We start from the raw sequence: 906,523 nt of genomic DNA on the forward strand, positions 1-906,523 counted from the left end.
ATGACGGTAGACGACGCCAACCACGCCAACACGGTCGGAAGTTCCTGGCGGAGGGTGCTGAGCCTGCTGGAGCAAGACGATCGAGTCACACCGAGGCAACGCGGTTTCGTCATCCTCGCCCAGGCGCAGGGCCTGATCGGTTCCACCTTGTTGGTGGCCGTCCCCAACGAACTGACCCGCGAGGTCCTCCAGACCCAGGTCAAGGACGCCCTCGATGACGCCCTTCGCAACGTCTTCTCCGACGACATCCGCTGCGCCATCGACGTCGACACGGATTTGGTGCCGATCCATGAAGAGCCGGCACCCGCCGTCGAACTCTCTTCCGAAAACGACTTGTCCGCAGAGCCGAAGCCGCAGCCCACTCCGCCAAGCACGTCGCACGAATTCGGCCGCCTCAACCCGAAGTACGTCTTTGACACCTTCGTGATCGGTTCCTCCAACCGGTTCGCCCATGCCGCTGCGGTAGCAGTGGCCGAAGCTCCCGCCAAGGCGTACAACCCGCTGTTCATCTACGGCGACTCGGGACTCGGCAAGACGCACCTTTTGCACGCGATCGGACACTATGCACGCCGGCTTTACAGCGGGATCCGCGTCCGGTACGTGAATTCCGAGGAGTTCACCAACGACTTCATCAACTCGATCCGCGACGACGAAGGTGCGAGCTTCAAGACCACCTACCGGAACGTCGATGTGCTCTTGATCGACGACATCCAGTTCCTGGCAGGCAAGGACCGGACGCTCGAGGAGTTCTTCCACACCTTCAATGCGCTGCACAACAACAACAAGCAAGTTGTCATCACCTCGGACCTCCCGCCGAAGCAACTCGCGGGCTTCGAGGACCGCATGAAGTCCCGCTTCGAATGGGGCCTGCTGACGGACATCCAGCCGCCGGAACTCGAAACCCGTATCGCGATTCTCCGGAAGAAGGCCCAGAACGAAGGCCTGTCCGCCCCGGATGATGCGTTGGAGTACATCGCGTCCAAGATTTCAAGCAACATCCGCGAACTTGAAGGCGCCCTCATCCGCGTCACCGCTTTCGCGAGCCTCAACCGCCAACCGGTGGACGTGGCCCTCGCTGAAATGGTCCTGAAGGACTTGATCACCGACGACGGCGCCCAGGAAATCACGGCCGACCAGATCCTGAAGCAGACGGCCGAGTACTTCAAGCTCAGCATGGACGAGCTGTGCAGCAAGTCCCGTACCCGGACTTTGGTGACCGCCCGGCAAATCGCAATGTACCTGTGCCGGGAACTGACGGACATGTCCCTTCCGAAGATCGGACAGGAGCTCGGTGGCCGCGACCACACCACGGTGATCCACGCTGATCGCAAGATCCGCGAGCTGATGGCAGAACGCCGTGTGATTTACAACCAGGTCACCGAGTTGACCAACCGGATCAAACAACAGCAACGCGATTCCTGAACCGCTTCTCCATACCTTATTAACAGGCGCATGTGGATAAGCCTGTGGATACTTAAGGGGACAAGCGCGGTTAATGGGCTTAAAACCCTTAAGCCGTCTGTGGATCGTTAAAAACGGGCTTGGGGGTTATCCACGTCCACACCCTGTTTAAAACCCTTCCCACCCACACATCGTGAACAGGCCTTAACCGCGGAACCGCGCGGCGGGAGGCGGTTATCCACAGTTTCCACAGCAGTTATTAACACTACTAATCCCAAAAAATTGAAAGCCCTCAAATAACAATCTCCTTCCTCCCGCCCCACGATGCAGCCGCTAACTGCTTGGAACCCGGCCGGCAGCATTGCGGGGATGGGTTAATGCCCGAAGTTCCCGCTAAGCTGTCTGCAACGCGTCCATCCTCGGCGCTGTTTTGTAGTTCGTTCACAGCGGACCATGCAGCTCCCTCGTTCCGGACGCTCGATTTCGGGACTCCTGGGGAGTTCCCGGTGAAGCACTGGCAGCAGCAATGAAAGGCGGAACCCTTCCGTGAAGTTCAGAGTCGAGCGGGACGTCCTGGCAGAAGCCGTCACGTGGACAGCCCGGTCCTTGTCTCCGCGGCCGCCCGTTCCGGTCCTCTCAGGCCTCTTGCTCAAGGCGGAAGCCGGAACCGTAAGCCTTTCGAGCTTCGACTACGAGACCTCTGCGCGCCTCGAAATTCCCGCGGACATCACCACCGAGGGAACAATCCTGGTCTCCGGGCGCCTTCTTGCCGATATCTGCCGAAGCCTGCCCTCGGCTCCCGTGGAAATCGAAACAGACGGAAGCAAAGTCACGCTCACGTGCCGTCGAAGCAGCTTCCACTTGGCAACCATGCCCGAAACCGAATACCCACCGCTTCCCGCGCTCCCCACCGTCAGTGGAACTTTGCCAGGCGATTCCTTCGCCAAAGCCGTCTCGCAAGTCATCATCGCGGCAAGCAAGGACGACACCTTGCCGATCCTCACGGGCGTCCGCATGGAGATCGAGGACGACGTCATCACGCTCCTGGCAACGGACCGTTACCGGCTCGCCATGAGGGAAGTGCCCTGGAAGCCGGTCAATCCGGGAATTTCCACCAGCGCACTGGTCAAGTCCAAGACCCTCAACGAAGTAGCCAAGACCCTTGGCGGCAGCGGGGACATCCAACTGGCCCTGGCCGACGATGACAGCCGCTTGATCGGTTTCGAGAGCGGCGGCCGCACCACCACCTCGCTCTTGGTCGATGGCGATTACCCCAAGATCCGCTCCCTGTTCCCGGATTCCACGCCCATCCACGCAACTGTGCAGACCCAGGAACTCGTTGAGGCTGTTCGTCGTGTATCCCTCGTGGCGGAACGGAACACTCCCGTCCGCTTGGCATTCACCCAAGGCCAATTGAACCTCGACGCCGGTACAGGCGAAGACGCCCAGGCCTCCGAAGAACTCGAAGCCCAGCTCAGTGGCGAAGACATCACGGTCGCGTTCAACCCGCACTACTTGATCGAGGGCTTGAGCGTCATAGAGACCAAGTTCGTGCGCTTTTCCTTCACCACGGCACCCAAGCCGGCGATGATCACCGCCCAGGCAGAAGCCGACGGCGAAGACCAGGACGACTACCGCTACCTCGTGATGCCCGTACGCTTGCCCAACTAGCAACTAGTCGGGTCACCACCACACCACCAACGCAGAAAAGAGTTCACACTGTGCACATCGGACTGATCGGCCTTGGAAAAATGGGTTTCAACATGCGCGAACGCATGCGGAACGGCGGAATCGAAGTCACCGGCTTTGACCGCAACCCGGACGTCGCCGACGTCACGTCCATCGACGAACTCGTCGCGGCGCTTCCTGCTCCGCGGTTGGTCTGGGTCATGGTTCCGTCCGGCGAAATCACGGACGGCGTGATCAACGAACTCGGTGAAAAGCTTTCCCCCGGAGACATGGTGATCGACGGCGGCAACTCCCGTTTCACCGAGGACCAGAAGCACGCAGCCTTCCTTGATTCCAAGGGCATCCGGTTCGCTGATTGCGGTGTTTCCGGTGGTGTTTGGGGTTTGCAGAACGGCTACGGACTCATGGCGGGCGGTTCCGAAGAAGACATCGAGCTCGCCATGCCGGTCTTCGATGCCCTCCGTCCAGAAGGTGAACGCGCCGATAGCTTCGTCCATGTTGGCGGTGTCGGGGCCGGACATTACGCCAAAATGGTGCACAACGGGATCGAATACGGACTCATGCAGGCCTACGCCGAAGGCTACGAACTGCTGGCTGCCAAGGACATCATCCAGGATCTTCCCGGCACCTTCCGCGCGTGGCAGAAGGGCACGGTTGTGCGTTCCTGGCTGTTGGACCTCATGGTCAAAGCCTTGGACGAAGACCCTGGCCTGGCTTCCATTGGCGACTACGTCGAGGACTCCGGCGAGGGCCGTTGGACCGTGGAAGAAGCCATCGCCAACGCGGTTCCCGCGCCGGCCATCACTGCTGCGCTCTTCGCCCGTTTCTCGTCCCGCGAGGACAGCTCCCCGGCCATGAAGATGGTGTCCGCGTTGCGCAACCAGTTTGGCGGACACGCCACCCGTCCTGCCGGCTAGGCCCAGGGCAACCAGCAGCACGCGTGTACCTCGAACACCTTTCACTGACCGACTTCCGAAGCTACGCTCAGGTTGACCTGAAGCTGGGTCCTGGTGTCACGGTCTTGGTGGGATCCAACGGCATCGGCAAGACCAACCTGATGGAAGCCATCGGGTACCTGGCCACTTTGAGCTCCCATCGCGTCAGCACGGACGCTCCGCTCCTGCGTTTCGGAACGGAGCGTGCGATGATTCGGGCGAAGCTGGTCCGCGGCGAACAATCGACGGTAATCGAACTCGAAATCAATGCGGGGCGCGCCAATCGCGGCCGAATCAACCGCGGAAATCCGGTGCGGGCCCGCGACATCCTGGGCATCTGCCACACAGTGCTTTTCGCACCTGAAGACCTGGCGCTGGTCAAAGGCGATCCGTCCAACCGGCGGCGATTCCTCGACGAGCTCCTGGTCAGCCTGATGCCGATGCACGCCGCTACGCGAAGCGATTACGATCGCGTCCTCAAACAGCGCAATGCCTTGCTGAAATCCGCCCGGACCGGGAAATTCACCTCGGCCCACGAGGCAACCCTTGACGTCTGGGACCAGCACATGGCCCGCGCCGGCGCGGAACTCCTGCACGCCAGGCTCGAGCTTGTGGAACGGCTCCGCCCGCACCTCAAGAACGCCTATGCCCAGCTGACGGACGGGTCCAAGGACGCCGGCGCCATCTACCGTTCCACGATCCAGGGCGTCCTGGACGACGACGGCGGTCCCGCCGAGCGCACCGCTGCTGTTCCGGACGGGGCTGAGGACCTCCGCGCACTTTCCGTCGAGCAACTCACCGAGCGCTACGTCCAAGCGTTCGCAGCCGCCCGTCGCAAGGAACTGGAACGCGGCATTTCCCTGGTGGGGCCTCATCGCGACGAACTTGAACTGGTCTTGGGGCAAGCCCCCGCCAAGGGCTACGCCTCGCACGGCGAAACCTGGTCAATGTGCTTGTCCCTCCGCCTTGCTTCGTACTACGTCATGCTTGATGACACCCGGACCGGGGGTTCTGCCCCCATCCTGATCCTCGACGACGTCTTCGCCGAACTGGACGTACAGCGCAGGCGTAAACTGGCTGCGATAGTGGCCGGTGCCGAACAGGTACTGGTGACGGCCGCCGTCGACGCCGACATTCCCGAGGAACTGGCCGGCCGGCGGGTGAAGGTTGTGCCTGGAGGCATTGATGGAGAAGGATAGCCCCGGCGGACTCCAGCCGGGGAGGGATCCCGACGAGATCGACGCTGCGCAATCGGCGCTCAACCGAATGCGCGAAGCCGCGGCCGCGCGCGGCGAAATACGCCGCGCCGCACCCAAAACCGGTGGTGCCCCCAAACGGCAAGGCATCCGGGATACCCGTGGATTCAGCCAATTCCATGGCAATGGCCGCGATCCCCTCGGTTTGGGAAAAGTAGTCGGCCGGCTGGTTGCCGAACGGGGCTGGACGTCTCCGGTCGCCGTCGGGTCCGTCATGGCGGAATGGGACGCCTTGGTCGGCCCGGAAATCTCCGCCCACTGCACGCCGGAGAGCTTTACCGACACAACGCTCCACGTTCGCTGCGATTCCACCGCGTGGGCAACACAGTTGCGCCTCTTGAGCTCGAGCCTCCTGGACCTGTTCCGCCGGGAACTTGGCGAAGGCGTTGTGACTACTATCCAGGTGCTCGCGCCAGCGGCGCCGAGCTGGCGGAAAGGCAACCGCAGCGTCAATGGACGAGGCCCCCGCGATACCTACGGGTAGCGTCCCGAAGGCAGCAAGGAACCGCTTCGAATCCGGTTTCCGCAAATGGCGCGCAGGCGCGAGAAACCTCCCCAAGCCGTATAGCTCCCCAGCGGGTGCTCTTTGGATGGCTTGAAGATGGGGCCAGCGGCCTCCTACGGGCACTTTCCTTCCAGAATGGGACGGGTTTTGCAAGTATCTGCGATTTGTCACGATAGAATCGGCATAGACAACTGGGCGCCGGTGAACATCGATTGGTTCCGCTGACAAGGAAGGTAGAAGCGGTTCAGCCAGTCGCGAAGTAGACGGCGTTAGCAGTGACGTCCCTGTTGGCGGCTGCCGTATCCCTGTGGTGTGCGTCGACGGGCGCGCTCCTCGGTGTGCGGCGACGGCCGGCAACCATCGAGTACAGAGGAGTCGAAAGCGCCTGTGGCCAACGACAATGCAGAGACCTTGGCAGTAGATCCAGCGAACGGGAACGCCCACAAGGCGAATACGCCCGCGGAGGCCAGGGAATACGGGGCCAGCGACATCACAGTCCTTGAGGGCCTCGAAGCTGTGCGCAAGCGCCCCGGTATGTACATCGGATCCACCGGTCCGCGCGGCCTCCACCACTTGGTGTACGAGGTTGTGGACAACTCGGTGGACGAGGCACTTGCCGGTTACTGCAGCCACATTGAAGTTACCCTGCAGGCCGACGGCGGCGTGAAGGTGGTGGACGACGGCCGCGGCATTCCGGTTGACCTCCACCCGACTGAGAAGAAGCCCACCGTAGAGGTGGTCATGACCATCCTGCATGCCGGCGGCAAGTTCGGCGGCGGCGGGTACGCAGTTTCCGGTGGCCTCCACGGCGTGGGTATTTCCGTGGTCAACGCGTTGTCCCGTCGCGTACTTACCGAAGTGCGCCGGCAAGGGCACGTCTGGCGCATGTCCTTCGCGGACGGCGGCAAGCCGCAAGGGGAACTCGTCCAGGGCGAAGCAACGGATGAGACCGGAACGTCCCAGACTTTCTACCCGGATCCCACTATCTTCGAGACGACCGTGTTCGATTTCGAAACGCTGCGGGCACGCTTCCAGCAGATGGCCTTCCTCAACAAGGGCCTGCGCATCACCCTCACGGACGAGCGTCCCGTGGCAAGCAAGGACGACGACCTCGACCTCGACGCTGTTGCCACTGAGGGAGAAATCGCGGCCGAACACCGGACTGTCGTGTACCAGTACAACGACGGCCTCCTGGACTACGTGAAGTACCTGAACTCGAACAAGAAGGTCGAAGTCGTCCACGAGGACGTCATCGCGTTCGAAACCGAAGATACTGGCCGGAACATGGCAGTCGAGATCGCCATGCAATGGACCACTGCCTATTCGGAAAGCGTCCACACTTACGCGAACACGATCAACACCCATGAGGGTGGTACCCACGAAGAGGGCTTCCGCGCGGCCATGACGTCGCTCATCAACCGCTATGCGCGTGAGAAGACCATCATCAAGGAAAAGGACGACAACCTTACCGGTGACGATATCCGTGAGGGCCTGACGGCGGTCATTTCCGTCAAGTTGTCCGAGCCCCAGTTCGAGGGCCAGACCAAGACGAAGCTTGGCAACTCGGAAGTCCGGGGATTCGTTCAGCGCGTAGTGACCGACCAGCTGGGCGACTGGCTGGAACGCAATCCTGGGCCGGCCCGGGACGTCATTCGCAAGGCCGTCCAGGCATCACAGGCCCGGATGGCTGCCCGCAAGGCACGCGACAACGCCCGTCGCAAGAGCCCGCTTGAATCCTTCGGCATGCCGGGCAAGTTGTCCGACTGCTCGTCTAAAGATCCGTCGCGTTGCGAGGTCTACCTGGTGGAGGGTGACTCCGCAGGTGGCTCTGCCAAGCGTGGGCGCAATCCTGAAACCCAGGCCATCCTGCCCTTGCGCGGCAAGATCCTGAATGTGGAGCGTGCCCGGCTGGACAAGGCCCTCGGCAACAATGAAGTCCAGTCCATGATTACGGCGTTCGGCACGGGCATCGGCGAGGACTTCGACATCTCCAAGCTGCGGTACCACAAGATCGTGCTCATGGCCGATGCCGACGTCGATGGCCAGCACATCACCACGCTGCTCATGACGTTGCTGTTCCGCTACATGCGTCCGCTGATCGAAAACGGCTACGTCTACTTGGCGCAGCCCCCGCTGTACCGCATCAAGTGGTCCAACGCGGCGCACGACTACGTGTACAGCGACCGCGAACGCGACGAAACCATTACCAGGGGCGCCGCGATGAACAAGCGGCTCCCCAAGGACAACGGCATCCAGCGCTACAAGGGCCTTGGCGAAATGGACTACACCGAACTCTGGGACACCACCATGGACCCGGACCGCCGCACGCTGTTGCAGGTCACCATGGACGACGCCCTCGCGGCCGACCAGACCTTCTCCGTGCTGATGGGCGAGGACGTCGAATCCCGCCGGAACTTCATTCAGCAGAACGCCAAGGACGTCAGATTCCTCGATATCTAGGGCTTATCAGCCGCTAAATATTCTTTATCTGACATATACCTGAAACGGAAAACATAGAATTATGAGTGACGAAACACCTGAGGTTCCTGCTGATTCTGCCGGCCCTGTGGAGCCGATCCTTGAAGGCGACGTGCTGGTTGACCGCGTTGAACAGGTGGACCTCCAGACCGAAATGCAGCGGTCCTACTTGGACTACGCCATGGCCGTCATCGTCGGACGCGCACTTCCGGACGTCCGGGACGGCCTGAAGCCGGTCCACCGCCGCGTGCTGTACGCGATGTTCGACGGCGGGTACCGCCCGGACCGCGCCTTCAACAAGTGCGCGCGCGTCGTAGGCGACGTCATGGGTACGTACCACCCGCACGGCGACATGGCGATCTACGATGCTCTCGTCCGCCTCATCCAGGACTGGACCATGCGCTACCCCCTGGCGCTTGGCCAAGGAAACTTCGGCTCACCGGGTAACGACGGTGCGGCAGCCCCCCGTTACACGGAAACCAAGATGGCCCAACTGGCCATGGAAATGGTCCGCGACATCGACGAGGAAACCGTCGACTTCCAGGACAACTACGACGGCAAGAACCAGGAACCCACAATCCTGCCGGCGCGTTTCCCCAACCTGCTTGTCAACGGTTCCTCGGGTATCGCCGTCGGTATGGCCACGAACATTCCACCGCACAACCTCCGCGAGGTGGCCGACGGCGTCCAGTGGGCGCTGGACAACCCGACCGCCACCCGCGAAGAGCTCCTTGAGGCCCTCCTTGTGCGAATCAAGGGACCGGACTTTCCCACGGGAGCCACGATCCTCGGCCACAAGGGAATCGAGGACGCGTACCGCACAGGCCGCGGTTCCATCACGATGCGCGCGGTGGTCAACGTGGAAGAACTCCAGGGCCGTACCTGCCTGGTGGTCACGGAACTTCCTTACCAAGCCAACCCGGACAACCTGGCCATCAAGATCGCCGAGCTCGTCAAGGACGGCAAGATCCAGGGCATCGCCGACCTCCGCGACGAAACTTCGGGCCGTACGGGCCAGCGGCTCGTGATCGTCCTCAAGCGCGACGCCGTGGCCAAGGTTGTGCTGAACAACCTGTACAAGCACACGCAGCTGCAGGAAAATTTCGCAGCCAACATGCTGGCGATCGTCGACGGCGTTCCCCGAACCTTGACGTTGGATGCGTTCATCCGCCACTGGGTAGCGCACCAGATGGACGTCATTGCGCGCCGCACGCGTTACCGCTTGCGCAAGGCCGAGGAAGAAGCGCACATCCTGCGTGCCCTCCTGAAGGCCTTGGACATGCTGGACGAAGTCATTGCCCTCATCCGCGCCTCCAACACCACCGAGGCCGCCCGTGACGGCCTGATGCAACTGCTGGAGATCGACGAACTCCAGGCCCGGGCCATCCTGGATATGCAACTCCGACGCCTGGCCGCGTTGGAACGGCAGAAGATCCAGGACCGGCACGCTGAGTTGGAAGCCATGATTGCCGAATACAACGCGATCCTGGGCTCTGAACAGCGCCAGCGGGAAATCATCAGCCAGGAACTGGCCGAAATCGTCGCCAAGCACGGCGACGACCGCCGTACCCACATCCTGATGGGCTTCGACGGCGACATGTCCGTCGAGGACCTCATTCCCGAAGAAGAAGTGGTGGTCACGATCACCCGCGGCGGCTACGTCAAGCGCACCCGCAGCGACAACTACCGTTCGCAGCAGCGTGGCGGCAAGGGCGTCAAGGGCGCGCAACTGCGCGGCGATGACGTCGTGGAGCACTTCTTCGTCACCACCACCCACCATTGGTTGCTGTTCTTCACCAACCTTGGCCGCGTGTACCGGGCGAAGGCGTACGAACTCACTGAAGCGGGCCGTGACGCGAAGGGCCAGCACGTCGCGAACCTGCTGGCGTTCCAGCCCGACGAGCACATTGCCCAGGTTCTTGACCTGCGTGACTACGAGCAAGCTCCGTACTTGGTGCTTGCAACGAAGAGCGGCCTGGTCAAGAAGACGCGACTGGAAGATTACGACACCAACCGAACCGCCGGCGTGATCGCTATCAACCTTCGCGACGAGGACGAGCTCGTCTCGGCGCAGTTGGTGTCCGAAACAGACGATCTCCTCCTTGTGTCCCGGAAGGGCCAGTCCATTCGCTTTACCGCAACCGATGAGGCGCTCCGCCCGATGGGGCGCGCCACCTCCGGCGTGACCGGCATGAAGTTCCGTGAAGACGACGAACTTCTCGCGGCCGACGTCGTCCAGGACGGCTCCTTCGTGTTCGTGGTGACCGAAGGCGGCTACGCCAAGCGCACCGCCGTCGAGGAGTACCGGCTCCAAGGCCGCGGCGGGCTCGGCATCAAGGTAGCCAAGCTGGCGGAAGAGCGCGGCGACCTTGTTGGCGCGCTGATCGTCAACGAAGAGGATGAGGTCCTGGTGGTCATGGAGGGCGGCAAGATTGTCCGTTCCGCGGTGGCCGGGGTCCCGGCCAAGGGCCGCGACACCATGGGGGTCATTTTCGCGAAGCCGGACAAGAACGACCGGATCATCGAGGTTGCGCGCAATAGCGAACGAGGCCTCGATAACGAGGATTCCGACGGCGAACACGGCGACGCAACAGGTCACCCTTCAGGTGACCACAGCGCCGTCAATAGTGTCGAAAATCCCCTTGGAGACACGTCGGGGTCGGTCGATGACGTAACGTTGGCTGCAAACGACGGCGCCGATGCGGCGACCGAAACGGCTGAATCGGAGTCAGCCGCGGGATCCGGCAACGGGTCCGGCGTCGAGCTTAATGAAGACAACACCGGAGGTAACGAGTGAGCAATTCGGACTCATATCCCAAGCCGAGCACGGGCGTCCCCGGAGGACTCCGGCAGCCTTCGGCCAGCCCGCGGGTAGGCGCGCCTGCTCGTCCGCAACAGCGGCCCGCAGGGTCCACCCCTGGAGCAACCGGAACCGGTGCTGAACGGACTCCCGGACAGCGTCCCGCGGTTCCCGGGCAGCGCCCGGCCGGCCCGGGCGCCCAGCGTCCGGTCCAGGGTCAGCAACGGCCCGTAGCGGCAGGACAACGCCCTATGCAGGGCCAGCAGCGTCCCGCGCCCGGGACGCCCGGGACGCCCGGGACGCCCGGGCTCGTGAAGCCGGCGCCGAAGGCGAAAGTCCGCCGCGCCCGTCTTCTGGTAAGCAAGGTTGATCCTTGGTCGGTGTTGAAGATGGCGTTCCTGCTGTCAGTTGCCTTGGGCATCGTGACCGTGATCGCCGCGATCGTTCTTTGGACCGTCCTGGACCTCACCGGCATCTTCAACCAGGTGGACTCCCTCCTGGGCACCTTGGCCGGCTCGGAAAGCGGCGGCTTCGAGCTCAAGAAGGTTGCTTCCTTGGGCCAGGTGGCATCATTCGCCACCATCATCTCTGTAGTGAACGTGGTGCTGTTGACCGCACTCTCCATGCTGAGCGCCGTGCTCTATAACATTTCGGCAACGCTCGTTGGCGGCATCGGAGTGACCCTCACCGACGACTAGCCCAAAAGGCCGAAAATCGGGGCAAACTGCTGGGAAACAAAGGCCGAAATACCTCGATTTGAGATCGGGCCGGGATGTGCTGTAGAGTCATGTCTCGGCCCGAAGAGGTATCGGGGCGTATAGCTCAGGCGGTTAGAGCGCTTCGCTGATAACGAAGAGGTCCCAGGTTCAAGTCCTGGTACGCCCACGGAACCTGCACAGGTTTTGCTCAAGATTCAGGTAACTGAATCGGAACGGGGTGCATGTGAAGAAGTTGCTCGTAGTCGCAGCGGCAGTCGCAGGCGTCTTGCTCTACAAAAAGGTGCAGGAATCCGAAGCCCGGAAAACAGTCTGGAGCAAGGCAACCGATACGGTTGACTAGCTAAAGCGCCCGGCCCGGAGATGGTAAAGCCATCAACGGAACTGGGGTAGTATGGATGGGTTGCTTCTTATGGGGGCATGGCGCAATTGGTAGCGCACCTGCTTTGCAAGCAGGGGGTTCGGGGTTCGAGTCCCCGTGCCTCCACCATAAGGAAGAGTCCTGGTCAGTAATGACCGGGACTCTTTGCTTTAAGTCACGTGGCTAAGGTTGGAATGTGAACTTCATTGTTGCTGCTTTGGGCGTGCTCGGCGTCGCATCATCCGGACCCCTCATCGCGGCAACTCTGGGCGCAACGTCCGTCACGGCGCTTGCCATCGCCTTTTGGCGCAACGCCATCGCCGCCGCCGTGATGGCATCACCGGTCCTCATCCGGGAACCGCGGCAGTTTCGCAAAATCACCCGCTACGAGTTCACCTGGTCGGCTATTGCGGCCGTAGCGCTGGCCTTCCACTTCGCGTGCTTCATCACGGCGCTGAGCCTGACCTCTGTGGCAGCAGCTACCGCGTTGGTGTGCCTGCAATCGGCATGGATAGCCGTGTTCCAGCTCTTCCGCGGGACGAAACACCGCTGGCCTGTCTTGTTGGGACTGGGCATCGCGCTGGGCGGCGTGGCGGCGATTACGGGCTTCGACATGGGCACTTCTCCGCAAGCCCTGCTTGGCGACATCCTTGCCATCGTTGGCGGTGCATTGGCAGGGCTGTACACCTTGGCCGGAGGCAAAGCCCGCCAAAGCATGGGCGTCGGCACGTACACCACGATTTGCTACGGGATTTGCGCCGCCATTGTTGCCGTTTTGGCCCTTGCTGGCGGCCAGCCGCTCACAGGGTTCGACGCCGGAGGCTGGCTGGGGATCGCTGCCATCACCGTATGCGCGCAACTCGTGGGGCATACGGCCTTCAACCACCTGCTGGCCACCATGAGTCCCTTGCTTGTTTCGATGATCATCCTGCTCGAGATTCCAGGTGCCGCCCTTCTTGCCGGCGTATTCCTCCACCAGACGCTGCCTGCCGGGACGTACGTGGGCCTTGCGCTCATCCTGGGCGGGCTCGCCGTCGTCGTCATTGGCCAGCGGCGCGGCAAGGCCGCCGGGAGCGGCGAGGGTTCGATCGCCGAGTTGGGAACCGACTGAGGACTACCGACTGAGGGCTGCTAAACGGGGGGCCTACTGGCCGCCGCGGCGGGCGCCTTGGCTCGAGTTGGCCGTGTGGAACGCCCTGAGCAGCTTGGCGGGGAAGTAGACGGAGAAGAACACCACCATGGGGGCCTTCAGCGCCATCTTCTTGACGTTGTGCGCCTTGTAGGTCCGATCGAACCGGGTGACGTAGTACCGGTAGTCCCGCGGCGAGTCTTCGAGGCGGCGGGCCGACATCCCGGAAACCATCTGCGGCCAGTACTGGACCCTGAGGTCGTGGTCCGCGAGGTGCAGGGACAAATCGATGTCCTCGTGCATCTCATCCTTTTCGTCCAAGCACGCTTCGTCGCGGATGGTTTCCCAAGCGGAGCGTCGAAGAGCCATGTTGGAGCCGAACAGGAAATGGTACTGGTGCTTTGCCAGGCGAAGCATCAGTTGCCGCATCTTGTCGTCCGCTTTGAGGCCGAATCGACGCATGGGCATGTCGTAGTAAACCACCGGGCCCGTCGCCGCCTGCACGGAGGGGTCGGAGAATGCCTTCTGGACCTGCTCGACCCAGTCCGGCTCAAGGACGGAGTCTGCGTCGATGCGTCCCAGGACGTCTGAGGTGGCACTGTTGAGGCCGAAGTTCCTTGTGGGGATGAGCCCCTGCGCCAAATCCTGCTTGAGCAGGATGATGGGGCTCTCCGGGTACTCCAGCTGCATCTGCTGGACGATCTGCGCAGTGTGGTCCGTGGACATGTTGTCCACAACGATGATTTCGTCCGCAGGTACCGATTGGTAGATGGCAGCGATGAGGCACTGCCGCATGACGCTTTCCTCGTTGAACGCCGGGATGACGATCGAAACGCTGGGCTTCAGGGGTGCGACAGTTGCGCTGGCTACATCTACGGAAGATCTATCGGCTAGCATCACGGACAAATCTAGCATCCGGCTTGGGTCCCCCAAGGAAGCCGCCGGTAACGTGCGGCCAAACATTTGAAGGGATCCCGGCGAACCGGAATCCCTTCAACATTGTTTCAACGACTTTCGCGGAGGTCCTAGCCCTGTGGGTTTTCGTCCTTCGGGGCGTCGTTGTGGTTTTCGTCCTTGTGCAGGCTCGCGGCGATGTTCTTCACGGCCGTCTTGGCATCCGTGGCCACTTTGGCCGCCGATTCGCCGGCGTCCTCGGCTACGTGCTTCGCCTTGTCAGCTGCGTCCTGCGCCGCGTCCGCTACCTTCACGGCGACGTCGTCGGCTTTGTCGGCAACAACCTCGGCGGTTTCCTTCACGGCTGCAGCGGCCTTTTGCGCGCCTTCAGCAGCCGTCGACGGCGTCACGGGAGACGGTGTCTTCCAGGGATCCTCCACCGGGCGGCTGGCTTTCCACGCCGCAATTCCGGCGGCAGTTGCTGCTGCGATAACCGTGAAGATCAGCAAGCCGCGCTTCTTCGGCTTTTGCGGCTTGGCGAGTTCCTTCGAGACGGCCTTGGTGGCTTCGCTAGCCGCGGCTTTCAGTTGCGCGCCCGTTGCTTGTGCTTGCTCCTGCACGGTGTGCACTACTCCCGAGTCCACCAGTTTCTGCGCAACGGCATCAACCTGGGCAGGTGCGTTTTCGAGAGCCTGGTGGACCGCGACGGACGCTTGACCGAGTTGCTCGGAAAGTTTCGGAAGATATTCCTCAACTACTTTGTCCCGGGCGTGTCCAAGCGCCGGCGTTGCCTTGTTGAGCGCTTCCTGGATCCTAGGCGAGGCATCTTCGACGGCGTCGTGGATCTTCGGTGCGAGGTTGGCGATCCCTTCCTGAAGCCGCGGAGTCACTGTAGCGACGCCGTCGGCAAGGTTGGAGGCAGCCGACTTCAGGCCTTCCTGGAGCTTCGGAGAAGCGGTATCGATGCCGTGCTGGATTCGGGGAACAGCCCAGCTCACTGCTGCTTCGACGCGCGGCGTCGCCCAGTCTTTGGCATTCTCGACACCGCTCACTACGGTGTGTTCAAGTTCGCGGGCAATCCGGTCCGTTTTCTTCACAACTACCTCCCGATCAACATGCTCGTTTGTTGTTAGCCTACGTCGCTTGACCGGCACCGGCTATTCATCCAGAGGATTCGGGGAAGATTTCACCGATCGCGGAACCGCTGTTCCGGCCGCCTTCCCCGCTGGCCTTGCATGAAACAATGGCGCTATGACCAATGCAACCGCAAAAGCAACTTTCCACACGAGCCTCGGCGACATCGTGGTTAACCTGTTCGGTAACCACGCGCCCAAGACGGTCGCTAACTTCGTTGGCCTGGCCACGGGCGAAAAGTCCTGGACCCACCCGGAAACCGGCGAAGACAAGACCGGAACCCCGCTGTACAACGGGACCATCTTCCACCGCATTATCAAGGACTTCATGATCCAGGGTGGCGATCCCCTCGGCCGCGGTATCGGCGGCCCCGGCTACAAGTTCGATGACGAGATCCACCCGGAACTGAACTTCAACGCCCCGTACAAGCTGGCCATGGCCAACGCCGGCATCCAGATGGGCAAGGGAACCAACGGTTCACAATTCTTCATCACCACGGTCAACACCGACTGGCTGTACGGCAAGCACTCCATCTTCGGCGAGGTTGCCGACGACGAGTCGAAGAAGGTTGTTGACGCCATCGAGGCGGTTCGCACCGGCATGGGCGACCGTCCCGTCGAGGATGTTGTCATCAACAGCATCGACGTCGTCCAGCTCTGATTCCTTAATAAAGGCCAGCTATGAGCTATGGAATCCCGGCGGTAGAGCCGTCCGCAGGTGTCCCGGTGTGCCCCAGGCACCCGGACAGGCCCTCCTATGTGCGGTGCCAGCGCTGCGGGCGTCCGGCATGCCCGGAGTGCCAGCGGGCGGCCGCCGTCGGGTTCCAATGCATTGATTGCGTCAACGAACTGAAGCGTTCGACGCCGACTCCGCGTTCCGCCTATGGCGGCACCTTGCGGTCCGGTCGCCCTGTGGCGACGTACCTCATCATCGGGCTCTGCGTCCTGGTCTACGCCCTGCAGTGGCTGATTCCCGGCGGAGTGGTGGAAAGCCAGCTCGCGTTTGCCTCAGTGTTCATGGAGCCACAGGATTTCGAACCTTGGCGGATGCTGACCTCCGCCTTTGTGCATTCACAGGGCTTCATCCTGCACATTGGCCTGAACATGTACATGTTGTGGATTTTCGGCCAGGTTCTTGAACCCGTCCTGGGCCGCATCCGCTTCCTCGCCGTTTACTTGCTGTCCGCCATTGGCGGATCGGTGGGATTCCTGCTCCTGACGCCCTTCTCGCCGCCGGTATTCGTTGAAGGTGCCTCCGGCGCGATCTTCGGCCTTTTCGGCGCCTTGCTGGTGATCCAAGCCCGCCGTGGAGGAGACACGCGGCAACTGTGGATCCTCATTGTCATCAACGGCGTCATTGGTTTCGTCATTCCGGGCATTGCGTGGCAGGCACACTTGGGTGGCCTGGTGACGGGAGCCCTTTCCGGGGCAGTCATGGCCCTCATTCCGCGGGGTCCCCGGCAAGCCGTGCTCCAGACGGCCGGCATGGTCGTCGTCGCCGTGCTTTTAGTCGCGGTCACCGCCCTGCGGATAACCGCGAGCTAGCTAGCTCCCTTGGCCCATTAGGGCCGGTCTTTGCGCCCGCAATCTGGTAGCGGGCGCATTTTTTCTCCCCGCATTTCGCGCTGGACATGCTCCGTTGCCCGCGTTCGGGCCCTGCATCCCGTCTGTAGCGCCTTTTCCAAGCGTTTTCCACAACTGTTATCCACAGTGTGAGTAACTTACAGGTATGTAGTTCATGGCCGGGATCCGGTTTTTGCCCGGAATATCAGGGTTTTGGGTCCTTCTGTGGATTAACGTCCACATCTGTGGATAACTTTTGCCCATACACATGTTAGTAAGTGGATAAGGCGCCACATTCTCGCTGCTTTGTGGATAAGTTTGGCATCAGCTGCCGATGAACTGCTATATCAACAGAGTTATCAACACTGTTAATAACTCACATGTGTGTAGTTCCCGGGTGCCGATCCCTGTCCAGGGCCCGTCGTTCCGGCGGAGTACCGACGATTGGCCACACCTTTTCCCCAACTGTGGATAACTTGTGGGTACGCGCCTGTTGTTAAGTGTGTAACTCGCTTAGGCGGCGACTTGTTCAGCCCTGTGGGCAACTACTTGCGGCCGCCGGGCGGCATCGCTGATCCGAAGCAAGAGCGCCACGATGATCCAGTTGGCGAGCAGCGAGGAACCGCCTGCGGAAAGAAACGGTGTGGTGAGTCCTGTGAGGGGAATGAGACGGGTGACGCCGCCGATGATGATGAAGCACTGAAGGGCCATGGTGAAGGACAATCCACAGGCAAGAAGCTTCCCGAAGGCATCCCGGATGCCCAACGCAGCCCGGAAGCCGCGGGTGAACAGCAGAAGATACAACAAGACAATGGCGAACAGTCCCACCAAGCCGAGCTCTTCACCCATGGACGCGATGATCATGTCGCTATTGGCGAACGGAACAAGGTCGGGGCTTCCGAGGCCCAAGCCCTTGCCGATGAGTCCGCCGTCGGCCATGCCGAAAAGGCCTTGCACAATCTGGGCGCTGCCGCCCGGGAAACGGGTGAAGACCTGAGGATCGAAGGCGTTCGCCCATGCGTCGATGCGCAGGCCTACGTGGGAGAAGATCTTCGCCGCGGCGTATCCGCCCAAAACAATCAGCACGAGCCCCAGGACCAGCCAGCTGGCGCGGCTCGTGGCCACATAGATCATCACCAGGAACAAGCCGAAGAGCAGGATCGACATACCGAGATCGTGCTGGAAGACCAACACGGCAACACTCGCCGCCCAGGCAGTGATCATCGGACCGGTGTCCTTGATACGCGGAAATTGCAGGCGGCCGAATTTCCGGCCTGCCAGGAGGATCAGGTCCCGGTTGGATGACAAATAACCGGCGAAAAAGATGGCCAGCGTGATTTTGACGATCTCGCCCGGCTGGAATTGCAGGGGTCCAAGGCGGATCCATACGTTCGCGCCATTGATGTCGCCGGCGGATATCCCGGGAACGAGCGGAAGGATCAGAAGGGCGCCGCTGACCGCAAGCGAAATGAAGGTGTACCGGCGAAGGATGCGGTGATCCTTCAATAGCCACAGGACGGCCGCGGCTACCAATACAGAGACGATGGTCCACGTAACCTGGTTGGTGCCGGCCGAGCTGCCTGTTGAGGCATCGAGCCGCCGGATCATCGCTATGCCGAGGCCGTTCAGTGCGACGACAATCGGGAGGATCACCGGATCCGCGTACCGTGCCCGGAACCGCAAGACAATGTGGAAAGCCGCTGCCAGCCCCGTCAAAGTCGCACTCTGGATCCAAAAACCGGCATCCAAGGCTTCCTTCTTGTCCACGCTCGTCATGAAAAGTGCTCCGATGCCCACGCCGAGCGCCAGTACGAGCAGCACCAACTCCACATTTCGGCGGGGCTTGGCCTCAACGGCTTGCTGGCTCATCGTGGTCCTCTTTCATGGAATTCAGGCAGGCAGGGCCCGTCCTTGGCTCAGTGGGCCATGATAGACCCCCAATCTGGACGTGGCCGGGATGGAAGCTTCGCGGTGGTTAGGCAAGCCCGAATTGAAGTTCTCAATCCCTCCGCGATGAACTCTCCATGAACCCGCGGACACTATCCACAGCGTTGTTCACATTGGGTATAACTGCACAATCGTGGAGGATAGGGCGCCCGTCCACCTCAACGCCGGGGATTTCTTCCCCAACTCCGTGGATGTCCACATAAATTGTCCACACCTGTGGATAAAGTTACGCACTTCTGTGGACAGCGTGTGGGGAAGCTTCAGGTCCAGACGCCCGAACTGCCGCGGCGATGGCTGTCCACGAAATGGGTGTCGATGATGCCGATGGCTTCCATCAACGCATACATGGTGGTGGGACCTACGAATGCGAAGCCCTTCTTCCGTAGGGCTTTGGACAGTGCCACGGACTCGGGCGACTGGGTGGCGAGATCGGCAAAAGTCAGCGGTTCCGGCGTCGAATCCGGCTGGAAGGACCAGACAAAATCCACCAAACCGCCCTCGCTGCGCAAGGCAATGGTCGCCTTCGCGTTGGTGATCGCAGCGCGGATCTTGAGGCGGTTACGCACGATTCCGGGGTCGAGCATGAGCCTTTCCACATCCGCCTCGGAGAATGCGGCGACTTTGTCCGGATGGAAGTCCAGGAACGCGGTCCGAAAGGCTTCCCGCTTGCGCAAGATGGTTGCCCATGAAAGCCCGGCCTGGAATCCTTCGAGGCTGATGCGCTCATAGAGGCCTTGTTCGTCGCGCACCGGCATGCCCCACTCATGGTCGTAATACTCACGCATGAGCGGATCGGTAGACGCCCATGGCGGCCGGGCAAGCCCGTCATCTCCGATGATGGCGCCGTTCTCGGACGGGGTCATTGATTCCTCCACGGGGTCAGGGCTACGTGCACCGATTCAGGCCTTAGGGCAGGGCTGGTGTTGATATTGTGCCTCGGCCCTACGACATTCCAGTGACCCGCATCGTGACGTTGATCCGGCCTCCGGGTAATCCACAGCCCTCGGGCGCCGTACCCGGAAGCACCTTCGTGACGCCGTGGAACGCGAAACGGGACGCGCCGCCGAATACGAACAAGTCACCCGAACATAATTCGACGTCCGTATACGGCTTGGTGCGGGTCTCCGTATTCCCGAACCGAAAGACGCAACTGTCCCCGATGCTGAGCGACACGACAGGCGCCCGGGACTTTTCGTCCTTGTCCTGGTGCATGCCCATTTTCGCGGAATCGTCGTAGAAATTCACAAGGGCGGTGTCCGGAGTGTAGTTCGCCGCTTCGCCTTCGTCTCCGTATGCCTCGAAAAGCGCCTTGCGTCCCAGCCGCACCATCCAGTCGGGAAGGTCCAGAACCCTCCGGCCATTGACGTCGAAGGCCTCGCGTGTGTATTTGTACGGTTGCCAATGCCAGCCCAAGCACACCGTCCGGACGGACATCGGGTGCCCGCCGGGCAGCACAGCTGCCCGCAGCGGGACCGGACCTTGGGTCCACTCGACGAAACGGGCAGCGATCCACCGCTGCTGCTCAAGGCTCAGCCAGCCCGGGACATGGATCGCGCCGGGAGCGATGACGCGTGGTCCGGCGTCGTGCGCTTCAGGCACCTCAAGCGGAAACAACGGTTCCATCCAATCCGAACTCATGCCGCCTCGAGCTCAAGCAAGGTGCGTTTGGCATCGATCCCGCCAAGGTAGTTTCCCAGCGAGCCGTCGGACTTAACCACACGGTGGCAAGGCACGATCACCGGCAGCGGGTTGGTGGCACACGCAGTCCCGACGGCGCGCACTGCCCGTGGACTTCCGGTGGCGAGGGCCACTTCCGCGTAGCTTTCGGTTCTTCCGTAGGCGATGTGCGGCAAGTGCTCCAGGACGCTGAGGCGGAACCCGCGCGACAGGCTGAGATCCAAAGGCAGGTCGAACAGCCGGCGTTTTCCGGCGAAGTACTCGTCCAGTTCGCGGGCCGCAGGATCCAGCCGGGCCGCGGACCGGAGGATCCGCGGACTGAGCTTGTCCGCGAGGCGCTGCAACACGGCGTCGTGGTCTTCGGCGGCGAATGCGACCCGCACCATTCCGCGTTCCGTCGCTGCAAGAAGCAGCGGGCCAAGCGGCGAGTCCACTGTCCGGTAGGCGACGTCGAGGGTGTGCTGTCCGGCGGCGGCCGTCGCCAGGCGATCGTGGAGGCGGGACATGACAGCCGGATCCTCCGGATCCAGTGAATTGAGGAGCGCCGCGATCTCCGCGTCGCTGTGGTCGAGGGTCATAGGGAACCATCCTTCAAGGAATTGTCGACGAGGAGGGACCGCAGGGCCTTGACGCCGTCGGCCCCCGCCCGGCGCGCGGCTTCGGGGGTTCCGCCAAGGAGCACGGCCACCTCTTTATAAGGGAGGCCGCCGAAGTAGTGGTACGCGACGGCCTGGCGCTGTTTAGGCGGAAGGTGCCCGACGGCGTCGAGCACCTCCGGGTGGCCGCCTCCCGGGATGCCCCATCCGGACGGGAGCGCTGGCAGCTCGTCGACCGGAAGGGGGCGCCGGTTCCGGGCACGCAGGATATCGATCGATTTTCGATGGGCGATGGTGACGAGCCAGGCCTGGACGTCGGCGTCAACCGGAAGCTCCGGGTAAGCCTTCAACGCCGAAAGGAAGGTCTCCGACCAGCCATCCTCGGCGTCGTGGGCGCCAAGCAGCGCACGGCACACGCGCAAGACCGTGGGCCCGTGATCCTTCACGAGCACCTCGAACGGCTTCTTGCGCTCCATCAGAAAAGCTTGCTTTCCTTCGCGGCAGCGGGCTCCTCGAGCTCCAGGAGGAAGCGCTTGTTCTTGAGGCCACCCGCGTAGCCGGTGAGCCGCCCGTCGTGCCCGACCACCCGGTGGCAGGGAATGACGATGCTCAGCGGATTGCGGCCCACCGCCGAGCCGACTGCTTGGGAAAGGTTGCGGTCGCCGAGTTCCTTGGCCAGTTCGCCATAACTGACCGTTTCTCCATAGGGAATGCTTTCAAGGCGCGACCAGACCTTCTCCTGGAACGGGTTGCCGGATGCCTTGTAGCGGACGTCGAACGCCGTCCTTTGGCCGTCGAGGTATTCGCTGAGCTCCAAGGCGGCTTGCCGGAAGACAGGGTCCTCAATGCCGGCGAGCTCGCCGAAGAATTCCGGAGGCGGCATATGCCAGTGGCCTTCGAAGAAGATCCCCGTCAGCAGTTCACCCTGGGCTGTCAGCGTCAGCCGGCCCAGGGGCGAATCAATGGTGGTGTGCCTGGTACTCATGCCTAGTAGACGATCCAGGCGGCCGAAATGTGAGCCCGTCCCTGAGGAACGTTCCTAGGAACGCCAGCGGGTGGTCATCAGGAAGCCGACGATTGCGACCCCGAAGCCCGCCACGATATTCCACGACTGCCATGCCGGAATGGGCAGTTGGCCGCTGGTGATGTAGTACGTGATGATCCACAACAGGCCGATGATCATGAGGCCGAACATGACCGGCTTGTACCAAACCGGGTTCGGCTTGTACTGGTGAGTTGTTGTTGCCTCGTTGGGACGGGGGGTCCTCTTGCGGGGCTTCGACTCGGGCACGGATCCTCCTTGGCCGGCTGAATGAAAGGCCGCGTCGGCTTGATATCCTGCAGGAAGGAAAATTCCAGCGGTCTCGGCGCGGCAATTCCGGGTTCGTACTAGCACTCAAGTCTAGCGGGATTTCGGCGGCGGCTCGTCGTCGGACGTCCGCGCCGGTGAAGAGGAGATCCAGTGGCGCAGCAGCAGACGGAGCACGCCGCTGCCGTGCCCGACGACGGCAATGGGACCGGTGCCGGGGGTTCCGGGCGGCGGCGCTCGGCGCGGCGGAAGAAAAACCGAAGCACAGGCGACGTCGTGCGTAAGGTAGTCCAGGTTTTTGGCGAACTCCTCCTCACTGCAGGCCTCGTGCTATTGCTCTTCGTCGCGTATGAGCTGTGGTGGACCAACGTCGAAGCCGATGCGAAGCAGAGCCAGGCCATTCAAGGATTCGCCAAGGACTTCGCAGGACCTGTCACTCCGCCCGCCCCCACCTCCGCAAGTGCTCCCGACTATGGAAAGCCTGTGGTTGCGCCTGCCCCTGCGCACGGCGGCATGATCGGCATCATGTATATTCCGCGGTTCGGAGCGGACTATTCCAGGCCCATCATGGAGGGAACCGGCTCCGACATCCTGGACACCCTGGGTCTTGGCCACTATCCAAGCACCAGCATGCCCGGTGCGCCCGGGAACTTCGCGGTCGCGGGACACCGGCAGACGCACGGAGCCGTGCTGGACAACATCCACCTGCTGGTTCCCGGGGACAAGATCTACGTGCAAACTCAGGACGGCTATTACACGTACGTCTTCCGTAACAACGAGATCGTGTTGCCAACCCGGACGGACGTCCTCCTGCCCGTCCCCACCCAGGCTGGAGCAACGCCAAGCGAAAGCTACCTCACCATGACCAGCTGCAATCCACGTTTCGGCGCCCAGGAACGAATCATCGCGTATTCGCTGCTTGAGAGTTGGCAGCCTGCGTCGGCAGGCCCTCCGCAGGAGATCGCCAAGCAGGTCGCCAAGACGCAGGGAAAGGGCTAGGCAATGTACGGCTGGATTTTCAGGCACCTTCCGGGGCCCTTGTGGGTGCGGATCCTGACCTCAGTGGCACTCGTGGCGTGCGCCCTCGTCCTGATGGTTCAGTTCCTGTTCCCTTGGATGTCACATTTCACCACCTTCACCGACTCAACGATTGGTTCAGCAAAGCAGCCATGAGCACAACAAAAATCCTCGTCGTGGACAACTACGACAGCTTCGTTTACACCTTGGTGGGCTACTTGCAGGAGCTCGGCGCGGAGACCACCGTAGTCCGGAACGACGACGTGACCCTGGCCGAAGCTATTGAGCTGGCTGACGTGCGCGACGGCGTCCTGATCTCTCCCGGCCCGGGTACTCCCGCCGAAGCCGGCGTCTGCATAGAGCTCATCAAATGGTGCGGAGACAATAACAAGCCGATGTTCGGTGTGTGCCTGGGACACCAAGCGTTGGCGGAAGCCTATGGCGGAACGGTGACGCACGCGCCAGAGCTGATGCATGGAAAAACCTCGCCGGTGGAACATGAAGGCAAGAGCGTCTTCGCCGGGCTTCCCTCGCCGGTGACGGCTACCCGGTACCACTCGCTGGCCGCCGTCCGGGATACGATCCCGGACGTCCTGGAAATCACCGCCGAAACAGCCGGCGGAGTGGTCATGGGCCTGCAGCACCGCACCGCCCCTTTGTGCGGAGTACAGTTCCACCCCGAATCGGTGCTGACCGAAGGCGGGTACCTGATGCTGGGCAACTGGCTAGAGTCGCTCGGCATGTCCGGCGCTGCTGCCCGTGCAGCCACGCTCAGCCCGCTGATCCAACGCTAGGCCGCCTGACCCAGCGCTAGCCGCTGGCGTCCGGCCCCTCCACTACGGAGGCGGCTAGCCCCCTCCGCCTCCGCCTCCGCCTGAGCCGCCACCGCGCCCGCCGCCGTGAGTGTCAGTTGGCGTCGGCGTCGGAGTGGGGGTCGGCGTCGGGGCAGGTGCCTTGGACACCACCACGGTGATGGTCTTGCCTTGCTCCACCAGGGACTTGAAAGCATCGCTCTGGTTCGTCACCGTTCCCGGTGCCACCTGCGAGTTTTCCTGCTCGGTGACCGCAATCACTAGCCCGTTGTCCTTGAGCAAGGCCGTCGCGTCCGCGACGCTCAAGCCGACAAGCTGCGGTACGGACACTTTCCCGGTGGAGACAACCAGATCGACGGTGCTGCCGGTTGCCACTACGGCCCCGGAAGCCGGCTTGGTGCTGATGACGGAACCGGCTGGAACCGTGGGACTGTTGGCCAAGGTGCTGGATCCGCCGACAAGTCCTGCCTGCCGCAGGAGGTCGCGGGCGGCGGCCTCTGTGAGCCCATTGATACCGGGCGGGACGGTGACGGAAGCCGGTCCGCCCGAAACATTGAGGATTACGCGCGAATTCTGTGCAACCTGCGTACCCACGGCCGGGTCCGTGCTGATGACGTTCCCTTTGGCGACGGTATCGTTCGGAACCGTCCGTGACTCCGGGCTGAGGCTCGCACCGTACAGCGCTTGCAAGGCCATGGCCTCGCTCATGCCGGCGACTTGGGGTATTGCGACCGTGGGCGGGGGCGCCGGCTTCTGGTTGACCGTGATGTAAACCCAAAGGGCGCCGCCGGCCAGTACCAGAAGCGTGAGGATGACCAGTACAGCGGCCCACGCACGACGGCGGGACTTCTGCCGGGCGGTCCGCTCGCGTTCAGGGGTGAAACCAAGCGGCATGCCGCCGTCGGGCTCTGGTTCCGGATCGCTGGCCGGGTAGCCCAGAACGGTGTCCTGGTCCCCTGGACCGGACGTGTGCGCGATTATGGTGGCGTCCGCGGCGTCGAAGAATTCGGCGCCTGCCAAACCGCGACCCAATTCACTTTCGGGAATCAGTTGGGTGGCGTTGTCGGCCATTTGCCCGTCCTGGCCTGTTCCGATTGCCGGCACTGCAATGCCGTTCTTGGCCGCGCGCAAGGCCCGGCGGAAGGCGGCAGCGTCCTGGAAACGGTCGGCCCGGTCCTTCTGCAGGCCTTTGGCGAGGACGCTGTCCAACGCCTCGGAAACCCCTGGGTTGAAGGTGCTGGCCGCTTCAGGAATTTCGCGAACGTGCTGGTAAGCCACAGAGACTGGGCTGTCGCCGGTGAACGGAGGCCGCGACGTGAGCATTTCGAACAGCAAACAGGCCGCCGAATAGAGGTCGCTGCGGGCGTCCACGGTTTCACCCCGGGCTTGCTCGGGCGAAAGGTACTGCGCTGTCCCCACCACGGCCTGAGTCTGGGTCATGGTCGCCGCCGAATCCGCGATGGCCCGGGCAATGCCGAAGTCCATTACCTTGACGGCATACGTGTCCATGGAAACCATGACGTTGGCCGGCTTGATGTCGCGGTGGACGATCCCGGCCTTGTGGCTGTACTCCAATGCCCCGAGGACGCCAAGCGTGAGCTCGATGGATTGGTCGATGTCCAGTTCATTGGCCCGGATCAAGTCCCGGAGGGTCCGGCCGGAAACAAATTCCATGACGATGTAGGGGACGCGGACGTCGTCCCCGGGACCACCGGACATCGTGTACTCGCCGGTGTCATAGATGGCCACGATCGATGAATGGTTCAGGGCGGCCACCGCTTGGGCTTCCCGCTTGAACCGGGCATGGAACTGGGGATCGCGGGCGAGGTCGGCACGGAGCAGCTTCACCGCAACCGTCCGGCCGAGCAGGGTGTCGGTGCCTTTATAGACATCCGCCATTCCGCCACGGCCGAGCAGTTCACCGAGTTCGTACCGCCCGTTGAGGACGCGCTGGTTTGTCATGGGGGTGCTGTCCTCTCTGTGGGCAGGGGTGGAGCGTCCGGTCGACATAGTGTCCTACTTGCCCGACGGCGAAGGGGACGCGCCCGACTTGGACAGGTGGTACGTCACAACCGAACCGGCAGGCACTTTCTGGCCCGCGGCGGGGTCGGAACTGACGAACGTTCCGGGGGCCTGTCCCGTTGCTCCGTCGACGGTGCTGCCAGTGACCCAACGCAGGCCGGCGCCTTCAATCGCTGCTTGAACTTGTGATTCGGTGGCGCCGGTGCCGATGGTCGGGACCGTGATCATCTGCGGACCCTTCGAGTAGCTCACATCGATCGTTGTTCCCGGTGTCACGGGACCGGAGGGGTTGATGTCGGTGACCGTGCCCGCCGGGGAAGGATCGAAGACCGGCACGCCGTTGACCACGAGGCCCAGCGCGTTGAGGTCCGACCGTACTTTGTCGTAGGGCTGGCCCTTGTACTGTGCCGGAATCAGGTTGATGGCTTCCGGAGTGGTCTCGGTGGGCGTCGGGCTCGCCGAAGTGATGGTGGGTGTCGGTGTGGCCGACGTCGGTGGTGCACTGGACACCGTCTGCGGCGGCGTCGTCGAGGTGGTCGTCGCCGGGCTGCTCGGCGAGAAAAGTCCCGATTGTGACAAGAGGATGCCAACCAACGCGAAGAGCAACAGGATGATCAACGCCACGAGCGGCCAAGTCCAAGGACTGCGCTTCTTGCGCGGAGGTTCCGGCTGGTACTCCTCTTCCTGGACGTACTGCTCGTGCTCGTCAGCTTGGTCCAGGCTGCGTTCGGCGGCCAAGGCGTTGGCCCTGGCAAGGGCGTTCCCGCCTTCGCCTGCCGCGCCAGCCGCCGCAGCGCCGGCCGCCGCTGCACCGACCACCGGAAGGGCCGACGTCGACGTCGTCCGTGATTCCCGGCCGTACGGCGATGCGACGACGCCGGTGGGGGCGGTGGTGATCCCCGTCGGAGCGGTGATGGGACCAGTGGCGGATTCGAAGAGCAACATTCCCGGTACGGCGGCGTGCGCAGCGGCGATATCGCCGGCACGGATGGCTTCGGCCGCTTCCGCGAGCTTGATGGAGTCCGCGGGACGGTTCTTGGGATCCTTTGCGAGCATGGACATGAGGAGCGCGCGCACCGGCGTTGGAAGGCTCTCGGGCAATGGCGGCGGTGCATCGTTGACTTGGGCCAAGGCGATGGCGATCTGGGATTCGCCGGAGAACGGACGGTGTCCCGTGAGGCACTCGTAGCCGATCACACCGAGGGAATAGATGTCCGACGAGCCCGTTGCGGTCTGGCCGGTGGCTTGTTCCGGAGCCAGGTACTGCGCAGTGCCCATGACCTGGCCGGTTTGCGTAAGCGGAACCTGGTCGGCGAGGCGTGCGATGCCGAAGTCGGTGACCTTGACACGGAAATCCGGAGTGATCAGCAGGTTGCCCGGCTTGATGTCACGGTGCACCAGGCCTTGGGCGTGCGCAGGGGCAAGCGCCCGGGCGGTCTGCGAAATGATGGAGAGGGTACGGTCCGGCGACAGGACGTGTTCCCGCTCCAGGATGCTGCTCAAAGGTTGTCCTGGCACCAGTTCCATGACCAGGTAGGCGGAGCCGTCCTCCTCGCCGTAATCGAAGACGTTGGCGATTCCCACGTGGTTGAGCAACGCGGTGTGGCGGGCCTCGGCGCGGAAACGCTGGAGGAAGCCGGGATCCCCGGTGTATTCCTCCTTAAGCACCTTGATGGCGACGATCCGGCCAAGGATCTGGTCCTTCGCGCGCCAGACCTCTCCCATGCCGCCAATCGCAATGCGACTGGTCAGCTGGAACCTGCCGCCGAGGGTGATTCCTGACGTAGGTCTCACTTGTTCAACACCGCCTCAAAAATCTTCTTCGCGTTCGGACTGGTTAGCTTTGCGCCGGTGATTACGTCAACGTTCTGCATGGCGATGGTGACGGCCACTTGCGGGTCATTTGCCGGGGCGAACCCGGTAAACCATGAGTTGTTCAAACCGGAATCCCCCAGTTGTGCTGTTCCGGTCTTTCCAGCCACGTCGACGCCCGGAATCGCGGCGCCGCTGGCGATACCCTTCGACACGACGTCGGTCATCCAATCCGTGATCTGCTTGGCGATATCGGGCGAGGTGGAAGTCCGCAAAGTTTCAGGCTTGGGTTCGCTGATCACCCTCAGGTCCGGAGCCCGGACCGTCTTGATGAGCTCCGGCTTCATTTGCACGCCGTTGTTGGCGATTGCCGCCGTCATCATCGCGATCTGGAGCGGCGTTGCCTTGACGTCGCGTTGTCCGACCGCCGACTGGGCGAGGGCGGCCTGGTCAAGGTTCGTGGGGAAGACGCTGACCGCGGACTGGAGCTTGAGCTGGTCGCCGAAGTCCTGTCCGAAGCCGAACTTGCTGGCTTGGTCGGCGATGGCCTTCTGGCCGAGGTCCAAGGCGATGCTGGCGAACGGCGTGTTGCAGGATTGCTCCAAGGCAAATGCGAAGTCCGCGGTGCTACGGACAGAGCAGTTTCCGCCGGCATAGTTCGGCAGTGAGGCGCTGGAACCGGGCAGCGGGAGGCTGTCCGGGTTGGGCAGCACGCTGTCCTTGTTGTACTTTCCCGAGTTGAGGGCAGCTGCGGTGTCCACCAGTTTGAACACCGAGCCCGGAGCCAGCAATGCGCCAGTGGGTCCGCTCACAGACTGGTTCAGGTTGATGCCGGGAATCTGGTTGAGCTGCTCGTAGCTGGCCTTTTCCTTGGCGGGATCGTGGGTGGCGATCAGGTTGGGATCGTAGGACGGCTTGGAGACCATGGCGATGATCGCACCGGTCTTCGGGTTGGTCACGACTATCGAGCCTTGTTGGCCGTCCGGAATGAGATCGTAGGCGAGCTTCTGGATCGCCGGATCGATGGTCAGTTCCACGGAGGCGCCTTTCGGCTGGCTGCCGAGGAAGATCTGGCTCACGCGATCAAGGAACAGCTGGTCCGAGCTGCCGGCCAGTTCGTCCCTGAGCTGCTGCTCGAGTCCGGTTGAACCGTAGGACCGCGAGAAGTATCCCGTGATGCCCGCGTAGAGCTCCGGCTGGCTGTACTGGCGCTGGAACTTGCACGACTCGTCACCCGCCACGGATTCGGCGATCGGCTTACCGCCCACGATGATGGCACCGCGGTCATTGCAGTAATTGGCCAGGACAGCACGCTGGTTCCACGGATTGTCGTTGAGATCGCCGGCGCCGATGACCTGGACATAGCTGATGGCGCCGAAGAGCAGGGCGAACATGGCAACTGCGGCCATCCACGAATTGCGTATGGAATGGTTCACTGGGTCTTCACCGCCAGGGTCGGGGCATGGGTAATGGGCGTTGTGTCCACAGGTCCGCGTGCGCTGTGGGAGATCATCAGCAGCAAGCCAACAATGATCCAGTTCGCAAGCAGCGAGGAACCGCCCGCGGCCAGGAACGGAGTAGTGAGTCCCGTGAGGGGGATGAGGCGCGTTACGCCACCTACCACCACGAAGCATTGGAGCGCGATGGCGAAGGAAAGACCGCAAGCGAGGAGCTTGCCAAAAGCATCACGGGTGCCAAGCGCTGCCCGGAACCCGCGCGTGAAGAGCATCAGGTAGAGCAGCACCACGGCGAAGAGCCCGACCAAGCCAAGTTCTTCGCCAATGAGCGCAATGATCATGTCGCTGTTGGCAAAAGGCACGAGGTCCGGCCGCCCTTGGCCAAGGCCGGTGCCGACCAGTCCGCCGTCGGCCATGCCGAAGAGGCCTTGGACGATCTGGGCGCTGCCACCGGGGAAACGTCCGAAGACTTCCGGGGTGAAAGCGTTCCACCAGCTGTCGAGGCGGAAGGCGACGTGCGCGAAGGCCTTCGATGCCAGGAACCCGCCACCCACGATCAGCGCAAGTCCGATGACCACCCAGCTGATGCGGCTCGTCGCCACGTAGATCATGACGATGAACAACCCGAAGAACAGGACTGAAGTGCCGAGGTCCCGCTGGAAAACGAGGATTCCGATGCTCACGAGCCACGCCGTGATCATGGGGCCAAGGTCCTTGAATCGTGGAAACTGCATAGGGCCGACCTTCCGGCCGGCAAGCAGGATCAAGTCCCGGTTGGAGGAAAGATATCCGGCAAAGAATATAGCCAACGTGATCTTTGCGACCTCGCCCGGCTGGAACGTCATGGGACCGATCCGGATCCACACGCTCGCCCCGAGTACCTCACCCGCGGAAATTCCCGGAACCAGCGGCAGCACCAGGAGAACCGCACTGGCTGCCAGGGAGATAAACGTGAAGCGCCGGATGACCCGGTGATCCTTCAGGAGCCAAATCACTGCGATGGCTACCGCCATGGCCAGCAAAGTCCAGCGCAATTGGTTGTTTCCGGTGTCCTCTCCCGGCTGGTCCATGCGGTGGATGAGTGCAAGGCCGAGTCCATTAAGGGCGACCACGATTGGAAGCATAACCGGATCGGCATATTTTGCGCGGAAGCGAAGGACCAGGTGGAACACCAACGCGGCCACTACCAGGAGGCTCGACTGGAACCAGAAATCGGCGTCGAAGGCTGCGGGGCTGTTGAGGCCGACCATCGAGCTGGCACCGATTCCTACTGCCAAAGCCAGGACCAGCAGGACGAGTTCAACATTCCGGCGCGGCTTGGGCGTTGCCAGGGTCTCGATCATCGCGTCCCTCCGCACGTGGGGACGGGCGTGGACGTCGGAGAGGAGGTGGCCGCGGCCGAAGGTGCCGGACTTGGCGCAGCTCTCGTGGCGGACGGGCTTGGACTCGGCACAGCCGTGTTCGTGGGGCACGGCGTGGGCAGTCCTGTGGTGCCGTTGTTCTGGAGGCTCTTCACGATTTGCTGTGCGTCGGCGAGATCGCGGGCCGCAACCGTCTGCCGAACGCTTTGCTGTGTGTATTCAGGCAGCGAGTCCATGCGGATGTTGGTGACCGTCTGCACTTTCGATAGCTGGAACGGGCCGAGGCTCTGCGAAATACCGTTGTAAATCGCAACGTGCTGGTCAAACTCTCCAACGTAGTAGCGCGTCTGGGTCCAGGCGTAGCCGACCCACAGCCCTGCAATGACGAAAATTGCCAGCACCGCCGCGATGGCAAGCGTCAACCAGCGCCGCTTCCGTGTGGGCACCGGTTGGAATTCCAAGCGGTCCTGTTCGGCTTTGTGCGTCAGTACGGTCGCGGCGCGACGGGCAACACTGCGGCCGGCGACCGTGGGGATCGACCCGGTCTCGGCAGCTGTTGCGGCAGCGCCGACCAGTTCGTGCGGGCGGCTCGCGAGTTCTTCCCGGAGGATCTCGGCCGATAGATGCTCGCCGAGGTGCGGGTCAGTGGCTGTCGGCGGTTCTGCTGATCCATTGGTTTTCGCGACATCGCCGGTAGCCGCCGCACCGGATGTAGGAGCTCCGGCCGCAGAAACCGGCGCGGATGCGCCGGGAAGCCGGGGTCCGGCGTCGGGCGCTTCTTTATCCGGTTCCGCGGCTTGCGGGCGCGTTTTCGCCTCGCGGCCCCGCGGAGGTTTCGGTGTGGCGCCCTTTTCGTGAATGGGCTTGGCGACCGGGGCCGGCTGGAGGGTCCCGGGAGCTTCCGCGGAAACGACGTCGACGGCGGCGGTGGTGAGGTCGTCCGCAGTCTCTTCCACGATTTCCAGGAGCACCACGGTGACGTTGTCCGGCGCGCCGTTGGCGAGCGTCAGCTCAATCAGCAGCTCAGCGCATTCGGCAAGATCCCGGGTTTCGCGGACCACTTGCTCCACAACGGGACCCTGCACATAGTTGAGCCCGTCGGAGCAGAGGAGCCAACGTTCGCCGACCTCGACCTCAAGGACGTCCAGGTCCAGCTCCGGGCTGGCGTCAACGTCCCCCAGGACACGCATGAGAACGTTCTTGTGGGGGTGGGTTTCGGCTTCCTCGGGACGCAGCCGGCCTTCGTCGATCAGCCGCTGGACGAACGTGTGATCCACGCTGATCTGTTCGAATTTGCCGTTTCGCAGGCGGTACGCCCGGGAATCGCCGATGTGGGCGAAGTGGAGTTGCCTGCCTTCGAGCAGCAACGCCGTGACGGTGGTGCCCATCCCCGCGAGCTTCGGATCAACGTGGACGAGCTCGGAAAGGAGGGAGTTAGCGGTCTGGATCTCATCCGCGAGGACAGTTTCAGCGCCATCCGGATAGGCATCGTGATCGAGGTGGATCATGTCCAGCACTGTGGATGCCGAGGCGACGTCGCCGCCGGCGTGACCGCCCATCCCGTCCGCGACCACGGCAAGATGCTTCCCTGCGTAGGCGGAGTCGTCGTTCTTCGAGCGGATACGCCCGACGTCGGAACGCGCGGCGTAGCGCATGATCAGGGGTTTCTCCGGAGGCAAGGCATTGCCTTCGGTCATTTGGGGGGAAGCCACCGGCTACGGCCTCAATTCGATGACCGTCTTGCCGATCCTCACGGGGACGCCAAGCTCCACCGGCAGGGCTCGGGTCAACTGCTGGTCGGCGAGGTAAGTGCCGTTCGTGGAGCCGAGGTCCTCAATGAACCAGCGGCTGCCCTGCGGGAACAAGCGTGCGTGGCGTCCTGAGGCGTAGTCGTCTTCAAGGACCAGGGTGGCCTCTTGGGCGCGGCCCAGGAGGATCGGGCTGGCGGCCAAGGGAACCGAGGTTCCCTTGAGCGGACCTTCGACGACGACGAGTTGGTGCGCCTGCTGCTTCACTGGTTGCGGGGGCGCGGGCGCGAGTTCCGGGTGCTTGCGGACTTCCCGTGCGGTAGGCGTTCCCATGGCTGCCTTCCGGCCAATCACGAGATCGCGGCGCATGGTGGAAACGATGCTGAAGATCAGGACCCACAACAAGAGCAGAAAGCCAAAGCGGAGGGCGGTGATGGTGAGTTCGCTGATGTCGCTCACGGGCGCCCGCCGGAGGGCAAGGAGAGAAGTCTAAAAATGATCTTGGTCCGTCCCATGCTGATGGTGGATCCGTCGGTCAATTCCACGCTGCCGTTCACCCTGTGGCCGTTGACGTAGCTTCCGTTTGTTGAACCGAGGTCGACGGCGCGGATGACGCCGGACACCGTCTGGATTTCCAAGTGCTTGCGTGACACGCCGGTATCGTCCACCAGGATGTCTGCTTCCGAAGACCTGCCAAGCACGATTGATGGCGCGTTGAGGGAATACCTTTGCCCACCAATGTCCAGGACCGGCTGGAGCCGGGTAGGTTCACGGCTGGGCGCAGCGGGAATAGTCGGGCGCGGCGGCGGTGGGGGGGTGGCGTCACTCGATTTCGAGGTGCTCGATGTGATCTCGAAGTGGCCTTCGCGCTGGGCGTCGTCGTGCCGGAAGGAAATGCGCACCGGGCCTTGCAGTGTGTAGCCCTGGCTGCGCACATGCTGGATGACGACGTCGCACAACTCTTCGGCCAAGGGAGTTCCCCACTCCTGGGCGCGGCCAAAGTCTTGATCGCTGAGGAGGACCTCGAAAACGTTGGGGGCCAAGGTCCGGCCAGCGGCGATGGTGATGGACTTATGGTCCAGTTCCCGCCGCAACCTGCTGGCAATCTCCACCGGCTCCACGCGGGCCCGCGATCCGGTAGAGAAGACGCCGCGGACGGCCTTTTCGATGCTGCGTTCAACTCTGTCGAGCAAGCCCATGGTCCTTCTCCTTCCGTTTCATTGACCGTGCACAATGAGAAGCCGGGGTGAATCCCCGCGGTGGCCAAAGCGTGCGCAGGGAGGCTGTCCTCAATCCCGATACTACTTGGCAACACTGTGAATGGCCTTATTCCACAACGCCCGGCACTCGGGAAAAGTTCGCTTGGGCGGATCGTGCGATCGGAGATTTCGCGGGATTCCGGAGCTTGGCGCTGGCCCGGCGACCAAGCGGGATTCGGGGATTTTTTCGTGCCCCGACCCGTCGATTGGTGTTTTGAAGTAATTGTCCGTTATGCTTGATCTCGCTGCTTTCGCAGGGGTCAAGCCCTTAGCGGAAGAAGTTGCGCGCGAGTGGCGGAACGGCAGACGCGCTGGCTTCAGGTGCCAGTATCCGAAAGGGTGTGGGGGTTCAAATCCCCCCTCGCGCACGCAATCGAAAAAGAACCCCGGTCTTTGAGGCAGGGGTTCTTTGCTTTAACCCGCCACCCCCTCCGGTTCCTGGCCTCTTTGCCGCGCTCCGGCGTCGAAATGGCGGGTTGGAAGCGCTTTCCAAAGCCAAAGAGGGTCAGGAACGCGAGGCAGCGCCCCAGGCGGAAGCCGACAACTACGCCCGCAGCGCGCCAAGGCCCGCGATCAGCGCATCCAAACCCATGCTGAATGCGAGGTCCGAAGGGTAGTTTTCCGTTTGGGGGCCCAGGCTTCGGACCGCCGAGGTGAAGTGCGGCGTCGATTCGGCGAGCTTGCCGGAGTCGAAGATGTCCGCGGGCGCATTGGCGTCGAAGGCGGCACCGAAAATGTATGCTTCGAGCGCCACGATGCTGGGGATGATTTGTTGCTCGGGGAACCCCGCCCGCAGGAATCCCTCCGTAACAGCTTCATACATGGCGAGGGTCTGCGGGGCGTCGGTGACCGGGAGGACCGCGATCACGGAGATCAATGGAGTGTGCTTCGCGAAGATGCCACGGTAGGAATAGGCCCACTGGCGTACTGCGTCTTCCCACGGCAATGTGCTGAAACCCCCGGAGTCCACCTTGGACATGAGGTCCTCTTCAACCAGTTTGAGGACCTCGTCCTTGGAAGACACGTGGTTGTAGAGGGCTGAGGGTGCCACGCCGAGGGAACGGGCAAGCGCGGCCATGGTGAGGCCGTCGTAGCCTTTCTTGCTGATTAGTTCCAGCGCAGCGGCGGTGATTCCGTCCTGGTCCAGGACCGCAGCCATGGGTCGGCCTGCCCTGCGGCGCGTTTTGGTCTCGCCGGGAGCGGGGGAGGGTGCGGGCATCGCGGACCTTTCATGTGGCTTGTCCCAGCATTATTCCATTGGGGTCTTCACAGGCGTGGCTAATGCGGTTACAGTTGAGATAAATGAACGTCATTCATTTATTGGCCCGCCAATGGAGGCGGCCCCAGAAAGGACATCATGTTGAACCTTGATCGCGACGTCGTCATTGTTGGTGCCGGCCCCTCCGGACTGACTGCAGCACGCGAACTGAAGAAGGCCGGACTCAGCGTCGCAGTGCTCGAAGCCCGCGATCGCGTCGGTGGCCGCACATGGACGGACACCATCGACGGCGCCATGCTCGAAATCGGTGGCCAGTGGGTCTCCCCGGACCAGACCGCCCTCATGGACCTCCTGGACGAGCTCGGCCTGAAGATGTACTCCCGCTACCGCGATGGCGAATCCGTATACATGGGAGCCGACGGCAGCCGCATCCGCTACACCGGCGCTTCCTTCCCCGTCAGTGAAACCACCGCGGCCGAAATGGATAAGCTCACGAAGATCCTGGACGGCCTCGCCGCGGAGATCGGCGCCGAGGAGCCCTGGGCACACCCCAAGGCCCGTGAACTCGACACCATTTCCTTCCACCACTGGCTTCGCCGGAATTCCACGGACGAGGAAGCCTGCAACAACATCGGCCTCTTCATCGCCGGCGGCATGCTCACCAAGCCGGCCCACGCATTCTCGGCCCTCCAGGCGGTGCTGATGGCAGCCTCTGCAGGTTCCTTCTCCAACCTCACGGACGAAGACTTCATCCTGGACAAGCGCGTCATCGGCGGCATGCAGCAGGTTTCCTTGCTGATCGCAGCGGAACTCGGTGACGACGTCGTACTTAACAGCCCGGTGCGCACCATCAACTGGCAGGAAGACGGTGAAGGCGGCCACCGCGTCAGCGTCGAATCCGAGCGCGCAACCGTCAACGCCCGCTTCGTCATCATGGCGGTCCCGCCGAACCTGTACTCGCGCGTGTCCTTCAACCCGCCGCTCCCGCGCCGCCAGCACCAGATGCACCAGCACCAGTCGTTGGGCCTCGTCATCAAGGTCCACGCTGTCTACGCCACCCCGTTCTGGCGCGAAGACGGCCTGTCCGGCACCGCTTTCGGCGCTGACGCCCTGGTCCAGGAGGTCTACGACAACACCAACCACGGCGATACCCGCGGCACGTTGGTGGGCTTCGTCTCGGACGAAAAGGCGGACGCCGTCTTCGAACTGAGTGCCGAAGACCGCAAGAAGGCCATCCTCGAGTCGATCGCAGGATTCCTCGGCGAGAAGGCCCTGGATGCCGAGGTCTACTACGAGTCCGACTGGGGTTCCGAAGAATGGACCCGCGGCGCTTACGCGGCCAGCTACGACCTCGGCGGCCTGCACCGCTACGGCAAGGACCAGCACGCCAACGTCGGACCGATTTACTGGTCATCCTCGGACCTGGCGGCTGAAGGCTACCAGCACGTCGATGGTGCTGTCCGCATGGGCCGGGCGACGGCGGCACGGATCGTCACGGCGAACAACCTCGTGGCTCCGGTGCCGGTCGCCTAGCATTCCACGCATGAGGTCCCGATCCTTTCCTCGCCGGAAAGGATCGGGACCTCAGTATTTAACGGGCCTAGCGCACCAGCCCGGCCTGGACTCCCGCGGCCGCTTCCGCGACTGCCATCGCGGTGGCCAGTTGCCCGACGGCGCGTGGATAGTCGGTTCCGGGGGTGGAGCGGCAGCGTTCGGCCTCTTGGAGGGCGCGAACCAGCGCCGCGGTCTGTGGAACCCGGGCGTCGCACATCTCCGGAAAATCGATGCTCTTGGCGGGATCCAGCTCATATTCCTGCCAGCGCGCCACGAGGGCGTCGTGTTGCGCAACGGTCTGCGCGAACCCTGGCCGGTTCTCCGGCCGGTTCCGGCGTATCTGTTCGAGTTTCCGGCCACCGGAGAAGGCCGCCACGGCCGCGGCGACGGCGAGGGCAAGCAAAAAGAGCCCGACGGCGGGTGAAGCCAAAGCGGGGATCAGAACCGCCGGGACAATCACCACGAGCCCGGCGAAAGTGTTCCAGAAGATGGCGTCCGGTTCCGTGACGGGTTCGCTGGCCGCTTCCGGATCCCTGAGTTCATGCCGCTGGAGGACGCGACCATGGAGGACGAGATCCCCGGGCGGGTTGCCGGCGTCGGCGTTTGCTTCGGCAAGGCATTTGCGGAGCAGTTGGACCGTCAGCGCGACCGCGCACGTCAGCAGTAAAGCCCACAGCCCGATCTCCCAGGCCGTCAGCTGGATTCCAGGCGTGGCGGACACCGGACCACCTCCAAGCGAGTGCGTACCGCTCTCAGATTCAGTATGCGCCGCGAAAAGCCTGGAGGCGAGGGCTCGGCGAGGGGCTAGCCGCGGCTGCGGTTGGCCGCGGTATTCGCTTTGGCTTCCTTCGCGGCGGCTTTCTTGGCCGCTTCTTCCTTGATGCGCTTGGCTTCGGAGCGGACGGCCGCGTGGGTGGCGCGCTCGACGACGAGCCACTGCGGCGGATTTGCGAGCAGTTCCGAGATCTGCGCTGTTGTGAGTGGTTCGGTGATGCCGCCGCGGGCGAGGCCGCCAATGGAGATGTTCAGCTTCTGGGCAACGACGGGACGCGGGTGCGGGCCTGTCCTGCGAAGTTCGGCGAGCCACTCGGGCGCGTTCGCCTGCAGTTCCGCGAATTCGGCGCGTGTAATGGCGGAATCCTGGAACTCCTGGGGTGTGGCAGGCAGGTAGATACCCAGCTTCTTGGCAGCGGTGGCCGGCTTCATGGACTGGGAGTTTGCTGAGGTCATGGTTCAAGGGTATCCGCCGCTTTCGCGGACCAGTCGACAAGCCGCGGGCCCAGTTACTTGAGGATCCTCGGTCACATACGGTTTTGCGGTACTTTGACAGCGTTCTAAACGCATATGAGGTTCTAGGATGAATCCATGCCGCACATTCGAGTTTCAGAGGCCGCCAGGTTCCTCGGCGTCAGCGACGATACCGTCCGCCGTTGGATCGATCAGGGTTCGCTCACCGGAACCAAGGACGAATCGGGCCGCTTGGTGGTGGACGGGCTTGAGCTGGCCCATTTGGCGCGTGAGCAGGCCGCGCTTCCGGAAGACCCCAGCAAAGTGGGGCGTTCGGCACGCAACCGCTTCGTCGGCCTGGTCACGGGCATCACAGTGGACACGGTGATGGCGCAGGTGGAGTTGCAATGCGGTCCTTTCCGGGTGGTTTCCCTCATGAGCAGCGAAGCAGTCCGGGAACTTGGCCTCGAACTCGGATCCGTTGCCACGGCCGTCGTGAAGGCAACCACAGTCATTGTTGAAACCGCGCAAGGAAAGAGCATCACGTGAAGTTTGCACGCAGGAATATCGGGGTTTTGTTGGCAGCAGGGAGCCTGGTTGCAGGGCTTGCGGGCTGCGCTGGCAGTACCGGAACCGGAAGTACCGCAGCGGCATCAAGCCCTGCCGCAAGCGAGGCGCCCCAGTTGTCCGGCACGGTCACTGTCTATGCCGCAGCCTCGCTCAAGGCGACATTTACCAAGCTTGCCTCAGAATTCGAGGCCAAGTACCCCGGAACCAAGGTGGCGTTGAGCTTTGCCGGGTCCTCGGACCTGGTCACGCAAATCACGCAGGGAGCCCCGGCTGACGTCTTCGCTTCCGCGGACACGAAGAACATGTCCAAACTGTCCGACGCTTCCCTCGTGGACGGCAAGGCAACGAACTTCGCCACGAACGTCCTCACCATCGCCGTCCCGCCGAGCAACCCGGCGTCGATCTCGTCCTTCGCGGACCTCGCGAAGCCCGGTGTGAAGGTTGTCCTTTGCGCCAGCCAGGTGCCGTGCGGCTCCGCGGCACAAAGCGTCGAAAAGGCCACCGGCACCACCATCAAGCCCGTGAGCGAGGAGTCCTCGGTGACCGACGTCCTGGGGAAAGTGACCTCGGGCGAGGCCGACGCCGGCCTGGTCTACGTCACCGACGTCAAGGGCGCGGGAGACAAGGTCAAGGGCATCCCGTTCCCTGAGTCCAGCAACGCCGTCAACACCTACCCGATCGCCACGGTCGGCAACAGCAAGCACAAAGACCTGGCGGCGGCCTTCATCAGCCTGGTGACCGGAAGCGAGGGCAAGAAGGTCCTCGGCGATGCCGGATTCGGCGCGCCCTAGGAGGTCAGGGCAGACTGGTTCACTGGGCGGGCTGCTCCAGCTGGCCCAGTTGGACCGGCCGGCGGGAAGGATACCGGCGTTTTGAATTACAGCGGGATTCCACGGTGGATCTATGGCTTGGCGGCAGTAGGCGGCTTGTTCGTCCTGCTGCCCTTGGCCGCCATGGTGCTAAAGGTCGACTGGACCCAATTCATCCCTTTGGTGACGTCCGAATCCTCGCTCACGGCACTCGGGCTCAGCCTCAGGACATCGGCGGCCAGCACGGCCTTGTGCCTGATCCTCGGTATTCCCTTGGCCATTGTCCTGGCCCGCCGGCCGTTCCGCGGGCAACGCTTCCTCCGTGCCTTCGTCCTCCTTCCGTTGGTCCTGCCGCCGGTGGTGGGCGGGATCGCGCTGCTTTACACCTTCGGGCGCCGGGGGTTGTTGGGCAAGAACCTTGAGCTCGCGGGCATCCAGATAGCGTTCTCGACGACGGCCGTTATCCTGGCGCAGACCTTCGTCGCCCTGCCGTTCCTGGTGGTCAGCCTCGAAGGCGCCCTGCGAACGGCCGGCAACCGCTACGAGGCCGTGGCCGCGACGCTCGGCGCCAGGCCCACCACCATCCTGAGGCGCGTGACGCTGCCCATGGTCCTCCCCGGCGTCGCTTCCGGTGCGGTGCTGTCCTTCGCCCGCAGCCTGGGCGAGTTCGGCGCCACGCTGACGTTCGCAGGGAGCCTCCAAGGCGTCACACGGACTTTGCCGCTGGAAATCTACCTGCAGCGGGAGACCGACCCGGATGCCGCCGTCGCGCTTTCCTTGGTGCTCGTCGCGGTAGCGGTGATCGTGGTCGGGCTGTCCTACCGGCGGCCACGCCACGCTACAGTGCCGGTGGAGGCGGCCATATGACCTTCCATATCGAAGCCACCCTCCGGGACCGCAAGTTGGACGTGTCCCTGAGCCTCGGACAGGCGGAAACCGTAGCGATCCTCGGTCCCAACGGGGCCGGAAAATCGACCCTGCTCTCCGTCGCGGCCGGCCTTTTGCGGCCCGACGCCGGTTCTGCCCGCCTTGGCGAGCGGCTGCTGTTCGACTTCGACGGCGGCAACAGGGTCTGGACCCCGCCGCACCTTCGCGGGACGGCCTTGCTCGCCCAAGAGCCGTTGCTCTTCCCGCACTTGAGCGTCCTGGACAACGTCGCCTTCGGTCCGCGCAGCGCAGGGGCCTCCCGCGCCTATTCCCGCGACGTCGCACGCCACTGGCTCGCCGAAGTGGACGTCGCCCAATTGGCCGAAAGGAAGCCGGCCCAGTTATCGGGCGGCCAGGCGCAACGCGTGGCCGTGGCGCGGGCCCTCGCGGCAAGTCCGGAACTGCTGCTCCTCGACGAGCCGATGTCCGCGCTGGACATCCACGCGGCGCCGCATTTGCGCCGGCTCCTCAAGAGGGTGCTCACAGGGCGCCGAGCTTTGATCATCACCCATGACGTCCTGGATGCGCTCATGCTCGCGGATCGCGTGATCGTCATGGAAAAGGGCAGGATTGTTGAGGAAGGCGCCACAAAGGAGGTGTTCCGGCGCCCGCGTAGCCCCTTCGCAGCGGGCCTTGCCGGAGTGAACCTCCTGGCTGGAACCGTCACCGAGGATGGCCTCCGGACGCCGGCCGCCGCGGAAGTTGGCAGCTTGCATGTCGCCGGCCTCCTTGACGAGGAAGCGGAACCGGGCCGGCCAGGGGTCGCCGCCTTCCCGCCGTCGGCCGTTTCCGTTTTCCCGGATGCCGCGCACGGCAGCCCGCGAAACTCATTCCCGGTTTCCATCACGGACCTCGAACCGCACGGCGACCACATCCGGGTGCGAGCCGGCGACCTCGCAGCGGACATCACTCCCGCGGCTTCCGCCGAACTGGGGCTCGGGCCGGGGTCGCACGTGTACTTCGTGGTGAAGGCCACAGCTGTGCAGGTGTACGCCGCATAGAGCAGCGGGCTGCGCAGGCCGCCGTGCCGCTGAGCGGGTGGGCGGCGCGGTACTGTGAACTGGTGCCTGCCGATCAAGAATCCCTGCCCGAGGTGCCCGAGCTTCCCGAGGTGCCTGAGCTTCCCGAGGTGCCCGAGGCGCTTGGAACGCCGGAGCAGCCGCGACTGCGTTTCGCGTACGTAGCCGGCGTGACTCCTGGAAAGTGGATCCGGCGCTGGGAAGAGCGCATGCCCCATGTCCCGCTGCAGTCCTTCATGTGCGACGACGCCGCGCAGCTTGAGGTTTTGCGTGACGGTTCGGCGGACCTCAGCTTCGTCCGGCTGCCGGTGGACCGGGAGGGCCTCCACGTCATCCCGCTTTACGAAGAACAACCAAGCGTAGTGGCACCGAAAGGCCACGAAATTTCGGTGTTCGACGAAGTGGCGCTGGAGGATCTCTCTGAAGAGCATTTCCTGGATGTGGCCGAAATGGGCGGCCCGGAAATGGCACTGCAGGTGGTGGCTTCCGGGGCCGGCCTGGTGATCCTGCCAATGCCGGTTGCACGACATTTCAACGTCAAGGACACGGTTGCGCGACGCTTGGCAGGGGCAGCAGGAACGGAGATTGGACTGGCTTGGCCAAGCGATGCCTCGAGCGAAGTCATTGAGGAATTCATCGGGATTGTCCGGGGCCGCACGGCACAAAGTTCGCGCCAGCCTTCGGCCCGGCAGGAGAAACCGAAAAAGTCCCCTCAGGCAGACCGGCGCGGCGGGGCTCGTTCGGGAGCGGCAGGCAAGAAGCCGGCCGTCGCGCAACGGTACGCCCCCAACCCGGACAAGGGACGCGGCAAGGGTTCCCGCAAGAAAGGCAGGCGCTAAGCCATGGGAGCTAAACCGACAATCCGGGACGTCGCTAAAAGCGCCGGAGTTTCCCTCACTACCGTGTCCTATGTCTTGTCCGGGCGCCACGGCGGAACCACCCGCATCAGCGAAGCAACGCAGGAGCGTGTCCAGGCGGCCGCCAAGGAACTGGGTTACGTGCCCAACCAGGCGGCCCGCGGGATGCGCCGCGGCAAGACCGACCTCGTGGCAATCGCCATCGGAGACCTTGAATGGCCGTGGGACCGCGCCCTGGCATCCGCCGCGGCGCGAATCTTGCCCGAGCACGGCTACCAGCCGGTAATCCTCCTCGGTGAAGGGTGGCGCAGGTTTATGCTTTCAGGCGGTGCCGACGGCGCGATCGTCGGCACCCTTCCGCCAGGCACCCTCCTTGACCTGACGGTAGGCGAGCTGGCGCGTCGCGGCGTCGCGCAGGTGGTCATCTCGGATGCGATGCAGCCAGCTGGCTTCGACGTCCTTGCACCCGGGGCGAATTCCGAGGCCACGGTTGCCGCTCCGGCCAGCGACGCCCTCGAAGGAGCGGTTAAATTGTTGCTGGACCGGCTCGCCGGCAGGACCATCGGCGCCGGGACCACGATTGCGGCGCCTTGGCAGTTCAGGCCATAGGGCGCTAGCTGTCCTTGAGCGGTTTCCGCGCCAGCCAGACGGCGACCTTTGCTATTTGGTCAGGCGGTACCGCTCAATCTGTTTAAGCCGCCGCTGGAGGCTGTCCCTCCGGGGGTGGGGGACGACGTCGGGGGCCTCGGCGGTGAGGTCGATGTGTTCGGTGCCGTACTGCCACAGCAGGAGGTCGTCCAGGAGGCGGTCCGGCCCGGGGGAGTAACGGTGGTCCAAGGCTTTGCGGACCTCGGTAATCCGATTGGCGCTCAGGAGCCCGGCAAGCTCAACGGTCTTGTTCAGTCCGTGTGCCGCGAGGAGCTCCGCAGCCCATCCCCAGTCATCGTCGACTTTACGGTCTACGTGGGGCAGGAGCGTACGCCAGACGTCACGAACGCGATTGGGAGTGAGCGGCATGGAACCTTCGCCCTCGAGGTCCCAATAGCCGCGGACCTCTTCGTAGCGTTCGTGGAGGTCGGCAAAAGCGCTCTCCACTGTTTCCAACATGGCCGCGGTAGCCGTGAACTGGCGATCGAAATGGGGCGTCCAAGCGCGCGGGTCCACAGCCTTGAAGCGGATATCGTGCTCGATCTCGCTCCAGGCGTGGGCGAACACGGTGCGGATCTGGCATTCGAAGAAGTAGCTGCCGTTCGTGGGAATGTCCGGATTGAAGACCTGCTGGTAGGCCCTCACGGACTCGTTCTGGATGGTCCGGAGGATGAGGTGCCGGCTGGAGTATCCGTAAGTACCGGACTCAATGGAGCCGATGTCCTTCTCGCGGTCCCCGCGGCAATCGAAAAGCTGGCGCTGGCGCTTGATCAGGTTGGCCACAGCGGCGTTTTCGGCCGGAAGCTTGGTGATAACGCGCAAGCCCACCATGTCGTTCAACGTGCGGAAGGGGTCGGGGAACTTCAGCACCCGCGGACCGCCGTCCAACGGCACCTCAGTGCGGGAAATCTTCTCCCGGAAGGACTCGACCGTCTTGGTGCGTCCCGTGACGAAAAGGGGAACCGATTCGCTGTCCTTGAGCATGTCCCGGAGTGTAAGCAGGACGTCGCGCGTCACGAGTTTCAAGGCAGGCCGGACGCGTTCGTAGAGCTCAACATTCGCTTGTACGGATTCGCGCAGCTGAGGATCCAAGCTGTCCCAATTGCTAGCCATGCTTCCAAGCTTACGGGGGCGGGCCGACAGTTTCCGGAGGCGGGCGGTGCGGCCCGCTAGCGGCTTCGGCTCCCGCCCGGGTCCAGTCCTTCGCGATAGGCTCGGCACAAAGGAGGACACGATGAAGCGGCAGAAGTACTACTACGGCGAGCACTCGAGTCAATGGGGCGAACTGTTCGCGCCGGACAACTCGCAAGGACCACACCGCAGTCGGACCGATGGCGTGGTGGTGGTGATCCACGGAGGATACTGGCGTTCGCAATATGGCGCCGAACTCGGTGAGCCGGTCGCCAAGGACCTCGCCGCGCACGGAATCGCCGCATGGAACCTCGAATACCGCAGGGCCGGCAACGGCGGAGGCTGGCCGCACACGTTCGAAGACATCCTGACGGGAATCGATCATCTTGGCGAGATCGCGGAAACGCACGGCCTCAACCTCAACAAAGTAGTCGCACTTGGCCACTCCGCGGGCGGCCACCTTGCAGTGTGGGCGGCTGGTCGCGAGAAGTTGTCAGGAATCGGTGCCGCCGACGCCGACCGGCAACTCCATAGGCACGAGAACGGCACGGCGGTAAAACTGTCCGGAGTCGTGAGCCAATCCGGGCTGTTGAACCTGGCGGATGCCGAACGCCTCAACTTGAGTAACGGCGCCGTGGACAACCTCATGGGTGGCGATTCCGTAAGATACCCGAAACGGCATATATACGCGGACCCCATGAGTTCGCTCCCGCTGAAGGTGCCGGTCTTTGCCGTCCACGCCGCGGCGGACGACGACGTCCCGTGCAGTCAGTCCGAGGCTTACGTTGCGGCCTCTACGGCTTCCGGCGGGGCGGCGCAGTTGCTCAAGGTGCCGGGGAACCACTATGACCTGATCGACCCCAGGGCCGTCGCATACAAGAAATGCCGGGAATTGGTGCAGCGGCTCCTCGTCTGAGCACAGTGGGCAAGTCACCGACGGTCATCGCGAGACGCGTGACACATGCGCGTGGCAGAGTTGTCCCATGCTGACAGTCATAGGTGAAGCTCTGGTTGATGTGGTCCAGCGACCCTCGGGGGTAACAGCGCACGTGGGCGGCAGTCCGCTCAACGTCGCTGTGGGACTCGCCCGGCTGGACCATCCCGTCCAGTTCATAGGCCGTTTCGGCAAGGACACCTACGGGGATTCGATCGCGGCGCACTTGCGCTCCAGTTCCGTCATGGTTCCGTTGCCGCCCGACGAGAACCCCACCAGCGTGGCCACCGCCCTGGTGGACGACGACGGCGCCGCCACCTACACGTTCGAACTCGCCTCGGAGCTTCCCGGGCTCGCGGCGCGATTGCCGTTCATGCTGCAAGGGACCTCGCTCCTGCATACCGGCTCCATCGCAACCATGTTGGAGCCAGGTGCGGCGGAAGTCCTTGCCGCCGTCGAGCACGCCCACCCGAGCGCCACCATCAGCTTCGACCCCAACTGCCGGCCCAGCATCATCGAAGACCGCGAGTACGCGCGCGGCCACGTGGAGCGCTTCGTGGCCCTCGCCGACGTCGTGAAGGCGTCCGACGAGGATCTCGAATGGCTCTACCCCGGCGTCGACGTCCTCGAATCGGCCCGGCGCTGGCTGACGCTGGGCGGCGATGGCGGGCCGGCGATCGTGGTGGTGACGAGGGGAGCGGAGGGACCCTGGGGCGTCACCGCGGCCGGCGAGGCAAGTATCCGCGCCCCGAAAGTGGAGGTTGCGGACACCGTAGGCGCCGGCGATTCGTTCATGGCGGCCCTCCTCTCGGCAGTCGTCGACCACGGACTCGCAGGCGCGCAGAACCGTGAGGAACTCCGCGGAATTTCGGTTGGAATCCTCGAAGGGATGCTCGACCATGCAGCGCGGGCTGCCGCCGTCACAGTCTCCCGACCTGGTGCGAACCCGCCGACGCGCGCCGAACTCAATGCGCTCAACCAGCCAGAACCCGAGGCAAATGTGGAAAGGCAGCCATGAAATACGAGGATCTTCCGGACGCTCCGTCGTTCAGCCTTACGAGCGAGTCGCTCGTCGATGGGGAAACCCTAAATCTCGCGCAGGCCAGCAAGCGGTTCGAGGTGGCCGGCGGCAAGGACGAATCGCCCCAGTTGAGTTGGAGCGGCGCTCCCGCGGCTGCCCAGGGCTTCGCGGTGACGGTCTTCGACCCCGACGCGCCCAGGGCAGGCGGTTTTTGGCACTGGGCCGTCGTCAACATTCCTGCTGGAGTCGATTCGCTGCCGGCGGGCGCGGGCGCAGAGGACAGTCCGGACCTGCCTGCGGGTGCCTTCCAGTTGAACAACGACGCCGGATTCGCCGGCTACCTGGGCGCCGCGCCTCCGCCCGGGCACGGTCCGCACCGGTACATCGTGGCCGTGCACGCCGTGGATGTCGAGGACCTTGGCCTTGGCGCCGGTGCGTCCCTGGACGCACTTGTGGGGAAGCTGGCATCCCATAGCGTGGGCCGCGCGAGCATTACGGGCCGCTTCGAACGCCGTTAGGGTTCCTCGGCACGGGGCCGTCCGGCCGGCCCACGTAGACTGACATAATGCGGCTCGTAGCAAGTGACATTGACGGAACCATCCTTGGCCATGACGGCAAGATCAGCAGCCGCACCATCCGCGCTTTCCACGCCTGCCGGGATGCAGGGATCGAGGTTGTCTTCGTGACGGGCAGGCCTCCGCGGTGGCTCTACCCGCTGCGGGAGCAGATGGGGCACACTGGCACGGTCATTTGTTCCAACGGCGCCGTGGTGTGGGACCTTGAAGCCGAGCAGCTGATTTCCGCGAAGACATTGAGCCTCGAATCCGTGCTCGAGGCGCGTCGGATCATCAAGGATCTCCGCCCCGACTCATTGTTCGCCGCGGAAACCCTCACCGGATTCCATCTTGAACCGGGGTTCATCGAGAACGAGACCAGCGAGCTCCTGGCCGAGTTCACCCCCGCGCCGTTGACGAAGACGCTCACGGCGGATGACGCCGTCGTGAAGTTCCTCGCCGTGACCCGGACCGGCACCCCGGACGATTTCCTCGCCCAGGTGCAGCCCACCGTCGCGCACCTCGTGGCGACCACCCACTCCGCTCCGCGGACCGCACTCCTTGAGATGTCCGCCCTAGGCATCAACAAAGCCGTGACGCTGGCCGATTTCGCGGCGTCCCGGGGCATCGGCGCCGCCGATGTGGTGGCTTTCGGTGATATGCCCAACGACGTCGAGATGTTGCGCTGGGCGGGCGACGGCTACGCGATGGCCAGCGGCCACCCTGAGGCAATTAGCGCCGCAGGGCAGCAGGCACCCCATTTCGACGACGACGGCGTGGCCCAGATCCTCGAGGCAAAGCTCGCCGCGCTGCGGGTCTAAGGGGTGCAGGACCGCAACCGATTACACAGCTTCAGTCCAACTTCCGTTCAACTCGTGCCCCTAGGCTCAAGCAGTAGCCGAATTCGACCGTAGGGGGACACGATGGCCAAGAGGAAGACCACGGGGTGGTCCGACGCCCCCGTTCGCCGTGCCGTGCCGGCCGAACATTGGAAGCAATTGCGCCGCGGCGACCGGGTACGCGTCACGATCGCCCCCGGCTTCGAAAACCCGGGCCAGGTGGACGCCGTCTCCGTTGACCACACCGTGGTCTGGGTGACCCTAGACGGCGGACGCGGACGCACGCTGGTGCATTGCGGAGACGGCGTGGAGATTGTCCCGCAGGAATCCTGACTTGATCGGTGGCTCTGCGTCGGCAGGTTACGCTACCCGTGTGAGCCAGAACTTGCCCTTTTTCACCCGAGCTGACGGCAGAACCGGACCGCTTGCCTTCGCCCATCGGGGGTTTTCGCCCGATGGATTGGAAAACTCGGCTGCTGCCTTCAAGGCAGCCCTCGATCTCGGATTCACGCACTTGGAAACCGACGCCCGCTCAACGGCGGACGGCACCGTTCTCCTCTTTCACGATGAAACCTTGGACCGTGTCACGGACGGCCACGGCACCATCTCCGATCTTGCCGCCGACGATATCGCCAAAACACGCATTAAGGGCATGGAAAGCATTCCCCTGTTGGCGGATGTGCTGGCCGAATTCCCGCAAGCCCGGCTGAATATCGACATCAAGGATTGGCACACGGTGGAACCGCTCGCCGGGGTGGTCGAAAGGCTCCAGGCACATGACCGCGTGTTGATCGCGAGCTTTTCCGACCGGCGTCGGCGGGCCGTCCTGCGCTTGCTGAGCCGCCGCACGGCGTCATCCGCGGGCATTCTGTGCAACGCACTTTTCGTGCTGTTAGGGCCGCTGCTTCCGGACTCCTGGCTGCGCAAGATCATGCACGACGTCGATGCGCTCCAAGTGCCTGCCCGGTACGGGTCCCTCCCTGTGGTGACGCCGCGCTTTGTGCGTCGGGCCCACCGTTTGGGACTCCAGGTACACGTCTGGACAATCAACGATCCCGCCGAGATGGACAGGTTGCTCGACCTCGGCGTCGACGGCTTGGTCACGGACCGGGCCGATCGGCTGAAGACCGTTCTGCAGGACCGGAACCAGTGGTGGTGAGCGCCTTGGCGCGAGCCTCCAGGAACGAGCGCTCGGCGTCGTTGTCCGTGAGTTCCCGCGCCTCGAGATAGGCGGCCGCCGCCTCTTTGGTGCGGCCGAGCCGCCGCAACAGGTCCGCTTTCACGGCGTGGAACAGGTAGTAGCTTCCCAGCTCAAGGCGCTCGACGGCGGCAAGCCCCGCCGCTGGACCGTCCACTTCCGCGAGGGCAATGGCCCGGTTCAGGGCCACCACCGGCGTTGGCTCGGCGGCGAGGAGTTGCTCATAGAGTGTGAGGACTTGGCGCCAATCCGTCTCTTCGGGCAAGGCGGCGTCGCTGTGCACCGCGTTGATGGCTGCTTGGATTTGGTATGGTCCCGGCATATTCCGCTTCAGGCATTGACGCACGAGCTCCTGGCCCTCGGCAATCAGCTCGCTGTTCCACAGGCTCCGGTCCTGGTCGGCGAGAAGGACGAGGCCGCCGTCGGGACCTGTCCGTGCACGCCGGCGGGCATCCAGCAAGAGCATGAGCGCCAACAGTCCCTTGGCCTCCGGCTCGTCCGGCATGAGTTCCTCGATGAGCCGTCCGAGGCGGATCGCCTCGCGGCACAGATCCTCGCGCACCAATTCCGTACCGGCACTCGCCGTGTATCCCTCGTTGAAGATGAGGTAGGCCACGGCCAGCACAGATGACAGCCTGGCTGGCAGTTCGGCTCCGCTCGGTATCCGGTAGGGGATGCGGGCGTCACGGATTTTCGCCTTCGCGCGGACCAGGCGCTGGGCCATGGTGGGCTCGGGAACCAGGAACGCGCGGGCGATTTCGGAAGTGGTCAGGCCGCCCAGGAGCTTGAGCGTCAAAGCCACTTGCGCACCCCGGTTGAGGGCAGGGTGGCAACAAGTAAAGATGAGCCGCAGTTGGTCGTCCTCCACGGCGTCCGCCTCCATCAACGTGGCGTCTTCGTTCAGCGCACCGTCTTCGCTCCGGAGGAGCGCGGACCGCGCGATCTTGTCCCGGCCGCTCGCTTCCCGCCGCAAGTGATCGATGGCCCGGTTCCTGGCTGTCGTGATGATCCATCCGGCCGGACTGGGCGGCAACCCCGCGTCCGGCCAGCGCGCAACCGCCTCCGCGAATGCGTCCTGGACTGCGTCCTCCGCTGCGTCGATACTGCCCAGGATACGGACCAACACCGCCACGGAGCGTCCATACTCCTGACGGAATATCTCTCCGATCTCGGAAATATGGACCACGGCGGAACTACTCCCGGTAGCCGGCGAACGGGCGGACTTCGATGGGAAGGGTGCTGGCTTCCGCGGCCTTTCGTGCCCATTCCAACGCCACGTCCAAATCCGGAGCTTCGATCACCCACAAGCCGCCGACGTGTTCCTTGGCCTCCGCGAAGGGCCCGTCGGTTGTGAGGACTTCGCCATCCTTCACGCGAACCACGGTGGCCGTATCCGCCGGGTGAAGGCCTCCCGTGAAGACCCACGCCCCGGCGTCGCGCATTTCCTGGTTCAGGACGTCGAGGTCCGCCATGATCTTGTTCAGGACGGCGGGTTCCGGAACGGGACCGTCGGGCTGGTAGATGCTGAGCAGGTAGCGTGACATGACTGTTCCTCCTTGGGTTGTGGCGCGGCTAGCTTGCCTGCGCCTCACCCCTTATACGAACGGCGTGCGCTGTTTTCGACATCTCGAGGTCAAGAAGTCGTAAAAAGCTCACCGTCTGCGAAAAAGCATAGTTCCGCTGGCAGGATTGGATCATGCGCATCCTGATCGCCCCGGACAAGTTCAAAGGTTCACTCACGGCAGCCGAAGCGGCGTCGGCCATCGCGGAAGGAGCACTGCGTGTGTATCCCGATGCCGTGGTCACCCAGTTCCCGATCGCCGACGGTGGCGAAGGAACCTTGGAAGCCGCGGTGGCGGCGGGCTATGAAGAGCGGATAAACGCAGTGGTTGGACCTATCCTGAAGCCCGTCGGTGCGGCGTGGGCATTCCGCAAGGATGCGTCCGGAGGCGGTACTGCGGTCATCGAGACCGCGCAGGCTTCCGGACTGGCGCACATGGAACCGACCCCGGAGAACTCCTTGCGCGCCCACAGCTACGGTTGCGGCCAGCTCATCGCCGCGGCCCTCGACGCCGGCGCCACCGAGATCGTGCTCGGCGTCGGCGGTTCGGCCATGTCCGACGGCGGCAGCGGCGCCTTGCGTGCCCTCGGGCTCAAGCCCCTTGACGCCGCGGGCAACGTGGTTCCGCTCGGCGGCGGCTCGCTCGCCGACGTCGTCGCGCTCGACGTGACGGAGCTGGATCCGCGACTGTCGGCAGTGCGGTTCCGGATCGCCGTCGACGTCCGTAATCCGCTCTTCGGAAGCAACGGCGCGGCACACGTTTTCGGTCCGCAGAAGGGCGCGGACCGCGACGCGGTGGAACTGCTCGACGCCGGGCTCCGCAACTGGGCGTCCCTCCTGCGGGAGGTGTCCGGCGAGGACGTGAACGTTCCGGGAGCCGGAGCGGCGGGTGGGTTCCCGGCGTCGTTCCTCGCGTTCGCGCAGGCATCGCTGGAAGGCGGATTCGCGCTCGTCGCCGGATTGACGGGGTTGCCCGGACAGCTTGACGGGACGGACCTGGTGATCACGGGTGAAGGGTCCATGGATTCCCAGTCGCTGACCGGGAAGGCGCCGATTGGCCTCGCCGATCTGGCCCGTGGGCGCGGCATCCCCGTGATTGTGGTGGCCGGAAGGATCCTGGTGACGCCCGAAGAGCTCGCGGAGCATGGCGTGGTAGCTGCGGCGCAGTTGTTGGACGTCGCACAGCGCCGCGATGGCCTGCCCGACGCCGCCGACGCCGTGGCGAATGCCGCCAAATACCTTGCGTTGGCCACGAGCCAAGTGCTGGAAGGCGCCTAACCACTCGGAGCATGCTCCTCCTTGGCCACGTGGGATGGACATAATCCGAATATGTCCATTGTTCAGCGCTAAGAGGGAGCATGCTCCGAGGGTTACCTCTTCTTTCCGGCCCTCTTCGCCGCCGCGTTCATCGCTGCCTTCGCCGCGGGAGGCAGCCCTGTTGTCTCGGTTTCAGGCTCGGCCACGGTCCCGCGCCACCGGGTGATCGCCTTCATTCCGTGATAGATCACCAAGGCTGCCGCCGAACCCAGGGCGATGCCTGTGAACTCAAGCTGGCCCACAGTCCATGTGTAGTCGGCAATGCCGATGATGAGCGACACGGCGGCGGTCGTAAGGTTGACCGGGTTGGCGAAATTGACCTTGTTCTGCACCCAGATCTTCACGCCGAGGACGCCGATCATGCCGTACAGCATGGTTGCGGCACCACCCAGGACGCCGGCGGGGACGGTCGCGATCAACTCGCCGAACTTCGGGGAGAAGCTCAGCAGAATGGCAAAGATACCGGCAACCCAGTAGGCCGCCGTCGAATAGACCTTGGTGGCCGCCATGACGCCGATGTTCTCGGCATAGGTGGTAGTGCCGGAGCCGCCGCCGAGCCCTGCGAGTACGGTCGCGGCGCCGTCGGCCATCAGCGCACGTCCTGAGACGCCGTCGAGGTTTTGGCCCGTCATCGCAGCAACGGACTTCACGTGCCCAACGTTCTCGGCCACGAGCACCAGGACCACCGGCACGAACAGGCCTATGACGCCCACGTGGAATTGCGGAGTCTGGAAATGCGGAAGCCCGATCCAGCCGGCCGCGTCAATCTTGGAGTAGTCCACCTCGCCGCGCATCATCGCCGTGAGGTAGCCGATCACAACGCCCACAAGGATGCTCAGGCGGCCAAGGATTCCGCGGAAAAGGACGCTCACCAGGATGATCGATACCAGTGTCACGAGCGCGGTTACAGGGGCTTTGTCGAAGTTCGCCTTCGCGGCAGGCGCCAGGTTCAGCCCGATCAGCGCGACGATCGCGCCAGTGACGATTGGCGGCATGAGCCTGTTGATCCATTCGGCGCCGAACTTCTGGACGACGGCGCCGATGAGTGCCAGTACGACGCCGGCAAGCAGCACTCCGCCGAGCGCGCCCGGAATGCCGAACTGTTGCTTCGACGCGAGGATGGGCGCGATGAAGGCGAAGCTTGAGCCGAGGTAGCTTGGAACGCGGCCTTTGGTGATCACCAGGAACAGCAGGGTTCCTATGCCCGAGAAGAACAGCGTGGTGGCCGGCGGCATGCCCGTGAGGATGGGAACCAGGAACGTCGCCCCGAACATCGCGACGACGTGCTGCATTCCGACGCCGATGGTCAGCGGCCACGCGAGCCGCTCATCGGGTGCCACGACATGCCCGGGACGGATCGTCTTGCCGTTTCCGTGCAGCTTCCATTTGGTTCCGAGCATGCTCATCGACGGGAGCCTTCCCTGAAAGTTGTGATTATTAGCCGGTGCAACCTTACCGCCCGAACGGTCTGTTGTTTCGGCTGTGTGGAACGTCACGCAGGTTCATGGGAAGAGGCGGAGCGAGGTTGAAGTTGCAACTATGGAATGCATAAGCGCCCGGCCGTTGACGGCTGCGGCACAGCGAAAGGTACGCGAATGACAATCGCCCATGAAGAAGCAGTGATTGACGCCGCAGCAGTCGACGCCATCTTTGCCGAAGCCCGCACCGCCAACTCCTTCTCCGGCGAGGTCACCGAGGAACAGGCCCGCGCCATCTACGAACTGACCAAGTTCGGCCCCACCGCCTTCAACTCGCAGCCGCTGCGCGTCACCTACGTCCGCTCGGCCGAGGCCCGCGCCAAGCTCGTAGACTCCCTGTCCAGGGGCAACCAGGCCAAGACCGCCTCCGCGCCGCTGGTCGCGATCCTTTCCTACGACGCCGCATGGCACGAGCAGTGGGACAAATTCCTCCCTGTCTACGGCGCCCCGAAGGCCATGTACGACGCCGATCCCGCCTTGGCTGCCTCCACCGGCAACAACAACGCCCACCTGCAGGCCGGCTACTTCATCCTGGCTGTCCGTTCGCTCGGTTTCGCCGCCGGTCCGATGACCGGTGCTGACTTCGCCGCGATCGACGCCGAGTTCTTCCCGGCGGGCGACCAGAAGAGCTTCCTCGTGGTCAACATCGGCCAGCCCGGCCCCGACGCTTGGGGCGAAGCGAAGCCGAAGTTCGCATACGAAGACGTCGTCCGCACGGTCTGACGCCCGCTCACTCATAACGCCTTTTTGACGATCGCCCGCTCACATCATGTGAGCGGGCGATCGCGTTCAAGCCGGTATAGGTGATGGAGCGCCGGAAACGCGGGTGGGAAACTTTCCTTATGCGGAACCTGATCCTCGTGGTGTTCGTCGAAGCCGTGGCTGACGGACTCGTGTTCCCGCGCACGGATTGGCCGCTGCACATCACCTTGTTGAGGTTCGACGTCGAGCCTTCGGAAGACGGCGACGTCGCCGAGCGCCTTGGCGAACTGGTCACGACGCCGGTGCGCGGCGCCTTGGGAACGATGCTTACCATAGGGCCCGACGACGGATTCGGTCACCAAGGATCCATCCCGGTCAGCCTGGTCGAGCGCCATCCCATCCTGCAAGGACTGCACGAGGAATTGTTCGACGCCGTCGCGCAAGTGGGTGGGAAGGTGGCGACCCCGCACTACGTCCTGGACCATTACCGCCCGCACATATCGCACCACGACGGCAAGCGCCCCAAGCCGGGTGACGCCGTCGTGCTCGACCAGATCGCCCTGGTGGACATGGCCCCCGGAGGCAACCACACGATCCGCCGGATCCTGAAGGTGTGGCGCGCCGAAACCTAATAGTTTGTGTACAGATGACCCCCCTTAAAACGCGTTTTAAGGGGGGAACCTGTACACAAACTCGGGGGGAGGTTAGGAGATCACGCTGTCCACGAGGGCCTTGGCTTCGTCCTGGACCTGCTTGAGGTGATCGGCGCCCTTGAAGGACTCTGCATAGATCTTGTACACGTCCTCGGTGCCGGACGGACGGGCGGCGAACCAGGCGTTCTCGGTGACCACCTTCAGGCCGCCAATGGGCGCGCCGTTGCCGGGGGCCTCGGTGAGCTTGGCGATGATTTCCTCGCCTGCCAGCGTGGTTGCCGAAACGTCCGACGACGAGAGCTTGCCGAGCGCTGCCTTCTGCTCACGCGTCGCGGCGGCATCGATCCGGGCGTAAACGGGCGAGCCGAACTGGTCTGTCAGGCCCTTGTAAAGCTGCGACGGCGACTTGCCCGCGACGGCCGTGATTTCCGAGGCGAGGAGGGCGAGCAGGATGCCGTCCTTGTCGGTTGTCCAGACGCTTCCGTCCTTCTTGTTGAACGAGGCACCGGCGGACTCCTCACCGCCGAATGCGCCTTCACCGGAGAGCAGGCCCGGCACGAACCACTTGAAGCCGACGGGAACTTCTACGAGCTTGCGTCCCAAGCCAGCCGCGACGCGGTCAATGATGGAAGACGAAACGAGGGTCTTTCCCACCACTGATGCGGGGTTCCAGCCAGTACGGTTCCGGTACAGGTAATCGATGGCGACGGCGAGGTAATGGTTCGGGTTCATCAGGCCGCCGTCGGGTGTAACGATGCCGTGGCGGTCGGCGTCGGCGTCGTTACCGGTAGCGACGTCGAACGCGCCTGAGGCGCCGTCAGACATCCGCTTGATGAGCGAGGCCATGGCCGACGGCGAGGAGCAGTCCATGCGGATCTTCTCGTCCCAGTCGAGGGTCATGAATGCCCACTGGGGGTCAACGGTGGGGTTGACCACCGTGAGGTCAAGCTGGTGACGTTCGCCGATCTCGCCCCAGTAGTCGACGGAAGCGCCACCCATGGGGTCGGCCCCGATACGCACGCCCGCGGCACGGATCGCGTCGAGGTCAAGGACGGCCGGGAGGTCGTCCACGTAGCTGCTCAGGAAGTCGAACTTGCCTGTGGATTCAGCCTTGAGGGCGTCGTTGAGGGGAATCCGCTTGACTCCACGCAGCCCGTTCTCAAGCAGTTCGTTGGCGCGGTTGGCGATCCATCCCGTGGCATCCGTGTCAGCCGGGCCACCGTGCGGAGGGTTGTACTTGAAGCCACCATCGGCCGGCGGGTTGTGGCTCGGGGTGACCACGATGCCGTCTGCCTGGGGCTGCCCCGGTGCCACTTGGCTGTTGTACTTGAGGATCGCGTGGCTCAGGGCCGGAGTGGGCGTGTAACCGTGCCGCGCGTCGATGAGCACGGTGACGCCGTTCGCCGCGAGGACTTCCAAAGCCGAGTTCTGGGCGGGTTCGCTGAGGCCATGGGTGTCCTTTGCGAGGAACAGCGGACCGGTGATGCCCTGGCCCGCGCGGTATTCCACGATCGCCTGGGTGATGGCGAGGATGTGGCCTTCGTTGAAGGATGCTTTGAGGCTCGAGCCCCGGTGCCCGGAGGTGCCGAATGCCACGCGCTGCGCGGGATCGTTGAGATCCGGCTTTACGTCGTAGTACGCGTCAAGGAGCGCGGTGATGTCTACAAGGTCCTGGGGAAGGGCAACTGTGCCCGCACGGCTAGCCATTGACCCAGCATGCCAGACGGTCCGCCGAGCTTGAAGAGAAATGTGGGTTTTGCGACGCCTGTGACATCGTATTTCCGCGATCCGCGCAAAGATTCACTACGCGTTTACCAGAGTGCGGCACGACGTTGGCGCACCGCGATTCCGCGCTTATGCGCTTGGTCGCCCGGCGGTAGGCTGGGCAGAAAGACTCGCAAGGGGGAAATCCATGACAGACCAGCCAGCCAAACCCGAGAACGCACCTGACGGTGACGAAACATCCGGCACCGAAGCATCCGCCGCCGAAACCCACGCTCCCGAAGCCCACGCTCCCGAAACCCACGCTCCCGAAACCCACGGTGACGAGGCGCCTAAAGGCTACGAACCGCCGTCGTACGTTCCGCCGGCCCCGCAACCGGGCGACGACCCGTACGGCAGCCGGCCATTCGCCGCTCCATCCGAGCATGGCTCCTCCGGCCAGCAGGCACCGTACGGCCAGCAGGAACAGTACGGCCAGCCGCAGGCGCCGTACGCGCAACAGCCGGGGGGACCGGGCCAGTACGGCCAGCCTTCCAATCCTTACGGCCAGCCCGCATCGCCTTATGCCCAACCGTCGCAAGGGCAGTACGGCCAGCCGGCGAGCCCCTACGGCCAGCCCGCGTACTACGGCATGCCCGTGGAGCCGAAGGGCTTGAGCATCGCGAGCATGTGCTGCGGCATCGCCGTCTTCGTGGGCCTCGGTTTCTTCGTCCTACCGCAGATCGCCGCTGTGATCCTTGGCCATATGGGCCTCAAGAGGGAACCGGCGGGCAAGGGCATGGCCATTGCGGGCCTGGTGATGGGGTACCTCGGGATCGCCGGAGCGGTGCTCTTTTGGGTGTTCATCGCGATTTTCGCGGCCAGCGCCTCGCGCTATAACTACAACTACTAGCGACAACGACGCCGGCCGGCACGTTCGGCGGGAATCCCGCCTGACGCCGGCCGCCGTCGTTCGCTGCCGTTGTTCGCTTAAGGGTCGCCCTAGCGGACCCCGGCCATCAACTTCCTGATGGCCTGTGAGGCCGCTGCCAAAGCAACCGCAATGACGACGGCGGTGCCGCCGACGCCCAGGAAGTACGGCAGCTCGTTGGCCGGGTTGTAAAGCCCGGCCAGGATGCCGGCCAACGTGGTGCCGAGGGAGACGGACAGGAAGAACAGCGCGACCATCTGGGTGTGGAACGCCTTGGGCGCAAGCTTGGTGCTCACGGACAGGCCGATCGGGGACAGGAACAGTTCCGCCAAGGTAAAGAGGAACAGGATTCCCACGAGCGCCAGCAGCGGCGTCTTGCCCGTGCCGGCAAGGGGAATGAAGGCGATGAACGCCAGGCCCATGATGAAGAGTCCGGCGGCAAACTTGATGGGGGAGCCGGGCTGCTTCGGGCCGAGTTTGGTCCACAAAGCAGCCATCACGCCGGCAAACACGATGATGAACACCGGGTTGATGGACTGGACCCAGGCCGCCGGCATTTCCCAGCCGAAGAGGTTGCGGTCCAGTTTCTCCTCCGAGTAGACGGCGATGAACGTGAACTGCTGCTGGAAGAGTGCCCAGAACGCCGCCGAGGCGATGTAGAGCGGGATGAACGCGGTGACGCGCTTACGCTCGAGCGGCGTGACCTTCTTGCTTCGGAAGATCATGGTGAAGTACAGGACCGATGCCGCGATGGCCGCGTACGCGATGCTGCGTGCGAGGTTGCCGGGGTTGACCGCTCCGCTCGCCAGCAATACGGCGATCACGACGGCGATGCCCAGGAAGATGAGCCCGTAGCGTTTGCGCTGGGCGTCGGGGAGCGGGTTCGGGACGCGGTGCGCTTCTTCTGGAAGCTTGTTGCGGCCGAGTGCGTAGATCGCGAGGCCGATCGCCATGCCGATCGCGGCGGCGCCAAAGCCCCAGTGGAAGCCGTTGCTTTCCTGGAGCCAGCCGGTCACGAGCGGACCGATCAAGCCACCAAGGTTGATACCCATGTAGAAGATGGAGAAGCCGGCGTCGCGGCGTTCGTCCTTCTCGCCGTAGAGGCTTCCGACCAGCGCCGTGGCGTTTGCCTTGAGGCCGCCGGAACCGATGCCGACCAAGACCAGGCCGGCAACCAGGCCCGGGATGCCGGGAAAGAGCGCCAATGCGATGTGGCCGGCCATGATCATGATGGCGGAGCCGAAAAGCACCCGTTCCGAGCCGAAGATCCGGTCTGCCAGCCAGGCGCCCAGGATCGTGGAGAGGTACACGCCGCCGCCGTAGGCGCCGACCAGCCCGGCCGCGAGGGCTTTGTTGATCCCGAGACCGCCTTGGTCTGCGGTGAAGTACATGTAGTAGAGAAGGATTCCCTGCATGCCGTAGAAGGAGAATCGTTCCCACATCTCGACGGAAAACAGGCTGGCCAGCATCTTTGGGTGGCCGAAAAATGACGTGTCGCCCGGGGTTGTGGCGGGTTTCACAGTTTTCAGAGGTGTGCTCATTCACACCATGTTCGCATTGTGGACGGGTATTGTCATATTTCCGAATGTCTGGAGCAACTATCGAAGGGGGTGAGTCGCAGTATTTTTTAGGCTCCGAGTTGCCCTGCGAGCTGCAGCAGCAAGAGTTCGCTGCCGGGTTTTCCGATGAGCTGGATCCCCATCGGAAGGCCTTCGCCGGGTGCCGGCCCGGTCCAATGCACGGGGACCGTGACCGCCGGGAGCCCGCATACGTTCACCATGGACGACCACGGCGCGAACTCGCACTGCTTTCTGTAGTCGTCGTCGGCGTCGCCCGGCCAGTCCGGTGACGGCCATTCCCCGCCGCCCGAAGTTGTCCCCGTGAACCAGCCCACGGGCCGCGGAGCCTGCGCCAGCGACGGCGTCAGGATGAGGTCCCACTGCGCATACTGGGCCACAGTGTCGTGGGCGAATCGGCGCAGGAATACCAAGGCCTCATTGACCTTCGCAACGCTACGCTGTTGCGCCCTGCGGCGGAACGTCCGCGTCAGCGGTGTCAGCAGGGCTTCACGCTGCGGCAGGATACGCGCGTTTCCGACGCCGGCGGTCCAGGCTGTGGTGAAAGCGTCCGGATAGCGGTTGTCGTAGCGGATCTCGGCCTCGAACACGGAATGGCCTGCCGCCGTCAGCAGTTGGATGCCCGTGGCGAGGGCGTCCAAGGCGTCCTGTTCCACCGTGAAAGGGAAGGTCTTGTCCCAAGGACTGTCCAGGCTGACGCCGATGCGCAAGCCCTCCGGTGCTTCATCAACGGATGCCAGGTATCCGCGTTCCGGTGCGAGCTCGTGCGGCACCAAGGCATCCATCATGAGGGCGGCATCCGCGGCGGACAGTGCCAGGGGCCCGGCGACAACCAAGCGGGCGGCGTCGCCCGTACTCTCACCGGAAGGCACGAGACCGCGTCCCGGTTTCAGGCCCACCAGCCCACATGCCGCAGCGGGAATACGAATGGAACCGCCGCCGTCGGACCCCGGCGCGAAGGGAACCAAGCCGGCGGCTACGGCGGCAGCGCTGCCGCCCGATGAACCGCCAGAGCTCCGGCTCAACGCGTGCGGATTGCGCGACGGCGGTGCGACGCGGTTTTCGCTGTACGCCGTCAGCCCGAACTCCGGAACCTGGGTCTTCCCGAGCGATATGGCTCCAGCGCCTTTGAGTGCTGCCGCGAGGGCACCATCTTCCGGAGCCGGCTTGCGGTCCAGCGCCGCGCTTCCGTGCGTGGTCACCACGTCGGCAACGTCGGTGAGGTCCTTGAACGCCAGCGGCATTCCGTGGAGAAGTGGAAGGTTTTCCCGTTTGGGCTGTGCGTAGGCGGCGTCGGCCAGGCGGGCGTCCTTCATGGCCTGCTCCGCCGTCACGGTGACGAACGCCCCGAGGGAGCGGTTTCGTTGCTCGATCCTCGCCAGGAAGTGCTCCGCAACCTCGACGGCGGACGCGTGGCCTCCGGCGAGGACCTGGCGCAACTCGGTGGCGCCAAGTTCGTGGATTTCAGCCAAGGAAGCGGGACTCCAGTTGCTCTTCAACCGCGATCGGCTCGCCGGAATCGCCGGTCGCCGCAGTCACTCGATAGGCGGACTTGCCCTTGACTTCGGTGACCACGTCCACGAGCTTCGTGTCCTGGTAAACCAGCCCGACGCCGTCGTCCGTGCAGTGGGTTTCGCCCAAGACGCCTTCGGACACGAGCTTGTGGACGAGCGGGCGCCGGCCCGGCTCGGAGTCGTAATGGACGCCGTTGGCGTAAGGGAGGAGGCCCAGGCCGTTGGTGACCGCGCGCAGTTCGGGGCCGTAGGAATCGGTGGTGCCGCCTTCGAACCAGCAGATGGAGCCTGCCGACACCCCGGCAAGCACCACGCCGTGGTCCCAGACCCGCTTGAGGATCGCGTCGAAGCCGTGCGCGCGCCAGACCGCAAGGAGGTTGACCACCGAGCCGCCGTTGACCCACACCACGTCCTGTTCCAGGAGATGGGCTTCCGGATCAGCATGGTTGGGCATGGTGAAGAGGTTTACATGGGTGAAGTCGAAACCGGAGATCCGGGCAGCCTGGTCCAACTCGGCTGCGAACCAGCGCTGGTCTCCGGACGCCGTACCGAGGTGCGCAACGCGCGGGGCTCGGCCGCTCACTCCGGAGAGTTCCACCGCGTGGTGGACCAGCAGGTCGAACTCCATCCTGGTGCGGTGGCCTGATTTATACCCGCCGGAGGTCGCCAAAATGGTGCGCTCCCTAGCCGCCATGTGGCTTCCTCCTGACTTGGTGGGTTGTGGTCCGTGCGCCGTCCTTGCGGCGGCGATCGTTAGCCAAGACTAATGCTGCGGCGGGGGAGTGAGGAAGCGTTGGACCCCCGCACGCCGCGGGGGTTGCTCCGGTGGGCGGCCCGGGGTGGGGATAGGCTTGAATTAGATCCGATTTCCGTTGGAAGGAACTCATGTGAGCGATTTCGAGACCGTGCCCGTAGGCGATGTTCCTGCTGACGCGAAGATCTTGGACGTCCGGGAGGATTACGAATGGGAAGCGGGCCACGCCGTCGGGGCCCTGCATATTCCCCTGAACGAGATTCCGGCCCGCTTGGACGAACTCGATCCCGACGAGGACTTGTTCGTTATTTGCCGGACGGGCGGCCGATCGTTCCGAGCTGTCCAATGGCTTGTGGGTCAGGGATACAGCGCCACGAACGTCGCCGGCGGGATGGACATGTGGCTGGAAACCGGCCGGCCCATGGTCTCGGAGAACGGCCTCAAACCGGTCGTCCTCTAGTTCGAAGCATTACCCCTAAGGAATATTTGATGCCGGCGTCCGCGCTCACCTACACCTTCCTCGGCCCGGAAGGCACTTTCACCGAGGCCGCCCTCCTGCAGGTTCCCGGCGCCGCCGAGGCAAACCGGGTGCCGTGCTCCAACGTGAACACCGCTTTGGAACGGGTGCGCCAAGGCCAAGCGGATGCGGCCATGGTGCCCATCGAGAATTCGGTGGAGGGCGGCGTGACGGCCACGCTGGACGCCATCGCCACAGGCGCGGAACTTCGGATCATCCGCGAAGCCCTTGTGCCCATCACTTTCGTTTTGGTGGCCCGCCCCGGAGTGAAGATTTCGGACATCCGACGAGTTTCCACGCACGGCCATGCCTGGGCCCAGTGCCGCTTGTGGGTCGATGAAAATATCCCGAATGCGGAATACGTTCCCGGCTCCTCAACCGCGGCAGCCGCCGTCGGGCTTCTCGAAGACGGAGCGCACTACGAAGCGGCCATTTGCGCCCCGCTTGTCGCGGCGGAGAGGCCCGGCCTGAACGTGCTTGCCGAGAACATCGGCGACAACCCGGGCGCGGTCACGCGCTTCGTGCTCGTCAGCCGGCCCGGAGCGCTCCCGGACCGCAGCGGCGCAGACAAGACCACCGTCGTCGTACCTCTTCCGGAGGACCGCCCTGGCGCCTTGATGGAGATCCTGGACCAGTTCGCCTCAAGGGGCGTCAACCTTAGCCGGATCGAATCCCGGCCCACGGGGCAATACCTCGGCCACTACTTCTTCAGCATTGACGCCGACGGGCACGCGTCGGACGCACGGGTCGCGGACGCCCTCGCCGGCCTGCACCGCATCAGTCCCGCCACGCGATTCCTGGGTTCCTACGCGCGGGCGGATCAACAAAAGGCAGTCGTTTCGCCTCACACATCGGATGCCGCCTTCTCGTCGGCCCACGCTTGGGTCCGAAGCATTCTGGAGCCGGAATCGAGCGCCGACCCTATTCCACAGGCGCTGGATAATTGACTCTTCAACCCCTATCGCGTGGCTGAAACTGTGCGTATGCTTGCTTGATCCATAGAGGATGGACGCATGCCCCAAACGGAGGGAGCGGGCCATGTCAGGAAATAAGAATGACACCAGCGGACAGGGAATGATCGTCAACCCGAAGCCCAAGGCGGACAACCAGGATTGGGACGGGGACGAGGCCGACCGCGCTGATCGCCTGCGTTTCGAGGAAGAACAAGCGATGATCCGCGAGCAGTCCGAAGCCCGTGCGGCTGCGAAAGCCGCGGCAGAACGCAAAGCGGCAGAAGAAGTCCAACCCAGCGAATAGCGCGTTAGGGCTGGCGGTCCTGCACGCGAACCAGCAGGGAACGCGGCTCAACCTGGACCGTGACCTTCGTGGCCTCGCCGGCGGGATCGCCGTCGAGTTGCGTTGCCATCGGCTCGTTGCTCCGGATGACCACTTTGCCGGTGCGGTAAAAGTTCATGACCGGCAGGTTGCGCTTGTGCTTGAACAGGATTTTCGCGTACATCGCGAGCCAGCCGATAGCGCTGCGCGGACTCATGACAACCACGTCCAGGACACCGTCGTCAATCATCGCGCCCGGGATGAAATCGATGCCGCCGGGAATCAGGCCGCAGTTCGCGAAAAGGATGCTGCGGATCTTCCGGGATTGTTCGGGTTCGTCGTCCATGGCGATGCTGACCCTTTTGCGCCTGCCCGGCAGGTGGCGTACGCCCGCTTCCGTATAAGCCAGCCAACCCACTGCCTTCTTGAGGTCGTCGTTGGTATCGCCAACCACTTCGGCGTCCAGGCCCATCCCCGCGATGACCAGGAAGGCATGCTCTGACGAGGCTCCGGTGCGCTCGTTGTGAATGGACATCCGTGCGGTGTCGATATAGCGCTGGTGGCCGAAGAGTGCGGTGTCGACGTTGCCGCGCAGGTTGTTGACATCGAGGTCGACGTTTCGAGCCAGGAGGTTGCCGGTGCCCAGCGGAACCAGGCCCATGGCGACCCCCGTGTGCGCGAGGGCTTCGGCGACCACCCGCACGGTTCCGTCGCCGCCGCCCACAAGCACGACGTCGGCCCGGTAGTCCAGTGCCGCCCTCGCCTGGGAGTGCCCGGGATCGTCAGCGGTGGTGTCGAAGAACCTGGGCTCGTCCCAGCCGGCGATGTGGCAGGCTTCCCGGATGATCTTCCGGGCTTCCTCGGCCTTGCCTTTGACCGGGTTGAGGACTACCGCGACCCTCTGCAGCCCGGGTCCTGGCTTGTGCGCGTCCTCACGCACGGCGCTGCGGGTGTGCTTGGCTTTGAGCCTGCGCACACCCCACCAACTGGAGACGGCAAAGACCACGCCCCCAGCCAGAATCACGTACAGGATCCAGTTGCTCATGCTAGTCCAACCCTATCCCGCCAACCGCGCCGCGAGGACGTGCGCAGAAAGGTGCCGGCCGCCGTCGTGCGCTATCCGCGGAGGCGCGGCCTGATTCGATACTCTTATCTGGTGATCGACGTAAAAGACCTCAGCGAAAACCCGGACAAGTTCCGTGCCAGCCAGCGCGCCCGCGGCGCCGACGAGTCGATCGTGGACGCGATCATTTCCGCCGACGCAGACCGCCGCGCGGCACTGATCCGTTATGAAGGCCTCCGGGCGGAGCAGAATGTCTTCGGCAAGAAAGTGGCGCAGGCCAAGGGCGAGGAAAAGCAGGCCCTGCTGGCTGAGGTCAAGGAGTTGGCCAACGCGGTGAAGGCAGCGTCTGTCGAGGCCGATGCCGCGCAGGCGAAGCAGGAAGAGCTGCTCCGCGTCATCCCCAACTTGATCGTGGATGGCATTCCTGCTGGCGGCGAGGACGACTTTGTGGTGGTCAAGACGGTCGGAACTCCCCGCGAATTCCCCGATTTCGAGCCGAGGGACCACCTGGAAATCGGCGAACTGATTGGCGCGATCGACATGGAGCGCGGCGCCAAAGTGTCCGGCGCGCGCTTCTACTTCCTGCGCGGCGTGGGTGCCCGCTTGGAAATGGCCCTCTTGCAGATGGCCATGGACCAGGCCATCGAAGCCGGCTTCGTGCCCATGATCACGCCCACTTTGGTGCGTCCTGAAACCATGCAGGGTACCGGTTTCGATGTAAAGCACGACGCCGAGATCTACCGTCTCGCCGAAGACGACCTTTACCTTGTGGGAACCTCGGAGGTCCCCTTGGCCGGTTACCACGCGGACGAAATCCTGGACCTTTCGGAAGGCCCCATCCGCTACGCCGGGCAGAGCTCCTGCTACCGCCGCGAGGCCGGCTCGCATGGCAAGGACACCCGCGGCATCATCCGCGTCCACCAGTTCAACAAGGTGGAGATGTTCATCTACACCACGGCTGAAGAGGCTGCCGCCGAGCACGAGCGCCTGCTCGCCTGGGAAGAGCAAATGCTGGCCAAGGTTGAGCTTCCGTACCGCGTGATTGACACAGCGGCCGGGGACCTCGGGATGTCGGCGGCCCGCAAGTTCGACTGCGAAGCGTGGGTTCCCACGCAGAACGCGTACCGCGAACTCACCTCGACGTCCAACTGCACCACGTTCCAGGCCCGCCGCCTCAACATCCGTGAGCGCGTGGTCAACGAGGAAGGCGTAGCGAAGGGCACCCGCGCCGTTGCCACCCTGAACGGCACCCTGGCCACGACGCGTTGGATTGTCGCGATCCTTGAACACCACCAGAACGCGGATGGCTCGGTCAACGTCCCGAGGGCGCTGCAGAAGTACCTTGGTGGCCTTGAGGTTCTGCCGGTTATCTAGTGTGATCCCGGGGCTTGTTTGACCTGCCCTCCACAGCCCTGAGATTCTCCACATAGGAGAATCTCAGGGCTGACGCGGCGGATCGATCCGGGGAAAGTAATCCCATGGATATCCCGCCCCAGCTCATCGTCTCGGCTGAGCGACTCGCCCTCAGTGGGTCAACATCGTCCATCCACCGGCATTTCCGGGCGGGTCGCTATGTTCGGCTGAGGCGCGGCTACTACGTGGAAACCTCGGCCTGGGTCGACGCCACGCCGGCCGAGAGATTCGAATGGTCGGCCGCGGCAGTGGGTCTCGCGTTCGACCAGCCGGTCTTCTTTGGAGAGTCGGCTGCGGTTGTCCTTGGCATTCCCACCCTGCGGACGCCTCCGCTCGTCGAACTGGCTACGGCCTCCGAACGAATCACGGGCAGGCGGCCTCCAACCTTCATGGTGCATGGAAAGAGCGCGCTTGCCGAAAAGGCCCGGAACCTCGGAAACTACCCCATGCGCTATGTGCTGCGGCGGGATGTCGACGCGGTGGTGTCCGGGCAGTTCGTATGCACTAGCTTGGTCCAAACGGCGGTCGACGTCATGATTTCATCGTCATTCAGCAATGCCCTGGTTGTGGCCGAGGGGGTCGCGCGGATCCTGGCGGATCAAGGAACGTTGGGCCGCGACGCATGCCTCGCCGATCATCCGGGCATCGCCGAGGAACTTGAGGGCATCTCGCCGGAAGCCACCGGGCTCCGGGCACGCCGTATTGCCCGCTTGGCGCGGGCAGATTGCCGGGCTTCGCCTTTGTGAGGTGGAGTTGGGCAGACCTGGAGCAACCGGGTCAGCTGCGGCAAAAGCTATTGCGCGCCGGCCTCCGCCCCCGGCCCTGACCTCCGCCCGCGGCCCCGGCCCGGCTCCGACTGACGACTTGGCGTGATGTCGGGGCGGATAACGTCGGAGTATTCATCGCCTGTTAATCCGTTACTGTGGCCTTCGTCCTAGCTGGTCTTTGCCGAGTCTGTTTCACTGGAGGCATGACTATTTTGACTGGAAACTCAGTCGCTGGCATCGATGACCAGCGGAATGTAAATCGAAAGCTCATGATCGCATTGGACGTTGACGGGACCCTCGTGGACCACGACGGCCACATGTCGCCGGACGTTCGGGATGCGGCGAAGGCAGTGGTGGCAGACGGCCACGATGTCCTGATCGCCACCGGACGTTCCTTGAATGCAACCTTGCCCGTCATTGAGCAAATCGGCATGGACCGTGGCTACGCCGTCTGCAGCAACGGCGGCGTGACATTGAAGCTCGATCCCGGCCTGGAGGACGGCTACTCGATCATCCACAGGGCAACCTTCGACCCCGCGCCGGCCCTCTTGGCCCTCCGCGAACAGCTCCCGTCCGCCAAGTACGCGCTTGAGGACGAAGACGGAAACTTCCTCTCCACAGAGCGCTTCCAGGATGCGAGTTTCGGAGTCGAAGCGGTGGGCGTCGACTTCCAGACCATGCTGGAGGCCACGGCTGTTCGTGTTGTGGTTTTCAGCAGTGAAAATACCGCCGAGGAATTCTCGACGGCCATCAGGAGCATCGGACTTTCCGGCGTGACGTACTCGGTGGGCTGGACGGCCTGGCTGGATATCGCCGCCGCAGGAGTAACCAAGGCAAGCGCACTCGAGCAGCTGCGTCGCAGGCTTGGCACGCAACCGCACCACACGATTGCCATCGGCGACGGACGCAACGACATCGAGATGCTCACTTGGGCTGGCCGCGGTGTTGCCATGGGCCAGGCTCCCGTGGAGGTGCTCGCCGTAGCGGACGAGGTCACCGCGTCGGTGTACGACGACGGTGCTGCCCTCGTGCTGCGGAGCCTCCTCTAGCGGCACCCGCTCGAGCCAGCGCCGGAACTGCCGGCCCCACTCCGGGAACCCAGGCCAAAGATAAATGGTGCCCGGGCCTTTGGCTTTCGAGCTCAATCCGACTAGGCCCAGGCACCATGCTTGTGTCAGATGTTCGGCGTCCCGTCGTCGTTGGTTCCGCCCTCCAGCGGCGTGCCGGTTGTGGTTCCGCCCTCCAGCGGCGTGCCGCCACGAACAGTGTCGGTATGAACCGGCCCGCTGCCTTCGACGTCGACTCCGCCCACGGTACCGCGCCAAGCGCCGGTCTCGCGTTGCCGGTCTTCGATGTAGTCCTTGAACTTGTCCAAGTCGGCGGCCACTTGCATCTCGTCTGCGGAAAGCGCGGCTCCTGCCTTTTCGGCAAAGGTTTCCGGCTCCCACTCGAGGGTCACGCTCACGCCTGAGCGGTCCGGGCCGAGCGAGTCAAAGCGTACCGATCCTGCGTTGCGGGGTTGCTCCAGGCTTTCCCAGCTGATGATGGTGTCCGGGACTTGCTCGGTGATCCGGGCATCGTATTCACGATTGACCCCGGAAATCTTGGTGGAGAAATGCAGTGTGGCGTCGTCGATCTGCCGGACGTCTTCTACCCCGCTCATGAAACGGGGGAAGGATTCGAATTGGGTCCATTGGTTGTAGGCGACTGATACGGGAACCTCGACCTCAACAGCCTTTGTGATGGTGTGCATGTGTGGATCTCCTAGTGATTGTTTGGTTTCTTCTTAACTAAAGTGGCTTTGGATAGCTCCGCCCCCCGCGGATTCGACGACCGCCGCGGCGATGTCGCGCAGCTTGATGTTCCGGTTGCTGGATGCCTTCTTGAGCACGTCCAGCGCTTCGGCCTGGGTGCACCGGTTTTGGGCAACGATGATTCCGGTGGCCACGTCGATGACTGTCCGGGATTCCATTGCTGCGCGCAGGTTGGCTGCGGTTTCGCTGTGCTGGGCGATCATGATCGCCAAGCGAAGTCCTTTCGAAGCTTGTTGGGCGTAGTCGCTGGCCCGTTGCACGGCCGCTTCGTCGAATGTGTTGGGCTGTTCCGAATAGATATTCAGCCCTGCGCGCGACGTTCCATCCACCAGCGGTATGGGTAGGGCAAGGATGGAACGGACGCCGTTCTCACGTGCTGCGTGGCCGTATTCGGGCCAGGCTTTGTCCTTCTCGAGGTCCGGAATGTGAACCTGGATCCCTTCTTTGCATGCCGTCAGGCAGGGACCTTCGGCGAATCTGTATTGGAGTTCGTCCAACTTCAAGGCCCGCTCGCTGCTGCTGGCCACCGTACCCGCGCTTCCGTGCCTGAGGAGGGTAACGCCGCACAGCATCTCATTGTCGGGACTGCCGAGTACGGATGCGGAGTGACGTGCCAGTTCGCTCAGGAATGCCTCGACGTCGGGTGTATCAAGGAGCAGGTCTTGAATTTCGGATGAGACGACCTTGGGGTCGGTGCTCTTTTCAGCTTCCATGGGTCCTCCGTTTTCCGGATGGATCTACCCTTCGAGCCTAGCCCCGTTGAAAGAAAATAGTAAGCATGCTTTCCTTTTAAAGTAAGCATGCTTTCTTTCTGGGTCCTGCAACCGGCCCGCCCACTAACGGCCAAGGATTGAGGTCCGATGCCACACTTTCGGACACCGCACTTCAACAACGTTCACGCCGGCCATTCACCCGAGGGGACCATCCGGCGCAGCTTCCAAGACGGCTTGGTCCTTGACCATTTGTACTTGGCGAATTCGATCGCGAGCCGTTATTCCTCGCGATCCCACGACCTCGACGACGTCCGGCAAGTTGCGTACATGGGATTGATCAAGGCGTCCCGCGGCTTCGACGAAGCGAAGGGGGGCAGCTTTCCAGCGTATGCGGCGCCCACCATAGCCGGCGAGGTGAAGAGGTATCTTCGGGACCATTGCTGGGTGGTGCGTCCTCCGAGGAACGTCCAAGACCTTCGCCGCCAGGTTCTGGCATGCATGGAGGAAATGTCGCAGGCGCTGCGGCGGACTCCGTCGCCTGACGAGGTTGCCCTGGAGCTTGGGCTGGAGGCCGGACAGGTCCGGGAGGCATTGACGGCCGGAACCAGCAAACGGCCCGACTCCTTGGACGCGCCCGCACCCGAAAGCGGCGAGTCCTTGCACGGCTGCCTCTCCGCACCGGGTTCGCCGACCGACCGCCTGGAAGACGTCCTTGCCTTGCGAAACGCCATCCGTGGGCTCAGCGCGGAGGATCGGCACCTCCTTTACCGCCGCTATTACCGCGAGGAGACCCAGTCGACCATCGCCGAAGCACTGGGGATGTCGCAAATGCAGGTCTCACGGAAGCTCGCGCGAATTCTGGTTTCACTGCAAAAGACCCTCCTTGATGAGAACCTGGACCTCGGGATGGGAACCGCCCCTGAAGAAACGCGACCTGAAGAAACGCGCCGAAGCCACGGCCGCTTGAAGGAACCGGCTGACGGCTGAGCACCCTAACCGTCGCCACTCAAACAACCCAATCCACGAATTGCCCCGAGGACGTCGCCCACGCTGACGGCCAGCAGGGCAGGATCGGGATCTGCGGCGAAAACGTCGCCGCGCCGACGTTCGACGGCGGTAAGCACCACGTGCGGCCCGGGCGGCGGTCCCCATTCCTCCGCGGGCGCCGGGCCGAACAACACCACGGAGGGCCGGGCGTAGGCCGAAGCCAGGTGCGCGGCACCGGTGTCGGCGGACACGACGAGGCGCGCCTCGGCAACAGTAGCTGCGAATTCGGCGAGGCCCTGCTGCCCGGCCAGCACCGCGCCGTCGTCGAGCCTTGCTCCGTTGAGGTTCGCCAATCGGGCTGTTTCGACGGCGCGCTCCCGCTCGGAAGCGCTACCGGTGAGGACCACTTGGTGGCCTGCCTTGCCGAGGCTCGCCGCGACCTCGGCGAATCGCTCCACCGGCCACAACCTGCTGCCGTACGCCGCCCCGACGTGGACTACCGTGGCGCCGGGATGGGCAGGCTCGAGGGAAGGGTGCTTAAGGCGGTAATCGAGGGGATCGGCGTCGATACCGTGCCACGTGAGCAGGCGCGTCCAACGCTCGCGCTCGTGAACCCCGTTGATCCACTCCGGCCCCTCGATGCCGTCGGCGCGGTGTGCGATCACCCGCCGTGCCCGCAGTTCATTGATGCGCTGCCTGCTCTCCGGGCCGTTCCCGTGGAGGTTTACCGCGATGTCCACGATCCCGGGTTGGATCGGCAAGGGATCATCGAGGCCAGGCGTCGGGAGGTGTCCGATGCCGCCAACGAGTTCGAGCGCGTCGGCAAGCCAGGAGGGGGCTGCATACAGGATGAGGTGTTCCGGATAGGCCCGTCGGAGGGCGCGAAGTGCCGGCACCGCTACTAGCAGGTCGCCAAGTTTGAGCGCCCGGAGGGCAAGCAGTAGCGGTTTTCCGTTGCGCCCAGCAGTGTCCATTCAGGCCTCCCGCTAGGAGTCTAACGGCACGGTTCGGACGTCGACGGCGGCGGGAAACTTCTCCGGGCCGTGCTGTTTAGCGTCGGAGAAGTGGGGAACCTTGCCGGTATGGGAGGAACCGGAACGTTGAAGGCGGTCCTGTTTGACCGCGATGGGACCTTGGTTGTCGATGTGCCGTACAACGGTGATCCACGACGGGTGCGGGCCATGAATCATGCCCGGGCGGCAGTGGAACTGGTGCGCCGCGCGGGACTTGCCACTGGCGTGGCAAGCAACCAGTCGGGTGTTGCGCGCGGCCTGCTTTCCCTCGACCAGGTCTATGCCGTCAATCGGCGGGTCGATCAACTGTTCGGATCTTTCGACGTTTGGGAAGTGTGCCCGCACCGGCAGGAAGACAACTGCGGATGCCGGAAGCCTGCCCCGGGAATGATCGTCAATGCCTGCCGCCGCATCGGAGTAGAGCCAGGCGAGGCGGCCTATGTTGGCGATATTGGAGCTGACGTCGAGGCTGCGAAGGCCGCAGGCAGCCGGCACGTCCTGGTACCGACGGCGGCCACCCGGGTTGAGGAAGTGGACGACGCCGAGTTCGTGGCCCGGGATTTGTGGCATGCGGTGAATTTGTTGCTGGGCCGGGTCCCGGCCCAGGGAGGCCGCCCATGAGCCGCGTCTTGGTCGCCCGGCTCGACAGCATGGGAGACGTCCTCCTCTCGGGGCCCGCCTTGAGGGCCGTGGCGCATGGGAAGAAGCCGGACGGGAGCCACCCCAACGATGTCCTTCTTTTGTGTGGACCTGAGGGCGCAAGTGCCGGGCAGATGTTGCCCGATGTCACTGAGACGCACACTTGGCCATGCCCGTGGATCGTGAATCCGGCGCCGGCCGCCGATGCGCAATTGACGAACAGCTTGGTCGATTTTGTCCGCGCTTCGAGGATCGACGAGGCCGTGATCCTCACGTCATTCCACCAATCTCCGCTGCCCCTCGCCTTGTTGCTGCGCTTGGCGGGCGTCGAACGGATCACAGGGGCGTCCACGGATTACGCCGGCTCGCTCTTGGACGTGCGCCTCAAGCCGGGCGAGGACTTCGTCGAAGACCAACCCGAGGCGATCCGCGCGCTGGGCATCGCCGAGGCCGCCGGATTCCACCTCCCCTCGGGGGACGACGGCAAGCTGAGGATCGCGCCTTCCGAGGAGCCCGACCGGTTGGTGGAGGAGCTCGCCCAGGAGGGCAATTACATCGTGGTCCATCCGGGAGCGACCGCCCCGGCCAGGGCTTGGCCTGCCTTGCATAATGCGGCCCTCGTCGAACTGCTTGAAGCCTACGGACACCGCGTCGTGGTGACCGGAGGCCCAAGTGAAACCTCGCTCACGGCAACGGTGGCCGGTCCCTCGGCCCTCAACCTAGGCGGGCGTACCTCCCTCCGGACGCTCGCCGAGGTGCTCAAGGGGGCCGCCGTCGTCGTGACCGGGAACACGGGACCGGCACATCTGGCTGCCGCGGTGGGAACCCCCGTTGTGTGCCTGTTTTCACCCGTCGTCCCGGCCGTCAGGTGGGCGCCCTACGGGGTCCCCCTGGAGCTCTTGGGAGACCAGGACGCGCCTTGCGCGAATTCCCGGACCCGCGAATGTCCCGTGCCCGGGCACCCTTGCCTGGGCTCCGTCTCGCCCGAACAGGTCGTGGAAGCGGTCGAGCGGCTGTTGGGCGGAGTCGCGTCCCTTGCTACCCGGCGAAAGGTGTGGAAGTAATGCGGATCCTGGTGTGGCACGTCCACGGCGGATGGATGGAGGCTTTCATCCGAGGCCGGCACGAATACCTTTTGCCTGTCACTCCCGACGGCGGTGCCTGGGGCCTGGGCCGCGGCGGCCGCGATTGGCCGGACGCGGCGAAGGAAGTCGACTTGGCGGCCCTCGATCCGGGCAGCGTCGACGTCGTTGTCCTGCAACGGCCCGAGGAAATCGATGCCGTGGCCTCGGCATTGGGGCGACGTCCGGGAATTGACCTTCCCGCCGTCTACGTTGAGCACAACGCGCCAAAGGGGGACGTGCCCCTGAGTGTCCATCCTTTGGCCGAACAACGCGACATTCCGGTGGTGCATGTCACCCATTTCAATCGGCTGATTTGGGACACCGGGATGGCGCCCACTGTGGTGATCGAGCACGGGATTCCGGATCCGGGCTACGTGTACACGGGAGAGCTCGAGGAAATGGGCGTGGTGGTCAACGAACCGGTCCGCCGCGGCCGGGTGACGGGGACGGACCTCCTCCTTGGATTCGCCAACGTGGCTCCGCTTCGGGTGTTTGGCATGGGCACCGAAGCCTTGCCGGAAGCGCTCAGGACAGCCGGCCCGGAAGCGGAACGGCTCAGTATCGCGGAACAGCTCAGGATCGCGGGCGACGTTCCCGCGCCACGCCTCCATCAGGAACTCGCAAAGTGCCGCCTTTACTTGCATCCCCTGCGGTGGACGTCGCTCGGACTGTCCTTGCTGGAGGCGATGCACGCTGGAATGCCGGTGGTGGCACTTGCTACCACCGAAGCTACCCGGGCAGTTCCGCCGGAGGCCGGTTTGGTTTCCAACGACGTGGCGGAACTCCGACGTTTCGCGCGCCACCTTGTGGAGCGTCCGGACGTCGCTTCGGGCATGGGGAGGATTGCCAGGGAGGCCGCTTTGGAACGCTACGGCCTGGGGAAATTCCTTGACGCTTGGGACGAGCTCCTGGCGGACCTGAGGCTTGCCCGCCCGCAATCCGGTAGGGCTTTTGCCGGACATGGCACAGAGAGGATATATCGATGAAAATCTCCATGGTTTCCGAACATGCGAGTCCGTTGGCCGCGTTGGGCGGAGTTGACGCCGGGGGACAAAACGTCCACGTGGCCGCCCTCTCTTCGAACCTGGCCCGGAGGGGGCACCACGTCACGGTGTACACGCGCCGCGACGATCCGGACCTCCCGGCAAGGGTTCCGGTGGAGCGGGGGCTCACGGTGGTCCATGTCGATGCCGGTCCGCCCACGCACATTTCGAAGGACGACTTGCTGCCGTTCATGGGCCAATTGGCAAACGGAATCTGCCAGGACTGGGGAAAGAACGTGCCCGACGTCGTGCACGCCCACTTCTGGATGTCCGGGCTCGCGGCCCTCCAGGCAGCTGGCCGGGCCAAAGGAAGCGAGCCGGTTCCCGTGGTGCAGACCTTCCACGCCCTCGGCTCCGTGAAACGCCGGCACCAGGGTGCTGCGGACACCAGCCCGGCGGCCCGGGCATGGCTGGAGCCTTGGGTGGGACGGACGGCCGACTGGATCGTGGCGACCTGCCCCGACGAAGTGTTCGAGCTGAAGGCGCTCGGCATCGATCCGGCGAAGGTGTCCATCGCCCCTTGCGGGGTGGACCTTGAGTTGTTCAACGGAAATTCCGACGGCGGTGCTGCCGCCGACCTGTACCGCGATGGCAAGGCCCGTCCGTCCGCCGTCGCCCGTACACGCAAGTACCGGATCCTCAGCGTCGGCCGATTGGTGCCGCGCAAAGGCGTTGACTTGGTCATCCAGTCGTTGCCGCTGCTCGCCGACGCGGGGTTCGACGACGTCGAACTCCTCATCGTCGGCGGTTCCGGAGATGCGCTGGCCTTGGAGGATGACCCGGAAGTCCAGCGCTTGCGGGCAACAGCCCGGGACCTGGGCGTGTCCGATCAGGTGACGATGCTCGGCCAGCTACCGCGGGACGCGATGCCGGGCATCTTCCGGAGTTCCGACGTCGTAGCTTGTACTCCTTGGTACGAACCTTTCGGCATCGTGCCTCTTGAAGCGATGGCCTGCGGGGTTCCGGTGGTTGCCGCGGCGGTCGGTGGCCTCAGGGAAACCGTTGAGGACCACGGGACTGGGCTGCACGTCCCGCCCCGCGACCCGGAAGCCATCGCCGCCGCGATCGCGGAATTGCTGGGCGATCCCGCGCTTCGGGTCGAAATGGGTCGGGCCGGGATTCGGCGGGCCCGGTCACGCTACTCATGGGAGCGTGTGGCCGCGGACACCGAGAAAGCGTACCGCTCCGTTCTCGCTGCCACGCAGCGCGCCGGTGAAGGCTATGAGCCCTTGGAAGGAGTGGTCCTGTGACGGCGAAATCCGCTATCCCGGTCACCGCGCTGCGTTCCGTGCCGGATACGGTTCCCGCCGGATGGACCGCGGAACGCGAGCACATGTCCCTCAACGAGCAAACCGTGGCCGATCATCTGGACAATGTCCTTCCGGCCCTGGACTCGCTGCGTTCCCAATCGGTCAGGCTTTCAGCGTGGGGAACGGAACTTGCGGTCCGCCTCCTGGCCGGTCGCCGCTTGTTGGCCGCCGGCAATGGCGGTTCGGCCGCCGAGGCGCAGCACCTCACTGCCGAACTCGTGGGCAGGTTCGACTCCGAGCGCGTCCCGTTTTCGGCGATCGCCCTGCACTCGGATTCTTCCACCGTGACCGCTGTGGCCAACGACTACGGCTACGAAGAACTCTTTGCGCGTCAGGTCCGGGCCCACGGACGCGCCGGTGACGTCTTGCTCTTGCTCTCGACGAGCGGTCGCAGCCCCAACCTGCTGCGTGCGGTCATGGCGGCCAAGGAGCGCGGCATCAGTACTTGGGCGCTCACCGGCAAGGGGCCGAACCGTTTGTCCTTGGCGTGCGACGATGCCATCACGGTCGAAGCGATCGCGGCGAACGCCCAAGAGGGGCACCTCATCGCGATCCACGCCATGTGCCGCGCGTTCGACGCCGAGGTCGCCCGTCGCACCGGCTCGCCGACATCGGGGCATACGGGAGTCGTACCGTGAGGGTTACCGTGGTGGGCGACGTCCTTCTCGACGTCGATATCAACGGGACCGCCTCCCGGCTCAGCCCTGACGCGCCGGTGCCGGTGGTCGACGTCGCCGAGGTCCGGCGTCGGGCTGGCGGAGCGGGCCTGGTGGCCACCCTGCTGGCGCGTGACGGCCACGACGTCACGTTGGTCACCGCACTGTCGGACGACGACAGCGCGAGCTATCTCGATGCTGCCCTGGCCACCGTGTCGGTGCTCGCCGGAGCCCCGCTCGCCGCGACTCCCACGAAAACGCGCGTCCGGATCGGAACCCACCAAATGGTCCGTTTCGACGAAGGCTGCGCTCCAGTGCCGACGCCGGACTGCACCGGGGCGATGGCCGCGGCGATCGAGTCGGCAGAGGTGATCGTGGTTGCCGACTATGGCCGGGGCATCACGTCCAACGCAGATGTCCGAGCGGCCCTCACGGCGGCAGCTTCCCGGGTGCCGGTGGTGTGGGATCCGCACCCGTCGGGAAGTACCCCGGTGGAAGGGGCCGCCGCGGTGACGCCCAACCTGGCGGAGGCGCTCGCCTTCGCGAAACCATCCGGTACCCATCCCTTGCGGAAGGCCGCGGAGGAAGCCGGGGAAGTCCTCCTCGAACAGTGGAATTGCGGAGCTGTCCTGGTCACCATCGGCGAGGACGGAGCCGTGCTGGTGGATGGTTCCTCCGCGGAACATGTTCCTGCGCCGCCGGCCCGTGTCGAAGATCCCTGCGGTGCCGGGGACAGGCTGGCGGGAAGCCTTGCTGTCTATTTATCGCTTGGCCTGGACCTGCCTCGCGCGGCCGCCCGGGCAGTCGCAGACGCCTCGGAGTTCCTGGGAAACGGGGGTGCGGCTTCGCTCCAAGGGGTAGGCGGCAAGCCGGCAGCGGACCAGCCGGAGTCGAAAGCCGGAAGTAGCCGGGGCGCCGAAAACAATGCCCCGCGGGGAAACCGGCACGACGGAATCCAGCTCGCCCGGAGGGTGCGTGCCGCCGGAGGTACCGTCGTCGCCACAGGAGGCTGCTTTGACCTCCTGCATGCCGGCCATGCCCGCACCTTGGCCGCTGCCCGAAGCATGGGAGATTGCTTGGTGGTGTGCCTTAATTCCGACGATTCCGTGCGTCGCCTCAAGGGTGATCCTCGGCCGATCGTGAGCCAAGAAGACCGCGCTGAGCTCCTCCTGACGCTTCAATGCGTGGACGCCGTGGTGATTTTCGATGAGGACACCCCTGAGGCTTCCATCGAGTCGATTCGTCCCCACCTTTGGGTCAAGGGAGGCGACTACCAACCCGGTGACCTTCCTGAAGCCCGACTCGTGGAGAGTTGGGGCGGCAAGTGCGTCACCGTTCCGTTCCATCCCGCCAGATCCACGAGCGGCCTGGCCGAGGCGCTCGCGAAGGTCGGCTGACAACCCCTGATCCTGGAGGCCGGACCGTCCGGCCGCCACCGTAACGAAAGGATTCCGCATGAGCACGCAAACACCAGGCCGCGTCATTGTGACAGGGGGCGGTTCGGGCCTCGGAGCAGCCATCGTCGAAGCGATCCGCGATGCCGGAGGAACGCCCTTCGTCTTTGACCGGGACGTCAGCAACGTTTCCGGCGCGAAGGCCCGGGAGGTGGATGTTTCCAAGCGCGAGGAAGTGGAAGAAGCCGTGCGCGAGGCGGCCGAGAGCCTAGGCGGGCTGGACGGGGTCGTTACTGCCGCCGGCATCGACAGGTGCGGCAAGCTGGGAGATGTCCCAGCCGTCGAGTGGGAGCGGGTGATCGGAGTGAACCTCCTCGGCACGGTTTCCGTTGTCCGCGCGGCACTGCCCTACCTCAAAGAGTCCCGTGGCCGGGCCGTCACTATTGCTTCTACGCTGGGCCTTCGGGCGCTTCCCGATGCGACGGCGTACTGCGCTTCCAAGTTCGGGGTAATCGGGTTCAGCCGTGCCCTCGCGGCGGAAACCGGTGGGGTCATTGGAGTCACAACCATCATTCCGGGCGGCATGAAGACCCATTTCTTCGACGACCGCGAAGAGCAGTACAAACCGCAGGACGATTCGAAGCTCAACGATCCCGCCAACGTCGCCCAGGCCGTGGTTTTCGCGTTGTCGCAGCCCGTGGGGTGCGAGGTCCGCGAACTCCTCATTTGCCCCGCAGAAGAAGGCTCGTGGCCATAAGGTCCCGCAGGTCCTGAACAACCGCGGCCACGTCGATACCCCGGACAACGGTGTCGTCGTGGCCGCAGTGCGGGGCGGTCCATCCCACTTGGGTGATGTCGATCCCGCACACCGGGCACCGGGTCTCCCACGACATGTGGATCCGGTGGAGGCTGCGGCCCCGTGGTCCGGCGTTGATGACGTTTCCGATCCAGAAGATCCCCACCGTGGGGGTCCCGAGAGCTTGTGCGAGGTGTCGCGGCCCGCTGTCACTGGCCAGCATCACGCTCGCGGCATCCAGGAGCGCCGCGAGTTCCCCGAGGCCAAGCTCTCCCGCCACCGAGCGCACGGCGCCTTCGTGCGCTGGGTCGACGGCGCCGGAGGCGAGCTCCGCCACTTCCTGTGCGAGGAGCCGCTCCGATGCGTCTCCAACCACCAGGACGTTGGCGCCCTCGGTGGCAATTTTCGCCGCCGCTTCTGCGAAGTACGCCGCCGGCCAGCGCCTCCGGGGGTCGGTTGCGCCCGGATGCACCACCACGAGGGGACGGCCCTGGGATTCAAGGAGCGGGGCGATGTTGCCTTGGTGTCTCGGGAGCGGACGCATCGGAGCGGGTATGAGCGGCGCGACGCCTGCGAGTCCCGCCACTTCGAGCCAGCGGTCGGGTTCGTTTTGGTAGTAGGCGTAGTCCAGGTTCCGTTCGAGCGGGACGGCATCCGGGGTTCGCGTGCCAACGGTGTGCTCGGCACCCAGCCGCAGGAGGAAAGGGTTGGAAAAGCGTCCACCCCCGTGCATTTGAAGTGCCAGGTTGAACTTCCTTGCCTGCATTGTGGCGAAGAACCCATCCTGCCGGGCTGCGTCCTCGGCTCCGTCGCGCACTCCTTGGGCGAACGGCAGGATATCGACGTCGGTGACCGGCCCTGCGGTTTCTGCCGCCAGCACGGCGTGAATTGGGGTTCCCAGGAGGGTGATCTCGGCGTCGGGGTAGCCTTCCCGGAGCGCTGTGAGCGCCGGATAGGTGTACAAGAGGTCACCCAGGCCGCCACCCCGCAGCACGGCAATGCGCTCCACGCCAAGGAACTTCTCCAGCACCGGCCCCACCCCGGATCCGTACCGCGGGGACGGCGTTGCGCTGCTTGTTGCTGGATTGTCCACGCTCTGCTTCCTTTCGAAGTTCTAGCCAATGGATTCCGTGTTCCCTACGCCCGTGCCGGGATCCGAAAACTTCCCCGTGCCCGTGTGTGAAGGGAGGGGTTCGGGGTACGTGGGGGTAAAGAACATGCCGACTACCGGAAGGTACCCCATGGCACGCCTCTCGAATCAAGAAGGCCTGGCTGAATGGTTGCCGCGACGCCTGGCCGAGGAAAAGCCCGTGATAACGGTCATCGGGGACGCGATTCTGGACGGATGGTGGGACGGGGTGATTGAGCGGTTGTGCCGGGAGGCACCCGCGCCGGTCGTCCAGCTCCGGCGACGTGACTTCGTGCCCGGAGGCGCCGCGAACACGGCGATGAACCTTGCGGCGTTGGGAGCCCGGGTTCGCTTCGTCTCCTTGATCGGCAAGGATTCCGCAGGCCAACAGCTCGCCGAAAAGCTAGCCGAGGGTGGAGTGGATACCTCTCACTTGGTGGCACATGAGTCAATGACAACCACCACCAAGTTCCGCGTGAGTAGCGGCGGCCAGATCATGGTGCGCCTGGATGATTGCGCCGCGGAGGTCCAGGCGGACGCGCTGGGCAGCTTGGCTGCAGCTATTCCTGCCGCGGTGGACGATTGCGATGCCGTCGTGCTCTGTGATTACTCGGCCGGCACGCTCGAAGGGCCGGCTAAGGATGCGATCGTTGGAGCCCTTGGCCCGTCCAGCGAATTGCGGCGCAAAGCCCTCCTTGTGGTGGACGCGCACGATCCGGCCCGCTGGTCGGCACTCGTGCCAGACGTTGCCACTCCGAACGCCGAGGAAGCCAGCCGCCTAGTGGGGGCCGGGTTCCCGGCGGGAGCGGCGCGTTGTCCCTCGGTGGAGGCCCACGCGCCCGGTCTCCTGGCCGCGTCCGGCGCCGGCGCCGTCGTCGTAACACTTGACCGCGACGGCACGCTGACGTTGCGGCCCAACCAGGCCAGCCACCGCACGTGGGCGCGGCCGGAAGCCGAAAAGCAGGCTTCCGGAGCTGGCGATACCTTCGTTGCCGCACTGACCATCGCGCGCGCCGTCGGCCTTCCCTTGACCACAAGCGTCGACCTCGCACAGGCCGCCGCGGACGTCGTCGTGCACCGCCCGGGCACTTCGGTGTGCAGTACGGAAGAACTGGCCCGGCACTTAGGCCAGTTCGCGGACACCGCTCTCACCGCGACGGAACTGGCGGCCCAGCTCGCCCCGCACCGGGCGGAGGGCCGCCGGATCGTGCTGACCAACGGCTGCTTCGACGTCCTGCATCGTGGCCACACTCGATACCTCAACCAGGCCAAGCAATTGGGGGACGTGCTGGTGGTGGCGCTCAACAGCGACTCCTCGGTTCGCCAACTCAAAGGCCCGGACCGGCCCGTAAACCAGGAAGCGGACCGGGCTGCCGTGATCGCCGCGCTCAGTTGCGTGGACTATGTCACGGTTTTCGATACCCCGACGCCTATCCCCCTCATCGAATTGTTGAAGCCCGACGTGTACGCCAAAGGGGGTGACTACACACCAGAGATGCTCGCCGAAACGGAGGCGGTGGAGCGCTGCGGCGGCGTGGTCAGCATTTTGGATTACGTCCCGGAACACTCCACGAGCGCGGTGTTGGCCCGCATCCGGTCCGCGGGCGACGCCTTCTGAACCTGAACTAGTCGGCCTCTGCGATCACGGTGATCATTCGCCGCAGGCTCATGGCCACCGAGGCTGCGGCGTTCACGGAAGCCTGACCGGCCGCGGCTTCGGTGATCGAACCGCCAAGCGACGCCACGCCTTCCTTGGCTTCGGCAATGCGGTCCTTCAATCGCTGGGCCTCCCCGTTCCGCCATTCGTTGATGACTCCGGCCACCGCCTCCAAAGCTCCCGAGAGGTTCGCCAGGACGCTGTCCGGAATGACCGTTCCCGCGTCCTTCTCCCAGATCACGCTCTGCAGGACATCGGTGATGTCCTGCACGTGGAAGGTCAATCGCTCGACGGTCCTCAGGCCGGCCAGGTCGGACGGGAGGCGGCGGGCACGACGGCGGGACCGCGGGTTCGCTTTGGCGCTTAGTTCCGCTTCCCCTACTGCATTCCGCACGGCCGTCGCAGTCCGTGACAGTTCACCGCTGCGTCCTGCCCATTCCTCGTGGTTGGGTGGCCAAGACTCGGTCATGGCCATTGCCATGTCCCGCAATTGCCGGGAAAGGGCGCGTTGGTGGCCGGCAATTGCCGGATCGATGCCCTCGAGGTGCAAGGGCGGGAAGACCACCCAATTGATGAGTATCGCTACCGCGACACCCATGCCCATTTGGAGGACGTAGCCGAAGGAAAATCCGGGGGCATTGGAGTTGCCCAGGACAAGCACGAAGAGGGCAGCCATCGGGACCCATTCGGAGGCGGCCCCGAGGCGTGGGAGGCCGCCGATGATCACTCCGATTCCCACCACCACCGCGACGGAAAAGGCGCTGGGCGTTGCGACGGTGGTGACGGCGAATGCCATGGCGATTCCCAGGCCGAGCCCCAGGAGGCTCTGCAGTCCGTGCTTGGCCGAGGCCACGACGGTGGGATGCATGCTGACGAGGACACCAAGGGGAGCATAGTACGGATAGGACGCGGCTGGTCCCGGCATGAACGGCGCCAAATACCAGGCCAATCCTGCGGCGAGGGCCGTTTTTCCGGCAAAAAGGAGGTGGTGTCGCGAAGCGGCTTGCCGGAGCGCGGGGAGGAGCCGCCGAAGCTGTGGCTTGAGGCTCATGTGTCCAACGTAGACACGGAGCCAGGCTCATGTCGAGCCGTAATCCCTTCGCGGAATTTCTCGCTGAAGAGTTTCTTCGAAGGCGATTGAAGACATCACAAGAGGGTACAGAAGCTGTTGATGGTAAGGATGCTTACTATCCGGCTGCTGTCCGCAGCCTGCCAACTGTGGAAAGAGAGCGACAATGACTGAGAGCCAATCGCCGCAGGACGGAAGTTTTGCGGCGCCACACGTGCAAAATCCCGCGGTGACTGATCCTTACGGCGACACCGATCCAAACGTTTTTCGGGGTGGTTCCGGTACGGGTTCCGGGTCTGTCACGCCGGAAGATGCCAAGGCGGAAGCCGCCGGAGTGGCCGACGCCGTAGGCGAAGCCGCCGGAAACGTGGCCGATACCGCCAAAACAGAGGCGACCCAGGTTGCGCGGGAAGTCAGGGCAAATGCCCGCGAGCTCATGACGCAGACCAAGGGGGAACTCACAGACCAAGCAGCAACCCAGCAGCAGAAGGTTGCCAAGGGATTGCGGTCCATTTCCGATGACCTTGCAACCATGGCGAATGCCTCCGAAGACGGCGGGGTTGCCGCGGACTTGGTCCACCAAGTGGCAGAGCGTTCCGCCTCGGTCGCCGAGTGGCTCGAGAACCGTGATCCGGGGGCTGTCCTGCATGAGATGAAAAACTTCGCCCGACGCCGTCCGGGAGCCTTCCTCTTGCTGGCCGCGGGCGCAGGGGTCATCGCCGGAAGGCTCGGCCGCGGACTGGCGGAGAACGCTTCCGATGGCACCGGAACTGGAACTTACCGCGGTACGCCCGGAGGCGCAGCTGGGTTCTCCCCCGCGGCCGGACAAACCGTGCCGCCGCCCGCCGTCGAGCTCCCCGGCCCCGCGGTGACAAATGCGGGCTACCAGACGCCGGCGCCCGGCTTTGTCGACCCCGTTTTCGGCTCCCCTGGCATTGGGGCAGACCCCGGGACCGCGCCGGGAACCGAGCCAGGCGCCTTTCCCGGATCGGAGCCCGGGAGCGCGTCTCCGGATCCGGAGAAGATTCAAGGCGACCCCTTGGGAACGCGCTACCCCGATGATCCCGAATACGGAGGCTCACGATGACCCATGCTGACTTGCCTCCCACGCCCGCGCAGGTCAAGGCAGAGAACGTACCCCTCGGGGAGTTGCTCAACGAGCTGACGCGGGACGTATCCACCCTGATGCGGCAGGAAGTAGAGCTGGCTAAGGTCGAGCTCAAGGAATCCGCAACCAAGGCGGGCAAGGGAGCCGGCTTGATGGCCGGGGCCGCCTGGGCAAGCCACTTTGCGCTGGTGTTCCTGTCGATCGCCGTGTGGTGGGCCCTGGGCCTGCTTATCGGCCTCGGATGGTCTGCCCTGATCGTGGCAATCATCTGGGCAATTGTCGCCACGATCCTCGCGGTCACGGGCCGCAAGGAGCTCCGCACCATCAAGGGCTTACCACGAACCTCGCAGACACTGCAGGAAATTCCGCCAACTTTGAAACCACATCCCGAGGAGACACGATGACTCAGAACCCGGATGAACTGCGCGCCGATATCGAACTAACCCGGCGGCGCCTTGGCACGAACATTGATGCCGTGGCGGACAAGGTGACGCCCTCGCACGTCATCCACCGGAAAGTGGACAGGATCAAGGACGCAGTTTTCGGTGCCCGCGAGGACATGCAGGAAACGGCGGGCGGCGCGGTCCGGAGCGCGCAGGACGCCGTGTCCGACGTCGCTGAAAATATCGGCGACGCGCCCCGGATCGTCGCGCGCAAAACGCAAGGCAGCCCCGTGGCCGCCGGCCTCATCGCGTTTGGGGCCGGGTTGCTGCTGTCCGCACTCTTCCCGCCCACCGAGAAGGAACGCGAAGCCGCGGAAGCCGTCAAGGAAGCTGCGCAACCATTGACCGCTGAGCTTGGGCACGCCGCCCAGGAAGTCGCTGGGAACCTGCAGCAACCGGCCATGGACGCGGTCCAGAACGTCAGGGAAAGCGCCTCGGAGGCGGTGGGCAACATCCAGGACGAGGGTCTGGACGCAGCGGCCGACGTGCAGGACCGGGCGCAGGCCGCCAAGGAAAACCTCGGCGGTCAGTAGACCTCGAGGATCAGCGCGAGTAGGCGGGCAGCAGCGGGCCTGGCAGCGTGTTCCTCGGCCCATTGGGCGCGAGAGAGTGCCTTGCTCACGGCTTGGGTACTGATTCCCAGTTCCTGGGCCACGGTCTTCTGCTGTCCGCGCACTCCCGGAGTCAACAGATCCAGGACGCGCCACTCGGCAACACTGCGGTGCTGCACGATGTGTCCCAGAAGCCTTAACACTGCCTCCGATTCGGCGGCGAGGGCGGCAACCGGCCCTTCGACGGCCACAGGCACACGCTCCTTGCCGTTCCGCAGGCGATCCACGGCCCGGCGCGCGTAGACCAAGCCATGTCCGGAGGCGTCCTTGATTTGGCTGGGCAGGGGTTCGTTGACCGGTCCCACTCCAATGCCCACGTACCACCGTCCGGTCCGCAACGCGATGAGTGCCGTTTCGACTGCCTGGTGTGGGACGTCCACGATGCCTTGGACTTCGTCCTTCACGGACCTGTCAAAGTCCAAGCGCGCAGGAATGTGCCGCAAGTCTTTAAGTAACTGCGGAACAAGGTCTCCGTCGCTGCGGCTGTCGCGTTGGTTGATCGTCAGCGTGAACATGGTTGATCAATCATTGCCGGGAGGTAGCCGACTTTCAAGCAATTAATCCCAAGGTGGTTCTGGACTCCCCGTTAGCAAGCGACATTAACCAGCGACGGCGGCGGGTGCGGTCCACGTGGAACCGCACCCGCCGCCGTCGTGCAGGTCAGCCGTGCAAGTCACAAGGCGCTGGGCGCCTCGGGAGAAGGTTAGTGCCCTTCGGCCGCGAAACGCTTGATGGAGGCTTCGAGTTCGGCCTCGGCAGCTGCGCGGTCGGCCCAGCCTTCGGCCTTGACCCACTTGCCCGGCTCGAGGTCCTTGTAGCGGGTGAAGAAGTGCTCGATTTCCTTGATCAGGAATTCGCTGACATCCGAGATTTCCTGGATGTGGTCGAAACGCGCGTCCGCGGGAACGCACAGGACCTTGGCGTCTCCACCGCCGTCGTCGGTCATGTTGAAGACGCCGATCGGGCGGGACTCGACGATGACGCCCGGGTACAGGTCGAAATCCTGCAGGAGCACCAGTGCGTCCAGCGGGTCGCCGTCTTCGCCCAGCGTGTTCTCGAAGAACCCGTAGTGGGTGGGGTACTGCATGGACGTGAACAGGACGCGGTCCAGGCGGACGCGACCGGTCTCGTGGTCAACTTCGTACTTGACGCGCGATCCCTTCGGGATCTCGATCGTGACGTCGTGCTTCATGGAATGCTCCTTGGCGGTATTGGCATGGGCGCGGCAGGAGAACAGCCGACGCCGCCGACTACTATTGAGGATATAGCGAGAGGCCCAAGTTTCTTGAAACGGTGGGACATTCAAGACTTTGAGGACTAAAGCTGCATGAAGGGCGTTGACGAGGCAGAGGCTGCAAAGCCCGCTTCGGACCAGGAACCAACCCACGCGCTCCGGCCCCGGAAGGCCGGAAAGCCCCGCACATCCGGAAAGCGCCGGAAGGCCGGAAATAGAGCAAGCAAGGCAATTCTCCGTTTCCTGCCATTGCTCTTGTTGACTGCGGTCATTGCCGCCTTGGCCGTTCCGATGGGACTCGGCGTCGCGTCCGGATTCTTCGGCTTTCCAGGCCCTTCCGCCGGGCCCTCGCCCAAAGTTCCTGCGTGGCAGCAAGTCCCCAGCGAGCTGAGCCGGACCCAAGTGGTGGCACCTTTGGATCCTTCTGCGCCCGTGCCGTTGCCGGCGAGCGTTGCCCGGCAGGTCAACGCCGCCCTGAATCCCGACGGCGGGGGAGACTTCACCGGCGTCGTTCAGGATGCCTTGACCGGCCAGACCCTTTACGATCGCGACGGCGCCAAGAACCGCATTCCGGCGTCCAACATGAAGCTGCTCACCGCCGTCGCCGCCCTTCGCGCGATTGGACCGGAAACGCGCTTCAGCACGCGCGTCCTGGCTGGCGCGTCGCCGTCGACCATTGTGTTGAGCGCCGGCGGCGACGTCCTGCTCGGTGCCGGGCCGTCGCAGCCCGGCGAGGTCCTGGGCCGCGCCGGCCTCGAAACCTTGGCCGCCGACGCCGCGAAATCCCTGCAGGACCGCGGAGTCAAGGGCGCGGTCACTGTGCAGTTGGACGACACCCTGTTCACCGGCCCCGCCTTGAACCCGGCGTGGCACATCGAAGATGTCGAGGCGGGCGAAACGGCTCCGGTCTTTCCGCTGGCTTTGAATTCGGCGCGGACCAGCCCGGACTCCACTTCGGGGCCGCGGCCGCAGGATGCCGCGCTGACCGCTGCACAGGAGTTCGCGGCGAAGCTCCAGGCTGCGGGTGCCTCAGCAGGGTTCACGGTGGCCCCGGACGTGGAGCGGGCGAAGGCTCCGGCCGGAAAGCCCGAGGTCCTCGCGAGCGTGGAATCCGCCACCGTCCGCCAGCAGGTCGACTTGATGCTCGAAACCTCGGACAACTATCTTGCCGAGACCTTCGGCCGCCTGGTCGCACTGTCCATGGGGCAACCGGGAACGTACGACGCTGCGACGGCGGCTGTCAGCGCCCAGCTCGCCCAAGCGGGAATCGCCACGGATTCGATGCACTTGGCCGACGTCTCCGGCTTGGCCTTGGGCAACCAGGTGTCTACACGCCAGTTCGCGGACGTGGTCCGGGCCATCACCTCCGGTCCGGACACCAGGCTTCGCGCTGCGTTGGCGGGCTTCCCCGTGGCGGGGCTGACGGGAACGCTTGGCGACCGCTACGGCGACGCGAGCACATCCCAGGGCGCCGGCTTGGTCCGGGCGAAAACCGGTACTTTGAATTCGGTCATCGCCTTGAGCGGCTACGTCGTGGACGCGGACGGACGCTTGTTGGTGTTCTCCTTCATCGGGAACGGACTGACGCCGGGGGCCGCGGGAAACAAGACAGCCTTGGACAGGTCCGCCACCGCATTGGCATCATGCGGTTGCCGAGCGGGCTGATGTTCGCCGCTGAGCGAACTTAAGGGACTTGCACAGCCTGCTGTGTTCTGATGGATCGTATGGAGTCTCAGCAGCAACCCCAGTCCCTCATCAACTGGGAGCTGGCCGCTTCCACGGCTGCCCGGCTCGCTCCCGCAGGCCCGGCAATGAGCCCGGTCGAAATCGCCAAAGCAGTGGACAGCCTGCGTTCCAGCGCGGACATTTCGGTCCCGCATGTCCACGAGATCACCCGGCTCGAAGCCGCGCGCGACCTTCGCGATTCGCATGTCCTGGTGGTGGACCGGGCCTCGTGGGCGAAAGCCAATACCCAAAGCTTCGCGGTCATGCTCCAACCGGCCCTCCGGCAAATGCTGGAATCCCGGCGCGGCCCGGCATTGACTCCAGCGGCAGCGGCGGCAAGCGGAGCCATCACCGGCAGCCAACTCGGCGCCGTGCTTGCGTTCCTCTCGAGCAAAGTCCTTGGCCAGTACGATCCCTTTGCGTCCTTGGCCCCGGAATCCAAGGCTCCGCCGGCGGGCAGGCTACTGCTGGTAGCACCGAACATCATCTCCGTGGAGCGCGAACTCGCCGTGGATCCGGATGATTTCCGCTTGTGGGTCTGCCTCCACGAGCAAACCCACCGCGTGCAGTTTGCTGCCGCGCCGTGGCTTCGTACCCACATGCTGGAGGAAATCGAGCGGCTCAGCACCAATCTCCTCGGCAACGTCGATTCCATCATGGACCGGGCCACTGCGGCCGCGCGGTCGTTGCGTGATCGTTCCGTGGGTGCCGTTCCAGGCCGGGGAGCCATCCTGGACTTGCTGCAGAACCCGGAGGAAAAGGCCTCGCTTTCGCACCTCACCGCGGTGATGAGCCTCTTGGAGGGCCACGCGAACGTGGTGATGGACGCCGTCGATTCCACCCTGGTCCCCACGGTGAAGACCATCAGGCAGCGGTTCAACCAGCGGGGCAAGGACCGCGGAGTGATGGAAAAGTTCATCCGCAGCCTCCTTGGGCTCGATGCCAAGATGCGCCAATACAGCGACGGCGCGAAGTTCGTCCGCGCCGTTGTTGCCGTGGCCGGAATGGAAGGGCTCAACCGGGTTTGGGAATCGGCTGATCACTTGCCTACGGAGTCCGAGATCCACGACGCCAAGCTGTGGCTTGAGCGGATGGGTCTGTGACGGCCGGAACCGAGGCCGATCCCAGCGCGTCGGGCAACGCGCCTGGCGTCCCCGAGTCCCCCGTTGCCGAGTCAGCCATAGTACGGAGCACAGCCACAGTACGGAGCAGCGGACGACGGCGGCCCGGCCGTTTGGCGCCCGTCGTCGGCAAAGCGCGGAACCTGGTGCAGGACGCCCTGGCCGCTGCAGGCTACCCGGAGCGGATCCTGGTTGCCTGCAGCGGCGGCCCGGACTCCTTGGCCTTGGCTTCCGTTGTTTCCTACTTCGCGCGTCGAGGCCACGTCCACGGGCATCCGGTGAGCGCTGCCGCCGTCGTAGTCGATCATCAGTTGCAGGAAGGCTCGGGCGAGGTCGCCGCGCACACTGCCGCGATCCTGGAAGAGCTGGGTTTGTCGCCGGTGCAGGTGCGGACCGTCGAAGTGGCGTCAACAGGGTTCGGCCCTGAAGCCGCCGCGCGCGACGCCAGGCATGCCGCGCTGGATGCTGCCGCTGAGGACCTCGGCTGCCAATTCATCCTGCTCGGCCACACTTTGGACGACCAGGCGGAGCAGGTGTTGCTGGGCCTCGCCCGGGGTTCGGGAACCCGTTCCCTCGCCGGAATGCGGGCAGCCCGGGGGAAGCTCTTGAGGCCTTTCCTTGGCCTGCGCCGAACTGAAACCTTGGAAATCTGCGGGGTCGAGGAACTCGAAGCCTGGCACGATCCCAGCAACGCGGACCCGGCTTTCGCCCGTTCCCGCACACGCGTTGAGGTGATGCCTGTACTGGAGGACAAGCTCGGACCGGGCGTTGCCGAATCCCTTGCGCGGACCGCGGCGATCCTCCAGCAGGACGCGGATTTCCTGGAGGAACTCGCCTCTGCGAGCTATGACGGCCTGGTGAACAGGACGGACGACGGCGTCTGGCTCCCGGAAGGTGCGTTGCGGGAACTCGCCCCGGCCCTCAGGTTCCGCGTCATCGCCAAGGCGGCGGCCGACGTCGGGGGCCAACAGCCCGGTTATGGTCGGCTCCAGGCGGCCGAAGCGCTGCTCCGCAGGCAGGGGTCCGCCGGTCCCGTCCAATTGCCCGGCAACGTCAGCGTCTACCGCCTCTCGCTGAGCGAACTGGAGCGTGATGCGGCCGCTGGTCCCCGCGAGGGCGGCGGCTGTGGGAAGCTAGTATTCCGGCATCACACATCGCCCCAACACTAGCCGCACCCGAGCATCAACACAGGAGCCATTGGTGGATTCAAACGACGTCCAGGCAGACCTCAAGCACGTTCTCTACACCAAGGAGCAGATCCAGCAACGAATCGGCGAACTGGCTGCACAGATCGACAAGGACTACGAAGGCCGTGAGCTGCTGATCGTTGGCGTGCTCAAGGGCGCCGTCATGGTCATGGCGGACCTCGCGCGTGCGCTCCACAGCCACGTCAGCATGGACTGGATGGCCGTATCCTCCTATGGTTCGGGCACGCAGTCCTCGGGCGTCGTGCGCATCCTCAAGGACCTCGATACCGACCTCATGGGCAAGGACGTCCTAATTGTCGAGGACATCATCGATTCCGGCCTCACCCTGTCCTGGCTCAAGACCAACCTCGAATCCCGCGGCACGGCCTCCGTGGAAATCTGCACCGCATTCCGCAAGCCGGCAGCCGCCAAGGTGGAGATCGACGTCAAGTACGTCGGCTACGACCTCCCCAATGAATTCGTGGTCGGCTATGGCCTGGACTACGCCGAAAAGTACCGGAACCTGGAATTCATCGGTACCCTCGCACCGCACGTTTACGAGTAATTCCCCGCCGCGGATTGATGGCGGAATGAAAGCGGCTTCCCAATGGGGGGCCGCTTTCCGTTCTTAACTATTTTTGACTCTTTTGGTGCCGCGTACCAAAAGAGGATCATTTGCGTGTTAGCGTTCAGCTCATAGCGGTTTGACTTGACCTGGGGGCATTTTGAGCACTGAATCTGTTTCATTGTCAACGCGCGGGAAGGTCCGCGCACTTTTGGCCGGCGGTTTGGTGCTCGGAGTCGGTGCCGCAGTAGTGCTGGCAGCCTGGAACGATTCCGAATTCGCAACCGGAACTTTCACGGCAGGCAATTTCAATTTGCAGGGGAGTACTGACGGCACGGCCTTCTCGGACCATGCCGCGTCGCCAGGAGCCGCCCTGCCATTCACCCTCAACCCGGACAATTTAGCGCCGGGAGATACGGTCTATGCGCCCTTCGCCGTGCGGTTGGCGGCGAACACCAGTACGGGGTCCACCGTCACGGTCAACACACCCACGGCCACGGGCTCGGTGGCGAACCTGAGCTACCAACTTATTGAACCCACGTCCTTCGGTTGCTCCAGCAGTACCACGGGAACAGAGCTGGTACCCACCGGCACCGCGCTCGATGGTGCTCTGAGCGGAGTGACCTTCACGCTCGATCCAGGCTCTCCGACGAGCGATCCTGGCGGCGCGGTGTTCCTTTGCTTCAAGGTGACCGCGGGAGCCGGCCTCGTGCAGGGGCAGGGCGGCACGGCCACGTGGCAGCTCACTGCGGCATCCACCTCCTAGCAACCCGCCATGTCCGGACGCAGGACGGCCCGTCGGCCCGACCAGGGCCGCCAGCGTTTGCTTCGCGTGCGTGCGGTCCTTGCCGGGGGCCTTGTCCTTGGCGTTGGAAGTACGCTGACCCTCGCTGCCTGGAATGATTCGGAGTTCGCGACGGGGACGTTCACAGCCAGTTCGTTCCAGATCGAGTCCTCCATCAACGCAGGAGGCACGTGGCAGGCACACCCAACGTCCGGGGCCGCCGCGACCATGGCGTTCGATCCGGCGGGGATGTCGCCGACGTCCGTCAACTACGCTCCCATCTGGATCCGCACTACCGCCGGTTCGCTTTCCGGCACCTTGGCCCTCCAAGGCGCCACGACTTCCGGCAATGCATCCTTGGCCGCTGCCCTCGATTACCGTGTGGTGCGCTACGCCTCCGGGGCCTGCGATTCCAGCCAATTCACTGCCGGGGCAAGCTATATCGCGGGATCCTCGGCGTCGAAAGTCCCGCTGGGTACGGTAGGGGCGGCGACGGCCGTGGCCGCGAACTCGGCGAATCCCACGCAACTGTGTTTCGAAATCACCATGAAGGCATCGGCAGACAATGCCCTGCAAGGCACGAACGTTGGCGTCACGTGGGAAATCAAGGGAACCTCCGACACATGACCGTGACTGCAACCCAAGGGCGCCGTCAGCGGAAACGCAGCAGCAGCAGGCGGCCGGCCGACGTCGTGCGCGAGACGCTGCTCAACCTTGCTGCGATAGGCGGGGCGGCCTGCATCCTCCTGACCTTGGCCGCCATCGTTTTCCATGTCACGCTCATCATGTTCAAGACCGGATCGATGTCTCCCGCGATCCCCGCCGGATCGCTGGCCGTCGTGCGTGAGGTGCCGGCGTCGAGCGTCCGGGTCGGGGACGTCGTGACGGTTGACCGGCCGGGACGACTGCCTGTCACCCACCGGGTCACATCCGTCAAGTCGGCCGACGGTGGTGCATCTGTCCTGACGCTTAAGGGCGACGCCAACCGCGTGGAAGATCCCGCTCCTTACACCGTCTCCAAAGTCCGGATCGTGCTCTACTCGGTACCGGGCCTTGCCTACATTGTCGCGGGAGCATCCAACCCCTGGGTGCTGGGCGATACCACGGTCGCGGTCGCCGTCCTGGTGACATGGGCGTTGTGGCCCCGGCCGGAGCATCCCGGCAAGGACCGGCGGGCGCGGACTGGGGTACGGACATGACCGGGCGCGGGCGGTTCCGCGTCGCGGCAAGTGTTGTGCCGGTGGTGCTCGGCCTGGTCGCCGCAGCTCCTGTACCGGCCGCAGCCGCGGCAGACGGGCCGGATTTGATCCTGACGCACGGAGGCAGCAACCCGCCCGCTGTCTTGGTTCCCGGATCCACCAGTCGGTGGAGTATCGGGGTGACCACCAGGGCGGTGACGCTGCATGACCTAAAAATCCGGCTCCTGGCCGACGCGCCTCTTGGGCAACTTGCCGCATCGGATGACTTGGCGCGACTGGTCACGGTGGAAGTGCTCAGCTGCGCCACGGGCTGGGCGGCACGGACCTGCCCGTCCGGCGAAAAGACGGTCATCCCGCCGAGGCCGCTTTCCTCCTTGGGCACCCCGACCAGCCTCGCAAATCCCGACGGCGGGATCCCGTCCGGCGTCGAACTGCTACTGAACGTGACGTTGTCGCCGTCGGCCGGCAACAGCGCACAAGGGCTTTCCACCAGGATCACCGCCCGAGTGGACGCAATGGGGGAGCCCGCCACTGCGCAGGACGTTCGCGGCACAGGCCTCGCGAACACCGGCTTCCGGTTGGGGATCTTTGCCCTCCTTGGCCTCGGCGCGGTCCTGGCGGGGACCTTCGCAGCGCGGTTTGCAGCCCGGGCGCGGGCCTCATGAAAAGGTTGGCGACGTCCTCCGGACATCGAGCAGGAGTCTCACGTTGGCGCAGGTTCCGGGGATCGGCCGCGGCAGCCGGACTCGCGGCCGTCCTGTCCGTCCCTGCCGGAACCCCGGCAACCGAGGCGAGCTGGACCGATTCCGAGTTTGGCGCCGGAACACTGACGGCGGCAACCATTGCGCCCCCGGTCATGATCAGCCCTTGCGCCCTCGATCCCGGTACGCTCGGCACCAACCCTGTGATCACGGTTAACTGGCGATTTCCCGCGGGGTCCGCGTACTCGGCACCAGCGAACGTCAGCTACTTCGTTGCGAGTGGAGGAAGTTTGGCGAATCTCACTCCAGTAGCGTTGGGAAGCAACCTCAGCACAACTGGCCCTGTCTCGGGCGTGTATACGACGCAGTTCAAGTCTGGAATCCTGAGCGGATTGCTTGGCGGATCATACGGGGTCTATCTGCAAACCAAGGACGGCTCAGGCTGGGTCTCCACGTTGGCCGTGGCCAACGCCTCCATGGGGCTCGTGGGCAGCAACCCAACATGCGCCGTGCAGTGACAGCGCGCAGCGACAACGCGTAGTCACAACACGTCAGGCACAATACGTGCCGTGAATCGGTAGGATGCAGCGATATTCCGTGTACGCCTAGAGGGAACTTTTGCACCTCACTATGCGTGAATCACTCCGAACGGTGTAAAGCTAGAAACTGACGCAGCACCACACGCGCGCAGAGGATGCGCCGTGCAGCACTACCAGGAGGGACGGGGCTGGCCCCCGAACAGATGAAAGCTAAGAATTTCTTCAAGGGCCCGGGCATCTGGATTGTTGTCGTAGTCGGCTTGCTCCTGGTGGCATTTGCAACCCTTGCCCCCGGTGGATCCACTCGCATCGATACGGATAAAGGCTTGGCGCTCCTTGCGCAGAGCGGCAAAGTCGACCAGGCAAAAATCTACGACGCCGAAAACCGCGTCGACCTGACGCTCAAGGACGATCTCGTCATCGACGGCCAGGACAAGGGCAAGAATGTCCAGTTCTTCTACGTCACCGCCCGCAGCGGAGACGTAGTGAAAGCTGTCACCAACGCCGCGCCGGCCAAGGGCTTCACGGACCAGCCCGTCGAGAACAACTGGTTCTCCGGACTGTTCTCGCTCCTTGTTCCCGTCTTGCTGCTGGGCGTGCTGTTCTGGTTCCTGCTCTCCCGGATGCAGGGCGGCGGCTCGAAGGTGATGCAATTCGGCAAGTCCAAGGCCAAGTTGGTCAACAAGGACATGCCGCAAGTGACCTTCGCTGATGTCGCCGGTGCGGATGAAGCTGTCGAAGAGCTCCAGGAAATCAAGGAATTCCTCCAGGAGCCGAGCAAGTTCCAGGCAGTCGGCGCGAAGATTCCCAAGGGCGTGCTGCTTTATGGCCCTCCCGGTACCGGTAAGACCCTCCTGGCCCGCGCTGTCGCGGGTGAGGCCGGCGTGCCGTTCTTCTCCATCTCCGGTTCGGACTTCGTTGAAATGTTCGTTGGCGTCGGCGCTTCCCGCGTCCGCGACCTCTTCGAGCAAGCCAAGGCCAATTCCCCGGCCATCATCTTCGTCGACGAAATCGACGCCGTCGGTCGTCACCGTGGCGCCGGCATCGGCGGCGGCAACGACGAACGCGAGCAGACCCTCAACCAGCTCCTGGTTGAAATGGACGGCTTCGACGTCAAGACCAACGTCATCCTGATCGCTGCGACCAACCGCCCCGACGTCCTTGACCCCGCGTTGCTGCGTCCGGGCCGTTTCGACCGCCAGGTCACTGTTGAAGCACCGGACCTGGTCGGCCGCGAGCAAATCCTGAATGTCCACTCCAAGGGCAAGCCCATGGCCCACGGCGTCGACCTCAAGGCCGTTGCCAAGAAGACTCCGGGCTACACGGGTGCCGACCTCGCTAACGTGCTTAACGAAGCCGCGCTTTTGACGGCCCGCTCCAACGCCAACCTGATCGACGACCGCGCGCTCGACGAAGCGATCGACCGCGTCATGGCAGGTCCGCAGAAGCGCAGCCGCGTCATGAAGGAAATGGAACGGAAGATCACGGCGTACCACGAAGGTGGTCACGCGCTCGTGGCGGCGGCCCTCCGCAATTCGGCCCCGGTCACGAAGATCACCATCCTGCCCCGTGGCCGCGCCCTTGGCTACACCATGGTTGTGCCGGAGGACGACAAGTACTCGGTCACCCGCAATGAACTCCTGGACCAGATGGCCTACGCGATGGGCGGCCGTGTCGCCGAGGAAATCGTGTTCCACGATCCTTCGACGGGCGCTTCCAATGACATCGAGAAGGCCACGGGAACTGCCCGGAAGATGGTTACGCAGTTCGGCATGAGCGAGCGCATCGGCGCCGTGAAGCTTGGCCAAGGCGGCGGCGAGCCGTTCCTCGGCAGGGACATGGCGCAGGAGCGGAACTACTCCGACTCGGTGGCCTACATCGTTGACGAGGAAGTCCGCCGCTTGATCGACCAAGCCCACGACGAAGCGTATGCGATCCTCACCGAAAACCGGGACATCCTTGACCGCCTGGCCCTTGAATTGCTTGAGCGCGAGACCCTGAACCAGGGCGAGATCGCGGACATCTTCCGGGATGTCCGGAAGCGGGACTTCCGCGAGATCTGGCTGTCCAAGGAATCCCGCCCCGTGCAGACGATCCCACCGGTGGAAAGCCGGGCTGAGAGGGCTGAACGCGAGGCGCAGGAGCAGGCCAAGGAAGCCCGCTTGAAGGAACCCCTGGATGCCCAGCCTCCGCACCCCCAGGGAGTCAGCAGCCAAGAGTCCTTCTCGGGTCCCGCCGCAGGCGCAGGTCCGGACGCGGGCACCGACGTTTCGCATCACGGCTAAGCTTTCTGCTGTGACTCACATCGACGACGACGACTTTAGTGGTGCCTTCGGCGGTTCGCCTGCCGGCGATCCGGAGGCATCCCCGGCAGGCCACCACCACTCCCACAGCAAGGTCGACCGCCCCCGCATCGAGGCGGCCGTCCGCGAGATCCTGATCGCCGTGGGAGAGGACCCGGACCGCGGGGGACTCCTGGACACGCCAAAGCGGGTGGCCAAGGCGTATGCCGAGGTCTTCGCCGGCCTCCACCAGGATCCCGAGCACGTTTTGTCCACCACATTCGACCTCGATCACGAGGAACTCGTGTTGGTCAAGGACATCCCGTTCTACTCCACGTGCGAACACCATTTGGTGCCGTTCCATGGGGTAGCCCACGTCGGGTACATCCCCTCGCACGATGGCAAGGTGACCGGGCTGAGCAAGCTTGCCCGCCTCGTTGACATCTATGCGCGTCGTCCCCAAGTGCAGGAACGCCTCACCACCCAGATCGTCGACGCCTTGGTCACCCACCTCAAACCCCGGGGTGCGATCGTCGTCGTCGAATGCGAACACATGTGCATGTCCATGCGTGGCATTCGCAAGCCCGGCGCGAAGACCGTCACCAGTGCGGTTCGCGGGCAGCTCCATGACCCGGCCACCCGTGCCGAAGCCATGAGCCTCATACTCGGAAGGTAATGAACACGATGGATTCCCTCGCAGCAGCCCCAGGCACGGGACCGGCAACGAGCCCCCTGCCTATCCTCCGCAAACCCCGCCCAGCCGCACGCTTCGCGGACTTGCCGGCCGACCGCACGCTCGTCATGGGAATTCTGAACGCCACTCCTGATTCGTTCAGCGACGGCGGTAAGCACCCCACAGCGGATTCCGCGATCGCGCACGGCTTGCGCATGTTGTACGCGGGCGCGGACATCATCGACGTCGGCGGGGAATCCACCCGGCCGGGCGCGGAGGCGGTCTCGCCCGAGGAAGAACAGCGCAGAGTCATTCCCGTCGTCCAGGCGCTCGTGAAGGCCGGAGCGCTCGTCAGCATCGATACGACGCATGCATCCACGGCCGCCGCTGCCCTGGAGGCCGGCGCGGCGATCATCAACGACGTTTCGGGCCTGAGCATCGAACCGGAAATGGTCGAACTCGTGGCACGCACCAAAGTGCCGTATGTCCTGACGCACCGCCGTGGCAACGCGGAAACCATGAACAGCCTGGCTGACTACGGCGATGTCGTCGAAGAAGTCATCGCGGAACTCAAGGAAGTCCGCGACAAGCTCTACGAGGCAGGGGTGGCGCCGGAGCAGATCATCATCGATCCAGGCCTGGGCTTCTCCAAGGACGAGGAGCAGAACTGGCAGCTCCTCAAGTACGCCGACAGGCTCGACGAACTGGGCCACAAGGTCTTGATCGGCGCATCGCGCAAGCGCTTCCTCGGAACCCTTCTGACCGTTGCCGGTAAGGCCGCCGCTCCCGAGGAGCGGGACCACGCCACGGCTGCGATTACCGCCATCAGCGCGGCCAACGGCGCCTGGGCCGTGCGCGTGCACGACGTCGGACCCAGCCTCGATGCGGTCAAGGTCGCCGCGCGCGTCAGGCACTAGGTCTCGTGAGCAAAGGGGGAAGGACCGGTTTGGACAAGATTACACTGACCGGCGTGACCGCCGTCGGGCATCACGGAGTCTTCGACTTCGAACGGCGGGACGGCCAGCCATTCGTCGTGGACGCGGTGCTGTACAAGGACTTCACCAAGGCCGCGGAGACCGACGACCTGCAGCACACGGCCCACTACGGCGAAGTTGCCGAATTCATCACTTCCCTCATCAGCGGCGAGCCGCTCAACCTCATCGAGGCCCTTGCCGTGCGGATCGCGGAAGGCATCCTGGACGGCTTTGACGTTGCCGCCGTCGACGTCACGGTCCACAAGCCCAAGGCTCCCATCGAGGTGCCTTTCGGCGACGTCACAGTCAGCGTCCACCGGGAGCGCACATGACTTCGCGTTTCACGAAATCGATCCTTGCACTTGGCAGCAACCTCGGTGAGCGTAACGACACCCTGTCCACCGCCGTCGCGGACCTCGTGGACGGCCCGGAAATCCGCTTGCTCGGGGTCTCCCCTGTGGTGCAGACCAAAGCCGTGGGCGGGCCTGCGGGCCAGCCGGATTTCCTCAACATGGTGATCGCGATCGAAACCACGCTCTCGCCGCTCGAATTGTTGCAGCACTGCCACGAGGTCGAGCAAAAGCACCACCGGGTCCGCGAGGTCCGCTGGGGTCCGCGCACCCTTGACGTGGACATCATCGTGTACGGCGATGTCACCAGCGACGACGAAACGCTGACCTTGCCGCATCCGCGCGCGGCGGAACGGGCGTTTGTCCTGTATCCGTGGGCCCTGCTGGATCCCGCGGCGAGCCTCGACGGCGAAAGCGTGGCGGAGCTCGCAGCGAAGGCGGAGGACTTCCCCGGGCTCCGGCCTTTCGACGGATTCGACGAGCCGGGAACCATAGCTGCCACGGGTGCGGTGGAGTAGGCCATGAAGGCAATGCGTCCCCTTCTGTTGGCGATGATCGTCGTCGTCCTTGCCGCGGCCGGCTGGCTGGTCACCATTGCCACCACGCGCTACGGCATGGCCACCCCGGTCCTTCCGCCGTCCGCGCTGGTCACCATGGGCGTCATCGCCGTGCTCACCCTGGTGATGGGCATCCGCGTGCTGCGGTGGCGCAATGGCAAGAAAAAGACCCTCCTTAGCCCGATCCTCGCGGCACGAACCCTCATCCTGGCCCAGGCCTGCGCTTATGCTGGCGCTGTCCTGCTTGGTTGGCACGTGGGAATCGTGATTGAGCAGCTCCGGATCTGGACCCTTCGCAGCGACCAGGGAATTCTTTGGCTCGCGCTCATCATGGGCGGCGGCGGGCTCGTCATGACCATCGTGGGACTCGTGGTTGAGCGGTTCTGCCGGATCCCTCCGGAGGACATGGAAGGCGGAACGGGCTTGCAGGACCGCCGCCACGGCGAGGCCAAGGGTGAGGGCGAGTATGCATACCGCGGCGATTGATCCTCCGGGCGTCGAATGGTTGCGCGTTTCGTCGAAGTACGTGACGGTGAGGCTCGTCGAGTGGGCTGTCCGCAACGTGATCCTGGTCGCCGCCGTCAGCCTGCCGTTGCTTTTCGTGCAACTCGGGTGGTGGACGTGGCCGCCGCTGTGGTTCGCTGTCGCTTTGCCCGCCTTCTTCGTGGTGCTCGCCTTGTGGCGCCTCGTATTGATCCCGCGGCAGGTCCGGGCCATCGGCTACGCGGAACGCAACGAGGACCTCCTCATCCGCCGCGGAATTTTCTTCCAACGGACCATGGTGGTTCCGTACGGCAGGATGCAGTATGTCGATGTCGCCGTCGGGCCGGTCGAACGGATCCTCGGGCTGTGCACCGTCAAGCTCCACACCGCATCGGCCGGGACCATGGCCCACTTGCCGGGCCTCCCCGCGGCTGAAGGTGCGCGCTTGCGCGAGCAGCTTTCGGCACGTGGCGAAGCGAGGCTGGCCGGACTGTGACGCCGCAAAAGACCGCGGTCGACGGCGACTGGCACCGTGTCCACCCGGCGTCGCCGTTCGTGCGGGGCTGGGTGGCGCTCGTCGCGATCGTTTACTTCTTCGGCCGCGACACTTTCGAAAGAAGCCTCCAGGGCCGGGGCAACATCGGCGCCGAGATCAACGAGCGCACCCTTTGGCTGTTGGCCGGCGGCGGCGTCGTGCTCTTGTTGGCGTTGGGATCGTTCGTCCTCAGCTGGTACTTCACCCGCTACCAGCTTGCCGAAGGCTATGTCCGGGTCAACACCGGGTTCTTGTTCAAGCAGCAACGCCAGGCCCGGCTGGACCGCGTCCAAGCCATCGACATCGTCCAGCCCCTGCTGGCCCGTATTTTCGGCCTTGCGGAGTTGAAGTTCGAGGTCGCCGACGCCGGTCATTCGGCTGTGCGGCTCTCCTACCTGAAGCTTGGCGAGGCCAAGCAGCTCCGGGCCACGATCTTGGGCCGCGCTGCAGGAATCGCCGACGGCACTGAAACGGTGGAGGTGCCCGAGGCTCCCGAGCAGGTGGTGCTGTATATCCCGCCTGGTCGGCTCATCGGTTCGCTGGTCCTCAGCGAGCAGAGCGTCTTCATCGTCTTGAGTGCGGTCGCTTCCGTCATGGCCTCGGTGCTGACCGAGTCCCGGGCGTTCATCCTCTACTTGATTCCCGCGATCATCGGTTTGGGGACGGCCTACTGGAGGTCCTTCAACAAGGGATACAACTTCACCGCCGCGATTTCTCCCGATGGGATCCGCATGCGTTACGGGCTCTTGGATACCCAAGCCCAGACGCTGCCGCCCGGGCGGATCCAGGCGCTCAAGGTCACCCAGCCTCCCATGTGGCGGCTCCTCGGCTGGTTCCGGATCCACGTCAACGTCGCCGGCTATGGCGAACATCGCCGCAGCGAAGGTGAGCACCGGACCATGCTCCTTCCGGTTGGCCGGAAAGCCGAGGTGATGATGATGCTTTCGCTCGTCCTGCCTGATCCCGGCATCGCGGACCCCGAAAGAGTGTTCACCGCTGGCCTGACCGGACTGGATTCGGACGCAGGTTTTGTGACGACGCCAAAACGGGCTTGGCCGCTCGCGCCCCTTGGCTGGCGGCGCAATGGTTTCCTTTCCACGGACACGGCGTTGCTGTTGCGCTCCGGGCGCTTGTGGCGGAAGTTGGTGGTCGTCCCGCACCAGCGGACGCAGTCCATGGCCCTCCACCAGGGCCCTTTGGATCGTTTGTTCCAGGTGGCCGACCTCGTCCTGCACACCACGCCCGGGCCGGTGGCACCCAGGCTCTACCAAGTGTCCACGGAGCTTGCGGTTGCCTTGTTCGACCAACAAGCAGCGAGTGCCCGCAAAGCCCGGAAGCTGCAGACCAGCGAGCAGTGGCTGGCCCAACTTCCGCCTGTCCATCAAGTCGCACGGACAGCATCAACCCCGGAGGAGCAGAACCATGGCTAGGCCAGGACGCCTTGGCGTCGGAATCATCGGCGCCGGCAAGGTGGGTGCCGTCCTGGGTGCGGCCCTGCGCGCGGCCGAGCACGCCGTCGTCGGGGTGTCCGCCGTGTCGGAGGCGAGCAGGGAGCGCGCGGAATCGCTGCTCCCGGGGGTCCCCATCCTGGAAATCCAGGACATCGTCGAGCGTTCCGAGCTGGTCCTCCTTGCCGTCCCGGACGACGCCCTCGGTGAGCTCGTGGAGGGGCTGGCGAAGCTCGGTGCGTGGCAGCCCGGCCAGCTTGTGGCGCACACGTCCGGCCGCTTCGGCGTCGGGATCCTGAAGCCCGTCCGCGCCGCGGGGGCCATCCCGCTCGCGCTCCACCCCGCCATGACGTTTACCGGCATGAGCTTGGACTTGACCCGCCTGATGGACTGCACCTTCGGAGTCTCCGCCGACGCCGCGATGCTGCCCATCGCCCAGGCGCTCGTCGTGGAGATGGGTGCCGAACCTGTCGCCATCGCCGAGGCCGACCGCACAATCTACCACGCGGCACTCGCACACGGTTCGAACCATTTGGTGACGCTCGTGGCGCAGGCGTCCGAACTCTTGGGGCAGATCGGCGTCGAGGCACCCGAACGGATGTTGGGTCCACTCTTGCGCGCCACTTTGGAAAACGCGCTGGCGTCGGGCGAATCCGCGCTCACGGGTCCCGTGGCCCGGGGCGATGTGGGCACCGTGGCCGCGCACGCCGAAGCACTCAACGAGCTCGACGGCGACGTCCTCGCCGCCTACCGGGCCATGGCGCACGCGACGGCCCGGCGGGCACTCAACCGCGGGCTGCTCAAAGGGAACCAGTTCAGCGACATCACCAACGCGCTTAACGGTCCACGCACGCCGGACAACGGCGAAGACCGTCCGGGCGGCAACCCCGCCGGGACACAGGAAGGAAACTGACCATGGCCATCAAGCTTGTGACCACCGCGGCGGAACTGAGGGCCGAAAGCGCCCGCTTGCTCCTTGAAAAGCGGGGTTCGTCGCAGGGACTGGTCCCGACGATGGGGGCGCTGCACTCAGGCCACGCGGCACTGGCGCGTGCCGCCGTCGAACAGAACGACGTCGTGGTGGCCTCCATTTTCGTGAACCCGCTGCAGTTTGGTGAGGCCGCGGACCTCGACCGCTATCCGCGCACCCTCGAGGCGGACATGGACCTCCTGGACGCCGAAGGAGTGGACCTCGTTTTCGCTCCCTCGGTGGACGAGGTCTACCCCGGCGGCGAACCGCTGGTCCGCGTCACTTCGGGTCCGTTGGGCGAGAAGTGGGAAGGCGCCTCGCGGCCCGGACACTTCGACGGCGCCTTGACGGTGGTCGCCAAGCTGCTGCATTACGGCTTGCCGGGCGGTCCGGCGTTCGACGGCGGTGCTGCCGCGTACCGGGCGTACTTCGGTCAGAAAGATGCCCAGCAGCTCGCCCTCGTGAAGCGGATGGTCTCCGACCTCAATTTTCCCGTGGACATCGTCGCGGTCCCCACTGTGCGCAGCGAAGAAGGACTGGCGCTCTCCAGCCGGAACAGGTTCCTGTCAGAAGCGGAACAGGATGCCGCCTTGGTGCTGTCCCGGGCACTTCGCCTCCTTGAGTCCCGCGCCATGGCGCGCGAACCGCTGGACCTGGACTCCGCCGTCGCACTCGTTGAATCCCAGCCGCTCGTGCGCCTGGACTATTTCGACGTCGTCGATCCCGGGACGCTTGAACCCCTCGCCGAAAACTGCCAGGACACGCCGTTCCGCGGGGAGGGCCTCGCGATCATCGCCGCGAAAGTCGGTCCCGTGCGATTGATCGACAACCTGCCGCTGAGTTCGTAGCCGTTAACGTTAGGGTGCGCCCGCCCAAACGTTTGGAATAACCTGCTGACGGGAATGCGCACGCGGCTTAGACTGTTGCAGTCTTTACCGGTGCCGAGCGCCGGACACCGCACCCCATACCCGAGGGATCCTCATGTCTACCGACATCACTTCTGACGCGCACGGCAAACCCGTGCCGGCAACGGGGACACAGCACGCCAGCGACAAAATGTCGCGCGAGTCCGTGACTGTCATCGTCACGCTCCTTGTGGCGACATTCGTCGTGATCCTCAACGAGACCATCATGAACGTTGCACTGCAGCGGCTTATGACGGACCTCAAAGTGGACCCGCCCACTGTCCAATGGCTCTCTACTGGATTCATGCTGACGATGGCCGTGGTCATTCCCACCACCGGATTCATCCTCCAGCGCCTCACCACCCGCGCAGCGTTCCTGCTGGCGATCGGCCTGTTCAGCAGCGGAACGCTGCTCGCGGCATTGGCTCCGGGATTCCCCGTCTTGCTGCTCGCCCGCATTGTCCAAGCGGGAGGGACGGCCATCATGCTTCCGCTGCTGATGACCACTATCCTGACGCTCGTGCCTTTGTCCCGCCGCGGCGCCGTGATGGGCAACGTAACCATCGCGATTTCGGTGGCACCCGCGCTTGGTCCCACAGTTTCGGGGATCATCCTGGACCACTTCTCATGGCGGTTCATGTTCGTCTTCGTGCTGCCTGTGGCATTGGCCGCCATGGCTATCGGCGCCAAGTTCCTCACCAACGTGGGGGAGCAGGGCAACGTGAAGCTCGACTTCGTCTCTGTGATCCTGACCGTGCCTGCATTCGGCGGCCTCGTGTACGGACTCAGCCAAATCGGCGGAAACGGCGGGGCCAGTGCCCTACCGGTCGTCGCCCTGGTTGTCGGCGTGTTGTGCATGGTGGCGTTCGTGTTCCGCCAACTCAAGCTGCAGAAGTCCGACGCCCCCTTGCTTGACCTGAGGGCCTTCAACTTCCGTATGTTCACCGTATCCACGCTCCTCATGGTGGTGGCCATGATGGCGCTTTTCGGTGGCGTCATCCTGCTGCCGCTGTACTTGCAGAACATCCTGCACCTGCAACCCATGGAGACCGGTCTGGCCCTCCTGCCCGGCGGCTTGGCCATGGGCTTGCTCGGACCGGTGGTCGGCCGGCTGTTCGACAAAGTCGGGCCGCTCCCGCTCACCGTGACCGGCTCACTCTTGCTCGTGCTCACGTTGTGGCAGTTCTCGCAGCTCACCGCTTCCAGCCAGTTGTGGTGGGTGATTGTGCTCTACGCAGTGCTGAGTTTGGGCCTGGCTTTGCTGTTCACGCCGTCATTCACCACCGGCCTCAACCCGCTGCCGCCGCACCTGTATTCGCACGGTTCCGCGATCATGAGCACACTGCAGCAAGTTGCCGGCGCCGCGGGCACGGCGCTGCTCGTATCGATTTTCGCCGTGGTCTCGGCCTCATCCGGCTTCGTGGCCGGCATGCAGACGGCCTTCTTGACGGCCACCGTGATCTCCGTCATCGCCGTGGTGCTTTCGGCAATGATGCGCAAGACCGAGGGCGCCGTGGTGCATTAGCCTGCTTGAACCAGCCTGGGGCGCGATCGTTCCAGGATTCGACGCTTTCAAAGTTCGACGGCGCCGCAGCACCTTTCCGGTGGTGCGGCGCCGTTTTGCGTCTGCCCCCGACGGACTGGTTGCGTACCGAGGCTGGCTCACGTTTGGCGGGAGTATCCGGGCGCATACGGGGTTGGCGTGATGGGGTCATGTTTGTGGTGTTTGTCTTTGGATGGTTCTTGCCTGTCTGAAGGGTGGATTTGCGTGGGGGGTTGGGGGTGTGTAGAGTAGTTCGAGTCGCCGCCGCTGATGCGGGTTTGTTGCGACCGACTCCCTTTCAAATGGAAACCATTTTTTGGTTCGCTTTTGTGTGTTCGAATGCGGTTTCCGGGGTCGTGGATGTGTTGTGTCTGGTGCGGGTTCCTGGTTTCGGGGATTTGCGGGGGCGGGGCGTGTCTGGTAAGTTTGGAAAGTTGCTCCGGAGCGATCTTGGCCTGTGTGGTTGGGTGGTGTCGGGTGTGTCTGTTGTTTGAGAACTCAATAGTGTGCCAAGTTTGTTGATACCGATTGTTTTTTGAATTGGTTGTTTTGCCGGGCCTTGTCCGCCCCTGTGGGTGGGGTCTGGTTCAGCTGGTTTCAGATTTTGTGCAGCTGTTTTCGCCGTTGTTTCCGGTGGGGATGGTTGTGTCTGTTTTTGTTTTTTGACGGAGAGTTTGATCCTGGCTCAGGATGAACGCTGGCGGCGTGCTTAACACATGCAAGTCGAACGATGAAGCGGTGCTTGCACCGTGGATTAGTGGCGAACGGGTGAGTAACACGTGAGTAACCTGCCCTTGACTCTGGGATAAGCCTGGGAAACTGGGTCTAATACCGGATATGACTGCTCCGCGCATGCGGTGGTGGTGGAAAGCTTTTGTGGTTTTGGATGGACTCGCGGCCTATCAGCTTGTTGGTGGGGTAATGGCCTACCAAGGCGACGACGGGTAGCCGGCCTGAGAGGGTGACCGGCCACACTGGGACTGAGACACGGCCCAGACTCCTACGGGAGGCAGCAGTGGGGAATATTGCACAATGGGCGCAAGCCTGATGCAGCGACGCCGCGTGAGGGATGACGGCCTTCGGGTTGTAAACCTCTTTCAGTAGGGAAGAAGCGTAAGTGACGGTACCTGCAGAAGAAGCGCCGGCTAACTACGTGCCAGCAGCCGCGGTAATACGTAGGGCGCAAGCGTTATCCGGAATTATTGGGCGTAAAGAGCTCGTAGGCGGTTTGTCGCGTCTGCTGTGAAAGACCGGGGCTCAACTCCGGTTCTGCAGTGGGTACGGGCAGACTAGAGTGATGTAGGGGAGACTGGAATTCCTGGTGTAGCGGTGAAATGCGCAGATATCAGGAGGAACACCGATGGCGAAGGCAGGTCTCTGGGCATTAACTGACGCTGAGGAGCGAAAGCATGGGGAGCGAACAGGATTAGATACCCTGGTAGTCCATGCCGTAAACGTTGGGCACTAGGTGTGGGGGACATTCCACGTTTTCCGCGCCGTAGCTAACGCATTAAGTGCCCCGCCTGGGGAGTACGGCCGCAAGGCTAAAACTCAAAGGAATTGACGGGGGCCCGCACAAGCGGCGGAGCATGCGGATTAATTCGATGCAACGCGAAGAACCTTACCAAGGCTTGACATGGACTAGTAAAGCGCAGAGATGTGCTCCCCTCTTGAGGCTGGTTCACAGGTGGTGCATGGTTGTCGTCAGCTCGTGTCGTGAGATGTTGGGTTAAGTCCCGCAACGAGCGCAACCCTCGTTCTATGTTGCCAGCGGTTCGGCCGGGGACTCATAGGAGACTGCCGGGGTCAACTCGGAGGAAGGTGGGGACGACGTCAAATCATCATGCCCCTTATGTCTTGGGCTTCACGCATGCTACAATGGCCGGTACAAAGGGTTGCGATACTGTGAGGTGGAGCTAATCCCAAAAAGCCGGTCTCAGTTCGGATTGGGGTCTGCAACTCGACCCCATGAAGTCGGAGTCGCTAGTAATCGCAGATCAGCAACGCTGCGGTGAATACGTTCCCGGGCCTTGTACACACCGCCCGTCAAGTCACGAAAGTTGGTAACACCCGAAGCCGGTGGCCTAACCCTTGTGGGGGGAGCCGTCGAAGGTGGGACCGGCGATTGGGACTAAGTCGTAACAAGGTAGCCGTACCGGAAGGTGCGGCTGGATCACCTCCTTTCTAAGGAGCGCTGTGCATCGTTGTCCTGTTGGCCCTGTGGGGGTTGGCGGGGCGGGTGCCAGGTAGCAAGCCCGTTGCGCAGGCGGATGTTCTGCGGCGGGTGCTCATGGGTGGAATATCAACGAATCATTTTTGGTGGCATGGCTGTGTGGTCTGTGCCCTGGTGCTAGTACGACGCCTTTCCTTCGTTTTCGAAGGCGGGGGTGTGGGGAACGTGTCCGGGGTGTGGGTTGTGTGGTGGTGTTTGGTGCACTGTTGGGTCCTGAGGCAACAGGCCCTGCTGGTTTCCTTGTGTCTGGTCTGCGCGCGTGTGTGTGCGGGGCGGGTGTGGGGGGTGGTGGGTGTTGTTTCTGGTTTCCTGGTCTTGTGCCTGTCCTGCGTGTGTGGGGTGGGTGCGGGGTACGGGGTTGTTGTTTGAGAACTACATAGTGGACGCGAGCATCTTGTAAAGCAATTTTGTTTTTGATGTTGAACCTGGTTTTTTCCGGGTTCTCTCGAGAATGTTTTTTGATCTGTGTGGTCAAGTTTTTAAGGGCGCACGGTGGATGCCTTGGCATCAGGAGCCGAAGAAGGACGTAGGAATCTGCGATAAGCCTGGGGGAGTTGATAACCGAACGGTGATCCCAGGATGTCCGAATGGGGAAACCCCGCCAGAGGCTGCAAGGTGATCTGGTGACCCGCATCTGAACACATAGGGTGCGTGGGGGGAACGCGGGGAAGTGAAACATCTCAGTACCCGCAGGAAGAGAAAACAAGAGTGATTCCGTTAGTAGTGGCGAGCGAACGCGGATCAGGCTAAACCGTTTCATGTGTGATAGCCGGCGGGCGTTGCATGGGCGGGGTTGTGGGACTTTGCGTGTTGGTTCTGCCGGACCGGCGAGGTGTGTGTGCAGGCATAGGTGAACGGTCTTGAAAGGCCGGCCGGAGAGGGTGTGAGCCCCGTAACCGTAATGTTGTGTGCCGCTTGTGGAGTATCCCGAGTAGCACGGGGCCCGAGAAATCCCGTGTGAATCTGTCAGGACCACCTGATAAGCCTAAATACTTCCTGATGACCGATAGCGGACCAGTACCGTGAGGGAAAGGTGAAAAGTACCCCGGGAGGGGAGTGAAATAGTACCTGAAACCGTGTGCTTACAATCCGTCAGAGCCTCCTTGTTGGGGTGATGGCGTGCCTTTTGAAGAATGAGCCTGCGAGTTAGTGTTACGTCGCGAGGTTAACCCGTGTGGGGTAGCCGTAGCGAAAGCGAGTCTGAACAGGGCGAGTGTAGTGGCGTGATCTAGACCCGAAGCGGAGTGATCTACCCATGGCCAGGTTGAAGCGACGGTAAGACGTCGTGGAGGACCGAACCCACTTCAGTTGAAAATGGAGGGGATGAGCTGTGGGTAGGGGTGAAAGGCCAATCAAACTCCGTGATAGCTGGTTCTCCCCGAAATGCATTTAGGTGCAGCGTTGCGTGTTTCTTGCCGGAGGTAGAGCTACTGGATGGCCGATGGGCCCTACAAGGTTACTGACGTCAGCCAAACTCCGAATGCCGGTAAGTGAGAGCGTAGCAGTGAGACTGTGGGGGATAAGCTTCATAGTCGAGAGGGAAACAGCCCAGACCACCAACTAAGGCCCCTAAGCGTGTGCTAAGTGGGAAAGGATGTGGAGTTGCTTAGACAACCAGGAGGTTGGCTTAGAAGCAGCCATCCTTGAAAGAGTGCGTAATAGCTCACTGGTCAAGTGATTCCGCGCCGACAATGTAGCGGGGCTCAAGTACACCGCCGAAGTTGTGGCATTCACATGGTTTCCAAGCCTTCGTGGTTCAGGAGTGTGGATGGGTAGGGGAGCGTCGTGTGGGCGGTGAAGTCGCGGTGTGAACCAGCGGTGGAGCCTACACGAGTGAGAATGCAGGCATGAGTAGCGAAAGACGGGTGAGAAACCCGTCCGCCGGATGATCAAGGGTTCCAGGGTCAAGCTAATCTGCCCTGGGTAAGTCGGGACCTAAGGCGAGGCCGACAGGCGTAGTCGATGGACAACGGGTTGATATTCCCGTACCGGCGAAGAACCGCCCATGCCAAGCGGGGGATACTAACCGCCCGGAGCCTGCCCTAGCACCCTTGTGGTGTGTGGGTTTTGGCCGAGCGCGGGACCTGATCCCGGGAGGCAAGCGTATTAACAGGTGTGACGCAGGAAGGTAGCCGGGCCGGGCGATGGTTGCCCCGGTCTAAGGATGTAGGGTCAGCGATAGGCAAATCCGTCGCTGTGTCTTGGATGACGTGCCTGAGATCTGATGGGACTCCCGCGAGGGGGGATCCGGTGATCCTATGCTGCCGAGAAAAGCATCGACGCGAGGTTTTAGCCGCCCGTACCCCAAACCGACACAGGTGATCAGGTAGAGAATACCAAGGCGATCGAGAGAATTATGGTTAAGGAACTCGGCAAAATGCCCCCGTAACTTCGGGAGAAGGGGGGCCCTGACCTTGAACCGCGCGTGCCGCGGGGAGGGGGTAGGGGCCGCAGAGACCAGGGGGAAGCGACTGTTTACTAAAAACACAGGTCCGTGCGAAGTCGCAAGACGATGTATACGGACTGACTCCTGCCCGGTGCTGGAAGGTTAAGAGGACCGGTTAGCCGCAAGGCGAAGCTGAGAATTTAAGCCCCAGTAAACGGCGGTGGTAACTATAACCATCCTAAGGTAGCGAAATTCCTTGTCGGGTAAGTTCCGACCTGCACGAATGGAGTAACGACTTCCCCGCTGTCTCAACCATAAACTCGGCGAAATTGCAGTACGAGTAAAGATGCTCGTTACGCGCAGCAGGACGGAAAGACCCCGAGACCTTTACTATAGTTTGGTATTGGTGTTCGGAGTGGCTTGTGTAGGATAGGTGGGAGACGTTGAAGCTGTCACGCCAGTGGCGGTGGAGTCATCGTTGAAATACCACTCTGGTCACTTTGGACATCTAACTTCGGCCCGTGATCCGGGTCAGGGACAGTGCCTGATGGGTAGTTTAACTGGGGCGGTTGCCTCCTAAAAAGTAACGGAGGCGCCCAAAGGTTCCCTCAGCCTGGTTGGCAATCAGGTGTCGAGTGTAAGTGCACAAGGGAGCTTGACTGTGAGAGAGACATCTCAAGCAGGGACGAAAGTCGGGACTAGTGATCCGGCGGTACATTGTGGAATGGCCGTCGCTCAACGGATAAAAGGTACCTCGGGGATAACAGGCTGATCTTGCCCAAGAGTCCATATCGACGGCATGGTTTGGCACCTCGATGTCGGCTCGTCGCATCCTGGGGCTGGAGTAGGTCCCAAGGGTTGGGCTGTTCGCCCATTAAAGCGGTACGCGAGCTGGGTTTAGAACGTCGTGAGACAGTTCGGTCCCTATCCGCTGCGCGCGCAGGAAATTTGAGAAGGGCTGTCCTTAGTACGAGAGGACCGGGACGGACGAACCTCTGGTGTGTCAGTTGTACTGCCAAGTGCACCGCTGATTAGCTACGTTCGGATGGGATAACCGCTGAAAGCATCTAAGCGGGAAGCTCGCTTCAAGATGAGATTTCCACCCACCATGAGTGGGGGAGGCCCCCAGCCAGACCACTGGGTTGATAGGCCGGATGTGGAAGACAGGACCAACGACTGTTGAAGCTGACCGGTACTAATAGGCCAACGACTTACACCACACACCACCCCCCAAACACGGGGTGTGGGTTTTTACACTGCTTGCGTCCACTATGTGGTTCCCGAACAACAACCCGGGAACACCAACACAACATAACCGAATAATCGAATAATCGAATAACTGAATAACAACACCACATGTTGTAACCCAAGAACTTCCCACCCACCCCCACACCAGGGGCAGGGACGGGTACAAAGGTTACGGCGGTCATAGCGTGGGGGAAACGCCCGGTCCCATTCCGAACCCGGAAGCTAAGACCCACAGCGCCGATGGTACTGCACCCGGGAGGGTGTGGGAGAGTAGGACACCGCCGGACAACACTCCAAAAATGGTCGAGACCCCCACACCCCGGTGTGGGGGTCTCCCACGTTAACCACCAAAACACCACCCAGCGCCCCGCACCCCGAGGAGCGCCCCGGAAAGCGGCCCGGGACATGAGCCGGCGCCCCGAAAAAGCGGCCCGGACCTGAGCCGGCGCCGGAACACGCACAAACCCCCGCTCACCTACCCGGGCGTTTTCATGAACCCCCGCTCACTTACCCGGGCCGAAAGACCTGAGTTGCTCATTGGCTTAGACGTGAGTTTCGGGACTACGGATGGCCTCAAGCATGGCTTGCCGCGCTGCGCGCCGCGCTGCGTCTCGAGCGTCGCAATGCGGGTTTCAAGCGGACTGCGGGCGCAGTTTTCCGGCGTGCAGGGGCGAATCGTCGCCCACGGACCAGACGTGGCCGAACGGGTCGACGAAACCGCCTTGGCGGTGCGTTCCCCACGGCATCCTGTGGTCCTCGACCGGGGAGCCGGGGGACGCCCCGGCGGCAAGCGCCTGGGCCACGAAGGCGTCCGGGTCCTCGACGAACACCTCGATCCGTGTGCTCGTGATGCCCGCGCGGTCCGGGCTCGTCTCGGCGGGGTTGCGGGGGTTGACCTCGTGGAGGAAGAAGGGTGCACCTTCGACCGCGAGCCCGGCCACGCCACCGAGGTTCCAGAGTTCCACCGCGCCGAGGGCCTTCCGATACCAGGCAACGGCGGCCGTCGCGTCCGGAACAATGAGCATCACCGAAATGGCTATCACGCGTTGCCCGCCTTCCACGCTGGCCTAGTCAGACCTGCGGGGTCGATGAGGCCTGCGGTCACCTTACCGCCGTCGTTCTGCCCAGTCACGAGGTCGGCTGGTCACGCAGTCCGCCCGTCATGGGCGCGCCCACTTCAAATTGCGAGCGTCCGTCGTCGGCCCGGCGTCCACACGACCAGGGCGAAATGGCTGAGGGCCCTTCGTTCGCCCGCTACCGGCGGTCCAGCAACCCGGGTCCCGTTGCCGCAACACCCGCCGCGTGAGCCACGTCAGGCGGGAACGCCGCATCACCTCTCGCCGCCAAGCCGGGATACCCCCCCGCATGTACTTCTGGCCGAAGGACAGACCCGTGCTTGCCCGCGTGTGAGCCGGCGTCCGGGGGATGCACTCTGGATGTGAGCGCGCGGCGTCGGAAAGGGCCCGGATGAGTCGGCGGTGGAACGCTCCGAATCTGTGCTTGGCCATTGCGGGCAGTTTTTCAGCCAACCGGCGCTGCAGCCAGTGTGTCCCGCATCTTCGGGGGAGTAACGCTCACCGCCGCTTCTCGTATCGGGTCAGGAGAACGCCGTCGGGGAAAGCAGTCTTCTCCACGAGTTCCAGGTTCACCCAGTTGTCCAGTGCGACGAAGAAGGGAGTGCCGCCGCCGACCAGGACCGGATGAGTGACTAGAAGGTACTCGTCGATCAGTCCGGCTTGCACGGCCGTTCCTGCGAGGGTTGCGCCGCCGATTGCCATCGGACCGCCGTCCTCGCCCTTGAGTCGGGTGATCTCGGTGACGGCATCGCCGTTGACCAAGCGGGTGTTCCATTCGACTTTGTCGATCGTAGAGGAGAACACAACTTTCGGAGTGCTGCGCCAGTTGCGTGCGAACTCGATCTGCGCCGCGGTCGCGTTGGGTTGCTCGTCGCCGGTCGGCCAGTACGAGCTCATCGTTTCCCATAGCTTGCGTCCGTACAAGGACAGGCTGTTCGCCTGCTCCCGCTCGAGCCACCACTGGAAGAGCTCGTCGCTTGGCACGCTCCAGCCAATGTTGCCGGATGGTGACGCGTGTCCTGGATCGTGCGCGGAGATGTATCCGTCCACTGTCACGTTCATGCCGTAGCTCAGCTTCCGCATGGCGTCAGCATCCATGATTTGACCTCAACCTACAAGACCCATCTCCATGAGAGGGGCGCAGTAGCGCCGCGAACCGGGGTGGTTTCGGGAAGGTGGGAGATCGCCTGGGTCGGCCCACGAAAGCCGCAATGTCCGCTGCCGGTTTTCGAGCCCGACGGCGGTACTCATCGAGTGCCTCACCCCACCTGCCGGGCGGGATGGAACGCGTCCCTGATCGTGGTCGCCTCCCTGAGCTTCTCGGCGATGGCGGTTTTGAACAAGATGAAGCCGCCCATCGGACCAGGCTTTGATAATTCTTGTGGCCGCCGAGCCCTCGGCGACCCAGCCCTATCCCGAGCCGGCGCGCCGACCGGCAGTACACGCCCAACCGCGATAAGTCCTGACACCCACAAACAAATGCAGTCGAGTTTTTCGTCACATGGGTATCCGGTAAATCTCTGAATGCACGGAAGAATATGGTCGATATGCCGCGAAGACCGCAGTTGGGAATGTTGGTGTGCAGTTGCGACGAGATTTGTGGTGGAGGGCACGTTCTTTGTTTTTTGGTTGGGTTGGTGGTCCGGGCGGGTTTGTGGCTTGGGTTTTGGCGTGTTGTGGGGGTTCTTGGCTCCCTGAGGGTGAATTTGCCTGCGGTCCTCGAGGTGTGTAAAGTAGTTCGAGTCGCCGCCGCTGATGCGGAAAAATAGCGACCGACCCCCTTTGATAAACGGCCTGAAAATGGTGCGCTGACCAGTGTGCCTTGGACGGGTGGGGACCCCTCTGGAGCAGTGAATTGCGGTAACGCCGATTTGCTTGTTCCAGGCAGTTCGGGTAAGTTTGGGAAGTTGCTCCGGAGCGATCTTGGCCTGTGTGGTTGGGTGGTGTCGGGTGTGTCTGTTGTTTGAGAACTCAATAGTGTGCCAAGTTTGTTGATACCGATTGTTTTTTGAATTGGTTGTTTTGCCGGGCCTTGTCCGCCCCTGTGGGTGGGGTCTGGTTCAGCTGGTTTCAGATTTTGTGCAGCTGTTTTCGCCGTTGTTTCCGGTGGGGATGGTTGTGTCTGTTTTTGTTTTTTGACGGAGAGTTTGATCCTGGCTCAGGATGAACGCTGGCGGCGTGCTTAACACATGCAAGTCGAACGATGAAGCGGTGCTTGCACCGTGGATTAGTGGCGAACGGGTGAGTAACACGTGAGTAACCTGCCCTTGACTCTGGGATAAGCCTGGGAAACTGGGTCTAATACCGGATATGACTGCTCCGCGCATGCGGTGGTGGTGGAAAGCTTTTGTGGTTTTGGATGGACTCGCGGCCTATCAGCTTGTTGGTGGGGTAATGGCCTACCAAGGCGACGACGGGTAGCCGGCCTGAGAGGGTGACCGGCCACACTGGGACTGAGACACGGCCCAGACTCCTACGGGAGGCAGCAGTGGGGAATATTGCACAATGGGCGCAAGCCTGATGCAGCGACGCCGCGTGAGGGATGACGGCCTTCGGGTTGTAAACCTCTTTCAGTAGGGAAGAAGCGTAAGTGACGGTACCTGCAGAAGAAGCGCCGGCTAACTACGTGCCAGCAGCCGCGGTAATACGTAGGGCGCAAGCGTTATCCGGAATTATTGGGCGTAAAGAGCTCGTAGGCGGTTTGTCGCGTCTGCTGTGAAAGACCGGGGCTCAACTCCGGTTCTGCAGTGGGTACGGGCAGACTAGAGTGATGTAGGGGAGACTGGAATTCCTGGTGTAGCGGTGAAATGCGCAGATATCAGGAGGAACACCGATGGCGAAGGCAGGTCTCTGGGCATTAACTGACGCTGAGGAGCGAAAGCATGGGGAGCGAACAGGATTAGATACCCTGGTAGTCCATGCCGTAAACGTTGGGCACTAGGTGTGGGGGACATTCCACGTTTTCCGCGCCGTAGCTAACGCATTAAGTGCCCCGCCTGGGGAGTACGGCCGCAAGGCTAAAACTCAAAGGAATTGACGGGGGCCCGCACAAGCGGCGGAGCATGCGGATTAATTCGATGCAACGCGAAGAACCTTACCAAGGCTTGACATGGACTAGTAAAGCGCAGAGATGTGCTCCCCTCTTGAGGCTGGTTCACAGGTGGTGCATGGTTGTCGTCAGCTCGTGTCGTGAGATGTTGGGTTAAGTCCCGCAACGAGCGCAACCCTCGTTCTATGTTGCCAGCGGTTCGGCCGGGGACTCATAGGAGACTGCCGGGGTCAACTCGGAGGAAGGTGGGGACGACGTCAAATCATCATGCCCCTTATGTCTTGGGCTTCACGCATGCTACAATGGCCGGTACAAAGGGTTGCGATACTGTGAGGTGGAGCTAATCCCAAAAAGCCGGTCTCAGTTCGGATTGGGGTCTGCAACTCGACCCCATGAAGTCGGAGTCGCTAGTAATCGCAGATCAGCAACGCTGCGGTGAATACGTTCCCGGGCCTTGTACACACCGCCCGTCAAGTCACGAAAGTTGGTAACACCCGAAGCCGGTGGCCTAACCCTTGTGGGGGGAGCCGTCGAAGGTGGGACCGGCGATTGGGACTAAGTCGTAACAAGGTAGCCGTACCGGAAGGTGCGGCTGGATCACCTCCTTTCTAAGGAGCGCTGTGCATCGTTGTCCTGTTGGCCCTGTGGGGGTTGGCGGGGCGGGTGCCAGGTAGCAAGCCCGTTGCGCAGGCGGATGTTCTGCGGCGGGTGCTCATGGGTGGAATATCAACGAATCATTTTTGGTGGCATGGCTGTGTGGTCTGTGCCCTGGTGCTAGTACGACGCCTTTCCTTCGTTTTCGAAGGCGGGGGTGTGGGGAACGTGTCCGGGGTGTGGGTTGTGTGGTGGTGTTTGGTGCACTGTTGGGTCCTGAGGCAACAGGCCCTGCTGGTTTCCTTGTGTCTGGTCTGCGCGCGTGTGTGTGCGGGGCGGGTGTGGGGGGTGGTGGGTGTTGTTTCTGGTTTCCTGGTCTTGTGCCTGTCCTGCGTGTGTGGGGTGGGTGCGGGGTACGGGGTTGTTGTTTGAGAACTACATAGTGGACGCGAGCATCTTGTAAAGCAATTTTGTTTTTGATGTTGAACCTGGTTTTTTCCGGGTTCTCTCGAGAATGTTTTTTGATCTGTGTGGTCAAGTTTTTAAGGGCGCACGGTGGATGCCTTGGCATCAGGAGCCGAAGAAGGACGTAGGAATCTGCGATAAGCCTGGGGGAGTTGATAACCGAACGGTGATCCCAGGATGTCCGAATGGGGAAACCCCGCCAGAGGCTGCAAGGTGATCTGGTGACCCGCATCTGAACACATAGGGTGCGTGGGGGGAACGCGGGGAAGTGAAACATCTCAGTACCCGCAGGAAGAGAAAACAAGAGTGATTCCGTTAGTAGTGGCGAGCGAACGCGGATCAGGCTAAACCGTTTCATGTGTGATAGCCGGCGGGCGTTGCATGGGCGGGGTTGTGGGACTTTGCGTGTTGGTTCTGCCGGACCGGCGAGGTGTGTGTGCAGGCATAGGTGAACGGTCTTGAAAGGCCGGCCGGAGAGGGTGTGAGCCCCGTAACCGTAATGTTGTGTGCCGCTTGTGGAGTATCCCGAGTAGCACGGGGCCCGAGAAATCCCGTGTGAATCTGTCAGGACCACCTGATAAGCCTAAATACTTCCTGATGACCGATAGCGGACCAGTACCGTGAGGGAAAGGTGAAAAGTACCCCGGGAGGGGAGTGAAATAGTACCTGAAACCGTGTGCTTACAATCCGTCAGAGCCTCCTTGTTGGGGTGATGGCGTGCCTTTTGAAGAATGAGCCTGCGAGTTAGTGTTACGTCGCGAGGTTAACCCGTGTGGGGTAGCCGTAGCGAAAGCGAGTCTGAACAGGGCGAGTGTAGTGGCGTGATCTAGACCCGAAGCGGAGTGATCTACCCATGGCCAGGTTGAAGCGACGGTAAGACGTCGTGGAGGACCGAACCCACTTCAGTTGAAAATGGAGGGGATGAGCTGTGGGTAGGGGTGAAAGGCCAATCAAACTCCGTGATAGCTGGTTCTCCCCGAAATGCATTTAGGTGCAGCGTTGCGTGTTTCTTGCCGGAGGTAGAGCTACTGGATGGCCGATGGGCCCTACAAGGTTACTGACGTCAGCCAAACTCCGAATGCCGGTAAGTGAGAGCGTAGCAGTGAGACTGTGGGGGATAAGCTTCATAGTCGAGAGGGAAACAGCCCAGACCACCAACTAAGGCCCCTAAGCGTGTGCTAAGTGGGAAAGGATGTGGAGTTGCTTAGACAACCAGGAGGTTGGCTTAGAAGCAGCCATCCTTGAAAGAGTGCGTAATAGCTCACTGGTCAAGTGATTCCGCGCCGACAATGTAGCGGGGCTCAAGTACACCGCCGAAGTTGTGGCATTCACATGGTTTCCAAGCCTTCGTGGTTCAGGAGTGTGGATGGGTAGGGGAGCGTCGTGTGGGCGGTGAAGTCGCGGTGTGAACCAGCGGTGGAGCCTACACGAGTGAGAATGCAGGCATGAGTAGCGAAAGACGGGTGAGAAACCCGTCCGCCGGATGATCAAGGGTTCCAGGGTCAAGCTAATCTGCCCTGGGTAAGTCGGGACCTAAGGCGAGGCCGACAGGCGTAGTCGATGGACAACGGGTTGATATTCCCGTACCGGCGAAGAACCGCCCATGCCAAGCGGGGGATACTAACCGCCCGGAGCCTGCCCTAGCACCCTTGTGGTGTGTGGGTTTTGGCCGAGCGCGGGACCTGATCCCGGGAGGCAAGCGTATTAACAGGTGTGACGCAGGAAGGTAGCCGGGCCGGGCGATGGTTGCCCCGGTCTAAGGATGTAGGGTCAGCGATAGGCAAATCCGTCGCTGTGTCTTGGATGACGTGCCTGAGATCTGATGGGACTCCCGCGAGGGGGGATCCGGTGATCCTATGCTGCCGAGAAAAGCATCGACGCGAGGTTTTAGCCGCCCGTACCCCAAACCGACACAGGTGATCAGGTAGAGAATACCAAGGCGATCGAGAGAATTATGGTTAAGGAACTCGGCAAAATGCCCCCGTAACTTCGGGAGAAGGGGGGCCCTGACCTTGAACCGCGCGTGCCGCGGGGAGGGGGTAGGGGCCGCAGAGACCAGGGGGAAGCGACTGTTTACTAAAAACACAGGTCCGTGCGAAGTCGCAAGACGATGTATACGGACTGACTCCTGCCCGGTGCTGGAAGGTTAAGAGGACCGGTTAGCCGCAAGGCGAAGCTGAGAATTTAAGCCCCAGTAAACGGCGGTGGTAACTATAACCATCCTAAGGTAGCGAAATTCCTTGTCGGGTAAGTTCCGACCTGCACGAATGGAGTAACGACTTCCCCGCTGTCTCAACCATAAACTCGGCGAAATTGCAGTACGAGTAAAGATGCTCGTTACGCGCAGCAGGACGGAAAGACCCCGAGACCTTTACTATAGTTTGGTATTGGTGTTCGGAGTGGCTTGTGTAGGATAGGTGGGAGACGTTGAAGCTGTCACGCCAGTGGCGGTGGAGTCATCGTTGAAATACCACTCTGGTCACTTTGGACATCTAACTTCGGCCCGTGATCCGGGTCAGGGACAGTGCCTGATGGGTAGTTTAACTGGGGCGGTTGCCTCCTAAAAAGTAACGGAGGCGCCCAAAGGTTCCCTCAGCCTGGTTGGCAATCAGGTGTCGAGTGTAAGTGCACAAGGGAGCTTGACTGTGAGAGAGACATCTCAAGCAGGGACGAAAGTCGGGACTAGTGATCCGGCGGTACATTGTGGAATGGCCGTCGCTCAACGGATAAAAGGTACCTCGGGGATAACAGGCTGATCTTGCCCAAGAGTCCATATCGACGGCATGGTTTGGCACCTCGATGTCGGCTCGTCGCATCCTGGGGCTGGAGTAGGTCCCAAGGGTTGGGCTGTTCGCCCATTAAAGCGGTACGCGAGCTGGGTTTAGAACGTCGTGAGACAGTTCGGTCCCTATCCGCTGCGCGCGCAGGAAATTTGAGAAGGGCTGTCCTTAGTACGAGAGGACCGGGACGGACGAACCTCTGGTGTGTCAGTTGTACTGCCAAGTGCACCGCTGATTAGCTACGTTCGGATGGGATAACCGCTGAAAGCATCTAAGCGGGAAGCTCGCTTCAAGATGAGATTTCCACCCACCATGAGTGGGGGAGGCCCCCAGCCAGACCACTGGGTTGATAGGCCGGATGTGGAAGACAGGACCAACGACTGTTGAAGCTGACCGGTACTAATAGGCCAACGACTTACACCACACACCACCCCCCAAACACGGGGTGTGGGTTTTTACACTGCTTGCGTCCACTATGTGGTTCCCGAACAACAACCCGGGAACACCAACACAACATAACCGAATAATCGAATAATCGAATAACTGAATAACAACACCACATGTTGTAACCCAAGAACTTCCCACCCACCCCCACACCAGGGGCAGGGACGGGTACAAAGGTTACGGCGGTCATAGCGTGGGGGAAACGCCCGGTCCCATTCCGAACCCGGAAGCTAAGACCCACAGCGCCGATGGTACTGCACCCGGGAGGGTGTGGGAGAGTAGGACACCGCCGGACAACACTCCAAAAATGGTCGAGACCCCCACACCCCGGTGTGGGGGTCTCCCACGTTAACCACCAAAACACCACACACACCCACACCCCCGGGCACCAGGCACCAGCCCTACCCCGCGAAGAAATCCGCCAGTTCGGCAATGAGTTTGTCGGGGGCTTTGATTGCTCCGTCGTGACCGTGTCCTGGCAGGATCGTGTAGCTGGATCCCGAGAGGACGTCGTGGATCTGTCCGCAAGCGACGCCGAAGTAGGCCGGGCTCTTTTCGCCGACCACAATGAGGGTTTCCAACGGCAGCTCAAGAAAGGGCTCCGCCGGCATGTCCGCCGCGATGATCGCCTTTATTTCCCGGACCCCGGCCTGCATGAGGTCGCGCATCTGCTTGCCCATCGGAGTGCCGGCCGTCAGCTTGTTGACGAGGGTAAGCATCGAAAGCGGCATCCGCGCGAAGGCGCCTTCGGTTTCCACGCCCTTGACGAGTACGGCGAGGCCGCGATCAAAGTCTCCCGCCGCCGTCGCACGCTCGTATTCGCTCGTCCAGTCGGCCTTGACGCTGTGGTTGACGGAGACGGCGGGGTCGTACACTGCGAGGCGCTCTACCGGCAGGGAACGGGCAGCATGGAGGGCTACCGTGCCGCCGAAGCTGTGCCCGAAGACGTCGGTGCTACCGGTGTGTTTCATGACTTGGGCGAGGTCGCGGATGTCGACGTCGAGGGTGAAGTCCTGCGGCTGCGGCGACGATTCACCGCGCCCGCGTCGGTTGAAGGTATGGACAGGCCTGCCAAGGGCTGCGCTGAGTTTTTGGGCGAACCTGGAGTAGTCCGCAGCAGTGACCATGGAAGCGGGCACCACCACCACTCCGGAGCCGCCGGGGGGCAGCCCGCTCCCGGTCGTGAAGAGCTCGAGGGTTCCGCCATCGGCTGTTGTGATCTTCTCGCGCGTCATGCTCCGAGCCTAACCGAGCGGCGGGGTTCCGTCAGTCCTTGAAATAGCTTGAGATGTCGGTCACAAGTTCCTTCACAGCGGCGGGAACGGATCCGTGGAAGCACTTGGGTGAGACCACCAAACTGCTTCCCGGAACGGCATCGTGCAGCCGCTTGGCCGTGACCCTGTAATAGGCGGGACTTTTGCCGCCCACCATGAAACACGTATTGCCCGGCAGCACGGAAAAATCCCGGGGCTGCCGCCCTTCGTCGAAGGCAGCCTTGAGTTCGCCGACCGCCGTCGGCATGAGCTCCCGCATGAGCTTGTTGACTTTCGTGCGCGAGACAACTGCCATGAGGCCAGCGAGGATCGGTTCCGGAACCCTGGAGAGGGCGGTTCCCGCCTCCATGCCCCTCTTCAAGCGCGCCATTGCGAGTCCCACGCGGCCGCTGTCCACCGACTCCGCGAATCCATCCACCCAGCGGGTATCCATGCTGCCATCGATATTGACGGCGGCGTCGTACACTGCCAGTTTCTCTGGCTCGAAGCCTGTTCCGACGAATTCCTGCACAGCGTTGAGCGCCACGGATCCGCCGAGGCTGTGGCCCAGGATGTTCCTCGCCCCTGTGGCGTCCAAGATTGTCCGGACATCGTCGATTTCCGTTGTCATGGAATAGTCAGCCGGCAGTGCCGACGAATTGCCGCGTCCGCGGCGGTCATAGATGTCAACCGCCCATTCTTCGCCGAGGTTTTTGGAAAGTTCCATGGAAAAAGGCCGGTAAATAAGCGCGGTGAGGAACGCCCCGCCAATCAGGACCACGCGCCGTTCTCCGGGAGCGTCTTCGGCGCCGTAGCTGTACAAGGCAAGCTTGCCGCCGTCGGGAGTCGGGACGTCGCGTTCTCTCACCTGTTCATCCTAGGGCGGCCTCTCAGGCCGCCAGGTACTTCGCAGTTCTTTCAGCGAGCAGCTTGCCTGGGCGGATCGGCCCGTCGTGGAAATGGAAGGGCACGACGCCGGACTCCACCGCCGGGGAGACGGCGGCCACTTGCCGCGCAATAGCGGCGAAATAGGCCGGGCTCCATCCGCCGCTCAGCATGAGTGTGGGGGTCTCCAAGGCAGCGAAGTCTTCAATGCTGCTTTCGGCGTCGAGCACTGCGTGCATTTCGAGTACGGCGGCGGGCAGGAGTCCCCGCATTTCGTAGCCCAAGCGGGTCTTGGCCGAGAGGATGCTCAAGAGCCGAAGCGCGCCGAGCGGCAGGTAGGAAATGGGCCCGGCGGTACCGAGTCCCTGCACCAGGTGGGCCCATGCCTGGTCGAGTTGCCCGGCTGTCAGTGATTCCTCCAGCTCCGGGCGCCACCGGCCGTTAAGGCTGCCGGAAAAGGACACCGCCGCGTCGTAGGTGACCAAGCGGGATATCGTTCCCTGGCGAGCGGTTTGGAGGGCTACGAATCCGCCGAAACTGTGCCCGACGACTTCAGTGGATTCGCTCGCTTTCATCACGGCCGTCAGGTCGTTGATTTCAGTTTCGGCAGAGTAGTTGCTTGGCTGCGGTGCCGACCCGCCGCGTCCGCGACGGTTGTACGTGTGCACCGGCCTGCCGAGCAGCGCACTGAGGTGCCGCGCGAATTGCCAGTACAGCGAGTCCGTCACCAAGGTGCCATGAACAAGTACGACGCCGGGTCCCGACGTCGCGCGCTGGGCACCTGGAAAGGCGGCGCCACCTGCCGGACCGAAGGAGTGCACCTCAAGCAGGCCGCCGTCGTCGTCCGTTTCAACTGTCCACGTCTCCACAGCCCGAGTCTACGTCGGGACAGCCCCACAGGGGGCGGCTAGGGAACTCCAAGGAATCCCCGGTAAACTAGGGGATTGTGACTTCCGCAAACACCCCTTCCCCGCACGCAGCACCCGAGCCCGCCGATGCCAGCGAACAGATGCGCATCCGCATGGAAAAGCGCAGCAAGCTGATCGATCGCGGTACCGAGGCCTACCCCGTGGGTGTTGAGCGGACGCATTCCCTCGCGGAAATCCGTGAGAAGTACGCCCACCTTGAAGCGGACGAAACCACCGGGGACACGGTGGGTATCACGGGCCGCGTCGTCTTTGTGCGCAACACCGGCAAGCTCTGCTTCGCCACCCTCCAGGAAGGTGGAGTGGACGGGAAGGCTGTTCGCCTGCAGGCGATGCTCAGCCTCGCGAGCGTCGGCGAGGAAGCCCTTGCGGACTGGAAGGCGCTGGTTGACCTCGGGGACCACGTATTTATCAAGGGCGAGGTGATTTCGTCCCGCCGCGGTGAGCTTTCCGTCATGGCCGATTCGTGGTCGATGGCGTCGAAGGCCCTGCGCCCCCTGCCAGTGCTGCACGCTGAACTGAACGAGGAAACCCGCGTGAGGCAGCGTTACGTGGATCTCATGGTCCGCGATGAAGCCCGCGAGATGGTTTATACGCGCGCCGCGATTACCCGCTCGGTCCGCGACACCCTGGACCGCCGTGGTTATGTCGAGGTGGAAACTCCTATTCTGCAGCTCGTCCATGGCGGCGCAACCGCACGCCCCTTCGAAACGCACATGAACGCTTTCGACCAGAAGATGACATTGCGCATCGCTACCGAGCTTTTCCTCAAGCGCGCGGTAGTGGGCGGAATTGACCGTGTCTATGACATGGGCAGGGTCTTCCGCAACGAGGGCGTCGACTCCACGCACAGTCCCGAATTCACCACCCTGGAATGCTACGAGGCGTGGGCGGACCAGTTCGTCATGGCCGAACGCATGAAGGAAATCATCCTCAACGTCGCCGACGTCGTGGGCACGCGGACTATCCAGACCGAGGCCGGGGAAATAGATCTCGACGGCGAATGGGCTTGGGTCGCGGTTTACCCGGGGCTTTCCGAAGCCATCGGGGAAGAGATCACGCCCGACACCACTGTGCCTGAGCTCCTGGCAATTGCCGCCAAGCATGAAGTCAAAGTGGATCCCAAATGGGATGCGGAAAAGCTCGTGGTGGAACTCTTCGGGGAGATTGTGGAACCGACCCTCCTCAATCCCACGTTTGTCTACGATTACCCGCCTTCCGCGCAGCCCCTTGCCCGTCCGCACCGTGAAGACGACCGCCTGATCGAGGCCTGGGACCTCATTATCGGCGGCATGGAACGCGGTACGGCTTTCTCGGAATTGATCGACCCCGTCATTCAGCGCGAACGCCTCACGGAACAGTCCCGTCGTTCGGCAGCGGGCGACGTCGAAGCCATGCAATTGGATGAGGACTTTCTCCGCGCCCTTGAATATGGCGCCCCGCCGATGGGTGGCATCGGCCTTGGCATCGACCGCTTGGTCATGCTTTTCACCGGAGCCGGTATCCGGGAAACGATCCTGTTCCCGCTCCTCAAGCCCGAAGGGCACTGACCATGGAATACATTGCAGTACTTGCGCCGTCCGTAGTTGTCGGACTTCTCTTTTGGTTTGCGATGAAGGCTATCTTCAACGCGGATAAATCGGAGCGCCAGGCAGAGGCCCGCGCCCAGGAAGAAGCCGGCTTCGGAATTGCGAAGCCGGCCGACGGTTCAACGCCGTCCAAATAGCCTCTTTCGCGGAGCTTCGGCAAAAATTTTAATTGCTGCTTTCCCTGCGTGTGCCTTTGACGTGCGCCTTGTGCTGGACGATAATCATTTATTAGTAGTCTAGCTATTCCGCATATCCAGCCCCTCCAAAAGAGAGTCTTTTCATGGCACAGAAAGTCAAAATTATCCTCGTTGACGACCTGGATGAAGGCTCCGCGGACGAAACGGTCCGCTTCGGCCTTGATGGAGTCAGTTACGAAATGGATCTGTCCAGTGCCAACGCGGCCAAGCTGCGTAGCGCTCTCGAGCCGTTTGTGGCTAAGGCACGCAAGACTTCTACAGGTCGTGTCACGCGAGGCCGGGTTTCCGCGGGGAGAAGCCAGGACTCAGCGCAGATCCGCCAATGGGCACGCGAGAACGGCTATACCGTAAACAGCCGAGGCCGTATTCAGGCCGAAATTCAGGAAGCCTACCAGAAGGCCAATTCCTGACTTCTCGTATCAATACCCCGGCCCATGGCCGGGGTATTGTCATTTCCAGCCCGTTCTTGAGCGCGTGCTTCGGGTTTGGGACAAGGCCCCTTTGCTCGAAGACTTGGCCTTTTGGAAACTATGCAGATCCCGCTGTAAATATCCGGTATGTAATCGGCAAGATTGCCGTGACCAAGGGACCGGACGTTCGGCTTCAAGGGAGCGAACAGGGCAGCCCGTGTGCTTGTGATCGATCGCCCGACGGAGTGGCCGGGCGCGGTAGCCCGGGTTGCTGCCGCCGGGCTTGCAGGGCTTTCGGCAACGCTGTTGTCTTTATTCCCGGTTGCCGTCATGTTTCCCCTGTGGCGAACACGCCCCAAAATTCTTGCGTTGCCACGTAGCATCAAAGTACGTCGTAGCTAGGAGTGTGGCGAAATGTTTGAGAGATTTACGGACCGTGCCCGTCGCGTTGTTGTGCTTGCCCAGGAAGAGGCACGCATGCTCAACCACAACTACATCGGTACCGAGCACATCCTCTTGGGTCTGATCCACGAGGGTGAAGGCGTTGCAGCCAAGGCGCTTGAGTCCCTGAGCATTTCGCTCGATGGCGTCCGCGAACAGGTACAGGAGATCATCGGCCAGGGCCAGCAAGCCCCGTCCGGTCACATCCCGTTCACCCCGCGTGCCAAGAAAGTACTTGAGCTTTCCCTCCGCGAAGCCCTTCAGCTCGGCCACAACTACATCGGTACCGAGCACATCCTGCTTGGCCTTATCCGCGAGGGTGAAGGCGTGGCCGCCCAGGTGCTCGTCAAGCTTGGCGCAGACCTCAACCGGGTGCGGCAGCAGGTCATCCAGCTGCTGTCCGGCTACCAGGGCAAGGAAACCGCAGGCACCGGCGCCGGACCTGGCCAGCAGGAAGGCACCCCGGCCGGTTCGGTGGTGCTGGACCAGTTCGGCCGCAACCTCACCCAGGCTGCCCGCGAAAACAAGCTCGATCCCGTGATCGGCCGCGAGCAGGAGATGGAACGCGTCATGCAGGTCCTCTCCCGCCGCACCAAGAACAACCCCGTCCTGATCGGTGAGCCCGGCGTTGGCAAGACCGCCGTCGTCGAGGGCCTCGCCCAGGCGATCGTCCGCGGCGATGTCCCGGAGACCATCAAGGACAAACAGCTCTACACGCTCGACCTCGGCTCCCTCGTTGCCGGCTCCCGGTACCGTGGTGACTTCGAGGAGCGGTTGAAGAAGGTCCTGAAGGAAATCCGGACCCGTGGCGACATCATTCTGTTCATCGACGAGATCCACACGCTCGTGGGCGCCGGTGCGGCCGAAGGTGCCATCGATGCCGCGTCCATCCTGAAGCCGATGCTTGCCCGCGGTGAACTCCAGACCATCGGTGCCACCACCCTGGACGAGTACCGCAAGCACATCGAAAAGGATGCCGCGCTCGAACGCCGTTTCCAGCCGATCCAGGTCAAGGAACCGTCGGTTGCCCTCGCGATCGAAATCCTCAAGGGGTTGCGCGACCGTTACGAGGCCCACCACCGGGTCACCATCACCGACGGCGCCCTCGCGTCCGCCGCGCAGCTGGCCGAGCGCTACATTTCGGACCGCTTCCTGCCGGACAAGGCGATCGACCTGATCGACGAAGCCGGCGCCCGGCTCCGCATCCGCCGCATGACTGCTCCGCCGGAGCTCAAGGCCATGGACGAGCGCATCGCCGAGGTCAAGATGGAGAAGGAATCCGCCATCGACGCCCAGGACTTCGAAGGCGCCGCTTCCCTGCGCGACAAGGAGCAGAAGCTCATTGCCGAGCGTGCAGAGAAGGAACGCAACTGGAAGTCCGGCGGCATGGATGATGTCTCCGAAGTTGACGAAGACCTGATCGCCGAAGTTCTCGCGAACTCCACCGGCATCCCGGTCTTCAAGCTCACCGAGGAAGAGTCTTCCCGCTTGCTCAAGATGGAAGAGGAACTGCACAAGCGCGTCGTCGGACAGGACGAGGCCATCCGCGCACTGTCCCAGGCCATCCGCCGCACCCGTGCCGGACTCAAGGACCCCAAGCGTCCCGGTGGTTCGTTCATCTTCGCCGGCCCTACCGGCGTCGGAAAGACCGAGCTCGCCAAGGCCCTCGCGGAGTTCCTGTTCGGTGAAGAGGACGCCCTCATCACGTTGGACATGTCCGAGTACTCCGAGAAGCACACGGTGTCGCGCCTCTTCGGTGCCCCTCCGGGCTACGTCGGGTACGAAGAGGGCGGGCAGCTGACTGAAAAGGTCCGCCGTCGTCCGTTCTCCGTGGTCCTGTTCGACGAAGTGGAGAAGGCGCACGCCGACCTCTTCAACTCGCTCCTGCAGATCCTCGAAGACGGCCGCCTGACCGACTCCCAGGGCCGGGTGGTGGACTTCAAGAACACGGTGATCATCATGACCACCAACCTTGGAACGCGCGACATCTCCAAGAGCGTGGCAACGGGCTTCCAGTCCGGCACCGACACCACTACCGGCTACAACCGGATGCGGGCGCGGGTCACGGAAGAACTCAAGCAGCACTTCCGCCCCGAGTTCCTGAACCGTGTTGACGACGTCGTGGTGTTCCCGCAGCTGACCCAGGACGAGATCATCGAGATCGTGGACCTGTTCGTGACGCGCCTTGAGGCGCGCCTGCGGGACAAGGACATGGGCATCGAGCTCACCACGGCCGCCAAGGTGCTCTTGGCCACCCGCGGCTACGATCCCGCGATGGGTGCCCGGCCGTTGCGCCGCACCATCCAGCGTGAGATCGAGGACCAGCTCTCCGAGAAGATCCTCTTCGGCGAACTGCACCAGGGCGATATCGTGGTGGTCGACGTGGACGGCGAAGGCGACGAAGCGAAGTTCACCTTTGCGGGCAACGCCAAGCCGCGCATCCCGGAGATCGCGCCCAGCGCCTAGTATCCGACCGACGGAAGCCCCGTCCGCTCCCATGAGGAGCGGGCGGGGCTTTTCCGCGCCCCCCGGCCCCATGAGAGTTTGTGTACAGATCGCACCGGTTAAAAGCGCTCTTAAGGGGTGCGATCTGTACACAAACTCGGAATGTTCTTTTGTGATGTGCGGCACATTGAGTGTTGAATCAGATCATGGATTCGAATGCCTCAGAGACCCCGAGCACATCACCCGAAACTCCTTTCCATGATCTGGACCACTACCTGGCCATCCCACGGGTCAGTGGACTAGCCCTTAGCCCGGATGGAACCCGTCTGGTCACCACTGTTTCCACGCTCAATTCCAAGGGCACGGAATACGTCACTGCCCTGTGGGAGCTTGATCCTGCCGGAAAGAAGCATGCGCGTCGGATCACGCGCAGCGCCAAGGGCGAGGCCGGAGCAACGTTTGCTGCAAATGGCGACCTCTACTTCACTTCAGCCCGACCAGACCCCGAAAGCCCCGAAGCGGAGCCGGTGAGTTCGTTGTGGCTCCTGCCGGACGACGGCGGAGAGGCCCGCGTGCTGCATTCGCGCGCGGGCGGCATCGCGAGTGTCATGGCCGCGTCGAAGGCTGGCGCGACATTCGTGACGGCTCCCGTTTTGGCGGGTTCCTCGAGCGAGGAAAACGATGAGGAGCGGCGTAAGAGCCGCAAGGACAACAAGGTATCGGCCATCCTCCACACCGGATACCCGGTCCGCTATTGGGACGCCGATCTGGGGCCCGCCCAGCCGCGCTTGTTCGCCGTCGAGGTCGCGGACGACCCTGCGGTGTCCACGAAGCCCGCAACGGTAGATGCCACGGCGCCGCTCAAGCTGCGCAACCTGACACCCGACGTCGCAGGCAACCTCCGCAACACAGAAGCCGTGGTGAGCCCGGACGGCAAGACGATTTACACGAGCATGGCCAAACCCCTAGCGAAGGCGGACTCCCGCTTTGTGCTCGCCGCGGTGGACGTGGCCTCCGGATCCATCAAGGTGCTTCTCGACAAGGAAGGAATGAGCTACTTTCCCGGGCCGGTCAGCCCTGACAACAGCACGATTGCGGTTGTCGGCGAGAGCGACAGCACGCCCGAGCAAGCTCCCAGGGTTACGCTTCACGTCTTGAACGTGGCCAGCCCCGAAACGCTGGATCTTGTGCCGTTGGCGCCAGCCTGGGACCGTTGGGGAACTCCGGCAGCCTGGCTTCCGGACGGACGCTCGCTTTTGGTTACAGCGGACGACGACGGCGCCACCCCGGTCTTCCGGGTCTCCGTCCCGGACGGTACGGTCACCAGGGTGACGCTCGATGCGGCCGCCTATACCGACGTGGTGGTTTCTCCTGACGGACTGAACGCGTTCGCACTTCGCAGTTCGTACGAATTCCCGCCGGAAGCTGTACGGATCGACCTGACGACCGGAGAAGTCGAGCGGCTCCCGGCCCCGGCCGAACGCCCGGAAATCAAGGGAAAGCTGGAACGTGTGGAAACCGTCGCCGCGGACGGCGCGCGCATTCCCGCCTTCCTGGCACTCCCTGACAGCGCGTCAGCGCAGGAACCCGCGCCTTTGCTCCTTTGGATTCACGGCGGGCCCTTGGGCTCGTGGAACGCGTGGACTTGGCGCTGGAATCCCTGGCTGCTGGTGTCGAAGGGTTACGCCGTACTGCTCCCGGATCCGGCGTTGTCCACAGGGTACGGGCAAGATTACATCCAGCGCGGGTGGGGTCAGTGGGGTAAGTCGCCGTTCACTGACTTGATGACCATCACTGACGAAGTGGTTGCGCGCCCGGATATCGACGAGGAACGGACCGCCGCCATGGGCGGATCGTTCGGTGGGTACATGGCGAATTGGGTGGCAGGGCAAACGGACCGTTTCAAGGCGATCGTGACGCACGCCAGTTTGTGGGCCTTGGACCAGTTCGGGCCCACGACGGACGCTTCGCAATACTGGCTCAAGGAAATGACCGTTGAAATGGCAATGGAGAATTCGCCGCATCTCCACGTTGGAAACATCAACACGCCCATGCTCGTAATCCACGGAGACAAGGACTACCGGGTTCCGATCGGCGAAGGATTGCGCCTTTGGTATGAGCTCCTGTCCTGCTCCGGGCTGCCTGCCGACGACACCGGGCAGACCCAGCACCGTTTCCTCTATTTCCCGGACGAAAACCACTGGATCCTGCAGCCGCAGCATGCCAAGGTCTGGTACGGCGTAGTGGAGCACTTCCTTGGCAAGCAGGTCCTTGGCCAGGACGTCGCGCTACCGGAGGACCTGGGCCTGTAACGGGGCCCTTCGTGGTCGGAGCGGGAGGGCGGCATGCTCGACATAGGATGGGGCTGTGACTTCGACGTTCAGTATCCGCCCTGCCCGCACCGGCGATGTTGCCGCGATCAAGAAGCTTGTGGCGCCGCTGGCGGAACGACGAATCCTGATGGCGAAGGAAACGGTGGCGTATTACGAGAGCCTCCAGGAATTCAAGATTGCCGAGGCCCCCGACGGCGGCGTGATAGGTTGCGGGGCCCTGCACGTCATGTGGGAGGACCTGGCGGAGGTGCGCACCTTGGCTGCCGACGGGGAATGGAGGGGCAAGGGCGTCGGCCACGCACTTGTCGAGACGCTCCTGGAGGAGGCCCGGGCCCTGGGTGTAGCGCGGGTGTTCTGCCTGACGTTCGAGGTGGATTTCTTCAAGCGCCACGGTTTTGAGGTCATGGCCGACCAGACGGCCGTGGATCCCCAGGTCTACTCGGAGCTGCTGCGCTCCCACGACGAAGGGGTAGCCGAATTCCTCGATTTGGCGAGGGTCAAGCCCAACACGTTGGGGAACACCCGCATGATCAAGTTCCTCTAGCGTCGCCCGTTTTTGGCGTGGATGAGGGCCGATACCTCTTTACCTATATCAACTCGATGGATAAAATGATTGAGGTTCGGTTGCGGCGGACCACCATCTGTGGAGGCGAGAAATGATGTACCACGTTATGTTTCCAGACTTTTCAGGTTTCCAGATAGACATGCCGCGTCATCGGGCGGCATCGGACTCGCGCAAGCAAGGCACTGGGGGTTGCATGCGCGCGGCTTGCACCGACCTTTGGCCGGAGGCCTCAGCCATCGACGCGACTCCGGAGCTCGGAACCAGCCGGATGACAGTCGGCGGGCCGCCGCGCTGACCCGCGGCAACTGATTTTCCTGAAGGGGACGGCCATTTTAGGCCGTCCCCTTCGCGTATTTTGGGGAGGCCCTTGCCGATGCAGTCCGCGTGGTGGGCCCACGTTTTCCACATAGGGAAGCCTCTACTACCGTGGCGGTGGAGCAGGTAGTAGGGTCAAATCACCTGCCAGAAACTCCCCAGGAGTACGCCATGAAAAAGCTGATCAATGATCCCCGAGCGGTGGTGGAGGAGTCTGTCGAAGGTTTCGGCATGGCCCACGCCGACCTCGTCGATGTCCACACGGATCCCATCTTCGTTGTCCGCAAAGGCGCTCCGGTGGCCGGCAAAGTAGCGCTGGTTTCCGGGGGCGGAAGCGGCCACGAGCCTCTTCACGCCGGCTTTGTTGGACATGGAATGCTCGACGCCGCCGTGCCGGGTGCCGTCTTCACCTCACCTACCCCGGACCAGATCATTCCGGCCACCACGGCGGTCGACTCGGGGGCCGGCGTCGTCCACATCGTGAAGAACTACACAGGGGACGTCTTGAACTTCGAGACGGCCGCGGAGATGGCCCAGGCCGAGGGTGTCAGCGTCCGCTCCGTCCTTGTCAACGATGACGTTGCGGTTGAGGACTCCCTGTACACCGCCGGTAGGCGAGGCGTAGGTGGAACCGTGCTCGTGGAGAAAATCGCGGGGGCGGCCGCTGAACGTGGTGATTCGTTGGACGCCGTCGCTGGCGTTGCCGAAGGAGTGGTTCGCAATGTGCGCACCATGGGCGTCGCTTTGTCAGGCTGCATAGTGCCGCACGCAGGGGTCCCCAGCTTTGAGCTTGCCGAGGACGAGATCGAAATCGGCATCGGGATCCACGGGGAGCCCGGTCGGCACAAGATCCCCATGGAGGACGCCGACGGCATTACGAGCCGCTTGCTCGATCCCGTCCTTGAGGACCTCGGGATCAAATCCGGAGAGCAGGTTCTGCTGTTCGTCAACGGGATGGGCGGAACGCCGCTCAGCGAGCTCTACATTGTGTACCGGAGGGCGGCGCAGATCCTTGGCGAAAGGGGAGCCAAAGTGGAGCGCTCCCTGGTGGGGAACTACGTGACGTCCTTGGAAATGCAAGGCTGCTCCATCTCGGTTCTGCGCCTCGACGACGAACTGACGGCCCTCTGGGATGCGCCCGTCCATACGCCGGCCCTGCGATGGGGGATGTGACTGTGGCACTGGGGGTCGACTGGGCAATCCAATGGCTGACGCTCTCAGCGAAGGTCATGTCAGAGCATCGGGCTGAACTGATCGAGTTGGACCGGGCGATCGGCGACTCCGACCACGGCGAAAACATGGATCGCGGGTTCCAGGCCGTCTTGGACAAGCTGGCCCAGTCTCCTCCCGAAACGCCGGGAGCGGCGTTGAAGCTGGCCGCCATGGCCCTGATGTCGAAGGTTGGTGGAGCCGCCGGTCCGCTGTACGGGACGGCCTACCTCCGTGCCGCCACGGCGCTGGGGGACAGTGCCGAAATCGATGCCGCGGCGCTCGCGGAAGCGTTGACTGCGGCACGGGACGGAATCGTCGCTCGTGGCAAAGCGGAACTGGGCGACAAAACAATGGTGGACGCTTGGTCCCCGGCGGTGAACGCTGCGGGAGAGGTTCTCGCCGAGGGGGGAGACGCCGTCGAGGTACTGGCTGCGGCTGCGGAGGCCGCTGAAGTAGGGGCAGTTACAACTGATCCCCTGGTCGCTCGAAAGGGGCGGGCAAGCTACCTCGGAGAACGCAGTGCGGGCCACCGCGACCCTGGGGCGGCCTCAACGGCTTTGCTGTTGCGTGCGGCCGCCACTGCCGCTGGCTTCCCTGAAGGGCCTGCTGAATGACGGTGGGTTTGGTAGTGGTCTCGCATAGCCGGAAGCTTGCCGAAGGTTCAGTGGAATTGGCTGCGCAAATGGCCCCGGACGTGAAGTTCTATCCGGTGGGCGGCACGGACGATGACCGGATTGGCACGGACCTTGAGAAAGCCATGGCCGCGTTCGAAGCCGGCCTTGAAGAGACTTCCGGGGACGGACTGGTGGTCTTGGCTGATCTTGGTTCTGCCGTTATGACGGCAGAATCCGCTCTCGAGTTTTGCAGCGAGCCGGACAAGGTGCTCCTCGCGGATGCTCCGCTCGTTGAAGGCTTGGTAGCCGCGGCGGTGGCCGCGCAAGGCGGTTCGTCCGCGGCCGAGGTCAAGCTGGCTGCTGAGTCCGTGCGGTTCGGTCCGGAGCCGTTGGGCACTGCGGAGGACTCCCAAGGAAGGGGAGAACCCGAAGACAGCGGGGTATTCGAACTCATCAACCCCATGGGAATGCACGCAAGGCCGGCCGCGAAAATAGCCGGGGGACTGGCCGGGCTGGACGTCGAAGCCACGGTGAACGGCGTTGACGGAACCTCGATCATGGAACTCATGAGCCTCGCGGTTGGCCAGGGCGGCAAGGTCAGAGTCGAGGCATGGGGCAAGGACTCGTCGAAAGCCGTGGACTACGTCCGCCGTCTCGTTGAAGAGGGGTTCGGCGAGCTCTGAGGTTGGTGAGCTCTGAGGCCGTCATGGGCTGGGACCGCAGGCCACCCGGGCCTACTGCTGGCGCAGTCCCATGGCATCCAGCAAGAGGCTCGCGGTGATGGTGGCCGGGCATTGGCCTCCCCAAGGCTGCGCAACGGTGGGCGTGAAGTCCAGGGCGCGGGTGGGCAGGGGAGTGCCGTCGGCGGCAGTTCCCGTTACTTCGGCTTGAATGGGCGAAGCCGTCAGGGAACCCATTTGCAGGTATCCGTACTTGGTGCCGTCGGGCGATGCCACCGATGAACACGCTCCGGCAGGTTGTGGCGTGCACGAGGCGGGGACGGATACGCTGCCCGAGCGCATCTTCAGGTCTGCTTCGTGGCATTTGCCGTCTTGGCAGGCCTTCAAATGCACTGCTTTGACGCTCGGAACGTAGCTGGCGGTAAGGGTCAACGACACTACGGGAGCTGCGGCGATCGCCGGGCATGCCGTGACCTGAGGCTGGCACCCCGAACCGAGCGCCGCCGTCGAGATCAACGCGACGGCGAACCAGAACCTGCGCATACTTGAGCGTATTCCTGCCGCAGGCAACCGGAATGCCGCGCAGGGAAGTGGCAGGCACATCGTTACCGATGTCCACTGAGAGTTGCAGCGTCGCGACCTCGGAAGCCGATTAACGGAAGCTCAGGCCGGGAGGCGCAGGCCGCCGTCGTGCATTTCTGCCAAACCGTCGCGCACAAGGCCCTCGAGGGCGCGTTCCAGCTGCTCGGGAGGGAAGTTCAAGCGATGCAGGGCGGCCAGCGGCACGGCCGCTCCGGCGGCCGCGAAGCCAAGATCCATCGCAGGACGTTCGAGCCACTCCGGCGCTACCGGCGAATCGGCGACACGCAGCACGGCCATGACGGCACCCCGGAGTTGCCGGTCCGTGCCGTGCCACGCCTGGCCCTTCGGCGTGTATGTGGGCGGAGGCTCGCCGGCCGCGAGCCACGCGCAGGACTCGCGGACCGGGCAGTCCGAACATTTAGGGGAACGGGCCGTGCACACGAGCGCTCCGAGCTCCATGACGGAAGCGTTCCAACGGACGGATAACTCGATATCGTCCGGCATGAGGGAGTCGGCAAGGCGCATCTCCGAGGCCGTCAGCGACGGCGCAGGCAGAGCCAGACCCGAAATGAGCCGGGCATGCACACGCCTGATGTTCGTATCCACCACTGTCTCGCGTTGGCCGAACGCGAAGGCAGCCACTGCCGCCGCCGTGTAGTCCCCGACGCCGGGAAGTCCCAGGAGTTCGGCATGGGTGCCCGGCACCTTGCCGCCGTGCTTTTCCACGATCGCGACGGCGGCTGCGTGGAGCCTGAGCGCGCGGCGCGGATAACCAAGCCTGCCCCAATGCCTGACGGCTTCCCCCGAAGGTTCCTTGGCGAGGTCCGCCGGTTCCGGCCAGCGTTCCATCCAGTCTTCCCAGACCGGAAGGACGCGGACCACGGGCGTTTGTTGAAGCATTACTTCGCTGACCAGGATTCCCCATGGGCTGCAGTCCGGTGACCGCCAGGGCAGCACCCGGGCGGTTTCGGCGAACCAGCTCCGCATGGCGAGATGCAGGTCCGCGAGGGGGCGGGTGCCGGGAGGTTCTGCGGCGCCTGGCAATGACATGGGTTTCCTCGTCGGGGGTTTGTGGTGGGCCTTCATAGCGGCCGATTCCTGCCATCAACTGTAGTTGAGGCGATGCGGGATGGCGGACGTCATACTGGCTCGATCTGGTCCGGGCGGCGTGGTGTGGCGCGAACCCGGCCGGGTGTTGCCTAGCCTAGAAGAATGGTCAACAAGGGCAAGCAACCGCCACAGGCGCGCAATTCGCCGTCGGCAGGTTCTGTCCGGCCTGCCGGCACAAGTGGCAGGAGCGCTGCGGGCAAGCCGCAACGGCGACGGCCGAGCCCGGCCGTGTACCGGCGTCGGAGGCTTGTGGTTTTTGGGGGCCTCCTGGTGATCGTCGCGATGCTGGTGGCCGGAATCGTCGCGGTTGGTTCATCTTTCGCTGGCAAAGCAGACACCGGTGCGTCGAGGAACCAAGCACTCGCAACAGCCACAGCCGCGGCGGCTCCCCTCACCACCCCAACGGCCATCAGCACAACGACGCCTCCGCCAACCCCGGTTTGCGACCTCAACCTCGTTACCGTCACGGCGTCCACCGACCAGCCCTCTTACACCGCAGGCCAGAACCCGGTTCTCAGCATGAAAATAACCAACAGCGGAACTGCTCCCTGCGAGGTCAATGTGGGGACGTCGCAGATGGAGTTCCTGGTGATGAGCGGTGAAGACCGGATCTTCTCCTCAAAGGACTGCCAAGCGAAGAGTGAGGACCTCGTGAAGCAGATCGATCCCGGCAAGAGCGAAATCGCCAACTTCCCGTGGCAACGCAACCGGACCGTCGAGGGCTGCGGTGTTGTCGCGGCCAAGCCCGGCAACGGGGTGTACACCTTCAAAGCTGTGCTGGGAAACAAAGCCAGCTCCAAGGCGGTCTTCCAGCTCGGCTAGCTGGAGCTTCCAGTGGATGCTAAAGGAATCTGTCCAGGAGGCTGGCTTCGGCCATGCGGCTGAGGCCTTCGCGCACGGTCCGGGCGCGTTGGTCGCCGATGCCGTCAACTGTCATGAGGTCCTCAATGGTGGCTGCCATCAAATTCTGGAGCCCGCCGAAGTGGTCCACCAGGCGGTCGGCCACGGCTTTCGGAACTGACTTCAGCCCGGACAGGAGACGGTATCCGCGGGGCTGCACTCCGGCGTCGAGCACGTCCAGCCCACCCGCGAAACCGATGATGCCAGCGATCTTTCCCAAATCGATCAGTTCCGTGGGACCAAGTTCAAGGAGGGCCTGGACAGCGGCGTCGATCTCGTCCGGGGACGCGTCCGCACCGGCGTAGTCACGGATGATCACGTCGCTGCCCGGACCGCCCATGGTGAGCTCTTCCAACTGCAGCGAAAGCAAACGGCCGTCCTCGCCCAATTCCAGGACATACTGGGCGATTTCCTCGGCGATACGCCGGACCATTTCCTGGCGCTGGAGGGTGACCGCGACGTCCCTGACGGTAACCATCGCTTCGATCTCGAGCGCGGAAAGGGAACTTGTCACCTGGTCCAGGCGGGCACTGTACCGTTCCAGGGTGGCGAGGGCCTGGTTGGCCCGGGCCAGGACCTTTTCGGAGCCCTCGAGCACGTGCCGCAAACCGTTCACGTAGAGGGCGATGATCTGCATCGACTGGCTCACCGAAATCACCGGGACGCCGGTCTGGATGGCCACGCGCTCGGCTGTCCTGTGGCGGGTCCCGGATTCCTGGGTTTCGATGCTGGAATCCGGCACGAGCTGGACGGCGGCGCGAAGAATGTTCCCGGCGTCTTTGTCGCAAACAATGGCGCCGTCCATTTTGGCGAGTTCGCGAAGGCGCGTCGGGGAAAACTCGATTCCGATTTCAAAACCGCCGGAGCAAATGGACTCGACTGTCCGGTCCGTTCCAAGCACAATCAAGGCACCGGTCCGCCCGCGGAGAATGCGTTCCAAACCATCCCGCAGTGGCGTTCCAGGGGCCACCCTGCCCAGAGTCGCCTTGAGCGATTCTTCAGGGCTCCGAGCCATAGGTGTTCCCTTCAAAGGTGCAGGCAGGCGCGCCTGCGAATTATGCCGGTTTCCAGCAATGAGCCGACAGGATCAAAGTACTAAGTTTCCTGCAAGCTCAATGATAGAGGTATAGACCGGCAACAACCGCAAAGGCAAGCCTTAAAGTGCCCCAATGAAGCCATTGTATGAAGTAGTTAAAAACACGTTCGACGGCGGATACCGGACTCGCCGTTTTAGCGTCGGTATCCGTGCGCTCACGAAGCCATCCGGCGCCGGGCGAGCTGCTCCAGGTCGAGACGAACACTCATGAGGGCAGCTTCCCGTGATTGACTGCCGCCGGCGTCGCCGCGCTTTTGATTCGAAGCGGAATGGCTCCGCCGCGGAGCGGACCTGTCGCTATTCCTTGTTTCCGGTGGCACCGACGTTGACGTGAAGGTGCCAAGGGGATCGAAAAACAAGCCATTTCCGAGTGTCATTAGTGATCCTTTCGTGACATCACCGGCGAAATCGGCGATTTCTTTGGTGGATGCCTCAACGCGGTCCGGAATTGCAGTTCAACTCGCAATGCCAAACTATCCAGAGGTGATTTCCGAGGTTTGTGCACCGCGTTTCATTCCTGTTAAACGGACACTTCCCATTACCTGCCCCCGGCGCGGGGTCCCTGACTGGGATAAACTTGGTACCTTGGCTGGCGCGCAAAGGTGCCGCTCCCTGAGTTGGCTTCCGGTCAACGTGGTGCCCCGCCACCAGCCTCCACTCCACGCACGACCCGCCGTTTTTCAATGCGGGCAACGTCCAGATCGCAGCGAAAGTAGCACCGTGTCCCAAGACGTCCTGAGCCCCGCCCGAGTCCAGGAGATTCACCACCAGGCCAACCGGCGCCGGACGTTCGCCGTCATTTCGCACCCTGACGCCGGCAAGTCCACGCTGACTGAAGCCCTCGCGCTCCACGCCAAGGTCATCGGCACCGCGGGCGCGTCGAGCGGCAAGGCGAACCGCAAGGAAACCGTGTCCGACTGGATGCAGATGGAGAAGGACCGCGGCATTTCCATCAGTTCCGCGGCGTTGCAGTTCTCCTACCGGGACACCGTGATCAACCTCCTGGACACCCCGGGCCACGCCGACTTCTCCGAAGACACCTACCGGGTCCTCGCCGCCGTCGACTGCGCGGTCATGCTCGTGGACGCCGCGAAGGGCCTGGAAACCCAGACGATGAAGCTGTTCGAGGTCTGCAAGCAGCGCAACCTGCCGATCATCACGGTCATCAACAAATGGGACCGGCCAGGCTTGGACGCGCTCGCATTGATGGACGAAATCACGGAGCGGACCGGCCTGCAGCCAATGCCGTTGACGTGGGCCGTGGGCATCTCGGGCGATTTCCGCGGCGTCTGGGACCTGCGCAACGACCGCTTCGCGCAGTTCGCCCGCAACAATGCCGGCGCGAGCATCGCCCTCACCGAGTACTTCACCCCGGACGAAGCAGCGCAAACCCAAGGCAGCAACTGGAGCGACGCCGTCGACGAAGCCGGGCTGGTCATCGAATCGAACCAGGAATTCAACGTGGAAAGCTTCCACGCCGGCACCGCAACGCCCATCCTCTTCAGCTCGGCGGCCCTGAACTTCGGCGTCAAGGAACTCCTCGACGCTTTGGTGGACTTCGCGCCGCCCGCAGCGCCGCGCCCCGATATCGACGGCGAGGCCCGCGCGGTCGATGCCCCGTTCGCTGGATTTGTCTTCAAGGTCCAAGCCGGGATGAACAAGGCACACCGCGACCATGTGGCATTCATCCGGGTATGCTCGGGCGTGTTTGAACGCGGAATGGTGGTGACGCAGACCCGCACCGGGAAGTCCTTCGCAACCAAGTACGCGCAGCAGGTCTTCGGCCGTGAACGCGAAGTCATTGACGAGGCTTACCCGGGCGACGTCGTCGGGCTGGTGAATGCCTCATCCCTGCGCGTGGGGGACAGCCTGTTCCTCGACGAGCCAGTGGAATTCCCCGCCATTCCGCTCTTCGCGCCCGAACATTTCCAAGTAGCCAGGTCCCAGGACCCCAGCCGGTTCAAGCAATTCCGCCGCGGCATCGAACAGCTCGAACACGAAGGCGTCATCCAGGTGCTCCGCTCCGACGTCCGCGGCGATCAAGCGCCGGTGCTCGCCGCCGTCGGGCCCATGCAGTTTGAAGTGGTGGAGGACCGCATGGCCCACGACTTCAACGCCCCCATGCGCTTGGAGCGCCTCCCGTACTCGATGGCCAGGATCTCGACGGCGGATGCGATGCCGACGCTCGCGAACGTACCTGGCGCCGAGGTGCTGTTAAGGTCCGACGGCGAATACCTTGCCTTGTTCAACGACATTTGGGCGCTGCGCAGGATCGAGAAGAACCACCCGGACCTGACGTTGCTTCCGATCGGTACCCACAACCCCGCGAAGTAATCCACTTTCCGCGAAGCAACCCCTCGCCCAGGAGTCCCCTCCGAGCATGTCCGTTGTACGAGCCAAGGAGTGGACATAGTGGTGTTATGTCCACTCCTTGGCTTGAGCAGGGCGCATGCTCGGTGGTGGGGTGGGTCGAGAGGGGAACATGTCCAGTGGTGGGGTCGGCTTAGCTGACCCAGGGAACCATGGAGCAAAGGTCTTGTCCGGCGAGGAGCGCTCCGAACACGATTCCAACCACGGCCTCTTCCGGTCACTCAACAAAGCGGCCGGCCCGACACTCCGGGGCCATCCAGCCCTTACGCGATGAGGAGTTCCAAGGCTTCGGCCAGGTGTCCTACCTCGCGGACCGAGAAGCCCTCGGGGACAGGGCCCGGGCCGTTGGGGCTTGCCGGGACGATGGCGTGGGTGAATCCAAGTCGCTGGGCTTCGTGGATGCGTTGGTTGATTCCGGGTACCGGACGGACTTCGCCTGCCAGGCCAACTTCGCCGAATGCAATCAGTCTCTGCGGCAGCGCCTTGCGGGACTTTGCGGACGCCACGGCGAGTGCCACTGCGAGGTCCGTAGCTGGTTCGCCAAGTTTCACCCCTCCAACGGTGGCCACATAGGAATCGTCCTTGTGCAAAACGCAGCCTGCACGCTGCTGGAGCACGGCCAGGAGCATGGCCACGCGCGAACTGTCCAAGCCACTGGTCGCCCGCCGCGGCTGTGAGCTGGCGCTTTCGGCCAGCAGGGACTGGACTTCGGCCAGGAGGGGCCGGCGACCTTCCATGGTCACGGTGATGCAGGTACCGGAGACCGGCTCGCGCGTCCGCGAGACAAAGAGGCCACTGGGATCGGCAAGGCCCTCGATCCCGGCCTCGTTGAGGTCGAAACAGCCGACGTCGTCCGTGGCCCCGTAACGGTTCTTGACCGCTCGAAGCAGCCGGAGCCGGGAGTGGCGCTCGCCTTCGAACTGGCACACGACGTCAACCAAGTGCTCCAAAAGGCGCGGTCCGGCAATGGAGCCGTCTTTGGTCACGTGGCCCACCAGGAGCGTGGTCATGTTGCGGCGTTTCGCGGCCGCGATGATGGATGCGGCGACTTCGCGCACTTGGGAGACCCCGCCCGCGCTGCCTTCGACGTCGGCGCTGCTGAGGGTTTGCACCGAGTCCACAATCAGGAGCTTCGGTTCAAGCTTCTCCACTTGCCCGAGCGCCTGTCCGAGGTCCGTCTCCGCCGAGAGATAAAGGGTGTGCGCGACGGCGTCGATCCGTTCCGCGCGCAGCTTGACCTGGGCGGCCGATTCCTCGCCCGTCACGTACAAGACGTCTTGGCCCGTGCGCGCGAACTTAGCGGCGACATCCAGCAGCAAGGTGGACTTCCCGACGCCCGGCTCTCCGGCCAGGAGGATGACGGCGCCCGGAACCAGGCCGCCGCCCAGGACCCGGTCCAGTTCGTCGACGCCGGTGGGCAGGAAAGCGGCCGTGGTGCCATCTACTTCGGCAATTCGGCGAGCCGGCTCCAGGACTGTTGTTGCCGCCGTCGTACGCGCAACGACGGTTCCCGTTTCTTCTACCGTGCCCCAGGCTTGGCACTCACCGCAGCGCCCCACCCACTTGACGGTTGTCCAGCCGCATTCGGCGCATTTGTACGCGGGCGTCTTGGAGGTGCGTGAGGTCTTGGAAGCCATGGGTACAAGATTATTCGAGGGGTACTACAGCCAAGGAGCGCACGCCGGGACGACCCACCAGAATCCCGATCAGTCTTGCAGGGGAGGCAGGATGTCGCGGGCTTCCTTGGGATCCATGCCGGCGGCCTCGAGCAAGTCCACCATCAGCGGGCGGAACAGCATGACGACTGTTTCACCCTCGAGCTTCTGAACGTGGAGCATTTTGGGATGCAGCCGGGTGGCAATGTCCGAGAGGTCCTGCCGGGCACCGCGCATGTGTGCGCGACGGGCGCCGTCGTGGACTTCCGCGAGCCCCAGCGATAATTCTTCGACGGCGGCGGACGTGTCCTGCAGGACTTCGGAGATGCTGTCCGTCGCTTCGTCGGTCAGCGCCGCGTGGTTGATGGCGCTCGTTAGCCTTCGGGCGAAGACCCGGCTGTTTCGCAAGGCGAGGTCGATGGAATCCAGGGAATCCGCGAGCTTGGCCAGTTCGTCGCGATGCCGCCGATACGCGGGGGCGAGCGTGGCAACCTCGCCGGAGGCCCTGAGCGATTGGCGCATCCGGTCCACGAGTGGTTGGCAGTTCCGTCCGCGGATCAGGGCATGCCAGGCCTGCGTCGAGTCGCTGTGAACAAGTGCGCTGGCGCATTCACGGAGTACTTCGGACAGCTCATGGAGGAGCTTCCGGACGTCTTTTCGGGGTTCCTGCCGGGGATCCCTGGGGACAAGCATCGTCATCAGGAGGGCGAAAGAGCCGCCCACCACGGCGTCGATGCTGCGCGTGAACGGACCGCCGGCAGGGGCCGGCAGCAGCACCACGAGGAGGGACTGCAATCCCAATTGGGTGGTGAAGATGTTTCCGCTGTCCAGGAACCGGGCGAGCAGGATGGAGAAAAGGAGAACGAGGGCGGCCTGCGGGATCCCGGTACCGAGCCAATGGAGGAGGAGATCGCCCACCACGATGCCAAGCGTGCAGCCGAGGCCGACTTCCACGACCCGGCGCAGGCGCGGGTCCCGGGAGAAGCCAAGTGCGATCAACGATGATGTCGCGGCGAAGAGCGGTCCGGTGTGTCCCAGGATGTATTCGGCGAAGGCGTAGGCGCCCACAGCGCACACGGTCATCTGGACGGCCGGGACGATCGAATTCCTGCTGCGGACAAGACCGGTGCGCAGCCGTGCTCGGACGAATTTCTTGCTTGCTGAAAGTCCTAGCGGGGCGGCCATAGCCTCAAGTCTATTCAGCGGTGGCCCGGGCAAACCGGTCTCGTTGCCGGCCGCTGTGAAATCGGAAAAGTGAGAGTCGTCACTTAAGCCCCCGACGGCGGTCAAGCGCAAGAGCGACGCCGCATATGTAATCCAATGGTCCGCACTCGTTCACCTGCCGTTTACTTTGGACCGCCGATTCCGTTACCTGCGGCTCATACCGTCGATCAAGGTACAAAAACGTACGCAAATCTTCCGTCCGCCGACCATCTCCCTCGGCGCGCATCAGAGAATCCCTGGAAGGGGTACATCCAAGTGAAGGCAACTCGCTTCGGCCGCAATGCGGCAATTGCGGTCCTCGCAGTCGGCGCCCTTGCGCTGTCTGCTTGCGGTTCCGACAACGCAACCAACGCTCCGGCAGCATCGCAGACTGCCACGGGCCCCAAGGTCACCGGTACGCTCACCGGCGTCGGCGCCACGTCGACCAGCGCGGCCATGGACTCGTGGAAGGCCGCCTTTGCTTCCGCCAACCCGGGCGCGACCGTGCAGTACTCCCCGGATGGTTCCGGCGCAGGCCGCAAGGCCATCATTGACGGCTCGGCCCAGTTCGCCGGCTCGGACGCCTACCTGACCGACGCCGAGCTCGCCAGCTCCAAGACCAAGTGCGGCCCCGACGGCGCCATCAACATCCCGGTCTACGTGTCTCCGATCGCAGTGGCGTTCAACATCCCGAACGTCAAGGACCTGAAGCTCGACGCAACCACGGTAGCCAAGATCTTCCGCGGCCAGATCACCAACTGGAATGACCCCGCGATTGCCGCGATGAACGCCGGCGTTACGCTTCCGGACCTCAAGATCACCCCGGTGCACCGTTCCGACGACTCCGGCACCACGCAGAACTTCACTGACTACCTGGCAGCCGCTGCGCCGTCTGTCTGGACCGACAAGGCTGCCGGCCTTTGGCCTGCAGCCCTGGGCGGCGAAAACGCCAAGGGAACTTCCGGCGTCGTCAAGACCGTCACTGACACCCCGGGTGCCGTGGTTTACGCTGACGACTCCGCAGTGTCCGGCAAGCTCGGCACCGCACAGATCAAGGTCGGCTCGGACTTCGTGAAGATCTCCGCGGACGCGGCCGCAAAGGCTGTTGAACTCGGCAAGCCGGTTGCAGGCCGTCCCGCGAGCGACCTCTCCATCAAGCTTGACCGCACCACCACGGACTCCACGGCCTACCCGGTAGTGCTCGTTTCCTACCACGTGGTCTGCAGCACGTACGACTCGCAGGCAACCGCCGACCTCGTCAAGGCTTTCGAAAGCTACGTAGTCTCCGACGCCGGGCAGCAGGCTGCTGCCAGCGCCGCCAAGTCAGCTCCGCTCTCCAAGGCCCTGCAGGACAAGGCCAAGGCTGCTGTCGCCTCCATCAAGGCCAAGGCCTAAGGACCACAACGGAGCAGGGGTGCGGCCAAGCGCGGCACTCCTGCCCTGAATACCGAGGTTCCCCGTCCCGGGCTGGTGAAACATCACCGGACGGGGCGGGGAACTTGGCCATTTTGAACGAATCTGAAGGAACGTGAAGTGACCGCCAATTCATTGACCACTTCCCAAGGTGCCGGACGCGCCGGGGACAAGGTCTTCTCCGGAGCCACGCTGGCCGCGGGGTGCCTGATCCTCCTGGTGCTCTTCGGCGTCGCGCTCTTCCTCGTTGTGCAGGCCATTCCCGCACTCGTGGCTTCCCCCGCGGACATCCAGGGCGGCCAAGGCTTCTTCCCGTACATCTGGCCGATCGTGGTGGGCACGCTGATCGCCGCCGCCATCGCGTTGGTTATCGCGACCCCCATCGCCATCGGCGTCGCACTATTCATTTCGCACTACGCGCCACGCAAGCTCGCCTCGAGCCTGGGCTACGTGGTTGACCTCCTCGCAGCCATTCCTTCAGTGGTTTACGGCGCCTGGGGCGCGGCGTTCCTGTCCCAGCAAATCTCGCCGGCCTACAGCTGGCTCGCCGCCAACATGGGCTGGCTGCCGATTTTCCAAGGCCCCGCCTCTGCGACCGGCAAGACCATCCTGACGGCCGGCATCGTCCTTTCCGTCATGGTGCTGCCCATCATTACCTCCCTCTCGCGGGAAATCTTCCTCCAGACGCCCAAGCTCCACGAGGAAGCGGCACTTGCCCTTGGCGCGACGCGCTGGGAAATGATCAAGATGGCGGTCATCCCGTTCGGACGCCCGGGCATCGTCAGCGCCGTTATGTTGGGCCTTGGACGCGCTCTCGGCGAGACCATGGCCGTGGCCCTGGTCCTCTCTTCCGGCGCATTGACCGCGAGCCTCATCCAAAGCGGCAACCAGACCATCGCCGCGGAAATCGCCCTGAACTTCCCTGAAGCCAGCGGCATCAAGGTCAACACCTTGATCGCTGCCGGCCTGGTCTTGTTCGTCATCACGCTGGGTGTCAACATGATTGCACGCTGGATCGTTACCCGGCACAAAGAATTCTCGGGAGCCAACTAATGACTGTCACAGCCCCCGTTGCGCGCAAGCGCTCTGCCCTCACCAAGGGCCAGTTGCCCGCCTTCGCGCCGTACATCGTCTTGGCCGTGGCCCTGGTGCTCGGTGCTGCGATCCTTGCCCTGATCGGCTTCAACGCCTTCGGTTGGGGCCTGGTCTCCGCCGTCTTGTTCACCATCGGCCTGGTCGCGTGGAGCGGCGCCGTTGAAGGTGGGCGCAAGGCCAAGGACAAGCTCGCAACCTGCCTGGTGGTCGGTTCGTTCCTGATCGCCCTGCTTCCGCTCGTTTCGGTGATCTGGACCGTGCTTGTCAACGGACTTCCGGGCATCATTACCCCGGGCTTCCTGACGACCTCCATGAACGGCGTTACCGGTTCCTTCGACAACAAGAGCGTCGACGACGGCACCAAGGTGCTCGGCGGTATCTACCACGCGCTCATTGGCACCGTCCAAATCACTCTCCTGGCCAGCGTCATCTCCGTGCCTGTGGGTTTGCTGACGGCTATCTACCTGGTTGAATACGGCAACGACCGGGCCCTTGCCCGCGCCATCACCTTCTTCGTGGACGTCATGACCGGCATCCCCTCGATCGTCGCAGGCCTCTTCTCGGCGGCATTCTTCTTCGCCCTGGTAGGTCCCGGCACCAAAACCGGTGCGGTTGCCGCCGTCGCGCTTTCCGTCCTCATGATCCCGGTAGTGGTGCGCTCAAGCGAGGAAATGCTCAAGATCGTCCCGAACGAACTCCGCGAAGCCGCTTACGCGCTTGGCGTCCGCAAGTGGCGCACCATCATCAAGGTGGTCATCCCGACGGCGATCTCCGGTATCGCGTCCGGTGTCACCTTGGCGATCGCCCGCGTGATCGGCGAAACCGCACCCATCCTGGTGACCGCCGGCTTCGCCACCACCATCAACAACAACGTGTTCGGCGGCTGGATGGCCTCATTGCCCACGTTCATCTACACCCAGATCCTCAACCCGACGTCGCCGTCCAACCCGGGGCCGTCGAGCCAGCGGGCATGGGGCGCGGCGCTCGTCCTGATCATCCTGGTAATGCTCCTGAACCTCGGCGCCCGGCTGATCGCCCGGATCTTCGCCCCCAAGACCGGCCGTTGAGCCGCCAGGCCATCTGCAAACTTCCAACCACAGCACCGAAGGAACACCATGTCTAAGCGGATCGACGTCAAAGATCTGAACGTCTACTACGGCAACTTCCTGGCCGTTGAAGGCGTCAACATCAACATCGAAGCCAAATCGGTGACGGCGTTCATCGGCCCGTCCGGTTGTGGCAAGTCAACGTTTCTGCGCACCCTGAACCGCATGCACGAGGTACTGCCCGGCGCCCGTGTGGAGGGTGAAGTGCTGCTCGACGGCGACAACCTCTACGGACCCGGCGTGGACCCGGTGACGGTCCGCGCCCAGGTTGGCATGGTCTTCCAGCGGCCGAACCCGTTCCCCACCATGTCCATCCGCGACAACGTGCTGGCCGGCGTGAAGCTGAACAACAAGAAGATCACCAAGGGCGCGGCTGACGCCCTCGTTGAAAAGTCCCTGCGCGGCGCCAACCTGTGGAACGAAGTCAAGGACCGCCTCGAAAAGCCCGGTTCCGGCCTCTCCGGCGGCCAGCAGCAGCGCCTCTGCATCGCCCGTGCGATCGCCGTGGAACCGCAGGTCATCCTCATGGACGAGCCGTGCTCCGCGCTCGACCCGATCTCCACCCTTGCCGTCGAAGACCTCATCAACGAGCTCAAGGACGAATACACCGTGGTGATCGTGACCCACAACATGCAGCAAGCCGCCCGCGTGTCCGACAAGACGGCGTTCTTCAACATCGCCGGCACCGGCAAGCCGGGCAAGCTCATCGAATTCGCGGACACCACGACAATTTTCAACAACCCGTCGCAGAAGGCCACCGAAGACTACGTCTCCGGCCGCTTCGGATAAGCCCCACCGCCCCCCTCGCCTCGCAAGCTCGGCCAGGGAACCCTGGCGGCGTGGGCCCACCCACGACCCCCTCGCCTCGCAAGCTCGGCCAGGGAACCCTGGCGGCGTGGGCCCACCCACGACCCCCTCGCCTCGCAAGCTCGGCCAGGGAACCCTGGCGCCGTGGGCCCACCCACCGCCCCCCTCGCCTCGCAAGCTCGGCCAGGGAACCCTGGCGGCGTGGGCCCAGCAAAGGGAGCCCGACGGCGGCAGTCACCTTGGTGCGACTGCCGCCGTCGGGCTTTTGCGTGCCTCAGCCTTGTTTCGTCAGCGGCGAGAGCGCGAGCTGGAGGACGAATGCCACGGCGGCGGTGACGATCGGCGTCAGTACCCAGAAGCCCAGGATACGCAGCACCATGGGGCGGTTGGTGACCGAAAAATTCTGGTTGGTTCCGGCCCCGAGCACCGCAGAGGTGACGGTGTGCGTAGTGGACAACGGCAGATGGAGGCCGATCGCGCCCACGAACAGCATGAGCGAGGTCAGGCTCTGAGCCACGAAACCGCGCAATGGATCCACCCTGGTCAGCTTGTAACCGAGCGTGTAGGAAATGCGCCAGCCGCCGCAAAGCGTGCCCGCGGTCAGCATGCCGGCCGTGAGGAGGATGATCCAGACGGGGATTTCGCCGTGGCCGGATACCCCGGCGGCGACCGCACCGAGCAACAGTACAGCCACTGTTCGCTGGCCATCCTGAAGGCCATGCCCCAAGGCCACGGCTGCGGCCGAAACGGACTGGGCGTGGCGGTACCGGCCGTGCATGACGTCGGGCTGTGTGTAACGCGCGGCCCAAGTCACTGGCCACACGAGCAGGTACGCGCCGACGAAAGCGATGATCGGGGACACCACGAGGGGGAGCACCACTTGGCCCAGAAACACGCTATCTGCGCCGTTGACGGGGCTGCCGCCAGTGACCACGCTTGACGCCCCCGCGCCGACCAAGCCGCCCACCAATGCGTGCGTCGAGGAAAGCGGGACCCCGCGCCACCATGCATAAACGCCCCACAGGATCGCGCCAACGAGCGCAGAAATAAGTATGCTCAGCCCACCCGTTCCGGACGGCAGGACCACCCAGGCTTGCCCGAAAATGAGCGCGAATCCGCCGCTGAGCAGGACGCCGGCAAAATTGAAAACGGCCGCCAAAACGACGGCTACGGAAGGTGTAAGGGCGCGGGTCCGGACGGAGAGGGCGACGGCGGTGGAGACATCCCGGAAGCCATTGAGGAACGCAAAGCCTGAGGCCAAGGCCACCACCAAGGCGAAGAACCCTATCGCCACCTCATGCTTCCTTGACGATGATGCTGCCAACCTGGGTGGCAACGCGGCGCATGTCCTTGGTCACGTCGACCAGTTGGTTTGCGACATCCCGGTTCCGCGAAAACTGGGTGGTCTTCATATCACGAAGCATTTCGGCCACCCACGTCCGGTGGCTGCGCTCCGCACGCTTCGCGAGCCGCATGACCTCGATCCAGTAGTCCTCGAGCTCGTCCAAGTCGTCGAGTTGGCGCATTGCGTCCACCGTGAGCTCGGCCTGGCGGCTGATGATTTCCAACTGGTCCGCGGCGCGCTTCGGCAATCGGTCCAATTTGTAGAGCGCCACGAGCTCGCCCGCGGCATCGAGCTTCTCCATCGCCTCGTTGAGGAAGCGGGAAAGTGCGTACATGTCCTCGCGGGGCAGCGGGTTCACGAAGCTCGTGCGCATATGTGTCAGCAACGCGAAGTGGAGGTCCGTGGACTTCGCTTCGTGCTCGTGCAGTTCCTCCACGAGCCTCTCGTGCTCGGTGACCGGAGCCCCGAAAAGTTCCGACAACGTCCCGGTTGCCTCAAGAATCTGGCGAGCCATCTGCGACAACAGTTGCAACCCGGCGGGTTCTTGGGGGAAGAGACGCAGCTTCATTTGGCTTCCGGGTTAGGCGGGAGGAACGGGGTTGGGCGGCGTCTTCGCCGAAGGGCATGAAAATGGTGCCGAACCGGATACGCCTCTCGGCGGTAGGCCGCTCGAAGCGGCTATAAGTTGAAGCCCGGGGGTTTCGCGGTTCGACACCAGTTTCAGTTTTATACGTCGGCCCGGTGAAGTCAACATTGACAGCTGGCCGCCGGGATGGTTACGTTCACCCGGCGTTCATCTCAGTCGAGCTCACCAAGCCGCCAGGCATTCGCTGCGTGCTCAAGGTCCTCGGCAGTCTTCACGAGTTGGTGCGAACTCCGGGTCAGCTTGCTTGCGTGGCCTTCGTTCGCGTGCTCCGCGCTGTCCGCCAGCGTGGCCTGCCCGAGCGCCACGACGCGGCAAAACGCAGCTGAACGTTCCAACGCGACGTCGAAATCGCCGTCGAACGCTCCCGACAAGATGGCATCCGCCATCTGCTTCATTTCGTCCGCTCCCGGCGGCTCCGCGGCTCCCGCCACAACGTGGGAAACCTGGGCTGTGTCGCGTCCGGCTTTGAAGTACACGGAGATGCGCTCGGAGTTTTGCATGGTGGCGGCACGCAATGCGTAAAGTCGCCAGAGCGCGCCCGGCAAGGAACGGGCGGGACTTTCTGCCCACATTTCGGCGATGGCGTCCAAGCCTTGTTCGTCGGCGAGTTTTACGAGGCGCTTGGTGATCTTGGGATCATCGCTGTCCCGGCCACGCTTCACGAGTGCCTGCGCCGCAAGGTGTGCGGCTTCCGACACCCGCGCGGGGTCCGCTCCGCCCGCGAACGGCTCGAAGTCAATCGGTGCGAAAGGTTTGGGCTTGTGATGCCTGTTTGCTCCGCCATATACAGGGGGTACCGATTGTTCACTCATGCCCCAACGCTACTCCTGTGCCTCAAGTCGCGCACTCTTGACGGGGTTTGTTGTGGCGGTCCCGGGTGCCCGTTGTTCCTGACCTTGTTTGGGTGGGTTGGTGCCAAAACGGCGCTGAGCTTGAGGTACAGTATTCATGGCTGTTTCCACAGCCGCAGGGGCCTTTAGCTCAGTTGGTAGAGCATCGGACTTTTAATCCGTGGGTCGTGGGTTCGATCCCCACAGGGCCCACCCATGTGGAAGGCGCGGGCAATCCGCGCCTTCTCCTTTTCCCATCAAGTCTCCGGCAACTGCCAGACTGTTCCTTATGCAAGCGCTCCTCGATGGCCTCTCGAACACCAGCCCCCTCCTGATCGCGTGCATCGTCTTCGCGCTCGTCTTTGCCGAAGACGCCATCTTCGTGGGCTTCGTGATCCCCGGCGAGACCGCTGCCGTGGTGGGCGGGGTGATCGCAAGCCGGGGGGTCTTTCCCCTGTGGGGCATGCTCTTGATAGTCGTGGCAGCCGCCATCACCGGAGACACCGTCGGTTATGAGATCGGCAAGCACTTCGGGCCGCGCGTAATGGCGCTGAAGATCCTGGACAAACGACGGGAGCAGTTGCAAAAGGCCGAAGACTTCCTCAAGGACAAAGGCGGCTTGGCCGTGTTCCTGGGCCGGTTCACGGCATTCTTCCGCGCCGTCATGCCGGCGCTCGCAGGGCTCAGCCAGATGCCCTACAAAAGGTTCGCGTTCTGGAACTTCAGCGGCGGGATTATTTGGGGGTCGCTGTTCGTGACCCTTGGCTTCGTGGCAGGCAACTCCTACGAGCAAGTGGCTCGAACGGCGGGGCGGGGAGCCGCGGCGGTTGTGGCCGTCATTGCGATAGCCATTGTGATCGTGTGGCAAGTCAGGAAACATCGGGCGAAGAAGGGCTGATCCGGCTCCCATGCCGAAATCCTGCGGTAACCCGGCGGGCTTAGCCTGGTCACAATTCGTTCGGGAGGAGTGGTGCGGGGGCGAACTGGATGTGTCTGATATTTGGCGTTATAACCGTAGTAGCTGCCGCGACGTCCTCGGCTTTTCCAGCCTCGAGTGATCTGATGTCCGCTATCGCAGCACGCAACTTTTAAGGAGAACCGATGCATCTTTTGCCCCGTGAGCAGGAAAAGCTCATGATCGTGGTTGCTGCCGACCTTGCTAGGCGCAGGCAATCCCGCGGGCTGAAACTCAACTTCCCCGAAGCCGTCGCGATCATCAGCTACGAACTGATCGAGGGCGCCCGCGACGGGAGGACGGTAGCCGAACTCATGAGCTACGGCACCACCTTGCTTCGCCGGGAAGACGTCATGGAAGGCGTGCCCGAGATGATCCACGACGTCCAGATCGAAGCCACCTTTCCCGACGGCACCAAACTCGTCACCGTCCACAACCCAATCCGCTAGGAGGCCAGCATGATTCCGGGAGAATACCGGCTCCGCGAAGAGCCCATCGTGTGCAACAGCGGACGCGACGCCGTGGCAGTCAGAGTGGTCAACCGTGGTGACCGGCCCGTTCAGGTGGGTTCGCACTACCACTTCGCCGAAGCGAACCCCGCCCTCGAATTCGACCGCGACGCCGCTCAGGGCCGCCGCCTAGATATCCCCGCCGGGACGGCTGCGCGCTTCGAACCGGGCGACGCGAAGACAGTCCAACTGGTGGAACTAGCGGGCACCCGCGAAGTGTACGGGTTGCGAAATGCCGTTAACGGTTCGCTCGATTCGACGCCCGCACAGGCGAATGGCAGTGAAGGAAAAGTACAGTGAGCTTCGAAATATCGCGCAAGCAGTATTCAGACCTTTACGGCCCGACGACGGGCGACGCCATCCGATTGGCGGACACCGAGCTGTTCCTCGAGATCGAAAAGGACTACACGGTCTACGGCGAAGAAGTCGTCTTCGGCGGCGGAAAAGTGGTCCGCGACGGAATGGGGCAGAACGGCCAAGTAACCCGCGACGGCCGTGTGCCGGCTTCCAATGCGGCCTCGGGTGAAACACTCGATGTGCCGGACACCGTCATTTCGAACGTCGTGGTCCTGGACTACACCGGAATCTACAAGGCAGACGTCGCCCTGAAGGACGGGCATATCTTCAAGATCGGCAAGGCCGGAAACCCGCAAATCACGAACGGCGTGGACATCGTCATCGGCGCGAGCACCGAAATGATCGCCGGTGAAGGCAAGATCCTCACGGCAGGGGGTGTGGACACCCACATCCACTACATCTCGCCGGACCAGGTCCCCACCGCACTTTGTAGCGGCGTCACCACTATGGTGGGCGGCGGCACGGGGCCGGCTGAAGGCACCAAGGCCACCACCATCACCCCCGGCAAATGGCACATTTCAAATTTGCTCCAGGCTGTCGAAGGGCTCCCCATCAACATCGGCCTCTTCGGCAAGGGCCACGCGTCCGACGTCGAGCCCCTCGCCGAGCAGATCCGCGCTGGTGCCGTCGGCCTGAAAGTCCACGAGGACTGGGGCGCCACGACGTCGTCCATCGACATGTCCTTGCGGGTCGCCGACGAGTACGACGTGCAAGTGGCCATCCACACCGACACCCTCAATGAGTGCGGTTTCGTGGAGGACACCATCAAGGCGATCGACGGCCGCGTGATCCACACCTTCCACACCGAAGGCGCAGGCGGTGGACACGCCCCGGACATCATCAAGATCGCCGGACTTCCCAACGTTCTCCCTGCCTCCACCAACCCCACCCTGCCGTACACGCGCAACACCATCGAAGAGCACCTGGACATGCTCATGGTGTGCCACCACCTCAACCCGGACATTCCCGAGGACGTAGCCTTCGCCGATTCCCGCATCCGCGCCGAAACCATCGCGGCCGAGGACGTCCTCCAGGATCTGGGCGTCTTCTCGATGACCTCTTCCGATTCCCAGGCCATGGGCCGGGTGGGCGAAGTGGTCACCCGGACCTGGCAGGTGGCCGACGCCATGAAGCGGCAGCGCGGCGTGCTGAAGGATCCGTCCGGTGCGGAGCACGGTGCGGCAAACGGCTTGGGCAACGAAAGCGACAACTTCAGGATCAAGCGCTACATCGCCAAATACACCATCAACCCCGCGATCGCCCAGGGCATGGCTGATTCCATCGGCTCCGTGGAGGTGGGGAAGTTCGCGGACCTCGTTCTCTGGAATCCGGCGTTCTTCGGCGTGAAACCCGAACTCGTCCTCAAAGGCGGGCAGATCGCCTACGCACTGATGGGCGACTCCAACGGGTCCATCCCCACCCCGCAGCCACGCACCATGCGTCCGATGTTCGCCACCCATGGCAAAGCACTGCAGCAGTCCTCCATCACTTTCCTCTCGAAGGCTGCCATCGCCGCGGGCGTCCCCCAGGAACTCGGGCTCGAACGTGTCATCCGCTCCGTCTCCGGTATCCGGAACCTGCGCAAGGCGGACCTGAAGTTCAACGGCGAAACGCCGGACATCGCCGTCGACCCCGAGACGTACAGGGTGACGGTCGACGGCGAAGACGTCACCTGCGAGCCCTCCGACGTGCTGCCCATGGCCCAGCGATACTTCCTCTTCTAGATCGCGGAAGGATAGAAACGTGATCATCGAAAAGATCCTGGGCAACCTCCACGAATTGCCCGACCCCGAACAATACGCCGGCCTCCACAAGGAAAAGGTCGTCGTGCCGAGCGCCCAACTGGTCAAACGCATCCAACGCGTCACCACGGACCACGGAAAGGAACTCGGCATCCGCCTCCCGGTAGGATCCGGAGACCTGCGCGACGGCGATATCCTCGCCATCGAGGACAGCAACCTCATCGTCGTCTCGGTACTCCCGACCGACGTCCTGGTCATTGCCCCGCGCAGCATCTACGAAATGGGGGTCGTGGCGCATTCGCTAGGCAACCGGCACCTGCAAGCCCAATTCTTCGACGCTGAATCCGAGTACGGGACCGAATCCATGGTGTGCCAATACGACCACACCGTCGAGGACTACCTCAAGCACGTCGGCGTGCCCTACGACCGCCAGGAGCGCGTCATGCCGGTGCCTTTCCGCCATGCTGAACACACGCACTGAGCCGGCTTCAGGCGCTGCCGCGGCTTGGTGCGCTCCGCTGGGAAGGGGGCCGTGCCCGTCCCCAGCCGCTCCCAACCCTCGCAAGCTCGGGTCGGGGCCCTCGCGGCTGTGGGCCCCCCGCGAGCATCGTCACGCCGCGGCCCCCTTCCCAGCTGCGCTCGTGCGAGGCACCTCATGAGCGCGTCGTACCAGCTGGCCTTGCGGCAGCTGACCGACTCCGCTCTTCCCACAGGCGCGTTTGCGCACTCCTTGGGGTTTGAGACGTACATCGAGCGGGGGGTCGTGGTTGATGAGGGGAGTTTTGGGGTTTGGTTGTCGGCGTTCATCTCGCAGCAGTTGACCTATTCGGACGGGTTGGCTTTTCGGTTCCTTTATGAGGGCGTCGATGTGGGGGAGCTGGATGAGCACCTCAGCGCTCAGTTGCTGCCTCGGCAGGTGCGGGAGGCCAGTACCAAGATGGGTGCGCGGTTGCTCGAAATCGGGACCGAAGTGTTCCCGTCGGGCGAACTGGAAGCCTACCGCGCCCTGGTGACCACAGGCCGGGCCGAAGGACACCAGCCGCTCGCGTTCGCCGTCGTCGCACGCTCGCTGGGGGTGCCTCTGGAAGAGGCGCTCGCCGCCTACCTCTTCGCGGCGGTCACCTCACTGACGCAAAACGCCGTGCGCGCCATCCCGCTCGGCCAGAACGCGGGGCAGCGGGTACTGCGACAAGCGCACGACGCCGTTGCTGCCGCCGTCGAACATGTCCGGCACCTCAGCTGGGACGACTTCGGGGCCGTCAGCCCCGGACTGGAAATTTCGCAAATGCGCCACGAACGGCAACGTGCGCGCATGTTCATGAGCTAGAAGCACAGGAGGACACATGTCTGAACCCATCAGAATCGGCATCGGCGGCCCGGTCGGCGCCGGCAAAACCCAACTCGTTGAGCGCATCACCCGCCACATGAGCCGTGAAATCTCCATGGCCGCGATCACCAACGACATCTACACGATCGAAGACGCCAAGATCCTCGCAGCCAACGGAATCCTGCCGGAGGGCCGGATCATCGGCGTCGAAACCGGCGGCTGCCCGCACACGGCCATCCGCGAAGACACCTCCATGAACACGGCTGCGATCGAGGAACTCAAACGGCGCCACCCGGACCTGCAGGTCATCTTCGTCGAATCCGGCGGCGACAACCTCTCCGCCACATTCAGCCCCGAACTCGTCGACTTCTCGATCTACATCATCGACGTCGCCCAAGGCGAAAAGATCCCGCGCAAAGCCGGCCAAGGCATGATCAAATCGGACCTCTTCATCATCAATAAGACCGACCTCGCCCCCTTCGTTGGAGCAGACCTGTCCATCATGGAGCGCGACTCCAAGGAATTCCGCGGCGACAAACCCTTCTGCTTCACCAACCTGAAGACCGACGAAGGGCTGGAGAAAGTCATCGAATGGATTCGGCACGATGTCCTGATGCTCGACCTCGCCGGATGAGCACGACGGCGACGGCGGCTGAGGTTGCTCCGCTGGACGGGTCACCTCCGGCGGCTCCGCCGGATTTGGGGCCGTGCCCGTCCCCAGCCGCTCCCAACCCTCGCAAGCTCGGGCCGGGGCCCTCGCGGCCGTGGGCCCCTCGCGAGCATCACCACGCCGCGGCCCCCAAATCCGGCTTCGCCGCCTCTTCTGTTAGCTCACCACGCGGCGAACTCAGCTTGCGGGTCGCCCTGCGTGATCAGCGTTCCGTGGCCGTGCAACAGTTTCATCAGGGTGCCTTGAGGGTGTTGAGGCCGCACTATCTTGGTGGGGATGGGCAGGTTTGCTATGTCATGGTCAATCCGGGTGGGGCGTACCTGGGGGCGGATCTCTATGTTGTGGACGTGGAGGTCGAGGCGGGGGCTTCGATGCTTTTGACGACGCAGTCGGCCACGAAGATTTATAAGACTCCGGGGTCGTTTGCGGAGCAGAGGATGACTGTCCGCTTGGGGGAGCATGCTCAATTGGAGTTGACTCCGGACCAGCTCATCGCCTACCGGGACGCGAGCTACCGGCAGGATACCCGCATCACTGTCCACCCGACGTCGAGCCTTGTCATTTCCGATGTCATCACGCCGGGTTGGTCGCCTGACGGCGCCGACTTCAAGTACCAGGAGTTGCGGCTTCGGAACGAGATCCGCGTGGAAAGCGGCAGTGACGAGGCGTTGCTCGCGCTCGACAATGTCCTGGTCCGGCCGCCGCTCGGCAACGTGTCCGGCCTCGGATTCATGGAGGGTTTCAGCCACATGGGCTCCCTGATCGTGGTGGATGCGCGGGTGGACCAGGCACTGGCGGACGAACTGCACGGCGCGACGACTGGATATGACGCCTATACGGGGTTGTCGCTGACGCGTACCGTTCATGGCACCACGGGGCTTGTTTTGCGGTCGTTGTCGAACACCACGGAAGAATTGAACCGGCTGCTCGGTGCCTGCACCGGCCTCTTGCGTGAACGCTGGCATGGCCGGGCGCCGCTGAACCTCAGGAAGTACTGATGACATCACTCGCCGAGTTCGCGTCCATGTATCGACGGCGCGAGCACCTACCCCTGAAGTCGCGGCTCGCGTTCATGTTCGGCTCGGTCATCCTCCTGCACGTTGCCGCCGTCGTTCTCTTGCTCGCGGGCGGCGCAAGCGGCGGGGAGCCGCTCGCGCTGGGACTTGTGCTGACTGCGTACACGGCCGGTATCAAGCACAGCTATGACTGGGACCACATCGCCGCGATCGACAACTCGACGCGGAAATTCGTCGCGCAGCACAAGGATCCGGTCAGCGTCGGCCTTGCCTTCAGCCTCGGCCACAGCTCGGTGGTGATCCTGGCCGGCGTGATGGTGGTGGGCGGTGCCGCCTTGGTCGGGCAGCTCATGGATGAAGGCACCACTGCCCACCTTGTGATGGGGTTGATCGGCAGCGCCGTTTCGGGCCTCTTCCTCCTGGGCATGGGACTCTTCAACGGCTCGGCCTTCCTGCGGACAGTCCAGCTGTACCGGGTGGCGCGGGCCGGCGGGGAGATCGCCGTCGAAGACCTCGCGACGAGGGGCTTCATCGCACGGCTCCTCAGCAAACCGCTGTCCAAGGTCCAACGTCCGCGGAACATCTACGTGATCGGATTCCTGTTCGGCCTCGGCTTCGACACCGCCACTACCATCGGGCTGCTTGTGCTTACGACGGCGGCCTCCCTCGCCGGTGTTTCCGCCTGGGCCCTCTTGGCGCTTCCGTTGGCGTTCACCGCGGCCATGACCCTCTGCGATTCGGGCAACGGAGTGGTCATGATGCACATGTACAAGTCGGCCATTCACGACCCCAGGCGAAAACTCGGGTTCAACGCGGTCATCACGGGCATCTCGGCGTTCTCTGCCTTGTTCATCTCGGTCATCACGCTCGGCGGCTTCCTCAACGAGGCCTTCGGCCTGAGCGATCCGATCAGCAACTGGTTGGGCGAAATCGACCTTGGCGACGCGGGCCTCGTGTTGGTCGGGCTGTTCCTTGCGGTGTGGATCGTCGCGGTTCTGCTGCGCCGTCGTGCCGCGCCCCGTGGCCGTGCCGCGCCCCGAACCTGACGCTCGAGGGGCATGATGGAGCCATGGACGCCAAAGACGCGCTCAACGAAACCGCCTTCTGGCTGGAACGCGAACTCGCCGACAGCTTCAAGGTGCAGGCCTTCCGCCGGGCCGCGGGCGTCATCGCCGACCTGTCGGCCGAGGAACTCGCTGAACGGGTCAGGGATGGCCGCCTCAAACGGACCAAGGGAATCGGCAACCGTACTTTCGAGGTCATCAGCCAGGCCGTCGGAGGTAAAGTTCCCGACTATTTGGAGAACCTCCGCCAGCGTGGCGCCGAACCGCTCGCAACCGGCGGCCGCGCCCTGGCCGCGGAGATCCGGGGAGACCTGCACAGCCACAGCAATTGGTCCGACGGCGGCTCGCCGATTGAGGCCATGGCTGCCGCGGCACGCACGCTCGGGCGCGAATACCTCGCGCTGACAGACCATTCGCCCAACCTCACCATCGCCAACGGACTCAGCGCCGAGCGCTTGACGAAGCAAATCGACATCGTCGAGGACCTCAACCAGGACTCGCCAGATTTCAGGCTGTTGACCGGAATCGAGGTGGACATCCTTGAGAGTGGCGAACTGGACCAAGTCCCTGAGCTTCTCCGGAGGCTGGATGTGGTGGTAGCCAGCGTCCACTCGAAGCTCCGCTCGGACAAACACACCATGACAAAGCGCATGCTCCGGGCGGTCGAGGACCCGCATACCAACGTGCTCGGGCACTGCACCGGGCGATTGGTCCGTGGCTCGCGGGGAACCCGGCCGCCGTCGGAATTCGACGCGAAGAAGGTGTTCGAATCGTGCGCGGAGCACGGGGTCGCCGTGGAAATCAATTCCCGGCCGGAGCGTCAAGACCCGCCGGACGAACTGATCATGATCGCCGTGGACAGCGGTTGCCTCTTCAGCATCGACAGTGATGCGCATGCTCCCGGCCAACTCGATTTCCTGCAGTACGGCGCGGAACGGGCCGAAGCCAACGGCATCCCCGCCGAACGGATCGTCACCACGTGGCCGCTCGAGCGGCTCGAGCAGTGGCTGCGCTCAAAGCAATAGGGGCTGGGGGCGTCATACGTGAGCAAGCGTCGGGATGCCCTGCAATAATCGGAACCAGTTGCCTCGCATGGGAAGCACGCGGGGCGGTATGCACCTTCGGACGGAACCCATCAAGGACGAGGCGGACATGACCTACACTCCCATCCAGCAGGACACCCCCAGGCAAGATACCCCGAGCAGCCAAGCGCCGGGAGACGCCTCGGAAATCAACGGGGAACTCCTTCAGCGGCTCGCGGATGCCCACGGCGTCGGGACCTCTTTCCACGGTTGGGACGGCCTCCAGCACGATGTTTCTCCCAGGACCTTGGTCCAGGTGCTGGCAGCGCTCGGTGTAGCCGCGGACTCGAATGAGCAGATCGAAGCCGCATTGGTGGACGTGGAACTGGCTCCGTGGCGGCGGATGCTGCCGCCCGCCGTCGTGCTCCAGGAAGGAAGCGCAACCGCGGTACATGTCCATGTGCGCGACGGATCTTCCGTGAGCCTGACCATCACGCTGGAGGACGGTACGGAATTCGCGGCCGTCCAGCAAGAAGATTGGGCGCCCGCCCGCGACGTCGATGGCGTTCGAACCGGCCAGGCCGCGTTCGAGATCCCGGCGGGCCTGCCGCTCGGCTACCACTCGCTTAGGGCAGAGTCCGACGGCGTCTCGGCCATCACAGTGCTCGCCGTGGTTCCGGCAAAATTGCAAACGGCTGCCCAATTGGAGGAACGGCGCGGTTGGGGACTCGCGACCCAGTTGTATTCCGTCCGCTCAAAGCGTTCCTGGGGAATCGGGGACTTCGCCGACCTCGCGGACTTGGCAGCCCTGGCTGGAGCGCGCGGCGCCGACTACGTCCTGGTGAACCCCTTGCACGCCGCGGATCCCGTGCCTCCCATCCAGGCTTCGCCGTATTCCCCCTCGACCAGGCGCTTCTTCAACCCCATATATATTCGGATTGAAGAAATTCCCGAGTTGGCATATGTCAAGCCGCGGAAGCGTGCTGCGGTGGATCGCTTGCTGGACCAGGTCCACGCGCTCAACAAAAATCCGGACCGTTTGGACCGGGACCAGATCTTCGGTGCCAAGCTGGCAGCGCTGGAGCTACTCCACTCCGTCCGTCTTTCACCATCCCGCCAACGCGCGTTCGATGAATTCTGCCGGGAAGCCGGTTCGGGCTTGGATGATTTCGCGCTGTGGTGCGCCATCCGCGAAGACCATGCGCCTGAGGACCCGATCTGGCAGGATCCGGACGTCGTGGCCGGTTCGGCGAGGGTCGAATCGATGCGCCAGGCTTTGGCGGGCCGGATTGCATTCCACCGTTGGCTTCAGTGGATTTGCGACGAACAACTCGAATCAGCCCAGGCGGCAGCGCGGCGTTCGGGCATGCGCCTGGGTGTAGTGCATGATCTCGCAGTCGGCGCGGACCTCAGCAGCGCCGACGCCTGGAACCTCCGGGACAGCTTCGCGCACGGCGTGAGCGTGGGCGCGCCGCCGGACATGTACAACCAACTCGGCCAGAACTGGAACCAGCCGCCGTGGCATCCGGTGCGCCTGGCCGAGGCCGGCTACTTGCCTTTGCGCGCGATGCTCTCCACTGTGCTGCGCCACGCCGGCGGCATTCGCGTGGACCACATCCTGGGACTTTTCCGTTTGTGGTGGATTCCTGCCGGGAATTCCGCGAGCGACGGCGCATACGTCCGCTACGACCATGAAGCGCTCATCGGGATCCTCGCGCTGGAAGCCCACCGCGCGGGCGCCGTGGTCATCGGTGAAGATCTGGGGGTCTTCGAGCCCTGGGTGCGGGACTACCTCGCTGCCCGCGGAATCCTGGGTACCTCGATCTTGTGGTTCGAGAACGACGGCGACGCGCCCCTTGCGCCCGAACGGTACCGGACGCAGGCGCTCGCCAGCGTCAATACCCACGACCTTCCACCCACCGCCGGCTACCTCGCAGGAGACCATGTGGACCTTCGCGGTGAGCTTGGCTTGCTTGAGCGGAGCGTGGCGGAAGAGCGGGCCGAGCATGAGGCGTCCTTGGAGAAAATGATGGCCATGCTGCGCGAACGCGGCTTGCTCACTCCGGACGCCGGCGAGGCGCAGGTCATCGAGGCCCTGCACCGGCTTCTGGCGCAGGCACCGTCGGTCCTGCTGGGTGTGGCGCTGGTGGACGCGGTAGGGGAACGGCGGGTGCAAAACCAGCCGGGGACAACCTCGGAGGTCTACCCTAACTGGCAAGTACCGCTGGCGGACGAGAACGGCCGCGCAGTGCTCATCGACGACCTCCATGCCAACCAGCGGTTCAACGCTCTGCTTGCGGCCGTTGACGCGGCAGTCCGGAAGTAGGCGTTTTGGCTCGTCCCGGTCAGCCAGCCGGAACCAGCGCAGTAGGTGAGCCGACGCTCAACTGGCCTTGAACGTCGCCGGGAATGCCTGTGGTCGGATCCAAGGCGAACGTGGTGACCTGATGGGAACGCTCGTGCGCTACATGCAGCCAACCGCCTCCGACCATGTGGTGCCTCGGCCAGTTTCCCCCGCTGGGAACGTCCGCCACGGGACGGAGCCGGGTTCCGCTGCCTTCCACCGCCAGGACGCAGATCCGGTTGGAGCCGCGGATCCCGGTATAGACGAAGCGGGAGTCCTGCGACAACACAATCTCGGCCGCGGCATCGCCGTCCACAGCGCCGCCTTCGCTTGCAGGGCCTCGGCCCGAGAGCCCAAAGCGGCCGTCAGCACCGGGCAGGAGCACGGCGACCTCAATGGAGTACTCCGTCACGATGAACACCGCACTGGAAGGATGCTGGACCAAATGCCGCGGCCCGCTCCCGAGCGGAAGGGCTACCTCGTGGTCCAGGAGCAGCCCGGAATCCGGGAAGTAGTTCCAGACCCGCACGAGGTCGAAGCCGAGGTCGGTGGTCATGATCCTGCCGTCGTCGAGCATGAGGCTCGCATGGGCCCGGCTCACTCGTGCGCCGCCGGTAGCGATGTCCACCGCTCCCTCTTTTCCAGCGTGGGGATCCTTCGCCGGCGCGGCCGCGAAGCGCGAGGTGATGCCGCCGTCGTCGTCCAGTCCGTACAGGATGACGTTCCCGTCCCCCCAACAGGCCACCACAATGAACCGGCCGTCCGGATCGACGGCGACGTGGCACACGGCCGCGCCGGCGGACCAAGCGCCGCCCAAGGGCTCCAGGCTGAATTCGCCGTTCCGCCGGTACGCGCGGACAGTCTGGGCGGCCTCGCCCACCGCGTACACCACGGGAAGGCTCGGGTGGACGGCAACGAACGACGGCGATGGTGCTTCGGCAGCGGTGCCCAGCCACGTGAGGGTTCCGTCCGTAGCGGCCCCGATGGCCCCGATACCTTCCCCCCGACCGTCGCTGTCCGCCGTATAGGTGCCTACCCAGATGAGTGCCTCGCCAGTGTTCGCCGCCATGCCATCCCTAGAGTTGTTGTGTGAATTTCGCGGCGACCGCTGCCGCAAGTGACGCGGACCGGGTTAGTGGCCGTCCACGTCGGAGTCGACTCCCGCGTCGGCTCCCGCGTCCAAAGTGGCAATTGCGGAGAAGTCTTCGTTATCGAGCTGGAAATTGAAGACGTCCAGGTTCTCCTTCATCCGCTGGGGATTGGCGGACTTCGGGATCGCCACAAGGCCCTGCTGGACATGCCAGCGAAGGACCACCTGCCCGGCCGTCTTCCCATGCTTCTTGGCAATTCGCCCCAAAACCGGGGCGTTGAGCAGGTCCCTTCCGGCGCCCAACGGACTGTACGACTCAGTGGCGATGCCGTGGCTCTCATGGAACGCGCGCGAGTCAATACGGGTAATCGACGGCGAGACCTGGATCTGGTTGAGGGCCGGCACGATCGAGGTCTCTTCCATCAGCCGCTCGAGGTGCGAGGGCTTGAAGTTGGACACGCCGATCGAGCGTACCTTCCCCGCGGCCTGGAGGCGCTCGAACGTCTTCCACGTTGAAACGTATTCGTCGCGTTGGGGCAGCGGCCAGTGGATCAGCAGGAGGTCGACGTAATCGAGGCCAAGTCTTTCCAGCGAGCCTTCCAAGCCCCCGACGGCGCGTTCCCGGCCTTGGAAGGGACCGTCCAGCTTGGTGGTGATGAACATGTCTTCGCGGGCGATGCCGCTGTCCCGGACCCCCTGCCCGACGCCGGCTTCGTTACCGTAGCGCACTGCCGTATCGACGTGGCGGTAACCGAGTTCGACGGCGGACGCCACCGCCGTCGCGACCTCGGCGTCGTCGAGGGGCCAGGTTCCGAGGCCGATCTGCGGGATGGCGTGGCCGTCGTTGAGCTTGATCAAGGGTGCAGGATCCATACCGGAAGTCTTTCCTATCAGCAGCTGTTTGCACAGGGCGGCCAGCCGGTTGTTACCAGGCGTAGTCCTCGGGGGCTGTGCGGTGTCCCGGGAAGATGGCGTCGATCCGCTTGAGGGCGTCGGCATCGAGTGCCACGTCCAAGGCCCTGATGGCGGCATCCAATTGTTCTTGGGTGCGCGGCCCCACGATCGGTGCGGTCACGGCCGGTTGGTGCAACAACCACGCCAACGCCACGTCCCCGGGTTCATGCCCGAGGTCGTCGGCCAGGTCCTCGTAGGCGCGGATTTGCTCCTCGTGCTTCTTGAGCGTTTCGGCAGCGCGCCCCTCAAGGCGCCGGACGCCGTCGCGCTCTTTCTTCAAGACGCCACCCAGCAAACCGCCGTGAAGCGGCGACCACGGGATCAACCCGAGGCCGTATTGCTGCGCCGCCGGAATCACTTCCAGCTCGAGGTTCCGCGTGAGCAGGTTGTAGATGGACTGCTCGCTCACGAGCCCGTTGTAGTTACGCCGGGCCGCTGCCTCTTGGGCCTGCGCGATGTGCCAACCGGCGAAGTTGCTGCTGCCGGAATACAGGATCTTGCCCTGCTGGACCGCGACTTCGATCGCCTGCCAGATCTCATCCCACGGAGTGTTCCGGTCGACGTGGTGGAACTGGTAGACATCGATGTAGTCGGTCTGCAGGCGCTTCAAACTGGCGTCGAGCGCCCGCCGGATGTTGAGTGCGGACAGCTTGGATTCGTTGGGCCTCTCGGTCATGGTCCCGTAGAGCTTCGTGGCGAGGACAACTTGTTCCCGGCGCTCGCCGCCTTTGGCAAACCAGCGCCCGATGATTTCCTCGGTCCAGCCGCGGTGTTTCGCTCCGCCGTAGACATTGGCGGTGTCCACGAAGTTGATTCCGGAATCGACGGCCGAATCCATGATGGAGTGCGCAGCGGACTCTTCGGTTTGCGGGCCGAAATTCATGGTTCCGAGGCACAAACGGGATACTTTCAGGCCCGAACGGCCTAGCTGGGTGTATTGCATTGCCTGGTTCCTTCGCTTCCTGTTGGCGGTTTCTACATTTGGCTAAAGGATGCGACGGCGGGATCAGCGCCGATGCGCGCAACGCCGTCGAGCGCGCTGATCGCTGCCAGTTCGCCTGGGGTGAGCTGCAACGATGCCGCCTCGAGGTTCTGCCGGATCCGCTCCGGGTGGACCGACTTGGGAATCACGATGTTTCCGCTGGCGAGGTGCCACGCCAGGACGACCTGCCCGGGAGTCACGCCACGCTTCTCGGCCACCTCGGTGACGGCCGGTTTATTCAGGTCCGACCCCTGTCCGAGCGGACTGTAGGCCTCGACGGCAATCCCGTGCGAGCGGCTCTTGGCGGCAACCTCAGTCTGTTGGAAGGTGGGGTGCAGTTCGATCTGGTTGACCGCCGGAACGACGTCGGCCGAGTCCAGGAGGGTGCGGAGGTGGTCCGTCAGGAAGTTGGAGACGCCGATTGCTCGCGCGCCGCCGTCGGAATGGATCTTTTCGAGGGCTTTCCACGCGTCCACGAAGAGGCCTTGCGAGGGAACCGGCCAGTGGATCAGGTAGAGGTCGATGACATCGAGGCCGAGTTCGCGGCGGCTGTTGTCGAACGCGGCGGCGGCCTGGCCCTGTTCGCCGTTGCGCAATTTGGTGGTGATGAAGAGTTCTTCGCGCGCGATGCCCGAGGCTTTGATCGCCGCGCCAACGCCTGATTCGTTCCTATACGCGGCGGCCGTGTCGATGTGCCGGTAGCCGGCTTCCAGCGCGGCTTCCACAGCCTTCTGGGTTTCGGCGGGCGGGACCTGGAATACTCCGAAACCGAGCTGCGGGATGGTGACCGAGTTGTTCAGGACGAGGCTTGGCACGGAGGAATTCCGGGAGCTGGACATGTTAGGTCCTTTCGTCGCCAGGGGTGGATTGCTCTTCGAGCCTATGCACTTTCGTGGAGTTTGTGTACAGCTCGCACCCCTTAAAAGCTGTTTTAAGGGGTGCGAGCTGTACACAAACTCGAGGGGTCAGGGCTGGGCATGCATGGCCTCGTGGATCTGCAGGGCGAACCAGAGCTGGGCCAATGTTGACGTTTCGGTCATATCCAACCCCGTCAATTCGCTGATTTTGCGGATCCGGTAAATGACGGTTTGCCGATGCGCGAAAAGTGCCGCAGCTGTTTTTTGCCATGATCTTTGGGTGTCCAGATAGGTCCTCAGCGTCACGATCAAGTCGCCTTCCTGGCTCTGTTCGTACGCGAAGATCGGACCCAGCAGCCGCTCGACCAACGCCGTCCCTTCCTCGAAGCTCGTCAGCCCCAGCCAGGAAGGTCCCTCGGCATAGCGGGCCAGCCTCATGGCATTGCCCTTGGCCGAGCCGAGCGCCCAGAGGGATTCCTGCAAGGCGCGCTGGATGCCGCCCGCGGATGTTGGCGAGCTGACGCCGATTCGTGTCTCCGGCCCTGCGCAGTGGACCAAGGCGTCGTCGGTCACGTTCGCCGCCACGGCCACGTGAAGGGTGTTGAAGCGCTGGAGGCAAGCGGCCGGAAATCCGTGGCGCCACAGTTCCGTGTGGACGTTCGCCAGCCGCTCGCCGTCGTCGGCTGCTATGGAAGCAACCACGAATGCCTGCGGCGCAACACCGAAAGCCGCAAGGCGGCTCTCCAGTTCCGCGGTCCCCAGGCGACCGTCCACGGCTTGCAAGAGGAATTCGCTCGCCAGCCGGTGCCGGCTTTCAAGGGACATGACTTTTCGTGAAAGCTCAAGTCCCAGCACGGTCGCCGCGTGCAGGAGTACGACGGCGTCAGGGTGCGGATCGCTCTTTGGCAGCACAAGCAGCAGGGCGTTGGGGTGGGTCGGAATATCCATCATCAGCACGTGCCGCTCGCGCAGCCGATGCCACTGGAACTTCTTTCCAGCCAGGGAGAGCCGTCCGGTCAGCGGGGTCAATTCCGCCCGGAGGAACACCGGCAACGGCTGGCCGTCCGGATGCCACGGGTGCAGGCACCGCCGGTCCACCACGAACAGGTCCGCGTCGAGTTCGGCCGAAAGCCCGTGGATGAGGCCCTGCAGTTGGTCCTCGGAAGATCCTGTGGTCCGGAGCAGGTCGTAGATCCGGGCCGTTTGGCGCAGGCGTCGCGATTCTTCCAGCAGTGAGGATTCGGCCACCGTTCGCGCGATCGCAATGAATGGAAGCGGGTACGGCACGTTGATCAGCGGTAGGGGGAGCCGCTCGCAAGCTTCGAGGAATTCGGGCTGCAACGGCGGGGCGTGCATCTTTTCGCCGATAGCCAACGCGCTGGCCCCGGCATCCACCAGCGCTTGGGCGAGCTCCACTTGGCCCGGCGCGTCCGCCGGGATGGACAGGCCGTTGGTCATCATCAGCTCGCCACCCGTGACCCATTCCCAAAGCCTGGGCAAATCGGATGTATGCGCCCAGGTGATCCGGTTGCCGCTGCCTGCTGATCCGGCCATCAGCGTGAGGCCCAGTTGGGGCTCGGCGATGAGCTCGGCCACGGTGATGGTCATGGAATTGCGCTCCCAGCCTTGGTTTTCCGGCCTGCCTCGCAGCGTTTAGACATTTGTATAAGCGCCTCGGCCATTTGTAGTCAATCTACCGCTATACGAAGTGATCAGCGTCACCAAGAATTGGATTACTTACTTCCCGCTCAAGGGCGAGCACTCAACCTCCAACACCACCCCACCACCGAAACGCCGCCGACGAAGACGCCTGGCAGCGAAGCAAACGAAGGATTCCGGCATGACAACGCACCAGCCAATCGGCCCCGTCGACGCGACCAAAGTACCGCGCTACGCGGGTCTGGGCACGTTCGCCAGATTGCCCCAAATCGATCGGGTCCCGGACTACGATATTGCGATCGTCGGCGTACCGTTCGACGGCGGAACTTCCTTCCGCCCGGGCGCCCGCTTTGGTCCGGCCGCGGTTCGCGAGGCTTCGCGGCTCCTGCGTCCGGGGTACCATCCCGAATTGGACGTTGAGCCCGTTTATGAAGTCCAGGTTGTGGACGCCGGAGACATCGCCTGCACGCCATATGACATCACCCGGGCAGTCCGCGAAATCGAGGAGCAGGCGCTCCCGCTGATCAGCGAGGACAAGAAGCTCATCTCCATCGGCGGTGACCACACCATCGCCCTTCCAATGCTGCGGGCACTGAACACGGTCCACGGGCCGGTGGCACTGTTGCACTTCGACGCACACCTCGACACCTGGGACACCTACTTCGACCAGCCCATCACCCACGGGACCATCTTCCGGCGGGCCTTCGAGGAAGGCCTGTTGGTGGAAGACAAATCCATGCACGTCGGAATCCGTGGGCCGGTCTATGACCGTAACGACTTCCTCCGCGACCATGAATTCGGATTCCAGATCATCCGTTGCTCCGACCTGGACGTCATCGGCGTTCCGGCAGCAATCGAGAAGGTCAAGGAGCGTCTCGGCGACACCCCGGTCTACGTCTCCATCGACATCGACGTCCTGGACCCGTCCTACGCTCCCGGCACCGGGACCCCTGAGATGGGAGGGCTCCACTCCCGCGAACTCCTCGCGCTGCTCCGCGGGCTGGACGGCATCAACATCGTGGGCGCCGACGTCGTCGAAGTCGCACCCGCCTACGACCACGCCGACATCACCACAGTGGCTGCGGCCACCCTCGTCTTCGACCTGCTCGCCCTCATGGTGAACCGCGGCAAGGCCCCTGCCAACGCTGACCGCGAATTGCAAGCAGCTTCTTGGACCGCGTCATGAACCCACGAAGCAACCCCGCTGCCGCCGCCGAAGTGCCACGGCTGGAGGACAAGACCATCCAGCCCATCCCGGCGGACGAACGCCACGGAAAAGCCCGGGACCTCTTCACCATCTGGTTCGGTTCCAACATCATGATCATGACCATCGTGACGGGCGGACTCGCCACCACGGTGTTTGGCCTCAACTTCGTCCCGGCAATTGTCGGAATCATCATCGGAAACATCGTGGGCGGCATTTTCATGGCGCTCCATTCGGCCCAGGGCCCGCAATTGGGCGTGGCACAGATGATCCAGACGCGCGGCCAGTTCGGCTCGTTCGGAGCGCTCCTGATCGTCGCGATCGTGGTCATCATGTACGTCGGATTCTTCGCAGCGAACCTCGTCTTCGGCGGCGAGGCCATGGCCGCGGTGAGTCCGGTGGTCAGCGTGGACGGCGGCATCATTATCATCGGCGTCGTAAGCGTGGTTGCCACGATTTTCGGCTACCGGCTCATTCACGCCTACGCCCGCTTCTTGAGCGTAGTGGCTGGCGTGGCCCTCCTGCTCGCTTTTGTATGGATCCTGCTTGTCCACGGATTGCCGTCGACTTTCCTGGACCAAGGAAACTTCAACTGGGCCGGCTTCATGGGCACAATCTCGGTCTCCGCCCTATGGCAACTCGCATATGCGCCGTACGTCTCGGACTACTCCCGCTACATGCCCCAAGGAACTGGCTCGGCTCCGGCTTTCTGGGCTTCATACTCGGGCTGCGTCCTGGGAACGCTGTTCCCCATGATCCTGGGCGCGTTGGTGGGGACACTTGCGGTCGCGTTCGGCCACGACGCAGCCAGCGTCGATATTGTGGGCAGCATTGGAGCGATGCTCCAGCCGTGGACTATCGCCGTCATTGGAATCTTCTGCCTCGGCGTGGCCGCGTCCAACGCCATGAACCTTTATTGCGGTGTCCTGTGCACCCTCACCATTGGGCAGACATTCAAGCCGAGCTGGTTGCCGCGTGCAAAGACCCGAACCATCGGGGCCATCATCATCTTCCTGCTCGCCCTCCTGATCGCATTGTTCGCCCGCGACAATTTCATCCTTTTCTACACGAACTTCCTCTCCTTCCTCATGTACGTCCTGGTCCCGTGGACAGCCATCAACCTGGTGGACTATTACCTTCTCCGCCACGGCGACTACCGGGTTGAGGACTTCTTCAAGCGCGACGGCGGGGTGTACGGACGGTTCAATTGGGTCGCCATCGGCGCATACATAGCAGGCGCACTGATCCAGGTTCCGTTCTCGGCAACCGCGATCTTCACCGGACCCGTCGCAGCCGCGATGGGTGGGGTGGACATCTCCTGGCTTGTCGGCCTCTTGGTGGTTGCCCCGCTCTACTACTTCGCGGCACGGATCTTCAGGAAGAAGTCCGAGCCCGCCCCCGTCCACGCCCCGGTCCTCGCGACCGACCTCGTCTGAAAGCGAAAGTCATGACAGTTTCCAACACCGTACAATTCACCGTCCGGCGGGCCGCCGCGGACAACAGCCCGGGGAATGAGCGCCTTGCCGCAGTGTTGCCACCCGCCGGCCACTTCATTGGCGGTTCGTTCGTTCCGGGTTCCTCAGGCGAGTTCATCGACGTCGTAGATCCCGCCACCGGGCAGGTCATCGCGACGGTGCCCGCCGGAACAGCCGAAGACGCGGACGTTGCCATTGAAGCCGCCGTCGCAGCCCAGAAGACCTGGGGCGCCACGACGCCGAAGGAGCGGTCCGAGGTGCTGTCCCTCATCGCGGACATCATCGAGGCCAACCGGGAGGCCTTCGAGGTCATCGAGTCGGCCAATACCGGTAAGCCGGGAGCCGTCGCCGAAGACGACGTCACCAGCACCATCGATACCTTCCGGTTCATGGCCGGCGCTTCCCGCGCGCTGACCTCCATGGCAGGTGGGGATTACGCAACCGGTCATACTTCGGTGATCCTCCGGGAACCCGTGGGCGTGGTGGGCGTCATCACCCCATGGAACTACCCGCTGCTCATGGCCGCGTGGAAGATCGCGCCCATCCTGGCTGCCGGAAACAGCATCGTCCTCAAGCCCTCCGAGCAGACGCCGCTCAGCACGCTCAAACTCGCAGAACTCCTCGCCGGGCGCATTCCGGACGGCATCCTCAACGTCGTGACAGGACAGGGGCGAACGGTCGGCCAGCGGCTGTCCGAACACCCGGCTGTCGCGTTGCTCGCCCTGACCGGGAGCGTCGCCAGCGGACAAGCTGTCGCGGCTACGGCTGCCAGGTCGGTCAAGCGCGTGCACCTGGAGCTTGGCGGTAAGGCGCCCGTGGTTGTCTTTCCGGATGCCGACCTTCGCGCTGCCGCCGCCGGTGTGCGGAACGCCGGGTTCTGGAATGCCGGGCAGGACTGCGGAGCCGCCTGCCGGGTCCTGGTACACGAGTCGGTTGCCGAGGAGTTCACCGGATACCTGGTGGATGAAGTCAGCACTTTGGTGGTTGGTTCGCCGGAGGCAGGCGGCGATGTGGAGATCGGGCCCATGATTTCGCGCCCGCACTTCGAGCGCGTCAAGGAATCGCTCTTGGAAGCCAAGGACGCCGGACTGAACGTGGCCATCGGAGGGTCCGCCCTTGAGGGCCCGGGCTTCTTCATCGAACCCACCGTCATCACCGACGTTCCAGCGGGCGCACCCATCGCAACACACGAAATCTTTGGTCCCGTGGTCACCGTGGAGACCTTCAGCTCCACCGAAGAAGCCGTGACCCGTGCAAACGAGAGCCCCTACGGACTGTCCGCGTCGGTATGGACGCGGGATTCGAGCCTCTCGCTCAGGATTCCCAAACAGCTCGATTTCGGCACGGTCTGGGTCAATTCACATCTGGTGCTGGCCTGTGAGGTGCCGTGGGGCGGCTTCAAGGGATCCGGTTACGGTCGCGACCTCTCCATCTATGCCCTCGACGATTACTCCCGGACCAAGCACGTGATGATCAACCACGGCGCATGAGCATCCACAAGCATCGGAGTCCAGCAATGACCACCAGCAACCTCCACCGCCTCGGGTCCCCGGAGCGTGCGGCCACTCCTTCGATCCCTTTCGGAACCGACGTTACCTGGACCAACTGGGGCGGCAACCAAAGCGCGACGCCCGCCTTCACGGTCCGGCCGCGGACCGAACAAGAAGCGCTCGACGCCGTCCGTTTCGCCATCCGCGAGGGTTTGCCCGTGCGGGCGGTCGGCTCGGGACACTCGTCCTCGCCGCTGGTCCAGACGGGTGGGGTCCTGATGGACATGTCCGCCCTTTCGGCCATCACCGGAACTGACCGCGTCCGACGTCGGGCCCGTGCCTTGGCGGGCACCACCATCAATGCGTTCGGCGATCCCCTGTGGGAGCAGGGCCTGGCCTTGGGCAACCAAGGCGACATCGACAAGCAGCAGATCGCGGGCGCCCTCTCAACGAGCACCCACGGTTCCGGGAAGCACCTGGGCAGTTTCTCGTCGAACCTTCGCTGGGTGAAGTTGATCAACGGCTACGGTGAAATCGTCGAAATAGGCGAAGGACAACTCCGTGAACTCAGGGCAGCCCAGGTAGCCTTGGGAACCCTCGGAATCTTCCTCGAAGTCGAATTGGCCGTTGAGGACCGCTACTACTTGCAGGAGCAAATCACCTATCCAACGTGGGAGGAAACCACGCAGACGTGGCAGTCCGACATCGACCAGAACCGGCACTACTCGTTCCTCTGGTGCCCGGAAGACGATTCCTGCGAACTGCTGGACCTTCCGGGCTCTCCGGACCACAGGATGGCGAACCGCAGCTACACCAAGCGATACAACGTGGCCACCATCCAGGATGAACGGCAGATTTCCACCACGGAGGGCTCCCGGCTGGACCGCTCATACCGCATCTACCCGGGCGGGTTCACCACGCAGTTCCACGAACTCGAGTACTTCGTCCGCACCGAAGACGGGCTTGCCGCCGTCGAAGCCATTCAGGACCTGATCCGGACCAAGCACCCCGATCAGAAATACCCTGTGGAGGTCCGCTGGGTGAAGGCCGACGACGGTTACATGTCCCAGTTCCAAGGCCGCGACACCACGGTGGTTACCTTGACCACGAAGCCGGGGACCGACTACTGGCAGTTCTTCCGGGACGCCGACGCCGTACTCCAGGAATTCGAGCCGCGTGCGCACTGGGGGAAGATCCACTTCATGACCAGGAGCCGTTTGGAGCGCCTGTACCCGGAGTTGGATACATTCATCCAAGTACGCCGCGAGTTCGATCCGCGGGGAATGTTCCTCAATGACCACACCCGGGCTCTGTTTGGCTGAGGCTTGGACCCGGCGTCCTCGCGCCACCACAAAAGCCGGCATCCGCCATGGATGCCGGCTTTTGTGTTTGCAATCACCGCAAGACCCAAAAAATCACTGTACGCCTGCATAATGGATTGCGGTCATCCTGGCCAACTATCCATTTTTTGGCTTTTGATTTCCGATTACGCTGAGTCCAGACCTTTTCGCATGACCAAGGATGGAATTCAACGATGAAACGCATCGCACTGCTGAGGGAACGCGCATCCGCCGCGTCCACGGGCTCCACCGGCTCGCACTGCCCCGCCTCAGGCCAATGGAGCCCCGAAGGTGAACCGCACATTGTGCACACGTTCTTCGAAGGCCACGTATTCCCCACCCACAACGGCGCGGCAACTGTCTGGCGCCGCCAATTCCTGGTCGCCGGATCGCGATGAGTTCGGAGATCTTGGGCCCCTGGGGTCCGAGCCGCTCTATGACGCCGCAACGGCGACCCGCAGAAGCCTCACGGCAGTTGCCGCCGTCGAAATGGCGCGAACTCAGCCCCGGCGAATCAGTTTGGATCCACGAAGACTCGTGGGGATTCGACGCCGGGTTGGTGGACGAAGTCTCCAGCGACCACGAATTCCTGTGGATCGATTTCGTCGGCCGTGGCCGGCGACTCCTCTGTGGCGGTGACCCCGTCCAAGTCTGGACCCGCGGGTGAGTCCAGCCTCGCAACTGATGGCCGCCAGTCCTTCCACAGGAGGGCTGGCGGCCATCGTCGTTTAAGTCTCTAGCGTTCCAAGCGGAAGCCGATTTTCATGGTGACTTGCCAGTCGGCGATTTCGCCTTCGTTGAGATGGCCGCGGATTTCCTTGACTTCGAACCAGTCCAGGTTGCGGAGGGTCTGGTGGGCGGCCGAAACGCCGTTCTTGATCGCGGCGTCGATGCCCTCGGACGAGGTTCCGACGATTTCGGAAACGCTATATGTGTGGTCAGCCATTCTTGCTCCTCATGATCGTCCTTCATGCCTGAACTGCTGCTTGACCTGAACTCTCCGACGCCTGAACTGCGGGCCCGGCAGGCCGTGAAAGCAGACTAGCCCAGACGACGGCGGCGGACTAGGGGCGCGCGGTGGTTCGACGATGGCGGAGATTGGCTAAGCGTCCAGGACGTAGCTTCTGAGGTCGTCCAGGGTTTGTTGCATGTGGGCGTCCATGGCCAGGCGGGCGCGGCGGGTGTCGCGGGCTTCGAGGGCTTCCAGGATGTCCCGGTGGTGGGCGATGGCGTGTTTCTGGATGTCCGGAATCTGCGAAGTCTGCGTGCGACGGGTTTCCAGGACGCGGTGCAGGGGTTCGAACAAGACGGCCACGAAGACATTCCCCGAGGCATGGAGGATGACGTCGTGAAACGCGAGGTCGGCTTCGACGAAGGCGGTTACGTCGTTGGAGTCGTGGGCGTCCTGCATCGCCGAGACGTGGACTCGAAGCTGTTCGATATCTTCGGGCGAAACCCGGGATGCGGCGAGTTCGCAGGCGCCTGTTTCGAGCATGCGGCGCAGTTCGATGAGTTGCACGGCCACGGCGCCGTCGTTCTTTCCCTCCGAAGCCGCGCGCAACACCGCCTCAAGGGACGCCCAGCGGCTCAGCGGATTGACGAACGTTCCACGGCCGCGTTCCACACTGAGGATTCGCTGGGCTTCGAGGGTTTTCATTGCTTCGCGCACGGTCATGCGGCTGACTTCGTGCTTCGCGCTCAACTCGAGTTCGCCGGGAACCACGGTGCCCGGCGGAAATTCCCCGGCGACGATGCGGTCCAGCAGCTCGTCGGCCACGAGGCCGACCAGCGACTTGCGTGCCATGGTGCTCCGATCTTAGATGTCTGACATCTTACGCCGGAGACGGCCCGGTTTCCCGCCAAAACGCGCCGAGCGCTTCCGCGCAAGCGTGCGGCTGCTCCCAGTGAACGCTGTGGCCGGCCTCCGGGATTGCCACGAGTTGCCGCCTCGGGCTGGCTGCCACGAAGGCTTCCGCCTGGTCGAGTGATCGCACCCGGTCTCCGACGCCGGCAATCACCAGAATTGGCGCCGTCACCTTATCGGGGACATCCGCTGCCACTCCGGCCATCGCCGCGAGGCCGCTTGGACCGAGGACGTCGAATGGCAGGTCGAAGCCTTGGCCAAGCAGTCTTTCCTCGTCCGGAGCCAACGGCCCGAACCAGGCTTTCATGCATTTGGCACGCGTGGCGTCGTCAATGAAGCCTTGTTCCAACTGGGCCTCGAGCATCGACTTGAAACCTTGGTTTGGCGGTGCGGGGACCATGCCGATCAGGGTCACGCTGGCTACCAGGCCCGGGTGGTTGGCGGCCAATGTCAGTGCCACGCTGCCGCCGAGCGAGTGGCCTGCGATATGGACGGGCGAAGGGTATTCGGCCGCAATCGCCGCTATTGACGCGGCTGCCGATTCCAGGGTCCACGCGAATCCTTCGGGCAGTGCCTCGCCTGGGTGGTAGCCGGGCAATTCGGGGATCCACACCTCAAAGCCCGCGTCGAGGAGTTCGGCGGCGAGTGGCTCCCAGTAGGCGACCGGGGAGGCCCAGCCATGCACCAGGATGACGGGCGTCTGGCGGGTGAGGGCCGCCGTCGTACTCGCCGAAGGTGCCGGGCGCCGGCGGTCCACGTGCAGTTCCGCGATTCCGGGAGGCTCTTGAAGCATGCGCCAAGCATAGTGACGGTTGACACTTGCACGCTGAAAGCCGTTGTGCCAGACTTCAAATGATAGATGTCTGACATCTTACATTTCGCTTGAAGTAAAGATTCCCCACGATGGAGTGCACAGTGACCCTTGAAGCCGATGCTCTGGCCGCCTTTCCGGCTGAAGTCCAGATCCCCGCTCAGCTGGTTGCAGACGCCGTGGCCGCGTCTTCCGCAGCCACGCGCCGCGTCCTGGTAGTGCTCGACGACGACCCGACCGGCACGCAGTCCGTCGCCGACCTGCCTGTCCTGACGCGCTGGGAGGTTGAGGACTTCGCCTGGGCGTTCACGCACATCGTCGAGACCATGTCCCAGCCCGCGGTTTACGTCCTGACGAACACGCGCAGCCTCGACCCGGCCGAGGCCGCGGCCCGCAACGAGGAAATCGTGCGCAACGCCCTCGCCGCGGCCGGACCGGAACTGCGCCTGGGATTCGTCAGCCGTTCCGACTCCACCCTCCGCGGCCACTACCCGCTCGAAACGGACGTCATTTCCTCCACAATCGCGGAAGTGGGCGGCGAGGCAACCGACGGAGTGGTGATGGTTTTCGCCTTTCCCGACGCCGGGCGCGTCACCATCGGGGGCGTGCACTACATGCGGGCCGACGGCGGTTCCCTCATCCCTGTGGCCGCGACCGAGTTCGCGAAGGACGCGAGCTTCGGCTACGAGAATTCCGAGCTGGCCAAGTATGTGGAGGAAAAGTCGGACGGCCGGTTCCGCGCTGAAGACGTCATCGTCCTTGACTTGAATATCATCCGCGCGGGTGCCGCTGTTGACGGTTCCGACGGGGACCCCTGGCTTTCCGCGAAGGCCATCGCGGACGCGATCGAACCCGCCAAGGACTCTGCACCGATTGTGGCCGACATCGTCACCGAGAACGACTTCCGTGCCCTGGCCCTGGGCCTGGAAGAAGCCGAACGCCGCGGCAAGAAGCTGCTCTACCGCGTAGGTCCGCCGTTCGTCCGTGGCCGCATCGGCCAGGAAATCCGCCCCGCGCTGACCTCGGAAGAAGCCTATGGGGACAACACTCCCTCCACAGCCGGCGGACTGATCGTGGTTGGCTCGCACGTCGGGCTCACCACCCGCCAGCTCAACGTCCTCACCTCCGAGCACCGCGCGGCACGGATCGTGGAGATCGACGTCGAGAAGCTCCTCGCGGACGAAAGCGAAGCCGACGCCTACATCGGTACCGTCGTGGCCGCCGTCGTCGACGCCCTCCACGAAGGTGACGTGATCGTCCACACCAGCCGCCTGCTCATCAAGACCGACGACGCCGCCGCGAGCCTGAAGATCGCCCGCACGGTCTCTGCCGCCGTCGTCGCCGTAGTGAACCGCACGCTCAAGACCTTCCCGCCGCGGTTCGTGATCGCCAAGGGCGGCATCACGTCCTCGGACGTCGCGGCGCACGGCCTGGAAATCCGCCATGCCATTGTCCGCGGCCCGATGCTGCCGGGCATCGTGTCCCTCTGGGAGCCGGTGGACGGGCCCGCGAAAGGCATCCCGTACATTGTCTTCGCCGGGAACGTGGGCGACGACGAATCCCTGGCGCAGGTCACGCGCAAGCTCAGCAACACCTTCTAATACGCACTTGGAGAACACCATGACCAGCAACTACACCGTCGCCGTCCTTGGCCTGGGCGCCATGGGTCTGCCGATGGCCACCCGCCTGGCAACCCAGTTGACCGTGCACGGTTTCGACATCGCCGAACCCCGCCTGCAGCTCGCCGCAGAGGCCGGAATCCACACATTCGCGTCCGCCCGTGAAGCTTCCGACGGCGCGGACGCGCTGCTCCTGGCCGTACGCAACGGCGAGCAGCTGGACGATGTCCTCTTCGGCGAGAACGGTGTGGCCCCCGTGCTCAAGCCGGGCGCCGTCGTGATCCTTGGCAGCACTGTGGGGACCGAAGCCATCCCGGCGACGGTCGAGCGTTTGGCGGCATACGGCGTCGAACTCGTTGATGCGCCGCTTTCCGGCGGCCCGAAGCGGGCAGGCGAAGGGGACCTCCTGATCGTGGTGGGCGCGACGCCCGAAGCCCGCGAGAAGGCGCGGCCCGCCTTGGAACTGCTGGCTTCCACGCTCAGCGTCGTGGGCGACAAGCCCGGCGACGGACAGGCGCTCAAGACCGTCAACCAGCTCCTGTGCGGCGTGCATATCGCTGCCGCCGCTGAGGCGATGGCCCTTGCCGATGCCCTCGGCCTTGACCAGGCCAAGACCCTCGCGGCCCTCGAAGCAGGTGCGGCGGGTTCGTTCATGCTCTCCAACCGTGGTCCGCGCATCCTTGAGGCCTACAACGAAGAAGGCGCCGAGGTCCTCAGTCGTTTGGACATTTTCGTGAAGGACATGGGCATCGTGGGCAAGGCGACCCGCGCCGCCGGGCTCGCCGCGCCCGTTGCGGCCGCCGCCGAACAGCTCTACCTCCTGGGCCAAGCCCAAGGCCTCGCCGCCGCCGACGATTCCGCGGTCATCAAGGTTGTCGCGCCCACCAAACGCACCCCGTAACCCCCGGAGTTTGTGTACAGATAACACCCCTTAAGCGGGCTTTTAGCGGGTGTTAGCTGTACACAAACTCCAAGCACCCCCAATAAAACGTGTCGTCAAAGGAGACAAATCCGCGATGAACCCCTTCATCACATCCTTGGCGGTCAGGGCAGCCGATGCCCCGGCCATCAAGCCGGCCGTGGACCTTGGCACTCCACTGCTGCTGACCATCGCCGTGGCGGGCGTTGCCCTGCTGCTGCTCATGATCATCCGCTTCAAGATCCAGGCCTTCGTGGCCCTGTTGGCCGTGAGCATCCTGGTTGCCGTTGCCGCGCAGATTCCCCTGGCGGACGTCTTCACCGTCGTGGCCAACGGCGTCGGTGGAACCATGGGCAAGGTAGCCCTCCTGATCGCCCTTGGTGCCGTGCTGGGACGCATGATCGAAGTCTCGGGCGGCGTGCAGTCCCTCGCGAACCACTTCACCGCAAAACTGGGCGCCAAGCGGGTCGCTATCGCCCTGACCGCCGTCGGATTCCTCGTTGCCATCCCAGTGTTCTTCGAGGTCGGCGTCATCGTCCTGGTGCCCATCGTCTACGCCTTCGCCAAGATCGCCAAGGTCCATCCGATCAAGTTCGGCCTTCCCATGGCCGGCATCATGCTCTCCATCCACGTCGCTGTTCCTCCACACCCCGGCATCGTTGCCGGTGCCGGCGTCATGGGTGCGGACATCGGGCTCATCGCGCTGATTTCGCTGCTCATCTGCATCCCTTTGGGCTTCTTGTCCTACTGGGTCGCCAGCATCATGAACCGCAAGGAATACGAGCTCCTCCCCGGCGTCCGCGACCAGATCGAGGAATTCGGTTCCGAAACCCTCGTCCGCGTCGGTCACGACGGTCCTGGTGCCAGCGCCGTCGCACCGCCGCGCCCTGGACTGATCATGTTCCTCATCGCCGCCCCGATCGTCCAGATCCTGCTCGGTACCGCGGGCACCCTCCTCATCGACAAGAAGAACTACTGGTACGGCGTTGCGTCCTTCGTGGGCAACCCCTTCCTCGCACTTCTGGTCGCCGTCGCGCTGTCCTTTTTCCTCCTGGCGGTCCGCCGCGGATGGTCCCTCAAGGAAACCGGCGAGATCTTCGAGGGCGCCCTGCCTCCCATCGCGTCGATCCTCATGGTGGTAGCAGCAGGTGGCGTTTTCGGTGGCGTGCTCCAGGTTTCCGGGATAGGCGCGGCATTGTCCCAGACGCTTGATTCCCTCGGCGTGCCCATCATCCTGCTCGGTTTCATCATCTCGCTGGCACTACGCGCCGCCCAAGGATCGGCAACGGTTGCGATCGTTACGACGACGGGACTCCTCTCGAGCGCGGTGGCCCACGGTGCTTACACCCCGGCGCAGATTGCAGTGATCGTGATCGCAATCGGCTTCGGTGGCCTGGGACTTTCCCACGTGACCGACGCCGGCTTCTGGGTAGTCGTGCGCTACTACGGGCTCACGGTTTCCGACGGACTCAAGACCTGGACTGTGCTGACCACTGTCCTGGGCGTTGCCGGGTTCCTGCTGAGCTTCGTCGCGTGGATCCTGGTGGGAGGTTTGGCGCACTGATGCGTGTACGCCTCGACGAACTTGTCCTGTCCTCCTTGGAACGAGGGGGAGCCGTTCCCGCTTTCACATGCTACGACTTCACCACAGCGCTCGCGGTGGTGGCTGCAGCCGAAGAATCCGGCCGCGGAGTCATCCTGTTGGTCGCACCCAAGACAGCTGCCGCACCTGCCGGGCTGCGGTTGATCGCGGCCCTCCGCGGCTTGGCCGACGACGCTTCAGTCCCCGTTTCCGTGCAGCTCGACCACGCGTCAGACCTCGACGTGATCCGCAATTCCGTGGGCGCCGGTGCCGACGCCGTCTTGGCCGACGGTTCGGCCCTCCCTGTGGAGGACAACATCGCCCTGGTTCGCGAAGCGCGCGCTGCGCTGGACGCCGCCGGTGCTGCCGCCGTCGTCATCGAAGCCGAACTCGGTGGGCTCGCCGGTGACGAGGACAAGGCTTTCGGCATCGCCGCACCCGGGCACCCGGCCGGCCTGACCGATCCCGGCCAAGTGGAGGATTTCGTGTCCCGAACCGGCGCCCAGCTACTCGCCGTCGCGGTGGGGAACGCGCATGGACGCTACGCCGGCGAGCCGAAGCTGCATTGGGACGTGCTCCGGGACATTTCTTCGCGGACAGGGCTGCCACTGGTCCTCCACGGAGCGTCGGGCATTCCGGAAGCGGACCTCGTCAAAGCGACGGGTATGCGAGTAGGCAAGGTGAACTTCAACACCGAACTCCGGACCGGGATCCTCGCCATGCTTGAGGCAGAGACTTCCGCTCACCGGGCCGACGGCGAGAACCTCCAGGGGTTGTTGGGCCGGTGGAGCGCGTCGGCCTCGGCGTTCGCCGGGGCAACGCTGGACATACTCAGCCGGCCACGCCGAGATGGCACTTAACGGCAGTATTGTCTGCGTGGGACTGCCGCGAAGTGTCATCTCGATTGCCAACCACGGCTTTTCAGGGCCGCCAGGACCTTGCGCACGACGGCGGGACGATCCCCTTTGAGGTCGTCTTTGGACACGCGCACCTCAAGCCAGCCGTACTCGCGTGTCAGGTTCTCCCGCCGGATGTCGCTGAGGTATTGAGAGGCTTCGCCATGACCGGCGCCGTCGTACTGGATGGATATGCGCTCCTGCAGGTAGGCGGCATCGGGCCAGAGGACCGGAGCTCCGTGGATGCCCCACAACACGTGGTTCAGCACGGGCTCGGGAAGGCCCGCGCGCACGATGGCCAGGCGCATCACGGTCTCCGGGGGTGAATCGGCGCCGACGCGGATCAAATCCAGGGCTGTCCGGGCCAAGCGGACTCCTCTGGTGCCCGGGTGCCTTTCGACCATGCCGCGCAAATCGTCCAAGGTGCATAAGGCTTCACGCGGAGCCGGAAACTCGGGACCGTGGGAACACACCAAGGAGTCCCCCGTGATGACCAGTTCGTCCAGCCCGGCCACCGACGCCAAGTCGAGCCAGGTCCGCGCCGGCGAGGTGAGCCTGACGCCGTCGTACTCAACCAGCTCACCGGGGAGGAAGGTCAGCAAGTGGCCCACCACGTTTGCCCTCCGGGGCATGCTGAATCCAGGACGCCTGGACACATGGACGCGCCAGTCTTCCCCGAGCCGCCATCCCAGGTCCGCACCCCATACCCGGGCCGCGGACATGTGGGTCAGGACCGAGGCGTCGTCCAAGTCCGTGTAGGCGCGCAGGGCCGCGGCCCCTTGCGCCGCGGAATCCAAAGGCATCCGAATGCCGCGTGAAACCGTGGCGAGGTCCTTTGCCCTGGTACGGGAGCGGCTGACTCCGGCCTTGTCCGAGGAACGGAGCGCAAAGGATCCCGTTGTCAGGTGTCGGGGGAGCGCAGCCCTTCGCATGCCCCATTCTCGCCGATTCGCGCGGGTCCACCGGGAGTTATCCACAGGCCGCGGCCCGAGATGGCAGTTAGCGGCAGTCCGGGGCAGAAAACATTGTCATTAACTGCCATCTCGAGGCGTCAGCACCCTGAAACCCAGCTCCGGGTTGAATCCGTGGATCTCGCGCGTGTCCAAGGCCGACATGAACGAAAGGATCTCCTCCGTGATCACCTGGCCCGGAACGAGCACCGGGAATCCGGGCGGATACGGGGTGACGAACGCCGCAGAGACCATTTCCTCGCCTGCCGCGACCCGCCTCGCGAGCTCGTCGGTGCTGAAATACTCGCAGGCACCGGGCTTGTAACTCTCGAAGTACGCGTCCCGCATGTTGCCGTCGGGAGTCTTCGCATCCACCCGGAACCGTGCGGCGAAACGGCTGAAGTCCGGCAGCGGAGGCGGGGCGCTGGTCAGGGTGGCAACACGGGCACGGCGCGCCTGCCGACCGCGACCGCCCAATCTGGATTGTTCGTCCTCGAACGTCTCGGCGAGCTTGACGAGCACCTCCACGAGATAGGCCACCGCACTTCTCGATGTTCCGATGTTGGTCATGAAAAGCACGCTGTTCCGCGACGTCTTGTTGACCTGGATTCCGTGCTTGTCCATCAGGTAATCGTGCTTGAAGGTGTCGCCATCCACGCCGGTGAGGCCGATGTGGAGGGTCAGTCGGCTCGGGTCGACCACGAACTCGTCCCGCTCCCACGCCTCCGCCATGGCCGCAAGCCCGTCGCGCAAGGGCATCTGGCGCTTGGTTTCACGGTACTGGGCGGGAATGAGGTCCGTGGTTCCAAGGACCCGGAAGTACTTTTTCAACAGGGGATGCCTCGCCACTGCCTGGGCGATGCTCACGGCGAGATCGGCCTGCCGCTGCACGAGTTCGTACCCTTCGAACTCAACTTGCCTCCTGCCCATGTCCAACGAGGCAAGGATCTGGTAGTTCGGCGAGGTGGAGGTGTGCGTCATGTACGCCTCGCGGAAGCTCTCTTCGTTGAGCTGCCCGAAGTCCTGGTCGTGGATGTGGATCATGGAACCTTGGCGGAGCGACGTGAGGGTCTTGTGGGTGGATTGGGTCGAGTAGACCCGCACGCGCGCCTTCGATGGGTCGGGCAGCAGCCGCGTCTTCAACAGCACCTCATCGCTGACGTGCCCGACGCCGGAACGCGGCTTCCCGCCGTCGGGCACGTTTCCGCCGTGGTCATCGCAGTCCGCTGGCGCGCCCAATTCGCGTAGGTGCGCGGCGTAACGGGCAGCGTAAGCCGGATCCGCGAACTTCGCCTCGAGCGAGCGCGCTGAAGCCATGGCCGTCCGGCGGCGGTAGATGTGGTGGAAGGCCGCGAAAGCGAACCAAGCCTCATCCCAAAGGAACACCAGGTCCGGTTTGATGGCGAGGCACTCTTCCATGACGCGTTCGACGTCGTACACGATCCCGTCGAAGGTGCAATTCGTCAAGGCAAGCATCTTGACCTCATGGAGCCGGCCCGCGCGGCGGTAATCCAGCAAGGTCCGTTTGATGCTTTCGAGCGGAACCGCGCCGTAGAACGAGAACTCGTTGAGCGGATAGGCGTCGAGGTATGAAACCTGCGCCCCGGCCAGCATGAGCGCGTAGTGGTGCGACTTGTGGCAATTCCGGTCGACCAGGACAACGTCGCCGGGAGCCACGATCGACTGGTGCACGATCTTGTTCGCCGTCGACGTTCCGTTGGTGACGAAGAACGATTTCTGCGCTCCAAACGCCCGTGCCGCCAACTTTTGCGCCTGCTTGAGGGAGCCGTGAGGATCCAGCAGCGAATCGAGGCCGCCGGACGTCGCCGAAGTTTCAGCCAGAAGGAGGTTCAGGCCGTAGAACTCGCCAAGATCGTTGATCCACTTCGAATGGATGACGGAGCCGCCCCTGGATACAGGCAACGCGTGGAAGACGCCCGCCGGTTTGCGGCTGTACTGCTGGACCGCATGGAAAAACGGCGCCTCAAAGCGTTCCGCGACGCCAGCCAGCAACGACAAATGGAGCTCCAGGCCATCCTGGCGGCGGAAGATCCTGCGGAACTGGCGGGTCAGTGAACCGGCGAGTTCCTCGATACCGACGCCGGCAACCAGGTAGAGATCCAGCTCGGGGCGGAGTTGGCCAAGTTTGGCCGCCAAGGACAGGATCCGGTCGAGGGGGCGCTGGGGGAGGGCCTTCCCCAAGAACCCGTCGAGGAATCCGCGGACATCCCGGCTGAGGCGCTGCTTGCTCTTGGCTACGAATCCGGGCCGCAAAACGCACGCCTGGATATCGGGGTTCAAGAGGATCGCGACAACGGCGTCCTCGAAGCTTGGCGCGAAGACCAATTCGTAATGGAAGGCATCGGCCGGGCGCCGCTGGTTGAGCAGTTCCGTTTGGAAAGCTTCGCGGTCCGCCGGGGACACGTCGTCGATCACAAGGACCTCGAACCGCTTCTTGGCTTCGACGGGTTCCTCCGGGCGCTCGCCTTCACGTTCCGTCTCGGCGGTGGGCTCCGCCGCGTGGTGGCCGGCGACCCGACGGGCAACCGGTTCGATGAGCGCCAGCGCCTCGGAGTAGTCCCCGGACTCGAGGTTGCGACGTACCTCGGCAACGTAGGCCTGGCCCGGAGAAGCCCAGTACATTTCCAGGGCTTCGAGCATCGGGAGCAAGCGGCGGATCTCGCGGGGCAGATCGTTCCGCTGCGTTGCGGCGCCGGATCGGGTTGCGCTCCCGAGTTGCTTGACGGCATATCCCAGGAACTCCCAAGCGTCGGCGCGAATCCGCCAAGCGCTGGAAGGAATGTCGCTCGCGGCCGAATCATCGGGCCTCGGATGCCGGTCCGGCGTCGCTACCGGTTCCGGTGCTGTGGCTTGAGGAGCCGGTACCGGCCCGGCTGCATGGCGGAGGCCCGGAACGAGGTGGGAAGGGGCTGACTGCACTGTCGTCGCGAAATCGGCGCGTGCCACAATGACTCCTTTGTCATGGATTGATAGCACTATCTACTAAACGCGGGGGTTCCCGTTCGGGCACGGGTGTTGCGGGAGTTGCAGTCTTGGGTTCCAGATGCGCCGCACAGGAGGCCCGACGTCGTTTCTCAACTGCAACGCTCGCTCACGTTTGGTGGGTTTTGGTACGTCGCTCGCTCAGGTTTGGGGCTTCCCGGGCGGATCCTTTTGCAGATCATATGAGCGGGCGTTGGGGGAAACCCGGTGATAGGTGAGAGGGCGTCGGCAGGGAATGCCGCCTAGCCTTCGCGCCAGAGAGGCAGGGGGACCACGCTGCGGCTCCGGCCCGAGCCGTCGAGCACGTGGCCGAGCCGTTTATAGTTGCGTACCACCGCCTGCCTGGAAATCACGATGCTCCCCGGCGCCCGTTCCGCCAGTTCGCGTTCATGGCCTTGCACTTCCAAATAGTCGCGCACCCAAAGGGTGACCAACAGGTTTTGGGCTCCAAGCACTTGTGCGCTGAGCCTGCAGTTCGGGAGGGCGGCAAAATAGCGCCCGACGGCGTCAACCTGGTGCGCGGGCACGTTCAGGATGAGGCTCACTTCCCTGAGCCCCTGCTGGACTGAGGCGGCGGTATCGCACCTTAGCGTCATGTAACCGGACGCGAGGAACCGTTCCACCCGCCGTCGGGCCGTCTGTGGCGAGACCGCGCACGAGGCGCCAAGTTCCGCCCAACTCGCCCGGCCATCCCGCGCCAACGCGGCCAGAAGGGCCGCATCCAGCCGGTCCGGAGCGTAAGCCGCCGGAGCGGGCAGCGGCTCGGCCGACATCAGCCGGGCCCTCGCCGGTTCCAACGTTCCGCTGCGCCAATCCGAGGCCTGCCGGTACAGCTTGGTGACGAAGACGACTTCCCGGTGGGTGAGCCCTGGCAGTGCGGCGAAAGACCCGGTGACTATGTCCATGAGTTCTTCGTGGCTCGTGGCGAAACAGTCCACGAAGAGGTCATGGGAGCCGGACACGAGGGACACCGTGCCGAATGCCGGTTCTGCGCACAGCTTCCGGATCAACGCCTCCTGCTCGCCCGGGATCGACGACATGCTGATGAATGCCGACCACCCGGCGTTCAGGTACCGCGCTCCCGGGGCGGGAGTGATCCATGCCAGGCCTTCCTCGGCGAGGGCGGTCCAGCGCCGCGCAACCGTGGGGCCGGACAAGCCGAGGACATCGCCAACCCGGCTCCAATCTGCTCGCGGATTGATTTGCAACGCATTCACGATTTCAAGGTCTGTTTCCGAGATCATGGACGATTCCTTCAAATTTCCGCTGCTCCAGATGATTTTGAACAAATTCGCATCAAGTCTAGACGGCGGCCCTAGCGTTGTGACTCGCATCACCCCCCCAATACCCCGCCCCGACACACGCAAGGAACCACCCATGGAAAGCAAGACAGCTCCGCCAGCCATCGCGCCCGTCGCGCGCCGGACCATCGCCGGAATGCTCGTGGCGATGGCGCTTATCGAATCGCTCAGCGGCGTCACCCAGGGATACTTGAACCCCATCCTTCCCGCCCTGGGGCCGAGCTTTTCGATCGACGACCCCACCATCAACGGCATCTTCCTCATCTCCAACGTCAGTTTTGCCGTGCTCACACCCATCATTTCCCGGCTCGGCGACAGCTACGGCTACCGGTTGGTACTGCGTTGGTCCACCGCGGTGGTCGCCGCAGGCGTGATCATGATGGCGCTCTGGCCGTCGTTGTGGACGGTGACAGCCGGCGTCGTGATGCTGACGTGCGTCGTCGGATTCATTCCGCTCATGATGGGCATCCTGCGCGTGAGCAACCCCTCGCACACCCGTACCGGCGTGAGCGTGATGATCGGCATGCTCATGATCACGGTGGGCGCCGGAGGGCTGCTGGCCGGCATCATCGGGGTCGACAATCCGACCCTCGGATTCTGGGTGGCGGTGCCGTTCGCCGTCGTCGCGCTGTTGTGTTCCTTCGTCCTGCCCGACGCCGGCACGCCCACCCGCGAAGGGCTCGCCGTGGTGCCGCTTCTGGCCTGTTCCCTCGGGCTGATCGGCTTTGTGGTGGCCCTTTCGATGGGCCCGGAGTGGGGCTGGCTCGACGCCAAGACGATCGTTGCCGGAGTGCTGGGCCTTGCCCTGTTGGCATCCTGGGTGGTGTTCGATGCCCGGTCCGGCGCCACGAAGCGTTTCATGGACCTTCGCATGCTCGCCGTCCCGCGAATCCGGACCGTCTCCCTGGCCACATTCTTCTTCGGTTTCGCGTCCATCAGCTATTTCGGTACCAATGGCATTTTCCTCCACTCCAACCCGGACAAGACGGGGTACGGGTTCGGACTGAGCCCGTTGATGATCGCGATCGTCCTCGCCGCCGCGTCGGTGCTTTCGCTCGTGTCCTCACTCTTGACATCGAGGGCGCTCCGGCTGTTCGGCGAGCGTGCCACCCTGGTATTCGCGGGACTGTTGCTCGCCGGCGGCTTCCTGACCATGGCAATGGCACACGGCTCGCTGGCCGGATACTGCACCGGTTTCGCCATGTTCAACCTGAGCCTTGGCATGTACCAAGCGGGCACCCGTGCGTTGTCGGTCGAAGGCGTCCCTTTGGAGGAGACCGCGACGGCGGCCGGCCTCAACGAGCTCGCACTGTCGGTCGGCATCGCGGTGGGTGCCGCCGTCGTGAAGCTCATTTCTTCATCTTTCGAACAGTCCGGACACATCGGCGAGGGCGGATTGATGTCGATCTGGATTGCGCTCGCCTGTGCGGCGCTCGTCGCCGCCGTCTCGGCCGCCCGTTACCCGAAGAAGCGTACGACGGCGGTGCGCGCGTGATGGCCCCGGCTGCGGTGGGTGCCACGGCTGAATCGCTGTCCGCGACCGCCGTCGAACGCTGTATTTCCGCGGCGCTGGAACGCTGGGAACCCGACATCCTGGGGCTGAGCCACGCCATCCACGCCGACCCTGAACTCAGCGGGCAGGAATTCCGCGCCGCCAAGCGGGTGAGCCGACTGTTGAGGACCGCCGGCTTCAGCTTTGACGAGCCCCAACCGCGGCTGCCGGCGTCCTTCAGCGCGCGATTCGGAACGGGGGAACTGGTGGTGGCGTTGTGTGTTGAATACGACGCACTTCCCGAAATCGGACATGCTTGCGGACACAATGTGAACGCTGCCAGCGCGGTGGGGGCGGCGCTCGCGCTCGCATCCGTGGCCGACGAGATCGGGATCACCGTCAAAGTCCTGGGCACTCCGGCCGAGGAATCCCGTGGAGGCAAGGTCGACCTCATGGAGGAGGGCTTCTTCCGCGATGTCTCCTTGGCCATGATGGCCCACGCCGCTGCCGAAGACGTGATGGGGGGAACATCGCTTGCAATGGGGATGTGGGACGTGCTTTACGAGGGACGCCCGGCGCATGCCGCCGCCGCGCCGTTCGAGGGGATCAATGCCCTCGATGCGCTCGTCGTCGCACAAACGGCCGTCGCCTTGGCCCGGCAACAACTGCCGCCCGGATCCATTGTTTCGCTGATCGTCACCGAGGGCGGGAGCGCCGTCAACGTCATCCCCGAGCGGACCAGGGCGAGCGTCGAAATGCGCTCGCCGAGCCTCAAGGACCTGCGCGTCATCGAGGAACGGGTCCGCCGCTGCCTGGACGCGGGTGCTCTCGCCAGCGGCTGCACCCTCAAGGTCACTCCCACGGGCAATGCCTATGCCGAACTCCGGCAGGACCAATACCTGTCCGAGGCCTATCGGGACGCAATGCTGACGAGGGGGAGGGCTGTGGCATTCAATAGCGAGCCCGTGGCGTCGACGGACATGGGCAACGTTTCGCAATTGGTTCCGAGCATCCATCCCATGCTCGGCTACGACGTTGGCGGGGCAGCCCATCACACCGCCGAATTCGCTGCACACGGTTCATCCGCTTCCGCCGACCGGGCCGTGTTGGATGGTGCCTTCGGACTGGCGATGGCAGCAAGTGCGGCAGCGAACGACCCGTGCCAAAGGGAGCGCTTAATGACGGGGTGATGAGGCGCCCACCACACTGGACCCGCCGACCACCTTGGCTCCGCCGCCGATCGGACAGAGAATGGACTCGGCAACGGAGATCGGGCTTTCGCAAGGGAGCGCAATGGGATTTTGGAGGCAACAAAACACATCAATGGACCGGACCGTGCGTGGAAGACCGCGTGATCCGGTCATTGATTTTGCCCGCTTCTTCTGCCTGGTCCTCGTGGTGCTTTCACACTGCATGATGGTCAGTCCTGTCCTCCATCCGGACGGGACGGTCACCACCGAAAACACCCTCATGGACCAGCGGTGGTTTGAGCCGGTGCTGTGGGTTTTCCAAATCATGCCGTTGTTCTTCGTGCTTGGCGGCATCACAGGGCTTGGCTCCTGGCGCCGGCTCCGCGGGCGGGGCGGGACCGGCGTCGACTACGCCCAACTGCGGCTCTTGCGACTCATCCGTCCGGCGACCGCCCTGCTGGCCGCAATGTTCCTGGGCCTTTCGGCTGCGCGGCTTTCCGGCGTCGACCCCCAAGTGATCCAGCTCATCGCCACCGGCGCGGGAATGCCCTTGTGGTTCCTCGCCGCGTACCTCGCAACGCAGCTCAGCGTTCCGTTGCTGGCCCGCCTGCATGCACGGTCCCCATGGCTGACCCTGGGCGGTCTCGTGACGGCAGTGATCACGGTTGATTCCCTGCGCGGGGCCTTCCCGGTTCTCGCATCCCTCAACATGCTTTTCGTCTGGTGCTCCGTCCAGCAGTTCGGCTTCTTCATTGCCGACGGCATCTTCGCCGGTCGCAGCCGGGGTTGGTTCGTCGGCTTGATCGCCGGCAGCAACGTGCTGTTGGGCCTTGTGACCGGGATCGGGGTCTACTCCGGGAACATGATTGTGGACCTGAATCCGCCGAACTTCTGCATGCTCCTCCTCGGCTTGTCACAAGCCGCCACCCTTCAGCTCTTGCGGCCGGGAATTTCGTGGCTGGCCAACGTTCGTTGGGTCCGCTGGGTGGTGGCCGTGGCGGGCCGGCGATCGATGACCATTTACCTTTGGCACTTGCCGCTCCTCGTGGCGATGTCCGGCCTGCTCCTGCTTACCCCGTTCCCCAAACCGGCGGCCGGAACGGCTGGATGGTGGTGGGCGCGGCCGCTCGTGCTGCTCGCCGTCGTCGTTCTCCTGGTGCCGGTCCTGCTGCTTTGCGGCCGGCTCGAAGAGCGCCCGACGGCGGCCGTCCACGCGCGCGGGCGGGCGCACGCCGCGGTGGTGACTGCCGGCGTCGTGGTCTTCATTCCGATGGTGGACGCCGCGTTCAACGGCCTCACGCTGACCCTCTTGGGCGGCGGGTCGGCGTGCTTCGCGCTCGCGGTTCTGTTGTTGGGCCGGGTGCCCGCTGACGGGCCGTCGCCGGTTGCCCGAGGTGCGCTTGAGGGACCATTGCCAGAGCAAGGTTTACGTGCCAATCTCGACTCATGACTGAGTTCACGGAATCCACGGCAGAGTCGTTCAGCGCTCACGTCACAACCGTCAGGAACGACAAATTCCATCGCTACGAGCTTTTGGTCGATGGCGAAGTGGCAGTGATCTCGCAGTTCATGGACAAACCGGGACACATCGATTTCCTTCACACCGAGACCCGGCCGCAGTTCAAGGGGAGGGGGCTGGCCAAGGTTTTGGCGCATTTCGCCCTCGACGACGTCGTGGCCTCCGGGAAGAGGATCATCCCGCATTGCCCGTTCATCGCCGCTTACCTCCGGGCGCACGAGGGTTACGAGCTCGACGTCGATTGGCCGCCGGAACCCCCCGTGGGCGAACCCGACAACGACTAGCCTTCCGTTTTGCCGCCGGAGGGAGCCGTGGCAGTAATCGACTGGGTATGCTTCTCCGTGGGCGGAGTGATGCTGCTCCTGACATGGATGAGTGTCATTGGGACCCTCATTGTGCCGCGGCCGTTGCGCAGCAGGCTTTCGCGGGTTACCGCCCTCGCGACGTCGAAGATATTCCGCACCATCACGATTCCGGCCACGAGCTACGAGGTCCGCGACCGGATTTTGTCGTGGCAATCTCCGATGTCCTTGTTCGTCCGGTTGCTGGTGTGGGTGGTCCTCTTCGACGTTTCGTTCAGCCTCTTACTGCTGCCTTTCGTCGACGGCGATATCTGGCAGGCGGCGAGCGAGGCCGGTTCGGCGATGTTCACTTTGGGGTACGCGGCGCCGTCCAACATGGGGAACACGGTGCTGGTCTACGCGGCTGCGTACACGGGTTTGATAGTCATCGCCCTGCAAATCGGGTATCTACCCACCCTGTATTCGGCTTTCAACCGGCGCGAAGCGGAGGTAACCCTGCTTGTTTCGAGGGCGGGTGCGCCTTCCTGGGGGCCGGAGCTCCTGGTGCGCACGAGGTTTGGAATGGCCGCCCAAAACAGCACGAGCGAGCTGAGCGACCTCTACCGGACATGGGAACGGTGGGCGGCCGATGTGGCCGAATCGCACAGCACCTACCTCACTTTGGTGTGGTTCCGTTCGCCGTCTGCCCAGTCGAACTGGCTCAACTCCCTTTTGAGCGTGATGGACGCGGCTGCCCTGCAACTCGCCTTGAGTCCGGGATCGGCCCCGAGCACGCGGGCCCGGCTGGTTCTCCGGATGGGCTTCACTTGCTTGCGGCAGGTCGCCCGGGCAGTCGGTATCCCGGTGGACGAAGATCCTGACCCCGATTCCCCGATCGACGTGACGTTCGCGGACTTCCAGGAAGCCGTGGAGTTGCTGCGGACTGTCGACTACCCGATTGAAGTGACAGCCGAGCAGGCATGGCCGCATTTCAGGGGTTGGCGCGTCAACTACGAGAAAGTCGCGTACGCGCTCGCCTACGCGATCGACGCGCCGCCGTCGATGTGGAGCGGTCCGCGGCGGTTCCCGTCCGAACCGATCATGCCGTCGCGGCCGAAGAACCGTACTTCCCAAGAGACCAAGCCCGACGACCCGCAAATCCTTGGCCGTCGAAGGACGAACTAATACCCCTCCCCCTCCGGAGTTTGTGTACACCTGACACCCCTTAAAAGCCGGTTTAGCGGGTGTTTTCTGTACACAAACTCTAGTGGGGTGGGCGCGGGGCCGGCAGCCTACTCGGCGCCTTGGGCTCCTACCCGGGTGAGGTAGCGGAGTGAGCGGTCGCGGTCCGTCGCTTCGCTGAGGTCGTGAAGCCGCGCGGCCAGAAGCTCGGGCGGGCCGATAAGCCCAAGGCACGTGCCGTCGTCGTCCACTACCGCGGCCTCCGCCGCGCCCGACAGCGCGAGGACGTACGCCGCGTGCCGGGCGGTTTCGCGCGGGTGCAGCACGGGCGCGTCGTTGGGGAGCGCCGACGCCGGTGCCCGCATGATGTCCTCGCAGAAGAAGGTTTCGAGCGGATCCGTCGTGTAGTCGCGCGTCAAATGGAGTCCGCGCCGCGCGATCTTCTCAGTCAGCACCGAACGCCGAAGGAACAGGACGGAAGCCCCGTACGCGACCACGGAGGCGATGAGCAGCGGGAGCGCCACGGCCCAGGCATGGGTCAGTTCAAGGGTGAAGATCACGCCCGTGAGGGGTGACCGCATGACGCCCCCGACGACGGCGGTGAGCCCGAGCAGGGCCCAGAACCCCGGGATGACGCTTGGCAAGACGAGGCCCGCCGCGGCGCCGAGCGCACCGCCGATCATGAAGATCGGTGCCAACACGCCGCCCGACGTCCCGCTGCCGAGGGAAAGTGACCAGATGAGCGTCTTGACTACCAGGATGCCCACAATGAGGCCGGTGGTGGCTTGGCCCGTGAGCAGTTGGTCGATGACGTCGTAGCCCACGCCGAGCGCACGGGGCTCGATGAGGCCGCCCGCACCGATGATGAGTCCGCCGATCGCGGGCCACCACATCCAGTGGAACGGCAGCCGGGCGAACGCGTCTTCGGCGCGGTACACGAGCCACGTCGCGCCGGCGGCGACGATCGCGCCGGAAAGGCCGACGACGGCGGCCAGCGCCTCGATGCCGGGCGTCAGGTGGAGTCCTTCGGTCGGGACCGGGAAGATCGGGGCGTTGCCGAGGATCACGCCGCGCACCACGGTGGACACGGCGACGCCTGCAGCCACGGGGATGAAGCTGCGCGGACGCCATTCGAAAAGGAGCAGCTCAACGGCGAGCAGGACAGCCGCGAGCGGTGAGTTGAACGTCGCGGCCATGCCGGAGGCCGCACCCGCAACCAGAAGGGTCTTACGTTCGTCCGCCGTCAGGTGGAGGTGCTGGGCCAGGATCGAACCGATGGCCCCGCCCGTCATGATGATGGGTCCTTCGGCGCCGAATGGCCCACCCGAGCCGATGCTGATCGCTGCCGAAACGGGTTTGAGCACGGCGACCTTCGGCGCGATGCGGCTGCCGCCGATCAGGATGGATTCGATGGCTTCGGGCATTCCGTGGCCGCGGATCTTCTCCGAGCCGAAGCGGGCCATGAGTCCAATGACCAGTCCGCCCGCGACCGGCAGGAAGAGCACTTGCCACCACGGATGCCCGCTGCCGACGGCGACGAGGCTGGTTGAAATCCGGCCGTAGAAGAAGAGGTTGGTCGCCAGGCCGATAAGGCCAAGGAGCGCCCACGCCGCGAGGGCGCCGAGCGCGCCGACCGGGATCGCGAGGGCTGCCACGAGCACCATCCGCCGGTCGACGGCGAAGTCGCTCAATGGGTGGCTTCGATGGCCGCTCATGCCACTACCGCCCGGCTCAGGGAGGCCTCGGAAAGGTGCCCATGCAGCGCTGTGAGTCCTTCGGCGAGCTGTTCCCGGAGTTCCGGGCTGAGGTGGGACAGCGCTTGGCGGAACTCGTCGTCGCGCCGCTGGACAACGGCCGCTACGGCCTCGCGACCGGCCTCGGTCAGGGAAAGGAGCACGAGGCTGCGGTTTTCCGGTACGGCGGTGCGCTGGACGTAGCCTCCCGCGCACAAGCGGTCGGCAAGGCGGGTCACTGAGGAGCCGGAGACTTCGAGGACGTGCGCGAGCGTGCCGCTGGGTACCGTTCCGTGGTCATGGAGGGCGAACAGCATGCGCATTTGCGGCATGGACAAGTCCGTCACCTCGTCAACACTGCGCATGGCGACGGCGAGCAGGTCCCGCGTGGCGCGCTGGAGGGCGTCGATCTGGCGGTCGAGAGGATTTGGCATACGACAACTATTGCATAATGCAAGGCTTGCTGTCGCCTACCCGTTAGTCTTGGCCCATGACTACGAAAGCAGATGCCATTACCGCGCTTGTCACGGGGGCCTCGGCCGGTATGGGAGCCGAGTTCTCCCGGCAGCTCGCACAGGATGGGCACCACCTCATCCTCGTGGCGCGCGACGAGGGCCGCCTCCGCGCCGAAGCGGAAGTCCTGGAGCGCGACTACAGCATCACGGCTGAGGTGCTGCCCGCCGACCTCACCACCGACGCCGGTGTGGCAGCCGTCGTCGCACGCCTCCAGGACGCTTCGCGCCCGGTGGAGGTGCTGGTCAACAACGCCGGAATCGGCCTGCTGGAACCGTTCGAGAAGAACGATGTGGAAGACGAGAAGCGGCACCTGCGGCTCCACGTCCAGACTCCCTTGGAACTCTGCCACGCGGCCCTGCAAGGAATGCTGGAGCGCGGCTCCGGCCGGATCATCAACGTTGCCAGCGTGGCTGCCTTTGCGAACCGCGGAAGCTATTCCGCGGCCAAGGCCTGGCAAGTGAGCTTCAGCCGATGGGCCAACCTCGCCTACGCGGGCCGCGGCGTCAAGGTCACGGCAGTCTGCCCCGGGTTCGTGCACACGGAATTCCACCAGCGCATGTCCATGGATAAAAGGGCTATCCCCGGCTTCCTGTGGCTCAACGCCGAAAACGTGGTCCGGGAAGGGTTGGAAGACAACACGAACGGCAAGGGGATTTCCGTTCCGAGCAAACGGTACAAGTTGCTTACCGCCATCATGCGGTTCGTGCCGGCGAAGTTTACTTCGGGTCCGGCGCGGCGTCGGCTGGAGTAGCTGCCGCCGGAGCTGCACGGCGACCCTGGACGAGCACCGCCACCGCGATCCCTATCACCGCGCCGATGAATGTTTCCGCGCCGCGTTCGACAATGAGCACGGCCGGGTTGGCGGGTGCCGCCATCTGCGTCATGAGCAGGATCACCGGGGTGAAAAACACCATCGCCCACCCGTAGTGCCTGGCCATGAACAGCTCGGTGGGGAACTGGCAGACGATTACCACCACCGCGAGGATGACTTGGGCGTGCCCCGGAAAGTACTGGAGCGGGGACAACGGGCCCGGGAAGAGTACGACGGCGACAATCGCCAATCCGAGGAACGTCCCCACGATGCGGTGGATGCCCCGGTGCAGCCGGCTGGGCATGTCGGCCCCGGCGAGCGGGACCGCTGCGGCCGCCATCGCCCAATGAAGGTGTCCGAGTCCGGACAGTACGCCCGCGGAGCCTGCCGCGCCGACTGCCAGCGCGTACCGGGCAGCGTGTATTCCGGCGGCCTGCCGCCACTGCCGGTCCGGCGCGGGGACGTCCCGATTGGCGCCGCGCTCCCACGTCCGGTATCGCAGCCATCCCGCAAAGCCGACAAGCATCGAGAACGCTGCGGACGCGGCGAAAACCAGGAGGGGTTCGAAGAAAGGTATGGTCACCGGAACGGCGGAGCAGGTACCGAGCGCCAGGATTCCGAAGAACGGCCCGTTCGGCCTGAGCTGTACTTTGTCAGCGAACAGGGACCCTGCGCCCGCGAAAACGGCCTCGACCGCTACGAGGCTCCAGAAGTGGATATTCGCGATCGAGAGGAACGTTCCAATTGAGACGCCGGCCAGCAGGATGGCGGTAGCCTGGGCCTGGTGCTTGAGGCGCAACTGGTGCGATTCGTTGCGGCCGTACATGCCAGTGAGCGCGCCGAAGACGGCGTAAAGCGTGAGCTCCGGATGGCCGGCGGCGAGCAGTACGAGCGTCGGGACGGCCACGCTCAGCGCAACCCTGACGGCGGCAAGGTGGTCGTTGCTCGCAGGCGGGACCTTATACAGGGCACGGGCATGGGACATGATTGATCGCATCAAGACACCACCAATCAATTCGGCCGATCATTTGGAAGGTACCAGTAGCTCAGGATTGGCGCCACGGGAAGGGTCCAACGTTGCCGAGTGTTTCACCGGACCGCGGGCCGGGCCGGCTTTGCGGTGGGGTGAGCCGGGGTTTGCCGCGGGGGAAACAGTGACAGGATCGAAAGCATGACCGTATCTTTCACGTGCCGCACCCGTATCAGGCTCGCGCCCGCCGAGGTGTTCGACCTCTCCCGCAACGTCGACGCCCACGTGGGTTCCATGGCCCGGTCCCGGGAGCGCGCAGTGGGCGGCGTCGTATCCGGATTGATGTCTGAGGGCGACGAAGTGACGTGGCAGGCGTGGCATTTCGCGTTGCCTCTGCGGATGAGCAGCCGCATCACGGAATTCCACTTTCCCGATTCGTTCACCGATGAGCAAGTGCGCGGCCCCTTCCGCTTTTTCCGACACGTGCACCGGTTCATTCCCGACGACGGCGGGACGCTCATGGTCGACGAGGTCGAGTTCGCTGCCCCTTTCGGAGTGGTGGGTCGCCTTGCGGAGAAAATGGTCCTCGCGCGATATCTGCGGAACCTCATTGTGCAGCGCAATCGGTACCTCGCCGGGCAGGCGGGCCTTTCGTGATCAGGGAAGCACGTGCCCACGAACTGGAGCAGTTGCGCGGTATTGAATATGCCGCCGGCGAGATTTTCCGGGCCTGGGGGATGGCTGCCATTGCGGACGATGAGCCGTTGACTGTCACGGAGTTGGCGCTATTCCAAGCCCGCGGTTGCGCCTTGGTGTTTGCCGATCGCTCGGACGAGCCCGTGGCATATCTCTTGCTGGAGCGTCTGGACGGCAACGCGCACGTCGAGCAATTGAGCGTCCACCCTTCGCATGCCCGGCAAGGACTCGGAAGTTCCTTGCTGGATGCTGCCGAAGAGTGGGCCCGGGCTGAGGGCATGGAGTGGTTGACCCTGACTACCTTCCGCGAAGTTCCATGGAATGCCCCTTACTACCGGAGGCTCGGATTCCAGGAATTGGAAGGCCATGAACTGGACGGTGGCTTGCGCGGCATCTTGGAGTGGGAGGCCCTGGTTGGCCTTGACCGCTGGCCGAGGGTCGCGATGCGGCGTCGGGTGGGCTAAGTGAGTGCCGACGAAATTGTCAGTTTGGATTGACAGCCCCGTTCCGTCAGTCCAAACTGACAGCATGAATGGTGATGAATTGACGCCTCCCGGATCCGGCTCGGACCCGGCAGTGGGCCTCCGTGCCGTCGGTGCCCTGCACCGGCTCGCCGAGAAGGTCGAAGCCACGAACGTGGCGCTCGCCCGGGAGCAAGGCTGGTCCTGGGAGCAGATCGGAGACGCGTTGGGCGTCTCCAAGCAGTCGGTCCACGCCAAGCACGGAAAGTGAGTTTGCCATGTTTGAACGATTCGCTGCCGAGGCAAGGACTGCGGTCCGTGAAGGAGCGGAAGAAGCCAAGCACCGGGGTGACCGGAGAATTGGAACGGAGCATTTGCTCTTGGGCTTGCTGCATGACCCCGAGAGCTGCCGGGTCCTCTCGGTGGACCTTGAATCGGCTCGCGCCCAACTCGATGCCTTGGACCAGGAAGCCCTTGAATCCGTGGGTGTTGCCCTCCGCGATTTCGGCCCGCTCAGGGCCCCCAGGGGAAGCATCCGGACTACCTTCACTTCCGGTGCCCGGGCGGTGATCCAGGACTCACTGATCCTCACCACCCGGGAGAAAGCCCGGAAGATCAGCGGTCGCCACCTCTTGCTCGCCCTATTGGAAAGGCAACAGCCGGACCCTGCCGCAGCCTTGTTCAACAAGCTTGGAGTGAATCCGGAGGGGATGAAGGCGCGGCTGCGTGACGCGGGATGAGGCCGGGAGCCTAAGCCGCGACGAGTTCCACTCCGCCGCGCTTCACTTTGCGTCCCGCGAGCGGTTCCCGCGGGAAAAGGAAGCGGTGGGTGAGGATGGCGCCGGCTGCAAGTACCAGGAGGTAGGCAACGGACAGGCCCTGCCAGGTGAGCGGCGGCTGCCACGCGGGATCGAACATTTCCGTCCAGTTGGTCCGGGCCTGGAAGCCTACCGTGTACCGGCGAAGTACCTGGAGGAAGAGATACAGGTGCACGCCCACGCCGCCAGCCAGGAGCCAGCGGGAAAGGGAACGCGCCCAGGTTCCGGTCGGCGTCGGGCGCAAACGCATGGCCACGCCGCTCGCGAGCAAGAGCAGGACGAACAAGGCAAGAAGGTACCTGCCCTGCCAGATGTAACCGATTTGCTGGATCACTTGGGCCTGCAGGATCGGCGGAAGGATGATCACCGCGAGCAGGACGACCCACACCGCAGGCCGCGCACGTACCGGCCGTGCCGTGAGGCCGCCGACGATGATGGCAGCGAAGGCGAAGTGCCAGAAGGCGAAAACAGCCGCGGGCGCCGGGGCGTCGAGCCAGCCCATGATTCCTATGTAACCGGAAGAGTAATCGAACGTGCGGTCCAGCATGGTGACGAACGCTTGGTCCGGGGTGACGTCGCTGGGGGCGCCCGTCAGGCTGTTGAAACTGTTCGCCCGGACCAGCCAGGCAAGGCTGATTGCGCAGCCCAGGCCCATCAGGACAGTCATGGCCAGTCCAAGCTTGTTTTTCAGGGTTGCAATGAGTGGCCTGAATCCATAAATGAGGACCGCCGCCACTACGGCCAATGCCAACCAAAGCAAGGAAAGGGCGCGGGTATTGGCCAACACGGCCCCGGAGATCCCGACCAGGACAATGCTCGTTCGAACTGTATTCAGCTTGCGGTAATTCTGGAAAACAAGGCAAAGATTCATGAACAGCGCGGACGTAGTCACGATTTCGAGCGCATTGGGGTTAACCGAACCCCCAAGGAAGAGCACCATGGGGGTGACGGAAACCAACGTGCTTGCCACGGGCCAGAATCGACGGCGCATGGAAGCCGCCGCGCCAAAGGTGGCTGCAAGGAAGAACGAACAGACCAGCGCGCCGATGGAGCGCATGATGTAGATGGCCGGCGCTCCTCCCATCACGCGCGAGGGTAGGCCCACCATGGCGTAGTACATCGGATTGTAGTTACCGGCGCTCGTGGGAGCCTTCACCAGGTCCCGCGCTGTGGCATCTATGGGAGGGGCGCACGCCGGGGTAACCGAGTTTTTGGCGCCGAAACACGCCTGGGCGTTGATCATGGCGATGTACCTTGGCACTGTGACGATGGTCAGGTCGCCCTGCTTCCCCGCCGATTCGCCCCTCAGCTCCCCGCGGGCAACCGCCGCGGCTTTGATGGTGTGGGCAGGTTCGTCCGGCACCGACATGAGCGGGGAAGCAAAAACCCAGATCATGGAAAGAACCGCGAAAACGGGGAACGCGAGGAGCGTGTACCGCAAGGTTGGGGACGCTCCTGGCCGGCGGACTAAGCCAGGCAGTGCGGGAGAATTGGTAGCCATCGTGCAGTTACGTTACCGCATGGCGCTTCCTTGGCCCTGGCCGCGTTCTTTATCACACCCGCTACACTTGACGGAGCCTTGCCGTCGCTGAGGCGGGCCATTCGTCATCGGGGGCCATAGTTCAAGGACATTAGAGATTTCGGGGTATTAACCATGGCGCTTGACCCGCGTGCCCTCGCGTCGCGCCTGGCGGGATTTGTCCGCCGCAGCCATCTGGTGAAATTCCTCATTGTCGGCGGCCTTTCCTTTGCCATTGACCTTGGCCTGTTGGTCCTGCTGCACGAAGCGATGGGCGTGGACTTATGGCTTGCTACGCCAATAGCCTTCATCGCCAGCCTGATGTTCAACTACTTCGTCCAGCGCTCCTTCACCTTCGGCGCGAGGAGCCGGAAGCGCGTCAGTATGTTCCGGTACGGACTGCTGGTGGTTTTCAACATCTTCGCCACGGACGTCATCGTCAATCTTTTCGACAACCTCGCGCTCACCTACGCAGGGGGCAAGGTCGTGGCCACGGTGTCCACAATGGCCTGGAACTTCTTCCTCTACAAGTACTGGATCTTCCGTGGCGACCCGGAGGTGCGCCAAGAGGACGGGGAGTTCAGTCCCGCTCCAGTGGAAGACAGCGAGCGGGCCTGACCGGAGGCTTCGGCCACCCCTGCGCGTCAAAAACACGGACAGCTGGGCATTTCCTGTATGCTCCCACGGGATCAGCCAACAGCTTGGGGGAAGCCCGTGCAGGACACCATAGCCGCCCGCCCGTCGTGGGGACATCGCCTCGGCGGAATCGAAGGCCTCCGCGGAATTGCCGCTGTCAGCGTCGTTTTCTACCACCTTGGCCTGACGGCATCATTCCACTTGCTGACCGGCCCTTTGGAAGTTGCGTTCACCCTTTTCAACCAAGGCCTGACCCTGTTCTTCGTCCTGTCCGGCTTTCTCCTCTACAGGCCGTTCGCTTCGGCGATCATGCAGGGGAAGCCATTGCCGTCCATCCGCAGGTACGCCTACAACAGGCTTTTGCGGATCTATCCGGTGTACATCGTCATTTTCGTTGTGACGGGCATTTTGGTCGGCGCTGTTTACCTCAAGGGGAGCACGCACGGATTCGGGCCGGATAACATCGGCAGGCTGACGGATCCTTTGAAGATTGCCGCAAACGCGCTTCTCGTCCAAATGTTCATCCCGCAATATGTGATGAGCGGCCTGCCCGTTTCCTGGTCCCTTACCGCAGAGATCACGTTCTATTTTGTCCTGCCGCTGGTGGCGGTCCTGGCTCTGTGGCGGATTCGAAAGGGAACGAACAAGACGTCTGCCCTGGTTTGGGGTCCGCTTGTGATGGTCGTGGTTTCCCTCGGAATTGCGGCTTGGTCAGACGATGCCGCAAGCCGCATGGGATCGGACGAGGCCGGCGAGTTCAGGTTCGGCCAGACCGTAAGCGCTGTCCTCTTGAGGAGCTTCCTCGCCCACGCGGATCTTTTCGCCTATGGGATGCTCGCCGCCGTCGCGGTTGTCCTGCTCCACCAACGCGGCGTGCAACGGGTACATACCGGCATTAAGGCGGCGATCGTTTTTGGAGCGGCACTCCTGGTGTTCATTGGGGTCGTCTTGGCGCGGCCGGCCCTTTCCCACCTTTCGGGTGTGGCAGCCGCCCTGGTTTTGGTGGCTGTTGTTTTGCCTTCGTCCAGCAGGAACGGCAGCCTCAACAGGGCTGCCCGCGTGCTGGAGTGGTTGCCCTTCCGCTTCACCGGAGTGATTAGCTACAGCATCTACCTTTGGCATCTGCCGATCATTTTCTGGCTCATCACTCACCATCGGACTTTTGGGCAGGACTCAATTTCCGTCGCGTTGAACGGTCTGCTCGTCTTGGCGATTACCCTTCCCCTGTCCGCCCTGACGTACTACGCAGTGGAGCGTCCCGCGATGAAATTGAAGAAGTCGATGGTGAAGACGAAGAAAGCCGAACCGGACCTGGCGACCATCCCCAGGTGACCCGTGCTAGTTCACGACCAACTCCACTTCGTAGCCGTCCGTGTTCACGAGGTAGGCGGCGTAGTAGTCGGGACCCCCGGCGTGGGGGTAGCGGCTTTCGAACATTTCGTACCACCCGGAATCTGCGCCCAGCTGCCGGAGCCGGTCAACATTCTGCTTGGTGCCCGCGTGGAAGGCGAGGTGGTTGAGCCCGGGTTCGGTCCGGCGGTGAGTGCTCCCCGTGAGTGCCGGAGACTGTTCGACCACAATGTAGGTATCACCAAGTTTCCAGCTGCAGCCCTCGGGCCACTCCCGGAACTGTTCGTAGCCCAACTCCGACAATAGCCAGCCCCACTCCTCTTGTGCCCGGCCGATGTGGGGCACCCAGATCTCGACGTGGTGGAGCGATCCTGCTGGTACTTCAGCCATGCCGTGAGTCTACGTTCGCTTGGCAGCCGGCGGAATGGTCCAGTGGAACGGTCAGGCAGCGGGCAGCTCAACCACGAACGCAGCCCCGCCCTCGCGCGCAGCGCGGACGCTGATCCGGCCGCCCAGTCGCCCCACGATCCTCGCTGCGATCGACAGGCCCAATCCGCTGCCCACAGGACGTTCCCCGCGGTACCGGGCAAAGAGCGCACCCCGCTCGAACGCGACGGCGGCATCGGCCTCCGTGAGCCCCGGCCCGCCGTCGCGCACTTCCACGGTGAGCACGGGCGAGCCGGGCGCGGCAGTGTACGCCGCGAGGACCACGGGCGAGCCTTCCGGAGTGACCCGAAGGGCGTTTTCCAACAGTCCGTCCACCACTTGGCGCAGCCGCTGGCCGTCGGTTCGGACAATCAGCGCACCCTGCGGCAGTTCCAGGCGTCCCGCTATTCCGGTCCGGGTGCGCACAGCTTGCCACGCTTGCCAGCTCTCGCGCAGGATCAGCGCTGCGTCCACGGGCTGCCGCTCCACGCGGAAATCGTCGGATTCGAGCCGGGCGAGCTCGAGGAGGTCGCGGACGAAGCGGTCAAGACGGTTGGTTTCAGCCACCAGGGTCCGTCCCACGCCAGCGACGTCGGAGCCGGTCACCACGCCGTCGGCGAGGGCCTCGGCATAGCCTCGCAGCGCGGTCAGGGGAGTCCGGAACTCGTGCGAAATGGACAACAGGAATTCGCGCTGCCGCCCCTCGCTGGTGCGGAGCGCGGAGTCGAGGGCGCCCAATGCCTGCGAAACTTCCACCACCTCGGCGGGCCCTCCGGCGGCCACATCCACCGAACGTTCACCGGCCGCGAGCCTGTGCGCGGATTGGGCGGTGCGCACCAGCGGGCGGCTCAGCCACTGCGCCAAAAGTGCTCCCGCGACGATCGCGAAAACCAAGCAGACCGCGAGGGCGATCAGCATGCGGCTTAGGAGGGGCGCCGCTGCCGCGCGGATTTCGGACACCGGCTGCGCAAGGACCACGCCTCCGCCGTTTGCCAGCGGCCGGGCCTCGAGGACCACGGTGTTCTGTGGGCCGTCCACGGTTTTCGAGACAGACTTGCCGGCCTGCACGTCAGCCACTGTTTTCGCGTCCACGAGCCTGGCCCCGCCACCGGTGACGCGGCCATCGGAGCTGATTGCCGCGAGTCGCGCGCCGTGGGTGAGCAGGTCGGCGCGAAGGTCCTGGAGACCGCCTATGCTGGTCTGTTTGCTCAGCGAATCGGCCTCGACGGCTAAGTACTTCTTCGCTTCGTCAACGGCCGTCGCATTCACCAGTTGGGCGGCCAAAAGGCCCGCGAGCACGACGGCGACCGTCGCCACCGCCGCGATAATCGCCGTCGTGCGTCCCGCGAGCGTGCCGAGCCAGCGTTTCACGTGGACCCTCCGGCGGCAGGGCGGTCGTCGGCGACCACCGAGTACCCGACGCCGCGGCTCGTCGCGATGGGGGAGTGCCCGCCAAGCTTCGCGCGCAGCTGCGCGATGTGGACGTCTACTGTCCGTCCGGCCGCGTAGCTTGCCTGGCCCCAGACCGCGGAAAGGAGCTGCTCGCGGGAAAAGACGCGGCCGGGTTGGGCCATGAGGTAGGCGAGGAGATCAAATTCGGTGGCGGTCAAGGTGATGTGGCTGGCGCCGGCACGCGCGGTCCGGTTCAACGGATCGAGTTCCACCGCGCCAACAACAAGCGGTTTGGGACGGACCATCCCTTCCGTGCGCCGCAGGACGGCCTTGACGCGGGCCACGAGCTCCGACGGCGAAAACGGCTTGGTCAGGTAATCGTCCGCGCCCAATTCCAGGCCGAGCACGCGGTCGACTTCCTCATCCCGCGCGGTCACGAACAGCACCGGCGTCCAGTCCTCGGCCAAGCGGAGCTGCCTGCACAATTCGATTCCGTCCATGCCGGGCAGGCCGACGTCGAGGATCACCGCCACCGGCTTGAGGCGCCTGATCTGCGCGAGCGCGGAAATCCCGTCGCGCTCCACATGCACTCCGAAGCCCGCACGGCCCAAATACAGGCGCTGGATATCGGCGATTGCCTGTTCGTCCTCGGCAATCAACACCAACCCGCGCCCGTCTTCCATGCGTCCATTCAACAGCAAGGACCTGTGTGGAGACTTGGCAGGGGCGCCCTCCGGACCGGTTTTACATTCCTCGAACATTCGCCGAACACTCAGTTCACGCCTCAGGACCAGAGTGTTGTGAAGAGCGCTGGTGGATGTGCCGCCGGCCAGGAACAAAGGACTACTCGATGGACATGCTCCCCATCCCGGGCACCCCGACGCAACGCCCGAAGGGACGCAAGGCGCGCACCGCCGTCGTCGGTCTCGTTGCCGCGGGCCTCCTCCTTGGGGGCGGCGTGATCGCCGCGAACGCTGCCACTTCCAGCAACCCGGGCACGACGGCGGCAGCCACCTCCCAGCCCGCCGCGGCTGTCGCAACGACTGCTTCGGCGACTGCCTCAGCCGGCTCTGCATCGACGGCGGCCAAGGCGCCACTGGCGCGGCACCCCCTGGCCACTGCCCTCAGGTTCTTCGTGAACGGCGACTCCAGCAAGCCGAATTTCGGGACGCGTGCCGCGAAGATTGCCACGTTCATCCTCGACAAGCGGCCGAAGCTCGCGGCAAAACTGCCCGCCGCGCTCCAATCGGACCTGAAGGCACTCAAGGATGCTGCCCCGGCAGACCAAGTGGCGAAGGCCAAGGCCATCAGGGACAACGCCCTGAACGGCACCTACGGGGCGAAGATCCAGGCGCAGGCCCAGCGGATCGAACAGCGAAAGGCTAACAACAAAGCGTGAGTTTGCCGGCCCTGCCGAAGGTATCGGGGGTCGGCAGGGCCTCGCTTCCCACAATTTGCGGCGGGAGGTCGCTGAGCGGCATCGGCGCAGATCGCCTTGCAGAATAAGCACCGAACCTGTGCCTGGCCCGCTCCATCCATGAAGCCTGGCCCGATGTTGACGGCGTCAGGGCTCCCTCCGCGATGGCAGGGGGACGGCCGGTTACCACTTTGTGGACCGACCGCCCGCTGCCTGCGGCTCCGGAGTTCTCGATGCCGTTGAAGTCACCTGCTGTGCCGAGGGACATCGTTGCCGCCGCCGGCATCATCGGGTACCAATGCAACGTGATCCCTTAGCTATGACCGCAGGTCGGCGAGCTCCGCCGGACGATCGGCGTCGGACGGGCCGGCGGCTGCGTCGAACGGCATTTCATCCAGGTCGATCAGCGGATTCGTATCCTGCGTTGCAACGAGTTCGCGGGCTTCGGCTTGCGTGTCCACGCTGGGCATGGAACCCGGGAGCGGACGCTGTGCCGATTCGCGCAGGAAATAGATGGCGACTGCACCGACGATTGAGGTGGCCATGAGGTAGTAGGCAGGCATCATGTCATCGCCTGAGCCCTGGATCAGGGCATCCACGATGAACGGAGTCGTTCCGCCGAAGATCGCTACGGAAAAGTTGTAGGCGATGCCCATGCCTCCGTAACGGCTGGATGTCGGGAACAGCGCGGGCAGGGCCGAGGCGAGGTTTGCCACGTAGAAGGTCACGGGGAAGGCCACGAGGGCCAGGCCTGCGAGGGTGGACCAGATGCTGCCGAGCCCGATCAGCATGAACGCTGGAATGGCGAACAGGACCGTGCTCACCGCGCCGATCCACAGCACGGGACGTCGGCCGATCCGGTCGGACAGCTTGCCGGTCAGCGGGATGCAGACTGCCATGATCACCAGCACGGGAATGGTCAGCAAGGTGCCGTGGACGGCATCGTAGCCCTTGGAATCCGTGAGGTAGGTAGGCATGTAGGACGTGAGCGCGTAGCCCACGGTGTTCGCGGCAGCGGCAAGGATCATGGCGAGGATGATCTGGCGCCAGTAGGCCTTGATGATGCCGATCGGTCCCTTTGCCACAGCGGCATCGCCTGCGGCGGCGTCGGCAGCCATGGCTTCCTGGGCATCAAGGGTGGCCTGGAATTGGGGCGATTCTTCGATCTTGCTCCGGAAATACACGGCGATGACGCCAAGCGGGCCGGCAATGAGGAACGGCAGGCGCCAGCCCCAGTCCTCCATGGCGCCTTGGCCGATGCTGAGCTGCAGGATCGAGACCAGCGCGGCGCCGAGGGCAAAACCGATGTACGAGCCCATGTCGAGGAAGCTCGCGAAGAAGCCTCGCCGTTTGTCCGGGGCGTATTCGCTCACGAACGTGGTGGCGCCGGCGTATTCGCCGCCGGTCGAGAATCCCTGGATGAGCTTCAGGATGACCAGCAGCGCGGCTGCCCAGATGCCGATTTGCGTATATCCCGGAAGGAGCCCGACGCCGAAGGTGCTTGCCGCCATGAGCAGAAGGGTCGCCGCCAGAACCTTTTGGCGACCCACTTTGTCACCGAGCCAGCCGAACACTACCCCGCCGAGCGGACGAGCCACGAATGTCGCCGCGAATGTTCCCAAAAGAAAAAGCGTCTGGACCGACTTGTCCGCCTCGGGAAGAAACACCGGCCCCATGGTGGTGATGAGGTAGCCGAATACGCCGACGTCGTACCACTCCATGGTGTTGCCGACGATCGTGCCGCCGAGCGCCTTCTTAAGCATTGGCTGGTCCACGACATTGACGTCCGAAACCCTGAGCCGACGGCGCAGGGGGCGCTTCATTTTCGAGGTGCCGCGTGCTGCGGCCTTGCTTGTTCCAACGGTGTTCCTGGCACCTGCTGGAGAGTCGGTGATGCTTTGGTCTATGGGCATTTGGGCTTCTCCTAGGGAGGTCATTTGCTTGCGACGTGTAGCTGCCCCGCTCCGGGCAGGGTTTCGATTTTACGCGAAATCCGCCCAAACTGAGAGTTGAACTCCGACTTTTGGGGCTGTTTTGGCCCGTTTTTGCGTCAAATGTCAGACATGCTCATGGCCCGTCCAGCCCCGGAATGACGCGGTTTTTGGGTGATTTCGGGGCTGTGCACGCAACTTTTTTGGCTTGGGCCCGCGAAACAGGCAGTTTGCTGACTATTTTCAGCTGTTTTCGGCGAGTGTCCCGATCACCACAGTGGCGTCCAAATCGTCCGAATGGACCACCCTCGCCGAGAGCCCGGCACTCTCGAGCAGGGCCGCCGTCGTCCGGGCTTGCCGGACGCTGGTTTCGATCAGCAAGTGGCCCCCTGGAGCCAGCCACGACGGAGCCTCACGCGCGATCCGCCGCTGCACGTCCAAACCGTCCGCGCCGCCGTCGAGCGCTACAAGTGGTTCGTGCAGCCGTGCCTCCGGCGGCATCATCCCGATCGACTCGGTGGGCACGTACGGAGCGTTCGCCGCGATGACGTGCACACGTCCGCGAAGGGTGGCCGGCAGGGCGGCGTAAAGGTCGCCCTGGTATACGTGTCCTCCTGCCGGCTCGATGTTCCGGCGCGCGCAGCGGACCGAGGCGGGGTCGACGTCGGCGGCGTGCAGTTCGATGCCGCCCACCGCGGCAGCCAGCGCCGCACCCACGGCCCCGGATCCGCAACAGAGGTCGACGACGGCGGCAGCCGGCAGGGCAAGGCGCGCCGCCTGCTGGGCGAGGTACTCCGTGCGACGGCGCGGGACGAAGACGCCGGGCTCGAGGACTATGCGCAGGCCGCAAAATTCGGCCCAACCGAGGAGTTGTTCCAAGGGCAGTCCGGAAACGCGCTGCTCCACCAGCCGTTCCAATTCTTCGGACGTGCCGGCAGCGGCGATTAGGAGTCGGGACTCGTCTTCGGCGAAAACGCACCCGGCGGAACGGAGCCTGGCTGTGATGGCGTCGGCGTTAGTGTTTGCTGACATGGGAGAGCCTTTCGGGATACCGATGGGTGCTCTCCAAGCCATCTGCCCCAGTCCAGCCGTTCAGTTCGGACGTCCAGTTCAGGCGCGGCGGCCGGCTTGCCGGGGGAGGAGGTATGAGCACCCGTGAATTGCCGTGTTGATGGGTCTCACCTCCTGGATTCCTTCCAACGAGCGTCGCTGGAATTGCCATGGTATCCGAGGGCCCGCCCCGAAACCATGCAGGCAAAAGCTTGGGGTTCCCAAAAAGCGTTCCCATTGTTTAGGGTGGGTGCATGGGAACACTGATTTTTGAGTAAACCTCCTGGTCTTGGATCGCCCGAGTTGGCTTTGATCCGATTCCGTTGAGTTTCATCCGACAAAAATCCACGCCTGTTGAGGCTTCGCCTCCGCGCCGTTCCTTTACCGCTGCCCATCCTTATTTGGGTTTTGCAATGGACGCCGCAGTCCCGACGCCTTCTCCGGCATCAGCGCTTAAGGAGACCACTGCATGACACCGAATACGCCCGAAACCAACACCCAGGAAACTGCCCCTGAGGCCACCGGCATCGCATCGAAACTGACGGACGCACAAAAGGAAATGCTCGCCCGTAAGTCACGCGGCGGAGGCGGTGCGGGATGGCAAAGCACGGGAAAGGGCCACAAACCCACCCACACCCAGGGCAAGCAAGCCAAGACAGAGAAGAAAGTCCGCTGGTAGCTCCTGCAGACAAGCGGAGCGCTCCCACCTAAGATGGAAAATCCCTTCGTTTCACTGTGGAAAGGAAGAACAATGGCTGCGAAGCATGTTGCGCAAAGCATCAATTCCGAGGTCGCCAGCCACCTCGCCGAGTCCATGGGTGCGCCACCCATGCCCGCCCCGGCAGTTGTGGCCATGTCCCTTGGCTCAGCTCAAACGCCGTCCTGGCCTGATGGCAGCGGCAAGGCAAAGCACCCGAAAGAGCACGGCACCAACCTCGGCCGCGGCGGACAACAAGCGGCTGTAACGGCAATCCACCGCACCAGCCGCCCGCAGATGCCGCACTCCTCGTGAGGCTCTGACTCCGATATTGCTCACCGACGCGGAAAATGCCCTGCGCCCATGGAATTCCGGGGGCGCAGGGCATTTTCCGCGTCACGAGGCATTTTCCGCGTCGCGGTGGACGTCTTCCGGTGCCTTGTCGGGACGCCAGCCACGCCACACGGGATGGCGCATCCTGCTGGAACTGGTCCAGTCGCCGAAAGTCACTTCGCCTACAAGCTCCGGAGCTACCCAGTGGGCAGTCGCCGCGTCTTCGGCCGGAATGTCGTGGAAAGGTGAATCCGGGCGGTCCAGGTTTTTCAAACGCTGCAGGATGTCCCGCAATTGCCAGTCCTTGAACCCGGTTCCCACGCGGCCCGCATACCGCAGCTTGTCGCCGTCGGGAATTCCCACAAGCAGCGCGCCGATGGTCCCTTTCCGCTCACCTGAGCCGGGCCTCCAACCACCTACCACCACTTCCTGCATGCGCTCCAGCTTGAGCTTGATCCAGGACCTGCTCCGACGCCCTGGCAGGTAGCGGCTGTCCGCGCGCTTCGCCATCACACCCTCCAAACCAAGCTCCGATGCGCTGGCCAGGAGGTCGGAAAGATCGTGCTCCAGGACCTCGGACAGGTGGATCGGCGAACCTTTCACGGCGTGCCTGGCATGGAAGGCCGCCAAGCGCTCCCGGCGTTCGCGGAGCGGCAACGGGACGAGGTTGGCGCCGCCGTCGGAGCCCGCGTCCCACAGGAGGTCGAACACCATGAGCTGCACCGGCACCGCGGCTCGAGCCCTTTCGACGTCTCCCGGTTTGAAGAGGTTCATGCGTTTTTGGAGGAGCTCGAAACTGGGCCGTCCATTCTTGCCCAATGCCACTATTTCGCCGTCGGCCACGAAATCGTTGTCCGGCCAATAACGCGGATCCGCGAGCTCGGGATACGTGGCCGTCATGTCGTTCCCCGCCCTGCTGGTGAGGCGGATCTTGCCGTGCGAACGGGTCACGATGGCCCGGAAGCCGTCCCATTTGAGCTCGAACAGCCATTCCCCGGCGGCGACATCACCGGCGGTTCCGGCTGTGGCGAGCATCGGCGCGTAGTCCGGGACAGTGCCGGCCGCGGATTCACCGCCGCCCGGCGCTTCCGGCAAGATCACTTTGTGGTGCCCCGGGCTGTCCTTCATCAAGTGAATGAGCCACTGCGACGGCGATTCGCCCGTGTGGATGAGCGCGAACCGCCGCGTACCGTGCAAGCCGCCTCCGGGCATGCCTGTCAGCGTGGCGATTACTTCCTTGCCGTCGCGCCATTTTTCGCACTCGAACTCGCCGCTGTCCCAAATGCTGACGGTACCGGCGCCGTATTCGCCTTTGGGAATGATGCCTGTGAACTGGGCGTATTCCATGGGATGGTCTTCGGTCTGCACCGCCAGATGGTTCTTGGCAGGCGTGTCCGGCACTCCGCGGGGCAGCGCCCACGACGCCAGCACGCCGTTGTGTTCGAGCCGGAAATCCAAGTGGAACCGCCGGGCGTGGTGTTCCTGGATGACGAATATTCCGCCGGCCGGGTGCGGTTCCGCGTCTTCCTGCGGGGCCCGGGACAGTCCTTTGTGCCCGACGGCGGGAAACGGTTCCGGTGTCCGGTTCGGGTCGCGCTTGTCCACGTACTTTGCGAGCCGTGGGTTGACGGGGGTGCCCCCTGCGGCGGTGCCCCTGGTTGTGGTTTCGCCGGCGGGGTTGCCCCCGGCGGTGCCTTCGACGGCGGTTACCACCGACGCGCGGTGCCGGTCCCGCGCGCCCCGCGAGTCGCCGTCGTCGTTCTCGTCCCTGTTACGGGAATGCGCAGGGTTGCCGGGATGCGCGGACGCCTGCCCGGATCTCGCCGCCACCGCGGCAAAGGGGTCCTTCCCTTCCTTTACGCGCTTCATTACCGCTGTGAAGTCCAAATGCTCAAGGTCCGGCGACACCAGTTCCCGCCACGTCCTGGGGGCCGCGACCATGGGGTGGGCGCGGCCGCGGAGCGAGTACGGAACGATTGTTGTCTTGTTTCCGCTGTTTTGGCTCCAATCCACCAGCACTTTGCCCTTGCGGAGGGTCTTCTTCATGTCGCTGACAACCAGATCCGGATGGTCGGCTTCCAGGGAGCGGGCCAGTTCGTGGGCGAACGCGGAGACCTGTTCCCATTTGCCGGTGCCGTCGAGTCCGGCGTAGAGGTGGATGCCCTTGCTGCCGCTCGTCACGGGCACCGGGTCGAGGCCGATATCCTGCAGGATGCTGCGCGCCAATTTGGCAACTTCCACGCACTCCGGAAGTCCCGTGCCCGGGCCGGGGTCGAGGTCCAGGACAAGCCGGTCGGGCGGGAGCATGGTCCCGTCGGCGTCCACTTGCCACTGTGGCACGTGGATTTCCAAGGCCGCGATTTGCGCCAGCCACGTGAGCGTCGCGAGGTTATTCACCAGTGGATACACGTTGCTGTGGTCACTGTGCTGGATCGTGACGCGCTGAACCCAGGATGGCGCGGAGTTGTCGAGGTTCTTTTGAAAGAACATCTGGCCTGGAGCGGACGCGGTTCCGACGCCGTGGACCCAGCGCTTGCGTGTGGCCGGCCGGTCCGCCGCGGCGGGAATCAGGAACGGCGCCACCGTGGCGTAGTACTCGAGCACTTCGGCCTTCGTGGTGCCGGTCTCCGGGTACAGGATTTTGCCCAAGTTGGTGAGGGTCAGTTGATGCCCTTCAACGTTGACGCGTTCCTTGTGGCTGGTTGCCACCTCTTCACCTCCGCCTTGATGTGATGTTCACTTAGTGCATGAGGGCCATATGGAAGGGTTCTATCGCGTTCGGGCTGGTCAACGTCCCGGTCAAGCTTTACAGCGCAACCGAGGACCACGATGTCAGTCTCCACCAAGTGCATAACAAGGATGGAGGCCGCATTCGTTACCAACGCAAATGCGAAATCTGCTCCGCTGTTGTGGATTACGAGGATATCGACAAGGCCTACGAAGAGGAAGGCCGCACCGTGGTGCTCTCCGCGGAGGACTTGAAGTCCCTCCCGGCCGAGAGCAGCCGCGAAATAGAGGTGGTGGAGTTCGTCCCGGCCGAGCAACTGGACCCCATCATGTACGAGAAGCCGTACTACCTTGAGCCGGACTCCAAGTCGCCCAAGGCCTACATGCTGCTCCTGCGGACCCTCCAGGACACCGAACGCGTGGCTATAGTGCAGTACGCCCTCCGGCAAAAGACCCGCCTTGGCGCCCTGCGGGTGCGCGGCGATGTGCTGATGCTGCAATCGTTGCTGTGGGATGACGAGGTCCGCGAAGCCAACTTCCCTTCCCTCGAGACCGACGTCAAGATTTCGGACAAGGAGCTTGAAATGTCCTCGGCCCTGGTGGATTCCATGGCCCGCGACTTTGAGCCCGAGGAATACACCGACAACTACCAGGTCCAACTTCGCCAACTCATCGCGGCCAAGTTCGAAAAGGGTGACTCCATCGACACCGAGGAGACCTTCGGGGTCACCGCGGGCGAAGGAGAGGGCGGCGAAGTCATCGACCTCATGGAGGCCCTCAAGCGAAGCCTTGAAAAGAAGCGGGGCAAGTCGTCCGGTTCTTCGTCCGGGGACGCCGATGAAGAGCCCGACGCCGGTGCTGGTGCGGGTGCCGGCCGAGGGGCGGGGAGGCCGAGGGCGCGGGCCAAGAAAGCCTGACGCGGATTTTGAGGAGCATGTTCCTCCCTCGCAACGAAGAATGGACATGCTCCTCGGTTTCGACGGGACATGCTCCTCCCTCGCAACGAAGAGTGGGCATGCTCCCCGGTTTCGACGGGACATGCTCATCGCTTGCAATAAGGAGCGGACATATTCGGAATATGTCCGCTCCTCGGGTCAAACGCGGCGCATGTCCCGTGGATGGGGCGCTCGCTGCGAAGCCAGCGATTCAGTGGTTCCTCAGGGCCGAGATGAGCTCGGACTTTCTCTTGTCGGAGTAACCAGTGAGGCCCAATTCCTTGGCCCGGGATTTCAACTCGGGCACGGTCCAATCCTCGTAGTCTCCGGATTCCCCGCCTCGGCGGCCTATTTCCTTCCGGCCTTCCTTTGCCGCGGCGTTCGAGATCCTGGCAGCCTTTTCTTTGGAGGCGCCGTCCTCCCGGAGTGATTCGTAGAGTTCGGGATCCTTCAGGCCCGGGGTCTTTTTGTTCGGCATGTTTCCTCCTTTGCCGTGACTTACTGCGTCGGTCCCGTCGTGCCCGGCTGACACGACAAAGTGCCAACCCGCACACCGTTACGACGGTATTTCCATCCGGAATCCACAACGGCATTGCAGGACCTTGGTTGCCAAGTAGACATCGAGCAGGTTGACCGAGGTGTCTTCGGTGGAAATGGGGTCGTAGATGCTATGGAAGCCGGTTGCCGATATTTTCATGGGTTCGCCGCAGTGGATGTAATCCCCGCCAAACTGCAGCACTCCAGAAGCGGTGGCACCCCGTTGGTTCAGGATTGCCGCTACGTCGTGGAAAGCCGCCATGTGCGCGTAGAAGGTATCGCATTCAACGCAGGTGTACGCGATGTCCACCAAGTCATTGACCGGCGGTTTGAGGGGTTCGATGGAATCCAGGACCAAATGCTCGCTGGTTCCGCATGTGCTGCACCAAACTCGTTCGCCCCGAGGCAGCGGTGCTCCTTGGGGGACAATCGGATCAGAGATAGTCGGCATTGACCGCGCTCCTAGGAACTGCAAAGTTTTTGGGTCGAAAATGCGGCCCCCGCCTAGGGCAGAGGCCGCATTCCGTTTAGTTAGTCCTTCTTGAAAGCGTCTTTTACTTTCTCGCCAGCCTGCTTCAAGTCGCTCTTGGCCTGGTCCATCTTGCCTTCGGCTTCCAGGCTCTCGTCATCCGTGAGCTTTCCGGCTGCTTCCTTGGACTTGCCGGCTACTTTCTCTCCGGCATTGCGGATCTTGTCATCTGCACCCATGGACGTACTCCTTTGCTGGTGATGGGCCTACAGACCTCGCCAGACTGGCTAACGCCAGTCGGCGCGGTCGGGTTGTTTGAGTTAGCGGACGCCCGCTATATGTGGGACCTGCGGCCGCTCATGAAGCTGAGGAGCCAGCCGATCGCCGCGACGATCAAGAGCACCACGCCGACCCAAAGGAGCCAGCTAACAGCCTGCGAGAAACCGCCAACGAGCAGGAGGACGATTGCCACAACGCCCGCGATGATCAGAAGAGTGTTCACTGTGACACATTCCTTACTTCAGCGGGGCCAGCGCCTGTTGCCTAGCCCCTCGAGATGTATTCGATTGCCAGTTCAGTTTCGAACCGTGATACTCACCAGGTTCCTTTACCCCAGACGAGGTCTTGGTGTCGCGGACCCCGTTTCCGGGTTATCCGGTCCCGAGGTATCGCGATATCCTTATCCTACTACTAAGCACACTTAGTAAATCAAGAGGTAAGCGCACTTAGGAAGTTATCGGGCATAGTCTTAGGGTGGTTTGAGGGACAGATTCGGTGCCCCGAAGGCAACGCCGAATGTGTCCGAATCACAGTCAGAACACCGTCTAGAAGGGGAAACCATGAAGGCATCGCAAACTCTGGCAGACAATCTTCAAATGGTCCTGACCGACCTTATCGAGCTCCAGCTACAGGGAAAGCAAGCACACTGGAACATCGTGGGAGCCAACTTCAGGGACCTTCACCTCCAGCTCGACGAGCTTGTGGAAGCGACCCGGCTGTTCGGTGATTCCACGGCGGAAAGAATGCGCTCGCTCCACGCCCTGCCGGACGGGCGCAGCGCAACCATTGCCGGTTCAACCCGGCTTGAGCAGTTCCCAGTGGGCCTCACCACGACGAAGGACGCGGTCAAGCTGATCACGGCCCGCCTCGAGCGGACAGTGCAGACGATGCGCGACGTCCACGACGAAGTTGATGAGGAAGACCCGACGTCGGCGGACCTCCTGCACGAGATGATCGCCCGCTTGGAACAACTGGCATGGATGATCAGCGCTGAGACCATGACGGCGAACTCCTCCGTCACCGATCCTGCGGAAGCCTGAGTCCGCGGCGCCCGACAACCAGTTCCGCGGACTCGCAGCGTGGCCCGGCTTCGGCGCAGTCGGCCGGGAACCCCTGGTATATCCCGGCGACGGTCCGGCCGCGGCTTCAGTTATTACCGTCCGGACGGGTCCTTGGTTTCCGGCGCGGAGCGCAAGCGCCTCAACGCGCTCGCCATCCCGCCCGCGTGGTCCGAGGTCTGGATATGCCCGTTCGATAACGGGCATATCCAGGCGATGGGAGTGGACGACGCCGGGCGGAGCCAATACATCTACCATCCGGAATGGCGCGCGCGGCAGGACAAGGAAAAGTTTGAGCGGGCCGTGCGTCTCGGTGCCGTCTTGCCGAATGCGCGGCGCTTGGTCTCGCGCGACCTTCGGGGTTCGGATTCGCTGAAAACCCGTACCCTTGCCGCAGCTGTGCGGCTTATGGACCTGGGAGCGCTACGGGTAGGTTCCGAGGGCTATGCACGCCGCAATGGTTCGTACGGCCTGACCACTTTGAGATGCAGGCATGTCACGGTCAGTGGCGCCGCCGTGCATCTGCGGTTTCGCGGGAAAAGCGGCCTCGACTGGGAATCCACCGTGGAAGACGAGGAATTGGCACGTTTCCTCGAGCCGTTGGCGGACCATCCCGGAAAAGAGCCGTTGTTGACCTATGAGGACGGATCCGAGCGTTTTTCTTTGAACGCTTCAATGGTCAATGAGTATTTGCGCCGCATCACGGGCGGGAACTTCACGGCCAAGGACTTTCGCACCTGGAAAGGCACGGCGACCGCGGGAATGGCCCTTATCGGCGGGTCCGAACTGCCTCCTCGCAAGCGGATCGTCGAAGCCATGAAGGAGGCCTCGGAGTTGCTCGGAAACACGCCAACGATTGCAAGGACCTCCTACGTCGACCCGCGCATCGTCGAAGGTTTCCTCGCCGGCGACCTCGAAGACCTCAAGGCGAGGGAGTCCGACGTCGTAAATTACCTGACCTCCACATGAGCATGCCCTCCGCTAGCTGCAAGGAGTGGACATAAACGGATTATGTCCACTCCTCGGCGCTAAGGGAGAGCATGCTCGGTGGGTGGGCTATTCGGCGTCGTGGTCCGTCTCGAGGATCTTGACGAGCTTGTCGAGCGCTTCGTCGGCACCGGCACCTTCGGCGCGCAGTACCACGACATCGCCGAAGGATGCTCCGAGGCTCATCAGGGACAGGATGCTGGATGCGTCCATGGCGTCGTCGGCGGGTTCGCCAGCCTTGGCGATGGTGACCTCGAGGTCGAGATCGCCGGCGGCCTCGGCGAAGATGGCCGCGGGACGGGCGTGCAGGCCGACGCGGCTGGCGATGGTGGCGGTACGTTCGGACATTGTTGCTCCTTCGTTTGTGGACTTGAGGAAAGTCTAAAGACCCAACTCATCCAGAATAGGGAGTTGGGCGCGGACTGTCTGGCGTGCCGCTGAAGCACTTGGCGCAGCCAGCGCGGCCACGGCGAGGTTCCGTGCTTGCTCAACGGTTACGGTGGCCAGCACCGTTGAAACGGCAGCCAGCGCGCGGGCGCTCATCGAGAGCGTCGCCACGCCGAGTCCAACGAGTACGACGGCGAGGGCCGGGTCCGCGGCAGCCTCACCGCAGACGCCCACGGGCTTGGTGCCGGCAGCGGCCGTGCCCGCGGGCACCGTGCTGGCGGCAGCAGCGCCGTCGACGGTCAACTTCACGAGTTGCAGCACGGCCGGTTGCCAAGGGTCGTTGAGGCTCGCGAGCGGGCCGAGCTGGCGGTCGGCCGCCATGGCGTACTGGGTGAGGTCGTTGGTTCCAAGGGAAGCGAAGCTGACTTCGCGCAGCACTGTGGACGCGGTCAGGGCAGCAGACGGGACCTCCACCATGACGCCCGGGGTCCGCAAACCGGCGGCCGAGCAAAGGGACGCGAAGCGTGCGGCCTCATCGGCGGTGGAAATCATGGGAGCCATGACCCAGACCTCGGCCTGGTGGGCAGCTTCCGCCGCCGCGATCGCTTCCAGTTGGCGTTCGAGGACACCGGGAGACGTGAGGTCCGTCCGGTAACCGCGGACACCGAGCGCGGGGTTGGGTTCGTCGGCGTTGGTGAGGAACGGAAGGGGCTTGTCAGCGCCGGCGTCGAGGGTCCGGGCCACTACCTTCTTGCCCGGGAACGCCGCGAACACCGCGCCATAGGCGGCGATCTGCTCCTCGACGGAGGGTTCGTCGTCGCGGTCCAGGAAGCAGAATTCGGTGCGCAACAGGCCGACGCCTTCAGCACCGGCGTCGGCGGCTCTGACCGCGTCCGCGCCGGTGCCGACGTTGGCGAGCAGGGGCACGCGGAAGCCGTCGGCCAAAGCGTTGTTTCCGCTGAACGCGGCAAGGGTGGACGCCTGGGTCGCCCAGGCCTTGGCGGCGAGGCGAAGGTCCTCGCCCGGTTCGGTGGTGATGGTCCCGGCGGCACCGTCGAGGTAGATCTCCGTGCCGTCGTCGAGCCCGTCAACGCCGGGAGCCGCGACGATCGCGGGCAGGCCGAGGGCCCTGGCCAGGATCGCGGTGTGGGATTGCGGGCCGCCGCTGGAGGTAATCAGGGCGATGACCTTAGTGGGGTCCAGGGTGGCGGTGTCAGCGGGGGCGAGGTCCTCGGCTGCCAGGATGAACGGAACGTCCGACGCCGGGATGCCCGGCTCGGGCAGTCCGCGCAGTTCCGAGACGATCCGGGCGCGGACGTCCAGGACATCCGCGACCCGTTCGGCCATATAGCCGCCGAGGGCTTTCAAGGATTCGGCAACCGTGGCTGCCGCTTCCCAGACGGCCAGTTCGGCGGTACGCGCGCCGCCCGGGGCTTCGGGGGAGAGGAGCCTGATGGCCGACTTCACCAACATGGGATCGGCGGCCATCAGGGCTGTTGCTTCCAAGACCTCTTTGCCTTCGCCGGACGCTCCGGCGGCTCGGGCACGGAGTTCCGCCTGCACGGCCTTGGCGGCATCCTTGATGCGCCGGCCCTGCGATTCGACGGTGACGTCCGCAGGATTGTCGGCTGCCCCGGGCGCGTGCGGGGCCGGCTCCTGGACCGGCTTCGGCATTTGCCGTACCGGACCCAGGACGCGCCCGGGGGCTACGCCTACACCTGAAAAGGTCTGCATGGATGTGGTCCTCTAACTAGCTGGTTGGCAGTGGTCAGGCTGCGACGGGAACGCGGACCTGCTCGGCTTCTTCGGGCTTCCGGACGGCCCAGCGCTTCAGCGCGAGCAGCACCAGGGCGGTAACCGCGGAACCGATCACGATCGAAACGATGAACATCGTGATGTTTCCAATCGCGAAGAAGACGAAGATGCCGCCGTGCGGTGCCTGGGAAGTCACGCCGCTGGCCATGCAGAGTGCGCCGGTGATCGCGCCGCCCAGCATGCTGGAGGGGATGACGCGGAACGGGTCTGCAGCAGCGAACGGGATGGCGCCTTCGGAGATGAAGGAAGCACCGAGCAACCAGGCGGCCTTGCCGTTTTCGCGCTCAGCGAGGCTGAAGCCCTTCTTGTTGATGGTGGTAGCCAGAGCCATGGCGAGCGGGGGAACCATGCCGGCGGCCATGACCGCGGCCATGATCTGCAGCGGAGCCGGGTTGGCGAGGCTGCCCGCGCCGAGGCCGGCGACGGCGAAGGAGTAGGCAACCTTGTTGACGGGCCCACCGAGGTCGAAGCACATCATGAGGCCAAGGATGATGCCGAGGACAATCGCAGATGCGCCGGTCATGCCGGTCAGCCAGGTGTTGAGCTGGGTGGTCACCCAGGCAATAGGACCGCCGAGGACCAGGAACATGAGGCCGGAGGCGACAATCGAGGCCAACAGCGGGATGATCACGACCGGCATGAGGCCACGGAGCCACCTCGGGACGTCGAAGGTGCCGATCCAGTGGGCCGTCAGGCCGGCGAGCAGACCACCTACGAGCCCACCAAGGAAGCCTGCGCCCATGAAGCCGGACACCGCACCGGCAACGAAGCCCGGGGCAATGCCGGGACGGTCCGCGATGCCGTAGGCGATGTAGCCAGCCAGCGCCGGGACAAGGAAGCCGAGGGAAAGCCCGCCGATCTTGAAAGCAACCGTGCCCAAGTAAAGGGCGAGGTTACCGTCGGGAAGGTTGAGCAGGGTGTTGTGGGCCAGGATGTCGTTGGCCTTGGTGCCCAGGGCAATGTCGTAGCCTGCGAGCAAGAAGCCCAAGGCGATGAGCAGGCCGCCGCCGGCGACGAACGGGATCATGTAGCTGACGCCCGTCAGCAGGACCTTCTTGACCTTGGTGCCGAGGTGCTCGCTCGCAGCCTCGGACGCTTGCTCGGCGCGTTCTTCGGCGCCGAAGTGCGGCACACGGTGGGCATGCGGGTCGGTGGAGGCGGCGATGGCTTCCTGGACCATCTTGGCCGGTTCGTCGATGCCGCGCTTCACGGGTGCGTTGATGACGGGCTTGCCCGCGAAACGCTCCTTGCCGCGCACATCCACGTCCACTGCGAAGATCACGGCGTCGGCGGCGGCAATGACGGCCGGGTCAAGGGCAGTGAATCCGCCCGAGCCCTGGGTTTCCACCTGCAGGTCGACGCCGGCTTCCTTGCCTGCTGCCACGAGGGAGTCGGCTGCCATGTAGGTGTGGGCGATGCCGGTGGGGCAGGCCGTAACGGCGACGATCCGCTTGGGGGCGGAGGCTGATGCGGCGGCAGCCGGCGCCGGAACCGCGGCCTCGGAAGCAGCCGCGGCGGGCTTGTCGGCAAGGGCGCCTTCGACCAGTTCCACGATGTCTTCAGGCGTCGCGGCCGCGCGGAGTCCTGCGGTGAAGTCCTTCTTGATGAGGGAGCGGGCCAGCTTGGCGAGCAGTTTCAGGTGCTCCTGGTCCGCGCCTGCCGGGGCGGCAATGAAGAAGATGATGTCTGCGGGACCATCCTTGGCGCCGAAGTCCACCTTGTGCGAGAGCCGGGCCATTGCGAGGGTTGCTTCGGTCACGGCTTCGGAGCGGCAGTGCGGAATTGCGATTCCGCCGGGGACGCCCGTTGCGGTCTTCTGCTCGCGGGCGAAGGCGTCGGCGAAGAGCCCTTCAACCTCGGTGGCACGTCCCTCGGCGGCAACTTTGCCCGCCAGGAAGCGGATGACATCGGCAGGAGCATCGCCGAGGTTCTGGTCGAGGGTGACCAGTTGGGGGGTGATGAGCTGGGTCACTGTTAGTCCTTCTGAAGGGCCGTGATGGTTACGGCGTCGGGAGTTGTTTGGTGGACTGCCGGGACAGTGGAGCCCGGCAGCGAGGCAGCGGCGGCACCATGTGCCACAGCCTGACGAAGGCAGTCCTGCGCGGATCCGCCACGGGTGGCGGCCAGCAGATAGCCGGCAAGGGACGAGTCGCCCGCACCAACGGTGCTGACGGCTTGGATCGGCGGATGGGTGGCGAGCCACGCACCGTCGGCGGTTACCAGGACTGCGCCTTTGGAACCGAGTGTTGCGAGTACCGCTCCCACACCGCTTTCGACGACGGCGGCAGCGGCCTTGGCGGCGAGGCCCGGGTCCGCTTCCAGTTCGTCAGCCGTGTGGACGTTTGCGAAGCCCGCTGCGGCGGCCAGTTCGGCCAGTTCCTCAGCGTTGGGCTTCAGGAGATCGGGCTTCCCGCTGATCTCTCCGTCGGCGTTACTGCCGATGGAGGCTGCCAGCGGGGCACCCGAGGAATCGATCGCGATCAGGGGAGCTCCGCCGTCATTCGCTGGGTTGTCCACCGAACTGTTGCCCCTGGAACGAAGGCGCCGGGCCACGGTGGCGTAAAAGTCCGCGGGCACCCCTGGCGGGAGCGAACCGGCCAGTACCACCCAGCTCGCACCACGGGAGCGGTCCAGCAGGAGCCCGATCAGGGCTTCCTGCTCGTCCGGGCTCAACTCCGGGCCGGGTTCGTTGATCTTGGTGGTGACGCCGTCCGGCTCGGTGAGCGTGACGTTGCTGCGCAGCGGCTCGCTGATCGGCAAGGCGGCGTAGGGGACGCCGTCGTCGAGCAGTCCGGCGAGGACGGGATCGGAATCCCCGCCCGGCAGGACCGCGACGGTGTCCAGGCCCGACGCGACAAGCGCGCGGGAGACATTGACGCCTTTGCCACCTGAGTGCTGGTGGACGGCGACGGCGCGCTGCACCTCGCCGCGGGCCAAGGCGCCAGGGAGCTCAACAGTCCGGTCAAGGCTGGGGTTGGCAGTCAGTGTGACGATCATGCGACCACCACGTCGACGCCTGCCTCAGCCAGGGCGGCCGAGAGCTCTTCGGATGGTTCGTGGTCAGTAATCACGGTGTCCACATCTTTCAGGGCGGCGAACTGGACGAGGGTTTCGGCGTCCAGCTTGGAGGAGTCCGCGAGGACGACGACGCGCCGTGCGGACGTGACGAAGGCGGCCTTGACGGCGGCTTCTTCGGGGTCAGGGGTGCTGAGCCCGAACGTGGCATGGATTCCGTTGGCGCCGACGAACGCGATGTCCGGCCGGAGCCGGGACGCGGCGTCGACGGTGGATTGTCCGACGGCGGCCTGCGTGAGTCCGCGGACACGGCCGCCGAGGATATGCAGGGCGATGTGCGGATGGCCCGTCAGCTGGCCGGCAATGGGAATGGCGTGTGTGATGACCACCAGCTCCTCATCGGCAGGCTTTCCGTTGGCGGACGCGTTGGTTTGGGCGCGCTGGCCGAGGAGGCGGGCCAGTGCCTCGGTGGTGGAACCGGCGTCGATCAGGATGCTGCCGGCGCGGTTTTCCGGGATGAGGGCAAGGGCGGCCTCGGCGATGCGGAGCTTTTCCGGCTGGCGCTGGACGGCACGTTCGACGACGCTTTCCTCGCGGGTGCTGAGGCGGTCCGACGGAACGGCTCCGCCGTGGACCCGCCGGATGTTCCCCGCGGATTCAAGGACGGCGAGGTCGCGGCGGACGGTTTCCGTGGTGATGCTGAACCGGTCCGCGAGGTCCGTAACGCTGACGCGTCCGCGCTCGGCAACGAGCTCGGAGATCAGCTGCTGGCGCTCCTCGGCGAACACATACCCTCCATTGCGTACAAGCGATCTGGTACATCCGTGACAGTCATCACATGATGTGGAATTGCTTGACTCTATCTTTGTTCATGTTGCTCTGTCAATAGAAAACAACATAAACAAAGATTGTGGGATGCGGTTTTGGGGTTGTGGGGTGGAGTGGATGTGGTTTTGGGTGGGTTTGGCTACCTTTGCGGGGCGCGTTAGCGGTGCTCGTGCGTTAGGGGTGCTCGTGTGTTAGCTGGGCCGGTGCGCCCGCGCTGCCGCCTGCTGCGCTACGGCCACTCGATGCCGTGCGGCCGGACGGGCTTTCGAGTCGCCGGATAGTTGATCGGGAGGTTGTCCGGGTCTGGCGGGTCGGGCAAATCCAGCTTCCTCGCCGGGGAGTTTTCCGTCTGGTGCTTCTTCCTTCGCTCGTCCACCTCGTCGAGGCCCTGCTCGGGGCGTTGCTCTACGCCCGACTCAACGCCCTGCTCAACTCCCTGCTCGGGGCGTTGCTCGGAGCGGGTATCGACGCCCTGCCCTGGGCTGCGGTCGACCGTGTCCGGCGAGTCCTTGCGGTTATCGCTCTTCTGGCTGTTCCTGCCGGACCCTGCGCTTCCGTGTTTCATCATGCTTCTTTCTTCCCGTGGTTTCAGGCCCGGCTACGCAGGTATTTTCAGTTCGAAGCTGCAACTGCACCTCAAGGTCTTCACCACAAGAATTGCTTCCTGGGGTGAGCCGTCTGCTGATGGGTGGTCACCCTTCGGCATTTCGATTCTTTGGCGGGACCGCCCCACTTCCCTGAGGGGTTCGCTGCAGTGGAAGTAGTGGTTGCCGAACTGGAGGAGGCCATCCTGTATCCCCCGACGATTCAGGATGGCCCCCGCTTGCTGGACGGTGGCAGGGTGGCTGTAGGAGAACCCGCATGAGGCGCACCTGTAGAACACCGCCAGCAACTGGCCAGGCGCTGATGCCTGGCCAGGGATCTGGGATTGGATTGATTCAACGATGAGGTGTTCGTCCGTGCCGCAGGCGCCACACCATAGCGGGGATGCGCCGGGGAGCCCTGGTTCGAGGGATCCCGATGATTGGGAAGTAGCCGACATCGGCTACTTCCGTGCCGGACTGGGATGGTTGCTCATGGGGCAGCACTTTCACATGGGGTGAATAGCGCCCGGCTGCTTGAGCGAACAGGCCGGTGGGTTGGCCTGGGTCCGGTCTATGTACGGACTGTAGAAGAATTCTGCACCGCTCCACGGTGGTGCGCAAGAGTGGTCCACACTGTGTCCACGGAGTGGGCATTCAGCGGTCGCTCCTTACGGATTGTTTCCGCCGTCGGCACTTTTACGCCCTTAAACTGAGGCATGGATGAAATGAGTGCCGACGCCTCCGTGGTGGAGCAGCTCCAGGACTTGGTCATCGATAGCGACGACGTCAGTGGTTTCCTTGAGGACCTGGCAGTCTTTTCGGCCGCGGCAGTGTCCGAGGCCCGGGGTCAGGAAATCCTGTGCGGCATCACCTTGAGCCGGCGCAGGCGCTCCATGACCATAGCGGGGAGCAGCCGGGAGGCCCGGCTCGTCGACGAGGTGCAGCAGGCGTACGGCGACGGGCCCTGCTTGGAAGCGATGCGAACCGAGAAGACGATCCTGGTCCCGGACACCTCAGCGGATTCGCGCTGGGTCGAGTACTGCACCACCATTGCCGAGCGCGGCCATCTCGCTGTCTTATGTGTCCCGTTGGCGCTTGAAGACGGCGCGACGGCGGCCATCAACCTTTTCGCGCCGCAGAAGGAAGCCTTTGACGAGGTGGCTGTCCGGAACTGCGAACAATTCGCCAGCCAGGCAGAAAAAGCCCTGCGGCTGGCTGTCCGGATCGGCGCCAGGCAGCAGTTGGTCGACGACCTTGAGCGCGCCATGCGTTCCCGTACCGCGATCGACCTCGCCACGGGAGTCATCATGGGCCAGAACCGGTGCAGCCAGGAGGAAGCGTTCAACATCCTGACGAGGGTTTCAAACGGCCGGAACCGGAAGCTTCGGGAGGTCGCCGAAGAGCTCCTATCGTCCCTGAACTCCGAAGCGCCGGTCTCGCACTTCGAGCGGTAGCTATGCCAAACTGCGCGACGCTGGTTTTGCCTGGCGACGTCCATCCGGCCACGGGACGCGGAGAAGGGGTGGCGATACCGGAATTCTGGTGTCGTGATGGATTTTCGGCGTCGTCAGGCGAACAAGGTGTCGTGAGGGCCCGACGGCGGTGCGCGCCTTGAGTGCCGTGCCTCCGTGGCTTGGGGTTGGGTTGGTGCGGATGGATGCTGTGCGACGCGGGTTCTGCCTGGCGACGTTGATCCGGTCGCCCGACGCGGAGAAGGAATGGCGAAACCGGAATTCTGGTGTCGCCAGGTATTTTCGGCGTCGTCAGGCGAACAAGGTGTCGTGAGGGCCCGACGGCGGTGCGCGCCTTGCGTGCGGTGCTTCCGTGGCTCGGGTTTGTGTTGACGTGGCGTCGGGCACGGAGGGGTGCTGCGCGACGCGGGTTTTGCCTCGCGACGGAGGTCGTGCTGTGCGACGCTGGTTTTGCCTGGCGATGTTCGTCCGGCCACGGGACGCGGAGAAGGGGTGGCGATACCGGAATTCTGGTGTCGCCAGGTAGTTTCGGCGTCGTCAGGCGGACAAGGTGTCGTGAGGGCCCGACGGCGGTGCGCGCCTTGAGTGCCGTGCTTCCGTGGCTCGGGGTTGGGTTGGTGCGGAGGGGTACCGCGCGACGCGGGTTTTGCCTCACGACGGAGGTCTTGCTGTGCGCTGCGGGTTTTGCCTGGCGACGTACATCCGGCCGCGCGACGCGGATAAGGGGTGGCGATACGGGAATTCTGGTGTCGTGATGGATTTTCGGCGTCGTTAGGCGATCAAGGTGTCGTGAGGGCCCGACGGCGGTGCGCGCCTTGCGTGCGGTGCTTCCGTCGCTCGGGGTTGGGTCGAGGCGGCGTCGGGCGTGGAGGTCTTGCTGTGCGACGCGGGTTTTGCCTCGCGACGTTCGTCCGGCCACGCGACGCGGAGAAGCGGTGGCGATACCGGAATTCTGGTGTCGCCAGGTATTTTCGGCGTCGTCAGGCGAACAAGGTGTCGTGAGGGCCCGACGGCGGTGCTCGCCTTGAGCGACAGGGAGTGTGACTGTGGCTTAGCCTCGTTCGGCGATTTGCTTGACGCTCGTTACCAAGGCGTCCCACATGCCTTCCGCGTGCTTCGCTTCCTCGGCGCTGCCGTTCTTGTCCTGGGTGAGCGTCAGCCTGGTCGCGCCGTTTTGGGGCTCGAGTGTCCAAGTGAGCGTGTGGTAGTTCGCGGGGATGTCGTCCTGGCCGGAGAGCGGGCTGAAATGGGTGTTCACCAGCCGCTTGCCCGGTTCGAATTCGAGGATGACGCCCTTGTCTTCGTAATCCTTGCCTTCCCAGGTGCCCCGCCAGGTGATCGGTCCGCCGACTGTCCAGTCAGTGGAAACCTCGGTTCCGAACATGAATTCCTTGATGGCGGAGGGATCCGTGAGCACGGTCCACACCCGGTCTGCGTCGGCGTCGATGTCAATGCTTGAAGTTGCGATGAAGTTGCCCGTCATTGGTGCTCTCCTTCTGCATGCGCTCGGAGTCCTTAAGCTGGAGCAACAGAGTCTACGCCCGGGGCGCGGCTGCTGAGCGCGAGCTCGCCGGAACGGTGCCGGCTCGCCCGAGCCTTCCGGCGACCCGGGCGCGTTCCGGCGATATCGACGGCGACGCCGCCTACTATGCTTTGGCGCATGGAAACAGTCGTCTGGTCCAAGCCGGAGCATGAGCGCGCGGGCACGCCCCTGCTGGTCATGTTGCACGGGTATGGCACAGACGAGCTCCGCATGGTCAATCTGTTTCCGCAGATCCCCAAGGAATTCACGTGCGCCGCGGTCCGTGGCCCCATGCCCATAGGCGACCACTACGGCTGGTTCCTGCTGGACTACTTCCTTGCCAACGACTTCGCGGACGTCATCAGCACAACCAGCAAGGTGTTCGCGTGGATCGACTCCGTCAAGCACAACCACAGCAGTGTGAGCCTGCTTGGCTATTCGCAAGGGATGGCGATGGCGAGCACCTTGCTGCGGCTTCGGCCCGAGGGGTTCAAAGCGACCGTGGGCCTTTCCGGGTTCGTGTTGGAAAACGATCTCCTTTCCCTCAGTGAATCCTTCGACTCTCCGCCGCCCTTCTTTTGGGGGAGGGACAAAAGCGATCCCGTGATCTTCCGCGACGCGGTCCAGCACACGGAGGAGTGGCTCAACGCGAACACGGCCCTCACCTCGCGAAGCTACCCGGGCATGGGGCACCGGATCGAAGCCCCGGAAATGGTGGATGTCAGCGCGTTCCTGCGGTACTACGTCCTGCGTTAACGCGCTGTTCCTGTCACAATCGCGGGTGCCTGAATACAACTCTTGATTGCCAAAATTGTAAGCGCTTACACTCTTCTTCGGCGGTGCACGGAAATGCCGTCAAATCCAAGGAATGAAAGGGTTGAGGCCGTGTTGAATGGTTAAGTCTCATCGAGCGACAATCCAGGACGTCGCCGTCCTCTCGGGCCTGTCCATCTGCACGGTTTCCCGTGCCCTGCGGAACCTGCCGAATGTGTCCGAAAAGGCACAATCGAAGGTAATGGACGCCGCAGCGAAGCTCGGCTATAAAGCATCATCCGCGGCAGCACGCTTGGCCGGCGGAAGCACCGGATCCATCGCCATCATCACCCCGACCGCAACAGCCTGGTACTTCGCCCAGGCCGTTGAAGCGGCCGAGGAAGTCTTCGGGGACAGCGGATTGGATACCGTCCTCATCAGCCTCCGCGGCAAAGCCAGCGTCAAGCATAAGATCTTCGGTGACTTGCTCGGCCTCTCGCAGCGCGTGGACGGCGTATTGCTCCTCAACGTTGATTTGAGCGATTCCGAGATCGCCCTTCTGGCCGCTTCCGGCCTGGCGGTTGCCAGTGTGGGGATGACGTCCGTACCGTGGGACAACGTAGGAATCGACGACGAAAACGCGGCCTGGGAGGCCACGTCACACCTTCTCGGGCTGGGACACTGGGATTTGGCAGTGCTTTCAGGTGCCGAGAGCCACGAAAACTCCGTCTTGAGCTCGAGCGATCGGCTTAAAGGCTTCACTCGGGCATTGAAGGACCACGACCTCACCGTTCATCCAGACCTGATCATCAACTCCGGCTCCACCATCGACGGCGGCCGCAAAGCCATGAACGAACTCATCGCCCACCGCAGCCTCCCCACGGCCGTCTTCGCTTACTGCGATGAGGCCGCATTTGGGGCATTGATGGCCATGCGGGAACATGGATTGTCCGCGCCCAAGAATGTCTCCGTAATCGGAATCGACGATCACCCCATGAGCTGGTTCATGGGGCTGAGCACGGTGGCGCAGCCGGTTGCGGACCAAGGTGCCTTTGCCGCCAATTTGCTGGTGGAAAGACTCCAGAATGCCGACGCTCCCAACGATCCGTCCAACCATTTCCTCGACACCAAGCTCATCGAACGCAAAACCACACGCCGCCAGCGCTGAACGGACCCCCAACATGACTGATACCCGAGCAATCCAGAAGGGCGCCTGGACAGGCGCCGCCGCGCTCCTTTTCGATCTCGACGGCGTGCTGACGCCCACCGCCGTCGTGCATGAACAAGCCTGGCAGGAACTCTTCGACGGGTACCTGGCCGAAAGCGGCCACCCCGAGGGCTACCAGGAGAGCGACTACTTCGACCACATCGACGGCAAGCCCCGTTTCGACGGCGTCCGCGACTTCCTGGGCTCGCGGGGCATCACGTTGCCGGAAGGCCCGACTGACGACGACCCCGCCAACTCCAGTGTGCAGGGCTTGGGGAACCGCAAGAACCGGATCTTCAACGAGATCGTGGATTCGCGCGGCGTCGAACCCTATCCCGGGTCCGTCCGCTTCATCCACGCGGCCTTGGAGCTGGGACTCAAGCTCGCCGTCGTCTCCTCCTCACGTAACGCTCCGGCGGTACTCAAGGCGGCCGGACTGGACGGTTACTTCCCGGTGGTCGTCGACGGCCAGGTGGCTGCCGCCGTCGGGCTCCCCGGGAAGCCCGATCCCGCCACGTTCCGCTACGCCGCCGAGCTTCTGGACGTTCCCGCTGAAGGCTGCGTCGTCGTCGAAGACGCGGTGTCCGGCGTGCAGGCCGGCAGTGCCGGGAACTTCCGCGCCGTCATCGGCGTCAACCGCGGGGCAGGGCGCCAGACGCTGCTCGACGCCGGTGCGACCTTTGTGGTCGACGACCTCGACGACCTCCTCTAAACACACACCCGTTTCACACCTGGAAACAGAAGGACCCAACAGGCCATGGCACCCATCAGCTCCGACCGGCTGCGCTTCCCCTGCGAACCGTGGAAGCTCGTGGAGAGCATCCACGTACCCGGCGACGCCGGCACGCTCGAAACCCTTTTCAGCCTCGGCAACGGCCACTTGGGCATCCGCGGCGCCCACTGGGCGGGCGCGGACGCCGAACTTCCCGGCACTTTCATCAACGGATTCCACGAAACCTGGGACATCAAGCACGCGGAGAACGCCTATGGCTTCGCACGCACCGGGCAGCGGATCGTTTACGTTCCGGACGCCAATAACTTCAACGTGGTGATCGACGGCGAGCCATTGAGCCTCGCCGAATCCGCCGTGCTGAACTACCGCCGCAGCATCGACTTCGCCACCGGCGTGTACGAGTGCGCGATCACCTGGGATTGCCGCTCCGGCGCCACCGTCACCACGGTGGAGCGCCGCGCTGTCGGCATCCAGTCCAGGGGTTCCCTGGGCATCGAATTGAGCCTCACCGCGGACCGCCTTGTGTCCGCGGACATCACCTCCTTGGTGGTCAACCGGCAGGACCAGCCTGTGGAGGACCACTCCGCGCACGATCCTCGCCGCTCTGGCCGCCACGCCGGCCGCGTCCTGGCCCCCTTGCACCTCCAAGGCTCGGACGGCTCACTGCGCCTCGCCTGGGAAACCGCCGAATCCCGGCAACGAATCGGCATGGCCGTGGACCACTGGATCTCGGCCGAGGGCCAACCGTTCGAAACCGTGGTGGGGGAGGACGAGTCCACTGTCCGCTACGTCCTCGCCGTGAACGAGGGCGACGTTTTCCGGCTTGAGAAGACTGTCAGCTACGTCGTGAACACCGCCGACGCCGACGCCGCGGATCCGGGCGAGGTCCTGGCCTCGGACGCCGAACTCGGGCTGGTGCCTTTCACCGAGATCCTGGCCGAGAGCGCAAGGCACTACAGCGAGTACTGGTCGACGGCGGATATCACCATCGGCGGGCAACCGGAACAGCAGCAGGCCGTGCGCTGGAGCTTGTTCCAGCTCGCCCAGGCAACGGCGCGCGCCGGCGTCGCGGGCATCCCCGCCAAGGGCGTGAGCGGTTCCGGCTACGAGGGCCACTACTTCTGGGACCAAGAGGTGTACCTGCTGCCATACCTCACCTACACCAATCCCGCCGCGGCCCGGCAGGTCCTCGAATCACGCCATGCCATGCTCCCCGACGCGCGGATCCGGGCCAAGGAGCTCAGCGTGGACGGCGCGCTGTTCCCGTGGCGGACCATCAACGGCCTTGAGGCCAGCGCCTACTACGCCGCCGGCACGGCCCAGTTCCACATCGCCGCAGCAATCTCCTTCGCCGCCAACCGCTACCAGTGGGCAAGCGGCGATGCCGGATTCGGCACGGAGGTCGGCGCGGACCTGTTGATCGAGACGGCCCGCATGTGGGCTTCGCTCGGCTTCTTCGGCAAGGACGGGATGTTCCATATCCACGGAGTCACCGGGCCGGACGAATACACGGCCGTGGTCAACGACAACCTCTACACAAACGTCATGGCCCGGTTCAATCTTCGGGCCGCGGCGGCCTTGGACCACCCGGGCGTCCCGGAAACCGAGCGGTTGGTGTGGCACCAGGCCGCGGAGCGCATGTCCCTTCCGTTCGACCCGGACATGGAGGTCTATAGCCAGGACAACGACTTCATGACCCTGGAACCGTGGGACTGGTCCACGCCGAAATCCAAGTACCCCCTGCTGTTGAACTTCCACCCGCTCGTGATCTACCGGCACCAGGTCCTCAAGCAGGCCGACACCGTGCTTGCGATGTTCCTGCAGTGGCAGGACTTCACGGCCGTGGAAAAGCAGCGCGCCTTCGACTTCTACGACCCCATCACCACCGGCGACTCCACGTTGTCAGCCTGCGTGCAGGGGATCATGGCGGCCGAGGTGGGGTACTCCGACGTCGCGCTCAAGCACTTCACCGAGGCCCTGTTCATCGACCTCGACAACACGCACCAGAACACCGTGGACGGCGTGCACATCGCCTCGACCGGGGGGATCTGGAGTTCCTTGGTGTGCGGTTTCGCGGGCATGCGCGACCAAGGCGAAGTCCTGCACTTCGATCCTCGGCTTCCGGTGGAATGGGACAGCCTGGCCTTCCGGCTCAAGGTCCGCGGCCGCGTGCTGTCCGTCGAGCTCCACCAAGGGTCCATGAGCCTCGCGCTGGTCCCGGGTCCGTCCGCGGACACCACCCCGCTGGAACTCAGCGTCCGCGGTCAAAGGCTCGTCATCGGCGTCGACACCACAACGGTGCCGCTCGAATCGGTGCCGGTCCCGCCGCCGTCGGAATTCCCCAGCATGTTCCCGACGGCGGGCCTCCCCGTCATCGGCAACGCCCGGGTCTAAGTCCCACCGATTGCTGCGTAGGTGTCTTTATGAGCCCCTGAATGGCACTTACGCAGCAGCGGATGGAAGTAAAATAGGCATTCTGTTTGCTATTTTCCATGGGGGCCCTTCTTTGGCTGTTTCTCTTGCGCGTCGTCGCGCCCATTCCGTTCCCGCCGCGGCACCCGCCGGCCGCTGGCGAACACCTGTCGCGTACGGGCTGATCGTTATCGTTTCGACCTTGGTGTCGCTGGCGCGGCTCCCTGCCCCGGCTATCGGGACGCTCTGGGCTGAAGATGGCGGAGTCTTCATCAACGACGTGCTCAAGAACCCCGGTCTTCGCAACATCTTCTCCCCCTACCAGGGATACCTCCATGTTGTGCCGCGCGGCATTTCGTGGCTGGTTGTAAAGGTGATGCCGATCGATGGCTGGGCGATCGCGGTGACGGTGGCGGCCTGCTTGGTTGTCGGCGCTGTCGCGGCCCTGGTTTTCCATTGTTCGTCCGCATTGTCGGAGAACGTGTGGACCAGGCTGGGGTTCGCGGCGGTTCCCATTTTGGTTGCCGCCAGCCCTGAGGAAGCCCTTGGAAACCTCGCCAACCTGCACTGGTACTTCCTGTACTTGGCGCCCTGGCTCCTGCTGAAGAGCACCCGGACCTGGGTGGAGAGGATCATACTGACCGTTGCGGCTTTGCTCGTAGGCCTGACGGAAATCCAGACGGCAATGTTCCTGCCGCTGTTCCTCTACCGGCTTCGGGACAAGACCTTGTGGGGCCCACGGCTGGCCCTTCTTGTGGGTGTGGGCGCGCAAGTTTTCACTACGCTGAGCTTCCCGCGCACGAATCCCGATGCGCAGCCCGCAAATTGGCTCTCGGTGTTCTATGCCTGGTTCATCGAAGGCCCGTCGGCCGTTGTTTTCGGAACGGCCGGGCAGGTGGCCCGCGTTGTGACCCGCTTCGGCTGGGTGCCCGTGGCGTTGACCGCGGCAGTCTTTATCGCGGGATTCGTCGTCATCCTTGTGCGGGGTGGCCTACGGGAAAGGGTGGCAGCATGCGCCCTCCTCGGTGGCTCGATCGTGGCGGCTTGCGCGGCGGTGGCACTGAATTTCACTGATTTCTTCGACTACGCCGGATTTGATGAATCCGACTGGGCCGGAGTGCACCTCGGGCGATACGCGGTGGTGCCGTCCATGTTCCTGCTGGCCCTTTTGCCGCTGTTGGGGGAGGTCCTTGGGCGCACGGGAAGGGCAGCGACGATCAGCGTTATGACCGTGCTGATGCTGGTCTATTTCTTCCCGATCAGCGTAGGCCGCGAGTTCGGGCCGGTGTGGGCCGACTTCCTGCCCCAAGCCCGCCAGGCATGCGCACCGTCAAATGCCGGACCCGTGACGATCGTGCCGATTGCTCCAACAGGGTGGATCGTCAAGGGCGTCAGCGTGCCCTGCCAGTTGCTTAAGTAACCCCTGCAGCCGATGACGTCAGGAAATCTTCGATCGCATCCGCGGCGGCCGGGGCGCCCCCGGAACCGCGGATCCGTTGGCTCATGGCGTCGAGATTGCCACGGACAACGGGATCGCCGCTGACCTCAAGAACGGTCTGCCGAATGAGCTCGGGGGTGAGCCCTTCGCGCGGGAGGCGGCGTCCGAGGCCGAGGTCCTCCACCCGCCGGGCGTTCGCTTCCTGCTCCGGTTGCAGCGGGTAGGCCACAATGGGCACCGCGTAGTACAGGGCCTCCATGGTCGAGTTCATCCCGGTGTGCGAGAGGAAGGCGTTGGCGTGGCGCAGCACCTCCAACTGCGGAAAGAACGGCCGTACCTCCACGTTGTCCGGAAGCGATCCGAGCTCCGACACATCAATGCGTTCTCCCACAGCCATGGCCACCTGCAACGGAAGGCCGGCGAAGGCCTGGAGGCACTTCCTGAAGAAATCCGGCTGGTCGTTCAACGGCGTTGTACCCAGCGAGACGAACAGTAACGGCACGTCCGACGCACGAGGCTGCCACGCGCCGTCGTCGCCCCTTTCGCCGAGGCACGGACCCACGAAGTGGAAGCTGCCATCGAAAGTCTCCCCGGCGGGCTGGAATTCCCTGGGAATGAAGGAAATGTTCAGCGAAGCCGGGGGCCCACCCATGAACTTCAGGTGGCCCACCCCTTGCTCGGCCGCGAAATCATGGATCAGTTGGCCGACCTTCTTCCACGCCTCCACCATTCCCTCCGGCGGTGGTCCGGGCATGAGTTGCCGCATGGAGAAGTGCCCGTTGTTGGCATACGTCGGAAGCAATGCGATGTCCGGAAGGCCAAGCTTCGCGGCGGCCATCTTCCCCGACAGAGTCATGGCGTCGTAGCAGATCGCGGCAGGCGGATCTTCGGCGAGCCGGTTGAGGAGCGCGGGAAACTCCTCCCGGGCGCCTTCGAGGATGCGGTCCAGCAAAGCCGTAAGGCCGCCTGCCGCGAATCCCGCGAACATGCCCATCATCGGTGACGAATCGCCGTCGGCCGGGTGCGCGCGCCGGGGGAACCAGGCGGACAGGTCCTTCCCGCTGCGGAAGAACCCGGCCCCCGTGGCCTCGACGGCCTTGGCATACTTGTCCGACGTCGCATACGTGACCCGATGGCCGCGCCGGGCCAATTCCGCGACCACCGGCAACGTTGGATTGACGTGGCCTGCCGCAGGCAAGCAGACAAAAGCGATATGCATGACAGCCCTCCTCAACCGGGCGAGCCAAATGGAACAGTTACGGAGCAGCGGTTTCGGAGTTGCTGTGGACCGATGCCTCGCTGTGGACGCTGCGCCGGCGCGACTTCAATCCGGTCTCAAGCTTGGTCCGGACCTCACGCTTCACACGGGCAGCCAACTCGCCCTCGTGGGCTTCGAGGAAGGTCCGCACGGCCCGCGGGTCCCAAGGCACCAAGGAACGCAACGCCCAGCTGACGGCTTTGATGACCGTCTCGTCGCGATCGTTGATGAGGAGACCGACGACGGCGAGCGTCCGTTGGGTATCGCCGGTTCCCCATCGCGATCGGGTATTGAGGATCGTGGTGGACACGAGCGCTATGCGTCGCCACCAATGGTCCGGGCTGCGCGCCCAGTTGTCGACGTCGGCATTCGAGATGAGCCCCTCGCGCCACGCCGGGCCGGCCAAGATCGTGGCGAACGCATCCGCCTGCGCCCAGGTTTCGATGCATTCGCCCAGTTTTTCCAGGCGGGCACGCGTCAGGCCCGCGAAGGCGGCCCCGTGGGAATTGATGAATTCCCAGCCCTCCCAGTCGAATCCTTCCTGAATCAACCCTTCGGCGAGATCGAAGACCACGCCGGCTTCCGCCGTCGCGATCTCCGCGGAAATCCGGCGCCGCAAAGCGCGGATGCTTGCGGTGTCGTGTTTCTCCAAGGCACGAAGTTCATCGAGAACGCGTGCCACCAAATGCCCTGGCTCGGTGTCTTCCGGAGCCAGTACCCGGCGCGCAACCATCTCTACGCCCAGGATCATGCCGGCCTAGTGCTGTTTACTCGGAATCGTCGTTATCCGGCCCTTCCGCGGGGTCCTGGCTATGAAGGCCGGTGTCATGGGAAACCCAGCCTTCCGTTTCCCCTTCTGCGGGGGAATCACTGTGGTGGCGGGGGTCGATCGGCTCGTCTGGCTTCTTCATTCCGGATACTTCCTGTCCTTCGTTGGACTGCTCCCGTGAACGCCTACAGTCTACGCCGGGGAAGCTGCGTGTGGCCTAGGCTAGGCGAAGGAACACGATACGAAATTCGCTGGCCGAATGCAGAGGTGAAGAATGGCCAAACGACACAACCCGGCAATGAAAATTGCGCAGGAAACCGCCCATAAAGCCATGTTCGACGCCCACGGCAACCCCAAGCCCGGGGTCCACAATGTCCTGCTTCGCGCGGTCGAGGTCCAACGTCCCCTGGTCCTCGCCAACCTGCGCCGCCTGCAGCGCAAGCACCCGCGGGCCACGGCCGGCCAGCTGGCCGCCAAACTCGAGCGCGACTACCTCGCCGCGGTCACGGGCGGGGGTGCCGCCGTCGGGGCGACCGCCGTCGTGCCCGGGATCGGCACCGCGGCGTCGCTGGGGCTGTCCGCGGTCGCCACCATCGGTTTCCTGGAAGCGACCGCCCTCTACGCCGCCTCCCTGGCCGAACTGCACGGAATCCACCTCACGGACCCGGAACGGGCGCGGACACTGGTGATGGCCATCATGCTCGGCGAAGAAGGCACCGCCCTGCTGGGCTCCCTCAGCGGACAAACGCTCGGCAAAGGCAAGGGCGTAACCCAGGCCTGGGGCAAAACGCTCACGAAAAAGATTCCTGGCGGTGGTTTCGGCGTCATCCGCGACGCCATCCAGCGGGCCTTCCTCAAGCGGCTCGTCAAGCGCCAAGGAAGTGCCTTGATTGGCCGCGCGCTGCCGTTCGGAGTGGGTGCCGTAGTCGGCGGAGCGGGCAACCTCGTAATGGGGCGTGCCGTGGCGGCATCCGCGAAAGAAGCATTCGGTCCCATGCCGGACACCATCCCGGGCGAGCTGGTTCCAGCCGCCCGCCAAAACGCCCTGAAAGGCGGAAAATAGTGGATCTCAACGCTGATTTGGGCGAGTCGTTCGGCTCGTGGACCATGGGCGACGACGCCTCGATCCTGCGGATCGTGAGCAGCGCGAACGTCGCGTGCGGCTTCCACGCCGGAGACCCCGTCACCATGCTCGACAGTTGCCGCGGCGCCTACGAGCTCGACGTCAAGGTCGGCGCCCACGTCGGTTACCGGGACCTGCACGGATTTGGACGGCGTTCCATGGACATGTCCTTCGACGAGCTCTTCGGCGATGTCCTCTACCAACTCGGCGCGCTCGACGGCATGGCCCACGCTGTGGGTGCCTCCGTGGACTACGTGAAGCCGCACGGCGCCCTCTACAACAGGATCGTCCACGACTCCGACCAAGCCGAAGCCGTAGTCGCCGCCATCCAGGCCTACGATCCCGGGCTGCCGGTCCTCGGGCTGCCTGGTTCCGCTTTCCTGCGGCTCGCCGGCGAATCCGGCCACCCGGTCTTCCGCGAAGCCTTCGTGGATCGCGGCTACCTGCCGGACGGGACGCTCGTGCCGCGCTCGCAGGAAGGCGCGGTAGTGCACGACGCCGACGCGGTAGTCGAGCGCGCAGTGCGCTTTGCGGTCCGGGGCGAGGTCCTCGCCGTCGACGGGACTGTGGTTCGCGTCAAGCCCGATTCCCTGTGCATCCACGGTGACACCCCGGGCGCCGTCGAGCTGGCGGCGGCGGTGCGCGCGGGGCTCGAGGAAGCGGGTGTGGAGATTGAGTCGTTCGCCTGACGGTGGCTCCGGTGGCTCCGGGGGCTTCGGTGGCTCCGGGGGCTCGTGCGGGCGGTGCATCCTTGCCTAGCCGGGTGCTGCTGCCGTGCGGGGACAGTGCGTTCCTCGTGGAACTGCCCGAGCTAACGGCGGTGGTGGCTTATTATCGCGGCCTCACCGGGTTCCCGGGGGACATGTCCATTCCTCGTGGCATCGTCGACGTCGTCCCGGCCGCCCGCACGGTCCTGGTCACCTTCGACCCCGGGCTCATCACGACCGCCGAAGTCAGGGACTGGCTGGAGACCGCGGAGCCGGCTGCCGCCGTCGTCGGCTCCGGACGGGAGGTGCGCATCGAGGTCACCTATGGTGGCCCGGACCTCGCCGAAACGGCGCAGTACCTCGGGCTGAGCGAGCCGGAAGTGGTCAGGCTTCACACGGCGTCGGAGTGGACGGCCGCCTTTTCCGGCTTCGCGCCCGGATTCGTCTACCTGGTCACGACGCATGAGCGGCTCCGGGTCCCGCGCCGAAACACTCCGCGAACGGCTGTCCCCGCCGGATCGGTGGGGCTCGCCGGCGAGTTCAGCGGCATCTATCCGCGTTCCTCGCCCGGCGGCTGGCAATTGATCGGGAGTACGACGGCGGCGCTGTGGGATGCGTCGAAGGCCCACCCGGCGTTGATCCGGCCGGGCGATACCGTGCGGTTCGTGGAGACCTGATGGGCATCGTGGTGGTGAATCCTGGTCCGCTGACGCTCGTGGAGGACCTGGGCAGGCAGGGCTGGGCGTCCCTTGGACTCAGCCCGTCCGGAGCCCTCGACCGCCAATCGTTGCGCCTCGCCAATGCCTTGGTGGGGAACCCGGCGACGGCGGCGGGCTTGGAAATCCTGCTGGGCGGACTGCGCCTGAGGTTCCTAACGGCGTCGAACGTCGCGGTGGCCGGCGCCGAGGGAAGCGTGACCCTCAACGGCGCCGAAATCCCGCTGAACCAAGCCGTCCGGGTGGGGCCGGGAGCGGTCCTCGACTTCGCTGTTCCATTGTTCGGGCTGCGCTATTACCTGGCAGTGCAGGGCGGGATCGATGCGCCACGGTTGCTGGGTTCGCGAAGCACGGACATGCTCTCCGGTGAGGGGCCGGCGCCGCTGGCGTCGGGCGACCACTTGGGTGTTGGGCTGGACTTTTTGACCGGCCCGGACTTGGGGGCCGGCCCGCTGGCCGTCCCCGCCATCCGCCGGGCCCCCAATCCCGCCCGCGCGATCACTGTCCGAGTTGTCCGCGGCCCCCGCGCCGACTGGTTCGACCACGACTCGTGGCGCCAACTCGTCACTCAAGGCTGGACTTTGTCCGCTGACTCGAACAGGATCGGCGCACGACTGGTGGGCCGCCCGCTCAAGCAAACCCGGACGGAGGAACTACCCAGCGAAGGCATGGTGCTCGGCGCGTTGCAAGTGCCGCCGTCGGGCCTTCCCACGGTGTTCCTCGCGGACCATCCTGTGACGGGAGGGTACCCCGTCATCGCAGTGGTCCGCCGTGCCGACTTGGATGTGCTGGGCCAGGCGCGGCCTGGACAAAGGATTCAGTTTGTGGGGTGAGGGGTTTCGTCGGTATTCCGCTGAGCATGCTCAGTGTTGGCTTTGAGGAGTGGACATATTCGCGTTATGCGCATTCCTTGCGTTGAGCGCGGCGCATGTCCCTTCTAAGTGCCGAGCGATGAGCATGCTCCCCAGGGAGGGGCGGCTAGCCGAACACCAGGTGCGCCACCGTGAAAATCAGCAGGCCCGCGAGTGAACCCACCACGGTGCCGTTGATGCGGATGTATTGCAGGTCCTTGCCCACTTGGAGTTCGATTTTCTGCGATGTTTCCTCGGCGTCCCAGCGAGCCACTGTGTCGGTGATGACGCCGGCGATCTCCGAACGGTAGGTCTTGACGAGGTATCCCGCGGCATCGCCGATCCATGTGTTGACCTTGCCGGCAAGTTCGTCGTCGTTGACCAGGCGGGCCCCGAAATCCCGCACGGCACTCGTGAAACGGAGGCTCAATTCGCTGCCGGGATCATCGACGGCGGTGAGCAACGCGTTCTTGATGGTGCCCCACGTGCGGGAAGCCAGTTCGCGGACTTCGGGATCTCCGAGGATCTGGGCTTTGATGCTTTCGGCCCGCTCGATCATCGCCGGATCATGTTGGAGGTCCTGGGCGAGGTCGTTGAGGTAGGTATCGATGGAAAGGCGTACCTGGTGCTCTGGATCCCGCTGCACGGCACGCACGAACTTGGCGAGCTCGTTGTAGACCCTGTCGCCCACGATGTCGTCCACGAACGAAGGAACCCACAGGGGAGATCGGTCTGAAACGAGCCGGTTCACGGTCGAATGGTTCGCTTCCACCCAATCCGCCGCCCGGTCAACGAGCAGGTCCACGAGCTTGTGATGGTGGCCTTCAGCGAAGATCCGCTCCGCCATGCGGCCCACGGGAGGTCCCCACGGCGGAGTGAGCAGGTGTTTGCGTACCATGCCTTCGATTACGGCCTGGACGTCGTCGTCGTTCAGCACGGTGAACGCGCCGCGGATGAGCGCGGATCCTTCCTTGGCCACCCGCTCCGACCCGGACGGCGTGGCAAGCCACTTGCCCGCCTTCCGCGCGATATCAATGCTGGCGAGTTTTTCCTGGACCACTTGCTCGGACAGGAAGTTGGTCTCCACGAATTCGCCCAGCGAGGCGCCGATCTGGTCTTTCCTCCGCGGAATGATGGCCGTGTGCGGGATTTTCAGGCCCATCGGATACTTGAACAGTGCGGTGACGGCGAACCAGTCGGCCAGCGCACCAACCATTCCACCCTCCGCGGCGGCACGCACGTACTCAAGCCACTGGTATTGCTTCTGCAGGGCGAACGCCACCGTGAAAACCACCGCCATGACGATGAGCAGCGCGAGCGCCACCGACTTCATCCGGCGCAGCGCGGCCGCTTTTTCGGCGTCGCTGCTCCGAAGCCCGACCGCGGGCGCAACCGTTGATGCGGTCCCGGCGCCACCGTCCGGGGTGCCTCCGGGCGGGCGGTCAGTGTCTGTCGCCGGGATTTGTTCAGAATTCACCTGCATGTGCCCAGCGTAGCCCCGTGGCTGATCAAGGCGTGGGCTACCGTGTCCCCATGATGAACGACGACGCGAGCCTATTCGAAGACAACCCGCGGCCCAAGGTCTACGCGCACCGCGGCGCGAGCGCCGCATTCGCGGAGCACACGCGGGCTGCGTACCTGAAGGCAATCGCCGACGGCGCCGACGGGGTTGAGTGCGACGTCCACCTGACGCGGGACCAACACGTGATCCTGCTGCACGACGCGAACCTGGACCGCACCTCGGATGGAACCGGCCCCGTCGCTGAAAGGACCCTCGACGAGTTGCGGCACCTCGATTTCTCGTCTTGGAAGGGTGCGCGGATCCCGGAGCAGTTCGGTGCCAAGTCGGACCAGTTGTTGACGCTCCGGGACTTGTTGGAGATTCTTCGCGGAGCCGGCCGGGAGATCGGCCTGGCAATCGAACTGAAGCATCCGAGCCCGTACCAGTTCAAGCTCGAGGAACGCGTGCTTGAACTTCTCGCAGGCGAGGGCTGGGACCCGGAGACCTCCACTTTGGACAACATCCACGTTTCGTTCATGAGTTTCAGCCCGGACTCGGTCAAGCATTTGTTGCAGTTCGTTCCCGCGGAACACATCTGCCAGCTCGTGGACGACGTCTCGATCGAGGAAATCCGCGACGAATTCGGGCTGGGAGCAATTACCGGCGGCGCACTCGCCAACGTGATGAAGGCCGCCCAGCTGGAAGGCGAACGGATCCTGGACGATTGCGAAGTCGGACTGGCCGGACCCGGGATCGACTACGTCCGCAAGCATGCCCGCACCGTTCAGCGTTGGCTCGAATCCGGCCGGCGCTTCCGTGTGTGGACCGTCGATTCGGAGACGGACGTTGCCTTGTGCCAAGGACTGGGCATCCACGAGATCACCACCAACAAGCCGGCGCAGGTGCTGGCCCAGCTCTGACGGGCGAACCGGGCGCCCCGGGTGATCCGGGCGAGCCGGGCCTCCTTGCGCGCCCGGCTACGCCACCGTATTGCTCAGGGTTCCGATGCCTTCGAGCGTGATGTCGACGCGGTCGCCCGGCTGTACGGCGACGAACGTATTTGGAGCTCCCGTCATCACGATGTCTCCGGGTTCGAGGGCCAGCCATTGCGTGACGTACACAAGGCAGTCGGTGACGGAGGAGGGAAGGTTGAAGGAGCCGGACTTGGCCATGACCTCTCCGTTGACCGCCACTTCCGTGCCGACATTGTCCGGATCTTCGACCTCGGTTTCGATCCATGGGCCGAGCGGGGTGTAGTTGGTACCGGACTTCCCTTGGAAGAGCTTTTCGTCGATCTGGTTCTGGTCCACGTTGGTGACGTCGTTGACCACGGTGTAACCCAGGACGTGGCTGAGGGCGTTCCCGGGCGTGAGCTTTTCCGCGCGTTTTCCGATGACGGCGGCCAGTTCACCTTCGACGTTCACGACGCCGACGCCGCGCACTGCGACGATTTCATCGCCGGGACCGGCGACCGTGTGAACGGATTTGTGCCAGGCCTGGATGGGAAGGGCATGGTTGTTGTTGCCCAGGTTGTGCCCGATTCCAATGACGAGCGAGGGCCGGACCGGGGCGAGGAACACGGCATCGCGCTCGGCCGTGGTTTCCCCGCTGAAGGCGAGGAATTCGGCGAAGGGATCCTTGATGTGGTCCCACGTTCCCTTACGGAGCACCGCGTGTTGCGGTCCGGAAGCTGTTTGTAGGCGGGCGATGCGCATTGGGACTCCTCAGTGAATTCCGCCAAGCGGCGTTGATTGGATACGGGAGAATTTACACCATGCTGAACGCGGTTCAATATTCTGAACGGATGTGACATGGATCCGTCGACCCGGAATGCCGCGTGGTTAACGCCGCCGTTGAGGCTGTGATTGCATGAGTACATGCTCTTTTCCTGGTCAGCGCGGACAACACAGGCACTCTCCGCGGCGGCCATGAGCGCGCTGTTATTCGCAAGTGCCCGGAAGCACTTCAAGCAACCGGGGTTTTTCGCCCCGGTGGTCCCGGACTACCTGTGCAGGAACGACGGCGGACCCGGGACTTCCCCGCGGAACGGCACCTTCGCCGTCATGTCGCGCGAGGAGTGGATCGCGGCGAGCGGCCTGCTCGAGGTGATTGCCGCCGTCGGGCTCCTCATTCCGGCCACCCGCAGGGCAGCCGCGGGCGGCACCGCGCTCATGTTCACCACCTTCCTGGCCGGCCACGTCGACGCCCTGAGCCGGGCCTATGCCCCCGGCGGAACCGCGTCCGAACGGCGGATCCACACGGCCCGGCTGCCCTTGCAGTTTCCCTTGATCTTGTGGGCCTGGAGCCTGGCGGCGGGGACGAAAAAGGCGTGAAACTGCTCGATTCCCCGGCCGTTCGGGTCGGCCTGTCGATCAGCATCGCAACGGGGCTCTATGGAGTCTCGTTCGGGGCGCTGGCCTCGGCCTCCGGTTTCACTTTCTGGCAGACCATGGCGTTCAGCTTGCTCATGTTCAGCGGCGGCTCGCAGTTCGCCTTCATCGGCGTGGTTGCCGGCGGCGGGTCCGGAATAGCCGCGATGACGGCCGCGGCCTTGCTCGGCTTGCGCAACGGGATTTACGGGATGCAAATGAATGCCATGCTGCGCCCTTCCCGTTGGCTCAAGTATCCGCAGGCGCAAGTCACCATCGACGAGTCGACGGCCACGGCCTCCGGACAGAGCGAACCGGCCGAGCAGCGACGCGGTTTCTGGACGGCGGGCGTCGGGATCTTTGTCCTGTGGAACATCTTCACGGCGGTCGGTGCACTGGCGGGCGACGCGCTGGGCGACCCCAAGCGGTGGGGTCTCGACGGCGCCGCCGTCGCCGCGTTCCTTGCCCTGCTGTGGCCGCGGCTCAAGGGCCGTGAGCCCTGGGCGATCGCCACGGCCGCCGCGCTGGCAACGATCTTCGCTATCCCGTTTGTCCCGTCGGGGGTCCCCATCCTGGTGGCGGCCGTAGTGGCTGGCGGGATCGGCTGGTTCAGCCACGGACGAAGCGATGAAGGCATGGAACCGGACGTGGACCCCTACCCCCACAGCCATGCGCACGACGGCCGTGCGCCCGAAATCCATTCGCGCGACGACGGGAGCGCCGAATGAACATGTGGTGGTGGATCCTGATCGCCTGCGGCCTGGCCTACCTGACCAAGCTTTCCGGCTACTTCGTCCCGGCGAAGCTGCTCCGGAGTCCCCGCATGATGCGCGTCGCCGGAACCATGACAATCGGGCTCCTGGCGTCCCTGACAGTGGTCAATGCGGTGGCTTCCGGCCAAGCCCTTGCCTTCGACGCCCGGATCGGAGCCTTGGCCGCGGGAGCCGTAGCCCTGTGGCTCCGTGCGCCGTTCCTCGTGGTGGTGATCGTCGGAGCGGCGGCCGCGGCTTGCCTTCGCCTGCTCGGCTGGAACTGATTTTCTAGAAGGTCATTCCGGGGATCGGAGTCTGGGCAGGCAGGGGGCGCTGTGGCTTTTCGGTGCGGATGGCGTCTTCGAGGAGTGCGACCGGCCGTTCCCACGCGCGCGATCCCGGCTCCATTGTGTCCACGGCTCCGATCAGCATGGCGACCAGCCGGACCATGTCCTCGATGGAGATGTCACGGCGAAGCGAACCTTGTCCTTGGCCGCGTTCCAACAATTCGGCCATGGATTCAATGAGCCCGCCCGTGATTCCCACCAGGAGTCCTCGGCGGCCGGCGACGGCGCCAAGGAGGTTCGCGTCTTCGCTCGCGACCTGCACGACGGCGTCGATCACCTTCATGAGCCCGACGGCGGCGTCCATCCCGGCGAGGGCATCTTCCACCACAGGATCGACGTGGAGCCGGAGCTGCCGGGAAAGCGCGGCGAGGACGAGTTGTTCTTTGTCCGCGAAGTTGCGGAAGAGGGTTGCGGGGCCGACGCCGGCCGTGGTGGCGATCGTCTGCAGCGGCACTTCGGGGCCAAGCTCACGGAAGCACTGGCGTGCGGCGGTGATGATCTTATCCACGTTGCGCGCAGCATCAGCTCTAAGTGGCTTGCGTTCCAAGGGCCGGTCCATGCTGCTCACAGTAGCAACGGAGCGGCCTGCATCACTTTTGTGACATTCTTGCCCGTGAAACACTGGATTCATGTTGCTTGCTTTCTCAGTTGCCCCATCCGGCCAACCCGCCGCCGGCTCCGCATCCACCGTCGGCTCCGCGGCGGATGGCTCAGTGCACGACGCCGTTGCCGAGGCGGTGAAGATCGTCCGCGAATCGGGACTGCCGAACCAGACGGACTCGATGTTCACCACCATCGAAGGCGAATGGGATGAGGTGTTCGACGTCGTCAAGCGCGCCACCGAGGCCGTCGGGAAGTTCGGGAGCCGGGTTTCCCTGGTGATCAAGGCCGATATCCGCCCCGGATACACAGGCGAACTCACGGGCAAGGTGGAGCGGCTGGAAAACGCGATCGCCGAGAAGGGCTAGGACCGGAACGCCCGCCCCTTCCCTTCCTTCCGCCGTGGCCCGGTGCCAGACTTGGGCCATGGTTGAACACAAGGCACGGCCCGCCTGGCTGGACGTCGAGCAATACTTGTCCGACGCCGTCGTACGTCCCAACGCTGCGCTCACGCACGCGGTCCAATCCGCGCTCGACGCCGGCCTGCCGCCTATCGAGGTGGCGCCGAACGCCGGGAAGCTGCTCAAGATGCTCGTGCAGATGAGCGGGGCGCGGCGCGTGCTGGAGATCGGCACGCTGGCCGGCTTCAGCGCGATCTGGATGGCACAAGGACTGCCCGACGACGGCCGCTTGCTTACGTGCGAATACTTGCCGGAGCATGCCAAGATCGCCCGCGCTAACCTGGACATGGCCGGGATCGGACACAAAGTGGAAATCCGCATTGGACCGGCGCTGGATACACTCGCTGCCCTTGCCGAGGATCCCGGGCGGGGCGAGCCGTTCGACTTCGTGTTCATTGACGCGGACAAGGAGAACAATCCCAAGTACCTGGAGTGGGCCATTCGGCTCGGGAAACCGGGAACCGTGATCGTGCTGGACAACGTCATTTGGGAAGGCGCCATCCTGGAAACCTCCATGGACGACGTGAATGCTCCGGGGATCGTGGACGCGCTGGAGATGATGGGCAAAGATCCGCGCCTCGACGCTACGGCCATCCAAACCGTCGGGTCCAAGGGATGGGACGGCTTCGCGATAGCCCGGGTTGTGTGACTCCTTAGCGAGGGGTCGACGACGACCCGACCCGCCGCCGTCGGGCGCGCACGGATGCACCGCCGTCGGGCTGACCGTGGTGGGCTCGTCAACTAGGGTTGAAGCATGACTGAGTCGGGGCGAATCTAGTGGCGAAACGGGGCAGGAACCGGGGCGCCGGGCAATCCCGCGGAGTCATCGAGGTGCCGGCGGGCACCGCGCCAAGCGGCCCCGTTGAGGGCGTCTACTACATCGACACCGGTGACTGCGAGCTCGTTGCCGATCCGGACAATTCCAACGGTTGGCTCCTGAAGATCAACGGTGTCATGAGCTCGCATATCGACGTGGCAGAACCGTTGTTCCTCGACTTCGAATACATGCGCTGGATCGCCGCTTTGGTCGAGTCGAAATGGCCGCCGGAAATCCGGCCGAAGTTGCGCGCCCTGCACCTCGGCGGGGGAGCATGTTCCTTGGCGCGCTACTTCCACGCCGCATATCCCGAGGCCCGCCAAGTGGTGGTGGAGCTCGACGGGAAGCTGGCCGAGTATGTCCGGGGCTGGTTCGACCTTCCGAAAGCCCCGTTGCTGCGCATCCGCGTCGGCGAGGCACGCGCGGTCACCGAAACGTTGACCTCGGGCACGCGCGACCTCATCATCCGGGACGTGTTCGCGGGGGCGTACACTCCCAGGGCGCTCACGACGCGCGAATTCAATGAGCATGCGCAGCGGGTGTTGGCGCCTGGCGGGCTATACGTCGTCAACTCGGGCGACGCGCCGGACCTCAAGAATGCCCGGGCAGACGCCGCCACGATCGCCGATACCTTCGAGCACACCATGATCATCGCCGACCCCGCGATGCTCAAGGGCCGCCGCTACGGAAACATGATCATGGCGGGCAGCCACGAACCATTTGGCGACGACCCCCAACTGGCCCGGAAGCTCCTCGGCGGCGCGGTTCCCGCGCACATCTGGAACGATGCCCAGGTGAGGGCCTTCGCCGTCGGCGCCCGAGTCCGGCACGACCCCGCGCCTTCCTCATCGGCTGCTGAGTAACGGCCGTTATTGCGGTTCTGCCGTCGACGGGATTTGAGACTCGCATTTGGTCGCTCAGTCCTCTTCGACACGATCCCAGACACTATAGGTGTGTCTTGGGTCCGGCAAGAGGGAGGGGACATGGACACCAGCACGATTGCTGAAATCGCTAATACAGGCAAAGACATTGTGTTGCCTGTATTAGCCGGCGCAGGTGCGTGAATGCTTATTGTGTGGACTTAGGCCAAGTCGTCGATCTGGTCCTCAAGTTCCCGCAGCTCGGCAAACGCCGCCCGACGAGCTTCTTCCCTCTTTGCCTTGAACGCCAGGACCGCATCCCGCTTGAAGCGAGTGTGAGTGCGAACCTTGAATGATTCGACTTCACCGTCCTTCGCGAGCTTCAGCAGCGTCGGGCGGGAGACACCTAAGACTTCAGCAGCAGTATTGCTCGTGAGCTCATCAGGAAGAGTCCCCACCGTGACGCTCCCGTTCATTGCGAGAGCGCGGAATGCCTTATCAATGATCGCGGAGAGCTCAGGCGGAAGCTGGCGGGTAGTGCCGTCAGTCATGACGGCTGCGAAACCTGCCAGTCCCGCAGGAGTTGATTCGACCTCGTGGCGGACAGTCGTGAGTTCTTCGTCCGTAACAAGAACGTCGGTCCGAGTAAGCATGGTTGCTGTCATCGGGCCCTCCTTCATCTCTGTTCGTCTTCCTCCACGATACCCTCTTTCACTTATAAGTGAAAAATTTTTCATTGAAGGCCTGCGTTATGGTGCCCATTCTTGCTGACCCATGCTTCCCCAGTGGCACCCTGAACACAGAAACGCTTTTTACAACGTTAGGCGGACGAGAACCGTACGCTAAACCATCGAGAGCCCCGAGGCAACAGCCCCGGCCTGAGCTTGCGAAGGCTGGGAGCCGGTGGGGAGCAATGGATGCGTCAGTGGCGGGCCAGGAGGAGTTCGCGGTGTGCGGCGGTTTCCTCCTGCAGGGCCTGCACGACGGCGGCAACCGCGGGGCGGCGCGCGGAATCAGGGCGCAGGACCATCCAGTAGGGGAGGAGTTCGGCGAAGTCCGATGGCAAGAGTCGGACGAGGTCGGGGTGCCGGTCGGCCATGAAGCACGGCAGGAAGCCGATCCCGGCCCCGGCGCGCGTCGCTTCGACGTGGACGAAGACGTTGGTGGAACTCAGTCCGTCGCGCATGGAGGGAACCAGGCGGCGGGGAGCATCGAGGTCGTCCACTTGGAGCATTGAGTCCACGAAGTAGACCAGCTGGTGTTGCGTCAACTCCTCCACAGTGCCCGGGACTCCGTGGAAGGCCAGGTACTCCCGCGACGCATACATTCCCAGCATGTACTCGCCCAGCAGGACGGCTTCGGCCCGGTGCACTTGGGGTTCGCCCACCACTACTTCCAGGTCCAGGCCGGAGCGCTGCTGGAGTGCGCGGCGGGTGACCGTGATGATCTCCACGGTGAGTCCGGGGTGGATGCGGCGCAAGCGCGCCACGGCCGGTGCCGCGATGTACGCGCTGAAGCCGTCGGTCGCGGTCATGCGTACGACACCGGCAATGGGGTCGGGCGCGTGGTCTTCGGCTCCCAGCGTGCCCACCGCAGCCTCGATCCGCTCGGCGACCGCCACGGCTTCGGCGCCCAATTCGGTGACTTCCCAGCCACCCGCGGCGCGTGCGAGAACACGGCCTCCGAGCGCTTTCTCGAGGGCGGCTATCCTCCGTGAAACTGTGGTGTGGTTCAAGCCCAGGGCTTGGGCCGCCGTCGTGAACTTTCCGGAACGGGAGACGGCAAGGAGGACGAGGAGATCGTCGGGATTCGCCTTCATATCTGCAATTCTGCACATAGTTGGTGCCGATTTGGCCATTGAAGGCCATGATTTGTGCAGCAATACTCATGGGAGCATTTCGTGTTGTGGATCACAACACGTGTCGACGTGGACACTAAGGAGATGGACATGAGCGTAGGACAACGCTCCACGGGAAAAGCAGGCCAAGCAAGCCAGGCAACCGCCAAGGGCGCAGGCCTCAAGAAGATCGTCGCCGCCTCGATGGTAGGAACGGTGGTCGAATGGTATGAATTCTTCCTCTACGCCACAGCGGCAACCCTGGTTTTCGGCAAATACTTCTTCCCCTCCACAGGCAATGACCTCGACGGCATCATCCAGGCCTTCCTGACCTACGCGGTCGGCTTCGTGGCGCGGCCCTTGGGCGGCATCGTCTTCGGACAGATCGGCGACAAGCTCGGACGCAAGCCGACGCTTCAGCTCACGATCGTCATCGTCGGGGTTTCCACCTTCCTGATGGGCTGCCTGCCTGGCTTCGTAGACGTCGGGTACTGGGCTCCGGCCATGCTCGTGGCGCTCCGCTTCATCCAAGGCTTCGCGCTGGGCGGCGAGTGGGGCGGGGCCGTGCTCCTCGTCGCGGAACACAGCCCCAACCAGTCCCGCGGATTCTGGTCCAGCTGGCCGCAAGCCGCCGTTCCGGTCGGCAACCTCCTGGCCACCCTGGTCCTCTTCATCATGTCCACGACCCTTAGCAGCGCGGCTTTCCTTGGCTGGGGCTGGCGCGTGGCCTTCTGGCTCTCCGCAGTCATTGTCTTCGTGGGCTACTACATCCGGACCCACGTCACCGAAGCGCCGATCTTCCTTGAAGCGAAAGCCCAAGTGGAGAAGGAACAAGCGGTCAGTTACGGCGTCGGAGAGGTCCTGCGGAAGTACCCCAAGGGCATCCTGCAGGCCATGGGACTCAGGTTCGCCGAGAACATCATGTACTACCTCGTTGTGAGCTTCTCGATCGTGTACCTCAAGGCCGTGGACAAGTACGACACCTCGTCCCTGCTCCTCGCGCTGCTCATTGCCCACGTGATCCATTTCGCCGTCATCCCGCAGGTCGGCAGGCTAGCGGATACGTGGGGCCGCAAGCCGGTGTACCTCATCGGCGCCGTCACGGGTGCGGTGTGGCCGTTCATGGCGTTCCCGATGTTCGACACCAAGAATGCCGTGGTGATCGTGGCCGCCGTCGCGATCGGTTTGTGCTTCCACGCCTTTATGTACTCCGGCCAGCCGGCCATCATGACCGAACTCTTCCCCACCCGCATGCGGTATTCGGGCGTCTCCCTGGGCTCCCAGGTGACCTCGATCTTCGCCGGTTCACTGGCGCCGCTCCTGGCGACCCAGTGGCTCAAGGACACCGGATCCTGGCTCCCCACCGCCATCTACCTCGTGGTCGCGTGCGCCATTACCGCCGTCGTCGTCTTGACCCTCAAAGAGACGAAAGGCGTGGCGCTCGAGGACGTGGACAACGCCGACGCCGAGCGCCACGGCCTGCCCGCCGGTGCACGCTCATGACGCTCGAAGGCCGGAAAGCGCTGGTGACCGGCGGTGCGAGCGGAATCGGGGCAGCCTGTGCCACGGCCCTTGCCGAGCGGGGCGCGAAAGTGGTGGTGGCCGACGTCGACGCCTCCGGAGCGGCGGCCCTCGCCGACAGGATCGGCGGCACCGCGTGGGCGGTCGACTTGCTGGACACCGACGCCTTGGCAGGGCTCAGCCTGGATTGCGACATCCTGGTCAACAACGCAGGGATCCAGAAGGTCGCGCCCATCGAGGAATTCGAACCGGCGGAATTCCGCCGCATCATGGCCCTCATGCTCGAGGCTCCATTCCTGCTCATCAGGGCAGCGCTCCCGCACATGTACGCGAACGGGTTTGGGCGGATCATCAACATCTCCTCCGTCCACGGATTGCGGGCTTCGGCCTTCAAGAGCGCCTACGTTTCGGCCAAGCACGGGCTCGAAGGCCTCAGCAAGGTGACCGCGCTCGAAGGCGGACCACGCGGGGTGACGTCCAACTGCATCAATCCCGGCTATGTGCGCACGCCACTCGTCGAGAAGCAGATCGCGGACCAAGCCTTGCTGCACGGAATCCCGGAGGCGGAAGTCCTGGCGAAAGTCATGCTCACCGAGTCCGCGGTGAAGCGCCTCGTGGAGCCGGCGGAAGTGGCGTCGCTGGCCGCCTGGATAGCCTCCGACGACGCCGGAATGGTCACCGGGGCCAGTTACACGATGGATGGGGGCTGGTCCGCCCGCTGAAGCGGCTTTTCGTTCACCGCGCCCGGCAGCGCCGGGGGTCCTGCCCGGTAACCTGTTAACTAATGGTTTCCGGGCAGGGCTTCCCGGATCCATCACGCTGGACTCGTGCCGAGGGGGAACGAAGATGGTGCTCGATCCGATCAGCCTCAAGGTAGCGCTTGGCATTGTCACGCTTACCTTGTGCCTGCTGTTCTTTGGTTCGTACCGCCACACCAAATCCGCGTACAGCGGCTGGTGGTGCCTCGCCCTCGTTTTCCTGTTGGCCGGGAACGCCGCGTACCTCCTGACCGGAACATCGCAACAGGTCTGGGCCGATCCGCTCGGGAACGCCATGCTCGTGGGCGGGGCGATGAGTATTTGGTCGGGCTCGCGTTCGTTGAGGCTGCTCCGCGCGCCGCTTTGGATCGTTATCGCCGGGCCAGTTGTCACGGCGGTGGCATCCGCGCTTGAAAACCCCGCCTCGGACGCTTGGTCCGGGGGTTTCGTGTACTTGGTCATGATGGGTGTTGGCCTGGGCTTGTCCACGCGGGAGTTGTGGCTTTTCCGGCCGCGGGATTCAAAGGTCAACCGGCCGTTGGCCCTCGCCGCCGGATTCCTCGGCGCGTATTACTTGTGCCGTTCCTTCGTCTACCTGGCCGAAGGGCCCGACGGTCCGGAGTTCAACACGTTCTTTAGCCCGGCAACCACGTGCGTGATCACGATTGTGCTCCTGGTCACCGTGTCCTACAGCATGACCGCGTTGAGCAACGAGCAGCTTATTAATGCGCTCAACGAGCGCGCCACGCGGGACGGCCTGACCGGGCTGTACAACCGCACGGCTTTCATGGAGCGCGCGGCCCAGGAAATCCATCGGCACGACGCCTTGGATTCGGTGTCCACCCTGATCCTCGCGGACCTCGACAACTTCAAGGACCTGAACGACAGCCACGGCCACGCCGCGGGGGACATCGCTATCCAAGCGTTCGCCGCAGCGTGCCAAGCCTCGGTGCGCCGCACGGACATCGTCTGCCGTTATGGCGGAGAGGAATTCACCATCCTCCTCCCCGGGGCGGACGCCGACAGCGCCACCAAGATCGCCTCGGAGATCAGCCGGCGCCTCGCGTCAACCAAAGCGCCGGACGGAATCACGTTTCCCACCGTGAGTTACGGAATCGCCACCAGCGCTGTTGCCGATTCCGAACTGGCTGACATGATCGCCGCCGCCGACGAAGCCCTGTACAAAGCGAAGTCCCTCGGACGCAACCGCGTGGTCCGTGCGGTGCGTTAACGACTAATGGCCGGTCCCGCCGTCGTGGTGGTGTTCCGGATCCACCGTGGCGTGTTCGATGTAGTCCTCCACAGCCGATTCCGGGACGCGGTACGAACGCCCGAAGCGGACGGCCTGGATGGCGTGCGAATTTACCAGGCGGTACACCGTCATCTTGGAAACCCGCAGAGCCTCGGCCACCTCGGCGATGGTCATGAATCGTGAAGCTGGAATACCGGCGGCTCCCATAGTCACCATGGCCTCCTGACTTGCCTGTAGTCGTAGTAGACCAGCGCTCCTCCACCGGGAGCGCTGGTTCGCAGGCCGATAGAGGAGCCGTTGACCACGGCCACGACGCCCTCCCGGCTGCCGTTGAAAGGATCGTCGCCGCTCACGTAATCGCCGACCTTGAACGGTGACGACGCGGATTTGGCTTGTTCAGCTGCTCGGGCAAACACCCGGTGGAGCCGGCCGGCCAGAACGTAGTGCCGTCCGCCTTCGCGCATGGTGTGCCTTCGTTTGGGATCAAACATAGAGCCACTCCTTCGCAGTTCCTATGAGCCCCACGGTAGGCACGTATCACATCCAGCACAGGAGTGTCTCTCACCCGTTCTCCAACAAGCGCCACTCGTGCCACTCGCGCTACCACTCGGACGCGTCCGAGAGCGGGCAAGTGGTGATCCGAGTAGTGCGTGGAAAAGACGGGTAGGCGCCACGCATGCCCGCGCGGGGCCGCGGAATTTACGCTCAATGCATCGCGGCGTTCGGCAGCGCTCCGGCCCGCGCGCCCCTCCAAAGCGGGGACAAGGTGTTGCTGCCGACACGTCGTGACGAGAATGTCCGTCAGTTTCCGGGGCTGCTTGGTTGCCCTGTCCTACGTGTTCCAGCGGTTCCGTGCCGCGGCCAGATGGTGTTGAGCGGCCAGATGGGGTTGATTAATGAACTTTTCCGGTCCTATTCCCCTCGGGAGACTCCGCACGCGTACGACGGCGGGCGCGCGCCGCCGTCGTCGTCTTTCCTGTGCGGTCCGGACCTTTTCGGCAGTTGCGCCCGGCAGGAAGGCGCCGGTTCGGTAGCCGGGCGCGGCAGGACGGCGCTGCGGGGGAGGGGAGCTTTGCAAGGGGAAAAGCACGGCGGGAGCCGGGCAATGGTCAGGAAGTGGGTAGGAACAATGAAACGAGCGGCAAAAGCAGGAATCGTCGTCGCGGGCGTGGTTGCGGTGGGCCTGGCCGGGGCGATCACCCTCAACGCCACCCAAGTGGCCTCTCACAACGAGGCCGCAGCGCCACCATCGGCAACGGCAAGCGCAGCCCCGAGCCCCGCCAAGTCGTCATCTGCCGCACCCGGTACGCCTTCCGCAGCGCCCGCAAGTTCCGCCGCTCCAAGCCCTTCAGCAGTACCTAGCGCCGCTCCCGCCGCTCCGGCTGCGCCCGCCGCCCCCGCGCCCGAAACGACGGCCGCCGCGCCCGCGCCGGCCCCAGCGGCACCCGCAGCTCCGGCCCCGGCTCCTGGAGCGGCGGGACTGACTGCGGCGCAGCTTCAGCACATCGAGGACAGCTGCACTGCACGGCTCCAAGCTGATGCCGCGAGTTCGGCCGTGGTCTCCGGAACGGTCGTCCCCAGGCCGTTCACGGTTCTATCCATCTCGTTCTCCGGAGCGCCGGTCGCATCTACCGGGACGTCCGGCCTGCCTGCCCACGACATCCTGATGAACACCACCACCAAGCTGGCTGACGGCCCCACCCAGCAAGGCCAGCGCTTGTGCCGCGTCTATGACACCGGCACCAAGGTGGACTGGCTCCCGGCGAGCTGACTGTGCAGCCCGTCTACGATTTGGCGCCCGTCAGCGCCAGCGTTCCGCCGAGTCCGATCATCATGACCCCGCCGGTAGCGCCCAACATGGAGATCCGGCGCGGCGAACGGGCAAACCATGCCCGGGCGGTACCTGCGGCGAGGGCCCAGGCACTGTCCGAAAGGAGTGCGATCGTCAGGAAGACCGTTCCAAGTTCGGCAAGCTGCAACGGAATGCTACCAGCCGAGTAGTCCACGAATTGGGGCAGCACCGCAACGAAGAAGACGATTGACTTTGGGTTGCTGGCACCCACAAGGAACCCTTCGCCGACCAGCCTCCAGGCTGATCGGGTAGCCGGCGTGCGCCCGGCCGTCGCGCCCCTGTTGCGGTGGCGGATCGCTTGGATGCCCAGGTAGACCAAGTACGCGGCGCCGCAGAATTTGATTGCCGTGAATGCCACCACCGACTGTGCCAATACCGCCCCAAGTCCCAGCGCGACAGCAACCACCTGTGGACCCATCCCCCAGGCGTTTCCCAAGACGCTCAAGAGTCCGCCGATACGGCCGAGGGCGAGTGACCGGCCGATCACGAAGAGGACGCTGGGGCCGGGAATGACAATCAGGACGAACGAAGTCAAGGCGAAGGCCAAAAGGCTGGTGATCGGGACCATGCCTGATGGTAGTTCCGGGCTTTGGCGGTCGTCCAGATGGTGATGCCGGAGTTCGCCGCCCACCCTGTGAGCCTCTGTTCCTGACCTTCTTTGGATCCGCGGACGTCCGGCACGCCGCGGACGTCCGGCACGCCGCGGTTTACCGGCGCGCCACCGTTGCGGTCCGGCCAAAAAAGGTCAGGAACTGCGGTCCTCTATGAACGGGCCTCGACCACGGGGAGCGACGCCGTCTCGTCGACGAGTTGCGCGCGCACGCGCCCATTGCCGCGGACCCACAGCTTGTACGCCACAACCAGGAGCACGAGCCATACCGCGCCTACATAGAGGGCTACACGCGTGTCATCGAAGACGCCGAGGATCGTGATGACGAGGGCCATGAAAGCGATGGTCAGCACGGATGCGGCCGGCCACCAGGGTGACGCGAATTCCGACGCCGGGAGCCCCTTGCGCTTGATCTCCCGTTTCATGGCGACATGGGAGGCGAGGATCATGACCCACACCCACACGGTCGCGAACGTGGCGATTGATGCGATGACAAGGAACACGTCTTCGGGGATCACTGCATTGAGAACCACGCCCACCAAGAGGATGCCTCCCATGAGGACCACGGTCATCCACGGAACGCCGTGACGTGAAACCTTGCCGAAGCTCTTGGGAGCATGTCCCTGCTGCGAAAGCCCGAAGAGGATGCGGCCGGCCCCGAAGATGTCGCTGTTGATCGCCGACAGGGCCGAGGTGATCACCACGGCATTGAGGATGTGGGGTGCCGCCGGGATGCCAAGGCCGCTGAAGATCTGCACGAACGGGCTGCCGTTGTTGCCGATCTCGTTCCAGGGGAAGAGGCTCATGAGCACCGCGAGCGTCAGGACGTAGAAGAGCAGGACGCGCACGGGGACCGTGTTCACGGCTTTGGGGAGGACCTTCTTGGGATCGGCGGCTTCGCCGGCGGTGATGCCGATCGTCTCGATCCCGCCGAACGCGAACATCACGACGGCGAACGAGGCCAGGAGCCCCTCGAAACCGTTGGGGAACAAGCCACCATGGGTGACGAGGTTGCCCACGCTGGGTGCGGCACTGGCATCGGCCGTGTGGAAGCCGAACACGATGATGGCCGCGCCGCCGGCAATCATGGCGATGATCGCCACCACCTTGACGAGCGAGAACCAGAACTCGAGCTCTCCGAAGACCTTGACGCTCAGTAGGTTCATGGCGCCCAGGACCAGGATGATCGCCAAGACCCAGATCCATCGGTCAACCTGGGGGAACCAGAACCCCATATAAATACTGAACGCTGTGACGTCGGCAATCGCGACGATGGCCATTTCGAAGACGTAGGTCCAGCCGGTGACGAAGCCGGCCAGCGGGCCAAGGTAGCGGCTGGCGTATTGGCCGAACGAGCCGGAAACCGGGTGGCGAACCGCCATTTCGCCGAGGGCCCGCATCACCATGAACACTGCCGCGCCGCCAATGATGTACGCCAGGAGGACGGCCGGGCCGGCCTTCTGGATGGCAGAGGCCGAACCGTAGAACAGGCCTGTGCCAATGGCGGATCCGAGTGCCATGAACCGGATGTGGCGGACATTGAGTCCGCGGCTGAGGACGCTTGATACGGCGCCTTCAGCGTCTTTGGTTGCCGTTGTCCGGACGGCTGTTGGGGTTTGCTGCATGCGAAATACCTTCTCGTCATTGGGAGGGGGACTGTTAACCAGCACACCATCCCGGAGCAGGCTGTGATGGTTCTCACGGGGGATCGCTGTCTCGGTTCTCAGACCTTGCATCCGGGCCGGCCCGGGCGAGAAGTAAAAAGCTCTTGACTCGATGTAAAGGAAGTTTTACTTTTGCGCCGTCACTTGAGCTGGCATTCCAAATCGCCCGCGCCCTCAATGTGCCGCTCGACGACGTGATCCAGTACCCGGGCAGTGAAGGAGAAGCGCCATGAAAGCAATCGTCCAAGACGCCTACGGTTCCCCTGACGTACTTCAGCTTTCGGACATCGAGCAGCCGGTTCCCGGCGAGGACGAGGTCCTGGTCCGGGTCCATGCCGCCGGCGTCGATCCGGGTGTCTGGCACCTGATGACCGGGCTTCCGTACCTGACCAGGCTCTTCGGATTCGGCCTCACGAGGCCCAAGAACCGCATTCGCGGCCGGGACGTGGCCGGCGTCGTTGAAGAAGTGGGTGCCAAAGTGACAGGGTTCCGGCCCGGCGACGCCGTCCTTGGCACATGCGAAGGATCCTTTGCCGAATATGTTTGCGCCAAGCAGGACAAGATTGCGCCCAAGCCATCCGCCCTGAGCTTCGAACAGACGGCGGTGGTGCCGATCTCGGCAACGACGGCGCTCCAGGGCCTGAGGAACAGCGGGAAAGTCCAAGCGGGGGAGAAGGTCCTTGTTATCGGCGCCGGAGGCGGGGTGGGATTGTTCGCGGTCCAACTGGCGAAGGCTTTCGGAGCGGAGGTCACCGGTGTATGCAGTACCTCCAAAGTGGAACTCGTCCGGCAAGCAGGTGCCGGCCACGTCATTGACCACACCAAAGAAGACTTCACCGCCGGAACTGAGCGCTTCGACCTCATCCTGGACACGGCCGGCAACCGTCCACTCAGGCAGCTCCGAAAGGCGCTCACTCCGCGGGGGAGGCTCGTCATCGTCGGTGGCGAAGGAGGCGGCCGCTGGCTCGGCGGATTTCAGCGTGGCATGGGAGCCCCCCTGCATTCGCTCTTCCGGAGCCAGAAATTCAGCGGCTTGATCGCCGTGGAACGCCGGGACGACTTGGAGGCGGTCTCGGCACTCATTGACGCAGGCAAGGTAAAGCCGGTCATTGACAGGACGTTCCTCCTCCCCGAAGCTCCCGATGCCATCCGGTACGCGCATGAAGGCCGAGTCCGGGGCAAAGTGGTGGTCACGGTGGTATCCGCAGGGTAGCGCAAATGTCTGGAATCCCAGACGCCTTAACTCGTTGATTGGCTTCTGGATCCGCTGCCTAAGGCGCACGCTTAAGTACGGGATACCGGACACCTGCCCCGGAGAACCTTCCGGGGCAGGCGATGGAACCGTGTAATACCGTGCACTCGAAGAGGAGCCATGACCATACAGCCGACCACCCAAGGCCGGGCCACGTCCAAGGTGCCCGCCGCGGAAAATACCCTGCGCATCCTGAAACTACTGGCGTCCAGGCGTGGCCCCATGGCGGCGTCCAACATTGCCACCGCCCTCGGCCTGCCGCGGTCCAGCGTCTACCACTTGCTCGGGGTCATGGAGGCAAACGGCTTCGTCCTGCACCTCCACGAGGAGCAGCGGTACGGGCTGGGCATCAGCGCCTTCGAACTCAGTTCGGCGTACTCGCGGCAAGAGCCGCTGTCCCGCCTCGGCCGCCCCATGCTCGCGGCGCTCGTGGACCAGATCGGGGAGAGCGCCCACCTGGCCGTGCTGCACGGCCGGGACGTGCTTTACATCGTGGAGGAGCGGGCCAAGAACCGCCCGTCCCTCGTGACCGACGTCGGCGTCCGCCTTCCGAGCCACCTCACAGCGAGCGGCCGCGCCATCCTCGCCGCCCTGCCAAAGTCCCAGGTCAGGGCCCTTTACCCCAACGCGGCGGCGTTCACGGCGCGGCACGAGATGGAATCGCCCATCATGAAGTACTCCGCGCTGTCCTCGCACCTGGACCAGGTCCGGCAACGCGGCTACGCCACCGAACATGGCGAAGTGACGCCCGGTTTCGGTTCAGTCGCCGCGGCCGTCACGGACCATTTGGGGTGGCCGACGGCGGCAGTCGCCGTCACGTTCCTCGAGGACCGGGTGCCTGTTGAGGAATGGCCGGCGCTCGCCGCCCGCATCCAGAAAACGGCCGATGAGTTGTCCATCCGCATCCACGGCCGCCCACAGCCCAACTAGTCAGCCCAACTAGTCAGCCCAACTTGCTGACCCAACTGGCCCGCGGCCGGCGTCGCAGCACCAGCCAAAACGGTTCCGGCCACCAATCGGGCGAGTCTGTAATACCGGACAGCACCAGCCGGAAAGCCGTTCCGAGATGCTTGCGGAGGGGCTCTACTGGATACAGAAGGACTTTCCCCTAGCAACCCTCCAGAGACGAAGGAGTCATCATGGCACCCGCTGATTTCACTACCGGAGCCCGTCCGGTCAAGGCCCCCCGTGGCACCGAGCTCACTGCCAAGTCCTGGCAGACGGAGGCTCCGCTGCGGATGTTGATGAACAACCTGGACCCCGAGGTTGCCGAGCGTCCGGACGACCTGGTCGTTTACGGCGGCACGGGCCGCGCTGTCCGTTCCTGGGCTGCGTTCGACGCGATCACCCGCACCCTGGAGACCATGGAAAAGGATGAGACCCTCCTGGTCCAGTCCGGCAAGCCGGTGGGCGTGTTCCGCACCCACGAATGGGCGCCCCGCGTGCTGCTGGCCAACTCGAACCTCGTGGGCGACTGGGCAACGTGGCCCGAGTTCCGCCGCCTCGAGGCCGAGGGGCTGATGATGTACGGCCAGATGACCGCCGGTTCCTGGATCTACATCGGTACCCAGGGCATCCTGCAGGGCACCTACGAAACCTTTGCTGCCGTCGGTAACAAGCTGAAGGCTGAAGGCCGCCACCCGGCTCCCGCCGTCGAGGGCTCCACCGAGGGCCCGCTCGCCGGAACGCTGACGCTGACCGGCGGTTGTGGCGGCATGGGCGGCGCCCAGCCGCTCGCCGTGACCCTGAACGACGGCGCGTGCTTGATCGTCGACGTCGACGAGACCCGCCTGCGCCGCCGCGCCGGCAAGCGCTACCTGGACGAGGTTGAGACCGACCTCGACGCCGCGATCGCCAAGGTCCAGAAGGCCAAGGCCGAACGCCGCGGCTGGTCCGTCGGGTATGTCGGCAACGCTGCCGAGGTCTTCCCGGAACTGCTGCGCCGCCACAAGGCCGGTGAATTGACCATCGACGTCGTCACCGACCAGACCAGCGCCCACGACCCCCTGTCCTACCTGCCCGAAGGCATCACGGTGGAGGACTGGCACCGCGAGGCCGAGGCCGATCCGGAAGGCTTCACCAAGAAGGCCCAGGCCTCCATGGCCCGCCACGTGCAGGCGATGGTCGAGTTCCAGGACGCCGGCTCCGAGGTGTTCGACTACGGCAACTCCATCCGCGACGAAGCCCGCAAGGGCGGCTACCAGCGCGCGTTCGAGTTCCCCGGCTTCGTCCCGGCCTACATCCGCCCGCTGTTCTGCGAAGGCCTGGGCCCGTTCCGCTGGGTCGCGCTGTCCGGGGACCCGGAAGACATCCGCGTCACGGACGAGGCCATCAAGGAGCTCTTCCCCGAGAACACCCACCTGCACAAGTGGATCGACGCCGCGCAGGAGCGCGTGGAGTTCGAAGGCCTCCCGGCACGCATCTGCTGGCTCGGCTACGGCGAACGCGCCAAGGCCGGCCTGCTCTTCAACCAGCTCGTGAAGGAAGGCAAGGTCAAGGCCCCCATCGTGATCGGCCGCGACCACCTGGACTCCGGCTCGGTGGCATCCCCGTACCGTGAGACCGAGGCCATGGCCGACGGTTCGGACGCGATCGCTGACTGGCCGCTCCTGAACGCCCTCATCAACACCTCCTCGGGCGCCACCTGGGTTTCCATCCACCACGGTGGTGGCGTGGGCATCGGCCGTTCCCTGCACGCTGGCCAGGTTTCCGTCGCCGACGGCACCGACCTCGCCGCCGAGAAGCTCGAACGCCTCCTCACCAACGACCCCGGCATGGGCGTCATCCGCCATGTCGACGCCGGCTACGACCGCGCCGTCGAGGTCGCCAAGGAACGCGGCGTCCGCATCCCCATGAACGAGAAGTAGGAACAATGACCACGATTACCCACGAGCCGCTCACCGTCACCCTCGGATCCAGCGGCGTCACCCCGGAGGACGTCGTCGCCGTCGCACGTTACGACGCGAAGGTGACAATCTCCCAGGAAGCCCTGGACACCGTTGCCAAGGTCCGCGCCCACATCGACGGGCTCGCCCACAGCGACACCCCGGCGTACGGCGTGTCCACCGGCTTCGGCGCCTTGGCCAACCGCCACATCCCCAACGAACTGCGCACCCAGCTGCAGAAGTCGCTCATCCGCAGCCACGCCGCGGGCATGGGTCCGGCCGTTGAACGCGAAGTGGTCCGCGGCATCATGTTCCTGCGCGCCAAGACCCTCGCCTCGGGCCGTACCGGCGTGCGTCCGGTGGTCCTGCAGACCATGGTGGACGTGCTCAACGCGGGCATCACCCCCGTGGTCCGCGAGTTCGGCTCGCTGGGCTGCTCCGGCGACCTCGCGCCGCTCTCGCACTGTGCCCTGGTCCTGATGGGCGAAGGCGAAGCGAGCGGTCCCGACGGCGAACTGTACGGCGTTCCCGGCCGCCCCGCCGTTGCTGAGCTGCTTGCCGCGCACGGCATCGCTCCGGTCACTTTGGCGGAGAAGGAAGGCCTGGCGCTGGTCAACGGCACCGAGGGCATGCTCGGCATGCTGCTGATGGCTATCGCGGACCTGCGCCTCTTGCTCACGACGGCGGACATCACCGCCGCGCTCAGCGTCGAGGCGCTGCTCGGCACGGACCAGGTGTTCCTGCCTGAGCTGCACGCGGCCTTGCGCCCCCACCCAGGCCAGGCAGCCAGTGCGGACAACATGCTGCGGGTGCTCTCCAACTCGGCAATCGTCGCTTCGCACCGCGTGGGCGATTCCCGCGTCCAGGACGCATACTCGCTGCGCTGCGCTCCCCAGGTGGCCGGCGCTGTCCGCGACACCGTGACCCACGCCGAACTCGTTGCGTCCCGCGAACTCGCGGCCGCCATCGACAACCCCGTGGTCCTGCCGGACGGCCGGGTCTCCTCGAACGGCAACTTCCATGGCGCACCCGTGGCATACGTGCTGGACTTCCTGGCGATCGCTGTCGCCGACCTGTCCTCGATCGCCGAACGCCGCACGGACCGAATGCTCGATCCCGCCCGCTCGCACGGCCTCCCGGCGTTCCTGGCCGACGATCCCGGCGTGGACTCGGGCCTCATGATCGCCCAGTACACCCAGGCAGGCCTGGTCTCGGACAACAAGCGGCTGGCAGTCCCGGCTTCCGTGGACTCCATTCCGAGCTCCGCGATGCAGGAAGACCACGTCTCCATGGGTTGGCACGCTGCACGCAAGCTCCGCAAGGCCGTGGAGAACCTGCGCCGCGTCCTCGCCGTGGAGCTCGTGACGAGCGCCCGCGCGCTGGACATCCGCACCAAACTGTCCGACGGCGAACTCACGCCCGGGCCTGCCGGTGCGGCTGTGATCGAGGTGCTGCGCGGCGTCGTCGACGGCCCGGGAACCGACCGTTTCCTCTCACCTGAGCTGGAAGCGGCGGACCGTTTGGTCGGTTCCGGCGACGTTCGTGCGGCGGCCGAATCCGCCGTCGGAATTCTCGCCTGAATCCGAACAAAATACTGATCGGATGAACAAAGGGAAGCGCCCCGGAAATGTTTGGCAAAACACGCTCCGGGGCGCTTTTCATGTAGTAGAACTTATGGGGTACGGCATGTCCACGCCGACGATGTCGTGGGCCTGCCGGGGAAAGATCCGAAACACACAACTGAAACAACGAACATCCACAAAGGGGTAGAAGTTCAATGAAGGCACGCGGGACGGTCCTGTCCAGGCGAATCGCTCAGTCCGCCGTCGTTTCCAACTGGGGAACGCTCAGGGTGGGGGAGCGGATCGAAGTTGTGAGGCATGCTCACGTGATTGCGGCCGGGGAGGTGCAGGAAGTGTCTGGCAGCGGCAACGTTGTGTGGCTCGAACCTGCGGGACCAGGCGCCGATGAAGCGGCCAAGCAGCTATTCATGAAGTCCGACGGCGTGGTGTTGCGTAGGGCGTAAGGCTTTTAAACACAGAAACCGGGGCTTGTTTGTCATCCCGCTCCTTGTGAGCGCGGTTTGGCAAACAAGCCCCGGTTTTTGCCGTCTTTGGGGGTGTTCAGGCGGCGATTGCCTCGAGCGTTTGGCCGAACGGCACTGACTCGTCCAGGGCTACCGTGTAGCTTCCGGGCTCGTGGCGGGTTACCAGGATGCCGCAGTTGGCGTCCGTGGCTGCGTTTTGGATGAGGGAATTAACGGCACGATCGAGTCCGTCGTGCATTTCCTCTGCGCTTGAAAAAGACAAGCGGATTTCGCGTTCTGCTGTTGGGGCAGCGATCATTTGGGGGCCTCCTCTTACTTGTCGCATGCGAAGGCGACTGATCAATCATAGTCCTGTCGCAAGGATTTGTCAGATGACTGGCAAGCGGACAGCCTGACAGCTCAGTGCCTGACCATCGCGCGAAGCAGTTTCACGGCCACGGACAGCGCTGCGATGTCCACCGGGCCCGGCTTGATTGCCTCCTGGATGGTGTCCTGGATACGCGCGAGCTGCTCGATGTTCCCGTGTTCCCAATCCATGATCCGCTCAACCGGATCCGTGCCGATCGCGGAAGAACGCGGAGTATGCCGGACAACTTCCTTGGTCATGTCCGCGAGGACCAGGTACATGTCATCCCGCAGCGCCGCCCGGGCCAATGCTTCCCAGTGGGTTTCCCGGGGCAACAGCGTGATGTGTTCCAAGAGCGGGATGGCCGAGATCCTTTCGAACACCGCGAAATACACCTCGGCCACGGCCTCCGCCGGTTCCTGGAGTTCTTCGGCGATCGCGGAAATATCCAGGAGCCCATAGCTGACCAGGAGTTCCGACGCCCGGATTCCGAGCTCGTGCGGTATTCCCTGGGCATCGGTATTGGCGAGGCGGATCAACGAATGCTGGAGGTTCATGCCGTGGAGGAAACGGGTGAAGTTCGATCGTAATTGGGCCATGGGCGGTTCGAGGCGTGCCATGGCGTCCGCGATGGGCTTGTCCCGGAAATCGTGGGTGACGTACCAGCGCGTTGAGCGGTCCAGCAAGCGGCGCATGTCCAGCGCTACGGCACAAGCATGTTCGCTCGGTACATTCGCCGGAACTTGCGCGATTGCGTCCATGACCGAGTCGAAGTCCCAGATCTGCCGCATGACCACGAAACCGCGGGCCACGGCCACGGCCGAGACAGTGGTTTCTTCCATGGCCCGGAAGGCAAAAGCGATCCCGCCGAAGTTGATCATGTCGTTGGCCACCACGGTTGCCACGATCTGGCGCCTCAAGGGATGGGCGAAGAGTTCCTCGCCAAACCTTTCCGAAATCCGGCGCGGAAAATAGCCGCGTAGCGTGCTTGAGAACCACGGATCGTCGGCAAGTCCGCCCTCGGTTAACTCACGGGCGAGCTCGATTTTGGCATAGGCGGCAAGCACGGCAAGTTCCGGAGAAGTCAGCCCGACGCCCCCAGCCACCCGGGCCTGCAACTCCCGGGTGGTCGGCAGGCACTCGAGGTCCCGATCGAGGTCCGTGACGGTTTCGAGCCAATCCATCGTCCGTTCGAAGCTCGGGCTCCATTTAAGGACCAATTGGCGGTCGTTGAGCAGGAGGACGTTCTGGTCCACGTTGGTCTTCAGGACCAGGCGGCCCACTTCGTCCTCGAGCGAGTGCAGGAAGGCCGCCCGCTCGACGGCGGGCATCTTGCCGGCCGCGATCATCCGGTCCAGGAAGATCTTGATGTTCACCTCATGGTCCGAGCAGTCCACCCCGGCCGAATTATCGATTGCGTCACTGTTCACGAGGATCCCTGCCAGGGCGGCTTCGATCCTGCCCCGCTGCGTGACGCCCAGGTTGCCGCCCTCGGCAATGATGCGCGTCCGCAATTGTCCGGCGTTGACCCGGATGACGTCGTTGGCCTTGTCTCCCACCTCACCATGCGTTTCCGTCGAGGCCTTCACATAGGTGCCGATGCCGCCGTTGTACAGCAAGTCCACCGGGGCCGTGAGGATGGCCTTAAGCAACTCCGGCGGGGACATCGCCGTCGTGCCCTCGTCCTGTCCCGAACCGCCGTCCGAGCCTGAAACGGCCTCCAAACCCAACACCCGACGCACCGGTTCCGAAACGGGGATCGACTTGTCCAGGCGGGAGTAAACGCCGCCACCCGGACTGATCTTGGCTGCGCGGTAGTCCGCCCAGGACGAGCGCGGGAGCTTGAAGAGCCGTTTCCGCTCCGCGAAGGAGGCCGCCGGGTCCGGAGTGGGATCCAGGAAGATATGCCGGTGGTCGAAAGCCGCTACGAGCTTGATGTGCTTGGACAAGAGCATGCCGTTGCCGAAGACGTCTCCGCTCATGTCGCCGATTCCGACTACCGTGAAGTCCTCCGTGTCGGAATCCACAAGGAGATCGCGGAAATGGTGCCGCACCGACTCCCAGGCGCCCCGGGCCGTGATGCCCATCTGCTTGTGGTCGTAGCCGACAGACCCGCCGGAAGCGAACGCATCCCCGAGCCAGAAGCCGTACTCCGCCGCGAGCTCGTTGGCGATGTCCGAGAACGTTGCCGTCCCCTTGTCCGCCGCCACCACGAGGTAGTAGTCGTCGCCGTCGTGCCGTACTACGCGGACCGGCGGGGCCGTGTGCTGGGCCGGAGCCGTGCGCTGGGCCGGAGCCGTGCGCTGGGCCGGAGCCGTGCGTTGGGCCGGGGCCGTGCGCCCATTGGATCCGCTGCCCGGTTCCGCAACCAGGTTGTCCGTAAGGTCCAGCAGGCCGCGGATGAAGGTCCGGTAGCATTCCTGGCCCTCTGCCAACCAAGCAGCCCGGTCCTCGGCGGGATCGGGAAGTTGCTTGGGATAGAAGCCGCCCTTGGCGCCGGTAGGCACGATGACCGCGTTCTTGACGGTCTGCGCTTTCACGAGGCTGAGGACCTCGGTGCGGAAGTCTTCGCGGCGATCGGACCAGCGCAAGCCGCCGCGGGCTATCAAACCGAACCGCAAATGGACACCCTCGACCCGGGGCGAATAGACCCAGATTTCGAACTTCGGGCGGGGAGCCGGTGCTGCCGGGATCTTCGAGGGATCGAGCTTGAAGCTCAAGTACGGCTTGCCCAAGTAGAAGTTGGTGCGCAACGTCGCCTCCACCAAGCTCGCAAGCGAGCGGAGGAGGCGGTCGGCGTCGAGGACGGGAACGGCGTCGATCGCTTCGGCCAGTTTCGCGCGCGCCGCGTCCATGGCCAATTGGCGGGCGCTGTACTTGCTGGTCGCGTGAAGCAGTTCGGGGTCGAAAAGATCGGGTTCGAACCTGTCGGGATCGAATTTGGCCTCGAAAAGCTCAAGCAGCGCGTTGCTGGCGCGAACGTTCTCCAGCAGGGTGTCGGCGATGAAACCGTAGGAATTGGTGCTTCCAAGCTGGCGAAGGTACTTCGAATACGCCCGCAGCACGGCCGTCCGCCGCCAGTCGATGCCTTCGCGCAGCACCAACGCATCAAAAGCGTCCGATTCGACGTCGCCGCGCATCGCGGCGCGGAAGGAATCCTGCAGGAGTTCGCCCGTCGCCAAGGGGTCCACTCCGCGCGGGTATTTAAGGCCGAGGTCGTACAAGAAGAAGGCGCGGCCGTCCGCGGGATGCACGTCGAACGGCCGCTGGTCCAGGACCTGAAGCCCCAGATTGTGGAAGAACGGCAGGATCTGGGTGAGGCTTTGCGGCCGCGTCAGGTACAGCCGGATCCGGGCGTCCTCGGCCAGGACGGCCGTTCCCGGACGGCGGTAGATCGTCAGCAAGGGGTCGTTGCTGTCCGTCCCGCCGGGCGAATTCGGCGGCCCGAAGCTCTCGAAGCCGGCAATGTCATCAACAGCGTCCTCCACCGCATAATCGGCCTTGTAGCTCGGGGGAAACGCCGAAGCCCACTGCTGCGACAGCCGCGCGGCTTCCTTCGCGGGGAACCGCGCCTGGAGCGCTTCGTCGAGGCCTTGCGCCCACGAGCGGGTCGCCGCGATGATCCGTTGCTCAAGGATCGCGGGATCGACGACGGCGGCAGGCGCACCGCTCGAGGCGGCAGGGGCTGCGGTGACCGGACCGCCGTCGGGCGCTTCGACCGGGGTGACCAAACCGCCGTCGGGCAGCAGGATACGGAAGAACAACCGCGCCATGTCGGACTCGCCGAGGCGAAGCTCGAACTCGATCGCGTCCGAACCAAAAGCCTCGCGCAACTCGCGCTCGATGTTGAGCCGAACCGCACTGCTTAACCGGTGGCGCGGCAGGAACACCAACGCCGTCATGAATCGGCCGTGCGAATCCGGGCGGAGGAACAGCCGCGTACTGTGCCGTTCCTGGAGGCGCAGGATTTCGCCCACATGGGCGGCCAACTGCCTGGCATCGATATGGAACAACCCGTCCCGCGGATACGCCTCAAGGACCGCGAGGAGTTCCTTGCCGTCATGCGAATTCGGCGGGTAGTTGAACGACTCGAGAACTTGCTTGACGGTGTCGCGGATAACGGGGATCTGCAAGGCCGATCGGGACGCCGAACTTGGTGCGAAGAGGCCCACAAAGGCGCATTCGGGAGTGCGCTCGCCGTTTTCGTTGACCATAGCCAGGGTGACCTCGTCGAGATATGCGCGTCTGAGGACCGTGGAGCGCAGGGTGGATTTGCTGAGGATCAGTTCGGGCTTCGCGCCGAGTCCGGGACCGCCCTGGCGGCGCGTTCGTTCCGGTATTGCGGGAGACGTGGCCATGTTCCTCAGCAGGCCCAACCCGCGGCGTCCGCTGGGTTCGCGGTAGCCGAGGAAAACGAAATTCCCGTTGCCGAGCCAACTCAACAACTCCTTGGCCTCCCTCGCCTCGGGGAGCCGCTCCTCAAGGCCTTCCAGGGCACGGATTTCCCGGTCGAGTTCCGCATTGATTGCAGCCGCGTCTTCCGAAGCCGCCCGGACATCGGCCACCACCGCCTGCAGCCGCTCGACCAGCCGTTCAGCGCTCACGTCGTCCGGCAACCGGGAGATCTCGACGGCGATCCACGCCTCCGTGAGGTGCCCGCCGTCGTCGTGGTCTTCAGCGGCAGGCACGGAAGGCTCATCGCCGGACGGCAGGCCCGCTCGCGACGGTCCCCGGCGCACTTCGCTCAGCGCGTGGGTTGAGGGGTCGCGGCTGACGCTGAAGGTGGGGTGGACCAGGAGGCGGATGGAGGTGTTGTCCCTGGTGATTTCCGCGGTGATGGACGGGACCAGGTACGGCATGTCCTCGGTGACGATCGCGACGATGCTGGCCTCGGCCTCGTTGAGGATCCCTACGACGGCTTGCCCGGGAGTGCGCCGCTCCGCCAAAGAACGGTGGTACCGCGCCCGGTCCAAGAGGGTGTCGGTGCTGTAGCTGCGGACGTCGTCGTCGGCCACGTGCTCGTAGTAGTCGGTCAGGAATCCTTCCGCGGACCCGATCCTTGGTGACATCTCACTGCGCCTCCGCCACGCAAGGAACGGCCGTGCGATGCGGTCGGCGAGGCCTTGCGCCTGCTTTCATCATGGCCGCGGCGGGGCAGGCCGTAAAGGTTTGGGGAGGGGGAGTTCCCGCGTGCTACGCGTGGTTTGGCGGAACGAGCTGAATTTGTTGCGCCAGTCCGTACGCGGTAGGAAGATCGCTTTCGTTCGCGACAAATACACGTCCCACCACGAGTGCTGAATTGTGGGGCGAAGAAATCCGTGCCATTCCAGCCGGTACAGTTCCGTTCCAATCGGGGCCAGTGAGGAAATACTCGCCGGCCTGTGTTCCGGTTGCGCGCTTTCCGACGTAGGCGAAATTGGCGCTGTTCGAGGGGTCGGTGAATTGCACGCTGTAATAGCGGCCGGCCATGTCCGGGACGCTAAGGACCAGTGGCCCCTTCTTCAGATCGAGCCAACCGGCGACGTAGAGCAGCTTGTTGGTCCCCGTTGCCAGGAGGCTCCCGGCGGGCGCCGATGGCGAAGACGTGAGGGGCGTCGCATACAACGAGTTAATCGGAATCGGTCCACCGCCCAGGCCATGCTTGAGGATTGCCCGCCTAAAGCCATTGACCGTGAGGCGCGGCCAAAGGTAGATGAAAGCCGGGGCGCCCAGTACCCACACCGCCACGGCCGCTATCGCGAGGGGAACCACCTCGTTCCATCCGCGGGAAATCCGCTGGTAAACGACCCACGCAAATATTGCCAGGATGACCACGGTGATAGGGAATCCGAATTTCAAAATAAGCCGGCTCATGTCACTGAATCCTCATGATCGGCGGGACCTGGTATTTGTCATCGAGGATTTCCGTGCCGGGCAAGTAGGCGCGGAGCATAAGCTTGAATTTTCCTGCCGGGGTCGGCAGCCAGTTTTGCTCACGCCCGCCGGGAGCGGCTCGTTGAAGATAAATGTCGATTGAGCCGTCGGAGTTTTCCACAAGCTCCGAACCGTCATCGATGCTGGACCGATTGATTGGATTGTCGACCATGTAGCCCACTATGTCCGTCACCGTGAGGGACCAAAAGGCGTCGTTCGGCGGGAGTTGACCGGGAGGAAAGTGCAGGATGTAGTCCTGGCTGCCGCTGAGGCCCTGCCCGGACCCGTCCTTCGTCGCGGTCCAGTAGGCAGCCTCTTCAAAGACGTTGACCACGGGAAGGGCTTTGGCGCAGGCGGCCCGTACCAGGACGCCGTTCTCCGGGCGGCCGCACGCCCGGATGACGCTCCACCCGTTGACGGTTGTTGACACCGTCTTGATCACGGCATTCATGACAAGGACTGCCGTCAAGAATGCGAATGTTGCACCGATGATGATTCCTTGCACCACCCCGGATTGCGATACCCACGTGAGGAAACCAGCCATGCCCGCACACTAGCCTGCCCCTGTGGCCGGCGCTACAGGTGGTGCAGTCGTGATGGCCGCGACTTGGTCGAGTTGGTCATGGCAGCGACCCAGCCAGGCTTCGCCCCAGAAGAAGTTGCAGCTGGTCTGGGCTTGGAGGAGATGGCGGCGGGCCTGCTCGAGGCCGGGGCTGGAAGAGTCGGCTCGGCTGGCGGCTGTATGAAGTTGCTCGCTGACCTGCCGGACCCGTTGGAGGGCGTCCCGCTGGGCCAGGCTGCCGGTCCATTGGGTGAAGCCGCTGCCGTCGTGCCAGCCGGTGTTCCAGGCCCCGTCGCGCACCCGGACTTCGCCGTAGGGCGGGTGGCGGTCGAGGTGGTCGCCGATGAAGGCGGGGGTGATCCCGCCAGCGGTGCCGCCGCGGGCGCGTTCGAGGAGCGGCTGGTAGAAGGCAGTCCAGAAGTTTGCGCCGTCGGTCGTGTTTCTGAACCATCCACCGTTGTCGCCGTCGGTGGCGGTGGTGACCAACGGCGTGAACTCGCAGTGCCGGGTGCGGGCTTTGACCTCGCGGATGAACCAGTCAGGGTCCATCCCCGACTCCTGGGCGTCGGAGAGTTCCCTGTCGCGCACGACCACGGTGATCTCGGCGCCGGCGTGGCGCGCGACATGTGTTCGGTAGCGCAGCTCGTCCCAGCGCATCGCATCGACTGCTTCGACGTTGTTGGAGTCTACGAGGACGTAGCGGTAGCCCATTGCCTGCAGCAGGGGGATGAGTTCCATAGTGAAGCCCATCTCGGGTGGCCAGAAGCCGCCGGTGTGGGGCCGGGCGAAGATCCGTTGGCCTATGTGGCGCCACGCTTGCAGGTGATCGGGCCAGTCGTGCGCGGGAATGAGTGGCAGGACGGGGTGGTGGTAGCCGGTTGCCAGGACGTCGATGATGGCGGTGTTCTGCAAGTGCCAAAGCAGGGATCCGCAGTCCACCATCCCATACACCCGGGACTGGAAGGCAGGGTCCGCGAGGGTCTCGAGCAGGGTTCCTGAGATCGACAGGTGGACCCGGCCGATGTCCTCGTAGGGCCAGAGGGACCTTGGAATCCGGTCGAGGGCGTAGAGGATTTCTCGGGCCGCCCAGGGGTCGGTCTCGAGCAGGTGCTCGAGGTTGCCGGCAGGTTGGTGCAGGTTGAGCACCAGCGCGAAGTCGATCTGCCCGGCCATCAGGCGGCCTCGCAGGCTTCGATCGCTCGGCGGGCGAGCTCGGCGCCGTAGTCAGTCCAGATGCCCTGGCCCCAGTAGCGGTAGCAGCTGGTCTCGCAAGCGAGCAGGAGAAACAGGGCCCGCCGGTAGGCGGGATCGTTGCTCGGCACCCCGGCTTTGAGGAATCGCTCGTTGAAAAGGGCACTGGCCCGCTGCATCGGGGCAAGGACGCTGTCATAGCCCGAGACCCAGGAGACGTTGTTTGTCCAGCTGCCGCCGTCCATATGGAATCCGCCGTCCTCGACCGAGAGCCGGTCGATCACTTCTTTGAGCCGCTCGGGTCCCTCGCCGGGAGCGAGCCGCTCCCAGACCCGGTGCTGGCCCGCCGGCTGGATCGGCGGCAGGTCCACCGGCTCGACACCAAGGGCGGTGAGGGCTTCGAGATATTCCGAAACGTTCAGGGCGGGCGTGGACGATCCGGAAGATTCGGCCATGACCTCAAAATACTTGGGGGGAAACTCGTTCATCATCACCCCTCCGTTCTCGCCGTCTGCGATCTGGGTGACCAGCGGCGGGACCGTCCGGCCCCCCAGTTGCAGCCGACTGAGGCCCTTGGCCTCGTAGTAGGGCTGCATCTGGCCGACAAGTTTTGTGTCGCTGCCCTGCGTTTTGACGATCGCGGTGATCGTGGCGGTTTCACCGCTGGAGCTGGTGCAGGTGAGCCGGTGCGGAAGATGCGGGCGGTCCAAGGGACGGCCGTCGGGTTGTTCGACGGTGTGCTCTTGGACCATAACCCACTCATAGCCGCACTCAACCAGCGTGCGCACGAACTCATAGGCGACGTCAGGCTGGTTTGGTAGAGCCATCTCGGCCGGCGAGAAACCTCGAACTCTGCCGAGCGCCTCGGTGCCGAAGATGGCGGCGAAGTGGTGCTGCCAGGCGCGTACGTGCAGCCGGAAGTCCTGGACGGGCGTGGAGGGGGCCACGGCGTGCCCCCAGGTGGATCCAAGCCACTCCACGGCACCTCGCGAAGGATCTTCACAGGTGATCCTGGTTAGCGCGTCAAAAACGTCATCGCGTCCCATCTGACGCATTCCGTGCAGCAGGGTGCCCGAGTAGTCCAGCATCACCCTGGGTGACAGGCCCCGCTCGAGGAGTTGCGGGATGAACTCACCCATGCGCTTGTAGCACCATGCGAACGCCGGGGCGTTGTGGTTGTCGCCTTGGTCCGGGTTGTCCATCATCCACGCAAGGTTCGAGATCACCGCCGCGCTTTTCAGATCCTGCCCGCCTGCGGGTATCAACGGTTGGTGCATATGCAGTGCCGCGGCGAAGCCGCTCTCCAGCCGGGCGGGATCCATGTTGTTGTTGAACGCCCGCTGTTCCCGGCTGGCTGCGATCGCCCGCGCGATCATGGCCTCCTCCCCGCAGATGTTTGGCAGGCCGTCCACATACTCGTCCATCGCGTCCATTTGGCTTCCTTCCCGGGTTGAGCTACTTGTGGCGGATGTGGTCGTAGATGTTGACGTAGTCCTGGCCCGGGCGGGCCCAGGAGTAGTCGCTGCGCATCGCGTTGAGCATCAGCTGGCGGAACTCGCCGGGGAAGTCGAACCATAGCCCGAACGCCCGTTCCAGCGCCGATTCGACGGCGGCGTTGTCGGTCTGGTGAAACACGTATCCATTGCGCTGCCAGTCCGGACGGTCCGAGAAATCCCGGTCGAAGACTGTGTCGACCATGCCGCCCACCCCGCGCACTACCGGGATGGTCCCGTACCGCATGGCGATCATCGGGGTCAGGCCGCACGGCTCGAACATTGACGGCACCACGAGCATGTCCGCACCCGCGTAGATCAGGTGCGACAGTTCCTCGTTGTATCCGATCTCCAGGTGGCAGTCCGGGTTGTCATTGAGGTAGTGCTTGAGATGCCGGAAGTGCCCGTTGATCTCTTTGTCCAGGCCGTCACCCAAGAGCACGAACTGCGCACCCTTCTCAAGGGCGTAGAACAGGGCGTGATGCACCAGGTGCACACCCTTCTGGCTGTCGAGACGCCCCACGTAGGCAACGATCGGACTGAAAGCGTCCCGCATCGAGAGCCGTTCGCGCAGCCGTCTCTTTGCGGCGTACTTGCCGTCGATCCACTCCGCCGAATACCGCTCGGGGATGAACGGGTCGATTTCCGGGTTCCAGGTGTCGTAGTCCACGCCGTTGAGTACCCCGCCGAACTTGGCCTGATGTGTCGACAGGGTTGGCCCCAACCCGTCCCCGCCGTCGCCGTAACGGGCCTCGTCGGCATGATTTGGTGAGACGGTGGTGGTGAAATTGGAGTAAACCACCCCTGCCTTCATCAAATTCACCGCCTGGAACTGGTGGTCGTCGCCGAGCCGGACACGGTCCAGGAAATAATCGGGCCGGCCCAGCTGGGTGCTCCAAAGCTCCTTGGGGCCGGTCAAACCCTGATGGCGGAAGTTGTGGATGGTGTAGCACACCCGCTGGTGGGGCATCACATGCCCGTATTGCTCATACAAAAGCACCGGGACCAGTCCCGTCTGCCAGTCGTGGCAGTGAATCACATCCGGGCGTTTCCCCACCTTGTACAGGTACTCCATGGCGGCCTTGGAGAAGAACGTGAAGCGGTCGACGTCGTCGTGGTAACCGTACATGAGCTCCCGGTCGAAGAACCCTTCGTCCGAGTGAGGCTCGATGAAAAAGCACTTCCGCCCGTGCACGTAGCCGAACCAAACAGTGCAATGGACCGCATCCCCGTGCCACGGCACCCAAAGGTCGTGGTAGTCGATTGCCAACCCCCACACATCCTCGTGCCGCATGCCCGCATACTTAGGCAGCACGATCTCCACCTCGTGCCCCCGGAGCTCCAGCTCACGGCTCAGCCCGAAAATCACATCGCCCAAGCCCCCGGCCTTTGCCACCGGTGCGCATTCGCTGGCCACCATCACCACGTGCATGCAATACCTCCGCCGTCCAGCCGCCTGCCGCGCCTCAAGCAAACGAGGCTGCGGGCGGCGATATCTGTTGACCGGTGTTCGCGGCCGGCCTGGCTCCCTGCGTTAATGACATGGGCGTGACGACGTCGCGCCGAGGCCATAGTAGGGCACCGGCCCTCCAGCACGCGGACCCCCACGTCATGTTCGAGCGCGGTGTGAATTCACGGAATATCCGACATTAAGCGAAGATGTCGTCGCATTGCCCGTTGGTTGAACGGCGAGCACGGCGACGGCCAGGATAAGTGTGTTGGAAACCTCCCGAAGCGCCTTCTTGGCCTCAAGAACGCAAAGGCGTTGGCCTTGACAGCCGACGCCGGCGGGGTGAAATTTAAGCCGCTACGCTCGTGATTTTGTCCCGTGCGCGCCGGATTTTGTTCAGCTTCATCAGAGCGGGATCGTCAATGGCCTGGATGCGGAAGCACAGCCTTCGGAGGTGGTTGCCCCGCGCCCGACCGAGTGGGGGCGCGTCCGACGGCGGCCCGGCAGCTGAGCTTGACGGGCGCCCCGGTGCCGCTGGTCCAATGAGGGAAATCCGCTTAGCACTGGTGTGCTACGGAGGCGTGTCCCTGGCCGTCTATATGTACGGGGTGACGCGTGAGATCCTTGAACTGGTCATCGCCTCGCGGCTCCTCGAGTCCGGCGAAACACAGGACATCGCGCCGGAAACAACCCGTTACGCCTATGTTCAGGCACTCCGCGAAAGCGCGAAGAACCATCAGGGCGCCCGGCCGAGGGTGGTTGTCGATATCGTTTCCGGTACTTCCGCAGGCGGCCTCGACGGCTTGTTCCTGGCGAAGGCCATAGCGATCGGCCGGTCCCTCGAACCGCTCAAGAAGCTCTGGCTCAACCAGGCAGATGTCCGGACCCTCATGGCTGGATTCGGGGACGTGTGGTTTCGCCTCGTGGAGTTCGTTGGAAGGCTTGTGTTCACGTCCGACGCCGCTCCGCTGGACGGACCAGGAATGGTCGGATTGGTCAGCCGCAGCCTCCAGGCGATAGACAACGCGCCACCGATAACTACAGGACCGCTCATTCCCCGGGGCCAGTCGTTGGACCTCTTCGTCCCAATTACCGATGGCGCCGGCCACAAGCGCTTCTTGGTGCTTCATCCCGGCGGAACGATCCTCCAGGATGTGTCGCACCGCCACGTAATGCACTTCACGGCTGTCTCCGGAGCTCCGGCGGAGAACCAGTTCGAGCGGGACGGCAATCCCGTACTGGCCTTCGCCGCCCGTACGACGTCCAGTTTCCCCGGCGGGTTTCCACCGGTGACCATTGAAGGATTCGCCCAGGCATTCAATGCATTCGCCCAAACAGGGGACAGCTGGGACTCGACGCCATTCAAGACGAGGAAGTTCGTGAAGGACTTCTTCGACGACTACAGGGGATGGGGGGACGACCCCCGCAAGACCTGGTTCATGGACGGCGGCGTCCTGGACAACGCCCCGTTCGATCATGCCATCAAGGCCATAGAACACAAGCGTGCGGACACAGAGGTTGAGCGCTACCTCGTCTACATCGATCCCCATCCCGTTCCCCCTTTGCCGAACCGTAAGGTGCGCCTCCCGAGCTGGCCCGGGAGCATGGTGGCGGGCGCAACTGCGATTCCCGCGCATCAGTCCATCTTGGAGGGACTGATCGGATTGCGGCACCGGAACGCGCGTATTGAACAGATCAGCGACCTCACGAAAGGCCTCGAATCGAGGATCAAGCAAGTACTGAACGATCGTGGGCAAAGGGTAACCAGCACCACCGAGTACCAAGACGTCTGCTTCGTCGAAGACGATCTCGCACGGTTGGCTGCTACCGAGATGGGCAAAAATCTGGAGGGCTATCTTCAGCTCCGCTTGGAAGCGATCGCCGTAAACCTCGGCAAAGCGGTCACCAAGATCTTCAAATACTCCGAGGAATCAAGCGTTGCCGCATTCATCCGGGAGGTCCTCCGGGCATGGGCGCTGCAGAAGGGCAAAAACGCCAACTTCGGTATTGACGGCTTGAAGGGCTTTTTCGGCGACTACGACGTGCCCTACCAGGAACGTCGGCTCCGCTTCCTCATCCAGGAACTAAACAAGTTATATGAGGACGGGCCGGACAGCGCCGAAAGAGCCCTGGTGGACGCCGCGAAGACCGCCGTCTACGACGCGTTGGAATCGCTTCACGCCTTGCCGGGAACGCTGAACAGCGCGGCGAAGACCGGAGCTGCCCTTTTTGCCCGCGGTGCCAACATGGAACCGGCGGCGCTCGACCCCCACGGATTCGCGAGCGAAAACATGGAATCCCTCGATTCGTTCCTCGCAAGCCTGAAATACCCATGCGCGAGCGAGGACGCGGCATTTTGGCACGAATTCAGCGGGCTGCTTAGGGCGTGGCCACGCAGCAAGGCGAACCAGGCGGAGCGGCTCTTGGAAGGGTACGCCGGCTACCCTCTGTGGGACGCCATGGTCTATCCGATTCTCGCTTTGTCTGAAATCCGGCAATCCAAGCGGATCGAAATCAGCCGGATCAGCCCTGAAGACGGGGCAATCACAAGTGACGGCCCCAAGCTGAAGGGCACTGGACTGGGGCATTTCGCCGCGTTCCTGCGCAAGGACTGGCGTGAAAACGACTACCTTTGGGGCCGTCTCGACGCTACCGCGAAACTGCTCGGGCTGATCCAACCAGGAATCAGCAGCCGCGAGGTAGCCGATGCCCTCCGCGCAGTGCTCACGGAGGAAGCGGGCCTGGGAATCCTCAAGGCAAATTCCCGGGGCTGTGTAACCAAGGGATTCCTCGAGGCTTCCATCGCGGACCTTAACGCGGAGTCACTCACGGCCCATGTTGCTGACCGCAACGGGCCGTAGGTGACCCCGCGTTGGCTTTTAGCGCTTTACGGCGTCCAGTTTGAGCATCTTGGCGATGACGCCGTCGAGTTCGGAGTCGTCGAAGATTTTCTTCCAGTCGTCCTTGATGATGGTGTCCTTGCCGTACTGGATGGCGATCTCGCAGGCCTCGGAGAACGGGTTGGAGCCGCGCAGGGCGTTGGTGAGGGCGATCTGGACGTGGCCGAAGAGCATGGCCTTGGCTGCTTCCTCGGGGACGCCTGCGGTGTGCACGGTTTCGTGGAGGGCTTCGTTGAGCAGGGTGCCGATCATGCAGGCGACGGTTTCCACGAGGGTCGGTTCGAGGATGGCGAGCTGCTTGACGGTGACCCAGTGCACGTCGATGACGGGTGCGTAGATGGTGCGGATGGTCGCTTCGGCGGCTTCGCGGGCAGCGGTGGGGGCGTCGTCGTCGATCGCGGCGACGACGTTCTGCGGTGCGCCTGCGCCGCCGAAGGTGTCGGCCCATTCTTCCTTGGTGGTGCGCTCCAGGAACACGGACGGGTGGCACGGGTGCGCGACGGCCTGGACGACGTCGTCGCGCTTGGCCAGCAGCCCGGCGTAGGCGGCGGCGGGGTCCAGGGTGAGCAGGATCGCACCGGACTTCATCTGGGGAACGACGCCTTCGGAGACGAGGCCCAGGACAGTGTCCGGGACGGCGAGGATCACGACGTCGGCGCCCTTGACGGCGTCGTCGGTCGCGGTGATCTCGCGCCCTTCGGCGCGGACGCGGTCCTGGCCGGCGGGGGAGTTCTCGCTGTAGGTGACGGTGTGGTTGGACTTCTGGAGGTTGCGGGAAACGCGCATCCCCATCTTGCCACCGGCTCCGATGACGGCCACGGTCAATTGTTCTGCTGACATTTCATTTGCTCCTGAGGTAGTCGAGGCTTTGCTTGGTCCACTGGTTTTCGAGGCGGATGGTGTCCGTTTCGGTGTCCTGCCATGGCAGCCAGTGTTCGACGATTTGGTTGATGTTTCTTTGCTTGGGTTGGATCTTTTCGGCCATGTAGTCGTAGTCGAGAAGGCCTTCGCCCAGGGGTGCGCCGGAGTAGGTGAATCCGACCCATCCTTGTTTGCGGCTGAACGCAAAGTCTTTGATGTGCATGTTCAGGACGTAGGGCTCGACGGCGTCGATCACCTGGCGGGGCATCTCCAGTGCCGCGACGGTGTTGGCGGGGTCGGAGCAGATGCCCAGGTACGGGCTGTCGACGGCCCGGATGACGTCCAGGATCCGTTCGGTGGGGACTTGTTCGTAGGTTTCGACGGCGATGCGCACTCCGGCTGCTTCGAACTCGGGGAGCACTTCGGTGAAGATCGCGGTGGCTTCGTCGTTGTTCGGGGTGTGGCCGGGGACGTTGAACATGGTCCGCAGCAGGTCCGCGCCGAGGATCCGTGCGATGTGCAGGAAGCGGCGCAGGTGTTCGGGGCGGATCCCTTTGGTGCCGATCTCCAGCGTGATGCCGTGGTTGTCCGCGGTGGCCCGGACGGCACCCAGTTCGTCGTCGCTCATGTGTTCCAGGGGTGTGTAATCGCAGATCTGGAACAGGTCCACGCCCATTGCCGCGGTGCGCTCCAAGGCGTCGTGGATGCTCAGCGGTGCCGAGACGGCGTCCGAGAGCTGCCAGAAGAACGCGTAGCTGCTCAATCCAATACGACTGGCCTGCCCGATTTTGCTTTGGCCGGTGCCGTTCATGCTGCCACCTCCTTGGCAGCCGCGATCCGGGCGGCGGTTTCGTCCAGGATGGTGGCCAGTGCGGCGGGGTCGTGGGCGAAGCGGCCCAGGAACAAGCCTGCGACGGCGGTGTCAAGTTCGGTGATCAGCCCGGGTCCGGCGCTGCCGCCGTAGATGACCCGGCTGTCGTGCTGGCCGGGGAGGGAGCGGAGGTGCTCGTCGAGGCCGCGGACCACGGTGCTGATGTAGTCCGGGGTGGCCGGTTCGGGCGCTCCGATGGCCCATTGCGGTTCGTAGGCCACGATGGTGCGTCCTGCGGGGCCGAGGGTCGCTGCCCGGTTGAGGGCGGCGTCGATCGCGGCGGTGCAGTGCGCGATCGCTTCCTGGGCCGAGCCGGCGGCCGGTTCGCCGACGCAGAGCACCGGGGTGAGGCCGTTGCGGTACGCGGCGGCGGTCTTCAACCCGATGATCGCGTCGTCTTCACCGAAGATCCGGCGGCGTTCGGCGTGCCCGACTTCGGCGTAGCGTCCGCCGAGCTCGGCGATGGTCTTCGCGCCGGTTTCGCCCGTGTAGGGGCCTTCGTCTTCCCAGAAGATGTCCTGTGCCCCGGTCCCGACGCCGGCCGCGCCCAGGATGCGGGACGCTTCGGGCAGTGCGGGCAGGGCTGGGAGGACGAAGAGCTCGATGTCGTCGTTCACCACCGCGGGGTGCTTGAACGCGAGGGTGGCGATCTCGCGGCAGTAGTCCACCGAGCGCTGGTAGCCGAAGTACATTTTCAGGCTGACCCCGATGACCGCGCCGGGGCGGTGCGCACCGGCACCGGCGCCCCCGGCACCGGCGCGGGTGCCGCCGTCGTGGTTTGCGGTGCGGGTGTTAGCAGGAAGTGACACCTTCGTAGTCCTTAATGAGTGCGACTTTCTCGGCGGACGCGGAGCTTTCGTCGAAGGTGTAGTTGAGCCATTCCTTGGCCAGGCGGCGGGCGAGTTCGAGTCCGATGACGCGTTGGCCCATGGTGAGGACCTGGGCGTTGTTGGACAGGACGGCGCGTTCGACGGAGAAGGAATCGTGCGCGGTGACGGCGCGGATGCCGGGGACTTTGTTCGCGGCGATTGCGACGCCGAGGCCGGTGCCGCAGATCAGCAGGGCACGGTCGGCTTTGCCCGCGGCGATGAGTTCCGCGGCCGCGACCGCTACCGATGGGTAGGGGGTGTGGGATGCGGCGTCGACGCCGATGTCGGTCACGGATTCGACCAGGGGGTTGGCTTGCAGGTCGGCTTTGAGGGCTTCCTTGTAGTCGTATCCGGCGTCGTCGGATCCGATGACCAGACGCAGTGCGGCGCTCATGCGTTCTCCTTCAGAAGGGTCGTTGCGGTGGTGTCGGTCAGGGTGTTGTGGGTGGCGCGGATGATCAGGGCCATGGAGACCGCGCCGGCGTCGGGGGTGCCGAGGCTTTTTTCGGCGTGCGGGCGGGCCCGGCCCATGAGGGGCAGCAGGGTCGCGGTGGCTTCGGCGGCCTGTTCGGCGACCGTCGCCGCGGTGCCCCAGGCGTCCCGCAACCGGGAACCGTCGGTCACGGCCGCGGTGAGGGCGTCGCTGAAGGGGGCCAGGACGTCCACGAGGGTTTTGTCGCCGACTTTGGCTTTGCCGAAGTCCATGATGGAGCGTTTCGCTTCGGCCACCCCTGCCGCGACGGCCTCCGCAGTGGGCCGCTCGGTGTTCCCCACGGCGTGTCCGAGCGCACGCAGGGCCATGCCCCACAGCGCGCCGGAGGTCCCGCCGGCTTTGTCGGCCCAGGCGTCCGCGGCCAGCTCGAGCGTGGTTCCGGCACCGGCACCGCGTTCGACGGCGTCTGCCGCGGCCGCTGTGGCGGCGTGGATTCCGCGTTCCATGCCGATGCCGTGGTCACCGTCCCCGGCGATCGCGTCGATGCGTCCGAGTTCGGCCACGTTCGAGTCGATTACGGCTTTCGCCGCGTGGAGGGCGGCCAGCACTGCCGTGGCTGCCGTTCGGGAGTCCTCGGACGCGTCCGGGATCACGGTGGTCTGCTCGGCAGCAGCGGCGAGTTCGTCGGCGTCGAGCGCTTCGGCGGTGACGGCGCCGCGGCGGAACGCGGGCGCGTCGGCCGGGGCGTTCCAGAGGGCCTCGAGCTCGGGGTCGAGCCAGAAGAGAGTCAGGGAGGTGCCGGCCATGTCGAAGCTCGTGACGAGCTCGCCCACCTGCGGGTCCACCGCGACGATCCCGGCCTCGGCCAGGAGTTGCGCGACGCGGCGGTAAACCACGAACAGTTCTTCGTATTTCACGCTGCCCAGGCCGTTGAGGATCGGCACCACCCGGGCGCCCTTCACCTGCAGGCCGTCGGGGACCTCGGCCAGGAGGTCCTTGACGAGCAGCTCGGCGAGTTCGTCCGCCGTCGGGATGGCTGTTTCGCCGATGCCGGGCTCGCCGTGGATGCCCATGCCCACGGCCATCCGCCCGGCCGGAACGGTGAACAAGGGTTCGGGGGCGCCGGGCAGGGTGCAGCCGGTGAACGCGACCCCGAAGGAGCGGGTGCGTTCGTTCGCGCGTTCGGCGATCCCGGCCACGGCGTCCAGGGAGTAGCCGGCCTCGGCTGCCGCGGCGGCGACCTTGAAGACCGTCAGGTCACCGGCGATGCCGCGCCGCTTGTGCTTCTCGGCCAACGGTGCGGAGGAAATATCGTCCGTGACGGCGATGCTGCGGCACGCGATGCCTTCGGCGCGGAGCTTGTCCTGGGCCTGGGTGAAGTGCAGCACGTCTCCGGCGTAATTGCCGTAACCGAGCAGCACGCCGCCGCCGTTGTCCGCGGCCTTGGCCACGTTGTAAACCTGCTGCGCGGACGGGGACGCGAACAAATTCCCCATCGCCGCACCATGGGCCAGGCCCTGCCCGACCAGGCCGGCGAACGCCGGGTAATGCCCGGACCCGCCGCCGATCACCAACGCAGCCGACCCCGGAGTGCTGCGCGTGCTGCGGGCCACCCCGCCCGGCACGCGACGGACCCAGCGGCCATGCGACGCGACGAAACCCTCGATCATCTCATCAGCAAAAGCCGAGGGCTCATTGAACAAACGGGTCATGCGGAACTCCTGGAAACAGTGTGCGGAAAGGCTTGGGTAGGGGGTGGAGGAAAGCTGGATCAGCCTTGCGCGGGCTTGCCGGCGGCTGCGGTGTCCATTTCCGTTGCGGGCAGCCCCTCAGGCGCTTTTCCCCGGCGGCTGAGCACAACCATGAGGATCGAGGACAAGAGCATGAAACCGCCGACCACGAACATCGGTACCGTGTAGCTGCCGGTCCAGTCCTTGAGCCAGCCGGTGATGTAGCCCGCGCTGAAGCCGGCCAGGTTGCCTACTGTGTTGATCAGCGCGATTCCCGCTGCGGCTGCGGCGCCGGTGAGGAACTGGGTGGGTACGGTCCAGAAGTTTGGCAGGGCCGCGAAGATGGACATGGCCGTGATGGTGATGACGGCGATCGTCGCAGCCGGAGAGCCTGCGAACAAGGCCAGCGGGATGCTGATCGCTCCGGTGAGGGCCGGAACTGCGATGTGCCAGGTCTTGACGCCGCGTTTGGTGGCGTCCTTCGACCAGAAGTACAAGGCGACGGCGGCGGGGAGGTAGGGGATTGCCGTGACCAGGCCCTGCTGGAAGACGTCGAACTTCGAACCGAACTGGGTCTCGAAGCCCTTGATGATGGTGGGCAGGAAGAAGCCAAGGGCGTAGAGGCCGTAGATGAAGCCGAAGTAGATGGCGGACAGCATCCAGACGCGGCCGTTTCCGAAGACGGTCCGGACGCTTGCGTGCTTGCCCGTGTCCGCCGTCGCGGCCTTTTCCTTCTCGAGGGCGCCGATCAGCCAGGTCTTTTCCTCTGAAGTCAGCCACTTGGCCTTGGCGGGGGAGTCGGCCAGGTAGAACCACGAGATCGCGCCGATCAGGATGGCCGGGATGGCTACACCGAAGAACATGAAACGCCAGCCCTCAAGGCCGAAGAAGACGTTGTGCTGCTGGATCAATGCGCCGGCAAGCGGAGCGCCTACCACGGTGGTCAGGGGCTGTGCCAAGTAGAAGAGGGCGAGGATCTTGCTGCGGTGCTTGGCCGGTACCCAGAGGCTCAGGAAGAGGATGGCGCCGGGGAAGAAGCCGGCCTCGGCCACGCCCAAGGCGAAGCGGAGGATGTAGAGCTGTTCCACGTTGCCCACCCAGGTGAACAGCAAGGAGACGATGCCCCAGCTGACCATGATCCGGGCAAGCCAGCGGCGTGCTCCGAACTTGTGGAGGGCCAGGTTGCTGGGGACTTCCAGCAGGATGTAGCCAATGAAGAAGACACCGGAGGCAAAGCCGAACTGCGCAGCGGAAAGCGCCAGGTCCTTGGTCATTCCGTTGGGACCGGCGAAGGAAATGGCCGTCCGGTCCAGGTAATTGATGAAAAACATCAGGGCGACGAACGGCACCAGCCGGATCGCGACCTTCTTGATTGTCGAGCGTTCGACCACTGATTGCGTGGTGTCCACATTGACTCCTTGGTATTGGGTATCCCGGTGGCTCCTGCACTGGAGGTGACGGGTTGGCTCGTGACTTTGCCGGTGGTACCCGGCGACGTGAACGTGTGACTTCAACCATAGGACCGAAATCTAAATTGGTCAACCGGTTGACTGATACTCAATTCAGGCGAAATTGGTCATCCGGTTGCTACGCTGTGAATGTGTCAGTAAATTCGGCGGCCGCAGCGGCCCACATCACGGCAGCCCTTGCACCAATGGAGCACGGCTCCGTCGTTTCCGAGGTTGCGGAGCGGCTGCTTGCGTACTTCACGAGCGGCGACATCGCGGCCGGGACGCGCCTACCTGCCGAACGGCAGCTGGCGGCTTCGCTCGGCGTCGGACGTTCTGCGGTGCGCGAAGCGCTGGCCGCCTTGGAGATCCTCGGGATCGTGATCGTCCGGCCGGGGTCCGGGACCTACCTGCGCGACGGCGTCTCCGAACTTTTGCCGCGCACGCTCAGTTGGGGACTCATGCTGGGTGAGCCGCGCACGCGCGAGTTGGTCGAATTGCGCAGCGGCTTGGAGGTCCAGGCCGTCCAGTTGGCAGCCACCAGGATCAGTGATGAGGCGTTGGAGCGCATGCGGGCCGACCTCGATGCGATGGAGTCCGGACTCGACAACCTTGCGGTGTTCGTCGAGGCAGATGCCGCGTTCCACAAGGAAATAGCTTCGGCCTCCGGTAACCAGGTCCTCCAGGAATTGCTCCAGAGCATCCGATCGCTCCTGAGGATCTGGGTGGACCGGGCCCTGACCGACGAGGGCCACGCCGCCGCGGCCCTCGCGGAGCACCGCGCCATCTTCAAAGCCCTCGAATCCCGCGATCCCGCACTCGTCACCGAGGCGATGGTCTCGCACATGGGCACGGCTTCGCGGCGGCTCCTTGCCGGCTACGACGCAGCCAGCAGCTCGCAGTAGTAGCAGCTCGCCGCAGTATCGGCCCACACGCCAAAAGAGACGTGGTGGCGGGATTCGAACCCGCGTGCGCTGCTTTGCAGGCAGCTCCCTGGCCTCTTGGGTACACCACGTGCATCGAGGGTAGGCAGCCCGTCCGGGCCGGGCCAACAATGGTTTCGCCGCCTTTCGCCCGGTGTCGCGGCGTTGCGCACTGTGAACCCGTGCGACCTCCGAACTGGTGCTCCGCTGCGGCCTTGATTGAAAAGCGTTCAGTGCTAACCTCGTGAGCAATTGCGCAGGGGCAGCCTCGCTACATACGCCAAGCCAGGAAGAACGCCGCCATGGAAACTCCCACGGAGACGGGCACGGACGCCCGGCTCGAAGCGGGCACGGACGTACGGCTTCAAGCCCTCCTTGCCCAGCTCAGCCTCGAGGAGAAAGTCCGGTTGCTCACTGGCCGGGACTTCTGGACAACATGGCCCCTTGAGAAGATCGGCTTGCGCCGGATGCTTTTCTCTGACGGTCCTACTGGCGTCCGGGGCGAACTGTGGGATGAGCGTGAACCGTCCATGAACTTCCCCTCCGCGACGGCCATCAGTTCTTCGTGGGATCCCGCGATCGCGGATCGCCTGGGCGCCGCCTCCGCCGTCGAAGCGCGACGCAAGGGAGTCGACGTCGTTCTTGGCCCCACCATCAACCTGCACCGCTCGCCGCTGGGCGGCCGGCACTTCGAGGCGTTCAGCGAAGATCCGGTCCTGACGGCGGAGCTCGCCGCGGCGTATGTGGCGGGCGTGCAGCGCAACGGCGTGGGCGCGACGCCCAAGCACTACGTCGCCAACGATTCCGAAACCGACCGCTTCACCATTGACGCGCTCGTGGCGGACCGACCCTTGCGGGAGCTGTACCTCCTGGCGTTCGAGAAAGCGATCGTCGAGTCGCACGCTTGGCTCGTCATGAGTGCGTACAACTCGATCAACGGCACCACAGCCACCGAGAATGAGCTCCTGGAAACGCCGTTGAACAGCGAGTGGGGATTCGACGGCGTTGTCGTCAGCGACTGGACCGCGGTTCGCAGCCTCGAGAGCGCCAGGCATTCACAGGACCTCGTCATGCCGGGCCCGGACGGCCCTTGGGGTTCCGCGCTCGTGGCGGCAGTCAAGGACGGCGAGGTCTCCGAGGATGCCGTCGACCGGAAGGTGCTGCGCATCCTGCAACTCGCGGCCCGGGTGGGAGCGTTGGAAGGCTTCGAACCCGTGGCCGCCGAACCGATGGACCGCGAAGACCCCCTCGCGTTCGCTCGCGAAGCGTCCGTTGCCGGTACCGTCATGGTGAAGAACGACGGCGTGCTGCCGCTGGTCCCGGCGTCGGCGGTGAAGCTCGCCGTGATAGGGCACAACGCCCTCCACGCCAGGACCCAAGGCGGCGGGTCCGCAACGGTGGTTCCGGAGAAAATCGTTACCCCGCTGGACGGAATCCGGGCAGCCTTCGGGGCGGAAAACGTCACGTACAGCGTGGGCGCGGTGGTGCAGGAGGGCGTCGCCGAACTGCCCCTCGCGCAACTCAGGAACCCGGTGACGGGCGGGCCGGGCCTGCGCGTGCAGTTCTACGACTCCACAGGCAATGAACTGTTCGCCGAGGACCGCCGCTCCACTGCCTTGGTCTGGTTTGGCGGCGACGTGCCCATCGAGGAATCGGCCATGGTCCGATTCCACACCTTCTACACGCCCGAGAACAACGGCCACATCCAGCTCGGGTTCGCTACCGTGGGGCACGGCAGGATCTTCGTGGATGGTGTCCTCCTGCACGAAGCCAGTATCGAAGCGAGCGGCACGGACCTGGGTGCGGCGTTCCTCGCTCCGCCCTCGGCATCGGTGCGCGTCGAAGCCACCGCAGGCACCCCGCTTGAGGTCATGGTGGAACTCGACCTCGGCCACGGCGATGACGCCCTCGCCAACGCCTTGGCGGTGACCATAGGCCTGGAAACCAATGTTTCGGACCCAGAAGCGCTGATCGCCGACGCCGTTGCGGCCGCGCGGGCTGCCGACGTCGCCGTCGTCGTAGTCGGCACCAACTCACGCGTGGAATCGGAAGGCTACGACCGCACGTCCTTGGAACTGCCCGGCCTGCAAGACCGACTGGTGCACGAGGTGGCCAAAGCGAATCCGCGCACGGTGGTGGTGGTCAATTCCGGTTCACCGGTCCTGATGCCCTGGCGCCAGGACGTCTCCGCGATCCTCCTTACCTACTTCGGCGGCCAGGAATTCGGGACGGCGCTCGCGGACATCCTCACGGGCGAAGCGGAACCGGGCGGCCGGCTCCCCACCACGTGGCCGGCAACGCAGGAAGACGTGCCCGTCCTCAACACCACACCGGACGCCGAAGGCAAGCTCAGTTACGACGAAGGCATCCATATCGGCTACCGGGCCTGGCTGAAAACCGGCGCGGAACCTGCCTACGAATTTGGATTCGGCCTCGGGTACACCACGTGGGCGCTTGACGCCGTCGAGATCGCTGGCGGTGTTGCCGATGCCGGCTCTGCTGTGCCGCTCGCCGTGACGGTATCCAATACGGGTTCCCGTCACGGTAAGCAAGTGGTGCAGGTGTACGCCGAACGGCCCGATTCCGCCGTGGACCGGCCGGTTCGCTGGCTTGTCGCGTCCGTCCCGGTCACTGCCGGGGCGGGCGAAACCGTCACCGCCACGCTCAATGTGCCCACGCGCCTGCTGGCCTATTGGGACAATGGTTGGCAGTATGAGCCCGGCGAGTATCGGCTCCGGATCGGGACGTCGGTCAGCAAACTGGACCTCGACGCCGTCGTCACCCTTGGAGGTGCGTAAGCGTGCCTACGCGAGCAGCGTGTTCACCAGCCGCGCCGCCACCTTGGCGGTCCGCGAGTCGATATCGAACTCGGGATTGAGCTCCGCCACGTCCAGATGCAGGAGTTTTCCGCTTGCCGCCACCTGCTTGCACACCGCGCTGATGACGGGTAGCGGCACGCCATAAGCGGCCGGGGCGCTCACGCCGGGCGCCACCGACGCCGGGAGGACGTCGAGGTCGATCGTCAGGTACACCACGTCCACGCCCTCCTGGAACCGCGCGACGAATTCGTGCGCGGCCTGCGCAGAGCAGTCCTCGTCCAAAAGGTACTTCACGCCCAGGCGGCCTGCCGTGTCAAAAAGGGTCCGCGTGTTGTTGGGTTCGGAGATCCCGACGACGGCGTAGTTCAGTTCGCGCCCGGCGGCGGCTTCGGCGCGGGCCATCTGGAGGAACGGCGTGCCCGAGCTCGGCACCGGCTCGTCACGCAAGTCGAAGTGCGCATCGAGGTTCAGGACGCCGAGCCGCTTGCCTGAACGTACAGCTTCCGAACCCGCGACGCCCAGATAGCTGGCGAAGGCGGTCTCGTGCCCGCCGCCCAGCAGCACGGTGAGGTTGCCGCCGTCGAGCAGTTCCGAAACCACGCGGCCTGCACGGTCTTGGCCCGCCTCGAGCGAGCCGTCATCCACCGCCACGTCACCGGCGTCGAACACGTCCCGTTCCAGGTGGAAAGCGAGCGGACCGAGTGCATTGCGGATCGCCGTCGGCGCCGCTGCCGCGCCAACGCGTCCCTTGTTGCGCAGCACCCCCTCGTCGCTGCGGAAGCCCACGACGACGGCGGGCCGGGAGCCCGTGCCCGCGTTTCCGCTGCTGTGGGGAGCCACCGCCTGCCACCAGCGGCGGTGTTCGTCGCCGTCGCCGTCGTTGCGGCCGGTCCAGGGGGTGGGCGGAATGTCGATAGCGGGCAGCGCGGTGTACATAGTTCAAGCTCAGCGCATTGCCGGCCCGAAATACACCGCGTGGGCGCCGAGGGTGTCCGGTATCCCGGAAAGGCCTACTTGACGCCCAGGATTTCCTCGACCGGACCGATGCCGAAGAACAGCAGGAAAGCGGCAGCCACGGCCCACATGAGCGGGTGGACTTCGCGTGCGCGGCCCTGGAACGTGCGGATCAGGACGTGGGAAATGAATCCCGCGCCCAGGCCGTTCGCGATCGAGTAGGTGAACGGCATGAGTGCGATCGTCAGGAAGGCGGGAATCCCGAGGGCCCAGTCATCCCAGTGGATCTTGCTCACTTGGGACACCATCATGAAACCCACCACAACCAAAGCGGGCGCGACGGCCTCGAAGGGGACCAGGTTGATGAGCGGGGTGACGAACATCGCCACGAGGAACAGCAAGCCCGTCACGATCGATGCCAGGCCGGTCCGGGCGCCTTCGCCGATGCCCGCACCCGACTCCACGAAGATCTGGTTGGAAGACACGGACGAACCGCCGCCTATGATCGCGCCGAGGGCATCCACCTGGAGGACACGGTCCACGTTCGGGATGTTTCCGTGCTTGTCCACAGTGCCGGCTTCGCGGGCGAGGCCCACCATGGTTCCCATGGCGTCGAAGAAGATGCTCAGGAGGATCACGAAAGCGAGGAGCGCGGCCGCGATGAAGCCGAGGTGCTGGAACGCGCCGACTGGGTTCGCCTTGCCGATCAGGGAGAGGTCGGGGGCGGCCCACTGGGTGAACTTGGGCGCCACGAGGGACCAGCCACGGGGATTGACGTTCTTCCCGTCAAAGCTCGGGCCGATGTGCAAGGTGAACTCAAGGACGGCGGCCAGGGCTGTCGAAGCGATGATGCCGATGAGGATTGCGCCGCGCACCTTGCGGACCACGAGCGCGATCGTCAGCACGAGTCCGAAGACGAAGACCAGTGTGGGCCAGCCAAGGAGCTTCCCGTCGACGCCGAGGCTGACGGGGACTGTGGTGCCGGCGGCGTCGGGGACGCGGCGCACGAACCCCGCGTTGACCAGGCCGATCAACGCGATGAAGAGGCCGATGCCCACCACGATCGCCGTCTTGAGGGCCTCGGGCACGGCTTTGAAGACGGCAGTCCGGAAGCCCGTGAGCACCAGGATCAGCATGGTCAAGCCGGAAAGCATCACCAGCCCCATCATGTCCGGCCACGTCAGGCCGGGATGGGACGCAACCGTGACGGCCACGAACGCGTTCACGCCCAGGCCGGTGGCCACCGCGAACGGATGCTTGGCCCACGCGCCCATGAGGATCGTCAGGATGCCGGCAATGAACGCGGTGGTCGCTGCGACGGCGGGGAAACCCAGGGAGTGACCCGAGGAGTCCGCCCCCGAGAGTATCAACGGGTTCAGGACCACGATGTAGCTCATGGCAAAGAACGTTGCGAACCCGCCCCTGATTTCGCGGGAATAGGTGGATCCACGTTCCGAAATCTTGAAGTAGCGATCGATGGCTGAGCCCTGTTTGAGCATGGAGGTCTCCGGGGATCGGGGAAGTGTGCTCTCAAATCCTATGCCCGTGACAGCGGACACCCAGCAAATTCGCCTACTCTGTAAGGAATCCAACAAAAGGGAGTCCTTCGCCCATGCGCCCTATCCGCCAGTTGCTGGCCGCCGTCATTGCTGTCACCGCGGTACTTTTCTCCGCTGTGCTGTTTTCCGCCGCACCCGCCCTGGCGCACGACGTCGCCGAATCAACCTCGCCGGCCAACGGTTCAACTGTTGATAGCGTGCCCGATTCCGTGTCCATCACCTTCAACAACCGGCCCCTCGTGCTTGGATCTCAGATTCAGGTCAAGGACTCCACCGGCCAGAACTGGGCCGACGGCTCGGTCGAGATCGTGGACACCGTCGTCTCGCAAAAGCTGAAGCCGGGCGCCCCCGCCGGCCCCTTCACAGTGGTTTGGCGGGTTGTCAGCTCGGATTCGCATCCCATCGAGGGGACCTTCACGTTCACGGCGAAAACCGGAAGTACGACGTCGGCCGGCAGTTCCGAAGGCACCGGATCTGGCGCGGTGCCCACCGCCGGCACGCTCGCCCCGGGTTCGACCACCACGCCGGACAAAGCCCCGGACGCCTCCCAGCCTTTCCCCTGGAGCATCGTCGGGCTCGCGGTGGTCGCCGCAGGGCTCCTGGTGTTCCTGGGAGTCACCGCGCGGCGCAAGCTCGCGGGAAGCGGGGACGCTGAAGCTGGTGGCGCAGGGGACACGACGGACGACGACTAGGGCTTAGGCCAGGCGCTGGCCATAATGTCCGGTCCCGATGTCCGGAGCTTGTTTCGCATTCCGGAGCTACTAGCGCTGGTACCGGAAACAAGCGCCGGTGGCGGTGGGTTTCTAGGCGAGGGTCGGGAGCGCCGCGAAGACCCCGACGTGGGCTGCATGGACGCTGTCCGGGTGCACCTTGGCCGAAATTGCTTGGCCCACTACCTTGGCTTGGCGAAGGACCTCTTTGGGCGTGGGGGTCGCGAGTTCGCCGACGCCCACCAGGTACATTCCGATCGCACGCATGGCTGCCACGAAGTTCTGGCCAATCGCGATACCAAGATCGGCAAGCATCCGCCGCAACTGGCTCTGCCCGCAGCGGGTAACGACGATGTGGTCGGCGAGGAGCACGCCGTTCGGCGTGTGGACAGCCCATTGGTGTGAATCAGAAGCCGGTTTGTCCTGCATCGAGACACTGGCTACCGAGCCTTCGACGGCGGTTTCATCCACGCGGTCCAGGCGGACGGCCCGCGTGGTGTTCCGGACGTCCAGGCTGTGGCTCGTGGCATAGTTCCGCAAGTGCCTCAGGATTTCACTGCGCTCCTGGAGGCACGCGACGTCGGCAGCATCGCAACGCGGAAGGAGGCCCGTAGCGGGCGGCTGCGTGCTTCCCGTGATGTACAGGCCATCAACAACGATTGCGTCCACTCCATAGCGACTGAGTTCGCTGGCTACAGCCAGGCCGGACATGCCGGCGCCAATGACTACCGTGGTGGTGCGTTCCGTCCTCGCAGCAGGCATGGTTGACACAGCTTGGCTCCTCCTTGAAAAGTGCATTACCCAAGGCAATACAGGGGCAGCGTCCGAGTCCCCAAGCGGTCGCGACTGAAGGCCGTTGGCGTGTTGGAAAACACGGTCACCGTCATCAGTGCCTCGAACATTACAGAAGAAATCGTGTGCTGGATAGCCCTCTCATCGGCATGTCTGCGAACGCTTTTTTCACCCCGGGATTTCACTGTTTCGAAGGTGTTCCAAGCGTTATCCACATACGCTGATTCCGGCTTGATTCGGCTTCTGCAAACGAGAATAGTGATCATTGGAGGCCGCAACTCACGCCGGTGTAAGGAAAGCACGTTGTGGGCACGGCCTCTGGCAGAATAGCCGCAACATCAGCCAGTAGTGCGAGGAGGCAGGCCCCATGGACCAGCACAGCAAACACTCTGAAAGCCATCACCCGGACGCCGAAGGCAACGGGGAGGAGCCATCGATCGCCCCTGGCGGAATTGTGGTTGGCGTTGACGGTAGCGAGCATGGCCAATGCGCCCTCGTCTGGGCCGCGCGGGAAGCCGAGCGGAGGCAGATCCCGCTCCACGTCGTGACGGCATACTCAGTTCCGATTTTCGCGGCCTCGGGCTTGGACGGCGGATACGCAACAGTGGACGATTCCGTCATACGGGACGGTGCCGAAGCAATCGTCAAGCAAGCGCTCGAGAAAGTTTCCGGCTACGCCATCGACGTCGATGGCTCAGTCGAGAACGGCGACGCGTCCGGCGTGCTGCTGGATCTGTCCGAATCGGCCGAACTCCTCGTCTTCGGTACGCGCGGGCGGGGCGGATTCGTCGGCAGGCTATTGGGATCGGTCAGCAGCGCACTCCCTGCCCACTCGAAGTGCCCAACAGTGACCGTGCCCCTTTTCTGCTCGGACCGCCTGGGCGAAAGCACCGAGGACAAGCACATCAAGGCAGAGCGTGCCAAGTCCGGCCCCCATGTGATCGAGAACGTGGTGGCCGTGGGCGTGGATGGCTCGGAGCAGGCCCGGATTGCCGTCTTGGAGGCCGCTGAACAAGCCCAGAGGATGGGAGCGAAGCTGCGCGTCATCTGCGCCGTTCCGGAATACAGCGGATCCCTCGCCTGGGTTCCTGCTCCCTTGGACAGGGAAGCGCTTTTCAGGGATATCAAGGTTCAACTTGAAGCTGGCATGGCCTGGCTCAAGAGCCATTTCCCCAAGCTGCCGGTGGAAACGCAATTGCTGGACGGCTCTCCGGTGGAGGTGCTTGTAGAGGTCAGCCGTGGCGTTGAACTTGTGGTGGTCGGCACGCGCGGCCGTGGGGGTTTCGCAGGAATGCTCCTCGGATCAACCTCGGATGGCATCCTGCACCACGCCAAGGGCCCAGTGCTCGTTGTTCCTGACCGTGATGATCCGAGGCTTGAGGACCGCCCAAAGTTCGGTCCCATGCTCGGCGCGGCGTAGGCCCAGGGTAACGAGCAGGCGGCGGGGGACGGGGCGGCAATGATCACGGGAAATTCGGGGTCCGAGTCGAAGTCGGAGTCGGAGCCGGGGTCCAAGCCCGGGGCGGGGTCGGGGCCTGAGCCGGCATCACGAACCGCGCCGCGCTTGATCCTCGAATTACGCGAGGTCCGGGCTGCCATGCTTCCCGAGGTCGGCGGCAAGGCGGCGAACCTTGGCGAACTGGCGTGGGCTGGTTTTCCGGTTCCGCCTGGATTTTGCCTCAGTACCGAGGCGTACCGGCACGCACTGCAGGTGGACGAAAACCACGACGCCGGTGGTCAGGAATCCGGGCCGGGCGCCAGACCGGACGCTTCGGGCAACACGACCCGCGCGCTCTCGGAGATAATCCACGAGCTCGAGTCCGCCGAGCCGGGCGACCTTGAGCGGCTGGGAGTGCTCGCGGCCAGCGCCAGGAACGCGGTGCTCCAGTCCGGCATGCCCATGGAAATTGAGCAAGCCATCCGCTCGGCTTACGCGGGGCTCGGTTCGGATGCCGCGGTGGCCGTCAGGTCTTCCGCGACTGCCGAGGACCTGCCCTTTGCGAGTTTCGCGGGGCAGCAGGACACATACTTGAACGTTGTGGGTGCCGAGGCTGTTCTCGACGCCGTTCGAAAATGCTGGGCATCCCTATGGACGGACCGGGCTGTCAGCTACAGGGCCAGCAACGGAATCCAGCACGCCGCGGTGACCCTCGCCGTCGTTGTTCAACTCATGGTGGATGCGGAGGCGGCAGGCGTCCTCTTCACTGCGAACCCCGTTACGGGACGTCGCCGCGAAGCAGTAATCGACGCCAACCCCGGCCTCGGTGAGGCAGTGGTCTCAGGCGCCGTGAACCCGGACCACTTCGTGGTGGATTCGCTTACAGGCAGGATCACGCAGCGAAGGCTCGGAGACCGGAAACTCGTGATTCGTTCCCTCCCTGGGGGCGGCACCGAACGCCTTGACGCACCGTCGCTTCCGGACTCGGACTTGGGCTCGCCAAGCCAAACCGCTTGCCTGAACGATTCCCAGATCAGGTCCCTGGCAAGCGTGGGGCAACGTGTGGAGGAACACTACGGTTCGCCGCAGGACATCGAATGGGCCGTGGACGGCGACGGAAAACTATGGCTCACCCAGGCGCGCCCCATCACGACGCTTTACCCGCACCCTGTCCGTCCGCAACCTGTCCGCCCGCACCCAGTCCGTCCGAACGCTCCTCGCTCAAGCACCGCCCGCCCAAACCCGGTTTACACCCGCCCAAACCCGGATAGAAACAGCGCAACCCCAGGTCCGCACGCGTACTTGTGTTTCAGTCTTGCGCAGGGGCTCACGCGCCCGCTTACCCCTATGGGTCTCGCCGCTATCAGGGTCCTTGCTGCGTCAGTGGCGCGCACGGCGGGTTTCCAGGTCCCTGAACCGCGGAACGGCCCTTCGGCATACTACGAAGCCGGAATGCGGATCTATTTCGATCTCGCCACTCCGCTGCGAAGCACCGTAGGCCGCGCGATTGTCCCGAAGGCCTTCGACTTCATGGAGTCCCGTTCGGCCGCCGTCATGCGGGCGCTGTTTGATGATTCCCGTTTCGCCGTTACGAACAAGACGCCGCTGAAACTCATCAAGCACGTGGCCCCTATCGTGCTTCGCTACCGCGTCCCGGAGACCCTTGTCCGAGCCATTTTCAAGCCGAAGGAAGCGCTTGAACGCGTCAATAACGTCGCCGCGGAATTGAAGGCCGCGTTGGCGGTTCCTGCGGATGCCTCTCCGCGGGAGAGGATTGGCCACGTCGAGCGGATCCTCGGCAAGGAACTCTTCCCTGTCATACCCAACACCCTGCCACCGGTTGTGGTCGGGTTCGCAACCATGGGAATTGTCAGGAAACTCCTCGGTGAACAAGCCTCCTGGGACGAGCTCCAGACCATCATCCGTGGGTTGCCCAACAATGTCACCACGGAAATGGACCTTGCGCTGTGGCAGCTTGCAACCTTCATCCGGGATGATACCGAGTCCGCCGGAGCCTTCGCTGGCACAGATCCCGCCGCCCTCGTGCAAAAGTACCGTGAAGGCCGGCTGCCCACTGTCGCCCAGACCGGACTCGAAGACTTCCTGAGCCGCTACGGGCACCGGGCAGTCGCGGAAATCGACCTCGGCATGGCCCGCTGGTCCGATGACCCCACCCACATCATCGGCGTGCTCATCAACTACTTGCGCCTCGAGGACCCCCGGCTCGCTCCGGACAAACAATTTGAGAAAGCCGCGCACGACGCCGAGGAACAGGCTGCCGTCCTGGTGGCAAGGGCGCGGTCCAAGAGCGCCTTCCACGCCAAGATTGTGAAAGCCGCACTAGAGCGCACCCGCATGTTCTCCGGGCTGCGCGAGTTCCCGAAATACAACCTCGTGGTTGCTTTGGCCGCTGCCCGGTCCCAACTCGCGTTGGTAGGAGAAGCGCTCGCAGAGGCGGGAAGGATCGACGACCCCTCGGACGTTTTCTTCCTCGATTTCAACGACGCCCACAGAGGCCTGGACGGCACTGACCTCCATGAACTCGTGGCTCGGCGCCGGGACGAATACGAGCTGGAAATGCGCCGCCGCCATGTGCCCAGGGTGTTGCTTTCCGACGGGACTGAACCCGAAGCGTTGCCGTCCGGTAGCCGGAACGGCGGTAAATCAAAGGCAAGCGCCCAACGCGGGGGCGCCCGGCAAAACGACATCCCGGAACCCGGATCCTCGGGGTCCGACGACGTGCTGCGGGGAGCTCCCGCATCCGCAGGGACCGTGACTGCCGTGGCCAGGGTGATCATGGACCCCGTGGGTGCTCATCTGGAACCGGGAGAGATCCTGGTGGCTCCATCCACAGACCCCGGTTGGACTCCGCTATTCCTGACCGCTGCGGGACTCGTCATGGAGATGGGCGGTCCAAACTCGCACGGCGCAGTCGTCGCCCGGGAGTACGGGATTCCAGCCGTCGTCGGGGTCCCGGATGCCACTTCCCGGATCACGTCGGGCCAAACGATCACGGTGGACGGCGCCGCTGGCACGGTCGCCTGACGGCGGGGCAAACGCACCGGGGTCAGTGCACACCCCCGCTTCCTACGGCGCGGACCGGTTTCATGCGGACCTGCCCCAGAGCGGAGCGGTTTAACGCGGACCTGACACCGTACGGACCCGCCCCAGCAAGGACCTGCCTCAGCACGGACCTGCCTCAGCACGGACCTGGCTCAGCCCTGACCTGAGTCAACCGCCTAGCCCCAGCCGAGTTCGTGCAAGCGGTCGTCCCCGATTCCGAAATGATGGGCGATCTCATGGATCACCGTAATGGCGACTTCGTCGATCACGTCTTGTCGGGAAGAGCAAATATCCAGGATGGGTTGGCGGAAGATGGTGATCCGGTCCGGGAGCGAGCCGGCGTCCCACCATGAGCCGCGTTCCGTCAACGGGACGCCCTCATACAGGCCAAGCAGAACCATGCCGGGATCGTCTCCGGGCTGCGGCGTGTAATCGTCCTCAATGAAGATGGCCACGTTGTCCATCGCCCGGGCTGCCTTGTCCGGAATCAGGAGCAAGGCATCGCTGACGGCCGCCTCAAAGTCCTCCGGTGACATCTCGAACGGCGCGGCGCCTCCGGCCTCTGCGCCTCCAGCCTCGGCGCCGCCAGCCTCGCCGCCATCAGCCTCGCCGCCACCAGCCTCGCCGCCGCCAGCCTCGCCTCCTCCAGCCTCAGTGCCGCCAGCCGCCGAATTCCCCGCAACCGTGCCCGCGGCCTCGATATCGGCCGCTCTCGCTACCGTGGGGCGCACGCCGAAAATGCGCTGGCTAAAGGGAACTTCGCCATCTGGAATGATCGGCAAGCCGGGAGGCAAATTGATGGGCATGTTCCGACTGTAACGCGCGGCTTCATCATTGACGCTGGATGTGGCTGCAGCTACAGTTTTCCGGGCTGGTAATTCGTATAACCAAGCTGCAAGTTAAGCCAAAACAGACAGGGAATCGATGAGCCGCCACGGCAGCAGATCCGGCACGACGATGAACGACGTCGCTGCCGCTGCCGGTGTTTCCCAGGCCACAGTATCGCTGGTGCTCAACGATGCCGCTGGAACGCGATTCTCGGAGGAGACCCGGCAGCGCGTCCACGCCGCGGCCAACCGGTTGGGCTACAGGACCAATGCCCATGCCAAAGTGTTGCGCGATGGCGTGGCGGGAATGATCGGCTTCGTCGGCGACTTCGTGGCCACATCCCCTTTTGCCGGCAAGATCATTGAAGGTGCCCAGGCCAAAGCATGGGAATCGGGTTTGCTCCTGCTGACGGTGAATACGGGCGGAGACAAGGCCCTCGAAGCCGCATCGTTGGAGGCCATGCTGTCCTACAAGGTGGCCGGAGTGGTCTACGCCGCGATGTACCACCGGGTCCTCGACGTGCCCGACGTCCTGTCCGAGGTACCCGCCGTCGTGCTCAATTCGCGCGACCGCGCGGGACGCTTTCCCAGCATCGCCCCGCAGGAAGAAGCAGGAGGCTACGCCGCCACGAAAAGGCTCATCGACGCCGGCCATCGCCGGATCGCGATGATCAACCTTGGCGCCCCGGACGGGGAGCTGCCGGCCGCCGTCGGGCGCTATGGCGGATACCGGCGCGCCCTCGCGGAAGCGGGCATCGATCCGGATCCCGGCCTCCACAGGATCGGCGACGGTCATGAATCGGGCGGCTTCGACAATGCCCTCGCGCTCATGACGGGCAAGCAGCCGCCCACAGCCGTTTTCTGTGCGAACGACCGCACCGCCTGGGGCGCCTACCAGGCCCTGGCCCAGCTCGGTTTATCCGTCCCGGGGGACGTGTCCGTTGTGGGTTTCGATAACCAGGAAACCCTAGCGCCACATCTGCGGCCCGGCCTGACTACGCTCGAACTGCCCTTCGTCGGGATGGGCCGGCGCGCGGTCGAGCTGCTGTTGGCCGGTGCGGAGCGCAACGGCCGCGCCGAATACTTTGAATGCCCGCTCGTTGAACGCCAGTCCGTGGCTCCGCCACGGGAACCCTCCCACCAAGGAACAGGAACCCCATGAACCACTTCGCGTCCCCCTCGCCCGAGCCGCTCGACGTCGTCGTGGTAGGCGAAGCCCTCATCGACATCGTCCACACGCCGCAAGGCGAGACCGAATACCCGGGTGGATCGCCTGCCAATGTCGCGTACGGCCTGGGCCGCCTTGACGTGAAGGCCGGGCTGCTCACGGCCGTCGGCCGGGACGCGCGCGGCGAGTCCATCGCCGCGCACTTGGCTAGCGCCGGCGTCGTGGTGCTGCCCGGTTCGCAGTCGCTCACCAAGACGGCCACCGCGACGGCGGAAATCGCGGCCGACGGTTCGGCCGAGTACTCCTTTGACATCGAATGGTCCTTGGGCCGCGCCACCCTGCCTTACGCGCCGAAGATCCTGCATACGGGCTCGATCGCAACCTTCCTCGAACCCGGCGCCAGCTCGGTGCGGAACCTTTTGGAACAAGCGCAAGGCGGGTGCATGGTCACCTACGATCCCAACATCCGCGCGGACCTCCTCGGCAGCCACGGTGAGGCCTTGCGTATTTTCGAAGAGCTGGTGCCGCTGGCCGGCGTCGTGAAGCTCAGCGACGACGACGCCTTTTGGCTTTACCCGCGCAAGTCCCTCGAGGAGACCGCCCAACACATCCTGGGCCTCGGCGCGGGACTGGCCGTGGTGACTCGCGGCGCCGAGGGCTCCCTAATGGCGACGCCGCACACCCAGCTGATCGTTCCCGCGGTGACTTCCGTGGTGGCGGACACTATCGGTGCCGGCGATTCCTACATGTCGGCTTTGATCCTCGGACTATTGCTGCGTGGAAGCGAAGGGTTGGCGCCCACCGTGCTGGAGCGCATCGGACAGACCGCGTCGATGGCTGCCGCCATTACGGTGGGGCGCCGCGGGGCCAACCCGCCCACGCACCGCGAGCTCCTCGCCGGAATGGCGCGGTAGCGGCTGTGCCCGCGCGGCAGGCTTCCGGCGAGGCGGCTAGCGGGACCTGCGCCTGGTGAGTCCGACGCCCACCAGGCAGACGATTCCACCAACGAGGCCCCACACGCCGGGGACCTCGTTGAGCAATGCCCAGGAGATCAGGATCGTGGTGCCCGGGACGAGGTAGGTCGTGGCGGCGAGCTTTCCCGCTTCAATCAGGGAAAGGGCGTAGGCCCATGTGGTGAACGCGATCGCCGTGGGAAAGACGCCCAGGTAAACCAGCCCGAGCGTGGCCGGAAGGGGAGCCGCCTGCACCTCGGCCACAAGCTGGCCGGCCCACGGCAAGCAGCACACTGCGCCCACCATGATGCCGAACCAGGTCGCTTGCGCCGCCGGGAACTTGCGCAGTACGGGCTTCTGGACGATCACGCTCACCGCGGCGAGCACGGCGGCCAGGAGGCACAGCAGCACCCCGGCGACGTCCGCCGTCGAACGCTGGCCGGAGCCGAGCGCAATCAGCACGACCCCGCCGAACGCCACGAGGCTGCCGATGATCAGCCAGCGCGGAAAGCCTTCCTTCAGGATGAATCCGGCCAGGACGGCGATCAGAATGGGTGAAACGTTGATCAGCATGGCGCTGGTGCCGGCGTCGAGCAAGTGTTCAGCCGCGTTGAGAGCCACGTTGTAGCCGCCGAACCACATGACGCCGTACGCGAGGATGGGCCACCATTCGCGGCCTTTCGGCCAGGTGCGCAGCTTGGGCAGGGCCACAATGCCGAGCGCGACGGCGGCAACCGCCAACCGCCCGAGCGTCAAGGAACCGGGGGAGAAGCTGGGTCCCACGGCGCGGATGCCCACGAAGGCAGACGCCCAAAGGGCAACGGTGACGACGACGGCGGCAACGCCGAGCTTGTTGATGGTCCGGGAGCTGGTGGTCGCCGGATTGAGTGGAGTGCTTGTGGCCATGCTGCCAATCTAGCCCGGCGTGACTGCTCCGGACTGGCGGAATTCGGACGTCTTTCAGCAAGAACCTGCCAACATCGGTGAGCGGTTATTCGGCAGCTCGTGCGCCGATTTTGGAATATCCCCACCTATGCTCTAAAGTTTTAGAGTCCAGTTCGGACGAGCGAGATGCGAAAAGCACACGGGAAGCCGTAATGTGTTGTTGCCTGTCGCAAATTCGGATTGTTCCAGGCCCCCATCGTCTAGCGGCCTAGGACACCGCCCTTTCACGGCGGCGGCACGGGTTCGAATCCCGTTGGGGGTACGCAAGGAAGTGGTCAAACCAGTCGGAAAAGTCTGGTAGGCTGGAAGCCTTGAAAAACCACGGTAGAGATACTGCGGACGTAGTAGTGATACTACACAGCGAGGCCCTGTAGCGCAGTTGGTTAGCGCGCCGCCCTGTCACGGCGGAGGTCGCGGGTTCAAGTCCCGTCAGGGTCGCTTTGATTGTCGGAAGAAATTCCGGCAATCATGGTGACAATGTCACCTAAGGCTCTGTAGCTCAGTTGGTAGAGCGTTCGACTGAAAATCGAAAGGTCACCGGATCGACGCCGGTCGGAGCCACCACTGGGAAGCGTCAGTTCTTCGGAACCGGCGCTTTTCTTCATTTAAACCAAAACCCGGAATTTCGGGAAATTTGTTCGGGCACGACGGGCTCCGTCCTCTTTGTATTCCCCTTTGTCTCCGCCTTGTCAGGGGCAAGCGCTAGGGTGGTAATCAACAGAAGGGGAGGGCCACATGGAACAACAGGAAAGCTTCGCCGCGCCTGACCCGGAGGCCATGGGGGTTCCGGTTTCCGAGGAACACCAAGCGCTGCCCGGGAGCGGACGCACCATCATTTCAGATTCCGCCGTCGCCAAGGTTGCAGGCATTGCGGCGAGGGCAGTTCCCGGCGTCTATTCCCTCGGTTCAGCCCCTTCCCGCGCCCTAGGGGCCATCCGTGACGCCGTCGGCAGCCAGGACCATGCAGCCGGGGTCCGTGCCGAAGTGGGCGAAACCCAGGTGGCCGTGGACGTCAACCTCGTGGCCGTTTACGGATATCCGCTCCACGATGTCGCCAATCAGGTGCGGGCCGCGGTTTACAGGGCGGTCGAGTCTCTCGTGGGATTGGAAGTCATTGAGGTCAACGTCGAGATCAACGATGTCTATGTTGCCCCGCTCGTCAAAGCCGGAACAAAGGGTGCCTTAGCGGAAAGGGAGCCACTCCAGTGAACATGACTGTCGTCGGAATCGGGATCGGCGCCTTCGTGGCGTTCATGGCGTTCCAGTTCGGGCTGTGGGGTTTCGTGATTGCCCTTGTGTTCATGGGCATTGGTGCGCTCCTGGGCCGGGCCGCGGACGGAAAACTTGATCTTCGCAGCGTGCTGGACGCATTGACCGGCCGGCGCTCATCGTCATGATGTCCGCGGCTGAGGCGGTGCAGCCCGCCACCACGATGGCCGGCCACAACCGGATCAGCACCCAGGCACTCACCGCCTTGGCGCAGGCCGCCGCCGCGGAATCGCTCGGTGTCTCGCCGCAGGATGTCCGTGCCGAATGGTCGGACGACGACGGCCTCCTGGCACTCTCGATCGCCGCACCGATTGGCGTGCCTTCCCTCGTTGATGTCCTGATGGATCCCTTGAGGCTTGGAACGTTCGGCGGATCAGTGTGGGAACGGGCAGTGAAGGCGAAGACCACCATCCTGGAGCGTGTGATGGAGCTCAGTGGCTCCACCCTTAGCCGGGTGGACATCCGGATCAGTGGCGCTCGCATCACAGAAGGAGCCCGCGTCCAATGAGCCATGTGCAGAGAAACCCGCCCCACGGAAACCCGCCCCACGGAAACCCGGCACGAAAGATCCCACAGCAGCCAACCACGGATCCGCGCATCCCCGGACCGGACTTCGCCGATTCGCACCCAAACGACACCCAAGTGCCGGGGCTGCCGGGGCCGGCGTCGGGAGGGGACAGGATCGACGTCGGACTCCAACGGATGCTTCGGCGGGAATCGCGTTCTTCGCGTGCCGGGATGGCCGGGGTCGCCGCGGTCCTGGTGATCGCCGCCTGCGTCTACGCGCTTTTCGAATCCGCGCTGCGTGCCCTCGGCCAGCCTCCGTGGCTCATCGACCCCCAGACCGCAGGGGAGCGGCTCACCGCCTTGCCCGCCGGGATTTCCCCGTTGCTGCTGGGTTCGTTGGGCGCCGTCGTGGCCATGGTGGGATTGATTTTCTTCCTGAACGCCATCCTGCCCGGAAGACGGTCCCGGCACCTCCTGGAGGATCCTAGGGCCGGTGTGGTGGTGGATGACGAGGTCATAGCCTCCGCCCTCGCAAGGTCGGCAAGGACGGCGGCCAACGTCACCCAGGAACAGGTCATGGTGGTGGTGTCGAAGCGGTACGTCGTGGTCAACGTCCGGCCGACCTCCGGTGTACCCCTGCACGAGGAGCGCATCCTCGCGGCCGTCGAAGACGAACTCCGGACCATGTCGCCTTCCCCCATGCCATCAGTGCGTGTCAACGTGGCAACCTCGGGGGTGATTGGCGCATGAACGGCACCCCGCACGTACTCAACCGCATCCTGATCGGCATTCTCGGGCTGGCGTTGCTGGTGACCGGCATCCTCTTGGTCCTGCTCGCGACGGTTCCCGCGGTGGGCAGTTGGTGGCGCGACTGGTCAACAGGGGTGTGGGATCACGCGAAGTTCCTTTCGGAACAGACCCGCATCCCGGGGCGCGAGGAGAGCTGGTTGTGGGTTGCTGCGGCGGCGATCATGATTGTCCTGATCGTGCTGATGGTGGCATGGGTGGCGCAGCAGGGGAAAGGCAGGGCCAACCTCCTCGTCTCCGAATACGACGACGCCCGGACTCCCGGCAACGTCAGCATCGGCGGAAGTTTCGCGGAGCAGGCACTCAAAGCCGCCCTCGCGGAACGGACCGACCTTGCCGGAATCACCGTGGCCACTTTCGACGTCCGGGGAATTCCGGGTCTCAAAATCAGGGTCCAACCCCGCCAAGGCGTCGCACCGCACGCATTGGCAGACGACATTTCCAGGCTCGTCGAAGCCCTGGATATGGTGGTGGGCCGGAAAACCCCTGTCTTGATCCACATCGGAGTGGGCGCGCGCGCAAGGTTCAGCAAGGCCGAGCGCGTCCGCTGAGCCGCGGAATGCCCGCAAGGGGCGTGCAACGGGCTACAGCGAAACGAGGTACGCCGCGCTGTTCGGCGCAATGCCATCCCGCGCGTTCGAACCGCCCCCGCCGCCACTGCTGGAAAGCTCCACGCGGAAGCCGTCCGGCACAGGCAGCGCAGTGGAGCCCATGTTCACAACGGCCAGGACATCGCGGTTGTGGAATGCCAGGACGCCATTGGCAGGATCATGCTCTTCGGCCCACGTGAAGGTACCGGAACCCAGTTTCCTGGCCCTGCGGAACTCAAGAATAGAGCGGTACAGCTCCAGCGTGGAACCTTCGACGCCGGCCTGGCGGTCCGCGGCCAACTCACCGAAGCCACCGGGCTGCGGCAGCCAAGGATCGGCCGGTGCTGCGCCAGCTGGAGCCACGAGCGAGAACCCGAACCCTGGCTCGGCGGAGCTCCACGGCAAAGGCACCCGGCAACCATCCCGGCCGCGTTCCACGCCCCCTGTGCGGAAGAAGCTGGGGTCCTGCCGCACTGAGTCGGGCAGGGACGTGTGCTCAGGAAGGCCCAATTCCTCGCCTTGGTACAGGTAGGCCGAGCCGGGCAACGCGAAGGACACCATCGATGCCGCGCGTGCCCGCGCGAGGCCGAGGCCGGCGTCGGGCTGTTCGTCTTGTGCCGCGATGCCCTTGGGGAACGTAGTGGGGTTTTCCAGGCCGAAGCGGCTTGGGTGGCGGACTGTGTCGTGGTTGCTCAGGACCCACGTCGACGGTGCTCCTACGGAACCTGCGGCATCCAGCGAGAGCGCGATCGCCTCGGACATGCGTTCGGCGTCCCAGCCGGCCAGGAGGAAATCGAAGTTGAAGGCCTGCTGCATTTCGTCCTTCCGGACATACCGCGCGAGCCGCTCGGCCGGCTCCACCCAAGCTTCGGCAACCAGCATGCGGTCGCCGTCGTATTCGGCGAGGACCTTGTGCCATTCGCGGTAGATCTCGTGGACGCCGTCCTGGTCGAAATAGGGCGACGGCGGATCCAGCGGCGGTTTGACCTGGTGTTCGACGGCGGTGCTCCCGGCAGGTGCCGAGACCGAACCGCCCACTGCCGCGACCGAACCGGCTTCCCCGGCAGTCGCCACGTGGGGGTGCGCCGTGTGCGGCTCCACGTCCTCGCTGTGGATGCCCGGGGCTGCTGAACCGCCCTCGACCATCGCCGCGGCGCCCTCCCAGTCCGGAAGTCCGGCTTCCTTGACCAATCCGTGGGCAACGTCCACCCGGAATCCGTCCACTCCGCGATCCAGCCAGAACCGCAGCACGGAATTCATTTCGTCGTGGACCTCCGGGTTTTCCCAATTGAGGTCCGGCTGCTTCGTGTCGAAAAGGTGCAGGTACCACTCACCGGGAGTGCCGTCGTCGTTCTTCAAGCGGGTCCAGGCGGGACCGCCGAAGATGGACTTCCAGTTGTTCGGGGCCAGGTCCCCGTCTCCGGAACCGGGAACGGAATCCTTGCCCGGACGGAACATGTAGCGCTCGCGTTCGGGCGAGCCCGGGGCGGCAGCGAGGGCTTCCTGGAACCAGGCGTGCTCGTCCGAAGTGTGGTTCGGCACGAGATCCACGATCACCTTGATGCCCAGGTTGTGGGCTTTCTCCAGCATGGCGTCGAAGTCATCCAGGGTGCCGAAACGCGAGTCGACCGCGCGATAGTCCGCGACGTCGTAGCCCGCGTCCGCTTGGGGCGATTTGTAGAAAGGGGAGAGCCACACGGCGTCGACGCCCAGGCTTTGGAGGTAAGGCAATTTCGCGGTGATTCCGGCGAGGTCGCCCATTCCGTCCCCGTTGCCGTCGGCCAAGGAGCGCGGATAAATCTGGTAGACGACGGCGCTCGCCCACCACGCGGAGATGCTCGAACCGGGGGTTGGGATCGGGGAATGCGGCACTGGAATCCTCTCGGCGACATTTTTTGTGTAAACGCTTGCATAACTACCGGGAACCTTACTAGTGTGAGGCTCACCACATCAACCGCACCGCGGAAAATCCTGGTTCACTCACTGAGGAGTTCCCAGCTATGAACACACGCAAGTACCTTTTACCGACCGCTATCGCAGGCGTTCTCGCAATCTCCTTGACCGCCTGTGGCGGCGGAGGAGGCGGCAGCACGTCTTCGGGCGGCGGCGACGCCGCGGCCAACCTCGACGGCCGCGGTCCGATCACTTACGTGCAAGGCAAGGACAACTCGAACGTCGTCCGTCCACTCATCGACAAATGGAACGCAGCACACCCGGACCAGAAGGTCACGTTCAAGGAACAGTCGGATTCGGCCGACCAGCAGCACGACGACCTCGTGCAGCACTTCCAGGCGAAAGACCCGAACTATGACGTCGTGGACGTAGACGTCGTGTGGACCGCCGAATTCGCCGCGAAGGGCTGGCTGCAGCCGCTGAAGGACAAGACAGCCTTCGACACTTCGGCCATGCTTCCCGCAACCGTCAAGACGGCAACGTACGGCGGCACGCTTTACGCGGCACCGCAGACTTCCGACGGCGGCCTGCTCTACTACCGTAAGGACCTCGTCCCCAACCCGCCGAAGACATGGGACGAAATGATGAGCATGTGCTCCATCGCGAAGCAGAACAACATGGGCTGCTACGCCGGCCAGTTCCAGAAGTATGAAGGCCTGACCGTCAACGCCTCCGAGGCCATCAATAGCTTCGGCGGCAAGATTGTCGACGATTCCGGCAAGGCCTCGGTCAATTCGACCGAAGCGAAGGACGGCCTCAGCAAGCTCGTGGACGCCTTCAAGAACGGCAACATCCCGGCCGAAGCCATCACCTACAAGGAAGAAGACAGCCGCACGGCCTTCCAGGACGGCAAGCTCCTGTTCCTGCGCAACTGGCCGTACGTTTACAGCATCGCGAGCAAGACGGACGGCTCGTCCAAGGTTGCGGACAAGTTCGGCATCGCCCCGCTTCCGGGCAAGTCCGGTCCCGGTGCATCGTCCCTCGGCGGCCACAACGTGGCAATGAACGTCTACTCCAAGAACAAGGCCACGGCCCTGGACTTCATGAAGTTCATGACGAGTGAGGAAACCGAGAAGTTCTACGCCACCCAGGGTTCGCTGGCACCGGTCCTGAGCAGCCTGTACACCGACCCCGACCTGACGGCCAAGCTCCCGTACCTGCCGACGCTGCTGACGTCGATCCAGAACGCGGTACCGCGCCCGGTCACGCCGTTCTACCCGGCCGTGACGAAGGCAGTACAGGACAACGCATACGCCGCCCTCAAGGGGGAGAAGACGGTCGACCAGGCAGTGGCCGACATGCAATCGGCCATCGAAGCTGCCAAGTAGCAAAGTTGTGAGCCGATGGTCCGGACGTCCGAGCCGGCGTCCGGACCATCGGCCCCCTGAACAGGAGACACTCCATGTCTACGAAACTCCCGGAGCGCACCAAAGCCGGGGCACCGGCTGGGTCCCATCACATGCCAGGACGCGAGAGCGCCGACCGCAAGCAGGTGACGCAAGGCCGCTGGGCCTCCGTCCTCCTGATTCCGACGCTCGTCCTCCTGGCCGTTGTCATCATCTACCCGGTGGTCAACGCCATCATCATGTCCTTCCAGAAGGACGCGGGACTCAACCCCGCGACCGGGTTCTTCGAACAGGGCGGACCCGCCGGATTCGACAACTACGTCCACTGGCTGTTCCAGCAGTGCAACGGACAATCCTGCCCGCCAGGAACCCTCGGCTCCCAGTTCTGGAGCGCGATGGGCACCACGTTCTTCTTCACGGTAGTGACCGTTGCCCTCGAAACCGTCCTGGGATTCTGGATGGCGGTCATCATGGCGCGTTCGTTCCGCGGCCGTAGCGCGGTCCGTGCCGCCGTCCTGGTGCCTTGGGCCATCCCGACCGCCGTCACGGCCAAGCTCTGGTTCTTCATCTTCGCTTTCGACGGCATAGCCAACAAGATTTTCGGGACGCAAATCCTCTGGACAGGTTCCGAATGGCCCGCGAAATGGGCGGTCGTCATTTCGGACGTCTGGAAGACGACGCCGTTCATGGCGCTCCTGATCCTCGCCGGCCTCCAGCTCATCCCGGACGAAGTCTACGAAGCAGCGAAGGTGGACGGCGCGAGCGCATGGCAGCGCTTCACCCAGATCACGTTGCCCCTCGTCAAGCCGGCCCTCATGGTCGCCATCCTCTTCCGTACCCTGGATGCGCTCCGCATGTTCGACTTGCCGTACATCATGACCCAGGGCGCCAACAACACCACGACCCTCTCGATCCTGGTTGTCGACCAGATCCGCGAGGGATTCAATAGCGCGGCGGCCATATCGACCATCACGTTCCTCGTGATCTTCCTGGTCGCGTTCATCTTCGTCCGCTTCCTTGGCGCCAACGCCGTAGGTGCGGCTACCACCTCGGGAAGGAAGTGACATGGCCGCCACCGCCACTCTCCCACGTACCGCATCTGTTCCTTCGCGCCCCAAGCGCTTCGATTGGGGACAGCTCCGCACGTATGTCTCCGCCGTCGTCATCCTCATCTGGTGCCTCATCCCCGCATACTGGATGATGGTGACGGCTTTCCGCGACACCGCTTTCACCTTCGATGCCACCTTCTGGCCCACCCACGTCACGTGGGACAACTTCGCTACGGTGTTCGATGAAAGCCTCGGCAACCACTTCGGCCGGAACCTGCTCAACAGCCTCATCGTGGCAGGAAGCACCACGATCGTGGCCCTCGTGGTCGGCGTGTTCGCGGCCTATGCCTTGGCCCGCTTGAACTTCCGCTTCAAGTTCGCGGTGATGGGTTTCATCCTCGGAGCGTCGATGTTCCCGGGCGTTGCCCTTGTTACCCCGTTGTTCCAGCTGTTCACGAACATTGGCTGGATGGGCACGTACCAGGCGATGATCGTCCCGGATATCTCCTTCACCCTCCCGCTCACCGTCTACACGCTGACCTCGTTCTTCCGCGAAATGCCGTGGGAGCTTGAGGAATCGGCCCGTATCGACGGTTGCACGCAAGGCCAGGCGTTCCGGAAGATCATCCTCCCGCTCGCCGCTCCCGCGACGTTCACGACGGCGATCCTCGCTTTCATCGGCGCGTGGAACGAGTTCCTTATCGCGAGCCAGCTGTCCTCGGACGCGACCCGTCCGGTTACGGTTGCGATCGCGTACTTCGCAGGCTCGCAGCCGCACCAGGAACCGTACACCGCCGTTATGGCGGCCGGCACCATCGTCACCATTCCGCTTGTGATCCTTGTGCTGGTCTTCCAGCGCAAGATCGTGGCGGGCCTGACCGCGGGCGCAGTCAAATGATGGATGTCCACGGCAAGGACCCGAACCATCCCGAGCTACGAAGGGTACGGTCAGCCGAAGACCTGGACATCGTCATCGGCCTCCTGGGTTTCTGGGGCTTGGTCCTGCTGGTGGTCACGATCGGTGCGGAACTCACGGCCCAGCCCGCCTTGGGCTGGGCAGGGGGCCTGCTGGCTGTCGTGCTGGCTATCTGGGGCCTGATCCGGATGCGCAGCAAGCTGCCGCCCAGGACCGGGCGACGCCTCAGCTGAGCGCCAGTCGAAACAATGTTTTACGGAATCGGTTAAGGGAGATCAGCCGGAATACTCTGGTTGTCTGCCGTCTGGGAAGGAACCCTCGGCTTCCGAACTGAATCATTGAGGGGGCTTTGAGTGGCTAAGACAAGCGAACGATCCCAGCGTGGCGGCCACGCGGGCGCCAGCATTGAGGACGTCGCAAAGGCCGCGGGTGTTTCCACGGCCACGGTATCACGGGCTGTCCGGGGACTTCCCCGAGTGTCTCCCGCAACCCGCGAAAAGATCCTGCGGGTTGCGGGAGAGCTCGGCTACGTCGCGTCGTCGTCTGCGTCGGGACTCGCGACGGGGCGCACCAGGACCATCGGCGTCCTGGCACCGTACGTCGATCGCTGGTTCTTCTTCAAGGCCATCGAGGGAGTGGACCGGGAACTCCATGCCCGCGGCTACAACCTCTCCCTCTTTAATCTGGGCGGCCAGCGCGGCGCGCGGGAACGGCTGTTCAGCAAGACCATGGTCTATAAGCAGATCGATGCCCTCCTGGTCCTTTGCATGTCCTTGACATCCGAGGAAATCGCCGACCTCCAAAGGATCGACATCCCCTTGGTGATCGTTGGAGGGCCAGTGGAGGATTGCCCCAGCATCGGCATCGACGACTATGCGGCCTCCGTGGAAGCCACCATGCATTTGCTGAATCTGGGCCACCGGGAGATCGCCCTCCTCCACGGGCAGGACGATTCAGACTTGAACTTCACGGTGCCCCGGCTCCGTGTGGACGGATTCACTGATGCCATGACCAGCGCGGGCTTCTCGATGCCGCCGGAGTGGGACATCTTCGGAAACTTCACGGTCGGCAGCGGGCAGCAAGCCTTTGACGAGCTGTGGGACAAACCCGGACCCAAGCCAACCGCACTTTTCTGCGCTTCCGACGAAATGGCCATGGGCGCGATGCTGCAGGCACGTCGCCGTGGCGTCCGGGTTCCGGAGGAACTGTCCATCATCGGCATCGACAACCACGAATTCGCCGAAGCCATGGGCCTGACCACGGTAGCCCAGGACCCGGTTGAACAGGGCCAGCTCGGTACCCGCATGCTGCTCGACGAATTGGGCGGCGCGGCGGGAGCAGTCAGGTCCATGAAGGCGCCCCACCGGCTGATCATCCGCGAAACGACGGCGCCGCCCCGCGCCGCCCCGCCAGCCGCGGCCCACCGAGCTGGCCAAAACCAAGCGCCAAGCAAAAACCAAGCGCCAAGCAAAAACCAAGAGCCAAGTAAAAACCAGCCGGCAAGCAAGAACCAAACAACTAGGAAGCCCGCGCCAACTGCCTGATCGGGATCCAGCGGGAAGCCAGCCTGCGGTACGCCGCGGCAGCCCCGGTCATGTCCCCTTCGGCCAGGCATTCGATGCCAAGCCGGACGTCCATGGGCGATTCGTCCGGGTACACCTTGTCCGCCACTGCGCCGTAGTCAAGCTCGACCATCGATTGCACGTGAAACAACTCGAGCCATTCGGTGAGCTGGGTCAGGTCGTCCAGCATGTCGAGGTCGGGGGCGGCGAGGGCAAGATTGGCCACGGCGAAGCGTGCCCGGTCCAAGGCATCGGTGAGGGAAGCCCAGACCCGCACCGTGAGGATACGGCCACCGGACTCCACCACGTCCTTGTTGTCCGACTCCTGGAAGAGCGAGAACCAGCTGAACGGGATGCCCCAGGTCGAGGCCCTCGTGTGCACCCGCTTCGCGTCATGGCTCGCGTTGATGCGGTCGATCCGGGCTTGATGCCGGTCCCGCTGGTCCACCGGGATGAGCAGCTCGGCGAGCGGCCCATGGATGCCTTCCATGAGCGCGTTCGCCGCGAGTCCGGCCCGGATGACAAGTTGGCTGGGGCAATAAAGCAGCCGCCCGCCGTCGGGATCGTTCCGGTCGGCAGAGGGAAGGCGCGTTATCCGCACCAGGTCGGTGCTGCCCGTGGGAAAAGGGTCTCCGCCTTCCCGGGTCACGCGGCCGAGGGAGGCGAGCAGCTCGGCGTTCTCGACGGCGGCCCGGGAACCTCCGCGATTGCCGTTCGCGACGAGCTGTTGGCGCTGCTCCTCGGGAAAGGCTTCGATCGGTTCGTAGACGCGCAGGGCTGAAGAGAACGGCAGCCCCGCTTGACTCCCGTAGATCTTTCCGTTCATCGCAGGGCCGCCTCCTCCGTGTTTGTCAGCTTCCTCAGTCCGCGAGCTCCACGATCACGGGAGCATGGTCCGAGGCACCCTTGCCCTTGCGCTCCTCGCGGTCGATCGAGGCGCCCGTGACGCGGGCGGCCAGCGCTGGCGAGCCCAGGACGAAGTCGATGCGCATGCCTTCCTTCTTGGGGAAGCGCAATTGAGTGTAGTCCCAGTAGGTGTAAACGCCGGGGCCCGGAGTGTATTCGCGTGCGACGTCTTTGAAGCCTGCCGCCTCGAACGCGTGGAAGGCTTCCCGCTCGGGTTCGCTGACGTGGGTCATCGCGTTGGCCCGGAAGAAGTCGATGTCCCAGACGTCGTCATCAAACGGCGCGATGTTCCAGTCGCCCATGAGCGCCACTTGGGCTTCGGGATTTTCGGCCACCCAGTCCGCGGCGTGGCCCTTCAAGGTGTCCAGCCATTTGAGCTTGTACGGCATGTGCTCGTCGTCCAAGGCGCGCCCGTTGGGAACGTACAGGCTCCAGACGCGCACGCCGCCGCACGTCGCACCGATGGCACGGGCTTCCTGGTGCGGATCCTTGCCGGACTTTCCGAAAGCGGGCTGGTCCACAAAGGTGCGCTCGACGTCGTCGAGCCCTACGCGGGAAGCGATCGCCACACCGTTCCATTGGCTCAAGCCGAAGTGGGCAACTTCGTAGCCCATGCGTTCGAAGAGCTCCCACGGGAAGTTGTCGTCCTTGCACTTGGTTTCCTGCATGGCGAGGACGTCGCAGTCGCTGCGCTGCAGCCAAGCCTCCACGCGGTCGGCGCGGGCGCGGAGCGAGTTCACATTCCAGGTAGCAATCTTCACAGCCACTAACTTACCGAACTTGGGAGCGAACGCATCCCCTGTGGCGGATTGCTCCGGAGGCTACCCGGCCAGCAGCATGGGCCTCGCGGCACGCCTGCGGAGCTTGACGCCGGAGGCGATCAACAGCACCCCGGCGACCACGGAATACGTGGCCAGCAAGGCGACGACGCTCAGGAATCCGCCGGCGGGATTAATCAGCACGAAGAGCCCGAAGAGGATCGTGACGAGTGCTGTGGCCACCCAGAGCCACCATCCCCTGATGTTGGCACGCGCGTCCATTGCGAGGATGAATTGCGAAACGCCGAGGACCAAAGCCCAGACTCCGATGAGTACGCCGAATGCCGCTGCGGTGATGCCCGGCCAAGCGACGGCCACGAGTCCGGTGGCCACCGAGATGATGCCGCCGATCATGCTCCAGCGCGAATGCCGCGCGGGGTCATAAAAGTAATGGGCGATGTTGGTCAGGCCGTCGGTGATGGCCCAAACACCGAAAACATAGACGAGTGCGAAGACCGTTGCGACCGGTAGGGACGCAATCAGAAGGCCAAGGAAAATGGCCAAAACTCCCCGGAACAGAAGTGCCGTTCCGGAATGCTTGAACAACTTGCGCCCTGCGAGGTCGGACATAGCGTCAGTTTAGACCCGGCCGGGTAGCTGGTGAAGGGGCTGCGGGAACAGCTAGCGCATCCCTTCGCGCCGGATTGCGACGGCGATCGCGGCGGCCCGGGTTTCGACGCCGAGCTTGGCGTAGATATGCGCCAGATGGGTTTTGACCGTGGCCTCGGAGATGAACAACCGCTTGCCAAGTTCGCGGTTGCTGAGGCCTTGGATGAGGAGGCTGAGGAGTTCGGCTTCCCGCGGCGTGAGGACATCGTCCGGGTTGCGCAACTGTTGGAAAACCTTGCTCGCCACCGGAGCGCTCATGACGCTCTTGCCTTGCGCCGCGCCTCGGACCGCCGCGAAGATCTCTTCGGGTGCGGCGTCCTTGAGCACGTATCCCATGGCGCCGGCATCCACGGCCCTGACGATGTCGGCGTCGGAATCGTACGTGGTGAAAACCAGTACCGCCTGCCGCTTATTGGCTTGGCGCAGGCGCTTGATCGCCTCGATTCCATCCATCCCGTCGCCCATTGCGAGGTCCATCATGACGACGTCGGCCGGGTGCTGTTGGGCCGCGAGGAGCGCTTCCTCGCCGGAAGCGGCTTCGGCGACGACGGCGATGTCCGGTTGGGTGCCCAGGAGCGCCTTGAGTCCGCTCCGGACTACCAGGTGGTCGTCAACGAGGAGGACCGAGATGGGCTTCATGGGTTTTCCTCCGGAGGCACGGGCAGCTGTGCGGCAACAACGGTTCCTTCGCCCGGGGAGCTCTCCACCGAAAACACACCACCCAGTTGTTCAACTCGTTGCCTCATGGCGCGCAGGCCGTACCCTCCCTGTTTCGACGGCGGAGGTATCGCTGCGGGATCGAAGCCGCGGCCGTCGTCGAACACGTCCAAGGTGACGCCACCGGGAAGGAAGCCAAGGGTCACGCTGGCGTGTCCGGCATGGGCGTGGCGCTTGATGTTCGCCGCGGCGCTCTGGGTGACGCGCATTAACGCATGCCGGACGTCTGCCGGGACGGGCCGGGGCACGCCGGTGACGTGGAACCGGACCGAATCGAGGTATTGCAGGGCTGCCTGTTCCAGGGCTTCGGGCAGCGGTCCGCCTTCGAGGCCGGCGGCCGAGAGTTCGTGGACCAGGCTCCGGGTGTCCGCGAGGTTCTGGCGCAGCAGGGTGCCGGCCTTCTGTATCTCCGTCTTCGCGCCTGATTCGGGCCACGAGCGTTGCGCCGCCTCGAGCAGGAGCAGGCTGCTCGCGAGCCCTTGCGTGACGGTGTCGTGGATTTCGCGGGAAACACGCTCGCGTTCGGCCGCGATCCCGGCTTCGCGCTCGCTCGCGGCCAAGCGTTGCTGCGCTTGCGAGACTTCGGCGTGCAGTTGCCGTTGGAGCGCAGCGTCGTGCTCGATCCTGTCGTAGACCATCGTAAGCAAGACGCCGGCGGCGATCGGCCCCAGCAGCATGGCGACGTCGGTGTCCCCGCTGAGGCGGAACAGCCCGACGGCGGTGGCGAGCGCCGTCACACCGCCCGCCAGGTACGCGATCCAGCCGCTGAAGGCGACGCGTGACAAGAAGAACAAGGCGAAGGAACACCATGCGAAACTCGGCGCGGCGATCACCAGGACGGCCCACGAAAGAACGAGGGCGATCATCCACCACAGCCACGGCTGGCGCCGTTTGGCGAGTATGGCCACCACGGCGTAAAGAACGCACACGGCGGCAGCCAAGGCGATCGTCCAGACGTTGTCGGCAGGGCTGTGCCGCAGGACGTAGCGCACGCCCGATGCCACCATGAGGACCGCGAAGCTGAGGTGCACGGCCGTGCCGATCCGTTCCCTCATCGGGTGGGAAACGGAATGGTTCGAGCGGGCCGGCATTCTTCCAATGCTAGGCGCGTTCGTCCTGCGGGTCTCTCCGCCTTTTGGCTGATGCCCGGAGCGGAAAGGATGAGCCGGGGAGAGCCGGGTGCCCGATGTGCCCGTTGGGCCGGGTCGGGAGCATTGAAATGTACCTGCTGCCGACCTCCCGGAGGACCGCCATGAAGAAGTCCAACAAGATCCTCGCCGCCGCTGCCGCCGGAGCATTGCTCCTGACGGGCGGAGCAACCGCCGTCGCGAATGCCACCACGCCATCCGCCCCGAGTGCCGCGCCTGTCGTCGCAAAGGCAGCTGCCGCCGTCGACGTCAATCCGACCGCCGAGAACGTCGTGCCCCAGAACCGCATTACCGTGGGCGCATCGAGCCAAGCCGTGAATGCCGCCTTGGCCAAGTGCCAGGCGGACAAGCTTCCGTTTGTGACGGTGGCCGTCGTCGACCGTTTCGGAACCGTCCAGGCCCTACTCCGAGGCGACAACGCCGCCGAGCACACCATCGAAGCCGCGAAGCAGAAGGCTTATACGGCTGCAGCCTTCGGCGCCCCCACGAGTGAACTCGCCAAGCGGATCAACGGCAACGGACCGTCGATCGACGACCTGCCCGGCACCCTCTTCCTCGCGGGCGGCGTGCCGTTGAAGGTGAACGGTGCATCAGTGGCCGGGATCGGCGTCGGGGGTGCCCCGGACGGTGCTCTCGACGAAGCGTGCGCGGCCGCCGGAGCAGCGGTGCTCGCCGCGAAGTAAGAAATTCGAGGGGCCGCCCCCTCGAACAAGAAGCTGGCTACACCGCCTCCAAAATGCTCACGTAATTCGCGATACCCACGCCGCCCATGTTCTGCACGGCACCGCGGCGGGCGCGCGGCAGCTGCATAGCGCCCGCCGTTCCCGTGAGCTGCATCGCGGCGATGACGTGCTGCGAGACGCCCGTCGCGCCCACAGGGTGTCCTTTGGCCTTGAGCCCGCCGGATACATTGATGGGCAGCCTGCCGTCCTTGTAGACCCTGCCTTCCCGTACAGCGCGGGCCCCTTCGCCGCGCGGCGCGAGTCCCATGGCCTCGTACATGATCAACTCGGCAATGGTGAAGCAGTCGTGGACTTCGGCGAAATCCAGTTCGTCGATCCCGACGCCGGCCATCGCGAACGCCCGCTCCCACGAAGCGCGGGTGGCAGCGAACTCCGTGGGGTCGCGGCGATCCGCCGGGAAAAAGTCGTTCGCGTGCCCGAATCCCGCCAACCGCACGGGTTCAGTAGCAGCGCCCGACGACGGTCCCAGGGAAAGCACGACGGCGGCGGCGCCGTCGGACACGGGGGAGCAATCGGTGCGGCGGAGCGGCTCGGCGACGACCGGATTCTTCTCGGAAACCGTACGGCAAAACTCTTCGCCAAAATCCCGGTGCATTTGTGCGTACGGGTTGTCCATGCCGTTGTGGTGATTTTTGGCGGCGATGGAACCGAGGACGTCGCCGAGGCTCGCGTAGCTTTGGCCGGCTTGAGCAATGCCACCTGCGTACCGCTTGTCGTAGTGCTTGGCTACTTCGGCGAAGAGTCCCGTGAAGCCCGTGGTGGACGGCTTCCCCGCCATTTCATAGGAGGCGCCGAGCAGGGCTGCCCCCACGACGTCGGCGCCAGCGTCTGTCATCTTTTCGGCGCCGATCACCAAGACGTTGCGCGCGGTGCCGGCCAGTACGGATTTCACGCCCTGCTGGAACGCGGCCGAACCCGAGGCGCAGGCGTTCTCGGTGCGTGTCGCCGGGACGTTGGCCAATTGCTCGGATACCTGCAGGGCGAGCGAGGACGTGAAACCCAAGGGCATCATTCCCGAGTTGAATTGCCCGAGGTAGATTTCGTCGATGTCTCCCGGCTCAAGGCCCGAGTTCCTCATGGCCTCCGTGGACACCTGGACGATGAGCGATTCCAGCGTTTCGTCGCTGAGCTTCCCGAACTTGCTGTGCCCCCAACCCGTGAGGAGGACGTCCTTGCCGAAGCGTTCCTTCAGGCTCATGCTGCTTCTCCTTCGTCGTCTTGCCCGAGTTGCACGTCGAATGCCGCTTCAGTCTTGGCCCGGATCTCCTCCACGGTGACCCCCGGCGCAAGGCGGGTCAGGACGAGGCGCCGCCCGCCGTCGTCGTTCTTTGCCGGCAGGAGGTCGAAGACCGCGAGGTCGCTGATAATGCGATCCACCACTCGTTGGCCCGTCAGGGGCAGGGTGCATTCGGTGACGATCTTCGCCGTCCCGTCCTTGGCATTGTGTTCCGTCAGGACCACGACGCGCGGAGTCCCCGCCACCAGGTCCATTGCCCCGCCCATGCCCTTGACCATCTTTCCCGGAATGGTCCAATTTGCGAGGTCACCGCTTCCGGATACCTGCATGGCGCCGAGGATCGCGACCTTCACATGGCCGCCGCGGATCATGCCGAAGGACGTTGCCGAGTCGAAAATGCTGCCGCCGGGCAATACTGTGACGGTTTGCTTGCCTGCGTTGATAAGGTCTGCGTCTTCCTCGCCTTCATAGGGGAACGGGCCCATGCCCAGCAGGCCATTCTCGCTCTGCAGGACTACCCGCACGCCGTCGGGCAGGTTATTGGCAACGAGCGTGGGGATGCCGATGCCAAGGTTGACGTAGTCGCCGTCGTTGAGTTCGCGGGCCGCGATGGCGGCCATTTCGTCGCGGGTCCATGCCATGGTTGTGCTCCTTTGCTGTGCTGGAATTAGGCGGGGACTGCTGCGCGGAGCCGGACCGTGCGCTGCTCGATGTCCTTTGTCCTGTTGCTTGCCTGGACGAGGCGCTGGACGTAGACGCCCGGCGTCACGATGTGGTTCGGGTCCAATTCGCCCGGCTGCACGATCACCTCGGCCTCCGCGATGGTCACCTTGCCGGCGGTTGCCACCACGGGGTTGAAGTTCCGGGCCGTATGGCGGTAGATCAGGTTGCCGTCCGTGTCCGCAGTATGAGCGTGGACGAGTGCGACGTCGGCAACGATCCCGCGCTCACGGACGTACGTGACGCCATCGAACTCTTCGAGCGGCTTGCCCTCCGCCACCAAGGTTCCGACGCCGGTCCGCGTATAGAACGCGGGGATGCCGGCGCCGCCGGCGCGGAGCCGCTCGGCGAGCGTGCCCTGGGGAGTGAACTCCACCTCGAGCCGGCCTGAGAGGTAATGCTCGGCGAAGACCTTGTTTTCGCCCACATAGGATGCGACGACCTTGCGGACCTGACCGGATTCGATCAGGATTCCGAGGCCTTTGCCGTCGATTCCCATGTTGTTGGAAACGATGGTCAGGTCCTGGACGCCGGAATCGCGGACGGCCTCGATCAGGTCCGCAGGGATGCCGCTGAGTCCGAAACCGCCGACCGCGAGGGTCTGGCCGTCGCGCAGGATGTCCTGCAAGGCTTCGGCTGCGCTGTGCTGGAGTTTGGCCATGGGTCCTCCTCGTCATTGAGTTATCCACTTTGTGGACATCTGTTCTGGGAAAGGAGCCTAGGGGCAGCTGGTTTGGGTGGTCAATGGCCTGATTCTTGTTTTTACTGGCCGACGGCACAGTGTGGACGGTAGAGTTGGAGTTGTCCATATTGTGGAGGAATTTTCAGGAGTATCATCTTGGCGGCTCGGCAGGTTCAAGGCACGCCCGTCCAAAGTTCCCCCGTCCAGGGCGCGCAGGTCGTTGGTCGCGTAGCCGTGCTTTTGCGCCTCGTGGGGCGCAAGCCAGAGGGCATGTCCATCGCGGGGCTGGTCCGCGAGTCGGGATTGACGCGTCCCACCGTCTACCGCCTGCTTGCGTCCCTGGCCGCCGAAGGCCTCCTCGACCATGACCACAAGTCCGGAAACTGGATCCTTGGCCCGGAGATGTTCCTACTCGGTTCTGTGGCCGCGGCCCGGTTCCCCTTCGAAGACCTTGCCCGGCCAAGCCTGCGCCGCTTGGCCGAGGAAACCGGCGAGAGTGCCTTTTACTCGATTCGACGCGGCAATGAGACGGTTTGCGTGCTGCGAGAGGAAGGGAGTTTTCCGGTCCGCTCCTTTGTGTTGCACGAAGGGGTGAGGTTTCCGCTCGGAGTTGCTTCGGCCGGGACGGCGATGATGGCGTTCCTGCCGGAAGATGAACAGGACGCCATTTTGTCCGGGTGGGAGCACCATGCGGGGGATTTCGCCACGGGCCACACCCTGGAGATTGTCCGGGGCAACCTGGAAAGGACCAGGCTGACCGGCTATTCGGTGAATCCCGGGTTGGTCCTTGAAGGCAGTTGGGGCATGGCGGCTGCCGTTTTCGATGCCCTGGGCAGGCCTGTCGGCGCATTGTCCCTGACCGGCATCGAACCAAGGTTCCGCCCCGAAAGGCAAGAATTCCTCGGCAAGCTGCTCATGGAAGAAGCCCACAAGATCAGCTCCGCCCGCCCCGACCCCACCTGAGTTTGTGTACACCTAACACCCCTTAAGATTCGCTTTAAGGGTTGTTAGGTGTACACAAACTCGCCTCCATGCAGGGGTCGGTAATGTGATTTGGTTCACTTTATTTCCAGCTTTGGTCCGGGTCGACTAGGTTCTCCCTACCGGACAACAGAGTCCGGGATTGAAAAGTTGGGGGACTTGAAATGAATCAGAACATTTCTTCGCGTGCGGTCAAAAAGCAGCGGATGAACTACGCCAACATCACCTCCTACGGGTGGGCTCGGGTGTAATTGAGCGTGCCCAGAAAAAGCCATCTGCGCCTGGTTGCTCTGTTCCTGGCTGCGGTTGCATTGTCGACTGCCGGTTGTTCGAGCGGGGATAAGGGTGTTCAGGCGGTCGGCCCAGGCCCGCAAAACGTGGACGTTCCAACGTTCAGCGGGCCATGGGCCGACTACTTCCGTTCGGCCCATTCGACGGCCGCAACCGACCTGCAGAGGACTATTTTGTCGGATGGAAAAATTACCGACCAAGAGAACCAGGAAGTAAGGAACGCATTCGTTTCCTGTATGGCGGCTTTCGATATCGACGTTGAACTTCAGGATCATGATTCCTTCAAATCCACTACCGCGGCCGGGATGACCGATGCGAAATACGATGAACTCAGCAAGGACTGCCGGGACCGAACGTCTGGCCAGATTTCAGGCCTATATTTCCAGATCAATAGAAATCCCGAAAACAGGGACGAGTTCGCCATTATGGCCGAGTGTCTTTCGCGAAAGGGTTTGGTTGAACGAAGCTACTCCGCGAAAGACTACGCGGCCGCGTTCGAACAACAGAATTTCCCTTTCGATGTTAATGATCCGAGGTCCCGCGCCTGCAGCCTGGATCCGCTCAGCCGTGAAGGGGCCATACCGTGAAGCTGTGGAGGTTTGACTTCGCGAATTGGACGTCGTTAAGAGGCATCGCGGTGGCGGCCATTCTCGCGAGCGCACTGGCGTTCGTCCTGGGACTCGCCATGGCTCCGGCCGGGGCGCCGTCATCGCTTGAGCGACAGGTTCAAGCATCAACCGCTCCGGTCGCTGCGACTGACTTTAAGGATCCACGGACTGTGCAAGTCGTGGCCGAGCAGTCCGGACCGCGGAGTCTGATCGCGGGGCTCAGCGGAACCATCACCTCGTCAGCCTGTACCCAAAGCGGTCTGATCCGTTCGGGCACGTCCACTTTTGCAATTGACGGGGAACCACTAATCAACCTCGCGACGAAGACGCCATTGTGGCGCGACTTGCGCCTCGGCGACTCCGGCGACGACGTTCGCGCGCTGCAGGCTGAGCTCAATCAGCTTGGATATGTTGCTGGAACAGCGGCAACGGTCACTGCCGAGATGTTCGAGGCACATGCTGCTCTGGCTGCTTCGCTCGGCGCGAAACCGGATCGCTCCGTCATCGAGAGAAGCAAGTACACCTGGCTCCCTGACCGGGAGCAGTCCGTGCTCAAGTGCGCTGTATCGGTGGGATCCGTCGTGAACCAGGGCCAGGGCATAGCGGAACTTCCGCCACAGGTTGCCGGGGCAAGAATCACCAATCTTCCGCAAACCCTGGCCCCGGGCGAACGCACCCTGCTGATCGACGCCTCGAACTTCCCGACCACGGAGGACGGCAGGATCTCGGATGTGGTTCTCCTCAACAAGATGGCAAGTACGCCCAGTTTCGCTGCATCACAGGGCTCTGAACGGCCGGGAGTTTTCACCGCACGCTACGAACTTGCACAACCCGTCAGGGTTCTTGGAGTTCCGCCCGGAGCCATCTTCAGCATCAGTGCGACCGGTGGCTGCATATTGTCCAGCATGGAGATCCATCGGGTGACAATTCTCGGTTCCCAGCTTGGCATCACGTATGTTTCCGGTAATGCCCTCGATGCCGTCCGGGAAGTAGATCTCAAACCGGCACAAAACCAACCGTGCGTGTAAGTCTTGTACGGGTCGGCTGTGGCTTCGATGCGCTGCCACCCCTGTTCGAGGATCTCAACTACGATTTTCGTCCCGGCGACAAATACGCGCTTACCGGTCCGTCAGGGTCCGGCAAAAGTACCTTATTGAGCATCATCGCGGGCTGGATGGACCCCACATCGGGGAGGGTCGTCCGTGATGGCATTAACCGGATTTCGTGGGTGTTCCAGAATCCCCATGGAGTTGGTCCACGCTCGGCTTTGGATCACGTAGCACTGCCGCTCCTCGCACAAGGGCTTCGGAGGAATGATGCTGAAGCCAAGGCGTTGGCACTGATGGATTCCGTCGATCTGGGGTCGATCGCAAACCGCCCTTTTCGCCAGCTTTCCGGCGGCGAAGCCCAACGTTTGATGCTCGCCCGAGCCATCGCCGCGGATCCGCAACTGCTTCTGGTCGATGAACCTACCGCGCAGTTGGACCGCCATACCGGGGAATCCGTGAATTCGGCGCTTGAAGCGATCTCTGCCCGTGGCACGATCATTATCGTTGCTACTCACGACCCCGCAACCCGCGACGCCTGCACCCACGTCCTTGACCTGGGGAAACACCGAAAATGAATATCGCGGAGGTTTTCAGTGAGGCGTGGAGGAACATCACGTCAGGAGCATCGCGTGCCGTCTGGTTCGCGTTGGCCTTGGCCATCCCGGCCTCGGGAATTGGGCTTTCAGACATCATTGCCACCCAATCGCTCATTTCAGCGGCGAACTCCTACAAGGAATCGGGAGCGGACGTCACCACCCTGGTCGCTGCCGGGGCGATTGACGGCGAGAATTGTGAACGGTTGTCCGAACTGCCGGGAGTTGCGGCCGCCGGCGCCCTTCGGGCGGCTCCGGATACCCTGCTTCTTGCATTGCCGGGATCTCCTGTGGCAACGAAGGAAATCACTGATGGATTGCCATCCGTTCTTGGCGCGCAGTTTCGTGGCGAGGGTGGAATGGTTGTTTCCGATGAACTTGCCAAGGAGCTGAACGTGGGTCCCCTTGCCGTGGACCGGAATCAAGGGATCGCGACAGCACACGGGACGGCCAAGGTTGACGGGACTTACGACTATCCCGCAGATGGCCGTCGCGCCGGCTTTGCATATGGCCTCCTTTCGCCGGTCCCTGCGGGCGGAGGCGCTTTTGACGAATGCTGGGTCCGCTCTTGGCCGCCGTCCCCCGAAATGCGGATGCTCATTCGATTGTCGCTGATTCCGGGAGCAGGTGAGCCAAACGCCGACCCACCCGTAGTCAGCCAGCTGAATACGCGAAAGGGGACGGAATTTGATGGCGCTGCCAGGTTTGAACAGCGCGTGACGCGGTTTGGCGCAATGGCGGCACTCGCCGTCGGAATGGTTTTGGGTTATTTTTCCGTGCGTTCCAGGCGTCTGGAGCTTGCCTCCGCTAAGCACAGCGGGGTCACGGCAGGTACTCAGGGGTTGCAGATCGGCATTGAACATGGGGTAGTGGCACTCGTGGCGTCGGTCTTCGCGATGCCAATGATCGTCTATGCCGCAAGGTTTGCCGGTTTGCCGGATTTGCCCGTCATGGTGGTTCTGGGGACGAAGCCTGTGCTTGTCGCCGCTCCGGCGTTCCTTATCGGCGCAATAGCCGGAGCTGCAACGATTCGTGAGAATCAACTCTTCCGCTATTTCAACAACAGGTGACCCAACCGGCTTCCGAAGGCCTGAGTTTGTGTACACCTAACACCCCTTAAGATTCGCTTTAAGGGGTGTGATGTGTGCACAAACTCGGGGGGGGAATGGTGAAGCCGTCGATTGCGTGGTTCCGGGACGATCTCCGCGTCGCCGACAATCCGGCCTTGCGGGCGGCGGTCGACGACGGCGGGGCGGTTGCGCTCTATGTCCTTGACGAAGAATCGCCGGGGATCAGGCCGCTTGGGGGAGCCTCCCGCTGGTGGCTGCACCATTCTTTGCTGGCCCTTCGCGAAGACCTCGCCTCCTTGGGCATTCCGCTCCTTTTGCGCCGTGGCCCGGCCGACGCCGTCGTCCGCGAAACCACGACGGCGCTTGGCGCGGGCGGCCTCTACTGGAACCGGCGGTACGGCGAAGCGGAGCGAACGCTCGACGCCGGCATCAAGGCTTGGGCGAGCGGGTCCGGTGTGCACGCGAAGAGTTTCCAGGCCTCGTTGCTGCATGAACCGTGGGACGTGACAACCAAGCAGGGCGGCCCATTCAAAGTGTTCACGCCCTTCTGGCGCACTGTGTCCGCAAGGGACTTCCGTGATCCCTGGGACACCCCGGAGGGCGGCCGGGGATTCTCCGGACGGCTCCCGGACCAGGAAGAGTTGGCCGGTTGGGGATTGCTTCCCCGGTCGCCGGATTGGTCGGCGGGCCTGGCCGAGGCTTGGCAACCGGGTCCGGTCCAGGCCCACGAATTGCTTGAGGATTTCGTGGAGCAAGGCTTGGCCGACTATTCCGTGAACCGTGACCGCCCGGATTTGCCCGGCAGCAGCAGGCTTTCCCCTTTCCTGCGCTGGGGCCAACTCAGTCCGTTCGAAGTGTGGCACGCCCAGCAACGCCGACGCCGGGAACTCGGCGATGGAAATGCCGTCTTTGCCACCGAACTCGGGTGGCGCGAATTCTGCTGGCACCAGTATTTCCACCACCCGGACTTGGCAACAGCCAACCTGAGGCCCGGCTTCGACCACTACCCTTGGGCGTGGCCGGAGCTGGACGACCCAAGCAAGAAGGGCCCAGGCAAGAACGGCCCAGGCAAGAATGGCCCAGAAAAGAGCCGCCACACATCTCCCGAGGCCTCCCTCCTCCGTGCCTGGCAGGAAGGCAAAACAGGTTTCCCTTTGGTGGACGCAGGGCAGCGGCAATTGTGGCGCACGGGATGGATGCACAACCGGGTTCGCATGGTGTCGGCGAGCCTGCTGGTGAAGAACCTCGGCATCCATTGGCAACTTGGCGAGCAGTGGTTCTGGGACACCCTGGTGGATGCCGATGCAGCGTCCAACCCTGCGAACTGGCAGTGGGTGGCAGGTTCGGGGGCTGATGCGTCGCCGTTCTTCAGGATCTTCAACCCGGAAACCCAAGCGAAGAAATTCGACCCCCAAGGCAAGTATGTAGCCGAGTGGATTCCCGAAATCGCCACGCCGGACTACCCCGAGCCTGTGGTGGACCTGAAGACCTCCCGTCAGGAAGCGCTGGACGCCTATGGGTCGCTCTGAGGCCCGCCGCGCGCCGGAACAGGCGCGCACAACCTGAGTTCCGACGTCGGGCGCGCCCGCTGTTGCCAGCGACCAAGCCGCCGGCGGACCCCTAGAAACTAGTAGGAAGTCCGAGTATATTCGGGTTCAAGATGTCCCCGGGGCGCAGTTGGACATGTGCTTCCGAGGCTGATGGCGGGCATTCACACATATGCAAAGGAGCATTCCATGGTGCGCGAACTCTCCCATTACATTGACGGCCAAAGGGTCGATGGCACCTCAGGACGCTTCAGCGACGTCTACGATCCCTGCACCGGCGAGGTCCAGTCGAAGCTTCCGTTGGCCAGCGCGGACGAAGTCCGTAACGCGATCTCCAACGCGGAGAAAGGCCAGCTTGAATGGGCTGCCATGAATCCGCAGCGCCGTGCCCGAATCCTCTTGAAGTTTGTGGACCTGGTCAACGAGAACATGGACGAACTCGCCACGCTCCTCTCCTCGGAACACGGCAAGACCTTCCTCGACTCCAAAGGCGATATCCAGCGCGGCATCGAAGTGGTGGAATTCTCCGCCGGGGCGCCGCACTTGCTCAAGGGCGAGTTCTCGGACAGCGCCGGCCAAGGGATCGACGTTCATTCGCTCCGCCAGCCCCTGGGCGTCGTCGCCGGCATCACGCCTTTCAACTTCCCGGCAATGATCCCGCTCTGGAAATCCGGTCCCGCGCTCGCCGCCGGCAACGCCTTCATCCTCAAACCCTCGGAGCGTGATCCGTCGGTGCCGCTGCGGCTCGCGGAACTTTTCACCGAGGCCGGGATGCCGAACGGCGTCTTCAACGTCATCAACGGCGACAAGGAAGCCGTGGACACCCTCCTCGAGGACCGGCGCGTGAAGGCGATCGGATTCGTTGGGTCGACGCCGATCGCCCAGTACATTTACGCAACCGCAGCGGCCCACGGCAAGCGTGCGCAATGCTTCGGCGGCGCCAAGAACCACATGGTGATCATGCCCGACGCCGATCTCGACATGGCCGCCGACGCCCTGATCGGCGCTGGCTACGGCTCCGCGGGCGAACGCTGCATGGCCATCTCGGTAGCGGTGCCGGTTGGTCAGGAGACGGCTGACCAACTCGTCGCCAAACTGGGCGAGCGGATCAAGGACCTGAAGGTCGGGCCAAGCATGGCCGAGGACTCGGACTTCGGCCCAGTGGTGGCAGCCTCCGCGAAAGAACGGATCGAACGGTACATCCAGGCTGGGGTCGACGCCGGCGCAACCTTGGTCACCGATGGCCGCGGCATCACCGTGGACGGCTACGAAGGCGGCTTCTGGGTTGGTCCCACCCTCTTCGACAACGTCACGAAGGACATGTCCATCTATAAGGACGAGATCTTTGGCCCGGTCCTGAGCGTCCTCCGAGCGGCTGACTACGAGGAAGCGCTGCGGCTCTGTTCGGAGCACGAATTCGGCAACGGCGTCGCGATCTTCACGCGCGACGGCGACTCCGCCCGCGACTTCGCCAGCCGGGTGGAGGTGGGCATGGTGGGCGTCAACGTCCCCATTCCCGTGCCGATCGCCTACTACACCTTCGGCGGCTGGAAGGCCTCCGGCTTCGGCGACCTCAACCAGCACGGCGCGGACGCCTTCCGCTTCTACACCAAGACCAAGACGGTCACCACCCGTTGGCCCTCCGGCATCCGCCAGGGCGCCAGCTTCGTGATGCCGGCCGGTAGCTGATGGGCGGCCTTCCCCCAGAAGAGCTTGCGTCCGACGACGTCCTGTTCGAGAAACGCGGCAACCTGGGCGTCATCACCCTGAACCGGCCCCGCGCCGTCAACGCGCTCAACACGGGAATGGTGCTCGCCATGCTGGAGCGGCTCACCGCGTGGGCGGATGACGACGGCGTGCAAACGGTCCTGGTCCACGGCGCCGGTGAGCGCGGATTGTGCGCCGGCGGGGACATCGTGGCGATCTACGATGACATGCTGCGCCACGGCGGCGAGACCGCGGACTTCTGGGCGGCGGAGTACCGCTTGAACTCGCTCATCGCCCGCTATCCGAAGCCATACGTGGCTTTCATGGATGGACTCGTCCTCGGTGGCGGAGTCGGGATTTCCGCCCACGGCTCGGTCCGCGTGGTCACAGAGCGCACCCGGACCGGCATGCCGGAAACCACCATCGGTTTCGTGCCCGACGTCGGCGGGACACTCCTGCTCTCCCGCTCGCCGGGCGAAACCGGTACCCACGCGGCGCTCACGGGTGCTCACTTGACCGGCGCCGACGCGCTGTTCCTCGGGCTCGCGGACCACTTCGTGCCGTCCGAAAACCTCCCGGCGCTCGCGGAAGCGCTGGAAAGCTCGACGGCGGCAGACGCCGTCGGACGCTTTGCGCAAGAATCGCCTGCCTCGCCACTGGCCGCTCAACGGGACTGGATCGATGCCGCCTACGCGTCGGACGATGCCGAGGAGATCGTCGCGAGGTTGCGTGCGGGCGGTGACGAGGCCGCCGCAGCCGCGGACACGATCGAGTCCAAATCGCCCACCGCGGTGAAGGTCACCCTCGAATCGCTGCGGCGCGTGCGAGGGCTGACCCTTGACGAGGCCTTGGAACAGGAATACCGCGTGGGGGTGCGGTGCCTGACGGGAGCCGATTTCCGGGAGGGAATCCGTGCCCAAGTGGTGGACAAGGACCGCAACCCGCAGTGGAAGCCCCCTTCGCTCGCGGAAGTGACACCGGCCGACGTCGGGCGCTTTTTTGAGCCGCTCGGCGACCGTGAACTCAAACTTCACTCAAAGGAGTCCGACCATGTCTGAAAACGCAGCTTCCGGCACTATCGCTTTCCTCGGGGTCGGCCACATGGGTGGCCCGATGGCCGTGAACCTCGTCAAAGCCGGGCACCAGGTGCTCGCGTACGATCCCGTGCCGTCAGCGCTTGAGGCAGCCCGCGGACAAGGCGTTCCCACCGTGGAGAGCGCGGAGGAAGCCGTGGCCGGGGCGTCGGTGGTCCTGACCATGCTCCCCAGCGGGAAGCACGTCCTCGATGCGTACCGCGGCGTGGACGGGGCTCCGGGGCTGCTCGCTGTGGCCGGGCCTGACACGCTGTTCCTGGACTGCTCGACCATCAACGTGGACGAAGCCCGCGAAGCCGCGGCCATCGCGCTTGAGGCGGGGCACCGTTCCGTGGACGCGCCTGTTTCCGGGGGCGTCGTGGGCGCCGAAGCAGGAACCCTGACGTTCATGGTTGGCGCCCTGCCGGAGGACTTCGAAACGGTGAAACCGATCCTGGAACTCATGGGTAGGCGGATTGTGCACTGCGGCGACCACGGCGCGGGACAAGCGGCGAAGGTCTGCAACAACATGATCCTCGGTGTGTCCATGATTGCAGTCAGCGAGGCCTTCGTGCTGGGGGAGAAGCTTGGATTGACGCACCAGGCCTTGTTCGACGTCGCTTCCAACGCCTCCGGGCAATGCTGGGCCCTGACCACCAATTGCCCCGTCCCCGGTCCAGTCCCCGGAAGCCCCGCCAATCGCGACTACCAGCCGGGATTTGCCGGTGCCCTCATGGCGAAGGACCTTCGGCTCGCCGTCAACGCCCTCGAGAGCACCGGCGTCGACGGGCAAATGGGGCACCTGGCCTCGAAGATCTACGACGCGTTCGCGGCCGAAGGTGGCGCGGCACGTGACTTCTCCGGCATCATTACCGAGATCCGCGACAGGTCCACTACGTAGCCTTGGTCTCGAGGCCATCAACAATCTACGGCACGAACAAAAGGGGCACGGTTTGGCGCAGCAATACGAAAACATCCTGGTGGAACTCCGGGGCAGGGTTGGTTTGGTGACCCTCAACCGGCCAAAAGCGCTCAACGCATTGAACAAGACCACCATGGATGAGCTCGTGGCGGCGGTGACCGGCATGGATGCCGACCCTGGGGTTGGGGCCGTAGTGATTACCGGCTCGGAAAAGGCCTTCGCGGCAGGGGCGGACATCAAGGAAATGGCTTCCAAGGGATACATGGAGATGTATGCCGCCGACTGGTTCCGTGGCTGGGAAAACCTGACCCGCCTCCGTATCCCGGTGATTGCGGCCGTCTCCGGTTTCGCTTTGGGCGGTGGCTGCGAACTGGCGATGATGTGCGATTTCATCATTGCCGGGGACAACGCCAAGTTCGGCCAGCCCGAGATCAACTTGGGGGTCATCCCGGGGATGGGCGGCTCGCAGCGGCTGGCGAAGGCCGTGGGCAAGGCCAAAGCGATGGACATGATCCTCACCGGGAGGTTCATGGACGCCGACGAAGCCGAACGCGCAGGGCTGGTGTCCCGGGTGGTTCCCGCCGCTGACGTGGTGGAGGAAGCGCTCAAGGCCGCCGAAGTCATTGCCTCGAAGTCCAAGCCGGCGGCCATGCTGGCGAAGGAAGCCGTCAACGCGGCCTTCGAATCCGGTTTGTCGCAAGGGGTCCTGTTTGAGCGGCGGATTTTCCACTCACTGTTTGCCACGCAGGACCAGAAGGAAGGCATGGCGGCCTTCACCGAGAAGCGGCAACCGGAGTTCAAGCACCGCTGATCTTGCATCGACTGCTGCGTAACGGTCGATTTCCGGGTCCAAAACGACCGTTACGGGAGCCCACGCCGGTGGGCCCCGGCCTGAGCTTGCGAAGGCAGGGCGCCGGTGGGTAGCAATGGATGGGGGCCTAGTCCGTGAAATCTCCGGCGGCCTTGCGGAAGTCGCCCAGCACGCGGATGAGGTGCTCGACGTCTTCGTCCCCGAAGCCGGACTGGCCGAACACCTCATTGTTGAGGGCCGTCGTCGCGCGCTTTGCGAGGGTGCGGCCCTCGGACGTGAGCTCGATCAGGGTGGTCCGCCCGTCCGTGGGGTGCGGTGAGCGGACTACGAGGGCGGCTTTTTCGAGGCGGTCGACGGCGTTGGTCACCGACGTCGGGTGCACCTGGAGCAGCGCGCTTGCCTTGTTCATTGGCAGCGCCCCGCTCCGGGCGAAGCTCAGCAATGCCAGGAGTTCATAGCGCGCGAACGTGAGGCCAAACGGCTTCAGCACGCCTTCGATGCGGGCAAGCAGGATCTGCTGGGTGCGCATGATCGCGGTGATGGCCGCCATGGGCGCGGCAACTTCGCCCCAGCCGTGGCGTTCCCAGTTCCGCTGGGCGTCGGCGATGGGGTCTCTGGGGAGCGGGCTGCCCACGGTACCTCCTGACATTGTGGTTGGCTGCCTATTCTCTCAGGCTCGGGAAGTCGGATTCGGAGTATTCGACGCCGGTGCCTTCCGGATTCAGGCCGCTGCCGTGCCGCAGTTCCTCGCTCGCGCGGAGTTCGACGCGGCGGATCTTGCCGGAAATGGTCTTGGGCAACTCGGCGAATTCGAGCCGGCGGATGCGCTTGAACGGCGCAAGGTTGTTCCGGCAATAACGCAATATGTCCTCCGCGAGCTCCGGCGAGGGGACATGTCCGCTCGCGAGCACGACGAATGCCTTGGGTACCGAGAGCTTGACGGGATCCGGAGAAGGCACGACGGCGGCCTCGGCCACAGCGGGGTGCTCGATCAGGACGCTTTCGAGCTCGAAGGGGGACAAACGGTAGTCGGAGGATTTGAAGACATCGTCGCCACGGCCCACATAGGTAATGACCCCGTTCTCGTCCCTGCTGGCCATGTCGCCCGTGTGGTAGTAGCCGTCCCGGAACGCGTCAGCCGTCTTCGCGGGATCGCCGTAGTAGGCCTTCATGAGCCCCACGGGCCGGGGGTCCAAGCGCAAGCACAGTTCGCCGTCGTCGGTTTCTTCCCCGGTGGCGGGGTCCACGAGGACGACGTCGTAACCGGGAAGCGGCCGACCCATCGAGCCGGTCTTGACCTGCTGACCCGCAGTGTTGGCAACCTGGACCGTCGTCTCGGTCTGGCCGAAACCGTCGCGGATAGTCTGGCCCCACGCCCGCTCCACTTGCCCGATGACCTCGGCATTGAGCGGTTCGCCCGCCGAGACCACCTTGGTGGGCGGAGTCTTGAGCAGCGTGAGGTCCGCTTGGATGAGCATGCGCCACACTGTGGGCGGCGCGCAGAAACTCGTGACGCCTTCGCGGTCCATCTGCTCCATGAGGGCCTTGGCGTCGAAGCGATCGTAGTTATAGACGAACACGCACGCTTCGGCGATCCATGGCGCGAAGACATTGGACCATGCATGCTTGGCCCAGCCGGGGGAGGCTACGTTGAGGTGGACATCTCCGGGTTCCAAGCCGATCCAGTACATCGTGGACAAGTGCCCCACGGGATAGGAGGTGTGCGTGTGCTCCACCAGCTTCGCCCGCGAGGTGGTGCCCGAGGTGAAGTAGAGGAGCATCGTCTCATCGCCAAGCGTGGGAGCGTCGGGGACGAACCCGGTTTCCGCCGTACCCGATTCGGCGTAGTCGAGTGCGCTGCCGGCAGCGTCTGTGCCGGCGGCCAGGGCCGCGTCACCGATTTCGATCAGGGTGTAGTCGCCCGGCACATCTGCGAACTTGCCGATGTTCGCGCTTCCGACGGCGGCCCAGCGGGCTCCGCCGCGTTCCACGCGATCAGTAATGTCCCGCGGCCCCATGAGCGTGGTGGTGGGAATCAGGACAAGGCCCAGCTTGATCCCGGCGAGCATGATTTCCCAAAGTTCCACCTGGTTGCCGAGCATGATGATCATGCGGTCGCCCCGCTCAACGCCCTTGCCGCGGAGCCAGTTGGCCACTTGCGACGAACGGTCCGAGAGGTCCTTGAAACTGCGGCGCGTCGAGCTGCCGTCCTGCTCGACGATCACCAGTGCGGGGTTATTGGCCTTGGCGGGGTCGGCCGCGATTTGGTCGAACCAGTCGATGGCGAAGTTGAATTCGCTGAAGCGGGGCCATTGGAACCCCTTGTGCGCCGCGGAATAGCGGCTGCGCAGTTCAAGGAGCCGGTCGCGGGCTGCACGGAAGTCGTTGGTGACTGTCATTGTCTGCCTTTCGCCCTGCATGGATCGGACCAGCGTCACGTTGATCGGGGCGGACCGGCGAACGCTGCGTTGTGATCCGCCTCACCTGAAATATACTAGGACATCCAAGCGTTCGGAAGGGGTGCAGGGCAGCGGCGAGGTGCTGACGCTTGAGGCCCTGTAGAGGCGGGGACTACTTCCACCAGGTGTCGAAAATGGTGACCGGGACGGTGCGCTTGTGGCGGGTGCGCAGGTATTTGTCCTCGATGGTCGCCGCGGCGCCCTCGGCAACGTCCTTGCCCTCAAGGTAATCGTCGATCTGGTCGTAGGTGATGCCCAGTTCGTCTTCGTCCGTGCGGCCGGGTGAGCCGTCCAGGAGGTCGGCCGTGGGGACCTTTTCCCAGATCCGGTCCGGCGCGCCAAGCTCTGCGAGGAGGGCGCGGTTCTGCCGCTTGTTGAGGCCGAAGAGTGGGAGGATGTCCGCGCCGCCGTCGCCGAACTTGGTGAAGAAGCCGGTGACGGACTCCGCCCCGTGGTCGGTTCCGATGACGAGGTAGTTGTACTCGCCGGCAAGCGCGTACTGGGCAAGCATCCGGGACCGCGCCTTGGTGTTGCCCTTGTGGAAGTCCGAAATGCCGGCGCCGGTGGTCTTTTCGAATTCGTCCTCGAAGCCGTCCACTGCCCGGGAGATGTTGAAGGTCCACTCGGTCTTGGCCTGGATGAAGTCAAGGGCCGCCTGTGCGTCGTCCTCATCGTGCTGGGCGCCGTAGGGTAGCCGGACCGCCACGAAGTTCGCCTCGACGCCTTCGGCGTCGAGTTCCTCGACCGCAAGTTGCGCGAGCCGTCCGGCGAGGGAGGAATCCAAACCGCCGGAAATGCCGAGGACGAAGCCCTTGGTCCGCGTCGCCTTGAGGTAGTCCTTGAGGAACGCGACCCGTTTGCGGATCTCCTCGGCGGGGTCGATCCGGGGCTGGACGCCCATTTCCGCAATGATTTCAGCCTGAAGTGTGCGCATGTCCCCAACACTAATGAGGAGTGCTCGGATCCCTCAACTATGTCAGAGCTCAGGGGCAGCTCCGGTCGACCCGCGGACGGTGAGGTGGGTGGGCATGACGGCGAGCCTCCGGTTCGTCCCGCCGTACTGCGGATTCAGCCGCGACAAGAGCATGGAAACCGCTACGCGACCGGCCTGTTCTATGGGGGACGCCATGGTGGTGAGGGGCGGATTGCAGAAGTCGGCGCCGAAAATGTCATCGCAACCAACAATGGACATGTCCTCCGGAACACGGATACCGCGTTCGCGCAGCCTTTGGAGCATGCCGATGGCGAGGAGGTCGTTGAAGACGAGGCACGCCGTCGCTCCAGTGTGCACTGCGGCGTCGGCGGCGGCCGCGCCCGACGTCGTCTTGGGCGTGAACGGGCCCACGCTGAAGGTGGTGAGGCTGCGTTCCTGGGCCTCGTCCTGGAACGTCTTCCACCGCTTCGCATTGGACCAGGAGGTTGTGGGGCCGCCGACGAAGCAAATCCTCGAGTGCCCCAGCGACACGAGGTGTTCCAGCGCTTGGACAATGGCCGACGGCGTGTCGATCACCACGGTGGGGGCGTTGGCCGAGGCCCGGTTGATGGTGACCATGGGCTGCTGGGTAGCGGCTTCGGCGAGCTGGGCGTCGGTCAGGCGGGACGCGGCCAGGATGAAGCCATCGGCCGAGCGGCGCATCTTCTGTAACGCGTCGGCTTCCATGTCCGCGGATTCTTCGGTGTCCACCAGCAATTGGGTGTAGCCGGCCGCCTTTAGTTGGTGTTGCGCGCCGCGGATGATGTCGAAGTAGAAGGGGTTGGTGATGTCCGGGACCAGGACAGCTACAGTCTGGGTGCGTCCGGAGCTCAGCCCGCGGGCTTGCGAGCTGGGGATGTAGTTCAACTGCGCCGCGGCTTGTTCGATGCGCTCGCGCGTCACATGGTTCACCCTCCCCGGATTGCTGAGGGCTCGCGAAACCGTGGATGTTGCCACGCCGGCGAGGTCGGCGACGTCGCGGATTGTGGGCTGCTTGCCCGGGGTTTGGAGCTGGAGTTCTGCCATCGTCTGGATGTTCCTCATCTGCCGCAGCCGCTCAACGATGAGTGACTTGTCCCACAATTGCAGCATCGATGACAATTTTTGGCAATCGCTTGTCATCTTTGTTGCGCCCTGCCTAGACTCAGAGAAATCGCCCGATGTGACGCGCACCACGCTGCTGTTCCCGGGCATCCAGGGAGGAAAACAATGAAGTTTGCATCGTCCGCCAAATTGGCCGCCGTTGTTGTCTCAGCGGCACTGGCTTTGACCGCCTGCGGGGGTAGCGGCAGTTCCGGCAGCAGCTCCGGAGCCGTCGACGGGAAAGGCAAGAAACTGAGCGTCCTGACCGGCGTCAACACCCAGTACTCGGCCCAGCAGAAGCAGTGGTTCACGGACATCGCGGCCAAGTTCAAGGCGCAGACCGGCGCGGACATCGAGTTCGAAACGTTCGCCTCCGCAAATGACGAGCTGACCCGGATCCAGACTTCAGTGGTTTCCGGCCAAGGCCCCGACGTCTACAGCCTCGGCACCACCTTCACCCCCACCGCCTACGCGACCAAGGCCTTTGTCACCTTGTCCGACGACGACTGGAACAAGGTGGGCGGCAAGGACCGGTTCAACCAGGCGGCCCTCGGCATTTCGGGACCCGACGCCCAGCACCAGGCCGGCATTCCCTTCGTCAGCCGTCCGTTCGTCATGGCCTACAACAAGGACCTGCTCGCCGCGGCCGGCATCGACAAGCCCGCCACCACGTGGGATGAGCTCGAGGCCCAGGCCAAGAAGATGACAAACCCGGCGACGGGCACCTTCGGGCTCGCCACCGGATACAAGGACAACTACGATCCCTGGAAGTTCATCTGGGCAATGTCCGTCCAAGCCGGCAACCCGCTCGTGGACGGCAAGACGCTCAAGCTCGACGATCCCACCGTCAAGAAGGCCTACGAAACCTACTTCGGCTGGCTCACCAAGGACAAGGTAGTGGACCCGGCGTCGGTCGGCTGGAGCAACAGCAACGCCGTTGCTGCGTTCGCCTCGGGCAAGGCCGGCTACTTGATGATGACAACGTCCAGCTCGCTCCCGACCCTCGATAAGTCCGCGGTTGCCGGCAAGTACGCTTACGCCACCATGCCGACGGCGGCCCCCGGCGATTCGTCTCCCAAGGGCGACGCAGCGAACGCGGCCAGCATCCTGTCCGGTGACAACGTGGTTGTTGCCGACTACTCGAAGCAAAAGGACCTGGCCTTCGCCTACATCAACCTCATCACTTCCAAGGATGAGCAATTGAACTTCCAGAAGATCTTCGGCGACTTGCCGGCCAATGCCGACGCGTTGAAGTCCTTGGCGAACCCGACGCTCCAACCGGTTGCCGATACCGCTGCCAAGTCCAAGGCAACCCCGTTCACCGGCGCCTGGGGCGATATCCAGCTGGCCCTCATGAACGTCACCGTCCAATCCATCCCCGATCTCGCCAAGGGTTCCGTGGACGATTCCGCCCTGGCAACAAGGCTCAAGGACGCCCAGTCCAAGGGCCAGGCATCTCTCGACCGGGCGTCGAAGTAGGCAGGAACGGACATGTCCACCGATTCCCTGACTGCGGGCAAGCCCACGCGCCGCAAGTCCAGCCACTCCGCCACACCGGAGCCGCAGGTTCCTGACGCACCGCCACGCCGCAAGGGGCTGAGCGAACGCAACCGGCCGTTGTGGATGCTCATTCCAGGCGGACTGTTGATGGTGATCATCATCGTCCTGCCCATGCTGCTCGGCATCTACATGTCGTCGCTGGACCTGGACCAGTACTCGCTTCGCCAGTGGGTCAGCGCACCGTTCATCGGAGTGCAGAACTTCGTGGAGGCATTGACCGGATCGCCCCTGCTCCACGCGATCTGGCTGAGCGTCAGCTATTCGCTGATCGCCATGGTGGTGACCATCCCGCTCGGGATCGCCGCCGCGGTCGCAACCCAGAACGCTTTCAAGGGCCGTGCGCTGGTCCGCTCGATCTTCCTGGTCCCCTACGTCCTGCCGTCGTTCGTGGTGGCGACGGTGTGGCGGACGATGTTCCAGCCCGGCAGCGTGATCGATTCGGGGCTCCACTCGGTGGGCATCAACGCCGGACTTTGGCTCAACGGTCCGCAATCGTATTGGACCCTCATCCTGGTCCAGATCTGGGCATCGTGGCCGTTCGTCTACCTGCTGGCGTTGTCCGGGCTGCAATCGGTGGACCACGAAGTGCATGAAGCCTCCGCGCTGGACGGTGCCTTGTGGTGGAACAAGCTCCGCTACGTCGTTTTCCCGTACCTCAAAGGCCCGCTGTCCTTGGCGTTCCTGATCGGGATGCTGCACCACATCAACAACTTCACCCTGCCCTTCGTGCTGTTCGGTGTCCCGGCCCCGTCCGACGTCGAACTGTTGCCGACCCTCACCTACGTCACGAGCTTCCAGAGCTTCCGGTTCGGACTCAGCGCGGCCATGGCGTTCATCTCGCTCATCCTGATCGCCATTCCCTTGTTCATCTACTTGCGGGCCGTCAAGCTCGACGACGCCGAAACCCCAGGAGGCAAGAAGTGAGCACCGCAACTACCGCCGTCGGGACCGCACCGCAAGAAGGCATCCGCCCGGGCTCCCGCCGCCAGCACGAAGTCACGCGGCTCTTGCCGGGACCTTTGCTCGCCATCATCCTGACCGTGCTGTGTGCCCTTGTGCTCATCCCGGTGGCCTACATCTTCCTGGCATCCCTCAACTCGGACATCGGGGTGGCCCGGGGCGAGTTCTTCCCCTCCACATTCTCGTTCGAGAACTACAGCAAGATCTGGAGCAGCGTCGGATTGGCGACGGGCCTCACCAACAGTGTCCTGGTGGCAGGATCAACCGCCATTGTGTCGGCGTTGATGTCGATCGCCACGGCGTACGTCCTGGTCCGCTACCAGTTCCGAGGCCGGCTTACCATCCTTCGAGGCTTGTTGGCGCTGCAGTCGGTTCCCGGGACGCTCATGGTCCTTCCGGTCTTCGTCCTGTTTTCCTCGGCCGCCAGCTACCTTGGCATCCAAGTGATCGGAACGCAGTGGGGCCTGTTCGTGACCTACCTGACGTTCGCGATGCCGTTCTCCACCTGGGTCATGGTCACCTACTTGCGCGGTTTGCCCCGCGAACTCGAGGAAGCCGCAAGGATCGACGGCGCCAGCAACCTGGGCGTGCTGGTGCGGATCATCCTCCCACTGAGCTGGCCCGGCGTGGTCGTATCCGGTATCTTCGCGTTCCTGCTCGGCTGGAACGACGTCTTGTTCGCCTCGGTGATGACCCGCCCCGAAAGCCAGACGGCCGCCGTCGCGCTCCAGATCTTCGGCGCATCGCAAGAAGGCGGGGCCATTCCCTTCTACGGCCAGATGATGGCAGCATCCCTTGTGTGTGCTGCGCCCGTGGTCATTTTGTACCTGATATTCCAGCGTTACCTAGTGGGCGGCTTGACCGCCGGAGGAGTCAAATAGCACATGAGTACCCCAGCCGTTGAATGGGAGCTTTCGGGCTTCGGCGACGAGATCGACGACGACCCGCGGATCCAGATTGCCGTGATGCAGGCGCTGGGCGCCCGGCACATCGAAGTCCGCAGTGCATGGGGCGTCAACATCGTGGACCTGGACGAGGCGCAGCTCAGCGAGTTCAAGGGTCTGCTGGACGCCGCAGGCATGAAGGTGTCCGCGATCGCTTCGCCGATCGGGAAAGTGGACGTGTCCCTCCCGGTGGACCACGAGGTGGGCCGCCTCCGCCGGGCCGTCAACGCCGCGAAAGTCCTCGGATCCCGCTACATCCGGATCTTCTCCTTCTATTACGGGGCGGACGTCTCCGTGGAGAGCATCCGCGACGCCGTCATAGAGCGCATGCGTGCCCTTGCCGCGGTCGCCGAGGAGTCCGGCGTCGTCCTCCTGCACGAAAACGAGAAGGACATCTTCGGCGACGTTCCCGAGCGCGTCCTGGACATCATCGAATCCGTTGGCTCCCCGGCGCTGAAGGTCGCTTGGGACGCCGCGAACTTCGTCCAGGTGGGCGTCAAGCCCTTCGAAGAGGGCTACAAAATGCTCCGCCCGCACCTTGAATACCTGCAGGTCAAGGATGCGCTGTTCTCCAACGGCCACGTCATGCCCGCCGGAGAAGGGGACGGCGACGTCCTACGGACCGTGGAAGCACTCAAGGCCGACGGATACACAGGATTCGCCAGTTTGGAACCGCACCTGGCCGGCGCCCATGGCCTGGGCGGCTTTTCCGGCCCGACGGCGTTCGGCATCGCCGCGCGCGCATTCGCCAAAGTCCTCGACGAAGCAGGAGTACGGACAGTATGAACAACATTCGAGTAGCCATCACCGGTTGCGGAGTCATCGGCCGCACCCACGCGGCAGCGCTCCAGGAATTCCCGGAGGCCAGCATCGTCGCCCTCGTCGACGCCGTGCCGGAAGCCGCTGAAAAGCTCGCGGCGTTCATCGCCGAAACCGGGCGGCGGCGCCCAGCCATCTACGTGACCATTCCCGAAGCGTTCGCCGCCCAGGAAATCGACCTCGTCGCGCTCGCCACGCCCAGCGGATTGCACATCCAGCACGCCCTCGAAGTCCTTTCGGCCGGCAAGCACGTCATCATCGAAAAACCGCTCGACGTGGACTTGAGCCGCGCCCAGGAAATCGAGGCAGCCGCGAACGAAGCGGCGAGGAACGGCGTGGTTGCTTCCGTGATCAGCCAGCACCGCTTCGACCAGTCCAGCGTGGCGGTCGCGGACGCCGTGGCCAAGGGCCGTTTCGGCAGGGTCAGCTCGGCCATCGCCTCCGTGGCGTGGTGGCGCAGCCAGGGCTACTACGACTCCGGGGACTGGCGCGGAACCTGGGCAATGGACGGCGGCGGCGCCCTGATGAACCAAGGCGTCCACACAGTGGACCTGCTCTTGTGGTTCATGGGACGTCCCGTCGAAATCACGGCCCACACCGCCCTCCTGGCACACGAACGGATCGAAGTGGAGGACACGGCCGTTGCCACGGTGACGTTCGAAAACGGCGGACTCGCCGTGCTCCACGCCACCACCGCCGCCTACCCCGGCCTGACCGTCCGCCTCCAGTTGATGGGTTCGAAGGGCTCGGCCGTCATCGACAACGACCTCCTCCAGTACTTCCACGCCGCCGACGCCAGCAGCGAAGAATCCGCCATGGGACTTCAAGGCGGCGGAAACCAAGCCGAAGAGGAACTCGCCAAGTACCCTGCGGAGAACTACGAAGCCAAGGACCCCACCGTCTACCCGGCCGGCCATGTCCGCCAATACCGGGACATCCTCGGTGCCATCGCCGAAGGGCGGCAGGCCCGGGTCACGGTCAGCGACGCCGTCAACGCCCTCGCCACGGTCCGCGCGGTCTACGCCTCGGCCACCTTGCGCCAACCCGTGTTGTTCGACGACGTCATTGCGGGCAAGTACAACGATCTCGAAGTCAGGACAGGAAGCCCCGTCACCACGGGCAACCCGGCAAAAGAAAGCGTGTGAAATCCATGAAGTTTTCCGTCTTTACCGCCTCCACGCCCGACTGGTCTCCCGAGGAGGCGGCCACGAAGCTCGCCGCCCAAGGATGGGACGGCATCGAATGGCGCGTCACCGACCAAGCGGAAACAGCGGAACCCGGCTTCTGGGCGGGAAACCGCGCCACGTGGCCCATGACCGGTTTGGAGCAATCGATCCCGGAAATCGCCAGGATCACGGCAGAGTCAGGGCTCGGGTTTTCGGGCCTTGGCGGGTACGCGCGCTGTGACAACCACGACGACGTCGAACGCGTCCTCGCCGCGACCGCTGCCTTGGGTGCCAAACAAGTGCGGGTCAACGTGCTGCCGCTCGGGAACTCCACCATGGGTGGCGGCGAACCGAGCGGCTTGTCCTACCCCGAGCTCTTCAAAGCAACGCGTGAGCACTACGAGTGGGTCGCCGGCCGGGCGGCACACCACGGCGTGAAAGCCCTCGTGGAACTCCACCACGGAACAGTAACCGCCTCGGCTTCGTCTGCCCGCCGATTGCTCGAAGGACTCGACCCGCAGCACGTCGGCGTCATCCACGACCTTGGCAACCTGCTCATCGAAGGTTGGGAATCGCCGCTGCCCGCCCTTCAGCTGCTTGGCCCGTACTTGGCACATGTCCACGTGAAAAACACCCGCTGGGTGCGCACGGAGTCGAGGGACGAATCCGGTGCGGCCGTGTGGGCCAACGAATGGGCGCCCTTGACGGAAGGACAAGGAAGCGTCCTCGCGTACTTCCGGGCGCTGGCCGACGTCGGCTACGACTCGTGGGTGACGGCGGAAGACTTCTCCACCGAGGTCCCGTTGGAGGAACGGACCGCGTCCAACCTCGCCTACTTGCGCAACGCCGCAGCTCTCGCCGGCTTCGCTGTCACCGCGCCTGCCTAAGACCGGCGCGACTTCGCGTTCCCGCGTAGGCGACCGCCGCCGTCGGGCACTTCCGAAAGATGCAGCCACCCGCCCACAAGGCGGGTGGCTGCATCTTCGGTTTGGTCAGTCAGATGGTGCGCGGTGCGCGCCCGAGGTTTTCCTTGAGTTCAGCGGCGTTCTGCCGGACGCCGTAGGCGGGACGGTCACGCTCCACGCGCCAGCTCTCGTCGAGGGGGCCGATGTTGACGGCGTCGAAGCCGAACTCGTCATAAAGCCGGGTGACCAACTCCACAGCTTCGGGAAAGTCGCTCGACGTGGCCAAGGCGCGGCGGTCCGCCGTACCCGCGGGGGTCCCGCTCGTCGTGATGTCGGCGAAGTTGATGTGGTTGAAGCCCTTGGCCACCTTGGCGCCTTCGAGGTGCTTTTGCACGAGGCCGGACGTGGTGGCTTCGCCATTGTCCAACTCCGGGAAGTGCCCGTCCCGCTCCCAGTAGTAGTTGTTGGTGTCGATCACTACCTTCCCCGCCAGCGCTTCCACCGGAAGGTTCCGGTACGCCCGGAAGGGCACGGTGACGACGGCGAAATCGCCAGCGGCGGCTGCCTCGGCCGCGGTTGCTGCACGGGCATGGGGACCAAGCTCGTTCACGAGGTCCGAAAGGGTCTCCGGCCCGCGGGAGTTTCCGATCACCACGTCATAGCCGAGTTCAACCGCCTTGCGGGCGATCTGGCTGCCAATGTGTCCTGCACCAATGATTCCGATAGTTGTCATGTCTGCGAGAACACCGTCCGCGGCATGGATATTTCGCCGGTTACGTAGAATGGAGACCATGACTTCCGCTGTTGACGCCGCCCCTGCCCGTGCCCGCCTCCTTGAACTGATCAAAGAACTGGCCGTGGTCCGCGGCAAGGTGATTCTGTCCAGCGGTGCCGAAGCGGACTACTACATCGACTTGCGGCGCATCACCCTGCACCACGAAGCTTCCAAGCTGGTGGGCCAGGTCATGTTGTCCATGATCGACGACGCCGGAATCGCCGTCGAGTGCGCGGGCGGGCTGACCATGGGTGCTGACCCGGTCGGGACCGCCGTGATGCACGCAGCCTCCGACGCCGGCCGGGCAGTCGACGCGTTCGTGGTGCGCAAAGCCCAGAAGTCGTATGGCATGGGCCGCCAGGTCGAAGGTCCCTCGGTGGAAGGCCGCAACGTCGTGGTCCTCGAGGACACGTCCACCACCGGCGGCTCGGCACTGACCGCCGTCGAAGGTGTCCGCAAGGCGGGCGGAAACGTGGTTGCCGTGGCGGTCATCGTGGACCGGAACACCGGTGCCAAGGAAAAGATCGAAGCCGAAACCGGAGTGCCCTACCTCTTCGCCTTCGGCAAGGACGAACTCGGCCTCAACTAACTCCCGAGTTTGTGTACACCTAACACCCTTTAAAGCGGGTTTTAAAGGGTGCGAGGTGTACACAAACTCTCAGGTGCCTGTAACTCGAAACGCCTAAGCTGGCTTGGTGAACATTCAGGAAGGAAAATTCACGCACAAGCGTCAGCGCTCTCAGGACCCGGGCTCGCCCGCCCAGATCCTCAGGCACGCCGCCGACCTCAAGAGCTTTTCCCGGCGCTCCTTCCTGATCGGGGCCGGCTTTTCCTCGGCACTAGCGGCGGACATGCTCTTCACCCGGCAAGTCCAGGAAGAGCGCCGCATCACCAAGATCCTCACGGTAGGCGACGATTACGCCGATTCCACCTATCCGAACGCGAGCTGGATCCTCTTCCCGGGATTTAAAACCGGCTGGGAAGAAGCGGTGTGGATCCTTAATTCCATCCGCGGTTCCCTGCGGCAACGCGGCCAGCTTGCCGCCGTCGGATACTCCAACCTGGGCCTGGAAGTCTCGGACGTGGTGGACGCCGTGCTCGCCCACATCAACGAGCGCAAACTGAACGAACTCTACTTCTACGGCCACAGTTTCGGCGGAATGTTAGCCACCGAAGTAGCCTCCCGCCTGCGCGAGCGAAACGGCATAGGGGTCAAGATGATCCTCCTGGATTCCTCGCCGTTCAGTAAGTACGACATCCTGGACCAAAGCTGGTTCGACGGCGTGGTGTTCCTGTACGAGAGCGGGTTCCAGGTCCCCACCGTCCTCCGTGGCGGATACGAACTTGGCGAGCGTGTGGTGAACAAGCACGAACGCACCTGGGGACAGGTCTGGGACCAGACCCTTGAACAGATATCGCCGATCGCGCCTTCGAGCGTCCTGATCCAGAGCGAATCTGACTACATTTACCACTTTGACGGCACCCGGTTCACGGACATGCTTGGCGACACGAAGATTGCGTTCATCGGCAATCCGCGAGACGACACCGTGAACTACGAGACGGCGAGGGCGGGTTGGGCCCGGACGTTCCCCCTCAATATCGCATCCACGGGATACCGCACGGACGGTGCCAGGCCAACCCACGCGAGCCCGCAATGGAACCCGTTCGTCTACAACCCGATCATCGAGGAGCTGGAGAACGAACTCTTCCCTCTGCCGCGCGCGGGCTCAAGGGTGGTTTTCTACTAAACGCCCCGCAACGAATCCAGCTCGGCCGCGCTCAGGCCGGCATCGCGCAAGAAGCCCGTTGCACTCCCGAACTCCCGCGTGAATCCCTCAAGGAAGTACTCCATGGCGGCCCCGGGAGATTGCAGCAGCATGAGCGAAGGGCTGAAGGCATCTTCGGGAACCTCCGGAATGGCGAGCCGCCACGCCGCTGCCATGGTCTGCAACATCGCGGGAAGCGCTTCAGTGCTGGCCGCGTAGTCCGCCACGATGTCCCGGTGGGCCGTATCGCTCGCGAGAAGCGCGACGGCGGAGACGACGCCGGTCCGGTCCTTGCCGAGCGAACAGTGGATGAGCGTCCGCTTGCCTTGGGTTACGGGCCTGAGCGAATCGGCCACCCAGTCCGGCCGTGCCCGGACCCAGCCCAAATACAGCTCCGCGAGGTCTTCGGCCGTGTGGATGGCATCCAGTCCGGCTGAAGCAAGGCGCGGATCGAGCGGGTTCTCGACCAGGTCCACCTCGTGGTTTTCCAAGTGCCACGGCGAAATGGCACGTTCGTACCCGCTCCGCAGGTCCACCACGGCCTGGATGCCGTGGTGATCAAGGAACACGGAAGTCGCGGTTGCGTCCATGCCGAACGGCTGGCTGCCCCTGAGGATCCGGCCGCCGATGAGCGGACGCAGGTTCAGCACAGCCATGGGCACGGCTCCGTTCTGCCTAGATTTGGTTCTTGAGGTCCGCCACGGAGTTCAGGACCTGGTTGGGCCTGAACGGGAAGGACGCGATTTCCTCGCGCTGCGTGATGCCGGTGAGCACCAGGACGGTGTGGAGTCCGGCTTCCATGCCCGCGACGACGTCGGTGTCCATGCGGTCACCGATCATGGCCGTGGTCTCGGAGTGGGCGTCGATCCGGTTCATCGCGGAGCGGAACATCATGGGGTTCGGCTTGCCCACGACGTACGGTTCACGATCGGTCGCCTTGGTGATCAGCGCCGCGATGGCGCCGGTTGCGGGCAGGGGGCCGTCCTTGGACGGACCCGTGGCATCCGGGTTGGTGGCGATGAAGCGGGCACCGGCAAGGATCAGGCGAATGGCCGTGGTGATCGCTTCGAAAGAGTACGTGCGGGTCTCGCCAAGCACCACGAAGTCCGGGTTTTGGTCGGTGAGGATGAAGCCGGCCTCATGAAGCGCCGTCGTGAGTCCTGCTTCGCCGATGGTGTAGGCCCGGTTGCCGGAACCGGAACCCTCCACCTGGTCCTTGAGGAACTGCGCCGTGGCGAGGGCCGAGGTCCAGATGTTTTCCTCGGGGACCTCCAAGCCGGACGAACGAAGCCGGGCCGCGAGGTCGCGGGGAGTGAAGATGGAGTTGTTGGTGAGTACGAGGAACCGCTTGGAGGTGTCCACCCAGCGCTGGAGCAATTCGGCCGCTCCGGGAACCGCTTGGTTCTCGTGGACCAGGACGCCGTCCATGTCCGTGAGCCAGCATTCGATTTCGCGCCCGTTGCGGTAAACGGGTTCGCTGTTCGGGACCTCGGTTGCCTTCGCCATGCTTTCCTCCACGGTTGTCTGCTACTGCTCCCAAGTCTTTCATCTTTCGGACCCCGAGACACTTGAGTGGCGTGCGTTACGGCGAGGAGGTTCCGGCGTCGTGGGCGGCGGGTCCCGGCTACTGTTGAGGGGTGACTGACCGGCCCGAGAATCCCGCCCCCACCGACGTGCCCACCATTCCTCCCACTGACGGCCAGCCCACCAACGGTGAGCCGGAAGCGAAAGCGGAGGTCGGCGTCGGGCCCTGGGAAGGCGAGTTGCCGGAAGGCGCGCATTGGGACCCGGACCTGCTCCGCGACGGCGACCGGCGCAACGTGGTGGACAAGTACCGCTACTGGAAGCATGAGGCGATCGTCGCGGACCTCGACGCGCACCGGCATGATTTCCACATCGCGATTGAGAACTGGCAGCACGACCTCAATATCGGCACCGTGGTGCGCACCGCCAACGCATTCCTCGCCAAGGAAGTGCACATCATCGGACGACGGCGGTGGAACCGTCGCGGCGCCATGGTCACCGACCGCTACCAGCACGTCCGCCACCATCCCACCGTGGAAGACTTCGTCGCGTGGGCGAAAGGGGAGGGGCTCGCCATTATCGGGATCGACATCTTCCCGGATTCCGTGCCGTTGGAAACCTACGACCTTCCGCGCAACTGCGTGCTCGTGTTCGGGCAGGAAGGCCCGGGGCTGACTGCCGAGGTGCACGACGCCGCCCTCGCCACGTTGTCGATCGAGCAGTACGGCTCCACACGTTCCATGAATGCGGCGTCGGCCGCGGCCATCGCGATGCACGCGTGGATCCGGCGCCACAACTTCGGCCAAGCGGTTTCCTAGCGTGGTGCGGGGGCCGTCCTAGCCTTTCGACCGGGCAATCCCAGCCTTTCGAGCGGCCCCAAAACCCTTGATTTCGCGAGGGAGCGCAAGTGTTACTAGCCTTTGTGAGCGAAAGCACGGTGCCGGATTCCCCAGTGGCTAGGATGGTGCTTAGCCGTATTGGTCTACTCCTGGGTCGGAAAGCCCCCAGACGAAAATCAGCATAGGAGTCAGCATGCCCATCGCAACCCCAGAGATTTACGCCGAGATGATCGACCGCGCGAAGGCCGGCGGATACGCGTTCCCGGCAGTCAACGTCACCTCGTCGCAGACCCTGAACGCCGCGATCCGCGGTTTTGCGGAGGCAGAGTCGGACGGCATCATCCAGGTTTCCACCGGTGGCGCGGCCTACTGGTCCGGCGCTTCCGTGAAGGACATGGTTGCCGGTTCCCTCGGCTTCGCCGCATTCGCCCGCGAAGTCGCCAAGAACTACAACGTGAACATCGCCCTGCACACGGACCACTGCCCGCAGGACAAGCTGGACAGCTTCGTCCTCCCGCTGCTGGCCGCGTCCGAGGAAGCCGTCAAGGCCGGCAAGGACCCCATCTTCAACTCGCACATGTGGGACGGCTCGCACGAGACCCTGACCGACAACCTGCGCATCGGACGCGAACTCCTTGAGCGCGCAGCTGCTGCGAAGATCATCCTCGAGGTTGAGATCGGCACGGTCGGCGGCGAGGAAGACGGCGTCGAGAACGAGATCAACGAGAAGCTCTACACCACCACCGAAGACGCCCTCGCCACCATTGAAGCCCTCGGTGCCGGCGAGAACGGCCGCTACCTGACCGCCCTGACCTTCGGCAACGTCCACGGAGTCTACAAGCCGGGCAACGTCAAGCTGCGTCCGGAACTGCTCAAGCAGATCCAGGCCGAAGTCGGCGCCAAGATCGGCAAGGACTCACCGTTCGACCTCGTCTTCCACGGCGGCTCCGGCTCCACCGAGCAGGAAATCGCCGATGCCGTTTCCTACGGTGTCATCAAGATGAACATCGACACCGACACCCAGTACGCCTTCACCCGCCCGGTTGCCGGCCACATGTTCTCCAACTACGACGGCGTGCTGAAGGTCGACGGCGAAATGGGCAACAAGAAGACCTACGACCCCCGCGTCTGGGGCGCCTCCGCCGAAGCCGGCATGGCTGCCCGCATCGTCGAGGCCGCAAAGCAGCTCGGCTCAGTCGGCAAGACGTTCTAATGTCCGACGAGTTCCGCAAAAGCCTGATCGGCCCGGAGCCCACGCTCCTGCCCGCCGAGACCGAGGTCTACCAGCACCTCGCCTTGGGGCAGGAAGCCATGGACCTCGTGGCCAAGCACCCCACGTCCTCGCTGCTCTGGGCGATCCTTGCCGAGGAAGCCTGGGCCGAGGGGCGGACCATCGATTCGTACGCGTATTCCCGCGTGGGTTACCACCGCGGCCTGGACGCCCTGCGACGCAACGGTTGGCGCGGCGTCGGGCCCATCCCGTGGGAACACGAACCCAACCGGGGCTTCCTGCGGGCGCTTTACGCGCTCGGCCGGGCGTCGGCGGCGATCGGCGAGTCCGACGAGCCGGAGCGGATCGAGAAGTTCCTGAACGACTCCGACCCCGCGGCGAAGGCAGCGATCGAGGGCTGAGTCTGCCGGGCAAGGAAAAGCAACGCACGACGGCGGTTGCCCACCAAAGTGGGCGGCCGCCGTCGTGCGTTAATCCCCGGGAGTTTGTGTACAGCTGATACCCCTTAAAACGGCTTTTAATGGGTGCTAGCTGTACACAAACTCGAGTGCGGGGTCAGGCTTTGGCGACGCCCGTGCGCGCCATGGCCTCAGCGTAAGCCGCGTGGATCGCGTCCAGGTATTCCTGCTGGCGCGCGGGCGAGCCGGCGAAGGAGCGTCCGCCGAGGGACCGCACCTTGAAGGTCTTGAAGCCGCGGCGGTGGATGCTCTGCGGAGCGGCCTTCATCAATTGGTCCGCGAGCCGGTGCGCCTCGTTGCCATGGGCCACCAGCGCGGAAGTCCGCGGTGCAATCGCGAGCAGGCGCAGGAGCGGCTTGAGGCCTTCGGTGATGTTGGCCGGGGTCAGCTTGCCCGGTTCGCCATTCGGCTCAATCCACGGGTAGACGTTCCACGGGATGACGAGTTCCGGGCGGAGGCCGAGCTGCCACTGCATGCCGAGCATGCGGGTGCTGGCTTCCGCGTCGCCGGGGGCGATGAAGCCGGAGCCCGAAGTGGTGCGGCTGTTGGAAAACAGGCTGATGATGCGGCATTCATCGACGTTGTGGGCGGGATCCACGTACAGGACTTCGCTGCCCGGCTTCATTTCCTTGAGGGAGTCGCAAAGTGCGGTGACCTCGGCGATGTGGGGTTCGAACCGTCGGTTCCAGAGTTTCTGTTCGGGTGATTCCGTCGCCAGGTCTTGCATCTGCGCTTGGGTCTCCTACGTATCGCGGGCGCACGTCACCTGCCGGGAGCGAACGCGCGCGACCGATCGGATGGGGTGCTGTTGGGGGCTGGTTAACAGTACCGGAACGGGCGATGGCGTGCTGGTGGATCTGGTCAAATCTGGCGGGGCTCCCGACGGCGGAAGCGGGCTTCCGGTGTGACCTGAGGGATCCGGGCGGCCACCAGGCGGTTAAACGCGAGAGGCACCGCCCCGTGAGTGTGGGGCGGTGCCTCTGTATTTGCCGTTTTGTTACTGCTCGTCGTCTCCCTTGCCGCGGGAAACCACGGTGCCGTTCGACTCATTCAGGATGAGCTTGATGTCCCGCTGGTTCCCGAAGTTGAACATCGCATTGAGGGGACCGGCCGTCGCGTCCGCCGACCCGGCCCCGATCTGGCCGGTGTGCCAGTTGTCCTCGATGAAGCGGAGGATCGACGATTGCGTGGTTTGCGTGTGGTCCACGTAGTTCTTCTTCGCGAAGGGCGAGATCACCACGAGCGGCTGGCGCGGGCCAGGGCCACAGCGGTCCGCGTAGCCCTCGGCCATGGGGACGCCCTGGTTGTACGCGCTGAGGCACCACGCGGCGTCGTCGCTCGTGTTCGAGGAGTTCTTCACGCCGGCCGCGACGTGGTCGTACCAACCATCGGAGTCGTCGTAAGCGAGGATGACGGCGGTGCTTTCCCAGTTCTTCGAGTTCTGGATGGCGTTGACCTGCTGCGTGATGAACTTCTGCTCATCCAACGGGTCGGAGTAGCCTGCGTGGCCGTCCTGGTAGCTTCCGGCCTTCAGGAAGGAGACGGCCGGCATGTTGTCCGAGTTGACCACCTTCGCGAAGTCAGCGGTGTCGTACTGGTGGTTCGCCTGGCCGTCATGCCCGATCTCGTCCACGCTGGCGGGGGCGAGGTGGTGCGGGTTGGCCGTCGACTTGTAGTACTGGAACGGCTCGTGGTGCGGGCTGTAGTCCGTTACTGTGGCGCCCGCGATGTTGGTGTGCGTGTTCATGCAAGCCGCCGGAGTAGTGGTCGTGGCCGCCGTCGTGGGGGCAAAGCCGCCCTGGAACCAGCCCCAGCTGACTCCCTTGTCGTTGAGCAGGTCGCCGATGTTCTTGCCCTGCATGGCGGCCAGGTTGTTCTTGCTCGCGTGGCTCTTGTTGGAGCAATCGTCGTAGACCGGATCCGGGTCCTCGGTCATCGTGCCCACGCCGTTGGCGTCGGGGACCTTGACGGTGTAGTCGCTGGCCGCGGGCTTGACCGGCTGTCCGGCGGCGGTGAACTCCGTGACGCCGTGGGTCTGGCCGGACACGAGGTTGAGCGCGCCGGGGCTGGACGGGCCGAAGGTGGTGCTGAAGTGGGAGTCGCTCATGGCGAAGTTCTGGGCGTAGTTCCAGATTCCGGTGACAGTGTTGCCGTCGTAGTAGTCCATGGTGAGCCCGGGGCGGCCGAACTGGCCGCCGGTGCAGGCGTCCATGCTGGTGTTTTGCACGAACTTGTCCATCAGGCCGCCGTTGTAGGCCTTTTGCTCAGCGGTGTATTCGTGATCCTGGTCGCACGTGATGGCCTGGGACGGGCTGAGGCGCCCGGGCTGGACGGAGTTGGGGTTGTTCGGCGCGAGAAGGTTGTCGTGTGCCAGGGTGGCGATGTTCTTCGGGGTGTTCTTGGCCGCCGTGAACGCCGGGGCAGCAATACCGGTGCCTTGCTGCGTCTCGCCAGCGGTGTTGGCGGCCTGCGGGTAAGTAGCGAAGTAGTGGTCGAAGGAGACATTCTCGCCGAAAATCACCACGACGTGCTTGATGGGCGTCGTGGTCCCGCCGTGGTCGTCGTTGGCCGAAGCCGGAGCCATGCCGAAGCCGATCATCCCTGCGGCGATCGTGGATATGGCAAGGCTTCCGACGCCGGCCGTCGAGAGCAGTCGTTTGGTGTGCTTTCTCATGAAATTCCCTTCAGAAACACGGACAATGCCGGGCCACTTCATGGCGGCTTTAGTGTTGGTTGGGGTAAAGATCCACAAAGAATGTAGTCCCGGGTTTTGGGCTCCAAAGCCGAATTAGGCGCTCGCGACGCACTGTTTGGAAAGAGTTCACGTTCCGATCACGGTCTGCGGATGGCGATGGTCGGCCTGGCCGGGTGCCTTGATTTGCGTGTTCAGCCGCGCGCTGGCGGTGTGACAACTGGACTTCGGGCCCTATCGGCTAAACTTGGCTGGTAAGAGCCCCGGAACTCTTGCTGATCCCGCCGGTGAACTTTTGCGAAAGTCTCCGGTCCGGGCCGATGGCTTCGGGGCGTTCTCATGTACGGCGTTGAGTCCTGGCGATCCCGTCAGGACCGGCCCGAAAGAATGGGGGAGGATCCCATGCCAGCTATCGTGATCGTCGGAGCCCAGTGGGGCGATGAAGGCAAAGGCAAAGCAACCGACCTGCTTGGTGGCCGCGTCGACTACGTGGTCAAGCCGAACGGCGGCAACAACGCCGGGCACACCGTCGTCGTTGGCGGTGAGAAGTACGAGCTCAAGCTCCTTCCCGCCGGAATCCTGAGCCCCAACGCAATTCCGATTATCGGCAACGGCTGCGTGGTGAACCTTGAAGCACTTTTCCAGGAGATCGACGGCCTGGAAGCCCGCGGCGCGGACACGTCCCGTTTGCGTGTCTCGGCAAACGCGCACCTTGTGGCGCCGTACCACCAGGTCCTGGACAAGGTCACCGAGCGTTTCCTCGGCAGCCGTGCGATCGGCACCACGGGACGCGGCATCGGTCCGGCCTACATGGACAAGGTGGCCCGTTTGGGCATCCGCGTCCAGGACGTCTTCGACGAATCGATCCTTCGCCAGAAGGTTGAAGGTTCCCTGCGCCAGAAGAACGAGCTCCTGGTGAAGGTCTACAACCGCCGCAATGTTGTGGTGGACGAGATCGTGGAGTACTTCCTGTCCTTCGCGGAGCGCCTGCGTCCGCTCGTCATCGACAGCACACTGGTCCTCAACAACGCACTGGACGAGGGCAAGGTTGTCCTCATGGAAGGCGGCCAGGCCACGTTCCTCGACGTCGACCACGGCACCTACCCGTTCGTCACGTCTTCCAACCCCACGGCAGGCGGCGCGTCGGTCGGTTCGGGCATCGGCCCCACCCGTATCTCAAGGTCCATCGGCATCATCAAGGCCTACACCACCCGTGTTGGCGCCGGTCCGTTCCCCACGGAACTCTTCGACGAGATGGGCGTGTACTTGCAGAAGACCGGCGGTGAGTTCGGCGTGAACACCGGCCGTCCGCGCCGCTGCGGTTGGTACGACGCCGTGCTGGCGCGCCATGCGTCGCGCGTCAACGGATTCACGGACTACTTCGTGACCAAGCTGGATGTGCTCACGGGTATTGAGCAGATCCCGGTGTGCGTCGCTTACGACGTCGACGGCGTCCGCCACGACGAAATGCCCATGACGCAGACCGAGTTCCACCACGCGGTACCGATCTTCGAGTACTTCGACGGCTGGACCGAGGACATCAGCGGCGCCAAGTCGATGGGAGACCTCCCGGAGAACGCCCGCAACTACGTGCTGGCCCTTGAGAAGCTCTCCGGCACCCGCTTCTCCGCGATCGGCGTCGGCCCGGACCGCGACCAGACCATCGTGGTGCACGACCTCATCGAGGACTAGGCCCAGTCCCCCTCCTCCTCCGGGAGTTTGTGTACACCTCGCACCCCTTAAGACGCTTTTTAAGGGGTGCGAGGTGTACACAAACTCGATTGGGTAGGAAGGGTCCAAAAGTTTTTTGAAAATCGCGTAACCCTTTCGCGTGCCCCGGCGATTACCCCTTTGAAAGCCGAGCTGAAATTTGTCCCCCATCATGTTTCAGCTCGGCTTCTCACGTCTGAAGGGTTTCGTGGATGTACAAAGTCCGGGACGAGCGATGCTCCGGAACGAATGGCCTGTCCTTGGGCTTCGTCGGAGCAACGGCTAGGCTAAAGGGCGTTGCCCGGTCGTACGGCCTTTCGGAGGCAACACGGATCTTGCATGATCCCGGATATGTGTTCCCCACCGAAAGCCACGTTCCCGTGACCGACGTCTTGACCGATTCAACCTTGCTTGCCTTGAAGGGCGACCAATCCGGGCTGTTCAGCGCTGTCTACCAGGCCCTGGCCGGACAAGTCCTCGGTTATTTGAGAACCAAGGGCGTCTCGGATCCGGAAGCCGTGACGCAAGACGTCTTCCTCGCCGTCCTGCCCCGCGTCGAAACCATCACCGGCGGCGTCAGCGGACTGCGGACGTTCGTATTTTCGGTTGCCCACGCCCGGATGGTGGACGATCACCGCCGGCAAAGCAGGACGCCGGAGCACCATGAGTTTGAAGCCGAGCGGGACACGCGCCAGTCGAATTCCGCCGAAGCCGAAGCGATGGGCCGCGTGGCACCCGGCGAAGTCCTGGCCCTGCTGGATCTCCTGGGGGAGGACCAGCGCGAAGTGCTGTCGCTCCGAATCGTTGCCGGCCTGACCGTGGAGCAGGTCGCCGACGTCATGGGGAAAAGCCAAGGCGCGGTCAAGCAGTTGCAGCGCCGGGCGTTGAATGCGCTTCGCGAGCACTCGGTAGTAAAGGAATACGTGGCCTCATGACGCGCTGGGAATTGAACGACGTCGACCGCGATGCGATCGTCCTCGAACTGATGCTCGACGCCGGTCTCACCGACGTGCCCGAGGTCGCCGGGTCCTTGAGGGGGCTTGGATCTTTTGCCGCCGTGGCGGCTCCCGTTCCTGCCGGTGCGCTCGCCGCCCTCATCGACGGGGCCGGCACCGGCTGCCGACCCGCTCTGCTGGAAGCACTTCCCGACGACGAACTCGCCAAGCGGCGCCGCTCGCGTAAGCGCCGCCCGGTGGTCATCGGTGCCGCTGTCCTGGCAGCCATGGGCCTCGGCGTCGGGGGAGTGGCGGCAGCGAGCGGCGGCTTCAGCAAGGGAGCTCCGGAGTTCATGCAATCCCTCATCTCCGGTTGGGATCCCGCCCCGACTTCCGCGCCGCCGTCGTCGGTTCCTTCCGCGCCGGTCAACGATGCCGCGAACGTCACCACCGTTCCGGCGACCCCGCTCCCGACCGTACCCGTCGTCGCTCCCGCGCCTTCAGCCCCGGCCGTTCCGGAAAAGGCGCCATCGCCGAAAACCGAAGACGTGGGGAACCAGTCACAGGGCGGCACGGACACCGCCGGCGACGCGCAGCAGGATACAAAGCAGCTGCCGGACCTGCCGAAAGTGGCAGGCACCGACCTGAATTCGGATTCCCAAGGAGCGCTCAAGGCGGTCACGGATACACTGCCTAAGGTGGTTGGGAAGGACCCCAAGGCCGTCATCCCACAGGTGCTCCAGGACAGCCAAGGGAGCCGGAACAGCGCGGCAGCGGGATCGCAGGGAAGCACGCTGCGGTGGATCCTCGGACTGGCGCGCTGAGGCCCGGCTTGCGCGGCCGCCCCCGCAAGCGCATCCCCGCAAGCGCGCCCGCGGCCCCCGAAATGGCCCCGAAAATCCCGTAAATCCACGGGAGTAGGCTGGGGGTATGACACATGTCAACGATCCCGCAGTCATTGACCGGCTGATGCGAACCAAGGGCCGTTGGGCCATTGTGGGCCTCAGCACGAACGAGTGGCGCTCCGCGTACGAGGTATCCCTCTACATCCGCGACAAGATGGGCATGGACATCATCCCCATCAATCCGCGCGGCGAAGACGTGCACGGCGAAACCGGCTACAAATTCCTCGCGGACGTGCCGTTCGAGAAGCAGCCCATCGACGTCGTCGATTGCTTCGTGAATTCCGCGCGCGTAGGCGCGGTAGTGGACGAAGCGATCGCCGTCGGCGCGAAAGCCGTGTGGCTGCAACTCGGCGTGATCGACGAAGAGGCGGCGGCCCGCGCCAAAGCTGCGGGCCTCGACGTCGTGATGAACGCTTGCCCGGCGCAGGTCGGCTGGCGGATCGGGATCTAGCAGCCTCCCGCGGTGAGGCTTTGGCGCTAGTCTCGCTACATGGACGCTTCGACGCTTCGCGATATTTGCCTGAGTTTCCCGGGAACCTACGAAGACTTCCCTTTCGGCCCCGAGACATCGGTGTTCAAGGTGCGGCCAAGCGGCGCATCGGGCGGGAAGATGTTCGCCGCGTCGGCCATGGATCCGGCCAACTGGTACGTAAGCCTCAAGTGCGATCCCGTTTTGGCTGTCCAGTTGCGTTCGGCGCATCCGGAGATTACCGGGGCGTGGCACATGAACAAGACGCATTGGAACGGCGTTCGCCTTGATGGGGGCTTGCCGGATGCGATGGTCCGGGACATGGTGGAGGACTCCTATGACCTGGTGGTGTCGTCATTGACGCGGAAACAGCAGGAACAATTGGGCTGGTCACGCCTCGCCCGGGAATGAAACGCTGAGCCTGTCTGCCGCTTCGGCTAGATTGTGAGTGCACAGACACCTTCCAACGCCTCGAAGCAATCAGGAGGAGCCAGATGCTGGAACAACAAACCCTTGATGAGCTGTGGGCCTTTGAAGATCCCGCGCTGTCCGAAGCTCGTTTCCGGCACGCTTTGATGGACCCGGCCTACGACTCCTTCGAACGGGCGGAGCTTGCCACCCAGCTTGGCCGGGCGATCGGCTTGCAGGGGCGTTTCGAGGAAGCGGACGCGCTCCTGGACAGTATCGACGCCGAAGAGGAGCCAACCGTTGCGGTGCGCATCCTCATTGAGCGGGGACGCCTGCTCAATTCCGCGGGCCACCCGGCCATGGCAGTACCGCTTTTCGAGCAGGCAGCCGAGTTGGGGGACCTGCTCGGCGAGGCTTTCCTCGCCGTCGACGCCCTCCACATGCTCGCGATTTCGGACTCCGGCCACCAGGAATCGTGGGCCCGCAGCGCGCTTGAGTACGCGTCCGCCGTCGACGATCCGCGCACCAAGCGGTGGATGGTTTCGCTGCACAACAACCTTGGGTGGGCGATGTACGACGACGGTCGCCGCACCGAGGCTTTGGTGGAGTTCCAGCTGGCTGAGCAGTGGGCGGAACGGGTGGGCACCGAACAACAGCGGCAGTGGGCGCGCGAAGCCGTCACGAAGTGCGCGGAAGCCTTGAATTTACGGGGCTAGGAGCCTGGAAACACCCCTCTGGTAGTGCCTCGTTGGCAGGTCACGTTTTGACAAAAGTTGATTGAAACTGGCCTGAAATATTGCATTTCAATCATTCGTAGTGAAGTATGTCACACGAAGGGTGCGTCGTAGCGACGGTGCCCGGACCGATTGATTGCCGGCAGAGGCGCCGTCAGCGTCGGCACTACGAGTCTCTGGAGGGTTTTAGGATGAACATTCAGCAGCATTCCTTCGCACGCCGTGGTTTCCTCCGCGGCGCGCTCGCCGCAGCGGTTCTTGTTCCCATCGCAGGATCGATGTCCTCATGCGCGGGCGGTGGCGGCGGAACCACCACCGGGCCCACGGGAACGGTCTCTGACACGAACCCCTTCGGCATGGCGGACAAGTCCACGGTGGATGCGGTGATCTTCAAGGGCGGCTACGGAATCGACTACGTCGAGTTCGCCGGCAAGGGCTTCGAAAGCGCCCATTCCGGCTCGACGGCCAAGATTTCCCCGTCCACGGATATCGCCCAGGAACTGCAGCCGCGGTTCGTCGGCGGCAACCCGCCGGACCTGATCGACAACTCGGGCGCCAAGGCGATTGGTTTCAGCACAATCCTGTCCCAGCTTGAAGACCTCACAAGCGTCGTCAACGCCAAGAACCTCGAAGGCAAGGTCATCAAGGACACCTTGTATGGCGGCGTGCTGGCCCCGGGAACTTTCGACGGCAAGCTGGCTGCCTTGAACTACGTCCTCACCGTGTATGCGATGTGGTATTCCGACTCACTTCTCAAGGCGAACGGATGGTCCGTGCCCAAGACGTGGGACGAGATGTACGCGCTCGGCGAGCAGGCCAAGGCAAAAGGCTTGTATCTTTTCGTGTGGGGCAAGGAAGCTGCCACGTATTATCAAGAGATGGCCATCGCCTCCGCGATCAAGGAAGGCGGGCAGGACGTCCGGCTAGGGCTCGAGAACCTCAAAGCGGATTCCTGGTCCCACCCGGCAATCCAGAGCGTCTTCACGGCTTTGGACAAGATCGTCAAGGCAGGTCATATCAAGCCGGGTGGCTCGGGTACGCAGTTCACGGCAGCGCAGGCCCAGTGGAGCAACGCACAAGAGGCGGTTTTCTACCCGTCCGGCTCGTGGATCGAAAACGAGATGAAAGACCAGACGAAGTCCGGCTTCCAGATGACCGGAGCTCCCGTCCCTTCCGTGACTACCAGTCCCAAGCTGCCTTACACCTCCCTGCACAGCGCGGCTGGCGAGCCATACGTGGTTCCTTCCCAAGGCAAGAACGTGCCCGGCGGCAAGGAACTGCTCCGCATCATGTTGTCCAAGGACGCCGCCACCAACTTCGCCAAGACCAAGCTGGCCCCCACCATCGTGAAGGACACTGTTCCGGCCGACGGATTCGGGTCCACCGCCCTGGTCTCGCAGACCAAGCTGCTCAGCGACGCGGCGGACAACATCTATACCTGGAACTTCATCGACCTCTACGGCACCAACAAGGACCAGCTGGTCGTGTGGAATACGTTCCTCGACGGAAAGTCCGACGTCGCAACGCTGACGTCGGACTTGCAGAAGATCACCGACAAGGTCCGCAACGACAGCTCGGTCAAGAAGATTGAAGTGAAGTGACTTTAGTGAAGCAAAAGACACTCCGGCTCGACGGCGGCCTTCCCGCCGTCGTCGTTCCGGACGCACCACCACTCGCCTCGAAGAGGCGGCGCAAGCCTCTGACGTTCGACAAAGTCAGTTTTTTCGCGGTATTCCTTGGTGTTCCGCTGGCCATCTACCTCTTGTTCGTGATCTGGCCCTTCTTGCAGGCTTTCGCCTATTCCTTGACTGACTGGAGTGGATTCTCACCCGACCAGAACTTCATCGGGCTGGAGAATTACCGGCGGATCTTGACGGACGATATCTTCATGAAGGCCATGGGGAACAACATCCTCCTGGTCATTTGCCTGCCGATCATCACCATCATCCTGAGCCTCGTGTTGGCGACGTTCGTCACCGTGGGTGGAAGCAGCAAGGGCCAGATCAAAGGCCTGCGGAACTCAAGCTTCTACCGCGTTGTGTCCTTCTTCCCGTACACCATCCCGGCGATCGCCATCGGCATCATGTGGGGCCAGATCTACGATCCCTCCGGCGGCCTCCTCAATGGCATCCTCACCTCCCTCGGGTTTGACCAGTTCAAGTCCTACCCTTGGCTCGGCGACAAGAGCACCGCCATGATCGCCACCATGTTCGTGATCGTCTGGGGCTTCGTTGGTTTCTACATGGTGCTTTTCGTGGCGGGCATCAAGGGCATCCCGGCCGAGCTGTTCGAAGCGGCCAGGATCGACGGCGCCGGGCGTTTCCGTACCGCCGTCTCCATCACCATTCCCTTGATCAGGGACAACATCCAGACCGCCTACATCTACATGGGAATCCTCGCCTTGGACGCATTCGTCTACATGTCCGCACTCAATTCCGGCGGCGGCCCGGACAACTCCACCCTGGTGATGTCCCAACAGCTCTTCTTCACCGCTTTCAGCAAAGGCCAGTTCGGCCTGGCCAGCGCAATGGGCGTTGTTCTCGCCATCACCACCCTGATCTTCTCCGGCCTCGTGTTCCTGGTTAACCGGCTCACGGGCGGCGGAAAGGATGTGTCCCTCTAATGACCACCAAACTCGCCTCGCCCGAGATGAAGTCCTTGCACTTCAATCCGCGCAAACCCGCCACGACCCCTGGAGACAAGGTTGTGGGCGCGGTATCGCACACGGCTTTGACCATTTGGTCGCTCATCGTGATCCTGCCCTTGCTGTGGACCTTCATGTCCTCTTTCAAGACGTCCAGCGAGATCTTCGCTTCGCCGTTCGCCTTGCCCTCGCAATGGCGCTTCGACAACTACGTCAAAGCGTGGACCGAAGCCGGCATTGGAAGCTACTTCCTGAATTCCGTCATCGTGGTGGGGTCCGCGCTCGTGATCGTGATGGTTCTTGGTGCCATGTGTGCCTACGTCCTGGCCCGCTTCAAGTTCTTCGGCAGCCGGGCTGTCTACTACCTCATGCTGGCCGGCTTGACCTTCCCGATCTTCCTGGCCATGGTGCCGCTGTTCTTCGTCATGAAGAAGATCGGCCTGCTGAACACACTGCCTGGGCTGACTTTGGTGTACGTCGGCTTCGCGCTTCCGTTCACCGTGTTCTTCCTCTTTTCCTTCTTCAAGTCCCTCCCGTACGAAATCGGCGAGGCTGCCTCCTTGGATGGGGCGGGCGAATGGCGGACCTTCTTCCAGGTCATGTTGCCCATGGCCAAGCCCGGGCTCGCTTCCGTGGCCATCTTCAACTTCCTGGGCTTGTGGAACCAGTTCCTGATCCCGGTGGCCATCAACGCGGCCGGGCCTCGTGTTTTGTCGCAAGGGCTCGCCGCCTTCGCGGGGCAAATGGGCTACGCCGTGGACTTCGGCGCCCTATTCGCGGCCGTTACTGTAACGGTTGTTCCGGTCCTCATCGTCTACGTGATCTTCCAGCGCCAACTTCAGGGCTCGGTGTCGCAAGGCACTTCTAGATAGCACAAGCAAGCTAATTAAAAGCCCGACGGCGGCAGAGCCCCCCTCCGGTGGGTGCCGCCGTCGGGCTCTTGCGTCCCAAAAACTGCGCTACAAGCGCTGGTATCGCGAGCGGAAGAGCGAAAAAATACCGTACGCGATCAGGCCTACTCCCACTCCGGCGAGTACCACCACACCGAAAGGCTGGGCGCGGAACGCTTTCAGGGCTGCGTCGAGGCCGCCTTGTTGGGAGGGGTCGTGGGCGAAGGTGGCAACCAAAATCAGCAAACCGACTGCCCCCAGGGCGACCCCCTTGGCGCAATAGCCCACCACGCCAAGCACCGTGAACGTGGTTCCGAGGGCCCCGTGCGGGTGTCCGCGGAGATTCTTTTCGTACTTCCGTGTGATCCCCAAGACCCCATAGGTCACGGCGGCGCCGATCAAGGCCGCGCCGATGACCACCAAGAGGACGGTGCCTGCGGGGTTGGACATCAGCCCGGCGCTGACCGTCCGGGATTTTTCGCTGCTGTTGCTCGGGTGTCCTACCGCGAAACTGCCGAAGGTCACCGCAGACACGGCGAACACCACCGCTTGGCCGGCTGCCCGAATTCTCTTTTCAAGTTTCTTGGAGGTACGGCTTCCGCTCCACCCCATCACAGCATCGCTCGCCATGTAGAGCGCCAGCGCACCGCACGCGATCAAACCGGCCCACAACAGGACACCGCCCACCGGGGTCGCGGCCATTTGGCCCACCGCGCCGCTCTGGTCGGCCTGCCCCGACTCGCCCAGCGCAATCCGCAGGGCGATGACCCCGATGAGCAAATGGATGGCGCCCACAGCAATGAAGCCGGCCCGCGCGACTGCCCGGACGGCCGTGGATTCCCTGGCGCCGTCAACGGCACCGCCCACGGCATCGGCGCCTTCCGACGCGGCCTCCGAAATCTTATCCGTACGGTCCTCTTCGTCCACGGCTCTCCTTCGTTGCCCCCATCTTGCCACCGTCCTTGACGGCTCCGTAAGAGCGGAATTCAACCGTTCGCCGGTCTGGCGGTTGATAATGGGCGAATGTGGATCGGGTGGATCGAATTCGACATCCTCCTCGGCGATGTGCACAGCCTGAAGGAGAAACGCTCCTTCGTGCGGCCGCTTATCGCCGAGCTGAAAAGGCGCTTCGAGGTGTCCGCCGCGGAGGTCGGCGACCAGGACCAATACCGCAGAGTCCGGCTCGGCGCAGGCCTTGTTGCAGCGGACCGGGCGCACCTCGTCGAGGTGCTTGACGCCGTCGAACGCTTCGTCGCCGCCCGTCCCGAACTCGAACTGCTCAGCGCCCGACGCCGGGACCTCCACAGCGAAGACTAAAAACACAACGTGGGGTCACCTACGGTCCATGTTGCCGCCGCAGAATCATACGGTCGTTGCAACATTCTGAGTTTTGGAGGTTGCCATGCCGAGTGGTTATCGGGCGCCCGATGCGCTGAAGGATGAGTTCTTTTCTCTTCTGCGGCAGGGGGTGTCGGTCAAGGAAGCCTCTGCCCGGATTGGGGTGTGGCGCAGTAATACGCAGCGGTGGTTGGGCAAGACTGGCGGCATGCGGATGCGTAGGGGTGTTGACGGCGGTGTTGAGGCGGGCCCGGTGCCGGCTGTCCGGGCCGGGTCGAACCGGCTCAATCTGGTGGACCGGGCGGTGATCATGATCCGGGTCCGCGGGGGCGCCAGGGTCGCGGCGATCGCCCGGGAAATCGGCCGGGACCGGTCGGTGGTGTGGCGGGAAATCCGTCGGAACCGGGGAGCTGACGGGTCGTATCAGGCCGATGTGGCGCAGATACTCACCCATCAGCGCGCCCGGCGCCCCAAGGCGTTCCGGCTTCAGAACCCGGAGCTGGTCAAGTACGTCGAGGACGCGATGGATGATGGCTGGTCCCCGAAGCTGGTCTCCTTGGTTCTGAGGGAGACCTTCGGTCACGATGAGAGCATGCAGATCAGCCACGAAACGATCTATCAGAGCCTCTACGTCCAGGGCCGGGGCGAGCTGCGCAAGGATCTTTACCGGTGCCTGAGCACCAGCCGGAGCAAACGAACGCCCCGCGGTGAGCGACCCCGCGGAAACGCAGGCCAGCACTACAAGGATGCTCCGAAGATCTCCGAACGCCCCGCCGAGGCCGCTGACCGTGCCGTGCCCGGGCACTGGGAAGGCGACCTCATCGTGGGCAAGGACGGCCGCAGCGCCGTTGGCACCCTGGTCGAACGCAGCACCCGGTACACGATCCTGCTGCACCTGCCCGGCCGGCACACCGCCCAGGAAGTCGCCGATGCGATGATCGCCCAGATGCGCCGGCTCCCGGATCAGCTGATCAAAACCGTGACCTGGGACCGCGGCTCCGAAATGGTCCAGTACCCCCGCATCCAGATGGCATTGGACGCGGGGGTGTACTTCTGCGACCCGCACTCACCCTGGCAGCGCGGAACCAACGAGAACACCAACCGGCTGCTGCGCCACTGGTTCGAGAAAGGCACAGACCTCTCGGTTTTCACCGCCGACGACCTCGAGACCATCGCCGAGAAACTCAACAACCGGCCCCGCCCAACACTGAACCTCGAGACCCCAAAGCAACGCATGCGCCAACTCATCGCCACCGCAGCCTAAACCCCATTGTTGCAACGACCAGTTGACTTTGAGGCAGCAACACGGGCCGTAAGTGACCCCGCGTTGGGGGTTCCCGGCGTTAGCCGAAGTACTTCGGCAGCGTGCCTTCGTGGGCTTCGCTGAGGGCGTCCAGGGACAGGGTGTCCACGCCGTTGATCTCCAGCGACCCGCCGGCTGCGTCCACTACGCCGATCCGGAGGTGCGCGAAGCCGCGGGCCGTGCACATGTCCTTGAAGCGGACTTCCTCGGAGCGAGGTACGGACACGATGGCCCGGGCCTGGGACTCGGAGAACAAGGCCGTGAACAGGTCCACGCCATCGCGCTCCAGGAGTTCCTCGAGCGCGATCCGGGCGCCCACGCCGTAACGCAGGGAAGACTCCACCAGCGCCGCGGCAAGGCCGCCCTCGGAGAGGTCGTGAGCGGCGTCGATCATGCCGTCACGCGAAGCGTTGATGAGGATCTCGCCCAGCTGGCGCTCCAGCGAAAGGTCAACCTTCGGCGGCAAGCCACCGAGGTGACCACGGAGGTTGGACCATTCCGAACCGTCCAGTTCCGCAGCCGTGGTGCCGAGCAGGTAGATAGCCTGGCCGTCTTCCTTCCAGCCCGACGGCGTGCGGCGCGCGACGTCGTCGAGCTTGCCCAACACTGCCACCACGGGGGAGGGGTGGATCGGGACGGTTCCGGTCTGGTTGTACAGCGAGACGTTGCCGCCCGTGACCGGAACGCCCAGCACCATGCAGGCGTCCGAGAGGCCGCGGATCGCTTCGGCGAGCTGCCACATGACATCCGGGTCCTCGGGGGAACCGAAGTTCAGGCAGTCGCTGACGGCCATCGGCACGGCGCCGGACGTGGCGACGTTGCGGTAAGCCTCCGCCAGGGCGAGCTGGGCACCCTGGTACGGGTCGAGGTAGGTGTAGCGGCCGTTGGCGTCGGTGGCCAAGGCAACGCCAAGGCCGGATTCCTCGTCAACGCGGACTACGCCGGCGTCGTCCGGGAACGCCATGGCAGTGTTGCCGCCGACGTAGCGGTCGTACTGCTTGGTGATCCAGGCCTTGCTGCACATGTTCGGCGAAGCCACGAGTTCGGTGACGGCCGCGGCCAGTTCACCCGAGGTGGAGGGACGGCTTGCGTCCTGCACGGAACCCGTGAAGGTGTCCGCCTGAACGGAGTCCTGCCAGGCGGGACGCGCGAACGGGCGGTCGTAGACCGGGCCGTCGTGGGCAACGGTACGGGGATCGACGTCGACGATCACTTCGCCTTCCCACGTGATGATGAGGCGCCCCGAATCGGTCACCTCGCCCAGCCAGGAGTACTCCACGGCCCACTTGTCCATCACGGCTTCGAACGCGGCGACGTTCTCGGGCGTGACAACGGCCATCATGCGTTCCTGCGACTCGGACATCAGGATTTCGCCCGGCGTCAGGGTGGGGTCGCGCAGCAGGACGGAGGTCAGCTCAACCTGCATGCCGCCGTCGCCGTTTGAGGCAAGTTCGGACGTCGCGCAGGAAATACCAGCGGCACCGAGGTCCTGGATGCCCTCAACCAGCGAGCCCTTGAAGAGCTCAAGGCAGCACTCGATGAGCACCTTCTCGGCGAACGGGTCGCCAACCTGGACGGCAGGACGCTTGGACGGCTTGGTGTCGTCAAAGGATTCGGATGCCAGCACCGAGGCGCCGCCAATGCCGTCGCCACCGGTACGCGCACCGAACAGGACCACCTTGTTGCCCTTGCCGGAAGCGTTCGCGAGGCGGATGTCCTCGTGGCGCATGACGCCCACTGCCAAAGCGTTGACCAGCGGGTTGCCCTGGTACACGGAATCGAAGACCATTTCGCCGCCGATGTTCGGCAGGCCGAGCGAGTTGCCGTAGCCACCGATGCCGGCCACGGCACCGTGCATGACGCGGGCGGTGTCCGGGTGGTCGATCGCGCCGAAACGCAGCGGATCCATCACGGCTACCGGGCGGGCACCCATGGAGATGATGTCGCGGACAATGCCGCCGATGCCGGTCGCGGCACCTTGGTAGGGCTCCACGAACGACGGCGAGTTGTGGGACTCGATCTTGAACGTCACGGCCCAGCCGTCGCCCAGGTTGGTCACACCGGCGTTTTCGCCGATGCCCACCAGCATGTCCTTCTTCATCTCGTCAGTCACCTTCTCGCCGAACTGGCGCAGGTGGTTCTTCGAGGACTTGTAGGAGCAGTGCTCGCTCCACATGACGGAGTACATGGCGAGCTCGGCACCGGTGGGGCGGCGGCCCAGGACCTTGATGATCTCCTCGAACTCGTTCTGCTTCAGGCCGAGTTCGGCCCAGGGGAGTTCGGTATCCGGCGTCTTGGCAGCGTTCTCGACGGTGTCGATGTTGAACTTCTTGCCGACGGTTTCAGCTGAGGTGGTCACTGTGCGCCTCCCACGATCTTGTTCAGGACGGAGGTGAAGAAGCCCAAGCCATCCGTGCCGGCGTTGGTCTCCGGACCGAATCCGGGCTCCACCGCGTGCTCGGGGTGTGGCATGAGGCCCACCACGTTGCCAGCGGCGTTGGTGATGCCGGCGATGTCGCGGCGCGAACCGTTCGGGTTGAAGCCGACGTACCGGAACGCCACGCGGCCTTCGGCTTCCAGCGCGTCGAGGGTTTTCTCGTCCGCGATGTACTGGCCGTCCTGGTTCTTCAACGGAACGGTGATTTTCTGGCCGGCCTCGTAATCGGAGGTCCACAGGGTGGTGTTGTTCTCAACGCGCAGAACCTGGTCGCGGCACAGGAACTTCAAATGGTCGTTCTTGATCATCGAACCGGGCAGCAAGTGCGATTCGGTCAGGATCTGGAAGCCGTTGCAGATGCCCAGGACAGGCAGCTTGGCGTCCGAGTTAGCGGCATCGATGATCTTGGACATCAGCGGAGCGAAGCGCGAAATGGCGCCGGCGCGCAGGTAGTCGCCGTAGGAGAAACCGCCCGGGATAACCACGGCGTCAACGTCGCCGAGTTCGGTATCGCCGTGCCAGAGCGCGACGGCGGTGCCACCTGCGAGGCGGACGGCACGGGCGGCGTCGCGGTCGTCAAGGGTGCCCGGGAAGGTGACGACGCCGATCTTGGCCCCGCTCAATTGGGGTTCGACGGCCACAGGGGCTCCGCCGATCAAGGGAAGTTCAGTCATGTCAGGCCTCGACGACCTCGACGTTGACGACGTCTTCGATCACCGGGTTGGACAGGAGGGTCTCGGCGGCTTCGCGGGCCTGGGCGAGGATGGCGTCGGTCACCTCACCGTCGACGGTCAGTTCGAAGCGCTTGCCTTGGCGGACTGCGCTAAAGCTGGTGAAGCCGAGCCGGGGCAGCGCACCCACGATGGCTTTCCCCTGCGGGTCCAGAATCTCGGGCTTGGGCATGACGTCGACGACGATCCGGGGCATCCGGTAACTCCTGTGCGTGAGCGTTGGTTGAACCTTGGTTAAAAGGCTGCCGCGGAGTGGTGCCGTCTCACGCCGGAACTGCTGTTAAACAAGGTTCAGCGACAGTGCTTAACAGCAGGGTTTACGGAATGGTTGGGCGCTCCGCGAGCTTGCAAGCCCATTCTACCGGCCATCAGGCTACATACCCTATTTGGCGGGAGCCTGTGAAGAGGCCGCGCCGGTTCGGCGCAATTCGCGGCAGCCGCCCGCCGTCGTCGGGGTTTCAGTGCCCGACGGCGGTACTCGCCCAGCGCCCGACGCCGGTACTTGCCCGGCGCCCGACGCCGGCTCTGGGCAGTGCCCGACGCCGGCTCTGGCCGGGGGTGCCTCCCGTCACTAAGATTGCGGCATGGCCGAGAACGGTAAGTCGATGGTGTTGCCCGTGGTGCTTGCCGCCGTCGCCGCGGGCGTGGGGAGGGCTGTCTTCCTCCGGATCATGGCGGAGCGTGCCGCCAGGGAGAACCGGATCACCGTGACGCTCGACGAATCGACGCGGGCCAGGATCAGCGAGGCATTGCGGGGGACCAAGCTATAGCGGCAGTCCGCTGAGGTTCGCATTCGTTCAATACGGTACGGACAAATGCTCTAATCGGCCGGGTTAAAAGCGTTGTTGCGGGAGTAGTTTGGAAATTGCCGTGAAGGAAATTCCCCGTCCTGCAGGAGGAGCAATGACCGAACATGTAGCCGAAGTATCAGCGTGCAGCGTTGGCAGTTGCGGATTCAACCATGACGGCTGTACCGCTTTTGGAATCACGATCGGCGGAACCAGGGACCACGCATCCTGTGCAACGTTCATCGACACTACGCACATGGGCGGGCTGCCTAAAGTCCTGGCCCATGTAGGTGCTTGCCAGCGCGAGGAATGCAAGCACAACAACAACCTGATGTGCGAGGCTCATGACGTCCGGGTCGGCCCCGGCGCCGAGGCCGCGGACTGCTTGACCTACGAACGCGCCTGAGTCCAAGACCGCATTTCTCAGGAAAACTCCGAAATATTCAGTACAAAACCAAGGCGCTGGGCGCGTTCCCTTCCCGGGAACGCGCCCAGCGCCTTTTGGCCGGTATGGTGACAGCGCGTGGCAAGTTATGGAACGCGAAAAGTGTCCTATGTCATATTCTGCTATCGATCTGTACGCTAAGAATCGGCTGGACTTTGCCGCATTAGAAGGTCTGTTAATCGGTTGCCAACCTGAATTTTGTTCCCGTCACGATCGCTACGACCGCCGGAAAGGTGCAATCACTCGTGAATTCGCAAGGAAAGAGCTTCATGGGAAGCGGGGGGCTTCGAAAAGCTGCGGCATTAGCCGTCGGACTACCGGTCCTGCTCTCCTCCATGGTCTTGGCACCTGCCCAAGCCGCACCCTCGTCTGGATCGACGGTTGCCGGGATTGCCCGGAAAAGTGTGGACACCAAGACATACCAAGATGGCCGCTACGTAGTTGTCCTGGCAGAGAAGCCAGTGGCCACGTACGACGGCGGAACTCCCGGCTATGCGGCGACGAAGCCGGAAACGGGCAAGAAACTCGACGTCGGCAAGGCCGAAGTGAAGCAGTACCAGGCGCACCTGCAGCAAGGCCAGCAAGACGTGGCCAAGCAGCAAAACGTGAGCATCAAACGTGACTACACGACTGCCATCAATGGCTTCAGTGCTTCCCTTACCGCGGCCCAGGCCACCAACCTGGCGAAGAACCCCAAGGTCCTCCTCGTTGCTCCGGACACGCAGTTCTCCCCGGATTACTCCACTACCGACTTCCTCAAATTGAGCGGTCCGAACGGTCTCTGGAACACGCAGTTCGGCGGGCAGGACCAGGCCGGCAAGGGCACGGTTGTCGGCGTCATCGACACCGGTTACACGCCCGGCAGCAAGTACTTCGCAGGGGATCCCGTCCAGCCGCTGCAAGGCCAACCGCAAGTAGGCGTCCCTTACCGCACGAGCGACGGAAAGATCGCCATGCTGAAGGCCAACGGTGACACCTTCGTGGGCGAGTGCCAGAAGGGCGTCGACACGGGCGCGTCCTTTGACGGCAGCGCCTGCAACTCGAAGGTCCTCAGCGCCCACTACTTCCCTGATGCGTTCCTTGAGAGCGTCCCGCCGGAACATCGTGCGCCGCAGGAGCAGCTCTCGCCGGTAGACGTGGAGAGCCACGGCACCCACACGGCGAGCACCGCTGCCGGTAACTCCGGCGTGGACGCCGTGGTTGACGGCCGCAGCTTCGGCACCACGAGCGGCATCGCACCGGCCGCCAAACTGTCGATCTACAAGATCTGCTGGGAAGACGATGATCCCAACTCGGGCGGTTGCTACGGCTCGTCCGCCATCGAGGCCATTGACCAGGCCATTGCCGACGGCGTCGACGTCCTGAACTACTCCATCTCCGGGGCTACGGACACAACCACCGACCCCGTCTCCCTGGCCTTCCTTTCCGCGGCTTCCGCCGGGATCTTTGTGGCTGCCTCCGCCGGTAACTCGGGCCCGCAGGCCAGCACCGTCAACCACGGTGCGCCGTGGATGACCACGGTCGCAGCGACGTCCTTCTCCCAGGAACTCCAGGGAACCGTTGAATTCTCCGACGGCAGCAAGTACCGCGGCGCCAGCATCATGAACCACCAGGTGATCGGGGCCGGCGTCGTACTTTCCGCGAACGTAGCCTCAGGCACCGGCAACGCGGCACTGTGCGCGCCGGGATCCTTGGACCCGGCGAAGATCGCCGGCAAGGTGGTGGTGTGTGACCGCGGCGTGGTGGACCGCGTCGCCAAGAGCGCCGAAGTGGCGCGCGGCGGCGGTGTGGGCATGATCCTGGTGAACCTCACCGATTCCTCGTTGGACACGGACAAGCATGCCGTTCCCACCGTGCACGTTAACCCGCCGGCAAGCCAGGCCATCAAGGACAAGGTGGCGGCGAACCCGACCATCAAGGTTTCCTTGGTTGACCACGACACCACAGGCCTTCCGCTCGAGGCGCAACCGCAGATTGCCGGATTCTCCTCCCGCGGCCCTCTCCTCGCCACCGATTCGGACCTGCTCAAGCCGGACATTTCGGCGCCGGGCGTGGCCGTATTGGCGGGTGTCTCGCCCATTGGCAGCCAAGGTGACCAGTACGGATTCCTGTCCGGTACGTCCATGGCTTCCCCGCACATCGCCGGTTTCGCGGCCTTGATCAAGTCAAAGAACCCCGATTGGTCTCCCGCGGCCGTCAAGTCGGCCATGATGACCACGGCCAGCGATGTGAAGATGGCGGATGGAACCAAGAACCAGGACGTCTTCGCCACGGGTGCCGGGGAAATGAACCCGGCGAACGTGAATGACCCGGGCCTGATCTACGACGCAACTACCGAGGATTACCTCAAGTTCGTCCAGGGGACCGGCGTGGACCTCGGCATTCCGGGCCTTGGCTCCACGTTGCCGCGTGACATGAACCTTCCGTCGTTCGCCCTCGGAAACCTGGCGGGCAAGATCGAAGTGACCCGCACGGTCACGGCCCTCACCCCGGGCCTGTACCGCGCGACTGCCACCGTCCCTGGCGTCGACGTCAAGGTCACCCCCTCCGTGCTCAACTTCAGCAAGGCCGGGCAGTCGAGGACCTTCAAGGTGACTTTCGAAAACAAGACTGCCGCGCTGGGCTCGTTCGCCATGGGATCGCTGAAGTGGGAAGGCGCCGGCAAGTCGGTGGTCTCGCCGATCGCGGTCCGCCCGCAGTCCGTCGTGGCCTCGCAGAACGTCGCCTTCACCACGCAGCAGCCGAACGGTTCCGCGGGCATCGACTTCGTCTCCGGGACCGATTCGTCGACTGCCGTGACAATCGATGGCCTCTCCAAGGCTGACTCGTCGCCCGCCCAGCTCGTTCCCGGACCGGTCTCCATTACGAGTGACGCCTCGAACTTCGTCAAGACGGCAACTGTTCCCGCCGGGACGTCGTTCGCGAAGTTCGCGGTGATTTCTTCCGACCCCGCCGCCGACTTCGACCTCTATGTGTTGTCGCCGAGCGGCCAGTTGTTCACTGCGGCAACCCCCAGCGCCAGCGAGTCCCTCTCGCTGGACAACCCGGAGCCGGGGTCCTACACGATCATCGCGAACCTGTTCGCCAGCCCGAATAACCAGCCCACCCAGGCCAGCGTCGACGCCGCGATCCTTGGCCCGAACCAAGGCAACGCGACGGTCACGCCTAATCCGATCACCGTGAAGAACGGCAAGGATGGGACCCTGACGTTCGCGTGGAAGGGGTTGACCCCGGGCTCCTACATCGGTCGGTTGACGTTCGCCGGAACCAGTTCGCCCACGTTCGTTTCGGTGCTGGTTTCCAGCGCAGGTTCCGTCTCGGTTGCTCCGCAGGACGACCAAGGCAGCGGGCACGGCAAGAAAGGCAAGCTCCGGGACGAAGGGGACGATCAGTCGAATAATGCCCAATGACGGACTGATGGGTTGACGCAAGAGCAGCGGCCGGCGGTAATCCCGCCGGCCGCTGCTTTTCCGCTTTTGCGCGGGGTCAGGTGTTTCCCGTGGAACCGGCGACGCCACCCAGAAGTGCCGCCATGGTGCGCCAGCGGGCGATCTCGCAGCCATCGGTACGGCTGAACCGGCTGTGGACCTCCCGCCCACGGAACCTGCCCCTGACGACGGCCACTTGCGGCCCGCCGTATTGCTGTGTGCAGATCCGGTCCGGGCGCGGTACCGGAAAGAAGATTTCCTCACCGAAGCGTTCGACGGCGGCCAGCGCGGAACGCGCGTCCGGGAGGGTCGAGCCCGGGGCGACTTCGCCGCCCGAGCCGCGCAGGACGAACTCGTAGTCTCCCGTGCCAGGTGCCTCCGTCAGCGTGATGGTGAGTTCGACGTCGTAATCTCCGGTGGTTTCGGGCGTGTCTGCGGCCATGGGATCCCTTCGCTTCAGCTAGGCGGAGCGGGCCGTTTCAAGGAGTGGCCGCACGTGGTCCAAGACCCGGGTCCGGAGTTCCTGGGCTTCTGCGGCGAAGGCCCGCTGGTACTCAACGTACTCCGCTTTGCCCTTCGGCGTCTCGATCTTGATGGCCGGATAGCCCCATTCCTGGAGGTCGTAGGGCGAGGCCTTCATGTCCATGGCGCGGATCCGCCAGGACAGCTCGAAGCAGTCCATCACCAATTCGCTCGGGAGCGCCGGCGCCAGTTTGTAGGCCCACTTGTAGAGGTCCATGTTGGCGTGGAGGCAACCGGGCTGTTCCATGGTGCGCTGGTTCTCGCGCGTCGGCTCGTGCTCGTTGAGGGGAACCGCGTCGGGAGTGTAGAAGCGGAAGGCGTCGAAGTGCGAGCACCGGATGCGGTTCTCTTCCACCACGGCATCCGTGCCCTCCGAACCCAGCCGCAATTGGAGGTATTCGTGGCGGAGGTCGAACTTGTCCTGCCGGTAAACCATCGCCCATTCGTGCAATCCGAAGCAGCCGAATTGGGCCGGTCGGGCGATAGTGCCGCCGAGGATGATCGCCGCGAAGCGGATGGCTTCGGCGCGCTCTGCCGCGAACTTGCCGCGATCGAAGGTGACCGCGGCGGTTCCCGGAGGCAGGCCGACGTCGGCCAGCTCGCCGTCGTCGAGCGTCCGGTAGAACTTCCACCCGGCCCGCTCGGCCGCTTTCGGCCCCGAAAGAACGAGGCCGTCGCCCGGGTGCCAGCGCAGGAGCTGGCCGGGCTTTTGGGTGTAGTAGGTGAAGAGGAAGTCCTCCACAGGGTGCTTCCGGCCGGCGGACCGCCGCTCCAAGTAGGGGCCGGCATACCGGTCAACGCGGGCATGATGGGTGGCCTCGAGTTCGAGCCAGCTCTCTTGCGGCAGGTGTGTGGGACTAGGAACCGGCACCACTGGATCCCAGGACATCGGCGACGGCGGCCCAAGCGGCTATTTCGCAGCCGTCGGTGAGTTTGTACGAAGAGTCGATGTTCACACCGTCCACGGTTCCCGTGACAGTGGCCGTTTGGGGTCCGCCGTAGCGTTGATCGCATACTTGGTCTGCCGAGCGCGGGGTGCGCGTCAACAGACCGGGGTTCTTCTGGAGGGCCGCGCAGGCGGCGGCAGCCGTTGGATGGTGGCTCTCCGACGTGGGTACGCCGCCCTTGCACACGAGGGTGTAGCTCATGGCAGCGGCGGTCGCGGACGGCTTGACGATGATCGAAAGTTCAGCGTCGCCGCGGCCGGGCGTCGGCTGGGGGACCGAAGGCGTCGGCTTCGCGGTGGCCGATGTGCTGCTGCTGGGGCTTGACGGGCTGGGGCTCGTCGACGTCGATTGGCTGGCGCTCGTCGATGCGCTGCCGCTGGGAGATGGGCTACTTCCCGGACCGGGGGTGCACGCGGCAAGTCCGGCGACGGCGAGGACAGCCAGCACTATTCGCAGACGCATGGGGATCTCCTTGATTTCTGCCAGTTTATCGCCCTTGGCTGGCTGCGTCCTTGCCGGCGCCCGCGCCGGCGCCTTGGGTCGCCGCGATGAGGCCGGTCATCGCCCGGTGGAGTTCGGCCACCTCGTCCCGGGTGAGGTGGAGCCGCTCCATGATGGTCCCGGGAACGGCGGTGGCCTGCCGCCGGAGGGCGGCACCGGCTTCCGTGAGGGTGATGGCGAGGGCGCGCTCGTTTCCGTGGATGCGTTTGCGCGTGATGAAGCCGGCCTCCTCGAGCCGCTTCAAGAGCGGCGAAAGGGTGGCCGGTTCGTGCAGGAGGGCATCGCTGATGTCCTTGAGGGTCCGCGGGCTGCGTTCCCAAAGGGCCAGCATGACCAGGTACTGCGGATGGGTCAGCCCCATCTTTTCCAGTACAGGCTTGTAGACCCCAACGACGCTTCGCGAAGCGACCGTCAGCGCGAAGCACAACTGGCGCTCGAGCAGCAGGTCGTCATCAACATCGGCCATGGCTTCCTCCATTCCGGGCTTGTCGGGCAGGTTGAACCCACCGATAGTTAGTGCACTAATTGTTAGTGTACTCTTAATTGACGAGATCCTTTTGAGAGAGGGCGGACCAGGTGGCCAAAGAGACCATGACCCAGAAATTCATGCGGGCAACCGGTAGGCTGCGGATTATTTTCGGACCGGCCCACAGCAGCTCCTTGGACCACGAAATGACCGAGGAAAACCGCCGGCTCCTCGCGCACCGCCAGGCCGAAGCGCAGCAATGGGAAACCATCCGCCGCGCCGACGGCAGCACCTACGTAGTCCCGAAGGACCCGAACGACCAGTCCCTTCGTTAGCCTCTTTCCCGGGCCATTTCGGCCTTGCGGGCGTAAAATTACCTCACTGAACCACACAGGTCCGGCCACACGACCGGGCTTGGCAGCGGGGAAGGAGGTGGAAATTGTGGGACATGCACTCGATAACTTTATGAAGGTGACAGATCGACTGCGCTTCTGGTTCGGCCCGGCGACCCAAGGTGACGTAGAAGCGCCCGTAATCCACAAGCATGACGACTTCGAACACGCGTCGGAGGAAGACCTCGGTCACTTCGTGGTCGAATCCGATGAAGAGGGCCGCCACTATGGAGTCCGGAAGGAAGGGACTTAGGCGGTCGCAGGAAACACAAAAGGACCGGAGTGCGAGCCCCGGTCCTTTGCATGTGGTCTCTGGGATCACGGCGTCGGGTGCCCGCCTGGGCGCCCGACGCCGTACCTCGGCGGCGCGGCTAGCGGCCGGTGCCGCCGTAGACGGTAGCCTCGGCATCGCCGTCGAGCTCGAAAGCCTTGTGGATGGCACGGACAGCGTCATCCAGCAGGTCCGCGTGGGTAACCACGGAGATGCGGATTTCCGAGGTGGAGATCATGTTGATGTTGATCCCGGCGTCGGAAAGGGCCTTGAAGAACGTGGCCGAGACGCCCGGGTGGGAACGCATGCCCGCGCCGATCAGGGACAGCTTGCCGACGTTCTCGTTGTATTCGATGCTTTCGAAGCCGATTTCAGGCTGGGCGTCACGGAGGGCAGCAAGGGCGTCGGCACCTTCCACGATGGGGAGCGTGAAGGAGATATCTGTGCGGCCGGTGCCGTGGGTGGACACGTTCTGAACGATCATGTCGATGTTTGAGTGCGCCTTCGCGATGACCTGGAAAATCGCGGCGGCCTTGCCGGGAATGTCCGGAACGCCGACAACCGTGACCTTGGCTTCGGAACGGTCGTGCGCAACGCCGGAGATGATTGGCTGCTCCAAGGCAACTCCCTCTTGAATCGTGATCTTGTCATCGGCGCCGGGCAGGACCCAGGTGCCTTCGTGCTGGCTGAATGAGGAGCGTACGTGCAGGGGCACACCAAAGCGGCGGGCGTACTCCACGCAGCGCAAGTGCAGGATTTTCGCGCCCGAAGCCGCCAGTTCCAGCATTTCCTCGCTGGAGATGCGGTCGATCTTCTGGGCGGTCGGAACAACCCGCGGGTCGGCGGTGAAGATACCGTCAACGTCCGTGTAGATCTCGCACACATCGGCGTCCAGCGCCGCGGCCAAAGCTACAGCCGTGGTGTCCGAACCGCCGCGGCCGAGCGTGGTGATTTCCTTGGTGGCGTGGCTCATGCCCTGGAAACCGGCGACGATGGCGATGTGTCCCTTGTCCAGCGCCGTCCGGATGCGGTGCGGATCGACGTCGATAATGCGCGCCTTGCCGTGGATGCCGTCGGTGATCATGCCGGCCTGCGAGCCCGTGAACGACTGGGCGGAAGCGCCGAACTTGTTGATGGCCATGGCGAGCAAGGCCATGGAAATACGCTCGCCCGCCGAGAGGAGCATGTCCATCTCACGGGCAGGAGCGGAATCGGTCACCTGGGCTGCGAGGTCCAGGAGTTCGTCCGTGGTGTCGCCCATGGCTGAAACCACGACGACAACCTCGTTGCCGGCTTTCTGCGCGTCCACCACCCGGCGGGCAACACGCTTGACGCCTTCGGCGTCGGACACCGAGGAACCACCGAACTTCTGAACGATCAGCTGCGTGGTCTTGGCAGTCGGCGCGGTCAGGTCTTCGGTTTTCACATCGGTAGTGGGCAAACTCATGCGCGCACCCTCACTGCATCATTGGGAATCGTACGTTGCGTGGCCGGAAAACGGCACGACGACGTGGCTTATTGGGCCAGTTTATCGCCGGGCGCGGCGGGCCGTGGAATTGTGACCATATAGCGGCCCTCGCGGGGGACGCCCGCCCGTTCCATGTGGCGTACTATCAGGAAATACACAGCTTGGGGCGGCTCTGCTCCCAGGCGTTGCTTGTTCTTTGGGGGAAACAGGTGGGTAGGACATGTCCATAGCTGCAACTTCGAACACTCCGAATTCAGGGGCCTTGGACGGCGCCCTCGGCGTATCCGCGGAAGGTGTCTCGCGCCACTTCGGTGCGGTCCACGCCGTCGAGCACGTTGATTTCCGGGCGCCCGCAGGGAAGGTGACGGCGCTCATCGGACCCAACGGAGCTGGAAAGACCACGCTCCTCCTCATGCTCGCTTCCCTCCTGAAGCCAGACAGCGGAACCATCACGATCGACGGCCTCGATCCAGCCGAGGACAGGGCCGCGGTCCGGCTTCGGATTGGCTGGATGCCGGACACCCTCGGAGTGTGGGAATCACTGACGGCCCGCGAAATCCTGGTCCAGATGGCGCGCTTCTACCGGCTGCCTGCCGCCCGGATTCCGCAACGCGTCGTGGACCTCCTCCAACTCGTCCGGCTCGATACCCTGGCCGATCAACCAGCGCGCGTAGTTTCCAGGGGGCAACAACAGCGGCTCAGCCTGGCCCGTGCCCTCGTCCACGACCCGTCCGTGCTCCTGCTGGACGAACCGGCCTCAGGGCTCGATCCCGGATCCCGGATCGAACTTCGCAAGCTGCTGAGGAGCCTCGCCGGCGAAGGCAAAGCCGTGGTGGTCTCCTCCCACGTCCTCAGTGAACTCGACGAAATCGCCGACTGCGCTGTGTTCGTCAACCAAGGCCGCACCGTAAAACAACAGACCATCGAGGAAGCAGCGCTCGCAGGCCGGCGGTACGCCGTCACGGCACTGGACAGCGAGGCCCTCATGGCGAAACTCCGCGAACTCGGCGTGGAATTCAGGGTGGAGGCAGGGCGCCGCCAGGCGGTCACCCTGCTGTTAACGCACGACGCCGGTGCTGCCGCGCTCCTCAGCGAACTCGTCACCTCAGGCATCAGTGTCGTCTCGTTCGCACCGGCCACCGGCGCCCTCGAAGAAACCTACATGAACCTTGAAACGGAGCAGCGATGAGCTACCTCACCGAAGCCACGCCGGGCCCCGCACGACCGCAGGGAACGGCGGGCGGCGGGAACGCCGTCGTCGGCTATCTTGGCGGGATCCGCGACGTCGTGGTCCTCGAAATGAAGCAACGGCTGCGTTCCCGCGGCTGGTACATCATGCTGGGCATCTGGTTCGTGGTGATCGCCATCGTGACCTGGCTGACGTGGCTCGCTTGGAACGCCAGCATGGAATCCCGTCGCTCCATCGGGGAACCGGCGCAAGACGCGGCCGGGTCCATGGTTTTCGAAGTGGTGCTCGCCTTTGTGTTGCTGTTCGGACTATTGGTGGCTCCCGCGCTGTCCGCGAACGCCATCAACGGAGACCGCGCCGGAGGCACCCTAGCCATCCTGCAGATCACTTTGCTGACACCAGGCCAGATCCTCTGGGGCAAGTTCTGCGCTGGATGGCTGGCTGCGCTCGCCTTCCTGGGGACAAGCGCACCGTTCCTGATATTCGGCATGCTCCAAGGCGGGCTGACTCCCGGACATGTGCTGGTTTCCCTGCTGATGCTCGCAGTGGAGTTGGCCGTAATTTGCGGGCTCGGCGTCGGAATATCGGCGCTCGCGGGAAGGCCCCTGTTCTCGATCGTGGTGACGTACCTGGTTGTTGCGGCGCTGGTGGTCGGATCGTTGATTTCGTTCGCGCTGGGGTCTCAACTCGCCCAGGGCACCGTGCTGGCCAATTCGCCAGTCTCACACTCGGTTCCGTACGCGCCGCTAACCCCTGATGGCTCCGGCCCGGCTGTTCCGGTTACCCCTGTTGAACCGGGCTTTACGTGCGAGGGTCCGCTGGTTGAGCAACGCGCCTTCCGGACCGAACGAGTGGCCTGGATGCTGGCGTTGAACCCTTATGTAGTGGTGGCCGACGCCATACCGTACCCGGACCGCAGCGGAACGGCATATTATTCGGCGGGACTGATCGAAGGCATCAGTCAGTCCGCCAGGACCGCACTCGCGGGGCCGGAACACAGTTACCAATGCGCGAACGGGATGGTCCAGCCCCAATACCTCAGGCAGACCACGCCACTGTGGCCGTTGGGGCTCACCCTGCAGGTGGTCCTGACGGGTCTGCTGATGTGGCTCGGTTGGCGGGCACTGCGAACTCCGGCACGCGGATTGGCGAGGGGCACGCGGATCGCGTAGGGCGGGTTGGTCGCCGCGTTGGCGGCGGCGCTGGCCAGGCGGCGCGTTGGTCGCCGGGTTGGCGGCGGCGCTGGCCAGGCGGCGCGTTGGCTACAGCGCGTTGCGGCGACCCTCGAAGGCCCTGCCCAGCGTGACTTCATCCGCGTATTCAAGGTCCCCGCCGACGGGAAGGCCGGAGGCCAGCCTTGTGACGGAGACTCCGATCGTCTTCAGCATGCGGGCAAGGTAAGTCGCCGTCGCTTCGCCTTCAAGGTTGGGGTCCGTGGCGATGATGATTTCCTGGATGGCGCCGTCGTTGAGCCGCGTGAGGAGTTCGCGGATGCGCAATTGCTCCGGACCGACCCCCGCGATGGGATTGATGGCGCCGCCCAAGACGTGATACCGGCCGCGGAATGACCGCGTGCGCTCAACCGCCAGAACGTCCTTGGATTCCTCGACGACGCAGATCACGGACGGGTCGCGGCGCGGGTCGCGGCAGATGTTGCACAGTTCCTGCTCGGTGACGTTTCCGCACACGGTGCAGAATTTCACGCGCTCCTTGACCGTGGTGATGGCCGCGACCAGCCGCTTCATGTCCTCGGGATCGGCCTCGAGGATGTGGAAGGCAAGCCGCTGGGCCGACTTGGGCCCGACGCCGGGAAGCCGGCCGAGCTCGTCGATCAGCTCTTGTACTGCGCCTTCGTACACTTCGTCCTCGCTTGTTCTGTTTCGACGCTCGCCCTGTTCGCTTGGCGTCGCGGAGTGGTGGCACCTCGATGAGGGCCGTCTGGGTTGTAACGGGTGCTGCTTGCTGGGTTGGTACTGGCTGACTTGGTACTGGCCGACTTGGTACTGGCCGACTTGGTACTGGCTGATTTGGTTCTGGGCGCTGGGGGAGCCGTGAGCCTAGCGGCGCATCAGGGGAGTGCCGTCCAAGGACCGTTCTTCCAGTAGCTTTCCGCCCAGAATACGCTCGACGGCGGCGCGCCCAAACACGCCCGATTCCTCGATGGTTTCGTCGTCGGCGCTCGGGATGTCTTCCACCATGGTGCTGGCGGCGGCTGCCATCCGTGCGGGTGCTTTTTCACGACCGGCCAGGGCCTCGGGGCTGTTCGATAGCCGCTGGTAGAGGCTCTGTTTCACGCCCGTGGGGGCAGCCGACTTTACTACTGCGGGAGCTTGGGCGGGGACGGGAGCTTGGGCGGGGACGGGAGCTTGGGCGGGGACCGGAGCTTGGGCGGGGACGGGGGCTTGGGCGGGCGCTTGCGCCGGTGCGGGCGATGGTTGGCTTGGAATCTGTGCCGCGGCCGGTTCATACGCAGGGCTCGACGCAGAGGGTGCAATGGAGCCTTGGTTGGCGGAGCCGGCGGATGTCCCGGACGCCAAAGTGCCTACATTCGATTCGGTGCCCACAACCCACGACCCGGGAGCATGCTCGACTGCCCTGGACCAAGGATCGTCCGAAGTATCGGCTTTCTTCGATTCGGACCCGTCCCGGGACTGTGGAACGGACGACGCGGACGGTTCGGTGGCACCTGGCATGGCGCCGCGGTCCGAAGTCGCGGGGGCAGCGGAGTAGCTGGTCGCTTGCAGGCCGGAAGGCGCCGGTGTGGCGTAGCTGGATGCGGCCGGAGGCACCCAATCCATGGGCGGTTCCTCGTCGAGCGGCGGGGCGTCTTCGTCGCGGGGAGGACCCCAATCGTCGTCCGAGTAGGAGTAATCCGGGCTGGTTGCTGAGGCCGGGCCTTGGGAAGAAGCCGGTGTCGACACTCCTGCGCTCGCCGGCGGAACTGCAGAGGCCTCGTGCTCCGGCACGGGTGCGTTCGCTGGCGCGGTGTACGCAGGAGACTGCTCGGTGGACGTTGCGTCCGCGACACCCGGAGTTGCCTCCGGGAGCGGGCTACCGACAGAATCCCTGGATGCATCGAAGTAAGGCGTAGCCGGCGATGGACTGTTCCGCTGCTGGGCGGTGTTCCGCTGCTGGGCGGTGTCCGGTTGCGCTGCGGTGTCTTGCTGTCCAACGGTGTTCGGCTGCTCAGCGTTGTCCTGCTGCAGCGTATTGTCCGGGCGGGGCGTCCCTGGGGCCGCGGCCCGCGAAGGCTGTGCCTGGTGTGCCGGCTCGGCTGTTGGCGCGGAGCCTTGGCGGCTCTGTGTGGCCGACTCGGCTGATGCCGCAGGGCCGGAGTGGCCTTGCGCCGCCGAAACGGGGTGCGGTTCCGCGGGCGCGAAAACTTGGCTTGCCGGGGCAAGGCCCTGGGTGGCGGGGGCGAGACCCCAAGCAGCGTCGACGTCGGACGACACAGTCGGGGACGCGCCCTCGCTGGCGGAGGGCGATGGTTCAGCCGGTGCTTTTGGGTTTGGTTCAGAGCTGCCTGAGCTGTTGCCGCCGACGACCGAGGTGATTTGGCAGTCGATGCCGATTGTCTTGTGGATGGCTTGACGAAGGTTCTCGGCATGGTCCGCGCGACTGAATGCGCTGGCAAGGCCACCGGTACTGAAGGCCAGAGTCAGCTGGTGGCCATCGAATTGGGCAACCTGCGCATTGGCTCCGACCAAGGCCCACGTGCTGCGCTTGATCTTGGTCAGCGTCTGGAGGATCTCCGGCCAAGCGCGGCGAACAACCTCGACGTCGCCGCCGGCACCGGACGCCGCGGGTGCCTGCACGGGTGCAGGCTGCTGGACCGGCGCCTGCCGTTGCGCAGGTGCCGGTTCTTGGGCAGGTGCTGGTTCCTGAGTCGGCGCTGGATGCTGCGTGCTTGTGGGTTGTTGCGCTGGTGCTGGGTTAGGTGCCCTGAGCGTCTGGGTGTGTTCCTGCCCGAGGGCTGGCGGCGCTGACGGAACTCCTCCGGTGCCTTGGCCGGTGTCTTCCTTGGGCCAATCGTTGGTGCTGACACGCGGCGGGGTCAGCTGATCCCGAACAGCTGCAGCCGGGGCAGACGGCGTCCCCGACGTCGGCGCGGCCTCTGATGCGGGCTGTGCTTCGGAGACATGCTGTACTTCAGAAACCGGCAGTGCGTTGGAAACGGCATGCGCTTCGGAAGTCGGTTGGGGGCTGGAAACGGCATGCGCTTCGGAAGTCGGTTGGGGGCTGGAAACGGGAATCTCCACGGCGGAGGGTTCCCGCGCGGGAGGTGCGGTGGACGCGGGGCCGGCTGCCGGCGTCGTACGCTCTGCTGGCCGGTCCGCCGGAAGGGCGGCAACGTGCGGTGCCTCTGCTGCCGGGAGCGCCCCGCCGTAGTTGAGGCGGCGTTCGACGCGGTCGATCCTGGCCGCGATGCCACGCTCCGTTTGCTCGGAACTGGGCAGCAGGATCCGGGCGCACAGAAGCTCAAGGTGCAGCCGCGGCGAGGTGGCGCCGGTCATTTCGGTGAGGGCCGTGTTGGTGACATCAGCGGCGCGGGAGAGTTCGGCGGCCCCGAGGTTGCTGGCCTGGCTGCGCATGCGCGCGATCTGGTCCGCCGGCATGCCACGAAGGATTGCCTGGGCGCTTTCCGGCATGGCCTGCACGATAATGAGGTCGCGGAAGCGCTCGAGGAGGTCCTCCACGAAGCGCCGGGGATCATGCCCGGTCTGGATGACGCGGTCCACGGCGCGGAACACGGTGGCGGAATCCGCGGCGGCGACTGCCTCCACGACGTCGTCAAGCAGCGAGGCGTGCGTGTACCCGAGCAGGGCGACCGCGAGCTCGTAATCGAGGCCGTTCGGCCCGGCGCCCGCCATGAGTTGGTCCAGGACGGAGAGCGAGTCGCGAACGGAGCCGCCTCCGGCGCGGATGACAAGTGAGAGGACACCGGGAGCAACGGGAACATTCTCCTGCTGGCAGAGGAGTTCCAGGTATTTCATGAGGGGCTCGGGAGGTACTAGGCGGAAGGGATAGTGGTGGGTGCGGGAGCGGATGGTCCCGATCACCTTGTCCGGCTCAGTGGTAGCGAAGATGAACTTGATATGTTCCGGCGGTTCCTCGACGATTTTCAGCAGGGCGTTGAAGCCGGCCGAGGTGACCATGTGGGCTTCGTCGATGATGAAGATCTTGTAGCGGTCCCGGACCGGAGCAAACGTGGCGCGCTCACGGAGATCGCGTGCATCATCCACGCCTCCATGGCTGGCGGCGTCGATCTCGATGACATCCAGGGAACCCGATCCTCCGCGGGCCAACTCGACGCAACTGTTGCACTTTCCGCAGGGAGTATCAGTGGGACCCTCCGCGCAGTTGAGGCAGCGGGCGAGGATGCGGGCCGAAGTGGTCTTACCGCAGCCGCGCGGCCCCGAAAAAAGGTAGGCGTGATTGACGCGGTTTTTGCGGAGTGCCGTCATGAGCGGCTCCGTGACATGTTCCTGCCCGATAACGTCCGCGAAAGAATCGGGCCGATACCTACGGTAAAGAGCAGTAGTAACAGTCACAGGGAAAAACCTACCTATAGGGACTGACATTTAAATAAGAGACCCCTCATGCACCCGCCAGAGCCCATCTACCCTTGCTACCTTCCGGTCCTGGGGGAGTTCAACAGGATGACGCCACATGAGGGGCCGACGACAAGCTTACCCGAAGTTACGGTGCCCTCCGAATCAGGGGACATGTCCGGCGGCGGACTAGCGCCAGCCGTTTACGGGCCAGGTCATGAACGCCGGTTCTTCGTAGGGATGGTTCGACCGCAGCGCGCCAATGACGGCGTGGAGCATTCGCTCTTCGACCACGCACTCAATCCTGACCTCCGGCACCGTTTCACCTTGACCGGTCGTTCCGAGGAAAGGGTGTGCGCCGGGTAGGGGTGTGAATCGTCCCGTGCCTACTGTGGTGAAGGAGCAATGCGAATAGTCACCGATTTTCCCGGCCCCGGCATCGCCGATCGCGGCCAACAGGGCCTCGCTGTGAGAGTCGGGAACGTAGACCACAAGAGCATGAAGTTGGCTCATGGTTCCATCCTGCCAGTGGCCACTAAAAACAGGTCAGCGGATTGTTTAAAAACAGGTCAAAGGATGGTTTTTGATCTCCATTGCCAAACTGCAAATCCCAGCGGACTATGGGTATGTACACCGATTGGGGCAATCTCAAGATTGTGAGCCGCTGGGCCTGGTTTCGGGGCTGGACCCAGCAGTTCAACGGAGTGCCGGAGGAATGGGCGCATTGGGGGCGTCCATTTTTACGTTAAAGGCCAAGAAGGTCCGGGTTGACGTCATGGATCGGTCGATTGGGCGATGCCGAAAATCTCGGGTACAGTGGAGTCTGCTTTTGATTCAGAAGCAATGGAGAATTCGCCTAGCGGCCTATGGCGCACGCCTGGAACGCGTGTTGGGTTAACGCCCTCGGGGGTTCAAATCCCCCATTCTCCGCGTTTTGGCCCCGGTCCTCGGATCGGGGCCTTTTGCGTTCCCGGGTACATCTTTGGGTTATAGGACATCTTTCCCCGTGACCGGGACTCGCTTCTCAAGCCGGCGCTTGAAGCGATGGAATGTGAAACAAGCACCGGCCAAGCTCTGCGAACTACCCCTACATCCGCTCCGCAGCAACCCGTTCCAGTACTTCACGGCAGGCACGGATTGCCGGATGGATGCGGCCGGCGGTGCGCGTCGACGTGAACACGGTCCGCTCTGGAAGTCCGGGCAGGTCCAGCAAGCGTACGGGCGCGACACCGCCGGCCCAGACGAGGTCCGGCAAGAGGCCGACTGCATTGCCGGACGAGATCAGGCGGATCTGGGCCTGGAGATCGGCGGTTTCATAACGTACATCAGGCTCGAAACCGGCGGAGCGGCAGGCTTGTTCGGCCCAGTGCCTCGACGCCGCGCCATGTGGTTCCATTACCCACGCCATCGAGGCTGTATCTGCGAGGGAAGAGATCGGTTTGCCGCCGAGATCAGTGCGCGGAGCAGCTAGCCGGATGGGATCCTTGGCCAGGATGGCGCGGTCGAGTCCGGGGTGGTGCGGCGCCGCATGGCCGGGGTATTGCTCTGCCACCACGATGTCGAAATCGCGTGCCCACGTTTCGTATAGGGCTGTCTCGGGTTCTCGCTGGGTCATTTCCACGCGGACCTCGGGATACTCGATCGACATGATGGTGAGGAAGTCCGGCATCAGTGCCAGTGCGGCGGTTTGGAAAACGGCCAGCCGGACGGTGCCTGTCACCGTGGACAGCGACGCGGCCAGGTCCGTCTCTGCACGCTCCAGCGTCGCCAGCAAGGCGGCCGCGTGCTCCGCGAGGATCTCGGCCTGGGGAGTGAGCTGCACCCGACGCCCGGATTTGCGAAGGAGCTTCACCCCGGCTTCCTTCTCCAGCAAAGTGAGCTGCTGCGAGACCGAGGATGGGCTGTACTTCATCGCGTCTGCCACCTCCGCGAGGGTGCCCCTGATCTTCAACTCGTGCAGCAACCGCAGCCTACGGACATCCAGCATTCCGGCCCTCCCGAAGGATCGAGTTTTCTAATGAATATTCTTTAGGAAAGATCACTTTTCCTAATCTGATTCTAGATCCATACTGATGGAAGCAAAGCTCTCTGCACCAAAAGGAACGAAGCGCATGAGTACATCAACCAGGGATTCAAGCATCGACGCGAAAGTCTCCCCGGACTCCGAACATCTCCAGGAACTGGCCCACGAAGCCATCCGCCTGGTCCGCCACTGGCTCACCGAAGCCTCGAAAGTGCCGGTGGACATTTCCGCCCAGCGACTCGCCGGAGTCCTGAAGGACCCTAACGGCCTGGACTTCACCGTGGGATTCGTCGACGGCGTCATCCGCCCCGAGGACCTGTCGGTCGCCGCCCGGAACCTCGCGAAGCTGGCGCCGAAGGTCCCGGCCTTCCTGCCGTGGTACATGCGCGCAGCTGTGCGGACCGGCGGGATCATGGCTCCGGTGCTGCCGCGGGTAGTGATCCCGATCGCCCGGAAAGTGCTCCGTGACATGGTGGGCCACTTGATCGTGGATGCGACGGACGCCAAACTCGGCCCGGCCATCGCCAAGATCAAGCAAAACGGCGTCCACCTGAACGTGAACCTCCTTGGCGAAGCCGTCCTCGGCGAACGCGAAGCCAACCGCAGGCTCGAGGGGACCCTGAAGCTCCTGGCGCGTGACGACGTCGACTACGTCTCCATCAAGGAATCCTCCACGGTGGCGCCGCACTCGCTCTGGGCATTCGACGAGGCCGTGGAGCACGTGGTGGAGAAACTCACCCCGCTCTATGAGCTCGCCGCCTCGTTCCCGAAGCCCAAGTTCATCAACCTGGACATGGAGGAATACAAGGACCTCAGCCTCACCATGGCTGTGTTCACCCGGATCCTGGACAAGCCGGAGTTCAAGGACCTGGAAGCCGGCATCGTGCTTCAGGCCTACCTTCCCGACGCCTTGTCCGCAATGCAGGAACTGCAGGCTTGGGCCGCGGCCCGCCGGGCCAGCGGCGGCGCACCCATCAAGGTGCGCGTCGTCAAGGGTGCCAACCTTCCGATGGAACATGTCCAGTCCTCCATCCAAGGCTGGCCGCTCGCGACGTGGGGAACCAAGCAGGATTCGGACACCAACTACAAACGTGTCCTCAACTACGCCTTGACGCCGGAACACATCGACGGCGTCCGGATTGGCGTCGCCGGCCACAACCTTTTCGACGTCGCGCTCGCGTGGCTGCTCGCGAAGGAGCGCAACGTCACGGACGGCATCGAGTTCGAGATGCTCCTCGGCATGGCCACCGGCCAGGCGACAGCCGTCCGCAAGGACGTCGGCAGCCTTTTGCTGTACACGCCGGTTGTGCACCCGGGCGAGTTCGACGTCGCAATCGCTTACTTGATCCGCCGTCTGGAAGAAGGCGCGAGCCAGGACAACTTCATGTCCGCGGTCTTCGAACTCAGTGAGAATGAAGCGCTCTTCGAACGCGAAAAGCAGCGCTTCCTTGCCTCCCTCGCGCAGTTGGACCACACCGTCCCGGCCCCTAACCGCACCCAGGATCGCAGCAAGCCGGCGGCAGCGGCCCCAAACCAGCGCTTCGCGAACACCCCGGACACAGACCCCGCTTTGCCCGCCAACCGGGCCTGGGGCCGCGCTATCCTTGACCGCGTCCCCGGATCCACGGCAGGCGACGCCATCGTGGAAGCCAGCAAAGTCAAGGACTCCCGGGAACTCGAACGCATCATCACGGTTACTGTCGAAGCCGGCGAAAAGTGGGGTGCCATGCCCGCCGCTGAGCGGGCCGCCATCCTGCACCGCGCCGGGGATGTCCTGGAATCCCGCCGGGCCGAACTCCTCGAGGTCATGGCTTCGGAGACGGGCAAGACCATTGAGCAAGGCGACCCTGAAGTCAGCGAAGCAATCGACTTCGCCCACTTCTACGCCGAGCGCGCCAAGGACCTGGAAACGGTCGACGGCGCCACGTTCGTCCCAGCCAAACTCACTGTTGTGACTCCGCCGTGGAACTTCCCCGTGGCGATTCCCGCGGGGTCCACGCTCGCGGCACTCGCGGCGGGTTCCGGCGTCGTGATCAAACCGGCAAAGCAAGCCCGACGCTCCGGCTCCGTCATGGTCGAGGCGCTGTGGGAAGCCGGGGTGCCTCGAGAGGTGCTGGCCCTGGTGCAGTTGGAGGAACGCGAGCTGGGGGCGCAGTTGGTGTCGCACCCGAGCGTCGATCGCGTGATCCTTACGGGCGGTTACGAGACCGCTGAATTGTTCCGTTCATTCCGGCAGGACCTGCCGCCGCTCGCGGAAACGTCTGGCAAGAACGCCATTATCGTGACGCCCCACGCAGACCTCGACCTGGCCGCGAAGGACGTAGTGAACTCGGCCTTCGGGCACGCCGGTCAAAAATGTTCCGCGGCATCGCTCGTGATCCTGGTGGGCTCAGTGGCTACCTCCGCGCGCTTCCACAACCAGCTGATCGACGCGACGCGCTCGCTCAAGGTGGGCTACCCCGAGCAGGCCACCACCCAAATGGGCCCGATCATCGAACCGGCCAACGGTAAGCTCCTCAACGCGCTGACCACGCTCGGCGAGGGCGAAACCTGGGCAGTGAAACCCGAAAAACTCGACGAAACCGGGCGCTTGTGGTCTCCGGGCATCCGTTTCGGGGTCAAGCGTGGCTCATACTTCCACTTGACCGAGTTCTTCGGTCCGGTCCTGGGCGTCATGACGGCGGCAACCCTGGAAGAAGCGATCGCCATCCAGAACGAGATCGAATACGGCCTCACCGCCGGGCTGCACTCGCTAGAGTCCGCCGAGATGGGCGTCTGGTTGGACACCATCCAGGCCGGAAACCTGTACGTGAACCGCGGCATCACCGGCGCGATCGTGCAGCGCCAGCCGTTCGGTGGCTGGAAGAAATCCGCCGTTGGCGCCGGAACCAAGGCCGGCGGTCCCAACTATCTGGTCGGCTTGGGCAGCTGGCTGCCGGGCGAACCCGGAGCCAAGCCCGGCGCCACGCTCAAGGGGAGTGCGGCATCAATCCTCGCGGCGGCCAAGGCCTCCGGTGTTGAGGCGCGCGACGCCGACACACTGCAGAAAGCCCTCTTCAGCGATGCCGCGGCTTGGGCCACGGAATTCGGCACGCGCAAGGACGTCTCGGGCTTGACCGCCGAGCGCAACGTCTTCAGGTACCGCGCCATTCCGGTCACTATCCGCCTCTCCGAGGGGGAGAAACTCGTGGACCTCCTTCGAGTCGTAGCAGCCGGGGCTGTGGCGGGGTCGGCACTCACGGTGTCTTCCGCCGTCGAACTCCCCGAAGCGGTTGTTGCCGCGTTCGCGGGACTGGGGGTTACCACCCGCATCCAGTCCGACGCCGAATGGCTGGCTTATGCCGCCGGGCTCGGCGGCGGCCGCATCCGGCTCATCGGTGGCGACAGCCGCGAGTTGAGTGCGGCAACCGACGGCCGTCCCGACGTCGCGATCTACCACGGCACGGTGACTCCGGCTGGCCGCATCGAGATGCTGCCGTTCCTGCACGAACAGGCGATCAGCATCACGGCACACCGCTTCGGCACCCCGAACCACCTCTCGGATGCGCTGATCTAAGCCCTTCCACCTGGAGTTTGTGTACAGATCTTGCCCCTTAAGGGCCGCCTTTAAGGGTGTTATCTGTACACAAACTCCAGGGTTAGGCTTCAAGACCAAGGCGCTTCAGGCGCTCGCGGGCGGCTAGTTCGCTCGGGCCGACCCGGCCCAAAGACAAACGCACGAAGGCCAGCACCACCCGGGCCGCGAACACTGACGGCAGCGGGACCGGGCCAAAATGGGCCTTCTCCAGCCCCAGCAACTCGCGGTAGCGCGGCTCGAGGCTGGCGACGGCCGCTGCGAACAAGATCCGGTAACCGGGTAGCAAGGACGGCTTCAGCGGCGGATTCCTGATGAACTCGACCGTTTCCCTTAACCGATGGTCCGCGCGAAGCTGCCCGGAGTCGAACCACTTGTCCATCTCGGCCGACACATCGGTGAGGCTCAACGGCGGATCCTCGACCCCCATAAGCCGACCGGCCTGCGCCCATTCGCGGATGTACGCGTCGGCACCCCCGGGGACCGATCCGCCCCAGATCCGATGCGCTGCCGTGAACGAATCCGCATAAGCCACATGGACCCAGCGAAGAAGCTCCGGATCATTCGCCCAGTAGTCCCGCGTGAGACCGTTGGTGTCCACGTAGCTGCCCTTGACGGAATCGTGGACCTTTCGCACAAAGTGGGTGGCTGTGTGGGCAGCGTCCATCGAGCCGTACGTCACCGTGAATATCCAACGAATCGTGTTGGCCAGCCGGCCGAGCGGATCCCGCTTGAACCCCGAATGGTCGTATACCCCCGCCAGTGCGCCTGGATGCAAGGACTGCATGAGGAGCACGCGGATCCCGGCGACAATCGTGGACATCGACCCGTGCACGGCCCAGACGGCCGAACCGGGAAGGTGATAGCCGGCGTCGTTCCCGTCGGCGAGGCGGAGCACCCAGTCAGGCGTGGACTGCGGATGACCCGTAAAAGTCATCCGCAGTTCCGTTTGCCACTTCTTGGCGAAGCCGACCATGAAGATATTGGACCTTGCTTCGGCGTTTGTGTACAGATGATGCCCTCTAAAAGCCGCTATAAGGGCGTGATCTGTACACAAACTCCGGGGTGAGGCGAGGGTTACCGGGGTGGCGAGGGTTAGGGAGTACGACGGCGACGGGCCGGGGACGCCGCCACCAGCAGGGCGGCGATTGCCACCGCCGCACTCAGGACCAGCCCGGGCCGGTATTGATCGAGCATTGCCGCGGCGCTGACCGTGCCGGCGGACCCGTCAGCGTGGCTGCCGCTCACTATGGCGGTTGTGACGGCGAGGACCAAGGCGGCACCCACCTGCGTGCTGGTCTGGATAAGCCCGGCAGCCAGTCCTTGCTCCGAATCCCGGATCCCGGCGGTGGCCTGGACGTTGATGGAAGGGAAGGCCAAGGCGAACCCGATGCCCAGGAGGATGACCGACGGCAGGATATCCAGCACGTAGTTCGGTGAGGTACCGACCCGCAGGAATAAGACGTACCCCAACCCCAGGGCGGTGAGTCCGGTGAGGATCAGCTTGGGCGCACCGAACTTGTCGATGAACCGGTCCGCGAACGGGGCGCTGCTCGCAACCAGAAGGCCTGTGGGGAGCAGGGCCAACGCCATTCCCAGGGGAGACCAGCCGAGCACAGACTGCAGGAACATCGTCAGGATGAACTGGAAGCTCAAGTAGGACCCGAAGAGGCCGATAGCGCTCAAATTGGCGCGGGCCACCCAGCCTTCGCGCAGGATGCCGAAGCGGATGAGCGGGTGCTTGACGCGGTTCTCGATGACGGCAAAGGTTGCCAGCACGGCTGCGGAGATGGCGAATCCGGCGATTGTTGCCACAGATCCCCAACCCTTTTCCGGAGCTGAAACCAATGTGTATACGAGGCCGAGCATGCCCAGCGCGAGGGTGACGGCGCCCCAAATATCGTGCCCGCTGTTGTGCGCGGACGGCTTGTCCCTGGGGATGAACCGCAGGCCAAGCAACACGACTGCCACCGCGATGGGCACCGAAACCAGGAAGGTCCAGCGCCAGCTCAGGCTGGTCATGAGTCCGCCCACCACGAGGCCGAGCGAGAATCCGCTGGCGCCGAAGGTAGTGAAAATGGACAAGGCCTTGTTGCGCTCGCGGCCTTCGGCGAAGTTGGTGGTGATGATCGAGAACCCGGTGGGGGCCGTGAAAGCCGCAGCCAGTCCTTTGACGAAGCGTGTTGCGATCAGGAGGGTGGGATCATCCACCAGGCCGCCCAAGAGCGAGGCCGCGGCGAAGACTGTCAGTGCGATCAGGAATATCCGACGCCGGCCCAGGAGGTCCGCGAGCCGGCCACCGAGGAGCAGGAGGCTCCCGTAGCCGAGGACGTAGGCGGAGACGATCCACTGCAGCGAATCGGTTCCGAGGTGTAGTTCGTGGCCGATGGAGGGGAGTGCGACCCCGACCATGGAGACATCGAGGCCGTCCAAGGCCAAGACCGTGCAGACCACCATGAGGAGCAGCCACTGGGCGCGGGTCCAGCGGACGGCTGCGTGAAGCTGTTCGGCAGATCTAGCGAGTGTGCTTGGTGAAGTCATGGCATCAATCTATATGACGCGTCATTCAATGACAAGGAATATGACTGGGAATCTTATGACGTGGACTTTAATTGCCCTGTCGACTAGGATGGGGCCATGGCAACAACGCAAGACCGCCAGCTGGTTGAGCAATGGCGCGGCATCCAGAACTCGTATTTCCGCACAGCGTCGGCGCTTGAGCGCGCCCTCGAAGCGAGGTTCCACATCGGCCTGAATGAGTTCGAAATCCTGGACCTCGTTGCCGAATGTGCTGATGCCGAGTGCCGCATGAAGGCCTTGGGCGAACGTACTCCCATGACGCAGAGCGCCGTTTCCAAAGTGGTGGACCGCCTAGAGAAGGCCGGACTTGTTTCCCGCCAGACCTGCACGGACGATCGCCGCTCGCTGTACCTCGAACTCACTGACGCCGGCCGCATCCTCCACGCGGATGCCGCCGTCGAGCACCGCTCGCTCCTGAAGGAAAACCTCGGCGAGTAGCCGGACATGGCCTGACGAGTGTGGCCGCGAGGCGGCTAGGTAAAAAGTCGAGTGTTCCCATTCAACTTGGCTGTTGCCACAATGGGACGAGCGCGCCCGGATTGGGGAGGTGCGCCTGTCCCGGGAGTTGTTGTGGGTAAGCATCACGAGTCCGGCCAGGTTGTTGACCTGGTTCTTTCAAGAAAATTCCGTCGAGTCGTGTCGGCATGCTTCCTGGCTGTCATGGTGATGCTCGCATTCGGCTTCCAAGGACCCGCTTCGGGCCGGTCCGTGGATGGAACCTTGGCTGCCGATTCGTCGCTCGCCATGGGACAAGTAGGACCCGGTATGCTTCCCACGGAAGGTCCAACAAGCAGCGCGGCCGTGCCGTCCACCCAATCCTCGGCACCGGTGCCGGCCAGCGGCAACGCCACGGTGTCGTTTGAACGGTCTCCGGTGCAGACCCTGGACAAGAACGGCGTGGGCACACTCAACGTTGCCTCCAGCTCCCTTGACCGGCCTGGTGCCGGGAAGCTCTACGCCCCGCTTGTAACGCTGGTCCCAAGCTCGCCCTTCGGGCTGAGGATAGACCCCATTACCGGCTTGCCCGGCGAATTCCACTGGGGCCAGGACTTCGCCGCGGCTTGCGGAACGCTTGTCTACGCCGCCGACTCGGGAGTGGTCCGTGCTGTCGGCTGGCACCCTTGGGGCGGCGGCAACCGCGTGGAAATCGATCACGGCAACGGCCTGGTCACCACCTACAACCACCTTCAAGGGATCGCCGTAACCAAAGGGGAATCGGTGCGGGTGGGCCAAGTGATCGCCCGGGTAGGAACCACCGGTTCTTCCACCGGTTGCCATTTGCATTTCGAGACAATCCTCAACGGCGTGTACACCAACCCGATGAACTGGACCTTCCTGCCGACAAAGCAGGTGGATCCCCTCGGCGACATCCCCATGGTCAGCTACCAGCCCGGTTCCGCAACAGCCACCTCGCCCGGTTCAGTCTGGTCCGTCCCGGGAGCCATTCCCACCGATCCGGGTGCGGTGCCTGCACAACAAGCCGTGACCGGCGGGGTGCAGGAGGCAACAGTTGCGCCGCCGAGTGCGACGACGGCACAGCCTTCAGCGAGCACCAACCCGACGGCGACCCCCAGTACGACGCCGACCCCCAGTACGACGGCGACCCCCTCGCCGACGGCGACTCCAACGCCTACCGTTACCCCCTCGCCGACGGTGACGCCGACCCCCATCAAGACTCCAACCCCCACCCCGAGCGCGACGACCGCCGAGCCGAGCGTCACACCGAGCCCGACGCCAAGCCAGACCCAGGCAACAACGCCCGGCCAAGCGACGTCGCAAGCTCCCGTGGTCACGCAAGCGCCGGTGACCCAAGCTCCCGTGGTAACTGTCCCGCTGCCAACCGTGACGCAAACACAAGCGGCCCCGACTGCCCCCGTTAGCAGCCCGGCGCCGACTACGCCCGCAAGCCCGCCGCCCGCGAGCCCGTCGCCGACCAGCTCGGCCACTGCCACCGCCAGCACGAAGCCATCGACGCCGGTCGCGAAACCTTAGGCGCTCCTTCCCCGGCGAGGCTAAGCTCCCGCGCGCCACGTAGACTCGAAGGCGGCAATTTGCCGAGTTTCGACGTCGTAAGGAAGCGTTTCAATGTCCCCGCTCTACAGCATCCCGCTCACGTTCAATGACGGCTCCGAGGGCGACTTCCGCCGTTTCGAGGGGAAAGCCGTGATGGTGGTCAACGTTGCGTCGGCGTGTGGATACACTCGCCAATACGCGGGACTCGAAGAGCTTTACCGGAAATATCAGGACCAGGGGCTTGAGATCCTCGGGGTGCCGTGCAACCAGTTCGGCGGCCAGGAGCAGGGTTCCGACGCCGAGATCGCCGAGTTCTGCCAGCGCAACTTCGGGGTGTCGTTCCCGCTGACGAGCAAGGCCAACATCCTCGGCAAGGAGCAGCATCCGCTGTATGCCGAATTGACGCGTACTGAAGATGGTTCCGCGCCGCAAAGAGTGAAGTGGAACTTCGAGAAGTTCCTCGTGAGCCGCGAAGGCGAGGTGCTCGCTCGCTTCCCGTCCGCCGTCGAGCCCGATTCCGAAGAGTTGATCGGCGCGATCGAAACCGCCCTCGAAGGGGCGAGCAACTGACGCTCGCGCAGGTGTCGGCGAAGTGTCGACGCCGGTAGGCCGGGAGGGTCCGATAGGTGAGCGGCGCCCGGTCGAGCAAGGAGTGGCGCGCTAGCGGCGCGGTGCTCCGGCGTATCCGGCCCCGGCTTTGGCCCTGCGGTCCTGTGTTTTCCGTTGCGGAATGTGGACACCGGCTTCGGCCAGCCTGCGTCTGGTCTCTTCCGGGCTGACATAGTCGCCGACGGTCGGGGAGCTGCCCAACGGAACCACCGAATGCACGATCGTTTCGTCGTAGACATGCACCAGGTTGTAGCCTTGGGCGCCGTCCCGCCCCCGCGTGCCGCCCCGCTGGACGTTCAGGTCTTGCGTGTAGCAAGTTGCGGAAGCCACCGATACCGGGATCCCGGCGAACGTGGCCGTCGTCGAATAGTGCAGGTGGCCGCCCAGGATCGAGCGGACGTCGGTATCGCGTACGACGTCGGCCAGTGCGGTTTGGTCGCGCAGCTCCACCAACACCGCGAGGTCGAGGACGCTCGGAATCGGCGGATGGTGGAGGGCGAGGATGGTGCCCTCGGGCGCCGGGGTTTCAAGTTCCGCAGCCAACCAGTCGAGCTGTTCCTCGCTGAGTTCGCCGTGATGGAACCCGGGAACGGTGGTGTCCAAGGTAATGATCCGCAGGCCGTTCAGGAAGTATCTGTGGTCGACCGGTGCGTCATTGTCCACTTGGCCGTATAGGCCGGCCCGGAAGTTGCCGCGGTCGTCGTGGTTGCCCATCGCCCAAATGACGTGCGCGCCGATTGCGCGGCAAGCGGGCTCGACGATCTCCTTCAGCTTGGCGTAGGCGCCAGGTTCGCCTTGGTCGGCCAGGTCGCCCGTGAAGATCACGGCTTCGGGGCGGACCCTCGACGCGCGGATTTCCTCGAAAATTTGCCGCAGCTTGGCTTCGCTGTCCACGGCGCCGTAAAGGGGTTCCGTGCCGCCCAACAAATGGGGGTCGCTCACGTGGAGAAGGACGTGGTTCGGCCGAGGATGTTCAGCCTCGATGAGCTCCATTGCTACCTTCGGGTCGGTAGGAGACGGCGCCTCCAGTGTCTGCCCCAATAAACCCCATACAACCAGACAGAAGGCTAACGCGGGGTAACTTACCGACGGAAAGTTGGATAATTACTTGCCACACATGAGCGGAAGTTGGGGCCTATTTCTCCCACGGGGCCTTGATCGGGAAGTACTTTTCGAGGAAGTCCGTGACGAGCCGTTCGCGTTCGTCGGCCTCTACCTCGGGGAAGCTGCCGTCGTTAAGGCAGAAGAAATCCATGTTTCGCTTGGACAACAGGGTAGGCAGGTAGTGGAGCCCGGACCACCACGTGGTGTCCACGTACTTGACCTTGGCCGCCGTCTGCGTCACAGCCCGTCCCGTGAGCAGCGAGTAGTAGTGATAGAACGAGTTGGTCACGGAGATGTTGTCAGCCGCGCGGAACCGGCTGGCCGCGGTCTTGGCGAATTCCGCCGGGAACTCCCGCTCCATTTCGTCGATCACGCTGCGACGCAAAGGAGCCGCCGTGTGCTCCAGGTGGCGGGTGGTGATCCGCCCGAACCGCTCCCACAGCAGTTTCCGGTTGACGCGCGCTGCGTTCTCGAAGCCGCTGCGCTCGGCGTCGTTCTCCCCAAGGCCGATCCGTGTGTTGGCTTCGATGAACTTGGTGATCCCGCCCGGAGTGAAGAACATGTCCGGTGCTACGGGCCGGCCAAAGAACATGTCGTCATTCGAATACAGGAAATGCTCCGAAAGACCGTCGATGTGGTGCAGTTGGCATTCCACGGCCTGGGAGTTGTGCGTGGGCAGGACCGTAGGATCCTTGAAGAATTCCTCGCTCCGCACGATCCTTACGCTCGCGTGGTCCGCGAGCCACTTCGGGACGGGGGAGTCGGTGGCGATATAGATGCGGCGGATCCACGGCGCGTACATATACACCGAACGCAGCGCGTACTTGAGTTCGTTGATTTGGCGGAACCGGGCCTCGCTGTCATCACCCGAGCCCACGACGACATCCTTCATCTGCGCGCGCCGGGCAGCGATGTACGCGGGATCGTTGCCGTCCACCCAGGAAAAGACGATGTCGACGTCGAAATCGATATCGCTCGCGTGGTCCGCGAACATGTTCTCGATGGTCGGCCAGCTCAACCCGTGGCGCTCCACGGTGCCGCGCACGGCGTCCTGCCGCAGCATGGTCCGCCGGGTCAGCGAGTTTTCCACCGGCAGCACGAGCTGTTCGCCGTCGAACTCCCACAATTCCAGCTGCACGCCCAGGGAAGGACCGTACGTCAGCCCGCCACCGGGTTCCACACGCGGACGGAAGAGCCGGAAAATGCGGGCTTTCCGGTTGTTCGACAGCTCGCCGTCAGCCACGAGCAGCGTGCCCTTTTTACGGGTGTCAACGGCCATGCAATAGAACGGTTCGTTCCGGAACGCGGTGACCAACGCCTGGCGTAGTTTCTTCCGGACCTTCCAGTCCACGGCGATCACGGGCCGGTGATCGTTGCCGCGGACCAGGATGAAGTCGAGGCCTGCCGCGTCCAACGCCTCGCGGACAAGGAGAAGGTCCTCCACCATTGCCTGTTGCGGCGTCCGGTTCGTATTCACGAGGGTGTAGCGCCTGCGGTGGCGGACGACGTCGGTACGGTGCTTAAGGCGCGCATCGGCGGCCGGCGACGTCGGCTCGGGAACGACGGTGTCGTCGTCGGAGGCCGGGCTGCCGAAGTAGATCGCTTGCTGGTCCATGGCGTTGATTGCTGCCTCCAAAAAAGTCGTGGTGGAGCGTGGACTGGGGCGGGCTCAGCCCACCAGGGTTTCACGCCAGCTGCGCAGGAAGGCGCCTCCGGCGTCGTCGTGGATGGTTTCCTCGCCGAAGCCGAGGTCGGCCGCGGTTAGGATGTCGTAGGGCTTGGTCGGCACGCCGTCCGCGGGGCGGACATCGATGTGCTGGACGACGTGGTCGTTGTAGTGGAGCCAATCGGCCATGGCATAGTCCGTGCGTGAATCTCCCACGGTGCGCCAAGCCTTCGGGGTGATGCCCTGGGCGGCGAGGAGTTCCACCGCGCGGCTGGCGCCGAGGTCCTTGCCGAGCCGGATGGACTCGATGTCCGTGGAGATGATGGTGGGGTCGAGGCGGTAGTCCGCGGCGTCGTCGGAACCCGGTTCGTGGCGGTCCACGAGCGCGGCGGCGAGGCCGTGCCGGGCCAGGAGCTCCAAAGCGTCAGCGTCAAAGAGCTTCTGCTCGGCCAGGTAGTCTTCGCTGGTCACGTCCAACTGCTGCTCGACGGACACCATGGCCCGCTTGGTTTCGTCGAAGAACATGTGCGTTGCGTAGTCTTCGGCCACCATCCGGCGGATGTCGTCTCCGTAAGCCTTTGGCACGGCAAGCTCGTGGTCCACGTGGATGGGGCCCGCGCCGAGCGAGGTGTAACTGAACCAGACAGCGCCTTTTTCGCAAATCGCGTGGACCACGGTTCCCGCGGGCATTCCCGCCGCGATCATGGGCGCCATGACCTGCTCACGGATGAACGCGTCCGAGCGGCCGGTGTTGAAAATGACTGGAATGCCCGCGGAGGCCAACTTGACGAGGTCCGCGATGATTTCCGGCTTCACGTCCCGGGTCACGGGACTCGCCACAGGACCGTCGACGTCGAGGAGCAGGGCGAGGGCGGGAGCAGCCGGGTGTGTGGCGGCCGGAGTGTCAACAGTCATGATTCCATTCTGTCAGTCCTGCGCCGCGCCGGCCGGGTGTGACGAACGACGGCGGCGCTGGCCTTGGGAGGCAACGGTTACCTTTTGGCCACAACCTTGGAGGCCCGCTTCTTGAAAGTTCCCTTGGACGCCTGACTTCTCTAGGCTGGCACAGTGATCTTCAAAGCTGTGGGCGAGGGACGCCCGTACCCCGACCATGGTTATGCCACGCCAAAAGACTGGGCCTCGCTCCCCCCGCGCCCGGTCCGGCTCGATGAACTCGTCACCACCAAACGCACTTTGGACCTCGAGGCTTTGCTGGCCGAGGATTCCACCTTTTTCGGCGATCTTTTCCCGCACGTCGTCCAATACCAGGGAGTCCTTTACCTCGAGGACGGGCTCCACCGGGCCGTGCGCTCCGCGCTCCACCAACGCAGCGCAATCCATGCCCGTGTGCTGGTGATAGATGGTTAACGAGACAATCCCGGAAGAGCAGGTAGAGGTGCCCGAGAACGGCAACCCGAGGAAGCAGCCGAAGCGTCCCAAAGACATGACGCGGCTCCACGGGCATCATGTTGTCAGTGGTTCGGAATTGCGCGCCACGTTCACCGATGTTCCCGGTCCGGAAGGCCACCCCGGGTGGTTACGCCGCCGGCTCCTGCACGGAATTGTCCTGGTATTGCTGGTTGGAGTGATCGCTGCCGGGATCGTGGGCGCGATCGCCGTCATGAACGGTGTCATCCGTCTTCCCTCGGCTGCCATCACGCAGACGCCGGCCACGCTCTGTCCCGCCACCGTTTTCGACTACACGCCCAACAACAAGGTGAGCGTCAACGTCTTCAATGCCACGGGGAAGGCGGGCCTCGCGAAAAGCGTCGCGGACCAGTTGACGGCACGGGGATACAAAGTGCTTGGCGTCGACAACACGACCACAAGCTACACGGGCACGGCCGTGGTCGTGTCCGGATCCAGCGGGCAGGCCGCGGCGTTCAATATCCAGCGGAACATCGCGGGGACCGACTACTTCCAGGACCAGCGCTCGAACGCGTCCGTGGACATCATCCTCGCGCCGGGGTTCTCAACGCTGGTCCAGGCAGGACTCGTGGACAACACCCCGGGCAAGCTGAGTTGTCCCCGCGAAGACCAGCGGATCGCGGACAACTCGAAGCTGCCGATCGTCCCGACGTCGAAGTAGCCCGGCGGGACTGTCAGCTGAGGCGCGCGGGCAGGCCGCCGTCGTCGAACCTTGCTCCAGCGCCCAACTGGATGAACCGCACCGTCTGGACCAACCGCTCCTCCAACTCCTCTGCCTCCGCCCCGTTTCCCCGGGCAGCGCTGGACGAAAGCGTTCCGTGGATGAGGCGCGCGAGTTGTTCCACGTCCGTGGGCGGAAGGTAGCCTGACGCGATGCCGTCGCGCAGGATGTCCTGGAGCAGCAGGTTGAGCTCGCCCACGTGGTCAGCGAGCTTCGCGAAGGACGAAGGTGAGAGGACAGCCGCCATCGCGGGCCCGGGCGGCAAGTGGCGGCGGCTGAGGTCCTCCACTTGGGCGCGGACGTAGAGGGCCAGCCGGTCCACTGGGTTCTCCAAGGCAGCGAGGGAATCGCGGAGGTCGTCAATGAAGCGCTCGGTCTCGTCCAACGCGTATGCGATCAGGAGTTGCTCCATGTCCGCGTAGTAGTTGTACACGGCCGTCCGTCCGACTCCGGCATGGCGGGCGACGTCGGTCATGGTCAGGCCAGGCAAGCCGTGCGTGAAGAGCAACTCGCCAAAGGCGGTCAGGATCCGGCGTCGGGTCTCAGCGCGTTGCGCCGCATTGCTCGCGGCCGTAATCCTAGGCATACAGACACTTTACAGTGATCTGTCAGCAAAGTGGGGTGGGCGAGGCGTTGTCAGAATTCTTCGCCGGCCCCGACGACCGCTGATGCCGGGCCGACGATGAGGGGGTCGGGGGTTCCGACCGTTTGGTGGTCCTTGTTGTCGTAGTCGAACAGGCTTAGCACGTGGCGCATGGCCTCGATCCGGGCGCGTTTCTTGTCATTGGACTTCACCACTGTCCAGGGGGCGTGCCGGGTATCCGTGCGCTTGAACATGCGTTCCTTGGCGCTGGTGTACGCGTCCCATTTGTCGATGGAAGCCAAGTCCATGGGGGAGAGCTTCCATTGCCGGACCGGATCGATCTGCCGGATCGTGAAGCGGGTCCGCTGCTCGGCGCGACTGACCGAGAACCAGAACTTGATCAGGTCAATGCCGTCCTCGACCAGGAGTTTCTCGAACGCCGGCGTCTGGCGGACAAAGAGGTTGTACTGGGCTTCCGTGCAGAATCCCATGACCTTCTCAACACCTGCGCGGTTGTACCAGGAGCGGTCGAACATAACGATCTCGCCCGTGGTGGGAAGGTGGCTGAGGTACCGCTGGTAATACCACTGGCCTTGTTCGCGGTCGCTGGGCTTCTCCAGCGCCACAACCCGGGCGCCGCGCGGGTTCATGTGTTCCGTGAAGCGTTTGATGGTTCCGCCCTTGCCGGCGGCATCGCGTCCTTCGAAGACGATGACGATGCGCCGGCCGTTGGCCTTGACCCAGTTCTGCAGCTTGAGGAGTTCGATCTGCAGCAGGCGCTTGTCGTGCTCATAGCGGTCCCGGTCCATGCGCTCGGCGTACGGGTAGTCCTCCCGCCAGGTGTCCACCGGTGTTCCGTCAGGTCCCAGCAGGACGGGATCGTCGTCGTCGATATCAAGAACCGAATACCCGGCGCCCACAATCATGTTCACGCCGTCACAGTACAACCGCATCGGTAACAGGGGGTGAACACGGCGGGATGCTTACGCATCGGGCCCGGAACGGGCCGCTGGAATTCAGTGAACAGGCTGGCCGGCGCATCGCCCTTGTTGCGCGGACCACAAAGCGCGAACATGAAATTACAGCCTCATTGGCGGATTGGTGGCTTCCATGAACCTGCGCAGAAACTACTGGTACTACAGCATCGGACTCGCCGTGGCCTGGGCCATTGTCCTGTCGGTCGTGTTTGCAATTCGCCCGGACCGTGCCCAGACATTCCTGTACATCTTCGCGGGGTACTGCCTCGGCTGGATATCGACGACGATCGCGCGTTACGTCTATCCGCCGCCAAAGCGTTGGACTTCAGGGGGCAGGGTTTAGCGGGCCCGTGCAACGGCCCTGGCGGAACAGCTGGACATGGCGCAGGATGGCGGGCCCCGTCAGAACAATGCTGTCCCGGCTAGGGAAACGGTCGCAATGATGGCTGTGGAGAGCAGGCCCAACATCAAGGGTCGTTTCCCCGAGTGCAGGATGGTCTTGATGTGTACGCCGAGGCCGAGGGCAAACATCGCCGCGGACAGCAGCATCGTTTGGAACGTCTGGGCAGCTCCCAGGACGCCGGCCGGGAGAATTCCCGAGGTTCGCAGGAGGACCGCTGCCGCGAATCCGATGATGAACAGGGGAACGATCGGTGGCATCTTGCCGGCGCCCTTGGGTTCGGTCCTGCGCCTGTGGAGCGAAATGCCGGCGACGATCGGGGCAAGCGTGAGCACACGCGCCAACTTGACAGTCACCGCCACGGCCAGCGCCGGGCCGCCCACGGCGCCAGCGGCTGCCACAACCTGGGCCACCTCGTGGGTCGACGCGCCAATCCACATGCCCAGGGCCTTCTGCGGCAGTCCCAACAACCCTCCTACGAAAGGCAGGAAGGGGATCATCAGCGTCCCGAAAAGGACGACCAAGGCCACGGCCGTGGCCACTTCCTCCTCTTTCGGTTTTGTCGCATTCGCCGTGCCGGCCACCGCGGCGGCGCCACAGATTGAAAAGCCTGATGCAATCAGAAGGGTCTGCACGGACCCCACGTTCAACACCTTTCCCAGCCAGAGCGTGGCCACGAACGTGATGCCCACCGACAAGACCACAACCAGCAGTACTCCGGGGCCGAGCTGCAGGATCGAGGAGAGCGAGAGTTGCAGGCCCAACAGCACAATGCCGGCCCGAAGCAGCGTCCTGGATGATGCCGCAACGCCGGGCGACAAGCGTCCGGGCACGGGAAGGAGATTGCGCCAAAGCGCTCCCAGAACAATGGCGATGAGCAATGGACTTGTCCCAGGCGACACAGCGGCGATCGCCCACGCACCCAGACCGCCGGCCACGCACACGAAAGCCCCCGGAAGAAGGCGCCCCGCCCCGAGGCCACGTCCCGCCCCGAGGCCACGTCCCGCCCAGCGGCCACGTCCCGCTCCCCGGCCAAAGGGTGTTGGTCCGGAATGCGCCGACGAGGTCCCGGGGTACGGTGCCTTTGTCTCGGCGAGGCGTGTTTCGTGGCTGTTGTAACCCATGAAAACAATTTCGCATGCTGCCAGGAACGGCAGTAGTCCCCGCTTCGCCATCACTGCCATATCATCAAGATATGCCCCCTGATGCCGCACAAATCGAACACTGGCTTCACTTGCCCTCACTGCGCCTGCTCACCGGCATTGCGGACCACGGCAGCCTCAGCGCCGCCGCCCGGGCGGTCGGCATGGAGCAATCCAACGCTTCCCGAAGCCTCAGAACCTTGGAACGGCGCCTCGGATACACCCTGGTCACCAGGTCAACCCGCGGATCAACATTGACCGCGGAAGGAATACTGACCGTCGAATGGGCCAGGGACGTCTTCGAGAGCCTGGGAAAACTCGTCGCCGGCGCAGCCGCTTTGGCAACTCCCGCCGATGAAGAACTGGCCATCTGCGCCAGCATGACTGTCGCCGAGCACCTTGTCCCGGGCTGGCTCACAGCCTTCCAAGCGCGCATGCCAACAGTCAAGACCGCCCTGCGCATCATGAATTCCCAACAGGTCATCGAAGCGATCACCTCCGGGCAGGCTCCGCTGGGTTTCGTCGAAACCCCGGAGATCCCCGGCCATCTGCAGTCCCAGACTGCATGGACAGACCAGATAGTCGTCGTCGCGGCAACCGGCCACCCCTGGGCAAACCGTCAACAGCCCCTGACAGAAGCTGAGCTAGCCCGGACCCCGCTGGTCGAACGGGAAAAGGGATCGGGAACGCGGGCCTTTCTCGATCGCGCTATCGGCCGGCAACGCTCCCGGCCGATCGTTGAACTCAACAGCAACGCCGCCATCTGCCAAAGCGTCATCGCCGGAATGGGACCGGCTGTCCTCAGCCGACTCGCCGTCGAAGGAGCGCTCAAAGACGGTCGCCTCCTCGAAATACCCTATGAACAGCCCTTGGAACGGCAACTCACCGCCATCTGGAAAGGCGCCGGACCGGCAGGGGCGGCACGTGACTTCCTAGACATAGCCGCAGGACGATAGGACCCGGCCCAATGCCGCGTGTCCGCGGCCGCCGCATGGCTGCCGCGGACACGCTTGGGTCAACTTTGTCCGGTCGTTACATTCCGGGGATCTGCTGGGCCTCGTGGACTTCGATTTCGCAGCCGCCGGGCATGTTCAGGTGCGGGTGGACCTTGGCGAGTTCCACGGCCGCTTCAAGGGTGTCGGCCTCGATGATGCTGTATCCGGCGACCTCGCGCTGGCTCGGTGCAGTGGCTCCGCCGGCGCCAACGCGGACGCCGTTCGCCAGCGGCGTTCCGAAGTCGACCATGCCGTCGCCGACTTTTCCGGCCCACGCGTTCCACTGTTCCATGACCGCTGCCATGTCCTCCGGTGCGGGCGGGGCGGCCTCGGCGGGGGTCATCGGAGCGTGGTAGATGAAGACGTACTTGGACATTTTCTTCCTGCTTCCTTTATGTGTTTGACGGGTAGTGGTTGGAGAACCTTAAGCGGTGACGGTTCGGCCGGTGAATGCGATCAGGCGTTCGAGGCTGCCGGCGGTCTCCGTGACCGGCCGGGCAGCCGCGAAGCTGCCGCTGGCACGGACCTCCTCGGAAATGGTCAGCAGGGCCAGGCTCTCGACATGGTCGGTGACGACGTCGGAGACGACGAGTTCCTGGCCGGTGGCCTTCGCGAAGTCCCAGGCGTGCACCAGCAACTCGAGGTTGATGATCCCGGCGACGACGGTGGCGGGCAGTTCGGCGAAGCCCATGTCGATGGTGCCCTCGAGTCCGCGGCGGCTGAATGCCTCCAGGGTGGCTTGGGCGAGTTCGGCGATGCGCACTTCCGGGTCCGTCCCGGCTTCGTCGGTCACGTTTGCGCCCAGTGCGCCGCCGATCTGCTTCAGGGACCCGGCCAGGTGCTCCAGCAGCTCGTGGGCCGTGAAGTCTTCGCAGGGAGTGGCTTTCTCACGGTCTTCCGGGGTGAGCTTGCGCAGTACGCCCAGGAGGACGGCGAGCGATGCCTCGGCGCAGCTGAGGTGGTCGATCGGGTCCGGGGCCGCGGACCAGTCGTCCGGACCGGCGCCGGCCGGAGAGGACGTTTCGGCGATGAGGCGATCCAGGTAGTGGTTCCAGCCTTCGGCATGTGCTGCGGCCTGTTCCTCCGTTAGGCCTTCGTGGACCAGCCGGAGCGTGGTGCCTTCCGCGTCGGGCTCCAGCGTGATCGAAACGGTGGAGGCGCCCGGGGCCAGGCCCATCCCGGATTCCCAGCCCCAAGTGAAGACGATGCGCTTGCCCGGCTCGATCTCTTCGAAGGTACCGGCGGCGTGGTGGCCCGGAGTGACGGTCCAGCGGTACTCGCCGCCTACCCGAAGGTCAACCCTTGCCGCCACGGTCTGCCAGCGCCGCAGACGCTCCGGCTCGGTGATCAGTGCAAAGGCCTCGTCGGTGCCGACCGGCAGGTGAATGGTTTTCTCGAACGTCATGGGAGTGGTCCTTTGTCTTGAGGTGAAGTAGCTGAATGGGTCGTTTGGTGTTGCGGGGGCCCGTGACGCCGTTGGGCAAGAGCGGCTGCATCCGAGGCCAGCAGATCCAGTTCGTAGGTCCAGAACTGTTCGACAAGGTCGCGGAGCCGGCCCATGCCTTCCGGGTCGAGCCTGTAATACCTGTTTCGTCCTTCTTTGCGTGCAGACACCATGCCGGCCTGCTCCAGTAACAACAGGTGCTGGGATACCGCGGAGCGGCTCACAGTGAAATGGGCGGCCAGTTCCCCGACCGACTGCTCGTGGCTGGCGAGTAGATGCAGCAGGCGTCGCCGGTTGGGCTCCGCGGCTATCTCCAAGGCATCCAACACAAGAAATACGTTAGTGGACACTAACGCATTCCGCAAGACCGGCCGACGTAACGGTGCTGGCCGGTCTCTGCATCACACAAAGCCCGATCCGAGCCGAGTTCAGCCCTTAGGCTGGGTACATGAGTGAAGAAGGCATCGACGCCGCGGGAGCCTGGTCTCTCACGGACGTCATCACCCGGCTCCGCAGGACCCTGCGGTCGAGCATCCGGGAGGAGCTGCCCTGGGAGTCGCTGCCGATGGCCCAGGTGGAGCTGCTGCAACGCCTCGCCGAGGAGCCGGGGTTGGGGGTCAGCGAGCTGGCCGAGCGGCAGCACCTGGCCCGAAACACCGTCAGCAACCTCGTCCAGCAGATGGTTACCGCAGGCCTGCTCGAGCGGCGGCCCCACGAAAGCGATCGGCGCGCCGTCGTCCTGCGCCTATCCGGCGCGGGCCACGAGCGGCTGGACGCCTGGCAGCAGGCCAACGAGCGCCGCATCCGCCGTGCCATCGAGGGCCTCGGGGACCAGCACCGGGAAGCCATCGACCTTGCCCTGCCTGCCCTGCGCGCGCTGGCCGCGCAGCTGGAGGCGCAGGAAGCGGAAGCCGTCGGCGCAACGGCCGCAAGAGCGGGTCGGTAAGCCCCCACGAATCGGGCACTTGCCTTGGTCTTTCAGGCAACCGCCCGTGCCAAGGTGCTTTCCATCGCTGCCAGCAGCAACGGGCCGTCGGCGGCTTTCAGCCGGTCCACCGGGCGGGCTCCGTTGAGGGCCGGGCAAGGCGTCATCATCCACAGTGCGAGGTAGTTGTGGGGGATCCGCAGGTGAATCGCCCGCTGGAACAGGCGGGTCATGACGGGGTTGAGGGATAGGTCCTGTTGGAACTGGTAGCCGGGGCAGTAGGTGCCTTCACCGATGAAGACGCGCACGAGCTGCCGCATGACGGGTTCGGGGTCCTGGGTGATGGCAGCCAGCCGTTCACGGACTTGGTCCAAAGCCGGCAGGCCGAATTCGTCCCGGATCCTGTCCCATAGCTGCGGTGGGACGGGGGAGCGGTACAGCTCAGCCATCAGCTGACGGACTCCAGCAGCCACTGCGCGGCTCCCGAGTCGCGGTGGAGCAGGAAGGTCCGCGGCGCCGCGGTGGACGACAACTTCCCTTGTACCTGCCAGAACTCGATGTCCACGCCGGACCAATGCACTGGTTCGTCGGTGATCACCCACAAGTGCCCGTCGTGCCGGAGGGCCAGCGGGAAGCCTGCGGGGCTGAACCGGACGTCGACGGCGACATTCAGGGTGGTTTCATGGGCTGCTGTGGTTGTCACGGTGTTTCGCGCTCCTAAGTTCCTGCCATCCCGCTTCCGCGGCCGCTTCGAATCAGTGTGCACGAGGGGGCTGACAATTTAGTTTCAGGCAGGGATCACCCGCAGGGGAACGCCCTGCGCCCAAGCGCGGACATCTTCGAAAGCCTCGCCGTAGAAGCGGGCATAGCTTTGCGAGGTGACGTAGCCGAGGTGCGGGGTCAGTACGGTGCGTGGCGCCGTGAGCAGGGGGTGGCCGGCGGGGACGGGCTCGACGTCGTATACGTCCAGGGCCGCGCCGCCGAGCCACCCGTCATTGAGGCCGCGGAGGAGGGCCGCCTCGTCCACCACCGGACCACGCGAAGTGTTCACCAAGACCCCGCCGGGGCCGAGGAGCCTCAGTTCGTCCTCGCCGACGAGCCCCCTGGACCTTTCCGATAAGCGCACGTGGACGCTCACGACGTCGGCCTCCCGGAACAATCCTTCTTTGCTCACCTTCCGGGCGCCCGCCGCAGTCGCGGTCTCCTCCGTGAGGTTGGGGCTCCACGCGATGACGTCCATGCCGAAGGCCTGGCCGTAGCCGGCCACCTTGCTGCCGATCCTGCCAAGACCCAGCACCCCGAGGGTCTTCCCGGACAGCTCGAACCCGACAGTGCTCTGCCAATGCCCGGTCCGCAAGCGGTTGTCTTCGAACGGCACTCTGCGGGCGAAAGCGAGCAGCAAAGCCCACGTCAATTCCGGAGCGGCGTCGGGGGAGCCGCCGGTGCCGCAGACCGTGATGCCGAGGTCCTTGGCGGCGGTCAGGTCGATCGCCGCGTTGGCCATCCCCGTAGTGACCAGGAGCTTCAGCCGCGGAAGGTTCCGGAGGCGCGCAGCGTCGAAGACCGTTCGCTCCCGCATGGCCATGACGGCGTCGAAATCCCGGAGGGCGGCCACGGTCTCCTGGTCGCCCGCGAAAGGCTCCGTGAACACCGTGACGTCGATGCCGTCGTCGGCGAGGTCGTCCCACGGCGCATATTGGTAGGCGACTGCCTGATAGTCGTCGAGGATGGCAAGGCGCTGGCGCATGGAGGTCCCTTCCGCCCGAAGAAGTAGGTTAAGGGGAACCTAGCACGCGCTCGGCAGCAATGTTCCTGCAGATCACAATGCCGGTAACCTCAGGAGGGATGGGAAATCTGGGAGGCGTCGTTCTCGCGGCAATGGGCGCGTTTGCGGCGACCAACCTTGATGACTTGTTGGTCTTGTCCGCCCTGTTCCTGTCGGCAAGGACACTCGCCGAGCCCCGGCTCTGGAGAATTTGGACCGGTCAGTACATCGGGATCGGAATATTGATCATCGTGGCCGCCACCGGCGCATGGGCACTGGCTCCCGTGCGCCTGGAATGGGTAGGTCTGCTCGGTTTGGTGCCCTTGTTCCTGGGTGCCTACGCCTTATTCAGGGTAGCTGTCCCATCTCCGGATCCGCCGAAGCTCAGGTCCGTGACCGTTCCCGTGGTCGCAGCCGTCACAATTGCCAACGGTGGCGACAACCTCTCCGTGTACATTCCGCTTTTTCGCTCGCTTGGCCCGGCTGAGCTGGCCGCCACGGTAGTGATTTTTCTGGGCATGGTGGCGATATGGTGCGCCACCGGCTATTGGTTGACAGCCCATCCCAAGGTGCGCGCGTACTGCCGCCGGATAGGAGACAAGGCAATCCCGGTGGTCTATGTCCTCCTCGGAGCGGTGATCATTGGGCGGTCCGGAATCGTCGGGATGCTGTTTCAAGGATGACCCGTTTCAGGGACCCTTGGTTCGACGACTCCTCTGAAGCGCGGTTTGTCAAGACCGGGCAGGCGACCTATCATCAAATCGCAAGGTGCCGTTCGTTAGCTGAGGCTCCTTCGCGGATACATGCCAGCGACCCCCAACGTCGAGAGACGCCTCGGGTCAGGACAGGCTCCCCCGGGTTAAGGGGTTGCCCCGATTGGCTCCCGGAATACCGGGTTACGCCGCGAAGTGCCAAAGGTCTTACGAGGAGGGGCAGCCGCCGGGTGGGATACCCGGCCTCCTCCCTGGCTGTGCAGAGCGCCGATTGGAGGTGGTCACTCGTGAGTGGCGATGATAGTCGATCCAGCGGTGCCGCCTCCGCGCGGTACTAAATCCAGCTGCGGTACTGAACCCGGCTTCTAGTGCAGGCCTAGCCTGCCCAACATTTCCCTCTTCGTCGCCCGGCGACGCCTGTTCCGCCGCCTTCCCGGCGGCACCTTTGGCGTGTGTCCGGGTGCATGCTGTCATGTCCGGGAAGGACACACCCATGCCTTCAAACCTCAACACCCGCCTGCCCCCCGCTCCGGCGGAGCACAACACGCCCGCAGCTCTTGATGCCGCCCACATCGGCGACATCAAGGGTGCATTCGGAACAATCAAAGTCGATCAGGTGGCGAGCCACAGCGGTTGGAAAGCGAGGCTGAAGACCTTGCTGGCTGTCGTCGGGCCCGGCCTGATCGTCATGGTCGGAGACAACGACGCCGGAGCTTTCGGCACGTACGCGCAGGGCGGCCAGGACTACGGCACGGCTCTGTTGTGGACCCTCCTGCTGCTGGTTCCGGTTCTGTACGTGAACCAGGAAATGGTGCTGCGCCTGGGCATTGTGACCGGGGTGGGACATGCCCGTCTCATCCTGGAGCGGTTCGGCAAGTTCTGGGGCGCGTTCAGCGTCATCGACCTCTTCATCCTCAACGCCTTGACCATCGTTACTGAGTTCATCGGCATCAGCCTGGGCCTTGATTACCTGGGCATTCCGAAGGTCATCGGGGTCTTGGTTGCGGCCGCGGTCATCATCGGCGCGGCCTCCACGGGATCCTTCAAGCGCTTCGAACGGGTCTGCATGATCCTCGTCGCGGGGTCGCTGCTGTTGGTTCCGATCATCGTCATGGTGCACCCGGACCTGGGCCAGATGGCCCACGACTTTGTTGTCCCCGGCGTCCCTGCCGGTTCGGATCTGTCCACGGTGACGCTGCTGATCATCGGGATCGTGGGCACCACGATCGCGCCGTGGCAGCTGTTCTTCCAGCAGTCGTACCTGATCGACAAGCGCATCACTCCGCGGTTCATCAACTACGAAAAGGCCGATCTCTGGATCGGTATCGTAATCGTCGTTGTCGGAGCCGCGGCGATCATCGGGTTCACGGCGGCAACGTTCGCCGGTCGGCCCGAGTTCGGGAACTTCATCGACGCCGGCGGCGTCGCTGAAGGCCTCGAAAAGTACGTCGGGAAAACCGCGGGCGTGCTCTTCGCCGTCGCCTTGATTGATGCCTCGATCATCGGCGCCGCGGCAGTCGGGCTCTCCACCTCGTACGCGCTCGGCGACGTCCTTGGGCTGAAGCACTCCCTCCACCGCAAGTTCTCCGACGCCAAGGGCTTCTACGCCGTCTTCGCCGGGATCCTGCTGGTATCGGCAACCGTGGTCCTGATCCCCGGAGCCCCGCTCGGGCTGTTGACGGTGGGCGTCCAGGTCCTTGCTGGCGTCCTCCTGCCTTCGGCCACCGTGTTCCTGCTTTTGCTGTGCAACGACAAGGAGGTCCTGGGCCCGTGGGTCAACGGCAGGTTCCTGAATATCTTCACCGCGTTCATCATCGGCATCCTGGTGATCTTGTCCCTGGTTCTCACCTCAAGCGTCCTGTTCCCGGGTATGACCGGCGAGACGATCGTCGCGATCATCCTCATCGGAAGTGCAGTGTGCTTCTTCGGGTGCATCGCCTACGCGGTCTACGGTGTCTTCCGGTCTGCTTCCGCAAGGGACACCGTGAACCGCGCCGACCGCCGCGACTGGAGGATGCCGCCCTTGGCCCTGCTGAAAGCCCCGAAGCTTTCCACCGCTCGCCGGGCCGGACTCGCCGTCCTGCGGGCCTACCTGTTGATCGCGATGATCCTGGTCATCGTCCGCGTCGTCCAACTCGCTCTTGGCGGCTGAATCCCCGCCGCGTAGATTCCACCACAGGACCATCAAAGACCCCTTCCCTGAAAGGCTCCAACCGATGAGCAGGCAGCCGCCAGCGGTGCTCCGACCCAAGGACCCGCAACCAGCACCTCTGCGGATTCGACCGGAGCACTTCAATGCGGATCAATCCCATGCGTCAAGTGACAGCTTCGCATCGAGGGTAGTCCCGGCCCTGAGGTACTCTTGCCGACACCCCCATCCATACCTAGACTCTCTAGGTATGGGACGGAGTTCGGTGAATGGACAGCTAGACCTTTTGCTACTCGGTTCGCTCGGGGCGGGGGAGACGCACGGTTACGCGCTGATCGCACGCATTCACGAGCGCAGCGGGGAGCGGCTTGAGCTCCAGGAGGGCTCGGTATACCCGGCGCTGCACAAGCTCGAAGCAACCGGGTGGGTGGCGAGCCGCTGGGCTCAGGATGCCGGCGGACGGCGGCGCGTCTATGCGCTCACCACGCCAGGGCTCACCGAGTTAGCCCGGCGTATAGAGGAGTGGAAAGGCTTCTCGACGGCGGTGTGGGGCGTTCTTGGGGCGGCATCGTGAGCGCGGAGAACGGCGCCGGGGCCGACGACGGGCCCATTGACGCGTACCTCGATGAACTTTTCGCGGCCACGCACGACGGCGACCCGGCGGCCGTGCGCAGGCTCCTGGCGGAGACGGAGGCGCACCTGCGTGAAAGCGCCGCCCGGTTGCGTGGCCAGGGCCTTGACGCACTGGATGCCGAGCGTGAGGCTGTCCGCCGCTTCGGTCCGGTCGGCACGGTCACCCCGGTCTTGCGGCCATCACTCCGGGACGTCGCCCGGCTTCCGCTGCGAGCGTTGGTCCGCCCGTTGGTGGGCCTGGCCGCGGTGGGTGCGATCGCCGTCGGGCTGAGCGGCGCTCTTTCCGAGCTGTTCGGCCGGGTCTGGGGCGCCGGCTTTGTGTCGGGCGACCTTCCCGGCGTCGCCTACACGGCCGCCAGATGTGCGGTCCTGCAAGCCCCCTATCCTGGCTTGGACTGCGCCCAGGCTGCAGCAGCGCACCACTGGGGCGAGATTGTCGAATACCGTGTTGCGCTGGGTGTGCTTGGCCTTGTGTTGCTGCTCGTTTGGCGGGTGCTTCCCCGCGACACCGCCCTACCTGCAGGCCTCGTCCCTTCGCTCGCGGCCGCGGCCTTCCTCCTCGCCGCCGCAGGGACGGGATTACTGGCACTCAACGCCGCCGTCCAAGGTTGGCAAGGCACCGGCGCGTGGCTGAGCGCCGCCGTCGTCGCCCTTCCGCTCGGCGCCGTGTTCGCGCTCACCGCCCTGCGGGCCATGCGAATGAAGCCCGCGCGCGCATAAGACCGCGCTCATATGACGGAGCGAGGGCCCGGAGTGCCAGCCCGTTGGGGCGGCACTCCGGGCCCTCAGGCCGTACGGTCAGACGCGGGATCTGCCGGTCACGAAGTGGACGATCAGCACGATGACGGCGATGACCAGAAGCAGGTGAATGAACCCGCCTCCAATGCTGGTGAGCAGGCCGAGAAGCCAGAGTACGGCGAGAATAATGGCGATCCAAAGCAACATGGGGTCTCCCTTGTTTGTTGGTTTTTATCTATTGAATTCCGCTGGCCACAACACGTCCTCCACAGTTGGGGGAGGGTGGGGCCGCTGCGGGCTATAAGGGCTGCACGTTGTCCGCGTGCAGTCCTTTGCCTGGTTGGAGGATGTCGAAGGACACCCGTTGGTCACCATCCAGGGACAGGTATCCGCGTCCGGCGAGGGCTGAGGAATGGATGAACACGTCCGGGCCGTTGTCGTCCTGGGTTATGAAGCCATAGCCTTTCTCCGGATCAAACCACTTCACTCTTCCTGTGGACATCTTCGTTCCCTCCGCATCCCTGCCCGGCCTCCCGGTCCGGAGACCAGTGCGGGTTAGACGCAATTATAAGCATGCTTAGTAAATTTTGGGGGTGTTTTTGGCGACGATCCATCCGGACCGCCCGGAACGAATGCAGGCGTGAGGTGTCTGTTTACCTTAAATACGCTCGTACTCTAGCTGATCGCAGCGTGATCCACATCGGCTTTCGCCGCCCAGCGTCGGGCCAGTCCGGCGCAGACCATGAGCTGCATTTGATGGAAGAGCATCAGGGGGAGCACCATGAGCCCGACGGTAGGTCCGGCGAACAGCACGGAAGCCATTGGCACGCCTGTTGCCAGGCTCTTCTTTGAACCGCAGAAGATGATCGCGATCCGATCTTCCCTGGCGAATCCCATCCGGCGGCTCCCGTAGCTGGTCGCGGCGAGCACTGCGGCCAGCAGCAGCGCGTTCACGAGGAGCAGCCCGACAAGCCGGGGCGGCGTGAGCTGGCCCCAGATTCCTCCTACGACGCCTTCACTGAACGCCCCGTAGACGACGATCAGGATGGAGCCACGATCCACGAGTGTTGTCATCCGCTTATGTCGGCGGATCCATCCGGCAATCCATGGCCTGGCGAGCTGACCGCCTATAAAGGGCACGAGTAGCTTCAGGACAATATCCAACACCTGACCTGCGAAGTCGGCCCCGCTTTTCGTGACGTTAAGCAACAGGGCGGCCAGCAGCGGGGTTGCGAGAATGCCCATCAGATTAGAGAACGTGGCACTGCAAATGGCCGCCGCAACATTGCCGCGGGCGATCGAGGTGAAGGCGATCGAGGACTGCACCGTCGAGGGAAGCAGACAGAGAAAGAGCACCCCTTGGTACAGTTGCGGTCCGAGAAGGCCAGGCTCAAGCACGCGGACCAATACGCCAAGCAAGGGGAAAAGCGCGAAAGTCACCGCGAAGACGATGCCGTGCAGCCGCCACTGGCGCAGCCCGTCAAGGGCCTCCCGCGGTGAAAGCCGCGCGCCGTACAAAAAGAACAGCAAGGCAACGGCCACCGTCTGCAGCCCGCCCACGCCGCTGGCTGCGGCGCCTCGTGCCGGGAGGAGCGAGGCTACGACGATGGTCAGGAGCAGGCACATGATGAACGGATCCACACGGCGGAAGAGGGCAGAAAAAACGCGGGGCATCTATCGATTCTCCAATCCGCCGGGCCTATTGCAAAAGTAGCTGGCTGCTCTGAATGTGATCATGAATCTTGATCAATCGCTTATGCTGGCAGGGTGTTCGATCCAGTGCAGCTGCAATCCTTTCTCATGGTTGCCGAGACTGGCGGCTTCACGAGTGCCGCCCGGAGGCTCGGCCTGCAGCAGTCGACGGTGAGCCAGCATGTGCGCCGGCTTGAGGAAGCGGCCGGACGGCGGCTTTTTCTGCGCGATACCCGTTCAGTGGAGCTCACCGCCGAGGGCGAGGTCATGTTGGGTTTCGCGCGCAGCATCTTGGACACCAACGAGCGGGCCGCCAGATATTTCGCGAACAGTCCTGTGCGGGGACGCCTGCGCTTCGGTGCGTCGGAGGATCTGGTCGTCTCTGAACTTCCCCAAATCCTGCGCAGTTTCCGGCGTGCCCATCCGATGGTGGATCTCGAACTCACGGTCGAACTCAGTGGCATCCTGCACGAGCAGTTGGCGGCGGGGGCGTTGGACCTCGTGTTGGCCAAACGACTCGGCGAGGGCGACGGCGGGCGCCTGGTTTGGCGCGAGCCGCTGGCGTGGGCGGCTGCTGAGGACTTCCGGCTTGAGCCGGGACAACCGGTCCCGATTATCGTCTATCCGCCGCCAAGCATTACCCGTGCGCGGGTCATCGAAGTGCTAGGGCGATCCAAACGCCCCTGGCACATTGCGTGCACCAGCGGAAGCCTCAGTGGACTCACGGCGGCAGCGCTGGCCGGTCTCGGAGTCATGGCGCATGTCCAGGGACTCGTCCCGCAGGGCCTTCGGCCGGTCAAGGAAGATCTGCCGCCACTGGGGGACACCGAGTTCGTCTTGAGCGCCGGACGAGCCGGCCAACGGGAGCCGGGGCGAACCCTCGCGGAGGCCATTCTTGCCAACGGAGACCGGCTTCGCAACGGCAGACCGGCACCTACGTTCTCTAGCGGACGCGGGCCTGGAAGAAGAAGGAACGATCCCGAACGCTCCTGCGCCACCCCCGGACGGCATCCGTCAATCCGCCCGCGAACAACGCTGGATCAAGGTAGGTGCGTCCCAGGGTGTCCGGGCGTCATCGGAGGCCTGCCCAATGGTCCCTTGCGGTGTCGTCCGCTGGGTCGCGGCCCAGCTTGCCAGGACTTTCAGGGCGTCATCGGAGGGAGTGCCGGGGTCGGCGGTGTAGACATTGATGCGCATGCCGGGGTCGGCGGGCAGTTCGAGGGCTTCGAAGCTGAGGTCCAGGTCTCCGACGATGGGGTGGTGGAGGCGTTTGCGTCCGGTCCGGTGGTATTTGACGTCGTGCCGGGCCCAGCGCTTGCGGAACTCTTCGCTGCGTGTTGAGAGTTCGCCGATCAGGTCGGTGAGGTCCTTGTCGTACGGGTTTTTGCCGGCGGTGGACCTGAGCACGGCGACGATATCGTCCGCGCTGCGCTCCCAGTCGGCGAAGAACTCGCGTGCCTTCGGGTTCAGGAAGGTGAACCGGGCACTGTTGGGCGGGGTGGTTTCTTCGGCCATCATGTCCAGGTAGAGGGCCATGCCGAGCTCATTGGCGGCCAGGACGTCGCCGCGGTCGTTGCGGACCCAAGCGGGCGCCGTCGTGATTGCGTCAATCACGCGCTGCACGCTTGGGCGTACCGTTTGCGGGCTGCGCTTGCGCCGCACGCGGGGAGCGGCGGTAGCTGCCCGGGCAAGGTCGAAAAGGTGGGCCGTTTCGGCGTCGTCGAGCTGGAGTGCCCGGGCGAGGGCTTCCAGGACGCTGTCCGAGGCGCCGGTGAGGTTTCCGCGTTCGAGCCGGATGTAGTAGTCAATGCTCATCCCGGCGAGCATGGCGACTTCCTCGCGGCGCAAGCCCTTGACGCGCCGGTTCCCTCCATAGGCCGGGAGTCCGGCTTCCTCGGGCGTGATCCTGGCCCGTCGGGAGGTCAGGAATTTCTGCACGTCCTCGCTGTGTGTCATGGCATCCACGCTACGCCGCGGTCCCCGGCCCGTGGGAGGGACTGGGATTACTTGGAAAGCAAACCCCGACGGCGGCCCGGGCGCCTTTGGCGGAAGCCGTCAGTTGGGTGCCCGGAGAGGCCTATTCGGCGTGGGCGTCCCGTGCCGGCACGAGGGGGATGGCGGCCAGCGGCGCGATGGCCACAAGGCAGAAGGCGAGAGGGTATCCGAGCCCCGCTACGAGTGCGCCTACAGTGGGCGCAACTGCGGAGGCTACGAGGAACTGGCCCGTGTTCTGGGCTCCCAAGGCCTTGCCCGACCACGCCGGACCGGATGCCTCTGCCACTGAAGTGAAGGCCAGCCCGTTGTCCGCGACGCTGACAACGGATGCCACGACGAACGCGATGGCTGCCACCGGGCGCAGCGAGGCGATATCCGTGAGCGCGGCAAGCACCATGGTGAGGGCCGCAGCGGCAGCAACCCATCGCAGGATCCGGACCCGGCTTCCGATCCGGTCGCTCCACACGCCCACGACGATTCGCCCGACGGCCCCGGCCACCTGCGCCGCACTGACGACCAGTCCGGCGTCGAGGCTCCCCATTCCGGCCACCGCGATCAGCCAGACCAACCCGAACGTATTCAGCGTGAACTGCGGGATGACGAGCAGGACGGACACGGCGTGGATACGCCAGAGGAAAGAGCCGGTCCGGTAAGGATTCGGGGTGGAACCTTGTTTGGGGGCCGGACGCGGGGGATTGGCAATCCCGATTCCGCAGGCGATCGCGAGTACGCAGTTGAGCGCCATCGGCAGCACCATTGCCGCAGCGGCGCCGTGCCCTGCCGCGATCGCGGGAACACTTAGGGCCGCGACGGTGACGCCGAGCGGTTGGGACATTTGGCGTATGCCCATGGCGAGCCCGCGGCGATTCCGCGGGAACCAGCCAACCACCACGCGTCCACTTGCCGCATTCGAACTGGCAGCTGCAGCCCCTCCCAACAGGCCAAAAATTCCGAGCGAGACGTAGCCAGGAACCAGGATCGCGCCCAGGGCGGCCAGGGCCGTCAACGCGAGTCCACTGGAAATGACCCAGCGCTCGCCGAAGATATCAGCCAGCGCGCCCCAAGCGATAAGGGTGAGCACCATGCCAACAGTGGGCGCCGCAGCGAGGAAGCCGGCCTGGGCCAGCGGCATCCCCAGTTTCGTATGGAGTTCGGGAATCAGGAACGCTGGCACGCTGACGAATGCGGTGCCGGCAGTCTGGGCGCTGACTCCGAGCACAAGCATGCCCCAGGCCTTTGCCGGAGTTGTGATGCTCTCCGTCTGAACACTCATGGTCTGTCCTCCTTGGCGGCATTTGCGCGGGGCCAAGACCATCCTGCTCTAGTGTCCATATATTGAGCATTTTTGTCTTACTATGTGGATGCCTTGGTTAGCCTCCGACGACGGGCGGCGACGGGCGGCGGCGGGCAGGGCCTTCTGTTGTCCGGGCCGGTGGCCGCCAGCTCACTGGCCGCGGCGTCGGCGCGTTGCCGGACCGCTGCTGCCTCGAACCACCAAGCGGGGTTCGAAGAGGACCTGCACCATGGATGCTTCTTCGCCGCGCAGCCGTCGAATCAGGTCCTTCGCGGCTAGCCGGGCCATGTCCTCGGAAGAGGAGGACACGCTGGTCAGCGCGGGGTGGGCGCGTTCGGCCATTCCTTCGCTCATGTTCAGCGCGACAATCGATAGCTCGCCGGGAATTGACATCCCGGCCAGTTCGGCGGCGTCCATGAGGCCGACGGTCGCGCCTTCGTTGATTCCGATGACCGCCGTCACTCCCGGGGCGGTGTGCTGGATCTCCTCGAAAATCTCCCGGCCGGCAGGAATTGTCGCGGGGCACATGAAGACCCGCAGCTCCACCCCGTGCTGGGCTGCGGCGGCCACAACGGCTTCCTTGGCCCGGAAAATGGCGGCGACAAATCCCTCGGAGCGGCCCAGGAATGCTATTTCCTTGTGTCCGAGGGCTGCCAAGTGTTCCACGGCGAGGACACCGCCAGCGTCAAAGTCGGCATCGACATAAGACAAATCGGCAGGTTCGGACGGCCGGCCGATCATCGTGAACGGAATGCGGGACTCCACAAGGGCCGTAACACGTTGGTCCTCCGGCTGGATTTCCATGAGGAGGACGCCTTCCACCAAGCCCTGGGAAACCACTTTGTGCACTTCGTCGATATCCGTCGATGCGATCGGCCACAGCAGCAAGTGGTATCCGTCGGCGCGGACTTGCTCCGCCGCCGTCTGGATGTATTCGAACTCAGTGAGGTTCAAGCCTTGTTCGCCAGGAGGATGGAGCAGGGCGATGATGCCGGTTCGTTTGCCCGCCAAGCCTTGCGCCAGAACGTTGGGGGTGTAGTCGAGTTCCCGCATGACGCGGATGATCCGCTCTCGCGTGGCCTCTGAAATGGGGCGGGCGCCGCTGAGGACGTAGGACACCGTGCTGCGGGAAACGCCTGCCGCACGGGCGACGTCGGCCATCGTAGCCACGCGTACATCCCCCTAGCGTCGTTGTTGGGCAGGTGATTCGACGGCGTCGGATTGGCTTCCCCGTCGACGCGCCACGTCAATCTTAGACGCCTCGCGGAGGCAAGATTTCCGCGGCTTCCTGCGGTTTTCGTCATCATCCAGCTTAGTTGGTGTGATGTTTGACACACTCTCTGGCCGGTGCCTAACATCGACTCGCGTCGACTACACGCGTCGACGCGAACGGTGATGAACTTCCGGCCTGTTACAACCCGGCGGATGCTCTCCGGTTCGTTTTTAGCAGGAATACAGGGAAGACAATGCTGGCACAAAGAAGCGCTCAAGTGCTCATATTGCGGTCGCCAACAACACCCGGGACCAAGTAACACAGCCGTCCCTCATCCTGCGCCCACCCCCGCCTCTCCGGAACATCGGCTGACGATGATCTCCAGCTGCCGAGGAGCGCGATCCCCAACCCCGCCCGAAGGTCATGGCGAGGGCATAAAGAAGGAAAACACGATGGAAATTGTCAGCGTACCGGCCATTTGCCGGGTTCAAGCGATAGAGCCAACCGCAGGTTCACGCTGTGGCAACAAGAACGGAGGGGAAACCAAATGAAGGCCATCCGCAAGATCACGGTCCGCACGGTTCTCCCCGAAGCCATCTCCGGGCTGGCGCAGCTGGCCAAGAATCTCCGCTGGTCCTGGCATTTGCCGACCCGGGAGCTCTTCGCTTCCTTGAACCCGGATGCCTGGGAAGAGAGCAACCATAATCCCCTTGCGTTCCTGGGGTGCATCAGCGCCCAAGACCTTCAGGGCCTGGCGGCCGATGCGGCTGTTGTGGAGCGGATTCAGGGTGCTGCGGCGGATTTGGACCGGTATTTGTCCGAGCCGCGGTGGTATCAGGGGTTGGGCGGGGATGTTCCGTCGTGTATTGCGTATTTTTCCCCGGAGTTCGGGATCACGGAGGTGTTGCCGCAGTATTCGGGCGGGTTGGGGATCCTGGCCGGGGATCATTTGAAGGCTGCCTCGGATCTGGGTGTGCCGTTGATCGGTGTGGGGTTGTTGTACCAGGCGGGGTATTTCAAGCAGTCCTTGTCCAGGGATGCGTGGCAGCAGGAGACCTACCCGGTGCTGGACCCGGACGGGTTGCCGTTGACGCTGCTGCGTGAACCCTCCCGGGACGGTTCAGGCAAACCCGTGGTGGTCTCGCTGCCGTTGCCGCACGGACGGAAACTGAACGCGCATATCTGGCGTGCCGACGTCGGGCGCGTGCCGTTGCTGCTGCTGGATTCGAACGTTCCGGGCAACGATGACGCGGCCCGCGGGATCACCGACCGTCTGTACGGCGGGGGCGGGGACCACCGGCTGCAGCAGGAACTGCTGCTGGGCATGGGCGGGGTGAAGGCCCTGCGGGTGTTCCAGCGCCTGACCGGGTCCCCGGCGCCGGAGGTGTTCCACACCAACGAGGGCCATGCCGGGTTCCTGGGGATCGAGCGGATCCAGGAACTGATGTCCGCGGAAAACCCGTTGTCCTGGTCCGAGGCGTTGGCCGCGGGCAGGGCCTCGACGGTGTTCACCACGCACACCCCGGTCCCGGCCGGGATCGACCGGTTCGAGGCCGTGCAGATCCGGCACTTCTTCGACGCCGGCCTGGCCCCGGACGTGCCGGTGGAAAACGTGCTGGAACTGGGCCAGGAAAACTACCAGGGCGGCAACCCGGCGGTGTTCAACATGGCCGTGATGGGCCTGCGCCTGGCCCAGCGCGCCAACGGCGTGGCCAAGCTCCACGGCGTGGTCTCGCGTGAAATGTTCTCCGGGCTCTGGCCCGGATTCGACCACTCCGAAGTGCCCATCACCTCCGTGACCAACGGCGTGCACGTGCCGACGTGGATCGATCCGAAGATGACCGAACTGGCGGTAAGGCACTTCGGCGGCACCGATGTGGACGCGACCGGCTGGGAGAAGATCTACGACGTCGACGACGACGAACTGTGGCGATTGCGGCGCACCCTGCGCAGCGCCCTGGTCGAGGACGTGCGCCGCCGTTTGCGGGCCTCGTGGAAGAAACGCGGCGCGGCCGATGCCGAACTGCGCTGGACCGACCACGTCCTGGACCCGGACGTGCTCACCATCGGCTTCGCCCGCCGCGTGCCCACCTACAAACGCCTCACCCTCATGCTCCGGGACCCCGCCCGCCTCAAAGGCCTGCTCCTGGACCCCGAACACCCCATCCAGCTCGTCATCGCCGGCAAATCCCACCCGGCCGATGACGCGGGCAAGAAAATGATCCAGGACCTCGTCAAATTCACCGACGACCCCGAAGTCCGCCACCGCATCGTGTTCCTGCCCAACTACGACATCGCCATGGCCCGCACCCTCTTCCCCGGCTGCGACGTCTGGCTCAACAACCCCCTGCGCCCCCTGGAAGCCTGCGGCACCTCCGGCATGAAAGCCGCCATCAACGGCTCCCTGAACCTCTCCGTGCTCGATGGCTGGTGGGACGAAATGTACGACGGCGAAAACGGCTGGGCCATCCCCACCGCCAACAACGACGCCTCACCCACCGAACGCGACGACATCGAAGCAGCCGCCCTCTACGAACTCCTCGAAACCCAAGTCGCCCCCCGCTTCTACGGCACCACCGTCTCCGACGCCGCCGGCGCCGCAGGACCCTCCCAACCCGCCACCGGCACCACACCCACCCACTGGGTCGCCATGATCAAACACACCCTCGCCCACCTCGGCCCCGCCGTCTCCGCCGAACGCATGCTCCAGGACTACGTCAACACCCTCTACCGCCCCGCAGCGGCCGCAGGCAGGCAATCGGCATCTGGTTCTTTCAAGGAAGCCAAGGAACTTGCCCAGTGGATCACCAAGATCCGGAAGGGCTGGGACAAAGTGAGCATCGAGTATGTCGATTCGGTCGGTGTGTCCGAGGAACCGCAAATCGGCGACACCCTGCAGGTCAACACCTACGTTGCCCTCCACGACCTCACCCCCGAGGACGTGGCAGTGGAAATAGCGTATGGGCGGGCGGCGCAGGGAGAGACACTCGAAGACGTGGAACTCCTGGAACTGGGCGAAACGGAGGACCTCGGCAACGGCCGGCACCTGTTCACCGGATCCATCCTCATCAACCGCTCCGGCTCCTTCGGCTACACCGTCCGCGTCCTCCCCAAACACCCGGCACTGGCCTCCAAAGCCGAACTCGGCCTCATCGTCAACGCGTAGCGAAACCCGGAACGAAGGGAGGTAGTGAAATGGTAGGGAAGAAAGTCCTGGCGATTGTCCTGGCCGGCGGGGAGGGCAAACGGCTCATGCCGCTGACGGCGGACCGCGCCAAACCGGCAGTGCCGTTCGCGGGCGGTTACCGCCTGATCGATTTTGCCTTGTCCAACCTGACGAATTCGGGTTACTTCCAGATTGTGGTCCTGACCCAGTACAAGTCCCACAGCCTGGACCGCCACATCTCCGAAACATGGCGCATGTCCACACAATTGGGCAACTACATCGCCTCGGTTCCCGCCCAGCAGCGTGTGGGCAAGAGCTGGTTCCTGGGCAGCGCCAATGCGATCTACCAATCGCTCAACCTGATCCACGATGCCGCCCCGGACATTGTGGTGGTGGTCGGAGCCGACCATGTCTATCGCATGGATTTCGAGCAAATGGTGCGAAGCCACGTGGCTTCCGGTGCGAAAGTGACCGTGGCAGGGGTTCGCCAGCCCCTGTCCATGGCGCACCAATTCGGCGTGATCGAGGTGGAACCTGAAACCGGGGAGGAGCAAGGGAACAGAATCGCCGCTTTCGTGGAGAAACCGGCTTCAACGCGTGGACTCGCCGACGATCCGTCCCAGTTCCTCGCGTCCATGGGGAACTACGTTTTCGACGCCGATGCCTTGAAAGCAGCCTTGGAATTGGACTCCATCCGCCAAGACACGAAGCACGACATGGGCGGGGACATCATCCCGTATTTCGTGGATCGCGGCGAAGCCATGGTCTACGACTTTTCGAGCAACGAGGTTCCCGGAGCAACGGAGCGAGATCGCAACTACTGGCGCGATGTGGGGACCATCGATTCCTACTTCGATGCCCATCTTGACCTGATTTCACCTATGCCCGTGTTCAACCTCTACAACTCGCAGTGGCCTATTTATACGCGGCAGAGCATCTCGCCACCCGCGAAGCTCGTTCGAGGCGCCGACGATACGCCGGGCACAGCGGTGGACTCGATCATTTCCAGCGGCGTGGTGGTTTCGGGCGGTTCGGTGGAGAACTCAGTGCTCTCGGACGACGTCTTCGTTGCCAGCGGCGCGCTCGTGGCGGATTCCGTGCTCCTGGACCACGTGTCCATTGGGGCCGGAGCCGTGGTGAGGCGCGCCATCCTGGACAAGAATGTCGTTGTCCCTCCGGGCGCGACGATCGGGCTCGATCCCGATCACGACCGTCGTCCTGGTTTCGCGGTCACCGACTCCGGCATCACGGTCCTCAGCAAAGGCCAGTTGGTGCCGCCGGCCAGCGAACTCGACCGCGACCTTGCACGGGCAGCCGCTAAAACCCTCCAGGGGGACTTGGTGTAGGCGCCCGGCGGTGCCGGACGGAACAAAGCCGCCGTCCGGCGTCGAACGCTTTAGATCGCGCAGCCGTCGGGACCGCACGCTTCGGCGTCAGCGGTCCCGACGGCGACCAGCGGGTTCGCTTCCTGCCACGCCTGGGTGAGGGCTTGCGTGAAGACCTCGGAGGGCTGGGCGCCGGAGAGGCCGTACTTGCGGTCGATGACGAAAAACGGAACGCCCGTGACGCCGAGCATCCGGGCTTCGGCGATGTCGCCGCGGACGTCCTCGGCGTACCTGTCCGTGCTGAAAAGTTCGGCCACTTCGGCTTCCGGGAGCCCCAGCTGCTGGCCGAGCTCGCTCAGGTATTCCTGGCTTCCGATGTCCTTGCCGTGCTCGAAATGTCCGCTCAAAAGCAGTTCCTTGGCTTGGTCCTGCTTCCCGTGGGCTGCGGCGAGGTGGATGAGGCGGTGTGCCGTGAAGCTGTTGGCCACCACGACGTTGTCGAAGCGGTAGTTGAGTCCTTCGCCCTTGCCCTGAGCGGCGACGTGGTCGAACATCTGGCTCACCTGCGCCGGGTTCATGCCCTTGCGCTTGCTGAGGTAGTCGAGTTCCGTGCCGTCGTAGTGCTCCGGGATGCTCGGGTCCAGCTGGTAACTGCGCCACTGGATGTCCACGGAATCGCGGTGCGGGAAAGCTGCGAGCGCCGTTTCGAAGCGGCGTTTGCCGATGTAGCACCAGGGACACGCGACGTCTGACCAGATCTCAATCTTCATGCTTGGCACAACCGGGTGAAGCGGCCTGCCATTCCCCGGCAGGTTTGTCGGCCTCGTCACATGGAGCTGGCGACGCGGGAATTCCTGGGCGACGCGCGAATGGACTGGCGCACCTGGTATTCCTCTAGCGCCAGTCCATTTCCGCGTCGAAAGTCCGATTCCGCGTCGTCAGACCGCAGCGCCCGCCAAGAGCGCTGCCTGTCCGTCGTGCTTGAGGTAGCCGCGCTGGATGGTGATTTGGTCGGCGATGTACTTGGCGTCATGCCATACGCCCCAAATGAAGCTCGATCCGCGTCGCGATTGCCAGGGCAGGCCGAGGAAGTAGACGCCGGGCTCGGTGGAGACGCCGCGCTGTTGCAGTGGCCTGCCCTTCTCGTCGAAGGCGTCGATGTCGAGCCAGTTGTAGTCGACGGCGAAACCGGTGGCCCAGACGATCGAGGTGATTCCTGCTTCGGCGAGGTCCAGTTCGAGGGTGGGGTTCGTCAGGCATTCCGGGTCCGGTCGCATGAGCCAGGCTTCGGGTTCTTCCGGCAGGCCGAGGCCGTTGCGTTCGATGTAGGCGTCGGCCTCGTCCAGGAGTGCGAGGTAGTGGGCATCGCCGCGTGCAATGTTGTCGCGCAGGTCCTGGGCGAAGTGCATGGTTCCCTGCTCGAAGGAAGCCGTCCGGCCGAGCAGCCTGATCCCGTCCTCGGCGAGCGCTCGGAAGTCGACGGTATGGCCGCCGTCGGCTCCGCTCACCGCGATGGTGACGTGTTCGGCGCCTTCGGCGGGCGCCGAGGCGTCCCACTTGCCGAGCACTCCGAGCCACCAGCAGAAGTCGTGGCCGCGGTAGCTCCGCGGCGGGCGGTCGTGCGGCCCGACGGAGAGGAATACTTGCCGGCCCGAGCGTTGGATTTCGGCGGCTATCTGAACGCCGGAGGATCCGGCGCCGACTACCAGGACGGCGCCTTCGGGCAGCTGGCCGGGGTTGCGGTAGCTGCTGGAGTGCAGCTGCGCGAGCCCTTCGATTTCGGGTACGACGGCGGGAATCACCGGCCGCTGGAACGGCCCCGTGGCTGCCACGACGTAGCGGGCGTTGTAATCCCCGTCCGACGTCTCCACACGGAAGCCGGGGGCTCCGGCGTTGCGGCGGACGGACTTCACTTCCACGCCGCATCGGATGGGGGCGGAGATCTTCTCTGCGTAGGCCGCGAAGTAGTCGGCCACTTGCTCCTTCGAGGCGAAGGTGTCCGGTTCCAGTGCGGTGAATTCAAGGCCCGGGAAGCGGTCATGCCAAGCTGGTCCGTTGGCTACCAGGGAGTCCCAGCGCCCGGAACGCCAGCGTTCGGCGATGCGGTCGCGTTCCAGCACGACGTGCGGTATGCCGCGTTCACCGAGGTGTTCGCTCATCGCGACCCCGGCTTGTCCGGCGCCGACCACCAGGACTTCGATCTCTTGGATTGGCATGTCAATCTCCTTTTTCGTGAAAGTTCGTGTTCAATCTCGTTGCGCCTCAGCCCAGCCCGGCGAGGCTGCTGGGGGAGAGCGCTTGGTTCAATATCTGTTCGTCCAGCAGGCCGCGTTCCGTGGCGAGGCCGGCGACCGTCCGCTTGCTGGCTAGGGCTTCCTTCGCGAGTTCGGCGGCCGCCGCGTAGCCGATGATCGGTGCGAGGCCGGTGACCACGCTGACCGATTCGAGGATGCGTTGCTGGAGGACGGCGGTATTTGCCGTGATGCCGTCGACGCAGTGGGTACGCAATTGGCGGCACGCCGCGGTCAGCCAGGCAAGCGATTCGAAGAGGGCATCGGCTACCACGGGTTCGAAGGCGTTGAGTTGGAGCTGTCCGGCTTCGACGGCCATGGTCACCGTCGCGTCTGTCCCTACTACCCGGAAGGCGACTTGATTGACCATTTCCGGGATGACGGGGTTGACCTTGCCCGGCATGATGGATGATCCGGCTTGGACTGCCGGGAGGAAGATCTCGCCGAATCCGGTTTGCGGCCCGGAGGAGAGGAGCCTCAAATCGTTGCAGATCTTGGAAAGTTTGACGGCTGCCCTCTTCAAGACGCCGGAGACGAGGAGGAACACCCCGGTATCGCTGGTTGCTTCAACGAGGTTGGCGGCGGAGACGAGTTGCAGGCCGGTGAGGGCGTTGAGCTCCTCTATCACCAGGCTGCGGTAGCCCGGTGGGGCGGTGATGCCTGTGCCGATGGCGGTTGCGCCGAGGTTGGATTCCCGCAAGTGGGGCAGGAGTTCCAGGAGCCGGTTCCGGTCTTCGCTCAGGGTCTCGGCGAACGCCCCGAATTCCTGGCCGAGTGTCATGGGGACGGCGTCCTGCAATTGGGTCCGTCCCACTTTGACGATCCCCGCGAACTCGGTGGCTTTCGCGGCGAATGCGTTGCTGAGCTGCTCGTGCTCGGCGCACAGGAGGGCAAGTTCGCGCTGCAGGGCCACTTTGATGGCTGTGGGATAGGTGTCGTTGGTGGATTGGCTGCGGTTGACGTCGTCAATGGGGTGCAGGAACGCGTAGTCGCCTTTGTTGTGGCCCAGCAGTTCCAGGGCGCGGTTGGCGATGACTTCGTTCGCGTTCATGTTGGTGCTGGTTCCCGCGCCGCCTTGGATCCGGTCCACGATGAAGTGTTCGTCGAGGAGTCCATCCATGACTTCGCGGGCGGCAGCCTGGATGGCCGCTGAACGCTCAGGCTCCAGGAGCCCGAGCTTTTCGTTGGATCGGGCGGCTGCGCATTTGATGGCGCCGAAACCCCAAAGCAGGGAGCGGAGGCTGCCGATGGTGCGTCCGCTCACGGGAAAGTTCTCGACGGCGCGCAAGGTGCTGATGCCCCAATACGCTTCGGCCGGGACTTCCCTGTCCCCGAGGCTGTCATGCTCCACGCGGACGGGGCCGGCCGGTGGTGGCTCGAGATGTGTCATGGTCTGTTCCTGATGGATGCGAAAGGAAAACGGAGTCAGGCGAAGTAGTCCAAGGCGGTCAGCGCCAGTGCGGCTGCGCCGTCGTGGATTGCACGGTTCGCAGCGTCTCCGACGCAGTGCGCCGCGAACTCGGCTTGGTGGTTCGCGGCGGGGAAGCACCCCAGGCCGATGTAGGGATGGATGGCCGGAACCACTTGGGAGACGTTGCCCATGTCTGTGGAGGCCCGGTTCATGGTTGCTTGTTCGGCCGGGGCATCGAACGTCCTGCCCAATGATTCCGCGTGCCTGACGTACAGTTCGAGCGCCCGCTCATCGGTCCGGAACTCGGAGTAGGGTTCGGACTCGGGAGTAATCGAGAGCTCGCAACCGGAGGCGAGTGCCCCGGCTTCAAAGCACCGGTAGATCCGCTCTTCCAGACTTTGCAGCTCGGCCAGCGATTCCGCCCGAACATACCAGCGCCCTTCGGTCTTCTCCGGAATGGCGTTCGGTGCTTCGCCGCCGCGGGTCTGGATCCCATGGACCCGGGTTCCGGAAGGCAATTGCTGCCGAAGCAGCCCTATGGCCACTTGCGCCACCACGAACGCATCGTTCGCGTTGACGCCTTGCTCGGGGTACGCGGCCGCGTGCGCCGACTTTCCGCTGAATTCAACGTGGCTGTGCGCAACCGCGTATGGCCGGGCTTCGGCGGAATCGACCGGGCTGGGGTGGGCCATCATGGCGAGGTCCAGTCCGTGGAAAGCGCCGCGCTTGAGCAACTCGATCTTCCCTCCGCCACCTTCCTCCGCGGGTGTCCCGTACACCTCGATAGTGAGGTCCCGCTCGTCGGCGAATGATGCCAGGGCGGCCGCAGCGCCGCAGGCGATGGCCGTGATGATGTTGTGCCCGCACGCGTGGCCGAGGTTCCGGAGGGCGTCGTACTCCGCCATGAGCCCGATCCTCCGGGATCCCGTTCCATAGACGGCGCGCAAGGCCGTGGGGAAGCCGAGGTAGGCAGTTTCCACCCGGAAGCCGAGGCCGGCCAGGTATTCCGCGGTCCACTGCGCCGCCGAATGTTCCTGCCAACCGACTTCGGGGTTCGCGTGGATTTCCTCCGAGAGCCGGACCAGGGCCGGTTGGTTGGAAACCACGGCCTCCAGCACGCGATCGCGGTCGCCGTCGGATTCAAACAGCAGGGGCGCGAGGTTTTCAGCGGTCATCGCCGGCCACCCCATAGCCCACCGATACCGCGGGGTCGAGTCCCCGGACAACGTAGTCGTTCCGCTGCGGAAGCCATACTTCGAGGAGCCGCTGAAGTTCCGCGATTGGCTCGTCATGCCAGTCCACGCGAAGGTCGGTGTCCCTCCAGCCGTGGCCGGAGACAACCGAGATGCCCGCGGATTTCACGGAACCCGCTTCGCCGCCGGCGGCTTCTCCAGCGATCAAGGCAGCCAGCAGCCGCTCTTCCAGTTCGCCGGTAGCGGCTTGGAATCCATCGCACATGGCCTGCGTGACGCCCGGGTTCGCCAGCATGTTTCCTGCAGCGACGCACCCAGTGCCTTGGCCCTCGGCAAAGGTGCCGAGCGTGTGCTCCCCGCTGAAAACCGCGGAATTGCCCCGGGAATCCAGCACCACGAGTTGGCGGTAGTCCGCCGAGGGAGTTTCGCTGACCACTTCGTTGAGTGCGGCCCGCGCGGCGGATCCTGCCTGGATACGGTCCAGGATCTTTGCCCCGAGCCTGGGATCGGTGATGTTTTGCGAACCCACCGCACCTACACCGTCGCGAAGGTGGACGCAGCGGGCGGCGACGGCGGGGGAGGAGGACGAGACGGCGATCCCGAACCGTCCCCGTCCGTCGGTAGCGGCGATGCTGAATGTCACTGCGCGCTCCCTGTGTTCGACAGGACCGCGGTGGCATCGATTTCCACGAGCCACTCGGGCCGGGCCAACGCCTGCACGACGATCCCGGTAGAGACAGGAAAGACTCCCTCAAGCCAACGGCCCATGGTGCGGTAGACGGTTTCACGGTAGCGCGGGTCCACCAGGTAGACCGTCACTTTGACGATGTCCTCCAGGCTGCTTCCGGCTTCCTTCAGCAACATGTCGATGTTTGCCATGGCGCGTTCGGTCTGGGCTTCCACATCACCGATTCCGATCGACTCGCGGGTTTCCAGGTCCTGCCCGATCTGCCCGCGGAGGTAGACAACTCCGTTCGCCACCACTGCCTGGCAGAGGTCATTGTCCAGGTTCTGCTCGGGGTAGGTGTCCTTCGTGTTGAAGGGACGGATGCGCTGGTGCTTCATGTGGCTGGAGCCTTTCGTTTCGGAATTGCCGTGTTTTCAGCTTCCCGCCACCCGGTTGAATCTGTCCAACAGTTGTTTCCGTAGAAGTGCATCTGAAAAACAGCTAAAGCGGCTATCATTGCGAACATGGATGTCACCCTGGCCCAATTGCGCTATTTCGTCGAAGCCGCCGCCCAGCTGTCCATGACAGGGGCGGCGCTCCGCCTGAACGTGGCCCAATCCGCCATCTCCGCGGCAGTTTCCCAGCTCGAGAAAAGCGTGGGTTCCCAGTTCTTCATCCGGCAACGTTCCAAGGGACTGCTGCTCACGCCCGCCGGAGAACTCTTCCTGCGCGACGCCCAAGCCGTGCTCGGGCAATTGGAGGAAGCGCTCGACCACGCGCGCGGCGAGCAGCGCAGCGTCGAAGGGCAAGTGCGGCTGGCCTGCTTCAGCACGCTCGCACCTTTCCTCTTGCCCGCGCTTTTGGGGCGCTTGCGTGCCGACCACCCGCGGCTCGAACTGGAAGTCACCGAGGCCGACGCCGAAGGGTGCTCGACGGCGTTGCTCACCGGCCGCGCGGACCTCGCCCTCTGCTACGACCTGGGGCTGCCCGAAGGCATCGCCGTCACGGCCGTGGACAGTGTCCGCCCCTACCTGGCCCTGCCGCCGGGCCACAAACTTGCCGGGCGCGACGAAGTGGCCCTGTCCGAGATGGGCGGGGAACCGTTCGTGTTGCTCGACCTGCCGCACTCGCGGGAGCTGATGCTATCGATCCTGCGCGATGCGGGAGTTGAACCCGACGTGCGGTTCCGCTCCGCCAGCTACGAAACGGTCCGGACGTTCGTAGCCGGCGGCCACGGATACTCGATACTGCACCAGCGCCCGCGGCACGGGTTGACGTACGACGGCGGGCACGTCGCCGCCGTCGGGATCAAGGACGGCGTTCCGGAACTCAGCATTGTGCTCGCCCGGCTCCGCACCCAACGGCCCACTGCACGGATGCGTGCAGTCGCGCAAGCCGTGCGCCACCACAAAGCAGCCACGCAGCAGCCGGGCGGGGCGCTACCCGGCTGAACGGGACAAGCGAGCCAGGATCCGTTCCATCAAATGCCGTTGCCGGGAGCCGGTCACCGCATCCGGATCCAGCATCGATGTCACGTGCAGGCCCATCATGACGTTGAGCAGCTCATCCGCAACGGTGTCCGGATCCGCCAAAGGTTCGCATTCGCCGTCGTACTCCGCCTCGGCAAGGAAACCCAACATCAGACCGCGCCACTGCAGTAACGCGTCACGGCCCACGGAACGCAAGGCGTCCTCCGTCTGCGCCCGCTGCCAGAAGGACACCGCCACCCGCGCCTCAACCACCGTCAACGGGTCCGCCGGAATGATCTCCAGGCAGAGGCCCCGCAACGCCGCGATCCCCCGCCGGCCTTTCGTGCCGGCCGCGATCCGTTCGTTGGTGCGCTCGCAGATCAGCTGGTAGGAAGCCAAAAGCAGGGCGTCCTTGTTGGGAAAGTAGTGCGACAGGATGCCGGGCGCCGCGTAACCGCATTCCCGCGCGATATCGCGCATGCTGGCGTTTTCGATTCCCTGTTCCGCGATCAGCCGCCACGTGGTCTCGATGATCGAGCGGCGTCGCTCCTGGTGGTCTACCAAGCGCGGCATGATGCTCCTTAACTAGGTGGTGGGCTGTCCGTCACTCCGCCGTGTGCACCCTACCACCGCAGTGGTTCGACGCGGACGGCGGCACATTCAACGTGGGGTTCGCGTCGAAGAAGCCGTGCGGCTTGAGGGTGAAGCCGGTGGTGTCGACGGGCATGATGGGCCAGTCCTCCGGCCGCGGGAAGTGGGTCAGGCCGAAGGAATGCCAGACGACGAGGTCCTGGCCATCGATGTCGCGGTCCTGCTCGATGTAGGCGGGCAGGCCGGCGCCGCCCGGGTGCTGGTTGACGAAGTCGCCGGCCGCGTAGAGTTCGTCCTCCGCGTGCCGCGTAACCCACAGGTGGTGCCGGGCGAACGCGGCGCGCGACGCGATTGATGAGTCATCGGCCATCGCCAATGTGGGGCTGCCCTCGGGGTAGAGGGTGTAGCCGACGGGGTGGCCGAGCTGGTTCAGCGACCCGGGATTGCTGATGTGCCAGACGCGGCCCTTCAGGCCGTCGGCGTCGCGCACGGCCTCCGATTCGCGGGCGAGGACGGTGCGCTTTTGCGTGAACGCGTTGCCGTGCGGGTTTCCCGGTCCCTTCGGGAGCCGCACGAGGTCCAGTTCCTCGACGCGGTTCATGGCGCCGTCGAGCATCATGTCCAGGCGGGCGCTGAAAAGGTGCTGGTGGTACGGTGCGCCCAGCCCGGGCGCGATTTCCGAGGCGTACGCGTACCCCTTCTCCGGGAGGGCGGCGGTGAAGACGATCCCGGTGGCCTTCGCCTCGAACTCGATGGTGCCGTCCAGGTAGAGGTACCAGTAGAAGCCGTAATCGTAATTTCCCACGGTGGTGAAGAAACTCACCACGAGCCTGCGGTTGCGGCGGACCTCGTTGGAGCCCGCCCATTCGTCCGTGTGCTTCCAGAGGATCCCGGCGTCTTCCTCATGGATGCAGATGCCGTTGTGGATGGTGCGCGGATTGCCGAAGTCGTCGGCCACCACGGGTGACATATAGGTGATCTCGCCCAGGCAGTCGCAGCCGAGCTTGAGCGAGTTCGCGTCCCGGCCCACCAGGTATTCGCCGGAATCGAAGTAGTTTTGCCAGCTGCGGTACGGGGACGGGTCGCCGTAAGGGACCACCATTTCCGAGATCGACGCGCGGTGGATGAGCGGGCGCCGTCGCCCGTCGTGCGTGTGGTGGAGCTGCTGGAGCACCACGCCTTCGCGGGAGTCGAAGCCAATGCGCAGGTCCCAGCCGGCCCACGAGAGGTGGTTGCCTTCGAGGGTGAAGCTTGGACCTTCGGGCTGGGTGATCTCGATCGGCTTAAGGTCCGTCCGGTGTTCGCCGTGGATCGCCGGTTCCGTGTAGTTTCCGTTGATTTCAGGGACGGGCACGGGGCCGTCGTCGATCAGGTGGTTCACCCGGCGGTTTTCGATGTCGACGAAGGCAACCAAGCCATCGATCGGGTGCGCCCAGGCGTGGTCGCCGGGGTGGTCCTGGCGGAAGCCAAGGCCGCGGAGGAGGCGCTTGCCTTCTTCGTTTTCATACTCGAAGACGCCCGCGGACAGCGGCGCCACACGGACCTGGGCCGGGGTCAGGTTGCGGGCCGCGAGCGCGGCTTTCCACTGCGGATCGTCGGCCAGGATGCTTTCGATGATCCCGAATTCCTCGATCAGCACGGGCAATTGGCCGTCGACGGCGGGATCCAGTTCGCGCTGGCAGAGGACTTCCCCTGTGGTCAGGGACAGGCGGACGTCCAGCGACCGGGACAGGGCGGCGTCCCAGAGCATGGTGCGGACGATGCGGTCGGCGGGGACGGTGCCGGGCGCCGGCGCTGGTGCTGGTGCCGGTGCCGGTGCTGGTGCCGGTGCCGCAAAAACGGATTTAGGCGGTTCAACCAGCCCGAGGTAGGCGAAGCGGGTGGAATCCGCCACGAGCCCGGCGTCCGCAAGGATGCGGCGGGCTTCCTGGATTTCCCGGGCAGTGAGTTGTTCGAGCGGGTGCTGCGTCAGCGCGGCACGGAGGGGAGTCTCAATAGTCATGGCACTTCCTGAAGTCGGATTTTGGTGATACAACTGTTCAACCAACGCTTGATGTTATCCATTTCACAAGCCCGGAGTAAAGTCCTTGTTCCGAGGCCGGGCACCCAGGAGGACCATGGACCTGCAGCTACTGCCGCGCGCCGTCCGCGTGCCGGTGGCCGGCACCGCAGCGGCCCGGACGCCGGCCCGGATCGTCATCGCCGCCGCTGCCGTCAGCGGTATCGCCCACGCCTTGGCTGCCCTGGCTGCTGCTTCTTCTGGCGCTTCGGCCGCTTCGGACAGAGCGGCAGGCGCGATGGCTTGGGGGATGGCCGCCATGGGCGTTGTCTGCGTGGCCTGCGCGGTTCCGGCTGCTGCCCGGCCGCGCTGCGCGGCCAAGGCTGCCGGGCACCTCATGGCAATGAGCGCCGTGATGATCCTCGTGCATTTGGCGACCCTCACCATCCTCGCCCAGCCAAGCGCGGGGGCCGGAGCCCATCACGGCGTGGGCGTCGCTAGTCACGCGGGCGCGGATCACTCGGGCTACGCAGGCGCAGCGGGCCACGTGGGCCACGCCAGCACGATGCTCGGGCTCATGGGAGTGGAGTTCGCCTGCCTCATGGCCAGTTCGCTCGCGCTGCGCATGACTCATCGGGAGCGAAGCGCCGCCGCAAACCCACGTACGGCGACGTTTGCCGCCGTCGAACTCTGATTTTCCAGACCCAAACCCACCCTGACAGGAGCCACAATGACCACCACCACAGAGATTTCCTCCGACTGGCAAAGCCGGGCGGACGCACTGACCATCGACGGCAGGGCCTTCGTGGACGGCCGCCGCGTGGAAGGCGGTGATCGGTCTTCGCGCCCAACCACCAGTCCCGTCGACGGGCGCGTCCTGGCTGGATTGGCGGCTTGCCGACCCGCCGACGTCGATACCGCCGTCGCTGCCGCACGGCGCGCCTTCCCGGCTTGGTCGCGCAAGGGTGCGGCCGGACGGAAGGAGGTCCTCCTGGCACTGGCGGCGCTCTTGGAGCACCATGCCGCGGAACTCGCGCTCCTCGAGACGCTCGACAGCGGCAAGCCCATCCTGCAGACCACCACCGTGGACGTCCCGGGGGCCATTTCCACCCTGCGCTGGTACGCGGAGGCCATCGACAAGCAAAGCGGCGAACTGCCCGCCGTTCCGCCGGGCGCCACCGCGTTGGTGACGCGCGAACCGCTGGGTGTTGTGGCGGCAATCGTGCCCTGGAACTTCCCCCTCGAGATCGCGGTGTGGAAACTGGCGCCGGCGCTCGCCGCGGGCAATACCGTGGTGCTCAAACCGGCCGAACAGACGTCCCTGAGCGTTTTGCGGCTCGCGGAATTGGCTTCGGAAGCCGGATTGCCGGACGGTGTGCTGAATATTGTCACAGGCACGGGGCGCGAGATCGGGGCTGCGCTGGCGCACCACATGGACGTGGATGCGTTGGCGTTCACGGGGTCCACCGCCGTCTCCCGGACGCTGCTTGAGGCCTCGGGCCGGAGCAACCTCAAAAGGCTCAGCCTCGAAGCAGGCGGCAAGAGTTCCAACATCATTTTCGCAGACACCGCGGACCTCGCAGCGGCGGCCGCCAAGGCAGCGTTTGGTGCCTACTACAACCAGGGCCAGGTGTGTTCGGCCAATTCGCGCATCCTGGTCCAGCGCGAGGTCCACGATGAGTTCGCGGCGCTCCTCGCCGAGGCTGCAGCCGGCTACTCGCCGGCGGATCCGCTCGCCGGACTGGGCGGCAATGGTGCATTGATCAGTGCCGCACACGCGGACGACGTCGAAGGCTGGATTGTGCGCGGCCGCACCGAAGGCGAGGTGCTTTTCGGTGGCGCGCGGCGCGAGATCCGAGGCTCGGACGCCTATCTGGAACCGACCTTGCTCGGCGGGCTCCCGGCTGACCACGACGTCCACCGCGAGGAAATCTTCGGCCCGGTGGCCGTGCTCCACGCTTTCGACACGGAAGCCGAAGCGGTGGCCCTCGCGAATGCCACAGAGTATGGGCTCGCCGCGTCCGTCTGGACCTCCGATCTGTCCCGGGCGCATCGCGTGGCAGGGGATTTGCTCGCCGGAACCGTGTCCGTGAACACGGTGGACGCGCTGGGCAACACGACGCCGTTCGGCGGCTTCAAGCAGTCGGGCTTCGGCCGCGACTTGTCCTTGCACGCCTTCGACAACTACACCGCGCCCAAGACCACGTGGATCCAATTCGGCTAACTGGCGCCCAGGCGGAAACCGCATCAGGAGAAGCGATGAAGCACATCGCCATTCACTGTTTTACGTGATGCACTTCACAGGCCTACGGTTTTCATAAGCCCACGACGGCGGCCTTCCGCCCTTGCGTTGGAGCAACCCCCAGCAGCAGCAAAGGATCGATTCATGGATCAGCCATCACATTCAACGCGCTTGGCCCAAGAGCAAAGCAAACACCTGCAGAAATCCCTCGGCCGCTTCGACATCCTCTTGTTGGTGGTCGCCGCGGTTATCTCAGTGGAGGTCTTGGGACAGGTCTCCGGATTCGGCGGGGAAACCTTCACCTGGGCGCTCATCCTGGCAGTCACCTTCATGGTCCCTTACGGCCTCATCTTCGCCGAGACAGGCGGGGCCTTCACTGAAGAAGGGGGAGTGTACGTCTGGACGAAGATGGCCTACGGCCGCGTGGTCGCCGCCATCACGGCCCTCTTCACCTGGGTCACCCAGCCCGTGTGGGTGGGAGGCGCCATGGCCTTCGTCGCGGTCGAAACCTGGTCCGAATACGTGAGCCACGTGGACACCGGAAGCGTGGGCGACTACCTCTTCAAGCTCCTCTTCATCTGGATCACCGTGACCTCGGCAGTCATCAGCCTGAAGCATGGAAAATGGTTGCCGTCCCTGGGAGCCATCCTCAAGGTCGTTTTCCTGGCGTTCTTCATCATCGTCACGCTTATCTATGGCCTGCAGCACGGCTTCAACGGCTTGAGCCTTGGCTTCTTCACGCCGACGCTGGCAGGTTTCCTCGGTGTCACCCCGCTTTTGCTCTTCTCGTTCCTCGGATTCGAATCCGGCAACAGCGCGGCAGGCGAGATGAAGAACCCGGCCAAGGACGTCCCCATCTCGGTGGCCCGGTCCTCGATGATCGCGGCGGCAAGCTACCTCCTGCCGATCCTCGCCATCCTCCTGGTGGTTCCCCTGGACCAGATCAACGGCATCAGCGGGCTCTTCGGGGCCGTGTCCAAGGTGTATTCCGTCTTCGGTCCCGCAGCGCCGACCATGCTGGCAATCTCGGCGATCGTGTTCTGCTTCGTCCTCGTGTCCCAAGGCGCGGCATGGATGATCATCAGCGACCGGATGCAGGCAATGGCCGCGGCCGACGGTTCCTTCTTCGGCGGCTTCTTCGGCCGCTTCCACCCCAAGCTCGGGACCCCGATCCGCGTCAACACACTGTCCGGCGTCGTAGCCACGTTGTTCATGCTCGCGGCGATGCAGCTTAGCGGCACCAGCAGCGCCTTGTTCGGCGTCGTTTTGTCCATCGCCATCTCCACGTTCCTGCTGAGCTACCTCCTCGCGATGCCCGCCGCCGTCCGGCTGCGCCGCAAGTATCCGCTGGTGGAACGGCCCTTCAAGGTGCCGGTGTCGGATACCGGATTCCGGATCCTCGGGGCCATCTGCTTCGCGTGGATCCTGGTCGGTTCCTGGGTGGCGATCTTCCCGGGCACCCTGGAGAAGCTCTTCAACGTGGACTACGACTTCGAGGCCACCTGGGGTGTATCCCAAGTGACATTCGAGGCCTTCGCCCTGGGTACGCTCGGGTGCATCCTGGCCCTGGGGATCGTGGGCTACGTCCGCGGCAAGAAGGTCCGCGACGCCCCGCCAGCCGCCGACTCCGAGAGTTTGTGTACAGATCGCACCCCTCAAAACGCGTCTTAAGGGACCTTATCTGTACACAAACTCGCTAGGAAAGCGGTAGGCGTCAAACGTGAAGCGCCCGCTCCATGACGAAGTCGTGTTCCACGGAGCCACCCAACTGGAACGACTTCGTCCCCACCTTCCTGAACCCGTTCTTCTCGTAGAAACGGATGGCCTTGGCGTTCTGGTTGTTGACGCCGAGCCAGAGGCCGGCCGCCCCGGTGCCGGCCGCGTGCTCGATGGTGGCCTTCATGAGTTCCGCCGCGGCGCCGAGGCCATGGTGTTCCGGATGGACGTAGCACTTGCTGAGTTCCGTGGAGGGTTCCAGGGTCAGGGCTGACGCGACGTCCGGTTCCGACGTCGGGCGGGCAACGAGCATGCTGTAGCCACGGAGTTCCCCGCCGTCGTCGACGGCCAGGATGGCGATGTCCGCATCGGCGAGGTATTCAGCGAACTTTTCCGCGCTCAGCGTCCTGCGCAAGTGCTCGGCGATGTCCTCTTGCGTGGCGCCCGGCGGGCAAGCGAGCGGAAAGGTGACCGCGGCAAGCTCAGCCAGCCCTCCGGCGTCGTCCGCTGTTGCCAGGCGGATGGTGTGGCTGTGGCTCATACGGTCCCTCACGTTCCCTTGAGTTTGTGTACAAATCGCACCCTTTAAAAGCGTCTTAAGGGACCTTATCTGTACACAAACTCGCTAGGAAAGCGGGTAGGCGACAAAAGCGAAGCGGCTGCTGTCCGGTGACCAACTGTTGACGTTGATGGTGCCCTGGCCGCCGAAGAGTGGATACGTCCGTACGGGAGCCGACCAGTCCGACGTCGGGACCACCCGGACTTCCACCTCCAGGTCTTCGGGATGTCCGAGAGTCCCTGCCGGAAACGCGATATAGGTGGCCCATTGCGCGTCGGGGGACAGGTGCGGGAACCAGTCCACGGTGCCGCTCGCGGCGAGCCGTTCCGGTGCGCCGCCGCCGTCGGGGATCCTGGCCAATTGCGCGTGGCCGGGATCCCTGGTGAAGTGCTCCGTATTGAAGTAGATCCAGCGCCCGTCCGGCGACCATTCCGGTCCGTCGATGTGTCCGCCGCCGGTGTCAAGAACTGCGGAAGGGCCGTGCGGTTCCATGACCGCGAGCTTTCCGGCCTCGCTGAAGTCGCGCATCGCCACGTAGGCCAAGCGGGAACCGTCCGGAGACACCCCATGCAGGAAGTGCCACTGGTCCTCGTGCGTGACGCGTTCCACAGGACCACCCTTGAGGGCACCGCGATAGATCTGACCGTCCATCGCCGACATATAGATATGGATGCCGTCGGGATCGAGGACGTGGTCGTTGTTGATGTCCGGCAGTCCATCGAAATCGATCGGCACGAGGCCGTTCGCGGGGGTATCGACATCGAAACGCCACAGCCTGCCGTTGCCGTTCACCAGCAGGGACGATCCGTCGAGGGACCAGTTCGGCGCCTCAATGAGCATGTCCCTTGTTTCGAAGACGAGCCCGGGAGCGGCAGCGCCGGGTCCGCCGATCCAAACCTGCGAGCGTTGCCCGGGCCGGAGGACACGGTAGCCCATCAGGAACGTCCTCCCCGCTGGTCGAGCCAGCGCTTGCTGCGCAGCACGGCGTCAAGGGAGTCACCACGGAACATGTCCAGTCCTATGACGCGTGGAACGGAAGGATCAAGCGCGCCAAGGAAGTCGTCCCACGCGAGCTCGCCATCGCCAAGGGCCACCTGGTCCATATTGGTTCCTAGAAGCGGGCCGTCCTTCAAGTGCAGCCCGAAAATACGGTCGCCCAACGCCGACATCAGCTCGAGGACGTCCGCACCACCGATCGTTGCCCAGTTCGGGTCGAATTCGACGCCCACATTGGGAGCCACTTCGTCCATCAGGGCAAGCAGCGCCGGACGCCCGCCCACCAAGGTACGCACTTCGTCGTCGTGATTGTGGAAAGCGATCCGCATTCCGTGCGGCAAGACGGCTTCGGCCGCCCGGTTGACGTCGTCCGCGATCCGCAGGACGCCGTCGCGGTCCTGCCACCGCTCGGCGGGAAACATCGGCTGCATCAGGAGTTCGACGCCGGACTCGAGGGCGGCGTCGAGCGTCGCGCTCAACTGTTCCCCCACAATCTCGCCGTGCCCGGTGGGCGTTGTGATCCCGGTGCGTGCGAGGGCGGGGGCGAGCAGCGGTGCCGTTGCCGCTATCGCGAACGGCTCCACATGCTTGAACCCCGCATCGGCGAGGGTCCCGACCACCCGGTCCCAGCCGACGTCGTCGATTTCCTTTCGCAGGCTCCAGAGCTGGACCGAAATCACGAAAGTTCCTTGATGCGGATGTTCCGCCAGCGGCATTGAGCACCCTTGCCCCAGCGGGCTTCGCCGAACATTTCGTCGTTGTCGTGGACCTCGAGGGCGATGTGGCCGCGGTCGCCAAGGACGCCGAGGACCGCCTCGGGATCGTAGTTGGGCGAATCGAGCGTGGCGGTGTCCAGTTCGGCGATCTTGAGGCCGTTGATCCACGTGGTGATGACCGGCAGGGCGCCGACGCAGCGGATGGTGAGTTCGTTCCAATCGTCCCAGCGCCACACCTTCAGGAAGTCGTCGACGTCGGCCGCGTACCTCAGGCGGGCACGCTTCTCTTCCGTGACGGGTTCCACGGAGGTGGCCGGGTTGTCCGCCACCAGTCCGGTGGGCTGCCCGTTTTCGTCACGGACGACGTCGATCGCGAACGGAACTGCCGAGAAACTCGCCAGGCCGTTTCCGAAGAATCCGCCGATCCCGCCGGACGGGCGGTGGTCCACCAGGACCTGGAACCCCTCCCAACTGTCCCGCTGGCGGCGGATCATCACGCCCGTGTCCGCGGGCCAATCGGGGCGCATGTCCAGTTTCAGTTCGAAGTCCCCGAAGGCCTGGTCACTCACGAGGTAGCCGCCGTAGCCGCTGCCCGGAGTGTCTTGCTCGCCCACCAGCACGCCGTCTTCCACGTACCAGCGGGCCGGGTGCTTCTCGGGCTCGACGGGCCGCTGGATCCCCAGGCTGTCGAAGTGTTCCAGCAGTGAGGGGCCGCCGGGGTAGAGGTCACCGTAGACGCGCGGTGCGGCGTGCCACCCGGCCAGGCTTTCGCCGTCGAACAAGGGAACGAACGAGTCGGACTGGGGCATGGGCGGTTGCCTTTCGTGTCGGGTGGAGTTTGTGTACAGGTCACGCCCTAAAAACGGGTTTTAAGGGGTGTGACCTGTACACAAACTCCGGAGGGGGTGGGGTCAGTCTTTGCTGCTGAAGGCGGCGTCGAAGGAGGTTTGGGAGGCGGGGAAGTCGAACTTCTTCAGGGCGGCGAGGGCTTCGGGGGCGCCGTGGAGGCGGTCCATGCCGGCGTCTTCCCACTCAACGGAGATGGGTCCGTCGTAGCCGATGGCGGTGAGGGCGCGGAAGCTTGATTCCCAGGGGACGTCGCCGCGTCCGGCGGAGACGAAGTCCCAGCCGCGGCGGGGGTCGCCCCAGGGCAGGTGGGAGCCCATGACGGTGTTCCGGCCGGTGAACCGGAGCTTGGTGTCTTTGCAGTCCACGTGGTAGATCCGGTCCTTGAAGTCCCAGATGAAGGACACGGGGTCGATGCCTTGCCACATGAAGTGGCTCGGGTCCCAGTTCAGGCCGAAGGCTTCGCGGTGCCCGATCGCTTCCAGGGTCCTGATGGTGGTCCAGTAGTCGTAGGCGATCTCGCTCGGGTGGACTTCGTGGGCGAAGCGGACCCCGTTTTCGTCGAAGACGTCCAGGATGGGGTTCCAGCGGTCGGCGAAGTCCTGGTAGCCGGCGTCGATGACTTTCTCGGGGACGGGCGGGAACATGGCCACGTATTGCCAGATCGAGGAGCCGGTGAACCCGACGACGGTGTCCACGCCCAGGGCGCGGGCGAGGCGGGCGGTGTGTTTCATTTCCTCCGCGGCGCGTTGGCGGACGCCTTCGGGGTCCCCGTCGCCCCAGACCTTGGCCCCGACGATGGCTTCGTGGCGGAAGTCGATGGGGTCATCGCACACGGCCTGGCCTTTGAGGTGGTTGGAGATGGCCCAGACCTTCAGGTTGTACTTGTCCAGGATGGCGAGTTTGGATTCGACGTAGCCGGGTTCGTCCCAGCGCCAGGCGTCCAGGTGGTCTCCGGACACGGCGATTTCCAGGCCGTCATAGCCCCAGCCCGAGGCCAGGCGTGCGACTTCCTCGAAGGGCAGGTCGGCCCACTGGCCGGTGAACAGGGTATACGGGCGGGGCATGGGTTCTCCTTGCGGGTTTGGTGTGGTCGGCCTGGTGTGGAGTACGACGGCGGGTGGCCGGGGCCGTCTAGTAGTTCACGACGGTGAGGGTGCTTTTGTTGTTGGCGGATTCTTCGACGGCGGCGAGGACTTTTTGGACGGCGAGGCCTTCTTCGAAGGAGGGCGAGGGTGCTGTACCGGTGGTGATGGCGGTGAGGAAGTCGCGGATCTGGTGGGTGAAGGTGTGTTCCCAGCCGATGATGTGTCCTTGGGGCCACCAGGCTCCGGCGTAGGGGTGTTCGGGCTCGTTGACCAGGATCCGGCGGAAGCCTTGTTCCCGGACGGGCAGGGTGGCGTCGAGGAAGCCGAGTTCGTTGAGGTTTTCCAAGTCGAAGAGCAGGGAGCCTTTGTCTCCGTAGATTTCCAGTTGCAGGGAGTTTTTCTGGCCGGTGGCCATGCGGGAGACCTCGACTGAGGCGACCGCCCCGGAGGCGAGGGTCAGCGTGGCCCAGGCGGCGTCGTCGACGGTTACTTGTTCGGTGCCGTCCGCGCCGGGGCGTTCGGTGACGAAGGTGTGCAGGCGCCCTGAGACATCGGTGACGGTGTCGCCGAGCAGGTACAGGACTTGGTCGATCGCGTGGGAGGCGATGTCGCCCAGGGCGCCCGAGCCGGCGGTTTCCTTGCGCAGCCGCCAGGTCATGGGGGATTCGGCGTCCGAAAGCCAGTCCTGCAGGTACGCGGCGCGCACGTGCCGGATCGTCCCGAGGCGGCCTTCGGTGATGAGCTCGCGGGCGAGGGCAAGGGCCGGGACGCGGCGGTAGTTGAAGCCGATCATGGACTGGATGCCGCGCGCGCGGGCGGCGCGCGCGGCCTCGGTCATGGCTTCGGCTTCGGCCAGGGTGTTGGCCAGGGGTTTTTCGACCAGGACGTGTTTGCCCGCTTCGAGGGCCGCGATGGCGATTTCGGCGTGCATCCAGCCCGGCGCGCAGATGTCCACGATATGGATGTCATCGCGGGCGATCACGGCGCGCCAGTCCGTGGCGTACTCCGCCCACCCGTACCTGGCGGCGGCTTCGGCCACCTGTTCCGGGTCCCGGCCGACGAGCACTTTCTGCTCGAAGGCCGGGACGTCGAAGAAGCTGGCCACGTTCCGCCACGCGTTCGAGTGGGCTTTGCCCATGAACGCGTAACCGATCGCGGCAACGCCCAAGGTGGTATTCCCGTGGTGGGGGTTGGTAGGGGTAGGGGCGGAGCTTGTCATGAGTGATTCCTAGAGGGTGGCGGCCATCGGGTCCCAGTCCTCGGGGAGGGCCGGGGATACCGCGGCGGAGCTGTCGACGCCTACGAAGGTGCCGGTTTCGGCGGACTCGGAGATGGAGACCAGGGTGTCTACCACGTGGTAGGCCAGGGTTCCTTGGGCGCGGTGGGGCACGCCGGCACGCAGGGAGCGGGCCATGTCCAGTGCTCCCATGCCGCGGCCGTTGGCGGGTCCGGTGGCGGGGATGATTTCGGCTTCTTCCGCGCCGGGACGCCAGAGCTTGAGGTCGCCGTCGAAGTAGTTCGGGTCCGGCAGTTCCAGGGTGCCCTCGGTGCCGGTGATTTCCACGAAGCCCATCCGCAGGCGGGGGGATTCGAAGGAGAACACGCTGTGCGAGGACGCGCCGTTTTCGAACTGCAGCATTGCCGAGACGTGCGTGGGGACCTGGACCGGGAATTCCTCCCCGGCTTTCGGGCCGGAGCCGACCACGCGGGTTTCCTTGGATTTGGACCCGACGGCGGCCACCTTGCGGACCGAGCCGAAGGCCTGGACGAGCGCGGTGATGTAGTACGGGCCCATGTCGAACAGGGGGCCGGCGCCGTGGGCGAAGAGGAAGGACGGGTTCGGGTGCCAGGATTCCGGGCCGGGGGTCTGGAACATGGTCAGCGCGGTCAGCGGGGTGCCGATGTCGCCGCGTTCGATGATCCGGCGGGCGGTCTGCAGGCCCGCGCCCAGGAACGTGTCCGGCGCGCAGCCCAGGCGGATACCGGCCGCGTCGGCGGTCTTGAGCAGGGCCTGGCCGGACTCGCGGTCCAGGGAGAAGGGCTTCTCGGTCCAGACGTGCTTGCCCGCGTTCACCGCTGCGGTGGCGACCTCGACGTGCGCGGCCGGGATGGTCAGGTTCACGATGAGTTCGACGTCGGGATGGTTCAGTGCCAGTTCGGGCGAACCGAACTCGGCGATGCCGTATTCCTTCGCCCGGGCCTCCGCCGCTTCCTCGAACAAGTCGGCGATGACCAGGACCTTCAAGTCCGGGAACTTCGTCAAGTTGTCCAGGTACTGCTTGCTGATGTTGCCCGCACCGATCACCGCGACGCCCACAGGGCCGCGGCGGGTGGAGGGGATGTTCATGAATTCGCCGCTCATGCGTTCACGTCCTGTGCTGCGTTGAGGAAGGAAAGGCTTTGGGCGATGCCGTCGAAGATGTCTCCGGAGTAGTCGTCGAATTCCACCACGCCCACTTCGAGGGACTTGGCCGCTGCGATGACGTCCAAGACGGGGATGGTGCCCTGCCCGGCCGGCTGCTGGGCCTTGGTGTCGGTGTTGGCCGGGCCGTCCTTGATATGGATGAACTTCACGCGGTCACCGAGGCGGGCGAGCAGTTCCACGGGGTCCTGGCCACCGACGGCGGCCCAGTAGGTGTCCACTTCCAGGACGAGTTCGGGGTCCAGGAGGGACTCGAAGTATTCCAGGGCGGTCTGGCCTTCGATGCTGGACTCGAGCTCCCAGGCGTGGTTGTGGTAGCCCACGCGGATGCCGTATTCGGCACCCTTCTTGGCTGCTGCGTTCAGCTTGGCTGCCGTGGCCTGGATGTCCTCGGCGGTCTGCCAGTGCTCGGCGGGCAGGTACGGGTCGATGACGGTGCTGATGCCCAGTTCCTTGGCGGCTGCGAAGATCTCGTCCTGGTCCTGGCCCAGCAGCGGTGCGTGGCCGGACGGGGCGGTAAGGCCGTTCTCCTTCAGGGCCTTTCCGAGTTCGGCCGCGGTGGCCACGAAGTTGTAAGGCTCAACCTGCGTGAAGCCGATCTCGGCAACCTTCTTGATGGTGCCCGGCAAATCCTCGGAGATCGCGTTGCGCAGAGTGTAGAGCTGGATCGAATAAGACATGGGTTTCCTTTGCGTTGTTTGGTTGCCGGAAATGGTCGGTGTTTAGCGGCCTGCGAGGGATCCGCCGATGCCGCCGACGCTGAAGTACCTGTTCAGGGTGGCGAACACGATGATGGGTGGGAGCATCATGACCACTGCGAGGGCCATGACTCCGGACCAGTCGGTGAGGTTTTGCTGGAAGAAGGACTGCACGCCTACGGGGAGGGTGAAGATCTCGTCGGAGCGCAGGAACACGATGGCCACGAGGTAGTCGTTCCAAGCCAGGAGGAAGGCGAAGATCGCGGTGGAGAGGATGCCGGGGAGGGAGTTGCGGAGAACCACCTTGGTGAAGGATCCGAAGACGGAGCAGCCGTCGATCCAGGAGGCTTCCTCGAGGCTGATCGGGATGGAGTCGAAGTAGGCGGCCATCATCCAGGTGGCCACGGTCATGGTGGAGCCGACGTAGATGATTGTCAGGCCCAGGAGGTTGTCTACGAGGCCCATGTTGGCGAACAGGATGAACAGGGGCACCACGGAGGTGATGATCGGCAGGGACTGCATGACGAAGAGCAGCAGGGAGTAGCCGGAGACTGCCTTGGAGCGGCCGCGGGAGAGCACGTAGCCGGCGGGGGCGGCGACGGCGACGGAGACGACCACGGTGGACAGCGTGGTGATCAGGCTGTTTCCCAGCCAGGTGGCGGCGAGGGTCTTGGAGAATACGCCGGTGATGTTTTCCAGGGTCAGGCCGGTGGCGGTGCTGCCCGGGCCCGGGGTGAGGGCCAGGATGACGGTGACCATGATCGGGACGAGGACGATCGCGGTGATGGCAAGGATCAGGACGAACCGCCACCAGCGTCCGCGCATGCCTGCCTCGGAGAGGACGCGGCGGGACTTTCCGGAGTCGGCGACGCCGAGGGAGGGGCCGGATTCTGGGTGGGCGTGGAGTACTGCGCTCATTATTCGACGCTCGACTTTCGGATCTGGCGGTACAGGAAGACCGACACGATGACGAGGGTGAGGGTCATGAGGAAGGCGATGGCGACGCCGTGTCCGGTCTGGAAGTCCTGGAAGACGCTGCGGTAGGCCAGGACCACGAGGGAGGTGGTGGCGTCGACGGGTCCGCCGCCGGTGAGCAGGTAGATGGTGGGGAAGTCGTTGACGCAGAAGATCGTCATGAGGATCCAGCTGATGTAGGTGGACCGGGCGATCATCGGCAAGGTGATCTGGGTGAATTGCTGCCACCTGGTGGCGCCGTCCATGCTGGCGGCTTCGTAGACGGTGGTGTCCACGGAGGCCAGGGCGGCGGAAGTCATCATCATCATGAAGGGGAAGGACACCCAGACCTTGAAGACCATGACCATGACGGCGGCCAGGTGCGGGTCTGCGAGGAACAGCGGGGTGCCGAGTCCAAGGTTGCGGAAGATCGAGGGGATGAGGCTGTCCGGGGTGGCCACGAGCCAGTTCCATGCGGTGGAGGACACCACGATCGGGACCACCCACGGCAGCAGGAGCAGGACCTTGAAGGCGCCCCCGGCGGGGATTTTGGTGCGCAGCAGCAGGGCCAGGCCAAGGCCCACGCCCCACGAGCCGAACACGCCCACGATGGTGAAGAGCAAGGTGAACTGGGCCGCTTTCCAGAAGGCGGGCGAAGTGAGGACGGAGGTGAAATTGTCCAGGCCGACGAAGTTGCCGGTATCGATCAGGGAGCCGTCGTGGGTGGCCTGGACGGCTGCGTAGATGAGCGGGTAGCCGTTGATCAGGATGACCAGGACGATGGAGGGCAGCAGGAGCCAGAAGAAAGTCCGGGTGGTCTGTCCCGAGAGCTTGCTCTTGCGGTTGAGGTCTTCATTGCGGGGCCGGCCCCCGGACCCGCCGGGAGCAAGGCCCCGGCGGGCCCGGGCGAGGCCCGATTGCGCAGTAGTGGATGACATGGCGGGTGCTGCTTTACTTCTTGAGGACTGACTGGAGGCCGGACTGGAAGGCCGTGAGCGCCGTCTTCGCGTCGGTCTTGCCAGTGAGGATGGTCTGGGTGAACTGGTTCAGCGCCTGGCCGCCGTCGAGCACTGCGAGGTTCGCGTTGAGGGTGCTACCCTGCGCCGCGAACGTCTTGGCGATCGGCTGGTATTCCTTGACGATCTTGACGTTGTTGGGGTCGCTCGCGAACTCGGGAAGCTCGGTGATGGACTTGAACACCGGCAGCGCGTTCATAAGCTTCTGCTGCCACAGGGACTTGAGCTGTCCCATGTAGTAGACCAGGAACGCCTCGGAGGCCGCCTGGGAGGGAGTGTTCTTGTACATCATGATGTTGTTCGGGAACGCCAGGGTGGCCTTGTCGCCGTGCGGGCCCGCCATGGGGCTTGCCACCAGGAGGTCTCCGGAGGTGTCACCCACGCGCTGCGGCAGACCGAGCACGTACATACCAAAGGCGGCCTTCTTCTTGTCCTTCCACTGGGCGTCGAGGTTGTCCGTGGTGTAGCTGACCGCGGCGGGGTCGATCACGCCGTTGGATACGAGTTCGAGCAGGAACTCGGTGGCTTCGACGTTGCGGTCGTTCAGGACGTCCAGCTCGCCGTCCTTGGTGAAGACGCCGCCGCCGTTGTTGATCATCATCATGATCATCAAGTGGTTGCCGATGTTGTTGCCCGCACCGGAACCCGTGGCGAAGCCGACGGCGCCGATGGACTTAAGCTTCTTGCCCGCGTCGAGCAGGCTGGGCCAGTCGGTGGGAACCGCGACGCCGGCCTGGTCGAACAGCGACTTGCGGTACCAGAGGGGGCGCATGTCCAGCTGCCACGGAACGGCGACGTAGCCCTTGTCCGACTTGAACGGTTCCAGCACGCCCGGGAGGAAGTCGTCGAACTGGCCGTTCTTCTTCATCGCATCGATGACGTTGTCCGCGTAGGCGATCTGGCCCTGCTGCTCGAACTGGAACGCCTGGAAACCGCCACCGGTGGACACCGCGGGACCGGTCTTGGACGCGATGGCCGAGGAGAAGGTCTGGTAGAAGTTGTTCCACTGGATGATCTGGTAGCTGGCCTTGCCGTTGCTTCCGGTGGGGACGTAGGACTCGGTGATCTTCTTCGCGGCGTCGTTGTAGGCCGGAGTCGCCCACGGCATGTCCCAGAACTTGATGGTGCCCCCGCTCGAGCTTGAGCTGGAACCTCCGCCACAAGCTGCGAGCAGGGGGACGGCCGCCGCTGCCGCGGTGAGGCCGAGGAAGCCGCGGCGGGAAAAGTTGCGGCTGGCTTCGGACTGAACGTTCATGATGGTTCCTTTCGGGGCCGCTGCGCTTCCTGCGCTGGGTTTGCGGTCCGGCTCGTCGTCGAGAAGGGGAGGGTGCTGCTGGTTGTCTGGCTTAGGAGAGGTGCGCGATGGATTCGGTGAGCCGGGCAAATCCGGCGAGGTCGGAACTCGTGGTGCCGGCGTCGAGGTGTTCCTTGAGCCGGCGCCAGGTGGTGCGGTGGGCGGATTCGTAGATCGTGGGGAGGAGGATTTCCCCCTGGGGTCCGATGGCCCGGACCTCAGCCGGCCAGGCAGCCAGCGGTTCGGGGACCGCGATGCTGACGCCGCCGTCGTCGGTGTAGAGGCGGAAGTCGACGCCGGCAGGCCGGGAGTCGGTCAGTACCCCTTGGAGCGAGACCGGAGCGCCGTTGGCGAGCCGGGCGGATGCCGTGTAGCCGTGCGACCCGCGGCGCAAGACGCGCAGGGCGTCCAGCTGGCCGGTAACGCGGACGACGGCGGCAAGGTGCTCGGTGAGGAGCCGTTCCGGATCCGTGCCTGCCGCCGCAGTAGCGACTGTGTCCAGCATGGCGGCGCGGCCAGCCACCGAACGGACGGCGTCCTCGGCCCCGGCGAGCCCGGGGTTCGAGGCCCATCGCTGGTCCAGGACCACCGCGGCGCGCGCGTTTTCGGCGGCGTCGCGCAATGCGGCGGTGTTTTCGGGAACCGGATTGACCACGACGACGCCGCTCGCCCCGCCCTCGATCGCGCGGATCGCTTCGGTGGTCCAGCCGGAGGTGCCGTCGATCGCTGCGACCGTGGCGTCGTCGCCCGTGGCCGCCGGGCCGAAGCTTGCCGGCAGGGAAGCGACGGCGAGTCCAACGGCGCCGCTCGCTTCAGCCTGCGGGGTGGCCGTGACGGTGTACTGGGCGCTCATGAGCGGGCTCCTGCGAATTCTGCGGCGGCGACGTCCACCGTGGCGTCGGCAATGGACAGGGCGAAGGTGAGGTCGTTGATGAGGCTTTCGGCCGACGGCGGCTGCTTGGTTCCGCGGGCCAATTCGGCGAGTTCGCGCCATTCGCCTTCATACCCGTTGTGCTCGTACGGCCCGAACTTGGTGCTCGTGGTGCCCGTGGTCACGGTTGCCACCGCGGAGCCGGCCTGTACATAGGAGGGGGTGAAGTCGATGCGGAGCGCGGCGTCGTCCGAAATGGCTTCGAACACCCATTCCGGCTTCCACGTGCTGTTCATTGCGGCCCGCAGTTCGATGATCTGCTTTCCGGCACGAAGGGAAATGACATAACCGAACGGGCGGACGTGGCGCGCCTGGAGGATTTCGAGGTCTTCGAAGTCCGGAGTGAAGCGCCGCACGAGGGGGAGGTCGTGGATGGCGAGTCCCATGACGCCGCCGCGGAGGGCGCTCTTGATGAATTCGACGTCGTTGTAGTCGGGGGCTCCGCCGGCAGGCCTGGTGATGATCTCGGTGGCGAAGTCTTCGAAGCGTGCGTTGGGCGGCAGGACGATGGAGGAGCGGATGGTGTGGGCCGTCCGGGGGAGATCGCCCCAGTTCGCCTCGGCGGCGAGCCAGCCGGGATCGAAGGTGTGCATGGCGCCCACGATGATCGGCACGCCGGTTTCCTCGCTCACGGCGGAAATCCGTGCCGCTTCTTCGCCGCTCATGGCGAACGGCTTTTCGCAGAGGACCGCTTTCTTTCCTGCGCGGCAGGCGGCGATGACTTGGTCGGCGTGGAACTGGTGCGGACTGCAGATGGCGACGATGTCGACGTCGGGATCGCCCAGGAGCGTATCCAGGGTGGTGCTGTGGGTGGCGCCGACGCGGGCTGCGACGGATTCGGCGACGCTGGCGTCGACATCCATGATGTGGCGGACTTCCAGGATGTTCCGGAGCCGTGCGAGGGATGGCAAGTGGATTGCCTGGGTGACCGGGCCGGCGCCGAGGATGCCGACGCCGAGGGGCTTCAGTGATCCTAGCGGTGTTGCCTGTGACTGGCTGGACAAGATCAGTTACCTCTTCGTAAACGGAGTCTGGGAGATTCGGTGCGGCCGGTTGGCTTCGTGACCCTCCTCACAAAACAACCTAGACCGACTTTTGTCGATGAGCAAGCAAAAGTTGAAAATTATTCGGCAAACTTTTGTTGCGTGACACCCATAAGCAATCGTGCTATCACTGATGCATGACCTCAGCACCCGAAAAAGCCCCTCCCAAGGACGGCTCCGTACAGGACGCCGGGAGCCTCTCGCGTGCAGGAGATCTGTTCCAGCTTCTTCGCGACGGACGCGCCCGCACCCGGGCGGAACTCGCCATTACAACAGGACTCGCGCGCTCCACCGTGGCCTCGCGGATCGACGCACTCATGAACTCCGGACTCGTCGGCCCCGCCGGCGAGGCAAGCTCAAGCGGCGGCAGGCCGCCGTCGCGCTTTGCCTTCAACCCCGCCGCCCGGGTGGTCCTCGCGGTCGACGTCGGAGCGACGCACGTGATCGTCGCAGTCACCGACCTTGGCGGAACAGTCCTGGCCGAACGCCGCCTCAAGCAGCAAGTCGCGGACGGTCCCGACGTCGTCCTGGGCAGGGTGGTGGCGGAAGGCCTCGAACTCCTCGGCGAATCGGGCCGCGGGATCGTGGACCTCGCCGGAATCGGCATCGGCCTGCCAGGCCCTGTGGAACACGCCACCGGCAGGCCGGTCAAGCCACCGATCATGCCTGGTTGGGACGGGTTCGACGTCGTCCGTTACGTCCAGCGTTCCCTGCCGGTTCCGGTCCTGGTGGACAACGACGTCAACATCATGGCGCTCGGCGAGCGCACCGCGTACTGGCCGGACCACGACAACCTCCTCTTCGTCAAGATCGCCACCGGCATCGGCGCGGGCATCATCAGCAGCGGCGAATTGCAGCGCGGAGCCAATGGCACGGCCGGCGACCTCGGGCACGTGAGGGTGCCGCGCGGCGACGACGTGCTGTGCACCTGCGGAAACCACGGTTGCCTCGAAGCCCTCGCTTCCGGCATGGCGGTTGCCCGGCAGTTGAGCGCCAACGGACTCGAGGCCTCAAGCGGCGCCGACGTCGTACGGCTCGTCGCGGAAGGCAACCTCCAAGCCATCCAGGCGCTTCGACAAGCAGGCCGCGACGTCGGCGACGTCCTGGCGACAGTGGTCAACCTGCTCAATCCTTCGATGATCGTGATCGGCGGCAGCGTCGGCGAGGCCGGGGAGCACCTCGTCGCCGGCATCCGCGAAGTGGTCTACAGGCGGTCCTTGCCTTTGGCGACCTCGCACTTGCGCATCGGCATCTCGATGGCGGGCGACCGGGCCGCAATCCTCGGCGCGAGCCAGATGGTCACCCAGCACGTCTTGTCCCCGGCCGTGATCGAAGCCACACTGCAGGCAACGGGCTGAGGGCGACTTATAGCCTTCCCGCGCGCCGCACCGTGATAGCAATGGAAGCGATGACTTATCTCTCCAGCCACCGTATTTCATGAGCTCCCAGTTGTTCGCCAAGGTCCCGCGGGGCTGGTTGATCCTCGCCTGCATCGGACTCATTGCCCTTAATATGCGTGGACCCTTCGTGGCCGTCGCCCCGGTAGTCGATTCCCTGCGGCACGACCTCGGATTCTCGCCGGTTGAACTTGGACTCCTGACCGGCATCCCCGTGCTGTGCTTCTCGCTCGCAGCGCCGCTTGCCTCGATGGCCGGACGCCGGTTCGGCGCCGAGTTCGCGGTGATGCTGACGCTCCTGGGGGTGCTGGCCGGCGTCGTAATCCGTTCCAGCGGCGGCGGCGTTCCGGTGATGGTCGGCACTGTTCTTATCGGCGTCGCCATCACGATCGGGAACATCGCGGTACCGCTCATCATCCGGCGCGACTTCGCTCCCAAGCGGCAGGCAACCGCCATGGGCGTGTACACCGCGGCGCTGAATATCGGATCCTTCCTCACCTCCGTGGCCACAGCGCCGCTCGCCGAACTGTTGGGATGGCGGCTTTCGCTGGCCGCGAGCGCCGTCCTGGCCCTCGTCGCCATCCTGTTCTGGATTCCCGCAGTGGGCGCCCGGAACGCGCTGGTTCCGGCCCCGGTTCCGGCTTCCGACGGCAAAGCAGCCGGGAAGATCCCCGGCGTCGGCCTGCTGACCACGGGCCTGACGCTCGGATTCGCCGGCCAAGCCTTCTCCTATTACGGCGTCACCGCGTGGCTTCCGAGCTTCCTGTCCGACGAATTGGGCATGGGCGCCGCCCAAGCAGGAGCCGGGTCGTCACTATTCCAGATCCTTGCGATCGTGGGCGGGCTCGGCGTGCCGCTCCTGGCCCGTTTCGCGAGTACGACGACGGTCGCGGTCACCTTGAGTGCCTTGTGGATCACGGTGCCGCTGGGCTTGTTGCTGGCTCCGGGTTGGTGGTGGCTGTGGTCTTCGCTCGGCGGCATCGCCCAAGGCGGTGGCATCACGGTCATTTTCATCGCGATCATCAAGTTCGCCCGCGACCAGGCCTCGGCAGGCAGGATGTCCGCCGTCGTCCAGGGGGTGGGCTACTGCTTCGCGGCCTTGGCCCCCACGGTGGTTGGCTTCATCCACGGCATCTCGAACGGCTGGACCGCGCCCCTCTTCGTGATCCTCGGCTCGGTCACGGCGTTCTGCGTCTGCACCACCCTCTCCGTCCGCTGGTTGGCCCGCCAGCGCTAGGCCCGTTCCCCAGCGTGCAAGGGACGGCTTTAATCAGCGCTGCGAAATGGCAGTAGATGCCCATTCCGCCGCGCTTTACGGTCATCTGCTGCCATTTCGCGTGCAAAAACTCCGTCGCTGGGCTGCCTCCCCGGCCTTCGGGGTCACTTGTTGCGAAGAGTGCGGGCAGCCCAGCGGGCGGAGGGGTTTTGGGGTCAGGCTGTTCAGGCGGCTACGAGTTCTTCCTTGGTGGCTTCTTCGCGGGCTTCGGTGAGGTAGCGGGCGTAGGCCGGGATGGTCAGGAAGGTGGGGAATTCCGCGGCGAGGGTGACTTCCTCGAAGATGCTGCGGGCATCGTTGAAGCGGTCGTCGTCGAAGCGTTCCAGGCGGGCGAATTCCTCGTCGAGCAGTTCGTTGATCCATTCCCGGGTGATGATCTCGCCGTGCTCGGTGATGGCGTGCGCGTGGATCCACTGCCACAGCTGCGAGCGGGAGATCTCCGCGGTGGCCGCGTCTTCCATGAGGTTGTGGATGGCCACTGCGCCGTTGCCCCGCAGCCAGGATTCGATGTAACGGATGCCCACCTCGATGTTGTTCCGGATTCCCTGTTCCGTGATGGTGCCGGTGGTGGAGGCGACGTCGATCAGGGCGCGGTCGTCCGGGGTGACGTCTTCGCGGGAGCGGTCCAGTTGATTCGGGCGGTCGCCGAGTACGCCGTCGAACACTTCACGGCACACCGGGACCAGGTCCGGGTGCGCCACCCAGGAACCGTCGAAACCGTCGCCGGCTTCACGGGCCTTGTCCGCACGCACCTTCTCGAACGCCGCCGTGTTGGCGGCCTCGTCCTTGCGGTTGGGAACAGCGGCGGCCATGCCGCCGATCGCCATGGCGCCACGGCGGTGGCAGGCCCGGACCAGCTGCTCGGTGTACGAACGCATGAACGGCTGGGTCATGGACACCTGGCCGCGGTCAGGGAGCACGAAGCGCGGACCGCGGGTGCGGAAGTTCTTGATGACCGAGAAAATGTAGTCCCAGCGTCCGGCGTTCAGGCCCGAGGCGTGGTCCCGCAGTTCGAACAGGATCTCCTCCATCTCGAACGCCGCGGTGATGGTCTCGATCAGCACGGTGGCGCGGATGGTTCCCTGCGGGATTCCGAGCAGGTCCTGCGCCAGGACGAAGATGTCGTTCCACAGCCGTGCTTCGAGGTGGTTCTCGATCTTGGGCAGGTAGAAGTACGGGCCCTTGCCCTGGGCGAGGAGTCGGCGGGCGTTGTGGAAGAAGAACAAGCCGAAGTCCACGACGCCGCCGGCCACGGGCTTGCCGTCGATGAGCATGTGCTTCTCAGGCAGGTGCCAGCCCCGGGGCCGGACCACGATGGTGGGCAGTTCCTCGGCGGCCTTGAGCTTGTATTCCTTGCCTTCGGGCGACGTGAAGTCGATCCGGCGCTCCAAGGCATCCGTCAGGTTCAGCTGCCCCTGGATGACGTTGCGCCAGGTCGGGGTCGAGGAGTCTTCCATGTCCGCCAGCCACACCTTGGCGCCCGAGTTGAGCGCGTTGATGGTCATCTTCCGGTCAACGGGTCCGGTGATCTCCACGCGGCGGTCCTCCAGGCCCGGTGCCGGGGGAGCGACGCGCCAGCTCGGGTCATTGCGGATTTCCGCCGTCTCCGGGAGGAACCGCGGGTCCTGCCCGGACGCGATCTGGTTGCGGCGCCCATGCCGGGCCTGCATAAGCTCCTGCCGGCGCTCCGCCGTGGCGCGGTGTAGCTTCGCGACGAACTCCAAGGCATCCGGAGTCAAAACCTCGTTCTGCCGGTGAATAGGTTGTGCGGTCAGCGTGATGCCGTTGATCGTGTAATTATCGGTGAAGCTGTTCATGTCAATCTCTCCTCAGAGAATCAAAAGTTCGACGGCGGCTGGGTGCGGTTTAGCTGGTCTGCTGCGGTTGGGTGCCTGATGGGCCGAGGGTGCGGGTGCCGGGTTGGGTGCCGGCCAAGGCAATCCTCCGCGTGCTATTCCCCATCCCCGCCCGAAGAGGCCTCGCAAAGCTCGGCCGCGGGCGGGGACGGGGCCCCTTTTACGCACGCTTCCGGATCACCTTGCCCGGCTGCCGGAAAGGCGCCTTACGCTCGAGGCCGGAGGGCCGGTATTGCGGCAGCCTGCGTAAAAGGGGCCCTGCGTCCCGGTCCGTCCTCGCTCAGCGAGGTCGAAACAGGGACGTGGGGAATAGCAGGCAGAGCGACGCCGGTCCGCAGGCCGAAGGTGAGCAGGGCCCGAGGTGAGCATGCGCCGAGGGCGGGTTGCCAGGCCGTAGGCCGAAGGTGGCCCGGCCCGCCGTCGGAAGTGGGTTAGTGGAATTGGCCTTCTTCGGTGGATCCCACCAGGGCCAGGGTGGATGCGTTCGGGTTGAGCGCGGTGGCGATGTCGTCGAAGTAGCCGGTGCCGACTTCGCGCTGGTGCTTGGTTGCGGTGTAGCCGCGGGACTCGGAGGCGAATTCCTTTTCCTGGAGTTCGACGTAGGCGCTCATGCCTTCGCGGGCGTAGCCGTGGGCGAGGTCGAACATCGAGTAGTTCAGGGCGTGGAAGCCGGCCAGGGTGATGAACTGGAACGTGAAGCCCATGGCGCCGAGCTCGCGCTGGAATTTCGCGATCGTGGCGTCGTCGAGGTGCTTCTTCCAGTTGAAGGACGGCGAGCAGTTGTAGGAGAGCATCTGGTCCGGGAAGTCGGCCTTGACGGATTCGGCGAACTTGCGGGCCAGTTCCAGGTCCGGGGTGCCTGTTTCCATCCAGATGAGGTCGGAGTACGGGGCGTAGGCCTTGGCGCGGGCGATGCAGGGTTCGATGCCGTTGCGGACCTTGTAGAAGCCTTCAGCGGTGCGTTCGCCGGTGATGAACTGCTGGTCGCGTTCGTCGACGTCGGAGGTGATCAGCGTTGCCGCCTCGGCGTCGGTGCGGGCGATGACGACGGTCGGGGTGCCGGCGACGTCGGCTGCCAGGCGGGCGGCGTTCAGCGTGCGGATGTGCTGCTGGGTGGGGATGAGGACCTTGCCGCCGAGGTGTCCGCACTTCTTTTCCGAGGCGAGCTGGTCTTCCCAGTGCACGCCGGCGGCACCGGCCTGGATCATGGATTTCATGAGTTCGTAGGCGTTCAGCGGACCGCCGAAACCGGCTTCGGCGTCGGCGACGATCGGGACCAGCCAGTCCTCGACACTCTGGATGCCTTCGGAGAATTCGATCTGGTCCGCGCGCAGCAGGGCGTTGTTGATGCGGCGGACAACGGTGGGCACCGAGTTGGCCGGGTAGAGCGACTGGTCCGGGTAGGTGTGGCCGGAGTTGTTCGCGTCGGCCGCTACCTGCCAGCCGGAAAGGTAGATGGCGCGCAGGCCGGCCTTGACCTGCTGGACGGCCTGGTTTCCGGTGAGGGCGCCGAGCGCGTTGGTGTATCCGCCCGTGGGTGCTTCCTCGGTGAGCTGCTTCCACAGCTTTTCGGAACCGCGGCGGGCCAGGGTGTGTTCTTCGGAGACGCGGCCGCGGAGGCGGACGACGTCGGTGGCCGAGTAATCGCGGGTGACGCCTTCCCAACGCGGGTTGGCAGCCCATTCGAGTTCCAGCGCGGCGGCCTGCTCGGTTGCGGTCTGCTGAGCGGACGCGGGCTGCGCTGGTTCAAATGCTGCGGTCATTGTTCTGTCTCCTTCGACGCTACTGATGCGTGTTTTCTGGTTTGCCACCCCGGCCGGACATCGCTGCGCCTTTGCAACTGGTCCGGTCGAGGTTTCCGTGGTTATTACTTTTCAGCACTTCCAAAGGGCTTTCTAGAGGAAAACCATGGAAAGAAACGCACTTCTTCGCGTATTCTCAAGAAATGTCACCTGTGAGCTGGAACCGTGAAGTACCACCGCCGTCGTCGGCCTCCACCGCCGAACTTGACGTCATCAGCCTGGGCCGCCGCGTGCGGTTTCTCCGCAAGCAGGCCGGACTGACGCTCGACGACTTGAGTGCCGCCGTCGGGACCGCTCCCAGCCAGTTGAGCCTCATCGAGAACGGCAAGCGCGAACCTAAACTCGGCTTGCTGAAACAGCTCGCCGGTGCCCTCAACGTGGGCATCGACCAGCTGCTCGGGGCCGAGCCGCCCAGCCGCCGCGCCGCCCTCGAAATCGAGTTGGAACGGTACCAGCGTGGACCCTTGTATGAGTCGCTGAACCTGCCGAAAATCCGCATCAGTTCGCGGCTTCCGCTCGACGTGCTGGAGTCGCAGGTGGGGCTCCTGCAGGAGCTTGAGCGCAAGCTCAACGAGCAGGTCGCGACGCCGGAAGAAGCCCGGCGTGCGAACGGCGAGTTGCGTGCCATGATGCGTGAGCGCGGCAATTATTTCCCCGAGTATGAGGCCGAGGCGCAGAAGGTGCTCAAGGGCGTCGGCTACACCTCCGGACCGTTGAGCCAGCACGTCATCGCGGACATCGCCGAGAACCTCGGATTCACCCTCCACCATGTGGGTGACTTGCCCCATTCCACGCGTTCAGTGACCGATTTGAAGAATCGCAGAATTTATCTCACGCAGAGCCAGCGGCAGGACCACGACCCCCGTTCGGTGCTTTTGCAGGCCCTTGGCCACTACGTCCTGGGCCACGAGACTCCGCGCAACTACGGCGATTTCCTCGCGCAACGCGTCGCCACCAACTACTTCGCCGCCGCGCTGCTCCTGCCCGAGCATGCCACCGTCGAGTTCCTCCAAAAGGCGAAAGCGGCCAAGGAAATCGCCGTCGAGGACATCCGGGACGCCTTCGCGGTATCGTACGAAACCGCGGCGCACCGCTTCACGAACCTTGCCACGAAGCACCTCGGGATCACCACGCACTTCCAGAAAACCCACCAGAGCGGCATCATCTACAAGGCCTACGAGAACGACGGCGTGGCCTTCCCCCAGGACCACACGGGCGCCATCGAGGGACAGCCTTCGTGCAGGGCCTGGACCTCGCGGGCCGTGTTCGACGTCGCGGACAAGTTCAGCGCCTACAGCCAATACACGGACACTGTGTCCGGCACGTATTGGTGCACAGCCCGCACGGAGCGCTCGGCGGCGGGGGAGTTCTCGCTCAGCATCGGGGTTCCATACCAGCACGTGAAGTGGTTCCGCGGGAGGGAGACGACGGCGCGGGCTACTTCGACGTGCCCTGACCCGAACTGCTGCAAGCGCCCGCCGGCGTCGTTGGCTTCTTCGTGGGCCGGCAACGCCTGGCCGTCCGCGCGGGCCCACTCGCACCTTCTGGCGGCCATGCCTCCGGGCGCCTTCCCCGGCGTGGACGAGACCGAGGTGTACGCGTTTTTGGAGGCGCACTCGCGGTAGGCGGCTGGTTCGGTGCGCTACCGGCCGACCGACATCGCCCAGGACAGGGCGGCGTCGCGCCGGGGTTCGGCGGGATCGATCAGCCTGATCCTCGCGACCAGCTCGGCAGGAACAATGAGCGATGCTCCGATGAGGGCCACGACGAAGGCGTGGTCGGTCGGCCGTCCGGCAATGAGTTTCGCGGCGCAGAGATCGTACGGATCGAGGCAAAGTCCGGTGCTGTTCCGGGTCCGTTCGCTGCGCACCCCTACCAGCCGGTAGTCCCAGTCCGCCGGGAGCACAGCCGTTTCCCTTTCGGCGGCTTGGATGTAGAAGCCGAACTCCTTATGGAATGGAGACCATTCGCCCAGGGCGGCATCGATGCTGTCCGCCAGGGAGCCTGCCTCGTCATCGGAAAACGGGGCGATGTCCACGGCGTCGGACATGACAATCGATGCGGGCAGTTGCTCCTCGGTGAAGGAACCCAGGATGGATTGGCTGCCAAGCACGATCACCCGGTCCTCATGAATGACTTCGGCGGCAGCCCGGATCGCGTGTTCAAGGTCATCGCGGCGCATGGCTGTACCGTACGCCCGCTCACGACGATTGTCAGTAGTGGCCAGCTCAGGCCCAGTAGCTGGGTTCGCGCTTCTTGATCCAACCGATCACCAACGATGTCACCGGAACAAGGACGTATTGCACCGCGACCTTGTAGACGAAGCCGACCAGGACGTAATTGACGAAGCCGGCGAAGTCCGTGATGCCGATGACCGAAGCCGCGATGCTGCAGAAGATGAGGGTGTCGACGAATTCCCCCACTCCGGAGGAACCCATGAGCCGGGCCCACAGCGTTTTTTCGCCGGAGCGGGCTTTCATCTTGACAAGGATCAGGGAATTGATGGTCTGGCCGGCGAGGAACGCCAGCAAGGATGCGAGGACGATCTGCGGGACCGGACCGAGCGCGCCTTCGATGGCGGCCTGCTTGGCAGTGCCGTAATCGTCGGTGAAGCCGGGCAGGGCGATGATGATCCAGTAGCACAGCGAGGCGAACGCGGAGAGCGCGAACGAGGTGATGATGGCCTTGCGGGCAACCTTGAATCCATAGATCTCGCTCATGACGTCGCCGAGGATGTAAGCGAGCGGGAAGAGGAAGAAGCCGCCGTCAGTGATGATGGGACCGAACGCCACGCCTTTTGACGCGCCGATATTGGACAGGATCAACACCACGGCCATGATGGCCAGCATGATGCCGAAATACGGTGAGCCGATCGAGGCGAAACGGGGCGCGGGTTTCGTCGCGGTTTGGGATTCTAGGGGCGAGGTCATCGGTTGTCCATTCGTAGTGGTTCGCGCAGGCGCCGGAGTGACCACGACGCCCCGCTGTATTAGCACTGGAGGGTGGATCCGCTGGGAAACCGCGGAGCCTCACCAATTCTTGCACCGATGGCCCGGGCGTCGGCCCACGAGACCCAAGGGAATCGCAAGGAAGTCCGGTAGTTTCGAACCATGAGCCCGAGGACTGCCGTGTTGACGGCCGAGAATCTTGTTGCTGGTTACGGCGGGCACGCAGTATGCGGGCCGCTCGACGTCGAGGTTTTTCCCGGTCAGGTGCTCGGGATGGTGGGCGAAAACGGCGCCGGAAAATCAACCCTGCTCCGAACGATGATCGGCGCCCAAGCCGCGGTCGACGGCGATTCCCACGTTTTGGGGTTGTTGCCCGACGACCGCTCGGCCCTGTTCCGTCGTCGGGTTTCGGTGCTGTTGGACGAGGACGCCTACTTCGATTCGCTTACCGTCCGCGAGCACCTCTCGCTCGTGGCGCGCGGGCACGGACTGGCCAACCCGGACAAAGCTGTGGAGGGAGAGATCGATTTCTTCGAGCTCCACCCCGTGGCGGACGCCTTTCCGGACCAGCTTTCCTCCGGCCAACGCCGCAAGCTCCTCTTGGCTTCGGCGTTCATCCGGCCGTTCGAGCTCCTTGTCCTCGACGAACCCGAGCAGCGGCTCGACACCCGGATGCGCGGCTTGCTCGCGCAGCGGATCGCCCGCACCGCGAAGGCGGGTGCCGCCGTCGTGCTGGTCACCCATGATGCCGACGTTGCCCGGGCGTCCTGCACCGCGGCCGTGATAGTCGACGACGGCGGTGCGCGCGTGGTTGATACCGACGCCGCAGTTGCGAGGATCCGCCAGTGAGCATGTCCAGCGCTGCAGTGGCGTCCGTGGAAACAGTGAACTTCGACCCCGAGCGTGCCACGCGACGGGTCATCCGCCCCCGCGGTCAATCGCTGTGGTCACGGCTCGGCGAGCTCTATGTGCAGTTCCTGACATTCGGCGTCGCCCTGATCTACGCGACCGGTTTGCTCAACGGTCTTACAGCTGCCGCGAACCACGGTTTTGGAGGCCATCTTCTCCGCGAGGGTTACGGAGTAGTTCCGGTTGAGTACGGCCTTGGGGCCACGTTCGCGCTCCTCGGCCTCGCAGCGTTTTGGGTGGCCGGACGACTCGGGCCTTTGGCCATTACGGCGAACCAACGTCATTGGTGGTACTCACTCGCGATTGACCGCGAACCTCTCTTGGCCCGGGGCCTGCGTCGGGCGATGGGGGCCGCGGCTGTGGTCGGTGGCCTTGCAACCGTGCCAGTCGCGATTGTGCGTGGTTCGAGCGCGGGAGAGCTCGCCGGACAGATTTTCGCGGGTGCGCTCACCGGTGCTGCGATTCTTTCCTTGGCCGCGTTTGCGCAGTCCCGTGTGTCGGCGTTGCCGGCCCGCACGCCCGGTCGGCAGCAAGGCCGAACCCTGACAACCGTCGCAGCGGTGCTCGCGGCCGGACTTGGCGCCGTACTGTTCGGAACGCTCGAAGGATCGTGGCTTTTTGCCATTGCCCCTGCAGCGGTGCTGATCGCGACAGCCGTGGGCATGCGAAACAAGTTGTCCAATGTTCGGACCTCATCGCTGCTCAAGGCCGGGGCTGCCAGGGGACATGTCCAAGCTGCGCTGACCCTGATGGACACGGGCGAGTTGAGTGCTTCCCTCTCCAGCGGTGGCAAACGCAGCAGGGCCAAGCTTCCCGGAGTGCCCAGCACCCCGGCCGGCGCGTTGTTCCACGCTGAGGCCACGGTCCTCGTACGACAGCCCGCAAGGTTGTGGCGTTGGGCCCTGGGTCTCGCCGTCGTCCCGTTGGTCGGGCTGGTCCGGACGTTTGGTTCGCCCATTGTCTTGCTCCCCGTGTTGCTGGCCGCGGCGGTCTTCTCCTCCACAGCGATCGCCGGGCCGCTGTGGCAACTGCGCATGGCGCCGAGCCTCGACGCCCTGTTGCCCGTCTCCAGGACGACCTCGCGCTGGATCCATGCCACGCTCCCGGTGGTGCTCATGGGGATATGGACGACGGCGGCTGCCGGGTTTTTCGTGCTTGCCGGCGGTTTCCATGCCGAACTCCTGATCCTGGGCGCCGCGGCGGGTGGTGGCTTGGGAGCGGGAATGCTGCGCCGTGCCTTCCGTCAACAGGAAGACCTGACCAAGCTCTTGTACCTCATGCAGCTGGGCAGGAGCGGGCCCGCGATGCTGGGCACAAGGATCCGAGGCTACGTCTTGTGCCTCTTCGCCTTGGTTCCCTTGGCCCTTGGGATGCTGTTCAATGCCCCGGAGCCCTTGGTGATGCCGGCGGTGGTCCTGAACCTGGTGCTCTTGGTGATCGGCGTGACCACAGCCGACCGTCCCTGAGGGTTTCGCGGGCGCGAGCTCGCTGGAACGGTGCCGGCTCGCCCGAACCTTTCGGCGAACGGGCACCGTTCCGGCGATTTCGACGTCGGTGGCCTATCGACGGAGGGCGTTCAGCACCCGGTTCTTGAATTCCTGCTCGCGAAAGAGTTGCTGCCACTCCACGCGGACGAAACGCCAGCCGTCCTCGATAAGGGCCTTCTCCCGGCGCCGCTCCTGGAAAATCACCTCGGCTGTCGGCCTGTAATCGAAGTACTTGACCTCGCCGTCGAATTCCAAGGCGACCTTTGCCTCCCGCCAGGCAAAGTCGAGCCGATGCCGACCTGCCCGGGTCCGCACCTTGACTTGCGGTTCCGGCATCGGCAACTTCAGCCGCGAAAACAGTTCCCGGCACAGGGTTTCGCCCGCCGACTCGGATCGTGGATCAGCGTTGAGCAGGGCCTTTCGAAGGTTCCTGACGCCGCGTCGGCCATCCAACGCGTCGGCCATGGCCTGCACTAGCGCACGATCGGCGCCAAGCCTGAGCGCATGGTCCATGATCACCAGCGCCTGTTTATAGCTGAACAGCATGGCGCAATCCACCATTGTCCGCTCCAAGGAGGTCACCCGCAGGTTCCCGATTGTCACGATGTCCGCCTCGTCGAAAGGCCTGGTATGTCCGCGGACGTCCTTGCCAAGACGCTCGCTGGACGGCCGGACCCGCAGCAGGATGTGGATGAGGTCGTCAACATTCCAGAGGAAGAGGCGGTGGAGCCGCGCTGCCGAGGTGTGGCTATATGCGAAGTCTCCCGCCGACGTCGTGAGCGTTCCATGCGCATGTGCGTAAATCAATTGCCTGCTGCGGACCCACGCGGATTGCTTCTCCCAGATCGCGCCGCGGATGTAGCAGCCGTATCTTAGCCGCACAAGCTTGCCGTGACGCACCAGCAGCAGGATTGCACGGGAATTGAGCCCGTATGCGTGGAGTTGATCGGTGCGCCAAAGGTCTCCCTTTTCAGGGAGCGAAGGTGGCTGGGAAGGCGTCATTGCCCCAGCCTTGCTGGCGGTCCGGGGGCGCGGAAGCCATCTGTTCGCCTATGTGGAAAACCCGAGCTCGCCGGAACGGTGCCGGCTCGCCCGAAAGGTCCGGCGAACGGGCACCGTTCCGGCGATTTCGACCGGGAGCTACGAGTAGTAACGCCCCAGGGTTTCGGCCTTGAACTCGAAGAAATCCCCTGACTCGATGGCCAAGCGGGCGTCGTCCACCATCTTCACCACGAAGCGTTCGTTGTGGATGGAAATGAGCGTGGCCGAGACCATCTCGTGGGCTTTGTACAAGTGGTGGATGTATGCCCGTGAATAGTTGGCGCAGGCGTAGCAATCGCAGCCATCCTGCAGGGGACCGAAGTCGGACTTGTAGCGCGCTCCGGAGAGGTTGAACCGGCCTGAGGGTGTGTAGAACGCGGAGTTTCGGGCCACCCGGGTGGGGGAGACGCAGTCGAAGGTGTCGGCCCCGTTTTCGATGGCTGTGAAGATGTCGTCCGGCTCGGAGATGCCCAGGAGGTGCCGGGGCTTGTTTTCGGGGAGTTCTTCGTTGCACCAGCGCACGATCGTGCCGAGGTTCTCCTTCTCCAGCGCCCCGCCGATGCCGAACCCGTCGAACGGCATCCCGCCGAGGTCGCGGCAGGCTTTGCGGCGCAAGTCCTCGTACTGGGCGCCTTGGATGACCCCGAAAAGGGCCTGGTACGGCTTCCCCACGCGGGACGCGGTCAAGCGTTCATGCTCTGTGACGCAACGCTCGGCCCAGCGTCGCGTCCGCTCGAGGGATTCCTCTTGGTAGCCGCGCGAGTTTTGCAGCGTGGTCAATTCGTCGAAGGCGAACATGATGTCCGCTCCGATCTGGTGCTGCACCTGCATGGAGATTTCCGGCGAAAACCGGTGACGGTCGCCGTTGAGGTGCGATTTGAACCAGACCCCCTCCTCGTCCACGTGCGCGAGGCGCTCCTTGCCGGGTGCCACGGCGTCGTCCGGTCCGGAGGTGTCCACCGATGTCATGTCGATGACCTTCTTGAAGCCCGAGCCGAGGCTCATCACTTGGAACCCGCCGGAATCGGTGAAGGTGGGGCCGTCCCAGTTCATGAACGCGCCGAGTCCGCCCGCCGCGTCCAGGATTTCGGGTCCGGGCTGCAGGTACAAGTGGTAGGCGTTCGCCAGCAGGGCTTGCGCGCCGAGTTCCTTCATGGATTCGGGCAGCACGGCCTTGACGGTCGCTTTGGTCCCGACGGCGATGAACGCAGGCGTCTGGATGATGCCGTGCGGCGTGTTGATGGTTCCCGTGCGGCCGAGGAAGTCGCCGCCGTTGGCATCCACGAGCGCGGACGACGACGGACACGTTTCAGCGAGCCGCGTCCCCACCTCGAAGGAAAACCCTGCCGATGGAAGGCCGGCATCGGGGCGGGGCGGCACGGAATCGTAAGGGCTGGAGTCGGGCGTGATCGTATCGGCTGGCACCGTTACAGTCTGCCAGCCCTAAAGCCCGGATCCAGCCCTAAAGCCCGGATCGTCAGTGCGAAGGCACCTCCGCGGGATAGTTCTCGGCTTTCCAGCTGTCCCAGTGGCCGCGGATGGATTCCAAGTCCGCGGCACCGAGGTCGTAGGTCGTAGCGATCACCATCGTGCCGCCGTCGGGCCTTTTCTCCGGAATGACGGGCTGGTCCGCCACGATCAGGAGCCCGTCGCCGTGTTCCGCGTAGCTATGCACCGTGAGGCCCACTTGGTGGTTGCTCCGGCACCAGACCTTGCCGGAAATCGTCTCGCCGGTTGCCAGGGTCAACGAGTATTCCTCCCCAGGAGCCGGCAGTTCCGACAGGCCCAGCTTTTGGATTCCCGAGCCTCCGGGCGACCCGGGCAGGGAAACGAAGTGGGTGCGCCGGTGGCCGTGCGGATGGTGTTCAAGGGTGAACCGGAGCTGGTGGAGGAATGTCAGCCAGCCTTGCGTGATGTCCTCGTCCCAGGCGGCCCATTCGGAATCGTGGTCCAGGGCGGCACGAGTCACCCGGACTTCCGTGCCCCCGCTGACGGGGGTGAGTTCGAAAACGTCGCCTCCGTTGACGGTGAGGCTTGTATGGTCGGGGCCTTCGACCACGTCGTTGCTGAAGTAGATTTGGTTGATTTCGTCGCCCAGTTCATCGGTTTCCCAACCGTGCCATTGGGCCACGAGCGACGGTTCGCGCAGCATCGTCCAAACTTGCTGCGCGTCTGCATTAATCACAACGCTCAGATTGTTCGTCATGGGCACGAATCTACCGCCGTTGGGACGGGCAGGACAGAGCTATCCGCGGACTGCCTCGAGTTCGTTGTGGATCCGGTTGTCGAGTTCCTCAAGGCTGATGGTGTCCGAACCGCCGTGCGAGCGCAGGAACATGAGGGCTTCCAGCCGGAGGAGGCGCCATTCGCGTTCGGCGTCGCGGTTGCCGTTGTCGATGGAGCGGAAGATTTCCTTGTCGTAGAGGTTCGGTTCGTTCAGCCCGCGTTGACGGACTTTCGCGGCAATCCGGGCCTTGAACGGATCGGTCTCGAGTCCTTCGGGTGCCCGCAGGAGCTGGTCGTAGACTTCGCCGCGATCGGTCTGGCCGAGTTCCCGGCAGATCAAGCTGGAGAGCGCGAGCGACCGTTCCACGGACATCCACCGGTCGCGGTTCCCGTCGAACGGGAGGACGTTGAGGATGTCGGCGAGGGCCAGGGCGTTTTCCGGGTCCCGCAACTCGATGAAGAGGTCGTGCGCGAGGTCGCTGAGGTCCCGTAGGCAACTGCCGGATTTCGTGTTGATTCCCTTGACGAGCCTTTCGCTCAGCACCGCCACGCCGTTGCGTCCCGGGTGGGCCGTGGCCGCCGCCGCGACGAGGTTCTCGGGCGTATTGCCGGGTTCGGGAATGAGGGCAAGCTGCTCGGCGGTGGGCCCTGCGGACGGGCTGACTGTCGGCGCCGCCGCGGGCAGCGGTGGTACGACGACGGCGGGAACCGGCTCGGCGGAGTCGTCGTCGTCGGGGGTACCGTCGTCGTCCGCCGGTTCGTCGTCTAAGACCGGATTCAAAGGAACAACGGCCGCATCCCCGACCGGCACAATGGACCCGACCCCGATCCGCACGCTCGCGCCGTCCACCGTGGTCGCGACGACGAGGGCGGGCACGTCGAAATCGTCGTGTTCGAACTCGATGTGCGCGATTTCCTCTGCCGGTCCCTCACCGGGAAGGTACAGGAAGTCCCCGATTTGCAGGGCCCCAGCCTGCATTTCACGGTATTGCTGGTGGGCTGGGCTGTGAGTCATCGGAAATCCTTTGGTTCTCTTGGGGTCCGCCCAACAGTCTATGCAACCCCGTGCCGCAAGTGGGGGATGCCGACGCCCCTATTGCCCTATTGCCCGACGCCGGCGAACGCCAGGGCTTGCCGTACCAGGTTGCCGCGACCGCCGGTGAATTCCTGCTGGACGTCATCGCTGAGGATTTCCTGCGGGGTCATCCAGGTCAGCTCAAGGGCGTCTTGGCGAGGATCGCACTCGCCCGTCACGGGAATGACGTAGACGAGGGACACGGCGTGTTGGCGGTCGTCGGTGAAGCCGGTCTGCGACGGTGCCGGGAAGTACTCTGCCACCGTGAACGGCACGGGGCTGACCGGGAGTTGGGGGAAGGCCAAGGGACCAAGGTCTTTTTCCATGTGGCGCAACAAGGCCGCGCGGATTGTTTCGCGGTAGAGCACCCGACCCGAGACGAAGGAGCGAACCATGCTGCCGTCGGCGTCGCCTTGCAGCAGCGTACCTACCTCGTTGACGAAACCGAGCGGATCCAGTCGGACGGGAACGGCTTCAACGTAGACCATGGGGAGTCGGCCACGGGCTTCGAAGAGATCTTCGTCGGAAAGCCAGCCGGAGTAGGGGTCGGGGGTTCGCACATTCATGGTTAAGTTCTACCGCATCCGTTGCGGTTCCACGCCTTTGGTGGCTGTATCTGAGCGAGCGTCCGTGGAATGGCCGTTAGGGCTGAGCGGGCGTCGGGCGGGGGAGAGCCACGCTGATGCTCGCGCCTCCCGGTGCCGGGACTGTGAGCGACCCGCCGCTCCGGGCAGCGGTGAGGCCCGCGGCGGCGAGCCGGACCTCGAGCGCCGCGGGGTCGCCGTCGTACTCGAAAGCGAGGGGACCGGAGGAGGTGCTGCCGGACTGGCGCACCTGGAGGATGCCGCCGTTCTTGCACGTGAAGTCCGCCGCACCGGGGGACATGTTCCGTGCTCGCGCCCCGATGTTGCGCATGTCCCCTGCGGCTTGCGGCACATCCGGGGCAAGCCAGGTCCCGACGACGGCGAGCGCCGGATCCGCGTCAGGGCTCGTAGTGCGGCTGGTCGCCTTGTCCGCGAGGAACGTGAAGCCGTCGTGTGCGGTGATGCGGACGGCTTGGCCGAGGTCGGCATCTATCAGCTCGGCGCGGGTTCCGTCGGCCACGGTGCGCCGGGCGAACTCGGCCAGGTCGCCGACCTCGACGCCGAAAACAGTGCCGCCGGGCGATCCTGTGGGGGAATGGTGGAGCGCGACCCTGCCCGAACCGGCGTCGAACTCCATCCAGCCGGCCTGGTTTTGGACGCATACGAGGCCGAGGGCTTCGAGGACGTGTTTCCAGGCGGAGGCATCGGCGGTGAAAAGGATGGGGCGCACGCGCAGCATGGAACCTCCGGCGGTCAGAGAGGGACTTTTGTCCCAGCCTAGCGGGAGCCAGAATGGGGCCATGGCTGTTGAACTCGAAGAATTGATCGTCAAGGACGCGGCGGAATGGCGGACGTGGCTCGAAAAGAACGGCGCCGATAGTCCGGGCGTGTGGCTAGTGCTGCACAAGAAGGGCGGCAATGTCACCGAGCTGGACTACGCGGCCGCCTTGGATGAGTGCTTGTGCTTCGGGTGGATCGACGGCCAGGGCCGGAGGCGCGACGACGAAAGCGTCTTCCAACGCATGACCCGCCGCGGTCCGAGGAGTCCTTGGTCCAAGCGGAACGTCGGGCACATCGCCCGCTTGGAAGCGGAAGGCAGGATGACCCCGGCAGGACGGGCCGCCGTCGAGAGTGCCAAGGCGGACGGTCGATGGGAGGCCGCCTATGTTGGCCAGGCGGATGCCGAGGTTCCGGCGGACCTTGCCGCGGCGATTGCTGCTGATCCGGATGCCCAAGCGATGTTCGACGTATTGACGTCGGTCAATCGATATGCCCTGATCTACCGCACGAATTCGGTGAAAAGGCCGGAGACACGGGCCAAGAAGATTGCGGGTTTCGTGGAGATGCTGGCCCGTCAGGAAACGCCGCATCCGCAGAAGAAGAAGCCGTCTGTGGAGGGATAGTGTGCCTATTCAGGCTTCTCCCGGGACAACGCGACGATCCAGTCAGGAGTCGTTTCGCCGAGCCGCTGGTCTAGCGTGATCCTCGCCTTGGCTGCGGCGATCTGGACCCTGTGGTCCTCCGGGGCAGGAGGGCCTGGCGGACCGGGCGGCTGCGGCGGTTGGACGGTCCGCGGTCCCGGAGCCGCCGCAGCTGCCGCGAGCGCGTCTTCGGTCCCGACCCTGAGGAGGGCGAGTTCCTCGTGGCTCGCAAGTTCGCTCCGGCCAAGGAGGTCAATGGCCCTTTGGCCCATTTCGGCCTCGGAGCGGCTGCGGGACAGGGAAGCATCCAGGGCCCATTGGGCGCGGCGCCACCATTCGGACCTGTTGTCCGACCTCGCCTTTTGCCGCAGTGTCAGGAGTCCGACGGTCGCCGCGACGATGGCAGCGACGAGGACCGCCAAGGGGCTGAGCGCGCTCACGATTTGCCACCACTCCGGAGGCGCGGCCACCACGGTGACAGGCATTGGACTCGGCACAGGGTTCACGGAATAAGAGTAGGCCTCATTGGATCCGCGCCGCGGCTTCCAACACCATCCACGCCTGCAGTTGCGTTGAGAGTTCGACGGCGGTGCCCGGCGGATACGTTTCGGTGGCCGGCCGCTGTGGTTCCGTCGAGAAAACGGTCCACCCGCCGTCGTCGTTCCGGCCGGTCCACAGCGCCTCGGCGGTCCCGAAGACCAACTGCCTGGCGGTGTCCCGGGAGGGCTCGGGAAGGCGTGGGTCTGCGGCCGCGAGCGCGAGGTAGCGGACGAGGATCCCGGTGAAGAGGCCGCGGTCGCCCGTTCCTTCCCCGCGGAGGACATGTCCATCGTCCGCCAAATGGGCGGTGATCGACGCGATCAGCGCGGCCGCCCGGTCCAGGTTCGCGTCGCCGCCCAGTTCCAGCAAGGCGCCAAGCACCGGTCCTTGGTTATAGGTGTAGATCTCCGGGGCGATCGCAAGCTTGCCGGCATGCAGGCGGGCGCCGTCGAGGTACAGCCCGCTGCCGGGATCAATGAGTGTCGCGTTGAGCCAATCCAGCAATCCTTGCGCCCGTTCTGGGTTTCCGGTCCGGGCGAAGTGCAAAGCTACCGGCGCTGTGGCGGGGGTGTTCTTGAAGTCGCGCGCGGTGCTCCAGAAGGTTCCTCCGCCGAGGTCGTCCGTGGAGGCGGATTCGAATTGCGGGGAGAGGATTTCCTGGATGCGGGCGTTGCGCCGGCGGCCTGCTTTGCCCGACTTCGCGGCGAGGGCGTCCAGGCGGAGCACGGCGAGGGCGAGCCAGGCCATGTCGTCGTAGTAGCTGTTGACGTAGCGCAAGCCGTTGCGGAGCCGGATGCTGGTGACCAGGCGCGAAGCGAGGCGCCCCGCGCTCGGCCGGCTGCCGCCGTCGAACGCTGCACCGGAGGCGAGTTCGCGCACGCCAGCGTCTACGAGGCAATCGACGTAATGCGCTTGCCACCAATAGTTCCAGGGCGCGAACGGCGAAGGAAACGGCCGGAGCGGCGCGGCAATGTGCGTTCCTGGTAGCCAGAGGAGGCGGCGCCCGAAATGCCGGGTGACGGAACGGGCAGCCTGGTTGGCGTGTGCCGCCCAGTCCGGATTTCCGGAGGCGCCTGGAGGGACTTCGGGGCCGGCCATGCTGCTAGCCTACCGTGCACAATCGATGTGTTTCAGTTAACATGCATTAACGGATTTGGTTCCACGCTGAGTACGCAGTTCCGCATCAAGGAGGATGGATGGACATCAAAGGCACAGTGGCACTGATTACTGGAGGGGCTTCCGGTCTCGGTGCCGCCACGGCCAGGAGATTGCTCGACGCCGGTGCCTCCGTGGTGCTGCTCGACCTCCCTTCGTCCCACGGAGAGGCCTTCGCCGCCGAGCTGAATTCCTTGGGAGCCGCCGGGAAAGCGGTGTTCGTCCCGGCCGACGTCACCAACGAGGAACATGTCCAGGACGCCGTTGACGCAGCCGTCGCCATGGGGCCCTTGCGGATCCTGGTCAACTGCGCCGGCATCGCGACCCCGGGCAAGGTGCTCGGAAAGGACGGAGTCCTGCCCTTGGAGGACTTCAACAGGGTCATCCAGATCAACCTCGTGGGGACCTTCAACGTGATCCGCCTCGCGGCAGCGGCCATGATCCAGACTGAGCCGGCAACCACTGAACTGGGGGGAGCGGAACGCGGGGTCATCATCAACACGGCGTCGGTTGCCGCCTTCGACGGCCAGATCGGGCAGCCGGCCTATGCCGCGTCCAAGGGAGCCGTGGCAGCGATGACCCTGCCCCTGGCACGCGAACTGGCGCGCTCGCTGGTGCGGGTAGTGGCCATCGCACCCGGAATCTTCGAAACCCCCATGCTCGCGGGCCTGCCCCAGGAAGCACAGGATTCCCTCGGCCAGCAAGTGCCTCACCCCGCCCGACTCGGCCGCCCCGGCGAATACGCGAACCTCGTGGCGCACATCGTGGAAAACGCCATGCTCAACGGGGAAACCATCCGCCTCGACGGCGCCATCCGGATGGCGCCGAAGTGAGCGCACTGCGTGACTCTTTGGCCGACTCTTTGCCGGGGGCAGATTTCTTCGATTTCGAGTCCCTCCTCAGCGTCCAGGAACAACGCAAGCTCAACGAGCTCCGGGAATTCCTCGCCACGGAGATCGCCCCCTACGCCAAGGATTGGTGGGACAAGGCCGAATTCCCATCGCATATCCTGCCGAAACTCGCCGCGCTTCGCCTGAGCACCCCGACCCACCGTGGGTACAGCAACCTGTTCGCCGGGCTCGTGATCGCCGAGATGACCCGGGTGGACACCTCCATCGCAACGTTCTTCATGGTCCACCACGACCTCTTTGTCGAAGCACTGTACGAGTTCGGCTCCAAGGAGCAGCAGGACCGCTACCTTGACGACGCCTCCAACCTGCGGACCACCGGCGCTTTCGCGCTGACCGAACCTGATCACGGTTCAGATGTGGCCGGCGGCCTCCAGACGGTGGCTCGGCGCGTGGCCGGAGGAGCCGACGACGGAGGCGACCACTGGGTGCTCAACGGCGCCAAGCGCTGGATCGGCAACGGGACGTTCTGCGACCACATGCTTGTCTGGGCCAAGGACGAAGCCAACGGCTTAATCCGGGGGTTCATCGTGGACGCGAGCCTGCCCGGAGTGACCCGGACCAAGATCGAGAACAAGATCGCCCTGCGCACTGTCCAAAACGCCAACATCGTGTTGAAGGACGTGAAGATCGCGGAGTCGGACCGCTTTGCCGGTATCGACAGTTTCACCGACACCAACCACTTGCTGCGCGGCTCCCGGCTCATGGTCGCGTGGCAAAGCGTCGGCCAACAACTGGCAGCGTTCGACGTCGCACGGCAATACGCGCTCGAACGGACGCAGTTCGGCCGTCCCCTGGCGAAATTCCAGCTCATCCAGCAGCAACTGGTGGACATGCTCGGAAACGCCGTGGCCAGCATGGGCATGATGGTGCGGATCGCCCAGTTGCAGGAAGACTTGTACACGGACAGCAACGGCGTGCGGCACAGGGGTGCCAACATGGCCCAAGTGGCACTGGCCAAGTCCTATTGCAGCGCCCGCATGCGCGAGACCGTAGCGATGGGCAGGTCCATCCTGGGCGGAAACGGGATCGTGACCGACTACAGGATGGCCAAGATCTTCGCCGACTCCGAGGCGATCTACACCTACGAAGGCTCCTACGAAATCAACTCGCTCATCGTCGGCCGGGCCGTGACGGGGGTTTCGGCGATCGTTTAACCGGCTCCCGAACTACACGATCCGCCCGACCGGCAGCTTCTCCCCGGCCTCAACCGCAACGTCGATCGAATTGCCCGCTACCGGCATGGGGCATGTGCCGTACGGGGTGAAGGCGCTGGGGTAGTTGATGGCACGGTTGAAATCGAGCACTACCGAGCCATCCTGCCGGGGCCGAGCCAGACCAAGTTTGCGCCATTCGTCCGTGGTGTTGCCGTTGGTCTCGTCGTGGAATGTGACGTTGAGGGCGCCGAGCTTCTCGGCCTCAGCATGCAGCCGGACCTCGTGGGGGAGCCCCGGAACGCGGAAGACTACTTCGCCCACGGATCGGTGAACGCCGTCCACCAAGGGATTGGCGGTCCCGATCGGTACATCTACAGGCTCGGGGTAGGCCTCGAAACGGCCCTCCAGCACCCAGTCCGGGTTGTACTCGTAGGTGGGAACGGCGTCGAACTCCGCCAGCACTGCCGAGCCGTTGTCCCTCGTGCGGATGGCATATTTGTCCGCGCGCATGGCGAGTTCAACCACCACCTGCGTGCCGTCCGCACCACCGAATTGCACCCACATGAGCGATTCCTCGTCCTGGAGGGTGGCCGAAATCGTGCCATCCACGGGAGCCCCGGTGCCCACGAGCGTGAGCCCGGCCGCCGCGCTCGCGGTGAGCGTCGCCGTCGTGCCGTCTGTTGACCAGAGCCCCGGGACGAGTTCGACGGCGGCGGGTTCCGATTCGAGCCACTGGAAGGAAGTGAGCGTCAGCCAGCCATGGTCGGCTGCGAGTGCGGAGTTGCGTCCGTTGCGGAAGCGCTCCCAGCGTTCCACCTGGGCCTTGGGTGCGGGGGCTGTTGTGCTCATGGTTCCTCCAAGTCGGGGCGTCAATATCTGAGACAGATTGCCACCATCGGAATGGCTGTGGGTAGGATTTTCTTGGAAATATTAGTAAGCAGGCTCACAGTATCCAGCGCAGTGTACGGGCCACTCCAACGCCAGAAGGTATTTTTCATGGTTCACACTGCACATCTGAGCACCGACCTCGCCGCGGAACTGCGGGCCGACGTCCGCCGGGTCTCCACGCTGTTGGGGGAGTCCCTGGTCCGCCAACACGGGCCCGAGCTGCTGCGCCTCGTGGAGCAGGTCCGCTTGCTCACCAAGGAGTCGAAGGAAGCCGCCCGCGGCGGTGCCGACGCCACCGGACCGTGGAGCGCGCACGACGTCGTCGCCCAGGTCCGCGAGTTGCTCGCCTCCCTGCCGCTTGAGGAAGCGACGGAACTGGTCCGCGCCTTCGCTTTCTACTTCCACCTCGCGAATGCCGCCGAGCAAGTGCACCGCGTCCGCGGATTGCGCACCCGCCAGGAAAAGGACGGCTGGCTGGCCAAGGCAGTTGCCGAAATCGCGGACGAAGCCGGAACCACTGCCCTCCAGGACGTCGTGAACGAGCTCGACGTCCGCCCCATCTTCACCGCGCACCCCACCGAGGCATCGCGCCGCTCGGTGTTGGACAAGATCCGCAAGCTGTCCGACGTCCTGGCCGAAACCACGGTGGAAGGCACGTCAGCCCGCCGTCGGCAGGACCGCCAGCTTTCCGAGATCATCGACCAGATGTGGCAGACGGATGAGCTCCGCCAGGTCCGTCCCACACCGGTTGACGAGGCCCGCAACGCCATCTACTACCTGAGCAGCATCCTCACCGATGCCATGCCCGAAATGCTCACGGACCTTTCCGAGCTCCTCGGTGAACGCGGAGTGGTCCTGCCCGCGCACAACGCCCCTGTCCGCTTCGGTTCGTGGATCGGTGGAGACCGGGACGGCAACCCGAACGTCACGGCATCCGTCACGCGCGAAATCCTGCAGTTGCAGAACCAGCATGCCGTGCGGATCAGCATCGCAATGATCGACGAACTCATCTCCGTCCTCTCCAACTCGACGGCCTTGGTGTCGGCAGAGCAGGAGCTCCTGGACTCGATCGACGTCGACCTCAAGAACCTCCCCGGCTTGGACAAGCGCATCCTGGAGCTCAACGCCCAGGAGCCGTACCGCCTCAAGCTGACCTGCATCAAGGCCAAGCTCATCAACACGGGCCGGCGCGTGTCCGCCGCCAAGCACCACGAACCCGGCCGCGACTACGCCTCCACTTCGGACCTGTTGGCTGAACTGGATTTGTTGGAAGACTCGCTGCGCAAGCACTCCGCCGTGCTGGTGGCCGACGGCGCCCTGTCGCGAGTCCGCCGCGCGATCGCGTCATTCGGGCTGCACCTGGCCACCCTCGACATCCGCGAGCACGCCGACTACCACCACGACGCCGTCGGGCAGCTGGTCGACCGGATCGGCGCCGGCACTCCCTACGGTGAGTTGAGCCGCGAGGCGCGCTTCGAGCTCCTGGGCAGGGAACTGGCCTCGCGCCGTCCGCTGTCCGGCCACCCCATCAAGCTCGACGGCGACGGCGACCGTACGTACGACGTCTTCCGTTCCATCCGCCACGCCCTCCAGACCTACGGCCCGGACGTCGTCGAAACCTACATCATCTCCATGACGCGCGGCGCGGACGACGTTCTGGCCGCCGCTGTCCTGGCGCGCGAAGCCGGACTGATCGACTTGTTCGGCGCGGCCCCCTACGCCAAGATCGGTTTCGCGCCGCTCCTGGAAACCGTTGAGGAACTGCGCGCTTCGGCCGAAATCGTGGACCTGCTGCTCTCCGACCCCTCCTACCGGGAACTGGTGCGGCTGCGCGGCGACGTTCAGGAAATCATGCTCGGTTACTCGGACTCCAACAAGGAATCCGGCGTCATGACCAGCCAATGGGAAATCCACAAGACCCAGCGCAAGCTGCGTGACGTCGCTGCCAAGCACGGCGTGAGCGTCCGCTTGTTCCACGGCCGCGGTGGTTCCGTGGGCCGAGGCGGCGGACCCACCTACGACGCCATCATGGCCCAGCCCAACGGCGTGCTCGAAGGCGCCATCAAGTTCACGGAGCAGGGCGAAGTCATCTCGGACAAGTACTCCCTTCCGGAGCTCGCACGCGAGAACCTCGAGCTTTCCCTCGCTGCCGTGATGCAGGGTTCCGCCCTGCACCGGGCGCCGCGGACGTCCGACGACGAGCGCGAACGCTACGGACAGGTCATGGAGATCATCTCCGACGCCGCGTTCGCCCAGTACCGCTCGTTGATCGACGATCCCGACCTCCCCGCGTACTTCCTTACGTCGACTCCGGTGGAGCAGCTCGGATCGTTGAACATCGGCTCCAGGCCGTCCAAGCGCCCGGATTCCGGCGCCGGTCTTGGTGGCCTCCGCGCCATTCCGTGGGTTTTCGGTTGGACGCAGTCGCGGCAGATCGTTCCCGGCTGGTTCGGCGTGGGCTCGGGCCTGAAGGCCGCGCGCGAAGCCGGCAACACGGCCGAACTGGTCGAAATGATGGAGAAGTGGCACTTCTTCCAGTCCGTGATTTCCAATGTGGAGATGACCCTGGCCAAGACGGACATGGACATCGCCGGGCACTACGTGTCCTCCTTGGTCCCCGAGGAGCTGCACCGCTTGTTCAAGGCGATCCGTGCCGAGTACGAGCTCACCGTTGCCGAAGTCGAGCTCTTGAGCGGCGAAACCGAGCTCCTCGAAGCCCAGCCGACGCTCAAGCGATCCCTCGAAATCCGCGACCAGTACCTCGACCCCATCAGCTACCTGCAGGTGGAGTTGCTGCGCCGCGTCCGTGAAGCGTCGATTTCCGGCGCGGAGATCGACGAACGGCTCCAGAGGGCCATGCTCATCACCGTCAACGGAGTCGCAGCGGGCCTCCGCAACACGGGGTAGGCCGCAGCGGCGTTAGGGTTGAGGGATGCCTTCGTTTCAGACCAAGTTGAAAATCACCGGCCTGAAACCGGGCAATCCGCCTGAGTCGGTGATGGCCGCAGCGGTGGAGGCCTTGGAAACGCGACACCACGTCGAATCCAACCAGTTGGACATTGTCGGTGGGGTTCCGCAGATCAGCCTCCGTTTCCTCGTCGAGGCACGCGACTACCCGGGCGAGAACAGCGAAGCGCGCCAGTCGGCGGCGATGATGCGCGACGCCGTCGAACGCGTAGCGCTGACCGGGAGCCTATACGTGCTGCGCCGCAGCCGCGGCAAGTGGGCGCCGATCTAGTCGCCAGCGTCCTCGAGAGGCTCGTCGACCGGCTCGTCGACCGGCGAGCGGTTGCCGCGGCGGCGCGTCACGATCACCCCGAGCACGACGCCGATCAGCAAGCCAACGCCGACGCCGATCAGGGAGCTCGCCCAGAACGGAAGCTTCGTGGTGGATCCTGCGAAGTACCCGAGGCCGGCCTGCCATGTCGCCCACAAGACGCCTCCCAAAGCGGCGCACAGGCTGAAACCGCGGGTCGAAACCTCGGCGATTCCCGCCGCGGCCGACGCGGCAAGCCGCCCTCCGGGGACGAATCGCGCGCCGATGATCGCACCGTAGGTGGACGAGCGGCCCGCCTTCGCGATGGTTCGATGGATGCCTTGGTGGACTTTGCGTCCCCAGGCCCATCGGTCCAGCACATGCGAGAGCCGGCGCTTGAAGAGCTGGAAAACCAAGAGGTCGCCCAGGCAGGAAGCCACCGCGGTCATCAAACCCAGCAGCACCAGGTTGACCCGGCCCTCGGCGGCGAGCGCGCCACCCGTGATCACCAACATCTCGGACGGGATGGGCGGAAAGACGGCGTCGCCTATCACCATGGGGAAAATCCACGCGTAGATCGCGGCTCCCCAGCCTTCCGTGGTGGTGGCGTCCATGGCCACAACCTACCCCACTTTTGATGCATTCCCTGCGGCGCCGTGGAAGACTGGCGCCATGCGGCTCGAGATCCTGCAAGGTGACATCACAACGCGCGACGTCGACGCCATAGTCAACGCCGCGAACTCGTCCCTGATGGGCGGCGGCGGAGTCGACGGCGCCATCCATCGAGCGGCCGGTCCGGAGTTGCTCGCAGCGTGCCGGGAGGTGCGCAAAGAGTACCCGGGCGGCTTGCCTGTGGGCCGGGCCGTCGCCACTCCGGGATTCAACTTGCCTTCCCGGTGGGTGATCCACACGGTCGGTCCCAACCGGCACGCGGGACAAACCGATCCCGGACTCCTGGCTTCGTGTTTCCGCGAGAGCCTTGCCGTGGCCGAGTCCCTCGGAGCGCGGTCTGCTGCCTTCCCCGCGATCAGCGCCGGGATCTATGGTTGGGACGCGCGCGAGGTCGCAACAGTAGCGTTCGACGTCGTCCGGAACTTTGGCGCTGACGGTTCCCTCGATTTGGAACTCGTCGAATTTGTCCTGTTCAGTCCCGAAATGACGTCCGTGTTCCGCGACGTTTTCGGGGCCTGACCGGGCCTGGAGCTTAGGCACGGGATTTTTCAAGCACGCTCTTCAGCGTGCCAAGCTGCCCAACCTCCGATTCCATGGTTTTCGCGATCATGGATCCCATGAGCTTCATGAGGCCCTTGGGTTGGAGGTCCAGGGCGAAGCGCAGCGTGGTGGTGCCGTCGTTCTCGTTCAATGTGAATGTTCCGGTGGGACGCGCGGGTCCGGCAATGACGTGGAATTCGATCAGCTTCTCCGGCTCGGCCACAGTGATTTCGTAATCGCCGGCAATCGAACGGCCGCCTGGGCCCGTCATGGTCTGGGAGTACACAGCGCCTTTGGTGCCGGCTTCTCCGCTCGCAAGCGCGACCTCTTGCACCCCTGGACGCCACAGCTTGTTGTTCAATCCATCGGCAAGGAAGGCGTAGACATCGCGTGCGGGGCGGTTGATCGTGACTTCGTTTTCAGCGTGGGCCATGGGGTTCCTTTTCGCGAGACCGAACACCGCCCGTGGGATCCGGGCCGGCACTCAGAGCCTATATGCGCGGCTGGAATGGAGGCCAGGGACGCGCTGGAAGCGTTCAGGCGGCCCGGGCTTCGCTCAATTCGAGGCCACTGCGGTATTCGACCTCGCGCTTGCTGACCGGGTCCATGAACCGGATCCCGCGGGCCAGCAATTGAAGGGGCTTGGAGTAGTCATCCGGTGCCTTGTCCAGGAGATCCGGGTAGAATGCGTCATTCACGATCCCCAGCCCGAGCGACGCCATGTGCACGCGCAGTTGGTGGGTCTTGCCGGTGTGCGGCTCGAGCCGGTACAGCGCGCGGCGACCGCCGGCACCTTCGCCCGGGCCGCCGTCGTGCTTTCCGCTGAAGGTTCGCAGGCGCTCGATGCGGGTCTCCGCGTTGGGTTCGCCGTCGAGCACTTCGGCGAGCAGGTAGCTGCGCGATTTCGTCATCCGGTTGCGGACGACGGCGGGGAACTCGACGGCGGGATAGCCCGCCGCGGGTGCCGCGGCAGAGACGCACTCGTACTCTTTCTGAACCTGCCGCTTTTCGAAAAGGACCTGGTACTTGCCGCGGGTCTCCGGGTTGGTGGAGAGCAAGAGCACCCCGGCGGTCATGCGGTCCAGGCGGTGCATCGGGATGAGGTCGGGCAGATCCAGTTGGTTCCGGAGGCGGACGAGTGCCGATTCCTGGATGTAGGTGCCGCCAGGGGTGGTGGGCAGGAAGTGCGGCTTGTCCACCACAAGGAGATGCTCATCCTGGTGCAGGATGCTGATTTCCACGGGCATCCGCGTTTCGGGCGGGAGCGTGCGGTAGTACCAAATGAAGGTGTGCGCATCGAGGGGAGTGCTGCGATCCAACGGCGCGCCGCCCTCGCCGACAATCTCGCCGGCGTCGAACCGGTCTTCGATACCCCGGGGATCGATGTGGCCCCAGCGGTGCATCATGTAGTCCATCGCGGTGTCCCAGGGCCCCTCGTCCGGGAGCCGCAGACGGGTGGCGTTGACGCCGTCGCGCACTGGGAGGGGGGATTGCATCACCGGTCCATTCTACCGGAGCTGCGCGTCCCGGCCATCCCCGGCCCTGGTTCGAGTCGGCCCTGGTACGTGGCTGCGCTGGTACGTGGCCTGCGCTAGTACGTGGCTGCGTTAGGAAGGATGACGGGTTTGATGGGCGGCTGGTTGAAGTCGAAGTCGTTCACCAGGTCGCCGAGCAGGGGGTTGTCCTCACGGACGCCTGGCCGGGGATCGGGCCGTCCATCCGTGGCCGGGTCAAGGCGTTGCCCGTGGAGGAAGTCGTCTTCGATGAACTTGGCGTAGGCGTCGTGGCTCAGAATCTGGTGGTCGATGTTGCCTTGCTTGGCATAAGGGCTGATGACTATTCCCGGGACCCGGAGGCCGTAACCGTTTTCGTCCACTGTTGGCGGAACAACGTGGTCGTAAAAACCGCCCCAGTCATCCCAGGAAAGGAAGATGGCGGTGCTGCCCCAATCCGGGCTTGCCATGACCGCATTGATCAAGCCGGTGACGTAGGCCTGCCCGGTGCTGATGAGTGCCGGTGGATGTTCGCTGACGGCTCCAGTGGGATCGATCCAGCTCACGGCAGGGAGGGTGCCTTTCTTGGCGGCGTCGTAGAAGTTGCCCAGGGACTGGATGTTACCCAACTGGCCATCTTGCTTCACGGTGTCGAAGTAGGGCAGCGGATTCCAGATCCCGGGTGTTTTCGCGTTCTGGGCCACTGGCGCGCAGGTCATGGCTTCGTCATTTTGGCAGTCGGGTTCGGTGCCGTTGAAGACGTAGTAGGCCCAGGGCACGTTCTGCTTGTGCAGGAGGTAGGTGAGATCGGTCCATGCATAGTCCGGTGGTGCGAGCAGATTGGCGGCAGCCAGAAGTCTTTGTTTGAGGGCTTCGGGGAGGGAAGCCTTATCGATCGCCGCCTGGCAGCTCGCGTAGGAATCGGAGCCTGCGCAGTTCTGCGCGATGAGGGTGTGCAGTTGTGCGGCGAGGTCGGGGGTTATCCCCACCGCGGACAAAGCGTCCTGGCAGTCTTTGGTCTGCAGGCCGGTGCGGCACTTGCCGATGAGGGTGGACTGGATCGAGGCGGTGAAGTCCGGCGGACTACCCGGATTCTGGAGTGCGTTCACGCACGATTGAGGGTCGCCGGCCCGGCTGCACTTCGCCGACCATTCCGAAACCATGTACAGGTGGGCGGGCAGGCTCCAGGACGAGTTGGGCTCGAACATGTGGTCTTGGAGTGTGAAGTCCTTGGCATACGCCCAGTAGTTGGGCAGGTCGCGGGCGTCGTGGTAGCCCATCACGTCGCTTTGGTTGCCGCCGGCGCAGGCAGGGGCGTTCGGAGCGCAGTTCGACGCGGCTTTCTCGGCTTGGGCAATGAAGCCGTCCATCTTTCCACCGTCAATGTCCGCCTTGGCGTTGTTCTGGCTGTGCGGGCCGCCGGAGTTCCGGTCAGCGGGGTCGTAGTACGGCTTCACACAGGAACCATGCGCCGGATCCGGTACGCACACAGCGGGGGAACCGTTCTGCATCGGTATCCCGTCTGCGCCGGGGAACGTGCCGAAGTAGCTGTCGAACGAGCGGTTCTCCTGCATGATGACAATGACATGCTGGATCTTCGAGATGCCCGTATCTGCTGCGGGCCTGCCGGCCGAACCCGAGGACTGGGAGTCGCCGAAACGGACGGCAACGCCCACAAGTGCAACGACTACTGCCATGCACAGCGTGGCTAGAGCCGGGTGACGGACTGCCCAACGCCACGTCCGCGCCTTGCTACGGCTGGGTGCGCGATCGGTTCCGGGCTCGGTGGGCGGAATATTGACCCTCATCATGCACCTCACGGACGGGATAACCGCAGGGTACTCCTTCGCTGACTGCACGGATACCGGCTGTGTTGTCCTTCCAAGCCAACGGACAACTAAAAAGTTCTTGACAAAAAAAGTTGTCGGTAGGCACAATTGAAGCATGTTGGACATCGAAGTGATCGAGGACCCCGCGGCGGCCGAAGCGTCGTTGGACCCGATCCGAACCCGCATCCTGCAGGAGCTCGCCGAGCCCGCTTCCGCCACGCAGTTGTCCACCAAGGTGGGCCTGCCCAGGCAGAAGGTCAACTACCACCTCAAGGCCCTCGAACGGCACGGCCTCGTGGAATTGGTCGAGGAGCGAAGGAAGGGCAACGTCACCGAGCGCGTCCTGCGCGCGACGGCGGCCTCGTACCTGATCTCGCCGGTGGCACTCGCCTCGGTGGCGCCTGATCCGCGCCGTTTCTCGGATCGCTTTTCCGCCTTCTGGCTGCTGGCGCTCGCCGCGAGGACGGTCCAGGAGATGGGCAAGCTGATCGCGGGAGCGGCCGCGGCAAAGAAGAAGCTTGCGAGCTTCGCGATCGACGGCGAAGTCACCTTCCGCTCGGCGTCGGACCGCGCGGCTTTTGCCGAGGAACTCGGCGTCGCGGTGACGCGCCTCGTGGACAAGTACCACGACGGCGGCGCCGACGCGGCGGCGAGCGGCGCACGCGAGCACCGTCTCGTCGTCGTACTCCATCCGGCACTCAAGGAAAACACTCAGCACTCACCAGAAAAGGAACAGGACAATGACTAGCAACCGTGAATTCGAAATCGTGGCGGACACTGAGCTGCCCGGCACCCCGGAGCGGGTATGGCAGGCCATCACGGCGGACACTCCTGCCTGGATGTTCCCCACGGACCAGTGGCCAGCCGTGAAGACTGTAGACGAATACCCGTCCCACTTGGTGTCGCGGATGGAAGGCCCGGACGGCTGGTTCAACCAGTTGGAGCACGTACTCGAGCCGCTCGACGGCGGCCGCGCCAAGCTGCACTACGTCCACAGCGGAATCTTCGCCGACAACTGGGATGAGCAATACGACGGCGCCAGCAAGCACACCGAGTTCTACCTCCACACCTTGGGCCAGTACCTGCGGCATTTCGACGGAATGCCCGTGGTCTTCACGGACATCCAGGGCCCGGCTGCCTCGCAATCGCCGGACGGATTCGTCCAGCTCAAGAAGGCGTTGGGTGTTGACGATGCTGCGCAGGGCGAAACGGTCGAGGTGGAGGTCGACGGCGTCGGACGGCTGAGCGGCGAGGTCGACTTCTCGAACCAGCACTTCCTGGGCCTCCGGACGGCGGATACCCTTTACCGCTTCTTCGGCCGCAACTCCTTCGGCGCTCCGGTGGGAATGACTGTGCATGACTTCAGTGGCCACGGTGACTCCGATGCCACTGCGAAGGCATGGGGCGGATTCCTCGAGAAGATCTACGCCTAGCGACGCGCGATCCGCTCCGCGACGCGCGATCCGCTCCGCGACGCGCGATCCGCTCCGCGACGCGGAAAATGGCCTGGCGACACTGGAATTCCGGTAGCGCCAGGCCATTTCCGCATCCTGGGTCGATTTGTGCGTCGTGGTTATGCCCAGCCGCGGGCGATGGCGTCGATTGCTTCGGAGTAGAAGGCGTCCCAGTCGGTGCCCGGAGCGCCGAGTTCCGCCAGTTGGAGGCTGACCAGGCCATGGACCTGGCCCCAGATGGCGACAGCCACGGTTTCCGCAGGCAAGTCGCGGATGGCGCCGGCGTTTTGCGCCGAGGTGACCGCCTCGATGAGGGGAGCCATCGCGTCCGAGGCGACGGCCGGCGTCGGGCTGCAGTCCACGTAGGCGGCAAGGGTCCCACCGAACATGAGCCGGTACAAAGTCGGATGTTCCAGCGCCCACTCGCGGTATGCGAGTCCGAGGCCGCGAAGCCCGCCTCCGGCCGCGCCGCGTTGCGCGTCGCCGAAGGAGCGGAAGCCGTTGTCCACGACGGCGGTGAGCAGCTGGGACTTTCCGCCGAACAGTGAGTAGACGGCCGTGGTGGACGTCCCGGCTTCTGCGGCTACCTCGCGCAGGGTGACCCGTGCCGGGCCCATGCGGTGGACGAGGTCCGCGGTGGTGTCGAGTAGCCGCTCTTTGAGGGAATCATCGTGCAGTACAGGTCTTGCCATGTCCTCCATTATTTCATAACGTTGTTTTGTAACGACGTTATGAAACCGATTCGAAGCAACAAGACCGATTCGAAGCAACAAGGCAGGGGCAAGTCATGGCGCAGGAAATCTTTCCGGGCCGCTTCACCGCGGATGCTGGACGTGAATCAGTGACCGTCTTCCTCATTGGAATGCGGTCCAACCGTTGGTGGAAGGTGGGGAAGGTGATGCGCGTGGCGTCGGCGATGCCCACCATGCTGCGGCACCTCGCCCAACACCCTGAATCCGGAATGCTGGGCTGCGAGCAGTGGTTCGGGCGCACCACCATGCTCCTGAGCTATTGGGAGAGCCCCGAACATTTGAGGCGTTTCGCCGCGGACAGGGAATCCCCGCACCTGGCATCGTGGCGGAGTTTCATGAAGGAGGTATCAGGCAGCGGCGACATCGGGGTGTGGCACGAGACTTACCAGGTCCCGGCGTCGGGAATCGAAGTGGTCTACAACGGCATGCCGCTGTTCGGCCTCGCCAAGGCGACCTCGCACGTCCCGGTTGGCCCGGGCAGCAACACCGCCAAGCAGCGGATGGGATCGCGTCGGGCAGCAAGCGGGGCTCCGGCGGCCCCGGCGGTTTAGTGACCGTTACGCCACCGCCGCTACTTCCTTCGGGGCCTTGAGGGTCCTCCGGAGCTGGGGCGAAGCGTCAAGCTTGGCCTGGGCGTCCCGCAACGCCAGCACCGCAGTTTCAAGCCGGGCCGGTGGCAGCGTGTACGGGACGCGCATGAAGTGCTCGAAGGCCCCGCCGATCCCGAAGCGGGGGCCGGCCGCGAGCCGCACTCCGAAGTCGGGGGCGATCACGGTCAGGGCAGTGCTGGACGGGGTTGGTAACCTGCACCAGGCAGTAAGGCCGCCGCGGGGACGTTCCACGCGCCACTCGGGCAAGTGCTCGGCCAGGAGTTCCAGCAGGGATTCCCGGTTGCGTCGAAGCTCCGCAAGCCTGGCGTCCAGCGGTTCGGTGAACGCGCGGACCAGTCGCGCGGCGGCCAACTGCTCGACGATCGGCCCGCCCAGGTCCATGGTGGTCCGGGCTTGGATGAAGCGGCTGATGAGTTCTTCGTCCGCGCGGATCCAGCCGGTGCGGAGGCCGGCCCAATGCGACTTGCTGAGCGAGCCGATCGAAACCACGGCGGGACTGAACGCCGCGAGCGGCGAGGTGCTGACGCCGTCGAGGTTGAGTTCCCGGATGGTCTCGTCCACCACCAGGACCGTTCCGGTCCCCGCAGCTTCACGGACCAGCCTTCGGCGCTGGAGATTGGACATGATCCGCCCGGTGGGGTTGTGGAAGTCCGGCACGAGGTAGGCCATGGCCGGCCGCTGATGACGCATGGCCGCCACCATGGCGTCGATATCCCAGCCCGAGGCATGCGGCATCGGAACCGGCACGGCGCGGGAGCCCGACGCGCGGATCGCGTCGAGCGCGTTCGGGTAGCTCGGATGTTCCACGAGGACCTTTTGCTGCCGGCCGGCCAGGGTTTTCAGGATGATGTTCAAGGCATGCTGCGCTCCGGACGTCACCAGGATCTGCGCGGCGGACGTGGGGACTCCGGCTGCCGTATAACGCTCCGCGATCGCTTCGCGGAGGGGAAGGAGCCCCACCGCGTCGTATCCAAAGCCAGGCAGCAGGGCCGGCAGGTCGAGAAGTGCGTCGGCGAAAGCCCGGTGCACCACCTCGCCCGTGGCGGGCAACGACGCGTAGGCGAGGTCCAGGATCCCATCCGGTACCGCCAGCCCCGGCCCGCTGATGGGGGCCGCACGGTGCGGAATGCCTGTCCGGCCTCGGCTGCCTTGGCCGCCCGAGAGGAAACCTTGCTCGCGCAAGCTCGCGTAGGCGGCCGTGACGGTGGTTCGGCTGAGGTCCAGCGCTGCCGCGAGCGACCGCTCGCTGGGCAGCGCGACGTCCAAGGGGATGCGTCCGTCCATGACCAAAAGGCGTACGACGTCGGCAAGCTCGCGGTACGCGGGCGCGGCGCCGGTGTTCCACGGACCAAGGAGGCGTACCAACGCGGTGGGGTTGAGGGAGCCGGGCATAAGACCAGTATTGCAAACTGGCTATGGAAAGCAATGCCAGTTTTCGAAGATCATGGTGAGCATGATGACCCGCAGAATCACCCAGCTCCTCATTGGCCTCGCCATGTACGGCGTTTCCCTGGCCATGTTCATCCGGGCCGGCCTCGGCTTGGACCCTTGGGATGTGTTCCATCAGGGACTTGCCGGGAAGCTCGGGTGGAGCATCGGCACGGTAGTGGTGGTGGTGAGTTTCCTCGTGCTGTTTCTCTGGATCCCGTTGCGGCAAATGCCCGGTTTCGGAACGCTCGCGAACGCTGTGCTTGTGGGGGTCTTCGCGGACATCGGCCTGGCCTTGATTCCCGCGTTTTCGCACTTGGGAGGGCAGGTCGCCATGCTCGCCGGGGCAGTGATCCTGAACGGCATCGCCTCGGCCTGCTACATCGGGGCCCGCCTCGGCCCGGGTGCCCGCGACGGACTTATGACCGGCCTTGCCCGCCGCACGGGTTGGTCCGTGCGGTTGTCCAGGACCCTGATCGAGGTGGTTGTCCTGGCTGTGGGCTGGATGCTCGGCGGATCCGTCGGAGCAGGAACCGTGGTTTACGCCTTGGCCATCGGTCCCATAGTGCAGTTGCTGTTGCCACTGTTCGCGGTCCCGGAGAAGCCTTCCCGCAGCTCGAAAGAATCCGTGGTCACGGAACCGGCTGGCACCTAGGGCAGTAGTAGATGACGCGGTCTTCCATCCCGGAGGCAGGTCCTAGCATTCCGCGGCGGACGGGCGTGCCGCAGCGGTGGCACGGTTGATGTTCCCGGCCGTAGACCCAGTAGCCGGAGCGCGGCACGCCGCGAACACCGCGCAGGGAAGATTCGCGCGTCACTCGCCGGGCTGAGCCGAGGTTGGCCTCAAGCAGCCTCTTGGCGTCGGCGAGCAACCCGGCCAGGTCCGGCACGGCCGAGACCGGGGCGGCAGGATGGACCCCGGACAGGAAGCACGACTCGCAACGGTAGATGTTCCCGATTCCGGCGAGGTTCTTCTGGTCCAGGAGGGCCAGCCCGATCGGGGTGTCCGGAGCGGCGTCGATGCGCCTAACGGCCTCCGCCATGTCCCAGTCGGGGCCGAGGAGGTCAGGTCCGAGGTGTCCGACCACGCGGTCCTCGTCCGCTGTAGGGATCACTTCCAGGATCCCCAGGGAGAATCCAACGACGTCGGCCGTCGCCGTGCGGAGGATGCACCGGGCCGTGTGGCCGGGTTTCCGCCACCGGCCGCCGGGGGCGTAGACCTGCCAGCTTCCCTCCATCTTCAAGTGCGAGTGGATGGTGAGCGCACGCTTCCCGTCATTCCCGGCCCCGCCTGCCTCACCGGTCTCCTGCAAGCGCATCAGCAAGTGCTTTCCCCTGGGCACGACCTCGGACACCGTCCAGCCGGCCAGGTTGAGGGTGGCGAAGCGGGGCACACGGAAGTCCGATGCCGTGAGCGTCTGGCCCGCCAGGGCTTTGTGGAGTTCCGCGGCGGCACGCCATACCGAATCTCCCTCAGGCACGGGCCACTACTTCAGGCACGGATCCTCAGTCCTTTCGGCGTGGAGTAGGCTCCGGCCGCGGTCAATGCCGCGGCCACCGGAGTGTCCAGGAGGTCGTGGCCGTTCACTTTCTCCATGATGAGCTTGTCCACGGCACCCCGATGGACCACGCCAACCAGGGCAGCTGCGGCAGCAGCCAGGACGGCGTCGTCATCGCTGAAGGTGAGCAGGGTCTTTCCGCCGCGTTCGACGTAAAGGACCAGCGCGCCGTCGACCATCACCACCAAAGCCCCGGCTTTGCGTCCCGGCCGGTGGCCTGAACCTGCGTCCACCGCCTGGGCAGGCCAAGGGAGGGCGGCGCCATACGGATTGGCCGGGTCCGTGGCAGCCAACGCCAAGGCGATGGGCTCGGCTTTGGCGAGTTGGGCATCTTCAGTGAAGGAACGCAAACGGTCCACCGTGGCGGGCACGGCGAACTGGGCGGCGCCAAGGTGTTCGATGAAGTAGCCGCGGCGGCAGCGGCCGGCTTCTTCGAGCCGCGCCAGGACTTTGTACATCAGCCCGAATCCGCCGAGGATGTTCTCCGCCATCACGGAACCGCGGGTCACGACGCCGTACCTGTCGAGGAGTAGTTCAGCGGTGCCTCGAGCGTGGACCGTGGGGTCGAGGCCGGGAGCGGGCAGTGCCGACCAGCGTCCGACGGCTACCGGCGGTGTGGGCGCCGCGCCGGTCGGGGATCCCATCAAGCCGGTTCCGTGGGAGCGTCCGAGCCTGCTCATCCGCAGCGACCTGGCCCGCGGTGTTCGGGAAGGCTGCTTGTGCGCGGTGCGGCCGGCGGAAATCATCGCGCGGACGGGAGCGAATGTATCGCCCGTGATGCGTCCGGCCCACGCCAGGTCCCACAAAGCAGCAACTACGGCGTCGTCACTAAGCACCGCGTCCATTCCGCCGGCAACCTCGGTGAGCTGCCGGAAGAAGTAGGCGCCTCCGGATTGCAGGTATTCCAGGAGGCGCAGCTGGGCATCGCCGGGTTCGAAGTCGGGACTCGGATTGAGCGTGAGTTCGGCGGCTTCGGCCACGTGGAGGCTGATCCATCCGTCATTTCCGGGCAGCGACCCCGCACCGGACCAGACGACTTCCCCGGCGGCCATGAGTTCGTCCATCATGGCCGGTTGGTAGTCGGACACCCGGCTGGCGAGGACCAACGGTTCCCATGCGGACGCTGGAATCGGCACCCCGGAGAGTTGGTCGACCACCGTCATGATGCCGTCCAGGCCGCGAAGGGCCGAAGCACCGCGGCCACCAGTAGAACCGGGACGGCTGGCAGGCGGCACCGCGACGTTTTGCCACGCGGGCAGGAACCGCCCGTACGCGGAAGCGTCCACAGGTTCCACTTCGGCGCGCAGGGCCGCCAAGGAACGACGACGGAGCTTGCGAAGGACCTCGGCGTCGCACCACTCGACTCCCGGAGGAACGACGGGCAGGTCCAGCACTGCGGGAAGGTCCAGGACGACGGGAACGTCCAGCGCGGCGGCCGTCTCCAGCACGGCGGGAGCCTCCGTAGGAGCCGGCGGCCCTGCCACGTCCCCGTCCGGCGCGCTCGGATGGGGACGGAACTCGCCTTCCACCACCCTGCCGTCAGCCGCCAAGCGTTTCAAAGCCGTGCTCACGACGGCGACTCCGAGTCCCAGCCGCGTGGCGGCCTCCTCTGCCGTGAAGGGTCCGTGGGTCCGGGCGTAGCGGGAGACGAGGTCGCCGAGTGGATCATGAACGGGCTCGATGAAGGCCAGCGGAACGCCCATGGGCAGGGGAACACCGATGGCATCCCGGAGCCGGGCCGCGTCTTCGATGGCGGCGAAACGTTCGGTTCCGCCGAGGGTGACGGCAAGGGCGCGGTTGGCTTTGCGGAGGGCAGCGAGGTGCTCCGAAGCGACCGTCGGCGAAACCGGGTTTTCGTCCTCGGCCTGCAACCGCTCGGCGACTTCTTCCGGGCTGAGCGGCCCCAGCAGGCGCAACAAGTCCGCAACGCCTTCCATGCCGCGGACGCGCCGATCGGGAGTGAGTCGCTGAAGTTCGCGCTCGGTGGCTTCGATGACTTTGGCATCGAGGAGTTCGCGCAGCTCCACCCTGCCGAGGAGCTCGTTGAGGAGCGTGGAATCGAGGGCCAAAGCCGCTGCCCGTCGTTCCGCGAGCGGCGAGTCCCCTTCATAGAGGTACTGCGCAACGTAGCCAAATAGGAGGGATTTGGCGAAGGGGGATGGCTGCTGCGTGGTGGTCTGGACGAGGCGCAGTTCCCGCCGCTCAATCGACGCAGCGATGTCCTTGAGTGCCGGGAGGTCGTAGACGTCCTGCAGGCATTCACGCACGGTTTCGAGGACGATAGGGAAGGAAGGGTATTTCCTCGCGACGTCGAGCAATTGTGCCGAACGCTGCCTTTGCTGCCAGAGAGGCTGCCTTTTCGCCGGGTTTTGCCTTGGCAACAGGAGGGCCCGGGCCGCGCATTCACGGAAGCGGGAAGCAAACAGCGCGCTGCCGCCTACTTCCGCTGTGACGATCTGCTCAAGCTCATCCGGCTCGAAGAGGAACAACTCGGCGCCGGGCGGTTCGTCTTCCATCATCGGGACGCGAAGCACAATCCCGTCGTCGGCAGCCATGGCGGAACCGTCCAGGCCGTAGCGCTGCTGGAGCCGTTGCCCCACTGCGAGTGCCCACGGAGCATGGACCGGCATGCCAAACGGACTGTGCAGCACCACGCGCCAGTCGCCGAGTTCGTCGTGGAACCGTTCCACCACGAGCGTGCGGTCGCTGGGGATGATTTCCGTGGCTTGTTTCTGCTCGTTCAGGTATTGGAGCAGGTTGCCGGCGGCGTAGTCGTCCAGTCCGCTGGCCTTGCAGCGTTCCAGCGCCGGACCTTGGTCCGAGGAGGACAGCTCCCGCACGAACGCGCCAAGCGCGCGGCCAAGGTCCACAGGCCGGCCCAGGGAATCGCCTTTCCAGAAGGGCAGTTTGCCTGGCTGCCCGAAAGCCGGCGAAACGAGCACACGATCGTGCGTGATGTCTTCGATCTTCCAACTGGTGGCGCCGAGTGCGAAGACGTCCCCCACCCGGGATTCGTACACCATTTCTTCGTCGAGCTCGCCGACGCGCCGGCCGCCTTTTGCAGCGCGCGACGTCGAACCGGGTGCCTGTGCGCTGTCCTCTTCCGTTCCGATGATGTAGACGCCGAAAAGGCCGCGGTCCGGGATGGTTCCGCCGGACGTCACGGCTAGGCGCTGCGCCCCGGGCCGCCCTTCGATGGTTCCGGCATTCCGGTCCCACACGATGCGCGGGCGGAGTTCTGCGAACTCGTCCGACGGGTACCGGCCGGCGAGGAGGTCCAGGGTGGCGTCGAAGGCGGAACGGGGGAGGGTGGCGAACGGCGCGGAACGGCGGACAGTGGCGAACCATTCCTCGACGTCGATGCTTCCCAAGGCCGTGGCAGCCACGGTCTGTTGGGCGAGGATATCCAAGGGGTTGGCGGGAACATGGAGCCGTTCGATCCGGCCGCTCAACATCCGTTCCACCGTGATGGCGGTGTGCACGAGGTCTGCCCGGTGCTTGGGGAAGAGCACGCCTTCGGAAATTTCACCTACTTGGTGGCCCGCGCGGCCCACGCGCTGCAATCCGCTGGCCACCGACGGCGGCGACTCGACCTGGATCACCAGGTCCACCGCTCCCATGTCGATGCCGAGCTCGAGGGAAGATGTGGCCACGACGCATCGCAGGCGCCCGGACTTGAGGTCGTCTTCGATGAGGGCGCGTTGGTCCTTCGACACGGATCCGTGATGGGCCCGGGCCAAGACGGGATCGGCGCCGCTCGTACTCCCCGCTTGCGCCATCATGTGCGCGGGAGTCGCCGTCGAGGCTGGCGGCCCGGCATCGGAGGGTCCAAAATCAGGCGGCGCCGATTCCAACGCCGCCGGGGAGAACACATCCACCGCCATCAATTGGCGCTCCGCGTAGATCTCGTTCAGCCGGGCCGTGAGCCGCTCCGCGAGCTGCCGTGAGTTCGCGAAGACGATCGTGGACTGCTTCGACAAGACGAGGTCAACGATCTTTTCCTCCACATGCGGCCAAATGGACGCTTGTGGCTGGAGCCCGGACGCGGGCCCGGAATCGAATGCACCGGCCGCGCCCGCGAGGTCTGACATGTCCTCCACAGGCACGCTGACTGCCAGGTTCCAGTTCTTGCGGGACGGCGGAGCGACGATCTCCACGGGAGCGGCACCGGCGAGGAATTGCGCCACGAGCTCCCGCGGTTCCACCGTGGCCGACAAGCCGATCCGCTGGGCAGGTTTTGGCAGCAACGCATCAAGCCGCTCCAAGGAAACTGCCAAGTGACCGCCGCGCTTGGTACCCGCGACGGCGTGGACCTCGTCCACGATCACGGTGTCTACTTCGCTGAGCGTCTCGCGCGCCCGCGAGGTCAGCATGAGGAACAACGATTCGGGCGTGGTGATGAGGATGTCCGGCGGGCGGCTGAGCAGCGCGCGGCGATCCGCCGTCGTCGTATCTCCCGAACGGACGCCGACGCTCACCAGGGGCGCCGGCAACCCGAGCCGTTTGGCCGTTTGCGTGATGCCGATGAGGGGCGAACGGAGGTTGCGTTCGACGTCCACGCCGAGCGCCTTCAGGGGAGAGATGTAAAGGACGCGGGTCTTGCGCTTGGGGCCTTTGCTTTTCGCGGCGCCTTTGGGCACCGCGCCTTCGCTTTTCACCGCGCCTTCGGGCACAGCGCCTTCGGGGACTGTGCCTTCTGGGGCCGCCGGCACCGTGGAAAGCAGCCTGTCCAAAGCCCACAGGAACGCCGCGAGCGTCTTGCCCGAACCGGTAGGCGCCACCACCAAGGCGTGTGAACCGGAGGAAATGGCGCGCCACGCGCCGTCCTGCGCAGGAGTGGGCGCCGAAAACGCACCGAGGAACCACTCACGCGTGGCACGGCTGAACCGGTCCATGGCGGACGCGCCATGACCGTTCAGCGCACCAGTCAATGAACCGGTATCCGGACCCTTCTCCTGCATTCCTCCATCATGCCCCAAGGCAGTGACAGAATAAGGCCCCTTAGCCCGCCTGGAAGGCCTGGACGCTCAGCAGGTTGATGGTGGAGTTGCTGCAAGCGTCCTGCTGCTGCGCAACGAACAGGGACGCGGTGTCCTCCGGCGGGTAGATGCGGTAGCCGGCTGCGGGAGTGCGGGTGCAGTCGGGGTAGTTGCCGGCCTGGGTGTAGCGGAGCTGGGCCACTCCGGTCTTCCCGGGTGCAAGGACCACGTCCGTCACCGGTACGGAATTGTCGCGCGTTGCGGCGGCACCGATCGGATCCCCGGTAGGCGATGCCGTCAGGGAGACGCCCGGGTAGCCGCTCAAGACGCACGAGTCAGTGCCCGAGTTGGTCACGATGAGCTTCATGTAGACGCTGCCCGCTGCCCCGCCGCCCTTCGAATCGAGGCTGGCCGTCAGCGAGGCCGCCTTGCACAGGCCGGGTCCGCCAGCCACCGGAGTGGAGGGGCTGGATGAGGGGGAGCCGGCAACCGAGGTTGTCGGGCTGGCCGAGGACGAAGCGGACGGGGTACCCGACGGGGTGGTGGCGCTCGCCGTGCTTGACGGCTCGGATTGGGACTGGTTCATGAAGCAGCCCGAAAGCAGGAATACGGAAGCCATTGCCGCAGTGAGCAGGAGACCGTTCTTGACTCGCATATTCGTCATGCGCACAGCCTGTCGTCGTCATTTGCCGGAGTCAACTGCGGCACGGTATTGCCGCGGGATTGGCGCCCGGATCGTAATGTTCCGGGCGCCCTCCAGCGGACTCGTTACTTGGCAGCCGGCACCTTGGCGGATCGCTTGCGGAAGAAGGCCGCGGCTCCGAGCACAAGCCCTGCCACGCCGGCGACCAGGCCGGCCCAGCTGCGCGCCTGGGAACCGTCGTCGCTCACCGAAGCCACTTGCTCGGTTGTAACGGCAGTGGTGGATACGGCGGGAGCCGCGTGTCCATCGGCAGCGGCGGCCGGCGTAATGGCTACCGACGGGGCCGGAGCTTTCAACGAGTGCGGATCCTGGCCGGCGGCGGGGATTTCAGCCCAGTTCGTTTGCCCTTGTTCGCAGTTCTGCAGGGTGGGGAAATAGATGGTCTTTCCCGCGGCATCAGGCAGTTTCACCGACAGGACCAGGGCGTCGCGCAAGTGCGGATCCAACGGCGTCTTGGCGGTGTAGACGATCTGGCTGGTGCGCTTGGTGATGGACGTGCCGTCCGCAAGCTTCTTCGGCTCGGGCAACGTCTGGGTGACCTTTTCGACAGTCCAGTTCGGGTTCACCGTGGGGGTGGCGTCCGTCAGTTCGTCGGGGAGGTTGATGGTCACCTTCGTGGTAGCCGAGGCGTCGCAGCCGTGCGGGACGCCGAACGTCAGCAATGCGTACGAGTTCGCCGCGGTCTTGTCCGGATTGACCGAGACGTGCGCGGAGGCGCCGGCCAGTCCGGCCATCATGAGGGCTGCGGTTCCGCCGGCGATTGCGGTTGCGGAGAGGGTACGGCGGAGCGATGACTTTTTCATGGGTGGGTTGCCTTTCAGGCAGCGCGCGAAAGCGCGCCAAAGTGCGGGTGATGGAGCCCGTCACCTGAAGGCGGTGCCGGGCGGAGTCAGGGAAGTACGACGACGGCGGGAGGGCCGCGCCTGCTGTCTTGCCTGAGGTTCCGCCAGGGTTGGGGAACGAAAACGTCGGGTGAGCCGAGGACGCGAGGTGCGGAACCGGCGTCGGGCCTGAAAACCAGCCGAATGAGCTGGAAAAGGGGACGAAGCCAAGCCTCCAATTGCCACAGGGCCTTCTCACCCCAAGCCAAGAGCAGCGCGGAAGCGGCAGTCGCAAGGACGTGGCCTCCCAGCATGAGCCAGCTCAGGGGAGTGTCGAGTTCGTGGAGGTGGGCTTCTCCCGCTTCAAGGCCGGACAGCAAGTGTTCGCCGGAAGAATGGTGGCCTTCCGCGGCAGGGGCAGTGACGTTGATAGGGCTGAACGCGGTGAAGGCCTCGTGCAAGGCGAACTGGCTCGCTCCCAGGAGGGTACCGACGGCCAGGAAACCGAGTTTGAACCGGGTAGCCAGCGTCGTGGCTAGCCCGGTCAGGGCAATGACGGCCAGCAGCACGGGCGCCGACGGAAGCTCACCGCCCGCGAAAACGTGCGCCGCTGCCGCCAAGGACACCATGGTGATGGCCATCGCGCCCGAACGCAAGGCGTGGAAGGGCGCGCGGACGGACAAAGCGTGCACGGTTCCTCCCTCTTCTAGCGGTCTCATGATGATCGACTGTTCAAGACCGCCGGTCAAGCCGTCAATTCTAGTAGTTGCTAGACTCAGGCCGTTGCCGTTGAGCCTCCCGCCGTCCCGGCCACGGCCCCCTTGCCCGTTTCGTCAGGCTTTGCATCCGAGAACGTGCGCGCAGCGCGGGAACCGGCGATCGTGCTCGCGCCGATGCTGATGAGGGCTCCCAGGATCATGGCGGCGGCTTCTCCGGGTTCCAGCAAGTGCAGTTGCGTGCCGATGGTCGCCGCGGCGACGGGTACTCCCAATTGCGAGGCTGCGAGGATGGCGAGGGGGAGCGGCTGTCCAAGCGCCCGCAAGGCACCGTGCACCAAGAGCGTTCCGAAGCCCAGGCAAATGCCGAGGAGGATCATTCTGGGGCTGCCCGCCAGCGTGCGGAGGTCGAGCGACGCACCCAGCCACACAAAGAACACCGGTCCCAGGAAACCGTCGCTCACAGCGAAGAGCTGGTGGGCCAGGCGCCGCGGTTCGCCGACCGCCGAGACCACCAGGCCGAAGGAGAAACCGGCCAGCATGATGGATACGTGGCCGGCAACCGCCAGGCCGCCAAGGGCGAACAGCAAAGCCAACTGGACGCGCAGCTCCAAGGCGAACTTCCGGTCCTCGGAGACGTCATGGACGCGTCCCCTCGTGCCGCTGGTTTCCAGCCAACGGAGCACGAAGAACAGAACGGCCGCGCATGCGGCGACGATGGCCGCTCCTGCCGCGGCGCGCAAGGCGTTCGGCGGGTCCACGGCCAGCGGAAGCGCCACGATGCAGGCGATATCGGCTATGGCGACCTGCGCCGTCGTCGTGAGGACTTTCGGTCCGCCCAGCCGCAAGGAATCGACAATCGGCAGGACCAGGGCCGCCGAGGACGACGCGAGCAACACGACGTAAAGAGGGGCATGTCCGGTGCCGAAGGCGAAGGCGATGGCGATTCCGACGGCGACCGCCAGCACCGCCGCGATGCCGGCACGCAAGGCTCCGCTCCCCAGCGCCGGACGGATGGCTTTGTCCCTCACGGGCACGTGCGTTCCAGCGACGAACATGATGAGGGCGAACCCGACGTCGGCCATGAAGGTGAACGTGGGATCGGACGAGTTCACCAAGGCGAAACCCGTGCGCCCGATCACGATGCCGGCCAACAGTTGCCCCAACACCACAGGTAGGTGCCATTTCCGCGGAAGCGCCAGCAAAGGCCCGAGGAGCGCAACTGCGGCGATCAGCGACAGCTGGAAGAAGGACACGCGTTACTCCTATCGCGGCGCGTCTGCCAGTTTGAGCGGGATGTCCGTGTTCTCGTCCGTGTAATAGCTCGCGCACACCCGGTGGTAGCCATCGGCCACTTGGGCGGGAATGCCGCGGGCGAGGTCGCCCTTGACCAGCAGGATCGGCGAGAGCTTCTTGCCGTCCCTGATCTTCTTCAGGTCCGAGGCCACGTGGGCGTTGTCTTCGGGAAGCAGTGCGAGCCTCGCGGCCCGCAGGATGTCCTTCGCCTTGCGGTGCACGATCGGCGCGGACCGCAAGGCGGCGACCACCGTGGCAACGACGTCGTCGGAGTCGAGCATGGAAAGGTAGTTCGCCGCGGCCGGGTAGTCCTGGTCCTCAGGTTCGGTCAACCAGCGGACTTCCCCTTTGTTGTTGTCAGGCATGCGTCGTGCTCCTTGGCCAGCGGTATCGGCTTGCAAAAGTGGGTGGTGCCGGGCGGGGGATCTTCGAGGGATCCGCGCCTGGACGCCGTCGTCGCAATTCAAGCGCCAGCGCCTCCCGGCCTTGCGCCATAGCCCACTGGTGGTTCGCTGAAAAGGCGGGCTTGAGCAGCCAGCTTAGCCGCCGGAGCAGGGGTTTGGCGGCGCTGACGCGCCAATCGTAGGTGACCACCGTTTCCGGACCGTCCTGTTCGAAAGTCCAGCGCCCGACGCCGTTCAGGTCGCCCCTCGCGGAGATCGCGAAACCGCGCTCGGTGATCGGTTCGGTGACGGTTAGCCGCCATTTGAGGGTGTACGGCAGCCACCCTTTGGTATGCAATAAGAACGCCTTGCCCGTGCCGTCCGGGGTCCCGGGATCCAACGGCACCACCCTCAAGTACACGGACGGCCACCACTGGGACAAAGTGCCGGCGTCGCCCAGGATGTCCATCACCTCGCGCGGGGTGGCTGCGACGCGCCAGACGGTCAAAAATTCGTAGTTGGTGCTGCTCTTGGAATTGCCGCCCATTTACTACTCCCGGACCGTCACGGTCATCCGCTGGACGTCGTTGTTTCCCATGCCCTGGTAGTTCCATTCCGGGGCGTCCGGCTGGGTCCCGCCCGTGGAGTCCGTGGCCCGGCACGCGAGCTCGTGGGTGCCCGGCGTGGCGATCCAGGTGAAGGTCCAACCGCGCCAGGCGTACGGGCCGGCCGGGGCCCGGAGTTGGGCTTGCTCCCACACCCCGTCCACGCAGATTTCCACCGTCTCGATGGTCCCGTTTCCCGACCAGGCGCGGCCGCTGAGCTGGACCGGTCCGGCGTCCACGGTGCGTTGCCGCGTGAAGAAATCCGGAATGCCGGGCGGCGCCATGAGCGAGCGGACCTTGATCCGCTGGACAGGCTCGCCGGGGTCGTCGGCGCTTTGGCTGTACCGGTAGGAACCGAGTTGCTGGTAGCCATCGAAACCGTGGTCGATCGCCTCGATCGACCGCAGCCACTTGACGCTCGTCATGCCGTACCATCCGGGAACCAGGAGCCGAACAGGGAAGCCGTGCTGCGGCGGCAAGGCCTGGCCGTTGACCTCGTAGGCGAGCAACACGTCGTCGGACATTGCATCCGCCACGGACAGGCTGCGGGCGTACTGCTGCTCCACGCCGCCTTGGATCCCGCGGTCCGTTCCCGTGAAGACGAGTTCGACGGCGTCCGGCGAGACACCGGCGTCGAGCAGCAACGGCGCAAGGGGAGTTCCCGTCCACTCGGCGGTTCCCACTCCGCCTTGGTCCCACGGCTGGCTCATCGGCCGGGGATCCATCCGGGACCGGCCGTTGCCGGCGCATTCCATCGTGACGGCGTAAGTCCGGCGCTCGCGGTGCTGGAGGTCGTGAAGCGTGTATTCGTGGGGATGGTCCACAAGTCCGCCGATGTTCAAACGCCAGGAGACGGGATCGATATGGGGAACGTCGAAATGCACCAGGAGGTAGTGCATGCCCACGGGTGTGATGGGCCAGTTGAGCATCTCCAGGGGCAGGGCGTGGTTGCGCGAAGCGAGCTGCAGTTCCTCGCGCGAGATGGGGCCGCTGGTCGGGGCGGTCGGTGCAATTGGGGCGGTGGTGTCCGGGGTGGCAACAGCGGCGCCCTCCGCTGTGCGGCGGGTCTTGACGCTCATGATCCCAGTATGGGCGCCGTCCGCAGGGGTGTCATCAGTCGGCTTGCCCGGACTGCCTGCGCGCCTCACGGACCAGCCCGTGGTTCGGCGGTAGAAAGGGGAGGCTGGCCCACCACCCCCTGACAGGAACCATGATTTTCACACGCAAGACCCATGTCCTCCTCACGACCATCCTGATCGGGATCCTCGTGGCGGCAGGCCTCTGGTACCTTGGCCGGCAAGCCAAGGCGATCGCGGGGGCGTCCCCGGCCGCCACCGCCACCACGCCGGACGCGGAAGCAGGGGACGACGTCGAGCCCGTCCAGCCGGGGGACAGTGGACCGGCAGCCGTCCCCGACGCGGCGGTGGCCCAGGGAAGCGCGCCGAAGGCCATCCACTCCCCGGACAAGGTCAGCCGCGACCTCACCCTCACTCCGAACCAATGCAAAGTGCGGATCCTTGACGCCGTGAAAGGCGAGATCCTTCCGGACGCCTCGTGCACGCCGGGCGCCGTCGATCCGGCCGTGACGGAGGCGAACATCAGCAGCACCATCTGCAAGTCGGGGTACACCACCACGGTCCGGGCCCCCGTCTCGGACACTGACAAGGTCAAGAAGCTGAGCCTTCAGCAATACGGCCTGGCGCCGTCGTCCTCCACCGAGTACGACCACCTCATCAGCCTTCAACTCGGCGGCACGAACGCCGTCTCCAACTTGTGGCCTGAACCGAACCGCGAAGGGGCTCCGGGGACCACCAACCCGAAGGACGCGATCGAGACGCGCCTGAACAAAGCGGTCTGTTCCCACCGAGTCACGCTTGCCGACGCCCAGAAAGCCATCGCCCGCAACTGGGTCACCGCGGAAAAGGACCTTGGCCTGTAAGGATTTCCCCGTGGTGCTCCGCTGATAGCTTTGGTGGTACCCCACCCAAGGAGACCCGCCATGGCGCGCCCGCTCAAGCCGTTGATTTCCCTTGACGCCGTTGTCACAGCGGCCCTGGAACTGATTGACGAGACCGGCGATTTCAGCCTGCCCAAATTGGCCGCGCGGATCGGAGTGAGCCAGTCCTCCATCTACAACCATGTGTCCGGGCGGGAAGAGATCCTGGAGTTGGTCCGGGGCCGCATCACGGAAGGCGAACCCTTACCGCTCCCGGCGGACGCCAGTTGGGAGGATGTGCTGCGGTCCGAGATCCGCGCCTATCGGGAGAATTTTGCGCGGCATCCGCGCACGGCACCCCTCCTGGTCATGCAGACTGTGCGGCACGCGCACGTCATCGCGCTGTATGAGCGGATGGCTTCGGCTTTGGAGGACGCGGGTTTCGCCGGGGCAGACGTCGGTTCGGCCCTTGCGATGATCGACAGTTTCGCCCTCGGGGCGGCGTTGGACCTGGCAGCTCCGGGCAACGTCTGGGAGGTGGAGCCGGGGAACGATTCGGCTTTGGGGCGCGCCGTGGATGGCGTTTCGGAGCTAGCGGACAGGGCCGGAACGGCCTTCGAATTCGGCCTTGACGTCTTGATCGAGGGCCTGCGCTTGCGGAAGGACAGGGCCGGCCGGGGGTAGGGCCGGCGTCCCCGTTTTACCGAACAGTTGTGTTGTAGGTCATTTGCGTGGATACTAAAACGAAAGCCTTTCGGTTAGTGATCCGTTCCTCACTGGCCACGGCGAAGAGTCGCAACGGTGCGGCCCCCAAGACGTGGAGATTCCTTTGAACACTTCCCCTCCCCAAGACTCTGCAGGCCGGGTCGCCCTGACCGCCCGGCGCGGAATTTCGACCTTCGGCATCGGGGTCGTCGGCTTCATGGCCGCCAACCTCGTGCCCTTCATGATCATCGCGCTCGTCGACCAACACGGACTCACCCCCACTGAGGCGGGAACAGTCATGACCGCGTGCCTGTTGAGCACGGCCATATCCTGCCTCCTGACCTCCCGTTGGACAGCCCTGAGCGGCAGGCACACCGTTGCCCGCATCGGGCTCCTGCTCTCGGCCGCCGGATTCGGCATCGCCGCCCTTGTTCCCGTGACTCCGCTTGCCATCGCCGGGATCATCCTCGGCGGACTTGGTGGCGGCGGGGCCATCTCGTCCAGCGGCGCCGCGCTCGCGGCCCTCCGTAACCCCAACCGCATGTCCGGCATCAGCGGACTCGCCAACCGGGCCATCGTCACAGTGGTGCTGGCCCTGATTCCGCTGCTCGGCGTCGGAATGCTGAGCGCCTTCGGCCTCCTCGCGATCCTCGCACTGGCGTTCGCCGCTACCGCGGGCTGGATGCCGGACGCCGCGGCGGGCGGTTCCCTACCCCGGGACGGCGGGCCCGACGTCGGACGCTCGCCTGAAGCGGACAAGCCGCCCGTGCCCGGCAAGGCCGCTGGCGCGTCCCGCCGCGTGATGATCGCCGGAGTGAGCCTCCTGGCCTGCTTTGGACTCTGGGCTGTCGGCGAGGATTCACTGTGGGCCGTCGCGGGTTCCATGGGAGCCGCCCATGCGGGGATTGGCGACCAGGAAATAGGGCTCATGTTGAGCATCTCGACGGCGGGTGGCCTCGTTTTCGGTGCGGTGGCGAGTTACGCGGGCGAACGCCTCCGCAGGACACCCACTTTGATCGTCCTGCTGCTCCTGGGTGGCGGCCTCAAGTTTGCCGCCGGTCTGACCGACGATCCGTTCTGGTACATGCTGGTGATCATCGCCTGGAACACGGTATATGCCTTGGCGTTCATGTACGTAGTCTCGGTTGCAGTCGCCTTGGACGCCCGTGGATTCTGGTCGGCTGCGTTGAGCGGCACCTACCTGATCGGCTCCGCCTTCGCGCCGTTGTTCGGCACCTTTGTTGCGGAGGCCCTGGGTTATGTTCCGTTGAGCGCCATCCTCTCGGCTTTCAGTTTCATCCTCCTGTTTCCCTTCGTGCTGGTCTCCCGCGTGGCCGCCGGCGTCGAGGCGCGCGCCCGCGCTGAGGCACAAGAACCAGCCATCAACCTCCACCACGCAGCAGCCGTCTAGCTGAAGCAATCGTCCAGAGAAGGAATTCTTGTGAGCACACGCACCCTGTACCGAAATGCCAGGATCTTCACCGCCGAAGATGCCGCCGGCGTCGCCGAAGCGATGATCGTCGACGGCGACCGGCTCGCCTTCGTGGGCAGCGAGGCGGAGGCGCTTCGCTTGGTGGGAGCAGACCCTGGAGATATCGGGGCCCCAGCCGTGGTCGACCTCGGGGGAGCGTTCGTCCTGCCCGGCTTCATCGACGCCCACACCCATTTGGAAATGATGGGCGCCACAATGCAGAAAGTAGGCCTGCGCGACGCCGCCGACCTCGAGGAGATTCAGCTGCGGATCAAGGAATACGCAGCTGCAAATCCGGACGCCCCACGCATTCTCGGTACGAGCTGGCTTTTCTCGGCCATTCCCGGTGGTGCGCCGACCGCGGCGATGATTGACGCCGTCGTACCCGACCGCCCGGTGTACTTGGACGCGAACGACCTCCACTCGATGTGGGTCAACACCGCGGCCCTGGCCGAAATGGGCATCGACAAGGATACGCCGGACCTGATCGGCGGCAGGATCCTGCGCGACCCGGAGACGGGCGAGGCCACCGGTTTCCTTGAGGAGACCGCGATGCATCACTACGCCTGGCCGAAACTGGCATCGTTGACCACCGACCAGCAGCGCGACGAGCGCATGGCGACGGCGTTCGAACACTACTTGTCCACAGGCGTCACAGGCGCGATCGACATGGCGCTTGGCGAGGACGAGCTGGCCGCCTTGCTGCGGCTCCTCAAGCGCGGGGAAGGTGCTCTTCCATTGCGCGTCAACGCGCACTGGCTCGTGGCCCCGAGCGGAAACCGGGAAGAGAATCTCGCCCAAGTGGCCCGTGCCGCGGAGTTGAGCCGGGAGATCGATACGCCCTGGCTGCGGGTTGTCGGGATCAAGATCATTGCCGACGGCGTGATCGACGGGTGCACCGCCGCGATGAAGAAGCCGTACTCCGATGGCAGCAACGCGGACCTCATTTGGCCCGCGGAATATCTTAATCCGGTGGTCGCAGCCGCCGACGCCGAGGGACTCCAAGTGGCCATCCATGCGATCGGCGACCTCGCGTCCGAGGTAGCGCTCGATGCGCTGGAGTACGCCAACGCCGTCAACGGCCAGAAGGCCCGGCGGCACCGGATCGAGCACATGGAGACGGTCACGGAAGAGAGCATCCAGCGTCTCGCCCGCCTGGGCGTCGTGGCGTCGATGCAGCCCGTCCACGCCGATCCGGCCGTGCAGGAAAACTGGCGCGCAATGCTTGGTGACCACCGCGTGGACCGCGCCTACCCTTGGACGGAATTCACCGATGCCGGGGCCACCCTCGCGCTCGGATCGGACGCCCCCACTGCGCCGCACGAACCCCTGCCCAACATGTACATCGCCACCACGCGCAAATCCGCGCTGGATCCAAGCCTGCCCGCCAACCTGCCCAAGTACGCGCTGACCTTGGCCGATGCCCTGGGCCACGCCACCCGCGACGCCGCCTACTCTTGCCGTCGGGACCACGAATTGGGCCGCCTCGCCACAGGTATGCTCGCCGACTTCGTGGTCTTGGATACCAACCCGTTCGACGCCGGACTCGACTCGCTGCTGACCGCTTCGGTCGCCATCACAGTAGTGGGCGGAAAGGTACGCTACCGCGGGTAGGGTTGGGATTCGGCAGTGCTGGACACATAAGGAGACATTCATGAAGATCAGGGCACCTCGACTCGACGTGAGCGGTGTATTCGTCGTCTGGGCCCTGATTTTCGCCTTGTGGCAGCCATTCGTGTGGTGGCGGGGGATAGTGGCGGTCGCCTGCTTGATCGTCGCGTTGTGGGGCGCGGCCGCCTGGCTCAAGCGCCGCCGTCGTACTCAAAACCGTTAGCGGGCGCGCTCAAAACCGTTAGCGGGCGCGCTCAAAACCGCTAGCGGGCGCGCCCGCGGAGCCGGCCGGGTTGACCCCTTCGCCCGCCCGGCGACCGCGCCGCCGGGTCAAATCCGAGTGCGCGTACAATGGGAAATATGCCGGACATTGAGCGTTGGCCCACCGGGCGCTTGCTTTCTACAGCGGCGCGGCTTGTGGAACATTCTTGGGATGAAAACCTCAGGGCTATTGGCCTGACCCACGCTGGCGTTATCGCCTTGGAAGTCCTTGCCGTTACGGGCCCCATCACGCAGACCATGCTGGCGCAGATCGTGCGCGTACAGGCCCAAACAATGGGCCAGACCCTCAACAGGCTTGAAGTCCACGGCCACATCTCCCGCCGTCGCAGTTCCGAGGACCGCCGGGTGCACGTCGTCTCCCTGACGAACCATGGCGCCCAAGCGCTTGAACGCGCCGAGGAGGCCGAGAAACGTGTCCTGGCGGATGTGCCCATCGATGTCTCGATGTTCCGGCAGGAGTTGAAGGTAGTGGTTCGCGAACTTGCCGACCGCCAAGTGCCCGTTCCGGCCGGAGCCGCCCTCAACGGGCACCATGCGCCCTTGGCGCCAGAGGAATAGGGCACCGCTTGGCGAACCGCGCACCGCTTGAGGGCTAGGGGCGGGAATTACGACGGCGACCCTTGGCGCGGGCTGTCCCCTTACCCGGTCGGTCGCTTAACCGGCCAGATCCGGCTCAGGTGTTGTCGCATCGGCAGGTTCGGCACTGGCCGCTGCTCCGCCGTCGTGCAGTCCCGTGCCGTGCAGTGCGATCACGTCTGCCTTCACGGTACCGCGGGCCGCGCGGGCGGCGATTTCTTCCCTCACGGAGTCGTACCAGGATTGGGCACCAAACTCGGGTTTACCGGCGTCGAGGTGCCGGAACAGGGCGTCTGCCAATGTGGCAAGGTCCTCGTCCGACAATCGCGCTAGTCCGACGATGGGGTCCATCTCACCATTGAGGCAAGAAGCGAGGAAGGTGTTCATCGTCCGGCTACCACCGTGGCTCCGGCGTGCTGTCCAGCCACGCGGAAATTCTGGACGACGCGGAAATTCTGGACGACGCGATAATTCGGGATGACGATGGGAAATGGGTACGGCTTACTGCGGATCAAGGATCACTCCATGGAAAGAGTTCCGAGGGCCGGCTGCATAACCCACCCTGACTCTATCCGCGGAACGAGGCACACAGCAACACGCCGTCCTGTACGTGGCGCTGCAGGAAGGATCGTTATAGTCAAATCTTAGCCCTAATTACTAAGTGTGCTTACCATTCTTATGCCAGCATTTCTCGTTTTGATCGCTAGTCGATCTTGGAAAGAGGGCAGGGATGACAAACAGCCAGCCTCGCGAAACCAGCACGGCCAAAGCGGAAACCGCCCCGGCCCCGGACGATCCGCGGAAGCCGAAAAGTCCTACGGAGGTGACGAAACCTACGTGGAAGTACATAGCGAAGAGGACGCTCCGTGAATTCGGCAAGGACAATTGCCCCGACGCGGCCGCCGGGCTCACTTACTACGGCGTGCTTTCACTCTTCCCGGCGTTGCTGGCTTTGGTGTCGCTTCTCGGGATCTTCGGGCAAGGAAAATTGACGGGAGCCCTCCTGGATGTTGTCCGGAGCATCGCGCCCGGAAGCACCGTGGATACCATCCGGCAACCGATAGAAGAGCTGACCACGTCGCCAGCTTCAGGATTCACCCTGGTAATCGGCCTGTTGACCGCACTTTGGTCGGCGTCGGGGTACGTGGGTGCGTTCAGCCGGGCAATGAACCGCATTTACGAAGTGGACGAAGGCCGCGGCTTCGTCAAGCTCCGTGGCACGATGCTCGGCGTGACCGTCCTGGGTGTGATCATCGCGGCAGTGATTGCGGCGATGTTGGCGTTGAGCGGCCCCGTTGCGGATGCGGTCGGAAGTTCCATAGGCATCGGCGAAGGCCTTCTCTTGGCTTGGAATATCTTCAAGTGGCCGGTGGTGGTGCTGTTGGTCATAGTCATCATTGCCGTCCTTTATTACGCCACGCCAAACGTGAAGCAGCCCAAGTTCCGTTGGATGAGCATTGGATCGTTCACTGCCCTGGTGATCTTCGTGCTGGCATCTTTGGGATTCGGTTTCTACGTGGCAAACTTCGCCAACTACAACAAGACCTACGGAGCCATCGGCGGCGTGATCGTGATGCTCCTATGGCTCTGGATCCTGAACATGTCCCTGCTTTTCGGGGCCGAGCTCGACGCCGAGACCGAACGCGGCCGCGAACTCCAAGCCGGAATCAATGCCGAGGACACCATCCAACTCCAGCCCCGCGCGACCAAGCGCAGCGAGGAAGAACAGGAGCGCGACAAGGAATCCGCAAGTTACGCGCACACCGCTGGTGAGAAGCGGGGGAGTGAGGGCGACGAGCGACGGGAGTGACGCAGTGCCGACTGTGCTGGGTCACGCCCGGGCGGTGCTGCCATGCATGGGACGCTTGTTTACGATCCCGTCCCTTGTGGCGCCGGACTGTGAAACAAGGACCGCCGAAACAAGGACCGCCGCGGGCCAAAGTGCCACTAGCTGGACTCAGGCCGCCATTGCGAGATCGGCCGCGGAAAGTACGGAGACGTTGACCTCGCATTGCTGCGGGTCGATGAGGGCCGGGAGATGGTGGGACTGGGAGCAGAACTGGAGCGCGTCCAAGGCGGCGGGGTCCACATCCGCGCTGGTGACGTCCACTTCCAGGGCGAGACCGTCCATGAGGGCATTTGCCCGCCTCATGACGACGTAGAGGGCGTCGAGGCTTCGGGAGGTTAGGTGCCCATGGGCGGTGATGCGGACCTGGGCACAATCGATGTCCATGTTTACGAGAAGCCGGATTTTTTCAGTCATGAGTCCTCTTCCGATCTGGAACCGCGACGCTGCGGCCCGGGGACAACACTAAGTGCAAGATGTGATGGAGGCAACAGTCATTACGGGCGGTGTTCTTTTCGGGTGTTAGGTGCTTCAATCGCAGCATTTTGCCCGCTCACGGGCGCTTTTGAGGATAACCGAATGTGGACCATCGCTTCTTGATTAACCATGGCTCTTCCGGGAAAGCTGGCATACAGTTTTAGCCATTACCTCCCGGCTGCCCGTCGGATTCCCGCACGACGTAGGCGCTTAGTCGCGGACTTTTGCAACATGGGGTCAATGCCGATTCCAGGATGACGAAAACGTGAAGGAGAAACATGCCACTTGCACGGACTGGACATCGAAGTACCGCTCATCATTCTTCTGTTACGGCACGCAAGCCCCGGATTCCTGCCTGCGGCCAGTGTGGTCCCGGGTTTTCCTTGATTTTCCATGAGTACATTCCGGAGGTTTACGCCGTCGACGGCAGTGGACTGAAGCCGCCGTCGGTGAGCTATAGCTGCGCAAAATGCGGCCTGACTGACAACCACCAAGTCCCTTCCGGCTGGGCGCCGCCGGAGTGGCAGTGGTACTCGTGATCTAGCGAGGCCGCCGGGATTTTAAGAAAGCCATGCAGGACGTGCCCCAGGCACCGGCCGGGACGCCGCGGACTCGACGGCGACAGCTGGGACCGAATGGGTGAATTGACGATCTGACAAGCGTCATGGAATGAAAATGTCCCGCCAGCATTGGGGGTAACTGGCGGGACAGCTACACAATACCAAGCTATCGAATATTCACAAGGAGCGCCGCGCGCAGGGTTTGTGTACAGATGACACCCCTTAAACCCGTCGTTAAGGGGTGGTATCTGTACACAAACTCCGCGGGTCGGGGCCAGACGGGACGGGGCCAGACGGGACGGGACCAGACGGGACGGGCAGCGGAGAGGCCGAAACGCGCGGAGGTTTAGTCCCCGGCCACGGCTTGGCGGTAGGTGCTTGGCGTAAACCCGAGGTATTTCCGGAAGTCGTTCGTCAGGTGCGCGTGATCGGCGTAGCCCAGCTCGGCGGCGAGGACGGACAAATCGACTCCGGGATCAAGTCGCGCGCGTTCGGCCGCGTCCTGGAGCCTTCGACGGCGGATCAGGGCGGCAGGGCTGAGGCCGATGTACTTCTTGGCCACCCGCTGCAAAGTGCGCGTCGATACCGCCAACGCAGAGGCAACGTCCTCCACCCGGACGAGGGAGGCATCCGAGGCGACCACGTCCATGAGCCGGTTCGCCAACACTGCTTCCTCTGACATCGCCGGCCCGGCAACGGAAGCCAGCCACCCGACGAAGGCCTCCACTGCCCGCTCGCGGTGAGTGCCGCCGTCGTGCGCGTTCATTGCGTCCGATACGGAAAGGCGCAGCTTTTCCGCAGGGAAATCCACTTCGGTGTCCCGCAGGCTCCCCGGGTCATCGGTGAACAGGGGCACGGCCGCGGGGCGCAGCAGTGCGCCGACCGCCCAACCCTTACCGCGCAGGTCTCGGTGGGCGGCACGAGTGCTCGGACCGGAGAAGGCGACGCCGTCGGGCTGGACCACCAGGTTGCAGCTCGGGTATGCGATCAGATGCTGTCGGGACGTGCGGCCAGGCTCGATGTCCCACTCGGGAATCCAGAACCATTGGACGAGCTCCGCAACGGACGCCGGCGCCGGGAGCCGGTGGAAAGCAGGCAGCCGGGCCGGGTACAGGATCCCTTTGAACGAACTCTCCATGGTTCTCTTCATTCCTGTCGCGAATCTCCAAGCACGCTGAAATCCCGTCGCGTAGCGTCGTGAACATGACAGATACTACAAGCACCGAAGCAACCACGGCCGCCCACGGAAAGCACACCACGCACGGAATCCCGAATGGCCTGACGAGCCTCACACCGTTCCTCGCCGTACCGAATGCCAAGGACGCGATCGCGTTTTACAGGCACGTGTTCGGCGCACGCGTTGTCGGCAGCACGGAGATGGGCGGAGCGGTGGTCCACGCAGAACTCGACTTCGGGAACGGCCACCTCCAACTCGGCGAACCCAACCCCGAATACCACCTGGTTCCGGCACCAATGGGCGACGACGACTGCTACTCCCTCGGCCTGTACTGCCAGGACGCCGACGGCCTGGTGCGACGCGCGGAGCAGGCCGGAGCCACGATCCGCGAACCGCTGTCCACCTTCGTCTCGGGCGACCGCTACGCCAGCATTCGGGATCCATTCGGTGTCCGGTGGTCGATCATGACCCGCGTGGAGGACCTATCCGAAGAGGAAAGCAACCGTCGCGTCGAAGAATGGGCGGCGAAGCAGGGCTGATCAGGTGGTGGCGCAACGTTGAGGCGCCACTGTCCTGTCCGTGGGGTGGAAAGAATCGATGAAAGAGGTGTCGCCACTACCGGTAGGGTCCAGGGCGATCGCGACGACGTACCCCGCCTCGCGGGCAACGATCACGGTGTGGGCGGTCAGCTTTTCCCCGGTCGACTTGTTCGTGAAGGAGATCAACACCCTGCGGGTGGTGGAGAAGCTATTGCTTGTTACCTCGGTACCGTCCACGGATGGGCTGCCGGTTGCTTGGGCGGCGAAGCGGCTGAGGATAGTCTGCTGTATCGTCAGCGCTGTTGCCTCCTTGCTTGTCGCTGTTGGCCTGCAGGAGAACCGCGCCGCGGTCACCTCTTGCGCGGTATACCCCTTCCCGGCAACGGACCAGGTCCGCTCGGTGACGGTGGCCCCGTACACGGTTCTCGGGGTTTTGGTGGTCAACTTCGGCACGGCGCTGAAGGACGCCGTGAAACCGTCCGCGGTGCTGGCGACGGCGCGGTTGTCACCAGGGCCCGACGGCGATGGCAGCGTTTGATTCGAGAAGTCCGGTCCGTGGTTCAAGACTGCCGCGAACGCCACGGCGGGGATGGTGCCCATGAGGACAGCCCAGGCGCCTGAGAACGCGACGGTGGGGGCCAGGTATCGAGACCGGACTACCTTTGACAAGACGACTGCCCGGCCGATCATGTACACCACTCCGCCAAGGAAGACCCACGCCCAGTGGAATGGACGAACGACTCCAGCCTTCTTTAACTGGCGCCAGTCGAAGAACCCGAAAAGAATCGTCACCACCGTCAACGCCAGGCTTACTGCTGCGAGCAGAAGCATTTGGGGTGCAAGCGACTGCAGTGCCTTCGTATCCGCCGAGGCGCTTGCGTCCAGGAAGGCCAAACCGAGGCTGGACTGCCAAAGGAAAAGGAGGAGCCTCGCTCCAACCGAGGCCACCAACAACCATGAGAAAAGGTTTGGCACCCGCACTCCCGGCGGCAACGGGGGACGCCACGACGGCGGAGGACCACCGGGCGTAAACGGGGCGGGCGGTGTCAACGGGGCGGGAGCCGCGTGTTGTCCTGGTCCGGGGACGGGCTGGAAAGGCAGGTTAGGTTCAGGCGGGGATGGTAGCGACATGGAGCCTTCCAGGACCGTGGAATCGAAATCGAGCTGCGTAAGTTGATTGCAGGCTCAGCATAAAGGCTCGCGAATGAAAATTCCCCGAGGCGATTGCCTGGGGAATTTTAATTTGGCGGGGGCGGTGGGATTTGACCCTTTTCAGGGTACATCGCGAAGAGGATCGCACCCGTCGCGGAAGTGGGCAGACCAACGTGCTGCTGTCCTGGGAGGACGAGGAACGCAGGCATATCCGGCGCCAAATTCTCTTGAAGGCACCCGTTGTTCCGGGCCATCTGGTCGTCTCACGGGCCACCGCCGTGCAATCGCTCAAGAACCTTGCCACCGTGCTCATCTGAACGTGCTGCCCCTTCTCCTCCTTGCCGAAGCGACCGCCATCCGGGACGTCCGCCTCGACTCCTGGTTCACCGTTGCCGGCGCGGTTGTCCTGGGGCTCTGGACGATGCTCGACGTCCGAGCCTTCCAACGCACCGGGATCTTCCTTGCCCGCACGGCAAAGCCGTGAACCGCGCAGACACCCCGCTCACCTCGGTGGGGTCTCAACGATGCCCGGTCACAGACCGGCTTGTGAGTTCTTGTGAGTTTGGCGGCCATGGTGAACCTGGCAGGTCTTGCGTGCGCGGGGACGGGTAGGAGTTGATGCACCGTCCCGGGAGGCCTGCCGGGGTTGGTTGCCGGAGCCTGGCTCCCGGTGGTGAGGGTCTGTGCCCGGTTTGAACGCGCTCTTCGGGCACTGCAACGTGAGCCCGGCGGCGCGTGCGAAACTCACTTGAGCTTTTCCGGCTACTCCAGGCGGGTGCCGAAACCGGTGCTTCGGCGAACACGCGTAGTCGACAACGTCACGCTCGCGGAGGGAATCCCGCCAGGGCCCGGTTACCCTCCGGACCCTGACTTTCGCGCCCACGCATGAGCAGGAAGGATCCGGCACCGGCGTGAACAAGCGCTCCGAAAGCGGACGCGCCGGATGATAGCCCGTTGTACTAGCGGCCAAGCTGTAAACCGGCCGGTTTTCTGGGTGCCGGCGGGTCGTTGCGGGGGGTTCAGGCGCTGCCGGTGACGGTGGTCCAGATGCCGATGGCGCCGGCGATGAGCATGATGGCGGTGGTGCCCCAGCCCAGGGTGGCGGCGAGTTTTCCGTTGCGGTACTGGCCCATGAGGTCTTTGTCCCGGGAGATGAGCATGGTGACGATGAGGAACGGGGCGGCGGCGATGCCGTTGATGATGGCGCTCAGGACCAGCAGTCCGATGGGGTCGGAGTCGAAGAGACTGATGATCACGCCGCCGATGGTTCCGATGCCGAGAAGGACATAGAACGTGCGCGCGTCACGGGGGTGCCGGTCGAAGCCCCAGTTCTTGCCGAGCAGTCCGGCGAGGCCGGCGGAGCCGGAGGCCGCGAGGACCGGGATCGCGAGGATCCCGGAGCCGACGAAGCCGGCGGCGAAGAGGAACTTCGCTGCCGGCCCGGCGATGGGTTCCAGGGCCCTGGCCGCGTCTGCGGCGGTCTTGATGTCCGTGCCGTTCTTTCCCAGAGTCGCTGCGGTGGCTGTGATGATGGCGAACATGACCAGGACGGAGAAGAACATGCCGATGAACACGTCGGCGCGGGCGTTGCGGAGTTTGCGGTGTGCGGCGGGTTTGGGGTGGTCGTCCAGTCCGACGGCGTTATCCCCGCCGAGATCGTCTCCCCGGAGTTCCTCGATGCGTTGCGCGCTTTGCCAGAAGAACAGGTAAGGGAGATCGTGGTGCCCAGGACGGCCACGATCAGGCCCAGGTAGTCCCAGCTGAAACGGAACTGCAGGCCGAGTAGGCCCGCCAGAACATCCCCCCAGTCCACGTTGGCCACGAAGAGGACCGCGACATAGGCCAGCAGGGCCAGGCACAGCCACTTGAAGATCTTGGCAATGACCGAGAAACCGCCGGCGACCAGCACGATGGCTATGCCGATGCCGGCAATCGCGCTCCATGCCTGGGCCGGGCCGGCGCCGAAAAGTTCCATGCCCTGCCCGACCGCCATGAGGTCCGCCGCCGCGTTCAGGGTGTTCGCCCCGAGTAGCGCGACGATGAGGATCCCGATCACCACCCGCGGTTTGCGCGAGAACTTCCGGCGGGCCAGCCTGCCCAGGCTGTCCCCGGTGGCCAGCGCGGTGCGGTCGCAGATCTCCTGGACCGCCATCATCATCGGCAAGGTCACCGGCGCGGCCCAGAGCATGCCGTTGGAAAACGCGGCGCCCACCTGGGCGTAGGTCGCGATGCCGGACGGGTCATCATCGGCCGAACCGGTGACCAGGCCCGGACCGAGCAGACCGAGGAACCGCCGGATCGGTGATCGTTTCCTGTCTGGAGCCGGATTCCCCCGATTGGCGGAATCCTCCGGGTTGCCGCTTCCGGCCGCGGCCATTCCGGGACGTTCGGTTGCGTCCCGGGAGCTCATGCCCCGGGAGCTCATGCCGTCCTCCGGCTCTTCACAGGGCGCTAGATAGTAAGCATGCTGAGTATCCAAGTCATGCTTCAGCCTATGCCCAAAGGGCCCCCGATCGCTAAAGCACCGGTTTGGATCATTTTCTGCAGAAACTGCCGGGGCGCGCCGTTTACGCGCCGGTCCCGGTTGGTTCGTTGGTGTTGGGTCCGGGTGGGGCTTTCCGGTGCCGGGCGGGTCCAGGACACCGCGGGCTGGCGCAGCCGGGGGGCGGGTTCCACCTGCCCGTGGCGGGGGTCTGGGTGTCACATGACGGAGTGTGTTGACGTGATCCGGGCCACTGCGGGTAGGGTGATGTCAGTCATGAAGCGGCTTTCCCTATCTCGTGCGAAAGTCGGCCATGGCAGCGTTTATCTCCCCTCACGAGCCCGCCCGACCTCGAGAGAGCCGGACCGGTACGGGCCTGGCCGGGGGCCGGAGCCCGTCCTGGATACAGCAGTACACCAACGAGTCGCGCCTCGGGTCCTTCCCGAGGCAGAGCGCCTTCCGGCGGCTCTTCCGGCGCTGGCCTTCCGTTCCCACGCGCGAACTCGAACGCATCCGCTCCATCCTGCTCCATTGCGGCGAGGTGGCCCACCCGGCCGCGAATGACTGCTTGACCGGCCCGGCGCAGGCATTGTTGGATCTCGTCTCGGCCGAGCTGCACCGGCGCAGCGGAGAAGGACATGCCCGACCTCCCGGAAGCGACCCGGGGGCCGGGCCGGGTGGACAGGCACCGGCCGGTGGCCGGGGAGGGGTCCTCTGATGGCTGGCCGCTTTGAACTGTTCACCGACAGCGCCGGCGCCTGCCGGGTCAGGCTCGTCGATGACCTCGGGCACGAGCTCGCTGTCTCGCCTCCTTTCCAGGACCAGGACGCCGCCGTGCGCGGAATCCACGCCCTGCGTGAGATCGCCGCCAGCGGACTCATCGAAGACCACCGCACCGGCCCCTGACCAGCCGGTGGTGACCATAATGCAGGAAAAGGAAACACGGTCAAGGAGGGCGAGCCCGAGATGAAACCGCCGTCCATGGACCCCGGCAGGCACAACCCGGCGCTTCGGAACCGGGAAATCGTCATCGACCGGTCCCGCGCCGAAGCCTTCCTCGAAGAATACGGCCCGGACCACGACGGGCCCTGCGGCGTTGCGGCCTGCGGAAACCCATCGAACTTCAAGGCGTTTGCCCGCTGGTCATTGGGTCTCAGAAAGGGATCCCTTGCTGGGACGGGACGAAGTTGGCCGGCGCGCCCTGGCATTCGACTTCAATTGGTCCGGTTTTCGGGGTCGATGTGGGCTGCTGCATGTCCCAACAACATGTCTCACGCCGTGATTCTCAACATCTCCGGTCTTTACACTTTGGTTAGGCCCGGGGGAGCGCGACCTAGGGTCCAGATTTCTGACCTTCAGCCAGGGTGTGAGTCGGGATGGTTGGCCCCGATGCGCGGTTGGCTCTCCTGCTGGGGGACTAGTTGGAGAAGTGTTTGGGTTTTCCGCTGGATTGACGGGGGATGAGGGTGGGCATGGCCCGTCGGATGTGTGGTTCGGTGCCGGGGTTGACGATGAGGTCGACGGCGGTGGCGGCGATTTGGTCCAGGGGGACGTGCACCGAGCTCAGGGGTGTGGGGAGCCTGGCGGAGAGCGGTGTGTCGTTGTAGCCGACGAGGGCCAGGTCGTCGGGGATCGTGACGCCGTGGCGGTGGGCTGCGGCCATGATGCCCATGGCGATGTTGTCGTTGGCGGCGAAGATCGCGGTGGGGCGTGTGCGGGGGTCGTGGGTCAGGAGGGCCTCGCCGGCCGTGTATCCGTTTTCGATGCCGTAGCCGGCTGCGATGAGCCATTCCTGGCGGGGTTCGATGCCGGCTTCCTGGAGGGCTTTGCGGGCGCCGTTGAGCCGCGCTGTTCCGGTGGAGGTGAATCCGGGTCCGGTGATGACGGCGATGTCGCGGTGGCCTAGGTCGATGAGGTGGCGGACGGCCAGGTAGCCTCCGGTTTCGTCGTCGCCGAGTGCGGAAGGGCTTACCCCGTCGGTGCGCAGGACCAGGGCGTGGGCCACTCCGCGTTGGCGCAGGAGCTTGGGTAGGTCGTCGTCGAGGCGGGCGGTGGCGAGGATGAGTCCGTCGACGTTGCGGTCCAGGAGGGTTTCGGCGGCGCGGCGTTCGTCGTCGGGGTCGTCGCCGCTGCTTGCCACCATGGCAAAGTAGCCTCGTGCTGACGCGGCTCGTTCCATTGCTTCGAACATGAGGGCCATGACGGTGTCGCTGAGGCGGGGGACCAGTACTCCCAGGGTCCGGGTTTCTCCCCGTCGGAGGCTGGAGGCGAACGAGTTCCTGCGGTAGCCCAGTTCCTCTGCGATTTTGCGGACATGGGCTGCAGCGGCCGACCGTGAGGTGGTGCGTTCATCCAGGGCACGGCTGGCCGTGGAGATGCTCACGCCGCTTGCTGCAGCAACGTCTTTGAGCGTGACTATGGCTCCCGGGGCGGCCGGCTCCATTGCGTTTCTCCTCTTCAACAGGGGCGTTACAGACACTCTATTCCTCCTTCTTGCAAACGTTCTCTTGACAGTGAGCTGGGACACGTGCAAACTTGAAAACGTTCCTGCAAACGTTTTCAAGTTTAGCGGAACTACTGACATCAAAGAAGACAAGAAGGTAGCTGCAATGACACTCGATCTCCGCGGACTCAGCCCCGCACCTGTCACTCCGTTCACCGAAGATGGCGCTATCGACTTCGCTGCGATCCAGCGCCTGGGTTCATGGCTCGGATCGATTGACGGGGTGAAGAGCCTCGTCGTCCTGGGCCACGCCGGCGAAGGCACGTTCCTTACCGAAGAGGAGCAGTTGGACGTTATCCGCGCGTTCGTGGCCTCCACCGACGGCCGTGTGCCGGTCGTGGCGGGCATCACCAAGGAGGGCAACAAAACCGCGGCCCTCGAGGCCAAGAAGGCCGTCGAGGCCGGCGCGTCAGCTGGTCTCGTGTACCCCTCGCACGGGTGGCTGCGCTTCGGTTACCAGCAGGGCGCCCCGCAGTCCCGGTACAAGGAGATCTACGAAGAGTCCGGTCTGCCGCTGATCCTTTTCCAGTACCCGGACAACACCAAGGCGAGCTACGACCTGGACACCCAGTTGGAGATCGCTGGCCAGAAGGGCGTCTTCGCCACGAAGAACGGTGTGCGGAACATGCGCCGGTGGTACACCGAGATCCCCGCGCTGCGCGCCGCGTACCCCGAACTGCAGGTGCTCTCCTGCCATGACGAGTACCTGCTGTCGACAATGTTCGATGTCGACGGACTGCTCGTGGGCTACGGCAACATCGCCCCCGAACTGCTCGTCGAACTGATCGAGGCCGGCAAGGCCCAGGACTACAAGCGTGCCCACGCAATCCATGAGCGCCTGCTGCCGGTGACCCAGAACGTCTACCACCGCGGCTCGCACATGGAGGGCACCGTCGCCCTGAAGTGGGGCCTCGTGAACCGCGGCATCCTCGAGCACGCTACAGTGCGCACCCCGCTGCTGCCCCTGCCCGAGGGCGCCGAGACCGAGATCGCGGAAGCCTTCGCTGCTGCGAACATCGGCAAGGTCACCGCTACCGTCTGATCCCTGCTTCACTGGATCCTAAGGGTGGCGGGCACACCGCCCGCCACCCACCCAACTTTTGCTCCACCCTCGGTCAATGACGACCCCCGGCAACACAGCTGGAGAAGGAGGACTCGCCATGCGCGAGCTGCACAAGACCGCCGCCCCTGCACTCAAGGACCACCCCGTGCAGGGGCCTTCCGCCGGAAGCCCCGCACCTTCGGTCGGGACCGCCGCGTTCTACACCCGCAGGGAGGTCCGGTTCATCCTGGCGTTCGCCCTGCTCGGCACCCTGTTCGACGGGGCCGAGCTGAACCTGATCGGCTTCCCGCTGGCCTACATTTCCGACAGCCTGCACGTCTCCACCATTGCCCTGATCACCGTCGCCACGGTCCAGGGCTTCGCATCGATCCTGGGCGGGTTCGTCTTCGGCACCCTCGGCGACACCCTCGGCCGCCGACGGACGTTCGCGGTCTCGGTCCTTGCCTTCGGCGTCGCGGCAACCCTTGGCGGCCTTGCCACCAACTACGAAATCTTCCTCCTCACCCGGGTGCTCGCCGGCGTCGGGATGGGCGGCCTCTTCGGACTGTCCTTCTCGATGTTCACCGAATGCTGGCAGACCACCAAACGCGGCACCATGGGCGGCATCATCCAGTCCATGTACTTCGTCGGCGAAATTCTCACCGCCGGCCTCATCTACTTCTTCCTGTCCGTCCTCGGACACGACCTGGGCTGGCGGGCAGGCTACGTCGCCATCGGTGCGATCAGCCTGGTCATCGGCGCGGCATCGCTGAAACTGCTGCCCGAATCCAAACAATGGCTCAGCTACCAGGAACACCGCCGCAACGGCACCCTCCCGCCGGAGATCCGCCGCTCCAAAGTCCCAGTGATCGACATCTTCCGCCCGCGGTTCCTCTACGGGACCGTCCTGTTCATGATCCTGTCGACCGCGATGTTCCTCACCACGAACTCCGTCGGCGCCTACCTGTCCACCTACTTGCTCAAAACCCAGAAACTGTCCCTCGACACGGTCAGCCAGATCGTCCTGCTCGGTTACGTCGCCACGATCCTCACCTACTCGGCGACCGGTCTCATCTCCGACCGCATCCGCCGCAAATACGCCTTCACGGCAGCGTGCCTGTTCGGCACCGCAGGCTTCGCCTGGTTCCTGACCCTGCTCACCACAGGGCACGCGCAAATCACCGGCACCTTCTGGACCGCACCCGGCTTCTGGGCACTCATGATGTGCGCCGGCGGTGCAGGCGGCTTCGGTGTCCTCGGCGTCTGGATGTCCGAATTCTTCCCCACCCGCATCCGCTCCACCGGCTCCAGCGCCAGCTACTACGTCGGACGAGGCCTCGGCGCCGGAGTTTTCCCCCTCTTCGCCCTCACCCTCGCCGGAACCGTCCCGTTCGCCCTCGCCCTCGGAATCATCGGCCCCGCAGCAGGAGTCATCTTCTCCATCCTCACCCCCGACCGCACCGGCCGCACCATCGCCGAACTCGAATAAAACCACCACCCGGAAACCCCTCCCGGACCTAAGGACCGCAAGCCGTCAGGCCAGCCAACGGGCGAGCCATTCCGTAGACAGGGAGTCCCTGTGCTGGATTGGTGGCGGCAGAAAGAGTGATGCGCTGCAAAAGGCACACGGCCCGCTGCTGCGCCGCATCACGCCGGAGGCCCGTCCGGGCGCCAAACACCCCTCGTATCAACGAAAGTCACCTTCGTGGAACAAGCCGGAACCTCTCCACGTAGTCTCGTTCCATCATCAAGACCCCGGGGGGCGCCATCGACAGGCGGATGGCGCTTCGGATCTGGCTGTCGGTGACTGTGCGGGGGCGGCCGCTAAGCTTCTGTCCGGTTGCTCGGCGTTTGCTGATCGTGCCCGCTTTCGGTGGCGGCCGTCTGGGGTGCCTACGCCATTGGCTTTGGTCCGGCCCTGGCGCCTTCCAGGCTGCTTGGAGCAGCGGGTAGCTCCATGGCGCGATCAGGCCGCAGACGCCCACCGGCTCGTAGGCAATCCGGCTGAGGGCGGCGGCGTCGCCGGCGTCGACAATGCGGCCCGCCTGCTGCGCGGGTCGCAGGACTTCCAGGAGATGGTTGTTAGGAAATCCGGTATAAGCGCGTCCTGGCGCTGACCCGTCGAGGTCGGTGCCAGGACGTGCTTTGGTGGTTGGGCTATGCGGATTCGTGCTACCGTCCGGAGGCCGGGTCCGTTTGGGAGTCTGAGCGGTACACGACGAAGACTTTCCGCAGTTTTTCGAGTACCCGCCAGGTTCCGGTCCATCCTTGCGGGAATACTGCTGTGGTTCCTTCGCGGAGTTCAACGGGATCTTCGCCGTCCCGGGTGGCGATCATCCTTCCGTGGATAATGTGAATGACTTCGCCTCTGGAGAGGAATTCCCATCGTGAAAGGCCTGGTTCGGACTCCCAGGTTCCGGCGGCAATCTGTTGATTGTTGCTGGTGTAAATGACCTTGCTTCGGACGGCGATTTCGCCTGAGAGGGGTTCCGCGGCCGGCGGGGAGAGCAGACTTTCCTCAAAGTCGGTGGGTTCCAGAGCGTGCGCGTGAAGGGTGATTGTCATTTGTCGGCTCCTGTTTGAATGAGTCGGAATGCGGGTTCGTAGTCGGGATCGGTGATTGGCGGCCGGTTCAGGCTGAAGGGTTCGATCGGGTGACTGGTGCGGCCTTGGAGCATCAGCTCGGCCATGATCTTTCCGATGAGGCTGCTGAACTTTCCTGCGTGGCCGGCGCCGTTGAAGACCGCGATGTTGGGATGTCCGGGCACGGTGTCGAGGACGAAATTCCGGTCTGCGGGCATGTCGTAGATGCAGGTCTTGTTTGATAGGGCCGGCCCGACAGCATCGGGCAGGTATCTGCGCAGGAAGTCGCGGAGGATTTCTGCTTCCGTTTCGTCGCCTTCGAAGACGCGCTCATCGCTGGTGATGAAACGTCCGCGTAGGTCGCGAGCGAGTTTGGTCGCAGCTTCGCCGTACACGGGGAATCCGTACAGGACCTCGGTGTCGTGCCATATCCAGATCGGAAATTTTTCCGGAACGAAACTGGCCAGGTTCTTGCTGGCGAAATAGCTTACCTGTTCCTGGGAGAGCGTTAGTTTGAAGTTCAGGCCCAGGTCAGGCATCAGCTCGCCCAGCCAGGAGGCTGCGCAGACGACGAGTTTGTCGGCGCTGAAGGTGCCGTCCGAGGTGGTGACCGTGACGCCGGCGGCGTTCATTTTGATGGCTTCGACCTTGGTTCGGGGCCGGAACTCGACGCCGTTCGCAAGCGCCAGGGAGGTGTGGGCAGAGACTGATTTGCGGATGTCCAGCAGCCCGCCGTCCTCTTGGTACAGTCCTACGACGTCATCATCGATGCGCCACTGGGGGTAGCGTCTGCGCACTTCGCCGGCGGTGAGGGACTCGTAGGGGATCCCGACGGCGTCCAGGGCCCTCTTGTAGCCTGCGATCTCCGTTTCCCCGATTCCTCCTCCGGGCGCCAGGTCCAGTCCTCCGGTTTTGTGGACGAGTTTCAGGCCGGATTCGGCTTCGATGTGGTCCCACGCGTCGAACATGGCGGGGGTGAGACAGGTGTAATCGGTGGTGTGGTAAGCGTGGCGGATGATGCGCGAGTGGTCCCCGGACGAGCCCCAGGAGTGCAGGAGATCATATTGTTCGAGTACTAAAACCCGCTCGGCTCCGGTGGCGGAGAGCCAGTATGCTGTGGCGGAGCCGATGGCTCCGGCTCCGATCACAATGTGTGAGTATCCTTTGGGCACGATCGCTCCTCGTTGACTGTTTTTCCTGCGTGTATGCGTGGTTCCTTCTGGTGGTCCTCAGGCTGAAAGAACCACGAAGCAACCGCTGTCTTTTTCTTGATGGTTGATGATTCCCTTCAGTGGGTTTCCGGAACGAAATTGCTTTCGTTTGGAACGTCGCCAGATGAGGGGAGGGGTGGGGTGTGTCAGATGTTGAGTACAAGGCGTTTGCTGCGGCATCGAGAAACGCAGATCATCATGGTGTCGCCGGCCGCGCGTTCGGCATCCGAGAGCAGGGTGTCGCGGTGCTCGATTTCGCCGGAGATCACTTGGGTCTCGCAGGTTCCGCAGATACCTTCTCTGCATGAGCTCAGCGGGGCCCTCCCGGCTTCCTCGAGCGCTTCGAGGATGCTGGTTCCGGCAGGAACTTCCACAAGGGCTCCGTCGCTGAGTTCGACCTCGAAGGAACCCTCGGCTACTGCAGCAGGGGGCGCGGTTGTCGTGTCGGCGGCGAAACGTTCGTAGTGCAGCCGGTCACGGTGCCAGTTTCGGGTCAAGGATTGGACGTCGTCCAGCAGTCCGGCGGGGCCGCAGACGTAGACGTGGGCCTGCAAATCCTTGGCTTCCTCCAGCAGTTCAGCCAGCGGGTATCGTTCCCCTCCGTCGCGGGCATAGACGATGACGTTTGCGTCAGCAGGGATTTCATCCAGGAATGCCATGGCGGGGCGGGTTCGTCCCAGGTAGAGCAGCCGCCAGGGGGCACCGGAATCAGCCACTTCCCGGACCATGGGCAGGATGGGGGTGATTCCGATGCCCCCGGCGATGAAGAGGTATTCCTTGGCGGGGCCAAGCGTGAAGGTGTTCCGCGCTTGCCGTACCTGGATCTTGCTGCCGGGGCGTAGTTCTTGGTGAATGAATTCCGAGCCGCCGCGGCTTTCGTTTTCATGGAGAACGGCGATGCGCCAGTACGGATCTGTTGGCTGTGAGCAGAGGGAATATTGGCGCAGCTTCCCGTTTGGCAGCAGGAGGTCCAGATGGGCGCCTGGTTTCCAGGGCGGCAGGGGTTCCCCGAGAGGGTGGTGGAGGGTGAGTGAGAGGATGCCTGTTGCCTCCCGGGTCATGGAACGGACTTCTACGTCGAAGAAGTCGAGGGTGTTCATGTGTGGCCTTTTCATGATCGGTGGGGGACGCGCCTGTTTGTAAGACCAGGGCATTCGGGCTGGTTCGGGGATTAGAGAACGGATGCCAGGAAAGTCTTTGTGCGTTCGTTGCGGGGGGTGGTGATGATTTGTGCGGCCGGGCCTTGTTCGATGATGTTTCCATCGGCCATGAAGACCACCCGGTCTGCGACGTCCCTGGCGAAGTTCATTTCGTGGGTAACCACGACCATGGTCATTCCGGTCTGGGCGAGGTCTTTCATGACTTTCAGGACTTCGCCTACGAGCTCGGGGTCCAGGGCTGAGGTCGGTTCGTCGAACAGAACGATTTTTGGTTCCATGCATAGCGCGCGGGCGATGGCCACGCGTTGTTGCTGGCCCCCGGAGAGCTGGCGGGGGTAGGCGTGGGCCTTGTCTGCCAGGCCGACCCGCTCCAGCAGGCGCAGTGCCCGCTCGGTGACCACTGATTTTTTTTGGCGCAGCACGAGCCGGGGGGCTTCGATGAGGTTTTCCAGGACGGTCATATGCGGGAAGAGGTTGAAGTGCTGGAAGACCATGCCGATGCCGGTGCGGTTGCGGCAGACATCGTTGGGTTTCTGCTCGTGGAGTTTGGTCCCTTTGATGTCGTAGCCGACGACCTTGCCGTCTACCCACATGCGGCCGGCATCGATGCTTTCGAGGTGGTTCATGCAGCGCAGGAGGGTGCTCTTCCCGGACCCGGAAGGGCCGATCAGGCAGACCACTTCGCCGGCAGCGATTTCCAAGTCGATGCCCTTAAGCACATCCAGTTGACCAAAACTCTTACGGACGGCGTCGGCCTTGACCATGATCCTGGAACCGGTCTGCGGGGGGATCGGTTCGGTTATTGTCCCGGTCATCGGGTGCCGCCTTTCCGGGTATGGCTGCGGGCCTGTGCGGTCTTGTGGGAAGCGAGTGGGGCGTGGGCATTGAAAAAGAACTGCAGTTTCTGCCAGGGGGTGGGCGGGAGGCTGCGTTGTCCTCCTTTGGCGTAGCGGCGTTCCAGGTAGTACTGGCCCACACTGAGGATGGAGGTGACCACGATGTACCACAGGCTGGCAACGATGAGCAGCGGCACCGTCTCAAAGGTCCGTGCGTAAATGATCTGGGAGGAATAGAGCAGTTCCGGCACGGAAATCACCGAAACGAGGGCGGTGGTTTTGAGCATCCCGATGGTCTCGTTTCCCGTGGGCGGGATGATCACTTTCATGGCTTGCGGCAGGATGATCCGGCGCATGGTGTGGAACCGGTTGATGCCCAGGGCGCCGGCGGCTTCGGCCTGGCCGTGGTCGACGGAGAGGATTCCTGCCCGGACGATCTCGGACATGTAGGCGCCTTGGTTCAGCCCCAGGCCGAGGATCGCGGCGAACATCGGGGTGATGATCTGGTTGGCGTCCAGGTGCACGCCGGGGATCCCGAAGCTGATGGTCGGATACAGTGCGGCCAGGTTGTACCAGAAGAGCAGCTGGACCAGGACCGGGGTGCCACGGAAGAAGTTGACGTAGCCGAATGCCGCGGTGCGGACAACGGGGTTAAGGGAGAGCCGCATGACGGCCAGCACTATGCCGAGGACAATGCCGATGATCATGCAGACGGCGGTGAGCATGAGGGTGATCCCGATGCCGTTCATGATCGAAATATCGCGAAGGTACTTTCCGACGGTGTCCCAACCGAAGCGCGGGTTGGTGATGACGGACTGGAGCAGCAGGGCGGCGATTCCCAGGATCGCTGCGGCCGATACCCACCGGCCGGGGTATCTGGCCTTGACCGTGGTGTACTGGTCCGGTGAGGTCCATCGTGGCTGTATTTTGAGGGCTGTTTCACTCATGGTGTTCTGCCTGTCTACGCCCGGCTATTTGCCGGTGACTTGGTCGGCGGTGATGGCCGCGCTTGCCGGGATGGCCCATTTTTCGTTTATTTGCGTGTAGTGCTTGCTACCGACTAGTACCTTCATGGCTGCGGTGAGGGCGTCTTTGAGGCCTGATTCCTTGTTAAGTGCCAGTCCTGTCGGTTCGGGCTGGTAGTCGGGGCCTTGGGCGAGTTCGAATTTTCCGCTGGCCTGTTTGGCCTCGTATGCCAGTGAGATGCTGTCGGCCATGACCCCGTCGACCCGGCCGGATATCAAGGCGAGGTTGGCGTCGTTTTGGGTGGGGAACAGTTGCTGGTCGATGGGGGCTTTGCCGGCGTCGGTGCATTCCTTGCTCATCGCCGGCATGACTTCCAGGGATTGGGTGGAGCCTTTCTGGGCCGCGACCTTTTTGCCGCACAGGGTCCGGGATGTCATGAGGAGTCCCTCGGGGTTGCCTGGTGCTACGGCGATTCCGGAGCCGTCGGAGAGGTAAGCGACGAAGTCGACGATCTTTTTGCGTTCGTCCGTGATTCCGAAGTCCGACATGCCGACGTCGTATTTTTTGGAGGCCAGGCCGGGCAGGATGGTCTCGAAGGTCGCGGCAACGTGTTGGGCCTTCACGCCGAGGATCGCTGCGAGAGCGTCACCGGTGTCAACGTCCCAGCCGATCATGGTCTTGTTGTCGGTGTCGTAGTACTCGAACGGGGCGTAGGTCGGGTCCGAGGCAATGATCAGGGTGCCTCTTTCACGGACTGATTGCGGGAGAAGGGACCGGGCTTCTTCGTTGACGCCGGGTGTGGACGCGGCATCGTTGCCGCCGTTTTTCGCGGGCGCGGAGTCCGCGGAAGCGTTGGTGCAGCCGCTGGCTGCCAGAACTGTGAGGCCCGCCATAGCAATCAGGCAGGCCTTCTGGAAAACGTGCATGGGGAAACTTCTTTCACTGGCTTCTGTGGGGTGCAGCCGGGGAGTGTCCGGAAGATGCTTTCGCTGTTTGGGAGGCTCTGCCGGTGGTTCACGGGCGGATTTGCCTTCAGCGAGGGGCAGCGAGGACATGGTGACTGCGGGAATGCCTGGCGGCGCGGCAGACGGTGTTCGCAGACTGTCCGCGACCGCTGGGGAACTGAGGGGTTGGCTCATCAGGGAAATGAGCCTTTGGTGTCAATATGCTGCCGGTGCGTGCTGGCCTTACGGGACCCACCGCAGTGCTCTGCCGGTGGTTGGTGCGAGAGCTACGATGTCTACTGCTGCGTCCCCTGGTGTGACGGAGAGCCGGACCTTTTCATCGTCCTCGCCTTCGAGAATGAATACGTCTCCCGGGAGCAGCCAGCGCTCCCAAGGACCGTCAACGGCAGCCAGCCGCGCCTCACCGCGCAGGGGTGCGACAATGAGCTGCTGGCCGGCAGGACGGGACAGCTCACTGACGTGCCCGCCACTGACCTGGCGCCATTGCTGCTGGATGTGTTCGGAGTCGGTCTCCACGATCACGTGCTCCGCGTTGGACTGCGCGACCGAGACGGTCCAGCGCCAGGGGTCACCACGTTCGGGGGAATCGGGGCACGCGGCCAGGGTCCGGGTCCCTGATTGGGGTTGTACCTCGGCACCGAGGGCATTTGCCCTAGTCAGCATCCACATGCCGGCACCTATGCCCGTCCTGCAGCGACCGGAACCCGGCTGGCCGCTGCATCGCGGACCGTCTGCTCCTGCTTGAGCAGAGCAGCCATGATGCGACGGGCCTTGGCAACGCCGCCGTCCTGGGCGATCAGCACGTCGAATTCGTTCCCGGGCCGGCTCTGCATTCCAATCTCCTGGGCCTCCAAGGCACTGGCATCTTCATCCAACACCGTCGCCAGCCCTGTTTTGAGTTCTTCGGTTGCCTTCTCGTCCTGGACGGCGAAGTTGCGGCTAAAAGCGTAGTAGTACCAGGAATTGTGTTCATCAATCGGGGTGATTCCGTTGAGTACTTTGATGAGGTACCCCTCCTCCCGGGGACGGCCTTCCCCGGTGATCCCGGAGTGCAGAACATGCAGGTTCGGCACGAAAAATTCGGTGCAGTGGAAACGATCAAACAGACCGCGGGCATCCATGGTCTCGGCATAGAGAGGCGGTGCCTCGACGGAGGGCATAAGCCGGTCCACGCTGACCACGTTGCCATCGACCTCCACCGTGATCCCGTGCTCGTAGATGTAGTCGTCGCCGACCGTTGTCTTGTGCAGGAAGGATTCGTGGGTCAGGTCAAGCAAGTTGTCGTGGATCAGACCTGCCCGGCACTTGAACAAATACGAATGGGTCACGGTGGCCCATTCCGGGTCAACCATCCAGTGGGTATCCGGAACATCGGCCGGATCAGCCAGGTCGGGATCGCCCATCCATGCCCAAATCCAGCCGTCCTTCTCGGCCAGCGGGTATTTTCGGACGCGGGCCCGTTCGGGGATCGTGGTCTGGGCCGGGACCTTCGTGCAGGCACCATCAGGACCGTAGGCAAAACCGTGGTACCCGCACTCGACGGAGTCACCGATGGTCCTTCCTTCTGACAGAGGGAAGGCGCGATGGGCGCAACGGTCTGCCAAGGCCACGGCCTCCCCGGCCTCGGTCCGGAATAGCACCAGTGGCTGTTCGCAAATCATCCGCCGGACGGGTTTACGGGTCACTTCGGTCGACCACGCAGCCACGTACCAGGTATTCAACACATACATTTTCAAAGGCTCCTCGGTTGTCGTGAGTACAATGTATACGAGAGTGAGTACACTGTATACAGAGATGCGTAAGCGGGTCAATGGATTTTGTTAAGCCGACCATTTTCCAGCCCGTGGGCGACTTTGACCGCCGTACTACACTATGAAAATTGGGCTTTACACGAGGGAGATCCCCGCTTGGCAACATCGACGAAAGACACCCGGCCCCTGGCCGTGCGCGTGTACGAGCAAATCAGCTCGGACATTATTTCCGGCACCATCCAGGCCAACACGATGCTGGTCCAGGAGCAGATCGCGGCCCAGTACGGCGTGTCCCGGACCCCCGTCCGCGACGCTCTGACGCAACTGTCCCTGGAAGGTCTGGCCACTCTCGTGCCCGGCCGGGGCTACATCGTGAACAGCCTCTCCGCGAAGGACGTGGAGGACGTCTACGAAGTGCGCTACACACTCGAGGCACTCGCGGCCCGGCAAGCCTGCGGGCTCCATACGCCGCAGCAACTCATTCGGCTCCGCGCCATGGTGGACGAGTTCGAAACCATCGACCCCAACGATGCCGAAGAACTATTCCGCATGGGTGCAGCCTTCCACGCCGCCCTCCTGGAACCCTGTCCCAACACCTACCTCCGCAATACCCTCGCCGCCATGTGGGAGCACCCCATCCAGCGCCGCATCACCATGACCTACAGGCAAGGGGCCGAACACCAGGCCAAAATCGCACAAGACCATCGAAAAATCCTCGAGGCACTCAAAACCAACGACCCCGACACCATTGCCGAAGTCTTGCGCTACTGCCACAACCCCAAGGACGACCGACAGTAAGATACTCCGCGCAGGGGTAGACCATGAGCTTCCGCCTCAGGGGAACCCAGCGTCATGGGCATGCGTGGTGAGATGTCGGCGCGTGGTCGCCGGTTTTTCGTCGAGCTCAGAATGAACGAAGAAAGGGCGTACCGGCCGCCGAACTCGGGCATGCCATTCCCGTCAATGGGGAAGACCCAGTGATCGCCTGTAGAACGTTGGGGCCATGATGGTGAACAGCATCGACCCCTTAGGGGTGTCGACGTCGCCTTCGCCAAAGGTTCAGCACACGTAGCTCAGCGCGTCGGCTTCGAAGTTCTTCGGCGAAGGCGAGCATGTTCTGGGTGGAGCGTCCGAGCCGGTTCAGAGTACTGATGACGAGGGGTGTCTCCCTCGATCAGCGCATCGAGTGAGCGGTCGAACTTGGGCCGTGACGCCCGTGCCCTGGAGATACCATGATCCAAGTACAAGTCGTTGCGCCTGACTCGTGCGGCCAAGAGGTCCGCTTGCATGGATTGTCGGCTGGGCGGCCTAATGAGACGTCTCGTTTCCCAAGGGATACAAGATGGGGAGTTCGGTCAAGGGATGCGGTAGAAGGTGTTGGCTGTGTTCGCGAAGAGGTCGTTTCGTTCAGCTTCAGTGAAGTCGGATGTGATCTTGTCGAAGGCTTGGAAGAGATCGGCGTAGCTTGAGTAGAGGCTGTCGACGGGGAAGTTGCTGCCGAACATGCAGCGACGGGGTCCGAAGATATCGATGGTCGTCAGCACTATCCGCCGGATGCTCTCGGTCGTCCATGTGTGCTCGTTGGTGCCGAGGGCGGAGATCTTTACCGTCGTGTTCGGTTGCGCGGCGACAAGTTCCATTCCTTTTGCCCATTCCTTCAAGGCCTCATCATCACGTTCGATAGGCATGCCGGCGTGGTCCAGAACGATCGGGGTGGAGGCATGGTCGCCAGCGAGGCGGGCAGCTTGGGCGAGTTGTGAGGGGAAGACCTGGAGGTCGAAGGACAGCCCAAGGGTGCCGAGGGACTTGAAGCCTGCCAGCCACTGTGGGTCTTCGATCAGGTCGTTGCGTTCGCGGTGGCTGTAGTACGGGTTGGGGTGCCAGTTGAGGATGTCTCGTACGCCTCTGACGGACGCGTACTTGCTGTGTGTTTCGAGCTGTTTCTGCGCGCCGGGGGAGGCCAGATCCACTTTGACGACCTGGACGCTGGGCAACCCGTTCTCGGTGATGACCTGGTCCACCCATTCGGCTTCCCAGGCAGGGTCGGCTGCGCCGTTTTCAATGTGGACGGACCCGACGAGCAGGGCATCGACGTTTGATAGGCCTTCGGCGTCTTTGAGATAGTCGGCGACGAGGTAGTCGCGCCGGAGCGGCAGGTCGTCGCCGTGGTATCTGGATTGTGGTTCGCCTTCGAGCCATGGGTAGCTTGCGCGGCTGAGGCGGCACAGGTGGTGGTGGGCGTCGACGACGTTGAGTGTCACGCGGTAGTCCTTCCGGATCGTGCGGCATCGGCGATGGTCAGTTCGACGGCGGAGTGGTCTAGTTCTCCGCGGCCGTCCTCGACCATTCTTTCGAAGACGTCCTTGAGGGTCTGCGAGAGTGGAAGTTCGATGTTTTTCCCGGCTGCGGTGACTGTTGCGAACCTGAGGTCTTTGAGCTGGTTGGCCGCACTTCCGCCTCCTGTGAAGTCGGCGTTCAGCCAGCGGTCTTGTTTTTGTTTGAGGACTTCTGAGGCCGCGAGTCCGCCGCCTAGGATGCGGAGGAGTTGGGCGCGGTTGAGCCCGCAGGCGTCGGCCAGGACCAGTGATTCGGAGATGGCTGTCACGGTGGCGGCGACGACGATCTGGTTGCAGGCTTTGGCGATTTCTCCGGCCCCGGGCGGACCGAAATGGATGACGGTCGAGCCGACGTTTTCCAGTACCGGCATGGCTTTGGCCACGGCCCAGTCTTCGCCGCCGACCATGACACTGAGGTTCCCGGATTCGGCTCCGGCCACGCCGCCGCTGAGGGGAGCGTCGACGACGCCGATGCCGGTTTGGGCCAGTTCGGCGGCAAGTTCCGCGACTCCTGTGGGGGAGACCGTGCCGTGGACGACGAGGACCGGGTTGGCCACCTTCAGTTGGCGCCAACCTACGAGAAGTCCGTCCGGGCCGTGAAGGATTTCGCGCACGTCGGACAAGTCTGTCAGGACTGTCAGGGTCACGTCGGCCGCGGCCTTGGCCGGTGTAGTTGCGAGGGTGGCCCCGCGGTCGGGAAGGTGCCCGGCGCGGGAGGCGGTCCTGTTCCAGACGGTGAGTTCTCCGAAGGCGTCGAGCAGGCGGCCGGCGATGGGCTTGCCCATCCTTCCGAGACCGAGGAGTGACACTGACGGGTTGCCGGTCATGGGTTGATGTCTTTCAGGTCGACGAGCAGGGCTTCGGAGATTTGTTCCAGGGTGTGCTCGGCTTTGAAGTCGAGCAGATCGGAGGCCCGGTGCAGTGAGACGGGGATGTCGCGTCCCGGGACGCTGTCGCGCGGAACGGCGGGAGCGTAACGGGCCAGGGCCTCTTCGGTCGACTGGCGCAAGTAGGTCTGCGGGGCGGCCACGAGTATTCCCGGTGCCGGCGGGGTGGAACGGGAGAGCGCAGCTTCGACGGATGCTGCCGCGTCGCGGGTGTCGAGGTAGGTCCAGCCTTCGCAGGCCTGGCGCCGCGGGTCCTCGTTCATGGCCCGCCGGATGTGCTGCGCGAAAACCGTGCCGTCGTGTTCGTAGATGTCGCGGACGAGGGGAAACCGGATCCCGGTGAGCTCCATCCCGTAGTTGCGGGAAATTGCAGCGGCGGCGTGTTCGTTGGCCTGTTTGGAAAGCGAGTATGCGTCCGCGATGACCGCTGGCTCGTCCTCGTCCCAGGGGTAGTGGGTGGGGAGGACGGGATCCGGGTTCAGGGGCAGTCCGAACGCGTTGATGCTGGAGGCGTAGACGACTTTCGCAACACCGGCTCGCCCGGCTGCTTCCATGACGAGGAAGGCGCCCAAGGCGTTGCCCGCGTAGATCTCTTCGGCGCTGCCGCGGTCCAGTCCGGCCAGACCCGCGAGGTGGACCACGGCGTCCTGGCCGGTGACCGCCTGACGCACGGTGTCCGGGTCGGTCACCGAGCCGGTGATGTGCCGCGCTGCTGCTCGGGCCGGGGCCGCGGTCCCTGGGATGTCCAGGACCGTGACGTCGAGCCCGCGTGCCGCCAGATGGTCGACCACAGCCCGCCCGATGAGCCCGTCTCCACCGGTGACAAGAACACGGTCGATGTTTGCCGACGCGTCGAGGGGTTCCCTGGTCATCGTGCCGCTTCGCTGTGTGCCTGCTGCCCGGCGGGAGCCTCAGGGCCCGGGTTCGCAGGTTTTTCCTCGCGGCCGGTGTTGGCTTTCTTGAGCATCGGCCAGCCTTTGCTGATCTGGTCGACGGAAACGGCGACGACGACGACCACGCCGGTGACGATCTGTTCGTAGAAGCTTGGCACGTTCAGCAGGACCAGGCCATTGGTCAGCGCGCCGAGGATGAGCGCACCGACCAGCGTCCCGCCGATGCGGCCTTCCCCGCCCATGAGGTTGGCACCGCCGATGACGGCCGCGGCGATGGCGGTGAGCAGGTAAGGGCTTCCTGCTTCGGATTGGGCGGCCGAGATCCTGGCGACGATGACCATTCCGGCCAGTGCTGCCAGCAGGCCGGAGATCCCGTAGACCAGGAGCTTGACACGGTTGACACGGATGCCCGAGAGCCAGGCGGTTTCCTCGCTGCCGCCGGTGGCGATCACGTTCTGGCCGAACACGGTGCGGCGGAGCAGGAGCCAGGCGAGGATGGCGACGACGATCACGATCACGACGATGATCGGCACACCGCCGATGTAGCTGTTGAGCATGAACACGAACGAGGACGGGACGTTGTAGACCGGGGTGCCGTTGGTGGTCACATACGCCAGGCCCTGGTAGACGCTCATGGTACCCAGCGTGGCGATGAAAGGCGGCAGTTTCAACAACGTGATCAGGACACCGTTGAGTGCGCCCGCGAGGAAGCCGAGGACCAGCCCGGCGAGCAGGGCCGCGGCGGGGGCGACTCCGGCATTGACCATGAGGTTCGCTGAGACGATGCCGACGAAGCTCGCGATCGAGCCAACCGACAGGTCGATTCCTCCGGTGACGATCACGAACGTCAGTCCGATACCGATGAGCGCGTTGACGCAGGCGGAGACGGCGACGTCCCGCAGGTTGTTGAGTGTGAGGAAGTTCGGGTTGAGGATGCCGAACCCGATGAAGATCACCACGGCGGCGGCGACGATGCCCAGTGCCTGCAGGTTCAGCGGACGTCTGCTTTCAGTACGGCGTTCCGCGTTTTGCTTGGTCATGATGTTCCCTTCGTGATCCCCATGGCGCTGGCCACGAGGCTTTGTTCGTTGATGTCGTCGCCGACGTGTTCGGTGGTGAGGCGGCCGGCGCGCATCACAAGGACCCTGTCACTGAGCGAGATGATTTCGGGCAGGTCGGAAGAGACGACGATGACGGAGTTCCCGGCCGCGGCCAGTTCGTCGATGAGTCCGTAGATCTCGGCGCGGCCGCCGACATCAACGCCTTTGGTGGGCTCGTCGAAGAGGAACACCCGTGAACCGCGCCGCAGCCACTTCGCGATGACGATTTTTTGCTGGTTTCCGCCGGAGTACTGGCGCGCGAGCAGCCGCACATCGGCGGGCTTCAGCGCCAGGGAAGCGCCCAGTTCGCGGGCTGCGGCGGCTTGTTTCCGGGGATTGATGAAGGGGCCGGGGCCGTTGAGTTCCTTCGCCCCGGCCAGGGCGATGTTCGCGTAGGCCGGCATCTGGAGGGCGAGTCCTTGTTGCTTGCGGTCTTCGGGAATGAACGCGATGCCGGCGTCGCGGCTGTCGTTGGGGGTCCGGAGGCGAAGGCGCTTGCCATCAATCGCGAGGTGGCCCGCGGCGCCGCTGTCTGCCCGGACGATGGCCCGGAGCAGTTCGGTGCGTCCTGAGCCGACGAGACCGGCGATACCAAGCACTTCTCCGCGCCGAACCTGGAGCGAGTTTGGTTGCGGTGAGGACGGGCTGGTCACGTCCGTGGCTTCGAAGAGCACGGGAGCCTTCGGGTCCACGGGGTGCTGCCTGCGGAAGCTGAGCAGCTCCCGTCCGACCATGTTGCGTACGATCTCCTCGACGGTGGTCTCGGAGATGCGCTTCTCGAATCCGACCCGGCCGTCCCGCAGGACCACGACCCGGTCCGAAACGCTCATCACTTCGGGCATTTTGTGGGAGACGAAGATGACTCCGACGCCGCGTTCGTTCACGATCTGCCGCACCCTGGTGAGGACGGCCTCGACGTTGTGTTCCAGCATGGAGGTCGTGGGCTCATCCAGCGCCACGATCTTGGCCCCGAAAGCGAAGGCTTTGGCGATGGTCAGGGCATGCCGTTGCGCCGGGCTCAGGTCCTGCAGCCGGGCCGTGGGCTTGAGGGGGAAACCCATGGAGGCGACGTCGTCGAGCGCGCCTTTCACGGCGGCGGCTGCGTGGCGGCGCTCTGTGGCGTTCTTGCCCAGTAGCAGGTTCTGCTCGACGGTCAGTTGCGGCACGATGGCCGGTTCCTGGTGGGCGATCACGACGCCGTCGGCCAGGGCCCGGCGCGGAGTGTATTCGCCGCGCCGGGCCCCCTCGACCGTCACCGATCCGTGGTCAGGGGTCAATGATCCGCCCAGGATGCCAAGGAGGGTGCTCTTCCCGGCGCCGTTCTCGCCGGCGAGAGTGAGGACTTCGCCGCGGTCCAGGTGGAAGCTCACGTCGTCCAGCGCTCGGACACCGGGGAAGGACTTCGCGACGTTTCTGATCTCAAGGAGGGTGTCAGTCATTTGGTGTTCCTGTCCTTACCGGGCCTACGGCATGCCGGTCATGTACTGGGATACATTCTGCTTGTCGACGACGAAAGCCGGAACGTTCACCCACGCCGGGACCTTTTTGCCGGCAAGCATCCATAAGGCGACGTCCACGCCGGTCGCACCTTCGGTCGTCGGCCGTTCGCTGACCGTCGCTGTGTAGGTGCCCGCAGCGATCTGCTTTTTCGCCTGGGGGATGCCGTCGGTGCCGACCAACATGACCTTGCCGGTCAGGCCCTTGGCATCGATCGCGGCCTGGACGCCCAAAGCCATTCCGTCGTTCTGGGAGTAGAACGCTTTGATGTCCGGGTTCGCGGTCAGCATGGCGTTCGCGATGGTCTGGGCCTGGTTCGTGTCCCATTTGGCTGTCTGCGACGCCACGAGGTTCAGGTTGGAGTGCTGGGCGATGCCGGCTTTGAAGCCTTTGCCGCGGTTCAGGGCGTTGGAGGAGCCCGGGTCGCCTTCGATCTGGGCGATCTTGCCGCCCTCGGGGAGTTGCTTGGCGATGTAGTCAGCGGCCGACTGGCCGATTGTTTCGGCGTCAGGGCCGACGTAGACGACGCCGGGGAGGGTGCTCTTGGCGTCATTGAGCACGATCGCGGGAATGCCTTTGGAGAGCGCTGTTTTGAAGACGCTGTCCAAGGCGGTGGCGGAGATCGGGGAGGCGAGGATCGCCGAGCAGCCCTGGTTCAAGGCGCTCTGGGCTTTGTCCAGCTGCTCGGTGATCGAGGATTCGTCGTTCACGGCGTACGTCTGGAACTGCACGCCGAGTTTCTTCGCCTCGGCTTCGAAACCGTCACGTTCGTAGCCCCAGAACTCGTTGGCGAGGGTGCGGGTGACGTAGCACAGCTTCACCCCGGACTTCGCGGCCGGCGTTCCGAGGGACTGCTGGAGAGCGGTGACGTCCGTTTTCTGGTCTGCCTGGACCAGCGAGGCCAGATCGCCCGTGGACGAGGAGGGGCTGGCATCCGGGGTTGCCGAGCAGGCGCTCAGGGCGAGGGCGGCGACTGAGGCGGTGGCGAGGGCTGCAAGCCAGCCAACTCGTTTCGTCATGGTGGTTCCTTTCGTCATTGCAAGGTAGTTCGTTTGGGGTGTTTTTGTTGGGCAGGGTGTGGGCCAGGCGTAACTTTTCCTGTTTCAGTCGACGTGGAGCCCCATCATGGATGGAAGCACCGTGCTGAACCAGGGGAAGAGGGCGAGCAGGAGCACGCCGGCGAAGAGAATGCAGAGATAGGGGAGGAAATGCCTTGTGCTGCGTTCGACGCTTTCGCGTCCCGTCGCTGCGGCGACATAGAAGCCGATTCCAGCCGGCGGGGCAAAAGAACCGATGCCCATGGCCATCACCAGAACCATCGCGTATTGCACGGGGTTGATGCCGAACTGGACAGCGATCGGGAGCAGGAGCGGGGCGAAGATCAGCACCGCGGGCATTCCTTCGAGCAGCTGTCCCATGATGACCAGGATCACGATGCTGACGAGCATGAACAGGAACGTTGAACCCGACAGCCCGGACATCGCATCGGCGATCGCGGCGGAAACACCCGCGGAGGCCAGGGTCTGGGCGAAGGGCGCGGCGGCGGCGATGATGAACAGTACCATGCCCGCGGTGGTGACTGTCTCTCGCAGGGACTGCCATGACAGCGCCAGCTTCCCGGAGCGGGAGAAGCAGGCGAGGATGAACGCGTAGGCGACCGCCAGCGCGGAGACCTCGGTAGGGGTGGCGACCCCGGTGACGATCCCCGCGACCAGACCGACCGGGAGAATCAGCGTCGGCACTGCCGAGGTGACCGAGCGGCCCGTCTGGGCCAGAGAGGTCCGGGCCGCGGGGGCCGTACCGCGGGACCGGAAGAAGACAAGGACCATCACGCACACGCCGAGCACGGCGGCGGGGATGAGACCGGCCATGAAGAGGGTGGTTGTCGACAGGGACGTGATCGATCCAAGGACGAGCAAGACAATGCTCGGAGGTACCGTCTCACCCATAATCGCGGCCGCGGAGAGCACGGCAACGACTTCGCCGCGCGGGATCTTGCGCTCTTCGAGCATGTCCCGCATGGTCGTTCCAACGGCTGCAACGTCCGCCACCTTGGATCCGGAGATCCCGGAGAACACGTACATGGTGACCACGACGGACATGAGCGCACCGCCCCTGATCCGGCCCAGCGCGACGTCGACGAGCTTGGCCAAGGGCGCGGTCAGCCCGGCCCGGCCCATCAAGGCTCCCACCAGGATAAAGAACGGGATCGCGAGCAACAGGAACGAGTTCGCCCCCGACTGCATCCCGACCGGCACTGCCGACAGGTCCGAAAGCCCGCCCCACAGGATGTAGACCGCGGAGCCCAGCATGAGCACGAAGGCGACAGGCACCCCGAGGAAGAGCACCGCGAAAAGGAAGACCAGCACGGCAATCAGCAGCACGTCCGAGGTTACGGTCAGCATGGTTTGCTGCAGCCCGTAGACGGCCCCCAGCAGCGCCGCGGCCGGCAGGAGGCCGGCTGCTGCTACGCGGAGCGGCTGCCGGGCGATCCTGACCAGGGCGAACCAGGCCGTCATGGCCAGCCCGACCGCGAACGGCAGCGACAAAAGCGACGCTGGAACGTTCAGGATCGGAGTGCTCTCGTGGGACCGCTGGATGAGCACGGGAACGAAGAGCATGAACATGCCCAGGGCGATGCCGCACACGAGCCAGTCGACGAACGTGCGCTGGTACGCCCGCCAGGAGACCGGAAGCCGGTCCGCGAGAATCTGGATCGACATGTGCGCGCCGCGTGCATAGGCGATCGCGCCGCCCATGAACGCGGCAACATACAGTGCGAACTCGGACACCTCCTGGGTCCAGGTGAGCGAATTTCCGGTGATCAGCCGGAACAGCACGTTGAAGAGCACGACGAAGAACTCAACGACGATTGCGGCGCCAACGATTGCCTCGAACGTCTTGTCGAGCCAGCCGGCCCCGCTCCAGGGCCTTCCGTCGCCATCGTGGGCCTTCTCGGTGGACCTGAGGACGCCCGTGCCCTCGTCAACCACTGTGTTCATCTGCATCTTGGTGGGCCCGGTTCTTTTACTGGCCGTCGACGAAATCGACGGTCTTCTTCAGGAAGTCCGCTCCGCCGACCGTGTCGGCGAAGTCCGGGTACAACGACCGCGCGACCTTCTTGAACTGGGTCAATCCGTCGGCGCTCAGATCGTTGACCTTCACACCCTGGGACTGAAGGTCCTTGACCTGCTTGTCGGCCAGGTCTGCGTCGTTTTTCGTCTTGAAGGACGCCGTGTCCTCCGCGGCGCTCTGCAGAGCCTGCTGGGCTCCGGAGTCCAGGCTCTTCCACTTCTTGTCACTGAGGGCGAGCACGAACGCGTCCGACATGTGGTTTGTCATCGACATGTACTTCTGTACCTCGGAGAACTTGTTGGTGGCGGGAACCTCGACCGGGTTTTCCTGGCCGTTAATCGCGCCGGTCTGAAGCGCCGTGTAGACCTCGGAGAATGCCAGCGGCGTCGGGCTGGCTCCCACCGCGCTGAAGAACTTGGTCCACAGCGGGTTGCCGGGGACGCGGATCTTCAGCCCTTTGAGGTCCTCCGGCGTCTGGATCGGCCGGACCGAGTTGGTCACCTCACGGGAGGTGCGCGAGAGCATGGCGAGGCCCTTGGTGCCGTTCTGGCCGAGATCGGCAAGCAGTTCCTTGCCCGGTGCGCCGTCCAGGTACTTGACCTCCTGGTCCACGGACGAGAACAGATAGGGCAGGCTCACCGCGTTCATCTTCTTATCGGTGGCGGCATAGACCGAGGTGGAGAGGATGACGGCGTCAAGGGAGCCGCTCTGCACCCGGGTCACGGCCGCGTTCTGGTCCCCGCCAAAGCTCGTGCCGTTGGGGATGACGGTAACCTTCACGGCGCCGTTGGATTTGCTCTTCACGACATCGGCGAAGTGTTGGGCGGCCATGCCCACCGATGAACCGATCGGATCGGGAATCGACAGCTTGACCTCGACCGTGTTGGTTCCGGAGGCGGAGGCTCCTCCGGAACAAGCGCTCAGGGCAACGGCGGCAGCGGAGGCAAGCGCGGCACACCAGGCGACTCTCTTAGACATTGAGTTTCCTTTCATCTTTGGAAGGCCGGTCGGATGGACCGGAAGGAGAGTGGGGTGTCGGGGCCGGCCTGCCGGCCCCGACACCAGGGGGTCAGACTGTGGCGCGGATCAGGGCTTCGGTTTCGCGGCGCAGCTCCAGCGCAGTGGCGAGGGACTCGTCAATGACGATGTCCTCCCATTTCACGCTGCTGCCCTTGGCCACGGGGTTCTTGAGTTCGACGTGATGGGCCAGCGCCACCGGCAGCAGTCCCTCGTGCACGGAGGTTTCGGCCGAGACGAGTTTGCCCCAGACCGTGTAGCCGCCTTCGCCGTCGAGGAATTCTCCCGGGGCGAGGTCCTTCTTGGCGGTCGCGACGACATCGCCGAAGAAGCCCTTGGGGGAGCCCGTGGCGACACCGCGCAGGACCGCGTTGGCGATCGAGATGTTCAGCTCGAGTCCGACGTAGTGGTACGGGCGGTAGAGGGCAGCGTACCGGCCGGTCGGGTCCGGGTGCCATGGGTACTCGGTGAAGCATCCGGACACGTAGTCGTTGGTGGCCTTGATTACGACGAACACGCCTTCCTGGGTGTTGAACGGGATCCAGTCACCGGCGCGGGTGACGCTGGACATGACATCGACGGAGCCTTCGCGTGCGAGGACACCGCCGACTTCGGAAGGACGGCAGATCGTGGCGATTTCCTCGATGTTGCCGGGGGTGAAGGTCAGGCCGCTGTCGGAGGGGACGAGCCCTGCGGCGTTGGCAACGGCCGCCATTTCGATGGCGGCCTTGGTGCCGTCACGGAAGGAAGTGTGCATGTAGGGGTTCAACTGGCCCGAATCGGTGAGCTCCTTCGAGAACTCCCAGTTCTCCCACACGTTGTCCGGGTTCATCTCGTGGTAGTGCGAGAGGTACTTTGCGCCCTTGCCGGCGCAGACGACGTCGAAACCGGACGTCCGGGCCCAATCAACCAGTTCCATGATCAGTGCAGGCTGGTCACCGTAGGCCATCGAGTACACAACGCCGGCCTGCTCGGCGCGTCGTGCCAACGCCGGACCCGCCAGAGCGTCGGCCTCGACCGTGACCATGATGATGTGCTTGCCCGAGCCGATGGCACGCAACGCGTGATCGATGCCCACAATCGGGTTGCCGGTGGCTTCGACGATCACGTCGATGTCGGAGGTGAACAATTCCGAAGCGTCGGACACCACGGTGGTGGTACGGCGGCCCAGAGCGTCTTCGATGGTCGGTGCCACGGCGTCCGCAGGCCAGCCCACGAGTTCAAGCGCGCCCTGCGCCCGTTTGAGGTTGATGTCTGCGATCGCGACGATGTGCACGCCGGGGATGTTCCGGGCCTGGGAAAGGTACATGGTGCCGAAACGACCGGCACCAATGAGACCCACCCTGATCGGGCGGCCTTCGTTTTCACGCTGTTCAAGGAGGGAATGAAGGTTCACGATGGACTTCCTGTTTGAGGCTGAGGCTGGGGGGGAGCGGGCGCTTCCAACCCGACTTCCGCGTCACTCGCAATCTGAAGTGGTAACGGTTACACTTTTGTACCAGCAGGAAAGCCGTGACGTCAATCACGCCCGATGATTAACTGGACTTTCCGCCCAGCGGAAGAAAAGGAGGAGACGGTTGAAGAAGCCACCGACAATCCGTGACGTCTCACGAGAGGCGGGCGTATCGGTCGCCGTAGTCTCACGCGTTCTCAATGAAGGAACCGGGCCGGTAGCGCCCGCGACACGGGCCAAAGTCGTGGAGGTCATTGACCGGCTCGACTACCGTCCCAGGGCAGCGGCCCGGGAGCTTCAGCAGAAAACGGGCTCGGCCATCGGCCTGATGCTGGCCGACCTGACCAACCCCTTCTTCGCCAGACTTGCCGACAGGGTCGTGTGGGAAGCCCGGACACGCGGGGTCCATGTCGTGTTGCTCACCACGCAGGAAGACCCGCACCTGGAAGCAGAGTCCATCGACACCCTCATCGAGCGCTCCGTCGGCTCGGTCATCGCCACCCCTGCCGGAGGCAACGTCGAGAAATGGAGACGACTAGCGGAGCTGGGCATCAACGTCGTCTTTGTAGACCGCGAAATTTCGGAACTTTCAGAGTTTGACGTGGTCACGATCCGGAACGACGTCTCGGCGGAAACCGCGACCAACCACCTCATCGGACTCGGGCACGTCAGGATCGGCTTCATCTCGGGTCCATCCGACACTTCCACCGGCCGCGTCCGGGTGGCTGGCTTCCGGCGGGCCATGGAAACTGCCGGTCTGCCCGTCGACGAGGAACTCGTCCATCACATCCCCTTCCGCGGTGACGCCGGAAGCGACGCCGTCGGGGCACTCCTCGGGCTCGACGAACCGCCCACGGCCATCATCGTCGGCAACACCGCTCAGGTGCGTTCCGCGCTCCGCCGGATCAAACAGTCCGATATCGCGGTGCCACGCGAATTGAGCCTGGTCGTCTTCGACGACAACCCGTGGACAGAACTGGTCACTCCGCCTCTGACCGTCATCCGCCAACCCATCGACATGCTTGCCGTCCATTCCGTCGACCTCGCCGTCGGACGCGCAAAAGGCGCCATTTCGGACCAGCCGCGGATCATCCAGGTCGACGCGGAATTCGTCCGCCGATCGAGCAGCGCACCGATCAGCCAAAACGCCGCAGCAACATAAGCCGCGGCGGACACACCACAATAGAAAGGCACCACCCATGACCGTCGTCGTCACTGCAGTTTTCCACCCCGCCCAAGGTAAGAAAGAACTGCTCACCCAAGCCCTGCAATCCAGCATTCCCGCAGTCCACGAAGAAGAAGGCTGCCTCCTGTACGCCATCCACGATGCCGCCGACGGAACGATCACGATGATCGAAAAATGGACCACCCCGGATCTCCTCGACGCCCATGCCAAAGGCCCGGCCGTCGCCGCACTGGACGCGGCCGTGGGACCCCTGATCGAAATCCCCACCACTGTGACCACCATGACGCCGATCGACGCCGGGACCCCAGCCCAGGGCCTCCTCTGAACGAAAGCGGACCGTCTTCGTCACGAGAGCCGGGGCTGGGAAGGACCCGCTCCGGCCCTCGATACCAAGTTCGCTGCCCGGTTGATCAGTCGGCTCCGGGCGTGTCGCAAACCCTGGGCCAGGGAGCCGACGCTCTGTTGCTTTGGCGCGTGCGGTGATGCGTGCCGCGGCCGGGGCCGAACGGGCCGCGGGTGTGCCGCATTCACGGCCAGTTCTGCTTCTCGCGTTCGCGGTCATGGCCGATCCGGTGTCTTCGGTCGCGTATGCGATCGAGGCGGCAATGCGTGCCCTGGACGGCGAGCTGTCTTTGCTGGTGCCCACGATGGTTGTCGTCGTGGCGATCATCGCCCTCGTGATCCTGAACTACCGGCAGCTGGTGAACCGCTCCTCGCAGGGCGGCGCCCCGGCGGCGGTACGGGAAGCCTTCGGGGACGGATGGTCCTTCTTGCCGATCGGGAGCTGTTTGTTGATTTCGTGTTGACGATCGCGATCAGCGGTTCCGCCGGCGCGTCCGCCGTGATCGCGTATCTCCCGGCGCTGGCCCCGCGGCGGCTGCTGCTCGCGTTGGGCCTGGTTGTCGTGGTGGGCGCCATCACCTGGGTCGGGCATCTGGGCTGGCTGGTCTTCGCGGCGATGACGATGGCGTTCTCTGTGGTCTCGGTCCCGGTCCTGGTCCTTGCCTACGGGCTTGGCGCCGGGCCGCACACCGTAGGCACGGTGACGGCCGCAGCGGGCCGGATTCCTGTCCTGGCGGTCGTGTCCGCGTCCCGGGTTGCCATGGCCTTGGCGACCGGGGTCGAGGCCCCTTCCTCGGCCATCGCCCAGTCGGTGCAACTCGACGACGCAGGCCGCCGCCTTTTCGGCATGGTCACCCTGTGGCTGACCTTGGCCAAACACTCAAGTCCGACGCCTTCGGTGAACGAATCACCACGAGCCACGTAGCGGCTCGAGGAGTGCTTGCGGGCCCTGAAGCCCGCGGAGCCACTGTTCGCCGGGCTATCGGTGCCGGGACGTGCACCCGGGCCGTAGTGCTTCTGCCGGGGCGAAGGTGCGCGGCGTCGGACCCGGTTGGTCGTGTTTTAGGGATTGCTGTTGAGGATGTAGTCCACCGCTGCCGGTCCTGTCATGCGCAGGCCGTGGAAGGCGCTCTTTTTGTTCTTCCCGTTCTTTTCCATGCGAAGGCCCGCGAGGCGCAGGGCAGTTCGGAAGGCGGGGTCGGGGAGAGGGACTTTTAGGTTCAGCGCGCACCAGCTGACGTAGAGTCCGTAGAACGCGTCCGGGGTGATCCCTGTATCGGATGCGTCATCGTCGATGATGCAGTCCTGGAGGAACTGGTTGATTTGTGGATCGGTCATCGGGTAGTCCAGGTGATTGGTCATGGGTCCGGGTATTGCGTTTCGGGTCCCGGACGGCGGAAGCGGGGTCGGATCCGTGGCGGATCCGAAGGGGCGGGTGCTGCCGGGCCTGCGGGGTGGTCTGTCTGGTCCGGGACGCGGTTTTCAGGGCTGGGTTCCGTAGATGAATTCCTTGGCATGTGCGACGGCTTTCCTGAAGGCGTCGTTGCGCAGGGTGGTTTGCTCGGTGTTCCTGGGGTCGGTTTCGATGTAGTTGGTGTACCCGGGGCGCAGGATCCAGATGTCACCGGCCGGGGGTAGGTAGAACACCCCGAAGGAGCGGTGTTGGGGGTCCTCGGTCCAGATGGGCACGACCGCGACCGCGGCACCGGTGTCCGGGTTGATCCATTGGGCCCGGGGCATGGGTTGTTCGTGGGTTTCGGGGTCCAGGAACGGGGCTGTTCCTTTGCCCCACCGCTTTTCGAAGCGTTCATAGAAGGCGGGTATCAATTGGTTGTCGTAGGGGCGCCAGGCGCTCATGGGGGGTCCTTTGTGGTTGCGTCGTCTTCGGCTTTCAGGGCCTGATCCGCAGGATCAGGGTATAGCCGCCTGGGGAAACGGAGCTGGCCGGGCCGGCATGTCCGGGGACCGTCCGCCGGGAGGCTTCCAGGTGACCGGTCCGATCAGCAGCGACGCGGCGGGAAGCAACGCCCCTGGTGTCCGCCCGGTCACGCCGTCCGCCCGCACAGCGGCACTGTCCGGGGGCACAGCGGCGCTGTCCGGCCGCTGCGGCTTCGGGTTGGCCGTGGACCGTGGGTGTTCCCGGTCGTAGGCTGAGCGTTTTTCCGGGTTCCCGAGGATGGCGTAGGCGGTCATGATGTCCCGGAGCTCCTGCAGTTCGTCCTGCATCTTCGGTTCTTCGTGCGACGTCGGGGCAGTCGGGCCGGGGCCGGCGTGGTGTTCGCGGGCCGGTCGGGTGTCGGGGTGCGCACCGCGCATGAGTGCGCGGTACGCGCGGGCGACCTCGCGTGCGGTGGCGGTCGGGGCGAGGTGCAGGATGTCGTAAGGATCCGGGTCGTTGTTTTTCATCGGTCGGCCGTAGGGGTATTCAAGCAGGGGGACGGGGATGGTCCCCGGTTAGTTCAGCCGGGGACCATCGTTGCCGGAGCCACCCTCGGGGGCCACACGCGTTCATCAGCGTCCCGGGCTGTGAGGTGTCTGCGAACCCTATCGCCCTTTGGACGGGATGCGGCGTTGCGGTGCCGGTGCTCCCGGTCGGGGTGGCTGCGCCCGCGGTCAGGCGCTGATCTCCTGGCGCTGTGTCCCGGCGGTTTCGATTTCGATGCGGCGCGGTTTGGCTTTCTCGGCCACGGGGATCCGCAGGGTCAGGACTCCGGCTTCGTAGCTTGCTTTGACGCCGTCGGTATCAAGTGCGTCGCCGAGGATGAGCTGGCGGCTGAAGACGCCGCGGGGCCGTTCGGAGGCGATCAGTTCCGTGTCTTCGCCGGTGGGGTCCGGGCGTTCGGCTTTGACGGTCAGCACATTGCGTTCGACGTCGATGTCCACCGAGTCGGCGGTGACTCCGGGAAGGTCGAAGGCGACCACGAAGTCCTCGCCTTCCTGCCAGGCATCCATGGGCATTGCCGCCGGCCTGGCGGTCGTGCCGAGTACCTGCTGGGCCAGTCGGTCGAATTCGCGGAACGGGTCCGTTCGCATCAGCATGGTCTGTCACTCCTTGCAGATCGCAGTATTTTCCTTGTAAAACCAGCCGATCTATATCGGCTGATGTATATTTTTTATAGCACCGGGTATGTATGACTGCAAGAGTGGTTTTCGTGGAATTGGAGGTTCCGATGGGCCAGGCCGGGGACCCCGGGAGGGGTGTGTATGCGATTTCGGTCGCCGCCGAGCTGGTGGGCATGGGGCAGCAGAACCTCCGGCTCTATGAGCGCAAGGGTTTGCTGGAACCGGGCAGGACCTTGGGTGGGACCCGTCAGTACAGCGAGGATGATCTCGTGACCTTGCGTCGGATCGGTGAGCTGCTGGACCTGGGGCTGAACCTGGCCGGCATCCGGATTGTCCTGGTCCTGGAGGCCGACAACCGGCGCCTCGAGGGGGAGCTCAGGTCAGCGAACGCCGCACGGGACACCGCAACGTCCCCGCTCAGGAAATGATGTGACTTTGACCTTGGCCGGTGCGCACACGGGTGGGTCGAACCGAGGTCCCGGGGATTAAATGCCCTGCTCTGACCGCTGAGGAGCTGAGGTATGGATGCAGCCGACCGAGACCTTGGCCTCCAGGATGATCCACGCACGGGCCCAAGGGTCAAGGCCGCGCCGCCACGGTACCGGTGTGCGTCGTCTTGCCCCCGAGCTTTTTGGAGTATGCCGGCGAGGAGGAACTCGAGCCGGGAATCACCATCCTCCTCGCAGGGCTCGACCAACAACTCGAAACCACTTCGGATGCCTACACCTGGGGTCTGCGGCACCAGGCCCGCAATGGCCCGCCCTTGTGCCTCCGTCCTGAGTCTGGTTCGCTGGGAAGGTCTCCTGCAGCGCGGGACGAGCCGGCTTCCGATGAGGGAGTGCGATTGTGAAAGCAGTGACATGGCAAGGCTGGCGCTCGTTGAGCGTCATTGACGTTCCGGATCCGACTATCGAGGAACCAACGGATGTGATTGTCCGGATCACGTCCTCCGCCATTTGCGGTTCCGACCTGCACCTTTACGAGGTGCTCGGACCTTACATGCACAAGGACGACGTGATCGGCCACGAGCCGATGGGCATCGTTGAAGAAGTCGGTTCCTCTGTGCACCGGCTCAACAAAGGCGACCGCGTCGTGGTTCCTTTCAATATCTCCTGTGGCCGCTGTTTCATGTGCAACCAAGGGCTGCAATCCCAATGTGAAACCACACAGGTCAAGGAGAAGGGTTCCGGCGCAGCGCTTTTCGGCTATTCCGAACTCTACGGATCCGTTCCGGGCGCCCAAGCCGAGTATTTGCGGGTGCCTTTCGCCGACTATGGGCCGATCAAGGTCGCCTCGGGCCATCCTGATGAGCGCTATCTGTTCCTTTCGGACATCCTGCCGACGGCATGGCAGGCGGTTGAGTACGCGGATGTGCCCGACGGCGGCACTCTCGCCGTACTGGGCCTGGGGCCGGTAGGCCAATTCGCTTCCAGGATCGGCCTGCATCGAGGCTTCAGGGTGATTGGCGTGGATCCCGTCCCGGAGCGGCGCGCGATGGCCGAAGCCCACGGAGTCGAAACCCTGGACTATACGGATGAAGTCGTTGCTCGGATCCTTGATGAAACCCTGGGCCGGGGACCGGACGCCGTAGTGGACGCAGTCGGGATGGAAGCCCACGGCTCGCCTGTGGCGTCCGCCCTCCACAAGGTCGTGTCCTTGCTCCCGGACAAGGTGGCGCAGGCGGCCATCGAGACGGCCGGCGTCGACCGCTTGGCCGCGCTCCGCACCGCCGTCGAACTCGTCCGTCGCGGTGGGACCGTATCGCTGAGCGGCGTTTACGGCGGCCAGGCGGATCCCATGCCGCTCCTGACCATGTTCGACAAGCAAATCCAGTTGCGCATGGGGCAATGCAATGTACGCCGGTGGACCGATCAGCTGCTGCCCCTGGTGGAGGACGACGCGGATCCGCTGGGCGTCATGCATCTGGTCACCCAGAGGGGCTCCCTCGACGACGCGCCCGGCCTGTACGAGAAGTTCCAGAAGAAAGAGGACGGCTGCGTCAAGGTGGTCCTCGCCCCGTGAAATCAACGATTGGTGTTTGACGACCCGAGGAGGACTCCATGCGCGTTGCCATTACCGGGGCGACCGGGAACGTGGGTACTGCGGTGTTGAAACGGCTCCAGGCCGCCCGGACTGAGCAAGGGGCGGATCTTGAGCTGGTAGGCATCGCTCGACGGCGGCCGGATGTTGGTGCCGCCCCGTATTCAGATGTCGAGTGGAACAGCGTCGACGTCGGCGAGCCGTCGCAGCAGCCGCAGTTGGAGCGCGCCTTCGCCGGAGCTGATGCCGTGGTGCACCTCGCATGGCTCATCCAGCCGAACCGCGACCGCGCGCTTTTGCGCCAGACCAACGTCTCCGGGACCGGACATGTCCTTTCCGCTGCGCGGGCGGCGGGGGTCAAGCAGGTCGTGTGCGCGTCGTCCGTGGGCGCCTACTCGCCCGCGCCCAAGGATCGGCGCATGACGGAAGACTGGCCGGCGAACGGCGTCAAGGGATCCCATTACAGCGTTGACAAGGCCGCCCAGGAGCGGCTGCTCGACGTGTTCGCGAAGGAGAACCCTGAAATAGCGGTGACCCGATTGCGCCCGGCCCTGACGTTCAGTTCCGAGGCCGGCAGCGAGATCGGGCGCTATTTCCTGGGCGGGGTCATCGCCCGGCTCGTCCCCCGGAAGCCATGGCTTCCGATCCTGCCGATCCCGAAGGAACTCGTTTTCCAAGCGGTCCACTCCGCCGACGTCGCCGACGCTTACTGGCGGGCGGTCGAACGGCGGGCTGAAGGCGCGTTCAACATCGCAGCCGAACCCGTCCTTGAGCCGAACACCCTGGCCTGGGCGCTCCACGCCAAGCGGCTCATGCCGATTCCTTTGCCGGTGTTGCGGGCGGTCGTGGACTGGAGTTGGCGCCTGCGGATGCAGGCGACCGACGGCGGCTGGATCGACATGGCGGCAGGGGCGCCGATCATGGACACCACCAGGGCGCGGGAAATCCTCGGCTGGACGCCGCGATGGACTTCGCTTGAAGCACTGGCAAAAGTGCTTGACGGAATGGGCGCGGGTGAGGGCTGGGAGGCATCTCCGCCGCTCATCCCGCGCCGGACAGCATAGGAAGGTTGAACAGTATGGATTTCTCCCCGGCAAGCGATTTTCTTCCGACGACGGCGATCGTCACCGGTTCCGATTCGGGCATCGGCCGTGCGACGGCCGTCGCCTTGGCACGGGCCGGTATGGACGTCGGGATCACGTGGCACACGGATCAGGCAGGCGCGGAAGGTACCGCGAAGGAGGTCCGGAGCCTGGACCGCAAGGCTATCGTCGCGCACCTCGACACCACCGACGTTCCCCGCGCCGGTGACGCCATGGAGCACCTCATCGCCGAACTTGGCGGGGTGGATGTATTCGTCAACAATGCGGGGACCGGTGATGGCACCAAATTCCTCGACCTCGACTATGCGACATGGATGTCGACGCTCGACACGAACTTGAACGGAGCGTTTCTGTGCATGCAGGCCGCTGCCCGCCACATGGTGGGAGCCGGCCGCGGTGGCCGCATCATTGCCGTGAGCAGCGTGCATGAGCACCAACCCCGCGTTGGCTCGTCGGCCTACGATGCCTCCAAGCACGCCCTCGGCGGCCTCATCAAGACCATGGCCCTTGAGCTTGGCAATTTCGGAATCACTGCCAACACCGTGGCGCCCGGCGAGATTGCGACCCCCATGACGGGCAATGAGGACAAGGACCCGACGTCGATCGACCGACCGGGTGTTCCCTTGGGCCGCCCCGGTGATGCGCGCGAGGTCGCGGCCGTGATCGCTTTCCTGGCTTCGCCGGCGTCGAGCTACGTTACCGGTGCCTCCTGGGTGGTCGACGGCGGGATGCTCCAGATGGGGCCTCAAGCCGGCTCGCACCTCACCGGCAACGACTGGCGGGAACCCTAGTGAGGGTTTACTACCCGAAATAGTAAGGTTACTGTCTAAATTGCCGGGCGACAGTTGCAAGACGTTGTTTTGATGGAAGGGGCCAAACTGTGGTTGACCGGATTGCTGAAGTTTGGGGCACCCGGACGCCGTTCGCGCAAGGGGGGCGTTGGCCGGTTCGAGTGGATCAGGTCTTGGCGGAAGGGCTTTCGGAGGGGGACGTCGAGAAGTGGGTTCAGTCGGCTTGTGTCCTGTGCAGCAACGGCTGCGGAGTGGACATCGCCGTCAAGGACGGAAAGATGGTGGGGATCAGGGGCCGTGCTGTGGACCTGGTCAACCACGGCCGGCTGGGTCCCAAAGGTCTGTTCGCCTCCTGGCAGGGGGCGGCCAACAAGGACAGGCTGACGAGTCCCCTCATCCGTGAGGATGGAAAACTCGTGCCGTGCGATTGGGACACCGCCATGGAGCGGGTCGTCTCCCGGAGCAAGGAGCTGTTGGCTTCCAAAGGTCCGCTGACGCACGGCTTCTACACATCCGGCCAGCTGTTCCTTGAGGAATACTACGCGTTGGGCATCCTCGGCAAAGCCGGGCTAGGCACTCCGCACATGGACGGAAACACGCGGCTCTGCACCGCCACGTCCGCAGCGGCGTTGAAGGAATCCTTCGGTTCGGACGGGCAGCCTGGAACCTACGAGGACATCGACGATTGTGACGCGATCTTCCTGTACGGCCACAACATGGCGGAAACGCAGACGGTGTTGTGGGCGCGCGTTTTGGACCGGATTTCGGGGCCGGACAAGCCGCTGGTGGTTTGTGTCGACCCCCGGTCCACGGAAGTCGCGCGGTACGCCGACGTCCATTTGGCAGTGCGGCCGGGAACGAACCTCGCGTTGATGCATGGTTTGCTCCGGGAAGTGATCCGCAACGGATGGATCGATGAGGACTACATCGTCGAGCACACGGTGTGCTTCGAGGATTTGGCCGAGCAGATCGAGCCGTGGACGCCTGAAGCCGTCGCCGCGGAATGCGGTGTGGAGGCCGCGGACGTCGTTGAGGCCGCAAGGATTTTCGGCACATCTAAGCGCGTGCTGTCCACCGTGCTTCAGGGCTTCTACCAGTCTGCCCAAGCAACGGCATCATCTTGCCAGGTCAACAACCTGCACTTGCTCCGCGGCATGATCGGCCGCCCGGGCTGTGGGATCCTGCAGATGAATGGTCAGCCGACCGCGCAAAATACGCGCGAAGCCGGGGCCGACGGCGATCTGCCAGGCTTCCGGAATTGGGAGAACCCCGCCCACATCAAGCAATTGGCCGAGCTCTGGGACGTGGATAGCCTGGTGATCCCGCACTGGGCGCCACCCACGCACGCGGCCCAGATCTTCCGATACGCCGAGCAAGGCTCCATCGAGTTTTTGTGGATCTCGGCCACCAACCCCGCCGTTTCGATGCCGCAACTGCCACGCATCCGCGAAATTCTTGCGAAACCTGAGCTTTTCCTCGTGGTGCAGGACATGTACATGACGGAGACGGCCCAGTATGCCGACGTCGTCCTCCCGGCCGCCGCTTGGGGCGAGAAGACCGGAACGTTCACCAACGTCAATCGCACGGTCCATTTGTCCGAGCAGGCCGTCGAGCCGCCCGGATTGGCCCGCAGCGATCTGCGGATCTTCCTGGACTACTCCCGGCGGATGGATTTCCGTACCCGGTCCGGCTGTCCCCTCCTCGATTGGGAAGGACCGGAGGACGGATTCAATGCCTGGCGTGAGTGCACCAAAGGCCAACTGTGCGATTACAGTGGCCTAAGTTACGACCTCCTGCGGGGAGGAAGCGGCGTTCAGTGGCCGGTCAATGATGACCACCCCGACGGGACGGCACGCCTCTACGCAGACGGCAACTTCCGGACCCACGGGGACGACAGCGAAACCTACGGGCACGACCTCAGCACCGGGGCCACGGTCGGAGAGCAAGCGTACCGTGCGATGGCGCCGAATGGCCGGGCCATCTTCAAGACCGCGGCGTACCAGGGCGCTCACGAGCCGCCGGACAGTGAGTACCCTTTCAATTACACGACCGGCCGGACGGTCTACCACTTCCACACGCGCACGAAAACGGGGCGTTCACTCCCGCTGAATGCCGCCGCGCCGGATGTGTGGGTGGAACTGGCGGAAAGCGACGCCGAGGCACTTGGTTTGGGGGAGGGCGACGTCGTCCGGGTCGAGTCCCGCCGCGGGCAGCTGTATGCGCCCGTGCGCATCGCCAATACTCGTCCGGGTACCGTCTTCGCCCCGTTCCACTACGGGTACTGGGATAGCCCGGACCCCGCCAATGCTCCCGAGGAACGGCCACGCGCAGCGAACGAGCTGACACTGACGGAATGGGATCCGGTATCCAAGCAACCGGTCTTCAAGACAGCTGCCGTTCGCGTCACCAAAGTAGCGGATACGACGGGTCCGGCGCCTGCGCCCACAACCACCGCCTCGCGACCTGTCCGACGCGAGCGGGTCCCTGCCACGGTCGGTGGCGCGGCCGGCGAGGCCACCGAGTTCGTCCCGGCGGAAAGCGAGGAGAGGTAATGAAACTTTCCGTGTATCTCGGACTGCTCCACACGTCCGAAAGCACCCTCGCCCGTTCCTACCGCGAAGTGGCCGAAGGGCACGGCACCGAACCCGATGTGTTCTTCCTTTGCCGCTCGCTCGCCGATCAGTGCGACAAACATGTGAAAGCGCTGACGCCGGTGGTGGATCGATACGGCGAAGCCGGTGACGAAAGCGAGCCGGAGCGGTTGCACGCGGATGGCTTGTCCGGGACCCGTTCCGGGGCGGTGGGGCTGCTGCGGGATCTCCAAGACCTGTACTTGCTCGCTTCCCTCGTCGACATCACGTGGGCCGTCGTGAAGCAGGCGGGGCAGGGACTGCGCGACGCCGAGCTCCTGGACGTGGTGCGCCACTGCGAAAGCGAAACGAAAACCCAACTGGCCTGGCTGACCACTCGCATGAAACAAGCCGCACCGCAGGCCTTGATCGTCGCGAAATAGAGTCCCAGGCATGCCACGGCGCCGGGGCGAAACCGGCCCTGCCTTTGCAGTGCCGCCACTTTCACCGGGTCAGTGGGCACGAAGGCGGTGAGTGACCAAAGTCGGGGGAGATGCCGGTCAAGCCGGACCCTTGCCTTATCCTGCGGCCGCGAAGGCCGGGGCGCCGCGAGCACCTGTGCTGCGAATCATGCTCGGTCACAGCTCGGCAGCCATGACCCCGGACATCTATGCGGACTTGTTCGACGGGGACTTGGAAAGCGTTTCGGACGCCCTGAACCTTGCAGTGTCTCAAGCAAATGTCTCCAAAACCCTGATTCCGGCCAAGCAAAAGGCCCCCGATCCCTTGTAAACAAAGGGAACCAGGGGCCTTTCAAGTGGCGGTGACGGTGGGATTTGAACCCACGTTGGCTGTTACACCAAACAACATTTCGAGTGTTGCACCTTCGGCCGCTCGGACACGTCACCAACTGAAATAGGGTACCGGAGTGAGGCCCGGTTCCCCAAAACGGCGGTTGCGCACTTCCGGAATCGCGGTTGCCACGCTAGATTCCTAAGCAGGATGACTATCCCGAAGAAGTCGCAAAGCAACGCGGGCGGACCCGCATCCACCAGCCAATCCACCGCCGTGGCCTACTGGACGGTAGGCCCGTGCCAAGGCGAGTTGCGCAAGGAGGAACTTCCACGGCCCGCGGAGCATGAAGCCGTAGTCCGGACGTTATATTCGGGCATCAGCAGGGGAACGGAGCTCGTGGTCCACGAGGCGCATGTTCCTCCGCGGATCGCGAAGGAGATGCGTGCGCCCCACCAGGAGGGTGAGTTTCCGGCGCCGGTGAAGTTCGGGTACCTGTCGGTTGGCGTGGTTGAAGAGGGCCCGGAGGACTGGGCCGGCCAGACCGTGTTTTGCCTCCACCCGCACCAGGACCGCTACGTGGTGCCGCTTTCTGCCCTGACCCGGGTGCCGGACGACGTTCCCGCCCGACGCGCGGTCCTCACCGGCATCGTGGAAATCGCCCTCAACGCCCTCTGGGATGCCGGACCCCGCCTCGGCGACAGGATCGCCGTCGTCGGGGGTGGCCTGGTAGGCGGGATGACGGCGGCGCTGCTGCGCCGCTTCCCCTTGGAGCGCCTACAATTGCTCGAGTCCAATCCCAGGAAGCGCGGGTTCGTCGAGTCCCTGGGCCTGGACTTCGTCCTCCCCGAGGACGCGGCCCGCGATTGCGATATCGTCTTCCACTGCTCGGCCACGGATGAAGGACTCGCCAAGAGCCTCCGTCTGGCGGGCGACGAGGGCGAGATCATCGAGATGTCCTGGTATGGGGACCGGGCAGTTTCCTTGCCGCTCGGCGAGGACTTCCACGCCCGGCGCCTCACCATCCGTGCCAGCCAAGTGGGGGTGGTGGCCCGTCCACGCCGGCACCGCCGGACCACGGGCGAACGCCTGGATTTGGCTGTGTCCCTTTTGCGGGATCCGGTGTTCGATGCTTTCCTGACCGGTGAATCGCGATTCGAAGACCTTCCGGAGGCGTTCGACGAGTTGGCGAACGGCGAACGGGACGAGCTCTGCCGCCTGGTCACCTACAGCAAGGAGTAACTCGATTGTTCAGCCTCACCGTCCGCCGCCATTTCATGGTTGCGCACAGCCTTCCGCGCGAATCATTCGGTCCTGCCCAAGGACTGCACGGCGCAACGTTTGTTGCCGAAGTGACGTTTCGCCGCCCTGCGCTCAACGACGACGCCATTGTCCTGGACATCGGGGCGGCGGGGACGATCTTGGAGGGCGTACTTGGCGGGCTGAACTACCGGAACCTTGACGAGCACCCCGCTTTCGAAGGCAAGCTGAGCACCACGGAGGCGCTCGCGAAACACATCGCGGACGCCGTCGCCCACGAGCTCGGAAGCATCCCGGATGGCCAGGCGATCACAGGCCTGGACGTGGTCCTCCGCGAGAATCCGGACGCCTGGGCCGGCTATTCCCTGCAACTCGGCGGCTAGCGCAGCCGCATGGTTGCCATCCGATTCATCGTCCCCGGCAACGTCAGGCACGGTTCGGGCGGCAACACTTACAACGCCAAGCTCGCCCGCGGCCTCACGTCCTTGGGTGCCTCGGTGGAAATGCGAGCGGTCGACGGCGACTGGCCGGTCGGGCGGCCGGGGGACCGCCGCCGCTTGGCCGAAGCGCTCGACGGCGCCACAACAGTAATTGCCGACGGTTTGGTGGCGTGGGGAGCCCCCGCCGAGATCGACGCGGCGACGCGGTGCTCGGTTCGCGTATGGATCTTGTCCCACATGGGCCTGCCTGAACACCATGAACTGGAATCGCACGCACTCAAGGCCGCCACGGGGGTAATCTGCACGAGTTCCTTCGCCGCCGCGGACCTGGCACAACGGCATCCGGAAGAGGACTGCGGCAAGGTCGTGGTGGCCAGGCCCGGCACCGAATACGCAGCCGCAGCCCGCGGGTCCGATCCGTTGCGGATCGTCTGCGTCGCCGCGCTCTTGCCCAACAAGGAACAACTGTTGCTCGTGGAGGCGTTGGGAAGGCTTCGTGCCTTGCCGTGGACCGCCGCCCTCGTTGGCAGCGACGACGCCGACCCGGCCTACGCGGCGAAGGTGAGGGCCGCCGTCGTACGTTCCGGACTGGAGCACCGCATTACCGTCACCGGGGAACTAAGCGGTCCGGCGCTTGAGGAGCAGTGGCGCGCGGCGGACCTCAGCGTGTTGGTTTCGCGGTCCGAATCGTTCGGGATGGTGGTGGTTGAGTCGCTCGCTCACGCCGTTCCGGTGCTCGTCCGGGAGCGAACCGGGGCGGTGGAGGCGCTCGGCGGTTCGGGGGCGGGCAAGGCAATCGTGATCGGCGACGACCCGGAACCACTCGTGCAAGCACTCGGCGGCTGGCTCCGCGATGCGGCGTTACGTCAAAAATGGCGGACTGCGGCCCTCAGCGCGCGCGATGGACTCCCCGGCTGGGACTCAGCGGCGTCGATCGTGCTCGACGCGTGTGCCGTTCCGCTGTAGCTCGCGCCGAAGGGCGGCTTGGGGTGGAGAATGGGGCCATGACGCCTGCCGTGCTTTCCACCCAAACGTTGACCCCGGAACTGCTCCGCGCCTGGTCGTGGCACCGGCAAGGCCTGGATGGATCGCTCTCCGGCAAAAGCTCCGAGGACGTCCTGGACCATGCCGGCTGGGCCCGTTCCGTGGGCGGCGCCAACCCCTACTTGACGCTGTTCGCGCGGGCCGGGATTCGGCGCGGGCAAGTTGACAGAGACGTCGCCGGGCTCAGGATCCACGAGCTTCCCACAGCCCGCGGCTGCACCTACGTCCTCGGCCAAGACGACTTCGCGTGGGGCCTCCAGATCGGGCGGGACGCCGCGGTGGCGCCGTTCAAGGTTTTGGCTCGGCTGGGCGTCGAACGCGGTGAGATCACATTGCTCGAAGAGCAGGTCCTGCACACGCTCAAGGAATCCAGCGAGCCCATGGACCCCAAGCAGCTCAAGGATGAACTGGGCGAATCCGTCCGATCCCTCGGCGAGGAAGGCAAGAAAAAGGGCGCCGCCACCACCCTCCCCACGGCCTTGGGCCTGTTGCAAGCCGATGGCCGCATCCGCCGCGTTCCCGTCAACGGACGGCTCGACCAGCAGCGCTACGCCTACACGGCCTGGTCCTTGCCGCAGAGCACCCTCGACGACGACGCCGCGCGCGCCCGCTTGATCGAGCGGTACCTGCGCTGGACCGGCGGGGCGACGCTCAAGCAAAGCCAATGGTTCACCGGGTTCACTGTTGCGCAGAGCAAGGCGGCCCTGGCCGCCGTCGGTGCCGCCGAGGTGGCAACCGCGTCGGGCGATGCGCTGTGGATGCTGCCCGACGACGTCGATCGCCTTTCCGCGTTCACGCCACCGCGGGAGGAACAAATCCAACTCCTGGCCGGGACTGATTCCCTGGTGCTGTTGCGGCGGAACGCTGGGGACATGTTCTCCGACGAGGACCGCGGCCGGAAGGTCCTGGACACGACGGTGGCGTTGCAATCCGACCTTTCGGACCACCCGATCCTGGACCGCGGACGGATCATCGGCTTGTGGCAGTACGATCCCACGAAGGAAAGGATCGCGGCGTGGACGTTCGCGAAGCCCACTGCCGCAGTGACAGCCAGGATCGCCGACATACAGGACTGGATCCGGGAAGACCTGGGCGACTTCCGTTCCTTCAGCCTGGACTCGCCAGCGTCGCGGCAAAAACGCATCGACGCGCTGGATGCGGCGGGTTCGTAGGCTCAGCCCACTCCAAACCCGGAGAACTCCCCGGTGGCCGGCGTGAACATCGCTTCAACGTCTTGCACGCGGCCCGGGGTGTGCCGCGATTTCAACCATTCCACCAGCGCCTCAAGGGACTCGCGATCGCCTTCGGCAACCACCTGCACCGAGCCGTCCAGCTGGTTGTACGCCTCGCCCGTCAAACCCAGGCGCCGGGCCTCGTGCAAGGTTGAATATCGGAATCCCACCCCCTGCACCTGGCCGGTGACGGTGGCCGTGACCCGCATCCGGGAACTCACGACGCTCCCGAACCATAGGGGCGGGTGATCGCCTCGAGGAAATGCCCGTCCGGATCGTCGAAGTACACGCCGCGTCCGCCGTCGTTGTGGTTGATTTGCCGGGGCCGTGAGCGGGCGGGGTCCGCCCAATAAGGGATGCCGTCCCTTTGGATGCGCGCGAAAATTCCATCGAACTCGTCCTCGGTGACCAGGAAGGCGTAATGCTGCGGGGAGATCGGGCCGCTCGCCGTGGCGAAATCGAGCGCCACTCCGTCCTCGAGCGAGACCGTCATGAAAGACCACAAGGCTTGCGGTTCCGGCAGTCCGAGCACGTTGGCCAGGAACTCCGCGGAACGGCGCTTATCCGTTGCGTACACGATGGTGTGGTTGAAAGAAACCGTCATGGCGTCCTCCTAGGGTGTGCCGCCTGACACCATCTGACGCCGAACGCCCCGCGGATTGCAAGGGGCCCTGGGTCCCTCAGGCGCTACTTGCGGTGGGCGGCGAAGAAATCGCGCAGCAACGCCGAGCACTCCTCTTCCCGAACGCCGGGGTAGACCTCTACCCAGTGGTTGAGCCTGCGTTCCCGGAGGATGTCGAACACCGATCCCACGGCTCCGGCTTTCTCGTCCCATGCTCCGAAGACAACACGCGGGATCCTGGCCAGGACAATGGCTCCCGCGCACATGGCGCACGGCTCGAGCGTCACCACGAGCGTGCAGTCCTCGAGGCGCCAACCGTCGCCGCCTTCGCCGAGCTCCAACGCGTGGCGTTGCAGGGCGGCAGCTGCTTGGCGGATGGCGACGATCTCGGCATGCGCGGTGGGGTCGCCGTGCGCTTCCCGTTCGTTCCTTCCGGCACCCAGCACGCCGCCGTCGGGCCCTAGTACGACGGCGCCGATCGGCACGTCCTCGGTGTCCAGTGCGCGCCGGGCCTCGTCCAGGGCGAGGCCCATCCAGGCCCTGTGTTCCGCGTGATAAGGCTCCGTGGGGATCATGCCTCAATGATAGTTTTGGAACCATGCGCACATTCGTCGTGGACCACCCGCTGGTCGCTCACAAGCTCACTGTACTGCGGGACAAGAACACCCCATCTCCGGTCTTCCGGCGCCTGACGGAGGAACTCGTCACGCTCCTGGCCTACGAGGCCACCCGCGAGGTCAGGACCGAACCCGTGGAGATCGAAACTCCCGTCACCAGGACCGTGGGTACGGCCTTCACCAAGCCGACGCCGCTGGTGGTCCCCATCCTGCGCGCAGGCCTGGGAATGCTCGAGGGCATGACCAAGCTGGTCCCCACCGCCGAGGTCGGGTTCCTGGGCATGGCCCGTGACGAAGAAACCCTGGACATCATCACCTACGCCGAACGCTTGCCGGACGACCTCACGGGCCGCCAGGTTTTCGTCCTGGACCCCATGCTCGCCACCGGCGGAACCTTGCGCGAAGCCATCAAATTCCTCTTCAAGCGCGGCGCCTCGGATGTCACGTGCATTTGCCTACTGGCTGCCCCTGAGGGCCTGGCCAAGCTCGAAGACGAACTGTCCGATGCCAACGTGAAGATCGTGCTCGCGTCGATTGACGAAAAGCTCAACGAGAAGGCCTACATCGTCCCGGGCCTTGGCGACGCGGGAGACCGGCTCTACGGGGTGACGGGGTAGCCCTGCGGCAACGCGGGGTCACCTACGGTCCATGTTGCCGCCGCAGAATCATACGGTCGTTGCAACATTCTGAGTTTTGGAGGTTGCCATGCCGAGTGGTTATCGGGCGCCCGATGCGCTGAAGGATGAGTTCTTTTCTCTTCTGCGGCAGGGGGTGTCGGTCAAGGAAGCCTCTGCCCGGATTGGGGTGTGGCGCAGTAATACGCAGCGGTGGTTGGGCAAGACTGGCGGCATGCGGATGCGTAGGGGTGTTGACGGCGGTGTTGAGGCGGGCCCGGTGCCGGCTGTCCGGGCCGGGTCGAACCGGCTCAATCTGGTGGACCGGGCGGTGATCATGATCCGGGTCCGCGGGGGCGCCAGGGTCGCGGCGATCGCCCGGGAAATCGGCCGGGACCGGTCGGTGGTGTGGCGGGAAATCCGTCGGAACCGGGGAGCTGACGGGTCGTATCAGGCCGATGTGGCGCAGATACTCACCCATCAGCGCGCCCGGCGCCCCAAGGCGTTCCGGCTTCAGAACCCGGAGCTGGTCAAGTACGTCGAGGACGCGATGGATGATGGCTGGTCCCCGAAGCTGGTCTCCTTGGTTCTGAGGGAGACCTTCGGTCACGATGAGAGCATCGCAGAATCATACGGTCGTTGCAACATTCTGAGTTTTGGAGGTTGCCATGCCGAGTGGTTATCGGGCGCCCGATGCGCTGAAGGATGAGTTCTTTTCTCTTCTGCGGCAGGGGGTGTCGGTCAAGGAAGCCTCTGCCCGGATTGGGGTGTGGCGCAGTAATACGCAGCGGTGGTTGGGCAAGACTGGCGGCATGCGGATGCGTAGGGGTGTTGACGGCGGTGTTGAGGCGGGCCCGGTGCCGGCTGTCCGGGCCGGGTCGAACCGGCTCAATCTGGTGGACCGGGCGGTGATCATGATCCGGGTCCGCGGGGGCGCCAGGGTCGCGGCGATCGCCCGGGAAATCGGCCGGGACCGGTCGGTGGTGTGGCGGGAAATCCGTCGGAACCGGGGAGCTGACGGGTCGTATCAGGCCGATGTGGCGCAGATACTCACCCATCAGCGCGCCCCGCGCCCCAAGGCGTTCCGGCTTCAGAACCCGGAGCTGGTCAAGTACGTCGAGGACGCGATGGATGATGGCTGGTCCCCGAAGCTGGTCTCCTTGGTTCTGAGGGAGACCTTCGGTCACGATGAGAGCATGCAGATCAGCCACGAAACGATCTATCAGAGCCTCTACGTCCAGGGCCGGGGCGAGCTGCGCAAGGATCTTTACCGGTGCCTGAGCACCAGCCGGAGCAAACGAACGCCCCGCGGTGAGCGACCCCGCGGAAACGCAGGCCAGCACTACAAGGATGCTCCGAAGATCTCCGAACGCCCCGCCGAGGCCGCTGACCGTGCCGTGCCCGGGCACTGGGAAGGCGACCTCATCGTGGGCAAGGACGGCCGCAGCGCCGTTGGCACCCTGGTCGAACGCAGCACCCGGTACACGATCCTGCTGCACCTGCCCGGCCGGCACACCGCCCAGGAAGTCGCCGATGCGATGATCGCCCAGATGCGCCGGCTCCCGGATCACCTGATCAAAACCGTGACCTGGGACCGCGGCTCCGAAATGGTCCAGTACCCCCGCATCCAGATGGCATTGGACGCGGGGGTGTACTTCTGCGACCCGCACTCACCCTGGCAGCGCGGAACCAACGAGAACACCAACCGGCTGCTGCTCCACTGGTTCGAGAAAGGCACAGACCTCTCGGTTTTCACCGCCGACGACCTCGAGACCATCGCCGAGAAACTCAACAACCGGCCCCGCCCAACACTGAACCTCGAGACCCCAAAGCAACGCATGCGCCAACTCATCGCCACCGCAGCCTAAACCCCATTGTTGCAACGACCAGTTGACTTTGAGGCAGCAACACGGGCCGTAGGTGACCCCGCGTTGCCAAGATTAACCCCCTACCGGTTTGCCGGCTCCGCCGATAGCCTGTGGCGCATGGACTGGAAACTTGAACTTGTGTTTGTCCCTGTGTCCGATGTGGACCGCGCCAAGGATTTCTACGTCAATAAAGTCGGCTTCAATGCCGACTACGACGAGCGGCCCATGGACGGCATCCGCTTTGTCCAACTGACTCCGCCCGGCTCGGCTTGCTCCATCTGCATCGGCGAAGGCCTCAACGACGCCCCTCCGGGCACGGCTCCCAGCCTCCAGATGGTGGTTTCCAACATCCAGGAGGCCCACGACCAGCTCAAGGCGAACGGCGTGGACGTCAGCGACATCGACGTCCAGGACTGGGGCCACTTCGTGTACTTCGCGGATCCTGACGGCAACAAATGGGCCGTCCAGTACATCCCGCACAGGCCCAACGGCTAGGACTTCCGCCGTAAAAGCCGGGCTGCCCGCAAAAGCTGCCCGAAAAAGCCGGGCCGCCCGTAAAATTTGTGCAATGGACGGTCCGTCCGGGCACCATAGATAGATGAGTCTGCCAACTGAAACCGTGAAAACCCTGACCGTTCGCGCTGTCCTGTTCGACATGGACGGCACGTTGGTTGACTCCACCGCGATCGTGGAACAAGTATGGGGCGAATTTTCGCGGCGGTACGGCTTGGACTTCGAGGAGATCCTGCGGACGTCGCACGGCGTCCAGGCGCGGGACACGGTGCGCCGCTTTGCCCCTGCCGACGCGGACGTTGACGCGTTGACCGAGGAACTTGGCGAAATGGAGCGGACCCGGACGGACGGCATCATTGCGCTGCCCGGAGCAGAGCAGTTGTTGCGGTCCTTGCCGGCCGACGCCGTCGCGATGGTCACGTCCGCCGACCGGGTCCTCGCCGGCTTGCGGATGCACGCTGCGGGCCTCGAATTCCCGGCCACGGCGGTCACGGCCGAAGCCGTGACCCGCGGCAAACCGGATCCCGAAGGCTACCTCAAGGCCGCCGCGCTGCTTGGCGTAGAGCCTTCCGAAGTTGTTGTCTTCGAAGACGCGCCGGCCGGGATCGCTTCGGCCAGGGCTGCCGGCATGGCCACCGTGGTGGTCGGCGAAAACGGCGGAGACGCGGCCGAAGGGCTGTGGCAGATCCCCGATTACTCATCGGTTACCGCCACAGCCACTTTGGACGGCTCGGGCCGCCGCGTCATCGAACTCCGGTTCTAGTTTCCCCCGGCGAGCGAGTAGACCGTTGTCCCTCCGATGGTCTGCGCCTGGAAGTTCGCCGCTACCCATTGGGCGATCTGCGCAGGATCGTCCGATCCGCTGCTGCCCTGCATCATTCCAGCAGCGATGAAGTAGTGGATCTTGCCTTGCGCCACGAGCTCCTTGAATTGCGCAAGGGTGGGGGAGGGATCGGTTCCGTTGAACCCGCCGACAGCCATGACCGGCAGTTCCGTGGCCAATTGGTAGCCCGCCGCGTTGTTGGAACCGACGACGGCGGCAGCCCACGTGTACTTCGACGCTTCGGTTTTCAGTGCGGTCACCAGGTCCGACGACGGCGTGGTGGCCCCAAGTAGTCCACCCATGCCGCCACCCTGCCGGTTCCCGCCAAAGCCGCCCTGGGCTCCCGGCCGTTGAAGGGATTGCGGCACGTTGTTCTGGCCATTCTGTCCGAACCGGCCACTGAAACCGCCCGGGCCGAAGCCACCGAATCCGGTCGATGGGCCGGCGCTCACGATCGCCCCGCTGTGCGCCACCGAGGCGGTGGCAACCGAGTACGCCAAAGGACCGGCGAGGGACGCGGCGAGGGCGAGTACCGCCGTCGTACGCGTCAGGAAGCGTGAGGCGAAGCGTCCTGCGAGCAGTAGCCCGACGGCGGCCACGAGGGAACCGGGCAGGACGGTCCAACGAAGCCAAGGAACGAACGACGGGGACTGGCCCAGGAGGTCGAAGGCCGTGTACCCGGCAGCCGCGACGGCGATGGCGAGCAGCGCCGAGGCGACTGTCTGCCGCCGATGCTGCCACAAAAGCACGCCACCTAGCCCGGCCAGCCCCGCGATCCCCGGAGCCAGCGCTACCGCGTAGTAGGGGTGGATGATGCCTGCCATGAAGCTGAACACCAGCCCCGTCACGAGCACCCAGGAACCCCACACAACTACGGAGGCACGGACGGAATCAGTGCGCGGAGCGAACCGCCCCAGCCACAACAACCCTGCGCCGAGAATCAGCACGGACGGCAGCAGCCAGGCGATCTGCCCGCCGAATTCGCTGTTGAACATCCGGAACAGGCCTGGAACGCCCCAGCCGTTTCCGCCGCCCACGCTGCCTGTCTCGTCGCCGCTCAGCCGGCCCAAGCCGTTGTAGCCGAGCGTGAGCTCCAGGATCGAATTGTTTTGCGAACCGCCGATGTACGGCCGCATGTTCGCCGGAACGAACTCGACCACGGCGAGCCACCAACCAGCCGAAACCACCATGGCCGCGCCCGCCCCCAACAGGCGAAGGAACCGGCGGCCGATTCCACCGGGCGCGGCCAACAAGTACGCTGCGGCAAATCCCGGCACCACCAAGAGCACTTGGAGTTGCTTCGTGAGGAAGCCGAACCCCAGGAACACGCCGGCCAGCAGGAGCCAGCGCAAGCGCTCCTGCTGGATGGAGCGGAGTGTGGCGTAGCCGGCGGCCGTCATGAGCAGCACCAGCAACGCGTCCGGGTTGTTGAACCGGAACATCAGGGTGGCCACCGGGGTGATCGCCATGACGATGGCAGCGAGCAGTCCGGCCCGGTGCGCGAGCCTCGGATCCCCCGTGGCCGGGGCCGCCGCGCGGCGAACCGCGAGGTAGAGCAACCAAGCCGTGGCAACGCCCATCAGGGCTTCGGGAACCAGGATGCTCCAGGCGTTCAGCCCGAAGAGCCGCACGGAAAGGCCCATGATCCACAAGGACGCGGGCGGCTTGTCCACCGTGATGGAGTTGGCGGCGTCGGACGATCCGAAGAACCAAGCGGTCCAGTTCTGCGAACCGGCCTGGGCCGCGGCGGAATAGAACGCGTTGGCCCAGCCGGACGCTCCGAGGTTCCACAAGTACAGGACAGCCGTGGCGAGGAGCACCAGGGCCAGCTCAATGCTGTGCCGCAGGGCCTGCGGGAAGGTCCTGATTGCCCAGGCCGGCTTCGGCGCTTCCGGCCGCTCCGCGTTCGACGGCGGAGCGTGCCGTTCCTGCCTGGACCCGAGGTCCGTGGAGTAGTAATAGCTGGACATGGCGGGCTACTTCGTCAGTTTGTAGACCGTGGAGTTCCCCACTGTCTGCGCTTGGAAGTTGGCCTGGACCCAGGAAGCTACCTCGGAGTTGCCGCCGCGTCCGCCCATGCCGCCGCCCATTCCGCCGCCTTCGATGAAGTAGCCGATCTGGCCCTTCGAAACCATGTCCTGGAATTCCGCGAGCGTCGGGTAGGGATCGCCGCCGTTCCAGCCGCCCAGGGCGATGACGTTGGTGTTCGTGGCGAGCTCGAGGCTGGCCGCCTGGGTTGCGCCGGAGACAATCGCCGACCATTTCGTGGTGGTGGATTGCAGCAGCGAATTCAGTGCCGAGTCGGTGGCGCCTTCCTCGCCCGGGCCGCCGAAACCGCCACCGGGGCCGCCTTGGTTCTGCGTCGCCGTTCCGGACGTGTCTGCGCGGTCGGAACCGAAGTCGCGTCCGCCGAAAGCGCCGGCCCGGTTACCGAAACCACCCATGCCGGCACCGGAGGGGCCCGACGTCGGGATGGAACCGGAGTGCGCGGTAGCCGCCGTCGCGAGCGTCCACGCCGCGGTGCCGAGGCCCCCTGCCAGGAGGGATACGACGACGACTGCCGCGGCAGCCGCGGGACGCAAGCGGCCTGCCGGGCGCAGGGAATCGAGCCGGAGCAAGATCGCCGCGGCGGCGATGACCCCAAGGACAACGACGACGATGCGCAGCCAAGGAAGCCACGAGGCGTCGCGGCCAAGGAGCACAGCCGACCAGAGCGAACTGCCGAGCACCACCACGGCCAGGACGATCCTGGCGGGCCAATATGACCGGCCGCGCCACAACTCGACGGCGCCCATGCCAACCAGGGCCGCGATGGCCGGAGCGAGCGCTACTGAGTAGTAGGGGTGCACTATTCCGCTCATGAAGCTGAAGATCCCGGCCGTGACCAGGAGCCAGCCGCCCCACAGGAGGAGCGATGCCCGGGTCCGCGAGGTGCGCAGTTCCCGGCGTGTGAACCACAAGCCGGCCACGAGGAGGATCAGTGCGGCAGGAAGCAGCCACGAGACTTCGCCACCGAAGCTGGTGCCGAACATGCGGGTGAGTCCGGCGCTTCCGCCGAATCCCGAGTTGCCGCCGCCGAAGCCGCCACCGCCGCCGCCGAAGCCACCTCCCGCAAAGCCGGCGCCGCTGAAGTCGCCGAGCGTACCGCCCGCCGGGGCACCTGCACGGCCACCACCGGGCATGCCTTCGCCCGATCCCGTGATGCGGGACAAGCCGTTGTAGCCGAACGTGAGTTCAAGGAAGCTGTTGGTGGTGGAACCCGCCATGTAGGGCCGTGCGGATGCCGGCGTCAATTGGAAGAGCGCGACGTAGCTGCCTGCCACGACGACGATGCCGCCCAGCGCTCCGAGCAAGTGGAGCAACCTCCGGCGCAGCGTAGTGGGCGCGGCCCAAAGGTAGGCGAGGCCCAGGCCCGGCACAATCAGGAAGCCCTGCAGCATCTTGCTCAGGAACGCGAGACCAACAATCGCCCCGGCTGCAACAAGCCACTTCCAACCCGCGCGCTCGATGGCACGGGTTGTGAAGTACGCCGCGAGCACCAAGCACAGGGTGAGCATCGCATCGGGGTTGTTGAAGCGGAACATGAGGGCGGCAACGGGAGTCAGCGCCAAGGCGCCGCCGGCCAGCAGGCCCGCGGCCGATCCGGACACGCGCTTGATCGTCAGGTAAAGGAGCCCGACGGCGGCCACGCCCATGAGTGCCTCGGGAATGAGCATGCTCAATGACGAGAAGCCGAAGATCCGGCCCACGAGGCCCGGAATCCAGAAAGCGGCGGGCGGCTTGTCCACGGTGATGGCGTTGCCGGCGTCGAGCGAACCGAACAGGAGCGCCGTCCAGCTCTTCGTGCCAGCCTGGATGGCCGCGGCATAGAAGGAGTTTCCATACCCCGTCGCAGCGAGGTTCCAGAGGTACAGGAAGGCCGTGGCTACGAGGAGGCCGGCAGCCGACGGGCGAACCCAGCGGGGTTGCTTGCCGAACGCGATCCGTGTCCAGCGGGAACTTCCAGCGCCGGGGTTCGAGGAACCCGTGGAGCGTCGGCCGTGGGCGGCATCAGTGTCGACGCCGTGGCCGGTTGCGTCGGCACCCGTGCCTGCGGGAGTGATCGTGGAAGTCATGATGCTGCCGTTTCTGTGAGCGTGCTGGCTTCTGTGGTGGATTCTTCAGTAATCGCGGGCTGGTTTGCGTTCGGTTGCGCTGGGCTGGCCGGTTGCGCTGGGCTGGCCGGTTGCGCTGGGCTGCCCGCTTGCGCTGGGACGTTCGCCGGGAGCCGGAAGACCCACAAACGGAACAAGAGGAACCGTACCGCGGTCGCCACGAGGTTCGCCCCCACGACGGCGAGGAGTTCGCCCCAGCGTTCCGGCGTCGTCGTACTGTGCACCCAGGCGAGTGCCCCGGAGGTGAGCGCAAGGCCGATGCCGAAGACGATCAGGCCCTCGAAGTGGTGGCGGACCGGATTGCCGCCCTGGATGCCGAACGTGAAGCGCCGGTTTGCACCGGTGTTGGCGATCGCCGTGATGAGCAGGGCCAGGAAGTTGGCAAACTGCGGGTCAAGGAAAGTGCGGAAGAGCACGAAGATGAGGACGTACGCGAGGGTGGAGGCGGCACCGATGGCGCCGAAGCGGACCAATTGCCCGAAGAGGCTGCTCCGCGGAGTTTGTTCCGCGGTGCGGGACGACGCCGGGAGCGGACCGCGCGCGAGGGCCGCCCGGAGCTCCGGAACCGGGATCCTCCCGGACACGAGGTCCCGGGTGAGCCGGACCATGCCGCGGATGTCCGCCAAGGCGGTCCGCACGACGTCGACGCTCGAGTTGGGATCGTCGATCCAGTCAACCGGCACTTCGTGGACGCGCAGCCCGCACCGTTCGGCGAGGACCAGGAGTTCGGTGTCGAAGAACCACGAGTTGTCCATGGTGTGCGGGAGGATCCGCTGGGCCACATCGGCGCGGATCGCCTTGAAGCCGCACTGCGCGTCGCTGAAGCGGGCACCCATGAAGGAGTGCAGCATCAGGTTGTAGCTGCGCGAGATGAATTCGCGCTTCGGCCCGCGGACAACCCGCGAGTTACGCGTCAGCCGCGTGCCGATCGCGAGGTCCGAGTGGCCGGAAATCAGGGGCGCCAGGAGCGGCGCGAGAGCTGCGAGGTCGGTGGAAAGATCCACGTCCATGTAGGCCAGGACGGGCGACGGCGAAGCGAGCCACACCTTGCGCAAGGCATTGCCTCGCCCCTTTTCCGCCAAGTGGACAACCACGAGCTCCGGCAATTCCCTGGCCACGCGCTCGGCGATCTTCAGGGTGTTGTCCGTGCTGGCGTTGTCCGCCACCGTGATGCGGAAGCCATGCGGGAAGGAATCGCGCAAATGGCCGTGGAGCCTGCGCACGCATTCTTCGAGGTCGCGTTCCTCGTTGAATACCGGGATGGTGACATCGAGGACGGGTACGGCACTGCGGATGTCTACCGGGCCGCGCCGCACACTGGTCATGGTCCGGTTGTCGGGAAGGCCCGGCGGCACCACCGCGGGGTCCTTATGGGTTCCTGTGGTGGGTTCGATGAGCGTCATGTATCAAGGTTCGCGCGTCCGAATTTGAAGGCTTTAGGCGGAACCTGTGACGCACCTGTGGAAGTCGGGGGATACCCGTTAACCACGTTGAGGTCCATCCCGGGAGGGACGGACCTCAACGCAAAGCGGTTTCAGTACCAGTTGTTGACGAGGTGGAATGCCCACGCCGCGGACGGCGAACCGTACCGTTCCTTGATGTAGTTCAGGCCCCAGCGGATCTGGGTCTGGTAGTTGGTCTGCCAATCGGCGCCCTCCGAAGCCATCTTGTCGCCGGGCAAAGACTGCCCAATGCCGTAAGCGCCGCTCGAAGAGTTGACGGCCGTGGTGCGCCAGTCCGATTCCTTGTTCCACAGGGTGATCAAGGCCGACATTTCGCCCGGGCCCCAACCGTAGGAGGGCAGGATGCTTGCGGCGTAAGCCTGGGCACCCGCGGGATCGTCGACGGCAACCGGGACAACGGGGGCGGCAGGTGCAGCGGGAGCTGCCGGGGCAGGTGCTGCCGGTGCGGCGGGCGCGGGTGCGGCAGGCGCAGGCGCGGCAACTGGAGCAGCGGACTTCGACGGGGTGGGAGCCTTGCTCGGCGACGCGGAAGGGCTCGGCTTGGCGCTCGCGGTGGCGCTTGGGCTGGCTGTTGCCGTGGCCGTTTGCGATTCGGCCGTGCGGCTCATGTCCTGGCCGCCGAATGCCCCGGCTTGGCTGGCGGCGCCGGCGCCGAGGAATACCGCGACAACGCTGGCGACGACCGCCATGCGCTGGCCCGGACCGAGGTTGGCGGCAGCTCGCTTCAGGGTGGAACGTGACTTGTTATTCCGGGCATATTCGCCGCGGTGGCGCGCAACAGAGCGCGACTGATTCCTGGAATCAGACATGGTTGATTGCCTCTCGACGCCTGCGGAGTTAGCTGTCGGATTCGGATGAGGTCATCCGGCCGTTGCCATCGAGAATCGTGGCGTTGCGGCTTCACCCCTAGGGCCGGCTCAACAAGAGCGCTTGCCCGGAGACCTGGGTCCCCCGTCTCTGCCTGCAGTGTTGGAGCGCCGGAGAGGGGCAGAGCTCGGCGCCTGCCCGGCGGTGGCCGTATGTAACCGGCGCACCTATTCGACGGTACAGGAGGTTTCCGCTTAAGTCACATTTAGGTAACAAGAGATCACGACGCCGGTGCGTCGAGTTGCGCGCGACGCGCACCGCAGTCGTACTTTTTCGATGGCCTTTCAGGCCATGGCGGGCCTCAGCGCCGGAAGGCGCACCGCGAACTCGGTCCGGCCGGGCCGCGAGACCACTTCCACGGTACCCCCGTGGGCTTGGACGATCGATTCCACAATGGACAGCCCAAGGCCGGACGTGCCCTCGGAACCCGAACGCGCGGCGTCGGCGCGGGCGAAGCGCGAGAAGATCCTGCTGACGAATTCGGGCGGGATGCCGGGTCCGTTATCGGTGACAGTGACCACCGCGCTGCCATCGGCCGAGCGCATCACACCCGTGACAACCGTGGTCCCGGACTCCGTATGCTTGCGGGCGTTGGAAAGCAGGTTGGCCAGGACCTGGTGCAATTGCGTGGTGTCGCCGCGGACCGTGATGGGTTCGTCGGGCAGCTTCAGTTGCCACACGTGCTCCGGCGCCATCACTTTCTCGTCACTGACGGTTTCTATTACCAGCTGGGTCAGGTCCACCTCGGTGAATTCGGGTGCCTTACCTTCATCCAGCCTGGCCAGCAGCAGGAGGTCCTCCACCAGGGTGGTCATGCGTTCGGACTGGCTTTGGACGCGGCCCAGGGATTTGCGCCCGTCTTCGGTAAAGGTCTCGGTCATCCGCAGCAACTCGGTGTACCCGCGAATGGCCGTGAGGGGCGTGCGAAGTTCGTGCGAAGCGTCGGCCACGAATTGGCGCACCTTCGTCTCGCTTTGCTGGCGCGCCTCCAAAGCGTTCGAGACGTTGTCCAGCATGAGGTTCAACGCGTGGCCAACGCTGCCCACTTCGGTGCCCGGGTGGGCCGCCGACGCCGGAACGCGGACCGCGAGGGCCACCTCACCGGCGTCGAGGGGTAGTTTCGATACCTTCGTGGCGACGTCGGAAAGCTGCTCAAGGGGACGCATGGTGCGCCGGATCAGCACGGTTCCGGCAAGCCCGATCAGCATGAGCCCGGCCAGGGACACGATGACCATGGTCCACACGAGGGAGGCTTCGGTGCTTTCCTTCGCCGCGAGCGGCAGGCCCGTGATGCTCACATCGCCATACGGCGTCGGGGTGGCGACCAGCCGGTAGCCGCCGTTGGACAAGGTCCGATCCACGGGCCGCCCATTAGCCGGGAGCGCCAGGAGGATCGCCGCATCGCTCGGAGACAGGGCGCTGCGCGTGGCGTCCGAAGAAAGGAAACCCGCACTGCTCACCTGACCGCCAAGGATCCGGGCGTTCAGCGTTCCGATGCTTTGGCCGCGGGCATCCAACGGGTCCGGCCTTCCGGACGGATCGCCAATGGGTGGCCGGCCATGGGACGCCTGGGCCAATTGCTCGTCGAGCTGCCGGGTGAGGAACACGTCCATGGAGGCGTAGCTGACGATGCCCACCGCGCTGCAGATAGCTACCAGGAGGGCCATGGACACCAGGATGAGTCGGGTGCGCAGGTGCCAGGTCGAAGGATTGAGCCAGCTGTGTTCGGTCTGGCGCGGGATCCCAGAGAGTGCGGACATGCTTCGGCCCGGCTATTCGGCGGGCTTGATGACGTAGCCGGCCCCGCGCACCGTGTGGATCATGGGCGGGTGGTTGGCTTCGATCTTCTTGCGCAGGTAGGAAATGTAGAGCTCCACGATGTTGGCCTGGCCGCCGAAATCGTAGTCCCACACGCGGTCCAGGATCTGGGCCTTGCTGACCACGCGCTTGGGGTTCTCCATGAGGTAGCGCAGGAGTTCGAACTGGGTGGCCGTGAGTTGGATGTCTTCGCCCGCGCGGGTGACTTCGCGCGTGTCGACGTTGAGGGTGAGGTCTCCCACCACCAGTTCGGCCGTGTCCATCGCCGCGACGCCCGAACGCTGGACCAGCCTGTGCAGCCGCAGCAGGACCTCCTCCATGCTGAACGGCTTGGTGACGTAGTCGTCGCCGCCGGCCGCGAGGCCCACGATTCGGTCCTGTACGTCGTCCTTCGCGGTGAGGAACAACGCGGGCACCTCAGGCGCGAAGGCGCGGATCCTGCCCAGCAGCTCAACGCCGTCGAACCCTGGAAGCATGACGTCCAGCACCAGCACGTCCGGGCGGAAATCCTTGGCCAGCTTGACGGCGGCAGGGCCATCCGCAGCTGTGGCGACCGACCAACCGGCCATCCGCAGGCCCATGCTCATGAGCTCGGAGAGGCTGGGTTCGTCGTCAACCACGAGGGCACGGATGGGGGAGCCGTCCGGGTGGCTGAGCTGGGGAAGGTTGTTGGTCATGGAGTGCGAGGATGCCATGGGACAACTCTCCAATCTGCCGGTTTGCCGGTGCTTTGCCGATGCTGTGAGCATGCTGTGACTCCCAGCCTAGCCACCTGAGTGACCCACGCACCCCCGCTTCCATCGAGTTTGTGTACACCTCGGCCCCCTTAAAAGCCGCCTTAAGGGGTGCGAGGTGTACACAAACTCGGGGATTGAGGTCACAGGCGGGCCTGCTCTTCGACACAGCCAGCGCACAGCAAAGGGACAGACGCTGTTGGGGACAAGAACAAACAGCAGCCTTTAATCCGATGGAGAGAACCATGGAAGAGCGCAACAACCCCTCAACACCTGAATACGGGTCCGGAAGCCAGCCGCCGCAACCTGTGATCCGGCCGCTGGACGATTCCGCACCACCTGTCGCCGGCGAGCCTCCTGTCGCCCAATCCTCCGGGTGGGGTGCTCCGCAACAGGGACACGCCACCTCTTGGGGTTCTCCGCAGCCCGGCCAGCCCGGCCAGCCCGGCCAGCCCAGTCAACCCGCGGCTGGCTGGGGTGCTCCGCAACAGGGACAAGCCACCTCTTGGGGTTCTCCGCAGCCCGGCCAGCCCGGCCAGCCCAGTCAACCCGCGGCCGGCTGGGGCGCTCCGCAGCCATACTCTGCCGGCTCGCCGGACCGCGCTTCGTTCTTCAAGAACTGGACGGTGAAGAAAGGGCTGCTGGTAGGAGGCGTCGCCGTCGTTGTCGCTGCCGCGGCCGGCGCGGGTGCCTACGCAGCCGGAAACAGCACGACGTCGGACAACGGCACCGCGACGGGAGCCGGCCCAGGCGGCCAAGCCGGGCCGAACGGCCAGGCTGGCCAGGGTGGCTTCGGCGGAGCAGGCGGCGGCGCGAATATGGGCCCGGGTGGCCTCGGCGTCGGAATGGGTGGACTCAACGCGGCCATCCATTCCGAGTACGTGGAAGCCCAGAACGGCAATTACGTCACCATGGCCGGGCAGATCGGGACGGTTACCGACATCTCTGCGACTTCCATGACCGTCAAGAGCGACGACGGCTTCACCCGCACCTACGTGCTGGGCTCGGACGTGGTGGTGGCTGAGGGAATGCGCCAACGGGCGAGCGGATCGGGCAGCAGCAGCACCCTGTCCCTCTCCGACGTGAAGTCCGGCTCGAATGTCCGCGTCACCGCGACGAAGGACTCCAACACGTACACCGCCCAGTCCATCCAGATCGTTTCCGCCACTTCCTCGAGCGGTTCAGGCAGTTCGAGCACCCCGGGTTCCGGCACCAGCAATTGATGCCGTCTCTACGTCCTTCCTGACCCTCTTTGACCTCGAAAGACGCTGCCAACCCCTCCCGCAAGCGCTTTCCAACGGCAAAGAGGGCCAGGAAGGTACGGCCATTTAAGCCTGAGAAGGGGCTTCTACCAGACGATCCAGTCAAAAAATTCCACGGGAGGCCGATTTTCGATTGGACAAGAGTTGTTTCATATCCCGAGATTCAAGGGCAAGCGCATGACGTGACTTGAGATTCAAAATAGGGCCGTTCGATCGAGCTATCTTCGAATAAGACCAAAAAATCGGCCATTGTGACGAACGAGAATGGGTCACATTTGGACATCCTTGAATTGTGATTTGCGGCACAATAGTCCGACTTGTCTCAAGATGTGGACGGATGGGTCCTTTGTTACTTGCAAGTTCCCTTTATTACGTTGCACACTTCAAATGTGAACAAGAACTCAACAGCATCTGCAGCCGCAGCGATCGAGCCCAGCGTACCCGCTGGTTTTGCGATGAGCTGTTGTCGAATGCATGCCTAACTTAGGACCCCAAGAAGTTTCAGGCATTCGCCCCCTGCCCAGCGTCGGGCGCCCCTCCCCAACTCATTGCGGGGACACCACCAGCATTCGAAGCCGCGATGACGGCCATTCACCTTGAGGTAAGCAATCCATGTCAGTTGCATCAGGATACGTCCACATCTCCGTCCGTAACGCCAATAAAGCGGCGTCGAACGCGGGCCTCCGCCCCGGCTTCGGCAACCGTCCGGCCTACGCCCAGCCCGCCCCCCAAGGCGCCGGCCAGGCTCCCGGATACGTGCCCCAGGGCTACAACCCGAACTCCTACGGACAGCTCCGGGCCGTCGCGCCCGCCGAGGCGTCACCGATGACGGCACCCACCCCCGTCCTCCCTCCCGCGGACCGCGCCATCCGCCCGGTAGCCAACGACACCGTTGCGCGCGGATTCGTGCTCTACATGGGCATCGACGAGGACACGGCCGCAGCAGCTGGAACCTCCATTGCCAAGCTTGCCCAGGAAATCCGCGCCTACGCGCAGTCCCTGGTCTCCGGTGCCGAAAGCTACGCCGCCGTCGCGGTGGCCCCGGCCAACGCCCCCGGTTCCGCCCTCGACGTCGTCCGCTCCACCTTCGGCGATCCCACCGTCGGCAACCGCCAGCGCTCCGAGACGCTCCGCCCGCAGCCGGCGCAGGAAGCCCGCCCCTCAGGCGTCCTGATCGACCTCGCCCGCCGCGAAGTTCACCTCGACGGCGAATCCCTGAACCTCACCTTCAAGGAATTCGAACTCCTCAACTACCTCGTGGAAAACGGCACCCGCACCGTGGGTCGCGATGAACTCCTCGAAGGCCTGTGGCGCAACGCCGAAGAGGTCCCCAACGAGCGCACCATCGACGTCCACATCCGGCGCCTCCGCTCCAAGCTCGGCCGCCTTGCCAACACCGTCCGCACCGTGCGCGGCCAGGGCTACCGCTTCTACGAGCACCCTGAGGTCATCGTCTGGGCCGCTCCGGAATACTCGATCTAACTAGGTTCGCAACCGCCAGAAGGCGGCACAATCCCTCGGCGCCTGCGCTCGTCCCTCACGCAACAACGGCGCTTTCGGGATGTGCCGCCTTTTGGCTTCCCCGGTTCAGTGAGCATGTGCCTCCGCGGCTATAGGGTGGGGGCATGAGTGAGCATCACATCAAGCGGCTGGTCATCATGCGGCACGCGAAGTCGGATTGGCCCGTGGGGGTGCCTGACCACGAGCGGCCACTCGCGGAACGTGGCCACAAGGAAGCACCCCTCGCCGGGAAGTGGCTCCTGAAGCACCATGTGGTTCCGGACTTTATCCTGTGCTCGTCGGCGTTGCGGACGCGGCAGACCTGCACGTGGGTGTGCAGCGAGCTTGGCGACAAGGCTCCGACGCCGAAACTCGAGGATGATTTGTACGCCGCCTCGGCGCTGCGCATGCTTTCCGTCATCAACCATGTGCCCGAGACGGTCACCACGCTGATGATTTTCTCGCACATGCCCGGCGTCCAGGACCTCGCGATGCACCTCGCTTCACGCGACTCAGACCACGATGCCTACATGGACGCAGCCACCCGCTACCCGACAAGCGCCATGACCGTGATGGAAGTCGACAAGCCGTGGGCCGAACTGGACGGGCAGGATGCCCGCCTCACCCACTTCGCCGTTCCCCGTCACAAGTAAAGGTCACGCGTCGAGGCCCGCGGCAACTTCCCGGAGCAGCCGGACCACGTGGCGGATGCTGGGGCTCGCCGTCATCGTCTTGCGGTAGACGATCCCCACCTGCCGCTGCTGCATCGGGTTGACTACCGGTACCGCCACCACGCCGGCGGGAAGCTCGGGCCGCCCGAGCCTGGGAACGAGCGCCACCGCGACGCCCATCTGGACCATCGCGATGTGCGTCGAAAAATCGGGATCGTAGATGCGGATGTCCGGTACGCGGCCCTGGCCGGCGAGGATCGCCAGCAAGGCCTCGTTGCAAATAGCGCCGGCCGGGGTGCTGATCCAGCTTTCGTCCACGAGGTCGGAAGGTTCGACGGCGGTCCGGCCGGCCAGGGGGTGGTCCGCGTTCAGGAGGACGTCGGCGGTGTCCATGCAGAGATCCTCGTGCACCATATTCTCGGGGATGACCAGGGGTACCGAGTGCCAGTTGTGGACTACGCCGAGATCGGATTCGCCGCTTGCCACCGCCTGCACGGCTTCGCGCGGGTCCTCGGCCACCACGCGGATCTCCAACCCCGGGCCGTCACCTCCGCGGCCTGAGGGCGAAGACGCTGCGACCTCGGCCAACATCGGCCCCACGAGTCCCCGGCATGCCGTGGAGAACGCCACGAGCCGGAGCACTCCGCTTGGCTTCGCCGGATCGGCGAGCAATGTCGACTGCAGTTCCTCGAGCTCACCCAGGATGCGCCGCCCGTACTCGGCCAGCGCCATGCCGCGGTCCGTCAGGAGGACGCCGCGGCCGTGGCGTTCGAGCACAGTGACCCCGCTTTGCTTCTCGAGCTTCTTGATTTGCTGGGAGACGGCGGAAGGGCTGAAACCCATCGCCTCCGACGCCGCCACCACGGAGCCTTGCTGTTCCACCGCCACAAGGGCGCGCAGTGCCGCGATTTCGATCATGAAGCAAACGTACATGGTTTGCTGCAGAATTCAACGCTGGAGCTTCATCCTGTTTGCTGGGACAGTGGAATGGTGAACATCCGCCATTCCGCGCTCGCCGCCCTCGTCGCCGTCTTGTGGGGCTTGAACTTCGTAGCCATCGATTTCGGCCTGCACCCCGGCCATGGACCCGACGGCCAACCGCTCGAGGTCCCGCCCCTTCTCTTCGTCGCCATCCGCTTCGTGCTGGTGGTTTTCCCCGCCATCTTCTTTGTCCGCAAGCCGGACGTCGGCTGGAAGGTGATTGCCGGCGTCGGGCTCTTCATGAGCGCCGGGCAGTTCGGCTTGCTGTACCTCGGCATGGCACTTGGCATGCCGGCCGGGCTCGCCTCGCTGGTGCTCCAGGCGCAAGTACTCCTCACCGTGCTGCTCGCGGCCCGGTTCCTCGGGGAGCGGCCCAGCAAGCGCCAACTCGTTGGAGTGGTGCTGGGCGTTGCCGGTCTCGCCCTTGTGGCCGTGGGACGCAGCCTTGTCGCGCCGGTGGTGCCGCTCATGATCGTGCTTGCCGCGGCCTTGTCCTGGGCCGTGGGCAACGTCATTGTCCGTAAGGCGAAAGCGGCTTCCGGCCTGGGGCTCGTGGTCTGGTCGGGGGCTGTGGTCCCCATTCCGCTGGCCGGGTTGTCGCTCATCGTCGACGGGCCGGTCGCCGTCGTGGGAGCGCTCTCGAACCTGCAGCCGGCCACCATCTTGAGCGCGCTTTACACGGCGGCATTCGCTTCGCTTATCGGTTACGGCATTTGGAACCGGCTGCTGAGCCTCTACCCGAGCTCCGCCGTGGTGCCCTTCACGCTTTTGGTCCCGGTAGTGGGCATGACCGCCGCGTGGCTGCTCATCTCGGAGGTCCCGACGACGGCGGAACTGGCGGGCGGCCTGCTCCTGCTGGGCGGCGTCGCAACCGCAGTGTTGCAGCGGCGCGCTGTCCCGCTTTCCCCGGCGCCGAAGGAAGAGGGGTCCGGGCAAGCGAAAGATCAGCGCTTGGGCGCGGCCTTGCGCTGAGTAGGCGGCGATCCCGACGACGGCCGCCTGGCTGCGGGGGCGGGTTTCCGCTGGGTGGGGCGTTGGACGGTTGCCTGGTTGGCCCGGGGGGCCGGGCGCTGGGCGGTGCGGGAGGCGTTCGACGCCGGTCGCTGGCCCGCGCGGGCCGCCGGACGAGCGGCGGGGCGGGAGGCCGGCGTCGGGCGCTTCTTGGCGAGAGCCCGGCGGGACGGCCAGACCGCTCCGAGGAACAGGACCAGCAACGCACTGCAGCCCGCCACCACGGCGAGGTAGAAGTAGATGTCCGAATCCTTGGTGCTCACCGCACTGCCCATGGAGTTCTCGTCCTGGTTGAACGCGAGGCCCCACATGCGCAGGAACGCGATTCCGAAGGCGACGAACAGGGTAGACGCTACGGCGCCGAGCACCATCATGAAGTAGCGGCGACGAGCGAAGACTTCGGCGATGCACGCCAGGTAGCCGATCGCCAGGACAGCCAGGAACGTGTACATCACGGATTCTTCAAGCGTGATGGCCAGCAGGACCACCAGTCCCGCTGACACCACGGCAGCGATGATCGCGAGCTTTCCACTGTTCCCCATGCGACGCATGGGACTAATCATTCCCGACCGGAAGGCGTCGCCACGCCACAATGCGCCGCAGTTGCCATACCGTTACCGCGTCGGCGTCAGCGCCGACTCCGGCGTCGGACCACCAAAGTCAGGCAAAGGGCCGCGGCGGCTGTGGAAACGAAGGCGACGATGCCGAACGGCACGGGGTTTCCGCACCCGCAATACCGACCAACGGCGCCGCGATGCCGCCGAAAGCGAAGCAGGCGAGTCCGAGCAGCGAGGAAGCCGTTCCGGCGATGTCGGGGTAGCCCTTCAGCGCGAGGGACGTGGCGGGAGGGCTGGTGACGGCCGCGCCGCTGACCATGGTGAACAGGGAAATGATGATCGCGATCAAGGGCAGGTGCAGGAGCGCGGTGGCCAGCAGTCCGAGGGCTCCGCAGACCGTGAGGGCCAGGCCGGTGGCGAGGGTTCGGCGTTCGGACCAGGCTTCGGCCAAACGTCCGGAAATGAATCCGAAGGTCATGAAGCCCAGCGAGTTGAGTCCAAAGGCGAAAGAGTACTGCTGCGGGGTGAGCCCGTACATGCCCTGGAGGATGTAGGTGGCACCGCTGAGGTAGGCGAAGATCGCTGAGTAGGTGAACCCCGTGATGAGGACCGCGCCCACGAACACGCGGTCGCCAACCAGTCGGCGGAAGTCGCGGAGCGTATGGACCAGGCCGCCCGTGGCACGGCGTTCCTGCGGCAAGGTCTCGCGGAAAATCACCAGGCAAGCCACGAGGATGGCAACGCCGACGGCCGCGAGGAACAGGAACACTCCGCGCCAGTCCGTAACCGCGGCCAATTGTCCACCGATCACGGGACCCACGATCGCGGCCAATCCGCCCAGCACTGTCAAACGGCCGTAGTAGCGCAAGAGCTTGCCGCCCGAATACACGTCGCGGCCCGAGGCCTGGGCGATCACGATGCCGACCGCGCCGGCCAGGCCCTGGACAAACCTTGCGGCAATGAGGGTTTCGATCGTCGGGCTGATGGCACACAAAACCGAGGTGGCCGTGTACGCCAGGACCCCGATGAGCAGCGGCAACCGTCGGCCGAAGCGGTCCGAGAGCGGACCCGCGATCAATTGGCCGATTGCGAGCCCAAGCAGGCAAGCGGTGATGGTCAACTGGGCGGACGACGTCGCACTCTTGAGTTCCGCCGTCAACGCCGGGAGGACCGGCAAGTACAGGTCCATGGAAATGGGCCCGAAAATCGTCAGGAGGCCAAGGACAACCGCCAACGGGCGGCCGACCGTCCTTTCCTTCGCGGGCAACGTCGTGCGAACGGCAGTCATGGGGGCTCCTTCGGGAGGGGTGCGGGTTCACCTCCAATGAGAACCCGGCGCGCCTTGCCCAGCGAGGGCCCTGCTTATCCGGGTACTGCCGGTACCTCCTTCATCGCACGACGTAACCGCGCATGATGGTCATGATGGCCGCGACGCCTTGTTCGCGGCTGCGTTCCGGGTTGTACGTCTGGCGGTCCAGGCCCACCACGAAAATCGCCCCGAACATTGCGGCTTCGAGGCTGCCGCGCGAAATCCCGCCGTCCACGGCGTACGCGGCCGCCACCTTCCCGATTGCCGCGCCGATCACGCCCAACAGCTCGCTGCGGAGTTCGACGAACAGGGTTCCCCACTCGCTGGGAGTGCGCCAGTTCTCGCTGACCCAAAGGCGCGCGAAGGAAGGGTAGTCGTCCATGAATTCCAAGGCCTGGCCGAGCATCGCTTCCATGGCCTCAAGCGGATCCTCGTGCAGCCCCTCGATGGTCCGGAGGCGGTCCAGCATGATGTCGACGCCGTGCCGCAGCAATTGGGCGATGAGATCGGACTTGCTGCCGAAATTGTAATAGACCGTGCCTTTGGAAACCCCGGCGGCGGCCGCGATCTCGTCCACCGTGACGCCGCTTGCGCCGCGCTCGCCGATGAGCTCCATGGAGGCCTCGAAGAGCCGTTGCTTAGTGGCGTTCGTCCGGGCCGGCCGCAGCTTCTTTTCGGTGAGTCCGGGGTGGTTCATGCTCATACCGCGATCTCCGGCTTCAGGGTCTTGAGGGTCCAGAACTTGTTCTTGCGGACGGCCAGCGTGGAAAGCGCCGCCCCCAGCACAGTGTAGCCAAGCAGGCCCAGGACAGTCGGCCAGATCATCGACAGCTCGCCGCCGTAGATCAAGTGACGCATGCCGGTGACCACATAACCCATCGGCATGATCTGGTGGACCACGTGCAACGGCATCGGGGTAGTCTGCCAGGGGAACGTGCCGCCGGAGGAAACCAGCTGCAAGACCAGCAGGATCAGCACAACGAACTTACCGGGAGTCCCCAGCAGGGCCACGATTCCTTGGATGAGTGCCGTGAACGCCATGGCGGCCGCGAGCATGAACAGCCACATTGCCACCGGGTGGGCCGCGTGGAGGCCCAGGCCGAGGTTCACCACCAGGGTAAGCACGCTGGCCTGCAGCACGGACACCGCGAAGAACGGGAGCCAGCCGCCCACCGCGATCTTCCACGACGGCGCATTGGACGCCAAGGCCCGCTGCGTGATGGGGCGCATGGCCTGGACCAGCATGAACACGCCGATCCAGAGGGCAAGCGTCAGGAAGAACGGGGCCAGGCCCGCGCCGTAGGATCCGGCTTTGGCTTGCGAAACGTTGTTCACGGCCACGGGATCGGCCATCACTTTCGAGACGGAACTCTTTTGGGAATCGTTGGGGTTGGGGACTTGCCCGGCGCCCTTCGCGAGTTCACTCGCCAGCGTGCGCGATCCGTCCGCGGCACTCGACGCACCGCTCGCAAGCTGCGCCGCGCCGTCGTCGAGTCTTGCCGCCCCGTCCGCGAGGGCAGCGGTGCCGTTCACCGCGGACTGTTCGCCCGCCGCCAATGTTGAAGCGCCCGAACTGAGCTGATCGGCCCCGGCCGACGCCTGGCCGATGGCGCCCGTGAGCGTCGGCGTGGCGGCCGCGAGTTTCGCGGCACCGGCACTCACCGCGGCCGACCCATCGGAAAGCTGCTGGACCTGGGCGGCATCCGAAGCGATCTTCGACTTCGCGTCGGTGACAGCGCTGGACGCCGCGGTGGAATCGAAGTCGGCCAGGATCTTGTTGGCCTGGTCTTGCGTGATGATCCCGCCCGAGACGAGCCGCGTCGTCGAGGCCGCCACACGGTCGCGGACACCGGCGTCGAGCGCTGAAAGCTGCCCGACGACGTCCTGGACTTTCGCGTTCAGCTGGGCGTTTCCGGCGGCTACTTGAGCCGCGCCGTCGGCGAGTTTTTGGGTGTCCGACGGCAGCGAAGCTGTCTTGTCCTTCAGCTCGGCGAGTCCCGCGCTGAGTTGCCCGGCGCCGCTGTTCAGCTGCTCGGCGCCGTCGCGAAGTTTGCCTTGGCCCGCGAGGAGTTCGTTGGCGCCGTTGCTGAGCTTGGCGGTGCCGTCGTGGAGGGTGGCCGCGCCGTCGCTGAGTTTCCCGACGCCGTCGGCCAACTGCGCCGCGCCGTCCGAGGCCTTGACGATCGAGGCGTGGATGGTGCCGAAGCCCGTGAGGAGCTGGTTGGCCGTTTCCTCACCGACCTCCTTCGCCACGGTGGAGTGAACGGCAGTGGTGAGCTTGTCCACGATGGTGCTCAGGAGGTAGTTGTTGGCATCGTTCGTCGTTACATTGAGCATTGCCTGGTTGGCGGCGTCGAAGCTCCCCGGTGACACCAGGTTCGCGGAGAAATCCTTGGGGATCTTCAAGGCAAAGGCGTACTTGCCCGATTCCACGCCTGCGTCGGCTTCGGCCGTTGAGGCCACGCGCTGCCAATTGAAGACGTGGGCCTCCACCAAGCTGTCGGCCACCTTCTTGCCGGCCTGCAGTTCGGGTCCGTTCGCGGGCGTCGCGCCGGTGTCCTCGACCACCAACGCGGCATCGATCTGGTTGAGGTTGCCGTAAGGATCCCAGTTCGCGTAAAGGTACACGGCGCCATACAGCAAAGGGACCATCGTCAGGGCGATGATGGTCAGCTTGGGCAGGAGCCCGCCGGTCATGCGCTTGAGTTCGGAGCGGGCCAGCCGCAGAACGGTCACTTTGCGGTCCTTTGCAGGCTTTCGGAGAGGTCTTCTGTGGTGGGTTCGGCCAGTTCAGCGGGTTCGTCGGGGTCCGCCGCGTTGCCGATCCCGGCGTATGGGCCGTCCCAACCGTCCGGGAGGGACGAAACCACCGCGACGACGGCGAGCGGCCGCCCGGCGTCGTACGCCAACTGCTCAAGCCGCTGGAGCCAGTCCGCAGGGTCCGCGCTGTGGCGATCCGGTGAATCGAGCACCAGGAGGTCTAGGGAGGGATCCGCGAGTGCCAAGGCGGTCAACAGCTCGAGCCGACGGCGGGCGGCAACCTGTTCGACCCACAAGCCGGCGATGTCTTCGAAGCGGTTGACCTTGAGCCAAGGGGCGCTGAGGAGGGCCCCGCGGTAGCGGCGGGGGATGAGCGCGAGGTCTTCGGTGACGAGGTCCCGGACGCTCAGGTGCTGTTCGGGCTCGTTGACGCCCGGAGAATCGACCAAGGCGCTCGCGGACCGGACCTTCTTGGTCTTGGCGGAATCGTCCCAGCTCAGGAGTCCATTGCTGGGCTTCATCCGGCCGCTGAGGGCCAACGCGAGGGCCGTGCGCTGGTCCTGGCCATCACCGGTGACGAGGAGGAGCTCTCCCCGTTTGGTTTCCAAGGAAGTGGGAGGGAGGAGCGGGTCCCGGCGGCCGTTGATCTGGAGTTGCTGTGCGGACAGCACAATTGGACCTTTCGCAGAACTGTTGTCTGCACCAATCGTAACTGAACTGACCAGTCAGTTCAAATAGATTCCTACAGGCCGTACTTTTCGAGTAGCCGCAGCCAAACTTCACTGATCGTGGGGAACGACGGCACAGCATGCCAGAGCCTGTCCATCGGCACCTGGCCCACGATCGCGATGGTGGCGCCATGCAGCAACTCGGCCACGCCGGGACCGGCAAAGGTGGCTCCCACCACCACCTTCCGGTCTTCGTCGACTACGAGCTGAGCCCAGCCACGGTAGTTTTCCGAATGCAATTGGGAACCGGAGACGTTGATGGGGAGTTCCACCGAGCTCGCGTTGATGCCCTTCTCGACCGCCTGCTTGAAGCTCCATCCGACGCTCGCCACTTCAGGATCCGTGAACACCACGCTGGGGATCGCGTACTCGTCTGCCGTCTTGGCCACGGAACTCCACGGTTTCGGCGTGCCGTGCAGCGTTCCCTTTGCCCTCGCGACGATCGCGTCACCCGTGGCCCTGGCCTCGTACTTGCCTTGATGGGTGAGGAAGGCCGCGCCCGCGGCGTCGCCCGAAGCATAGAGCCATAGCCCGCTGGTACCGTCGCTCGCGGCACCCTCAACCAAGCCGCTCGGATCAGTGGTGAGGCGCAAGTGCTTGCCGTCCTCGGCGTCGAGCCCCACATTCTCGAGGCCCAGGTTGTCCAGCGAGGGACGGCGGCCCGTGGACACCAAAAGCTCGTCGCAGGACACGACTGTTCCGTCTCCCAGCGTGACGCTGAAGGAGCGGTCTTTGTGCTCGACGCTCGTGACGTCCGTACCGAGGCGGAGATGGATACCGTCCGCTCGAAGCCCGCGCGCCACCAGCGAAGCGGCCTCTTCGTGGAAAGAGCCCAGCAAGCGGCCGCGGGCAACGATGGTCACTTTCGAACCGAGCCGCGCGAACGCCTGGGCGAGTTCGACGCCGGCAACGCCGCCTCCCAGCACCACCAACCGGCCCGGAATGTGCTTCGCGGACGTAGCACCGCGGGTGGTCCAGTAAGGCACGGAACGCAGGCCTTCGATGGGCGGAATGACCGGAGTTGAACCCGTAGCCACCACCACTGCGTGGTGGGCCTTGAGCGAATAGCTGGCACCGTCCTTGCCGTCTACATGGACTTCACGAGGTCCCGTGATGTGGGCGCGGCCCCGCACGAGTTCGATTCCCGCGCTGTCGAGCCACTCCACGGCGGAATCGTCCTGCCACTTGTTGGTGAAATAGTCGCGGTTCTTCAAGACCGGTTCCGGATCCAGGACCTTCGTGACGGAATCGGAGGCGCCCGGCACGGACTGGGCTGTGTGCAGCGCCGTTCCCGGCCGCAAGAGTGCCTTGGAGGGGATGCAAGCCCAATAGGAACATTCCCCGCCAACCAGTTCCGCTTCCACAATGGCCGCTGTCAACCCACCCCGGACCACCCTGTCCGCGACGTTTTCCCCCACGGCTCCAGCGCCGATCACAATGACATCGAATTCCCGGACGTTATTGTCTGCCATATCGTCAGCCATGGGAGAAGCCTACGCCTGCACCAACGCCCGAATCAGGGGGAAATCCGTTTCAGTTCTCCAACGCGCCCTTGAACCAGCCGGTGATGCTGGCCGGGTGCGTGATGGCCGTTCCGACGACGACGGCGAACGCGCCGGCGTCGAGCGCTTGGCGCGCCTGGGCGGGGGTATGGATCCTGCCTTCGGCGACGAGCGGCTTTCCCAGCCCGGCGCCCGCGATCTCGGCCAAGAGCCCAAGGTCCGGGCCGGTGGTCTTGGGACGTTCACCGGTGTATCCGGCGAGCGTGGTGCCGATCAGGTCCGCTCCGGCTTCCACGGCGGCCACGGCGTCCGCGAAGGAGCCGCAATCGGCCATGACCAGCGCGTGCGACCCGGCGTGAATTCCGTTTACTGTCTGCTTGAGGGTCAAGGAATCGGGCCTCTGCCGCCGCGTACCGTCGATCGCCACGATATGCGCGCCGGCGTTCGCAACAGCCAAGGCGTGCCGCAGTGTGGGGGTGATGAAGACGCCGTCGTGCCCGTCCTTCCAGAGCCCGATCACCGGAACCTCCACCGCAGAACGGGTGAACTGGACATCCGCGAGACCTTGGACCCGCACCGCCGCGGCACCCCCGATCACCGCCGACGCCGCCACCTGGCCGGTCGTCCGAGGATCGCGCATCGGCTCCCCGGGGTAGGCCTGGCAGGACACGATCAATTGTGAACGGAGGGCATTCAGCCCCTCGGGTGTGAGAATCACGGGTTATCTCCTGCAGTGTCTGTGCGTGGTTGGGGTTCGAAGGTTAGTTCAGGACGAGCTTGGCCGCGCCCACAATGGCCGCGGAATTGCCCAATGCCGCACGGACCACAGGGATGTCGGCGAGAGGGGCCATGAGTTCGCGGCGCAACGCCCATTCCATGGGCGTCCACCAGAAATCGCCGGAGTCCGCCAAACCGCCCGAGACCACCACAGTCTCTGGGTCGAGGATGTTGATGAGGCCGCCGATCGCCTGCCCGGCCGCGCCGGCCCCGACGCCGACAGCTTTGAGGGCGGCAGCGTCGCCGTCGTGCGCCAAACCGAATACCGCGCGCGTGTCCGGGACATCGGCCGATCCGCCGAAACGGATGAACGCGTCCCGGATGGCCGGGCCCGAAGCGATCGCCTCCACGTGGCCGGAACTCCCGCACACGCACGGCAGCGCCTTGCCCTCGTGATAGGCGTACGGCGACGCGAAATGCCCCACATGGCCACCCACGAACCGATACCCCAGCACAGGCGCACCATCCACCACGAAGCTCCCGCCCACGCCGGTCCCGAACGCCACCAAAAGCGAACTCGACGTCCCGGCGGCAGCCCCGAGCCACGCCTCACCCAAGCCGTGGGCATGCACATCGTTGACCACGCGGACCGCCGTCCGGTCCAACCCCAACCGGTCAGCCAACCCCGAAGCCAACTCCGTCCCGGCCCACCCCAGGATCGCGTCGGTCGCCGAGACCACGGTCCCGTTCACGGCATCGATCACCCCGGCCGACCCCACACCAACACGCCCGACGTCGATCCCCTCACCCGCCGCCCAGCGCCTGAGCCGCCCCACGAGCCCGGCAGTCGCCTCGACAATGGAGCGTCCACCCTCCCGACTCAGCGTAGGTATCCGCTCCTCAAACAACACTTCCCCCGCCCCCGAAACAACCCCGGCCGCAGTTTTCGTGCCCCCAAGATCAACACCAATCACGTGCATCACGCTTTGTCCTCCAAGTCGTTCGCTTGCTGCGTTACGTGTGGCCAGATTTCGTCCATGCTGCGGTTCGTTTCCGGCTAGGTTAGTTGTGGTCGCGGCGTGCCGGGCGGGTCATTTTGCCGGCCCTTAGACACCTCCCGACGCCGCATTCCCGCATCGCCGACCAGAGCATTGCGGAAGTCGCTCGGCGACTGTAGCAGTGCGTCGGGAGGAAGAGAGGCCCCAGGGACCCGAGCCGAGCTTGCGAGGCTTGGGGAGGGGCCGAACGCTAAGGGACGGCAAAACTGGCCGTGCGGCACGACCCGGCCACGGAAGCGCACCCAGGTGACGAAGCGGTATGACCCGACCACGGCAACGCGCGCGAGATGACATTTGGGACCGGCACCCAGGCGAGCTGAACCGCAGGCGCTAGACCAGGCCGTTCCGCTTTAGGATCGCGCGGATCGCTTCCGTTTCTTCGGCGTTCAGGGAGGGCATCGGGGTGCTCATGGTGTTGGATTCGATGACGCCCATGAGTTGGAGGGCCGTCTTGAAGGCGCCCAGGCCTGCTGCGCCGCCGGAGACCCGGTCGTTGGGGGTGTAGACGATCTCGAAGAGGTCGGCCAGGCGGTCCTGTTCGGCGGCTGCGGTGGTCCAGTCTCCGGCTTGGGCGGCGTCGTAGAGGCGGCGGTAGCCGGCGGGGTCAACGTTGCCGAGGCCGGGGACTACGCCTTGGGCGCCGCCGAGGAGGGCTCCGTCCACTACTACTTCGTGGCCTGTGAAGATGTCGAAGTCGGGGATGTCCTTGGCTGCGAGGAGGAGTTGGCGGAAGGAGACGTCGTCGCCGGAGGAGTCTTTGACGCCGGTGATGACGCCGTCGCGGCCGAGGCGGGCGAGGAGGTCGGAGGGGAGTTTGAAGTGGGTGCGGACGGGGACGTCGTAGGCGAAGATCGGCTTGTCGACGGCGGCGTGGATTCTGCGGAAGTGGGTTTCGGTTTCCTGGGCGTTGCCGATGGCGTAGTACAGGGAGGTGACCACGATTGCGTCGGCTCCGAGGTCGATGACCTTCTTGGCTTCTTCGATGACGCGGTTGGTGGTTTGTTCGTTGGCTCCGACGATGAGCGGTACTGCGCCGGCGTTGGCGTCCGCGACCGTGGTGACCACGAGTTCGCGTTCTTCGTTGGTCATATAGGGGACCTCGCCGGAGGAGCCCAGCACGAAAAGGCCGGTCACGCCGCCGTCGAGCAGGTGCTGGGTGACGTTCTTCAGGGACGTGGTGTCGATGCGGCCGTCCGCGTGGCGGGGTGTGATGACCGGGGGAATGACGCCCTGGAACTGAGTAGACACAGAAATCTCCGTTGTTTGGATCTGAAAGGGAAAACTTAGGTGTGGAGCAGGCTGGGCGCGGCGCCGAGCAGCTTCTTGGTGTAGTCGTTGCCGGGGTTGTCGAACACTTGGGCGGCCGGGCCTTCTTTCACGATTTGTCCGAAGTACATGACGCAGATGCGGTCGGAGACGTAGCGGACGGTCTGGATATCGTGGGAGATGAACACCATGCCGAGGTTCAGTTGGGTTTTCAGGTCGGACAGCAGGTTGAGGACCTGGGCGCGGACGGACACGTCGAGGGCCGACGTCGGCTCGTCCGCCACGATGATGTCCGGTTCGAGCGCGAGGGCCCGGGCGATCGCCACGCGTTGGCGCTGGCCGCCGGAAACGTGCGACGGCGTGACCTCGGCCGCCGATTGCGGCAAACCGACGAGGGCCAGCAGTTCCTTGACTTTGGACGAGCGGGATGCCGCGGTGCCGATGCCGTGGACCTGCAGGGGATCGGTGAGGATGTCCTCGATGGTCATGCGCGGGTTGAGGGCCGTTGACGGGTCCTGGAATACGACGGACACGGCACGCCCGAATTCCTTGCGCATGCGTGCGTTGCGTTTGATGGCAGGCTTTCCGTTGAAGAGCACCTGGCCCGACGTCGGCGCTTGCAGTCCCACGAGGACGGACGCGAGGGTGGACTTCCCGCAGCCGGACTCGCCGACGATGCCCACGGTTTCGCCGCGGCTGATGCTGAAGTCCACGCCGTTGACCGCTTTGACGATGTTGGGCCGGAAGAGCCCACCGGTGCGGGCACGGTGGTAGACCTTGACGTCCTTGAGTTCGATGACCGGCGTGCCCGGGAGGTCCCGTCGGGAATCAGTCACTTTGCGTCCTCCTTCAGGTGGCTGGCCCAGAAGTGGTCGGCTCCGCTTCCGGAGGGGTCAACGGCGGTGAGGACCAATCGTTGGTTCGGGTCGGCGTCGGGCCTCAACGAGCGCGCCGCAAAACGGTCGCCGGAGGCGAAGTCGCGAGGGGACGGTACCGTGCCGGGGATCTGGTGGAGCCGGGCGGCGTCGGCCTCGATGGAAAGGACGGCGCCCAGCAGGCCGCGCGTGTACTCGTGGCGCGGGTTCTGCAGGAGCTGGGACGCCTGTGCGGATTCCACGACTTGTCCGGCGTACATCACGGTGATCCGGTGGGCCAGGGAGGCCACCAGCGCGAGGTCGTGGCTGACGAAGACCATGGCGAATCCGAGCTGTTCGCGCAGTTCGTTGAGCAGCTCCACCACTTGCTTCTGGACGGTGACATCCAAGGCGGTGGTGGGTTCGTCGGCCACCACGATCTTGGGCGACCGCGAGAGCGCCATGGCGATGAGGACCCGTTGCCGTTGACCGCCGGAGAGCTCGTGCGGGTAGCTGGCCAGGGTGCGGACGGGATCGAGTTTCACCATCTCCAGCAGCTCGGCGGGGGTCTTGCGGCCGCCGCGTTTGGTCAGCTGGGTCATTTGCTCCTTGATCTTCATGGACGGATTGAGCGAGCTCAACGCATCCTGGTAGACCATGGCGATTTGTTCGCCGCGGACGCCCTGGTACGCCTTCGTGTTGCTGTGCTTGGACTTCGAATCGAGGAGTTCCTTGCCGTCGAACATGATGGATCCGGTGATTTCGGCGGTCTTGGGCAGGAGGCCCATGATTGCCAGGGACGTGATGGACTTGCCGCAACCGGACTCGCCTACGAGGCCCATGGTTTCGCCTTCGCGCACGGTGAAGGAGACGTTGTCCACGATCGCCGTGCTGCCGAAACGGCCGGGGAAACGGATGGACAAGTTCCTGACTTCCAGCACGTTGCGGGCGCTCGCCGGGACCTGCGGAAGGCGGTCCGTGCGTTTGGCTTCGATTGATGCGAGCAGCGCCAATTCGTGGTCGAGCAAGGCGTTTGGCCCCTGCGGATCGTCCAGTACCAGCGTCGAATACTCGGTGGCCGCGTCGCCGCTGGCGGGCCGGACGCCGTCGAGCTCGTGCTGTTCCACGACGGAAGGTTGGGCCACCGACGTCGCGATTTCGGTGTCGACGGCGGCACCCGCCACGGCGGCGCCCGCGACGGCAGCAGACGACCCGTCGTCGTCCTTCACTACCGGCGCCTTGCGCAGCTTCGGGTTCACCATGGCGTCGGTGAGGCCTTCGGCGAGGATGTTGAGCGCGAGCACCGTCAGCAGGATGGTGAGGCCCGCGAACGTGGTGGCCCACCACCCTCCGGACAGGACCAGGTTGCGGCCGTAGGAGATGACGTTGCCCCATGACGGAGCGGGATCCTGCACGCCCGCTCCCAGGAAGGACAGCGAGGCTTCGAGGATGATGGCGTCGGCCACCATGACAGTGGCGAAAACCAGCACCGGGGCGGCGGTGTTGCGGACGATGTGCTTGAGCAGGATGTACGCGCGGCCCGCACCCATGACCCGTTCGGCGCGGACGTAGTCTTCGCCGTATTGGGAGAGCACATTGGCGCGGACTACGCGGGCGAGCTGCGGGGTGTAGATGATCGCGATCGCTACAATGATGGTGGGAACGGAGTTGCCGAACGCCGCCAGCAGCACCGCCGCGAGGGCGATGCCGGGGAACGCCATCAGGATGTCCATGACGCGCATGATGACCTCGTTGACGGCCTTGCTGGAGGTCGCGGCGAGCGAGCCGAGCACGGCGCCAAGGACGATCGCGAGCCCCACGGCACCAAGGCCGATCATGAGGGAGGACTGCGAACCGTAAAGAAGGCGGGAGAACACATCGCGGCCAAGGCGGTCGGTGCCGAAGAAATGTTCGGCGTCCGGCACCTGTGCCGGAGTGAAGGTTTCCAAGGGATCGTGCGGTGCGATCACGGGTGCGAGGATCGCCGCCAGTCCAATGACCACGAGGAACAACAGGGCAAAGCGTGATCCCCACGGGAGGGACTTGAAGCGGAGGCCCGGGGCGCTGAGCCGTTCAGCAAGTTTGCTGCGCATGGCTATACCGTCCTGATTCGGGGGTTGATGAGCAGGTACAGGAGGTCCACCACGATGTTCACCAGGACGAACGTGACCGAGATGGTGAGGACCACGCCCTGGACCAGGTTGACGTCCAGGTTGGTGATGCCGTTGAGGATCAACTGGCCCATTCCCGGAAGGGCGAAAATCATTTCAATCACGACGGCGCCACCGAGGAGGTAGCCGACGCGGAGTCCCAGCACGGTCACCGGAGTGACGAGCGCGTTGCGGAGGACGTTCCGCGAAACCACATCGCGGTAGGGGACGCCGTTGCCGATGGCTGTCCGGACATAATCGCGGTCCAGCTCTTCGACCATGGAGGTACGGACCACGCGGATCAGTGACGCGGAGACCGGGATGCCGAGCGCGAGGGCCGGCAGCGCCATTGAGTTGAGCCAACCGCCGAAGCCGGATTCCGGCGTCGCGATGCCGCCCGAGGGGAACATCGGGTTGTCGCCGAGTGCGAACCACTGGATGAGCAGGATGCCAAGCCAGAACGACGGGGTCGCGATGGCGGCGATGGAGAAGATCCGGACGAGCTGGTCCGGCCACTTGTCCCGGTAGAGCGCGCCGATGATGCCGAACACCAGCGAGAGGACGACGGCGATGATTACGCCGAGGAACGTCAGCTCAAGTGTCAGCGGGAACGCCGAAGCGATCATCGCCGCCACCGACTTGGACGGTGGAGTGGTGACCCCGAGGTCCAGGTGGACGAGCTTGCCGAGGAAGCGGAAGTACTGGATGAAAAGGGGATCGTTCAGTCCGTTTTCCTGGCGGTACTGCTGCTTGGCTTCCTCGCTCGCGGCATCCCCGAGGGCCGAGCTTGCTTGGTCGCCCGGGGCAGCTTGAAGGACGAGGAAGACCAGCAGCGTGATGCCCAGGATCATCAGGGGCAACGCCGCGAGCCTGCGCCCGAGCAGGCGCAATATCATGACCAATGTGTTCTCCGAGTTCTCCGGGCTAGGCTGTGCGGCCGACGCCGATGAAGGACAGGCCCGTGGTGGGCAGCGGCTTGAAACCTGAGAGTTTCTTTTCGTCCCATGCGCTGGGGAGCTGGCGGTGGAAGATCGGGTAAAGCGGGAGTTCCTCGGAAACGAGGTCGACAATCTGGCCGGTGATCTGCTTGGCCTCGGCCGGTGCGGCCTGTGAGCCCTTGTCCATCAAGTTCTGCAAGGTGGTGCTTTCCGGAGTGGTCCAGTACGCGCGCTTGGCCATCCACGTGGGGCCGGAGTAGAACCAGCTCAAGAGCAGATCGGCGTCGTTTCCGAAAACGGAAGGATCTCCGGGGGCCGCGACCACTGAGAAATCGGCCTTGCCGACCCTGTCGGAGTACAAAGCGCCGGACTGCAGGTTCTTCGCCGTGACTTTCACGCCGGGGATCTTGTTCCAGGACTCGAGCATCAGTGGAGCGACGTCCTTGACCCATGCGGTATCCGTGGTGAGGAGCTCGAACTCCAGGTTGCTTACACCCGCCTGCTTGAGGAGGTCGGCGGCTTTCTGGGCGTCGTAGCCGTAGACATTCTTGGCCTTGACGTAGTCCGGATGGCCCTCTTGGAAGTACGACGACGCGGCCTTGGCGTTGCCGAACAGGGCCTTCTTGATGATCGCGTCCTTGTCCAGCCCATAGTGGAGGGCCTGGCGGACCAGCTTGTTGTCGAAGGGTGCCTTGGCGCAGTTGAACATCAGGAACAAAAGTCCGAATGACTGCACGGATTCAACCCGCGTCTTGGACTTGAGGCCATCCATGTCCAGGTAGGGGACGTCCTCGATCGCCTGGACACGGCCCGACTGGGCAGCCGTCACGCGCGCTGCGGCGTCGGAAAGCAACAGCCAGGTCATGCCCTTCGCGAGGGCGGGCTTCGGGCCGTTGTAATCGGCGAATGCCTCGAAGACGATCTTGTCGTCCTTGACCGCCGAGACCAGCTTGTAAGGGCCGGAACCCACGGGCTTCGCGTCGAATCCCTTTTGGTCCGTCGAAGCCAGGGCCTTCGGGACCACCTTGACCACGGAGATTCGCGGTCCGAAGCCCGGGAACGGGTACTTCAAGGCGAACTCCACGGTCTTCGCGTCCACTGCCTTGACGTCTTTGATGAACGGAATGAACTGGGAGAACAACGATTTGTTGGCCGGATCCATCACCCTGGTGAAGGAGTAGACCACGTCATCCGTGGTGACGGGGGAGCCGTTATGGAACTTGGCGCCGTCCCGGATGGTCACCTGGTACGTGGTGTCGTTGACCTTCTTGGGGTCGCTGGCTGCCAAGGCGTTGTACGGCTCGCGGGTGGCCGGGTGCAGCTCCACAAGTCCTTCGAAGACGTGCAGGTTGGCAGCCAGGGGAGTGGCGCCCGAGGACGTGAGGGGGTCGAAGCCGGTGGAGAGGGCGTAGGAGATGCCGGCTTCAATGGTGAGGTCCTTGTTCACGGACGCCGTGTTGCTCGCACTGCTGGTGCTGGTCGCGGCAGCTCCACCACAGGCGGAAAGGCTGGCCGTGAAAGCTGCCGCGGCGCCCACTGCTCCGCTCAGTTTGAGGAAGTTGCGGCGGCTGGCGTCATTGACCAGCGGCAGTTTGTTAATCGTGTTGCTCATAAGAGATGCCTCACCATTTCAAGTTTTCAGGTTATCGGATGTAGGACATCCGATGCTCGTAAAAGAACTGTAAGGGCGGTCACAGGAAGTCGTCAAGCGAGATATGGGTTGCGTGGGCCGCCCGTCCTGGGCGGTTTACGTAAAATCGGCGGCAACATCTATCTGGGAGATGGGACATCCGATATTGTATGTTGCGAAGCATGCTAAGCGCGGTGGGCGTAGGCTCACCACAACATTAACACCGCACGTTGCAAGGAGAGCCATGACCACTTCCGGTGTCGTACCGCAGGCGCGGTTCAGCGCGCAGGCCCGGCTCAGGGCCCTCCAATCGGACATTATGGAACTGATCCTCGAGCGCGAGCTCGAAGCCGGGGACCCCCTGCCCACCGAAAACGAACTCTCCGTGGCCTTGGGAGTGGGACGCAATACCCTTCGCGAATCCCTCAAGGTGCTGCAGGCGCTGGGCGTCATCGAAATCCGCCATGGATTCGGCATGTTCGTCGCGCCCAGCAACTTCGATGCGCTCGCCGACGGATTGACGTTCCGCGGCCGCTTGTCCCTCCGACACCAGGGCCTTGAGGCGCTGCAGCTCGTGGACGTGCGCCAAGCCCTCGAATCGGGCCTGATCGGCTCGTCCATGGACGTCATGACGGCGGAGCAACTCGTTTCCATCGAGGAATGCGTCAAGCAAATGGAAGAGCTTGCCGGCGTGGGCGAGAACTTCGTGGCAGCCGACGCCGAGTTCCACCGCCGCCTGTTCGAACCCTTGAACAACGAACTCCTCATCAACCTCATGGGCGTCTTCTGGAAGGTTTACCGGAAGATCCACGTTGAAATCGGCTCCGCCAACGAGGACCTTGTAGCCACGGCGGCCATGCACCGAAACATCTACAGCGCCGTCGCCGCGGGCGACAAAGCCTCGGCGTCCGAGCTCCTAAACCGGCACTTCGACGGAATTCGCCGCAGGATCAGCGAGGCTGTCGCGAGCTGAGTGGGCTGTTTGCCTTGTCTGTTTGTCTTGTCTGTTTGCCGTGTCGCAGGCGTGGGTCCTGACCCTCTTTGAGTTGGGTACGCCTCTGCGACACGGCGACAGGCGGGTTTCTTGGGTCCCGGCCGGCCAAACAGGGTCAGGGACGCGTCCGCCCTCGATAACCCCGCCGACTCCAAACCCGCCAGGTCCGGAACGTAAACCAAAGTCCGGAACTTAAATCAAAAAAAGACCCGCACCGAGTCGGTGCGGGTCTTTCATTTGTGCGCCCAAAGGGATTCGAACCCCTGACCTTCTGTTCCGTAGACAGACGCTCTATCCAGCTGAGCTATGGGCGCATCTTGGTGATTCTCGGGAGTTTCAAACTCGTTCCCCCCTCGAACCTCAATAAACTTTACGCGAGATCCCCGCCCCTGCCAAATCGGCGGGATGTAATTTGCCTAACTATACCGGTCTATGTGACCTTGCTCACTTAATTCGGCACTACTCCGCACAAGATCCTTGATTTTTAGCGGTTTTGCTCAGAAATGGTCTAGAGATCCCACGTCCCAACCCAGATTGGTCTACTCCGCGACCCCTAGCATTTAGGACACACCACTGAACCCGAGGAAGGGAACTACGATGGGCGATCTGGCGCGACTGCCGTTGCTTGAGAAGGCACCTACTACGCACGCACGCCTCTTGGCCTGGGTCGAGGAAGTAGCCGAGCTGACACAGCCGGACCGCATCCACTGGGTTGACGGCAGCGAAGCGGAAAACAAGAAGCTGACTGACGAGCTCGTTGCGGCGGGAACGCTGAAGCGGCTGAACCCGGAGACGTTCCCGAATTCCTTCGCGGCGTTCTCCGACCCCGCGGACGTTGCCCGCGTCGAAGAGCAGACTTTTATCTGCTCCGAGAAAGAGCACGACGCCGGCTTCACCAATAACTGGATGGCTCCGGCCGAGATGAAGAAGAAGCTGCGCGGGCTCTTCGCTGGGTCGATGCGCGGCCGCACCATGTACGTCATCCCGTTTGTCATGGGCCACCTGGATGCCGAGGATCCCAAGTTCGGCGTCGAGATCACCGACTCCGCCTACGTGGTTGCCTCGATGCGAATCATGGCGCGCATCGGCAGTGACGTCTTGGAACGCATTACCCAGACTGACGCGTTCTTCGTTCCCGCCCTGCACTCCCTCGGCGCACCGCTCGAAGCGGGCCAGGAAGATGTGGCATGGCCGTGCAACCCGGACAAGTGGATCGTGCATTTCCCGGAAGAGCGTTCCATCTGGTCCTTCGGTTCGGGCTACGGCGGCAACGCGCTCTTGGGCAAGAAGTGCTACGCGCTGCGCATCGCATCCGTCATGGCGCGCGACGAAGGCTGGCTGGCAGAGCACATGCTCATCCTCAAGCTGACCTCGCCCGAGCAGAAGACCTACTACGTCTCCGCGGCGTTCCCCTCGGCTTGCGGCAAGACCAACCTGGCCCTCCTTGATCCGACCATCAAGGGCTGGAAGGTCGAGACCCTCGGTGACGACATCACGTGGATGCGCTTCGGCAAGGAAGGCGAACTCCGGGCCGTCAACCCCGAGGCGGGCCTTTTCGGCGTCGCACCGGGCACCGGTTGGGGCACCAACCCGAACGCGATGCGCGCCATCGCCAAGGGCAACAGCATCTTCACAAACGTCGCACTGACCGACGACGGCGGCGTCTGGTGGGAGGGCATGACCGAGGAAACTCCGGCGCACCTGACCGACTGGCAGGGCAACGAATGGACCCCCGAGTCCGGCCATCCGGCCGCGCACCCGAACTCCCGCTTCTGCACCCCGATCGACCAGATCGACATGCTGGCCGAGGAGTACTTCAGCCCGGAAGGCGTGGAACTATCCGCGATCCTTTTCGGCGGTCGCCGCAAGACCACCATCCCCTTGGTCACTGAGGCCCGCGACTGGTCCAACGGCATCTTCATGGGTTCCACGCTCTCCTCGGAAACCACGGCGGCAGCTGCCGGCGCGGTCGGCGTCGTGCGTCGCGATCCCATGGCCATGCTGCCGTTCATCGGCTACGACGCGGGCGATTACCTGAACCACTGGGTCAACCTGTCGGCGAAGGCCAACCCGGCCAAGCTGCCCAAGATCTTCTTGGTCAACTGGTTCCGCCGCACTGCGGAGGGTGGCTTTGCGTGGCCCGGTTTCGGCGACAACTCCCGCGTCCTCAAATGGGCTATCGAGCGCCTCGAAGGCAAGGCCGACGCCGTCGAGACCCCCATCGGATTTGTTCCGACCGGTGATTCGATCGACCTCGCGGGCCTCGACATGACGCCCGCGGAGGTGGAAGCCGCAGTGCGCGTCGACGCCGCCGAATGGGAGGCTGAACTGGCGTCCATCGAGGAATGGTACGCAAAGTTCGGCGAGTCCCTCCCGGCCGCTTTGCTGGCCGAGCTTGAAGGGCTGAAGGCCCGCCTGGCCTAGACCACCAGGCCTTTAGGGCTCAAGTACGACGACGGTCCCGCACCTTTTCGCGAAAGGGTGCGGGACCGTCGTCGTACGGGCTGTATTAGTTAGCCAGCCAGATGTCCGGGCCGAAGACTTCGTAGTGGATCTTCGTGGCCGGGATTCCGGCGTTGATGGCCTCATTGCGGATGTGCTTCATGAACGGCAGCGGTCCGCACAAGTAGAGCGAGGCGTCGGCGGGCAGGTCCACTTCGCGAAGCGACATGAATCCCGCTTTGGAACCGGACTGCGGTTCCTCCAGCCAGAGCTGGAGTTCTGCGCCGTCCAAGCGTTCGACGTCGTCCGTCATCTGGCTACGCAGGGCCCAGCTGTCCAGGGTGCTCTCGGCGTGAAGGACAAGCACCTGGCGGTTCGTTCCGGCCTCGGCGAGTGAGCGCAGGATTGATGCGGTCGGCGTGCAGCCGATGCCGGCGGAGGCAAGGATGACGGGGTCGTTACCTTCCTTGAGGACGATCTCGCCGTAGGGGTTGGAAATTTCAAGGATGTCGCCGACCTGCACGGTGTTGTGAAGCACCGGGGAGACCTCGCCGCCGTCGTCGATCTTGGTGGTGAAGCTGCGGCGGGTACCGGCGTCGCCGGAAAGGGAGTATTGGCGGACCTGGCGCAAGCCGTCCGGGAGGGTGACCTTGACGCTGACGTACTGGCCGGGCAGCGCTTCTGTGACCGGAGTGTCGTCCGCGGGTTCCAAGGTGAAGGTCATGGAGCCGATGCCGGCTGGAGTTTTCGCCGCGACCCTCCAAGGAGTCCACATCTTGCCGTTGGCCTGGGCTGCGTAAAGTCCTTTTTCGAGCTTGATTAAGGCGTCTGCCATCAGCCAGTACACCTCGGTCCAGGCCTCGGCGATTTCGGGGGTAATGACTTCGGCCAGGTCTTCGGCAATAGCGGCGAAGAGGTGTTCGTAAACCACCTGGTACTGGGGCTCGGTGATACCGAGTGAAGCGTGGCGGTGCGCGATGCGGGACAGGACGGTCTCGGGCAAGGTCCCGGGGTTGTTCACCAAGTGGCTCGCAAACGCGGCGATGCTCCCCGCGAGGGCCTGCTGCTGGTCGCCGGAGCGCTGGTTCGAGCGGCTGAAGAGGCCATCGAGCAGCTCGGGGTGCGCGGCGAAGAGGCGGGCGTAGAACTTGGGGGTGATGTCGCCGATCCTGGAGCCGACGAGCGGCAGCGTGGCCTCGATGACGGGGAAGGACTTGTCCGAGAGCATAGGTACTCCTGTCGTAGTGGCCCGTTGGTTACGTGCGGACCGGAATCAATACTTGTATTTAGAATGCAAGTATCTATACGTCATTTCTACACTCTGTAGAAAGTTTTTGCCAGTCGGCGAAGATGTTACAAACCGGGGCGTAACCCGATGGCTTGGAAGACGGGCGTCATTTGCCGGAGCCGTGGCAAGGAGGAGACTACGACGGTGTCGAGTTCCTGGTAGAAGGCTTCGCGCGCGCGGGCCAAGGCGCTACGGAGCCCGCACTCCGCGATGAGCGGGCAATCGCCGTTTGCGGACTGGCATTCCGCGGGGTCGGACCGGGTATCCAGCTTCCGCAGGATCTGGCCGACGGTGGCTTTCCTTCCGGCTGCGCTCAGTCTGGATCCGCCGTTGCGACCGCGTTCGACGTCGATCAAGCCCAGTTCCCGCAGCCGGACAATAGCCTTGCTGACGTGGTGGTACGGAGTGCCCACAGCATCGGCGATGTTCTGGGTGGTCAGGAGTTCACCCAGGGGCGCGGACGACAGAACCAGGAGCGCACGCAGGCTGACATCCGAGAAGGCGTTGATCTTCATGCCATCAAGGATAAGCGGGCCAGTCTAGCTCACCCAGACCACGGCCTCGTTGGTGTCGGCGGTAAGTTCACCGAACTCCCACTAAGAGCCCGGCCCCGGCCGATAAGGGAGGAGCGCGGCGAAAACCGATCCATCCCTGTGTTCGGCCGCGACGTGGATTGCGTCGGACCCCTCCTCAGGCAAGGTGATATCGCAAACCAACGCCGCCGCCCGGCATTCCCCGCGGTTCTGTCGTACCAGCTCTGTGAGGTCGTTCAACATGGCATCCACGTCAAATTCTGCCTCGGACGCTATTTCCGCGGTGGGGTTTGGGGCGCCGAGCGCATCCGACGTGTCGACGGCGGAGTCGGGGGCAACCATCAAGAGCCGCACCTCGCCGTCGTTCAGGACTGTCAGGGCGAACGGGAGGAAACCGCCGTGCTGTTCAAGATGCTCGCGGGCCGTGCCAATACCGGTTCCCAACAACGTCTCGAGATCATCGGCAGATTCTTCAGGAACGGAGTCGCGCCAGGTCACGCCTGCCATCCGTGGGCTAAGCCCGAACCAACGCCAGGACGCGGTCCCGGATCTTTTCCATGGTGGCTACATCCTTGGCCTCGGCATTCAAGCGAAGGAACGGCTCGGTGTTGGAAGGGCGAAGGTTGAACCACCAGCCGCCGTCCCGTGCCGTGAAAGTGCTTCCGTCCATGGTGTCAACGTCGATGTCCTCGCCGGCGAAGTCGGCCTGGACACGCTCAATCGCACCGGCCTTGTCTTCGATTTCGGAATTGATTTCACCGGAGGAAACATAGGGCTCGTATTGGCGGCCGAGCTCGGACAGCGGGCCGTCCTGCTCACCAAGCGCTGCGAGTACGTGCATGGCTGCGAGCATGCCGGTGTCCGCGTTCCAGAAATCGCGGAAGTAGAAGTGGGCCGAATGTTCTCCGCCGAACACGGCGCCTTCTTCCGCCATGACTGCCTTGATGAACGAGTGGCCAACGCGGGTCCGGACAGCGCGGCCTCCATCCTCGGCGACGAGTTCAGGAACAGCGCGCGAAGTCAGCAGGTTGTGGATGATGACAGGCGTTTCTTCGCCTGCGGCACGGGCGCGGGAAATTTCCCGACGTGCCACCATGCCCGTGATGGCAGATGGCGAAACAGGTTCGCCCTTCTCGTCGATGACGAAGCACCGGTCCGCGTCCCCGTCGAAGGCCAGGCCGATATCGGCACCGTGCTCGACGACCGCGGCCTGCAGGTCGCGCAGGTTTTCGGGCTCGAGGGGATTGGCGGGGTGGTTCGGGAAGGAGCCATCCAATTCGAAGTACAAGGGGACAATCTCGAACGGAAGGGCAGGAAGCAGTTCGTTCCCAAGGACTGCTGGCGTGGTCAGGCCGGCCATGCCATTGCCGGCGTCCACCACTACCTTCAGGGGGCGGGAACCCTTGAGGTCGACGAGACTGCGCAGGTACTCGGAGTAGTCCTTGAGGACGTCACGGGCGCCGATGGTTCCTTGGACAGCGGCGGCCGGGATGGTGCCCTCGTCGAGGTAACTCTCCGCCAGCGCCTGGATGTCCTTGAGGCCAGTCTCGGAGGAAATTGGCTGGGCACCGGCCTTGGACATCTTGATGCCGTTGTATTCGGCCGGGTTGTGGCTCGCGGTGAATGTGGCACCGGCTGCATTGAGGGCGCCGCAAGCGTAGTAGAGCTCGTCCGTGGAAATGAGTCCAAGGAGCTGGACATTCGCACCGCGGCGGGCGGCGCCATCGGCGAAGGCCTGGGCGAACCCAGGGGAGGACGGACGCATGTCTCCGCCTACCAATACTGTCTCGCCCGCGAGGCCGAGGACGTCGACGAACGCTGCGCCGACGGATTCGACGATGGGGGCCGTGATGGATTCGCCGACGATCCCCCGAACGTCATAGGCCTTGAAGGAAGCCGAGAGGTCAAATGTCTTCTTCTGCTCGCTAGTCACGGGCTCAATCTTACTGTGGGGCGGCACCCGCACTACGCCACGGCCCGTCTATGTGGAAAACCCTGACCACATGGATTTGTCCACATAGATGAAGTCCCGGGTTCTGGCTGTCTGCCCGTGCTGGAATACTGAGTCCATGCCCAACACCCCGCACGCAGCCTTCCCAGCAGCCTTGATAACGGAGCAGTCCACCACGCAAGGGCAAGCCCTTGAAGTCCTGAGGGAATTGGTGGGAAACCCGGAGGCGCAGTTTCACGAAGGGCAGTATGAAGCGATCGAGGCCCTCGTCGACGCAGGGCGGCGCGCCTTGGTGGTTCAGCGGACAGGCTGGGGGAAGTCGGCGGTCTACTTCGTTTCGTCCTTGTTGTTGAGGAGGCGCGGAGCCGGCCCCACCCTTATCGTTTCCCCGCTTCTCGCCCTTATGCGGGACCAAGTGGCGGCAGCCGCACGCGCCGGGGTGCGGGCCGTCGCCATCAATTCGGCCAACCAGCTCGAGTGGGACGATGTCAGGGCACAACTTGCTGCTGACAACGTGGATGTCCTGTTGGTTTCACCGGAGCGCCTCACCAATCCCTCGTTTCGGGAACACCAGCTTCCGGAGCTCATTCGCCGCACCGGCCTTTTGGTGATTGACGAGGCGCACTGTATTTCGGACTGGGGTCACGACTTCCGCCCGGACTATCGCCGAATCGCCGACCTCATCGAACAGTTGCCGCAGACGGTACCGGTTCTCGCAACCACGGCCACGGCCAACTCCCGCGTTGTCCATGACATCGAGGACCAGCTTGGCACTGGCGTGCTGACCATTCGCGGCGCCCTTGGACGCGAATCGCTTCGGCTCGGGGTCCTGAAGCTCGCGGATTCGCGGGACCGTCTAGGCTGGCTGCTGACCCATCTCGCTGACATGCCTGGCAGCGGGATTATTTACACCCTGACGGTGTCTGCCGCCGAAGATACTGCGCGATTGCTGTCAGAGGCGGGCCACAATGTACTGTCCTACACCGGCCGCACCGATCCGGGGGACCGCGAACGGGCAGAGCAACTCCTCAAGGACAACCAAGTGAAGGCGCTGGTTGCCACCTCTGCGCTGGGCATGGGGTTCGACAAACCGGACTTGGGCTTCGTCATCCACCTCGGTGCACCGTCGTCGCCCGTCGCTTACTACCAACAAGTTGGCCGCGCCGGCCGTGGAGCGGCCAACGCCGACGTCCTCCTTCTGCCTGGCACGGAGGACCGCGAGATTTGGCAGTATTTCGCCACGGCGTCCATGCCCTCGGAAGAAAAAGCGGGCACGGTCCTCCAAGTCCTCGCAGAGGCTGGTTCCGCTTTGTCCACGGTGGCGTTGGAGGCCCGGGTGGACCTTCGGCGCACCCCGCTGGAACTTCTCTTGAAAGTCCTTGCGGTGGATGGAGCCGTAGAGCGAGTGGGGGGCGGATGGAGGTCCACCGGACAGCCATGGACCTACGATGCCGAACGTTATGCCCGGATTGCCGAGGCCCGCGTGAATGAGCAAGACTCCATGGTGATCTACGAGGACACCGCCGGGTGTCGGATGGAATACATCACGGCCGTCCTCGACGACGAGTCCGCCCGGGTCTGTGGCCGGTGTGACAATTGCGCGGGGCAGTGGTTTCCAGCGGACGTTGCTACAGCCGCGGCCGACGCGGCGGGTCAGACCCTCCGGCGGGCGGGCGTAGTTCTCGAGCCGCGGCTGCAATGGCCCAGTGGGATGGACAGGCTTGGCGTGCCGGTTAAAGGCAAGATCAAGCCGGACGAGCTGCTGGCTGAAGGACGTGTCCTCGCCCGACTGACAGATCTCGGGTGGGGCGGCGCCCTCCGTGAGGTCTTCGCTGCGGGCGCGGGGGACCGCGAAGTCGACCCCGCCATGCTGCAGGCCTGCGTACAGGTATTGCGCGAATGGTCAGCCGGCGATGGCAGGTCCGCTGGTTGGAGCGGACAAGGACGTCCTGTGGCCGTGGTGAGCATTCCGTCGAGGGACAAGCCGGTTCTTGTCGACTCCCTGGCTCGCGGAATCGCTTCCATTGGGCGCATGCCCTATCTTGGTCCGCTTCAGCTCCAACACGGGGGACCCACGGGAAGCCGGGGTGGCAACAGCGCCTACCGGCTCGCCGGAGTGTGGGACAGGCTCCTAGTGGATCCTGAGCTGAAACAAAACCTTGCGTCGATTGGCGGGCAGGGTGTTCTTCTCGTCGATGATCTGGCAGACAGCCGATGGACCATGACAGTGGCAGGGCGCGCCCTCAGGCAATCCGGAGCGGGCTGGGTGCTGCCTCTCGTCCTTGGTCAAGCGGCATGAGCGGAGAACAGTTGGTGGAGCAGCCCGAATCCCGGTGGCAGCCGCGCCTGGCATTGCTTGTCGCGGCCACCTTCTTCATGGAATTCCTGGACGGCACCGTCCTCACCACGGCCATCCCGAGCATCGCTGCGGACTTTAGGGTGGCCTCGGCGGATGTCAACATCACCATGACCGCCTACCTGGTCACCGTTGCAATGGGAATTCCGTTGAGCAGTTGGCTCGCGGAACGTTTTGGGGCGCGGCGAATCTTCTGTTTGGCGATCGCCGTATTCACGGTGGCATCCCTGCTGTGCGCGCTCAGCCCGAACCTTACGCTTTTGACGCTAAGCCGGATAGCCCAAGGGGCCGGCGGGGCAATGATGGTGCCCGTCGGAACGCTCGTGGTGCTGCGGGGCACGCCCAAGTCGGAACTACTGCGGGCAACTGCGTTCCTTGTTTGGCCCGGTTTACTTGCCCCGGTCCTTGCGCCCCTGGTCGGCGGAGCCTTCACCACGTACCTTTCCTGGCACTGGATCTTCCTGATCAATGTGCCGCTCGGAGTTGCCGCTTTCTTGGCGGCCCTGAAGCTCGTTCCACGCGCCGGCGCTGATGCAGCCAGGCGACTCGACTGGGTCGGTCTCACACTGACAACCTTCGGAGTCGGTTCCCTGGTGGTGGGATTGGAAGGAATCGGCGGACACGGTTCAGGTGTTGTCCCGATCCTTATATTGGTGGCCGGGGCTCTGGCCCTGGCCGGTGCGAGTTGGTGGCTGCTCAAGGCCAGTGCGCCGCTCTTCGACCTCAGGGTCTTTGCGACGCGCACCTTCCGGGCGACGTCGACCGGCGGATTCGTCTATCGGCTGACGATCAGTTCCGTGCCGTTTTTGCTGCCCCTGCTGTTTCAAGACGGATTTGGGTGGGATCCCCTCAAATCCGGTGCCATGGTGGCCGCTGTCTTCATCGGCAACATCGGTATCAAGCCGGCTACTACGCCCATCATCCGGCGGTTCGGGTTCAAAGCCGTCCTCGTCTTCGCGTCCTTGGCTTCCGCGGCTACTTTTGCGGCGTGCGCCATGCTTAGCGCAACAACTCCGGAGCCCCTGATTTTTGCCCTGCTGCTTGCGAGTGGCGCCTTCCGATCGATCGGATTCTCGGCCTATGCGTCTGTACAGTACGCGGACATTGTCCCGGCGGAACTACCGTCAGCGAACGCAGTCTCGGCCACCTTGGTGCAATTGGCAGCCGGGGGCGGGATAGCCGTGGGCGCCCTCTTCCTTCGGCTTTTTGATCATGCGGCCCTCTTTGGCGGCGGTCAGTCGTCCGCCTATCGCGGAGCCTTCCTCGCCATGGCAGCTGCGATGCTCCTGAGCACGGTGGACAGCCTCACCCTCCACCGCCATGCCGGGGCCGAAGTCAGCCGCCGGGTTGTCACAAATCCGGCGAAAAGCGAGGGATAGGGCCAGGAACAGCGCAGGTGCCGAAACCTCCGTCCGTGGAGATTCCGGCACCTGCGGAACGAGCCGACGTCGCGCCCGGAACGAGCCGACGTCGCGCCCGGAACGATCCGACCTCAGCCCGAGCTTACGAAGCCGGGTGCGTGAACGGCACCCGGTCGAATGACATCACGCTGGCCGAGTCCTCCGGGTTCACGGTGACTTTGAGCCAGTCCTTGGCATTATTCGAGCCGTCAACGGTGACGCGCGTCAGGTTCTTCGCCGCTGTGGACTGACCATAGAAGGACAGCCAGGGGGAACCAGTGGCGAGCGGGTGGTCCTCGTTGAAGACGTGGCTGTCGCCATTGATCAGGTAGACGGGTCCGCCGAAGGCGTTGGATTCCTCGATCAGGGTCTGGACCAAGGGCTTGAATGCGCCAAAATCCGCTTGGGATGGAGCTGCGATTGTGGGGTCGAACATGTCTGCTTGAGTCATGACGACGACGGCCCGGTCGCCGTTGTCGCGTGCCTTCCGGAATGTATCCTTCAATTCCTGGATGTCAGCATCGGTCCGCTTTTGCACTTCATCCAGTTGGGCGGTAGTGGGCTGGGTCTGGCCCAGGCCCGTCCACGGCAGCGTCGAGTTGTTGCTCCCAGGGATGTTGACGGCCGTGAAGGCTACCTCATGCTTGTGGAAAGTGACGTTCTCGGGGAAGCCTTCCTGGACCTGCGACTTCACCTTCATGGGCGCTCCGAGGGTGAATCCGGGCTTCGGGAAGAATACCTCGCGTACCTTGGCGAGCCTTTCCAGCGGGTTGTAGGCTCCGTTGTTCGGCCGGTGGCAGTCGGTCCATTCGTTGTCACCCGGGGTGTAAACCAGCGGCAAAGTGAAACTGTCGAAATTCTGCTTGATGGAATTGAAGTATTCATCAGTGCACTTTGACGATCCGTTTTTGATATCGCCAACGTGGGCTACGAAAGTTAGTTCCTTGTGCGCGTTCAGATCCTGGATGTAGGAAGGGAAAGCTTGGATTTCGGCGTCGCCGTAGGGAACATCGCCGATGACGCCAAAGCTGAAGCTGTCGGTGTTGCCCTCATGCCCGTTGCCGTTGGCCGACTGTCCGCCGCCTTGGTTGTCGCCGGCCGCGAGTGCCGGCGATGTCAGCAAAGTTGCTGACAGCAGCACCGCCCCCGCTGTCGCGATTGCGAATTTCGACATTGAACGCATGGAATTCCCCTATTCGTTGGTCGGATACCTCGACGAGGGTATGGGGGTGAAACAAATTCCAAAAGTCATCAATATGAATTCGCGCCCGTGGGCGGGACCCTATCGGCGGGACCCCGTGGGCGGAGCCAGAGGGGGCGTCGCCCGCCGGACACCCAAAACGCAAGAAGGCCCCGGTCCGAGGACCGGGGCCAAAACGCGGAGACGGGGGGATTTGAACCCCCGGTCGAGTTTAACCCCGACCCTTCATTAGCAGTGAAGTCCATTCGGCCGCTCTGGCACGTCTCCAATTGCTATTGCTAGCCCACCAAGGATACGCAGAATGAGGCACGCAGCGCAAAACGGGCGGCCCTACAGCCCTGGCTCCCGCTTGCCGGCCAGCGCTTTCCAGAGGAAGTGCTGGCTGCGGGCTTGGAGCGAGGCTGCCTGCCGGTTGTCCGACGCTCCTGCGTGGCCGCCTTCGAGGGCTTCGTGGAACCACACGTTGGGGATGCCCATCGCTTGCATCCGCGCGGCCATCTTCCGGGCTTGGACCGGGCCGACGCGGTCGTCGGAGGTGGCGGTCCAAATGAACGTCTCGGGATAGTCCACTCCGTCGCGCAGCAAGTGGTATGGCGAGAAGGTCCGGATGAACTCCCACTGCTCGGGCATGTCGGGGTCCCCGTATTCGGCAATCCATGAATAGCCCGCGGAGAGCTTGGTGTAGCGGCGCATGTCCAGCAGCGGCACTCCGCAGGAGACGGCCCCGAACAGTTCCGGGTATTGGGTCAGCATGTTGCCTACGAGCAGTCCGCCGTTCGAGCCGCCCACGCAACCGAGCCGGCGAGGACTCGTGACGCCGCGCGAGATGAGGTCCCGGGCAACGGCCGCGAAGTCCTCGAACGCCCGGTGCCGGTTGGCTTGAAGGGCGGCACGGTGCCAGGACGGGCCGTATTCGCCGCCGCCGCGGATGTTGGCCACAACGTAAACGCCGCCCCGCGAATGCGGGCCTTCGCCGCCGTCGGAATTGATGGCGTCGCTCCGGCGTTCCAGCCACGCGCGTCCGATCGCGCCACTGCAAGCAGGGGTCCTCGAGACTTCGAATCCGCCGTAGCCCGAGAGTTGCGTGGGGTTCTCGCCGTCGAGGTCCAGGTCTTTGGCGGCAACCTGGAAATAGGGCACGCGCGTGCCGTCCGCGGATGTCGCGAAGTGTTGCTGGACTTCGTAATCGGCGTCGTTGAAGAACGACGGCGAGGCCTTCACCACCGCGTGGGTGCTTGCCACACCGCCGTCGTGGCCGCTGTCGAGGGTGTAGCCGGCCATGCCCGGCCTCAAGGTGCCGCGGGTGAGCGTGGTGGGAGTGGTGAAACCGGTGGCCACGAGCCAGTAGTCGTTGCCGGCGTCGTCGCTTTCTGCTTCGTCCTCGTCGTCCACTGCGTATGCGTTCACGTCGTGCAGTGGAGGGCACGCGTCGAGCAGGGTCATGGCCCATCCGCCGGAGGTGTCTTTGCGCGTGGGGTCGAGCACCCTGATTTCGGAGGAAACGTCGTGCAGCAGGTTGAGGAGCAGGTAGTCGCGCGTCCAGCTCCAGGACTGCAAGGAGGTGTGCTCGTCCGGAACGAACAGCACGGTGAAGTCACGCGCGCCGGAGAGGTATCCCTCGAAATCGGCGGCCAGCAACGAGCCGGCCGGGAAAGTAGTGCCTTCAACCGTCCAGTCCTGCCGTGGACGGAACATAAGCCAGTCGCGGTGCGAGCTGAGGTTGACGTCGGTGGGCACGTCGATCGCGAGCCACTCGTCGTCGCGCAGTACCGAGGTGGTGCGGTTGAAGAAGTCGATCCAGTCGACGGCGAAAGTGCGTTCGAAACCCGGGGTGGAATCATGGGCGACGAGCGCCATCATGTGGTCCTCCGGGATATCGAAAATCCGCTCGGCGGCAGCAAGCGACTCTCCGCGGCGCAGCCTCACCCCAGTGCGGGCATAGGAGGACGTGGTCTTGGGAAGGCCGTCTGCCGTGGTCGCGACCAGGAGGGTGTCGCCGTCGAGCCAGCTCACGTTGCCCTTCGCGACCGGAAGGTCGAATCCGCCCGAGGCGGGGTCCACGAACCGGCGGGTCTCGACGTCGAACTCGCGGTGGCGGTTGGCGTCGCCGCCGTCGGGGGACAAGGCGACGATCGCGAGGCGGTATGGTTCGCCGTCGGCGGGGCGCAGGAAGTTTGCGCCGTGGAAGACCCACTCTTCGCCTTCGGCGGCGGCCAGGGCATCGATGTCCAGGAGGACGTCCCATTCGGGTTCGTCGCTGAGGTAGCTCTCCCACGTGGTCCGACGCCAGAGACCTTTGGGATTCTGCTGGTCTTTCCAGAAGTTGTAGTAGTGCTCCCCGCGCTTGTTCACCATGGCGATCTTGTCCGTGGAGTCGAGGACCTCCAGGATTCCGGCTTCAAGTTCGGCGTACTCGGCGTCGTCGAGCAAGTCTTCGGTCCGGGCGTTTTGTTCCCGGACCCAGGCCAGCTGTTCTTCGCCGTGGATGTCCTCAAGCCAGATATTCTCGTCAACGGGCTCGGGCGCGGTTGCGTTTCCCTGGGCTGTCCGGTCGTCGGGCACGGGCGCTTGATCAGCTGCTGTGGTGGTCATGCCTCATCCTAGAGTGCCTGTCTGAGGAGGAAGCAAGTCACAAGACGTTAGGCTTGGGCGTGGGAAATTTGCGGAACTTGCGGGTGGGGCTGATCGGGGCGGGCCCCCGGGGCACCAGTGTGCTGGAGCGCTTGCTCGCCAATTGGGCCGCGATGGAGACCGACGGCCGTTCCCTGCATATCGACGTCGTCGATCCGTTCCCGGCCGGTCCCGGCCACGTCTGGCAGCCCGGACAATCCCGGCTCTACCTCATGAACACGCAGTCGTTCTACCCCACGCTGATCCCGGAGGACCCGCAGCTCGCGCCGCCGCTCGCCGGGGGTTCTTTCGACCAATGGCGCGTGGAACAGTGCGCGGGAGACGGCGCCGGCCTGAGCTCCGAGGAACTCAAGGAGCTTTCCGCCCTCGCTTCCAACGACTTTCCCAGCCGCGCGCTCTACGGGCGGTACCTCCGTTCCACGCTCGACGCGGTGCTCGGGCGGCTTCCGGCCGGCGTCGACGTCGAATTCCACCGGAGCAGCGCCGTCGCCGCGCGGCCAGTACCGGAGCGGATTGCGGACGGGCGCGCGGTCGGAGGGTTCGACGTCGAACTCGACGACGGCGGGCGGCTCGCCGTCGATTCCCTCGTCCTCGCGCTGGGCCACCTGGAGTCCCGCCTCAACCCGGAACAGCGCTCGTTCAGCGAAGCAGCGAGAGAAGTGGGACTGCGTTACTTTCCGCCCGCCGCCCCGGCCGACGTCGATTGGGACCTGGTGCCGGAAGCCGAACCTGTGCTGGTTCGCGGAATGGGGCTCAACTTTTTCGACGTCATGGGCCAATTGACCGAGGGCCGGGGCGGCAGGTTCGTCCGGGTGGGCGACGGAATAGCCGGGAAGCTCAAGTATGTGCCGTCGGGCCGGGAACCGAAGATCATTGCGGCCTCGAGGCGCGGCGCCCCATACCGGGCCAAGGCGGGCCTGGACGGTTACTATCCGAAGTCGGTCCGCTTGCGGTACCTGACCGAAGGTGCGCTGGAGCGATTCGCGACGGCGGGTATCCAGCCCGGTTTCGACCACGACCTCTGGCCGCTCCTCCACCGGGATGCCGTGTGGGCGTACTACTCCACGCTGGTTGTCGCCGAACCGGTGGCTGTGTCCGACGCCCCGGAATTCCTGGCGGCGCTCGAGGACTTGTTGAAACCGCACGCCCACGCAACTGCTCGGTGGGAACACCAGGTTGCCGAGTTGGTTGCGGCCCATGTCGCGACGTCGCGGCGGCTCGACTTGTTGGGCCTCGCTGCACCGCTTGCCGGGCGTTCCTTTGCTTCCCGGAAGGAACTGGACACCGCGGTCGTGGATTACCTGGACGACGACGCCCGCCGTTCCGCGCTGGGGGAGGCCGACCCCGTCAAGATGGCGATCGGTGCCCTGCACGCGGGAAGGGCAATCCTGAAGTCGGCCGTAGCCGATGGCGGAATCACGGATGAGACCTGGGTGGGGGAGCTTCGCGGCTGGTTCGAATCATTCGTTGAAGGACTCGCGAGCGGGCCTCCCGCGCTGCGTTCGGAGCAATTGGCCGCTTTGGCGCGTGCCGGCGTCGTGAGCTTTGTGGGGCCGGATCCCCGCTTCAGCGTGGACCACGCGCAGGGAGTTTTCCGGGCGGTATCCGCCTGGGTGCACGACGACGCCGCGGAAGCCAAGACGTTGATCGAGGCGATGTCTCCGGCGAACAGGGTTGGTGCGAGCGTATCTCCGTTCATGGGGCAATTGCTGGCTGACGGGCTGGTGCGGGCCAAGATGATGATGACCGTTGAGGGCGTTCCGGTGCAGACTTCAGGCTTGGACGTGCAAGCGCATCCTTACAGGCCGGTGGGCGCCAACGGATCGGTGACTCGCGGGATGTATGTCCTTGGCCTGCAGCTTTCCTCGGCCCAGTGGGGCACTGCAATTGCCGCCGAGGCCCTGCCCTCCGATGGGCCGGTGTACCAAAGCGGCCAGCGGACGCTCCGCGACGCCGACGAAATCGCAAGGGACATGCTCGGCCTGCCCCTCCAAAAATGAGCATGCTCCCCGGTTACGAAGGAGCATGCTCCGCGCTGGGCATGAGCAGTGGACATAATCCGAATATGTCCACTCGTCGAGGCCAGAGGAGGGCATGCTCAGTGGAGGGGTGGGGAGCGGGGCGAATCGCGGGCCAGCATCCGCGCACGCCAAAGCGATGTCCCACAAACAAAGAAGGAGCGTCGTCCCACAAACAAAGAAGGAGCGTCGTCCCACAAACAAAGAAGGAGCGTCGTCCCACAAACAAAGAAGGAGCATGCTCCGCGCTGGGCGTGAGCAGTGGACATAATCCGAATATGTCCACTGCTCATGCCGCAGGGGGAGCATGCTCCTTGGTGGTGCGATGTGTGGCCGCGAGGGCCGACGCCGATGTCCTTAGGAAGGACGGTTTTCGATGAGCTTGAAGATGGCGCCCGTGGGGTCGGTCAGGGTGGACATCCGGCCGTATGGGGTGTCTTCCGCCGGCTGGATGACGGTGGCGCCCAAGGAAACAGCCTGTTCGATGGTGGAATCAACCTTGTCCACGGCGAAGTAGACGCCCCAGTAGGACGGAACTTCGGCAGGAAGGAAGCCGGAAGCGTCCATGATGCCTGCCTTGGCGTCATCTCCCGCGCCGAGCGTGGTGTAGCGGAATTCGGGGGAGTCACCCATGACCGTGGTTTCCCAGCCGAAGACGTTCTGGTAGAAGGCGACGGCGGAGTCGTACTGCTTGGCAAACAGCTCGTGCCAGGCAGGCGCACCGGTTTCAGCGGCGACCTCGTAGCCCTTCATTTCGCCGAACTGCCAAGCACCGATTGCGGCACCGGACGAGTCCGCGAACATTGCCATGGTTCCCTGGTCAGGGACCTCCATGGGTTCCATGTAGACCTGTCCGCCGTTGGCCACGGCGGCTTCCGCGGTTGCCTTGATGTCGTCGGTCCGCAAGTAGGTGGACCAGACGTCGGGCATTTGGGCCATGTCTTCCTGCTTCTGCATGATCCCGGCCACCAGCTTGCCGTCCTTGGAAGCCGTGATGTAGCCGCCGTACTTCTCCTCGTCCCCGGTCTCAAAGGTCCAGCCGAACAACGTGTTGTAGAAGGACTTTGCTTTTTCCGTGTCCGAGGTCATCAGGTCGATCCAGCAAGGTGCGCCGGGGGTGATTTCAGGCGTAGGCATGTTTGCTCCTGTGTCGATTCCGGGCCGAAGCCACGGTATTTCTAATGGGTGGTGGAGACAATCAGAACCCTATGCGGGCCCCCTGACAGTTTCAATGCCCTGACCGCGTCTCACCCCATGAAGAGCATCAGGACGAAGTAGATCGCGCCGCCCAGCACGCAGTAAATGGCGAAAGGCATCAGGGTTTTCGTCTCGAAGAAGCGCAAAAGGAACTTGGTGGCGAACCAGGCCGCGACGCCCGCACACAGGGCGCCTACCAGGAATACGCCGCGTTCGTCGGCCATGGAGGGAGCGAAAAGTTCGGGAAGCTTGAGCAACGCTGCCGCCCCGATGATCGGGGTCGCGAGCAGGAAGCTGAAACGGGCGGCGTTCTCATTGTTCAAGCCGGAGAGCAGGCCACCCACCATCGAGGACCCGGAACGGGAAACACCCGGGATCAGCGCGGACGCCTGGGCGGTGCCGATGACCAACGCGCGCTTCCACGACAAGGTGGCGATCTCGGCGTCGGACGCTGTAGCGGTTACCGGCCGGGCGGACCGGCGGCTTTCCCGGGTCCGCAGCCGCTCGGCGGCGAAAAGGACGATTCCGTTGATCATCAGGAAAGCGGCTGCGACCAGCGGGGATCCAAACAGGTTCCGGATGGGCTTTTCCAGGACCAGGCCGATGATTCCGGCCGGGATGGTACCGATGACGAGGAGCCAGCCGAGCTTCGCGTACGTGTCCGACGGCGCCACCTTCCGGTCGCGGATGGACCGCCCCAGCCCCTTGGCGATTTCGATCCAGTCGCGGAGGAAGAAGAAGAACAGCACGACCGCTGTCGCCAAATGGGTGGCGATGAGGAAGTTGAGGAACTCAGGCGCTTTCTGGTCCAGGTTCCAAGCAAAAAGCTTGGGGAGGATCACGCTATGGCCAAGGCTGGAAATCGGAAAGAGCTCTGTGATTCCCTGCAGCAGGCCCATGATGACGGCCTGGATCATATTAATCATGCGCTCGATCCTAGCCAGCCCGCGTTACCGGGAAGTGAACGCGGGCTGGGAACCGGCAGCGTGCCCTTAGCCCTCCATTCCGCGGACAGGGATGGCGGCGGAGGAGATCAGGACGCTGCCCTTTTCCTCCCGGGTAGCCGGACGGATCTGGCCGCGCTCGGGAACGAATGCGATCGATTCATCGGCGGCGTCCGGAGCGTTGACGAAGGAACGGAAGCGGCGGAGGCGCTCGGGATCCTTGAGCGTCGCGGCCCATTCGTCTTCATAGTTCTCGACGTGGGCGGCGATGGCCGCCTCAAGTTCCCGGGCGATGCCGAGCGAGTCCTCGACGACGACCTGCCGCACGTGGTCGAGCCCGCCGTCGAGATCCGCTTGCCAATGCGCGGTGCGCTGCAGGCGGTCGGCGGTACGGATGTAGTACATGAAATAGCGGTCGATGTACTTGATGAGGGTCTCGTCATCCAGCCCGCCTGCGAGGAGTTGGGCATGCGCGGGGTTCGCACCGCCGTTGCCTCCCACGTAAAGGTTCCAGCCGTCCGCCGTCGCGATCACGCCGACGTCCTTGCCCCGGGCTTCGGCGCATTCACGGGCGCAGCCGGAAACGCCGAGCTTGAGCTTGTGGGGGCTCCGCAGCCCGCGGTACCGCAGCTCCAGGTTGATGGCCATCGCCACGGAATCCTGGACACCGAAGCGGCACCAGGTGGAACCGACGCAGGATTTCACCGTGCGCAGGCTCTTGCCGTACGCCTGGCCGGACTCGAACCCGGCGTCGACCAGTTCCTTCCAGATCTCCGGAAGTTGCTCCAGGCGGGCACCGAACATGTCGATGCGCTGACCACCCGTGATCTTCGTGTACAGCCCGTACTTCTTCGCGACAGTACCGATGATTACGAGCTTGTCTGGCGTGATTTCCCCGCCGGCGATGCGGGGGACCACCGAGTAGGTCCCGTCCTTTTGCATGTTGGCCAGCGCGCGGTCGTTGGTGTCCTGCAGCGTTCCCCGGCCGGCATCGAGCACATAGGCGGAATGCTGGGACGCCAAAATCGAGGCGATGGTGGGTTTGCAGATGTCGCAGCCGGCGCCGGTGCCGTATTTGGCCAGGATCTCTTCGAAGGAGTCCAGTTCCAGGACGCGGATGGCGTCGAAGAGTTCCTGGCGCGAGAGCGCGAAGTGTTCGCACAGGGCCTTGGAGACCTCGATGCCGGACTTCTTCAGTTCCCCTTCGAGGAGCTTCTTGAGCATCGGCACGCAGGACCCGCACTGGGTCCCGGCCCGGGAGCAGGCCTTCAGTTCGCCCAGTTCCCGCACCGGGGTGTTGCCCTCGCAGGATCCGCAGCCGTTGATCGCGTCCCGGATGGACCCGGCGGCGACGTTGTTGCACGAGCACAGGATCGCGTCGTCGGGCAGTTCGGTTTCGGGGGCGTCCCCGCCGCCGGCGGCGGTGAGGTACGCGCCGGGTTCGGCCGGGAGTTCCCGGCCCAGGAGCGGGCGCAGGCTCATGTACGGGGTGGCGTCGCCGACGAAGATGCCGCCCAGGAGGGTCTTGGCGTCGTCGGTGGTGACGATTTTCTGGTAGACGCCGCGGGCGGGGTCGGCGTAGACGATTTCCAGGGCGTGTTCGGTCTTGGCGAACGCGTCCCCGAAGCTGGCCACGTCCACGCCGGAGAGCTTGAGCTTGGTGGCGGTGTCAAAGCCCGGGAAGGTCGCTTCCCCGCCGTGCAGGCGGTCCGCGACGATCTCTGCCATCGTGTTCGCCGGGGCCACCAGGCCCAGGCACATCCCGCCGAAGTTCGCCACCTCACCAATCGCCCACACCCCGGGGATCTCGGTTTCGCAGCTGTCGGAAATGACCACTCCGCCGCGCGGACCGAGCGAAAAGACCTGTTCCTCGCCTTCGGGCGCACGGAACAGTTCATCCCTCGGCCTGACACCGATCGCCACGATGACGATGTCGGCGTCGATGATGCGGCCGTCGGCCATCAGGACTCCGGTGACCTGGCCGTCGTCGTCGGAAAGCACTTCGGAAGGGAAAACCCCGCCGTGCACTTCAAATCCCTTGGCTTTGATAAGCCGTCCCATCGCTTCGCCGGCACCTTCGTCGAGCTGCGTCGCCATGAGCCAAGCGGCGCCGTCGATGACTACCGGGCGGGCGCCGAGGCGCTCGGTGCCGGCCGCCGATTCGAGGCCGAGCAGGCCCCCGCCGATGGTCACAGCATTGACCTGCCGCCCAAGTTTTTCGGTGAGCTCGGTGATGGCCTTGTTGATGGCCCACACGTCTTCGAGGGTCCGGTACACATGGGTGTGCTCGGCGCCGGGGATGGGGAGTCGCGCCGCATTCGAACCCGTGGCGACTACGAGGTCATCATACGGATAGGTGTTGCCGGCAGCGGTTTCCACCGTCTTGGACGCGGTATTGATCCTGGCGACGCGCTCACCGGTACGCAGGTCCAACGAATCGTGCTCCCACATGGACGCGTCACCCAAAGTGAGGTCGTGGTCCATCTCGGTGAGGGCCTTGCTCAACGCGACGCGGTCGTAGGGGAGGTGTGCCTCTTCCGTCAGGACAATCACGTGCCAGCCCTCGAGGCCGCGGGTGTGCATTGCCTCGGCAAAACGATGGGCGGCGGGCCCACCACCGGCGACAACGACGCGGCGTGCGGTTTCGGGGTTGGAAGTGTATTCGGTCACGGGCGGCCTTTCGCGTGTGCCGCAGAACCGTCCTCCGCGACTAGTGGTTTCAGAGTAGGGAGGGGCAGTTTCGCGTCAGTTTCCCGTGTGTTTCATGGACTTAACTTCCGCATCACTGAGGGAATCCGCGCCGTGTGAGGTGTCCTTTACGAACAAGATACATTGGCTGCATTCCGACGAAACATGGCAGGCCTAACGTGAAGTTGTGGCCGCAAATGGCCCGCACCGGATGACGGAAATGGATCCGCCAGATCGGCAGGCTAGCGATAGGGGATGAAATGACCGCAATTCTGGAACGCGAGAACCTTTTGGACGCAACCACGGCGTCCGCTTGGCATCGCGTCTGCGCCATCGAGGAGCTCGAACCCGCCTGGGGCGAAGCCGCGCTGGTGGGTGGCCGGCAGGTGGCGCTGTTTCGCACGAAACATGACCAAGTAATGGCAGTGTCCCAGCAGGACCCGGCAACCCTCGCCAACGTGATGGCCCGTGGCATCACAGGTTCCCGTGGCAGCCGGCCGACCATCGCCTCGCCGCTCCACAAAGAGGTCTACGACCTCGAGACGGGCGAGTGCTTCACCAACCCTGAACTCCGCTTGCCTACCTACAGCACGCGCCTTGTGGACGGCTACCTGGAAGTGGCCGTCTAGGCAGACCGCAATTCGCTGGCCGGTTCCTCTGGGGGAACCGGCCAGCGGTATTTCCGGGCAAAACAAAAGGCCTGCCGGGTGAATTCGAATTCACCCGGCAGGCCTTTTTGTGCGCGATTGCCGCGCTCCGCGGAAGGTAAGGGATTTGAACCCTTGGTGCGGGGTTACCGCACACTGGTTTTCAAGACCAGCTCCTTAGGCCGCTCGGACAACCTTCCCTGCCTAGTAGTGTTTCATAGGGAGTTGGCTGCGCCAAAAAGTCATCGTTGCGACGATCAGCGTTAAGGCGTCCGAGCAGGCCAACTGTGACGAGCAAAGAAGGGGGAGCGCGCGCATGAAAGCCGTCTACATCTCCGAACCGGGTGGCCCCGAGGTTCTCGAAGTCCGTGACGTCCCTTCGCCGGTTCCCGGTCCGGGAGAGGTGCTCATCGACGTCGTCGCCGCCGGACTCAACCGGGCCGATGTCCAGCAGCGCCGCGGCTTCTACCCGCCACCGCCGGGGGCGTCGGACATTCCCGGGCTGGAGGTTTCCGGCCGCATCGCGGCGTTCGGACCCGAGGTGAGCAAGGCGTTTTCGATCGGCGACAAAGTAGTGGCGCTCCTTTCCGGCGGCGGCTACGCGCAGCAGGTTGCGGTTCCGGCGGAACAAGTCCTGCGACTGCCCGACGGCGTTGACTTGGTGACCGCTGCCGCCTTGCCTGAGGTGGCGGCCACCGTGTATTCGAACCTGTTCATGACCGCGCAGCTCCAGCCCGGCGAGACTGTGCTCATTCATGGCGCTACAGGCGGCATCGGCAGCATGGCCATCCAACTTGCCAAGGCATATGGAGCCAAAGTGGCGGTGACGGCCGGTACCGCCGAGAAGGTCGGCACCGCGAAAGCGTTCCTCGGGGCGGATATCGCCATCAACTACGCCGAGGAAGATTTCGTCGCGAGCCTCAAAACACAAAACGGCGGCAAGGGGGCGGACGTCATCCTCGACGTCGTCGGGGCCAAATACTTGCAGCAAAACGTGGACGCTTTGGCGGACTACGGCAGGCTGGTGGTGATTGGCCTCCAGGGCGGCGTCAAGGGCGAACTCAACCTCGGCCAGCTGCTGAGCAAGCGCGCCGCGATTATCGCTACCGCCTTGCGCCCGCGGCCGGTCGCGGAAAAGGGGGTCATCATGAACGCGGTCCGCGAGTCGGTGTGGCCGATGTTGGCCGATGGCAGGATCAAGCCGCTTGTGGCCAAGTCCTTCCCCTTGGAACAGGTCCGCGACGCCCACGAGTATTTCGACTCCGGAGAGCACATGGGCAAAGTCCTTCTGCTTCTCTAGCCCACAGTCCGAGCTGCAGGAAGGAGAACGATGTCCATCCGGTACGGCATCTTGGCATTGCTTCATGAGGAACCGCGCTATGGCTACCAATTGCGGGCCTCGTTCGAGGAGCGCACCGGGGCCGTTTGGCCCCTGAACGTCGGCCAGGTATATACCACCCTGAACCGGTTGGAGCGCGATGGCCTGGTCCGCAAGGAGGGCGACGACGGCGGCGGCCACGTGCTCTACTCCCTCACCGATGCGGGTGCCGCGGAGACGCGCCAATGGTTCGCCTCCGCCGTCGAACGCGGCGCGCCGCTGCGGAACGAACTGGCCATCAAGCTGGCCATGGCCGTTTCGACGGCGGGCGTCGACGTCACCGCCGTCATCCACGCGCAGCGCGAGAGTTCCCTCCAGGAACTTCAGGACTACACGCAGGAACGCAAGGATGTGGCCGCCAACCAAAGGGCGGCCGACACCGCCAAGCTGCTCGTCCTGGATTCGTTGATCTTCCATGCGGAGGCCGAAGCCCGTTGGCTGGATCTTTGCGAGGCGAGGATGGTCCAGCTGGGAAACGGCGCGGGCAACGGCCTGTCCGGAGCAGTCCGTGCCCAGGGCCCGGCGGCGCCATGACGCCGGACATCCGGATCCGGCTGCTCACGCCCGCCGACGCTGGCGCCCTCATCCGCCTCGGCGAGGTGGACAACCTCTTTGACGAAGACACTTCTGTGGAGCCTTCCGGGCCTCTGACGTACGACGCCGCCACTTCCTTTTTGGGGGACCCGTCGGTGTTGTTCTGGCTGGCCGAGGCGAGCGGCGAGACGCTGGGGTTCCTGCATTGCTGCATTCAGCGGCGCCGAAACGCCGGGCCGTGGGCGGAACTGCTCCTCATGGAGATGGGCACGCACGCGCAGTGGCGTCGCCAGGGCATAGGCCGGTCCATGATTTCGGCGATGGAGGACTGGATGCGGCACCGGGGAATCGAGGAAGTCTGGGTTCCAGCGAACCTCTATGCCACCGGGTTTTACGAAAAGTGTGGTTTCGCTAAGGACGAAGGCGAAATACTCGTCAAGGCTCTGGGCCGGGTTGCGCCGCGTGAGAGTATGAACGCATGAGCGATCAGGATGGCACTCAGGCAAACGGCGGGAACGTGGACGATATCCCCGTGGAGGGCACCACCTTGGATGGGGGAGCGACTGAGGGTAGCTCAGATTCCGACTCGCCCGCCGGTGCCAAGCCCGGCGAAAGGAAAGCCAGCAACCTGCAGGACCTGGTTGACGAACCCGCCAAAGTGATGCGGATCGGAACCATGATCCGTCAGCTCCTTGAAGAAGTGAAGAGTGCGCCCTTGGACCAGGCCGCGCGCGGACGCTTGGCAGAAATCCACGAACGCTCAATCAAAGAGCTTGAGGATGGACTGGCCCCTGAGCTCGTGGAGGAGCTCGAACGCATCAGCCTTCCGTTCCCGGAGAACGCGACCCCCTCCGACGCGGAGCTTCGCATCGCCCAGGCCCAGCTGGTTGGTTGGCTCGAAGGGCTGTTCCACGGAATCCAGACGGCCATCGCTGCCCAGCAGGCGGCCCGGGAGCATGCTGTGGCCCAGCTGCAGTTGCGCCAATTGCCGCCCGGAACCATGATCGCCCCCGGCGTGGTCATTGGCGAGAATGGTGAACCGCAACGCGCACATCTCCCGGGCAACGAAGCGGAGCCTGGGAAGGGCCCCCGCGTCGATGATCCGGACCACGGTCCGGGCCAGTATCTTTGAGCCTCGGATTGGGATTCTTTGGGGCCGTCCGGCAGGGGCGGAAGGACGACGCAGAACTCGGCAAGGGATTATGGCGGCGAGCCCACGACCGTTTCCATCGTGGTTTGGACCGTTACCACCAAGTGCTTGAGGGCGTGGACGACGAACAGCTCTACGTGGAACTCGTGGAGATCGCCAATGAGTTGGCGGCGCTCTCCGCCAGGGTCCGCGCTGTCTGTGTGGAAGCGCAACTCCGCGCGCCGAGCGACGGGTACGACATTTCCGGTTCGCTCTCCGGTGTCCATCGTGCACTGTCCAAAGCGGGTAACTCCCTTGCCACCACGGCGGAGGCCGCAGCGATGCTCCGTCTCGCCGTCGGGCCTGTACCGGTCGGGGCGGCCTCGGTGCGGCGCCGTGCAGAAGCGGTTTACGAGCATGTGGATGAAGCCGAGCGCTTGCTGAAGGGGTAACGCGGTTTGCGCGGTAACGGAATTTAGCTGCACACGCTTCTATTCCCACGTTGCAACTATTAAGCGCCTAGCTTAGACAGGCTGGATTCGGGCCTGTTCGTGGCCGTTGGCTGGCAGGATGGAAGGCATGACTTCGTCACCGAACCTTACTTTTAACGACGGCAATTCCATTCCCCAGCTCGGCTACGGCGTATGGCAGGTTGAGGACGATGTAGCCGAGAAAGTGGTGCGCCAGGCATTCGATGCCGGTTACCGCCACATCGATACCGCCAAGATCTACGGCAACGAGGCAGGCGTAGGGCGCGCGATCGCATCCTCCGGCCTCAAGCCCGGGGAAATCTTCATCACCACCAAGCTGTGGAACGCGGACCAAGGCTACGAGGCCACCCTGGCGGCTTTCGAGAAGTCCCTGGACCTCCTCGGCCTGGAAACGCTCGACCTGTACCTGATCCACTGGATGCAGCCCAAGCAGGACAAGTTCGTGGACACCTGGAAGGCGCTCATCGAGCTCCAGAAGCGCGGCCGGGTCAAGTCCATCGGTGTCTCCAACTTCACCAAGGAAGGCCTGCAGCGGCTGATCGACGAGACAGGCGTTGTTCCGGCGATCCACCAGGTCGAGCTGCACCCCTTCTTCAACCAATCCGAACTCCGTGAGTTCGGCGCGTCCAAGGGCATCCTGACCCAAGCGTGGTCGCCCCTTGGCCAAGGCGGCGAGCTGCTTGAGAATGCGACCATTGCCGAGATCGCTGCGAAGCACACCGCCACGCCGGCCCAGGTGGTCATCGCCTGGCACTTGGCGATCGGCAACGTCGTGATTCCCAAGTCCGTGACCGAGTCCCGCATCCAGGAGAACTTCGCAGCGCTCGGAGTCACCCTGGACGAATCCGACATCGAGGCCATCAACAGCCTGGACCGTGGCGCCGAGGGCCGCATCGGACCTGACCCGGCGGTTTCCGACTTCGCGTAGGCGGCAAATTCCAATGGGAAGGCCTCGCACCTCTGTTTACAGCGGGTGCGGGGCCTTGTCCGTGTTTGTGGCCGACATCTTTGATTCTTTGCCGCGCTCAGGCGAGGATTCAACCCATGGGGAAAACAGATGGCGCCGTGCGCGCCGATGGGGAAATGCCGGCAGTACCGCGCGCGGCCCGGAAAGCCGACAAAGGGCTCATCATCTTCGTCAGTGTCGTGGCCGGGATCATCCTGTTGATTATCGTCGCAACGGCAGGCGGCATCGGGCTTTCAAAAGCCCTGCTCTCCCGTCCCGGAGAGGACACGCTCCTTGCAAAGCGCCTAGGCGGCGCCGGGTGGATCCACGATGCCAGTTCAGGGCTGTTTTGGAAATGGGTTGACGCGCCCCAGTGCGGCACAGCACCCAACGGGTGTGCCCAGGTCTTGGTCGAATCGGTGGGTCCGGGGTGCCCGGCAGGCGTGACAGTTCGCATGAACCTCCACCTGAGCTCGGGGGAAATGGCTGGAACCGCGGAATCCACCGATTCGAGGGAACTTCCCGTAGGGCAGGAGAGAGTGGTACAAGTGACGTCATCGCTGACCAAAGTCGACCAGGTACAGATGAAGGAACTCGTCTGCCGGGCCTGAGGCTCGGCGGATTTCGTGGCGACGTCCCCTCAAAGAAAGCGCCGCCACCTGAGGATTGGGGGAAACCTCAAGTGACGGCCTGCCTCCCAAACTATCGGGCTGCAGCGTTCGTTCCTTGCTTGGCCGGAGGATCTTTACGAAATCTTTGCGGCGGGGATATGTGCGGCGACGGACCAGCAAAAGCAAAGACCCCCGATCCCTTGTGTTGACGGGGATCGGAGGCCTTCGCTTCCCGAGCTTCCTATCAGAATCGAACTGATGACCTTTTCATTACGAGTGAAACGCTCTACCGACTGAGCTAAGGAAGCACCGCGCAATCTTCCGGTAACCGGCTGAATCACGCAAGACACAACTGTAATAGAGTCACCTCGTCCGGGTCAAAACGGCCGGGTTGGCGCTCTATCCGGCTCTACCGCAGGGCGTTCCGAGCTGCGTTGTTGCGGAATTCATCCGCTCGTCGCGCCGGGTTCAAGCCGCCGTCGAGGACCCGAGGCAAGCTGGGCAGTCTAACGTGGCCGCATGATTTCGGTCACTAACCAGCGAAGGGGCCGCATGAGCATGGACATCAGCAAGAGGATCAACGCGAACGACGCCGGGCCGCGCCGCGCGGAGCGGCTCCGGCTTGCTGTACTGGACATGGTGGGCACCACCATCACGGACGATGGCCGGACGGAGCGCGCGATGTCGCACGCACTGCGGGAGACCGGCGTCGAGCCCGGCTCAACGCGTTTCGAGAGCATGCTCGGCTACGCGCGGGACACGATGGGTTTCTCGAAGATGACCGTCTTCAGCCACCTTTTCGATGACGCGGAACGGGCTGAGAAAGCCAACAAGGCCTTTGAGCGGGCCTATGACGATTTGATCGCCGAGGGCGGGGTCCGTGCCATCCCCGGGGCCGAGGAGACCATTGATTGGATGCATGATTCCGGCATGAAAGTCTGCCTGGCCACTGGCTTCGGCCGCCATACGCAGAACATGGTGCTGGAGTCACTGGGCTGGATGGGCAAAGCCGATCTCAGCCTGTGCCCCGCCGACGCCGGCCGTGGACGGCCTTACCCTGACATGATCCTCACCGCGGTGCTCGCCCTCGACCTCGACGACGTCCGGGAGGTTGCCGTCGTAGGGGACACGAGCTCCGACATGCTGTCCGGCGTACGCTCCGGAGCGTCGGCGGTGATCGGAGTGCTCACTGGTTTCCACCCGGAAGGCGCTTTGCGCGCAGCCGGTGCCACCGACGTAGTGCCTTCGGTGAAGCACCTTCCAGCCCTCTTGGAGCCCCGAGCGTTACGGCTCTAGGTCCGGGGACAGCACGCCCGCCCTCAGCACATCGTCCCGTCCGACGGCACCTTTCCATCCACGAAGTAGTCGTCCACGGAGTTGGTGACGCAACTGTTGGAGCGGCCGTAGGCGGTGTGGCCTTCGCCTTGCCAAGTGACCAGCGAGGCGTTGCCGAGTTCCTTCCGCAGTGAACCCGCCCAGGCAATCGGGGTTGCGGGGTCGCCCGTGGTGCCGACAACCACGATCGATGCCTTGCCCGTGTACTTGACCGGCGCCGGGATGTGCACGGGCTTGTAGGGCCAGTCCTTGCAGTTGATGCCGCCGTAGGCGAAGTAGTACCCGAAGGTGGGGGAGAGCTGCTTCAAGCGGGCTTCTTCGGCCCGCATGCCCGGGGTGTCGGTGACCATCGGGTAGTCGAGGCAGTTGATGGCGTTGAACGCGAACGCGGTGTTGGAAGTGTACGTGCCGTTGGGGTCGCGGTCAGCGCCGATGTCGGCAATCCGCAGCATGAGCGAGACATCGCCTTGGAACGCCGCAGTCAAAGCCTGGGTCAGGACTGGCCAGGATTCGTTGTCGTACAGCGGCGTGAACAATCCGCTGACAAACGTGGCACCCGTGACCAGGCGGCCGTCTTTGGCGCGCTGGGGGGTCTGTTCGACGTCGGTGATCAGGGTCTGGATCTGCCGCACGCCCTCGTCGACGTTGCCGGTCATGGGGCATCCAGCGTGGCTTTGGCAATCGGCGACGTAGCTGTGGAGCGCTTTTTCGAACGCCTCCGCCTGGCCGGCCGTGAGGTCCTCGTTGTTGAGGGCGGGATCGACGGCGCCGTCCAGTACCACCTTGCCTACGTTGTCCGGGAACAGCGAGGCGTAGGTCGAACCGAGTGAGGTGCCGTAGGAGAAGCCGAGGTAATTGAGTTTGGTGTCACCAAGCGTCGCACGGAGGATGTCCATGTCCTTGGCCGAGCTCTCGGTGTCGATGTAGGGCAGGGCCGGTCCGGATTTCGCCACGCACTCGGCGATGATCGCCTTGTTGTCGGCGAGTGCCGCTGCGATGCCTTGGTCCGTGTCATAGCGGTAGACCTTTTCGCGGGATGCGTCCCGTTCGGAATCGGTCTGACAGGTCACTGGTGCCGAGCGCTTGACGCCGCGGGGATCGAAGCCCACGAGGTCGAAGTTGGACCGGAGTTTGCTGCTGAAATGGGTGGTGCCCGCGTCCCGGACGAAATCGTAGCCGGAAGCACCGGGACCGCCCGGATTGACCAGCAGCGATCCCTTTTTGGTGCCTTGGCTGCGCAAGCGGATGGCCGCGATGGAAATGCTGCCCGCATTGGGGTTGGCGTAGTCCACCGGAACCTTGACGTTGGCGCATTGGAAGTCCTTTTCGCAGGACGTCCAGTTGAGTTTTTGGGTGTAGAAGTCCTTGAGGCCTTCCGGTGCCGAGGCGGCGATGGATTCCTGGGTCGAGTTGGCGTTGCCGGCGCCATCGCCGTTCACTGGCAGGCTGAATACGCACGCGCTCAGCATCAAACTCAGGGAAACCAACGTTGCGACTGCCGCTACCACCTTCCGTGGGGAAGGGAACCGTGTCCTGGAAGGGGACCCGGCGGGCCGACGTCGTGCGGGCGTCATGCGTTACTCCTCAAGGTGGGGAAGCGTGCTGTAGTTCTAAAACTATCCGGCTATTGCTGGATCAGGCTGCTTGCCATGGACTCAACCGCCAGCAGTGGTGCGACGTTGCTTGTGGTGATCCTTACCCGCGCCGTGTTGATGGCGTCCATGCGCGCCAAAGTGATTTCGGGCGTCGAACCGGCAGCATAGCGTTCCATTTCGCTCCTCAGTTCGACGTTGACCAAGTCCACGGCGTCTCCCATTTGGATGACCAGGACGTCGCGGTAGAAGGAAAGCAGGTCGGTGAGCGTGCGGTCCAAGGAGTCGGTGACGGATCGTTTGGCGCGCCGTTTTTGCTCATCTTCGAGCTGCTTGACCTGGCTGCGCATCGACGGCGGCAATGTTCCGGATTCCGGGGCGCCGAGGCTCGCGAGCAAGGCTGTTTTTTCGGCGGCGTCACGCTCGTCGTTCGAGCTGTTGGCCTCATCCGTGGCGATCTTGACCAGTTTTTCGGCCATCATCACGGCGGCCGTCACTCCGCGCAGGCCCAGCGGGAACCGCACCGTCTCCATCCGGCGTTCCCGCGCTTCGGGATCCCGGGCGAGGCGCCGTGCGATGCCGATGTGGCTTTGGGCGGCGCGTGCGGCGCGGTCCGCGATGGCGGGGTCGACGCCGTCACGGCTCACCAAGAGGGCGGCGACGTCGGCGGCGGGCGGGAGCCGAAGGGTGACCGGACGGCAACGCGAGCGGATGGTGACCAGCACGTCCGCGGGCGAGGGGGCGCAAAGCATCCAGATGGTCCGTGGCGTTGGTTCTTCGATGGCTTTGAGGAGCACGTTGGTGGTGCGCTCGGCCATGCGGTCGGCATCTTCCACCACGATGATGCGCCACCGCCCCGACGCCGGCCGGTCGCCCGCTTTGGACACCAACTGGCGTGCCTCGTCGATGGTGATGGTGACTTTCTCGGTGCGGACGAAGGTGACGTCCGAGTGGGTTTCGCCTAGGATCGTCCGGCAAGACGCGCATTCGCCGCAGCCGCGCAGGGTGACGTCGTCCTGGTCGCAATTCAGCGCGGCCGCGAACGCCTTGGCCGCATTCGAGCGTCCGGAGCCCGGCGGCCCGGTGAACAACCAGGCATGCGTCAGGCCGTCGCCTTGGGAAGCGGCACGCAATTGCGCGACGACGGGCGCCTGGCCGCGGAGATCGTCCCAAACGCTCATGCGCGGCTCCCGAGGATGTCCTGTACCCGCCGCAGGATCCGGGCGGCAAGGACGTCGATCGGGTCCGCCGCCGGCAGCACGAGATACGTGTCAGGGTGGGCCCGCGCGACTTCCAGGAAAGCATCCCGAATGCGGGCGTGGAACTCGTCCGGTTCCGATTCGAGCCGGTCTTCCGCAGCGTTGCCTACGGTCCTGCGGTCCCGGCCTTCCCCGGGGTGCACGTCCAGAAGCACGGTCAAGTCCGGTTCGAGGCCTTCGGTGGCCCATTCGTTGAGCCGCCGCACATCACCGGTTCCGAGGTCCCGGCCCGCACCTTGGTAGGCCACCGATGAGTCGATGTACCGGTCGGTAATAACGACGGAACCTCGCGCCAGCGCGGGCCGGATGACCTGGTTGGCATGGGCGGCACGGGAAGCCGCGAACATGAGGGCTTCGGTCCGGGCATCGATGGTGCCATGGCCGTGGTCCAGCACGAGGGACCGCAGCTTCTCGCCGATTGGCGTGCCGCCGGGTTCGCGCGTACGCAATACGGCAAACCCTAGCGACTCCAGTGACTCCGCGAGGCGGGCCGCCTGCGTGGACTTACCCGCGCCATCTCCGCCTTCGAACGCGATGAAGAGTCCCGGACGCAGGTCCTTGGTCGGGCTCTGGTCCTGTTGAAGGCTCGGCGTAGTCACGGATCCAAGCCTACAGAGGATCACAGACAGTACGACGACGGCGTCACTGGGTTCCGCTGCCACGGCACCTTCCCGGCGGCCCGCCCCGCCGTCGACGGCTATCGCCGTAACAGCTTCCGACCACCGCTCCGGCGGCCGTAGGCTGGGGCAATGAGTCTTTCCCGAGAACACGCCGCAGATCTGTCCCCGGAAACTGTGGTGGTGGCGGCAGGCCGACCCGAACGCGGCCATGACCAGCCCGTCAACCCTCCCATCGTCCTCTCCTCCACATACTTCGGCACGGGAGCGCTCAGCGACGGCGACCGCGGCTATGGACGCTACGCCAACCCCACGTGGGATCCCTTCGAGGAGGCCCTGGCACAGCTCGAAGGCGCTGAACTGCCCGGCTTGCTCTATGCGTCAGGCCTGGCGGCGGTGAGCTCGGCGCTGTCGCTGCTCCCCGCCGGCGGCGTGCTGGTCATGCCCTCCCACAGCTATGCGGGATCCTTGGCCATGGCCAGCGAACTGGCGGCCAAGGGTGCCCTTGAGCTGCGGACCGTGGACATCGCGGACACTGAGGCCGTCAAAGCGCAGCTTGCCCCGGCGGACGGGAAGCCCGCCAACATGCTGTGGATCGAAAGTCCCACCAACCCCATGCTCGGCATCGCCGACATCAGGGCCCTGACGGCAGCAGCCCACGACGCCGGTGCGATCGTCGTCACGGACAACACCTTTTCCACGCCGCTCGTCCAGCAGCCACTGGAACTGGGCTCCGACGTCGTCCTCCACTCGGTGACCAAATACCTGGCCGGGCATTCCGACGTCGTCCTCGGCGCGCTGGTGACCTCCAACCCGGAACTGCGCTCGGAGCTCCTGCACCACCGGATCATCCACGGCGCCATCGCCGGACCATTCGAGGCCTGGCTCGCGCTTCGCGGCCTGCGCACGCTTGCCCTGCGGATCGAGCGTTCGCAAGCTTCCGCGATGACGCTGGCCGAGCGCTTGCGTGCGCACCCACGCGTTGAATCCATCCGGTTCCCGGGCCTTCCCGACGACCCCGGGCATGAGCGGGCCACCTCCCAGATGAAGGGTTTCGGCTCCATCCTGTGCATCCAAGTCGCAGGTGACGGGAACCGCAGTGGCGCGGAGGCGGCCGACGACGTGGTCCGCGCGCTGCAGTTGTGGATCCCGGCAACATCGCTCGGCGGTGTCGAGTCCCTGATCGAACGCCGACGCCGGCACACGGCCGAGCCGCTCAGCGTGCCGGACAACTTGGTCCGGATGAGCATTGGAATCGAGAACGTCGAAGACCTCTGGTCTGATTTGGAGCAAGCGCTCAAGGCGCTTGACAGCTAGGCTGGAGGGCGTGGACGGAAAAGAACTCATCGGGTACATCCAGAACGGGATTTGGTACATCCTGGGCCTGGTCGCCTTTGCCTTGGAACTCTGGGCCCTCGTGGATTGCCTGCGCCACAAGCCATCTTCCTTTGAAGCGGCATCCAAGCGCACCAAGACCTTCTGGCTCGCCATGACCGCCGTCGCGGCGATCATCGGCGGCCTGTCCGTCCTCACCGGCGGTGGCGGTTTCGGAATCTTCGGGATTGCGGCGGTCACGGCCGCCTGCGTCTATTTGGCCGATGTCCGTCCGGCCGTGAAGGAAACCGGGACTGGCCGGAACCAAGGTCCCTACGGGCCCTGGTAATCCCCGCCCGGAGCCACAGCCGGCCAGTCGACAGTAAGTTCGCCCAATCGCCAACGTGACGGCCCGTCCTGAAGCGGCCATCCGGCGTCGCGCATTGCCCGGCACATCGCGGTCCAGCGCTGCCTGTTCCCGAACGACGCGAGCGGAGCCGCCTCAAGCCAGGCCTTGTCCAAGGCGTTCAGGAAAGCATGGATCCGTTCTCCGGGAATGTTCCGGTGGATGAGTGCCTTGGGCAGGCGTTCGGCGACGTCGGAGGGCCGCTCAAAGGCCCCGAACCGCATGGACATGCTCAGGCTGAGGGGTCCGTCGGCATCCAGGGCAACCCACGTCACGCGGCGGCCGATCTCGTCGCATGTGCCGTCGATGAACAACCCGTCAGGTGCAAGGCGTGACCGGACCAGGTCCCAGATCCCGGCCACGTCTGCTTCCTCGTATTGCCGCAGCACGTTGAAGGCACGCACGACGACAGGATTTCCGGGTACCGGGAGTTCGAATCCGCCAACCACGAAGCCGAGCCCCGGCCGTTCCAAAGCCTTGGCGATGCGGACGCGCTCCGGCTCGATCTCGATCCCGCACACGCGTACGTCGGCCCGGACAACCCGCAGGCGTTCGAAAAGCTCGACGGCGGTGGCCGGCGAAGCGCCGTAGCCCAAGTCCACCACGAGGGGGTCGACGGCGGCGCGCAGCCGCCATGCCTGTGGTCCCGCCAACCAGCGGTCCAGCCGGCGCATCCGGTTGGGATTGGTGGTGCCCCGCGTGACGTTTCCGACGGGTTTGCCGCGCTTGCCCTGCACCCGTTCCGCCTTTTGCACCACGGTCCAAGCTTAACCGCACCAGCCCGTGCCCCGGCCGTCCCGTCCGGCGTAACGCCCGGTAACGGCAGGGCCGGATCGCTTAGGATGAGGACCATGACTTACAAGTTGATCCTGCTGCGCCACGGCCACAGCGACTGGAACGCAAAGAACCTGTTCACCGGCTGGGTGGACGTCGATTTGAACGACCAAGGCCGTACCGAAGCTGCCCGCGGTGGAGAGCTCCTGGTCGAGAACAACGTGCTGCCTGACATCCTGTACACCTCGCGCCTGAAGCGGGCCATCAACACCGCCAACATCGCCCTCGACAAGGCCGACCGCGGCTGGATCGACGTCAAGCGCGACTGGCGCCTCAACGAGCGCCACTACGGCGCCCTGCAAGGCAAGGACAAGGCCCAGACCCTCGCTGAATTCGGCGAAGAACAGTTCATGGAATGGCGTCGCAGCTACGACACCCCGCCGCCGCCCCTTTCCGACGACAGCGAGTTCTCCCAGGCCAACGATCCCCGTTACGCGGGCCTCGGCGACGCCCTTCCGCGTACTGAATGCCTCAAGGACGTCCTCGTACGCCTTCTGCCGTACTGGGAATCGGACATCAAGGAAGACCTCAAGGCCGGCAAGACCGTCCTGGTCACGGCCCACGGCAACTCGCTGCGCGCACTCGTCAAGCACCTCGACGGAATCAGCGACGAAGACATCGCGGGCCTGAACATCCCCACGGGCATCCCGCTGGTCTACGATCTGGACGAGAACTTCCAGCCGATCAACCGCGGTGGCACCTACCTCGACCCCGAGGCCGCGGCCGAATCCATCAAGGCCGTCGCCGCCCAAGGCAAAAAGTAACTTAAAAGCGTAACGACGTCGGCCGGCCCACCTGGCGAGGTGGACCGGCCGACGTCGTTGTTTGCCGGGTGCGGAGGCCGCGGCTAGAAGCCTTCAGGCTGCCATTCGCCGGTGACCAGGTAGGTGACCTTCCGGGCTACGGAGACGCCGTGGTCGGCGAAACGCTCGAAGTAGCGGCTGGCGAGGGCGACGTCCACGGTGGTTGCCGACGTCTCTGCCCAAGCGGGGTCGGCGACGGCGCGGAAGACGCTCAAGTGGAGGTCGTCCACGGCGATGTTGAGCTTCAGGATGTCGCGGGCAACTTCGAGGTCGCGCGTCTCAAGGAGCTGGGTGACTTTCTGGATGATCTCCAGGTCCAAGCGGGCCATGTCCTTGAACGTTGCGGTCAGCTGCTCCGGAATGACGGTGGCCGGGTAGCGCAGGCGTGCCAGCTGGGCGATGTGCCGGGCGAGGTCGCCCATGCGTTCAAGAGACGCGCTCATCCGCAGCGAGCCGACGATCATGCGGAGGTCGCTGGCGACTGGACCCTGGAGCGCGAGGATGTCGATGGCGCGTTCGTCGAGGCCGTTCTGCAGGAAATCGATGCGGGCATCCGCGGCGATGACATCCTGGGCGAGATCGACGTCGGCCCCTTCAAAGGCAGTGGTCGCGTTCTGGATTGCCTCTGTGACCAGCTTTGAGATCTCGATGAGGTCCTCACCGACCTGGATGAGCTCCTCTTGAAATACCTTGCGCACGTTGGCGTCCTCTCCTTGGAATCCCTCCGTACTCCTCAATACAGCACGGAAATGGGCACAGCAAACTACGGTCCAACTAGTAAGGGTGGCAGCGGTCAATGAACGGTTACGCACCTTTAGGTGAACGTTAGCTGAACCGGCGCTGTTTGGTGGATGTTCCATATTTTGCAGTGTTTCGAGCGCATAAGCTAGATCCGTGGATCCAGTGCTCATCGGTGTCATCGCAGGCCTTGCCGGCCTGTCGTGCGGCGTCTTTGGCGTGCTCGCTTTCAGGCTCAGCGAGCGGCAGCGGAAGATCGTGGACCTCGATGTCACCGAGCCCCTCCTGCCTGAGGGAGCCGCCGAGGTGCTGTCCGTCGTCGGGCGCGCTTTCGTGGTGGTGGACGCGATCGACGGCGTCGTCCGGGCCAGTCCCGCGGCTTACGCCTACGGCCTCGTGCGGGGCCATACGGTGGTCCACAAGCAATTGCTGGACATGACAGCCAAGGTCCGGCGTGACGGCGTGATCCTGGAAGAGACGTTCGAATTGCCGCGCGGTCCGCTCGGCAAGGGGACCATCGTGGTGCAGGTGCGCGCCGCCATGCTGGGGTGGGAGTACATCGTCCTCCTGGCAGACGACCGCACCGAAATCACGCGTACCGAGGAAATCCGCAACGACTTCGTCGCCAACGTTTCGCACGAACTCAAGACCCCGGTGGGCGCGATCTCGCTCCTTGCGGAAGCCCTGGAGGCCAGCCCGGACGACGAAGAAGCCGTCCGGCGCTTCGCCAAGCGCATGCACAAGGAATCCACCCGCCTTGCCGCGCTGGTGCAGGACATCATCGAACTGTCGCGGCTGCAGGGCGCCAATGTGGCCCAGCAAGGCCATGCCGTGGACATCAACGCCGTCATCGCCGAAGCCGTGGACCGTTCGCAATTGCCTGCCGAGGTCAAGAACATCAAGATCGTGGTGGGGGGCCGCACCGAAACCATGGTGTTCGGTGACCAGGACCTGCTGGTGACCGCCCTGCGCAACCTGATCGACAACGCCATCCGGTACTCGCCCGAGAACACCCGCGTCGGTGTGGGTGTCCGCGCCAAGGAAGGCGTGGTGGCGATCGCCGTGACGGACCAGGGCGAAGGGCTCAGCCCTGAGGACCAGGAACGCATCTTTGAACGCTTCTACCGCGTGGACGCCGCCAGGTCGCGGCAGACGGGCGGCACGGGTTTGGGACTGAGCATCGTCAAGCACGTGGTGTCCAACCACGGCGGCGAGGTCACCGTATGGTCCCAGCCTGGCCAGGGCTCGACTTTCACCATCCGCCTTCCCGAAATGGAAGGCCAGGAGAATGACGACGCCGGGGCGACGCCCCGGAGCATGATTCAAACGACGGGCGCGGTGCGCGCCCTAGAGCAAGGAGCTGGCGCTTGAGCAGGATTCTGATCGTGGAGGACGAGGAGTCCTTCAGCGACCCCCTGTCCTATCTTTTGGGAAAAGAAGGCTTCGACGTCCAGGTGGTGGACAACGGTAGCGAAGCCTTGGTGGAGTTCGACCGCAACGGCGCCGACCTCGTGTTGTTGGACCTCCAGCTTCCAGGGACGCCGGGCACCGAGGTGTGCCGCCAGTTGCGGCAGCGTTCCACGGTTCCGGTCATCATGCTGACGGCCAAGGACTCGGAAATAGACAAAGTGGTTGGTTTGGAATTGGGCGCCGACGACTACGTCACCAAGCCGTACTCCTCGCGCGAACTCGTGGCGCGCGTGCGGGCCGTGCTCCGCCGGCAGGGCGAGCCCGAAGAGCTCATCACCTCCACGGTCCAAGCCGGTCCGGTCCGGATGGACATTGAGCGCCACGTGGTGAGCGTCAACGGCGAACAGGTCTCGTTGCCGCTGAAGGAATTCGAACTCCTCGAGATGCTTCTTCGCAACTCGGGCCGTGTGCTCACCCGCGGGCAATTGATTGACCGCGTCTGGGGCTCGGATTACGTGGGAGATACCAAGACCCTCGACGTCCACGTCAAGCGGCTGCGGAGCAAGATCGAACCTGATCCTTCCGTTCCCCGCTACCTCGTCACGGTGCGTGGCCTGGGATACAAGTTCGAGCCGTAAGCCGCGAAGGCGGCTTCAAGCCGGGACAGTAGCCGGGGACTGCAAGCAGGCCAAGACGACAAAAGGATGGGCTCCCCTCGGGGGAGCCCATCCTTTTTCGCGTGTATCGCCTAGTGGCCCGTGGCGGTCGGAGAAGCGGTGGCACCAGTGCTTGGGCTGATGCTGACGCCCGGGCTCGCGCTGCCGCTCGGGGATGCCGAACCGCTGACCGAAGGGCTCGGGGTGGCGGACGGCGTGGGAAGGTAGCCCTGGTATTCCTTCAGGGAGCCGTCCAGGACCGGGACCTGCAGGGTGCTGGAGTCGGTGCCGGACTTGATGGTCACCGAAACCAGGGAGCCGGGAGCTCCGCCGCTGGTGCTGAGGATCGCGGGGTCCGTGCTTTGGTTCAGGTACGTTTCGGAGTTGCCCTTGACCGGGATGCTCGTCTGCGCGCCGTCAGATCCGCTGATGGTCAGCGTGGCGTCGTTCGCGGACTGGTTGAAGACAGCCCCGATGACGCGTCCCGGCTTGGCAGCGCCAGTGGAGACGATCAGGATGTTGCGCAGCTGCAGCGAACCGAGGTCGGCCCTGACCCCGTCGGACGGCGAGTACTGCTGGTCGGTCTGTTGGGGGTTGATGTAGCCACAGCCGGTCACGGACATGAGACCGATGCCGACGGCGGTCGCCGCCATTGCCAGCCTGACGCGCTGGACACGGTTCATCGCGGTAATGCGCACGACGCGTACTCCTCTAAGAGTCTTTGGAACACTTTTCAGCCATAGCCTATCGGCAAACCAGCTGAAACAAGGATTCGGAACACCATTGTGGCGGGCATCGACGAGGCGTATGCTCGGCCGGAACGCTGCGTCCAATGCATCTTTATGCCCTCCCGTCAAGGGGGTGTTGGAGGGCTGAAAGGGCCGTTTTCCGCGTATTTACTGGGTTCCAGGCCCCTCCCCGTGCCAATCGTATGCCTTAAGCGTGATAGACTAGTCTGCGGGAAAGGGGAAAGTCCACATGGTTTTTGAGGTCGGCGAGACAGTAGTTTACCCTCACCACGGTGCAGCAAAAATTGAAGAAATCAAGATGCGCACTATTAAGGGCGAAGAGAAAATGTATCTCAAGCTCAAGGTGGCTCAGGGTGATCTGACCATTGAAGTTCCAGCAGAAAACGTAGATCTTGTTGGCGTTCGCGACGTAGTGGGCAAGGAAGGTTTGGAGCACGTATTTGACGTCCTCCGTGCCGAGTTCACTGAAGAGCCCACCAACTGGTCCCGCCGTTACAAGGCAAACTTGGAAAAGCTTGCTTCCGGCGATGTCATCAAGGTCGCAGAGGTTGTCCGCGATCTTTGGCGCAGGGATCACGATCGCGGCCTTTCCGCAGGTGAAAAGCGGATGCTGGCCAAGGCGCGGCAGATTCTGATTTCAGAACTGGCGTTGGCCGAGAAGACCGACGAAGAGAAGGCAGCAAGCGTTCTCGACGAAGTTCTGGCTTCCTAAGAGATTCAAAGATTTGAACCCCGGCAGCGTCCGCTGCCGGGGTTTTCTTTTGCACGTAGGCTTGACCGCATGACTACACCATCCGAGCGGGAGTCCACAGCCGTCGTCGTTGTGGCGGCAGGTTCAGGTGAGCGGCTTGGCTACGGCATGCCCAAAGCGAAAGTGCCGCTGGGCGGCGAAGCCATCCTGACGCATGCCTTGCGCGGCGTTGCCTCTGCGGACATTGCCCGCCAGATTTGCGTAGCGGTTCCCGCGGGAGACCAGGAGTTGCGCGCCCTCTGCGAAGAATTCCGGCAAGAAGCGGGAGAGGACGGACCGCTGATCTCGGTGGTCGACGGCGGGTCCACTCGCGCCGATTCGGTCCGCGCGGCGCTCGGCAAGGTGCTCGACGGGACCCGTTCGGTGCTGGTCCACGACGCCGCCCGCGCACTCACGCCGGACCGGGTGTTCCAGCGTGTCGCCGCCGCGCTGTCTTCAGGCGCCAAAGCGGTCATTCCTGCGATGCCGGTGGTGGATACCGTGAAGACTGTCATGGACACGGTCGGGGACGATGCCGGAATCGCGCCCGAGATCGTAACGGGGACCGCTCCGCGTGAACAGCTTCGGGCAGTCCAGACCCCGCAAGGCTTCGACTTCGGTACATTAGCCCGCGCCCACGCTGCCGCCGAGCAATTCGACGACTCCCAGGCAGCAGCCATCACGGACGACGCAATGCTCGTCGAGCTCCTCGGAATTCCCGTCCACGCCGTGCGCGGAGCCAGCCAGTCGCTGAAAATCACCACGCCGCTGGACCTCATCATTGCCGAAAGCCTCCTGGAAGGTCCGCTCGGACTCCGCTGGGTGGAAGGCTGATGGACGCAGTGGCCAGCGGCATGGTCCTGCCGCGTACCGGAATCGGCGTCGACGTCCACGCCTTCGCGCCCGAAGACGATCCGCAACCGCTGTGGCTTGGTGGGCTGCTATGGGAGGGAGAGCGCGGGCTTTCCGGCCATTCCGACGGCGATTGCGTCGCCCACGCTGCGGCTGACGCCCTTTTTTCCGCGTGCGGCATCGGGGACCTGGGAACGCATTTCGGGACCAACCGGCCGGAGTTTGCCGGGGCCTCCGGAGTGCGATTGCTCGGCGAAGCGGCCAGGATCGTTCGTGCGGCCGGATTCGAAATAGGCAACGTCGCAGTGCAGTTCGTGTCCAACAGGCCAAAGTTCGCTCCGCGCCGGGAAGAGTCCCAGCGGGTACTCAGCGAAGCGGCCGGTGCTCCAGTCAGCGTCACGGCCACCACGAGCGACGGACTGGGCTTCACGGGCCGCGGCGAAGGTATTTCCGCCGTCGCCACTGCCCTTGTCTATCCGGCTGTCTATCCCGCGCCACAGGCGTCCAACGACGCCCGCTCCTGACACGCGGCGCCTGGCGCCCGGACCGACGCCTGTTCACACCGCGGGCAGCGGTTGCGCATCGGCTAATCTGGAGCGGTGACCCTCCGCTTTTACGACACCGCATCCGCCGAAGTCCGTGACTTCGTTCCCCTTGAGGCCGGCAAGGCAAGCGTGTACTACTGCGGTGCCACGGTTCAGGGAATGCCGCACGTGGGACACGTCCGTTCCGCGATCGCGTTCGACCAACTCACCCGCTGGCTTGAATACCGCGGCCTTCGCGTCACGGTGGTCCGCAATGTCACGGACATCGACGACAAGATCCTGGCCAAGTCCGCCCTGTCTTTCGGGCCGGACTGGGCGGAGGAGGCCAGCGCCAAGGCCGAAGAGGAGTGGTGGGCCTTGGCCTACCGCTATGAGCAGGAATTCGAACTTGCCTACGACACCCTCGGCGTGGGCCGCCCCAGCTACGAACCCCGCGCAACGGGCCATATCCCCGAGATGCACGCCTTGATCCAGCGCCTGATCGACCGCGGGCACGCGTACCCGGCCCTGGACGACTCCGGAGACGTCTACTTCGACGTCCGCTCGTGGAGCAAATACGGGTCATTGACGCGCCAGAACATCGACGACATGCAGGGCGCGGAAGACGCCGACCCCCGCGGGAAGCGCGACCCGCGCGACTTCGCGCTGTGGAAGGGCTTCAAGGACGGGGAGCCGACGACGGCGAGCTGGGTTTCGCCGTGGGGCGCCGGCCGGCCGGGCTGGCATCTTGAGTGCTCGGCGATGGCCACGAAGTACCTGGGCCCGCAGTTCGACATCCACGGCGGGGGACTGGACTTGCGTTTCCCGCACCATGAGAACGAGATGGCGCAGTCCCAGGCCGCCGGAGATGGCTTCGCCAACTTCTGGATGCACAACGGCATGGTCACCTACGAGGGCGAGAAAATGTCCAAGTCGGTCGGAAACACGGTCAGCCCTTCCGAAATGCTCGAGCTCGCGAGCCCCCGCGTGGTCCGCTATTACCTTGGCCAAGCGCAGTACCGTTCGATCCTGGATTACCGGCCAACGTCGCTACAGGAGGCCGCGGCCGCCGTCGAACGCGTTTATGGATTCATCGCGAAGGCTTCGAAGAAGTTCGGCGGTGAATCCGCGGTTCACCCGGAGTCGAATCCCGTGCCGGACGGGTTCGCTGCCGCGATGGACGATGACCTCAATGTCCCGCAGGCGCTTGGTGTCCTGCATGACACGGTGCGTGCCGGAAACACGGCCTTGGCCAACGGTGATGATGCTGGCGCCCAACAAGCGCTCCAATCCGTGATGGCCATGACCACGGTGTTGGGACTCAACGATGTCCGCGGCGAAGTCCAGGAGAATTCCGGGACGGCCCAAGCGCTTGAAGTACTGGTGGAGGCCCAATTGGAGGCCCGTGCCAAAGCGCGTGCCAACAAGGACTGGGCGGCGTCCGACGCGATCCGGGACGTGCTCGCGGCGGCTGGAATCGTGGTCGAAGATGGTGCCGATGGTGCCAGTTGGAGCCTGAAAAGAGACTGACACGGCGGGCTCCCACGCGCTGTCATTCCGCTTTTCGTTGATTCAGTAGACTTGATTGCAGACTTAATCAACACAATCAAGGGTGGAATCATGGCCAACAACGGTCGTCGGGCTGTCAAAAAGAAGAAGGGCCCCACCACTGGAACTGGTGGCCACGGTCGCAAGGCCCTCGAAGGCAAGGGGCCAACCCCCAAAGCCGAGGACCGCGTCTACCACAAGGCTTTCAAGAACAAGCAGCTCGCCGAGCGCTCCGCGGCCAAGCGCCCGGCAGGCACAAGCACCCGGGCGGCAGCCGGCGCCCGCTCCGGCCCGAAGGGCCGTGCCACTGAGGAAGTCGTCACGGGACGCAACTCCGTCGTCGAGGCCCTTCGCGCAGGAATCCCCGCGAAGGCCCTGCACGTAGCAATCCGGATCGAGATGGACGACCGCGTGAAGGAGTCCCTCAAGCTTGCGGCTGATCGCGGCATTCCGCTGCTGGAAACCGGCAAGCCCGAGCTCGACCGCATGACCGACGACGCCGTGCACCAGGGCCTCGTGCTCCAGATCCCCCCGTACGAATACGAGGACGCGTACGAGCTCGCCGAGGAAACGGTGGCCAAGTGGAAGAAGGGGCACATCGCGAACGCGCCTCTTTTCGTCGCCCTCGACGGCATCACCGATCCCCGGAACCTTGGTGCCATCATCCGCTCGGTTTCCGCCTTCTCCGGCCACGGCGTCATCGTTCCGGAGCGACGCTCGGTCGGCGTAACGGCCTCGGCATGGAAGACCAGCGCGGGCGCGGCAGTTCGCGTGCCGGTGGCACGTGCTTCCAACCTGAACAATGCTCTCAAGCAGTTCAAGGACATGGGGATCTTCGTCCTTGGCCTGGACGGTGACGGCGACGTCTCGCTGCCGGACCTTTCCCTGGCCACCGAACCCGTGTGCATCGTGGTGGGCTCCGAAGGCAAGGGCCTCAGCCGCCTGGTCCGCGAAAACTGCGACCAGATCATTTCCATTCCGATCGATTCCGCCATGGAATCGCTCAACGCCTCCATGGCCGTCGGTATCTCGCTGTACGAAGTCTCAAGGCAGCGCGCCACGAAGTAACCGATTGGGTGGCGGCCCAGCCGCCAAACGCTCGCTCACCTTTGCCGCGTTTTCTTCCGATGCTCGCTCAGGAATGGCGCCAAAACCAACAGCGCCCGCTCACTTGACGTGAGCGGGCGTCGCTGTTCGCTTTAGAAGTCGCGGCGGTTGGCCAGTACGGGAAGCTTCTGCCTCGCGGCCTGTACGACGGCGGGATCCAACTCCGCGAACAAAAGGCCGGGGGCGGCGTCGAGCTCTTCCAGGACGTCCCCCAAGGGGGACACGACGGCGGAGTGTCCCACTCCGGTGGGCGCGGCACCTTTGGCTTCGATGCCTTGGCTCGCGGGATCGCCCTGCCCGCACGCCAGGACGAACGTGGTGGCGTCGAGTGCGCGGGCGCGCGCCAGGAGCTTCCACTGCTCGGCTTTGCCGGGCCCGGCTCCCCACGAGGCCGAGACGATGTTCACTTCGGCGCCGCGGGCGGCGTAGGCCGTGAAGAGGGCCGGGAACCGGATGTCGTAGCAGGTGGACAAGCCGAAGGTGAGGCCGCCGACGTCGAACGTCACCGGATCCGTGCCGGCGTCCACCGTGTCCGATTCGGCAAAGCCGAAGGCGTCGAACAAATGGATCTTGTCGTAGCTGGCCTCGACCCCAGGCCCCGTCGCGATGAGGGTGTTCCGCACTTTGCTCCCGGAAGCCGAGGCCGTGCCGGGCGTGAACATCCCGGCCACAATAACTATCTCCAGGTCCTTGGCGATCGCACGGATGCGGCTTGCCCAGGGTCCGTCGAGCGGTTCGGCGATATCGATGAGCGAATTCCCGAACGCACGCATGGTTGCCTCCGGGAAGACCACCAGTTCGGCGCCGCCCTCCTTGGCCCGGCGGGCGTAGTCTTCTACCATGCCCAGGTTCCCTGCCAGGTCGCGGCCGCTGATGATTTGAGCAAGGGCGATTCGCACGTCTACCTCCACGTTGGCTTATAGGCAAAGTATGCAACGATCGCCAATCGGATACGAACCCGCTCAGCGGGCCGGGGGAGTCCAATTGCCGAAACAATCGGGAGGCGGCAACGGAGTTTCAGCCACGGCGGCTAAGCTTTCAATCAATGGTTATGCCGATCTTCGACACAGCATCCACTACTGGCGCCTCGCGGCCCTCGCCGCTGGGGCTGAGTCTCCCGCAGCCCGCGTCACCGGACGCTGAAGCTTCTTCCCCGGACCGGGTCAACGTGGCCGTCTGGGCGCCGGGCCTTAGCACGGTGGAAATCGCGTACAAAGCTCCGGGCGAATCCTGGAAGGTCCAGACGCTGCCGAAATGCGACGACGGCGTCCACCACGGGCTCGTCGAGGGCCTGCCGCCGGGCACGCGTTACGGTTTCCGCGGAACGGCCCAGGGGGAGGCGTTGCCTCTCTCGGTCCCCGCGCCGGATTTCGATTCCGACGACGTCGGGCAGCTCCTGCTCGATCCGTACGGGCGCGCGGTGCATCAACGCGGAGAACACCTGAGCTCGGTGCGCATGGAATCGGCGTTTGACTGGGGCGATGACCGGCAGCCCCGCACGCCGTGGCGGGAAACCATCGTCTACGAAGCGCACGTCCGTGGCCAGAGCATGCTCCACCCGGATATTCCGGAGCACCTTCGTGGGACCTACGCCGGCATGGCCCACCCCGCCATGATCGAGCACTTCCATTCCTTGGGCGTGACGGCCGTACAACTTCTTCCCGTCCATTTCCACATGGACGAGCAGCATTTGCAGTACCTCGGCTTGACCAATTACTGGGGATACAACACCGCGGCGTTTTTCGCTCCGCATGCCGATTACGCCACGCAGGCCGCCCAACAAGCGGGCCCGCACGCCGTCCAGGACGAGTTCAAAGGCATGGTGAAGCTCCTCCATGCCGCCGGGATCGAGGTGATCCTGGACGTCGTCTACAACCACACGGCCGAGGGCGGTCCGGACGGTGACACCTTCAGCTTCCGGGGCCTGGGGGAGCAGCAGTACTACCGCCACGATGCCCACGGCCGGTACTTGGACACTACGGGTTGCGGCAACACGCTGAACTTCGCCGAGCCAAGGGTTGTGGACCTCGCCATCGACTCACTGCGCTACTGGGTGGATGAGTTCCACATCGACGGCTTCCGCTTCGATCTCGCCGTGACCCTGTGCCGCAACGCGGGCAACGAATTCGACCTTGGACACCCCTTCTTGAAGAGGATCGCGGAAGACCCTGTCCTGTCCAAGTCCAAGCTCATTTCCGAACCTTGGGACGTAGGGTACGGCGGTTGGCAGACAGGCCGCTTCCCCAAAGGCTGGGCCGATTGGAACGACCACTTCCGCGACGGCGTCCGGCGCTTTTGGCTCTCGGACCGGAGCGGCGTGGAACCGGGGCTGTCCGGTGGCGTGGGCGCCCTCGCCGATGCCTTGACCGGTTCGGCGCGGGTCTTCGAGCCGTCGGGACGTTCGCGGCTGGCCTCCCTGAACTTCATCACGGCCCACGACGGCTTCACGCTCGCCGACCTCGTTTCCTACGACCGCAAGCACAATGAAGCCAACGGCGAACAAAACCGCGACGGCCATAGCGACAACCGCAGCTACAACCATGGTTTCGAGGGCCGGACCGAGAACGAGACCATCCTCGCGGCCCGGGCCTTGTCGAAGCGGAACCTCATGACCACCCTGATGATCTCCATCGGCGTGCCCATGATCACCGCCGGCGACGAACTCGGCCGCACGCAGCAGGGGAACAACAACGCCTATTGCCAGGACAACCAGCTCACCTGGATCGACTGGACCCAGACACCCGAGTCCCATGACATGCTGCGGAGCACCAAACGCGTGATCCGGCTCCGCAAGGAATTCCTGCAAGCCCAGGACCCCGGATTCCCGGACAGCCGGACGGACTTGGACTGGTTCGACGAAAAAGGCCAACCCATGACGGCGGCCAAGTGGAACGATCCTTCGGTGCGGATCCTGCAGCTCTTGTTGAGTTCGGAAGGTGGTGCGTTCCGCGGCTTGCTCGTGATCAACGGGCACAAGGACGACAAGAAAATCGTGCTGCCGAAGTTGATCGCGGAATCCGGAGCGGGACACCGCATGTTCGAACTTCGGCTCACGACGTCCGAGCTCAACGACCGCAGGCAAGGTGCGTTGGTTGCAGCCGGCGAACGGGAAATCGTCCAAGGCAACACGATCAACATCTACCGCACGTAGGAACCTGCGGAATGGGCAGCGTCGAGGGCAAGTAGGGCATACATGAAAATCTATTCCGCTGACACATGGACCTTGGAAGAACTGCAGGACCAGGTGTCCGACGCCGGCCGCCGCACCGTCCTGGTCCCACCTGCGGCCACCAAGCAGGCAGTCCTGGAGGTTTTCGGGCAAGTCCTCGATTTCCCCGAGTACTACGGCGTGAACTTGGACGCCCTCAACGATTCGCTGCATGATTTCGCGGACACCGTGTCAGAGGATGACCAGCCGCCCGTCACCCTGATCTGGCAGGTTCCCGCCGCGTATCGGACAGACCGTTCCTTCGGAGTTGTGTGCGAAATCCTCCAGGATGCCGAGAGCTACGCTGGCCGGGACCTCGCTGTGATCGCTGTTTTCCAGCAGTAACATGAACGGCCGCCGGGTGGGCCGGAAGCCCACCCGGCGGCCGGGTTGCCATGCGTCAGCCTTGTTTAGGCGTTGACGATGAGTCCGAGTTCGGCTTTGGAGGCCAGTGCCGGGTGTTTGGGGAGGACGCGGACGGTGTAGCCGAAGGAGCCGGAGCGGTTGATGAGGATGGATCCGGTGAACAGGTGCCTGCCGTTGCCGAGGTCCTCGAATGAGCTCAGCTCCGCGCGGGTGACATCTTCCAGCTCGTCGTTGTCTTCCGCCCGGCCATAGACTACCTCGACGCTGACGTCGTCCGGCGTCAGGGTGTGAAGGGCGATGTAGGCGTTGACGTGGAGGGTGTCGCCGATCAGTGGTTCCTCGGACACACCCACAGAGTCAACGTGTTCCACGATCAGTTGCTCCCACGCACCCCGGATCTTGGTGATCCAGGCCGCAAGTTCCTTGGCTTCCTTGAAGGATTCGGCTACGGCACGGCGTCCCGAGTCCGCTGCGGGGCGGTAGAGGGTGTTGACGTAGTCCTGGAGCATGCGTTCGGCGGAGACGGCGGGGCCGAGGTGGGCGAGGGTGTGTTTGATCATGGCGACCCAGTGGGTGGGTGTGGTGCCGGTGGCGGGTTGGGATGGTCCTGCGGCGCCGGCGGCGTCGGAGACGGTGGTGCCGTAGAAGCGGGGGGCGACTTGGGTTTCGAGGAGTTCGTAGAGGGCGGCTGCTTCGATGTCGTCGCGTTCGGTGGGTGAGGCGTCGTTGTTGGCGGTGGGGATGGCCCAGCCGTTTTCGCCGTCGTACATTTCGTCCCACCAGCCATCGAGCACGGAGAGGTTCAGGGAGCCGTTGATGGCGGCTTTCATGCCGGAGGTGCCGCAGGCTTCCAGGGGGCGCAGGGGGTTGTTGAGCCAGACGTCGCAGCCGGGGAAGAGGGTGCGGGCCATGGCGATGTCGTAGTTGGGCAGGAACACGATGCGGTGGCGGACTTCGGGGTCGTCGGTGAATTTGACGAGGTCCTGGATCATTTTCTTGCCCGCGTCATCGGCCGGGTGGGATTTGCCGGCGATGACGAGCTGGATGGGGTGTTCGGGGTCCAGGAGCAGGCCTTTGAGGCGGGCGGGGTCCCGGAGCATGAGGGTGAGGCGTTTGTAGGTGGGCACGCGGCGGGCGAAGCCGATGGTGAGCACGTCCGGGTCCAGGACGTGGTCGGTCCAGCGCAGTTCGGCATCGGCCGCGCCGCGTTTCTTCCACGAGGCCCGCAAACGGCGGCGCACGTCCTCGACCAGGGCGCTGCGCAGGGTGCGCCGCAATCGCCACAGTTCGTCGTCGTCGACGTCGTAGATCTTCTCCCAGCCGGTCGCGTCCACATCGGTGCCGCCGAAGTGCCTTACCGCCAGTTCGGTCATCTTCGGATCGATCCACGTCGGCACGTGCACGCCGTTGGTCACGGAGGTGATGGGCACTTCGGAGTGGTCGAATCCGGGCCAGAGCCCGGAGAACATTTCACGCGAGACCACGCCGTGGAGCTTGGCCACGCCGTTGGCGCGCTGGGCCAGGCGCAGGCCCATCACGGCCATGTTGAACACCGCCGGGTTGCCGCCCTGGTAGTTTTCCTGGCCCAGTTCCAGCACGTTTTCCACCGGCACGTCCGGGGCCAGGCCGGCGTCGAAGAAGTGCCGGATCTGCACGGCCTCGAACCGGTCGATCCCGGCCGGGACCGGGGTGTGCGTGGTGAACACCGTCGAGGCCCTGCCCGCGGCCAACGCCTCGGACCAGGACAACGGGTTTTCCGCGGACATCAGTTCCTGGATCCGCTCGATCCCCAGGAACCCGGCATGGCCCTCGTTGGTGTGGAACACCTCCGGCGCCGGGGACCCGGTCAGGCGCTGGAACACCCGCAGGGCCTTCACCCCGCCCATGCCCAGCAGCAGTTCCTGCTGCAGCCGGTGGTCCCCGCCCCCGCCATACAAACGGTCGGTGATCCCGCGGGCCGCGTCATCGTTGCCCGGAACGTTCGAATCCAGCAGCAGCAACGGCACCCGCCCGACGTCGGCACGCCAGATATGCGCGTTCAGTTTCCGTCCGTGCGGCAACGGCAGCGAGACCACCACGGGTTTGCCTGAACCGTCCCGGGAGGGTTCACGCAGCAGCGTCAACGGCAACCCGTCCGGGTCCAGCACCGGGTAGGTCTCCTGCTGCCACGCATCCCTGGACAAGGACTGCTTGAAATACCCCGCCTGGTACAACAACCCCACACCGATCAACGGCACACCCAGATCCGAGGCAGCCTTCAAATGATCCCCGGCCAGGATCCCCAACCCGCCCGAATACTGCGGCAACACCTCCGTGATCCCGAACTCCGGAGAAAAATACGCAATACACGACGGAACATCCCCGCCCAACCCCTGATACCACCGCGGCTCGGACAAATACCGGTCCAAATCCGCCGCAGCACCCTGAATCCGCTCCACAAGTTCGTTGTTGGAGGCGAGTTGTTCCAGTTGGTCGCGGCTGATTGAACCAAGAAGGCTGATGGGGTCGTGCCCGCTTTCCTCCCACAATTCGCGGTCGAGGCTCGCAAAGAGTTCGCGGGTGGGCCGGTGCCAGGACCAGCGCAGATTTGTTGCGAGCCGTGCCAAAGGACGGATCGGTTCGGGGAGCAGGGTACGGACTGTAAACCTTCGAATTGCCTTCACGAGCGCCACACTAATCCACTCGATGGACGGCAGGAACAGCTTTCGGTTTCTTTTAGGTAAATGACACATTGCGCGGAAGAGTCTGGAGTGCCCCTTAGCAAAATGTGATTTTTCTCGCTAACGTCGGGGGTGTGACCACTACTGCGACACCGCGATCCAGCTCAGCATCCAAGTCCAAGCAGAAGGCCGATATCACCGAAGGTCTCAGGTTCGGCAGGTTTCCCATTACTGCCGTGCAGCCTGTGATCGAGGAAGGCAGGTTCCCGGCCAAGGCCTTGCCCGGCGAAGACATAGTGGTAGGCGCCACGGTCTTCCGCGAAGGCCACGACCAGTTGGGCGTAAGCGCAGTCCTCCTCGATCCCAAGGGCAAGGAGCGCCAAAGGGTCCGCCTCGCCCCTGCGCCTGGCGAACGCGGTAAAGGCACCGATCGCTGGGAAGGGCTCCTCACCCCGACGGGCACGGGGGCCTGGTCCTTTGTCATTGAAGCGTGGCATGACCGTTACGGCACGTGGCACCACAACGCCGAGGTCAAGGTGGAAGCCGGCATCGACGTCGAACTGATGCTCGCCGAAGGCACCGCGCTCTTGGCCGAAGCCGCTGAGGAAGCCGGTCGCAGCGCAGCGGACAAGCGCATCTTGCGCGCCGGCTCCGAGGGCCTCGCCGACCGTGAGAGGAGCGCCGAGGAGCGCCTCGCCGCAGGGTTCAGCCCCGAGGTGATGGACGTCGTCGAACGCCAGCCGATCCGCGAACTCGTCTCCGCTTCCGAACAATTCCCGCTCCTTGTGGAACGCGACCTCGCCGGCCGCGGTGCCTGGTATGAGTTCTTCCCGCGCTCCGAGGGCGCTGTTTTCGATCCCGTCGCGGGAACGTGGACGTCAGGAAACTTCACGACGGCGGCCCGGCGCCTCGACGCCGTCGCGGACATGGGCTTCGACGTTATCTACATGCCCCCGATCCACCCGATCGGTTTCCAGCACCGCAAGGGCCGCAACAACACCTTGACCCCGGGCCCGCAGGATCCGGGCTCGCCATGGGCCATCGGTTCCAAGGACGGCGGTCATGACGCCATCCACCCGGACCTGGGATCGTTCGAGGATTTCGACGCCTTCGTGGCCCGCGCGAACGAGCTCGGCCTTGAGGTGGCTCTGGATCTCGCGCTCCAGGCGGCGCCGGACCACCCTTGGGTCCAGAGCAACCCGGAGTGGTTCACCACCCGCGTGGACGGCAGCATCGCCTATGCCGAAAACCCGCCAAAGAAGTACCAGGACATCTACCCCCTGAACTTCGACAACGATCCCGCCGGACTGTCCAAGGAGATCCTGCGGATCGTCTTCCTGTGGGTCAGCCACGGCGTGAAGATCTTCCGCGTCGACAACCCGCACACCAAGCCGGTCTGGTTCTGGGAATGGCTTATCGGCAAGGTCAACAAGAAATACCCTGAAGTCGTCTTCCTCGCCGAGGCGTTCACCCGTCCGGCCATGATGCACGCGCTGGGCCGTGCCGGGTTCCAGCAGTCGTACACCTACTTCACGTGGCGGAACACCAAGGCCGAGCTGGAAGCGTACTTCCAGGAAGTCAGCCACGTCACCCCCGCCTACTTCAGGCCGAATTTCTTCGTCAACACCCCGGACATCCTCACCGAATACCTCCAGTACGGCGGTCCGGCGGCATTCCGGATCCGGGCAGCGCTGGCCGCGACGGCAAGTCCCCTGTGGGGCGTCTATGCGGGCTTCGAATTGTACGAGCACGTTGCGCGGCCCGGGGCCGAGGAATACATCGACAACGAAAAGTACGAGTACAAGGCCCGGGATTGGGACGCCGCGGAACGCTCGGGCCACGGCCTTGCCCCGTACATCACCCGCCTGAACGCCATCCGCAAGGCGCACCCGGCCTTGGGCGACCTGCAAAACCTGACCTTGCACCAGTGCACGGATGACGCCACGATCGTCTTCTCCAAGCACAAGACGCTGCCCGATGGCAGCAAGGACACCGTGATCGTCGTGGTGAACGTCGATCCCCACAGCGCCAGGGAGAGCTCCGTGACCCTGGACCTTTCCGCCCTTTCGTTGGACCCCGCCGACTTCACGGCCAATGGGCGTTTCTGGGTGGATGATTTGATCAGTGGGGAGAGCTGGGAATGGGGCGAGTACAACTACGTCCGGCTTGACGCCCATGTAGAACCGGCACATATTCTGAGCATCCGGAGGTAGCCTAGGTGAGCTTTAATCCGCAGACCCAAAACCAGTACTTCACGCCCAAGAACACCTTCGAGCTAAATGCTCCGGGCCTTTCCCATGATCCTCATTGGTATCGGAAGGCCGTTTTCTACGAGGTGCTGGTGAGGGCTTTTGCGGATGCGAACGGTGATGGCTCCGGCGATTTCCACGGATTGATAGACAAGCTCGACTATCTACAGTGGTTGGGGGTGGACTGCCTGTGGCTGCCACCGTTCTTCGATTCGCCCTTGCGCGACGGCGGCTACGACATTTCGGACTACACCTCGGTCCTCGACGAGTTCGGCACCATCAGCGATTTCAAGCGGCTCGTAGCGGAAGCCCACGCCCGGGGGGTCAGGGTCATCATCGACCTCCCGCTGAACCACACCTCGGACCAGCACCCCTGGTTCCAGGAATCGCGCAAGAACCCTGACGGCCCCTTCGGTGATTTCTACGTCTGGAGCGACACCGACGAGAAATACCAGGACGCCCGCATCATCTTCGTGGATACGGAGGAGTCCAACTGGACCTTCGATCCCATCCGGCGGCAGTTCTTCTGGCACCGGTTCTTCAGCCACCAGCCGGACCTTAACTTCGAAAACCCCAAGGTCATTGAAGCGGTCCATGAAGTAGTCCGGTTCTGGCTGGACCAAGGGATCGACGGCTTCCGTGCGGACGCAATCCCGTACCTCTTCGAAGAAGAAGGCACGAATTGCGAGAACCTCCCGGCAACGCACGCCTTCCTGCGCGACCTCCGGAAAATGGTGGACGAGAACTACCCCGGCCGCATCATCATCGCCGAGGCAAACCAGCCGCCGCACGACGTCGTCGACTACTTCGGCACCGAGGAAGGCCCGGAATGCCACATGGCATTCCACTTTCCGATCATGCCGCGCTTGTACTACGCGCTCCGTGACCAGAAAGCGGCCCCGATCATCGAAACCCTGCGGGAAACTCCGGACATTCCGGTGGGCGCCCAATGGGGAACCTTCCTGCGCAACCACGATGAACTGACCTTGGAAATGGTCACGGCCGACGAGCGCGCCGCCATGCTCGGTTGGTACGCTCCGGACCCCCGCATGCGCGCCAACATCGGCATCCGGCGGAGGCTTGCGTCGCTCCTGGACAATTCCCGCTCGGAAATCGAGCTCATCAACGCGCTGCTGCTTTCCCTGCCCGGAAGTCCCTTCCTGTATTACGGGGATGAGATCGGCATGGGGGACAACATCTGGCTCGATGACCGCGACGCCGTCCGCACGCCGATGCAGTGGAATCCGGACCGCAATGCCGGATTCTCGAATGCCGATCCCGGAAAGCTGTACCTCCCGGTGATCCAGTCGCTCGTCTACAACTACAGCATGGCGAACGTCGAGGCGGAGGCGGCCCACTCCGGTTCGCTCCTGCGCTGGACCCGGCAGATCCTCAGCGTCCGGAAAAACCATCCGGCTTTCGGCCTGGGCAACTTCCGCCACGTCCCCGCGGATCACGAAGTGGTGCTCGCCTACTTGCGCGAACTCCCGGACGATAATCCCGAGGGCGAAGACGCCGAAACCATCCTGTGCGTCTTCAACCTTTCCCAACACCCTGTGGCGACGACGCTCGACATTCCGGACTACGCCGGCCGCGGCCTCAGGGACGTTTTCGGCGGCCAGCCGTTTCCCGGCGTCGGGACCGACGGTTCGCTGACCCTCACGCTAGGCAGCCACGATTTCTTCTGGCTCCGCGTGCGTTCGGCGGGGTCTACCGGATCCGCACCTTATACCCAGGCAATGCCGGTTCTTTCCATCGAGGGGTGACATGAATTTCTCGGCAACTACCGCAACCCAGGCAACTCTTCTCAAGGAATGGCTGCCCCGGCAGCGTTGGTTCCCGGTGAAATCGGGATCCTTTGACCTTGAATTCCTTGGTTCGTTCAGCCTTCGCTCGCCGGAGCCCGGGATCGGCCTCGAGGTGCGGCTGCTGTCCGTCGCCTACGAAACGGGCGACGGCGGGCGGCAGGCGGACATCGTCCAGGTCCCGCTGAGCTACCGGTCTGCTCCCGTCGACTCCTTGTCGAAGGCCCTCCTTGGAAAGCTCGACGACGGCGGCGCACCGGTGTGGGTGTACGACGCACCGCACGATGCCGCTTTCATAGCGGCGTTGCTGGACCTCATCCGGGAACAGGCGTACACGGAAACCGGCGACGGCGAGTGCGCCGCGGGCGGGTATTCCGTGCCCGGCAGCCTCCGGCTGCCTTCCGCTTCAGGGACGGTGAAGGTCTCCTCCGGTGAGCAGTCCAACACTTCGGTAATCGTCGACGACGGCGCTTCCGCCAGCATCGTGAAGCTCTTCCGTGTGCTGTCCATCGGCAAGAACCCTGAAGTGGAAGTGGGTGCGGCCCTGACGTCCGGCCGCACCACCGAAGTGCCGTCCACGCTTGGTTGGGTCACGGGAACGTGGGAGGCCCGGACGGATTCAGGCAGGGTGGGGACAGCTTCGGCTGACCTGGCCGTTGCCCACGAGTTCCTCGCCGGCGGCCGGGATGCCTGGCGCCTCGCCGTCGAAGCCGCGGCAAGCGGCACGGACTTCACGGCAGAAGCGCGGCAACTAGGCCAAGCCACGGCCACCGTCCACATGCGCCTCGCAGAAACCCTCGGCACCGCCAGCGAACCGGTTCCGGGCCAAGGAATCGCACCGGAAGTAGCCCGGCGCGTCCGCCAATCGTGGGCCGAGGCCGCTACCGCCGTCGGGCCCTATGAACCGCGGCTCGACGCGCTCCTTGACCAGCTGAACGGGATGGAGGCCGGAACCCTTCAACGGATCCACGGCGACCTCCACCTCGGCCAGATCCTCCAAGTCCCCGGCGCTGCCGGAGAACCCGGCCGGTGGGCGATCCTGGACTTCGAAGGTGAACCGCTCCGACCCATTGAGCACCGTAATATTCCCGACGTTCCACTGCGAGATGTTGTCGGGATGCTGCGGTCCTTCGACTATGCGGCCGGCGCGGCCGTCCGCGAGAACCCGGGATCTTCCGTCCCTGAGACGTGGGTGGACGATTGCGCCGAAGCGTTCCTTGCCGGCTATAGCGACGTTACCCCCGGAAGCATTGACCGCCAGTCGCCGCTCTTTGTGGCATTGTGGCTGGACAAGGCCTTGTACGAGGTGATCTACGAATTGCGCAACAGGCCGGATTGGTTGTCCATTCCGGTCGACGCAACGCGGCAGATCCTCGGCAACACGAGCGGTGGCACGCCTGCCGCCGCCACATTGGAAGGTAAGGAAATGACAGGCTCAGCACGCACCGAACGGCCCCGAGTCCCGCTCTTTGTGGACGCCTCAACCTTGGGTCGGGTGGCCGCCGGCGCGCACCACGCGCCGCACTCGGTACTGGGTGCGCACCTTGACGACCACGGGCATGTCACTATCCGCACGGTCAAGCACTTGGCAAAGTCCGTAACGGTGGTCACCGAAGCGGGAACCACCCCGATGGTCCACGAATCCGACGGCATCTGGGTGGCTGTCCTCGAACCCATTCAGGCCGCACACGTGCCCGACTACCGCCTCGAAGTTGTGTACGGCGATTCCGGCCCCCGCACGGTCAACGATCCTTACCACTACCTTCCCACCGTGGGTGAACTGGACCTGCACCTGATCGGCGAAGGCCGGCACGAACGGCTCTGGGACGCACTCGGTGCCCACATCCAGCACTACCGTTCTCCGCTCGGCGACGTGGACGGAGTGTCGTTCTCCGTCTGGGCACCGAACGCGCAGGCCGTCCGCGTCAAGGGCGACTTCAACACCTGGGACGGACGCGAACACGCGTTGCGCTCCCTCGGTTCGTCGGGCGTTTGGGAAGTCTTCATCCCCGGTGTTGAAGAAGGCGCATGCTACAAATTCGAATTGCTCACGAAGGCCGGGCACTGGGTGGAAAAAGCCGACCCCCTCGCCTTCGGAACCGAAGTGCCGCCGCTGACTGCGTCGCGCGTGGTCGATTCCACCTACCGCTTCAAGGACGACGCCTGGATGGCGGCCCGGGCCACCAAGGATCCGCACAACTCGCCTATGAGCGTTTACGAAGTGCACCTCGGCTCCTGGCGCTTGGGACTGGGGTACAAGGAACTGGCCACGGAACTCGTGGAATACGTGAAGTGGCTGGGATTCACCCACGTCGAGTTCATGCCCGTGGCCGAACACCCCTTCGGCGGTTCATGGGGCTACCAGGTGACGTCCTACTACGCTCCGACCTCCCGGTTCGGCCACCCGGACGAATTCCGCTTCCTTGTGGACTCCCTGCACCAGGCGGGTATCGGCGTCATCCTTGACTGGGTCCCGGCCCACTTCCCGAAGGACGCCTGGGCCCTCGCCCGCTTCGACGGGGAGGCCCTGTATGAGCACTCCGATCCACGGCTCGGTGAACACCCGGACTGGGGTACGCTCATCTTCGACTTCGGACGCACCGAGGTACGCAACTTCCTCGTGGCGAACGCCCTCTACTGGCTCGAGGAATTCCACGTGGACGGCCTCCGCGTGGACGCCGTCGCCTCGATGCTTTACCGGGACTACTCCCGCGAGGAAGGGGAGTGGTTCCCCAACGTTCACGGCGGCCGCGAAAACCTCGAAGCCATCTCCTTCCTCCAGGAAGTCAACGCAACCGTCTACAAAACCCACCCCGGCGCCGTCACCATCGCCGAAGAATCCACGGCATTCCCCGGTGTCACAGCACCCACCAACCACGGCGGCCTCGGTTTCGGCCTCAAGTGGAACATGGGATGGATGCACGACTCCCTCAAGTACATTTCCGAAAACCCGGTCAACCGGCGTTGGCACCATGGCACACTGACCTTCTCCATGGTGTACGCCTACACGGAGAACTTCCTGCTGCCGATCAGCCACGACGAAGTTGTGCACGGCAAGGGATCCATGCTGCGCAAGATGCCGGGCGACCGGTGGCAGCAGCTCGCGAATCTCCGGGCGTTCATGGCTTACCAGTGGGCCCACCCGGGCAAGCAGCTCATCTTCATGGGCACGGAATTCGGCCAGGAAGCCGAGTGGTCCGAGCAGCACGGCCTCGACTGGTTCCTCGCCGACATCCCCCAGCACCACGGACTGCAACTGCTGACCCGTGAGTTGAACACCCTCTACACATCGACTCCGGCCCTGCACGAAAGGGACAACGAACCCGGCGGTTTCCACTGGATCAACGGCGGGGATGCCGACCGGAACGTCCTGACGTTCATCCGTTGGGATCGCAAGGATAATCCGATCGTCTGCGCCGTGAACTTCTCCGGTGGTCCGCACGAAGGCTATGTCCTGGGCGTTCCCTCCGCCGGTGCTTGGAAGGAAGTGCTCAACACCGATGCCGAGGTCTTCGGCGGCTCGGGCGTCGTCAACAGCGGTGAGCTTGTGGCGGAAGCCCCCGGAGCGGAAGGGCAGCCCGCAGCTTTGACTGTCACCTTGCCTCCGCTTGGAGCTTCCTGGTTCATGCCTGTCGCATAACCGCATAGTCAAGGAGGCCCGGAAACCGTCGGTTTCCGGGCCTCCTTGCGTGCGTGTCCATGTGTGTGCGTCTGGTGCGGGGCGGGTATGGAGACCGTCTCGGTGCCGGTTTTGCGTCCGCCGAACAGTGGTGGTATAGTTAGTACCCGCGCTGCTCCCCAGTGGAGAACGGCAAGACTCAAATCCTAGTGAAGATTGATCCTCGCGAAGCTTGAGTCGGAAACGCCGATTTGACCCGGAGGAATGCAGCCGCTAAGATAGAAAAGTTGCTCCGGAGCGATCTTGGCCTGTGTGGTTGGGTGGTGTCGGGTGTGTCTGTTGTTTGAGAACTCAATAGTGTGCCAAGTTTGTTGATACCGATTGTTTTTTGAATTGGTTGTTTTGCCGGGCCTTGTCCGCCCCTGTGGGTGGGGTCTGGTTCAGCTGGTTTCAGATTTTGTGCAGCTGTTTTCGCCGTTGTTTCCGGTGGGGATGGTTGTGTCTGTTTTTGTTTTTTGACGGAGAGTTTGATCCTGGCTCAGGATGAACGCTGGCGGCGTGCTTAACACATGCAAGTCGAACGATGAAGCGGTGCTTGCACCGTGGATTAGTGGCGAACGGGTGAGTAACACGTGAGTAACCTGCCCTTGACTCTGGGATAAGCCTGGGAAACTGGGTCTAATACCGGATATGACTGCTCCGCGCATGCGGTGGTGGTGGAAAGCTTTTGTGGTTTTGGATGGACTCGCGGCCTATCAGCTTGTTGGTGGGGTAATGGCCTACCAAGGCGACGACGGGTAGCCGGCCTGAGAGGGTGACCGGCCACACTGGGACTGAGACACGGCCCAGACTCCTACGGGAGGCAGCAGTGGGGAATATTGCACAATGGGCGCAAGCCTGATGCAGCGACGCCGCGTGAGGGATGACGGCCTTCGGGTTGTAAACCTCTTTCAGTAGGGAAGAAGCGTAAGTGACGGTACCTGCAGAAGAAGCGCCGGCTAACTACGTGCCAGCAGCCGCGGTAATACGTAGGGCGCAAGCGTTATCCGGAATTATTGGGCGTAAAGAGCTCGTAGGCGGTTTGTCGCGTCTGCTGTGAAAGACCGGGGCTCAACTCCGGTTCTGCAGTGGGTACGGGCAGACTAGAGTGATGTAGGGGAGACTGGAATTCCTGGTGTAGCGGTGAAATGCGCAGATATCAGGAGGAACACCGATGGCGAAGGCAGGTCTCTGGGCATTAACTGACGCTGAGGAGCGAAAGCATGGGGAGCGAACAGGATTAGATACCCTGGTAGTCCATGCCGTAAACGTTGGGCACTAGGTGTGGGGGACATTCCACGTTTTCCGCGCCGTAGCTAACGCATTAAGTGCCCCGCCTGGGGAGTACGGCCGCAAGGCTAAAACTCAAAGGAATTGACGGGGGCCCGCACAAGCGGCGGAGCATGCGGATTAATTCGATGCAACGCGAAGAACCTTACCAAGGCTTGACATGGACTAGTAAAGCGCAGAGATGTGCTCCCCTCTTGAGGCTGGTTCACAGGTGGTGCATGGTTGTCGTCAGCTCGTGTCGTGAGATGTTGGGTTAAGTCCCGCAACGAGCGCAACCCTCGTTCTATGTTGCCAGCGGTTCGGCCGGGGACTCATAGGAGACTGCCGGGGTCAACTCGGAGGAAGGTGGGGACGACGTCAAATCATCATGCCCCTTATGTCTTGGGCTTCACGCATGCTACAATGGCCGGTACAAAGGGTTGCGATACTGTGAGGTGGAGCTAATCCCAAAAAGCCGGTCTCAGTTCGGATTGGGGTCTGCAACTCGACCCCATGAAGTCGGAGTCGCTAGTAATCGCAGATCAGCAACGCTGCGGTGAATACGTTCCCGGGCCTTGTACACACCGCCCGTCAAGTCACGAAAGTTGGTAACACCCGAAGCCGGTGGCCTAACCCTTGTGGGGGGAGCCGTCGAAGGTGGGACCGGCGATTGGGACTAAGTCGTAACAAGGTAGCCGTACCGGAAGGTGCGGCTGGATCACCTCCTTTCTAAGGAGCGCTGTGCATTGTTGTCCTGTTGGCCCTGTGGGGGTTGGCGGGGCGGGTGCCAGGTAGCAAGCCCGTTGCGCAGGCGGATGTTCTGCGGCGGGTGCTCATGGGTGGAATATCAACGAATCATTTTTGGTGGCATGGCTGTGTGGTCTGTGCCCTGGTGCTAGTACGACGCCTTCTTCCTTCTGTCCGTTTGTGATGGTGGGCGGGGGTGTGGGGAACGTGTCCGGGGTGTGGGTTGTGTGGTGGTGTTTGGTGCACTGTTGGGTCCTGAGGCAACAGGCCCTGCTGGTTTCCTTGTGTCTGTTCTGCGCGCGTGTGTGTGCGGGGCGGGTGTGGGGGGTGGTGGGTGTTGTTTCTGGTTTCCTGGTCTTGTGCTTGTCCTGCGCGTTGTGTGTGGGGTGGGTGTGGGGTACGGGGTTGTTGTTTGAGAACTACATAGTGGACGCGAGCATCTTGTAAAGCAATTTTGTTTTTGATGTTGAACCTGGTTTTTTCCGGGTTCTCTCGAAATAGTTTTTTGATCTGTGTGGTCAAGTTTTTAAGGGCGCACGGTGGATGCCTTGGCATCAGGAGCCGAAGAAGGACGTAGGAATCTGCGATAAGCCTGGGGGAGTTGATAACCGAACGGTGATCCCAGGATGTCCGAATGGGGAAACCCCGCCAGAGGCTTTCGGGTGATCTGGTGACCCGCATCTGAACACATAGGGTGCGTGGGGGGAACGCGGGGAAGTGAAACATCTCAGTACCCGCAGGAAGAGAAAACAAGAGTGATTCCGTTAGTAGTGGCGAGCGAACGCGGATCAGGCTAAACCGTTTCATGTGTGATAGCCGGCGGGCGTTGCATGGGCGGGGTTGTGGGACTTTGCGTGTTGGTTCTGCCGGACCGGCGAGGTGTGTGTGCAGGCATAGGTGAACGGTCTTGAAAGGCCGGCCGGAGAGGGTGTGAGCCCCGTAACCGTAATGTTGTGTGCCGCTTGTGGAGTATCCCGAGTAGCACGGGGCCCGAGAAATCCCGTGTGAATCTGTCAGGACCACCTGATAAGCCTAAATACTTCCTGATGACCGATAGCGGACCAGTACCGTGAGGGAAAGGTGAAAAGTACCCCGGGAGGGGAGTGAAATAGTACCTGAAACCGTGTGCTTACAATCCGTCAGAGCCTCCTTGTTGGGGTGATGGCGTGCCTTTTGAAGAATGAGCCTGCGAGTTAGTGTTACGTCGCGAGGTTAACCCGTGTGGGGTAGCCGTAGCGAAAGCGAGTCTGAACAGGGCGAGTGTAGTGGCGTGATCTAGACCCGAAGCGGAGTGATCTACCCATGGCCAGGTTGAAGCGACGGTAAGACGTCGTGGAGGACCGAACCCACTTCAGTTGAAAATGGAGGGGATGAGCTGTGGGTAGGGGTGAAAGGCCAATCAAACTCCGTGATAGCTGGTTCTCCCCGAAATGCATTTAGGTGCAGCGTTGCGTGTTTCTTGCCGGAGGTAGAGCTACTGGATGGCCGATGGGCCCTACAAGGTTACTGACGTCAGCCAAACTCCGAATGCCGGTAAGTGAGAGCGTAGCAGTGAGACTGTGGGGGATAAGCTTCATAGTCGAGAGGGAAACAGCCCAGACCACCAACTAAGGCCCCTAAGCGTGTGCTAAGTGGGAAAGGATGTGGAGTTGCTTAGACAACCAGGAGGTTGGCTTAGAAGCAGCCATCCTTGAAAGAGTGCGTAATAGCTCACTGGTCAAGTGATTCCGCGCCGACAATGTAGCGGGGCTCAAGTACACCGCCGAAGTTGTGGCATTCACATGGTTTCCAAGCCTTCGTGGTTCAGGAGTGTGGATGGGTAGGGGAGCGTCGTGTGGGCGGTGAAGTCGCGGTGTGAACCAGCGGTGGAGCCTACACGAGTGAGAATGCAGGCATGAGTAGCGAAAGACGGGTGAGAAACCCGTCCGCCGGATGATCAAGGGTTCCAGGGTCAAGCTAATCTGCCCTGGGTAAGTCGGGACCTAAGGCGAGGCCGACAGGCGTAGTCGATGGACAACGGGTTGATATTCCCGTACCGGCGAAGAACCGCCCATGCCAAGCGGGGGATACTAACCGCCCGGAGCCTGCCCTAGCACCCTTGTGGTGTGTGGGTTTTGGCCGAGCGCGGGACCTGATCCCGGGAGGCAAGCGTATTAACAGGTGTGACGCAGGAAGGTAGCCGGGCCGGGCGATGGTTGCCCCGGTCTAAGGATGTAGGGTCAGCGATAGGCAAATCCGTCGCTGTGTCTTGGATGACGTGCCTGAGATCTGATGGGACTCCCGCGAGGGGGGATCCGGTGATCCTATGCTGCCGAGAAAAGCATCGACGCGAGGTTTTAGCCGCCCGTACCCCAAACCGACACAGGTGATCAGGTAGAGAATACCAAGGCGATCGAGAGAATTATGGTTAAGGAACTCGGCAAAATGCCCCCGTAACTTCGGGAGAAGGGGGGCCCTGACCTTGAACCGCGCGTGCCGCGGGGAGGGGGTAGGGGCCGCAGAGACCAGGGGGAAGCGACTGTTTACTAAAAACACAGGTCCGTGCGAAGTCGCAAGACGATGTATACGGACTGACTCCTGCCCGGTGCTGGAAGGTTAAGAGGACCGGTTAGCCGCAAGGCGAAGCTGAGAATTTAAGCCCCAGTAAACGGCGGTGGTAACTATAACCATCCTAAGGTAGCGAAATTCCTTGTCGGGTAAGTTCCGACCTGCACGAATGGAGTAACGACTTCCCCGCTGTCTCAACCATAAACTCGGCGAAATTGCAGTACGAGTAAAGATGCTCGTTACGCGCAGCAGGACGGAAAGACCCCGAGACCTTTACTATAGTTTGGTATTGGTGTTCGGAGTGGCTTGTGTAGGATAGGTGGGAGACGTTGAAGCTGTCACGCCAGTGGCGGTGGAGTCATCGTTGAAATACCACTCTGGTCACTTTGGACATCTAACTTCGGCCCGTGATCCGGGTCAGGGACAGTGCCTGATGGGTAGTTTAACTGGGGCGGTTGCCTCCTAAAAAGTAACGGAGGCGCCCAAAGGTTCCCTCAGCCTGGTTGGCAATCAGGTGTCGAGTGTAAGTGCACAAGGGAGCTTGACTGTGAGAGAGACATCTCAAGCAGGGACGAAAGTCGGGACTAGTGATCCGGCGGTACATTGTGGAATGGCCGTCGCTCAACGGATAAAAGGTACCTCGGGGATAACAGGCTGATCTTGCCCAAGAGTCCATATCGACGGCATGGTTTGGCACCTCGATGTCGGCTCGTCGCATCCTGGGGCTGGAGTAGGTCCCAAGGGTTGGGCTGTTCGCCCATTAAAGCGGTACGCGAGCTGGGTTTAGAACGTCGTGAGACAGTTCGGTCCCTATCCGCTGCGCGCGCAGGAAATTTGAGAAGGGCTGTCCTTAGTACGAGAGGACCGGGACGGACGAACCTCTGGTGTGTCAGTTGTACTGCCAAGTGCACCGCTGATTAGCTACGTTCGGATGGGATAACCGCTGAAAGCATCTAAGCGGGAAGCTCGCTTCAAGATGAGATTTCCACCCACCACGAGTGGGGAAGGCCCCCAGCCAGACCACTGGGTTGATAGGCCGGATGTGGAAGACAGGACCAACGACTGTTGAAGCTGACCGGTACTAATAGGCCAACGACTTACACCACACACCACCCCCGGACACGCGGGGTGTGGGTTTACACTGCTTGCGTCCACTATGTGGTTCCCGAACAACAACCCGGGAACACCAACACAACATAACCGAATAACTGAATAACTGAATAACAACACCACATGTTGTAACCCATGAACTTCCCACCCACCCCCCACAAGAGCGGGGGCGGGACGGGTACAAAGGTTACGGCGGTCATAGCGTGGGGGAAACGCCCGGTCCCATTCCGAACCCGGAAGCTAAGACCCACAGCGCCGATGGTACTGCACCCGGGAGGGTGTGGGAGAGTAGGACACCGCCGGACAACACTCCAAATGGTCGAGACCCCCACACCCCGGTGTGGGGGTCTCCCACGTAACCACCACACACCCAGCACCCCGCACCCCGGACCCCGGGCGAGCGCCCCGAAAAAGCGGCCCGGGACATGAGCCGGCGGCCCCGGGGAGGCCCGGTGTAGCCGGACGGTAGAGTTGATGCACATGGAGAGCCTTTTCAGTCACCCCGCGCCGGACTCCGAACCCCAGCCAAATCGTTCCTTTGACCTTGAGCCCGTGGTGTGCACCGTCGTCGTACGTGCGCCTGTGGCGCATGCTTTTATGGGCTTCACCGACCACACTCACTTGTGGTGGCCGATGGCGGATCACAGCGTGTACGGGGAAGGCTCGCACGTTGAGTTCGAAGAGAACCTGATCCTGGAGACTGCTGAGGACGGCCGAACCTCGGTGTGGGGAACCATCGACGACTGGCAGCCTCCGATATCGTTCCACGCTAGCTGGTATCCGGGCAGTACGGCGATGTGGTCCACTGAAGTCCGCGTGGCTTTCCGCGGTGTCGACGGCGGCACTGAGGTGCGCCTGGTCCACGACGGCTGGGAGGGCGCCGAGGACCCGGGACAAACGCGAGCGGACTACGCGGCCGGCTGGCCTGGCGTCCTGGAGCGTTACGTGCGGTTCATGGGTGGTGGAAGTGAATAGAATCCGTCGCCTTGGGGCATCGGACTGGCGGTTGCTTCGCGAAGTGCGGCTGGAGATGCTGGCGGATACCCCGATGGCCTACGTCGAGAGCCTCGTGGCCGCCCGTCGCCAGACCGACGCGCAATGGCAAGAGCGTGCCATCACGATGTCCGGTGATTCGAGCATTACCCTGGTGTCCGACGACGGGACAGACGGCAGCAAGATCAGCGGTTTGATGCGCGTGGTGGTCAAGAACCCGGAGGATTCCCCAGAGGCCCGTCACGCAATGCTCGTCAGCGTTTACGTGGCGCCCGAGCATCGCGGACTTGGCCTCGCCGCTGAGCTACTGGACGAAGCGTGCCTGGTGGCAGGCGAGGAGCTCGGGGTTGGAGTCATCGAGTTGGGTGTACATGAGGACAACGCCCGCGCGAAGGCTTTCTATGCCCGGCACGGATTCGAGGCCACTGGTGCCAGCCAGCCATACCCCCAGGACAAATCGAAAAGGGAAATTGTGATGGCGCGCCGGATCCCTCCAGGTACAGCGACGTTCCTCGAACACCTTGCCGCGGGGCTAACGGAGGGCCAGGTGTCCGTCGACGAGCACACGCGCGCTGACTACGCCGCCGATCGCGGACCGGTCCTGGACCTCCATCTGCCGATCGCCGTCGTGTTCGCGGAATCTGTTGAAGACGTCCAGCACGTGGTGCTCAGCTGCGCCCGCCACGGCGTTCCTGTTGTCGCCCGGGGCGCGGGAACCGGTATTTCCGGCGGCGCGCACGCCAGCCAAGGATGCATTGTCCTCAGCGTGGAACGTATGAACCGCATCCTGCAGTTCAACGTCGATGACGAGACCGCCGTCGTCGAGCCCGGTGTGGTCAACGCAGACCTGAACTCGGCCGCGGCGGAACACGGACTCATGTACGCCCCGGATCCCGCGAGCTACCGGATTTCGACGATCGGCGGCAACGTGGCAACCAACGCCGGCGGCCTGCGCTGCGCCAAGTACGGCGTGACCAGGGACTCGGTGCTCGCCCTCGACGTGGTGCTGGCTGACGGTTCGCTCATCCACACCGGACACCAGACCTTCAAAGGCGTGGCCGGCTACGACCTGACGGCCCTGTTCGTGGGGTCCGAGGGAACCCTCGGGATCGTTGTCGGAGTCACGGTCCGGCTCCGCTACCTGCCGCGGGATGTGCAGACCGTTGCCGCGTTCTATCCGGATTTCCGCGGCGCCGCGGCTGGCGTCCTCGCGGTGGGCAAGGCCCGCGTGCAACCGGCCATCATGGAAATGCTCGACGGCGGCACGCTGCGCCAGCTCGACGAGCTGTACGGTTCGGACTTGAGCGAGCGTGGCCAGGCCCTGCTGCTGATCCAGACGGACGGATTCGGGGCCACAGCGGAGGCCGCGCTCGTACGGGAGGTCTTGGCCGCCGGCGGTGCCACGGTCATGGCCGAAGCGAATGCCGAGGCCGAGCGATTGGTCGACATGCGGCGCTCGAGCCGGGGAGACGAAACGGACAATGAATACCGGGTAGGCGAGGACGTCGCCGTCCCGAGGTCACGGTTGGTGGATTATGTCGCCGCCTTGGAAGGAATGGCCGAGCACCATAAGGTCCAGCTCAAAGTGGTGGCCCATGCCGGCGACGGCAACCTGCACCCCACTTTCTGGGTGGAACCCGCGGAAATGGAAGCGGACGATGATGCGGTGCAGCGCCTCAACGCTGCCTTGGACGACTCCATCGCCGCGGCCCTGGAGATGGGTGGAACCATCACCGGGGAGCACGGCGTAGGGCAGTACAAGTTGCGGTGGCTCGGCCTCGAGCAACCGGAGCCGCTGCGCGCCCTGCAGCACCGCATCAAGGCGCTCTTCGACCCGGCAGGAATCTTGAACCCGGGTAAAGCTATCTAACTCCCTGGTATCCCAAACTTAGGGATCTTGGCCCCTTGTCACACTTTGATGCTATGACTATGCCGGTTTACTTAACCTCCGCACCCCTCTAATCTTATTTGGTATACCAAATGAGTTTGAGGAGGATTCCGTGGGAGATCGCAGCACGGCCAAGGCAGCCGGTGTTCTCGTAGCGCTGGCCCTCGTCTCCATCAACCTTCGCCCGGCCATCACCACAATCGCCGGCACCATGGGGCAGTTGCCGGCAGGCTTTGGGCTGGACCCGCATGTGTTGCCGCTGCTCGGGGCCCTTCCGGTCCTGGCATTCGGCGTCTCGGCCCCGGTGGGACCTTGGCTGGCGCGCCGTTTAGGCACGGGCCGGGCGGTTGCGGTTGCGCTGCTCATGCTGACGGTTGCCCTGGTTCTCAGGGTGCTCGTGCCTGGGTTCTTGTTGCCGGGGACGTTCCTCGCTGGCGCTTCGATCATGACAGCCAGCGTCCTGGTGCCGCAGATCGTCAAAGCGAATCGAGGAACAGGGTGGTGGACGGGGATTTGCACCATGGGATTCGGCTTGGGCGCCGCCCTCGGGGCGGGACTTGTCCAGCCGCTGCAGCAGGCACTTGGTGGAAGCCTCCCGTTGGCACTGGCGGCGTGGGCCGTCCCCGCCGTGCTGGGGGCCGCCCTGATCCGCCGCACTGGTTCGACCCGAAGCCAAGATTCCACCCCCCAAAGCGACGGTTCGACCCAAAGCCACGCTTCGACCAGTCCGGCGCAGCGTACGACGCCGACACCCGGCCCGGGCGCGGAGCGTCCGGTTCCGCTCCGGAAGCAGCGGACGGCGTGGGCCGTGACCGCCTTCTTCGGCTTTCAAGCCATGCTGTATTTCGCGGTCACGTCCTGGCTGGCCGTTTTCCTGGTCTCGAAAGGCCATGCACCGTCCGATGCAGCGGCGCTCCTGGCGTGGTTCAGCATCGCGGGATTGCCGGCCAGCTTGCTCGCACCCGTCCTCGCGGGCCGTCCGGCGGTCTTGAAACTCATGGCACCTGGGCTGGGCCTTCTTGTGGCAGCAGGTTTGATCGGCGTGCTCGTAGCTCCCGCAGACCAGCAGTTCCTGATGGTGGGGTTGCTGGGGATGGTCCAGAGCGCGGGCTTCGGCCTCGGTATGGCGTTGGTCGTGATCCGCTCGGCCGAGCCGACGAGCGCGGGAAGCCTGTCTGCCATGAGCCAAGGACTGGGCTTTGCTTTGGCATCCCTGGGACCGCTCGGAACCGGCTTCCTGCATGAGTGGTCCGGCGGCTGGAATGTTCCGTTCGTGGCCTTGGCCGCCGAGGCGGTCCTGCTTGCCGCGGCGGGCTTCTTCGCGGTGCGGGGACGGGCGGTGTCAGTGGCACCTGCCGAAGCCGGGAAGGTCAGCGAGCCAGTCGCCGTCGGGCATTAGTCCCTCAAGCACCCCACACAAAGGTGGCCGGTTCCTCCGCGGAGGAACCGGCCACTGTGCGTTCGTGGGACCTTAGACGAGTTCGAGTTGCTCGGCCACGACCTTGCCGCGGTGGATCACGGTGCGGTCCTTGCCACGGTCCATAACGGCGGAAGCGATTGTTTCGCCGTCGACGAGCAGGAGTTCGGCGGGGTCGCCGGCGTCGAGCCCTGGGCGGTGCGCGGTGCCCTTCAGGCGGGTGGCGGACGCATCGAGGATGCTCGCACCGCCTACCGTGGCGATGGCGAGGCAGTGCTCAATGAGCTCGTCCCGGCGGAAGCCGTGCGTGAAGGCGAGCTGCCAGGTGCGGTCGAGCATGTCAGTGTTGCCGTACGGGGACCAGTAGTCGCGCTGGCCGTCCTCGCCCAAGCCCATGCGGACGCCGGCCTCGGCGAGCAGCGGAATAGGCAATTGGCCGGAGGTGGCCGGGGCGACGGACGCCATGGAGATGTCCAGCTCCGCGAACTCGTCGATGAGGCGCCGGGTGGTGGCCTCGTTCACGCTGCCCAGGTGGTAGGCATGGGACATGGTCACCTTGCCTTGCATGCCGAGGGCGCGCGTGCGCTCAAGGACGAGGTCCGTGCTGAAGACGCCAAGCTCACCGGGCTCGTGGAGGTGGATATCGATGGGGACCTGGTACTTTTCGGCCAGACCGAAGACGATATCGAGGTGCTTCGCGGGGTCGCGGTCCAGGCTGCAAGGGTCGATGCCGCCCATGACGTTGGCGCCGGCCTTGAGGGCGTCTTCCATGAGCGGCACGGTGCCTTCCTCAAGGAGGAGGCCCGCTTGCGGGAAGGCGATGATGTCGACGTCGGCCTGGTCCTTGAAGTGCTCCTTCGCGGCGACGACGGCGTCGAAGCGCTCAAGGCGGCAGTCGACGTCGATCTGCGCATAGGAGCGGACGCGTGTGGTGCCGCGGGCGATCATCCGCCCGAGCGTGTTGTTGACGCGCTCCTGCAACGGAACCTCGGCGTTGCGCCAGTTCTTGCGGTCGTTCATCATCATGGTCCAGACGCCCGGACCGCCGGTGTGTTCGCGGAACGGCAGGCCGATCCTCGTCGAATCCAGGTGCACATGGACGTCCGAGAAGGACGGCACCAGGAGGCGGCCGCGGCCTTCTACGACGGTGGTCGACGCGTCGGCTTTGGCGTCCGCCACGGAGCCTGCAGCATCATGGGGTTCGACGCCGGAGATCTTGCCGTCCGTGATGAAGACATCGCTCAACGCTTGTCCCCATGGGCGGACTGCGCGGATCAGGGTGTTCACTATGTTGCTCCTTTGGTTGTGGATCTATTGCACACCAGCGAGGGCCGCCGCTGCCAGACCTGAATGGTGGCAGGCAGGAGCAGCCGCGCTGGCTGGCGCGGGAATGTGGTTGATGCATAGCTCCCGCTGCCCGGCGTCCAAAGTGCCGAACAGGGGACAGCGGGTACGGAAGACGCAACCGCTGGGCGGATTGGCCGGCGAGGGGAGGTCGCCACGGAGGCGGATCTTCTGCTGCTGGCGGGCCGCCTTGGGGTCCGGCTGCGGCACGGCTGACAACAGCGCCTTCGTGTACGGGTGCCGGGGCTCGCGGAAAAGCTCGTCCCTGGAGCCTTTTTCCACGATCTTGCCGAGGTACATGACAGCGACCTCGTGCGAGATGTGGCGGACCACGGAGAGGTCGTGGGCAATGAAGATGTAGGACACGCCGGTATCGCGCTGGATTTCCTGGAGGAGGTTGACCACCTGGGCTTGCACGGACACATCGAGGGCGGAGACGGGCTCGTCGCACACAATGACGGACGGGTTGAGCGAGATGGCGCGGGCAATGCCCACACGCTGGCGCTGGCCTCCCGAGAACTCGTGGGGAAAGCGGTTGTAGTGCTCGGGTTTCAGGCCGACCTGCTCGAGAAGTTCCTTGACGCGGTTCTTCAAGCCTCCGGTCGGCGTGATCTTCTGGGCGATCATCGGCGCCGCAATCGCCGTGCCCACGGTTTGCCGCGGATTGAGCGATGCGAAAGGATCCTGGAAGATCATCTGGACTTTCCGCCGGAAGTTGTACAGGTCGCCGCCACCGAGTTTGCTGATGTCGACCCCGTCGATCATGATCCGTCCGCCCGTCGGGTCCATGAGCCGCGCGATCATGCGGCCGGTGGTCGACTTACCGCACCCGGACTCGCCCACGAGCCCCAAAGTCTGGCCGCGGCCGAGACTGAACGAGACGCCGTCGACGGCTTTGACGGTCTTGGACCCCTGCGGCGGGAAGAGGCCGCCCTTGATGGGGAAATGCTTCTGGAGGTTCTCCACTTGGAGAATTGCCTGCGTATCCATGGCGGTCCTAACGCGTATTCCGGATGGTGAGGATTTGGGGGCCGCCCAGATGGCAGCGCTTGCCGTGGCCGTCCTCGACCACGAGTTCAGGCCGCGTGCTCGCGCATACGCCGTCGCCGGCGAGGGCTGCGTATTCGCACCGCGCGCTGAAAATGCAGCCTTTCGGCAGGTCAAGGAGCGACGGCGGCTGGCCGGGAATCGGATTGAGCTTGCCGGAGGAGCCGCTAAGGGTGGGCATCGACTTGAGCAGGCCCAGGGTGTACGGGTGCCGGGTATCGTAGAAGATCTCGTCGACCGGCCCCGATTCGACGCACTGCCCGCCGTACATGACCAGGACCGAGTCGCAGACCTCCGCCACCACGCCGAGGTCGTGGGTGATGAGGATCAGCGCCGAATTTGTTTCTTGTTGGAGCTCGGCCATGAGGTCCAGGATCTGCGCCTGCACGGTGACGTCCAAGGCCGTGGTGGGCTCGTCCGCGATGAGCAGCTCCGGCTCGCAAATCAGCGCCATGGCGATCATGGCGCGCTGGCGCATCCCGCCGGAGAAGTGGTGCGGGTATTCGTCGAAACGCTGTTCGGGGCTGGGAATGCCCACCCGGCCAAGCATGTCGACGGCGGCCGCGCGGGCCTGCTTCTTGCTCGCGTTGTTGTGGACAAGGTACGCCTCGGCGATTTGGTGGCCGACCGTGTAGAAGGGGTGGAGCGCCGAGAGCGGATCCTGGAAGATCATGCCGATGTTCCGGCCGCGCAGCTGGCGCATGCCGGATTCCGGCAGGGTCACGAGGTCCTTCCCCTGGAACAGGGCTTGCCCGGTGACCTGCGCGGACGTGCCCTTAAGCAAGCCCATCAGTGCCTGGCTTGTTACGGATTTGCCGGAGCCGGATTCACCGACGATGCCAAGGGTTTGTCCCCGTTCCAAGCTGAAATCCATGCCGTTGACAGCCGAGACGAGGCCGTCGTCGGTGGGGAACTTCACGGACAGGTTGCGGACATCGAGGAAGGCGCCGGACTCGGTTCGCCGGGTGGCGGCGCTTGCGGCGCCGGGCTGGAGTTGGGTCATTGGAGCCTCACTCGGGGATCGATGGCTGCGTAGGCGAGGTCGACGACGACGTTCGCGACGATGACGAAGAAGGCGGCCAGCATCGTGATGGCCATGGTGACGGGGAGGTCTCCGGAGATAGCCGCCCGAACGGCGGTAAAGCCGAGCCCCGGGACGGAAAAGATCTGTTCGGTGAGGACAGCGCCGCCCAGGAGGAGGCCGATGTCCATGCCGAGCATGGTCACCACCGGAGTGATGCCGGCCCGGACGCCGTGCTTGAACGTCACCGTCCTGGGCGCCAGGCCCTTGGCACGCGCGGTCCGGATGAAGTCTTCGCTGAAGGTCTCGATCATGTTGGTCCGGGTGACCCGGATATAGGCGGCGCTGAAGAGCACTGCGAGGGCGACCCACGGCAGGAAGTAGTTGAGCACCCAGGCCCACGGGCCTTGGGCGCCGAATGGACTGTTGATCTCATTGGTGGTGAACGGCAGCAGGTGCAGTTGGTTGACGAACATCAGGAGGAGGAACAGGCCGGTGACGGGAATGGGCAAGGAGACGCCCACGGAAGCAGCGGCAACAATGAACTTGTCCGTGGCCGAACCCTTGCGGAGGGCGGCAAGCAGTCCGAGCCCGACGCCGGTGATGGTCCACAGCACAAGGGCACCGACGGCCATGGACAACGTGTACGGCAAGGAACGGGCAATGATGTCCGAGACGTTTTCGTTGGTCTGGAACGATTTGCCCAGGCACGGCCACTGGCACAGCGACTCGGCGCCGGGTGCCCCGATCATGCGGGGCGAAACCAAGCCGCGCATGTAGTCGAAGTATTGGATGAAGAACGGGTGGTCCATGCCGAGCGCAACCCGGGCTTCCGCGATGCGTTCGGGAGTGCACTCCTGGCCGCATGCCGCGGACGCGGGATCTGCCGGGCCCAGCTGGAACAGCGTGAAGGTGATGAAACTGACGGCGACGAGAAGCAGGATCAGGGAGCCTGTCCGGCGAAGAATGAATCTGATCATGGTGCTGGTTGCGGGCCGTCCGGTGGTGACCGGACGGCCCGCCTCCCTTCTGGACTGGCCTGGTTAGTGCTGGACGCCGACGATCGAGAGGTCGATACCGCCGAAGAAGTATCCGACCTGGGCGTTGCGGATGTTCGAGCCCACCACGCTGTTGGTGTGGGTGCGGATGAGCGGGATGATCGGGTAGGTCTTCAGGGCCTTGCCGAACTCCTCGGACCACTGCTTGCCCAGTTCCTCGGAGGTGCCGGTGGTGTTCCGGAGATCGAACATTGCCTTGGAGACCTGGGGATCGAAGTAGCGCGACGTGTTGGAGAAGCCGTAGCTCGTGCCGTCGTTGTTCGGACCGAGGATGGGATCCGCGGAAGTACGCACGGACGCCGGGTCCGCGCCGCCGCACCAACCGGAACGGGCGATGTCAGGCAATTGGTCGCTCGCGAGGACGGAGTAGTAGTTCGGTGCCGGAATCGGGACAAGCTGGACATCGATGCCGAGGGCCTTGAGGTTCTGCTGGATCACGGTTCCGGTGTTCTTGTAGGCGTCCCGGTTGTTGGCGTAACCGTAGGTGAGGGTCTTGGGGTACGTCTTGCCCTCAAGGAGCTTCTTGGCTTCATCGAGCTTCGGCTTGCCGGTGGGGTCGATTTCCAGGTCCGTGGCTACATAACCGCGCATTTTGGAGTTGAGCGGCGTCTGGGTGAGTTCACCGAAGCGGCGTCCGCCGTACTGCACGAGGATCGACTGGCGGTCCAACGCCAAGGCGATGGCCTTGCGGACATCGGGGTCGGTGATCTTCTGGGTGTTAAGGCTCAGGACGTCGTTGCAGCCCAGCAGCCCGGACGCCACGCGGTCCTTGACCTGTGCGTCCGCGAGCTTCGCGGCGTCCGAGGTCTGCAATGCGCCGTTGGAGTCCAGGGTGATGGCGTTGGGATCGGAGTTGGCCAGGAGCTGCTGGCTGATGGTCGCCTGCGATGTGGACAGCGAGAAAGTGAAGGTGTCCGGCAGCGCCGAGCGGTTGGGGTCCGTTGCGGGATCCCAATTCGGATTGCGGACCAGCTTGAGCGACTTGCCGCGGCTGTAGGAATCCACCATGTACGGGCCGGTGGACACCGGGTGGTTGGTGTAGTCGAGCTTGGTGTCCTTGTCCTTGGGGACAGGGGAAGTGTTGGAACGGGAGGCCAACGCCGGGAACTCGGCAAACGGCTTCTTCAGGTGGAAGACGATGGTGCGCTCATCGGGCGTTTCGACTGCCTTGAGGTCGGCGGAAGGATCCTTGTACGGCCCTTTGTACCCACCGGCGTCGAGCGCTGCGTTGAGCTCTTGCGGGGCTTGGGTGTACACGTCCTGGGCGAAGGTGCGCTCGATGCCGTACTTCAAATCGGCGGAAGTGATGGGGCGGCCGTCTTCGAATTTGACGCCTTTTTGGAGGGTGAAAGTCCAAGTGAGTCCATCTTTGGACACCTGGCCGGTATCGGTGGCGAGGTCCGGAACGATGGTGGGCGGCTGCCCCGCCGTCTCCTTGGCCATGGTGAGGTTCCGGTAGTACAGCTGTCCGACGTTGGCCGTCTGGACGTAGTTGCTGTTGCCGGGGTCCAGGGTCTGGAAGTCCGAGGACATCAGGACATTGATGTTGCCGCCCTTGGTGGTGAAGCCGGGCTTGACTATCTCCGGAGCCTGCTCGGCGGTTGAAGCGCCGGAGGCCACAGTTCCGGGCTGGCTCTGGCCGGCTGCGCAACCCGTGGCGGCAGTGGCGATCAGCACGGCAAGTGCCAGCGCTTTGCTGGGGGTATTCATACTTCTCCTCTTGGGGATGGGTGGGTGAAACGGAAAGCGGGGAGGCTAGTGGCGCGAGGCCTTAGGGTCGAGTGCGTCGCGAACGGCGTCGCCGAGCAGGTTGAACGCGAGCACCGTGACGATGAGCATGACGCCGGGGACGGCGAGGAACCACGGATCGCTGAGGTACCAGTTGCCGGACTGCGCCGCGTTCAGCATCTGGCCCCACGACGGCGTAGGGTCCTTGACGCCGACGCCGAGGAAGGACAGCGCCGCTTCGGCAGAGATGTTCGTAGGGATGAGCATCGTGGCGTATACCAGCACGACGCCCATGACGTTCGGGATGATCTGGCGGAACAGCACGCTGAGGTGGGAGGCTCCGAAGGACCGCGCGGCCTCGACGAATTCGCGCTCGCGGAGGCTCAGCACTTGGCCCCGTACGATGCGTGCGAGGTAGGCCCAGCCGAAGAAGCCCAGGATGATCACGAGTGAGGCCATGGGGAGGAAGCTGCCTTGGCCCAGGGCCGTGTTCCGAAGCCGTGATTGCAGGATGGGTGTGAGCGAAAGAACCAGCAGGAGGTGCGGAAACGCCAGGAAAAGGTCCATGATCCGGCTGATGATGGCGTCCGTCTTTCCGCCGAAGTAGCCCGCGGCCGCGCCAATGACGGTTCCGAGGACCACGGAGACCGCGGTGGACAACAAAGCGATGGTCAGTGAGACCTGGCCGCCGTAGGCGAGGCGGGAAAACAGGTCTCGCCCAAGCCCGGGTTCTACGCCCAGCCAGTGTGCGGCCGAGGGGTACATGTAGCCCGGAAGGGGCAGGCCTGGAGTCTGGAGGTCGTCCAGGACGTCCGGGCTGGTGTTGGAAGTGAAGGGATCGTTGCCTGACATCGCGCTCAGGATCGGGCCGAGGACAGCGAACAACATGATGGCCACCACGATGCACAGGCTCAAGAGGGCGATCTTGCTACGGCGGATCCGCAACCAGGCCGTAGCGAGGAGGGATCTTGCCTCAGCGGCGGACGCGCCCGAGGCCGTGCCGGAAGATGCATCGGGGGAGGGACTCTCAGCAGTGGGTTCGACAGTGGACTGTAGCTGGGTCAACGAGGGTGCTCGATTCATGGTCCAAGGAGCAAGCTCCGGAGCTTTTGTATACCAAAGACAGAGTAGCGCCCGACTGGTGCGATGTAAATCACAGACAATGCAGCTATCTGGAATACCAAACAGTAGTATCTGTGAGAGTAGTCACTCTCGAAAGGAAACTCCGTGATCACGAAGGCCGGCGCCCGCCACGTCTTGGACTTCCGCAAGGGGCAGGAGCTCTTCCACAAAATGGGGGATGCCTTTTCGCTGCGCGACGCGTCGCGGCGGACCGCGGATGAGCTGTTTCCGCCCGTGTATGCTCGGGTGGAGCGCTGAAAGAAGGGTGGCCAACGCCGATGCCGGAAACGCTGACGGGCCGCGACGACGAAGCCCGGGCCGAACAGGTCTACCAACTGGTCCTCGAAGGGATCGTGGCTGGAGAATTCGCACAGGGAACGCGCCTGCGTGAGCGTGAACTATCCGAGCTCTACAACGTTTCGCGCATTCCCGTGCGCGAAGCCATCCAACGCCTTGAGCAGGACGGCTTCGTGGAGACCTTTCCGCGCCGGGGTGCGGTGGTGCGCCAATTGACGCTCACCGATGTCAATGAGCTCTTCGACGTCCGCTTGTGCCTGGAAACCTTCGCCGCCCGCGCGGCGGCGATGCGCGTCGCGGCGGGCGGGTCCGACGGCCGCTTGCGCGATCTGGTGGAGGAAGCCCGGCAAGCGATAGACGACGACCGGACGGACGACGTCGTACGCCTTAGCGCCGCATTCCACGCCGAAATCGTCCGCGTCTCCGGCAACCGCCTGCTCATCGAATCGGTCAAGCCGCTTTTCGGCCGGATGCGGTGGATTTTCGGGCTCGCGCACAACCGCAGCAACGAATTGCAGCGTGATGAGCACATGGAGTTGTGCAACGCGATTGTCAGCGGAAAGGCCGAGCTCGCGTACAGCTTGGCCTATTCACACATCGAACTGGGCCGCGAGCCGGTGCTCGCCGGGCTGGCGGAGACCCTCGAGCCCTGAGTTTGTGTACAGATAACCACCCTTAAGAAGCGTTTTAAGGGGTGGGATCTGTACACAAACTCGATTAGTCGTCGGAGTCCGGGTATTCGTCGATTTCGTCGTACCGGGATTCCTCGGTTTCGGCTTCGAGTATCTTGAGCAGGGCCGTGTCCGGGTTGAGCATGATCGCTGCCTCGTCCCGCCGGTGCCGGAGCACGGTGTCCAAGTAGGACTGCACGGCTTCAGCCAGCGGGATGTGGCGGTCCTGCTTCTGGCTCATGTACCAGCGGTGCTCGAGGACCTCGTGGACCACTTCGGCGGGTTCGAGCTTGCCCGCGAGGTCCCGCGGAATGGACCGGACGATCGGCTCGAAGATCCGGCTGACCCAGGCATGGGCGCTGATTTCCTCGTCGAGGTCCGGGTTGTTGTCCGCCCTGAAGGAGTCCATGTCGTTGAGAAGGCGGCGGGCCTGGTTCTCCTGGGCGTCCAGGCCGGTGAGGCGGAGCAGGCGGCGCTGGTGGTGGCCGGCGTCGACGACTTTCGGCTGGAGCTGGATGGTGGAACCGTTCTGGGTGGTCTTGATGGCATATTCCTCGACGTCGAAGCCGAGTTCGTTGAGGCGCCGGATGCGGGCGCCCACGCGCCAGCGCTCACCGAGCTCGAACGACTCCTTTTCGGTGAGTTCCGCCCAGAGGCGACGGTACGAGTCCATGATGAGTTCCGACGTCGCCACCGGATCCACCTTCTCCTCGATGAGGCCGCCCTCGAGCAAGTCCATGAGTTCGCCGGCGATGTTCACGCGCGCGATCTCGAGATCGTATTCGCGCTGCCCCTTGGACAGGTCCGGATAAAGCTCGCCCGTTTCGGCGTCCACGAGGTACGCGGCGAACGCGCCCGCGTCGCGGCGGAACAGGGTGTTGGACAGGGAAACGTCGCCCCAATAGAAACCGATCAAGTGCAGCCGGACGAGCAGCAATGCCTGGGCGTCGATGAGCCGCGTGAGGGTGTCCCGGCGGAGCATCTGCGAGAACAAGGCACGGTACGGCATGGAGAACTTGAGGTGCCGTGTGACGAGCACGGGATTCAGCGGCCTGCCGTCCACCGTGGTGCGGCCCGTGATGACGGCGACGGGCTCGACGCACGGCACATCCAGGCGGGCCAGCTTGCGCAGCATGTGGTACTCGTGCCGGGCGACGTGCTCGGACGTTTCCTTGATGGCGATGACGGAGCCGCCCAAGTGCGCGAAGCGCACGATGTGCCGGGAAATACCCCGGGGGAGGGCGGCGAGGTTCTCGGCCGGCCATTCTTCGAGGGCGATGTGCCACGGCAAGTCGAGGAGTTCGGGATCCGCCGCGGCGGCCGTGATGTTAAGGGAACCGATGACGCTCGCGGGAGGGGTGGTGTCATTCGCGCTGGCGGCCTCGGTGCGGGGCAGTTTTCCGATCTGCCCGTAGTCGGTGGGTTCGTCATGCCACTGGGCACCGCTTTGCTCGCTCATGGGTCAATTCTTCCGTATCGGGGGTGCTGTTAACGACGACGGCGGCCCGTCCAGTGGAGGGGCCGCCGTCGGTGGTGCGGATGGCTTGGAGCCGGTGGGGCTTAGTCGCCCAGGCGCAGGCCCGTCTTGGTGTCGAACAGGTGCACGTGGCCCTGCTGCGGACGTACCCAGATGGACTCGCCCTTCATCGGGGGACGGCGGCCGTCGACGCGTGCTACGATGTCGTGGCTCTTGCCGTCCAGCGTGGTGTGGCCGTAGACGTAGGCGTCGGCGCCGAGTTCTTCGACGACGTCCACCTCAACCTGGAGGCCGTCGCCCGGGGTTGCGGTTTCGAGGTCTTCCGGACGGGTTCCGAGGGTCACGGTCTTGCCCGTGGCGTCCTCGAGGACGTCGTGCTGGACCGGGTAGACCGTTCCGCCGAACTGCACGCCGCCGTCGACGACGGGAAGTTCCAGCAGGTTCATGGCGGGGGAGCCGATGAAGCCGGCCACGAAGACGTTGCGCGGGCGGTCGTACAGGTTGCGCGGGGTGTCGACCTGCTGCAGAAGGCCGTCCTTCAGGACCGCGACGCGGTCACCCATGGTCATGGCCTCGACCTGGTCGTGGGTCACGTAGACCGTGGTGACGCCGAGGCGGCGGGTCAGGGACGCGATCTGGGTGCGGGTCTGGACGCGGAGCTTGGCGTCGAGGTTGGAGAGCGGTTCGTCCATGAGGAAGACCTGCGGGTTACGGACGATCGCGCGGCCCATGGCGACACGCTGGCGCTGGCCACCGGAGAGCGCCTTCGGCTTGCGGTCCAGGTACTGCTCGAGGTCAAGGAGCTTGGCTGCTTCGCGGACACGCTCGGCGCGCTCTTCCTTGGAAACGCCGGCGATCTTGAGTGCGAAGCCCATGTTGTCCGCAACGGTCATGTGCGGGTAAAGGGCGTAGTTCTGGAAAACCATGGCAATGTCGCGGTCTTTCGGCGGGACGTCCGTGACGTCGCGGTCGCCGATCAGGATGCGGCCCGAGTTCACGTCCTCAAGGCCTGCGAGCATGCGCAGGGAGGTGGACTTACCGCAACCGGAGGGTCCAACGAGGACCAGGAATTCGCCATCGGCGATGTCGATGTTGAGCTTATCGACGGCGGGCTTATCTGTGCCCGGGTACAGACGCGTAGCGTTATCAAAAGTAACTGTAGCCACAGTTATCAATCCCTTCACCGGCAGGTACGTGCCGGACGATCCGTTGTGAATGGTTCATGTGTATTCAATTGGAACCCCCACCCCGAGCTGGAGCCCTGGGCAGGGGATTTCGTGTGATGCCGCACGGTATGTGTGCGTCACATCACACCCAAGAGTATTGCAGGGGTGCGGGTTATTCGCGCAAATGTTACGAAGGTCACATGTGAAATGTGTCTCGGGAAATTTCGAGCCGGCGTTCGCGAAGGAGTGATTCGAGCAGCTCGGCGACGTGGACCGGGGCTTCCACACGGAATTCGGCCTGCGTGAAATCCAGCCCGACCTTCACCCCGACATCACCCGTGCGCAAGCTCGCAATCGCGTCTTCGTCCGTCAGGTCGTCCCCCGCGAAAAGGATCGCAGTGGCGCCCGTGGCCTGCCGCAGGAATTCGACGGCCTCGCCCTTCGACGAATGCACCACCGAAGTTTCCAACACGCGTTTGCCGTCCTTCAGGTAGACCCCCGGCCAACCGTCCAGGACCGCGCGTGCGGCCGCCACGGCGTCTTCCGCGACGTCGTCCGCGGCGAGCCTCGTGTGGAGTACGACGCCGGCCGGCTTGTCCTCGAGGACCGTCCCCGGAGCTTCCCTCGAGATACCGTCCAGGACTTCGCGGACTTCCGCGAGGAGCGTGCGCTGCGCGTCATCGAGCTGGAGTCCCACCGACCCCGGGCCAAGCCACGCCTCGGCACCGTGGCTCCCGATCAGCAACGTGGCGTCAGGGGGCGAGGCGACCGCCCGCAAACTGGCCAGCGCCCGCCCGGAGATGAGTGCCGTCGTCGTACGCGGAAGCTTGGCGAGTCCGGCGAAAGCGGCTGCCGAACGCCCAAGCGGCCGGGCGTCGCCGGCGCGGTCCACGATCGGTGAAATGGTGCCGTCGAAATCCATGGCGACCAGGAGGCGTTCGGTTCCCGCGATCCGGCGGACGGCGTCGAGCAGCTCCGGCGGGAGGCTCAGGGGCGTGGACTCACGAGTCATCGCCCAGCTCCCCTTCGGCCAGGGCGGCGAGGAAACCCGCTGACCAATGGTCGACGTCGTGCTCCAAAATCTCCTTGCGCATGGACCGCATGCGGCGGCGCGACTCGTTCGCGGGCAAGTGCACGGCCCTCATGATGGTGCCCTTGAGCCCGTCGATGTCGTGGGGATTGATGAGGAGCGCCTGCTTGAGCTGGTCCGCGGCCCCAGTGAACTCGCTCAGGACCAACGCGCCCGTGTCATTCGTCCTGGCGGCGACGTACTCCTTGGCCACAAGGTTCATGCCGTCCCGCAATGCCGTCACGAGCATGACGTCGGCCGCCAAGTACATGGCCACCATCTCTTCTATGGGGTAGTTGTGGTGGAGATAGCGGACGGCAGTGTTTTGGATGGTGTCGTAACTGCCGTTGATGTGGCCCACCGTGCCCTCGATCTCCTCGCGGAGGAGCCGGTATTGCTGCACGCGCTCGCGGCTGGGGCTCGCCACCTGGATGAGCGTGGCATCCTCCACCGTCAGGCGCCCCTCCTTGAGGAGCTCCTCGAAGGCCTTCAGCCGGTGGCCGATGCCCTTGGTGTAATCCAGCCGGTCCACGCCCAGGAGGATGGTTTTCGGATTGCCAAGGTCCTGCCTGATCTGGCGGGCACGCTCGATGATGTCCGGCCGCTGCGCCAACTCGCTGATCTGGTCCACCGCGATGGAGATCGGGAACGCCTGGGCGCGCGCCACATGGGAGACCTCGCCCTCGGGCCCCTTGACCTGGATCTGCTGCTGCTTGACGCTCGCGCCAACGAAACGGCGGGCCGAACGCATGAAATTCGCCGCGTCGCTCGGCCGTTGGAAGCCGATCAGGTCCGCACCGAGCAAGCCCTCGATGATGGCGCGCCGCCACGGCAACTGGGCGAAGATCTCAGGCGCCGGGAACGGGATGTGGTTGAAGAATCCGATCCGCAAGTCCGGGCGTGATTGGCGGAGCATGTTCGGCACGAGCTGGAGCTGGTAGTCCTGTACCCAAATCGTGGCGTCCAGTGCCGCGTGCTCGATGACGGCGTCCGCGAACCTGCGGTTGACCCGGCGATAACTGTCCCACCACGCTCGGTGGAACTCCGGTGGGGCAACGACGTCGTGGTAGAGCGGCCAGAGGGTGGCGTTCGAAAAACCTTCGTAATACAACTCAACATCGTCCGTGCTGAGTGCCACCGGAACAATATCGATGCCGTCGTGGCTGAACGGTTCAAGCGACTCGTCCGGGGCGCCATGCCAGCCGACCCACGCGCCGTCGGCCTTCATCATCAAAGGTGCCAGGGCAGTCACCAGGCCGCCGGGAGAACGCCGCCACCCGTCGTCGTCGTTTTCCGCGTCATCACTGCTGCAGCGGTCAACCGGAAGGCGGTTGGAAACAACCATGAAATCGAATTTCCTGGCTTCCGCCGACTGTCTGTTTTCGGGCGTGGTGTCGATTTTTTCGCTTGCCGTTTCTTGCATTTCAGCCCCTTGGCGTTGCTTGTGACTCACCTCCCACCCTACCGGCGGGAATCTTCGAGGGCACCTGCTCGTTCCTCAAACCGGAGCCCAAGACCCCGGTCTTCTCCCGTAAAATGGCCCCGATGCCATAGCTAGATCAACGCTGTTCGACCAACCACGAGGAACTGATGAGCCCCGCAAACGAACCACGCCTGTCCAAGGCAGAGCGCACCGCCCAGGCCCGCGAGAAGGCCCGGCAGATCCGGGAAGCTCAGCTCAAGAAAGACAAGCGCAACAAGCTGCTCATCGGCTGGGGCATCGTGGTTGCCGTCGTCGCGATCCTCGCGGTGGTGGCCCTCGTAGTCACCCAGAACATCGCCAACAACGCGCCGATCGCCGATCAGGGCCCGACGCCGGCCAACGCCAACGTGCACGGCGGCGTCACGCTGCTGAAGGGCAGCGACGTGACGAAGTCGGCGGCCTCAACCGTCAGCCTCGCGAGCCTGCCGTCCGCCCCAGCCACCAAACCGGCCACGATCACCGCGCCCGGCGCCGAAGCCGAAGCGGGCAAGCCGGTGAAGGTGGTGGCCTACATCGACTTCATCTGCCCCATCTGCAAGAACTTCGAATCCACCTACAACGACCAGCTGACACAGTTGCGCAACGACGGCAAGATCACGCTGGAGTACCGCCCGCTCGGCTTCCTTGACGCGAGTTCCACCACCAACTACTCCTCCCGCGCAGCCAACGCGGCGGCATGCGTGGCCAACGTGTCCCCGGAGCACTACTCCGACTTCGTGAACCTGCTCTACGCCCAGCAGCCCGCTGAAGGCAGTGCAGGCATTTCGGACAACGACCTCAAGAAAATGGCCACACAGGCAGGATCCGCGGACATCGGCTCCTGCGTCGACGGCAAGACATACAGGCCATTCGTCAAGGTGATCACGAAGGAGGCCTCCGTCATCGGGGTCACGGGAACGCCCACGGTCTTCGTCGACGGCCAGCAGTGGGACAACAAGACGGACTTCACCACCGTGCTGAACGCGGCCATCGCTGCGAAGAAGTAGTAATCGCTTAGCTTGGGCCGTCGAGTCGTCCCGACAAGCTAGCCCAACGAGCCGTCCTGACAAGCTAGCCCAACGAGCCGTCCCGACAAGCTAGCCCAACGAGCCGTCCCGACAAGGGGCTAACGAGCCGTCCCGACAAGGGGCGGCTCGTTGGCTTTAATGGCCTCGTGCCCGAACATCTTCCAGCCCTGGCGGAATTTCCTTGGCTCCCGTCCCGCGGAATTTCCGTGGGCGGGAGGTCGTGGGCTACCCTTATTTAGCGCTTGCGCACCGGTTCCGGTGCGGTTGTGTTTGCTCCGGTCCGCCGGGGTGTGAAGCCCCGGCTGCCGGGGCGACGAGGCTCCGGTCCGCCGGGGCATGCCTCCTTAGCTCAGTTGGCCAGAGCACCGCTCTTGTAAAGCGGGGGTCGTCGGTTCGAATCCGACAGGGGGCTCTTAGTTGGGGTTTGACGTGCGGGTTTACTCCCGAGGGAAGAACGAAAAGTGCTCATTCCAACCGCCATTTGTCTCCAGACAGAGAGAAGTGCGCAGTACGTTGTTTTTCGTACTGCGCTGATCCCGCTGTCGCCGCGAGAGGGCGGCGGCGGGCGACGGCGGCGGGCGAGCTAGGGCTGTTCCGGCGGGGTGTTTCCCGGAGAGCGCCGTGGTCTCATTCCGAGAGCGATGAGGATCAGCCAGAGGGCGAAGGCGGCTGCTCCGAGAACAGCAGTGTCTGCGCTGACGGCTGCCATGTTCGACCTGGGCTGGTTGTGCCTCCATGCGAACTCCGTGACGCCCATGTAGCCGCACCAGTAGAGCAGGGACGAAACGGCAAGGAGCGGTAGTGCAGGGGCAGCTTTTCTCAGGCCAGAGAGGTCGTTGCGCCTGAAGATGTTCTTCCCGTAACCGGGGCCTGGGAGTGAGTTCACCGCGACGACGGCGCCGAGGATGATCGAGGCATGTACCCCGAAAGCCAGGAGCCCGAGGGGCCCTTTCGGGGGTGCCATGGCTTCGAGCACCGCCGCAGTGCTGCTGGTCACCGCGTCGGCGATGATCACACCAAGAATCGACAGATTGGCCGCCGCACAGAGGCCAGCCGCGGCCCGCCCGATCACCGGCCATGACCATGCTGCGGACTTTGCCTCACGCCCCATGACGGAAAGTGTAGGGGCTTCGCCGAGTTCGCGAAGTGTCCCGGTCCAGATGTTCCGTCGGATTGTCCAAAGTTCTTTGGACGATTGAAGCGTCTAGTTTGGATCAGCTGACGTTGCGGCGGTTGTTGGCTCAACCGGCGGCTGAGGAAGCCGTGATTTTTCGCGCTGGAGATCCGTCTCCGTGCTCGTCGAGCAGCGGGAGCATGTCACTGCCGGCCTTCGCCGGGGGCCCGGGGCTGTCCGTCCGACAGCATCGCCGCATGGCGATGCTGTCGTGTGATCGATTCCGCGGCAATGAGCATTACGATTTTGTCTGTGCCCCTGGATCCGAGGGAGCGGCGCGCCTGCTGTTGGCTTGAAGGCTGCGCGGAACCTCAGGGGTAAAAGTAGGTGAAACTGGTGAAACCGGTGAAACTTCCGCCAGGCTAGGATCCCGCTGGCCTCCAGGTGGCAATCTTGGACGGGTTTCGGGATTCGGGCCGGCCGATCTCGGTTTTGACGAGGGCCCAGCGCTGGCTGAGTTCTTGTCCTGCGCTTTCTCATGTGATCGGCCAGACTCAGTCATACTGCATCGGCCGGGGCCATTCGAACACTTATTGGCCGGACTCACCTTAATTCGGATTTCCGCTTGTTGTTGCTGGGCGGCGCCGAATCGCCGGGCCTGCCATTGCTTACCGTTATCGACACAGCCAGTGCAGCCCTTACCCATTCGTGGCGCCCGGTTTCTCATTTACCGGCCATGACCGGCAATCGATCCTGCCCGTTGGGCTTCATCGTGGACGAGGAGACCGAGCAGGCGCCTCAATTCTTCGTGGTCCTCCGGAACGAGACGCGAGAGGTACTCGACCGTTGCCCGCTCACGGGCCTCGGCAATGAGTCTGTGCACCCGCAGTCCTTCCTGAGTGGGCAGGACAGACGTAGCGCGTCGATCATGGGGATCCGCCGCACGGCTGACGAGCCCCCGCGCCTCAAGGCCGTCGATCACCTCCGTGGCAGAGCGCGGCGCTATGCCCAGGACGTCGGCGACTGATGAAATTCTTACCCCGGGCGTCGTACTGACAACACGCAGCGCCCGGCCCTGCCCCAGGGTTACGTCCCACTGCGCCATGACGCGGGCATGGCTGCGCCGCAGCCCTTTGGCTGCGTTCATCAGAAGGTCTCCTGTGCTGTCCACCTGACCCATTCTACTGGTATGTCATTTTCCTCATAGTGAGGTAACCTCAGTTTAACGTGTCCTTGACACTGAGAGTCGACACTGATGCAAGGAGACCATGACCAGTCTGTTGACACCGTTCGGCGGAGGACCTCAAGGCGGCCGTGCTCCCGGGGGCCCTGGCAGCGCGAGCGGCCGTGGGCCGAGCGCCGCCAAGGCCGACAAGCGTCAATTGGCGGAGCACCCAGTTGAAATCCGTCGCGTCGGGCGGCTCTTTCGTCCTCACCTCGGGAAAGTTGCCCTCGTCCTGTTTCTCGTGGCCGCAAGTTCCTTTACCGGCCTGACGCAGCCCTTCCTCGTTCGCCTTATCATCGACCAGGCTCTTCCGGACCGGAACCTGGGTCTCCTGCTGATGTGTGCTGGCGGAATGGTTGCCGTTGCCGCACTGACCGCAGCTTTGGGTGTGGGGCAGACCCTCGTGGCGACGCGAGTGGGCCAAGAGGTCATGCACCGGCTCCGCAGCGATGTTTTCGGGCATCTTCAGCGCCAGTCCATGCGGTTCTTTGTCCGAACCCGCGGGGGAGAGATCCAATCGCGCATCGTCAACGACATCGGGGCCATGCAGTCCGTTGTGACGAGCACGGCCACTGGCATCGCCTCAAACGTGACCGTTGTCGTTGGTGCGGTTGCGGCGATGTTCACCCTCGATTGGCGGATGGCCATCGTCAGCCTGCTGGTACTTCCGCCGGCTGCCGTGACAACGCGGGCTGTCGCTCGCGTGCGCCACGCGATCACCGGTCTGCGCCAAGCCAAGCTCGCGGACCTGCATGTGCAGATCGAGGAGGGACTGAGCATCAGTGCTGTCCGGCTGAGTAAGACGCTTCACGCCGGCCCTGCTTTAAGCCGAAGGTTTGAGGACACGAGCCACGAACTGATCGATCTTGAGGTCCGTTCCCAGTTGGCTGGACGCTGGCGGATGGCTACCATGCAGGTGATGTTCGCAGCCGTTCCTGCGGTTCTTTACCTCTCAGCCGGTGTCCCCGTGACGGGCGGCGGCATAACGATTGGCACTCTCGTAGCCTTCGTGGGGCTTCAGGCTTCCCTTTTTCGCCCGCTCATTGGCCTTCTGAACGTCGGTATCGATGTCACTTCAAGCCTTGCGCTCTTTAGCCGCGTGTTTGAATATCTCGACCTGCCGGTTGATATCGCAGACCCTGCTGAGGCACGGCATCCTGAAACTGTACAGGGGAACATCCGCTTCGAGGACGTCAGCTTCGCCTACGACCAGGAAACCGTGCTTGACGCAGTCGACCTGTCGATACCGGCCGGAACAAGCCTCGCCCTGGTCGGCGCCACCGGAAGCGGTAAGTCGACCCTTGCGGGTCTTGTCGCACGGCTCTACGACCCGGCGGCCGGCCGGATCCTGCTGGACGACGTCGATCTGCGTGACCTTTCGCTGGCTGACGTTGCCTCCGCCGTGGGCGTCGTCACCCAGGAGACGTACCTCGTTCACGCGACAGTGCGCGAAAACCTGCGTTATGCGAAACCCGACGCCAACGATTCTGAACTTATCGCGGCAGCACGGGCCGCCCAGATCCACGACCTCATCATTTCCCTGCCAGACGGTTATGACACGGTCGTGGGCAGCCGCGGGTATCGCTTCTCCGGAGGCGAACAGCAGCGCCTGGCAATCGCACGTACGCTGCTGCGCAACCCCCGCGTCCTGGTACTGGATGAGGCTACAAGCGCCCTCGACAACAACACCGAGTCGCAGGTCCAAGCAGCGCTCGAGCGACTGGCTGAAGGGCGCACAACGATCATGATCGCGCACCGGCTTTCAACGGTGCGCAATGCCGATCAAATTGCGGTCCTGGCCCGCGGACGCGTGGCGGAGCTAGGAACGCATGACGAATTGCTCCGCAAGGACGGACTGTACGCGGGGCTCGTGCGCCGGGCGGCGGTCCAGAGGTAGGGGACCGGAGGTTGGCGCCTATTTAAGTCCGGATCGGATGAAGGCATCCACGACGTAGCGTTGCAGGAAGATGTAGATCAGGAAGATCGGCAGGCATGCCAGGGATGATGCTGCCATGATGGCGCCCCAGTTGTTTCCTTCGGCGCCGAGGAACGCCCGGATGCCAACCTGGATGAGGGCGTCGGATTTCTGCATGATCAGGGAAGGCCAGAGATATTCGTTCCAGGCGCTGATGAACAGCATGATGCCTAGGGCGGCCAGGGCGGGGCGCAGGTTGGGCACCACGACTTCCCAGAGGCTCCGCCAGGAGGACCGTCCGTCCATCTGGGCGGCGTCCAGGAGGTCTTGGGGGAAGGCCTCTAGGTGTTGGCGCAGCATCATGACGGCGAACGCGGAGCACAGTTGGGGCAGCACCACCCCGGTGATCGTGTTGAGCAGGCCGAGCTGGGAGATGAGCAGGTAGTTGGGAATCATGGTGACCTGGAACGGGACGAGCCACGAGCCGACGAACAGCAGGTAGAGCGCCTTTTTCCCGGCGAAGTCCCAGCGGGCGAAGCCGTAGGACGCCAGGATGGCCACGAGCAGTTGGGACGCCGCGAGGGTCAGTGCCATGCCGAAGGTGTTCGCGAGCATCCCGGCGATCGGGATGGTGGTCAGGACGTATTGGAAGTTTTCCAGGCTGAGCGGGCCGGGCAGCGGGTTGACCGACAGGGCGTCCGAGGAGGGCCGGAAGGCTGTGACGAACATCCAGTAGACCGGGAAGATCGAGGTGGCCGCCAGGGCAATCAGCAGAACATGGCTGGGGACGGAGCGCAGCTTCAGGACTCGAGCGGGCCCGGTGCGCAGGCGCCCGGCGCTTGCGGGGTCCGCCGTCGTCATCCCCGCGGCACGGGGCGGACCGGCGACGCCGGGCTGTCCGGAGACGCTTGACGTTTCCGGGGTATGTGGGTGTGCGGGTTGGGATGGCGGGGCGATGGTGATGAAGGCCATGGAGGTCCTTTCTAGTTGTCGTAAAAGCTGAGTCGTTCCGAGAGCTCCACGAAGACCAAGGCGATGAGCCCGAACCCGAGGAAGAACAGGGTGCCGGCTGCGGAGGCCAGGCCGGCGTCGAAATTCCTGAAGCCGAACTGGTAGAGCAGGTAGTAGATGTTGGTGGAGGAATTCCCTGGCCCGCCCTGCGTAACGAGGTCGATGATGGGGTAGGTCCACTGCGCGGAGAGCAGGATGGTCATCAGGGAGAGGAACACCAGGCTTGGGGAAAGCAACGGGATGATGATCCGCCAGGTGATCTGGGTTCCGCTGGCGCCGTCGATTGATGCCGCGGCGGCGTAGTCGGGGCTGATGCCGGCCAGGCCGGCGGAGACGACCAGGACGCCGAAACCGAGCATCTGCCAGCCGACAATGACGATCACGGCGGTCATCGACCCGCCCGGGTCGCGGAACACGTTGCCCATCGGGGCGCCGAGGGCGGCGGCGATGGCCGGGATGGTTCCGCCGTCGGGGGCGAAAAGCCACCGCCAGATCGCGCTGCTGGCCACGGGGGTGATGAGGAAAGGCACGAAGATCAGCGCCTGGTAGACGGTGCGGGCTTTGCCTTGGACCTTCCGGGAGAGCAGCGCGAATACGAGCGGCAGGGCCACGGAGATGCCCAGGAACGCGAGGATGTACAGGCCGGTGTTGATCAGCGCCTGGTGCAGTTCGGGCAGGCTGAGGACCTTCGCGTATTTTTGCACGTCGACGTACTGTTTCGGCCGGGTGGGGATCAGGTTCCAGTCGTTGAAGGACAGGTTGACGGTCTGTCCCAACGGCCAGTAGGTCCAGACGAGGAGCAGGATGACGGCGGGGAGGATGTAGAGGTAGGGGCTCAGGGCGCGCCGGGTCCGTCGTTGCGGGGCCGGGAGCCCGGCCGGGCCGGCAGGGGTGATCCCTGCTGCCGGCCCGGCCGTTTCGATGAACATGCTGTGTGGTTTCCTTCCGATGCCGCCCGGGTTAGCGGACGCTTCCGGTGAGTTCGACGCCGGCGGAGGCTCCGGCGTCGGACTCTTCACCGGGGGCGGTCATCGCGGCGGTGGCCTCTTCGAGGCTCATCTTCTCGAACGCTGCCATCTGCTCCGCGGTGACGGTGTAGACGGTGGAGAATTCACCGATTGGCACGACGGAGCTGAGCATCCGGTCCTGGTAGAGGTGGATCAGGTTGAATGCTTGCGCACCGTTTTGGCCACGCATGGAGTTTTTCGGCACGTTCAGGTCCTGGGTGTAGCAGGTGGCGGAGGCGACCGTCACGGGTGCGCCGGCGAAGGTGCTGAACGTGGAGTAGTGCAGGTGGCCGGCCAGGATGCCACGGACGTCCGTACCCTCGATGACCTTTTCGAATCGGCTCTGCTCGCGCAGTTCGAACTTCGCCATGATGGGAAGCGGGCTGGGGACGGGCGGGTGGTGCAGGGCGATGAGCGTGCCGTGTGGTGCCGGGGTGGCCAGGACGTCTTGAAGCCAGGTCAGTTGCTCGTCGGTGATTTCACCGTGGTGTTTGCCCGGGACGGTGGAATCCAGGGCGATGATGCGCAGGCCGTTGACGTCGTGGACGATGTCCACGGATTCCTGGCCGGCGTCGGAGTCGAGCAGCCCGGCGCGGAAGGCCGCGCGCTCATCGTGGTTGCCCATGACCCAGATGATCTTGGCTCCGAGTTCTTCTGCCACGGGCTCGACCATGTTGCGCAGGCGCACATAGGCGTCCGGGCGTCCGGTGTCGGCGAGGTCTCCGGTGAACACGATGGCTTCGGGCTTGACCTGCGCTTTGGCGAAGTCGTGGAAGAGCTGGCGGAGGTTTTCGTCGCTGTCCACACTGCCGTGGAGCAGGTCGTTATCGGCGACAAAATGGGTGTCGCTGATGTGCAGGATGAAGTGTTCGGGGGCGGGGTGCTGGGCTTCGGTGTTCATGGGTGTCTCCTTGACAGTTGAGGGGTCAGCGGGTGGTGGTCAGGACGTCGGTGAGCCGTGTCAGGTCGGCGTCGCTGAAGCCGTGTGCCTTCAGCAGTCCGGCGGCGCCGCCGTACAGTTCGTCCACGAGGTCCAGGGTGTCCGCCAGGACGGTGGCCGGGCTTGCGGTGATGATTTGGCGCAGTTCCTCGCCGGTTCCGAGGCCGGGGTGTGCGGCCATGGCGGTCATCATGGTTTCGGCCCATTCGCCGGCGAGGTTTTCTTCGCTGGCCGCGTAGTCCAGGACTACGTGGTCGCGCTCGATTCCTGCGGCGAGGAGCGCCAGGGCAACCACGACGCCGGTGCGGTCCTTGCCTGCGGTGCAGTGGACCAGTACGGGGTCGGTTCCGGAGTCGGCGATGAGGCGGACGGCGTCGGCGAGCCGCCGGGCGTGTCGGGTGATCATGAGCCGGTAGATCTCCGGCAGGGTAGTGATCGCCGCGGTGCCGGGGACGTTGCCGTGCTCGAAGACCGGGTGGTGGTGGGTGACGACGTCGAGCCCGTCGAGCCTGCTGGGTGACGTCGCCAGTTCCGTGTGGTCGCGCAGGTCGATGACGAGCCGGATGCCGAGTTCCGAGACCTGGCGGCGACCGGCGTCGGTGAGCGCGTGGAGCGCGTCCGAACGGTAGAGCTTGCCGTCGCGCACGGCCCGCGGTCCGGCGGTCGTGGAATGGCCGGCCGTGCTGCGGAAGTTGTAGGTGCCCTCGATGGGGTAGGGGCGGTTGCGGGTTCCGAAGACCTCGTCCTCGGTAGTGGTTGTCACGTTTGTAGTCCTTCTGGGTGAGCGCGGAAGTTAGGGGATCAGGTCCTGGGCGCGTTTCTGGGCGTCGGCCATGGTGGATTTGGGATCTTTGCCGTAGTAGACGACGTTCTCGACGGCCTTGCCGAGGATGTCGTCGATCTGCACGTAGCTGTTGCCCGGGTACGAAACCCAAGGCTGGAGGCGGTCCAGTTGGGCGAGGTTGGGGGCCAGAAGGGGGTTCTTCTGGGCCCAGTCGTGCAGGGACCCGCCGGGCGCGGTCAGGGAGGTGCGCAGGGGCAGGTAGCCGATCTTGGTGGAGATCTGTTCGTAGGCGTGGTCGCTGGTCATGAACTTGATCAGTTCCCAACCGGCGCGTTGTTTCGCGGGGTCCTGGGACAGGACGAACAGGGCCGAGCCTGAGTTGGTGGGCACGGCGGGCTTGTCGCCGAAGGAGGGCATCCCGGCGGCCTTCAGGTCCCAGCCTCCCTTGGTTGCGGCGGCCATGAACGAGCCCTGCAGGGCCGAGGTGGTGAGGATGAACGCGGTGTCGCCCTTGGCTAGTCCTTCGGACTGGGCGCTCGAGTCGGCGTTGCGCAGTACCCCGTCCTTGGTGAGTTGCGCGAGTTTCGTGACGGTGTCCACGGCGGCGTCGGAGCCGAAGCCGATGGTTTTGCGGTCATCGGAGAGGACCTGGGCGCCGTTGGATTTGAAGATGCCCTGCATGCACCAGTTCCCGCCGATGCTGGTGCAGGAGATGTCCAGGGAGGGTTTCCCGGTTTTCGCGGACACGGCCTTGGCGGCGGCTTCGACTTTGTCCCAAGTGGACAGGTCCGGGTTGGTCACCCCGGCCTCGGCGAGCTTGGTGGCGTTGTAGAACAGAACCGGGGTGGAGAAGACGTAGGGGATGCCGTAGGTCTTGCCGTTCCAGTCGGCCAGGTGCTTGGCGTTGGGGTGGAAGGGGTGGGCGCCGCCGAGGGCGTCGTCCACGGCTTTCTGGCCGACGAGGTCGCTGATTGGCTGGGCGCCGAGCTGGGTGGCGGCGAAGTCGAGCGAATCGAAGGTCAGCTGCGCGACGTCGGGGGCGTGGCCGGCGAGGAGCTGGGTCTGGACGCTGCTGACGGTGTTGGACCCGACGGCGCCGCCTCCTTGCGGTGCCTGTGCGGTGACGTGGATGTTCGGGTGGGCCTTTTCGAAGTCGGCGACGAGGCCTTTGACGGTGTCCGTCCAGACACCGGCCTGGGCCAGGTTGTAGCTCTCGAACGTGATGTTGACCTGCTGGTCCGGGGACAGTTCGGGGATCTGCTTGGCCACGGTGCTGGCCTGGGAGGTGCCGGAGCATCCGGCCAGTGCCACGGCGGCCGTGCCGGCCGCGATGGTCAGTGCAAGTGAACGGAGAAGGCGCACAATGTTTCCTTGGGTTCAGGGGTGGCTGACGACTGGTTTGGTGGAGTGCCGGTCCGGGTGGGGTCCGAAGCCGGGGCAGAGCTGGGGAACAAGGGAGAAGCTAGAGGGCTGCTGCCGGCTGTGGCGGGGCGGTGGTACGTGCCGGGGTCGCGTCGGGCTGCCATTGAAGGCGCCGGCCGCTGGCGCGATCGAAGAGATGCAGGTGGGGCGTGTCGGCGCTGAGGACGACGGCGGTTCCCGTCTGCCAGCGGTGGTTCCGCGGCGCGCGCACGGCCACGCGCTTGTCACCGACGCGGCAGTAGATCACCTGTTCGCTGCCGAGGTTCTCGGAGAGCTCGACGGTGCCGCGCAGGGCTGCTCCGGTATTGGGCGCGGCCGCGGATGAACCGGCGGCGTGCAGGGTCAGGTGTTCGGGGCGGATCCCCAGCACGATGTCGCGCCGGGGCGTTTCACCGGCCCACAGCACGGCTTCCACGGATGGGGCCATGACGGTGATGGAGCCGTTGCTGGCGGCAAGCTCCGCGTCGATCAGGTTGGTGGCGGGTGAGCCGAGGAACCCGGCCGCGAACACGGATGCGGGCGTGTCGTAGAGCTCTTCGGGGGTGCCGAGCTGTTCGAGCTGGCCGCCGTTGAGCAGTGCGATCTTGGTGGCCATGGTCATGGCTTCCACCTGGTCGTGCGTGACGTAGATGAACGTCGCTCCCAGGCGTTGGTGCAGGGCGGCCAGTTCCTGCCGGGTCGCCGTGCGGAGCTTGGCATCCAGGTTGGAGAGCGGCTCGTCCATCAGGAAGGCCTTCGGTTCGCGCACCAGGGCACGGGCGACGGCGACACGCTGGCGCTGCCCGCCGGACAATTCCTTGGGTTTGCGCTCCAGCAGGTGGCCGATCTCGACCATGCCGGCCACGGCTTCCACGCGCTTTGTGATCTCCTGCTTGGCGGTCCGGCGCACCTTCAGCGGGAAAGCCAGGTTCTTCGCGACGCTCAGGTGCGGGTACAGGGCGTAGCTCTGGAAGACCATGGCCAGGTCGCGTTTCTTGGACGGGGCGGTGGTGATGTCCGTCCCGTCCAGTTCCAGCGACCCTGACGTGGGTTCGAGCAGGCCCGCGATCATGCGCAGCAGGGTGGTCTTGCCGCAGCCGCTGGGGCCAAGCAGGACCAGGAAATCACCGTCTTCGACGGTGAGGGATACGTTCTTTACCACTTGCACGTTCTTGAACGAACGCGACAGCTGGTTGAGCACAAGTCGGCCCACGAGCACCTCCGGGGGAAACGATATTTCCTAATTCGAATCGTTCAGGAAACGTCTTACCCTTGAAGGGTGGTGGCCGATGATGAACGGGTGGTGGGCGGCGCGTGAACTCCTTGTGCGCGGACCGGAAACACTTGAAACCACCCCCGGCGCGCACGACTGCTACTCCGGGTTTTCCACCATGTGCAGGACTTCCTCGAAAACGGCCGAGCGGGCCCGCTCGACGTCGAGGGAGTCGGCCGTCACGGCGGCGTGCAGGGCGGTGAGGACGAGCATTTGGACGATGTTTCCGATTGGAAGCTGGTCGTTCCAGGAGTGGAATTCTGCTCCGGCGACCAGGGTGTGGGTCGCCAGGTCCGCGAGTTTGGATTTGGCGTAACTGGTCACCCCGATCACGGTGGCCTTGCGTTCGGCGGCGATCCGCGCCGAACCGATCGTGAAAGAGTTCATTCCGCTGTCGCTGATCGCAATGCAGGCATCCCCTTCCGAGAGGAGTTTCGCGGTGATGTGCTGCGACACGATGTCCGACGGTGCCTCGCAGCTCACTCCCGAGGCCAGGAACCGCAGCGCCAGGGACTGCGCGGGAAACAAGGACGCGCCGTTGGCAACCACCACCAGACGACCTCCGCCCCGGATGGCGTTCACAGCGGCATCGAACGCCGCAAAATCCAAGGACGCCAGGGACCCGCGGATGTCGTGTGCGGCCCGGGAGAAAATCCCGGTCACCAAATGCTCGGAGGACCCGGGCTCGCCCGTTGCACCCGTTTCCCCGTGCTCGAGGCCGTCCCGGGCCGCCGCCCCCAAATCGCGCAGCAGGACCTGGCGCAAGTGCTGGAACCCGTCGAAGCCCATGTTCTTGCAGGCCCGCACGATCGTCGCCGGCGAAGTCCCGGTCTGCGCGACCAAATCCGCCACGGACATCCTCGCCACGGTTTCCGGCGAATCAAGGCACAACTGCGCTACCCGCTGTTCGCTTCGAACCAGCGACGGGAACATCGACTTGATATGGGCACGCGAACCACCCAAAGGCGGCTCGGACTTGTACGGGGTCATTGGCCTTTCATACCAGATCCACTTGAATAACCGGCCGCCGTCGCCATCGCCCCGACGCGCGATCCTTCCAGGCCTCGTGGTAGCCGACCACCGGATCGACGAGCCGGTCTGTTGCGCGGCCGGTTGTCGGTTGAGGCGGAGGAACCGTCGAACGCGGCCGGTTTCGCAGCGGTGCCCACCCGGTGGGCCTATGCGGCGCGCTGTATGGGTTGGTCCGCCGAGACCTCGAGCTTGGGGGTGTTGGCATGGGTATCCCATTCCCGGCGTTCGCGAGTCTCGCCGTAGGGGACATCGGGGTCGAGGGCAACGGTGTAGCGGTCATATCCGTGCTGGGTGACCAGGATGCCGCACGAGCGCTCCCGTTCGGCCTGCTTGATGATGGTTTCGACGGCGGCGTTCAGTTCGGTTTCGATGATGCCCGGTTCGCGGGCGGTGATCTCCAGAACGAGGTCGGGGAGATGCTTGATCATGGTGTTCTCACTTTCGAGGCTCGGGCCGCGTCGCGGAAAGGCGAGGGTGCTCGCTCGGGACGCGGCTGCACAAGGGAGGAGGGAATACTTGGAGTTCGTGGGTGTGCCCGGCATTCGATGATGGGGCGGTGGCCGGCCGTGATTATCAGGCGGGCGGGACCGGAGAAGTGATTGTCTCGTGGATCCAAGGACAGTCTGGCGGAACGTCGGCGACGAGCGCAAGTGGAAACGCCGGAATGTTCCGGAAAGTGTGATCGTCCGCCGCTCTGCCTACAAAGACGGGATCAATTCCGAAGACGGCATTGAGGCCGCACGGGTGACCATAAGTGCTAGGCGGCTCCCAATTAATCACTCCGGTTCAGCCTCCGTTCATTGCCCTGCCGCCCCGGGTTAAGTCCGCATCGTGAGACTCTGTTGGTGACTTCACCATGTAAGGCCCACGAGGCCGAAAGTGTTTCCCTGTCTCCTTCCCGCCGTGGTTTCCTGGCCGCCGCGCTGGCTGGTGCGGCCGTGACCCTGGCGCCGATGTCCTTCGCGGCCGCCGATACGGGCACGAGCAAGACGCAGACCATTACCGGGCATTTGGATCCCGGTGCTGCGGACTTTGTGTACCTGCCGGTCCAGGTTCCCGCCGGGGTCAATAAGATCAGCGTTTCCTACACCTACAGCAAGCCCATGGTTGCCGCGGGGCTGCTGTCCAACTCCTGCGACATCGGGGTCTTTGACGAAAAGGGCACCGACCTTGCCGGAAAGGGCTTCCGTGGATGGTCCGGCGGCTTCCGGACTGAGTTCTTCATCAGCGCCGCTGAGGCTACCCCGGGTTATCTCCCGGGTCCTGTCGGCAAGGGCACCTGGAACATCGCACTCGGCCCCTATCAGGTCGCCGAGCAGGGCATGGACTACACCGTGAACGTGACCCTCGAGTACGGGCCTGACGGTGCGGCGTTCCGTCCGCAATACCCGCCGACGCAGGTCACTGGCCGGGGAGCCGCCTGGTATCGGGGCGACGCGCACCTGCACACCGTCTACTCCGACGGCAAGCGCACCCCGGCCGAGGTAGCTGCCGGCGCACGGGCCGCGAAGCTGGATTTCATGATCAGCACCGACCACAACACCCCTGCCTCCCACGGAGTGTGGGGCCCGTTGGCAGGGGATGACCTGCTCATCCTCACGGGCGAGGAAGTCACCACCCGCAACGGCCACTACCTTGCCCTGGGAATCGAGCCGGGGGACTGGATCGACTGGCGCTACCGGGCCCGCGACAAGGGCTTCGAACAGGAAGCACAGCACATCCACGCCTCCGGAGGGCTCGTCGTGCCTGCCCACCCTTACTGCCCATATGTCGCGTGCCGCTGGAAGTTCGGCTACGACGACGCCGATGCCGTCGAAGTGTGGACCGGCCCGTGGACCGCGGACGACGAGTACGCGATCAACACCTGGGACTCCATGCTCGCCCATTCGGTCCGGACCGGCGGCCGCTGGGTTCCGGCCATGGGTAACAGCGACGCGCACAGCGCGCCGCAGGTCATCGGCTTGCCGCACAATGTGGTCAACGCGGCAGCACTGTCCCGGGACGCCCTTCTGGAAGGTATCCGCAACGGACGCAGCTGGATCGCCGAATCCGCTGACATTGCGCTCGACCTCACCGTTGCCGCGGGGGGACGCAAAGCCGGCGTCGGGGACCGGCTGGACATCGCCCCGGACGTGCCGGTCACCGTGAAGGTCGACGTCGCGGGCGTTCCGAATGGCGTCCTGCGGATCATCACCGATGAAGGCCAGACCCAGCAAGTCACGCTGCCGGCCTCAGGCCAAGGCACCCACACCTGGGTCACCACCGCGCAGCTCTCGGCGTACGTGCGCGTCGAGGTCCGCCACCCCATGCCCGACGGAACCCCCAGCAACGGCACCAACATGGGCTCGACACTGCTCCTGGGCCCAATGGCGGCCCTGACGAACCCGATCTTCCTCGGAACCAGGTAAGCGACGACCTACAGGCAGGCCCGCGGCCCGGCTCCTCCAACAGGGGCCGGCGCCCGGGAGCTTCATCCTGCGGCAGAGAGGGTCGTACCCACGGCGTCCGCAACGAACCCCGCGGAAACCGGACCGCCCGCATCCGATGGAGCTGCATGACTGGCCCGAACAGGTCCAGGTGCCCAGGCTCGACGTGTCGGAGCTGCGCGCAGCTATCGTCGCCGCAGACGCGGCCGGCTTCCTCGCCGCCGTGATCGGGCACGAGATCGATGATGCCCTGCAACAGGTCGGGGCCGGGATCCCGATTGCGCTTAGGCGCAGACGCCAGGAGGCCGAGCCGGTGGCGCTGTCGGTCATCAACCGGCTGACGTGGCGCGCCGACGCCGGTGACCGGGTGCTGGCCGAGGAGCTGCTGGCCTACCTGCGCCGGGAACCGCCGGCAGGCAGGCCGGTGCCGGTGGACCTGGACATGCTCAGTACCGTGTTGGAAGGAGACCCCGGGCTCTCAACGGGCGGGTACCTGGACTTGCGCACCGGGCAGGTATACGACGAGAGCGCCACAGACCCGATGATCGTCGGGGAGGACACCGCCATCGATATAGAAGAGGAGCCGGAGCGTTGGCTGCGGCTCGACATTGCCGGTTCCCGGGACGGCTGGGAAGACATGGCGGCCTTCGCCGGGCGGCAGCACGATGAGGACCTCCGGGCACGGCTCGGGCACGCAATCGAGGGCAAAGGCGCCTTTCATCGGTTCCGCGACCTCATCCACGACGAAAACCTCAGCGAAGAATGGAACACCTTCTCCACCGACCGCCAGATAGGCCGCGCCCGCGAGTTCCTCGCCGACAACGGCATCCGCGTGGGCTGACAACTCGTTTGTGGTCGAAGTGTACCCGATGAGCTTTCATATGAACTGCTCCGATGTGTTAGATCCCGACGGGGTTCTGAATCCACCGTTAAAATTCTGAATCCACCGTTAAATGGACACTCCCAGGGCCGATTGCGAGAGGGCGGGGGCGCATCTTTTAGTGGTCCCGTTCGCTGGTATCTCCTGGCTCAAGGAGGAGTGCAGTGCCCCGGTAGGCGGGCAGGTCGAGGAAGAAACTGTGCAAGTCATCGACTTGGCCGACCGTTTCGCCGTTGAAGAGGTCGAGCGCGCTGGCGCCCGGGGGGAAATGGGTGGACCGGATGCTGCCGGAGATGTCTTGATCGGAGAAGTTCAGCACGGTGGCTTCCAGTGCCCCGCCGGCCAGTGCGTTGACCATGACAAGGAGTCCACGGTGGGAGACGTCCGGTACATCCAGGAGTGTTCCGGTGGCGATGCCGTTCGCTTCACGCACGGCCAGGATGCGCTGCAGGCGGCGGGCAAAGGAATGTCCGTCGTTGAGTTGTTCGGGGAGTGGCCCGTACAGGCTTCGGGCGCGGGGCATTCCGGCAGAGGAGGTTTTCGCATCGGGGCTGGTGCCCATGATGTCGTGGGCGCCGCGGTTGATCCAGCGGGTGTCGCCTTGGGCCGTGAGTTCTGCGACGCTGGTGCGGTCAAGTACAGTTGCGCCGGCCAGGTCCCAGCCGGACAGCGCGAAGACGCCGGGCTGCAGGGCGTTGTACATGGACAGCAAAATGTGGGCGTCCAGGATCTGTGCCTCCTGCTCCGGAGTCATTGCCTCGGGATCCTGGATTCCCAGTGTTGCCATGATGAAGCTCACGGTCGTGCAGGCGATACCGTTCGTGGTGAATAACGAATTGTAGGGGGCGGCTTCCCCGGTGAGCCGTTCGCGCATGGTCTGCTGGACGTGTTCGGCGATTTGGGAACCGGTCATTGTCTGGCCATTGAGTTCAAACTCGTCGTCACAGTGCCCCGCCGCAAAGTGCATCAGCTCATAGGTGAGTTCGTCGTGGTTCTGCAGGGCGTGGACCAGCGAGGCTTGGTCCACGCCGATCTCCATCGAGAGGCGGAGCGTGAGCCGCAGGAATTCCGTGTCTCCGGTCGCCAATGCGAAGTGGTATGCGGGACGTGTGACGAAGTCGTAGGAGAGGTCGGGGCCGGAATCCGAGGTGGCTTTGATGTCGTCGATCGTGAGGTTTAGTTCCTGGAACGAGAAGCCGCCCACCTTGCGGATCATGGATCCGATGAGCTGGTTGGCGGCCTCGGACAGTGGATGTCCTTCAGACCATCCGGGCTGTTCTTCGGCGCTTTTTTCCACGCCGAGGAAACCGTTGGCATCGAGCCGCAAGGCTCCGGTGCCGAGGTCCACGAGCGAGTGCAGGGCGTCACCGACCACAAGCCTCATGCCGGCGAAAGTGGGATCCAACCAGTTGATCGATGGCTGGCCGGCTTTGAAGTAGTGGAGATAGACCCAGCGGCGGGTCTTTCCGGTGGTGTCCACGATGGCCCGGGTCGCGCTCCAGTTGGTTTCCTTGACCCCCGGTTCGTAGAAGATCACCCGCTGCAGCCGGCCGATGATGTAGCCGGCCTTCTGTAGTGCCTGTTCCGCGTCGGGGCTCAGGTTCACAGAGTCCTTGCCCTCCGGGACGTCCGGCAGGAGATGCCAGTCTTCTTCAGGGATGTCCACCATGTGATAGATCCCTGGATAATCGCGGAAGTTCATCTCGGCTAGCCGGAAATCTGCTCCCTTGCCGGTGTGGCCGGGAACGATGTCGTCGATGATTGTTCCGCCGTGGTCCGTGGCGACCTGGCACATGCGGCGGAATTCGTCTTCCTCCCCGAAGGCCGGGTCGATGGCCATGCTGATTCTGTCGAAATGGCCGTCAACGCTGGGTGTCTGCATCCATCCGCTGATGCCGCCGGCCAGTTTGACGGGGCCGGTGTGGATGGCGCGGATGCCGATGTTCCGGAACGCCTCCCACATCCTTTCGTCGCCCAAGGCGCCGAGAAAGGACTGGTTGGGCCGGGTGATGAAGGACAAGGGATAGGCGGTGAACCATACCGGCGCGCGTTCGACGGCGGCGCGAGGATTTGGGTGGGCGTAGGAGTTTTGCCACATGCTGGCTTGGCCCGAAAGTTGCCGGGCGAGGGTCGTCGCGTCCCCGAGCATTGCCTGGTTGCGCAGCCAGTCCACGTATGCCGCGTTGCGCCCGTCGAACTCGAAGGAAGGCCGGGTGGCAAGGTACTGGCGGCGCCGGGCGATGGGCCTCAGGGCCTTGGGGCGTGCAGGATAGAACTGTTCGTCATAGCTGACTTCCGCCTCGGAGGCAGAACCGGAAGCCTCAGCCTCTTCCCGGAGGTCATTGCCGTCGAGGGCATCCGCTTCAAAAATCCCCTCACCGGTGATCGATTCGCTCATGGTTCCTCTTCCCGAAGGTTGATCCCATGTCCCTGAGATGATGCTCAAGGACACCTTGCGCACCACTTCACCGTACCCCGAGGTGTCCCGAGTAATCGCGGAACCTCAAACGTTTCGGGCCACAACGGAGGCCATGACCTGGCCAAGCCGGGGATGCGAGGTCGCGGAAGAGGTGGGTGTGCACAATCTGCACTGCGGTGCCTCTTGCTTCCTTGATGGCCCGTCCCACGGCATCTTGTCAGCGCGCCCTGAGGCGGTGGGGTAGCCGGAAGAGGCCCGGCCGCGTGGGGGCATATGACCGCTGCCCCCACGCTGGTCAGGGAATCAGGCGAGGGCGGGTGTGTCCCAGAGGTTCAGGACGGTGCCGATGTTTTTCTCTTCTGCGGTGCGGTAGAGCTCGGTGGCCCAGGCGACGTCTTCGATGGGCATCCCGCCAACGGAGTAAAGGATGATTTCTTCATCGTCGCGGCGGGCGGGAAGTTTGCCGGTGGCGATGTCCGCGATTTCCTCGATCTTCGAGGCCGGAATCTTGCTTTCTTCCAGGAGCCCGAACCAGTGCGATCCGGGGATGCCAAGGATCTGGTAGGCGGTGGGTCCGTACTCTTCGAGCCATGCTCGGTAGAGGCCCTCGGCGTCGATCACCAAGCGGGCATCGCCCTGGAGGAAGTCGTCATCGAAGCGGGCCGCCGCGGGGAGGAGAAGAAGGGCGCCGGGTTTGATGGCATGCTTCGGGAAGTACGGGAAGGCTTCGCTTCCCGCTGCGTCGGTGGATGTGGTAGCCATGACGACGTCGGCGTCGGCGATGGCGTCTTCAATGGTTTCGGCGGATGCAACCTTGGTCAGCTGGGGGAACTTGGCCGTTGCCCAGTCAACGAAGGCCTGCGTGGTGCCGGCGCTGCGGCCCTTCACGTAAAGGGTGTCTATCGATGGGCGCAGGGCCAGCGTGGTCTCCAGGACCGAACGGGCGATGACGCCCGGGCCGACCACGGCTGCAACTTTCGCGTCCGCCCTGGCGAGGTGCTTGACGCCAACGCCCGGGACGGCGCCGGTGCGGTAGGCGCTCAGGAGGTTTGCGCTCATGATCGCCAGCGGGGCCCCTGTGTCCCGGTCGTTCAGAACGAACACGTGGATCGAGCGCGGGAGCCCTTTCTGCCGGTTTTCGGTGTTGGAGCCGTACCATTTGACGCCGGAGGTCCCGAAACGGCCGCCCAGGTAGGCGGGCATCGCCATGAAGCGGCGGTCCGGACCGTCCTTCGGCATGCCCTCGAACTCATGTTCGGCAGGGAACGTGATCATGGCGCCGTGGGAGTTGCCGTTCTCCCCGGCCATCCGGTAATCACCCTGGCGCAGCAGGACGAGGGCTTCCTCCATGACGTCGGTGCAGCGCACGAGGTCGCCGACGCCGGCTTCGATCATGTCGGGTTCGCTGAGGTAGCGGAAGTTGATCCGGGTAGACATTTGGACTCCTTCGTAGTTCATGCCATGAAACTCTGGTAACCAACAGTAAACGTCTTGTGCGTTTCGGCGTGGTCAAGCGGGTGTTTCCGGCGTGTAACTTCTCGCCGGTTGCCGAAGGCGCAACAGGCGGTTTCGGGGCACGGGCGCTGCGCGGCCCTTCCTCTTCCCGGTCAAGCGGAAAGAGGAAGGGGCATGGGCCGGTCGCATCCCACGGAAGAGCACGCTTCCGGGGAAATTGTTTCCGTGCAGAGTCAGGCGGAGACGTCGGTGTCGGCTTCGTCGTTGACTATCTTCAGTCCGTCGTTGTCCGGGACCGTTTCGGTGCTGAGGAGCAGTGCCCGGCGTGCGGACGAGACGTGGTGGCGCATCGCGGCGGTGGCCGCTTCGGCGTTGCGGGTCTGGAGTGCGTAGAGGATGGCCCGGTGCTCGTTGAGCGCGTCCCGTTGCGGGTGCTTGCGGGTCAGGCTCCGGTATTGCCGCATGACGAGCGCGTAGACGAGGGAATCCACGAATCCGGTCAGGATCGGTTGCCGGGCTGAGTCGCGGACCAGTTTGTGGAACGCCCGGTTCAGCCTGGAGTATTCGGCTTCCTGGCGGTCGTACTCAGCGCTGGCCATCTGATCACAGAGCGCTGCGAGCTCTTCGAGTTCTTCATCCGTGGCACGCTCGGCCGCTTTGCCAGCCAGGGCCGATTCGAGGATTTCCCGGGCCTCAAGGATCTCAATGGCCTCGTCGACACTGAACAACCGTGTCCGCACGCCGCGGTTCGGCTCGCTGGTGAGGTAGCCCTCTTGTGCGAGCCGGGCGGTGACGGAACGGACGGTTCCGCGCGAGACATCCAGCAACGCGGTCAGTTCGGCGTCGGTCAGGCGCACGTTTGGCTGGAAGTGTCCCGAGATGATGAGGTTCCGCAGATCCTCATAGGCCTGGTTGAACCGGGTGGTGGCGAGGTCCGCGGTGACCGATGTCAGCTCACTCATGTGCTGTGAACCCTTTCCGTGCTACACGTCCAGAATGTATCAGGTCGTGCCCAGTGCGGGGTAAAGCCGCCTGGCGGTGGAATTGAAAATGCCCGAGCGGTTCTCTTCCGATACTGGGCTCAATACCCGTTCGGCGAGGGCGCGCAGCTCTTCGAGTGGCTGTTCGGCCGCGGGGCAGTTTGAACCCCAGGCGATCCGTTCGGCACCGAACGCCTCGATCACCGGGTCAAGGAAGTCCCGGGCACGTTCGCCGAGCTCGTCAAGGCCTTCCAGGGTACGGTGGGTCAGCTTCAGGTGCAGCCCGGCATGCCCGGCCAGCGCGGTCAGGTCGTTGGCGGCCTTGGTCGGGGAGGTGCGGACGTCGGGGTACCCGCAGTGGTCCAGGAGAATGGTCGCTCCGGGGTGGCGCGAGAGCAGGTCTTTGAGGACTGGGGCGGTGTCGTCGCCGAGCCGGAGCTGCAGGCAGACGGGTACTTGTTCCTGGCTGGCTGCGGCCCAGAATTCGTCGGTCGCGGCGTCGGCGAACCACATGCCCTGTTCGGAGACGGTGCTTCCGGTGGTGAACAACCGGACCCCTGCAAGGCCGCGTTCGACGCCGGCGCGCAGCCGCCGGCCTGCGTCGGCTTCCAGGGGGTCGAAGGTTCCGACGGCGACGAACCTGTCGGGCCAGCGTGCCGCAGAGTCGAGGACGTAGCTGTTGTCATAGCCGTAGGCCGTGGTGGCCTGGACCAGGACAGCCTGGGCGATGCCGGTGTTGTCCATGCGTTCGAGGAGTTGTTCCGCGGTCACGGGTCGTTCGCTGGCCCAGACGGATTGGTGTCCGCCCAAAGGTGCCCTCGGGTAGGTGTCTGTGTCGGAGGCGAGGATGTGGCAGTGGCTGTCGACGATGTCCATGTATTTCCTTCTTCGATTTGGTGGTTCAGCGGTCTGCGTAGGTGCCGGCGGCGAAGATCGAACCGCCGGGGTCGCCGTCGGTGAGGCCCTGGTCGCGGCTGAAGCGTTGCAACGCTCCAATGCTGGCCTTGTTGCTCTCGAGTCCGTAGGGCACCGGATCGCCGCCGATCATGCGTCCCTGTTTGGCCAGGCGCGGCAGGGCAGTCCAGTCCGGGTCCTCGTCCAGGTGAAGCTGCTTGCTTTGGACGAAGGCGTTGTACAGCTTGGTGGGCAGCCCTCGGTCCTTCTCGATGAGTTCGTTGCGGACCACTATGACCGAGTGCAGGGGATAGATGCCGGTACGCAGGTAGGAGTCGCGCTCGATGATGTCGCTGTCCGGGAACAGCGGGTAGGTCTCGCCGCTGTCGGTGACTGGTGTGGCCGATTCCCAGCCTGCGGTCGGTGCTCCGGCCCGCCCGGTGCCGGCGTTGCCGGTGAAGGCGGCGTCGATTTCACCGGCGAGCAGCAGGGATCCCAGCGACCGGCCGTCGGTAACGCGCTCCACGTTGGCAGGCACTTTTCCTTCGACGTGGTCATCATCGTCGATGACCCACGTAATCGAGCCCAGATCGACGCCGTAATCCTCGTGGAGGATGCCGCGGCCCCATACTCCTGTGCTCACCGAGTAGGCGCGCACACCGACTTTGCGGCCGTCGAGGTCGGTGGGGATAACGACGCCGGAACCCGGCGCGCACTGCAGGTCGCCATGGTGGAAACGGCGGTTGAGGAAAACCGGTATGGCGGTAATGGGCACGCCTGCCTCCCGGGCCATGAGGTAGGACACGGGGGCCAGTTCGCAGACGTCGAATTCCAGGTCCCTGATCATCCTGCGGTAGGCGGCAATGATCGGCTTGACCTCAACTGGCTTGACGACATAGCCCTCGACGCTCGCCCGGCCGTCCAGAACAGCGGCTGAATGCGGGTAGTCGCCCAGTGCGACGGTGAGTTGTTCCATCAAAATCTCCATCCTCGATTGTTGGACAATACAACCACGGTAGCACGTGAGATTTCGGCTGTCAGTACCCCTTGTGAATGCGGCCCTCCGGCACCAAGTGCTGAAATTCCGCAGAACATGCGCCGGTGAGCGGACAATCTGTGGCCCTCTTCACAAGCTGGCCATTCGGGTGGTACCGTCGTGATTGTTATACAAAATGATTTCGCGGTTGCTTCTCATGCCTCGCCCTTTCCGCCATTGATGGCAGGCCGGGCCGCTGACAAGGACCGACGCCTCACTGAACCGGAGCTTTCCTGTGATCACCATTGCCCAGCGAGTATCAGTTCCCCATCCGCCAGACATCGTGTGGAGCATCCTGTCGGACCCCCACAAGGTAGTGGGCTGCATCGACGGCTCCCGTCTTGGCGAGTTCCACGACGATGGCAGCTTTGATGCGGTGATGGCTGTCCGCTTCGCAGCCATCAAGGTCTCTTTCAAAGCCCGCGCGAACCTGGTCCTCGACGAGGCCGGCCGCACCGGGCGGCTCGAGGCGGCCGGCGGCGACAGCCGCGGGTCAACCCGCGTCCAAGGGCACGCCGACTACAGCGTGCAGCCCGCCCCGGATGGATCGATCGTCATCCTTGACGGCCAGGTGGACATCGGCGGCGCACTCGCCTCGCTCATCACCACCGGAGCGTCGATTGTGGTGGACCGCATGACCAAATCGTTCACCGAGAGCCTCATCAGCACCTGCGCACAACTTGACCCGAACAGCTAAACCCCGGAGCCGGCCAGCTCCGAGCGCAAAAGTCTCGGCAACTTGTTCAGGGGAGCCGGTGCGCGGGTAGGAAGCTCGACGGAAGGAAGCCGGAACCAATGAGACTGAACAGCATCATCGAGAAATTCGAAAAAGGCGAACGCGTCTTCGCTACCTTCGCGTCCCCCGACCCTGCAGGGGCGGTGGCAGTCCGCGATGCAGGCTACGACGCACTCATCTTTGAAGCAGAGCACAAGCCGTGGGACGTGCCCCAGCTCAAGGATGCGATGCAGTACCTGCTGGACCGACGCCAGGTCTTCGAAGCGGACACGCTGGCACCGCGCACCACCCCGCTGGTCAGGATTCCCCCCAACGGCGGGGAACGGTCGCAATGGCACGCCAAACAGGCCCTTGACCTGGGTGCGTACGGCATCATCTGGCCCCATGTGGACACCGTCGACGATGCGCGCAACGCCGTCGCCGCGTGCCGGTACCCGGGCATCGACCAGGATCCGGGCCGCGAACCGTTTGGCCTGCGCGGCGACAGCCCCGCCTGGGCGGCCCGCTACTGGGGCATGTCTGTGGGGGAGTACTACGAACGCGCCGACGTCTGGCCGCTTGCACCGCAGGGGGAAATCCTGGTCGGACTCATGATCGAAAGCGTCCGGGCGATTGAAAACCTCGAGGCGATCCTCGAGCAGGTGCCGGGCATCGGGTTGATACTCGTCGGCGAAGGAGACCTGAGCCAGGAACTTGGGGTCCCGCGGCAGTTCGAGCACCCTACCGTGCAGGCCCACCGCGACCGCGTCGTCGAGATCTGCAAAGCCAAGGGCGTTCCCGTCGGCCACCCCCATGTCACGGAACGGAACGTCGATGAGGCCATGGACAAGGGTTACGACTTCCTCATGACCGCCCCCGTTGTGAGCTACCCGGGACTCGTCCTCGGCCGGAACCTCGCCGACGCCGCCCGCATCCAACCCGCCCGATGACCAGGAGCCCGGAAAAGACCATGTACATCGACATCCACGCGCATTTCACCACCGTTCCCGACGCCCTGAAGACCTGGCGGGACCGCCAGATCGAGGAAATCGAGCAACACGGCCGCCACCTCTCCGCCGACGGACTGGACATTTCCGATGAGGAAATCGCCGCCGCCCTCACCACGGGTCAGCTGGCGCTGCAGGAACAGCACGGCATCGACCTCGCTCTCCTCTCGCCCATCGCGGGCAAAATGGCCCACCATTACGGTGACCAGGAAACCAGCCTGACCTGGAGCAGGCTAAGCAACGACACCGTGCACCGGGCATCGGTCCTGTTTCCGGACAGCTTCGCCAACGTCTGCCAGCTTCCCCAGTCCCCGGCCGGCGACATCGACGTCTGCGTCGAGGAACTGCGCCGCTGCGTAACGGAGCTTGGCTTCGTCGGCTGCAACCTCAACCCCGACCACTCCGACGGCTACTGGCAGGCCCCGCCGATCACGGACCGCTACTACTACCCGCTCTACGAGGCGATGGTGGAGCTCGGCGTCCCGGCCATGGTGCATTCCTCGATGTCCGCAAACCCCGCTGTCCACGGAACCTGCGCCCACTACCTCAATGGCGACACGACCGCGTTCATGCAGCTATGCCAGTCCGAGCTGTTCAAGGACTTCCCGGACCTGAAGCTGATCCTGCCCCACGGAGGCGGGGCCGTGCCGTACCACTGGGGCCGTTACCAAGGCGTCATGCAGGACCAGGGCCGCGGCGAGCTGCTCGACATCATCGGAGACAACCTTTATTTCGACACGTGCGTCTACGGCGCACGGGGCTTGCAACTCCTGGTCGATACCGTCCCTGCCAAAAACATCCTGTTCGCATCCGAGATGCTCGGTGCCGTCCGCGGCGTGGACCCTGCCTCGGGGCACCGCTACGACGACACCCGCTACCTGCTCGACTCCCTCGACTTCAGCGATTCATCGCAGCGGGAATCCATCGCGGCCGGCAATGCCCTGGAAGTGTTCCCCCGCTTGCGCCAGCGACTTGAAGAGCGGGGACAAATCCCGTCCACCACCGGTACGCCCGTAGGCGCCACCTCCGCCGCTAGCTAATCAGGAAAAACGATGACCAAGGTTTATGAAGCACTGGCGGATGCATTTATCGCCGAAGGAACGACGCACATTTTTGGCATGACCGGTGACGCCAACATGCACTGGATGTACGCCATGGCAGAACGCGGAGCGACGCTGTTCGAGGCCCGCCACGAGGGCTCCGGGCTGGCCATGGCCGACGGCTGGGCCCGGGGCGCGAAGAAACCGGGGGTGGCCTCGACCACCAGCGGGCCAGGTGTTACGCAGTTGGCCACCAGCCTGGTCTGTGCGAGCCGCGCCAGGACGCCCCTAGTGATTTTCAGCGGCGAGGTGGCCTTGGGGGACCTGGGCGCCACGCAGTACCTTGACCAGGCGAAGTTCGCCGACGGGGTTGAGTGCGGGTTTGTACAGGTCTCCTCCCCGGCCCGTGCGCAAGAAGCGGTCCAGCGGGCTTTCTGGCTGGCCCGGACAACGTCCCGGCCTGTGATGGTCAGCGCCCCCACCAACGTCCAACAAGCAGAATTCGACGGCGCGCCTGTCTACATTCCTTCCACTGAACTGATCGATAGCGCCTTGGCGCAGCCGGCCCCGGAAAGGATCGACCATGCGGTGAAGATCCTCAGGGAGAGCGAAAAGGTTGTCCTTCTCGTAGGTAAGGGAGCGCGCGCCGCCGACGTCGGCGATCTCGTCCTCGAGTTACAAACGAAAACGAACGCCCTTATCGCCACCACCCTGCAAACGAAGAACTGGCTGCGCGACCAGAACGAATACTTCGCCGGAATTTCGGGGCTTTACGGTACCGCAACGGCCCACGAACTCCTGCAGGAAGCTGACTGCCTGGTAGCCATCGGCGCAAGCCTTAACCACTTCACCACCGAACACGGCTACCTCTACCCGGCGGCCAGGATCATCCACCTTGACCACGCAGACCAGGTGGTCACCGGAACGGGCCAGCCCGTGGACTGCTACGTCCGCGGCGACGCCCGCCCCTCCCTGGAAGCGATCATCAAGGCGCTGCCGGACACCCCGGAACATGGTGACGGCTACCACACCGTCGACATCGCTGCAGCGCTTCGGGACGCCGACTCCCTGAAGGAGGACTTCCACCGGGAAGATGGCCGGCTCGACCCCCGCGAAGTCATCCTCGCCCTGGACCGGCTGGCGCCGGCGGACTTGCCGCTCGTGATGGGCAGTGGCCACCAGACCGACTTCGGCACGATGCTCTTCACCCGCCCCCGCGAAATCGTCTCCAACTACGGACTCTTCGGCGCGATCGGGCAGGCCCCGCTGCTCACCATGGGCTGGAGCGCGGCCCGGGCGCAACCGACCTTCGTGGTCGAAGGCGACGCGAGCTTCATCATGCACCTGGCTGAATTCGACACTGCATGCCGTTATCAGTGGCCCGTCCTGGTGGTTGTCATGAACGATGAAGCCCTCGGTGCGGAATTCCACAAATCGGGAGCACACGGCCTGAACCCCGCGCTGACGGCCATCCCTTCACCGGACCTCGGCGCAGCCGCTGTAGCCCTCGGTGGCAAGGGCACGATGGTGCGCACCATCGCGGAACTCGAAACTGCCGTGCAGGCGTTCATCGCCAACCCGGAACCCACCGTCCTGGACGTGCGCATCACCCGCGAAGTGATCAGCATCCCGTACCGCCGCCTTTGGTACGCAGAGGAAGTATGACCCACGCCCAAGCATTCCCGCCACGGCACAGCCGGACTTTGTCCGCATCTTAGATCCGCATCCCAGAAAGGAAGGTACGTCGATGACGACCGCCGAAATTGAGTTCCTGATCAACGACAAGGAACTCGCCGGAGCCGCACAGTCGGCTCTCGAATCCCACAAGTCGATCGCCGCGGTCACGGCATCCCCGCTGCGCCCTGTCCACAACGGCTTCAGGTCCTTCGCCAGCGGCCAAAGCTTCGAGGTCAGTGAGATCGCGATCGTGACCCTGCTCCAGGCCGTCGCCCTCGACCGCCCGGTGCTTTTCCTCCCGCTCACCGCCCTGGGCCGCCACCAGCACCAGACGCTGATCAGCACCCAGGAGCTTTCCGTTGACCAACTGCCCGGCCGTACCGTCGGCGTGCGCGCCTGGAGCCAGACCACGGGCATGTGGGTACGTGGATTCCTCGCCCACCAGTACAAAGTGGACCTGCGCTCCGTGCGATGGCGCACCTATGAAGGCGGGCACATCGCGGAGCAGGGTGAACCCGCCTGGGTGCAGCGCGCCGAAGAAGGCGCGTCCCTGGCCCAGGACCTTCTGGAAGGCCGCGTGGACTTCGCCGTCATGGGCAACGACCGTCCCGATGATCCCGGCGTGCGAAGCGTCATTCCCGATCCCGCGACGGCGTCGCAACAATGGGCGGAGCACGTCGGCTACGTTCCCGTGAACCACCTCTTCGCTGTCCGCGAGAGCACGGCCCGGGACCTGAGCGGTGCCGTCCTTGGCCTGTATGACGCCGTGTCCGAGCAACTCGAAGCACGCAAGACAGGTTCGGGAATTCCCTTGGAACCCTATGGGTTCGAGGCCCTGCGGCCCGCAGTCACGGCGGCGGCCAGCTACGCCTGGGAACAGGAACTCCTGCCCCGCCCCGTCGAATACGACGAACTGGTCTCCGCTACTTGCACCGCCCTGGGTGTTGCCGCGTCACGACTAGGCGGCTGAAAATGCGTGGATTGTTAGACGAAATTGCCCAGTACCCCTTGAAAGTGACGGGGATCACTGTTAGTTTGAACGTGGATTGTATAACAAAAGGTCGCTTAGCAAAGGAGCTCCGATGACCACGAATTGGACCGTCGCACTCCGCGACTACGAGCACACCCGGCCCCTCAAGGAGGGCGCCGTGACCGCGGAGGGCGTGAACCTCGATTTCGTCGAGGTCGAACCCATCCACCGGGCCTTCGCTCCGATGGTGCGAGAGGGCCGCTACGACGTCTGCGAACTGGCGATCGCCACGCTGTTCCAGGCCATCGAAGCCGACGTTCCGGTTGTGGCACTGCCAGTGGTCCTGCACGGCAACTTCCACCACCGTTCCATCTCCGTCTGGGACGGCGACGGCAGGGTCAGCCCCCGGGACCTCGCCGGCAGGAAGGTCGGGGTCCGCGCACACAGCCAGACGACGGGTCTGTGGGTCCGCGGGATGCTCGCCGACACCTACGGTCTCCGGTCCCAGGACGTCACCTGGGTGACCACTGAAGGCCCGCACGTGGCCGGCGCCCATGAGCCGGGAAATGTGGAACGCACCGACCGGAAACTGGTGGAGCTGCTCACCGACGGCGACGTCGCCGCCGTCGTCATGGGCGCCCGCTCGGCCGACCATGTTCCCGGCCTCAAACCGCTGCTTCCAGACTGGAAGACGCGCCAGGACCAGTACCAACAGGACCACGGCTGGGTGCCGATCAACCACCTCGCCGTCATCCGGCGGGAACTGGCCGAAGCCAATCCCGACGGCGTCCGGGCAGTGTACCGGGCCTTCCAGCAGAGCATCGACGCAGCCCGCCCCGAGGTTCCCACCGGATCGACCCGCGAAAAGGTCATCCAGTACGGCGTCACTGACACCCTGCTCTCGACGCTGGACACGGCACTGCGCTACGCCCGGGAACAAGAGGTCATCCGCACGGACCTTTCAGCCGAGAAGATTTTCGCCGACTTCGAAAAATACGTGGGGGAGCCGTGAGCCGCTCATGCCCGGCAGCCCCCCATACCCTAAGCCCGCGTCCGAGGAGGACTGATGCACTACTTTGACACCCACACCCACGCCATCTCGGCAGACACCGACAGATTCCCCGTCAAGCCCCTGGGTGGAACCCGCTCGGAATGGTCCCAGACCCGGCCCGTCGACGTCGACGGCCTGATCCGCAATCTCGATGAGGCCGGGATCGAACGGGCGGCGCTGGTCCACGCATCCACCGTGTACGGCTTTGACAACCGTTACGCCGCCGCCGCCCTGGCCCGGTACCGGGCCAGGGCGGCGGCGTCGGAGCAGTAGACTTCCTCGCCGACTCCGCCGTCGCGGACCTCCAGCAGCTGATCGAGGAAGAGGGGTTCAGCGGGGTCCGAATCCGGGTCGCCGACGGAACCACCAAAGTTCCGACGCCTGGATCCGGTGTGTCCGACGAGCGGATGGACGCCGTCTGGGACTATGTCGCATCCAACAACGTCCCGGTCTGCATCCAGATGCACTCCAAGGACGCGCCGAAGCTCGCCCAGGTCCTCGAAACACGCCCGGGCATGACGGTCCTGCTCGACCACGCCGGACGCCCCAACGCCGCCGGCGGCCCGCCCTACACCCATCTCGGTGAACTGGGCCAGCTCGCCCGCTTCACCGGAGTACACCTGAAGATCACCCCTCCGGCCATCAAACGGCTGGGAGACGAACCGGACGCCAACGTCACCGACGTCCTGGGCCGGCTCGTGAAAACCTTCGGCGCCGAGCGCATCATGTGGGGTTCGAACTTTCCCGCTTCGGCAGGAACCCCCGCGCAGCTGCTCCACTCCATCGAAGCGCACCTGCCCGAACTCGACGACACCCAGCGGGCAGCCATCCTTGGCGGAAACGCCGCCCGCATCTACAGCGCGGCAGTGATCGCGCACTGACTGTCCGCCGCCAACGCCGTCGGCGCAGAGCAAACCAGGAGGATTCATGAACAACCGGAACAAGACCAACAAGCGGGCCACCGTGCCGCGCCCGAAGATGACGCTGATGGCCGTCTTCGCCGCGGTGGCGCTCACGATGGACGAGCTGGTCAAACAGGCCCAGACCGAGGGAGAAGTCGACTGGTCGGCCGCCAAGCCGCAGGCCCAGATGCAGCCGGCCATCGACCTCTTCGAACAGAAATACCCCGGCATCAAGGTCAAGTACACCAACACCAAGGCACCGGACCAGGTCAGCCAGCTCAAAGTCGAAGTCGCGGCGAAGAAGGTCTCGATAGACGTCGCCTTCGCCGGTGGCCTGACCGTGCCGCCGGCCCAGACGCTTGCCGACACAGTGGACTGGACCCAGTACGGCGTCCCCGCCGAGGACTCCATGTTCTCGAACAAACTGGTCTACATCTGGTCCGCGCCGAAGGTCTGGGCATACAACACCACCAAAGTGAAGCCCGCCGACGTGCCCCACACCTGGGACGATCTGCTGAACCCGCGCTGGGCCGGCGGACAGGTCGCCGCCGATTCGCGGGCGGACTTCATGACGGTCTGGGATCTTGACCCGTCCATGGGACAGGACAAAGCCGACGCCTGGGCGAAGCAGTTCGCCGCCCAGAAACCCCACTACACCACCGACACCACCTCGGCGGAGTCCCTGATCGAGTCCGGGCAGGTCAGCATCGGAACCAGCCTCATCAACCTCGTCCTCGAAGCGCAGAAGAAGGGCGCCCCCGTGGCGATGGCACCGATCTCGCCCACGAACGCGAACGAGTCCTACCTCTACGTCCCCAAGGGGGCACCGCACCCGGCCGCGGCCGTGCTGCTCACCTCGTTCCTGTCCTCCGACCCGGCCCAGGCAGCCCTGGCGAAGAGCTACAACTCACGGATTCCCACGAGTACCGACTGCTCCAACCCGGGCCAGAGCACGGTCCTGAAAACCATCTGCGCCGCGGGCATCAAGTGGGACCCGACCACCGCCGACGGCTACACCTCGCTCGCCGACTTCTTCCCCAAGGCCCAGACGGCCCTCGGAACGAACATCGGGTAGGAGTACCCTAATGTCAGTGAAAACAACGGAGGCACCCCGCCTTGGGGTGGCCCCTCCGCCACCTAGCCGCACCAGGCGCATCGGACGGGACACCCGCGGATGGGCTGGCATCGCCCTCAACACGGCGCTGGCCCTCTTGGTGGGCTACCTTGTCCTTGTCCCCGTGGTCATCTTGGTCTACAGCAGCTTCAAGGCCTCGGCGACCGACCTGCCCTTCGACGTTCCCGGCTTCTCCGCAGCCAACTACGTCAACATCTTCCAGTCCGGCCAGCTCGGCTCGGTGGCACTGAACACCGCCATCTACACAGTGGGCTCCCTGCTGGTCTCACTCGTGCTCAGCCTGTGCCTTGCCTACCTCTTCGAACGCACCGACATCCCCGGACGCAAGTTCCTGGCACCGCTCGCGCTGGCACCCATGGCAGTGCCCGTCACCGTTACGGCGATCGCCTGGGCACTGGTCGCCAACCCCTCCAACGGGCCACTGGCCATCCTGCTCCAGCAGGTCGGAATCCACATCAACGTCTACTCGATGCCCGGGATGATCATGGTGATGGGAATCTTCGGCGTGCCGAGCATGTACCTGATGATCGCCCCTGCCCTCGGACGGCTGAACCCCGAACTCGAGGAAGCAGCAGCCACCCTCGGCGCACCCTTGACGCGCCGGCTCCGGCTCATCGTGCTGCCCCTGATCGGCCCGGCCGTCTCGGCAGCGTCCATGCTGCTCATCGTGGTGATCCTGGAAGGATTCGCGATCCCGGCCCTCCTGGGCCTGCCCAACCGGACGTTCGTCTTCAGCAGCCTGATCCAGTACTCCCTGCAACCGCCCAGCGGATTTGCGAACTACTCCAAGGCCAGCACCTACGGCGTGCTCATGCTCGTGCTCTCCTTCGCGATGCTCATGATCTACCGCCGCCGTGTCCGTGACGCCCACCGCTTCCGGGTAGTCAGCGGCAAAGGCTACCGGCAGACCCGCACACCCCTCGGCAAGTGGCGGATTCCCGTGGTCATCGTGGTCTCCGTATACACGTTCCTCGGCGTCGTCCTGCCGGTGCTTGCCCTGATCTGGACCAGCCTGTCGCCCTTCGCCCGGCCGCTCAGCTGGGACGGCCTGCAGGACCTCAGCTTCGACAGCTACGCCCGGGTCCTCACCGGCCGTGGAATGGGCCAGGTCATGCTCAACACGGCCGAAGTGGTCCTGGTGACCGCCACGGCCGCCACAGCGATCGGGACCTGGATCGCCGTCGCCGCCGCCCGCCGTCGCTTCCGTGGCAGCACCGTGCTCTTCGAGACGACGTCCCTGGCCTTCGGCGTTCCCAGCGTCGTCCTCGGTGTCGCCGTCCTGTACCTGTACCTCTTCGTCCCCGTACCGATCTACGGCACCGTCGGGATCATCGTCGTCGCACTCGTGACCCGGTTCCTGCCACGGGCATCACGGCTCATCCAGACCGCGCTGCTCCAACTCGACGACGGGTTGATCGAGGCAGCGCGCGTCACCGGTGCCTCACCCTTCACGGTGACTCGGACGATCCTGCTGCCGCTGCTTCGTCCGGCCCTGCTGAAAAGCTGGCTATGGGTCTTCGCCCACGCCCTTGGAGAACTGCCCATCGCACTGCTGCTGACAGGCTCCGACAACCGCACGCTGGTCGTGGAGCTGTGGACCACCTTCACCTCCAGCGCCGACTTCCCGCAGGCCAGCGCGCTCGCGGTGGTCATCCTGATGATTTCGACCATAGCGGTCTGGCTCGTGAACCGACGCGGGACCACAGAAGTAGAGGCATGAGCAACATGACAACACCCAACGAAAGCTCGATCACGATCCACGAGCTGCGCAAAGCCTACGGGCGCCCCCGCGCCGGGGATCCCGCCTACGCCGTGGACGGCATCTCCTTCGACGTCCCCAAGGGCAAATTCGTCACCCTTCTGGGACCCAGTGGCTGCGGCAAGACCACCACTCTGCGGTGCCTGGCTGGCCTGGAACAACCCGACGGCGGGCGCATCGTCATGGCCGGGCAGACCGTTTTCGATGCCGCGCAGCGCCGCCAGGTCAGCGCAGAGGACCGGCCGATCGCCATGGTTCCCCAGCACTACGGGATCTGGCCCCACATGACGGTGCTTGACAACGCCGCCTTCCCGCTGCGCCACGGCCGCAACCGCAAAGGCCAGCAGAACGTGAAGCAACGCGCCCTCGACATGCTGGACCAGGTGGGCCTGTCCGGAGTCGCCGAGCGCTGGGCCACCCAGCTCAGCGGCGGCCAGCAGCAGCGCCTCGCCCTGGCCCGGGCGCTGCTCTCCGAACCGGAAGTCCTGCTCCTGGACGAGCCGCTGTCCAACCTGGACGCCAAACTCCGCACCAAATTACGGCTCGAACTGCGGGCATTCCAGGAGCAGTTCGGCGTCACATCCGTGTACGTCACCCACGACCAGGCAGAAGCCCTGGCCCTCTCCGACATCGTGGTCGTCATGAACCAAGGCCGCATCGAGCAAATCGACCGCCCCGAACGGCTCTACCAACAGCCAAAGTCGGCCTTCGTCGCAGACTTCATCGGCAGCGCAAACCTCATCCCCGTCCGGCAGGCATCCAGCCAGTCAGGCAACGTGCTCGCCAACACCCACATCGGCACGTTCACGTGCGCCGGCGAAGGACAAGACACGCCCTCAGCTGGCGGAAATGTGTGCATCCGACCCGAAAACATCGATGTGGAGGCCGCCGGCTCGCACCGCAACGGCCTACCGGGCCAAAACCGTATGCCCGGACGGATCATCGGAGCGGAGTTCCTCGGCGACCGTCTCGAACTGGTCATCGACGTCGAAGGAACAAAACTGCGCGCCTCCGCCCCGGCCTCCCTGACAGCGCGCCCCGGCGACGCCGTCGTCGTGGGCGTACAACCAAACCACGCCCGCTACATCGCATCCTGACGATCCGGCGTCGGTCTCGTAATCGGGCCCGCAGCTACAGGGCCCAGTTGCGCCACCACCACAAAACGCATGGCCCGGGGCTGCGACAAGTTGCAGCCCCGGGCCATGGCGCACCGGGAGAAGCTCTTGCCGAAGACACATACTGCAGACGACACAGCCCCAGGCACCAACGACGTGCGCGACCCGGATATCACCTCACTGCGGCTGACCGTCATCCGACTGGCACGACAGGTGCGAAGGCACTCAGGAACGGCATTGACACCTGCGCAGATGTCAGCCCTGAGCGTTCTTGGCTGCAAAGGCCCCATGCGGGTGGGACGACTCGCCGAAATAGAAGGAATCAGCAAGCCAACAGCGACCAGGCTGACCGGCAGGCTCGAAGACATGGGCCTGGTGGAAAGAACTCACGATGATTCAGATGCACGAAGTTGCCGGATACGGCTTAGACCCGAAGGCCAACGGCTGCTCACTGACGCAAGCAGGGGAGCGGACCGGTACCTGACAACCCGAATGTCAGCATTGGACCCCGCCGATCGGCGCGTCCTGATGCGTGCTCTGCCTGTTCTTGTCCGTCTGCTTGAGACCAGGGCATGAGACAGGATAGCGGGTGGACGACCCGGTGACCGCCCTGGTCAGATGCGCCCAAGCCTGGTTAAGGGCGCGACGAGTCCTTTCTCCCGCGGGCCGATTGGGAGTTGTTGTCCGTTGACCAAGCTGGCGGACGATTGATACTCTCAAATCTAACAGTTGATACATTTTGTGATTGACGATTCTGAATAGGGTCGCTGTGGGGATGCGGCCCGGGCCACGACGGGGTGCGCGATGAGATTGATGAAGCTGTCCAGGAAGTTCGTTGTCGGCGTTTGCATGCTCCTGTTGTTTGCGCTGAGTGCCTGCGGTGGGGGAAGCTCTGGCCAGGGTGGTGGTACGCACACCTTGCGGATGGCCGCGGGTGCTACGGGGCCATTCACGTCCCAGTTCAACCCGTTCTTGCAGGCGTCCGGGAGTTCGAGCGGCTATTCGGGGCTTGTGATTTATGAGCCGCTGATGCTCGTCGACTATGTCAAGGACACCACCAAGCCGTGGCTGGCGCAGAGTGCCAAATGGAACACGGACGGCACCCAGTTGACGATCGATCTGCGTCCGGGGGTGAAGTGGTCGGATGGCACCGCGTTCACGGCTGACGATGTGGCTTTCACCTTTGAGTTGATGACCAAGTTCAAGGCATTGAATTTCAATGGCTTGCCCATCAAGTCGGCTACGGCGTCCAGCCCGACGCAGGCTGTTGTGACTTTCACGGCTCCGGCGTTCCAGACTCTTTGGTATGTGACCGAGCCCGTTCAGAAAAAGCAGTGGTCTTCCGTGGCGGACCCGGTGACGTTCGCGAACCCGAAGCCTGTCGGCACCGGGCCTTTCATGCTCAAGAGTTTCACACCGCAGGTGATTACCCTCGATAAGAATCCGGGTTACTGGGATGCCGGCAAGCCCGCGGTGGACAGCATCCAGTATCTCGCCTATGACTCCGAGAGCAGCATGGTTGCCGCCATGCAGGGTGGACAGGTGGACTGGATTGTGTCATCGAATACCGATCCGAAGCAGATCACGCAGCGTTCGCCGTCGACCTTGGCTTCGTGGGCGTCGACGTTCGGGGTTTCCATCTATCTTTTGCCGAACGCGACCATGGCTCCGACCGATGACGCGGCGGTCCGGAGAGCGATCAGCCAAGCGATCGACCGGCCGAACCTGGCGAAACTGGCCTTCGGTCCGGGTGCACAACCGGTCCAGTCCCCGACGGGGCTCGACGGTGCGGGGGCTTCGGATATGATCGCGGACCAGTACAAGAGCCTTTCGCTGGGCAGCGGGGATGCCTCGGCGGCAAAGCAGACCCTTCAGGGGGCCGGTTACACCTTGGGTTCGGACGGCTACTTTGTCTCGCCGGACGGTAAGCAGCTTGCCCTGACGTTGACCGTTCCCACGACGAATCCGTACGGGGACTGGGTCCGCGCCGGGACCCTGATGACTGAGAGCCTGAAGGCGGCGGGGATCAAGCTGACCGTCAAGCCTGAATCGCAGCAGTCCTGGCGTTCGGATGTGGCCCTGGGTAATTTCCAGTTGTCGATGCGTGCTGCCGGCGGCGCCGGTTCCCTGTACGACAATCTCAGCAGGCTGGTCTCCCAGCCTGTTCCTACCGCGGGGAAGCAAGCCGTCGTCAACTGGGAACGCTACAGCAACCCGAAGGCCGGGGAGTTCCTGAACGCGATGGCTTCCTCTGACAGTTCGAGTCCGGCCTTCAAACAGGCGCTGGATGGCCTGCAGTCGATCTTCGTCGACGAGGCGCCGGTGATTCCGCTCGGCAACCCCTCCGCGGCAGGAGTCTGGCGGACCGATGCGTTCAGCGGTTGGCCGTCGGAGCAGGATCCGTACGGGCTGCCGACGGCGAACAAGCCTTCCGTGGTCGACATCGCAGCCCGGTTGGCCCCCGCCCATCACTGACACGGCCTGTGGATTGGTGGCCGGACGGCGTTCCTACGTCCGGCCACCGACGCATGCCCGGGTGCTCAGGTCAGCTGCGATGCGTGGGTTGCGACGAGGCGGCCGGCCTCCTGAAGCCATCGGCCGGGATCGCCGAGCGCGGCTGCGGTCGAGCCGGAAAGTTCGACCAGGCTCCAGGAGGCGGTGATGCCGTGTTCCAGAAGCTCCGGCGTTGTCAGTTCCACCCGGCCTGCGACGACGACGGTCGGGACGCGGTGTGCAGCGGCGCGGGCTGCCAGAGCCAGGGGGGCCTTCCCGAAGAGGCTTTGCTTGTCGAGCGAGCCTTCGCCGGTGACGAGGAGGTCGGTTTTGCTCAGCAGCGCGTCGATCCTCAGGAGATCCAGGACCATGTCGGCCCCGGAGATGCGCCGGGCCGCCAGCGCCGTCATTGCCGCGAAGCCGATGCCGCCGCTGGCTCCCGTGCCGGCCTCCCGGGCGCGGTTGCTGCCGTTACTGTCGATGAGGTCCGCCCAGTGGGTCAGGCCTGCCTCGAGGAGTTCGATTTCCCAGGGTCCGGCCCCCTTCTGCGGGGCGAAGGTCTTCGCGGCTCCCGTGTCCCCGAGGAGCGGATTGTTCACGTCCACGGCCACGGTGATGTCTGCTTCCTGCAGCCGCGGATCCAGGGTCGACAGGTCCACGCCGCATATCCAGGAGAGCGTCCCTCCGCCGGCACTGCCTGCATCGTGGGGGGAGAATTCCGCGCCGAGGGCGTGGAGCATGCCGGCTCCTCCGTCGCTGACGGCACTGCCGCCCGTGCTCAGGACGATTTTGCGGTGTCCGGCGTCGAGGGCCGCGGTGATCAGCTGCCCGACGCCGGTGCTCGCCGCTCTCAGGCAGGTCTGCGCGGTGCGGGCCGGTATGTGGTGCGCGCCCGATCCCTGGGCCACCTCGATGTACGCGGTTCCGTCCAGTGCAGCCCAGGACGCCGGGACCGGGTGCCCGAGCGCGCCATTGACGACGATGCGCTGCACGGCGGCCCCCAGGCTTTCCAGGACGGCGATGGTGCCCTCACCGCCGTCGGCGATGGGGCATTCGACCGTCGTGCAGTCCGCCCCTGCCCCGGCCACGCCGGCGGCAAGGTGGCGGGCGGCGTCCGCGGCCGACAGCGATGACTTGAATGCATCGGGGGCGACGAGCACGCGGACGGGTTTCACGGCAGGACCAGTCGCAGTCCTTCATGGCTGGGAACGAAGCCCAGCCGGGCGTAGAAACGGTGGGCGTCGGCCCGCCTCTTGTCCGAGGAGAGCTGTATGACGCGGCAACCTTTGGATTTGGCCCGCTCCACGGCCCACGCCACCAGTGCGGACCCTGTTCCCCGCCCCCGTTGGCTCGCGGCGATCCGCACTCCCGCGAGCTGGGCCCGGAGCGCAGCGCTCCAGCTCAAGGTGGTGAAGAAGGTGAGCTGAAGAGTGCCGATCACTTCCCCGCCCTCATCGGTGGCGACCCAGAGCTCGTTGGAGGGCTCGGCGGTGATGGCTTCGAAGGCTCTGAGGTAGCCTTCCGCGGTCGTGGCGGGCAGGCCGCCCGCGGGGCCGAGTGCGTCGGATTCGAGCAGGCCGACGATTCGTGGCAGGTCCTCGGCCCGGGCTGGACGTACACTTGCTCCACCGGACAGCTGTTGCAGATCCATCCACGCCTCCTACTATCTGTTGAATAACAGACATGATAGACTATATGTAGCAGATATGGAGAGTCAAATGTATCAATTGTTCGTTTTTCAAAGTATCGCTAGGTTTTTCGGTGGCGGGTGCGGGCTCGTCCTTCGTCCCTTCCTGCGCGGAGGGAACGGTTCGCTATGAAAAGCCGCCGTGCCGTCCACGAGCGCGTGGTTGCCCGGTCCCAAGCCGCCGCCCGGCAACAGCCGAAGCCTGCCCGGCAGTGACGCGGGGTCAGCCGAATACTCCACTGAAGGAGGAGTGCGTGAGATCGATGCTGATACTTCGGCTGCGGGCCCGGTTGCACGCCTGGCTGGAGCAGCGGAAGGCGGACCGGGAAGCGCGCGAGAGGCAGTGCCGGCACGACGGCACGGGACGTCGGTGCTTTGTATGCATCAACTATTCCCACATCTATGACTGACTGATCGTTGTCCGCGCGGGTGGACGCCGCACGCTGAGGGTAGGGAGTTGAGTTCGACTGTTAACGCCACCACCTCCTCGCGGAGCGAGCCGCCCCCCGCGGAGACTGGCGTCGACAGCGGGCGGTCCTGTCGAGACACTTGGCCTGGGAAACTACCGACTTTTTCTTGCCGGCCAGCTGCTGTCGGTCTCGGGAACCTGGACCCAGCGGGTCGCCCAGGATTGGCTCGTCCTGGATCTCACCAACGGCTCGGGCGTCGCGCTCGGCCTTGTTTCGGCGATCCAGTACACCCCCATGATGCTGTTGAGCTCGTGGGGCGGACTTCTGGCGGACCGCTACTCCAAACGGTTGCTGCTCATCATCACCCAGTCCCTGCTGGCGCTGGCCGCAGCGGCTCTCGGAGTCCTTGCCCTCACAGGGCAGCTCACGCTCACGGACGTCTACGTCCTTGCCGGCGTCATGGGCGTGGCCACGGCGGTGGACAACCCGACGCGCCAATCGTTCCTCATCGAATTGGTCGGCCGTGACCGGCTTCCGGCAGCGGTCGGGCTGAATTCGGCGACGTTCAATATCTCCCGGATGATCGGTCCCGCCATCGGCGGTGCCCTGATCGTCCTGGTCGGAGCGGGTCCCGCCTTCCTTGTCAACGCCGCATCCTTCCTGGCTGTTATCGCATCAGTGGCTTTGATGCGCCGTGAGGCGCTGTTCGTCGAACCCCCCACTTTGCGGTCTCGTGGGCAGATCCGGGCTGGGTGGTCCTACATCGTCCGTGACCGGCGGGTCGGGGCCACCCTGGGCCTCGTCTTTGTCACATCAACGTTCGCCATGAACTGGCCAGTGCTGCTGGCCCTAAGCGCGAGAAGCCGGTATGACACCGGCGCACAAGGCTACGGGGTTCTGCTGACAGCGCTTGCGGCCGGATCCATGGCGGGTGCGCTGGTGTCCGCATGGCGTGGCAGGCCCCGGTTCTCCTACCTGGTTCTCGTCACCGCCCTGTTCGCCATCACCGAACTCGCGTCCGCGTTCATGCCAAGCTACGGCTGGTTCGTCGCTACTCTGGTTCCGCTGGGCTTTCTCGCGCTGAGCATCAACACCACGGCGAATTCACTGATCCAGGTGGTCACTCCTTACGAACTCAGGGGCCGGGTGATGTCCGCGTTCGTGATCGCGACCGCGGGTGGAACACCCGTGGGCGGCCCGGTCCTGGGGTACCTCTCCGAACAGTTCGGGCCAGCGGCCGCATTCGCCACAGGCGGCCTGGCCTCGGCGCTGGTCACCTGCGCCGCGGCCATAACGGTCCGCCGGACGCTTCGGACGGAACAGAAAACAGCGGAGGCGCCGGAGCCAGACGGCACGCGCGGGAGCCCGGGCGACATGGGCTGAGCCTCGCCGCCCGGGCTCCTAAGGACCCGTTGTTGGTGCAGGACCTTAGTGCCGTGGGCCGCCGGCCGTTTCCGGGCTGTTGAGCCAGCACCGCACGTCGTGTCCCTCCTCGTCCACCGACGAGACGGCAGGCATCTGCGTGAAGCAGACATCCATCGCGAAGGGGCAGCGCCGGGCGAACGGGCAGCCGGTCGGGGCTGCCGCCGACGCGGCGCCGCCACCGCGGCCGATACCCGGCACTTCGGCCGCGTCCCGGCCGCGACGCGCCGGATCGGGGGCCGACTCGATCAGCAACTGGGTGTAGGGGTGTGTAGGATGCTGGGTCACGCTTTCGCTCGGCCCGCGCTCCACGACGTGTCCGCGGTACATCACCAGGATTTCGTCCGCGAAGTACCGGGCGGAGGCAATGTCATGGGTGATATAGAGGATGGCCAGATCCTGCTGCTGCTTGAGGGTCGCGAGCAGGTTCAGGATGCCAAGCCTGATGGACACGTCCAGCATGGAGACCGGTTCGTCCAGCAGCAGGACCGAGGGCGAGGCCGCCAGCGTCCGGGCGATCGCGATGCGCTGCAGCTGGCCGCCGGAGAGCTCGTGCGGGTACTTGTCCAGGAATTGGGACGCCGGATGGAGTTGGACGGTGGACAGAAGTGTTTCCAGTTGTTCTTCGATGCCCCGGCGCCCGGCGTGGTTACCGTGCAACCGCAGCACCCGGGTGAGCTGGTAGCGGATGGTGTGGACGGGGTTCAAGGACGCGAACGGGTCCTGCAGGAGTAGTTGCACTTCCCCGACATAGCGGCGCCGCTGGCGCCCGGTGCGGGGGTGCACGGGTTCCCCGTGCAGCCGCACCTCGCCGGCTGATGCCGGGAGCAGCTGGGCGAGCAGACGGGCAACGGTGGACTTCCCGGAGCCGCTTTCGCCCACGAGCGCCACGGTGGACCCGGCGCACAGGGCGAGGTTGACGGCGTCGACCGCCACGACCTTCCGGTGTCCGCCGGCGGACCTCCCGCCGGCAAGATGGAAGGTCTTACCGAGGCCGTTGGCCTCGAGCACGGGCTTCTTGACAGTTTCGGACAGGGGAAGCACCTCGATTCCGGCGTTCATCTGGGCAACTCCTCTTGGATGAGAGCGTCCACGGGACGCAGTTGTAGGGTTTCATCCACGTGGTGGCAGGCGACACGCCGTACGTCGCCGGCGGCATTCGGCGTGGAGTCCTGGCCGGGCTGATCCACCAAGGCCAGCAGTGGCGGGTCTTGCTGGGCGCAGATGTCCGTGGCGAGCGGGCAGCGGGTGTGGAAGGCGCACCCCGTCGGGATGCTGCGCAGGTTCGGTGCGGCACCGTCGATCGCGGCGAGTTTCCTCCGTGGGCCGCGCAGGACCGGGAAGGAGAGCAGCAGGCGGCGGGTGTAAGGGTGTCGTGGCTGGTGCTGGATCTGGGCTGCGTCACCGAGCTCGACGAGTTCGCCCGCGTACATCACGGCGATCCTGTCGGCGATCTCCAGTAGGAGGGACAGATCGTGCGTGATGAAGATGAACGAGCTGTCCAGCCGGGTGCGCAGGTCCATAATGCAGCGGATGATGTCGCGTTGGACCACGACGTCCAGTGAGGTGGTGGGTTCGTCCATGATGACCACGGCAGGGTCCAAGGCAAGGGCCATGGCGATCATGACGCGCTGGCGCTGCCCGCCCGAAAGCTGGTGCGGGTATGAACCGAGCCGGGACCGGTCGATCCCGACGAGATCCAGGAGCTCCCCGACACGTTCCTCCCTTGCAGCGGCGGCCATCGCGGGCCGGTGGGCGCGGATGGTGTCCTCGAGCTGGGTGCGGACGGTAAGGACCGGGTTCAGGGAGTTCATGGCGGCCTGGAACACGACAGCGGTCTCTTCCCAGCGGTAGCGGCGGAGTTGGGCCTGGCTCGCGGAGAGGACGTCCAGCGGGGGAACGGGGGAGCCGTCCTTGGCGCGGCCGAAGTACTTCACGGAGCCGCCGACAACTTCGCCCGGAGCCCGCAGCAGGCGGGTCACGGCGAAGGCCAGGGTTGATTTGCCTGATCCGGACTCGCCTGCGATGCCCAGGACCTCCCCCCGGCGCAGGGTCAGGTCTACGCCCCGCACGGCCGGAAGGCCTCCGTGGGCGGTCCGGTAGTCGACGCGCAGCCCTTTGATCTCCAGTACGGAATTCCCGCCCTCGGACGGTGTGGCGGCGTGGTCCGCGTCGTGGTCCAGCTGGATGAGGCGGCGGGAGAAGCCGGTGCGTTCGCGGGCTGTCTTGACGCGGCCGACGCCGCGCAGCCGGGGGTTGACCACTTCGTCGATGCCCAGGTTGATCAAGGCAAGCCCCATGCCGACCAGCGCGAGGCAGATCCCGGGGGGAACGTACCACCACCACGCACCGGTCAGGAACGCGTTGCTTGATTCGGACCAGCGCAGTACCGATCCCCAGCTCCAGCTGGCGACGTCGCCGAGGCCAAGGAATGCCAGGCCGGTTTGGACGACGATGCCGGACAGGACGCTGAAGAGGAAGCCGGTGGCGATGATGGCTGTCTCGTTGGGCAGGATCTCGAACCAGACGATGCGCCAGGCCGGCTCCCCGGCGGCGCGTGCCGCTTCGACGTAGTCGCGCTTGCGGATCGACATGGTCTGCGCGCGCAGCTTGCGTGCCCCGTGGGACCAGGCTGTCAGTGCGATGACGGCCGCTGTGACCACCCAGCTGACATTTCCGAGGTAGGCGATGATCAGGATCTGCAGGGGGAGCACGGGGATGACCAGGAAGATGTTCGTGCCCAGTGACAGGACTTCGTCTGCGGAGCCGCCAAGGTATCCGGAGGTGATTCCGACCAGGATCGCGACTGTCTCGCTGATGAGCGCGGCGAGGAAGCCCACTTCAATGCTGAGCCTGGTGCCGGCGAGGACCTGGGAGAGGACGTCCTCACCCAGTGCGGTGGTGCCGAGCAGGTGCTGGGCAGAAGGGGGCATGAGGACGTCCGGGCCCGTGGCGGAGGGGTCGTACGGTGCGATCCAGGGCCCGATGATCGCGACGACGGCGAACACGGCGAGGATCGATGCGCCGATGAGGACCTTGCGGGAGCGCAGCCAGTGGCGCTTTTTACGGCGTGGGCGGGTGCTGGTGACGACTTTGGTGATTTCGGCGGTGGATGTCATGGATGCCTCACGCGTTCCGGGTACGGGGGTCGAGGACGAAGAACGCCACATCCGCGAACAGGTTCGCGGCCAGGACGGCGAACGTCGTGACAAGAAGGATGGCCTGCAGCAGCGGGAAGTCCTGGTTGCTCACGGCCTGGAACATCACGTAGCCGATGCCGGGGAAGGAGAAGACTTTCTCCACGAGCAGCGAGCCGCTGACGACCAGGCCAAGCTCCATGGCAAAACCGGCGACGGCCGGGAGGATGGCGTTGCGGGCCGCGTAGTTGAGCATGACCCTTCTTGAGGACAGGCCCTTGGCCTGTGCCACGACGACGTAGTCCTCGGACAAGGTGGTCACCATCATGTTGCGCTGCATCAGCATGTGGCCGGCGAGTGAGCCGATGACGATCGTCAATGCCGGCAGGATCGAGTGGTAGAGCAGGGTGCCGATGAACTCAAGGCTCAGGCTGGGCGGCACCGACGGGTCGTACCCGCCGCTGACCGGGAACCAGCCGAACCCGACGGCGAAGACAGCCACCAGCAGCAAGCCCACCCAGAAGTGCGGGATTCCGCGCAGGAATGCCCCGACCGGGAGTACGGAGTCCATCCACGTTCCCCGGCGCCAGCCGGCGATGCAGCCCAGAAGTGTTCCCAGCAGGGACGCCACGAGGGTCGATACCCCGAGCAGGCCGATCGTCCAGGGCAGGCTGTCGGCGACCACCGAGGAGACGGGTGTCGGGAAATAGGTGAACGAGAGTCCGAAATCTCCGTGGAAGAGGTGTTCGATGTATTCCACATATTGCTGGAACAGGTTCTTGCTGCGGTCCAGGCCGAAAGCCACGGCGAGGGCTTCGCTGGACTCCGGTGACAACTGGCCGTTGAACCGCTCCATGACAGTCTGGACCGGATCCCCCGGCATGAGCCGGGGCAGGAGGAAATTGATGGTGATGGCAGCCCACGCCGTGACGAGATAGAACGCTAGGCGTCGTGCGAGGAAGCGCATATGCTGCCCTCTTTCGTTCGCGGTCGCGACCGTTGAGGTTGGCCTCGACTCTGATGACCTTTGACGTTTCCTAAGAGCTGCGCGACTCCCCGTTCACAAGAATTGCTATCAGCTGTTAGTTTATAAGCCTAACCTAACCTAACTTTTTCGTGAAGGCCGGGTCAAGCGTTTTGTGGCATTTTTCGTGCAACATTGGCGGCGGATGGTCCGCCGAGGCGGCCGTCCGACAGGATGTGGCGGATGGCTTCTGGCCGATCGATGGGAACCGGGTGGGTCGCCATCCGTGAGCGGACGGCAAGGCCGGCGTCGACGTAGCCCTCGAGGGCGCTGCCGTTGAGGGAGGGCAGGCTGACAAGGCGGGCGCCTTGGGCGCCGTCGAGGTGCTGTCTGAGGGTAGCCACCGCGGCGCGGGTTGCCTCGTCCACTGTCCCGGGTCGCCGGGCGCTGGCCTGGGCTTCAATCCAGGACATGCTTGCCGCGCAGGCGAATCCGTGGGGGACGCCGTAGGCGGCCGTGAGATGGTAGGCGAAGGCGTGGGCGCCGGTAGTCCGCGTCTGGGCGATCGCTATCCCGGCGACGGCCGCTGCGAGCAGGAGCAGGTGGCGGCCGTTCTCGGAGTTCGCCGGATCCTCGGCCCAGCGGTTCCCCGGGGACAGGGGAGCGGTGCGGGCCAGGTGGGTGGCGAGGTGGTCCCGGGCGGCGTTGGCGTACACGCGGGACGACGGTGTGCGGGCCAGGCTCCAGCCGGACTCGATCGCATGGCACACGGCATCCAGGACCGCGGCGAGGCTGTGCCGGTCCGGGCACGTTCGAGTCAGCTCGCCGTCGAGGACCGCGAGGTCGGGGCGGCATTGCGGAAGGTCGAGGGAAACCTTGGCCTGCCCGCGGTACAGGGTGGCGAAGGGGGTCATCTCGGCACCGGTTCCGGCGGTCGTCGGTACGGCAACGAGGAGCGGGGGGTCCGGCCGCAACGATGAGGCGTCCCCCCGCAGCCCCGAGTCCACCAGGCGGGGATCGGGCCTGAGCAGGCGCGCCGCCTTGGCCTGGTCGATGGCAGAGCCGCCGCCGACGGCCAAGACGATGGCTGGTCGGGTTCCGGCGATGGCGCGCGAGAGATCCAGTGCGTCCTGGACGGACGGATTGGGCCGTGTCAGTCCGTAATGGTGCGCGCCGTGGCGTACGAGGGAGGCCAGGGCCGGGACTGCGTCGACGGTCCGCCGGCTCGCGACGACGAGCACCCGGCGGGGGGAGCGGCCGACGATCTTGCTCAGGGCTGACGCGGCGCCGGTGCCTTCGATCAGTTGTGGTGCGCGTCCGAGTTTGGAGGCGTTGAAGAGCAGGTTCTGGAGCTCATGCATGGCTGGGGGCCGCTGCTGCTGGAAGTGTCGCGTCCTGCAGCCGGGCCGCGATGTGCGGCAGGGACAGGGATGCGCCGGCACGCTGGGGGGTTTGTCTGATGGTTCGTCCTGCCCGGACGAGGATGAAGTGCGGGCCGGGGGCCGCCGCAGCGGACGCGAGCTGCTGCTGCAGGGCCGCGGCGGTGTCCACCGTGGAGGCGGCGCGGTATCCGCAGGCTTTCGCGACGGCGGCAAGGTCGGTGGTTCCGGAGGTGCTTTGTTGCGACCCGGTCGACTCGTACCCGCCGTTGTCGATGACCACGTGGACGAGGTTGGCAGGCTGTGCGGCGCCGATGGTCGACACGGCGCCCAGATGCATGAGCGCGGCGCCGTCGCCGTCCAGGACGATCACGGTTTTCTCCGGCGCCGCGTTGGCGTAGCCCAGCGCGAGGGAGGAGACGTGTCCCATGGATCCTTGCATGTAGAAGTTCTCCGGCCGGTCCTGGGCGTCATGAAGGTAGCGCGAGGTGAACCCGGTGGTTGCGAAAATCGCCGTGCCGGGCGGGCAGGCGTCCGTGACGGCTGAGGTCACATCGGCGGTGTCGGGTCCGCCCGTGGGCAGGGCCGGCGTAGCGCCGGGGTGCTGGCTGATGGAGCGGTGGGGGAGCAGCAGGAACGCGCTCCTACCGCCGGAGATCACCTGCTCCGCCCGGTCTAGGGCCGCATCGAGGGATTCGGCGGTGAGGATCGTGTGCCAGATGCCCAGGGCCGAGAGGATCGTCTCCGTCGTCTGGCCCATGAGGGCGTGCTGGGGCTCGTCTGCGGCGGGGTCGGGCCAGCCCCGCATGCTGACAAGGGCAAGCACGGGAACGGCATAGGGGTGACACAGTGAGGTCAGGGGATTGATGAGGTTGCCGAGACCGCTGTTCTGGAGGAAGACCGCTTCGCGGCGGCCGGCGAGCCGGGCGCCGACGGCGCCGGAGAGCGCGAGGCCTTCGTTGGCGGCTGCCCGGTAGTGTCCGGAGGCGCTCAGGTGCGCGATCGGGCCGGCGAAGGTGCTGCAGGGGACGCCGGATCCCTGGTTCCAGCCCCGGGCTGCGAGGCCTGCGATGAGATCACAGCAGTCGATCATGCTTCCAGCTCCAGCCATTGGTCCATGCGCTGCAGGTCGAAGATCTCCTTGACGCTGGCGATCTGTCCTTCAAGGGCGCTTGAGCAGCCGTCGTTGAGCATGATGGAGAAGGCGGACATGACCGCGCTGACGGTGGCCCTGAGCCCTTGGTTGGCGTGGATGACGATCGAGGCTCCCGCGTGGCCGGCGTCGCTGGCGCTCCATTCGTAGTACGTCGTGGGGACGATCACCACCGGGAGCCGTCCGCCCCAGCGGACCATGAATTCTTCGACCTCGGTGTGGGTCTTTGCCTTGGAGTGGATGAGGATGGCGTCGGCTCCGGCGTCGGCGTAGGCATGTGCCCGGGCCATGGCCTCGTCCATGCCGGCTCCGGCAATGAGTGCCTCGGTGCGGGCGATGACCATGAAGTCCGGGTCTTTCTGGGAGGCCTTGGCGACGCGGATCTTATGCGCGAACTCGCCGATCGGGGCGAGCATCTGGCGGTGACCGGCGAAGCTGTTGACCTTGGGGAAGACCTTGTCCTCGATGCAGATCGCCGCGACGCCGGCTGCTTCGTACTGCTGGACGGTGTAGGCGGCATTGAGTTCGTTGCCGAATCCGGTATCGCAGTCGGCGATGACCGGCAGCCCGCAGGCCTGGTTCATGATCCTGGCAGCGGCCAGGTAATCGCTGATGCCCAGGAGCCCGACGTCCGGCAGGGCGTGGGCTGCGGAGACTTCAAGCCCTGAGGCCCAGACCGCGCGGTATCCGGCCCGTTCGGCAAGGACGGCGCCGAGTCCGTCATGGGCTCCTGCCGTCAGGACGGGGGCCCTGCCTTCTCGGATGAGGCTGCGCAGGTGTGCGGCTTTGGACATGACGACTCCTTTTCTACAACGGATGTGGAAGCGGCCCGGTGCCAGGGCAAGCGGCTGGCACCGGGCCACGATCTGGGCGGCAGCGCTCGCGGCGGCTAGTCGCTCGGGTGCTGCTTGACGTCGATGGCCAAGGCCACGACGAAGGATGCCGCCAAGGCGACGGCCAGGATCGGGGGCAGGAGCAGCGACTCCTCGAAGCCGTTCAGGACGAACCCTGCCCCGACGACGAGCGGGATGAGGACCGATACGGCGATCTTCCAGTCGTCGCCGATGATGAAGTCGTACCAGAAGTGGAAGAATCCCTTGATGAATTTCATGGCTTTAGGCTTCCTCTCGGACGCTGACGGGCTGGATGATTTCGATGACCGGGACCTGGTCCGCGGGCACCTTCAGGATCTTGACGAGGATCGCCGAGAGCAGCACCCACCCGGCGAGGATCGGCAGCAGGACCAGGTCCGACATCACCCATTCCAGGCTCGTGTGCGAGGGGGTCAGGGCTCCCAGGCCCTCCACGGCCCAGAACGTGCCGAAGGTGGTCAGCAGCAGTCCGACGCCGAACTTGAGCGTGTTCTCCGGGACCTTGGTCAGCGGGGCATGGATGACGATGGCGGCGAGCAGGACGACGACGACAGCGGCGACGGCGCCCATGATGGCGACCGGCATGTTGTTGGCGTTCAGGCCGAAGGTGATGACGATGAAGACAACCTCAACGCCTTCAAGGAAGGTGCCCTTGAAGCTGACGACGAAGGAGAACCAGTCGAGCCCGAAGCGGACCTTGTCTCCGGCCGCGGCAGCAGCGTTGACCTTGTTCTGGTAGATCCGCGCTTCGTCATGCATGGCCTTCCGGCCGGCCGAGCGCAGGATGGCCTTCTTGAGCCATTGCAGTCCGAAGATCAGCAGCAGGACTCCGATGACCAGCTGAAGACTCGATCTCGGCAGCCAGTTCGCCAGCGCGTATCCGGTCACCGCGGTAAAGCCGGTGAGGGCGACTAGCGCCGTTCCGACACCGTACAGCGTGGACTTCCAACTCCTGGTCATGCCCATGGCGAGCACGATCGTCAGGGCCTCGACCATTTCCACGATCGCGGCCACGAACACGGAGATGGCCAAGCCCCAGTCGGTACTTGAACCCATGACAACCACCTTTCTGGTTTCGTAAATTTTTGCGTTCGTTGACCATGCTAACGACTGTTAGATCCATTAAGCAACAGTTAATCTGAAATCTAGGCATGTAAGTTAGCTTCCTACTGGAACGGCTGATCGTTTCGAGAGGAAGTCGCGGCGCATTTGAGACTTGGCGGCCGTCAAGGATCCAGAGGGCTGTTCGTCACGGTACTTTCGAGCGTCCGCGGGGTACGATTGTCTTGCTCGAGTGAGGAGACCAGATGAGCGTCAATACGAACAAAGAGGCCCCATCCGACGGTGAGGTTGTCATGCCCGACTTGGCGGCCGCCGCCTCCGACGGGCGGCAGGCGGCGAAGGCTCAGGGCTCGCCGACGTGGTTGCTCCTGGTCTACCGGGTGCCGAGCGAGCCGACCCGCCTGCGTGCCGCCGTCTGGCGTAAACTGCGCAACCTGGGGGCCATTTACATGCAGAACTCGGCAGCGGCGGTACCACGTACTGCGGCAAGCGAACGGGCCATGCGGGCACTGCGGAACGAAATCGTCGAGTCGATGTCCGGGAAAGCCTTCCTCATCAACTCCACCTCGATCATCGGCGAAACGGATCTGGTCGAGATGTTCAATGAGGCCCGCAACGAGGAATACGAAGAGATCCTCGACAAGTGCCGCGATTTCCACGCCGGGGTCGAGAAAGAGGTCCGGGAAGAGCACTTCACCTACGGTGAGCTCGAAGAAAACGAGGAAGACCTCGTCAAGCTCAAGGGTTGGTACCAGAAGGTCAAGGCCCGCGACATGCTCGGGGCCTCCCTGGCGGACAAGGTTTCGGACGCGCTGGCGGACTGCGCCTCCACGCTGGAAGAATTCGCTGCCCGTGTCTACGAAGCCGACAGCGCGGCACTCTGACACAAACGCCTGCTTTCACGAGCCCTGTATGAGCGGCTCCCGGAATCTGAACTGATCCCCGGGGGCCGCTCATTTCTTTCGGGCCCCGTAGCCGGCCTAGGCGCCGTGCCGGCAATCCCTCAATTGACGCCTCAAGGATTCGGCGCATGACACGGAACTTTTTGAAAAGTAACAGCTGATAGATCTATTCATGAGTATTTGTTAGTGATACGTTGTAGTGCATTAGCGAACGCGAGCGGACCGGTCCGTATCCTGCGAGATCGGAAGCCGCTCCAGAAGGAGGGTTCAATGGCTGAATCCCAGGAACCGCAGCTTTCCCTGCGGCTCGGCTCGAAGGCATCTTGGCTCGCCTACGTCGCCGAGCAGCTCGGGTACTTCAAGGACGAGAATCTCGCCGTCACCCTGCTGAACAAGCAGGAGATCAAGGATCTCGAGGCCGGCGGTGACCGTCTCGAGGCCCAGGTGAACTGGTTCCAGCACGCCGTCTTCGGCGTGGTCAACGGCAAACCCCAGCTCGCCGTCATGGTCCTGCATGACTCGCCCGGCATCACGGTGATGGTCTCGGACGCCGCCAAGGACGAGGTCCGCTCCGCCGCCGACTTTGCCGGCCGCCGCATCGCCGAGGGCGCCAGCCACTCCGCCAAGGGCATCGTGACCAGCTACCTTGCCACCCGCGCCGGACTCCCGAGCGGAAGCTACACCCCGGTGATGGCGGCGGTCGACGGACGCCGCGAAGCCGTCACCCAGGGACTCCAGGAAGGCACCGTCGACGTCTTGACGTTCATGGAGCCTATGACGAGCTACATGAAGGAAACGGGACTCGTCTCCACCCTTTACGACCTGGGCACCCGCGACAGCACGGTCGCCGAACTGGGCGCGGTCTGGCCGGCCGAATCGGTGCTCGTCACCCCGGAGTTCGCCAAGGACCACCCGGAAGCGGTCCAAGGCCTGGTCAACGCCATGGCCCGCACCCTTGAGTATGTCCGCTCAAGCACGCCCGAGCAGATCGCCGAACTGCTGTCGTCCACCTACCTCGCCGGCAAGGAAACCGCCGAGGCCGTCCAGGCCATCGCCAAGAGGTGGCCCACCCTGTCCCAGGGCGAATACACGATCTCGCCCGAATCCGCGCAGCTGATCATTGACGCGATCAAGGCCTGCCCGTTCGATGACACCGTCAGCGGACAGACCCGGGCCAAGGTCAAGACGGTCGACATCGATCCCTCCACCCTCTACACGAACTCCTTCGTCCAAGAGCAGAGCGCCGTCGCCTCCTGACACCGATTTCACCTCCACTCCGGCGAAGGCCCCAGCCGTGGACCTTCGCCGGAGCTGTCTCCGCAGTGCGGCCCCGCGCCGCCAAGAACTTCCGGCCCGTAAGGAGCCCGCCCATGGAACACCTGACATTTCCCCCGTCCATCCTCGACACCACCCCGGACGGAGAGAACCCTTCCGTCCGTGCCTTCCGTGAAGACGTCTTCACCAGCCCAGGCTGGAGGGAGCATGGTCTGGCCATCATCGAGGGCATCCCGGTGCAGGAACCCGGGCAGGCGGCCAGGTACGCCGCTGCCGTCTCCTCTGCTCTGGGTCGCCTGCTTCCCCAGGATGGCGCAGGCCAGCTCGTGCGCGAAGTGAAATACCGCGGCGTGAAGCTCGGCGAGGGCGCCACTGGCCGGTACTCGGACAGCCGCGAAGGCGGACAATTCCACACCGACGGTCCCCACCGCCCCGATACCGCCCCGGACTGGTTCGCTCTCCTGTGCATCCGTCAAGCCAGGGTCGGAGGCGGACTCATCCTTGTCCCTACCGGGACAATCATCCGCGGACTCGACCCCGCCTCCCTGGCGGTGCTGCAGGAGCCGTTCCTCTTCGACCAGCGCGAAGACGGTGTGCCGCCCGTGCCGCGGCCTGTCCTGGAGCACCAGCCCGACGGCCGGTGGCATGTGAACTACCTTCGCGAATACATCGAGCTCGGGCACAAGCACCCGGCCGGAACGCCGCTTACTGACGGCCAGATCCGGGCGCTTGACCGCTTCGACCAGGAAGTGGCCGCGGCCGTGGCTGCACCTGACCGCCTCGAAGTCAAACTGGCTCCCGGCCAGCTGGCCGTGATCGACAACCGCCGGCTCCTGCACGGCCGAACCACTTTCGGAGACGACCCCCAAGACCGCGACCGGCTCATGCTGCGTACCTGGATCCGCGAACTGGCACCGGTCGGCGCCGCCGTCGCCGCGCCTCCCGGCGCCGTTGTCAGCGACCGGTGAGTCAGTCCGGAAATACCCATTGCGAACACCCTGAACTGCCGGGGGCGCACGGCCTGGCCGAACACGTCCCCGGCGTTCGCGCCTCATGACCGTCACGCGGGAGCTCGTGCGGCGTAGGCTCCTGGCCGCCGGCAGTTCCCTGCGCGTGCGCAATTACCGGCTCTACACGGTGGGGCAGTCAGTATCCGTTGCCGGCAATTTCATGCAGACACTGGCGATCGCGTTTCTCACCCTGCATCTGACCGGCAGCGGCTCCGCACTCGGACTGGCCGTGGGCATACGCCTTTTGCCGTATCTTGTTGCCGGCCCGATCAGCGGAGTGATAGCCGACAGGCACGACAAACGGCGAATGCTTTTGTTCACTCAGACTGCATGCGCCCTCTGCTCCGCGGTGTTCGGCGTGCTCGCCCTGACCGGTTGGATGACCTATCCGCTCCTTCTCGGTCTCAGCTTCCTCCTCGGCTGCCTCACGGTGTTCGACAACCCGGCCCGCCAGAGCATCATCTCTGAACTGGTCGAGGATGCGGACCTGTCCAACGCCATCATCCTGAGTTCGGTGTTGATCAATCTTGCCCGTGTGCTCGGTTCAGCGGTCGGAGGCGCGTTGGTTGCGATCATCGGCATTCCTGCCTGCTTCTTCTGCAACGCCGCATCCTTCGGATCCGTGATCGTAAGCCTGGTGATGATGCGCCCGTCCGAGATGTTCCGGTCGGAACGGGCCCCCCGTGCCCCCGGTCAGGTCCGGGAAGGGGTGCGGTACGCCTTGACGACCCGGGATCTCGCGATCACGCTGCTGATGATCATCGTGACCGGAACCCTTGCGTGGGAGTTCCCGACGACGCTGCCGTTGTTGGCCACGGATGCGTTCGCCGGCAACGCGGCCACTTACAGTGCTTTGGTCACGGCGATGTCCGTCGGCTCCATTGTCGGTGGGCTGGTCGCGGCCGGACGGCGCGCCGCATCTACCCCTTTCACCCTGTCCCTGACGGCGGCCGCCTGGGGTTCCACCATGATTCTCGCCGCGTTGGCCCCCACGATCGTGCCGGCCCTCGTGGCCCTTGCCCTTGTTGGATTCGCCAGCATTGCCTTCAACTCCGGTGCGAAGGCCAACCTGCAACTGACCGCACGGGCCGACATGCGGGGCCGGGTCATGGCGCTGTGGGCCATGTGCTGGGGCGGAAGCACCGTGATCGGCGCCCCCTTGATGGGCTGGATAGCACAGGAGTTCGGGAGCCGGTGGGGTCTGCTGGCGGGCGGGATCCCGACGTTGATCCTCGGGCTGGCGCTCCTGCCCTTGCTGCGACGCGAGGACCGCAACCTTCGTGGGCACCATCCCGGTCCCGACGATGAGCCGGACGATCCACGTGCCGACCCGTATCCTGACCCGACCGTGGGACCCCCTGCCGGATGACGGGCCTGCCGCTCATGGAGCATCCCGTCCACCCAACCATGCGTGAAAGAGAGGCGACACATGTCGGCATTTGAAGCCACGACACCCACCGGCCGCAGCGGGCGGCCAAGAATCGCGGCGGTGGTCAACGAATACTGGGCCGGATCACACGCTGACCTGATTCTGGGACGCCTGCACGACGGCTACGAACTGCTGTGGACGCCGACCGAACCGCTCTGCGAGCTGGCGTCCCTGCACGTACTCGACCCGGGACCGGCCGACCTCGGAACGCAGCGGACCGGGCAGTGGGGCGTGCGGGCGGCGGAAAGCCGTGGCGATGCGCTGTCGGAGACCGGCACAGGGATCGACGTCGACGGCGTCGTCCTGATCGCCGAACGCAACCCCCGCTCGGGCCGGCCCGAGGAATTCGACGGGCGCGGCAGGCCCAAGGACCGGCGACACGAGATGTTTATGCAGGTCGCGGGCGAATGCGAGCGATCGGGCCGGCCGGTTCCGGTGTTCCTGGACAAACACCTGGGCAACACATGGGCCGAGATCAGCGAGATCTACCAGACGTCCCGCCGGTTGTCGATTCCGCTCATGGCCGGCTCCTCCGTTCCCGTGACCGTGCGCTGTCCACCCGTGGAGATCCCGGTCGGATCGCGGGTGACCGAGGTCGTCGCCGTCGCCACCGGTTCGGGAGAGCCGCCCATCTTCCACCCGCTGGAACTGATCCAGTCGATGATCGAACGGCGCGCAGGATTCGAGACCGGTGTGGCATCGGTGCAGTTCGTCTCGGGAGAGCGGTTTTGGGACGCGTTCACCGAAGGCGGGCTGTGGTCGCGGGAGCTCGCCGATGCGGCCATCGAAGCCGTACCCCACTATGCCGGCGGCGCCCGGGAGTACTACAGGCGGTATCCGTCAACGAAGCCCCATGACCTGGGCGCCCCGCCCCGCGGGGCCGAAGAGGCCATCGTCGTCAACTACAACGACGGCACCCGGGTGAGCGTGCTGCTGCTGACCGGATTCATGCTGCGCCGGTCCATCGCCGTGCGGTCTGCGGAGAGCGCCGACCCGCTCGTCACCTGGACGCCCACTGGGTCCAAGCTCACCGATGTCCCGATGGTCGGCGCTCCCGTGGCGGCTCCAGGACAAAAGAAGCCACCGACCTGGAACTTCGACCATCTGGCGCATTTCGTCGACCGGTTCCTGTTCACGGGCCAGTCGCCGTTCCCGATCGAACGGACCGTGCTCACCAGCGGCATTCTCGAAGCTGCGATGACCTCCCGCCAACTCGGGGGTGACATCGTGGAAACCCCCCACCTTGGCATCGACTACCGGCCACCCCTGACGGCAGGCCAGCTGATGCGCCGCGTCGACCGGCAAGAAGTATGACTGTCCAGCCCCGAACGCCTCCACCAGCACCGGCCCACGGCGCCCGGCGTCAAACAAGGATGAACCAGAAGGAGAAACAGTGAAAGTCATCGTCGTCGGCGCCGGAGTCCTGGGCGCATCCATCACCTACCAGCTCGCCAAACGCGGCGTTGCCGTGACCGTCCTTGACCAAGGGATCCCGGGGGAAGGAGCCAGCGCGGCCAGCTTCGCGTGGCTGAACTCCAACGCCAAGGAGCTCCGGCCCTACCACCATCTGAGCGTCATCTCGATGGCCGAATGGTCGCTTGTGGCCCGGGAGCTGGGCAGCTCTTCCTGGCTTCACCGGAACGGTCATCTCCACGTGGCCGCCACCGCGGTCCAAGCCGCAGGGCTGCTTGCTCGGGCGGAGCTGCTCGAGTCCTCCGGCTACGCGGCAATCCCCGTGGCCCCGCCGGAGTTCCCCCGTCTTGACCCCGTGATCCGTGTCCACGAGAACTACGAGCTGGGCGTATTCTTTCCCGGCGAGGGGCACGTCACGGTGCCCCTGCTCATCCACGAGTTGCTCGCCGCCGCCACCAACTGCGGCGCCATCGTACGACACTCGACCAAAGTTGAGGCACTCCTCTCGGACGAGGAAAACCTCACCGGGGTCATCCTCGCGGGCGGTGAGCGGATCGAGGCCGACGTCGTCGTCCTCTCAGCCGGTGCCGGCATCGGGGGCCTTCTGGAAACGCAAGGGATCAGTGTGCGCACGGAGGGCACCCCGGGAGTCACCGTCACCACCTCACCCGGAACCTCCAAGCTCACGACCGTGCTGCACGTTCCCGGACTCAGCGTCCGGCCCGATACCGGCGGGCGCCTTGTCCTCCGCTCCTCCGGCATCGATGCGGACATCAACTCCACGAACTGGACTTTGCCCGAGCCGGCCGTCCAGACGTTGTTCGCGCAGCTGGGGGAGGCGCTGACCGACGTCGAACCGGCCGGCGCCCGGGCAGAACGCATCCGGATCGCCCACCGCCCCTCGTTCGACGGGCTTCCCGCTGTCGGCTTTTGGGACGGACATCCGGGACTGTACGTCACCACCGTCCCTACCGGCGTGACCCTCGGTGCCCTGACCGGGAGGCTGGCTGCCGAGGAAATCACCAGCGGCACGGCGCCCAAGCTCCTCGAAGGCCTCCAGCCGGGCCGGGTCGAGAGCATGGTCGGATAACCGTGGTGCCCGGGGCTGGTCGCTGACCTGGCCCCGGGCGCAACGACACCGGTCACCCCGCAGGCGCCGGCCTACTCCGTGGGCGAAGACAAACCCATCAGCCGCACGAGTTCCGGGCCGGCGACCGACTCGGGCAGGGGCAGGTAGTCGCCTTCCGCGGCGACCACGGACTGCCCGGCGCGGCTCAGCACGAACCGCATGAACTCCTTCACCTTCGGGTCCCAGCGGGTATGGGGTGCCTCGCGGACGAACGCGTAGACCGACCTGCTGAGCGGGTACTCACGGCTGGCCGTCGTTTCCCGGGTCCCCGCGACCGCATGACCTGAGTCTTCGACAATCGGAACTGCCTTCAAATCCTTGGTCAGGTTCCTGAACCCCGCCAGCCCGATGCCGTGGCGGTCACTCTCAAGCGTAGTGACGAGCGCCTCGGCGGCATGTCCTCCGGAACCTGCGTACATCCGCGTCGGTGCCCCCTTGGGCAGCACCGCCCGATCAGACCACGGTCCTTCCTGCAATACGCGCAGCCACATGTGCTGCGCCGTCCCAGTGTCGCGATCCAGGCCATAGGTGTGGATCGGCGCGTCGGCCCACTCGCCGGTAAGACCGAGCTGGCCCCACCGGGTGATCGGCTCGGGATAGCCCCGTCGGCGCTCGGCCGAGTAGATCGCGTCCAGCTGGGCGAAGCTTAGTTCCGTGATGGGATTCTCGGCGTTGACGAGCACCGCGACCGCCACGGTCTTGGCGAACGTGTCGAACGCGCCGGTGGCGATCGCGAACCCCTCCGGCTGGTGATCGAAGATGCGCTTCCACGACGTGCGCTCCAGCTTGCGGATCTCCCGGCCGAACAGACCGATGTCTGCAACGCCCGTGTAGAGACCACCCACGGCCGTGGATGTGCCCCGGAGGAACGAGTCGAACTCGAGCCCGGGATGGAACTGCCCGAAGTGCTTGGCCCATCCGTCCCAGAGTTCCTGAAACGCGGGGTCACCCCACGCCACGAGCTTGCCGCTCAGCTCGGCTTGGGGCTCATACTCGGGCAGGATCTGCCAGGATTGCGCGGCACTCGTCTGCAAGGTCGACATCGTTTTCCTTTCCTGAAGAAAGACACCGTGGCGCCGTGGCGGCTTCCTCCCACTTAGTTACGTAGCGCCTCAACTCTAATACCAGTTTGGAATTAACAGCTGTTAATTTTTCTATTGCCGTTGTGTTGCTGTCAGGTCTACTCTTTTGTCTTGCAGAACTGTAGCTTCCGTTAGCTTCGTGTTGCCGGTGGCCCGTTGGGCTCCCCACGCCGGGGCACGATCACGTGCTGCGCGGACGCCGCGCACAACGAAAGAAGAACAATGAAGTTCCTGATGACAACGAATCCTTTACTCCGGGTGCGGGTCACCGTCGCTGCCGCCATGGTGGGCTGCGTGCTTGCCACGGCGGCGTGCACCGGGACCACCTCCAGCGCCTCAAATACGGCAGGTGGAACCCTCAAGGTGACCGCAGGCGCCTCCGGACCGTTCACCGATAACTTCAATGCGCTCATCGCCAGCTCTTCCAGCGCCACCGGGTTTGCCGCCTACGCGATCTTCGAGCCCTTGCTGCAGGAGGATTTCGGCAGCGGCAAGACACGGCCTTGGCTCGTGACCTCATACACTTGGGGCCCGGACGGCAAGACTCTGACTCTGAAGATCAAGGACGGGGTGAAGTGGTCCGATGGCACGGCGTTCACGGCAAAGGACGTGGCGTTCACGTTCAACTTGATGAAGGCCAACCCGGCGTTCAACGCAGTATCCCTTCCGTTGACCGGGGCCGAGGCCACTGACGACACAACCGCCGTCGTCCACTTCAGCAAGCCGGCCTACCAGGTCATGTGGTGGCGCACCGAGACCGTGCCCGAGCACATCTGGAAAGACGTCCAGGACCCCGTGAAGTACGCCAACCCCAACCCGGTCGGCACCGGCCCCTACATGCTCAAGACGTTCACTCCGCAGGCCATCACACTGCAGAAAAACCCCTACTACTGGCAGGCCGGAGGAAATTTCCCCACGGTGCAGTACCTTGCGGCCGACTCCTCCAGCAGCATGATCGCCAACCTGCAGTCCGGCGGCGTCGATTGGATCGGAACCGCCGGCATTGACGGTGCGACCGTGAAGAAGCTCGCTCCGAACGCCATCGACTACTGGAACACCACCATCAACCCGTCGGTCGCCCTGCTCCTGCCGAACTTCAACCACGCGCCGCTCGATCAGCTGCCGGTGCGCAAGGCAATGGACATGGCACTGGACCGCGACGAGATTTCGAAGATCGGCACGGCCGGGCTGAACGCCCCGGTCGAATCCCCCACGGGGATGGACGTCAAGACGCGAAGCGACCTGATCGCGTCGGCGTTCTCCGGACAGAAGTACGGCAAGGCGGACCCGGAGCAAGCGAAGAAGATCCTCACCGCCGCCGGCTACCAACTCGGTTCGGACAACGTGTTCGTCTCTCCGACCGGCCAGCGGCTGGACTTCAAGCTCACGGTGCCGACGACCTACCCGCAGGCCGACCTGTTCGGCATGACCCGGGTGATGGTGCCGGAACTGGCGGCCGCCGGGATCAAGGTCACGGTGAAATCGGAGCAGCAACAGGCCTACGTGAAGGATGTCGAGATGGGCAACTACGAGCTGACCATGCGCACCAACGGCGGAACTCCCTCGGTGTATGACTTCTACAACCGGATCATCAACCAACAGCCGATCAAGGCCGCCGCAACGGGCACCCAGCTCAACTACGAGCGGTACCCGAACCCGGACGCGCCCGCCTTGCTCAGCGCCTACGCCGCAGCCGCGCCGGGCAGCAAACAAGAGCAGACCGCCGTCGGGGCGATCCAGAATGTCATGGTCAACGACCTGCCCGGGCTGCCTCTGGTGTTCTCCGGTGGCGCCGGAATGTGGCGCACCGACCGCGCCACCGGCTGGCCCTCGGCCTCGGACCCCTACGCCGCCCCCGTGCCCGGCAGCGTCAACGCCGAACTCGTCCTGCTCAAACTCTCGCCCAAGTAAAGGCTCTCATCGGGCGCCCCGCATGAAAATGTGACGGCCCCGGTGCTTTGCCGGGCCTCCTGGCGGGTGGAGGGATCCACCGCACCAGGAGGTCTCCTGGAGCTGGCGTCCGGACACGGCCCCGTCGGCCCGATTCGTCACCATGCGGCGTACCAGACCGTGACGCCGTCGTCCTGTCGCAAGGGTCATGCCGGGAGCCGGTCCGCGGGGGAGGGGTTACGGACGATACGCCGGGAACCGGAGCAGGGTATCGATGGTGTCGGCCTGATGGAGGATTCCGGTGGGCATGGCGCGCGCATCGGGTCGTAGTGCGATTTCCTTCAGGGAATCAAGGCCGACGAGCTGCACCTGGATCCGCTCGCCGCCGTCCAGGCTAGGCGGCATCAAGGACTCGAAACCGGTAGCGAGGAAGAGATAGACGAAGTGCTCGATCTTGGCGTGCGGCTGCGTCACGACGAGCAACTTCCAGTCGGAAAAGACCATGCCTGTCTCTTCCCGCAACTCCCTCCGGGCCGCGTCAAGCTCGGTTTCGTGCTCCAGGTCGTGCCTGCCGCCGGGAATGGAGTAGTAGGGCGGTCCTCCCGGCTGCCGTTCATGCAGCACCACGATTGACTCATCCCTCACCGCAAGAACCTGGACCGTGTCGGGGCGTTTGAGCATTTCGAAGACCTGCTCCGTTCCGTCGAAGGCCCTCTGCCGCCATTGGTAGGTGCTGAAAATGACCCCTTCGAAGGCGAGTCTCGCCTTCGATGGAACCAGGACCGCCTGCTGCGGAAGAACGGTCCTCATGCGGCGCTCCCTGTGCCCTTCGCTGACGGGTGAAGAAGCTGGTGCACGCCCGAGGTGTCAAGAGCCGCGCGGAAGATCTCCCGCTGGGCCGGGTCGAACACCGCCCCGACCAGAGGCGACAAACTGCGGCCCTCGATGGCGTCACAGGCGGCGACGGATACCGCGAACGGAGTAGCGCCGCGCACATAGTTCGCCGACCCGTCCAAAGGATCGATCACCCAGTTCAGTCCGGTACTGCCGGTGAATGCCCCGCGCTCTTTTGCGATGATGCCGTCCTCGGCCCGGGCGGCAAGAAGCCGCTGGATAATGAGCGACTCCGAATCGCGGTCAGCATCGGTGACGATGTCACCGGCACCGGCTTTGGTCCCGATCCGGTCCGGGGCTTTCCCCGGCCGCTCCAGGAGGAGGCCGCCCGCTTCGATCGCCGTATCCGACGCGAGTGTGAGCAGATCCTCAATGGTCCACTGTCCATTCCCTGACATGCCGTCATTCTCGCACCCGGATAAGCCGGATGGCCATATTCGTGCGTTGAGAATATAACAGTTGTTTCAAATAGATCTAGCATTCTGTTGATTTTAAGTATAGGTTTCGTTTGGTTGGCCTTTATCAGGGCGACCGTGTGATGAGTCGGCGGACTCGAGTTCAAACGAGAGGAACGCAGCACAATGACGAGCATCTGTTCTCTGGGGATCACAAAACGGAACAGCCCACCCGCGGCCCACGCCGGTTCCGGCGTCCTGGCGAAGGAGGCCCGCCGATGACCGCGGCAGTCGGCACGACCGTAAGGTACCGGGAGATCGCGACCGTGGAAGTGGGTGCCGGCCCGCACCTCCACCTGGGCTATGTGAAGGAGTCCGGACACGTCTGGGTCTCGGACACCGGCGGTGACACCATCACCGTTCTCGACCACGCTGACGGTCAGGTGATCGATCGATGGCACATCGGAGGCGGTGCCGCGCATTTCTCCTTCGATGCCGGATGCAACGTCGGACTCGTCGCGCTCCGGTCCGCGGACGAGGCAGCGATCATCAAGCCGCGGACCCGAGAGGTGCTCCAGAGGGTCGCGCTGCCGCCCGGAAGTGCACCCACCGGGACCATGCCCGCCTTCGACCGGGGCATCGTCTACACGCTCAACGAGGGCAACGGAACGGTCAGTGCAGTCGAAATGTCCTCTGCCCGGGTCATCGCAACGATCCCGGTGGGCGGCCTGCCGAAATGGGGCCAGCCGTGGGGTGCGAGCTATAAGCCGATCACCCAACCCGTCGGGAAGACGTATGTCGTCAGCACCGAATCCGACGACGTCACCGTGTTCGACGACCACAGCAACGAAGTGATCCGCCGCATCCCCGTCGGGCACCGGCCGAACCGGAACGCCATCTTCCGTGAGCACGGAAACATCTACATCTCCAACGAGGCCGACGACACCGTGACAGTGATTCGCATCGCCGATGACGAGGTCCTCGCCACCGTTCCGGTGAATCACCGGCCCTTCCGGATGCTGCCCATCCAAGCCATCAACGGCAAAGACGAGATGTGGGTGCTCGGAGCGGGGGAAGCATCAACAGGCGCCGGCACCGTGGCTGCCGTTTCAGGAACAGAGCACGTCGTGGCACGCACCATCGACGTCATTGACCAGCCGGCAAACTGGGTCGTGAGCCCCCGGAAGAGGCTCTTCATCGTCGGCTCCTCCTGCCGGCAACTGCTGGTGCATGATTTCGTCTCCGACTCGCCCATCGGGCTCACCGAGCTCGGGCACGACCCCGCGCCCGGTGCCATCAGCGGACTCATCCACACCTCCGCCGGAAGCCTTTTCATCCTCAACAACGACAGCACCGTCACCGTGCTGCGCGACCAGAACGACTGAACCCGCTCAAGGAAACAACACCGTCCGGGGCTGCGCGGTCCGCCCGAATGCTCCGCGCAACTCCGGACCCCGAAAAACGACACTGAAAGGCGGTCGAGAACAACCGTGGAATACAGCGAAGAAACCGTCCAAGCCGTCGAGGAATTGCCTCCCTACGTCCCGGGCGCTCCATTTTCCGGCGTGTTACGCCATTTCGGTGTCTCCCTGGCCGACATGGTCCCCCGATGGGAAGACGGATTCCGCAAATTCCACCCCGAAGCCCGATTCGAGGACGACCTCTGCAAGGCATCAGGCATCATCGGCGTGATGACAGGAGTCGCGGAACTCGGCGCAAGCGGACGGGAATCGGTACTCACCGAATTCCTCTCGTTCGGTGAAAAACTCAAGCGCATGCCCGCCGAGATAGCAGTGGCAACTGGAGCCCTGGACGTCGCCGGAGGCAGCTACGGACTCGCAGCCTTCGTCCACGAAAGCAACCCGATCGCCGGACTGACCGTGGACCAGCTGGATGGGATCTTCGGCGCCGAACGGACTGGCGGGTTCAGGGAAATCCGTTGGAATCCCACGGCAGCACGGGGCGCGGAGAAGGACATTCGAACCTGGGGCCAGCTCGGGCTGGAAGGCCACTGGGCGGACGCCCCGATCCAGACCTACGGCTTCGCCCAGACCGGGATGACCACCTTCTTCGAACGGGAAGTCTTCGGCGGTGGTCGCAAGTGGAATCCGAACTACCGCGAATACGTCGAAGCAGGATCCAAGCAGCAAGCCCCCGGAGCCCTGACAACAAAAGACATGATGGCGGCACTGTCCGAAAATCCCTACGGGATCGCCCTCGCCGGCCTGTACCATGCTGACGGTATCGAACATGTCAGACCGCTGCACCTTGCCCCGCACGGCAGCGACGCCTTCTACGCCCCGGACGCCGACTCTTTCGCGACCCGCAAATACCCGTTGGCGCGCAACGTCTACCTCGTCATCGACCCGGGAGCCGAGGGTCCCCAGGCAGAAGGCACGCGCGAATACCTGCGCTACGTGCTCAGCCGGGACGGCCAGCGAGCCATCCTCGACCAAGGCGTCTACTTCCCGCTTCCCCAAGAGATCCTGCTCAGGGAACGGGCAAAACTCAGCTGACACGAACCCGTCAGCACCACTCCAATGCCAGCGAGCCTGCGGACCTCGTGTTCACACAATGCCAGGCCGGATTCCGCAGGGGGCTCAGCGGCTCCGCCGTCGCGGACCACGCCGCCCCAGGCTGAAGCAGGTCATCAATTGACCACGGAAAGCAACTACATTTCCGGTGCCGGCACGTACCTCGCAACAGACACCCCGACGGCCGGGGGCCGGCGCCGGAACCCGCTCGCCATCCGCGTTCCCATCCCCTGACCGCAGGTTTCGGCGGCCCAGTGCAAAGGAAAGCCGCACACCATGAAAATAGGTATTCTCACCAGCGGAGGAGACTGCCCAGGGCTGAACGCAGTCATCCGAGGATCCGTCCTGAAAGGCATCAAAGCCTACGATCACACCTTTGTCGGTTTCCGCGACGGATGGCGCGGAGTCGTCGCCGGCGACGCGATCCAGCTTCCCAGGGAAACAGTCCGCGGAATCTCCAAACAAGGAGGCACGATCCTGGGTACATCGCGGACCAACCCCTTCGATGGTCCGTGCGGCGGCGCGGACAACATCAGGGCCACGCTGAACACCTTGGGCGTTGACGCCCTCATCGCCATCGGCGGAGAAGGGACGCTCACCGCTGCCAAACGACTGTCCCAGGAAGGGCTCAAAATCGTTGGCATCCCCAAAACCGTGGACAACGACCTGGCAGCCACGGACTACACGTTCGGTTTCGACACCGCCGTCGAAATCGCCACAGAGGCCATCGACAGACTGCGGACAACCGGTGAATCACACCACCGGTGCATGGTCGCTGAAGTCATGGGACGACACGCCGGCTGGATTGCGCTTCACGCCGGAATGGCATCAGGGGCCCACGCGATCCTCATCCCCGAGCAGCGCGTGGACGCAGACCAGATCGCAGCCTGGGTACAGCAGGCACAAGACCGGGGACGGGCGCCCCTCGTCGTCGTCGCGGAAGGGTTCATCGAACACGGGCACACCGCCGCGCACTCCGAACGCGGCCTGGACACCTTCGGACGTCCGCGCCTGGGCGGAATCGCCGACAAAATCGCCCTCGAAATCGAATCGCGGACCGGCATTGAAACCCGCACCACCGTCCTTGGCCACATCCAACGAGGGGGAGTGCCATCCGCGTTTGACCGAGTCCTGGCTACCCGATTAGGCATGGCCGCTGTGGAAGCCATCGCCCACGGACAGTGGGGAACCATGGTCTCCCTCAAAGGCACAGCAATCGAATCCGTCCACTTCGACGAGGCCCTCGGCCGCCTAAAAACCGTCCCCCAAGAACGATGGGATGAAGCCAAATTCCTTTTCGGCTAACGCCCACCCACCGGAAAACCGGCTCACCCGGCGACCACACCCCAACGGGGTCAACCATGGAGGAAAACATGAGCACAGAACACGCCTCCCCTCAGGTGACAGATGAATTCCAACGACTGGACGAGCACGAATGGCACCTCCTCCAGCCATTGGACCGTGTGCACCTCAGGCGCCCCGACAAGACTTCCGACTCAGGAACAGTTGACCAGATCATGGCCGAAGCGGCCCTCTTTTGGGTCTGGCTCGACCACGGCAAGGGCCGTATTCTCGTCCATTCAGACAGCCGGACCTCCGTATGGCGCGTCACCGTCGGATAGACACCGACGCTTGCATCATTTGCCTTCCAGTCACGCCCAACGGGAACAGCAGCAACACGCCGTCCACGTTGTCCCCACAAAGACGGCGGCCAACTAGGTGAACCCGTGCACGCGCGACGATTCGCCCTCCGACCCTAGCGGCTCGCCGCCGGTACCCGGACGGGCTTTCGAACCATTTCAGAGAGCCGGTGAAGAGTTGAATCCACCTTGGTCGGACACCGAGCGGCACGACAGGCAGGCTGGTTTTCTGGATAACGCACTTGACCCGCGCACAGCACCTTGGCCCGTCATGCGCACGGAAACCCCGAGGAAAGCCGAAGGAACACAAGCGGAGGTTTCCCGTCGTTCCGTCCTCCTGGTTGCCGGCGCGGCAACTTTCGGGACCATCGTAGCGGGATGCGCATTCCCGACCCCGGACACTTCCGCCCGACCTACATCTCCGAAGACACAAGAGATTCCGGCTGCGAAAGCCGCAGCCGCAACAAGCCCGAAGGCGTCCGCGGTACCCACTGCGCCGGTTCAGCCCAGCCGGTCCGATATCGAAACGCGCTTCGCCGCCGAACCACCCGGTCGATGGGGTCTCGACCTTCCGGGGATCGTCACCCACACCGGATCCTCGGCCATAGCGCTCACCTTTGACGCTTGCGGGGGTGCCGGCGGATCGGGCTACGACGCCCGTCTCATCGAAACACTCAGACGTCTCCGCATACCAGCGACACTCTTCCTGAACGCCCGCTGGATCACCTCAAACCCGTCCTTGAGCAGAGAACTCGCTTCCGACAGTCTGTTCGAGATCGGAAACCACGGCCTCGCCCATGTCCCGCTCTCCACGACCGGCCGGAGTGCCTACGGGATCGCCGGGACCAGCTCCGTGGAGGGGGTCATGGACGAGGTTTCAGGCGGCGCGGCCGGCATCGCCGCGCTCACCGGGCAGAACACACCGTGGTTGCGCGCCGGTACAGCGTTCTACGACGAAACCGCCGTCCAAGTGGTCGTCGCCATGGGCCTTGTCCCGGTCAACTTCTCCATCAATTCCGACGGCGGTGCGACCTTCCCGCCCGGCACGGTCGCCTCGCAATTGTCTTCGGTACGCGCCGGAGACATTGTGATCGGCCACATGAACCAACCAGGGTCCGGGACCTCTGCCGGCTACCAGGAAGCCCTGCCGGCCATGATCGACCAAGGCCTGAACTTCACCACCCTTTCCCTTACAGCCATTCCGGCCCCAGGCCACTTCCGTCGAAGCTGACAGCGACGGCGTTCAGGGCCGAATAGCGCCCGTGTACTAAAGGGTTTCGGAAGGGCGAGTGATGAGGATTCCACGTTCTTTGATTTTCTGTGCGCTGGCTCGAAGTTGTGCTTCCGCTTGATTCAGTTGGATGTCCATGTCGATACGGTCGTAGACGCGGATCGAACACCAATCTTTTGCTATTTCGGGACGTTCCATGCCGTGTCCTTCGCGATGTGTTGATGACGTAGGTAGTCGGGTGATTGGTGGTTCCTTTGGCGGATGGCTCCGGTGGTGTCAGTGCGACAGGACGATGGCCGCGGTGATTGCTCCTGCGAGGGCGAGCGTCGCGGCTGCGGTGGTTCGGGTCAGGACGCCATGAGGTGCGCCGGGCGTGCGGTGCAGTGTTTTGGTGCGGTGGAGGGCGCAGGCGGTGATGATGGTGGCGGCTGCGGTCGCGACTGCAGCGGCGGTGCCGAGGCCGATGACCTCGATGTCGATCCGTCCGCCGTGCCTGGCCCAGGCTGAGGTCGCGGCGCGCCAGATGAAATAGGCGCTGACGAGTGCCGCCAGCAGGGTGCGGCGCCAGGCCAGGGATGTGCGTTCGGGTTGTAGGCCGGGGTCGCGGACGGGCGGTGGGGTCATTTGGCGAGGAGGATGAGGATGGCTAGAACGGCTGCGGCTGTTGCGACGATGATGGCCATGGTGACGAGTAGCCAGGCGTGGGGGAGTTCGCGGTTGTTGCGCATGGCTTGTTCCTGCAGGGACCAGCGGCGGTAGGCCTCGAGGGCGAGGAGTGCTCCGATGACGGCGAACGCGATGCACAGGGAGATCCTGACGGGGGTTGGGGCGATCTCGGGTGCGAGCTGGTCGATTCCGATGGCTCCGGCGAGGATGGCCAGGGCGGTGCGGATCCAGGCCAGGAAGGTGCGTTCGTTGGCTAGTGAGAAGCGGTAATCCGGGCGCTGTCCCTCGCGCCGCCAGAGGGGTTCTTTGAGTTTCATGCGAGCCCTATCGTGCGGAAGCCGCAGTTGCCTGAGGAGGATTCGGGGGTGTTTGAGGTGCGGGCCGCGACGCGGTAGCGGTTGCAGTAGGAGTCGTGGCAGAGGTAGGAGCCGCCGCGCATGACCCTTCCGGCCCCGATGGTGGGTCCTTGGGGGTTTTCCCGGGGTGAGGTGCGGTAGTACTTGGGTAGGAACCAGTCCGCGCACCATTCCCAGACGTTGCCTGCCATTTCGTACACGCCGTAGCCGTTGGGCGGGAAGGACCGGACCGGGGCGGTGCCCAGGTAGCCGTCGTCGCGGGTGTTCGTGATGGGGAAGGTGCCTTGCCAGATGTTGCAGCGGTGTTCCCCGTCCGGGGTGAGTTCGTCGCCCCAGGCGTAGCGTTTGCCGGTGAGGCCGCCGCGGGCGGCGTATTCCCATTCGGCTTCGGTGGGCAGGCGGCGTCCGGTCCAGCGGCAGTAGTTCTGGGCGTCGTGCCAAGACACGTGGACCACCGGATGCTGAGGTGTGTCGGTCCAGTCGGATGAGGGTCCGGTGGGGTGGGCCCAGTCGGCGCCGCGGATGTTCAGCCACCAGGGGGCGCCGGCGGCCCGGCCAAGGATGTTCCGGTCCGAGGCGTTGATCAGGAGATGGAACACGGCGGAGCTGCCGTATTGCTCGGCTTCGGTGCGGTAGCCGGTGGCGTCGACGAAGGCTGCGAACATGCGGTTGGTCACGGCCGTGGCATCGATCCGGAACCCGTCCAGCGCCACTTCGTGGACCGGTGCTTCGCCGTCGGTCGGGTAGCCCTCGCCGAAAGCGTCGCCCATCCGGAAGACCCCGGATGGAACCGGGACGTCCACGTGCGCCGTCGTCCCGGATGGAGCTGTCTCTTCGGTTTCCTGCCCGTGGATCGTCACGCCCGTCCTTCGCGGCGTGCAGCAGTGGCCGGGCGCGTGTGTTTCAGACACGGATCGGGGTTCCTTCCCTCTGTAGGTGCTCTGGTGATTGCATCACGTGGTCCGGGGACAAGTCATCATCCCCGGATCGTCCGCCGGCATCCCGTCGCGGACGGGATGCCGCCCGGGGGTGGGCTGACCGAGGATGAGCGTCCGGCTGTGCTTGCGGGTGGCCCACTGGAGCATGATGCTCCCCGTGCCGGGTTCGTCGGTTTCCAAGGAGTTGGTGTTCTTACCCATCGGTGCGGGCCGTGAGTTCGTCGTTAGTTGGAGGGGTGAGGGGGCTGCCGGGGAACGCGGCGAGGCGGCCGAGGGGGAAGCTGCCGATGAGCGCGCGGCCTTCGGGTTCGTTGAGCATCGCGGCGAGCTGGTTGCCTGCGGTGGCGGAGTCCTGGAGGATCCGGGAGAGTACGGGCCCGCCGACGGGGTGGTCGAGCCATTCGATCAGGGTCGCGTCCCTGGTGAGTGGTGCGGTGGGGTCATCGCCGTCGAGCCGGATGGTGGCGGTTTGCCGGATGTCGCGGGAGGAGGCGCCGACCTCGACCGTGTAATCCCCGCCCTCGAGGACCCAGCGGCCCAGGGCCGAGTGCCAGACGGCGAGATCGTCCCGTTGGAGGCGGATGCTTGCCGTCGCGCTCTGGCCGGGTTCGAGACGAACGACGGCGAAGCCTTTCAATTCCCGGCGCGGCCGCACGAACGCCGAGCCGGGCACAGAGGTGTAAGCCTGCACGACCTCGTGGCCTGCCCGGGTGCCGGTGTTGGTGACGTCCACGCGCACCATGATGCCGCCGTCGTCCGCGGTCAGGGCGGGGTTGGCGTACGCGAAGGTGGTGTAGGACAGGCCATGGCCGAACGGGTAGGCGACGTCAAGGTCGCGGCTGTCGTAGTGCCGGTAGCCGACGAAGAGTCCCTCGCCGTAACGCACGTGCGAGTGCTCTCCGGGGAAATCGAGGTACGCGGGGGTGTCCTGGAGCCGGTGCGGGATGGTCTCGGCGAGCCGTCCGGAGGGGTTCGCGCGGCCGAAGAGCACGTCCGCGGTCGCGAGGCCGCCGGCCTGTCCGAGGAGCCAGCCTTCCAGCAGGGCCGGGACGCGGTGGTCCCAGTCATTCGTCGCGACGACGCCGCCGTTGGAAAGGACGACGGCGGTGGCCGGGTTCGCGTCCAGGACCGCGTCCAGGAGGGCCCGGTGCGCGGCGGGCAGCTCGATGCCGGTGCGGTCGTAGCCTTCGGATTCGAGCTCGGAACCGAGGAACAGGACCACGGTGCCGGCGCCGCGGGCTGCGTCCGCGGCGCCGCTGATGAGCGCAGTGTCCGGGGCGTCTTCGCCCGGGACGTAACCCGGGGCAAAGACCACCTCGGCGGCGGAGACGGCGCGGATGGCGTCGAGGGCGTTGTCGAGGCGGGTCGGGTTCACCAGGGAGCTGCCGCCGCCTTGGTAGCGGGGGGTGCGGGCGTATTCGCCGATCACCGCGATCGTTCCCGTGGATGCGGGGTCCAGCGGCAGGAAACCGTCCTCGTTCTTGAGCAGCACGATGCTGCGCCCCGCGGCCTCCCGGGCCAGGGCGTGGTGGGCGTCGACGTCGAAGGACGTCCCGTTCCCGGTCGCTACCCGGACCCCCGCGGTGCGGTCGGCCAGGTCGAGGACGCGGGCGACGGCGGTGTCCAGGACCGTTTCATCCAAGGTGCCGTTCTTGACGGCGTCGACGATCTGGGCGTCCGTGATGCCGCCGCTTGCCGGCATTTCCAGGTCCATCCCGGCCGACAAGCCTCTCACGCGGTCGTTGACCGCGCCCCAGTCCGAGACGACCAGCCCGGTGAAGCCCCACTCGCCGCGCAGCACCTCGGAGAGCAACCACGGATCCTCCGAGGCGTAGACACCGTTGATCCGGTTGTAGGAGCACATGACCGTCCATGGCTGCGCAGCGGTGACGACCTTCTGGAAGCCGCGCAGGTAGATTTCCCGCAACGGGCGGGGGTCCAGGTCCGCGCTGACGCGCAGCCGATCGCTTTCCTGGTTGTTGACCGCGAAGTGCTTCAGGGATGCCCCCACACCCCGCGACTGGACGCCGTTCACAAGCGCGGCGCCGAGTTCCCCGGTCAGGACCGGGTCCTCGGAGACATACTCGAAGTTCCGTCCGCCCAGCGGGGAACGTTTGATGTTGATCCCCGGCCCCAGCAGCACGGACACGCCTCCGGCCTTGGCCTCGGTGCCGAGCGCCTTACCGACGCGGGTCAGCAACTCCGGGTCCCAGGTGGATCCGAGCGCGACGGCGGGAGGGAAACACGTCGCCGGCACACTGGCATGAAGCCCGACGTGATCATCACCCTCGGCCTGCCGGCGTACCCCGTGCGGGCCGTCCGTCAACAGCATCGCCGGCACTCCGGCCACCGGGATGGCCTTCGTGTTCCAAAAATCAGCGCCCGACGTCAGGGACGCCTTCTCCTCCAAGGACAACGAGGCGAGCACAGCAGTGGGGGATCCATGAGAACCGGATTCAACGGAACGGGATTCAAAGGGGGCGTTCATGGGGGCCTTTCGGTGGTTGAGGGTGTCAGGAGGCGAGGGCGGAGGGCACTTTGATGGCGACTTCGGCGCTGGGTTGGAAGCCGAGGCGCCAGGCCTGGAACCACACGGTGTGTGCCTCGGGGTGGACGGGTGTTGTATAGAGGTGCCAGTGGCGGCCGTCGTTCGCAGGGATTCCTGCGATCTTTTCCAACGGTGTGGGGATGGCGGGGTTTCCGGGCGGATCGGTGGTCCACGCGATGGATGACCCGCTAGTGGGGCATTCGGCGACGAGACCGTCCGCGGTATCGACGACGGCGGGGGCCGCGGTCGTGCGCGCACACCCGCCGGGGCGCCACTCTTCGAGGAGGGTTTCCTCGTCCATGAGGCCGAGGTCGCCATAGCGTTGTTGCCAGGTGTCGAGCGCCTGGCGGAGCCGGGCGAGGTCGCCTGCGTGCCGGGGGTCTTCGGCGAGATTGCGGGTCTCGTGCGGGTCGGCTTCGAGGTCGTAGAGCTCTTCGGCCGCCTTGTCCGCGGCAAGGAGTTGCCGCTGGAGCGGGGTCAGGAGGCTCTTTCGTTCGCCACGGCCTAGTTGCTCGGCCTCGAGAAACGCGAAATGCCGCAGCTCGGCCCACGTGGCGAGCCTGTCCGGGTAGTCGTTGTGCTGCATCGGGGCACGATCGGGGTGATAGTTCCTGACGTACCGGAACCGCGAGTCGCGCACAGTGCGGATCGTGTCCTCGGTTTCGCCTTGCCGGTCACGGCCGCCATAGGCGTATTCGTTGGGGCAGTCGGTCAAGCGGCCGTTCCGGTCGAACAGGGCCTTGCCGTGCATGTGGTGAGGGACGGGTAGGCTCGCGGCGGCGAGCATGGTCGGTGCAAGGTCCATGGTGTGCACGAGGTCCGTCACAACGGTGTCCGGGGCGATCCTGCCGGGCCAGCGAACCAGCAGCGGCTCGCGCAACCCCGACTCGCAGGCCCACCGTTTCGCCCGCGGCATCCCCCGGCCGTGGTCGGACCAGAACACCACGATCGTGTCCTGCGAAAGTCCGTCTTCCTCCAGCTCCGCCAGGATCCTCCCCACCCATGCATCCATTTCCGTGATGAGGTCCGCGTACCTTGCGATCGCGCCCCGAAACACAAGTGTGTTCGGGTAGTACGGCGGCACTGGCGCGCCCGCGGGATCATGCTTGGCCTCGGCGGGCACGTGGGAGGTCGCTGCGGCGAACGCCTCTTCCCCGAGGTAGATCTGCGATTCGTGGGTGGCCATCCCGTGGAACGCGGCGAAGAACGGCTGGCCGGGATCGGGCCGGTTGCGCCAATGCGCCGACGCCGAACAGTCGTCAAATACGGTCCGGGGCACCTCGACCTGGAAATCCGTGAACACGTTATTCGTCGTGTAATATCCCGCGGCCCGGAAGTACTCCGGCAACAACCGTACCTCCGGCGGCGGGACCGCCTTCGTGCGCATGTGCATCGTCCCGATCGCCGTCGGGAAACACCCCGTCATGATCGCCGACCTCGCCGGCGCACAAATGGGAGCCGCCGCGAACGCGGCGTCGAACCGCGCGCCGTCGTCCGCCAACCGGTCAAGGTGAGGCGTCACCGCATATTCCGCCCCCGGCCACACCCCCGCATAACACCCCAGATCCGGATTGATGTCATGCGTGGAAATCCACAAGATATTCGGCTGCTTCACGGTTCCCTCTCCAGGAGTCTTGTCCTTTGAATTGGCTGCCGGCCGCCCTCGACGAATGCGGTGCCGGGGTTGCTCGCGCGGCCAGTCAGCAGGATGTCCAACCTGCGGACTGGCCATTCACGTTCACGAACCCGGGTTAGCCTCGCCCAAGCGCTTCCTGGCGGCGCTGTTCAAGGGTGTTGGTGACCCGGGCAACGTCACGCGGGTAGCACCGGTAAAGTCCCGTGAGCACGGCTGCGTTGACGAGCATGAGCACCACCATGATCCAGAAGAACACCGTCTGGATGCCGAGGTTCGTGGCGAGGGCGCCGGCGCCAAGGGAGAACAGTGCCCAGCCGATGGTCTCGAAGATGGTCAGGAAGATTGCGAACGCCTGTCCGCGCAGCTCCGGCAGGATGACGGCCGCGACGATCGAGCGGTTTGCCGCAGGGTTGAGGCCCTGGCCAAACCCCATGAGCCCCCAGAAGACGGCATAGATGCCAATTCCTTCGTAGTGGAACTGGGTTCCGAAGAATGCCGCGACGGCGAAGAACACTTGAGCGCCCTGGAGGTAGGCGACTCGGCCGCGGTGCGGGATCACGCGGTCAAGAAGCGCCAGGAACCATCCGCCGCCGATCGTTCCGGCGAAGTACGACAGGCCGAACGGGATGAGCACGGTGGCTGCTACCGCGTTCGAGAAGTGACGCTCGGTCACGAGGAACTGGATCCCGAAGATCGCGATGAGCAGGTGTCCGGACAGGAGCCGGGAAACCATCATAAGGGAAAATGAAGGCACTTTCATGATGGAGAGCACTGATCCAAACGTCACGCGGGACAGGTGGCGCTTGCCTTCGGACAGGTCGGCCAGTTGCGCCTCGGCGGCGCCGACTCCTGGATCCCTGTACAGTGCGGCGACCAATAGCCCGGCAAGGACGCAGATGCCCCCAATCGTCCACATGCCGTAGCGCCAGCCGTCCGTGAGCCCGGTGAAAAGCGCGATGAGTGGACCGACGAAGGAACTGATGAGGCTGATGAAGCCATAGAAGTATCCGACTGCCTTGCCGCGGTTTGCGTCATCAAAGGAGTCAGCGAGGATCGCATTCGAGATCGGAACGCCGCCCACCATCGCTGCGGACATGAGCGCATTGAAAATCAGCAGTTGGGTAAAGTCCTGCGCGAAGCCGGCCGCCGCGCCGAACAGGCCGCCGACGAGGGTGATCAGGACGAGCGTATTCCGGCGTCCGATACGTCCGGCGAGCCACGTCCAGGCCGGGCCAGCGGGCACGGCGACAATTTTTCCAAGGGCCGCGAGGAGCCCCAAGTGACCGCTGTTGAGCTTCAGGGCCTGCGCGATCGAGGGGAAGATCGTCGACGTGAGGCCGGCTTCCGTGTTGTCGACGATGCTCACTCCTGTGAGCACCATGAGGTTGCGCCAGCGGTGGGGAACGCGGCGGGCTTGGAGCTCTCCTTCGACGGGAGTGGCCTTGATGATCTGGGCTTCCATGATCTTTTCCTGACTACTTTGACAGGTGGACGGGGGGTGGTGAGCAGCTTGCTTGATGAAGGGTGCTCAGGCCGGAACCGGTAAAAGTTCCTCGGCGAGGTGTTCGAGGGTGGTGGCCGGGATGGGGCTGACCTTCGCCAGTTGGTAAAGGGTGAGCTGGGCGGGGATGTTGACCAGTTCGGTGGTCACCAGATGCGGTAGGCGGCGTTCGAGCGTGGTGCGGCGGTGCGGGTCCTGCAGGAGTTCAAGGATCGGGATGTTCAGTGCCGCGCCGTTGTCGGAGAAGGACGAGAGCGGGGGGAGGGCCCCGAGGTCGACTTCCGCGCGTTCGGGCTGGCTGCGGACGAGGAGGTGGTCAGTGGTGGGTGCCGTATCGAAGGGAATGCCGAGCCGGGCGAATTGGCTTGCCGGGGCGTCGCTTGCGTGCATGAGATCGGCGAGCAGGACCAGCATGCGCAGTTCGATTTTCTCGTCAGTGATCGGGGCTTTTTGTCTCGGGTCTTTGTGGAGGTCGAACAGGAGGGTTCCGTGGGCCCAGGAGTTCATGAGGGAGTGGGTGCTGATTTTGAGGGTGCGCAGTCCTTTGGTGAAGGTGAACGGCTCGGCCGGTTCCCACGCGGCCAGTTCCCCGGGACTGAAGCGGGAGCGCATGTGCGTGGGCATGAGCGTGAAGTCCTCCAACGGCCCATTGGAGGGGTCGGCGGCTGCGCGCATGTAAACGTAGCGGCCGTCGGTGACGTTGACATGGCCGCCATGGATACCGAACAGTGCCGCGTCGCGGACCTGGGTGTCGTCTTCGAGGACGACGGCGAGGTCCCGGCCTTGCATGTCCGGCGTCGGTTCGAGCCCGAAGTAGCCCAGCATCGTGGGGGCGACGTCGATGGTCTGGGCGAGTGCAGCGCGGCGGGTGTCGGCTCCGGCGGTCCGAGGGTCCCAGAGGAACATGGGCAGGTGGACGAGTTCGTTGAACCAGGGCTGGACGGATTTGGCCCACCAACCGTGCTCGCCCAGGAGGAAACCGTGGTCGGTGTTGACAAGAAGGAGGGTGTCTTTCCACATGTCGTACTTGTCCATGGCGTCCAGGACCCGGCCGAGGGATTTGTCGCACATGGAGACGAGCGCGGCGTATTCGTAGCGGGCGTGCTCGACCTGGGATTCGGGTTCGGTGACGCGCTGGTAGCCGGGCCAGTCGAACTCGGGGCCGTCGTAGTCGTGGGGGTACATGGCTTTGTAGGCGTCGTGGGTGAAGAAGGGTTCGTGCGGGTCGAAGAGCTCGATCTGGAGCATCCACTGGTCTGCGGCCTGGTTCGTGTCGATGAAATGGATTCCGGCGTCTACGGTGCGGGTTTGGGAGTGTTCGGCCTCGGTGGGCATGTAGGAGCGGTTGATGCGGTCCTGGCGTTTCATCCCCGCACGCCAATCCAGGGCACCGCCGCCGGACCCTGCCACGTCTACCGACGGCGGGGCGACGACGCCCTTCCAAGGATCGCCCTCCTGGCCGCGGAAGAATTCCCAAGTGGTGTAGCGGGGGTGGTAGGTAGCGCCGCCGTCTTCCCAGTAGTGCGGGTGGTCGGAGGCGAGGTGCGTGTGGATCCCTGCGTTGCCGAGGATCTCTGGCATGGAATCATCAAACGGTTCCAGGGGCCCCCAGCTTCGGTGCAGGAAGTTGTAGCGTCCGGTGTGCATTTCGCGGCGGGCCGGCATGCAGGGCATGGAGCCGGCGTAGAAGTTCTCGAAGGTCACGGACTGTGCGGCGAGCCGGGCGAAATTCGGTGCCTCCACGATAGTGTCCGCGTACGGCGCAAGCATGTGCCTGTTCAGACTGTCGAACATCAGGATAATGGCCCTCATCATGGTCCTTTCAGGAGGGGTGGGCGCGGGTCAAAGGACGGCGTCGTCCGTTCGCTCAGCCGGAGAGCTCGGAACGGTCCAGGTCGCCGGGAAGGGCGGTCAAGGAACGCGAGGAGAGCTTCCCGTCAAGGAGGTCTTTGCGAAGCTCGGTCATGGCGGCGACGTGTGCGTCAATGGCTGCGGCGCCGAGGGTGTGGAGCCGTTCGCCGAGGGAATCGGCGAACTCGGCGTCAAACGGAATGGTCGGTGCCCAGTTCTCGCGCCGATCCCGGAACCTGTACCTGGCGATCTCTTCTTGCCGGGTATGGATTTCCACGTCAAGGAGTCGGAGCAATTGCTCGGCGCTCATGAACCCGGCGAAGCTCAGCCGTGCGCCGAATTCGGGGTCCTGGAACCGCGACGGCGGCTGGTACGGGCCGGTGAGCCAGTCGAGGAAGACAGTGGCCCCCTCGTCCGTCACACGGTACGTTTTGGCGTCTTGCGCACCCGGGCGGGGCTCGACTGTGTGGGTAATCCAGCCCTGCTTCTCCATTGCGGCGAGGGAACGATACACCTGGCTCATCTGGGTGTTGGACCGGAGGAACCGTCCGTGCACGTCGAGGTACTTCTTGAGGTCATAACCCGTGCTGGGATGTTCCAGGAGTACTCCCAGGAGGATGTCTTCGAGCTTCATGGTTCTCTCCGATAGCGATGGTATTTCCGTGATGCACCTCACGTTCTAAGAAAACAATGACACAAGTGGAATGCTTCGTCAATGGCACAAGTGGAATGCTCCGGGGAGTGTTGTTATCGCACCGGCGAAGCTTGAGTAACTAGGCGGTGAAAGACATCGCGACGTTTACAAGTAGTCGCTACTCGGGCGGTAGCCATGCCGGATCAGTAAGGTCTTTCCCATCCGCCGTACCTGGCCCGGCGCGTCGGGCGGCATGGGTGATGCGTTTCCCTGCGGAACCGTGAGGAGATCACTGTGTTCGGAAAAGTCCATGCCTCACGTGCCCTCACGCTGCTTGCAAGCTTATCCCTTGCCATCACGGGATCTATCGTGAGCCTGCTCCCGGCAGCCGCGCCCGCGGCAGCCGCGGTACCTCTGGCGACGGACCGGATTGTCAGCACGCACCAAGGCACGCCTTCGACGCGAATCGTCTCGCCCGCCTTCACGACAAGCCAGGCGAACGAACTGCTTATTGCCTTCGTCATGTCGGACGGGCCCCAAACCACTGGCGGAGAGTCTTTCTCGTCCGTCACCGGTGGCGGCCTCTCTTGGCGGCTGCGCCAAAGGACCAATACCCGATGGGGAACCGCGGAGATTTGGCAGGCCGTCGCACCGGCAGTGCTGACGAACGCCACGGTCACGGCCACTAACTCGGGCTCGTACCAGTCGTCGATGACTGTGGTCACATTTGTCGGCGCGGATGTGGCGACCGACGGCGCTGTCGGAACGGGGAACGCCGCTACAGGGGCTCCCAACGCTTCGCTGACCACAACGCGCACCGGCTCATGGGTGTGGGGAGTGGGAAATGACTGGGACAGGGCCACCGCGCGCACTGTCGGCGTCGGGCAGACAAAGGTCGATGAGTACCTCTCAAGCCAAGGCGATACTTTCTGGGTCCAGCGCCAGAGCGCAATAACGACGGCGGCACCTCCTGCCGTTGTGGCGATCAATGACACAGCACCCACGACTGACCAGTGGAACCTCTCCGTCATAGAAATTCTTCCGGCCTCGGCTACAGGGGACACGACTCCGCCCGTGATCTCTTCTGTATCTGCCGGCACGCCCGGTTCCAGCGGGGCCACCATCACCTGGACCACCGACGAAGCTTCCAGCTCGCAGGTGGAATACGGCACCACCACGGCATACGGCCAAAGCACGGTTCAAGATTCCACGCCTCAGACCTCCCACTCGGTGGCATTGTCCGGGCTCTCGGCCGGCACCCTGTACCACTACCGGGTGAAATCCGCTGACGCGGCAGGCAATCTTGCCGTCTCGGGCGACGCGACGTTCACGACGGCGAACGGGTCCGGCACGGACCCGTCGGTGGTCGGCTCGTGGGGACCTGTCGTCGCTTGGCCCGAGGTGTCCATCCACGCGGCGCTGACACCTACCGGCAAGGTTCTCACATGGCAGGGCGACTTCTCCCAAGGTGGCCAGCAGTACCTGCTCGATCCCGCGACAGGCAGCTATGTCCAGGTGCCGAGTGCCGCCGTCGACCTCTTCTGCGCAGGGCAGGCGGTCCTGCCCGACGGCCGTATTCTCGTCGTAGGCGGGACAGCGACAAGCGGGGGACTGGGTACTCGGAACGTGACCGCCTTCGATCCGGCCACGGGAACCTGGCAGACCCTGGCGCCCATGAACCACCCCCGCTGGTATCCGACGGCGACGACGCTGGCCGACGGCCGGGTCCTGGTGACCTCAGGTGCGAACACCACCTCGACAGACATCGTGCCTATCCCGGAGGTTTACTCACCCACCACGAACTCGTGGACCGACCTGACAGGCGCGAACCGGTCCATCCCGTATTACCCCTTCATGTATCAGTTGCCCGACGGCCGCATCCTCCAGGCCGGGGCGTCCGAACAAGCCACCCAGACGCTGGCCCTGAATGTGTCCACGCAGCAATGGACCACCGTGGACTCCCGCGTCCTGGACGGCGCCTCGATCGCGAACTACGCGCCGGGCAAATTCATCAAGGCCGGATCGGCCTCGGACGGTGGCTTCACGGGACAGTCCACCGACACCGCCTACACGCTCGACATGAACGCGCAAAACCCGGCATGGCAGGCAACGGCCCCCATGGCGTTCCCCCGTAGCTTCGTGAACCTGACGAACCTTCCGGATGGCACAGTCCTTGCGACAGGCGGCGGAACCGACAAATCAGGCCAGGATGTCAGCAAAGCAGTGATGCAGGCCGAGGTCTGGCAACCGGCCGCGGGAACGTGGAGCACCATGGCGCCGATGTCGGTTCCCCGCCTCTACCACTCGGTGGCCGTCCTGCTCCCGGACGGCCGGGTCTTCGTATCCGGCGGCGGTGGCGACAACGGGGTGGCGGACCAGGACAGCTACCAGATCTACTCCCCGCCGTACCTCTTCAAAGGACCGCGGCCGAGCATCTCCAGCGTACCGGGCAGCGTCCAATACGGTTCGACGGCGTTCATCGGAACCCCGGATGGGTCCCGGATCCAATCCGTGTCCCTGATCAAGACAGGATCCGTGACCCACGCCTTCGACCAGAACGCGCGGGCCATGAACCTGAGCTTCACGCAGGCCTCCGGCGGGCTGAACGTCCAAATGCCTGTCAACGGCAATTACGCCCCTCCGGGGTATTACCTGCTCTCGATCGTTGACGGCAATGGTGTTCCGTCCACGGCAGGCATGATCCGGTTGCCGGCACCGAGCCAGGACACCACTCCTCCAACGGCGCCGGCGAACCTGGCCGCGTCGCCGTCCCCAGGCCAGATAGCTCTGACGTGGACGGCCAGCACGGACAACGTGGGCGTCACCTCGTACCGGGTCTCGCGCGACGGAACCGTGATCGGGACCTCGGCGTCGACCAACTACACCGACACTTCGGTGGTCGCCGGCACTACCTACTCCTACGCCGTCGTCGCCCTCGACGCGGCAGGCAACGCCAGCCCGCCGTCGAACACGGCCACCGCGCAAGCCATCGCAGCGCCCACAGGGATCACGATCGACAAGATCGTCTCCATCCACCAAGGAACCGGCGCGACGACGATCAGTGCCCCCGGTGTGACAACCACGGGCACCAACGAACTCCTCCTTGCCTTCATCAGTTCGGACGGACCGAACTCCGCGAACTCGGCACGGATCGCCGGCGTTACCGGCGCCGGACTCACGTGGACACTCCGACAAAGATCCAACACCCAGCCGGGCACCGCGGAGATCTGGCAAGCAGTCGCACCCGGACCGCTGTCGAACGCGACCGTCACCGCCACGCAAGCCTCGGGCAGCTGGCAGGCCGCCATGACGGTTGTCGCCTTCCGCGGGGCGGACACCACGGCAGGTGCGACACTGGGCGCGAACGCCTCCTCCGGCGCCCCGACTGCCACCCTCACCACCACGAGGGCGGGCTCCTGGGTGTGGGGTGTCGGCACGGACTGGTCGAACGCCATTTCCCGGACGCTAGGACCGAACCAGACCCTCGCCGACCAGTACCTGGCGCCAGCGGGAGACACTTACTGGGTCCAACGACAGGACTCCACCACGCCGACGAGCGGCACGCCCGTGACGATCAATGACACTTCCCCAACGTCGGACCAGTGGAACCTCGCGATGATTGAAATTCCTGCCGCACCCTAGGCCTCGTGCCGGCCCCGCTCCGGCCCCGCCTCATCGCCTTGGGCCCGCCAAACGCTCGAACTAAAATTGAGCCGCGAGAACGACCTGGGAAAGCGTGACGGCGCGGCTGGTCAATGCTTCCATTTCGTCGTCATTGCAATCCGGTGATGCCCATCTGGTGGCTCCTTCCAGAAGGGTCATGACGACTTTGACCCGCTCCTCGGCTTGTGTGTAGCCCATGTCAGTCGCGGCCGCCACGTACATATTCTGGTGGAGGCTTACCCAGTCATTGACCTGATCGCGCAGGGCTGGCGGGAGGACGTGGGCCATCCTGTCGGTGGCGACCAGCAAGTCCCAGAGGTTGCTTTCCGGAAGCTTCACCTGGCGGGTGAAGTGAAGCCTGACCATGGCATCCCAGAAAGTCTCGGCAGAGGTTGCAGGATCCACCGCTTCCAATAGGGCCATGCCAAAGCGGTGGAAGTGCCAGCGGAGCGATTCGGCCACGATTTCGTCCCTCCCGTTCGGGAAGTGCGAGTAAAGGCTGGGGGGCTTGATGTTGACGGCGTTTGCGATCGTTCGCATCGAGACCGAGCTGAAGCCGTTCGCGATTGCCAACTCAAGAAAGGCTTCAAGGATGTGCCGCCGCGAGGCCCCTTGGCCTGCCCAGTCCCACTCCTGAAGTTGGTGGGCGAAGGCGTCGCGCGCAGCCTCGTATGACCTACCGCTCATAACTTGACCCTAACAAAGAAGTAACTACCAAAAAACTCTTGGCTAACGACCATTAGTTAGCCTACTCTGGAAGTGGGGTCAATGAAGCGCCCGCATTGAGCGCTTCTCCAAGTTTTAGACACAGGAGGCGGCGGACGTGGTCACGGAAGCGGTTCTGGATCAGGCCGCGATGTCTATGGTGCCGGAGGCGATGTCGTCGTCTGGCTCGTATCAGATTCTCCAGAAAGATCTTGAGATGGCTACTGTCGAAGTATTGTCCCCATGGCCATCTGCGGCGTTGCGGCAGATCGACCGGGTGCGCGAACTTTTCCTGACGCAACCAAATGCGGACCTCAGCGGTATCCGGCCGATCGTGGCCCGTTCCTGGTACCGGAGCCGCGCCGCCGGCGTCGACGCGGTGGCCGATCGGGGCTTCTTTGATGAAGGTCGCATTGATGAATTCACCATGGCAGCAGCCGGTCCGCATCTACAGAAGCTGGATGAGGTGGCTGCTGACTTAGGCGGATATGTCAGCCTGACTTCTCCAAACGGGGTGCTTGTCAAGGCCAGTTTCCTCCGCGACGACGGTTTCCCCGCCGGATACTCGCTGCTGGAGGAGAGCTGCGGCAGCAACGGAGAAGGCCTGGCACTGGAGGAGGGGCGCGGTGTGTGGCTGGCCCCTGAGGAGCACTTCCGTGAGGACATGCGGGGCAACTGGTGTTTTGCCTCCCTCGTGCGGGATCCGTTCCATAACCGGGTACGGGCTGTGATCGGTCTGACGCTCCCGGCCAACCGTGTCCCCGCCCTGGAGCCGTCTTCGACGTTGCTGATGCTCGAGGGCGTCGCTTCGCGGATCGAGCGGGACATCGAGGTACGGACTTCTTCGAAGGAACGGGCCCTGCTCACTGAGTACCTAAGAATTTCCCGGCGAAGGGGCAACCGGGCAGTGATCGCGGTTGACGGGAAGAACTCGCTCCAGAATGCCTCGGCCACGGCCATGCTGGTGGACAGCGATTTTTCGATTGTCTCCGGTTACGCCAAAGCGGTGATGTCCTCGGGCTGCGATATGACCTGTGAAGTCATGCTGCAGGGTCCGGGGCTGTCCACCTTGGAAATTTCGCCTGTGACATTGTCGGCCGCGAACGTCGGGGCAATTGTTGTGGTGCGGCCCCATGCCCCTGCCAAGGAGCATGCTGAAGCCGCGGCAAGTGTCGCCACAAGGCTCGAATCGCCCCCGCAAGGGACCATTGAGCGCCTGATGAAGCATGTGGATGGCACAAGCACGGAATTCAAGCGCACGCTGAACCTGGTCCGGAAGGCTGTGGACCAGGACAGGTCCGTGGTGATGATCGGCGAGTCGGGCAGCGGAAAACTCCGCCTGGCCAGCGCCATCGCATCATTGCGCGGAGGCCAATTGCTGGTGGATGCACGCAGCGGCGCCCTCCGGGGCCCGCAATTCATGGATGTGCTTCACCAGGTGGCCACAGAACTACCAGCGACGTTGATCATCGAACACGCTGACGAACTTTCCCAGCACGAAGCCGGCGAAATCGCCCACAGCCTGCGCGGTAACCGGGCCACCAAACTGATTTTCACCATCACCCGCCCTACTGACGCCACACTGCAGCTCTCAGAAGCCTTCGACGTCCTTGAGATCTCGGTGGCGCCCTTGCGCAACCGAAGGGAAGACATTCCCCAGCTCGCCCAGGCCATCGCGGCGGAATTGGGGGAGCGCAGGCTGTCACGGAGGCTTATCACGACGCTTACCCACGCTGACTGGCCAAGGAACATTGACCAGCTCCGGGCCGTCGTGTCCAACGCGGTGGAACGATCAGAAGGCGCCGAAGTCACAGTGGACGATCTGCCGCAGGGATTCCACCGCGTCCTGACAAAGGGCAGGCTTTCCCGGCTGGAGGACGCAGAGCTAAGCGAGCTGCGGACGGCATTGCAGGAGGCGGAGGGAAACCGCAGCCTGGCGGCGGAGACCCTGCAGATCGGGCGCTCCACCCTGTACCGACGGATGGACTATTTCCGCAGCCGCGGCTTCGATCTCTGATCCGGAGCACCGGAAATAACTGCATGGAATGACAGAGCCGGCCATCGTTTTGGTGGCCGGCTCCTCCGTGTCCGATGCCTGCCCGGTGCGGGCGCTGCCGGTGGGACAGTGTCCCACCGGGTGTCCCGATCTGGCACGGATGGACACCCGGATATCGCGTTGTACTTGAAACACCCGACGCCGGCACCCGTCCCATGGAGTGTTCGGCAGCGAATGAGGGTACGAGACGAACAGGACGACAGACTATGACCCGCGATGCCCAGGGAACCATACTGGTGGCCCCTCACCATTTCCCGAACCTGAACCGCGAGCACGCCCTCGCGGAGGAATTCGGTTACACACTCAACCCCGCGGCAGACACCGATGCCTTCCGTGAAGCGCTTCCTGAAGCCGACATTGTGATGATCACCCCCTACGCCAAACTCACGGCCTCGGACTTCCCGGTGATGTCCAAATGCCGCGCGGTTATCAGGTACGGAATCGGCTACGACAACATCGACGTTGCCGCGGCCACGGAAGCCGGCATCCCGGTGTCAATCGTTCCGGGAACGGCATCGGAGGAAGTTGCCTCCCACGCCTTTGCCATGGGCCTGGCCCTGGCCCGTCGCCTGCCCGCAGGCAACGCTTCGATCGGTGACCTGGGATGGGCCGGCACCATCGGCTATGACACGCCGGTTCTCTCCGAGCTGGAAGTCGGCGTGCTGGGCATGGGACGCATCGGCCAGCACGTTGCCCGGATGTATTCGGCTGTCGGCGCCCGCGTGCGCGCCTACGACCCCTTCGTCACCGAAAGCTTCGTGGAGCTGGCCGGGATGGAAGACATCTTGGAAAACTCCGACGTCGTCTCGCTGCACCTGCCGCTGAGCCAGGACACCGCCAACCTCATCTCCGGGGACGTCCTGGCACGGATGCGCAAGGGCGCGGTAGTCGTCAACGTCTCCCGCGGTGGGCTCATCGATGAAGCCGCCCTCGCTTCGGCACTGACCTCCGGACACATCGCCGGAGCCGGCATCGACACCTTCGCCCAAGAACCCCTCAGCCCGGAGCACCCGCTTCGTTCCGCCCCCAACACCATCCTCACCCCGCACATCGCCTGGCGCTCCAACCGGTCCACCGGTGCGCTGCAGGACGGCGCCGTCGAACGGGTCCGCCTCGCATTGACCGGGCAGCCACTGATCGACCTTGTGAACTGAATAGACTGGAGAACTCGAAATTGGGAACAACCAACCATCTGGACAACGTCACGGACATTAACCCCGCGGAAGATCCCCACCTGCGCCGCGGGCCGCGCGGCTTCCCGCTGCTGCCTGGCGGCTACGGGCGCTCAACGTATTACACCGGGGCTCCGAGCCCCTACGCCATCAAGGGCGAAGGGTACCGTGTCTGGGATGATCGCGGCCGCGAACTGATCGACGCCAACAACAACTTCACGTCCCTGATCCACGGCAACGCCCACCCGGAAATCGCGGAGGCCGCAACCAAGGCCCTCACCACCGGAGCCAGCTGGGGCATCCCGAACCTCTACGAGTGGGAACTCGCTGATCTCCTGCTGTCCCGCCTCCCCGACCTTGACCAGGTCCGTTTCACTAATTCCGGCACCGAAGCCGTCATGTCCGCGATCCGCGTCGCCCGGGCAAGCACGGGTCGCGAACGCGTCATCGTCACCAAGGGCGGCTACCATGGCACGTCCGAAGTGGCCCTCGTCCCTGGCGGCCCCTCCTACCAGCGCGGCGTGACCCAAGGTGTTATCGACGACGTCACTGCGGTACCGCTGAACGACGTAGAGGTCTTGCGCCAGGCGGTGGAAGCCGCCCCCGACCAGTACGCCGCCATCATCCTCGACCTGCTGCCCAACCGCGCCGGCCTGCTCACGATCTCCGACGAGTTCGTCAGGACCGCGCGGGAACTCGCGACCCGGTACGGCATTGTCCTGATCATCGACGAGGTCATCAGCCTGCGCCTCGGATTCAACGGGTTCAGTGGGGAATATGGCGTTTCGGCCGACCTGCTGACGACCGGCAAACTCATCGGCGGCGGATTCCCCGTTGGCGCCGTCTGCGGCAAGGCCGAACTCATGGCCGAAGTGGACCCGACCCGTCCGGGCAGCCTGCCTCACGGCGGCACTTTCTCCGGCAACCCTGTCAGCATGGCCGCCGGGGCGGTGTCGTTGCGCTTGTACACGCAGGAGGAAGTCAAACGGCTCAACCACTTGGGCGATTCCGCGCGGGACACCGTGAACGCCAGGATCGCAGATACGGGCTGGGAGATCCGCGGCCGCGGCTCGCTGCTGCGCGCCGTTCCTGCCGGAGCCGGGAAAGTGGACGAGCGAACCCAGCACCAACTGTGGTGGGCCTCCTACGAACGGGGACTTCTCGGTTCTCCCGCCAACCTGCTGTCCCTGTCCACACCGATGGACGAGAAGGTGGTCGGCGACATCGCTGACCGGCTCGCGGATGCCGTGTTGGAAGTCGCCGCACGCGTTCCGGCAACGGAAGGCGGCAAATAAGCATGAAGATCGTTTCCTACCAACACGAATCCGGAGTTCGCGGTGGAGTCCTGGTTGACGATGCTGTCTACGATCTGGAGCTGCTCCTGCAGGGTTGCCGCCATGCTGTTCAGGGCGCCACAACCTCCGTCCGTGAGTTCCTGGAGCTGTACGGTGACCGGCTTGGGGAAATTTCGGCCGAGATCGGGGCTTTGGTCAGCCAGGACCCGGTCGCCCGTGTGGGTTCACGGGACGGCGTGCGCCTCACCGCACCGGTGTCGGATCCCTCAAAGGTGCTTTGCGTCGGGCTGAACTACAAGGACCACGTAGCCGAAACCGGACGGGCTTTCCCGGAGTACCCCGACGTCTTTGCGAAGTTCGCCTCCACCATGGTTGGCCCTGACGACGAGATCGGGGGCGCCAAGGTCAGTGAAAACCTTGATTTCGAGGGTGAGCTGGCAGTGGTCATCGGACGTCGGGCCAGCGAGGTGACCGAGGAAGAAGCGCTGGACTACGTGGCAGCGCTCGCACCGCTGAACGACGTCACGGCACGCGACCTACAATACCGCGGCACCCAGTGGCTGGCCGGCAAAGCCGTCGACGGCTCAACCCCCTGGGGCCCTGCATTGGTCACCCTCGATGAGGTGGGTGATCCGCAAGCCCTGGAACTGGCCACCCGCGTGAACGGCATCGAAGTTCAGCGTTCCAACACCCGCTACCAGATCTTCCCCATCGCCCGGATCGTGTCCTACCTCTCAAGTTTCCTCACCCTCGAGCCGGGTGACGTCATTGCCACAGGTACTCCACAGGGCATCGGCGCCAAGCGGACTCCGCCTGTCTGGCTTGAGCCTGGAGACACCGTGGAGATCGAGATCGAAAAGGTCGGGGTGCTCCGCAACCGCGTCGGCAAACCCCAGCTCTAATTCCCTGCAAGCCCTAAGAAAGTAATGAAGACCTATGAGTGAAGTACAAACACAACCAGGTGAGGCCAGGTACCGCATTGCCGTCGACACCGGCGGTACGTTCACCGACGTCGTGGTCGGTTCCAACAGCGGCGACATGGCGGTCGGCAAAGCACTGACCACCTATGACCGCGTATTCACCGGCTTTGAAGCCTCTGTCCGCCGTGCGGCCGAGTCCGTCGGTTGGAGCGGAGACGAGGTATTGCGCAACGCCGATGTCATTGTCTACGGCACCACGCACGCCACCAACGCGGTCCTCACCGGCAAGGTCGCCAAAACCGCGCTGCTGACCACGGACGGCTTCGCCGACACCTTGCTGCTGCGCGAAGGCGGGCGCAGGGACGCCTTCGACTCCAAGGCCGCCTACCCGCCGCCCTACATTCCCCGCCAGCTGACCTTCGAGATCACCGAACGCATCTCTGCCGAAGGCGACGTCCTGGTACCGCTGGACGAAGAACAGGTCCGGGAAGTCCTCGGCTCCTTCAAGGAGCAGGGGATCGAGGCCGTTGCAGTCTCATTCCTCTGGTCGATCATCAACGACGCCCACGAGAAGCGGGTTGCCGAACTCATCAAGGAAATCCTTCCCGGCGTTCCCTACACGCTCTCCAAGGAAGCCAACCCCACCATCCGCGAATACCGCCGCTCCTCTGCGGCCTCAATCGACGCTTCCCTGAAGCCGCTGATGGCAGACCACCTGGGCAAGCTCCGCTCCGACCTTCAGGCGTATGGTTTCGCCGGCGACCTCCTGGTGGTCACCTCCGAAGGTGCCGTTCTCGACGTCGCGGACGTCCTGGACCGCCCCGTGCTGCTGCTGAACTCCGGCCCGTCGATGGCGCCGCTGGTCGGCGCGGCGGCCGCCCCGGACCGCGACACGGTTGTTGTATGCGATATGGGCGGGACTACCTTTGATGTGTCGCTCGTTGAAGAAGGCGTTGTCCGCCACACCCGCGAAGCATGGCTGGGCGAGCCATTCGTGGGGCACCTCACCGGTCTGTCCTCCGTGGCGGTGTCCAGCATCGGCGCCGGCGGCGGCAGCATTGCCTGGATCGACGGCGGAGGCCTGCTCCGCGTCGGTCCGCAGAGTGCGCGCAGCACCCCCGGCCCGGCAGCCTACGGCCGCGGCGGCGAAGAGCCCACCGTCACCGATGCCTGCGTGGCACTCGGGTACCTCGACACGGAGGGCTTCGAAGGCGGGTTCACCCTGGACCGCCAGGCCGCAGTACAGGCCATCGACACCCGTATCGCCGGGCCGCTGAAGATGGACACCCTGCAGGCAGCACAAGCCATCCTGGACGTCTCCGCCAACCACATGGCCACGGCCATCCGACAGGCGGCACTCGAGCAGGGCGTCGACCCCCGCGGTGCCCTCATCGTTGCCGGCGGCGGCGCAGGCGCGATGGTCGCCGCGGCGATCGGTGTCCTCCTTGAAGCCGACACCATCCTCATCCCGGCCACCGCGGGTGTCCTGGCCGCCTACGGCGCCCATCGTGCACCCATCGCCACCGAGTTCCTCTCGCCGCTGCATAACGACACCCGCAGTTTCGACGCCGGTTCGGCCTCCCGCGCTGTCGAGGAGCTCACCGCCAAGGCAGAGCTCTTCGTGAAGCGTTTCGATGGCGTGGGAGATGAACCCAACGTCACCTACTTCGTCGACGCCCGCTACCCGGGCCAGGCCTGGGACCTGAAGGTGTACCTGGATGCCGCGCCCGACACCTCCGGCGATGCCGCCGGAATCATTGAACGGGCTTTCCACGAGGAACACGACCGCCGGAACGGCACCCACGACCCGGACAGCCGGGTGGAGATCATCACCTGGGGCGTCCGGGTGGAAATCCCGCGGCCCGAGCACACCAAGTCCGAAAGCGGACCCACCCGCAGCAGCGAGGTCCACCGAATCGACGACATCGTCTTCGGCGGCGAGAGCTTCAGCACCCAGCGGTACCGCGGAGTCACGCTCGCTCCGCGTGACAAGGTCCTCGGACCGGCCGTCATTGACCAGCCCACCACCACCATCGTCGTGCCGCCGGAGTGGAACGCCACGCTCGATGAACGATCCAACATCTACCTCACGCGTAAGGAGGCATAACCGTGACGCGCGAATTCGATCCCGTAAAACTCTCGGTACTTGCCAATGCATTCGACGGCATCGTCCGTGAAATGACCAGCGGCCTGCTCCGCTCGGCACGCTCGTCCGTCATCAACACAGCCCGGGACTTCTCCTGCGCCGTCCTGACAGCGGACAACCAGTTGCTCGCGGCGGCGGAAGGTGTCCCCGTGCACGTCTTCGGCGCCGGGCCGCTCGGCGAAGACATGGTGGAACTGCACGATGACATCCGTGAAGGCGACGCCTTCCTCCACAACGACCCGTACATGGGCAACTCCCATGCGGCGGACCACGTCATCCTGGTGCCGATCTTCATCCAAGGACGCCACCTTTTCACCGCCGTGACCAAGGCCCACCAGGCAGACTGCGGCAACTCCCTGCCCACCACGTTCTTCGCCACCGCCCGGGACGTGTACGAAGAAGGCGCCCTGATCTTCCCCTGTGTGCGGATCCAGCGCGACTACACCGACATCGACGACATCATCCGCATGTGCCGCTCCCGCATCCGCGTCCCGGACCAGTGGTACGGCGACTACCTTGCCTCCGTGGGTGCTTCCCGCATCGCTGAGCGCCGCATCCACGAACTCGCCGAAAAGTTCGGGGTTGAAGACCTGGTGGACTTCGTGGACGCCTGGTTCGATTACTCGGAACGCCTCACAGCAAGCGCCATCGAAAAACTCCCCGAGTATGTCCTGCACGGCACATCCACGCACGATCCTTTCCCCGGCACCGGCCCGGACGGCGTGCACCTGCAGGCGACCCTCGAAGTGAAGCCCAAGCAGGGCAAAATCGTCATCGACCTGCGGGAGAACCCGGACAATCTGCCCAACGGCCTGAACCTCACGAAGGCAACGGCCACAGGTGCCGCTTTGGCCGGTATCCTCTCGGGCATCCCGGAGAACCTGCCAAGCAACGCGGGAACCTTCCGACGCGTCGACGTCTTGCTGCGTGACGGCTGCGCCGTCGGCGTACCCAAGCACCCCTACTCCTGCTCGTCCGGAACCACAAACCTCGCCGACCGCGTGGTGAACATCGTGCAGGCCGCCTTCTCACAGATCGACGACGGTTACGGGACGGCCGAAGGCGCGGCCGGCCAGGCACCGGCGAAATCGGTCATCTCCGGCATCGACGAACGCAACGGCAACCCCTACGTCAACCAGATCCTGGTGGGCGGCGTCGGCGGCCCGGCAACCCCCTACGTCGACGGGTGGCCGACCTACCAGCGTCCTGTTTGCGGCTCCCTGCTCTACCACGACAGCGCAGAGGTGGATGAACAGCGCTACCCGATCCTGATCCACGAACGCACCCTCGTCGCCGACTCCGGCGGAGCGGGCCGGCAGCGCGGTGGACTCGCCACCCGGGTCACCATGGAACCCCGAGGGGAAAGCGTCACCCTCACCTACGGCATTGAAGGCAACCTCAACCCGCCCAAGGGTGTCCGCGGCGGGCACGACGGCAAAGCCCCGGCCACCTGGGTCGAGGACCTCCGGACCGGAGAACGCCGCGAAATTCCCGTGGTCGGCCGCTACGACCTGCAGTTCGGGGAGAAGGTCGTGTCCATCACCCCGGGCGGTGGAGGATACGGTGACCCCCTCGAGCGGGACCTCCTTGCGGTCCTGGACGACGTCCGCGAATCCAGGGTCAGCCCCGACGCCGCACTGACGGACTACGGCGTGGTCTTCACCAACGGAGTGCTGGACGAAGAGGCCACATTCAAGAACCGCCAGGAGCGTCTGGCCAGCTAGAGCAAGAACATGGCAATCACCTCCGGGGCGCGGTATATTCCTCGCCCCGGAGTGTTCCAACAATCAATAACGGAGATAGACATGGAACCCATTCGAGTCGGGATCATCGGCGTCGGAAACGTTCTGAACCAATACCTGGACAAGATCGGCGTCCACCCCGATGTGAAGATCGTGGCACTGGCGGACGTGAACGCGGATGCCGTGAAGGCGCGGGCGGCAGAGTACTCGGTTCCCAAAGCCCTCACACCGGATGAGCTGCTGGCCGACGAGGAAGTGGAGCTGGTCCTCAACCTCACTCCGCCCAAGCTCCACGCACCGGTCACGCTCAAGGCCATCGCCGCCGGCAAGCACGTCCTCTCCGAGAAGCCTTTTGCGACCTCGCTGGAGGAAGCCAGGGAAATCCTCGACGCGGCGCGGCAAGCCGGCGTCAAAGTAGGCTCCGCCCCCACCACTTTCCTGGGGTCGGGCATGCAGACCAGCCGCAAACTCATTGACGACGGGTGGATCGGCAAGCCCGTGGCCGCCTTTGCCTCCTTCGCGTGCCGCGGCTACGAGCACTGGCACCCCAACGTGGACCCGTTCTACAGCCCCGGCGCCGGGCCCATGCTGGACATCGGGCCTTACCTCATCACCAACCTGGTGAACTTCTTTGGTCCGGTGAGGCGGGTTTCCGCGACGGCGCCCCGCTCGTCGGAGACGCGTCCACGCCCCGGCAAGGAAGGGGAAGTGATCCATATCCAGACCCCTACTCACGTTACGGGCACGATCGATTTCGAGTCCGGCGCCGCGGCCACGGTGATCGTCAGCTGGGACATTTGGAACCACAACCTGCCGCACTTGGAGATTTACGGCACGGGCGGCTCCCTGGCAGCACCCAACCCGGACCATTTCTCCGGCGCGCCGGTGCTTCGGCGCGGTGAGCCCCGTGACCTGTCCCTGGACATGACCCCTCCGGGCGGTGGCGACTGGCGGGAAACGCCCATCACCCACCGCGACGACGCGTACCGCGGCATCGGCCTGGCCGAATTCGGGTACGCCATCCGCAAGGGCCTGGAACCCCGCACCGGCGCGGAATTCGCCTACCACGTGCTGGAGGTCCTGCTCGCCTTTGAAGCATCCTCCGAGCAGGGACGCCATATCGAGATCGAGAGCACCTGCGAGCGGCCCCGGCCGCTGCCTTCAGTAGGTCCGCAGGAACCTTACCGATTCGACTGAGAGCCAGCAAAAACAGCAGCCGACGGCGGTACTCATGTGCCGCCGTCGGCTGCTGTTTTTCTTGTGCCCTGTTTTTGTGCCGGGGCCGGTGGGCCGCGTATCAAACTGGGACACAACTTTGGTCCTCCACGGTGAAAACCTGATGTTCGGGCGAATCGGTTTGCAAATGCCGACGCACCTACGAATTTAGGAGAAAGCATGACTAGCACAGCCGCTGCTGATATCGGCACCGACGTCAATATCGCAGCCGATAAAACAGCCGTCCGTCGCCGCACAGTCGCACAAGCAATCGTTGAATACCTCCAGGTCCAGTACAGCGAACTGGACGGCGAGAAGAGGCGCCTGGTTGCCGGCATGTACGGCATCTTCGGCCACGGAAACTCCGTCGGCCTGGCCCAAGGCATCGACGAATACGGCGTGGACTTCCCCCACTACCAAGGCAAGAACGAACAATCGATGGTCCACGCAGCCATCGGTTTCGCTAAGGCTTCCAACCGTGCAGCCACCCTCGCCTGCACGGCCTCCGCCGGCCCGGGATCCACCAACATGGTTACCGGTGCGGCAACGGCCACCACCAACCGCCTGCCGGTCCTCCTGTTCCCGGCAGACATCATCAACAACCGCTTCGGCGACCCTGTCCTGCAGCAGATCGAACACCCGGTCGAACGCGATGTCTCCGCCAACGACTGCTTCCGCCCGGTGAGCCGCTACTTCGACCGCATCACCCACCCGGCCCAGCTGCTCTCCACCCTCCCCGAAGCCATGCGCGTCCTCACCGACCCCGTGGAAACCGGAGCCGTGGTGGTCTGCCTGCCGCAGGACATCCAGGGCGCGGAGTTCGATTTCCCGGAGTCGTTCTTCACCCCGCGTGTCTGGCACATCCGCCGCCGTCCGGCGGTGGAAGACGAGATCCGTGACGCGGCTGAAATCATCCGCAACGCCAAGCGCCCGCTGCTGATCGCCGGCGGCGGAGTCCGCTACTCCAAGGCGCAGGAGGAACTGGCGCGCTTCAGTGGCGAATTCGGCATCCCTGTCTCGGAAACGTTTTCCGGCAAAGCCAGCGGCCCGAACAGTGAATTGAACCTGGGTGGCCTCGGTGTCACCGGAACGGTCGGCTCCAACGAAATCGCCGGCGGCGCCGATTGCGTGATCACCGTGGGTTCACGGCTGCAGGACTTCATCACGGCCTCGCACTCACTGTTCCAGAACCCGGACGTCAAGTTCGTGCACCTCAACGTCGGCGCCTTCGACGCGCACAAGATGGGTTCCTTCCCGGTGATCGGTGACGCGAAGCTGAACCTGGCTGCACTGCGTGAGCGCCTCGCGGCGGATGGCTACAGCACGTCCGAGGACTTCCGCAACGACATCGCGGACGCCCGGAAGGCCACCGCAGAAGTACGCGAGCATGACCTCCAGGCCTTCCCCGGCGAAATCATGAGCCAGGCGCAGGTCATCGAGATCCTCAACAAGGAAACGAACAGCCAGGACGCCCTGGTTCTGGGTTCCGGTGGCACCGTGGAAGGCATCCACAAAGCGTGGGATCCATCCAACGGCACGGAAATCCACTTCGAATACGCCAACTCCTGCATGGGCCACGAGATCCCTGCCGGCCTCGGCTACCGTTTGGCCCGTCCCGACGCGCCGGGTGACGTGTTCGTGCTGATCGGTGACGGCACCTACCTCATGCAGCCCACCGAACTGGTGACAGCGGTCCAGGAACGCAAAAAGATCATCACCATCGTGATCGACAACCGCGGACACCAATGCATCTGGCCGCTCCAGGTGGCCAAGGGCGGCCCGGGCCGTGAATTCGGTACCCAATACAAGGAACGCGGCAAGGAGTCAGGTCGCCTGGACGGGGCGGTTCTCGAGTTCGATATCGCTGCCAACGCCGCAAGCATGGGTTGTGCCGCCTGGTCCACGACGACCGTCGAGGAGTTCACCGCGGCGCTGAGCGAAGCACGCGAGGTCGAAGGTCCCGCCGTCATCGTCGCCCATGTGGAACCGTGGCGGTACCTGTCCGGAAACGGCTCCTTCTGGGACGTCGGAGTTCCGATGACCTCCGAGCGCACGGGCAGCCAGGAAGGTACAGCCAAGCACCTCGAAGGCCGTGCACGCCAGCGCTACTACGCGGCTACCACCGTACCCGACGCCAACTAGGCGTTACCGGGCGGGATCGTCTTAGAGGGCGGTCCCGCCCGACCTGTTTGGATACAACATCCCTCGAAAAGGAGCATTCACCATGGGTGCATTCGCTGTTATTGACCCGGCCACGGGTACCACCCACGCAGAGTACCCTGCGGCCACTGATGCAGAGATCGAAGCCGGTCTCAGCGCAGCCCAGAAGACGTACCAGGAGTGGTCGCGAACCACTACCGTCGCGGAGCGTGCAGCCTTGGCCAAACGCTTGGCTGATCTGTTCGTCGAGCGCAAGGACACGCTCGGAGCCATCATCAACCGCGAAATGGGCAAACCGCTGCAGCAGGCCGTCGGGGAAGCCGAGTTTTCAGCGGCCATTGCCACGGCCTTCGCCGAGAACGCCGAAGAGTGGCTCGCCGATGAGGAACTCGAAGTAGCAGACGGACTGCGGAGTTTCTTCCGGTATCAGGGCCTCGGAGTGATCCTGGGCATCATGCCGTGGAACTATCCCTACTACCAGGTCGCCCGCTTCGCTATCCCCAATATCATCCTGGGCAACACAGTCATTGTGCGTCACGCCAGCCAGTGCCCCGAATCTGCGCTGGCCCTGGCGGAACTCTTCCGCGACGCAGGCTTCCCCGAAGGCGCGTACGTCAACCTTTTCGCCACGCACAAGCAGATCTCAGACATCATCGCCGACGACCGTGTGCAGGGGGTATCGCTGACGGGCTCGGAGCAGGTTGGTGCGATTGTTGCTGAGCAGGCCGGGCGCGCACTGAAGAAATGCGTCCTGGAGCTCGGCGGCGCGGACGTATTCCTGGTGCTCGACACCAACGACATCGACCTTGCCGTAAAGAAAGCCATCATGGGCCGGATGGGCAACACCGGACAGTCCTGCAACGGTTCCAAGAGAATCGTCGTCATGGACAAGTACTTCGACGAATTCTCCGAGAAGTTCAAGGCTGCGATCGCCGGACAATCGTACGAAAACGGGGACTTTGGGCCGCTCTCCTCGGACGCTGCCACCAAGTTCCTTACCCGGCAGGTACAGGGCGCCCTCGATCAGGGCGCCGAAATCCTGGTCGGCAACAACGAACCCCAGGGCAACGTCTTCACGCCGACGGTCATCACCAACATCACACCCTCAATGGATGTCTACAGCGAGGAGCTTTTCGGCCCGGTGGCGCAGTTGTACAAGGTTGGCAATGACGAGGAAGCGATCAAGCTCGCCAACTCCTCCCCGTACGGACTTGGCTCTGTGGTGATCTGTGAGGACCTCGAGCGCGCCGAGCGGGTCGGCAACCAGCTCGATGTCGGCATGGTCTTCGTGGGTGCCTACGACCTCAGCGGCGCCGACGTACCGTTCGGCGGCGTCAAGAAGTCAGGTTACGGCCGGGAACTGGGCAAGGTGGGCATGCTGGAGTTCGCCAACAAGAAGCTGTTCCGCTTCGCGAAATAAGAAACCGCAGCAAAATGAGAGGCCGGATCATTTTTGATCCGGCCTCTCATTTCTGTGGTGGCAGCGCTATGCCTGGTACGTGGTGTTGCCGGAGACCTCGGGAACGTCAATCCAGGCGCCGGACGCAGCGCTGCGCAGCGACGCGTCAACCAGCTCGGATGCTGACCAGCCATCAGCCACCGACGGGCCGAGCTGATTGCCTTCGGCGACGGAGCGCAGGAACAGTGCTGCTTCGATCGTCTTGAGGTCGTTGAAGCCGATACCGGGTCCCGCGTTGGGCTGGAAACGGCCGAACTCACCGAAGGACGGCGGGGTCATGATGGTGCGGTAGCCGCTGCGGTCCGTGGCGACTTCCAGCTGGTTCATGCGTTCGAAGTTCCAGCGGAGGGATCCTTCGGTGCCGTAGACCTCCACGATGTACTCGGCGTGCGGGCCGATCGCCACTCGGGTCGTCTCGAACATGCCGATCGCGCCGTCTTCGAAACGGGCGAGCATGGCGGTGTAGTCCTCATTCTCCACTTCACGGGTGACATCCGAGGCCTCACCGGTGTTGAACGAATTCGAGGATGTACCAGCCGGCAGGGGACGTTCCTTGATGAAGGTCTCCGTGACGGCGTTGATCGAGGCGATGCGGCCGACCAGGAATTGGGCAAGGTCAAACCCGTGGCTCAAGATGTCGCCGAGGACGCCGGAGCCTGCACGTGCCTGCTCGTAGCGCCACGTGAATACCTGGTTCGGGTCCGAAGCGTAGCTCGTAAGCAAACGAATCTGGACGTTCGTGATACGGCCAAGGGTGCCCGAGCGGATGAGGCGGCGGGCCTCTGCGATCGCGGGAGCATGACGGTAGTTGAAGCCCACCGAGGTGATGAGGCCGGCGGCCTCGGCGCCTTGGGCGATCTCCCGGGATTCCCTTGCGCTACGGCCCATGGGCTTCTCGATCCAGAAGTGCTTTCCCGCCTCGATCGTGGCCAAAGCGATCTCATGGTGCAGGAAGTTCGGGGAACAGATGGAGACCACGTCCACATCCGGGTTCTCCAGGACCTTGCGGTAGTCAGTGGCGGTCTCGGCATAGCCAAGCGCGTCTTCGGCGTGGTGTCGTCCGGCGTCGTCCGGGTCAGCGGCAATCACCAGTTCGGGATGACGTGGCAGTTCCGGGAAAAACTGCTTGGTGGCCATGTAGGCACGTGAATGCAACCGCCCCATCCACCCTACCGAGATCAGGCCTACGCCGATGCGTTTCTGGTCTTTCAAGGGAACTCCTCCGTCTAGCAAATGGTTTTTTGGGAAATGGTGCCGCGCGAAGGGGCGGCATCTGTCGACCAGCATATGAACGCGGAGGGCGTGCTCTGTGTCTCAATGTGAGACATCCAGCGGGATCCCGGCACTGATTTAGTGGAACACAGCCTAGATCACGCCAACCCTAAGGAGTTCTGTCGACGATGACGGACCGCAATGAGCAACTTGGAACGGAACCGTTGAGGGTCCTCATCACCGGTGCCACGTCCGGAGTCGGGGAAGCTACCGCCAAACTTTTTGCCCAACGGGGAGCCCGGGTAGCACTGCTGGGCCGGCGGTCAGGTGAACTGCAGCGAGTCGCGCAGGAGATCGGTGGGGGAGTGCGCACCGTGGCGACCGATGTCGCAAACGCTGAATCAGCCAGGAACGGGGTCCGTGGAGCAATCCATTCACTTGGCGGACTCGATGTGGCGGTCAACGCTGCAGGGGTTGCCGGATACGCGCCCCTTGAGGACCTGGACGAACACCGGTGGCATGAGGTCCTGGAAACCAACCTGTCCGGCACTTTCTACGTTTCCCGGGAAGCGGGCCTCCACATGCGCGGCGCCGGTGGAGGAGCGATTGTCAACGTTGCCTCGGACCTCGCAGTGATGGGAGTCCCCGGATTGGCCCACTATTGCGCCGCAAAGGCCGGAGTCGTGGGACTGACGAAGGCGTTGGCCCTGGAACTGGCCCCTGATGTCCGCGTCAACGTCGTCTGCCCGGGGCCGATTGACACGCCCATGCTGCGGGCAGGCCTTGAATCGGAACCGGACCCCGTCCTTGCCCTGCAGCAGAAGGAAAGCACCGTGCCACTGGGCCGGCTCGCCGACCCGGATGAGGTGGCCGCGGCCATTTACTTCCTGGCCGTTGACGGCACCTTCGCAACCGGAACCAGCATGGCGTTCGACGGCGGCACTTCCGCCGCGTAACCCGCCCCAAGACCCGAAGACATATACCAAGCCAAGGAGCTTCGAAAGACATGCCAGATTCGAACTACAACAACCTCCGCAGCGCGCGCTGGTTCGCGCCCCACGACCTCACGGGTTTCGTGCACCGTACGGCCATCCAGGCAGAAGGCTTTTCGCGTTTCGCCATCAAGGACAAGCCGGTCATCGGTATTGCGAACTCATGGTCCGAGCTCGTCAACTGCAACATCCATTTCAAGCTGCTGGCTGACGCCGTCAAGCGGGGCGTCCTGATGGCCGGCGGATTGCCTCTGGAGTTCCCCACCATCTCCTTGGGCGAGAGCCTGATGAAGCCTTCCGCCATGCAGTTCCGGAACCTGATGGCCATGGACGTCGAGGAATCCATCCGCGCCTACCCGCTGGACGCCATTGTGCTCCTGGGAGGCTGTGACAAGACGGTTCCCGCCCAGCTCATGGGAGCGGCCAGTGCCGACATTCCCACGATCATGCTGACCGGCGGCCCCCAGGAGCCGGCACACTTCCGGGGCAAGCAACTCGGCGTCGGAACCGACACGTGGAAATTCGCCGACGAACTGCGGGCCGGGAAAATCACGCAAGCAGACTTCGATGAACTGGAATCGGCCGCTAAACCGTCGGCAGGCCACTGCAGCGAAATGGGCACCGCGTCCACCATGACCTCCCTCGTTGAAGCCCTCGGCATGTGCCTGCCGGGCACCGCCTCCATCCCCGCGGTCGATTCCCGTCGCGGTGCCGCAGCAGAAGCTACCGGTCGCCGCGCGGTGGAGATGGCATTGTCGCAGGGTCCCAAGCCCAGCGAAGTATTGACCAAAGAGGCCTTCGACAACGCAATTACGCTCCTGATGGCCGTGGGCGGATCCACCAATGCTGTGGTCCACCTCCTGGCGCTTGCACGGCGAGTGGGATATGAGCTGGAGCTGGACCGGTTCCACCAGATCTCGGAACGGACGCCGCGCATCGTCAACGTGCGCCCCTCAGGCGAGTACCTGGTGAAACAGCTCTTCGAGGCCGGGGGCATTCCCACGGTGCTCAAGGCGCTTTCACCCCTGCTGAACAAGGATGCCATCACGGTCAGCGGCGAGACCCTCGAAAAGGGGTACATCAACGCCCCGGAGCCTGACGGCGTCGTAGTCAGTAGCCTTGACGAGCCCTTTGACGCCTCCGGTGGCATCGCCGTCGTCCGCGGTTCCCTGGCCCCCAACGGTGCCGTTATCAAGCGCAGCGCGGCCTCCAAAGATCTTTTGCAGCACAAGGGATCCGCGATCGTTTTCGAGGACATTTATGACCTCGGACGCAGGATCGATGATCCGGAGTTGGATGTTACCGAGGATTCGGTATTGGTGCTCCGCAACAGCGGTCCGGTCGGAGCACCAGGCATGCCGGAATGGGGAATGCTTCCCATTCCCGAGAAGCTCCTTCGCAAGGGAGTCCGGGACCTTGTACGGATCTCGGACGCACGCATGAGCGGCACGGCCTTCGGAACAACCGTCCTGCATGTTTCCCCCGAAGCAGCCGCTGGCGGCCCGCTTGCCATCGTGCGGGACGGGGACCCGATCGTGCTGGACGTCAAGAACCAACGCCTCGACCTCGATCTGCCGGCTGAAGAAATCGAGAACCGCCTGGCCGAACTCAAACTCCCCGAGCCGAAGTACCGGCGCGGATACGGCCGGCTGTTCATCGAGCACGTCAATCAGGCGCACGAGGGCTGTGACTTCGATTTCCTGAAGGGCCTGCCGGACGAAGAGCCCCAGCGGCTGCCTTACGGCCTGATGAGCGGCTGGCAAGGCGGCTGGTAAGAGCAAGGCTCACAACTACGGATGCGCCGCCGTCCGCGAAGGACGGCTTGAAAGGAGAAAAATGTCTCGACCCAAAGTGATCGCCATTGTCCAGGAGGGCCGTCCGGTCCCTCCCGTTGAGCGTCTGGACGCTGAGGCCGAGGTTGTGGTGGTCCGGACGGCAGACGATTTCCGGGCGGCACTGCCCGGAAGCGAAATCCTGTTCCTTAATGACTTCCGCACCAAGCTTCTGCGCGAAGTGGGTCCGGGGGATTTGCGCTGGATCCACACGTCCAGCATCGGAGTCGACAGCTTGATGACCGATGAGATCGTGCATAGCGACATCGTGGTGAGCAATTCCCGCGGGGTGTGCGAACGGCCCATCGCGGAGTGGGTTCTGGGAGTCTTGCTGATGTTCACCAAGGACCTGCGCCGCACCATTGAGTTGCAGCAAGCCCGCACATGGCAGCACCGCGAAACCGAGCCGCTCCTGGGCCGGAAAGTCCTGGTGGTGGGACCCGGACCCGTGGGCGGCGAGACGGTCCTCCTGTTGCGCGCGGCCGGCATGGACGTCACCGTCGTCGGGAGATCCGCCCGTGACGATGCCCAGCTGGGGGCCATCGCGTCCTTCGACGATCTCGACGTGCTCCTCGGGGAGGCCCAGGACGTGGTGCTGACGGTACCGCTCACGGAGGAGACCCGCGGCCTGTTCAATGCTGCCCGGTTCGACAAAATGCGTCCCGGCTCCCGCCTCGTGAATGTCGGGCGCGGCGCGGTGGTAGTCGAGCAGGACCTCCTCCAAGCCATTGACGCGGGACACCTGGGAGCAGCGGGCCTGGACGTCTTTGAGCATGAGCCGCTGTCACCTGAGAACCCCCTGTGGAGCCGCAAGAACATCCTGGTATCCCCCCACGCCTCAGGTGACCTGATCGGTTGGCGCGGCCGGGTTGTGGACTGCTTCGCGCGGAACCTTGAACGGTGGAAAACGGGCCAGCCCCTCAACGACGTGGTCGACCTGAAAAGGCTCGGTGCGACAGCTCCAAAAGTCGTTTCCCGGGCTGCCGCGACACTCCCGTAACCGCCCCATGAGTGCAACGCATGCAGGCAGTGGAGAAGCGACCGCGGAAAGGCGTCAGCCGATCGCATTCTGGGGAAAAGTGGAAGTCGGAGACGCGGTCCGACTGCAAAAGGCGGACTGGCCACCGCACGAAGGCTATGTGGACGACAAGACCCCCGACGGCGATATCGTCTGGATTTCCTCAGTGGGTGAACGTCGCCTCTTCCACAAGGCTGACGGTTACAGCCTCATGGTGAGGGGCTGACGACGATTGGAGAACGCAAACATGCCGCACGGTGACCGCCGAGGCACGAACCTGAGGCAGTTGCTTGCCGTCTTACGCGAGCAGGGCATCGAGGTGGACGACACTTCCCGGAGGCTCTCCGAGTATTCCTACGATGCTTCGAATTACCGTATCCGGCCTGCCGCCGTCGTCTTCCCGGGAAGCGTCGACGATGTCCGAAAGGCCGTGCGGGCGTGTTCGGCCTTGAAGGTGCCGATCATCGCGCGTGGCGGCGGCACCTCCATGGCGGGAAATGCGATAGGAGAGGGCGTGGTGATCGACCTTTCCCGCCGCATGGTTTCAGTGGAAGGCCCCGACGCCGGACAGGCCACGGTGTGGGCGGATGCGGGAGTTGTCCTAAGCGAGTTGCGCTCTTACGTTGAGAAAGCCACGAACGGGAATCTGACCTTCGCGCCTGACCCTTCCTCAATGACTCGGGCGACGATCGGCGGTTCAATCGGAAACGATGCCTGTGGCAATCACTCGGTGGCCTACGGGCGCATGACCCAGCATGTAAAGGAGTTGGAACTCGTTACTGCTGACGGTGCCCACCTGCATGCCGGACGGGACTACCTTCGGGCTGTGGACGCAACAGATCACCACTCAGTGGTCCGGGCCGGTGAGTTGCTGGAAGGCTTGAAAGAACTGGCGCGGGCAAACATGGCACCGCTACGGGTAGAACTGCAGAAGATTCCGCGTCAGGTCTCCGGGTACCACTTGGGCCATCTGCTGCCGGAAAACGGCGTGGACATCGCGGGCGCTTTGGCAGGCAGCGAAGGCACATGCGCAATCGTCGTAAGGGCAAAAGTGGCCCTGGTCCCAAAACCCAGGACCACAGCGCTCCTGTGTCTTGGGTACCAGGACACCGTCGAGTCCGCCCGCGATGTGATGACCATTTTGGCGGCGAAGCCGAGCGCGATCGAAGGCCTGGATGCATCGATTGTGGACATCATGCGCCACCGCCGGGGGGACGCGAGCGTTGATTCCCTGCCGAAGGGCCAGGCCTTCCTCATGGTCGAGTTCCCGGCAGAAACCATCGACCAAGCAGCAGCCGACTGTGAACGCCTGGCGGAAAAGCTCCGAGCCGACGGCCGGATCGTGGATTATGCGATCGTTACCGAACTGCAGGAACGCGCAAAGCTGTGGCGGGTGCGGGAAGACGGTGCAGGACTCTCGTCAAGGCGGATCGATGGCGTGCAGACGTGGCCGGGTTGGGAGGATTCGGCCGTCGCTCCGGAGCGGCTGGCTGACTATCTCGCGGATTTGCTGCCTTTGGTGAAGAAATACGGCTACACCGCCTTCACATACGGACACTTCGGCGCGGGCTGTGTTCATATGCGGCTGGATTACGATCTTCGCAGTGACGCCGGCCGGCAGGCATTTAGCGATTTCACCCGTGAAGCGGCCACGCTTGTGGTCGCCCACGGCGGCTCGCTCTCCGGAGAGCACGGCGACGGCCGGGCGCGGGGCGAATTGCTCGAGGTGATGTATTCCCGCGAGATGTTGGCCATCTTCAAAGCGTTCAAGCATCTCTGGGACCCGACAGGAATCCTCAACCCAGGGATCATCGTGGACCCGGAGCCCTTCTCTGCTTCGCTTGCCTTGGAGGGCGTGCCCCAACCGGGCCCCGACCACGGCGAGCTGCGCGCCGTCCTGGATGCCGCCGTCGTACCGTCCTCCGGAAACCGCGGGTTGCTCCCGGTGGTGAGCCCCTTCGTGGGCAATACCCACGCCTGCATCGGTGTGGGACGCTGCAGGGCGACAACCGGCGGGTTCATGTGCCCCAGTTACCGGGCCACCAAAGACGAAAAGGATTCGACGCGCGGACGGGCGAGGGTGCTGCAGGAACTCACTCGGACAAAGGGGAGCAGCCAGGGCGGCTGGTCGAGTCCGGAAGTCAGGGAGGCGCTGGATCTGTGCCTGTCCTGCAAGGCGTGTTCAACCGACTGTCCCACGGGTGTGGACATCGCCGAAGCCAAGTCCCAGTTGGTGGATGAGCACTACCGTGGCCGCCTGCGGCCGTTCACGCATTATTCGATTGGCTGGTTGCCGCGTTGGCTGCCGCTGCTGACGCGGGTCTCCGCGCTCGCCAACCTCGGCACACGCACCGGCCCGTTCCGGGCTCTGGGGGAGCTGTTGGGCGTCAGCGCACGACGGCGACTCCCGGACTTCGCGCAGTCGGCCCGGATCCGACGGCGGGTCCGGGAGGCTGGATTCAGCCAGAACGCGGACATCCTTGTGTTCATCGACAGCTTTACCCGCGCATTCCGGCCCGAGGTGGTGCCGGCCGCGGCGCGAATCTTCCGCGAAACCGGCAATTCCGTGGGATGTACGCCGGACGCCTGCTGTGGCCTCACCTGGATCTCCACCGGGCAGCGCGACGGTGCCCGACGGCGGCTGGCCCGGTTGATCGGCAAGCTCGACGACGGCACGGACCGGGACATCGTTGTCCTTGAACCGAGTTGCGCGGCGACCATCCGCGACGAGGGCCCGAAGCTCGTGGGCGGCGCGGCCGCCGCCCGGGTCGCGGCAAGGGTCCGGTCATTCTCGGTGGCCGTGGACGAAGCCATGCAACGCGGCTGGAAGCCTAAGACCCTGCCGCCCGAAACAGCAGTGCTGCAAACCCACTGCCACGAGCACGCCGTTTTCGGTTCCGGCGCACAGAAACGCATCCTGGAGGCCTGGGGCGTCCCGAACCTTGTGGAATCGTCCTCATGCTGCGGCGTGGCCGGCAACTTCGGCTTCGAGGCCGAACACTTCGACATGTCCATGAAGGTCGCCGAACACTCCGTCATACCTGCCTTGGCGAAGGGCGAACCAGACGCACTGGTCCTCACTGACGGCTTCAGCTGCGCCATGCAGGTCTCACAGATAGACCCGGAGCGCTCCAGCAAACACCTGGCCATTGCGCTGGACCCGCGCAACGCCCGTCCGGTGGATTAATGGAGTACCTCGGCCTCTTCCTGATCCTGGTGGCGGCCGGGCTGCGCCTGATGGGCCGGCACTTCGCCGCGGCCGACCGTCAGCCGCGGAGCACGGCTACCTTTCGCGGACTCCTCGCGGTTCCCCCGGGCGCGGCTGCCTTTTTAGTGGCCGCTGCCGGGGTTTTCATCTTCGCCACAAGCATCTCCACCCGGTGAACCCCCATCCGATTCCCGACCGTGTCCCGAACTGGCACGGTCGGTTTCGTTTCCCGGGACAGATGCTGGAAGGGACCTAATAGCCCGAATATTTTTTAGAGTTGATCTCGATGATGAACAGGAAGCTCGCACAAGGCCGGCATGTCGAATGGCTGCGGGCGTCGGCACCCTTCAATGAGACCGATCTTGGCGAACGGACCAACGTCCAGCTAAGGCGATCCGGGAAGCTCGTTCACCGACTCCTTCAGGACATGGCAGAAGGCCGCGACACACGCGACTCCTCGCCGTGGCCAACCCCGGGACCGTAGCCAGTTCCTGACTTGATGACTTACGAACGGTCGTTAGCTATCCTTGGGTGATGGATATCGGGGGTGACGTTGGAATGATTCAGGTACCGCGGGAGCGAGCGAACGCGGCAATTGCCGCCTTCTTACTCAGCCGCGATCGGCCTCCCCACACTCCTGCGCAACAACGCATCTTGGCCGCATTCTTGCGGCTGGCCGCCAACGGCGGACTCGAATCGGTAACCATGAGGACCCTGGGGCGAGAGCTTGGAATGAAGGCTCCGAGCCTGTATTCAAGCTTTCCGCAAGGAAAGCGCGAAATTGCCGCTGCGTCACTCCTGTCGTTCACTCACGACTTCGCCCGCGGGCTGCTCGCCGCAGCCAGTGACGCCGGATCAGCCGAGGAATATTGGGCGACCCTGGTGCGCTTCCACCTTTCACATCAACTGCTGCAACCCGAGTCTGAGCTGTGGGACCTCGTGATCGCCACAGACCGCGTCACGCACTTTCTCAGCGACGAGGTCCGCGATGAAGTCGGGGCGTTGGTCGGCTTCCACGAAGACATGTTTGCTGCCGCGGCAGAGGAAATGGGCTACAGCCTCACTACCGAGACAACACGGGTGATTTTTACCCTCCTGGATGGGGTCAAGCGATGGGGCGGGCGGAAGCCTGGGCAAGTGGAGTTCGCGGAAGTGCTGGACCGTGCCGTCACGCTGACCCGATCAATCCTCGAGCTGTCCCAGACTGGCACATCCCTGCCGCTCCAGCTGTCGATACTGTGAGTCGGCACTCATATTTTAGTGACGAGGATTACATGAGCAATACAACGATCGACAAGCCAAAGGTGACGGGCTCCGCTCCGGAAAGCCGACTCAAAGGCAACATGGGGGTGGGTGAACTCGTGATGAACGTCCTCGCGTTCTCCTCGCCGCTGGCCACGGTAGCCGGAACCCTGCCCGTCCTGCTGATGTTCAGCGGCCAGACGGCTCCGGCTATGTACGTTCTGGTGACCCTCATGCTGCTGATCTTCTCTGTTGGCTTCGTGAAGATGAGCCGCAGCGTCCAGTCGCCAGGTGGTTTCTACTCGTTTGTCACAGCTGGACTGGGTAAGCCAGCCGGCCTCGGCGGCGCCTTCCTCGCGCTCTTCGGGTACATCTTCATAGGATTCTTCGCCCCTTCATTCTTCGGAGTGACATTGCAAGGATTCGTTGTGAACACCTTGCACGGCCCTGAAATCCCCTGGTACTGGTACGGGCTGGCCATCATCGCAGTCACAACGGCCCTTGCCTATAACCGCATCGACCTTTCCGCGAAATTGCTTACAGCGGTAATGCTCCTTGAGGTAGCCATCATCGTCGTCTTCGATGTGGCCTCGTTCTCAGCCAAAGGACTCGACGCGGTACAGAGCGCAGGATTCGTCCCCTCATCGGCAACCAATGCGACAGTGGGTTTGGCATTGCTGTTCGCTGTGGGCAACTTCTTCGGTTTCGAAGCCACGGTCATCTATCGTGACGAGGTCAAGAATCCGGACAAGACAATCTCCCGCGCCACATACCTTGCCGTCGCCGGCATCGGCCTCTTCTACGCCATAGCTGCATGGGCCTTCATCGCTTTTTTCGGCCCGGACAACGTGCAGGCGGCAGCATCAAGCGACACTGTGAATCTGTTCAACAACGCCGTAGGGGCCCTTGTGGGAAAGATCTTCGCGGATGTTACAACGATTCTCCTCATCACATCCGTGCTGGCATGCATGTTGTCCATCCAGAACATCGCAGCACGCTACGGCTTCTCCCTTGCGGCCGATCACGCGGTTCCCGCGTTCTTTGGACGCGTACACCCCCGGCACAAGTCACCCTATGTTGCCGCAATCGCCATCGGTCTGATCTGGGCGGCGGCGACAGTGCTCTTCACTATGCTGGGCGTCTCCCCGGACGCTCTGTATCCGATTGCCAGTGGCAGTGGGACATTCGCTGTGCTCTTGCTGATGTTCATCACCAGCTTTGCCGTCCTCGTGTACTTCTTGCGTCGCCGCAGTTTTGCCCCGGAGTCGGTATGGAAAACAATCGTTGCTCCTCTCATCAGCGTGGTCTTCCTAGGTGTCGTCACCTACCTGGCAATCGCCAACTACCCCGAACTCATCGGGGGTTCGGCCGAAATGACGGTCATTTTCATGAGCTTCACCTTCGCTTTGTTTTTCGGAGGCGTTGTCTACGCATTCTTCCTGCGCTCCCGGCGCCCGGACATCTATGTTCGGCTCGGCCGGCAAAAGATCGACTGACTCAGGCCAATTCAGCTCCCCGCTTGGGGGCGGCCCTGATGGACGAGACGTTCCAGCAATGAACCATTCCCAAAGCGACCGGACAAACAGTCGCAGGACCGGAGGTTGAACAACATGAGCATTCAAACGACGTGGAGTAACTGGGCCGGCACCCAAAGCTGCTCACCCGAGGCGGTCGTCAAAGCCGTTTCTGTCGAGCACGTGAGCGAGATAGTGGCCGACGCAACCAAACGGGGGATCTCGGTCCGTCCGGTGGGATCCGGCCATTCGTTTGCCCCGCTCGTTCCCACCGATGGAATCGTGCTTGACATCTCAGCCCTATCGGGCATTGTCCACATCGATCAAACCGCAAATCGGGCGTGCATCCAGGCCGGTACGAAAATCTCCGAGATCGGGGAGCCCCTGTGGGACGCAGGTCTGTCCTTGAAAAACCAGGGCGCGATTGATCTGCAGACAATCGCAGGCGCTGTCAGCACCTCAACCCACGGGTCGGGACTGCAGCTCACCGCAATGTCCGGGGCAGTCGTCGGCGCAGAGCTGATAACTGCGTCCGGCGAACTCGAGCGAATTGGCCCCGACGACCCGCGACTCCCGGCTCTCCGGGCCTCAGCGGGGATGCTTGGGATCCTCGTCAGCATCGATCTGCAGCTTGAGCCGGCGTTCAAACTAAGGGAATCACTGACCTTCAAGCCCTTCGCGGAAGTCCTGGACGGATGGGATGAAGCGAACCGCAAACACCGCCATTTCAGCTTCGTTCGTGGACCGATGTACGACATGTCCGCGATCCTGCCACCGTTGCCGGACAGCATGGAGGACCCGACCCTAGTGCGGATCTACGACGCAGTGCCCGCGGACGCGGACGATGATTACACCCCGGCTTCGCGCCTCAACCGTCCGTACCGGATATATCCGGACCACTATCCGACGCCGTGGGAAGAAGTGGAGTACTTCGTTCCCTACGACAAGGCTCACGATGCCTTCGCCGCAACGCTCCCCGTCATGGACCGTTTCCCCGACGAATTTCCCATGGAAGCACGGACTGTTGCGCGGGACGAATCCTGGCTGTCACCCATGTACGGCCGCGACTCCGTGGCGATCGGCTTCTGCCGAACGAAGGGCGGAGAGAATTTGCCCTTTTTCCACACCATCGACCAGGTCCTTTCCGAGTTCGATGCGAGGCCGCATTGGGGTAAGCAGCAGTACTTCCTCGCCCCCGATATCCTCCGGGAGCGCTATCCGCGGTGGGACGATTTCGTCGAAGTCCGGAGGAAGCTCGATCCCACCGGCACATTCCTGAACGCCCCTCTGCGCACGTTGTTCGAATAGCAGTAACAGTTTTTGAGGCAGCAATTACTCGGTGCGAAGGCTCACCGCCGTGTGGGTCTCCACGCCGGAGGAAGCCAGCCACCAGCACGTGGATCGCATCTATCTCGACGGCTCCACAGTCGTCATCACTACAGTCCCCGAAGAGCCCTGGACCCCTCCCGGCCTCAGCAAGCCCATCCCCGGAACATAGAAACTTTGAAACGAGAAGGTATGACACTGCGAATCGGAGTCATCGGCGTCGGAATGATCGGCCAAGACCACATCCGCCGACTGACAGAAGTCCTCTCAGGAGGCAGCGTCGTGGCCGTCAGCGACGTCGACCATGACCGGGCCCGGAAGATTGCCTCGACCCTGCCGGGCTGTACCTCGCAGGTTGCGGGGGAGGAGTTGATCGCCGACCCGAACGTGGACGCCGTCGTCGTGACGACTTGGGGCCCGACGCACGAGAAGTTCGTGCTCGCCGCCATCGAGGCAGGCAAGCCCGTCTTCTGCGAGAAACCGCTCGCCACAACCCGCGAAGCATGCGAACGGATCATGAGCGCCGAGTCCGAAGCGGGGCAGCGACTCGTGCAAGTCGGCTTCATGAGGCGGTTCGACGCCTCCTATCGCGCCCTGAAGGACGCCGTCGATTCAGGCCGCATCGGGGCACCCCTGATGATGCACTGCGCACACCGCATGCCGGAGGCCGCACCGAATTACACCAGCGAAATGGCGATCACTGACTGCCTCATCCACGAGATCGACCTCGTGCGCTGGCTTTTCAACGATGAGGTAACCGCTGTCCGGGTGCTAAAGCCCCGAGGCAACAGCAACACCCAGGAGGGAGTCGACGACCCCCTTTTCGTGTTAATCGAGCTGGGAAGCGGCATCCTCGTCGACGTCGAGGTGTCAGCCAACATCCGATACGGCTACGACATCCGCGGCGAGGTTGTGGGCGAGAGCGGAACCGTTGCGCTCGCCGACAACACCGACGTCGTCCTCAAACAGGGCGCGCACTACAGCGGGCGCGTCCCGAGCGATTGGCGTGAACGCTTCATCCGCGCCTACGACGTCGAATTCCAGGAGTGGATCGACAACCTCGCGGCGAACAAGCCCCCCGCTGGCCCGACGTCCTGGGATGGATATGCGGCTACCGCGGTCGCCGATGCAGCCATCGAGGCGATGCGCACCGGCAACCGACATGCGGTCATGCTTGCCACGAAACCCGACTTTTACCAGGACTAGAAGCTATTCTCGAAGGAGACATCTCATGAGGCAGAATCCCATACGCTTCGGACTCATCGGGACTGGCCGCATCGGCCAGGTCCACGCCGCGAATATCGCCGCCAATCCGGCGGCGGAACTGGTTGGAATAGCCGACCCGTTCATCGATGGAGCAAAGTCTGTAGCTTCACGCTTCGGCGGCACCGTGACCGACTCGCCGGAACAACTTATCCACTCCAGGCAGTTGGACGCCGTGTTGGTGGCGTCCCCAACCCCCACCCATGTCGAGCTCATCGAGGCCTGCGTCGACGCAGGCCTTCCTGTCCTGTGCGAGAAACCGATCGATCTGGACATCGTCCGGGTAGACGCGCTGCGCCCGAAAGTCGCAGCAAGCGGCGTCCCGGTGGCGTTGGGCTTCAACCAGCGCTTCGACCCCAGCTTCGCGCGCGTTCATACACGGGTGCTGGCCGGGGAGATCGGAGAGCTCGAACACCTCTCGATCGTCAGCCGGGATCCTGGCCCACCGCCCGCGTCCTACATCGGGGTGTCGGGCGGGATCTTCCGCGACATGACCATCCATGACTTCGACATGGCGCGCTTCTTCGTCGGCGACATCATCGAAGTGAGTGCTACCGGGGCCCGGCTGTTCGACACAGGCGCCCGCGAGCACGGCGACTTCGACACTGCCGTGGTGACCTTGCGTGCCGCCTCCGGCGCAATCGTCACCATTACGAACTCAAGGCACAGCGCCATCGGCTACGACCAGCGCCTCGAGGCATTCGGGGCGCTCGGCATGCTCCAAGTGGGAAACGCCCAGTCCAGCCTTGTGAGCTATTCATCGGGCTCGGCCGTTGAAGCAAGGGACCCGTACATCGAACCCTTCATAGAACGGTACGCGCAGGCATACGCCCTCGAGCTCGATGAATTCATCAAACTGGTGCGCGGTGAGCATTCCAGCAGCCCAAACTTCGAAGACGGACGAGCTGCCCTGATGATCGCCGACGCCGCACAGCGCTCGGCAGAGGAAGGCATTGCTGTGTCTATCGCAAGCGCGCTGCCCATAGCCAATTAGCGGAACGTTCCTGTTTCGGGCGCGACGTCAGGCGCTGCCAGCGGCCAAGATTCCGGGGTACCGGAATCTTGGCCGCATCCGTCTGTGCAAGTGCGCAGGCGGATGCGGGGCTTGGCTTGGGACGGGCCCGAATAGGGGTGTTCCATTCTGGCACATAGGAGTCTACGTGATGTGGATCATAGTTGTTGCACACGGGTGAATCCAGGCCTCCGGAGCGTCGCCCGGCACGATGACCGTAGGCGTTGTGCCGGATCCAACGAGGGAGTTGGTCGACAACCAGCGGCAAGCCAAATTCATCCCGTTCATTCGTGGTCTATCTATCGAGGACGAAGGATAAAATGACCGAAGCATTATCAAAAGAATCGCGGAACACCATGGATAGGAAATCCGCTACAAACGCTCCGACGCCCGCGGCGGCACAGTCCGCTGAAGACCAGCAGAACCGCCTCACCGGCAACCTGGGGACCGTCTCGCTCGTGCTGAGCGTCCTCGCGTTCTCCGCGCCGATCGTCACGGTGGCCGGCTATTTGGCCTTCGCCATCGGCTTCGTCGGAGAAGCCGCGCCGCTGGCGTGGATCATCTCGACGATCGTCCTGATGGTCTTTTCGATCGGCTACATGACAATGACGCGCCACATCCCCAGGGCGGGCGCGTTCTACGCATATATCTCGCTCGGCCTCGGTCGGGTGACCGGCGTCGGCAGTGCCTACCTCGCGACCATCTCCTACCTCGTCAACTGCGCCGGGATTTACGGCTTCGCGGGTGTGACGATTGGGTCATTGGTGACGAGCTTCGGCGGACCCGCCCTGCCGTGGTGGGCATGCGGCGCCGTCGTATGGATCATCGTCACCACCCTTGGACATTTCCACATTGACCTATCGGCGAAGGTCCTGGGCACCGTGATGGTTCTTGAGGTGATCCTGGTCGGCATCTTCAACGTGGTGACCCTTGCAAAGGGCGGCTCGGAAGGACTGTCGCTTGCGCCTCTCGACCCGGCCCACTTCATCAACGGCGGTACCGGCATCGCGCTCTTGTTCGCACTCGGCAACTTCTTCGGCTTTGAAGCGACTGCCCTCTACCGAGACGAAGTCCGCAAGCCGAACAAGACGATTCCCCGGGCTACGTACCTCGCCGTCATCCTCATCGGACTGTTCTACGCGCTGTCCGCGTACACACTGATCGTAGCCTTCGGATCTAAGGCGCAGGCGGCCGCCACCGATGGCGCCGGCACAATGTTCAACGATGCGCTCACCCGGTTCGTCGGTCCTGGCGTCCTGCAGATCACGATGGTCCTGGTTACGACGTCGGCAGTGGCCTCCGTGTTGTCCGTTCACAACGTCTCGGCACGCTACCTGTTCAACCTCAGCGCAGACCACGCTCTGCCGAAGTACCTCTCGGTGGTGCATCCACGGCACAAGTCCCCGTATCGTGCATCCCTGACTGCTGCGATCGCAGTTGCCGTCATGCTGGCGCCGTTCGCTATTGCCTCGGTCGACCCGGCCTTCGTGATGGGTGCGGGCAGCGGTATTGGAACTGCGGGCGTGCTTATCCTCATGGTCCTCGTCAGCCTCGCCGTTTTCGTGTGGTTCAAGCGGACGGGTGTTCCCGCCGGAGAATCCCCGTGGAAAGTTTTCGTCGCACCGATCTTCTCGCTCGTGATACTTGGTGCGGTTGTGGTGTTCGCGATCGCTCGCTTCGATCTGCTCGTCGGCGGCGAGCCAGGGCAGAACCTATGGATGCTGCTGGTGCTTGTCGCGTTCGTCATTGCCGGTTCCTCGGTGGCGCTCTACTTCAAGCGATTCCGTCCCGCTTGGTATGCGCGTCTTGGCCGGGCCACGGATGCCGAGGTGGAGGCCGCCGTTTCGAGCGCTTCGCCGCATGATGCAAGCCTCGCGATCGCTTCAGTCGCGGAGACCGAGAGCGAGATCGAAAACGTACTCGAAGCTCAAGACGCACACGAGGCAAACCGTCGTCGCCTCGGAACCAAAGCCTGACCTTCCCAGGGGCGTCCGGGTCATGCCCGGACGCCCCTCCTGCAACTCCCGGCGATCATTGAGACCCACACGGTGGCGCCCCAACCCGACAAATTCGGGCTGGGGCGCACTGTTGTGGTCGCGATACCGGGCTCCGCCTGGATAACGCCAAATACCCCTAGGAGAAGCAAAGTTCTCCTAGGGGTATTTCGGGGGATTTCCTTCAAGCTTCGTTGTGCGGGTTCTCTGCGAGGCACTCATAAATAATTCCGACGGGGATCTCGTCGCTTAGTTCGATGCTGTAGGAAGCTGCGCTATGCCAAGTGATTTTGACCCCCCGCGACCCGCCGCGGGATGCTTCTGCCTGGACGTACCACTGGGCTTCGGTGGTGACCGACGTTCCCTTGTTGTTGTGCAGAAGGGTTTGGGGTTCCACCGTGGTGACGAACATCAGGGCCTCCGAACAAAGACGCCATCCGACTTGAGGAATGTCTGTGTTTCGGATTCTTCGTTGTCGAGCCAAAGGACCCCGCCGCTTCCGGATACTTCCTCAACGCGACCACGGGCGATCACTTTTGCGTTCCTGACGATATTGACGAACTCACCGGTTTGAAGCTCACGCCAATCGGACAATGCAGCGTGCGTCCAGCGTTGCTTGACACCTTCTCGAGCCTTCATTTCCCTCACCTTGCTTTTGCTTCAGGCGACTGCTGCCGCGATGTCTGGCCAGATGCCAGCAGTGAGAAAATCTGCAGGGGAGACTTCGAACAACTCACTAATCTGATTGGCCTATTTGATCTCTTCCAGAATCGGCCTTTGGCAATGGGACAAAACGTGTCAGTTTGATACACCGGATCCCGGCCAGGATTGCCCGGACACAGGGATTTCCGTGAGTAATCGGGGGGGCTGGAGCCAGCACACCGGGAAGCGTAGAGTCGGCTGATCCAATGAAGAAGGCCCCGGATCGCGGGGCTTGGGATCGTCAGAAGTAACGGCGCAACTCCGCGAAGGAGCCTGGAATGGCTGGGTGGAACGCAGATACGGCAGCCGCGCCTTTGAGCGCGGCGGTGACACTGCTGGAAGGTTCAAATTTCTGCATCTCGTCGGCTAACGGGGACATTCTCCCGGAATACCCTCACGGCGTTTTCTACGAGGACACCCGGATCCTGTCCCGCTGGATCCTGACCGTAAACGGGCAATTTCTTGAACCGCTGGCGAAAGAGAGCAAAGAGCCCTACAGGGCACTCTTTGCCGGTCGTGTGCCACAATCCGAAGGCATCACCGCGACTCCCCTTATCGTCGAGAGGCTTCGTGAAGTGGGCATCGGAATCCAGGAGCGGATTACCATCCGCAATTATTCGATGAAGCCGGTCGAGTGCACTGTGGAAATGGCCTTCGAATCGGATTTCGCTGATCTCTTCGAGGTCAAGGAAGCCCGGATCCAACGGCGCTGGAACGAAACCCGGGAACTGGACGGGGACTCGCTTGTCATCCGGGGCACCTGGCAGGACGTCAGCAAGGCAGTCGTTATCACGGCAGACCGGGGCGTCCTTGTCACCGAAGCCTTAACCTACAAGGTGACCATCCCGCCGCACGATCACTGGAGCACTCTGCTCGCCGTGGCGCCAGCCACGGATGGTCCTCCCGCTTCGGAGACCGACGCGCGTCCGGAGACCGACGCGCTAACGCCGCGTGACCGTCGTCGACGGGAGTGGGTGGCCAAAATCCCTGTCCTGCAGATGGGCAACCGCTCGATTGAGCGGACCCTGCGACGTAGCTACGACGATTTGGGCTCGTTGCGGATTGAGGATCCCGGACACCCAAACCGGGTAGTGGTGGCGGCTGGGGCGCCATGGTTCATGACTCTGTTCGGGCGCGATTCGCTATGGGCTTCGACGATGGCGCTCCCCGTGGACCCCTCCCTGGCTCTCGGCACGCTCCAGACACTTGCCGACCGCCAAGGAAGAACAGCGGACCCAATGAGCGAGGAAGAACCCGGCAAGATTTTGCACGAGGTCAGGCTGGACGTTGCAAGCTCGCTGGCTCTCGGCGGTAAGTCCACCTACTACGGCAGTGCGGACGCCACGCCGTTGTTTCTTATGGTGCTCGGAGAGGTGAGCCGTTGGGGTTTTGCCAAGGAGACCATTGCTGCGTTGCAGCCTAACGCGGACCGTGCGCTGGGCTGGATTGTGGATTACGGGGACAAGGACGGGGACGGTTTTGTCGAGTATGAGCGCCTTAACGATCGGGGATTGATAAACCAAGGTTGGAAGGACTCCTGGGACGGAATCAATTTCGCTGACGGAACCTTGGCCGAGCCTCCAATCGCTCTCTGCGAGGTGCAGGGTTACGTCTACGGCGCCTTCCTGGCGTCCGCTTGGATGGCGTACGACGGCGGCAACCTGGCCAAGGCGTCCGAGTTGCGGGATCGTGCCGCGCGCCTGAAACGGCAGTTCAACGAACAGTTCTGGCTGCCGGACAAGGGCTACTACGCCGTCGCGCTGGACAAGGATAAGCGGCCGGTCGACGCCTGCGCCTCCAACATGGGCCACTGCTTGACGACAGGAATCGTTGATAAGGACAAGGCACCGTCCGTGGTCGAGCGGCTGATGTCCCCGGAGATGTTCAGCGGTTGGGGAGTGCGCACACTTGCTAGCGATATGGGGGCCTACCATCCGGCGAGCTACCACAACGGATCAGTGTGGCCGCATGACAATGCGATCATCCAAGTCGGACTCATGCGCTACGGATTCGTGGCAGAGGCCCAGCGGATTTCCACGGCATTGCTTGAAGCTGCGGAATTCTCGGACGGGCGTCTTCCCGAATTGTTCTGCGGCTTCAGCCGGGAGCAGTTCACCGAGCCCGTTCCGTATCCAACGGCGTGCTCACCGCAGGCCTGGGCAGCGACCGCACCGATCATGCTTGTAACAACGTTGATGAGATACGACCCGGACGTTTCCCTGCGCGGAATATGGATGGACCCGGTACTCCCTGCGTCCTATGGAGATCTGCACATCACCAACGCGCCAGTGGGTGACGCCCGGATCACTATCGACATTTCAGGATCCGGATTTGATGTCAAGGGATTGCCCGACGGAATGATAGCCCGTCGCGGGTACCTGCCCTGGGTGGGAGATCTTATGGAACCGGGGCCGTCTCAGCCGCAGGCGTGAACAGCCTAAATCTGCCGTTTCAGCCCGACGTGGGCTGTCCGATATCCGAGTCGGGTGTAGAAGGCCCGGGCCCGTTCGCGTGCTTCGTCGGTGGTCACCTGCGCCAGTTGCGCCCCGCGCGCTCGCCCGAAATCGTGTGCCCACTCAAGCATCGCGGTGCCCAAGCCACGTGAACGTTCCGCGGCCGCGACCCGCAGCCCCTCGATCTGCAGTCGGGAAGAACCGCCCCGGGAAAGACCCGGAATGATGGTCAACTGCATCGTGGCGACGATGCGGTCGGCGCCATTGCGGACAACGCCCAGATAGTTGGACTTGTCGCGGACAACCACGTCATAGGCTGCCTCATATCGTTCGAGCTCGACGCATTCACGATCGGGACCGAACTGATCATCGGATAGCAGCGCGGCGATGGCTTCGACGTCATCGCGGCCCGCCCGTTCCAGCCTGAAGGTCCGTCCCGCCACCCGCAGCAGTCCTCGAACCGAGGATCGCGCATCTGCCTGCAAACGAGCGACCAACAGATCGAGCCATCCGCCCACGTTGGCTCGCGCCTCAAGGGTATCGGGATAACGGCATCTCAAGTGAAGTCCGGACTCGTCCAGGATGAACCAAAGCATCACGCCGTCGGTGTCGATTGCCGCGCTCACGTATTGCGCGTCGAGTCCGACGGAATCGATCCGCACCGGCAGTCTGCGCAGATCCAGCCAGGAGATCGCGAACATGCCGGGAGCCACGGGCATGCCGCCCCATGGAGCCAGCACGTCAGCGAGCGGCCATGAGCCAAGCCGCACAGCTTCCTTTACCGCAGCCGCCGCGGCGCGCGGCTCGGCGACCGCCGACTCAAGTACCGAATTGGTAATGAACCAGCCGACTGAGTCATGCCATCTGTCCTCGAAGCGGCTGTGCACTGGGAAGACCGCCCGCAGCGGGGTTCCCGCCAACTCGCGGGTCACCGCGGTCATCGCAACAACAGCGAGAGCGAGCGTCGAGACGCCGTCGTCGCGGGCCTGCGCAGCAAACGCGGCCCCGTCGTCGAGATCGAACACATCGCGCACTTCCACCCGCTCGCGATGCGGAGCGGGGGCGCCCAGGGGCAGCGGGAACTGCGGCATGACGCCGCCGCTGTCGCCGATGATGTCTTTCCAGCGTTGACGGACGTCGTCCGGCGCCGCATTGCGATCCAGCAGTGCTTGCGTGTGTTCTTCGAATGCCGACACTGGCCCGGGCAACGGTTCGCGGCCCGCCTTCCCGCCATCGAGCGCTGACAGCAGGTCGCGCGCGATCACCAGCATGGACCACATATCGACGTGGGCGTGGTCGGCCGCGATCACGACGGTGAGTCCAGCGGCAGTCTCCAATAAGCACAGCCGGTGGGAGGGCTGTGCATAGGGTGAACATGCCGTGTCGAGAATGTCCCTGACCGCGTCATTGACGGCCTGACCGGGACAGATCTGATGCTCAACCCATGTTCCCGGACCAATCTCGACCTCGTAAAGCTCCGGCTCACCATCAGCACCGGCGACGAATGCCGTCCGCAGAGTGCCATGACGGGCGATGACCGCCAGCCAGGCGTCGGCAATTGACTCACGACGGGTCGGTGCGGGCAGCCGAAAAGACAACGCCATCCAGGAGCCGGGGCGTTCGCCTGCCCCCACATGGAGCCGTTGGTCAAAGGACACTGGAAGACGACGCTTGGGCGCAGACACGCTGACGTCGTAGCCCCAAAGTCGTCCGAACGGTAGGCGTAGGTGCGAGACGTTGGTCAGCCGCATGGCGGTATCCTATCGTCCCAGATAGCTTGAACGCCCAACGCGGCCGCTCGAGGTGACGCGGTCAGTGACGAAACGAGGAGCCTGATGCCCGTTTTTGAGGTTCCCGGAGCCGAGCTTGCGGTGGCTTTGAGCGACGAAGGTGGACACCCGGTTGTCCAGTTGCATGGCCTTACCTCAAGCCGTGCGCGCGATCGGGTGCTCAACCTCGACCTCGGTCGAGGGCTCAGTGGAACTCGATTGCTGCGCTATGACGCGCGGGGCCATGGCCGGTCGACGGGGCGGAAAGTCCCCGAAGACTATCAATGGCAAAGCCTGGCCGAGGACCTTCTGCGACTGCTCGATCACTGGTTCCCGGGCGAACGTGTCCACGGAGTCGGTCCCTCCATGGGTGCCGGCACACTGTTGCATGCCGCTTCCCGTGAGCCGGACCGCTTTAGCGGGCTCACTCTGATGGTGCCGCCCACGGCATGGGAAACCCGGGCTGCACAGGCTCGAAGCTACCGTGTTGCCGCGGATCTCATCGAATCTGCCGGGGTCGAGGCGTTCCTCGCCACCACCCGCCAGTCAACACCGCCACCGGCCACCGTCGGTGCGCCGGAGACGGTGCCCGACGTCGCCGACGCCCTCTTGCCGTCGTTGTTTCGAGGCGCGGCACTCAGCGATCTGCCTGCGCCTGAGTCCGTCGCGCGGATCGACGTGCCGACGACCATCCTGGCGTGGACCGATGATCCCGGCCATCCGCTGTCAACCGCTGATTCCCTTGCCGCACTGCTCCCTCAGGCAACACTGACGGTCGCCCGCACCCCGGGAGACGTCGAAACCTGGCCGGGCATTCTGAGCGACGATGTCGCACGTCGGGGCTAAGCGACAATTCGCCCCGCTGCTTACCCACGGGTAAGCGGAACCCTGCCAGCGTGTCACTGTTCAAGCGGGCGGGATGCGGCCACGAAAAGCCTTGTCTGGGCGCGGGAGGACTACTACCGTTATGCGCAGTGGGCCTGCGGACCGCTGGCCCCTCGTCGAGAGGACGTGCCATGCCAACCGTGATCGGCCACCACGATGTGAAAGACAAAGATCATTGGCTTGCCTCACGAAACGCGAAGAGGTCTTCGGCCCCCTCGGCGTCACCAACATCCGGACGTTCGTCAACCCACAGAACCCCACGCAGGTGGCAGTCCTGATGGACGTTCCCGACATGGACGCCGTTATGGCCCTGATGCAGTCCGAGGCCGGGGCCGAAGCAATGGAGTATGACGGAGTGCTGCCCGAGACCTTGGTGATTCTCGTCGAAGCGTAGTTTCTTATCTCGAAAAGCAGGAATGCGCCAAACCGTATATCGGCCCCGGCCCCGGTCGCTTCTGGCTAGATGTGATCGATGACTTGGCGCACGCGGCGGGCTACCTGGACGGCGTTGGGTACGTCGGAATGAACGCAGATCGAATCGGCCTGGATCTGGAGGATCTCTGCGTTCGATGTCGTCGGGCTCGTGCTGTCCCCGAACAGCGCATACGCCCGGTCAGTCGGGGAAGGCCTGGACGCCGTCCTCGACCGCCTCACCCCGTCCTGAACTGAGCCCGAGCACGTCGGGTCTTACTTGATAGCGCCCTGCGTCAAGCCTGACATCACCCAGCGCTGCGCGAACAGGTACACGATGATCGACGGTGCCATGGCCATGAGGTAGGACGCGAAAGAGACGTTGTAGTTGTTGCTGAACTGTGTTTGGAACATCTGTTGCAGCACCGGCAGCGTTTGCCACGCCGGGTTGGACACGATGAGAGCGGGCATCATGTAGTCGTTCCACGAGGCCAGGAAGGCGAAGATTCCCACCGTGGCGCTCATGGGTGCCAAGAGGGGGAAGATCAGGCGCCAGAACACCTGGGCCGTGCTGGCCCCGTCAATGCGGGCGCTTTCTTCGAGTTCGGTCGGAATGGACCGCAGAAACGCGGTGAACAGCATGACGCTGAACGAAAGCTGGAACATGATGTGCAGGATGGCGACGCCGATGGGATTGTCCAGGTGGACCATGCCGCTAAGGCTCACTTGGGACAGTGCGACGACGGGGAACGGCAGGAACATGGCCGCCAGCAGGTAGAAGAACGAGTAGCGGAACAGTCGGCGGTCCCAGTTGCGGGAGATCGCGAAGGCGGCCAGGGCGCTGAGGACGATGGTGCCTGCCACACTGAGGGCGGCGACTCCGACCGAGACGGCGAAACTGCGCGGGAAGTTCGTCAGGGTCCAGGCTTGGACGAAGCCGTCCAGGCTCCATGGTCCCGGGAGTGAGAAGGCGTTGCCGTCCACGGCCTGTCCGGTGGTTTTGAAGGCCATGGTGACAGTGACGTAGAGGGGAACGAGGACTGTGAGCGAGCAGAGGGCCAGGACAATGGTGAGCGCCCAGCGGGTGAGTTGCGTGCGGTTCCTGCGGGGGCGCGAACTGGTACCCCGGCCGACGGGCCGCGCAGTGGTGGTGGGTTTGCGAAGGGTTTGGATGCTCATCAGAAGGTCGCCTTTCCGTGGGTGGCGCGCAGTTGCAGCAGCGCGATGACGATGGCGATCAGGAAGAAGATGGTTGCGTTGGCCATCTGGTAGGAGTAATCGCCGTTGCCGAAGCCGTTGAAGATGGACATGGCGACGCTGGTGGTGGAGGTGCCGGGGCCGCCGCCGGTCAGGCCGACGATGACGTCGTAGGCGTTCATGAAGCCCTTGAACCCCATGATCACGTTGATCACGATGTAGCCGGCCGCCAGCGGGATCGTGATGGATGCCAGCTTCCGCCAAGCGGTGGCGCCATCGAGGGCTGCGGCTTCGTAGACGTCTGCGGGGATGGACAGGATCCCGGCAATGTAAATGAGCAGCGTGGCGGGGACAGCCTGCCATGCGGTGACCAGAACCAAGGCGAGCCAGGCGAGGTCCGGGTTGGCCAGCATGGACGTTTCCAGCGGCTTTAGTCCGATCGCCGTGGCAATGTCCGGGAGGGAGTTGGAGAACAGGAAGTTGAAAACGTAGGCGATCACGATGCCCGAAATGACCATGGGCAGGACAAATACGGCGCGCAGGGCGACCTTGGCCCGGATCTTTTCGGTCAGGCCAAGTGCGAGGAAGAAGGACACGACGTTGACGAGGATCACGGTCACCAGCGCGAAGCCGATGGTGAAGCCGTAGGCCTTGAGGATGGCGGGGTCGGAGAAGGCCGCGATGTAGTTCGTCAGGCCGATGAACTTGAACTCACCAAATCCGACCGAATCGGTGAAGCTCAGGGTGATGCCCATGAGGGCCGGGACGGTAATGGCGAGGGTAAAGGCCAGGACAGTTGGGAGGAGGAAGGCGTAGAACACGGGCTCAACGCGCCGCTTCCGCGACGGGCTCGAGGTGCGGGACGGGATCGAGGTGCGGGACGGGCGCGACGTGCGTATCAAGGACATAAGGGAACTCAATTCGTGCGGGAGCGGGTCAGACGTTGCGCAGGGCAAGGCGTGCCCAGTCGGCGTCCAAGGTCTTCAGGAGCGCGTCGGGCGCGCTGCCGAGTGCGATCGACTGGGCGTAGTTCGATACCGGAATTGACGCAGGAATGAGCTGCGAGGCACCCAGGTAAAACGCGCCGTCGTCGTAGTATTTCTGCATCCCGGCCAGGGCCGGGTTGCTTGCCGGCGGCGCATCCTTGCGGACGCCGAAGCCGTTGTTGTCCGCGTTGTACTTGTCGTTGATGTCCGGGCGCATGAGGAAGGACAGGAACTGGCGGGCCGCGTCCTTCTTCCGGGAGGCCTCGGGGATCCACAGGGCGAGGTCCACGTTTACGCGCACCTTCAGGTCGGCCGGGTCGTCGGTCACGGGCAGCGGGAAGGTACCCAGCTTCAGCGCCGGGGCGGTTTTGGCGATTTCATTCAGCGCCCACGGACCTTGCATGTACATCGCGGCCTTGCCCTGGGCGAACGCGAGGTTACCGTCGGCGTAGCCGCGGCTGGCGGCATCCTTGTTCGCAAACGCGGCCAACTGGAGCATGCGATCCATCGGGGCTTTGAAGTCCTTTTGAAAGGATGCCGCGGAGCCGGCGTTCAGGGACGTGCCCTCGTTGCCGAGAGCGGAAAAGAACCGCGGGACGTCCACCATGCCGCCGACGCTGTAGTCGAACATTCCTTGTCCGACCGTCCAGGTGTCCTTGATGGTGTTGTAGAAAGGCGCGATGTTGGCGCCCTGCAAGGTCTGGCAGATCTTCACGAGCTGCGGCCAGGTGGTCGGAACGGACAGTCCATGCTTGGCGAAGACGTCTTTGTTGTAGATGACGGATGCGGCCATCACGGAGTACGGGATGGCGCTGGTACGGCCGGGATACTGTGCGGTCTGGTCCACCAACGGCCACAGCTTGGGGTTGATCGACTTGGCCTCTTCCATGTCGGACAAGTCGCTGAGGGCGCCGTGTTTGACGAATTCCGCAACGGCAAAGTTGTAGTTCCAGCACCCCAGGTCCGGCGGCTGGTTGCGCACGAAGTCGGCAGACATGCTCGACGTCGAATCGCGGACCACGCGGACGGCGTCCTGGCTCTTGTGGAATTGCTCGATCACCCGGTCGAAGTACCCGATCACTTCGGGCTTGGACACATAGAACGTGATCTCCGTGGCCGCCGTCGACGACTGCGCCGGCGCGCAACCGTCAAGGGCGAAACCGGCCCCGAGAGCACCCGCTGCGAGCAGGAACGATCGTCTGCTCACACGCGGCTGCCCGCTCGTTTGGACTGCAAGCACCACATGGTCTCCTTTGACTTGGTTCACGCATCGCTGACCACGATGCGCCTCAAAACATAAATCCACGTAGTAAATAAAGGAACTAAATTTAGTACGTGGACTAAAGCTTGCATGAATGCCGGGGATAAGGTCAAGGAATGTTCCAAGATGACGCGGGGGCGTCGACGCAGCTGCTCAGGAAGATCAACATGGGCGCGGTGCTCCGCCACGCCCTCGAAGCGGAAACGTTCGTGGCCGCCGAGGCCATGGCGGCAACGGGCCTGACCCGCACCACGGTGCTGGGGCTGTGCGACGAACTGGTCGAACGGGGCTGGATCGAAGAGGTGGGCGATTCCCGCGAAGCCGGGCAGTACGTCAAGGGCCGGCCGGCCCGGCGGTACCGCCTGCGGAACGACGTCGGACACGTCGTCGGCGTCGATGCCGGTCAGCACACGGTGACGGCGGTCGTCTCGGACCTCCGCGGAACCATCCTGGCCCGGGCCACCCATGCCCTGGACAGCCAGGACGGTGCCGTCCGCCGGACGACTTTGCGCGCCGCCGTCGACGAGGCACTGGAACGGGCGGCCGTCCATCCTGCCGAGGTTTTCCTGACCGTCGTCGGAGTGCCCGCGCCCGTTGACGAAAACGGCCGCTCGCCCCGGAACAACGAGTTCTGGGACGACATGAATCCGGACTTCCCCACGGTGCTCGCCGACTGTGGACAAACGATCATTGACAACGACGCCAACCTCGCTGCGCTCGCCGAGCGGGCCCGCGGCACCGACGGCAAATCCTTCGCGACACTGCTCTCCGGGGAGCGCTTCGGCGCCGGCTTGGTCATCGACGGGATGCTCTTGCGGGGACCGCGCGGCGGTGCAGGTGAAATGCGCCTGCTGAACGTCGTCGAAGGCGTGGGCTCCACCGATGGCCTGGGCCTGCTGGGCAGGCAATGGGCAGTGGACGCGAGCCGTGCCGGCGCGCTGCCTTCGGGTTCGATTTTGGCCCGGATCCCCGTCGAACAGTTATCCGCCGAAACGGTGTTCAAAGCGGCGGCCGACGGCGACATCACCGCCCTTGGCATCGTCGACCGGTTGGGGGAGCGGTTGGCCCGCATCGCCCACGTCCTGGCAAGCCTCCTGGACGTCGACAAAGTCATCGTGGCCGGTGCGGTCGCAGCGACCCTCGAGCCGGTCCTGAGTAAGGCGGCAGCCGCCCTGGAAGATCACTTCGAGGCACCCATACCGGTACTGGCCGCCTCCACGCTGGGCGCCGACGGCGTCGTGCTGGGAGCGCTCGAATGCGGACTTTCAGCGGTGCGCGAGCAGCCGTTGTCCTTCGAACCGCGGCGGCGGGGACGGGCTGAGGCGTAAGCGAAATCGCCCGCGTCGATTCGAATCCGACTGGTGATCTCCAATGTGGCGCTGAGGGGGTACCGCGAGGGACTCCCTGGGGGAATGTTTCGCGTCTACCGTGAATGCATGGACAATCGAGCAGAGGTCCGGGATTTTCTGATCTCCCGCCGGGCCAAGGTCGCGCCGGCCCAAGTGGGACTGCCTGAAGGGATGAAGCGCCGGGTCGCTGGGTTGCGACGTGGCGAGGTCGCTTTTCTGGCCGGGATGAGTGTTGAGTACTACACGAAGCTGGAACGTGGTGCGATCAGCGGGGCGTCGCCGGAGGTCCTCGACAGTTTGGCAAAGGCTCTCCAGCTTGACGAGGCCGAACGCGACCACCTTTTCAACCTGGCCCATGCAGCTAGTCCGGTCGCTCGTCCACCGCGGCGGCGGAACCCGAAGTCCTGGTTGCCCCATCAGAGCCTGCAGTGGGCCTTGGACGCCGTAACGGCCGGGCCGGCCTTTGTCCGGAACGGTCGGATGGATCTGCTGGCCGGGAACCTCTTGGCCCGTGCATTTTACAAAGATGTCTACGACATGCCAGGAGAGCCGCCGAACATTGCCAGGCACATGTTCCTGGCTGAAAACGCCCATGACTTCTACCCGAATTGGGAAGTGTTCGCCGATATCACGGTCGCCATATTGCGGACCGAGGCAGCACGCGACCCCCGTAACAAGGACCTGCATGACCTGATCGGCGAGTTGAGCACCCGCAGTGACGAGTTCCGCCGTCGTTGGGGTTCGCACGATGTTCGCCAACACGGGGCTGGCTTCAAGACGTTTGCCCATCCCGTGGTGGGGGAGATGACGTTGGCCTACGAGGGCCTGGAGATGGCCGCTGAACCCGGTCTGACCCTGACGATCTACTCGGCGGAGCCGGGTTCGCCCTCCGCTGAGCGCATGCAACTGCTCGCCTCCTGGGCCGCCAGCGAATACGGAAGTGTTTCCGGCTATGGCGCGGCGATCTCGCGGACCGAATAGCGAGTGCCCTCGCGCGGTGGTAGCGGCATGCGCGGGCTGCGAGCCTCACGAGCGTGCGCGTCGGGTGGCCCGCGCTGTTCCGAGCGCGAGCAGTGACGCAATGAAGAGTATGCCGGCGCTGACCAGGAAGGTGGAGCGGTACCCGGCGGAGTCGAACAGCAGCCCGCCCAGCGTGGAGCCGAGGGCGATGCACGTCTGGATCACGGCGACCATCAACCCGCCTCCAGCCTCCGCATTGTGCGGCATCGCCTTGGCGACCCAACTCCACCAGCCGACGGGAGCCGCCGTCGAGAACAGGCCCCAGAGGCCCAAAATCACGACGACGGCGGCGACCACGCCGCCGAGGGGCACCATCGCTGCAGCCAGCGAGGCCATGAGGACCGGAATGACTATAAGTGTCCGGTACAGGCCCTTGACGAGGAAACGGCCTATCACCACCGTGCCCACGAAACCGGCGGCGCCAACAACGAGGAGCACCAGTGAGATCGTGGCGACGTCCACCCGTGTGACTGCTTCCAGGAACGGGCGGACATAGGTGAAGAGGGCAAACTGGCCCATGAAGAACGCACCGCAAGCCGCCATGCCCCACGAGATGGGAACGCTCTTGAGCGAGCCGAAAATGCTGAGGATGTTTCCGGGTTCGGCCGGCCGTGAAGCCGCCTTCATTGGTGGCAAGCTGATCCACTGCCAGAGGAGGACCAGCACGGCCACCGGAACCAAGCAGAAGAATGCTCCCCTCCAACCCATGACCGAACCAAGGTAGCTGCCCAACGGAGCGGCGAGCACGGAGGCCAAAGCGTTGCCTCCGTTGAAGATCGCCAACGCCCGGGGGACTTTGGAAGCGGGAACAAGGCGCATGGCCGTGGCGGCGGACATGGACCAGAATCCTCCGATGACCACGCCGATCAGCGCCCGGCCGATCATGAAGGGCACGTAGCCCGGTGCAACGGCGATCAGGGCACCTGAGACCACCATGACGCCGGTCAAGGCGAGCAGGAGCGCCTTGCGGTTCATGCCCCGGGTCAAGGTGGAGACGGAAAGGCTTGTCAGCACGGCGAACAGGCCGGATATCGAGATGCCCTGGCCGATCATTCCTTCGGAGACGCCGAGGTCGGCCGCCATCGGGGTGAGCAGGCTGACAGGCATGAATTCGGAGGCGATGAGCGCGAAGACACACAGCGACATGGCGTAGACGGCGCCCCAATGACCCGGGTGTTGTTCACGGTCCTGCTGTCCTTGGTCCGCGTCCGTGGCCGGTGTGGAAGTGTCCTGCGACATGGTGTCCTCTCGCTGCGATCTCTTCAGTTCATCCATCGGACCACGTTCGAAAGTGGTGAGGGAGTCCCGCTTGAAAGGGGTACCGGGGGGACTCCCTTGCCCGTGTAGTGCTGTCTAGGCTGGAGGGAAACCGCTCGCAAAGGGGAAACATGGCATTGATTCTTGTCACGGGAGCTTCCAGCGGGTTGGGGCGGGAGACCGCCGTCGCGCTCGCGGCGCAGGGGCACGACGTCGTCGGCCACGCCCGCAGCTCAGGATCCCAAGGCTCCCTGAAGGGTTTGGCGGAAGTCCTCTACGCGGACCTGGCGCGCTTGGACGAGACCCTGGAACTCGCGGCCCAGGCAAACGGCATCGGGGTTTTCGATGCCGTGATCCACAATGCCGGGGTGCTTTCCGGGGCGGAAGTCGCTGCCGTGAACATCGTGGCGCCGTACCTGCTCAGCACAGCGATGACGCGTCCGGGCCGCGTGGTTTTCCTCAGCAGTTCGATGCACCGCTCCGGCTCGTCAACCCCGCCGACGGCTGCCGCGCTCATGTCCGGACGGCTCCGCTACGAGGACAGCAAGCTGCAGGTCACGGCCTTCTCCATGGCGCTGGCGCGCTGGTGGCCCGAGGTGCTGGTCCATGCCGTAGATCCTGGCTGGGTTCCCACCCGCATGGGCGGACCTCATGCTCCGGACAGCCTTGAGGAGGGCCACCGGACGCAGGAATGGATCGCGACGGCGGACGCGGCCGAAATCTCGCCGCGCACCGGCGGCTACTGGCACCATCGCAGAACGCAGCGTCCACATCCTGCTGCAATGGACACTGAGTACCAAGACGCGCTGCTTGCGGCCTTGGCGGAGCACACGAGCAGGATCCTTCCGCTCTGAGCTGGAGATTCAGGCCGCGCCCGACCCCGTATCGATCAACCCGGCAATCACGTCCAAGGCCCGGGCTAGCATCAGAGCTGTAACCAATTCCTGACGTCCGTTACAGGGCGGCCAGATGAAAGCAGGCTTCTTGTGTTTGATGGACTTAGTGCCTTCCCGCTCACGCCGATGAACGGCGAGGACGTTGACCTCAAGGCTCTCGCGGGGCTCGTCTCGCGTGCAACCCTGGCCGGAGTCGACTCGTTGGGTGTCCTGGGATCCACCGGAAACTATGCCTACCTCTCCCGCGAAGAGCGACGGACCGTGCTCGAGGCGGCGATCGATTCGGCTGGCGACGTCCCGGTCCTCGTTGGGGTGGGGGCGGTCCGGACCCGTGACGTTTTGGCGCTGGCCGGAGATGCCCAGTCAGCCGGCGCTGCAGCTTTGCTTCTCGCTCCAGTCTCGTATCAGCGGCTGACTGACGACGAAGTCTTCGGCCTCTACGAATGTGTTGCCGCTGAGACCGATCTCCCCATAGTTGTCTACGACAACCCGGGGACCACCGGATTCACATTCTCAGACGACCTTCACGCCCGCATTGCCCGCATCCCAGGCATCGCATCGATCAAAATCCCGCCGCCGGCGGCGGACGTCTCCGCACGGATCGGGAAGCTGCGTGCGCGACTGCCGCAGGGCACTTCGCTGGGGATCAGCGGTGACTGGGTGGCCGCCGAAGCCCTCGCCGCTGGCTGTGACGTCTGGTATTCGGTCATTGGAGGGGTTCTTCCGATTCAGGCAAAGACCATCGTGGACCATGTTCGCGCGGGCCGCACCGGGGAGGCCCTTGCAGCGTCGCGGCGCCTGGAACCGCTCTGGACCCTGTTCAAGGCCTACGGCAGCCTCCGCGTCGTATCGGCCCTCGCCGAGGAGTTGGGACTCCTTTCGGCCTCGGCGCTGCCTTTGCCCTTGCGCGGCCTGGACAGCGAAGGGCGGGAAAAGCTCGCCAAGGCTATCCGCCAACTCGGACTTGAGGCTTGAAAATCGCCGTCGGATCGGGCGCGGCATCGTGCGAAATTAGTTGTTGCTTCAATGAAATCTCGGGAGTAGAATTTAGTTGAAGCATCAACCAATCCGCAGAGAAATGAGGAAACGATCATGACCGCAGTGAGTATTCTTGGGACGGGCAACATGGGAACCGCGATTGCCGGTGTTTTCGAGAAGGGCGGCAACGCCGTGCAGTTGCTTGGCAGCAAGGACACCGCCGTGCCGCTAAGTGGCGAAATCGTTGTCTTGGCCGTGCCTTACCCGGCGGTCGGCAAGGTGCTGTCCGAGCGTGGCGGGGAGCTGGGCGGCAAGATCGTCGTCGACATCACCAACCCGTTGAACTTCGAGACTTTCGATTCCCTCACTGTGCCGGCGGATTCCTCGGCTACAGCTGAGATCCAGGCTGCGCTTCCGGAGTCCCGCGTGGTGAAGGCGTTCAACACGACCTTGGCGGCGACCCTCGCTTCGGGCCAGGTCGGCGGCCAGCCGACCACTGTCCTGATCGCCGGGGACGACGCCGACGCGAAGTCCCGGGTTGCCGAGGCCATCACGTCGGGTGGGCTGAAGTCGATCGACGCCGGCGCGCTGCGCCGCGCCCGCGAGTTGGAGGCTCTTGGCTTCCTGCAGATCACCCTCGCCGCCGGCGAGAAGATCTCCTGGGCCGGCGGCTTCGCAGTCCAGGCCTGAGTCTTTCAACCGCGGCCGCTCGCGTTGACCTCGGGCCCTTCCGGGGTCAACGCCGACGGCGGGTATCCTGATCCCAGTGATACTTCCTTTTTCTCTGTGACCCAGAGCCTTTACAGCGATTCCAGTTCGCTCCCTGGGGGAGCGGTGATTCCGTGCGCCCGGGAGGGGAACTCCATCTGGAGCTCCCCACGGCACCGGCCCCACACAGAACCCACTCCTGGAAGATCGCATGCACACCTCATCAGCCAACCCTTCGCCTTCCCTCGACCGGCAATCCTTACGACCTGACTGCGGCAATTGCTTTGCACTCTGCTGCACGGCGTTCGGATTCACGCGATCGGCGGATTTCGCCCTCGACAAACCTTCGGGCACTCCATGCCGGAACCTTGCGCCGGACTTCTCCTGCACCATCCACGAGAGCCTTCGGCCGCGGGGATTTCGCGGCTGCACGGTCTTTGACTGCTTCGGGGCGGGCCAAAACGTCTCGCAAAAACTGTTCGCCGGAAACGGCTGGCTGGAATATCCGGAAACCAAAGACGGGATGTTCTCCGCATTCAAAGTCGCCCGGCAATTGCACGAAATGCTCTGGTATTTGATCGAAGCCCAAGAGCGAACTTTTGATCCCTACTCTTCGAGCCGTGCACTGAAGCCCAGGAAAATTATCGAGCAGGCACTCGACGGCGGCCTGGAGGCGTTGCTTTCACTTGATATCCAGGATCTCCACTCGCAGGTGAGGTCAACGCTGATGGAGATCAGTGACGAAGTCCGGGCTTCCTACTTCGCCGCGGGCGACGATCATTTGGAGCCTTGGCTGACGCCCGGTGCTGACCTGATGGGCAGGCAACTATCGTCCCGCCGCTTGTGCGGCGCGGATCTCCGAGGGGCTTACCTGATCGCGGCCGATCTACGCGGCAGCGACTTATCGGGAGCGGACCTGCTCGGCGCGGATTTGAGGGACGCGCGACTTGAAGGGGCGGACGTGTCGCAGGCCTTGTATGTGACGCAACCGCAGCTCAATTCCGCGAGGGGCAACAGTACGACCCTCCTTCCCGCGGGCTTGGTGATGCCGCCACACTGGGGCGCCTAGCGGGACTGTATCTAAAGCAGCACTGCGTCAGCCAACGTGGATGCCCGGCCGCAGGGCTTTGTCGCGTTCGGCCTCGCGAAGGATTTCGCGTACGAGCGGTGGGATGTCGCCTCGGCCCAGAAACAGATAACGCATGAGGTGGGCGATCGGGCTTCCCTCGGACCACTCGAAGTAGCAATGGGGTTTGGTGCGGGTCGAGTCGCGCAGGGCCAGCAGGACCGCTGCGATCGCGTTCGCGACTGCCGGGGATTTCACTCGGAGCACCCTGTAGCCTCCCACTTCGATACCTTCGACCCGGAGAGTGTGGCTGAAGTCCGACGGATCGGAGATTTCGACTTCCAGGAAGATGACGTCTGCCGCGCCCGGTACCGGGTTGAGGCCGCGCTGTTCGAATTCCTTGTCGGCATATTCGGTCTTGTCGCCTGCCTGCTTCTTGTTGGCGATGACGTGGAGCCGGCCGTCGAAGGCAATCGACTCGGTGATGAACTCCCTGGCCGCTTCGTCAAATTCGATCGTGTCCACCCGCAGCTCAGTGGTCCGGGTGATCCGTGATATCAGTGAGACCGCGATGATCCCTGCAATGAAGAACGCGGAGATGAGGATACCATCGGGTTTTTCGATGACGTTGGCGGCCAAAGCGTAGAGGAGGATGAGGGTCAGGCAGCTGAAGCCCACGACGCCGATCCGTCGCCGCCGTCGGACAGCTGAGACTGTGACCGCGACGGCTCCCGAGACCATCATCGCCAGGATCCCGGTTGCGTAGGCGCCCGCCTGGGCATTGACGTCGGCGTTGAAGGCGATGGTGATGCCGACGCTCACCAGCGTGTAGACCAGAACGACCGGCCGGACTGCACGCCCCCACTCCGGCGCCATCCCGTAGGCGGGCAAATACCGTGGCACGATGTTGATCAGTCCGGCCATCGCGGACGCGCCGGCAAACCAAAGGATCAGTGCGCTGGAGATGTCGTAGACGGTACCGAATGCGGGACCGAACAACTGGTGGGCAAGATACGCCAAGGCGCGTCCGTTGGCCTGGCCCCCGTCCTGGAATTCCCTGGTGGGAATCATGATCGTAGTCAGGAAGCTGGTTGAGATGAGGTAAACGCTCATGATGAGCGCCGCCGTCGTGAGCAGTTTGCGGGTGTTTCCGATCCGGGAAGCGAGCCGGTCCCGCGGCGTTGTTCCCGATGCCTTGATCAAAGGCATCATGGAGACCCCCGTCTCGAAGCCGGACAGGCCGAGTACCAGCAAGGGAAATGCGATGACCGCGGGGCTGATCAGCCCCACGGGGCCGCCTCCGTTGGCGAGGAGGCGGTCCGTCCATCCCGCAACCAAGGACGGGTCAGCTGCCACGCGAGTGAATCCCGCAACCACGACGGCGGCGTTCAGCAGTAGGTAGATGCTCACCAACGGGATCGCAACGCCCACTGCTTCGTTGAACCCGAGCAGGAAGACACCGCCCAGGATCAGCAGCAGGACCACGGTCATGATGAGCGCGCCACCTTTGAGTGCTTCGGGGATCAAAGGGTTCTCCAGGAGATGGACGGTCGCGTCAGCGCCGGAGAGCGTGATGGTGATGATCCAGGAAGTGGCTACAAAGCCCAGAAGCAGAAGGACGAAGAACTTTCCGCGCCAGAACGGCAACAACTTCTCCAGCATGGCCACCGACCCCTGGCCTTGCGGGCTCTCCTGCGCGACTCTGCGGTACATCGGCAGCATGCCCAGCAGGGTAAGGGCGACAATCAGCAAGGTAGCCAGGGGCGATAGCGCCCCGGCGGCCAGGGCGGCGATACCGGGCAGGTAAGACAGCGTGGAGAAGTAGTCGACGCCCGTCAGGCACATCACCTTCCACCACGCGTTGGGTTTGTGCGTCTCCTTGGCTTCCGGGCCGACGGGAGCAACTTGGTGGGCGAGCAGCCACTTTACCAACGGCTTATGGGCCGGCGTCGCGGTTCGCTTCAGCTCAACCCGGGCCGGAACAGCATGTTCAGAAGGTGCCGTCATGAGTGTTTTGCATTCCTAACTCCTCGCCGATGCCAACAGGGCGGTGGTTTAGGGTTTACGGTTTGAGGAGGACCTTCGTGTAACCGTCCTCGCGCTTGTCGAATTTCTCGTACGCGGCGGGGGCTTCGGCCAAAGGCACCTCGTGGGAGACGATCCACGAGGGGTTCGCCTTACCGCGGATGATCAGGTCGCGGAGTTCGCGGTTGTATTTCTTGACCGGACACTGGCCCCCGATCAGGCTGATTCCCTTGGTGAAGGCTTCGCCGTAGTTGAAAGCGATCCGGCCTTCCTTTGCCTCTTCGGTGGCTGCGCCGGGATCCTCGGGGACATAAACGCCTACGACGCCGATGTGCCCGGTTGCGCGGACCACCTTGACGAGGTTGTCGAGCACCATTTCAGGATGTTCCTGTCCGGTGTGGTCATGCGCTTGGTATCCGACTGCCTCGATTCCGCAATCGGCGCCGAATCCGTCGGTACCCTCCATGATTGCCTCCGCTGGGTCCGTGTCCGCGAAGTTGATGGGAGTCGCCCCGATCTGGCTGGCCAGCGCGAGCCGATCAGGTTCCTTGTCCACGACGAACACCTGGGACGCCCCTTTGATGAAGGAGCTGTGGGCGGCCATGAGCCCGACTGGTCCGGCGCCAAATACGACGACGGACTTCCCGGGTGCTACCAAGGCCGACTCGGCTCCGTGATAGCCAGTGGGGAAGATATCGGAAAGCATGGCGAAATCGTTCTCGTTTTCGGTGCCTTCGGGAAGTTCGAGGAGGTTGAAGTCAGCCCAGGGCACCCTGAGGAATTCGGCTTGTCCGCCCCAGTACGGTCCCATTTTCGGGTAGCCGTATCCAGCTCCGGGTTGTCCTGAGGGATTGGCCCGCAAGCAAGCAGAGGTGTAGCCGTTATTGCAGTTCCGGCAAGTTCCGCAGGCCAGGTTGAACGGCACGGAAACCCTGTCTCCCACTTTGACCCGTCCCACGGCCGAACCGACTTCTTCAACGATTCCCATGTTTTCGTGGCCCAGCACCATTCCGGAGTCCAGGGCGGCGCGGCCTTCATAAGGGTGCAAGTCCGAACCACAGATGTTCGCTGTGGTGATTCGGACAATGGCTTCGAGCGGTCCTTCGATCTTGGGGTCCGGCACGTCCTCGACGGCCAGTTCGTACGGTGCTTTGAATACAACTGCTTTCATTACCGTTCCCTCCATACTTGCGACCGCGGCTGCCCGGCGGCAAAGTTGGGCAAGCGCGGCTCCGCAAATTAGTAAGTAGGCTTAGTTTATCATCCGCGTGGCTGCCGCCTCCTGTGAATCGGGGTTGGGGGAGCGTGAATCGGGGCTGGGGGAGCGCAAAAACCCGGTGCCTGGACCGTCTGGTCCGTGCACCGGGCTGTTTTGATTGCGGACTACTCCTGGCCGAGTCCGCCGGCCGAGATTTTCTGGCCGGTTATGGTGTTGAGGGCGCGGAGGTCGAAGATTCCGTTGATGTCGGCCTGTTTGGTGACCCCGGCATCCACCCCGTCCTGCAGGAGTTTCTTGTAGGTCCCGGCCAACGGATCCACGGTGAAGGTGATGTTCGCCAGGGACCGGTCGATCACATCCGCCGGCAGGGCGGATCCCGCAGTGGCCTTCAACGCCGCGTTGATCGTGCTGGCCTTCTCCGCCGCCGGGGCACTGTTCAGCCAGTCCACCGCCGCCTTGTTCCCCCGCAGCAACGCCGCCACCGTCTCGGGGTGCTCCGCGGCGAACTTCTTGCTCACGATCAGGATCGTCGTCGGGAACCGGCCCTGATCCCAAAGACTCTTTTCGTCCACGAGCACCTTCGCCCCGGCCTGCAGCACCAACCGCGAGGCCCACGGCTCGGGCAACCACGCGCCGTCGAGCTTGCCGTCCTGGAACAACTTCAACGTCTGCGCGTTCTCGGTCGGGTTGATCGCCACATCCCCGCCACCGGCCGCACTGACCTTCAACCCCTGCCTGCCCAGCCAGGCACGCAACGCCACATCCTGCGTCCCGCCCAACTGCGGCGACGCCAGCGTCTTGCCCTTCAAATCCGCCGCCGAATTGATCCCCGGCTTCACCACCAACTGCGCCCCGCCCGACGCCGCACCGGCAATGACGCTGATCGAGGCGCCCTTGCTCTGCACGAACGAGTTGATCGCCGGGTTCGGGCCCAGGTACGCGGCATCGATCGCGCCGGCATTCAACGCCTCGATCGCCGCCGGACCGGCGTTGAAAATCTGCGTGGACAGCTTCGTGGCACCCAGTTCCTTCGCGATCAGGCCCTTGCTCACCCCGACCAGGGCCGGGGCGTGGGTGACATTGCCGAAATAACCCAGCTTGAGTTCCGCCGCGGGCGAGGTCGACGCCGCCGCCGCGGCCGGCTGGGCCTCATTGTTCTTCGCAACCACGGACGCCACGGCAGCACCGCCGCCCACCAGCACCACCAGACCGGCAGCAACACCAATCTGAAGCGCACGACGACGGGACGGCCTACCACCGTCACCAGCAACAATCCTTGTGGTCGAGTTCTCGTTAGGGGATGACACGGGAGTATTCCTTCGGGGATGGGCGTGCCTGAAATGCTTTCCAGGCATGCGAACGGAGAGAGCTTTGGGGGTGTAGAGGAGCATCCACCGGGTCCGGACTCCGTGGATGGATTGAGATTACGGAGACCCCATGCCAGGAGACAACGGGAGGCGACACGGCGGGTAACCGTGGGACGTCCGCCTTCATGTGTCGACTTGCTGCGTCATTCAAGGACCAAGTCCGTCAACTTTTTGACGCGATTCCCGGCAGATCAGCCGAGCGCTTTCCTGCTCACGCGGGACATGAAGCGCCCGGTGTTGATGATTACGCGCTGATGGTTTCCTTCGCCGATGAGACCTTCTTCGTCGAGGCAGAAGACCCTGAAGTGGAGCGTGTGGGCTTCGACGCTGACGAGTTCGACGGTGGCGGCGATTTCCATCCCGACGGGCGTCGCCGCCACGTGGCTGATGTCCACGTGGGTCCCCACCGTGTGCTCGCCTTCGCCGAGGAAAGGCCGGAGTGCCTCGACGCACGTCTGTTCGATGAAGCCGACCATCATGGCCGTGGCGAAGACCGGGGGCATGTCGGCAAAGCCGGGCCAGCGAGGCTCCACTGCCGGCACGGTATGGCGCTCCTCGACGGTCATGTATTCGGTGTGCTTCAGCCCGACCGCCAGTTCCGTGGCGCTCATATCGTTCCCACTCTCGTATTGATTGGCCAGCAGACCCGGCGGGAGCCTTCGGGGTCTCCCCACAGCCCGGAAAGGTCGCCGGCGAAGGTGTGCAGAATGTCCTCGCGGCCCGCTTCCTTCACGACCCGGACGGCCGACCAGGTAGAGATGTAGCCCAGCAGTTCGGAAAGCGTCAGGTGCTTTTCCATGTTGATCGGGGCGAGGGTGGTTTCCTCGAACGGGAAGTCGATGGTGCGGTAACCGTCGTCGACCAGTTTGCGCTCAGCCGGCCAATAAGGCCCGATTTCCTGCGTGTAGAAAGCCTGGAAGCGGCCGTCCAGGTCGTCGTCGAGACTCATCACGCCGTAGCTGATCAAGGCGAGGATGGCGCCCGGCGCCGCGATCCGGCGGACCTCCTTGTAGAAGGCGGGAAGGTCGAACCAGTGCGCCGCCTGCGCCGCGGTAATCAAGGCGGCGGTGTTGTCCCCGACCGGCAGGTTCTCGGCGGGTGCGCCGACGTACTGCACGTTGGGCAGCGCGCTCGCGCTTGCGAGCTGGTCCGCGCTGGAATCGACGCCGACGACGGTCCGGAACCACGGTGCGAGCAGCGACGTGAGCTGTCCCGTGCCGCAGCCGACGTCGACGGCCAGTTCTTTGGAGGGTGCGAGGGATGCCAGGTCCGTAGCGAGCCGGGGCGGATATTCGGGCCGGAAACGGGCATAGTTGCCGCCACCTGTCGTGAACCAGTTTTTCGCTGCATGGTTATCCATGAACGGCCTCGATTCGTGCGTCGTTTGCGGCTGCCAAGCGTGGTCCGAATCCTTGGCGGTCCAGCGCGTTTGCTGTCTCTTGCAGGACCGTCAAGAGCGGATAGCCGATTTCCTTCTCAAGTTCGCCGATGGCGGTGAACGTCGCTTCCCACTGCGGTTCAAGCGCACGCGCCAATTCTCGGCCGTCCCGCGTGAGGCGGAGGCCACTCTTTCTGCCGTCGGATACGCCGTACCGTTCCACAAGCCCCGCGCCACCCATGAGCTTCACCGTCTGGCTGACCGCTCCTTGCGTCAGTCGGGTCTGCTTCGTCACGTCAGTGACGGTTTCGGCCCCGGCGGCCAACGCGCGCATGACCGGTGTGAATCGAGGGCGGTACTCGAGGCCCATTCGCCTGTACTGTTCTTCCGCTCCCTGCTCCACCAATTCGGCGACGTATCGCAGCAGCTCGCCTAGTCCTGGTCGTTGAAGGTGTTTCATGCGATCGATTTTACATTAGCGCTAATGTAACGCGAAGGGCGGGTTCTGTATGCATGTGTAATAATATTCGCATGAATGCAGATAAGGCTTGCAGATTGAGCGTCGACAGTGAGTATGTCGAGCTGGCCGTGGAGGTTTTCGCGATGCTTGCCGAAGCGACGCGGGTCCGATTGATCCTGGCGTTGCGCGACGGCGAGATGTCCGTGAATGAACTTGCGGAGACGGTAGCGAAGCCCCAGTCCGCTGTGTCGCAGCACTTGGCGAAGATGCGGATGGCCCGGATGGTCTCCACTCGGCACGAAGGCACCCGCGTGTTTTACCGCCTGGAAAATGAACACGCCCGTCAACTTGTAGCCGATGCTATTTTCCAGGCCGAGCACACTCTTGGCGGCACGCCCCGCCACCACCACGCACAAGCCGAAGGCGGCGCAGCATGAAGCACACGGGTGAGAACACGGAGGGTCACGTGGTCGACACTCATGAGCACGACCACGACCACGAGCACGAGCACGAGCATGACCACGAGCATGACCACGATGGGCATTCCCACGGGCATCACCATCATGACCACCACGGCCACGACCACGAGCACCCCGGGGGCCTGAGGGGCTTCCTTCATGGTTTGTTCGTCCCGCACAGCCATGATGCTGCTGATTCGGTTGACGAAGCGATGGAGTCCTCAGCCCAGGGCATCCGGGCGTTGAAGATTTCCTTGGCTGTCCTGGCTGTGACGTCGTTGTTGCAGCTGGCGGTTTTCTTGTTCAGTGGCTCGGTGGCCCTTCTTGCCGATACCATCCACAATTTCTCCGATGCCTTGACGGCGGTCCCGTTGTGGGTGGCGTTTGTCCTGAGTCGTCGTGCCGCCACCCGGACGTATAACTACGGGTTCGGGCGTGCCGAGGATCTGGCCGGATTGTTCATCGTCGCGATGGTGGCATTGTCGGCTGTGGTAGCCGCAGTCGAATCCGTGATCCGCATTTTCCAGCCACAGCCTTTGGCGAACCTAGGCTGGGTCCTCGCTGCCGGCCTGATTGGCTTTGCCGGTAACGAGATCGTGGCGGTTTACCGGATCAGGGTCGGCAAGGAGATCGGTTCGGCGGCGCTGGTAGCCGACGGTGTCCATGCCCGGACCGACGGATTCACCTCGCTGGCCGTCGTCGTCGGCGTGATCGGCGTCTGGCTGGGGTTCCCGCTGGCGGATCCGATCATCGGCATCCTGATCTCGATCACGATTTTCGTCCTCTTGTGGGGCACTGTCAGGGACATCGGACGGCGGCTGCTGGACGGCGTCGACCCCTACCTGCTGGAACGGACAGAGGCGGCGATTGCGGCGGTGGCGCCCGCGGGCTCCACCGCGCGGCTTCGCTGGACCGGCCACCGCCTCCACGTTGAGGTCGCTGCCCCGGCCGATCCGGGCTGGACCATGACGGAGTTTGCCGGAATGACTCGTTCCGTCGAGGAAGCTGTGCGGACGAGAATCCGCAACGTTGGAACGGTCCTTGTGGTCGCCCGCCAACCCTGATTTGTTTAGGAGTGCGTGCACTCACCAACCAACCTACGAAAAGGAACAACATGTCTGTTGTGAAGATCAACGCCATCCACGTGCCGGAAGGCAAAGGCCCCGAACTTGAGCAGCGCTTCGCAGCCCGGGCACACGCCGTCGACGGTCAACCCGGATTCGAAGGGTTCCAGCTCCTTCGCCCGGTCAAGGGCGAGGACCGCTACTTCGTCGTCACTACCTGGGCTACCGAAGAGGACTTCCAGAATTGGCGGAACGGACGGGCAAACGAACAGCACGGCGGCGACAGGTCTCCCGTGGCAACCGGGGCCGACCTGCTCGAGTTCGAAACTGTCGATTTGTAAGCGGGCACTGACTGCCCACGGCAAGCACCGATAGTTCTCCGGGCGCCCCGGGAACCTCAGGAGGCAGTTGGTGTCTCGAGCATAGGCGTGTCAGCGCAGACGGCCTGGTTCCGGCCGCGGGATTTAGCTTCGTACAGCGCGTTGTCCGCAGCCGCAATCATCCCGGCAAGGTCGGTACTGTCCGCAGCTAAGCTGGCGGCGATGCCGTAGCTGGCAGTGGGGTAGTGGACGCCTTCGGATGGTTCCGCGAGTGCCATCCGACGGCTGATTTCCGAGGCAACGGCCTTGGCGCTTTCCGGGCCCGCCCCGGGAAGCAGGATGAGGAATTCTTCGCCGCCATACCGTCCCACAAAGTCCGTGCGGCGTACCGAAGCGCGGCATGCCCCGGCGAATGCTTGCAGCGCGGCATCGCCGGCGGCATGGCCGTGGCTATCGTTGAGTGCTTTGAAGTGATCCAGGTCTGCAAGGATCACGGTGGAGACCGTTTCAGTGGCGCGGATTCGGGTGAGTTCCCGGTCTGCCAGGTCCATGAAGGCTTGACGGTTCAGCAGCCCGGTCAGGCTGTCCCGCGTGGCGCGTTCGTTGAGCGCGCGGATGAGTTGTTCGTTGCTTAGGGACACCATGCTGAAAGACGCGATGACCAGAAGCACCAAAGTGACCAGGCTGGTGGTCGCCGGACTGAGATAGGTGCGCAAAGCGGTCCCACCCGGTCCCTCGAACAAGTAGGCGACGGCCCGGCAGAAGAAATACCCGCCCAGGCCGGCTGCGGCCAGCGCCAAGGAACTGCGCGTACGCGAACTTGAGGACTTCATCCGCCACAGGTCAATTGCTGCCAGGCCCATGCCCGTGGACATCAAGGCCAAGTACATGAGGCCACCGGCCCAGATGTTCGTGCCCGGGTTCTCAAGCGCCGCGGCCAACGCCGTCGCGGCCGGCGCCGCCCAGAGCTGCCATGACGGAGCCGGAAGGAGCCTCAAGGATCGTGAACCGGCCCAGACGCTGAACGCCCCGGCGACGAGCGAAGCGTTCCCGAGCGGTCCTGCCCAGACTTGGGACGGTGTGCCATCCAGCAAGTAGGCCAGGTTCCCGGCCAGGAGGAAAGCGATGGCAAGGCACCACCAGCCGCTGTAAGGGGCCCGCGAACGGCGGTACGAGTCGAAGAACAACAGGCACAGGATCAATGCCGCAACGCCAAGCATCACTTCCATGCTGGCCGGATCAAGACCCATGTTCGCTCTTTCTCGAGGGGTGAGAACAGATTACGGCACGGCCGGCCGGCTGGCGCGCAAACAGGGGATGTAAAGTCCCAGCTCGCCGTCGTCGAAGTCCTCGCCGGCACGGATAACGACGGCGGCTGCCGCGGTTTCGAGCCGGAACCGCACCTTGCCCGCGTGGATAGTCCGCAGGCTCAATAGCCACATTTCCATCGTTGTTGTCCTTCAATCTCTGTGGCCACAGGAGTATTCTGTACGGAATTCGGTTTGAGGGGACCATACAGAAAGGTGGTGTCCGCGAGCGTGAGCCTCAAGGACGAGTGGGATCGGCTCGGTTCCGAGACCCGGACATGGCTTTTGGAAAATCCGGCTTGCCTGCTTTTGCCTTCCGATATGTCGGCGAAGGTCAAAGCGGATCCGCATTTCGACGTCGAGCTTGATGCGAACGGACAAGTTGTCCTGTCCCGGGAAGACCTCGACTTCATCAGGGAGAAGGCCGAAGCTGCAGGGACAATCCACGCCCCCGAGGGGGAGTATCAGTTCTTCGACACCGCTTCCATACCTGTCATCCGCAGTGCAACGTCACCGCATAGGACTTAGCAGCGATTTTGGTCTGGGAATCGCCACCCTGCGCTCCGATCTGCGGATTCTCTGGGCGACTCCCGGGGTGCCGAGCCGCCTCGCAACGAGTATGCGAATAGCGGCCTTAGCTTTGATGGATTCAGTCCTGGGCGTTTTTCCTTCTGGAAGCCGAGCGCTTGCTGCGAAGCCAACCGAAGATGTAGCCAATGCCGAACAGGACGAACAGAACCCCGATAGCGATGCGCCAAGGTACCGTCGGGCCGCTCGCCACCACATCGATCAGCCATACGATGCCGACGGCGAGCCAGACGAAACCCAGGAAGGCGAACAGCTTCCGCCGAGGCCTCGGTGCGGGCAATTTAGATCGTGTCGGCTCACCGGCGCCGGTGTCGTCGGAATGTGAATCCTCTGGCATTCGGGCAGCCTATCGACGATCAACGTCCCCGTCCACGATCCCGCTCCGAAATGCTTGCGGGGTAGCGGTAGCCTGCGCTACGGTCGGCCAAGAGGTTGCCGGCGGCAAGCAATTACGGATGCTGTTCGGCGCGTTGCTTTCCAACTGACCACGAGCAAGGAGTCCAATGTCACTCGTCCGCGTTCACAACTTCTCTGTCTCCCTCGACGGATTCGGTACTGGAGAAGGCCAATCGCTCGAAACGCCCTTCGGTCATGCCGGATCACGCCTGATGAGCTGGGCTTTCCCAACGCGAACCTTCCAAGGGATGGGATTCCACGGCAAGGATGAGGGCTCGAACGGAATCGACGAAACGTTCGCGAGCCGCTGGGCCTCGGGCATCGGCGTCGAAATCATGGGCCGGAATAAGTTTGGTCCCCAGCGCGGTCCGTGGACCGATGAAGAGTGGAAGGGCTGGTGGGGTGACAACCCGCCCTTCCACACGCCGGTGATCGTCCTGACGCACCACCCGCGGCCCACGTTGACTATGGAGGGCGGCACGACTTTCCACTTTGTGGACGCAAAACCCGCGGAAGCGCTCGAAGAGGCCCGCGCGCTCGCCGGCGACCTCGACGTGAGGATCGGTGGCGGCGTGGACACGGTCCGGCAGTTCCTGGAAGCCGACCTGATCGACCAGATGCATATTGTCCAGGTTCCCGTACTTCTCGGCCGTGGCGAACGGCTTTGGGATGGCATGGAGGGACTCGAAGAACGCTTCGAGATTGAGGCGGCACCTTCGCCCAGCGGCGTCACCCACCTGACGTTCGCACGCCGCAGCCGCGCCGCCACAACTGACCAGGCAAGCTAAACCGACGGCACAACGGCCCCGGCACCACGCCTGTTGCGGGCTGGAGCGGGGGCCGTCCCAAGGCCGGAGTTATCCAGCGCGGGTTACGCGGCTGGCTCAGGCATGCCTCAAACGCGCGACCTGCCGGTCACGAAGTGGATGATCAGGACAATAACGGCGATGACAATGAGGATGTGGATGAATCCACCCCCGATGCCGCCGAGCAGGCCGAGAAGCCAGAGAATGGCGATGATGATGGCTATCCAAAGCAACATGGTGTGCTCCTGGTTGTTGGTAGAGGGAAAAGCGTGAGGTCCCGGCATTGATCCAACTGCTCATCGAGCAGCCGGTGGATCAGTCGGGCAGTTCGATCGTGAATCCGCAGGCGCATTCGAGTGTCTTCGTGGACAGGATGACTTCGGCCATCCCGGCGTCCGCGCATTCCGCTGTAGACATTGGTGCTTGGATGGTGCGGTGGGATGTCCGGGCCACGGTCATCGGCACTCCGCAATGGAGGTAGAACGTGCCGAAATGCATCATGCCCGGGGTGCTGTCCGTGGCGTTCAGTAAAGCCGCGACATCACGGAAAGGTGCGGGATGGGCGTGGAAGGAGCCGCATTCGGTGCAGGCGTAGATGACGTGGACCAAGGGCTCGCCTGTCGTGGCGGGTGCGGGGTCGATCGAGTGCAGCATCAAGTGTTGGTCTGAGCGGCACGTGGGGCACCAGAGGGGAAGGGCGCGCGGTGGCGCGGGCTTCCGGGACCAGTGTGGGGTTTTGACTGTCCTATAGGTTCCGGTGCGTGTTCGGTCCTGCAGGTTAGGTACTTTTTTCATGGTTCTTGCTTGCTTCTTCGGGTAGCCCGGCCCAGTGGTTGTTCCACTCGTGGTACTGGGGTACCGCTCCGTGATGGTGCTTGTTGTTGTGCTTTTTGGCGTACCGCAATGCTGGCTTGAGTTCGTGGAAAAGGCGGTCCTTCGATGAGCCGCCGCACTGCACGAGGTAGGCGGTGCCGTTGGGACCGTAGGAGGGAGAAACGTCGGCCGGTCTGGTCATGGCGGGTTTCCTTTGCGTTCGCTGTCTTCGCCTGTTCGCGAAGGCTCGTCTACGGTGTAGTCATCGGGCGTAGACTTTTTGCTGTTATTTACACAGTAACCTTATATTTGCGGTAAGGCAATGACTTAAATGCGCTACCGCGCTTCAGCGCCCGACGGCGGTTGCTCGCCAGCCTGCGACGGCGTCCATCCCAGCGCGGGGCCTAGTTTCCCGGCGATGTCGCCAAGGATTTGGACATAGTCCTCGTGTTCAAAGCTGAAGGGCAGCGCGAAAGCGACTTCGTCGACTTCCTGGAACCCGGCGTGCGCAAACAATTGCCCGGCGATTTCCTCGCTTGTGCCGATTAGGTCCGGAGCGAAGAGCATGCCCTTCGGTCCTTGTGGTGCAAGTGTCCGGGGGGTGCGCTCGTCGACGTAACGCTGGTACTTCTCCCTCTGCGCCGGAGACGCTGAATCGGTCGGGATCACCACCAAGCCTTGGGAGACGCGAGCTGGTCCGCGTGCTTGGGCCGACTCGGCGGCCTCACGGAAGGCACGGATCTGCGATTGCTGGACGAGGCCGAAATCGGGTTCTTGTCCGGCGTCGACAAAGACCACGCTGCTTGAGAGCAGATTGAAACCGTTTGCGCCGGCCCAGGCGGCCGACTTCGTGCTGGCGGCCCCGTACCAGAGCCGTTCGCGCAATCCGGGTGAATGTGGCTCGACGCGGTTGGAGAATTCTTCGACCACGCCGTGCTTGCCGGAAAAGTCCCGTACCTTTTCCCCTGCGATCAAGCGGGCGAGCCGATCCACGCGGGCGTAGCTGAAATCCTCAATGTCCGCGGAATCCGGGTACAGCTCATGCTTCACGGTGTCGTAGTGCATCGGTTCCCCGACGCTCAGGCCCGGGTTGATTCGTCCTCCGGCGAGCAAGTCCACGGTGGCGAGGTCCTCCGCCAGGCGCAAGGGGTTTTCCCAGCCCAGCGGGGTCACCGCGGTTCCAAGTTCAATGCGGGAGGTGCGCTGGCTGGCGGCGGCCATCACCGCGATGGGGGAGGAGATCCCGAACTGCAAGTGACGGTGGCGCAGCCATGCGCTGTCGAAACCAAGCCGTTCGCCGAGTTCGATGATCTGCAAAGTGGACTGGTGGCCCGCGGCCGGGTCCTCGGGATCGAACAGGCCGATCGTGAGAAAACCAAGCTTGCGCAGGGGACTTCCATGGCCGGGCATGGCACTCCTTCAGGATCGGGGGCGGCTTTCCCTCAGGATATGCGCAGGCTTCTGGATATCCTCCCGAGCATGACGGGAGGTTAATTCAGCCGGAAATCCGTGCGTGGGCGGTCACAACCAGAGCTTGCCTTCCTCTTCCTGATGGCTGAGGATCTTGCGGAGCTTGGCGAGGTCAAGGGCTTGGTTGCCCCATTGGATTTCCAGTTCGTGCAGTGCACGCCTGCAGTTGTCACACATGATGTTTCCTTTGTTGGGGATGCGGGCCAGGTCTGGAGGAGCTGGGGACGTGGACGGCGTCGTAGCTATCCATGATGACCCAGTCCTACTCAAGTCCTGCCGGTGTGATACCGGTCACTTGCGTTTCTTTCATGTAGCAAAAATACGCCTGGCAAACGAATTGCGGGAGAGTCTCAAGAATATTTGGATGAGAAATTCGGAAGGCTAATTTACCAACCGAGTTAACATGTTGGAAACATTCGAAGTTGCCTTTGGTTCCGGCGCTAGCGATGGCTGCGGCCCTGTGCTGGCGGGCCAGGAACGGCATTCGATAGTCCGCCTCCTGCTCTCGCGCGGGTCCTTGCCCTGCCGGAGTATGGGGTTCGGAGCGTCCCTTTGCCGGGAAGTGCGGACATTCGATGAATGCGAATCGGGCAATTTAGCCGAATGTATATTGTCATTTTCTTGGATTAATTTGTTCTGGCACATTCACCTGCGCGAGCAGATGGCTGTGGGGCCGCCCGGGTTCAAGTCCATTGAACCGTCAGTAGACTTACTATTATCGTTGCACTAACGGATGCGTATTCGAACTGACGGTCCCTTCCGACCCGGGGAGACCGTCGCAGAAAGGAGCGCCGTGAGCCAGCAACCCCAGCCCCCGCGGCAAGAGCCGGGCAAGGCCGAGCAGGGAGTTTCGAATCAGTCGCCGGCCCCGCCCGTCACCCGGGCGGGCGTGGTCTGGACGGCGGTTGTCGTCGCCCTCGTCGTCCTGATCTTGTTGATTGTGTTCTTCCTGCAGAACCAGGACTCCGTACGCGTGTACTTCCTTGGCTTGGGCGGTTATGTTCCGCTCGGGCTTGCGCTCTTCATCGCGGCGGTCGCCGGGGGCGTGCTTGTCGCGGTTGCGGGAGCCGTCCGCATCCTGCAGCTTCGGCTGCTCGCCCGGCGCTCCCGGCGCACAACGCCCCCGACGGCGGCAAAACGGTGATCGTCCGGCGCACCTTTCAGCTTTCGCATTCGATGCAGTAGAGGTTGCCGTCCTTTTCCCGTGCGATCTGGGAGCGGTGGCGGACAAGGAAGCACGAGGCGCAAGTGAACTCATCACTGCCTTGGGGAACGACGCTGATGACCAGTTCCTCGGCGACGATTTCGCCCCCCGGGCCTTCCGATTCCAGCTCGTCGCCCGCCTCTACTTCAAGGACCGCGCGCATCGGCGTCGGCGCATTGGCTGACTGCAAAGCTTCCAAGGATTGCTCCTGGGCCTCTTTGACTTCCGGGCGCAGGTCGTCGTAATCAGCGGCCATGACGTGTTCTCCTTTCCGGGAACCAATGGGGGAACCTTGGCGGCGGGGGAGTGCTAGACGAGTCGGACGTTTTCTGCCACCAGGCCTGTAACTCCCAGGACGACGTCGAACGCGACGCGCTGCTCGTCGTCCAAGGACAGCCGGCCATTGCCTACGACGGCCGAGTAGTGCACGAAGACGTCGGGACCCCTGTCGTCCTGGGCGATGAACCCGAAACCCTTGTCCGAATCGAACCACTTGACAGTTCCAGTGGACATGTCCACTCCTTCCGCGCTCCGTGCAGGCCCAGGGCCGGCAGGCTTTCCAGGCGAACTGCCTAGACGCATATCATAAGCATGCTTAGTATTGTTTTGGCCCATAGACCGTAATGAAACCCGTGCGCAAATGAATTTTCGCCCGCCAATGAAACCGGGTTCCCGGTGCTGTAGCATCGCCGCATGGCCGTCAGTGTCAGTGTGCAGGTTGTCGATTCGCGCGTCATTGCCGCTGTCCGGCGCGTGGTTGCGTCCGGCGACGTCGGCTCAACCTGGGAGGCCGCGATCGGCAAGGTCTGGGATTTCCTGCGCAGCCAGCCAGGGTTGTGGACGGACGGGCACAATATCTTCGTCTACCACTCCGACGAGCCTGGATCGCCCATAGTCTGCGAGTTCGGCGTCGAAGTTACGCGGCCCTTTGACGCCTCTGGGGAGGTGTACGCGACCCGGACGCCTGGCGGTGAGGCCGCCGTCGCGATCTTCCACGGACCGTACCACCGCCTGCAGGAGGCCTATGACGCCCTCGACGAGTGGATGACCATGAATCATCGTGAGTCCGCCGGGCACTCCTGGGAAATCTACGGCGACCCCACCCCGGATCCGGCCCGCACTGAAACCATGGTGTTGCACCTGCTGAAGTAGCAGGCCGATGTGTCTAGACGCCGGCCTTGACCAGGAGCGCATCCACCAACATGAAGAACATGCTCCGATAATCAGCGGCTTTGGGATCCGTCATGTATTGGATGGCTGCTCCGTCATAGATCATGAGGAAGGACCGCACCAGCATGGGGAACTCCATGAGGCATTCCTCGCCCTTGCTCCGGGCCGCGGAGGAGAAGATGTTCCCGAGCTCGGCTTCGTAGGCCGGATATATCTTCCCGGCGAGGGCGCTGACGGGCGCGTTGCGTGTTGCCCACAAGATAAGTTCGATTTCGGCGAGGAGGCTGGCCGGTTCTTCCACCAGTGCGCGCCAATAGCCTTCGGCAACTTGCTCAACGGCCGCACGGAGGCCCAATTCGATGGCGACTTCGCTGGAAAAGCTGCTGAGGTTTTTGAGCCAAGCCTCGGCGGCCGATTCCATGAGTTCGTCTTTGTTCCGGAAACAATAGTGGGCGGTGGCCAAAGGGGCGTTCGCTTCCTTGGCGATGGCTCGGATGGTCACCGACTGGACGCCTTCGCGGCGCATCAGTTCGACCGTTGCTGCAATCAGCTGTTCTTTGCGTTCGTCGGCGGGTACCCGCATAGCTCACTCTCTAGTCTTCCGGCTGTGGTCCGGTGGGGACCGTGCCTTAAGACTATTGCTTAGACAAAAGTCGCGCACCCTGTCTTGAACCTCTGACTAGAACAGGCGTATAAAACAGCGCCGCGGCCCAATTCGTCGGGCCGCGGCGCCATGACACCCTGCGGGTTTACCGTGAGGCGAGGGTCTCAGCGGCGTCGACCGCTTCCTCGGGATCTTCCGAGTCCAGGTCTTGCGACTGTCCGTAGAGGTACCTTTCCAGGGAATCGTCCATCGCGTTGAGCCAGCGTGTGTGGTGCTTCGTCGCCATGGTGCCGGTAATAACGGAGCGGTGGACCATGTCGCGGTAGCCCAGGATGTCGGTGTGCTTGTGGTGCATCCAGTCCTTGAACAGCTGCGACACTGCATCCAGGTCGAACGGTGGGTAATCGGTGGCGTCGATAAGCTCGCGCAAGTAGTCCGTCTGGAAGTCCGCTTCGGCGTCGTGATCCGGCAGTGCCGCTTGGCGGTCCAGCCAGACCTGGATATCCGCCTCGCGTTCGGCGATCGGAGGGAGTTCGATGGTTCCGGTCATGACGTCGCGGGCAAACCACGCTTGCGCGTCGAACATATTGAAGGTGTAGTACTGGTCTTGGGCGCCCAGGTAGAACAGGTTGGTGTTCTGCTGCCACACCACCCCTTTGTACAGGTTGCCGGGATACAGCACGTTGGGTGATTTCAGGGAGAGCTCGCTGGGCAGGAACGGGTACTTGTGCTGGTATCCCGTGCAGAGTACGACGGCGTCAAAGTCGTCTTGGGTGCCGTCGCTGAAATACGCAGTGCTGCCCTGGAAGTGGGTAACGAGCGGGCGTTCCACGGTGGTTTCGGGCCAGTGGTATCCCATGGGGTTGGTGCGGTAGCTCATGGTGATGGACGCGGCGCCCATCTTGTGGGCCTGCATTCCGATGTCTTCGGCTGAATAGCTGCTTCCGACCATGAGGAGCCTTTTGCCGTAGAACCGTTCGGCGCCGCGGAAATCGTGGGCATGCAGGACTTCTCCGGGGAAGGTCTTGATGCCTTTGAATTCGGGGACGGACGGGACGTGGAAATGGCCCGTGGAAACTACGAGTTTGTCGAAGACATGGGTTTCGGTGAGGCCGGTCTTGAGGTCCTCGACCGTCACCGTGAACTCTTGGGTGGACTCGTCGTAGCTGGTGTGGCGTGCCACGGTGTTGAACCTGACGTACTTGCGGACGTCGGACTTCTCCACCCGGCCCTTGATGTAGTCGAAGAGCACTTCACGGGGCGGAAAGGAGGAGATGGGGCGGCCGAAATGCTCATCGAACGAGTAGTCGGCGAATTCGAGGCATTCTTTCGGCCCGTTGGACCATAGGTGCCGGTACATGCTCGAATGCACTGGCTCGCCGTGGCCGTCCAGGCCGATCCGCCAGCTGTTGTTCCACTGGCCGCCCCAGTCGGACTGCTTTTCAAAGCACAGGATCTCGGGGATGGCGGCGCCTTTTTGCCGTGCCGATTCGAACGCCCGCAGTTGCGCCAAGCCGCTGGGTCCGGCACCGATGATTCCAACTCGTAATGTCATGTTGCTGTTCTCCTCTTGCAATTCATCAAACATTTTTGCTCGCTGGCTACGGCGCGAAGGAGCGGTGGCCGGTGAAGAAGCCGAGTCCGTATTCGGGGGTTTCGAACTTGACGGTGGTTCCCTTCGGGAAGAACAGCACGTCGCGTTCCTTGGCGTGGGTGACCTCGCCGGTGGACTGGTCGGTGAGGATGAATTCGCCCTGGATGACGACCTTCATTTCGTCGTACGTGTAGGTGTAGACGAGGGGTTCGGAGGCTTTGAGCTCGAAGAAGCCGGCGCTCATGACCGAACCGGTCGGGTTGTGCAGGGAGTCGCCGATTGCGGCGATGGTGCCGGGTTCGTTCATGGAGGGAAGGCCGGTGTAGCCGCCTTCTACTTTGTGGATGGAGCCGGCCTTGCTCAGTGTTCCTACGAGGGTTTCCATGGTTTCTCCTGTGGATGGTTGTTTGGGGTGACGCGCCGGAACTGTTCATCTTTGACAGGACCGTTCTTGCTTGGCAGGCCTATGGGGCCGCCGGGGAGAGAGATTGGGTAGGGCCCGATCGGGGCCATCGCCGGGAAGTTTTGCAAACCGGAGATTGTCGGTACTGCAGGCCAAACGAGCTGCACTTATGTGATGCCAGTCACGTTTGCTCGTGGTGAAAACTGTGACATGGACGCTTGTATAAGTCAATCGTCCAAGTTGGATATTTCTCAGAAAAATGTCTGCGTGAAAGAGATTGGCGCCATCGATCATGAACCATTGACTGGGACGGGTGTCCATGTAAAAGTGTTGGTCAGCGCCGTGACCCAGATCACGATGACGCGGCCTCATCTGCTTCATCGAAGCAATCCCACGCAGGATTCCTCCCTCGAGAAACGGGTAAAGACAATGACGACAACCACCCCTCAGCTCCCGATCCCCACAACAGGCGAACCGGTCGAGTATTGGCCCGCGAAGGCCATGACACCGATGAAAGACGATTGGCCCCGGCTGCGTTGCCGGTTCATCAACTCCAATCCCGAAGGCTCGTGGGGTGACGTCATACTCTCGGAGTGGGAACTGGAAGCCTGCGGTTGGCAGGACTTCCACCCCCACACCGAGACGAACTTCGTGCTCGAAGGAGAGCTCCACATCGAGAGCGAAGGCAAGACCGTTATCCTGCGGCCGGGCGACGCGGCCCGTGTCAATCCAGGACGGACCGGCCGCTACTGGGCACCCGTTTACGCCCGCATGGTCACCATCTACGGTCCCAACCCGGACGGCTTGGAATCACACTCCTTCCGGTACTCCGAAATCTGAGGTTGGGAACGCCCATGAGCACATTGAAAGAGTTGTATGCAGAGGAATTGAACACCCGACTGGCCGAGTGGCAGTCCAGCGACCTCGAACCTCCCTTCAGGTTCGGCGACATGCGGACACTGCTCGTCATCACAGTCGCCTTGCCGGCCTTTGCCTTGGTGATGGGGTGGTTTGTGTGAGCCAGGCAACGAATGAAATATCCACCTCCGGCACCGAGGGATCCCTCCCCCTGCTCAGCCATGAACGGAACTGGACTCCCAAGGCCCTCTTCTTCAGTTCTGCCCAAGCGGCTGTTGCTACCTGGTGTTTCATCATCGGGGGATACGTGGCCTTCTACCTGCCCGCGGTCCAAGGCTCGATCGTGATGATCGCCTCGATGTTGGCGGGAATGCTGCTCGTATTCCTTGCCACCGTTCCGATGGCCACCCGCTACGGCCTGGAGGCCGTGCGCTCAACGCGCCCCGTCTTCGGCACCCGCGGTTCCCTCTTCGCCGTCGCGCTCACCTTCCTCTTCACCATCGGGTGGGGGACCACGCTGATGATCTTCAGCGGGAAATCGGCAGCTTTGCTGCTGACCACCCTTGGCCTCGTCAGCCAGCAGAGCGCACCGACCGTCCAGACGCTGAGCAGCCTCGCGTGCCTCCTGGTGGTTTGGGCCCTCATCAGCCGCGGTCCCGGCATTCTTCGAAGGGTTGGCGTGCTGGTTGCCTGCTCGGTCCTCGCGCTGGGTGTCATGGTCATCGTCGTGATTGTGGCGAAGGTCGGATGGCCGGCCCTCCTGGGCGCCAAGCCGAGCGCCGCCAACGGTAACAAGCTCCTGGACTATACGACGGCGATCGAACTCATGCTCGCGACGGCACTTTCCTGGTGGCCCTACGTCGGCGGCATGACCCGGTTCTCGAAAAGCACAAGGAAGTCCGTCCTTCCGGCGACGCTGGGCCTCGGACTCGCCCTCTCCGTCATCTGCCTGATCGGCCTTTACACCGGCTTGGTCTTTCCGGACTCCGGCGGCAATCCGCTCCCGGGACTGCTGGACATCGGCGGCATCTGGTTGGCCTTGCCGGCATTCGCGTTCATCATCGTTGCCAACGTGGGCACGGCGATGGTGGGTACCTATACGGCGGCGCTCTCCCTCAAGCAGCAACCTGCCATCGACGCGCGCCTGAGCTGGCGGGGAGCGACCACGGTTGCCGGGCTGACCGTGGCCGTAGTCATCGTTTTCCTTGCGGAGCCCTTCTACGCCAATTTCGGAACGTTCCTCACGCTCTCGGCAGTGGTCTTCGGTCCGGTCTGCGGGCTACAAATCGCCGACTACTTCATCATCAGGAAGCAGCGCCTGGACCTGGACGGCCTATACAGCGACCGCGCCGGTTCGGCCTATTGGTACTGGAAGGGCATCAATCTTGCCGGCTTCGCGAGCATGGCGATCGGTGTGGTGGTGTATTTCCTCCTGCTTGATCCCGTCACCTTCGCCTCGTCACCCGTGTTCGCGTTTACTACTGCGACCCTGCCGTCGACGCTGGCCACGGCTGTCAGCTATGTGGTGCTGGTGCGTTTGAAACGGAAGGCCCGGGAGCTCCAAGCGCCCCTTTCCTCATCAAAATCTTCCTAAAACCGAGCATTCCCGCTACTCTTTTTCCAAAATTCCGGACAATACCTGACGACGCTTTCGTGCGTCCAATATTTCAGGGCACATCCGATGAATTAAGCAGCGGCCCGAACGGGTAGTTTAAACCGTCCATAATTAGCGTTTTGCCCACCCGAAAATGACACAAGGATGGGTAGTAGGCCTCCCATTGGGGTACCACCGCCGGAAACCTGCCGGCGCGCAGCAATAGAAAGGTGAATCCACATGAGCAAAACTTTCCAGCCCACCGAGCTTTTCAAAGGCGAGCTCGATGAAGCCCTGCTGGCTCCGCCGCTGGCCGAAGTGATCGGCGCCGAGATCCCCACGAGGATCGGCATCCCGTTCACCAGCGAAGACTCCCGCATACTTTCGGGCGTTTGGGAAGCCGAACCGGGCCTCTCCCGCTGGGAATTCCTGGACCGCGGCGAGGTCATCCATGTCCTAGAAGGCCGCATGGTGGTCACTGAGGACGGTGGCCAACCCGTCACGCTCGAAGCTGGAACGGCCGGCTTCTTCCCGATTGGCTGGCAGGGAACCTGGGAAATCCAGGAACGTATCAGGAAGTTCTTTGTGATCTTCTCGGCTTAAGCCTTAATAACAGGAAAAGGCCCGGTGTTTGCACCGGGCCTTTTCCTGTGTCCGGAAGCGGTGTGCCTGAAATTTGGGGTTGGGATGAATTAGTGCACGAAAAATAGGCCCGGAATATTCCGGGCCCGATGCAAATAAATTAGTGGCGGAGGACCAATCGGCGGGGAAGCCGCGAAATTCAATTCGCGGAAACTTCCCTCAACGATTGCCGAGTGCGCGCGGGGAACATACGAAGAAGAGCGGCTGCTCTACTTGCGCGAATGGCACGACGAGCCAACGGCCGCCATAGAACTCGACGTACGAGTCCGGAGTGCACTTTGCGAAGGCTTCTTCCCGTGTCATCCTCATTCCTTTCACGCTAGGTCCGGTACGGCCCTTCTTGGCTTCCCGAGTGATACTCTAACTATAGACCTTCATGGTTAAAGGTCAATAGACATTCAAGGTTAAATGTCACACGGTCTAGGAGTGTGTGCAGTGACTACTTGGAAAGAGCAACTCGCCTTCGCGCCCTTGGAAGCAGCGGATCGGGGGGAGGAGGTCGGGCGTCGGCTGAGGCACGCCATAGAGCTCGGAGTGCTCGAGAACGGTTCCCAACTGCCCAGCGAGAGCTACCTAGCGTCACGGATGGGGGTGTCCACACTGACGCTCCGGTCAGCACTGGCGGAGCTGCGTGGACTCGGCCTGGTTGAGACCCGCCGTGGCAAGGGCGGCGGTAGCTTCGTGAAGGCGAACACGGGGGACATCACCCGGATGCAGCGGCAGTCCCTGGAGGCATACTCCCTGGAGGACCTGCGGGACATGAGGGAGTACCGCGCCTTCCTCGCCGGCGCCGCTGCAGCCGCTGCCGCGGAACAGTCCCACAGGCTCTCGATGGGACGCCTGGATTACTCATCGCAAGAGATCAGGGCTTGCGAGCATCCCGCGGACGCGATCCGGGCGGACAGCAAATTCCACATTGAACTGGCGGCGAGTTCGGGTTCGGTCAGGCTGACCCGACAGGAAGTCGCCTTACAGGCCGAGGTCGGTCCGCTGATCTGGGTGGATCCGAAGGAGCATAGGGACACCGCCGCGGAAGACCATGCGAAGATCGTTGAGGCGATTAGCACCGGCGATGCCCAGCGGGCCCGCACCCTGGCTGAGGAGCACGTCAGGCGGGACATGAACCTGGTCATCGACGAGCGGATGACGATGGACCGCACCCCCGTCGAGGCGTTGACCCGCTCGGCCTCCACGGACGACGCCGTTGCCGCCATTGAGGCCCTCGCGGCGATGTTCTCGGGAACCGCGGCGACGGCGATGCGCGAAGTTGAGCAAGCGGTGCGTGCCTGCATCGGTGCGGGCGTGCGCAGGGATCGTGCCGACTCGGATATTTACGGCGCGGCCAGGAGGGCCGTGGCTGCCGGGGCGCCCCTGCTGTATGGCACCGGATTCGTCGCTGAGGAGTCCTACTTCGGCGAGAGTTGGATCGCCTGGTGCTACACGCCGTCGGGCCCTGAATCGCCGCAGCGGCTTTACGTCGACATGGATCTCTACGACTTCGCCACGGCGCCCTGGCGGCCGCACGACCAAGGCGACGAAAGTCCGATCCACACGAGCCATGCTTACGTAGACGCGAGCGGAACCAACGAGACCGTCATTACCCTCAGCAAGCGCGTGGTAGTGGCGGGAACCTACGTGGGAACGCTCGGTGCCGACCTGCATGTCAGCCGGCTCCAAACTTCGTTTGAGCCGCTTCTGCGGCCCTTGCCGGCCAATACCTGCATCGTGGACCAATTCGGAGCGATCCTCGCGACCAACACCGGGCGTTTCGTCGGTGGGACCATTTCGGAGAGCGATGATGTCCGGCGGCAAGCCCTTCCCGGGGTTCCATGGACGCTCTGCTTGGGCGCTGACTGAGAAGACCGACTGAACAAGACATTTAAAGTTGAATGTCTATTGACATTTGACGTTAAAGGTCTAATCTCGATCTATCAGAGGAACGGGAAACAGGGGGGCCCGAGCCATTCAGATCATCACAAAGGAGTCGATGGTCATCATGGATAACACGGATGCCGTCCACGTCTGGCACCGGGCCGGAAACCCGACGCCGGACGATCGCCTTAGCCTCTACGCCCAGGCGCTCATTTCAGAATGTTCGATCGGTGCCTACCGCACCTTGAACGACGCGCAGGAAGACAGGGCGATCCTCGCCCTGTTCCGCGTGGACCAGCCCCGCGCGACCCTTGCTTCCCTTCATCAGGTGCCGCCGCTTGCCCTCTCCGGATACCACCAACTCCTCCACGAGCTGGCCCGCGAAGGATTTGGCCCGGGATCCGGATTTCATGCGGAAAGGAGGATGGGCCATGTGTGACAACTGCCGGCGCGCCCTGCATGAACTGGAAATCCAATGGGGCAACCAAGCTCTGGACCTCGCAAAGATCCGCCAAATACTCAGTCACCATGACGACTAGTTCCTTGCGTGGAGCCCTCGTGCTACACTGTAGACATGACCTGTAGAAGGATCTCCGTGTCTACGCCGTAGACAGAGAGGGGACGGGCGGGAGTCGGTCGTGGAGCGTGCACCAGTGCCGGAGCGGGATGATCGCCGCCCGTTGAGCCGCGCGACGGTGTTGAAGGCAGCCTTGGGCGTGGTGGATGCCGATGGCCTTGAAGCGTTGAGCATGCGCCGGCTGGGGCGCGCGTTGGGCCGTGATCCTATGGCGGCCTACCGGCACACGCCGGGGCGGAAAGAGCTGCTTTCGGGAGTAGCCGAACTCGTCCTGGATGAGCAGGAAGTCTTTCCGGACGATACGCCTTGGCGGGTGCAGCTGCGCCGGATGGCCCACGAATTGCGCCGCGTGTGCTTGCGCCATCCTAATGCCGTGTTGCTACTGGTGACCGAGCCGCTCGCTGCGCCGCTCGGCCGGCGCCAGGCCGGAACGCTCCGGCCGCTTGAACGGACCCTCAAGGTCTTGTGCCGTGCCGGATTCCCGCCGCCGGATGCCTTGCACGCCTACCGCGCCTTCTATGGCTTCCTCTACGGGCACATCCTGAATGAGCTCCAGGAACTCGTTGTGGATCCGGAGGAAAACGAAGCGTTGTTGCGCCTCGGACTCCATCGGCTGCCCCTGGGGGATTTCCCGTGCGTCCGGGATTTGGCCTGCGAACTGCTTGGGTATGACGGCGAAAAGGAGTTCGATCGGGGCATCACCATTCTCCTCGCCGGGATTGAACAGCAACTGGCTGATGTTCAATAGTGTTCATTAATGTTAGGTTATGGTTGATATTGGGAGATCGACCAAGGCCGCGCACGGCCGGTGAGGAAAACTTTGAGCATTCTTGTCACGGGCGGTGCCGGCTACATCGGCTCGCACACCGTTCTTGCCCTCTTGGAAGCCGGCCATGATGTGGTTGTGCTCGACAACCTGGTGAACTCGAGCGAAGAGTCCCTTCGGCGGGTTGCGGAACTCGCCGGCAAGGCCGCTACCTTCCACAAGGTGGATCTGGTGGATGAGCAGACGGTTGGAGCGGTGTTCGATCGGCATCGGATTGATTCGGTCATCCACTTCGCGGGACTCAAGGCAGTAGGGGAGTCGGTGCGGGAGCCCCTTGCCTACTACTACAACAACCTCGTGGGCACCTTGAACCTGCTGCGCGCCATGGACAAGCATGATGTGCGCACCCTGGTCTTTAGTTCGTCGGCCACCGTGTATGGCGAGCGTAATCCCATACCGTACGTCGAGAAGATGGAGATCGGTGCGAACAATCCGTATGGCCGCACCAAGGAGCAGATCGAAGACATCCTCTCGGACTTGGGAAGCGCCGATGGCCGCTGGCATTTAGCACTACTGCGCTATTTCAATCCCGTGGGTGCCCATCCCTCCGGTCGCATCGGAGAAGACCCTCAGGGCATTCCGAACAACCTGGTTCCCTTCATTGCGCAAGTGGCCGTGGGACGCCGTGAAAAACTCATGGTCTTCGGCGGTGACTATGACACGCCGGACGGAACATGCCAGCGCGACTACATCCACGTCGTCGACCTCGCCCAGGGCCACGTGGCCGCCCTTGACCATATCGCCGCCCGCCCGGGCGTGCGCAGGTGGAACCTGGGTTCCGGAAAGGGCTCCTCGGTGCTCGAGGTGCTGCGGTCGTTCGAGAAGGCCGTGGGGAGGGAGCTTCCTTATGAAATCGCCGGCCGGCGCGCCGGGGACCTGCCGGCGTTCTGGGCGGACGCCTCTTCCGCCCTTGCGGACCTCGGTTGGTCCACCACGAAAACCGTGGACGAAATGTGTGAAGACCACTGGCGCTGGCAGCAGAACAATCCCTACGGCTACGCCCGGTGATGGCGTGGGATCGCTGGTCACCGAGGTGCCAGATGCTCATGGAGGAAAGCATTTCGCGGGGATCCCAGACCACTGCTTCGGAAGGGATCAGCCCGTCACGCCTTGGTCCAGGCTTCCGTAACGCGGCTGAGCATGGTGGTCATGTCACTGGTCCTTTCCGGCGGCAGCAGGAGCTGCAGGAGCTGCGGCGGCCGGGCGCCGGAGATCCGGGGAGTGCCGAGGGGGCTCTGTTCGTAGTCCACGCCGGCGAACGGTCAGGCCCGTGATCGCGGTGACGCCGGTGGGCAGCGCACCGAAGACCTGGCGCTGGACGGCGGGGTCGATCGAGGGGTTCTCGGCGGTAACGATGATGGACATGTTGGCTTCCTATGCCTGGGTGGTGCGGGTGCGGTGGTAAGCCGCGCCGGGGTGGTCGGAGGCCAACCGTGCTTGTCCGGCGCCGAAGAGGCCTTCGCGGAGGGTGTCGCCGTCGTACGCAGTGCGCAGGACGCCGCGGGCCTGCAGTTCGGGAACCACGTGGGCCGCGAAGTCCTCGATGTCACGGAACTCGACCGCTACGCGGAGCGTCCTCGCCGAGACGGGCGTTGCGGAGGCGGAGGATGCGAAGCCCGCGGCGACACGCCGCGTTTCGAGTCATGCGACGTAAAGCGGCGATTGTGTGCTTGGGGCGACTGCTAAACTGGGTCAACCGGTTGACCAGGCTATTCCGCCTGGAGGTTACCGACCAATCCGAGCACGTTTTTTATGGAGAAGTATGGAAAGCACGAACATCATGGCCTTTCTCTTGGTTGGCCAAGGGGATGCGGCCAGGAGTGCGCTTCCGCACGCTCCAAGGGTGGTCGAGGAGCGGGCTCCCCGTTCCGCGGCCTGGGCGGCTTTCAAGGGAAAGCTCGCCAGCTTATTGCACCGCCTCGCGTGGGCGATTGAACCGGATGTGCGCGACACCGTCTAAATACGCGAAGCTCGCGCTTCTTACCGACCTCTTTTGAAGCGAGAACGACGGCGACACGCCCACCGAAGCGGCGTGTCGCCATCGTTCTTTGCTCACTAAGGGTCCGGAGCGCGGACTGCGCACCCGCTGGCAAGGACCGTCCAAGAGCTAGTATGGTGACTAAATAGGGAAAGTAAGCATGCTTACTGTCTTGAAGGTGGGGGCGCGAAACACTGGAAAGGGCGGGCAACAGGCGATGAACCAAACGGGTGCCTCTAAACCGGAATCACCGCAGTCCGCGGCGGTCGAAGCGCGAACGGAAGCGCGAACGGAAAACGGTCCGCAGGAAAACTCCCGTCATCAGGAGAAGAAGCGCTCGCCCGTCCGGCGGTTCCTTGGTTTGCTCGGTCCGGGCCTGGTGACAGGCTCGGCCGACGACGACCCGTCCGGAATCGCGACGTACGCCCAAGCCGGTGCCACCTTTTCCAACGGCATGCTGTGGACGGTTCCGGTGACTTTGCCCCTCATGATGGCCGTCCAGGAGATTTGCGACCGCACGGCCTTGGCCACTGGCGACAGTCTGGGCAAACTTGCACGGCGGAAGTTCACGCGCAAGCCACGGGTGATGATCGCGATCTTGATTGTGGCGCTGCTCGCGGCGAACACCTTGAACGCGGCGGCCGACCTGATGGCGATCGGGCAAGGCATGCAGCTGCTCGGCGCGGGTCCGGACCGCCTCTGGAGCATCGTCGCCGGAGTGGGCATCGCCGTCGTCCTCATGGCCGGTGGATTCGAGATCATTTCCAAGGTCTTCAAATGGCTATGCCTTTCCCTGCTGGCCTACGTGGCCGTCCTGTTCGTGGCGAAGGTGGACTGGGGCGACGTCCTGGCCGGCGTCTTGGGATTGCAATTCCGGCCCAGCCTGGAGTACCTCTCTTTGATCGTCGCCGTGCTCGGTACCACGATTTCCCCGTATTTGTTCTTCTGGCAAAGCGCGGACCGCATCGAGGAGCTCCGCGAGGAACCTCGCGGCGGCGATCATGCAATCGGTTTGGAGGAACAATCCCCGGGCTCTGGCGGACATAAGCTCCGCAACGCGCGCGCGGACGTGTTCGTCGGGATGTTCTTCTCCGTCCTCGTCATGTTCTCCATCACGGCTGCGACAGCGGCGACTTTGGGAAGGAACGGCACCGACGTCAAGACCGCGGCTGACGCCGCCAAGGCACTTGAGCCCATCGTGGGTCCGGCTGCCAAGTTCCTGTTCGCGGCCGGCTTCATCGGTTCCGGCATCCTCGCCGTTCCGGTCTTGGCGGCCTCGGGTTCTGCCGGCCTGGCGGGCTTGCTCGGAAAGCAATGGGGCTTCGACAAGAAACCCAGCAAGGCTCCGGTCTTCTACCTTCTCCTGGGCGTGGGAACCATCGGCGGGGTGATCGTCACCTTCTTCACCACCGATCCTATTGGCCTGTTGATCCTCAGCGCCGTCATCAACGGCATTGCCGCGGCGCCGTTCCTGATAGTCACCATGTTGATTGCGCGGGACAAGGACATCATGGGCAAGTACCGCAACGGCAAACTTGCCTCCACAATCGGCTGGTTTACCACCGCCGTCATGGTGGTAGCCGGCGTCATCGGAATCTGGACCACCGTCACGGGCACAGGCTAGTCGCGTCACCCGGTGGGCGGCCCGGCGAGCCGGTGGGCCGTTTCCAGCATTGCCGCGTGTACGAACGCCTGGGGGAAGTTCCCACGGAGCTGGCGCTGGCCGACGTCGAACTCTTCCGTGAACAACCCCGGCGAGCCGCACGCCGCGCGGTTACGCTCGAAAAGCCTGAAGGCGTCCACGATGTTGCCCTGCTGGTGCTCGGCCAGCGCAAGGTTGAAACCGCACAGCAGGAAGGCGCCTTCCGCTTCGGCCAGTTGCCCGGGCCCGTGCCTGAACCGGTAGACGTACCCATCCTCGAGGAGTTCCTTCCGTACCGCCACGGCAGTGGCGAGCGAGCAGGGGTCCCGCACGGGAAGGGCGCCGCGGATGGCGGGAAGCAGCAAGGCGGCATCGACCCTATGGTCCGACGCCGACCTCTGCCATCGTCCGCTCGGATGCACGGACGTGGCCGCGGTCTGTGCCAGGATCCTGTCGGCCAAGGACTCCCAGCGTCCGGCCTGGATGGCCGGGGCGTGCCGGGCAATCGCCTTGAGGCCGGCAACACACATGAGCCGGGAATGGGTCCACAGGTCATCCTTGAGCTCCCACATACCGGCGTCCGGCAAGGTCCACTTCGCTTCGATCGCCCGTACGGCGACTTCGACGGCGGGCCAGTCCGCCTTGTCGAGGCGGTCGCGGTCGGCGGCGGCCGAGAACAGCAACAGCGCTTCACCGAAGATGTCCAACTGGAATTGTCCGTTGACCCAATTGCCAACGGTGTCAGTTCCGCCCGGATAACCGGCAAAGTCGAGGCGTTCCTCGTCCGGCACGGGTCCGCCGGTGACAGTGTATGCGGGCTTGAGTTCGGGGCCGTCGGCCAGCAAGCGCCCGCCGACGAAACGGACTGAACTGTCCAGGAGGTCCGTCGCTCCGCTGGCGTCCGCGGCCAGGCCGGCAAAGCACTGGTCCCGGATCCAGGCGTAGCGGTAGTCGTAGTTTTGTTTTCCCGCTTCGCGTTCCGGCAACCCCATGGTGGCGGCGGCAACCATGGCCCCGCTGGAACTCGTCAACCCTCGCAGGACGGCGTGGGCGAGACGGGCATCCACCGGGGCGACCGAACTGTTCAGCCGAGGGGCGGACGCCGCCCAGGCGTCTGCGGTATCGGCCCAGAGGAGGGCGGAATCCGGAAGCCGCGCGGGCAACTCCTTGCTGGAAAGTTCGAACACCAAGTGGTGCTCGTCCCCCGGAGACAGGTCGATGTCCAGCCGCAGCATGTCGTCCACCACATGCGCCCGCTCCAGCCCGCTGAGGCGGGCCGACAAGCCGCCACCCGCTCCGGACCACGTACCGTCGTCGTTCCTTGAAAGATCCAGTTTGTCCCGGCCGAAACCGGGCTTGGCCTGGAACAGGATACGGACGGGCGCCGTTCCGGAAATGACCCGGATAGTGCGCAGCAGCACCGCCGTCGATGGGTCGCCGGGCATCGCCAGGGCTTCGCGGCACTCGACGATTCCCTCGGTGGTGACCCAGCGGCTGTTCCAGATGAGCGTTCCGTCGTCGTAATGGCCTTCCCAGACGTATCGCGGATTGATCGGAGTGACGGCGAACGCGCCGGGTCCGTCGATGAGCGAGGAGAACACAGCAGGATCGTGCCATTGCGGCGCGCACATCCAAATGACATCGCCGCGCGGCCCGATCACCGCGCCCCGCTCGCCGTCGCCAAGCAAGGCGTAGTCGCGCAGGACGTGGGCCGGGAAGAGTGCGTCGATGCCGGATAAGTCTGCCGTCACGTGCGCGCCACCCGGTATTTTTCGACGTCGGGCTCCTTGAGCGTGAGTCCGTTGCCGGGCCGGTCGTCGAATGGCCGGACGCTGCCCCCGTGTGGATCGAGGGTGCCGTCGAAGAACATGTGCTCGATCCGCACGTGGTCGTAGAACCATTCGAGATGGCGGAAATTCGGTGTGCTGGCGGCTACGGGAACCGAGAGGCCCGGCGCGCAGTGCCCCGAAACCTCCAGGCCGTGGGCCGCGGCAACTGCCGCCACCCGGATCCACTCTGTGATCCCTCCGCAGCGGCTCACATCCACTTGGAGGCAATCGACCGCGCCGGCCGCGCACATTCGCTGGAAATAAAACAAGTCCGTGCCGTATTCGCCCGCGGTGACGTCGGCAGTGATCGCGTGGCGGACTTGGCGGAGCCCGTCCAAGTGGTCGCTGGACACGGGTTCCTCGAACCAAGCGAGGTCCTGGCCGGCCGCCGCTTCGGCGAGCCGGATCGCTTGCTTGGCCGTGTAGGCGCCGTTGGCGTCGACAAAGAGCTGTGCGCTGCTCCCTATCGTTTCCCTCGCCTGGCCGATCCGTTCGAGGTCCCGTGTGGTGTTGGTGCCGCGGTCCTGGCCGATCTTGATCTTCACCCGCGGTATCTGCTGCTCACCGGCCCAGTGTTCCAGTTGGCTGCGCAACCGGGACTCGTCGTAGGTGGTGAAGCCGCCGCTCCCGTACACATCCACTTCCTTCCGGACCGCGCCGAGGAGGCGGTGCAGCGGGAGGTCGAGGACACGCGCCTTGAGGTCCCACAGGGCGCAGTCGACGGCGGAAATCGCGTACGCGACGAGCCCTGGACGCGAGGCGTTGCGCACTTTTCGCGCCATGGATTGCGCCGCTGCGGGCACGTCGAAGACGTCGAGCCCGCAAACGGCGGGCTCTAGGACGTCCTTGACGATCCCCGCACACGCTGAGGGCGCGTAGGTCCAGCCGATTCCCGTCCATTCACCGGCGGTCGCTTGCACGAGGATCATGGTGGTGCTGTCCCAGGCGAACGTGCCGTCACCTTCCGGCGAGCTGGTGGGAACCGTGAATGCCGAGACCCGGAGGGAACCGATCCCAAGGCTTGTTCCACCTGCGGCCATTAGTCGTCACCGTGGGGAAGGAACTCCTGGGCTTTGATCTTGACCCCGGCCTTGACGAAGCCGGCGGCGCGGTCGTCTCCCTTCAGGACGGCCTTCGCGCTGTTGAGTGCTTGCTCGAAGGTCGCGTGCGGCGGGATCGGCGGAACGTCCGGATCCGTGCGAACGTCCAGGACTGTCGGCCTGCCTGCCGCCAACGCCTTCTCCCACGCGGGGCCGAGTTCGTCGGGGCTGGTCACGCTGATGCCCTGCAGGCCCAAGCTCGAAGCGAAAGCCGCGTAGTCGACGTCGGGCAATGCTTGTGACTCGAGGAAAGCCGGAACGCCGACCATCGCGCGCATCTCCCACGTCACCTGGTTCAGGTCGTCGTTGTGCAGGATCGCGACGATGAGCCTCGAATCGCTCCATTCGTGCCAGTACCGCTGGACGGTGATGAGTTCGGCCATGCCGTTCATTTGCATGGCACCGTCACCCGCGAAGGCGATGACGGGCCGGTCCGGGTGCGCGAACTTCGCCCCGATCGCATAAGGTACCCCCGGTCCCATGGTTGCCAGGTTTCCGGAGAGGGAACCGCGGACGTTTCCGTGGAACTTCAGATGCCTCGCGTACCAGTTGGCCGAGGATCCGGAGTCCGCGGTGACAATCGCGTCCGCCGGCAGCCGGTCGGAGAGTTCGCTGAACAGCCGCATCGGGTTGATCGGCTTTGCCTCCACCATTGCCTCAGCGCGCATAGTGCTCCACCAGCGCGTGACGTTGCTTTCGATGCCCTCGCGCCAGGACCGGTCCTCTTTCCGCTTGAGGTGCGGAATCAGCGCGCGCAATGCCGTGGCGGCATCGGCCACGATGTTGAACTCGTAGGGGTACCTTAAGCCGATCATGCGGGGATCGACGTCGATCTGGACCCCGCGGGCCTTGCCCGCCTCGGGCATGAACTGCGTGTAGGGGAAGCTCGAACCGATCGTCAACAGGGTGTCGCAATCACGCATCAACTCGTAGCTGGGCCGGGTGCCGAGCAAGCCGATCGAGCCCGTGACGTAAGGCAAGTCGTCCGGCAGCGAATCCTTGCCGAGCAAGGCCTTGGCGACGCCCGCTCCCAGAAGGTCGGCCACCTCGCGGACCTCGGCTGCCGCGTTTCGGGCGCCGTGGCCGATGAGCATGGCGACTTTGCTGCCGCTGTTGAGGATTTCGGCCGCGCCCCGGATCGCCACGTCATCCGCTTGGATAGCCGGCCAGTTGATGCCGAGGCTGGACGGAACCATCTTGAACGCGTGGGTGGGTGGCGTGTACTCCAGTTCCTGGACGTCGGACGGGATGATGATGGCCGTCGGGGCGCTCTCCGCTATGGCGATGCGGATGGCCCGGTCCAGGACGTTGGGCAATTGTTCGGGAACGGTCACCATCTGGACGTAGTCGGACGCGACGTCCTTATAGAGGCTCAGCAAGTCGACTTCCTGCTGGTAGGCCCCGCCCATTGCGCTGCGGGCCGTCTGGCCCACGATCGCCACCACCGGGACGTGGTCCAGTTTCGCGTCGTAGAGACCATTAAGGAGGTGGATCGCGCCCGGACCGGACGTAGCCATGCAGACTCCGAGCTTGCCGGAGAACTTGGCGTAGCCCACAGCCTCGAAGGCGCTCATTTCCTCGTGGCGGGCCTGGATGAATTTCGGTTCGTTGTCCGCTTTTCCAAAGGCGGCGAGTATCCCGTTGATGCCATCGCCGGGGAATGCAAAGATTTTCTCCACATCCCATTCGCGAAGCCGGGCGAGCAAATAGTCGGCGACTGTTTGTGATGCCATGGTCAATCATTCCTTCCTGGGATGAATCATTTGGCGAGTCGTTCAGCTGCGCGTGCCGCCACCGCCATGATGGTCAGCGCCGGGTTCGCGCTGCCTTGCGTCGGCAGGACGCTGCCGTCAGTGATGTACAGGTTCGGGACGGCGAAGGTGCGGCAGGACCCATCCACCACACCGTGCTTTTCGTCGGCGGCCATCCGGGCCCCGCCCACCAAGTGGGCATAGCGCTTGATGGTGATGACCTCGTCCGCGCCTGCCGCTTTCAGGATCTTCTCCATCACGGACTGGGCGGCCTCCAGCAATTGGCGGTCGTTCTCGCACTGGCTGTAGCTGAACCTGGCAACGGGTATCCCGTGCCGGTCCTTTTCTTCCGCGAGCGTCACGCGGTTCCCTTCCAAGGGAAGGAATTCGCACAGCGCACCGAGGCACGCCCAGTGCGCGTAGTCGCTCATGTACCGGCGGAAGTCGGCACCCCAATACCCTTGGGCAGCCACGTGTTCGGCCCACGTAATAGGCAAGGGCGAAACGGTCTGGACGGAGAAACCGCGCTTGTACGGTTTGCTGGGGTCCGTTTCGTAGAACTCCTCGGTGCTGACTTCCGGCGGCGGGGCCTTCCACATGCGCACTTCGGCGTCGAAACGGCCCGCCGTCTGCGGCGCGCCTTGCACCATGAGGTACCGGCCCACTTGGTCGAAATCGTTGCACATTCCGTCCGGGAAACGGGCCGACGTCGAGTTCAGCAGCAACCGCGGCGTCTCGATCGAATAGCCGGCAATGGCCACAATCCGCGCCCGCTGGAACCGTTCGCGGCCTCCCTGGACGTAGTGGACGCCGGTGGCCCTGCCGGTCTGTTCGTCGAAGTCGATGCGCGTGACCATCGAGTCCGCCCGGATTTCCGCGCCGTGCGCCAGCGCGTCCGGAACGTGGGTGATGAGGGGAGAGGCTTTCGCATTGACCTTGCAGCCTTGGAGGCAGAATCCCCGGTAGATGCAGTGCGGCCTGTTTCCGAAGCGGCCATTGGAGATGGCCACGGGTCCTACCTTGGCGGGAATTCCGCAAGCGTAGGCGCCGCGCAGGAAGAGCTCGCCGTTTCCCGAGACAGGATGGGGCCGGTGCGGATAGCTGTGCGGGTCGCCCCAAGGCCACGTCTCGCCGGCAACCGGGAGTTCTTCTTCGATCGCCTCGTAGTAGGGCTTCAGGTCCTCGTATTCGATGGGCCAGTCCGCCCCGACGCCGTCCGCGGAGAAAGTATGGAAATCGCTGGGGTGGAAGCGCGGCGTGTATCCAGCGAAGTGCACCATGGAACCGCCCACGCCGCGCCCGGAGTTGTTCGACCCCAACGGCACTGGGTCATCGCCCGCGATGACCCGCGGCTCGTTCCAATACAAATGGTGCGAACCGGCCTCGTCGCTCACCCAGTCCCGTTCCGGATCCCAGAACGGACCGGCGTCGAAACCCACGGCCCGCCAGCCCGCGCGTGCAAGGCGTTGGAGCACCGTTGACCCGCCCGCGCCACAGCCGACGACGGCGATGTCCACCTCGTCCGCGTCCTCGAACCGTCGCATCTGCCCACGCAACTTGTGGTTGCCTCCGGGACCCGGCGGAAGCAGCCAAGCGGATTCGTTCCGGCTCCGGACCCCGCTCATGCGTTCTTCCGATCCGCCGGGGACAAAGCCGCCGGGCCGGCCGCCAAGGGATCCTCGCCCGGGCTCGCATCCGCCACTTCGAAGGACTCCCGGCGATCGATCCCAAGGTTCTTGTACCCGCGTGGGTAGGCAGGGCCGCCGAAGCCGATCTCGTCCCACGCCCACGGATGCGAATAGAACGCGGTGGCTGCGTAGCGCGTCCATAAGCCCCACACGCGGCTGGCCCGCATGCCTTGCCACGTGCCGTTGCCGAGGTCCTGGATGGACTGCAGCACTGCGGCCTGCTCTGATTCCGGGCATTCCGCGAAGGGTTGGAAATAGAGCTCCTCCGCCGAATGATCCAGCGCGGCGAGCGTCTTCCGCCAGGCCTCGCCGTCTTCAGGCAGGTCCTCGTAGCGCCAGCCGTCCGTCTGTTTTTCCGCCAGGCGCGAGTCGACAAAGTTGACCACGGGCACCCGGGGCTCGGCGCGCTGGCCGAGCAGTTGGTCAAGCAGCGCCGCCGCCGTCGCTTCCTCCTGCGGGGTGAAAAAGCGGATCTCCGGAGGCGGCCCGATCCGGCCCAGCACAACGCCCGCGGTGGCCTGATCCCAAGAGTCGGCCTGCGCAAGGGTGCTGAACCCCGGGTAGCGCCCGCCGCCGTCGTTCTTGTCCAAAGGGAGCATGCTCATCGCTCGCGCCTCAGGACGGAAGCCAGCAATCCCATGCCGCCCACCAGTGTGACCAGCAGCGGCGCCAGGAGGGGCGGTCCCATTTCGATGTTGTAGCGCAGGTTGTTCAACCCGCCGGGTTTCTGGATGATGCCGCGGACATGCAAATAGGTTCCTTGCAGGCCGTTCGCAACAATGGCGGCGCTCGCGAGCGGCAGCGCCGTTTTCGCCATCTTTCGGCTGAAGACTCCCGCGACGCCGGCGGCAGCCCCGACGGGACCGAGCGCCACCGGCACCCACATCCATTTGTTGCCGAAGCTTGCTTTGTCGTGTTCGAAGTAGATTTCGGCCGCCGTCACCAAGGCGCCGACCGCCGTCAGCCCGGAGAGCGAGCGTTCGAACCGTCCCGTCTTGACGTTGCGTACCCAGTAATCAACGAGGTGGACGGCTTCGCTTTCGTGTTTCAAGGTATGCCTCCTCAATTCGGCGAAATATGTGCGACTGCAGAAGTATTGCTGCTCCGCAAATAACCGGGTGATACTTGGGGGGTGGAGAAAACAGCGAGCGATGCCCAAGTCGATGCGATCCTTCGGGCCGGGAACGTCTTGCTGCGGGTCGTGGCGCAGTCCGTGGTCGAGGTGGAGGATACTGTGACGAGCCCCCAACTGCGGGTGCTGGTCCTCATTGCCAGCCATGGGCCGCAGAGCTCCGGGGCCATCGCCGCCGAGCTTGGAGTGCACCCCTCGAACGCCACACGCACGTGCGACCGCTTGGTCAACAGCGGACTGATTGTCCGGAAGGACGTGCCCGGGGATCGCCGGTACGTGGCCCTCGCTTTGACGCCGAAAGGTGCTTCCTTGGTCAACGGCGTGCTAGAGCACCGGCGAAATGCCATCGCCTCCGTGATCGAGCGGATGCCCGAGGAATTGCGCCGTGCGGTGGCGGAAGGCATGGACGCCTTTGCCGCGGCCGACGGCGGTGGAGGAACCGAGGACGGCCGGTTCACGGTAGACCTTGAAAGCTAGCGGCTTTGAACTCGGCAGCGGCGAAGAGCAAGGCGACCGACGCGCCCACCATCGCGGGAGCCCGCCGTCGACCGTTCACCGCAGCGAGCAGCACCATGCTCGCGGCGTGAAGCAGATCCACGCTGCCGCCCGTGCGCGAACTGATGACGGCACGGTTGGTGAGGATCGCCTGGAGCAGGTGGCGGGTGCCCAGGGTGCGGATCGCCGCACGCGTCCGGCGGTCCGGAGACTCGTGGAACAAGCACGCGAACGTCCTGTCCGCCGCAAGTAGCTCCCACAGGCCCCAGGCCATCCGGAACGCTTCGATTGCGTCCCGGCGGCTTGCTGTCCTCGCGTTTTTCATCTGCTCGCGTTCCGTGAGAGTGCGACGGCGGCAATCGCCCCCGCGAAAAGGCTCGCGACGGCGGTTCCCACCGCGCCGGGATGGTGCGAGGCGCGCTGCTGGATGCTCTGCTTTGCTGACCGGCGATCAAAGATGCCGTGCGTCCCGAAGTCCCTGCCGGCGTCGGCGGGCTCCCACAAGTTGACGGGCTGGTCCGGCTTGCGGGGTTCCTGTGTCTGCTGCGACTTGAACCCGGTTTTCGCCAGGTACCTGTCCAGGAGCCCTGGCACGACGGCGTTGGCGATGAGCGTGGCCACGGTGCTGCCGCCTACCCAGTACTCGCGGCGATGGGGGTGGTCGGCTGCATACATGACTGCCCGCGCAGCGACCTCCGGTTGGTAGATCGGCGGCACGGGTTGGGCCTGGTGGGGGAGCCGTGAGAGGACCCAGGAGAACTGTGGTGTATTGACTGCCGGCATTTGGACCATGGTGGTGTGGATGCCGCTGGAACTGTGCAGCAATTCGCACCGCAGTGATTCGTTGAATCCCTGGATTGCGTGCTTGGCGCCGCAATACGCGCTCTGCAAGGGAATGCCGCGGTAAGCGAGGGCGGAGCCCACTTGCACAATGACACCGCGGTTGCGTGGGCGCATGCGCTTCAAAGCCGCCATGGTCGCGTAGACATAGCCGAGGTAGCTGACTTCGGTGACGCGCTTGAATTCCTCGGGAGCGATCTCGGAAAACGGGGCAAAGACCGAAGTGAAGGCGACGTTGACCCACACGTCGATCGGGCCAAGCTCGCTTTCGATCCGTGCGGCGGCGGCATCAACGGCGTCGGCGTCGGCAACATCCACGCTGAGGGTCCACGCCCGGCCTCCTGCGGCCTCGACCTCGCGGGCGGCTCCGGCCAGGCCCGCCTCGCCGCGGGCGAGCAGGGCAACGGTGGCGCCTTGGCGGGCGAATTCGATGGCTGTGGCCCGCCCGATTCCGCCGCTGGATCCAGTGACGACGATGATTTGCCCGGTTCTGTCCATGGGTGGTGACTCCTTGACATGCCAGCAGTTTCGTCAGCATCCCGGCCTGTCAGCCGGCAGCTGAACCTGGTCCCAATAGACTTTCAATCTATCGGGATCCATTGCGCATACGCAATGGTATGTATGCTTAGAAAATACTGGACGGCGTCATGGCAATAGCTGGTGGGGGGCAAAGAGTGCTAAGTATACTTACTTTATTGGCCTGAGGCATTACTCGTCTGGGGCGCCGCGCCAAGGCCGGAACTTTCCTGCATGCAGGAAGGCGCAAAGGAGGCGGCGTGACATGGGACTCAAGGAAATCTGGGCCCGGCTTGATTCGGAAATCAAGGAATGGCTGGTCCATAACTCGGGATGCGTGTCGGTGCCTTCCCGCATCGCCGGCAGGATGGCCGCGGATGCGGAGGGGCATCTCGAGTGGGATGCCCACGGCGGAATCGTCCTGACCCCCGGGGACCGCGCATTCCTGCGGGACCGCGCAGAGGCGGCCGGAACCATCCATTGTTCGCGGACCATGAGCGAACCGGGCCGGCGGTTCTTCAACTCGGAAGGCTCTTAGCCCGCTTAGCTTGCCAGGAGCGACTTCCGCGCCTCGGCGCCGTCCCAGCTGCTGAAGCTGCGGAATTCGTCCCAGCACCCCTCTGTGTGGACGATGTAGTCGCGGGCCGCCGGACCAGTCATTCTGAGTCCGATGTAGGACTTGTGATGGTTGTGCCGGACGCCGTGGAAGCCCAGGAGCTTGAGGGCCCGGCCAAACGAGGCCTCTGAATCGAGCGGCAAATGGTTCAGCCGGCACCAGCTGATGTACAGGCCATACAGCGACTCGAAGTCCAAACCGTCTTCGGTGTCGTCGTCAAAGACGAGGCACTCGCGGAAGAACAGGGTGAAATCGTCAATTGTCATGGCAGGCTCCAGCGGAATGACCTAGGCCGCCGGTCTGCATCAGCGAGGACAGTTTCTACTATACGCGGGCAATAGTTGCTTGGGGGAGCGGGCCTATTCGCCGCGTTCTTGGTGTTCAGCCGATTCGGCTTCTACGTGTTCCTGCTGTCCTGCCGATTCGGCTTCCTTGAGTTGTTCGTCGAGTTTCCGCTCGGCGTCCACCCTCCTGCGTGCGATGTCGCGCATGCTGTGGGCGGCGGGTGACCCGCCGATATCAAGTTGGCCATCCCGTGAAAGGCCGGGAGGTGTGCCGCTTCCCTGGTGTTTTGGATTGTCTGTCATGTTAAGCATCGTCCCACGGGTGCAAGCGTGCGGCTAGATAGTAAGTACACTTATCTTCGGGGGTCCGACGCAGAGGCGGGAGGTTGTTCGTGAGTAACTGGCTATGGATGTTTGTTCTGCTTGTGCCGTCATTGGCGTTCGTTGTGTACTTGGTGGTGGTCAATATCCGTTTCGCGCGCAGGCGGAAGGCGGATGAGCGCGTACCGTAGCGCGTGTTCATTCGTCCCGTTGTATCGGCTCGCCGGGCTCGCCGGGCTCGTCGGGCTCGTCGGCGAGCGGGGATTTAATCCAGGTGGCTACCACGCTGACTCCGCCATGATCGTCCTTCTCGCTGACGATCTCGATTTCGGAAGCGGCCGCCCCCATTTCCAAGAGCTGCGCCCGGTAGCCGGCGACCAGCGCTTCGAGGCTTTCTTCCGTCCATTCGCCGTCGCGGATGCGGGTTGATATTTCGACAGGTTCGGGCTGGTAAAGGGACACGCTTCTCCTCCTTGGAGCCGGGCCGGAGCTAGGCTGGGCCCTTCGAACCCTTCGGGTGGGGCTGCGGCTGTTTCCGGTAGGGCCGTGGATGTTTCCGGACGGCGAAGTGGGCATTGTGCAGGCCGAAAACCGTGACGATGCCGTTGTCCTTCGCCTCTATCTCAAGCCGCATCATGTCCCCTTCCCGTTCGTTATTGCGCACCTCGAATGCGTCGCCGCCGATCTCGATGATGTCGCCGGCACGGATCTTCTTCAGGGGGGTCATGAGGATGGATGTGGCCATAGGGAAATGATAAGTGAGCTTACTAATTCTCGGAAGACCGGGGGTCTTGCGCGGCCACTATTTAGCGTTACTATGTACTGGTAGTCAGTAACACTGAGTAGTAACAGGAGGAACTCCGTGGGCAAGCAAATGACGGAGATGCTCAAAGGCACTTTGGAAGGCATCGTCCTCGCCATCCTGGCCGCACGGTCGGCTTATGGGTACGAGATCACGGCACGGCTGCGCGATGAAGGATTCTCCGATATCGCCGAAGGAACCGTGTATGCCCTCCTGGTGAGGATCGAGCAAAAAGGCTTTGTCGACGTCGAAAAGGTCCCGTCCGAGAAGGGGCCGCCGCGCAAGGTCTATACCCTCAACGCCCAAGGGCGGGAATTTCTCGAAGAGTTCTGGACAACGTGGAGCTTCCTCGCCGATCGGATCGGCCAGCTCCGTGAAGATGGAGGCAAGTGAAATGGCAGCCAAATGGATCGAGCTGGTCACGGGATCGCTCGAACAGAAGAAGCAATACAGGCAGTACAAGTCGCGCATCGATGCCCTTCCGGAGCCTCACGGCACGGCGGCGAAGGCCTTACAGCGGTACCTCATGTACTTCGGTGGCATGGCGACAGACGGCGAGACCACGCTCAAGATGTTTGCCGACTTCGCCGATCTCTGGGAACAGGCCGCGGCGGATGGCACTCCGGTGCGCGCAATTGTCGGCGAGGATCCCGTCGAGTTCGCAGAAACATTCGCCCAGGCCTACGGAGGGACTCGCTGGATCGACAAGGAGCGCGCCCGCCTAAACAAGGCGATCGAGGACGCGGAGCTAGGCGGAGAGCAATGAGCGCCGCCGCGGCGATCCAGGTGCGAAGCCTGGAGAAGTCGTACAAGGACGTTGAGGTGTTGCGCGGCGTTGACTTCGACGTCGCGGCCGGCAGCATCTTCGCCCTGCTCGGTTCGAACGGGGCCGGCAAGACCACAGTGGTCAAAATCCTGGCCACCCTGCTGAAGGCGGACACGGGGACAGCGAAGGTCAATGGCTTCGACGTCGCCACGCAGCCCGCGGAGGTCCGGGAGTCCATCAGCCTCACCGGCCAGTTCGCCGCCGTCGACGAAATCCTCAGCGGCCGGGAAAACCTCGTTTTGCTCGCCCGCTTGCGGCACCTGAAAGATCCCGGGTCCGTGGCCCACGGTCTTCTTGAGCGGTTCTCATTGGCTGACGCGGCCGCGCGGAAGGTCTCGACGTACTCGGGCGGCATGCGCCGACGGCTCGATATCGCGATGAGCCTCATCGGGAACCCGCCGATTATTTTCCTCGACGAGCCGACCACGGGCCTCGACCCGCAGGCCCGCCAAGAGGTATGGGACGCCGTCAGGGAACTCGCCGCGCAGGGCACCACCGTGCTGCTCACCACGCAGTACCTCGACGAGGCCGAACAGCTCGCCGACCGCATCGCGATCCTCCACGCGGGACGGATCATCGTCAACGGCACCCTCGCCGAACTCAAGCAGATGCTCCCGCCCGCCGAAGTCGAATATGTCGAGAAACAGCCGACCCTCGAGGACGTCTTCCTCGCCGTCGTCGGACACCAGTAAGGAGGAACCGATGACCACGCACTTCTTCGGCGACACAGCCGTCCTGCTCGGGCGCTCGCTGCGCCACATCGCACGCAGCCTGGACACGATCATCACGACGGCGATCATGCCGATCGGCTTCATGCTCCTGTTTGTCTACGTGTTCGGTGGCGCGATCAACTCGGGCTCGGATTCCTACGTCAGCTACCTGCTGCCCGGCATCCTGATCATCACTATTGCCTCGGGCATTTCCTACACGGCATACCGGCTCTTCCTCGATATGAAAAGCGGCATTTTCGAGCGGTTCCAATCCATGCCGATCGCGCGCTCATCCGTGCTGTGGGCCCACGTTTTGACCTCGCTGGTCGCCAACCTGGTCTCGCTCGCCGTCGTCGTCCTCGTCGCGTTGCTGATGGGCTTCCGGAGCGGCGCCGGACCGACAGCGTGGCTCGCCGTCGTCGGAATCCTGGTCCTGTTCACCCTCGCGCTCACGTGGATCGCCGTGATCCCGGGGCTTACCGCGAAATCGGTGGACGGCGCGAGCGCGTTTTCCTACCCGCTCATCTTCCTGCCGTTCATCAGCTCGGCCTTCGTGCCGACCGCCACGATGCCAGGTCCCGTGCGTGCCTTCGCCGAACACCAGCCGGTGACGTCGATCGTCAATGCGATCCGCGACCTGTTCTCCGGCCAGCCCGTGGGTGCCGATATTTGGACCGCGCTCGCCTGGTGCGTCGGAATCCTCGTGGTCGCGTACGTTCTCGCGGTGGCGACCTACCGCCGGAAGATCGCCTAACTAGATGCCGGTGTAGACCGTTTTGCCCCAAGTGAAGAAGTCCAAGGCCGACCGTCCCTGTTCGCGGAAGGTGTTGGTGGAGGAGTCCTTCACGCCGCCGAACGGAACGTTCAAGTCCAGGCCCGCCGTCGGACGGTTGACCTTGACGACACCCGCCTGGGCGCGCGCCGCGAAGTCCGTTGCGCGGGCCAGGGAATCGGTGCAGATTCCGGCCGTGAGTCCGTAGCGGGAGTCGTTGATCGCCGCGAGGCCCGCCTCGTAGTCGGCGACCTCCAGGACAGCGACCACCGGGCCGAAGATCTCTTCGGTGACGGCCGCGTCGTCGGACGCGATGTCGGTGAGCACGGCGGCAGGGAACAACAGCGCACCGGAGGGGTCGCCGTCGTACTCGCCGTGAAGCAGCGTGGCACCGCGTTCGACGGCGGAACGCACCGCCGCCTGGTCCTGCTCGAACTGTTGGCGGCTCACCACGGCACCCATTCGGGCGGCGCCCGAACCACCAGACCCGAGGCCGTCGCCCGCGGTGTATTGGGCCGCTTCGGCCACGAGGGCTTCAAGGAACGCGTCGCGGATGCCCGGCGTGACATAGACGCGGGAGGTTGCCGTGCAGGCCTGTCCGGTCAGGCCGAACGCGCCCGCGGCGACGACGGCCGCGGCTTTGCGCGGATCGGCGTCGTCGAGGACCAGCACACCGTTCTTGCCGCCCATTTCCAGCTGAACGCGGGCGCGGCGGGCGTTGAGGATTTCCTGCAGGGCGAGTCCGACGTTCGTGGACCCTGTGAAGGAGAGCCCGGCGATGCGCGGATCGCGGGCAAGGGCGTCGCCCACCACACGGCCCTTGCCGTGGACCACGTTGAACACCCCGGCCGGAAGCCCGGCGTCCTGTAGGGCGCGCGCGAGGTGGGTCGCCGAGAGCGGGGTGAGTTCAGCCGGTTTGATCACGACGGCGTTGCCGCTGATGAGTGCGGGCGCGGCCTTCCATGCCGGGATGGCGATGGGGAAGTTCCACGGCGTGATGAGTCCGACGACGCCGAGCGGTTCGCGGCGCGTGGTGATGGTGGTGTCCGGCAGCCCGCTGGGGAGGACTTCGCCGGTGGCGGACCACCCGAGGGAACCGAAGAAGCGCAGCACGTCGGAGGCCCGCTTGACCTCGCCCTTGGCCTCCGCAAGCGTCTTCCCTTCCTCACGGACCAGGTCCTCGGCGATTGCGGCCTGGCGTTCCAGCAGGAGGTTCCCCGCCGTGATCAGGATGGCACCGCGGGACGGAGCGGGGAGGGCGGCCCACGCCGGCTGCCCGGCGGCGGCAGCCGTAATGGCGGCGTCCACGTCCTCGGCCGTGCCGCTGGGGGAGAGAGCCGCGAGTTCTCCGGGCTTCGCCGGGTTCATGCGCTGCGTTTCCGCTTCTCCCGACCATTCGCCGTTGATGAGGTGATGCGCGGTGATGAGCTCGCGGGCTGTGGAGGAAGGGATGTCTGTAGCTGTGGAAGTCATGGTGTTCCTTCTGAAGAGTGGAGCCTAGAGGCTGCGGATCAGGCCGCCGTCGCACCGCAGTGCGACCCCTGTGATGTATGACGCCGGTGCGCTGCACAGGAACGCAGCGGCGGCGCCGAATTCCTCGGGTTCGCCGTAGCGGCGGGCGGGGATGGTCTTGCGGGATTCGAGCTGGATTTCCTCGGGCGTGGTACCCCGGCGTTTCGCCGCCGCTTGGTCCAGTTCCGCGACGCGGTCGGTGGCGATGCGTCCGGGCAGGAGCATGTTGACCGTGACCGCGTCCAGGGCCACTTCGGCAGCGAGCGTCTTGAGGTATCCGGCCAACGCCGCGCGGCCCGTGTTGGAGACGGCCAGGTTAGGCAGCGGGGATACCACGCCGCTGGAGCCGACGGCGAGGATCCGTCCCCAGTGCCGCTCGCGCATGCCGGGCAGGATCCGCGAGACAAGCGCGTGGTGCGGTTTGACCAATTGTTCGAAAGCCGCGGCGATGTCGTCGGAGCCGAGGGCGCTCGCGGCGCCGGGCTTGGGGCCCGGGCCATTCAGCACGAGGATCTCGACGGGGCCTAGCAACTCCTGCGTGCGTTCGACGGCGGCCGCCACGCCGTCGGGCTTGCTGAGGTCGGCTTCGATCGCCACGGCGCTGTGGCCGTCGGCCTGCAGTTCCGCCGCGATCTTTTCGGCGCGCTCGCGGTGCCGTCCGGTGATTGCCACGCGCGCGCCCTCGGCGGCGAGGGAACGCGCGACGGCGAGTCCCAGGCCACCGGTGGAAGCGGCGACGAAGGCGGTCTTTCCGCTGATTCCGAGGTCCATTAGAGCCAGCCTTGCAAGGACGTGCTCGAGTTGAGAGCGAGCGCCGCCTCGCCGAGGTGCGTCAGCATGTTTTTGCGTAGTGCATCCGGGAAGGAGGCCGCGGGAGGCCGAACGCCCGCGTCCTTGATGAGGTTCCGTTCCCGGAAACACTCCTTGCGGATGGCGAGGGCGATCTTTGCTTGCTGTTCGAAATTGATCAGCGGCAAGTAGGGGAGCAGCTCGTCCTTTGCGGCATCGTACCCGTCGGCCTGCCACGCGCGGACACACGCTACGAGGGCTTCCGGATACGAGAAACCCGTCATGGCGCCGGCAGCACCGGCTATCAGTTCATCGAGCAAGCCCTGGCCACCGAGTCCGCCGAAGACGGAGACCTCGACGGCGTCCGTGAGCTGCGCGATGGCAGCGCTCGTGGGCGGGGCCTCGGCCTTGACCGCCACGACGAACGCGCACGCCTGGACGATGTAGATCAGCGACTCCGTGCTGATGCCCACGCCGCTCGCCAAGGGGTAGTCCTGGAGGACCACCTTGGCGCCGGTGGACTGGTGGATCGCGTTCAAGTGCGCGATCACCACCTCCGGCCGGGCCGAATTGGCCTGGACCATCACCGCGGCGAGCCGGTCGCCCACCGCCGCTTGTGCTGCCCGGATTTCGTCGACGGCGGTGCCCGTGTAGAGCGAGGTCACGCCCACTACGAGCGGGAGTTCGGTTTCCTCGACGACGGTCTCCAGGACGAGGTTCCGTTCGGCGGCGGTCAATGCTGCCGCCTCGCCGAACACGCCCAGGACCGTCAGGCCGGTGGCGCCGATGGATTGGTAGTGTTCCGCGAGCAGGGCAAGGCTGTCCGTATCGACGTCGAGGGTGCTGCCTTGGAATGGGGTGGGGACGACGCCCCACACGCCGGGGGCCAGTGATTCCCGCATCGGCTTCTCCTTCGGTTCGTGCTGCAACATGTCGTGGTCCTCCTTCAAAGGGCCTGGCGGCTTCAAGGGGCTTCTAGCGGCCCGGCCACACGGGTGCGCGCTTTTCCTGGAATGCACGTACGCCTTCCGCTGAATCGCCGCTGTCCAACGCCGCCATGAGCGCGGGAAGCCGGAGTCCGCGGGCCTCGGCGGCCGTGAGGTGGGCGGTCCGGGTAACCATCTGTTTGACGGCGCGCACCGAAGTGGGGGCGCAGCTGAGGATCTGGTCAACCCAACGCTGCACCGCGTCGTCGAGCTCGTCCGCCGGGACAACCTCGTTGACGAGGCCCATGGATTGCATCTCCGAGGCTTCCGCTTTGCGCCCGGTGAGGAGCATGCTCATCGCTTGGGTGTAAGGGACGCGTCGCACGAGCTGGTGGATGCCGCCGTCGAGCGCCAAACGGCCCACGCGCGGTTCGGTGAGTCCGAAGCGTGCCGTGTCCGCGGCCACCACGATGTCCGCGCCCAGCACGATCTCCATGCCGCCGCCCAACGCGTAGCCGTTGACCCTGGCAATGACCGGCACGTCGAGGGTGGTCCGCAGGCTCAGTCCGCCGAAACCGTTGGGGTCGAGCTCGGCCCAGTACTGCAGGCCGGTCTTGTCCACGGCAGCTGCGGACATGTCCGCTCCGACGCAGAAAGCCCGGGTCCCCGCCCCCGTGATAACCACTGCACGCACGTCAGGATCCGCCCCGATCCGGTCCCAGATTTCGTTGAGCCGAGCCTGGGCGGTTCCGTCTACGGCGTTGAGCACGTGCTGGCGGTCGATCACCACCGTGGCCACATGGTTCTCGATGGTGAGGGTGACCTGGTCGACCTTCTCATCTGCCGAAACTGTCACCGGAGCACCCCCAGTCCCTGCAGGCGTTCGATGGTCTCGGCATCGAAGCCGTTCTCCAGCAGGACCTCTACGTTGTGCTCGCCGAGCCGCGGAGCCACGCGCCGGATGCTGGGCGGAGTGGCGGAGAGCCGAATGGGTGCGTTCAGCATCTTCACAGTGCCGACGCCCGGGTGCTCGGCCTCCACGATCATGCCGTTGGCCTCGGTCTGGGCATCTGCCAAAGCCTGTTCCAGCGTGTGCACGGGGGCATTGAGCAGGCCCTGGCTTTCCAGTTGGCCTGTCCAATACTCGGTGGTGTTGGTGGCGATGCGCTCGCGGAAGATCGCCTGCAGGGCCGGCTTGTTCTTGAACTGCTGCTCAAGGTTGGCGAATTCTGGACGCTGGGTCAGGTCCTCATCCAGGCCGAGGGCGTCGGAAATCCGTGCGAGCGGGTCCGGGGTGAAGCCGCCCACCATGCACACGGCGCCGTCCGTGGTTTCGAACACGCCGCTCAGCGGCATGGCACCCCAGTTGACCTCGTAGCCGCGGTTGAGCTGCATGCATGCCTCCTGCATCTGGAGGTGCAGCATCGAGTCGTACATCGTCACCTCCACTTTCTGCCCGACGCCGGAGGCTTCGCGGGTGCGGAGGGCGAGGAGGATTCCCTGCATGAGGTGCATGCCGGTGATGTAGTCGCACAGCGTGGTGGGGTAGATGGACGGCTTGACCTCGTCCGAATCTCGGCGCCACATCACGCCCGAGTACGCCTGGGCAATGGCGTCTTGCCCGCCCTTGTGCGAATACGGTCCCACGGGGCCGAACCCGGTACCGGAGGCCCAGATGATGCCGGGGTTGGCGGCTTTGAGTTCGTCATAGCCGAAGCCCATCCGCTCCATGACGCCCGAACGGAAATTGCTCACCACCACGTCAGCGTCCGCGATGACCCGCTTGAGGACTTCGCGGCCTTCGTCGGTGCGGGTATCCACCGAAACGCTGCGCTTGTTGCGGTTGATGGACAGGAAGATCGGGTTGTCCTGCCCGTCCTTGTCGGGGAACGAGTTGCGCGAGATGTCCCCGGCGCCAGGACGTTCCACCTTGATGATGTCCGCACCGTAGTCGCCCAGGAGCTGCGTGCAGGACGGCCCCATGAAGACCTGGGTGAAGTCCACGATCTTGATGCCTTCGAGCGGCAGCGGAGTACCGGTGGCGAGTGCCGCCGTCGTCGGCTCTTGTTGCGCGCGTTCGGCGGTTGCGGTGCTCATGCTCCCACCACCGCTTCGGCGTCGACCGTAGCGTTCGACGACGGGACGTCGCCGGGGTCCGCGCCGTGCCGGCGCATGCCCTGCTGGATGTCCAGCGCGGAGACTTCGCGGACGGTCACGCCGTTCTGGACGGCGAGGGCCGCGGCGACTCCGACGGCTTGGCCCATGGCCATGCACGGCGGGATCTCGCGGGACATCTTCTGTGCGTCCGGCGTGGCGGAGTAGTGGCGGCCGGCGACGAGCAATTGGTCCACTTCCTTGGGCAGAAGCGAGCGGTAAGGGTAGTAGTAATCCCGGCCACGGGCAACGGTGTCCGCGAAGTGGCGGCGGGACGTGACGTCGTCCTTGGTCATGACGTATTCGCCCTCCAGCAGGCGGGTCTGCCGGACGCCCATCTGCGACGCGACATCCAGCATGTAGCAGTTCTCGAAACCCGGCAGGTTTGCGCGGACGTGCTCCACGGCCTCGGCGATCCTGTCACGAGCTGCAAACTCGGCGGCCGTCATGTCCGCCGGGTCCACGCCGTCGAAGCCTGTCATGTGGGGAGCGTTGCACCACACGACGCCGTCGATCGGGGTCTTGAGCCACCACAGCTCCCAGGCGCCGCCAAGGAGGCGCTTGATGGTGCGGTTGATGGCGCGGGCTTCCTTCGGGTTGGCCTGCTCGAAAGCCTCCGCCGCGGCGGTGTCAACGTTGCCCAAGCGGAAGACAAGGGTGGTGAGGTAGCTGTCCTTGATGTGGCTGGCGCCTGCCCGGGAGGCGACGTCGATGTCGCCTGTGGTGTCGATGACGACGTCGGCCATGAAAGCCTGCGGGCCGGACTTTGTCTCGCAGATGACGCCCTTGATCACGCCGTTGTCCACGATGGGACGCGAGAACCAGGAGTGCAGCCGGAGGTTGACGCCGGCTTCGCGGACGAGGTCGTTGGAGACGCGCTTCCAGCCGTCGGGATCGAACGCGGCGGCGTAGCAGATGGGCTTGGGGTTGGTGTGGGAATGGAAATCGAAGGTACCGAAGCGGCCCCACTTGTTCCAGAGTTCTTCCGACGTCTTGCGGTTGTCGGCGGGCGGTACAATCGCCAGGCCGAGTTTCTGCAGGCGTTCAACGTATTCCGAAACGATGCCGGTGACGGTGATTTCCTGCCCGTTGATCATGTCATCGAGCACCAGGACCATGCCGCCGGAGGCGAGGCCGCCGAGGGAGGAATAGCGCTCCAGCAAGGTGACGGACGCGCCGGACCGGGCGGCAGTGACGGCTGCGGACACACCTGCGGGTCCACCGCCGACCACGAGGACATCGGAACGGGAGATCACCGGTGCGGTGAGGTCGGCCGTCGTTGTGCTGAGTTCCAAAGACGACGTTGTGGCATGGGAGTTCATGGTGGAGATCCTTACTTTCCGGCGGGCATGCCAAAGGCACGGCTGCCGGGGCGTAGAAAAATAGGGATTACTGAAGAAGCCATGTGGTGGCATGGCGTGGAGAGGTGGCGGCTAAGGCCGACTGGTCACCAAACGTGGGGGGCGTTGACCCAGATCGCTACGCATTCCTCTTCGTAGCTGTTCTTGTACCAATGAGGGGTATCGGACGAGAACGTGATGGAATCGCCGGCCTCGAGGCTGTAGCACTCGCCGTCGAGGTAAATGTCTTTCTTTCCCGAGAGGATGATGCCGAATTCCTCGCCGCTGTGGCGGAACGGCGTGGCGCTGGTGTCGTGGCCTGGCGGGGTCACGATCCATTGGGCTTCCAAGGCGCCGTTGAGGTCCGGCGTCAGCAGCTCATAGACAGCTTCTCCGACGGACTTCTTGGTAACGCCTTTGAGGTTTCGCCGCTCGGCCTTGCGGACAACAGGCGACCTGGTTTCTTCCTGTCCGAGGAAGAACTTCCCCACGGGAATATCCAGGCCGTGAGCCAATTGGGCCAACGTGGTGAAAGACGGATTGGCCAGTCCGCGCTCGATCTGGCTGACGATCGCCGGGCTGAGGCCCGTGATTTCCGAGAGCTTGGAAAGGGTCATTCCCTTGTCCTTGCGCATTGTGCGGACCTTGTTGCCCACAGTTGCAAGAAGCGCTGTGGTGCCGACGGGGGCAGATGCCGCAATACTCTCGTTGCTCATGATCAGGCCTTCTCCTCGGTGAGCTGACTCACATAACTATAGTGAAAAAATTTAGAGAATCAAGCATTGACTGGATGAAAATCTTCAATATAGTTATGTGAGTCGCATCACGTGGGGATGTTGCTACATAAAACCCAAGGACGTGGGCGCCGATCCTCTGGCGGGAGGTCCTTTCCGTCCACCGTCTTCATTCAAGCGCTACGAAGAGGCATGCGTAGCTATCTGGGCAAACTCGCTTCCCTTAAGGCGAGCTGGAATGGCCAAGCCGGACCAGGCCAAAATGATAGTTCCGATCACCGGTTGCCTATGGGCGAGCCAATGGTGATCCGTACCCTCACGCACCGCGAAAGGTGCGGAGGAAGGAAAGAATCATGACTGACACTGTCGTCAAGAATGGCTCCGAGAGCGGCCGGAAGTCCCGGCTCTCTCCTGAAATCCGCCGCGGACTGCTAGGGCTCGGGCTTGGGAACACCCTTGAGTGGTATGACTGGATGGTCTTCGGACTGCTCTCAGCATTCATCGGACCCAAGTTCTTCCCGTCCCAGGATCCCACCGCCGCAACCCTCAATGCCTTGGCGGTGTTCGCCGTCGGGTTTGCGTTCCGTCCGCTCGGCGGGGTCCTGCTGGGCACCTTCGCGGACAGGATCGGCCGCCGCAAAGTCATGCTGTGGTCGATCATGATGATGGCCATCACTACCTTGGTCATCGCGTTTTCCCCGACGTACCAGCAGATCGGCGGCGCGGCCGGCATGATCCTCCTGGCCTGCCGCGTCATCCAGGGCATCTCCACCGGCGTCGAGGCGCCGCTATCCACTTCCCACGCTGTTGAGCTGGTCCCCGAGGGCCGCGAGGGTTTCGTCGCGGGCATCATCTCCTTCTTCGTCAACTTCGGCATTCTGTTCGCCTCGCTGGTCAGCTACTTGACCAGCCTGGTGTTGAGCGGGGCCGTCATGGCCGACTGGGGATGGCGGGTTCCGTTCGTCGTCGGTGCGGTCTTCGGCTTCGTGGTGGTCTACCTTCGCCGGACCCTTCCGGAAACAATGAAGCCGGAAGAACTTGCGGAAAGCACCTCGAAATCCGTGTGGAGCGGCGTTGGCAAGCACTGGTTGAGCGTGTTGGCGATTACGTTCGTTGTCGGAGCCGCGCAAGCGTACAACTACGCGTGGAACACCGGCCTTCCCACTGCGGCCCGGAGCGGCTTCAAGGAAGACGCCACCGCTGTTTTCGCCCTCACCACCATCCTTGGCGTCGTGCTGGTGATCGGCAGCCTGGTGGTTGGACGGCTTTCCGATGGCAAATCGATTTCCAAGTGGTTCCTCATTACCCGTGCGCTGGCGATTCCTTCAGTCTTCCTGATGCTGATGTACGTCCGTCCGGGCATCGCCGGGTTCGCGGCGGTCCTCCTCGGCGGCTCCGTGGTCCTGGTCTTGAACATGACCCTCTACAACGTGGTCACCAGTTCACTCATGCCCAAGTCCTGCCGTGGTGCCGGAACCGCCCTCGGGTACGGAATCGGCGTCGCCCTCTTTGGCGGCACGGCCTCGTACCTGCTCGTGTGGCTCCAGTCCCTGCATATGTCCTGGATGTTCCCGGTGTACGTCGCCGTCTTGTCCCTCCTGAGCATCCTGTTATATGTGCTGGCACGGCGGAAGAACGGCATCTTCATTGGAAAATAGGGCCATCTCTTTTGAACTTGGCGAGTCCGAGGTGGAGCTCTACCGGATAGCGCGTGAGCTGCTCCTCCACGCCCATCATCCGGAGAACCACCGTGTGGCAGTTGCCATGCGGGGCGGTTCGGGGGCCATCTACCGCGGCCTGCACGTGGGCTCGAAGCGAATCAATGTGTGTGCCGAATCGAGTGCCCTCGCCAATGCCCGGATCGCGGGGGAATCGTCGATCCATTCGGTGGCGGCCGTCAGCATGGACGAACATGGTGAACCCCAAGTGACCAATCCTTGCGGGGTGTGCCGCGAACTTCTCCGCAACTACGGCACTGAAACCATCGTCCTCGTGGACGCCGGGGGCGAAGTGGGAATGGTTCCGCTCCTGGAACTGCTGCCGTTCCCGTGGATGCGGGCTGCCGAAACGGAGTGGAGCACGCTCCCGCCGTCGGTATCGGCAGCGGCGCACTAGCCGGACCTTGAGTTTGTGTACAGATCGGCACCCTTTAGAGCGCTCTTAAGGGGTGGGATCTGTACACAAACTCCGGCGTTAGTCGGCAAGGATGTGGTAGAGCGCCCGGCGGGTTTCGTCGATCTTTTCCATCGCGGCGGCACGCTGTTCTTCGGTGGCGGCGAAACGGTATTGGTGGATGACGCCCATGAGCTTTGCCACGCTTTGGTGGAACGCCGCTCCGGTGCCTTCCTGGTCCATGTTCCACGCGTTCTCGAGTTCCTCGGCGTGCTCGGCAACGTAGGCCTTCCCGGCGTCGGTAAGCGTGAACTCTGTCCGGCGGCCTTCACCGACGGGCGTGATGAGCTCTTCGTCAACCAGTTGCTGCAGGGTGGGGTACACGGAGCCCGGGCTGGGGCGCCATGCTCCGGAGGTCTTCTCGGCGATCGTCTTGATCAATCCATAACCGTTTGAAGGTGACTCGGCCAGAAGGGAGAGGATCGCGAAGCGAACGTCGCCTTTGTTGGCGCGGCGAGGACCGCCGGGGCCGAAGCCTGGTCCGAATCCCGGCCCAAAACCAGGCCCGAATCCGCGGCCCGGTCCAAAACCGCGGCCTGGCCCGAATCCGCCGTGGCCGTGGGGTCCGCGATGGCTCCTCCCGCGGCCGAAGGGTCCCATGCCGGGTCCGCCGTCACTGAACTTGTTTTCATGAATGCCTTTCATAGCGGCATCTTCCTTTCGGTGTTTTTGTGGGTGTTGTGTTAGCCAAATGGCTCGCAGATCATTTCTGCGATACTTAACGATATATCGGTGACTGTCGTTAAGCAAGGGTGATTCCTAGCAGGTCATGTCCGGGTGGTATGAAGAAGGACGTGTGTCCTGATGTAGGTGGCAGTGTGCCTTCCCGGTTGCGTCCACTTCCCACGCGCCTCGGGGACCTGGGCGTCCGCGCTATCGTCCGCTCCGGCAATTCACCCGCGGCCGAAATCGATGCCTTGTTCCGGGGCGACCGCACTTTGAGGGCCGTCGTGATCGATCATGGCGGGACCTTGGCGCTCCTGACGCGGGACCAGGTGGAGTTCAAACTGACCGGGAGGCTCGGCTATGGCAGGGCCCTCAACTCGAGAAGGAAGGCCTCCGAGCTGTTGCCGGCTCCTGCACCGTCACTGCCTGCCACGATGGACATCCAGTCGGCGGCCCAAGCCGTCCTTGAACGGCCTGAGGAGCAGCGTTACCAGGACCTCCTGGTGCTTGACGCGGGCGGTCCCCGCATCGTCACGGTGTCGGATATCTTTGCCGGGGCGTCCGCGCAGTTCCGCCACGCTTCGCTCCACGACCCGCTGACCGGGCTTCCGAACCGGCGGATGCTTGAGGAACGCTGCCCGCGGATCGGAGCGGATTCGGGACTTCCCGGCGTCGGGATCCTGTTCATCGACCTCGACGACTTCAAAGTTGTCAATGACACTTTCGGCCACAAGGCCGGCGACGCCGTCCTCGTCGAATTCGCGCGCCGCCTTGCCGGAAGCGTGCGGCCCAACGACTCCCTGGTGCGGCTTGGCGGTGACGAATTCGCGGTGCTGCTCAACGACGTCGACGGCGGCTCCGCATGTTCGGTGGCGGAGGCCATATTGGCGAGCCTCGACGAGCCCTTCAAGCACGACGGCGCCACGCTGCAAGTGAGCGCCACGATCGGCATGGCCCTCGGCGTCGACGTCGTCGCCGAAGACACGCTCGGCGGGATGGAGGTTCTCCTGCGGCACGCCGACGGGGCGATGCTCCGCGCCAAGCAGGAAGGCAAGAGCCGCATCGGATACGTCGGGGCGTGCCCCGAAAAGGCGCCGTTCGCGCGGCAAGCCCACATCCGGCGTCGGATCACGACGGCGGTAGGCGACTCGGCGCTCAGCCTCCAGTACCAGCCGGTACTGGACCTGGCGACAGGGGAGGGCGCCGGCGTCGAGGCCCTTGTCCGCTGGGTGGACCGCGAAATCGGGCCCGTGGGCCCGGGTGAGTTCATTCCCGTCGCGGAACAGACCGGCGAGATCCTCCGCATCGGGGCGTGGGTCCTGGACCGCGCCTGTGCCCAATCCCGTGCTTGGATCGACGCGGGGACGCCGCGGAAGATAGCCGTCAATGTCTCGCCCGTCCAGCTTGCGGCGGGAACCCTTCCCGCGGTGGTGCGGGCCGCCCTTGACCGCCATGGCGTCCCGCCGGAAATGCTGGAACTGGAGATCACGGAGGGGACGGCGATCGCCGACGTTCGTTCTGCGGCATCCCAGCTGCGCGAACTCGTCGACCTGGGCCTGGGCGTGGCACTCGACGACTACGGGAGCGCATATTCTTCGATCGCGATGCTCCGGGTCCTGCCGTTGACTACGCTGAAGATCGACAAGGCATTCATCAGGGACATCGACGTCGAACCGCACAGCGCCGTCATTGTCCAAGGGCTGATCCAGACGCTCAATGGAATGGGCGTCCGCGTCACCGCCGAAGGAGTGGAACGGCAATCGCAACTGGATACGTTGCGGTCCTTGGGCTGCGACACGGCCCAGGGGTATTGGATCTCCCCGCCGATGTCGCCTTCTGATTTTGACCGTGTGCACAAACTGGAGGACACCCTGTGAACGAACAACTCACCACCATTGAAGTCGAACTCTTCCTGCGGCACGCCCCGGAGACGGTGTGGCGGGCCCTCACGGAACCGGAACTGATTTCCCGGTGGCTGATGGAAAACGACTTCGAACCCGTTGTCGGCCATCAATTCCAGATGCGCGGAATTCCCGTGCCCGCCGTCGGGTTCAGCGGCCTCGTGGCAAGCGAAGTCCTCGAACTGGAGGACCGGAAGCGCCTCCGGATTTCGTGGCGCGATGCGAACTCCGGGAACGACCTCAGCAGCACGGTGACGTGGTCGATCGCTCCGGAAGGCACGGGAACCCGGTTCTTCCTGGTCCACGAAGGATTCAATCCGGCCGATCCCACGCATGTGGCGTCCCACCGGATCCTGAGCGGCGGGTGGCGAAACCAGGTGCTTCCGCGGCTTGGGGAAACGCTGGCTGAACTCGACGGTTAGGGCAAGACTGCGGGATTCTTGCGGGCGGGGGAGCTTACGATTCCGGGTGGCTCTTTTCATGGATCGTTCCGCACGGGACGGAAGGATCTATCTCGAGGCTGTAGTTGCTGGCGTCGTGTTGAGTGACAAGAATTCCGTACCTGCGCTCCAGGGCCGCAGGTATAAGTCGGTTAACAGCATCGGTCAGCAGCTCGTCCCTGATTTGGGCCTGGCTGATGGCGATGTCGAGGCGGAACGTGGTGATCTCGTTCACTGTGGTGTCCTTGCGTGGGGAGAGCTCTTCGGGGAAATGGATCGATCGGCCTGCGTGGGGGACACGCAGGCCGATCGATCTATTGCTCGCCCGGGCGCTGTGGCGCCCAAGGTCCGCTGGGCGGGGATCAGATTATCCGTCGGCCCCGGCCGGGGTCGACACCGCGGTGTAGCCCTCGAGCTTGAGCGCTGCCTCGGCATACTTCTGGGTGAACGTGTCGGCGATGTTGACCTTCGAGGTGTCAACGCCGATCGTCTTCTCCTCGTCGAAGATCACCTTGGGGCCGCCCGCAGGCATGATGCCGTCCGGCAGGAACTGCGCCTTGTCCTGGTTCAGCCCAGCGACGTACTGGTCCTTCGTGATGGTGCTGTTCTGGACGAAGTCGGCCGGGAGCTTGTCCGCGATCTCAGCCGCCGAGTGGGTGCTGATCCAGTGCATGGTGTCAACGAGGGCGTTGACCACCTTCTGCGCCGCGTCCTCGTGGGACTTGACCCAGTCTGCTTGGGCGAGGAGGCCTGCCGACGGCAGGGTGCCGCCGAGGGCCGCCTTAGCGCCGTCCGACGTCGCGAGGTCGATGGCGGGGACGGCGAGGTTCTTGCTCTCGAGGGCACCGACAGTAGGCTGCGTGGTCATCACGCAGTCCGCGGAACCGCGCTGAATGGCGGCGATGGCGGTGGCACCGGCTCCGACGGCGATGGTGTGGTAGTCGTTCTTCGAAATGCCGGCCTTCGCGGCGATGAACTGGGTGAGCTCATCAGTACCGGAGCCAAGGTCGGTGACGCCGACGGTCTTGCCCTTTAGATCCGCGCCGGAGTGCACGTTGGCCTTGGGGCTGCACATGATTCGTTCGCCCGGGGCTCCGGAGAGCTGCACGAGGTTGATGACGTTCTTGCCCTTGGACTGGAAGTCCACGGTGTGGACGTACCATGCGCCGGCCATGTCGACCTGGCCCGAGGCCATGGCGTCTTCGGCGCCGACGCCGCCTTGCTGCTCCGTGGAGAGCTCGACCTTGACTCCGTACTTCTGGTAGTAGCCGAGCTGCTGCGCGAGCTGGTACGGCAGGTAGATCTGCTTGTCGATGCCGCCCACCATCATTTTGACGGTGGGCATTGAGCTGGTGTCAGCGGCAGCCGTACCGCTCGCGGACCCGCCATTGGCAGCAGGAGCCGCGTTGTTGCTGCCGCCGCAGGCCGTGAGGCTGAGCGCTACGGCTCCAACAGCGGCAGCGGCCAAGATAGTGCGCTTCATCATTGTTTTACGCATCCTTTGTTGATCCCAAGTGGAATTCGGGTTGTTGTGGGTGATTGTTTGGTTGGAAAGCAGTTGCCGGCTCAGATCGACTGGGCCTCCGAGCGGTTCGGTGGACGCCACTTGAGGAGCTTGTGCTCAAGCAGGCTGATGAGGGATTCCGCAAGGAGCGTGACGATCGCGATGATCACCATGCAGGCGAATACCGTGTTCGGATCGAAGGTTCCCTGCGCCTGGCTGATGATGAGGCCGATGCCCTGCTGCGCACCAAGGACCTCCGCCACGAGGGCGCCGATGATGGCGAAGCCGAATGCCGTGTGAAGGCTCGCGATGATCCACGTCATGGCGGAAGGAATGGTCACGTGCATCGCTACCTGCAAGGGCGAAGCGCCGAGCACCCGTACGTTTGCCACGAGGTTCTGGTCCACTTCGCGCACGCCCTGGAATGCGTTGAAGAACACGACGAAGAAGACCAGCACGGCCGCGAGCAGGATCTTCGGGAAGACGCCGAGGCCGAAAGCCACGATGAAGATCGAGCCAAGGACAATACGGGGAATCGAGTTGACGATCCGGATGTAGGGGCCAACCACCGCTGAGAGGTACTTGTTGGAACCCAACAGGATACCGAGCACGACGCCGACGAGCGTGCCGAGCAGGAAGCCGAGGAACGCCTCCTGGGCCGTGACCCAGAGGTTCTCCCAAATGGTGCCAAAGGCCGTGCCAACTGTGAAGAGCTTGACGAGGCTGTTCCCGATTTCCGATGGCTGGCCGAAGAAGAACTTGTCCACCCAGCCTTCCTCGGTGAACCACTGCCAGCCGCCAACCACCATGACAGCGAGAACCACGCGGCCAATCCAGATCGATGCTGTGCGGCGCCGGGCTTTGCTCCGGCCGGCGTTCTTGGCGGCTGAGTCTGTTTCCATTGGTTTCTCGCTTTTGCGCGTTTCACTATGGGTGAGGGTTGTCATGCTGCTGCTCCTGATGTGCGCGCATAGGCGCGGGTAACTTCGTCCTTCAAGGACTCCCAAATGTGCCCTTGGAGCTCGAGGAACCGTTCTTCATGGCGGATCTCCTGGACGTTTCCGCGCGGCCTCGGCAGGTCAATGTCGAAGACATCCTTGACCGACCCCGGGCTGCTCGTCATGATGACCACCCGGTCTGAGAGTGCAACCGCCTCGTCGAGGTCGTGGGTGATGAAGAGGACCGAAGGCCGCAGTTCCTCCCAGAGCTTCAGCAGTTCGTTCTGCATGATGGCCTTGGTCTGGACGTCCAGCGCGCCGAAGGGCTCGTCCATCAGGAGGATCCGCGGATTGTTGATCAGGGCGGCAGCCATGGCCACGCGCTTGCGCATGCCTCCGGACAACTGGTGCGGGTAGCGGTCCTCGAAGCCGGCCAGCCCAACCCGGCGCAACCAGTCCATGGCGAGGGCGGTAGCTTCGCGCTTGGGCGTGCCGAGCAGCGTGGGGCCCATCATCACGTTGCCGAGCACGCTCTTCCACGGGAAAAGCGCATCGGCCTGGAACATGTAGCTCACGCCGTTCGTTATGCCTTCAACGGTCTGGCCGCCCACCTTGACGGAGCCCTCGCTTGGCTTTTCCAGGCCTGATACCTGCGCGAGCGTGGTCGACTTGCCACAGCCAGTCGGTCCGACAATCGAGCAGAACTGGCCGGGTTCCACTTTGAGGGTGACATCGCGGATGGCAGTGAACGTCTCGCCCTTGGGGGTGAGGTAGCGCTTGCTCAGCCCGACAATGTCTACACCCGCCGCGTCTTCGGCCCTCTCAAGGGACCCGGGCGGCCGGTGATGGTTCTTGGCATCCATGTGAAGACCTCTCTGTCTTTCGGTTCGTCAGTGCGTGATGCGGATCACGGGAACTGAGTAAGAGCCTAGAAAGCGAAAGGTCTGGCCAGAAGCCTTCAGTAAGTTGTGGGGATTAACAGCAAAAGTGCACGTTTTGAGCCTTTATGCACGTGGCCGGATCGCGCGCGAGGGACTCCCTGTTGCATAGTGGCTGTGAACTATGTCACCTAAGCTGGCTAGTAGGAGTTGAGGAAGAGAATGGCGGAAAACACGGAGTTGGCTTGCTCGTGAAAGCCCTGATTGCGCGCTGGAAGGCCCGGCCCCTCGCCTCCCAGATTCTCGTATGGCTGCTTTGCATCATCCTTGTCACCGTCACCCTCGGCGCGCTCATTTACACCCAGATCAGCAACCAAACGCTCGAGGACCAGTACCGCCTGCGGGCACTTGGAATTGCCACCACCGTGGCGCAAATGCCCGAAATCGTCACCTCGCTTGGCAACGGCGACCCCCAGCGGACCATCCAGGCGATCGCCTCCAAAGTCCAGGAAGAAGCGCAACCCGCGTACGTCGTCGTAAGCGACCGCGCCGGAAAACGCTACTCGCATCCCAACCCTGACCTCATCGGCCAGAAGCTCGAAGAACCCGTGGCGGTCCTCGACGGGCAAACCCATGTAGGCATCGACAAAGGCAGCCTGGGCGACTCCGTCAACGCAAAGGCGCCGGTCCGCGCCGCGGACGGGTCGGTCGTCGGGCAGGTCTCTGTGGGCATCCTGGTGACCAAGGAAAGCAGCGAACTCGATCGCCAGGCATGGCTGATCGCCGGCTACTCAGCCGTGGTCCTAGCGATCAGCGCCATGGGGTCAGCGCTGCTCGCGCGCCGGATCAAGCGGGTCACCTTCGACCTTGAACCGGTAGAGATTGCATCGCTCCTGCAAGAGCGCGAGGCGCTGCTGCACGGAATCAAGGAGGCGATGATAGGGCTCGACGACGACGGCCGGGTTACCGTGATCAACTCCGAAGCGCGCAAACTGCTGAATTTTGAATCGAACGTCCTCGGGGAGCGGCTTGAGGAACACTTGCCCGAAGGGCGGTTGCGGTCCATCCTGACCGGCCAGATCGCCGGAACCGACCAAGTGGTGATCACCGAGGACGCGCTGCTGGTAGTGAACCGGATGGCCGTGGAGTTGAGCGGGCGGAGCATTGGTTCGGTGGTGACGCTTCGCGACCGGACCGAGGTGGAGGGCCTCGTGCGCGACCTTCGCTCCGTCGAGGGGCTCATGGAAGCCTTGCGCGCGCAGGAGCATGAGTACGCCAACCGCCTCCACGTGGTGGATGGACTCCTGGAACTCGGCGATGTGGAACAGGCGAGGAAGTTCGTCTCGCGGATTTCGGACACGTCGCGTTCGCTCGGCGAAGGCCTGCGCTCGCGGATCGAGCCACCGGAACTCGCGGCTTTGCTCCTCGCCAAGGTCACGGTCGCCGACGAACAAGACGTGCACATCGCGGTGACGGACGACTCACAACTGCGGCAGCCTTTCCTCGAAACCCAAGCGCTCTTGACGATCGTCGGCAACTTGCTGGACAACGCCGTCGAGATCCTCTCCGAGCAGCCCGAACCGCGCGAGGTGACCATCCAACTGGACGATTCTTCCGGCATCTTCATCTGCGTGACGGACAACGGCCCCGGTGTTCCCGCCGAATTGGTGGACACGATCACCGCCGACGGATTCACCACCAAGGAAGCGCGGCCCGGGATGCGTCGCGGAATAGGCTTGGCACTGGTGAGCAGGATCGTCCACCGCGCCGGAGGAACCATGGACGTCTTCCCGGGACCGGGCGGACGCTTCGAAATCTGGCTGCCCGAACCGTCGACGGGAACGGAAAGCCACGTGATGACAGGAAAATCAATCGAATGATCCGCACTTTGGTAGTCGACGACGACTTCCGCGTAGCGCGCATCCATGCCAGCCGCGTTGCCAAGATCGAGGGGTACGAGTGCGTGGGGGAGGCCCACACCGCCGCCGAAGCCCGCGAGGCCGTCCGCCGCCTCAAGCCCGACCTCCTGTTGCTGGACGTCTACCTCCCGGACGAAGACGGAATCAGCCTGCTGCGCTCCCTCCAAGGCGCGGGCGAAAAGCTCGACGCCGTCATGATCACCGCCGCCCGGGACCTGGAGACCGTGCGGGCCGCAATGCGTGGGGGAGCGGTGTACTACCTCGTCAAACCGTTCGGCTTCGAGCAACTACAAACCCAGCTTGAGGCGTACCGTCGCTGGCGTCGGGAGGCCGAGTCCCGCACCGTGGCCGACCAAGCCACCGTGGATCAACTGTTCAACCTGCGCCGCACCTCGGCGCCTGCCCAGAGCGCACGCCGCCTGCCGCCCACGATGCAAAAGGTGCTCGACCTCGTCGTCCAAGCCTCCGAGCCGCTTGGTGCGTCGGAGATCGCGGGAGGCGTCGGTATCAGCCGGCCCACCGCGCAGCGCTACCTCAGCGAACTTGAGCGCAAGGGATTGGTGGAGCTGCATTTGGCTTATGGAACCACCGGGCGCCCCGTGAACACTTATTTGCCGCGGAGGGGTTGAGCTTCTACTGGCTCGCGCGGCGGTTCCGGGCCTGGTGCGGCGGCTACTGGCTCGCGCGGCGGTTCCGGGCCTGGTGGGCCAACTGGATGAAGCCGTAGATGAACGCGGCCTCGATAAGCGCCATGAGCGCCAGGAACAGTACGTCGCCCCGGCTGATGAAGACGGCGGCGCCGGTCACGACGAGCACGGTGCCGAGGGCCAAGGCATAGACGGCGAAGCCGAATGCCACGCGTGCGCTGCGGACGCCGGTCCGGAAACCAAATCCTTGTGGCTCGCCGCCGGGGATGCCCTCGACGCGATCACGTCCCGCGGGCTTGAGTTTGTCGAACTCATCCCAAGGATCCAGATCTTGATTGGCCATATTCCATTATCCCGCGGATTGGCTGGGTTGCGGGGGAGGCGGGCGATGAGTACGACGGCGGGTGGCCGCCACAGAGGCGGGTGACCGCCTTGAATCGGTGGCCGGCACGGATCGGTGACCGCCTTGAATCGGTGGCCGTCGAGACCGTGCTATCGAATCAATTAACACCACCGTGACGGTCCGGAAACGGTGGCTACGCATGGCGCCGATAGCGTGGCCGCATGATCCTATCCATCATGTCCAAGGTGAGCGCCTGGATTCAGTCTGCCTACTTTTACGATGCGGCGGATCTCGGCGCGTCCGGCGCCACCGAAACCACACGGTACGGGTGGCTGCCAGCGCTCAGCGGCGTGGCGATCGCTGAGGCCAGCGCACGGAAAATCCGCGACACAGCTTAAGGGAAAGAGCGGAATTCCGGGGGGCCGGCTGGTGAAATGTCTTGTTGGACACACTATTCGTTGAAGGCGTGTACTATGCCCTAAACTGCTTCACTGAGGTGCCTGAAGGGCACTATGCAGCAACGAAAGTGAACCCACTATGGCTACCGATTACGACGCCCCACGCAAGACCGAAGAAGAGTCTTCCTCCGAGTCGCTCGAGGCCCTGCAGGCGTCGCGCGGCACCGGTGCCCAGACTGCTGTCATCGACGTCGACGAGAACGATACCGCCGAGGGCATCGACCTCCCGGGTGCAGATCTCTCCGGCGAAGAACTGACCGTCATTGTCGTCCCGGAGCAGTCCGATGAATTCACCTGTTCATCCTGTTTCCTGGTCCGTCACCGGTCCCAGATCGCACTGGAAAAGAACGGCCTCAAATACTGCCGCGAGTGCGAAGGCTAAAATTAAACAAAGACATCGGCCCCGCCGGACTGGAAAACAGTTCGGCGGGGTTTTTTTGTTTATTGGGTGAGGGTTGCGCGGAATCAGCATGTTTTTCCAATTGGGCGACAACTGTTTAGGCAAGGAAATTTCTGCTGAAGAAGTCCTAGCGATGATGGCCGCCGAAGACGTTGTCGAACCAGAGGACATCTTCGTTGAGGCGACTCTCGAACGACTCTTGACCCGTCTCAACCTGCCCCTTCATCCTTGGTTAATCGCTCAATAATCAGATACTTGGTTTTCTGCGTGGCCGTTTCAATTCGACGACATCGTCCCCCAAGCACGTCAGTTTTGGCGAGTCATGCCAGCCCAAGAACTTTTCCGGCATTGCCGTTTTGTAGGTGCCGGCTGGCCGTGTTTGGGCGTGCTGGTTGTTTTTAGGCGGGTTTGCGGAGTTGTGGTTGGTGGTGTGGTTTGTGTTGGTGGTTCCGGTCGTCCCAGTGGTGGAGGGCGGTGGTTTCGAGGGGTGAGATTTGGGTGTCCGGGTCCGTGTCCGGGGTGTGGGGTGTGCCGGGTAGGGGCGGGGCTGTTGTTTGGTAGCTGTGCCCGGTGGGGGTGAGGAGTTCGAAGGTGTGCCGGTGTCCGGGGTGTGGTTTTCGGGTGCGGGTTGTCCAGCCGGGGAGTTCTTTGGTGTGGTTGCAGGCTTCGCAGAGTCCTGCGCCGTTGTTTTGGGTGGTGGTTCCGCCCAGGTGCCAGGCCAGGATGTGGTCCAGGTGCCGGATGGGCGCGTCGCAGTAGGGGGTGCGGCAGGTGTTGTCCCGGACCTGGATGAGGCGCCTGAGTCCGGGCGGGAAGAGCCTGGCCTTCGAATCGGCGGCGACGAGTTCGCCGCTTCCGGGCGCGGTGAAGAGCCGCCGCAACCAGACCTTGAACTCTGCATCCCCGGGCTGGTGGTTACCCGGTCCGGGGCGGAGCGCCTCGGCGGCCGCGGCGTGCCCGGCCCCCGCACCGCGTTGCCGGCCAGCGCTGTGTCCGTGACCGGCGTCGCGTTGCTGGCCGGCGCTGTGTTCCTGACCGGCGCCGTGTTGCTGGCCGGCGCTGTGTTCTTGGCCTGCGCGGTGGCTGTGTCTGCTCCGGTGGTCCGGCCCGTCTTTCCCGGTTCCGGTCCGGTTTCTTCGTCCGGGGCCGGGTTCGTGCCCGGCCTGGCCGGTCCTATCTCCGAGTTCTTGCCTGTCTCCGCTTCCGTCGGGTCCGGTGCCGGCTCCTCCATCAGACCCGGTTCCGTCGGGTCCGGTGACGCCGTTGGGTCCGGGTTCGGGGTTGGTTTGGGTGGTGCCGGGGTTGGTGGTGAGGAGGGTTCTGGCCCAGGTGGCGGGGACGATGCCGTAGCCGGGGATCCGTGCCGGTTCGGTGTGGCCTTGCAGGAGGGTGCGGTCGGTCATGACGAGGTGGAGGTCGATGCCGGTGATCCCGGCCCGGGTGCCGGTGGTGCGTTCGACGAGGGTGTCGGCCATGACTTGCCCGCGGGAGCGGCTCTCCCCGCCGGCGCGCAGGGTGTCTGCGTGCCGGGTCAGGGCGGCGTGCACGGCCACGCCCTGGGCCACGGGCAGCAGCGCGGTCAGATAGGTCATGGTGTCCGGGGCCGGGCGCAGGCTGACGTGCCTCTCGGTCACGGCCCGGGCGGCGCGGCGGGTGACCGTGCCCGGGTCACGCCGGTACGCGGCCGCCCGTGCGGCGGCGGTCACGGCGCGGTCTCCGGCGCCGTGCAGGGTTCCGGTGTCCGGGGCGAGTTCGGCGTCGACACCGGCCCGGTCCTCCGCGCTGAGGCAGGCGGTTTCCTTCACCAGCAGTGTGGCGCGCCATTCGTTGAGCTGCCCGGTGTCCAGGGCGGCCAGGGTCCGGGGCATCTCCACCACCAGCGCCTTCGCCAGTCCGAGGAGGCGGGAGCCTTTGGCGGGGGATTCCCGTCTGGCCAGCGCGACCTGCGCTCCGACGCCCTTGCCTTGCTCCGCGGCAGGGACCCCCTGCCCGGCGTGCGCGCGGCGCTGGGCAGTGTCGAACGCGACGGTGATCCGGGCCTGCGCCCCGGCGATCGCGGACTTCAAATCCTCCAACAGGCGCAACTGACCAATCAACACCGCCCCCGCCCCCGCGATACCGGTAATCCCGGTGCTGCCGGCGGTGTCGGCAAAAGGGTTGCCGGTGCCCGGGCCACTACTGCCGGGGTTGCTCGTGCCGGTGCCGTCGGTACTGGCCAAAGCGGTACCGGCCAAAGCGGTGTCGGCAAATCGGGTGTGGGTGCCGGGACGGAACGCCGTCACCGCCGCGATCGCCGCCTCGATCAAGGCGAAGGCATCGGCACCAGGAACTGGACCGGGATCCGTCCGGTGGAGAGCAGCGACCGGCGACCCGGCACCACGAACGCCGGCACCACGAACGCCGGCACCACCCGGACCATCACCCGAAGGCATGTCCGTCCGAAGCTGCCGCGTCCGCAAAACCGATCCCCCGATCCCGTCCATAACCAAAGCCTCCCAGAAGGCACCGACAAAATAAGCCCCGCACGACCCGCTACGTTTCTTGGTTCAGATTCCGGAGCTTCTTTTACATTCCGCCGCGCAAGCGACGGGATCGCGGCCGGCATCGTCGACCTGCGCCGCGCAAGCCGTTATCCGAAGGCGTGTCCGTCCGAAGCTCTAACGTCCGCAAAACCGATCCCGTCCATAACCAAAGCCTCCCAGAAGGCACCGACAAAATAAGCCCCGCACGACCCGCGACGGTTCTTGTTCGAAAAAGCGGCGCTTGTTTTCAAAACCGGACCATCAAGCGTCTGAATCGCGGCCGGCGTGGTCGACCTGCGCCACGCAAGCCGTTATCCGAAGGCGTGTCCGTCTGAAGCTGCCGCGTCCGCAAAACCGATCCCCCGATCCCGTCCATAACCAAAGCCTCCCAGAAGGCACTGACATTAAAGGGTCCGCACGACCGGCGGCGGTTCTTGTTCGCCATTCCGGACCATCAAGCGACGGAACTGGAATCAAGCGCCGAGACCGCGGCCGACGTCGTCGACTTACGTAGCCCGTGCCGCAACCGAAGGCGCGCCGGGTCCCAAGCTGCCGCGTCCGCAAAACCGTTCCCCCGATCCCGTCCATAACCACAGCCTCCCGGAAGGCACTGACATTAAAGAACCCACACGACCCGTTACGGTTCTTGTTCGAAAAACCGGCGCTTGTTTTCAAAACCGGAGCATCAAGCGACGGGATCGCGGCCGGCATCGTCAACCTGCGCCGCGCAAGCCGTTATCCGACGGCGCGCCGGTCCGAAGCTGCCGCGTCCGCAAAACCGATTCCCCCGATCCCGTCCATAACCAAAGCCTCCCAGAAGGCACCGACAAAATAAGCCCCGCACGGCCCGTTACGGCGCTTGTTCGAAAAAGCGGCGCATCAAGCGCCGGGACCGCGGCCGCCGTCGTTGACTGACGTAGCCCGAACAACAACCGAAGGCGCGCCGGGTCCCGTGCTGCCGCGTCGGCAAAGTCCGTTCCATCAATCTTTTCCACCATCTCGCTTTCCAGGCCTTGAACCCTGTTATGTGCAATAACGAACCGGGGCGCGAACCGGCGCAATAGCCCTGGAACTGTGCGTGCAAGAGCCCGTTTGATGGTGTCTCCGTGACCCTGCGCCGGCGGTATTAACGGTTGGGGACCGAAGCGGAAACGGCCGCGTTGAAAGGGCTCGGCCGCTCCTACTCTTGGAGTATCAAGAGCCTAGAGGGAGTGGGTAAAAATGGGGAATTTCAAGGCATGGTTTGCAGCCCTGCTGCTCGCCGTCGGACTCGGATTCGTAGGTCCAGGAGCGGCCTCGGCTGCTCCGTATTGTGGCATCGCCTGGGGATCGTTGGCGAAGTCCAGCCCAGGGTTGACGCAGGCCCAGGTGATGAACGTCAGGACAGGCCAGCAGCCCTGCTTCGACCGGCTGGTGATTGACCTGAACGGCAACGTCGCAGGCTACTCGGTGAAGTATGTTCCGCAAGTGTTCCATGAAGGATCAGGGCTCCCGGTGGAGCTGAGGGGCAACGCGTTCCTGCAAGTCACCGTCAATGCTCCGGCGTACTCCAATGGCCAGTCGACGTACAACCCGGGAGATCGGTCGGAGCTCGCGAACCTCGCAGGGTATTCGGCGTTCCGGCAGCTCGCCTTCGCGGGAAGCTTCGAGGGCTACACGAGCCTTGGCCTGGGAGTACGCGGCCGCTTGCCCTTCAGGGTCTTTACGCTGGCCGGACCAGGAGAAGGAACGCGGCTGGTAGTGGACGTGGCCCACCTATGGTGAGCGCCCACGTGTGAGAGCCCACCTGTGGTGAGCGCCCACCTATGGTGAGCGCCCACCTATGGTGAGCGCCCAGGTGTGAGCGCCCACCTGCGAGGGCCCACCTGTGAGCAACGCAGAAGCCCTGTCCCGGGAATTCCCGGAACAGGGCTTCTCCCATTTGCGGCTTACTCCGGCACTACAAGTGCCGGGGTGTCCTTGCGGAGGGTTTCGCCGCGGAAGAATCCGGGCCGGACCCGCGCCATGATCAGCATGAACACGGCGCCGAGGACCAGGATGCCGACGCCGATGATGAACACCAGCCCGATGCCGAAGACTTCCGAGCCGCTGCCGAAGGAAGGGGACCAACTGTCCACGGCGGTCTGGATGAAGACCAAAGTAAGGACCACGCCGCCGATCACCGGGAAGAGCAAGCGCATGAAGAAGTTGCGGACGCTGCTGAATACACTGTGCCGGAAGTACCAGGCGCAAGCGAACGCGGTCAGGGCGTAGTAGAAGCAGATCATCAGGCCGAGCGCCAGGATGGTGTCGTTCAGGACGTTTTCGCTGACGACCTTCATGATGGCGTAGAAGCCGCCAGAGATTGCTCCGGCCATGATGGTGGCGAAGCCGGGGGAGCCGTAGCGCTTGCTGACCGTGGAGAAGCGGTGCGGCAAGGCGCCGTAGTGGCCCATCGCGAGGAGGCTGCGGGCAGGGGAGGCCATGGTGGACTGCAGGGACGAGGCGGTTCCGGCGAGCACCGCGAGCGACATGAGGATCGCCAGCGGTCCCATGACCGGCGAAGCCAGCGCGGCAAACACGTTGGACTGGTTGTCCGGGTTGTTCAGCCCGATCCCTTCGCCGCCGATGCCGGCAACCATCATGGTTGCCACGATCACGGCGATGTAGAGACCCAGGACGGCGATGGCGGTGGTGGTTCCAGCCTTGCCGGCAGTGCCTTTGCCGCCCTTGGTTTCCTCGTTGACGGTCAGGCAGACGTCCCAACCCCAGTAGACGAAGACGGCGAGGGACATGCCCGCTGCGAACTGTTCGAAGCTGCTGATCTTGCCCGGGTTGAACCAATCCCAGCTGAAGGCAATCGCCGTCGAGGTGTCTCCCGAGGCTGCATGGGTGAGGGACATGACGATGAAGACGCCCAGCACCACAACCTGGAATCCCACCATGGCGTACTGCACGAGCTTGGTGGCGTGCAGGCCCCTGTAGCTGACCCAGACGGCCAGTGCCACGAACGTCAGGCAGGTGGCGATGTTCAGGGGCTTGTTGGAGGTGAGGTCCGCGAGTCCGGGATTGCCGAATACCTGCGCGAGGAAGAGATAGAAGAAGTCCACGGCGACGCCGGCGAGGTTTGACAAGACGATGATGTTTGCCGCCAGCAAGCCCCAGCCGCCCATCCATCCGATGAACGGGCCGAAGGCCTTGGTGGTCCAGGTGAAGCTGGTTCCGCTGTCCGGCGAGTCGGCGTTGAGCTCGCGGTAGGCGAAGGCCACCAGGATCATCGGGATGAACGCGACGATGAAGATGGCGGGCAATTGCAGGCCGACGGCGTTGACGGCCGGGCCCAGTGAGCTGGTCAGGCTATAAGCGGGTGCCACGGAGGAAATACCGAGGACGACGACGGCGAGGAGCCCCAACTGCCCCGTCTTGAGTCCTTTGCCGGTAATGCCGTGCTCGGAGCCGGCGGGATCGTGGGCTTCTACTGCTTTCCTGGCACTTGGGCGGATTGTTTGAGTCATGTATTTGGCTCTTTCTAGATGGCCGGGGGTTGTTGCGGGGTGGTGCTGGCTTCGGGGCATATCCGGGCCTTCCCTCCCAGGGGGTCATCAACGAGACGGGAGTCACTAAATGAATGACGTTCATTTAGTATGGACGCCGAGCGGTCACGACGCAAGGGGTTTCCGCAATTCGGCCAAAATTGTTTGGGCACGCGAAAGGGCAGGGCCCATACCGGCCCTGCCCTTGAAAAGCTTCCCCTTAGGCGCCCAGTTCGGCGCGCAATGGATAGTCGGCACCATCGAGGACGAGCTGCGTGCAGCGCCCCGTCTCCGCGTTCAGCACGATTGGCGCGGCGAGATTCACCGTGGTCCGTTCCGGCGTCGGATTCACCACTACCAGCGTGGTCGGCAAGCCGGCCTGACCCAACCCAAGCTCCTCGAGCACGGCGCGGGGAATCGTCGGAGCGTAATCGGGTACGTAGACGGCCGCATCGGCGACGAACATCCGGATGGGCGGACTGGCCGATTCCATCGCGAAGAGCCCCGGCGCGCCGTCGATCTCCCGCAACACGAAACTGGCCGCGGCCTCAAGTCCGGGCATGGGAGCAGTGAAGCTCAATTCCCGAAACTCCGGAGCCGTGCTCATCGGAGGAAATCCATGAGCGTCGGCTGCAGCGTTTTCGCGGTGACAGCGAGGGCCACCTGGTAGTTGGTCTCCTGCAGCTTCAAGTCCAGGACCACCTTTCCTATGTCCGCGTCTTCGATGCCGGAGCGTTGCGCGTCCAGCGTGAGCTTCATGCCGTCGTTCGTGTCCTGCGCGCCCAGGATCTTCGCCTGTCGCGCGCCCACTTCCGTCCGGCCCGCGATCACAGTGTTGATCCTGTCCGCGATCGCCGGCAAGCGGCTGCTGACGTTCGCGCCCGAGCGGATGTCCGCGACGACGTTGCTCACCAGCGCGAAAACGGAGCCGGCGCCGTCACCGAAGATCGTGCCGCCGTCGGCGTCTACCCGCACGGTCTGGTTGGCGTCGATCCTGCGTTCCACGGTACTCCCGGGCGTTCCGTTGAAGACCGGGGGAGACGCGTTGCTGAACGCGCCCGAGGTATCCGAGCTTCCGGCGAAGATGTTCCGCCCCAGGTATTGCGTATTCGCCTGGGAAAGCAAGTCCTTGTTGAGGCCTTCGAGTTCGACGGCGATCGCCTCCTTCGCGGGGTCGGTGAGGGAGCCGTTCGCGGCCTGAACCGTGAGGTCCCGCACCCGATTGAGGATATTGGTGGTGGTGCCGAGCGCGGAATCCACCATGGTGAGCCAGCCGTTGCCGTCGTTGATGTTGTTCGCGTACTGGCTGGCCGCGCTCAATCGGCCCTTGGTCGCCAGGAGGTTCGCGGTGGCCGCGGGGTCGTCGGAAGGCCGGGTGATGTTCTTGAGCGTGCTGGCCCTGTCCTGCAACGCGGCGAGCTTGGATTGCCCGGCCTGCAGGTTGCGTTGGGCGGCTGCCGCCATGGTCAGGTTCGGGACGCGGTTGAGCATGGTTTACCTTCCCACCAATCCGGTGTGGTTGATCAGGACATCGAGCGCTTCGTCCACTGCCGTCATGGCCCGCGCCGCCGCCTGGTAGGCGTTCTGGCTGGTGAGCAAGTTGATGTTCTCCTCGTCCAGGCTGACGGACGCCCCGGAGGAACGCTGCCCGACGGCGGCCGTGCTGGCTGCGTCGGCCAACTGTTCGTGCTGCTGGGCTGCTTTGGACGCCGTGCCGATGCCGGTCACGATTCCGGTCCAGAAGGAATCCGGGGAGCCGGGAGCGGAACCGAGTTGGGCGACGGCGTCCGCGACCTTGCCGTCGAGCGCGCCGGCACCGGGGGCGCCGCTGGCGATTCCCGCGGCGCCGGTGGGCACGACGCTCAGGGACACCGCGGCTGGTTGCCCCGGAGTGGTCGTGAAAAAGTCGAGGTTGCCTGTTCCGGACGTCGATTGGCCGGTCCGGTGCACGGCGTTGACGTCGTTCGCGAGTTTGTTCGCGAAGGCGTTGTAAGCGGCTGCGGCTTCGGAGATTGCGCCTCCCGTGCCGCCGGAAGCCGGCGCGAGCAAGGAGACTGCACCGGCGAGTTTTCCGCCGTCGAGCGGTACCGCGACGCCGGGCCGGTCCGCCCATTCCAACTGGACCGGGCCTCCGCCAGCGCCCATTGTCGGCTGGCCGGCCAAGGCGAGATCACGGTGCGACGTTCCGGACACGAGCGCGTTGCCGCCAACGATGACATCCACGGTACCGTCGGCGTTGTCCCGGACGGTTCCGCCAGCCAGCGAAGCGATGGTTTCGGTGACCTGGTTTCGGGCATCGATCAGTTCGTTGGCGGAGCCGCCGGACGCGACGACGGAGCGGATGCTTGCGTTGAGACCGGCCACCCGCGCGGCGGCGTCGTTGAGGGTGGAGACAGTGGTTGCCGCTTCCCCGCGGACGCGTGTCCACTGGGCATCCAGGGCGCGGTAACCGCTGGAAACAGTCTCTGCAAGTGTGGTGCCGGCCTGGATAAGGAGACCGGCGGAAGCTGCCTCGCCCGGGTGGTTGGAGACTCCCTGCCACGATGACCAAAAGCCTTGGAGCGCCGTCGAAATCCCGGCAGGTCCGGGCTCGCCGAGGGATGCTTCGATCCTCTGCAGTTCAGTGGAGCGGAGGCCGGCGTAACCGGATTGGGCGGCCGTTGAACGCACGCCGGCATCCAGGAAGCTGTTGCCGAGCCGGGAGATTCCATCGACGGAAACTCCTTGGCCGGTTTGGGCTCCAGTGGCGCTGAGTCCCGTGCGGGCGGGAGCGCCGACGGCCGATTGCTCGATGCGTTGCCGCGTGTAGCCGTCCGTGCCGGCATTGGCGATGTTTTGCCCGGCGAGGTTGATGCCTTGCTGCGCAGCGGTGAGGCCCAGGTAGGCCGTGTTGAGTCCGCCGAATGTGCTCACTGATTGTCCTCAGAACTGCTGGTCGAAAAGGTGCGAGGGGGTTGCCGATGTCCCCGGGCCGCCGTGGGAACCGGTCCGGCCGTAGGAGTCGTAGGTGCCGGCGGCGGGCTTCGCGTCCGCCATGGTTTCCTGCGTGGAGCGGACGGCCGCACGGAGGAATTGTTCGTTTGAATCGCGCAATTCCTTGATGGCCTCGGTCTGGCGTTGCATGGCGGCAAGGTGCGAGGACAGGACATCCGCCCAAGCGTCGTCGGGCGCGGCCGCGGCGAGCTCGCCCAGCGAAGACTCGGCAGGCAGTCCCCATTGATCTGCCACTGCTGCCGCCTCCACGGCCCTCGCCAGGCCCGCCTTGGACAAGTGTTCCAGGACCTGTTCCACTTCCCGTGTGCCGTGGGGCAGCCAGCGGGATTTGCCCGCGGTGAGGAGCAACTGCTCTTCTTCCAACTTAAAGGTCAGAAGATCCAGTAGCTCACGTTCCCGCCACAAGAGGGCTGAGAGTTCATGGATGGCCACGTCGGGTCAACTCCAGTTCCGGGTTGGTTTTTTGGGTGCGGGTCAAGAATTCTTATCGGCCAGGCCGCCCCGCCCGTTAGATGCAGTGCTGTGGACGGCGATTCGAGGTTGTCCTCCGTTTTTGCTAACCGCGGGCTTCGCGGGTCCGATAACCAGAAGTGACAGGCCACGGACGGCCTGGAATTGAAGACCCAATCACGGAGGAAACACCATGGGCATGGCAATCAACAACAACCTGATGGCTAACAACGCGTACCGCAACCTCAACAACACGCAGAACGATGTGTCGAAGTCGATGGAAAAGCTCTCCAGCGGCCTGCGCATCAACCGTGCGGCTGACGACGCCGCCGGCCTCGCGATCTCGGAAGGCCTCAAGTCCCAGGTCAGCGGCTCGGCGGTTGCCGCTCGAAACGCCCAGGACGGCATCAGCATGATCCAGACCACTGAAGGTGCGCTCGGCGAAGTCACCTCGGTGCTGCAGCGCATGCGCGACCTCGCGGTCCAGGGTTCGTCGGACACCAACAATGCGGCATCCCGTACGGCAATCAAGAAGGAAGCCGACTCGCTGGGCAAGGAACTGGACCGCATTACCCAGTCCACGAACTTCAACGGCATCAACCTGCTGCAGGCCGGCTCGAAGAACATCCAGGTGGGCACCGGCGGAACCGCCAACGACACGATCTCCGTCACCCTCGGCGACGTTGCGACGGCGGCAGGCACCCTGTCCTCCAGCACCGGCGCCACTGGCTTCGACGTTTCCACCAACGCTGCCGCGCAGACCACGATCACCGCGATCGACGCCGCCATCACGACGGTTTCGGCGCAGCGTTCGGACTTGGGTGCCAACCAGAACCGTTTGGAGCACGCGGTCAAGACCCTGAACGTCTCGGGTGAAAACCTGCAGGCCGCCCAGTCCCGCATCGCCGACACGGACATGGCCGCGGAAATGGTCAAGTACACCAAAGCGAACATCCTCTCCCAGGCCGGCACCGCCATGCTGGCCCAGGCGAACCAGTCCGGCCAGGGCGTTCTTTCGCTCCTGCGCTAGGCCCCGGCCGCCCCCGCGCTAGGTCCCGGCAACGGATAACTGGTTAGCGGATGGCGATAGGGCCAGTGGCGGCCAAGGCGGGTACCCCCCCTTGGCCGCCATTGTCCTTCGCTAACGGCCATTGACAGCAAGCGGCCTTGACAGCATTCGACCTGGAAGGAAGACCCTGTGGGGACCTCGATTGACGGCCTCGCCAGCGGCTTGAACACCACCTCGATCATCAATGCGCTCATGAGCGTCGAGGCGTTGCCGCAGACGCAGCTCAAGACGAAACTGGCGTCGGACCAGACGATGATCTCGACGCTGCAGTCCTTCAACACAAAGCTGGCCACCCTGCGCGACCTCGCCACGGGCGACTCCGCCGCGAACGCCCTGAACCTCTTTACCGCCAGCACGACGTCCACGTCGTTGACCGCGACGGCCACCACCGCCGCCACAGCCGGTTCCATCGACCTCACGGTCACCCAACTCGCACAGACCCAGGTTTCCGTCACCGCCGCCATGACCAGCTGGCCCACTGACGGGACGGGTGCGCCCATGTCCTTGACCCTGGTCGATTCGACCGGGAAGCAGACGGAAGTAGTCCCCGCCAGCACTTCGCTCGACGACGTCGTGTCAGCCATCAACGGCGTTGCCGGGGGAGCGCGGGCAGTGAAGGTTCCCGCCGGAAACGGCAGCTACCGGCTCCAATTGACTGCTACTACCTCCGGCGCGGCCGGCGCGTTCACCGCTTACCAGGGCACCGCCGCCCAGGTCACCGCGGGAACCGCCACGAACCTTATGGCCGACCCCGCTGCCGCCGTCGTTAAAACCGCCCAGGACGCCAAAGCGACACTGTACGCGGGCACGGCTGCCGAGCAGACCGTGACTTCGTCGAGCAATACATTCACCGACATCCTTCCCGGCGTATCCGTCACGGCGTCGGCCGTCAGCACGTCGCCCGTTACGGTGACTATCGCGAGCGACACCGCGGGTATTTCCAAGAAGGCGGGCGACCTGGTCTCCGCGGTCAACGATGTCCTGGGATTCGTCTCGATCTACACGGCGGTGAGCAGCAAGACCGACGACAACGGTGTAACGACGCCCACCGGCGGCATTTTCACCGGCAACAGCACGGTCCGCACGGTAAACGACCAGGTGCTGACGGCGTTGTCGATGCCGGTCAACGGCCAGTCGCCATCGGTGTACGGAATCAACATCACCAAGAGCGGCGACTTCACGTTCGACGCCGCGAAACTTGCCACCGCTTTGGCGGCGGACCCGGTGGGGACGCAATCCGCGCTGCAGTCGATCGCCTCCCGAGTGTCGGACGCCGCGACGGCCGCGACCGACCCCTTCAGTGGTGCCATCACCAACCTGATCAAAGGCCAGCAGTCCGAAGCGTCCGATCTCGGCAACCAGATCTCCGATTGGGACCAGCGGCTCGCGAGCCGCCGCGCAACGCTGCAGGCCGTCTACACCAACATGGAGGTCCTGCTTGGTGGCCTCCAATCCCAGTCATCCTGGCTTTCCGGCCAGATCTCCAGCCTTCCCACCACGTCCTCGACAGGAGCGTAGAGAATGACTTCCACCGCTGTTCGTGCAAGCCGGCTTTCCCGCGCCGGCCAGGTTTCGCGTTACAACGACGACGCCGTGCTCTCGGCCCCGCCCGCACGCCTCCTGACCATGCTGTACGACAGGCTGCTCCTGGACCTGAACCGGGCGCAGTCCGCGCAGGAGAGCTCCAATTGGGGCCCGGCCAGCGAAAACCTCCTGCATGCCCAGGCCATTGTCACGGAGCTGTCCTCCACGCTGAAGACCGACGCTTGGGACGGGGCATCGGGCCTGCTGAGCATCTACCAGTACGCGATGGAAGCCATGATCGGGGCGAACATCTATCGCGATGTGGAACGGACCAAGGAGTGCATCAAGCTCCTGGAACCCCTGCGTCAAGGCTGGCACGAGGCGGCGTCGCTTCTTCCGGTGCAGGGCTCGCCTGTCCGGTCGAACGGAACGCTTGGTGTTGGCTAGGGACGTGTCGGCCCCACACTTCACCGAGTGGACGCGCATCCTGGACCGTTTCGAATCAGACATCGCCGTGGCAGTGTCCGGCGGCGTCCTGGAACGTTGGCAGCCACCGCTCGACGCCGGCCCCATCCCGGATGGCCTCGCTGAACGCGCCCGCCGGGTCCTGGACGCGCAATTGGAGTCCATGACCGTGCTCGGCAAGCTCCGGCTGGATGTCATTGCCCACGTGGAAGCGGTGAACGCCGTCCCGGATAGCCGGAGCTCCGCCCGCCCACTGTTCCTTGACGTCCAGGGCTGACGTTGCGGCCGCGAAATAATCCGGCCTTCGCCTAACGAACGCGACGATCCGGCCGATGGTGGAAAGTGAGCAGGGATAGCTCAGTGCACGGCCACGGATCGGCCTCGTCATATCTATTCGCGAAGGCAGGCCGCGTGTTCGACTCTGTGACATCTGTTGCGCTAGGCAGCGCCCTGGATGGCTTGACCTTGCGTCAACGCACCATCGCCAACAACATCGCGAACATCAATACGCCCAACTACCATGCCCAGCGCGTCCAGTTCGAAGACGCCCTCGCCGCCTCTGTCGCCGCGGGAGACGGGTACGCCCCGGCAACGGTGTCTGCCTCGCAGGAGCCCACGCAGCTCAACGGCAACAACGTGAACCTGGACACCGAGACGCTGTCCAACATCGACACCGTTTTGCGCTACCAGTTCGCTTCGCGCGCCATCGGCAATGAGTTCACGGCTGTCCGCACGGCGATGAGGACCAGCTGATGACCTTCGACGCGATTGGAATTGCCGGTTCCGCGCTGACGGTGCACCGCAAATGGCTCGACGCCGTCTCGGACAACCTGGCAAACATGAATACCGTCACCAGCACGAGCGGCAAGGCCTTCCAAGCCCGCTACGTCGAAGCCGCTGCGGGCAGCGATGGAAACGGCGTGTACGTCAAGAGCACGCCCTTGGGCAGCGCGACGGGCAGGCTCGTCTACCAGCCGGACCACCCCTTGGCCGACGCCCAAGGCTACGTCCGCTACCCGGATATCGACCTCGCCGAACAAATGGGTGCCTTGATCGTGGCCCAACGGGGGTACGAAGCCAACGCGCAAGTTGTAGACCGTGCCCGCGAGACCTACCTCGCGGCGCTTGAGATAGGAAAATCCTGATGTCAGTGGAGCCAATCGGTGCGATCCAGGGCGTAAGCAGCGGGTTTGGCGTGCAGGGCGTGGGCGGCACGGGCTACGTCGGGGCCACAGGCACGGCGGCCACGTCCGGAGCCACGGACGGCAGCGGTTTCGCGACGGCGTTGAGCGGCGCCGTGGACAACCTCCAGGCGCTGCAATCGACCTCGAACCAGCTCTCGGTATCGGCGGTGACGGGGAACCTCGACGACATCCACCAGGCGACGATCGCCGCGACGCGTGCCCAGGTCACCTTGGAGTTGGCTGCCACGATACGGAACAAGGGCGTTGACGCATTCAACGAGATCATGAGGATGCAGGCCTGATGCCACCGCAGATTGCCGCGTTCTTTCGCCGGTTGAGCGACGGATTCAAGGGCTTCACCACGGGGCAGCGCACCATCGCGATCATCGGCGTCGCAGTCCTGGTTCTGGGAGCCGTCGCGCTTTCGGCATGGCTGGGTAAACCGTCCTACTCGCCCTTGTTCTCCGGCTTGAAAGACACCGACGCCAACAGCATCGTGGAGCAACTCCGCAAGGACAACGTCCCCTACGTACTCAGCAATGGCGGTTCCACCATCCTTGTTCCCGAGGACAAGGTCTACGACGAACGGCTCAAGGCGGCCGCGGCGGGCCTCCCGGCAGCGGCCCCCACGGGGTACTCGCTCCTGGACAAACTCGGCGTGACCTCCTCCGAGTTCCAGCAGTCGGTGACGTACAAGCGCGCGCTCGAAGGCGAGCTCGCCACTACCATCGAGGCGATGGACGGGGTGAAGACGGCGGCCGTCAGGCTCGCCATTCCGGCGAAGACCGTGTTCGCGGACAAGACTCCGGACACTACGGCTTCCGTTTTCGTCGAAACCCAGCCCGGCACCAAGTTGTCAGCAGACAAGGTCGAGGCGATCGTCCACTTGACCTCGGCCGCCATCGAGAACCTCAAGCCAACGAACGTTTCCGTGGTGGATTCCCAGGGCAACGTGCTGTCCACCGTGGGAGGCGGAGCCACGGGTTCCTCGTCCAAGCAGGCCGCCGATTACCAGCAACGCACCTCTGATTCGGTCAAGGCCGTCCTGGACAGCGTGGTTGGCCCCGGCAATTCGACCGTCGCCGTGGCCGCGGACGTCACCGCCGAATCAGCGCAGCAACGCAGCGAAACGTTTTCCACCTCCAAGGATGCCGCGCCCTTGAGCGAAAGCACCAAGACGGAAAAATACACCGGCACGGGGAGCGGAGCCTCCGGCGTGTTGGGTCCGGACAACATTGCCGTGCCGGGCGGAACCAGCGGCAACGGCTCATTCGATTCCAACACCACCACGAAGAACAACGCGGTCAATAAGGTGACCGAAGACCGGACCATCCCGCAAGGGGCCGTGAAGCGCCAGACCATTTCGGTTGCCATCAACCAGGCCGCGGCAACAGGCGTCAACCTCAATTCAGTCAAGGCCCTCGTGACCTCCGCTGCCGGCGTCGATGCCACTCGCGGAGACATAGTGACGGTCGAAGTGCTCCCCTTCAGCACGGCGGCTTCGGACGCGGCGGCCCAAGCATTGAACTCGGCCAAGGCCGATGCCGCGGCAAAGCAGCAATCGGACCTCATGAACACGCTCATCCTGGCGGGCAGCATCCTCCTGGCAGTCGTCGCCCTGATCGTGTTCATACTGATCCTCTTGAAGCGCCGGCAGCAACGCGAACCGGTGGACCTCGGTGAGCGGATCGACTACGTCGCGCTTCCCACCGCCGCCCCCACGCCGGTACTTGAAGGACCGCCCGCCACCACCGCGATTCCCTTGCCGCCCGTGCCACCCGTCCCGGCGTTGCCGATGCCGGCTGCCGAAACGGTCGACGGCGAGCGGCGGCGCGCCCAGATTGAAGCCATGGTTGCCGAGGACCCGGCCCGGACCGCCGAGTTCCTGCGCGGCCTCATGGACGAAAAGCAGTCCGTATGAGGGTCGGGGAACTCGGTTCCGAGGTGGGCGCCCTGACCGGCGCGCAGAAAGTGGCCGTGGTGCTGATGCAGATGAGCCCCGCCAGCGCAGCCTCGGTCATGACGCAGTTTTCCGAATCCGAGGCGGAGGACATTGCCGCGGAGATCGTTCGCTTGCGGAGGGTGCCCTCGGCCGTCGCGGAGCACGTCCTGACCGAATTCCACGATCTTGCCATCAGCGGAAGGCGCACAGCCCGCGGCGGCCAGGAATTCGCCGTCGGGCTTTTGGAAGCATCTTTCGGCGCGGACAAAGCGGCGGGCTTCATGGACCGACTCGCGTCCACGATGGCTGGGAAGTCGTTCGAATTCCTGGAGATGATGGATTCCGGTCAACTCCTGGCCTTGATCGACGGCGAAATGGCCCAGACCATCGCGCTGATCCTGGCGCATTTGCGTCCCGGGAAAGCCTCCGCCGTGATGGCGGGGCTTGGCGACGTCCAGCGGAGCGAAGTGGCACGCTGCATCGCGACCATGGGCCTGGCGTCACCGGAAGCCGTGGGGATCGTGGCCGAAACCCTCAAAGTCCGGGCCGGTGCGGTCATGTCGCAGCGGAAGTCGAGCGAGATCGTCGGCGGAATCCAGCCGCTCGTGGACATCATCAACCGGGCCGACGTCAATACCGAACGCTCCGTGCTGGACGGCCTGGAAACGCTCGACCCGGACCTCGCCACCGAAGTGCGCGCCCGAATGCTGACTTTCGTGGACATCGTCAAACTCGAGCGCCGGGACATCCAGCAGATCCTGCGAGGGGTCAGCGCCGAGGTGCTTGCAGTGGCCATGAAAGGCGCGCCGGCCGCGGTGCTCGAAGCCGTCCGGACCAACGTTTCCGGCCGGAACCTCGAAATCCTCGAATCCGAGATGGCGTCCGCAGGGCCCGTCCGCGCTTCGCAGGTTGAAGAAGCGAGGGCGGAGATTGTCCGGTCCATCCGTGAACTCGAAGCCGAAGGCGCCATAGTGGTCCGCCGCGGCGAGGAGGACGACTATGTCTACTAAGGCGGCCCCGTCCAAGCCCGCGGCGGTCGTCTTCCCCGATCTCCGGACTTCCTTCCGGACCAGCCAGGAGGACCAGGGCTTCACGCAGGGCCACGCGGCGGGGTACTCCGCAGGGCTCCGGGCCGCCGGGCTTGAACAGCAACGACTCCGCGAACAACTCGCCGCGGAACAACGCGCAATGCTCGACGACGGCCGCGCGGCCGTGCGGCAAGCCGTCCTGGCGCTGGAGGCGGCAGCGGCGGACTTCCGCCAACGCCGTGGCGCGGTCCTGGCGGAAGCGGACGATGTCTTGGCGGCCGGGGCGATCGAACTCGCCGAAGCGATCCTGGGCTACGAACTGGCTGACGGCCGGAATACGGCCCGCGGGGCCCTGGCGCGCGCCTTGGGCGCGACGTCCGGCGTCGACGACGCGACCACGGTCCGCCTGCACCCGGCCGACGTCGCCGCGCTGGCCGCCGTCGACGTCGAGGAAGCAGCAGGCGTCCACATCGTCGCCGATCCGGCACTCAGCCCTGGCGACGCGATTGCCGAGTATGAGGACGGCTGGCTGGACGCACGCCTCGCAACCGCCGTGGAGCGCGCCAAGCAAGCGCTCTTGGGGAACTGGGCATGAACGGCACAGCCAAGCGGCCCCGCGCACACCGCTTCGCTGCCGCGCTTGCGGCCGCCGCGCCCCAGCGGGTGGGTACGGTGACTTCGGTGATCGGCCTCGGGCTGGAGGTTTCGGGGCTGGATTGTGCAGTAGGCGACCTCGTGACGATTGGTGACACGCCAGGGCTCGACGCCGAAGTGGTCGCCTCGGTGCGCGGCGCCGTAAAGTGCATGCCCTTGGGACGATTGAACGGCGTGGCCGCAGGCGACCCCGCACGCTCCAAAGGAAGCCCCCTCCTGGTCCCTACCGGCCGCGGCTTGTTCGGACGTGTCTTGGATGGACTCGCACGACCGATCGACGGCAAGGGTCCGCTCCCCGCAGGCCGCATGGTTCCGTTGGACAATGAAGCGCCATCGGCAATGCACCGGGCGCGAATCGATACCCCTTTGCAGACCGGCGTGCGTGTGCTCGACACCATGGCCACGCTGGGCCGCGGGCAGCGTATGGGCCTTTTCGCGGGCTCGGGAGTGGGCAAGTCTTCGCTCTTGTCCATGATCGCGCGCGGCACTGACGCCGAGGTCTCCGTGATCGCCCTGGTGGGGGAGCGCGGGCGCGAAGTCCGGGAGTTCCTCGAGGACGACCTCGGTCCCGATGGCCTGGCCCGCTCCGTGGTGGTGGTTGCCACGTCCGACGAACCCGCGCTCATGCGCTTGCGCGCCGCCGTCGTCGCCACCAGGATCGCGGAATCCTTCCGCGAAGCCGGGCAGGACGTGGTGCTCATGATGGATTCGCTCACGAGGGTGGCCATGGCCCAGCGCGAGATCGGCCTCTCCGCGGGCGAGCCGCCCGCGACCCGCGGCTACCCGCCGTCGACGTTTTCCGTGCTCGCCCGCCTCCTGGAACGGGCAGGAACCGCGGAAACCGGCTCCGTCACCGGCATTTACACCGTGCTGGTGGACGGAGACGACCACAACGAACCCATCGCCGACGCCGCACGCTCCATCCTGGACGGCCATATCGTCCTGGACCGGAAGCTCGCCGTCACGGGCCATTTTCCTTCCGTGGACGTGCTGGGTTCGGTCTCGCGCGTCGCTTCCAAAGTCAACACGCCGGACCGCATGGCGCTCGCGGCATCGTTGCGCAGGGTCCTCGCGGCGCGCCGGGGCGCCCAAGACCTGATCGACGTCGGCGCCTACCACCGGGGCAGCAACCGCCTGGTTGACGCCGCCTTGGACCACGAAGCGGACATCAACCGCTTCCTGCAGCAAAGCATGGACGAATCCACCCCGAACAGCGAATCCTGGCCGGAACTTTTCCGGCTCTCGGCAAGCCTCGAAGGAGCCGCGTGAACCGTCAATTCTCCCTCGCAGGCCTGATGCGGCTGAGGCAGACCCAGCAGGTCGCCGCGGCGAGCGGGCTGGCCCAGGCCAACTCGCGGTCCGCGTCCGTTCGTGAACGCCGGGCCGCCGCCCGCGAGGAACTTGCCGAATCGTCCGGGGACGCCGCAAGCGCCGCGTCGTTGCTGGCCATCGCGGCCGCCCGGGCTTCGGCGCAAAGCATGCTGGCCGAACTCGACGCCTTGGCTGCCAGCGCGGAAGCGGAGGCCAGCGAAGCACGCACGGAATACACCGAAGCGCGGCGCAGGGCCGTGGGTCTCGAGAAGCTCGAAGCCCGGCACGGAGCGGCTTTCGAGGCACACATCCTCCGCGCCGAACAAAGCGCGCTGGATGAAATCGCGTCCTCTGCCTGGCACCGGGGCTCAACCCAGGACGCTCCGCGGAAGGCCACCTCATGAGCATGGCCGAGGCGATCGGACGTATCCAAAGGATCGAATCGACGCTGCAACAGTTGAACCAAGGTCTTATGCCGCAGGCATCGTCTACGTCATCTTCGACGGCGTCGTCCGGAAGCGCCTCGGGCGGCACCTCGCCCGTGGATGCGGCGACTTTCGCGCAAGCGCTAAGTGCCGCCGTCGGGGATTCGACGACGGCTGCCGGCATGACCCAGCTCAGCTCCGCCTTGGGACTGGGCGGAACTACGGGAGTCGGGGCGCTTTCGAGCGTCGCGGGCACGACGACGGGCGGCGTCACCGGGGATGCCGTGGTGGCCGCGGCGAAGAAGTACATTGGTGTGCCTTACGTGTGGGGAGGAACGAATCCGGCCGTCGGCATGGATTGCTCCGGCTTCGTGCAGCGCGTCTTCAAGGATCTCGGCATCGACATGCCCCGCGTCGTCAGCGACCAGATGCAAAAAGGAACGCCCGTTGCTTCCCTCGCCGACGCCAAACCCGGCGACCTCCTGGTGAGCTTCGGCGGCGAACACATCTCCATCTACCTAGGCAACGGCAAGGCGATCGACGCTCCCGTCCCGGGCCAGACCATCCAGATCCGCGACGCCTGGGAACAACAGTCCAGCCTGACGGCCATCCGCCGCATTGTCCCGGCGGGAGCGTCGTGATGCAGCTGCCTTCCACCGCCGTGGCAACCCGCCCTGCGCCAACGGCCGTTCCCTCGCGGGGCAGTGACCAGTCCGGGGCGGCTGCTGCGGGATTCGAAGCTGTGATGGGCGGGTTGCTGGCGGTTGTCCCCGGTGCGCCTGCCGCTGCCGGTTCCGGTGCCGCAGCCGGGCAAGCGCCCGACGGCGGCGCGGCTGTCAAGCGCGGGCGTGGCGGTTTTGCTGGGGCCGACGGGGTTGAGGCCAAGGAGGCGGAGGAGGCTAAGGACGATAGGGACGCTAGGGACGCGGCAGTTGGCGTGGCTGATGCTTCCGCTGCGGTGGTTCCGTCTCCCGTCGCGGTTCCCTCGCTGATTGCGCAGGTGGCATCGTCTGTTGCGCCGACTGCTCACTCCACTGTGGGCGCGACCTCCGGTGTGGAAGGCCTGACGCTGGGCGCTGTTCCTGCGACGACTACCTCGACCACAGCACCAGCCTCGACCACAGCACCAGCCTCGACCACAGCACCAAGCCCTCCTCCGGCCCGGCCAACGGCCCCGGCCGACCCAACAACCTCAGCCGAACCCGCGCTCCTGCCCCAGCTGCCGCCGTCGGGCGCTGTTCCGGTTCCAGCTCCCATGCTTTCTTCAGCCCCGGTAGTTACGCCAGCAACGCACGCTCCCGCGACGCCTGCCTTCCTGCCGGAGACGGCCGCGAAAGTCCTGCCCCAGGTGAGCGGGCCGGTGTTTTCGCTGGCTGAATCGGGGCCGGGCAGGCACGTCATGACCTTGAGGTTGTCCCCGGACGATCTTGGACCGCTGACCGTGCGGGCGCACATTGATGATTCAGGTGTGCGGATCGAGTTGTTCGCATCGGCCGACGCGGGCCGGGATGCCGTGCGGAGCATCCTGCCGGAATTGCGGCGCGGACTTGGGGAATCGGGCCTTGGCGCGAGCCTGCACCTGTCCGATCACGGCTCCCCGGCCGACGCCGGAGCGGGCGGCCGCGACTCCCGAAACCCCGACCAGCGAGGCCAAGATCCCCGAAGCCCAGATCCCCGAAGCCCAGACCCTCGAAGCTTCGGTGCGCAAGGCTCAGGTGCCGGGAATTCGGATGCGCAGAGGCCGTACCCGTGGCCCGGTCGCACCGCGGTGGGCCGGGCTTCGCCCCGCGGCAGCGACGGCGAGGCGGGCCACCTGGCGCGTACCGCCGTCGTCCTTCCACGAATCAGCAAAACCAGCCTGGACATTCTCGTCTGACGAAGGAGAACCACAATTGACGATCCAGCCCATCGCCAGCATCCCGCAGTCGGGAGTCACGGGAACCACGGGAACCGCAGCCCGGCAACCGGCCCAGACCATGGATTCGAATGTCTTCATGTCCTTGCTGGTGACCCAGTTGAAGTACCAGGATCCGGGCGCGCCGATGGACACGAACCAGATGATGAGCCAGTCCGTCCAGCTCTCCATGATGGAGAAAATGACGGAGCTGTCCACGAACGCCAAGGAGAGCTTCTCGCTCCAGATGCGCACCGCCGCGGCGCAAGTCATCGGGCGCACCGTGAGCTATGCGCTCGCTGACGGGACCAAGGGCTCCGGGGTCGCGAATTCGGTGTCCTTTTCCGGCAGCGTTCCTACCGTAGCCGTCGGCGGAGTGGATGTTCCGCTCGACTCCATCAGCTCGATTTCCGCCGCCACTCCGGTCGCCTGACACTCACACGACTTCCATCCCGAAACACCCGAAGAAAGGCAACACCATGCTTCGTTCGCTGTACTCCGGAATTTCCGGCCTCCGCGCCCACCAGACCATGCTCGATGTCACGGGCAACAACATCGCCAACGTGAATACGGCCGGATTCAAGGCCTCGTCCACGGAATTCCAGGACACTCTTTCCCAGCTGACCCAGGGTGCCGGTGCGCCCCAAGCGGACACGGGCGGCACCAACCCGGCCCAGGTCGGACTGGGCGTGCGGGTGGCAGCGGTCAGCACCAACTTCAGCCAGGGCTCGTCGCAGACCACCGGCCGCGGAACGGACATGATGATCTCCGGTGAGGGCTTCTTCATCACCGGCAAGGGCGGGCAGCAGTTCTACACTCGCGCCGGCGCGTTCGACATGGACGCGGCAGGAAGGCTGGTGAGTCCCGACGGCGGCATCCTCCAGGGTTGGTCCGCCGTCAATGGCGCGGTCAACGTGGGAGGGGCGGTGGGCCCCATCACGCTCTCACCCAATACCACGGCACCCGCGGTCGCGACCTCGCGGTCGTCGCTGGAGGGCAACTTGCCCTCCGACGCCGCGGTGGGCACCAGCGTGGAGCGCCAGGTCAAGGTGTACGGCGCCGACGGCGCCTCCCGCAGCCTGACGCTCACGTTCAGTCGTACCGCGGCGGGCTGGGACGTGGCCGGCGCGGATGCCAACGGCGCCAGCGGTATGTCGTCGCTCACGTTCGCGAACGGAGCCCTGACCTCGGGCGGCACCATGGCGGTGGGCGGGATCACGGTGGACATGTCCAGTGTTACCGGCTTCGCGGGGATGAATTCCCTCACCGTCAGCAACCAGAACGGTTCCGCTGCGGGGAAGCTGGAATCCTTCACCCTCGGCGGGGATGGTTCCCTCATTGGCTCCTTCAGCAACGGCAGCAAGCAAGTGCTGGCACGCGTTGCCTTGGCCCGCTTCACCAACCCGGGCGGCCTCGAGAAGGCCGGCGGCTCCACCTATGTTGCCACTGCCAGCTCCGGAGCGGCCCAAGTGGGCAGCCCTGGCGATCCTGGGATCGGCACCCTGGCGTCGGGCGCATTGGAGATGTCCAACGTGGACCTTTCGCAGGAGTTCACCAACCTGATCGTCGCCCAGCGCGGCTTCCAGGCGAACGCCCGCATCATCACTACCTCGGACGAGGTTCTGCAGGAACTGAGCAACCTCAAGAGGTAGGGGAGCGCTACTTGCCTGCCAGCAGTTCGTCGAGGAAGCGGTCCAGTTGAAGGGACACGTCTGCGTCCTGTGCTTCGGCGGTTTCCGGCTCGAAGTACAGGCCTTCCCACGGGGCGCAGCTCATCGTCGATGAACGGCGGCCGGGGTCCACGCTGACCGGCCGCGGAGCGTGGACCCGGGCGGCAGGCTTGCGGAAAACAAAGGGGGCGGAGATGCGGTGCACGATGGCCATGGTTGCTTCCTCCCTGAAGCTGGCAATCCAGTGATTACTACTTGAATGTAAATTAAAATTTGAACGTCATGTTCATTTTATGAACGTATTCAGAGTATGGCACGAGTCACAAACCTTGGCAAGGCGTGCGGTGCCCACCCAGTAAACTCGCAGCCTTCGTCCGGTTACCCCTCGGTCTTCCAGTTCTATCCTGAGAGGGTGGAAGAGCGTCCGGCAGTGGAGAATCGTGGCAGCGAACGCGGGGATCCCCCCGAGGGCCGGTGGAGGCTGAGCCGGCGCAGGTTCCTCTCCGGGGCAGGGGTGGCAGGCGCGGGTATCCTCGCCGGCGTCGGCATCGCGAGGACGGGACTGCTGCCAGGTGCGGCAGGTTCCGGCGCAGCCGCCGGTTCGGCTCCCGTTCCCGCTGGAGGAGCGACGCCGATACCATCGCCGTCGTCCTCACCCACGGGTTCGGCGGCTCCGCAGCCGGCCCGCTCCTTTGTTTCCACCGCCCTGACCGCACCCCGCGTTGCCAGTTGGGCCAACGGCCCTACCGGCTCGGGACTGTTGTTCGTGGGCCCGATGGGCAACGGGTCCAACGGCCTCATCATGGACAACCGGGGTGAACCCGTGTGGATGGAACCCACGGGTTCCGGCGTCACCGACCTTCGCGTGCAGACGTTCGAAGGCAAACCCGTCCTGACCTACTGGACCGGGATTGGAAAGGGGGGACACGGCGAAGGGAAGGGCGTCATCAAGGACGCCAGCTACCGCACCATCGCCGAAGTCAATGCCGGCAACGGACTGCAGGCCGATCTCCACGAGTTCACCATCACAGCAGCCGGAACGGCCTTGATGATCTCCTACCCGACCATCCAGCATGACTTGACCTCCGTGGGCGGACCTGCCCAGGGGTACATGTTCGATTGCCACGTCCAGGAGATCGCCATACGCTCCGGCGCTGTCCTCTTCGACTGGACCGCTTCCGAACACATCGACATCACGGAGAGCTACCTGCGCGCCTCGGACAACCCCAACTCGAACGGCTCCGACGCATCCAAGGCCTACGATCCGTTCCACCTCAATTCCGTGGACGAAAGCGGTACCGACCTCCTGGTGTCGTCCCGGCACACGCATACGGCCTACCTCGTGGGGCGTCCGGACGGGAAAATCCACTGGCGACTCGGCGGAAAGCGATGCGACTTCACCATGCCGGCGAACGCTGTCTTCGCGTGGCAGCACGATGTCCGCCGGCGGTCCAACGGCATCATCAGCATGTTCGACAACCACTACAACCAAGGCAGCACCGGCACGTCCCGCGGACTCTTGCTGGCCGTCGACGAGAAGGCGCGGACCGCCGTCGTACACCAGGAATTCAGCAGGGGCGGCCACCGGGGCGACGCCGAAGGGAACGTGCAATTCCTGGACAACGGGCACGTCCTCGTCGGCTGGGGCGCGGATCCCGCGGTCACCGAGTTCACGCCCGACGGCAATGCGGTGTTCGAGGCCACGGGCCTCGGCAACGCTTCCTACCGGTCGTACCGGTCCGCGTGGACCGGCCGGCCGGATACGCTCCCGGACATCGCCGCGGTCCCGGGCAACGGATCGACCATGCAGCTCTACGCGAGCTGGAACGGGGCAACCGAGATCGCCAAATGGAGGTTCCTGACGGGGACCGCGCCGGAGGCGATGGCTGAAGCGGTGACGGTTCCGCACCGCGGATTCGAGACCTCGACGGCGGTTGCCGTGTCCTCGCGGGCGGCAGTGGAAGCCTTGGACAAGTCCGGCAACGTCCTGGCGCGGTCGGTGGTCATCGCCACCTGAGGGTGGTCGCTACGGCAGGATGTGTTCGTGCGCAGCTGCCTCGAGCGCTTCGGCCTCGGCTTTGGCCAGTCGGGTCTCTCCCTCCACATCGATTCGCCTGGTGAGCAGCCAGTAGAGCACGGCCGAGACTGGCAATCCAACGAACAGGGAGATGTCCGTGCCTTGCATGGCTTGCGCTATGAACCCGACGAAGAGCTTGCCCGCGGAGAAGAACGGGATCATCACCGCAAAGCCGACGAGGTAGGCGATGATTCCGGGCCAGCCCCAACGCCCGTAGATGCCGTCCGGTTTGAAAATCTCGGCGATGGCGTAGTGGCCCTTGCGGACAATGAAGTAGTCGGTGAGGTTGACCGCGGTCCAGGGGATGAAGAAGTACAGGACCAGCAGCAGGAAGTCATTGAAGTTGGTCAGGAAATCCGATGACGCAAGGTTGGCCAGGACCGCGGAAATGAGGGCCGTGATGCCGATCGTGATGATCCGAAGCCGCAGTGTGGGCCGGATCTGCCGAAGGCTGTCGATGGACGAGATGAGCGTGAGCGAACCGCCGTACATGTTCAGGGCGGTCACGGACAACAAGCCCAGGGCCGCGATGAACAAGGCGATGGCGCCGAAGCCGCCGAAGAGTTGGTCCGCGGTGGATTTGATGGAGCCGATGGTCTCGAAGTTTTCGCCCGCGGCCGCGCCGATGTACGAGCCGAGGAACATCACCCAGATGCCACCGAGGGCGCTGCCCCAGAACGTCCATCGGAAGGTTCCCCGTCCGCTGGACGGCGGAAGGTAGCGGGAGTAGTCCGAGACGTAGATGGCCCAGGAAATCTGGTAGCCGGCGGCAACTCCCAACTGGCCGAGGAACGGAACGAGGTGGAAATCGGCCAGGTTGTAGGCACCGGCGGGGATGGCGAGTTTGAAGGCGGCCACCGTGAGCAATGCGAGCATGGCGATGGTCAAGTAGGTCAGGTAGCGCTCGAAGGCGTGGATGAGGTCGTAACCGAAGAGCGCAACAACAACGGCAATGATGGTGATCACCCAGAGCCATAGGGTCTCCGAGCCGACGTTGATCGATTCGTTCACTGCCTGGCTCGCGAGGATGGTGTTGAAGATGTTGAATCCGGCGTATTGCAGATAGGCGAACAGCCACACCAGCAGGGCGCCTATGTAGCCGAATTGCGGGCGGGACTGGATCATCTGCGGCAAGCCGAGCGTGGGGCCCTGCGAGGAGTGGGCCGCCATGAACAGCGTGCCCACCAGGACCCCGATGGCTATCGCGAGCAAGGACCAGATGAGGTTGCCGCCCGTGGTGATGCTGATGAGTCCCACGGCCAGGGTGGCGATCTGGGCGTTGCTGACGAACCATAGCGGTCCGATGTGCGAAACCTTGCCGTGCCGCTCATTCAGCGGTACGTAGTCGATCGACCGGACCTCCAGTCCGCGGCCCGATCCCTTATCCGTCGTCGTGCTCATGGCGTTTCTCCTTCGATGCCTCGGTGCATCTTGACTTTGGTTTAGCACAGACTTGGGGCGCCCAGAAGACGCCGCGAAATTCCTAACGGAGACGGTGATGCATCCAGGTGGGGAACTGCTCCCGGGCCTCCCGAACAGGGCCCGGCGAAACCTCCACGGTTGCCGCGGCGGGTTCCGTGCCAAGCCCATGCAGAACGGTGCCCAGGGGATCAACCAGCATGCTGTGGCCGATCGAGACAGGCGGAGTTTGCGAAACGGCCGCCACGTACACGCCGTTCTCTATGGCCCGGGCCTTGGCCAGGGTGGCCCATTGTTCCGTCTTGGCCGTGCCGGGAACCCACGAGGAGCAGACAAGCAGCGTTTGGGCCCCGGCGTCGGCCAGGATGCGTGCCAACTCGGGGAAGCGCAGGTCGTAGCAGGTCATCAACCCGAAGGCCAAGCCGCCGTAGGAAAAGGTGACAGGCACGGGCTCCGGCGCTGCTTTGATGTACTCCGATTCGCGGAACCCCTGGCAGTCAAAGAGGTGGATCTTCCGGTAACTGGCAAGGCGCGAGCCGTCGGGCCCAAAAGCCACCAGCGTGTTGAAGGCCCTGTCAGGTTCCTGGGGTGCTGTTGGTTCGCCGGACGTTTCGAGGATGCCCGCGACGACGGCGATGCCGTAACGTGCCGCCGTCGCGCTGAGCCTTGCTGACACCGGGCCGTCGAGGGGTTCGGCGTTGTCCACGAAGCTCCGGTCCACCCGGGCTTTCTCATACGTCGAGTACTCCGGGAACACGATGAGCTCGGACCCCTCCCGGGCGGCCCGGGCACAGTAGTCCTCCACGAGGTCGAGGTTGCGGCCGACGTCCGTGCCGGAATCGATCTGGGCTAACGTGATGCGCACAGCGCTCCTTATCTCTCAAATAATCTGCCGTCACACCGCGGTCTTCACAGCAGGATCTTCACACCAGGGCGGCTTCCTTTTCCTCCATCACCATCTCGGGTGGCGCCTTCCGGAAGCCTTTCGTGATGATGCCGAGGACCACGACGCCGACGCAGAGCCAGATCAGCCCGAGCGTGATCGCGTTCGAATCCAGCTGGGAGAGCAGGAAACCGTCGACGACGGCTCCCACCGCGGGCAGGACCACGTAGGACACTACGCTGAGCCGCTGCCCCAAGCGTCGCTGCCGGAGGTAGTAGGCAATAACCGAGATATTGACGAGGGTGAAGGCGGTGAAGGCGCCGAAGTTGATGAACGACGTCGACGTCGCGACGTCCAGGAACATGGCGATGAATCCCACGGCGCCCGTAATGACCAGGTTGAACACCGGCGTGTGAAATGACTTGTTCAGCGCGCCGAAGACCTTCTTGGGCAGGACCGAATCCCGGCCCATGGCGTAGAGCAGCCGCGAGGCGCTGGCCTGCGCCGCGAGGCCGGAGGCGAACTGCGACACGACGAGTCCTGCCAGGAACACGGCGCCGAAGAACTGGCCGCCGATCTTCAGGGCAATGTCCGACGCCGCCGACGCCGAATCGTCGAAGACCCCGCCAGGGTGGATCAGCTGCGTCGTATAGGAGACCACCACGAAGATTGCGCCCCCGATGAGGGCCACCAGCATGATGGCTTTCGGGACCGTCTTCTTCGGCTCGATGGTCTCTTCGGTGAGGGTGGATACGGCGTCGAAGCCGAGGAACGAGTACGCCGCTATGGCCGCTCCCGCGGTGATCTTGTCGAAGCTCGAGGTGTCGTTGAAGAAGGGAGCCGCGCTGACCAGGGCGCTCGCGCCGGAGGTCGAGACCAAGGTTCCAACGGACAATGCAACGAAGAGGACTATCACCAGGAGCTGGAATGCCATGAGGAGGTAGTTGGCCTTGTCAGCGACCTTCACGCCGACCACGTTCAGCAAGGTAGTGATGGCAATGAACGCGACAATCCAGACGCCGATCGGGATGTCCGGGAACTGGGCTGTGAGGTAGGAGCCCCCGATCAGCCAGATGACCATCGGCAGGAACAGGTAATCCAAAAGCACTGCCCAACCTGCCAGGAAGCCGATCCGGGAGTCGATGGACCGCCGGATATAGGTGTATGCGGAGCCGGCCACCGGGTAGGCGACAGCCATGCGGCCATAGCTCTGCGCGGTGAAGAGCATGGCCACCATGGCCACGAGGTAGGCCGACGGCGATGCGCCGCCGGTGGTTTCGGCGATCACCCCGAAGATCGCCAGCACGATCAGCGGGGTCAGGTAGGCCAGCCCGAACAGGACCAGCGAAGGCAGTTTGAGGGCGCGCGTGAGGCTCGGTTGCGTTGTCACCGGTGATTCCTTAGGGGTTGGAGGACCGCGGGGTCCAGGTGGCCGGGTCGATGCGGCCTTGGTAGACGGGCAGTTCGATGGCGGGCTCGCCGGGACGGAATTGGGACCAGGGGCGATTAAGGTTTTCGGTTCCGTGGAGGCGGACATGCCCGACGGCGGAGAGGTCCAGCTCCGCGGCGAGCAGGGCCGGAGCCTCGTCGGTGGCTTCGGCGATCGTGTTTCCTTCGGGGTCGACGATCAAGCTCAGCCCTTTGCCAGTGGGTCCCGCGCAATTGACGCTGACCATGAAGACCTGGTTCACGATGGCGTTCGCCTTGGCGAGGACGAGTTCCTGCCGGCGGTCCGGCGTCGTGGTCTTGACGACGTTGAGGATGACTTCGGCGCCCATCCACGCCAGCTGGCGGGTTACCTCCGGGAACCAGGCGTCATAGCAGATGTTCAAACCCACCCTGCCGATCCCGTCCAGGTCAACGGTGGTGAACCGGTCGCCGGGGTCATACGGCTCAAAAGGGCGCCAAGGAAAGATCTTGCGGTAGTAACCGGCGAGCTCGCCTTCCGGGGAGAGGACCAACTGGGTATTGAACAACTGTCCCTCGGGGCCGCGCTCGCAGACGCTGCCCGGAATCAACCAGACGCCCAGGTCTGCAGCCAGTTGCCGGAGTTCCTTGACCCGGGGACCGTCCAGCGGTTCGGCCGAATCCTGCAGCACTTCGGTGCGCTGCAGGTCCGGGAAGGAATCCCCGAACAGGTGCAGCTCGGGGAAGACCACCAGCTTGCTGTGCGGCTGGATCGCGACGGCAGCCGCGACCTCGTCCGCAAAGGCTCCGATCGGCTCGCCGATCAGCCGGGGCGGCACTTGTGCGGCGATGAGGGGAAGGATGCGTTGCACTGTTTTTCTCCACGTTGTCGTTGTGACTCGCCTCATATTAGATCATAATGATCAAATAAAAGGAAGGTGGATTTTGCCCCGTAAAGTAGCCGATATGACCCGTCAGCTTGAGGACGCCACAAGCGAATCGCCCATCGAAGCTGCCCCTTTGCTCGGAATCGATCGAAGGAGCGCCATCGACGCAGTTCGCCTGAGGATCGGCATGGCAATTTCCCTGGGGCTGCTGCAGCCAGGCGAGCGCCTGCCTGACCAGCACGACGTCGCGTTGGGCCTCTCGGTCAGCCCGATCACGGCACGCAGGGCACTGGCAAGCCTGGCTGAGCAAGGCGTCGTGGTCCGTCGTCGGGGGCGCGGCGGGGGAACGTTCGTCGCTGACGAACCACCGCGGGGCGTGCTTCAGGAACTTGCCGCGTCGCCCGCCGAATCGCAGGCGGTCAACCGGCTCGTGGACCGGCGGCTGCTCTTCGAATGCGCGGTGACGCACTTTGCCGCGGTGAACGCCACTGCCGCGCAACTCGACGAACTGGAGCGCCTCACCCAGGAAATGGCCAGGTCAAGCAACTGGTCCGAGTATCACCAAGCCGACGAGCGGTTTCACCAACTGGTCGCGGCGTCCTCGGGACTGGGCCCGGCGGTGGATGTTTATCACGAAGCCTTGGCCGAACTCTATGCCTACTTCATCCCATATCCGATCGAGTTCCTGCATAAATCCAACCGCGACCACATCGCGCTCGTGAATGCCCTCCGGGCCCGCGACGAACGCGCCGCGGTGGAAGTATCGCGGCGGCACGTGGACGTGCTGCACAAGACGATGTTCATGGGTTTATCGTCCGGTATATCGGACTAAATATCCGCACCTTTCGGTGATAGCCGTCACTTTGCGTGCTCTGATTGATTCTCAGTTGGGGACTTCGGACTTCGGTTGTCACAGTAAGGAAGACAGGCATGCAGGCCACAGGAAATGCGGGAACAGGCGGGACGCGCGTTGAGCGACGTTCCATTGACTTTGTCCCGGAAAATGAGCGCCACGGTTCGCCGGCCCAGCAGTTCACGCTCTGGTTCGGAGCGAATATGCAGATCACCGCGATTGTCGACGGCGCGTTGGCGGTGTTGTTTGGCGCGGACGCACTGTGGGCGATCATCGGCCTGCTCATCGGAAACCTTTTGGGAGGCGCGGTCATGGCCCTCCACGCGGCCCAAGGGCCGAAGCTTGGCCTGCCGCAAATGATCTCCAGCCGGGCGCAGTTCGGAATCTTCGGCGCTGTGATCCCGCTGGTGCTGGTGGTCGTCATGTACCTCGGATTCGCCGCAACCGGCACTGTCCTGGCAGGGCAGGCCGTGGACCAGATCCTGCGGACCGGCACTCCCGCCGTCGGCATGGTCCTGTTCGGCGCGCTGACTGTGCTGGTGGCGACCCTCGGCTACAAATACATCCACATGCTGGGCCGCATCGCGACCATCGTAGGCGTCCTGGGATTCACGTACCTGGGCATCAGGCTCTTGCTCAGCCAGGACGTCGGCGCACTGCTGGCCCCCGGCACGTTCGAATTCCCCACCTTCCTGCTCGCCATCTCGCTCGGCGCCGGATGGCAATTGACCTACGGCCCGTACGTCGCCGACTACTCCCGGTACCTGCCCGCCAACACCGCCGCACGCAAGACCTTCATGTCGGCGTACTTCGGTACGGTGCTCGGTTCCCAGTGGTCAATGACGCTGGGCGCACTGTTTGCCGCCTTGGCCTTGCCCAAGGGATCGCGCTTCCTGGACGGCCAGGTCGCCTTCCTCGGCAACCTCAGCGGCGGTGGCCTGATCGCCGTCGTCATCTACTTGGTCATCGTCACGGGAAAGCTGACCGTCAATACCCTGAACGCCTACGGCGGCTACATGACCATGCTGACGTCGGTCACGGCGTTCACCCGCAAGACGGCCGTAGCCTCCTGGACCCGCTTCGCCTATGTGATCGGCTTTATCGGACTCTCCGTGCTCATCGCCGTTCTGGCTTCGCCTGATTTCATCGCAAACTTCAAGAACTTCGTCCTGCTCCTCCTCATGGTGTTCATCCCTTGGAGCTCCATCAACCTGGTGGACTACTACCTCATTTCCAAGGAAAAGGTGGACATTCCGGCCCTCTATGACGTCAACGGCCGCTATGGCCGCTGGAACAAGACGGCCCTGCTCAGCTACGCGATCGGCATCGTTGCCCAGATTCCGTTCCTCGCCCAGACCCTCTACACCGGCCCCATGACCGAGTTGCTGGGCGACGCCGATATTTCCTGGCTCGTGGGACTCGTGGTCACGGCGCTGGTTTTCTACCCCCTCGCGAAGCGCAACTCCACGGCTCCGTCCCGCATGATCTACCCGGACGAAACGGCGGAAGCAGCCGATTCCCTCGAGGGCTCCGTGGCCAACACTGCAACAGCCTAGGCTTGCGTGCCCAGCCTGCGGGAAATTTCCCTGGCGCACCTGGTGACTTCCGGAACCCATTCCCGCGCCAGGTCTTCGATGCGGATCGCCCGTTCTTCGGCCGTCTCGGAGTCTTGGTCGCGGCGCCGTGTGCCTCCGGGAAACGCGCGGTTCGACACCGTCAGCGTCACGCTGGCCACGGGATAGCGCTGCCGGTCAAGGACAGCGACGGCAACCGAGGAAAACCCTTCGGTGACCTCGTCCTGTTCCCAGGCGTAGCCAAGTGACCGGGCCCGCGCCAACAGATCCTGCAAGGCGGGCAAGGATTGCGGGCCGTTGCTGTGGCGTTCTGCGAAGGCCTCCGGCCCGGGAAAGAGTGCCGCCACCTGGGCCGGGTCCATTTGGGCCATCATCGCCCGGCCGCTGGCGGTCAGGTGGGCCGGGAGCCGGACGCCGGTGTCCGTGACCAAGGGCCGTTGGCGTGGTGCACGTTCTTCAATGACGTACACCACGTCACGGCCGTGCATCACGGCCAAATGGGCGGTCCGCCGGGTCCGGGCCACAAGCCGGGCGAGCGGGTGGCGCGCGATCCGTTGGATCGGAGCTTGCCGCGAATACCCTGTTCCCAGTTCGTGGGCGGTCACTCCCAAGGCATACTTGCGTTCCTCGGGCAGGTGGACCAGGAACCCGTCATCAATCAGAGAAGCAATGAGCTGATACGTGGTGGACCGGGGCAAGCCAACATCGCGGGCAATGATGGACGCACTGACGGGCCCGGCCTGGCCTGCGACGTATCTAAGAACCGCCAACACCTGGGTCGCGGCGGGCGACTTCGGCCGCAAGGCATGGTTGCTCATCCCAGTCCTGCCACCCGCCGCCGCGCCATCTCCGCCTCCCGATGCCCACGGTCAGCCTGCCTCGCCGCCACCCTACGGTTCCGCTCGGCAACCGTCACAGCCCACTCCGTCGACGCGAGCTCTTGCTGCAGCGCGGCAAGCTTGTCCTTGGCGGCCTTGACGTCGGCGGCGAGCCGTTCGCCCCGCCGCATCGCCTCGTCCTTTTCCCGCTCCGCTTTGGCGAGTTCGACGTCGGCTTCCTCCGCGGTCCTTTCGGCTTCCGCGAGTGCCGCCCGCGCCTTTTCGCGCTCCTTTTCCCGCTCGCGCTCCTGTTCCGCACCGACGCGTTGCCGCCCGCCGTCGTCGGGCAGTTCCGCCGGGGTCGCGATGCTCGGAACCGGCAGCGGTTCCATCAAGGAATCAGGCACCGCGACGGCGTCAGTGAGGTCCACGGCCTCGATCCCGTCCGTCGACAACGCCCGCACCAGCCGCCCACTGCGGACCGCGCCCGCCGCGCCGGGATCGGACATGGCGGCCCGCAGGGTCGCCTCGACTTCCATCGCGGCAGCGCCGCTCACCTTGACGCCCTGTCCTTCGGCCGCGTTCCTGGCCTGCTCGACGGCGGCAGCCAGCACCCGCGGGCGCTGTTGGCCGAGGGTACGCAGGCGCTCGGCGTCTTGCTGTTCGGTCGCCGCCGCGAGGGCTGTCCCAAGTTCCAAGACCCCGGCGAACTCCTTTGCACGGTTCCGCACCAGCAGGTTGACGGCCCACGCCGACGTCGAGGGCTTGGGCAGGCGCGTGATCTGTTGCGCCAGTTCCTTGTCCCCGGACGATTTCGCGTCCTTGGCACGGGCGCTCCTGGCCGCCGTGAACGCGGACGGAACCAAGGCATAGAGCTCGACGGCGATCCCTGCCAGGTCCTCCACGCTCAGCCCACCAGCCCGCTCGGCGGCCTACTCGGCGAAGAATTCCGCCAGAGCGCCCGCCATGACTTTCGGTTCCCAACTGTGGTTTGCGCCGGGAATGGTCTTCTTGGCTGCTCCCGGGATGTTGGCCGTGATCGCGTCGGCAGCTTCGGCCATGATCGTTTGCGTTTGTTCACCAAGGAGGACCAAAGTAGGCTGCTTGACGCCGGACCACAGCTCTGCGCGCGGTGCGGATTGGGTCCAGGCGAGGGATTCGGAATCCGCTGAGAGGCTGGGGCCGATTTCCATCATTATCGGCCAGCCGGGGCTGTTCTTGGCCCCTGCCAGCCATTCAGGCGGCATGTCCTTCATGAAGTACTCGATAGTGCCGGCTTTGTCTCCGGAACCGATGCGCTCGCGAAGTCCGGCGAGGAATTCCGCGCCGTCGGTGCCCAGCTCGGCCCGCAGCGGCACTTCCCAGAGGGCCAGTTTCGTGACGGGAAGTCCGGCCGCTGCCGCTGCCAGGGAGATGGCGCCGCCGGACGAGCTTCCGTAAAGCGCGGCTTCGCCTCCGACGGCCTCGATGAGCGCCGAGAGGTCGTCGAGTTCGTCCTGCAGGGTGAATGAGCTGGTCTCGGCGCTTTCGCCGCGGCCGCGCCGGTCATAGTTCAAGACAGTGAAGCCTTGCGCGGCGAGCTGCTTTCCCATTTCCACCGTGGTTGGATCGAACCCCCGGAACTGCATGGCTCCCCCCACCAGGATGACTGCCGGTCCGTCGCCGTGCCGCTCGTAGGCGATACGGGTTCCGTCTTTCGAGTTCGCAAATTCGGTCATTCCAAAATCCTTTGAATCAGCCGACAATAGTTCCTCAACTCTCGTGCCGCCTTCGCACGGGGTCAAGGGGAAGCCCTTGCAGCTCGCCTGGAAGTTCTTAAGAGCTTCTTAAACGGCCGGGGGGAAGCTGGAAACAGGCCGCCAACGGCCGCGACCCCGAGCTGGAGAATCTCATGCCACTACCCGTCAACCGGAACGCTTCCCCGGAAGGCCGCGTTTCCGCCGTCGTCCGCGAAAGGGTGCCGCTGCTGCCGCAGCCAAAATACTGGCTCTTGTGGGCGATTGTGCTCTCAGCGGTGGTCCTCGCCATCGGCTTCACTGTGAAAACGGTGCCGGGCGTGACCACCAGCGAGCTCGGCGTGGACCAGGACCTGAGCCTGCACCACATCGCAGCGCTGACGGCCCTGGCAATGACTATCAATACACTCTTCGGGCCTGTTGGCGGAGCCTGCGTTATCTTCGTGATCGCGTTGTATCTTTTCGCGGTCCGCAAATCCTTGGTTCGGACAATCATGTTCGTGCTGGTCGCATGCTCGGGCTGGGCGGCCAGCGAAGTGTTCAAGCTGATCGTTGCCCGCCACCGGCCGAATCCCGCCCTGCTGTTTGACCCCCTTGCTCCTGAAACGGGTTCCAACAGCTTTCCGAGCGGACACACCAGCTTCGCCGTAGCGCTCGCGTTCGCCTTGTACTTCCTGGTCCGGGGGACCCGCTGGGCCACCTTCACCGCGTGGGCCGGGGCGGTCGTCGCCGTTGTTGTCGCTTGGTCCAGGCTCTATGTCGGCGTCCACTATCCCAGTGATGTGACCGCGTCCTTCTTCGCCGCCACTGCCGCCGTCATCGCCATGGCCGGCCTCTGGAACCGGTACGCCCCCCGGGTCCTGGAACGGCGCCCGCTGGGATCAGCGGAGGGCGATGCCGCAGTGCAGGACGCTACGCCGGGACTCGCGATTGCCGACGGCACGACGGAAGGCAGGGGAGCCTGATGTTTGATCCGACGACTCTCCTCCAGGGCCTCGGGCCCGCCGCCCTGGGAATCGTGGCGCTCATTGTGTTCATCGAGTCAGGGCTGCTCTTCCCCTTCCTGCCAGGCGACTCCTTGTTGTTCACCGCGGGACTGCTGCACCAGCAACTCCAGGTCGGCCTGCCGGTGTTGATCGCCATCGTCTCGGTGGCCGCCGTCGCGGGGGACCAGGTCGGCTACTTGCTGGGCCGCAGGTTCGGCAGGCGATGGTTCAAGGATGACGCCAAAGTCATGAAAACCGCGCACCTGCAAGCGGCCGAGGATTTCTTCGCGCGGCGCGGCGGCCCCGCCATCGTGCTGGCCCGCTTCGTTCCCGTGGTGCGGACCTTCGCCCCGCTGGCTGCCGGTGCTGCGCGCTATGGCTACAAGTCCTTCACCCTGTGGAACATCGCGGGGGCCCTGGTTTGGGGAACATCCGTGACCCTGCTCGGCGCGTGGCTGGGCCACTTCGAGTTTGTCGCCAAGAACATCGACGTCATCGCCGTGATCCTCGTCCTGGCCTCGGTGCTGCCGTGGGGAGTCGAGTTCCTGAAGCGCCGGAAGGCGGCTGCCACGGCCGCTGCCGATCCCGAAGACAACACCGTAAACGCCATGGACGGGCGTGCGGGCGAGTAATCGCGCACGTCGGGGAAGAATGGACCCATGACAACAGCTGAGCGTCCTTCCATCCTCCTGGTTGAAGACGACGCCGCCCTGGGTCCGCTCATCGCCGAACTCCTTGAGGACGACTTCTCGGTCCACCTTGCCGTCAACGGCCAGGAGGGCCTCCACCTTGGCCTGACGCAGGTGTGGGACGCCATGGTCATAGACCGCGGGCTTCCCCTCCTGGACGGCATCGCGCTGGTCTCTGCCCTGCGTTCCAGGGGGATCTCCACGCCCATCCTTATCCTGACCGCCTTGGGCGCCACCGACGAGAAGATCCGCGGGCTCGACGCCGGCGCGAACGACTACATGAGCAAACCGTTCGACGCCCTGGAACTGGCCGCGCGCTTGCGCGCCCTCACCAGGACGTACGGCCGGCCGCCCGCGACGATCGACATCGGGGACTGGGAGTTCGACGCCGGTGCCCGCTCCCTGCGCTCGACGTACGGTCCGGTCGTGACGCTGACGGCGAAGGAAGCGTCCCTGTTGGAGGCGCTGGCGAGCGAACCGGAGCGGGTCTTCACCCGCGAGGAACTCATCAGTACTTTGTTTCATCCGACGGACCAACCCGGCGTCATCGACACCTACGTCCACCATTTGCGCAGGAAAATATCCAAAGCGGTGATCCGCACCGTCCACGGACTCGGCTACCAGATCGGCGATCCCCATGACTGAGAACCTCCGCCATGAGTGAGAACACCGACCAGGTGACGCTCCGCAAGGCGTCACTGAAAATCGCCGCCCGGATCAGCGCAGCCTGCGCGGTCCTGGTGCTCATCCTGCTGGCGGCCGCCGCCATCTACCTCTTCAACAGGCCGCTCCAACCCGGAGTGGCCGGTTCCTCGGACCCCGACTCGGTCTATGCCTTCCTGGACACCAAGGACCTTTTGAAGGCCATGATCATTGCCGGCGCTGTGGGGATTGTGCTCGCCGGCGCGATCGGTTGGCTCAGCGCACGGAGCGCCATCCGGCCCCTCGGCGACGCCTTGGCGTTGCAACGGCGGTTCGTGCAGGACGCGAGCCACGAATTGCGCACGCCCTTGGCAATCCTCGACGCCCGCGTACAACTCGCCCAACGAGGCACCGAGCCGGACTCGGCCACCGGACAGGCACTCGCACGAATCCGCAGCGACACCGCCACCCTCACCGGAATCGTCAACGAGCTGCTCGTGGCCGCCACCGGTTCGCCTCGGGGAGCCGCGGTCGAGCCGAGCGATCTCGCCGCCGTCGCGTCCGCCGTCGTCGACAGCCTGCAGGAACTCGCCGTGGGTCAGGGCGTCAGCGTCACCCTGACCCAAACCTCGCGACCGCTCGCGGCGATCGACGGCAGCGCGTTCAGGCGGGCGCTCCTCGCACTCGCGGACAACGCGCTCGCGCACACGCCGCGGGGAGGCCTGGTGGAAATCACGACGGCGGCACTCGGCAACAGGGCGGTGGTCACCGTCGCGGACTCGGGACCAGGCATCAAGGGAGTTGACCAGGCACGGATATTCGAGCGTTTCGTGCGGACGCCCAGGCCTGAAAATTCGCGTGGCGAAGGCTCCCGCGGCCAACGCAGCTTTGGAATCGGGCTCGCGCTGGTCCGTGAAATCATCACCGGCGCCGGCGGAACCGTGGGCGTCGAGAAGAGCGGTCCACGAGGAACCGTCATGAAGATTTCCCTGCCGCTCGCCGGGTCGGGAGCACCTCGAAATGGAACTCGCCCGCCTTCGCGGGCTCAAGGGGAACCGGGCTGATGAGTACCGCAGGACCGCGGCGGAGGACGCCGCCCGATAACGGCTGGCACCGCACACCGCCGCGTCCGCGCATGGCCGCGTGCGCTCCTGGAGCGAGGACTTGGTCCATCCAAGCACATGGGTGGGCAGGCCGGCCGCCCCGCAACAGCACCCTGCCGTTTGGCTCGCCGACCCCGGACTCCAGCGCGAATTCCTGCCCGAGCAGCGGTGCCAGATGGGCGCCGCGCAGGACAATGTTGCGGCGGGTGAGCAACGGATCGAACGGCGCGGCGCCCAGCTCCGCCGCGAGGGCTTCCAAGGCTTCGACGGCGAAGAGCGTCACCGCGGCATCCATGTGCGCGGCCTTCCCGAAAAAGCGGTCACCAACGATGCCCTTTCCCTGGACCACCTCCACGCTCGCCGCATCGGTAGTGGGCACATCGGCAGCCCCGTCACGGGCACGTCCGAAATACGCGTGACCGGGGGAGACGAGGAGGTGCAGTATCTCGACGTCGTAGCGATAGCTTTCCGTCATGCAACTACCGTAGACCCGGCCGGCCATCATGACGATTGCGCCTCCGTGACGAAGCCTGCTACGCTCCAAGCGATCGTGATCCGGCAGCAGGAGGTGAGACCCATGTACGCAGTATCCACAGTGGGCGCTCCCTCGAAGTCCACGATCTCGCGACTGAGGTAGTCGCCGTCGGGAGCGCTTGTCCAAAGGCAACTCGCGAAAGGCGACTCCCATGAACACAAATCCTTCTTTGAACCAGCCCGGGTCTGCCCTTCGAGCCGATCCAAGCAGCCAGGCGAACAGCAGCAACAAGCGGGCCTTGGTGCTTGCCGGTGCCGGATCGTCAGGCAACGCCTGGGAAATCGGCCTCATCGCCGGCCTCTTCCATGGCGGCCTGGATGTGACCGGGGCCGACCTCATCATCGGGACTTCGGCAGGTTCCACGGTCGCGGCCCAGATAACCAGCGGCACGCCACTAACCGAACTGTATGCGCCGATCCTCGAGGAGGCACCCCACCCGCAGGCCGGTAGCGCCGAATCGCGGCGGAGACCGGTTCCGAACATTCCAGCACCGAACTACATGGATTGGTCGAACGGGATCATTGCTTCGGCCGCCGACGCTTCCGATATGAGACGCCGGATGGGTGCGGCGGCGCTCGAGATGGATACATCCAACGGAGCAAACGGGGAGCGCTGGCGGTCAGTCGTCGCCAACCGGCTTCCCAACCAGCATTGGCCGGCCCAAGCTGTCCTCATCACGGCGGTCAACGCCCGCACGGGAGAGCCGGTGGTATTCGACAGCAGCAGCGGAATCGATCTTGTGGACGCCGTCGCTGCCAGCACGTCCTCGATGGCCCCCTACAGTATCGGCGAGGACCGTTACATCAACGGGGGCTACAGGCGCAGTGAAAATGCCGATCTCGCTGCCGGATATGGACGGGTGCTGGTGTTGTCACCGTTTGGTGGCAGGACGCGCATGCCACTGGAGTGGGGCATGGATCTCGCCGCGCAGGTCGATGAACTGCAGGCAGGCGGCAGCGTGGTTGAAACAGTCTTCCCGGACAGCGATGCCGAGCATATGTTCGGCGCCAACGCGATGGATCCGACGCTGCGTCCGCCGGCAGCCCGGGCTGGTTACGAGCAAGGCAAAGCCATCGCCGGACGTCTCTCAGCGTTCTGGGGCTGAGCCGGCAGAACCGGATCCTTGGCCTACTCCTCCACGGGAAAAGCCACGCCTTCACCTACCACCCGGAGCGACAGTTCGGTGCCGGGGCGGGTGATGGAGGCGTTCCAGTGGCGGATGGTGATGACTTCGCCGCCGCCGGGGTATTCAACTGCGCCGGGGGTCGGAACGCGCGGGGCGAGCTTGATCCGCACGGTGGTTTCCGGGCCGAAGTAGTCGGTATCAACCACTACGCCGCGGATTGGGCCGTCCGGTGCGATGCGGATCTGTTCGGGGCGGAGCATCAACTGCACGAGGCCTTGGGCCGGGGGCCGGCGCACGGGGATTCCGCCCAGCGAGCAGGTGGCCAGGGAACCTTCCATCCAGGCGTCCAGGATGACGGCGTCGCCCAGGAATTCAGCTGTGGCGCGGTCGGCGGGACGTGTGTACACCACGAAGGGGTTGCCGATCTGGGCAAGTTTTCCGCCACGCATGATGGCAACCTGGTCCGCGAAGGACAGTGCCTCGGCTTGGTCGTGGGTGACAAGGATGGTGGTCACCCCGGCCTCGCTGAGGACCTTCGCCACGGCGCGTCGGGTGGCAACGCGGAGGCCGGCGTCGAGCGCGGAAAACGGTTCGTCGAGCAGCATGAGCTCCGGCTCGCGGGCCAATGCGCGGGCGAGCGCCACGCGTTGCTGCTGGCCTCCGGAAAGTTGATGGGGGCGCCGCTTGGCCATGTCCGAGTCGAGCGAAACCATCTCCAGCAGTTCCTGGACCCGCGCCTTCACGGCGCGCCGACCGCCGTCGAGCGCTGAACGGTCCAGCCCGAACGCGATGTTCTGCCCCACCGTCAGGTGCGGGAAGAGCGCGCCGTCCTGGGCTACGTAGCCCACCTGGCGTTTGTGCGCCGGGACCCAGACGCCGTTGCCGGCCACGGTTTTCCCGTTGAGGCTGATCGAACCCGTGGCGGGGTGTTCGAATCCGGCGATCAGCCGGAGCAGGGTGGTCTTGCCTGAGCCCGAGGGGCCGACGATCGCGGTGGTGCCGCCCTTCGCGACGGAAAGGTTGACGCCCTTCAACACAGCCTGCGCTCCGAAGTTCTTGGTGACCTCGGCGATGTCCAAATGGGGATTGGTGGTGGGAGCCACCGATGCCGCGATCCGCGGAGCCGGAAGCCTTGAAGGGGATTGTTCGGTCACTGTCCGGCTACTTTCTTGGACTGTTGGAAAAGCAAGTACGTCATGGGGGCGGACAACAAGATCATCAGCAGCGCGTAGGGGGCCGCGCCCGAGTAATCGATCTCGCTGCTCTTGCTCCAGAATTCGGTGGCCAGGGTGTGCGTGCCGTTGGGGGAGAGCAGCAGCGTGGCCGTCAGTTCATTGACGATGGCGAGGAATACCAAAGCGGCGCCGCCGGCGGCCGCGGGCGCGGTGAGCCGAAGCGTGACCTTGAGGAAAGAGATGAGGGGGGCCTTGCCGAGCGATTGGGCGGCTTCGTCCAGTTCCTTGGGTGCCTGGGCAAGCCCGGAGCGGATGTTGACCAGCGCCCGCGGCAGGAACAGCAGCACGTAGGCGGCAATGAGGACGCCCGAGGTCTGGTAGATCCCTGGAACCAGGCGGATGCTCACGGTCACGAAGGCCAGGCCCACCACAATGCCGGGCAGGGAGCTGGTGATGTAGTTGGAAAGTTCCAGCATCTTGCTGAACCAGCTGGGGTGCCGCACCGCGAGATACGCCATGGGGAATCCGACGACGACCGTCGCCGCCGCGCCGACGGTGCCATAGCCGAGGGTCTGGAGCAGTGCGGGAAGGAATTCATCCGCCGACCAGATTCCTGCGCCTCCCACGAAAATCCAACGGAAGACGAACCAGATCGGCAGTCCGAAGGCCAGGAGCGTCAGGGCCAACAGGGCAAGCTGGGACGGGAATTGGTAGTGGCGCAGCGCGAGCTTGGTAGGCCTCGCCTGGGCGCCCGAACCGACGCGGGCATAGCGTGCGGTGCCGCGGCTGCGGACTTCCACGAGCAACAGGATGAGGCAAAAGAACACCAGGACGCTGGCGAGCATGTTTCCGGCCGTGCCGTTGAACGTCGACTGGAACTGGGTCATGATCGCCGTCGTGAACGTATCGAAGCGGATCATGGCAAAGGCGCCGTACTCGGCCAGCAAGTGCAGGGACACCAACAGTCCGCCACCGGTCATTGCGATTCGCAGTTGCGGCAGGACCACGCGGAAGAAAACCGCCCACGGACCCAAACCGAGGGACGCGGCCGACTGCTCAATGGCGGGGTCGAGGCGCCCCAGCGTCGCCGCCGCCGGAATGTAGACAAGGGGGAAATAGGACAGGGTGGCGATCAGGACGCCGGACCAAATGCCCTCAAGCGACGGGACGGCAGACACCCACGCGTAGCTGTTCACGAACGCCGGGATGGCCAGCGGGGCGGCCAGCGCCACGGCCCACCAGCGGTGCCCGCGCAACTTGGTGCGTTCAACAAGCCATGCGCCCCCGACCCCCAACACAAGGCATATGGGCACCGTGAACACCACCAGCATGATGGTGTTCAGGAGCAGCTCGCCGACGCGCGGCCGGAAGATGAGCGCGACGGCGGTACTCCAGCCGGTCGCGCCCGTCATGAAAGCGACGTACCCCAGCGGGACGAGCGCAAACAGCGCGATAAGTACCGCGAGGACGGATATTACGGAAACGCCGAAAGGCGGGCGGGGGCGCGTGCCCCTGCCCGCCGTCGTCGTGCTCTCCGATGTCGTTGAACGAACGCGAGCCGATAGATCAGTGGTCACAGATTTAAAGCAGTCCTGCCTTGGTCATCAGGTCGGTGACCTTCGAAGAGTTCAACTTGGCAGGATCCACGGTGGGAGCCTGCAGGTCCTGGATGGGAACGAGCTTAGCGTTCGAGTCTACGTTCGAGGCAATGGCGTATTCGTAGGAAGTGCCGTTCTTCAGGACTTCCTGTCCCGTCTTGCCGGTGATGAACTTGATGAAAGCCTGCGCCGCGGCGGCGTTCTTCGAGGACTTGAGCACGCCGCCGCCCGAGATGGACAGGAATGCTCCCGGGTCCTGGTTCTTGAAGAAGTATGGCGTGACCTTGTTGGAGTTCTCGCCCGTCTTGGCCTGGTCGCCGTAGTAGTAATAGTGGTAGATCAGGGCTGCGTCCACTTCGCCGGCATTGACTGCCTTCATGGCCGTGCTGTTGCCCTTGTAGGCCTTGGAGTTGTCCTTCATTCCCTTGAGCCACTCAGTCGTGGCTGCTTCGCCCTTGAGTTCGAGCAGCGCGGCGACGATGGCCTGGAAGTCGGCGCCTGACGGGGAAGCAGCCCAGCGGCCCTTCCATTCCGGCTTGGCCAGGTCAAGCATGGACTTGGGCAGCTTGTCTTCGCTGATCTTGTTCTTGTCGTACACCAGGACGGTGGAGCGGGCGGCGATGCCCGTCCACTTGTTGGTGGAAGGACGGAAGTCGGCGGGGACCTGGTCCAAGGTGGCCTTGTCGATGTCCGCGAAGAGTCCTGCGTTCTCGACCTGCGCCATGGCGGGGGAGTTCTCGGTGAGGAAAACGTCGGCCGGGGACGCCGCGCCTTCCTGGATGATCTGGTTGGAAAGTTCGGAGTCCGAACCCTGGCGGATCGTGACCTTGACGCCGGTTTCCTTGGTGAACGCGTCCACCCATTCCTTGGTCAGGGTGTCGTGCTGGGCATTGTAGACCGTGATTTCACCGGAGACCTTCGCGTTTGCGGAGGAGGACGCGGGATCGGAGGTTGCGGACCCGCCGTTGCCGCACGCGGCAAGGGTCAGGGCCGCGCTGGCGGCGATTGCCACGCCTGCCAGCGCGTTGGCGCGAATCTTCATGGGGATCTTCTTTCTGCGAGCAAATCAAGGGGGAGCCTCGCGAAAAGCGGTGGGCTCACAGCTTGAAACTTTAGGTTAGCCATACCTAAATTTCCATCCAGAACAGGCTTAGGTGACGCGAATCACATGCATTACGCAAGATTTACGTGACCTAATGCAGCATGGCGCTTCGCGGCTGACCATCCGGGCGGGCGGATAGGCTGGCTGCATGCCCGGTATCGCCGAATTCCTGCCGACCTTCCTTGGCGTCGGCGTCCTCGTGGCAGGCACACTGGCCCTCCTCATGGCATTCCGGGCTCCGCACCCCTTCGCTCCGGCATTGGCAATCCTCCGCGGTGCCGTGCAGCTCGCCGCGATCAGCTTTGTGCTCGGGGGAGTGATCACGAGCCCGCTATGGGTCGGAGCCGCCTTGCTCGTGATGTTCGGGGTAGCCGCGGTGGTCGCCGCCCGAAGGATCGGATGGAGCCTGCCCCATCTTGGCCTGGCCGCCGGTTCGATGGCCGGCGGCATCGCCACAACCCTCGCCATCATTTTCGCCACGGGCGCCATCTCCTTCACCCCGCGGTACGCCCTCGCGATCGGCGGAATCGTGATCGGGAACGGAATGACCATCGCGGTCCTGGCCGGCCGGCGCTTCAAAGAATCCGTCCACGACCACTGGGAAGAAGTGGAAGGCTGGCTTGCCCTGGGGGCAACGCCGCGGCAGGCAACGCTTGACCTCGCGCGGCGGGCCGTCTATTCGGCGCTCATTCCGTCCACGGACCAAACCAAGACCACCGGGCTTGTTACCTTGCCCGGTGCGTTTGTCGGCGCCATTTTCGGCGGGGTCTCGCCCCTTGAGGCAGGACGCTTCCAAATCGTGGTGCTCGCGGCCATCATGGCCGCCGGTTCCATCACGGCCATCATGATCATCGGAATCCTCGCCCCGGTCCGGGTGCGGCCGGCCCTGCTGCGCTGAGAGCCGCTTCGCTGTCAGCCGCCGGGCCGCGCGCAGCGATCGATTCAGCGCCCCGGCTAACGCCCAAACGCCCGTGGCCGACAGTAAGGGGTGAACCGCTTTTCCACCAAGCAGCGTTTCACTACTCCGAGCAGAAACGGCCCATGATCGTTGTCACCCGCCTGAACGGCACCCGCTTTGCCGTGAATCCGGACATCATTGAGCGGATCCACGAAAGTCCGGACACCCATCTGGTAACGCTCGACGGCGCCGCTTACGTCGTGCGGGAAAGCCTCGCCGAGGTTGTGGAGCTGATTGCGAACTACCGTGCGTACATCCTTCGGCGGGCGCAGGACCTCCCCACCGTGACGGGCTACCCGTTGAGCCTCGTCCGGACGCCGGAACAGGACGGAAGGTAAGCTATGGATCCCTCAACAATCATCGGCCTGCTCCTGGCCTTCGGCTCGGTCGTTGCCATGGTGACGCTCGAAGACGCCAACCTCATGGCGCTCCTCCTGCCCGCGCCGATGGTCCTGGTCTTCGGTGCCACCCTGGCCGTTGGCTTGGCCGGAAACACGTTCCGCGATTCCCTCAAGGCGTTCAAGGACCTGCCCAAGGCCTTCAAGGGGAAGACCCACAAGCCGCAGGACAGCATCGACCAGTTGATCGGCTTCGCGGAGAAGGCCCGGAGCGAAGGCCTTTTGTCGCTTGAAGAGGCGGCTGCCTCGGAACAGGACCCCTTCCTGGCGCGCGCCCTGCAGAACATCGCCGACGGCACGGACGCAGAAGACTTGCGCATCCTGATGGAAGACGAGATCGACACCAAGATGCGCAGTGACCACGCCTCGGCCAAGTTCTTTGCCAGCCTGGGTGGCTACGCACCGACCATCGGCATCATCGGTACTGTTGTCTCCCTGACCCACGTCCTGGAAAACCTCTCGTCGCCAGACCACTTGGGTCCTATGATCGCTTCGGCTTTCGTGGCCACCCTGTGGGGCTTGTTGTCGGCCAACTTCATCTGGCTGCCGTTCAGTTCGCGCCTCAAGCGCCTGTCCGAGCTCGAGATCGAGCGCATGACCCTCCTCATGGAAGGCATGCTCGCCGTGCAAAACGGAACCCAGCCGCTCCTCCTCGCGGAGCGCCTGCGTGCAATGGTCCCGGCAGGTAAGCCCGCCAAGGCGAAAGCGGCCGCCAAAGGGAACGACGGCGGCGCCGGCTCCTTCGAATCGTCGAAGGCGGCATGAGGTCGCGCCGGCGCCGTGGTTCAGCCCCGGCGGAAGAACACGTGGACGAGCGCTGGATGGCGTCCTACATGGACATGGTCACCGTGCTGATGTGCATGTTCATCGTGTTGTTCGCGATGTCCACCGTGGACCAAGCCAAATTCGACAAGCTCAGGAATTCCCTTGCGACAGGCTTCGGCACCACCATCAGCCAAAAGGTGGATACCGCTTCCGGCACCGTGGTTCCGCCGGAACTCCTCACATCCGATGGCCAGGGATTCTCCACGCTCGACCTCGCGACCAAGGAAGCGGACAGGCTCTCGGGACTGCGTGACGACATGAAGTCGAAGCTCGACGCCGCAGGTCTGGGGGCGAATGTCCAGTTCCAGGTCAACGAGCGCGGGCTGACCGTGAAGCTCGTCGGTTCGCAGGCCTTCTTCGAAGCGGACCGGCCGGAGCTCACGGGCCGGGCGAGCCAGGTCCTCACCACCATTGCCCCCGTGATGTCCAAGGCCGGCCTCGAAATCATGGTGGAAGGCCACGCGGCCAACGGTGTGACTTCCTACCCTTCCACCTGGGAGCTTTCCTCGGCCCGTTCGGTGAACGTCCTGCGCTACCTCGTGGACCACGGAGGCATTCCCGCGGCGCACATCGGCGCGGTGGCCTTCGGTTCGGCGCGGCAGGTGAACGACGACTCCACGGAGGCGCTCATGGAGCTAAACCGCAGGGTCGACGTCGTGGTCCTTTCGGACAAACCCGAAACGGTCCGCGCCCTGATTCCCGAGGCGCTCAAGGCTCACGCCGGGCAGTGACGCCGGGCAATGAGATGACGACGCCGGTCGGCAGCCGCCGTCCGTGGAAATGCCTTGCTGCCCGCGGTACGCTCGAGGCATGACCCCGGAAGACCTCGCCAAGCTCACGTACTTGCGCCGGGCCCGTGACCTGATCGACCGCGAGTTTGCGAAGCCGCTGGATGTGCCCACGATGGCAAGCCACGCGTTCATGTCCCCGGCACACTTTTCGCGGCAGTTCCGGGCGACCTATGGCGAGACTCCGTACAACTACCTCATGACCCGCCGGATCGAGCGCGCCATGGCCCTTCTTCGGGCCGGGATGAGCGTGACGGACGCCTGCATGGAAGTCGGTTGTACCTCCCTTGGTTCCTTCAGTTCGCGGTTCACTGAAATCGTGGGGGAGACGCCCAGCGCTTACCGCGGCCGGGAACACCGTGCCGTGGACTTGATGCCTCCGTGCGTGGCGAAAATCCGGACCCGGCCCTCGCGGTACGAAGTGAGCAGGATCCAAGAAGCGCTCGCCATGGCCGCTGATTAGCGTTATGGCATGACCATTTCACTGCAGTACTCGCAAATCACTGTCAACGACGTCGATGAGGCCCTGGGCTTCTACCAAGGGGCCCTCGGACTCGAGGTGCTCAATGACGTAGCGCAAGGCGGTTTCCGCTGGGTGACGCTCGGCAGCCCCGCGCAGCCCGGCGTCGAGATCGTCCTGTCCGAACCACACGCCGGCCGTTCCCAGGCCGACGGCGACGCCCTCCAGGAGCTTGTCACGAAGGGCGTCATGGGCCCCATTGTCTTCCGTTCCGAAGACGTGGATGCCTTGTTCGAGAAAGTCCGGGCTTCCGGCGCGGAGGTCATGCAGGAACCGATCGACCAGCCGTGGGGTCCCCGCGACTGCGCTTTCCGCGATCCTTCGGGCAACATGGTGCGGATCAACCAGGCGCCTGCCGCCTAAGCAATCGTCAACCGACCCGGGACGCCCGCAGCCGGGCGTCCCGGGTTTGTTTCCGAGGCAAACCACTTACGCCGGCGCTTTCCGTGCCGATAGTGCCAACCGTGAGTGAACAGGAAGATCGAACGGCTCCACGGCGCACCGTGGATGTCTACGACTTCCGCCGACCCACCACGTTGCCGCGCCAGCACAGCCGGGTGCTGGAGGTCGCGTTCGAGACGTTTGCCCGGCAATGGGGAACGCAGCTCACGGCCAAGGTCCGGGTGAAGTCCACCGTCACCCTGGAACAGCTCATCATGCAGAGCTATGACGAATACGCGTCGTCCCTCCCGTCGGTTACGTCGATGGTCCTCTGCAGCATCGAGGGCAGCGAATCGCGCCTGGTCATGCAATTCCCGGCGACGGCCGCACTGTCCTGGGTGACCCGCATGCTGGGCGGATCGAGCGAGTCGGCTGTGCCGGACCGCAAGTTCACCCAGATAGAGCAGGCCCTCATCAGCCGCATGGTGGAGGACGGGCTGGAGGACTTGAGCTATTCCCTCGGCGCCCTCTTGACGACGCCGGTGCGCATGGATGTCATCCAGTACAACTCCCAGTTCGCCCAGGCCGCGGCTCCCGCTGAGCTCATGATCGTGGCGTCCTTCACGGTCAAAGTGGGCGACAACGTAGCCGCGGCGAGCCTTGCGATTCCCGCCGACGTCCTCCTCTCAGGGCTTGGCGACGTGAATCCCACTATCCACAGCGGCGACGCCGAGGCTTTGGTCCGTGCCCAGGTCGCGCAGGTTCCCGTGGACGTCGCTATCCAGTTGAGCGCCACGCCGGTGACGCCCGCGCAGATCCTGGGCCTCGCCGTCGGGGACGTCATTGCGTTGCCCCACCTCGAGAACCGGCCGTTCGACGTCGCCATCAACGGCACCCGGCTGGCCACCGCAGCCCCCGCCCGGAACGGTTCGCGTGCGGCCGCCGTCATCGTCACAATCGAGGAGAACCAGCGATGAGCATCACCCTGACCCTGCACGAGTCCGCGGCCGAACGGCTTGCGCAGAACCTCCCGACTCCCGCTGCCCTGCACGTCACCGGCATCGTTCCGTCCCAGTCCGCGGCGCCCTACGCGCCGATGGCTGTCATGGCCACGTTCGTCGGCGCCGTGACGGCCGACTTCGCCCTCATCCTGACGGACCGTTCCTTCCTCGCCGCGGCCGGTGGGGCGCTTGAGGGCATGGTGTCGGCGACTGACGTTTTGCGGCCGGCCATGGAATACGCGACCGGAGCGTTCGACGCCGGTGTGCTGGGTGAGTTGCGCGAAGAAGACGCCGCCGGGCTTCTTTCCGACCCCGAAACCGCGGTTTTTGAGCTTCGCCAAGTGTCGGCGGCCGACGCCGGTACCGCCTTTGGCTGGTTCGCGGTCCGGGTCCGCGAACACGGGACGGTGCGGGACGCCGCGGGAGCCCGCGCCGGCCAGGCCGATTCCGTTTCGGCCCGCCTCGGGCTGATCAGCAACGTCGAAATGTCCCTCACCGTGGAGATCGGACGAACGCGCATGTCCGTCCGGGACGCGCTCGCGCTGGAGCCCGGCAAAGTGATCGAACTGGACCGCTCCGCCGGAGCCCCTGCCGACGTCCTGCTGAACGGGCGGCTCATCGCGCACGGCGAGGTTGTTGTGGTGGACCAGGACTACGCGGTCCGCATCACCCGGATCCTTGACGTCGCAGAGGGAATCTACTAGATGGATTCGCTGATCCTCGGGCTGCGTGTGCTTGTGGCCCTGGGCGCCGTGCTCGGCCTTATGTGGGTCCTGCAACGCCGCCTGCTCAAGGGCAAGGGCAGAGGCAGGCGCCGGGCCAACACCACCCTGGCTGTGGTCAGCCGACAGGCTGTGGGCCAGAAGGCTTCGGTTGTGGTGGTCGACGCCGGCCACAAGCGCTTTCTCCTGGGCGTCACGGAACACGCCATCAGCGTGCTCCACAGCGGTGAGGTACCGCCCGAGGTGCCCGAACCGCTCCGGGTGCCTGAACCGCTCGGGCCGGTCAGTGCGCCCGTGAGTTTCGAGGAGATCTTCCGCGAAACCGGCGATACCCTGCCGGAAGGCTGGACGGCGGAGACCACCGGGATCACGCGCCGAAGCGAGCTTCATCGCCGCGGCGAACAGCACAAGCAGGCGCAACCCCTGCACGGGTCCATCCTCGCCGGGTCAACGTGGCGGCAAGCAGCCGAGGCCATCAGGGGACGCCGGAATTGACCCTGACTTTGCCGCAAGCCGTGCGCAAAGTGCTGCCCGCGGTGTTTTGCGTGCTGTTGCTGACGGTTGTGTTCCTCTGGCTGGGCATGTCCGCTGGCCACGCCGCGCCCGGCGACCCGACAGGGCCCGCCCAACCAACAGCCCCCGCCCAACCAGTTCAACCGGTTCAACCAACAGCACCAGCCCAACCATCAGCGCCCGCGCAGCCGTCCGGCAGCAACGTCACCATCGACGTCAACGGCCTGGACGGGAAGCCGTCCACAGCGGTTGTCACCCTGATCGCGATCACGCTGCTGTCCGTCGCTCCCGCGCTGCTGCTCATGATGACCTCGTTCACGAAGATCTTCGTTGTGCTGGCCATGACCCGCAATGCGCTCTCTTTGCCGTCCATCCCGCCCAACCAGGTCCTGGCCGGACTCGCGCTTTTCCTGTCCCTGTTCGTCATGTGGCCCGTGGTTTCCGAGATCAACAACGTCGGAATCCAGCCGTACCTCAACGGAACGCTCGACTTCAATGGAGCCGTCACCGCTGGATCGGCGCCACTGCAGCACTTCATGCTGGCCCACACCCGTGAAGAGGACATCGCCCTGATGACGCGAGCGGCCAAGCTGGACAATCCCGCCAACCCCCAGGCTGTACCGCTCCAGACCCTCATCCCGGCGTTCATGATCTCCGAGCTCCGGGCGGCGTTCATCATCGGCTTCGTCATCTTCATCCCGTTCCTCGTGATCGACCTCGTCGTTTCGGCGGCTCTGATGTCGATGGGCATGATGATGCTTCCTCCCGTGATGATCTCGCTGCCCTTCAAGATCCTGTTGTTCATCCTGGTGGACGGCTGGGGCCTTGTGATCACAGCCCTGATCCAGAGTTATTCGAGCGGCTGATGGATACCAACGCAGTCCTGGATATCGCGCTCCAGGCCATGATCGTTTCCGCCAAGCTCGCGGCGCCGGCCTTGGTCACCGCCCTTGTGGTTGGACTGGCCATCTCGCTCCTGCAATCCATCACCCAGTTGCAGGAGGCCACGCTGTCCTTCGTGCCCAAGGCGGTGGCGGTGGCGGTGGCCCTCGTGGTGTGCGGCCATTGGATGATCACGGAGATGGTTTCCTTCACCAACGATCTTTTCGCCCGGATCCCCGGACTGATCGGCGGAACGTGAAGTGGACCTGCCCATCAGCCAGGCCTGGCTTGAGGTCCTGCTCCTGGCCTCGCTCCGCATGACCGCCTTCCTCTTGGTGGCCCCGCCCTTTTCCCACCAAGCGATACCGGCGCGCATCAAGGCGATGCTCGGCGTCGGACTCGGTTTGGCCGTCTCGCAGCGGCTTTCGGCCGGTTACCAGCTCCAGGACACTGCCGGATACATCACCGCTGCCGTCCTTGAGATCGCCACGGGGCTCGTCCTCGGGTTCCTGGTCATGCTGGTCTTCGCGGCCATCCAATCGGCGGGCAGCCTGATCGACCTTTTCAGCGGCTTCCAGATGGCCCAGGCCTTCGATCCGCAGATGATGGTCAACGGCGCCCAATTCACCCGGTTGATCCAGATGGCCGCCTTGGCCCTGCTTTTCGCGTCCGATGGCTACCAATTGGTGATCGGCGGCTTGGCCGGGAGCTTCTCGGCCCTTCCCCTGGGCGGCGGATTGGATTTGGCCCGGCCCGTGCAGGCAATGACGAGCGCCGTCACGGGGATGTTCCTGAGTGCCGTGCAGATCGCCGGGCCGTTGCTTGTGGTTCTCGTGCTCGCCGACGTCGGACTCGGTCTCCTCACGCGCGTGGCCCCGGCCTTGAACGCTTTCGCGCTGGGCTTCCCGCTCAAGGTCTTCATCACCCTCGGCCTCGCCGGCTTCCTGTTCCTTGCCCTGCCCCGGCTCGTGGCCATGCTCGCCGAACAAGCGGCCAACTCGCTCATGGGGGTGGGCTGATGGCGGATTCGCAGGAGAAGACCGAGCAAGCCACGGACAAACGGATCCGGGAAGTCCGGTCCAAGGGCCAGCTCTCCCGATCCCAGGACCTCACCGCCTGGCTCGCAGTCGGTGCGGCAGCAGCCATGCTCCCGTCAACCATCGATCGCGCGTCAAACGCCGCGGCGGACCAACTCTTCAGCATCCGCGGCGTCATTGCCCATCCCGAACCCGCCAAGGCTGTCGCAGCCCTTGAGGCAGGGTTCGCTTCCCTGGCCCAAACCCTCGGACCCCTGTTCACGGTGGTAGCGCTGGTGGTCCTGGCGGGGTCCGCCGCGCAAGGCGGGATCCACATCAAAAGGTTCCGCATCGACGTCGAACACTTCAACCTCGCCAACGGAATCAAGCGGATCTTCGGTACCCAGGCACTGTGGGGAGGCCTCAAAGCGCTCCTGAAGACCGCCGTCGTCGGGCTTGTCCTGTACTCGGTGGTGCAGGGCCTCATCCCGGTCCTGCTCACGGCCGGCGGGCTGCCGGTGTCCGGCGTGCTGTCCGCAGCGACCGGCGGGATTTCCTCGCTCATCCAGTTCGCGGTTCTGGCCGGCCTGGTCCTCGCCGCGGCCGATATCTTCGTGGTCATGCGCCGCAACCGGAAGATGACGCGCATGTCCAAGAAGGAAGTCCGGGACGAGAACAAGAACAGCGACGGCGACCCCCTCATCAAGTCCCAGCGCCGCTCGCGCCACCTGACCATGAGCCGGAACCGCATGATCGGCGCCATCGCGGACGCCGACGTCGTGATCGTCAACCCGACGCACGTCGCCGTCGCGTTGAAGTACGACGCCGGCAAATCGGCGCCGCGCGTCGTGGCCAAGGGGTCGGGGGTCATCGCAGCCCGGATCAGGGAAGAGGCGGAATCGAAAACGGTTCCGATGGTCCAGGACGTGCCGCTGGCCAGGGCCCTGCATTCAGCCTGTGAGCTGGGACAAGAGATCCCTGTTGAGCTGTACCGTGCCGTCGCGGGTGTCCTGGCCTTCGTGATGTCGCTCAAAGCCAGGGGAGCGGCCCGCGGAATGCACCGCATGCCACTAGAAAGGAGACAGCCGTGAACAACAGATTCTCCAGGCTCACGGTCCCGGTGGGAATCGTGGGCATCGTGCTGCTATTGGTGGTTCCCGTACCGGCGCCGCTCCTGGATTTCCTGATCGTCTGCAACATCCTGCTCGCGCTCCTCATCCTGCTGACCAGCATGTTCGTCAAGAAGCCGCTGGACTTCTCGGTGTTCCCTTCGCTGCTGCTCGTGGCCACGCTGTTCCGGCTCGGCCTCAACGTCGCCTCCACCCGCCTGGTGCTGGGGCAAGGATTCGCCGGACAGGTGATCGACGCGTTCGGCAAAGTCACGGTTGGCGGGTCAATGATCATCGGTGCCGTGGTGTTCCTGATCCTTGTTGTCATCCAGTTCGTGGTGGTCACAAAGGGCGCCGAACGCGTGGCCGAGGTGGGTGCGAGGTTCACCCTCGACGCCATGCCCGGCAAGCAGATGGCGATCGACGCGGACCTCAACGCCGGACTGCTCACCGACGCCCAAGCGCGCAAGCGGCGCGCCGAGGTGTCCGCCGAAGCGGACTTTTACGGCGCAATGGACGGTGCCTCGAAGTTCGTCAAGGGCGACGCGATCGCCGGCATCATCATTATCATCATCAACTTCGTCGGCGGCATTGCCATCGGGGTCCTGCAACGCGGAATGAACGTGGGCGACGCCCTCAACTCCTACGGGCTACTGACCATGGGCGACGGCCTCGTCACCCAGATTCCTGCCCTTCTCATGGCCGTCTCCACTGGCATGATCGTCACCCGGTCCAACGCCGAGGAAGACATGGGCCGCACGGCGTCATCGCAACTCACGCAATCGCCCAACGCGCTGCTGATCGCCGGTGTCGCCGCGATCGCCATGGCCCTTATTCCCGGCATGCCCATCCTGCCGTTCCTCCTGGTGGGCGCCCTCCTGGTGTTCGCCTCCCGGAGGCTGTCGTCGCAACAGAAGCTCAACGCCGCCCGTGACGCGGAGGCCGCCGCCGCCCAAAGCTCCGAGGAAGACCCCAACGAGCGGATCATGCAGGACATGCGCATCCATCCCGTGGAAATCCTGCTGGCCCCGGACCTCGTGGACCTCGTCTCGGGAGCCTCGGACGACCTCCTTGCCCGGGTGCGGTCCCTGCGCCACAAGATCGCCATGGAACTCGGCATCGTGATCCCGCCCGTCCGCACGCGCGACAACGTGGAGTTGCCGCCGGCCAACTACGCCATCCGCATCGCCGGCGTCGAAGCGGGACGCGGCACGGCGCCGTCGGGCAAGCTCCTCGCACTCGGTGACTTCCTCGACGCCCTGCCCGGCACCGCCACCGTGGAACCGGTCTTCGGCCTCTCAGGAAAATGGATCCCCACGGAAATGCGACACAGCGCCGAAATGACCGGGGCAACAGTGATCGACAGGGTTTCCGTCCTGGTAACCCACCTGTCCTCCATCGTCTCGGCCAACGCCGCGCGGCTCCTCAGCCGGGAGGACGTCCGCGTCCTCACCGAAGGCGTGCGAAAACAGAGCCCGGCCGCCGTCGAGGAACTGATCCCGGCACTCATGTCCCTCGCTGAGGTGCAGCGGGTCCTGCAAGGCCTCCTCGAAGAGCAAGTCCCCATCAACGACCTCCCGCGCATCTACGAAGCCCTCGCTTTGCGGGCCAAGGTGTCCACGGAACCCGAGGCGCTCATCGAGGCGGCCCGCCAGTCCCTGGGGCCGGCGCTCGCAGCGAAGTTCCTGGACGGTTCGGTGCTCAACGTCATCATGATCGATCCGCTCCTCGAGCAGTCGATGCTCGAGGACATGCGCCCCGCCGAAGGGGGAACGCAGATCGTCATGAGCCAGGCCCGCCTGGACGCCGTGTTGGGCTCGATCCAGGCATCTGTTGAGGCCGCGGCCGTTGCGGGGCGGCAGGCCGTCCTGGTCTGCGCACCTGCCTTGCGGCCTGCCGTCCGGCGCCTCGTGGCTTCCCCCGACGGCGGTGTTCCAGTCCTGTCCTACCGCGAAGTAACGTCCGCCAACATCCAGATCGAAACCGTGGGGGTGGTCCGCCATGCCGAAGCAATTCAGGCTTAAGGGCGCCTCCCTGGACGCCATCCGGGAGAAAGCGGAAAAGCAGTACGGCGCCGGAGCGCGCATTGTGTCGGCCGAGAAAGTCACCAACCCCGGGATTGCCGGCCTCTTCGTCGCCAACCGGTATGAGGCCACGATTGAGGTCGCTGAGGTGGTACCGGGCCCGCCCCCGGGAGGTGACGCGGAACGTTCGACGGCGATGTGGCTCGACGGCGCCACCCACGCCCTGCACGGTCCCGCCATCGCCGCGCTGCTGGAGCAGGCGGACGCCGCCGAGCTGGACCTCCACCGGCCGGCGACGGCTGTTTCGGGGGCTGTTCCAGCGGCCGTTCGGGCCGCTGTTTCGACGGCTTCACCGGACTTCGCCGGGCTGTTGGAGCAACTGGGCAAGGAACTCACCAATGAGCATGCTCCTTCGGCGCCGCTACCATTGCCCGCATCCGGTCCGGTACCAGTGCAGACTCCCGTGCCCGTGCCGCGGGTCGGAAGCGGCAATCTCATCATTTTGCTCGGGCTCGGCGACGACGCCATGGGACCGGCACTGGAAATGTCCATCGCCGGGGGCGGTTCCGACGTCCGCACCGCCGGCCGCTTGACCGCGTTCGGCCACCTCCATGTCGGCGGAAAGCAGGGCGCGACGGCGGCACGCGCCCAGGCGGTCCACGCTGGCCAAACCGTTCTGGTGGCCTACGGTTTGGGCGGCCCGCGCGACGCCGCGGCACAGGCCTCGGAGATTGCTGGCCTTGCCCCGGACCAATTGTGGCTGGCCGCTGATGCCAGGCGGAAAGCGGAAGACACCGAAGCCTGGGTGCGGGCCCTCACGGCCGCCCTCGGTGTAGAAGGCTTGTCGGTCGAAGCACTCGCGGTGTTCGGCACGGCCGAGACATCGACTCCTGAAACGGTCAATGCGCTGGGTCTCCCCGTCGGCTGGGTGGACGGCAAGCCCGCCCGCGTCGCAATGCTCGGAAAGGTAGATTGAGAGCATGCTGGTACTGACACGCAAGCCGGGCGAACAAATCATGATCGGTGACGACATCGTTATCACCGTCATGGAAGGCCGTGGCGACGGCGTGCGCATCGGAATCGAAGCCCCCCGAGGGGTGTCCATCCAGCGTCGCGAAGTGATCGAAGCGATCGCCGCCGCCAACCTCGCGGCAGCCCAAGCCGGCCCCGAAGCCGAAGAACTCCTCGCAGGCCTCCGCCCCCCGGCAGCGCCCGGAACCAAAGCCGCCGGTCAAGAAGCCGCAGGCGCACCAAGAAACCCGGCACCGGAAAACCGCCCCTAACCTCACGCCTGCTCACGCATCACCGCGCTTTTCCCGACGCCCGCTCACATCTGATGGGTCTTTTCTTGACGCTCGCTCACATAACGCGTGTTTTTCCCTGACGCCCGCTCAGGTCCGGCGGGTTTTTTCCCTGACGCCCGCTCAGGTTTGGAGAGACATGGGTCCTCGGGAAACCTGGCTTGTGGATAACTTTTCGACGCTTTGCGGGTACTTCAGCTACCCTGATGCTCAGGCACACAACTATTGGGGGATAGCACGCCATGACTTCACGCACGTCCATTTCTTTTCGCGCCCGGTTCTTTTTTGCTGCCGTCGTCAGTGTGATTTTTGTTCTTACTGGCTGTGCTCCGGGCGGTCCACCGGGAGCATCAGACGAGCCTTCCGTCAGCGTCACGGCCACCCCGGCGCCGACTGCGACAGCGGTCTACAAGCTCGCCGACGCCACGGGAAAAGCCCAAAATGTCCGGATTCCGATGCTGCCGGAGGAGGCCAATGCAAATAATGAAGACGGCGTCGAGGCATTCGCTCGGTATTGGTTCCAGACGCTTTCGTACGCCTACGAGACCGGGGATGTAACCGCCTGGTCGGCCAACACGTCCCCGAGCTGCAAGTTCTGTACTCGTCTGAAGGAAGGACTGGATTCCGCCTATTCCAACGGCCGTTGGCTTGTCGGTGGCAAAATCCTGACTCCCTCAATCGAATCAAAATACAAACCGGAGGCTCCGACGCAGCAGGTGATAATCCAAGTCGTCCAAGAGAAGATCGATTACTTCGAAGCAGATGGAAGCGCGAGCCAGCCGATAACTGTGTCGTCTAAATCCGAATCAGTGATGATTGCTTCATTCGAATCAGGATCGTGGAAAGTTAAAGATCTTGGCCTGATTCGGTAGATCATCGTCTGGACTTTTCAAGTAGTTCGCATTTGGAAAATATTGGGGGAAATAAAAATCATGTCTTTGCTGATGTCCAGTTCTTTACGTTCCCGGCTGTCGCTTGGTGCTGTCGTTGCAACAGTGACGGCAGTCCTAGCTGGATGTGCCTCAGGGGCGCAACTTGACGGGCGCGAATCTGTTTCGCCGAGTGCTTCGGTCAGTGCCACTGTAACGCCAACTCCTACGCCGACCTTGACTCCTGTCTACAAACCCGCGTCTTCTACAGGTAGAGCTGAGAACGTGCCAGTTCCGGCGCTGCCGGAAGCCGCGAAAGCGAACAGCAAGGAAGGCGCCGAAGCGTTCACGGCCTATTGGTTTCAAGTGATGGGCTACGCATATGAAACCGGTGACATTGGGCCGCTAACGAAGCTGACAGGACCGAATTGTGAGATGTGCGAGGGGGTGAAGAAGGTCGTCCCCAATGCGTATACCGGGGATCGTTGGCTCAGTGGTGGGTCATTTTCGACTCCGACTTTCGAGTCAAACTTCACTCCGCATAATGACGGTAGGATCCCCGTGATTGTTCAAGTCATCCAGAGTGAGATTCGCTATTGGGGGCCTGGAGGGATTGAATACCGACCGCCAGGCGACGAGACTAACACGGCGAACGTCGCCTTCTTACGGTTTATTGACGGTTCATGGATGCTTGACTCAGTTAATCCGCTGGCATGAGCAAGGAACGTTGGCTCTCGCGCTTTTCCCGGGTTGGAGTTATTTTCCTTTTGACGAGCCTTTGTGGACCGCCCGCGTTGGCTGCCACCGAAAATGGTGAAGCTCGGTGGAGTAATACGGGCGTAAAACCGCTTGTCTATATTCGTGATGGGGAATCGGGTGGACTTGTCCGATCCGGCCCCGGCGTGGTCAGTGACGACCCCAACCAGTACAAGCCGGTTTTGCAGTGTCAGGTCGGGGAGAATTTTGATAAGAAGTGTCTTCCGGGTCAGTTGCAGTGTCCGGCGCGTGAGCCGGGCGGGAAACCCGGGACGGCGGTGATCTGGAAGGTCGCTCCGCGGGCGCTGGAGAATCCGACCTGGTCTGATTGGAAGTCACCCAGTGATGGTCCGTCGTGCTTGTACGACCAAAAGCCGGAGGATCTGTTGGCCAGGATCGCCGGGAGGATCGTGTCGGATTTCCGGACGCTTCCGATCACGCCGGCGGTTCTGGGGATCCAGCCGAGTCCGCACACACTCAGGGGAGCCGAGACGAATGTGTTTGCCGATGCGGCGGAGCAGCGCTTCGATGTGGTGATCCTCGGGCAGAAAGTCCGGGTGGTGGCGACCCCGGCCGAGTACACCTACAGCTATGGGGACGGCAGTGGTTTGGGGCCGACGATCTTTGCCGGTGGCCCGTTGCCGGAGGAGCAGTGGGGTGAGCAGACGCGCACGAGTCACGTGTATAAGCAGACGGGTGATTTCCAGGTGTCGGTCTCGACGACGTTTCGTGGCACGTATTCGGTGAATGATGGCCCGGATTTGCCGATCCCGGGCACGGGGGAGTTCGCGTCCCCGGCGCAGACTGTGAGCGTGTGGCGCTCGGTCACGCGCAACTATGCCGATAACTGCCTCCAGAACCCCCAGGGCGAAGGCTGCCCAGGCGTGCCCTCAAAATAGGACCCACGAACCACCACGCCAAGCCGAAACCCAAAGACCCCGCCAACCAGCCCTAACCCAGCCCCAAGAACTCTTCGAGGAGCGGCAACGAGCAATCCCGCGTCGCAGCCAAGGCACGTTCGATGTTTGCGCTCCCCGCCAAGAACATTACGTCGTCCTCGGTCGAGGGGTCGTGCGGCGGGACGGCCACTGCCACACCGTCACCGGTAATCGCCCCTTTAGGCAACGGTTCGCCGGTCCTTTGTTGGCCCACGGTCAACGCTTCGATGTTGGCGGCGGCCGTAACCTCAACACGCTTGACCAGTTCGACCAAGGCTTCATGGTGCTGCCGGAGCAGGTCTTCCCAGAGGCCGGACGATGCCGCCGAGATGATCATCGGAAGTGTGGAGCTTGCGGGGAGCCTCCATTCGACGGCTACGGCCGAAGATTCGATGTTCCGGGCAAGGGTATCGAACCGAAGGTTTTCTAGGACGCTCTCAACGTCGGCGGCCGTAAACTTCAGCCACTGCCAATTGCCGGTCCGCACATGCAGCAACTGCGATTCGAGCCGGAACAACAACAGTTCCAACTGTTTCCGCTCTCGCCACAGCGTTGCCGATAACTCGTCCGCCCCCACGGTTCCCCAATCCCCGGTTGGACCTCCGAAAATGATTCCGCGGCCCGTTTTTCGATCTTTTGCTTGAGCGTACACGGATTGTTAGCTACCAAGTGGTATGTTCACTCAATACACGTCTGTTACAGGCAACTTTTGGCAAGCTGAACGGTCTCTGCAGCTTGCAGCGAAGGCCCTGGAAACAGGATATGCACTCAATAATCAGGTCTCATGGGGGGACTAAATTTGAATCGCGAAGAACGCAACGAGCTGGTGCTGCAGCACTTGCCGCTCGTTGGCTACTTGGTGTCCGAGCTTTGCGCGCGGGCGTCACATTTGTCACGCGACGATTTCGCGTCGGTAGGTTCCGTGGCGCTCATTACGTCGGCTGATTCCTTCGACCCGGATCTCGGAGTCCCCTTCGGCGCCTTCGCGCGTCGCCGGATCGTCGGAGCCTTCGCGGACGAGATGCGTTCGAGCGACTGGGCCACGCGTTCAGCCCGCAAGCGCATCAAGGAAACCATGTCCGTCCAGGAAACGCTCGCCGGCGTCTTGGGCCGTACGCCCACGGTGTCCGAGACGGCGTCGGCGCTGGGCGTCGAGCGCAGTGTCGTGGAAGCCGCCTTGGCGGACGCCGCACGCACGCTCACTCCGCTCGACGACGTCGTGGTTGATACCGTCGCCGCGGAAACCGTCTCGCCGGAGCACTCTGTCCTTGCCGACGAGCGCATCAAGTACCTCCGCGCCGCAGTCGCAGCCCTGCCCGAGAAGATGCGCTACGTCGTCGAACAAATCTACTTCGACGGCCGGACCGTCAAGGAACTCGCGGAAGAGCTCGGTTCCACCCACGCCGCGGTGTCCCAGCAACGCGCCGAGGGCATCCGACTCATGCGTGACGGACTCGCCATGCACTACGCGGACGATCCCGGGCAGGGCTTCGAGCCGCAATCCCGCATCACAGCCCGACGCCGGCATGACTACCTCTCGACACTCGCCACCGCGACGTTGGGCGGCATCACGCGCGGATTCGCGGCCCATGATCCAGCCCTTAACCGGGCGGTCTAGAAAAGATACTTACCGGCGCCTCAGGCGACGGACGACGGCGACACCGCCGGCGGCGAGCGCGGCCCCCATCGCGATCCCGACGGCGGTCCTGGCCTTCGATGGTCGGGCCGACGGCGCTTCCGGAAGCTCCTGCGCGTCGGTCTTGAGCGTGACGGTGCCTGCGTCGCCGTCGACCCGGATCAGCTGTCCGCTTTCGATGCGGCTTGTTGCGACGGCGGTGCCCAAGACGGCCGGAATGCCGTATTCGCGAGCGACGATCGAACTGTGGCTCAGCGGCCCGCCGACGTCGGTGACCACAGCGGAAGCCATGGCGAACAGCGATGTCCAGGCCGGCGTCGTCATGCGCGCCACAAGGACGTCGCCGGGTTCCATCCGGTCGAAGTCGGCCGGTCCGCCGAGGACCCGGGCGGGGGCCGTAACCCGGCCGCCACTCGCGCCGACGCCTGTGATCGTGTCTCCCGACTGCTCGCGCGAGTTCGCGGGCATCATGCTGCCGAATGCCCGGTTCGCCCACGTGATCTCGGGCAATAGCTGGGGCGGGTTTGCCTTGCGTTGTCCCCGCCACGCCATTTTTCGTTGCTCCACGGCGTCGGTGAGAGAGTCGGTGACAGAGCCGGTGAGAGAGCCGGCGAGGGAACCAGCGGGGGAAGTGCCTGCAGCGGTGACTTCCTGGGTGCGAAGCCAGAAGACGTCGTCGGGCGCCGCGATCACTCCGGCCTCTGTCAGCCGCCTGCCCAATTCCAGCAGCATGCGGCGAAGGAGCGGCCATGCGAGGCCGATGTCGGCAAGGGCGTCTTCCCGGACCGGGACGGTGGCTTGGGCCCAGCCTAAAAGGCGGTCGAAGGCGGCGCGGCGGGCGGGATCGAGCCTGCGCCGCACGATGCGTGTCTGTTCCTCGCGCCGGTTCTTCGCTTTTTCCTGCCGTTCGTGCGGATTGTTCCCTTGGCCGCGCAGGTAGAACTTCAAGGTACTGAGCAGGGGAGAGGGGTCGTCTGCCGGGACGGGGTTGAGGAAGTCCAGGTTGAAGACGGCGTGGCCGTAGCGGTCGAGGTGGGTGCGGAATTTTGCGGACCATTCCTGCCACAGTTCAGGATCCGCGCCGGGAAGCCCGACGTCGGATCCCTCGCCAGTGTGCGTGAGCGCTCGGGCGATGGCCTGGATCGGAGCCGAAGTGATCGCGCCGGCAAGTCCGGGGTGTTTCCTGGTCCACGTCGCGAGGTCGTATAGCGATTTTTCGGCGCGGATCGGCTCGCTGTCGAATCCCAGGAGGAAGGTCAGGGCAGGCGGGTCCCCGGCACGGCGCACGAAGGTTTCGTAGTACCGCCCGAAGACGATCTCGCTTGTCGCCGCGAGCGGAATGACGGACTGCACCGCTGTGTAGTAGACGGTACCGCCGTCGAGTAGTTGCGAGACGCCGTCGAACAGTTCAGCGTTCGAGAGCTCACTGAGTTGCTTCGCTGACCAGTCCTGGACGAGTTTCGCGTAGAGGGGGTGGGAATATTCCCGCCATCCTTGGACGCCCATGTGTGCCTTGCCGCGGGCGAGGGAAACCATGGCGCCGGGGAACTTGGCCATGACCCGCCACATGCCGGAGTTCCGATAGTAGTAATAGGCGTAGCCGTTGATGGTGGGCAGCGCCACGTCGCCTTCCCGAACGGCGTTGCCCTTGAAGGCCTCCCCGAGGAGTTTGGTGATCGACTTCGAGACCGAGCCGTCAATCATGTCGGCGAACAGGGTGGAGAGCGGGTCCGGCAATTGTTCGACGATACTGGCCCGGAAATACAGCCCATCCGGGTAGGGCACGGTCCAGTCCGTGGGGGCATCGCCGGTGGGTTCGGGCAGGGCCGTGATCGGCCGGGATTGGACAACGTGGACATGTCCCGAGGCCAAAGCCCATTCGATGTCCTGGGGAGCCCCGAAATGGTCTTCGATCTCTTTGCCCAATGCGGTTAGTTGGGTAAGTTGTTCGTCGTCGAGGGCGGCGCGCCGGCGTTGCGCATCCGGAACAGGACGTTCGGCCGTGCCGCCGGGAGTGCTGTCCGGCGCGCCGGTGGCATAGACGGTCATCACGTCCTTGTCGGCGATGAACCTCGATTTCGCCTTCGCCGACGACTTGTCCACTACGTAGTCGTCAGTGCTGACAGCGCCGCTGACCACGGATTCCCCGAGCCCCCACGCGGCGCTCACTATGATTTCCTCGCGGCGC

The 906,523-nt window shown here is 64.2% G+C and carries 854 protein-coding genes, 15 tRNA genes, 9 rRNA genes, 1 other RNA gene, 6 pseudogenes and 2 riboswitches (1 of these 887 cut by a window edge); of the genes and pseudogenes, 474 read left to right on the plus strand and 411 right to left on the minus strand.

Annotated features, from left to right (window positions below):
- The 12 genes from dnaA to ABCW42_RS00060 all read left to right on the plus strand — a co-directional run bounded on the left by dnaA (position 1) and on the right by ABCW42_RS00060 (position 13,252).
- Positions 1 to 1,422: a chromosomal replication initiator protein DnaA gene (gene dnaA, locus ABCW42_RS00005; protein ID WP_423182958.1), complete on the plus strand. Its 1,422-nt coding sequence runs from the start codon at positions 1 to 3 to the stop codon at positions 1,420 to 1,422.
- 525 nt (positions 1,423 to 1,947) lie between these two features.
- Entirely contained in the window at positions 1,948 to 3,072 is a 1,125-nt protein-coding gene (dnaN, locus tag ABCW42_RS00010) for a DNA polymerase III subunit beta (protein ID WP_423182959.1), read from the plus strand.
- A 50-nt stretch (positions 3,073 to 3,122) separates the two neighbouring features.
- A complete protein-coding gene (gene gnd, locus ABCW42_RS00015) occupies positions 3,123 to 4,007 on the plus strand; it encodes a phosphogluconate dehydrogenase (NAD(+)-dependent, decarboxylating) (RefSeq protein ID WP_423182960.1) in 885 nt (294 codons plus the stop codon).
- Positions 4,008 to 4,030: 23 nt separating this feature from the next.
- A complete protein-coding gene (gene recF, locus ABCW42_RS00020) occupies positions 4,031 to 5,224 on the plus strand; it encodes a DNA replication/repair protein RecF (protein WP_423182961.1) in 1,194 nt (397 codons plus the stop codon).
- Entirely contained in the window at positions 5,211 to 5,765 is a 555-nt protein-coding gene (locus ABCW42_RS00025) for a DUF721 domain-containing protein (protein WP_423182962.1), read from the plus strand. The genes recF and ABCW42_RS00025 overlap by 14 nt, the downstream gene beginning before the upstream one ends.
- Before the next feature lie 408 nt (positions 5,766 to 6,173).
- Complete coding sequence (gene gyrB / locus ABCW42_RS00030) at positions 6,174 to 8,246, plus strand: DNA topoisomerase (ATP-hydrolyzing) subunit B (protein WP_423182963.1); 2,073 nt, start codon at positions 6,174 to 6,176, stop codon at positions 8,244 to 8,246.
- 61 nt (positions 8,247 to 8,307) lie between these two features.
- Positions 8,308 to 11,061 carry a DNA gyrase subunit A gene (gene gyrA / locus ABCW42_RS00035; RefSeq protein WP_423182964.1) on the plus strand — a complete coding sequence of 918 codons (2,754 nt, stop codon included), beginning with the start codon at positions 8,308 to 8,310 and terminating at the stop codon, positions 11,059 to 11,061.
- Positions 11,058 to 11,762: a DUF3566 domain-containing protein gene (locus ABCW42_RS00040; RefSeq protein WP_423182965.1), complete on the plus strand. Its 705-nt coding sequence runs from the start codon at positions 11,058 to 11,060 to the stop codon at positions 11,760 to 11,762. Before gyrA ends, ABCW42_RS00040 begins: the two co-directional genes overlap by 4 nt.
- Positions 11,763 to 11,875: 113 nt before the next feature.
- A tRNA-Ile gene (locus ABCW42_RS00045) sits at positions 11,876 to 11,949 on the plus strand.
- Positions 11,950 to 12,006: 57 nt separating this feature from the next.
- Positions 12,007 to 12,123: a DLW-39 family protein gene (locus tag ABCW42_RS00050; RefSeq protein WP_215279579.1), complete on the plus strand. Its 117-nt coding sequence runs from the start codon at positions 12,007 to 12,009 to the stop codon at positions 12,121 to 12,123.
- A gap of 71 nt (positions 12,124 to 12,194) precedes the next feature.
- Positions 12,195 to 12,270: transfer RNA gene (locus ABCW42_RS00055), tRNA-Ala, on the plus strand.
- 67 nt (positions 12,271 to 12,337) lie between these two features.
- Positions 12,338 to 13,252 (plus strand): DMT family transporter, encoded by a 915-nt coding sequence (locus ABCW42_RS00060; RefSeq protein ID WP_423182966.1) that lies wholly within the window; start codon positions 12,338 to 12,340, stop codon positions 13,250 to 13,252.
- 33 nt (positions 13,253 to 13,285) lie between these two features.
- On the opposite strand, the gene ABCW42_RS00065 is transcribed toward ABCW42_RS00060, so the two are convergent.
- The gene (locus ABCW42_RS00065; protein ID WP_423184965.1) at positions 13,286 to 14,167 is read right to left on the minus strand and encodes a glycosyltransferase; all 882 of its coding nucleotides are present in this window, start codon (positions 14,165 to 14,167) and stop codon (positions 13,286 to 13,288) included.
- 128 nt (positions 14,168 to 14,295) lie between these two features.
- Positions 14,296 to 15,261, minus strand: coding sequence for a hypothetical protein (locus ABCW42_RS00070; protein ID WP_423182967.1), 966 nt, complete (start codon positions 15,259 to 15,261; stop codon positions 14,296 to 14,298).
- Positions 15,262 to 15,415: 154 nt separating this feature from the next.
- On the opposite strand from ABCW42_RS00070, the gene ABCW42_RS00075 reads away from it, so the two are divergent.
- Positions 15,416 to 15,958: a peptidylprolyl isomerase gene (locus tag ABCW42_RS00075; RefSeq protein WP_423182968.1), complete on the plus strand. Its 543-nt coding sequence runs from the start codon at positions 15,416 to 15,418 to the stop codon at positions 15,956 to 15,958.
- A gap of 20 nt (positions 15,959 to 15,978) precedes the next feature.
- Positions 15,979 to 16,842, plus strand: coding sequence for a rhomboid family intramembrane serine protease (locus ABCW42_RS00080; protein WP_423182969.1), 864 nt, complete (start codon positions 15,979 to 15,981; stop codon positions 16,840 to 16,842).
- 531 nt (positions 16,843 to 17,373) lie between these two features.
- On the opposite strand, the gene ABCW42_RS00085 is transcribed toward ABCW42_RS00080, so the two are convergent.
- The 7 genes from ABCW42_RS00085 to ABCW42_RS00115 all read right to left on the minus strand — a co-directional run bounded on the left by ABCW42_RS00085 (position 17,374) and on the right by ABCW42_RS00115 (position 22,371).
- Complete coding sequence (locus tag ABCW42_RS00085; RefSeq protein WP_423182970.1) at positions 17,374 to 18,729, minus strand: FtsW/RodA/SpoVE family cell cycle protein; 1,356 nt, start codon at positions 18,727 to 18,729, stop codon at positions 17,374 to 17,376.
- A gap of 338 nt (positions 18,730 to 19,067) precedes the next feature.
- On the minus strand, positions 19,068 to 19,670 hold the full coding sequence (locus ABCW42_RS00090) for a DNA-3-methyladenine glycosylase I (RefSeq protein ID WP_423182971.1): 603 nt from the start codon (positions 19,668 to 19,670) through the stop codon (positions 19,068 to 19,070).
- Positions 19,671 to 19,749: 79 nt separating this feature from the next.
- Positions 19,750 to 20,430: an alpha-ketoglutarate-dependent dioxygenase AlkB family protein gene (locus ABCW42_RS00095; protein ID WP_423184966.1), complete on the minus strand. Its 681-nt coding sequence runs from the start codon at positions 20,428 to 20,430 to the stop codon at positions 19,750 to 19,752.
- A gap of 11 nt (positions 20,431 to 20,441) precedes the next feature.
- Positions 20,442 to 21,062, minus strand: a complete 621-nt coding sequence (locus tag ABCW42_RS00100; protein ID WP_423182972.1) for a methylated-DNA--[protein]-cysteine S-methyltransferase — start codon at positions 21,060 to 21,062, stop codon at positions 20,442 to 20,444.
- Complete coding sequence (locus ABCW42_RS00105; protein ID WP_423182973.1) at positions 21,059 to 21,556, minus strand: RNA polymerase sigma factor; 498 nt, start codon at positions 21,554 to 21,556, stop codon at positions 21,059 to 21,061. Before ABCW42_RS00105 ends, ABCW42_RS00100 begins: the two co-directional genes overlap by 4 nt.
- Positions 21,556 to 22,065 (minus strand): methylated-DNA--[protein]-cysteine S-methyltransferase, encoded by a 510-nt coding sequence (locus ABCW42_RS00110; protein WP_423182974.1) that lies wholly within the window; start codon positions 22,063 to 22,065, stop codon positions 21,556 to 21,558. The genes ABCW42_RS00105 and ABCW42_RS00110 overlap by 1 nt, the downstream gene beginning before the upstream one ends.
- A 54-nt stretch (positions 22,066 to 22,119) precedes the next feature.
- The gene (locus ABCW42_RS00115) at positions 22,120 to 22,371 is read right to left on the minus strand and encodes a cell division protein CrgA (protein WP_133203796.1); all 252 of its coding nucleotides are present in this window, start codon (positions 22,369 to 22,371) and stop codon (positions 22,120 to 22,122) included.
- A 294-nt stretch (positions 22,372 to 22,665) separates the two neighbouring features.
- Between ABCW42_RS00115 and ABCW42_RS00120 the strand changes: the two genes are divergently transcribed.
- Entirely contained in the window at positions 22,666 to 23,388 is a 723-nt protein-coding gene (locus ABCW42_RS00120) for a class E sortase (RefSeq protein WP_423184967.1), read from the plus strand.
- 170 nt (positions 23,389 to 23,558) lie between these two features.
- Positions 23,559 to 24,200: an aminodeoxychorismate/anthranilate synthase component II gene (locus ABCW42_RS00125; RefSeq protein WP_423182975.1), complete on the plus strand. Its 642-nt coding sequence runs from the start codon at positions 23,559 to 23,561 to the stop codon at positions 24,198 to 24,200.
- A 54-nt stretch (positions 24,201 to 24,254) separates the two neighbouring features.
- On the opposite strand, the gene pknB is transcribed toward ABCW42_RS00125, so the two are convergent.
- The 7 genes from pknB to ABCW42_RS00160 are packed head-to-tail and all read right to left on the minus strand — an operon-like array spanning position 24,255 to position 33,817.
- Complete coding sequence (gene pknB / locus ABCW42_RS00130; RefSeq protein WP_423182976.1) at positions 24,255 to 26,228, minus strand: Stk1 family PASTA domain-containing Ser/Thr kinase; 1,974 nt, start codon at positions 26,226 to 26,228, stop codon at positions 24,255 to 24,257.
- Between the two features lie 6 nt (positions 26,229 to 26,234).
- Positions 26,235 to 28,034, minus strand: coding sequence for a protein kinase domain-containing protein (locus tag ABCW42_RS00135; RefSeq protein ID WP_423182977.1), 1,800 nt, complete (start codon positions 28,032 to 28,034; stop codon positions 26,235 to 26,237).
- The gene (locus ABCW42_RS00140) at positions 28,031 to 29,488 is read right to left on the minus strand and encodes a peptidoglycan D,D-transpeptidase FtsI family protein (protein ID WP_423182978.1); all 1,458 of its coding nucleotides are present in this window, start codon (positions 29,486 to 29,488) and stop codon (positions 28,031 to 28,033) included. Before ABCW42_RS00140 ends, ABCW42_RS00135 begins: the two co-directional genes overlap by 4 nt.
- Positions 29,485 to 30,852 (minus strand): FtsW/RodA/SpoVE family cell cycle protein, encoded by a 1,368-nt coding sequence (locus tag ABCW42_RS00145; protein ID WP_423182979.1) that lies wholly within the window; start codon positions 30,850 to 30,852, stop codon positions 29,485 to 29,487. The genes ABCW42_RS00140 and ABCW42_RS00145 overlap by 4 nt, the downstream gene beginning before the upstream one ends.
- Positions 30,849 to 32,582: a protein phosphatase 2C domain-containing protein gene (locus ABCW42_RS00150; protein WP_423182980.1), complete on the minus strand. Its 1,734-nt coding sequence runs from the start codon at positions 32,580 to 32,582 to the stop codon at positions 30,849 to 30,851. The genes ABCW42_RS00145 and ABCW42_RS00150 overlap by 4 nt, the downstream gene beginning before the upstream one ends.
- 3 nt (positions 32,583 to 32,585) lie before the next feature.
- Complete coding sequence (locus ABCW42_RS00155) at positions 32,586 to 33,068, minus strand: FHA domain-containing protein FhaB/FipA (RefSeq protein ID WP_133203869.1); 483 nt, start codon at positions 33,066 to 33,068, stop codon at positions 32,586 to 32,588.
- A 5-nt stretch (positions 33,069 to 33,073) separates the two neighbouring features.
- A complete protein-coding gene (locus tag ABCW42_RS00160; protein WP_423182981.1) occupies positions 33,074 to 33,817 on the minus strand; it encodes an FhaA domain-containing protein in 744 nt (247 codons plus the stop codon).
- 345 nt (positions 33,818 to 34,162) lie between these two features.
- On the opposite strand from ABCW42_RS00160, the gene ABCW42_RS00165 reads away from it, so the two are divergent.
- Positions 34,163 to 34,245, plus strand: a tRNA-Leu gene (locus ABCW42_RS00165).
- A gap of 176 nt (positions 34,246 to 34,421) precedes the next feature.
- On the opposite strand, the gene ABCW42_RS00170 is transcribed toward ABCW42_RS00165, so the two are convergent.
- Entirely contained in the window at positions 34,422 to 35,096 is a 675-nt protein-coding gene (locus tag ABCW42_RS00170) for a TetR/AcrR family transcriptional regulator (RefSeq protein ID WP_423182982.1), read from the minus strand.
- Between the two features lie 138 nt (positions 35,097 to 35,234).
- Here ABCW42_RS00170 and ABCW42_RS00175 point away from each other — a divergent pair, with 138 nt between their 5' ends.
- Positions 35,235 to 36,629: a flavin monoamine oxidase family protein gene (locus ABCW42_RS00175; RefSeq protein WP_423182983.1), complete on the plus strand. Its 1,395-nt coding sequence runs from the start codon at positions 35,235 to 35,237 to the stop codon at positions 36,627 to 36,629.
- Positions 36,630 to 36,696: 67 nt separating this feature from the next.
- On the opposite strand, the gene ABCW42_RS00180 is transcribed toward ABCW42_RS00175, so the two are convergent.
- Both ABCW42_RS00180 and ABCW42_RS00185 read right to left on the minus strand, forming a co-directional pair.
- Positions 36,697 to 37,371 (minus strand): hypothetical protein, encoded by a 675-nt coding sequence (locus ABCW42_RS00180; RefSeq protein ID WP_423182984.1) that lies wholly within the window; start codon positions 37,369 to 37,371, stop codon positions 36,697 to 36,699.
- A gap of 83 nt (positions 37,372 to 37,454) precedes the next feature.
- The gene (locus ABCW42_RS00185) at positions 37,455 to 37,880 is read right to left on the minus strand and encodes a DUF5997 family protein (RefSeq protein ID WP_423182985.1); all 426 of its coding nucleotides are present in this window, start codon (positions 37,878 to 37,880) and stop codon (positions 37,455 to 37,457) included.
- A 135-nt stretch (positions 37,881 to 38,015) separates the two neighbouring features.
- On the opposite strand from ABCW42_RS00185, the gene ABCW42_RS00190 reads away from it, so the two are divergent.
- From ABCW42_RS00190 to ABCW42_RS00215, 6 genes are all read left to right on the plus strand, one after another.
- Positions 38,016 to 38,426 (plus strand): TOBE domain-containing protein, encoded by a 411-nt coding sequence (locus ABCW42_RS00190; RefSeq protein WP_423182986.1) that lies wholly within the window; start codon positions 38,016 to 38,018, stop codon positions 38,424 to 38,426.
- Positions 38,423 to 39,238: a molybdate ABC transporter substrate-binding protein gene (gene modA, locus ABCW42_RS00195; RefSeq protein WP_423182987.1), complete on the plus strand. Its 816-nt coding sequence runs from the start codon at positions 38,423 to 38,425 to the stop codon at positions 39,236 to 39,238. The genes ABCW42_RS00190 and modA overlap by 4 nt, the downstream gene beginning before the upstream one ends.
- 81 nt (positions 39,239 to 39,319) lie before the next feature.
- A complete protein-coding gene (locus tag ABCW42_RS00200) occupies positions 39,320 to 40,123 on the plus strand; it encodes an ABC transporter permease (protein WP_423182988.1) in 804 nt (267 codons plus the stop codon).
- The gene (locus tag ABCW42_RS00205) at positions 40,120 to 41,184 is read left to right on the plus strand and encodes a sulfate/molybdate ABC transporter ATP-binding protein (protein WP_423182989.1); all 1,065 of its coding nucleotides are present in this window, start codon (positions 40,120 to 40,122) and stop codon (positions 41,182 to 41,184) included. Before ABCW42_RS00200 ends, ABCW42_RS00205 begins: the two co-directional genes overlap by 4 nt.
- A gap of 110 nt (positions 41,185 to 41,294) precedes the next feature.
- Positions 41,295 to 42,041, plus strand: coding sequence for a LysR family transcriptional regulator substrate-binding protein (locus tag ABCW42_RS00210; protein WP_423184968.1), 747 nt, complete (start codon positions 41,295 to 41,297; stop codon positions 42,039 to 42,041).
- Positions 42,042 to 42,044: 3 nt separating this feature from the next.
- Positions 42,045 to 42,668: a LacI family DNA-binding transcriptional regulator gene (locus ABCW42_RS00215; RefSeq protein ID WP_423182990.1), complete on the plus strand. Its 624-nt coding sequence runs from the start codon at positions 42,045 to 42,047 to the stop codon at positions 42,666 to 42,668.
- 51 nt (positions 42,669 to 42,719) lie between these two features.
- Here the strand turns inward: ABCW42_RS00215 and ABCW42_RS00220 are convergent, their stop codons facing one another.
- Positions 42,720 to 43,820 (minus strand): GTP pyrophosphokinase, encoded by a 1,101-nt coding sequence (locus tag ABCW42_RS00220; protein WP_423182991.1) that lies wholly within the window; start codon positions 43,818 to 43,820, stop codon positions 42,720 to 42,722.
- Between the two features lie 121 nt (positions 43,821 to 43,941).
- Here ABCW42_RS00220 and ABCW42_RS00225 point away from each other — a divergent pair, with 121 nt between their 5' ends.
- From ABCW42_RS00225 to ABCW42_RS00250, 6 genes are all read left to right on the plus strand, one after another.
- Positions 43,942 to 44,754 carry an alpha/beta hydrolase gene (locus ABCW42_RS00225; RefSeq protein WP_423182992.1) on the plus strand — a complete coding sequence of 271 codons (813 nt, stop codon included), beginning with the start codon at positions 43,942 to 43,944 and terminating at the stop codon, positions 44,752 to 44,754.
- Positions 44,755 to 44,821: 67 nt separating this feature from the next.
- Positions 44,822 to 45,790 carry a carbohydrate kinase family protein gene (locus ABCW42_RS00230; RefSeq protein ID WP_423182993.1) on the plus strand — a complete coding sequence of 323 codons (969 nt, stop codon included), beginning with the start codon at positions 44,822 to 44,824 and terminating at the stop codon, positions 45,788 to 45,790.
- A complete protein-coding gene (locus ABCW42_RS00235; protein ID WP_423182994.1) occupies positions 45,787 to 46,311 on the plus strand; it encodes a YbhB/YbcL family Raf kinase inhibitor-like protein in 525 nt (174 codons plus the stop codon). Before ABCW42_RS00230 ends, ABCW42_RS00235 begins: the two co-directional genes overlap by 4 nt.
- Positions 46,312 to 46,358: 47 nt before the next feature.
- Positions 46,359 to 47,168 (plus strand): HAD family hydrolase, encoded by an 810-nt coding sequence (locus ABCW42_RS00240; RefSeq protein WP_423182995.1) that lies wholly within the window; start codon positions 46,359 to 46,361, stop codon positions 47,166 to 47,168.
- A gap of 102 nt (positions 47,169 to 47,270) precedes the next feature.
- Positions 47,271 to 47,519 carry a hypothetical protein gene (locus tag ABCW42_RS00245; protein ID WP_423182996.1) on the plus strand — a complete coding sequence of 83 codons (249 nt, stop codon included), beginning with the start codon at positions 47,271 to 47,273 and terminating at the stop codon, positions 47,517 to 47,519.
- A gap of 40 nt (positions 47,520 to 47,559) precedes the next feature.
- Positions 47,560 to 48,345 (plus strand): glycerophosphodiester phosphodiesterase family protein, encoded by a 786-nt coding sequence (locus tag ABCW42_RS00250; RefSeq protein WP_423182997.1) that lies wholly within the window; start codon positions 47,560 to 47,562, stop codon positions 48,343 to 48,345.
- On the opposite strand, the gene ABCW42_RS00255 is transcribed toward ABCW42_RS00250, so the two are convergent.
- Both ABCW42_RS00255 and ABCW42_RS00260 read right to left on the minus strand, forming a co-directional pair.
- The gene (locus ABCW42_RS00255) at positions 48,287 to 49,570 is read right to left on the minus strand and encodes an RNA polymerase sigma factor (protein ID WP_423182998.1); all 1,284 of its coding nucleotides are present in this window, start codon (positions 49,568 to 49,570) and stop codon (positions 48,287 to 48,289) included. The two genes, ABCW42_RS00250 and ABCW42_RS00255, sit on opposite strands and share 59 nt — an antisense overlap.
- Positions 49,571 to 49,577: 7 nt before the next feature.
- Positions 49,578 to 49,928, minus strand: coding sequence for a YciI family protein (locus ABCW42_RS00260; RefSeq protein ID WP_423182999.1), 351 nt, complete (start codon positions 49,926 to 49,928; stop codon positions 49,578 to 49,580).
- Between the two features lie 152 nt (positions 49,929 to 50,080).
- On the opposite strand from ABCW42_RS00260, the gene ABCW42_RS00265 reads away from it, so the two are divergent.
- Positions 50,081 to 51,223, plus strand: coding sequence for a glycerate kinase (locus ABCW42_RS00265; RefSeq protein WP_423183000.1), 1,143 nt, complete (start codon positions 50,081 to 50,083; stop codon positions 51,221 to 51,223).
- 92 nt (positions 51,224 to 51,315) lie between these two features.
- On the opposite strand, the gene ABCW42_RS00270 is transcribed toward ABCW42_RS00265, so the two are convergent.
- Positions 51,316 to 52,668: a uracil-xanthine permease family protein gene (locus tag ABCW42_RS00270; protein WP_423183001.1), complete on the minus strand. Its 1,353-nt coding sequence runs from the start codon at positions 52,666 to 52,668 to the stop codon at positions 51,316 to 51,318.
- A 189-nt stretch (positions 52,669 to 52,857) separates the two neighbouring features.
- Here ABCW42_RS00270 and ABCW42_RS00275 point away from each other — a divergent pair, with 189 nt between their 5' ends.
- On the plus strand, positions 52,858 to 53,463 hold the full coding sequence (locus tag ABCW42_RS00275; protein ID WP_423183002.1) for a malonic semialdehyde reductase: 606 nt from the start codon (positions 52,858 to 52,860) through the stop codon (positions 53,461 to 53,463).
- Positions 53,464 to 53,582: 119 nt separating this feature from the next.
- Positions 53,583 to 54,074, plus strand: a complete 492-nt coding sequence (locus tag ABCW42_RS00280) for a 2'-5' RNA ligase family protein (protein WP_423183003.1) — start codon at positions 53,583 to 53,585, stop codon at positions 54,072 to 54,074.
- Between the two features lie 72 nt (positions 54,075 to 54,146).
- On the opposite strand, the gene pgm is transcribed toward ABCW42_RS00280, so the two are convergent.
- Complete coding sequence (gene pgm, locus ABCW42_RS00285; protein WP_423183004.1) at positions 54,147 to 55,802, minus strand: phosphoglucomutase (alpha-D-glucose-1,6-bisphosphate-dependent); 1,656 nt, start codon at positions 55,800 to 55,802, stop codon at positions 54,147 to 54,149.
- Between the two features lie 205 nt (positions 55,803 to 56,007).
- Between pgm and ABCW42_RS00290 the strand changes: the two genes are divergently transcribed.
- Positions 56,008 to 56,709: a DUF4190 domain-containing protein gene (locus ABCW42_RS00290; RefSeq protein ID WP_423183005.1), complete on the plus strand. Its 702-nt coding sequence runs from the start codon at positions 56,008 to 56,010 to the stop codon at positions 56,707 to 56,709.
- 89 nt (positions 56,710 to 56,798) lie between these two features.
- Here the strand turns inward: ABCW42_RS00290 and ABCW42_RS00295 are convergent, their stop codons facing one another.
- The 3 genes from ABCW42_RS00295 to ABCW42_RS00305 all read right to left on the minus strand — a co-directional run bounded on the left by ABCW42_RS00295 (position 56,799) and on the right by ABCW42_RS00305 (position 60,512).
- Positions 56,799 to 58,268 (minus strand): peptide MFS transporter, encoded by a 1,470-nt coding sequence (locus tag ABCW42_RS00295; RefSeq protein ID WP_423183006.1) that lies wholly within the window; start codon positions 58,266 to 58,268, stop codon positions 56,799 to 56,801.
- An 86-nt stretch (positions 58,269 to 58,354) separates the two neighbouring features.
- Positions 58,355 to 59,776 (minus strand): amidase, encoded by a 1,422-nt coding sequence (locus tag ABCW42_RS00300; protein ID WP_423183007.1) that lies wholly within the window; start codon positions 59,774 to 59,776, stop codon positions 58,355 to 58,357.
- Positions 59,769 to 60,512, minus strand: a complete 744-nt coding sequence (locus ABCW42_RS00305) for a Type 1 glutamine amidotransferase-like domain-containing protein (protein ID WP_423183008.1) — start codon at positions 60,510 to 60,512, stop codon at positions 59,769 to 59,771. Before ABCW42_RS00305 ends, ABCW42_RS00300 begins: the two co-directional genes overlap by 8 nt.
- 193 nt (positions 60,513 to 60,705) lie before the next feature.
- Here ABCW42_RS00305 and ABCW42_RS00310 point away from each other — a divergent pair, with 193 nt between their 5' ends.
- From ABCW42_RS00310 to ABCW42_RS00320, 3 genes are all read left to right on the plus strand, one after another.
- Complete coding sequence (locus ABCW42_RS00310; protein ID WP_133203833.1) at positions 60,706 to 61,032, plus strand: rhodanese-like domain-containing protein; 327 nt, start codon at positions 60,706 to 60,708, stop codon at positions 61,030 to 61,032.
- Between the two features lie 29 nt (positions 61,033 to 61,061).
- Positions 61,062 to 62,036, plus strand: coding sequence for a prephenate dehydratase (gene pheA / locus ABCW42_RS00315; protein WP_423183009.1), 975 nt, complete (start codon positions 61,062 to 61,064; stop codon positions 62,034 to 62,036).
- A 91-nt stretch (positions 62,037 to 62,127) separates the two neighbouring features.
- A complete protein-coding gene (locus tag ABCW42_RS00320; RefSeq protein ID WP_423183010.1) occupies positions 62,128 to 62,346 on the plus strand; it encodes a hypothetical protein in 219 nt (72 codons plus the stop codon).
- A gap of 4 nt (positions 62,347 to 62,350) precedes the next feature.
- Here ABCW42_RS00320 and ABCW42_RS00325 read toward each other — a convergent pair whose 3' ends face one another.
- The gene (locus tag ABCW42_RS00325; RefSeq protein WP_423183011.1) at positions 62,351 to 63,409 is read right to left on the minus strand and encodes a diacylglycerol/lipid kinase family protein; all 1,059 of its coding nucleotides are present in this window, start codon (positions 63,407 to 63,409) and stop codon (positions 62,351 to 62,353) included.
- 111 nt (positions 63,410 to 63,520) lie between these two features.
- Between ABCW42_RS00325 and serS the strand changes: the two genes are divergently transcribed.
- From serS to ABCW42_RS00340, 3 genes are all read left to right on the plus strand, one after another.
- Positions 63,521 to 64,801, plus strand: a complete 1,281-nt coding sequence (gene serS / locus ABCW42_RS00330; protein WP_423183012.1) for a serine--tRNA ligase — start codon at positions 63,521 to 63,523, stop codon at positions 64,799 to 64,801.
- Positions 64,802 to 64,905: 104 nt separating this feature from the next.
- Positions 64,906 to 65,586 carry a hypothetical protein gene (locus ABCW42_RS00335; protein ID WP_423183013.1) on the plus strand — a complete coding sequence of 227 codons (681 nt, stop codon included), beginning with the start codon at positions 64,906 to 64,908 and terminating at the stop codon, positions 65,584 to 65,586.
- A 224-nt stretch (positions 65,587 to 65,810) separates the two neighbouring features.
- Positions 65,811 to 66,656 carry an HAD family hydrolase gene (locus tag ABCW42_RS00340; RefSeq protein WP_423183014.1) on the plus strand — a complete coding sequence of 282 codons (846 nt, stop codon included), beginning with the start codon at positions 65,811 to 65,813 and terminating at the stop codon, positions 66,654 to 66,656.
- A gap of 125 nt (positions 66,657 to 66,781) precedes the next feature.
- Here ABCW42_RS00340 and ABCW42_RS00345 read toward each other — a convergent pair whose 3' ends face one another.
- Together ABCW42_RS00345 and ABCW42_RS00350 are read right to left on the minus strand one after the other, a co-directional pair.
- Complete coding sequence (locus ABCW42_RS00345) at positions 66,782 to 67,360, minus strand: SRPBCC family protein (RefSeq protein ID WP_423183015.1); 579 nt, start codon at positions 67,358 to 67,360, stop codon at positions 66,782 to 66,784.
- A 33-nt stretch (positions 67,361 to 67,393) separates the two neighbouring features.
- Positions 67,394 to 68,134: a GAF and ANTAR domain-containing protein gene (locus tag ABCW42_RS00350; RefSeq protein WP_423183016.1), complete on the minus strand. Its 741-nt coding sequence runs from the start codon at positions 68,132 to 68,134 to the stop codon at positions 67,394 to 67,396.
- Between the two features lie 147 nt (positions 68,135 to 68,281).
- On the opposite strand from ABCW42_RS00350, the gene ABCW42_RS00355 reads away from it, so the two are divergent.
- Positions 68,282 to 69,121, plus strand: coding sequence for a sigma-70 family RNA polymerase sigma factor (locus ABCW42_RS00355; RefSeq protein WP_423183017.1), 840 nt, complete (start codon positions 68,282 to 68,284; stop codon positions 69,119 to 69,121).
- A 5-nt stretch (positions 69,122 to 69,126) separates the two neighbouring features.
- Here the strand turns inward: ABCW42_RS00355 and ABCW42_RS00360 are convergent, their stop codons facing one another.
- Complete coding sequence (locus tag ABCW42_RS00360) at positions 69,127 to 70,095, minus strand: glycosyltransferase family 9 protein (protein ID WP_423183018.1); 969 nt, start codon at positions 70,093 to 70,095, stop codon at positions 69,127 to 69,129.
- A gap of 108 nt (positions 70,096 to 70,203) precedes the next feature.
- Between ABCW42_RS00360 and ABCW42_RS00365 the strand changes: the two genes are divergently transcribed.
- The 7 genes from ABCW42_RS00365 (at position 70,204) to ABCW42_RS00395 (ending at position 77,057) form a co-directional block, all read left to right on the plus strand.
- Positions 70,204 to 70,755, plus strand: coding sequence for a D-glycero-alpha-D-manno-heptose-1,7-bisphosphate 7-phosphatase (locus ABCW42_RS00365; RefSeq protein WP_423183019.1), 552 nt, complete (start codon positions 70,204 to 70,206; stop codon positions 70,753 to 70,755).
- Positions 70,752 to 71,837, plus strand: a complete 1,086-nt coding sequence (locus tag ABCW42_RS00370; protein WP_423183020.1) for a glycosyltransferase family 9 protein — start codon at positions 70,752 to 70,754, stop codon at positions 71,835 to 71,837. The genes ABCW42_RS00365 and ABCW42_RS00370 overlap by 4 nt, the downstream gene beginning before the upstream one ends.
- Positions 71,837 to 72,883, plus strand: a complete 1,047-nt coding sequence (locus tag ABCW42_RS00375) for a glycosyltransferase (RefSeq protein WP_423183021.1) — start codon at positions 71,837 to 71,839, stop codon at positions 72,881 to 72,883. Before ABCW42_RS00370 ends, ABCW42_RS00375 begins: the two co-directional genes overlap by 1 nt.
- Positions 72,880 to 74,190 carry a glycosyltransferase gene (locus tag ABCW42_RS00380; protein WP_423183022.1) on the plus strand — a complete coding sequence of 437 codons (1,311 nt, stop codon included), beginning with the start codon at positions 72,880 to 72,882 and terminating at the stop codon, positions 74,188 to 74,190. Before ABCW42_RS00375 ends, ABCW42_RS00380 begins: the two co-directional genes overlap by 4 nt.
- A gap of 83 nt (positions 74,191 to 74,273) precedes the next feature.
- A complete protein-coding gene (locus ABCW42_RS00385) occupies positions 74,274 to 74,888 on the plus strand; it encodes a D-sedoheptulose-7-phosphate isomerase (protein ID WP_423184969.1) in 615 nt (204 codons plus the stop codon).
- Complete coding sequence (locus ABCW42_RS00390; protein WP_423183023.1) at positions 74,885 to 76,303, plus strand: PfkB family carbohydrate kinase; 1,419 nt, start codon at positions 74,885 to 74,887, stop codon at positions 76,301 to 76,303. The genes ABCW42_RS00385 and ABCW42_RS00390 overlap by 4 nt, the downstream gene beginning before the upstream one ends.
- Before the next feature lie 58 nt (positions 76,304 to 76,361).
- Positions 76,362 to 77,057: an SDR family oxidoreductase gene (locus ABCW42_RS00395; protein ID WP_423183024.1), complete on the plus strand. Its 696-nt coding sequence runs from the start codon at positions 76,362 to 76,364 to the stop codon at positions 77,055 to 77,057.
- On the opposite strand, the gene ABCW42_RS00400 is transcribed toward ABCW42_RS00395, so the two are convergent.
- A complete protein-coding gene (locus ABCW42_RS00400) occupies positions 77,023 to 78,189 on the minus strand; it encodes a glycosyltransferase family 9 protein (protein WP_423183025.1) in 1,167 nt (388 codons plus the stop codon). The genes ABCW42_RS00395 and ABCW42_RS00400 overlap by 35 nt on opposite strands.
- A 148-nt stretch (positions 78,190 to 78,337) precedes the next feature.
- Between ABCW42_RS00400 and rfaE2 the strand changes: the two genes are divergently transcribed.
- Positions 78,338 to 79,843 (plus strand): D-glycero-beta-D-manno-heptose 1-phosphate adenylyltransferase, encoded by a 1,506-nt coding sequence (gene rfaE2 / locus ABCW42_RS00405; protein ID WP_423183026.1) that lies wholly within the window; start codon positions 78,338 to 78,340, stop codon positions 79,841 to 79,843.
- Positions 79,844 to 79,850: 7 nt separating this feature from the next.
- On the opposite strand, the gene ABCW42_RS00410 is transcribed toward rfaE2, so the two are convergent.
- Complete coding sequence (locus ABCW42_RS00410) at positions 79,851 to 80,933, minus strand: FUSC family protein (RefSeq protein WP_423183027.1); 1,083 nt, start codon at positions 80,931 to 80,933, stop codon at positions 79,851 to 79,853.
- Positions 80,934 to 81,180: 247 nt separating this feature from the next.
- Here ABCW42_RS00410 and ABCW42_RS00415 point away from each other — a divergent pair, with 247 nt between their 5' ends.
- The 3 genes from ABCW42_RS00415 to ABCW42_RS00425 are packed head-to-tail and all read left to right on the plus strand — an operon-like array spanning position 81,181 to position 83,035.
- The gene (locus ABCW42_RS00415) at positions 81,181 to 82,038 is read left to right on the plus strand and encodes a hypothetical protein (RefSeq protein WP_423183028.1); all 858 of its coding nucleotides are present in this window, start codon (positions 81,181 to 81,183) and stop codon (positions 82,036 to 82,038) included.
- Positions 82,035 to 82,463 carry a phage holin family protein gene (locus ABCW42_RS00420; RefSeq protein WP_423183029.1) on the plus strand — a complete coding sequence of 143 codons (429 nt, stop codon included), beginning with the start codon at positions 82,035 to 82,037 and terminating at the stop codon, positions 82,461 to 82,463. Before ABCW42_RS00415 ends, ABCW42_RS00420 begins: the two co-directional genes overlap by 4 nt.
- Positions 82,460 to 83,035 carry a DUF3618 domain-containing protein gene (locus ABCW42_RS00425; RefSeq protein ID WP_423183030.1) on the plus strand — a complete coding sequence of 192 codons (576 nt, stop codon included), beginning with the start codon at positions 82,460 to 82,462 and terminating at the stop codon, positions 83,033 to 83,035. Before ABCW42_RS00420 ends, ABCW42_RS00425 begins: the two co-directional genes overlap by 4 nt.
- On the opposite strand, the gene ABCW42_RS00430 is transcribed toward ABCW42_RS00425, so the two are convergent.
- Together ABCW42_RS00430 and ABCW42_RS00435 are read right to left on the minus strand one after the other, a co-directional pair.
- Complete coding sequence (locus ABCW42_RS00430) at positions 83,029 to 83,628, minus strand: hypothetical protein (protein ID WP_423183031.1); 600 nt, start codon at positions 83,626 to 83,628, stop codon at positions 83,029 to 83,031. The two genes, ABCW42_RS00425 and ABCW42_RS00430, sit on opposite strands and share 7 nt — an antisense overlap.
- Before the next feature lie 188 nt (positions 83,629 to 83,816).
- Entirely contained in the window at positions 83,817 to 84,305 is a 489-nt protein-coding gene (locus ABCW42_RS00435; RefSeq protein ID WP_133203843.1) for an inorganic diphosphatase, read from the minus strand.
- 135 nt (positions 84,306 to 84,440) lie between these two features.
- On the opposite strand from ABCW42_RS00435, the gene dacB reads away from it, so the two are divergent.
- From dacB to rrf (ABCW42_RS00550), 23 genes are all read left to right on the plus strand, one after another.
- Positions 84,441 to 86,012, plus strand: a complete 1,572-nt coding sequence (gene dacB, locus ABCW42_RS00440) for a D-alanyl-D-alanine carboxypeptidase/D-alanyl-D-alanine endopeptidase (protein ID WP_423183032.1) — start codon at positions 84,441 to 84,443, stop codon at positions 86,010 to 86,012.
- 50 nt (positions 86,013 to 86,062) lie between these two features.
- Positions 86,063 to 87,175 (plus strand): zinc-dependent metalloprotease, encoded by a 1,113-nt coding sequence (locus ABCW42_RS00445; protein WP_423183033.1) that lies wholly within the window; start codon positions 86,063 to 86,065, stop codon positions 87,173 to 87,175.
- 164 nt (positions 87,176 to 87,339) lie between these two features.
- On the plus strand, positions 87,340 to 88,362 hold the full coding sequence (gene tilS / locus ABCW42_RS00450) for a tRNA lysidine(34) synthetase TilS (protein WP_423184970.1): 1,023 nt from the start codon (positions 87,340 to 87,342) through the stop codon (positions 88,360 to 88,362).
- Positions 88,363 to 88,393: 31 nt separating this feature from the next.
- Positions 88,394 to 88,945, plus strand: a complete 552-nt coding sequence (gene hpt / locus ABCW42_RS00455) for a hypoxanthine phosphoribosyltransferase (protein WP_423183034.1) — start codon at positions 88,394 to 88,396, stop codon at positions 88,943 to 88,945.
- Positions 88,946 to 89,126: 181 nt separating this feature from the next.
- Complete coding sequence (locus tag ABCW42_RS00460; protein ID WP_423183035.1) at positions 89,127 to 89,711, plus strand: SipW-dependent-type signal peptide-containing protein; 585 nt, start codon at positions 89,127 to 89,129, stop codon at positions 89,709 to 89,711.
- Positions 89,712 to 89,720: 9 nt separating this feature from the next.
- Positions 89,721 to 90,356: a SipW-dependent-type signal peptide-containing protein gene (locus ABCW42_RS00465; RefSeq protein WP_423183036.1), complete on the plus strand. Its 636-nt coding sequence runs from the start codon at positions 89,721 to 89,723 to the stop codon at positions 90,354 to 90,356.
- Entirely contained in the window at positions 90,353 to 90,928 is a 576-nt protein-coding gene (locus tag ABCW42_RS00470; RefSeq protein WP_423183037.1) for a signal peptidase I, read from the plus strand. Before ABCW42_RS00465 ends, ABCW42_RS00470 begins: the two co-directional genes overlap by 4 nt.
- The gene (locus ABCW42_RS00475; RefSeq protein ID WP_423183038.1) at positions 90,859 to 91,593 is read left to right on the plus strand and encodes a hypothetical protein; all 735 of its coding nucleotides are present in this window, start codon (positions 90,859 to 90,861) and stop codon (positions 91,591 to 91,593) included. The genes ABCW42_RS00470 and ABCW42_RS00475 overlap by 70 nt, the downstream gene beginning before the upstream one ends.
- Positions 91,590 to 92,147 (plus strand): hypothetical protein, encoded by a 558-nt coding sequence (locus tag ABCW42_RS00480; RefSeq protein ID WP_423183039.1) that lies wholly within the window; start codon positions 91,590 to 91,592, stop codon positions 92,145 to 92,147. The genes ABCW42_RS00475 and ABCW42_RS00480 overlap by 4 nt, the downstream gene beginning before the upstream one ends.
- A gap of 224 nt (positions 92,148 to 92,371) precedes the next feature.
- Entirely contained in the window at positions 92,372 to 94,453 is a 2,082-nt protein-coding gene (gene ftsH / locus ABCW42_RS00485; protein WP_423183040.1) for an ATP-dependent zinc metalloprotease FtsH, read from the plus strand.
- Positions 94,454 to 94,463: 10 nt separating this feature from the next.
- Positions 94,464 to 95,126 (plus strand): GTP cyclohydrolase I FolE, encoded by a 663-nt coding sequence (gene folE / locus ABCW42_RS00490; protein WP_423183041.1) that lies wholly within the window; start codon positions 94,464 to 94,466, stop codon positions 95,124 to 95,126.
- 8 nt (positions 95,127 to 95,134) lie between these two features.
- Complete coding sequence (gene folP / locus ABCW42_RS00495) at positions 95,135 to 96,040, plus strand: dihydropteroate synthase (RefSeq protein WP_423184971.1); 906 nt, start codon at positions 95,135 to 95,137, stop codon at positions 96,038 to 96,040.
- A gap of 29 nt (positions 96,041 to 96,069) precedes the next feature.
- Positions 96,070 to 96,429, plus strand: coding sequence for a dihydroneopterin aldolase (folB, locus tag ABCW42_RS00500; protein ID WP_133203872.1), 360 nt, complete (start codon positions 96,070 to 96,072; stop codon positions 96,427 to 96,429).
- A complete protein-coding gene (gene folK / locus ABCW42_RS00505) occupies positions 96,426 to 96,965 on the plus strand; it encodes a 2-amino-4-hydroxy-6-hydroxymethyldihydropteridine diphosphokinase (protein ID WP_423183042.1) in 540 nt (179 codons plus the stop codon). Before folB ends, folK begins: the two co-directional genes overlap by 4 nt.
- 3 nt (positions 96,966 to 96,968) lie before the next feature.
- On the plus strand, positions 96,969 to 97,490 hold the full coding sequence (locus tag ABCW42_RS00510; protein ID WP_423183043.1) for a DUF3180 domain-containing protein: 522 nt from the start codon (positions 96,969 to 96,971) through the stop codon (positions 97,488 to 97,490).
- A complete protein-coding gene (locus ABCW42_RS00515; protein WP_423183044.1) occupies positions 97,471 to 97,983 on the plus strand; it encodes a PH domain-containing protein in 513 nt (170 codons plus the stop codon). Before ABCW42_RS00510 ends, ABCW42_RS00515 begins: the two co-directional genes overlap by 20 nt.
- Positions 97,980 to 99,452 carry a PH domain-containing protein gene (locus tag ABCW42_RS00520; protein ID WP_423183045.1) on the plus strand — a complete coding sequence of 491 codons (1,473 nt, stop codon included), beginning with the start codon at positions 97,980 to 97,982 and terminating at the stop codon, positions 99,450 to 99,452. Before ABCW42_RS00515 ends, ABCW42_RS00520 begins: the two co-directional genes overlap by 4 nt.
- Positions 99,445 to 100,383: a Rossmann-like and DUF2520 domain-containing protein gene (locus tag ABCW42_RS00525; protein ID WP_423183046.1), complete on the plus strand. Its 939-nt coding sequence runs from the start codon at positions 99,445 to 99,447 to the stop codon at positions 100,381 to 100,383. The genes ABCW42_RS00520 and ABCW42_RS00525 overlap by 8 nt, the downstream gene beginning before the upstream one ends.
- Positions 100,384 to 100,385: 2 nt before the next feature.
- Complete coding sequence (gene panC, locus ABCW42_RS00530; protein ID WP_423183047.1) at positions 100,386 to 101,288, plus strand: pantoate--beta-alanine ligase; 903 nt, start codon at positions 100,386 to 100,388, stop codon at positions 101,286 to 101,288.
- Positions 101,289 to 101,421: 133 nt separating this feature from the next.
- Positions 101,422 to 102,870, plus strand: a complete 1,449-nt coding sequence (locus tag ABCW42_RS00535) for a DHA2 family efflux MFS transporter permease subunit (protein ID WP_423183048.1) — start codon at positions 101,422 to 101,424, stop codon at positions 102,868 to 102,870.
- A 680-nt stretch (positions 102,871 to 103,550) separates the two neighbouring features.
- Positions 103,551 to 105,072: ribosomal RNA gene (locus tag ABCW42_RS00540) — 16S ribosomal RNA — on the plus strand.
- A 518-nt stretch (positions 105,073 to 105,590) separates the two neighbouring features.
- Positions 105,591 to 108,727, plus strand: a 23S ribosomal RNA gene (locus tag ABCW42_RS00545).
- Between the two features lie 198 nt (positions 108,728 to 108,925).
- A 5S ribosomal RNA gene (gene rrf, locus ABCW42_RS00550) occupies positions 108,926 to 109,042 on the plus strand.
- The 16S, 23S and 5S rRNA genes sit together here, the layout of an rRNA operon.
- 345 nt (positions 109,043 to 109,387) lie before the next feature.
- Here the strand turns inward: rrf (ABCW42_RS00550) and ABCW42_RS00555 are convergent.
- A complete protein-coding gene (locus tag ABCW42_RS00555) occupies positions 109,388 to 109,798 on the minus strand; it encodes a VOC family protein (RefSeq protein WP_423183049.1) in 411 nt (136 codons plus the stop codon).
- A 531-nt stretch (positions 109,799 to 110,329) separates the two neighbouring features.
- Positions 110,330 to 110,914, minus strand: a complete 585-nt coding sequence (locus ABCW42_RS00560) for a dihydrofolate reductase family protein (protein ID WP_423184758.1) — start codon at positions 110,912 to 110,914, stop codon at positions 110,330 to 110,332.
- A 1,052-nt stretch (positions 110,915 to 111,966) separates the two neighbouring features.
- Between ABCW42_RS00560 and ABCW42_RS00565 the strand changes: the two genes are divergently transcribed.
- The 3 genes from ABCW42_RS00565 (at position 111,967) to rrf (ABCW42_RS00575) (ending at position 117,458) form a co-directional block, all read left to right on the plus strand.
- A 16S ribosomal RNA gene (locus ABCW42_RS00565) occupies positions 111,967 to 113,488 on the plus strand.
- A 518-nt stretch (positions 113,489 to 114,006) separates the two neighbouring features.
- Positions 114,007 to 117,143: ribosomal RNA gene (locus ABCW42_RS00570) — 23S ribosomal RNA — on the plus strand.
- A 198-nt stretch (positions 117,144 to 117,341) separates the two neighbouring features.
- Positions 117,342 to 117,458 (plus strand): 5S ribosomal RNA (rrf, locus tag ABCW42_RS00575).
- A gap of 106 nt (positions 117,459 to 117,564) precedes the next feature.
- Here the strand turns inward: rrf (ABCW42_RS00575) and ABCW42_RS00580 are convergent.
- Genes ABCW42_RS00580 through ABCW42_RS00590 form a run of 3 tightly spaced genes read right to left on the minus strand, consistent with a single transcriptional unit; the run spans position 117,565 to position 120,170 of the window.
- Positions 117,565 to 118,398: an alpha/beta fold hydrolase gene (locus tag ABCW42_RS00580; RefSeq protein ID WP_423183050.1), complete on the minus strand. Its 834-nt coding sequence runs from the start codon at positions 118,396 to 118,398 to the stop codon at positions 117,565 to 117,567.
- 31 nt (positions 118,399 to 118,429) lie between these two features.
- A complete protein-coding gene (locus ABCW42_RS00585; protein ID WP_423183051.1) occupies positions 118,430 to 119,284 on the minus strand; it encodes an alpha/beta fold hydrolase in 855 nt (284 codons plus the stop codon).
- A 22-nt stretch (positions 119,285 to 119,306) separates the two neighbouring features.
- Positions 119,307 to 120,170, minus strand: a complete 864-nt coding sequence (locus ABCW42_RS00590) for an alpha/beta fold hydrolase (RefSeq protein ID WP_423183052.1) — start codon at positions 120,168 to 120,170, stop codon at positions 119,307 to 119,309.
- A 77-nt stretch (positions 120,171 to 120,247) separates the two neighbouring features.
- Here ABCW42_RS00590 and lysS point away from each other — a divergent pair, with 77 nt between their 5' ends.
- The 9 genes from lysS (at position 120,248) to dhaM (ending at position 131,031) form a co-directional block, all read left to right on the plus strand.
- Positions 120,248 to 121,777, plus strand: coding sequence for a lysine--tRNA ligase (gene lysS, locus ABCW42_RS00595; RefSeq protein ID WP_423183053.1), 1,530 nt, complete (start codon positions 120,248 to 120,250; stop codon positions 121,775 to 121,777).
- 2 nt (positions 121,778 to 121,779) lie between these two features.
- The gene (locus ABCW42_RS00600; RefSeq protein WP_165962235.1) at positions 121,780 to 121,953 is read left to right on the plus strand and encodes a hypothetical protein; all 174 of its coding nucleotides are present in this window, start codon (positions 121,780 to 121,782) and stop codon (positions 121,951 to 121,953) included.
- A 143-nt stretch (positions 121,954 to 122,096) separates the two neighbouring features.
- Complete coding sequence (locus tag ABCW42_RS00605; protein ID WP_423183054.1) at positions 122,097 to 122,423, plus strand: histone-like nucleoid-structuring protein Lsr2; 327 nt, start codon at positions 122,097 to 122,099, stop codon at positions 122,421 to 122,423.
- A gap of 414 nt (positions 122,424 to 122,837) precedes the next feature.
- Positions 122,838 to 125,330: an ATP-dependent Clp protease ATP-binding subunit gene (locus tag ABCW42_RS00610; protein WP_423183055.1), complete on the plus strand. Its 2,493-nt coding sequence runs from the start codon at positions 122,838 to 122,840 to the stop codon at positions 125,328 to 125,330.
- A 185-nt stretch (positions 125,331 to 125,515) separates the two neighbouring features.
- Complete coding sequence (locus ABCW42_RS00615; RefSeq protein WP_423183056.1) at positions 125,516 to 127,621, plus strand: prolyl oligopeptidase family serine peptidase; 2,106 nt, start codon at positions 125,516 to 125,518, stop codon at positions 127,619 to 127,621.
- 55 nt (positions 127,622 to 127,676) lie between these two features.
- Positions 127,677 to 128,186: an amino-acid N-acetyltransferase gene (locus tag ABCW42_RS00620; RefSeq protein WP_133203504.1), complete on the plus strand. Its 510-nt coding sequence runs from the start codon at positions 127,677 to 127,679 to the stop codon at positions 128,184 to 128,186.
- 507 nt (positions 128,187 to 128,693) lie between these two features.
- Entirely contained in the window at positions 128,694 to 129,695 is a 1,002-nt protein-coding gene (gene dhaK / locus ABCW42_RS00625; protein WP_423183057.1) for a dihydroxyacetone kinase subunit DhaK, read from the plus strand.
- 2 nt (positions 129,696 to 129,697) lie between these two features.
- Positions 129,698 to 130,348: a dihydroxyacetone kinase subunit DhaL gene (dhaL, locus tag ABCW42_RS00630; RefSeq protein ID WP_423184759.1), complete on the plus strand. Its 651-nt coding sequence runs from the start codon at positions 129,698 to 129,700 to the stop codon at positions 130,346 to 130,348.
- Positions 130,345 to 131,031 carry a dihydroxyacetone kinase phosphoryl donor subunit DhaM gene (gene dhaM, locus ABCW42_RS00635; protein ID WP_423183058.1) on the plus strand — a complete coding sequence of 229 codons (687 nt, stop codon included), beginning with the start codon at positions 130,345 to 130,347 and terminating at the stop codon, positions 131,029 to 131,031. Before dhaL ends, dhaM begins: the two co-directional genes overlap by 4 nt.
- A 51-nt stretch (positions 131,032 to 131,082) precedes the next feature.
- Here dhaM and ABCW42_RS00640 read toward each other — a convergent pair whose 3' ends face one another.
- A complete protein-coding gene (locus ABCW42_RS00640; protein ID WP_423183059.1) occupies positions 131,083 to 131,571 on the minus strand; it encodes a hypothetical protein in 489 nt (162 codons plus the stop codon).
- Between the two features lie 120 nt (positions 131,572 to 131,691).
- Positions 131,692 to 132,660 carry an A/G-specific adenine glycosylase gene (locus ABCW42_RS00645; protein ID WP_423183060.1) on the minus strand — a complete coding sequence of 323 codons (969 nt, stop codon included), beginning with the start codon at positions 132,658 to 132,660 and terminating at the stop codon, positions 131,692 to 131,694.
- A 162-nt stretch (positions 132,661 to 132,822) separates the two neighbouring features.
- Here ABCW42_RS00645 and ABCW42_RS00650 point away from each other — a divergent pair, with 162 nt between their 5' ends.
- Positions 132,823 to 133,542, plus strand: a complete 720-nt coding sequence (locus ABCW42_RS00650) for a hypothetical protein (RefSeq protein ID WP_423183061.1) — start codon at positions 132,823 to 132,825, stop codon at positions 133,540 to 133,542.
- Between the two features lie 19 nt (positions 133,543 to 133,561).
- Here the strand turns inward: ABCW42_RS00650 and disA are convergent, their stop codons facing one another.
- A complete protein-coding gene (gene disA, locus ABCW42_RS00655) occupies positions 133,562 to 134,635 on the minus strand; it encodes a DNA integrity scanning diadenylate cyclase DisA (protein ID WP_423183062.1) in 1,074 nt (357 codons plus the stop codon).
- 801 nt (positions 134,636 to 135,436) lie between these two features.
- On the opposite strand from disA, the gene ABCW42_RS00660 reads away from it, so the two are divergent.
- The gene (locus ABCW42_RS00660) at positions 135,437 to 137,050 is read left to right on the plus strand and encodes a peptide chain release factor 3 (protein ID WP_423183063.1); all 1,614 of its coding nucleotides are present in this window, start codon (positions 135,437 to 135,439) and stop codon (positions 137,048 to 137,050) included.
- Between the two features lie 299 nt (positions 137,051 to 137,349).
- On the opposite strand, the gene radA is transcribed toward ABCW42_RS00660, so the two are convergent.
- Positions 137,350 to 138,723 carry a DNA repair protein RadA gene (gene radA / locus ABCW42_RS00665; protein ID WP_423183064.1) on the minus strand — a complete coding sequence of 458 codons (1,374 nt, stop codon included), beginning with the start codon at positions 138,721 to 138,723 and terminating at the stop codon, positions 137,350 to 137,352.
- Positions 138,724 to 138,792: 69 nt separating this feature from the next.
- Positions 138,793 to 139,926: an FUSC family protein gene (locus tag ABCW42_RS00670; protein ID WP_423183065.1), complete on the minus strand. Its 1,134-nt coding sequence runs from the start codon at positions 139,924 to 139,926 to the stop codon at positions 138,793 to 138,795.
- Between the two features lie 294 nt (positions 139,927 to 140,220).
- On the opposite strand from ABCW42_RS00670, the gene pstS reads away from it, so the two are divergent.
- From pstS to pstB, 4 genes are all read left to right on the plus strand, one after another.
- Positions 140,221 to 141,339: a phosphate ABC transporter substrate-binding protein PstS gene (gene pstS / locus ABCW42_RS00675; RefSeq protein WP_423183066.1), complete on the plus strand. Its 1,119-nt coding sequence runs from the start codon at positions 140,221 to 140,223 to the stop codon at positions 141,337 to 141,339.
- Positions 141,340 to 141,477: 138 nt separating this feature from the next.
- A complete protein-coding gene (pstC, locus tag ABCW42_RS00680) occupies positions 141,478 to 142,410 on the plus strand; it encodes a phosphate ABC transporter permease subunit PstC (protein WP_423183067.1) in 933 nt (310 codons plus the stop codon).
- Complete coding sequence (pstA, locus tag ABCW42_RS00685) at positions 142,410 to 143,519, plus strand: phosphate ABC transporter permease PstA (RefSeq protein ID WP_423183068.1); 1,110 nt, start codon at positions 142,410 to 142,412, stop codon at positions 143,517 to 143,519. Before pstC ends, pstA begins: the two co-directional genes overlap by 1 nt.
- 48 nt (positions 143,520 to 143,567) lie before the next feature.
- Positions 143,568 to 144,347: a phosphate ABC transporter ATP-binding protein PstB gene (gene pstB / locus ABCW42_RS00690; RefSeq protein ID WP_423183069.1), complete on the plus strand. Its 780-nt coding sequence runs from the start codon at positions 143,568 to 143,570 to the stop codon at positions 144,345 to 144,347.
- Positions 144,348 to 144,639: 292 nt separating this feature from the next.
- Here pstB and ABCW42_RS00695 read toward each other — a convergent pair whose 3' ends face one another.
- From ABCW42_RS00695 to ABCW42_RS00705, 3 genes are all read right to left on the minus strand, one after another.
- Positions 144,640 to 145,659, minus strand: coding sequence for an inorganic phosphate transporter (locus ABCW42_RS00695; protein ID WP_423183070.1), 1,020 nt, complete (start codon positions 145,657 to 145,659; stop codon positions 144,640 to 144,642).
- Between the two features lies 1 nt (position 145,660).
- A complete protein-coding gene (locus ABCW42_RS00700) occupies positions 145,661 to 146,278 on the minus strand; it encodes a DUF47 domain-containing protein (RefSeq protein WP_133203488.1) in 618 nt (205 codons plus the stop codon).
- A 230-nt stretch (positions 146,279 to 146,508) separates the two neighbouring features.
- Entirely contained in the window at positions 146,509 to 147,168 is a 660-nt protein-coding gene (locus ABCW42_RS00705; protein ID WP_133203487.1) for a hypothetical protein, read from the minus strand.
- A 158-nt stretch (positions 147,169 to 147,326) separates the two neighbouring features.
- On the opposite strand from ABCW42_RS00705, the gene ABCW42_RS00710 reads away from it, so the two are divergent.
- From ABCW42_RS00710 to malQ, 12 genes are all read left to right on the plus strand, one after another.
- Positions 147,327 to 147,399 (plus strand) — tRNA-Lys (locus ABCW42_RS00710).
- Between the two features lie 76 nt (positions 147,400 to 147,475).
- Positions 147,476 to 148,084, plus strand: a complete 609-nt coding sequence (locus ABCW42_RS00715) for a DedA family protein (RefSeq protein ID WP_423183071.1) — start codon at positions 147,476 to 147,478, stop codon at positions 148,082 to 148,084.
- 203 nt (positions 148,085 to 148,287) lie between these two features.
- Entirely contained in the window at positions 148,288 to 148,590 is a 303-nt protein-coding gene (locus ABCW42_RS00720) for an urease subunit gamma (RefSeq protein ID WP_306864056.1), read from the plus strand.
- 9 nt (positions 148,591 to 148,599) lie between these two features.
- On the plus strand, positions 148,600 to 148,950 hold the full coding sequence (locus tag ABCW42_RS00725; RefSeq protein ID WP_423183072.1) for an urease subunit beta: 351 nt from the start codon (positions 148,600 to 148,602) through the stop codon (positions 148,948 to 148,950).
- On the plus strand, positions 148,947 to 150,731 hold the full coding sequence (ureC, locus tag ABCW42_RS00730; RefSeq protein ID WP_423183073.1) for an urease subunit alpha: 1,785 nt from the start codon (positions 148,947 to 148,949) through the stop codon (positions 150,729 to 150,731). Before ABCW42_RS00725 ends, ureC begins: the two co-directional genes overlap by 4 nt.
- 19 nt (positions 150,732 to 150,750) lie before the next feature.
- Positions 150,751 to 151,230, plus strand: coding sequence for an urease accessory protein UreE (gene ureE, locus ABCW42_RS00735; RefSeq protein ID WP_423183074.1), 480 nt, complete (start codon positions 150,751 to 150,753; stop codon positions 151,228 to 151,230).
- Positions 151,231 to 151,404: 174 nt separating this feature from the next.
- Positions 151,405 to 152,076 (plus strand): urease accessory protein UreF, encoded by a 672-nt coding sequence (locus ABCW42_RS00740; protein WP_423183075.1) that lies wholly within the window; start codon positions 151,405 to 151,407, stop codon positions 152,074 to 152,076.
- Between the two features lie 16 nt (positions 152,077 to 152,092).
- Positions 152,093 to 152,710 carry an urease accessory protein UreG gene (gene ureG / locus ABCW42_RS00745; protein ID WP_423183076.1) on the plus strand — a complete coding sequence of 206 codons (618 nt, stop codon included), beginning with the start codon at positions 152,093 to 152,095 and terminating at the stop codon, positions 152,708 to 152,710.
- Between the two features lie 332 nt (positions 152,711 to 153,042).
- Positions 153,043 to 153,744 (plus strand): urease accessory protein UreD, encoded by a 702-nt coding sequence (locus tag ABCW42_RS00750; RefSeq protein WP_423183077.1) that lies wholly within the window; start codon positions 153,043 to 153,045, stop codon positions 153,742 to 153,744.
- The gene (locus tag ABCW42_RS00755) at positions 153,744 to 154,808 is read left to right on the plus strand and encodes a HoxN/HupN/NixA family nickel/cobalt transporter (RefSeq protein WP_423183078.1); all 1,065 of its coding nucleotides are present in this window, start codon (positions 153,744 to 153,746) and stop codon (positions 154,806 to 154,808) included. The genes ABCW42_RS00750 and ABCW42_RS00755 overlap by 1 nt, the downstream gene beginning before the upstream one ends.
- A 23-nt stretch (positions 154,809 to 154,831) precedes the next feature.
- Positions 154,832 to 155,851 (plus strand): PHP domain-containing protein, encoded by a 1,020-nt coding sequence (locus tag ABCW42_RS00760; protein ID WP_423183079.1) that lies wholly within the window; start codon positions 154,832 to 154,834, stop codon positions 155,849 to 155,851.
- Between the two features lie 127 nt (positions 155,852 to 155,978).
- Positions 155,979 to 158,174, plus strand: coding sequence for a 4-alpha-glucanotransferase (malQ, locus tag ABCW42_RS00765; RefSeq protein ID WP_423183080.1), 2,196 nt, complete (start codon positions 155,979 to 155,981; stop codon positions 158,172 to 158,174).
- Between the two features lie 19 nt (positions 158,175 to 158,193).
- Here the strand turns inward: malQ and ABCW42_RS00770 are convergent, their stop codons facing one another.
- The 5 genes from ABCW42_RS00770 to ABCW42_RS00790 form a co-directional block, all read right to left on the minus strand.
- Positions 158,194 to 159,261 carry a lactonase family protein gene (locus ABCW42_RS00770; protein ID WP_423183081.1) on the minus strand — a complete coding sequence of 356 codons (1,068 nt, stop codon included), beginning with the start codon at positions 159,259 to 159,261 and terminating at the stop codon, positions 158,194 to 158,196.
- Positions 159,262 to 159,324: 63 nt separating this feature from the next.
- The gene (locus ABCW42_RS00775) at positions 159,325 to 160,155 is read right to left on the minus strand and encodes an aldo/keto reductase (RefSeq protein ID WP_423183082.1); all 831 of its coding nucleotides are present in this window, start codon (positions 160,153 to 160,155) and stop codon (positions 159,325 to 159,327) included.
- Positions 160,156 to 160,207: 52 nt separating this feature from the next.
- Positions 160,208 to 161,179 carry an aldo/keto reductase gene (locus tag ABCW42_RS00780; RefSeq protein ID WP_423183083.1) on the minus strand — a complete coding sequence of 324 codons (972 nt, stop codon included), beginning with the start codon at positions 161,177 to 161,179 and terminating at the stop codon, positions 160,208 to 160,210.
- Between the two features lie 32 nt (positions 161,180 to 161,211).
- Positions 161,212 to 162,057 (minus strand): aldo/keto reductase, encoded by an 846-nt coding sequence (locus ABCW42_RS00785; protein WP_423183084.1) that lies wholly within the window; start codon positions 162,055 to 162,057, stop codon positions 161,212 to 161,214.
- Between the two features lie 126 nt (positions 162,058 to 162,183).
- Positions 162,184 to 163,683 carry a PucR family transcriptional regulator gene (locus tag ABCW42_RS00790; RefSeq protein ID WP_423183085.1) on the minus strand — a complete coding sequence of 500 codons (1,500 nt, stop codon included), beginning with the start codon at positions 163,681 to 163,683 and terminating at the stop codon, positions 162,184 to 162,186.
- 232 nt (positions 163,684 to 163,915) lie between these two features.
- On the opposite strand from ABCW42_RS00790, the gene speB reads away from it, so the two are divergent.
- The 6 genes from speB (at position 163,916) to ABCW42_RS00820 (ending at position 169,910) form a co-directional block, all read left to right on the plus strand.
- Entirely contained in the window at positions 163,916 to 164,920 is a 1,005-nt protein-coding gene (gene speB, locus ABCW42_RS00795) for an agmatinase (protein ID WP_423183086.1), read from the plus strand.
- A complete protein-coding gene (locus ABCW42_RS00800) occupies positions 164,917 to 166,374 on the plus strand; it encodes a purine-cytosine permease family protein (protein ID WP_423183087.1) in 1,458 nt (485 codons plus the stop codon). Before speB ends, ABCW42_RS00800 begins: the two co-directional genes overlap by 4 nt.
- An 11-nt stretch (positions 166,375 to 166,385) precedes the next feature.
- Complete coding sequence (locus ABCW42_RS00805; RefSeq protein ID WP_423183088.1) at positions 166,386 to 167,903, plus strand: aldehyde dehydrogenase family protein; 1,518 nt, start codon at positions 166,386 to 166,388, stop codon at positions 167,901 to 167,903.
- Positions 167,904 to 167,929: 26 nt separating this feature from the next.
- Positions 167,930 to 169,225, plus strand: a complete 1,296-nt coding sequence (locus ABCW42_RS00810; RefSeq protein WP_423183089.1) for a D-arabinono-1,4-lactone oxidase — start codon at positions 167,930 to 167,932, stop codon at positions 169,223 to 169,225.
- Between the two features lie 212 nt (positions 169,226 to 169,437).
- Positions 169,438 to 169,641 (plus strand): hypothetical protein, encoded by a 204-nt coding sequence (locus tag ABCW42_RS00815; protein WP_133203468.1) that lies wholly within the window; start codon positions 169,438 to 169,440, stop codon positions 169,639 to 169,641.
- Positions 169,638 to 169,910, plus strand: coding sequence for a hypothetical protein (locus ABCW42_RS00820; protein WP_423183090.1), 273 nt, complete (start codon positions 169,638 to 169,640; stop codon positions 169,908 to 169,910). Before ABCW42_RS00815 ends, ABCW42_RS00820 begins: the two co-directional genes overlap by 4 nt.
- A gap of 69 nt (positions 169,911 to 169,979) precedes the next feature.
- Here ABCW42_RS00820 and ABCW42_RS00825 read toward each other — a convergent pair whose 3' ends face one another.
- From ABCW42_RS00825 to ABCW42_RS00835, 3 genes are all read right to left on the minus strand, one after another.
- The gene (locus ABCW42_RS00825; protein WP_133203466.1) at positions 169,980 to 170,189 is read right to left on the minus strand and encodes a dodecin; all 210 of its coding nucleotides are present in this window, start codon (positions 170,187 to 170,189) and stop codon (positions 169,980 to 169,982) included.
- Between the two features lie 156 nt (positions 170,190 to 170,345).
- Positions 170,346 to 171,047, minus strand: a complete 702-nt coding sequence (locus ABCW42_RS00830) for a FadR/GntR family transcriptional regulator (RefSeq protein WP_423183091.1) — start codon at positions 171,045 to 171,047, stop codon at positions 170,346 to 170,348.
- A gap of 28 nt (positions 171,048 to 171,075) precedes the next feature.
- Positions 171,076 to 171,900, minus strand: a complete 825-nt coding sequence (locus ABCW42_RS00835) for an alpha/beta fold hydrolase (protein ID WP_423183092.1) — start codon at positions 171,898 to 171,900, stop codon at positions 171,076 to 171,078.
- Between the two features lie 122 nt (positions 171,901 to 172,022).
- On the opposite strand from ABCW42_RS00835, the gene ABCW42_RS00840 reads away from it, so the two are divergent.
- From ABCW42_RS00840 to ABCW42_RS00855, 4 genes are all read left to right on the plus strand, one after another.
- Positions 172,023 to 173,519, plus strand: coding sequence for a four-carbon acid sugar kinase family protein (locus ABCW42_RS00840; protein ID WP_423183093.1), 1,497 nt, complete (start codon positions 172,023 to 172,025; stop codon positions 173,517 to 173,519).
- Positions 173,520 to 173,538: 19 nt separating this feature from the next.
- The gene (locus ABCW42_RS00845) at positions 173,539 to 174,438 is read left to right on the plus strand and encodes an NAD(P)-dependent oxidoreductase (protein WP_423183094.1); all 900 of its coding nucleotides are present in this window, start codon (positions 173,539 to 173,541) and stop codon (positions 174,436 to 174,438) included.
- Positions 174,439 to 174,553: 115 nt separating this feature from the next.
- Positions 174,554 to 176,020: a GntP family transporter gene (locus ABCW42_RS00850; RefSeq protein ID WP_423183095.1), complete on the plus strand. Its 1,467-nt coding sequence runs from the start codon at positions 174,554 to 174,556 to the stop codon at positions 176,018 to 176,020.
- Positions 176,020 to 176,898, plus strand: coding sequence for a class II fructose-bisphosphate aldolase (locus ABCW42_RS00855; protein ID WP_423183096.1), 879 nt, complete (start codon positions 176,020 to 176,022; stop codon positions 176,896 to 176,898). The genes ABCW42_RS00850 and ABCW42_RS00855 overlap by 1 nt, the downstream gene beginning before the upstream one ends.
- Positions 176,899 to 176,933: 35 nt before the next feature.
- On the opposite strand, the gene ABCW42_RS00860 is transcribed toward ABCW42_RS00855, so the two are convergent.
- From ABCW42_RS00860 to ABCW42_RS00870, 3 genes are all read right to left on the minus strand, one after another.
- On the minus strand, positions 176,934 to 177,866 hold the full coding sequence (locus tag ABCW42_RS00860; protein WP_423183097.1) for a hypothetical protein: 933 nt from the start codon (positions 177,864 to 177,866) through the stop codon (positions 176,934 to 176,936).
- A 99-nt stretch (positions 177,867 to 177,965) separates the two neighbouring features.
- Positions 177,966 to 180,686, minus strand: a complete 2,721-nt coding sequence (locus ABCW42_RS00865) for an aminotransferase class I/II-fold pyridoxal phosphate-dependent enzyme (RefSeq protein WP_423184760.1) — start codon at positions 180,684 to 180,686, stop codon at positions 177,966 to 177,968.
- A gap of 443 nt (positions 180,687 to 181,129) precedes the next feature.
- Complete coding sequence (locus tag ABCW42_RS00870; protein ID WP_423183098.1) at positions 181,130 to 182,131, minus strand: Lrp/AsnC family transcriptional regulator; 1,002 nt, start codon at positions 182,129 to 182,131, stop codon at positions 181,130 to 181,132.
- A gap of 133 nt (positions 182,132 to 182,264) precedes the next feature.
- On the opposite strand from ABCW42_RS00870, the gene ABCW42_RS00875 reads away from it, so the two are divergent.
- From ABCW42_RS00875 to ABCW42_RS00895, 5 genes are all read left to right on the plus strand, one after another.
- Positions 182,265 to 183,683: an MFS transporter gene (locus tag ABCW42_RS00875; protein ID WP_423183099.1), complete on the plus strand. Its 1,419-nt coding sequence runs from the start codon at positions 182,265 to 182,267 to the stop codon at positions 183,681 to 183,683.
- A complete protein-coding gene (locus tag ABCW42_RS00880) occupies positions 183,683 to 184,870 on the plus strand; it encodes an amidohydrolase (RefSeq protein WP_423184761.1) in 1,188 nt (395 codons plus the stop codon). Before ABCW42_RS00875 ends, ABCW42_RS00880 begins: the two co-directional genes overlap by 1 nt.
- Positions 184,871 to 185,003: 133 nt before the next feature.
- Positions 185,004 to 186,320: an acyltransferase family protein gene (locus ABCW42_RS00885; RefSeq protein ID WP_423183100.1), complete on the plus strand. Its 1,317-nt coding sequence runs from the start codon at positions 185,004 to 185,006 to the stop codon at positions 186,318 to 186,320.
- Positions 186,317 to 186,673 (plus strand): GNAT family N-acetyltransferase, encoded by a 357-nt coding sequence (locus ABCW42_RS00890; RefSeq protein ID WP_423183101.1) that lies wholly within the window; start codon positions 186,317 to 186,319, stop codon positions 186,671 to 186,673. The genes ABCW42_RS00885 and ABCW42_RS00890 overlap by 4 nt, the downstream gene beginning before the upstream one ends.
- A gap of 27 nt (positions 186,674 to 186,700) precedes the next feature.
- The gene (locus ABCW42_RS00895; RefSeq protein WP_423183102.1) at positions 186,701 to 187,855 is read left to right on the plus strand and encodes a hypothetical protein; all 1,155 of its coding nucleotides are present in this window, start codon (positions 186,701 to 186,703) and stop codon (positions 187,853 to 187,855) included.
- 107 nt (positions 187,856 to 187,962) lie between these two features.
- Here the strand turns inward: ABCW42_RS00895 and ABCW42_RS00900 are convergent, their stop codons facing one another.
- Together ABCW42_RS00900 and ABCW42_RS00905 are read right to left on the minus strand one after the other, a co-directional pair.
- On the minus strand, positions 187,963 to 189,567 hold the full coding sequence (locus ABCW42_RS00900) for a chloride channel protein (RefSeq protein ID WP_423183103.1): 1,605 nt from the start codon (positions 189,565 to 189,567) through the stop codon (positions 187,963 to 187,965).
- Positions 189,564 to 190,019 (minus strand): MarR family winged helix-turn-helix transcriptional regulator, encoded by a 456-nt coding sequence (locus tag ABCW42_RS00905; RefSeq protein ID WP_423183104.1) that lies wholly within the window; start codon positions 190,017 to 190,019, stop codon positions 189,564 to 189,566. The genes ABCW42_RS00900 and ABCW42_RS00905 overlap by 4 nt, the downstream gene beginning before the upstream one ends.
- A gap of 56 nt (positions 190,020 to 190,075) precedes the next feature.
- On the opposite strand from ABCW42_RS00905, the gene ABCW42_RS00910 reads away from it, so the two are divergent.
- A complete protein-coding gene (locus tag ABCW42_RS00910; RefSeq protein WP_423183105.1) occupies positions 190,076 to 190,852 on the plus strand; it encodes an SDR family NAD(P)-dependent oxidoreductase in 777 nt (258 codons plus the stop codon).
- Here the strand turns inward: ABCW42_RS00910 and ABCW42_RS00915 are convergent.
- Positions 190,818 to 191,909, minus strand: a complete 1,092-nt coding sequence (locus tag ABCW42_RS00915) for an FUSC family protein (protein ID WP_423183106.1) — start codon at positions 191,907 to 191,909, stop codon at positions 190,818 to 190,820. The genes ABCW42_RS00910 and ABCW42_RS00915 overlap by 35 nt on opposite strands.
- Positions 191,910 to 192,083: 174 nt before the next feature.
- On the opposite strand from ABCW42_RS00915, the gene ABCW42_RS00920 reads away from it, so the two are divergent.
- The 4 genes from ABCW42_RS00920 to ABCW42_RS00935 all read left to right on the plus strand — a co-directional run bounded on the left by ABCW42_RS00920 (position 192,084) and on the right by ABCW42_RS00935 (position 193,779).
- Positions 192,084 to 192,539 (plus strand): SRPBCC family protein, encoded by a 456-nt coding sequence (locus tag ABCW42_RS00920; RefSeq protein ID WP_423183107.1) that lies wholly within the window; start codon positions 192,084 to 192,086, stop codon positions 192,537 to 192,539.
- Entirely contained in the window at positions 192,536 to 193,042 is a 507-nt protein-coding gene (locus ABCW42_RS00925; protein ID WP_423183108.1) for a GNAT family N-acetyltransferase, read from the plus strand. The genes ABCW42_RS00920 and ABCW42_RS00925 overlap by 4 nt, the downstream gene beginning before the upstream one ends.
- 64 nt (positions 193,043 to 193,106) lie before the next feature.
- Positions 193,107 to 193,310, plus strand: a complete 204-nt coding sequence (locus ABCW42_RS00930) for a helix-turn-helix domain-containing protein (RefSeq protein WP_423183109.1) — start codon at positions 193,107 to 193,109, stop codon at positions 193,308 to 193,310.
- Positions 193,311 to 193,317: 7 nt separating this feature from the next.
- The gene (locus tag ABCW42_RS00935; protein ID WP_423183110.1) at positions 193,318 to 193,779 is read left to right on the plus strand and encodes a Clp protease N-terminal domain-containing protein; all 462 of its coding nucleotides are present in this window, start codon (positions 193,318 to 193,320) and stop codon (positions 193,777 to 193,779) included.
- A 10-nt stretch (positions 193,780 to 193,789) separates the two neighbouring features.
- On the opposite strand, the gene ABCW42_RS00940 is transcribed toward ABCW42_RS00935, so the two are convergent.
- On the minus strand, positions 193,790 to 195,298 hold the full coding sequence (locus tag ABCW42_RS00940; RefSeq protein WP_423183111.1) for a DUF2142 domain-containing protein: 1,509 nt from the start codon (positions 195,296 to 195,298) through the stop codon (positions 193,790 to 193,792).
- Between the two features lie 213 nt (positions 195,299 to 195,511).
- Between ABCW42_RS00940 and ABCW42_RS00945 the strand changes: the two genes are divergently transcribed.
- Together ABCW42_RS00945 and ABCW42_RS00950 are read left to right on the plus strand one after the other, a co-directional pair.
- Positions 195,512 to 195,994, plus strand: a complete 483-nt coding sequence (locus tag ABCW42_RS00945) for a GtrA family protein (RefSeq protein WP_423183112.1) — start codon at positions 195,512 to 195,514, stop codon at positions 195,992 to 195,994.
- 96 nt (positions 195,995 to 196,090) lie between these two features.
- Positions 196,091 to 197,344, plus strand: coding sequence for an acyltransferase family protein (locus ABCW42_RS00950; protein ID WP_423183113.1), 1,254 nt, complete (start codon positions 196,091 to 196,093; stop codon positions 197,342 to 197,344).
- 6 nt (positions 197,345 to 197,350) lie between these two features.
- On the opposite strand, the gene ABCW42_RS00955 is transcribed toward ABCW42_RS00950, so the two are convergent.
- Genes ABCW42_RS00955 through ABCW42_RS00965 form a run of 3 tightly spaced genes read right to left on the minus strand, consistent with a single transcriptional unit; the run spans position 197,351 to position 199,863 of the window.
- Positions 197,351 to 197,752, minus strand: a complete 402-nt coding sequence (locus tag ABCW42_RS00955; protein ID WP_423183114.1) for a VOC family protein — start codon at positions 197,750 to 197,752, stop codon at positions 197,351 to 197,353.
- Between the two features lie 51 nt (positions 197,753 to 197,803).
- The gene (locus tag ABCW42_RS00960) at positions 197,804 to 199,159 is read right to left on the minus strand and encodes a sensor histidine kinase (protein WP_423183115.1); all 1,356 of its coding nucleotides are present in this window, start codon (positions 199,157 to 199,159) and stop codon (positions 197,804 to 197,806) included.
- On the minus strand, positions 199,156 to 199,863 hold the full coding sequence (locus ABCW42_RS00965; RefSeq protein ID WP_423183116.1) for a response regulator transcription factor: 708 nt from the start codon (positions 199,861 to 199,863) through the stop codon (positions 199,156 to 199,158). Before ABCW42_RS00965 ends, ABCW42_RS00960 begins: the two co-directional genes overlap by 4 nt.
- A gap of 167 nt (positions 199,864 to 200,030) precedes the next feature.
- Between ABCW42_RS00965 and ABCW42_RS00970 the strand changes: the two genes are divergently transcribed.
- Positions 200,031 to 200,579, plus strand: a complete 549-nt coding sequence (locus ABCW42_RS00970) for a hypothetical protein (protein ID WP_423183117.1) — start codon at positions 200,031 to 200,033, stop codon at positions 200,577 to 200,579.
- 335 nt (positions 200,580 to 200,914) lie between these two features.
- Here the strand turns inward: ABCW42_RS00970 and ABCW42_RS00975 are convergent, their stop codons facing one another.
- Both ABCW42_RS00975 and ABCW42_RS00980 read right to left on the minus strand, forming a co-directional pair.
- Entirely contained in the window at positions 200,915 to 202,510 is a 1,596-nt protein-coding gene (locus ABCW42_RS00975; protein ID WP_423183118.1) for an MFS transporter, read from the minus strand.
- Between the two features lie 261 nt (positions 202,511 to 202,771).
- Complete coding sequence (locus tag ABCW42_RS00980) at positions 202,772 to 203,560, minus strand: putative protein N(5)-glutamine methyltransferase (protein WP_423183119.1); 789 nt, start codon at positions 203,558 to 203,560, stop codon at positions 202,772 to 202,774.
- A gap of 487 nt (positions 203,561 to 204,047) precedes the next feature.
- Between ABCW42_RS00980 and ABCW42_RS00985 the strand changes: the two genes are divergently transcribed.
- Together ABCW42_RS00985 and ABCW42_RS00990 are read left to right on the plus strand one after the other, a co-directional pair.
- Positions 204,048 to 204,257 carry a hypothetical protein gene (locus tag ABCW42_RS00985; protein ID WP_423183120.1) on the plus strand — a complete coding sequence of 70 codons (210 nt, stop codon included), beginning with the start codon at positions 204,048 to 204,050 and terminating at the stop codon, positions 204,255 to 204,257.
- Positions 204,258 to 204,329: 72 nt separating this feature from the next.
- Positions 204,330 to 204,590: a hypothetical protein gene (locus ABCW42_RS00990; protein WP_423183121.1), complete on the plus strand. Its 261-nt coding sequence runs from the start codon at positions 204,330 to 204,332 to the stop codon at positions 204,588 to 204,590.
- Between the two features lie 81 nt (positions 204,591 to 204,671).
- Here ABCW42_RS00990 and ABCW42_RS00995 read toward each other — a convergent pair whose 3' ends face one another.
- The gene (locus ABCW42_RS00995) at positions 204,672 to 207,317 is read right to left on the minus strand and encodes an ATP-dependent DNA ligase (protein WP_423183122.1); all 2,646 of its coding nucleotides are present in this window, start codon (positions 207,315 to 207,317) and stop codon (positions 204,672 to 204,674) included.
- A 38-nt stretch (positions 207,318 to 207,355) separates the two neighbouring features.
- Here ABCW42_RS00995 and ABCW42_RS01000 point away from each other — a divergent pair, with 38 nt between their 5' ends.
- A complete protein-coding gene (locus ABCW42_RS01000; protein ID WP_423183123.1) occupies positions 207,356 to 208,252 on the plus strand; it encodes a Ku protein in 897 nt (298 codons plus the stop codon).
- 229 nt (positions 208,253 to 208,481) lie between these two features.
- Here the strand turns inward: ABCW42_RS01000 and ABCW42_RS01005 are convergent, their stop codons facing one another.
- From ABCW42_RS01005 to ABCW42_RS01020, 4 genes are all read right to left on the minus strand, one after another.
- Positions 208,482 to 208,748, minus strand: a complete 267-nt coding sequence (locus ABCW42_RS01005; protein ID WP_423183124.1) for a DUF7218 family protein — start codon at positions 208,746 to 208,748, stop codon at positions 208,482 to 208,484.
- 78 nt (positions 208,749 to 208,826) lie between these two features.
- Positions 208,827 to 209,258, minus strand: coding sequence for a hypothetical protein (locus ABCW42_RS01010; protein ID WP_423183125.1), 432 nt, complete (start codon positions 209,256 to 209,258; stop codon positions 208,827 to 208,829).
- A gap of 80 nt (positions 209,259 to 209,338) precedes the next feature.
- The gene (locus ABCW42_RS01015; RefSeq protein WP_423183126.1) at positions 209,339 to 209,515 is read right to left on the minus strand and encodes a CsbD family protein; all 177 of its coding nucleotides are present in this window, start codon (positions 209,513 to 209,515) and stop codon (positions 209,339 to 209,341) included.
- Between the two features lie 95 nt (positions 209,516 to 209,610).
- On the minus strand, positions 209,611 to 209,778 hold the full coding sequence (locus ABCW42_RS01020; protein WP_165962229.1) for a DUF4175 domain-containing protein: 168 nt from the start codon (positions 209,776 to 209,778) through the stop codon (positions 209,611 to 209,613).
- A gap of 337 nt (positions 209,779 to 210,115) precedes the next feature.
- On the opposite strand from ABCW42_RS01020, the gene ABCW42_RS01025 reads away from it, so the two are divergent.
- Both ABCW42_RS01025 and ABCW42_RS01030 read left to right on the plus strand, forming a co-directional pair.
- Positions 210,116 to 210,595: a Dps family protein gene (locus ABCW42_RS01025; RefSeq protein ID WP_423183127.1), complete on the plus strand. Its 480-nt coding sequence runs from the start codon at positions 210,116 to 210,118 to the stop codon at positions 210,593 to 210,595.
- Positions 210,596 to 210,727: 132 nt separating this feature from the next.
- Positions 210,728 to 211,582, plus strand: coding sequence for a DNA topoisomerase IB (locus tag ABCW42_RS01030; RefSeq protein WP_423183128.1), 855 nt, complete (start codon positions 210,728 to 210,730; stop codon positions 211,580 to 211,582).
- 87 nt (positions 211,583 to 211,669) lie between these two features.
- On the opposite strand, the gene ABCW42_RS01035 is transcribed toward ABCW42_RS01030, so the two are convergent.
- The 6 genes from ABCW42_RS01035 to ABCW42_RS01060 form a co-directional block, all read right to left on the minus strand.
- Complete coding sequence (locus ABCW42_RS01035; protein ID WP_133203431.1) at positions 211,670 to 211,948, minus strand: HPr family phosphocarrier protein; 279 nt, start codon at positions 211,946 to 211,948, stop codon at positions 211,670 to 211,672.
- A gap of 33 nt (positions 211,949 to 211,981) precedes the next feature.
- On the minus strand, positions 211,982 to 213,721 hold the full coding sequence (locus tag ABCW42_RS01040; protein ID WP_423183129.1) for a phosphoenolpyruvate--protein phosphotransferase: 1,740 nt from the start codon (positions 213,719 to 213,721) through the stop codon (positions 211,982 to 211,984).
- 34 nt (positions 213,722 to 213,755) lie between these two features.
- A complete protein-coding gene (locus ABCW42_RS01045; protein ID WP_423183130.1) occupies positions 213,756 to 215,774 on the minus strand; it encodes a PTS fructose transporter subunit IIABC in 2,019 nt (672 codons plus the stop codon).
- A 2-nt stretch (positions 215,775 to 215,776) separates the two neighbouring features.
- On the minus strand, positions 215,777 to 216,799 hold the full coding sequence (locus ABCW42_RS01050) for a 1-phosphofructokinase family hexose kinase (RefSeq protein ID WP_423183131.1): 1,023 nt from the start codon (positions 216,797 to 216,799) through the stop codon (positions 215,777 to 215,779).
- Positions 216,796 to 217,605, minus strand: coding sequence for a DeoR/GlpR family DNA-binding transcription regulator (locus ABCW42_RS01055; protein ID WP_423183132.1), 810 nt, complete (start codon positions 217,603 to 217,605; stop codon positions 216,796 to 216,798). The genes ABCW42_RS01050 and ABCW42_RS01055 overlap by 4 nt, the downstream gene beginning before the upstream one ends.
- Positions 217,606 to 217,874: 269 nt before the next feature.
- Complete coding sequence (locus tag ABCW42_RS01060) at positions 217,875 to 218,213, minus strand: hypothetical protein (RefSeq protein WP_423183133.1); 339 nt, start codon at positions 218,211 to 218,213, stop codon at positions 217,875 to 217,877.
- A 732-nt stretch (positions 218,214 to 218,945) separates the two neighbouring features.
- On the opposite strand from ABCW42_RS01060, the gene ABCW42_RS01065 reads away from it, so the two are divergent.
- On the plus strand, positions 218,946 to 219,683 hold the full coding sequence (locus ABCW42_RS01065; RefSeq protein ID WP_423183134.1) for a GAF and ANTAR domain-containing protein: 738 nt from the start codon (positions 218,946 to 218,948) through the stop codon (positions 219,681 to 219,683).
- A 1,069-nt stretch (positions 219,684 to 220,752) separates the two neighbouring features.
- Here the strand turns inward: ABCW42_RS01065 and ABCW42_RS01070 are convergent.
- Entirely contained in the window at positions 220,753 to 221,184 is a 432-nt protein-coding gene (locus ABCW42_RS01070; protein WP_423183135.1) for an SRPBCC domain-containing protein, read from the minus strand.
- A gap of 177 nt (positions 221,185 to 221,361) precedes the next feature.
- On the opposite strand from ABCW42_RS01070, the gene ABCW42_RS01075 reads away from it, so the two are divergent.
- The 5 genes from ABCW42_RS01075 to ABCW42_RS01095 all read left to right on the plus strand — a co-directional run bounded on the left by ABCW42_RS01075 (position 221,362) and on the right by ABCW42_RS01095 (position 227,748).
- Complete coding sequence (locus tag ABCW42_RS01075) at positions 221,362 to 221,979, plus strand: alpha/beta hydrolase (RefSeq protein ID WP_423183136.1); 618 nt, start codon at positions 221,362 to 221,364, stop codon at positions 221,977 to 221,979.
- Between the two features lie 136 nt (positions 221,980 to 222,115).
- The gene (locus ABCW42_RS01080; RefSeq protein WP_423183137.1) at positions 222,116 to 223,144 is read left to right on the plus strand and encodes a LacI family DNA-binding transcriptional regulator; all 1,029 of its coding nucleotides are present in this window, start codon (positions 222,116 to 222,118) and stop codon (positions 223,142 to 223,144) included.
- Positions 223,145 to 223,157: 13 nt separating this feature from the next.
- Complete coding sequence (locus ABCW42_RS01085; RefSeq protein WP_423183138.1) at positions 223,158 to 223,895, plus strand: HAD family hydrolase; 738 nt, start codon at positions 223,158 to 223,160, stop codon at positions 223,893 to 223,895.
- A gap of 45 nt (positions 223,896 to 223,940) precedes the next feature.
- A complete protein-coding gene (locus tag ABCW42_RS01090; RefSeq protein WP_423183139.1) occupies positions 223,941 to 226,310 on the plus strand; it encodes a glycoside hydrolase family 65 protein in 2,370 nt (789 codons plus the stop codon).
- A gap of 112 nt (positions 226,311 to 226,422) precedes the next feature.
- The gene (locus ABCW42_RS01095; protein ID WP_423183140.1) at positions 226,423 to 227,748 is read left to right on the plus strand and encodes a hypothetical protein; all 1,326 of its coding nucleotides are present in this window, start codon (positions 226,423 to 226,425) and stop codon (positions 227,746 to 227,748) included.
- Here ABCW42_RS01095 and ABCW42_RS01100 read toward each other — a convergent pair.
- From ABCW42_RS01100 to ABCW42_RS01110, 3 genes are read right to left on the minus strand one after another with little or no spacing between them, the layout of a single operon-like run.
- Positions 227,741 to 228,985 (minus strand): macrolide family glycosyltransferase, encoded by a 1,245-nt coding sequence (locus ABCW42_RS01100; protein WP_423183141.1) that lies wholly within the window; start codon positions 228,983 to 228,985, stop codon positions 227,741 to 227,743. The two genes, ABCW42_RS01095 and ABCW42_RS01100, sit on opposite strands and share 8 nt — an antisense overlap.
- 37 nt (positions 228,986 to 229,022) lie before the next feature.
- The gene (locus ABCW42_RS01105; protein ID WP_423183142.1) at positions 229,023 to 229,775 is read right to left on the minus strand and encodes a DNA alkylation repair protein; all 753 of its coding nucleotides are present in this window, start codon (positions 229,773 to 229,775) and stop codon (positions 229,023 to 229,025) included.
- 16 nt (positions 229,776 to 229,791) lie between these two features.
- Positions 229,792 to 229,935, minus strand: a complete 144-nt coding sequence (locus ABCW42_RS01110) for a hypothetical protein (RefSeq protein WP_423183143.1) — start codon at positions 229,933 to 229,935, stop codon at positions 229,792 to 229,794.
- A gap of 132 nt (positions 229,936 to 230,067) precedes the next feature.
- Between ABCW42_RS01110 and ABCW42_RS01115 the strand changes: the two genes are divergently transcribed.
- The 4 genes from ABCW42_RS01115 (at position 230,068) to ABCW42_RS01130 (ending at position 233,172) form a co-directional block, all read left to right on the plus strand.
- Positions 230,068 to 230,856: a hypothetical protein gene (locus tag ABCW42_RS01115; protein ID WP_423183144.1), complete on the plus strand. Its 789-nt coding sequence runs from the start codon at positions 230,068 to 230,070 to the stop codon at positions 230,854 to 230,856.
- The gene (locus tag ABCW42_RS01120; protein WP_423183145.1) at positions 230,856 to 231,605 is read left to right on the plus strand and encodes a LamB/YcsF family protein; all 750 of its coding nucleotides are present in this window, start codon (positions 230,856 to 230,858) and stop codon (positions 231,603 to 231,605) included. Before ABCW42_RS01115 ends, ABCW42_RS01120 begins: the two co-directional genes overlap by 1 nt.
- 62 nt (positions 231,606 to 231,667) lie before the next feature.
- Entirely contained in the window at positions 231,668 to 232,300 is a 633-nt protein-coding gene (gene pxpB, locus ABCW42_RS01125; RefSeq protein WP_423183146.1) for a 5-oxoprolinase subunit PxpB, read from the plus strand.
- Complete coding sequence (locus tag ABCW42_RS01130) at positions 232,300 to 233,172, plus strand: biotin-dependent carboxyltransferase family protein (protein WP_423183147.1); 873 nt, start codon at positions 232,300 to 232,302, stop codon at positions 233,170 to 233,172. The genes pxpB and ABCW42_RS01130 overlap by 1 nt, the downstream gene beginning before the upstream one ends.
- A 145-nt stretch (positions 233,173 to 233,317) precedes the next feature.
- Here ABCW42_RS01130 and ABCW42_RS01135 read toward each other — a convergent pair whose 3' ends face one another.
- Entirely contained in the window at positions 233,318 to 234,523 is a 1,206-nt protein-coding gene (locus tag ABCW42_RS01135) for a DUF445 domain-containing protein (protein WP_423184762.1), read from the minus strand.
- A 203-nt stretch (positions 234,524 to 234,726) separates the two neighbouring features.
- On the opposite strand from ABCW42_RS01135, the gene ABCW42_RS01140 reads away from it, so the two are divergent.
- Entirely contained in the window at positions 234,727 to 235,611 is an 885-nt protein-coding gene (locus ABCW42_RS01140) for a glycerophosphodiester phosphodiesterase (RefSeq protein ID WP_423184763.1), read from the plus strand.
- A gap of 57 nt (positions 235,612 to 235,668) precedes the next feature.
- On the opposite strand, the gene ABCW42_RS01145 is transcribed toward ABCW42_RS01140, so the two are convergent.
- Entirely contained in the window at positions 235,669 to 236,406 is a 738-nt protein-coding gene (locus ABCW42_RS01145; protein WP_423183148.1) for a fumarylacetoacetate hydrolase family protein, read from the minus strand.
- Positions 236,407 to 236,568: 162 nt separating this feature from the next.
- On the opposite strand from ABCW42_RS01145, the gene ABCW42_RS01150 reads away from it, so the two are divergent.
- Genes ABCW42_RS01150 through ABCW42_RS01160 form a run of 3 tightly spaced genes read left to right on the plus strand, consistent with a single transcriptional unit; the run spans position 236,569 to position 238,096 of the window.
- Entirely contained in the window at positions 236,569 to 237,024 is a 456-nt protein-coding gene (locus ABCW42_RS01150) for a DoxX family protein (protein ID WP_423183149.1), read from the plus strand.
- Positions 237,021 to 237,788 carry an AzlC family ABC transporter permease gene (locus ABCW42_RS01155; protein WP_423183150.1) on the plus strand — a complete coding sequence of 256 codons (768 nt, stop codon included), beginning with the start codon at positions 237,021 to 237,023 and terminating at the stop codon, positions 237,786 to 237,788. The genes ABCW42_RS01150 and ABCW42_RS01155 overlap by 4 nt, the downstream gene beginning before the upstream one ends.
- Positions 237,785 to 238,096 (plus strand): AzlD domain-containing protein, encoded by a 312-nt coding sequence (locus ABCW42_RS01160; RefSeq protein WP_423183151.1) that lies wholly within the window; start codon positions 237,785 to 237,787, stop codon positions 238,094 to 238,096. The genes ABCW42_RS01155 and ABCW42_RS01160 overlap by 4 nt, the downstream gene beginning before the upstream one ends.
- A gap of 4 nt (positions 238,097 to 238,100) precedes the next feature.
- Here the strand turns inward: ABCW42_RS01160 and ABCW42_RS01165 are convergent, their stop codons facing one another.
- On the minus strand, positions 238,101 to 238,718 hold the full coding sequence (locus tag ABCW42_RS01165; RefSeq protein ID WP_423183152.1) for a TetR/AcrR family transcriptional regulator: 618 nt from the start codon (positions 238,716 to 238,718) through the stop codon (positions 238,101 to 238,103).
- Between the two features lie 70 nt (positions 238,719 to 238,788).
- On the opposite strand from ABCW42_RS01165, the gene ABCW42_RS01170 reads away from it, so the two are divergent.
- The 3 genes from ABCW42_RS01170 to ABCW42_RS01180 all read left to right on the plus strand — a co-directional run bounded on the left by ABCW42_RS01170 (position 238,789) and on the right by ABCW42_RS01180 (position 240,900).
- The gene (locus ABCW42_RS01170; protein WP_423183153.1) at positions 238,789 to 239,127 is read left to right on the plus strand and encodes a thiamine-binding protein; all 339 of its coding nucleotides are present in this window, start codon (positions 238,789 to 238,791) and stop codon (positions 239,125 to 239,127) included.
- Positions 239,128 to 239,185: 58 nt separating this feature from the next.
- Positions 239,186 to 239,869, plus strand: coding sequence for an O-methyltransferase (locus tag ABCW42_RS01175; RefSeq protein ID WP_423183154.1), 684 nt, complete (start codon positions 239,186 to 239,188; stop codon positions 239,867 to 239,869).
- A 128-nt stretch (positions 239,870 to 239,997) separates the two neighbouring features.
- Positions 239,998 to 240,900 (plus strand): spermidine synthase, encoded by a 903-nt coding sequence (locus ABCW42_RS01180; protein ID WP_423183155.1) that lies wholly within the window; start codon positions 239,998 to 240,000, stop codon positions 240,898 to 240,900.
- Positions 240,901 to 241,118: 218 nt separating this feature from the next.
- On the opposite strand, the gene ABCW42_RS01185 is transcribed toward ABCW42_RS01180, so the two are convergent.
- Both ABCW42_RS01185 and ABCW42_RS01190 read right to left on the minus strand, forming a co-directional pair.
- A complete protein-coding gene (locus ABCW42_RS01185) occupies positions 241,119 to 241,562 on the minus strand; it encodes a helix-turn-helix domain-containing protein (RefSeq protein ID WP_423183156.1) in 444 nt (147 codons plus the stop codon).
- Positions 241,563 to 241,819: 257 nt separating this feature from the next.
- A complete protein-coding gene (locus tag ABCW42_RS01190) occupies positions 241,820 to 242,716 on the minus strand; it encodes a LysR family transcriptional regulator (RefSeq protein ID WP_423183157.1) in 897 nt (298 codons plus the stop codon).
- A gap of 129 nt (positions 242,717 to 242,845) precedes the next feature.
- Between ABCW42_RS01190 and ABCW42_RS01195 the strand changes: the two genes are divergently transcribed.
- The 3 genes from ABCW42_RS01195 to ABCW42_RS01205 all read left to right on the plus strand — a co-directional run bounded on the left by ABCW42_RS01195 (position 242,846) and on the right by ABCW42_RS01205 (position 246,244).
- Positions 242,846 to 244,237, plus strand: a complete 1,392-nt coding sequence (locus ABCW42_RS01195; protein WP_423183158.1) for an MFS transporter — start codon at positions 242,846 to 242,848, stop codon at positions 244,235 to 244,237.
- Entirely contained in the window at positions 244,234 to 244,977 is a 744-nt protein-coding gene (locus tag ABCW42_RS01200) for a 3-hydroxybutyrate dehydrogenase (RefSeq protein WP_423183159.1), read from the plus strand. Before ABCW42_RS01195 ends, ABCW42_RS01200 begins: the two co-directional genes overlap by 4 nt.
- Positions 244,978 to 245,101: 124 nt before the next feature.
- Entirely contained in the window at positions 245,102 to 246,244 is a 1,143-nt protein-coding gene (locus ABCW42_RS01205) for a diguanylate cyclase (protein WP_423183160.1), read from the plus strand.
- Positions 246,245 to 246,247: 3 nt separating this feature from the next.
- Here the strand turns inward: ABCW42_RS01205 and ABCW42_RS01210 are convergent, their stop codons facing one another.
- Together ABCW42_RS01210 and ABCW42_RS01215 are read right to left on the minus strand one after the other, a co-directional pair.
- The gene (locus ABCW42_RS01210; RefSeq protein ID WP_423184764.1) at positions 246,248 to 246,472 is read right to left on the minus strand and encodes a helix-turn-helix domain-containing protein; all 225 of its coding nucleotides are present in this window, start codon (positions 246,470 to 246,472) and stop codon (positions 246,248 to 246,250) included.
- A 2-nt stretch (positions 246,473 to 246,474) separates the two neighbouring features.
- Positions 246,475 to 246,756, minus strand: a complete 282-nt coding sequence (locus ABCW42_RS01215; protein ID WP_423183161.1) for a hypothetical protein — start codon at positions 246,754 to 246,756, stop codon at positions 246,475 to 246,477.
- Between the two features lie 638 nt (positions 246,757 to 247,394).
- Here ABCW42_RS01215 and ABCW42_RS01220 point away from each other — a divergent pair.
- Positions 247,395 to 248,036, plus strand: a complete 642-nt coding sequence (locus ABCW42_RS01220) for a hypothetical protein (protein WP_423183162.1) — start codon at positions 247,395 to 247,397, stop codon at positions 248,034 to 248,036.
- A 13-nt stretch (positions 248,037 to 248,049) separates the two neighbouring features.
- Here ABCW42_RS01220 and ABCW42_RS01225 read toward each other — a convergent pair whose 3' ends face one another.
- Both ABCW42_RS01225 and ABCW42_RS01230 read right to left on the minus strand, forming a co-directional pair.
- Positions 248,050 to 248,685 carry a LysE family translocator gene (locus tag ABCW42_RS01225; RefSeq protein ID WP_423184765.1) on the minus strand — a complete coding sequence of 212 codons (636 nt, stop codon included), beginning with the start codon at positions 248,683 to 248,685 and terminating at the stop codon, positions 248,050 to 248,052.
- A 194-nt stretch (positions 248,686 to 248,879) separates the two neighbouring features.
- Positions 248,880 to 250,352 carry an amino acid permease gene (locus ABCW42_RS01230; protein WP_423183163.1) on the minus strand — a complete coding sequence of 491 codons (1,473 nt, stop codon included), beginning with the start codon at positions 250,350 to 250,352 and terminating at the stop codon, positions 248,880 to 248,882.
- A 268-nt stretch (positions 250,353 to 250,620) separates the two neighbouring features.
- Between ABCW42_RS01230 and ABCW42_RS01235 the strand changes: the two genes are divergently transcribed.
- From ABCW42_RS01235 to ABCW42_RS01255, 5 genes are all read left to right on the plus strand, one after another.
- Positions 250,621 to 251,604 carry an NAD(P)-dependent alcohol dehydrogenase gene (locus ABCW42_RS01235; RefSeq protein ID WP_423183164.1) on the plus strand — a complete coding sequence of 328 codons (984 nt, stop codon included), beginning with the start codon at positions 250,621 to 250,623 and terminating at the stop codon, positions 251,602 to 251,604.
- A 159-nt stretch (positions 251,605 to 251,763) separates the two neighbouring features.
- The gene (locus ABCW42_RS01240) at positions 251,764 to 252,573 is read left to right on the plus strand and encodes an IclR family transcriptional regulator (protein WP_423183165.1); all 810 of its coding nucleotides are present in this window, start codon (positions 251,764 to 251,766) and stop codon (positions 252,571 to 252,573) included.
- Between the two features lie 209 nt (positions 252,574 to 252,782).
- On the plus strand, positions 252,783 to 254,510 hold the full coding sequence (locus ABCW42_RS01245; RefSeq protein WP_423183166.1) for a urocanate hydratase: 1,728 nt from the start codon (positions 252,783 to 252,785) through the stop codon (positions 254,508 to 254,510).
- 5 nt (positions 254,511 to 254,515) lie between these two features.
- The gene (gene hutH, locus ABCW42_RS01250) at positions 254,516 to 256,108 is read left to right on the plus strand and encodes a histidine ammonia-lyase (protein WP_423183167.1); all 1,593 of its coding nucleotides are present in this window, start codon (positions 254,516 to 254,518) and stop codon (positions 256,106 to 256,108) included.
- Between the two features lie 197 nt (positions 256,109 to 256,305).
- Complete coding sequence (locus ABCW42_RS01255) at positions 256,306 to 256,554, plus strand: hypothetical protein (RefSeq protein WP_423183168.1); 249 nt, start codon at positions 256,306 to 256,308, stop codon at positions 256,552 to 256,554.
- Positions 256,555 to 256,651: 97 nt separating this feature from the next.
- On the opposite strand, the gene ABCW42_RS01260 is transcribed toward ABCW42_RS01255, so the two are convergent.
- The 7 genes from ABCW42_RS01260 to ABCW42_RS01290 all read right to left on the minus strand — a co-directional run bounded on the left by ABCW42_RS01260 (position 256,652) and on the right by ABCW42_RS01290 (position 267,512).
- A complete protein-coding gene (locus tag ABCW42_RS01260) occupies positions 256,652 to 256,873 on the minus strand; it encodes a hypothetical protein (protein WP_423183169.1) in 222 nt (73 codons plus the stop codon).
- A gap of 101 nt (positions 256,874 to 256,974) precedes the next feature.
- Positions 256,975 to 261,990 (minus strand): NAD-glutamate dehydrogenase, encoded by a 5,016-nt coding sequence (locus ABCW42_RS01265; protein WP_423183170.1) that lies wholly within the window; start codon positions 261,988 to 261,990, stop codon positions 256,975 to 256,977.
- A gap of 124 nt (positions 261,991 to 262,114) precedes the next feature.
- On the minus strand, positions 262,115 to 262,774 hold the full coding sequence (locus tag ABCW42_RS01270) for a DUF1254 domain-containing protein (RefSeq protein WP_423183171.1): 660 nt from the start codon (positions 262,772 to 262,774) through the stop codon (positions 262,115 to 262,117).
- Between the two features lies 1 nt (position 262,775).
- Positions 262,776 to 263,378 (minus strand): DUF1214 domain-containing protein, encoded by a 603-nt coding sequence (locus ABCW42_RS01275; protein WP_423183172.1) that lies wholly within the window; start codon positions 263,376 to 263,378, stop codon positions 262,776 to 262,778.
- A 9-nt stretch (positions 263,379 to 263,387) separates the two neighbouring features.
- Positions 263,388 to 264,569, minus strand: coding sequence for a hypothetical protein (locus tag ABCW42_RS01280; protein WP_423183173.1), 1,182 nt, complete (start codon positions 264,567 to 264,569; stop codon positions 263,388 to 263,390).
- Positions 264,569 to 266,020: a glycosyl hydrolase family 57 gene (locus ABCW42_RS01285; protein WP_423183174.1), complete on the minus strand. Its 1,452-nt coding sequence runs from the start codon at positions 266,018 to 266,020 to the stop codon at positions 264,569 to 264,571. Before ABCW42_RS01285 ends, ABCW42_RS01280 begins: the two co-directional genes overlap by 1 nt.
- Positions 266,021 to 266,042: 22 nt before the next feature.
- Positions 266,043 to 267,512: a glycogen synthase gene (locus ABCW42_RS01290; RefSeq protein WP_423183175.1), complete on the minus strand. Its 1,470-nt coding sequence runs from the start codon at positions 267,510 to 267,512 to the stop codon at positions 266,043 to 266,045.
- 599 nt (positions 267,513 to 268,111) lie between these two features.
- Between ABCW42_RS01290 and ABCW42_RS01295 the strand changes: the two genes are divergently transcribed.
- Complete coding sequence (locus ABCW42_RS01295; protein WP_423183176.1) at positions 268,112 to 270,391, plus strand: patatin-like protein; 2,280 nt, start codon at positions 268,112 to 268,114, stop codon at positions 270,389 to 270,391.
- 18 nt (positions 270,392 to 270,409) lie between these two features.
- Here the strand turns inward: ABCW42_RS01295 and ABCW42_RS01300 are convergent, their stop codons facing one another.
- From ABCW42_RS01300 to ABCW42_RS01325, 6 genes are read right to left on the minus strand one after another with little or no spacing between them, the layout of a single operon-like run.
- Positions 270,410 to 271,270: a phosphogluconate dehydrogenase C-terminal domain-containing protein gene (locus ABCW42_RS01300; protein ID WP_423183177.1), complete on the minus strand. Its 861-nt coding sequence runs from the start codon at positions 271,268 to 271,270 to the stop codon at positions 270,410 to 270,412.
- Position 271,271: 1 nt separating this feature from the next.
- Positions 271,272 to 272,102, minus strand: a complete 831-nt coding sequence (locus ABCW42_RS01305) for a sugar phosphate isomerase/epimerase family protein (protein ID WP_423183178.1) — start codon at positions 272,100 to 272,102, stop codon at positions 271,272 to 271,274.
- Entirely contained in the window at positions 272,099 to 272,971 is an 873-nt protein-coding gene (locus tag ABCW42_RS01310; protein WP_423183179.1) for a triose-phosphate isomerase family protein, read from the minus strand. The genes ABCW42_RS01305 and ABCW42_RS01310 overlap by 4 nt, the downstream gene beginning before the upstream one ends.
- Positions 272,955 to 273,425 (minus strand): ribose-5-phosphate isomerase, encoded by a 471-nt coding sequence (locus ABCW42_RS01315; protein WP_423183180.1) that lies wholly within the window; start codon positions 273,423 to 273,425, stop codon positions 272,955 to 272,957. The genes ABCW42_RS01310 and ABCW42_RS01315 overlap by 17 nt, the downstream gene beginning before the upstream one ends.
- Entirely contained in the window at positions 273,422 to 275,176 is a 1,755-nt protein-coding gene (locus ABCW42_RS01320; protein ID WP_423183181.1) for a dihydroxyacetone kinase family protein, read from the minus strand. The genes ABCW42_RS01315 and ABCW42_RS01320 overlap by 4 nt, the downstream gene beginning before the upstream one ends.
- Before the next feature lie 59 nt (positions 275,177 to 275,235).
- Positions 275,236 to 276,603: an MFS transporter gene (locus tag ABCW42_RS01325; RefSeq protein WP_423183182.1), complete on the minus strand. Its 1,368-nt coding sequence runs from the start codon at positions 276,601 to 276,603 to the stop codon at positions 275,236 to 275,238.
- Between the two features lie 191 nt (positions 276,604 to 276,794).
- Between ABCW42_RS01325 and ABCW42_RS01330 the strand changes: the two genes are divergently transcribed.
- The gene (locus tag ABCW42_RS01330; RefSeq protein ID WP_423183183.1) at positions 276,795 to 277,547 is read left to right on the plus strand and encodes a FadR/GntR family transcriptional regulator; all 753 of its coding nucleotides are present in this window, start codon (positions 276,795 to 276,797) and stop codon (positions 277,545 to 277,547) included.
- A 39-nt stretch (positions 277,548 to 277,586) separates the two neighbouring features.
- Here the strand turns inward: ABCW42_RS01330 and ABCW42_RS01335 are convergent.
- A tRNA-Cys gene (locus tag ABCW42_RS01335) sits at positions 277,587 to 277,657 on the minus strand.
- Between the two features lie 210 nt (positions 277,658 to 277,867).
- Here ABCW42_RS01335 and ABCW42_RS01340 point away from each other — a divergent pair.
- Complete coding sequence (locus tag ABCW42_RS01340) at positions 277,868 to 280,363, plus strand: beta-glucosidase family protein (protein ID WP_423183184.1); 2,496 nt, start codon at positions 277,868 to 277,870, stop codon at positions 280,361 to 280,363.
- 6 nt (positions 280,364 to 280,369) lie between these two features.
- Here ABCW42_RS01340 and hutG read toward each other — a convergent pair whose 3' ends face one another.
- Both hutG and ABCW42_RS01350 read right to left on the minus strand, forming a co-directional pair.
- Positions 280,370 to 281,320, minus strand: a complete 951-nt coding sequence (hutG, locus tag ABCW42_RS01345; protein WP_423183185.1) for a formimidoylglutamase — start codon at positions 281,318 to 281,320, stop codon at positions 280,370 to 280,372.
- 74 nt (positions 281,321 to 281,394) lie between these two features.
- On the minus strand, positions 281,395 to 282,837 hold the full coding sequence (locus tag ABCW42_RS01350; RefSeq protein ID WP_423183186.1) for an NCS2 family permease: 1,443 nt from the start codon (positions 282,835 to 282,837) through the stop codon (positions 281,395 to 281,397).
- 113 nt (positions 282,838 to 282,950) lie between these two features.
- Between ABCW42_RS01350 and ABCW42_RS01355 the strand changes: the two genes are divergently transcribed.
- Positions 282,951 to 283,589, plus strand: coding sequence for a copper resistance CopC family protein (locus ABCW42_RS01355; RefSeq protein WP_423183187.1), 639 nt, complete (start codon positions 282,951 to 282,953; stop codon positions 283,587 to 283,589).
- Positions 283,590 to 283,700: 111 nt separating this feature from the next.
- On the opposite strand, the gene ABCW42_RS01360 is transcribed toward ABCW42_RS01355, so the two are convergent.
- Entirely contained in the window at positions 283,701 to 284,369 is a 669-nt protein-coding gene (locus ABCW42_RS01360) for an FAD-binding protein (RefSeq protein ID WP_423184766.1), read from the minus strand.
- 397 nt (positions 284,370 to 284,766) lie between these two features.
- Between ABCW42_RS01360 and ABCW42_RS01365 the strand changes: the two genes are divergently transcribed.
- Both ABCW42_RS01365 and ABCW42_RS01370 read left to right on the plus strand, forming a co-directional pair.
- Complete coding sequence (locus ABCW42_RS01365) at positions 284,767 to 285,819, plus strand: universal stress protein (protein ID WP_423183188.1); 1,053 nt, start codon at positions 284,767 to 284,769, stop codon at positions 285,817 to 285,819.
- 177 nt (positions 285,820 to 285,996) lie between these two features.
- Complete coding sequence (locus ABCW42_RS01370; protein WP_423184767.1) at positions 285,997 to 288,882, plus strand: PEP/pyruvate-binding domain-containing protein; 2,886 nt, start codon at positions 285,997 to 285,999, stop codon at positions 288,880 to 288,882.
- Between the two features lie 194 nt (positions 288,883 to 289,076).
- Here the strand turns inward: ABCW42_RS01370 and ABCW42_RS01375 are convergent, their stop codons facing one another.
- Positions 289,077 to 289,436, minus strand: a complete 360-nt coding sequence (locus ABCW42_RS01375) for a metallopeptidase family protein (RefSeq protein WP_423184768.1) — start codon at positions 289,434 to 289,436, stop codon at positions 289,077 to 289,079.
- Between the two features lie 388 nt (positions 289,437 to 289,824).
- On the opposite strand from ABCW42_RS01375, the gene ABCW42_RS01380 reads away from it, so the two are divergent.
- Entirely contained in the window at positions 289,825 to 290,889 is a 1,065-nt protein-coding gene (locus ABCW42_RS01380) for a LacI family DNA-binding transcriptional regulator (protein ID WP_423183189.1), read from the plus strand.
- Positions 290,886 to 291,809, plus strand: a complete 924-nt coding sequence (locus ABCW42_RS01385; protein ID WP_423183190.1) for a carbohydrate kinase family protein — start codon at positions 290,886 to 290,888, stop codon at positions 291,807 to 291,809. The genes ABCW42_RS01380 and ABCW42_RS01385 overlap by 4 nt, the downstream gene beginning before the upstream one ends.
- Before the next feature lie 36 nt (positions 291,810 to 291,845).
- On the opposite strand, the gene ABCW42_RS01390 is transcribed toward ABCW42_RS01385, so the two are convergent.
- Positions 291,846 to 292,754 (minus strand): DMT family transporter, encoded by a 909-nt coding sequence (locus ABCW42_RS01390; protein WP_423183191.1) that lies wholly within the window; start codon positions 292,752 to 292,754, stop codon positions 291,846 to 291,848.
- A 228-nt stretch (positions 292,755 to 292,982) separates the two neighbouring features.
- On the opposite strand from ABCW42_RS01390, the gene ABCW42_RS01395 reads away from it, so the two are divergent.
- The 8 genes from ABCW42_RS01395 to ABCW42_RS01430 all read left to right on the plus strand — a co-directional run bounded on the left by ABCW42_RS01395 (position 292,983) and on the right by ABCW42_RS01430 (position 295,927).
- Positions 292,983 to 293,055: transfer RNA gene (locus ABCW42_RS01395), tRNA-Glu, on the plus strand.
- Between the two features lie 102 nt (positions 293,056 to 293,157).
- Positions 293,158 to 293,231: transfer RNA gene (locus tag ABCW42_RS01400), tRNA-Asp, on the plus strand.
- A gap of 50 nt (positions 293,232 to 293,281) precedes the next feature.
- Positions 293,282 to 293,357, plus strand: a tRNA-Phe gene (locus ABCW42_RS01405).
- A gap of 171 nt (positions 293,358 to 293,528) precedes the next feature.
- Entirely contained in the window at positions 293,529 to 294,002 is a 474-nt protein-coding gene (locus ABCW42_RS01410) for an Asp23/Gls24 family envelope stress response protein (RefSeq protein WP_423183192.1), read from the plus strand.
- Positions 293,999 to 294,190 (plus strand): DUF2273 domain-containing protein, encoded by a 192-nt coding sequence (locus tag ABCW42_RS01415; RefSeq protein WP_423183193.1) that lies wholly within the window; start codon positions 293,999 to 294,001, stop codon positions 294,188 to 294,190. Before ABCW42_RS01410 ends, ABCW42_RS01415 begins: the two co-directional genes overlap by 4 nt.
- Complete coding sequence (locus tag ABCW42_RS01420) at positions 294,190 to 294,570, plus strand: hypothetical protein (protein ID WP_423184769.1); 381 nt, start codon at positions 294,190 to 294,192, stop codon at positions 294,568 to 294,570. Before ABCW42_RS01415 ends, ABCW42_RS01420 begins: the two co-directional genes overlap by 1 nt.
- Positions 294,567 to 295,319, plus strand: a complete 753-nt coding sequence (locus tag ABCW42_RS01425; RefSeq protein WP_423183194.1) for a DUF6286 domain-containing protein — start codon at positions 294,567 to 294,569, stop codon at positions 295,317 to 295,319. The genes ABCW42_RS01420 and ABCW42_RS01425 overlap by 4 nt, the downstream gene beginning before the upstream one ends.
- Positions 295,316 to 295,927: a hypothetical protein gene (locus tag ABCW42_RS01430; protein ID WP_423183195.1), complete on the plus strand. Its 612-nt coding sequence runs from the start codon at positions 295,316 to 295,318 to the stop codon at positions 295,925 to 295,927. The genes ABCW42_RS01425 and ABCW42_RS01430 overlap by 4 nt, the downstream gene beginning before the upstream one ends.
- Positions 295,928 to 295,960: 33 nt before the next feature.
- On the opposite strand, the gene ABCW42_RS01435 is transcribed toward ABCW42_RS01430, so the two are convergent.
- Positions 295,961 to 297,838 carry a glycoside hydrolase family 13 protein gene (locus ABCW42_RS01435; protein WP_423183196.1) on the minus strand — a complete coding sequence of 626 codons (1,878 nt, stop codon included), beginning with the start codon at positions 297,836 to 297,838 and terminating at the stop codon, positions 295,961 to 295,963.
- Between the two features lie 128 nt (positions 297,839 to 297,966).
- Between ABCW42_RS01435 and ABCW42_RS01440 the strand changes: the two genes are divergently transcribed.
- The 5 genes from ABCW42_RS01440 (at position 297,967) to ABCW42_RS01460 (ending at position 302,774) form a co-directional block, all read left to right on the plus strand.
- Positions 297,967 to 299,247, plus strand: coding sequence for an ABC transporter substrate-binding protein (locus tag ABCW42_RS01440; RefSeq protein WP_423183197.1), 1,281 nt, complete (start codon positions 297,967 to 297,969; stop codon positions 299,245 to 299,247).
- Positions 299,248 to 299,321: 74 nt separating this feature from the next.
- On the plus strand, positions 299,322 to 300,329 hold the full coding sequence (locus ABCW42_RS01445) for a carbohydrate ABC transporter permease (protein ID WP_423183198.1): 1,008 nt from the start codon (positions 299,322 to 299,324) through the stop codon (positions 300,327 to 300,329).
- Position 300,330: 1 nt separating this feature from the next.
- Positions 300,331 to 301,212: a carbohydrate ABC transporter permease gene (locus ABCW42_RS01450; protein WP_423183199.1), complete on the plus strand. Its 882-nt coding sequence runs from the start codon at positions 300,331 to 300,333 to the stop codon at positions 301,210 to 301,212.
- Entirely contained in the window at positions 301,209 to 301,463 is a 255-nt protein-coding gene (locus ABCW42_RS01455; protein WP_423183200.1) for a hypothetical protein, read from the plus strand. The genes ABCW42_RS01450 and ABCW42_RS01455 overlap by 4 nt, the downstream gene beginning before the upstream one ends.
- A gap of 120 nt (positions 301,464 to 301,583) precedes the next feature.
- The gene (locus ABCW42_RS01460; RefSeq protein ID WP_423183201.1) at positions 301,584 to 302,774 is read left to right on the plus strand and encodes a LacI family DNA-binding transcriptional regulator; all 1,191 of its coding nucleotides are present in this window, start codon (positions 301,584 to 301,586) and stop codon (positions 302,772 to 302,774) included.
- Here ABCW42_RS01460 and ABCW42_RS01465 read toward each other — a convergent pair.
- The 5 genes from ABCW42_RS01465 to ABCW42_RS01485 are packed head-to-tail and all read right to left on the minus strand — an operon-like array spanning position 302,749 to position 306,933.
- Complete coding sequence (locus ABCW42_RS01465; protein ID WP_423183202.1) at positions 302,749 to 303,618, minus strand: hypothetical protein; 870 nt, start codon at positions 303,616 to 303,618, stop codon at positions 302,749 to 302,751. The genes ABCW42_RS01460 and ABCW42_RS01465 overlap by 26 nt on opposite strands.
- Positions 303,619 to 303,652: 34 nt before the next feature.
- A complete protein-coding gene (locus tag ABCW42_RS01470) occupies positions 303,653 to 304,459 on the minus strand; it encodes an exodeoxyribonuclease III (RefSeq protein WP_423183203.1) in 807 nt (268 codons plus the stop codon).
- A gap of 60 nt (positions 304,460 to 304,519) precedes the next feature.
- Positions 304,520 to 305,086 carry an HdeD family acid-resistance protein gene (locus tag ABCW42_RS01475; RefSeq protein ID WP_423183204.1) on the minus strand — a complete coding sequence of 189 codons (567 nt, stop codon included), beginning with the start codon at positions 305,084 to 305,086 and terminating at the stop codon, positions 304,520 to 304,522.
- A 51-nt stretch (positions 305,087 to 305,137) separates the two neighbouring features.
- Positions 305,138 to 305,764 carry a response regulator gene (locus tag ABCW42_RS01480; RefSeq protein WP_423183205.1) on the minus strand — a complete coding sequence of 209 codons (627 nt, stop codon included), beginning with the start codon at positions 305,762 to 305,764 and terminating at the stop codon, positions 305,138 to 305,140.
- Positions 305,761 to 306,933: an ATP-binding protein gene (locus ABCW42_RS01485; protein WP_423183206.1), complete on the minus strand. Its 1,173-nt coding sequence runs from the start codon at positions 306,931 to 306,933 to the stop codon at positions 305,761 to 305,763. The genes ABCW42_RS01480 and ABCW42_RS01485 overlap by 4 nt, the downstream gene beginning before the upstream one ends.
- A gap of 161 nt (positions 306,934 to 307,094) precedes the next feature.
- On the opposite strand from ABCW42_RS01485, the gene ABCW42_RS01490 reads away from it, so the two are divergent.
- A complete protein-coding gene (locus tag ABCW42_RS01490; RefSeq protein ID WP_423183207.1) occupies positions 307,095 to 307,673 on the plus strand; it encodes a GlcG/HbpS family heme-binding protein in 579 nt (192 codons plus the stop codon).
- A 37-nt stretch (positions 307,674 to 307,710) separates the two neighbouring features.
- On the opposite strand, the gene ABCW42_RS01495 is transcribed toward ABCW42_RS01490, so the two are convergent.
- Genes ABCW42_RS01495 through ABCW42_RS01505 form a run of 3 tightly spaced genes read right to left on the minus strand, consistent with a single transcriptional unit; the run spans position 307,711 to position 310,351 of the window.
- On the minus strand, positions 307,711 to 308,931 hold the full coding sequence (locus ABCW42_RS01495; protein WP_423183208.1) for an acetyl-CoA acetyltransferase: 1,221 nt from the start codon (positions 308,929 to 308,931) through the stop codon (positions 307,711 to 307,713).
- A complete protein-coding gene (locus ABCW42_RS01500) occupies positions 308,928 to 309,611 on the minus strand; it encodes a CoA transferase subunit B (protein WP_423183209.1) in 684 nt (227 codons plus the stop codon). The genes ABCW42_RS01495 and ABCW42_RS01500 overlap by 4 nt, the downstream gene beginning before the upstream one ends.
- Before the next feature lie 26 nt (positions 309,612 to 309,637).
- A complete protein-coding gene (locus ABCW42_RS01505; protein ID WP_423183210.1) occupies positions 309,638 to 310,351 on the minus strand; it encodes a CoA transferase subunit A in 714 nt (237 codons plus the stop codon).
- A 291-nt stretch (positions 310,352 to 310,642) separates the two neighbouring features.
- Here ABCW42_RS01505 and ABCW42_RS01510 point away from each other — a divergent pair, with 291 nt between their 5' ends.
- The 10 genes from ABCW42_RS01510 (at position 310,643) to ABCW42_RS01555 (ending at position 321,024) form a co-directional block, all read left to right on the plus strand.
- On the plus strand, positions 310,643 to 311,335 hold the full coding sequence (locus ABCW42_RS01510) for an IclR family transcriptional regulator (protein WP_423183211.1): 693 nt from the start codon (positions 310,643 to 310,645) through the stop codon (positions 311,333 to 311,335).
- Between the two features lie 275 nt (positions 311,336 to 311,610).
- Entirely contained in the window at positions 311,611 to 312,231 is a 621-nt protein-coding gene (locus ABCW42_RS01515; protein WP_423183212.1) for a hypothetical protein, read from the plus strand.
- Positions 312,228 to 313,280: a peptidoglycan-binding domain-containing protein gene (locus ABCW42_RS01520; RefSeq protein WP_423183213.1), complete on the plus strand. Its 1,053-nt coding sequence runs from the start codon at positions 312,228 to 312,230 to the stop codon at positions 313,278 to 313,280. Before ABCW42_RS01515 ends, ABCW42_RS01520 begins: the two co-directional genes overlap by 4 nt.
- Positions 313,271 to 313,876, plus strand: a complete 606-nt coding sequence (locus ABCW42_RS01525; RefSeq protein WP_423183214.1) for an ATP-binding cassette domain-containing protein — start codon at positions 313,271 to 313,273, stop codon at positions 313,874 to 313,876. Before ABCW42_RS01520 ends, ABCW42_RS01525 begins: the two co-directional genes overlap by 10 nt.
- On the plus strand, positions 313,873 to 314,964 hold the full coding sequence (locus ABCW42_RS01530) for a hypothetical protein (RefSeq protein WP_423183215.1): 1,092 nt from the start codon (positions 313,873 to 313,875) through the stop codon (positions 314,962 to 314,964). The genes ABCW42_RS01525 and ABCW42_RS01530 overlap by 4 nt, the downstream gene beginning before the upstream one ends.
- 98 nt (positions 314,965 to 315,062) lie before the next feature.
- Positions 315,063 to 316,493 carry a cryptochrome/photolyase family protein gene (locus ABCW42_RS01535; protein WP_423184770.1) on the plus strand — a complete coding sequence of 477 codons (1,431 nt, stop codon included), beginning with the start codon at positions 315,063 to 315,065 and terminating at the stop codon, positions 316,491 to 316,493.
- Positions 316,494 to 316,700: 207 nt separating this feature from the next.
- Positions 316,701 to 318,200 (plus strand): CoA-acylating methylmalonate-semialdehyde dehydrogenase, encoded by a 1,500-nt coding sequence (locus ABCW42_RS01540; protein ID WP_423183216.1) that lies wholly within the window; start codon positions 316,701 to 316,703, stop codon positions 318,198 to 318,200.
- Positions 318,200 to 319,276, plus strand: coding sequence for an enoyl-CoA hydratase/isomerase family protein (locus ABCW42_RS01545; RefSeq protein ID WP_423183217.1), 1,077 nt, complete (start codon positions 318,200 to 318,202; stop codon positions 319,274 to 319,276). Before ABCW42_RS01540 ends, ABCW42_RS01545 begins: the two co-directional genes overlap by 1 nt.
- The gene (gene mmsB / locus ABCW42_RS01550; protein WP_423183218.1) at positions 319,269 to 320,192 is read left to right on the plus strand and encodes a 3-hydroxyisobutyrate dehydrogenase; all 924 of its coding nucleotides are present in this window, start codon (positions 319,269 to 319,271) and stop codon (positions 320,190 to 320,192) included. The genes ABCW42_RS01545 and mmsB overlap by 8 nt, the downstream gene beginning before the upstream one ends.
- A gap of 52 nt (positions 320,193 to 320,244) precedes the next feature.
- Positions 320,245 to 321,024: an enoyl-CoA hydratase gene (locus ABCW42_RS01555; protein ID WP_423183219.1), complete on the plus strand. Its 780-nt coding sequence runs from the start codon at positions 320,245 to 320,247 to the stop codon at positions 321,022 to 321,024.
- Between the two features lie 127 nt (positions 321,025 to 321,151).
- Here ABCW42_RS01555 and ABCW42_RS01560 read toward each other — a convergent pair whose 3' ends face one another.
- The 4 genes from ABCW42_RS01560 to ABCW42_RS01575 form a co-directional block, all read right to left on the minus strand.
- A complete protein-coding gene (locus ABCW42_RS01560; protein ID WP_423184771.1) occupies positions 321,152 to 321,658 on the minus strand; it encodes a MarR family winged helix-turn-helix transcriptional regulator in 507 nt (168 codons plus the stop codon).
- Positions 321,659 to 321,686: 28 nt separating this feature from the next.
- Positions 321,687 to 323,423 carry an AMP-binding protein gene (locus tag ABCW42_RS01565; protein WP_423183220.1) on the minus strand — a complete coding sequence of 579 codons (1,737 nt, stop codon included), beginning with the start codon at positions 323,421 to 323,423 and terminating at the stop codon, positions 321,687 to 321,689.
- A 172-nt stretch (positions 323,424 to 323,595) separates the two neighbouring features.
- Positions 323,596 to 324,417 carry an ammonia-dependent NAD(+) synthetase gene (nadE, locus tag ABCW42_RS01570; RefSeq protein ID WP_423183221.1) on the minus strand — a complete coding sequence of 274 codons (822 nt, stop codon included), beginning with the start codon at positions 324,415 to 324,417 and terminating at the stop codon, positions 323,596 to 323,598.
- Between the two features lie 42 nt (positions 324,418 to 324,459).
- The gene (locus ABCW42_RS01575) at positions 324,460 to 325,482 is read right to left on the minus strand and encodes a LacI family DNA-binding transcriptional regulator (protein ID WP_423184772.1); all 1,023 of its coding nucleotides are present in this window, start codon (positions 325,480 to 325,482) and stop codon (positions 324,460 to 324,462) included.
- A 183-nt stretch (positions 325,483 to 325,665) separates the two neighbouring features.
- Between ABCW42_RS01575 and ABCW42_RS01580 the strand changes: the two genes are divergently transcribed.
- The 6 genes from ABCW42_RS01580 to ABCW42_RS01605 are packed head-to-tail and all read left to right on the plus strand — an operon-like array spanning position 325,666 to position 331,875.
- A complete protein-coding gene (locus ABCW42_RS01580; RefSeq protein ID WP_423183222.1) occupies positions 325,666 to 327,018 on the plus strand; it encodes an ABC transporter substrate-binding protein in 1,353 nt (450 codons plus the stop codon).
- A gap of 12 nt (positions 327,019 to 327,030) precedes the next feature.
- Positions 327,031 to 328,023, plus strand: coding sequence for a carbohydrate ABC transporter permease (locus ABCW42_RS01585; RefSeq protein ID WP_423183223.1), 993 nt, complete (start codon positions 327,031 to 327,033; stop codon positions 328,021 to 328,023).
- Positions 328,020 to 328,940 (plus strand): carbohydrate ABC transporter permease, encoded by a 921-nt coding sequence (locus ABCW42_RS01590; RefSeq protein WP_423183224.1) that lies wholly within the window; start codon positions 328,020 to 328,022, stop codon positions 328,938 to 328,940. Before ABCW42_RS01585 ends, ABCW42_RS01590 begins: the two co-directional genes overlap by 4 nt.
- Before the next feature lie 3 nt (positions 328,941 to 328,943).
- Entirely contained in the window at positions 328,944 to 329,789 is an 846-nt protein-coding gene (locus tag ABCW42_RS01595; RefSeq protein WP_423183225.1) for a sugar phosphate isomerase/epimerase family protein, read from the plus strand.
- A complete protein-coding gene (locus ABCW42_RS01600) occupies positions 329,786 to 330,967 on the plus strand; it encodes a Gfo/Idh/MocA family protein (protein WP_423183226.1) in 1,182 nt (393 codons plus the stop codon). The genes ABCW42_RS01595 and ABCW42_RS01600 overlap by 4 nt, the downstream gene beginning before the upstream one ends.
- 5 nt (positions 330,968 to 330,972) lie before the next feature.
- Positions 330,973 to 331,875 (plus strand): sugar phosphate isomerase/epimerase family protein, encoded by a 903-nt coding sequence (locus tag ABCW42_RS01605; RefSeq protein ID WP_423184773.1) that lies wholly within the window; start codon positions 330,973 to 330,975, stop codon positions 331,873 to 331,875.
- 109 nt (positions 331,876 to 331,984) lie between these two features.
- Here ABCW42_RS01605 and ABCW42_RS01610 read toward each other — a convergent pair whose 3' ends face one another.
- A complete protein-coding gene (locus tag ABCW42_RS01610) occupies positions 331,985 to 332,626 on the minus strand; it encodes an NADPH-dependent F420 reductase (protein WP_423183227.1) in 642 nt (213 codons plus the stop codon).
- 58 nt (positions 332,627 to 332,684) lie between these two features.
- Here ABCW42_RS01610 and pyrE point away from each other — a divergent pair, with 58 nt between their 5' ends.
- The gene (gene pyrE / locus ABCW42_RS01615; RefSeq protein ID WP_133206655.1) at positions 332,685 to 333,257 is read left to right on the plus strand and encodes an orotate phosphoribosyltransferase; all 573 of its coding nucleotides are present in this window, start codon (positions 332,685 to 332,687) and stop codon (positions 333,255 to 333,257) included.
- 112 nt (positions 333,258 to 333,369) lie between these two features.
- On the plus strand, positions 333,370 to 334,416 hold the full coding sequence (locus ABCW42_RS01620) for an alpha/beta fold hydrolase (protein WP_133206667.1): 1,047 nt from the start codon (positions 333,370 to 333,372) through the stop codon (positions 334,414 to 334,416).
- Here ABCW42_RS01620 and ABCW42_RS01625 read toward each other — a convergent pair.
- Positions 334,413 to 335,090, minus strand: a complete 678-nt coding sequence (locus ABCW42_RS01625) for a tyrosine-protein phosphatase (RefSeq protein WP_423183228.1) — start codon at positions 335,088 to 335,090, stop codon at positions 334,413 to 334,415. The two genes, ABCW42_RS01620 and ABCW42_RS01625, sit on opposite strands and share 4 nt — an antisense overlap.
- Before the next feature lie 19 nt (positions 335,091 to 335,109).
- Entirely contained in the window at positions 335,110 to 335,940 is an 831-nt protein-coding gene (locus tag ABCW42_RS01630) for an HAD-IIA family hydrolase (RefSeq protein WP_423183229.1), read from the minus strand.
- 167 nt (positions 335,941 to 336,107) lie between these two features.
- Here ABCW42_RS01630 and ABCW42_RS01635 point away from each other — a divergent pair, with 167 nt between their 5' ends.
- From ABCW42_RS01635 to ABCW42_RS01645, 3 genes are all read left to right on the plus strand, one after another.
- Positions 336,108 to 336,776: a TrmH family RNA methyltransferase gene (locus tag ABCW42_RS01635; protein ID WP_423184774.1), complete on the plus strand. Its 669-nt coding sequence runs from the start codon at positions 336,108 to 336,110 to the stop codon at positions 336,774 to 336,776.
- A gap of 214 nt (positions 336,777 to 336,990) precedes the next feature.
- Positions 336,991 to 338,010: a class II fructose-bisphosphate aldolase gene (gene fbaA / locus ABCW42_RS01640; RefSeq protein WP_423183230.1), complete on the plus strand. Its 1,020-nt coding sequence runs from the start codon at positions 336,991 to 336,993 to the stop codon at positions 338,008 to 338,010.
- Positions 338,010 to 338,429 (plus strand): DUF3151 domain-containing protein, encoded by a 420-nt coding sequence (locus ABCW42_RS01645; protein WP_423183231.1) that lies wholly within the window; start codon positions 338,010 to 338,012, stop codon positions 338,427 to 338,429. The genes fbaA and ABCW42_RS01645 overlap by 1 nt, the downstream gene beginning before the upstream one ends.
- Positions 338,430 to 338,583: 154 nt before the next feature.
- Here ABCW42_RS01645 and ABCW42_RS01650 read toward each other — a convergent pair whose 3' ends face one another.
- On the minus strand, positions 338,584 to 339,213 hold the full coding sequence (locus tag ABCW42_RS01650; protein WP_423183232.1) for a uracil-DNA glycosylase: 630 nt from the start codon (positions 339,211 to 339,213) through the stop codon (positions 338,584 to 338,586).
- A gap of 270 nt (positions 339,214 to 339,483) precedes the next feature.
- Complete coding sequence (locus tag ABCW42_RS01655) at positions 339,484 to 341,160, minus strand: phospholipase C (protein ID WP_423183233.1); 1,677 nt, start codon at positions 341,158 to 341,160, stop codon at positions 339,484 to 339,486.
- A gap of 420 nt (positions 341,161 to 341,580) precedes the next feature.
- Here ABCW42_RS01655 and ABCW42_RS01660 point away from each other — a divergent pair, with 420 nt between their 5' ends.
- From ABCW42_RS01660 to ABCW42_RS01700, 9 genes are all read left to right on the plus strand, one after another.
- Positions 341,581 to 342,870 (plus strand): adenylosuccinate synthase, encoded by a 1,290-nt coding sequence (locus tag ABCW42_RS01660; protein WP_423183234.1) that lies wholly within the window; start codon positions 341,581 to 341,583, stop codon positions 342,868 to 342,870.
- Between the two features lie 398 nt (positions 342,871 to 343,268).
- Positions 343,269 to 343,823 carry an RNA polymerase sigma factor gene (locus ABCW42_RS01665; RefSeq protein WP_423184775.1) on the plus strand — a complete coding sequence of 185 codons (555 nt, stop codon included), beginning with the start codon at positions 343,269 to 343,271 and terminating at the stop codon, positions 343,821 to 343,823.
- Positions 343,820 to 344,647 (plus strand): hypothetical protein, encoded by an 828-nt coding sequence (locus tag ABCW42_RS01670; RefSeq protein WP_423183235.1) that lies wholly within the window; start codon positions 343,820 to 343,822, stop codon positions 344,645 to 344,647. The genes ABCW42_RS01665 and ABCW42_RS01670 overlap by 4 nt, the downstream gene beginning before the upstream one ends.
- A 106-nt stretch (positions 344,648 to 344,753) precedes the next feature.
- Positions 344,754 to 345,179 (plus strand): CoA-binding protein, encoded by a 426-nt coding sequence (locus ABCW42_RS01675; protein WP_133205687.1) that lies wholly within the window; start codon positions 344,754 to 344,756, stop codon positions 345,177 to 345,179.
- A gap of 39 nt (positions 345,180 to 345,218) precedes the next feature.
- Complete coding sequence (locus ABCW42_RS01680; protein ID WP_423183236.1) at positions 345,219 to 345,608, plus strand: MmcQ/YjbR family DNA-binding protein; 390 nt, start codon at positions 345,219 to 345,221, stop codon at positions 345,606 to 345,608.
- A gap of 83 nt (positions 345,609 to 345,691) precedes the next feature.
- Complete coding sequence (locus ABCW42_RS01685) at positions 345,692 to 346,321, plus strand: hypothetical protein (protein WP_423183237.1); 630 nt, start codon at positions 345,692 to 345,694, stop codon at positions 346,319 to 346,321.
- A 209-nt stretch (positions 346,322 to 346,530) separates the two neighbouring features.
- On the plus strand, positions 346,531 to 347,940 hold the full coding sequence (gene ngcE / locus ABCW42_RS01690; protein WP_423183238.1) for an N-acetylglucosamine/diacetylchitobiose ABC transporter substrate-binding protein: 1,410 nt from the start codon (positions 346,531 to 346,533) through the stop codon (positions 347,938 to 347,940).
- A complete protein-coding gene (locus tag ABCW42_RS01695) occupies positions 347,937 to 348,962 on the plus strand; it encodes a carbohydrate ABC transporter permease (RefSeq protein WP_423183239.1) in 1,026 nt (341 codons plus the stop codon). The genes ngcE and ABCW42_RS01695 overlap by 4 nt, the downstream gene beginning before the upstream one ends.
- Positions 348,962 to 349,855: a carbohydrate ABC transporter permease gene (locus ABCW42_RS01700; RefSeq protein WP_133205691.1), complete on the plus strand. Its 894-nt coding sequence runs from the start codon at positions 348,962 to 348,964 to the stop codon at positions 349,853 to 349,855. Before ABCW42_RS01695 ends, ABCW42_RS01700 begins: the two co-directional genes overlap by 1 nt.
- 87 nt (positions 349,856 to 349,942) lie before the next feature.
- Here the strand turns inward: ABCW42_RS01700 and ABCW42_RS01705 are convergent, their stop codons facing one another.
- On the minus strand, positions 349,943 to 350,800 hold the full coding sequence (locus ABCW42_RS01705; protein ID WP_423183240.1) for a DUF1206 domain-containing protein: 858 nt from the start codon (positions 350,798 to 350,800) through the stop codon (positions 349,943 to 349,945).
- Between the two features lie 96 nt (positions 350,801 to 350,896).
- On the opposite strand from ABCW42_RS01705, the gene ABCW42_RS01710 reads away from it, so the two are divergent.
- Entirely contained in the window at positions 350,897 to 351,190 is a 294-nt protein-coding gene (locus ABCW42_RS01710) for a DUF503 domain-containing protein (protein WP_133205693.1), read from the plus strand.
- A gap of 85 nt (positions 351,191 to 351,275) precedes the next feature.
- Positions 351,276 to 352,475, plus strand: a complete 1,200-nt coding sequence (locus ABCW42_RS01715; RefSeq protein WP_423181917.1) for an IS30 family transposase — start codon at positions 351,276 to 351,278, stop codon at positions 352,473 to 352,475.
- A 79-nt stretch (positions 352,476 to 352,554) separates the two neighbouring features.
- On the opposite strand, the gene purL is transcribed toward ABCW42_RS01715, so the two are convergent.
- Genes purL through purS form a run of 3 tightly spaced genes read right to left on the minus strand, consistent with a single transcriptional unit; the run spans position 352,555 to position 355,878 of the window.
- The gene (gene purL / locus ABCW42_RS01720; protein WP_423183241.1) at positions 352,555 to 354,873 is read right to left on the minus strand and encodes a phosphoribosylformylglycinamidine synthase subunit PurL; all 2,319 of its coding nucleotides are present in this window, start codon (positions 354,871 to 354,873) and stop codon (positions 352,555 to 352,557) included.
- Positions 354,870 to 355,625 carry a phosphoribosylformylglycinamidine synthase subunit PurQ gene (gene purQ, locus ABCW42_RS01725; protein ID WP_423183242.1) on the minus strand — a complete coding sequence of 252 codons (756 nt, stop codon included), beginning with the start codon at positions 355,623 to 355,625 and terminating at the stop codon, positions 354,870 to 354,872. Before purQ ends, purL begins: the two co-directional genes overlap by 4 nt.
- 1 nt (position 355,626) lies before the next feature.
- Positions 355,627 to 355,878, minus strand: a complete 252-nt coding sequence (gene purS / locus ABCW42_RS01730; RefSeq protein ID WP_028265707.1) for a phosphoribosylformylglycinamidine synthase subunit PurS — start codon at positions 355,876 to 355,878, stop codon at positions 355,627 to 355,629.
- Positions 355,879 to 356,266: 388 nt separating this feature from the next.
- On the opposite strand from purS, the gene ABCW42_RS01735 reads away from it, so the two are divergent.
- The 3 genes from ABCW42_RS01735 (at position 356,267) to ABCW42_RS01745 (ending at position 360,325) form a co-directional block, all read left to right on the plus strand.
- Positions 356,267 to 356,452 (plus strand): hypothetical protein, encoded by a 186-nt coding sequence (locus ABCW42_RS01735; protein WP_423183243.1) that lies wholly within the window; start codon positions 356,267 to 356,269, stop codon positions 356,450 to 356,452.
- Positions 356,453 to 356,585: 133 nt separating this feature from the next.
- Entirely contained in the window at positions 356,586 to 356,876 is a 291-nt protein-coding gene (locus ABCW42_RS01740) for a DUF1540 domain-containing protein (protein WP_133205697.1), read from the plus strand.
- 308 nt (positions 356,877 to 357,184) lie between these two features.
- The gene (locus tag ABCW42_RS01745) at positions 357,185 to 360,325 is read left to right on the plus strand and encodes a S8 family serine peptidase (protein WP_423184776.1); all 3,141 of its coding nucleotides are present in this window, start codon (positions 357,185 to 357,187) and stop codon (positions 360,323 to 360,325) included.
- 76 nt (positions 360,326 to 360,401) lie between these two features.
- Here the strand turns inward: ABCW42_RS01745 and ABCW42_RS01750 are convergent, their stop codons facing one another.
- The 4 genes from ABCW42_RS01750 to ABCW42_RS01765 are packed head-to-tail and all read right to left on the minus strand — an operon-like array spanning position 360,402 to position 362,779.
- Positions 360,402 to 360,785 carry a serine protease inhibitor gene (locus ABCW42_RS01750; RefSeq protein WP_423183244.1) on the minus strand — a complete coding sequence of 128 codons (384 nt, stop codon included), beginning with the start codon at positions 360,783 to 360,785 and terminating at the stop codon, positions 360,402 to 360,404.
- Positions 360,786 to 360,803: 18 nt separating this feature from the next.
- Positions 360,804 to 361,754, minus strand: coding sequence for a 3-methyladenine DNA glycosylase (locus ABCW42_RS01755; protein WP_423183245.1), 951 nt, complete (start codon positions 361,752 to 361,754; stop codon positions 360,804 to 360,806).
- Positions 361,723 to 362,274, minus strand: coding sequence for an SSI family serine proteinase inhibitor (locus ABCW42_RS01760; protein WP_423183246.1), 552 nt, complete (start codon positions 362,272 to 362,274; stop codon positions 361,723 to 361,725). Before ABCW42_RS01760 ends, ABCW42_RS01755 begins: the two co-directional genes overlap by 32 nt.
- 25 nt (positions 362,275 to 362,299) lie before the next feature.
- Positions 362,300 to 362,779, minus strand: coding sequence for a MarR family winged helix-turn-helix transcriptional regulator (locus ABCW42_RS01765; RefSeq protein ID WP_423183247.1), 480 nt, complete (start codon positions 362,777 to 362,779; stop codon positions 362,300 to 362,302).
- A gap of 125 nt (positions 362,780 to 362,904) precedes the next feature.
- On the opposite strand from ABCW42_RS01765, the gene ABCW42_RS01770 reads away from it, so the two are divergent.
- The gene (locus ABCW42_RS01770) at positions 362,905 to 363,114 is read left to right on the plus strand and encodes a hypothetical protein (RefSeq protein WP_423183248.1); all 210 of its coding nucleotides are present in this window, start codon (positions 362,905 to 362,907) and stop codon (positions 363,112 to 363,114) included.
- Positions 363,115 to 363,244: 130 nt separating this feature from the next.
- On the plus strand, positions 363,245 to 363,424 hold the full coding sequence (locus tag ABCW42_RS01775) for a hypothetical protein (protein WP_423183249.1): 180 nt from the start codon (positions 363,245 to 363,247) through the stop codon (positions 363,422 to 363,424).
- Between the two features lie 118 nt (positions 363,425 to 363,542).
- Here ABCW42_RS01775 and ABCW42_RS01780 read toward each other — a convergent pair whose 3' ends face one another.
- Complete coding sequence (locus ABCW42_RS01780; RefSeq protein WP_423183250.1) at positions 363,543 to 364,889, minus strand: aspartate kinase; 1,347 nt, start codon at positions 364,887 to 364,889, stop codon at positions 363,543 to 363,545.
- Between the two features lie 241 nt (positions 364,890 to 365,130).
- Between ABCW42_RS01780 and ABCW42_RS01785 the strand changes: the two genes are divergently transcribed.
- Positions 365,131 to 366,099: an ABC transporter ATP-binding protein gene (locus tag ABCW42_RS01785; RefSeq protein ID WP_423183251.1), complete on the plus strand. Its 969-nt coding sequence runs from the start codon at positions 365,131 to 365,133 to the stop codon at positions 366,097 to 366,099.
- The gene (locus tag ABCW42_RS01790) at positions 366,096 to 367,271 is read left to right on the plus strand and encodes an ABC transporter permease (RefSeq protein ID WP_423183252.1); all 1,176 of its coding nucleotides are present in this window, start codon (positions 366,096 to 366,098) and stop codon (positions 367,269 to 367,271) included. The genes ABCW42_RS01785 and ABCW42_RS01790 overlap by 4 nt, the downstream gene beginning before the upstream one ends.
- A gap of 90 nt (positions 367,272 to 367,361) precedes the next feature.
- Here the strand turns inward: ABCW42_RS01790 and recR are convergent, their stop codons facing one another.
- The 4 genes from recR to ABCW42_RS01810 form a co-directional block, all read right to left on the minus strand.
- On the minus strand, positions 367,362 to 367,958 hold the full coding sequence (recR, locus tag ABCW42_RS01795; protein ID WP_423183253.1) for a recombination mediator RecR: 597 nt from the start codon (positions 367,956 to 367,958) through the stop codon (positions 367,362 to 367,364).
- A gap of 198 nt (positions 367,959 to 368,156) precedes the next feature.
- The gene (locus ABCW42_RS01800; RefSeq protein ID WP_423183254.1) at positions 368,157 to 371,681 is read right to left on the minus strand and encodes a DNA polymerase III subunit gamma and tau; all 3,525 of its coding nucleotides are present in this window, start codon (positions 371,679 to 371,681) and stop codon (positions 368,157 to 368,159) included.
- 4 nt (positions 371,682 to 371,685) lie between these two features.
- Positions 371,686 to 371,782, minus strand: an RNA gene (ffs, locus tag ABCW42_RS01805) — signal recognition particle sRNA small type.
- Between the two features lie 58 nt (positions 371,783 to 371,840).
- Positions 371,841 to 372,164, minus strand: coding sequence for a hypothetical protein (locus ABCW42_RS01810; protein WP_423183255.1), 324 nt, complete (start codon positions 372,162 to 372,164; stop codon positions 371,841 to 371,843).
- Positions 372,165 to 372,496: 332 nt separating this feature from the next.
- Between ABCW42_RS01810 and ABCW42_RS01815 the strand changes: the two genes are divergently transcribed.
- Positions 372,497 to 372,581 (plus strand) — tRNA-Ser (locus tag ABCW42_RS01815).
- 157 nt (positions 372,582 to 372,738) lie between these two features.
- Here ABCW42_RS01815 and ABCW42_RS01820 read toward each other — a convergent pair.
- Positions 372,739 to 373,638, minus strand: coding sequence for a LysR family transcriptional regulator (locus ABCW42_RS01820; protein ID WP_423183256.1), 900 nt, complete (start codon positions 373,636 to 373,638; stop codon positions 372,739 to 372,741).
- A gap of 124 nt (positions 373,639 to 373,762) precedes the next feature.
- Between ABCW42_RS01820 and ABCW42_RS01825 the strand changes: the two genes are divergently transcribed.
- The gene (locus ABCW42_RS01825) at positions 373,763 to 377,230 is read left to right on the plus strand and encodes a proline dehydrogenase family protein (RefSeq protein WP_423183257.1); all 3,468 of its coding nucleotides are present in this window, start codon (positions 373,763 to 373,765) and stop codon (positions 377,228 to 377,230) included.
- Positions 377,231 to 377,312: 82 nt separating this feature from the next.
- On the opposite strand, the gene ABCW42_RS01830 is transcribed toward ABCW42_RS01825, so the two are convergent.
- Both ABCW42_RS01830 and ABCW42_RS01835 read right to left on the minus strand, forming a co-directional pair.
- The gene (locus tag ABCW42_RS01830) at positions 377,313 to 378,224 is read right to left on the minus strand and encodes an oxygenase MpaB family protein (RefSeq protein ID WP_423183258.1); all 912 of its coding nucleotides are present in this window, start codon (positions 378,222 to 378,224) and stop codon (positions 377,313 to 377,315) included.
- A gap of 119 nt (positions 378,225 to 378,343) precedes the next feature.
- A complete protein-coding gene (locus ABCW42_RS01835) occupies positions 378,344 to 379,789 on the minus strand; it encodes an MFS transporter (protein ID WP_423183259.1) in 1,446 nt (481 codons plus the stop codon).
- 96 nt (positions 379,790 to 379,885) lie between these two features.
- Between ABCW42_RS01835 and ABCW42_RS01840 the strand changes: the two genes are divergently transcribed.
- The 3 genes from ABCW42_RS01840 (at position 379,886) to ABCW42_RS01850 (ending at position 382,411) form a co-directional block, all read left to right on the plus strand.
- Positions 379,886 to 380,266: a MarR family winged helix-turn-helix transcriptional regulator gene (locus tag ABCW42_RS01840; RefSeq protein ID WP_133205714.1), complete on the plus strand. Its 381-nt coding sequence runs from the start codon at positions 379,886 to 379,888 to the stop codon at positions 380,264 to 380,266.
- 198 nt (positions 380,267 to 380,464) lie between these two features.
- Positions 380,465 to 381,820 (plus strand): peptidoglycan DD-metalloendopeptidase family protein, encoded by a 1,356-nt coding sequence (locus ABCW42_RS01845; RefSeq protein WP_423183260.1) that lies wholly within the window; start codon positions 380,465 to 380,467, stop codon positions 381,818 to 381,820.
- Positions 381,821 to 381,913: 93 nt separating this feature from the next.
- The gene (locus ABCW42_RS01850; protein ID WP_423183261.1) at positions 381,914 to 382,411 is read left to right on the plus strand and encodes a glutathione peroxidase; all 498 of its coding nucleotides are present in this window, start codon (positions 381,914 to 381,916) and stop codon (positions 382,409 to 382,411) included.
- Positions 382,412 to 382,501: 90 nt separating this feature from the next.
- Here the strand turns inward: ABCW42_RS01850 and ABCW42_RS01855 are convergent, their stop codons facing one another.
- From ABCW42_RS01855 to ABCW42_RS01865, 3 genes are all read right to left on the minus strand, one after another.
- Positions 382,502 to 383,443, minus strand: coding sequence for a phosphodiesterase (locus ABCW42_RS01855; protein ID WP_423183262.1), 942 nt, complete (start codon positions 383,441 to 383,443; stop codon positions 382,502 to 382,504).
- 142 nt (positions 383,444 to 383,585) lie between these two features.
- A complete protein-coding gene (locus tag ABCW42_RS01860) occupies positions 383,586 to 385,169 on the minus strand; it encodes a stealth family protein (protein ID WP_423183263.1) in 1,584 nt (527 codons plus the stop codon).
- Between the two features lie 54 nt (positions 385,170 to 385,223).
- On the minus strand, positions 385,224 to 386,135 hold the full coding sequence (locus ABCW42_RS01865; protein WP_423183264.1) for a hypothetical protein: 912 nt from the start codon (positions 386,133 to 386,135) through the stop codon (positions 385,224 to 385,226).
- Positions 386,136 to 386,288: 153 nt separating this feature from the next.
- Here ABCW42_RS01865 and ABCW42_RS01870 point away from each other — a divergent pair, with 153 nt between their 5' ends.
- A complete protein-coding gene (locus ABCW42_RS01870; protein ID WP_133205724.1) occupies positions 386,289 to 386,588 on the plus strand; it encodes a type II toxin-antitoxin system VapB family antitoxin in 300 nt (99 codons plus the stop codon).
- A gap of 76 nt (positions 386,589 to 386,664) precedes the next feature.
- On the plus strand, positions 386,665 to 387,309 hold the full coding sequence (locus tag ABCW42_RS01875; RefSeq protein ID WP_423184777.1) for a LytR C-terminal domain-containing protein: 645 nt from the start codon (positions 386,665 to 386,667) through the stop codon (positions 387,307 to 387,309).
- Positions 387,310 to 387,322: 13 nt separating this feature from the next.
- On the opposite strand, the gene ABCW42_RS01880 is transcribed toward ABCW42_RS01875, so the two are convergent.
- On the minus strand, positions 387,323 to 387,955 hold the full coding sequence (locus ABCW42_RS01880; RefSeq protein WP_423183265.1) for a TetR/AcrR family transcriptional regulator: 633 nt from the start codon (positions 387,953 to 387,955) through the stop codon (positions 387,323 to 387,325).
- Between the two features lie 50 nt (positions 387,956 to 388,005).
- A complete protein-coding gene (gene ppk2, locus ABCW42_RS01885) occupies positions 388,006 to 388,878 on the minus strand; it encodes a polyphosphate kinase 2 (protein WP_423184778.1) in 873 nt (290 codons plus the stop codon).
- Between the two features lie 184 nt (positions 388,879 to 389,062).
- Here ppk2 and ABCW42_RS01890 point away from each other — a divergent pair, with 184 nt between their 5' ends.
- Positions 389,063 to 389,272: a hypothetical protein gene (locus tag ABCW42_RS01890; RefSeq protein WP_423183266.1), complete on the plus strand. Its 210-nt coding sequence runs from the start codon at positions 389,063 to 389,065 to the stop codon at positions 389,270 to 389,272.
- 59 nt (positions 389,273 to 389,331) lie between these two features.
- Here ABCW42_RS01890 and ABCW42_RS01895 read toward each other — a convergent pair whose 3' ends face one another.
- Complete coding sequence (locus ABCW42_RS01895) at positions 389,332 to 390,453, minus strand: YeiH family protein (RefSeq protein ID WP_423183267.1); 1,122 nt, start codon at positions 390,451 to 390,453, stop codon at positions 389,332 to 389,334.
- A 71-nt stretch (positions 390,454 to 390,524) separates the two neighbouring features.
- Here ABCW42_RS01895 and ABCW42_RS01900 point away from each other — a divergent pair, with 71 nt between their 5' ends.
- Complete coding sequence (locus ABCW42_RS01900; RefSeq protein WP_423183268.1) at positions 390,525 to 391,427, plus strand: LysR family transcriptional regulator; 903 nt, start codon at positions 390,525 to 390,527, stop codon at positions 391,425 to 391,427.
- A 76-nt stretch (positions 391,428 to 391,503) separates the two neighbouring features.
- Here the strand turns inward: ABCW42_RS01900 and ABCW42_RS01905 are convergent, their stop codons facing one another.
- The 3 genes from ABCW42_RS01905 to ABCW42_RS01915 are packed head-to-tail and all read right to left on the minus strand — an operon-like array spanning position 391,504 to position 393,260.
- Positions 391,504 to 391,842 carry a hypothetical protein gene (locus ABCW42_RS01905; RefSeq protein WP_423183269.1) on the minus strand — a complete coding sequence of 113 codons (339 nt, stop codon included), beginning with the start codon at positions 391,840 to 391,842 and terminating at the stop codon, positions 391,504 to 391,506.
- Between the two features lie 48 nt (positions 391,843 to 391,890).
- Positions 391,891 to 392,871 (minus strand): TIGR03086 family metal-binding protein, encoded by a 981-nt coding sequence (locus tag ABCW42_RS01910; protein WP_423183270.1) that lies wholly within the window; start codon positions 392,869 to 392,871, stop codon positions 391,891 to 391,893.
- Entirely contained in the window at positions 392,868 to 393,260 is a 393-nt protein-coding gene (locus tag ABCW42_RS01915; protein WP_423183271.1) for an ArsR/SmtB family transcription factor, read from the minus strand. Before ABCW42_RS01915 ends, ABCW42_RS01910 begins: the two co-directional genes overlap by 4 nt.
- A gap of 98 nt (positions 393,261 to 393,358) precedes the next feature.
- On the opposite strand from ABCW42_RS01915, the gene ABCW42_RS01920 reads away from it, so the two are divergent.
- Positions 393,359 to 393,856: a MarR family winged helix-turn-helix transcriptional regulator gene (locus tag ABCW42_RS01920; RefSeq protein WP_423183272.1), complete on the plus strand. Its 498-nt coding sequence runs from the start codon at positions 393,359 to 393,361 to the stop codon at positions 393,854 to 393,856.
- Positions 393,857 to 393,888: 32 nt separating this feature from the next.
- Here the strand turns inward: ABCW42_RS01920 and ABCW42_RS01925 are convergent, their stop codons facing one another.
- From ABCW42_RS01925 to ABCW42_RS01935, 3 genes are all read right to left on the minus strand, one after another.
- Positions 393,889 to 394,284, minus strand: coding sequence for a hypothetical protein (locus ABCW42_RS01925; RefSeq protein ID WP_423183273.1), 396 nt, complete (start codon positions 394,282 to 394,284; stop codon positions 393,889 to 393,891).
- Entirely contained in the window at positions 394,284 to 394,538 is a 255-nt protein-coding gene (locus ABCW42_RS01930; protein ID WP_423183274.1) for a hypothetical protein, read from the minus strand. Before ABCW42_RS01930 ends, ABCW42_RS01925 begins: the two co-directional genes overlap by 1 nt.
- A gap of 84 nt (positions 394,539 to 394,622) precedes the next feature.
- Positions 394,623 to 395,582 (minus strand): D-2-hydroxyacid dehydrogenase family protein, encoded by a 960-nt coding sequence (locus ABCW42_RS01935; RefSeq protein WP_423183275.1) that lies wholly within the window; start codon positions 395,580 to 395,582, stop codon positions 394,623 to 394,625.
- Between the two features lie 98 nt (positions 395,583 to 395,680).
- Between ABCW42_RS01935 and ABCW42_RS01940 the strand changes: the two genes are divergently transcribed.
- The 4 genes from ABCW42_RS01940 to ABCW42_RS01955 all read left to right on the plus strand — a co-directional run bounded on the left by ABCW42_RS01940 (position 395,681) and on the right by ABCW42_RS01955 (position 399,815).
- The gene (locus tag ABCW42_RS01940; RefSeq protein ID WP_423183276.1) at positions 395,681 to 396,283 is read left to right on the plus strand and encodes a cadmium resistance transporter; all 603 of its coding nucleotides are present in this window, start codon (positions 395,681 to 395,683) and stop codon (positions 396,281 to 396,283) included.
- A gap of 84 nt (positions 396,284 to 396,367) precedes the next feature.
- A riboswitch (M-box (ykoK) riboswitch) is annotated at positions 396,368 to 396,537 on the plus strand.
- A 269-nt stretch (positions 396,538 to 396,806) separates the two neighbouring features.
- Complete coding sequence (locus ABCW42_RS01945) at positions 396,807 to 398,465, plus strand: NRAMP family divalent metal transporter (RefSeq protein ID WP_423183277.1); 1,659 nt, start codon at positions 396,807 to 396,809, stop codon at positions 398,463 to 398,465.
- Between the two features lie 262 nt (positions 398,466 to 398,727).
- The gene (locus tag ABCW42_RS01950) at positions 398,728 to 399,036 is read left to right on the plus strand and encodes a helix-turn-helix transcriptional regulator (protein ID WP_423183278.1); all 309 of its coding nucleotides are present in this window, start codon (positions 398,728 to 398,730) and stop codon (positions 399,034 to 399,036) included.
- Positions 399,033 to 399,815, plus strand: a complete 783-nt coding sequence (locus ABCW42_RS01955) for a permease prefix domain 1-containing protein (protein ID WP_423183279.1) — start codon at positions 399,033 to 399,035, stop codon at positions 399,813 to 399,815. The genes ABCW42_RS01950 and ABCW42_RS01955 overlap by 4 nt, the downstream gene beginning before the upstream one ends.
- Positions 399,816 to 399,893: 78 nt before the next feature.
- Here the strand turns inward: ABCW42_RS01955 and ABCW42_RS01960 are convergent, their stop codons facing one another.
- From ABCW42_RS01960 to ABCW42_RS01970, 3 genes are all read right to left on the minus strand, one after another.
- Positions 399,894 to 400,040 carry a lmo0937 family membrane protein gene (locus tag ABCW42_RS01960; RefSeq protein ID WP_423183280.1) on the minus strand — a complete coding sequence of 49 codons (147 nt, stop codon included), beginning with the start codon at positions 400,038 to 400,040 and terminating at the stop codon, positions 399,894 to 399,896.
- A gap of 91 nt (positions 400,041 to 400,131) precedes the next feature.
- A complete protein-coding gene (locus tag ABCW42_RS01965) occupies positions 400,132 to 400,335 on the minus strand; it encodes a cold-shock protein (RefSeq protein ID WP_423183281.1) in 204 nt (67 codons plus the stop codon).
- Between the two features lie 173 nt (positions 400,336 to 400,508).
- Positions 400,509 to 401,507, minus strand: coding sequence for a bile acid:sodium symporter family protein (locus tag ABCW42_RS01970; RefSeq protein WP_423183282.1), 999 nt, complete (start codon positions 401,505 to 401,507; stop codon positions 400,509 to 400,511).
- 126 nt (positions 401,508 to 401,633) lie between these two features.
- Between ABCW42_RS01970 and ABCW42_RS01975 the strand changes: the two are divergent.
- Positions 401,634 to 402,248: pseudogene (locus tag ABCW42_RS01975) on the plus strand (LysR family transcriptional regulator); the annotation flags it as partial.
- Between the two features lie 291 nt (positions 402,249 to 402,539).
- Here ABCW42_RS01975 and ABCW42_RS01980 read toward each other — a convergent pair.
- The 3 genes from ABCW42_RS01980 to ABCW42_RS01990 form a co-directional block, all read right to left on the minus strand.
- Complete coding sequence (locus tag ABCW42_RS01980; RefSeq protein ID WP_423183283.1) at positions 402,540 to 403,481, minus strand: helix-turn-helix transcriptional regulator; 942 nt, start codon at positions 403,479 to 403,481, stop codon at positions 402,540 to 402,542.
- A gap of 121 nt (positions 403,482 to 403,602) precedes the next feature.
- On the minus strand, positions 403,603 to 404,793 hold the full coding sequence (locus ABCW42_RS01985; RefSeq protein WP_423183284.1) for an MFS transporter: 1,191 nt from the start codon (positions 404,791 to 404,793) through the stop codon (positions 403,603 to 403,605).
- A gap of 171 nt (positions 404,794 to 404,964) precedes the next feature.
- Complete coding sequence (locus tag ABCW42_RS01990; protein WP_423184779.1) at positions 404,965 to 405,975, minus strand: LacI family DNA-binding transcriptional regulator; 1,011 nt, start codon at positions 405,973 to 405,975, stop codon at positions 404,965 to 404,967.
- Between the two features lie 599 nt (positions 405,976 to 406,574).
- On the opposite strand from ABCW42_RS01990, the gene glgP (ABCW42_RS01995) reads away from it, so the two are divergent.
- Both glgP (ABCW42_RS01995) and glgC read left to right on the plus strand, forming a co-directional pair.
- On the plus strand, positions 406,575 to 409,193 hold the full coding sequence (glgP, locus tag ABCW42_RS01995) for an alpha-glucan family phosphorylase (protein ID WP_423183285.1): 2,619 nt from the start codon (positions 406,575 to 406,577) through the stop codon (positions 409,191 to 409,193).
- A 29-nt stretch (positions 409,194 to 409,222) separates the two neighbouring features.
- The gene (gene glgC / locus ABCW42_RS02000; protein WP_423183286.1) at positions 409,223 to 410,539 is read left to right on the plus strand and encodes a glucose-1-phosphate adenylyltransferase; all 1,317 of its coding nucleotides are present in this window, start codon (positions 409,223 to 409,225) and stop codon (positions 410,537 to 410,539) included.
- Positions 410,540 to 410,589: 50 nt separating this feature from the next.
- Here glgC and ABCW42_RS02005 read toward each other — a convergent pair whose 3' ends face one another.
- The 6 genes from ABCW42_RS02005 to ABCW42_RS02030 form a co-directional block, all read right to left on the minus strand.
- On the minus strand, positions 410,590 to 411,288 hold the full coding sequence (locus ABCW42_RS02005; RefSeq protein ID WP_423183287.1) for a DsbA family oxidoreductase: 699 nt from the start codon (positions 411,286 to 411,288) through the stop codon (positions 410,590 to 410,592).
- Between the two features lie 168 nt (positions 411,289 to 411,456).
- On the minus strand, positions 411,457 to 412,734 hold the full coding sequence (locus ABCW42_RS02010; RefSeq protein WP_423183288.1) for a flavin-containing monooxygenase: 1,278 nt from the start codon (positions 412,732 to 412,734) through the stop codon (positions 411,457 to 411,459).
- Between the two features lie 46 nt (positions 412,735 to 412,780).
- Entirely contained in the window at positions 412,781 to 414,199 is a 1,419-nt protein-coding gene (locus tag ABCW42_RS02015; protein ID WP_423183289.1) for an aspartate ammonia-lyase, read from the minus strand.
- Positions 414,200 to 414,234: 35 nt separating this feature from the next.
- A complete protein-coding gene (locus ABCW42_RS02020) occupies positions 414,235 to 415,395 on the minus strand; it encodes an amidohydrolase (RefSeq protein ID WP_423183290.1) in 1,161 nt (386 codons plus the stop codon).
- Complete coding sequence (locus ABCW42_RS02025; protein WP_423183291.1) at positions 415,385 to 416,056, minus strand: DUF1028 domain-containing protein; 672 nt, start codon at positions 416,054 to 416,056, stop codon at positions 415,385 to 415,387. Before ABCW42_RS02025 ends, ABCW42_RS02020 begins: the two co-directional genes overlap by 11 nt.
- Positions 416,053 to 416,478, minus strand: a complete 426-nt coding sequence (locus tag ABCW42_RS02030; protein WP_423183292.1) for a RidA family protein — start codon at positions 416,476 to 416,478, stop codon at positions 416,053 to 416,055. Before ABCW42_RS02030 ends, ABCW42_RS02025 begins: the two co-directional genes overlap by 4 nt.
- Positions 416,479 to 416,604: 126 nt before the next feature.
- Here ABCW42_RS02030 and ABCW42_RS02035 point away from each other — a divergent pair, with 126 nt between their 5' ends.
- Positions 416,605 to 417,531: a LysR substrate-binding domain-containing protein gene (locus ABCW42_RS02035; RefSeq protein WP_423183293.1), complete on the plus strand. Its 927-nt coding sequence runs from the start codon at positions 416,605 to 416,607 to the stop codon at positions 417,529 to 417,531.
- On the opposite strand, the gene ABCW42_RS02040 is transcribed toward ABCW42_RS02035, so the two are convergent.
- Both ABCW42_RS02040 and ABCW42_RS02045 read right to left on the minus strand, forming a co-directional pair.
- Entirely contained in the window at positions 417,520 to 418,122 is a 603-nt protein-coding gene (locus tag ABCW42_RS02040; RefSeq protein ID WP_423183294.1) for a TetR/AcrR family transcriptional regulator, read from the minus strand. The two genes, ABCW42_RS02035 and ABCW42_RS02040, sit on opposite strands and share 12 nt — an antisense overlap.
- A gap of 31 nt (positions 418,123 to 418,153) precedes the next feature.
- Complete coding sequence (locus ABCW42_RS02045) at positions 418,154 to 420,142, minus strand: primary-amine oxidase (RefSeq protein ID WP_423183295.1); 1,989 nt, start codon at positions 420,140 to 420,142, stop codon at positions 418,154 to 418,156.
- 115 nt (positions 420,143 to 420,257) lie between these two features.
- Between ABCW42_RS02045 and ABCW42_RS02050 the strand changes: the two genes are divergently transcribed.
- The 3 genes from ABCW42_RS02050 (at position 420,258) to ABCW42_RS02060 (ending at position 424,052) form a co-directional block, all read left to right on the plus strand.
- Positions 420,258 to 420,833, plus strand: coding sequence for a hypothetical protein (locus ABCW42_RS02050; protein WP_423183296.1), 576 nt, complete (start codon positions 420,258 to 420,260; stop codon positions 420,831 to 420,833).
- A 36-nt stretch (positions 420,834 to 420,869) separates the two neighbouring features.
- Positions 420,870 to 422,363: an aldehyde dehydrogenase family protein gene (locus ABCW42_RS02055; RefSeq protein ID WP_423183297.1), complete on the plus strand. Its 1,494-nt coding sequence runs from the start codon at positions 420,870 to 420,872 to the stop codon at positions 422,361 to 422,363.
- A 162-nt stretch (positions 422,364 to 422,525) separates the two neighbouring features.
- Positions 422,526 to 424,052 carry an APC family permease gene (locus tag ABCW42_RS02060; protein ID WP_423183298.1) on the plus strand — a complete coding sequence of 509 codons (1,527 nt, stop codon included), beginning with the start codon at positions 422,526 to 422,528 and terminating at the stop codon, positions 424,050 to 424,052.
- Between the two features lie 43 nt (positions 424,053 to 424,095).
- On the opposite strand, the gene ABCW42_RS02065 is transcribed toward ABCW42_RS02060, so the two are convergent.
- The 13 genes from ABCW42_RS02065 to ABCW42_RS02125 all read right to left on the minus strand — a co-directional run bounded on the left by ABCW42_RS02065 (position 424,096) and on the right by ABCW42_RS02125 (position 436,621).
- Positions 424,096 to 424,638, minus strand: coding sequence for a GNAT family N-acetyltransferase (locus ABCW42_RS02065; RefSeq protein ID WP_423183299.1), 543 nt, complete (start codon positions 424,636 to 424,638; stop codon positions 424,096 to 424,098).
- Positions 424,639 to 424,722: 84 nt separating this feature from the next.
- Entirely contained in the window at positions 424,723 to 425,592 is an 870-nt protein-coding gene (locus ABCW42_RS02070) for a TolB family protein (RefSeq protein WP_423183300.1), read from the minus strand.
- On the minus strand, positions 425,592 to 426,332 hold the full coding sequence (locus ABCW42_RS02075; protein WP_423183301.1) for a sugar phosphate isomerase/epimerase family protein: 741 nt from the start codon (positions 426,330 to 426,332) through the stop codon (positions 425,592 to 425,594). The genes ABCW42_RS02070 and ABCW42_RS02075 overlap by 1 nt, the downstream gene beginning before the upstream one ends.
- Positions 426,329 to 427,177: a 3-keto-disaccharide hydrolase gene (locus tag ABCW42_RS02080; RefSeq protein ID WP_423183302.1), complete on the minus strand. Its 849-nt coding sequence runs from the start codon at positions 427,175 to 427,177 to the stop codon at positions 426,329 to 426,331. The genes ABCW42_RS02075 and ABCW42_RS02080 overlap by 4 nt, the downstream gene beginning before the upstream one ends.
- Positions 427,178 to 427,279: 102 nt before the next feature.
- Positions 427,280 to 428,281, minus strand: a complete 1,002-nt coding sequence (locus ABCW42_RS02085) for a sugar phosphate isomerase/epimerase family protein (RefSeq protein WP_423183303.1) — start codon at positions 428,279 to 428,281, stop codon at positions 427,280 to 427,282.
- 67 nt (positions 428,282 to 428,348) lie between these two features.
- The gene (locus ABCW42_RS02090) at positions 428,349 to 429,521 is read right to left on the minus strand and encodes a Gfo/Idh/MocA family protein (RefSeq protein WP_423183304.1); all 1,173 of its coding nucleotides are present in this window, start codon (positions 429,519 to 429,521) and stop codon (positions 428,349 to 428,351) included.
- A 9-nt stretch (positions 429,522 to 429,530) separates the two neighbouring features.
- Positions 429,531 to 430,664: a Gfo/Idh/MocA family protein gene (locus ABCW42_RS02095; protein WP_423183305.1), complete on the minus strand. Its 1,134-nt coding sequence runs from the start codon at positions 430,662 to 430,664 to the stop codon at positions 429,531 to 429,533.
- On the minus strand, positions 430,661 to 431,404 hold the full coding sequence (locus ABCW42_RS02100) for a sugar phosphate isomerase/epimerase family protein (protein WP_423183306.1): 744 nt from the start codon (positions 431,402 to 431,404) through the stop codon (positions 430,661 to 430,663). Before ABCW42_RS02100 ends, ABCW42_RS02095 begins: the two co-directional genes overlap by 4 nt.
- A gap of 42 nt (positions 431,405 to 431,446) precedes the next feature.
- A complete protein-coding gene (locus ABCW42_RS02105; RefSeq protein WP_133206615.1) occupies positions 431,447 to 432,340 on the minus strand; it encodes a carbohydrate ABC transporter permease in 894 nt (297 codons plus the stop codon).
- Positions 432,340 to 433,314, minus strand: coding sequence for a carbohydrate ABC transporter permease (locus ABCW42_RS02110; protein ID WP_423183307.1), 975 nt, complete (start codon positions 433,312 to 433,314; stop codon positions 432,340 to 432,342). The genes ABCW42_RS02105 and ABCW42_RS02110 overlap by 1 nt, the downstream gene beginning before the upstream one ends.
- 13 nt (positions 433,315 to 433,327) lie before the next feature.
- Positions 433,328 to 434,647, minus strand: a complete 1,320-nt coding sequence (locus ABCW42_RS02115) for an ABC transporter substrate-binding protein (protein WP_423183308.1) — start codon at positions 434,645 to 434,647, stop codon at positions 433,328 to 433,330.
- Positions 434,648 to 434,738: 91 nt separating this feature from the next.
- Entirely contained in the window at positions 434,739 to 435,539 is an 801-nt protein-coding gene (locus ABCW42_RS02120) for a hypothetical protein (protein WP_423183309.1), read from the minus strand.
- Complete coding sequence (locus ABCW42_RS02125) at positions 435,536 to 436,621, minus strand: Gfo/Idh/MocA family protein (RefSeq protein WP_423183310.1); 1,086 nt, start codon at positions 436,619 to 436,621, stop codon at positions 435,536 to 435,538. The genes ABCW42_RS02120 and ABCW42_RS02125 overlap by 4 nt, the downstream gene beginning before the upstream one ends.
- A 176-nt stretch (positions 436,622 to 436,797) precedes the next feature.
- On the opposite strand from ABCW42_RS02125, the gene ABCW42_RS02130 reads away from it, so the two are divergent.
- Together ABCW42_RS02130 and ABCW42_RS02135 are read left to right on the plus strand one after the other, a co-directional pair.
- On the plus strand, positions 436,798 to 438,018 hold the full coding sequence (locus ABCW42_RS02130) for an ROK family transcriptional regulator (protein ID WP_423183311.1): 1,221 nt from the start codon (positions 436,798 to 436,800) through the stop codon (positions 438,016 to 438,018).
- Positions 438,019 to 438,097: 79 nt separating this feature from the next.
- Positions 438,098 to 439,294 (plus strand): CynX/NimT family MFS transporter, encoded by a 1,197-nt coding sequence (locus tag ABCW42_RS02135; protein ID WP_423183312.1) that lies wholly within the window; start codon positions 438,098 to 438,100, stop codon positions 439,292 to 439,294.
- A 203-nt stretch (positions 439,295 to 439,497) separates the two neighbouring features.
- Here ABCW42_RS02135 and aceB read toward each other — a convergent pair whose 3' ends face one another.
- Both aceB and aceA read right to left on the minus strand, forming a co-directional pair.
- Positions 439,498 to 441,150 (minus strand): malate synthase A, encoded by a 1,653-nt coding sequence (gene aceB / locus ABCW42_RS02140; RefSeq protein WP_423183313.1) that lies wholly within the window; start codon positions 441,148 to 441,150, stop codon positions 439,498 to 439,500.
- A 470-nt stretch (positions 441,151 to 441,620) separates the two neighbouring features.
- Positions 441,621 to 442,952 carry an isocitrate lyase gene (gene aceA, locus ABCW42_RS02145; RefSeq protein WP_423183314.1) on the minus strand — a complete coding sequence of 444 codons (1,332 nt, stop codon included), beginning with the start codon at positions 442,950 to 442,952 and terminating at the stop codon, positions 441,621 to 441,623.
- Positions 442,953 to 443,134: 182 nt separating this feature from the next.
- Between aceA and ABCW42_RS02150 the strand changes: the two genes are divergently transcribed.
- Complete coding sequence (locus ABCW42_RS02150) at positions 443,135 to 444,616, plus strand: helix-turn-helix domain-containing protein (protein ID WP_423183315.1); 1,482 nt, start codon at positions 443,135 to 443,137, stop codon at positions 444,614 to 444,616.
- Between the two features lie 17 nt (positions 444,617 to 444,633).
- On the opposite strand, the gene ABCW42_RS02155 is transcribed toward ABCW42_RS02150, so the two are convergent.
- Complete coding sequence (locus ABCW42_RS02155) at positions 444,634 to 445,173, minus strand: DUF6036 family nucleotidyltransferase (RefSeq protein ID WP_423183316.1); 540 nt, start codon at positions 445,171 to 445,173, stop codon at positions 444,634 to 444,636.
- Between the two features lie 46 nt (positions 445,174 to 445,219).
- A complete protein-coding gene (locus tag ABCW42_RS02160) occupies positions 445,220 to 445,921 on the minus strand; it encodes a queuosine precursor transporter (RefSeq protein ID WP_423183317.1) in 702 nt (233 codons plus the stop codon).
- A 180-nt stretch (positions 445,922 to 446,101) separates the two neighbouring features.
- Here ABCW42_RS02160 and ABCW42_RS02165 point away from each other — a divergent pair, with 180 nt between their 5' ends.
- Positions 446,102 to 446,788: an ABC transporter ATP-binding protein gene (locus ABCW42_RS02165; protein WP_423183318.1), complete on the plus strand. Its 687-nt coding sequence runs from the start codon at positions 446,102 to 446,104 to the stop codon at positions 446,786 to 446,788.
- Positions 446,789 to 446,790: 2 nt separating this feature from the next.
- Positions 446,791 to 448,314: a DUF6297 family protein gene (locus ABCW42_RS02170; protein ID WP_423184780.1), complete on the plus strand. Its 1,524-nt coding sequence runs from the start codon at positions 446,791 to 446,793 to the stop codon at positions 448,312 to 448,314.
- 93 nt (positions 448,315 to 448,407) lie between these two features.
- On the opposite strand, the gene ABCW42_RS02175 is transcribed toward ABCW42_RS02170, so the two are convergent.
- The 6 genes from ABCW42_RS02175 to ABCW42_RS02200 all read right to left on the minus strand — a co-directional run bounded on the left by ABCW42_RS02175 (position 448,408) and on the right by ABCW42_RS02200 (position 454,000).
- On the minus strand, positions 448,408 to 449,337 hold the full coding sequence (locus tag ABCW42_RS02175) for a hypothetical protein (RefSeq protein ID WP_423183319.1): 930 nt from the start codon (positions 449,335 to 449,337) through the stop codon (positions 448,408 to 448,410).
- A 138-nt stretch (positions 449,338 to 449,475) separates the two neighbouring features.
- Complete coding sequence (tgt, locus tag ABCW42_RS02180; protein WP_423184781.1) at positions 449,476 to 450,756, minus strand: tRNA guanosine(34) transglycosylase Tgt; 1,281 nt, start codon at positions 450,754 to 450,756, stop codon at positions 449,476 to 449,478.
- Between the two features lie 97 nt (positions 450,757 to 450,853).
- Positions 450,854 to 451,582 carry an SRPBCC family protein gene (locus tag ABCW42_RS02185; RefSeq protein WP_423183320.1) on the minus strand — a complete coding sequence of 243 codons (729 nt, stop codon included), beginning with the start codon at positions 451,580 to 451,582 and terminating at the stop codon, positions 450,854 to 450,856.
- Positions 451,583 to 451,621: 39 nt separating this feature from the next.
- Entirely contained in the window at positions 451,622 to 452,617 is a 996-nt protein-coding gene (locus tag ABCW42_RS02190; RefSeq protein ID WP_423183321.1) for a DUF6707 family protein, read from the minus strand.
- A gap of 86 nt (positions 452,618 to 452,703) precedes the next feature.
- On the minus strand, positions 452,704 to 453,243 hold the full coding sequence (locus ABCW42_RS02195) for an NUDIX hydrolase family protein (RefSeq protein ID WP_133206343.1): 540 nt from the start codon (positions 453,241 to 453,243) through the stop codon (positions 452,704 to 452,706).
- 76 nt (positions 453,244 to 453,319) lie between these two features.
- Positions 453,320 to 454,000 carry a hypothetical protein gene (locus ABCW42_RS02200; RefSeq protein ID WP_423183322.1) on the minus strand — a complete coding sequence of 227 codons (681 nt, stop codon included), beginning with the start codon at positions 453,998 to 454,000 and terminating at the stop codon, positions 453,320 to 453,322.
- Between the two features lie 61 nt (positions 454,001 to 454,061).
- Between ABCW42_RS02200 and ABCW42_RS02205 the strand changes: the two genes are divergently transcribed.
- Complete coding sequence (locus tag ABCW42_RS02205; protein ID WP_423183323.1) at positions 454,062 to 454,664, plus strand: YdeI/OmpD-associated family protein; 603 nt, start codon at positions 454,062 to 454,064, stop codon at positions 454,662 to 454,664.
- A gap of 5 nt (positions 454,665 to 454,669) precedes the next feature.
- Here ABCW42_RS02205 and ABCW42_RS02210 read toward each other — a convergent pair whose 3' ends face one another.
- Positions 454,670 to 455,188 carry a hypothetical protein gene (locus tag ABCW42_RS02210; protein ID WP_423183324.1) on the minus strand — a complete coding sequence of 173 codons (519 nt, stop codon included), beginning with the start codon at positions 455,186 to 455,188 and terminating at the stop codon, positions 454,670 to 454,672.
- 16 nt (positions 455,189 to 455,204) lie between these two features.
- Positions 455,205 to 456,320 carry a glycoside hydrolase family 76 protein gene (locus ABCW42_RS02215; protein WP_423183325.1) on the minus strand — a complete coding sequence of 372 codons (1,116 nt, stop codon included), beginning with the start codon at positions 456,318 to 456,320 and terminating at the stop codon, positions 455,205 to 455,207.
- A gap of 98 nt (positions 456,321 to 456,418) precedes the next feature.
- Here ABCW42_RS02215 and ABCW42_RS02220 point away from each other — a divergent pair, with 98 nt between their 5' ends.
- Together ABCW42_RS02220 and ABCW42_RS02225 are read left to right on the plus strand one after the other, a co-directional pair.
- Complete coding sequence (locus tag ABCW42_RS02220; RefSeq protein WP_423183326.1) at positions 456,419 to 457,210, plus strand: 3-hydroxyacyl-CoA dehydrogenase; 792 nt, start codon at positions 456,419 to 456,421, stop codon at positions 457,208 to 457,210.
- Positions 457,207 to 458,442, plus strand: coding sequence for an acyl-CoA dehydrogenase family protein (locus tag ABCW42_RS02225; RefSeq protein ID WP_235835721.1), 1,236 nt, complete (start codon positions 457,207 to 457,209; stop codon positions 458,440 to 458,442). Before ABCW42_RS02220 ends, ABCW42_RS02225 begins: the two co-directional genes overlap by 4 nt.
- A 12-nt stretch (positions 458,443 to 458,454) precedes the next feature.
- Here the strand turns inward: ABCW42_RS02225 and ABCW42_RS02230 are convergent, their stop codons facing one another.
- The gene (locus ABCW42_RS02230; protein ID WP_423183327.1) at positions 458,455 to 459,291 is read right to left on the minus strand and encodes a DUF1684 domain-containing protein; all 837 of its coding nucleotides are present in this window, start codon (positions 459,289 to 459,291) and stop codon (positions 458,455 to 458,457) included.
- A gap of 147 nt (positions 459,292 to 459,438) precedes the next feature.
- On the opposite strand from ABCW42_RS02230, the gene ppc reads away from it, so the two are divergent.
- Both ppc and ABCW42_RS02240 read left to right on the plus strand, forming a co-directional pair.
- Entirely contained in the window at positions 459,439 to 462,237 is a 2,799-nt protein-coding gene (gene ppc, locus ABCW42_RS02235; RefSeq protein WP_423183328.1) for a phosphoenolpyruvate carboxylase, read from the plus strand.
- A 25-nt stretch (positions 462,238 to 462,262) separates the two neighbouring features.
- On the plus strand, positions 462,263 to 462,568 hold the full coding sequence (locus tag ABCW42_RS02240) for a hypothetical protein (RefSeq protein WP_423183329.1): 306 nt from the start codon (positions 462,263 to 462,265) through the stop codon (positions 462,566 to 462,568).
- Here the strand turns inward: ABCW42_RS02240 and ABCW42_RS02245 are convergent.
- Positions 462,565 to 463,200, minus strand: coding sequence for a DedA family protein (locus tag ABCW42_RS02245; RefSeq protein WP_423183330.1), 636 nt, complete (start codon positions 463,198 to 463,200; stop codon positions 462,565 to 462,567). The two genes, ABCW42_RS02240 and ABCW42_RS02245, sit on opposite strands and share 4 nt — an antisense overlap.
- 58 nt (positions 463,201 to 463,258) lie before the next feature.
- On the opposite strand from ABCW42_RS02245, the gene ABCW42_RS02250 reads away from it, so the two are divergent.
- Positions 463,259 to 463,777 (plus strand): O-acetyl-ADP-ribose deacetylase, encoded by a 519-nt coding sequence (locus tag ABCW42_RS02250; protein WP_423184782.1) that lies wholly within the window; start codon positions 463,259 to 463,261, stop codon positions 463,775 to 463,777.
- 13 nt (positions 463,778 to 463,790) lie between these two features.
- Here ABCW42_RS02250 and ABCW42_RS02255 read toward each other — a convergent pair whose 3' ends face one another.
- The 3 genes from ABCW42_RS02255 to ABCW42_RS02265 all read right to left on the minus strand — a co-directional run bounded on the left by ABCW42_RS02255 (position 463,791) and on the right by ABCW42_RS02265 (position 466,988).
- Complete coding sequence (locus ABCW42_RS02255) at positions 463,791 to 464,231, minus strand: SRPBCC family protein (protein WP_423183331.1); 441 nt, start codon at positions 464,229 to 464,231, stop codon at positions 463,791 to 463,793.
- 103 nt (positions 464,232 to 464,334) lie between these two features.
- Positions 464,335 to 465,294 (minus strand): RluA family pseudouridine synthase, encoded by a 960-nt coding sequence (locus ABCW42_RS02260; protein WP_423184783.1) that lies wholly within the window; start codon positions 465,292 to 465,294, stop codon positions 464,335 to 464,337.
- A gap of 95 nt (positions 465,295 to 465,389) precedes the next feature.
- Complete coding sequence (locus ABCW42_RS02265) at positions 465,390 to 466,988, minus strand: alkaline phosphatase family protein (RefSeq protein WP_423183332.1); 1,599 nt, start codon at positions 466,986 to 466,988, stop codon at positions 465,390 to 465,392.
- Between the two features lie 247 nt (positions 466,989 to 467,235).
- On the opposite strand from ABCW42_RS02265, the gene ABCW42_RS02270 reads away from it, so the two are divergent.
- Both ABCW42_RS02270 and ABCW42_RS02275 read left to right on the plus strand, forming a co-directional pair.
- Positions 467,236 to 467,868 carry an ArsR/SmtB family transcription factor gene (locus tag ABCW42_RS02270; RefSeq protein ID WP_423183333.1) on the plus strand — a complete coding sequence of 211 codons (633 nt, stop codon included), beginning with the start codon at positions 467,236 to 467,238 and terminating at the stop codon, positions 467,866 to 467,868.
- On the plus strand, positions 467,861 to 468,553 hold the full coding sequence (locus tag ABCW42_RS02275; protein WP_423183334.1) for an SRPBCC family protein: 693 nt from the start codon (positions 467,861 to 467,863) through the stop codon (positions 468,551 to 468,553). Before ABCW42_RS02270 ends, ABCW42_RS02275 begins: the two co-directional genes overlap by 8 nt.
- 140 nt (positions 468,554 to 468,693) lie before the next feature.
- Here ABCW42_RS02275 and ABCW42_RS02280 read toward each other — a convergent pair whose 3' ends face one another.
- Positions 468,694 to 469,266 (minus strand): TetR/AcrR family transcriptional regulator, encoded by a 573-nt coding sequence (locus tag ABCW42_RS02280; RefSeq protein WP_423183335.1) that lies wholly within the window; start codon positions 469,264 to 469,266, stop codon positions 468,694 to 468,696.
- 95 nt (positions 469,267 to 469,361) lie between these two features.
- Between ABCW42_RS02280 and ABCW42_RS02285 the strand changes: the two genes are divergently transcribed.
- Positions 469,362 to 469,877, plus strand: coding sequence for a DUF4188 domain-containing protein (locus tag ABCW42_RS02285; RefSeq protein ID WP_423183336.1), 516 nt, complete (start codon positions 469,362 to 469,364; stop codon positions 469,875 to 469,877).
- A 6-nt stretch (positions 469,878 to 469,883) separates the two neighbouring features.
- Here ABCW42_RS02285 and ABCW42_RS02290 read toward each other — a convergent pair whose 3' ends face one another.
- Positions 469,884 to 471,329, minus strand: coding sequence for a PLP-dependent aminotransferase family protein (locus ABCW42_RS02290; protein WP_423183337.1), 1,446 nt, complete (start codon positions 471,327 to 471,329; stop codon positions 469,884 to 469,886).
- Positions 471,330 to 471,390: 61 nt separating this feature from the next.
- On the opposite strand from ABCW42_RS02290, the gene ABCW42_RS02295 reads away from it, so the two are divergent.
- A complete protein-coding gene (locus ABCW42_RS02295) occupies positions 471,391 to 472,020 on the plus strand; it encodes a YczE/YyaS/YitT family protein (protein ID WP_423183338.1) in 630 nt (209 codons plus the stop codon).
- Here the strand turns inward: ABCW42_RS02295 and ABCW42_RS02300 are convergent.
- The 9 genes from ABCW42_RS02300 to ABCW42_RS02340 form a co-directional block, all read right to left on the minus strand.
- Positions 471,998 to 472,846: an Fpg/Nei family DNA glycosylase gene (locus ABCW42_RS02300; protein WP_423183339.1), complete on the minus strand. Its 849-nt coding sequence runs from the start codon at positions 472,844 to 472,846 to the stop codon at positions 471,998 to 472,000. The genes ABCW42_RS02295 and ABCW42_RS02300 overlap by 23 nt on opposite strands.
- Positions 472,847 to 472,857: 11 nt before the next feature.
- Positions 472,858 to 477,819: an ATP-dependent helicase gene (locus tag ABCW42_RS02305; RefSeq protein ID WP_423184784.1), complete on the minus strand. Its 4,962-nt coding sequence runs from the start codon at positions 477,817 to 477,819 to the stop codon at positions 472,858 to 472,860.
- A gap of 106 nt (positions 477,820 to 477,925) precedes the next feature.
- Positions 477,926 to 478,567, minus strand: coding sequence for a DUF4232 domain-containing protein (locus tag ABCW42_RS02310; protein ID WP_423183340.1), 642 nt, complete (start codon positions 478,565 to 478,567; stop codon positions 477,926 to 477,928).
- 104 nt (positions 478,568 to 478,671) lie between these two features.
- A complete protein-coding gene (locus tag ABCW42_RS02315; RefSeq protein WP_423183341.1) occupies positions 478,672 to 479,409 on the minus strand; it encodes a YcnI family protein in 738 nt (245 codons plus the stop codon).
- Between the two features lie 86 nt (positions 479,410 to 479,495).
- On the minus strand, positions 479,496 to 480,146 hold the full coding sequence (locus ABCW42_RS02320; RefSeq protein WP_423183342.1) for a hypothetical protein: 651 nt from the start codon (positions 480,144 to 480,146) through the stop codon (positions 479,496 to 479,498).
- Between the two features lie 56 nt (positions 480,147 to 480,202).
- The gene (locus ABCW42_RS02325; RefSeq protein ID WP_423183343.1) at positions 480,203 to 481,399 is read right to left on the minus strand and encodes a cation:proton antiporter; all 1,197 of its coding nucleotides are present in this window, start codon (positions 481,397 to 481,399) and stop codon (positions 480,203 to 480,205) included.
- A gap of 9 nt (positions 481,400 to 481,408) precedes the next feature.
- Positions 481,409 to 481,804 (minus strand): hypothetical protein, encoded by a 396-nt coding sequence (locus ABCW42_RS02330; RefSeq protein WP_423183344.1) that lies wholly within the window; start codon positions 481,802 to 481,804, stop codon positions 481,409 to 481,411.
- Positions 481,797 to 482,369, minus strand: coding sequence for an SRPBCC family protein (locus tag ABCW42_RS02335; protein WP_423183345.1), 573 nt, complete (start codon positions 482,367 to 482,369; stop codon positions 481,797 to 481,799). The genes ABCW42_RS02330 and ABCW42_RS02335 overlap by 8 nt, the downstream gene beginning before the upstream one ends.
- Positions 482,370 to 482,372: 3 nt before the next feature.
- Positions 482,373 to 483,506 (minus strand): sulfite oxidase, encoded by a 1,134-nt coding sequence (locus ABCW42_RS02340; protein ID WP_423183346.1) that lies wholly within the window; start codon positions 483,504 to 483,506, stop codon positions 482,373 to 482,375.
- Positions 483,507 to 483,637: 131 nt separating this feature from the next.
- On the opposite strand from ABCW42_RS02340, the gene ABCW42_RS02345 reads away from it, so the two are divergent.
- The 6 genes from ABCW42_RS02345 to ABCW42_RS02370 all read left to right on the plus strand — a co-directional run bounded on the left by ABCW42_RS02345 (position 483,638) and on the right by ABCW42_RS02370 (position 488,990).
- The gene (locus tag ABCW42_RS02345) at positions 483,638 to 484,366 is read left to right on the plus strand and encodes a hypothetical protein (protein WP_423183347.1); all 729 of its coding nucleotides are present in this window, start codon (positions 483,638 to 483,640) and stop codon (positions 484,364 to 484,366) included.
- A gap of 60 nt (positions 484,367 to 484,426) precedes the next feature.
- Positions 484,427 to 485,047: a TetR/AcrR family transcriptional regulator C-terminal domain-containing protein gene (locus ABCW42_RS02350; RefSeq protein WP_423183348.1), complete on the plus strand. Its 621-nt coding sequence runs from the start codon at positions 484,427 to 484,429 to the stop codon at positions 485,045 to 485,047.
- Positions 485,048 to 485,192: 145 nt separating this feature from the next.
- A complete protein-coding gene (locus ABCW42_RS02355) occupies positions 485,193 to 486,479 on the plus strand; it encodes an MFS transporter (RefSeq protein ID WP_423183349.1) in 1,287 nt (428 codons plus the stop codon).
- A gap of 30 nt (positions 486,480 to 486,509) precedes the next feature.
- Positions 486,510 to 488,153, plus strand: a complete 1,644-nt coding sequence (locus tag ABCW42_RS02360; RefSeq protein ID WP_423183350.1) for an amidohydrolase — start codon at positions 486,510 to 486,512, stop codon at positions 488,151 to 488,153.
- A gap of 40 nt (positions 488,154 to 488,193) precedes the next feature.
- Positions 488,194 to 488,373, plus strand: coding sequence for a hypothetical protein (locus ABCW42_RS02365; protein ID WP_423183351.1), 180 nt, complete (start codon positions 488,194 to 488,196; stop codon positions 488,371 to 488,373).
- Positions 488,374 to 488,510: 137 nt separating this feature from the next.
- Complete coding sequence (locus ABCW42_RS02370) at positions 488,511 to 488,990, plus strand: MarR family winged helix-turn-helix transcriptional regulator (RefSeq protein ID WP_423183352.1); 480 nt, start codon at positions 488,511 to 488,513, stop codon at positions 488,988 to 488,990.
- Between the two features lie 96 nt (positions 488,991 to 489,086).
- Here ABCW42_RS02370 and ABCW42_RS02375 read toward each other — a convergent pair whose 3' ends face one another.
- The gene (locus tag ABCW42_RS02375; RefSeq protein ID WP_423183353.1) at positions 489,087 to 489,359 is read right to left on the minus strand and encodes a hypothetical protein; all 273 of its coding nucleotides are present in this window, start codon (positions 489,357 to 489,359) and stop codon (positions 489,087 to 489,089) included.
- 379 nt (positions 489,360 to 489,738) lie between these two features.
- Here ABCW42_RS02375 and ABCW42_RS02380 point away from each other — a divergent pair, with 379 nt between their 5' ends.
- Positions 489,739 to 490,818: a YihY/virulence factor BrkB family protein gene (locus ABCW42_RS02380; protein WP_423183354.1), complete on the plus strand. Its 1,080-nt coding sequence runs from the start codon at positions 489,739 to 489,741 to the stop codon at positions 490,816 to 490,818.
- 147 nt (positions 490,819 to 490,965) lie between these two features.
- On the opposite strand, the gene ABCW42_RS02385 is transcribed toward ABCW42_RS02380, so the two are convergent.
- Both ABCW42_RS02385 and ABCW42_RS02390 read right to left on the minus strand, forming a co-directional pair.
- On the minus strand, positions 490,966 to 491,271 hold the full coding sequence (locus ABCW42_RS02385; protein WP_423183355.1) for a hypothetical protein: 306 nt from the start codon (positions 491,269 to 491,271) through the stop codon (positions 490,966 to 490,968).
- A 966-nt stretch (positions 491,272 to 492,237) separates the two neighbouring features.
- Positions 492,238 to 493,029 carry a helix-turn-helix domain-containing protein gene (locus ABCW42_RS02390; RefSeq protein WP_423183356.1) on the minus strand — a complete coding sequence of 264 codons (792 nt, stop codon included), beginning with the start codon at positions 493,027 to 493,029 and terminating at the stop codon, positions 492,238 to 492,240.
- 65 nt (positions 493,030 to 493,094) lie between these two features.
- Here ABCW42_RS02390 and ABCW42_RS02395 point away from each other — a divergent pair, with 65 nt between their 5' ends.
- The gene (locus tag ABCW42_RS02395) at positions 493,095 to 493,607 is read left to right on the plus strand and encodes a VOC family protein (protein WP_423183357.1); all 513 of its coding nucleotides are present in this window, start codon (positions 493,095 to 493,097) and stop codon (positions 493,605 to 493,607) included.
- Here ABCW42_RS02395 and ABCW42_RS02400 read toward each other — a convergent pair whose 3' ends face one another.
- Positions 493,608 to 494,582, minus strand: a complete 975-nt coding sequence (locus ABCW42_RS02400) for a hypothetical protein (RefSeq protein ID WP_423183358.1) — start codon at positions 494,580 to 494,582, stop codon at positions 493,608 to 493,610. It abuts the gene before it with no gap.
- Positions 494,583 to 494,932: 350 nt separating this feature from the next.
- Here ABCW42_RS02400 and ABCW42_RS02405 point away from each other — a divergent pair, with 350 nt between their 5' ends.
- Both ABCW42_RS02405 and ABCW42_RS02410 read left to right on the plus strand, forming a co-directional pair.
- A complete protein-coding gene (locus ABCW42_RS02405; protein WP_423183359.1) occupies positions 494,933 to 495,076 on the plus strand; it encodes a hypothetical protein in 144 nt (47 codons plus the stop codon).
- A 2-nt stretch (positions 495,077 to 495,078) separates the two neighbouring features.
- On the plus strand, positions 495,079 to 495,243 hold the full coding sequence (locus ABCW42_RS02410; protein ID WP_423183360.1) for a hypothetical protein: 165 nt from the start codon (positions 495,079 to 495,081) through the stop codon (positions 495,241 to 495,243).
- Between the two features lie 535 nt (positions 495,244 to 495,778).
- On the opposite strand, the pseudogene ABCW42_RS02415 reads toward ABCW42_RS02410, so the two are convergent.
- Positions 495,779 to 497,184: pseudogene (locus ABCW42_RS02415) on the minus strand (Nramp family divalent metal transporter).
- A 370-nt stretch (positions 497,185 to 497,554) separates the two neighbouring features.
- On the opposite strand from ABCW42_RS02415, the gene ABCW42_RS02420 reads away from it, so the two are divergent.
- Positions 497,555 to 497,959 carry a hypothetical protein gene (locus ABCW42_RS02420; protein WP_423183361.1) on the plus strand — a complete coding sequence of 135 codons (405 nt, stop codon included), beginning with the start codon at positions 497,555 to 497,557 and terminating at the stop codon, positions 497,957 to 497,959.
- Positions 497,959 to 498,147 (plus strand): YegP family protein, encoded by a 189-nt coding sequence (locus ABCW42_RS02425; protein ID WP_423183362.1) that lies wholly within the window; start codon positions 497,959 to 497,961, stop codon positions 498,145 to 498,147. The genes ABCW42_RS02420 and ABCW42_RS02425 overlap by 1 nt, the downstream gene beginning before the upstream one ends.
- Before the next feature lie 511 nt (positions 498,148 to 498,658).
- Here ABCW42_RS02425 and ABCW42_RS02430 read toward each other — a convergent pair.
- Positions 498,659 to 499,684, minus strand: coding sequence for a LacI family DNA-binding transcriptional regulator (locus ABCW42_RS02430; RefSeq protein WP_423183363.1), 1,026 nt, complete (start codon positions 499,682 to 499,684; stop codon positions 498,659 to 498,661).
- A gap of 166 nt (positions 499,685 to 499,850) precedes the next feature.
- Between ABCW42_RS02430 and ABCW42_RS02435 the strand changes: the two genes are divergently transcribed.
- Together ABCW42_RS02435 and ABCW42_RS02440 are read left to right on the plus strand one after the other, a co-directional pair.
- Positions 499,851 to 500,786 carry a dihydrodipicolinate synthase family protein gene (locus ABCW42_RS02435; protein WP_423183364.1) on the plus strand — a complete coding sequence of 312 codons (936 nt, stop codon included), beginning with the start codon at positions 499,851 to 499,853 and terminating at the stop codon, positions 500,784 to 500,786.
- 118 nt (positions 500,787 to 500,904) lie between these two features.
- Positions 500,905 to 502,275 carry an MFS transporter gene (locus ABCW42_RS02440; protein WP_423183365.1) on the plus strand — a complete coding sequence of 457 codons (1,371 nt, stop codon included), beginning with the start codon at positions 500,905 to 500,907 and terminating at the stop codon, positions 502,273 to 502,275.
- Positions 502,276 to 502,711: 436 nt separating this feature from the next.
- Here ABCW42_RS02440 and ABCW42_RS02445 read toward each other — a convergent pair.
- The 9 genes and pseudogenes from ABCW42_RS02445 to ABCW42_RS02485 all read right to left on the minus strand — a co-directional run.
- Positions 502,712 to 502,837 (minus strand): annotated as a pseudogene (locus ABCW42_RS02445) (aldehyde dehydrogenase family protein); the annotation flags it as partial.
- 121 nt (positions 502,838 to 502,958) lie between these two features.
- On the minus strand, positions 502,959 to 503,351 hold the full coding sequence (locus tag ABCW42_RS02450; RefSeq protein ID WP_423183366.1) for a cupin domain-containing protein: 393 nt from the start codon (positions 503,349 to 503,351) through the stop codon (positions 502,959 to 502,961).
- Complete coding sequence (gene solA / locus ABCW42_RS02455; protein ID WP_423183367.1) at positions 503,348 to 504,541, minus strand: N-methyl-L-tryptophan oxidase; 1,194 nt, start codon at positions 504,539 to 504,541, stop codon at positions 503,348 to 503,350. Before solA ends, ABCW42_RS02450 begins: the two co-directional genes overlap by 4 nt.
- 185 nt (positions 504,542 to 504,726) lie before the next feature.
- On the minus strand, positions 504,727 to 505,680 hold the full coding sequence (locus tag ABCW42_RS02460; protein ID WP_423183368.1) for a PDR/VanB family oxidoreductase: 954 nt from the start codon (positions 505,678 to 505,680) through the stop codon (positions 504,727 to 504,729).
- A gap of 71 nt (positions 505,681 to 505,751) precedes the next feature.
- Complete coding sequence (locus tag ABCW42_RS02465; protein WP_423184785.1) at positions 505,752 to 506,504, minus strand: amino acid ABC transporter ATP-binding protein; 753 nt, start codon at positions 506,502 to 506,504, stop codon at positions 505,752 to 505,754.
- A gap of 47 nt (positions 506,505 to 506,551) precedes the next feature.
- Positions 506,552 to 507,523 carry an amino acid ABC transporter permease gene (locus ABCW42_RS02470; RefSeq protein ID WP_423183369.1) on the minus strand — a complete coding sequence of 324 codons (972 nt, stop codon included), beginning with the start codon at positions 507,521 to 507,523 and terminating at the stop codon, positions 506,552 to 506,554.
- Positions 507,524 to 507,547: 24 nt separating this feature from the next.
- Positions 507,548 to 508,468 (minus strand): ABC transporter substrate-binding protein, encoded by a 921-nt coding sequence (locus ABCW42_RS02475; RefSeq protein WP_423183370.1) that lies wholly within the window; start codon positions 508,466 to 508,468, stop codon positions 507,548 to 507,550.
- Between the two features lie 261 nt (positions 508,469 to 508,729).
- Positions 508,730 to 509,170: a hypothetical protein gene (locus ABCW42_RS02480; protein WP_423183371.1), complete on the minus strand. Its 441-nt coding sequence runs from the start codon at positions 509,168 to 509,170 to the stop codon at positions 508,730 to 508,732.
- 14 nt (positions 509,171 to 509,184) lie between these two features.
- The gene (locus ABCW42_RS02485) at positions 509,185 to 510,237 is read right to left on the minus strand and encodes a Rieske 2Fe-2S domain-containing protein (RefSeq protein ID WP_423183372.1); all 1,053 of its coding nucleotides are present in this window, start codon (positions 510,235 to 510,237) and stop codon (positions 509,185 to 509,187) included.
- A 177-nt stretch (positions 510,238 to 510,414) separates the two neighbouring features.
- Here ABCW42_RS02485 and ABCW42_RS02490 point away from each other — a divergent pair, with 177 nt between their 5' ends.
- Positions 510,415 to 511,056, plus strand: coding sequence for a GntR family transcriptional regulator (locus ABCW42_RS02490; protein WP_423183373.1), 642 nt, complete (start codon positions 510,415 to 510,417; stop codon positions 511,054 to 511,056).
- A 201-nt stretch (positions 511,057 to 511,257) separates the two neighbouring features.
- On the opposite strand, the pseudogene ABCW42_RS02495 reads toward ABCW42_RS02490, so the two are convergent.
- The 10 genes and pseudogenes from ABCW42_RS02495 to ABCW42_RS02540 all read right to left on the minus strand — a co-directional run.
- Positions 511,258 to 511,547, minus strand: a pseudogene (locus ABCW42_RS02495) (recombinase family protein); the annotation flags it as partial.
- 66 nt (positions 511,548 to 511,613) lie between these two features.
- The gene (locus tag ABCW42_RS02500) at positions 511,614 to 512,519 is read right to left on the minus strand and encodes an amidohydrolase family protein (RefSeq protein WP_423183374.1); all 906 of its coding nucleotides are present in this window, start codon (positions 512,517 to 512,519) and stop codon (positions 511,614 to 511,616) included.
- Positions 512,516 to 513,421 carry an NAD(P)-dependent oxidoreductase gene (locus ABCW42_RS02505; RefSeq protein WP_423183375.1) on the minus strand — a complete coding sequence of 302 codons (906 nt, stop codon included), beginning with the start codon at positions 513,419 to 513,421 and terminating at the stop codon, positions 512,516 to 512,518. Before ABCW42_RS02505 ends, ABCW42_RS02500 begins: the two co-directional genes overlap by 4 nt.
- The gene (locus ABCW42_RS02510; protein ID WP_423183376.1) at positions 513,418 to 514,353 is read right to left on the minus strand and encodes an NAD-dependent epimerase/dehydratase family protein; all 936 of its coding nucleotides are present in this window, start codon (positions 514,351 to 514,353) and stop codon (positions 513,418 to 513,420) included. The genes ABCW42_RS02505 and ABCW42_RS02510 overlap by 4 nt, the downstream gene beginning before the upstream one ends.
- Positions 514,350 to 515,414 carry an ABC transporter permease gene (locus ABCW42_RS02515; RefSeq protein ID WP_423183377.1) on the minus strand — a complete coding sequence of 355 codons (1,065 nt, stop codon included), beginning with the start codon at positions 515,412 to 515,414 and terminating at the stop codon, positions 514,350 to 514,352. Before ABCW42_RS02515 ends, ABCW42_RS02510 begins: the two co-directional genes overlap by 4 nt.
- A complete protein-coding gene (locus ABCW42_RS02520; protein WP_423183378.1) occupies positions 515,411 to 516,913 on the minus strand; it encodes a sugar ABC transporter ATP-binding protein in 1,503 nt (500 codons plus the stop codon). Before ABCW42_RS02520 ends, ABCW42_RS02515 begins: the two co-directional genes overlap by 4 nt.
- Positions 516,914 to 516,937: 24 nt before the next feature.
- Positions 516,938 to 517,990 (minus strand): substrate-binding domain-containing protein, encoded by a 1,053-nt coding sequence (locus ABCW42_RS02525; protein ID WP_423183379.1) that lies wholly within the window; start codon positions 517,988 to 517,990, stop codon positions 516,938 to 516,940.
- Between the two features lie 84 nt (positions 517,991 to 518,074).
- Positions 518,075 to 519,973, minus strand: a complete 1,899-nt coding sequence (locus ABCW42_RS02530; protein ID WP_423183380.1) for a TRAP transporter large permease subunit — start codon at positions 519,971 to 519,973, stop codon at positions 518,075 to 518,077.
- Positions 519,974 to 519,998: 25 nt separating this feature from the next.
- Positions 519,999 to 521,024 carry a DctP family TRAP transporter solute-binding subunit gene (locus tag ABCW42_RS02535; RefSeq protein ID WP_423183381.1) on the minus strand — a complete coding sequence of 342 codons (1,026 nt, stop codon included), beginning with the start codon at positions 521,022 to 521,024 and terminating at the stop codon, positions 519,999 to 520,001.
- A gap of 91 nt (positions 521,025 to 521,115) precedes the next feature.
- Positions 521,116 to 522,459, minus strand: coding sequence for an NAD(P)H-dependent oxidoreductase (locus ABCW42_RS02540; RefSeq protein ID WP_423183382.1), 1,344 nt, complete (start codon positions 522,457 to 522,459; stop codon positions 521,116 to 521,118).
- 181 nt (positions 522,460 to 522,640) lie between these two features.
- On the opposite strand from ABCW42_RS02540, the gene ABCW42_RS02545 reads away from it, so the two are divergent.
- From ABCW42_RS02545 to ABCW42_RS02560, 4 genes are all read left to right on the plus strand, one after another.
- Positions 522,641 to 523,678 carry a LacI family DNA-binding transcriptional regulator gene (locus tag ABCW42_RS02545; protein ID WP_423183383.1) on the plus strand — a complete coding sequence of 346 codons (1,038 nt, stop codon included), beginning with the start codon at positions 522,641 to 522,643 and terminating at the stop codon, positions 523,676 to 523,678.
- A gap of 37 nt (positions 523,679 to 523,715) precedes the next feature.
- Positions 523,716 to 524,027: a putative quinol monooxygenase gene (locus tag ABCW42_RS02550; protein WP_423183384.1), complete on the plus strand. Its 312-nt coding sequence runs from the start codon at positions 523,716 to 523,718 to the stop codon at positions 524,025 to 524,027.
- Positions 524,028 to 524,181: 154 nt separating this feature from the next.
- Positions 524,182 to 524,508 carry a hypothetical protein gene (locus ABCW42_RS02555; protein ID WP_423183385.1) on the plus strand — a complete coding sequence of 109 codons (327 nt, stop codon included), beginning with the start codon at positions 524,182 to 524,184 and terminating at the stop codon, positions 524,506 to 524,508.
- Positions 524,502 to 524,969 (plus strand): hypothetical protein, encoded by a 468-nt coding sequence (locus tag ABCW42_RS02560; protein ID WP_423183386.1) that lies wholly within the window; start codon positions 524,502 to 524,504, stop codon positions 524,967 to 524,969. Before ABCW42_RS02555 ends, ABCW42_RS02560 begins: the two co-directional genes overlap by 7 nt.
- A gap of 137 nt (positions 524,970 to 525,106) precedes the next feature.
- Here ABCW42_RS02560 and ABCW42_RS02565 read toward each other — a convergent pair whose 3' ends face one another.
- The 4 genes from ABCW42_RS02565 to ABCW42_RS02580 all read right to left on the minus strand — a co-directional run bounded on the left by ABCW42_RS02565 (position 525,107) and on the right by ABCW42_RS02580 (position 527,083).
- Positions 525,107 to 525,406: a hypothetical protein gene (locus ABCW42_RS02565; protein WP_423183387.1), complete on the minus strand. Its 300-nt coding sequence runs from the start codon at positions 525,404 to 525,406 to the stop codon at positions 525,107 to 525,109.
- A gap of 120 nt (positions 525,407 to 525,526) precedes the next feature.
- Positions 525,527 to 525,901 carry a hypothetical protein gene (locus tag ABCW42_RS02570; protein ID WP_133206100.1) on the minus strand — a complete coding sequence of 125 codons (375 nt, stop codon included), beginning with the start codon at positions 525,899 to 525,901 and terminating at the stop codon, positions 525,527 to 525,529.
- Positions 525,902 to 525,955: 54 nt separating this feature from the next.
- Positions 525,956 to 526,450, minus strand: coding sequence for a J domain-containing protein (locus tag ABCW42_RS02575; protein ID WP_423183388.1), 495 nt, complete (start codon positions 526,448 to 526,450; stop codon positions 525,956 to 525,958).
- A gap of 207 nt (positions 526,451 to 526,657) precedes the next feature.
- Complete coding sequence (locus ABCW42_RS02580; RefSeq protein ID WP_423183389.1) at positions 526,658 to 527,083, minus strand: Hsp20/alpha crystallin family protein; 426 nt, start codon at positions 527,081 to 527,083, stop codon at positions 526,658 to 526,660.
- Between the two features lie 113 nt (positions 527,084 to 527,196).
- Here ABCW42_RS02580 and ABCW42_RS02585 point away from each other — a divergent pair, with 113 nt between their 5' ends.
- From ABCW42_RS02585 to ABCW42_RS02615, 7 genes are all read left to right on the plus strand, one after another.
- A complete protein-coding gene (locus tag ABCW42_RS02585) occupies positions 527,197 to 527,535 on the plus strand; it encodes a MerR family transcriptional regulator (protein ID WP_423183390.1) in 339 nt (112 codons plus the stop codon).
- Between the two features lie 418 nt (positions 527,536 to 527,953).
- A complete protein-coding gene (locus ABCW42_RS02590; protein ID WP_423183391.1) occupies positions 527,954 to 529,129 on the plus strand; it encodes a zinc-dependent alcohol dehydrogenase in 1,176 nt (391 codons plus the stop codon).
- A 38-nt stretch (positions 529,130 to 529,167) separates the two neighbouring features.
- Positions 529,168 to 530,211 carry an NAD-dependent epimerase/dehydratase family protein gene (locus tag ABCW42_RS02595; protein WP_423183392.1) on the plus strand — a complete coding sequence of 348 codons (1,044 nt, stop codon included), beginning with the start codon at positions 529,168 to 529,170 and terminating at the stop codon, positions 530,209 to 530,211.
- 14 nt (positions 530,212 to 530,225) lie between these two features.
- A complete protein-coding gene (locus tag ABCW42_RS02600; protein ID WP_423183393.1) occupies positions 530,226 to 531,041 on the plus strand; it encodes an SDR family oxidoreductase in 816 nt (271 codons plus the stop codon).
- Positions 531,042 to 531,130: 89 nt separating this feature from the next.
- A complete protein-coding gene (locus tag ABCW42_RS02605; protein ID WP_423183394.1) occupies positions 531,131 to 533,593 on the plus strand; it encodes a molybdopterin oxidoreductase family protein in 2,463 nt (820 codons plus the stop codon).
- Complete coding sequence (locus ABCW42_RS02610; RefSeq protein ID WP_423183395.1) at positions 533,593 to 534,054, plus strand: hypothetical protein; 462 nt, start codon at positions 533,593 to 533,595, stop codon at positions 534,052 to 534,054. The genes ABCW42_RS02605 and ABCW42_RS02610 overlap by 1 nt, the downstream gene beginning before the upstream one ends.
- Before the next feature lie 91 nt (positions 534,055 to 534,145).
- Positions 534,146 to 534,403: an integrase gene (locus tag ABCW42_RS02615; protein ID WP_423183396.1), complete on the plus strand. Its 258-nt coding sequence runs from the start codon at positions 534,146 to 534,148 to the stop codon at positions 534,401 to 534,403.
- 26 nt (positions 534,404 to 534,429) lie between these two features.
- Here the strand turns inward: ABCW42_RS02615 and ABCW42_RS02620 are convergent.
- Positions 534,430 to 534,519, minus strand: a tRNA-Ser gene (locus tag ABCW42_RS02620).
- Between the two features lie 94 nt (positions 534,520 to 534,613).
- Here ABCW42_RS02620 and ABCW42_RS02625 point away from each other — a divergent pair.
- Genes ABCW42_RS02625 through ABCW42_RS02640 form a run of 4 tightly spaced genes read left to right on the plus strand, consistent with a single transcriptional unit; the run spans position 534,614 to position 538,319 of the window.
- Positions 534,614 to 535,645, plus strand: coding sequence for a zinc-dependent alcohol dehydrogenase (locus ABCW42_RS02625; protein ID WP_423183397.1), 1,032 nt, complete (start codon positions 534,614 to 534,616; stop codon positions 535,643 to 535,645).
- A gap of 5 nt (positions 535,646 to 535,650) precedes the next feature.
- Positions 535,651 to 536,046 (plus strand): 6-pyruvoyl trahydropterin synthase family protein, encoded by a 396-nt coding sequence (locus tag ABCW42_RS02630; protein WP_423183398.1) that lies wholly within the window; start codon positions 535,651 to 535,653, stop codon positions 536,044 to 536,046.
- A gap of 9 nt (positions 536,047 to 536,055) precedes the next feature.
- Entirely contained in the window at positions 536,056 to 537,069 is a 1,014-nt protein-coding gene (locus tag ABCW42_RS02635; RefSeq protein ID WP_423183399.1) for a glycosyltransferase family 4 protein, read from the plus strand.
- 38 nt (positions 537,070 to 537,107) lie between these two features.
- Positions 537,108 to 538,319 carry a DNA glycosylase AlkZ-like family protein gene (locus tag ABCW42_RS02640; RefSeq protein WP_423183400.1) on the plus strand — a complete coding sequence of 404 codons (1,212 nt, stop codon included), beginning with the start codon at positions 537,108 to 537,110 and terminating at the stop codon, positions 538,317 to 538,319.
- 2 nt (positions 538,320 to 538,321) lie between these two features.
- Here the strand turns inward: ABCW42_RS02640 and ABCW42_RS02645 are convergent, their stop codons facing one another.
- The 3 genes from ABCW42_RS02645 to tadA form a co-directional block, all read right to left on the minus strand.
- On the minus strand, positions 538,322 to 538,600 hold the full coding sequence (locus ABCW42_RS02645) for an acylphosphatase (RefSeq protein ID WP_423183401.1): 279 nt from the start codon (positions 538,598 to 538,600) through the stop codon (positions 538,322 to 538,324).
- Positions 538,597 to 538,983 carry a VOC family protein gene (locus ABCW42_RS02650; protein ID WP_423183402.1) on the minus strand — a complete coding sequence of 129 codons (387 nt, stop codon included), beginning with the start codon at positions 538,981 to 538,983 and terminating at the stop codon, positions 538,597 to 538,599. Before ABCW42_RS02650 ends, ABCW42_RS02645 begins: the two co-directional genes overlap by 4 nt.
- Positions 538,984 to 539,066: 83 nt before the next feature.
- Complete coding sequence (tadA, locus tag ABCW42_RS02655) at positions 539,067 to 539,576, minus strand: tRNA adenosine(34) deaminase TadA (RefSeq protein WP_133205844.1); 510 nt, start codon at positions 539,574 to 539,576, stop codon at positions 539,067 to 539,069.
- Positions 539,577 to 539,599: 23 nt separating this feature from the next.
- Here tadA and upp point away from each other — a divergent pair, with 23 nt between their 5' ends.
- The 5 genes from upp (at position 539,600) to ABCW42_RS02680 (ending at position 543,376) form a co-directional block, all read left to right on the plus strand.
- On the plus strand, positions 539,600 to 540,235 hold the full coding sequence (gene upp / locus ABCW42_RS02660; RefSeq protein ID WP_423183403.1) for a uracil phosphoribosyltransferase: 636 nt from the start codon (positions 539,600 to 539,602) through the stop codon (positions 540,233 to 540,235).
- A gap of 76 nt (positions 540,236 to 540,311) precedes the next feature.
- Positions 540,312 to 540,941 (plus strand): transposase, encoded by a 630-nt coding sequence (locus ABCW42_RS02665; protein WP_423182122.1) that lies wholly within the window; start codon positions 540,312 to 540,314, stop codon positions 540,939 to 540,941.
- The gene (locus ABCW42_RS02670) at positions 540,901 to 542,100 is read left to right on the plus strand and encodes an IS30 family transposase (protein ID WP_423183404.1); all 1,200 of its coding nucleotides are present in this window, start codon (positions 540,901 to 540,903) and stop codon (positions 542,098 to 542,100) included. The genes ABCW42_RS02665 and ABCW42_RS02670 overlap by 41 nt, the downstream gene beginning before the upstream one ends.
- A 117-nt stretch (positions 542,101 to 542,217) precedes the next feature.
- Positions 542,218 to 542,595: a VOC family protein gene (locus ABCW42_RS02675; protein ID WP_423183405.1), complete on the plus strand. Its 378-nt coding sequence runs from the start codon at positions 542,218 to 542,220 to the stop codon at positions 542,593 to 542,595.
- 103 nt (positions 542,596 to 542,698) lie between these two features.
- Positions 542,699 to 543,376, plus strand: a complete 678-nt coding sequence (locus tag ABCW42_RS02680; RefSeq protein ID WP_423183406.1) for an HAD-IA family hydrolase — start codon at positions 542,699 to 542,701, stop codon at positions 543,374 to 543,376.
- Here ABCW42_RS02680 and ABCW42_RS02685 read toward each other — a convergent pair.
- From ABCW42_RS02685 to ABCW42_RS02710, 6 genes are all read right to left on the minus strand, one after another.
- Positions 543,373 to 545,406, minus strand: coding sequence for an ArnT family glycosyltransferase (locus ABCW42_RS02685; RefSeq protein WP_423183407.1), 2,034 nt, complete (start codon positions 545,404 to 545,406; stop codon positions 543,373 to 543,375). The two genes, ABCW42_RS02680 and ABCW42_RS02685, sit on opposite strands and share 4 nt — an antisense overlap.
- A 6-nt stretch (positions 545,407 to 545,412) precedes the next feature.
- Positions 545,413 to 547,551, minus strand: a complete 2,139-nt coding sequence (locus tag ABCW42_RS02690) for a glycosyltransferase family 39 protein (protein WP_423183408.1) — start codon at positions 547,549 to 547,551, stop codon at positions 545,413 to 545,415.
- A complete protein-coding gene (locus ABCW42_RS02695; protein WP_423183409.1) occupies positions 547,548 to 548,993 on the minus strand; it encodes a glycosyltransferase in 1,446 nt (481 codons plus the stop codon). The genes ABCW42_RS02690 and ABCW42_RS02695 overlap by 4 nt, the downstream gene beginning before the upstream one ends.
- 131 nt (positions 548,994 to 549,124) lie before the next feature.
- Entirely contained in the window at positions 549,125 to 549,862 is a 738-nt protein-coding gene (locus tag ABCW42_RS02700; protein ID WP_423183410.1) for a hypothetical protein, read from the minus strand.
- Positions 549,863 to 549,865: 3 nt separating this feature from the next.
- Positions 549,866 to 550,040, minus strand: a riboswitch (cyclic di-AMP (ydaO/yuaA leader).
- A 164-nt stretch (positions 550,041 to 550,204) separates the two neighbouring features.
- The gene (locus tag ABCW42_RS02705; RefSeq protein ID WP_423183411.1) at positions 550,205 to 551,680 is read right to left on the minus strand and encodes a HAMP domain-containing sensor histidine kinase; all 1,476 of its coding nucleotides are present in this window, start codon (positions 551,678 to 551,680) and stop codon (positions 550,205 to 550,207) included.
- Between the two features lie 12 nt (positions 551,681 to 551,692).
- The gene (locus ABCW42_RS02710; RefSeq protein ID WP_423183412.1) at positions 551,693 to 552,433 is read right to left on the minus strand and encodes a response regulator transcription factor; all 741 of its coding nucleotides are present in this window, start codon (positions 552,431 to 552,433) and stop codon (positions 551,693 to 551,695) included.
- A gap of 284 nt (positions 552,434 to 552,717) precedes the next feature.
- Here ABCW42_RS02710 and ABCW42_RS02715 point away from each other — a divergent pair, with 284 nt between their 5' ends.
- From ABCW42_RS02715 to ABCW42_RS02725, 3 genes are all read left to right on the plus strand, one after another.
- Positions 552,718 to 553,695 carry a hypothetical protein gene (locus tag ABCW42_RS02715; protein ID WP_423183413.1) on the plus strand — a complete coding sequence of 326 codons (978 nt, stop codon included), beginning with the start codon at positions 552,718 to 552,720 and terminating at the stop codon, positions 553,693 to 553,695.
- Between the two features lie 651 nt (positions 553,696 to 554,346).
- On the plus strand, positions 554,347 to 555,216 hold the full coding sequence (locus tag ABCW42_RS02720; protein WP_423183414.1) for a winged helix-turn-helix domain-containing protein: 870 nt from the start codon (positions 554,347 to 554,349) through the stop codon (positions 555,214 to 555,216).
- Between the two features lie 143 nt (positions 555,217 to 555,359).
- The gene (locus ABCW42_RS02725; protein WP_423183415.1) at positions 555,360 to 555,887 is read left to right on the plus strand and encodes a SixA phosphatase family protein; all 528 of its coding nucleotides are present in this window, start codon (positions 555,360 to 555,362) and stop codon (positions 555,885 to 555,887) included.
- A gap of 3 nt (positions 555,888 to 555,890) precedes the next feature.
- On the opposite strand, the gene ABCW42_RS02730 is transcribed toward ABCW42_RS02725, so the two are convergent.
- Complete coding sequence (locus tag ABCW42_RS02730) at positions 555,891 to 556,823, minus strand: LysR family transcriptional regulator (RefSeq protein WP_423183416.1); 933 nt, start codon at positions 556,821 to 556,823, stop codon at positions 555,891 to 555,893.
- A 72-nt stretch (positions 556,824 to 556,895) separates the two neighbouring features.
- On the opposite strand from ABCW42_RS02730, the gene ABCW42_RS02735 reads away from it, so the two are divergent.
- Positions 556,896 to 557,858 carry an EamA family transporter gene (locus ABCW42_RS02735; RefSeq protein ID WP_423184786.1) on the plus strand — a complete coding sequence of 321 codons (963 nt, stop codon included), beginning with the start codon at positions 556,896 to 556,898 and terminating at the stop codon, positions 557,856 to 557,858.
- Here ABCW42_RS02735 and ABCW42_RS02740 read toward each other — a convergent pair.
- From ABCW42_RS02740 to ABCW42_RS02800, 13 genes are all read right to left on the minus strand, one after another.
- Positions 557,831 to 558,448: a hypothetical protein gene (locus ABCW42_RS02740; protein WP_423183417.1), complete on the minus strand. Its 618-nt coding sequence runs from the start codon at positions 558,446 to 558,448 to the stop codon at positions 557,831 to 557,833. The genes ABCW42_RS02735 and ABCW42_RS02740 overlap by 28 nt on opposite strands.
- A 109-nt stretch (positions 558,449 to 558,557) precedes the next feature.
- A complete protein-coding gene (locus ABCW42_RS02745) occupies positions 558,558 to 559,742 on the minus strand; it encodes a multidrug effflux MFS transporter (RefSeq protein WP_423183418.1) in 1,185 nt (394 codons plus the stop codon).
- Positions 559,743 to 559,842: 100 nt separating this feature from the next.
- A complete protein-coding gene (locus tag ABCW42_RS02750) occupies positions 559,843 to 560,466 on the minus strand; it encodes a TetR/AcrR family transcriptional regulator (RefSeq protein ID WP_423183419.1) in 624 nt (207 codons plus the stop codon).
- A complete protein-coding gene (locus ABCW42_RS02755; RefSeq protein ID WP_423183420.1) occupies positions 560,463 to 562,499 on the minus strand; it encodes a YhgE/Pip family protein in 2,037 nt (678 codons plus the stop codon). The genes ABCW42_RS02750 and ABCW42_RS02755 overlap by 4 nt, the downstream gene beginning before the upstream one ends.
- On the minus strand, positions 562,496 to 563,194 hold the full coding sequence (locus ABCW42_RS02760) for an ABC transporter ATP-binding protein (RefSeq protein ID WP_423183421.1): 699 nt from the start codon (positions 563,192 to 563,194) through the stop codon (positions 562,496 to 562,498). Before ABCW42_RS02760 ends, ABCW42_RS02755 begins: the two co-directional genes overlap by 4 nt.
- A 71-nt stretch (positions 563,195 to 563,265) precedes the next feature.
- On the minus strand, positions 563,266 to 564,723 hold the full coding sequence (locus ABCW42_RS02765) for a dihydrolipoyl dehydrogenase family protein (protein ID WP_423184787.1): 1,458 nt from the start codon (positions 564,721 to 564,723) through the stop codon (positions 563,266 to 563,268).
- Positions 564,724 to 564,784: 61 nt separating this feature from the next.
- The gene (locus ABCW42_RS02770) at positions 564,785 to 565,471 is read right to left on the minus strand and encodes an N-acetylmannosamine-6-phosphate 2-epimerase (protein ID WP_423183422.1); all 687 of its coding nucleotides are present in this window, start codon (positions 565,469 to 565,471) and stop codon (positions 564,785 to 564,787) included.
- 43 nt (positions 565,472 to 565,514) lie between these two features.
- Positions 565,515 to 566,453: an ROK family protein gene (locus ABCW42_RS02775; protein WP_423183423.1), complete on the minus strand. Its 939-nt coding sequence runs from the start codon at positions 566,451 to 566,453 to the stop codon at positions 565,515 to 565,517.
- A 405-nt stretch (positions 566,454 to 566,858) separates the two neighbouring features.
- Positions 566,859 to 567,776 (minus strand): dihydrodipicolinate synthase family protein, encoded by a 918-nt coding sequence (locus tag ABCW42_RS02780; RefSeq protein WP_423183424.1) that lies wholly within the window; start codon positions 567,774 to 567,776, stop codon positions 566,859 to 566,861.
- A 35-nt stretch (positions 567,777 to 567,811) separates the two neighbouring features.
- Positions 567,812 to 568,630, minus strand: a complete 819-nt coding sequence (locus ABCW42_RS02785; protein ID WP_423183425.1) for an ATP-binding cassette domain-containing protein — start codon at positions 568,628 to 568,630, stop codon at positions 567,812 to 567,814.
- Entirely contained in the window at positions 568,627 to 570,741 is a 2,115-nt protein-coding gene (locus ABCW42_RS02790; RefSeq protein ID WP_423183426.1) for a dipeptide/oligopeptide/nickel ABC transporter permease/ATP-binding protein, read from the minus strand. Before ABCW42_RS02790 ends, ABCW42_RS02785 begins: the two co-directional genes overlap by 4 nt.
- A 2-nt stretch (positions 570,742 to 570,743) precedes the next feature.
- Positions 570,744 to 571,649 (minus strand): ABC transporter permease, encoded by a 906-nt coding sequence (locus ABCW42_RS02795; RefSeq protein ID WP_423184788.1) that lies wholly within the window; start codon positions 571,647 to 571,649, stop codon positions 570,744 to 570,746.
- Between the two features lie 73 nt (positions 571,650 to 571,722).
- Positions 571,723 to 573,348, minus strand: coding sequence for an ABC transporter substrate-binding protein (locus tag ABCW42_RS02800; RefSeq protein ID WP_423183427.1), 1,626 nt, complete (start codon positions 573,346 to 573,348; stop codon positions 571,723 to 571,725).
- Positions 573,349 to 573,610: 262 nt separating this feature from the next.
- On the opposite strand from ABCW42_RS02800, the gene ABCW42_RS02805 reads away from it, so the two are divergent.
- The gene (locus tag ABCW42_RS02805; protein WP_423183428.1) at positions 573,611 to 574,339 is read left to right on the plus strand and encodes a FadR/GntR family transcriptional regulator; all 729 of its coding nucleotides are present in this window, start codon (positions 573,611 to 573,613) and stop codon (positions 574,337 to 574,339) included.
- Between the two features lie 261 nt (positions 574,340 to 574,600).
- Here ABCW42_RS02805 and ABCW42_RS02810 read toward each other — a convergent pair.
- Positions 574,601 to 574,674 (minus strand) — tRNA-Arg (locus ABCW42_RS02810).
- A 283-nt stretch (positions 574,675 to 574,957) separates the two neighbouring features.
- On the opposite strand from ABCW42_RS02810, the gene ABCW42_RS02815 reads away from it, so the two are divergent.
- Positions 574,958 to 576,784: a phosphoenolpyruvate carboxykinase (GTP) gene (locus tag ABCW42_RS02815; RefSeq protein WP_423183429.1), complete on the plus strand. Its 1,827-nt coding sequence runs from the start codon at positions 574,958 to 574,960 to the stop codon at positions 576,782 to 576,784.
- An 85-nt stretch (positions 576,785 to 576,869) separates the two neighbouring features.
- Here the strand turns inward: ABCW42_RS02815 and ABCW42_RS02820 are convergent, their stop codons facing one another.
- The 4 genes from ABCW42_RS02820 to ABCW42_RS02835 form a co-directional block, all read right to left on the minus strand.
- Complete coding sequence (locus ABCW42_RS02820) at positions 576,870 to 578,030, minus strand: globin domain-containing protein (protein WP_423183430.1); 1,161 nt, start codon at positions 578,028 to 578,030, stop codon at positions 576,870 to 576,872.
- Between the two features lie 125 nt (positions 578,031 to 578,155).
- On the minus strand, positions 578,156 to 578,605 hold the full coding sequence (locus ABCW42_RS02825) for an RrF2 family transcriptional regulator (protein ID WP_423183431.1): 450 nt from the start codon (positions 578,603 to 578,605) through the stop codon (positions 578,156 to 578,158).
- 81 nt (positions 578,606 to 578,686) lie between these two features.
- Entirely contained in the window at positions 578,687 to 579,130 is a 444-nt protein-coding gene (locus ABCW42_RS02830) for a hypothetical protein (protein WP_423183432.1), read from the minus strand.
- Between the two features lie 7 nt (positions 579,131 to 579,137).
- Positions 579,138 to 580,556, minus strand: a complete 1,419-nt coding sequence (locus ABCW42_RS02835) for a phosphomannomutase/phosphoglucomutase (protein ID WP_423183433.1) — start codon at positions 580,554 to 580,556, stop codon at positions 579,138 to 579,140.
- 136 nt (positions 580,557 to 580,692) lie between these two features.
- Between ABCW42_RS02835 and ABCW42_RS02840 the strand changes: the two genes are divergently transcribed.
- Together ABCW42_RS02840 and ABCW42_RS02845 are read left to right on the plus strand one after the other, a co-directional pair.
- On the plus strand, positions 580,693 to 582,873 hold the full coding sequence (locus ABCW42_RS02840; RefSeq protein WP_423183434.1) for a RecQ family ATP-dependent DNA helicase: 2,181 nt from the start codon (positions 580,693 to 580,695) through the stop codon (positions 582,871 to 582,873).
- On the plus strand, positions 582,870 to 584,309 hold the full coding sequence (locus ABCW42_RS02845) for an MFS transporter (protein WP_423183435.1): 1,440 nt from the start codon (positions 582,870 to 582,872) through the stop codon (positions 584,307 to 584,309). The genes ABCW42_RS02840 and ABCW42_RS02845 overlap by 4 nt, the downstream gene beginning before the upstream one ends.
- A 124-nt stretch (positions 584,310 to 584,433) precedes the next feature.
- Here the strand turns inward: ABCW42_RS02845 and ABCW42_RS02850 are convergent, their stop codons facing one another.
- The 3 genes from ABCW42_RS02850 to ABCW42_RS02860 form a co-directional block, all read right to left on the minus strand.
- The gene (locus tag ABCW42_RS02850; protein ID WP_423183436.1) at positions 584,434 to 585,504 is read right to left on the minus strand and encodes a hypothetical protein; all 1,071 of its coding nucleotides are present in this window, start codon (positions 585,502 to 585,504) and stop codon (positions 584,434 to 584,436) included.
- Positions 585,505 to 585,709: 205 nt separating this feature from the next.
- Positions 585,710 to 585,798: transfer RNA gene (locus ABCW42_RS02855), tRNA-Ser, on the minus strand.
- A 63-nt stretch (positions 585,799 to 585,861) separates the two neighbouring features.
- Positions 585,862 to 588,123: a prolyl oligopeptidase family serine peptidase gene (locus ABCW42_RS02860; protein WP_423183437.1), complete on the minus strand. Its 2,262-nt coding sequence runs from the start codon at positions 588,121 to 588,123 to the stop codon at positions 585,862 to 585,864.
- Between the two features lie 59 nt (positions 588,124 to 588,182).
- Here ABCW42_RS02860 and ABCW42_RS02865 point away from each other — a divergent pair, with 59 nt between their 5' ends.
- Entirely contained in the window at positions 588,183 to 590,162 is a 1,980-nt protein-coding gene (locus ABCW42_RS02865) for an FAD/NAD(P)-binding protein (protein ID WP_423183438.1), read from the plus strand.
- A gap of 375 nt (positions 590,163 to 590,537) precedes the next feature.
- Here ABCW42_RS02865 and ABCW42_RS02870 read toward each other — a convergent pair whose 3' ends face one another.
- From ABCW42_RS02870 to nirB, 3 genes are all read right to left on the minus strand, one after another.
- Positions 590,538 to 591,317 (minus strand): VOC family protein, encoded by a 780-nt coding sequence (locus tag ABCW42_RS02870; RefSeq protein WP_423183439.1) that lies wholly within the window; start codon positions 591,315 to 591,317, stop codon positions 590,538 to 590,540.
- Positions 591,318 to 591,427: 110 nt separating this feature from the next.
- Positions 591,428 to 592,303, minus strand: coding sequence for an undecaprenyl-diphosphate phosphatase (locus ABCW42_RS02875; protein WP_423183440.1), 876 nt, complete (start codon positions 592,301 to 592,303; stop codon positions 591,428 to 591,430).
- Positions 592,304 to 592,369: 66 nt separating this feature from the next.
- Entirely contained in the window at positions 592,370 to 594,991 is a 2,622-nt protein-coding gene (gene nirB / locus ABCW42_RS02880) for a nitrite reductase large subunit NirB (protein ID WP_423183441.1), read from the minus strand.
- 278 nt (positions 594,992 to 595,269) lie between these two features.
- Between nirB and nirD the strand changes: the two genes are divergently transcribed.
- Positions 595,270 to 595,638, plus strand: coding sequence for a nitrite reductase small subunit NirD (gene nirD, locus ABCW42_RS02885; RefSeq protein WP_423183442.1), 369 nt, complete (start codon positions 595,270 to 595,272; stop codon positions 595,636 to 595,638).
- Between the two features lie 130 nt (positions 595,639 to 595,768).
- On the opposite strand, the gene ABCW42_RS02890 is transcribed toward nirD, so the two are convergent.
- Positions 595,769 to 595,856 (minus strand) — tRNA-Ser (locus ABCW42_RS02890).
- Between the two features lie 116 nt (positions 595,857 to 595,972).
- On the opposite strand from ABCW42_RS02890, the gene ABCW42_RS02895 reads away from it, so the two are divergent.
- The 7 genes from ABCW42_RS02895 to ABCW42_RS02925 all read left to right on the plus strand — a co-directional run bounded on the left by ABCW42_RS02895 (position 595,973) and on the right by ABCW42_RS02925 (position 600,745).
- Positions 595,973 to 596,956: an NAD(P)H-quinone oxidoreductase gene (locus ABCW42_RS02895; protein WP_423183443.1), complete on the plus strand. Its 984-nt coding sequence runs from the start codon at positions 595,973 to 595,975 to the stop codon at positions 596,954 to 596,956.
- A gap of 30 nt (positions 596,957 to 596,986) precedes the next feature.
- Complete coding sequence (locus ABCW42_RS02900; protein ID WP_423183444.1) at positions 596,987 to 597,568, plus strand: PadR family transcriptional regulator; 582 nt, start codon at positions 596,987 to 596,989, stop codon at positions 597,566 to 597,568.
- Positions 597,565 to 598,050 carry a GNAT family N-acetyltransferase gene (locus tag ABCW42_RS02905; RefSeq protein ID WP_423183445.1) on the plus strand — a complete coding sequence of 162 codons (486 nt, stop codon included), beginning with the start codon at positions 597,565 to 597,567 and terminating at the stop codon, positions 598,048 to 598,050. Before ABCW42_RS02900 ends, ABCW42_RS02905 begins: the two co-directional genes overlap by 4 nt.
- A complete protein-coding gene (locus tag ABCW42_RS02910) occupies positions 598,047 to 598,700 on the plus strand; it encodes a bacterial proteasome activator family protein (RefSeq protein WP_423183446.1) in 654 nt (217 codons plus the stop codon). Before ABCW42_RS02905 ends, ABCW42_RS02910 begins: the two co-directional genes overlap by 4 nt.
- 8 nt (positions 598,701 to 598,708) lie before the next feature.
- A complete protein-coding gene (locus tag ABCW42_RS02915) occupies positions 598,709 to 599,149 on the plus strand; it encodes a hypothetical protein (protein ID WP_423184789.1) in 441 nt (146 codons plus the stop codon).
- A gap of 127 nt (positions 599,150 to 599,276) precedes the next feature.
- On the plus strand, positions 599,277 to 600,116 hold the full coding sequence (locus ABCW42_RS02920) for an aldo/keto reductase (RefSeq protein WP_423183447.1): 840 nt from the start codon (positions 599,277 to 599,279) through the stop codon (positions 600,114 to 600,116).
- A gap of 116 nt (positions 600,117 to 600,232) precedes the next feature.
- On the plus strand, positions 600,233 to 600,745 hold the full coding sequence (locus tag ABCW42_RS02925; protein WP_423183448.1) for a hypothetical protein: 513 nt from the start codon (positions 600,233 to 600,235) through the stop codon (positions 600,743 to 600,745).
- Between the two features lie 235 nt (positions 600,746 to 600,980).
- On the opposite strand, the gene ABCW42_RS02930 is transcribed toward ABCW42_RS02925, so the two are convergent.
- A tRNA-Thr gene (locus ABCW42_RS02930) sits at positions 600,981 to 601,053 on the minus strand.
- 250 nt (positions 601,054 to 601,303) lie between these two features.
- Here ABCW42_RS02930 and ABCW42_RS02935 point away from each other — a divergent pair.
- Complete coding sequence (locus tag ABCW42_RS02935; protein ID WP_423184790.1) at positions 601,304 to 602,041, plus strand: HAD family hydrolase; 738 nt, start codon at positions 601,304 to 601,306, stop codon at positions 602,039 to 602,041.
- 23 nt (positions 602,042 to 602,064) lie between these two features.
- Here the strand turns inward: ABCW42_RS02935 and ABCW42_RS02940 are convergent, their stop codons facing one another.
- From ABCW42_RS02940 to tmk, 3 genes are read right to left on the minus strand one after another with little or no spacing between them, the layout of a single operon-like run.
- Positions 602,065 to 603,654 (minus strand): alpha/beta hydrolase, encoded by a 1,590-nt coding sequence (locus tag ABCW42_RS02940; protein WP_423183449.1) that lies wholly within the window; start codon positions 603,652 to 603,654, stop codon positions 602,065 to 602,067.
- 50 nt (positions 603,655 to 603,704) lie between these two features.
- Positions 603,705 to 604,853 (minus strand): DNA polymerase III subunit delta', encoded by a 1,149-nt coding sequence (locus ABCW42_RS02945; protein WP_423183450.1) that lies wholly within the window; start codon positions 604,851 to 604,853, stop codon positions 603,705 to 603,707.
- Positions 604,850 to 605,530 (minus strand): dTMP kinase, encoded by a 681-nt coding sequence (tmk, locus tag ABCW42_RS02950; protein WP_423183451.1) that lies wholly within the window; start codon positions 605,528 to 605,530, stop codon positions 604,850 to 604,852. The genes ABCW42_RS02945 and tmk overlap by 4 nt, the downstream gene beginning before the upstream one ends.
- 150 nt (positions 605,531 to 605,680) lie before the next feature.
- Between tmk and ABCW42_RS02955 the strand changes: the two genes are divergently transcribed.
- Together ABCW42_RS02955 and ABCW42_RS02960 are read left to right on the plus strand one after the other, a co-directional pair.
- Positions 605,681 to 606,865 (plus strand): trans-sulfuration enzyme family protein, encoded by a 1,185-nt coding sequence (locus tag ABCW42_RS02955; RefSeq protein ID WP_423183452.1) that lies wholly within the window; start codon positions 605,681 to 605,683, stop codon positions 606,863 to 606,865.
- A 10-nt stretch (positions 606,866 to 606,875) separates the two neighbouring features.
- On the plus strand, positions 606,876 to 607,211 hold the full coding sequence (locus tag ABCW42_RS02960; RefSeq protein ID WP_133206824.1) for a DUF2516 family protein: 336 nt from the start codon (positions 606,876 to 606,878) through the stop codon (positions 607,209 to 607,211).
- Here ABCW42_RS02960 and ABCW42_RS02965 read toward each other — a convergent pair.
- A complete protein-coding gene (locus ABCW42_RS02965; protein WP_423183453.1) occupies positions 607,196 to 608,026 on the minus strand; it encodes a class I SAM-dependent methyltransferase in 831 nt (276 codons plus the stop codon). The two genes, ABCW42_RS02960 and ABCW42_RS02965, sit on opposite strands and share 16 nt — an antisense overlap.
- 93 nt (positions 608,027 to 608,119) lie before the next feature.
- Here ABCW42_RS02965 and ABCW42_RS02970 point away from each other — a divergent pair, with 93 nt between their 5' ends.
- Entirely contained in the window at positions 608,120 to 608,866 is a 747-nt protein-coding gene (locus ABCW42_RS02970) for a phosphoglyceromutase (RefSeq protein WP_423183454.1), read from the plus strand.
- A gap of 83 nt (positions 608,867 to 608,949) precedes the next feature.
- Here the strand turns inward: ABCW42_RS02970 and phoU are convergent, their stop codons facing one another.
- Positions 608,950 to 609,603: a phosphate signaling complex protein PhoU gene (gene phoU / locus ABCW42_RS02975; RefSeq protein WP_133206822.1), complete on the minus strand. Its 654-nt coding sequence runs from the start codon at positions 609,601 to 609,603 to the stop codon at positions 608,950 to 608,952.
- A 205-nt stretch (positions 609,604 to 609,808) separates the two neighbouring features.
- Here phoU and ABCW42_RS02980 point away from each other — a divergent pair, with 205 nt between their 5' ends.
- Together ABCW42_RS02980 and ABCW42_RS02985 are read left to right on the plus strand one after the other, a co-directional pair.
- Positions 609,809 to 611,014 (plus strand): sensor histidine kinase, encoded by a 1,206-nt coding sequence (locus ABCW42_RS02980; protein WP_423184791.1) that lies wholly within the window; start codon positions 609,809 to 609,811, stop codon positions 611,012 to 611,014.
- The gene (locus ABCW42_RS02985) at positions 611,011 to 611,691 is read left to right on the plus strand and encodes a response regulator transcription factor (RefSeq protein ID WP_133206821.1); all 681 of its coding nucleotides are present in this window, start codon (positions 611,011 to 611,013) and stop codon (positions 611,689 to 611,691) included. Before ABCW42_RS02980 ends, ABCW42_RS02985 begins: the two co-directional genes overlap by 4 nt.
- A gap of 110 nt (positions 611,692 to 611,801) precedes the next feature.
- Here ABCW42_RS02985 and ABCW42_RS02990 read toward each other — a convergent pair whose 3' ends face one another.
- Complete coding sequence (locus tag ABCW42_RS02990; RefSeq protein WP_423184792.1) at positions 611,802 to 612,392, minus strand: hypothetical protein; 591 nt, start codon at positions 612,390 to 612,392, stop codon at positions 611,802 to 611,804.
- A gap of 295 nt (positions 612,393 to 612,687) precedes the next feature.
- On the opposite strand from ABCW42_RS02990, the gene ABCW42_RS02995 reads away from it, so the two are divergent.
- The 5 genes from ABCW42_RS02995 (at position 612,688) to rlmB (ending at position 617,180) form a co-directional block, all read left to right on the plus strand.
- Positions 612,688 to 613,170 (plus strand): CarD family transcriptional regulator, encoded by a 483-nt coding sequence (locus tag ABCW42_RS02995; protein WP_011690592.1) that lies wholly within the window; start codon positions 612,688 to 612,690, stop codon positions 613,168 to 613,170.
- A gap of 69 nt (positions 613,171 to 613,239) precedes the next feature.
- Entirely contained in the window at positions 613,240 to 614,022 is a 783-nt protein-coding gene (gene ispD, locus ABCW42_RS03000) for a 2-C-methyl-D-erythritol 4-phosphate cytidylyltransferase (RefSeq protein WP_423183455.1), read from the plus strand.
- Positions 614,023 to 614,042: 20 nt separating this feature from the next.
- Complete coding sequence (ispF, locus tag ABCW42_RS03005) at positions 614,043 to 614,564, plus strand: 2-C-methyl-D-erythritol 2,4-cyclodiphosphate synthase (protein WP_423184793.1); 522 nt, start codon at positions 614,043 to 614,045, stop codon at positions 614,562 to 614,564.
- A gap of 75 nt (positions 614,565 to 614,639) precedes the next feature.
- Positions 614,640 to 616,094: a cysteine--tRNA ligase gene (gene cysS, locus ABCW42_RS03010; RefSeq protein ID WP_423183456.1), complete on the plus strand. Its 1,455-nt coding sequence runs from the start codon at positions 614,640 to 614,642 to the stop codon at positions 616,092 to 616,094.
- Between the two features lie 90 nt (positions 616,095 to 616,184).
- Entirely contained in the window at positions 616,185 to 617,180 is a 996-nt protein-coding gene (gene rlmB / locus ABCW42_RS03015; RefSeq protein ID WP_423183457.1) for a 23S rRNA (guanosine(2251)-2'-O)-methyltransferase RlmB, read from the plus strand.
- A gap of 131 nt (positions 617,181 to 617,311) precedes the next feature.
- Here the strand turns inward: rlmB and ABCW42_RS03020 are convergent, their stop codons facing one another.
- The gene (locus ABCW42_RS03020; RefSeq protein ID WP_423183458.1) at positions 617,312 to 618,118 is read right to left on the minus strand and encodes a carbon-nitrogen hydrolase family protein; all 807 of its coding nucleotides are present in this window, start codon (positions 618,116 to 618,118) and stop codon (positions 617,312 to 617,314) included.
- Between the two features lie 146 nt (positions 618,119 to 618,264).
- Between ABCW42_RS03020 and glgX the strand changes: the two genes are divergently transcribed.
- Positions 618,265 to 620,370 carry a glycogen debranching protein GlgX gene (glgX, locus tag ABCW42_RS03025; protein WP_423183459.1) on the plus strand — a complete coding sequence of 702 codons (2,106 nt, stop codon included), beginning with the start codon at positions 618,265 to 618,267 and terminating at the stop codon, positions 620,368 to 620,370.
- Between the two features lie 42 nt (positions 620,371 to 620,412).
- On the plus strand, positions 620,413 to 620,772 hold the full coding sequence (locus ABCW42_RS03030; protein WP_423183460.1) for a barstar family protein: 360 nt from the start codon (positions 620,413 to 620,415) through the stop codon (positions 620,770 to 620,772).
- A gap of 65 nt (positions 620,773 to 620,837) precedes the next feature.
- Here the strand turns inward: ABCW42_RS03030 and glgP (ABCW42_RS03035) are convergent, their stop codons facing one another.
- Positions 620,838 to 623,456: an alpha-glucan family phosphorylase gene (gene glgP, locus ABCW42_RS03035; protein WP_423183461.1), complete on the minus strand. Its 2,619-nt coding sequence runs from the start codon at positions 623,454 to 623,456 to the stop codon at positions 620,838 to 620,840.
- Between the two features lie 131 nt (positions 623,457 to 623,587).
- Here glgP (ABCW42_RS03035) and ABCW42_RS03040 point away from each other — a divergent pair, with 131 nt between their 5' ends.
- From ABCW42_RS03040 to ABCW42_RS03085, 10 genes and pseudogenes are all read left to right on the plus strand, one after another.
- Entirely contained in the window at positions 623,588 to 625,666 is a 2,079-nt protein-coding gene (locus ABCW42_RS03040) for an alpha-1,4-glucan--maltose-1-phosphate maltosyltransferase (protein WP_423183462.1), read from the plus strand.
- Positions 625,667 to 625,671: 5 nt separating this feature from the next.
- Positions 625,672 to 627,468: a maltose alpha-D-glucosyltransferase gene (treS, locus tag ABCW42_RS03045; RefSeq protein ID WP_423183463.1), complete on the plus strand. Its 1,797-nt coding sequence runs from the start codon at positions 625,672 to 625,674 to the stop codon at positions 627,466 to 627,468.
- 1 nt (position 627,469) lies between these two features.
- Positions 627,470 to 631,147: a 1,4-alpha-glucan branching protein GlgB gene (gene glgB / locus ABCW42_RS03050; protein ID WP_423183464.1), complete on the plus strand. Its 3,678-nt coding sequence runs from the start codon at positions 627,470 to 627,472 to the stop codon at positions 631,145 to 631,147.
- A 494-nt stretch (positions 631,148 to 631,641) separates the two neighbouring features.
- Positions 631,642 to 633,163, plus strand: a 16S ribosomal RNA gene (locus ABCW42_RS03055).
- 534 nt (positions 633,164 to 633,697) lie between these two features.
- Positions 633,698 to 636,834 (plus strand): 23S ribosomal RNA (locus ABCW42_RS03060).
- A gap of 192 nt (positions 636,835 to 637,026) precedes the next feature.
- Positions 637,027 to 637,143, plus strand: a 5S ribosomal RNA gene (gene rrf / locus ABCW42_RS03065).
- Between the two features lie 175 nt (positions 637,144 to 637,318).
- Entirely contained in the window at positions 637,319 to 637,813 is a 495-nt protein-coding gene (locus ABCW42_RS03070) for an SRPBCC domain-containing protein (protein ID WP_423183465.1), read from the plus strand.
- 145 nt (positions 637,814 to 637,958) lie between these two features.
- Positions 637,959 to 638,210, plus strand: a pseudogene (locus ABCW42_RS03075) (GNAT family N-acetyltransferase); the annotation flags it as partial.
- A 96-nt stretch (positions 638,211 to 638,306) separates the two neighbouring features.
- The gene (locus ABCW42_RS03080) at positions 638,307 to 639,701 is read left to right on the plus strand and encodes an FAD-binding oxidoreductase (protein ID WP_423184794.1); all 1,395 of its coding nucleotides are present in this window, start codon (positions 638,307 to 638,309) and stop codon (positions 639,699 to 639,701) included.
- A 130-nt stretch (positions 639,702 to 639,831) separates the two neighbouring features.
- The gene (locus ABCW42_RS03085; RefSeq protein ID WP_423183466.1) at positions 639,832 to 641,118 is read left to right on the plus strand and encodes an MFS transporter; all 1,287 of its coding nucleotides are present in this window, start codon (positions 639,832 to 639,834) and stop codon (positions 641,116 to 641,118) included.
- A 72-nt stretch (positions 641,119 to 641,190) separates the two neighbouring features.
- Here ABCW42_RS03085 and ABCW42_RS03090 read toward each other — a convergent pair whose 3' ends face one another.
- The 6 genes from ABCW42_RS03090 to ABCW42_RS03115 all read right to left on the minus strand — a co-directional run bounded on the left by ABCW42_RS03090 (position 641,191) and on the right by ABCW42_RS03115 (position 648,417).
- Positions 641,191 to 642,423 (minus strand): amidohydrolase family protein, encoded by a 1,233-nt coding sequence (locus tag ABCW42_RS03090; protein WP_423183467.1) that lies wholly within the window; start codon positions 642,421 to 642,423, stop codon positions 641,191 to 641,193.
- 24 nt (positions 642,424 to 642,447) lie between these two features.
- Positions 642,448 to 643,470, minus strand: coding sequence for an ABC transporter ATP-binding protein (locus ABCW42_RS03095; RefSeq protein ID WP_423183468.1), 1,023 nt, complete (start codon positions 643,468 to 643,470; stop codon positions 642,448 to 642,450).
- A gap of 7 nt (positions 643,471 to 643,477) precedes the next feature.
- The gene (locus tag ABCW42_RS03100; protein WP_423183469.1) at positions 643,478 to 644,530 is read right to left on the minus strand and encodes an ABC transporter ATP-binding protein; all 1,053 of its coding nucleotides are present in this window, start codon (positions 644,528 to 644,530) and stop codon (positions 643,478 to 643,480) included.
- Positions 644,527 to 645,528 carry an ABC transporter permease gene (locus ABCW42_RS03105; RefSeq protein ID WP_423183470.1) on the minus strand — a complete coding sequence of 334 codons (1,002 nt, stop codon included), beginning with the start codon at positions 645,526 to 645,528 and terminating at the stop codon, positions 644,527 to 644,529. The genes ABCW42_RS03100 and ABCW42_RS03105 overlap by 4 nt, the downstream gene beginning before the upstream one ends.
- A 63-nt stretch (positions 645,529 to 645,591) precedes the next feature.
- Positions 645,592 to 647,316, minus strand: coding sequence for an ABC transporter substrate-binding protein (locus ABCW42_RS03110; RefSeq protein ID WP_423183471.1), 1,725 nt, complete (start codon positions 647,314 to 647,316; stop codon positions 645,592 to 645,594).
- A gap of 45 nt (positions 647,317 to 647,361) precedes the next feature.
- On the minus strand, positions 647,362 to 648,417 hold the full coding sequence (locus tag ABCW42_RS03115; RefSeq protein ID WP_423183472.1) for an ABC transporter permease: 1,056 nt from the start codon (positions 648,415 to 648,417) through the stop codon (positions 647,362 to 647,364).
- 144 nt (positions 648,418 to 648,561) lie between these two features.
- On the opposite strand from ABCW42_RS03115, the gene ABCW42_RS03120 reads away from it, so the two are divergent.
- On the plus strand, positions 648,562 to 648,714 hold the full coding sequence (locus ABCW42_RS03120) for a hypothetical protein (protein ID WP_423183473.1): 153 nt from the start codon (positions 648,562 to 648,564) through the stop codon (positions 648,712 to 648,714).
- Positions 648,715 to 648,734: 20 nt separating this feature from the next.
- Complete coding sequence (locus ABCW42_RS03125) at positions 648,735 to 649,406, plus strand: GntR family transcriptional regulator (protein WP_423183474.1); 672 nt, start codon at positions 648,735 to 648,737, stop codon at positions 649,404 to 649,406.
- Positions 649,407 to 649,470: 64 nt separating this feature from the next.
- Here the strand turns inward: ABCW42_RS03125 and ABCW42_RS03130 are convergent, their stop codons facing one another.
- The 4 genes from ABCW42_RS03130 to ABCW42_RS03145 form a co-directional block, all read right to left on the minus strand.
- The gene (locus ABCW42_RS03130) at positions 649,471 to 650,883 is read right to left on the minus strand and encodes a DUF4032 domain-containing protein (protein ID WP_133206897.1); all 1,413 of its coding nucleotides are present in this window, start codon (positions 650,881 to 650,883) and stop codon (positions 649,471 to 649,473) included.
- A 101-nt stretch (positions 650,884 to 650,984) separates the two neighbouring features.
- A complete protein-coding gene (locus ABCW42_RS03135) occupies positions 650,985 to 652,067 on the minus strand; it encodes an ABC transporter ATP-binding protein (protein ID WP_423183475.1) in 1,083 nt (360 codons plus the stop codon).
- A gap of 196 nt (positions 652,068 to 652,263) precedes the next feature.
- Positions 652,264 to 653,079: a trehalose-phosphatase gene (otsB, locus tag ABCW42_RS03140; protein ID WP_423183476.1), complete on the minus strand. Its 816-nt coding sequence runs from the start codon at positions 653,077 to 653,079 to the stop codon at positions 652,264 to 652,266.
- Entirely contained in the window at positions 653,069 to 654,559 is a 1,491-nt protein-coding gene (locus ABCW42_RS03145; protein ID WP_423183477.1) for an alpha,alpha-trehalose-phosphate synthase (UDP-forming), read from the minus strand. Before ABCW42_RS03145 ends, otsB begins: the two co-directional genes overlap by 11 nt.
- A gap of 167 nt (positions 654,560 to 654,726) precedes the next feature.
- Here ABCW42_RS03145 and ABCW42_RS03150 point away from each other — a divergent pair, with 167 nt between their 5' ends.
- Both ABCW42_RS03150 and ABCW42_RS03155 read left to right on the plus strand, forming a co-directional pair.
- Positions 654,727 to 655,605, plus strand: a complete 879-nt coding sequence (locus tag ABCW42_RS03150; protein WP_423183478.1) for a DsbA family protein — start codon at positions 654,727 to 654,729, stop codon at positions 655,603 to 655,605.
- Positions 655,606 to 655,964: 359 nt separating this feature from the next.
- Positions 655,965 to 656,038 (plus strand) — tRNA-Thr (locus ABCW42_RS03155).
- A 171-nt stretch (positions 656,039 to 656,209) separates the two neighbouring features.
- On the opposite strand, the gene ABCW42_RS03160 is transcribed toward ABCW42_RS03155, so the two are convergent.
- Both ABCW42_RS03160 and ABCW42_RS03165 read right to left on the minus strand, forming a co-directional pair.
- Positions 656,210 to 656,737 carry a hypothetical protein gene (locus tag ABCW42_RS03160; protein WP_423183479.1) on the minus strand — a complete coding sequence of 176 codons (528 nt, stop codon included), beginning with the start codon at positions 656,735 to 656,737 and terminating at the stop codon, positions 656,210 to 656,212.
- Positions 656,738 to 657,467: 730 nt separating this feature from the next.
- Positions 657,468 to 657,911, minus strand: a complete 444-nt coding sequence (locus ABCW42_RS03165) for a MarR family winged helix-turn-helix transcriptional regulator (RefSeq protein ID WP_423183480.1) — start codon at positions 657,909 to 657,911, stop codon at positions 657,468 to 657,470.
- Between the two features lie 97 nt (positions 657,912 to 658,008).
- On the opposite strand from ABCW42_RS03165, the gene ABCW42_RS03170 reads away from it, so the two are divergent.
- A complete protein-coding gene (locus tag ABCW42_RS03170; protein WP_423183481.1) occupies positions 658,009 to 659,862 on the plus strand; it encodes an ABC transporter ATP-binding protein in 1,854 nt (617 codons plus the stop codon).
- Positions 659,863 to 659,880: 18 nt separating this feature from the next.
- On the opposite strand, the gene ABCW42_RS03175 is transcribed toward ABCW42_RS03170, so the two are convergent.
- From ABCW42_RS03175 to ABCW42_RS03210, 8 genes are all read right to left on the minus strand, one after another.
- Positions 659,881 to 660,852 (minus strand): carbohydrate ABC transporter permease, encoded by a 972-nt coding sequence (locus tag ABCW42_RS03175; protein ID WP_423183482.1) that lies wholly within the window; start codon positions 660,850 to 660,852, stop codon positions 659,881 to 659,883.
- 11 nt (positions 660,853 to 660,863) lie between these two features.
- Positions 660,864 to 661,820, minus strand: coding sequence for a carbohydrate ABC transporter permease (locus ABCW42_RS03180; RefSeq protein ID WP_423183483.1), 957 nt, complete (start codon positions 661,818 to 661,820; stop codon positions 660,864 to 660,866).
- Between the two features lie 31 nt (positions 661,821 to 661,851).
- Positions 661,852 to 662,799, minus strand: coding sequence for a phosphodiesterase (locus ABCW42_RS03185; RefSeq protein WP_423183484.1), 948 nt, complete (start codon positions 662,797 to 662,799; stop codon positions 661,852 to 661,854).
- A 25-nt stretch (positions 662,800 to 662,824) separates the two neighbouring features.
- Positions 662,825 to 663,601: a tyrosine-protein phosphatase gene (locus ABCW42_RS03190; protein ID WP_423183485.1), complete on the minus strand. Its 777-nt coding sequence runs from the start codon at positions 663,599 to 663,601 to the stop codon at positions 662,825 to 662,827.
- A 30-nt stretch (positions 663,602 to 663,631) separates the two neighbouring features.
- Positions 663,632 to 664,984, minus strand: a complete 1,353-nt coding sequence (locus ABCW42_RS03195; protein WP_423183486.1) for an ABC transporter substrate-binding protein — start codon at positions 664,982 to 664,984, stop codon at positions 663,632 to 663,634.
- Between the two features lie 100 nt (positions 664,985 to 665,084).
- Positions 665,085 to 666,236, minus strand: a complete 1,152-nt coding sequence (locus ABCW42_RS03200; protein WP_423183487.1) for an ABC transporter ATP-binding protein — start codon at positions 666,234 to 666,236, stop codon at positions 665,085 to 665,087.
- A 159-nt stretch (positions 666,237 to 666,395) separates the two neighbouring features.
- Positions 666,396 to 667,286 carry a MurR/RpiR family transcriptional regulator gene (locus ABCW42_RS03205; RefSeq protein ID WP_423183488.1) on the minus strand — a complete coding sequence of 297 codons (891 nt, stop codon included), beginning with the start codon at positions 667,284 to 667,286 and terminating at the stop codon, positions 666,396 to 666,398.
- Positions 667,287 to 667,474: 188 nt separating this feature from the next.
- Positions 667,475 to 667,756, minus strand: a complete 282-nt coding sequence (locus ABCW42_RS03210) for a hypothetical protein (protein ID WP_423183489.1) — start codon at positions 667,754 to 667,756, stop codon at positions 667,475 to 667,477.
- A gap of 417 nt (positions 667,757 to 668,173) precedes the next feature.
- On the opposite strand from ABCW42_RS03210, the gene ABCW42_RS03215 reads away from it, so the two are divergent.
- Entirely contained in the window at positions 668,174 to 669,736 is a 1,563-nt protein-coding gene (locus ABCW42_RS03215) for a CehA/McbA family metallohydrolase (protein WP_423183490.1), read from the plus strand.
- Positions 669,737 to 669,872: 136 nt separating this feature from the next.
- The gene (locus ABCW42_RS03220) at positions 669,873 to 670,595 is read left to right on the plus strand and encodes a UPF0158 family protein (protein WP_423183491.1); all 723 of its coding nucleotides are present in this window, start codon (positions 669,873 to 669,875) and stop codon (positions 670,593 to 670,595) included.
- A gap of 157 nt (positions 670,596 to 670,752) precedes the next feature.
- Here the strand turns inward: ABCW42_RS03220 and treS (ABCW42_RS03225) are convergent, their stop codons facing one another.
- The 5 genes from treS (ABCW42_RS03225) to ABCW42_RS03245 all read right to left on the minus strand — a co-directional run bounded on the left by treS (ABCW42_RS03225) (position 670,753) and on the right by ABCW42_RS03245 (position 677,358).
- Entirely contained in the window at positions 670,753 to 673,032 is a 2,280-nt protein-coding gene (treS, locus tag ABCW42_RS03225) for a maltose alpha-D-glucosyltransferase (RefSeq protein WP_423183492.1), read from the minus strand.
- A 324-nt stretch (positions 673,033 to 673,356) separates the two neighbouring features.
- A complete protein-coding gene (locus ABCW42_RS03230) occupies positions 673,357 to 674,490 on the minus strand; it encodes a tyramine oxidase subunit B (RefSeq protein ID WP_423183493.1) in 1,134 nt (377 codons plus the stop codon).
- A gap of 251 nt (positions 674,491 to 674,741) precedes the next feature.
- Positions 674,742 to 675,470, minus strand: a complete 729-nt coding sequence (locus ABCW42_RS03235; RefSeq protein ID WP_423183494.1) for a GntR family transcriptional regulator — start codon at positions 675,468 to 675,470, stop codon at positions 674,742 to 674,744.
- A gap of 39 nt (positions 675,471 to 675,509) precedes the next feature.
- Positions 675,510 to 676,364, minus strand: coding sequence for an amidohydrolase family protein (locus ABCW42_RS03240; protein WP_423183495.1), 855 nt, complete (start codon positions 676,362 to 676,364; stop codon positions 675,510 to 675,512).
- A 25-nt stretch (positions 676,365 to 676,389) separates the two neighbouring features.
- Positions 676,390 to 677,358 (minus strand): hypothetical protein, encoded by a 969-nt coding sequence (locus ABCW42_RS03245; protein WP_423183496.1) that lies wholly within the window; start codon positions 677,356 to 677,358, stop codon positions 676,390 to 676,392.
- A gap of 295 nt (positions 677,359 to 677,653) precedes the next feature.
- On the opposite strand from ABCW42_RS03245, the gene ABCW42_RS03250 reads away from it, so the two are divergent.
- The 13 genes and pseudogenes from ABCW42_RS03250 to ABCW42_RS03310 all read left to right on the plus strand — a co-directional run bounded on the left by ABCW42_RS03250 (position 677,654) and on the right by ABCW42_RS03310 (position 691,264).
- Positions 677,654 to 678,115: an SRPBCC domain-containing protein gene (locus tag ABCW42_RS03250; RefSeq protein ID WP_423183497.1), complete on the plus strand. Its 462-nt coding sequence runs from the start codon at positions 677,654 to 677,656 to the stop codon at positions 678,113 to 678,115.
- A gap of 98 nt (positions 678,116 to 678,213) precedes the next feature.
- Positions 678,214 to 679,083 carry an HpcH/HpaI aldolase family protein gene (locus ABCW42_RS03255; protein WP_423183498.1) on the plus strand — a complete coding sequence of 290 codons (870 nt, stop codon included), beginning with the start codon at positions 678,214 to 678,216 and terminating at the stop codon, positions 679,081 to 679,083.
- Positions 679,084 to 679,103: 20 nt separating this feature from the next.
- Positions 679,104 to 680,180 carry an amidohydrolase family protein gene (locus ABCW42_RS03260; RefSeq protein WP_423183499.1) on the plus strand — a complete coding sequence of 359 codons (1,077 nt, stop codon included), beginning with the start codon at positions 679,104 to 679,106 and terminating at the stop codon, positions 680,178 to 680,180.
- 12 nt (positions 680,181 to 680,192) lie between these two features.
- Positions 680,193 to 681,845 carry a thiamine pyrophosphate-binding protein gene (locus ABCW42_RS03265; protein ID WP_423183500.1) on the plus strand — a complete coding sequence of 551 codons (1,653 nt, stop codon included), beginning with the start codon at positions 680,193 to 680,195 and terminating at the stop codon, positions 681,843 to 681,845.
- 82 nt (positions 681,846 to 681,927) lie between these two features.
- Entirely contained in the window at positions 681,928 to 682,827 is a 900-nt protein-coding gene (locus tag ABCW42_RS03270) for a hypothetical protein (RefSeq protein ID WP_423183501.1), read from the plus strand.
- A 112-nt stretch (positions 682,828 to 682,939) separates the two neighbouring features.
- Positions 682,940 to 683,839, plus strand: coding sequence for an ABC transporter substrate-binding protein (locus ABCW42_RS03275; protein ID WP_423183502.1), 900 nt, complete (start codon positions 682,940 to 682,942; stop codon positions 683,837 to 683,839).
- A gap of 54 nt (positions 683,840 to 683,893) precedes the next feature.
- Positions 683,894 to 684,151: a hypothetical protein gene (locus tag ABCW42_RS03280; RefSeq protein WP_423183503.1), complete on the plus strand. Its 258-nt coding sequence runs from the start codon at positions 683,894 to 683,896 to the stop codon at positions 684,149 to 684,151.
- A 26-nt stretch (positions 684,152 to 684,177) separates the two neighbouring features.
- Positions 684,178 to 684,759 (plus strand): annotated as a pseudogene (locus ABCW42_RS03285) (amidohydrolase family protein); the annotation flags it as partial.
- A gap of 46 nt (positions 684,760 to 684,805) precedes the next feature.
- Positions 684,806 to 685,855, plus strand: coding sequence for an ABC transporter substrate-binding protein (locus tag ABCW42_RS03290; RefSeq protein ID WP_423183504.1), 1,050 nt, complete (start codon positions 684,806 to 684,808; stop codon positions 685,853 to 685,855).
- A gap of 10 nt (positions 685,856 to 685,865) precedes the next feature.
- The gene (locus ABCW42_RS03295; RefSeq protein WP_423183505.1) at positions 685,866 to 687,635 is read left to right on the plus strand and encodes an ABC transporter permease; all 1,770 of its coding nucleotides are present in this window, start codon (positions 685,866 to 685,868) and stop codon (positions 687,633 to 687,635) included.
- The gene (locus tag ABCW42_RS03300; protein WP_423183506.1) at positions 687,632 to 688,771 is read left to right on the plus strand and encodes an ABC transporter ATP-binding protein; all 1,140 of its coding nucleotides are present in this window, start codon (positions 687,632 to 687,634) and stop codon (positions 688,769 to 688,771) included. Before ABCW42_RS03295 ends, ABCW42_RS03300 begins: the two co-directional genes overlap by 4 nt.
- A gap of 306 nt (positions 688,772 to 689,077) precedes the next feature.
- Positions 689,078 to 689,365, plus strand: a complete 288-nt coding sequence (locus tag ABCW42_RS03305; RefSeq protein WP_423184795.1) for a MarR family winged helix-turn-helix transcriptional regulator — start codon at positions 689,078 to 689,080, stop codon at positions 689,363 to 689,365.
- A 453-nt stretch (positions 689,366 to 689,818) separates the two neighbouring features.
- Entirely contained in the window at positions 689,819 to 691,264 is a 1,446-nt protein-coding gene (locus tag ABCW42_RS03310) for an ABC transporter substrate-binding protein (RefSeq protein WP_423183507.1), read from the plus strand.
- Positions 691,265 to 691,329: 65 nt separating this feature from the next.
- Here ABCW42_RS03310 and ABCW42_RS03315 read toward each other — a convergent pair whose 3' ends face one another.
- Entirely contained in the window at positions 691,330 to 692,457 is a 1,128-nt protein-coding gene (locus ABCW42_RS03315) for a glycerate kinase (RefSeq protein ID WP_423183508.1), read from the minus strand.
- A complete protein-coding gene (locus ABCW42_RS03320) occupies positions 692,454 to 692,933 on the minus strand; it encodes a GNAT family N-acetyltransferase (RefSeq protein WP_423183509.1) in 480 nt (159 codons plus the stop codon). Before ABCW42_RS03320 ends, ABCW42_RS03315 begins: the two co-directional genes overlap by 4 nt.
- A gap of 626 nt (positions 692,934 to 693,559) precedes the next feature.
- Between ABCW42_RS03320 and ABCW42_RS03325 the strand changes: the two genes are divergently transcribed.
- Positions 693,560 to 694,762 carry an MFS transporter gene (locus tag ABCW42_RS03325; RefSeq protein WP_423184796.1) on the plus strand — a complete coding sequence of 401 codons (1,203 nt, stop codon included), beginning with the start codon at positions 693,560 to 693,562 and terminating at the stop codon, positions 694,760 to 694,762.
- A gap of 45 nt (positions 694,763 to 694,807) precedes the next feature.
- Here the strand turns inward: ABCW42_RS03325 and ABCW42_RS03330 are convergent, their stop codons facing one another.
- From ABCW42_RS03330 to ABCW42_RS03365, 8 genes are all read right to left on the minus strand, one after another.
- Positions 694,808 to 695,863, minus strand: coding sequence for an ABC transporter ATP-binding protein (locus ABCW42_RS03330; protein WP_423183510.1), 1,056 nt, complete (start codon positions 695,861 to 695,863; stop codon positions 694,808 to 694,810).
- Entirely contained in the window at positions 695,860 to 697,920 is a 2,061-nt protein-coding gene (locus ABCW42_RS03335; protein WP_423183511.1) for a dipeptide/oligopeptide/nickel ABC transporter permease/ATP-binding protein, read from the minus strand. The genes ABCW42_RS03330 and ABCW42_RS03335 overlap by 4 nt, the downstream gene beginning before the upstream one ends.
- A gap of 7 nt (positions 697,921 to 697,927) precedes the next feature.
- Positions 697,928 to 698,905: an ABC transporter permease gene (locus ABCW42_RS03340; RefSeq protein ID WP_423183512.1), complete on the minus strand. Its 978-nt coding sequence runs from the start codon at positions 698,903 to 698,905 to the stop codon at positions 697,928 to 697,930.
- Between the two features lie 161 nt (positions 698,906 to 699,066).
- Entirely contained in the window at positions 699,067 to 700,263 is a 1,197-nt protein-coding gene (locus tag ABCW42_RS03345; RefSeq protein ID WP_423183513.1) for an iron-containing alcohol dehydrogenase, read from the minus strand.
- On the minus strand, positions 700,256 to 701,392 hold the full coding sequence (gene aepY, locus ABCW42_RS03350) for a phosphonopyruvate decarboxylase (protein ID WP_423183514.1): 1,137 nt from the start codon (positions 701,390 to 701,392) through the stop codon (positions 700,256 to 700,258). Before aepY ends, ABCW42_RS03345 begins: the two co-directional genes overlap by 8 nt.
- Positions 701,371 to 702,228 carry an isocitrate lyase/phosphoenolpyruvate mutase family protein gene (locus tag ABCW42_RS03355; protein ID WP_423183515.1) on the minus strand — a complete coding sequence of 286 codons (858 nt, stop codon included), beginning with the start codon at positions 702,226 to 702,228 and terminating at the stop codon, positions 701,371 to 701,373. Before ABCW42_RS03355 ends, aepY begins: the two co-directional genes overlap by 22 nt.
- Positions 702,229 to 702,323: 95 nt before the next feature.
- Positions 702,324 to 702,545, minus strand: coding sequence for a hypothetical protein (locus ABCW42_RS03360; protein ID WP_423183516.1), 222 nt, complete (start codon positions 702,543 to 702,545; stop codon positions 702,324 to 702,326).
- Positions 702,546 to 702,549: 4 nt separating this feature from the next.
- Positions 702,550 to 703,362: a COG4280 domain-containing protein gene (locus ABCW42_RS03365; RefSeq protein ID WP_133205159.1), complete on the minus strand. Its 813-nt coding sequence runs from the start codon at positions 703,360 to 703,362 to the stop codon at positions 702,550 to 702,552.
- A gap of 251 nt (positions 703,363 to 703,613) precedes the next feature.
- Between ABCW42_RS03365 and ABCW42_RS03370 the strand changes: the two genes are divergently transcribed.
- From ABCW42_RS03370 to ABCW42_RS03395, 6 genes are all read left to right on the plus strand, one after another.
- Complete coding sequence (locus ABCW42_RS03370) at positions 703,614 to 704,252, plus strand: Chromate resistance protein ChrB (RefSeq protein WP_423183517.1); 639 nt, start codon at positions 703,614 to 703,616, stop codon at positions 704,250 to 704,252.
- A gap of 288 nt (positions 704,253 to 704,540) precedes the next feature.
- The gene (locus tag ABCW42_RS03375) at positions 704,541 to 705,527 is read left to right on the plus strand and encodes an ABC transporter substrate-binding protein (RefSeq protein WP_423183518.1); all 987 of its coding nucleotides are present in this window, start codon (positions 704,541 to 704,543) and stop codon (positions 705,525 to 705,527) included.
- Between the two features lie 113 nt (positions 705,528 to 705,640).
- Complete coding sequence (locus tag ABCW42_RS03380; RefSeq protein ID WP_423183519.1) at positions 705,641 to 706,513, plus strand: TauD/TfdA family dioxygenase; 873 nt, start codon at positions 705,641 to 705,643, stop codon at positions 706,511 to 706,513.
- Positions 706,514 to 706,598: 85 nt separating this feature from the next.
- Entirely contained in the window at positions 706,599 to 707,924 is a 1,326-nt protein-coding gene (locus ABCW42_RS03385) for an MFS transporter (protein ID WP_423183520.1), read from the plus strand.
- Between the two features lie 60 nt (positions 707,925 to 707,984).
- Positions 707,985 to 709,298, plus strand: coding sequence for a hypothetical protein (locus tag ABCW42_RS03390; RefSeq protein WP_423183521.1), 1,314 nt, complete (start codon positions 707,985 to 707,987; stop codon positions 709,296 to 709,298).
- Between the two features lie 79 nt (positions 709,299 to 709,377).
- Positions 709,378 to 710,487 carry an NAD(P)/FAD-dependent oxidoreductase gene (locus tag ABCW42_RS03395; protein ID WP_423183522.1) on the plus strand — a complete coding sequence of 370 codons (1,110 nt, stop codon included), beginning with the start codon at positions 709,378 to 709,380 and terminating at the stop codon, positions 710,485 to 710,487.
- Between the two features lie 71 nt (positions 710,488 to 710,558).
- Here the strand turns inward: ABCW42_RS03395 and ABCW42_RS03400 are convergent, their stop codons facing one another.
- Positions 710,559 to 711,569 carry a PstS family phosphate ABC transporter substrate-binding protein gene (locus tag ABCW42_RS03400; protein ID WP_423183523.1) on the minus strand — a complete coding sequence of 337 codons (1,011 nt, stop codon included), beginning with the start codon at positions 711,567 to 711,569 and terminating at the stop codon, positions 710,559 to 710,561.
- A 273-nt stretch (positions 711,570 to 711,842) separates the two neighbouring features.
- Between ABCW42_RS03400 and ABCW42_RS03405 the strand changes: the two genes are divergently transcribed.
- A complete protein-coding gene (locus ABCW42_RS03405; protein WP_423183524.1) occupies positions 711,843 to 713,519 on the plus strand; it encodes an ABC transporter substrate-binding protein in 1,677 nt (558 codons plus the stop codon).
- A 216-nt stretch (positions 713,520 to 713,735) separates the two neighbouring features.
- Here the strand turns inward: ABCW42_RS03405 and ABCW42_RS03410 are convergent, their stop codons facing one another.
- Together ABCW42_RS03410 and ABCW42_RS03415 are read right to left on the minus strand one after the other, a co-directional pair.
- The gene (locus ABCW42_RS03410; RefSeq protein WP_423183525.1) at positions 713,736 to 714,308 is read right to left on the minus strand and encodes an NUDIX hydrolase; all 573 of its coding nucleotides are present in this window, start codon (positions 714,306 to 714,308) and stop codon (positions 713,736 to 713,738) included.
- Positions 714,305 to 714,790, minus strand: a complete 486-nt coding sequence (locus ABCW42_RS03415) for an inositol monophosphatase family protein (protein WP_423183526.1) — start codon at positions 714,788 to 714,790, stop codon at positions 714,305 to 714,307. The genes ABCW42_RS03410 and ABCW42_RS03415 overlap by 4 nt, the downstream gene beginning before the upstream one ends.
- Positions 714,791 to 715,065: 275 nt before the next feature.
- Between ABCW42_RS03415 and ABCW42_RS03420 the strand changes: the two genes are divergently transcribed.
- The 5 genes from ABCW42_RS03420 to ABCW42_RS03440 all read left to right on the plus strand — a co-directional run bounded on the left by ABCW42_RS03420 (position 715,066) and on the right by ABCW42_RS03440 (position 720,192).
- A complete protein-coding gene (locus ABCW42_RS03420; protein ID WP_423183527.1) occupies positions 715,066 to 716,172 on the plus strand; it encodes a hypothetical protein in 1,107 nt (368 codons plus the stop codon).
- A gap of 105 nt (positions 716,173 to 716,277) precedes the next feature.
- A complete protein-coding gene (locus tag ABCW42_RS03425) occupies positions 716,278 to 717,303 on the plus strand; it encodes a PstS family phosphate ABC transporter substrate-binding protein (protein WP_423183528.1) in 1,026 nt (341 codons plus the stop codon).
- 294 nt (positions 717,304 to 717,597) lie between these two features.
- On the plus strand, positions 717,598 to 718,626 hold the full coding sequence (locus ABCW42_RS03430) for a 6-phosphofructokinase (protein WP_423183529.1): 1,029 nt from the start codon (positions 717,598 to 717,600) through the stop codon (positions 718,624 to 718,626).
- Between the two features lie 68 nt (positions 718,627 to 718,694).
- The gene (locus ABCW42_RS03435) at positions 718,695 to 718,943 is read left to right on the plus strand and encodes a hypothetical protein (protein ID WP_423183530.1); all 249 of its coding nucleotides are present in this window, start codon (positions 718,695 to 718,697) and stop codon (positions 718,941 to 718,943) included.
- Positions 718,944 to 719,232: 289 nt separating this feature from the next.
- Complete coding sequence (locus ABCW42_RS03440; RefSeq protein WP_423183531.1) at positions 719,233 to 720,192, plus strand: polysaccharide deacetylase family protein; 960 nt, start codon at positions 719,233 to 719,235, stop codon at positions 720,190 to 720,192.
- A gap of 36 nt (positions 720,193 to 720,228) precedes the next feature.
- Here the strand turns inward: ABCW42_RS03440 and ABCW42_RS03445 are convergent, their stop codons facing one another.
- From ABCW42_RS03445 to ABCW42_RS03490, 10 genes are all read right to left on the minus strand, one after another.
- A complete protein-coding gene (locus tag ABCW42_RS03445) occupies positions 720,229 to 720,390 on the minus strand; it encodes a hypothetical protein (RefSeq protein WP_423183532.1) in 162 nt (53 codons plus the stop codon).
- Positions 720,391 to 720,468: 78 nt separating this feature from the next.
- Positions 720,469 to 720,816 carry a DUF202 domain-containing protein gene (locus ABCW42_RS03450; RefSeq protein ID WP_423183533.1) on the minus strand — a complete coding sequence of 116 codons (348 nt, stop codon included), beginning with the start codon at positions 720,814 to 720,816 and terminating at the stop codon, positions 720,469 to 720,471.
- Positions 720,813 to 721,175 carry a YidH family protein gene (locus ABCW42_RS03455; protein WP_423183534.1) on the minus strand — a complete coding sequence of 121 codons (363 nt, stop codon included), beginning with the start codon at positions 721,173 to 721,175 and terminating at the stop codon, positions 720,813 to 720,815. Before ABCW42_RS03455 ends, ABCW42_RS03450 begins: the two co-directional genes overlap by 4 nt.
- A complete protein-coding gene (locus ABCW42_RS03460) occupies positions 721,172 to 722,068 on the minus strand; it encodes a formylglycine-generating enzyme family protein (RefSeq protein ID WP_423184797.1) in 897 nt (298 codons plus the stop codon). Before ABCW42_RS03460 ends, ABCW42_RS03455 begins: the two co-directional genes overlap by 4 nt.
- 99 nt (positions 722,069 to 722,167) lie before the next feature.
- A complete protein-coding gene (locus ABCW42_RS03465; protein WP_423183535.1) occupies positions 722,168 to 722,353 on the minus strand; it encodes a hypothetical protein in 186 nt (61 codons plus the stop codon).
- Positions 722,346 to 724,640 carry a glycoside hydrolase family 3 C-terminal domain-containing protein gene (locus ABCW42_RS03470; protein ID WP_423183536.1) on the minus strand — a complete coding sequence of 765 codons (2,295 nt, stop codon included), beginning with the start codon at positions 724,638 to 724,640 and terminating at the stop codon, positions 722,346 to 722,348. Before ABCW42_RS03470 ends, ABCW42_RS03465 begins: the two co-directional genes overlap by 8 nt.
- 25 nt (positions 724,641 to 724,665) lie before the next feature.
- Complete coding sequence (locus tag ABCW42_RS03475) at positions 724,666 to 726,315, minus strand: sulfatase family protein (protein ID WP_423183537.1); 1,650 nt, start codon at positions 726,313 to 726,315, stop codon at positions 724,666 to 724,668.
- Between the two features lie 136 nt (positions 726,316 to 726,451).
- Positions 726,452 to 727,798, minus strand: coding sequence for an MFS transporter (locus tag ABCW42_RS03480; RefSeq protein ID WP_423183538.1), 1,347 nt, complete (start codon positions 727,796 to 727,798; stop codon positions 726,452 to 726,454).
- Between the two features lie 66 nt (positions 727,799 to 727,864).
- A complete protein-coding gene (locus ABCW42_RS03485) occupies positions 727,865 to 729,652 on the minus strand; it encodes a sulfatase (protein WP_423183539.1) in 1,788 nt (595 codons plus the stop codon).
- 52 nt (positions 729,653 to 729,704) lie between these two features.
- A complete protein-coding gene (locus ABCW42_RS03490; RefSeq protein ID WP_423183540.1) occupies positions 729,705 to 730,322 on the minus strand; it encodes a PadR family transcriptional regulator in 618 nt (205 codons plus the stop codon).
- A 369-nt stretch (positions 730,323 to 730,691) separates the two neighbouring features.
- On the opposite strand from ABCW42_RS03490, the gene ABCW42_RS03495 reads away from it, so the two are divergent.
- Entirely contained in the window at positions 730,692 to 733,964 is a 3,273-nt protein-coding gene (locus ABCW42_RS03495) for a galactose oxidase-like domain-containing protein (RefSeq protein WP_423183541.1), read from the plus strand.
- Positions 733,965 to 734,024: 60 nt separating this feature from the next.
- On the opposite strand, the gene ABCW42_RS03500 is transcribed toward ABCW42_RS03495, so the two are convergent.
- On the minus strand, positions 734,025 to 734,672 hold the full coding sequence (locus ABCW42_RS03500; protein WP_423183542.1) for a TetR/AcrR family transcriptional regulator: 648 nt from the start codon (positions 734,670 to 734,672) through the stop codon (positions 734,025 to 734,027).
- Between the two features lie 235 nt (positions 734,673 to 734,907).
- Between ABCW42_RS03500 and ABCW42_RS03505 the strand changes: the two genes are divergently transcribed.
- The 9 genes from ABCW42_RS03505 to ABCW42_RS03545 all read left to right on the plus strand — a co-directional run bounded on the left by ABCW42_RS03505 (position 734,908) and on the right by ABCW42_RS03545 (position 748,816).
- Positions 734,908 to 736,707, plus strand: coding sequence for a sigma-54-dependent Fis family transcriptional regulator (locus ABCW42_RS03505; RefSeq protein ID WP_423183543.1), 1,800 nt, complete (start codon positions 734,908 to 734,910; stop codon positions 736,705 to 736,707).
- 245 nt (positions 736,708 to 736,952) lie between these two features.
- A complete protein-coding gene (locus ABCW42_RS03510; protein ID WP_423183544.1) occupies positions 736,953 to 737,900 on the plus strand; it encodes a C-terminal binding protein in 948 nt (315 codons plus the stop codon).
- Between the two features lie 20 nt (positions 737,901 to 737,920).
- Positions 737,921 to 739,213 (plus strand): aspartate aminotransferase family protein, encoded by a 1,293-nt coding sequence (locus ABCW42_RS03515; protein WP_423183545.1) that lies wholly within the window; start codon positions 737,921 to 737,923, stop codon positions 739,211 to 739,213.
- 2 nt (positions 739,214 to 739,215) lie between these two features.
- Positions 739,216 to 740,115 carry a fumarylacetoacetate hydrolase family protein gene (locus tag ABCW42_RS03520; RefSeq protein ID WP_423183546.1) on the plus strand — a complete coding sequence of 300 codons (900 nt, stop codon included), beginning with the start codon at positions 739,216 to 739,218 and terminating at the stop codon, positions 740,113 to 740,115.
- 34 nt (positions 740,116 to 740,149) lie between these two features.
- Positions 740,150 to 742,240: a hydantoinase/oxoprolinase family protein gene (locus ABCW42_RS03525; protein WP_423183547.1), complete on the plus strand. Its 2,091-nt coding sequence runs from the start codon at positions 740,150 to 740,152 to the stop codon at positions 742,238 to 742,240.
- A 2-nt stretch (positions 742,241 to 742,242) separates the two neighbouring features.
- A complete protein-coding gene (locus tag ABCW42_RS03530) occupies positions 742,243 to 744,003 on the plus strand; it encodes a hydantoinase B/oxoprolinase family protein (protein ID WP_423183548.1) in 1,761 nt (586 codons plus the stop codon).
- A gap of 81 nt (positions 744,004 to 744,084) precedes the next feature.
- On the plus strand, positions 744,085 to 745,218 hold the full coding sequence (locus tag ABCW42_RS03535; protein WP_205754297.1) for a Gfo/Idh/MocA family protein: 1,134 nt from the start codon (positions 744,085 to 744,087) through the stop codon (positions 745,216 to 745,218).
- Positions 745,219 to 745,416: 198 nt separating this feature from the next.
- Positions 745,417 to 747,378, plus strand: a complete 1,962-nt coding sequence (gene iolD / locus ABCW42_RS03540; protein ID WP_423183549.1) for a 3D-(3,5/4)-trihydroxycyclohexane-1,2-dione acylhydrolase (decyclizing) — start codon at positions 745,417 to 745,419, stop codon at positions 747,376 to 747,378.
- An 82-nt stretch (positions 747,379 to 747,460) separates the two neighbouring features.
- Positions 747,461 to 748,816, plus strand: coding sequence for an NAD-dependent succinate-semialdehyde dehydrogenase (locus tag ABCW42_RS03545; RefSeq protein ID WP_423183550.1), 1,356 nt, complete (start codon positions 747,461 to 747,463; stop codon positions 748,814 to 748,816).
- A gap of 66 nt (positions 748,817 to 748,882) precedes the next feature.
- Here ABCW42_RS03545 and ABCW42_RS03550 read toward each other — a convergent pair whose 3' ends face one another.
- Positions 748,883 to 750,067 carry a Gfo/Idh/MocA family protein gene (locus tag ABCW42_RS03550; protein WP_423183551.1) on the minus strand — a complete coding sequence of 395 codons (1,185 nt, stop codon included), beginning with the start codon at positions 750,065 to 750,067 and terminating at the stop codon, positions 748,883 to 748,885.
- Positions 750,068 to 750,255: 188 nt separating this feature from the next.
- Between ABCW42_RS03550 and ABCW42_RS03555 the strand changes: the two genes are divergently transcribed.
- From ABCW42_RS03555 to ABCW42_RS03620, 14 genes are all read left to right on the plus strand, one after another.
- On the plus strand, positions 750,256 to 751,023 hold the full coding sequence (locus ABCW42_RS03555) for an SDR family NAD(P)-dependent oxidoreductase (protein ID WP_423183552.1): 768 nt from the start codon (positions 750,256 to 750,258) through the stop codon (positions 751,021 to 751,023).
- A gap of 50 nt (positions 751,024 to 751,073) precedes the next feature.
- Positions 751,074 to 752,834: an IlvD/Edd family dehydratase gene (locus ABCW42_RS03560; RefSeq protein ID WP_423183553.1), complete on the plus strand. Its 1,761-nt coding sequence runs from the start codon at positions 751,074 to 751,076 to the stop codon at positions 752,832 to 752,834.
- A 61-nt stretch (positions 752,835 to 752,895) separates the two neighbouring features.
- Positions 752,896 to 753,891, plus strand: a complete 996-nt coding sequence (locus ABCW42_RS03565; RefSeq protein WP_423183554.1) for a D-2-hydroxyacid dehydrogenase — start codon at positions 752,896 to 752,898, stop codon at positions 753,889 to 753,891.
- 7 nt (positions 753,892 to 753,898) lie between these two features.
- Complete coding sequence (locus ABCW42_RS03570; RefSeq protein ID WP_423183555.1) at positions 753,899 to 754,135, plus strand: hypothetical protein; 237 nt, start codon at positions 753,899 to 753,901, stop codon at positions 754,133 to 754,135.
- Between the two features lie 21 nt (positions 754,136 to 754,156).
- Positions 754,157 to 757,096 (plus strand): FAD-binding and (Fe-S)-binding domain-containing protein, encoded by a 2,940-nt coding sequence (locus tag ABCW42_RS03575; RefSeq protein WP_423183556.1) that lies wholly within the window; start codon positions 754,157 to 754,159, stop codon positions 757,094 to 757,096.
- Positions 757,096 to 757,293 (plus strand): hypothetical protein, encoded by a 198-nt coding sequence (locus tag ABCW42_RS03580; protein WP_423183557.1) that lies wholly within the window; start codon positions 757,096 to 757,098, stop codon positions 757,291 to 757,293. The genes ABCW42_RS03575 and ABCW42_RS03580 overlap by 1 nt, the downstream gene beginning before the upstream one ends.
- Before the next feature lie 110 nt (positions 757,294 to 757,403).
- Positions 757,404 to 757,601: a hypothetical protein gene (locus tag ABCW42_RS03585; protein WP_423183558.1), complete on the plus strand. Its 198-nt coding sequence runs from the start codon at positions 757,404 to 757,406 to the stop codon at positions 757,599 to 757,601.
- 170 nt (positions 757,602 to 757,771) lie between these two features.
- Positions 757,772 to 758,359: a TetR/AcrR family transcriptional regulator gene (locus ABCW42_RS03590; protein ID WP_423183559.1), complete on the plus strand. Its 588-nt coding sequence runs from the start codon at positions 757,772 to 757,774 to the stop codon at positions 758,357 to 758,359.
- 32 nt (positions 758,360 to 758,391) lie between these two features.
- On the plus strand, positions 758,392 to 759,855 hold the full coding sequence (locus tag ABCW42_RS03595; RefSeq protein WP_423183560.1) for an APC family permease: 1,464 nt from the start codon (positions 758,392 to 758,394) through the stop codon (positions 759,853 to 759,855).
- Positions 759,856 to 759,969: 114 nt separating this feature from the next.
- The gene (locus ABCW42_RS03600; protein ID WP_423183561.1) at positions 759,970 to 761,181 is read left to right on the plus strand and encodes a D-arabinono-1,4-lactone oxidase; all 1,212 of its coding nucleotides are present in this window, start codon (positions 759,970 to 759,972) and stop codon (positions 761,179 to 761,181) included.
- Positions 761,182 to 761,212: 31 nt separating this feature from the next.
- Positions 761,213 to 761,371 (plus strand): hypothetical protein, encoded by a 159-nt coding sequence (locus ABCW42_RS03605; RefSeq protein WP_423183562.1) that lies wholly within the window; start codon positions 761,213 to 761,215, stop codon positions 761,369 to 761,371.
- A 20-nt stretch (positions 761,372 to 761,391) separates the two neighbouring features.
- The gene (locus tag ABCW42_RS03610) at positions 761,392 to 762,405 is read left to right on the plus strand and encodes a Gfo/Idh/MocA family protein (protein WP_423183563.1); all 1,014 of its coding nucleotides are present in this window, start codon (positions 761,392 to 761,394) and stop codon (positions 762,403 to 762,405) included.
- Positions 762,406 to 762,430: 25 nt separating this feature from the next.
- Entirely contained in the window at positions 762,431 to 763,456 is a 1,026-nt protein-coding gene (gene iolG, locus ABCW42_RS03615) for an inositol 2-dehydrogenase (protein ID WP_423183564.1), read from the plus strand.
- 374 nt (positions 763,457 to 763,830) lie between these two features.
- Positions 763,831 to 765,450, plus strand: a complete 1,620-nt coding sequence (locus ABCW42_RS03620; RefSeq protein ID WP_423183565.1) for an APC family permease — start codon at positions 763,831 to 763,833, stop codon at positions 765,448 to 765,450.
- A 202-nt stretch (positions 765,451 to 765,652) separates the two neighbouring features.
- Here the strand turns inward: ABCW42_RS03620 and ABCW42_RS03625 are convergent, their stop codons facing one another.
- Positions 765,653 to 765,880, minus strand: coding sequence for a hypothetical protein (locus ABCW42_RS03625; protein ID WP_423183566.1), 228 nt, complete (start codon positions 765,878 to 765,880; stop codon positions 765,653 to 765,655).
- Complete coding sequence (locus tag ABCW42_RS03630; protein ID WP_423183567.1) at positions 765,880 to 766,107, minus strand: hypothetical protein; 228 nt, start codon at positions 766,105 to 766,107, stop codon at positions 765,880 to 765,882. The genes ABCW42_RS03625 and ABCW42_RS03630 overlap by 1 nt, the downstream gene beginning before the upstream one ends.
- A 341-nt stretch (positions 766,108 to 766,448) precedes the next feature.
- On the opposite strand from ABCW42_RS03630, the gene ABCW42_RS03635 reads away from it, so the two are divergent.
- Positions 766,449 to 768,602, plus strand: coding sequence for a glycogen debranching N-terminal domain-containing protein (locus tag ABCW42_RS03635; RefSeq protein WP_423183568.1), 2,154 nt, complete (start codon positions 766,449 to 766,451; stop codon positions 768,600 to 768,602).
- A 5-nt stretch (positions 768,603 to 768,607) separates the two neighbouring features.
- Here ABCW42_RS03635 and ABCW42_RS03640 read toward each other — a convergent pair whose 3' ends face one another.
- On the minus strand, positions 768,608 to 770,374 hold the full coding sequence (locus ABCW42_RS03640; protein ID WP_423183569.1) for a GNAT family N-acetyltransferase: 1,767 nt from the start codon (positions 770,372 to 770,374) through the stop codon (positions 768,608 to 768,610).
- An 84-nt stretch (positions 770,375 to 770,458) separates the two neighbouring features.
- Here ABCW42_RS03640 and ABCW42_RS03645 point away from each other — a divergent pair, with 84 nt between their 5' ends.
- A complete protein-coding gene (locus ABCW42_RS03645) occupies positions 770,459 to 771,238 on the plus strand; it encodes an alpha/beta fold hydrolase (protein ID WP_423183570.1) in 780 nt (259 codons plus the stop codon).
- Positions 771,239 to 771,452: 214 nt separating this feature from the next.
- Complete coding sequence (locus tag ABCW42_RS03650) at positions 771,453 to 771,671, plus strand: hypothetical protein (protein ID WP_423183571.1); 219 nt, start codon at positions 771,453 to 771,455, stop codon at positions 771,669 to 771,671.
- Positions 771,672 to 771,736: 65 nt separating this feature from the next.
- Here ABCW42_RS03650 and ABCW42_RS03655 read toward each other — a convergent pair whose 3' ends face one another.
- The 4 genes from ABCW42_RS03655 to ABCW42_RS03670 are packed head-to-tail and all read right to left on the minus strand — an operon-like array spanning position 771,737 to position 775,114.
- Positions 771,737 to 771,931 (minus strand): LamB/YcsF family protein, encoded by a 195-nt coding sequence (locus ABCW42_RS03655; protein WP_423183572.1) that lies wholly within the window; start codon positions 771,929 to 771,931, stop codon positions 771,737 to 771,739.
- Positions 771,932 to 771,964: 33 nt separating this feature from the next.
- Positions 771,965 to 772,867, minus strand: coding sequence for a carbohydrate ABC transporter permease (locus ABCW42_RS03660; RefSeq protein ID WP_423183573.1), 903 nt, complete (start codon positions 772,865 to 772,867; stop codon positions 771,965 to 771,967).
- Complete coding sequence (locus tag ABCW42_RS03665; protein ID WP_423183574.1) at positions 772,867 to 773,793, minus strand: carbohydrate ABC transporter permease; 927 nt, start codon at positions 773,791 to 773,793, stop codon at positions 772,867 to 772,869. The genes ABCW42_RS03660 and ABCW42_RS03665 overlap by 1 nt, the downstream gene beginning before the upstream one ends.
- Before the next feature lie 28 nt (positions 773,794 to 773,821).
- Positions 773,822 to 775,114, minus strand: a complete 1,293-nt coding sequence (locus ABCW42_RS03670; protein WP_423183575.1) for an ABC transporter substrate-binding protein — start codon at positions 775,112 to 775,114, stop codon at positions 773,822 to 773,824.
- A 134-nt stretch (positions 775,115 to 775,248) separates the two neighbouring features.
- Between ABCW42_RS03670 and ABCW42_RS03675 the strand changes: the two genes are divergently transcribed.
- Both ABCW42_RS03675 and ABCW42_RS03680 read left to right on the plus strand, forming a co-directional pair.
- Positions 775,249 to 776,460, plus strand: a complete 1,212-nt coding sequence (locus tag ABCW42_RS03675) for an ROK family protein (RefSeq protein ID WP_423183576.1) — start codon at positions 775,249 to 775,251, stop codon at positions 776,458 to 776,460.
- 108 nt (positions 776,461 to 776,568) lie between these two features.
- Entirely contained in the window at positions 776,569 to 777,462 is an 894-nt protein-coding gene (locus ABCW42_RS03680) for a helix-turn-helix transcriptional regulator (RefSeq protein ID WP_423183577.1), read from the plus strand.
- Positions 777,463 to 777,507: 45 nt separating this feature from the next.
- Here ABCW42_RS03680 and ABCW42_RS03685 read toward each other — a convergent pair whose 3' ends face one another.
- Positions 777,508 to 778,776, minus strand: coding sequence for an MFS transporter (locus ABCW42_RS03685; RefSeq protein WP_423183578.1), 1,269 nt, complete (start codon positions 778,774 to 778,776; stop codon positions 777,508 to 777,510).
- A 113-nt stretch (positions 778,777 to 778,889) separates the two neighbouring features.
- On the opposite strand from ABCW42_RS03685, the gene ABCW42_RS03690 reads away from it, so the two are divergent.
- From ABCW42_RS03690 to ABCW42_RS03705, 4 genes are all read left to right on the plus strand, one after another.
- Positions 778,890 to 779,612, plus strand: a complete 723-nt coding sequence (locus tag ABCW42_RS03690) for an SDR family NAD(P)-dependent oxidoreductase (protein WP_423183579.1) — start codon at positions 778,890 to 778,892, stop codon at positions 779,610 to 779,612.
- Between the two features lie 132 nt (positions 779,613 to 779,744).
- Positions 779,745 to 780,629 (plus strand): dihydrodipicolinate synthase family protein, encoded by an 885-nt coding sequence (locus tag ABCW42_RS03695; RefSeq protein ID WP_423183580.1) that lies wholly within the window; start codon positions 779,745 to 779,747, stop codon positions 780,627 to 780,629.
- Between the two features lie 117 nt (positions 780,630 to 780,746).
- Positions 780,747 to 781,322 (plus strand): NADPH-dependent F420 reductase, encoded by a 576-nt coding sequence (locus tag ABCW42_RS03700; RefSeq protein WP_423183581.1) that lies wholly within the window; start codon positions 780,747 to 780,749, stop codon positions 781,320 to 781,322.
- A 229-nt stretch (positions 781,323 to 781,551) separates the two neighbouring features.
- Positions 781,552 to 782,409 (plus strand): pentapeptide repeat-containing protein, encoded by an 858-nt coding sequence (locus tag ABCW42_RS03705; RefSeq protein ID WP_423183582.1) that lies wholly within the window; start codon positions 781,552 to 781,554, stop codon positions 782,407 to 782,409.
- A 27-nt stretch (positions 782,410 to 782,436) separates the two neighbouring features.
- On the opposite strand, the gene ABCW42_RS03710 is transcribed toward ABCW42_RS03705, so the two are convergent.
- The 6 genes from ABCW42_RS03710 to ABCW42_RS03735 form a co-directional block, all read right to left on the minus strand.
- A complete protein-coding gene (locus tag ABCW42_RS03710; protein ID WP_423183583.1) occupies positions 782,437 to 784,413 on the minus strand; it encodes an amino acid transporter in 1,977 nt (658 codons plus the stop codon).
- A gap of 55 nt (positions 784,414 to 784,468) precedes the next feature.
- A complete protein-coding gene (locus tag ABCW42_RS03715; protein WP_423183584.1) occupies positions 784,469 to 785,602 on the minus strand; it encodes a glutathione-independent formaldehyde dehydrogenase in 1,134 nt (377 codons plus the stop codon).
- Positions 785,603 to 785,814: 212 nt separating this feature from the next.
- A complete protein-coding gene (locus ABCW42_RS03720; RefSeq protein ID WP_423183585.1) occupies positions 785,815 to 787,005 on the minus strand; it encodes an ABC transporter substrate-binding protein in 1,191 nt (396 codons plus the stop codon).
- Between the two features lie 203 nt (positions 787,006 to 787,208).
- On the minus strand, positions 787,209 to 787,628 hold the full coding sequence (locus ABCW42_RS03725; RefSeq protein ID WP_423183586.1) for a thioesterase family protein: 420 nt from the start codon (positions 787,626 to 787,628) through the stop codon (positions 787,209 to 787,211).
- On the minus strand, positions 787,625 to 788,377 hold the full coding sequence (locus ABCW42_RS03730) for a class I SAM-dependent methyltransferase (protein ID WP_423183587.1): 753 nt from the start codon (positions 788,375 to 788,377) through the stop codon (positions 787,625 to 787,627). Before ABCW42_RS03730 ends, ABCW42_RS03725 begins: the two co-directional genes overlap by 4 nt.
- Positions 788,370 to 788,855: a MarR family winged helix-turn-helix transcriptional regulator gene (locus ABCW42_RS03735; RefSeq protein WP_423183588.1), complete on the minus strand. Its 486-nt coding sequence runs from the start codon at positions 788,853 to 788,855 to the stop codon at positions 788,370 to 788,372. Before ABCW42_RS03735 ends, ABCW42_RS03730 begins: the two co-directional genes overlap by 8 nt.
- 71 nt (positions 788,856 to 788,926) lie before the next feature.
- Between ABCW42_RS03735 and ABCW42_RS03740 the strand changes: the two genes are divergently transcribed.
- Genes ABCW42_RS03740 through ABCW42_RS03750 form a run of 3 tightly spaced genes read left to right on the plus strand, consistent with a single transcriptional unit; the run spans position 788,927 to position 790,718 of the window.
- A complete protein-coding gene (locus ABCW42_RS03740; protein WP_423183589.1) occupies positions 788,927 to 789,292 on the plus strand; it encodes an ArsR/SmtB family transcription factor in 366 nt (121 codons plus the stop codon).
- Entirely contained in the window at positions 789,289 to 790,377 is a 1,089-nt protein-coding gene (locus ABCW42_RS03745; RefSeq protein ID WP_423183590.1) for a cation diffusion facilitator family transporter, read from the plus strand. Before ABCW42_RS03740 ends, ABCW42_RS03745 begins: the two co-directional genes overlap by 4 nt.
- Positions 790,378 to 790,427: 50 nt before the next feature.
- Positions 790,428 to 790,718 carry an antibiotic biosynthesis monooxygenase family protein gene (locus ABCW42_RS03750; protein WP_423183591.1) on the plus strand — a complete coding sequence of 97 codons (291 nt, stop codon included), beginning with the start codon at positions 790,428 to 790,430 and terminating at the stop codon, positions 790,716 to 790,718.
- 56 nt (positions 790,719 to 790,774) lie between these two features.
- Here the strand turns inward: ABCW42_RS03750 and ABCW42_RS03755 are convergent, their stop codons facing one another.
- Entirely contained in the window at positions 790,775 to 791,947 is a 1,173-nt protein-coding gene (locus ABCW42_RS03755) for a GGDEF domain-containing protein (protein ID WP_423183592.1), read from the minus strand.
- Positions 791,948 to 791,977: 30 nt separating this feature from the next.
- A complete protein-coding gene (locus ABCW42_RS03760) occupies positions 791,978 to 792,145 on the minus strand; it encodes a hypothetical protein (RefSeq protein ID WP_423183593.1) in 168 nt (55 codons plus the stop codon).
- 90 nt (positions 792,146 to 792,235) lie between these two features.
- Here ABCW42_RS03760 and ABCW42_RS03765 point away from each other — a divergent pair, with 90 nt between their 5' ends.
- Entirely contained in the window at positions 792,236 to 792,532 is a 297-nt protein-coding gene (locus tag ABCW42_RS03765; protein WP_423183594.1) for a hypothetical protein, read from the plus strand.
- Positions 792,533 to 792,653: 121 nt separating this feature from the next.
- On the opposite strand, the gene ABCW42_RS03770 is transcribed toward ABCW42_RS03765, so the two are convergent.
- Complete coding sequence (locus ABCW42_RS03770) at positions 792,654 to 792,929, minus strand: hypothetical protein (RefSeq protein ID WP_423183595.1); 276 nt, start codon at positions 792,927 to 792,929, stop codon at positions 792,654 to 792,656.
- A 166-nt stretch (positions 792,930 to 793,095) separates the two neighbouring features.
- Between ABCW42_RS03770 and ABCW42_RS03775 the strand changes: the two genes are divergently transcribed.
- Positions 793,096 to 793,776: a dihydrofolate reductase family protein gene (locus ABCW42_RS03775; RefSeq protein WP_423183596.1), complete on the plus strand. Its 681-nt coding sequence runs from the start codon at positions 793,096 to 793,098 to the stop codon at positions 793,774 to 793,776.
- 107 nt (positions 793,777 to 793,883) lie between these two features.
- Here the strand turns inward: ABCW42_RS03775 and ABCW42_RS03780 are convergent, their stop codons facing one another.
- The 5 genes from ABCW42_RS03780 to ABCW42_RS03800 form a co-directional block, all read right to left on the minus strand.
- Positions 793,884 to 794,030, minus strand: coding sequence for a lmo0937 family membrane protein (locus tag ABCW42_RS03780; protein WP_423183597.1), 147 nt, complete (start codon positions 794,028 to 794,030; stop codon positions 793,884 to 793,886).
- Between the two features lie 79 nt (positions 794,031 to 794,109).
- Positions 794,110 to 794,448, minus strand: a complete 339-nt coding sequence (locus ABCW42_RS03785) for a hypothetical protein (protein ID WP_423183598.1) — start codon at positions 794,446 to 794,448, stop codon at positions 794,110 to 794,112.
- Positions 794,449 to 794,572: 124 nt separating this feature from the next.
- Entirely contained in the window at positions 794,573 to 794,809 is a 237-nt protein-coding gene (locus tag ABCW42_RS03790; protein ID WP_423183599.1) for a hypothetical protein, read from the minus strand.
- Positions 794,810 to 794,943: 134 nt separating this feature from the next.
- Positions 794,944 to 796,017, minus strand: coding sequence for an LLM class flavin-dependent oxidoreductase (locus ABCW42_RS03795; protein ID WP_423183600.1), 1,074 nt, complete (start codon positions 796,015 to 796,017; stop codon positions 794,944 to 794,946).
- 111 nt (positions 796,018 to 796,128) lie between these two features.
- Positions 796,129 to 796,254 carry a hypothetical protein gene (locus ABCW42_RS03800; RefSeq protein ID WP_268908665.1) on the minus strand — a complete coding sequence of 42 codons (126 nt, stop codon included), beginning with the start codon at positions 796,252 to 796,254 and terminating at the stop codon, positions 796,129 to 796,131.
- A gap of 616 nt (positions 796,255 to 796,870) precedes the next feature.
- On the opposite strand from ABCW42_RS03800, the gene ABCW42_RS03805 reads away from it, so the two are divergent.
- Positions 796,871 to 797,221: a lipopolysaccharide assembly protein LapA domain-containing protein gene (locus ABCW42_RS03805; protein ID WP_423183601.1), complete on the plus strand. Its 351-nt coding sequence runs from the start codon at positions 796,871 to 796,873 to the stop codon at positions 797,219 to 797,221.
- Between the two features lie 16 nt (positions 797,222 to 797,237).
- Here the strand turns inward: ABCW42_RS03805 and ABCW42_RS03810 are convergent, their stop codons facing one another.
- The gene (locus tag ABCW42_RS03810; RefSeq protein ID WP_133203314.1) at positions 797,238 to 797,537 is read right to left on the minus strand and encodes a DUF4193 family protein; all 300 of its coding nucleotides are present in this window, start codon (positions 797,535 to 797,537) and stop codon (positions 797,238 to 797,240) included.
- A 53-nt stretch (positions 797,538 to 797,590) separates the two neighbouring features.
- Positions 797,591 to 797,794 (minus strand): cold-shock protein, encoded by a 204-nt coding sequence (locus ABCW42_RS03815; protein WP_423183602.1) that lies wholly within the window; start codon positions 797,792 to 797,794, stop codon positions 797,591 to 797,593.
- A 180-nt stretch (positions 797,795 to 797,974) separates the two neighbouring features.
- Between ABCW42_RS03815 and ABCW42_RS03820 the strand changes: the two genes are divergently transcribed.
- Positions 797,975 to 798,433: a GyrI-like domain-containing protein gene (locus ABCW42_RS03820; RefSeq protein WP_423183603.1), complete on the plus strand. Its 459-nt coding sequence runs from the start codon at positions 797,975 to 797,977 to the stop codon at positions 798,431 to 798,433.
- 13 nt (positions 798,434 to 798,446) lie between these two features.
- On the opposite strand, the gene ABCW42_RS03825 is transcribed toward ABCW42_RS03820, so the two are convergent.
- The 3 genes from ABCW42_RS03825 to ABCW42_RS03835 form a co-directional block, all read right to left on the minus strand.
- Positions 798,447 to 799,034 carry a TetR/AcrR family transcriptional regulator gene (locus ABCW42_RS03825; RefSeq protein WP_423183604.1) on the minus strand — a complete coding sequence of 196 codons (588 nt, stop codon included), beginning with the start codon at positions 799,032 to 799,034 and terminating at the stop codon, positions 798,447 to 798,449.
- Between the two features lie 166 nt (positions 799,035 to 799,200).
- Positions 799,201 to 800,610 carry an NAD(P)-binding domain-containing protein gene (locus ABCW42_RS03830; RefSeq protein ID WP_423183605.1) on the minus strand — a complete coding sequence of 470 codons (1,410 nt, stop codon included), beginning with the start codon at positions 800,608 to 800,610 and terminating at the stop codon, positions 799,201 to 799,203.
- A gap of 46 nt (positions 800,611 to 800,656) precedes the next feature.
- Positions 800,657 to 801,034 (minus strand): cupin domain-containing protein, encoded by a 378-nt coding sequence (locus ABCW42_RS03835; protein ID WP_423183606.1) that lies wholly within the window; start codon positions 801,032 to 801,034, stop codon positions 800,657 to 800,659.
- Positions 801,035 to 801,481: 447 nt separating this feature from the next.
- Between ABCW42_RS03835 and ABCW42_RS03840 the strand changes: the two genes are divergently transcribed.
- The 4 genes from ABCW42_RS03840 to ABCW42_RS03855 all read left to right on the plus strand — a co-directional run bounded on the left by ABCW42_RS03840 (position 801,482) and on the right by ABCW42_RS03855 (position 804,107).
- Positions 801,482 to 801,892: a cupin domain-containing protein gene (locus ABCW42_RS03840; RefSeq protein ID WP_423183607.1), complete on the plus strand. Its 411-nt coding sequence runs from the start codon at positions 801,482 to 801,484 to the stop codon at positions 801,890 to 801,892.
- 14 nt (positions 801,893 to 801,906) lie between these two features.
- The gene (locus ABCW42_RS03845) at positions 801,907 to 802,071 is read left to right on the plus strand and encodes a hypothetical protein (protein ID WP_423183608.1); all 165 of its coding nucleotides are present in this window, start codon (positions 801,907 to 801,909) and stop codon (positions 802,069 to 802,071) included.
- The gene (locus tag ABCW42_RS03850) at positions 802,068 to 803,504 is read left to right on the plus strand and encodes a purine-cytosine permease family protein (RefSeq protein ID WP_423183609.1); all 1,437 of its coding nucleotides are present in this window, start codon (positions 802,068 to 802,070) and stop codon (positions 803,502 to 803,504) included. Before ABCW42_RS03845 ends, ABCW42_RS03850 begins: the two co-directional genes overlap by 4 nt.
- Positions 803,505 to 803,744: 240 nt before the next feature.
- The gene (locus tag ABCW42_RS03855; RefSeq protein ID WP_133203308.1) at positions 803,745 to 804,107 is read left to right on the plus strand and encodes a cupin domain-containing protein; all 363 of its coding nucleotides are present in this window, start codon (positions 803,745 to 803,747) and stop codon (positions 804,105 to 804,107) included.
- A 198-nt stretch (positions 804,108 to 804,305) separates the two neighbouring features.
- On the opposite strand, the gene ABCW42_RS03860 is transcribed toward ABCW42_RS03855, so the two are convergent.
- The gene (locus ABCW42_RS03860; RefSeq protein ID WP_423183610.1) at positions 804,306 to 804,449 is read right to left on the minus strand and encodes a hypothetical protein; all 144 of its coding nucleotides are present in this window, start codon (positions 804,447 to 804,449) and stop codon (positions 804,306 to 804,308) included.
- Between the two features lie 132 nt (positions 804,450 to 804,581).
- On the opposite strand from ABCW42_RS03860, the gene ABCW42_RS03865 reads away from it, so the two are divergent.
- From ABCW42_RS03865 to galE, 4 genes are all read left to right on the plus strand, one after another.
- The gene (locus tag ABCW42_RS03865) at positions 804,582 to 806,003 is read left to right on the plus strand and encodes a GntR family transcriptional regulator (protein ID WP_423183611.1); all 1,422 of its coding nucleotides are present in this window, start codon (positions 804,582 to 804,584) and stop codon (positions 806,001 to 806,003) included.
- Between the two features lie 139 nt (positions 806,004 to 806,142).
- Positions 806,143 to 806,457 carry a hypothetical protein gene (locus ABCW42_RS03870; protein WP_423183612.1) on the plus strand — a complete coding sequence of 105 codons (315 nt, stop codon included), beginning with the start codon at positions 806,143 to 806,145 and terminating at the stop codon, positions 806,455 to 806,457.
- A gap of 199 nt (positions 806,458 to 806,656) precedes the next feature.
- Positions 806,657 to 807,343, plus strand: coding sequence for a TetR/AcrR family transcriptional regulator C-terminal domain-containing protein (locus ABCW42_RS03875; protein ID WP_423183613.1), 687 nt, complete (start codon positions 806,657 to 806,659; stop codon positions 807,341 to 807,343).
- Between the two features lie 72 nt (positions 807,344 to 807,415).
- Entirely contained in the window at positions 807,416 to 808,429 is a 1,014-nt protein-coding gene (galE, locus tag ABCW42_RS03880) for a UDP-glucose 4-epimerase GalE (RefSeq protein WP_423183614.1), read from the plus strand.
- A gap of 144 nt (positions 808,430 to 808,573) precedes the next feature.
- Here the strand turns inward: galE and ABCW42_RS03885 are convergent, their stop codons facing one another.
- Entirely contained in the window at positions 808,574 to 808,786 is a 213-nt protein-coding gene (locus ABCW42_RS03885; RefSeq protein ID WP_423183615.1) for a hypothetical protein, read from the minus strand.
- A gap of 9 nt (positions 808,787 to 808,795) precedes the next feature.
- A complete protein-coding gene (locus tag ABCW42_RS03890; RefSeq protein WP_423183616.1) occupies positions 808,796 to 808,945 on the minus strand; it encodes a hypothetical protein in 150 nt (49 codons plus the stop codon).
- Positions 808,946 to 809,183: 238 nt separating this feature from the next.
- On the opposite strand from ABCW42_RS03890, the gene ABCW42_RS03895 reads away from it, so the two are divergent.
- Both ABCW42_RS03895 and ABCW42_RS03900 read left to right on the plus strand, forming a co-directional pair.
- The gene (locus tag ABCW42_RS03895) at positions 809,184 to 809,381 is read left to right on the plus strand and encodes a hypothetical protein (protein ID WP_423183617.1); all 198 of its coding nucleotides are present in this window, start codon (positions 809,184 to 809,186) and stop codon (positions 809,379 to 809,381) included.
- Positions 809,382 to 809,559: 178 nt separating this feature from the next.
- Positions 809,560 to 811,023 carry an Nramp family divalent metal transporter gene (locus ABCW42_RS03900; RefSeq protein WP_423183618.1) on the plus strand — a complete coding sequence of 488 codons (1,464 nt, stop codon included), beginning with the start codon at positions 809,560 to 809,562 and terminating at the stop codon, positions 811,021 to 811,023.
- 5 nt (positions 811,024 to 811,028) lie between these two features.
- On the opposite strand, the gene ABCW42_RS03905 is transcribed toward ABCW42_RS03900, so the two are convergent.
- From ABCW42_RS03905 to ABCW42_RS03930, 6 genes are read right to left on the minus strand one after another with little or no spacing between them, the layout of a single operon-like run.
- Positions 811,029 to 812,792: a glycoside hydrolase family 15 protein gene (locus ABCW42_RS03905; protein ID WP_423183619.1), complete on the minus strand. Its 1,764-nt coding sequence runs from the start codon at positions 812,790 to 812,792 to the stop codon at positions 811,029 to 811,031.
- The gene (locus ABCW42_RS03910; protein ID WP_423183620.1) at positions 812,789 to 813,910 is read right to left on the minus strand and encodes an enolase C-terminal domain-like protein; all 1,122 of its coding nucleotides are present in this window, start codon (positions 813,908 to 813,910) and stop codon (positions 812,789 to 812,791) included. The genes ABCW42_RS03905 and ABCW42_RS03910 overlap by 4 nt, the downstream gene beginning before the upstream one ends.
- Complete coding sequence (locus ABCW42_RS03915) at positions 813,910 to 815,703, minus strand: thiamine pyrophosphate-requiring protein (RefSeq protein WP_423183621.1); 1,794 nt, start codon at positions 815,701 to 815,703, stop codon at positions 813,910 to 813,912. Before ABCW42_RS03915 ends, ABCW42_RS03910 begins: the two co-directional genes overlap by 1 nt.
- 26 nt (positions 815,704 to 815,729) lie before the next feature.
- Positions 815,730 to 817,346 (minus strand): GMC family oxidoreductase, encoded by a 1,617-nt coding sequence (locus ABCW42_RS03920; protein ID WP_423183622.1) that lies wholly within the window; start codon positions 817,344 to 817,346, stop codon positions 815,730 to 815,732.
- Positions 817,343 to 818,014, minus strand: coding sequence for a gluconate 2-dehydrogenase subunit 3 family protein (locus ABCW42_RS03925; RefSeq protein WP_423183623.1), 672 nt, complete (start codon positions 818,012 to 818,014; stop codon positions 817,343 to 817,345). Before ABCW42_RS03925 ends, ABCW42_RS03920 begins: the two co-directional genes overlap by 4 nt.
- Positions 818,011 to 818,460 carry a hypothetical protein gene (locus tag ABCW42_RS03930; RefSeq protein ID WP_165962218.1) on the minus strand — a complete coding sequence of 150 codons (450 nt, stop codon included), beginning with the start codon at positions 818,458 to 818,460 and terminating at the stop codon, positions 818,011 to 818,013. The genes ABCW42_RS03925 and ABCW42_RS03930 overlap by 4 nt, the downstream gene beginning before the upstream one ends.
- A gap of 81 nt (positions 818,461 to 818,541) precedes the next feature.
- Between ABCW42_RS03930 and ABCW42_RS03935 the strand changes: the two genes are divergently transcribed.
- A complete protein-coding gene (locus tag ABCW42_RS03935) occupies positions 818,542 to 819,018 on the plus strand; it encodes a MarR family winged helix-turn-helix transcriptional regulator (protein ID WP_423183624.1) in 477 nt (158 codons plus the stop codon).
- Here ABCW42_RS03935 and ABCW42_RS03940 read toward each other — a convergent pair.
- Positions 818,996 to 819,361 carry a hypothetical protein gene (locus ABCW42_RS03940; RefSeq protein WP_423183625.1) on the minus strand — a complete coding sequence of 122 codons (366 nt, stop codon included), beginning with the start codon at positions 819,359 to 819,361 and terminating at the stop codon, positions 818,996 to 818,998. The genes ABCW42_RS03935 and ABCW42_RS03940 overlap by 23 nt on opposite strands.
- Entirely contained in the window at positions 819,358 to 820,374 is a 1,017-nt protein-coding gene (locus ABCW42_RS03945) for an SDR family oxidoreductase (protein WP_423183626.1), read from the minus strand. The genes ABCW42_RS03940 and ABCW42_RS03945 overlap by 4 nt, the downstream gene beginning before the upstream one ends.
- A 283-nt stretch (positions 820,375 to 820,657) precedes the next feature.
- On the opposite strand from ABCW42_RS03945, the gene ABCW42_RS03950 reads away from it, so the two are divergent.
- Positions 820,658 to 820,930, plus strand: coding sequence for a hypothetical protein (locus tag ABCW42_RS03950; protein ID WP_423183627.1), 273 nt, complete (start codon positions 820,658 to 820,660; stop codon positions 820,928 to 820,930).
- Between the two features lie 5 nt (positions 820,931 to 820,935).
- On the opposite strand, the gene ABCW42_RS03955 is transcribed toward ABCW42_RS03950, so the two are convergent.
- The 4 genes from ABCW42_RS03955 to ABCW42_RS03970 all read right to left on the minus strand — a co-directional run bounded on the left by ABCW42_RS03955 (position 820,936) and on the right by ABCW42_RS03970 (position 822,358).
- Positions 820,936 to 821,274 carry a hypothetical protein gene (locus ABCW42_RS03955; RefSeq protein WP_423183628.1) on the minus strand — a complete coding sequence of 113 codons (339 nt, stop codon included), beginning with the start codon at positions 821,272 to 821,274 and terminating at the stop codon, positions 820,936 to 820,938.
- Positions 821,275 to 821,367: 93 nt separating this feature from the next.
- Positions 821,368 to 821,595, minus strand: a complete 228-nt coding sequence (locus tag ABCW42_RS03960) for a hypothetical protein (RefSeq protein ID WP_423183629.1) — start codon at positions 821,593 to 821,595, stop codon at positions 821,368 to 821,370.
- A gap of 216 nt (positions 821,596 to 821,811) precedes the next feature.
- On the minus strand, positions 821,812 to 822,075 hold the full coding sequence (locus ABCW42_RS03965) for a hypothetical protein (RefSeq protein WP_423183630.1): 264 nt from the start codon (positions 822,073 to 822,075) through the stop codon (positions 821,812 to 821,814).
- 28 nt (positions 822,076 to 822,103) lie between these two features.
- Positions 822,104 to 822,358, minus strand: a complete 255-nt coding sequence (locus tag ABCW42_RS03970) for a hypothetical protein (protein ID WP_423183631.1) — start codon at positions 822,356 to 822,358, stop codon at positions 822,104 to 822,106.
- Between the two features lie 117 nt (positions 822,359 to 822,475).
- Here ABCW42_RS03970 and ABCW42_RS03975 point away from each other — a divergent pair, with 117 nt between their 5' ends.
- The 4 genes from ABCW42_RS03975 to ABCW42_RS03990 are packed head-to-tail and all read left to right on the plus strand — an operon-like array spanning position 822,476 to position 824,705.
- Positions 822,476 to 822,808: a PadR family transcriptional regulator gene (locus ABCW42_RS03975; RefSeq protein WP_133203284.1), complete on the plus strand. Its 333-nt coding sequence runs from the start codon at positions 822,476 to 822,478 to the stop codon at positions 822,806 to 822,808.
- 1 nt (position 822,809) lies between these two features.
- Positions 822,810 to 823,181 carry a DUF1048 domain-containing protein gene (locus ABCW42_RS03980; RefSeq protein WP_423183632.1) on the plus strand — a complete coding sequence of 124 codons (372 nt, stop codon included), beginning with the start codon at positions 822,810 to 822,812 and terminating at the stop codon, positions 823,179 to 823,181.
- Positions 823,178 to 823,933 (plus strand): ABC transporter ATP-binding protein, encoded by a 756-nt coding sequence (locus tag ABCW42_RS03985; protein WP_423183633.1) that lies wholly within the window; start codon positions 823,178 to 823,180, stop codon positions 823,931 to 823,933. The genes ABCW42_RS03980 and ABCW42_RS03985 overlap by 4 nt, the downstream gene beginning before the upstream one ends.
- A 10-nt stretch (positions 823,934 to 823,943) precedes the next feature.
- A complete protein-coding gene (locus ABCW42_RS03990) occupies positions 823,944 to 824,705 on the plus strand; it encodes an ABC transporter permease (protein ID WP_423183634.1) in 762 nt (253 codons plus the stop codon).
- Here ABCW42_RS03990 and ABCW42_RS03995 read toward each other — a convergent pair whose 3' ends face one another.
- From ABCW42_RS03995 to ABCW42_RS04025, 7 genes are all read right to left on the minus strand, one after another.
- Positions 824,706 to 826,196, minus strand: a complete 1,491-nt coding sequence (locus ABCW42_RS03995; RefSeq protein ID WP_423183635.1) for an aldehyde dehydrogenase family protein — start codon at positions 826,194 to 826,196, stop codon at positions 824,706 to 824,708. It abuts the gene before it with no gap.
- Between the two features lie 24 nt (positions 826,197 to 826,220).
- Entirely contained in the window at positions 826,221 to 827,006 is a 786-nt protein-coding gene (locus ABCW42_RS04000) for an SDR family oxidoreductase (RefSeq protein ID WP_423183636.1), read from the minus strand.
- A complete protein-coding gene (locus tag ABCW42_RS04005) occupies positions 827,006 to 827,956 on the minus strand; it encodes a dihydrodipicolinate synthase family protein (protein WP_423183637.1) in 951 nt (316 codons plus the stop codon). Before ABCW42_RS04005 ends, ABCW42_RS04000 begins: the two co-directional genes overlap by 1 nt.
- Before the next feature lie 43 nt (positions 827,957 to 827,999).
- Positions 828,000 to 828,806, minus strand: coding sequence for an enoyl-CoA hydratase-related protein (locus ABCW42_RS04010; RefSeq protein WP_423183638.1), 807 nt, complete (start codon positions 828,804 to 828,806; stop codon positions 828,000 to 828,002).
- Positions 828,803 to 830,047, minus strand: a complete 1,245-nt coding sequence (locus ABCW42_RS04015) for a CaiB/BaiF CoA transferase family protein (protein WP_423183639.1) — start codon at positions 830,045 to 830,047, stop codon at positions 828,803 to 828,805. Before ABCW42_RS04015 ends, ABCW42_RS04010 begins: the two co-directional genes overlap by 4 nt.
- Positions 830,044 to 831,426: an FAD-dependent oxidoreductase gene (locus ABCW42_RS04020; RefSeq protein WP_423183640.1), complete on the minus strand. Its 1,383-nt coding sequence runs from the start codon at positions 831,424 to 831,426 to the stop codon at positions 830,044 to 830,046. The genes ABCW42_RS04015 and ABCW42_RS04020 overlap by 4 nt, the downstream gene beginning before the upstream one ends.
- Before the next feature lie 125 nt (positions 831,427 to 831,551).
- The gene (locus ABCW42_RS04025) at positions 831,552 to 832,160 is read right to left on the minus strand and encodes a helix-turn-helix domain-containing protein (protein WP_133203275.1); all 609 of its coding nucleotides are present in this window, start codon (positions 832,158 to 832,160) and stop codon (positions 831,552 to 831,554) included.
- 371 nt (positions 832,161 to 832,531) lie between these two features.
- On the opposite strand from ABCW42_RS04025, the gene ABCW42_RS04030 reads away from it, so the two are divergent.
- Both ABCW42_RS04030 and ABCW42_RS04035 read left to right on the plus strand, forming a co-directional pair.
- Positions 832,532 to 833,836 (plus strand): MFS transporter, encoded by a 1,305-nt coding sequence (locus ABCW42_RS04030; protein WP_423183641.1) that lies wholly within the window; start codon positions 832,532 to 832,534, stop codon positions 833,834 to 833,836.
- Positions 833,826 to 834,293 (plus strand): cytidine deaminase family protein, encoded by a 468-nt coding sequence (locus tag ABCW42_RS04035; protein WP_423183642.1) that lies wholly within the window; start codon positions 833,826 to 833,828, stop codon positions 834,291 to 834,293. Before ABCW42_RS04030 ends, ABCW42_RS04035 begins: the two co-directional genes overlap by 11 nt.
- 78 nt (positions 834,294 to 834,371) lie before the next feature.
- Here the strand turns inward: ABCW42_RS04035 and ABCW42_RS04040 are convergent, their stop codons facing one another.
- A complete protein-coding gene (locus ABCW42_RS04040) occupies positions 834,372 to 834,995 on the minus strand; it encodes a PadR family transcriptional regulator (protein ID WP_423183643.1) in 624 nt (207 codons plus the stop codon).
- A 173-nt stretch (positions 834,996 to 835,168) separates the two neighbouring features.
- Between ABCW42_RS04040 and ABCW42_RS04045 the strand changes: the two genes are divergently transcribed.
- On the plus strand, positions 835,169 to 836,893 hold the full coding sequence (locus ABCW42_RS04045) for a putative bifunctional diguanylate cyclase/phosphodiesterase (protein ID WP_423183644.1): 1,725 nt from the start codon (positions 835,169 to 835,171) through the stop codon (positions 836,891 to 836,893).
- Positions 836,890 to 837,339, plus strand: a complete 450-nt coding sequence (locus tag ABCW42_RS04050) for an SRPBCC family protein (RefSeq protein ID WP_423183645.1) — start codon at positions 836,890 to 836,892, stop codon at positions 837,337 to 837,339. The genes ABCW42_RS04045 and ABCW42_RS04050 overlap by 4 nt, the downstream gene beginning before the upstream one ends.
- A gap of 34 nt (positions 837,340 to 837,373) precedes the next feature.
- On the opposite strand, the gene ABCW42_RS04055 is transcribed toward ABCW42_RS04050, so the two are convergent.
- From ABCW42_RS04055 to ABCW42_RS04070, 4 genes are all read right to left on the minus strand, one after another.
- A complete protein-coding gene (locus tag ABCW42_RS04055; RefSeq protein ID WP_133203269.1) occupies positions 837,374 to 837,592 on the minus strand; it encodes a hypothetical protein in 219 nt (72 codons plus the stop codon).
- 132 nt (positions 837,593 to 837,724) lie between these two features.
- Complete coding sequence (locus ABCW42_RS04060; protein ID WP_423183646.1) at positions 837,725 to 838,843, minus strand: ABC transporter substrate-binding protein; 1,119 nt, start codon at positions 838,841 to 838,843, stop codon at positions 837,725 to 837,727.
- Positions 838,844 to 838,923: 80 nt separating this feature from the next.
- The gene (locus ABCW42_RS04065; RefSeq protein WP_423183647.1) at positions 838,924 to 839,763 is read right to left on the minus strand and encodes an ABC transporter permease; all 840 of its coding nucleotides are present in this window, start codon (positions 839,761 to 839,763) and stop codon (positions 838,924 to 838,926) included.
- Positions 839,764 to 839,804: 41 nt separating this feature from the next.
- Positions 839,805 to 840,662, minus strand: coding sequence for an ABC transporter ATP-binding protein (locus ABCW42_RS04070; protein WP_423183648.1), 858 nt, complete (start codon positions 840,660 to 840,662; stop codon positions 839,805 to 839,807).
- A 266-nt stretch (positions 840,663 to 840,928) separates the two neighbouring features.
- On the opposite strand from ABCW42_RS04070, the gene ABCW42_RS04075 reads away from it, so the two are divergent.
- On the plus strand, positions 840,929 to 842,557 hold the full coding sequence (locus tag ABCW42_RS04075) for an ATP-binding protein (protein WP_423183649.1): 1,629 nt from the start codon (positions 840,929 to 840,931) through the stop codon (positions 842,555 to 842,557).
- A complete protein-coding gene (locus tag ABCW42_RS04080) occupies positions 842,554 to 843,225 on the plus strand; it encodes a response regulator (protein ID WP_423183650.1) in 672 nt (223 codons plus the stop codon). The genes ABCW42_RS04075 and ABCW42_RS04080 overlap by 4 nt, the downstream gene beginning before the upstream one ends.
- A 43-nt stretch (positions 843,226 to 843,268) precedes the next feature.
- On the opposite strand, the gene ABCW42_RS04085 is transcribed toward ABCW42_RS04080, so the two are convergent.
- A complete protein-coding gene (locus ABCW42_RS04085; protein WP_423183651.1) occupies positions 843,269 to 843,586 on the minus strand; it encodes a hypothetical protein in 318 nt (105 codons plus the stop codon).
- Between the two features lie 221 nt (positions 843,587 to 843,807).
- On the opposite strand from ABCW42_RS04085, the gene ABCW42_RS04090 reads away from it, so the two are divergent.
- From ABCW42_RS04090 to ABCW42_RS04100, 3 genes are all read left to right on the plus strand, one after another.
- Positions 843,808 to 843,984, plus strand: coding sequence for a hypothetical protein (locus ABCW42_RS04090; RefSeq protein ID WP_423183652.1), 177 nt, complete (start codon positions 843,808 to 843,810; stop codon positions 843,982 to 843,984).
- Positions 843,985 to 844,123: 139 nt separating this feature from the next.
- The gene (locus ABCW42_RS04095; protein WP_133203264.1) at positions 844,124 to 844,426 is read left to right on the plus strand and encodes a DUF4193 domain-containing protein; all 303 of its coding nucleotides are present in this window, start codon (positions 844,124 to 844,126) and stop codon (positions 844,424 to 844,426) included.
- An 88-nt stretch (positions 844,427 to 844,514) separates the two neighbouring features.
- Positions 844,515 to 844,691, plus strand: coding sequence for a hypothetical protein (locus ABCW42_RS04100; protein ID WP_423183653.1), 177 nt, complete (start codon positions 844,515 to 844,517; stop codon positions 844,689 to 844,691).
- 151 nt (positions 844,692 to 844,842) lie between these two features.
- On the opposite strand, the gene ABCW42_RS04105 is transcribed toward ABCW42_RS04100, so the two are convergent.
- Positions 844,843 to 846,876, minus strand: coding sequence for a DUF222 domain-containing protein (locus tag ABCW42_RS04105; RefSeq protein ID WP_423183654.1), 2,034 nt, complete (start codon positions 846,874 to 846,876; stop codon positions 844,843 to 844,845).
- Positions 846,877 to 848,187: 1,311 nt separating this feature from the next.
- On the opposite strand from ABCW42_RS04105, the gene ABCW42_RS04110 reads away from it, so the two are divergent.
- The gene (locus ABCW42_RS04110) at positions 848,188 to 848,730 is read left to right on the plus strand and encodes an AMIN-like domain-containing (lipo)protein (RefSeq protein ID WP_423183655.1); all 543 of its coding nucleotides are present in this window, start codon (positions 848,188 to 848,190) and stop codon (positions 848,728 to 848,730) included.
- Positions 848,731 to 848,894: 164 nt separating this feature from the next.
- On the opposite strand, the gene ABCW42_RS04115 is transcribed toward ABCW42_RS04110, so the two are convergent.
- The 5 genes from ABCW42_RS04115 to ABCW42_RS04135 form a co-directional block, all read right to left on the minus strand.
- Complete coding sequence (locus ABCW42_RS04115) at positions 848,895 to 850,460, minus strand: APC family permease (RefSeq protein ID WP_423183656.1); 1,566 nt, start codon at positions 850,458 to 850,460, stop codon at positions 848,895 to 848,897.
- Between the two features lie 238 nt (positions 850,461 to 850,698).
- Entirely contained in the window at positions 850,699 to 851,085 is a 387-nt protein-coding gene (gene fliW, locus ABCW42_RS04120; protein ID WP_423183657.1) for a flagellar assembly protein FliW, read from the minus strand.
- The gene (flgL, locus tag ABCW42_RS04125; RefSeq protein ID WP_423183658.1) at positions 851,082 to 851,969 is read right to left on the minus strand and encodes a flagellar hook-associated protein FlgL; all 888 of its coding nucleotides are present in this window, start codon (positions 851,967 to 851,969) and stop codon (positions 851,082 to 851,084) included. Before flgL ends, fliW begins: the two co-directional genes overlap by 4 nt.
- Positions 851,970 to 851,972: 3 nt before the next feature.
- Positions 851,973 to 853,391 (minus strand): flagellar hook-associated protein FlgK, encoded by a 1,419-nt coding sequence (gene flgK, locus ABCW42_RS04130; RefSeq protein WP_423183659.1) that lies wholly within the window; start codon positions 853,389 to 853,391, stop codon positions 851,973 to 851,975.
- A 9-nt stretch (positions 853,392 to 853,400) separates the two neighbouring features.
- Entirely contained in the window at positions 853,401 to 853,904 is a 504-nt protein-coding gene (locus tag ABCW42_RS04135; protein WP_423183660.1) for a flagellar protein FlgN, read from the minus strand.
- Positions 853,905 to 854,115: 211 nt separating this feature from the next.
- Between ABCW42_RS04135 and ABCW42_RS04140 the strand changes: the two genes are divergently transcribed.
- The 16 genes from ABCW42_RS04140 (at position 854,116) to ABCW42_RS04215 (ending at position 867,070) form a co-directional block, all read left to right on the plus strand.
- On the plus strand, positions 854,116 to 854,952 hold the full coding sequence (locus ABCW42_RS04140) for a flagellin (protein WP_423183661.1): 837 nt from the start codon (positions 854,116 to 854,118) through the stop codon (positions 854,950 to 854,952).
- Between the two features lie 168 nt (positions 854,953 to 855,120).
- Positions 855,121 to 856,509: a flagellar filament capping protein FliD gene (gene fliD, locus ABCW42_RS04145; RefSeq protein ID WP_423183662.1), complete on the plus strand. Its 1,389-nt coding sequence runs from the start codon at positions 855,121 to 855,123 to the stop codon at positions 856,507 to 856,509.
- Between the two features lie 3 nt (positions 856,510 to 856,512).
- Positions 856,513 to 856,962: a flagellar export chaperone FliS gene (gene fliS, locus ABCW42_RS04150; RefSeq protein ID WP_423183663.1), complete on the plus strand. Its 450-nt coding sequence runs from the start codon at positions 856,513 to 856,515 to the stop codon at positions 856,960 to 856,962.
- Between the two features lie 4 nt (positions 856,963 to 856,966).
- Positions 856,967 to 857,257 carry a hypothetical protein gene (locus ABCW42_RS04155; RefSeq protein ID WP_423183664.1) on the plus strand — a complete coding sequence of 97 codons (291 nt, stop codon included), beginning with the start codon at positions 856,967 to 856,969 and terminating at the stop codon, positions 857,255 to 857,257.
- Positions 857,258 to 857,391: 134 nt separating this feature from the next.
- Positions 857,392 to 857,733: a flagellar basal body rod protein FlgB gene (locus tag ABCW42_RS04160; RefSeq protein WP_423183665.1), complete on the plus strand. Its 342-nt coding sequence runs from the start codon at positions 857,392 to 857,394 to the stop codon at positions 857,731 to 857,733.
- Positions 857,733 to 858,125 carry a flagellar basal body rod protein FlgC gene (locus ABCW42_RS04165; protein WP_423183666.1) on the plus strand — a complete coding sequence of 131 codons (393 nt, stop codon included), beginning with the start codon at positions 857,733 to 857,735 and terminating at the stop codon, positions 858,123 to 858,125. Before ABCW42_RS04160 ends, ABCW42_RS04165 begins: the two co-directional genes overlap by 1 nt.
- Positions 858,125 to 858,466, plus strand: a complete 342-nt coding sequence (gene fliE, locus ABCW42_RS04170; protein ID WP_423183667.1) for a flagellar hook-basal body complex protein FliE — start codon at positions 858,125 to 858,127, stop codon at positions 858,464 to 858,466. Before ABCW42_RS04165 ends, fliE begins: the two co-directional genes overlap by 1 nt.
- The gene (gene fliF / locus ABCW42_RS04175; protein WP_423183668.1) at positions 858,466 to 860,085 is read left to right on the plus strand and encodes a flagellar basal-body MS-ring/collar protein FliF; all 1,620 of its coding nucleotides are present in this window, start codon (positions 858,466 to 858,468) and stop codon (positions 860,083 to 860,085) included. Before fliE ends, fliF begins: the two co-directional genes overlap by 1 nt.
- Complete coding sequence (gene fliG / locus ABCW42_RS04180) at positions 860,082 to 861,116, plus strand: flagellar motor switch protein FliG (RefSeq protein ID WP_423183669.1); 1,035 nt, start codon at positions 860,082 to 860,084, stop codon at positions 861,114 to 861,116. The genes fliF and fliG overlap by 4 nt, the downstream gene beginning before the upstream one ends.
- Positions 861,106 to 861,729, plus strand: a complete 624-nt coding sequence (locus ABCW42_RS04185; RefSeq protein WP_423183670.1) for a FliH/SctL family protein — start codon at positions 861,106 to 861,108, stop codon at positions 861,727 to 861,729. Before fliG ends, ABCW42_RS04185 begins: the two co-directional genes overlap by 11 nt.
- Positions 861,726 to 863,057: a FliI/YscN family ATPase gene (locus ABCW42_RS04190; protein WP_423183671.1), complete on the plus strand. Its 1,332-nt coding sequence runs from the start codon at positions 861,726 to 861,728 to the stop codon at positions 863,055 to 863,057. The genes ABCW42_RS04185 and ABCW42_RS04190 overlap by 4 nt, the downstream gene beginning before the upstream one ends.
- Complete coding sequence (locus ABCW42_RS04195) at positions 863,054 to 863,503, plus strand: flagellar FliJ family protein (protein ID WP_423183672.1); 450 nt, start codon at positions 863,054 to 863,056, stop codon at positions 863,501 to 863,503. Before ABCW42_RS04190 ends, ABCW42_RS04195 begins: the two co-directional genes overlap by 4 nt.
- A complete protein-coding gene (locus ABCW42_RS04200) occupies positions 863,500 to 864,165 on the plus strand; it encodes a C40 family peptidase (protein ID WP_423183673.1) in 666 nt (221 codons plus the stop codon). Before ABCW42_RS04195 ends, ABCW42_RS04200 begins: the two co-directional genes overlap by 4 nt.
- Positions 864,165 to 865,400, plus strand: coding sequence for a flagellar hook-length control protein FliK (locus ABCW42_RS04205; RefSeq protein ID WP_423184798.1), 1,236 nt, complete (start codon positions 864,165 to 864,167; stop codon positions 865,398 to 865,400). Before ABCW42_RS04200 ends, ABCW42_RS04205 begins: the two co-directional genes overlap by 1 nt.
- A gap of 16 nt (positions 865,401 to 865,416) precedes the next feature.
- Positions 865,417 to 865,851, plus strand: coding sequence for a flagellar hook assembly protein FlgD (locus ABCW42_RS04210; RefSeq protein WP_423183674.1), 435 nt, complete (start codon positions 865,417 to 865,419; stop codon positions 865,849 to 865,851).
- 46 nt (positions 865,852 to 865,897) lie between these two features.
- Positions 865,898 to 867,070: a flagellar hook protein FlgE gene (locus ABCW42_RS04215; protein WP_423183675.1), complete on the plus strand. Its 1,173-nt coding sequence runs from the start codon at positions 865,898 to 865,900 to the stop codon at positions 867,068 to 867,070.
- Between the two features lie 7 nt (positions 867,071 to 867,077).
- Here the strand turns inward: ABCW42_RS04215 and ABCW42_RS04220 are convergent, their stop codons facing one another.
- Entirely contained in the window at positions 867,078 to 867,302 is a 225-nt protein-coding gene (locus tag ABCW42_RS04220) for a hypothetical protein (RefSeq protein ID WP_423183676.1), read from the minus strand.
- Between the two features lie 198 nt (positions 867,303 to 867,500).
- Between ABCW42_RS04220 and ABCW42_RS04225 the strand changes: the two genes are divergently transcribed.
- Complete coding sequence (locus ABCW42_RS04225; RefSeq protein WP_423183677.1) at positions 867,501 to 869,105, plus strand: arylsulfotransferase family protein; 1,605 nt, start codon at positions 867,501 to 867,503, stop codon at positions 869,103 to 869,105.
- Between the two features lie 9 nt (positions 869,106 to 869,114).
- On the opposite strand, the gene ABCW42_RS04230 is transcribed toward ABCW42_RS04225, so the two are convergent.
- The 4 genes from ABCW42_RS04230 to ABCW42_RS04245 form a co-directional block, all read right to left on the minus strand.
- Positions 869,115 to 870,566: a purine-cytosine permease family protein gene (locus ABCW42_RS04230; RefSeq protein WP_423183678.1), complete on the minus strand. Its 1,452-nt coding sequence runs from the start codon at positions 870,564 to 870,566 to the stop codon at positions 869,115 to 869,117.
- An 82-nt stretch (positions 870,567 to 870,648) separates the two neighbouring features.
- Positions 870,649 to 871,449 carry a carbon-nitrogen hydrolase family protein gene (locus ABCW42_RS04235; protein WP_423183679.1) on the minus strand — a complete coding sequence of 267 codons (801 nt, stop codon included), beginning with the start codon at positions 871,447 to 871,449 and terminating at the stop codon, positions 870,649 to 870,651.
- 58 nt (positions 871,450 to 871,507) lie between these two features.
- Entirely contained in the window at positions 871,508 to 872,857 is a 1,350-nt protein-coding gene (locus ABCW42_RS04240; protein WP_423183680.1) for an APC family permease, read from the minus strand.
- Between the two features lie 10 nt (positions 872,858 to 872,867).
- Entirely contained in the window at positions 872,868 to 873,746 is an 879-nt protein-coding gene (locus tag ABCW42_RS04245) for a carbon-nitrogen hydrolase family protein (protein WP_423183681.1), read from the minus strand.
- A 94-nt stretch (positions 873,747 to 873,840) separates the two neighbouring features.
- Here ABCW42_RS04245 and ABCW42_RS04250 point away from each other — a divergent pair, with 94 nt between their 5' ends.
- Together ABCW42_RS04250 and ABCW42_RS04255 are read left to right on the plus strand one after the other, a co-directional pair.
- Positions 873,841 to 874,593 carry a FadR/GntR family transcriptional regulator gene (locus ABCW42_RS04250; protein WP_423183682.1) on the plus strand — a complete coding sequence of 251 codons (753 nt, stop codon included), beginning with the start codon at positions 873,841 to 873,843 and terminating at the stop codon, positions 874,591 to 874,593.
- Positions 874,594 to 874,691: 98 nt separating this feature from the next.
- Positions 874,692 to 876,170 carry a purine-cytosine permease family protein gene (locus ABCW42_RS04255; protein ID WP_423183683.1) on the plus strand — a complete coding sequence of 493 codons (1,479 nt, stop codon included), beginning with the start codon at positions 874,692 to 874,694 and terminating at the stop codon, positions 876,168 to 876,170.
- On the opposite strand, the gene ABCW42_RS04260 is transcribed toward ABCW42_RS04255, so the two are convergent.
- The 3 genes from ABCW42_RS04260 to ABCW42_RS04270 are packed head-to-tail and all read right to left on the minus strand — an operon-like array spanning position 876,167 to position 878,724.
- Entirely contained in the window at positions 876,167 to 877,006 is an 840-nt protein-coding gene (locus ABCW42_RS04260; RefSeq protein WP_423183684.1) for an IclR family transcriptional regulator, read from the minus strand. The two genes, ABCW42_RS04255 and ABCW42_RS04260, sit on opposite strands and share 4 nt — an antisense overlap.
- A complete protein-coding gene (locus ABCW42_RS04265) occupies positions 877,003 to 877,911 on the minus strand; it encodes a hypothetical protein (protein ID WP_423183685.1) in 909 nt (302 codons plus the stop codon). Before ABCW42_RS04265 ends, ABCW42_RS04260 begins: the two co-directional genes overlap by 4 nt.
- A gap of 27 nt (positions 877,912 to 877,938) precedes the next feature.
- Positions 877,939 to 878,724: an alpha/beta fold hydrolase gene (locus ABCW42_RS04270; protein ID WP_423183686.1), complete on the minus strand. Its 786-nt coding sequence runs from the start codon at positions 878,722 to 878,724 to the stop codon at positions 877,939 to 877,941.
- Positions 878,725 to 878,897: 173 nt separating this feature from the next.
- Here ABCW42_RS04270 and ABCW42_RS04275 point away from each other — a divergent pair, with 173 nt between their 5' ends.
- Genes ABCW42_RS04275 through ABCW42_RS04290 form a run of 4 tightly spaced genes read left to right on the plus strand, consistent with a single transcriptional unit; the run spans position 878,898 to position 882,123 of the window.
- Positions 878,898 to 879,707 (plus strand): phosphatase PAP2 family protein, encoded by an 810-nt coding sequence (locus ABCW42_RS04275; protein WP_423183687.1) that lies wholly within the window; start codon positions 878,898 to 878,900, stop codon positions 879,705 to 879,707.
- Positions 879,707 to 880,360, plus strand: a complete 654-nt coding sequence (locus ABCW42_RS04280; RefSeq protein ID WP_423183688.1) for a DedA family protein — start codon at positions 879,707 to 879,709, stop codon at positions 880,358 to 880,360. The genes ABCW42_RS04275 and ABCW42_RS04280 overlap by 1 nt, the downstream gene beginning before the upstream one ends.
- Before the next feature lie 27 nt (positions 880,361 to 880,387).
- Positions 880,388 to 881,062 (plus strand): response regulator transcription factor, encoded by a 675-nt coding sequence (locus ABCW42_RS04285; protein ID WP_423183689.1) that lies wholly within the window; start codon positions 880,388 to 880,390, stop codon positions 881,060 to 881,062.
- Between the two features lie 11 nt (positions 881,063 to 881,073).
- The gene (locus tag ABCW42_RS04290) at positions 881,074 to 882,123 is read left to right on the plus strand and encodes a sensor histidine kinase (RefSeq protein WP_423183690.1); all 1,050 of its coding nucleotides are present in this window, start codon (positions 881,074 to 881,076) and stop codon (positions 882,121 to 882,123) included.
- Here the strand turns inward: ABCW42_RS04290 and ABCW42_RS04295 are convergent.
- Entirely contained in the window at positions 882,035 to 882,637 is a 603-nt protein-coding gene (locus ABCW42_RS04295; RefSeq protein ID WP_423183691.1) for an MOSC domain-containing protein, read from the minus strand. The genes ABCW42_RS04290 and ABCW42_RS04295 overlap by 89 nt on opposite strands.
- Before the next feature lie 211 nt (positions 882,638 to 882,848).
- Here ABCW42_RS04295 and ABCW42_RS04300 point away from each other — a divergent pair, with 211 nt between their 5' ends.
- Positions 882,849 to 883,802, plus strand: a complete 954-nt coding sequence (locus ABCW42_RS04300) for a patatin-like phospholipase family protein (protein ID WP_423183692.1) — start codon at positions 882,849 to 882,851, stop codon at positions 883,800 to 883,802.
- A 23-nt stretch (positions 883,803 to 883,825) separates the two neighbouring features.
- Here ABCW42_RS04300 and ABCW42_RS04305 read toward each other — a convergent pair whose 3' ends face one another.
- Genes ABCW42_RS04305 through ABCW42_RS04315 form a run of 3 tightly spaced genes read right to left on the minus strand, consistent with a single transcriptional unit; the run spans position 883,826 to position 887,638 of the window.
- The gene (locus ABCW42_RS04305) at positions 883,826 to 884,977 is read right to left on the minus strand and encodes an ABC transporter ATP-binding protein (RefSeq protein ID WP_423183693.1); all 1,152 of its coding nucleotides are present in this window, start codon (positions 884,975 to 884,977) and stop codon (positions 883,826 to 883,828) included.
- Positions 884,974 to 886,575 (minus strand): ABC transporter permease, encoded by a 1,602-nt coding sequence (locus ABCW42_RS04310; protein ID WP_423183694.1) that lies wholly within the window; start codon positions 886,573 to 886,575, stop codon positions 884,974 to 884,976. The genes ABCW42_RS04305 and ABCW42_RS04310 overlap by 4 nt, the downstream gene beginning before the upstream one ends.
- Before the next feature lie 4 nt (positions 886,576 to 886,579).
- On the minus strand, positions 886,580 to 887,638 hold the full coding sequence (locus tag ABCW42_RS04315; protein WP_423183695.1) for an iron ABC transporter substrate-binding protein: 1,059 nt from the start codon (positions 887,636 to 887,638) through the stop codon (positions 886,580 to 886,582).
- A gap of 208 nt (positions 887,639 to 887,846) precedes the next feature.
- On the opposite strand from ABCW42_RS04315, the gene ABCW42_RS04320 reads away from it, so the two are divergent.
- From ABCW42_RS04320 to ABCW42_RS04410, 19 genes are all read left to right on the plus strand, one after another.
- Positions 887,847 to 888,596 carry an ABC transporter permease gene (locus ABCW42_RS04320; RefSeq protein ID WP_423183696.1) on the plus strand — a complete coding sequence of 250 codons (750 nt, stop codon included), beginning with the start codon at positions 887,847 to 887,849 and terminating at the stop codon, positions 888,594 to 888,596.
- Positions 888,597 to 888,739: 143 nt separating this feature from the next.
- Positions 888,740 to 888,994, plus strand: coding sequence for a flagellar FlbD family protein (locus ABCW42_RS04325; protein ID WP_423183697.1), 255 nt, complete (start codon positions 888,740 to 888,742; stop codon positions 888,992 to 888,994).
- A gap of 3 nt (positions 888,995 to 888,997) precedes the next feature.
- Complete coding sequence (locus ABCW42_RS04330; protein ID WP_423183698.1) at positions 888,998 to 889,819, plus strand: motility protein A; 822 nt, start codon at positions 888,998 to 889,000, stop codon at positions 889,817 to 889,819.
- Entirely contained in the window at positions 889,816 to 890,610 is a 795-nt protein-coding gene (locus ABCW42_RS04335) for an OmpA/MotB family protein (protein WP_423183699.1), read from the plus strand. Before ABCW42_RS04330 ends, ABCW42_RS04335 begins: the two co-directional genes overlap by 4 nt.
- A gap of 79 nt (positions 890,611 to 890,689) precedes the next feature.
- Positions 890,690 to 891,130: a helix-turn-helix transcriptional regulator gene (locus tag ABCW42_RS04340; protein WP_423183700.1), complete on the plus strand. Its 441-nt coding sequence runs from the start codon at positions 890,690 to 890,692 to the stop codon at positions 891,128 to 891,130.
- 9 nt (positions 891,131 to 891,139) lie between these two features.
- Entirely contained in the window at positions 891,140 to 891,550 is a 411-nt protein-coding gene (locus ABCW42_RS04345; protein ID WP_423183701.1) for a VOC family protein, read from the plus strand.
- A 101-nt stretch (positions 891,551 to 891,651) separates the two neighbouring features.
- Entirely contained in the window at positions 891,652 to 892,545 is an 894-nt protein-coding gene (locus ABCW42_RS04350; protein ID WP_423183702.1) for a flagellar motor switch protein FliM, read from the plus strand.
- On the plus strand, positions 892,542 to 893,273 hold the full coding sequence (fliN, locus tag ABCW42_RS04355) for a flagellar motor switch protein FliN (RefSeq protein ID WP_423183703.1): 732 nt from the start codon (positions 892,542 to 892,544) through the stop codon (positions 893,271 to 893,273). The genes ABCW42_RS04350 and fliN overlap by 4 nt, the downstream gene beginning before the upstream one ends.
- Positions 893,274 to 893,786 (plus strand): FliO/MopB family protein, encoded by a 513-nt coding sequence (locus tag ABCW42_RS04360; protein ID WP_423183704.1) that lies wholly within the window; start codon positions 893,274 to 893,276, stop codon positions 893,784 to 893,786. It begins immediately after the preceding gene.
- Positions 893,783 to 894,670: a flagellar type III secretion system pore protein FliP gene (gene fliP / locus ABCW42_RS04365; protein WP_423183705.1), complete on the plus strand. Its 888-nt coding sequence runs from the start codon at positions 893,783 to 893,785 to the stop codon at positions 894,668 to 894,670. The genes ABCW42_RS04360 and fliP overlap by 4 nt, the downstream gene beginning before the upstream one ends.
- Positions 894,670 to 894,945, plus strand: coding sequence for a flagellar biosynthesis protein FliQ (fliQ, locus tag ABCW42_RS04370; protein WP_423183706.1), 276 nt, complete (start codon positions 894,670 to 894,672; stop codon positions 894,943 to 894,945). The genes fliP and fliQ overlap by 1 nt, the downstream gene beginning before the upstream one ends.
- Before the next feature lies 1 nt (position 894,946).
- Positions 894,947 to 895,705, plus strand: coding sequence for a flagellar biosynthetic protein FliR (locus tag ABCW42_RS04375; RefSeq protein WP_423183707.1), 759 nt, complete (start codon positions 894,947 to 894,949; stop codon positions 895,703 to 895,705).
- The gene (locus ABCW42_RS04380; RefSeq protein WP_423183708.1) at positions 895,705 to 896,793 is read left to right on the plus strand and encodes an EscU/YscU/HrcU family type III secretion system export apparatus switch protein; all 1,089 of its coding nucleotides are present in this window, start codon (positions 895,705 to 895,707) and stop codon (positions 896,791 to 896,793) included. The genes ABCW42_RS04375 and ABCW42_RS04380 overlap by 1 nt, the downstream gene beginning before the upstream one ends.
- Complete coding sequence (locus ABCW42_RS04385) at positions 896,790 to 898,835, plus strand: flagellar biosynthesis protein FlhA (protein WP_423183709.1); 2,046 nt, start codon at positions 896,790 to 896,792, stop codon at positions 898,833 to 898,835. The genes ABCW42_RS04380 and ABCW42_RS04385 overlap by 4 nt, the downstream gene beginning before the upstream one ends.
- Positions 898,813 to 899,811: a hypothetical protein gene (locus tag ABCW42_RS04390; RefSeq protein WP_423183710.1), complete on the plus strand. Its 999-nt coding sequence runs from the start codon at positions 898,813 to 898,815 to the stop codon at positions 899,809 to 899,811. Before ABCW42_RS04385 ends, ABCW42_RS04390 begins: the two co-directional genes overlap by 23 nt.
- A 4-nt stretch (positions 899,812 to 899,815) precedes the next feature.
- A complete protein-coding gene (csrA, locus tag ABCW42_RS04395) occupies positions 899,816 to 900,118 on the plus strand; it encodes a carbon storage regulator CsrA (RefSeq protein ID WP_423183711.1) in 303 nt (100 codons plus the stop codon).
- Positions 900,119 to 900,378: 260 nt separating this feature from the next.
- On the plus strand, positions 900,379 to 901,008 hold the full coding sequence (locus ABCW42_RS04400; RefSeq protein WP_423183712.1) for a DUF6318 family protein: 630 nt from the start codon (positions 900,379 to 900,381) through the stop codon (positions 901,006 to 901,008).
- Positions 901,009 to 901,068: 60 nt separating this feature from the next.
- Entirely contained in the window at positions 901,069 to 901,722 is a 654-nt protein-coding gene (locus tag ABCW42_RS04405) for a DUF6318 family protein (RefSeq protein WP_423183713.1), read from the plus strand.
- Entirely contained in the window at positions 901,719 to 902,660 is a 942-nt protein-coding gene (locus tag ABCW42_RS04410) for a hypothetical protein (protein ID WP_423183714.1), read from the plus strand. Before ABCW42_RS04405 ends, ABCW42_RS04410 begins: the two co-directional genes overlap by 4 nt.
- A 52-nt stretch (positions 902,661 to 902,712) precedes the next feature.
- Here the strand turns inward: ABCW42_RS04410 and ABCW42_RS04415 are convergent, their stop codons facing one another.
- The gene (locus tag ABCW42_RS04415) at positions 902,713 to 903,228 is read right to left on the minus strand and encodes a hypothetical protein (protein ID WP_423183715.1); all 516 of its coding nucleotides are present in this window, start codon (positions 903,226 to 903,228) and stop codon (positions 902,713 to 902,715) included.
- A gap of 270 nt (positions 903,229 to 903,498) precedes the next feature.
- Here ABCW42_RS04415 and ABCW42_RS04420 point away from each other — a divergent pair, with 270 nt between their 5' ends.
- Entirely contained in the window at positions 903,499 to 904,317 is an 819-nt protein-coding gene (locus ABCW42_RS04420) for a sigma-70 family RNA polymerase sigma factor (protein WP_423183716.1), read from the plus strand.
- Positions 904,318 to 904,326: 9 nt separating this feature from the next.
- Here the strand turns inward: ABCW42_RS04420 and ABCW42_RS04425 are convergent, their stop codons facing one another.
- Positions 904,327 to 906,523 carry the 3' portion of a PEP/pyruvate-binding domain-containing protein gene (locus tag ABCW42_RS04425; protein ID WP_423183717.1) on the minus strand. Its footprint extends 617 nt past the window's final position, so only the last 2,197 of its 2,814 coding nucleotides appear in the window; its start codon lies off the right edge, out of view; its stop codon occupies positions 904,327 to 904,329.

The sequence above is a fragment of the Arthrobacter sp. NyZ413 genome, assembly GCF_049390645.1.
Classification (GTDB): Bacteria; Actinomycetota; Actinomycetes; order Actinomycetales; family Micrococcaceae; genus Arthrobacter.

Coding starts and splice junctions, on each gene's coding strand:
- dnaA (WP_423182958.1), top strand. CDS start 1: ATGACGGTAGACGACGCCAACCACGCCAACACGGTCGGAAGTTCCTGG.
- ABCW42_RS00025 (WP_423182962.1), top strand. CDS start 5,211: ATGGAGAAGGATAGCCCCGGCGGACTCCAGCCGGGGAGGGATCCCGAC.
- gyrA (WP_423182964.1), top strand. CDS start 8,308: ATGAGTGACGAAACACCTGAGGTTCCTGCTGATTCTGCCGGCCCTGTG.
- ABCW42_RS00065 (WP_423184965.1), bottom strand. CDS start 14,167: ATGCTAGCCGATAGATCTTCCGTAGATGTAGCCAGCGCAACTGTCGCA.
- ABCW42_RS00075 (WP_423182968.1), top strand. CDS start 15,416: ATGACCAATGCAACCGCAAAAGCAACTTTCCACACGAGCCTCGGCGAC.
- ABCW42_RS00080 (WP_423182969.1), top strand. CDS start 15,979: ATGAGCTATGGAATCCCGGCGGTAGAGCCGTCCGCAGGTGTCCCGGTG.
- ABCW42_RS00085 (WP_423182970.1), bottom strand. CDS start 18,729: ATGAGCCAGCAAGCCGTTGAGGCCAAGCCCCGCCGAAATGTGGAGTTG.
- ABCW42_RS00090 (WP_423182971.1), bottom strand. CDS start 19,670: ATGACCCCGTCCGAGAACGGCGCCATCATCGGAGATGACGGGCTTGCC.
- ABCW42_RS00095 (WP_423184966.1), bottom strand. CDS start 20,430: ATGGAACCGTTGTTTCCGCTTGAGGTGCCTGAAGCGCACGACGCCGGA.
- ABCW42_RS00100 (WP_423182972.1), bottom strand. CDS start 21,062: ATGACCCTCGACCACAGCGACGCGGAGATCGCGGCGCTCCTCAATTCA.
- ABCW42_RS00105 (WP_423182973.1), bottom strand. CDS start 21,556: ATGGAGCGCAAGAAGCCGTTCGAGGTGCTCGTGAAGGATCACGGGCCC.
- ABCW42_RS00110 (WP_423182974.1), bottom strand. CDS start 22,065: ATGAGTACCAGGCACACCACCATTGATTCGCCCCTGGGCCGGCTGACG.
- ABCW42_RS00125 (WP_423182975.1), top strand. CDS start 23,559: ATGAGCACAACAAAAATCCTCGTCGTGGACAACTACGACAGCTTCGTT.
- pknB (WP_423182976.1), bottom strand. CDS start 26,228: ATGTCGACCGGACGCTCCACCCCTGCCCACAGAGAGGACAGCACCCCC.
- ABCW42_RS00145 (WP_423182979.1), bottom strand. CDS start 30,852: ATGATCGAGACCCTGGCAACGCCCAAGCCGCGCCGGAATGTTGAACTC.
- ABCW42_RS00160 (WP_423182981.1), bottom strand. CDS start 33,817: ATGGGCTTGCTCGACAGAGTTGAACGCAGCATCGAAAAGGCCGTCCGC.
- ABCW42_RS00170 (WP_423182982.1), bottom strand. CDS start 35,096: ATGCCCGCACCCTCCCCCGCTCCCGGCGAGACCAAAACGCGCCGCAGG.
- ABCW42_RS00175 (WP_423182983.1), top strand. CDS start 35,235: ATGTTGAACCTTGATCGCGACGTCGTCATTGTTGGTGCCGGCCCCTCC.
- ABCW42_RS00185 (WP_423182985.1), bottom strand. CDS start 37,880: ATGACCTCAGCAAACTCCCAGTCCATGAAGCCGGCCACCGCTGCCAAG.
- ABCW42_RS00190 (WP_423182986.1), top strand. CDS start 38,016: ATGCCGCACATTCGAGTTTCAGAGGCCGCCAGGTTCCTCGGCGTCAGC.
- ABCW42_RS00205 (WP_423182989.1), top strand. CDS start 40,120: ATGACCTTCCATATCGAAGCCACCCTCCGGGACCGCAAGTTGGACGTG.
- ABCW42_RS00215 (WP_423182990.1), top strand. CDS start 42,045: ATGGGAGCTAAACCGACAATCCGGGACGTCGCTAAAAGCGCCGGAGTT.
- ABCW42_RS00220 (WP_423182991.1), bottom strand. CDS start 43,820: ATGGCTAGCAATTGGGACAGCTTGGATCCTCAGCTGCGCGAATCCGTA.
- ABCW42_RS00225 (WP_423182992.1), top strand. CDS start 43,942: ATGAAGCGGCAGAAGTACTACTACGGCGAGCACTCGAGTCAATGGGGC.
- ABCW42_RS00230 (WP_423182993.1), top strand. CDS start 44,822: ATGCTGACAGTCATAGGTGAAGCTCTGGTTGATGTGGTCCAGCGACCC.
- ABCW42_RS00235 (WP_423182994.1), top strand. CDS start 45,787: ATGAAATACGAGGATCTTCCGGACGCTCCGTCGTTCAGCCTTACGAGC.
- ABCW42_RS00240 (WP_423182995.1), top strand. CDS start 46,359: ATGCGGCTCGTAGCAAGTGACATTGACGGAACCATCCTTGGCCATGAC.
- ABCW42_RS00245 (WP_423182996.1), top strand. CDS start 47,271: ATGGCCAAGAGGAAGACCACGGGGTGGTCCGACGCCCCCGTTCGCCGT.
- ABCW42_RS00260 (WP_423182999.1), bottom strand. CDS start 49,928: ATGTCACGCTACCTGCTCAGCATCTACCAGCCCGACGGTCCCGTTCCG.
- ABCW42_RS00265 (WP_423183000.1), top strand. CDS start 50,081: ATGCGCATCCTGATCGCCCCGGACAAGTTCAAAGGTTCACTCACGGCA.
- ABCW42_RS00270 (WP_423183001.1), bottom strand. CDS start 52,668: ATGAGCATGCTCGGAACCAAATGGAAGCTGCACGGAAACGGCAAGACG.
- ABCW42_RS00275 (WP_423183002.1), top strand. CDS start 52,858: ATGACAATCGCCCATGAAGAAGCAGTGATTGACGCCGCAGCAGTCGAC.
- ABCW42_RS00280 (WP_423183003.1), top strand. CDS start 53,583: ATGCGGAACCTGATCCTCGTGGTGTTCGTCGAAGCCGTGGCTGACGGA.
- pgm (WP_423183004.1), bottom strand. CDS start 55,802: ATGGCTAGCCGTGCGGGCACAGTTGCCCTTCCCCAGGACCTTGTAGAC.
- ABCW42_RS00290 (WP_423183005.1), top strand. CDS start 56,008: ATGACAGACCAGCCAGCCAAACCCGAGAACGCACCTGACGGTGACGAA.
- ABCW42_RS00295 (WP_423183006.1), bottom strand. CDS start 58,268: ATGAGCACACCTCTGAAAACTGTGAAACCCGCCACAACCCCGGGCGAC.
- ABCW42_RS00305 (WP_423183008.1), bottom strand. CDS start 60,512: ATGGCGGCTAGGGAGCGCACCATTTTGGCGACCTCCGGCGGGTATAAA.
- pheA (WP_423183009.1), top strand. CDS start 61,062: ATGCCGGCGTCCGCGCTCACCTACACCTTCCTCGGCCCGGAAGGCACT.
- ABCW42_RS00320 (WP_423183010.1), top strand. CDS start 62,128: ATGTCAGGAAATAAGAATGACACCAGCGGACAGGGAATGATCGTCAAC.
- ABCW42_RS00325 (WP_423183011.1), bottom strand. CDS start 63,409: ATGAGCAACTGGATCCTGTACGTGATTCTGGCTGGGGGCGTGGTCTTT.
- ABCW42_RS00335 (WP_423183013.1), top strand. CDS start 64,906: ATGGATATCCCGCCCCAGCTCATCGTCTCGGCTGAGCGACTCGCCCTC.
- ABCW42_RS00340 (WP_423183014.1), top strand. CDS start 65,811: ATGACTATTTTGACTGGAAACTCAGTCGCTGGCATCGATGACCAGCGG.
- ABCW42_RS00345 (WP_423183015.1), bottom strand. CDS start 67,360: ATGCACACCATCACAAAGGCTGTTGAGGTCGAGGTTCCCGTATCAGTC.
- ABCW42_RS00350 (WP_423183016.1), bottom strand. CDS start 68,134: ATGGAAGCTGAAAAGAGCACCGACCCCAAGGTCGTCTCATCCGAAATT.
- ABCW42_RS00355 (WP_423183017.1), top strand. CDS start 68,282: ATGCCACACTTTCGGACACCGCACTTCAACAACGTTCACGCCGGCCAT.
- ABCW42_RS00360 (WP_423183018.1), bottom strand. CDS start 70,095: ATGGACACTGCTGGGCGCAACGGAAAACCGCTACTGCTTGCCCTCCGG.
- ABCW42_RS00365 (WP_423183019.1), top strand. CDS start 70,204: ATGGGAGGAACCGGAACGTTGAAGGCGGTCCTGTTTGACCGCGATGGG.
- ABCW42_RS00370 (WP_423183020.1), top strand. CDS start 70,752: ATGAGCCGCGTCTTGGTCGCCCGGCTCGACAGCATGGGAGACGTCCTC.
- ABCW42_RS00375 (WP_423183021.1), top strand. CDS start 71,837: ATGCGGATCCTGGTGTGGCACGTCCACGGCGGATGGATGGAGGCTTTC.
- ABCW42_RS00380 (WP_423183022.1), top strand. CDS start 72,880: ATGAAAATCTCCATGGTTTCCGAACATGCGAGTCCGTTGGCCGCGTTG.
- ABCW42_RS00385 (WP_423184969.1), top strand. CDS start 74,274: ATGTCCCTCAACGAGCAAACCGTGGCCGATCATCTGGACAATGTCCTT.
- ABCW42_RS00395 (WP_423183024.1), top strand. CDS start 76,362: ATGAGCACGCAAACACCAGGCCGCGTCATTGTGACAGGGGGCGGTTCG.
- rfaE2 (WP_423183026.1), top strand. CDS start 78,338: ATGGCACGCCTCTCGAATCAAGAAGGCCTGGCTGAATGGTTGCCGCGA.
- ABCW42_RS00410 (WP_423183027.1), bottom strand. CDS start 80,933: ATGAGCCTCAAGCCACAGCTTCGGCGGCTCCTCCCCGCGCTCCGGCAA.
- ABCW42_RS00420 (WP_423183029.1), top strand. CDS start 82,035: ATGACCCATGCTGACTTGCCTCCCACGCCCGCGCAGGTCAAGGCAGAG.
- ABCW42_RS00425 (WP_423183030.1), top strand. CDS start 82,460: ATGACTCAGAACCCGGATGAACTGCGCGCCGATATCGAACTAACCCGG.
- ABCW42_RS00430 (WP_423183031.1), bottom strand. CDS start 83,628: ATGTTCACGCTGACGATCAACCAACGCGACAGCCGCAGCGACGGAGAC.
- ABCW42_RS00435 (WP_133203843.1), bottom strand. CDS start 84,305: ATGAAGCACGACGTCACGATCGAGATCCCGAAGGGATCGCGCGTCAAG.
- dacB (WP_423183032.1), top strand. CDS start 84,441: ATGAAGGGCGTTGACGAGGCAGAGGCTGCAAAGCCCGCTTCGGACCAG.
- ABCW42_RS00445 (WP_423183033.1), top strand. CDS start 86,063: ATGGATCGTATGGAGTCTCAGCAGCAACCCCAGTCCCTCATCAACTGG.
- ABCW42_RS00465 (WP_423183036.1), top strand. CDS start 89,721: ATGTCCGGACGCAGGACGGCCCGTCGGCCCGACCAGGGCCGCCAGCGT.
- ABCW42_RS00470 (WP_423183037.1), top strand. CDS start 90,353: ATGACCGTGACTGCAACCCAAGGGCGCCGTCAGCGGAAACGCAGCAGC.
- ABCW42_RS00475 (WP_423183038.1), top strand. CDS start 90,859: ATGGGCGTTGTGGCCCCGGCCGGAGCATCCCGGCAAGGACCGGCGGGC.
- ABCW42_RS00480 (WP_423183039.1), top strand. CDS start 91,590: ATGAAAAGGTTGGCGACGTCCTCCGGACATCGAGCAGGAGTCTCACGT.
- ftsH (WP_423183040.1), top strand. CDS start 92,372: ATGAAAGCTAAGAATTTCTTCAAGGGCCCGGGCATCTGGATTGTTGTC.
- folP (WP_423184971.1), top strand. CDS start 95,135: ATGGATTCCCTCGCAGCAGCCCCAGGCACGGGACCGGCAACGAGCCCC.
- folK (WP_423183042.1), top strand. CDS start 96,426: ATGACTTCGCGTTTCACGAAATCGATCCTTGCACTTGGCAGCAACCTC.
- ABCW42_RS00510 (WP_423183043.1), top strand. CDS start 96,969: ATGAAGGCAATGCGTCCCCTTCTGTTGGCGATGATCGTCGTCGTCCTT.
- ABCW42_RS00515 (WP_423183044.1), top strand. CDS start 97,471: ATGCATACCGCGGCGATTGATCCTCCGGGCGTCGAATGGTTGCGCGTT.
- ABCW42_RS00525 (WP_423183046.1), top strand. CDS start 99,445: ATGGCTAGGCCAGGACGCCTTGGCGTCGGAATCATCGGCGCCGGCAAG.
- panC (WP_423183047.1), top strand. CDS start 100,386: ATGGCCATCAAGCTTGTGACCACCGCGGCGGAACTGAGGGCCGAAAGC.
- ABCW42_RS00535 (WP_423183048.1), top strand. CDS start 101,422: ATGTCTACCGACATCACTTCTGACGCGCACGGCAAACCCGTGCCGGCA.
- ABCW42_RS00560 (WP_423184758.1), bottom strand. CDS start 110,914: ATGCGGAAGCTGAGCTACGGCATGAACGTGACAGTGGACGGATACATC.
- ABCW42_RS00580 (WP_423183050.1), bottom strand. CDS start 118,398: ATGACGCGCGAGAAGATCACAACAGCCGATGGCGGAACCCTCGAGCTC.
- ABCW42_RS00600 (WP_165962235.1), top strand. CDS start 121,780: ATGGAATACATTGCAGTACTTGCGCCGTCCGTAGTTGTCGGACTTCTC.
- ABCW42_RS00605 (WP_423183054.1), top strand. CDS start 122,097: ATGGCACAGAAAGTCAAAATTATCCTCGTTGACGACCTGGATGAAGGC.
- ABCW42_RS00610 (WP_423183055.1), top strand. CDS start 122,838: ATGTTTGAGAGATTTACGGACCGTGCCCGTCGCGTTGTTGTGCTTGCC.
- ABCW42_RS00615 (WP_423183056.1), top strand. CDS start 125,516: ATGGATTCGAATGCCTCAGAGACCCCGAGCACATCACCCGAAACTCCT.
- dhaK (WP_423183057.1), top strand. CDS start 128,694: ATGAAAAAGCTGATCAATGATCCCCGAGCGGTGGTGGAGGAGTCTGTC.
- dhaM (WP_423183058.1), top strand. CDS start 130,345: ATGACGGTGGGTTTGGTAGTGGTCTCGCATAGCCGGAAGCTTGCCGAA.
- ABCW42_RS00640 (WP_423183059.1), bottom strand. CDS start 131,571: ATGCGCAGGTTCTGGTTCGCCGTCGCGTTGATCTCGACGGCGGCGCTC.
- ABCW42_RS00645 (WP_423183060.1), bottom strand. CDS start 132,660: ATGTCATTGCCAGGCGCCGCAGAACCTCCCGGCACCCGCCCCCTCGCG.
- ABCW42_RS00650 (WP_423183061.1), top strand. CDS start 132,823: ATGGTCAACAAGGGCAAGCAACCGCCACAGGCGCGCAATTCGCCGTCG.
- disA (WP_423183062.1), bottom strand. CDS start 134,635: ATGGCTCGGAGCCCTGAAGAATCGCTCAAGGCGACTCTGGGCAGGGTG.
- radA (WP_423183064.1), bottom strand. CDS start 138,723: ATGGCTTCCAAGACCTCACGCACCTCCAAGACGCCCGCGTACAAATGC.
- ABCW42_RS00670 (WP_423183065.1), bottom strand. CDS start 139,926: ATGGCCGCCCCGCTAGGACTTTCAGCAAGCAAGAAATTCGTCCGAGCA.
- pstA (WP_423183068.1), top strand. CDS start 142,410: ATGACTGTCACAGCCCCCGTTGCGCGCAAGCGCTCTGCCCTCACCAAG.
- pstB (WP_423183069.1), top strand. CDS start 143,568: ATGTCTAAGCGGATCGACGTCAAAGATCTGAACGTCTACTACGGCAAC.
- ABCW42_RS00700 (WP_133203488.1), bottom strand. CDS start 146,278: ATGAAGCTGCGTCTCTTCCCCCAAGAACCCGCCGGGTTGCAACTGTTG.
- ABCW42_RS00705 (WP_133203487.1), bottom strand. CDS start 147,168: ATGAGTGAACAATCGGTACCCCCTGTATATGGCGGAGCAAACAGGCAT.
- ABCW42_RS00715 (WP_423183071.1), top strand. CDS start 147,476: ATGCAAGCGCTCCTCGATGGCCTCTCGAACACCAGCCCCCTCCTGATC.
- ABCW42_RS00720 (WP_306864056.1), top strand. CDS start 148,288: ATGCATCTTTTGCCCCGTGAGCAGGAAAAGCTCATGATCGTGGTTGCT.
- ABCW42_RS00725 (WP_423183072.1), top strand. CDS start 148,600: ATGATTCCGGGAGAATACCGGCTCCGCGAAGAGCCCATCGTGTGCAAC.
- ABCW42_RS00740 (WP_423183075.1), top strand. CDS start 151,405: ATGAGCGCGTCGTACCAGCTGGCCTTGCGGCAGCTGACCGACTCCGCT.
- ureG (WP_423183076.1), top strand. CDS start 152,093: ATGTCTGAACCCATCAGAATCGGCATCGGCGGCCCGGTCGGCGCCGGC.
- ABCW42_RS00750 (WP_423183077.1), top strand. CDS start 153,043: ATGGTCAATCCGGGTGGGGCGTACCTGGGGGCGGATCTCTATGTTGTG.
- ABCW42_RS00755 (WP_423183078.1), top strand. CDS start 153,744: ATGACATCACTCGCCGAGTTCGCGTCCATGTATCGACGGCGCGAGCAC.
- ABCW42_RS00760 (WP_423183079.1), top strand. CDS start 154,832: ATGGACGCCAAAGACGCGCTCAACGAAACCGCCTTCTGGCTGGAACGC.
- malQ (WP_423183080.1), top strand. CDS start 155,979: ATGACCTACACTCCCATCCAGCAGGACACCCCCAGGCAAGATACCCCG.
- ABCW42_RS00770 (WP_423183081.1), bottom strand. CDS start 159,261: ATGGCGGCGAACACTGGCGAGGCACTCATCTGGGTAGGCACCTATACG.
- ABCW42_RS00775 (WP_423183082.1), bottom strand. CDS start 160,155: ATGGATCCTGCACCCTTGATCAAGCTCAACGACGGCCACGCCATCCCG.
- ABCW42_RS00780 (WP_423183083.1), bottom strand. CDS start 161,179: ATGCAATACACCCAGCTAGGCCGTTCGGGCCTGAAAGTATCCCGTTTG.
- ABCW42_RS00785 (WP_423183084.1), bottom strand. CDS start 162,057: ATGTCCAGCTCCCGGAATTCCTCCGTGCCAAGCCTCGTCCTGAACAAC.
- ABCW42_RS00790 (WP_423183085.1), bottom strand. CDS start 163,683: ATGACCATCACCGTGGCCGAGCTCATCGCCGAGCCCCAACTGGGCCTC.
- speB (WP_423183086.1), top strand. CDS start 163,916: ATGACAACGCACCAGCCAATCGGCCCCGTCGACGCGACCAAAGTACCG.
- ABCW42_RS00800 (WP_423183087.1), top strand. CDS start 164,917: ATGAACCCACGAAGCAACCCCGCTGCCGCCGCCGAAGTGCCACGGCTG.
- ABCW42_RS00805 (WP_423183088.1), top strand. CDS start 166,386: ATGACAGTTTCCAACACCGTACAATTCACCGTCCGGCGGGCCGCCGCG.
- ABCW42_RS00810 (WP_423183089.1), top strand. CDS start 167,930: ATGACCACCAGCAACCTCCACCGCCTCGGGTCCCCGGAGCGTGCGGCC.
- ABCW42_RS00815 (WP_133203468.1), top strand. CDS start 169,438: ATGAAACGCATCGCACTGCTGAGGGAACGCGCATCCGCCGCGTCCACG.
- ABCW42_RS00820 (WP_423183090.1), top strand. CDS start 169,638: ATGAGTTCGGAGATCTTGGGCCCCTGGGGTCCGAGCCGCTCTATGACG.
- ABCW42_RS00825 (WP_133203466.1), bottom strand. CDS start 170,189: ATGGCTGACCACACATATAGCGTTTCCGAAATCGTCGGAACCTCGTCC.
- ABCW42_RS00830 (WP_423183091.1), bottom strand. CDS start 171,047: ATGGCACGCAAGTCGCTGGTCGGCCTCGTGGCCGACGAGCTGCTGGAC.
- ABCW42_RS00835 (WP_423183092.1), bottom strand. CDS start 171,900: ATGCTTCAAGAGCCTCCCGGAATCGCGGAACTGCACGTGGACCGCCGG.
- ABCW42_RS00845 (WP_423183094.1), top strand. CDS start 173,539: ATGACCAGCAACTACACCGTCGCCGTCCTTGGCCTGGGCGCCATGGGT.
- ABCW42_RS00850 (WP_423183095.1), top strand. CDS start 174,554: ATGAACCCCTTCATCACATCCTTGGCGGTCAGGGCAGCCGATGCCCCG.
- ABCW42_RS00855 (WP_423183096.1), top strand. CDS start 176,020: ATGCGTGTACGCCTCGACGAACTTGTCCTGTCCTCCTTGGAACGAGGG.
- ABCW42_RS00860 (WP_423183097.1), bottom strand. CDS start 177,866: ATGCGAAGGGCTGCGCTCCCCCGACACCTGACAACGGGATCCTTTGCG.
- ABCW42_RS00870 (WP_423183098.1), bottom strand. CDS start 182,131: ATGATCTCGGAAACAGACCTTGAAATCGTGAATGCGTTGCAAATCAAT.
- ABCW42_RS00875 (WP_423183099.1), top strand. CDS start 182,265: ATGGAAAGCAAGACAGCTCCGCCAGCCATCGCGCCCGTCGCGCGCCGG.
- ABCW42_RS00880 (WP_423184761.1), top strand. CDS start 183,683: ATGGCCCCGGCTGCGGTGGGTGCCACGGCTGAATCGCTGTCCGCGACC.
- ABCW42_RS00885 (WP_423183100.1), top strand. CDS start 185,004: ATGGACCGGACCGTGCGTGGAAGACCGCGTGATCCGGTCATTGATTTT.
- ABCW42_RS00890 (WP_423183101.1), top strand. CDS start 186,317: ATGACTGAGTTCACGGAATCCACGGCAGAGTCGTTCAGCGCTCACGTC.
- ABCW42_RS00900 (WP_423183103.1), bottom strand. CDS start 189,567: ATGAGCGGCCATCGAAGCCACCCATTGAGCGACTTCGCCGTCGACCGG.
- ABCW42_RS00905 (WP_423183104.1), bottom strand. CDS start 190,019: ATGCCAAATCCTCTCGACCGCCAGATCGACGCCCTCCAGCGCGCCACG.
- ABCW42_RS00910 (WP_423183105.1), top strand. CDS start 190,076: ATGACTACGAAAGCAGATGCCATTACCGCGCTTGTCACGGGGGCCTCG.
- ABCW42_RS00915 (WP_423183106.1), bottom strand. CDS start 191,909: ATGCGATCAATCATGTCCCATGCCCGTGCCCTGTATAAGGTCCCGCCT.
- ABCW42_RS00920 (WP_423183107.1), top strand. CDS start 192,084: ATGACCGTATCTTTCACGTGCCGCACCCGTATCAGGCTCGCGCCCGCC.
- ABCW42_RS00930 (WP_423183109.1), top strand. CDS start 193,107: ATGAATGGTGATGAATTGACGCCTCCCGGATCCGGCTCGGACCCGGCA.
- ABCW42_RS00935 (WP_423183110.1), top strand. CDS start 193,318: ATGTTTGAACGATTCGCTGCCGAGGCAAGGACTGCGGTCCGTGAAGGA.
- ABCW42_RS00945 (WP_423183112.1), top strand. CDS start 195,512: ATGGCGCTTGACCCGCGTGCCCTCGCGTCGCGCCTGGCGGGATTTGTC.
- ABCW42_RS00955 (WP_423183114.1), bottom strand. CDS start 197,752: ATGGCTGAAGTACCAGCAGGATCGCTCCACCACGTCGAGATCTGGGTG.
- ABCW42_RS00965 (WP_423183116.1), bottom strand. CDS start 199,863: ATGGAAGACGGGCGCGGGTTGGTGTTGATTGCCGAGGACGAACAGGCA.
- ABCW42_RS00970 (WP_423183117.1), top strand. CDS start 200,031: ATGGACATGCTCCCCATCCCGGGCACCCCGACGCAACGCCCGAAGGGA.
- ABCW42_RS00975 (WP_423183118.1), bottom strand. CDS start 202,510: ATGCCCATAGACCAAAGCATCACCGACTCTCCAGCAGGTGCCAGGAAC.
- ABCW42_RS00980 (WP_423183119.1), bottom strand. CDS start 203,560: ATGTCAGCAAACACTAACGCCGACGCCATCACAGCCAGGCTCCGTTCC.
- ABCW42_RS00985 (WP_423183120.1), top strand. CDS start 204,048: ATGACACCGAATACGCCCGAAACCAACACCCAGGAAACTGCCCCTGAG.
- ABCW42_RS00990 (WP_423183121.1), top strand. CDS start 204,330: ATGGCTGCGAAGCATGTTGCGCAAAGCATCAATTCCGAGGTCGCCAGC.
- ABCW42_RS01000 (WP_423183123.1), top strand. CDS start 207,356: ATGAGGGCCATATGGAAGGGTTCTATCGCGTTCGGGCTGGTCAACGTC.
- ABCW42_RS01005 (WP_423183124.1), bottom strand. CDS start 208,748: ATGCCGAACAAAAAGACCCCGGGCCTGAAGGATCCCGAACTCTACGAA.
- ABCW42_RS01010 (WP_423183125.1), bottom strand. CDS start 209,258: ATGCCGACTATCTCTGATCCGATTGTCCCCCAAGGAGCACCGCTGCCT.
- ABCW42_RS01015 (WP_423183126.1), bottom strand. CDS start 209,515: ATGGGTGCAGATGACAAGATCCGCAATGCCGGAGAGAAAGTAGCCGGC.
- ABCW42_RS01025 (WP_423183127.1), top strand. CDS start 210,116: ATGAAGGCATCGCAAACTCTGGCAGACAATCTTCAAATGGTCCTGACC.
- ABCW42_RS01035 (WP_133203431.1), bottom strand. CDS start 211,948: ATGTCCGAACGTACCGCCACCATCGCCAGCCGCGTCGGCCTGCACGCC.
- ABCW42_RS01040 (WP_423183129.1), bottom strand. CDS start 213,721: ATGCAGACCTTTTCAGGTGTAGGCGTAGCCCCCGGGCGCGTCCTGGGT.
- ABCW42_RS01050 (WP_423183131.1), bottom strand. CDS start 216,799: ATGATCGTCACACTGACTGCCAACCCCAGCCTTGACCGGACTGTTGAG.
- ABCW42_RS01060 (WP_423183133.1), bottom strand. CDS start 218,213: ATGATGAAACACGGAAGCGCAGGGTCCGGCAGGAACAGCCAGAAGAGC.
- ABCW42_RS01065 (WP_423183134.1), top strand. CDS start 218,946: ATGGATGAAATGAGTGCCGACGCCTCCGTGGTGGAGCAGCTCCAGGAC.
- ABCW42_RS01070 (WP_423183135.1), bottom strand. CDS start 221,184: ATGACGGGCAACTTCATCGCAACTTCAAGCATTGACATCGACGCCGAC.
- ABCW42_RS01075 (WP_423183136.1), top strand. CDS start 221,362: ATGGAAACAGTCGTCTGGTCCAAGCCGGAGCATGAGCGCGCGGGCACG.
- ABCW42_RS01080 (WP_423183137.1), top strand. CDS start 222,116: ATGGTTAAGTCTCATCGAGCGACAATCCAGGACGTCGCCGTCCTCTCG.
- ABCW42_RS01085 (WP_423183138.1), top strand. CDS start 223,158: ATGACTGATACCCGAGCAATCCAGAAGGGCGCCTGGACAGGCGCCGCC.
- ABCW42_RS01090 (WP_423183139.1), top strand. CDS start 223,941: ATGGCACCCATCAGCTCCGACCGGCTGCGCTTCCCCTGCGAACCGTGG.
- ABCW42_RS01100 (WP_423183141.1), bottom strand. CDS start 228,985: ATGCATATCGCTTTTGTCTGCTTGCCTGCGGCAGGCCACGTCAATCCA.
- ABCW42_RS01105 (WP_423183142.1), bottom strand. CDS start 229,775: ATGATCCTGGGCGTAGAGATGGTTGCGCGCCGGGTACTGGCTCCGGAA.
- ABCW42_RS01110 (WP_423183143.1), bottom strand. CDS start 229,935: ATGAAGAAGCCAGACGAGCCGATCGACCCCCGCCACCACAGTGATTCC.
- ABCW42_RS01115 (WP_423183144.1), top strand. CDS start 230,068: ATGGCCAAACGACACAACCCGGCAATGAAAATTGCGCAGGAAACCGCC.
- ABCW42_RS01130 (WP_423183147.1), top strand. CDS start 232,300: ATGGGCATCGTGGTGGTGAATCCTGGTCCGCTGACGCTCGTGGAGGAC.
- ABCW42_RS01135 (WP_423184762.1), bottom strand. CDS start 234,523: ATGAAGTCGGTGGCGCTCGCGCTGCTCATCGTCATGGCGGTGGTTTTC.
- ABCW42_RS01140 (WP_423184763.1), top strand. CDS start 234,727: ATGAACGACGACGCGAGCCTATTCGAAGACAACCCGCGGCCCAAGGTC.
- ABCW42_RS01145 (WP_423183148.1), bottom strand. CDS start 236,406: ATGCGCATCGCCCGCCTACAAACAGCTTCCGGACCGCAACACGCGGTG.
- ABCW42_RS01150 (WP_423183149.1), top strand. CDS start 236,569: ATGCTCTTTTCCTGGTCAGCGCGGACAACACAGGCACTCTCCGCGGCG.
- ABCW42_RS01160 (WP_423183151.1), top strand. CDS start 237,785: ATGAACATGTGGTGGTGGATCCTGATCGCCTGCGGCCTGGCCTACCTG.
- ABCW42_RS01165 (WP_423183152.1), bottom strand. CDS start 238,718: ATGGACCGGCCCTTGGAACGCAAGCCACTTAGAGCTGATGCTGCGCGC.
- ABCW42_RS01170 (WP_423183153.1), top strand. CDS start 238,789: ATGTTGCTTGCTTTCTCAGTTGCCCCATCCGGCCAACCCGCCGCCGGC.
- ABCW42_RS01175 (WP_423183154.1), top strand. CDS start 239,186: ATGGTTGAACACAAGGCACGGCCCGCCTGGCTGGACGTCGAGCAATAC.
- ABCW42_RS01185 (WP_423183156.1), bottom strand. CDS start 241,562: ATGACAGCAACCATGCTTACTCGGACCGACGTTCTTGTTACGGACGAA.
- ABCW42_RS01190 (WP_423183157.1), bottom strand. CDS start 242,716: ATGAAGGCGAATCCCGACGATCTCCTCGTCCTCCTTGCCGTCTCCCGT.
- ABCW42_RS01195 (WP_423183158.1), top strand. CDS start 242,846: ATGAGCGTAGGACAACGCTCCACGGGAAAAGCAGGCCAAGCAAGCCAG.
- ABCW42_RS01200 (WP_423183159.1), top strand. CDS start 244,234: ATGACGCTCGAAGGCCGGAAAGCGCTGGTGACCGGCGGTGCGAGCGGA.
- ABCW42_RS01205 (WP_423183160.1), top strand. CDS start 245,102: ATGGTGCTCGATCCGATCAGCCTCAAGGTAGCGCTTGGCATTGTCACG.
- ABCW42_RS01210 (WP_423184764.1), bottom strand. CDS start 246,472: ATGGGAGCCGCCGGTATTCCAGCTTCACGATTCATGACCATCGCCGAG.
- ABCW42_RS01215 (WP_423183161.1), bottom strand. CDS start 246,756: ATGTTTGATCCCAAACGAAGGCACACCATGCGCGAAGGCGGACGGCAC.
- ABCW42_RS01220 (WP_423183162.1), top strand. CDS start 247,395: ATGAAACGAGCGGCAAAAGCAGGAATCGTCGTCGCGGGCGTGGTTGCG.
- ABCW42_RS01225 (WP_423184765.1), bottom strand. CDS start 248,685: ATGGTCCCGATCACCAGCCTTTTGGCCTTCGCCTTGACTTCGTTCGTC.
- ABCW42_RS01230 (WP_423183163.1), bottom strand. CDS start 250,352: ATGCAGCAAACCCCAACAGCCGTCCGGACAACGGCAACCAAAGACGCT.
- ABCW42_RS01235 (WP_423183164.1), top strand. CDS start 250,621: ATGAAAGCAATCGTCCAAGACGCCTACGGTTCCCCTGACGTACTTCAG.
- ABCW42_RS01240 (WP_423183165.1), top strand. CDS start 251,764: ATGACCATACAGCCGACCACCCAAGGCCGGGCCACGTCCAAGGTGCCC.
- ABCW42_RS01245 (WP_423183166.1), top strand. CDS start 252,783: ATGGCACCCGCTGATTTCACTACCGGAGCCCGTCCGGTCAAGGCCCCC.
- hutH (WP_423183167.1), top strand. CDS start 254,516: ATGACCACGATTACCCACGAGCCGCTCACCGTCACCCTCGGATCCAGC.
- ABCW42_RS01255 (WP_423183168.1), top strand. CDS start 256,306: ATGAAGGCACGCGGGACGGTCCTGTCCAGGCGAATCGCTCAGTCCGCC.
- ABCW42_RS01260 (WP_423183169.1), bottom strand. CDS start 256,873: ATGATCGCTGCCCCAACAGCAGAACGCGAAATCCGCTTGTCTTTTTCA.
- ABCW42_RS01265 (WP_423183170.1), bottom strand. CDS start 261,990: ATGTCACCAAGGATCGGGTCCGCGGAAGGATTCCTGACCGACTACTAC.
- ABCW42_RS01270 (WP_423183171.1), bottom strand. CDS start 262,774: ATGAGCCGGCTTATTTTGAAATTCGGATTCCCTATCACCGTGGTCATC.
- ABCW42_RS01275 (WP_423183172.1), bottom strand. CDS start 263,378: ATGGCTGGTTTCCTCACGTGGGTATCGCAATCCGGGGTGGTGCAAGGA.
- ABCW42_RS01280 (WP_423183173.1), bottom strand. CDS start 264,569: ATGGCCGGGCAGATCGACTTCGCGCTGGTGCTCAACCTGCACCAACCT.
- ABCW42_RS01285 (WP_423183174.1), bottom strand. CDS start 266,020: ATGGACGCGATGGACGAGTATGTGGACGGCCTGCCAAACATCTGCGGG.
- ABCW42_RS01290 (WP_423183175.1), bottom strand. CDS start 267,512: ATGCACGTGGTGATGGTGGCCAGCGAATGCGCACCGGTGGCAAAGGCC.
- ABCW42_RS01300 (WP_423183177.1), bottom strand. CDS start 271,270: ATGTCAGCAGAACAATTGACCGTGGCCGTCATCGGAGCCGGTGGCAAG.
- ABCW42_RS01305 (WP_423183178.1), bottom strand. CDS start 272,102: ATGAACGGCACCGGCCAAAGCAAAATCGGGCAGGCCAGTCGTATTGGA.
- ABCW42_RS01315 (WP_423183180.1), bottom strand. CDS start 273,425: ATGAGCGCCGCACTGCGTCTGGTCATCGGATCCGACGACGCCGGATAC.
- ABCW42_RS01320 (WP_423183181.1), bottom strand. CDS start 275,176: ATGACCCGTTTGTTCAATGAGCCCTCGGCTTTTGCTGATGAGATGATC.
- ABCW42_RS01340 (WP_423183184.1), top strand. CDS start 277,868: ATGGAAACTCCCACGGAGACGGGCACGGACGCCCGGCTCGAAGCGGGC.
- hutG (WP_423183185.1), bottom strand. CDS start 281,320: ATGTACACCGCGCTGCCCGCTATCGACATTCCGCCCACCCCCTGGACC.
- ABCW42_RS01350 (WP_423183186.1), bottom strand. CDS start 282,837: ATGCTCAAACAGGGCTCAGCCATCGATCGCTACTTCAAGATTTCGGAA.
- ABCW42_RS01355 (WP_423183187.1), top strand. CDS start 282,951: ATGCGCCCTATCCGCCAGTTGCTGGCCGCCGTCATTGCTGTCACCGCG.
- ABCW42_RS01360 (WP_423184766.1), bottom strand. CDS start 284,369: ATGCCTGCTGCGAGGACGGAACGCACCACCACGGTAGTCATTGGCGCC.
- ABCW42_RS01365 (WP_423183188.1), top strand. CDS start 284,767: ATGGACCAGCACAGCAAACACTCTGAAAGCCATCACCCGGACGCCGAA.
- ABCW42_RS01370 (WP_423184767.1), top strand. CDS start 285,997: ATGCTTCCCGAGGTCGGCGGCAAGGCGGCGAACCTTGGCGAACTGGCG.
- ABCW42_RS01375 (WP_423184768.1), bottom strand. CDS start 289,436: ATGTCACCGGAGGACTTTGAGGCGGCCGTCAGCGATGCCTTGCTCCTG.
- ABCW42_RS01380 (WP_423183189.1), top strand. CDS start 289,825: ATGAGCCGCCACGGCAGCAGATCCGGCACGACGATGAACGACGTCGCT.
- ABCW42_RS01385 (WP_423183190.1), top strand. CDS start 290,886: ATGAACCACTTCGCGTCCCCCTCGCCCGAGCCGCTCGACGTCGTCGTG.
- ABCW42_RS01390 (WP_423183191.1), bottom strand. CDS start 292,754: ATGGCCACAAGCACTCCACTCAATCCGGCGACCACCAGCTCCCGGACC.
- ABCW42_RS01410 (WP_423183192.1), top strand. CDS start 293,529: ATGGAACAACAGGAAAGCTTCGCCGCGCCTGACCCGGAGGCCATGGGG.
- ABCW42_RS01420 (WP_423184769.1), top strand. CDS start 294,190: ATGTCCGCGGCTGAGGCGGTGCAGCCCGCCACCACGATGGCCGGCCAC.
- ABCW42_RS01425 (WP_423183194.1), top strand. CDS start 294,567: ATGAGCCATGTGCAGAGAAACCCGCCCCACGGAAACCCGCCCCACGGA.
- ABCW42_RS01430 (WP_423183195.1), top strand. CDS start 295,316: ATGAACGGCACCCCGCACGTACTCAACCGCATCCTGATCGGCATTCTC.
- ABCW42_RS01440 (WP_423183197.1), top strand. CDS start 297,967: ATGAACACACGCAAGTACCTTTTACCGACCGCTATCGCAGGCGTTCTC.
- ABCW42_RS01445 (WP_423183198.1), top strand. CDS start 299,322: ATGTCTACGAAACTCCCGGAGCGCACCAAAGCCGGGGCACCGGCTGGG.
- ABCW42_RS01450 (WP_423183199.1), top strand. CDS start 300,331: ATGGCCGCCACCGCCACTCTCCCACGTACCGCATCTGTTCCTTCGCGC.
- ABCW42_RS01455 (WP_423183200.1), top strand. CDS start 301,209: ATGATGGATGTCCACGGCAAGGACCCGAACCATCCCGAGCTACGAAGG.
- ABCW42_RS01465 (WP_423183202.1), bottom strand. CDS start 303,618: ATGAACGGAAAGATCTACGGGAGTCAAGCGGGGCTGCCGTTCTCTTCA.
- ABCW42_RS01475 (WP_423183204.1), bottom strand. CDS start 305,086: ATGTCCGACCTCGCAGGGCGCAAGTTGTTCAAGCATTCCGGAACGGCA.
- ABCW42_RS01480 (WP_423183205.1), bottom strand. CDS start 305,764: ATGAAGCCCATCTCGGTCCTCCTCGTTGACGACCACCTGGTAGTCCGG.
- ABCW42_RS01485 (WP_423183206.1), bottom strand. CDS start 306,933: ATGCCGGCCCGCTCGAACCATTCCGTTTCCCACCCGATGAGGGAACGG.
- ABCW42_RS01490 (WP_423183207.1), top strand. CDS start 307,095: ATGAAGAAGTCCAACAAGATCCTCGCCGCCGCTGCCGCCGGAGCATTG.
- ABCW42_RS01495 (WP_423183208.1), bottom strand. CDS start 308,931: ATGAGCCTGAAGGAACGCTTCGGCAAGGACGTCCTCCTCACGGGTTGG.
- ABCW42_RS01500 (WP_423183209.1), bottom strand. CDS start 309,611: ATGGCATGGACCCGCGACGAAATGGCCGCCATCGCGGCCCGCGAACTC.
- ABCW42_RS01505 (WP_423183210.1), bottom strand. CDS start 310,351: ATGGCCAAACTCCAGCACAGCGCAGCCGAAGCCTTGCAGGACATCCTG.
- ABCW42_RS01510 (WP_423183211.1), top strand. CDS start 310,643: ATGTCCATCGCGGGGCTGGTCCGCGAGTCGGGATTGACGCGTCCCACC.
- ABCW42_RS01530 (WP_423183215.1), top strand. CDS start 313,873: ATGAATATCGCGGAGGTTTTCAGTGAGGCGTGGAGGAACATCACGTCA.
- ABCW42_RS01540 (WP_423183216.1), top strand. CDS start 316,701: ATGGTGCGCGAACTCTCCCATTACATTGACGGCCAAAGGGTCGATGGC.
- ABCW42_RS01545 (WP_423183217.1), top strand. CDS start 318,200: ATGGGCGGCCTTCCCCCAGAAGAGCTTGCGTCCGACGACGTCCTGTTC.
- mmsB (WP_423183218.1), top strand. CDS start 319,269: ATGTCTGAAAACGCAGCTTCCGGCACTATCGCTTTCCTCGGGGTCGGC.
- ABCW42_RS01565 (WP_423183220.1), bottom strand. CDS start 323,423: ATGACAGTCACCAACGACTTCCGTGCAGCCCGCGACCGGCTCCTTGAA.
- nadE (WP_423183221.1), bottom strand. CDS start 324,417: ATGCGCACACTTCAGGCTGAAATCATTGCGGAAATGGGCGTCCAGCCC.
- ABCW42_RS01575 (WP_423184772.1), bottom strand. CDS start 325,482: ATGGCAGAACTCCAGCTCCAAACCCCGGGCAAGCAGCCCACAATCCGC.
- ABCW42_RS01580 (WP_423183222.1), top strand. CDS start 325,666: ATGAAGTTTGCATCGTCCGCCAAATTGGCCGCCGTTGTTGTCTCAGCG.
- ABCW42_RS01585 (WP_423183223.1), top strand. CDS start 327,031: ATGTCCACCGATTCCCTGACTGCGGGCAAGCCCACGCGCCGCAAGTCC.
- ABCW42_RS01595 (WP_423183225.1), top strand. CDS start 328,944: ATGAGTACCCCAGCCGTTGAATGGGAGCTTTCGGGCTTCGGCGACGAG.
- ABCW42_RS01600 (WP_423183226.1), top strand. CDS start 329,786: ATGAACAACATTCGAGTAGCCATCACCGGTTGCGGAGTCATCGGCCGC.
- ABCW42_RS01605 (WP_423184773.1), top strand. CDS start 330,973: ATGAAGTTTTCCGTCTTTACCGCCTCCACGCCCGACTGGTCTCCCGAG.
- ABCW42_RS01610 (WP_423183227.1), bottom strand. CDS start 332,626: ATGACAACTATCGGAATCATTGGTGCAGGACACATTGGCAGCCAGATC.
- pyrE (WP_133206655.1), top strand. CDS start 332,685: ATGACTTCCGCTGTTGACGCCGCCCCTGCCCGTGCCCGCCTCCTTGAA.
- ABCW42_RS01625 (WP_423183228.1), bottom strand. CDS start 335,090: ATGGCTGTGCTGAACCTGCGTCCGCTCATCGGCGGCCGGATCCTCAGG.
- ABCW42_RS01630 (WP_423183229.1), bottom strand. CDS start 335,940: ATGGCGAAGGCAACCGAGGTCCCGAACAGCGAACCCGTTTACCGCAAC.
- fbaA (WP_423183230.1), top strand. CDS start 336,991: ATGCCCATCGCAACCCCAGAGATTTACGCCGAGATGATCGACCGCGCG.
- ABCW42_RS01645 (WP_423183231.1), top strand. CDS start 338,010: ATGTCCGACGAGTTCCGCAAAAGCCTGATCGGCCCGGAGCCCACGCTC.
- ABCW42_RS01650 (WP_423183232.1), bottom strand. CDS start 339,213: ATGCAAGACCTGGCGACGGAATCACCCGAACAGAAACTCTGGAACCGA.
- ABCW42_RS01655 (WP_423183233.1), bottom strand. CDS start 341,160: ATGAGAAAGCACACCAAACGACTGCTCTCGACGGCCGGCGTCGGAAGC.
- ABCW42_RS01660 (WP_423183234.1), top strand. CDS start 341,581: ATGCCAGCTATCGTGATCGTCGGAGCCCAGTGGGGCGATGAAGGCAAA.
- ABCW42_RS01670 (WP_423183235.1), top strand. CDS start 343,820: ATGACGCGCTGGGAATTGAACGACGTCGACCGCGATGCGATCGTCCTC.
- ABCW42_RS01675 (WP_133205687.1), top strand. CDS start 344,754: ATGACACATGTCAACGATCCCGCAGTCATTGACCGGCTGATGCGAACC.
- ABCW42_RS01680 (WP_423183236.1), top strand. CDS start 345,219: ATGGACGCTTCGACGCTTCGCGATATTTGCCTGAGTTTCCCGGGAACC.
- ABCW42_RS01685 (WP_423183237.1), top strand. CDS start 345,692: ATGCTGGAACAACAAACCCTTGATGAGCTGTGGGCCTTTGAAGATCCC.
- ngcE (WP_423183238.1), top strand. CDS start 346,531: ATGAACATTCAGCAGCATTCCTTCGCACGCCGTGGTTTCCTCCGCGGC.
- ABCW42_RS01700 (WP_133205691.1), top strand. CDS start 348,962: ATGACCACCAAACTCGCCTCGCCCGAGATGAAGTCCTTGCACTTCAAT.
- ABCW42_RS01710 (WP_133205693.1), top strand. CDS start 350,897: ATGTGGATCGGGTGGATCGAATTCGACATCCTCCTCGGCGATGTGCAC.
- ABCW42_RS01715 (WP_423181917.1), top strand. CDS start 351,276: ATGCCGAGTGGTTATCGGGCGCCCGATGCGCTGAAGGATGAGTTCTTT.
- purQ (WP_423183242.1), bottom strand. CDS start 355,625: ATGACTGAACTTCCCTTGATCGGCGGAGCCCCTGTGGCCGTCGAACCC.
- purS (WP_028265707.1), bottom strand. CDS start 355,878: ATGCCCCGGATCGTCGTCGACGTCATGCCCAAGCCCGAGATTCTGGAC.
- ABCW42_RS01735 (WP_423183243.1), top strand. CDS start 356,267: ATGGCCGAGAACGGTAAGTCGATGGTGTTGCCCGTGGTGCTTGCCGCC.
- ABCW42_RS01740 (WP_133205697.1), top strand. CDS start 356,586: ATGACCGAACATGTAGCCGAAGTATCAGCGTGCAGCGTTGGCAGTTGC.
- ABCW42_RS01745 (WP_423184776.1), top strand. CDS start 357,185: ATGGGAAGCGGGGGGCTTCGAAAAGCTGCGGCATTAGCCGTCGGACTA.
- ABCW42_RS01750 (WP_423183244.1), bottom strand. CDS start 360,785: ATGGCCGCAGACACGCCCGAAACCACCGGAGATTACGACGTCGAACTC.
- ABCW42_RS01755 (WP_423183245.1), bottom strand. CDS start 361,754: ATGTCCTGGGATCCAGTGGTGCCGGTTCCTAGTCCCACACACCTGCCG.
- ABCW42_RS01760 (WP_423183246.1), bottom strand. CDS start 362,274: ATGCGTCTGCGAATAGTGCTGGCTGTCCTCGCCGTCGCCGGACTTGCC.
- ABCW42_RS01765 (WP_423183247.1), bottom strand. CDS start 362,779: ATGGCCGATGTTGATGACGACCTGCTGCTCGAGCGCCAGTTGTGCTTC.
- ABCW42_RS01770 (WP_423183248.1), top strand. CDS start 362,905: ATGACCCAGAAATTCATGCGGGCAACCGGTAGGCTGCGGATTATTTTC.
- ABCW42_RS01775 (WP_423183249.1), top strand. CDS start 363,245: ATGAAGGTGACAGATCGACTGCGCTTCTGGTTCGGCCCGGCGACCCAA.
- ABCW42_RS01780 (WP_423183250.1), bottom strand. CDS start 364,889: ATGAGTTTGCCCACTACCGATGTGAAAACCGAAGACCTGACCGCGCCG.
- ABCW42_RS01785 (WP_423183251.1), top strand. CDS start 365,131: ATGTCCATAGCTGCAACTTCGAACACTCCGAATTCAGGGGCCTTGGAC.
- ABCW42_RS01790 (WP_423183252.1), top strand. CDS start 366,096: ATGAGCTACCTCACCGAAGCCACGCCGGGCCCCGCACGACCGCAGGGA.
- ABCW42_RS01800 (WP_423183254.1), bottom strand. CDS start 371,681: ATGTCAGTCCCTATAGGTAGGTTTTTCCCTGTGACTGTTACTACTGCT.
- ABCW42_RS01810 (WP_423183255.1), bottom strand. CDS start 372,164: ATGAGCCAACTTCATGCTCTTGTGGTCTACGTTCCCGACTCTCACAGC.
- ABCW42_RS01820 (WP_423183256.1), bottom strand. CDS start 373,638: ATGCTGGATGTCCGTAGGCTGCGGTTGCTGCACGAGTTGAAGATCAGG.
- ABCW42_RS01825 (WP_423183257.1), top strand. CDS start 373,763: ATGAGTACATCAACCAGGGATTCAAGCATCGACGCGAAAGTCTCCCCG.
- ABCW42_RS01830 (WP_423183258.1), bottom strand. CDS start 378,224: ATGGTCGGCTTCGCCAAGAAGTGGCAAACGGAACTGCGGATGACTTTT.
- ABCW42_RS01835 (WP_423183259.1), bottom strand. CDS start 379,789: ATGACTTCACCAAGCACACTCGCTAGATCTGCCGAACAGCTTCACGCA.
- ABCW42_RS01840 (WP_133205714.1), top strand. CDS start 379,886: ATGGCAACAACGCAAGACCGCCAGCTGGTTGAGCAATGGCGCGGCATC.
- ABCW42_RS01850 (WP_423183261.1), top strand. CDS start 381,914: ATGTCCCCGCTCTACAGCATCCCGCTCACGTTCAATGACGGCTCCGAG.
- ABCW42_RS01855 (WP_423183262.1), bottom strand. CDS start 383,443: ATGGAGCTCATCGAGGCTGAACATCCTCGGCCGAACCACGTCCTTCTC.
- ABCW42_RS01860 (WP_423183263.1), bottom strand. CDS start 385,169: ATGGACCAGCAAGCGATCTACTTCGGCAGCCCGGCCTCCGACGACGAC.
- ABCW42_RS01865 (WP_423183264.1), bottom strand. CDS start 386,135: ATGACTGTTGACACTCCGGCCGCCACACACCCGGCTGCTCCCGCCCTC.
- ABCW42_RS01875 (WP_423184777.1), top strand. CDS start 386,665: ATGACGCGGCTCCACGGGCATCATGTTGTCAGTGGTTCGGAATTGCGC.
- ABCW42_RS01880 (WP_423183265.1), bottom strand. CDS start 387,955: ATGCCTAGGATTACGGCCGCGAGCAATGCGGCGCAACGCGCTGAGACC.
- ppk2 (WP_423184778.1), bottom strand. CDS start 388,878: ATGATTGTGGGCGCCGGGTATTCGGTTCTTGATATCGACGACGACGAT.
- ABCW42_RS01890 (WP_423183266.1), top strand. CDS start 389,063: ATGAACCTGCGCAGAAACTACTGGTACTACAGCATCGGACTCGCCGTG.
- ABCW42_RS01895 (WP_423183267.1), bottom strand. CDS start 390,453: ATGGGTTACAACAGCCACGAAACACGCCTCGCCGAGACAAAGGCACCG.
- ABCW42_RS01900 (WP_423183268.1), top strand. CDS start 390,525: ATGCCCCCTGATGCCGCACAAATCGAACACTGGCTTCACTTGCCCTCA.
- ABCW42_RS01905 (WP_423183269.1), bottom strand. CDS start 391,842: ATGTCCAAGTACGTCTTCATCTACCACGCTCCGATGACCCCCGCCGAG.
- ABCW42_RS01910 (WP_423183270.1), bottom strand. CDS start 392,871: ATGACGTTCGAGAAAACCATTCACCTGCCGGTCGGCACCGACGAGGCC.
- ABCW42_RS01920 (WP_423183272.1), top strand. CDS start 393,359: ATGAGTGAAGAAGGCATCGACGCCGCGGGAGCCTGGTCTCTCACGGAC.
- ABCW42_RS01925 (WP_423183273.1), bottom strand. CDS start 394,284: ATGGCTGAGCTGTACCGCTCCCCCGTCCCACCGCAGCTATGGGACAGG.
- ABCW42_RS01935 (WP_423183275.1), bottom strand. CDS start 395,582: ATGCGCCAGCGCCTTGCCATCCTCGACGACTATCAGGCAGTCGCCTAC.
- ABCW42_RS01940 (WP_423183276.1), top strand. CDS start 395,681: ATGGGAAATCTGGGAGGCGTCGTTCTCGCGGCAATGGGCGCGTTTGCG.
- ABCW42_RS01945 (WP_423183277.1), top strand. CDS start 396,807: ATGCCTTCAAACCTCAACACCCGCCTGCCCCCCGCTCCGGCGGAGCAC.
- ABCW42_RS01960 (WP_423183280.1), bottom strand. CDS start 400,040: ATGTTGCTTTGGATCGCCATTATTCTCGCCGTACTCTGGCTTCTCGGC.
- ABCW42_RS01965 (WP_423183281.1), bottom strand. CDS start 400,335: ATGTCCACAGGAAGAGTGAAGTGGTTTGATCCGGAGAAAGGCTATGGC.
- ABCW42_RS01970 (WP_423183282.1), bottom strand. CDS start 401,507: ATGCCCCGCGTTTTTTCTGCCCTCTTCCGCCGTGTGGATCCGTTCATC.
- ABCW42_RS01980 (WP_423183283.1), bottom strand. CDS start 403,481: ATGACACACAGCGAGGACGTGCAGAAATTCCTGACCTCCCGACGGGCC.
- ABCW42_RS01985 (WP_423183284.1), bottom strand. CDS start 404,793: ATGAGTGTTCAGACGGAGAGCATCACAACTCCGGCAAAGGCCTGGGGC.
- ABCW42_RS01990 (WP_423184779.1), bottom strand. CDS start 405,975: ATGGCCGACGTCGCCCGTGCGGCAGGCGTTTCCCGCAGCACGGTGTCC.
- glgP (WP_423183285.1), top strand. CDS start 406,575: ATGAAGGCCATCCGCAAGATCACGGTCCGCACGGTTCTCCCCGAAGCC.
- glgC (WP_423183286.1), top strand. CDS start 409,223: ATGGTAGGGAAGAAAGTCCTGGCGATTGTCCTGGCCGGCGGGGAGGGC.
- ABCW42_RS02005 (WP_423183287.1), bottom strand. CDS start 411,288: ATGAAGATTGAGATCTGGTCAGACGTCGCGTGTCCCTGGTGCTACATC.
- ABCW42_RS02010 (WP_423183288.1), bottom strand. CDS start 412,734: ATGCCAATCCAAGAGATCGAAGTCCTGGTGGTCGGCGCCGGACAAGCC.
- ABCW42_RS02015 (WP_423183289.1), bottom strand. CDS start 414,199: ATGACACATCTCGAGCCACCACCGGCCGGCCCCGTCCGCGTGGAGCAT.
- ABCW42_RS02020 (WP_423183290.1), bottom strand. CDS start 415,395: ATGACCGCTGAAAACCTCGCGCCCCTGCTGTTTGAATCCGACGGCGAC.
- ABCW42_RS02030 (WP_423183292.1), bottom strand. CDS start 416,478: ATGAAGCACCAGCGCATCCGTCCCTTCAACACGAAGGACACCTACCCC.
- ABCW42_RS02035 (WP_423183293.1), top strand. CDS start 416,605: ATGGATGTCACCCTGGCCCAATTGCGCTATTTCGTCGAAGCCGCCGCC.
- ABCW42_RS02040 (WP_423183294.1), bottom strand. CDS start 418,122: ATGCCGCGCTTGGTAGACCACCAGGAGCGACGCCGCTCGATCATCGAG.
- ABCW42_RS02045 (WP_423183295.1), bottom strand. CDS start 420,142: ATGACTATTGAGACTCCCCTCCGTGCCGCGCTGACGCAGCACCCGCTC.
- ABCW42_RS02050 (WP_423183296.1), top strand. CDS start 420,258: ATGGACCTGCAGCTACTGCCGCGCGCCGTCCGCGTGCCGGTGGCCGGC.
- ABCW42_RS02055 (WP_423183297.1), top strand. CDS start 420,870: ATGACCACCACCACAGAGATTTCCTCCGACTGGCAAAGCCGGGCGGAC.
- ABCW42_RS02060 (WP_423183298.1), top strand. CDS start 422,526: ATGGATCAGCCATCACATTCAACGCGCTTGGCCCAAGAGCAAAGCAAA.
- ABCW42_RS02065 (WP_423183299.1), bottom strand. CDS start 424,638: ATGAGCCACAGCCACACCATCCGCCTGGCAACAGCGGACGACGCCGGA.
- ABCW42_RS02070 (WP_423183300.1), bottom strand. CDS start 425,592: ATGGGCTACCGTGTCCTCCGGCCCGGGCAACGCTCGCAGGTTTGGATC.
- ABCW42_RS02080 (WP_423183302.1), bottom strand. CDS start 427,177: ATGCCCCAGTCCGACTCGTTCGTTCCCTTGTTCGACGGCGAAAGCCTG.
- ABCW42_RS02085 (WP_423183303.1), bottom strand. CDS start 428,281: ATGCCCCGCCCGTATACCCTGTTCACCGGCCAGTGGGCCGACCTGCCC.
- ABCW42_RS02090 (WP_423183304.1), bottom strand. CDS start 429,521: ATGACAAGCTCCGCCCCTACCCCTACCAACCCCCACCACGGGAATACC.
- ABCW42_RS02095 (WP_423183305.1), bottom strand. CDS start 430,664: ATGAGCGGCGAATTCATGAACATCCCCTCCACCCGCCGCGGCCCTGTG.
- ABCW42_RS02100 (WP_423183306.1), bottom strand. CDS start 431,404: ATGTCTTATTCGATCCAGCTCTACACTCTGCGCAACGCGATCTCCGAG.
- ABCW42_RS02105 (WP_133206615.1), bottom strand. CDS start 432,340: ATGAGCGCAGTACTCCACGCCCACCCAGAATCCGGCCCCTCCCTCGGC.
- ABCW42_RS02110 (WP_423183307.1), bottom strand. CDS start 433,314: ATGTCATCCACTACTGCGCAATCGGGCCTCGCCCGGGCCCGCCGGGGC.
- ABCW42_RS02115 (WP_423183308.1), bottom strand. CDS start 434,647: ATGAACGTTCAGTCCGAAGCCAGCCGCAACTTTTCCCGCCGCGGCTTC.
- ABCW42_RS02120 (WP_423183309.1), bottom strand. CDS start 435,539: ATGAGCGCCCAGTACACCGTCACGGCCACCCCGCAGGCTGAAGCGAGC.
- ABCW42_RS02130 (WP_423183311.1), top strand. CDS start 436,798: ATGACCTCAGCACCCGAAAAAGCCCCTCCCAAGGACGGCTCCGTACAG.
- ABCW42_RS02135 (WP_423183312.1), top strand. CDS start 438,098: ATGAGCTCCCAGTTGTTCGCCAAGGTCCCGCGGGGCTGGTTGATCCTC.
- aceB (WP_423183313.1), bottom strand. CDS start 441,150: ATGAACAGCTTCACCGATAATTACACGATCAACGGCATCACGCTGACC.
- aceA (WP_423183314.1), bottom strand. CDS start 442,952: ATGACCGCAGCATTTGAACCAGCGCAGCCCGCGTCCGCTCAGCAGACC.
- ABCW42_RS02150 (WP_423183315.1), top strand. CDS start 443,135: ATGTCACCTGTGAGCTGGAACCGTGAAGTACCACCGCCGTCGTCGGCC.
- ABCW42_RS02155 (WP_423183316.1), bottom strand. CDS start 445,173: ATGCGCCGCGATGACCTTGAACACGCGATCCGGGCTGCCGCCGAAGTC.
- ABCW42_RS02160 (WP_423183317.1), bottom strand. CDS start 445,921: ATGACCTCGCCCCTAGAATCCCAAACCGCGACGAAACCCGCGCCCCGT.
- ABCW42_RS02165 (WP_423183318.1), top strand. CDS start 446,102: ATGAGCCCGAGGACTGCCGTGTTGACGGCCGAGAATCTTGTTGCTGGT.
- ABCW42_RS02170 (WP_423184780.1), top strand. CDS start 446,791: ATGTCCAGCGCTGCAGTGGCGTCCGTGGAAACAGTGAACTTCGACCCC.
- ABCW42_RS02175 (WP_423183319.1), bottom strand. CDS start 449,337: ATGACGCCTTCCCAGCCACCTTCGCTCCCTGAAAAGGGAGACCTTTGG.
- ABCW42_RS02185 (WP_423183320.1), bottom strand. CDS start 451,582: ATGACGAACAATCTGAGCGTTGTGATTAATGCAGACGCGCAGCAAGTT.
- ABCW42_RS02190 (WP_423183321.1), bottom strand. CDS start 452,617: ATGACTCACAGCCCAGCCCACCAGCAATACCGTGAAATGCAGGCTGGG.
- ABCW42_RS02195 (WP_133206343.1), bottom strand. CDS start 453,243: ATGAATGTGCGAACCCCCGACCCCTACTCCGGCTGGCTTTCCGACGAA.
- ABCW42_RS02200 (WP_423183322.1), bottom strand. CDS start 454,000: ATGCTGCGCGTGCGCCCCATCCTTTTCACCGCCGATGCCTCCGCCTGG.
- ABCW42_RS02205 (WP_423183323.1), top strand. CDS start 454,062: ATGGCTGTTGAACTCGAAGAATTGATCGTCAAGGACGCGGCGGAATGG.
- ABCW42_RS02215 (WP_423183325.1), bottom strand. CDS start 456,320: ATGGCCGGCCCCGAAGTCCCTCCAGGCGCCTCCGGAAATCCGGACTGG.
- ABCW42_RS02220 (WP_423183326.1), top strand. CDS start 456,419: ATGGACATCAAAGGCACAGTGGCACTGATTACTGGAGGGGCTTCCGGT.
- ABCW42_RS02230 (WP_423183327.1), bottom strand. CDS start 459,291: ATGAGCACAACAGCCCCCGCACCCAAGGCCCAGGTGGAACGCTGGGAG.
- ppc (WP_423183328.1), top strand. CDS start 459,439: ATGGTTCACACTGCACATCTGAGCACCGACCTCGCCGCGGAACTGCGG.
- ABCW42_RS02240 (WP_423183329.1), top strand. CDS start 462,263: ATGCCTTCGTTTCAGACCAAGTTGAAAATCACCGGCCTGAAACCGGGC.
- ABCW42_RS02245 (WP_423183330.1), bottom strand. CDS start 463,200: ATGGACGCCACCACCACGGAAGGCTGGGGAGCCGCGATCTACGCGTGG.
- ABCW42_RS02250 (WP_423184782.1), top strand. CDS start 463,259: ATGCGGCTCGAGATCCTGCAAGGTGACATCACAACGCGCGACGTCGAC.
- ABCW42_RS02255 (WP_423183331.1), bottom strand. CDS start 464,231: ATGGCCCACGCTGAAAACGAAGTCACGATCAACCGCCCCGCACGCGAT.
- ABCW42_RS02260 (WP_423184783.1), bottom strand. CDS start 465,294: ATGCAATCCCCCCTCCCAGTGCGCGACGGCGTCAACGCCACCCGTCTG.
- ABCW42_RS02265 (WP_423183332.1), bottom strand. CDS start 466,988: ATGGCAGTAGTCGTTGCACTTGTGGGCGTTGCCGTCCGTTTCGGCGAC.
- ABCW42_RS02270 (WP_423183333.1), top strand. CDS start 467,236: ATGTTGGACATCGAAGTGATCGAGGACCCCGCGGCGGCCGAAGCGTCG.
- ABCW42_RS02275 (WP_423183334.1), top strand. CDS start 467,861: ATGACTAGCAACCGTGAATTCGAAATCGTGGCGGACACTGAGCTGCCC.
- ABCW42_RS02280 (WP_423183335.1), bottom strand. CDS start 469,266: ATGGCAAGACCTGTACTGCACGATGATTCCCTCAAAGAGCGGCTACTC.
- ABCW42_RS02285 (WP_423183336.1), top strand. CDS start 469,362: ATGGCGCAGGAAATCTTTCCGGGCCGCTTCACCGCGGATGCTGGACGT.
- ABCW42_RS02290 (WP_423183337.1), bottom strand. CDS start 471,329: ATGCCCGGCTCCCTCAACCCCACCGCGTTGGTACGCCTCCTTGGTCCG.
- ABCW42_RS02295 (WP_423183338.1), top strand. CDS start 471,391: ATGATGACCCGCAGAATCACCCAGCTCCTCATTGGCCTCGCCATGTAC.
- ABCW42_RS02305 (WP_423184784.1), bottom strand. CDS start 477,819: ATGGACCGGTTCAGCCGTGCCACGCGTGAGTGGTTCCTCGGTGCGTTT.
- ABCW42_RS02310 (WP_423183340.1), bottom strand. CDS start 478,567: ATGACGAATATGCGAGTCAAGAACGGTCTCCTGCTCACTGCGGCAATG.
- ABCW42_RS02315 (WP_423183341.1), bottom strand. CDS start 479,409: ATGAAAAAGTCATCGCTCCGCCGTACCCTCTCCGCAACCGCAATCGCC.
- ABCW42_RS02320 (WP_423183342.1), bottom strand. CDS start 480,146: ATGAGACCGCTAGAAGAGGGAGGAACCGTGCACGCTTTGTCCGTCCGC.
- ABCW42_RS02330 (WP_423183344.1), bottom strand. CDS start 481,804: ATGCCTGACAACAACAAAGGGGAAGTCCGCTGGTTGACCGAACCTGAG.
- ABCW42_RS02335 (WP_423183345.1), bottom strand. CDS start 482,369: ATGGGCGGCAATTCCAAGAGCAGCACCAACTACGAATTTTTGACCGTC.
- ABCW42_RS02340 (WP_423183346.1), bottom strand. CDS start 483,506: ATGAGCGTCAAGACCCGCCGCACAGCGGAGGGCGCCGCTGTTGCCACC.
- ABCW42_RS02345 (WP_423183347.1), top strand. CDS start 483,638: ATGATTTTCACACGCAAGACCCATGTCCTCCTCACGACCATCCTGATC.
- ABCW42_RS02350 (WP_423183348.1), top strand. CDS start 484,427: ATGGCGCGCCCGCTCAAGCCGTTGATTTCCCTTGACGCCGTTGTCACA.
- ABCW42_RS02365 (WP_423183351.1), top strand. CDS start 488,194: ATGAAGATCAGGGCACCTCGACTCGACGTGAGCGGTGTATTCGTCGTC.
- ABCW42_RS02370 (WP_423183352.1), top strand. CDS start 488,511: ATGCCGGACATTGAGCGTTGGCCCACCGGGCGCTTGCTTTCTACAGCG.
- ABCW42_RS02375 (WP_423183353.1), bottom strand. CDS start 489,359: ATGGACCCCATCGTCGGACTAGCGCGATTGTCGGACGAGGACCTTGCC.
- ABCW42_RS02380 (WP_423183354.1), top strand. CDS start 489,739: ATGACAAACAGCCAGCCTCGCGAAACCAGCACGGCCAAAGCGGAAACC.
- ABCW42_RS02385 (WP_423183355.1), bottom strand. CDS start 491,271: ATGACTGAAAAAATCCGGCTTCTCGTAAACATGGACATCGATTGTGCC.
- ABCW42_RS02390 (WP_423183356.1), bottom strand. CDS start 493,029: ATGGAGAGTTCGTTCAAAGGGATCCTGTACCCGGCCCGGCTGCCTGCT.
- ABCW42_RS02395 (WP_423183357.1), top strand. CDS start 493,095: ATGACAGATACTACAAGCACCGAAGCAACCACGGCCGCCCACGGAAAG.
- ABCW42_RS02420 (WP_423183361.1), top strand. CDS start 497,555: ATGGCAGCGTTTATCTCCCCTCACGAGCCCGCCCGACCTCGAGAGAGC.
- ABCW42_RS02425 (WP_423183362.1), top strand. CDS start 497,959: ATGGCTGGCCGCTTTGAACTGTTCACCGACAGCGCCGGCGCCTGCCGG.
- ABCW42_RS02430 (WP_423183363.1), bottom strand. CDS start 499,684: ATGGAGCCGGCCGCCCCGGGAGCCATAGTCACGCTCAAAGACGTTGCT.
- ABCW42_RS02435 (WP_423183364.1), top strand. CDS start 499,851: ATGACACTCGATCTCCGCGGACTCAGCCCCGCACCTGTCACTCCGTTC.
- ABCW42_RS02440 (WP_423183365.1), top strand. CDS start 500,905: ATGCGCGAGCTGCACAAGACCGCCGCCCCTGCACTCAAGGACCACCCC.
- ABCW42_RS02450 (WP_423183366.1), bottom strand. CDS start 503,351: ATGACAATCACCCTTCACGCGCACGCTCTGGAACCCACCGACTTTGAG.
- ABCW42_RS02460 (WP_423183368.1), bottom strand. CDS start 505,680: ATGAACACCCTCGACTTCTTCGACGTAGAAGTCCGTTCCATGACCCGG.
- ABCW42_RS02465 (WP_423184785.1), bottom strand. CDS start 506,504: ATGGTCAAGGCCGACGCCGTCCGTAAGAGTTTTGGTCAACTGGATGTG.
- ABCW42_RS02470 (WP_423183369.1), bottom strand. CDS start 507,523: ATGAGTGAAACAGCCCTCAAAATACAGCCACGATGGACCTCACCGGAC.
- ABCW42_RS02475 (WP_423183370.1), bottom strand. CDS start 508,468: ATGCACGTTTTCCAGAAGGCCTGCCTGATTGCTATGGCGGGCCTCACA.
- ABCW42_RS02480 (WP_423183371.1), bottom strand. CDS start 509,170: ATGCTGACTAGGGCAAATGCCCTCGGTGCCGAGGTACAACCCCAATCA.
- ABCW42_RS02485 (WP_423183372.1), bottom strand. CDS start 510,237: ATGTATGTGTTGAATACCTGGTACGTGGCTGCGTGGTCGACCGAAGTG.
- ABCW42_RS02505 (WP_423183375.1), bottom strand. CDS start 513,421: ATGACCGGCAACCCGTCAGTGTCACTCCTCGGTCTCGGAAGGATGGGC.
- ABCW42_RS02510 (WP_423183376.1), bottom strand. CDS start 514,353: ATGACCAGGGAACCCCTCGACGCGTCGGCAAACATCGACCGTGTTCTT.
- ABCW42_RS02515 (WP_423183377.1), bottom strand. CDS start 515,414: ATGACCAAGCAAAACGCGGAACGCCGTACTGAAAGCAGACGTCCGCTG.
- ABCW42_RS02520 (WP_423183378.1), bottom strand. CDS start 516,913: ATGACTGACACCCTCCTTGAGATCAGAAACGTCGCGAAGTCCTTCCCC.
- ABCW42_RS02525 (WP_423183379.1), bottom strand. CDS start 517,990: ATGACGAAACGAGTTGGCTGGCTTGCAGCCCTCGCCACCGCCTCAGTC.
- ABCW42_RS02530 (WP_423183380.1), bottom strand. CDS start 519,973: ATGAACACAGTGGTTGACGAGGGCACGGGCGTCCTCAGGTCCACCGAG.
- ABCW42_RS02535 (WP_423183381.1), bottom strand. CDS start 521,024: ATGTCTAAGAGAGTCGCCTGGTGTGCCGCGCTTGCCTCCGCTGCCGCC.
- ABCW42_RS02550 (WP_423183384.1), top strand. CDS start 523,716: ATGACCGTCGTCGTCACTGCAGTTTTCCACCCCGCCCAAGGTAAGAAA.
- ABCW42_RS02565 (WP_423183387.1), bottom strand. CDS start 525,406: ATGACCAATCACCTGGACTACCCGATGACCGATCCACAAATCAACCAG.
- ABCW42_RS02570 (WP_133206100.1), bottom strand. CDS start 525,901: ATGAGCGCCTGGCGCCCCTACGACAACCAATTGATACCCGCCTTCTAT.
- ABCW42_RS02575 (WP_423183388.1), bottom strand. CDS start 526,450: ATGAAAAACAACGACCCGGATCCTTACGACATCCTGCACCTCGCCCCG.
- ABCW42_RS02580 (WP_423183389.1), bottom strand. CDS start 527,083: ATGCTGATGCGAACGGACCCGTTCCGCGAATTCGACCGACTGGCCCAG.
- ABCW42_RS02595 (WP_423183392.1), top strand. CDS start 529,168: ATGCGCGTTGCCATTACCGGGGCGACCGGGAACGTGGGTACTGCGGTG.
- ABCW42_RS02600 (WP_423183393.1), top strand. CDS start 530,226: ATGGATTTCTCCCCGGCAAGCGATTTTCTTCCGACGACGGCGATCGTC.
- ABCW42_RS02610 (WP_423183395.1), top strand. CDS start 533,593: ATGAAACTTTCCGTGTATCTCGGACTGCTCCACACGTCCGAAAGCACC.
- ABCW42_RS02625 (WP_423183397.1), top strand. CDS start 534,614: ATGACTATCCCGAAGAAGTCGCAAAGCAACGCGGGCGGACCCGCATCC.
- ABCW42_RS02635 (WP_423183399.1), top strand. CDS start 536,056: ATGGTTGCCATCCGATTCATCGTCCCCGGCAACGTCAGGCACGGTTCG.
- ABCW42_RS02640 (WP_423183400.1), top strand. CDS start 537,108: ATGACGCCTGCCGTGCTTTCCACCCAAACGTTGACCCCGGAACTGCTC.
- ABCW42_RS02650 (WP_423183402.1), bottom strand. CDS start 538,983: ATGACGGTTTCTTTCAACCACACCATCGTGTACGCAACGGATAAGCGC.
- tadA (WP_133205844.1), bottom strand. CDS start 539,576: ATGATCCCCACGGAGCCTTATCACGCGGAACACAGGGCCTGGATGGGC.
- upp (WP_423183403.1), top strand. CDS start 539,600: ATGCGCACATTCGTCGTGGACCACCCGCTGGTCGCTCACAAGCTCACT.
- ABCW42_RS02670 (WP_423183404.1), top strand. CDS start 540,901: ATGCCGAGTGGTTATCGGGCGCCCGATGCGCTGAAGGATGAGTTCTTT.
- ABCW42_RS02675 (WP_423183405.1), top strand. CDS start 542,218: ATGGACTGGAAACTTGAACTTGTGTTTGTCCCTGTGTCCGATGTGGAC.
- ABCW42_RS02680 (WP_423183406.1), top strand. CDS start 542,699: ATGAGTCTGCCAACTGAAACCGTGAAAACCCTGACCGTTCGCGCTGTC.
- ABCW42_RS02685 (WP_423183407.1), bottom strand. CDS start 545,406: ATGTCCAGCTATTACTACTCCACGGACCTCGGGTCCAGGCAGGAACGG.
- ABCW42_RS02690 (WP_423183408.1), bottom strand. CDS start 547,551: ATGACTTCCACGATCACTCCCGCAGGCACGGGTGCCGACGCAACCGGC.
- ABCW42_RS02695 (WP_423183409.1), bottom strand. CDS start 548,993: ATGACGCTCATCGAACCCACCACAGGAACCCATAAGGACCCCGCGGTG.
- ABCW42_RS02700 (WP_423183410.1), bottom strand. CDS start 549,862: ATGTCTGATTCCAGGAATCAGTCGCGCTCTGTTGCGCGCCACCGCGGC.
- ABCW42_RS02705 (WP_423183411.1), bottom strand. CDS start 551,680: ATGTCCGCACTCTCTGGGATCCCGCGCCAGACCGAACACAGCTGGCTC.
- ABCW42_RS02710 (WP_423183412.1), bottom strand. CDS start 552,433: ATGGCATCCTCGCACTCCATGACCAACAACCTTCCCCAGCTCAGCCAC.
- ABCW42_RS02715 (WP_423183413.1), top strand. CDS start 552,718: ATGGAAGAGCGCAACAACCCCTCAACACCTGAATACGGGTCCGGAAGC.
- ABCW42_RS02720 (WP_423183414.1), top strand. CDS start 554,347: ATGTCAGTTGCATCAGGATACGTCCACATCTCCGTCCGTAACGCCAAT.
- ABCW42_RS02725 (WP_423183415.1), top strand. CDS start 555,360: ATGAGTGAGCATCACATCAAGCGGCTGGTCATCATGCGGCACGCGAAG.
- ABCW42_RS02730 (WP_423183416.1), bottom strand. CDS start 556,823: ATGATCGAAATCGCGGCACTGCGCGCCCTTGTGGCGGTGGAACAGCAA.
- ABCW42_RS02740 (WP_423183417.1), bottom strand. CDS start 558,448: ATGCGTCGCATGGGGAACAGTGGAAAGCTCGCGATCATCGCTGCCGTG.
- ABCW42_RS02745 (WP_423183418.1), bottom strand. CDS start 559,742: ATGACTGCCGTTCGCACGACGTTGCCCGCGAAGGAAAGGACGGTCGGC.
- ABCW42_RS02750 (WP_423183419.1), bottom strand. CDS start 560,466: ATGAGCATGAACCACCCCGGACTCACCGAAAAGAAGCTGCGGCCGGCC.
- ABCW42_RS02765 (WP_423184787.1), bottom strand. CDS start 564,723: ATGGCAGACAATAACGTCCGGGAATTCGATGTCATTGTGATCGGCGCT.
- ABCW42_RS02790 (WP_423183426.1), bottom strand. CDS start 570,741: ATGCGCAGCAAACTTGCTGAACGGCTCAGCGCCCCGGGCCTCCGCTTC.
- ABCW42_RS02795 (WP_423184788.1), bottom strand. CDS start 571,649: ATGATCCTGGGCATCACGCTGCTGGTCTTCCTCGTCCTTCAAGCTGCC.
- ABCW42_RS02800 (WP_423183427.1), bottom strand. CDS start 573,348: ATGAGCAACACGATTAACAAACTGCCGCTGGTCAATGACGCCAGCCGC.
- ABCW42_RS02805 (WP_423183428.1), top strand. CDS start 573,611: ATGACCACTTCCGGTGTCGTACCGCAGGCGCGGTTCAGCGCGCAGGCC.
- ABCW42_RS02815 (WP_423183429.1), top strand. CDS start 574,958: ATGGGCGATCTGGCGCGACTGCCGTTGCTTGAGAAGGCACCTACTACG.
- ABCW42_RS02820 (WP_423183430.1), bottom strand. CDS start 578,030: ATGCTCTCGGACAAGTCCTTCCCCGTCATCGAGGCCACGCTGCCGCTC.
- ABCW42_RS02825 (WP_423183431.1), bottom strand. CDS start 578,605: ATGAAGATCAACGCCTTCTCGGATGTCAGCCTGCGTGCGCTCCTGGTT.
- ABCW42_RS02830 (WP_423183432.1), bottom strand. CDS start 579,130: ATGGCAGGCGTGACCTGGCGCGACTCCGTTCCTGAAGAATCTGCCGAT.
- ABCW42_RS02840 (WP_423183434.1), top strand. CDS start 580,693: ATGCCCAACACCCCGCACGCAGCCTTCCCAGCAGCCTTGATAACGGAG.
- ABCW42_RS02845 (WP_423183435.1), top strand. CDS start 582,870: ATGAGCGGAGAACAGTTGGTGGAGCAGCCCGAATCCCGGTGGCAGCCG.
- ABCW42_RS02850 (WP_423183436.1), bottom strand. CDS start 585,504: ATGTCGAAATTCGCAATCGCGACAGCGGGGGCGGTGCTGCTGTCAGCA.
- ABCW42_RS02860 (WP_423183437.1), bottom strand. CDS start 588,123: ATGACCACCACAGCAGCTGATCAAGCGCCCGTGCCCGACGACCGGACA.
- ABCW42_RS02870 (WP_423183439.1), bottom strand. CDS start 591,317: ATGCCTACGCCTGAAATCACCCCCGGCGCACCTTGCTGGATCGACCTG.
- ABCW42_RS02875 (WP_423183440.1), bottom strand. CDS start 592,303: ATGATTAATATGATCCAGGCCGTCATCATGGGCCTGCTGCAGGGAATC.
- nirD (WP_423183442.1), top strand. CDS start 595,270: ATGACCGCAATTCTGGAACGCGAGAACCTTTTGGACGCAACCACGGCG.
- ABCW42_RS02895 (WP_423183443.1), top strand. CDS start 595,973: ATGAAAGCCGTCTACATCTCCGAACCGGGTGGCCCCGAGGTTCTCGAA.
- ABCW42_RS02900 (WP_423183444.1), top strand. CDS start 596,987: ATGTCCATCCGGTACGGCATCTTGGCATTGCTTCATGAGGAACCGCGC.
- ABCW42_RS02905 (WP_423183445.1), top strand. CDS start 597,565: ATGACGCCGGACATCCGGATCCGGCTGCTCACGCCCGCCGACGCTGGC.
- ABCW42_RS02910 (WP_423183446.1), top strand. CDS start 598,047: ATGAGCGATCAGGATGGCACTCAGGCAAACGGCGGGAACGTGGACGAT.
- ABCW42_RS02920 (WP_423183447.1), top strand. CDS start 599,277: ATGACTTCGTCACCGAACCTTACTTTTAACGACGGCAATTCCATTCCC.
- ABCW42_RS02925 (WP_423183448.1), top strand. CDS start 600,233: ATGGGGAAAACAGATGGCGCCGTGCGCGCCGATGGGGAAATGCCGGCA.
- ABCW42_RS02935 (WP_423184790.1), top strand. CDS start 601,304: ATGGACATCAGCAAGAGGATCAACGCGAACGACGCCGGGCCGCGCCGC.
- ABCW42_RS02940 (WP_423183449.1), bottom strand. CDS start 603,654: ATGACGCCCGCACGACGTCGGCCCGCCGGGTCCCCTTCCAGGACACGG.
- ABCW42_RS02945 (WP_423183450.1), bottom strand. CDS start 604,853: ATGAGCGTTTGGGACGATCTCCGCGGCCAGGCGCCCGTCGTCGCGCAA.
- ABCW42_RS02955 (WP_423183452.1), top strand. CDS start 605,681: ATGAGTCTTTCCCGAGAACACGCCGCAGATCTGTCCCCGGAAACTGTG.
- ABCW42_RS02970 (WP_423183454.1), top strand. CDS start 608,120: ATGACTTACAAGTTGATCCTGCTGCGCCACGGCCACAGCGACTGGAAC.
- ABCW42_RS02990 (WP_423184792.1), bottom strand. CDS start 612,392: ATGAACCGTGTCCAGCGCGTCAGGCTGGCAATGGCGGCGACCGCCGTC.
- ABCW42_RS02995 (WP_011690592.1), top strand. CDS start 612,688: ATGGTTTTTGAGGTCGGCGAGACAGTAGTTTACCCTCACCACGGTGCA.
- ispD (WP_423183455.1), top strand. CDS start 613,240: ATGACTACACCATCCGAGCGGGAGTCCACAGCCGTCGTCGTTGTGGCG.
- ispF (WP_423184793.1), top strand. CDS start 614,043: ATGGTCCTGCCGCGTACCGGAATCGGCGTCGACGTCCACGCCTTCGCG.
- rlmB (WP_423183457.1), top strand. CDS start 616,185: ATGGCCAACAACGGTCGTCGGGCTGTCAAAAAGAAGAAGGGCCCCACC.
- glgX (WP_423183459.1), top strand. CDS start 618,265: ATGGTTATGCCGATCTTCGACACAGCATCCACTACTGGCGCCTCGCGG.
- ABCW42_RS03030 (WP_423183460.1), top strand. CDS start 620,413: ATGAAAATCTATTCCGCTGACACATGGACCTTGGAAGAACTGCAGGAC.
- glgB (WP_423183464.1), top strand. CDS start 627,470: ATGAATTTCTCGGCAACTACCGCAACCCAGGCAACTCTTCTCAAGGAA.
- ABCW42_RS03070 (WP_423183465.1), top strand. CDS start 637,319: ATGGAGAGCCTTTTCAGTCACCCCGCGCCGGACTCCGAACCCCAGCCA.
- ABCW42_RS03080 (WP_423184794.1), top strand. CDS start 638,307: ATGGCGCGCCGGATCCCTCCAGGTACAGCGACGTTCCTCGAACACCTT.
- ABCW42_RS03095 (WP_423183468.1), bottom strand. CDS start 643,470: ATGGATACGCAGGCAATTCTCCAAGTGGAGAACCTCCAGAAGCATTTC.
- ABCW42_RS03100 (WP_423183469.1), bottom strand. CDS start 644,530: ATGACCCAACTCCAGCCCGGCGCCGCAAGCGCCGCCACCCGGCGAACC.
- ABCW42_RS03105 (WP_423183470.1), bottom strand. CDS start 645,528: ATGATCAGATTCATTCTTCGCCGGACAGGCTCCCTGATCCTGCTTCTC.
- ABCW42_RS03110 (WP_423183471.1), bottom strand. CDS start 647,316: ATGAATACCCCCAGCAAAGCGCTGGCACTTGCCGTGCTGATCGCCACT.
- ABCW42_RS03115 (WP_423183472.1), bottom strand. CDS start 648,417: ATGAATCGAGCACCCTCGTTGACCCAGCTACAGTCCACTGTCGAACCC.
- ABCW42_RS03125 (WP_423183474.1), top strand. CDS start 648,735: ATGCCGGAAACGCTGACGGGCCGCGACGACGAAGCCCGGGCCGAACAG.
- ABCW42_RS03130 (WP_133206897.1), bottom strand. CDS start 650,883: ATGAGCGAGCAAAGCGGTGCCCAGTGGCATGACGAACCCACCGACTAC.
- otsB (WP_423183476.1), bottom strand. CDS start 653,079: ATGACTCGTGAGTCCACGCCCCTGAGCCTCCCGCCGGAGCTGCTCGAC.
- ABCW42_RS03145 (WP_423183477.1), bottom strand. CDS start 654,559: ATGCAAGAAACGGCAAGCGAAAAAATCGACACCACGCCCGAAAACAGA.
- ABCW42_RS03150 (WP_423183478.1), top strand. CDS start 654,727: ATGAGCCCCGCAAACGAACCACGCCTGTCCAAGGCAGAGCGCACCGCC.
- ABCW42_RS03160 (WP_423183479.1), bottom strand. CDS start 656,737: ATGGGGCGTGAGGCAAAGTCCGCAGCATGGTCATGGCCGGTGATCGGG.
- ABCW42_RS03170 (WP_423183481.1), top strand. CDS start 658,009: ATGACCAGTCTGTTGACACCGTTCGGCGGAGGACCTCAAGGCGGCCGT.
- ABCW42_RS03175 (WP_423183482.1), bottom strand. CDS start 660,852: ATGGCCTTCATCACCATCGCCCCGCCATCCCAACCCGCACACCCACAT.
- ABCW42_RS03180 (WP_423183483.1), bottom strand. CDS start 661,820: ATGTTCATCGAAACGGCCGGGCCGGCAGCAGGGATCACCCCTGCCGGC.
- ABCW42_RS03185 (WP_423183484.1), bottom strand. CDS start 662,799: ATGAACACCGAAGCCCAGCACCCCGCCCCCGAACACTTCATCCTGCAC.
- ABCW42_RS03205 (WP_423183488.1), bottom strand. CDS start 667,286: ATGACCCCGTACAAGTCCGAGCCGCCTTTGGGTGGTTCGCGTGCCCAT.
- ABCW42_RS03210 (WP_423183489.1), bottom strand. CDS start 667,756: ATGATCAAGCATCTCCCCGACCTCGTTCTGGAGATCACCGCCCGCGAA.
- ABCW42_RS03220 (WP_423183491.1), top strand. CDS start 669,873: ATGGAGCTGCATGACTGGCCCGAACAGGTCCAGGTGCCCAGGCTCGAC.
- treS (WP_423183492.1), bottom strand. CDS start 673,032: ATGAGCGAATCGATCACCGGTGAGGGGATTTTTGAAGCGGATGCCCTC.
- ABCW42_RS03230 (WP_423183493.1), bottom strand. CDS start 674,490: ATGTCTACCCGGATCAACTTCCGCTACCTCAGCGAACCCGACATGATC.
- ABCW42_RS03235 (WP_423183494.1), bottom strand. CDS start 675,470: ATGAGTGAGCTGACATCGGTCACCGCGGACCTCGCCACCACCCGGTTC.
- ABCW42_RS03240 (WP_423183495.1), bottom strand. CDS start 676,364: ATGGACATCGTCGACAGCCACTGCCACATCCTCGCCTCCGACACAGAC.
- ABCW42_RS03245 (WP_423183496.1), bottom strand. CDS start 677,358: ATGGAACAACTCACCGTCGCACTGGGCGACTACCCGCATTCAGCCGCT.
- ABCW42_RS03255 (WP_423183498.1), top strand. CDS start 678,214: ATGAGACTGAACAGCATCATCGAGAAATTCGAAAAAGGCGAACGCGTC.
- ABCW42_RS03260 (WP_423183499.1), top strand. CDS start 679,104: ATGTACATCGACATCCACGCGCATTTCACCACCGTTCCCGACGCCCTG.
- ABCW42_RS03265 (WP_423183500.1), top strand. CDS start 680,193: ATGACCAAGGTTTATGAAGCACTGGCGGATGCATTTATCGCCGAAGGA.
- ABCW42_RS03270 (WP_423183501.1), top strand. CDS start 681,928: ATGACGACCGCCGAAATTGAGTTCCTGATCAACGACAAGGAACTCGCC.
- ABCW42_RS03275 (WP_423183502.1), top strand. CDS start 682,940: ATGACCACGAATTGGACCGTCGCACTCCGCGACTACGAGCACACCCGG.
- ABCW42_RS03280 (WP_423183503.1), top strand. CDS start 683,894: ATGCACTACTTTGACACCCACACCCACGCCATCTCGGCAGACACCGAC.
- ABCW42_RS03290 (WP_423183504.1), top strand. CDS start 684,806: ATGAACAACCGGAACAAGACCAACAAGCGGGCCACCGTGCCGCGCCCG.
- ABCW42_RS03295 (WP_423183505.1), top strand. CDS start 685,866: ATGTCAGTGAAAACAACGGAGGCACCCCGCCTTGGGGTGGCCCCTCCG.
- ABCW42_RS03300 (WP_423183506.1), top strand. CDS start 687,632: ATGAGCAACATGACAACACCCAACGAAAGCTCGATCACGATCCACGAG.
- ABCW42_RS03305 (WP_423184795.1), top strand. CDS start 689,078: ATGCGGGTGGGACGACTCGCCGAAATAGAAGGAATCAGCAAGCCAACA.
- ABCW42_RS03310 (WP_423183507.1), top strand. CDS start 689,819: ATGCTCGTCGACTATGTCAAGGACACCACCAAGCCGTGGCTGGCGCAG.
- ABCW42_RS03320 (WP_423183509.1), bottom strand. CDS start 692,933: ATGGATCTGCAACAGCTGTCCGGTGGAGCAAGTGTACGTCCAGCCCGG.
- ABCW42_RS03330 (WP_423183510.1), bottom strand. CDS start 695,863: ATGAACGCCGGAATCGAGGTGCTTCCCCTGTCCGAAACTGTCAAGAAG.
- ABCW42_RS03335 (WP_423183511.1), bottom strand. CDS start 697,920: ATGACATCCACCGCCGAAATCACCAAAGTCGTCACCAGCACCCGCCCA.
- ABCW42_RS03340 (WP_423183512.1), bottom strand. CDS start 698,905: ATGCGCTTCCTCGCACGACGCCTAGCGTTCTATCTCGTCACGGCGTGG.
- ABCW42_RS03345 (WP_423183513.1), bottom strand. CDS start 700,263: ATGCATGAGCTCCAGAACCTGCTCTTCAACGCCTCCAAACTCGGACGC.
- aepY (WP_423183514.1), bottom strand. CDS start 701,392: ATGGCTGGAGCTGGAAGCATGATCGACTGCTGTGATCTCATCGCAGGC.
- ABCW42_RS03355 (WP_423183515.1), bottom strand. CDS start 702,228: ATGTCCAAAGCCGCACACCTGCGCAGCCTCATCCGAGAAGGCAGGGCC.
- ABCW42_RS03360 (WP_423183516.1), bottom strand. CDS start 702,545: ATGAAATTCATCAAGGGATTCTTCCACTTCTGGTACGACTTCATCATC.
- ABCW42_RS03365 (WP_133205159.1), bottom strand. CDS start 703,362: ATGGGTTCAAGTACCGACTGGGGCTTGGCCATCTCCGTGTTCGTGGCC.
- ABCW42_RS03370 (WP_423183517.1), top strand. CDS start 703,614: ATGAGCGTCAATACGAACAAAGAGGCCCCATCCGACGGTGAGGTTGTC.
- ABCW42_RS03375 (WP_423183518.1), top strand. CDS start 704,541: ATGGCTGAATCCCAGGAACCGCAGCTTTCCCTGCGGCTCGGCTCGAAG.
- ABCW42_RS03380 (WP_423183519.1), top strand. CDS start 705,641: ATGGAACACCTGACATTTCCCCCGTCCATCCTCGACACCACCCCGGAC.
- ABCW42_RS03385 (WP_423183520.1), top strand. CDS start 706,599: ATGACCGTCACGCGGGAGCTCGTGCGGCGTAGGCTCCTGGCCGCCGGC.
- ABCW42_RS03390 (WP_423183521.1), top strand. CDS start 707,985: ATGTCGGCATTTGAAGCCACGACACCCACCGGCCGCAGCGGGCGGCCA.
- ABCW42_RS03400 (WP_423183523.1), bottom strand. CDS start 711,569: ATGTCGACCTTGCAGACGAGTGCCGCGCAATCCTGGCAGATCCTGCCC.
- ABCW42_RS03405 (WP_423183524.1), top strand. CDS start 711,843: ATGACAACGAATCCTTTACTCCGGGTGCGGGTCACCGTCGCTGCCGCC.
- ABCW42_RS03410 (WP_423183525.1), bottom strand. CDS start 714,308: ATGAGGACCGTTCTTCCGCAGCAGGCGGTCCTGGTTCCATCGAAGGCG.
- ABCW42_RS03415 (WP_423183526.1), bottom strand. CDS start 714,790: ATGTCAGGGAATGGACAGTGGACCATTGAGGATCTGCTCACACTCGCG.
- ABCW42_RS03420 (WP_423183527.1), top strand. CDS start 715,066: ATGACCGCGGCAGTCGGCACGACCGTAAGGTACCGGGAGATCGCGACC.
- ABCW42_RS03430 (WP_423183529.1), top strand. CDS start 717,598: ATGAAAATAGGTATTCTCACCAGCGGAGGAGACTGCCCAGGGCTGAAC.
- ABCW42_RS03435 (WP_423183530.1), top strand. CDS start 718,695: ATGAGCACAGAACACGCCTCCCCTCAGGTGACAGATGAATTCCAACGA.
- ABCW42_RS03440 (WP_423183531.1), top strand. CDS start 719,233: ATGCGCACGGAAACCCCGAGGAAAGCCGAAGGAACACAAGCGGAGGTT.
- ABCW42_RS03445 (WP_423183532.1), bottom strand. CDS start 720,390: ATGGAACGTCCCGAAATAGCAAAAGATTGGTGTTCGATCCGCGTCTAC.
- ABCW42_RS03450 (WP_423183533.1), bottom strand. CDS start 720,816: ATGACCCCACCGCCCGTCCGCGACCCCGGCCTACAACCCGAACGCACA.
- ABCW42_RS03455 (WP_423183534.1), bottom strand. CDS start 721,175: ATGAAACTCAAAGAACCCCTCTGGCGGCGCGAGGGACAGCGCCCGGAT.
- ABCW42_RS03465 (WP_423183535.1), bottom strand. CDS start 722,353: ATGGGTAAGAACACCAACTCCTTGGAAACCGACGAACCCGGCACGGGG.
- ABCW42_RS03470 (WP_423183536.1), bottom strand. CDS start 724,640: ATGAACGCCCCCTTTGAATCCCGTTCCGTTGAATCCGGTTCTCATGGA.
- ABCW42_RS03480 (WP_423183538.1), bottom strand. CDS start 727,798: ATGGAAGCCCAGATCATCAAGGCCACTCCCGTCGAAGGAGAGCTCCAA.
- ABCW42_RS03485 (WP_423183539.1), bottom strand. CDS start 729,652: ATGATGAGGGCCATTATCCTGATGTTCGACAGTCTGAACAGGCACATG.
- ABCW42_RS03490 (WP_423183540.1), bottom strand. CDS start 730,322: ATGAAGCTCGAAGACATCCTCCTGGGAGTACTCCTGGAACATCCCAGC.
- ABCW42_RS03500 (WP_423183542.1), bottom strand. CDS start 734,672: ATGAGCGGTAGGTCATACGAGGCTGCGCGCGACGCCTTCGCCCACCAA.
- ABCW42_RS03505 (WP_423183543.1), top strand. CDS start 734,908: ATGGCTACTGTCGAAGTATTGTCCCCATGGCCATCTGCGGCGTTGCGG.
- ABCW42_RS03510 (WP_423183544.1), top strand. CDS start 736,953: ATGACCCGCGATGCCCAGGGAACCATACTGGTGGCCCCTCACCATTTC.
- ABCW42_RS03520 (WP_423183546.1), top strand. CDS start 739,216: ATGAAGATCGTTTCCTACCAACACGAATCCGGAGTTCGCGGTGGAGTC.
- ABCW42_RS03525 (WP_423183547.1), top strand. CDS start 740,150: ATGAGTGAAGTACAAACACAACCAGGTGAGGCCAGGTACCGCATTGCC.
- ABCW42_RS03535 (WP_205754297.1), top strand. CDS start 744,085: ATGGAACCCATTCGAGTCGGGATCATCGGCGTCGGAAACGTTCTGAAC.
- iolD (WP_423183549.1), top strand. CDS start 745,417: ATGACTAGCACAGCCGCTGCTGATATCGGCACCGACGTCAATATCGCA.
- ABCW42_RS03545 (WP_423183550.1), top strand. CDS start 747,461: ATGGGTGCATTCGCTGTTATTGACCCGGCCACGGGTACCACCCACGCA.
- ABCW42_RS03555 (WP_423183552.1), top strand. CDS start 750,256: ATGACGGACCGCAATGAGCAACTTGGAACGGAACCGTTGAGGGTCCTC.
- ABCW42_RS03560 (WP_423183553.1), top strand. CDS start 751,074: ATGCCAGATTCGAACTACAACAACCTCCGCAGCGCGCGCTGGTTCGCG.
- ABCW42_RS03565 (WP_423183554.1), top strand. CDS start 752,896: ATGTCTCGACCCAAAGTGATCGCCATTGTCCAGGAGGGCCGTCCGGTC.
- ABCW42_RS03570 (WP_423183555.1), top strand. CDS start 753,899: ATGAGTGCAACGCATGCAGGCAGTGGAGAAGCGACCGCGGAAAGGCGT.
- ABCW42_RS03575 (WP_423183556.1), top strand. CDS start 754,157: ATGCCGCACGGTGACCGCCGAGGCACGAACCTGAGGCAGTTGCTTGCC.
- ABCW42_RS03580 (WP_423183557.1), top strand. CDS start 757,096: ATGGAGTACCTCGGCCTCTTCCTGATCCTGGTGGCGGCCGGGCTGCGC.
- ABCW42_RS03585 (WP_423183558.1), top strand. CDS start 757,404: ATGATGAACAGGAAGCTCGCACAAGGCCGGCATGTCGAATGGCTGCGG.
- ABCW42_RS03595 (WP_423183560.1), top strand. CDS start 758,392: ATGAGCAATACAACGATCGACAAGCCAAAGGTGACGGGCTCCGCTCCG.
- ABCW42_RS03600 (WP_423183561.1), top strand. CDS start 759,970: ATGAGCATTCAAACGACGTGGAGTAACTGGGCCGGCACCCAAAGCTGC.
- ABCW42_RS03610 (WP_423183563.1), top strand. CDS start 761,392: ATGACACTGCGAATCGGAGTCATCGGCGTCGGAATGATCGGCCAAGAC.
- iolG (WP_423183564.1), top strand. CDS start 762,431: ATGAGGCAGAATCCCATACGCTTCGGACTCATCGGGACTGGCCGCATC.
- ABCW42_RS03620 (WP_423183565.1), top strand. CDS start 763,831: ATGGATAGGAAATCCGCTACAAACGCTCCGACGCCCGCGGCGGCACAG.
- ABCW42_RS03625 (WP_423183566.1), bottom strand. CDS start 765,880: ATGTTCGTCACCACGGTGGAACCCCAAACCCTTCTGCACAACAACAAG.
- ABCW42_RS03630 (WP_423183567.1), bottom strand. CDS start 766,107: ATGAAGGCTCGAGAAGGTGTCAAGCAACGCTGGACGCACGCTGCATTG.
- ABCW42_RS03635 (WP_423183568.1), top strand. CDS start 766,449: ATGGCTGGGTGGAACGCAGATACGGCAGCCGCGCCTTTGAGCGCGGCG.
- ABCW42_RS03640 (WP_423183569.1), bottom strand. CDS start 770,374: ATGCGGCTGACCAACGTCTCGCACCTACGCCTACCGTTCGGACGACTT.
- ABCW42_RS03645 (WP_423183570.1), top strand. CDS start 770,459: ATGCCCGTTTTTGAGGTTCCCGGAGCCGAGCTTGCGGTGGCTTTGAGC.
- ABCW42_RS03660 (WP_423183573.1), bottom strand. CDS start 772,867: ATGAGCATCCAAACCCTTCGCAAACCCACCACCACTGCGCGGCCCGTC.
- ABCW42_RS03665 (WP_423183574.1), bottom strand. CDS start 773,793: ATGTCCTTGATACGCACGTCGCGCCCGTCCCGCACCTCGATCCCGTCC.
- ABCW42_RS03675 (WP_423183576.1), top strand. CDS start 775,249: ATGTTCCAAGATGACGCGGGGGCGTCGACGCAGCTGCTCAGGAAGATC.
- ABCW42_RS03680 (WP_423183577.1), top strand. CDS start 776,569: ATGGACAATCGAGCAGAGGTCCGGGATTTTCTGATCTCCCGCCGGGCC.
- ABCW42_RS03685 (WP_423183578.1), bottom strand. CDS start 778,776: ATGGATGAACTGAAGAGATCGCAGCGAGAGGACACCATGTCGCAGGAC.
- ABCW42_RS03690 (WP_423183579.1), top strand. CDS start 778,890: ATGGCATTGATTCTTGTCACGGGAGCTTCCAGCGGGTTGGGGCGGGAG.
- ABCW42_RS03700 (WP_423183581.1), top strand. CDS start 780,747: ATGACCGCAGTGAGTATTCTTGGGACGGGCAACATGGGAACCGCGATT.
- ABCW42_RS03705 (WP_423183582.1), top strand. CDS start 781,552: ATGCACACCTCATCAGCCAACCCTTCGCCTTCCCTCGACCGGCAATCC.
- ABCW42_RS03710 (WP_423183583.1), bottom strand. CDS start 784,413: ATGACGGCACCTTCTGAACATGCTGTTCCGGCCCGGGTTGAGCTGAAG.
- ABCW42_RS03715 (WP_423183584.1), bottom strand. CDS start 785,602: ATGAAAGCAGTTGTATTCAAAGCACCGTACGAACTGGCCGTCGAGGAC.
- ABCW42_RS03720 (WP_423183585.1), bottom strand. CDS start 787,005: ATGCCTGGAAAGCATTTCAGGCACGCCCATCCCCGAAGGAATACTCCC.
- ABCW42_RS03725 (WP_423183586.1), bottom strand. CDS start 787,628: ATGAGCGCCACGGAACTGGCGGTCGGGCTGAAGCACACCGAATACATG.
- ABCW42_RS03730 (WP_423183587.1), bottom strand. CDS start 788,377: ATGGATAACCATGCAGCGAAAAACTGGTTCACGACAGGTGGCGGCAAC.
- ABCW42_RS03735 (WP_423183588.1), bottom strand. CDS start 788,855: ATGAAACACCTTCAACGACCAGGACTAGGCGAGCTGCTGCGATACGTC.
- ABCW42_RS03740 (WP_423183589.1), top strand. CDS start 788,927: ATGAATGCAGATAAGGCTTGCAGATTGAGCGTCGACAGTGAGTATGTC.
- ABCW42_RS03745 (WP_423183590.1), top strand. CDS start 789,289: ATGAAGCACACGGGTGAGAACACGGAGGGTCACGTGGTCGACACTCAT.
- ABCW42_RS03750 (WP_423183591.1), top strand. CDS start 790,428: ATGTCTGTTGTGAAGATCAACGCCATCCACGTGCCGGAAGGCAAAGGC.
- ABCW42_RS03755 (WP_423183592.1), bottom strand. CDS start 791,947: ATGGGTCTTGATCCGGCCAGCATGGAAGTGATGCTTGGCGTTGCGGCA.
- ABCW42_RS03760 (WP_423183593.1), bottom strand. CDS start 792,145: ATGGAAATGTGGCTATTGAGCCTGCGGACTATCCACGCGGGCAAGGTG.
- ABCW42_RS03770 (WP_423183595.1), bottom strand. CDS start 792,929: ATGCCAGAGGATTCACATTCCGACGACACCGGCGCCGGTGAGCCGACA.
- ABCW42_RS03775 (WP_423183596.1), top strand. CDS start 793,096: ATGTCACTCGTCCGCGTTCACAACTTCTCTGTCTCCCTCGACGGATTC.
- ABCW42_RS03780 (WP_423183597.1), bottom strand. CDS start 794,030: ATGTTGCTTTGGATAGCCATCATCATCGCCATTCTCTGGCTTCTCGGC.
- ABCW42_RS03785 (WP_423183598.1), bottom strand. CDS start 794,448: ATGCTGCACTCGATCGACCCCGCACCCGCCACGACAGGCGAGCCCTTG.
- ABCW42_RS03790 (WP_423183599.1), bottom strand. CDS start 794,809: ATGACCAGACCGGCCGACGTTTCTCCCTCCTACGGTCCCAACGGCACC.
- ABCW42_RS03795 (WP_423183600.1), bottom strand. CDS start 796,017: ATGCCCGGCCATGGAAGTCCCCTGCGCAAGCTTGGTTTTCTCACGATC.
- ABCW42_RS03800 (WP_268908665.1), bottom strand. CDS start 796,254: ATGTGTGACAACTGCAGGCGTGCACTGCACGAACTGGAAATCCAATGG.
- ABCW42_RS03810 (WP_133203314.1), bottom strand. CDS start 797,537: ATGGCCGCTGATTACGACGACCTGCGCCCGGAAGTCAAAGAGGCCCAG.
- ABCW42_RS03815 (WP_423183602.1), bottom strand. CDS start 797,794: ATGTCCACTGGAACTGTCAAGTGGTTCGATTCGGACAAGGGTTTCGGG.
- ABCW42_RS03820 (WP_423183603.1), top strand. CDS start 797,975: ATGGCCGTCAGTGTCAGTGTGCAGGTTGTCGATTCGCGCGTCATTGCC.
- ABCW42_RS03825 (WP_423183604.1), bottom strand. CDS start 799,034: ATGCGGGTACCCGCCGACGAACGCAAAGAACAGCTGATTGCAGCAACG.
- ABCW42_RS03830 (WP_423183605.1), bottom strand. CDS start 800,610: ATGACATTACGAGTTGGAATCATCGGTGCCGGACCCAGCGGCTTGGCG.
- ABCW42_RS03835 (WP_423183606.1), bottom strand. CDS start 801,034: ATGGAAACCCTCGTAGGAACACTGAGCAAGGCCGGCTCCATCCACAAA.
- ABCW42_RS03840 (WP_423183607.1), top strand. CDS start 801,482: ATGACGACAACCACCCCTCAGCTCCCGATCCCCACAACAGGCGAACCG.
- ABCW42_RS03845 (WP_423183608.1), top strand. CDS start 801,907: ATGAGCACATTGAAAGAGTTGTATGCAGAGGAATTGAACACCCGACTG.
- ABCW42_RS03855 (WP_133203308.1), top strand. CDS start 803,745: ATGAGCAAAACTTTCCAGCCCACCGAGCTTTTCAAAGGCGAGCTCGAT.
- ABCW42_RS03860 (WP_423183610.1), bottom strand. CDS start 804,449: ATGACACGGGAAGAAGCCTTCGCAAAGTGCACTCCGGACTCGTACGTC.
- ABCW42_RS03870 (WP_423183612.1), top strand. CDS start 806,143: ATGGATAACACGGATGCCGTCCACGTCTGGCACCGGGCCGGAAACCCG.
- ABCW42_RS03885 (WP_423183615.1), bottom strand. CDS start 808,786: ATGTCCATCATCGTTACCGCCGAGAACCCCTCGATCGACCCCGCCGTC.
- ABCW42_RS03895 (WP_423183617.1), top strand. CDS start 809,184: ATGGAAAGCACGAACATCATGGCCTTTCTCTTGGTTGGCCAAGGGGAT.
- ABCW42_RS03900 (WP_423183618.1), top strand. CDS start 809,560: ATGCTTACTGTCTTGAAGGTGGGGGCGCGAAACACTGGAAAGGGCGGG.
- ABCW42_RS03910 (WP_423183620.1), bottom strand. CDS start 813,910: ATGGCCGCAGGTGGAACAAGCCTTGGGATCGGTTCCCTCCGGGTCTCG.
- ABCW42_RS03915 (WP_423183621.1), bottom strand. CDS start 815,703: ATGGCATCACAAACAGTCGCCGACTATTTGCTCGCCCGGCTTCGCGAA.
- ABCW42_RS03920 (WP_423183622.1), bottom strand. CDS start 817,346: ATGAGCGGGGTCCGGAGCCGGAACGAATCCGCTTGGCTGCTTCCGCCG.
- ABCW42_RS03925 (WP_423183623.1), bottom strand. CDS start 818,014: ATGAGCATGCTCCCTTTGGACAAGAACGACGGCGGCGGGCGCTACCCG.
- ABCW42_RS03940 (WP_423183625.1), bottom strand. CDS start 819,361: ATGAAAAACGCGAGGACAGCAAGCCGCCGGGACGCAATCGAAGCGTTC.
- ABCW42_RS03945 (WP_423183626.1), bottom strand. CDS start 820,374: ATGGACAGAACCGGGCAAATCATCGTCGTCACTGGATCCAGCGGCGGA.
- ABCW42_RS03950 (WP_423183627.1), top strand. CDS start 820,658: ATGGGACTCAAGGAAATCTGGGCCCGGCTTGATTCGGAAATCAAGGAA.
- ABCW42_RS03955 (WP_423183628.1), bottom strand. CDS start 821,274: ATGACAATTGACGATTTCACCCTGTTCTTCCGCGAGTGCCTCGTCTTT.
- ABCW42_RS03960 (WP_423183629.1), bottom strand. CDS start 821,595: ATGACAGACAATCCAAAACACCAGGGAAGCGGCACACCTCCCGGCCTT.
- ABCW42_RS03970 (WP_423183631.1), bottom strand. CDS start 822,358: ATGGCCACATCCATCCTCATGACCCCCCTGAAGAAGATCCGTGCCGGC.
- ABCW42_RS03980 (WP_423183632.1), top strand. CDS start 822,810: ATGGCAGCCAAATGGATCGAGCTGGTCACGGGATCGCTCGAACAGAAG.
- ABCW42_RS03985 (WP_423183633.1), top strand. CDS start 823,178: ATGAGCGCCGCCGCGGCGATCCAGGTGCGAAGCCTGGAGAAGTCGTAC.
- ABCW42_RS03990 (WP_423183634.1), top strand. CDS start 823,944: ATGACCACGCACTTCTTCGGCGACACAGCCGTCCTGCTCGGGCGCTCG.
- ABCW42_RS03995 (WP_423183635.1), bottom strand. CDS start 826,196: ATGACTTCCACAGCTACAGACATCCCTTCCTCCACAGCCCGCGAGCTC.
- ABCW42_RS04000 (WP_423183636.1), bottom strand. CDS start 827,006: ATGGACCTCGGAATCAGCGGAAAGACCGCCTTCGTCGCCGCTTCCACC.
- ABCW42_RS04005 (WP_423183637.1), bottom strand. CDS start 827,956: ATGTTGCAGCACGAACCGAAGGAGAAGCCGATGCGGGAATCACTGGCC.
- ABCW42_RS04015 (WP_423183639.1), bottom strand. CDS start 830,047: ATGAGCACCGCAACCGCCGAACGCGCGCAACAAGAGCCGACGACGGCG.
- ABCW42_RS04020 (WP_423183640.1), bottom strand. CDS start 831,426: ATGAACTCCCATGCCACAACGTCGTCTTTGGAACTCAGCACAACGACG.
- ABCW42_RS04025 (WP_133203275.1), bottom strand. CDS start 832,160: ATGAGCAACGAGAGTATTGCGGCATCTGCCCCCGTCGGCACCACAGCG.
- ABCW42_RS04030 (WP_423183641.1), top strand. CDS start 832,532: ATGACTGACACTGTCGTCAAGAATGGCTCCGAGAGCGGCCGGAAGTCC.
- ABCW42_RS04040 (WP_423183643.1), bottom strand. CDS start 834,995: ATGAAAGGCATTCATGAAAACAAGTTCAGTGACGGCGGACCCGGCATG.
- ABCW42_RS04060 (WP_423183646.1), bottom strand. CDS start 838,843: ATGATGAAGCGCACTATCTTGGCCGCTGCCGCTGTTGGAGCCGTAGCG.
- ABCW42_RS04065 (WP_423183647.1), bottom strand. CDS start 839,763: ATGGAAACAGACTCAGCCGCCAAGAACGCCGGCCGGAGCAAAGCCCGG.
- ABCW42_RS04070 (WP_423183648.1), bottom strand. CDS start 840,662: ATGGATGCCAAGAACCATCACCGGCCGCCCGGGTCCCTTGAGAGGGCC.
- ABCW42_RS04080 (WP_423183650.1), top strand. CDS start 842,554: ATGATCCGCACTTTGGTAGTCGACGACGACTTCCGCGTAGCGCGCATC.
- ABCW42_RS04085 (WP_423183651.1), bottom strand. CDS start 843,586: ATGGCCAATCAAGATCTGGATCCTTGGGATGAGTTCGACAAACTCAAG.
- ABCW42_RS04090 (WP_423183652.1), top strand. CDS start 843,808: ATGATCCTATCCATCATGTCCAAGGTGAGCGCCTGGATTCAGTCTGCC.
- ABCW42_RS04095 (WP_133203264.1), top strand. CDS start 844,124: ATGGCTACCGATTACGACGCCCCACGCAAGACCGAAGAAGAGTCTTCC.
- ABCW42_RS04100 (WP_423183653.1), top strand. CDS start 844,515: ATGTTTTTCCAATTGGGCGACAACTGTTTAGGCAAGGAAATTTCTGCT.
- ABCW42_RS04105 (WP_423183654.1), bottom strand. CDS start 846,876: ATGCCTTCGGGTGATGGTCCGGGTGGTGCCGGCGTTCGTGGTGCCGGC.
- ABCW42_RS04110 (WP_423183655.1), top strand. CDS start 848,188: ATGGGGAATTTCAAGGCATGGTTTGCAGCCCTGCTGCTCGCCGTCGGA.
- ABCW42_RS04115 (WP_423183656.1), bottom strand. CDS start 850,460: ATGACTCAAACAATCCGCCCAAGTGCCAGGAAAGCAGTAGAAGCCCAC.
- fliW (WP_423183657.1), bottom strand. CDS start 851,085: ATGAGCACGGCTCCGGAGTTTCGGGAATTGAGCTTCACTGCTCCCATG.
- flgL (WP_423183658.1), bottom strand. CDS start 851,969: ATGCTCAACCGCGTCCCGAACCTGACCATGGCGGCAGCCGCCCAACGC.
- ABCW42_RS04140 (WP_423183661.1), top strand. CDS start 854,116: ATGGGCATGGCAATCAACAACAACCTGATGGCTAACAACGCGTACCGC.
- fliS (WP_423183663.1), top strand. CDS start 856,513: ATGACTTCCACCGCTGTTCGTGCAAGCCGGCTTTCCCGCGCCGGCCAG.
- ABCW42_RS04165 (WP_423183666.1), top strand. CDS start 857,733: ATGACCTTCGACGCGATTGGAATTGCCGGTTCCGCGCTGACGGTGCAC.
- fliE (WP_423183667.1), top strand. CDS start 858,125: ATGTCAGTGGAGCCAATCGGTGCGATCCAGGGCGTAAGCAGCGGGTTT.
- fliF (WP_423183668.1), top strand. CDS start 858,466: ATGCCACCGCAGATTGCCGCGTTCTTTCGCCGGTTGAGCGACGGATTC.
- fliG (WP_423183669.1), top strand. CDS start 860,082: ATGAGGGTCGGGGAACTCGGTTCCGAGGTGGGCGCCCTGACCGGCGCG.
- ABCW42_RS04185 (WP_423183670.1), top strand. CDS start 861,106: ATGTCTACTAAGGCGGCCCCGTCCAAGCCCGCGGCGGTCGTCTTCCCC.
- ABCW42_RS04190 (WP_423183671.1), top strand. CDS start 861,726: ATGAACGGCACAGCCAAGCGGCCCCGCGCACACCGCTTCGCTGCCGCG.
- ABCW42_RS04200 (WP_423183673.1), top strand. CDS start 863,500: ATGAGCATGGCCGAGGCGATCGGACGTATCCAAAGGATCGAATCGACG.
- ABCW42_RS04205 (WP_423184798.1), top strand. CDS start 864,165: ATGCAGCTGCCTTCCACCGCCGTGGCAACCCGCCCTGCGCCAACGGCC.
- ABCW42_RS04215 (WP_423183675.1), top strand. CDS start 865,898: ATGCTTCGTTCGCTGTACTCCGGAATTTCCGGCCTCCGCGCCCACCAG.
- ABCW42_RS04220 (WP_423183676.1), bottom strand. CDS start 867,302: ATGGCCATCGTGCACCGCATCTCCGCCCCCTTTGTTTTCCGCAAGCCT.
- ABCW42_RS04230 (WP_423183678.1), bottom strand. CDS start 870,566: ATGAGCACGACGACGGATAAGGGATCGGGCCGCGGACTGGAGGTCCGG.
- ABCW42_RS04250 (WP_423183682.1), top strand. CDS start 873,841: ATGACCCGTCAGCTTGAGGACGCCACAAGCGAATCGCCCATCGAAGCT.
- ABCW42_RS04255 (WP_423183683.1), top strand. CDS start 874,692: ATGCAGGCCACAGGAAATGCGGGAACAGGCGGGACGCGCGTTGAGCGA.
- ABCW42_RS04260 (WP_423183684.1), bottom strand. CDS start 877,006: ATGAGCAACCATGCCTTGCGGCCGAAGTCGCCCGCCGCGACCCAGGTG.
- ABCW42_RS04270 (WP_423183686.1), bottom strand. CDS start 878,724: ATGACCGAATTTGCGAACTCGAAAGACGGAACCCGTATCGCCTACGAG.
- ABCW42_RS04275 (WP_423183687.1), top strand. CDS start 878,898: ATGCCACTACCCGTCAACCGGAACGCTTCCCCGGAAGGCCGCGTTTCC.
- ABCW42_RS04280 (WP_423183688.1), top strand. CDS start 879,707: ATGTTTGATCCGACGACTCTCCTCCAGGGCCTCGGGCCCGCCGCCCTG.
- ABCW42_RS04285 (WP_423183689.1), top strand. CDS start 880,388: ATGACAACAGCTGAGCGTCCTTCCATCCTCCTGGTTGAAGACGACGCC.
- ABCW42_RS04290 (WP_423183690.1), top strand. CDS start 881,074: ATGAGTGAGAACACCGACCAGGTGACGCTCCGCAAGGCGTCACTGAAA.
- ABCW42_RS04295 (WP_423183691.1), bottom strand. CDS start 882,637: ATGACGGAAAGCTATCGCTACGACGTCGAGATACTGCACCTCCTCGTC.
- ABCW42_RS04300 (WP_423183692.1), top strand. CDS start 882,849: ATGAACACAAATCCTTCTTTGAACCAGCCCGGGTCTGCCCTTCGAGCC.
- ABCW42_RS04315 (WP_423183695.1), bottom strand. CDS start 887,638: ATGAAGATTCGCGCCAACGCGCTGGCAGGCGTGGCAATCGCCGCCAGC.
- ABCW42_RS04320 (WP_423183696.1), top strand. CDS start 887,847: ATGCCCGGTATCGCCGAATTCCTGCCGACCTTCCTTGGCGTCGGCGTC.
- ABCW42_RS04325 (WP_423183697.1), top strand. CDS start 888,740: ATGATCGTTGTCACCCGCCTGAACGGCACCCGCTTTGCCGTGAATCCG.
- ABCW42_RS04330 (WP_423183698.1), top strand. CDS start 888,998: ATGGATCCCTCAACAATCATCGGCCTGCTCCTGGCCTTCGGCTCGGTC.
- ABCW42_RS04335 (WP_423183699.1), top strand. CDS start 889,816: ATGAGGTCGCGCCGGCGCCGTGGTTCAGCCCCGGCGGAAGAACACGTG.
- ABCW42_RS04340 (WP_423183700.1), top strand. CDS start 890,690: ATGACCCCGGAAGACCTCGCCAAGCTCACGTACTTGCGCCGGGCCCGT.
- ABCW42_RS04345 (WP_423183701.1), top strand. CDS start 891,140: ATGACCATTTCACTGCAGTACTCGCAAATCACTGTCAACGACGTCGAT.
- fliN (WP_423183703.1), top strand. CDS start 892,542: ATGAGCATCACCCTGACCCTGCACGAGTCCGCGGCCGAACGGCTTGCG.
- ABCW42_RS04360 (WP_423183704.1), top strand. CDS start 893,274: ATGGATTCGCTGATCCTCGGGCTGCGTGTGCTTGTGGCCCTGGGCGCC.
- fliQ (WP_423183706.1), top strand. CDS start 894,670: ATGGATACCAACGCAGTCCTGGATATCGCGCTCCAGGCCATGATCGTT.
- ABCW42_RS04380 (WP_423183708.1), top strand. CDS start 895,705: ATGGCGGATTCGCAGGAGAAGACCGAGCAAGCCACGGACAAACGGATC.
- ABCW42_RS04390 (WP_423183710.1), top strand. CDS start 898,813: ATGCCGAAGCAATTCAGGCTTAAGGGCGCCTCCCTGGACGCCATCCGG.
- csrA (WP_423183711.1), top strand. CDS start 899,816: ATGCTGGTACTGACACGCAAGCCGGGCGAACAAATCATGATCGGTGAC.
- ABCW42_RS04400 (WP_423183712.1), top strand. CDS start 900,379: ATGACTTCACGCACGTCCATTTCTTTTCGCGCCCGGTTCTTTTTTGCT.
- ABCW42_RS04405 (WP_423183713.1), top strand. CDS start 901,069: ATGTCTTTGCTGATGTCCAGTTCTTTACGTTCCCGGCTGTCGCTTGGT.
- ABCW42_RS04410 (WP_423183714.1), top strand. CDS start 901,719: ATGAGCAAGGAACGTTGGCTCTCGCGCTTTTCCCGGGTTGGAGTTATT.